This is a genomic window from Stenotrophomonas sp. JC08 (assembly GCF_052180205.1).
Taxonomy (GTDB): Bacteria; Pseudomonadota; Gammaproteobacteria; order Xanthomonadales; family Xanthomonadaceae; genus Stenotrophomonas.
In genome coordinates, this window is record NZ_CP197473.1 from 57,672 (window position 1) to 960,984 (window position 903,313).

Below are 903,313 nucleotides of genomic sequence, written 5' to 3' on the forward strand. Positions count from 1 at the left end.
GCAGGTGCTGGTAGAGGATGGTGCTGCCGATAAGGATCAGGATCACGCCGCCGACGATCTCGGCACGCTTGCCGACCAGCGCGCCCAAGGCACGACCGAGCATGATGCCGAGGGTCACCATCGTCAGCGTGCACAGGCCGATCACCACCGCCACCACCGCGATCGGCGCATCGAACAGCGCCAGTCCCACACCGATGGCCATCGCATCGATGCTGGTGGCAAAGCCGGTCGCGGCCAGTGCCCAGAAGCCATGCCGTGAGCCGCCGCCTTCGCCGTCGGCGTCGTCATCATCCGGCTTGAGCCCGGCCACGATCATGTGCAGGCCCAGTGCGCCGAGCAGGCCGAAGGCGATCCAGTGGTCGTAGGCTTCCACGTACCGGGAGGCGGCGCGGCCCAGCCACCAGCCGATGACCGGGGTGATGGCCTCGATCACACCGAAGATCAGGCCGGCACGCAGGGCGTCGGGCAGGCGCGGGTTGCGCATCGCCGCGCCCTTGCCGATCGCCGCGGCGAAGGCGTCGGTGGACATGGCGAAGCCGACCAGAAGAATCGAAAGAGGGGACATCGGGATTACCTGGTCGGGCGGACGCGGACGGCATGCGGCACGCCCAACCTCGAGTGGTGCACGCAAACCGCTGGTCTCGCCAACCGTATCTGGCTGCCCGCGCCACGGCGCACTGGCCGAGCATGTTGACGTGGGCGCTTCCATGACTGGAAGCAGGCTACTCCCCAAGGGAGCGCGGATTGTAGCAGCAAGCCGGCGCAGCGGCTCCCGCTGTTGCGCAGCGTGAGTCGCAAAGCCGGTGGATCGTGGGTTGCCGGACACAACGCCATTCGGGGACCGGATTGATCGACGGATGCGGAAAAATCCACACGTCTGCTAGCTGCGGGTCCGGTAGTTTCGCGGCTTACGCCGCTCCTGCAAAAGCGGATTGCCTCTGCGGCGGCTCAGTCTTCTTCCGGCGGCAGCACGATGCTGTCGTCATCGATCGCCAGCTTGCCGGCCATCAGCACCGCCTGGGTGCGGTTGGTGACGCCGAGCTTGCGCAGGATCGCGGTGACGTGGGCCTTGATGGTGGCTTCGGATACACCCAGGTCGTAGGCGATCTGCTTGTTCAGGCTGCCGGCACCGAGCATCTGCAGCACGCGGAACTGCTGCGGCGTCAGTTCGCGCAGGCGCTGGCCGACCTCGCGTTCCTCGTTCGGCGTGGGCGGCACGTTGTAGGCCTCGGCCGGTGCCCAGCGCTCGCCATCGAGGATGGTGGTCAGCGCGTGGCCGATGGTGTCCGAATCGGCGGACTTGGGGATGAAGCCGAAGGCGTCGTGATCCAGCGCGCGGCGCATCACCGTCGGTTCCTCGCGCGCGGACACCACCACGATCGGCAGCTGCGGATGCAGCGAACGCAGGTGCACCAGTGCGTTGAAGCCCTGCGCGCCGGGCATGTTCAGGTCCATCAGCACCAGATCGGCATCGGGATGCTGTTCGGCCAGCGTGTACAGCGCCTCCACGTTGTCCGCCTCCAGCAGCCGCACGCCGGGAATGACACGCTGCACCGCGCCCTTGAGGGCTTCGCGGAACAGGGGGTGGTCATCGGCGATCAGCAGGGTAGGCATGGGAGCAGAAGTGAGAAGTGAGAAGTGAGGGAAAACCAGGCAAAGGCCTGCGGTTTTCCCGGCCGAAACAGTGATGGGGAGAGGAATGGAGGAGGGTGATGCCAGCAACAGGACAACCGAAGTTGCCTGTGCTTCTCTCACTCCTCACTCCTGTTCACTCATTCATCGCTTCACCGCACCTTGCGCTCTTCCACCAGCGAGGCCACGACCGAGGGGTCGGCCAGGGTGGAGGTGTCACCGAGCTGGTCGGGTGCATTCTCGGCGATCTTGCGCAGGATGCGGCGCATGATCTTGCCCGAGCGGGTCTTGGGCAGGCCCGGCGCCCACTGCAGGTGGTCCGGGGTGGCGGTGGGGCCGATGACCTTGCGCACCCAGGCGACCAGTTCCTTCTGCAGCTCGTCGGTCTGCGCTTCGCCGGCCACCAGGGTGACATAGGCGTAGATGCCCTGGCCCTTGATGTCGTGCGGGAAGCCGACCACCGCGGCCTCGGCCACCTTCGGGTGACCCACCAGCGCGCTTTCCACCTCGGCGGTGCCGATGCGGTGGCCGGAGACGTTGATCACGTCATCGACGCGGCCGGTGATCCAGTAGTAGCCGTCGGCATCGCGGCGGCAGCCGTCACCGGTGAAGTAGCTGCCCGGATAGGTGCGGAAATAGGTGTCGATGAAACGCTGGTGGTCGCCGTACACGGTGCGCATCTGCCCCGGCCACGAGCTCAGGATGACCAGGTTGCCTTCACCCTCGCCTTCGATGAACTCGCCGTTGGCATCGACGATCGCCGGCTGCACGCCGAAAAACGGCTGGGTCGCCGAACCGGGCTTGAGGTCGGTGGCGCCGGGCAGCGGTGAAATCAGGATGCCGCCGTTCTCGGTCTGCCACCAGGTGTCCACGATCGGGCAGCGGCTGTCACCGACCACCTCGTAGTACCAGCGCCAGGCTTCCGGGTTGATCGGCTCGCCGACGCTGCCGAGCAGGCGCAGGCTCTTGCGCGAGGTGCGCTTGACCGGCTCGGCGCCTTCGCGCATCAGCGCGCGGATCGCGGTCGGTGCGGTGTAGAAGATGGTGACGTTGTGGCGGTCGATCACCTCCCAGAAGCGCGAGATGCTGGGGTAGTTCGGCACGCCTTCGAACATCAGCGAGGTGGCGCCGTTGGCCAGCGGCCCGTAGACGATGTAGCTGTGGCCGGTGACCCAGCCCACGTCGGCGGTGCACCAGTAGATGTCGTCCTCGCGCAGGTCGAACACCGACTCATGCGTGTAGGCCGCATACAGCAGGTAGCCACCGGTGGTGTGCAGCACGCCCTTGGGCTTGCCGGTGGAACCGGAGGTGTAGAGGATGAACAGCGGATCTTCGGCGTTCATGCGCTCGGGTTCGCACGCGGCCGGCTGGGTGTCGACCACGTCGTGGAACCAGCGGTCGCGCGGCGCCTGCATGTCCACCGCGCCGCCGGTGTGGCGTACCACCAGCACGGTTTCCACGGTGTTGGTGCCCGGCAGCTTCAGCGCGGCATCGACGTTGGCCTTCAGCGGCACCTTCTTGCCGCCGCGCAGGCCTTCATCGGCGGTGATGATCAGCTTGCTGCCGCAGTCGCCGACGCGGTCGGCGATGGAGTTGGCGGCAAAGCCACCGAACACCACCGAGTGCACCGCGCCGATGCGGGCGCAGGCCAGCATCGCCACCGCGGCATCGACGATCATCGGCAGGTAGATGGTGACGCGGTCGCCCTTCTTGATGCCCAGCGCGCGCAGTGCGTTGCCGAGCTTGCATACGCGCTCGTGCAGCTGGCGGTAGGTGACATGCTGCGCCGGTGCATCCGGGCTGTCCGGTTCGAACAGCAGCGCGGTCTTGTCGCCACGCGTGGCCAGCTGCCGGTCCAGGCAGTTGACGCTGACGTTGAGCACGCCGTCCTCGAACCACTTGATGCGGAAATCATCCAGCTGGTAACTGACGTCCTTGACCCTGGTCGGCTTGACGTACCAGTCCAGCCGTTCGGCGACCTTGCCCCAGAACGCATCGGGGTTCTCCAGCGACTCGCGGTACAGCCGCTGGTATGTGGCCTTGTCGATCCGCGCCTTGGCGGCGAATGCGGCATCAACGGGATAAACATCAGTCATGGCAACCCTCACCTTTGCACTTGTAACCAATGGGGGAGCTGTGTATGGCACAGCCGGAACTTCCCAAGTGTGCCGCATCCATCAGCTTCCGCGCTGCCACCCGGATTAGACGATGGTCGAATGGGGGGCCGGATTCGACTAATGGCGAATAGCCCCACGTCGTGGAAGCCGCGCACGCTGGCCGCGACTGTGCAGACCGCCAGCCGGGAGAGAGGCCGTTCCAATGAATCGACAGAGGTTGAAGACCGTCCGCAAGCCCCTCGTTGCCGCACTGGTTGTGGCACTGGTCGCGCCGGGCATGGCATTCGCGCAGACCGCCAGGGAGCAGGCGCTTGAAGCGCGCGTGCTCGAGCTGGAGCGCCAGGTGCAGTTGCTGCTTTCCACCCAGCAGCAACAGCAGGGAGCGATCACGCAGGCGCAGAGCGACGTGCAGCAGGTACGCACGGTGCAGGCCGAACGCGCGACCACGCCGGCAGTGCCGGCCGGCAAGCAGCCGGTGCAGGTCACCAGCATCACGCCGGGAGCGGCGCCAGGCACCACGTTCAAGTTCGGCGGCTTCATCAAGGCCGACTTCCTGGCCACCCAGACCGGTGACGGCCAGTTGGCCGACGATGCCACCGGCCGTGCGCTGTACCTGCCCGGGCAGACGCCGGTGCATGGCGCTGGCGGCTCGGGCGAGCGTTCGAGCGTGGACTACAACGCCCATGCCAAGTTCTCGCGTTTCAACCTCGGCGTGGACCACGTCACCGACAGCGGTGACAAGGCCGGCGCACTGGTGGAGATGGATTTCTTCGGCAATTCGCTGGGCAACCAGAGCGCGACCAATACCTACGGCGTGACCTTGCGCCATGCCTACATGTACTGGAACAACTGGCTGGCCGGCCAGACCTGGTCCAACTTCATGGACGCGGCCTCGATTCCGGAAGCGGTGGATTTCGTCGGCCCGACCGATGGCGTGGTGTTCGTGCGCCAGGCGCAGGTGCGCTACACCAAGGGCGGCCTGAGTGTGGCGCTGGAAAACCCGGAGACCACACTGGTCGGCGCCGCCAACTCCGACCGTGGCAGCCTGCCTGATCTGACCGTGCGCTACGGCTGGAAGGGCGACTGGGGCACGTTCGGCATGGCCGGCCTGCTGCGCCAGCTGAAGGTGGACAACCACGCCACCGGTGCGGACGCCAGCAAGATGGCCGGCGGCCTGACCCTGGGCGGCAAGTGGGTGATGGGCGACAGCGATTCGCTGCACTACCAGCTCACCGGCGGCGAGGGCATCTCGCGTTACATCGGTCTGGGCATCACCGGCGACAGTGCCTACGACGCGATCCGCGATGAGCTGGACCCGACCGGGGTGGTGGCGGCGTATGTCGGCTGGCGCCATGCGTTCTCGCCGAAGCTGCGCACCAACCTGATCTACGCGCGCAGCGACTACGACAACGATGCATCGATCACCGGCCCGCTGGTGACCCGGAGCGTGCAGTCGATCCGCGGCAACGTGTTCTACACGCCGATGCCCAAGGTCGATGTCGGCGCCGAGCTGATGTACGGCGTGCGCGAGATCGAGGACGGTCGCAAGGGCGATATCAGCCGCCTGCAGTTCACCACCAAGTACAGCTTCTGATCGCTGTCTGCCGGCGCCTGATGGCACCGGTGCGTGTTCCATCTCCCTACCCCACGGGGAGCACTCATGTTGCTGCTGGACACCGGCCTGGTGCCGGTGCCGGCAGCCGCCTTCCCCAGATCTGGAGAATCCTGATGAATGCTTCCAACGATCCCCGTATCGAGCGGATCGCCTCACACCCGGCGTACCAGCGCCTGCGACAGACACGCAACCGGCTGGGCTGGACCCTGACCGCGCTGATGCTGCTGGCCTATTACGGCTATATCGGCCTGATCGCTTTCGACAAGGAGTTCCTGGCGCGGCCGATCAACGGCGGGGTGTCCACGATCGGCATTCCCATTGCGATGGGGTTGATGGTGTTCACCATCGCCATCACCGGCTTCTATGTGCGCCGCGCCAACAAGGAATTCGACCGGCTGACCCGCCAGATCGTGGAGGAGGTGCAATGAGCCGTTCCCTGCTTCGCATCGGCAGCGCGATGGCGCTGATGGCGGTGGCCGGCAGCGTGCTGGCGGCCGGTGGCGACATCGGCCAGACCGTGCGCCAGCCCACCAACTGGACGGCGATCATCATGTTCGCGGTGTTCGTGGTCGCCACCCTGGGTATCACCAAATGGGCGGCCGGACGTACCAAGTCGGCGTCGGACTTCTACACCGCCGGTGGCGGCATCACCGGTTTCCAGAACGGCCTGGCGATTGCCGGCGACTACATGTCGGCGGCCTCGTTCCTGGGCATTACCGCGGCGGTGATGATCAACGGCTATGACGGCCTGATCTACGCCATCGGCTTTCTCGTCGGCTGGCCGATCCTGACCTTCCTGATGGCCGAACGGCTGCGCAACCTCGGCCGCTTCACCTTCGCCGACGTGGCCGGCTACCGCTTCCAGCAGAAGCCGATCCGCCTGTTCGCCGCCTCCGGCACGCTGGTGGTGGTGCTGTTCTACCTGATCGCGCAGATGGTCGGCGCCGGTGCGCTGATCAAGCTGCTGTTCGGTCTGGATTACTGGATCGCGGTGATGCTGGTCGGCGTGCTGATGATGGTCTACGTGCTGTTCGGCGGCATGACCGCCACCACCTGGGTGCAGATCATCAAGGCCTGTCTGCTGCTGTTCGGCGTCACCTTCATGGCGCTGATGGTGATGTGGCACTTCAACTTCAGCTTCGAGGCGCTGTTTTCCGAAGCGGTGCGGGTCAAGACCCAGATCGCCGCCAACAGCGGCAAGAGCGCGGAGGAGGCGGCCGCCACCGGTCTGTCGATCATGGGCCCGGGCGGCTTCGTCAAGGATCCGATCTCGGCGATCTCCTTCGGCATGGCGCTGATGTTCGGCACCGCCGGCCTGCCGCACATCCTGATGCGCTTCTTCACCGTTCCCGATGCCAAGCAGGCACGCAAGTCGGTGCTGTGGGCGACCACCTGGATCGGCTATTTCTACATCCTGATCTTCATCATCGGCTTCGGTGCGATCGCACTGGTGCTGACCAACCCGGAGTACGCCGATCCGCTCACCGGTACCATCCAGGGCGGGCCGAACATGGCCGCGGTGCTGGTCGGCAAGGCGGTGGGTGGCAACCTGTTCATGGGCTTCATCTCGGCGGTGGCGTTCGCCACCATCCTCGCGGTGGTGGCCGGCCTGACCCTGTCTGGTGCCTCGGCGGTGTCGCACGACCTGTATGCCACCGTGTTCAAGAAGGGCAATCCGCCGCCGGGCGTGGAGCTGAAGGTGTCGCGCATCACCACCCTGGTGCTGGGCGTGATCGCGGTGCTGCTGGGTATCGCCTTCGAAAAGCAGAATGTGGCGTTCATGGTGTCGCTGGCCTTCGCCATCGCCGCCTCGGCGAACTTCCCGGTATTGTTCCTGTCACTGCTGTGGAAGGACTGCACCACCCGCGGCGCGGTGATCGGCGGCTTCGCCGGGCTGATCTCCTCGCTGGTGCTGACCTTGCTGTCACCGTCGGTGTGGGTGGATACGCTGGGTAATCCGGCCGGCTCGGCACCGTTCCCGTACACCTCGCCGGCGCTGTTCTCGGTGACCCTGGCGTTCTTCTGCATCTGGCTGTTCTCGGTGCTGGACAAGAGCAAGAACGCACAGGCCGAACGGGCCGCGTATCCGGCACAGCAGGTGCGTGCGGAAACCGGACTGGGGGCAAGCCAGGCATCTTCGCACTGAGGCCAGTGTGGTTGAGCTGATGACAACGGCCGGCGAAAGCCGGCCGTTGTCGTTTGCACATGTTGTGACGCTGCGGCGAATACGGAGGTGTACCGGCTGGGAGCTGCAGGTGTTCCATCCGGCTACGGTTGCCCGGCCGGCTGCGGTACGGTTGCACTCTGCTTCTGGAGGAACCTGCCGCATGCATCACGCCCGTACCGCTGTCCGCACCGCCCGCCGCCGTCCACGCTTCATCGCCCCGCTGCTGCTGTCCTGCCTGCTGCTGCCGGGTATCGCCCTGGCCAGGCCCGCCGCCACGCCGGTGGCGCTGCAGCAGGAAGCCACACGTCTGGCGGCGCTGCTGCCCGGCGACCTCGGCGCGATGATCGTGCACCTGGAAAGCGGCCGCAGTGTCCAGGTCAACGCCGACCGCGCGTTTCCGATGGCCAGCACGATGAAGGTGCCGGTGGCGGTGCACATCCTCAAGCTGGTGGATGAGGGCAAGCTGACGTTGCAGCAGCAGGTGACGCTGGGCGCGGAGGATGTCTATCCGGAAATGGGTGGGCCGATGGACACCCACCTGAGCGCCGGCTCGGCCATCACCGTGCGCGACCTGCTGCACATGATGATCACCGTCAGCGACAACAACGCCACCGACATCCTGATCCGCCTCGGCGGTGGCACCGATGCGGTGACCGCCCGCATGCGCGCGCTGGGCATCGACGGCCTGCGCGTGGACCGTTATATCTGGGAGCTGCTGGCCAACTACCGCGGCAATGATGCCTCGCAGGCCAAGCCGATGGGTCCGGCCGAATACGGCGAGCTGTCGCGCAGCCCGCGCAGCGAGGAACTGCGTCGCAGCCACACCAATACCTGGAATGCGGATCCACGCGACACCAGCAGCGCCCGCGCGATGGCGCTGCTGCTGCAGAAGGTGTGGAAGGGCGAGGTGCTGGCGGCGCCGACCACCGCCGTGCTGCAGGACATCATGGGCGCTACTCGCACGGGCAGTGCGCGCCTGCGTGGCATGCTGCCCAAGGCCACCCCGGTGGCGCACAAGACCGGCACCGTCGGCGACGTCATCAATGATGTCGGCGTGATCACCCTGCCGGACGGTCGCGGCCATGCCATCGTCGCGGTGTTCGTGCAGTCGCGTGCAAGTAACGAGGAGCGCGACGCGGCGATCGCGCAGCTGGCGCGGGCGGCGCACGACTACTTCCTGTTCGTGCCCTGAGCGCTGCCGGAAAACCCGCTCCGCGCCGCCGGCTGCCACCATGCCGGCGATGGTGGCCGTACGGTTGACGGCGGCAGGCGCCGGTGCCTATGTTCACGCGGTGAAGCGTCGGCCTGCGGGGATCGGCCGGCGTGGTGAGGGTCATGCCGCACCGCCTCGCTCCATCCACCGTGCCGGTGGGGCACATCTTGCTCTGGGGAGGGCAGCCTGTGACGATGTCCGAAACGCCAGCCGCCGGGCTGGATCAAGCGCACAATGCACGCATGCCACAGCATTGCGACGCTGCGCAGCCAGAAGCTGACCTGGCTGCAACACTGGACCAGGTGCGTGCGGCCTGGATGCGGCAGCGGCCCGGTTATGAGCAGCGGCGCGATGACCTGCGTCGCCTGCGGGCGGCGTTCAAGGCCCGCATCGGCGAGATGAGTGCCGCCATCGCCGCCGATTTCGGCCACCGCTCGCAGCATGAATCGGTGATTGCCGACGGCATGACCGTCACCGGCGAGATCGACCACCTGCTGGCAAACCTGCGCCGCTGGATGAAGCCGGAGCGGGTCGGGGTGGGCTGGCGCTTCTGGCCGGCGCGGGCCCAGGTGCGGCCGCTGCCGGTGGGCGTGGTCGGAGTGATCTCGCCGTGGAACTATCCGGTCAACCTGGCGCTGGTGCCGCTGGCCACCGCGATCGCCGCCGGCAACCATGTGCTGCTCAAGCCGTCCGAACACACGCCGCGCACCTCCGCGTTCCTGCAATCCTTGCTGGCTGAAGTGTTTCCCGCCGAACGCGTCAGCGTGGTGCAGGGCGATGCCGGCGTGGCGGCGGCCTTTTCGGCGCTGCCGCTGGACCATCTGGTGTTCACCGGCTCCACCGCGGTCGGTCGCAAGGTGATGGCCGCCGCGGCGCAGCATCTCACTCCGCTGACCCTGGAGCTGGGCGGCAAGTCACCGGCGATCATCGCCGCCGACTACCCGGTGGAGGCGGCCGCCACGCGACTGGCCACCGGCAAGTGGTTCAACGCCGGGCAGACCTGCATCGCCCCGGATTACGTGCTCATCGACCAGTCGCGGGTGGCCGCGCTGGTGGCGGCGTTGCGCGCGCAAGTGCGGCAACGCTACGGCGATTTCAGCGATGCCGGCGATTACAGCCGCATCATCAACGCGGCCCAGTTCGAGCGGCTGCAAGGCTATGTGCGGGATGCGCGCGAACGTGGCCTGCAGGTGGTCGAGCTGGCGATGATCGATGGCGAACGTGCGCGCCGTGAACGACTGTTTCCGCCGACCTTGATCCTGCAGCCGGGTGATGACGCCACGGTGATGCAGGAGGAGATCTTCGGCCCGATCCTGCCGATCCGCGGCTACCGCACGCTCGATGAGGCCATCGCCACCATCAACGGCCGCGACCGGCCGCTGGCGCTGTATCCGTTCAGCCATGACCGGGCGACGGTGGAGACGATCCTCGGCCAGACCGTGGCCGGCGGCGTCACCGTCAATGACACGCTGCTGCACTTCGCGATCAACGGCCTGCCATTCGGCGGCATCGGCGCCAGCGGCATGGGCGCCTATCACGGCCGCGCCGGTTTCGATGCGATGAGCAAACGCCTGCCGGTGTTGTGGCAGACGCGCCGCGCCGGCAGCGACCTGCTCAAGCCGCCGTACTCCAGGGTGGCGCGCTTCATCGAGCTGATTTCACGCTGAGCCCGGCGCTGCCGGAAACAAAGGCCGCGACCGGTACGGGGGAGTGCCGGTACCGGTCGCGGAGTGCCAGGCGGAGGAGAGAGGCCGGCATCAAAACTGCAGACAGGTCAGAACGCGCTGACCGGCAGCGGCTGCGCCAGTGCCGCCGCTTCGGCCGCGCAGTCCGGCGCCGGTGCGGGGTTGCTGGCGCGCAGCGCCGCCAGCTCGGCCCGTGCGGCCTCCATGTCGGTGCGGAAACCGGCATCGGCATGCAGTCGTGCGACCACCGCCGAGCCCATGAAACGGCCTGCCGCCACGTCGCTGTTCCAGTGCACATTGCACACCAGCCGGCTTTCGCCATAGCTGCGGCCGCGCGCCAGGATCGCGTCCTGGCGGTCCGGTGCCAGCTCGGCCAGGATCAGCGCCCAGGCCCAGCCGATGGACGTGTGGCCGGACGGATACGAGCCGTTCTCGGCCAGCCCGGCTTCCTTGTCCGGCGTGCAGGTGGACTCGCCGTTGGCCATGAACGGGCGGGTGCGGTTGTGCTGGTGCTTGGCGGCATCGCTGACCACTGCGGCATCGGTGCGGGTACGCCGCAGCAGGCCGTACAGGCGCGGCGCGTTCTGCTCACTGATCTCGGTGCCGATGGCGCAGGCGAAGATCGAGGCGGCGGCGGGGAACTGCAGGTTGGCATCGGCGATGGCCTGCTCCCAGCGCGGCGTGCCGCGCAGGCTGCGCGCCTGGTTGACCTGCTCATCCAGAGCGAACGCGGCCGAGCCGGCGGCCGGTGGCGGCGGCAGCAGGGCGATGCTGTCGGGCAGCTGCGCGGTGTCCAGATAGCCCTGGGCAACACCGGGGCGGATCTCCGGCACGCTGAAGCTGGATGTGGCGGTAGCGGTGCTGCAGGCACTGGCCAGCACGCACAGGCCGATGGTGCCGATGCGGGACAGCGGAAGACGGGAGAAAAACGACATGGACGGGTCCTCAGGCAAGACGCTGGGCGACCATCTGCCGCAGCGCGTGGAGATCGGCAACAAACGCGTCGATGCCGCTGGAGAGTTTTTCGCTGGCCATCGCATCGGCAGCCAGGTCGTGTTCGAAACGTGCCGCATCGATCGCGGCGTCGTCGATATTTGCAGCTGCAGGCGGGCTCAGCCGGCGTGGCAGTGCGCCGGAATCGGCGTCGAGCTGTTGCAGCAGCTCCGGGGAAATGGTCAGGCGGTCGCAGCCGGCCAGCGCTTCGATCTGCGCGGTAGAGCGGAACGAGGCGCCCATCACCACGGTGGCGATGCCGCGACGCTTGAAATCCTCATAGACGCCGCGCACGAACAGCACGCCCGGATCGCTGTCGATGTCGGCCGGTGGATTGCCGCGGGCCACGTGCCAGTCGAGGATGCGGCCGACAAACGGCGAGATCAGGAAGGCGCCGGCCTGCGCGCAGGCCAGTGCCTGGGTGTGGTTGAAGATCAGCGTCAGGTTGCAGTCGATGCCTTCGGCCTGCAGCACGCGCGCGGCTTCCACCCCGGCCCAGGTGGCGGCGATCTTGATCAGCACCCGCTCGCGGCCGACGCCGTTGGCGGCATACAGGTCGATGAATTGGCGAGCCTTGGCCACGGTAGCGTCGCTGTCATGGGCCAGGTCGGCATCCACTTCGGTGGAGATGCGCCCGGGAATCCGCTGGCTCAGCAGGGTGCCGACACCGATGGTCAGGCGGTCGGCGACGTCGTTCACGCCGGCACCGGTGGCGCGTGCACGCTGCAGCTCCTGTTCGATCAGCGCGGCATACACCGGCAGATCCAGTGCTTTCTTCACCAGGGTCGGGTTGGTGGTGCAGTCCACCGGGCGCAGGCGTTCGATGGCGGCGTAGTCGCCGGTATCGGCCACCACGACCGAGAGGTCGCGCAGCTGGACGAGTTTGGAAACGGCGGTGGTCATGCGTTTTTCCTGTGCCGGGTCAGGCGGTGGAGGCGTCGTTGACGAGGGCGGCCAGCGTGGCGGTGTCCTGGTCGAACACCGGTGCGGCGAACGGCTGCGGACCGGGGGTGCGGCCGAATACGATCGGGCGGGTGATACCGCGATAGCTGCCGAGCAACGGGTGCGGCAACGTGGTGACCATTTCCTCGGCCACCACCTGCGGATGGTCGAACATGTCTTCGACCTTGCGTGCGGCAGCGCACGGCACGTCTTCGGCGAACAGTGTTTCCCACTCCAGCGCGCTGCGCGTGGCCAGTGCCGCATGCAGTTGCACCAGCAGTTCGTCGGAATGTTCGGCGCGCTTGCGCACGCTGTCGTAGCGCGGCTCGGTGGCCAGTTGCGGCAGGCCGATCTTCTCGCACAGTGCCTGCCAGAAACGCGGCGTGTTGGCCGAGATGTACAGATGGCCCTGCGCGGTGGGATGGATGCCGGTGACGCCGCCCGAGCGCATGTCGCGGCCGACACCGGCGGGCTCGCCTTCGGCCCAGATCATCCGCGCCGACTGCATGGTCAAAGCGCTGCGCAGCAGCGACACGCCAACATACTGGCCTTCACCGCTGCGTTCGCGTTCGTACAGTGCCGAGGACACGCCGGCGGCCACCAGTGCGGCGGCGTAGTAGTCCACCACCGAGCCGTACAGGATTTCCGGCGCGCCATCGGGCTTGCCCTGCATCGCGCACATGCCGGTCATGGTCTGCAGCACCTGGTCGTAACCGGCCTTGTCCTTGAGCGGACCACCGTCTCCATAGCCGGTGACCGCGCAGTACACCAGCCGTGGGTTGAGCTTGTGCAGGCTGTCGAAATCGATGCCCAGCCGTGCCGGCACGCTGGGACGGAAGTTGTGCACCAGCACGTCGGCCTCGCGCACCAGCCGCATCAGGGTGGCGCGCTGGTCGGGCTGTTTCAGGTCCAGCACCACGCCGCGCTTGGAGCGGTTCACGCCGAGAAAGGCACGGCTTTCGGCCTCCAGCGTGGACGGATATTTGCGCAGGTTGTCGCCCACCGGCGGTTCCACCTTGATCACCGCCGCGCCCTGGTCGGCCAGCAGTGTGCAGCCGTACGGACCGGCGATATAGGCGCTCAGGTCCAGCACGCGGATGCCGCTGAGCGGGCCGCGGGCACCTTCACGGTGGACAAGGTCAAAGGCAGAGGAGCTGTTGCTTCCATTCATGGCGGGTGCACTCGATTACTTGATGGCAGTCTCGTCCCGGGCTCCGGGAAGAAACAGAGCGTGCGGGTATGTTCAGCGAGGACAAAAAGCAGGCTGCGCGGTTGCCGCCAGCGCATTGAGCGCCGTGGCGGCAACCGCACTGCATCAAGCCGATGGGGCCAGCGACAGCCAGCTCAGCCGCCACGCGCCATGTTCACGGCCGCCGCAGCGGTAGTACGGCTCGAATACCAGCGGCGCGCGGCTTTCCAGTTGCATCGTCACCGGCGCGCCTTCGCCGGCATCACTGCCGACGCTGAGCCAGCGGGTGGGGTCGCCGCCCGGCAGCTTGACCGTCTCGTCGGTCTTGAAGCCGTCGATCAGCGTGGTGGCGTACACCAGCGGGCCGTAGGTCAGGCCGACGTATTCCCAGCGCAGCACTTCCTGCGCCACCGGCGAGCCATCGGGCGCACGCGATTCCTGCACGTTGATGTTGGCCGCGTGCTGCAACTGCGGTCGCATCGGCAGCTGCACGTTGACCAGGTCACCGGCCTGCCACTGCCGCTGCAACTGCACGAAGCCGTCCTCGCCGATCAGCACCGGCACGTTCTGGCCGTTGACCTGGATGCGCGCGTCCTCGGCCCAGGCCGGAATGCGCACGCCGATGCCGAAGCTGGCGCTGTGCTCGGGAGTCACGCGCAGCGTGATCTGGCCGTCGAACGGATAGCGGGTGTTCTGCTGCAGCTGCACCTGGCCGGCTTCGGCATGCGCCAACGTCGCCTCACCGGCGCTGTACAGATTGACCCGCAGGCTGCCGTCGGCGGCGATGCCGTAGGCGATCTGCGGCAGCTCTTCCACCGCCATCGCGCCGGAGGACTTGCAGCAGCGCCAATACGTGGTGTGCACGCGCTTGCCGTTGGGGAAGGTGTAGTAGCACCAGTCCTCGCCGTTGGGCGCCATCGCCGCGAGTAGGTCGTTGTAGGCGGTGCGTTCCAGCTCGTCGGCGTAACGCGCGTGGCCGGTGATGGCCAGCAGTTCGCGGTTGAGCTGCATCCACGCCAGCACCGAGCAGGTTTCCACATAGGCCTGCGGGAAGAACGTGCGCGGTGCGTTGAACACTTCGCGCGAGCGATGCGCCAAGCCGCCCCACGGACCACCGCCGAGGGTGAGGTGGTGGTCGCGGATGTTATTCCACAGGTTGTCGATGGCCTGTTTGTAGTCGGCCTTGCCGGTGGCCTTGTACAGCTTGGCCAGACCCACCAGATTCCAGCTCAGCTGGTAGGCCTTGCCGGTGGCGATGAAGGCGGCGTCCTCATCCTCCAGACCCTTGTCGAGCAGGGCCAGGCGCGGGTTGGCGTTGGCCTGTTGCAGGATCTTTTCAGCCAATGCCAGATAACGCGGCTCGCCGGTGACCAGGTACAGGTCGGCGGCCGGGTCCAGCAGCACCGTGGCCGACATGCCGTGGTGGTTGCCCAGCGTGGTGATGTCGATGCCCGATTCCAGCGCCTGCCAGCACAGGTCGGCGATGTCGCGGGCGGCCTGCAGGTAGCGCTCTTCGCCCAGTGCACGCCAGGTTTCCAGGAAGCCCAGGATCAGGTAGCTGTGGGTCCAGATGTCCCAGGTACGCAGCGCCGGTTCGCCGTTCCAGCTTTCGGGCTTGGGCGGCTGCGGCACGGTGAAGCGACGGTCGGCGGCGTAGTTGCCGAGATAGCCGTCGGCGTCCTGCTGGCTGATCAGCCAGTCGGCGACACGGCGCAGGTTGGCTTCCAGCTTGTCCTGTCCGCCCTGCGCCACCGCGCGTGCGGCGGCTGACAGCCACTTGCCGGCATGTTCGCCGTACCAGTCGCCTTCCTGGTTCTGCTGTTTGTGGGCCTGGCCGAAGATGCTGATCGACGGGCTGTGCTCATCGACGATGAAGCTGCTCAGGCGGCCGCTGCGATTGGCCGCCAGGGCCTGGCCGAGGAGGCCGCCAAGTTGGGTGCGGATGGGGGTCATTGCTGCAAATACCTCGCTAGAGAGTCGATCTGCGCGGCGTCCAGTCCCTCGGCCTGCACGCGCATGGCGCCCTCGCTGAGGGCGTGCACGATGCGCGGCTGCGGGCGCGTGGCCAGCAGCTGGCGCGAGGGGATGTTGCCTTGCGGATGGTCGTGGCACATCGCGCAGCGTTGCTGGTAGATGGCCGCGGAGGAAAGTCCGGCGCTGGCCGGTGCGGTGGTTGCAGGGGCGGTGCCGGCGTCGGCCACAGGGTGCTCACGGTCGTTGATGCGGCGCCCGCCCGGACCGAAGGCCTGGATGCGGTCACTGCCAACGTAGACATGGCCACCGCCGAAGGCCGGCGCGTTGTACTTGCCGCTGGTGAACAGCTCACCGGGGGCGCTGTGCCAGCGCACCTGCAGCGTGCCCGCATCCAGCGCGTACAACACCGGGCGCGGTGCATCGCTGCCCGACAGCAGCGCCGAGCGCGGTGCGTTCTCGTCCAGGATCCAGACCAACGCGTTGTCGGCGCCGTTGCTGGTCACCACCGGTGAGCCGGGGTTGCCCAGCACCAGTGTCGGGTGACTGCGGTCGATGCGCAGGTAGGGCGGTTTGCCCGCCGGGCGCATCACTTCCACGCGGGCGACCGATGGTGCCACGCTGGTGGACGAGCCGGGCGCCTGCTTGCTGTTGCCGGTGACGAACAGGTAGTCGGTGCCGGCGGCATCGCGGAAGCTGGCCGGCACCGAGCGTGCGCGCGCCAGGTCCAGCGCGGCATCGGCTTCGGAATACGGACCGAACACATTCAATGGGCCACGGCCGCCGAACTGCGGTTGCGGCCCGGGCGGCAGCAGCGAGCCGTCGCTGGCCGCATCCATGCCGCAGGCCGGGCGCTGGTCCAGCCGCCCCGGCAACTGCTCGCGGTCCAGCAGGTACAGATTGCCCTGCTTGCCGCCGACCGCCAGCAGGCGCGGCGCGGGGCCGTCCTTGGCATCGGCCAGCAGCACCGCGCCGCCGGAGCCGAGGTCGATGTCGTTGGTGGCGCTGCTGCAATGGTTGAACGGGGTGTAGCTGCCACGCAGCACGAAGCCCTCGCCATCGGCCAGCGACAGCTTGAGCACCGACTGGGTCCAGTCGTGCGGCTGGTTCTTGTAGCCGTCAAAGCCCGAGCCGGTGACCACGTAGACCTGGCCGTCGGCATCCACCGCCGGGCCGCCGGCACCCCAGATGCCGCCGCTGCCCCGGTGCGGCATGGCCGCCGCGGCGAAGGCGCTGCTCACCTTGGCGGTGCGGGTGTCCACCGCCGCCAGCCAGCCGGTTTCGGTTTCGCCGAACACCACGTAGAGCTGGTGGCCGTCCGGGCTCAGGTTGAGCGCGCCGCGCTGCACGCGGAAATCGAAACGGCGCCGGGGCGCGACCGGTTCCGGGCCGGCATTGGCGTTGAGCCGGTTGAAGGTGGTTTCGTCCAGCGTCACCGGCCAGCCGGCCACCGGTGCACCGCTGCCCAGTTCCAGCGCGTGCGCCTGCCAGCGCTTGTCCGGGTCGCAATGGGTCACGTACAGACGGCCACTGGCCGGATCGGCGATCGGTGTGGCGAGGATGCCGGAGGGCACGCCATCGAGCGGCGCCGGCTGCAGCCGGCAGGGTTCGCCCAGATTGGTGTGCCAGAGGATGCGACCGGCGGCGAGGTCGCCGTTGCGGGTGGCGTTGATCGCGTAGACATCGCCGTTGTTGGTGGCGGCAATCACCACGGAGAAAGTCTGGCCACGGTGCGGGCCGGCTGTGAAGGTCAGTTCCGGCAGGTACAGCGGCGAGGCGTACAGGCGCGGCGGCTGGCCTTCGAAGCGGGCCAGCTGCGGCGACTCCCACAGCAGGCCGAAGTCCTTTTCATTAACGTTGGCCGGTGTCAGCACCTGCTCGTCGCGGCGCCAGCCGCTGCGCTGTGCATCGACATGGAAGGTGGCGCGCGGCTGTGCGCGTTCGCTGGCGCCAACTACAACGTCGACCGCAGCAACGGGAGCGAGGGTTCGAGTGCTGTTCACCGGCAGGCCGGCGGTCCAGCGCACCGCGTTGCGCAGCAGCTGGCCGACGCCGGGCTGCTCCAGCGCGGCCTGGTAATGGCCGCCGCTGAACACCAGGCCGCGGCCGCCGCCGTCGCGTTCGAACGCCCATGCCAGTTCGGTGGTTTCCGGCTGCTGCTCAAGCAGTGCCTGACCATCACGGAATTGCGGGTGCAACTCGGCCGTCAGCAACGGCGTACGTACGCCGCCCTCGGTGGCGAGCTGGAAGCTCGGGTAGAACTCGTCGCGATAGTCGAATGCGGCAAGGCCCTGGCTGACCGGATGGGCGCCTTCTGCGGGGACCAGCCGGGCCCATTCGGTACTGCGGTCGAAGGTGCCCATGCGCGCGCCACCCAGCCAGCGTGGCAGGCCGAGGTCGTCATCGGCCGGGGTGGTCGAGGCCTGGTGCAGTGCGACCAGGCCCATGCCGCGCTGCATGGCCGCCTCGAACGCGGCGCGGCGGGCAGGATCACGCAGCGGGTGCTGGTCCAGCCCGTCGAAGTACCAGACCACGGTGGCGGCATCGTCCAGCGCATGCGGGTCGGCTGGCCAGCCGTGCGGATACGCCACCACCTGCAGCTGTCCACCGGGCTCCTGCTCCAGCATTGCCTGCAGTGCGGTGATGCCGTCGGGATAGTCGTGGCGACCCGGCCCCTCGCTGGCGGCACCGCCGATCAGCACCACCTTGCGCGGCGGTGTCCGATCGCAGGCGGCCAGCAGTAGGCACGCCGATGCCAGACAGGCGCCCAGCACCCGCGCGCGTGCTGCCAGCAACCTCACTGTGCGTCCACCACGCAGCGGAAGCCGAGCATGCCGCTGCGATCCTTGGCCGGAGCCATCAGCAGGTACTTGCCGTGCTGGTCCAGACGGTAGGCCTGCGGGAAGTACCAGTGCGAGGTCTGCGGCTGGTAGCTGGAACCGCCGCGCAGGATCGCCGCGCGGGTGTGTTCGTCGCTGAATTCATCGGTCCACTGCCACACGTTGCCGACCAGGTCTTCCACGCCAAACGGGCTTGCCCCCTGCGGGTGCGCATCGACATCGGCCGGGGCCAGCACGCGGCGGCCGCGGTTCACCCGCGGCACACGGCTGTCGTCCCAGTCGTTGCCCCACGGATAGGTCCGGCCATCGTTGCCCTGTGCGGCGTACTGCCATTCCCATTCGTGCGGCAGGCGTTTGCCGGCCCACGCGGCATAGGCGCGACAATCTTCCAGCGACACCCACACCACCGGCTTGTTCTCCCAGCCGGCGCGCGGTGCGCCATCGAGCCAGTGGGCGAGGAAGTTGATGTCATCGGCCGGGCGGTAGCCGCTGGCGTCGATGAAGGCCTTGAACTGCGCGTTGGTCACCGGGTAACGGTCGATATGGAACGCGGCCATCTGCATGTGCTTGCGGTGGTGGCGGCGCGGGCAGTCCTCCCACGGGAACTGCACGTCCTGGCCGGCCCAGTTGAAGCCTTCGATCTCGATGCCGCCGACGTTGAACACGAACTCGCCGGCAGGGATGCTGACCATGCCTTCCGGCGCGGTCGGCTGCACGGCGGTGGCGGGAATCTCACGCAGCTGCTGCGGCAGCGCCGTCCACGCTGCGGAGTAACTGTTGAGCGGCTGTGCGGCGCGCTTGGCGGCGGCCTGCAGGAAGGCCTCCAGCCCGTCCACCGTCACCCCCGGCTGCACGCTGAGCACCGCGCCGAAGCCGCGTGCCTCCATCGGCAGTTCGATCACCGCCTTGCCATCACGTACCCGTGGCGACAACTCGACGCCGTGCCACACGTCGTAATAGCGGCTGCCGTCCACGTGCGGCAGATCGATCTGCTCGCCGTTGACCGCGTATTCGTGGCGGTTGATGAAGGTGTGCAGGCACAGGCCGTCGGCCGGGAACTTGCTGGCGAAGATGCCGCCCTGATGGCAGACCTGGTACGGCTCCCAGTCCATCGACACCACCAGCTGCGGGAACTGGCGGTAGATCGCGGCGATGCGGCGCAGGGTTTCACCATCGCGCGCGGTGAACTGGTTCCAGATGCCCCAGATGTTTTCCCAGGCGTTGTAGCCGATGCCGTTGAAGAAGCAGTACTGCAGGTCGTGGTTGCGGTTGCGGCCCCAGCGGTTCTCGTAGTTGACCATGTGGCGCGGCTCCAGCCACTTCCACTTGGACACCGGCGGCACCGGGCCGTCGGGTGCCTTCTTGCCCCAGCTCTGCACGTTCCAGATCAGCTGCTCTTCGGAGCTGATGGTGGATTCGGGCTGGATCACCACCGGGTTGCCGCGCGCATCGCAGGCGTCGAAGAACGCACGCGGCACACCGTTGAAGGTGTCGCCGTTGATGCCGTCGGCGCCGGTGGCCTTGATGATCTCGGCCAGTCCGTCCCAGTGTGTGCAGCCCGGGTCACGGGTGCCGTGGTCCCACGGCTTGGCCGGCAGGAACACGCGCACGCCGCGCTTCTGGAACGCCTGCACCGCCCGCTTCAGGCCTTCCAGCCCGCCCGGCAGGGTGTGTGCCAGATCGAACTGGTTGCGGTCATCGATGCCGATATTCGGATAGATGTACCAGATCAGCACCGAGTCCAGCCCGCCGAAGCGTGCCTCCAGGTCGTCCAGATACTTGTCCACCGTGTACTGCGCGGTGTCCACGTCGTAGAAGTAGCGGTCCTCGACCAGCATCTGCGCGTGCACGAAGTTGCGCTGCGACCACTGCAGCTCCGGGCGGCGGTAGTTGACGTCGGTATAGCCGATGCGCACCAGGTGTTCGCGGCGCCAGTCCTTCAGTTCGGTGATCCAGTCGGCGGCGCTGGCGTTGGCGTCGATCATCCAGTTGCCGATGTCGGCAAACGGCCAGGCCGGGGCCTTGCCCGGCGTGGGCAGGTAGCGGCCGGTAGTCACGTGCGAGAACTTGTACTCGGTGGTGACGGCCTCATGCCCGTAATCGGCTGCTTCGTTGTCGTAGTCGGGGGTCTGATAAGGCGTCGTCATGGGCAAGGCATCCAGCAAGGAACGGGAAGGGGAAACGTCAAAGCGCGCACCACGCCGCCAGGGCGGCATGGGCATCATCGCCGGGCCGACGCGCGCAATCGGACAGCAGCGCGGCAACCTCGGTGAAGGTGGGAATACTCGATTGCGCACCCAGCCGGGTGCAGGCCAGTGCCGAAGCGGCACTGGCGGTGAGCAGTGCATCGGCCAGCGGGGTGTCGTGGGCGAGCGCGGCGACCAGCGCGCCGCAGAAGGTGTCGCCGGCGGCGGTGGTGTCCAGCGCGGCGATGCGGAAGGCCGGCTGCAGCAGGATTTCATCACCCACCCGCGCCAGACAGCCGCGCGCGCCCAGGGTCACGATCACGCATGGCACCTGCACGCGGGCCAGACCGGTGGTCAGGTCCGGCGGATTGCCGGCCACGACCGCCAGTTCGCCCTCGTTGACGATCAGCACGTCCAGCAGCGCCAGCAGCTCTTCCGGTAGCGGCTGCGCCGGCGCGGCGTTGAGCGCAATCTTGATGCCGGCCGCGCGTGCGGCGTAGGCGTAGGCCAGCACTGTTTCCAGCGGGGTTTCCAGCTGCAGCAGCAGCCAGCCGATGCCCTCCAGTGCGGGCAGGTGTTCGGCACGCAGCGCCATGTTGGCGCCCGGGGCGACGGTGATCGCGTTCTCGGCATCGTCGGACAGGCAGATGAAGGCGGTGCCGGTCGGCAGCTGTGCATCGCGCACGGTGTGCAACTGCACGCCAGCGTCGAGCAGCGAGGTTTCGATCGGTTTGGCGAAATCGTCCTCGCCCAGTGCCAGCAGCATCTGCGTGTCGGCGCCACCGGCGCGCGCGCAGGCCACCGCCTGGTTGGCGCCCTTGCCGCCGGGGAAGGTGCTGAACTCGCGGCCGAGCACGGTTTCACCCGGTGCCGGCACGTGCGCGGCGCGCACCACGAAATCGAGATTGGCCGAACCGGCGACGAGCACGGCGTTGCGCTGGGTAGAAGTCATGGCTGGATCGCCCCATCGACGAGGTTGTAGAACGCGGTGCTGATGCGCGGCAGGTCGTTTTCGCCGCCGGGCAGATGTTGCAGCAACAGGATCGCCAGCAGTTTCCTGTCCGGCTCGATCGTGTAATAGGTCGACGCGGCGCCGGACCAGCCGAACGCGCCTGCGGCCGCGCGGCGGCCCTTCAGCACCGGGTCCAGCAGCACCGAGCCGCCCAGGCCGAAGCCCTCGGCATCGCTGAATTCGGTGACCGGCTTGGGCAGCGGGAAATGCACCAGATGGTTCTGCAGCATCAGCGCCACGGTTACGGGCTGCAGCAGTTGCCGGTCCTGATAGCGGCCGCCATCGAGCAGCAGCTGCGCGAAACGGCCGTAGTCGGCGGCGGTGGAATACAGCCCGCCGGCACCGCTGCGGTACGGGCGCAAGGCCGTGCCGGGATCACGCGCATGCGACTCATCGGCCAGCGCCAGCTTGCCGTCGGCGCCCATCACGCTCAGCTCGACCACGCGCGCGCGCTGCGCCGGCGGCACTTCAAAGCCGGTGTCGTGCATTGCCAGCGGCTCGAAAATACGCTGCTGCAGGAACTGCTCGAACGGTATGCCGGCGACCACTTCCACCAGCCGCGACAGGGTCTCGGTGGAGGTGCTGTCGTAGCGGAAACGGGTGCCGGGTTCGGTCGCCAGCGGCACCTGCGCCAGTCGCGTGCTGTACGCAGCCAGGTTGTCGACATCGCGCACGCGGTGCTGTTCCAGCAGTTGCGTCACCGCTTCAAACCCTTCGCCGCCGGCGGCAAAACCGGAGGTGTGGGTGAGCAGGTGGCGCACGGTCAACGTGGTGGTGAGTGGGCGCAGCTGCGGCGCGTCGGCACTGCCACCGGCAAACAGCTGCAACCCGGAAAATTCGGGGAGATGGCGCGCGACGGGGTCGTCCAGCCCCAGCTTGCCATCGTCCACCAGCATCAACGCCGCCACCGAGGCGACGGTCTTGGTCATCGAATAGATGCGGAAAATGCTGTCCTGGCGCATCGGCCGGGTGCGTGCCAGATCCTGCCAGCCGTAGCTGGCGGCGTGCACGGCTCTGCCTTCGTGGATCACCAGCGCGACCGCGCCGGGATAGCCGTTTTCAGCCGTGGCCTGATGCAGGAAATCATCCACGGCGGACAGACGCGGGGAAGCTGCGGGTGCGGCCGGCACGGAGGCCCGGTGATCCGGGTTGGAGCAGGCCGTCATCGACACTCCCGTCAGGCATAGAACGGCGCCCAGGGCCAGGCCCCGGGCGCCGCGGTACAGCCACAGCGCATCACGCCGGCCAAGGCGGCGGGCGTGGATGCGCTGAGTGGGGAACTGGCCCCTGGCTGCGTTGTCGCGCATCAGAAGTTGATGTTGTGCGACAGCGAGTACACGCGACCACGACCGGCCATCCAGTCGTCGTTGCTGCGGCTGGCCTCGGAGGTGGTGAGGATGTACTGCTTGTTGAACAGGTTCTCCACGCCCAGGGTCAACTTGCCGAAGCGGCCGGTGTCGTAGTTCATGCTCAGGTCGAGCAGGGTGCGACCTGAGGTGTGCTCGGCACTGCTGGTGCCCTGGTTGAGGGTGCGCGACAGCAGGGTCATCGCACCCAGGTTCAGGTCGACCTGCTCGGCCACGCGCCAGTACAGGTTCACACCGATCTTGTCCGGGCTGACGTCATTGGCGCCCATGCGCTTGTCCAGCGGCCCGTTCTTGGCGAACCAGGTCTTGCCGACGATGTGCGAGTACATCGCGTTGAGCTTCAGGTCGTCGCTGAAATCGTAGCTGCCGCTGAACTCGATGCCGTTGATCTTCACCGGGCCACGGTTCATGACGAAATCGCCGGTGACCGGGTCGGTGCTCAGCGACACGCCGAAGTCCGAAGCGCTGCGGTAGTACGAGCCACTGAACGAGGCATTGCCAGCACGCCAGTTGAAGCCGATTTCCTTGTTCTCGACGATGATCGCCTGCAGATCGAGGATGCCGCTGACGCTCTGGCCGGGCTTGTTGATGTTGCGCAGCGGGATGCCGACGTTGGGCAGGCTGAAGCCTTCCGAATACGAGGCATAGGCCGACAGCGTGTCGTTGAAGCGGTACACCACGCCAAGGTTGGGCAGGTCGGTCTTGTAGCTGAGCTTGCCGCCTTCCACGAACACGCGCTTGTTGTAGTACGTGGTGGTGTAGCTGTCCACGCTCAGGTCGCCGTCTTCCTGGCGCAGGCCGCCGCTGACCGTCAACGGGCCGATATCCCACGACAGCTGTGCGTACGGCGCGGTGCTCTTGTATTCCATCGGCGGTACCCACACGCGGTTGGTCAGTGCCAGGCGCTGGTCGGTGACGTCCTTGACCACGTCCACGCCGGCGCGCAGCTCCAGCCCTTCCACACCGAACAGCTCACCACGGGTCCACGAGGTGCGCACGCCGCGCTTTTCCGAATTGACTTCGGACTGGTCCACCAGCTGGCCCAGCGGTGCCAACAGCGGGTCCTGCTTGTCCGAGCCGTTCTCGGCCGGGTAACGCATCGCCTGGTCGGCGCGATAGGCGTCGGCGAGCAGGGTGCCGCCGAAGAAATCGGCATGGCTGTAGGACAGCGAGAACTGGTTGAAGTTGTTGAACTCGGTCTTGGCGCCCAGCGGGGTGCCGGCGATCGAGGTCGAGGTGATGTTGTTGGCGCGGTCACCGTCGATGCCGGTGTAGTTGCCCTTGCCGGTCAGGTTGAAGCGGCTGACGGTGGCCTGCAGACGCTGCATGTCGGCTTCGCCGAAGTTGGTGCCAAGCTTCAGGAACAGGTTCTTGGACTCGGAGTCGTTGATCGTGCCCGACCCGCGCATGCCGATCTTGCGGCCCTTGGCGTCATGCGCCATGCCACGGTCGACGAACGAGGTCGACAGCAGCAGGTCGTAGGCGTCTTCCTTGTGGCCGAAGGTCAGGCCGACCTTCCAGCCGTCGCTGTCGTCGCGGCCCTGGGTGCTGTAGCGGGTGTTGACGCTGGTGTGGCTGCCTTCTTCCGGCGTCTTGGAGATGTAGTTGATGATGCCGCCGGCCGCGCCCACGCCTTCGGCGGCGGAGGGGCCGTTGACCACTTCGATGCGGCCGATCACGCCCAGGTCGGTGAAGCTGCCGGCACGGTTGGTCTCGCGCAGCGGCGAGGTCTGCGGGATGCCGTCGAACAGGCGCAGCGCGATGCGGCCACGCAGGGTCTCACCGGAGTTGGTCAGCGCCTGGGTGGATTCGGAATAGCCGGGAATCGTGCGGCTCAGCACCGCGGTGGCGTCTTCGGTCAGGCTCAGCGAGTTGTTCACTTCCTGCAGGCTGATGATGCTCACCGCGCCGGGAATACGGTCCACCGCCTTGGGCGCGCGGGTGCCGGTGACGATCACATTGTCCAGCGTGGTGGCGGCGGGCTTGCCGCGGTCCGCGGCGGCGGTGTCCTGTGCGTGGGCGTGGGCCGTCAGCAGCAAGGCCAGGGTGATGCTCGATGACAACAGGGTTTTCATGATGCGCTCTCTCTCCAAAACGCGGTGGGTTGGTGCGATAGGGTCCAACATGGGTTCGAAAAAAAAGCGCCGCCCCGGAGGGCAGCGCCTGTTTTTCCAACGCCGGTCAGAACTTGATGGTGTGGGTCAGCGAAACCATGCGGCCACGGCCGGACCAGTAGTTCTGCCAGCCCGGCAGCTGCGACCAGGTCAGCACGTACTGCTTGTCGAACAGGTTCTCGATACCCAGTGACAGCTGGCCGTAGCGGCCGGTGTCGTAGGCCACGCTCAGGTCCCACAGCGCGTAGCCGTAGGTGTCCTCTTCGTTGAGGTACTGCTTGCCGTTGTCCGGGTTGACGAAGGTCTCGCGCAGGTCGCGGTCGAAAGTCTTGCTCACGCCCAGGGTGGCGGTGAGGGCGTCCATCGGCGTCCAGGTCAGCGAGGCATTCGCCTTGTCCGGGGAAATGTCGAGGATGCCCATTTCCTTCTTCAGCCCCGAACCCTCGTAGTACTGGGTCTGGCCGCGGATGCGCGAGTACAGGAAGGTGGCCTTCCACTGCTCGTTGAAGGTCCAGGCGCTGTTGAGCTCGAAGCCCTCGATCTCGATCGGTGCGCGGGTAAGGATGAAGTCGTCGGTGTCCTTGTCCACCGACAGGGTCGAGCCGAAATCAGAGGTCGAACGGTATACCGAGGCGCCCAGTTGGGCCTTGGCACCGCGCCAGTTGAAGCCGACTTCCTTGTTCTTGGTGATCAGAGGGTCCAGATCGGCGATGCAGGACACCGCCTTGCACGGGCTGCTGGCCTGGATGTTGCGCAGCGGGATGCCGACGTTGGCGATGCCGAAACCTTCGGAATACGAGGCGAACACCGACCACTCGTCAGTGATACGCCAGATCGCGCCGAGGTTGGGCATGTTGGCCTTGTAGTCCAGCTTGCCACCCTTCACCGGAGTGAAGTCGCGGTAGGCGGTGGTGGTGTAGTCGGCGATGGACAGCTCACCGTCTTCGCGGCGGACGCCGGCGTCCAGCGTCACCGGGCCGATGTCCCAGCTCAGCTGCGCGTACGGTGCGATGCTCTTGTACTTCATCGGCGGCACCCACACGCGGTTGGTCAGTGCCAGCCGCTGGTCGGCGGTGTCTTCGACCAGATCCAGGCCGGCACGCAGGCGCAGGCCCTCCATCGCGAACAGGTCGCCGTAGGCGTAGCCGAAGCGCAGGCCCTTCTTCTCGCTGTTGATTTCCGACTGGTCCCAGATGCGCTCGGCAGTGGGCGGTGCCGGCTTCACCAGCTGGCGGTCCGAGCCGTTTTCCGGCACGTAGCGCATCGCCTGCTTGGCCCAGTAGGCATCCACGCTCAGGTCACCACCGAAGAAGTCGGCGTTGCTGTACTTCACCGCGACCTGCTGGAAATCGTTGAACTCGGCCAGCGAGTCCTTGATCGAGCCCTTCTCGGCGGTGTTGGTGGTCGGGTTCGGGCACTTGACCGGGTCGAAGCGGCAGCCTTCCACCGGGATGTAGTTGTGCTTGCCGCCGATGTGGAAGTTGCTGTAGCTGGCCTGGATGCGCTGTGACTGGTCTTCGCCGAAGTTGTAGCCGCCCTTCAGGAACAGGTTCTTGCTGTACGAATCGGACAGCGAGCCGGAGGTGTTCAGGCCAACCCGGCGGCCGTTGCCGTCGTAGGAGATGCCGCGGTCGATGTAGGCACCGCTGACCAGGAAATCGGCTGCCTCACCCTTGTAGGTGTGGGTGACGCCGATCTTGCTCTGCGCGCTGTCGTCCTTGAACTGGCTGCCGTAACGGGTGGTCACGGTGGTTTCGTGGCCGTCCACATCCGCGCTCTTGGACAGGTAGTTGATGACGCCGCCGGCGCCGCCGATGCCTTCTGCCGCCGACGGGCCGTTGATGACCTCGATGCGGCCGATCACACCCATGTCGGTGAAGGTGCCGTTGCGGTTGCCCTCGCGCAGTGGCGAACCCTGCGGCACGCCGTCGAACAGGCGCAGTGCGATGCGGCCGCGCAGGGTCTCACCGGAGTTGCTCATCGCCTGCGAGGATTCGGAATAGCCCGGCACCATGCGTGCGAGCACGGCGGTGGCGTCTTCGGTCAGGTTCAAGGTGCGCTGCACCTGCTCCGGCGACACCAGGGTGACGGCGCCCGGCACTTTCTCGATGGCGACAGGAGTACGGCTGCCGGTGACGATGACCTGGTCCAGCGTGGTGGCATCGGTGGACTTCCTGCCTGCGGTGTCCTGCGCCCACAATGGATTGGCCGCGCTGGCCAACAGTACCGCGCTGATGGCGGCTGACAGTGGTTTGATCATTGGTTTCTCCCCCCGGTAAAAAGTGCGGGACTGGCGGCTGGGGAGCCGTCGGCACCGGATAAGTGCACGCGGGCTCGCGCCCTTCAGTCGAGCGCTGGCATCCCCATACGGGGTGTCCGCTTTTGTCCGACCAATGACTTGCAGACTAGGCGTGGCTTCATGACGATAGAAGCGCGGATTTGTATATTCATTGCCTAGGCTTTGTTGCGGGTGGCGATTGCGACCCGCGTCCGCCCGCTGGCGTCGGCGCCGGGCTCAGCCCAGGGCCGCGCGGCTTTCTTCCAGCAATACATTGACCAGGCGGATACGTACCGAGGAGCGTGACCAGGCCAGGCCGATGCGGCGGGGTTCGCCGGGCTCCGGCAAGGCGATGCGCACCACATCCAGGCCCTCCGGCCAGGGCTTGGCCCAGTCGGGCACCAGCGACACGCCGAGGCCGCGATCGACCATCACCGCGATCGCGTTGAGCGCGTTGAGCTCGAAGCGCTCGCGCGGCACGATCCCGGCCTGGCGCAGGTATTCGTCGGCCTGGCGTCCGCCCCATTCGTGGCGGTCGTAGCGGATCAGCGGCTGCTCGCGCAGCAGTTGATGCGGGTCGCTGCCGGCCAGATGCGCCGGCGCCAGCACCACCAGCGGTTCCTCGCGCAGCAGCTGCCAGTTGCAGGTCTTGGGCAGCGCGAACGGTGCCTGCAGCACCATCGCCGCGTCCAGATCGCCGGCCTCCACCGCCCGGTACAGGTCGGCCGAATAGCCGGGCTTGATGAAGACGTTGATCTCCGGGAACTTGGCCACCATCCGCGACAGGATGTCGGGCAGCAGCCCGGCCAGCGCGGTCGGGCAGGCGCCCAAGCGCAGTTCGCCCGCCAGTTCGTTCTCGTTGGCCACGCTGCGCAGGTTGGCGACGTCGCGCAGCAGGTCGCGGGCACGCTGCAGGATGCGCGCGCCCTCTTCAGTGACGCTGACCGTGCGCCCGGCGCGGGCGATCAGTGGTGCTCCCAGTTCGCGTTCCAGTGTGCGGATCTGTTGGGCGACGGCGGCCGGGGTGATGTGCAACGAACGTGCCGCCGCGGCCATCGAGCCCCGGTCCACGACCGTCACGAAGGTATTCAGGAACTGGGTTTCCACGAACTTGCCTCCCGGGCCGCAGGCACGTCGCCCCGACCGGTGTCGCAGGGCGATGCGTGCAATGTCCGCTGACAGCAGCCGGTCACGATGATGCGGCCTCGCCCGGCGCATCGCGGTGGATGGTCAATCCTGCCAGAGAATTGGCCGGTGCCGGAAAGAACAGGCTGGCCACATAGCCGATCACGATGCACAGCAGGATCGAGATGGCCAGATAGAAGTACGGATGCACCAGATCCATCGACCAGCAGATCATGGTGATCAGGATGCTGCCGGCCACGCCGATCGCCACACCTTGGGCGTTGGCGCGGCGGGTGAACATGCCCAGCGTGTAGGCACCGGCAAAACCGCCGCCGAGCAGGCCGGCCAGTTCGATGGAGACATCGAACAGGGAGTGGATGTCGTAGCGGCTCATCACCAGCGCGATGCCGATGCCGGTCACGCCCACGGCCACGCCGATCCATTCGGCAAAGCGCACGCTCTGCTTGGGTGTCGGGTTCTTCTTCAGCTTCTCGTAGAAGTCCACCGAGGCCAGCGTGGAGACGCTGTTGATGATGCTCGACAGCGTCGACATCGCCGCGGCAAAGATGCCGGCGATGATCAGCCCGGTCACGCCCATCGGCAGCTCGGCGGCGATGAACAGCGGGAAGGTGGCGTCGATCGGCAGCAGCGGGTTGAGTCGTTCCGGGTTGTTCTTGTAGTACACCCACAGCGCGGTGCCGATGCCATAGAACACGAAGCCGCCGGGGATCATCATCGCCGCGAAGGTCCAGATCGAGCGCCCGGCCTCCTTGTCCGACTTGGTCGACAGCACCCGCTGCATCAGCACCTGGTCCTTGGGGAAGGTCAGCACCACGTCGAATACCACCAGGAAGATGAAGCCCCACACCGTGGCCTTGGTCAGGTCGAAGCTGAAATCGAACAGCTGGGTCTTGTTCTCGCTCATCGCCGTGGCCATGAACTCCGGCACGCCACCGTGGATCTGCTGGACGATGAAGCCGATGGCGAACAGCGCGCCGCCGAACATCACGAACACCTGCACGAAGTCGGTCCAGATCACCGCCTTCATGCCGCCCATCGTGGTGTAGATGATGGTGAACACGCCCATCACCAGGATCGACCAGACCACATCCACGCCGGTGATGGTGGAAATGGCCAGCGCCGGCAGGAACAGGATCACGCTCATCCGGCTGCCGATCTGCATGACGATGCACAGGCCGCTGGCAATCATGCGGATGGCCGGGTGGAAGCGCGTTTCCAGATAGGAGAACACGCTCATCAGGTTCAACCGGCGCAGCAACGGCACGATCCAGATCGCCACGAACACCAGGCCCGCCACCGCGATCAGGTTGTTGGTCATGTACTGCCAGTTGGTCTCGAACGCCTTGGCCGGGATGGCGATGAAGCTGATCGAGCTGGTGTTGGTGGCATACAGGCTGATGCCGGCCGCCCAGAACGGGATGCTGCGTCCGCCGACAAAGAAGTCCGAGGTGTTGCCGTGCTTTTCGCGGAAGTAGAAATACGCGCCGATGCCGAGCATGGCTGCCAGATAGACCGCGATCACCAGCCAGTCGAGCCAGTGCAGCAGATGCTTGTTGCCCTGTATTTCGACGTAGTGCAGGGCGCTGCCCTGCGCCGCCGGCACTGCCCACAGCAGGCCGTTGCCCCAGGTGGCGACGGCCTGGGCGTGGTCGATGTGGCCACTGTCCAGGGTGGTCCAGGCGCTGGTGATGGTGTGGAAGGTACGCGCCCGGATGTCACCGGCGCCGCGTTCGACCAGCATCAACAGGTGCGCCTGGCCCAGTGCCCGCATCGAGCCCGGCACGATCCGGCCTTCCGGTGCGGGCATCGCCTGCCAATCGTTTTCCGGGGTCCAGCGCCACAGCTGGTCATCGCTTCCAAGGGTGCCCAGCGTGGCGTACAGCGCGCCTTTTTGTGCCTGCAAGGCGCTGGGAACGCCGCTTTGCGGCCATGCCGCCTGACGCTGCCAGTGGTTGCCGGTCGCGGTGATGCTCTGACGATACAGGTGGGTGATGCCGGCAGCATCGTTGCCGGTGACGTACAGCGCATTGTTGAACACGGTGGCGTGGGCGGCGCTCAGCGCCACCGGCAAGGGCAGCGCTTCGCCGGCGACCAGCGTGTGGTTCTGCAGCCGCAGCGGCAGCAGCAGCGTGGTGCTGCTGTCGGGGCCCTGCAGCAACCAGCTGCGCCCGCCGCCGTTGACGCCACCTTGCAGCTTCATGCCGGGGGCGTTCACCTCGCCGCTCAGCGCTTCCCAGTGTTTGTTGTCGTTGCCCAGCGCCCAGGCGGTGTTGCCGCTGAAGGCGAGGGTGCGGCCTTCGATGTTGAGCAGGGCGGGCGCTGACGCTTCCGCCGGCAGCGCCGGCAACGTGCCCGACTGCACCGTGTTCAGGCTTTCGGCTGTGACGGCACCGCTGGCTGCAAGCAGGGCGGTGGCGACAATCAGGCGCAGACTGCCGGCGCAGCGCTGCAGCAGGGTGGAAGCGAGGCTGGGCAGCGCGGGCTTGGACATGGAGGAACCTGCTGAAAGGCGGACGGGGCAGGTGCTGGCCGTCACGCGGTAGAGAAAAGAGAAAGGAGTGTGCGGGTGACTCACGGCTCAGGCCGCGCCCACGCGGCTGGCGGCCACAATGGCTTCGGCCCGGCGCAGGAACGGCAGGTCGATCATCCGCCCTTCAAACAGGAAGGCGCCACGCCCCAGTTGGCTGGCCTGCGCGGCGGCGGCGACTATCCGGCGCGCTTCTTCGATCATCGCCGGCGGCAGGCTGAAGATGTCATTGGCCAGCCCGACCTGGCGCGGATGGATACAGCTCTTGCCGATGAAACCCAGCGCCTGTGCCACCTGCGCCTCGCTGCGGAAGCCGGCGTCATCGCCGACATCCGGCCACGCGCCGTCGCAGGCGAACACGCCGGCCTCGGCGGCCGCCATTTTCAGCGCGAACAACACGGCATGGACATTGGCGGCAGTGCGGACGATGCCATTGGGGGCGAACAGGTCGCCCAGGCCCAGCTGCAGCCCGGCCACGCGCGGATGCGCGGCGGCCAGTTCGGCGGCCGCGCGCAGACCCCTGGGGGTTTCGATGTTGATCAGCAGGTCCAGCGGGCTGGTCACGCCATTGCCGGCCTCGGCTTGCTCCAGCCGGGCGATGGCGCCCAGCAGCTGCGACACCGATTCGATCTTGGGCAGGTTGAGCAGGCCCAGCGCCGGCAGCGCCACCGCGTCCAGATCGGCGCCAAAGTGCGGGCTGTCGGTGCCGTTGGTACGCACGATCAACAGTTTGCCGGCCTCGACAACATCGCTGCGGGCCAGAAACGCAGCCACCTGTTCGCGCGCCGCCTGCTTGCCGGCCTCGGGCACCGAGTCCTCCAGGTCGAAGGACAGCGCGTCGGCAGCGCCGGCCAGTGCTTTGTCGAACAGTTCCGGGCGGGCGCCGGGTACGAACAGCTTGCTACGCATGACTTCCCCTCATCAACCATCGCAGTCTGCAGAATCAGGAAGTGTAAAAAAGTGTCTTTCGGGACATTCACGGGGTGGCTTTTGTATCTTGTGCCGGGTACGCGGCCGGCCCGGGCCGATGTCCAGGGCTTAGAATCGCCGCATGAAAATCGCTTCGTGGAACGTCAATTCGCTCAACGTCCGCCTGCCGCATCTGGAACAGTGGCTGGCCGACTTTGTCCCCGACGTGGTCGGCCTGCAGGAAACCAAGCAGGAAGACCACAAGTTCCCGGATACCCGGTTGCTGGAGCTGGGCTACCGCAACGTGTTCGCCGGGCAGAAGACCTACAACGGCGTGGCGCTGCTGGCGCGCAGCCCCATCGAGGACGTGCAGATCGGCATTCCCGGCTTCGAGGACGAGCAGAAGCGGGTGATCGCCGGCACCGTCGACGGGGTGCGCATCATCAACCTGTATGTGGTCAATGGGCAGGACGTGGGCACCGACAAGTACGCCTACAAGCTGCGCTGGCTCGAGGCGGTGCATGAATGGGTTGCCGCCGAGCTGCAGAAGCATCCGCAGCTGGTGGTGATGGGCGATTTCAACATCGCCCCGGATGCGCGCGACGTGCATGATCCGGTGGTGTGGAACGAGGACCACATCCTCACCTCCACCGCCGAACGCGCCGCGTTGCAGAAGCTGCTCGACCTGGGCCTGCACGATGCCTTCCGCCTGCACAGCGGGGAAGGGGGCATCTTCAGCTGGTGGGATTACCGTGCCGCCGGTTTCCGTCGCGACCTGGGCCTGCGCATCGACCTGACCCTGGTGTCCGACGCACTCAAGCCGCGTGCGGTGGCCTCGGGTATCGACCGCGAACCCCGTACCTGGGAGCGGCCCAGCGATCATGCGCCGGCCTGGGTGCAACTGGGCTGAGCGGGCCTGGCGGAGCACGGCAACGATGTGTGCTCTGCCGGCAGAAACGGACAAGGCCCGACGGAATCCGCCGGGCCTTGTCGATCAGCACGCCGCAGCGGGGGTCAGCGCACGCTCTTGCGGGTGAACAGGTTGACGATGGCCAGCAGTACGACGGCACCGACCAGTGACAGCAGGAACGAGCGCAGGGTGATGGCCGCGTTGATGCTGCCACCACTGAACAGGAAGCCGGCGATCATGGCGCCGATAATGCCGACCACGATGTTGAGGATGATGCCCTGCTGCGCGTCACGTCGCATGATGAGACTGGCCAACCAGCCGACGACGCCTCCGACGATCAACCAGATGATGATGCCCATATCGCAATCTCCCTGCCAAAAAGCACCGCTGCCGGTGCGACTGCTGCAGTCAACACGCAGCCTTGTGAAAGCACTGTCGACTCGGCCCCGGCCAGGTCTGGCCTGATGACTGCGCAGGTGCCGTGCTGGCGTTTTGATCCGGTGCGGGTGTGGCTGCTGCCGCACACGCCGGGCGCGCGTGGTGAACCGCAGGCGCGCGAGCTGCTGGCGGCCGAGCTGGGCTACACGCCGCAGGCACTGCCGTTGACCCGCGACGAGCGCAACCGGCCCTGGCTGATCGGTGCGCTGGACCATTACGGTACCGGCTGGAGCCACAGCAAGGGCCATCTGCTGGTGGCGCTGGGCGAGGGCGCGCGGCTGGGCGTGGATCTGGAGCAGCAGCGCCCACGCCGGCAGATGCGCGAGGTGGTCCGCCGGTTTTTCCATGCCGATGAAGTCCGTTGGCTGGATGCGCTGGACGATGCCGCCTGCGAAGCCTGGTTTTTCCGCGTCTGGTGCGCGAAGGAGGCGCTGCTGAAGGCGCATGGCCACGGCATTTCCTTCGGCCTGGAGAAGCTGTGTTTCGCCCCGGATGCGGCCGGTGTGCTGCAGCTGGTGTGGTGCGATCCGGGGCTGGGCGAGGCGGCGCGCTGGCAGCTGCACGAGTGGCAGGCCGCGCCGGGATTCCGCGCGGCGCTGGCGTGGTACCCGTTTTGAGCCGTGAGTGAAGCGGAGTGCGACGTGGATAGAAGCCACGCGCTCCCGCGTCTTCCTGCGCCTCACTCCGCCTCATCCACTTCTGCCCTTTGCGATAATCCCGCCATGAATGACACCTCCCTTCCGCCCGACGTGGCGTCCGAGTTGCAGCACGGGTTGCAGGCCATGGGCCTGGACGCCGCCCTGGCCCCGCCGCTGCTGGCCTATCTGGCGCTGCTGGTGCGCTGGAACCGCACCTACAACCTCACCGCCATCCGCGATCCGCGCGAAATGGTCACCCGCCACCTGCTCGACTCGCTGGCCATGGCCGCGCATGTGGATTCGGGGCGACTGGCCGACCTGGGCACCGGCCCCGGCCTGCCCGGCATTCCGCTGGCCATCGCCCATCCGCAGCTGCAGGTCACGCTGGTGGAAAGCAACGGCAAGAAGGCCCGCTTCCTGCGCGAAGCCGTGCGCCAGCTGGGGCTGGACAATGCACGGGTGGCCGAATCGCGGGCCGAGGCGCTGGACGAGCCGGGAGCGTTCGACAACCTGACCGCGCGCGCGATGGACACGCTGGCCGGCATCATCCGCGTCGGCGGACATCTGCTGCGCCCGGGCGGGCAGCTGCTGGCGATGAAAGGTGTGCATCCGCATGAGGAAATCGCCCAGCTGCCCCCGGACTGGGAGGTCCGCGAGGTACGCCCGCTGCAGGTGCCCGGGCTGGTCGGCGACCGCCATCTGGTGGTGGTCGGGCGCCGGGCCTGAGGTTTACCGCGGTTTTGCACGGGCGCGAGCCGCTTCCCGTCACCGGTTTTCCGTTTCCCGCGCGGTCCGCACCGGGGCGCCGATTTCCGCCCGCGCGCCGCTGCCCCCATAATGCCCAGTCCCACTCCGCCAACGAGGCTCTCCTGCATGGCTCGCATCATCGCCATCGCCAACCAGAAAGGCGGCGTCGGCAAGACCACTACGGCTGTCAACCTGGCGGCGTCCCTTGCCGCCGCTCCCAAGCGCGTGCTGCTGGTCGATCTTGACGCGCAGGGCAACGCCACCATGGGCAGCGGCGTGGACAAGCGTGAGGTCGCCGCCTCCACCTGTGACCTGCTGCTCGGCGAGAACAGCGCCGTCGAGGTGCGGGTGCGTGCACCGGAAGGCTATGACCTGCTGCCCGGCAACATCGACCTGACCGCCGCCGAGATCCAGCTGATGGAGCAGGAGGGTCGCGAGCAGCGCCTCAAGCGCGCGCTGGCGCCGATCCGCGACGAATACGACTACATCCTGATCGATTGCCCGCCGGCGTTGTCGCTGCTCACCCTCAACGCGCTGGCCGCCGCCGATTCGGTGATCGTGCCGATGCAGTGCGAGTACTACGCGCTGGAAGGCCTGAGCGCGCTGGTGGAGACCATCGACGCGCTGAAGGTCAACCTGAACCCGGCGCTGGAGATCGAAGGCGTGCTGCGCACCATGTTCGACGTGCGCAACAACCTGGCCAACGCGGTATCGGCGCAGCTGACCGAATACTTCGGTGACCGCGTGTTCCGCACCATCGTGCCGCGCAATGTGCGCCTGGCCGAGGCGCCCAGCCACGGCCAGAGCATCCTCGGCTATGACCGCAACTCGCGTGGTGGCGTGGCCTATCTGGGGTTGGCGGGCGAGATCATCCGCCGCCACAACGAACGCAAGCAGGCCGTGCGGGCCGTGGAGGCGATTTGATGGCAACGGCGAAGAAGCGCGGACTGGGCCGCGGCCTGGATGCATTGCTGGGCCCGAAGGGCGCGATGTCGCCGGTCTCCGTGGCCGCGGTGGCCGAGCCGCAACCCGGTGAAGTGCTGCGCAAGCTGCCCATCGATGCGCTGCAGCCGGGCAAGTACCAGCCGCGTCGCGACATGGACGAGGCCAAGCTGGCCGAACTGGCCGATTCGATCCGCGCGCAAGGCGTCATCCAGCCGATCCTGGTGCGACAGGTCGAGGGCGGCAACTACGAGATCATCGCCGGTGAACGCCGCTGGCGCGCCTCGCGGCTGGCCGGGCTGGACGAAGTGCCGGCGGTGGTGCGCGAGCTGGAAGACCGCACCGTCATCGCGATGGCGCTGATCGAGAACATCCAGCGCGAGGATCTCAATCCGCTGGAAGAAGCCGAAGCGCTGGCGCGGCTGGTCAGCGAGTTCTCGCTGACCCACGCCGAGGCGGCGCAGGCGGTCGGCCGCTCGCGTGCCTCGGTGTCCAACCTGCTGCGGCTGATCGACCTGCCCATCGGCGTGCGCGTGCTGCTGGAAAGCCGCCGGCTGGAAATGGGTCATGCCCGCGCGCTGCTGACGCTGGCGCCGGAACTGGCCACCAAGCTGGCGCAGGAAGCGGCCGACGAGGGCTGGTCGGTGCGCGAGGTGGAGTATCGCGCGCAGCAGTTCGCCGCCGGCAAGGTGCCCGGTACGCGCAAGGCCAAGCCGGCCGCGACCACGCCGCAGGCCGATATCGCCTCGCTGGAAACCGAACTGTCCGAATCCCTCGGCACCAAGGTGGCGATCAGCCACGGCCGCGGCGGCAAGGGCAAGCTGGTGATCCACTACACCGATCTGGACACGCTCGAGGGCGTGCTGGAACGGCTGCGCAGCCGCCAGCAGGGCTGAGTCCTTGCGTGACCGCGCCATGCCCGTTGCCCCGGATTCCAGCGTGGCCGGGCAGCGCCCGCGCCTTCGGGAAGCGGGCGCGATGCCTGCCAGCAGTATGTCGGCCGCCTTCGTGGCAGCGTCCGCGCGAACGGCAATGCAGCCGGATTGCCGCACTGGACCGGAGGCCTTCCGGGCCGGGGAATGCGTGAGCCCATGACGATTCTGGTCACCGGCGCGGCCGGTTTCATCGGTGCCTACACCTGCCAGGCGCTGGCCGCACGCGGCGAGCGGGTGGTCGGGCTGGACAACTTCAACGACTACTACGACCCGCAGCTCAAGCACGACCGCGTCAAGGCGCTGTGCCCGCAGGTCGATATCCGCGTGCTCGACCTCACCGACCGCGACGGACTGGCCGCGCTGTTCGATGAGGTGCAGCCCAGCCGGGTGATCCATCTGGCCGCGCAGGCCGGGGTGCGCTATTCGCTGGAGAATCCGCACGCCTACGTGCAGAGCAACCTGGTCGGCTTCGTCAACCTGCTGGAACTGTGCCGCCACCGTGGCGTGCAGCATCTCGTCTACGCCTCCAGCAGTTCGGTCTATGGCGATTCGGCCACGCCGCCGTTCTCCGAGGACCAGCGCGTGGACCAGCCGCGCTCGCTGTACGCGGCGACCAAGGCCGCCAACGAGCTGATGGCCCATACCTACGCGCAGCTGTACGGCCTGCGTGCCACCGGCCTGCGCTTTTTCACCGTGTACGGGCCGTGGGGCCGACCGGACATGGCACCGCTGCTGTTCGCCCGCGCAGTGCTGGCCGGGCGCAGCATCGAGGTCTTCAACCACGGCCGGATGCGGCGCGACTTCACCCATGTTTCCGACATCGTCGCCGGTATTCTCGGCGCGCTGTCGCATCCGTCGGCCGAGGCCAAGCCGCACCAGCTGTTCAACCTCGGCAACCACACGCCGGTGGAGCTGGAGCACTTCATCGACGTGATCGCCGCGGCTGCCGGGCGTCCGGCGCAGAAGGTCTACAAACCGATGCAGCCCGGCGATATGGTGCAGACCATGGCCGATACCTCGCGGGCCAGGGCCGCCTTCGGTTACGAGCCGGTCACGCCCATCGAGGTGGGCCTGCCCCCGGTGGTGGCGTGGTGCCGGGACTATTTCGGCCCCACCGGCTGAACCCTCCGGCACTGCGGCGGCTGGCAATCGCGGCGGCCCGGTGGCAGATTTCGGACATGTTTCCGACATCGGCGTCGCTATCGTGCGCGTCCGCCGTTTCCGCCTTGTGTCATCGGCCAGCACACGTATGCCGATGGTCGCTCCGGGGAGCGGCAGGCGGTGACGGGGATGAATGGGCGCGGGCAGCCGGGCGTACTGCGGCAAAAACCGGCAGCAGCGGTTCGCGCGCCTGATTTCACGCTCCAGTAAGCGGGGACACGGAAAATGCCTATTGTGTTTCCTTAATACGCACCACTGAACGGACCCTGCGATGAGCCAACCCATGCTTTCAGTGATTGTTCCCGTCTTCAATGAACGCGACAACGTCGCCCCGCTGGTTGCCGAGATCACCGCCGCGCTGCGCGGGCAGCTGCCCTTCGAGATCATCTACGTCGACGACCATTCGCGCGACGACACCCTGCCGGTGCTGCAGGCGCTGAAGGCGGCCACCCCGGAACTGCGGGTGCTGCACCATGTCAGCCAGAGCGGGCAGAGCACGGCGGTACGCACCGGCGCCAAGGCCGCGCGCGCGCCGTGGATCGCCACACTCGACGGTGACGGCCAGAACGACCCGGCCGACATCCCCAAGCTGCTGGCCGCACGTGCCGCCGCCGCGCCCGGGGTGAAGCTGTTCGCCGGCTGGCGCGTGAACCGCCAGGATTCCGGCTCCAAGCGCTGGGCCAGCAAGTGGGCCAATGCCATCCGCGCGCGGCTGCTGCGCGATGACACGCCCGACACCGGCTGCGGCATCAAGCTGTTCGAGCGTGAGGCGTTCCTCGACCTGCCGTATTTCGACCACATGCACCGTTACCTGCCGGCACTGATGCAGCGCGCCGGCTGGCAGACGCAGAGCGTGCCGGTCAACCACCGCCACCGCACCGCCGGTGTGTCCAAGTACAACAACCTCGGCCGCGCGCTGGTCGGCATCCGCGACCTGCGCGGCGTGGCGTGGCTGATCACCCGCTCCCGGCGCACGGCGGTGGAGGAGCTCTGAGCATGGACTTCATGAACCAGCCGCTGCCCTGGCTGGAATGGACCGGCGTGCACATGTCGCCGTGGAAACTGATCGGCCTGACCGGCACCCTGATGTTCGGCGGCCGCTGGCTGGTGCAGTTCATCGCCAGCAAGCGCCAGGGCAAGCCGGTGATCCCGCGCCTGTTCTGGTACATGAGCATCTTCGGCAGCCTGATGACGCTGAGCTACTTCATCTTCGGCAAGAACGACGCGGTGGGCATCCTGGGCAACCTGTTCCCCACCTTCACCGCGCTGTACAGCCTGCGCCTGGATATCCGCCACCGTGGCTGGAAGCGCGACAAGGCCGGCGACTGACGCGGACAGGACTTTCGAACCATGCCGGAGCCGGACCGGCGGTGCGATGATCGGGGCTCGCAATCGCCGGAACCGCTGCCCGTGAAAACCTCGCTCTCCCTCGCCCTGCTGTTGGCCCTGACCCTGCCCGCCGGCGCCGTTGCGGCCGCCCCGGCCAAGTCCACGGTACCGGCCAGCCTGGCCGCGCACAGTGCCGATGACCGGTTCAAGGCGATCTATGAAAAGGAATGGGCGTGGCGCCAGGCCGGTGGCGGCGAGGCCAGCGAGGACGCCGACGCGCCGGCCAGTGCCACGCGCCTGCCGGATGTCGGCGCGGCCGCGCAGCAGGCACGGCTGAAGGTGTGGGAGGACGTGTTGGCACAGCTGGAGGCGATCGACCCGGCCACGCTGTCGGCCGAGAACCGCATCAACTACGCCATCTACGAATACCAGGTCCAGAACCTCGCCGACGAGGTACGCCTGCGCGCCTACGAGATGCCGTTCAATTCGGACTCCTCGTTCTGGTCGAATCTGGGCTTCATGGCCCGCCGCGAGATGAAGACCGCGCAGGACTACCGCAACTACATCGCGCGGCTGAACGATGTGCCGCGCTACTTCGGCCAGCAGACCGAGAACATGCGCGCCGGGCTGGCACGCGGTTTCAGCGTGCCGCGTGCGGTGCTGGAAGGCCGCGACGGTTCGATCTCGGCCGTGGCCGGGCTGCAGGATCCGACCGCCTCGCCGCTGTACGCGCCGCTGAAGAAGATGCCGGCCGGCATCCCCGCCGAGGAGCAGCAGAAGCTGCAGGCCGAGGCGCGCCAGGCGATCAGCGACAGCGTGATCCCGGCCTTCGCCACACTGCTGGCGTTCTTCCGCGAGGAATACGTGCCGCAGGCGCGCACCACGCTGGCCGCGGAGAAAATGCCCGGCGGCAAGGCGTTCTACCGCCAGCAGATCCGCCAATACACCACGCTGGACATGAGCCCGCAGCAGATCCATGCGGTGGGGCTGAGCGAGGTCAAACGCATCCAGCAGGAAATGAACACGATCATCGACACGCTCGGTTTCGAGGGCAACAGCGCCGAAACCCGCTTCGCCGATTTCCTCGAATTCCTGCGCACCGACCCGCAGTTCTACGCCAAGACCCCGGAAGAACTGCTGTGGCGGGCGGCGTGGATCTCCAAGCGGGTGGACGCGGTGATCGGCAAGTTCGTGACCCTGCCGCGCGCGCGTTTCACCATCGTGCCGGTGCCGGACGACATCGCCCCGTTCTGGACCGCCGGTCGTGGTGGTATGGGCACCTACTGGGTCAACACCTACAACCTGCCGGCGCGGCCGCTGTACAACCTGCCGGCGCTGACCCTGCATGAATCCGATCCGGGCCACGCGCTGCAGGGCGCACTGGCCGCCGAGCAGGGCGAGCAGCCCGAATTCCGCCGCAACAACTACATCTCCGCCTATGGCGAGGGCTGGGGCCTGTATACCGAGAAGCTCGGCGTCGACATGGGCATCTATGAAACCCCGTACGAGGATTTCGGCCGCCTCACCTATGAGATGTGGCGTGCTGCGCGGCTGGTCATCGACACCGGCGTGCACCACTACGGCTGGAGCCGCGAGCGCGCCATCGCCTATCTGCGCGACCACACCGCGCTGAGCGAGCATGAGGTGACCACCGAGGTCGACCGCTACATCTCCTGGCCGGCGCAGGCGCTGAGCTACAAGCTTGGCGAGATCACCATCGTCAAGCTGCGCGCGCTGGCCGAGAAGGAACTGGGCGGGAAGTTCGACCTGAAGGCCTTCAACGATGCGGTGCTCAGGCAGGGCTCGGTGCCGCTGCCGGTGCTGGAGCAGCAGATCCACGCCTTCATCGCCGAGCGCAAGCAGGCTGGCTGACGGCACCGGCATGGCGCACCGTGGCGGACGCAGCCCATCCACGGCGGTGCAGCCTGCATCCACGGCAATCGGCCCGCTTTTATGACTGCACGTTCAGCGCAGCGATTGTGTAACAGTCGCGGCCACGGCTAGGCTGCGCCGATGCCCTGCGCCCGCCGCCACCGTCGCCTGCACCTGTTGCGCCTGCTGATGCTGGTGCTGGTCGGCCTGGGGACGTTCGGCACCTCGCTGGCATCGGCGCTGACCGACATCCATATGCTCGGCCATGCCGACATCCGTGGCGATGTGCATGCGCACGATGACGCGACGCTGGAAATCCCGCCTTCGGACGAAGACAGCGCCAATGCCCTGCTGCATGCGCTGGTGCACAGCGTCGACTGCCATGGCCACGGCAGCATGCTGCCGCTGGTCGCAGCGCCGTGGGTTCTGCCACTGCCGCCGTCGCCACCGCGACCGCTGGCGATGACGCCGCAGCTGCCGGTACAGCCGGCCAACAGCCTGTTCCGCCCTCCGATAGCCGCCTGACGTCCCGGCCCGTGGCCATTGGCCGCGCCTGACCTGCTATCTGGAGAATCCCATGTGGATGCGCCTGGCGGCGATTTCCGTCTTCGCGCTGGTGCCGCGCGTGCATGCGCAGCAGCCGGCGCCGGTTGTTCTGACGCTGGACGAGGCCATCGCCCGCGTCGCCCTTGATCACCCCGAACTGCGTCTGATCGACGCCCGACGGCCGGTGCTGGAGGCGCGCCGTGACGCTGCCGGACTGCGCCCGCCCGTGCAATTGGGCGTGGAGCTGGAAAACCTGCTCGGCAACGGCGCCGCGCGCGGTGTGCGTGAAGCCGAGGCCACGGTCAGCCTGTCCGGCGTGCTGGAGCGTGGCGACAAGCTCGATGCGCGGCGGCTGCTGGCACAGGCCAATATCGATGCACTGGCGCCGCAACGCGCCACCGCACGGCTGGACCTGCTGGCCGAAACAGCGCGCCGCTATCTCGCCGTGGCGCAGGCGCAGGCGGTGCTGCAGATCGCGCTGGCCGATATCGAACAGCGCCAGCGTGCGGTAAGTGCGGCGCGGCTGCGGCTGCAAGCCGGGGCTTCGCCGGAATCGGTGCTGTTCACCGCGCAAGCGATGCAGGCGCAGGCGGAGCTGGATCGCGATCGCGCCATCGAGCAGGGCGATGCCGCCCGGCGCGCACTGGCGGCGCTGTGGGGGGCGCGTGAACCGGCGTTCGGCGCGGTCAGTGGCGATCCGCTGCACCTGCCGGCGCTGGCCGACCTGGCAGTGTTGACAACCAAGTTGCAGCGCGCCCCGGAACTGGCCGAACTGCTGGGCGAGCAGCGCATCCGCGAGGCACAGTTGCAGCTGGCGCGCACCGCCGCCCGCCCGGACTGGAGCTGGCAGGCGGGTGTGCGCAACAACCGCGCCGACAACACGACCTCGCTGGTCGGCGGCTTCAGCATTCCTCTGGGCAGCGCCCGCCGCGCCGCACCGGAAATCCGCCAGGCGCAGGCCGATCTGGCCCTGCTGCCGTACCAGCGCCAGGCCCGCCAGCAGCAGCTGTTTGCAACTTTGGCCGAAGCGCATGGCCGTTACCGCGGGGCGCGGCTGGAAGTGCAGCGCATGACCCGTGATGTGCTGCCGCAACTGGGCAAGGCCGAACGCGCCGCCGAGCGCGCGTGGCGCGCAGGTGCCGCCAGCTACATGGAGTGGGCGCAGCTGCAGGCGATGCGTATCGAAGCCCGCCAGCGGCAACTGGATGCGGCCATCGCTGCGCAGACCGCCCTGATCGAAATCCAGCGTCTCACCGGCCAGTCGCTGGTCAGTGAAGACGCCGCCGTTGCCGTGGAGAACGCCGCATGAACCGTTCCTTTTCCGTTGCCGTTTCCGTGCTGCTGGGTCTGATGCTGGGCGCCTGTAATGGCAATCCGGATGCGGCCGCGCCCAGGCAGGACGCCAGCGCCGGGCAGGAGGACCACGGCCATGATGACGACGAACATGCGGAGGAGGTCGACAGCACCGTCATCACCGCGGCGATGGCGGCACAGTCCGGCATCGTCAGTGCCGCCGCCGCGGCCGGGGTGATTGCCGACGAGCATGAGGTGCAGGGCCTGCTGACGCCGATGGACGGGCGCGTGGCGCAGGTGATGGCGCGCTTTCCCGGGCCGATCCGCAGCCTGCGCGCCAACGTCGGCGATCGCGTGCGCGCCGGGCAGACGCTGGCCAGCATCGACAGCAACCTCAGCCTGAGCACCTACAGCATCACTGCGCCGATCAGCGGCGTGGTGCTGGCGCGGCAGGCGCAGGTCGGTGCGGTGGCCGGTGAGGGCGCGCCGCTGTTCGAGATCGGCGATCTGTCCGAACTGTGGGTGGATCTGCACATCTTCGGTGCCGACACCCAGCACATCACCGCCGGCGTACCGGTCAGCGTCACCCGCATGACCGATGGCGCCAGCCAGTCGGCCACGCTGGAACGGGTGTTGCCCGGTACCGCCACCGCCAGCCAGAGCACGGTGGCGCGTACCACGGTGCGCAATGACGATGGCCAGTGGCGGCCCGGTGCGGCGGTGCGCGCGCGCATCGTGGTGGCGATGCAGCCGGCCGATGTGGTGGTGCCGCTGACCGCGTTGCAGACGATGGACGGCGTTGACGTGGTGTTCGTGCGCGAGGGTGAGACCTACGCCGCGCGTCCGGTGCAGCTGGGTGCGCGCGATGCGCTCAAGGTCGAAGTGAAGGACGGGCTGCGCGTGGGCGAGCAGGTCGTCATCGAACAGAGCTATGTGATCAAGGCCGATATCGGCAAGGCGGGGGCCGCGCATGAACATTGATCGCGCCTCCATGCCGCAGCGGAGGGCGCACCATGCTTGAGCGCATCATCCGCGCCGCCATCGCCCATCGCTGGCTGATGATGGCCTTGACCCTGGCGCTGGTTGCCATCGGCAGCTGGAGCTTCACGCGGCTGTCGATCGACGCCACGCCCGACATCACCAACGTGCAGGTGCAGATCAATACCGGCGCCGAAGGCTATTCGCCGCTGGAAGCCGAGCAGCGCATCACCTGGCCGGTGGAAACGGTGATGGCCGGGCTGCCGGAACTCGAACAGGTGCGCTCGCTGTCGCGCTATGGCCTGTCGCAGGTGACGGTGGTGTTCAAGGACGGCACCGACCTGTACTTCGCGCGCCAGCAGGTGGCCGAACGCCTGCAGCAGGTGAAGTCGCAATTGCCCGACGGACTGGACCCGCAGCTGGGGCCGATCGCCACCGGCCTGGGCGAGATCTTCATGTACACCATCGATGCCGACCCGGACGCGCACAAGGCCGATGGCACGCCGTATACCGCCACCGACCTGCGCACCCTGCAGGACTGGGTGGTGCGGCCGCAGCTGCGCAACGTGCCCGGTGTCACCGAGGTCGACACCATCGGCGGCTACCAGCGGCAGATCCACATCACCCCGGATCCGGCCAAGCTGCGCGCGCTGGGTTTCACCCTCGACGATGTCGTCGAGGCGGTGCGGAGCAACAACCAGAACGTCGGTGCCGGCTACATCGAGCGCAACGGCCAGCAGTTCCTGGTGCGGGTGCCGGGCCAAGTGGCCGGGCTGGAGGAGATCGGCGGCATCGTCATGGCGCGCCGCGAAGGCGTGCCGATCCATGTGCATGACGTGGCGCAGGTGGGTGAGGGTCCGGAGCTGCGCAGTGGTGCCGCCACCCAGAACGGCCACGAGGTGGTGATGGGCACGGTGGTGATGCTGGTCGGCGCCAACAGCCGGCAGGTGGCGCAGGCCGCTGCCGCCAGGCTGGAGCAGGCGCAACGCAGCCTGCCGGAAGGCGTCACCGTCACCGCCAGCTACGACCGCACCGCGCTGGTCGACCGCACCATCCATACCGTCGCCAAGAACCTGCTCGAAGGCGCGCTGCTGGTGATCGTGGTGCTGTTCCTGCTGCTGGGCAACTTCCGTGCGGCGCTGATCACCGCGGCGGTTATCCCGCTGGCGATGCTGTTCACCCTCACCGGTATGGCCCGTGGTGGCGTCTCGGCCAACCTGATGAGCCTGGGCGCGCTGGACTTCGGCCTGATTGTCGATGGCGCGGTGATCATCATCGAGAACTGCCTGCGCCGCTTCGGCGAACGCACCCACGTGCTGGGGCGGGCGATGACGCTCGAGGAGCGCTTCGACGAGACCGCCAGCGCCACCGCCGAGGTGATCCGCCCGAGCCTGTTCGGGCTGGGCATCATCGCCGCGGTATACCTGCCGATCTTCGCGCTCACCGGCGTGGAAGGAAAAATGTTCCACCCGATGGCGATCACCGTGGTGCTGGCGCTGACCGGCGCGATGCTGCTGGCGCTGACCTTCGTGCCGGCGGCGATCGCGCTGTTCCTTGGCGAGCGCGTGGAGGAGAAGGAAAACCGGCTGATGGCGTGGCTGCGTGCGCGCTATGCGCCGCTGCTGGAGCGGGCGCTGCGGCACGGCCGCTGGGTGTTCGGCGCCGCCCTGGTGCTGGTGCTGGGCTGCGGCGTGCTGGCCACCCGGCTGGGTAGCGAATTCGTGCCCAACCTCGATGAGGGCGATGTGGCGATGCATGCCATGCGTATCCCCGGCACCAGCCTCAGCCAGTCGGTGGCCATGCAGAAACAGGTGGAATCGCGCCTGCTGCAGTTTGCCGAGGTGGACACCGTGTTCTCCAAGATCGGCACCGCGGAAGTGGCCGCCGACCCGATGCCGCCGTCGGTGGCCGACACCTTCATCATGATGAAGCCGCGCAAGCAGTGGTCGGATCCGCGCAAGCCGCGCACGCAGCTGCTGGCCGAGCTGGAAGAAGCGGTGGAGGAACTGCCCGGCAACAACTACGAATTCACCCAGCCGATCCAGATGCGCATGAACGAGCTGATCTCCGGCGTGCGTGCGGATGTGGCGGTGATGGTGTTCGGCGATGACATGGACACCCTGGCGCAGGTGGGCCAGCGCATCGTCAGCGCGGTTTCCGGGGTGCCCGGTGCGGCCGATGTGCGGCTGGAGGAAACCAGCGGCCTGCCGCTGTTGACCATCACCCCCGACCGCCGCGCGCTGGCCGGTTACGGCCTCAACCCGGGGCAGTTGCAGTCCACCGTTGCCACCGCGGTGGGCGGACGGGTGGCCGGGCAACTGTTCGAGGGCGACCGCCGTTTCGACATCGTCGTGCGCCTGCCCGAAGCCCTGCGCCAGGACCCGGCGGCGCTGGCCGACCTGCCGGTATCGCTGGAGCCGGCGCTGTCGCAGCAGAACGCCGATGAGGCCAGCCGCACCGGCAGCTGGCGCAGCGGCGATGCGCGCACCGTGCCGCTGCGGGAACTGGCGAGGATCGAAAGCAGCGAAGGCCCGAACCAGATCAACCGCGACAACGGCAAGCGCCGCATCGTCGTCACCGCCAATGTGCGCGATCGCGATCTGGGTGGTTTCGTCAGCGAACTGCGGCAGGTGATCGACAGCCAGGTGCCGGTGCCCGCCGGCTACTGGGTGGAGTACGGCGGCAGCTTCGAACAGCTGATTTCGGCCAGCCAGCGCCTGGCAGTGGTGGTGCCGGTGACGCTGCTGCTGATCTTCGCGCTGCTGTTCTGGGCGTTCGGCTCGGCCCGCGATGCGGCCATCGTGTTCAGTGGCGTGCCGCTGGCGCTGACCGGCGGCGTGCTGGCGCTGGCCGCGCGCGGCATCCCGTTGTCGATCTCCGCCGGTGTCGGCTTCATCGCCCTGTCCGGCGTGGCGGTACTCAACGGACTGGTGATGATCAGCTTCGTGCGCCACCTGCGCGAACAGGGCCGCTCGCTGGACGTGGCGGTGCGTGAAGGCGCGCTGGGCCGCTTGCGGCCGGTGCTGATGACCGCGCTGGTGGCCTCGCTGGGCTTCGTGCCGATGGCCTTCAACGTCGGTGCCGGCTCGGAAGTGCAGCGGCCGCTGGCTACGGTGGTGATCGGCGGCATCGTCTCCTCGACCCTGCTGACCTTGCTGTTGCTGCCGGTGCTGTACCGCTGGCTGCATCGCAGGGAGTGACCGCCCACGCATTGCCCTCTAGCCCCTCTTCCGTCTGCGCGGGGAGGGGCTGCGCACTCTGGGCTCGCAGCCCACGGCATCCTTGCGCCAGCGCCCGGCCCGGGCACCGGTGCGGGCGGGCAGCTCACGGCAGTCGGGCGATCACCTTGATCTCGAACTGGAACCCGTACAGCCAGCTCACACCGATGCCGGTCAGCGTCGGGTACGGCGCCGCGCCCCAGTACTCGGGCACGATCGCCCAGGCCTTTTCGAAGTTCTTTTCCGGGTCGACCAGAAACACGGTCACATCCACCACATCGGCGAACGTGCAGCCGGCGGCGCCCAGCACCGCATTGAGATTGTCGAAGGCGCGCCGCACCTGCGCATCGAAATCCGGCTCGGGCGAACCATCCTCGCGGCTGCCGACCTGCCCGGACACGAACAGAAAGCCGTTGCTGCGCACCGCCGGCGAGTAACGGTTGCGCTCGTACAGCGCCTGGCGGCCGGGGGGAAAAACAACATCGCGTACGCTCATCACGGGGTTTCCAGAAAAATCCGGCACGGGGTGCGCCGGCATCAGCGCCATCCTCCCGCGCTGTTCTGTCTGGATAAACCGCAATTGTCCTTCTAGATTGTTCGCACGACCCAAACAATCAAGGCGCCAATGGACCGCTTCGACGCAATGCAGGCCTTTGCCCGCGTGGTGGAAACCGGCAGCTTCACCCGCGCCGCTGAAACCCTGCAGCTCAGCCGCACCACGGTCACCCAGCTGGTGCAGCAACTGGAGGCGCGCCTGCGTCTGCGACTGTTGAATCGCACCACCCGCCGGGTCAGTGTCACCGCCGAAGGCGCGGCCTGCTATGCACGGGTGGTACGCCTGCTGGCCGATCTGGAAGAGGTGGAAAGCGGTCTGGCCGAAGCCGCCGCCCAGCCACGCGGCCGCCTGCGCATCGACGTGCCCAGCCCGTTCGCACAGCTGCTGCTGGTGCCGGCGTTGCCGGATTTCCACGCACGCTACCCCGACATCCAGCTGGATATCGGCGTCAGCGACCGCGAGGTGGATGTCATCGCCGACCATGTCGACTGCGTGATCCGCGGCGGCACCCCGGCCGATCCGGCGCTGGTGGCCAGGCCGCTGGGCACGCTGGCATTCCGTTTCCTTGCCAGCCCGGAGTATCTGCAGCGGCATGGCACGCCGGGTCATCCACATGAGCTGGATGGCCCGCAGCAGCATCTGGTCGGCTTCCTGAGCCCGCGTACCGGCCGGCGGCGGGTATTCATGGTCCGCCGTGGCGAGGAGCAGGTGCCGGTGCAGGGCCGTCACTGGCTGGCGCTGGATGAGGGCAGTGCCTATCTTGCCGCCGGCCTGGCCGGGCTCGGGGTGGTGGTGCTGCCGTCCTACATGGCCGATCCGCATGTGGCCCGTGGTGCGCTGGTGCCCGTGCTGGCCGACTGGCAACTGCCGGGAATGCCGATGCAGCTGATGTTCCCGCCCAACCGGCATATGAGCCACCGCCTGCGGGTGTTCATCGACTGGGTGGTGGAGGTGCTGACGCCCGGTGCCGGTGCCTGACCCCTGTCTGTGGACAACTTGCGCAGGCCCCGGCATTTCCGCATAATACGCGGCTCGCTGTGTCCGGAAACCTCCGGGCTGGTGGCCGGGAACACGTCATCCGCCATCCTCGTCAGCGTAACCCTTTGATTCCCATGACGCGTGGCGGGCAACCGCCGGGGCCGCCGTCTTCCTGGCTAAGGAAGTCACCAACATCACCGAGGTGCGCAATGTCCCGCGTATGCCAAGTTTCCGGCAAGAAGGTGCAGACGGGTAACCACGTCTCGCACGCCAACAACAAGACCCGCCGTCGCTTCCAGCCGAACCTGCACGAGCGCCGTTTCTGGGTTGCCAGCGAGAACCGCTGGGTCAAGCTTCGTGTTTCCGCGCATGCACTGCGCACCATCGACAAGAACGGCATCGATTCCGTTCTGGCTGAGCTGCGCGCCCGCGGCGAAAAGGTCTGAGGAGTAAATAATCATGGCAGGTAAGCGCGATAAGGTCCGTATGATTTCCTCGGCCGGCACTGGCCACTTCTACACGACCGACAAGAACAAGAAGAACACCCCGGGGAAGATGGAATTCCTGAAGTACGACCCGGTGGTCCGCAAGCACGTGATGTACAAGGAAGGCAAGATCAAGTAATCCGCCCGGATTGCCTGACGCCGTTCCATCCAGAACCCGCCGCGAGGCGGGTTCTGTGTTTTCCGGGCTGGAACCCCGGCTGCACCCTCATCACCGGCCTGCCGGTGGTGGGGTCGCCCTCTCCTACAATGCTGCCGATGAGCGATATCGATTCTCCGCAGAGCTATGACCTGGCCATCATCGGTGGCGGCGCGGCCGGCGTCCTCACCGCCATCGGCGCCTTGCGTGGTGCGCGCCAGCCGCTGCGGCTGCTGATCCTGGAGCCGCAGCTGCCGCTGGCCCGAGGCGTGGCCTACGCCACCTCCTGGCCGGAGCATCTGCTCAATGTGCCGGCCGGCAAGATGGGCGGCTTCCCCGATGCGGTGGAGGATTTCCTCGACTACCTGATGCAGGAGCGGGTCTTTCCGGAAACCCCGCGCGATACGTTGGCGACGATGTTCGTGCCACGTCGGCTGTATGCCGGCTACCTGCGCCAGCGTCTGCAGCAGGCGCTGGAAAGCAGCAGTGCGCAGCTGGATATCCGCGCCGAACGGGTGCAGGCACTGGATCGCGACGTGGCTGGTTTCCGCCTGACCCTTGCATCGGGACGCGCGCTGCTGGCACGCAAGGTGGTGCTGGCCACGGGCAATACCCTGCGTCCACTGCCGGTACGCGGGGCCACCTCGTTGCCACAGGAGCGGCGGCTCGAAGCCTGGGATTTCAACGCGGTGCATGACATTCCCGGCACTGCCGAGGTGGCCATCATCGGCTCGGGCCTGAGCATGGTCGATACCGTGATGTCGCTGCAGGCGGCCGGTCATCACGGACGCATCCACGTGCTGTCGCGGCATGCGCTGCTGCCGTTGCCGCATGCCAGCGGTCCGGCGGCCGACTACGACCCGCAGCCGCTGCTGGCGATGGACCTGCGCCAGCGCGTGCGTGCGTTGCGCCGGCATGCCGCCGAGGCGGCGGCGCGTGGTATTCCGTGGCAGAGCGTGATGGAGCGCATCCGCCCGTCGGGGCAGGTGTTGTGGCAGTCGCTTTCGTGCGCTGACCAGCGCCGCTTCCTGCGCCACGTGGTGCGCTATTGGGATGTGCACCGCCATCGCATTGCCGCCCCGCTGCATGCACAGCTGCTGGAACTGCAACGGCAGGGGCGTCTGCAGCTGCACCGTGGGCGGCTGCAGACAGCCTTCCATGATGGCAACTGCGTGCGGCTGGACGGACTGGACTGCCATCGCCAGCCGTTCCAGCTGGAGGTGCAGTACGTGATCAACGCCACCGGTGTGGAAATGCGCGCGCAGGCGATGCGCAATCCCTTGCTGCAGCAGTTGCTGGGCAGTGGCATCGCACGTCCCGGTCCACACGGTATCGGTCTGGACAGTGCCGCCGATGGCAGCCTGATTGATGCCGACGGCAATCTTGAGCCGCGCGTGCAGGTGCTGGGCAGCCTGCGCATCGGCGGCTTGTGGGAAAGTCTGGCGATCCCGGAACTGCGCGCGCAGGCGGCCCAGGCGGCGATCGCGCTGCTGCGCTGATGCGTCTTGCCGGAGGTGGCCGGTATAGTGCCGGCACGACTTTTACGGAGCCTGGGGAAGCATGGAATTGAAGACATGGATGATGCGCCCGCTGGCGGGTACGGTCCGCAGGCGCAGTGGCTGGCTGTTCGCCGCGGCGCTGATGCTGTCGCTGGGCGGCTGTGCCTCGCTGTTCGATGGCGGCACGCAGCGGCGCGGCGTCTCCAGCAGCGTGGTCGACTACCTGTATCCGCCGGGGCAGAAGTTCGAGCCCGCCAGTGAAGGGGCGATACCGCAGGTGCGGCTGCCGGCGCGCGTGGGCCTGGTGTTCGTGCCCTCGCACAACGACCCGGTCGGCGTCAGTGCCGCCGAGCAGGCGGCGTTGCTGGAGAAGGTGCGCGAAACCTTCCGTGCGCAGCCGTTCATCGAACGCATCGAGGTGATTCCCAACGGCTACCTGCGTCCGCGTGGCGGCTTCGACAACCTGGAACAGGTCGCGCGCATGTATGGCGTGGACCTGGTCGCGCTGGTGTCCTACGACCAGATCATCCGCACCGACCAGAACGCGGCCTCGCTGCTGTACTGGACGCTGGTGGGCGCCTACACCATCCACGGCAACAGCAACCAGGTGAACACCTTCGTCGATACCTCGGTGTTCGATGTGGCCAGCCGCACCCTGCTGTTCCGCGCCCCGGGCACCGACCAGCGTGATGCCGGTTCCACCGCGGTGCGCGTGGATGAGATCCAGGTGCGCCTGGCCGGCGAGGGTTTTGCCGCGGCAATGGCCGGCATGACCACCAATCTGGACAAGGCCATCGTCGATTTCTCCACGCGGGTGCGCGAGGAAGGCCAGGTCAAGCTGGTGGACCGCCGTTCCGGCGGCGAGTGGCGTCGCGGTGGCGGCGGGAGCACGCAATGGTGGGAGCTGGCCTTGCTGCTGGGCGCCGCCGGGCTGCTGTTGCGGCGTCGCTGATCCTGCTGGCGGTGGCGCTCACCAGCGCCGCCGCACTGCACTGGCCGGAGCTGGCCGCAGCGTTGCTGCTGGATAGCCCGGCCGTGGTGCAGGGGCAGTGGTGGCGGCTGTGGAGTGGCCACCTGCTGCATCTGGACCTGTCCCATGCATTGCTGAATCTGGGTGCGCTGGCGGTGATCGTGCTGCTGGCATGGCGCCAGCAGATGCTGGCCGAACTGGCCGTCGCCGCGCTGGTGGCGATGCCGCTGCTGTCGCTGGCCCTGTTGTGGCTGGATCCGCAGCTGGAGTGGTACGCCGGCCTGTCCGGGCTGCTGCACGGACTGCTGGTGATGGTGCTGGTACGGCGCGGCGACATGCTCGCCACCGTGCTGTTGCTGCTGCTGGTCGCCAAACTGGCCTGCGAATGGCGCTTCGGCAGTCACGGCCAGCAGTTCGAGGTCGTCACCCTTGCGCACCGGTTGGGAGCGGCATTGGGCGTGCTCTGGGCGGTAGTGCGGTGGCGTGCCGGCAACCGCACCGCGCGCAGTTGAATACGGAAGGGCCCCACGCGGTGGGGAAACCCTTGCCGGCGCGGTGACGTAAAATGCGCGCATGGATGTTTCCCACCTGCTCGACGGGCTGAACGCAGCCCAGCGCGAGGCCGTCTCCGCGCCTCCCGGCCATCACCTGATCCTCGCTGGCGCCGGTTCCGGCAAGACCCGCGTACTCACCCACCGCATCGCCTGGCTCAACGAAGTCGTCGGTGTGCCGACCCATGGCATCTTCGCGGTGACCTTCACCAACAAGGCCGCCGGCGAGATGCGCCATCGCATCGACATGCAGCTGCGCAACGGCAGTCGCGGCATGTGGATCGGCACCTTCCACGGCCTGGCCCATCGCCTGCTGCGCCTGCACTGGGCCGAGGCGAAACTGCCCGAAGCGTTCCAGGTGATGGATTCGGACGACCAGCTGCGGCTGGTCAAGCGCGTGGTGCAGCAGCTGGAGCTGGACGATGGCAAGTACCCGCCCAAGCAGGTCATGTGGTGGATCAACGCGCAGAAGGACGAAGGCCGCCGCCCGGCGCACATCCAGCCCGAGCCGCACGATGCGTGGGGCGAAGCGATGCGGCAGGCCTACGCCACCTACCAGGAGCGCTGCGACCGTGCCGGGCTGGTGGATTTCGCCGAACTGCTGCTGCGCGCGCATGAACTGCTGCGCGACAACCCGGCGCTGCTGGCGCACTACCGCACGCGTTTCCGCGAGATCCTCGTGGACGAATTCCAGGACACCAATGCCATCCAGTACGCCTTCGTACGGGTGCTGGCCGGTGACAGCGGCAACGTGTTCGTGGTCGGCGACGACGACCAGGCCATCTATGGCTGGCGTGGTGCCAAGGTCGAGAACGTGCAGCGCTTCCTGAAGGATTTCCCCGGCGCGCAGACCATCCGCCTGGAGCAGAACTACCGCTCCAGCGCCAACATCCTCAACGCCGCCAACGCGGTGATCGCGCACAACCCGGACCGCATCGGCAAGCAGCTGTGGACCGACAGCGGCGATGGCGATCCGATCGACCTGTTCGCCGCCTACAACGAGATGGACGAGGCGCGCTATCTGGTCGAGCGGGCGCGGCAGTGGGTGCGTGATGGTGGCAGCTATGCCGATATCGCCGTGCTCTACCGCAGCAATGCGCAGTCACGCGCGTTCGAAGAAGCGCTGCTGTCCGAGCAGGTGCCGTACCGGGTGTACGGCGGCATGCGCTTCTTCGAGCGTGCCGAGATCAAGGATGCGCTGGCCTACCTGCGGTTGATGACCAACCGCAACGATGATGCCGCCTTCGAGCGCGCGGTGAACACGCCCACGCGCGGCATCGGCGAGCGCACCCTCGATGAGGTGCGGCGCATCGCCCGCCAGCAGGCGCTGTCGCTGTGGGAAGCGGCGATGCTCGCCACCCAGGGCGCCGACCTGACCTCGCGGGCGAAGAACGCGCTGGCCGGTTTCATCAATCTGCTGCAGCAGCTCAGCTCCGAAACCGGGCAGATGGATCTGGCCGAGCGCATCGATCATGTGCTGTCGCGTTCGGCACTGCGTGAGCACTGGAGCAAGGAAAGCCGCAACGCGCTGGATTCCGAATCGCGTACCGACAACCTCGATGAATTGATCTCGGTGGCCTCGCGCTTCGTGCGCCGTGAGGACGATATCGAAGAGGGCGCGCAGGACATGAGCGAGCTGGTCGCGTTCCTGTCCTACGCCTCGCTGGAGGCTGGTGAAGGCCAGGCGCAGGCCGGCGAGGAAGGCGTGCAGCTGATGACGCTGCATTCGGCCAAGGGGCTGGAGTTCCCGCTGGTGTTCCTGGCCGGCATGGAAGAAGGCCTGTTCCCGAGCGCGCGTTCGCTGGAGGAAAGCGGACGGCTGGAGGAGGAGCGGCGCCTGGCCTACGTGGGTATCACCCGCGCGCGGCAGAAGCTGGTGCTCGGTTATGCCGAATCGCGCCGCATCCACGGCCAGGACAACTACAGCCTGCCGTCGCGCTTCCTGCGCGAGATCCCGCGCGAGCTGCTCAACGAGGTGCGGCCCAAGGTGCAGGTCTCGCGTCCGGTCTCGCTCGGTGCCAACCGGGTGATGGGCGGCCACGCCAGCCTCGAGGCGCCACCGGTCAAGCTCGGGGCGCTGGTCAGTCATCCCAAGTTCGGCGAGGGCATGGTCACCGACTACGAAGGCAACGGCGCGCATGCGCGCGTACAGGTCGAGTTCGCCGAGGCCGGCAGCAAGTGGCTGGTGATGGCCTATGCCAACCTGACGGTGCTGTAGCGGCCACGCATCGGGCGGATTTGATCTGGCTCAAGGCATGGGTGCACCATCGACGGTGCAATACTGTTTCCTCCATCACTGAGCAGGGAGAACTGCCATGTACAAGCGCATCTTGATCGCCACCGATGGCTCCGAGCTCGCCGGCAAGGGGCTGGCGAAGGGACTGGAGCTTGCCGCGCAGCTGGGTGCGCATGTCGATATCGTCACCGTGTCCGAGCCGTGGGCGGTGGGCATGTACGACGCGATGGGCTGGAGTGCCGGTTACGAGACCAGCCCGGAATACAAGAAGGATCGCGAAGAGGCGGCGCAGAAGATCCTGCAGCCGGCATTGCAGGCCGCGCACGCGGCCGGTGTCGACGATGTGACCAGCTATCACGTGCTGGACCGCTATGCCGCCGACGGCATCATCGACACCGCGGTTACCTGCGACAGCGACCTGCTGGTGATGACCTCGCACGGCCACCGGGGCATTTCCCGGGTACTGCTGGGCAGCCAGACGATGGAAGTGCTGGCCCGCTGCAAGGTACCGGTGCTGGTGGTGCGCTGAGCCATGCTGGCCGCTTCCCTGTTCCGCCCCACGCGGGCGGGCGCGTCTCCGGACCTTTGGCCGGAGACGGTCAGGTGGTCAGGCCGTCACCAGCTGTACAGCTTCCAGTACACCGGCTTGGTGCCGTCCTTGTCGCTGTCCATGCGGCCATCGCCGTTGCGGTCATACATGTAGAACGGCGCCCCGCGTGCCGGCGTGACCTTGACCATGCGCAGCTGGCCGCCCATGCGGAATTCCTCGACGGTGTCGCCGTTGTCCATCACCTTGCGGGTGACGTCGGCACCGGAGACATCCAGCGGCGGGGCGTCGCCGTCGAGGCCGGTGGTGGCGCAGCCGGCCAGGGCCAGCAGGGAGATCAGCAGCAACGGCTTCATGAAGGTTTTCCTTGGTGACAGTGCCGGATGATTATGCCTGTGCGGGTGGCCGGCTGCCCCGCCGCGTAGAATCGGTGCATGAGCCGATTAGTCCTGATTGACGGGTCCAGTTACCTGTATCGCGCGTTCCACGCGCTTCCGCCGCTGTCCAACGCCGAGGGCGAGCCTACCGGTGCGCTGTTCGGCGTGGTCAACATGCTGCGTGCCACGCTCAAGGAAAAGCCCGAATACATCGCCTTCGTGGTCGATGCCCCGGGCAAGACCTTCCGCGACGAGCTGTATGCCGAGTACAAGGCCAACCGCCCGCCGATGCCCGAGGACCTGCGCGCGCAGGTGCAGCCGATGTGCGACATCGTGCATGCGCTGGGCATCGACATCCTGCGCGTGCCCGGCGTGGAAGCCGATGACGTGATCGGCACGCTGGCGCTGGCCGCCGCCGCCGCCGGGTTGCAGGTCACCATTTCCACCGGCGACAAGGATTTCGCCCAGCTGGTGCGTCCGGGGGTGGAACTGGTCAACACCATGACCGGCAGCCGTACCGATTCGGATGCGGCGGTGATCGAGAAATTCGGCGTGCATGCCGTGCAGATCGTCGACTATCTGTCGCTGATGGGCGACACCGTCGACAACGTGCCCGGCGTGGAGAAATGCGGCCCCAAGACCGCCGCCAAGTGGCTGGCCGAGTACAACGATCTCGATGGCGTGATCGCTGCCGCACCGACGATGAAGGGCAAGATCGGCGAGAACCTGCGTGCCGCGCTGCCGCGGCTGCCACTGAACCGCGAGCTGGTCACCATCCGCACCGATGTGCCGCTGGAGCAGGGGCCGCGCGACCTGCAGCTGCGTGCGCAGGAGGTGGATGTGCTGCGTGGCCTGTACGCCCGTTACGGCTTCACCCAGGCGCTGCGTGAGCTGGGCGGTGGTGCCGCACCGGCAGCGGTCGATGACAGCAAGGTCAGCCTGCGCGGGACGGCCGCCGGCTATGCCAAGTCGGCGCAAAGCGCACCTGCTGGTGAGCTTGATCCGGCGCTGGCGGCCAAGGGCGAGTATGAAACGGTGCTCACCGGCGGACAGCTGCAGGCCTGGGTGGAACGGCTGCAGGCCGCCGATGCGTTCGCCTTCGACACCGAGACCGACGCGCTGGATGCGATGCGCGCCAACCTGGTCGGCATCAGCCTGGCGGTCGAGCCGGGCAAGGGCGCCTATATTCCGGTCGGCCACGATTATCCGGGGGCACCGGCGCAGCTGCCGATGACGCAGGTGCTGGAGGCGCTCAAGCCGCTGCTCGAGGACGCCGGCAAGAAGAAGATCGGCCAGCACGGCAAGTACGACATCCACGTGCTGCGGCGCCATGGTGTCAACGTGCAGGGCTATGCCGATGACACGATGCTGGAAAGCTTCGTGTTCAACTCTACCGCCACTCGGCACGACATGGATTCGCTGGCGCAGCGCTATCTCGGCTACACCACCACCCGCTTCGAGGATGTCGCCGGCAAGGGCGCCAAGCAGATCTCCTTCTCGCAGGTCGGTATCGACGAGGCTGGCAGCTATGCCAGCGAGGATGCCGACATCACCCTGCGCCTGCACCGGGTGCTGGCTCCACAGCTGGCGGCCGAGCCTTCGCTGGAAAAGGTCTATCGCGAGATCGAGATGCCGCTGGTGCCGGTGCTGGCGCGGATCGAGGCCAATGGCGTCTGCATCGACAGCGCCGAGCTGCGGCGGCAGAGCGCGGAGCTGTCCGCGCGCATGCTCAGCGCGCAGCAGAAGGCCACCGAACTGGCCGGGCGCACCTTCAACCTGGATTCGCCCAAGCAGCTGCAGGCGGTGCTGTTCGATGAACTCGGCCTGCCGGCGCTGGTGAAAACACCCAAGGGCCAGCCGTCCACCAACGAGGAAGCGCTGGAAGCGATCGCCGGGCAGCACGAGCTGCCGCGGGTGATCCTCGACTACCGCAGCCTGGCCAAGCTGCGCAGCACCTATACCGACAAGCTGCCGGAGATGGTCAACCCTGACACCGGCCGCGTGCACACCAGCTACCACCAGTCCGGCGCGGCCACCGGGCGGCTGTCCTCATCCGACCCCAACCTGCAGAACATCCCGATCCGCACCGACGACGGTCGCCGCATCCGCACCGCGTTCATCGCCCCGCCGGGCCGCAAGCTGATGGCCTGCGACTATTCGCAGATCGAGCTGCGGATCATGGCCCACCTGTCCGAGGATCCCGGTCTGGTCCGTGCCTTCGAACAGGGCATGGACGTGCACCGTGCTACCGCCGCCGAAGTGTTCGGGCGCGCGCTGGAGGATGTCACCAGCAACGAGCGGCGCGCGGCCAAGGCGATCAATTTCGGCCTGATGTACGGCATGAGTGCGTTCGGGCTTGCAAAGAACCTGGATATCGACCGTGGCCAGGCGCAGGATTATGTGGCGCTGTATTTCAGCCGTTATCCGGCGGTGCGTGACTTCATGGAGCGCATGCGCGTGCAGGCGCGCGAACAGGGCTATGTCGAGACCCTGTTCGGCCGCCGCCTGTATCTGAACGATATCCACGCCCGCAACCAGGGCCTGCGCGCCGGTGCCGAGCGGGCGGCGATCAATGCGCCGATGCAGGGCACGGCGGCAGACATCATCAAGCGGGCGATGGTCAGCGTGGATACGTGGCTGGCCGATCACCGCGAACGTGCGCTGATGATCCTGCAGGTGCATGACGAACTGGTATTCGAGGCCGATGCGGATTTCATCGACATCCTGCGCGGTGAGGTGGAAGCGCGGATGGCGGCAGCCGCGCAGTTGCGGGTACCGCTGGTGGTGGACACCGGTGTGGGCGACAACTGGGATGAAGCGCACTGAGCTGTGCCTTCACCCTGCCTGCGGGCTGCCATCGCAGGCAGGGCCGGGTGGCGTGAGGCGATATGGCCGCACTCCACAGCAGGTTTGCGGTCACGGTTGAAAGCGCACGATCGGATGTCGCGCCGGTCGAGCGTTATATGAATACGGATGATGGTATTTACGACGGCGGCAGCCGATTGTTCCGTTATATATGTATATATGGCTCTGATGCCATTTGTGGAACGTTGCGTCATGCATCGCCCATTCAAGGATGCGGACATCGTGCCGGGAATGAATCACTCCTTAAGGATGCTCTGAACAATTCCTCGGCGACAATAGCGCAAGGTTCGACGGATGACGACGATGCAGCTGAGCTTCGGGGACGCGGAACACACGGGCAAGCGGAAGAAGACGCGGCGCGAGATCTTCCTGGCGGAGATGGAGCAGGTTGTGCCGTGGAACGTATTGCTGGCGCTGATCGCACCGCACTACCCGAAGATGGGCCAGCGCGGCCGGCAGCCGTATCCCTTGGCGACGATGCTGCGCATCCACTTTCTGCAGCAGTGGTACGCGCTGAGCGACCCGGGCATGGAAGAGGCGCTGTACGAGATGCCGGTGATGCGCCGCTTTGCCCGCCTGAGCGGGCTGGACAACGTCCCGGACGAGACGACGATCCTAAACTTCCGCCGGCTGCTGGAGACGCATGATCTGGCGCCGCAGATCCTGGAGCGCGTGAACGCGCACCTGGCGCGCAAGGGCCAGAGCTTGAAGGCAGGCACGATCGTCGATGCGACGATCATTGCGGCACCGAGCTCTACCAAGAACAGGGACGGCAAGCGCGACCCGGAGATGCACCAGACGAAGAAGGGCAACCAGTGGCACTTCGGGATGAAGGCGCACATTGGCGTGGACGAGGAGTCGGGCCTGGTGCACCACGTGGAGTGCACGGCGGCGAACGTCAATGACGTGACACAGGTGCACAAGCTGCTACACGGCAAGGAAGATACGATCTGCGGCGACAGCGGCTACACCGGCGCGGACAAACGCGAGGAGCTGCAAGGCGTGGAGGCTGCGTTCTGGATCGCGGAGAAGCCCTCGAAGTTGCGAGCGCTGAAGAACAAGCGCGAGCGCAAGTACGCCGAGCGCTGGGAGCACTTCAAGGCCAGCCTGCGGGCGAAGGTTGAGCACCCGTTCCGGGTGGTGAAGCGGCAGTTCGGCTACACCAAGGTGCGCTATCGCGGCTTGGCGAAGAACACGGCGCAGGTGCTGACGCTGTTTGCGCTGTCGAACCTTTGGATGGCACGGCGACGTCTGTTGCTGCCGACGGGGTAAATCCGTCTGTTGGACGGGGAAACCCGTCGAAAAGCCTCAGAAACGGCGCAAAATCGATCATATCGAGGTCGACTTGGCGCCTTGACGCTGAAATCCAAGTATCAGAGCGCTTTGATCAGACCTTCCTTAATCATCCTGAAAAAACAGCGGGTTCTTCACGAACTATCAATGTACGGGATGGTCATATAGACCGTGACAGGTGCAAGGCCTGTCATAGATCTCTCCCATCCCCTGGAGCAGATCTCGGAGCGGGGATTCCTCCCCAAATGCCCGCTCCCCGGCCCCGTCGATCCCCCCTGGTCGACGGGGCTTTTTTTATCTACTGAACCACCCCACCGAGGCTCGCGCCCACGCCGCTGCTTGGGCATGCTGGCTGCAGCGATTGCGAACCGGGAGCAGGCCGATGTCCGACATGTTCGTGTTGGCGATGCCGTGGTGGGAATTCATCCTGCGCGCGGTGGTGGTCTATGCGGTGGTGCTGGGGCTGGTGCGGCTCAGCGGCAAGCGTGCGCTGGGCCAGATCACGCCGTTCGATGTGCTGCTGATCGTGCTGCTGGGCAATGCGGTGCAGAACGCGCTGCTCGGCCAGGACAGCTCGCTGGCGGGTGGGCTGTTGCTGGCGGCCACCTTGATCGCCCTCAACTACGCGGTGGGCTGGCTGACCACCCGCAGCCGGCGCATGGAACGGCTGATCGAAGGTGAGCCGGTGCTGATTGCACACGATGGCCGCCTGCTGGATTCGGTGTTGCGGCGCGAGCTGATCACCCGTGCCGACTTCGATGCCGCGATGCGCCAGCAGGGCTGCCGCAGCATCGCCGAGGTCGAGCTGGCGCTGCTGGAAACCAATGGCCACATCACCATCGTGCCGCGCGCGCCGGCGGCATAGATCCGGCGCGCTGTGGCTAGTAGCTGCGACCGGTCACAGCCAGTCGCGCGGCACCAGGTAGTCGGCCAGGCGCGCTTCGTCGCTGCCGGTTTCCGGCTGGAATCCGTATTCCCAGCGCACCCGCGGCGGCAGGCTCATCAGGATGCTTTCACTGCGGCCGCCGCTCTGCAGCCCGAACAGCGTGCCGCGGTCGTAGACCAGGTTGAACTCCACGTAGCGACCGCGCCGGTACAACTGGAACTCGCGCTCGCGCTCGCCATAGGGCGTGTCCTTGCGGCGCTCGACAATCGGCAGGTAGGCGTCGAGGAAACCGTCACCCACTGCCCGCATATAGGCAAAATCGGCGTCGAAATCGCCTTGCAGGTCGTCGAAAAACAGCCCGCCGACACCGCGCGTCTCATTGCGGTGCTTCAGGAAGAAATACTCGTCGCACCAGCGCTTGTGCTCGGCATAACGGCTTTCGCCATAGGGCGCGCACAGCGCATGGGCCACGCGATGCCAGTGCTGCACATCTTCGTCAAAGGGGTAGAACGGCGTCAGGTCGAAACCGCCGCCGAACCATGCGGCGACCTTCTCGCCGTCACGTTCGGCCTGGAAGTAGCGCACGTTGGCGTGGGTGGTGGGCAGATACGGATTGCGCGGGTGGAATACCAGCGAGACGCCACATGCACGCCACGAGGCACCGGCCAGTTCCGGGCGGTTGGCCGAGGCCGACGGCGGCAGCCGGGTGCCGGCGACATCGGAAAAGCCGATGCCGGCCTGCTCGAATACCGCCCCGTCGCGCAGGATGCGGGTGCGCCCACCGCCGCCCAGAGTGGGGCTGCTGTCGGCGGGGGCGCGTTGCCAGCGGTCTTCGACGAAACGGGCCTGGCCATCGGCCTGTTCGATGGCGCTGCAGATGCGGTCCTGCAGATCGGTGAGGTAGTCGCGTACGCGTTCGAATTCGTTCATGCGGATACTTTAGCGCAGGCCTGCAGGGCGGTTCAGTGGAACTGCCGGCGGATCTCCGGCCGGCGCAGCTTCACCACCAGCCAGCCGTGCAGGATCGCGAACGCCACGGCGCTGATGCCGGCGGTCAGCAGCGCGCTCCACTGGCTGAAGCGCAGTTGCGCACGCATTTCATGGCCTTGCGGCGAATCGAGGAATTCCGCCGGCACGATCGTGTAGAGACCGTTGAACAGCTCCTGGATCAACGGCAGGAAGGCGAAGTTGGCCAGCGCGACCAGCACCAGGAAGATGATGAAGCCGGTGCGGCCCCATTCCCGGCGGCGCAGCAGTCCCCATGACACCGCGACAAAGGCGAGCGAAGTCCCCAGCAGCAGAAAGGACAGTGACAGCGCATGTTGCGCGGCCCAGTGCAGTGCGGCGGGAAACGGGATTTCCTGCTGCTGCATCCAGGCGCTGAGGTCAAACCGACGCAGTAGCGCGGCGAGCAGCAGCTGGAACACGCTCCACAGCACCGACAGCACGCCCAGCAGCAGCGACAGCTTTGCGGTCACGTCGATGAACGAGGTCGATGTGGCGGGCGCGGGGGAAAGCGGGGGCAGGACGGGTCGGGTCACGGTGATCGAGGTGGGCAAAGACGTCGCACTATCGCCTGCCGGGTGGAGGTTTGCCTACCGTTGCGCGGCCAGTGCGCGTACAGCGGCCGGCAGGATATGGCGGCCGCTGAGCGGCGCCAGCGGCACGCCATGTGGGGACTGCAGTGGAATCCACGCCAGTTCGGCGATCTCGGCCTGCACCTGCGGCGTGCCGGTGACTGCCACCAGGAAAGCCTCGCCCTGCACGCGCCGGCCGGGTTCGTTCACCGCGTTCTCTTCGAAGACACCCAGTGGCCGGGCGCTGGCGGTATCCATGCGTACACCCAGTTCCTCATGCAGCTCGCGCGCCAGCGTCTGCAGCGCCTCCTCGCCGGCTTCGCGCTTGCCGCCGGGCTGGATGAAGGTGTCCGAGCCGTGCTTGCGCACCACCAGCACGCGGCCGGTGTCGTCGAGGATCACCGCGGTGACGATGCGGATGGGAGACATGGCAGGCGGCTCATTGGCGGACATGCGTGGCGTTCCTTGCGGGCCGGGTCTGCATTTTTACCGCACATCGCCGCCATGCGTCAGCAAGGCGGCGTATGGACAGGCGGGGAGGTCACCAGCCGCCGATGAGGCGGGCGCCGCTGATCCCGAACATTGCCCAGAACAGCAGCGAGACCAGCGCCACCGGAATCGTGCCGAGCCAGCCGACCAGCAGCAGGGCCAGCCCGCCACCGGTATTGCCGCGGGTGATGACGATGATGCCGATGATGATGGCGCAGGCAAAGGCGAGCACCCAGCCGAGAACGCCGAGGATCGGAACCAGGCCGATGCCCCAGCCGCAAAACACCAGCATCCAGCCCTTTTTCAGCAAGGGGGCGGTGGTGATCTTGCTGGCTTCGAGGTGAAGCTGCTTTCCCCTGATGATGTGTTCCAGCGCCTGCTCGTTATCCATCGAGTTTTCCCCTGAATTGGTCATGAAAGTGGATGCGGCCATTCATTGCGGATCGATGACAAGCTACTTCTTGCCCTTGAACAAGCCATCGAGCAGCCGGTCGACTGCGCGGCTGCCCACCTCGGCGGGCAGGCTCTGACCAGTCTGTTCACCGGTATAGCCAGCAGCCGAACGCGGCACATTGGTAAAGGCCACCGGGTAGGTGTTGATTTTACGAATGCGCCCCTGGCCTTCATCCTGATATTGGCCGAACGAGGCATTCACGTCGAAGGCGGTGCCTGGCGTCTGGCCATCGCGCATTGAGCGTATGGCGATAAAAGTTACACTGTTGGACTGCCCCGGAGCCAGCAACTGATTCGTACTGGCGCGGCCTGATGTTGCGATGGGGATGCCCTTGACGCCTTCCTTTGCATAAACGCCCGAGTGCTCGTTGCGCAGGTTGTACTGATAACCATTGTTGTCCGTCAGCGCGTAGGAGCGCTCTTCATAATTGAGCGCCATGGGGCTGTTGCCGGTGTTCGTCAACGTCATGACAACCGTCACCGCAATGTGGCGGGGTGCATAGCCGGTTGCAGCGCCGACGCGCAGCGAGGCAATGTGGGCTTGGACCTTGCCTGCTTGCGATACTCCCGGCTGAGTGTCGGGCAACGGACTATCGCAGCGCTGCTGCAAGGTCTGAAGTTGTGCACGCAGCTGCGCATTCTCCTGCTGTAGCTGGGAAACGTTCTGCGCGGAGGCCGGCAAGGCGCTGCCGATGGCCGTTGCCAACAGCAACGTGGTGGGCAGTTTGGTTTTCATCGTGGTTTCCCCTGATCAGCCAAAGGCCGCCGCCGCTGCGGCCGCCGCGTCGTCATGATTGCTTTCCGCCGGCGGTGTAGCCGCCGGCACGCTGCCATCCGGGCCGTACTCGGCCAGCACGCGCCCGGAACGGTCGGTGATCTGCACGCGGGTGACCACTGCGTTGATCTTCTGCGCGTTGAGATCGGCCGACTGGGCGAAGAAATAGATTTTCAGGTGCGGCTTGCGGTCCCATTTGCCGCGCATCGATTCCATTTCGCGGGCGATGGCTTCGTCGGCAACCGGCGCAAACGCCAGCTGGTCGCGGTTGATCCAAGTGTAGGTGTACTGCGAGGCGTCGCTGAAATAGCGGCTGATGCTGCGGCTGAATTCGCCGACCGGGAAGCCCTTGCGCTGGAAGTCGTAGCTTTCCAGTTGGGCGTCATCCAGACCCACCCACGCATACGGCTGTGCGGCGGCCTGGGTGATGTTCTGTTCCAGCTGCGGCTGGATTGCCTTCAGCAGGTCGCTCTTGCGGAAGGCGTCATTGGTCTGCCGGTATTCGCGGGAATACACCTCGGCCATCTTTTCGAAATCCGGCGGCAGCTTGGAGGCCGCGGCATACAGGAACATCACCTGCTGCCCGCTGTCGAGTTCGGGATAGCTGGACAAGGGCTTGTTGGTGTCCGGCTTGGGCAGCGCGTCCTGCTTTGCGGTTTCCGCGCCCTTTTCCTTTGCGGCTTCAAGCAGGCTGCCGGCGGGCGGGGCATCGTTGTTGCCGTCGTCGTTCTTCTTGCCGCCACAGGCGGCCAGCAGCAGTGCGGTTGCCAGTGCGGTGATGTGCAGGGCGGTTTTGGTCATCGCTTGTCTCCGGTGTTATGACTGGGTTTGAAGGGGATCAGAAGAGCGGCTCGTTCCAGCTGCTGACATGGCCATTCAGGAGATGGACCTGTCCGTTCTGCAGGCCATTGGTGTAAGCCATGATGGTCAGCGTCTGGCTGGCGGCCTGGTTGTTGCGGTTGCCGGTCGTTGGCTTGCCCAGCAGTTCGCGTACTTCCTGCTCGGTCATGCCTTTGCGCAGGCGCTTCCATTTCTCGGGGTCTTGCCATGCCTCGGCAGCGCCGGGCGTGCCGTTGGATGACCGGCCTTCAAGTGCAGCCACCCGCGCTTCGAGGGCGGCGAGGCGTTGCAGCACCGCGCTGTTGTCCTGCTGTGCGGCGGCGTTGAAGGCAGTGGCCGACAGCAGCGTGACGGCGATCGCCATGCGGGCGATGGGGATGTGCTTCATGGTCTTTATTCCTGGGGAATGGCGGTATCGGCGGGCGGGAACACGGTGCGCTTGAGACCGAAGGCCGCCAGCGCCAGGGCGGTGAGCAGGCATAGCCACAGGCCGACGCCGGTGCCCAGCGTGTCCAGCAACCGTCCGGCGATGGCGCTGCCCATCCGTGCATCGAATTGACTGGCCTGCTGGGTGACCTTCCTGATCGCCCAGGCCACGTCCCAAAACGGCTTGGCGGTGGCCAGCAGCGGCAGCAGCAGCGCCAGCCAGGCAATGCGGCTGCGCCAGAACAACGGCAGCGCGCAGGCGAAGATGGCCAGCCACGGCAGGAAGCTGCCGCCAACCGAAGTGCCGAGCTGCTGGGACAGGTCCGACAGGCCGACAAGACTGAAAGAGCGGCCCTCGCCACCAAAGGGATGCTTGATTTTCAGGTAGGGCAGGAGCAGGGCCGATACCGCAAACACTGCGTACAGGCCCAGCACTGGCTTGCCCAGTCGCGACATCCCGCCTTGCAGGCCCCCGGCCGCACCGGGGGCGTTGGCCTTGAGCGTGCCAAGGGCGGCACCGCCCACGCCTCCCAGCCTGCCGGCCAGCTCGCTGGCCTTCTCTCTCAGCAGGACTTCCTCGCTGATCCGTGCCAGCGACTGCAGGCTGTCATCGGCCAGTTGCAGCTCCACGGTCTGGTTGACCCCCGGTGCGCTGTCGCTGCGCCATTGGCCGATGTCGAAGGCGAACTGCCGTTCGTTGGCGGACACCAGTCCTTTGCCATCGCTGGTGTTGTAGTGAATGATCTTTCCACGCATGGAGCACCTCGCTGTTTTCGTCACGGCATTGGCCGGTGGCGGCGACTGTTGGCGAAGTCAGAGGGTGTCGTCCCCATGCCGCACAAACGAAATTCAAACTTTTTGCATGTGCCTGATTCGTAATGGATATTTCGGATAAGGCAGGGGGCATGAGAGGAAAGCAATGGCAACGGATCGCGACGCAGGGGGTGCGCCGGAGGCGTATCGCTGGACCATCGGCAGGGCCGAATTCGATGAAGGGCGCTGGCAGCTGAGTGTTGGGGGACAGCTGGCCGAGCTGGAGCGCAAGCCGCTGGAGGTGCTGCAGTACCTGTTGCGTCATGCCGGAGAGGCGGTCACCAAGGAGGAGTTGCTGTCGGCCGTATGGGCCGGGCGAGTGGTGGTCGAGGCGGTGTTGACCAACGCGGTAGGCAAGCTGCGGCGGGCTCTGGGGGAGGATGCCGGCGCGATGATTGTCACCTTGCCCAAGGTGGGGTATCGGCTGGAAGGAAAGGTCGGCCGCCGGGCGGTGGAGTACATCCCGCTCGGCAGCCGGCTTGCGGCCGGCGACAGTGTGCCCCGCCGCAGCAACTGGCGACTGGAAGAGACGCTGGCCCGTGGCGGTGACGGCGAGGTATGGCTGGCCCGGCATGCCAAGACCGGCCAGGTGCGGGTTTTCAAGTTCAGCCTGGACGGCCAGCGGCTCAACGGACTCAAGCGTGAGGTCACCGTGGCGCGCCTGCTGGAGCAGGCATTGGGCCCGCACCGTGGGTTCGTAAGAGCCATTGACTGGGATTTTGAACAGGCACCTTATTTCATCGAGTTCGAATACGGCGGGGCCAGCCTGGATCGCTGGCAGGATGCGCAGGGACAAAACGTGGCAGCGCTGCCGCTGTCTGCGCGGTTGGCCCTGTTCTGTGAAGCGGCCGATGCCGTGGCCGAGGCGCACGGTGTGGGCGTGCTGCACAAGGATCTGAAGCCGGCAAACCTGCTACTGGAAGGAGAGCCGGGGACGCTGCAGGTGCGGGTGACCGACTTCGGCAGCAGCCGGATATTCGAGCCGGGCCTGCTGGAAGGCCTGGGTATCACCCGGCTGGGGCTGACCCAGACTCAGGCACTGTCCGATAGCGGCACACCGCTGTACCTCGCTCCGGAAGTGGTGGCGGGGCAGGCGCCTACCGTCAGGAGTGATGTCTACGCGCTGGGTGTCACGCTGTATCAGATGGTGGTGGGTGACTTCCGGCGTCCGCTTGCACCGGGCTGGGAAAGTGACATCGCGGACCCGTTGCTGCGGCAGGATATCGCCGACGCCGCCAACGGTGATCCTGGCAAGCGCTTGGAATCGGCCGCATTGCTGGCGGCCCGTATCCGTGACCTGTCAGGACGGCGCGAGAAGCAGGCGCTGGAAGATGCTGTCCGGGATCGTATCGTGCAAGGAGAGGAAAAGCTGAAGCGGTTGCGTGCACGTAGACCGTGGATGATCGCCGCGCTGATGATCCTCGGTAGCGCCTTGCTGTTGAGTGGCATCCTGTTGCAGCGCTCGCGTACTGCCGAGCAGCAGGCGGCCGAGCAGCGTGACAAGGCGCAGAAGCAGGCGATGCGCGCCGAATCCGTGGTGAAGTTCCTCAGCAATGACCTGATAGGTGCCGTGTCGCCGGGAGGAAGCGCCTTTGAAAAGGATCCGACCATCCGCGACCTGCTAGGAAAGGTCTCCACGGATCTTGGTGGGAAATTCAAGGACGATCCAGCCACGCAGGGAAGCGTGCATGCCGCACTGGGTGTGTCATGGCGAACCCTGGGTGATCGCGACAAAGGCGAAATCCATCTGCGTCAGGCCGTGCAGAGCTACGAGCAGGCATTCGGCGACAAGGATGAAACCACGCTGCGTGCGTGCTACGAACTTGTCGGCATGCTGGCCTACGCGCAGAAGTTCGACGAGGCCACTGCGTTGCTGGAAGACACCGATGTTCTGGCAGGTCCGCAACTTGCCGAAGATTCATTGATGACGCTGCGTGCGGCTTACCTGCGCGGTGTCCTGCTGACCCAGCGGCAGAAGGTCGCCGAGGCCGAGCCTGAGTTGCGGCGTGCGGACCAGTTGCAGCGTCAGCTGCTGCCGGATGACATGCAGCTTGCCTCAGGTATCCGCGTCAACCTGTCGGATGTGTATATGCGGCGGGACAAATTGCGCGAAGCCGAGGAGTTGCTGAAGGAGTCTCTGGATGATCCGAGATTCGATGTGGCCACGATTGGTGAGGTCTACCTCTCCGCGTTGCGGTTGAACCTGGCGCGTGCTCTGCGCAATCAGGGCAAATATGCCGAAGCGCTGCCGCTTGCGCAGGCGGCCCAACAGGCATCGGTACGGGTAATGGGGGAGAACAGCTGGCAGGCGCTGGTCCAGCTGTCAACGATCGCGAGCATCCTCGATGGTGCGGGAGATTGTCCCTCGGCTCTGGCCGCCATGCGCCGTGTTCATGCCGGCATGGTGGAGAGTTTTGGCGAGGCGAAGCAGGGCACGCTGGTGGAAGCCGGCAATCTGGCAACCAAGGAATACGCTTGCGGTGACCGGAGTGTGGCAATGCAGCTGTTGCGCAAGGTGATCGGAACGTTGCGCTCAGAGCACGGGCCGGACAATGTCCATACGCAGGTCTACAGCTTCGAGCTTGCGGGCATGCTGGCCGACGAACAGGAATATGACGAGGCTCTGGTGTTTCTGGACGGGCTGGATCCGGCAATGCTGATGGCCGGCGATAGTACTCCAGGGTGGGAGCATCGTTTGAATGCCCTGCGGGGCAAGGCCCTGATCCTGCGCGGCGACAAGGAGCAGGGGAAAGGGCTGCTCGCTCCCGCCCTGGAGAAGCTGGATGCATTGAATGTGGACGATGCGAAGGAACTGGCCGGGTTGCGTCAACTGCTGCGGAGCTGAGCTGTTGGCGAGGGCGGCCAATTCTTACGGCCGCCCTTGCCATGAGGCCTACTTCAGTTCCTGCTCGAACAGCTTGTAGATGCGCTTGTACTGGTCCAGCCAGGAGTCGGCGCGTGTGTAGCCGTGGCGCTCCAGCGGGTACGGGGCGATGGTCCAGTTGTCCTTGTGCAGTTCGATCAGTTTCTGGGTCAGGTTGATCGAATCCTGGAAGAACACGTTGTCGTCCATCATGCCGTGGGCGATCAGCAGGCTGTCCTGCAGGCCCTCGGCGTACTCGATCGGCGAGGAGATGCGGTACGCCTCCGGATCGATGTCCGGGGTGTTGAGGATGTTGCTGGTGTAGGCGTGGTTGTACTGGTGCCAGTCGACCACCGGGCGCAGCGCGGCACCGGCCTTGAACGTGCCCGGCGAGCGGAACAGTGCCATGAAGGTCATGAAGCCGCCGTAGGAGCCGCCGTAGATGCCGGCCTTGTCACGGTCGCCCTGCCTGGTTTCCACCAGCCAGTCCAGACCGTCCTTGTAGTCCTCCAGTTCCGGGTGGCCCATGTTGCGGTAGATGGCGGTGCGCCAGTCGCGGCCGTAACCGGCGCTGCCGCGGTAGTCCATGTCCAGCACGACGTAGCCCTGTTGCACCAGCAGGTTGTGAAACATCTGCTCGCGGAAATAGTTGGAGTAGCGCGCGTGCACGTTCTGCAGGTAGCCGGCGCCATGCACGAACATGGCGATCGGGTACTGCCTGCCCGGCTCCAGTGTTTCCGGGCCGTAGTACTTGGCCCAGACCGGCGCGGCACCATGTCTGGACGGCACCTGCACCATCTGTGGTTGCACCCATTCGCGTGCCTTGAACGCGGCGCTGCGGGTGTCGGTCAGCTGGCGGGCCTCGCCACCGCTGGCGGGCAGCACCGCGGCCTGCGCCGGCAGGTAAGGCGCGGAGTAGCGCACCAGCAGCTGTGCACCGTCCGGTGACAGGCTGAAGTCCTCCACGCCGTCCAGCGCGGTCACCTCACGCACCGTGCCGCCATTGGCCGCAACGGTGCAGACTTCGTAGTCGCCCGGCCACTTCTGGTTGCACAGGAAATAGAAGCTGCTGCCGTCGGCGCTGACTTCCGGTGAGGAAGCTTCCCACTTGCCGGCGGTGATCGCCTTGGGCTTGCCGCTGCCGGCCTGGGTGTACAGGTGCGAGTAGCCGGATTCCTCCGACAGCAGCCACAGCGTGCGGCCGTCGGGCATCCAGCCGTAGTCGTTGAAGCTCCAGTTGATCCAGGCGCCGTCGGTCAGCCGGTGGCGGTTTTCCAGCCTGGCGCGTGTGATGCCGGTGGTGGCGATCCAGCGGTCCTTGTTGTCGATCGCGCGCAGCATGATCGCCGCCTGGCTGCCATCGGCGTTCCAGCGGATGCCACCGCCCATGTATTCGCTCATCAGCGCCACCGGGCGGTTGCCCTTGAGCGGGTCCTTGCCGGCCTTGCTGCGCAGTTCGGCCAGCGGATCGGTGGTGATACCCGGCAGGTGGTCCAGCGCCAGCGCCTCGACCTTGCCGGTGATCGCATCGGCCAGCCAGAACGTGTGCGGCTCCGGGTTGTTGCGGCCGACGCGGGTGCGGGTGTCCTCGGCTTCCTCGTAACCGGATTCGGTCACATACAGCGGCATCTTGCCGCCGCGGCCTTCGTCATAGCCCTTGGCCTTGGTCACCACCACCAGATGGCGGGCATCGGGCGAAAGCACGCTGTCGACGATTTCCACGTCCGCGCCGAGGAAGACCGGTGCCGGTGCACGGGTCGGGTCGGCCTGGCGCCAGCGCTCACCCTGCTCGCGCAGTTCCTCGCGCTGGGCGCGGTCGTTGCGCAGCGTGGCCAAAGTGCGCAGCTGCTGGTCGCGCAGCACGTCGGCCTTGGGCGGATCGGCCGGGTTCTTTTCGGCTTTGAGCTGGGCGACCTGGCTGACCACGCTGCTGCGGGCGTTCCAGTGGTACCAGGTGTTGCCGACCTTCCAGATCACGCCGCCGTCGCTGGCGAAATTGACGCCGCTGGCGCGCTCGTTGCTGCGGGTCAGCTGGGTCAGCGCACCGCTGCGCAGGTCGCGCACGAACACGTCGCCATTGCGCACGAAGGCCATGCACTGGCGGCTGGCGTCATAGACCCGGCTGGCGGCATCGAGCGTGCCGCGCTGGTCGTCGGCGACCTGCTGGCCGATACCACCGGTCGTGGCCACGCGGAAGGTGTCGCGCACCGTGCTGCCCGCGCGCTTGAGTGTGTACTGCACCTGCCGGCCATCCCACGACCACCAGGCCGACTCCACCGGCGGCCCGATCCAGTCCGGATCGGCCATCGCCTGTTCGATCGTGATCGGCGTGGGTGCGGCGTCGGCGTTGCCGAAAGCGGTCAACAGCAGCAGGGACAGGGGCAGCAATCTGGGCATGTTCGGCACCGGTAAAAAGGTCCCGGCAAGCCTAGCAGTCCGGCCCCGGGCGGGGCTGGGCCACAGGTCATGATGCCGGGATCGGCAAGGTCCGGCCGTCCGCTGCCGCCGCCCGGCCAGCGGTGAACTTGCCAGCATGCCTGCGGGGGCCCAAGCTGGCCGCCCGCCCGGGCGCCTTGGATGCCGGGCCAGTTCTTGTGAGGTCGTTGCGGTCGCATGTCGGTGGTTCCTGAAACAGCGTTCCGTCCCTGCGCTTCCCTGCTTGCCGTTGGCGAGGACGGGCGCCCGCTCGCGCTGTCCGACGGGCTGCAGGTGGATCTGCATACCTTCCTGGCGCAGGTGCGCGGGGTGGCGGCGCAACTGCCCGAGGGCCGCCATGCGGTCAACCTGTGTGAGGACCGCTACCGGTTCCTGGTGGCGTTCTGCGCCGTCGCCCTGCGCGGGCAGGTGAACCTGCTGCCGGCCTCGCGCGCGCCGGCGGTGGTGGAGGACGTGCGGCAGCGTTATCGGCAGACCTACTGCATCGGCGACAGTGCGATGGCGGCGCTGCCACCCGATTGCCATGTGCTGCCGGCCGAGCTGCCGCAACTGCCCGGAGCCCGACCGCAGCTGGCCCACGACCAGCTGGTGGCGATCGGCTTCACCTCCGGCAGCACCGGCGTGCCCGGCGCCAACCCCAAGACCTGGGGCTCATTCCGGGCCAGTACCACGCAGAATCTGCAGGCATTGCGGGACCTGTGGGGCGATGCGCAGCCCTCGCTGGTGGCGACCGTGCCCTCGCAGCACATGTACGGCATGGAGATGGCGGTGCTGCTGCCGCTGCTGGCACCGGCCACGCTGCAGGCCGGACGGCCGTTCTTTCCGCAGGACGTGGCGCAGGCACTGGCCACGGTGCCGGCGCCACGGCTGCTGGTGACCACACCGGTGCACCTGAAGGCGCTGGTCGAATCGGGCGTTGTGCTGCCAGCGCTGGCCGGGATCGTCACCGCCACCGCCCCGCTGCCGCAGGAACTGGCCGCCACCGCCGAACAGCGTTTCGATACCGAAGTGCGCGAAGTGCTCGGTTCCACCGAAACCTGCATCTTCGCCCGCCGCCGTACCGCCCGTGACACCGCCTGGCAGCTGTTGCCGGGGGTGCGGCTGGAGCCGCAGCCGGACGGTACCCGGGTGCACGCGCCGCATCTGCCCGCGCCGGTGCTGCTGGCCGATCTGGGGGAGCTGCTGCCCGACGGCCGCTTCGTGCTGCGTGGGCGGCGTGCCGACCTGCTGGAAATCGCCGGCAAGCGGGCCTCGCTGGGCGACCTGACCCGCAAGCTGCAGGCGCTGGACGGTGTCGAGGATGCGGTGGTGCTGCAGCTGGCGCCGGAACCCGGGCATGCGGTGGGCCGCATCGCCGCGCTGGTGGTGGCGCCACAGCGCGAAGTGGCCGACCTGCTGCACGAACTGCGCGCGCTGATGGACCCGGTGTTCCTGCCGCGGCCGCTGCGCAAGGTCGAGGCATTGCCGCGCAACGAGACCGGCAAGCTGCCGCGCGAGGCGCTGCTGGCGCTGCTGCACGGGGATGAGTGATCGCGTGTCGCGCCCGCCGGCTCCCTGCGCTCCTCGCGGGGCGGTGGCCGGCGCACAACTCGCTGCGCTCGGACATGCGCGCCTCTGCGCCCCCGACACGCTGCGGTGCCCGGCTCGCTTTAGGGCAGGGAAGATCAACAGCCAGTTGCAACAGCCAAGTGCAACAGCAGGATCACGGGCAACCGCAACCAACCGCAACCGCAGCCGCACTCAGGCGTCGTGGACGCCGTCGATCTCCACCCGCAGGTTGGGCCGGCATACTTCGGCGTTGAGCACGATGTAGGGCACGCCAGCCGGCAATTGCGCGGCCAGTGCGGCGCGTACCGCCGGGATCTCCGCCGCATCGTGGACGTAGACCTTGAGCCGGCTGCCGCTGCCGAACCGGGCCGGCAGCGCCGGGCGATGCTGGCGGGCGGCACCGATCAGGGCCTCGAAGTTGGTGAAGGTTTCCTGCAGCTGGCGCAGCGTGCAGTCGCCGTGGCGGGTCTCATGGCCGACCACGCTGGCCGTTCCCGACAGCAGCAGTGGCAGCGCGGCATCGTCGGCGGCAAGCATGGCGCGGGCGAAGCTGGGCGATTGCGGGCCGTATTGACGTGGGTAGCGGTAGGCGCTGACCTGGCGCGGATTTTCCAGCGGCGTGCCGGGCTGGCGCGCAGCCATCCAGTAGACCTGCAGCACGCGCACGCCGTCGAGGCGGCCGATGGCGGTGGCCGCGGGCAGGGTGCGGGTGTCGATGGCGCCGATGCCGCGTGCACGGCCGACGCAGAAATCGCGGTAGCGCTCGCTGTCGCCTTCACCTTCGGTGATCGCGTCCAGATAGTTCCAGATCCGCAGCAGGTGCGGATAGCCGTGCCGTGGCAGCGCCGCCAGCAGGGTCGCGTAGGCGTGCTCGGCCGCGCCGCTGATGCCGCCGTGCGCGGCCTCCTCGATCTGCAGCGCGCCGAACAGCAGTGCGCCATCGCTGGCCCACGCCACGCCGTCGGCATCGCGCCCGCGCTGCACCGGATGCGGGCTGCGCCACACTTCCAGGGTGTCGGTGCCGTCGATCTGCAGGCCGACCTGCAGGTAGCGCGGATCATCGCTGGGTGGCTTGCCGCTGCCCGCGTGGAAACCGAAAACGGCCAGGACGTGGTCGTCGGCCAGCAGCGCCGGCAGGGTCGCGGGATCGGCGTAGTCCACCTGCAGGGCGGCCGACGGTGCCAATGAGGCGAGGGCGTTCATCGTCCGGCTCCGGCAGGGAAGGCGGGTCGCCCCTGCCGGGGCAGCTGCGGAGACGGACAGAAACACGGTGTGGAGGTCATTACGGAGCGGATCGGTGCTGCATGAGGGCGCCATGATACCGCGCACGCTGTACGGACCATGGTTGCGCTGGGCGCGGGGATGCCGGATCGTTGCCGCTTTCTTTGCTGTGGATGTGGAAATGTCGCAACAAACCGACGCCGAGCGCGAACTGGCCGCGCTGCTGGTCGAAAGCCTGAATCTGGAAGACCTGGAGCCGGCGCAGATCGACCCGGAAGCGGCGCTGTTCAATGATGGCCTGGGGCTGGATTCGATCGACGCGCTGGAGCTGGCGCTGGCGATCAGCAAGCGCTACGGCTTCCAGCTGCGCTCGGACAATGACGACAACCGCCGCATTTTCGCCTCGCTGCGGGCGCTGTCGGCGCATGTGCAGGCCAACAAGACGCTCTGAACGCGATGCATCCGGCCAGCCCTGAGCCCGGCCACGGGCCGCTGGCGCAGGTGATGCGCCTGCTGTTGCTGCTGGCCTATCCGGTGCTGTCGCACGTGGCCAGCCTGCGCGATGACGGCCTGTGGGCGGCTGCGGCGCTGGCCGGGCTGGTGCTGCTGTGCCTGCTGGAACCGCTGGCGCGGCGACGCGGATGGGCGTGGCTGGTGCTGGCGGGCGCGTTGCTGCTGCTGGGCTGGCTGGGCGGCTCGGTGTGGGCGTGGATGCTGCTGCTGGCACCGCCGGTGGTGTTTCCGCTGCTGGTGGCGTGGGGGTTCGGGCGTTCGCTGCGGCGCGGCCGCACGCCGTTGATCACCGCCATCATGCAGGCGCTGTACGCGCGCGCGGGCATGCCGGTGACGGCGGAACTCAAGCACTACACGCGCGGCCTGACTACGGCCTGGGTGGCGGTACTGGTGCTGCTGGCGGCGCTCAACCTGGCGCTGGCGATGAGCGCGGTGCCCGGCGGTCTGCTCGCGGCATTCGGTATCCAGCCATGGTGGCCGGTGACCCACGAGCAGTGGTCCTGGTGCGCCAACATCGCCAACTGGGGGCTGGTCGGCGGCTTTTTCGTGGTCGAATTCCTGGTGCGCGAGCGCCGCTTTCCACAGCGCCCGTACCGCAACGCGCTGGATTTCCTGCGCCAGCTCGGCCAGCTGGGACCGGCGTTCTGGCGCGACCTGCTGCGCTGAGCGCGGCGCCTGCCGCTATCCTGTGCGGCCCTGTCGCCATGCCGGATGCCATGCAGTTCACCATCGCCGCCGATCATCCCTGCCTGGCCGGGCATTTCCCGGGCCGGCCGCTGGTGCCGGGCGTGGTGTTGCTGGAGCAGGTGCTGCATGCGGTCGAGGTCCATGCCGGTATCGAGGCCGGTGCCCTGCGGCTGCCGCAGGTGAAGTTCATCGCCCCGCTGCTGCCCGGGCAGACCGCAAGGGTGGCGCTGGAAGGCCAGGCACCGCGCTGGAAATTCTCGGTATCGCACCAGGACCAGCTGCTGGCGCGGGGTGAACTGGTGCTGGCCGGCGACGCGGGAACATGAGCGAGAACGACTGGAAACGCCGCCCCGAGGGCGGTGGGCGCCTGGCCATCCGCCTGATCGGTGGCATTGCCCGGCACGGTGGACGCGGCATCGCCCGCGCCTGTCTGTATCCGATCACCGCGTATTTCTACTGCGTCCGCGCGGTCGAGCGGCGCGCTTCGCGGGACTATCTGCAGCGGGTGCTGGGGCGTCCGGTGCGGGCGCGGGATATCGCCCGGCATATCCACACCTTTGCCGCCACCATCCTCGACCGCGTATTCCTGCTGGCCGGGCGTACCGGCCTGTTCGATATCCGTGCGCAGGGCACCGGACACCTGCATGCGCACCTGGACCAGGGCCGCGGCGTGCTGGTGTTCGGCTCGCATCTGGGCAGTTTCGACGCGCTGCGGGTGCTGGCGCGGCAACGCCCGGACCTGAAGCTGAGGGTGCTGCTGGACCGCTCGCACAACGCCGCCATCACCGAGCTGCTGGACGAACTGGACCCGCAGTTGGCGTCCGGGGTCATCGATGCCGGACAGGAGGGCACCGCGGTGGTGCTGGCGATCCAGCAGGCACTGGAAGAAGGGGCGATGGTGGCGATGCTGGTCGACCGCGCCCGTCCGGGCGAGGCGGCGGTACCGGTGCCGCTGCTGGACTGCGATGCCCCTTTCCCGACAGCGCCATGGCTGATCGCCAGTGTGCTGAAGGCGCCGGTGGTGCTGGCGTTCGGCCTGTACCGGGGCGGCAATCGCTACGATCTGCTGTTCGAGCCGTTCACCGCCGCGGTGGAGATTCCCCGCCCGCGGCGCGCGGAGCTGCTGTCCCTGCTCATCCGGCGTTATGCCGGCCGGCTTGAGCATCACCTGCGCGATGCGCCTTTCAACTGGTTCAATTTCTATGACTTCTGGCAAACCGAACGTCCGTCCGCGCCTGCTGGGGATGCTGCTGGCGGGTCTGGCGGCGCCGGCGCTGGCCGGCGAGGTTGATGCCGGCTGGATCCTGCGGCAGCTGGCGCAGCCGGTTCCCGGGCAGACCGGCTTTGTCGAACTGCGCGGCTCGGCGCTGTTGAAGGAGCCGCTGCGGGTGGAGGGCCAGTACCACCGTCCCGACGCCGCCACGCTGGTGCGTGAAGTGCAGGCGCCCTATGCCGAAACCACCACGATCGCCGATGGCCAGGTCAGCATCGCCCGTGTCGGCAAACCGCTGCGGGTGTTCCCGCTGCAACGGGCGCCGGAGCTGGCCGACCTGCAGGCCAGCTTCGGTGCGCTGCTGGCCGGGGATCTGGCAGCGCTGGAGCAGCACTACCGGCTGCAGGCGTCCGGAACTCCCGGGAAGTGGCAGTTGCTGCTGACGCCGCGCGACGCGGCGCTGGCGCGGCGGCTGGTCTCGGTGAACCTGCAGGGCCAGGGCGACGAGCTGCGCTGCATTGAAACCCGTCCGGCCAAGGGCGATCTGCAGCGCACTTTGCTCGGCAGCGCGGCGCGGGCCGCGGCCGGGGTGCGCCAGGCCGCGGCACTGGCGGCGCTGTGCCATGCCGGTGACGGGCATTGAGGTTTTCGGCGTATCACCGCATCGGACTGGCCATCGGCTGGTTGCTGCTGCTGGCGCTGGCCGGCCTCTGGCTGGGGGGGCGGACCCAGGTCAGCAGCGACCTGCGCAAGTTCATGCCCGATGCGCGCACGCCGGCGCAGAAACTGCTGCTGGATGAACTCGGTGAAGGGCCGGGTGCGCGCCTGCTGATGGTCGCCCTGTCCGGCGCGGCGCCGGAGCAGCTGGCCGCGCAGTCCCATGCGCTGCGTGACACGCTGGCGGCCGATCCGCAGTTCGAACTGGTCGCCAACGGAGCCCAGGCCGGGCTGGATGCCTTCCCCGAGCGGCTGTTGCCGTACCGCTACCTGCTCACGCCGTTGCCGGCCGATGCGTTTTCCAGCAGCAACCTGCGTGAGGAACTGCAGGCGCGCCTGCAGGATCTGGGCTCGCCCGCGGGGGGGCTGGTCGAGCCGCTGCTGCCTTCCGATCCGACCCTGCAGGTGTTGCGCGTGGCCGAAGCGCTGCAGCCGGCCACGGCACCGCAACGCATCGACGAGGTGTGGTTCGACCACACCGGCACCCAGGCGCTGCTGCTGCTGCAGACCCGCGCCGCCGGTTTCGATCCCGGTGCGCAACAGGCGGCGGTGGATGCGATCAACGCCGCGTTCGCGCAGGCCGCCGGTGACAGCGGCAGCCGGATCGAACTCAGCGGGCCGGGCGCGTTCTCGGTGAAGATCGGCAACCGCACCGCCGACGAGGCCGGGCTGATCGGCACGCTCGATACGATCGGCATGATCCTGCTGCTGTGGATCGCCTACCGTAGCTGGAAGATGCCGATCCTCGGCTTCCTGCCGCTGGCCACTGCCGGCCTGGCCGGGCTGGGGGCGGTGGTGCTGGGGTTTGACGGCGTGCATGGCATCACCATCGCCTTCGGCTTCACCCTGATCGGCGTGGTGCAGGACTATCCCATCCATTTCTTCAGTCACCAGCGTCCGGGGCGATCGCCGTGGGACACGGTGCGCGCGCTGTGGCCGACCCTGGGCACCGGCGTGATCGCCACCTGCATCGCCTACCTGACCTTCCTGTTCTCCGGCGTGGACGGCCTCAAGCAGCTGTCGGTGTTCACCATCACCGCGCTGCTGGCGGCGGCGCTGGCCACGCGCTACCTGCTGCCGGCATTGGTCGATCCGGCCACCCGCGATTTTGCCGATTCGCAGCGGCTGGCACGGCTCTGGCAGTACACCCGGCACCTGCCGCGTCCGCGCCGCGCGCTGCTGGTGCTGGCACTGTTGTCGGTGGCGGTGATGGTGCTGGCGCCGGGGGCGTTCTGGCAGAACGATCTCGGCCGCCTGACCCCGGTCGATCCGGCCGATCTGGCACGCGATGCGCAGCTGCGCAGCGAGCTGGGCGCGCCGGATGTGCGCTACGTCATCACCGTGCGCGGTGCGGATGCGCAGGCGGCGCTGGCAGCCAGCGAGCAGCTGGCGGTGGCGCTGGACGCGCAGGTCGCCGCCGGTGCGCTGGAACGCTACGACCTGGCCGCGCGCTACCTGCCCAGTGCCCGCACCCAGCAGCAGCGGCAGCAGCAGCTGCCGGATGCGGTGACCTTGCGCGACGCGCTTGCCGCCGCGGTGGCCGATACCCCGTTTGTCGAAGATGCCTTCGAGCCGTTCCTCGCCGATATGGCCACGGCACGGCAGGCACCGGCGTTGCAGCCGCGGGATCTGCACGGTACGCCGCTGGCCGGGGCGGTCGATGGTCTGCTGCTGCAGGGCGACGGCCACGCCACCGCGCTGGTCTCGCTCAGTGGTCTGCACGATGTCGCGGCGGTGGCGGCCACCGCGCGCCAACACGGTGCCGAACTGCTGGACATGAAGCAGGCCTCCGAATCGCTGGTCGCCGATTACCGCGGCCGCGTGCTGGCGGCGCTGGCGCTGGCGGTGCTGCTGCTGTCGCTGACCGTGTGGGGCGCCTTGCGCAGCATGCGGCGTGCGGTACGGGTGCTGCTGCCGATGGTGCTGACCACGCTGCTGGTGCTGGCGGTGTTGCGCGGGCTGGGCGTGGAGTTGAACCTGTTCCACCTGATCGGACTGATCCTCGCCGCCGGCCTGGGCCTGGACTATGGACTGTTCTTCGAGCATGCCGGCGACAGCCGGGCCGGGCAGCTGCGCACCCTGCACGGACTGCTGGTGTGCAGCGCGATGACCCTGCTGGTGTTCAGCCTGCTGGGGCTGTCTTCGATCCCGGTGCTGCGTGCGATCGGCAGCACGGTGGCGCTGGGGGTGGTGTGCAATTTCGTGCTGGCGCTGCTGGTCTCGCGCCATCCGTGGCAGGAGGTGGCCGATGCTCGACCGTGAGCAGATCCTGCGGCGTGTGCCGCACCAGGGCGCCATGTGCCTGTGGGACGAGGTGGTGGCGTGGACGCCGCAGGACATCCATCTGCGCGCCTTCAACCATCGCGACCCGGCCCACCCGCTGCGCAGCGCCGGCCGCCTGCGGGCGCTGCACCTGTGCGAGTACGGCGCGCAGGCGATGGCGGTGCACGGTGGCCTGCGCGCGACTGCCGGTGCGGTGACGCCGGGCGTGCTGGTGGCACTGCGTGACGTGCAGCTGCAGGTGGCGCGCATCGACGACCTGCCCGGCGCGCTGGAGGCGGTGGCGCAGGTGCTGGCCGAATCACCGGGCAGCCAGCAGTATGCGTTCCGCATCAGCCATGCCGGCGTGCTGCTGGCCGAAGGCCGCGCGGCGGTGATGCTGCAGCTGCCCTGAACCGATCCATTCGTCCGCGGGAACCCATTTCATGAACAACAAACGACGTGCGCTGGTGACCGGCGGCAGTGGTGATCTGGGCGGGGCGATCTGCCGCCAGCTGGCGGCCGACGGCCTGCATGTCATCGTCCATGCCCACGCCAACCTGGCCCGGGCGCAGGCGGTGGTCGAGCAGATCCTTGCCCATGGCGGCAGCGCACAGGCGGTGGCGTTCGACGTGGCCGATGCCGACGCGGTCGCGCAGGCGCTGGCGGCGCTGCTGGAAGCGGGGCCGATCCAGGTGTTGGTGAACAATGCCGGCATCCACGATGACGCGCCGATGGCCGGCCTGGACGCGGAGCGCTGGCGGCGGGTGATCGATGTCAGCCTGCATGGCTTCTTCCATGTCACCCAGCCGCTGCTGCTGCCGATGGCGCGCACCCGCTGGGGCCGCATCGTCAGCGTGTCCTCGGTGGCGGCGGTGCTGGGCAACCGCGGCCAGACCAACTACGCCGCGGCCAAGGCCGGCCTGCATGGCGCCAGCAAGTCGCTGGCGCGGGAAATGGCCAGCCGCGGTATCAGCGTCAACGTGGTCGCGCCGGGGGTGATCGCCGGGCAGATGGCGGCCGACGCGTTTCCGCCGGAGATGGTCAAGCAGGTGGTGCCGGCCGCGCGTGCCGGCACGCCGGAAGAAGTGGCGGCGCTGGTCGCGTTCCTGTGCAGCGATATGGCCGGCTACATCAACGGCCAGGTGATCGGCATCAACGGCGGCATGGGCTGACGCCGCCGGGTCAGGGGGTGTCGTCGATACGCGGCGGATTGGCGCGGATGCGGCGATGGACCTCCCGCAGGTGGCCGTGGCGCAGCGCCAGCAGCACGATGTGGCTGGTAATGCGGTACAGGTCGCGCAGTGGCCGGAAGTGGCTGGCACGGAACTGTTCGTCGCTGCCGGCACGGCGGTAGCGCGACTCGATCGGCACCGACACGCAGCGTGTGCCCAGCTGGCGCGCGGCGGAAATCACGATCTGCGCTTCGAACACGAAGCCCTCGCCGGGAATGTCGCGCAGCGCGATGACGGCGGCCGGGTAGAAACGCTGTCCGCTCTGGCTGTCGGCCACCTGGTAATGGGTGCCCCAGGCGATGCCCCAGTCGCCGAACTCGTTGGCCAGGCGCCGGTACCGCGGCTGCGCGGCGCGTTTGCGCAGCCGCGCGCCGATGATGAGGCAGCCGGGATGGCGGTTGGCGCTGGCCAGCAGGCGCGGCAGGTCGGCGGCCGCATGCTGGCCGTCACCGTCCATGGTCAGCACGCCGCGCAGGCCACGGCGGTGGGCTTCGGCGAAACCGCTGCGCAGCGCCTCGCCCTTGCCGCGCCGCTGTGGATGGCGCAGCACGCTCACCGGCAGGTCGGCGATGCATGCGGCGGTGCCGTCGCTGGAGCCGTCATCGACCACGATCACGTGCGGGAAGTGCTGCAGCGCATCTTCCACCACCTGGCGGATGCGCAGCACCTCGTTGAGCGCCGGGATCACCACCGCGACATCGGCGGCGCACAGCGGTGAGGAATCAACCATGGTTGATATCGACCTGCAGCCACTGCGACGGGCCGGACGGCAGCCACAGCTGTTCCTGTTCCATCGCCACGGCTTCCAGCAGCGGCAGCGCCGGTTGCATCACGTTGCCCCCCAGCAGCTGTGAAAGCGGTCCGGCCGGCGGCGCGGTGGCGGCTTCGGGCTGAGCGTCGCCGTGCAGGCGCACGCCGATCCGCGGCAGCTCCACGCATGGCGTGCGCGACAGCACCAGTGCCGCGCCCAGCAGGCCGGTGCTCGGCGCGACCTGCGCCAGCGGGCCGCTGGACGCGCCGTCGTAGGCGACCAGCAGTACCGCCTGCTCGCCGGCGTGCAGCTGCACCATCGCCTCCAGCAGCCCCTGCGCAAAGCTGTAGACCCCGGCACTGAGCGCGGTGGCGGGCCCGTGTGCCCCGGCGCCGATGGTCCAGTAGCCGGCGGCGGCGTTGTGCACTGAGTTGTGGAAGCGGGTGGGCGAGATCGCCAGCGGCTCGGTGGCCAGGGTGGCGCACATGTAATCGGTGATCGCCAGCTCGCCGTGGGTGGAGGTGAACACCGCCGGCAGGCTGGCCGGGGCGCGGTCGGCGGCCTCGCAGGCGGCCAGCGCGGCCTCCAATGCTACCGCCACGGTGGCAGGCGCACGCCGGCGCTCGTTGGCGGCCAGCAGCTGCGGCGAGGGACGCGCCGGGGCGCCGTCGTTGCGTGCACCGGTACGCATCCAGGCACAGGCGCTGTCCCAGTCGGGCAGGCCGCTGCCCCAGAATCCGATGCCCTCGATGGTTGCTTCCAGCATGTGCCTCATCCTGCCTTGCCGAACACCAGCGCGCAGTTGTTGCCGCCGAAGCCGAAGGAGTTGTTCATCGCATAGCGGATGTCCGCCTGCGCGTTGTCGAAACGGATCTGCGGGCCGCAGGCCGGATCGGGGATTTCGCTGTTGAGCGTGCCCGGCAGCAGGCCGTCGGACAGCGCCAGCAGCGCGAACACCGATTCGACGATGCCGGCCGCCCCCAGCGTGTGCCCGGTCCAGCCCTTGGTCGAGCTGGCGTGCAGGCCGGGCGGGAACAGCGCGGCGACGACGCTGGCCTCGATGCTGTCGTTGGCCGGTGTCGAGGTGCCATGCAGGTTGAGATAGCCGACCGCTGCGGGGGCGATACCGGCGCGCTGCAGCGCGGCCTCCATCGCCAGTCGTGCGCCCAGCCCCTGCGGGTGCGGTGCCGACATGTGGTGGGCGTCGCTGGATTCGCCATACCCGCATAACTGCAGGCCGTTGCCATTACCGGCGTCGGCACGCTCCAGCAGTGCGTAGCCGCCGGCCTCGCCCAGCGACAGCCCCACACGGCGCGCGTCGAACGGCTGGCACGGGCCGGGAGCGATCAGCTGCAACGAGTTGAAGCCGAACAGCACGCTGCCGCACAGCGTGTCCACGCCGCCGACCAGCGCGGCGTCGGCCAGTCCGGCATTTATCAGGCGCGCGGCCTGGGCGAACACCTTGGCGCTGGAGGAGCAGGCGGTGGCGACCGTCACGCAGGGACCGTGCAGGCCGGTCGCGGCCTGGACGAAATTCCCCAGCGAATGCGGGGTGTGGATGCGCGGCTGCCGCAGCTCGATGGGGAGCTGCGCGCTGCCATCGGCATTGGTTTCAAGCCGGGCATAGGCCTCCTCGGTGGCGCCGATGCTGGAAGTGGACGTGCCCATCACCACCGCCACCCGGCCCGCACCGTGGCGGGCCACCACCTGCGCCAGCGTTTCCGGCAACTGGTCCTGCTGCAGCGCCAGCCACGCCAGCGCGTTGTTGCGGCACGCGAAATCTGCAAGATGCGCCGGCAGCTGCACGTCTTCCACGCCCTGCACCCGGCCGATCCAGCACGGCAGCGGCTCCTGGCCGAAATCATTGGGACGCAGTCCGCTGCGACGTGCGCGCAAGCCCTCGCGTTGCGCATCCACCCCCGCTCCCAGCGCCGTGGTGGCGGTATGCGCGAGGATGTTCACCGGGAGCATTGGCGGAGACGAAGCAGGCTTCACGCGGACTTCCAAGGATTCGACGGGGCGCGAGTATATCGGCAGCCGGACAGCGGCCGTTTCCCGCGAGCGCAATGATGACTTTTTGATGAAAGTGAATGAGGGATGCGGGGTAAGTGCCCGCCGTTATTGGCCTCATGCCTTTCGCCGGTGCGTCATTTCCGACACAATCATCGCATTCCCGAGCAGGGCCACGCCCGCTGGTATGCACGCCTACGTCTACAAAAGCCAACGCAAGCAGGACACCTACGTCTACCTCGCCACGCGTGATGATTTCGATGTGATCCCGGCCTCGCTGGGGAGCACGCTGGCCCCGTACACCTTCGTACTGGAGGTGGCCCTGACACCCGAACGCCGCCTGGCCCAGGCCGACGCCGCGCTGGTGCGCGCCAACCTGGCCGAACGCGGATTCCACCTGCAACTGCCGCCACAACCACTGGCTCCGGTGAAAATTCCCCGCATCGACGGCCGCGATGACTGAAGGCGCGCGTAACCGGGCTGTTGCTGTCGCATTGCCGATCGCCCTGTTGCTGAGCCTGGCCACCGCCGCAGGTGGCGTGGTCGCGGCGCTGTGCGGTGTGCTGGCGCAGCCGCTGTTCGCGCTGGCGGTGTCATGGCTGCGGCGCACCCGTACCTCTTCGCCCTCCGTGGCCGTGCTCAAGCGCGTGCTGCCGGGGCTGGCGCTGCTGTGGGCGGGGGGAGTCGCGGCGGTGGCCGCACTGGTGGCCTGGCCGCTGGCGGCGCTGCACGACAGTGGCAGTCTGGCCGCGGTGCTGGCCCTGGGCGTGGCGGTGAGCGTGGCGGTGCTGGGCCTGTGGCGCACCTGGCCGCTGTGGCATGGGCTGGAACGCGAGGACGGTACTCTTCAGGCGCAATGGCTGGTGCTGGCCGGGCGCGGCCTTTCCTCCTGGCAGGGCCTGGCCGCGGCGGCGCTGCTGCTGGTTCTGTGCGCCAGCGTCGTGGTACCGGCATGGCCGGGCCTGCTGGCGGACGGATGGCGCTGGCCGCTGGCGATCGCCTGCGCGGTCGTCTCGCCGCTGCTGCACGCGTTGTTGCAGGCGATGCCGGCCGCACCGGCAGCGGCGGCCCCGGCGTCGCTGATGACGGCGACGGAGGGGTTTGATCCATTTGCCGAAGCGGCCACGGAGCCGCTGCCGCTGGAACCGCTGGCCCAGCATGAACTGGTGCCGCAGCTGTATGAGGCGGTGCGCGCCGGGCGCGTGGACCGTGCATTGCAGCTGCTCGAAGCCGGCGCCGATGCGCATGCCTTGCCGCCGGCCGATTTCCGCGACCAGCGCAGCCTGGTGGTGCTGGCGGCGGTGCTGCCGGACCTGCGCATGCTGCGTGCGCTGATCGCCCAAGGCGTGAGCCTGAACCAGCCGCATCGCGGCATGACGCCGCTGCTGGCCGCCACCCGCGACAGCTGGCACGGCCGGCCGGAGGCGGTGATGACGCTGCTGGCCAACGGCGCCGACCCGCGTGCGACCGATGCCGACGGCAACACCCCGCTGCACCATGCCGCGCGCAGTTCCGATCCGGGCGTGGCGGCCTTGCTGCGTGATGCCTCGGCGGAAATCGATGCCCTCAACCACGACGGCCACAGCCCGTTGGCACTGGCCTGCCAGGCCGGCAACTGGCGGCTGGCCAAATTCCTGCTGGAACGGGGTGCGCAGCCGGAGCCGGAAAACGGCATTGCGGTGCTGGTGTCGGCGGCGGCCACCGAAGAGGATGATCCGGCCGGCGTGCAGCTGCTGCTCAAGCACAAGGCCCGGCTGGACGCGCGTGACCGCCAGCGGCGCAGCGCGCTGCACGAGGCCGCTGCCGCCGGTCATGTCGATATTGTCGAAACGCTGCTCAATGCCGGGGCCAACGTCGAACCACGTGATGCGCTGGGGCGTACGCCGTGGCTGGATGCGGCCGCACATGGCCGGGTCGCCGTGCTCGAGCGCCTGCTGGCGCACAAGCCGGACGTGAATGCCGTCGATGGCGAAGGCGCCAACGCGATCCTGCTGGCCAGCCGAGCCGAGCAGGTGTCGGCGGCGCTGATCCAGCGGTTGCTGGACCTGGGCATTGCCGCCGACGTGGCCGCGGCCGATGGCCGTCGCGCCATCGACCATGCCGCTGCTGCCGGGCGCTGGTCGATCGTGTCGCTGCTCGATCCGGGGTACCCGCTGCCGGTGGCGGTCAGCGATGCCACCACCGCCGCCGATGACGGCGAGGGTGCGCAGGCCGCGCCGCTGCTGCTGGACCGTGCACCGCTGGCCTTGCTGCGCGAGGCGCTGGCGTTCGGCAATGTCGAGGGCATGGCCGCGCTGGCGCGGCTGTGCTCGGCCACGGAACTGGGCGGGCTGCTGCATGACCCGCAGCTGGTGTTGCAGCCGCAGGTGGTCGACTGGCTGCTCGGCCACGGCGCCAGTGCGGAAGTGGAAGATGCCGCTGGCGACTTGCCGGTGTTCGCGCTGCTGGCGCGGGGCGTGGAGGCACTGCCGACGTTGCAGGTGATGCTGCGGCACGGCGTGTCGGTGGCCGGTCGGGGTGGCCTGGCGCGTTTGCTGGCCGCCTGCGTGCAGCACGACCATGGCGCCCGTGGAACCGAACAGTTCGCGCTGGAGCTGCTCGAGCGCGGCGCCGATCCGTTCGGCGCATCGGCGGCGGGCGACCCGCCGCTGTCGCTGGCGGTGCGGCTGGGCTGGCTGAAGCTGCAGCAGGCGCTGCTGCTCAACGGTGCCGACCGCGAGGCGCGCGACAGCCACGGCATGACCGCACTGCATCTGGCCACCGCGCTGGCGCGCGAAGCCTCGGTGAAGCTGCTGGTGTTGCAGGGGGCCTCGCCCGAGGCGCGCGCCGCCGACGGCCAGACCCCGCTGGGCGTGGCGCTGTCCAGCGGACGCCGTGATCTGGCCGACTGGCTGGACTGGCGCAGCTGGCCGCTGCCGCTGCGTCCGCTGTGCGAGGCCGACGTGCCGGCCGCGGCGATGGCCGGTGACGTGGATGCGGTACGGCGCCTGATCGAACTGGGCTTCGCGGTGGATGCGGTGGACGCGCAGGGCTGTACCGGCCTGCTGCGGGCGGCCGGTGGCGGTCACCGGGTGGTGCTGGACCTGCTGCTGGCGCGTGGCGCCGATCCGCAGCGTGCCGCCAGCAGTGGCGCCACGCCGTTGTCGGCGGCGGTGAGCATGCGCCAGACCGCCGTGGTCATCGCGCTGCTCGATGCCGGCGCGCGGATCGAACACCGGCTGCCGGGCGGTGTCACCGTGCTGATGCTGGCCGCCGCGCTCGGTCTGCCGGATATCGTCGCGCGGCTGCTGGCCGCCGGTGCCGATGTGCATGCCGGTGACGACCAGCAGCTGGTGCCGCTGCATTGCGCCGCGCTGTACGGCTTCACCGCGCGCGACCGCACCCGCCTGCTGACCCTGCTCGACACCCTGCTGCTGGCCGGCGCCGAACCGGACCAGGCCTCGGCCGGGACGGTGACGCCGCTGCTGCTGCTGCTGGGTGCGCGCGCCGAACCGGGCACCGCCTGCGACGAGCAGGTGGTGCTGGCCGGGCTGGAGCGCCTGCTGGACGAGGATGTGGCGCTGGATGTGCGTGATCCGCGCGGCTTCGGCCCGTTGCATCTGGCCGCGTTGCACGGCCTGCCGTTGCTGGTGCAGCGGCTGCTGCGTGCCGGTGCCGATCCGGACATGCGCGATGCGCTGAACCGCAGCCCGCGCGATATCGCCATCATGCGCGGCTTCATCGACATCGCCGGCGAGTTCGAACCGGCGCTGCCGGGGGTGTCGTCGATGGCGCGCTTCCTGCGCGACCGCGGCTGAGCGTCGCGCGCGCTCAGTCCGGGGTCTGTTCCCGGCCCTTGTCGGCATCGGCCTGGAACAGCTGCATCAGCTCGTCACGCGCCGCGCGCGAACTCTGGATCACCGCCGCCTCGTCGTCGTAGAGCAGATGCTGCGTCCTGAGCAGGTTGTCGTCGTGTTCGCGGAAGCGCTGCACATGCGCGCGCGCCACGTGGCCGGGGATGCCCAGTGCGGTCAGCACGCGCTCGCCGACCTCCAGGCTGGAGCCGAGCACCTCACGGAACGGTTCGCTCGACAGGTCCATCAGCTTCCACGCATGCTGGCGGTTGCGCGCGCGTGACAGCACCCGCGCGGCAGGGTACAGGTGCCGCACCAGCCGCACCGCGCGCAGGTTGCTGTCCGGATCGCCCATCGCCATCACGAACACGCGGATATGCTCGCCGCCGGCCGCGCGCAGCATTTCCGGACGTGACGGATCGCCGTAGTAGAGCTGGTTGCCGAAGCGCCGCAGGTCCTCCACCGTGTCCGGGTCCGGCTCCAGCGCCACGAACGGGATGTGCTGGGCGGTCAGCAGGCGCGCGACGATCTGGCCGAAACGGCCCATGCCGGCGATCAGCACCTGCGGCCGCTGCGCCCCGGCCGCGTCCAGTGCCGGATCCGGTGCATGCCCGGCGGCCGCCGCGGCCGGGCCAGCGCGCAGCAGCCGGTGCAGCAGCATCAGCAACAGTGGCGTGATCGCCATCGACAGGCCGACCACCGCCACCAGCAGGTCGTGGTCGCTGCGTTCCAGCAGCTGTGCGCGTTCGGCCTCGTTGAACACCACGAAGGCGAATTCACCGCCCAGCCACAACACGCTGCCCAGCAGCAGCGCACTGCGCCACGGCAGGCGGGCCAGCCGGCCCAGCACGACCAGCAGCGGGAATTTCACAAGCAGCAGCACCGCCACGCCCAGCGCCACCCGTTCCGGCTGCGCGGCGATCTGGTGCAGGTCGATGCCCATGCCCACGGCGATGAAAAACAGGCCCAGCAACAATCCTTTGAACGGCTCGATCTGTGATTCGATCTCGTGGCGGAATTCCGAGTCGGCCAGCAGCACGCCGGCGATGAACGCGCCCAGACTGGCGCTGAGCCCGACCTCGGCCATCAGCCAGGCCGTACCCAGCACCACCAGCAGCGCGCTGGCGGTGAACACTTCCGGCATGCGGGTGCGCGCGACGACCACGAACAGGCGCCGCAGCAATGGGCGGCCGAGCAGCATCACCAGCGCCAGCACGCCCAGCGCGGCGACCACGTCCAGCCAGTTCAGCGTCTGGTTCCTGACCCCGCCCAGCAACGGGATCGCCGCCAGCAGCGGAATCGCGACCAGATCCTGGAACAGCAGGATGGCGAAGCCGAAGCGGCCGTAGTCGCTGTTGAGTGCCTTGTGCTCGGACAGCAGCTGCAGACCGGCTGCGGTGGAGGACAGCGCCAGCGCGGTACCGATCACCAGTGCGCTCTTCCAGTGGAAATCCAGCGCCAGCAGCAGTCCGCCCAGCACCCCGGCGCTGAGCAGCACCTGCACGCTGCCACCGAAGAACACGCCCTTCCGCATCCGCATCAGGCGGGCCGGCGACAGCTCCAGCCCGATCACGAACAGCATCATCACCACGCCGGTTTCCGCCGCAACGAGGATCCGCTCGCTGTCCTGCACGAAGCCCAGCACATGCGGGCCCAGCACCACCCCGGCCACCAGATAGCCGAGCACCGCGCCGAAGCCGAAGCGCTTGAATACCGGTACCGCGACCACCGCGGCCAGCAGCAGGACCAACGCCAGTTCGAGACCACCACCGTGCATGCATCGTGCTCCTGCGGGAAGACGGGAAAACCCGGCGCAGGCAGAGCGCCGGTCCCATTATGCGAGTGCCGCGGTGGATGCGTGCGAAGGCGACGGGAAGGCTTCCAGGTTGACCATCGCCGTGCCCCGCCGCAGACTGCCCCGGCTGTGCGGCGTGCCCGCGCGGCACTTTATCCGGAGTCCAACCCATGCCCAGCGACAGTAGCAGTCGACCTCGCCCGACGCCCGCGCCGGCAACCGCCTGATACGGCCGGTTCGCCCGTGCGGGCGTTGCGCACGCACTACACAGGCGAACCGAAATGAACCAGAAGCAGCTTCTGCGCCCGGTGGTGGATGCCGCCACCCTGAGCGCGCCCCTTGCCGATTTCAACACCGCCGATGCGGTGCAATACCTCAACGCGCTGGAGCTGGCGCACGCTGCCGACACGCTCGCCGCGCTGCCGTTGCCGCGTGCGGTGAAGCTGCTGGAAGCTCCGGAGCTGCAGCGCACCGGTGCGCTGGTGGCGACCTTGCCGCCGGCCCGCGCCGCCGCGCTGCTGGGGCTGATGGCCGACGACCGTGCCACCGACATCGTCCACGAGCTGGATGCCGGCGAGCGCGCGCGGCTGATCCCGCTGCTGGCTCCGGACGCGCGGCAGTCGATCCAGCTGCTGCTGAGCTATCCGCCGAACACCGCCGGCGCGTTGATGACCACCGAATTCGTCGGCGTGCCGGCCGACTGGACCGTGGCGCAGACGCTGCAGCACATCCGCGAAGTGGAGCGCAGCCGCGAAACGGTCTATGCGATCTATGTGCTCGACCCGCACAGCCGCCAGCTGCTGCAGGTGGTGACCATGCGCCGGCTGATCACCGGTGAGCCGGATGAGCCGATCCTCGACGTGGCCCAGGTCAACCCGCCGGTCACGGTCGGGCCGCAGCTGGACCAGGAGGAAGTGGCGCAGCTGATCCGCCGCCACGACCTGCTGGCGATCCCGGTGGTGGATGCGCAGCGGCAGATGCTGGGTATCGTCACCGTCGATGACATCCTCGATGCGCTGATCGACGAATCCACCGAGGACGTGCACAAGTTCGGCGGCGTCGAGGCGCTGGACAAGCCGTACATGCAGATCGGCTTTCTCGACATGCTGCGCAAGCGTGCCGGCTGGCTGAGCGTGCTGTTCCTCGGCGAGATGCTGACCGCCAGCGCCATGCAGCATTACGAGGAGGAACTGGCGCGTGCGGTGGTGCTGACCCTGTTCATTCCGCTGATCATGAGTTCCGGCGGCAACTCCGGCTCGCAGGCGACCTCGCTGCTGATCCGCTCGCTGGCGCTGCAGGAGCTGCGCCTGCGCGACTGGTGGAAAGTGGCCCTGCGCGAGCTGCCCACCGGGCTGGTGCTGGGCTGCATCCTCGGCCTGCTGGCGATCATCCGCATCGGCATCTGGCAGCTGGGCGGCCTGCACGACTACGGCGAGCACTGGGTGCTGCTGGCGCTGACCATCGGCGCGGCGCTGGTGGGCATCGTCACCTTCGGTTCGCTGTCCGGCTCGATGCTGCCGTTCATCCTCAAACGGCTCGGCTTCGACCCGGCCAGCGCCTCGGCGCCGTTCGTGGCCACGCTGGTGGATGTGACCGGGCTGGTCATCTACTTCAGCATCGCCGCGCTGATCCTCGGCGGCACGCTGCTGTAACGCGGCCGGTGCGGCCTGGCGCGGCTGCGCCGGGGGAGTGCGCTTGATCCGGCGCAAGCCAGAGCGCCGCCGGGCCGTGTACCTTTGCCCGGTACCCGCAACAGGCACCGTGATGAGCACCTACCACCTGCAGACCGTGTTCCGTCCCCGTTCGGTGGCCGTCATTGGCGGCAGCCCGCGCGAGCGCTCGGCCGGGCGCGCGGTGGTGCGCAACCTGCGCGCCGGCGGTTTCGCCGGGCAGATCGGCTGGGTCAGCCCGCGCTATCCCGAGATCGACGGCATGCGCACGGTCAAGCGGCTCAAGGACCTGGGCTGGGTACCGGAGCTGGCGGTGATCACGGTGCCGGCGGCGATCCTGCCGCAGGTGGTGACGCAGGCGGCCGAACTCGGCGTGGCCGCGGCGATCATCCTCACCTCCGGCCTCGGCAGCGGTGCCGGCTCGCTGGCCGCGCAGGTGGAGGTCGCGGCGCGGGCCAGGGGCATGCGCGTGCTCGGCCCGCATTGCCTCGGGGTGATCGCTCCGCATGCGCGACTCAATGCCAGCATCGCCGCGCACATGCCGCAGGCCGGCGACCTGGCGTTGATTTCCGAATCCAGCGCCATTGCCGCCGCGCTGGTGGAATGGGGCGTGGCGCGCTCGGTGGGCTTTTCGGCGGTGGTGTCGCTGGGCGACGCGCTGGACGTGGATTTCGCCGACCTGCTGGATCATTTCGCCACCGATTACCGCACCCGCGCGATCCTGCTGTACGTCGACCAGATCAGCGATGCGCGCAAGTTCATGTCGGCCGCACGGGCGGCGGCGCGCGCCAAGCCGGTGGTGGTGGTCAAGTCCGGTCGCCAGCCCAAGCGCGGCGAGGTTGAAGTCAGCACCCATTCGCAGGCACTGGCCGCCTCCGACGCGGTCTACGGCGCCGCCTTCAACCGCGCCGGCCTGTTGCGCGTGAATGCGCTGGACGAACTGTTCACCGCCGCTGAAACCCTGGGCCGGCTGGGGACGTTTCCCGGCCACCGGCTGGCGATCCTCAGCAATGGCGGCGGCGTCGGCCGGCTGGCGGTGGACCGGCTGCATGCCCTGGGCGGCACCCTGGCCGAGCTGTCGCCGGCCACCGTCACGCAGTTGGACCAGGCCCTGCCGCAGGGCTGGTCGCGCGACAACCCGGTCGACATCGTGGTCGATGCCGATGGTGGCCGCTATGCGGCGGCGATCGAGGCGCTGCTGACCGACGAGGCCAACGATGCGCTGCTGGTGATCAACGTGCCCACCGCGTTCACCTCCTCGGCCGATGCCGCGCAGGCGCTGACCAGCACGCTCGGGCTGCGCTCGCGGCAACTGCGCGACAAGCCGGTGTTCGCGGTGTGGCTGGGCAATGACGAACAGGCCACCGCCACACTCAACACCGCGCGCGTGCCCACCTATCCGACCGAGGCCGAAGCGGTGCGCGGCTTCCAGCATCTGGTGAAGTACCGCGCGGCGCAGGCGGCGTTGATGGAAACCCCGCCCAGCCTGCCGGCCGATTTCGTGGTCGATGCCACCGCGGCCCGCACGCTGGTCGACTCGGCGCTGGCCAACGGCCAGCAGTGGCTGGACCCAGTCGCCACCCATGCGCTGCTGCAGGCCTACGGTATTCCGGCGCTGGAGGTGATGGTCGCGCGCAATCCGCACGAGGCGATGGAACTGGCGCAACCGCTGCTGGAACAGGGCCAGAGCGTGGCGGTGAAGATCTTCTCCACCGACATCCCGCACAAGTCCGAGGTCGATGGCGTGCGCCTGAACCTCAGCACCCTGCAGGCGGTACAGAACGCCGCCGCGACCATCCTGCAGCGCAGCCGCGAGCTGCGGCCGCAGGCGCGCATCGAAGGGGTGCTGATCCAGCCGACGCTGGTGCGGCCGAAGGCGCGCGAGCTGATCGCCGGCATCGCCGATGACCCGGTGTTCGGCCCGGTGCTGGTGTTCGGCCGCGGCGGTACCGCGGTGGAGGTGATCGACGACAAGACCCTGGCGCTGCCGCCGCTGGACCTGCGGCTTGCCCATGAAGTGATCGGCCGCACCCGCGTGTCGCGCATCCTCAAGGCCTATGGCGACGTGCCGGCCGCCGACGAGCGTGCGGTGGCGCTGGTGCTGGTCAAGCTGGCACAGCTGGCCGCCGACATCCCCGAGATCCGCACGCTGGACCTCAATCCGCTGCTGGCCGACCGCAACGGCGTGATCGCGCTGGATGCACGCATTGCCATCGCCCCGGTCAAACGCCTGCACAAGGGCCGTGGCCATCCGCGCTTTGCGATCTTCCCGTATCCGACCGAATGGGAGCGCATGATCGACCTGTCCGATGGCGGCAAGGCCTTCGTGCGGCCGGTGCGGCCGGAGGACGACGCGCTGTTCCGCGCCTTCTTCGCCCGCGTCACCGATGACGACCTGCGGCTGCGCTTCTTCCAGTCGGTCAAGCACTTCAGCCACGAGTTCATCGCCCGCCTGACCCAGCTCGACTACGCCCGCTCGATCGCGCTGGTGGCGATCGATCCGAAGAGTGGCGACATGCTCGGCGCGGTGCGGCTGCATGCCGATGCCGACTACGACCGCGGCGAGTACGGCATCCTGATCCGTTCCGATCTCAAGGGCCACGGCATCGGCTGGAAGCTGATGCAGATCATGATCGACTACGCCGGCTGGCTCGGCCTGAACATGGTCGAAGGCCAGGTGCTGCGCGAGAACAGCACGATGCTGGCGATGTGCCAGAGCCTGGGCTTCAAGGTGAAGTCCGATCCGGACGACGCCACCATCATGACGGTCACGCTGCCGGTGGGCGGCGACTGACAGCGGCAGGGCCTCGGCGGCGACCGCTTGCCGTCGCGGTTCCGCGATTGCCCGTGGCTCGTCCACACTGGCGCGATGGAAACCGCTATCCCCGCACGAATCCCGCTGTTGCTGCTGCCCGGATTGCTGAACGATGCCACCCTGTGGCGCGCGCAGATCGACGCGCTGGCCGATATCGCCGACTGCCAGGTGGGCGACCTCACCGCGCATGACAACCTGCGGGCCACCGCCGAAGCGGTGCTGGCGCGTGCGCCGCCGCGGTTCGCGCTGGCCGGTTTCTCGCTGGGCGGCTATATCGCCCAGGAGATCCTGCGTATCGCCCCCGGACGGGTCACCCACCTGGCGCTGCTGGGCAGCTCGTTCAAGCCCGATTCGCCCGCGCGCGCCGCGCAACGCATCGCCCAGCAGAACAGCGCACGCCTGCCCGGCACCTTCCACGGCTTTGGCGACCGGTTGATGCGCAGCTACATCGATGCCTCGCGGCATGACCACCCGGCTCGGTGCGCAGGTGTTTCTGCGGCAGAGCCGGATCGAGCGGGTGGATGGCAGTCAGGTGCTGCGCGCGTGGCACGGCCCGGCGCTGGTGCTGTGCGGCCGCAACGATGCGATCACACCGCTGGCGGTCAGCGAGCAGATGGCGGCGCTGATGCCGCAGTCCTCGCTGGTGGTGCTCGACGACTGCGGCCATCTCGCGCCGCTGGAAAAGCCGCAACAGGTGAGTGCGGCGCTGCGCGCGTGGCTGTTGCAGCGGCCACAGCAATGAGGCTCGCGCGGCGGCGCCGCTGTCAGCTTTCGGCGCTGGCCGCATCCAGCTGGGCGATATCGCCGCTGCCCAGCTGCAGCCGCGCGGCCGCCAGTATCTCCTGCAGCTGCGCCACGCTGGTGGCGCTGACGATCGGCGCGCTGATGCCGGGACGTGCGATCAGCCACGCCAGCGCCACCTGCGCCGGTGTCGCCTTGTGGCTGGCGGCGATGTCATCGAGTGCGCCGAGGATGCGCAGCCCGCGTGCGTTGAGGTAGTGCGCCACCACCTTGGCGCCGCGTGCGCTGCTGTGCGAGGCGTCGCCGGCAGTGCGGTACTTGCCGCTGAGGAAACCGCTGGCCAGCGAGTAGTAGCTGATCACGCCCAGCGCCTGTTCGCGCACCAGCGGCTCCAGCTCGGCCTCGTAGCCGCGGCGGTCGTACAGGTTGTACTCCGGCTGCAGCGTTTCGTAGCGGGGCAGGTGGTAGTCGGCCGACACCTGCAGCGCGTCGCGCAGGCGCGTGGCGCTGAAGTTGGAAGCACCGATCGCCCGCACCTTGCCCTGCGCGATCAGGCGGGCGAAGGCGCCCAGGGTTTCCTCCATCGGCACCGATTCATCATCCTCATGGGCCTGGTACAGGTCGATCACATCGGTCTGCAGGCGGCGCAGCGAGTCCTCGACGGCGGCGTTGATGTTGTCGGCCGACAGTCCCGGGCGCTCGGCCCATTTGGCGACCTTGGTGGCGATCAGCAGCTTGTCGCGCTTGCCGCTGTGCCTGAGCCAGCGGCCGATGATGGTTTCCGACTCGCCGCCACGGTTGCCCGGCACCCATGCCGGGTACACATCGGCGGTGTCGACCAGGTTGAAGCCGGCGTCGACGAAGGCATCGAGCAGGGCGAAGGAGGTTTTCTCGTCGGCACTCCAGCCGAACACATTGCCGCCGAAGGCGATGGGGCTGGCGTGCAGGCCGGAGCGGCCGAGTGGGCGTGGCTGAGGCATGGGCATCTCCCTGTTTAGCGTGCATCAGGATAGACGCAGGGTGTTCATGTTCCGTTGCGATGGGCTGGAAGGGCGGCTGCGGCTGGCGCCGGCCATGGCCGCGGCGACCGCTCCTGGCGCCATGCTAGGCTCGCTGCGATCCCGCCGCATCCAACCAAGGAGTCCACGATGAACAAGCCCGTACCGTTGCTGTGTGCCTGTCTGCTGGCGATGGGGAGCTGGGGGACGATGCCGCTTTCGCACGCGCAGCCGGCGCCCGCCACTGCCGCCGATGGCGCGGTTGCTCCGGCCCTGCAGTCGGCGGTCGACGGCAGCTGGCGCACCCCCGCCAATAGCGCCCGCGATGCCTACCGGCATCCGGCGCAGACACTGGCGTTCTTCCAGCTGCAGCCGCAGCACACGGTGGTGGAGATCACCCCCGGTGGCGGCTGGTATGCGGAAATCCTGGCGCCGTACCTGCGCGAGGGCGGGCAGTATGTGGCCGCCGTGGTTGATCCGCAGGCGCTGCCGGCCGGCGGTGGCCGCGATTACCAGCAGCGCTCAGGCGATGGGCTGGCCCGGAAGTTCGCCGCCGCACCGGCACAGTTCGATCGTGCGCAGACGGTCGCGTACGATCCGGCGGCACCGATACTGGGCGCGCCGGGCTCGGCCGACCGCGTGCTGACCTTCCGCAACGTGCACAACTGGCGTGCCAATGGGCAGGCCGAGGGCATGTTCCGTGCGTTCTTCGAGGTGCTCAAGCCCGGCGGTACGCTGGGAGTGGTCGAGCATCGCGCCAAGGCCGATGTGCCGGCCGATGACAAGAGCGGGTATGTCGGCCAGGCGCAGGTGATCGCGATGGCCGAGGCCGCCGGCTTCAGGCTTGATGCCGACAGCGAGATCAACGCCAACCCGCGCGACACCACAGACCATCCCAACGGTGTGTGGACGCTGCCGCCGTCCAACAACCATGACGCCGCCGATGCGGAGAAGTACCGGGCCATCGGCGAGAGCGACCGGATGACGCTGCGCTTCATCAAGCCGGCCGGCTGAGGCACGCCGTTGCGGCGGGAATGGGACAATGGCCGCGCCATTCCTGTTCCCGCCGTCCGATGCTCATCGCCTTCAACAAGCCGTTCAATGTGCTGTGCCAGTTCACCGACCGCAGCCAGCCGCCACGCGCGACGCTGGCCGGATTCGGCCTGCCGCCACAGGTGTATGCCGCCGGGCGTCTGGACTACGACAGCGAAGGCCTGCTGCTGCTCACCGACAACGGCAATCTCGCGCACCGCCTGACCGATCCCAGGCACAAGCAGCCCAAGACCTACTGGGTGCAGGTCGAGGGTGTGCCTGCCGAAGAGAAGCTGCAGGCGTTGCGCGATGGCGTGCAGCTCAACGACGGGCCGACGCTGCCGGCCACGGTGCAGCTGCTGGACCCCCCCCCGGTGCTGTGGCCACGTGATCCGCCGGTGCGTTTCCGCAAGACCGTGCCCGATGCGTGGCTGGCGATCACCCTGCGCGAAGGCCGCAACCGCCAGGTGCGACGCATGACCGCGGCGGTGGGCCTGCCGACGCTGCGGCTGGTGCGCGTATCGATCGGCGCGTACCGGCTGGATGATCTGCGCCCGGGGGAATGGCGCCGGTGCTGAGCCGCTTTATCTCGGCACGCCTGTGAGGGGGACTGGCGCGGTTCAGCGGTGGTCGCGTGTTTCCAGGGCGATGCCGTTCACGCGGTTGCGGCCGGCATGTTTGGCCCGGTACAGGCAGGTGTCGGCGGTTTCCAGTTCGGCGTCCAGTGTCACTTCCGGCTGCGGGTGGAATTCGACATAGCCGATGGACGCGGTGACCGTGTACTCACCGTTGTCCAGTGTGAATGGCGTATCGGCCAGCGCCTTGCGCAGGCGCTCGGCGATGTCGCCGGCGCGCCGGCCCTGGCCGAGCTGCGGGGCCAGCACCACGAACTCCTCGCCGCCCCAGCGGGCGATGATGTCGCTCTCGCGCAATGCCGCCGCCAGCCGGCGTGCGGTCTCGCGCAGCACCTGGTCGCCGGCCGCGTGGCCGAAACGGTCATTGATCGACTTGAAATGGTCCAGGTCGATCAGCGCCAGCATCGCCGGATGGCCGTCGTTGTGGTTCATCCGCTCGGCGAAGCTGCGGATGAAATAGGCGCGGTTGTGCAGCCGGGTCAGCGGATCGTGGGCGTTCTCGTGGTCCAGCCGCGCGTTGGTGCGTGCCAGCAGCCGGCTGGCGCGGCGCAGGCGCAGGTAGGACAGCAGCAGCAGCAGCGCGATCACCGCAAGCGCGGCCAGCCCGATGCTCCACGCCGCCGTGCCCAGGCGGCGCTTCTCCATCTCCAGCCGCGCCACTTCGTTCTGCCGGCGCAGGCGCTCGATCGCCACGTCCTTCTGCCCGGCATCCAGCACCGCGCTCAGTTGCTGGGCGTTGCGCTGGTGCTCGGCGGCGCGGGATTCGGCCTGCAGCTGCACGCTGCGCGCCAGCGCGCGGTATGCCTCCTCGTAGCGGCCATGGGTGGCCAGCCGTTGCGCCCACAGCGCAAGATCGGTGATCACGTGCGACTGCTCGCCATTTTTCTGTTTCAGGGCGATGCCCTGCTCGAACAGCGCACTGGCCTCGGCGCCACGCTGGTTGTCGACCAGGGCGAAGGCGCGCACCACCAGCGCATAGCCGAGGTAGTAGTCGCGGTCCAGGCGGCGGGCCATTTCCAGCGCCTGCGCGTTGAGCTGCAGGGCCTGGTCCTTGTTCTTCTGCAATGAATGCGCATCGATCAGGTTCAGCACCGCGTTCAGCTCGTTCTCCGGCGCATCCTGCTGCCGGGCCAGCTGGCGTACCCGCTCGTAGATCGCAATCGCCGGAGCGGCCTGCTTGGCCCGCAACAGGATGTAGCCACGGTTGAGCAGCAGGTCGATCCGTTCATCACCGCCCGCCAGTTCCAGCGCGGCGGCACTGTTGCGCAACGCCGCCTCGTGCTCGCCCATGTCGGCCTGGATCAGTGCCAGGCTCATCAGGCTGTCGCGCTGGTAGGGTTCGTCCTCGTTGCGTCGGGCGATCTGCAACGCCACTTCGGTGGCGCTCAGCGCCTGGTCCACCATGCCGGTCGCCAGCGCCTGCTGGGCGTAGGCGCTGGCCGCCTCGTAGCGCAACAGTGGCAGCTCCAGCGTTTCGGTGTCGGCGAAGGTATCCCGCCAGCTTTCGAACGCGTTGCGGTCCTCGCCGTTGCGGAAATCCCGGGTCAGCGTGCAGAAGCGGATGAACACCGGGATTGCCGCCTCGGCCGGCACCTTCTGCTGCTGGCGTGCCAGCCGCTGCTCGAACGCGGCGGTGTCGTCACCGGCATGCGCCGCCAGCACGCACTGCTGCCAGGTCAGCAGCGCCTGCGCGCGTGGCGAAGCGAATGCCGGTGCATCACGCAGCTGGTCCAGTGCCGCCAGACGCTCGTCGTTGCGTGCGGCCGGAACCCGGTCCAGCAACTCCAGAATGGCCTGTTCCTGCGGCGGATAGCGGCCACTCCCGGTATCCGCCGCCTGCAGCGGTCGCGGGGCGACGGTCGATACGCTGCCCAGCAGCACCAGCACGATAGCGAAGGATGACATGGGCCGATCATGCGCAGCGCCCCGGTCGACCACAAGTCCCGGCCGGTGCTGGCGGGCAGCGGCCGACCGCGCTATGCGCTGCCGGCCGCGCACCCGCTATCCGTTGTGCCAGTCAGCGCACGCCGTGCGAGCTGGACACGATGGGGGCGATGCTCAGGCATCGCTGCCGATGTCGCTGGTTTCCTCGACCACGCTGGCCGGATGGCGGCGGCGGGTGATTTCGCGGGAACGGGCCTCGATGGCGGCGTTGTCACGCTTGTTCTTGCGATAGACGGCATAGCCCAGCAGCCCCAGCCCGACCGCGGCCACGGCGATGGTCGCGGTGGGGTTGCGGCGGGCGACGCGGCTGACGGCCTTGCCACCGGTCTTCATCGCGCCGATGGCGGCACCGGCCTTGAGCCATTCGGCGGCATTGGAGCCACCGCTCTTGAGGTTGTCGCCGGCGTGGCTGACCAGTTCCAACGCGCGTTCCAGGGCTGGACCGGTGAGATCGCTGAATTTGCTCATGGGGTGTCCTCGACTGTGGGCGGAAGCTGGACAGTAAAGCAGGTACGGGTGAAGAAAAGTGAGCGCCGGCGGTTGGCCGTTGTGTGCCGGGGGCATCGGGCCGCGCCACGCATGCAGCCGTAGTGCAGCCTTCTGTCACCGTCGCCACGGGTCCATTTCTTTCACGTTCCGCGAGGTTTTGCGCGATGGGTTGCGGTTGCGCTCCAGGGATCATCAGGCCGCGCCACGCATGAAGTTGCAGTCCGGTTGCTGTCTCACCGTCGCCACGGGCCCATTTCTTTCACGTCCCGCGAGGTTTTGCGCGATGGGTTGCGGTTGCGGTCCACGGATCGTCGGGCCGCGCCACGTATGAAGTTGCAGTCCGATGCTGCCTCACCGTCGCCACGGGTCCACTTCTTTCACGTCCCGCGAGGTTTTGCGCGGTGCGTGGCAGTTGCTGTCCACGGGTCGTCGGGCCGCGCCACGCATGCAGCCGTAGTGCAGCCCTCTGTCACCGTCGCCACGGGTCCATTTCTTTCACGTCCCACGAGGTTTTGCGCGGTGCGTGGCAGTTGCTGTCCACGGGTCATCGGGCCACGGATGCTTCGGATACCGCCCCTTCATTTCCTTCTTCACCTCGGCATAGGTGTTCTGCCAGAAGTTGCGCAGGTCGGCGGTGACCTGCAGCGGCTTGCCGCCCGGGGAGAGCAGGTGCAGCAGCACGGGTACGCGGCCATCGGCGATGCGCGGGGTGTCGGCCAGGCCGAACAGCTCCTGCAGCTTCACCGCCAGCACCGGCGGGCGCGGGCTGATGCCATCGTCATCGATCGCATAGTCGATGCTGCGTTCCATGCCCGAAGGCACGCTGATGCGCACCGGCGCATGCCGGTCGATCAGCTGGCGGGTGTTCCAGTCGATGCCGGACCTGAGCGCTTCACCCAGCTCCTGTTCGCCGAGCGCATCCAGCCGGGTCTTGCCGGCGAAGGCCGGCAGCAGCCAGTCGTCCAGCGTGGCCAGCAGCGCCGCCTCGGACAGGTCGGGCAGTGCCAGTTCCGGCATCCAGTGGCGCAGGCCCTGCACGCGATGGCGCCATTGCCGCAGGTTGCCGGTCCATGGCAGTGACTCCAGCCCCCCCTCGCGCACCGCGTCGGTGAGCGCGCGCGCGGCCTGCGCCGGATCGACTTTTCCGGCCGGGCGGCTGTCCAGCACGATGCGGTCGAAGCCGGTTTCGCGGCGTGCCTCCAGCGCCCGCCGCGCGTCGTTCCAGCGCACCACGTCGTGCTGGTGGAAACGCTGTGGGAAGTCGGTGCGCAGGCGGCCCTCGTCCACCGGGGCCGCACGCAGCATCAGCGCGTCGCGGGCCTCGCCGCGCAGCTCGCTGATCACCAGCCACGGCTCGCCGCGCAGGTCGCTGTGGTCGAACTGGCGCGCGCTGCGGCCATTGGCCAGCTGGTAGCGCTGCGGATCGGCCGGATGCTGCACGGCGATGCGGTCGGGAAAGGCGTGGGCGAGCAGATCGCCGAGTTCATGCGCTTCGATATCGGCCGGTGGCGTGGCCTCGCAACGCAGGCGCCGGCGCCACTGTTTTGCCGCCGCATCGATGGCCGCCAACGCCCCCCGGCTGGCGTCCTGTGGTGTGCGGCCGTTGCGGAACGCGGCCAGGGCGCGCCAGCGGGCCGCCAGCGCATCACCGCCCTGGCGCAGTGGATCACGTGCTTCCAGCAGCGCGGCAAGGTCGGCTGCCAGCGCCTGCTCGCGCGGATTGCGCGCCGCCAGCAGCATTGCCGCCATGCGCGGGTGGGTGCCCAGTCCGAGCATGCGCCTGCCGGGTGCGGTGAGGGTGTTGCCGCTGTCCAGTGCGCCCAGCCGCTGCAGCAGTTCGCGTGCGGCGGCCAACGCACCGGCTGGTGGTGGATCGACGAACCGCAGGTTGTCGCTGCCCCATGCGGCCAGTTCCAGCGCCAGCGCGGCCAGTTCGACCTGGGCGATCTCCGGGCGCCGTTGCGGTTCCAGCCGCTGCGATTGCGGCCACAGCCGATACGCCCAGCCTGCGGCCACACGCCCGGCGCGGCCGGCACGCTGGTCGGCCGAGGCCTGCGAGATCGTCACCGCATCCAGCCGCGAGAAACCGCTGTTGGGGTCGTAGCGCGGCTCGCGCGCCAGCCCGGCGTCGATGACCACACGCACGCCCGGCAGGGTCACCGAGGACTCGGCGACGTTGGTGGCCAGCACCACGCGACGGCGACCGTCCGGGTCGGGTTGCAGCACGCGCGACTGCTGCTCGATGGCCAGCTCGCCATGCAGCGGCAGCGCGTCGGTACCGGCGGGCAACACCGGTTCCAGCGCAGCCAGCACACGGCCGATCTCGCGCTGGCCGGGCAGGAATACCAGCACGTCGCCCGGATGTGTGGCCAGCACCTGTTCGACCGCGCGCCGCGTCTGCGCTTCCAGTGCCTCGTCACGCCGGGCCGGGAAGTGGCCGACGTCCACCGGGAAGCTGCGACCTTCGCTGGACAGCCGCGGCGCATCGAGGAAATCGGCCAGCCGCTGGCCATCAAGCGTGGCCGACATCACCACGATGCGCAGGTCCTCGCGCAGCTGCGACTGCACATCCAGTGCCAGCGCCAGGCCGAGGTCGGCGGCCAGGTGGCGTTCGTGGAATTCGTCGAACAACAGTGCCGCCACGTCCTCCAGCAGCGGGTCGTCCTGCAGCATGCGGGTCAGGATCCCTTCGGTGACCACCTCGATACGGGTACGCGCGCTGACCTTGTTCTCGAAGCGGATGCGGTAACCCACGGTCTCGCCGACCGGCTCGCCGAGCTGCCGCGCCATGAAGGTGGCGGCGCTGCGGGCGGCCACGCGGCGTGGTTCGAGCATGATGATCCGGCGTCCTTCCCGCCACGGCGCCTCCAGCAGCGCCAGTGGCACCTGGGTGGTCTTGCCGGCGCCGGGCGGGGCTTCCAGCACCAGCCGGGGATGCGCGGCCAGACTGGCGGTGATGGCCGGCAACAGCGGGGAAATGGGGAAATCGGAACGTGCCATCGCGCAAGGATAAAGGTTCGCCCCGGCGCGACGGCCTACAATGCGCGCTTTCCGCATCGCCCTCCCCGTTACCGTCCATGCAACTGATCGACATCGGCGTCAACCTCACCCACGAATCCTTTGACCGCGATCTGGACGCGGTGCTGGAGCGCGCCCGCGCGGCCGGCGTGGTGCAGATGGTGGTGACCGGTGCCAGCCGTGAACACTCGCCGCTGGCGCTGGAACTGGCGCGCCGCCATCCCGGTTTCCTGTACGCCACAGCCGGCGTGCATCCGCATCACGCGGTCGAGTACACCGACGAGTGCGATGCGGAAATCCGCGCGCTGCAGGCGCATCCGGAAGTGGTGGCGGTGGGCGAATGCGGGCTGGACTACAACCGCGACTTCTCGCCACGCCCGGCGCAGCGCAAGGCGTTCGAGCGCCAGCTGCAGATCGCCAGCGACGTGCGCGCCAGTGACGGCGAGCGCAAGCCGCTGTTCCTGCACCAGCGCGATGCACACGATGATTTCATCGCCATGATGAAGGACTTCGACGGCAGGCTTGGCCCGGCGGTGGTGCACTGCTTCACCGCCGAGCGGCGCGAGCTGTTCGACTACCTGGACCGTGACTGGTACATCGGCATCACCGGCTGGCTGTGCGACGAGCGCCGTGGTGAACACCTGCGCGAGCTGGTGAAGCACATCCCGGCCAACCGCCTGATGATCGAGACCGATTCGCCGTACCTGCTGCCGCGCACGCTCAAGCCGATGCCCAAGGACCGCCGCAACGAACCGGCGTTCCTGTCGCACATCGTCGAGGAACTGGCGCGTGACCGTGGCGAAACTGTGGAGGTGACCGCCGCCAACGCCACCGCGGCCGCACGCGCGTTCTTCCGCCTTCCACCGGTCTGAGCGCTTGAAACGAAGCGCCCGGCCAAAGCCGGGCGCTCCTGCTTTTCGTACCTGCGGTGGCGTTTACTTCGTGGGCGCTTCCGGCAGCGGGCCTTCGGCCACCATCAACGCGCCCTGGTTGTTGCCACTCTGGAACACCACCCAGATGGCTTTGTCGGCGCGGTGGATGACGTAGGTATCGGCATCGCTGTCGTACCAGTAGGCATCCCGGATGCGACTGAACTCCTTGCGGAAATCGTCCACCGCCTTCTCATTCGCCTTGTAGACGGCGTTGTCGAAGCTGCGCTCGCCCAAGCGCACGCCGCCCAGCGCTTCAACTGCCTGCTGGATGTTCTTGCGGACTTCGAACTTGGAGTAGGTCTTGCCGTCACTGTTGTCGATGTTGTCGCTGAACACCTTGCCTTCCACCCACAGCAACTGGCTGCCGGTCCACACCGGGACGCGTGCCAGGTCCTTGCTGCGCTTGCCGAGGTCGTCGGCATCGTCAAACTCGTAGCCTGCCGGCAGTGCGACATACGGCCAGTCCGGCAACTCCGTGGCGCTGACGGGAAGTGAAGTGATGTCGAAGTCGGCCACTGTGGCGGCAGCCGCCTCCGCGGCGGGAGCTGCCTCGGGTCCGGCAGTGGCGTCACTTTCGCTGGTCTCCACCGGCGCTGCTGATGCGGCCGGTTCCGGCGTCGCGCTGGCAGCGTCTTCCTGCTTGCTGCAGCCGGCCAGCAGGGTCGCGGTCATGGCAAGCGCCAACAAGGTCCAGTTCTTCCTCATGTATCCATACTCCTCACTGTGGGATGGCGAGTGTAGCGGAGCCCGCATGGCGGGCCCGGATCAGGGCCGTTGTATCGGCGCCCAGTGCGCGACGGGCGTATCCGCTTCCGGTACGTGCGCGGCAGGTTGACTCCGCTCGATTAGCCCGCGCGCTGCGCCTCGTAGGCCTGCAGGTGGCAGTACGCCGCCTGCAGCAACGGTGCGGCATGGCCGGCCCGGCGCGCGCGTTCGAGCATGTCGCCGACGATATGCGCCGCTTCCACGCGTTGCCCGGCTTCCAGATCACGCAGCATCGAGGCCTTGATCGTCGAACCCGCCTTGGTCAGCGCTGCGAGTGCGATGTCCTGCGCCTTGGCCGGGATCGGCTGGCCGGCCTGCGCGGCCACGGCCAGGCATTCGGCATACAGCGCCTGCATGAACGCGTTGCCGTGATCGCTGGCAACGATGTGGCCCACATCGGCACGCATCAGGCAGGTACCGGCCGCCAGCGCCGTCAGGAAGCTGTACTTGATCCACTGTTCCTGGGCGATACCGGTCGAGGCGGCATGGTCGATGCCGGCCTGCTCGCAGGCCTTGGCCAACGCGGCCACGCGCGGGCTGATGACGCCGCCGTCGCGTTCGCCGAAGGTCAGCTTCGCCGGTTTGTCCAGATGCAGCACCGCGCCGGCATCGGCCTTGGTCGCGCTGATGAAGCACAGCCCGCCCAGCACCCGCTCACGGCCGAAGCGGGCGTCCAGCACGGTGTAGTGGCGCAGGCCGTTGAGGATCGGCAGCACCGTGGTGCGGGTGCCCACTGCCGGCGCGATCGCGTCGATCGAGCTGTCCAGGTCGTAGGCCTTGCAGCTGAGGATGACCAGGTCGAACGGCCGCTCCCGCGCCAGCGCCGGCAACGCGTCGGCCGTGACGTGCGCGACCGGCAACGCCGCATCGCCCAGCGGGCTGCGGATCACCAGCCCATCGCGCTGCAGCTGCGCGGCGCGGTTGGCACGCACCAGGAAGGTGACATCGATGCCGGCCTGGGCCAGCCGTCCGCCGAAGTAACCACCGGTACCACCGGCGCCGAGGATCAGGATGCGCATCAGATCGGAAGTCCATCAACGAAAGGGGCAGCCCGATAATAGACGCCTGCGCGGGTCGGCGGCGCGCAAAAAGAAGGCGCCTTGCGGCGCCTTCGTTCTCAGCTGCGCAGGCCAACGCCGCGCTTGAGCAGCCACAGCGACAGCGTGGTGAGCACGGTGACGAAACCCAGCATCAGCGCGTAGGACACCCACAGCGGCACGTCGCTGCTGCCCAGCAGGCCGTAGCGGAAGGCGTTGACCATGTAGAAGATCGGGTTGGCGTGGGTCAGCGTCTGCGCCCAGCCCGGCAGCAGGGTGATCGAGTAGAACACGCCGCCCAGATAGGTCAGCGGGGTCAGGATGAAGGTCGGCACGATCGCCACGTCATCGAACTTCTTGGCGTAGACCGCGTTGATGAAGCCGGCCAGCGAGAAGATGATCGCCCCGAGCAGCACCGTGCTCAGTGTCACCAGCGGATGCGGGATGCGCACCGGGGTGAAGAACATCGCGATCAGCAGCACGATCACGCCGACCATCAGCCCGCGCAGTACCGCGCCGGCGACGTAGCCGCCGAGGATCACCCAGTTCGGCATCGGGCTGACCAGCAGCTCCTCGATATGGCGGCCGAACTTGGCGCCGAAGAACGAGGAGGAGATGTTGCCGTAGCTGTTCTGGATGATGCTCATCATCACCAGGCCCGGCACGATGAACTGCATGTAGCTGTAGCCGCCCATCGGCCCGATCCGCGAGCCGATCAGGCCGCCGAAGATCAGGAAGTACAGGGTCATGGTGATCGCCGGCGGCACCAGGGTCTGGCCCCAGATGCGCAGGATGCGGTTGATCTCGCGGCGGACGATGGTGCCCAGCGCCACCCAGTTGCGGCTGCTGTTGGTCACGGGGACGGGCGTGCTCATGCTGCGGTGTTCTCCAGGTTGCCGGTCAGGCGCACGAACAGCTCTTCCAGGCGGTTGCTCTTGGTGCGCATCGAGCGCACGCGGATGCCGGCGCCGGCCAAGGCTTCGAACACGCGGTTCAGGTCCATCGCGCGCGGCATGTCCAGTTCCAGCGTATGCGCATTGGCGGCCACCAGCGTGGCACCTTCGATCGGCGGCAGCTGCGCCGGCAGTTCACCGTCGATGTCGAAGATGAAACCCTCCACGTCGAGCTTGGCCAGCAGGCTGCGCATCGGCCCCTGCTCGACGATGCGGCCATGGTTGATGATGGCCAGGTTGCGGCACAGCTGCTCGGCTTCTTCCAGGTAGTGGGTGGTCAGGATGATGGTGGTGCCGGCGGCGTTGATCGCCTGCAGCGTCTTCCACATGTCGCGGCGGATCTCGATGTCCACGCCAGCGGTGGGCTCGTCCAGGATCAGCAGGCGCGGGCGGGTCATCATCGCGCGGGCGATCATCAACCGCCGCTTCATGCCGCCGGACAGGGTGCGGCTCATCATCTGCGCCTTCTCCCACAGGTGCGCGCGCTTGAGCTCTTCCTCGGCGCGCACTTCGGCCTCGGCACGCGGGATGCCGTAGAAGCCGGCGTAGTTGACCAGGATGTCGAACGGCTTTTCGAACAGGTTGAAGTTGATTTCCTGCGGTACCAGTCCGAGCAGGCGCATGGTCGCGCTGCGCTCGCTCACCAGATCGGTGCCGAACACCTGCACCTGGCCTTCGCTCAGATTCACCAGCGAGGAGACGATGCCGATCAGGGTCGACTTGCCGGCGCCGTTGGGACCGAGCAGGGCGAAGAAGTCCCCGGGCGCCACTTCCAGCGAGACGCCCTTGAGCGCCTGCACGCCGTTGTCGTAGGTCTTGCGGAGATTGTCGATGCGCAACGCGGGCGCCACGGGGGAGGTTCGGGTGTCCAAGCTTCGGCCTTCGCGCCGGGGAGAGGGCGCCGGATAAGAGCAAGCCGGTATTATAGAAGGCCCCGCGGCGCCAGCCCGGCTACACACTGTTCCCTCTTCGTGTCTGTCCAATTCCCCCTCAAGCTGGTCGGCCGGCGCATGCTCGCGCCGACGGTCGGTCATTACCAGTTCGTCCGTGATGACGGGCAGCCGCTGGATTTCCAGCCTGGCCAGTTCATCCAGGTCCATTTCGCCTATGCCGACGGCACCCCGGCCAAGCGCAGCTATTCGCTGGCCACCATCCACGAGCATGTGCAGGCGCCGGGCGAGGCGGTGGAGATCGCGGTCAGCTTCGTCCCCGGCGGCGCGGCCACCGCGCTGTTCGAGGGGCTGGAGACCGGCGGGCATATCAGCGCCAGTGGCCCGTACGGTCGCTTCTGCCTGCAGCCCGGCGACCACAACGCCCGCTACCTGCTGATCGCCACCGGCACCGGCGTCACCCCGTACCGCTCGATGCTGCCGCTGCTGCGCCGGGCCATCGCCGAGCGCGGCGTGGAGGTGGTGCTGCTGCAGGGCGCGCGGACCGCGGGCGAGCTGCTGTACAGCGAGGACTTCTACGCCTTCGCCGCGGCCAATCCCGGTTTCCGCTACCTGCCATGCCTGTCGCGGGAACTGCCGGCGGCGCCGTCTGCGGAGGTGCGCAGCGGCTATGTGCAGCAGCAGCTGGGCGAGATCGGTCCCGATCCGTCGCGTGATATCGCCTACCTGTGCGGCAACCCGGACATGGTCGATGCCTGTGTCGAATCGCTGAAGAGTGCCGGCCTGGGCAATGCGCAGATCCGTCGCGAGAAATACGTCAGCAGCAAATAAGCTGCGTGAGTGGGCCGGTATGCCGGCTCCAGCCCTGACAGCAGTTGCGCCATTGCATCTGTAAAGGTTGCTTGACAGTCGGGCGCAGTCACGCCTATTGTATGTCAAGCGTCCTTTACAGGGTGGTTGATATGCAGTCCCACAGGCAGTCCCGCACCGTTGTTCAGTACGCCCTTGCCGGCTGCAGCGCCTTGCTGCCGACCACGGTCGGGCTCGCCGTGGTCACCACCGGCCGGTCGACCCGCTTGCTGCGCCGCCGGGGAATGCATTGACGGCCATGACCGCCACACGCTGGCTGCTGGTCGCTGCCGCCGGGGCAGCACTGATCAGTGGCGTACTCTTTCAGCTCGTGCGGCAATCGCCCGGACCGATGATCGCCGGTATTTTCGCCGGCGTGACGATCGGCCTGCTGTTCGCCGCAGTGCTGTGCTGGCAGCTCCCGCATGCCTGCGACAGCGCACCGCCGCAGCTGCGCAAACGCTATAGCCGCGAAATGATGGTCGCCATGGGCGGCTACGCGGTGCTGCTGTTCACTTCGATCTGGTTGCTCAAATACGTCGACACCACCGGCTTGCGGGCAGTGATCGCGCTGCTGCCGGTGCCGCCGATCGCGCTGATGCTGCGCGCGATGATCCGCTACATTCGCGATGCCGATGAACTGCAGCAGCGGATCGAGTTGCAGGCGGTCAGCTTCGCCACCGCCTTTGTGTCGTTGCTCTACCTCAGCGGTGGTCTGCTGCAGACCGCACGGGTGCTGGATGTGCCGGCCGGCGCGGCGATGATCTGGGTATTTCCGCTGGTGTGCCTGGGCTACGGTCTGGCCAAGATCGTGGTCGCACGGCGCTACCGGTGAGGCGCGGGCGATGAACAACCGTCTGCGCGAACTGCGCGATAGCCGTGGCTGGTCGCAAGGCGAGCTGGCCGAGCGGCTTGAAGTGTCCCGGCAGACGGTCAATGCGCTGGAAACCGGCAAGTACGATCCCAGCCTGCCGTTGGCGTTCCGCATCGCGCGGCTGTTTGACGCGCGGATCGAGGAGATCTTCCTTCCCGATGTCACATGAGGCTGCTGGCGGCGTCCTGTACCGGCAGCACCGAATCCGTTCCATCAACCATAAGGGGCCGTTCCGATGATGTCCCGCAAGACCCGCACCATCCTGGCTGTGGCCGTGATCGCCGGCGTGCTCGGCTATCGCGTCCTGCAGCCCAAACCCGAGGCCGCCACCGATGCCGCCGGCAACACCGCCGCACCGGCGACGGTCGAACCGCTGAAACTGGGCAGTCTCGCCTTCACCCCATGCAGCCTCAGCTCGCCGATGAGCCGCAGCAGCCTAGAGGCGCAGTGTGCGACCTACGAGGTGCCGGAGGACCGGGCGAATCCGGACGGGCGCACGATCGCGCTCAACATCGCCTGGCTGCAGCCTCGCGGTGGCGGCGAGCAGCTGGCTGATCCGGTGTTTTTCCTGGCCGGTGGACCGGGGCAGGCGGCGGTGGCCACCTACCCGCCGCTGGACCCCGTGTTCCGCGAGGTGCGCAAGCAGCGCAGCGTGATCCTGGTCGACCAGCGCGGCACCGGTAAATCCAATCTGCTGTCCTGCGAGAGTGCTGACGACAGCGCGGCGGACCTCTCGCCGGCGGCACTGCAGGCACAGGCCGCGCGCTGCGTGGAGGCACTGTCGAAGAAGGCCGACCTGCGCCACTACACCACCACCGATGCCATCGCCGATCTGGACGCGGTGCGCCAGGCCATCGGCGCGGCGCAGATCAACCTGGTTGGCGTCAGCTACGGCACCCGCGTCGCGCAGCAGTACGCCATGCGCTACCCGGCCAGCACCCGCAGTCTCGTGCTGGATTCGGTGGTGCCCAACACCCTGGAGCTGGGCAACATCTTCGCGCGCAACCTCGATGATGCGCTGGCGCTGCAGTTCGCCCTGTGCACCAAGGACCCGGTGTGCAAGGACAAGCTGGGCGATCCGCGTGCCGAACTCGACACGCTGCTGGCCAGGCTGCGCGCGCAGCCGGTGGCGGTGCAGTACCGCGACGCCAGCAGCGGCGAGCTGAAGCAGGACACGCTGCGCGCCGAATCGGTGGCCGGGCTGGTGCGCATGTATGCCTACATGCCATTGGCCAGTTCGCTGCTGCCCAAGCTGATCCACGAGGCCAATGCCGGCCGCTATGAAAACCTGATGGCGCTGGTGCAGATGATGACCGGGCAGATGCAGGACGCGATGGCGATGGGCATGCAGATGTCGGTGGTGTGCAGCGAGGATGCCGACAGCATGGTGGTGCGCGCCGAGGATGCCGGCACCGTGCTCGGCAACCAGATGCCCGAGGGCATGGCGGCGATGTGCAAGGTGTGGCCGAAGGGACAGGTGCCGGACGATTTCCACAGCGCATTGTCCAGCGATGTGCCGGCGCTGGTGCTGGAAGGCGAATTCGACCCGGTCACGCCGCCGCGCTATGGCGAGGAAGTGGTCAAGAGTCTGCCGAACGGCCGCCTGTTCGTGCTGCGCGGGCAGGGTCACAACGTGATCGGTGCCGGCTGCATGCCCAAGCTGTTCGCCCAGTTCATCGAGAAGAACGATGCCGCGGCACTGGATGGCAGCTGCCTGGAAAAGCTCGACTACGTCGCCCCGTTCACCAGCTTCAACGGCGCCGAGCCGTAAGCACATTCCAACAGGAACCTTGCAATGATCGTTGCAGAACATCTCCGCAAGACTTTCCCCGGACGGGGCAAGGACAAGGCGCCGGTAATCGCGGTGGACGACGTCGGCTTCATCGCCCACGATGGCCAGATCACCGGCCTGCTCGGCCCCAATGGCGCCGGCAAGACCACCACGCTGCGCATGCTCTACACGCTGATGTCGCCGGAAACCGGGCGCGTGCTGGTGGATGACGTCGATGTCGCGCTGGACCCGGAGCGCGTGCGCCGCAGCCTCGGCGTGCTGCCGGATGCGCGTGGCGTCTACAAGCGCCTGACCGCGCGCGAGAACATCGAATACTTCGGCCAGCTGCATGGCATGAGCGCGCAGGAGATCGCCCAGCGCACCGCGAAACTGGCGGCGGCGCTGCAGATGGAGGATTTCCTCGACCGTTCGACCGAAGGCTTCAGCCAGGGCCAGCGCACCAAGACCGCGATCGCCCGCGCACTGGTGCACGACCCGAAGAACGTGATCCTCGATGAGCCCACCAACGGCCTGGACGTGATGACCACCCGTGGCCTGCGGAGCTTCCTCAAGGAACTGCGCGCCGAAGGCCGCTGCGTGATCTTCTCCAGCCACATCATGCAGGAGGTGGCGGCGCTGTGTGACCGCATCGTCATCGTCGCGCAGGGCCGTGTGGTGGCGCAGGGCACGCCGGATGAACTGCGCGCGGTCACTGGCGAGGCCAATCTGGAAGACGCCTTCGTCAAACTGATCGGCAGCGAGGAGGGCCTGCACGCATGAATGCCAACACCCGCAAACGCGGCGGCCTGCTGGCCACCATGTTCATCGTCATGCGCAAGGAGTGGCGCGATTTCTTCCGCGACCGCCGCACCTTCTTCCTCAGCCTGCTGGTGGCGCCGCTGCTGTATCCGGTGATCTTCCTGGGCATCGGCAAGCTCAGCGAGATGCGCGCCGAAACCCAGCTGGAAAAGAACCTCGACGTGCCGGTGGTCGGCATGGAACACGCGCCCAACCTGGTCAAATACCTCGCCAGCTACGGCATCGACGCACGGCCGGCGCCGGCCGACATCGAGGCGCGGATCCGCGCCCAGCAGGAAGACATCGCGCTGGCGATCGACGCCGACTTCGCCGCGGACTGGTACGCCGGACGGCCGGCCAAGGTCGACATCATCACCGACACCACCCGGCGCAATACCGATGTGATGGTGGCGCGGGTCAACAAGGTGCTGGAAAGCTACGGTGCCGGGGTCGGCGCGATGCGGCTGCTGGTGCGCGGCATCAATCCCGGCATCGTCACGCCGCTGCATGTGGGCACCCGCGACATGGCCACCGCCGAAGCCAGGAACAGCCAGTTCATGGCGGTATTGCTGCCGATGATCCTGACCATCTTCGCCTTCATCGGCGGCGCCCACCTGGCGATGGACACCACCGCCGGAGAGCGCGAGCGGCAGTCGCTGGAGCCGCTGCTGGCAACGCCGGTGCCGCGCACCGCGCTGGTGGGCGGCAAGATGCTGGCCGCGGCGATGCTGGGCATGGCCTCGATGCTGCTGATCCTGGTCTCGTTCAAGCTCTCGGCCACGTTGGCCAGTGGCATGGCCAAGCAGATGGATGTCAGCTTCCTGGCGATGGGCAAGCTGCTGTTGACCCTGCTGCCGCTGGTGCTGATCGGCACCGCGCTGATCACCGCGCTGGCTGCCGGCGCCAAGAGCATGAAGGAGGCGCAGAGCCACATCATGTGGCTGATGATGCTGCCGATGCTGCCGGCCTACGGGCTGATGGCCTATCCGCTGAAGGACACGGCGCTGTGGCAGTACGCGGTACCGTTCCTGTCGCAGAACCAGATGATCCAGAAGATCACCCGCGGCGAGATCGCCTCGGCCGGGCAGTGGGGCGTGTATCTGGCCAGCTCGCTGGCGCTGGCGGCGCTGCTGTGGGCGCTGGCGGTATGGCGCTACAAACAGGAAAAGCTGGCCATCTCCGGCTGACCGGGAGGCCTCCAGCGCCGGGGTGTCCGGCGCCTGCCACCAACAAAAAGGCCCGGAGTGATCCGGGCCTTTTTGTTGGCAGTGACGTTGCCGCCGGCTTACTGGTTGGGCTGGAAGGCCAGCGTGCGGCGGGTGGTGGTCGGGGTGCTGATCGGCTCGAACTTCCAGCGTTTGACCGCGTTCAGTGCCTCGCGGTCGAAGGTGCGCGGCGGGTTGGAGCGCAGCACGCGCGCATCGGTGACCGAACCGTCGGTGCCGACCGAGATTTCCAGCAACACTTCGCCGGACGTGCCCGAGCGCAGCGCATCGGCCGGGTAGCGCGGTGCCGGCGTGCTGACCGCACGCAGCACCGGCGCGGCGGCCGGCTTGGGTGCAGCGGCCGCAGCGGCGCGCTGTTCGGCCTCGCGGCGTGCCGCGGCCTGGCGCTCGGCCTCCAGGCGCGCGCTTTCCTCGCGCGCGGCCTCCTGGCGGGCGGCTTCCACGCGTGCGGCCAGCTGCTGCGCGGCGGCGGCCTCGGTGGCCTGCTGCTGCGCCATGCGCTGCTGTTCAACCAGCTGCTTGGCGCGGTTTTCCGCATCCCGCCGGGCCTTGTCGGTTTCGTCCTGGGTGCGGCGCACGACCAGCTTCAGGCCGTTCTCGATGTCGCTCTTCAGACGCGGCAAGGCCGGTGCGGAGGCGTCCACCTTCTCGATCAGGGCGATCAGGCGCTGGGCTTCGCTGAAGTTCTCGCGGGTCACGCTCTGCTCGGCGGCGATCAGCGTGTAGGGCTGCAGGTCGGTCAGCGCGCTCTTGACCGCGGCATCGTCGGGCAGCTTGTCGCGCAGCGCCAGGTAGTACTCCATCGCGTTGTCGCCGGCAGGGGCGTACATGCGGTTGTCGCGCAGGGCCGCGCTGGCCAGATCGCGCAGTTGCTCGACATCCATCGACTGCACCTTGGCCGACACCGCAGGTTCCGGCGTGGGTGCGGGCGCGGCGGTGGCGGTATCGGCGGGTGCCGCGGCGGAGGCTGCTGGCTCCTCCTTGCCCGAGCAGGCCGCCAGCGAGGCCAGCAGCAGGGCAGGTGCGATCAGGCGTGCTTTGCCATGAATCGTGATGTACGACATCGGATTTCCCCTTGAATCGACGAACGCGAAAGTGGATGCACGGACCGTTTGGGTTCGCGGCGTTTCCCGACGCCGGCAGTCCGCAGCAATGCGCGAATCTAGCATCGCCACGGGGAACTGCGCGCGCCGTGCATACCAGTGACCCTGAAAAGGGACGCGCGTCACGATACGACGGGCGTCTCGGCCTTGGCTAGTGCTTGGCGGCGGAGCTCTTGTGCGCGCCGTGGTCCATCAGCCTGTCGGTCCAGGCGATGCCGATGGCCGACAGGATGAACACGCAATGGATAAGCGTCTGCCACAGCACGCCGGCCTCGGTGTACTTGCTGCCGTCCGCGCCCAGGCTGCCGATCTCGATGAAGGTCTTGAGCAGGTGGATCGAGGAGATGCCGATGATCGACAGCGCCAGCTTGACCTTCAGTACCGAGGCATTGACGTGGCTCAGCCACTCCGGCTGGTCGGGGTGGTTGTGCAGGCGCAGGCGTGAAACGAAGGTTTCATAGCCACCCACGATCACCATCACCAGCAGGTTGGAGATCATCACCACATCGATCAGGCCCAGTACCGCCAGCATGATCATCTGCTCGGTCAGCTCCGTGGCCGAGTGGATCAGGTGCCACAGCTCCTTGCCGAACAGGAAAACGTAGACGCCCTGCGCCACGATCAGCCCCAGGTAGAGCGGCAGCTGCAGCCAGCGCGAGGCGAAAATCAGCGAGGAAAGCGGGGTCAGGGAGGGCTTGGGGGGCATGGAAAGGAATGCTGCGTTGCAAGAAGGCGCGCAGATTACCGGGCCGCCTTGACCCTGCCAAGCACCGGGCGTGGCTACACTCCAAGACCCGTCCGGTGGAGCTTTCACCATGATCGACCTGTACTACTGGCCCACCCCCAACGGCCACAAGATCACCCTGTTCCTCGAGGAGGCGGGGCTGGAATACCGCATCCACCCGCTCGATATCGGCAAGGGTGACCAGTTCCTGCCCGAGTTCTTGGCCATTTCGCCCAACAACAAGATGCCGGCGATCGTCGACCATGCCCCGGCCGATGGTGGCGCGCCGGTCAGCGTGTTCGAATCCGGCGCGATCCTGCTGTATTTGGCCGAGAAGACCGGTCGCTTCCTGCCGGCCGACCTGCGCGGCCGTGCCGCCACGCTGGAATGGCTGTTCTGGCAGATGGGCGGGCTGGGGCCGATGAGCGGGCAGATGGGCCACTTCAATGTCTACGCACCCGAACGGATTCCCTATGCGATCGAGCGCTATGACAGCGAAGTGCGGCGCCTGCACCGGGTGATGGACAAGCGCCTGGCGCAGTCCCCCTATCTGGCCGGCGAGGAGTACAGCATCGCCGACATGGCCAGTTATCCGTGGATCGGCGCCTATGACAGGCTGCCGGTCGATTTCGACGCCTTCCCCTACCTGCAGCGCTGGCACCAGGCCATTGCCGCCCGCCCGGCCACGCAGCGCGCCTACGCCCTCGGCCCGACGGTCAATCCGGATGCGGGCAAACCGCTGGACGAGGAGGCGCGCCGGCAGCTGTTCGGGCAGCGCTGAGCGGCATCGCCGGGTCATCACCGGCAGGCTGCCGCTCTGGCGACCTGTCTGCCGCCCTCGTATTTCCGGTCGCAGGCCGTGCCGTGGGCGATAGCATCGTCGCGGTGGCGGGGAGTTGCGGCGATTGATCCTGCGCAATGCCGGCGGTGATGGCAGCACCTACGCTGGGCACAGTCGATACGGATACGGGGAGGAAACGATGCATCCGATCTTGCGTGACATGTTGATGGAGCCGGTGGGCTGGCTGACGATTTCCGGGGCGCTGATCATTCTGGGCATTCCGGTGTTCACGGCGTATTTCATCCGCCGCAAGATGCGCGAGGACGAACGCGACAAGCGCTGAGCGGGTACCCGGTTGCCGGGGGACAACCGATGGCAGGGGCGCGGTCGCACGGGCTCGGCTAGGATGGCGCGATCCATTCTGTCGCCGACAGGAATTCCATGCGCCCTCTGTTCCTTGCCCTTGCCATGATGCTCGCCACGCCCGCCGTCCACGCTGAAAAACTCACCCTGGAGGCCATCACCGGCAGCGCGCCGCTGTCCGGGCCGACGCTGATGAAGCCCAAGGTCGCCCCCGATGGTTCGCGGGTGACCTTCCTGCGTGGCAAGGACAGCGACCGCAACCAGCTGGACCTGTGGGAATACGACATCGCCAGCGGCCAGACCCGGCTGCTGGTGGACTCCAAAGTGGTGCTGCCCGGCACCGAGACCCTCAGCGACGAGGAGAAGGCGCGCCGCGAGCGCCAGCGTATCGCCGCGCTGACCGGCATCGTCGATTACCAGTGGTCACCGGATGCAAAAACGCTGCTGTTCCCGCTGGGCGGCGAACTGTACCTGTACGACCTGGGCAAGCAGGGCCGCGAGGCGGTGCGCCAGCTCACCCACGGTGAAGGCTTCAGCACCGACGCCAAGCTCTCGCCCAAGGGCGGCTTCGTCAGCTTCGTGCGCGCGCGCAACCTGTGGGTGATCGACCTGGCCAGCGGCACGCAGCTGCAGCTGACCCGCGACGGCAGCGCCACCATCGGCAACGGCGTGGCCGAATTCGTCGCCGACGAGGAAATGGATCGCCACACCGGTTACTGGTGGGCGCCGGATGACTCGGCGATCGCGTTTGCCCGCATCGACGAATCGCCGGTGCCGGTGCAGAAGCGCTACGAGATGTACGCCGATCGCGTGGAGATGATCGAGCAGCGTTACCCGGCGGCCGGCGATGCCAACGTGCAGGTCAAACTGGGCGTGGTCGCGCCGCGCGAGGGCGCCGCCGCAACCTGGGTCGACCTGGGCAAGGAACAGGACATCTACCTGGCCCGCGTCAACTGGCGCGATCCGCAGCACCTGACCTTCCAGCGGCAGAGCCGCGACCAGAAGAAACTGGAGCTGATCGAGGCCAACCTGGCCGATGGCAAGCAGCGCACGCTCATCACCGAGACCGGCAAGACCTGGGTGCCGCTGCACAACAGCCTGCGCTTCCTCAAGGACGGCCGCTTTGTGTGGTCCTCCGAACGCAGCGGCTTCCAGCACCTGTACCTGGCCAGCGCCGACGGCAGCCAGCTGACCGCGCTGACCTCGGGCAACTGGCCGGTGGACGAACTGCTGGCGGTGGACGAGGACGCCGGCATCGCCTACTTCCGCGCCGGCATGGAATCGCCGCTGCGCAGCGAGCTCTACGCGGTGCCGTTGGCCGGTGGCGCGCCGAAGAAATTGTCGCAGGCCGCCGGCATGCACAGCGCCGCGTTCGCCAACAACGCCAGCGTCTACGTGGACAGCTGGTCCAACAGCACGACGCCGCCGCAGATCGAGCTGTACCGCGCCAATGGCGAAAAGATCGCCACGTTGCTGGACAACAACCTGGCCGATCCGAAGCACCCGTACGCGAAGTACCTGCAGGCGCAGCGCCCGGTCGAGTACGGCACGCTGACCGCCGCCGACGGCAAGACGCCGCTGCATTACAGCTTGATCAAGCCGGAAGGCTTCGACCCGGCGAACAAGTACCCGGTCGCCGTCTTTGTGTACGGCGGCCCGGCCACGCAGACCGTGACCGACAGCTGGCCGGGCCGTGGCGATCACCTGTTCAACCAGTTCCTGGCACAGCGCGGCTATGTGGTGTTCTCGCTGGACAACCGCGGTACCCCGCGTCGCGGCCGTGATTTCGGCGGTGCGCTGTACGGCGTGCAGGGCACGGTGGAAGTGGCCGACCAGCTCAAGGGCGTGGAATGGCTGAAGGCGCAGCCGTGGGTGGATGGCAGCCGCATCGGCGTGCAGGGCTGGTCCAACGGCGGCTACATGACCCTGATGCTGCTGGCCAAGGCCTCCAACCAGTACGCCTGCGGTGTGGCCGGCGCGCCGGTCACGGACTGGGGCCTGTACGACACCCATTACACCGAGCGCTACATGAACCTGCCGTCCGCCAACCCGGCCGGTTACACCGAAGGCCGCGTGCTCACCCATGTCGACGGGCTGACCTCGCCGCTGCTGCTGATCCACGGCATGGCCGACGACAACGTGCTGTTCACCAACTCGACCAGCCTGATGAGCGCGCTGCAGCAGCGGGGCCAGCCGTTCGAGCTGATGACCTACCCGGGGGCCAAGCACGGCCTGTCCGGCGCCAACGCGCTGCACCGCTACCGCATCGCCGAGGACTTCCTCGGCCGCTGCCTCAAGCCCTGAACGGGCATCCGCACGGAAAGCCGGTAACAGCAAAGGCGCCACAAGGCGCCTTTGCTGTCTGCAGCGACTGTCGCGCTGGCGGAGCGGTTACTGCTCCGCGCCCGGCGGCACCCAGATCGCCACGCCGGCCGCGCGCTTCTGCTGGGTGGGAATGCCCACGCTCAGGCCGCCGCCGGAATGGCGTCCATAACTGCCGGCACCGACCGACATGCCCACCGGCGATCTGCCGGCCCCCACGCCCATCAGGATCACGCCATTGGCGCCGAGCGCGGCGGCCTCACGCTTGAGCCGGGCGATGGCGGCATCGGTCTGGCCCTGGGTGCCGAAACCGACCGCGCTGGAGGATTCCAGCTGGGCGATCTCCACCGCACCGGCCGGCGGGGTGGAATAGATCTGTACACTGGCCGGGTCCACCGGCGCACGCGCCTGGCCCAGCATCACCTTGGAGGTGCTGGCGCAGCCACTGGCGGCCAGGGCGAAGCCCAGGCCCAGGATCAAGGTAAGCGGGAGCTTCATGGTTTCACCCTCCGGTGATCGTTGACAGTGGATGATCCGCGCAGCCGGGTGAATCGGCTGCGAATGGCTGGCGGCCGCAGGAAACTTGCAAGACCCGGTTTCCGGGCTATCGTGCTGACTATACGAATCAGGAGTGGAACCGTGGGATTGATCAGTCTGGTCTGGGGTGTCGTGGCACTGCTGTGGATGGTACTGGCGTTCATCCCGTTGCTGGGCTGGGGCAACTGGTTCCTGATTCCGTTCGCCGCGGTGGGCGCGATCATCGCCACCATCGGCCTGTTGTTCACCCACGCCAGCAAGCGTGGCCGCGCCAAGACCGGCCTGCTGCTCAACGCGCTGGTCATCGTGGTCGGGGTGATCCGCCTGTCCATCGGCGGCGGCATCATCTGAACCCGGCCCGCACGCATCCCGGCCTGGTGCCGGTCGACGGCGTAAAATGGCGGACTCCGGCGGTCGATGGCCCTCCGTCCCGGTGACGGAGGGCTGCCGTGCAGCGGGTGCGCGACAGCGTGCCCCGCTGCGACCGTCCGTGCCGGGCACCGTCCGGCCACCGTTTTCCGAATCCAGGAGTACCGCCATGGGACATCCCCATTACCGTCCGCGCCGCATGCGCCACGACGAGTTCTCGCGCCGGCTGATGCGCGAACACACGCTGACCACCGATGACCTGATCTGGCCGGTGTTCGTGCATGCGCTGGACGGCCGTGCGCCGGTCGGCTCGATGCCGGGCGTGGAGCGCATGTCCATCGACGAGCTGTTGCGCGAGGCCGAGCAGGCGCTGGAGCTGGGCGTGCCGGTGATCGACCTGTTCCCGGTGGTCGACGCCTCGCGCAAGTCGCTGGACGCGGCCGAGGCGTGGAATCCGGACGGTCTGGCGCAGCGCGCCGTGCGCGCGCTGAAGTCGCGCTTCCCCGAGCTGGGGGTGATGACCGACGTGGCGCTGGACCCGTACACCACCCACGGCCAGGACGGCATCATCGATGAGGCCGGTTACGTGCTCAACGACATCACCGTGGCGGCGCTGGTCAAGCAGTCGCTGTCGCACGCCGAGGCGGGTGTGGACATCATCTCGCCCTCGGACATGATGGACGGCCGCATCGGCGCGATCCGTACCGCGCTCGATGCCGGCAGCCACATCAACGTGCGTCTGATGGCCTATTCGGCCAAGTACGCCTCGGCCTTCTACGGCCCGTTCCGCGATGCGGTGGGCAGCTCCGGCAACCTTGGCAAGGCCGACAAGAAGACCTACCAGATGGATCCGGCCAACAGCAACGAGGCCATGCGCGAGATCGCGCTGGACCTGGAGGAAGGCGCGGACATGGTGATGGTCAAGCCGGGCATGCCGTATCTGGACATCGTGCGCCGGGTGAAGCAGGAGTTCGGCGTGCCGACCTTCGCCTATCACGTCAGCGGCGAGTACGCGATGCTCAAGGCGGCCGCCGCCAACGGCTGGCTGGACGAGCGCGCGTGCGTGATGGAGACGATGATCGGCTTCAAGCGCGCCGGCGCCGATGGCGTGCTGACCTACTACGCCCCGCAGATCGCGCGCTGGTTGAACGAAGGCTGAGATGGACGGGCTCGACCTGCAACGCTACGGCTGGGTGGTGTGGACGATCGGCGTGGTGCTGTTCGCCGGGGTGATCGCCGCGGTGATCGCCGCGGTGGTGCGCGCCGGCCGCCGGCCACCGGAGCTGCCTTCGGCCGCCGAGCGGTTGCAGCGCGAGGCACCGCTATCGGCGGAGGTCGAGGCCAAGCTGCGTGAGCTGGCCGAGCTGCAGCAAAGCGGCCGGATCGGCGAGGTCGAATACGAGCAGCGTCGCGCCGAAGTGCTGGCGGCAGCGCCCGGGACACGTTAGGCGCACGGCTGGCCGGGCTTCATGCCGCAGACGGTGGCGCCAGGCCTCCGGCCCGGCCCGCGGAGGTCAGCGGCAGTCGTTGTCGCCGTCGCTGGCCGGGGTGCGCATCCGGTACAGGTCCAGGCCGCCGGCACGCGGGGCGCGGGCCTGGCCGCTGACCAGCAGCTCGGTGGGTTTGCTGGCATCGACCAGCGCGCCACGGGTGTCGCCTTCCCCGGTATTGAACGACAGCGCCAGCGGCTCGGCCGTGGCCCAGCGGCCGTGACGGCAATGCGACAGCCACAGCCGGCTGCCACCGGTATGGCCGCCGCGGGCGAACACCAGCGCGCGGCCATCGCCGATCCAGCTGCCGTCGGTTTCGTCGGCACTGCTGTTGATGCCCTGCAACGGCGCCGGCGCGGCAAAGCCGTCACCGTCGCGGCGTGCGTGCCACAGGTCCCAGCCGCCGGCCGCACCGGGCCGCGTGCTGGCCAGCAGCAGGGCGCCATCGCCGGCCAGCGCCGGGGAGCGCTCATCGTGGCGGCTGTTGAGCGGTGCGGGCAGCGGCATTGCCGGGCCGAAACCACCCTCGGCGTCCACTGCGGCCCGGTACAGGTCGAAGCCGCTGCTCCCGCCCTTGCGGTTGGAGGCGAAGTACAGCCAGCGGCCGTCGCTGCTGAGGAACGGGTCGACCTCGTCGGCAGCGCTGTTGAGCGCCAGTGGCTGCGCGTCCATCCAGCGGTTCTCGCGCAGGCTCGCCTGCCACAGGTCCCAGCCGCCGGCACCGCCCTCGCGGTTGCTGGCCCAGATGATGCGCCGGCCGTCGCTGGAGAGCGTCGCGTGGGCCTCGTCGGCGCGGGTGGAGACCACGCCCATGCCTTCGATGCCGAACTCCGAAAGCGCCGAGGCCAGTGGAGTAAAGAGTAGACTCGCAGTCAGCGCGAGCAGCAGTGGTCGGGGCCGCATGTCGGTTCCGCAGGCGATGTCGCGTCCAGTCTAGGTCATGCAGAGGATCACCATGAGCGCTCCCCGCTACGCCGTGTTCGGCCAACCCATTGCCCATTCGCAGTCGCCGTACATCCAGTCCGCCTTCGGCAAGGCGCATGGCATCGCAGTGGATTACCGCGGCATCGAGGCATCCCCCGAGAACTTCGCCGCGGCGCTGGAGGCCTTTGCCGCCGCCGGCGGTGTAGGCGCGAATGTGACCCTGCCGCACAAGGAGGCCGCGTTCGCGCTGTGCGCCACCACCACCTCGCGTGCCACCCGGGCCGGCGCGGTCAACACGCTGCTGCGCAAGGGCGAGCGCTGGCATGGCGACAATACCGACGGCATCGGCCTGGTACGCGACCTGACCGGCCGCCATGGCCTGGACCTGCGCGGCCGACGGGTGCTGCTGCTGGGCGCCGGCGGTGCCGCCCGCGGGGTGGCGCCGGCGCTGCTGGACGCGGGCATCCTCGAGCTGGTGGTGGTCAACCGCTCGCCGGAACGTGCCGACGCGCTGGCCGATGCGATGAACGAGCCGGGCCGGGCGATCTCCGCCTACTGGGACGCATTGCGCGACCTGGGCGACTTCGAGCTGATCATCAATGCCACCTCGGCCGCCCGTGGCGAAGACGCGGCTTTCAACCTGCCGCTGTCGCTGGTCAACAGCATGACCACCGCGGTGGACCTGAACTACGGCGAGGCGGCGATCCCGTTCCTGGCCTGGGCGCGTGCCGCCGGCTGCCGCAACTATTTCGACGGGCTGGGCATGCTGGTCGAACAGGCTGCCGAGAGCTTCCAGCAGTGGCATGGCATGCGCCCGGAAACCGACGCGGTCTACGCCGAGCTGCGTGGCCGTGACGCGGTCCTGGTCACCGCGGACTGACGGCGCAATGGAAAGCACGCAGCTGTTGACAACCCTGCTGCTCTCCCTCGGTTACCGCCTGCCGATCCTGATCGCGCTCGGGGTGGCCCTGGTGATGCTGCTGGACACGCCGCGCGGGCGGGTGCGCAGGGTGGCACTGGCGGCGCTGGGGCTGCTGCTGGTGACCAACCTGGTCGGCGGACTGTTGAGCGTACTGCCGCTGCTGATGATCGCCGGCGGCAATTTCGCCGGCCTCGGCGGTCTGAATACGGTGCTCAGCGTGGCCCATTTCGCGCTGTCGCTGCTGGAGGCGGTCGGCTTCATCCTGCTGGCGTGGGCGCTGGTGCAGGCGCTGCGGCGTCCGCTGCCGGCCGGCAACGGCTGAGCCGGCGGCCGATTCGGTGAAACCCGGCGGCTATGGGAAAATGGCCGCCTTTATCGGAGCAGGCAGCACAGTGGCGTGACGGAAAAAGTGGAAGCACCGCGGACCTTGACCGAGGATCTGAAGACCGGCATCCGCGACGCCTACGCCAAGCTGCAGGCCAACACGCCCGGTTTCAGCACGCGCCGTTCGCAGAGCCAGATGATCGGCGTGGTGTCGCGCGCGCTGGCCACCGGCGGCGTCGGCGTGGTCGAAGCGCCCACCGGCGTCGGCAAGAGTCTGGGCTATCTGACCGCCGGCGTGCCGATCGCGCTGGCCAGCAAGAAGAAGCTGGTCATCAGTACTGGCACGGTGGCGCTGCAGTCGCAGCTGGTCGAGCGCGATATCCCCAACTTCCTGAAGAACACCGGGCTGCAGGCCACGGTGGCGCTGGCCAAGGGCCGCACCCGCTACCTGTGCACGCGCAACGCCGCCGAGGCGCAGGGCGAGGGCGCGCAGGAGGGCATGTTCGGTGACGAGGTGCCGCTGTACGACCGGCCGCTGGCGCCGATCGAGATGGACACCGCCGAGAAGCTGACCAAGGCATTCCTGAACGGGCGCTGGAATGGCGACCTGGACAACGCGCCGGAGGCCATCACCCCCACGTTGCGCCAGCGCATCACCACCCCGGCCTCGGCCTGCGCCGGGCGCCGCTGCGCGTACTCGGCGCAGTGCCCGGTGCTGCGTGCGCGTGCCGAGGTGCGGGACGCGCAGATCATCGTCACCAACCACGCGCTGCTGCTGTCGGCGCTGTCGCTGGGCGACAGCGACAGTGGCCAGCCGCTGATCGCCCCGCCCGGCGAGATGCTGCTGGTGCTCGATGAAGGCCACCATATCGGCAATGTCGCCATCGACCAAGGTGCGGCCAACCTGCCGCTGGACGACATGGCCAAGCGCACCGGGCGCCTGCAGATCCTGATCGCCGGCGCCTACCGCGCGGTGGACAAGGACCGGATCGGCAACCTGCTGCCGAACGAGGCCATCGAGGTCGCGGCGCGGGTCAGCAAGCTGCTCAAGGCCTTCCGCGATGACATCGCCCAGGTATGGATTCCTTCGGCCGAGGATCGCGAGCCGATGTGGCGCGCCGCCAACGGGCGCCTGCCGGAAGCATGGAAGCAGCCGATCGAGGTGCTGGCCGACGAAACCCGCACGCTGCTCAACTGGGCCACGGCCGCCACCTCACTGGTGGCCAAGGGCAAGCAGGAAGACGCCGCCGTCGAGCGCCTGCAGCGCAACCTGGGCATGGCCCAGGAGATGATCGAGCAGCAGTACAACCTGTGGGCCGGCTGGCGCCGCGAGGACAAGGACGGCCAGCCGCCAATCGCGCGCTGGGTGACGCTGTCGCGTGATGGCGATTACATCCTGCACTGCTCGCCGGTGTCGGCGGCGATGGTGCTGCGCAAGCTGCTGTGGGAGGAGGTGGATTCGGTGCTGATGACCTCGGCCACGCTCACTGCCGGCGGCGATTTCCAGTCGCTGGCCATCGACAACGGCATTCCCGAGGACGCGGAGATGGTCTCGCTGGCCTCGCCGTTCGACCTGCCCAACCAGGCCGAGCTGATCGTGCCGAAGTTCCCGGTGCCACCGGACGACCGCGAGCGCCACCCGAAGGAGGTGGCCAAGTACCTGGCCGGGGAACTGGACTGGGACAAGGGCAGCATGGTGCTGTTCACCTCGCGCTGGAAGATGGAGAAAGTGGCCGAGCTGATGCCGGCCACGCTGCGCAAGAAGGTGCTGGTGCAGGGTGAGGGCGCCAAGCAGAAGATGATCGACGAGCACATCCGGCGCACCTCGGCGGGCGAGGGCTCGGTGCTGTTCGGCCTGAACTCGTTTGGCGAAGGCCTGGACCTGCCGGGCGAGGCCTGCACCACGGTGGTCATCACCCAGGTGCCGTTCGCGGTGCCGACCGATCCGCAGACGTCCACGCTGGGCGAGTGGTTCGAAAGCCGCGGTCTGAACTCGTTCAACCTGATCGCCATTCCGCATGCGCTGCGCACGTTGACCCAGTTCGCCGGGCGGCTGATCCGCACCTCGACCGACAGCGGCCGGGTGATCATCCTCGATTCGCGGCTGCTGACCCGTCGCTACGGCAAACGCATCATCGATGCGCTGCCGCCGTTCAAGCGGGTGATCGGCTGACCGTTGCGCAAGGCGTGGCTGGTACCGGCCGGCGCGAGTACGTACAGTGCGCCACCTTCCCCCGCTTGCGACCGGCATGCCCGACTTCACCGCGACCTTTCCCTGGGCACTGCACCTGCAGCGTCTGCAGCAGCGCGATCCGGCGCTGGCACCGCTGGCACTGATCGACGCAGGCGGCGGTCTGAACGCGCGCGGGCTGGCGCTGGAAAAGCTGCTGCGCGCCGGGCAGACGCTGGCGCAGCGGCAGGCCGACGTCACGCTGGTCGCCGATGAGCTGCGCCGTTACCAGAAGTTCGCCCCGCCGGGCCGGCCGTCGCTGCAGCTCGTGCAGCTGCGTCGGCAGCAGTCGACGGTGCAGCAGGCGCAGCGGGTGGCCCATCAGGCCCTCATCCGCGACGCCGACGCCTTCGCGCGGGCGATGCCGCTACAGGTGCCGGCCAAGCTGGGCACGTGGGTGACCGTCGAGCGCTGGCTGGCCGCGCATCTGGCCGGTCCCGCCGCAGACGGCTGAGCGCGCTCAGTCGCAGGGCGGATGCAGCGAAGGCTGCAGCGCGGCCAGCTGTTGCAGCTCGTGTTGCCGTTCCAGCGTCACCCGCAACTGGCAGGCCGTGCCATTGAGGTACATGGCGGTGTTGTCGAACATCGTCTGGTAGGCCGCGCACTGGATCTGCCGGTACTGCTGCCAATGCTGTTGTGCCTGCGCCAGTGCCGCGCCCACCCCGGCACAGCGCGGCGCCGCCAATGCCTGCAGGCGCCGCTCGATATCCGCGTCGAGGGTGGCGGTGGCCGCCTCCAGGCACTCGCCGGTTGCCGCGCCGCCAACCCGGTATTGCGGGTCGCGCAGGCAGGCCTGCAGCTGCCGTTCGTAGCGCTGCTGCGGTGTGGGCGGAGGCGGTGCCGCCGCCACGGTTCCTGCGAGGGTGGCCATCAGGCCGGAGATCAGGCCGGAGATCATCCAGCGTGTGCGGCGGTGGAGGTGCATCGCTTGCTCCCGGTGGTGGGCGACAGGCTCAGTGCCAGAGCCCGAGGATCAGGCCGAACAGCACGAACTGCACGCTGTGGTAGCCGCCGTCGATCGCCCACAGTCTGCCGCTGCGCCGGGCGAACTGGTAGTTGATGCCGAAGCTGGTGGCGACCAGGCCCAGGCCGGCCACCCCACCGCACAGCAGTGCCTTGCGCAGTTCCGGTTGCGGGCCGAGCAGCCAGGCGAACGCCAGAGCGGCCAGCAGCGAGAACACGAAGCTGATGCCGAATACCTTGCCCGGATGCCCCGGTGGCACTTCACCGCCGTTCTCGCGGTTCCATGCGCGGCCGAACAGCAATGGCGAATACCACAGGCCTCCCAGCAGGAAGCTGGAAACGGCGGCCGACAGCACGGCATAAAGATTCATACAACTCCCAGTGGCCCGTGGAGGATCCCGCACCATCGTCATTGCCGGTGACGCGCATGCCGTTTGTACCTGCCGGGCAGGCGGCAGGCAACGCCGGCTTTCCCCGCCACTGCGAATCACCCCCGGCAGCGGCCCCCCGCGCGCACCCTGCGCGCCGGTGAGGTGCTGCTTACGACTCGGGGCGGTTCAGCAGCGCGGTCATCGCGGCGGCATCCTCGCGGCTGAGAAACAGGTATTCCAGCTCGGCAGCGCCGAACTTGTCTTCCAGCTCGTGCATGCGCACCGGGTGGTTGCCGAAGCGGTAATGGGTGCTGCCGTCGCTGTCATCCTCGATGGCATATACGCCGAACGAGGGTGGATTGGTCAGCGTGCCTTCCGGCTTGACGGAAGAAGGGTCGATGGCGCGCTCGATGAGGTCGTCTAGGTCGGTCATGTCAGTGCGGAAATGCGATGGGGGAGATGAAAGTCGGTCGGCTGCCGGCGGATGTTGCCGGGCCGGGGGAGTCCGGACAGTCGCGTTGATAGCCCGGAGCAGGTGCATTGGAGGTGATTGCTACGGGCGGCACCGCGCTTGCTGCCGCCGGTAGGGGTAGCGGCGGGGTGGGCGCGTGCTTGAACACCGGCATGCCCGTTCCGGCCATAGCGACGGCCCACAAACTGCGAACCGCCACACGTCGTCCAGGCCCGTGCAGGAGCGGCTGCGCGAGGCGGTGGTGTTGGCGACGGCAGGTGGTGGCGTGGGACTGTGGAAGGGGCATGGCAGGCCTCGAATGGGCGCAGCCTGCCGTTAGTTTCGCGTTAAAACAAGCCCGTCATGGTCGTAGTCCGGCAAACAGCCCGATCCGGCATGCTCAGCGGCTGCGGGCGTGCCGCGCCAGAGCGCTGCACAGCGCGATGAACGCGGTGAAAGCGGCCATCGACAGGAACTGCATCCGGGTCTGCGGCGAGACCATCAGCAGCGCGAAAATCACCGCAAGGATCGCCAGTGCCAGTACCGTCAGATACGGGAACCCGGCCATCCGGAACGGCAGCGGCGTGCCCAGGCGGTCGGCGCGGCGGCGCAGGATCAGCTGAGACAGCAGGGTCAGGGTCCACACCAGCAGGCAGGTGGAGCCGACCACATTGAGCAGCACCGGCAGCACCTTGTCCGGGTACAGCAGCTCCAGCACGGTAGCGCCGAAGCCGAACAGCACGCTGGCCAGCACCGCGACCACCGGCACCTGGCGGGCGTTGGTGCGCGCCAGCCAGCGCGGGGCCTCGCCGCGTTCGGCCAGCGAGTGGATCATGCGCGAGGCGCCGTACAGGTTGGCGTTGAGCGCCGACAGCAGCGCGATCACCGCGATCAGGGTGATGGCGGTGGCGGCGCCGGGGATGTTGGCCACGTCCAGCACCGCAGCGAACGGCGATTTCAGCGCCTCGCTGTTCCACGGCACCACGGCGATGATCACGCCGATCGAGCCGATGTAGAACACCAGGATGCGCCAGGCCACGGTACGGATCGCGCGTGCCAGGCTGCGCTCCGGGTCCTGGGTCTCGGCCGCGGCCACGGCCACGATCTCGGTGCCACCGAAGGCGAAGATCACCACCAGCAGCGCCGCGCCGATGCCGGCCAGTCCCTTGGGCATGAAGCCGCCATGGGCGGTGAAGTTGCCCAGCCCCGGCGAGGCCACGCCCGGCAGCAGGCCCAGCAGCAGCGCGATGCCGACCAGGATGAAGGCGATGATTGCGCCGACCTTGAGGATCGCGAACCAGAACTCGAACTCGCCGTAGTTCTTCACCCCCAGCAGGTTGATCGCGGTGAACACCAGCATGAATGCCAGCGAGGTCAGCGGCACCGACAGCTGCGGCCAGAGCGTGGCCAGCAGGCCGGCCGCACCGACCGATTCGGCGGCGATCACCACCACCAGCTGCGCCCACCACAACCAGCCCACGGTAGCCCCGGCGGTGGCGCCCAGCGCATCGGCGGCATACACCGAGAACGCGCCGCTGGCCGGCCGTGCGGCGGCCATCTCGCCCATCGCGTGCATCATGATGATCACCAGCGTGCCGGCGACCAGGTAGGAAATCAGCACCGCCGGCCCGGCGGCCTGGATGCCGACGCCGGAACCGAGGAACAGGCCGGCGCCGATCGCGCTGCCCAGTCCCATCATGATCAGCTGGCGCGGCTTGAGCGCGCGTTCCAGTTTCTGCGACGGCGCGGTGGCCGGGGCCGAAAGATTGGCGGGCATCGGTGTGGTTCTAGGTTGAAGAGGCGACACCATACCGTGTCCGCCCGGTGCCGTGTCTGTCCCGAAGGTTGGGGCGGAAGTGGCCGTACTCATGCGGCTGTGCAGCAAAGCAGTGGCGAGACGCGGCGGGAATCTTGCGCCGGGCAAAGGCCCGCATCGCCGCCGCTGGCGGTGCTGATCCCGGCCGGGCGCTGTCCGCTTGCCGAAGATGCAACGGCCACGCTGCCGCCGGTGTCCGGGGCGCTGTCAGGCGGGAGGGAGTTGTTGAGGGTCGAGCGGCAAACCCGCTTCACCTCGCGCGGGCCTGGATCAGGCGGCGAGCTCCCGAGACGGTAGGCGTGATCTCCGCCCGCTGACGCCACATCATCGACGTGGCGTCAGCGGCGGGAAACCATCGCGCCGGCGCATTCCAGAACCAGCCCGCAGGCCTTATTCCGTGGTTTTCCAGCGGCTGACCTTGTCCATCAGGACCTTCATTTCCGCGCCATTGTCAGGCAACTGATCCACTGGCACGTCGAGGTGGTTCAGCGGGAATGCCGGCTGGTACTGCGCAAGCACCGGGCGCGTCACGTCCATCGGATAATCCGGGATCTTGCGGCCCTTGCGCAGCGCGGCGATGTCGATCTCGGCTTCAATGATCGCCTCATCATTGCTCGGATCTTCCGCCAGTATCTCGCCGCGCGGATTGACGATGATCGAGCCGCCACCCATCTTGGCCCACGGGCTGTCCGCCGGGAACGTGATGTTCGACATTGCCGAGTAGTAGTTGTTGAAACTGGCGGTGGCCATGACATCCAGCTTGGAGAACAGCGTGGAGGTGCGGAACATGATCTCGACACCCCGCATGGCATACGCCGCGAAGACCATGGTGTCGCGCTGGACCGTGCTCACGGCGATGTTCCCGTACTCGGTCCGCAGCACCGGGAACAGTGCTTCCTCACCGTACATCGCGACATATTTGTCGTAGACGTTCTCGATGGTGGTGGTGGGGATCTCCATATCCGGCTGGTAGTTCTTGACGTTGCGGGTCTTCCAGAACTTCTCGGCCACTTCGCCATCGCGGCCGATGACCGTGTTCAGGCTGAGGATGTGGCCCGGCCACGCAGCGTCGCGCGCGTAGCTGCCAAAGATGATGTAGGTGTCGCACTGTTTTGCCAGCTTGCCCAGCGCTTCGGTTTCCGCTCCCGGGATCTGGATCGTGAACTTGAGTTTTTCTTCGCGTTTGCCGTCGGAATAGCCGGTCAGCGGGAACTCGTTGAACAGGATGAAGTCGGGCTTCCTGCCTTCACTGCAGGCCCGCTCCGTGAGGTCGGTCATCTGCTGCAGGTTGTGGGCAAGCCCCTGTTCGATGGTGGGGAAGTCCTGCAGGTTGCGCGTCAGGTTCTGTACGACCTTGATCACTACCTTGTCTTTTTCCAGTGGCACCTGGGCGTAGCTGCCATCTTTTTCGACAAGGGGGGTGGCGTGCGCGCCCGCTGTGGAGAGCGCAACTGCCAGGGCAAGGAGCTGCAAGGGGGTGTTGGCCATATCTGATCTCTACTAAGAGGCACCATCCCGTCGGGGCTGGTGCCAGGAAGGGATGGTGCCGCTACGTGTCGATCAGGCTTCCAGCGACTCGCCGTTGAAGCTCGGACCGCTGATCTTGCGCCAGTCACGGCTGACGAACTTCTCGTCGATCAGGGTGCGCTGCACCAGCACGCCGTTCTTGTACCAGTGCCACACGCGATTGCGCAGCTGGCCGTCGTCGGAAAGCTGGATCATTTCATACAGCTCCATGCCTTCCTCGCCCTTGCGCTGCCAGTACAGCATCAGCGTGCGGTGGTGATCGTCGGCCGGGATCTCAGTGCACCAGCCGTAGATCAGCTCGTTGTCGAAGATGATGCGGCCGAACGAATAGGTGGTCTTGAAGTCGCGGACTTCGGTTTTGCCGTCGGCCCAGCTGTAGTGGTTGGTCTGGTGGTACGGCACCTGGTCATCGCCGGTGATGCGGCAGACCAGACGCGACTTGTGTTCGTCGATCTTGTCGCCGTTGGCATCGTAGTAGCGGTACACGCCATCCCAGACACCTTCGTGTTTGGCGAGGTTGGGCATGTGCTTCTGCAGATCGGTCATGTGCTTTCCTTGAGTGTGGTCATTGATGGGCGACGCGCATGGCGCCTTACTGGTCGCGAAGTTCGTCCATGACTTCTTCCATCGGCACGTCCATAGCACCGCCTTCCAGCGCCTCGGTTTCCTGCTGCACGATGCGCAGCACCCGGGCGATGTATTCCTTCATCCACAGCGTGCGCTGTGCTTCCGCTTCACGGTCCGGGTGGAACTGGTCCAGTTCCTCGCGGCTGAGCAGGCCTTTCTGTTCGATCAGACGTTCCAGCGCGTCCAGGCGCTGGTGGGTTACCGCGTTCTCCATGGCGATGGCCATGGCGATGGAGAGCACGCGCTCCACATCAGGGTCCTTGAAAAAATACGGGCGCTTGCCGCGGGCGCGGCTGCCGGCCAGGGCGATCGGATCGATGCTCATGCTTTCCAGGCTCCAAACATGGTCCACAGCGCGGCGCGGCCGTGGTCTTCGCCGTTTTCGCTGGCGACCGGGAAGATGTCCCGGTCGACCACGCCACGGACCTTGGTTTCGAAATAGCGGTCATTGTCGAAGCCGGCCGCGGCCATCATCTGGCGCAGGTCGTATTCGTGCATCACGCCCCAGAACGGCTCGTTGTTGTTGTAGGTGTCCCAGTCACGGATGAACTGCTCGTACAGGTCCAAGCCGTGGTATTGCGGTTGTTCCAGGTGCGCGGTGAGGCCGCCGGCGGCGAGCAGGCGGTGGACCTCACGCAGCTTCACCGGCATCGCCTTGGACGAGCTTTCATGCCAGAACATGGCGGTGGTGATCAGGTCGAAATGGCCATCGGGATAGTCCAGCGCCTCGCCATTGGCCTGGCGGAAGCGGATGTTGTTCACCCCCAGCGCACGCGCGCGGGCGTGGGCATAGCGCAGCATCGGTGCAGCCACGTCGACGGCGATGACTTCGGCATCCGGGAACGCCTGCGCCAGCGGCACCGCGTTGTGGCCGACGGTGCAGCCGATATCGAGGATGCGGCGCGGCTTGAACTGCGGGTGCTCTTCCTTCAGCCATTGCGCCAACGCCTGGCCGCCACCGTCGTTGTAGCGGCCGAGCATGCCGCCGGTGGTGGCGAAAATGCCGCAGTCGTAATTGGCCGCCGCCGATACGTCATCGGCCAGCAGCTCGGTGTGGTAGCCGCCGGGCATGCAGTGGATGTCCACCGCGCTGGCATAGCGCGGCACCTTCACCGAGGCATCCAGCTGCAGGCCGTCGTCGCTGGCGTTGAACGCGCGGGTCTTCTCGATCAATGCGTCGATCTGCTTGAGCACCAGGCCGCGGCCGGCCTGCTGGCGCATCTCCATGGTGTTGCGGCGCAGGGCGCTCCAAGTCTGGTAGATGCCATCGCCGGCCATCGCCTTGCGGATCTCGTGGCGGCTCTCCGGGGCGCGGCCCTTTTCCTTTTCGAACGCCGGCTTCACCCGCTGCTCGTACGCCAGCTTGACCTTGGGACCGAGCTGGGTGGAGAGGTAGCCGTTGAGGTTGGCCAGGAAATCGAAACGGGCGGTGTCGTCGTGCGCACTCTCGGGAAACACCGCGTGGCGACCGACGTGTTGCCAGCTGGGGGGCAAGGCTTGTTGGCTCATGGCGCACTCCTGAGTTGAGGGTCAAGCAAGTTCTAAAGTTATGTCTATATGTCATGCAATTCCGGCGCCAGTCAACCACTTCGACCATACCTGTTCGCGACCGGTGAAAACCGCCGATGGACCTGTGCCCACGGAAGCAGGGCCCAGGCGATTGTCCGGACAGGTGGCGAGGACGCATGGACTGGTTGCCGCCGCCAAAACATGTTGCAAAGCAGCATGTTGCGCGCCGGTGCCGGGTGCCCGCGGCCGCTGGGGCCGCGGGATTGCAGCGGTAGCACAGGGTCGCTGCAAAGGTGTTACAAATGATTGGACAATCATGTACTAATGATATAGCTATATAGCATCCAGCGACGGGTCAAAAACCTGTCCTTCGCACTACGGAGCAGGTCAGGACACCGGTCTTGTCGCTCCACTTCAAACGGGGAGTCGGGCGTGATTCGAATGTCATCGGTTTTGCTGGCCGCCGCAATGGCACTTTCGCCACAGGCGCATGCACTGGATCTGCAGTCCGAAGCCGGCAGCCTGGAGGCCATGGTCAAGCTGCGCTGCTCGCTGGATCCGCAGCAGGAGGAGATCCTGTGGTGGGCCGGCACCCTGTTCGCGCAGGAGCCGGGCAAGAAGGCGGCGCCGCTGATGGGCTTTGAGGGCTACAACATCTGCCGCGCGGAAAAGCAGTCCGATGGCGTGTGGCGGCTGTACACCCGCGAGCTCACGTTCTACCGCGACCTGAAGACCGGCAAGATCATCGACAGCTGGGACAACCCGCTCTCGGGCGAGCGCAACGAAGTGGTGCAGGTCGCCAACGACCCGGTCAACACCGTGCTCAACGCGCCGGGCCGGCCGCTGCACCTGCCGTGGGTGGAAGCCGGTGACGAAGTGATGCTGACGCTGAACATCCCGCTGGCCTATCCCAACCCGCTGCAGCCGGCCGAATTCCCGGCCGAGTCCAGCGGCCCGACCTACATGGGCTCGGAGCACTTCATGTTCTTCGCCCCGCGCGCAGCCATGGAAGACCCGGCACTCAAGAGCGTGCCGGTGACCTATGGCTGGACCCGTGTTGGGCCATGGCTGCCGTGGATGAAGCTGGGCAGCCGTCCGGGCAGCCTGCTGTACATCGCCCAGGGCAACAAGCGCGCCTCGGTCGACGAACTGCCGGCCGACATCCAGGAACTGGTGCGCAGCAAATACCCCGAATACGCCCGCGCGCCTGAAACCTGGGTGCAACCGAACATGACCAGCTGGAGCTACTACAAGCAGCTCCAGCAGCAGCGTGCGGCGGAAAAGCAGGACTGAAGCACGGATTCAAAGGACGGAACCCTCCCCCAACGCCGGTGCATCCATCCATTCTTCCATTCCGATCATCTCTCCAGTCGGGACATCCATGAAAAACATCAAGCCAGATCTGCTGTACTCCTCCATCACGCTCGCCCTGCTGCTGTGTGCGGGCAATGCCGTCGCCGACGTGGGCGAAGAGGCCGGCGCGCCGCCGGCAAGCGGCAATGCCACCGTCCACAGCCTTGACCAGATCACCGTGACCGCGCGTGGCGTGGCCGAGCCGCTGCAGCAGATGCCGCTGCCGATCTCGGCTATCTCCGAGGCCACCATCGAGAAGAAGGGCCTGGTGGATGTGCGCGACATCGCCGCCATGTCGCCGAGCTTCTCCTTCAAGTCCGGCTACGGCCGTGGCTTTGACCGCCCGGTGATCCGCGGCATGTCCAACATCCAGGGCGAGGCCAATGCCTCGTTCTTCATCGACGGCATCTACGTGGAAGGCGACATTTCCAGCTACGGCCTGGAAAACATCCAGCGCGTGGAAGTGGTGCGTGGCCCGCAGTCGGCCGCTTACGGCCGTCGTACCTTCTCCGGTGCGGTGGACTTCATCACCCGCCGCCCGGGCAGCGCCCCGGGCACCAAGCTGACCCTGGGCGCTGGCAACTATGGACAGGAAAAGCTCGGCCTGTTCCACTCCGGTGGCAGTGAGGACGGCACCTTTGGCTACGACATCAGCGTCAACAAGCGTGGCAATGATGGCCTGTTCTACAACCAGACCTCGCAGAAGAAGGACCTGGGCGGTACCGAGACCATCAGCGGCATGGTTGCCGTGGCCTGGTCGCCGACCGAGAAGCTGGACATCACCGCCCGCGTGATGCAGCAGAAGAGCCGTGACGAGCATTTCGCCATTGCCACCATCGGCAGCGAGAACCTCAACTGCTACCTGCCGCAGGAAACCGGTGCGCTGTACTTCGGCCTGTACCCGATCCTGGCCAACCGCCACCGCGGTTACTGGTGTGGCGATGTCAAGGCACCGACCGAGTACGGCATCAATACCGATGAGTTCACCGCTGCCGGCTACTTCGCCGGGCGCAAGACCGATTTCCTGCGCACCAGCCTGCGTGCCGAATACTTCTTCGACAACAACTGGACGCTGACCTCGACCACCGCCTACAACGACAGCAGCACCTACGCCGGCACCGACCAGGACTACAGCTCCGATCGCGGCTACGGCGGTGCGTTTGAAACCTTCACCAACACCGCTGTGAAGAACTGGTCGCAGGACCTGCGCCTGAGCAGCGACCAGTCGCTGGCAGTGTCCGGTCTGGCCGGCCTGTACTACTACAACCAGCAGGCTCAGCCGGGTTGGCTTGGCGACCTGACCGGCTTCGTGCTGCCGGGCAACCGCTCGGTGGTGCCGGTGCCGACCAACCCGGATGACGAGACCACCAACAAGGCCGTCTACGGCATGGTGAACTGGAAGATCAACGAGCAGTGGACCACCTCGATCGAGGCCCGCTATGCGTGGGATGAAATCAGCAAGGGTGGTGTGGACCGTCGCGTGCTCGGTGCCAGCACCTACGTCCAGCCGTGGGCGTTGAATGAAACCTTCACCAGCTTCACCCCGCGCTGGACCCTGAGCTACCAGGCCGCCGACAACCTCAACGTCTACGGTCTGGTCTCCAAGGGCACCAAGCCGGGCGGCTTCAATGCCGACGTCTACCGCGCCGACTTCCTGGACAGCGAGCGTGACCGCCTGATCGCTGCCGGCGTTGATTCGTTCGAGGAAGAAGAGGCCACCAACTACGAGCTGGGCATCAAGAGCGACTGGCTCGATGGCACCCTGCGCGTGAATGCCAACGTCTACCTGATCGACTGGACCAACCAGCAGCTGACCCTGACCGGCCCGGTCACCCGTCGCAATGGCACCCTGTTCTCGACCAGCTACACCACCAACGTCGGTGAGTCGGAAATCCAGGGCTTCGAGCTGGAAAGCCAGTGGGTGTTCGCCCAGGGCTGGCTGGCTTCGCTGGCCTATTCGTATACCGATGCCGAGATCAAGAACTTCGTCAACCAGGACCAGGCTGACCTGTTCAGTTCGGCGGTTGCACCGAGCCTGAGCGACCCGGCTGCCAATGCCGCCGGTTACACCCTGCCGCGCGTGCCCAAGCACAAGGCCACCCTGGGCCTGATGTATGACGGCGCGTTCGCCAATGGCTGGGAATACACCCTCAACACCGACGTGGCCTACGAAGGCCGCCGGTATGTGCAGGTGGACAACCTGGCCTCGATGGGCGCGGCAACCCGCACCAACCTGCGCTTCACCCTGCGGCCGAGTGACAGCCTGCAGGTCAGTGCCTACGTGACCAATGCCTTCAACGACCGCACCCCGGAAGAAGCACAGCGCGCCATCGACCCGATGGCCTATGTCGCCCTGCCGGCCGTGCCGCCGTTGAGCGGCCTGGCGGTGAGCAACCTGCGTGACTTCGGCATTTCGCCGGCAATGCCGCGCATGTACGGTGTGGAAGTCAGCTACAAGTTCTAAGTACCAATCCACCGGCCTGGCAGCAGCCAGGCCGGTCACTATTCAAGGGCAGGCAGTATGCACAGACGACATTTCCTTGCAGGCCTCGGGGCCGCATCGGCGTTGGCGATGCTGCCGGCCCAGGCACGCAGTATCGGCCGCGGTGCCGCACGCAGCGATGTGCTGGTCATCGGCGCCGGCCTGGCAGGCCTGGCCGCCGCGCACCAGCTCGAAGCCGGCGGTGCGCGGGTGAGGGTGCTGGAGGCCTCCGATCGCATCGGTGGCCGTTTGCATACCGTGGTCCGCAACGGGCTGCGTTTTGAAATTGGCGGGGTCGAGGTCGGCACCGGCTATGCGCGCGTGCATGCCCACGCCCAGCGCGTGGCGGTGGGCATCGAGCCGCCGGCCGTGGCCCGCCCGCCGGCCAGTGGCATGGGCTTCCAGCTCGGCGATGGGATCATCCCGTCCTCGCAGTGGGGCAGCAGCGCGTACAACACCCTGGCCGGGCGCGAGCGCGAGCTGCCGCCGACCCTGCTGCTGAGCACCGCCCTGAATGAAAACGCGCTGCCGGCGCTGGACAGCTGGAGCGACCCGGCCAACCTGGCCCTGGATGTCTCGCTGGCCCAGCATCTGGCCGCCAGGGGCTGGTCGGACGCTGCCATCGGCCTGATGGATGTCGGCAGTCCCTATTCCTCGCTGCATACGGTGAGCGCGCTGGACGTGCTGCGCCGCGATGCCCTGCGCCGTTACGGCGCCCCGGGCACCGGCTGGGTGGCCGGTGGCAGCCAGGCGCTGCCTGAGGCCATGGCCGCCTCGCTGTCGGCCGAGGTGGTACGCAATGCCCAGGTCGCGGCCATTGAAAGCAGTGGCCGTGGCGTGCAGGTACGTTGTGCCGATGGCCGCCGTTTCCAGGCCGGCCATGTGGTACTGGCCATTCCCAGCCTGCCGCTGTCACGCATCGTCATCGACCCGGCACCGCCGGCCGCGCAGCAGGCCATCTGGGCCGAACGTGGCGGCAATGCGGTGACCACCGTGCACCTGCAGCCGACCCGCCCGTTCTGGGAAGAGGACGGCCTGCCGTTGTGGCTGTGGGGCACCGGTGCGCTGCAGCGCGTGTTTGCCGTGCCCGGCGAGGACGGGGCGATCAACCGCCTGATCGTCTGGCTCAGTGGTGCGCTGGCCGAAAAGGCCGACACCCTGGATGCGGCCACCCGCGCGCAGTGGATCATCGACGAGTTCGCCCGCGTGCGCCCGGCCAGCCGTGGCGCCCTGCAATTGCTGGAAACGCGCAGCTGGGGCGGTGAACCGCTGGCCGGTGGCGCGTTTGCCGAGATCAAGCCGGGGCGCTTTGCGCAGACCCGGCAGTGGAACAACACCCCGTTCGGCCGGCTGCACTTTGCCGGCGAGCAGACCGAGCTGCATGTCCCGGGCATGGAGGCTGCCGTGCAGTCCGGCGAACGCGCCGCTGCCGCCATCCTGTCCGCCTGAATACCGTAACTTCACCCCCACCGCCCAGCACCTGTGTGTGCCAGTGAGAATTGCATGAGCCTGAATCCGTTTGACCTGTACGACGTTGCCTCCCTGCTCACCGAAGAAGAGCGTGCCATCCAGGAATCGGTGGCCCGTTTCACCAACGAGCGCGTGCTGCCGATCATCGGTGACTGCTTTGACAAGGGCAGCTTCCCCAAGGAACTGATCGCCGAAGTGGCCGGGATGGGCCTGCTCGGTGCGACCCTGCCCGAACAGTACGGCGGCTCCAACCTGGGCTATGTCAGCTACGGCCTGATCTGTCAGGAGCTGGAGCGCGGTGACTCGGGCCTGCGCAGCTTCGTCTCGGTGCAGAGCTCGCTGTGCATGTACCCCATATATGCCTACGGCAGCGAAGAGCAGCGCATGCGCTGGCTGCCGGACATGGCCGCCGGCAAGGTCATCGGCTGCTTCGGCCTGACCGAAGCTCATGGCGGTTCGGACCCGGCCAGCATGAAGACCCGCGCGGTCAAGGACGGCAACGAGTGGGTGATCAACGGTTCGAAGATGTGGATCACCAATGCACCGATGGCCGACATCGCCATCGTCTGGGCCCACACCGAAGACGGCATTCAGGGCTTTGTGATCGAGAAGGGCACCCCGGGCTTCACCGTGCAGGAAATCAAGCACAAGATGAGCCTGCGTGCCTCGGCCACCGGCGCCCTGTTCTTTGACAACGTGCGCGTGCCCGATGCCAACCGCCTGCCCAACGTGAAGGGCCTGAAGGGTCCGCTGGGCTGCCTGACCCAGGCCCGCTACGGCATCACCTGGGGGCCGATCGGCGCCGCCGTGGCCTGCCTGGAAGAAGTGCTGGCCTACACCAAGGAGCGCATCCTGTTCGGCCGCCCGGTCGCTGCCACCCAGAGTGCGCAGATCAAGATGGCCGACATGGCCCGCCGCATCACCGCCGCACAGCTGCTGTCGCTGCAGCTGGGCCGGCTGAAGGAAGCGGACAAGATGCAGCCGACCCAGGTCAGCATCGCCAAGTGGAACAACTGCCGCATGGCCATCGACATCGCCCGCGAATGCCGTGACCTGCTCGGCGGCGCCGGCATCACCACCGAGCATGCGGCCATCCGCCATGCGCTGAACCTGGAATCGGTGATTACCTATGAAGGCACCGAGACCGTGCACCAGCTGGTGGTCGGCCGCGAGCTGACCGGCATCAACGCGTTCTGACCATGCAGCGCGTGCCGGCCACGATGCAGGCTGTGTGTCTGCGCGCCATCCCGGAAGGGATGCCGCAGCTGTCGGACTTTTCGCTGCAATCGTTGCCGGTGCCGCAACCGCGAGCCGGGCAGGTGCTGGTGCGCCTGTACTGGCTCTCGCTGGACCCGTTTTTGCGGGCCCAGCTGGGTGGGCGCTACGTGGCCCCGTGCCCGCCGCTGGGCGCGATCGTGCCCGGTTATGCGGTGGGCCAGGTGGTGGACGATGACTCCGGGCGTTTTGCGGCCGGCACCTGGGTCACCGGCCTGCTGGGCTGGGCGCAGTACGCGGTGGCCGATGCCAATGCCGTGCAGGCGGTGGATGCAACACTGGCGCCGCCATCCACCGCGGTCGGTGTGCTGGGCATTCCCGGGCTCACCGCCTGGGCCGGGGTGCGCCGGATCCTGGATCCGCAGCCCGGCCAGACGATTGTCATCTCCACCGCTGCCGGTGCGGTCGGCTCGGTTGCCGGGCAGCTGTGCAAGGCCGCCGGTGCGCGGGTGGTGGGGCTGACCAGCACGGACGAAAAGTGCGCCCTGGTCACCGGCACCTATGGCTTTGATGCCTGCGTCAATTACCGCGCCCCTGATTTTGCCGATGCCCTGCGTGCGGCCTGCCCGCAGCGCATCGATGGCTATTTCGACAATGTGGGCGGCGCGGTGCTGGAAACCGTGCTCGACCAGCTGGCACTGCGCGCCCGCGTGGTGCTGTGCGGCCTGAGCGACCAGTACAACCGTGCGCAGCGCCCGCCCGGCCCGAATCTGGGCCCGGTGATCGGCGCGCGCGCGCGGCTGGAAGGGCTGGTGGTGTACGACCATCTGGCCGACTTCGGTATCTGCCGCCAGCAGCTGGCCGGGCTGATCGGCGCTGGCCAGCTGCACTACCGCGAGCACATCCATCACGGGCTGGAACAGGCCGCGGCCGGCTTCATCGGCCTGCTGCGAGGTGAAAACACCGGCAAGGCCCTCGTTGCAGTGGAACATCCGTAATGCACGCAATTACCCGTCATTTCATCGACCTCAACGGCCGCCAGGTGCATTACCGGCGCGCAGGGCAGGGCCCGGCGCTGCTGCTGATCCACCAGTCGCCGCAGAATTCGCGCATGTGGGCCGAGATGATCGCCCGCTACGCGCCGCACTTCACCGTGATCGCCCCGGACACGCCGGGCTTCGGCTATTCCGATCCGCTGCCGGCTGACGGCCCGCGTGACATGGCTGCCTTCGGCCACGCCACCTGGGAGCTGGTCCAGGCCCTGGGGCTGGAGCGGGTGGCCGTTTTCGGCATGCATACCGGCGGCCTGGTCGCCACCTGGCTGGCCTGGGCCCACCCGGAGGCCGTGAGCGCCCTGGTGGTGGACGGCTATGCCGCCTTCACCCCGGAAGAAAGCGCGCTGTACGGCGATGCCTACCTGCCGCCGTTCGTGCCACAGTGGGACGGCAGCCACCTGCGCTGGCTGTGGTGCCGGATCCGCGAACAGAAATATTTCTTCCCGTGGTACGACGGCCGCGCCGCCGCGGCCATGGCGATCCCGCCGGCCACGGTGCAGGCCACCCATGACGCGGTGATGGACGTGCTGGACGTGGGCGACCACTACCGCACCGGCTATGCCGCTGCCTTTGCCCACAATGACCACCATTGGGTGCGCGAACTGCGCGTGCCCAGCCTGATCGTGTTCCGCCACGGCGACCCGCTGCTGGCCCACATGCCGCGCCTGACCGACCTGCCGGCCAATGTGGCCGTGGTCGAGGAGCCGGGCAGCATCCCGGCCATGCTGCAGCGCTTGGATACCTGGCTGCCGGCTACCCTGGCCGCCGAGCCGATGGCCCCGGCCATCGTCCAATCGCCCCGTGCCGACCATTGGCAGCGTGTGTTGGTGGGCTCTGTTGCCGGCGAGGTGGCCGGCTGGCTGCGCCGCGGGCAAGGGCCGCTGTCGGTCTGGCTGCACGCGCCGGGCAGCGCCCCGTTCACTCCGGCCGATGTGGCCGCCGAGGGCCCGCTGCTGCTGGTGGACTTGCCCGGCCATGGTGCCTCCAGCGAGACCGATGCCACCCTGGATGTGGCCACCCTGGTGGCCGGCATTGCGACCCTGATCGATGCCTGTGCGCCGGAGGCAACGCTGCAGCTGAGCCTGCACGGAGCCGCGGCCGCCTATCTGCCGGGCCTGGCCGCGCATTACGGCCAGCGCCTGGGCAAGGCCCATCTGGATACCCCGTGGCTGCTCACTGCCGACGAGCAGGCCTGCCTGCTGGCCAACCTGCCGGTGACCACGGTGGACCGCGCCGGTGGCCATCTGGGCGATGCCTGGCACTGGGAGCGCGAGCGCCACCTGATCTGGCCGTGGATGGCATCCTGCGCCGCTGCGCGCCGCCTGGTCGATGCGCCGGCCCCGGCCCGGGTGCATGCCAATGTGGTCGAACTGCTGCGCCTGGGTCCGCGCCTGGCCCCGCTGCTGGCCGCGGCCACCCCGGCCGACCTTCCCGCACAACTGCGCCAGCTGCGCGTGCCGCTGAGCGTCTCGGCCGAACCGGCCAATGATTACCAGGGGCGCGCTGCCGCCCTGCTGTCGTAACCCCCAAGGACGTACCCCCATGAATGCTGCTGTCGATTCCGCCCCGGCCGTGCTGGCCCAGCTGCAGGCCCGTCTGGGTGCTGCGGTGATCACCGATCCGGCCGAACTGGCCTATTTCGGTACCGATGTGTATTCCGCCGGCCAGCCGCTGCTGGCGGTGCTGCGCCCGTCCAGCGCGGCCGAACTGGCCGATGCGGTACGTGAGCTCACCGCGGCCGGCATCGCGGTGATCCCGCGTGGCGGCGGCATGAGCTACACCGGCGGCTACATCGCCGCGCAAAGCCCGAGCGTGCTGGTCGATACCGGTGGCTTGAACAAGATCGTGGAGATCAACGTCGAGGACGCCTACGTCATCGTCGAAGCCGGCGTGACCTGGCGTGACCTGAAGACCGCCCTGGACGCCAAGGGCGTGCGTACCCCGTATTTCGGCCCGATGTCCGGCTCGCACGCAACCGTCGGCGGCGGCATGTCGCAGGGCGCCATCTTCAACGGCTCGGCCCGTTACGGCTGCTCTGCCGATGCGGTGCTCGGCCTGCAGGTGGTCACCGCCAACGGTGACATCCTCACCACCGGCTCGGCAGCAGCGGCCAACACCAGCCCGTTCTTCCGCTGGTACGGCCCGGACCTGACCGGCGTGTTCCTCGGTGACTGCGGCCTGCTCGGCATCAAGACCCGCGTGGTGCTCAAGCTGATCCCGCTGCACAGCCACATGGACTACCTGTCCTGGCAGTTCACCACCGCACAGGGCCTGTTTGGCGCCCTGGGCGTGCTGGCCCGTCACGGCCTGGCCAGCGAGACGGCGGCCTTTGACCCGTCGCTGACCGCCATCCGCATGCGCCGCGCCAGCCTGGCCAGCGACGTGAAGTCGCTGACCAATGTGATCAAGAAGGGCGGCCTGATCTCCGGCCTGAAGCTGGCGGTGAAGGGCCGTGACATCGTGGACCAGCAGCAGTTCTCGCTGCACATCACCCTGGAGGGCGACAGCGCGGCCGAAGTGGCCGATCGCGTCGCGCGCGCCAAAAAGCTGGTCGGCAACCTGGGCGAATCGGTGGAACCGTCGATTCCGAAGATGATGGCCGCCAACCCGTTTGCCGCCTGGAACTCCATGCTCGGCCCGCAGGGCGAGCGCTGGGCCCCGGTGCATGCGCTGGTGCCGCACTCCAAGGCGGTGGGCATGTTCAACGCCCTGCAGGACCTGTTCGCCCGCGAAGCGGCGACCATGGAACAGCATGGCCTGTTCATCGGCACCCTGATGTCCAGCGTGGGCGAGCAGGTGGCGGTGATCGAGCCGTGCATCTACTGGCCCGACAGCCACAATGCCTTCCATGTGCGCACCGTGGATGCCGACCACCAGCAGCGCATCGGCTGCCCGGGTGAGCATCTGCAAGCCCGCGCCGCCGCGGACACGCTCAAGCGCCAGATCGCCGATGTCATGCGCGCCCATGGTGCGGCCAACCTGCAGCTGGGCAAGTTCTACGACTACCGCGCCGGCCGCGACCCGGCCGCCCTGGCCGTGCTTGATGCGATCAAGGCCCAGCTCGACCCGAAGGGCCTGATGAACCCGGGCGTGCTGTCGCGCTGAGCAGCGCCGCGGATTTCCCGCCACGCACATGTGCAGGGCAGCCGGCCCCAGCGCCGCTGCTCCGCACTCGACTTCCACCGCCCGCGAGCCGGCCGGCACCACGGGAACACGCTGTTTTCGGGGCGATTCCGCAGCGATGGCGGCCGGCTGCCCGGCGCCATCCGCCTTGCCGCATCCCAACCCGGGCCAAACCGCGGTTGCCGCCCGGCTACCTCCGGTCGATACCATCGGCAACAATAGGCGGCCCTGATCCCCTCCGCGTGGCGCATCTCCGGAACTGTCCGAAGCGCCAGCGGCATTGCCGAGAATCCGTGAAAACACCCCCCCAGCTGCAGGTCCTGATCGACGATGGCGTCATCGATGAAGTGCTGCGTCCGCTGAAAAGCGGCAAGGAAGCGGCCGTCTACGTGGTGCGCAGTGGCGATGAGGTGCGCTGTGCCAAGGTCTACAAGGACATGGCGCAGCGCAGCTTCCAGCAGCGGGTGCAGTACCAGGAAGGCCGCAAGGTGCGCGGTTCGCGCGAGGCGCGCGCCATCGGCAAGGCCACCCGCTATGGCCGCAAGCAGCAGGAAGCGGAGTGGAAGAACACCGAGGTCGATGCGCTGTACCAGCTGCGCGAAGCCGGCGTGCGCGTGCCCGAGCCGTTCGGCTACTTCCATGGCGTGCTGGTGATGGAGCTGGTCACCGATGCCGAGGGCTTCAGCGCGGCGCGTCTGGGCGAAGTGGAACTCACGGAGGAACAGGCGCGCCAGTTCCACGCGGTGCTGGTGCAGCAGGTCAAGCTGATGCTGTGCTGCGGGCTGATCCACGGCGACCTGTCGCCGTACAACGTGCTGGTCGGCCCGGATGGCCCTATCGTGATCGATTTTCCGCAGGTGGTCAGCGCCGCAGGCAACAACGCCGCGCGCAGCATGCTGCTGCGTGACGTCAACAACCTCACCGCGTATCTGGGGCGCAGCGCGCCGGAACTGCTCGATACCTGGTATGGCGAGGAAATGTGGGAGCTGTTCCAGGCCGGCGAGCTGCTGGCCGATACCCAGCTCAGCGGCGAGTACACCCCGGACGAGCATGCGGTGGACCTGGATGGTGTGCGCGAGGCGATCAATGACGCCCGCGAGATGGCGCTGATCCGCGAACAGGGCCGGCGTGAGGCCGAGGAAGAGGATTACTGAGCGACCCGGGCCGGCATGGACCGCCCGGGTCGTGGCCTGCGGCCTACAGGCCGGTACGCGCCTTCACCGCATCCTCGTGCAGTGATTCGCTCAGCGCATCCACCACCAGCGCCCATTCGCCATCACTTTCCAGCGCCTCGCGCAGGAACTGGCGCTGGCTTTCATTCCACAGCGGCGCCTCCAGCAGCGGCACCTGTTCGGGCAACTGGTTGGTGACGATGAAGTGGGCGATCGCCTCGGCGTCGGCCGGCAGCCCGAGCTGCAGGAACAGGTTGGTCATGCGGACTTCGCGGGTATCCATGGCGGTTTTCCTCGGTGGGGGATGTCCAGCGTCACCATTGCAGCGGGAAGATGCAATCAATGCACGCTCCGCGCTGATGCGCTGGCGTGGTTCAACGGGTCCTAGCCTGTGCGGCGGCATTGCGCAATGCCTGCAGCAGCCGGGCCAGGGGCGCGCTCTGCGGTTCGCCGTCGCGGGTATGCACCATCACCGGGCGCTGCCAGGCAAAACCGGGGGCGTCGAGTTTCACCCAGTCCCCGGCCAGCAGCTCGGCATGTGCCAGGCGGCTGGGCAGCAGGGTGAGGTGGCCGCCTTCGCCGATCAGTGCACGCATGAATTCCGGCGAGCCGCTTTCCATCGTGTTGAGCGGCGGCTCCAGCCCGGCGGCGTGGAAGCGCTGCCGAAACACGGCCTCCACCGCGCCCAGCCGGCGCCCGAAGATCCAGACCTGCTGCAACAGCTGCGCCGGGCTGATCGCACGCTGACGGGCGAGCGGATGGCGCGCGCTGGCCAGCACCCGGTACTCGTCGTGCATCAGCACTTCGCTGTGGATGCGCGGATCCGGATCGCCGTCGCCGAAGGTGTGCAGCGCGACCACCGCGTCCAGTTCGCGGGCCAGCAGGCTGGGCAGCAGTTCGGGCAGGATGCCGCCGCTGACGTGCACGCCGATCTTCGGCCAGTGGCGGCGCAGCGCCAGCACCGCCGGGGCCACCAGCGAGCCGGCGGTGCTGGGGCCGGTGCCGATGCGCAGCTGGCCTTCGGCGCCGGTCTGCAATTCCTGCAGGCGGTCCTCGAAGCGGCGTACCGCATCGTGGGCGGGCCGGGCGTGTTCCAGCAGCAGGCGGCCGACGTCGGTCAGCCGCGCCTGGCGGCTGCCGCGCTCGAACAGGCGTGCGCCCAGCTGCTGTTCCAGCGCGCTGATGCCCTTGCTCAGCGCCTGCTGGGTGCGGCCGCTGGCCTCGGCGGCACGGGTGAAACTGCCGTGTTCGACCACGGACAGGAAATAGCGGAGCTGGCGGAGATCCATGACGGCATACGGTTACAATCAATAGTTGTGGACAATACGCGAATTGGTTGGCTATTGCCCTGGGCGGTGCGGATAGTCGGGGTATCGCAACTCCGGAGGGAACAGCATGGCCAGCCTCAACGCCGTCAAACAGTGGGACCAGCAATACGATCTCGTCATCGCCGGCTTCGGCCTGGCGGCGATGTGCGCCGCCATCGAGGCGCATGACCTCGACCCGGATCTGTCGATCCTGATCCTGGAAAAGGCCAACGAGGCCGAGACCGGCGGCAACAGCCGCGTGGCCGGGCAGTCGCTGCTGATCACCAAGAACGCCAAGGTGCTGGCCGAATACCAGCGCAAGATGAGCGTGGCCAACCCGATCCCGGAAGACATGCTGGTGCCGTGGTCCGAGGCGATGGAAGCGCTGGAACCGTGGATCCAGGAGCGTGCGGCCCAGGCCGGTGCGCAGTACATCCACGGCACCGGCTTCTCCGAGCGCGATGCGGTGCTGGAGTTCCCCGAGTTCGGCGCGCGCGAGGCCGTGCACTGCACCGCCACCATCCTGCCGCTGCCGTCGGGCGTGTACCTGGCCTTCCGCGAGAACATCCGCCAGCGCCCGCGCATCCAGATCGCCTATGAATCCCCGGTGCGTGACCTGGTCCAGGACCCGGACACGCTGGAAGTGTTTGGCGTGGTCGCCGAGCAGAACGGTGTGCGCGTCAACATCCGCGCCAACAAGGGCGTGGTGATGGCCACCGGTGGCTTCGAGGCCAACCTGGACATGCAGCGCAACTACTTCGGCCTGTCCAACCCGGCGCCGCTGGGCACCCCGCACAACACCGGCGACGGCATCAAGATCCTGCAGAAGGCCGGTGCCGACCTGTGGCACATGCGCAACCAGGGCCAGTCCGGTGGCATCTGGCCGGGCTTCAAGCCGGAAGGCTTCGTCAACGGCTTTTTGCGCAACTTCTTCTGGCAGAGCTTCAGCTGGATCGAGGTGGACGCCAACACCGAGCGTTTCTACAACGAAACCGCCGAGCTGCAGCTGACTCACTACAAGGAAAAGAAGCACGGCCATTGGGTCGATACCCCGCACTACCGTGCGCAGCCGGTGCACATGATCTTTGACCACAACACCTGCCAGTACAACAAGCTGGTGGTGGAAGTGATGAGCTGGAACCCGGTGGTGCGTGGCTACCAGTGGTCGGACGACAACTCGGCCGAAATCGCCAAGGGCTGGATCCAGAAGGCCGACACCATCGAGGAACTGGCGGTGCTGATCGGGCGTGACCCGGCCAAGCTGCGCGCGGAAGTGGACCGCTACAACGCTGCCTGTGCCGCCGGCAACGACGAGGCCTTCGGCCGCAATCCGCTGACCCTGCAGCCGATCGCCCAGGGCCCGTTCTACGGCGTGCGCATCGACCCGGTGATCGTCTGCACCGGCGGTGGTGCCCGTCGCAACATCAAGTCCGAGGTGCTGGACCACGCCGGCCAGCCGATCCCGCGCCTGTACGAGGCCGGCGAGATGGGCTCGATGTTCTCCGACCTGTACCAGAACGGTTCCTACCTGACCGAGGCGATGATCTCCGGCCGTGCCGCCGGCCGTGGCATCGTCGGCCTGAAGAACTGGGAGGGCTGAGCCATGAAGGTGGTGACCCCGATGACCAAGCTGGACGTGCGCATCAATGACGTCAAGGCCGAGGACGGCCTGCTGGTGATGGATGGCGTGGCCGGCATGATGCAGTGCAAGACCTCGCTGACTCCGGCCGAGTTCCGCCAGATGATGCGCCTGGCCCTGCGCCCGAGCGTGCTGGCGCTGCTGTTCAAGAAGTAAGCCCTGGCGGGCCTGGCCCTTGCCCGGCCAGGGTGCTGGCAGCCCGCCCGATGCGTCGATCCCTCCCCCGGGCGCATCGGCCTGCTGCAGCGCCATCGCCCGACCAGGCAAACAAAAAGCCGGCCCTGCAGTGCAGGGCCGGCTTTTCTGTCAGTGCGCGCAGCTTGGCGGTGCTCAGGCCTGCCCATCAGCGACAGGCCGCTGATACCGCTGGAAGCTGCACGCCGAGCGGGACATCCGGCTCAGAAACGCAGGCCGATGCTGGCACCGTAGCTCAGCGTATCCATGTCGCCCTTGGCCAGCACGGTATTGCCCACGCGCGACTGGCTGTCCCAGCGCAGGTAACGCACGTCGCCACGTACGAACCAGCGCTGGCCCAGTGCGACATCCACGCCGGCCGATGCGGCCAGGCCATTGCCATCCTCGATATCCAGGCCCCGGTAGCCGTCCGCATCTGCCTTGATCGAGCTGACCTTGGTCTGGTGCCAGCCCAGGCCGACGAACGGGGTGACGTGCTGGCCGATGCCGGGCAGCACATCATGGAAGTGATACTGCAGGCTCACCGCCAGCGGCTGGGTGCGGTAGCTGGCCACGTTGATGTCCGGGCCGTTTTCAATGTCCACCTCGACCTGGCTCCTGGCGCTGCCGGCACCCCACAGCTCGATGGCCAGGTTCTGGTTGATGTACCAGCTCAGGCCCAGGGTCGCGGCGCTGCCGTCATCACTGGCCTCCACTTCAGTGCCGCGCGGCCAGGACGGGTCCATCGCCACCGGCACCAGGTTGTCGCCGTGCTGGTTCACCGAAGCCATGCCGGCAGTGACCGCCCAGCGGCTGGGGGTATCGGCAGCGTGTGCGGCAACGGCCGGCACCAGCAGGGCAAGGGCGAGAAGGGAAACGGTTTTCATGCAGGTCTCTTCGGGTCAGGGGTAAGTCGGAAGGGGAGGGTTGGCCGCCGGAATCCGGGCGGCCGCGGATCATCAATCGTGGTCGGCGCGGTTGTGGAGCACGCGGGCGTCATGGCCGCTCAGGCGCAGCTGGCGTGGCCGGCCCTGGGCGTCATCGGCCTCGACGTCCCAGGTCGCGCCCTCACGCTCAAGCGAACGCACGTTGGCAAAGCCCTGCTTGTCCAGTTGGTCGAGCACCTGCCGTGCATCGAGCTGCGGGCGGCCATTGTTGGGGTCGAAGATCTCGCCACGGGTGGTATCCACCGCGACGCGGGTGCGACGCTGGTCCGGGCCGATGGCGTCGGCTTCCCACAGGCCATCGTCCTGTTCCGGATCATGGATCTGGCTGTAACCGGCCGCTTCCAGTTGCTGGCGCGCCAGGCCGCCATTGATGGCGGTGGCGATGGCCGGCGCCGATGCCATCACACCGGCCAGGCAAAGTGCGATCAGGGGTGCTTTCATCACCGTCTCCAGTCAGCCGGAACAGCCCGGCCGGCACAGTCTGCCGGGCAGGCTTAACGTGGCCATGAGTGGTGTTGTTAATCGCCGTTTATGATGGCGCGATATCTGTTGCTGCCCCTGCCTTTCCGGATTCCTGTCCTGTGCTTATCCCGCTGTTTACTGCGCTGCTGCTGCAGCCGGTGCTTGATCCGGTTGATGCTGCGATGACTGCCTATCAACAACAGAAGGTGCGCCAGGCGGTGCATGAAGGCCGGATCGTGCCGCTGGAACGCGTGCTGTCCGATGCGCTGCGGCGTTATCCCGGCACCCTGGTCGAGGTCGAGCTGGATGATGGCAACTACGAGATCGAGATCCTCGGCGGCAACGGCGTGATCATGGAGCTGGAGTACGAGGCAGCCAGTGGCCGCTTCCGCAAGATCGAGCAGGACGATTGATGCGCATTCTGCTGGCCGAAGATGATCGGGAGCTGGCCATGCACATCCAGGCCAGCCTGGGGCAGGCGGGGTATGTCGTGGTTCATCTGGCTGATGGGGAGCAGGCCGAATACCACGGCCAGGTGGAGGACTTTGATGCCGCCATTGTCGATCTCGGCCTGCCTGGCCTGGATGGCTTGAGCGTGCTGGAGCGCTGGCGTGCAGCCGGGCGTGACCTGCCGGTGCTGATCCTGACCGCACGGGGGCGCTGGCACGACAAGCTGGCCGGTTTCGATGCCGGTGCCGATGACTACCTGACCAAACCGTTCTCCGTTGACGAACTGCTGCTGCGCCTGCGCGCGCTGATCCGCCGCAGTGCCGGCCATGCCCATCCCCGGCTGCACTGCGGTGGGCTGAGCCTGGACATCAATGCCGCCCGCTTCACCCTGGATGGCCAGCCGCTGCTGTTGACCGCGCAGGAACACCGGATCCTTGCTTATTTCATGCACCACCCCGGGGTGGTGATCAGCCGCATGCGGCTGGCCGAGCACGTCTATGAAAGCGGTTTTGATCCCGATTCCAATGCCCTGGACGTGCTGATCGGACGGCTCAGGCGCAAACTGGGCGCAGCCAATCTGCTGCATACCGTACGTGGCCAGGGTTTCCGGCTTTCCGCACAGCCATGAAGGGCAGTTACTCGCTACGCCAGCGCCTGTTGCTGGCCGGAACCCTCGGGGTGCTGCTGGTTTCGGCGTTGGCCACCTGGCTGCTGGGCAATTCGTTTGAAAGCGCCGCCCTGGCGACGCTGGATCGCCGCCTGCAGGATGATTTTCTTGCGGTACTGGCGCATGCCGAATCCGACCCGGACGGCAACCTGCAGATGCGTCCGAGCAGCGACCAGCGCTATGCGCGGATATTTTCCGGCAGCTACTGGCAGGTGGCCACTGTCGATGGCCGGGTCCTGCACCAATCACACTCGATCTGGGACCAGAGCCTGGCCCTGCCAGTGGCGCTGGGCTCGGGGACACCGGTGGCCTATGACCTGCAGGGGCCGATGGATCAGCCCCTGCGCGGCCTGGCCCGCCAGGTGGCGCTGCCGCGCAGCAAGCAGCCGGTGATCTTTGCCGTGGCGCTGGACCGCAGCCACCTGCACAACGATGCCCGCGAGTTCCGCCAGCACGCGGCCGTGGCGCTGGGCGTGCTCACGGCGTTGTGGCTGGCGGTGCTGGCTGCCCAGGTGGGGTTTGGCCTGCGTCCGCTCAACCGGTTGCGCGACACCGCTACCCGGGTCCGGCAGGGCGAGGATGCACGCTTTGCCGTGGACGGCTTGCCGATGGAGGTGGCGCCATTGGCCAATGACCTCAATGCCCTGCTCGATCATCAGGCCCGCATGGTGGCACGTGCGCGCAGCAGTGCCGAGGACCTGGCGCATGCCCTGAAGACCCCACTGGCCGTGCTGGCTGCCGAGGCCCAGGGCAGTGGCGAGCAGTGGCGCAGCAGCGTGGCCAGCCAGGTGCAGCGCATGCGCGCCAGTGTCGAGCGTTACCTGGCCGTGGGGGTGGCGGTTGACAGCCGCCAGCGCTGCGCCGTGCAGCCGGTGGCGGCGGCACTGGCCCGGGCGATGCAGCGGATGCATGGCCCGCAGGGGCGGTATTTCGATGTGAGCGGCTGCGGTGCGGAGGTCTTCGCCGGTGCCCGCGAGGACCTGGAGGAAATGCTCGGCAACCTGATGGACAACGCCGGGCGTTGGGCCAGCCAGCGGGTGCAGGTCAGCAGCCGGGTGGTCGATGGCAGCCTGCTGCTGTGCGTCTGCGACGATGGTCCGGGCCTGCCCAGCGCGGAACTGTCACGCGTCCTGCAGCGTGGGGTGCACCTGGATCAGCGCGACAGCAGCAGTGGGCTCGGCCTGGCGATTGTCTGCGACATCGCCGAAAGCTACGGCGGCAGCCTGTGCCTGGAGAATGCCGATCCCGGGCTGCGTGCCCTGCTGCGGTTGCCGTTGCCACAGGGCTGAGCCCGGCGGCCGCCATGGCCGCCCTGGGCACATGCCGCCCCGGGTCGTGCGGGCAGCTCAGCGGTGGTTGCGCGAGAGCACCATCGAATAGGCAAAGCGCCCGGGCGGGTGCAGGCTGGTGGCAATCAGCAGCAGCTTGCCCTGGGTATCGCGGTAACGGCGCTGCACGCGCATGGCCGGCTCGCTTTTCTTGATCCCCAGCTGGCGTGCATCCTCGCTGCTGAAGGAAGTGGCATCGAACACCTGCTCCACCCGCGACAGCCTGCTCGGCTCCAGGAAGCGTGCCACCGCACGCGCGGCGGTGGCCACATCCAGCAGCTTGTCCACCGGCACCGTGCTGCGCACTGTGATCCACATCTCGGTCACCGCCAGCGGCTGCCGGCTCGGTTCCTCCAGACGCAGGGTGTACAGCCGCAGGTAGTCCTTGCCTTCGGTGATTTCCAGCTGGCGTGCGATCTCGGCGCTGGCCGGCAGGCGCTGGGCGCTGATCACCTGCAGGCGGGTGGTGTTGCCGTACTGCAGCAGCAGGTCGACGGTGTCGATCTCGTGCTCGTAGCGCATCGCCACGTTCTGCGCGATCACCCGGGTGCCGGCACCGGGGCGGCGGTCGACCAGGCCGGCGTTGATCAGCTGGGTCAGCGCGGCGCGCGCGGTATGCCGGCTGACCTGGTAACGCTCGCACAGCTCCAGTTCGGTCGGCAGCAGGGTGCCCACCGGGTATTCGCCCTTCTCGATTGCCCGTTGCAGGGCATCACCGAGTTCGGCGTAACGGGGTTTGGTTCGGCGTGAGCCAGTCATCAGTGGCAGTCCTTGTCTTGTTCAGAGTGTCCGTGAGAGTTCGTGCCAGGCGCTGCGCAGCTGCTCACGGTGCTCGGGGGCGGCAATGGCGATCAGGGCAGCAGCCCGTTGGTGTACATCCAGATGACGCAGGTCAGCCACGCCATGCTCGGTGACGATGCAGTCGGCATCGACCCGGGCAAGGCTTACCGGGCCAGTGGGCAGCATCGGCACGATGCGGCATTGTCCCTTCGGGGTGCTGGCCGGGAGCGCAATGATGCCGCGCCCGGCAGCGCTTTGGCGAGCACCGGCAATGAAATCGGGCAGGCCGCCGACCCCGCTCATTTGCCTGCCAGACAGGAACTCGCCGTTGACCTGGCCCAGCAGGTCCACCGACAGCGCGCTGTTGATCGCGGTCAGGCGCGGAATGGCGCCCAGCACCGAGTGGTCGTGGGTGTGGCCGACTTCACGGAAGCTGACCTGCGCGGCGGCGGCCGCGTACAGCGCCGGCGTCCCCAGCGCGACTCCGGCAACCACCGCGTCCGGCGCCGGCGACAGTGCGCCGGAGTCGAGCAGGCCGAGCAGGCCGTCGGAGACCATGCCGCTGTGGATGCGCAGGTTGCGGCGGTCGCGTACCGCGCGCAGCACCGCCGACTGCAGCCGGCCCAGGCCGAGCTGCAGGGTGGCGCCGTCCTCCACCAGCGTGGCCACCTGCGCGGCCACTGCGTCCATCGCCGTATCGGTGGGCGGATCGGTCACTGCAAGCAGCGGCATGTCCTGCTCGATCGCGGCAGTGATGCGGGCCAGCGGGATCGACGGCCCGCGGCTGCGCGGCATGCGCGGATTGATGTGCGCCAGGATGCGGGTGGCGCGCGGCCACACGGCAGGGGTGAAGTCGCAGGCCATGCCCAGCGAGCAGTTGCCGTCCGCATCCGGCGGCGCCACCTGTACCAGCAGCGTGTCGAAAGCCACCGCATCGCGCAGCCAGCGCCAGGTGGCGGTATAGGTCATCGGCAGGTAATCGACACGCCCGTCCAGCCACGAGGCCCGCAGGTCGCCGCTGAGGAAGATGGTGCGCTGCCGGCTCTGTGGATGCAGGCCGGCAAAATCGAAGGTGTTGACCGTGGGAATGTGCACGCCGGTGAAGCGCAGTCCGCCGCAGCGTTGCGCGCCGGCACGCAGCCACTGTTCGAACAGCAGCGAATGGCCGGCACAGCCGGGTGCGAACACCTCCGGACCTTGTGCGAGGTAGTCGAAAAACGTGTCGGCATCCAGGAGTCGGGGCATGTCGGCAATTGCGGCGTTCGGGAACGGGATCATATGATATGTCCGGACAAAGTCGGTTATGCTGTTTTCATCGCAGCCCGTCCCTGTCCCGCCCAGAAGCCGCCTGTACCGGAACCCGTCACCCCATGTCCGCACCTGCCGCCAGCCTGACCGAACAGCTTGCCCAGCGCCTGCAACAGCCGGTGGATGCCGCGTCCCGGCAGCGTGCCGCGCTGCTGCTGGTGGACTGGCTGGGCTGTGCGCTGGCGGCGCTGCGCTATCCCGTCGCGCAACAGCTGCACGGACTGGTGCAACAGCAACCGGCCGGCAGTGCGGTTGCGCTGGGGGCGGGGCGTCGCGGCGTGGCCGATGCGCTGCTGCTCAATGGCGCGCTGGGCAATGTGCTGGAAATGGACGACGTGCACCGTGGTGCGATCCTGCATCCGGGGCCGGTGGTCATTCCGGTGGCGCTGGCCGCCGCGCAGGCCGAAGGCGCCGATGCCCACGCCCTGCTCGATGCCATCGTGCGCGGCTATGAAGCCACCATCCGCATCGGCCGCGCGCTGGGAACCGGGCACTACCGCTACTGGCATCCGACCTCCACCGCGGGCGCGTTCGGTGCCGCTGCCGCCGCCGCTTCGGTGCTGCGGCTGCCCGCCGATGCGCTGGCCGATGCGCTGGGCACCGCCGGCAGCCGCACCGGCGGGTTGTGGCAGATGCGCCACGAGCCGGTGCCGACCAAATCGCTGCACAACGCCGAGGCCGCACGTAGCGGCTGGCTGGCTGCGCAGCTGGCGCTGGCCGGCGTGCGCGGGCCGCGGCGGATCCTGGAAGGCGAGCAGGGCCTGTTCGCCGCCACCGCGCCGGATGCGCTGCCGGAGCAGGTGATCGCCGCCGAGGCCGACTGGCTGATCCACAGCACCAGCCTCAAGCCGTGGCCGGCCTGCCGCCACGCGCACCCGGCCATCGACGCGCTGCTGGATGCGCTGGCGCCGCTGGATGCGGCCGCCATCGCGCAGATCCAGCGCGTGGACGTGCATACCTATGCCGAGGCGTTGCGCTTCTGCGACCGCCCGCAACCGCAGACCGAGCTGGAAGCCAAATTCAGCCTGCAGCACGCGCTGGGCTCGATCCTCGTCCACGGCCGTCCGCAGCTGGCGCACTACACCGCCGAAAGCTGCAGTGACAGCGAGGTGGGGGCGGCACGCACGCGTATCCATGTGCGCGAAGACGCTGCCTGCAGTGCACGCTTTCCCGCCCACTACGGCGCCATGGTGGTGCTGCACCTGGCCGATGGCCGCCAGCTGCAGGCCGAACGCGTCGATGCCTGGGGGGATCCGGAATGTCCGATGCGCGCAGAGGATGTGGTCGCCAAGGCGCTGGCGCTGGCGCAGTGGGGCGGCGTATCGGCCGGGCTGGCGCACCCCCTCTTCGCGCAGGTGCAGGCGCTGGCCGATGGCGGCACTCTGGACGCCTTGAATTCGATGTTGGTGCGGGTGGCCTGATGCGATTGACCGAAGCCCTGTTGCAGCACGCAAGCACGTTGCGTTTTGACGACCTCCCGCCCGAGGCGGTGGCGGCCACGCGCGTGTTCGTGATGGATTCGGCTGCGGTCGGCATCTCCGGCTCCGGGCCGCAGGTGCCGTTGACCCAGGTGGTACGCCGCAGCGCCGCCAGCTACGGCAAGGGTGCCGGTGCGCGGGTCTGGGTGACCGGCGAAGCGCTGCCGGCCGCCAGCGCGGCGATGGTCAATGGCTACCAGATCCACAGCCAGGAATTCGATTGCGTGCACATGCCGGCGGTGGTGCATCCGCTGGCGGTGATCCAGTCGGCGCTGTTCGCCGCCGCCGAACAACGGGCGAATGTCGATGGCGTTGCGGTGGACGGCAAGGCGCTGATCACCGCGCTCAACGTGGCGGTGGATGTGGCCACCCTGATCGGCATCAGCGGTCGCGCGCCGATGCGCTTCTTCCGCCCGTCGATGTGTGGTGCGCTCGGTGCCGCTGCTGGCATCGCGCATCTGCATGGGGCCGATGAGGAGCTGCTGCGCCGCGCGCTGGGCCTGACCTACAGCCACCTCTCCGGCACCATGCAGGCGCATGTCGAAGGCTCGCCGACGCTGGCCTTGCAGGTCGCGTTGAACTCCCGCGCCGCGCTGTGCTGCTGGGAGCTGGCACGCAACGGCTTCCCGGCCCCGCGCGAGATGCTGGAAGGCCCGTTCGGCTACCTGCCGCTGATCGAGGGCGAGTTCGATGTCGCGCCCTCGCTGCACAAGCTGGCCGCACGCGAGCCGCAGATGCTCAGCGTCAGCCACAAGGTGTTCCCCACCGGCGGTGCCGCGCATGCCGCGCAGGACATGCTGATGGAGCTGCGCCAGCAGCACGGGCTGACCCTGGACAACGTCGCCCGCATCGAACTGCAGGCACCGCCGCTGGTGCGCCGGCTGGTCGGCCGGGCGTATCAGCCCGACATGGAAACCAGTTACGCGCGGCTGTGCCTGCCGTTCCTGCTGGGCACCGTGTTGCGCGATGGCAAGGTCGGGCTGTCGGCCTATGCGCCGCAGCGGCTGGCCGATCCCGCGTTGGCCGCGTTCGCGCCGCAGGTCTCGCTGGTGCCCAACGACTGCGACGATCCCAATGCGCTGGTGCCGCAGTCGATGACCGTCACCCTGCGCGATGGCCGTGTGCTGCACAACCACCGTGACGCCGCCATCGGCTCGCCGCAACGGCCGCTGTCGCGTGTCCAGCAACTGGAAAAGTTCCACCACTGCCTTGATCACGCCGCGCGCCCGTTCGATGCCGCCCACCGTGATGCCCTGATCTCCCACTTCGACCATCTGCAGGACATCGACGATGTCCGCCGGCTGGTCGACCTGCTGATTGTCGAGACCCCATGACCTACGCCACCTATTTCGAGTCGTTCGATGTCAAGGAGCTGCTGGAGCAGTTCCCGCTGGACCAGGCTTTCACCGACAAGTTCAAGGCCATCAGCCGCGAGCAGCTGCGCGCCGAGCAGAACGCGATGTTCCTGCGCTGCGTGGCCCGCGCCTGGCAGATTCCGTTCTACCAGCGCCTGTGGGGCGAGGCCGGGATCACGCCGGAAGACATCCAGAGCCTGGACGACATCACCAAACTGCCGGTGTTCGGCAAGCAGGAAATCATGGCCTCGGTCGAAGCCAACCCGCCGCTGGGCGATTTCCACGGCTGGCAGGACGGCACCGAAGCCGGCAACACGCCGCTGGTGTTCCACACCACCTCCGGCACCACCGGCCGCCCGCAGCCGCTGGTGTTCTCGCCGCATTCGCGCGAAGTGCAGAGCCTGCTGCTGGCGCGCCTGTACCGCTGGCAGGGCATGGCGCCCGGTGACGTGGTGCACTCGGTCTACGGCCACGGCATGATCAACGGCGGCCACTACGTGCGCGAGGCGGTGACGCATTACACGCAGGCGCTGTTCTGCTCGGCCGGCACCGGCATCGAGATGCGCTCGGCGCAGCAGGTGCAGCTGATGAAGAACATGGGCGCCACGGTGATCGTCGGTTTCGCCGACTACATCAAGAAGCTGGCCGACGTGGCCCGCGACAACGGCCTGGTGCCGGGCAAGGACATCCCGGTGCGGATGATCTGCGGCCACCTCGGTCGCGAATCGCGCGAGTCGCTGTCGGCGGCCTGGGGCGGGGTCGAACTGTACGACTGGTACGGCGTGGGCGACACCGGCGCGATCGCCGGCCAGGGCCCGGACCAGGACGGCCTGTACCTGATGGAAGACGCGCAGTACGTCGAAATCCTCGACGTGGACAGCGGCGCGCCCGTGGCCGATGGCGGCACCGGCGACATGGTGGTCACCTGCCTGTACAAGGACGACATCTACCCGATCATCCGTTTCAACACCCATGACGTGACCCGCGTGCTGACCACGCCGTCCAAGCTGGGCATGAACCTGCGCCGCATCGAGGGCTTCCTCGGCCGCAGCGACAATATGGTCAAGATCCGCGGCATCAACGTGTTCCCGCAGGCGATGGCGCCGGTGCTGGAAGAGCACAGCGCCTTTGCCGGCGAGTTCATCTGCGTGGCCAGCCGTGACGAAGGTGGTCGCGACGATCTGGCGGTGCATGTGGAAACCCACGGCGCGCTGGATGATGCGCAGCTGGCGGCCGAGTTCGGCGCGCTGTTGCGGCAGAAGCTGGGCGTGGAGATGAGCATCGTGCTGGCCGCGCCCGGTGAGCTGGCGCCGCTGACCGGCATCGAGGTACGGCAGAAGCCGGTGCGGCTGATCGACAAACGTTTCGCCTGAGGAAAGCCACGTGAGCAAGGCCGATGCGCAACTGTTGAGTTCCGACCTGACCGCACAGGCGGCGCTGCTCGCCTCCGGCGCGCTGAGCAGCCGTGAGCTGGTGCAGCAGCAGCTGACTGCCATCGCCGCCAGCCAGCCGGTGATCAACAGCTATCTGCAGGTCGATGCCGAAGCCGCGCTGGCGGCCGCGGCCGAATCCGACCGCCGCCGTGGCGCCGGTATGGCCGGGCCGCTGGAAGGCCTGCCGGTCGCGGTGAAGGACAACATCGACGTGGCCGGCATGATCACCACCGCCGGCATGGAAACCCGCCGGCACGACACGCCGGCGGCGGCCGACAACCCGGCGGTGGCGGCGTTGCGTGCGGCCGGCGCGGTGATCGTCGGCAAGCTCAACATGCACGAAGCGGCGATGGGTGCCGACAACGACAACCCGTTCTACGGCGCCTGCCACAACCCGCATCGTCCGGGCTACACGCCGGGCGGCTCCAGCGGTGGCAGTGGCGCGGCGGTCGCGGCGGGGCTGTGTTCGGCGGCACTGGGTACCGACACGATGGGCTCGGTGCGCATTCCGGCCAGCTACTGCGGCGTGGTCGGGCTGAAACCGAGCTGGGGCGCGCTCAGCACCCGTGGCACCGTGGCCTTGTGCCGGCGGCTGGACCATATCGGCCCGTTGACCCGTTCGGCGCGCGATCTGGGCGTGTTGCTGCAGGTGATGGCCGGCTTCGATGCGGACTGCGCGCAGTCGCGGGCGATCCACTTCGCACCGGTGCAGGCCGGTCCCTTGCGGATCGGTGTGGTCGATTTCGGCACCGCTGCCGAGGTGGCGGCCGATGTGCAGGGTGCCTTCGAGGAAGGCCTGCGTGTGCTGTCCGGCCTGGGCCACCGCCTGCAACCGTTGCCGGCACCGCAGTTTAGTTCGGGCCAGGCGCGCCGTGCCGGCCTGCTGATGTGCGAGGCGGAGATGCTGGTTGAACATGCCGAAGCGTGGGCCGGCGACCGCGGCAAATTCTCGCCGTTGCTGGTCAAGCTGATGTCCTGGGCCGAAGGCCGCAGCGCCGCCGACCTGGCCGCCGCCTCGCAGCTGGCCGACCGTGCGCAGGTGCAGCTGCAGCAGTGGCTGGCACAGTGCGACGTGCTGGTGATGCCGACCGCGCCGCAACGCGCGTTCGCCTTCGGCACGCCGGTGCCGGCCAGCCAGGCCGACCTGACCGCCTACGCCAACATGGCCGGCAATCCCGCGCTGTCGGTGCCGCTGCCGGTGGCCGCCGGTGAACTGCCGGCCGGCATGCAGCTGGTCGGGGCGATCGGTACCGAGAAGACCCTGATCGCGTTGGCCGAGGCGTTCCAGCAGGCCACCGCCTGGCAGCCTGCGCTGCCGCAGGCCTGCAACGCATGGTGGCCGCAATGAAGCTGCTGGACGGCGTTCGCGTCCTCGACCTGTCACGCATCCTCGCCGGGCCGTGGGCCACGCAGGTGCTGGCCGACTTCGGTGCCGAGGTGATCAAGGTCGAGCGCCCCGGCGTGGGGGATGATACCCGCAGCTGGGGCCCGCCCTATCTGAAGGATGCCGCCGGCAACGACACCGCCGAATCGGCCTATTACCTGTGCGCCAACCGGGGCAAGCGTTCGGTGGCCATCGACTTCACCACCGCCGGTGGCCAGGCGCTGATCCGCGAACTGGCCAGCCGCTGCGACGTGCTGGTGGAGAACTACAAGGTCGGCGGGCTGAAGAAGTACGGGCTGGATTTCGCCAGCCTGCATGCCATCAATCCGAAGCTGGTGTATTGCTCGATCACCGGTTACGGGCAGGATGGTCCGTATGCGCGACGCGCCGGCTACGACGCGGCAATCCAGGCCATCGGCGGGCTGATGAGCGTGACCGGCGAGCCCGATGGCGCGCCCGGTGCCGGCCCGCAGAAGGTGGGTGTGGCGGCGACCGACCTGATGACCGGCATGTACGCGGCCACCGCGATCCTGGCCGCGTTGCGTCATGCCGAACGCACCGGCAGCGGTCAGCAGATCGATCTGGCGCTGCTGGACACGCAGGTCGCGTGGCTGGCCAACCAGGCGTCGAACTATCTGGTCGGTGGCGTGGTGCCGCAGCGGCAGGGCACCGCCCATCCCAACATCGTGCCGTACCAGGTGATGCCGGCGGCCGATGGCTATTTCATGCTGGCGGTCGGCAATGACGGCCAGTTCGCGCGCCTGTGCGAGGTGATCGGCGAACCGCAGCTGGCGGCCGATCCGCGCTATGCGAGCAACAACGCGCGTGTCGCCCATCGCGGTGAACTGGTGGCATACCTGCAGCAGCGCCTGCGCACGCGTCCGGCGGCCGAATGGCTGGCGTTGCTGGAGCAGGCGGTGGTGCCGGCCAATCCGGTCAACCGCATCGACCAGGTGTTCGACGATCCGCAGGTGCAGGCGCGCGGGCTGCGCATCAGCCTGCCGCATGCCGGTGGTGGCGAGGTGGCGATGGTGCGCAATCCGCTGAAATTCTCGGCCACCCCGCTGCAGTACACGCAGGCGGCGCCGGTGCTGGGACAGCACACTGTGCAGGTGCTGGAGGAAGTGCTGGGTGTCGACGGCGAGCGCCTGCGGCAGCTGCAGGCCGACGGCGTGGTCGGGCGCTAAAGACGAAGGCCGTCGGCGCCGGGCACGCATGGCATGCGGCGGAGCCTGCGCTTCCGCTGCTCAGCTGCCGCCGGGAAAGCCGTGCTGGCGCCACGCCTCGAACACCACCACCGCCACCGAGTTGGACAGGTTCAGGCTGCGGTTGTGGGGCTGCATCGGCAGGCGCAGGCGGCGGCCGCCGGGCAGTGCATCGAGCAGGTCCTGCGGCAGCCCGCGGGTTTCCGGGCCGAACAGGAACGCATCGCCATCGGCGAACGGCACGCTGTCGTAGCGCACGCTGCCGCGCGTGCTCATTGCGAACAGGCGCTTGGGCGCGATGCGCGCCAAGGCGGTCTCCAGGTCCGGATGGACCTGCATCTGCGCGTATTCGTGGTAGTCCAGCCCGGCGCGCTTGAGCTGCCTGTCACTGAGGTCGAAGCCGAGCGGTTCGATCAGGTGCAGCCGCGCGCCGGTGTTGGCGCAGAGCCGGATCACGTTGCCGGTATTGGGCGGGATCTCGGGCTGGTACAGCAGGACGTCGAAAACAGGGGCGGAAGTCATCGGCGCAGTTTACGCCGCGACACGTCGGGCAAGCTGTGCTCAGCGGCTCGGCAGACCCTGCACGACCACCTTGGCGGCGGCTTCGGCGGCGATGTCGGCGGCCTTGGCCTGCACCTGCCGCAGGCCGGGGCGCACGCTGATGGCCGGCAGCATGATGCCCTGGCCGATGCTGGCGCCGATGGCGACCGGCGTGTGCGCGGCCAGGCGGGTGACGGCCTGCTCGGCCATCAGCTCGACGATCTGGCCGACGGTCGGGCGCACCTGCACGGTGGCCAGGGTGGGAATATTGCTGTTGCGCTCGTGTTCGGCCTGGGCCAGCTGCTCGGCCGAGGGGCGGACCTGCACGGTTTCCAGGGTGACGATTTCCGATGCCTGTACCGAAGAAGCAAACGCGGTGCCGGCAACAAGGGCGATGGCAATGGCGATGGACTTGGTGTTCATGACGTGGCCTACTTGGTGTGTGTGAACAGCGGTGTGGTAGTAATGTAGTACACCAGTTCTTGATGTGCAAGAAAAACATCGCTTTCTGTAATTTTGTTCAGCAACCAGTCATTCAGTGGCTGATCCGTTTTTCCGCAGGCAATACCACGCAGGTCGCGTGCCAACGCCATATCGTTGATATCCAAGGGTTTTCAGGGCGGTGCGAGTGTCCGCTGTCCGGACAGCGCTGGCGGCGTGGACGGTATTGCCGGACATCGGCCTGCGGACAATTCCCACATGACCGATGGGCGGTGTGCCGGACCGGTGGGACGGGTAGCATCTGTGCTCCCATTCATGCCCAAGGAAAGTGGAATGAACGCAGCAGTTCCCCGCACCGCCCTGCTCACGCTGGCGCTTGGTGTCGCCCTCGGAGGATTCGTCGGCACGCCGTTGCTCGCCGAGGCCAAGCCCGCCCCGGCCGCCGCGCCCACGGTGGACATTCCCTATGAGGAATTCACCCTGCCCAACGGCCTGCGCGTGGTGGTGCACACCGATCGCAAGGCGCCGATCGTGGCGGTGAACATCTGGTACCACGTCGGTGCCAAGGACGAGCCGAGCGGCCGCACCGGCTTCGCGCACCTGTTCGAGCACCTGATGTTCCAAGGCAGCGAAAACCACAGCGGCGAGTTCTTCGAGCCGTTCACCCAGGTGGGTGCCACCAGCCAGAACGGCACCACCAACACCGACCGCACCAACTATTTCCAGAACGTGCCGACCACCGCGCTGGACATGGCGCTGTGGATGGAATCGGACCGCATGGGCCATCTGCTCGGCGCGATCGACCAGGCGGCGCTGGACGAGCAGCGCGGCGTGGTGCAGAACGAGAAGCGCCAGGGCGAGAACCAGCCCTATGGCCAGGTGTGGGACAAGCTGACCCGCGCGCTGTACCCGGCCGGGCACCCGTACCACCACGGCGTGATCGGCTCGATGAACGATCTCAACGCCGCCTCGCTGGATGACGTCAAGACCTGGTTCAAGACCTGGTACGGCCCCAACAACGCGGTGCTGGTGCTGGCCGGTGATATCGATGTGGCCACCGCCAAGGAGAAGGTCGCGCGTTATTTCGGCGACATCCCGGCCGGCCCCACCATGGCCCAGCCGGCGGTGAACGTCGCCCAGCGCCCGGCCAGCACCCGCGAGGTGATGACCGACAAGGTGCCGCAGGCACGCATCTACCGTGCCTGGAACGTGGCCCAGACCGGCACCACCGATATCGACCAGCTGCAGCTGTTCGCGCAGGTGCTGGGTGGTGCCAAGGCCTCGCGCCTGGACCAGCGCCTGCTGCACAAAGAGCAGCTGGTGGACAACATCGGCACGATGGTCGGTCCGTCGCAGCTGGGTTCCAATTTCATCATCATGGCCACGGTCAAGCAGGGCGTGGACCCGGCCAAGGTCGAGGCGATCATCGACGAAGAGCTGAGGAAGCTGATCGCCGAAGGGCCCAGTGCCGATGAGCTGGCGCGCGGCAAGACCGCGTTCCGTGCCGGCTTCATCCGCGGCATCGAGCGTATCGGCGGGTTCGGCGGCAAGGCCGATGCACTGGCCGAGTGCGCGGTGTTCGAAGGCGATCCGGGTTGCTTCCGCACCTCGCTGGCCAACATCGACCGCGCCAGCGCCGCCGACCTGAAGGCGGTGGGCGCCAAGTGGCTGGGCGTGGGCGACCACACCCTGGTGGTGGAGCCGGGCGAGCGCGTGGCACTGGAGGAACTGCCCTCGGGCACGCCGGCCCCGTTCAACGTGCCGGCGGTCGATCCCAAGTACAGCGTTCTGCCGAGCCAGGTGGACCGCAGCACCGGCGTGCCGCAGACAAAGGTCTTCCCGGAGCTGAAATTCCCGCAGCTGCAGCGCGCCACGCTGAAGAACGGCACCCAGGTGGTGCTGGCCGAGCGCCATGACATTCCGGTGGTGCAGTTCAGCTACGAGTTCCCGGGCGGTTTCACCGCCGACCAGGGGCGAAAGCCGGGCACCGCCAACTTCACCATGGGCATGCTCGATGAGGGTGCCGGCAAGCTCGGCTCGCTGGCGTTCGCCGACGCCGCCGATGCACTGGGCGCGCGCATCGGTGCCGGTGCCTCGCTGGATGGCGCCAATGTGTTCATGTCGGCGCTGAAGGAGAACCTGGTGCCGTCGCTGGCGCTGTATGCCGATGCGCTGCGCGTGCCGCGCTTCGACCAGAGCGAGATCGACCGCATCAAGGCCACCTGGATTGCCGGCATCCAGCAGGAGAAGGTCAACCCGAACGCGGTGGCCCTGCGCGTATTGCCGCCGCTGCTGTACGGCGAAGGCCATCCGTATGCGATCCCGTTCACCGGCAGCGGTGACGAGGCGGCGATCCAGTCGCTGGGCCGTGACGACCTGGTGGCCTTCCACAAGGCCTGGGTGCGACCGGAAGGCGCCACCCTGGTCGTGGTCGGCGACACCACGCTGAAGGAAATCGTGCCGCTGCTGGAGCGCCAGTTGGGCGACTGGAAGGGCGAGGGTCCGGCACCGGCGGTGGCCGCTCCGGTCGACGTGGAACGTCCGCAGGGCACCCGCGTATACCTGATCGACCAGCCCGGCGCGGTGCAGGCCAGCCTGTTCGCCGGCGAAGTGGTGCCCTCGACGATGGACCCGGGTGCGACCCGTTTCGACATCGCCAACGGCGTGCTCGGCGGCGACTTCACCTCGCGCCTGAACATGAACCTGCGCGAGGACAAGCACTGGTCCTATGGCGCACGTTCGATGGCGTCCAGCGCCCTGGGCCAGCGGCCGTGGATGGCGATCGCACCGGTGCAGATCGACAAGACCGCCGAGGCGCTGAAGGAAATGAACGCCGAGATCAGCCAGTTCGCCAGCGGCGCGCGTGCGCCGACCGACGCGGAGGTTGCGCGCATCCGCAACATCCAGACGCTGAGCCTGCCCGGCGCCTATGAAACCGCCAGCGCGGTGATGAACACCATCGGCGGCATCGTGCGTTACCAGCGCCCGGATGATTACGTGTTCAAGCGCAAGGCCGAGATCGAGGCGATGACCCCGGCGCAGGTGGCCGAAGCGGCGAAAACGCTGGATCCGTCCAGGCTCACCTGGGTCGTGGTCGGTGACCTCAAGCAGACCGAGGCACCGGTGCGCGCGCTGGAGCTTGGCGAAGTCACCGTGGTCGACGCCAACGGCAAGCCGGTAGAGAAGAAGTAAGCGGCCCGCCTGCTGGCGGTTCTCAACGTCCCTCTCCCGTTCGTGGGGGAGGGGCGGATCATCACGCGTTCATCCATTCCCGGCACAATCCGTTCCGGCTTTCATCTTCAAGGAATTCCCCATGCGCATCGTGTTCCTGTCCGTCCTGATCGCCAGCACCGCCGCCTGCACCTGGGTGCCGATCGAATCCGGCGGCAAGGCCGTGCGCGTACTGCCGGCCGGTCCGGTCGCGCCCGGCTGCGTGGCCAAGGGCGAGATCGTGGTGTCGGTGAAGGACAAGGTCGGCTTCTACAACCGCAACCCGCTGCGCGTGCAGGAAGAGCTGGAAACCCTGGCCCGCAACGAGGCGCCCAGTGCCGGCGCCAACGCCGTGCAGGCCAGCAACCAGCCGGTCGATGGCAGCCAGCGCTTCTCCGCCTGGCAGTGCCCGCCGCGCTGAAAATCCAGCGGCGTCATCACCGGCGGCCATCCGCAGCGGCCCGCAAAGCTGCGTCCAATCGCGGAAAACAGGCACTTCCGCGTTCCATACGCCGAAGTGCCTATTTGTAAAGATGCGGTGAAATGACGCAGGCGCTAGAATAGCGCCCCCTTCGCCTGAGTCCTGGCGCTTTCCGATGCCTTTCCAGAACGTCTCGATCGCGGGACTGGCGCATATTGATGCGCCGCATACGCTGACCTCCAAGGAAATCAACGAGCGGCTCCAGCCCACGCTGGAACGTTTGGGGATCCGTGCCGACGTGCTGGGCGATATCGCCGGCATCCACGCGCGCCGTCTTTGGGACCAGGGCACCCAGGCCTCAGATGCGGCCACCATGGCCGGCCAGAAGGCGCTGGACGATGCCGGCATCGGCGCCGATAAGATCGGCCTGCTGATCAACACCTCGGTCAGCCGTGATTACCTGGAGCCGTCCACCGCTTCGATCGTGTCCGGCAACCTGGGCATCGGCGAGGACTGCGTCACCTTCGACATCGCCAACGCCTGCCTGGCCTTCATCAACGGCATGGACGTGGCCGCGCGCATGCTCGAGCGCGGCGACATCGACTACGCGCTGATCGTCGACGGCGAGACTTCCAACCTGGTCTACGAAAAGACCATGGAACGGATGATGGCCCCGGACATCACCGCGCAGCAGCTGCGCGATGAAGTGGCCGCGCTGACCACCGGTTCCGGTGCCGCCGCCATGGTGCTGGCCCGTGCCGAACTGGTGCCCGATGCGCCGCGCTACAAGGGCGGCGTGACCCGCGCGGCCAACCAGTGGAACAAGCTGTGCGTGGGCAACCTGGACCGCATGGTCACCGATACCCGCCTGCTGCTGATTGAAGGCATCAAGCTGGCCACCAAGACCTTCGAGGCCACGCGCGAGGCGCTGGGCTGGGCGGTGGACGAGATCGACCAGTTCGTCATCCACCAGGTCAGCCAGCCGCACACCAACGCCTTCATCAAGGCCTTCGGCATCGACCCGAAGAAGGTGATGACCATCTTCGGCGAGCACGGCAACATCGGCCCGGCCTCGGTGCCGATCGTGCTGAGCAAGCTGCGCCAGCTGGGCAAGCTCAAGAAGGGCGACCGCGTCGCGCTGATGGGGATTGGTTCCGGCCTGAACTGCACCATGGCCGAAGTGGTCTGGTAACAGCACCACCCCGCGCCGCCTCCGAACGCCCGCCGGTCCCGCCTGCGGGCGTTTCGCGTTTCTGGCGGAGCCGTTGAGGTGAGCTCAGTCGTGTAGTGCCTCGGCCACCCGCTGCCGCAACACCGGCAGCAGTTCACTTTCGAACCACGGGTTGCGTGCCAGCCACAGCCGGTTGCGCGGGCTGGGATGCGGCAGCGGCAGCACGCCGTGTTGCAGATGGGTGCGCCAGGCCTGCACGGTGTCGGTGAGGGTGCGGCCGCGACGGGGGCCGAGCAGGCCGGCCTGTGCGTACTGGCCGATGGCCAGCGTCAGCCGCACCTGCTGCAGTCGTGGCAGCAGCAGCGGCTGCCACGTTGGCGCGCATTCCGGGCGCGGTGGCCGGTCGCCACTTCTGCCGGTGCCGGGAAAGCAGAAACCCATCGGCACGATGGCGATGCGTGCGGCGTCGTAGAACGTGGCCGTGTCGATGCCCAGCCAGTCACGCAGGCGATCACCGCTGGGATCGTTGAAGGGAATGCCGGTTTCATGGACCTTGCGTCCCGGCGCCTGGCTGACGATCAGCAGGCGTGCGGACGGGGCCGCCTGCAGCACCGGGCGGCAGCCCAGCGGCAGGTGGGCTTCACACAGGCGGCAGGCGCGGATGCGTGCCATCAGCTGCTCGAAGGGTTCGCTCACGGTGGCCCCGGTGCGGTATTGCGACAGCCGCCATTGTGGCCCGGCCACGCCGCCACTTCACCGGGCCGGGGCGCGCCCGGGGGGCATGGCCTACAATGCGCGCCTTGTCCGTGACTGCGTGATTTCCCCGATGCTGTACCCCGGCTATCCCACAACCCGCCACCGTTTCGAGGTCCGTCCGGGACTGTCGATGAACTACCTCGACGAAGGTCCGCGCGATGGCGAGGTGGTGGTGATGCTGCACGGCAATCCGTCGTGGAGCTACCTGTGGCGACACCTGGTCAACGGCCTGAGCGACAAATACCGCTGCATCGTGCCGGATCATATCGGCATGGGCCTGTCGGACAAGCCCGATGACAGCCGCTACGAGTACACGCTGCAGTCGCGCGTGGACGATCTGGACGCGCTGCTCAGGCACCTGGGCATCACCGGCCCGGTGACGCTGGCGGTGCACGACTGGGGCGGCATGGTCGGCTTCGGCTGGGCGCTGTCGCACCACGACCAGGTCAAGCGGCTGGTGATCACCAATACCGCCTCCTTCCCGCTGCCGGCGGAAAAGCCGATGCCGTGGCAGATCGCGATGGGCCGGCACTGGGGCCCGGGCGAGTGGTTCATCCGCACCTTCAATGCGTTCTCCTCCGGCGCCTCGTGGCTGGGCGTGAGCCGCAGGATGCCGGCCGACGTGCGCCGCGCCTATGTCGCCCCGTACGACAGCTGGGCCAACCGCATCTCCACCATCCGCTTCATGCAGGACATCCCGCTGTCGCCGGCCGACAAGGCCTGGTCGCTGCTGGAACGCGCCGCCGCGGCGCTGCCGTCGTTTGCCGACCGCCCGGCGTATATCGCCTGGGGCCTGCGTGATTTCTGCTTCGACCACCACTTCCTGGAAGGCTTCCGCAAGGCCTTGCCGCAGGCCGAGGTCACCGCGTTCGAGGATGCCAACCACTACGTGCTGGAAGACAAGCACGAAGTGATCGTGCCGGCGGTAAGAGCGTTCCTGAAGCGCAACCCGCTGGGTTGAGTTGGGGGATGGGAGCGCCGCTCCTGCACACGCGGTGTGCCAAGCTGTGGGCCCTTTCCACAGGAAGTGACGGATGGATTTCGACAGTCTGGACCGCCAGTTGCGTGACAGTGCGCAGGACCGCAGCCTGAGCAACGAGGAGCGCTCGTTACTGCGCGAGCTGGGTGAGGAGCTGCCGCCGGACCGGCTGCGTTTCATGCGCAATCGCGCGTTCGACATCGCCCGCGAGCAGATCAGCGCGCATCCGGCCGAGGCCCTGCCGGTGCTGAAGTGGGTGGAGCAGGTGGTGCGCACCCTCGACGCCAACGCCGGCCCGGTCGAGACCCTGACCAGCACCTATTTCTCACCAGGCGATGCCTGCATGCAGCGGCTGCGCGCGCTGTGCGCCGGTACCCGGAAGACATTGGATATCTGCGTGTTCACCATCTCCGATGACCGCCTGAGCGGCGTCATCCTGGAGGCCTACAAACGTGGCGTGGCGGTGCGCATCGTCAGTGACAACGACAAGGTGTATGACGCCGGCAACGACATCCGTCGCCTGCATGAAAGCGGTATTCCGGTGCGCGTGGACCATAGCGAATACCACATGCACCACAAGTTCGCGCTGTTCGACGGCAGGCAGCTGGCCAACGGCAGCTTCAACTGGACGCGCACCGCGACCGAGCACAACGACGAGAACCTGGTGGTCAGCAACGATCCCAACCTGGTGCGCAGTTTCGCGCAGCAGTTCGAGCTGCTGTGGGGGCGCTACAAGGCGTTCTGAGCAGCGGTGGCGATTGCCGTCCCGGGAATGGGTTGTTGGCCTTGTTGTGGCCATTCCCACCTTCGTGGGAAGGATCGCGCAACCGCCTGCGCCGTTCCGCTCAGGCCGCGATGGGAGACGGTGGGGAGGGCGTGTTGCCGCTGTCGTCCGGCTGCGGGCCGTCGTTGTCGGCGTCATCGCGCCAGCGCCAGTCGGCTGGTGTCAGCGGCGTCAGACCATGGCCGGCGCGGGCACGATCGCACTGAGGGCTGGCCTGGCCGTATTCCCACGAGGCATCCACTTCGCGGCAGACGCTGGGGCGATGGGGAAGGATGGTGCAGCGCGAATACACGCCGATGTCCGCATCCAGTGCCACGCAGCGGACCGGATCGGAATGGGTGCCCTGCATGCACAACCGGTGCGGGTCCAGCCGCCGGGTCAAGGCGTGCGGCACGCCGCCTTCGCCGGCTTCATCCGATTCCATCCAGTGGAAGGCGACACGGTACTGGGCGCAGCAGGCGCCGCAGCTGAGGCAGGGATGGGGCATGGGAGCCGGCCTTGGGGCGGCAATGCGGATGGGGAAGCTGGAGGATTTTCCATGCTGCCGATCCGCGCGCAAGAAATTTCTGCAGCGGTGACAATATGCCGATGAACGATTCCTGCAACATCGCCGCGCGCCTGCCCGAACTGGCGCGTGAACGGCCCGACCAGATCGCCATCCGCTGCCCCGGCAAGCCTGCCGCCAATGGCATGGCCGCCTACGACGTCACCCTCGATTACCGCACGCTCAATGCGCGCAGCGATGCCATCGCTGCCGGGCTGGCCGCCTACGGCATCGGCCGCGGCGTGCGCGCGGTGGTGATGGTGCGGCCGGGCCCGGAATTCTTCCTGCTGATGTTCGCGCTGTTCAAGATCGGCGCGGTGCCGGTGCTGGTCGATCCGGGCATCGACAAGCGCGCGCTCAAGCAGTGCCTGGACGAGGCGCAGCCGCAGGCCTTCATCGGTATCCCGCTGGCGCAGCTGGCGCGCCTGCTGCTGGGCTGGGCCAAGTCGGCCACGCGGCTGGTCACGGTCGGCACGCGCTGGGGCTGGGGCGGCAGCACGCTGGCGAAGATCGAAGCGGCCGGTGCCGGTGCGGGCAGCCAGTTGGCCGCCACCGCGCCCGATGACACCGCCGCGATCCTGTTCACCAGTGGCTCGACCGGCGTGCCCAAGGGCGTGGTCTATCGCCACCGCCACTTTGTCGGCCAGGTGGAACTGCTGCGCAACGCCTTCGGCATGCAGCCCGGCGGTGTGGATCTGCCGACCTTCCCGCCGTTCGCGCTGTTCGATCCGGCGTTGGGGCTGACCTCGGTGATCCCGGACATGGACCCGACCCGGCCCGGCAGCGCCGATCCGCGCAAACTGCACGACGCCATCGCCCGGTTCGGCGTGACCCAGCTGTTCGGTTCACCGGCGCTGATGCGGGTGCTGGCCGAGCACGGCCAGCCGCTGCCGACAGTGACCCGCGCCACCTCGGCCGGTGCGCCGGTGCCGCCGCAGGTCGTGGAAAAGATCCGCGCGCTGATGCCGGCCGACGGCCAGTTCTGGACGCCGTATGGCGCCACCGAATGCCTGCCGGTGGCGGTGATCGAAGGCCGTGAACTGGTGCAGACCCGCACCGCGACCGAAAGTGGTGCCGGCACCTGCGTCGGCCGCGTGGTGGAACCCAATGAAGTGCGCATCATCGCGATCAGCGACGAACCCATCGCCGACTGGAGCGCTGTGCGCGAACTGCCGGCAGGCGAAGTCGGCGAGATCACCGTGGTCGGCCCGACCACCACCGACAGCTATTTCAACCGCCCGCAGGCCACCGCCGCGGCCAAGATCCGCGAGGTGTTGGCCGACGGCGGCGAGCGCATCGTGCACCGCATGGGTGATGTGGGCTGGTTCGATGCGCAGGGCCGGCTGTGGTTCTGCGGGCGCAAGACCCAGCGCGTGGAAACCGCCGCCGGGCCGCTGTATACCGAGCAGGTCGAGCCGGTGTTCAACACCGTGCCGGGCGTGCGCCGCACCGCGCTGGTCGGCGTGGGCAAGCTGGGCAGTCAGCTGCCGGTGCTGTGTTACGAACTGCTGCCGGGTGCCGCCGCGGCCACGGTCGAGCCGCAGCTGCGCGCGCTGGCGGCGACGCAGCCGGCGCTGGCCGGCATCGGCCATTTCCTGCAGCATCCGGCGTTTCCGGTGGATATCCGCCACAACGCCAAGATCGGCCGCGAGAAACTCGCGCTATGGGCCACCGGGCAATTGAAGGAGCGTGCATGAAGATCCTGGTTACCGGCGGTGGCGGTTTCCTCGGCCAGGCTCTGTGCCGCGGGCTGGTCGCGCGTGGTCACGAGGTGCTGAGCTTCAACCGCGGCCACTACCCGGCGCTGCAGGCGCTGGGGGTGGGGCAGATCCGTGGCGACCTGGCCGATGCCAATGCGGTGCATCACGCCACCGCCGGGGTGGACGTGGTATTCCACAATGCCGCCAAGGCCGGCGCGTGGGGCAGCTACGACAGTTATTTCCAGGCCAATGTGATGGGCACCCGCAACGTGCTGGCCGCCTGCCGGGCGCACCGCATCGGCCGGCTGGTCTATACCTCCACGCCGAGCGTGACCCATCGCGCCACCCATCCGGTGGAAGGGCTGGGCGCGGATGAAGTGCCTTACGGTGAGGACTTCCAGGCGCCGTACGCGGCGACCAAGACGATCGCCGAGCAGGAAGTGCTGGCTGCCAACGGTGCCGATCTGGCCACCATCGCGCTGCGTCCACGCTTGATCTGGGGGCCGGGCGACCAGCAGCTGCTGCCGCGGCTGGCCGAGCGAGCACACGCCGGACGCCTGCGTTTCGTCGGCGATGGCCACAACAAAGTCGATACCACCTACATCGACAACGCCGCACAGGCGCATTTCGATGCGTTCGACCATCTGGTGGTCGGCGCGGCCTGCGCCGGCAAGGCCTATTTCATTTCCAATGGTGAGCCGCTGGAGATGCGTGAGCTGCTCAACCGCCTGCTGGCCGCGGTCGGTGCGCCCGCCGTTGAAAAGACGATTTCGTTCAAGGCCGCCTACCGCATCGGCGCGGTCTGCGAAAAGCTGTGGCCGCTGCTGCGGTTGCGTGGCGAGCCGCCGATGACGCGCTTCCTCGCCGAGCAGCTGTGTACGCCGCACTGGTATTCGATGGAGCCGGCGCTCCGCGATTTCGGCTATGTGCCGAAGGTGTCGATCGGGGAGGGATTGCGCCGGCTGGCCGAGGCGCACGCAGGCGGTTGAGCGGACGTCATCATCCGGCAATCACGTTGCCATCACCGTGTGCCGACCGCGCAGCCGTGAGCATGGAGCCCTATTCCAACGACGGAGCTCCCGCATGCTTCATTACGCCATCATCTTCTTCGTGATCGCCATCATCGCCGCGTTGCTGGGTTTTTCCGGCATTGCCGGTGCAGCCAGCAATATCGCCTGGATCCTGTTCGTGGTGTTCCTGATCCTTGCGGTGATCTCGCTGTTCCGCAGGAAGGGATAACCCCGGCAGGCCGCAGGACACGGGCCCGCAATCTCCGAAGAATTGCGGGCCCTGCGGTTTCCGCAACCGGATCAGGCCGCGGGAGTGATCGAGCTGTTCAGCGCCTTGTCGGCAGCATGGCGTTCCAGTGCCAGTTCAAGCAGACGGGTGATCAGCGCGGTGTAACCCAGGCCGCTGGCGCCCCACAGCTTGGGATACATGCTGATGCGGGTGAAGCCGGGCAGGGTGTTCAGTTCGTTGATGACCACCTCGCCGGTGGCGGTGAGGAACACGTCCACGCGCGCCATGCCGATGCAGTCCAGCGCCTGGTAGGCGCGGATGGCGATCTGGCGGATACGTTCCTGCGCCTCGGCCGGGATATCGGCCGGGATCACCGTCTCCGCACCGCTGGCGCTGATGTACTTGGTGTCGTAGGCGTAGAAGTCGTCATGTACCACCACCTCGCCGCAGACGCTGGCCTCGGGGCGGTCGTTGCCCAGCACCGCGCATTCGATCTCGCGGCCGTCGATCGCCGACTCCACCAGTACCTTGTGGTCGAACGACAGCGCCAGCGCCATCGCGGTGGCGAACTCGGCGGCATTGCGCACCTTGCTCACGCCCACCGACGAGCCCTGGTTGGCCGGCTTGACGAACAGCGGCGTGCCCAGCTGGGCGACCAGTGCGTCGTAATCGGCCGCCGCCGCGGTGACATGGTTGAAGCAGGCGAACGGTGCCACCGCCAGACCGGCATCACGCAGCAGGCGCTTGGCCATGTCCTTGTCCATCGCCGCGGCCGCGCCGAGTACGCCGGGGCCGGCGAACGGCAGGTTCAGCGTGCGCAGCAGGCCCTGCAGGGTGCCGTCCTCGCCCAGGGTGCCGTGCACGATCGGGAACACCACATCGATCTGCGGCACGGCGCTGCCATCGGCGGCGACCAGCTGCGCGCGTTCGGCACCGGGCAGCACCGACAGCAGCGGGCCGGCCGTGTTCAGCGCGATGGTCTTGGGATCGTCGGCGTTTAGCAGGAAATCGGCCGCATCGCACAGGTGCCACAGGCCCTGCTTGTCGATGCCGACCAGGCTGACGTCGAAGCGCTCCTTGTCCAGCGCATCAAGGATGTTCTTCGCCGACTGCAGCGAGACCTCGTGTTCGGCCGAACGACCGCCAAAGATGATGCCGACGCGGGTCTTGCCCATTGCCTGTGCTCCTGCCGATTCCTGTTGGGGGATGCATAGCATGAACCTTCCGGCGCCCGCCTGCGCGCATGCATGGCGGTTGTCTGTCCGTTGATCCCCGTGCGCCGATGCGCTGGCGCGGGCAGGTAGAATGCCCGCCATGCCTGCATCCCCCTTCAAGATGATCAAACCGCTGGCCGGCCGCGCGCTGGAAGTGGCGCTCAACCGCGCGCTGGCGCTGGACCCGGATACCCGTACCGCGTTGGCCGCGCTCGATGGCCAGCGCATCGCCCTGACCTTGGAATCGCCCGCGCTGGCGATGCAGATCGGGGTCAGCGGCCCGCGCCTGACCGTGGGCCCGGTCGATCCGTCGCAGGAAGCCGATCTGGCCGTGCGCAGCACGCTGGGCGGGGTGCTGGCGCAGCTGCCGTTCCTGGCCAATGCGCGCCGTGGCAACAGCGCGCCGGCCGGGCGGGTGAAGGTCTCCGGCGACGCCGAGCTGGCGCGGCGCCTGCAGCAGCTGGCCACGCGCTTCGATCCGGACTGGCAACAGCCGTTCGTCACCGCCTTCGGCGAAATCCTCGGCGTGCAGATCGCCCAGACCCTGCATGCGGCCCTGTTGCAGGCGCGTCGCAGCGCCAGGGACCTGGCCGAGACCGCCGCCGAATACGTCACCGAGGAATCACGCGATGTGGTGCCCCGGGCCGAACTGGATGCCTTCCATGACGATGTGGACGTGATCCGCGACGATGTCGAACGCATGGCCGCGCGCGTGGCGCGTCTGCGCCAGCGCAGCGGAGGTGCCGCATGAAGGCGACCCGCGCGATGTTCCGTGCCAGCCGCATTGGCCGGGTGATCCTGCGCTACCGCCTGGATGCGCTGCTCGACGGCACCCCGGTTGAGCGCTGGTTGCGGCTGGCCAAACCGTTCGTGCCGCGCGCCAGTGCCGAGGTGGCGTCGTTGTCGCGCGGTGCGCGGCTGCGGCTGGCGTTGCAGGAGCTGGGGCCGATCTTCGTCAAGTTCGGGCAGATCCTGTCCACCCGTCGCGACCTGGTGCCGCCGGATGTCGCCGCCGAGCTGACCCTGCTGCAGGACCGGGTCAAGCCGTTCGACGGCGAACGTGCGTTGCAGATCGTCGAGCAGGCGCTGGGCCTGCCGATCACCGAGGCCTTCGCCAGTTTCGACACCACGCCGCTGGCCTCGGCCTCGATCGCGCAGGTGCATGCGGCCACGCTGGACGGCGGCCGCCAGGTGGTGGTCAAGGTGCTGCGTCCGGATATCGAAACGCAGATCGCCGGCGATATCGCCCTGCTCAAATCGCTGGCCGCACTGGTCGAGCGCACCCATCCGCGTGCCGACAAGATCCGCCCGCGCGAAGTGGTGGCGGAGATCGAGACCACGTTGGCGGCAGAGCTGGACCTGCAGCGCGAGGGCGCCAATGCCAGCGTGCTGCGCCGCTTCTGGCAGGATTCGGACGACCTCTATGTGCCCGAGGTGATCTGGAGCCACACCGCCGAGCGCGCACTGACGCTGGAACGGGTGTGGGGTATTCCGTCGGATGACATCGCCGCGCTGGACAGCGCCGGCATCGACCGCAAAGCGCTGGCCGCCAAGGGCGTGCGCGTGTTCTACACGCAGGTGTTCCGCGACAATTTCTTCCACGCCGATGCGCACGCCGGCAACATCTGGGTCGATATCGATCCGGCGCGCCGCGACAACCCGCGTTTCATCGCGCTGGATTTCGGCATCATGGGCCAGCTCTCGGAAGAGGACCAGTTCTACCTGGCCGAGAACTTCATGGCGATCTTCAACCGCGACTACCGCCGCATCGCCGAGCTGCACCTGCAGGCGCAGTGGATGCCGAACACGGTGCGCATCGACGAGCTGGAAGCGGCGGTGCGCGCGGTGTGCGAGCCGTACTTCACCCGGCCGCTGTCGCAGATCTCGCTGGCCGAAGTGCTGATGAAGCTGTTCCGCACCGCCCAGCGCTACCAGCTGACCCTGCAGCCGCAGCTGATCCTGCTGCAGAAGACGCTGCTGAACATCGAAGGCGTGGGCCGCCAGCTCGACCCGCAGCTGGATATCTGGGAAGTCGCCAAGCCGGTGCTGGAGCGCATCCTGCGCGAACGTTACAGTCCGCGGCGTGCGCTCAAGGAGCTGGGCAAGCGCCTGCCGGAAATCATGACCCAGGCCCCGGACATGCCGGCCCTGCTGCACAGCTGGCTGCGCCAGCAGGTCGAGGGCAGGCATGAGCTGGCGATGCGCTCACAGGACATCGTCAACCTTGACAGGACCTTGAAGCGTCTGCAGCGGCGGGTGGTCACCGCGGTGACCGGCGTCGGCCTGGTGGTGGTGTCGGCACTGCTGTACGGGCTGCAGGCCGGTGGCCCGCTGCTGGCGGCGGTGCCGCTGTGGTCGTGGATCACCGGCGGCGTGGGCGTGCTGGCGCTGGCCTCGGCGTGGCTGCGCCGATGAGCGCCACAGCCACCGCGGTACCGACGGTCGTCAGCAACGAACGCATCGACAGGGAGCGCTTCACCGGTGCCAGGGTCGTGAACACGCATTTCCGCAACTGCGATTTCTCCGGCGCCGACCTGACCGGTACCGAGTTCGTGAACTGCGTCTTCTACGATCCGGATACCCAGACCGGCTGCCGCTTCAACGGTGCGCAGCTCAAGGAAGCCAGCTTCCGCCAGTGCGACCTGAGCATGTGCGGCTTCGCGTTCGCCAAGGCGCTGGGGCTGGAGATCGCCGAGTGCCGGGCGCAGGGCGCGGATTTCTCCAACGCCAGCTTCATGAACCAGATCACCGCACGCACCTGGTTCTGCAGCGCCTTCATCAAGCAGTCCAACCTGAGCTACGCCGATTTCTCTGGCGTGACGCTGGAGAAATGTGAGCTGTGGGAGAACCGCTGGGTCGGCGCCAACGTATCGGGCGCGAACTTCAGCGGATCGGACATGTCCGGCGGGGATTTCTCGTCGCTGGACTGGCGTGCGGCCGATTTCACCCATTGCGACCTGACCGGTTCGGAACTGGGCGACCTCGACCTGCGCACGGTCGACCTGGAAGGCGCCCGTCTCGACACCCTGCAGGTCGCGCAGCTGATGCTGCGCATGGGCATCACGGTCGAACCGCTGAAGTCCTGATGCCCACAGGCCCTGCCGCTCGACCGCGCGGGGCCTCCACGAAACGGGCCGGCGCAGGGCAGGCCCGAACAGGTAGGCCGAACTATGGATCACGACACGACGACATCGCTGCCCGACCGGACGTTGCCGGTGCTGTACGCCGACGACTGGCTGGCCGTGGTCGACAAGCCGGCCGGGCTGATGGTCCACGACAGCAAGCTGGCGCGTGGCGAGGACGACTTCCTCGCCGACCGCCTGCGCGAGCAGCTGGGCAAGCCGATCTTCCTGATCCACCGGCTGGACCGTGCCACCAGCGGCTGCCTGCTGCTGGCCTTTGACCGCGATAGTGCCAGCGCGCTGGGCAAGGCGTTGATGGGCGGCGAGGTGGAGAAGGACTATTTGGCCGTGTGCCGCGGCTGGCCGGCCGAAGCGGCCTTCACCGTCGACCATGACCTGGATGGCGGCCCCGGCAAGCCGCTCAAGAAGCCGGCCATCACCCGGTTCCAGACGTTGCGGCAAGGCGAGTTGCCGATCCCGTCCAATGGCTTTCCGACCTCGCGCTATGCACTGCTGCGCTGCCAGCCGCAGACCGGGCGTTTCCGGCAGATCCGCCGGCACCTGAAGCATGTGTTCCATCACCTGATCGGCGACACCAGCCACGGTGATGGCCGCCACAACCGCACGTTCCGCATGCAGGGCGTACACCGCATGCTGCTGCATGCCGAGCGGCTGGCATTTCCGCATCCGCAGGATGGGCGGCGGATCGAGGTGGTCGCACCGCTGGATGCGGCCTTCGACAAGGCGGTCCGGCTGCTGGGCTGGAGCACTCCCTGACACTGCGCGGCCGGTTTCCGCGAAGCAGTACGAACCGCTGCATTTCCGCCATCGATCGATGCCCGGCGTTGCCCGGGCATCGGCGGCGCGCCGGAGCTACTGCACTACCGGTTGCGCGTTCCGGACCCGCTCCAGCAGTGCTGTGACCTCGGGGTTTTCCGGCACCTCTTCATGCAGCTGTTCCAGCAGTACCCGCGCCTCGTCCAGCCTGTCCTGCCGGTAGAGCACCTGTGCCATGCCTTGCCCGGCGTCGTTGTCGCCCGGGGACAGCTTCAACGCCTGCTCGAACGCGGCACGTGCACCCTCCAGGTCTTCCAGCCGCAGCAGCGCGAAGCCCAGCCCGCTGGAGGCATCGGAGCGTGGATTGGGCATCAGGCTGGCGGTGTGGAAACTGTCGCGGGCCAGGTCGTTGTGTTCCTGGCGCAGGCGGATCCAGCCCTGCGCTACATAGGCCGAATAGTCCAGGGGCTGCACGCTGTGCAGCTCGCGCAGTGCGGCATCGTATTGCTGCTGGCGGAACAGGCGCCGCCCGCGTTCGTTGGCCAGCTGGCGCGGCGTGCGGTCGTGCTGGACCGAGCCCTCGAACTGGCGGGTATCGACGGTACCGTGCTTTTCCAGATAGTCGCGCACGTTGGCGGCACGGTGCAGGCCCAGGTAGCAATGGATATACACGGTGCCGGGGGTGTTGATCGCGGTCTCGGCGGCGGCACGCGAGTTGCGCTCGTAATCCTCGCCGAAGCGCTGGCCGAGGATGCTGCCCATCGGGAAGTTGTGTACTTCGATGCCCAGCTTGGCCGCGCGCTTCTTCTCTTCCTCCAGCAGCACCGCCTCGTAGGGCACCTTGGGATTGAGCAGGCTGATGATGGTGGTCACGCCTTCGTCCTTCAGACGGTCCATGTCGGCCTGCACGGGGTAAGGCCCGAAGACGAAACGGGCCGATGTGATCGACTGCTGGGCCCGCCATGGCTGCACCACGAAGCTGGCCGGGTTCAACAGGACCCAGACACCCGCGGCAAAGCCGGCCACTGCGAGGATGGCGATGAGGGCCAGCCATTTGTTCCGTGTGGACTTGTTCATTCCTTTCCCCTGATTGATTGGCGTGCGGCGTCTAATATGCCCTTTTATGTGACTTGCGTCACGAAGTCGCAGGAATTTTTTTGGGAAGTCAGCCGGAGCGCGCCGTTGCCGGCACAGACTTCACTCCGTCTGCCCCAGCGCGATCGGCTGAGGCGCGTAGCCGGACCGGGCTCTGCCCGCTGCGCGGCTGTCAGGGAAATCCGATGCTGGATTAGCATATTGCGCAGGGACTATCGAGGCCTTTCTGTAACTTGATTGACTCTTTGGTGTGATATGGGTCACACTTTTCTCGAGCCTGACACCTGCATCACGTCGATTGCGTTGTGATCACCGTCGGCGGTCTTTCGTAATCAGGTGGGCAATGGGGGGCGGGTGATGGAAGGGACTCTCTCTGACCCGATAGTGGTACGGGTCGCATATTGGGTTGCGGTATCGACGTTGCTGCTGGCGGTCGTCCTGCTGACGACGATCCTGCTGCTGCGTATCCGTACGCAACGACGTGAGCAGCGCGATGCGCAGGCGATGCAGTACTGGACGCAGATCCTGCGCCAGGAACTGGAAACGCCCGGCGTCGTGGTGCGCGGTCTGGAGCGGGGGGAGGTGGCCGGCTTCCTGGAGGCCTGGAACGCGGTTCACGAACCGCTGGACGACTCCGCCTCGCGCCGCCTGATTCCGGTGGGTACCCGTGTCGGGCTGGCGGATGCGGCCCGCAAGTTGCTGCGCCGCGGCTACCACGACCGCGCGATGGCGATCATCGCCATGGGACACCTGCGCGATCCGCGGGTGTTCGATGACATCGCCCCGCATCTGCGTGATCGCAGCCCGATTGTCTCGCTTTGTGCCGGCCGTGCGCTGGCGCAGATCGATTCCTCGCGGGCGATGACGATGTTCGTGCCGCTGATCCTCGAGCGCGAGGACTGGGCGCCCGGCAGCGTCGCGCGCATCCTGGCCGAGAACAGCGATGGCAGCGCCGGGCGTGAGCTGTCCAAATCGCTGTTGCGGGCCAATGCCGACACCACGGTGAAGCTGGTGCGTTTCCTGGCCGATATCGACCCGGCGCGTGCGGCAGAGGTCATCCACCAGTTGATGGGCAGCGATGTGGACGACCGGCTGCTCTCGGTCTGCCTGCAGCTGGTCAACGACCGCCGCGAACTGGGGCGGGTGCGCAAGCTGCTGCACGCCACCCGCTGGCATGTGCGCATGCACGCCGCCTCGGCGCTGGCCCGCATCGGCGAGGCCGGTGATCACATGAACCTGGAGCCCTTGCTGTCCGACAGTGTCTGGTGGGTGCGCTATCGCGCCGCCCAGGCCATGTTGATGCTGCCGGGCATGGATTCGGGCAAGTTGCTGGCGATACGCGAGCGGACCAGCGATGCCTACGGCCGCGGCATTATCGACCACGTGCTGGCCGAACAGAACCTGAGGGCAGCGGTATGAGCGGATACCTGCACGTGATCGTGACCTACCTGCAACAGGTGCCGTGGGTGCGGCTGATGGTATCGCTGCAGTGGGTGTTCATCGCCTACTTCGCCGCGATCAACATCGCCTACCTGATCCTGAACTACATCTCCGCATTCCAGATCGCGCGCTACATGCGCGAGTACCGCGCCAACTATCTGCCGCGCGGGCTGAGGGAATACCAGCCGCCGGTGAGCATCATCCTGCCTGCGCACAACGAGGAGACATCGGTGGTGTCGTCGGTGCGCTCGCTGCTCAACACGGTCTATCCGGAATACGAGATCGTCATCGTCAACGATGGCTCCAGCGACGGTACCCGCCAGGCATTGATCGATGCGTTCGGGCTGGTGCAGGTGCCGGAGGCCTACCGTTGCCGGCTGCAGAGCGCCCCGGTCCATGGTGTCTACGCCTCGTCCAGCCATCCCAACATCCGTATGGTGGACAAGGACAACGGCGGCAAGGCCGATGCGATCAACGCCGGACTGAACTGCGTGCGCTATCCGCTGTTCTGCGTGATCGACGCCGACAGCATCCTGCAGCCGGAAAGCCTGTCACGTGTGGTCCGGCCCTTCCTGGAAGACGGCCGGGTGGTGGCCAGCGGCGGCGTGGTGCGGGTACTCAACGGCTGCACGGTGAAGAACGGCATGCTGTCGAAGGTCGGGCTTCCCGAACGATTGCTGCCGGGCTTCCAGCTGGTGGAATACCTGCGCGCATTCCTGTTCGGGCGGATGGGCTGGTCGCCGGTCAACGCGCTTCTGATCATCTCCGGCGCGTTCGGTGTGTTCTACAAGGAGCGGGTGATCGCCATCGGCGGCTACCGTCTGGATACGGTGGGCGAGGACATGGATCTGGTGATCCGTCTGCACCGCAACCTGCGCGAAGAGGGACGGGACTACCGCATCGTCTTCGTTCCCGACCCGGTCTGCTGGACCGAGGCACCGTCGGACCTCGCCTCGCTTGGCGCCCAGCGCATCCGCTGGCAGCGCGGACTTGCCGAGAGCCTGTGGTCCAACCTGCGATTGATGTTCAGCCGCCGCGGCGGTATTGCCGGCTGGATCGCCTTTCCCTTCATGCTGCTGTTCGAATTCCTGGGTCCGGTGATCGAGGTGACGGGCTACGTGTCGATGATCGTGCTGGCGGTGCTGGGACTGGTGCCGCTGGAAACCGCGTTGATCTTCCTCGCCGCGGCGGTCGGCATGGGCATCCTGCTGTCGGTCAATGCAATGTTGCTGGAGGAAATCTCCTTCCGCCTCTACGCGCGGCCGGCACAGCAGGTGAAGCTGTTCGCGCTGGCGGTGCTGGAGAACTTCGGCTATCGCCAGATGAACTCGTGGTGGCGCTTTGTCGGCACGCTGCGCTGGCTGTTCGGCAAGCACAAACGCCACAACTGGGGGCGCATCAAACGCGATGGCTCCTGGCAGCAGGTTCCCGAGCCGGCGCCACCGCCGGAGGTGATGATGGCCGGAGCCTCGCGTCCCAGGACCCAGAAATGAAACACAGGAACCCTTACATGACCGACGGCCTGTTTCCCATCGCACTCCGTGTCCAAGGCATGCGCCCGCTGTTGCTGCTGGCGCTGCTGGCCCCGTCGACGCTGCTGGCGCAGACACCGGAAGCGGCGCCGGCCGACACGCTGGAGGCGCGGATGCTGCAGGTCCGCACGCTGGCCACCGGCGGCCAGCGCAGCGAGGCGATCACCCAGTACAACGCCCTGCTGACCGAGCATCCGGGCAACAGCGATCTGCTGCTGGCGCGTGGCCGCACCTATGCCTGGGACGGGCAGTTCGCCTTGGCCGAAGCCGATCTGCTGCAGGTGGTGGGGAAAAGCCCGGGCTATGCGGATGCATGGTCGGCACTGGGCGACCTGTACCGCTGGAACGACCGCCCCAGCCAGGCTGCCGACGCCTATGCGCACTGGGTCGAGCTGGCACCGCAGAATGCCGATGCACGGATGGCACGCGGACGCGCGTTGCGTGACATGGGCCAGCTGGCGGACGCCCGGGCCGATTTCGACGCAGCCGCGGCGCTGGGTGCCGATCCTGCGGAAATCGTCAGCCTGCGCGACAGCCTGATGCCCCGCATGGCCAATCCCGATGTGATCCCCACCGATGGCTACCGCTGGAGCGCCAGCGCCGGCTGGAGCCATACCCGTTTCAGCGGCAACCGGCAGAGCTGGAACGATGCCGATCTGACACTGCGGCGCCGCTTCGAGCGCGGCTCACTCGGGCTGGAACTGGTGCGCGCCGAGCACTTCAACAACAGCGATATCGCCTGGGCGCTGGATGCCTACGCACCGTTGTGGTCACGGGCCTATGCCAACGTGCGTTACCAGCATGGCCCGTCCAGCGGCGTACTGCCCCGGCAGGCGTGGCGCGTGGAGGTGTTCCAGGGCGTGGGTAGCGGCTGGGAGCTGTCGGCCAGCGTCGATCACCTGCGTTTTTCCGGTGACACCGAATTCTATGGCGTCGGCGTTGGCCGCTACGTCGGCAACTGGTACGGGCGCTACAAACTGCAGCACGTGCCGGGCGTGGGCTCGGGCAGCTGGAGCCACCGTGTTCTGCTGCGCAACTACTACCGCGGCGATGCCGACAACTATCTGGAAGTGAGTGCCAGCAGCGGCCGCAGCACCGACATGGATCGCTTCGGCAGCCTGGTGCGTGACAACAGCGCGGCATTCGGTGTGGCGTGGCGGCGCCAGCTGACACCGGAGTGGGGCTTCAAGATCGGTGCCGGATACTCCGCCGATGACGGCGACTACGACGAGCAGCGACTGTCGGCGTCCATCTACAAGCGCTGGTAAGGGCGGGGGTACAAAGCAATGGCGGTAGCGCAGAACGGTAGCGCATGGGCACGTTTTTCCGGGGTCTTTCCAGCCCTGCTGCTTGCACAGCTGGCCGTGGTGGCCGTTGCCATCGCCAACGCTCCGGCTGCAGGTACTGGCGGGGCCGGCGGTGCGGCAATCGCGGCGGTCCAGTCGCTGCAGGTGCTGCTGCGGATGGTGCCGTTGCTGCTGTTGCTGTCACTGCCGTTGCTGCTGCTGAAGCGGCCGCTGTGGCGCGCGGTTGCGCTGGGCCTGCTGTGGTCGCTGTTCATCGCCCTGCAGGTGATGCTCGATCTGTACTTCCAGGTGGCGCAGGTGCCGTTGGGAGCGGACCTGTTCGGCTACAGCCTGGCTGAGATCCGCGTGACGCTGGCCGATGGTGCGTCGGTGAAGCCGGGCAATCTGGTGGCAATGGCGCTGCCGCTGCTTGTGCTGTGGACGGGACTGTTGTGGTGGGGACGGCGCGAGCGACGGGGGTCGGGGCGCTGGAGCACGGCCTTGCTGGCGGCGGCCGTGGTCGCCTGGCTGCTGCCCTTGCCCGCCGGTGTTGGTGTGGTGCCCGATGCGGCCGCGCGTGATCTGGCCGGCAACAAGCTGGCATGGTTCAGTGCCGATGTATGGCGCTGGTCCAGGCGCGGCGGCGAGGCCGCTGTGACCACGGCGCCGCTGCCGGTCGAAACCGCCAGCGAGGCGCCACTGGACCCGGACTATCCGTTCCTGCGCCAGGAGCAGACGCCTGACACGCTGGGACCGTACTTCTCGCCAACCAGCGACGGGCGTCCGCCCAATGTGGTGCTGATCATCGTCGAAGGATTGGGCCGTTCGTTCTCCGGACCGCAGGCGGCATTGGGCAGCTTTACTCCGTTTCTGGATGAGCTGGCCCGGCGCAGCCTGTATTTCGACAACTTCCTTGCCAACCAGGGACGCACGTTCGGCGTGCTGCCCACGCTGATCGGCTCGGCACCCTTCGCCGATCAGGGCTTCACCGCGCTGGGCAAGCGCATGCCGGCGCATCCGGGCCTGTTCAACGTGCTCGGGCAGCAGGGTTACCACACCGCCTTCTACAACGGCACCGATACCGACTTCGACGATGAGCGCGGTTACATGCGCCTGCAGCAGGTGCAGACGCTGGTGGACATGAAGAACTTCGGTCCCGGCTACCAGCGCAACCCGTTCAGCGCCTGGGGCTATCCGGACAAGGAGCTGGTCTCGCGCGTGCTGGCCGACAGCGACCGCCTGCAGCCGCCGTTCCTGCTGGCGATGCAGACCATCTCCATGCTACCAGCTATGAATTCCCCGGGCAGGACGCATACCGCAAGCGGTTCGAGCAGCGCTTGCAGCAGCTGCAGGTGCCGCAGGCGCGGCAGGCCGGCTACCGGGTCCATGCGGATATCTACAGCACCATCCTCTATACCGACGACCAGCTGCGCCGCTATTTCGAAACGGTGGAAAAGGCGCCCTGGTACGCCGATACGATCTTCATCGTGACCGGTGATCACCGCCTGCCGGAAATCCCGATGGATGCGCACATCGACCGCTACCATGTGCCGCTGATCGTGTTCTCGCCGCTGCTCAAGCAGCCGCGACGGGTGCGTGCGGTGTCCTCGCAGCTGGATGTGACGCCGTCGCTGGTGGCGCTGCTGTCCAACACCTATGGCCTGCAGCGCCCCGGGCACACCGCCTGGCTGGGGACCGGCCTGGACATGTCCGGGAGTTTCCGCAACCTGCACCAGCTGCCGCTGCAACAGACCAAGACCAGCGCGCCGGAGTTTCTGGCCGGGCCGTGGTGGCTGCATGACGGGCAGTTGTATGAACTGCAGGACGGCATGCATCTGTCGCCGGAGGATGATGCCGAGGTGCGTGACTGGGCAATGCAGCGCCTGCAGCGCTACCAGCAGGCCAATGCGGGTTTCATGCGGCGGATGGCGCTGATGCCGGAGGATTTGACCGCGCTGGTGGCCTACAGCGCCGCGCCGGCCGCTCCCCACGCCGACACCGCGCCGACGGTGGCGGGGCTGTCGATGGCATCGGCCGAGGTGGTGGCCAAGCCGGACGGGGTGCAGCTGACGGCGGTGTTCAGCAGCGGCGATCCACGCCCCAGCCGCCTGTTCGTGCCGCTGGCGATCATGTTCAACGCCGCCGGCAAGGAAGTGCAGGAAGTCTACGGAAAGGTCTTGCAGCTGCCACCGGGCGGCAGCCAGCAGGTGCAGCTGCAATTGCAGCTGCCGGCCGATTGCGATGGCCGCTGCTACGTCTCGGTGTTCCCGTCCGATCCGGACAATGGCAAGGCCGTCGGCCAGGGTCGTTATCACTTGCTGGTGGATGCCGGCACCACGGTGGAGGAGCTGTAATGAACCAGGGTTTTGCGGTGGGACTGCTTGCATTGCTGTGCCTGTTGCCCGAAGCGCCGGCGCTGGCGGCAAGCCGCGCGATGTGGACCTGGGAGGCCGAGTCGTACGCGATGGTCGAAGACCCGGCCGTGGCCGATGAAGCCATCGCCTACCTGAAATCGCAGAAGGTGGACACGGTCTACCTGTATGCCGACGCCTACCGCGGGCGCAACCTGATCGTCGAGCAGCCGCAGCTGTACCGGGCCTTCATCGAGAAGCTGCACGGCAAGCGCATGAAGGTGTACGCGCTGCTCGGCTCGGCCTATCTCAATACCGAAAACTATGTGTTGCCGGACTACCGCGAGCAGGCCGAGGCGATGTTCCGGCGGGTGGTGGAATACAACGCCTCGGTGCCGGCGACGGCGCGCTTTGACGGCGCCAACCTCGACATCGAGCCGCACATCCTCGACGAATGGAATGACAGCACCCGCCTGCGCCTGCTGCATGGCTTCCTCGACATGAGCGCGGCGGTGATGCGCATCAAGCGCGAGCACGGTGCCACGCTGGCGGTGGGCCCGGCGATTCCTTTCTGGCTCGATGGCATCGAGCTGGAATGGAACGGCCGCACCCGCCCGGTCAGCGAGCACACCATCAACATCTACGATTACGTGGCCTTGATGGACTACCGCGACAAGGCCGAGGGCAGCGACAGCATCCTCTCGCATGCCGCCAGCGAGATCGCCTACGCCAACGAGGTTGGCAAGAAGGTGGTGATCGGACTGGAGGTGTCATCCAACGACATCGACAAGGTCACCTTCCACGAGGAAGGGCCGAAGGTGTTCGAGCAGGAGGTGCGCAAGGTCGAGCGCGCGCTGCGCAACGAGCCGTCCTTCGACGGTTTCGCGATCCACCACTACCGGGCTTGGCGGCGCTGGGCCGCGCAGTACTGGGAGTGACGCTGCCGGCGGCGGAATGATGCCCTGCCGCGCAAGCCGCCGCGGCGCATCCGAGCCCGTACAATGCGCCGATGGCGACGGACCGGATTGAAATTTCCGAGCAGCTGGCGATACCGGAAGCGGAAATCGTCGAGCGTTTCGTGCGCGCTTCCGGGGCCGGCGGACAGAACGTCAACAAGGTTTCCACCGCGGTGGAGCTGCGTTTCGACATCGCCGCTTCGCCGTCGCTGCCCGAGCCGCTGCGCCAGCGCCTGCTGGCCCGCCGTGACCGGCGCATGACCGGCGAAGGCGTGCTGGTGATCGACGCGCAACGCTTCCGTACCCAGGACCGCAACCGCCAGGACGCGCGCGAGCGTCTGGTCGGCTTCATCCAGGCGGGCCTGAGCGTGCCCAAGAAGCGGGTGGCGACCAAGCCGACCTATGGTTCCAAGCTGCGCCGGCTGGACCAGAAAAAAGAGCGCGCGCAGATCAAGCGCGGCCGCTCGCAACGCAACTGGGAGTGATGTTTGAGCAAGCCTGAGCCGGTTGTCCCCGCAATTCCACCCAACATGCCCCAGGTAAAGCCCAATGCGTTCGTCCGCTGGCTGGGCCGCACCATCCTGCGCCTGGGGGGCTGGCGCATCCGTGGCCCGCTGCCGGATCTGGCCAAGGCGGTGGTGATCGCCGCTCCGCACTCGTCCAACTGGGATGGCCTGTGGGGCCTGGCGGCGAAAATGGCGCTGGGCGTGGAAGCGCGCATCCTCGGCAAGGACAAACTGTTCTGGTGGCCGCTGGGCGCGGTGCTGCGCCGCCTCGGGGTGGTGCCGCTGGACCGCAGCTCGCCGCAGGGCACGGTGGGGCAGGCGGTGGCGATGATCCGGGACAGCGAGCGCATCTGGTTCGCGCTGGCGCCGGAGGGCACGCGCAAGCCGGTGCAGGAATGGAAGAGCGGTTTCATCCGTATCGCACGGATGGCGCAGGTGCCGATCGTGCCGGCCTATTTCCATTACCCGGAAAAAATCATCGGCTTCGGCGCACCGTTCCACACCAGTGGCGACGATGTTGCCGACATGGCGGCGATCCGCCAGTGGTACCGGCCGTGGATCGGCCGCAACCGCGGTACGTTCTGAACCATGGGCACGGCACTGCTGTGGCTGCGTGATGACCTGCGCCTGCACGACCAGCCGGCCCTGCGCGCGGCGCTGGACCGTGGCCTGCGGCCGCTGCCGGTCTATATCCATGCGCCGGAAGAGGAAGGAGCATGGGCACCGGGCGCGGCGTCGCTGGCGTGGCGGCGACGTTCGCTGGCGGCGCTGGCGGCCGAGCTGGAGCGGCGCGGTTCGCGGCTGCTGCTGTTGCGTGGCCCCACGCTGGACACCCTGCAGGCGCTGGCCGCCCGCAGCGGCGCCGAAGCGGTGCTGTGGACGCGGCGCTACGAGCCGGCCATCGAACAGCGCGACGCGCATATCAAGCGCAGCCTGCGGCAGGCGGGCCTGCATGCGGAAAGCTTCAACGGCGCGCTGTTGTTCGAACCGTGGGAGCTGGCGACCCGGCAGGGCGATCCGTACCGGGTGTTCACGCCGTTCTGGAAATCGGCGCGTGCGCATTGGCGCGAACCGCGCACCTGGGATGCGCCGCCGCAGCTGCCGTCGCTGGAAACGCTGGACCTGCCCGCCGCTGAGCCTCTGGATGACCTGCTGCCGGCACCGTCCCCGGCATGGGACACCGGCTTCTGGCAGCGCTTCACCCCTGGCGAGCAGGGCGCGCAGGCGGCACTGCAGCGGTTCCTCGACGGTGCCGTGCACGGCTATGCGCAGGGCCGCGATTTCGCCGCCGAAACCGGTACCTCGCGGCTGTCGCCACACCTGCATTTCGGCGAGTTGTCCGTGCGCCGTGCCGCCGCCGCGGTGCTGGCCGCCGGTGATGCGATCGCCGAAGCCGATCGTGACCGTTTCCTCGCCGAGCTGGGCTGGCGCGAGTTCGCCCACCACGTGCTGCACCACTACCCGCACACGCCCGAACGCAACCTCGCCCCACGCTTCGATGATTTCCCGTGGGCGGATCCGGATGAGGCGCTGCTGGAGGCATGGCGGCACGGGCGCACCGGCGTGCCCATTGTCGATGCCGGCATGCGCGAGCTGTGGCACACCGGCTGGATGCACAACCGCGTGCGCATGGTGGTGGCCAGCTGGCTGACCAAGCACCTGCGCCAGCACTGGCTGCAGGGCGCGCGCTGGTTCTGGGACACGCTGGTGGATGCCGACCTGGCCAACAACACCCAGGGCTGGCAGTGGACCGCCGGCACCGGCGCCGATGCGGCCCCGTATTTCCGCGTGTTCAACCCGGTCACCCAGGCGCGGCGTTTCGATCCGCAAGGCGCCTATATCGCGCGCTGGGTGCCGGAGCTGGCGGAGCTGCCGCTGCCGGCGCGGTTCGCGCCGTGGGAACATCCGCAGCTGGCACACCGGCTGGCCCCGGCGTATCCGTGCCGTCCGCAGGTCGATCTGGCGGCCGGACGTGCCGCCGCGCTGGCCGCCTTCGCCACGTTGCCGCGTGGACCGGCGGCTTGAGGCCCACGCCGGCTGCACGCTGACGGTGCCACCATCGGCACATGCCGGTGCGGGGCGGACGGAGTAGTGTTGGCGGCTGCATGCATCCACTGTCAACCGGAGCCGCCCCATGACCCGTCATGCCCTTCTGGCCACCGCCATCAGCCTTGCGCTGGCCGCCTGTTCCGGCAAGGAGTCCACTGCCCCCGTGACCACCGATACCCCCGCTCAGGCCGGCCAACCGGCCGACGCTTCGACCAACCCGTTCATGACGGTCAGCCCGCTGCCGTTCCAGGCGCCGGCGTTCGACACGATCACCGATGCCGACTACCTGCCGGCCTTCGAGGAGGGCATGCGCCAGCAGTTGGCCGAGATCGCGCAGATCACCGCCAACGGACAGCCGGCGACCTTCGACAACACCCTGCTGCCGATGGAGAAGTCCGGCGCGATGCTGGACCGCGTCAGCAGCGTGTTCTTCAGCGTGGTGCAGGCCGACACCAATCCCGAGCGGCAGAAGATCCAGGAAGCCGTGGTGCCGAAGCTGGCCGCGCACAGCGATGCGATCCACCTGGATGCCAAGCTGTTCGAACGGGTGAAGGCGGTCTATGACGCGCGCGCCAGTGCCGGCTTGGATGCCGAGCAGCTGCGCGTGGTCGAGGAAACCTGGAAGGGCTTCGTCAAGGCCGGTGCGCAGCTCAGTGACGCCGACAAGGAAATCCTGAAGCAGTACAACGCCGAAGAAGCCACGCTGTCCAACGACTTCCACAACAAGCTGGTCGCGGCCACTGCCGCCGCTGCGGTGGTCATCGACGACAAGGCGCAGCTGGCCGGTCTGGCCGAGGGCGACATCGCCGCCGCCGCCGAGGCCGCCAAGGGCCGCAAGCTCGAGGGCAAGTGGCTGCTGGACCTGCAGAACACCACCCAGCAGCCGGTGCTGACCTCGCTGCAGGACCGCGCCGTGCGCGCCAGGGTGCTGGACGCCTCGGAAACCCGCACCGAGCGCGGTGACGGCAACGACACCCGCGCCATCATCCAGCGTCTGGCGCAGCTGCGTGCGGCCAAGGCCAAACTGCTCGGCTTCCCGAACTACGCCGCCTACAACCTCACCGACCAGATGGCGCAGACACCGGCCAACGCGCTGAAACTGCTGACCGACACCGTGCCGGCCGCCACTGCCAAGGCGCGCGGCGAGCTGGCCGAGATCCAGCGGGTGATCGACGCGCAACGTGCTGATTCAAAGGCCGGCGGCTTCAAGGCCACCGCCTCGGACTGGGACTTCTATGCCGAGCAGGTGCGCAAGGCCAAATACGACCTGGACGAGGCGCAGATCAAGCCGTACTTCGAACTGGACAACGTGCTGCGCAATGGCGTGTTCTTCGCCGCCACGCAGCTGTACGGCATCACCTTCAAGGAGCGCAGCGACCTGCCGGTCTACCACCCGGATGTGCGCGTGTTCGAGGTCACCGATGCCGACGGCCAGCCGCTGGCGCTGTTCTACGCCGACTTCTACAAGCGCGACAGCAAGTCCGGCGGCGCGTGGATGGATGTGTTCGTCGAACAGGACGGCCTTAGCGGTACCAAGCCGGTGGTCTACAACGTGTGCAACTTCACCAAGCCCGCCGCCGGCCAGCCGGCGCTGCTGAGCTGGGATGATGTGACCACGATGTTCCACGAGTTCGGCCATGCGCTGCATGGCATGTTCTCCAACACGAAGTATCCGAGTGTGGCCGGTACCGCGGTACCGCGCGATTTCGTCGAGTTCCCGTCACAGTTCAACGAGCACTGGGCCTCCGATCCGAAGGTGTTCGCCAACTACGCCAGGCACTACCAGAGTGGTGAGGCGATGCCGCAGGTGCTGGTGGACAAGATCGCCAAGGCCAGGACCTTCAACCAGGGCTATGCGACCACCGAATACCTGTCGGCGGCGCTGCTGGACATGGCCTGGCATACGCAGGGCGCCGACGCCCCGCTGCAGGACGTGGACAAGTTCGAGGCCGAGGCGCTCAAGCGCTACAAGGTGGACCTGGCGCAGGTGCCACCGCGCTACCGCAGCAGCTACTTCGACCACATCTGGGGCGGTGGCTATTCGGCCGGTTACTACGCCTACTTCTGGGCGGAGATGATCGACCACGATGCCTTCGAGTGGTTCAAGGAGAACGGCGGGCTGACCCGCGAAAATGGCCAGGTGTTCCGTGACAGGATCCTGTCCATCGGCAACACCCGCGACCTGGCCACCGCCTACCGCGAGTTCCGTGGCAAGGATCCGGACGTGGAGCCGCTGCTGCGCAACCGCGGCCTCAAGCAGGACTGACCGGCGCATGCCGTGACGCGGAACGGAAGAAGTGCTCTTTCGTTCCGCGTTTGCCGGGAACCGGCGACAGGGTGTTCTGCTTGGACCCTTTGCCGGCATTTCCCGGCAGCGGCAATGCGCGCACCTGGCCGGCACTGCGTCAGGCACCGCATCGGCCATGGATTTTCCGGCTCCTGTCCGTTCTGGAATACGCCGCAACGCGGCGCGATAGTCCGTGAACAACGAGCGGAGCTTCCCGCTAGCGTTCCGAATGGCCGGTGTCGTCGTACTGGCGCGGGGCGAACAGGTCCGGCTGGATCAACTCCACGAACGCCCGTGCCTGCGGTGACAGCACCTTGCCCCGCCGCACCACCACGCCATAGCTGCGTGCCGGGAAGTAGTCGCCCATCGCGCGGGTGGCCAGCTTGTCGCGGTCGCCCTCGTTCAGCGACAGCGCGGTGACGATGCTGATGCCCATGCCCATCGCCACGTACTGCTTGATCACCTCCCAGCCGCCCACTTCCAGCGCCACCGTGTAGGGCACGCGGTGCTGCTGGAACACCAGATCCACCAGCCGCCAGGTGATCTGCCGGCGCGGCGGCAGGATCAGCGGCCACGGTGACAGGTCTTCCAGGGTGAGGTTTTTCTTCTGCGCCAGTGGATGGTCGGGCGGGGTGATCAGCACCTGCTCGAAGCGGTACACCGGCGCGTAGCTGAGGTCGGCCGGCACATCCAGCATCGAGCCGATCGCCAGGTCGGCGGCATCGCTGCGCAGCAGCTCGGTGCCGTCGGCGCTGATCGCGTTGTGCAGGGTCAGGCGCACGTCCGGGTGCTGCCGGCGGAAGTTTTCCACGATCTTGGGCAGCAGATAGAGGATGGTCGAGGAATTGGCGGCGATATGGAGCTCGCCCGCATCCAGCCCGCTGACCTTCTCGCGGAACCGGGGCAGCAGCCCGTCCAGGTTTTCCACCAGCGGTTGTGCCATGTCGTACAGCAGCTGGCCCTCGCGGGTGGGCACCAGCCGCCGCCCGCTGCGCTCGAACAGCACCACCCCCAGCTCCCGTTCCAGCGCCTGCAGCTGCAGGCTCACCGCCGGCTGGCTGACAAAAAGCGCCTCCGAGGCGCGCGAAACCGAGCCCAGCCGCACCGTCTGCAGGAACGCGCGCAGCGGCTTGAGCCGGTCCGACTTGTAGGAAAAACGCGGGGTTACGGGCGTCTTCTTGGGCATGGCAAGACAAGTATTAGCACAACTTATAAAAAATATTGCAAAAACTGTTTTGTTAAATACATGCCTGCAGCGGCACGTTGAGGTCCCACGACAACGCAGGAACCTCCCATGTCCGCCGTCGCTCAAGTCACCCCCGCCCGCATCCCGCCGCGCCCGACCCCGGGCATCACCCTGACCACCCAGCTCGCCGGCCAGTCGGCGCTGCTGCCGGCTGGTGTGCTGGGCCTGCTGGTATCGCTGCACCGTGCGGTGGAGCCGGGCCGGCAGGCGCAGCTGGCGGCCCGTCGCCAGCGGCAGGCGTTCTTCGACCAGGGCGGGCTGCCGGATTTCCGCGCCGACACCCGCGCCATCCGCGAGGGCGACTGGACGGTGGCGCCGATCCCGGCCGCGCTGGCCGACCGCCGCGTCGAGATCACCGGCCCGACCGATCCGAAGATGGTCATCAACGCGCTGAACTCCGGCGCCAAGGTGTTCATGGCCGACTTCGAGGATTCCACCTCGCCGACCTGGCGCAATGTGCTGGCCGGGCAGCAGACGATGCGGGCGGCGGTGCGTGGCGACCTGGAGTTCACCGCACCGGCCACCGCCAAGGGGCCGGGCAAGCACTACACGCTGCGCCCGTTCGAGGAGCAGGCGGTGCTGATCGTGCGCCCGCGTGGCTGGCACCTGGACGAGAAGCACGTGCTGGTCGATGGCCAGCCGATCGCAGGCGGCCTGTTCGATGCGGCGCTGTTCGCCTTCCACAACGCGCAGACGCTGATGGACAAGGACCGCGGTCCGTACCTGTACCTGCCCAAGCTGCAGTCGATGGAAGAGGCGGCGCTGTGGGAAACCGCGCTATCGCATATCGAGGGCATGCTCGGCCTGCCGCAGGGGCAGATCAAGGTCACCGTGCTGATCGAGACGCTGCCGGCGGTGTTCGAGATGGACGAGATCCTGCACGCGCTGCGCGAGCGCATCGTCGGCCTGAACTGCGGCCGCTGGGACTACATCTTTTCCTACCTGAAGACCTTCCGCCGGCATACCGACAAGGTGCTGCCCGAGCGTGGCCAGGTGACGATGACGCAGCCGTTCCTGAAGGCCTATTCGGAATTGCTGATCAAGACCTGCCACCGCCGTGGCGCGCATGCGATGGGTGGCATGGCCGCGCAGATCCCGATCAACCACGATGCCGCCGCCAACGAGCAGGCGATGGCACGGGTACGCGCCGACAAGCTGCGCGAAGTCACGGCCGGCCACGACGGCACCTGGGTCGCGCACCCGGCGCTGATCCCGGTGGCGCGCGCCATCTTCGACGAGCACATGCCCACGCCGAACCAGCACCACGTGCTGCGCCGTGACGTGCAGGCCAGTCGCGATGAACTGATCGCCCCGTGCAGCGGCACCGTCACCCGCGCCGGCTTCGAGAACAACGTCGAGGTCTGCGTGCGTTACATGGCCGCCTGGCTGGACGGCAACGGCTGCGTACCCATCCACAACCTGATGGAGGACGCGGCCACCGCCGAGATCAGCCGCAGCCAGATCTGGCAGTGGCTGCACGCCGGCAACCAGCACCTGGACGACGGCACCGCGATCGATTTCGCGCTGCTCGACAGCACCCTGCGCGCGCTGCCTGCGCGCCTGGGCGACACCTCCGCGCTGCCCGGCGGCAGCCGCATCACCCAGGCCATCGGCCTGCTCGACCAGCTCAGCCGCGCCGACGAACTGGCTGACTTCCTGACCCTGCCGGCCTACCGGCAGATCGACTGACCTTCCCCTTACGCATCACGATCATTCGAGGACGACACGATGAGCACCTACCAGCAACAGATCGACGCCCTGCAGCAGGATTGGGACAACAACCCGCGTTGGAAGAGCATCACGCGCACCTACAGCGCCGCCGACGTGGTGCGCCTGCGCGGCAGCGTGCAGCCGGAACACACACTGGCCAGGCGGGGTGCCGAGAAGCTGTGGCAGCTGGTCAACGGCGAAGCGAAGAAGGGCTATGTGAATGCCTTCGGTGCGATCAGCGCCGGCCAGGCGATGCAGCAGGCCAAGGCCGGGCTGGAAGCGGTGTACCTGTCCGGCTGGCAGGTGGCCGCCGACGGCAATACCTCCGAAACCATGTACCCGGACCAGTCGCTGTACGCCTATGACTCGGTGCCAACCATGGTCCGCCGCATCAACAACACCTTCCAGCGTGCCGATGAGATCCAGTGGAAGAACATCATCGATGGCAAGGTCAAGGCCGAGGATGCGATCGACTTCTTCCTGCCGATCGTCGCCGATGGCGAGGCCGGTTTCGGCGGCGTGTTGAACGCCTACGAGCTGATGAAGAACATGATCACCGCCGGTGCCGCCGCGGTGCACTTCGAGGACCAGCTGGCCGCGGTGAAGAAGTGCGGCCACATGGGTGGCAAGGTGCTGGTGCCGACCCAGGAGGCGATCCAGAAGCTGTCGGCCGCGCGCCTGGCCGCCGACGTGCTGGGTGTGCCGACGATTGTCCTGGCCCGCACCGATGCCGAGGCGGCCAACCTGCTGACCAGCGACTTCGATCCGAATGACGCCCCGTTCGTCACCGGCGAGCGCACCGCCGAGGGCTTCTACCGGGTCAAGAACGGCCTGGAGCAGGCGATCAGCCGCGGTGTGGCCTACGCCCCGCATGCCGATCTGGTGTGGTGCGAGACCGGCACCCCGGACCTGGGTTTCGCCCGCGAGTTCGCCCAGGCCGTGCACGCCGCCAGCCCCGGCAAGCTGCTGTCCTACAACTGCTCGCCGTCGTTCAACTGGAAGAAGAACCTGGACGACAAGACCATCGCCAGGTTCCAGGACGAGCTGGCCGCGCTGGGCTACAAGTACCAGTTCATCACCCTGGCCGGCATCCACATCAACTGGTTCAACACCTTCAAGTTCGCCCACGACTACGCCCGTGGCGAAGGCATGCGCCACTACGTGGAGCAGGTGCAGGAGCCGGAGTTCGCCGCCCGCGAGCAGGGCTACACCTTCGTCTCGCACCAGCAGGAAGTGGGTGCAGGCTACTTCGACGATGTGACCACGGTGATCCAGGGCGGCGCTTCCAGCGTCACCGCGCTGACCGGGTCCACCGAGGAGGAGCAGTTCCAGTCCGAAGAAGCGGCCTGAACGACATGAAGCCGGTTTGACCGGGTTATGGACGGGCGGCCGCGAGCCGCCCGTCCGCGTTTTGCGCATTTCATTTTGTGATGCCACACACGCTTTGCAGCGGTGCTATCCTCCGCACTTTCCCCCCGATGGATGCCGGGGGTAGTAGCGGGGGCTGAAGGAATGAACAGCAACAGTGCTGCAAGTGTGGCCGTGGAGCCCGAATCCAGCATCGCCCGGGCGGCGATGGCTGAAATCGAGCACCCCCTCCTGTCGTCCGGCGAACTGGCGTTGTTCGCACGGTTCGGCCGCCCGCGCCAGGTGGCGGCGGGAGAGACGTTGTTCCGCCGTGGTGAATCCGGCGGCAGCATGTTCGTCATCATCGCCGGCATCGTCGATATGGATTTCGGGGAAGACCTGACGATCAAGTATCTCGGGCCGGGAGAGTTCTTCGGTGAGATGGGCCTGTTGATCGATGGCCACCGCCGCAATGCCGATGCCCGCGCCTCGACCGACCTGGCGCTGCTGGAACTGGGCCAGGGCGATTTCCAGCAGATGGTGGAGCATGCTCCCGCCCAGGCGACCCTCTTCCTGCGGCGTACGATCATGCGCGTGGTCTCCAGCGAGCAGGCGCTGATGCGGCAGTTGCGCCGCCGTAACCACGACCTGGAAGCGGCGCTGGACAATCTCTACTGCACCAGCCATCTGCTGAGTCACACCGAGGAGCTGGTGCGCACCGATGAGCTGACCGGCCTGCACAACCGTCGTGGTCTGGCGCTGTATCTGCAGGAATGCCGGCACCTGGGGGCAGAGCTACCGCAGGGATTGCTGCTGATCGATTGCGACTGCTTCAAGCGCGTCAACGATCAGCACGGCCATCTGGCCGGTGACCAGGTGCTGCAGGCGGTCGCCGAGATCCTGCGCGCGGTGGTGCCGTGCGATGGACTTGCCTGCCGGCTGGGGGGCGACGAGTTCTGTCTGCTGCTGCCTGTGGCGGACCGCCACACCCTGGAGCACACGGCCGGCGCCATCCTGCAGTCGGTGAAGGCGCTGCTGGAGCAGCCGCAACCGGTGCCGCGTATCTGCCCGGTCAGCATCGGCCTGTGCCTGCTCGATCCGGATCAGGACTGGAGCGACTGGTACGCCCATGCCGACAATGCGCTGTACGAAGCCAAGCGGCTCGGTGGCAATCGGCCGCAATGGCCACCGGGTCTGGCGGCAGCCAGCTGACTGCCACCGCGGCGGCAGTCACAGGGCGCGACCGGCAGCATGACCGCCATCAGCCGCAGGCGCAGGTCGTTTCCCGATCCCGCCGGAAAAGCTGTCTGCCCGCTTCTGCCATCACTGCCGGTGCGGCGGCAAGTGGTGCGTGCCGAAACGGGCGCGCCTGACAGTGGTTGCGCTGGAGCGGATTGATCCGGGGCTTCAGTCCGCTTCGAAGTCCACCAGCACCGCGCCATCTCCGACCTGGTCGCCGGCCTTCGCGCGGAAGCCGTGCACGGTGCCGTCGGCTGGTGCCTGCAGGGTGTGCTCCATCTTCATCGCCTCCATCACCAGCAGTGGCGTGCCGCGGGTGACGCTGCTGCCGGGTTCGACCAGCAGGGTGACCACGCGCCCGGGCATCGGTGCCAGCAGGCTGCCGCCGTGATCGGCGTGGGTGTCAGCCTCGGCGACCGGGTCGTGCAGGGTGAAACGCTGCGGGTTCCCGCTACCGAACACATGCAGGGCGTCGCCTTCGTGGACGAACTGGCCGCGTAGAAGCTGCTCGCCCAGTTGCAGGGAATAGTAGTCGCCGGTGAGCCTGCCGATGACGTTGATGCAGGCGTCGTCACACTGCACCTGCCAGCCGTCGGCGCACTGCCTAACCTGCAGCGGCCTGTGCCGGCCCAGATGTTCGAGCGTGACGCAACGGGCGGCCGGGCCGGTCAGGCGCCAGCTGTCGGCGATATCCCACGGGGAAGCATCGTTGCCTGGGTGTGTATTCCCGTGCACCGCAAGGACTGCGGCCAGCGCCCAGTCGTTGTCGCTGCCGGCGAGATGCCGCACGTCCAGCGCCTCGCCTTCGCGTTCGATCAGCGCGGTATCGAGGTTGGCGTGGCGGAACGATCCGGTCATCACCAGCCGGCGCAGGAAGGCGGCATTGGTGGTCACGCCCACCACCTGGCATTGCGCCAGGGCCTGCTGCATGCGTTGCAGTGCGCGCTCGCGATCCACGTCCCAGACGATCAGCTTGGCGATCATCGGGTCGTAGTACGGAGTGATCGCATCGCCCTGTTCGACACCGGCATCCACACGCACGTTGGTGCTGGATGCCGGCAGGCGCAGGTGACGCAAGGTGCCGGTGGACGGCAGGAAGCCGCGGTCGGCGTCCTCGGCATACAGGCGTGCCTCGATGGCGTGGCCGTGGATCTGCAGCTGTTCCTGGGTCTTCGGCAACGGCTGCCCGGCAGCCACGCGCAGCTGCCATTCGACCAGATCGGTGCCGGTGATCAGCTCGGTCACCGGGTGCTCGACCTGCAGCCGGGTGTTCATTTCCATGAACCAGAATTCGCCCGAAGGCGATGCGATGAACTCCACCGTGCCGGCACCGACATAGCCAACGGCGCGTGCGGCATCGGTCGCGGCCTTGCCCATGGCGGCGCGGCGTTCGGCGGTCATGCCCGGTGCGGGCGCTTCTTCCAGCACCTTCTGGTGGCGGCGCTGCACCGAGCAGTCACGTTCGAACAGATGCACCACGTTGCCATGGCTGTCGCCGAACACCTGGATCTCGATATGGCGCGGGCGTTCGATGTACTTCTCCACCAGCACCTGCGCGTTGCCGAACGCCGCCTGCGCCTCGCGCTGGCAGCTGAGCAGTGCCGCGTCGAAGTCGGCGCTGGCCTCGACCTTGCGCATGCCCTTGCCGCCACCGCCGGCACTGGCCTTGATCAGCACCGGGTAGCCGATGGCATCGGCCTGTGCGCGCAGGAATGCCGGCTCCTGCTGCTCGCCGTGATAACCGGGCGTCAGCGGCACGCCGGCCGCCTGCATCAACGCCTTGGCCGCACTTTTGTCGCCCATCGCATCGATGGCGCTGGCCGGCGGGCCGATGAAGATGATGCCGGCAGCCTCGCAGGCCCGGGCAAAGTCCGCGTTCTCGGACAGGAAGCCATAGCCCGGATGGATGGCCTGCGCCCCCGTACGTTGTGCGGCATCGAGGATCACCTCCGCACGCAGGTAGCTTTCCGCCGCCGCTGCCGGGCCGATATGGATGGCCTCATCGGCCAGCCGCACGTGGCGCGCATTGCGATCGGCATCGGAATACACCGCCACGGTGGCGACGCCGAGGCGGCGGCAGGTGGCGATGACGCGGCAGGCGATTTCACCGCGATTGGCGATCAGGATCTTGTTGAACATGGCGTTGTCCATGACGTGCTGCACGGCGGCAGCTTGAAGGATTGAAAAGCTTTCGCTCCCCTGTTGGGGAGCGAGCTACTTTTCTTTTCTCGTGTAAAGAAAAGGTAGCCAAAAGAAAGCACGCCCTGCCTCCGCGCCCGACGCGCGGCGCGCATCGGGTCCACTCCACCGCCGGGATTTTTCGACACGACATCCTTGTCGTGTCGAAAAACGACGTGCATCCATGCACATCGCCCTTCGGGTCTTGTCCGTCGGCTCCGTCGCTGTGGAAGGGAACCCTGAAAGGCGGAGGCAAAAGCAGGAGCCGAGGCCAAGGCGCGGCCTTCCAGCTGGGCACCAGTCATGCTGGCGGCCTCACATCCGGAACACGCCAAACCGCGTGTCCTGCACCGGCGCATTGAGACTTGCCGCCAAGGCCAGCCCGAGCACCCGCCGGGTATCGGCCGGATCAATCACCCCGTCATCCCACAACCGCGCACTGGCGTAATACGGATGGCCCTGCTGCTCGAACTGGTCGCGGATCGGCTGCTTGAATGCATCCTCTTCTTCCGCCGACCACTGCCCGCCCTTGGCCTCGATACCGTCGCGCTTGACCGTTGCCAGCACGCTGGCGGCCTGCTCGCCACCCATCACGCCGATGCGCGCGTTCGGCCACATCCACAGGAAGTGCGGCGAATAGGCGCGGCCACACATGCCGTAGTTGCCCGCGCCGAACGAGCCGCCGATCACCACCGTGTACTTGGGCACGCGTGCGTTGGCCACCGCCATCACCAGTTTGGCGCCATCCTTGGCGATGCCACCGTGCTCGTATTTCTTCCCGACCATGAAGCCGGTGATGTTCTGCAGGAACAGCAGCGGGATGTTGCGCTGGCAGCACAGCTCGATGAAGTGCGCGCCTTTCAGTGCCGACTCGGAGAACAGGATGCCGTTGTTGGCGATGATGCCGACTGGATGGCAGTGCACATGGGCAAAGCCGGTGACCAGGGTGTTGCCGTAGCGTGGTTTGAATTCATCAAAACGCGAACCATCGACGATGCGGGCGATCACCTCACGCACGTCGTACGGCTTGCGCGTGTCGGCCGGAATCACCCCGTACAGTTCCTGCGCATCGAACAGCGGTGCTTCGCTGGCCTGCAGTGCCACGCCTGCATCGGGCTTGCGCCAGTTCAAGTTGGCGATGATGGAACGCACCCGTGCCAGCGCCTGCAGGTCGTTGTCGGCCATGTGATCGGCCACGCCGGAGATGCGCGTGTGCACGTCGGCGCCGCCCAGTTCCTCGGCGCTGACCACCTCGCCGGTGGCGGCTTTCACCAGCGGCGGGCCGCCAAGGAAGATGGTGCCCTGTTCCTTGACGATGACCGTCTCATCGCTCATCGCCGGCACGTAGGCGCCGCCGGCGGTGCAACTGCCCATCACGCAGGCGATCTGCGGAATGCCCTGTGCCGACAGGTTGGCCTGGTTGTAGAAGATCCGGCCGAAATGGTCGCGATCGGGAAACACCTCGTCCTGCAGCGGCAGGAAGGCACCGCCGGAGTCGACCAGATAGATGCAGGGCAGACGGTTCTGCTGGGCGATTTCCTGCGCGCGCAGGTGCTTCTTGACCGTCACCGGGTAATAGGTGCCGCCCTTGACGGTGGCGTCGTTGGCGACGATCAGGCACTCCACGCCGGACACGCGGCCGATACCGGCGACCATGCCGGCACCGGGCACCGGGTCGGCGTACATGCCGTGCGCGGCCAGCGGTGCGATCTCGAGGAAGGCGCTGCCCGGATCGAGCAGTGCGTCGATGCGCTCACGCACCAGCAGCTTGCCGCGCGCGGTGTGTTTGGCCCGGGCTGCGTCGTTGCCGCCGCGCGCGGTGGTTTCCAGCGTGGCGCGCAGGTCATCGACCTGGGCCTGCATCGCGGCGCGGTTGGCCTCAAACATGTCGCTGCCGGGTTGCAGCTGGGTTTTCAGTACGGTCATGGCGGATGGCCTTTGCTCTTCCTTCTCCCGCTGGGAGGAGGTGCCCCGAAGGGGCGGATGAGGATTCGGGCGAAGCCTGGGGCAATGAAGGTCATGGTCACCCCAACCCCCGTTTCGCGCCCCGGTCCTTGTGCCAGTACAAGAGTGTTCGTGGGGCAGCGAGCCAATGGTTCGCAAGTTGCCCCTCTCGCCTCACGGGAGAGGGGCTTCGACTCACGCGGTGCGCTGGAACAGTTCGCGTCCGATCAGCATGCGGCGGATCTCCGAGGTGCCGGCGCCGATCTCGTACAGTTTGGCGTCGCGCCACAGGCGCCCGGCCGGATACTCGTTGATGTAGCCGTTGCCGCCGAGGATCTGGATCGCCTCACCGGCCGCCCACGTCGCCTTTTCTGCCGAATACAGAATTGCCCCGGCCGCATCCTGGCGCGTGGTGCGGCCCTGGTCGCAGGCCTTGGCCACCGCATACACGTAGGCGCGGCAGGCATTGAAGCCGACGTACATGTCGGCCAGCTTGGCCTGGATCAGCTGGAACGTGCCGATCGCTTCACCGAACTGCTTGCGCTCGTGCACGTACGGCAGCACCACGTCCAGCGCCGCGGCCATCAGGCCCAGCGGACCACCGGACAGCACCACGCGCTCGTAGTCCAGACCGGACATCAGCACTTTCACGCCGCCGCCGACTTCGCCGAGCACGTTCTCCGCCGGCACCTCGCAGTCCTGGAACACCAGCTCGCAGGTGTTGGAGGAACGCATGCCCAGCTTGTCCAGCTTCTGCGCGGTGGAGAAACCCTTCATGCCCTTTTCGATGATGAAGGCGGTGATGCCGCGCGAGCCGGCGTTGAGGTCGGTCTTGGCGTAGACGATCAGCACATCGGCGTCGGGGCCGTTGGTGATCCACATCTTGTTGCCGTTGAGCAGGTAATGGTCGCCGCGCAGCTCGGCGCGCAGTTTCATCGACACCACGTCCGAGCCGGCGCCGGGTTCACTCATCGCCAATGCGCCGATATGTTCGCCGCTGCACAGCCTGGGCAGGTATTTGTGCTTCTGCGCCTCGCTGGCGTTCTTGCGCAGCTGGTTGAGGCACAGGTTGGAATGCGCGCCGTAGGACAGGCCGATGCCGCCGGAGGCGCGCGAGATTTCCTCCATCGCCACCACGTGCGCCAGGTAGCCCATGCCACTGCCGCCGTACTGTTCCTCCACGGTCATGCCGAGCAGGCCCTGTTCGCCGAGCTGGCGCCATAGCTGGTTGGGGAAGTGGTTGCCCGCGTCGGCTTCCGCGGCCAGCGGGGCGATGTGTGCGCTGGCGAACTGGGCCACGCTTTCGCGCAACAGGTCGATTTCTTCGCCCAGATCAAAGGACAGGGAGGGGATGTGCATGCGGGCGGCTCCAGTACGGCTTGGCGAGGGGCGCTCCGGGATGGGGTGACGGGCAGGGCCGTCGGCACGGGCGTTTGCGCGCAGCCTAACGGGTCTTCATGAAGAAGTGAATACAAATTCAAAAATTGAACCTAGAATCAGCCCATGGCTTACAAACGCTCGGAATTGATGGAAAAACGCCTCGCCGGCAATCGCGAGGCGATCCTGGCGGCCGCCCGCCGGCTGGTCGCCGCCGGCGGCTACCGCAACGCGCCGATCACCGCGGTGGCGGCCGAGGCCGGCGTCTCCACCGGGCTGATCTACCGGCACTTCCCGTCGAAGGCCGAGCTGTTCGTCGAGGTGCTGACCGCGGCGGTCGATCACGAGCTGGAGATCCTGTCGGCCATCGCCGCCGAGGCGTTGCCGGCACCGCAGCGGCTGCAACGCGCGGTGGCCTCGTTCGTGCGTCGCGCGATGGCCGGCCCCGGGCTGGCCTATGCCTTCATCGCCGAGCCGGTCGATCCGGAGGTGGAGGCCGAGCGCATCCGCTGCCGGCGGCTGTTCGGCGATGTGTTCAAGCGCATCCTTGCCGACGGCGTGCGCCGCGGCGAGCTGCCGGCGCAGGATCTGGACGTGAGCGCGGCCTGCATCGTCGGCGCGTTCACCGAAGCGCTGGTCGGGCCGACCGCGCCCAGCCGCGAGGGTCTGCGCGATGGCGAGCCGCTGGTGGAGGCGATCAGCGCCCTGTGCCTGCGTGCGGCCGGGGCCGCTGCATAACCGCACTGCGACTTTTGGCCGCAGGCCCGGACGGGTATCCCATTGCGACCAGATGGGGGCGCTGGTCTATACTGCGCCAATCGCTGTGGTCCACCGACTACTTGCCAGGGGTGTCGTTACGTGCGGAATCATGACTCTCAATTCCTGAAGCGCTTTTCCATTGTGATCGCCTTTTTGGTGATCATTTCGATTGGCTTGATCTTTTTCTCCTCGTACCTGCATCGGCTGATCCCGGCGGAAGTCTCGCCGCAGGCGGCGCAGCGTACCGAGCAGCGCATCGCGCCGGTCGGTGCGGTGTATGCCGGCAGTACCGGTGCCTCGGCCCAGGCCGCCGCTGCCGCTGCCGCCGCGGCTGCCGCCGCAGCCAGTGGCGCCTATGGCGGCACGCTGGACGGCAAGGTGATCTACGACAACCTGTGCACCGCCTGCCACACCAGTGGCGTGGGCAATGCGCCGACGCTGGATCACGCGCACTGGGATACGCGCATCGCGCAGGGCACCGAGACCCTCTACAAGCACGCCATTGAAGGCTATTCCGGTCCGGGTGGCGGGGTCATGCCGCCGAAGGGCGGCAACGCCGGCCTGAGTGAAGAGCAGATGCATGCGGCCGTGGACTGGATGCTGGCCAACCTGAAGTAAGCTGTTTCTCCAGCGAAGCCACTGGCGCCGCCTTCCGGGCGGCGCTTTCGTTTCCGTCACCGCAAAGTTGCCGACCATGCGCCGATCCGCCCTGTTCCCCGCCCTTGCCATGATGGTCGCCCTCCCGGCGTACTCGACCGCATTCGACGCCCCGCCGCCGCTGTTTCCCATTGGCGCGGTGCAGGGCAGTGGCGAGCGCAGCCCATACGATGGCGAGCGCGTCATGATCGAAGGCATGGTCGCCGCCGATATGCGTGACGGGCTGGGCGGTGTATTCGTGCAGGATGGCGGTGATGGGGATGCGGCCACCTCCGATGGCCTATTCGTGCAGCTTGCATCCGGTCAGGCGCTGCAGCCAGGCCAGTGGCTGCGGATCACCGGTACCGTGCAGGAGCTGGCGGCGGGCAGGAGCGGTCAATCGCTGACCGCGCTGCAGGCCGAAAAGGTGACAACCGCCGCCGCACGCCCGGCACCGGCGGTCACCGTGCTTGATGGCGTGCCGGCCAGCTGGGAGGCGCTGGAAGGCATGCAGATACGCATCGCCGTGCCGTTGACCTTGTCCGCGCACCACCAGCTGGCACGTAATGGCGAACTCACCGTCGCCTTCGATGGCCGTCTGTGGCAGCCCAGCGAACTGGCGGCGGCCGGCACCGACGAACATGCGGCGCTGGAGGCCGGCAATGCCCGCCGCCGGCTGCGGCTGGATGACGGCAGCAGCCGGCGCGATCCTGACACTGTGGGCTATCTGCCGGCCGATGCGGTGCTGCGCACCGGCATGGTGCTGGAAGGTGTCGAAGGCGTGGTCGACCAGCGTTTCGACGGCGATTACCGCCTGCAGCTGACTGCTCCATTGCAGTTGCCGGCACCCGCGCGGCCGCAGCCACCCCGGGTGGCAGGTGGTTTGCGCATTGCCGCGTTCAATCTCGAGAACTATTTCAATGGCAATGGTCGCGGCGCTGGTTTCCCGACCGCGCGCGGCGCCAGGACTGCGGAGCAGCTGCAAGCGCAGCAGGCCAAGCTGGTGGCCAGCATCCGTGGCCTCGATGCCGACGTGGCGGCGTTGATGGAGCTGGAGAACGACGGCTACGGCCCGGATTCGGCCATCGACCAGCTGGTGCGGGCGCTCAATGAAGGACAGGGCAGGAAGGGCCGCTGGGCGTTTGTCGATGCCGGAAACGGACCGGGTGACAATCCGATCCGGGTCGGCATCATCTACCGCGCCGCGCGCGTGGCGCCGGTGGGGCGGCCGGCGGTGCTGGAAGAAGGGCCGTTCGGCGAACGCAGCCGGGTGCCGCTGGCGCAGGCGTTCCGAATGGGCCGTAGCGGGGCGCCGTTTGTGGTCGTAGCCAATCACTTCAAGTCCAAGGGCTGCTCGGAAGCGAGCGGTGCCGATGCCGACCAGAAGGATGGCCAAGGCTGCTGGAATGCCACCCGGGTCGAATCGGCGCGCTTGCTGCACCAGTGGCTGCAGGGCGATCCCACCGGCAGCGGCAGCAAGGACGCGGTGCTGCTGGGCGACTTCAACGCCTATGCGATGGAAGACCCGATCCGCACCCTGCAGGCCGACGGCTGGCAGGACGCATTCAAGCTGGCCGGCGTTGCGCAGCCCTACAGCTACGTCTACAACGGCCTGGCCGGGCGCCTGGACCACGCGCTGCTGAGCCCGGGCATGGCCGCGCGGCTGAAGGGCGCGGCCGAATGGCATATCAATGCCGACGAGGCCGATGAGGTGGGCTATCAGGGCCGCAACGTGCCCGGCCCGTGGCGCAGCTCCGACCACGATCCGCTGCTGCTGGGCTTCGAGCCGTAACGCCCGGCACCTGCAACACACGCAAGGCAGGTCGTTGTGCGCGCAACACCTGCCTTCTTGCTTTACAGCGTGCCGCGGGCGATCAGGGCGATTGCCACCACCGCCAGCACCAGACCGGCGCGGTTCCAGCGGCTGGTTTTTTCACCGAAGGCGAACACGCCGACCAGGGCGCCCAGGCACACCACGCCGATGTTCATGCCGGCGAAGACCGTCGCCGGGCTGTGTGGCAGCGCCTGGTGCGCGCGCACATAGAACAGGATGTTGCCGAAGTTGAGCAGGCCCAGCAGCAGTCCATAGCCGAAGTTGCGGGCGGTGAGCCGCGCCGCGCCGCTGGCGTGGCGTTGCAGCTGCCAGCCCAGCATCAGCACGAAGGCGAGGGCGAAACTGACCAGCAGCGCGGCGGTGGAGGGCGTGCCGGCGGCGGCCACCTGCTTGAGCAGGATGTCGATCAATGCGAACCCGGCCCACACCGCCATCAGCCAGCGCCAGCTGGAAGGGGCGGCGGCTCCGGCATCGCCCGCACGCGCGCTCACCCCGACGATGGCCAGCAGTCCCAGTCCCAGCCCGGCCAGCTTCCAGCCGTTGGCCTGCTCGCCGAACAGCACGAAGGCGGCGAGCAGCGACAGCAGCAGCGACAGTCGTTGCGCCACGTCGCTGCGGACGATGCCGGTCTCGCGCACGGCCCGCGCCAGCACCAGGAAAATACCGGGCAGCAGCAGCGCCAGCCCGAACAGGGCCGGCCAGGGCGTGTGGCCGTTGCCCAGCGCGTGCAGCGAGGGCTTGAGCAGCACTAGTGCCAGCACGCTGGCGGCCAGGTAATTCCAGGTCACCGCCTGGGCGATATCGATGCCGCGGCGCGGCGCCAGTTTCAGCACGACCGATACCAGCACGCTGCAGGTCACGCTCAGGATCAGGAAAAGCATCAGGGACAACCCACGTGAAGGAAGGAGCAATGAAGCCGCCGGGCGGGGCCGGTATTATGACGCCCATGCAAACGCCCCCCTTTCCCCACGAATCGACGACGCTGACCCTGGCAGGGCCGGTCGGGCCGCTGGAAGTCGCCGTCGACCTGCCCGATGGCGACACCGCGTCGCGTCCGGTCATCGCGGTCATCTGCCATCCGCTGTCCATCGAAGGCGGCAGCATGCACAACAAGGTGGTGACCCAGGCGGCGCGCGCGCTGCGTGATCTGGGCATCACCACGGTGCGCTTCAACTTCCGCAGCGTTGGCGCCTCGGCCGGCACCTACGACAACGGCATCGGTGAAACCGATGATCTGCACGCGGTGTTCAACTGGGTGCGCAGCCAATGTCCGCACAGCACGCTGTGGCTGGCCGGTTTCAGCTTCGGCGCCTATGTCTCGCTGCGTGCGGCCGGCGCCTTGCGACCGCAGGCGCTGATCTCGATCGCGCCACCGATGGGCCGCCGTACCTGGGATTTCAGCCAGGTGCAGCCGCCATTGAACTGGCTGGTGATCCAGGGTGATGCCGATGAAGTGGTGGACGCGCAGGCGGTGTACCAGTGGCTGGAAGCGCTGGAGCGCCCGCCGCAGCTGGTGCGCATGCCCGATACCAGCCATTTCTTCCATCGCAAGCTGATCGACCTGCGTGGCGTGATCCAGCACGAAGTGCGGCGCTGGCTGCCTGACAGCAGCAGCTGAGAGGCCGACGATGACACCTTCACAGCGCTACGCCGCCGGCGTGGCCCGTGGCGACTGGCGCGACGATGTCGCCCAGCATGCTGCATTGGCCGAACTGGACCGCATCCACGAGGCCATCGTCGACAGTGCGCAGGACGGCTGGCTGGATCGCCTGTCCGCGTTCTGGAAGAAGCCCGAGCCGATCCGCGGCCTGTACTTCTGGGGCGGAGTGGGCCGTGGCAAGACCTTCCTGGTGGACCTGTTCTACGACGGCCTGCCGATCAAGGAAAAGTACCGCACCCATTTCCACCGTTTCATGCGCGGCATCCATGAGCAGCTGCGCGAGCACCAGGGCCAGAGCGACCCGCTGGCGAAGATCGCCCAGCAGTGGCGCAGCAGCCTGCGGGTGCTGGTGCTGGACGAATTCTTCGTCACCGATATCGGCGATGCGATGCTGCTGGCGCGGTTGCTGGAGCGGCTGTTCGCCGAGGGCGTGACGCTGGTGACCACGTCCAACACCGCGGTGGAGAACCTGTACCTCAACGGCCTGCAGCGTGACAGCTTCCTGCCGGCCATCGGCCTGCTGCAGAAGTACTGCGTGGAGCTGTATGCCGAAGGCACCGAGGATTACCGCATGCGCGTGCTGACCCGCTCGCCGGTCTACCGCGCGCCGCTGGAGGACGACAGTGATGCATGGCTGGGTGGGCGCTGGAAGGAGCTGAGCGGCGGCGGGGCGGCGCAGGCCGGCAACATCCAGATCGAAGGTCGCAAGATCCCGGTGCGCGGCCGTGGCAAGAGCATCGTCTGGTTCGACTTCGCCGCGCTGTGCGAAGGCCCGCGCGGGCCGTCGGACTACATCGAGATCGCGCGCGAGTTCACCACCGTGCTGCTCGGCGGCATTCCGCATTTCGACCGCATGAACGAGGATGCCGCGCGCCGTTTCGTCAACCTGATCGACGAGCTGTACGACCGCCAGGTCAACCTGGTCTGCACCGCGCAGGACCCGCCGCCGCTGCTGTACTCGGGCACCCGCCTGGCCGGTGCGTTCGAGCGCACCGCCAGCCGCCTGATCGAAATGCAGAGTGCCGAGTACCTGGGGACCGCGCACCGCAACTAGCGGCGCCCGGTTCAACCCCGTTTCGTGCGCTCATCCGTTCCTCTCCATGCATGCCGCCATGGCGGTCCCACGCACGCAACGGAGCAAGCAGATGAAGCGTACCCGCACGTCCTCCCGGCACCTGCCGGCCTGTTCGATGGCCTTCGCGCTGACGGTGCTGGCCGGTTGGCCGGCACTGGCTGGCGAGCCGCTGTGGCCCGAGCCCGCCAGCGCCGTGGCCGGGCAGGTGGTCCCGAAGCAGTCGCGTCAGCGCCAGACCACCCCGAATTTCCGGGCGCCCACCGCCACCGTCTGCAGCGACGTGCCGCGGATGCACGAGGTGCCCGATCCGCAGCCGCAGGCGCAACGGCGGCGTGGTGAATCGACACTGACGCGCAAGCATGTCGGGGCACGGCATGAAGCCGTCATGCCGGCGCCTGCGGCCCCTGCACCTCCGGCGCCGGTGGCCTCGGCCGCGCTTGATGCGGTCGCGGTCACGGCCGAGGCCAAGGCCAAGGCCAAGGCCAAGGCCGGCAGCATGCGCGTACCGCCGCGCCGGCCGCTGCCGCCGGTACCGCAGCAGCAGGGACCGGTGACTGCCGGGGTGGTCGATGACAACGCCGACTTCGGCGGCTTCCGCCAGTTCCTGCAACGCCACCCGCAGGCGCAGCAGCTCGGGCGGGATACCGGTGTGCGCCAGCAGCTGCGCGTGGTCGACACGCAGGGCCGGCCGGTAGCCGATGCCGAGGTGGCGGTGAGTGCGGCCAGTGGCGCACGCATGTGGGCGCGCACCGATGCCGGTGGCAAGGTGTGGCTGCATCCCAACGCCTTCGATGATCGCGATTCGGACAGCTACCGGATCGATGTGCGTCATGCGGGCCGGACAGCGCAGGCGCAGCTGCGGCGTGGCCAGAAAAACACGCTGGACGTGGTGCTCGCCGCAGCGCCGGTGCCGGCGCGGGCAAAGCTGGATCTGGTGTTCATGGTCGATGCCACCGGCTCGATGGGCGACGAGATCGACAAGCTGCGGGGCTCGCTGCAGGGCATCGTGCGTGAGATCGGCCGGCTGCCGTCCAATCCGGACATCTGCCTGGGGCTGGTCACCTACCGTGACCGTGGCGACGAGTACTTCGTGCGCAGCTGGGACCTGAGCGGCAATGTCACCGCCTTCCAGCAGGTGCTCGACGGCGTGCGTGCCAACGGCGGCGGCGACTATCCCGAGGCGATGAACGAGGCCTTCGACCATGCGGTGCAGACGCTGGCCTGGCGTGGGACGGGCACCACCCGGCTGCTGCTGTCGCTGGCCGATGCCCTGCCGCACATGGACTATCCGCAGCCGCACTACGACAGCACGATGCTGGCCGCGCTGGGCAAGGGCATCAAGGTGCTGAGCGTGGCAGCCTCCGGGCAGGACACCACCGGCGAGATCGTGCAGCGGCAGATCGCCCAGTACACCGGCGGGCGCTTCATCTTCCTCACCTACAAGGATGCGGAAAACCCGCGCAGCGGACCGGGTACCGAAACCGTGCACGAGGTGGCCAACTACTCGGTGGACACCCTGGACCAGCTGGTGGTGCGGCTGGTGCGCGAGGAGCTGGCGCAGCTGCCGGCAGGCGGCTGAGTCGGCGGCCGGCGTGGCTCAGGGCAGGGCGGGTGCTTCGCCCTCATCCTGGAACAGCCCGCTCCAGGACAGGCCGTGGCGGTGGCCATCGCCCAGCAGCAGCACCTGGTGCAGGTTGCGCACGATGCGCTGGGCATAGCCCAGGTCGTTGACCAGCGAACCGAGCTGGCTGCCGTCGAGGCGGCCATCCCGGACGGCGGCGAACAGGCGCGCGGTGAATTCCTCCTTGAATGCCTGCATGCGCGGTTCCAGTGCCTGCAGCTCGTGCCGCCAGCGCTGCGGGTCGTCATGCTGCTGGCCGCAGCGCACCAGCCAGGCCAGCGCATCGAGCAGTTGCAGGCGCAGCTCGCGGTAGGCATCGGCGGCGGCATTGCCGGCCTGTGCTTCGGCACCGGCATGGCGCTTAAGGTTGGCCTGCAGCTGATGCGCGTCCTTGACCGCCTTGACCAGCTGCGAGGCGGCTTCCTGGCCGTTGCGCCACCACTGCTGCTGGACCGCATCGAGCGGCTGTTCGAAGCGGCCGATGAAGCGCAGCAGTTCGCCGTACAGCGGCTTGACGTGCTGGCGGTACAGCGCCTCGCTGTCCAGGGGCGAGCGCTGCAGGCGCTGGCGCAGCACGGCGACGTCGCGCTGCGGCGAATCCAGTTCGTCGGGCGGGCAATACAGGGCCTGGCCGATGACTTCCAGGCTGATCCGGCCCAGATGGTGCAGCTCCTGGCTGAAGGCCTCGGTGGCGCTGTCGGCGCTGAGCAGTGCGCTGTCGGTCAGATAGGGCGAACGGTTTGGTGTCGGGCCGCTGGCGATCTCGGCGATCAGCCCGACCGCTTGCGGGCGGTCGGGCAGCCAGCGTTCCAGCAGTGCGGCGAAGGCCGGCTGCCACGGCCAGAACAGCGCCACGCCCAATGCGTTTATCAGGGTGTGGAACAGGGCCAGCTGGATCAGCGCGTTGTCGCCCATGCCGGCCACCGCGGTGAGCCACAGCACCGCCGCCTGCAGCAGCGGCAACGCCAGCAATGCCAGTGATGCGGTGGTGACGTTGAACAGCACGTGCGCCAGTGCCAGCCGCTGCCCGGCGCGGTTGCCGCCGATGTAGCCCATCACGCCGGTGGTCACGCTGCTGCCGACGTTCGAACCGATGGCGATGGCCAGGCTCTGCGCCGGCTCCAGCTGCCCCTGCGACAGCGCGGCCAGGGTCAGCATCAAGGTGGCGTGGGAGGACTGCACGATCACCGTCAGCAGCAGGCCCACGGCCACGAACAGCAGCGTGCCGGCCCAGCCATCGGCGGCATAGCTGCCCAGCTCGATGGTGGCCATCGCCGAGAAACCGTGCTTGATCTGGTCGATGGCCAGGAAGATGAAGGCGATGCCGACCACCAGTCGGCCGGCTGCCGCGCCCTGGGGGCCGGTGTAGCGCGCCAGCACGCCGAACACCAGCAGTGGCAGCGCCAGTGGCGACAGGCTCAGGTTCTGCCCGGCCAGCGCCAGCAGCCAGATGCCGCTGGTGGCGCCGAGGTTGGCGCCCAGCAGCACCGCGATCGCACCGCCGAGCTGGATCAGCCCGGTACTGAGAAAGGCGATGGTCAGCAGCGACACCAGCGTGCTGGACTGCAGCAGCAGGGTCGCGCCGCCGCCGAACAGCAGGCCCTTGAACGGGGTGGCGGTACTGCGCGCCAGCAGCCGTTCCATGCGGCCACCGGCCAGCTCCTTGAGGCCCTGCTCCAGGCACTGCATGCCGAACAGGAACAGCGCCAGCCCGGCGCACAGCTGCAACCAGCCGGCGCTGTAGTGGAACGATGCGCCCAGCGCCACCGCCAGTATCGCCACGGCAATCCACTTGAGCGTCTGGGTCACGACCACCTCCTCGGCAAGGGGCGGGGATTGAAGCAGGTTTGCCGGCAATTTGCGCGCTGCCGGGTCGTGCGCGACGCCTGCGACCAGCACTTTCTTCCGGGCCTGTCCCGGTTTTTTCACAATATCTGGTATTGCGGATGTCATTTATCCCCACTATCTTGTGGGCGTCGGTTCCATCGGGCAGCAACCCGGTGGACTAAGAGGGAAGCCGGTGAGCCTGTCAGGTGATTCCGGCACTGCCCCGCAGCGGTAATTGGGAACGACCCCGCCACACAGCACTGAGGCCGCCCGGCCTTGGGAAGCGGCGGGCCAGGAGAAGGCCATGCCTTCGCGCCCATGAGTCCGAAGACCTGCCGACAGCCGCGCGAAGCACACCGCGCGGTGCCGGCCGCGCGAATCTCCGGGGGGAGATGGTCGGTGCAGCACGAGTCGTGACGTGGACCCCGACGGTCCGCGCGTCGCGGTCCGTGCGACACCGCGTCCCCATGCTCTGGAAACGCCGGCCCCGCTACCTGTCGAGGGACGGGAGCCGCGTGCATCACGCATGGAGAAACACCGTGACCATTTCCGAAACGCCCGCCGCCGTCGCCACCGCCACGGCAGACGGATTCCTGTTGACCCCGCCGCCGACGGCCACCGCGATGAGCGTGACCAAGCGCAACGGCGTGGTCGAGCCGGTGGACCTGAACAAGATCGTGCGCGCCATCCAGCGCTGCTGCGAAGGCCTGCACGCGGTGGACCCGATGCGCGTGGCCACCCGCACCATCTCCGGCCTGTACAACGGCGCCACCACCCAGGAGCTGGATGAACTCTCCATCCGCACCGCCGCGCTGCTGATCGGCGAGGAGCCCGAATACGGCCGTCTGGCCGCGCGCCTGCTGGCCCGCTTCATCGCCAAGGAAGTCTCCGGGCAGGAGATCCACGCGTTCTCGCAGTCCATCGCCCGTGGCCACGAAGTCGGCCTGATCAATGATCGCCTGCTCGGCTTCGTGCAGACCAACGCGCGCAAGCTCAACGACGCCATCGACGTGTCGCTGGACCTGCACTTCGACTACTTCGGCCTGCGCACGCTCTACGACCGCTACCTGCTGCGCCATCCGCATTCGCGCAAGGTGCTTGAGACCCCGCAGCAGTTCTTCCTGCGCATCGCCAGCGCGCTGAGCGAGGACGTACCCGAGGCCCTGGCGCTGTACCAGCGCATGGGCAACCTGGACTACCTGCCGTCTAGCCCGACCCTGTTCAATGCCGGCACCGTGCACGAGCAGCTGTCCTCGTGCTTCCTGCTGGATTCGCCACTGGATTCGCTTGAGTCGATCTACGCCAAATACGGCGATATCGCCCAGCTGTCCAAGTTCAGTGGCGGCATCGGCGTGAGCTGGTCGCGGGTGCGTGCGCGTGGCGCGCTGATCCGCTCCACCAACGGCCATTCCAACGGCATCGTGCCGTGGCTGAAGACGCTGGATTCCTCGGTGGCGGCGGTCAACCAGGGCGGCAAGCGCAAGGGCGCGGCCTGCGTGTATCTGGAGACCTGGCACGCCGATATCGAGGACTTCCTGGAGCTGCGCGACAACGCCGGTGACGACGCGCGCCGTACCCACAACCTGAACCTCGCCAACTGGGTGCCGGACCTGTTCATGGTCCGCGTGGAGGCCGACCAGCAATGGTCGCTGTTCGATCCGAGCGTGGTGCCTGAGCTGACCGACCTGTACGGCGACGCATTCGAGCGTGCCTATGTGCAGGCGGAAATGCAGGGCAAGGCCGCACGGAGCATTTCCGCGCGCAAGCTGTACGCGCGGATGATGCGCACCCTGGCCGAGACCGGCAACGGCTGGATGACCTTCAAGGACAAGTGCAACCTGGCCAGCAACCAGACCATGCGTCCGGGCAATGTGATCCATCTGTCCAACCTGTGCACCGAGATCCTGGAGATCACCTCCAGCGACGAGACCGCGGTATGCAACCTGGGCTCGATCAACCTGGGCAACCACTTCGACGCGCACGGCGATTTCGATTTCGAAAAACTGGCCGAAACCGTGCGCCTGGCCGTGCGCCAGCTCGATCGCGTCATCGACCTGAACTTCTATCCGATCGAGACCGCCCGTCGCGGCAACCTGCGCTGGCGCCCGGTGGGTCTGGGCTGCATGGGCCTGCAGGACGTGTTCTTCCGCAAGCGGCTGCCGTTCGATTCGGAGCAGGCACGCGCGCTGTCCAGGCAGATCGCCGAGACGATCTACTTCCATGCGCTGGAGACTTCGTGCGAGCTGGCTATCGAGCGTGGCCCGCATCCGTCGTTCAACGACACCCGGGCCGCCAGTGGCGCCTTGCAGTTCGATGCGTGGAACATCGCCCCGGTGGATGTGGCGCGATGGGATGCCTTGCGGGCGCGCATCCAGCAGCACGGCCTGCGCAACTCGCTGCTGATCGCCATCGCCCCGACCGCGACCATCGCCTCCATCGCCGGCTGCTACGAATGCGTGGAGCCGCAGGTGTCCAACCTGTTCAAGCGCGAAACGCTGTCCGGCGACTTCCTGCAGGTCAACCGCTATCTGGTCGGCGAGTTGAAGCAGCTCGGCCTGTGGACGGCGGAAATGCGTGATGCGATCAAGCTGGCCGACGGTTCGATCCAGAACCTGCCGCAGATTCCCGAGCCGCTGCGACAGGTGTACCGCACCGCGTGGGAACTGCCGATGCGCGCGCTGATCGACATGGCCGCTGACCGCGGCGCCTTCATCGACCAGTCGGCCTCGCTCAACCTGTTCATGGAAAGCCCGAACATCGGCGCGATGTCGTCGATGTACATGTACGCATGGAAGCAGGGCATCAAGACCACCTACTACCTGCGCTCGCGCCCGGCCACCCGGATCGCCAAGACCACGGTCAGCAGCTACGCCCCCGCAGAAGCGGTGGCCTGCTCGCTGGAGAACCCGGAAAGCTGCGAGGCCTGCCAGTAAGCCCCATCACGCCGCCGCCGGAGACAGCGGCGGCGGTCATGCGGCATGTCCGCTACCTGCATGCAGGTTTCCATGGCGTCCCTCGGGAGGCCGCAACGAATAAAGAGAAAATTTCCATGTCCGACCAGTCCCGCCAGATGCTGCTTGATCCCGGTTTCGAACTGACCCTGCGCCCGATGCGCTACCCGCACTTCTACGAGATGTACCGCAATGCGATCAAGAACTCGTGGACGGTGGAGGAGATCAATTTCCAGATCGACATCAGTGACCTGCACGGCAAGATGTCGCCGGCCGACCGTCATCTGATCCACCGTCTGGTCGCGTTCTTCGCCACCGGCGATTCGATCGTTTCCAACAACCTGGTACTGAACCTGTACCAGCACCTCAACGCGCCCGAAGCACGCATGTACCTGTCGCGGCAGCTGTACGAGGAAGCGCTGCATGTGCAGTTCTACCTGACCCTGCTGGACAACTACCTGCCCGATCCGGACGAGCGCGCCAAGGCGTTCGCCGCGGTGGAGAACATTCCGGCGATCAAGACCAAGGCCGATTTCTGCTTCAGGTGGATCGACTCGATCCAGGACCTCAAGCGCATCGAGACCCGCGACCAGCGCCGCCAGTTCCTGCTCAACCAGATCTGTTTTGCCGCCTGCATCGAGGGCCTGTTCTTCTTTGCCGCCTTCGCCTACGTGTACTACTTCCGCTCGCGTGGCCTGCTGCCGGGGCTGGCCTCGGGCACCAACTGGGTGTTCCGCGACGAAAGCGCGCACATGGAGTTCGCCTTCGAGTGCGTGCGTACCGTGCGCGAGGAGGAGCCGGACCTGTTCGACGAGGAGATGAAGCAGCAGGTCTACACGATGCTGGCCGAGGCGATCGAGTGTGAGGTGCAGTTTGCCGAGGACGTGCTGTCCGGCGGCGTGGCCGGCATCTCCACCCGCGACATGCGCCAGTACCTGCAACATTGCGCCGACAACCACTTCCTCAAGCTGGGCATGGAGAAGAAGTACAACGTGCGCAACCCGCTGCCGTTCATGGAGCTGCAGGACGTGCAGGAGCTGACCAACTTCTTCGAGCGCCGTGCCTCGGCCTACCAGGTCGGTGTGCAGGGCGAGGTGGCGTTCGACATGGCGTTCTGAGCCGTCACGCCGGCTGTTCTAAAATGGCGGCCTCCCCACAAGGTCCACGGCGCTGTCGCCGTGGGCCGCACGTCGCAGGACTGTCATGACCCCCATCGCCGAAACCACGCCGCCCACCGAGATCCGCATGGCGGAAATCGTGTTCCCCAACCACACCAACCACATGGGCACGCTGTTCGGTGGACAGGCGCTGGCATGGATGGACAAGGCCGCGTTCCTGGCCGCGGCCCGTTACTCGCGCCACACCGTGGTGACCGCGCGTTCGGACCAGGTCGATTTCAAGCTGCCGATCCGCATCGGGCAGATGGTGGAGACCATCGGCCGCGTGGTGCGGGTCGGGCGCAGCTCGATGACCGTGGAAGTGGAACTGGTCACCGAGGACCTGCACAGCGGCGAGCGCAAGCTGTGCACCAAGGGCACCTTCGTGATGATCGCGCTGGACACCGACGGCCACCCGACCGCGGTGCCGGCATTGCCGCGCTGAGTCGCCCGGTCGTGGACGGCGCATCAGCGGTTCCGGCCGGAACGGCGGCGCTGCCGGTCACCGGCCTGCCGGACTTCATCGCCTGCCACCGCCGGTTGCTGGTGATCACCGGCGCCGGTTGCAGCACCGATTCGGGCATTCCCGACTACCGTGATGCCGACGGGCAGTGGAAACGCACACCGCCGGTGGACTACCGCGCGTTCATGGCCGAGCCGGCCACGCGCCAGCGCTACTGGGCGCGTAGCCTGCTGGGCTGGCCGGGTTTCGAACAGGCCCGGCCCAATGGCAGCCACCATGCGCTGGCGGCACTGGAAGCGGACGGCCGCATCGAGCTGCTGCTGACCCAGAACGTGGACGGCCTGCACCAGCGTGCCGGCAGCCGTTCTGTCATCGATCTGCACGGGCGACTGGACCAGGTGCGCTGCATGGGCTGCGAGGCACGGTCCGCACGCGCGGTGTTGCAGCAGCGGCTGCTCGGCGCCAATCCCGGCTGGCAGGCACGGGAGGCGACGCCCGCCCCTGACGGTGATGCCGATCTGGAAACGGATTTTTCCGGCTTCCGGGTGCCGGCCTGCGCGCACTGCGGCGGCATCCTCAAGCCGGACGTGGTGTTCTTCGGCGAGAACGTGCCGCGCGCGCGGGTGGAAGCGGTGCATGCACACCTGCGCCGGGCCGATGCGGTGCTGGTGGTCGGCTCCTCGTTGATGGTCTATTCCGGCTTCCGTTTCGTGCAGACGGCGGCGAGCACCGGTCTGCCGGTGGCGGCGGTGAACCTGGGCCGTACCCGCGCCGATCACCTGCTCGCGCTGAAGATCCAGCAGCCGTGCGCACAGGCACTGGCATTCCTGCTGCCGGCGAACGGCTGAATCGCGCACACGGCGGGATATGCGAAACAGTGATCCATCGGCGTGGTTGTGTGCGGGGACGGACAGGGGTGCAATAGCGCCCGTTTTCTCCTTGTCCGTGAGTCTGTTTTGAGCCAGCTGTTTTCACCGGTCGCCTTCGGCCCGTTGGCGTTGTCCAACCGTATCGTTATCGCCCCCATGTGCCAGTACGCGTCCATCGACGGGCTGGCCAATGACTGGCACCGCATCCATCTGGGCCAGCTGGCGCAGTCCGGCGCCGGGCTGCTGATCCTGGAAGCCACTGCGGTGCTGCCCGAAGGGCGCATCAGCTGGGCCGACCTGGGGCTGTGGGATGACGCCACCGAAGCGGCGCTGGGGGCGGTGCTGGCCTCGGTGCGGCAGTGGTCGCCGATGCCGATCGGGGTGCAGCTGGCGCATGCCGGGCGCAAGGCCTCCACCGCGCGGCCATGGGACGGTGGTGGCGCGTTGCCGCCGGCCGATCCCAATGGCTGGCAGACGCTGGCACCGTCGGCCTGCGGCTATCTGGGCAGCGATCCGACCCCGCAGGTGCTGGACAGTGCCGGTATCGACGCGGTGGTCGACGCGTTTGTCGAGTCCGCGCGTCGCGCCGAGCGGATCGGGCTGGAGCTGATCGAGATCCACGCCGCGCACGGCTACCTGCTGCACCAGTTCCTGTCGCCGCTGAGCAACCAGCGCGATGACGAATACGGCGGCTCGCTGGAGAACCGCCTGCGCCTGCTGGTGCGGGTGTTCGATGCGGTGCGTGAAGCGGTCTCGGAAAAGATCAGCGTCGGCGTGCGGATCTCGGCCACCGACTGGGTCGAAGGCGGCTGGGATCTACCGCAGAGCATGGCGCTGGCGCAGGTGCTCGATGCCCGCGGCTGCCAGTTCCTGCATGTCTCCAGCGGTGGCTTGGATCATCGGCAGAAGATTCCGGTGGCACCGGGTTACCAGGTGCCGTTCGCCGCGGCGATCAAGCCGCTGGTGAACATGCCGGTGATCGCGGTGGGACTGATCACCGAACCCCGCCAGGCCGAGGCCATCGTCAGCAACGGGAAGGCCGATGCGATCGCGCTGGCGCGCGGTATCCTCTACGACCCGCGCTGGCCGTGGCATGCCGCCGCGGCATTGGGGGCCAAGGTGACGCCGGCGCCGCAATACCTGCGCTGTGAGCCGCAGGACGCACGCGGGGTGTTCGGTTGATGGTACCGGTGCGGCGTGACTGGCGGTTGCCACCTCGCGCGATGCCCTGGGTGTTCGCGTTCTACATGGCCGCGATCATGGCGTTGCTGATGTGCACGGTGATCATCGCCAGCAACACCGGCATCGATGGCGGCCTGCCCCTGCGCATCCTGCGTGCCTATGTGCTGGCGATGCCGGTGGCGTTCGCGTGCGTGCTGCTGGTACGGCCGCTGGTTGGCCGGCTGGTACGGCTGAGCGTGCGTGACGGTGGCTGAGCGCCGGGGTGCTTGGTTGCAGTTGTCAGCATTGCGTGCGGCGGCACAGCGTTGACTTAGACTCCACCGGCTATGCGCCCCGACTACATCCTCACCCTGTCCTGCCCGGACCGTCCCGGCATCGTCTACCGCGTCTCCGGCCTGCTGTTCGATGCCGGTTGCAACATCCTCGATGCGCAGCAGTTCGGCGACGAGGAAAGCGGCCGTTTCTTCCTGCGCGTGCATTTCGACATGCGCACGGCCGGCGATGAGCCGGAGGTGCGCGGACAACTGCAGGCGCTGGGCGAGGCGTTCGCGATGGACTGGCAGTTGCATGACGCGCGCCGTCGTGCGCGGCTGCTGGTACTGGTCAGCAAACAGGGTCATTGCCTGAACGACCTGCTGTTCCGCACCCACAGCCGCCAGCTGAAGGTGGATATCGCCGCGGTGGCCTCCAACCACACCGACTTCGGTGCGCTGGCCGGCTCCTATGGGGTACCGTTCCACCACCTGCCGGTGAGTGCGGAGAACCGTGAGCAGCAGGAACAGCAGCTCATCGACCTGGTCGAGCGCGAGCGCATCGATCTGGTGGTGCTGGCGCGTTACATGCAGATCCTGTCACCACGGCTGTGCCAGGCGCTGGCCGGGCGTGCGATCAACATCCACCACAGCTTCCTGCCCAGCTTCAAGGGCGCGCAGCCGTATCACCAGGCACATGCGCGCGGGGTCAAGATCATCGGCGCCACCGCGCATTACGTCACCAGCGATCTGGACGAAGGCCCGATCATCGAGCAGGACGTGGCGCGGGTGGATCACGCGATGACGCCGCGCGATCTGGTGCAGCTGGGCAGCGATACCGAGTCGCTGGTGCTGGCGCGTGCGGTGCGCCGCCATGTCGAGCACCGCATCCTGCTCAACGGTCACCGCACGGTGGTGTTCCGCTGAGGCAGCAGCCGGACCGGCGATGGCGGCAATGCCGCCACTTCGCCACCGGTCATTTCAAAGCAGGTCGATTCCCGCCGCATCCAGCGCGATGCGGGTGGCGCTGTCGCTGTCGATCGATACCGGCCGGCTCAGCTCCCACAGCAGGCGCACGCGGAAGCCGCTGATCGCCGCGTCCTGCGCGCTCCACAGCACGCAGTAGTCGCGTGCCAGCCCGCAGACGTGCACCTCGGCGATACCACGTTCGTGCAGCCAGCCGGCCAGTCCGGTGACCGGGCGTTCCCCGTCGGGGCCGGTGTTCTCGCGGAAGGCGCTGTAGGAATCCACCTGCCGGCGCATGCCCTTGCGCAGGATCAGGTCGGTGCTGCGCCAGTCCACGCGCGGGTCGAGCGCCGCCCCGACCGTTCCCTGCACGCAATGGTCCGGCCACAGGGTCTGCGGCTGGCCATGCAGGTCGATCGTGTCGAATGGAGTGCGGCCGGGGTGCTGGCTGGCGAAGGAAGCATGGTCGGCCGGATGCCAGTCCTGGGTGGCCACCACCGTGGCATAGCGTCCGCCGGCCAGCAGCGCGGCGATGCCGGGCACGATGGCGTCACCCTGCGGGCAGGGCAGCGCGCCGCCGGGCATGAAGTCCGGCTGCAGGTCCACCACCAGCAGCGCAACGTCGTTTGCGTACATCGACTGATTCCTGACACGGGCAGATGGACAGTTTACGTGGGCCACCGGCGGGAGGATATTCAGCTCACCGCCTGCGCTGGCCGGGACGGGAGAGGGACATGATCGCGTGGTGGGAAATCGGTATGCGGCTGCTGCTGGCGGCGCTGCTGGGCGCGGTGATCGGCATCAACCGTGGACGCCTGGAATGGGCGGCGGGACTGCGTACGCACATGCTGGTCTGCGTGGGTTCGGCGCTGGCGATGATCGTGTCGGCCTTCGGTTTCTTCGATGTGCTGGGCCGGCCCAACGTGGTGCTCGATCCTTCGCGCATCGCCGCGCAGGTGGTCAGCGGCGTCGGCTTCCTGGGTGCCGGCACCATCCTGTTCCTGCAACGCGAGCAGGTGATCCGTGGGCTGACCACCGCGGCGGGGTTGTGGGCGGTGGCCTCGGTGGGACTGGCGGCCGGTGCCGGTCTGTATGTGGCGGCAGTGATGACCACGCTGTTGCTGTGGGCGATCCTGGCCCTGCTCAAGCCGCTGGAGCAGCGCTATCTGCGTCGCCGTGCACGCAGTGGCCGGCTGCGTTTGCGGGTGGCGGCAGGCACGCCGCTGGCGCGGGTGGAAGCGGCGGCCAGTGCCGCGGGTCTGCCGGTGAAACGGATCACCCTGCGGCCACGCGAGCAGGACAACGACATCGTCGATATCGATTGCGATCCCCCGTTGCCGCGCGAGCAGTTGCTGGCCAAGGTGCAGCAGCTGGGAGGCGTTGAAGGGGTGGTGTCGGTGGAACTGCCGGGATTGGCACTGGACTGAGCGCGGAAGCCCCGGAGCGGGCCTCCGCGACAGCCGTCATCAGGCGGCGAACTCCGCCCGCAGCACCTGCGCCGCCTGCACCATCGCCTCCAGCGCCGCGCGGGTTTCCGGCCAGTGCCGGGTTTTCAGGCCGCAATCCGGGTTCACCCACAGTTTTTCCGCAGGCAGCACCGCGCTCGCCTTGCGCAGCAGTTCCACCATCCCGGCGGGGTCGGGGATGTGTGGCGAGTGGATGTCACAGACACCGGGGCCGATCTGGCTGGGATGGTCGAAGCGTGCCCGGGAAGTTCCAGGTCGAATCGGAAGACACGGTGTCTTCCGGCCCCGGCCGGTCTTCGGGCTAATGGACGTGGATGCACGGGTGCATCCACCTATTGGCCATCGCTTCCCGGGTGTGAACCCAGTGCCGATGACGGCGGCCGTTTCCATGGCGGACAGGGGGGCAGCAATGGGAGCGGCGATTCTACGTGCGGCGCTGCACATGGATATCGGGGGCGCTCTTACGCCGGCTCTATACACTCCGCCCGCCGTGCCCCGGCTGTCGGCCGACAGCTGTTGGCGTGCAGGGCGTGGAGGCGGACGTGGGCAATACAGGCAGTTGCAGGCAGTGCTGTCATCAGGCAGCGCAGGTAATTGGTGCGCGCAGCCGGCGGGCATGGGCGGCGTTGCTGACGGCGACGCTGTGTGCGGCGGCAGGCAATGCCGGGGCGCAGCACCGTTCCTACAACCTGCCGGCCGTGGTACCGGCGGCGGAAGTGGAACAGCTGGAGGCGCAGCGCCGCGAACTGTTCCAGAAGATCCTCGCCAACCCGGCCGATGTCGATGCCGGCTTCGCCTATGCGGTGCTGTCCACCCGCGTGGGCGATTACGAAGCGGCCATCGGTACCTACGAGCGCCTGCTGGTGCAGCATCCGGGTACGCCGCGGCTGAAACTGGAACTGGCCGCGCTGTACTTCCGGCTCGGTGCCTATCCGCAGGCGCGGATGCTGTTCGAGGCGGTGCTGGCACGTGCCGATACGCCGGACACGGTGCGCATGAAGGTCAGGGGCTATCTGGATGTGATCGATGCCGGCAAGCGGCAGCGCAGCGGGTTTTCCGGGCGGCTGATGCTGGGCAGCCACTGGGAAAGCAACGCCAACGCGGCCCCCGACGTGAATTCGATTTCCCTCAACGGCATGGATTTCCTGCTGGCGCCGGAATCGCGCGCGGCCAGCGATCTCAGTGGCCAGCTCGGTGTGAACCTGCGCTACCGTCACCTGCTGTCGCGTCATGGCGACCGGCTGGAGGTGTCGCTGGGCGGCTCGGGCAACCGCTACCGTGAGCTGGGCCGGCTCGACAGCCAGGTGCTGGAGTTGCGGGCGGGCCCGGATCTATCGCTCAGCCGCGTCGGCCTGCGCGATGCGCGGCTGTCGCTCAGTGCGGTGGCCGGGCAGATGTGGCTGCAGGGCACGCGCTACATGCACTCCGATGGTCTGGCGCTGGCCTACCGGCAACCGATGGGGCGCGAGGCTTCGCTGGCTGTGAGCCTGGACTACCGCGATGAGCGTTACACCCCGCCTGCGGCGCAGGCCAGCGCGGCGGAGTTTTCCGGCCAGCGCTATCGCGCGGGCGTGAGCTATACCCGCCAGCAGGCCACCGACTGGCAGTGGATGCTCGGATCGGGGATCGAACGCCGCAAGGCGCGCGCCGATTACAACGCGTACTGGGAGCCGCGTCTGAATGCGGCTGTCAGCCACCGCTTCGCCGCGCCGCTGGGCGCTGGCCGCCAGCCCTGGACGCTGGCACTGACAGGACAGCTCGCCCGCCGCCACAGCGATGGCCCCATGCCCGTGGTCAACCGCCACGAGCGGCAGAAGGGCCATGAACTGATGCTGCAGCTGGTGCAGACCATTCCATTGCGTGACAGCACCGAGCTGCAGCTGTTCGCGGGCTACCGCGATGTGGATTCGAATTACCAGATCCGCAACTACAGCAACCGGTTCGTCGGCTTTTCCGTGTCACAGAATTTCTGAGGAGCCGATATGGCCGCCAAACATCTTCCGGTGATTGTCCTGCTGCATGCAACGGTGCTGCTGACCCCGGCCTTCGCCCAGCAACCGCAGGTGGGCGTGACCGCGGCGGTATCGCCGGCAGCCCGCAGCCAGCTGGGCACCGCCGCCATGCGCCAGGTCAGGCTGGGTGATCACGTGCTGCGTGACCAGCGCTTTGAAACCGATGACAGGGGCGCGGTGCAGATCCTGCTGGCCGATGGCAGCAGCTTCACCGTGGGCCCGCGCTCGTCGCTGGTCATCGACCGCTTCGTCTACGACCCGGACAAGGGCACCGCGAAGCTGGCCGCCAGCGCCAGTCGCGGCATCCTGCGCTTCGTCGGTGGCGCCGCTTCCAAGGCCCGCGATGGCGTGTCGATCACCACCCCCGTGGGCACCGCCGGCATCCGCGGCGCGGTGGTGGATGTGCAGCTCGGTGACCCGGTACGGTTTGATCTGGTCTATGGCGACAGCATCGAATGGGCCGGCAATGACGGGCAGTCCGGCAATCTGAGCCAGGCAGGGACGTCGATGATGATCGGTGCCGACGGCCCGATCAGCTACGACGACAACCTGCCGCCGCTGTCCCCGGGCCAGGTGACGGATTCGCCCAACCCGCCACTGGCTGGCACTAGTCCTCTGGACGACAACCCGAGCGGCCTGGCCGGGTTCAGCGGTGCACCGATGGGCATGGATCTGTCGGACCGGAGTTTTGCCGCAGCCGATATGGGGGGCGGAGGGACTCCTGGCAGCGAGGAGCTGACGCTGGGCAATACCCAGACCCAGATCAATTCGGGCTCCGGTTCTGGACCCGTGGATCCGCCCGATCCCGTGGATCCGCCTGATCCTGTGGATCCGCCCGACCCGGTGGACCCACCCGACCCGGTGGACCCACCCGATCCCGTGGATCCGCCTGATCCCGTGGACCCGCCTGATCCCGTGGATCCGCCTGATCCCGTGGACCCGCCCGATCCCGTGGATCCGCCCGATCCCGTGGATCCGCCCGATCCCGTGGATCCGCCTGACCCGGTGGACCCGCCCGATCCCGTAGATCCACCCGATCCTGTAGATCCACCCGATCCGGTAGATCCGCCTGATCCTGTGGATCCGCCTGATCCCGTGGATCCCCCCGATCCTGTGGACCCGCCCGATCCTGTAGACCCACCCGATCCCGTGGATCCGCCTGATCCCGTGGATCCGCCTGATCCCGTGGATCCCCCCGATCCCGTGGATCCGCCTGATCCCGTGGATCCCCCCGATCCTGTGGATCCTCCTGATCCCGTGGACCCACCCGATCCCGTGGATCCGCCCGATCCGGTGGATCCGCCCGATCCCGTGGATCCGCCGAAGACGCGGGAAGGGCCCTACAACGGTTTTGCGTCCAGCTTCAGCGGCGGAAGTGCGGCCTACGGGGGTAGCGCGCACCTGGTTTTCGATAGTGCGTCCGGAACCTTCTCCGCCCGTATCTCTCCGATGCAGTGGGAGGGCGCCGCTTTCGAGGTCGCGCAGGGCCAGTACGTGTCGGACAACGAATTCGGCGCCAGCACCGGCGATGGCAGCCTGCAGGTGGCTGCCGATCCGGCGGCGCTGTGCGATTGCGACTACCTCAGCTGGGGCAGTTGGGAGGCGACAGTGCCGGCCCACGGCACCGAGCATTCGGCCGAGCACGGCTACTGGGTGGTCGGCAATCTCACTTCCAGCGCAGAGTTGCCCACCGACATTGTCGCCAGCTATAGCGGGCGTGCGATCGGTGCGGTGAGCGATGGCGTGTCCGATGTCCGTACCGTCACCGGCGACTTTTCCGCGACCGTGGATCTTGCCAGCCGCACCGCCAGTCTGCAGATCAGCAACTTCGATGGGCGTTCATTTGGTGCCAGCGATCTGTATCTGGATATCAAATCCATGGGTCCGGATGGCATTTTTTCCGGAGGGCTGATGGGCGATCCGGGCAGCGAACTCCATGGCAGCTACAGTGCCGGCTTTGCCAGCGATGGCGAGGACAAGGCGGCGGGAATGCTGGGTACCTTCGACGTGCAGGATGACGGCTGGTCGGCCAGCGGCATCTTCGGCGGCAGCAAGGAACCTCCTCGGCTATGACGGCCGTGGCAGACGTGCGGCCGCTGCGTCCGGGCAAGGCGAAGCTGTTCTTCGCCGGTCTGCTGGTCCTGCTGCTGGCACTGGCGGCGGATGTGTTCCTGCGCGATGGGCTGGCACGGCTGTCGGAGCTGCTGTTCGACGCTTTCCAACGCGCCGCGCCGCGTACGGCCACCCTCGATCCCGGTGTGCTGGTGGTGGATATCGATGAGGCCTCGCTGCAGCGGATCGGGCAATGGCCGTGGCCACGCGACCAGATCGGCCAACTGGTCGATACCGCCGGTGAACTGGGCGCGGCGGCCATCGCCTTCGACATGGTGTTCACCGAGCCGGACCGCACGTCGCTCGGGCCGCAGCTGCAGCGCCTGCGCGCGCGGGGAATGGATATCCGTGTGCCGCCGGAAGCGGTGCTGGACAACGACCAGCTGTTTGCCCAGGCCATCGCGCGCAATCCGGTGGTGGTGGGGGTGGCGCCTTCGGATGAGGTTGAGCGCCTGTTGCCGCCGCCGCTGGCGGGTATGGCGTTTGCCGGCAGTGATCCGGCCCGCTACCTGCCGGGTGTCGGCGGTGGCCTTTCCAACCTGCCGATGCTGACCGCAGCGGCCAGCGGTATCGGCAGCTTTTCCTTTCCCCCGGCACACGACAACATCATCCGCACCATGCCGCTGGTGGCCTCGGCAACGGGCCGGCTGTATCCGGGCCTGGGCGTGGAGGCGCTGCGGGTGGCGCAGGGCGCGTCGGGCCTGATGCTGCGTTCCAGTGACGCCAGCGGCGAGAGTGGCGGCGGGCCGCTGGCCTTGCTGTCGCTGAAGGTGGGCATGCTGGAGCTGCCGGCCGTCACCGACGGGCATTTCCGCCTGCATTACTCCGGCATGCCGCACATGACGGTGATTCCCGCCTGGCAACTGTTGCAGGACGATGCCGCCACGCTGGCCGACAAGCTCGAAGGCCGCATCGTGCTGGTCGGCACCTCGGCCATCGGGCTGCGCGACATCGTCGCCACGCCACTGGCGGCCGCCGTGCCGGGCGTCAACGTGCATGCCGAGTTGATCGACCAGGCCATGAACCAGCAGTTCCTGCTGCGTCCGGATTGGGCACGGGGTGCCGAGGTGCTGCTCGCCATCGTGAGCGCGCTGGTCCTGCTGCTCGTGCTCGGCAGCGGTCGCGGATTGCTGTCGGCGCTGGCGCTGCTGGTGCTGGGCGGAGTGTCGCTGGGAGGCGCGTGGTGGTCGTATCGCCAGCACAGCCTGTTGCTGGATCCGTTGCCGGCGTTGCTGTGTCAGCTGACGGTATTTGTGACGATGATGCCGGCGCTGCTGTTCTTCGGGAACCGGGAAAAGCGCTTCGTGCGCTCGGCCTTCGGCCGCTATCTTTCGCCGGCTCTGGTGGAGCGGCTCTCGCACGATGCCAGCGCGTTGCGGCTGGGTGGCGAGAACCGTGAGATCAGTGTGCTGTTCTCCGATATCCGTGGTTTCACCACGCTGTCGGAAACGCTGGCACCCGATGCGCTGACCGCGCTGCTCAACCGCTATCTGACGCCGATGAGCGATGTGCTGCTGGCGCATGAGGCCACCATCGACAAGTACATCGGCGATGCGATCATGGCGTTCTGGAATGCGCCGGTGGATATCGCCGGGCACCCGCGCAAGGCCTGCCTGGCGGCACTGGGCATGGCCGCGGCGGTGGATGCGTTGAACCGCGCGCATGGCAGCGCACTGAAGATCGGAGTCGGCGTGCATCTGGGCGATGCCTGTGTCGGCAACCTCGGCTCGCAGCAGCGCTTCTCCTATTCGGCCATTGGTGACACCGTCAATCTGGCCTCGCGGGTGGAGAGCCTGACCAAGTTCTATGGCGTGACGCTGATGGTCACCGAGGCGGTCCGGGCACAGGCGGCCGATCTGGCGTTCGTCGAAGCCGATCGCGTGCGCGTGGTCGGCCGCAGCGAGCCGGTGCTGCTGCATGTGCTGCTGGGGGATGCGCAGCTGGCGGGCGAAGCGGGCTTCGGCGAAATCGCGCGGCAGCACGCGCAGATGCTGGAAGCCTACCGCGCCGCCGACTTCGAAGCGGCGCAGCGGATACTCGAGGGGCTGTGCCGGGAGCCGGCCGCAGCGCCGTTGTCCGGCCTGCATGCGCTGTATGTGCAGCGCCTTGAAGCGTTGTGCAGGAACCCGCCTGCGCACTGGGACGGCATCTTCACGGCCACCTCCAAGTGATGACAGACTCCATGCCAGCTCCGGATTGCATACGCAGATGACTGCCTTCGAGTTGCTCCAGATTTTCCTGTTGTTGATCGTCGGCCATGCACTGGCGGATTACCCGTTGCAGGGCGAGTTTCTGGCCCGGGCCAAGAACCGCTTCGCGCCGGTGCCGGGGGTGCCGTGGTACCAGGCGTTGGGCGCGCACGCGCTGATCCATGGCGGGGTTGTCGGGGTGATCACCGGCAGCCTGCTGCTGGGCGCGCTGGAGGTTGCCAGCCACATGCTGATCGACGACCGAAAGTGCGCCGGCCGCATCAGCTACAACGCCGACCAGCTGCTGCACGTGCTGTGCAAACTGCTGTGGGTGGCGGCGCTGCTGCTGTGGGGACGTCTGCCCTGAAGCGACTCAGTCTTCGAACTCGGGCATGAATTCGCCGCGGTGCCAGGCCTTGATGCCCTCTAGGCCGCCGGCCTTGTCGAGAAAGCGGCGGGTGTAGTCGTAGCCGGCCTGTTCCTGGGCGCGGCCCAGCTTGAAGCTCAGCAGGCCCATGCCCGGCACCGCCGGCGGTTTGAGCAGCAGGTCGCTGCCCAGGCCAGTGCCGCGCAGCATGCGGCCGGAGGTGATTTGCATCGAACGCGCCGCCACCGCGCCGATCCGCGGGAAGTCATCGCCCTTGCGCTGGCCTCGCAGCAGCTGCCAGGCCAGTGCCAGTCGCGAGGGCACGCGCTCGTAGGCACTGCTGACCCGCCATTCGTTGCCGGGCGACAGCATCGACACCAGGTTCGGACCACTCTTGATCGCGCGCATCACCGAGATCGGCACGTTGTTCATCACACCGCCATCCACCAGCACCTGCCCCTCGGCGTTGATCCACGGCGGCAACGCCACCGGAATGGCGGTGGAAATGCGCAGCGCCTCGCGTACCCGGCCGTGGCGGATCACTTCCAGCTCGTTGGTGGACAGGTTGGCGCCCACGGCGAAACAGCCCAGTGGCAGGTCCTCCATCCGCGAATCGCCCAGCTGTTCCTGCATGCAGGCATCCAGGTGGCGGTGATCGAGCAGGCTGTACCAGGGCAGGGTGAAGCGTCCCAGTGCCTTGCTGTGCAGGAAGAACTGTTCGTAATCGGCCATCATCCCGGCGGCGTCGATGCCGGTGGCGTAGGCATGGGCCACCACCGCGCCGATCGAGGTGCCGCCGATGATGTCCACCGGCACGCCGGCTTCGTTCAACGCACGCAACGTGCCGATATGGCCGGCGCCCAGTGCGCCACCACCGCCCAGGACCATGCCCAGGGCGGTACCGGCAAGCAGGCGCGCCACCCGGCTGAAATCGCGGGGCTGGTCCAGGGTCAGGTGGTGATGCAGGTGCAGTGCCCGCTGCTGCAGCCAGTGCTGGCTGTGGGCGATGCGCTCGCCGCTCCGTTCCCGCCATAGCAGCAGGCCGATCTGGCGCGGGCGGAACAGCGGCAGCGCATAGGCTTCCAGCGAGGTCAGCGGCACCACGCCCTCATCGGCTTCGGCCAGTCGCCCGCACAGCAGCAGCTGGTCGCACTGGCGTAGTGCGACCCGGTCCCAGATGTCGTGACCGTCACCGGCAAGCAACAGCAGTTTGTGCCCACGCTGTTCCTGCGTGGCCAGCCATTGCGAGAGCGCGCGTTCGTCGGCGTCCTGCAGTCCGGCGGGCAGGTCGCGGGCACGCAGCAAGGTGGCAGGGGTGCCGTTCTCCAGCAAGGCTTGCAGCAGGTCGTGCACCAGCGACCCGGGTATCGGCGCCTGCCCGGCCGGGCACAGGCCGATCGCATCGGCGATCCGTGGTGCCATCGCGGCCGCACTGGCAGTGGTCGCGGCCAAGCGGCGGCCCAGCGTGCGCAGGATCGACTGGGTAAAGCCGGGCTGCGCGGCCGCCAGCCGGTCGAAGCTGTCGCGGCTCAGTTCCAGCACTTCCGAATCGCGGCTGGCCACCACATCGGCGGTACGGGTCAGGTTGCCGAAGAACGCGATCTCGCCGACCGGCTCGCCCGCGCCGATCTCGGCCACCAGGTGACGGCCATCCAGCAGTACCTCGAAGCGGCCGCGCAGTACGTAATAGACATGGTCGGCGGTGTCGCCCTGGCGGACCAGGTGCTCGCCCTTGCGCAACTCCAGTCGGCGCATCTGTGACAGGACGCTGTCACGCTGCTCCTGTGTAAGGCCGGCCAGAAGTTCCGGTGAGGCGGCGGTGGCGATATCCACGTGTGTACTCATGGCAAGGGGACGTTTTGTGTGGAAGTTGCGTCGACAGGGGACATCGCTGCGTGAACGACGATGGGTACGATCCCCGGCCCGTCGACCTCCACATGAACAGGCACTGGCCATGGTGGGCTGCCGGTGGAGTTACGTCCATAGCCGGTCGCGCCAGGCGGAAATACCGATGTCCGGAGCCTCGATTCTCCGCGCAGCGGCAAGCACCTCTCCGCCGGCAGGCCCGCAGTGCACCGCAGGGTTCAGCCGGGGCGTGTAGATTATCGGGCTTTGTGGCCTGTCCACGCCGCCGCATTCCGTTGTGCCGATGACCCCCGCAATCAGCCCCTACACCGCCTCCCTGCGCCTGTCCGTTGCCCCGATGATGGATTGGACAGATCGCCACTGCCGGGTTTTCCACCGCCTTCTGGCGCCGGGAGCTCGGCTGTATACGGAGATGGTGCACGCCAACGCGGTGATCCATGGCGACCGCGAGCGGCTGTTGGGGTTCGACGCCGGCGAGCGGCCGCTGGCGCTGCAGCTGGGCGGCAGTGAACCGGCATTGCTGGCGCAGGCCGCCCGCATCGCCGCCGACTGGGGCTATGACGAGATCAACCTCAACTGCGGCTGTCCTTCCGATCGGGTGCAAGCCGGACGCTTCGGTGCCTGTCTGATGCGCGAGCCGGCGCTGGTGGCCGGCTGCGTGGCGGCCATGGTGGCGGCGGTGAGTATTCCGGTCACGGTGAAGTGCCGGCTCGGCGTGGACGAAGACAACGATTACGACGTGTTTGCCGCTTTCGTCGACCGTCAGGTGGAAGCGGGCGCGGCGATGATCGTCGTACATGCGCGCAACGCCTGGCTCAAGGGCCTGTCGCCGAAGGAGAACCGGGAAATCCCGCCGCTGCGCTATGACTGGGCGTACCGGTTGAAGCGCGAGCGCCCGGCCGTGCCGGTGGTGCTCAATGGCGGCATTGCCACGGTCGAGGCGGCACAGGCGCACAGGGCGCAGGTGGACGGGGTGATGCTGGGGCGCGCGGCCTATCACGACCCGTACGTGCTGCATCTGCTGGACGTGGCGCAGACCGGCAGGGCGCCGCGTTCACGCGAAGAGCTGCTGCGGGCCTTCCGTCCCTATGTCGAGGCGCAGCTGGAGCGCGGTCTGGCGCTCAAGCACCTCACCCGGCATGTGCTTGGGCTGTTCCATGCGCAGCCGGGCGGGCGTGGATTCCGCCAGATATTGAGCGAAGGCGCACACCGGCCCGGAGCCGATTGGGCGTTGATCGAACAGGCCTTGCAGCTGACCCGGGAGCACAGTGCCCGGGTGATGTGATCCGGTGAGCCGGCCGGCGGTAAATGTCCAGCCATCTTGCTGAACAGGAAGGATCGGAACGGGGTAAAGTTCAGACCGGATTCACCCCCGAAAATCAAGAATTTACCTCGATTTCGTGAGGTCTTTGGAAAAATCCGCAGGCCGGGTATTCACGGATTTTGAACGTTTCGTTGCAGTCCGATAGGATCACTTCATGCTTCCGGTCATCCGTCATGTTTTCCCCTTCGCCGTTGTCGCAGCCCTGGTGGTTGCCGGTCCGGCTGTGGCGACGGCCCAGGCGCAGGAGGCACGTCCGGAAATGCGCGACCGCCACGACATGGCTTCCCGCGATGCCGCGCCACGTGATGGCCGGTCGCTGTCGGATGCGGTGCGCCGCGTGCAGCGCGAAACCGGCGGCCGCATCCTCGGCGCCGAGCGGGTGCCGTACGATGGTCGCGCCATCAATCGCGTCAAATACATGGATGATCGCGGACGGGTACGTTATATGGACGATCCTTCGCCATCGGCCCAGCGCCGGTCGCGCATGGCGGAGCCGCCACCACGCGGCGATAACCCCTGAACAGCGATAGTCGTCCCGTAATCCGCAGACAACGCCGGTGCTGACCGGCCAAAGCAAGTAGGAGAGTTCATGCGTATCCTTCTGGTCGAAGACGAAGCCCCGCTGCGGGAAACCCTGGCGGCCCGCCTCAAGCGCGAAGGCTTTGCGGTGGATGCGGCGCAGGATGGCGAAGAAGGCCTGTACATGGGCCGTGAGGTGCCGTTCGACGTGGGCATCATCGATCTGGGCCTGCCGAAGATGTCGGGCATGGAGCTGATCAAGGCGCTGCGTGACGAAGGCAAGAAATTCCCGATCCTGATCCTGACCGCGCGTTCGAGCTGGCAGGACAAGGTCGAAGGCCTGAAGCAGGGTGCCGACGACTATCTGGTCAAGCCGTTCCATGTCGAGGAGCTGCTGGCCCGCGTCAACGCGCTGCTGCGCCGCGCCGCCGGCTGGTCCAAGCCGACCTTGGAATGCGGCCCGGTGGCGCTGGATCTGGCCGCGCAGACCGTCAGTGTCAGCGGCAGCAATGTCGACCTGACCAGCTACGAGTACAAGGTGCTGGAATACCTGATGATGCATGCTGGCGAACTGGTCTCCAAGGCCGACCTGACCGAGCACATCTACCAGCAGGATTTCGACCGCGACTCCAACGTGCTGGAAGTGTTCATCGGCCGCCTGCGCAAGAAGCTGGATCCGGATGGCGAGCTGAAGCCGATCGAAACCGTGCGCGGCCGCGGTTACCGCTTCGCGATTCCGCGCAACGAGGGCTGAGCCCGGCCGGGCGCAACACGGTATGACGGGCCGTCAGTGGCTATTGAAGCGTTGGCGGCCGCGTTCCCTGCAGGCGCGCCAGCTGCTGTCCGCCTCGCTGGGGTTGATCGCGTTCCTGGCCCTGGCCGGTTATGCGCTGGATACCGCCTTCGCCGATACCGCCCGCGCCAACCTGCGCGAGCGGTTGAAAAACTACGCCACCGCCTATGCCGGTGGCATCGACTTCACCCGCGACGGTTCGCTGTATATCCGCGAGCAGCCGCCGGACCCGCGCTTCGATGTGCCCGGCAGTGGCCTCTACCTGCAGGTGGTGATGACCGGCGACCACGGCAATTCGATGTCCGCCGAAGGGCCGATCCTGCCCGATGTCAGTGGTCACCTGCTCGATCCACGCCAGGAAGTGTTTGAAGGGCCGCTGCCGATCACCCAGATCGATGGCTCGCCCGGCTCGGTCTACCGCTACGGCCTGGGGCTGGTGTGGGGCGGTGACGGCATGCCGGAGGCGGAGTTTCCCTACACCATCTACGTACTGGAAGATTCGCGCGCGTTGGGGGCGCAGCTGCGCGTGTTCCGCAGTGCGGTGTGGTTCTGGCTGGGCGTCACCGGCCTGATCCTGCTGCTGCTGCAGACCTTCGTGCTGCAGTGGAGCCTGCGCCCGCTCAAGCGCGTGATCAACGAACTGACCCGGGTGCAGCGCGGCCAGCGCGAGCGCATGAGCGAAATGCATCCGCGCGAACTGGAACCGTTGACCGAAAGCATCAACGCCTTCATCGAAAGCGAGCGCGAGAACCTGGAGCGGCAGCGCAACACGCTGGCGGATCTGGCCCACAGCCTGAAGACGCCGATCGCGGTGCTGCGTACCCAGCTCGACAGCGGCGCCGATGATGCGGCGTTGCGCGAGGAACTGGACGTGCAGCTGCAGCGCATGAACAACCTGGTGTCCTACCAGCTGGCACGTGCGGCGTCCTCCGGCCACAAGCTGTTCTCCGCGCCGGTGTCGATCGAGGCCACCGCCGAGGACATCGTGCCGGGGCTGGAGAAGATCTATGCCAGCAAGGGCGTGCTGTGCGAATTCGATATCGCCCCGGGCGTCTGCTTCTATGGCGAGCCGGGCGATTTGCAGGAACTGCTCGGCAACCTGCTGGAGAATGCGTTCAAGTGGGCGCGTCGCGGCGTGCTGCTGACGGCCAAACCGATCGCCGCCGCGCCGGGCCGCCGTGCCGGCCTGCTGCTGGCGGTGGACGATGACGGCCCCGGCATCGCCGAGGAAAACATCGCCAAGGTGCTGCAACGGGGCGTGCGTGGCGATGAGCGGGTACAGGGGCATGGCATCGGCCTGTCGATCGTGCAGGACCTGATCAAGGACTATCGTGGCGAACTGCAGGTCAAGCGCTCGAGCGAGCTGGGCGGCGCGCGTTTCGAGGTGACCCTGCCGCCCGGGCTGTGATGCTGTCAGCTGCGCAGCTCTGATGCGTGTACTTCCGGAGCCCTTGCCGCCAGATACCCTGCCGCAGACGATCTGCCGTATCTGCGGCGCAAAGAGCGGTGGCATGACGCCGTTCGGTGTTGGGTGGCCGCTGCAGGCCGCAGAAGCAGAAGAAATCGCCGCGACTGTGCGCGGCGATGGGAAGCGGTAAAGCTGCGCAGCAATCAGAACGCGGGCTGCAGGCGCAGGCCGTCATCGCCGACATGGTTCAGCTTTCCGACCAGTTCCGAATGCTGCCGCATGCGGCCCAGTTCACGCATGATGCGCACATCCTCGTGGCGCAGTTCGCGGCGTAAGGAGACGGCCTGCTTGTAGTCCAGCACTTCGGGGTAATGCCGGGCCATCTCCAGTGCCTGCGCCACTTCATCGACGCTGTCGGCATCGGAGCTGATCCGTGCGCGGCTGTTGAAGGCTTTCATCCACCGCTCGAAGCCGGCGGTACGGTCGAACATGTTGGCCATGAACCAGATCACGAACAGGATCGAGATCCACGAGCCGAGCACGACCACCACCCGGGTGAAGGTGATATGGAAATCATCGCGCCACAGATAGTTGGTGATCAGCCCCAGGATCAGCAGCGAGGTGGCCTGCCAGAGCACGATCGAAGTCATCAGCCATTGGCACTTGGCCTTGGCCAGCAGCGCGACCTCCTCGCGGATCTGTTCGTCGCTGAGGTTCTTCCAGTGCGCGACCTGCTTTTCAAACGGGCTGCGATACAGCTCGTTGTCCTGCAACAGCAATCCCAAACCCTTGAACAACGCAATCATGTTGAGCTCCTTGCAGTAACGTTCTGGAACGAGCGACGGAGGCGGCGTGGAACAGTCAGGCGCTTCCAGTTCTAGCACTTTCCGGCCGCTTGGCAATGGGGGCGTTGCGAGGATGCGACCGTGTCGTCGGCAACCGGTGCCGGTGCCATGCCGCTTTTTTTGCGGCGCGTCATCAGGAAAACCGTTGCAAGGAAAGATCGAAACGGCAGGCCTGTGCTGCGGTTGCACATGCCACGGCAACGGCGGGCTGTGGCGGCGGTGGAATCCTGGCTGGCGCCAGCCAGCAACGATTCGTGTGGCGTCGACGTTAGGATTGGCGCCATGAGCGTTCTTTCCCGCCGCGTTTCCGATGCCGCCACCGCGCAGATCCGGCGCTGGGTGCTGGACGCCTTTCCGCGTGAGCCCGCTGGCGTGGACTATGACGCGCCGCCGGGTGACCCGGGCTGGTTCGGCCCGGACAGTGTCACCTGGCGCATCCATTCCGATTTTCCCGGCATGCTCGCCGGCGGCCTGTGTGCGTTGATGCTGCAGCTGCTGCACCCGCGTGCGCTGGCAGGCGTATATGAACATTCGAACTTCCGCGAGGATCTGCTCGGCCGCCTGCGCCGTACCACCGGTTTCGTCGCCACCACCACTTATGCATCGACGGCTGCGGTGGAGCAGGTGATCGAGCGGGTCCGCGCCATCCATGTGCGGGTCGCAGGCAGCCTGCCCGATGGTCGCCGCTATGCAGCGGATGATCCGGAACTGCTGACCTGGGTGCATGTTACTGAGGCCTTCGGTTTTCTGCAGGGGTGCCGGCGTTACTGCCGCGAGGTGCCGGTGGCGATCGCCGACCGCTACTACGATGAATACCGGCGCGTGGCCGAAGCGCTGGGCGCACGTGAGGTGCCCGCCAGTGAGGCGCAGGTGCGGGACTATTTCCAGGCACTGCAGCCGCAACTGCGGATGGATGCGCGCTCGCGTGAGGTGCTCGAAGTGCTGGCCAGCGTGCGTCTGCCGGTTCCGCTGCCGGGGATGTCACGCGATCTGTTCCTGTCCGCCGGTGCGGCGCTGCTGCCTGACTGGGCCGTGCAGATGCTGGGCCGCAGCCGTGGCCAGCAGTTGCAGTCCACCGTGGCCGCGCGCGTGCTGCGCAGCGTGGCGCCGCTGTTCCGGATCGCGTTGAGTGACGGCATCTGTGCACGTGCCTGCCGCCGTGTCGGTCGCGAGCCGGCCGCACTGATGGAGTGGCCGCCAGTGCGCTGAGCGCGCACCGGCGGCTGGGGCGTGTCTGCCGATGCTGTGTGCAGCCTGAGTCGTACCGCGCCGCGATCTATCGCGGCAGCTCGCCGGCGTCTCAGGCAGCGTTTGCAGCATGGTCGGCGGTGTGCCCGGGGAGGATATGCGTGGGAAAGCATTCGAGTATCCATTGCTGCCGCAGTGCAACAGGTCTTCCCGCGATGGGCGTGTTTGCTGCATGCTGTGGCACCCGCACTGCGTTGTGCGTGCTGTCGGGGATGAGCGTGGGAGGGTGTACCGCTTTCCGGGAACCCCGCCGATGACGGCGGAGGTCCAGCGTTCGCCGCCGTCCCGCCCAACCACGACCACCAGACCATGCATCGGCGAGCAATGACGGGGAAAGAGGGAGGCTCCAGGGCATGAATCCATCACCGCGGCTGATTGCGGTCTCCGGTGTGTTGATCGCGCTGTTGTTGCTGGCGACGCTGGTGCTGATGCTGTGGAACGACCGCAGCAGTCGTGTGCAGGCGGCGCAAAGGCAGAGTATGGCGCTGGTGACCGGCAGTGACCGTCTGCTGCGCGCCGAGCTCAGCACGATGGAGCGGGCCCTGCGTGGCGCTGCCCGTGATGGCCGCGAGTTCTACCGGCAGGTGCCGGAACAGGCGCCGTTGCTGCTGGCCGCCAGCCTGCGCGGCACGCTCGAGCGCAACGCCGATCTGCGTTCGATCACGCTGGTGGATGATGCGGGGCGGCCGCTGTCGGCGGGGCGTGGCGATCCCGCGCTGGCGCAATGGGCGCAGCCACAGAATCGGGTGCTGGCCGGCGAGCTGTACGTCGGCAAGGTGGAGCGGGATGTTGCCGGTGACAGCCTGCTGCTGGCCGTGCCGGTGCAGTCGGGGCAATGGCTGCTGGCGCGTCTGCGGCTGCTGGTGTTCCAGCGCGTGGTCAGCGGCCTGGACACCGGCAGCATGGGCGTGGTGTCGATCGCCAGCCGGCGCGGTGAACTGCTGGCGCACAGCCTGGACCCGATGGCGGTGCAGCGGCCCCTGCCGCGTCCGATCAGCCAGGTGCCGGTGCTGGAGCGGGCACGCGCGTGGGGCGTGGCGGCCAGTCCGCTGGACGGCGTGCGCCGTATCGGTGCGGTGGACGCACCGCGCGATTACCCGCTGATCCTGTTCGCCGGGCTGTCCTATGACGAGGTGATGGCACCTTGGTACCGCTATCTGTACGTCGCCATCGGCATCTATCTGCTGTATCTGGGCGGATTCGCGTATCTGTTCAGCAGCGTGCGCCGCGGCACCATACGCCAGCAGCGGCTGGCCCAGGAGGTGCGCGCCGGTGCAGCCGAGCTGGCGCTGGCCTACCAGGTCGGCAAGGTCGGCACCTGGTCGCTTGATGCTGCCGGCCGGGTGCTGGCCTGGTCGGCGTTGACCCGGCGCATGCTGGCGTTGCCGGCGCGGCATGCCGCGCTGGAGGACTTCTACGCGTGGGTGCACGTGGAGGACCGGGCCGAGCTGCGGGAGCAGGTCCGGCAGACACTGGAATCGGGGCAGCCATTGAATGCGCTGTTCCGGCTGACGTTGCGCGACGGATCGTTGCGCTGGCTGTCGGCGCGCGGCGAGCGCGTCCATGGCCTGGAGGCCGGCCCACGCATTGCCGGCGCGATCACCGATATCAGCGAACGGGTGCGCAGCGAGGCCCGCGTACAGCAGGCCGAGCACCAGTTCCGGCTGGTGTTCGACCGCAACCCGGCCCCGTTCTGGATCTTCGATATGGAAACGCTGTGCTTCCTCGAAGTGAACCGGGCGGCGATCGAACAATACGGTTACAGCCGCGCGGAGTTCCTCGCCATGACCCTGCTCGACATCCGTCCGGCGGAGGGCGGTGAGGAGATCCGGCGCATGCTCGATGATGCCGGTGCCGGGCGGCCGTCGGCCGCGCACCTGTACCGGCGGCGCGATGGCCGCACGTTCGAAGTGGTGGGGCATCTGGCGCTGCTGGAATTCAATGGCCGTCCGGCCTGCCTGATGCTGGCCGAGAACGTCAGCCAGCGGCTGGCCTACGAGCGCGATCTGGCCTGGCGCGCCAGCCATCATCCGGGCACCGGGTTGTTGACGGTCGAGGCACTGGCCGAGCGTCTGGATGGAGGCCGGGGCGGCTACACCATCATCCACGTGCAGTTGCGTGGCCTGCAGATGGTGACCGACACACTGGGCCGCGAAGCCGGCGAGGAAGTGCTGCAGGCGATGGTGGCGCGGCTGGCGGCGCTGGGCCTGCAATACGGCCTGCTGGCCTACCAGCCGGCTGAAGACTTCGTGCTGGCGGTGACCGGCGTCCATGATCCGCAGCGGGTGCTGGATGTGGTGCGCGAGACGGTGGCCGCACCGGTGCGCGGGCGCGACACCCTCCACCAGCTGGAGCCCCGTATCGGCGTGGCCAGCTGTCCGCTGGATGGGGAGCTGTCCGACCAGGTGCTGGGCCGGGCCGCGCAGGCGGCGCATGCCGCGCGCGAGAACGGTGTGGTGGTGTTGCGCTTCGACCAGACACTGGCACAACGCCATGCCGATCGCCTGCAGCTGGTCGGTCGCATCCACATGGCCATCGAGCGCGACGAGTTCGAGCTGCATTTCCAGCCGATCCGCCATGCCGCCGACGGTTCGGTGGCGATGCTGGAGGCGTTGCTGCGCTGGCGCCAGGTCGATGGCAGCTTCATCCCGCCCTCGGACTTCATCCAGCTGTGCGAGGACACCGGGCAGATCATCGCGCTGGGGCGCTGGGTGATCCGCGCCGCCGCCCGTGCCGCCCGCGTGCTGGCCGACAATGGCTGGGAAACCCTGCCGGTGGCGGTCAATGTATCGGCGGTACAGCTGTTCAACAGCGACCTGGTGGACGAGTTCCGCAGCGCCGCCGCCGCCTGCGGTCTGCCGGCGGGCGCGCTGCAGATGGAGCTGACCGAGAGCAGCCTGATGCGCAATCCGGTCCAGGCCATGCAGGTACTGGAAAACCTGCATGCCAACGGCATCACGGTGGCGCTGGATGATTTCGGCACCGGCTTTTCCAGCATGTCGTATCTGCAGCACCTGCCGCTGGACCTGCTGAAGATCGACCGCGCCTTTGTCGCCGATGTCGAGCGTAATCCGCGCAATGCGGCCATCTGCCGGGCGCTGCTGTCGCTGGGCCACAGCATGGGCCTGGCGGTGATCGCCGAGGGCGTGGAAACCCGCGGCCAGTACGACTGGCTGGTGGCCCATGGCTGCGACCATGTGCAGGGCTGGCTGTTGGGCCGTCCGCTGCCGCTGGACGAGCTGCTGCCGGTGCTGGCGGGGCCGTACCCGCGGGACTGAACCGCGCGGCGCTCAACCGGCGTCGGTATCCGGAGCGAGCTGCCCGGCCAGGTAGTCGATGAAGCTGCGGACCTTGGGGGCGAGGTGGCTGCGGCTGGCATAAAGGGCATGGATGCCGATCGGCGGCATTTCCCAGTCCGGCAGGACCGGCACCAGCTGTCCGCGGGCCAGCGCCTGCTCAACGATGAAGTCCGGCTGGGCGACGATGCCCATGCCGGCGATGGCCGCTTCGCGCAGCACCTCGCCGTTGTTGGCGCGCATGCGCGGCGTCAGCTCGATGTTCACTTCGCCCTGTTTGCCCTGCAGCTGCCAGCTGTCACCGCCGGCGGCATAGCTGTAGTGCAGGCAGTCGTGTCCGGACAGCGCCTGCGGCGTGGCCGGGGTGCCGCGCCGGGCCAGATAGGAGGGGGCGGCGCAGAGCATGATCCGCGCCTGTGCCAGCGGACGGGCGATCAGCGAAGGTGGCAACTGGCGGGTGATGCGGATGACCAGGTCGAAACCTTCCTCGACCATGTCCACCTGCCGGTCGGACAGTGACAGCTCCAGTTCCACTTCCGGGTACTGGCTGGCATAGCCGGGCAGCAGCGCGGCCAGCCGGGCGATGCCATAGCTGACCGGGGCGTTGATCCGCAGCCGCCCGGAAGGCTGCAGCGCCTGTGCGCCGACCGAGGCTTCCAGTGCGTCGAATTCGGCCAGCAGTTCCACGCAGCGCTGGTAGTAGGCCGCGCCGGTGCTGGTGGGGCTCACGCGCCGGGTGGTGCGGTTGAGCAGGCGTGTGGACAGGCGCTTTTCCAGCGCGGCGATCTGCCGGGTGACGCTGACGGTGGACAGATCCAGCGCGGTTGCGGCGGCACTGAAGCCGTTGCGCTCGACCACCGCGACAAACACACGCATGGCCTCGATGGTGTCCATTGTTTCCGCCTCCGTAATAAATCCTTGATATGCAGGTTATTTTTTGCGCTGCTCCTGCGCAATAAGCTGGTGACCGTCTTCCCACAGTGAGCTCCCATGACCCCGCGTCTGCCTTCCCTGTTCATTTCGCATGGCTCGCCGCTGACCGCGCTGCAGCCGGGCCAGCTGGGGGTGCGGCTGGCGGCGCTGGCGGCGGCGCTGCCGCGTCCGCGTGCGATCGTGGTGGCCTCGGCGCACTGGCTGCAGCATGGGCCGATGGTCTCGGCCACGGCGCAGCCGGAAACCCTCCACGATTTCAGCGGATTTCCACCGGAACTGTACCGGCTGCAGTATCCGGCGCCCGGTGCGCCGCAACTGGCCGCGGACATCGCCGCGCGGTTGTCGGCGGCGGGGCTGGAACCACGGCTCGATCCGCAGCGCGGGCTCGACCATGGCGCGTGGGTGCCGTTGCGCCTGCTGTACCCGCAGGCCGATATTCCGGTGCTGCAGGTGTCGGTGCAGCCAACGCTGGGGCCGGCGCACCAGCTGGCGCTGGGGCGTGCGTTGGCGCCACTGCGGCAGGACGGGGTGCTGTTGATCGGTTCGGGCAGCATCACCCACAACCTGCATGACTGGCGCAATTACGACGAGGCCCGCGAGGCGCCCTATGTGCGGCCGTTCATCGGCTGGATCGAGCAGAAGCTGCAGGCCGACGACGTGCCGGCGCTGCTGGACTACCGTCGCCAGGCGCCGTTCGCCGAACAGGCCCATCCCACCGACGAGCACCTGCTGCCGCTGCATTTCGCGATGGGCGCGGCCGGCACGGAGCGGCTCGGTGCGCAGCGCATCGATGCCGGCATCGACATGGGCTTCCTGGCGATGGACATCTACCGCTTCGATGGCGGCCGGTGAGCAGGAAGCGGAGGCAAGGGCTCCCGGAACGCGCCGGTGTGCCCGGCCGCCAGCATCCGCACAGCGGCTGCACCGGTGGCGGTGGCCAGCTGTGGTAATTTCCGTAGCCTGATTCATCCGTCGCTGCCTGCGCCGGCAGCCTGCTGTCGTAGTGGTGATTCCGTGGAACGGACATGCACACGATCGAAGTCGCGCTGGCGATGCTGGTGGCCGTTGTCGCCAGTGGTTACCTGGTAAGAATCCTGCCTTTCTCGCTGCCGCTGCCGCTGGTGCAGATCGGCCTGGGGGCGTTGATCGCCGGCGTGTTCAAACGCGGCCACGCGCTGGACCCGGATATGTTTTTCCTGCTGTTCCTGCCGCCACTGCTGTTCCTGGATGGCTGGCGCATCCCCAAGCAGGGCCTGTTCCGTGACAAGGGCGCGATCCTGGAGCTGGCCTTTGGCCTGGTGGTGTTCACCGTGGTCGGGGCCGGGCTGCTGATCCACTGGATGATCCCGTCGATGCCGCTGGCGGTGGCGTTCGCACTGGCGGCGATCATCTCGCCGACCGATCCGGTGGCGGTCGGGGCGATCGCCTCGCGTGTGCCGATGCCCAAGCGGCTGATGCACATCCTCGAGGGCGAGTCGCTGTTGAACGACGCCTCGGGCCTGGTGTGTTTCAGCTTCGCGGTGGCGGCGGTGATGACCGGCACGTTCTCGCTGGCACAGGCTTCATTGAGCTTCTTGTGGCTGGCGATTGCCGGGCTGGCGATCGGCGTGGCGGTGACCTGGGGCGTGTCCACATTCCAGCGGTGGCTGTGGCGCAGCTTCGGCGAGGAACCGGGTACGGCCTTGCTGGTCAACCTGCTGATCCCGTTCGCCGCCTATCTGCTGGCCGAGGAATTCAACGCCTCGGGCATCCTCGCGGCGGTGGCGGCGGGCATCACCATGAGCTATGTCGAGCTGAGCGGTCGCATCACCGGCAGCATGCGTGTGCAGCGTGCGGCGGTGTGGAACACGGTGCAGTTCAGCTTCAACGGCATCATCTTCGTGCTGCTGGGCGAACAGCTGCCGGGCATCGTCGAGCGCGCGGTGGACAGCATGCAGCGCAGCGGCCATCACCATCCGTGGTGGCTGCTGGTATATGTGCTGGCGATCAACGCCACGCTGGTGGTATTGCGGCTGGCGTGGGTGTGGCTGTCGCTGCGCTGGAACCTGCTCAAGGCCCGCTGGCGCGGCGAGCAGGGTCCACGCATGCCGACACGCGTGGTGCTGGCGATGTCGGTGGCCGGCGTGCGCGGTGCCATCACCCTGGCCGGCGTGCTGACGCTGCCACTGATGGTGCCGGGGGGGGATGCGTTTCCGGCTCGTGATCTGGTGATCTTCCTGGCCGCGGCGGTGATCCTGGTATCGCTGGTCAGCGCCAGCCTGATGCTGCCACGCCTGCTGCGGGGGCTGGAGCTGCCGCGCGATGACAGCGGCCGGCGCGAGGAGGAGCTGGCACGCAAGCTGTCGTCCAAGAGCGCGCTGGCGGCGGTGGAAAAGGCACGCCAGCAACTGGTGGAAGGCCAGCCGGTGACCAGTGTGCAGCTCTACAACGATGCCGCGGCGCGGGTGAGCCTGCTGTACCGGCGCAATCTGGAAAAGGGCCAGGGGCCGGATGGCGACCCGGAAAAATTCAGGCGCATGGAGCAGGTCTATCGCAGCCTGCGCGCGGCCGGGCTCAGTGCCGAGCGCGAGGAACTGTTCCGGCTAACCCGGCGCGGGCAGATCTCCGACGAGCTCGCGCGCAAGCTGATCCGCAATCTGGACCTGCTGGAAAGCCGGCAGCGCGATTAAAGCAGGCGCGAGTGAAGCGCAACGGGCAACGGGCAACCGCAGAAGCAGGCGCTGCTTCCACGTGTTTCCCGTTGCTCCCATCCGTCACTTGCTTTCGAGGAAATACGGTTCCACCGTGCCGTTGATCTTCAGCGTCATCGGATTGCCACGACGGTCGCGGGCCTTGCCGGCCTGCACGCGGATCCAGCCTTCGCTGACCGAGTATTCCTCCACGTCATCGCGCTCGATGCCGTTGAAACGTACGCCGACACCGCGCTGCAGCGCTTCGGCATTGTGGAACGGACTGTGCGGGTTGACCGCCAGATGATCGGGAGGGGTATCGCTCATATCGGTATTTCACTGAAGGCCACCGTGGCCCTCTTCGGGGCGCAAGGATAACCGCTGTGACGGCGCCAGGCTTTCGCTGTCACGCCGCGGGCGGCAGAATGCGCGCCAGACCTGTAGTGGAAGCCGACCCATGCCTGACAACAGCGCCGATTACGAAGATTCCGATGAGCTGCACCCGGACTTCGGCGAAGACGACCATCCGGCGCGGGTCTGGAACCTGCTGTGGCTGATCAATCCCGGCGACGAGGACGCGGCACTGCAGCAGTTCGATGCCTGGCGCGAAGCCCGCGCCGGTGCCGAAGAGGACGGCAGCGACGAGCAGTGGCTGTGGGACCTGAAGGACGCCATCGACTGGCGCTCGGGCTTCTACGTGGACTGGAAGGACACCGACTCCTTCGTCGCGGCGATGGAGGAGCTGGCCACGCGCTGGAACCTGCGCATCGACTGGGGCGGCGATCTGGATGACGAGGAGTTCACCGACGGGCTGGATGTGCCGGCGCTGATGGGCATCGCCTACGACAAGCTGCGCGAGCACGGCTATTCGCTGTGGAACTGGAGCACCGATGGCGATGCCTACGCCGGCTGGATCGCGCTCAGCCGTGATGACGAGGCGATGCTGGCGCTGTGCTCGCTGCTGGGGGTGGAAGTACGGCCGGGCAGCGACCCGTTCTAAACGAATTCTGCAGGAGCGGCGTCAGCCGCGACCCCGTGCTCCAGCGGATCATCGGCACGCCGATTGCTTCCCTGATCTCGGCTTTCGCGGCATCAGCCGCTTCTGCAATCCGCCGGCGGGTCAGGGCTGGTACTGCGCCCGCGCGTTGGCAATGACCTGGCGCAGCAGGGCGCGGTCGGTATGCCGAGAAATCGCCTTTGCGCCCAACGCGACGGCCTGGGCATGCAGGGAGGCCGGTACGTCGTAATGCGCGCCGCTGGGACGGTTCTGGAACGCCCGTCGCGGGATCCCGAGCCGCTGCGCCAGCGCATGCAGCTCGGGCAGGGTGTCGGCCATCAGATGCGCCCAGCGCTCGCCGCGCCACGGGTGGACCGCATCGTCGATATAGACCGTCACGAGCGTGCCGTGGCTCAGGCCTTGGGCGCGGTGTCGCTGCTGGCGTCGGCGGCCGGCACTTCCGTTTCCGCAGCGGTTGCGGTGTCGTCAGCGGCGGTTGCGTCCGCGTCCTCGGCGGCGGTTTCCGCGTCGTCGCCCTCGAACTCGGCGACCAGGGCGGCCAGATACTCGTCGGCGGTCTTGCCCTCTTCGGCGGCCAGGTCGTCGATCATCTGCTGCAGGGCTTGGGAGTATTCCAGGGTGACCTTGCGGCCTTCCTTCTCCTGCACGTTGGCCAGGTGCTTGAGCATGGCCAGCATCGGCACCGGGTTGTCGGCGTTGCCCATGGTCTGGCCGCCGATGGCCAGCAGCCACTCGTTGCCCTGCAGGCCGATGGCGGCCACCACCTGGCCTTCTTCATTGACCAGCACGGCGTGGTTCTGCACCGGCTGCTGGGCGTTCAGGCGGGCGAACGGACGGCGCGGGGCCTGCTTCTTGCGCTTGTCGCGCTTGGCTTTGGAAAGCTTGGACATGGGCTTCGGAATAGAAGGAAAACGGGGCCCATTGTAGGCCTCAGTCGGCAACCGTGACCGGGTCGCCGCCACTCGCGGCCGCTGCGGCGGGGGCTGCCGGGGCCGGCAGTGGCAGGGTGCCGGTTTCGTTCAGGGCCGCGGCTTCGGCCTCGCTGGTCATCACCACGATGCTGATGCGGCGGTTGATCGGGTTCTGCGGGTTGGCCTTGTCGAACAGCACCGAGGAGGACAGCCCGACCACGCGCGCGACCTTGGCCTCGTCCATGCCCGCTTCCAGCAGCGTACGCCGCGCCGCATTGGCGCGGTCGGCGCTCAGCTCCCAGTTGCTGTAGCCCAACCGGGTGGAATAGGCGGTGGTGTCGGTGTGGCCGGTCAGGCTGATGCGGTTGGGCACCTGGCTGATGAAGTGCGACAGTTCCTGCAGGATCGCCTGCGTGTACGGCATCAGCCGTGCGCTGCCGAGGTCGAACATCGGCCGGTTCTGCTGGTCCACGATCTGGATGCGCAGGCCTTCGGGAGTGATGTCCAGCAGCAGCTGGTCCTTGAACGGCTCCAGCGCCTGGCTCTGGCTGATGGCTTCCTGCAGTTCCTGCTTCAACGCTTCCAGCCGCTGTTTCTCGCGCTTGCGTTCCTGTACCGGGGTCGGCACGGCTTCCTGCTGGTTCTGGAACGGGTCGTTGCTGTTGCCGCGCGATACATCGGTGGCGCCGCCGAGCTTGATCATCGAGGTGCTGGCGCCGCCCGGACCGGCCATGCCCGGTGCCGGCGTGGCGCTGCTGCCGGACAGCGGGCTGGGATTGCGGAAGTATTCGGAAATGGCCGCGCGCTCGGGTTTGCTGGTGGCGGCCATCAGCCACAGCACCAGGAAGAAGGCCATCATCGCGGTGACGAAGTCGGCGTAGGCCACCTTCCACGCACCGCCGTGGTGGCCGGCGCGTTTGACCTTCCTGACCCGGCGGATCACCACCGTGGGTTTGCTTTCGCTCATCGCGCGCGCCTTACTTGACCGACTTCAGGTGCTGCTCGAACTCGCTGAAGCCCGGGCGCAGCGCCGAGGGCACCGTCTTGCGGGCGAACTCCAGCGCGATCTTCGGGTTGTGGCCGCGCAGGCAGGACAGCAGCGCGGTCTTGACCGATTCGTAGATGCGCGCGTCCTGCTCGGCGCGCGCTTCCACCGCTGCCGCCAGCGGGCCGACGAAACCGTAGCCGAGCAGGATGCCGAGGAAGGTGCCCACCAGCGCGCCGGCGACGTGGCCGCCGACTTCCTGGATGTCGCCGCCGATCGAACCCATGGTGATGACGATGCCCAGCACCGCGGCAACGATGCCGAAACCGGGCAGGCCGTCGGCGACCTTGTTCAGCACGTGCGCCGGTGCCAGCACTTCCTCGTGGTGCTTCTCCAGCTCCAGTTCCAGCAGCGCTTCCAGCTCGTGCGGCTCGATGTTGGAGCCGATCATCAGCCGCAGGCAGTCGGTGATGAAGTCCATCAGGTGCTGATCGGCCTGGATCTTCGGGTAGCTGGCGAACACCGGGCTGTCGGCCGGATTCTCCACATGCTCCTCCAGCGCCATGAAACCTTCCTTGCGCGCCTTGTTGAGCAGCTCGTAGAGCAGGCTCAGCACGTCCAGATAGTCCTGGCGCCGGTACTGCGGGCCCTTGAACGTGCCCACGACCGCGGCCAGGGTCTGTTTGACCAGCTTGAGCGGCGTGCCGACCAGGAACGCGCCCAGCGCCGCGCCGCCGATGATCACCAGCTCATAGGGCTGCCACAGCGCCCCCAGGCGCCCGTGCGCCCCGACATAACCGCCGAGCACGGCAACGATGACAACCAGCAGGCCGACGAGAATGAGCATGGGAGCAGACGCGGGAAGGGGATGTCCCGTTGTCGGCCGCCCGCGTGGAATCTGTAGCCGCAGCGCACGCCGGCGAAACCGGCAGCCCCCGGATCGGGGATCTGCCGGCAATTGCCTTGAGGTCGGCGGCTTGCCCGGCGCCTGCCCGCTGCCGTCCCGCGGTGCTGGACCCTGGCCCGGCCAGGACGCCTCCCGGCTATGCCGCCGGCTGCGCCTCGGCGCCGCCACGCTGCAGCGGATCCGGGTAGGGCTGGCCGTTCTCCACGAAATCCAGCGACACCGAGTTCAGGCAATGCCGGTCGAAGGTCGGCGGCGGGCCGTCGGGAAAGACGTGGCCCAGATGGCTGTCGCAGCGGGCGCAGACGACCTCGGTGCGCACCATGCCGTGGCTGGTGTCGCGGATCCCGCGCACATGCGCCGGATCGAACGGGGCGAAGAAGCTGGGCCAGCCGGTACCGGAGTCGAACTTGGTACTGGAGCGGTACAGCGGCAGCCCGCACAGCCGGCAGCAGTAGACGCCCTCGCGCTTGTTGTCGAGGAACACGCCGCAGAACGGTACCTCGGTGCCGTGCTGCAACAGCACGCGTGCCTCGTCCGCCCCCAGGCCGGCGATGAGGTTGGCGCGCTGCAGCGCATCGGGAGGCGTGAGGTCGAAGGCGGACATGGGCGATCTCCGGTGAACGGATGCCCATGGTAGGCCGCCGCGGAAGTGCGACCAACCGGTGGTGTTCATGTCGTTGTTGGCCGGGTGCAGGCATGCTGGCGGTGTCATCGCTGGAGATCGCCATGAAACGGATGTTGCCCGCCATCCTGCTGCCGGCACTGCTGGTGCTGTTGTCACCGACGACGGCACAGGCGCAGCTCAAGCCTGCGGCCGCGCCTACCGCGACCCGCGCGGTGCGCTTGCCGCCACCTTCCCGCTCCCATGCCGATGACAACAGCCAGGCGGCGGCCAATGCGCGGCTGCAGGAGCGCCTGCGGCAACCGGCACTGCACAGCGAGCCGGCTGCCAGGCCCAAGCCGCTGTCAAAGCCGCAGGCCCGCCCGGTGTATGACGGCAAGGGGCGGGCGCTGCAGGGCATGCAGCAGGCTGGTCCGGACCGGGTGCTGGATACCCGCACCGGGCGCTACCACCGCACCGTACCCAGCGGAGATGGCCAGCGCATCGTCGATTGAATGCGCGGCGTGGCTGGTGTGCGCAGGCAGGCGCACGGACTTCCGGCGTCTGCCGCGTCTATTCGCCGATCGGCAGGCTCAGGGTCTCCTTGACCTCTTCCATCACGATGTAGCTCTTGGATTCACGCACATGCGGCAGGGTCAGCAGGGTGCTGCCGAGCAGCTTGCGGTAGGACGCCATCTCGTTGATGCGGGCCTTGAGCAGGTAGTCGAAATCGCCGGAGACGAGGTGGCATTCCAGCACGTTGGGCAGCTTCAGCGCGGCGCGGCGAAACTCCTCGAAGATGTCGCCGGATTTGTAGGCCAGGCTGATTTCCACGAACACCAGCAGGCCGGCCTTCACCAGTGACGGCTCCAGCCGCGCGTAGTAGCCGGTGATCACACCTTCGCGCTCCAGCCGGCGCACCCGCTCGGTGCACGGCGTGGTCGACAGGCCGACGCGTTCGCCCAGTTCGGTGAAGGAAATGCGCCCCTCCTGCTGCAGGATGCGCAGGATGTTGCGGTCGATCTTGTCCAGTTCGCGGCTGCGGGGAGGCATGGCACTCTGGTTTGCGGGATTGTTTCGAGAGATTACCCCGCAGGTGATCCATAAGACAGAAAAAACAACTGCCATGTGCCGAATATACTTCGTGGATTACAGGGTCTGCCGCGTAGATGGCAGGAAATGATCGGGTCAGGAGAGAGAGATGCGTGTTCTGGTGCTTGGCAGCGGTGTGATCGGCACGACCAGTGCCTGGTATCTGCGGCAGGCCGGCTTTGACGTCACCGTGGTGGACCGCCAGCCGGGCCCGTCACTGGAAACCAGTTTTGCCAATGCCGGCCAGCTGTCGTTCGGCTACACCTCGCCGTGGGCCGCGCCGGGCATACCGTTCAAGGCGATCAAGTGGCTGTTCGAGGAACATGCGCCGCTGGCGATCCGCCCGACCGCCGATCTCAACCAGTACCGCTGGATGCTGCAGATGCTGCGCAACTGCACCTCGGCCCGTTACGCGGTGAACAAGGCGCGCATGGTGCGCATGTCCGATTACAGCCGCGACTGCATCAACGCGCTGCGCGCTGAAACCGGCATCGATTACGAAGGCCGTCTGCTGGGCACCACCCAGTTGTTCCGCACCCAGCAGCAGCTCGATGCCGCCGCGCAGGATATCGAGGTGCTGCGCGAATACGGCGTGCCGTATGAAGTGCTGGACCGCCAGGGCATCGCCCGGGTCGAACCGGCGCTGGCCGGCAAGACCGACATGCTGGTCGGCGCGCTGCGCCTGCCTGAGGACCAGACCGGCGACTGCGAGCTGTTCACCCGCAAGCTGGCCGCGCTGGCCGCCGCCAGCGGTGTCGAATTCCGCTACGGGCACAGCATCGATGCGATCCAGCGTGATGGCGACCGCATCACCGGGGTGCGCATCAACGGCCAGCTGGAAACCGCCGACCATTACGTGCTGGCCCTGGGCAGCTACTCGACGCCGCTGCTGGCGCCGCTGGGCCTGCACCTGCCGGTGTATCCGCTGAAGGGCTATTCGCTGACGCTGCCGATCACCGACGCGGCGATGGCGCCGACCTCGACAATCCTGGACGAGAGCTACAAGATCGCCGTCACCCGTTTCCAGGACCGCATCCGCGTCGGCGGCATGGCCGAGATCGCCGGTTTCGACCTGTCGCTGGACCCGCGCCGGCGCGCCACGCTGGAGAAGGTGGTCAACGATCTGTATCCGCAAGGCGGCGACCTGTCGCGTGCCGAGTTCTGGACCGGCCTACGCCCGGCCACCCCGGACGGCACCCCGGTGATCGGCGCAACCCCGTATCGCAACCTGTTCCTCAACACCGGCCACGGCACCTTGGGCTGGACCATGGCCGCCGGCTCCGGCCGCTATCTGGCCGACCTGATCAGCGGCAAGCAACCGCAGATCAGCAGCGAAGGCCTGGACATCTTCCGCTACCGCAAGGGACGCCACTGATGCGCCCGGCACAGGCACTGATCGACCTGCAGGCGCTGCGCCACAACTACCGGCTGGCCAGGCAGCTGGGTGGCGGCAAGGCGCTGGCGATCATCAAGGCCGATGCCTATGGCCATGGTGCGGTGGCCTGCGCGCGCGCGCTGCAGGATGAGGCCGATGGCTTCGGCGTGGCCTGCATCGAGGAGGCGCTGGAACTGCGCGCGGCCGGCATCCGTGGGCCGATCCTGCTGATGGAGGGCTTCTTCGACGCCACCGAACTGCCGCTGATCGTCGAGCACGATTTGTGGACGGTGGTGTCCTCGCGCTGGCAGCTGGAAGCGGTGGAGGCGTTCAGGACCGACGCCACGCTGCGCATCTGGCTGAAGCTGGACAGCGGCATGCACCGGCTTGGGCTGTCGCCGGAGGAATTCCGCGACGCGTATGCGCGCCTGGACGCGTTGCCGAATGTCGGCCCGCTGGTATTGATGAGCCATCTGGCGCGGGCCGATGAACTGGACAGCAACCGCACCCGTGAACAGCTGGAGGTGTTCAATCGCGCCATCGACGGCCTGGCCGGCGAAACCAGCCTGTGCAACTCGCCGGCGCTGCTGGGCTGGCCGGACGTGCGCAGCGACTGGGTGCGCCCGGGTCTGATGCTGTACGGCGCCGACCCGCTGTATCCGCAGCCGAGCCCGCACGCGGCGCAGCTGCGCCCGGTGATGACCCTGCAGTCGCGGGTGATCGCGGTGCGCGAACTGGCCGCCGGCGAGCCGCTCGGCTATGGCGCGCGCTTCATCGCCGAACGGCCGACCCGTGTCGGCGTGGTGGCGATGGGCTATGCCGATGGTTACCCGCAGTTCGCCCCGAACGGCACGCCGGTGCTGATCGACGGCGTGCCCGGCCAGCTGATCGGCCGGGTGTCGATGGACATGCTGACCGTGGACCTCACCGCGCATCCGCAGGCCGGCCACGGCAGCATCGTGCAGCTGTGGGGCAACGCGCCGACGATTTCCGAGCTGGCGCCGCGCTGCAATACCAGTGCCTACCGGCTGCCGTGCAGCCTCAAGCGCACCCCGCGTGTGTATCTGTCCGAATAAGCGCTGGCGTGCAGGAACAGGAAGGGCCGCATTGCGGCCCTTTCCTTTTACATCTGCGATCGGGGATTACAGCCCGGCGGTGTTGCGATCGGCGCGCAGTTCGCGGCGCAGCCAGTCATCGAGCAGCTGCTTCTCATAGCGCAGCGGGTCGGTATCGGACGGACGCGGATTGCCATACAGATAGCCGCTGTCCACCAGCTTGCGCTCGCCCTGGTCGATGACCTGGCCGTCGGCGCCGGTGAGGGTGAACTGCAGGCTGATCCGCGGCGGATAGATGTCGCGCATGAAGCGCACATCGTCCAGTCGCGGGCCGCGCCACGGCTCGTAATCGCCGGCACGCTTGATGTCGGTGATGGTCACCGCCAGTGTCTGTCCCGCCGGCAGCCGCTTGTCGGCCTGCTTGCGCAGGTGTTCGGCCAGCTTCACTACCCAGTTGCCGCGTTCGGCCTCCCAGCGGTTGCGGCTCTGGCGCAGTTCGGAGAACTCGCCCGGGTCGGTCCATTGCACCTGCACCGGACCTTCAGCAGGCAGCGCGCGCGGAGCGTCGGCCGCGGTGACGGTCCGAGGGCCGGCCCAGGCGGCACCGGTGGCCAGCAGGCCGGCCAACAGGAGTGGGGTAAGGGCGGTGGTTCTCATGGGTGTTCTCCTTGAGCATGCGTGTATCGAGTGTGGGGCCGCGGTGGGGACAGGGCAATGGATGGCGTGCCAGCGGCGCATACAGGTTGCGCGCGATTCATCATCACGTTGCGTGGATTGCCGCCGGCACAGACTGGTTCCGCCTGCCGCATCCCGGTACTCCCCCCGCGCCGCCATGCTTTCCGCCGACCATCCATCGCCGCTCCCGTTGTCACCGTTTGCCAGCACCGGCCTGGAGGGCTCGCAGTTCTACCAGGAGGTGATCGAAGCGGCGGGCGTCGGTTTCTGTGTGCTGGAGGTGATCTTCGATGCGGGCGTGCCGGTGGACCTGCTCTACTGCAAGGTCAACAGTGCCTTTGGCCGCATCACCGGGCTGGAGGATGTCACCGGTCGGCGGGTAAGCGAGCTGATTCCCGATCTGGAGGCGTACTGGCTGCGGGTCTTCGCCCGTGTGGTCGAGGAGGGCGGCGCCGTCCAGTTCGAGCGGCAGGTGCCGCAGCTGGGGCGGTTCTATTCGGTGGAGGCGGTGCGGCTGGGAGATGCGCGGCTGCACCGGTTGGGCGTGCTGTTCTTCGACATCTCCAGACGCAAGCAGATGGATGCGGAGCGGGCCGAGAGCGAAACGCGCTTCAGCGCCCTGGCCGATGGCCTGCCGGTACCGGCGTGGGTGCTGGACGAACACGGCCAGCTGCGTTTCAGCAACAGCGCGTTCGCCCGGTTTTTCGGCACCGCTCCCGGGGCTCATGTCGAGCCGCACTGGTGGCGGAGCCTGCTGCATCCCGACGAGCACGCGGCGTTCGAACACGGGCTGGACAAGGCGTTGAGCGAAGCCGGTGAGCTGCATCGGGAGGTGCGCGCGCAACGTCACGACGGGCAGTGGCGTTGGCTGGAGATGAATGCTGTACCGCGGTTTTCAGCGGACGGACGCTTCATCGGCCTGAGCGGCAACAGTACCGACGTCACCGGGAGGCATGAAGTCGAGCGCGCGCGCGCGATGCTGCTGGAGGCCGAGCGGGATGTTCGCGATGCCACCGAACACATGGCGCACCTGAAGGACGACTTCCTCGCCACGCTATCGCATGAGCTGCGCACGCCGTTGACCACGATCCTGGGCTGGAGCGAGCTGTTGCTGCAGCGCATGGAGGCCAATGACCCGATGCGACGGGGCATGGAGGTGATCGCCAGCAGCGCGCGGGTGCAACAGCGGCTGATGTCGGACATGCTCGATCTGGGCAGCCTGCTGCTGGGCAAGGTGCGTTTGGAGCTGGAAGTGCTGGACCTGGCCGCGCTGGTGCGGCAGGGCGTGGAGGCGCGGCGTGCGGCAGCCGAAGCCAAGCCGCTGGAACTGCGGCTGCATGTGCCCGAAGCTCCCTGTCCGGTGTTGGGTGATGCCGCGCGTTTGCGGCAGGTGCTGGAAAACCTGCTGGCCAATGCGATCAAGTTCACGCCGGCCGGTGGCCACGTCGAGGTGGCGCTGTTGCATGGGCAGGGACAGTTCCTGATCGAAGTACGTGACAACGGCGACGGCATCGTGCCGGAATTCTTCGGCCGCCTGTTCAACCATTTCAGCCAGGCCGACAGTACCTCCACCCGCCGCCATGGCGGGCTCGGGCTGGGGCTGGCCATCGTCCAGCAACTGACCGGACTGCACGGCGGCGATGTGTCGGCGGCCAGTGCCGGGCCCGGCAAGGGGGCGGTATTCAGAGTGCGCCTGCCGGCGTATCAGCGGCGTGTCATCCCGTTTCCGCAACAGGTATTTCCCGCCAGCAGCGGTGACGGAGCCGCGCTTGATGACGGACTCGCCTCGCCGCCGTCGTAGGGTGCGGGCCGGGAGAATGACATTGCCCGTACGGGTATCCGTGGTTGTCTGATCGCCTAGTAGAGAAGCAAGTCCGATTACGGCGCCGGATGCCGGGCAGGTGCTCTCTCTCCCGGTTGCTGCAATGAGGGTGGTCACAATGTGGAGCTCCTCGCCATGCCGGGTGGCACCCTGGAGCGGGGATTCCGTTGCCCGCCAAGAGGATGGTTGGCAGCCGCGTGCCAGTGGCGCGATTTTGCGCGGCATTCACACGGGATGTGCGTAGTGTGGTTTCCATCACCGAGGATGCCGTGATGATCCAGTACGCACCCCATGTCTATTCCGATCCCTTGCGCATTGCACTGCTGGAAGCGCTGCTTGGCCAACTGGCCGAGCGCGAGCGGGTGGTTCTGGTCCTGCAGAGCGGCAACCGGGTGGCGGGCACGGTGAGCGCCCGCCCGAGCCTGCAGCATTTTTTCGACCACAACGAACAGTCCGGGGTGAATGCCACGGTGCGGCTGGACGATCTGGGCCGCTGTTCGCAACAGCATGTGGTGTGGCTGGACAGCATCTGCGAGGTGTTGCGGGTGCCCGGTGATGCGGCCTGAAAACCGGCGTCGGGCGGGATCGCTAGAATAGGCGGTCCGTTCTTTTCTGCCGGTTGATGATGGCTGCCCCGCACGATGCTCCCCTGGAAACCCTTTTCCTTCCGTTTTCCAGCGGCAATCTGCGCTGGCCGCAGGGGCCGGTGCTGTTCCTGCGCGCGCGTGATGGCTGGCCGCTGCGAGAGCACGCCGCCAGTGACCAATTGATATGCGAGCAGAGCTTCCGTCCGTTCGCTGCGGCGCTGGAGCACAGTGGCTGGCAGGTGCGCAATGAGGCCCAGGTGCAGGCCGATGCCACCCGCTACGCGCTGGTGCTGGTGTTGCCGCCGCGACAGCGTGACGAGGCCCGCGCGCTGTTCGCCCGCGCCGTGGAATTGCTGGCGCCCGGCGGCATCGTCGTGGCCTGCCAGTCCAACAACGAGGGCGCGCGCTCGGGTGAAAGCGACCTGCAGCAGCTGGCCGGCCTCGGCGGCAAGCTGACCAAAAACCACTGCCGCACCTACTGGACCGCGCCGGCCCAGGGCAATCATGACGAGGCGCTGCACCAGCGCTGGGCCGCGCTGGATGCGCCGCGCACCATCCTCGATGGCCGCTTCCACAGCCGCCCCGGTGTATTCGCCTGGGACCGCATCGACCCGGCCTCGGCGCTGCTGGTCGAGCAGCTGCCGGCCGATCTGGCCGGCCATGGCGCCGATCTGGGCGCCGGCTGGGGTTACCTGTCGGCCGAGGTGCTGGCACGCTGCCCGAAGGTGACGGCGCTGGACCTGTACGAAGCCGAATCGCGCGCGCTGGAACTGGCCCGCCGCAACCTGGCCGGCAGCAATGCCAGGCTGGATTTCCGCTGGCATGACGTCACCGCCGGCATCGACGGCCGCTACGACTTCATCGTCTCCAATCCCCCGTTCCACACGCCCGCACGCGAGGACCGGCCGGACATCGGCCAGCGTTTCATCGCCGTGGCCGCACAGGCGCTGCGCCCGGGCGGCAAGCTGTTCATGGTCGCCAACCGCCACCTGCCGTACGAGCAGATCCTCAATGACAGCTTCGGCCAGGTGCACGTGGCCGCCGAGCGCGACGGCTTCAAGGTCATCGTCGGCACCCGTGGAGGCCGCGCATGAAGCTGGTCAAACACATCGCCAACCTCGGCTACGGCAGCCGCAAGCAGGTGCAGGGCATGTTCCGCGAAGGCCGCATCACCGATGCCGAGGGCGAGGTGCTGTATGCCGACGACAAGGTCGAGCACGCCGTCATCCGCATCGACGGCGAGCCGCTGGACCCGCCGCCGGGGCTGACCCTGATGCTGCACAAACCGGCCGGCTACACCTGTTCGACCAAGGACATCGGCCGGTTGATCTACGACCTGCTGCCCGACCGTTTCCGCGACCGTGATCCGGTGCTGTCCAGCGTCGGCCGGCTGGACCGCGACACCTCCGGGCTGCTGCTGATGACCGATGACGGCCAGCTGCTGCACCGCATCGTCTCGCCCAGGTCGAAGCTGGACAAGGTCTACGAGGCGCATCTGGCCGAAGACCTGCGCGGTGACGAGGCCGCGCGCTTTGCCAGCGGTGAACTGCTGCTGGAATCGGACGACAAGCCGCTGCTGCCGGCCGAGCTGGAAGTGCTGGGCCCGCGCCACGCGCGGCTGACCCTGCACGAGGGCCGCTACCACCAGGTGCGGCGCATGTTCGCCGCGGTCGGCAACCATGTGCAGACGCTGCACCGCTGCAAGGTCGGTGGGCTGGAGTTGGGCGATCTGGGCGAAGGCCGGTGGCGGCAGCTCGATGCCGGCGACCTGGCCACGCTGTTTGGAGAAACGGACTGATGGAAATGGCGGTCCTGGGCAGGCGTCCGCATGCGGTGATCTTCGACATGGACGGGCTGATGCTGGACAGCGAGCGCGCCTTGTTGGGCTGCCTGGAGCATGTCGCGCGGCAACAGGGCTGCACGGTGTCGCGCGAGCTGCTGCTGTCGCTGATCGGCTCTTCCGACGCGGTCACGCGCCAGCGTCTGGGCGATGCGCTGGGCATGGAACGTACCGATGCGCTGCTGGCCGCCTCCTATGCGCGCTACGGCGGCATCGTCGAGGCGGGGGTGCCGCACCGGCCGGGCATCGTCGAGCTGCTGGAACTGCTGGTCGAACACGCGGTGCCACGCGCGGTGGCCACCGCCACCCGCCAGCCATTGGCCTCGCGCAAGCTCGAAGCGGCCGGGCTGCTGCACTATTTCAACGCGGTGGCGACCAGCAGCGAGGTCGCCCATTCCAAGCCGGCGCCGGATATCTACCTGCTGGCCGCGCGCAAGCTGGATGTCGATCCGGCCCACTGCCTGGCGCTGGAGGATTCGCCGACCGGCGTGCGTGCGGCGCTGGCCGCGGGCATGACCACCGTGCAGGTGCCGGACCTGCTGGCGCCGGATGAGCAGGTGCGGGCGCTGGGGCATCGTATCGTCCATTCATTGCACGAGGTGCGCCAGCAGCTGCTGCCGTGGCTGGATGCCGCGCCGGCGCTGCAGGCCGAATGACGCAGCCGGCCGGGCCGCAATGGAAACGGCACGACTCTTTCAAATCGCGCCGCCCCAGGAGCTGCCGTTCGCCGAAGCCGCGGCTCAGTCGTCGGCCAGCAGCCTGTTCCAACCGTCCACGCCGAGCCCGTCGAGCGTGGCGATGTTGCGCTCGACAATCACGTCCGGGTCCGGGAATGCGGCCACCGCCCGTTCCACGCTGTCCTCGCGCAGCAGGTGCAGGGTCGGATACGGCGAGCGGTTGGTGTAGTTGGACACGTCATCGGCCGCCGCGCCGGCGAACTGGTAATCCGGATGGAAACTGGCCACCTGCAGGATGCCCTGCAGATCCAGCGCCTCCAGCGCCGCGTCGGCGTTGTCGAGGAAGTCGTTGTAGTCGAGGAAATCGGTCAGCACGTCCGGGTGCACGATCAGCGTGGTATCGATCTGCTCGGCCGGGGTGTCACGCAGCCGCAGCAGTTCCTCGGCCAGTTCTTCCAGCAGCGCCTCGGGCGTGGTGGCGTCGCTGAGCACGAAGCGCACCTGCTCCTTGACGTACACCGCCTTGGCGAACGGGCACAGGTTCAGGCCGATCACCGCCTTCTCCACCCAGCGGCGGGTGACGGCAATCGGGTCGGCGGCGCCGGCCGGCACGGGCGTGGACTCAGTCACGGAAGTTCTCGAACTGCAGCGGTACTTCGAACTCGGTCTTCTTCAGCAGCGCGATCACGTCCTGCAGGTCGTCGCGCTTCTTGCCGGTCACGCGCAGCTTGTCGCCGTTGATCTGGGTGTCGACCTTGAGCTTGGCCTCCTTGATCTTCGCGGAGATCTGCTTGGCCAGCTTCTGCTCGATGCCCTGCTTGACGGTGACCTGCTGGCGCGCGCCACCCAGGTTGGTGTCGATGTCGCCGAACTCCAGGCAGCGGAAATCGATCTGCCGTGCGCCCAGGCGCTGCTTGAGGATGTCGCCCATCTGCTTGAGCTGGAAATCGGTCGGTGCGGTCAGCTTGATCAGCTTCTCGTCCTCCAGCACATATTTGGCATCCACGCCCTTGAAGTCGAAGCGGGTGGACAGCTCGCGGTTGGCCTGGTCGATGGCGTTGGTCAGCTCGTGCTTGTCGACTTCGGAGACGACGTCAAAGGAAGGCATGGGCCTGCTCCCGGCAATGAAAACGGGCTCCATTCTAGGCGATCGACGCCGCAGGCAGCGGGGCGCCTGCGGCTGCGCCGGGGTGCTGCGCAGGTGGCGGCCCGGGGGCAACGGGCGGGCTGCGGCCGGGGGTGACGGGCGGGAAAGTCGCCGGGCCGGCGCGTGATCCCGCCTGAACATGCAATGCCCAAGCGGGTGCCTTGCGCTGGGCGAGGGCGGATAATCGCGCCATGTCTCCGAGCAAATCCCCCGCGCGCGCCATCGCCTGGATGCTGGCCGCCGTCGCCTTCTTCTCGCTGATGGATGCCGGCATGAAGATGCTGTCGGCCAGCTACCCCACCTTGCAGGTCACCATGCTGCGTGGCGCGGCGTCGTTGCCGTTCGTGCTGGTGTGGGTGCTGGCTACCGCCGGGCCGCGCTCGATCATCCCGGTACGCTGGGGCCTGCACCTGCTGCGCGGCGTACTGGGCATGGTGATGATCGGCTGCTTCGTCTACGCGTTGCGTACGTTGCCGCTGTCCACCGCCTACACCATCTATTTCGTCTCGCCGCTGCTGGTGGCGGCGCTGTCGGTGCCGCTGCTGGGCGAGCATGTGGGGCCGCGGCGCTGGGTGGCGATCGGTATCGGTCTGGTCGGCGTGCTGGTGGTGCTGCGTCCCGGCGTGGACGGCATCATCTCGCTGCCGGGCCTGATGGTGCTGGTGGCCGCGCTGGCCTACGCCATCGCCTCGGTGACGGTGAGCCTGCTGACCCGCACCGACACCTCGCAGTCGATGGTGGTGTGGTTCCTGCTGATCATGGCCGTCGGTGCCGGGCTGCTGGCGTGGCCGCAGTGGCGGCCGCTGCAGTGGCAGCACGCGGCGCTGATCGCCGGCATGGGGCTGGCCGGGGCGTTGGGGCAGATCGCGCTGACGCGGGCGTTCCAGCTGGGCCAGGCCTCGCTGATCGCGCCGCTGGAATACACCGGGCTGGTCTGGGTGATCGGCCTGGACCTGCTGCTGTGGGGCGTGCTGCCGGACCGGCTGACCTGGCTGGGCGGGGCGATCATCGTCGCCAGCGGCCTGTACCTGCTGCATCGCGAGCGGGTGCAGCACGCGCGCCGCAGCGGCACGGTGGATCATCCCTGAGGCCCGGGCGGCGTCGCCGGCGATTGCTTAGAACCAAAAGGAATAACATTCCCGGTGCTGGCACGCGCGCCGATGGCCCGTCGCTGCTAGGCTGCACGCCCGTTCCAACCCGCCCCGGATTGCCCTGGCAGTGATCGCGTTCCAGAACCTGCACAAGTCCTATCCCGTCGATGGTCGCGCGATCACCGCGCTGCATCCGCTCGACCTGCAGATCCACGCCGGCGAAGTGTTCGGCATCATCGGCCACTCCGGCGCCGGCAAATCAACCCTGATCCGCCTGATCAACCGGCTCGAAGAACCCAGCGGCGGCCGCGTGCTGATCGACGGCCAGGACGCCACCGCGCTCGATGCCGACGGCCTGCGCACGCTGCGCCGCCGGATCGGCATGATCTTCCAGCACTTCAACCTGCTGTCGGCGCGGACCGTGGCCGGCAACGTGGCGTTTCCGCTGGAACTGGCCGGCACGCCGCGCGCCGAGATCGACGCACGTGTGGCCGAACTGCTGCGCACCGTCGGGCTGGAGGCGCATGCGGGCAAGTACCCGGCGCAGCTGTCCGGTGGGCAGAAGCAGCGTGTGGGCATCGCCCGCGCACTGGCGACGCGGCCGCAGATCCTGCTGTGCGACGAGGCCACCAGCGCGCTGGACCCGCAGACCACCGCCTCGGTGCTGGCGCTGCTGGGCAAAATCAACCGCGAGCTGGGCCTGACCATCGTGCTGATCACCCACGAGATGGACGTGATCCGCCGCGTCTGCGACCGCGTGGCGGTGCTCGATGCCGGCCATCTGGTGGAGATGGGCCCGGTGACCGGGGTGTTCCTGCATCCGCAACACCCGACCACGCGCCGCTTCGTGTCCGAATCCGAGCATGTCGACGAAGGTGAGCAGCGCCGTGATTTCGCCGCGGTCAACGGCCGCATCCTGCGCCTGACCTTCATCGGCAGCGACACCTACGAGCCACTGCTGGGCCGTATCGCCCGCGATACCGGGGTGGACTACAACATCCTGTCCGGGCGCATCGACCGGATCAAGGACACCCCCTACGGCCAGCTTACCGTCGCGCTGGCGGGGGGCGACGAGAACGCCGCCCAGGCCGCCTTCGAGGCGGCGGGTGTGCATGTGGAGGTAGTGCGTCAATGAGCATCGCAGCCGCGACCGGCTTCTTCCGCCATCTGGATGCCGGCAAATGGGCCGACATCGGCCAGGCCATGATCGACACCCTGCTGATGCTGGCCGGGTCGTTGCCATTGACGATGATCATCGGCCTGCCGCTGGGGGTGCTGCTGTTCCTGGCCGGCTCGCCGCAGCTGCGCCGCCGGCCGCTGCTGTATGGCGTGACCGCGCTGGTGGTGAATATGCTGCGCTCGGTGCCCTTCATCATCCTGATGGTGGTGCTGATTCCCGTCACGCTGGCCATCATGGGCACCTCGCTGGGCGTGCGCGGCGCGATCCTGCCGCTGGTCATCGGTGCGGCACCGTTCTATGCGCGGCTGGTGGAAACCGCATTGCGCGAAGTCGATCGCGGCGTGATCGAGGCCAGCCAGGCGATGGGCGCGACCACATCGCAACTGGTGTTCAAGGTGCTGCTGCCTGAGGCCCGGCCCGGCCTGATTGCCGGGGCGACGGTCACCACCATCGCGCTGGTCGGTTTCACCGCGATGGGGGGCTTCATCGGCTCCGGCGGGCTCGGCGATCTGGCCTTCCGCGACGGCTACCAGCGCTCGCACACCGACGTGGCACTGGTCACCGTGGTACTGCTGCTGGTGCTGGTGCAGCTGCTGCAGATGCTCGGCGACCGGCTGGTCGCGCACTACAGCCGCAAATAGCATTCCGGCGGGCCGCGCGACAGCCGGGCGGCCTGTTACGGTATGCCGTCCATCCTTCCCCACAGGATCCCGATCCCCATGAACAAGCTGTTCGCGCTTCCCCTGTTCGCCACCATGCTCGCGCTGTCGGCCTGCGGCAAGCCCGCCGCCGATGACTCCAAGCTGGTGGTGGCCGCCACCGCCGTGCCGCATGCGGAGATCCTGCAGGTGGTCAAGCCGATTCTGGAAAAGCAAGGCGTCACGCTGGATGTGCGCGTGTTCAACGACTATGTGCAGCCCAACGACCAGCTGGTGCAGAAGCAGGTCGATGCCAACTACTTCCAGACCGAGCCGTACCTGGACGCCTACAACCGCGATCGCAAGGCCGGCCTGGTCACCGTCGTCGGCGTGCACATCGAGCCGTTCGGCGCCTATTCGCGCCGCTTCAAGTCGCTGGCCGAGCTGCCGGTGGGGGCCGATGTGGTCATTCCCAACGACCCCAGCAACAACAGCCGCGCGCTGATCCTGCTCGACACCGCCGGCGTGATCAAACTCAAGGATCCGTCCAACGCGCTGTCCACCCAGCGCGACATCGTGGATAACCCCAAGCAGCTCAAATTCCGCGAGCTGGACTCGGCGATGCTGCCGCGCGTACTCGACCAGGTCGATCTGGCGCTGATCAACACCAACTACGCGCTCGATGCCGGGCTGAACCCGACCCAGGACGCGCTGGCGATCGAAAGCAGCGAGTCGCCGTACGTGAACTTCCTGGTGTCGCGTGCCGACAACAGGGGCGACGCCCGCGTGCAGAAGCTGGCCGCCGCGCTCACCGGCCCGGAAGTGAAGGCCTTCATCGAACAGAAGTACCAGGGCGCGGTGTTGCCGGCGTTCTGACCGGTATCCATCTCTGCGCGATGCCACCGGGCGCATACGCTGGCCCGGCGGGTGTGGGCTGGTGACGTGGCGTCGCCGGCAGGTGCGCAGTACGCTGGTGCCCCGGTCCAAGGAAGCTGCCGATGGGCTTGCTGCATCTGACAGGTCGACGCCTGGCGCACTATCTGGCGCAGCCGCGCCGCCACCAGAGCCGGCCGCCGACCGGTGATCCGGCACTGCTGGCGCGCACGCTGCAGCGCGGCGATGTGTTGCTGGTGGAGGGCAACAGCCGCTTCGCCACCGCGATCAAGTTCCTGACCCAGTCCACCTGGTCGCACGCCGCGCTGTATATCGGCGAGGAGCCGCTGCACCCGGGCGGTACGCCGCAGCCGATGCTGATCGATGTGGATGTGGAGCGTGGTGTGCAACGGATTCCGCTGGTCGCGTATTCCTGCCAGCACACGCGCATCTGCCGGCCGCAGGGACTGTCGGCGGAGGTGGTGGAGCAGCTGGTGGATTTCATGCGCTCGCGACTGGGCTACAGCTACGACCTGAAGAACGTGTTCGATCTGGCGCGCTATCTGGTCCAGCCGCCGGTGCCTGCCCACATGCGCCGGCGGATGATCGCACTGGGCAGTGGCGAGCCGACCAAGGCGATCTGTTCCACGCTGCTGGCGCAGGCGTTCGAATCGATCCGCTACCCCATCCTGCCGGAGATCGAGGCGGTGCAGGCCTATGCCGGTGGCCGCGAGCAGCGGCAGGAAATCCTGCACATCCGCAACTACAGCCTGTACACACCGCGCGACTTCGACGTGTCGCCGTTCTTCGACATCATCAAGCCGCGCGTGCGTGCCGGGTTCGACTACCGCGCGCTGCGCTGGAGCAAGGATGCCGGCCCGTGACAGCTGCGGCCCGGCGCCAGCACACAGCCGATAAAACGCCACAGGCACGGACCGTGGACGATCCGTGCCTGTGGGAGTGACAGCCGTTCTGTTATCGGGAAATCAGAAGCGGGCGCCGATGCCGAAGCCGACGGTCCACGGGTCCAGCTTCAGTTCGCCGGCGTTGCTGCCGGCCACGCGCAGTTCCGGTCGGGCGTGCATGTAGCGCGCATCGGCGCGCGCGAACCAGGTCGAATTGATGTTCATGTCCACACCGACGGTGCCGATCGCGCCCTTGGCGGTCTCGATGCCGACATGGTTGCCGGTGTCGCTGAGGCCATCGATCTTTTCGTTGCTGAAGTTCGATTCGTAATAGCCCAGGCCCACGAACGGACGGAACACGTTGTCGGCAGCGCCGAAATGGTACTGCGCGCTCAGCGCCACCGGCTGCTGTTCGACGGTGCCGGCCTTGGCACCGCCCGCGGTGCGCACGCGGTGGTTGAACTTGTCGGCGGCTCCCCACAGTTCCACGGCGAAATTGTCGTTGATGTAGTAGCTGGCGCTCAGGGTCGGGGCCGGGCCGCCATCGAACTTGTCGATGCCCTCGGCCGGATCGCTCTTGGGCTGCAGCAGGCTCACGCCACCCACCACGGCGAAGCGCTTGCCGGACGCACTGTCAGCGGCAGCGTCCTGCGCGAATGCGGTGGACGACATTGCCAGGGTGGCAAACGTGGCAAGGCTGAGAATCTTGATCGAACGCATGGTGTACTCCTCGTATCTCCAGAATCGGGATAACGTTGTTGTCGAGGCCCTCGTTGCGGGGCATGCGAAACCCTAGCGATGACAACATGAATCGCTCTGTACGCAGCCGCCCGACGTTCAGGAAAAAGCCGGGAAACCCCATGAATTCCGCAGTGCGCGGAAAATTTCCATTCACGAAGTCGAGATGTGCGTGATGACCGGAACACTGCTGCGTGGTCTTGATCCGCACGTGGATGGACAGGCGCGCGTGTTGCTGCTCGGCTCGATGCCGGGCGCGGTTTCATTGCATCAGGCGCAGTACTACGCGCACCCGCGCAATCGCTTCTGGCCGCTGATGGCGGCGCTGTGTGGTGTCGATGCGCAACTGGATTACCCGCAGCGCATCGCACGCCTGCAGCAGGCCGGCATCGGCCTGTGGGATGTGATCGGCCAGTGCCGGCGCGCGGGCAGTCTGGATACGGCCATCGTACGTGGCAGCGAAGTGGTCAATCCGTTGCCGCAGCTGATGCGGACCCTGCCGCAGCTACAGGTGATCGCCTGCAACGGTGCGGCGGCCCATGCCGCGTTCCGGCGCTGGGTGCAGCCGGAATTGCCGCCCGCGCTTGCCGGACTGCCTCTGCTCGCGCTGCCATCGACCAGCCCGGCCAATGCGGCCTGGTCGCTGCCGCGTCTGCTGGAGCAGTGGCGGCAGCTGCAGCCATGGCTGATCGGTGGCCATGATGCGGGAAACGGCGCGGGAAGCGCCATGGCCGGGCAGGACAGTTGAGACAGGCATCAGGTCAGCCGCGGCGGCCCTTGCAGGACAGGTCCGAAGCCATTGCAGGCATGACCGGTCGTTGTCCGCGGACATACGTATGCGGATTCAGTTCGGACGGTTGGCGCTGCGCTCCGCTGAGGCCACAATAGGGGTTTCCCTCACTGTTGCTGGAGTAGTTTCATGGCCGAAATCAAGGAAGCACTTGTCCCCGATATCGGTGACTACAGCGACATCCCGGTAATCGAAATCCTGGTTGCCGTCGGCGACACGGTGAAGAAGGACCAGGGGCTGGTCACGCTGGAGTCGGACAAGGCGACGATGGAAGTGCCCTCGTCGGTGGCCGGTGTGGTCAAGGAGATCAAGGTCAAGGTCGGCGACAGCCTGTCCGAAGGCAAGGTGGTGGCGCTGATCGAAGTGGCCGAGGCTGAAAAGCCTGCTGCCGCAAGTGCGCCGGCGGCCCCGGCCAAGATCGAGGCGACCGCCGAAACCGGCGCCAAGGTCGAGCCGGTGGCTGTTGCCCCGGTGGCCGACAAGCTGGCCCAGCGCGAGATCCAGCAGGACGCCGCGCTTCCGGCCGGTCGTCCGTCGACGCCGCCGGTGCAGTTCAATGCCGAGGGCGTGCTGCCGTCCAAGGTACCGTATGCCAGCCCGGCGGTGCGCGTGTTCGCGCGCGAACTGGGCGTGGACCTGCTGCAGCTCAGCGGCAGCGAGAAGGGCGGGCGCATCACCAAGGGTGACGTGCAGAAGTTCGTCAAGGCCGCTCTCGGCGGCGGCGTGCCGGCGGCAGACGGTGGCGCGGTGGCTGGCGGCGGCCTGAACCTGCTGCCGTGGCCGAAGGTGGACTTCAGCAAGTTCGGCGAGACCGAAGTGCAGCCGCTGTCGCGCATCAAGAAGATTTCCGGCGCCAATCTGGCGCGCAACTGGGCGATGATCCCGCACGTCACCCAGTTCGATCAGGCCGACATCACCGAGCTGGAAGCGCTGCGCGTGCAGCTCAACAAGGAGAACGAGAAGGCCGGCATCAAGCTGACCATGCTCGCCTTCCTGATCAAGGCCAGCGCCGCGGCGCTGAAGAAGTTCCCCGAGTTCAACGCTTCGCTCGACGCCAGCGGCGAGAACCTGACGCTGAAGAAGTACTTCCACATCGGATTTGCCGCCGATACGCCCAACGGCCTGGTTGTGCCGGTGATCCGCGACGTGGACAAGAAGGGTGTGGTACAGATCGCCCAGGAAACCGGCGAGCTGGCCAAGAAGGCGCGCGACGGCAAGCTCGGCCCGGCCGACATGAGCGGCGGCTGCTTCTCGATCAGCTCGCTCGGTGGCATCGGTGGCACTGCGTTCACGCCGATCGTCAATGCGCCGGAAGTGGCGATCCTCGGCGTGTCCAAGTCGTCGATCCAGCCGGTCTGGAACGGCAAGGAATTCGCGCCGAAGCTGCAGCTGCCGCTGTCGCTGAGCTACGACCACCGCGTCATCGATGGTGCGCTGGCCGCGCGCTTCACCACCTATCTGGGGCAGGTGCTGGCCGACATGCGGCGCGTGCTGCTGTGAGGCCAGCGATTTGCGGACGCGCGCTGCTGGCGGCGCTGCTGGTGGCGGTCGCCGCACCGGCGCTGGCCCGAAGCTGCGAGCCGGTCATCGGCCAGGGCTGGCCGCCGGCCGTGGGCAACTACGGCGAGGCGGCGGTGCAGTTGCTGGGCGGGGCGGTCGAGGACGGTGTGTCGATGCTGACCCTGCCGGTGCGCGGCGAGGAATCGCAGGTGCTGCTGCGGCGGGATGCCGGCAGCGGCCAGTGGCTGGTGCTGGCCGGTGTCGCCGATGAGCGCATCTACAACTGGAACAGTGGCCGCAGCCGCGGTGGCGTGAGCCTGGTGGTCGACCAGCAGCCGGATTTCGTGCAGGCACCCGTGCCCGAGGCGCTGGCGCAACGGCTGGTACAGGCCTGGACGCAGGCGCTGTCCATGCCGGAAGTGGCCGGGCAGGCGCCGGTCACCGAGGCCGAGGTGGTGTCCTTCACCGTGGGTGGCCAGCGCTACAGCGGCAAGCGCAGCAATTGCGGCCCGCTGGAGGCATTGCAGGACCAGGCGGTGTTGCTGGTCGAACTGGCCCACAGCAAAGACAAGAAGTACGAGAAGCGCTACGCCGACATCGAACGCGCGCTCGACAGGATGCATAACCGGTTCTACGGCCAAGACGCCGACTGAGCCCACGGGAGAAGACAATGGCGACGATTGAAATCAAGGTTCCGGACATCGGCGATTACGACAGCGTGCCGGTGATCGAGATCCTGGTGGCCGTGGGCGACACGGTGAAGAAGGACCAGGGGCTGGTCACGCTGGAATCGGACAAGGCGACGCTGGAGGTGCCGTCCACGGCGGCCGGCGTGGTCAAGGAGATCAAGGTCAAGCTCGACGACAAGCTGTCCGAGGGTGATGTGGTCGTGGTCCTGGAAGCCGAAGGCGCGGCCGCGGCGCCGGCTCCGGTTGCCGCCGCATCGGCCCCTGCGCCTGCCGCCGCCCCCGTGCAGCAGGCGGTCGCGCCCGCCCCGGCGGCGGTGAGTGCGCCGGCGGCGACGGGTCCGGTCGAGGTGAAGGTGCCGGACATCGGCGACTACGACGGCGTGCCGGTGATCGAGATCCTGGTGGCCGTGGGCGACACGGTGAAGAAGGACCAGGGGCTGGTCACGCTGGAATCGGACAAGGCCACGCTGGAAGTGCCGTCCACCGCCGATGGCGTGGTCAAGGAAATCAAGGTCAAGCTCGACGACAAGCTGTCGGAAGGCGATGTGGTGGTGGTGCTGGAAGCGGCTGGTGCCGCGCCTGCCGCCGCCAAGGCCGCGCCGGGCAGCAAGCCGCCGGTGACCCCGTCGCACCGCGCGCCGGATCCGGCCGTGGCCGCCAGGGCGCTGCCGTCCAGCGGCCGTACCGCCGACATCGAATGCCGCATGGTGGTGCTCGGCGCCGGCCCGGGTGGCTACACCGCCGCCTTCCGTTCAGCCGACCTGGGCATGGATACCGTGCTGGTCGAGCGCTATGCCAGCCTCGGCGGCGTCTGCCTCAACGTCGGTTGCATTCCGTCCAAGGCGCTGCTGCACGCGGCCGAGATCATCGACCATGCCGCGCATGCCGATGAGCTGGGCATCGAGTACGGCACACCGAAGATCAGCCTGGACAAGCTGCGCGGCTACAAGGAAAAGGTCGTCGGCCAGCTGACCAAGGGCCTGGCCGGCATGGCCAAGCAACGCAAGGTGCGCACCGTGCACGGCGTGGCCAGATTCGTTTCGGCCAATGAAATGGAGATCACCGGCGCCGACGGCAAGACCCAGCTGCTGCGTTTCGAGCAGTGCATCATCGCCGCCGGTTCGCAGGCGGTGAAGCTGCCGAACTTCCCGTGGGACGACAAGCGCGTGATGGATTCCACCGATGCGCTGGAGCTGGCCGAAGTGCCGGGTTCGCTGCTGGTCGTCGGTGGCGGCATCATCGGCCTGGAAATGGCCACCGTGTACAGCGCGCTGGGTGCCAAGGTGACCGTGGTCGAGTTCATGGACCAGCTGATGCCGGGCGCCGACAAGGACCTAGTCAAGCCGCTGGCCGACCGCTTGAAGAAGCAGGGCATCGAAGTCCATCTGAAGACCAAGGCCGCCGGTGTGAGCGCCGGCAAGAAGGGCATCACCGTGACCTTCGAGGCCGCCACCGAAGGCGACAAGCCGGCGATGGAAAGCGGCACCTTCGATCGCGTGCTGGTTGCCGTGGGCCGCTCGGCCAATGGCAAGAAGATCGATGCCGACAAGGCCGGCGTCGAAGTCACCGACCGCGGCTTCATTCCGGTCGATCGGCAGATGCGCACCAACGTGCCGCACATCTTCGCCATCGGCGACATCGTCGGTAACCCGATGCTGGCCCACAAGGCCACGCACGAGGGCAAGCTGGCCGCGGAAGTGGCCTTCGGCGAGAAGAAGGAGTGGGTGGCGCGGGTGATTCCGTCGGTGGCCTACACCAACCCGGAAATCGCCTGGGTTGGCGTCACCGAGACCGAGGCCAAGGCCAAGGGACTGAAGGTGGGCGTGGCCAAGTTCCCGTGGGCGGCCAGTGGCCGCGCCATCGGCATCGGCCGCACCGAAGGCTTCACCAAGCTGCTGTTCGACGAGGAGAGCCATCGCGTGATCGGTGGTGCCATCGTCGGTCCGCACGCCGGTGAGCTGCTGGCTGAAATCGGCCTGGCCATCGAGATGGGGGCCGAAGCCGGAGACATCGGCCACACCATCCACGCCCACCCGACGCTGAGCGAGTCGGTGGCGATGGCTGCGGAGATCTACGACGGCACCATCACCGATCTGTATATCCCGAAGAAAAAGTAAGCCGCGCACGCAATGACCGTCACGACGCCCCTTCATCGGGGCGTCGTTGTTTCCAGCGTCGTGCCCGAGCAGCGGGCGGTTGTGCGCGAACACCTCACCCGGCAAGGCCGGCCTGTGCCGTTGGTGGGCCGGTTCCATGCGGGGCGACTGGAGGTGGACGACGTGTGCGGGCCGTACAGGCCGTGATGTACGGGGGATGGCGGCTGTGATGGAGGCCGGGGAGTCTTCCCGGCGCGCCGTTGCGTGCGGCGCAGGGGCATCCGCTGGCAGGATGGGGGGACGTTCAAGAAGTGTGTGAGGTGGCGTCGCAGGGGGCGGGCGACGCCACCTCACCGGGTCCGCCACACGTCGACGAGGTGAAATGCGGTGGACTGCGGGGTGTGACCGATCACAGATCGGGAAGTTCCCGGTGCTGCGCTGCGACAATGCAGCTGTCCCGAATGTCGCCCATCGGTGGCGTTTTGGCAGAAATGCCAGCAAATGCGGCCACTTGCATAGTCATATGGGTGTCCTGTGGCGGTTGTCTCTCAAAATGTCCCGCTGTTATACTTTCGCGGCTCGACGAGGCGCCCGCGTGTGGCTCGGCTCTTTCCCATCACCTTCAGGACACCTTTACGTGCTGAACTCCGTTGACGCGGGTCGGCGGCTGATGTTGCGCGCCGCGGTCTATCCGCTTGCCGCAGTGGTGATCCTGGCCCTGGCCTTCCTGTTCATGGGGCCAAGGTATGCACTCGGCGCGCTGGTTTCCGGCGTGGCGGTCGTGGGAGGGTCGGCACTGGCGGCGTGGGTAGGGCTTGGTGGCGGTGTACAGACCGCCGGTTCAGCAATGGTCCGCATGTTCGTGGGATTGGCGCTGAAGCTTGTGTTGATTGTTGCCGTGCTCGGAATGGCTTTTTTCTGGTGGCGGCTTCCTCCTTTGGCACTGCTGGCGGCAATTCCAGTGGCGCTGATGTTCCAGGTTCTGGCTCTGGCCAGGCGTTGATTCACTCATAAAGGTTCCGGACACATGGCGGGCGAGGCACTAACCCCTACCTCCTACATCCAGCATCACCTGCAGAATCTGACCGCTCCGGTCGGTGAAGGCGGTGGTTTCTGGACGATCCACGTCGATACGATCTTTACCTCGGTCCTGCTGGGGCTGGTGATGGTGTTCGCGTTCTGGATGGCGACCCGCAAGGCCACGTCCGGCGTGCCGGGCAAGTGGCAGGCGTTTGTCGAGATCTGCCTGGAGTTCGTCGACCGCCAGGCCAAGGACACCTACCACGGCCGCAGCAAGCTGGTGACGCCGATCGCGATCACCATCTTCTTCTGGATCCTGTTGATGAACCTCATCAAGATGATCCCGGCCGATTTCATCGCCATCCCGCTGTCGTGGGCGGGCATCCACTACTGGAAGCCGGTGCCGACCGCCGACGTCAATGCCACCCTGGGCATGTCGATCAGCGTGTTCTTCCTGATGATCTTCTTCTCGCTCAAGTCCAAGGGCGTGCTCGGGTTCATCAAGGAATTCCTGACCGCTCCGTTCGGCAAGTGGATGATGCCGTTCAACCTCATCCTCAACATCGTCGAGTGGCTGAGCAAGCCGATTTCGCTGGCGATGCGACTGTTCGGCAACATGTTTGGCGGTGAAATCGTCTTCCTGTTGATCTGGGTATTGGGCGGCGCCGGTGTCTTCGGTGCCATCGCAGGCGGCACGTTCGGCCTTGGCTGGATGCTGTTCCACCTGCTGGTGATTCCGCTGCAGGCCTTCATCTTCATGATGCTGTCGATCGTGTACCTGAGCCTGTCGGAAGACAGTCACTGAGTTACAAGCTTCAACCCGTTTCAACCTTCATCCGTTTCATCACCCTTAGCTACTTAAGTTCCTGGAGATAACCATGTACTTCGCCGTCCTGACCAACCTCGCCCAAGTCCAGAGCTCCACCGCCCTTGCCGTCGGCATCATGATCGGCCTCGCCGCACTGGGCGCCGGTCTGGGTCTGGCCATCATGTCCGGTAAGTTCCTGGAGTCGGCCGCGCGCCAGCCGGAACTGATCCCGGTGCTGCAGGTCCGCATGTTCATCACCGCCGGCCTGATCGACGCCGCGTTCATCATCTCGGTCGCCGTCGGCCTGCTGCTGGCCTTCGCCAACCCGCTGGCTTCCACGCTGCTGGCCGAAGCCGCCAAGCTGGCGGGCTGATCCGGCTGCAGTGAGATGGCTGGTTGCCTGCGGGCAGCCGGCTTCGGATGAAGGTCCGGTTGCGCCGCCACGGCGGCGCAACCACCCCCGACACCAGCGACCGAGCTAACCATGAATATCAATTTCACCCTCATTGCGCAGGCCCTGGCGTTTGCCGCGCTGATCTGGATCATCGCGACCCTGATCTGGCCGCCGTTGATGAAGGCTATCGAGGAGCGCCAGCAGAAGATCGCTGAAGGCCTCGCCGCTGCCGACCGCAGCCAGAAAGACCTGGCCCAGGCCGAAGTGAAGGTCAACGAGGCGTTGAAGGACGCCCGTGGCAAGGCCAACGAGATCATCGATCAGGCGCATGCCCGTGCCAACCAGATCGTCGAAGCGGCCAAGAACGAAGCCATCGCTGAAGCCAACCGCCAGAAAGACCTGGCCAAGGCCGAGATCGACGCCGCCGCCAACCGTGCCCGCGAAGACCTGCGCAAGCAGGTGGCCGCTCTGGCCGTGACCGGTGCCGAGAAGCTGCTCAAGCGCGAAATCGATGCCAACGCCCACAAGGCGCTGCTCGACGAGCTGGCCGCGGAGATCTGATAGATGAGCCAGGCCCTCACGCTTGCCCGCCCGTACGCCCGCGCCGCATTTGCGATTGCGCGCGAGGATGGCAAGTTCGCGCCGTGGTCGGACGCGCTTGCGTTCTCCGCCCGCGTTGCTGCCGATCCGCGCGTGTCGGCCCTGCTGTCCAATCCGCAGCTCGGCCGCGGCGATGCTGTCGCCCTGCTGGCTCCGGAGGCGGCAGGCGATGCCTACGGCCGTTTCCTGGGGCTGCTGGCCGAGTCGCAGCGGCTGCAGCAGCTGCCGGAAATCGCCGGTCTGTACGAACAGCTGCGCGCCGATGCCGAAAACGTGGTCAAGGCCACGGTGACCTCGGCTGCCGAGTTGTCGGCCGAAGAGCTGGAAAAGATCAAGGCCGCGCTGGGCAGGCGTTTCGGCCGTGGCGTCGAGGTGACGACCGCGGTGGACGCTTCGCTGATCGGCGGCGCCGTGATCGACGCCGGCGACGTGGTGATCGATGGCTCGCTCAAGGGCAAGCTGTCGCGCCTGCAGACCGCGCTCGCACACTGAATTCAATTTAACGTCCGGCTTGCTTGCCGGCACTAGGACTTGACGATGGCTACCACGCTCAACCCCTCCGAAATCAGCGAACTGATCAAGAACCGCATCGAGAAGGTCGCGCTGTCCGCGGAATCGCGCAACGAAGGCACCGTGACCTCGGTGTCCGACGGCATCGTGCGCATCTACGGTCTGGCCGACGTGATGCAGGGTGAAATGATCGAGCTGCCGGCTTCCGCCAGCGGCGCCAACACCTATGCGCTGGCGCTGAACCTGGAGCGCGACTCGGTCGGCGCCGTGGTGCTGGGTGACTACGAGCACCTGCGCGAAGGCGACGTGGCCAAGACCACCGGCCAGATCCTGTCGGTGCCGGTCGGCCCGGAAATGCTCGGTCGCGTGGTCAATGCGCTGGGCGAGCCGATCGACGGCAAGGGCCCGCTGGGCACCGCGCTGACCGCCCCGGTGGAGCGCGTTGCTCCGGGCGTGATCTGGCGCAAGTCGGTCGACCAGCCGGTGCAGACTGGTTACAAGTCGGTCGACTCGATGATTCCGATCGGCCGCGGCCAGCGCGAGCTGATCATCGGTGACCGCCAGACCGGCAAGACCGCGATGGCCATCGACGCGGTGATCAACCAGAAGGGTACCGGCATCAAGTGCGTGTACGTCGCGATCGGCCAGAAGGCCTCGACCGTGGCCAACATCGTGCGCAAGCTGGAAGAAAACGGCGCGCTGGCCCACACCGTGGTCGTGGCCGCCACCGCCTCCGAGTCGGCCGCGATGCAGTACATCAGCGCCTACTCCGGCTGCACCATGGGCGAATACTTCATGGACCGCGGCGAAGACGCGCTGATCGTCTATGACGACCTGTCCAAGCAGGCCGTGGCCTACCGCCAGATCTCGCTGCTGCTGAAGCGTCCGCCGGGCCGTGAAGCCTACCCGGGTGACGTGTTCTACCTGCACTCCCGCCTGCTGGAACGTGCCGCCCGCGTCTCGGAAGAGTATGTGGAGCAGTTCACCAAGGGTGAGGTGAAGGGCAAGACCGGTTCGCTGACCGCACTGCCGATCATCGAAACCCAGGCCGGTGACGTGTCCGCGTTCGTGCCGACCAACGTGATCTCGATCACCGACGGCCAGATCTTCCTGGAAACCGACCTGTTCAACGCCGGTATCCGTCCGGCCGTGAACGCCGGTATCTCGGTGTCGCGCGTGGGTGGTTCGGCGCAGACCAAGATCATCAAGAAGCTGTCCGGCGGCATCCGTATCTCGCTGGCGCAGTACCGCGAGCTGGCGGCGTTCGCGCAGTTCGCCTCGGACCTGGACGAAGCCACCCGCAAGCAGCTGGAGCGCGGCCAGCGCGTCACCGAGCTGATGAAGCAGAAGCAGTACGCGCCGATGTCGATCGCCGACCAGGCGCTGTCGATCTACGCCGTAAACGAGGGTTACCTCGACGACGTGCCGGTCAACAAGCTGCTGGCGTTTGAAACCGGCCTGCACGCGCACTTTGCCAACACCGCCGGCGAGCTGATCAGCAAGATCAACGCCACCGGTGCCTGGAACGACGAGATCGAGGCCGCCTTCAAGAAGGGCATCTCCGATTTCAAGACCACCGGCAGCTGGTAATAGCGCAGGTAGAGCGGAGCCAGGCTCCGCTTCACACTGATAAAGCGGGGCCTTGGCCCCGCTCTACGGGAAGAAGAGATGGCAAGCGGACGCGAAATCAAAACCAAGATCAAGAGTGTGCAGAACACCCGCAAGGTGACGCGCGCGCTCGAAATGGTCTCGGCCTCCAAAATCCGCAAGGCGCAGGAGCGGATGAAGACCTCGCGTCCGTACGCGCAGGCGATGAAGCAGGTGATCGGCCACCTGGCCCAGGCCAGCACCGATTTCCAGCACCCGTTCCTGGTTGAGCGCGAGAACGTCAAGCGCGTGGGCTACATCGTGATCTCTTCCGATCGCGGTCTGGCCGGCGGCCTGAACAACAACCTGTTCCGCAAGGCCGTCACGGAAATGCGCGGCTGGCAGGACAAGGGCGCCGAGATCGACATGGTGACCGTCGGCCAGAAGGCCAGCGTGTTCTTCCGTCGCGTCAACGTGAACATGGTCGGCAGCGTCACCCACATCGGTGACAACCCGCAGCTGGAAACGCTGATCGGCGTGATCAAGGTCATGCTCGACGCCTACACCGAAGGCAAGCTGGACCGCGTGTATCTGGTCTACAACCGTTTCATCAACACGATGACGCAGAAGGCCAGCTTCGACCAGCTGTTGCCGTTGCCGCCCAGCGAGACGCAGATGGCCGCGCACGACTGGGATTACCTGTATGAACCCGATGCCGCGACCGTGCTCGAGCACGTGATCACGCGCTACATCGAGTCGCTGGTGTACCAGGCGCTGCTGGAGAATGTCGCTTCCGAGCATGCGGCACGCATGGTGGCGATGAAGGCGGCGAGCGACAACGCGAACAAGCTGATCGGAACCCTGCAGCTGGTCTACAACAAGGCCCGCCAGGCAGCGATCACCCAGGAAATTTCCGAAATCGTCGGCGGCGCGGCAGCAGTCTGACGCGCGCAGTCAAAGCACACATTTAGAGGATGCAGCAATGAGTCAGGGCAAGATCGTTCAGATCATCGGCGCGGTCGTCGACGTCGAATTCCCGCGTAGCGACGTACCGAAGGTGTACGACGCACTGAAGGTGGAAAACACCGAGATCACGCTGGAAGTCCAGCAGCAGCTGGGTGACGGTATCGTCCGTTGCATCGCGCTGGGTTCCACCGACGGCCTGAAGCGTGGTCTGGTCGCCAACAACACCGGTCGCGCCATCTCGGTGCCGGTCGGTGCCGGCACCCTGGGCCGCATCATGGACGTGCTGGGCCGCCCGATCGACGAAGCCGGTCCGGTTGTCGCGTCGGACTCGTGGGAAATCCACCGCGCTGCGCCGTCGTACGAAGACCAGTCCTCCTCCACCGAGCTGCTGGAAACCGGCATCAAGGTGATCGACCTGATGTGCCCGTTCGCCAAGGGCGGCAAGGTCGGCCTGTTCGGCGGCGCCGGCGTCGGCAAGACCGTCAACATGATGGAGCTGATCAACAACATCGCCAAGGCGCACAGCGGCCTGTCCGTGTTCGCCGGCGTGGGTGAGCGTACCCGTGAAGGCAACGACTTCTACCACGAGATGAAGGACTCCAACGTCCTGGACAAGGTGGCGATGGTCTACGGCCAGATGAACGAGCCGCCGGGCAACCGTCTGCGCGTGGCCCTGACCGGCCTGACCATGGCCGAGTACTTCCGTGACGAGAAGGACGCCAGCGGCAAGGGCAAGGACGTGCTGCTGTTCGTCGACAACATCTACCGCTACACCCTGGCCGGTACCGAAGTGTCGGCACTGCTGGGCCGCATGCCGTCGGCGGTGGGTTACCAGCCGACCCTGGCCGAGGAAATGGGCGTCCTGCAGGAACGCATCACCTCGACCAAGACCGGTTCGATCACCTCGATCCAGGCCGTGTACGTGCCCGCGGACGACTTGACCGACCCGTCGCCGGCCACCACCTTCGCCCACTTGGACTCGACCGTGACCCTGTCGCGTTCGATCGCCTCGCTGGGTATCTACCCGGCGGTCGATCCGCTGGACTCGACCTCGCGCCAGATGGACCCGCAGGTCATCGGTACCGAGCACTACGAAACCGCCCAGCGCGTCCAGCAGACCCTGCAGAAGTACAAGGAACTGAAGGACATCATCGCCATCCTGGGCATGGACGAACTGTCCGAAGAGGACAAGCAGGCCGTGTCGCGCGCGCGCAAGATCGAGCGCTTCTTCAGCCAGCCGTTCCACGTGGCCGAAGTGTTCACCGGTTCGCCGGGCAAGTACGTGTCGCTGAAGGACACCATCCGTGGCTTCAAGGCCATCGTCGATGGCGAGTACGACCACCTGCCGGAGCAGGCGTTCTACATGGTCGGCGGCATCGAAGAAGCGGTCGAGAAGGCCAAGAAGATGGCCGAAAAGGCCTAATTCCAGCGTAAGGCGGAGTCCGCTCCGCCTTCGCGGCAACCTGCGGTGGGCGCAGGCCCACCCAACCAGGCGAAGAGAGTTCCATGAGCACCATCCGTTGCGACATCGTCAGTGCCGAGCAGCAGATCTTCAGCGGCGAAGCCACCCTGGTCGTGGCCACCGGTGAGCTGGGCGAGCTGGGCATCGCGCCCAAGCACGCTCCGCTGATCACCCGCCTGAAGCCGGGCAAGGTGGTGGTTACCACCGTCGGCGGCGAACAGCTGGATTTCGCCATCTCCGGCGGCATCCTGGAAGTGCAGCCGCAGGTCGTGACCGTGCTGGCCGACACCGCCATCCGCGCCACCGACATCGACGAAGCGGCCGTGCGCAAGGCCAAGGAAGAAGCCGAGCGCGTGCTGGCCAACCGTGGCGAAGCCATGGAGCTGGCCGAAGCACAGCAGCGTCTGGCCGAGGTCACCGCGCAGTTGCAGGCGCTGGAGCGTCTGCGCCGCAACCTCAAGCACTGAGGTTCGCGCACAGCGCATTGGAAAACGCCGGCCTTGGGCCGGCGTTTTTCGTTATGGACGGACACAGGACAACGCGCTGGTTGTCTGGTGGTGGCGATGGCGCAGGCGCTCGCTCATGCCGACTGTGGACAAGCGCGGATGGTACGCCTGGGTGAGCTGGAAGCGACTGGCCCCGGCCTCTGCGGGGCAGTTGCAGCGCTCAGCGATAGACCAGATGCCGCAGCAGGAAGAAAGTCACCAGCGCCAGCCCGCCCTCCACCAGGGGCTTGCCCAGCCAGGCCATGTGCAGGCCGAGATGGCTTGCGGTGTAGCTGACCAGCAGCGTGCTGATCAGCGTCATCGCCAGCCACAGCGCAAGAAAACGGGCGAAGCGGCGCCATCCGTGACGTTGCTGTCCGTGTCGGGAAAACGTGTAGCGGCCATTGAGCCAGAAGCCCAGCAACGCGCCGCTGATCCTGCCGAGCAGGTTGCTGGGCGCGGCGGCGATGCCCAACGCGCTTGCGGCGACGAATACGCCCCAGTCCAGCAGCAGCTGCAACAGGCCGATGGCGATGTACTGGCTGCCTTGGCGGAACAGGCTCATCAAGGGTTCCGGCAGGAAGGGGGGTCAATGCTACCCATTGCGGGATTAGAATCCGAGCACTGTTCAACAAAGTTTTCCCCATGACCCAGCCATTGCACGTGATCATCCTCGCCGCCGGCGCCGGCAAGCGTATGAAGTCGGTGTTGCCGAAGGTGCTGCAGCCGATCGCAGGCCAGCCGATGCTTGCGCATGTGATCGAGGCCGCCCGGCAGTTGCAGCCGGCGGGTATCCACGTGGTCTACGGACATGGCGGTGAAGCGGTGCGTGCGGCATTCGCCGACCAGCAGGACCTGGTCTGGTCCGAACAGAAACAGCAGCTGGGCACCGGCCACGCCGTGCAGCAGGCGATGCCGGAAGTTCCCGATACCGCGCAGGTGCTGGTGCTGTATGGCGATGTGCCGCTGATCCGTGCCGACACCCTGAAGGCCCTGCTGGCGGGAGCGCCACGGCTGGCGGTGCTGGTCGCCGAGCTGGACGATCCCAGCGGCTATGGCCGTATCGTGCGCGATGCCGAGGGCAAGGTGGCGGCTATCGTCGAGCAGAAGGACGCCGACGAGGAGCAAAAGCGCATCCGCACCATCAACACCGGCATCATCACCGCCGAATCCACCGCGCTGCGGCGCTGGCTGGGGGCGCTGTCCAACGCCAATGCACAGGGGGAGTATTACCTCACCGATGTGTTCGCCTCGGCCACGGCCGAGTACACGCCGGCCGAACTGGTCCATGTCGCCGATGCGCAGGAAGCCGAAGGCGCGAACGACCCCTGGCAGCTGTCGCAGCTGGAACGGGCGTGGCAGCTGCGCGCGGCCAGGGCGCTGTGCGCGCAGGGCGCACGCCTGCTGGACCCGGCGCGTGTTGACCAGCGCGGCACGGTGACCGTGGGCCGTGACGTGCAGATCGATGCCAACGTGGTGCTGGAAGGCCAGGTCGAGCTGGGCGATGGCGTGCGCATCGGGCCGTTCGTGCGGCTGAAGGACGTCAAGCTGGGTGCCGGTACCGAAGTGCGGGCGCACTGCGACCTGGAAGGCGTCATTGCCGAAGGTGCCGCGCAGATCGGTCCGTTCGCGCGGCTGCGTCCGGGCACGCTGCTGGCTGACGGCGTGCATGTGGGCAATTTCGTCGAGACCAAGAAGGTCACACTGGGCAAGGGCAGCAAGGCCAACCACCTGACCTATCTGGGCGATGCGGTGATTGGCAGTGGTACCAACATCGGCGCTGGCACCATCACCTGCAACTATGACGGGGTGAACAAGTTCCAGACGGTGATCGGCGATGCGGTGTTCGTCGGCTCCAACAGTTCGCTGGTGGCACCGGTGACGCTGGAGGATGGTGCCACCATTGCCGCCGGTTCGGTGGTGACCCGCACCGCGCCGGCCGGCAAGTTGACCGTCGCCCGGTCACGGCAGCAGACCGTCGATGGCTGGGTGCGTCCGCTCAAGAAATCCTGAGGCCGGGGCCAGCGGGCGCGGAGCAACCGCGCCTGTTGCGGCAACCGGCGCTTGCCGGATCTGCCGGGATGTCGCCGTCGTGCGGATGCCGGGTAGGCCGTTGTCGAGACGGTGCACAAGCGGTACTTGCGTAGCGTCTGGGCGTGGCAGGTTCAATCGTGCGGCAGCAGGATCGCCACGCACAGGCCGCCGTCCTTGCGGTTCTGCAGCGCGATCCGGCCGCCGTGGGCTTCGATGATCTCGCGGGTCAGCGCCAGCCCGAGGCCGGTGCCGTTGCGCTTGGTCGAATAGAACGGCATCAGCGCGTTCTGCAGCACCGCCTCGTTCATGCCGCTGCCGCGGTCCAGCACTTCGATGCGGAGCCAGTGCGGCAGTTGTGCAAGGCGGACTTCAACCGCATTGTCGCCGGCGCCGTTGTCGGCGCTGGCCTCGTGCGCGTTCTTGAGCAGGTTGAGCAACGCCTGCGAGAACTGCGCCGGATCGATCCGGCTGCACAGCTCATCCGGGAATTCGGCCATGCGGAAACCGATCTGCTGCTGCAGGCCATGCAGGAACTGTTTCCAGACCACCGTCTGCAGCTGCGGCTGCGGCAACTTGGCAAAGCGCGCATAGCCGCGGATGAAGCCTTCCAGATGGCGCGCGCGTTCCTCGACGGTGGCGAAGATGTCCTCCAGCCGTTCGGTCTTGCCGCGCCGGACCAGCTCGGCGCCGGAATGCGCCAGCGAGGCGATCGGCGCCAGTGAATTGTTGAGTTCATGGCTGATCACGCGGATCACCTTCTTCCAGGTCTGCACTTCCTGGCGGCGCAGTTCGGCGGTCAGCAGGCGCAGCAGCAGCAGTTCGTGCGGACGGCCGTTGAGATGGAAGCTGCGTCGCGACAGGTGGTAGATCTGCTCGTCGTCCTCGTCTCCGTCTGCCTCGCGGACCGCGAACAGGCAGTCACCACCGCGCGCGATGGCATTGCGCAGCTCCTCCGGCATGCTCTCCAGCAGCTCGTGCAGGCGCTTGCCTTCCAGCTTCCAGCCGCCATGCAGCAGCTTGCGCGCGGCGGTGTTGGAGAAGGTCACCCGCTGCACGCCATCACCACCGTTGCCCAGCAGCAGCATCGCCACGGGTGTGTTCTGCACCATGGTGTCCAGCAGCAGCTCGCGCTGCACCAGCGCCTGGCGTTGCTCGCGCAGCACCTCGCCCAGCTCGCCATGGGCGCGCACCAGTTGCGCCAGTTCGTCGTTGCCGCGCCAGTGCACGCCGAAGTTGTACTCGCCATCGCGGTAGCTGCTGGTGGTGCCGGCCAACGCGCGCAGCAGCGAGCGCACAGGCGCGGTGGCACGGCGCAGCGCCCACCACATCAGCGCCATCAGCAGCAGTGCCGAGAGCAGCGCCACCACCCAGCCACGGTCCAGCCAGTAGGCCAGCAGCCACGGAAACGCCGCCGCCAGCGCCAGCACCGGCAGCAGCCGCAGGAACAGCTTGAAGGTGAAGGAGCGTGATCTCAGCATCGCCGGCTCATTCGCGCGGGATGCCGTGGCGGTCCATGCGCCGGTACAGCGCCTGCCGGCTCAGGCCGAGGTCGGCCGCGGCCTGGGCAATCACGCCATGGGCACGTTCCAGTGCGTTGACGATCCGCGCGCGGTCCGGTTCATCGGCTGGAATCGACGGGCGGGCATGCACGCGCGGCAGATTGAGGTCGGCCACTTCGATACGCGGGCCCTGTGCGAGCAGGCTGGCGCGCTGGATCACATTGCGCAGTTCGCGCACATTGCCCGGCCAGCTGTGATGCTGCAGCGCTTGTGCGGCCTGCGATGAAAGCGGTTTGCCGTCCTGCCCGAGGAAATGCCGGGCCAGCGGCAGGATGTCCTCGCGGCGTTCGGCCAGTGGCGGCAGCGCCAGCTCGACGGTGTTGAGGCGGTAGTACAGATCCTCGCGGAAGCTGCCATCGCGGATCATCGCAGGCAGGTCCGCATTGGTGGCGCTGACCACCCGCACCGTGACCTGCCGTTCGCGGTTGGAACCGAGCCGTTCGAAACGTCCGGTTTCCAGCACGCGCAGCAGTTTCATCTGGCCGCCGAGGGACAGGTTGCCGATCTCGTCCAGGAACAGGGTGCCGCCATCGGCCGCTTCGAACTTGCCCTCGCGCGCCTTGTTGGCACCGGTGTAGGCGCCGGCCTCGGCACCGAACAGTTCGGCCTCGATCAGCTCGGCCGGAATGGCGCCGCAGTTCAGCGCCACAAACGGGCCGTTGCGGTGGGCCGAGTTGGCCTGGATGATCTCGGCGATCTTCTCCTTGCCGGCGCCATTGGGGCCGGTGATCAGGACCGGCAGTTCCGATCGCGCGACCTGGCAGGCCAGCGCGATCACCCGTTCGCTGGCCGGATCGGCGAACACCATCCCGCACAGGTTGTAGCGCTCGTGCAGGGCCTGCTGCTGGCGCAGCTCGCGGGCACGGCGGCGGGCCAGCTCGCGGCGGGCTTCGGCCAGTTCCAGCAGGTTGTTGACGGTGGTCAGCAGACGCCCGTCATCCCACGGCTTGGCCAGATAGTCGGCGGCGCCGGCCTTGACCAGTTCCACCGCGCTGTCCAGATGGGTCCAGGCGGTGAGCAGGATCACCGGCAGGTCCGGGTGTGCGTCGCGGATGGCACGGAACAGTGTCTGGCCTTCCTCGCCGGAGGTGGTGTCGGCGGTGAAGTTCATGTCCTGCAGCACCAGGTCGAACTCCTGTTCGGCCAGCATCGCCAGCCCCTGTCCGGGCGAACTGGCGTGGCGCGTGTCGATGTCGTGCAGGGAGAACAGCACGTCCAGCGCGGTGGCCACGGCGGTGTTGTCGTCAATGATCAGGATCTGCGGCATCGGCGGTCGTAAAAAGCGGTGAGCGGGCGCATCAGCACATTACACGCTGCGGCTGGCGCTGGCGGACGGGCCGGGGAGGAGCCTTCCATGGTGGTGAATCCTTTCCCGGCATGCGTATAGGTAGTCACTGGACATCGTGGAACCGCTTCAGGCGCTGCGCGTGGCTACTGCCGGCGGAATGGCCGCCGCCCGCCGTGCCGGGCCGAACACTGCGGCCTGGCCCAGCAGCCACAGTGCCAGCGCGCCGACCGGCAGGTACAGCAGCGGCAGCCGTGGCAGCTCGTAGCGGCCCATCAGCCACTGGTTGAGCAGATAGGCCAGCAGCATGCCGAGCACGATGCCGATACCGGCCAGCAGGAAGTTCTCGGTCTGGAAGTAGCGCAGGATCTGCCCGCGGGTGGCGCCGAGCGCGCGGCGGATACCGATCTGCTTGGTGCGCTGCTGCACCCAGAAACTGGCCAGGCCGACGATGCCCAGCGCGGTCACCAGCAACAGCAGTGCGCTGACGATCAGCAGCAGGCCGATCATGTCGCGGTCATTGGCGAAGTACCGCGCGCGGCCTTCCTCGTAGGTCTGCTTGCGCGACACCAGACGGTTGGGATCGTTCCGGTCCAGTGCGGCCAGCGCCTGCTCCAGCACCTCGGCGCGGCGTGCCGGCTCGCTGACGCGGATCAGGTAGCGGCCACCGTTGGAGAAGTTCATGCGGATCGGGAGGATCATCGAAAACGTGCGGTTGCCGCCCATCATGTTCGGCCGCAGCAGGGTGTCGACCACGCCGACAATGGTCAGCGGGATGTTGGCCATGTACACGGTCTTGCCGACCGCACCGCCGTCGGGGAACAGTTTGTCGGCCGCCGGTTTGCTGAGGATGATCGGTGAGGACAGGCCCTCGGCGTCCTCGACCTTGCTCAGTACATCGCTGCTCATGTATTCGTCGGCGTTGAAGTCGCGGCCGGCGACCAGCGTCAGGCCCATCGTCGCGAGCGTGCCTTCGCCGACCATGTACTGGGTGGCGGTGAGGGTGGGTACTTCCTGCTCGGCGCTGAGCGCGAGCGAGGTGTTCCAGCTGCCGTTCTGGAACGGCAGCTGGTTGGTCACCGCCACGCGTTCCACGCCCGGGACGGCGCGCAGTGCAGCCAGATCCTCGGCGGTGCGGGCATCGGCGTCGGTCTGCTCGCCGATGCCGCTGAGGGCGATTTCGACCAGCCGGTCATCGTCCATGCCGCTGGCCAGATTGAGTGTCTCCATACGCTGGGAAACGATGAACAGTGCGTTGCAGATGATCGCGCAGCTCAATGCGATCTCCAGCACGATCAGCGCCGCCGCCGTCTTGTGGCGGGTCAGCGTGGACAGGATGGGGCGGATTTCCATGGGAATCTCCGGAGGCGAGGAGTAAGGGGTGAGAGGAAGCAACGGCAATCCGTCGCGCCTTCCCAGTGGCGGGGGTTATTCATGGCGGTGGCGAAGGTGGTGGCAGGGGTGTTGATCTGGTTCTTTCTCAGTTCCCACTCCTCTCCACGCATTCCTGTTTCACTGGCTCTTGAGCTGTAGCGCCGGTGCCACCTGCATCGCCCGCCATGCCGGCAGCAGACCGGCCAGCAGGCTGGCGGCGATGGCCAGGGCGAACGTCAGCAGCAGCATCGTGCCGTCCAGATGCGCCAGCGCGGCGTATTCGGCCGGCCGCTGGCGTACTGCCCACAATCCACCCAGTGCGAACAGCAGGCCGAGCAGCCCGCCGGCCAGACCGATCGTGCCGGCCTCGACCAGACACTGCTTGAAGATCTCGCGGCGGCTGGCGCCCAAAGCGCGGCGTACGCCGATCTCACCGCTGCGGCGCAGGAACTTGGCCAGCAACAGGCCAACCGTGTTGACCAGGCACACCAGCAGGAAGCCGAATGCCAGCCACATCTGCAGGCGCACGTCGCCGGGTACCGCATTGTTGTAATCCAGGTGTTCCATCACATTGCGCAGGCGGGTGTTGGCCGGACGCTCGAAACGGCCTGCAGCCAGCTGTTGGCCGGAGTAGTTGTCCAGGTAGGCCTTGAACGTGGACGCATCGGCCGCGGCATCCAGCTCCACCCAGTACTGGATCCATGCACAGGGCGCGTTCAGTGCCTGCGCGTCGTTGACGATCTCGCGGCCGAAGCAGTTCATGCTGCCGTTGCGGCCCAGCTTGAGGTCCAGCGCGGTGCTGAACGGCACGAACACCTCCTCGTCGGCGTCGAACTTGCCGGTGTTCAGGTCGTAGAACTTGGGTTTGGGCGACCACGCATCCAGCACGCCGGCAATGCGCAGCGCATGGCCTTCCACCAGCACTTCCTTGCCGATGCTGTTGGCACCCTGGAACAGCTTGTCATTGAGCGTCTTGCCGATCACCGCGACGCGGGCGTGGTTTGTATCCTCGGCGCCGCTCCAGCCCTGGCCGAACAGGAAGGGCGTGTCGAACATCGGGAAGAAATCGCCCGAGGTGTAGCGCATGCTCACGCGGAAGGGCTTGAGTGCATCCGTGCGCGGATCAACAAGGCCGCCACCGCCGGTCATCATCGCCTGCCGCGGCGCCTTCTTCTGCCGCAGCAGCTCCTCGGCGTCGAAACGGGTCAGCTGCCACTCCGGCTCCTCGCCCGGCTTGTAGCCTTCCCGTGTGCCCGGATCGAGCTGCACGTAGAACAGACGCTCGCTCTTGTGCGGGATCGGGTCGCCGGCCAGCACCTTGAATACGGTCAGGGTGGTCATCGCCGCGCCGATGCCCAGGGCGATGGCCAGCACCATCAGCGCGGTCAGGATCTTGTTGCGACCGAAGCTGCGCAGGGCCAGTTTGAAGTAATAGCGGAACATGGCGTTGGCCTCAGCCTGCAACGGGAACGGAATGCGGATGGGCCAGCACCGGCTCGCGCAGCAGGTCGGTGGCCTGGCCGTCGACGATGTGCACGTTGCGCTGCGCGCGTGCGGCCAGTTCCGGATCGTGGGTGACCATGACGATGGTGGTGCCCTGGGAGTTGATCTCCTCCAGCAGTTCCATGACGCCGCGGGCCATCTGCGTATCGAGGTTGCCGGTCGGCTCGTCGGCCAGCAGCAGGCGCGGGCTGCCGGCCAGGGCACGGGCGATGGCGGCACGCTGCTGCTGGCCGCCGGACAGTTCGGCCGGATAGTGCTTCATCCGCGAGCCCAGGCCGACGCTGGTCAGCGCCTTCTCGATGCGCTCGTGGCGCTCGGCGCTGGGCATGCCGCGGTAGCGCAGCGGCACATCGACGTTGTCGAACAGGTTCAGGTCGGGGATCAGGTTGAAGCCCTGGAAGATGAAACCGATCTTCTGGTTGCGCAGCCGTGAGCGGGCGTCATCGCCGAGGTGGCTGACATCCTGGCCGTCGAGCAGGTACTGGCCGCTGGTGAAGGTTTCCAGCAGGCCGGCGATGTTGAGGAAGGTGGTCTTGCCCGAACCCGACGGGCCGGTGACGGCGACGAACTCGCCTTCGCGCACGTGCAGGTCCAGCGAGCGCAGCGCGTGGGTTTCAACCTGTTCGGTGCGGAAGACCTTGGAGACGGAGTGCATCTGGAGCATCGGAAGTTCCTGCGCTGGAAAGGAAGGAGGTGGGAAAAGGCGGGGGAATCAGTTGATGGACACGCGCTCGGCGTCGCCGAACAGGTCGGTACCGGAGACGACGACCTTCTCGCCCGGCTGCAAGCCCTGGATGATCTCGACTTCGCCCAGGCTGCTGACACCGAACTGCACCGGGCGGCGGGTGGCCGTGCTGCCGTTGACCACCCAGGCGTAGCGTCCGCCGGACTGCTCGACGAACGGGCCGCGCTCGACCTTGACCACGTCCTTGCGGGCATCGAGCAGGACGCGCGCGCTCATGCGCTGGCTCTGGCGCAGGCCCGGCGGCTGCTGGTCGGAAAAGCGGATGCGGGCCACCACTTCGCCGTTGACCACTTCCGGCGATACCGCCGAAATCTCGCCCGGGAACGGCTGGCCGGAGCCGCTGGTCAGCTGCGCCGGCATGCCGATCGCCAGATCGCGGGCGAAGCTTTCGGGCACCTTGATCTCGATCTCGAAGCGCGACAGGTCGACCACGCCCAGCACCGGTGCGTTGGCGGCGACCTGGGTGTGCTGGGTGGCCTGCACCTGGCCGACCTGGCCGTCGAACGGGGCGCGCAGGGTCAGTGCATCGACCTGGCGCTGCACTTCGTCCACCACCGCCTGCTGGCGGTTGGCCTGCAGGCGCTTGTTGCGCGCGTCCAGGTCCGCACCGCGGCTCTGCAGCGTGGCGTCGCTGCGGGCGTGCTGCAGGGTGATCTCGGCTTTCTTCAGGTCGTCCTGCGCCTTGGCCAGATTGACCTGCGGCACTGCGCCACCGTCGTAGCCGCGCTGGTAGCGTTCCAGGTCGCGGGCGGCGGCCTGGCGGTCGATGGCGGCCTGGTCGGTGATCTTGCTGGCGGTGGCGCGGGCGAGGGTGGCATCAAGTGCGGCGCGCCCGGCCTCGGCCTCCAGCCCGGCGAGCGTGGCCTGCTCCTGCGCCAGCTTGCTGCGCAGCTCCGGACTGTCGATCACCGCCAGCTCCTGGCCCTGCTTGACCACGTCACCAGCCACCACCTTCAGGGTCACGGTGCCGGCGGAGATCGCATACAGCACCGGGCTGTTGGCGGCGATCACGCGGCCGTCGGCGGCGATGTCGCGCACCAGATCACCCCGGCCGACCGTGGCGATGCGCAGGCGTGCGCCATCAAACGAACGTGATCCGCCGAGCCAGCCCTTGGCAACGAAACCGATGCCCGCCAGCAGTGCGATCGCAATGACCGCCGGCCACAGCCAGCGGTGCCATTGCGGCCCGGCGCGCTGGGAGAGTGTCTGGTCCTGGGCGGAGGTGTCGCGGATCATCGTCGGCTTCGCTATAGGAGGTGATACGGATAAAGCAGGCTCCGTGCCAATATCCAAGTGAATGAAAATAAAGGGTTATTTTCTTTTCGATGATGTGTCCGGGTGTCCGCGGACACCTGCACGGACACTGTCTGGGTGAAGCCGTGTCCGGTGGTTGTCCTGTGGGTGGCTGGTTGGTTTGACCTAAAATGTCCGCTTCTGAATCCAGGTGGATGGACTATGTGCGGCATTGTTGGAGCGATCGCCGATCGCGATGTGGTTCCGGTACTGATTGAAGGACTCAAGCGGCTGGAATATCGCGGTTACGACTCCTCCGGCATCGCCGTGCTGGCCGCCAACCAGATGCGCCGTGTGCGCCGCACCGGCCGTGTCGCCGAGATGGAAAGCGCCGCCGCCACCGAAGGCTTCGCTGCGACGCTGGGCATCGGCCATACCCGCTGGGCCACCCACGGCGGTGTCACCGAGTCCAATGCCCACCCGCATATCAGCCAGGGCGTGGCGCTGGTGCACAACGGCATCATCGAAAACCACGAGCAACAGCGTGAGCGGTTGACCGCGCTGGGCTATGTGTTCGAGTCGCAGACCGATACCGAGGTCATCGCCCACCTGATCCACCATCACCTGCAGGCCGATCACGATGACCTGCTGGGTGCGCTGCAGCGCACGGTGAAGGAATTGACCGGTGCCTATGCGCTGGCGGTGATCAGCCAGAACGAGCCGGGCCGCATGGTGGTCGCGCGCATGGGCTGCCCGTTGCTGGTGGGGCTGGGCGAGGGCGAGAACTTCGTCGCCTCGGACGTGTCGGCGATCCTGCAGGCCACCCGTCGGGTGATGTTCCTGGAAGAAGGCGACACCGCCGAGCTGACCCGTCAGGGCGTGCGTGTGTTCGATGGCGACAATGCGCCGGTGCAGCGCGAGCAGCGGATGTCCGATGTGTCGCTGGCCTCGCTGGAGCTGGGTCCGTACCGCCACTTCATGCAGAAGGAAATCCACGAGCAGCCGCGTGCGCTGGGCGATACCGTGGAAGCGGCGATCGATGCCGGTGGCTTCCCGGCGACCCTGTTCGGCGCCAATGCCGAAGCGGTGCTCAAGGACATCGAAGGCGTGCAGATCCTGGCCTGCGGCACCAGCTACTACGCCGGCATGACCGCGCGTTACTGGATCGAGGCCATCGCCGGGCTGCCGTGCAGCGTGGAGATCGCCAGCGAATACCGCTACCGCGCCGCCTGTGCCAACCCCAAACACCTGATCGTCACCATCTCCCAGTCCGGTGAAACCCTGGACACGATGGAGGCACTCAAGTACGCCAAGTCGCTGGGCCACCAGCACACGCTGTCGATCTGCAACGTGCCCGAAAGCGCCATCCCGCGTGCCAGCGAGCTGGTCTGCTATACGCGCGCCGGCGCCGAGATCGGCGTGGCCTCGACCAAGGCCTTCACCACCCAGCTGGCGGCGCTGTTCCAGCTGACTGTGGTGCTGGGCAAGCTGCAGGGCAAGGTCACCGCCGCGCAGGAAGCCGATTACCTGGAGCAGCTGCGGCACCTGCCGGGCAGCGTGCAGCACGCGCTGAACCTGGAGCCGCAGATCATCGCCTGGGCCGAACGCTTTGCCGGCAAGTCCAACGCGCTGTTCCTGGGCCGCGGCCTGCATTACCCGATCGCGCTGGAAGGCGCGCTCAAGCTGAAGGAAATCTCCTACATCCACGCCGAGGCCTATCCGGCCGGCGAGCTCAAGCACGGCCCGCTGGCGCTGGTGGATGCGGAAATGCCGGTGGTGGTGATCGCCCCCAACGACAGCCTGCTGGAGAAGGTCAAATCCAACATGCAGGAAGTGCGCGCGCGCGGCGGCGAGCTGTTCGTGTTCACCGACCAGGACAGCAACTTCAACGCTTCCGAAGGCGTGCACGTGATCCGCACGCCGCGCCATGCCGGCGTGCTCAGCCCCATCGTGCACACCATCCCGGTACAGATGCTGGCCTATCACACCGCCCTGGCCCGCGGCACCGACGTGGACAAGCCGCGCAACCTGGCCAAGAGCGTCACGGTGGAGTGACTGCCGTCATCGGGCAGTCATCAAATGCGGGAAGAATACGGGTCGCAATCCGGCCCCTCTCCCCCGACATTGCTTCCAAAGCCCGGCATCGTGCCGGGCTTTGTATATGTGCAGATCGAAACCGGACCCGGAGAATCAATTGCCCCGGTCCGTCCTGTATGCAGCTAACAAGGGTCTGCGTCGAGCAGGTCGAACCTTTTTACAGTGTCTGGAGCCGAGGCAGCGGTTCATGTGCCGGGTGCCTTGATTGGCGTAATACCCACGCCTGGTTCCAATAACGCATCAGCTCATTACATCTGCTCCGTACCCGTGCGTTTTGCCCGAACCCCGGCAACGCGCGACAATGCAGTGCTGAATTTCCAGCCTTTTACTTTCGACGGAAACCACCCCCATGTCCGATACGCCGAAGATCATCTACACGCTCACCGACGAAGCCCCGTTCCTGGCGACGCAGTCGCTGCTGCCGATCATCAAGGCGTATGCCACCACCGCGGGCATCGCCGTCGAGACCCGTGACATCTCCCTGTCCGGCCGCATCCTGTCGCAGTTTCCGGATTACCTGAAGGACGACCAGAAGATCAGCGATGACCTGGCCGAACTGGGTGCGCTGGCAACCCGGCCGGAAGCCAACATCATCAAGCTGCCGAACGTGTCGGCCTCGGTGCCGCAGCTCAAGGCCGCGATCAAGGAACTGCAGGACCAGGGCTACGTGCTGCCGAACTACCCGGATGCGCCGACCGATGACGTCTCGCGCGATATCCAGGCGCGCTATGACAAGGTCAAGGGCAGCGCGGTGAATCCGGTGCTGCGCGAAGGCAACTCCGATCGCCGCGCACCGCTGTCGGTGAAGAACTACGCGCGCAAGCACCCGCACCGCATGGGCGCGTGGTCGGCCGATTCCAAGTCGCACGTCGCGCACATGGACGGCGGTGATTTCTACGGCAGCGAGAAGTCGGCCACGCTGGCCAATGCCGGCAGCCTGAAGATCGAGCTGGTCGGCAATGATGGCAAGACCGTCGTGCTGAAGCAAAAGACCGCGGTGAAGGCCGGCGAGATCGTCGACGCCTCGGTGATGTCGCGCCGCGCGCTGGCCAGCTTCATCGATGCCCAGGTGGCCGATGCCAAGGCGCAGGGCGTGCTGTTCTCGCTGCACCTGAAGGCGACGATGATGAAGGTCTCCGACCCGATCATGTTCGGCGTGGTGGTCGAAGAGTTCTACAAGGACGTGCTGGCCAAGCACGCCGCCGCCCTGAAGGAAGTCGGTTTCGACGCCAACAACGGCATCGGCGACCTGTACGCGCGCCTGCCGCAGCTGCCGGAAGCGACCCAGGAGGCTATCAAGGCTGACATCGCCGCCGAGTACGCCAAGCGCCCGGCCGTGGCGATGGTCAACTCCGACAAGGGCATCACCAACCTGCACGTGCCGTCGGATGTGATCGTCGATGCGTCGATGCCGGCGATGATCCGCGACTCGGGCAAGATGTGGAATGCCGAAGGCAAGCTGCAGGACACCAAGGCCGTCATTCCGGATCGCTGCTACGCGGGCGTGTATCAGGCCGTCATCGCCGACTGCAAGGCCAACGGCGCGTTTGATCCGGCCACCATGGGTTCGGTGCCGAACGTCGGCCTGATGGCGCAGAAGGCCGAGGAATACGGCTCGCACGACAAGACCTTCCAGATTCCGGCCGATGGCGTGGTCAAGGTCAGCGACGACGCCGGCAACGTGGTGTTCGAGCACAACGTGGAAGCCGGCGACATCTGGCGCATGTGCCAGACCAAGGATGCGCCGATCCAGGACTGGGTGAAGCTGGCCGTCAGCCGTGCCCGCCTGAGCAATACCCCGGCGCTGTTCTGGCTCGATGCCAACCGTGCGCACGATGCGCAGGTGATCGCCAAGGTCGAGCAGTACCTCAAGGACCACGACACCAGCGGTCTGGACATCCGCATCCTTGATCCGGTGGCCGCCACGGCGGTTTCGCTGGAGCGCATCCGCAAGGGCCAGGACACCATCTCGGTGACCGGCAACGTGCTGCGTGACTACCTCACCGACCTGTTCCCGATCCTGGAGCTGGGCACCAGCGCCAAGATGCTGTCGATCGTGCCGCTGATGGCCGGTGGTGGCCTGTTCGAGACTGGCGCCGGTGGCTCGGCGCCGAAGCATGTGCAGCAGTTTGTCGAAGAGGACTACCTGCGCTGGGATTCGCTGGGCGAGTTCCTGGCCCTGGCCGCCTCGCTGGAACATCTGGGCCAGCGCTACGACAACAAGGGCGCCGCGGTGCTGGCCAAGGCGCTGGACGAGGCCAACGGCAAGTTCCTCGACAACGACCGCTCGCCGGGCCGCAAGCTGGGCACCATCGACAACCGTGGCAGCCACTTCTACCTGGCCATGTACTGGGCGCAGGCCTTGGCCGAGCAGGACGACGATGCCGCGCTGAAGGCGAAGTTCGCACCGCTGGCCGAAGCACTGGCCGGCAACGAGCAGAAGATCGTCGACGAGTTGATCGCCGTGCAGGGGAAGGCCGTGAACATCGGTGGCTACTACCGTCCGGACCTGGCCAAGGCCGGGTCGGCGATGCGCCCGAGCGCGACGCTCAATGCCGCCCTCGCCAGCCTGGAAGGCTGAGTGAGCTGACGCGCGGCAACGCGTGTCGAGTGTGTTGAACGAAGCCTGCATCCGCTTGTCGGATGCAGGCTTTTTCATGCATGACGTCATGGGTTGTCGTGCGCGCTGCAGAATCTAGATCCGCACAGAATCCCTGCACGGGTACACAGTGACGGACGGGATGGATTCCGCGATCGTCCACTTCGCCTGCTGCCGAAAGTGACCTGCCGGAAGGTGCCGCGTGGTAGCCAAATGTCGTGGGTGCGCGAATGCAGCTGCGACATGCGTATCGAGTTGTCGGCGGCGCGGGGCGGATGCGACACTGCCGTCAGGTGCCCTGCCGGTGGCGATGCCATGACTGGATTCTTTCCCTGCGCTGATCGTGCGGCTTCGCTGGAAGACGGGCCGTGAGCTGCGTGTTGCCGGAGGTGGCCGTGGCCGAGGACATCGCGGGGCGGATCGCGGCCGGTTTCGAGCACTATCACCTGGCGTTCTCCGTGATCACCCGAAGGGCGAGGGAGCGCTTCCAGACGCAGGACTGGGCCGGGGCCAGACAGGATGCGGTGGAGCGCATCGAGCTGTATGACATCTGCATCGCACAGTGCCGTGAACAGCTGCAGCAACTGCTGGGCGAGGCACCACTGACGCAGGAGTTGTGGCGTCAGGTGAAACACAGTTTTGATGCACGGGTTTCCGGGCGCATCGACAACGAACTGTACCGGACGTTCTACAACACGTTGACGCGGCGCCTGTTCGCCACGCGCGGCGTGGATGACAGCATCGAATTCATGGCGCTGGATATCGAGCCGTCCGATGCCATCACCCATCCGGTGGCCCGCCATGTCTATGCAGTGTCCGACGCCCGCCCGGTGGAGGCGTTCTCGCGCCTGCTGTCCGATTACGTGTTCGATGTGCCCTATCGCCACCGCTTGCGCTGTGCGGCGGCGATCGCGGTACGCCTGCAGGACGACCTCGCGCATTGGGGGCCGCATCCGCTGCGTGCCGTCGAGTTGCTGCAGACGGTGTTCTATCGCGAGCGCCGCGCCTATCTGGTGGGCCGGGTGTTCGGCGAGCACCGTTTCTCGCCCTGTGTGATCGCGCTGGTCAATGATGGCGAAGGCCTGCGCGTGGAGGCGGTGCTGACACGTCGCCGCGACGTGGCGCATCTGTTCGGCGTATCGCGCAGCTATTTCCAGGCCGACCTGCCGACCGTCGCCGATGCGGTGGTGTTCCTGCGCAGCATCCTGCCGGGCAAGCCGGTGGACGAGATCTACACCGTGCTGGGCCGGGCCAAGCAGGGCAAGACCGAGCGCTATCGCACCTTCTTCAGCCATTTCCAGCAGCATGGCAACGAGCAGCTGGTGCATGCAGAAGGCACTCCGGGCATGGTGATGGCGGTGTTCAACCTGCCCAGCTATCCGCTGGTGTTCAAGTTGATCCGCGACCGCTTCGCCTGGCCCAAGACCATGAGCCGGCAGGATGTGGAGGACAAGTACGCGCTGGTGTTCAACCTGGACCGCATCGGTCGCCTGCTTGATGCCCAGCCGTACCGGCACCTGCGTTTCCCGGTGAATCGCTTCGCCCCGGCATTGCTTGAAGAGCTGGTGGGCCAGTGCAGCCGCAGCGTGCGCATCGAAGGCGATGATCTGGTGATAGCGCTGTGTTACGTGCAGCGTCGCTTCCGTCCGTTGAACCTGTATCTGCGCGAGCAGGGTGCGGAAGCGGCCAAGGCTGCGGCGCTGGACTATGCACAGGCCATCCATGACATGGCCTGCAACAATATTTTTCCCGGCGACATGCTGCTGAAGAACTTCGGCGTCTCGCGCCACGGTCGTGCGGTGTTCTACGACTACGACGAGCTGTGCCTGGTCACCGACTGCAACTTCCGCGTCTGGCCGGCGCCACGCAACGAGGAGGAAGCGATGGCGGCCGAGCCGTGGTTCCACGTCGCCGCCAACGATGTGTTCCCGGAGCGCTTTCCCTTGTTCATGGGCCTGCCGGCGCCATTGATGGCGCTGGTGCGGGAGAAATATGCGGTACTGTTCGATCCGCACTGGTGGACAAGGCTGCAGGCCGGTTTCCGGCACGGGGAGATGCTGGATACGCCGCCCTATCCACCATCGTTGCGGTTGGCATGAAACGCCCGTGACCACGCCTTTATGGGTTGATGATTGCGGAGTGTTCCGGATTTCACACAAGAAGGTCGGCGATGTACAGGAAAGTCCTGAAGACGCTTTTGCTGTCGGCGATGTTGCTGTTGCCACTGTCGGCCGCAGCGGTGGGGACCAGGGCCATGAAGGAGCGGGTCGAAGTGGCCATGCGCCTGACAGGAGCGATAAAGGGGAAGGGGATCTCCGCTATGGTCGCTGGGAGGCCTGCATTCCGGGGCCACGACAGCATGCACCATGGATCACCGATGCCGAATGGGAAGGGGCTTCCGATTCGCTTGCTGCTGGCGGCATCTACATGACGCAAGACAAAAAGGGGCCAAGGCTGCTGACCATGTTGCAGGAGGGCTGATCCCCCGGGGCCTGCGTGCGGCGGTTGCGATCCAGTTTGCGGCGTACGTGCCGGTCCAAATTGCCGCCGCCGTGCTGGAACAGGAAAGCCCCGCATTCGCGGGGCTTTCCTAATTGCCGATCCTGCAGCGGTTTACCGCTTCATCGAGCCGAAGAACTCGTCGTTGGACTTGGTGTTCTTCATCTTGTCCAGCAGGAATTCCATCGCGGCGATCTCGTCCATCGGGTGCAGCAGCTTGCGCAGGATCCAGATCTTCTGCAGCAGCTCCGGTTCGATCAGCAGATCCTCGCGGCGGGTGCCGGAGCGGTTGATGTCGATGGCCGGGTAGACGCGCTTCTCGGTGATGCGACGGTTCAGGTGCACCTCGCTGTTGCCGGTGCCCTTGAATTCCTCGTAGATCACCTCGTCCATCTTCGAGCCGGTTTCCACCAGCGCGGTGGCGATGATGGTCAGCGAGCCACCTTCCTCGACGTTACGTGCAGCACCGAAGAAACGCTTCGGGCGGTGCAGGGCGTTGGCGTCCACACCACCGGTGAGCACCTTGCCGGAGCTGGGCACGACGTTGTTGTAGGCGCGGGCCAGGCGGGTGATCGAGTCGAGCAGGATCACCACGTCCTTCTTGTGCTCGACCAGGCGCTTGGCGCGCTCGATCACCATTTCGGCAACCTGCACGTGGCGCGCGGCCGGCTCGTCGAAGGTCGAGGAGACCACTTCGCCGCGCACGGTGCGCTGCATTTCGGTCACTTCTTCCGGACGCTCATCCACCAGCAGCACGATCATGTGCACTTCCGGGTGGTTGGTGGTGATGGCCGTGGCGATCTGCTGCATCATCATCGTCTTGCCGGCCTTCGGCGGCGAAACGATCAGCGCACGCTGGCCCTTGCCCTGCGGCGCCATCAGATCGAGGATGCGACCGGTGATGTCTTCGGAGGAGCCGTTGCCGCGCTCCAGGGTGAAGCGCTTGCGCGGGAACAGCGGGGTCAGGTTCTCGAACAGCACCTTGTTCTTCGACGCTTCGATCGGCTCACCGTTGATGGTGTCGACGATGTTCAGCGCGAAGTAGCGTTCGCCGTCCTTCGGGAAGCGGATGCGGCCGGCGATATGGTCGCCGGTGCGCAGGTTGAAGCGGCGGATCTGGCTGGGCGAGATGTAGGTGTCGTCCGGGCCGGCCAGGTAGCTGGCCTCGGCCGCGCGCAGGAAACCGAAGCCGTCGGGCAGGATCTCCAGCACGCCATCGGCGGCGACGCCTTCGCCGTGGCGGGTCAGCACCTTCAGCAGCGCGAAGATCACATCCTGCTTGCGGGCGCGGGCCACGCCTTCGGAAATCTGCAGCTGCTCGGCCACTTCCAGCAGCTTGTGCGCCGGCATGCGCTTGAGGTCGCTCAGCGAATAGACCGGGAAGCCTTCCGGCACGCTCGGGATCGGACGCGGCGGATGGTTGTCGTTGCCACCATCGCTGGGCAGGCCATCATCGCGGAAGCGGTTGTTGCGGTCACGGTCACGGCGGTTGCGGAAGCGGTCGCGGCGGTTGCCTTGTCCGTGCTGGCCCTGACCCTGGCGCTGCTGGCCTTCGCTGTTGCGCGATTCGCTGCCGTCCTGCGCGGTGGCCGGGGCTTGCCGGTCATTGTCGGAAGGGGCGGGCGCAGCCGATGCTTCGCTGGCCGGAGCCGGAGCCGGAGCCGGAGCCGGAGCCGCTGGAGCGGAGTCCAGTGGCAGCGCGGGCTGGGCCGGCGCAGCGGCGACGGCGGGGCTGCTGTCGATGGTTTCGGCGGACTTGGCGGCGCGCGGTTTGCGTACGCGCTTCTCGACGGGCGCGTCGGCGCTCCCGGTTTCGGAAGGAGTGTTCTCGGACAAGTGCTTGATTCCTCTCGCTTGAATGTGCGAGCGCCCTGCGGGGCGGCGAACTGGTTTGGGAATGGTCCGGGCGAGAACCCGGCCAGAGGGTGCGGCATGCGAATGCTGCCGGATGCAATGACACTACCACCGCCCGGTGCGGCGGTGCAAGATCCCGGAGAACCTTGTTGGGCCTGCGTATGGCAGGCCGGAAGACCGGCGGGAAGGCCGCCGGTCGGTATCGGTCAGGCCAGCGCCTTGTCGATCATCTGGCTCAGTTGGCCCTTGCCGACGGCGCCGATCTGGGTGGCCTGGATCTGGCCATCCTTGAACAGCAGCAGCATCGGGATCGAGCGCACGTGGTACTTCACCGCGGTCGCGCGGTTCTCGTCGACGTTGACTTTGGCGATCTTCAGCTTGCCGTCATAGGCATCGGCCAGTTCGTCCAGGACCGGGGAAATCATCTTGCACGGGCCGCACCATTCGGCCCAGAAATCCACCAGGACCGGTTCGCCGGATTGCAGGACGGCGGTGTCGAAGTCGGCGTCGCCGACGTGTAAAACCTTATCGCTCACTTTGGAGTCTCCTGGTGCAATGCGACTACCCATGCCGGGTTGGCGGCCGCATTGCGGTAAACTGGGGCATTGCGCGGACAGTGGGCAGGGCCCGACGTCGCGCGACCCGGCGCAGGGGCCGCAGTGTGCGACGGCACCCGTATCGATGCAAGCCGCCCGGCCGTTGAGGCTGCCCGGCACTATGAAGACAGAATAATGAGCGACAAACCGCTGACCGATGTGACGTTTTCCTCCTTCGACCTGCAACCGGCATTGGTGGCAGGCCTGGAAGGAGCCGGCTTCACCCGCTGTACCCCGATCCAGGCTCTGACCCTGCCGGTGGCCTTGCCGGGTGGCGATGTGGCCGGCCAGGCGCAGACCGGCACCGGCAAGACGCTGGCCTTCCTGGTGGCGGTGTGCAACCGCCTGCTGACCCGCCCCGCGCTGGCCGACCGCAAGCCGGAAGATCCGCGCGCACTGATCCTGGCGCCGACCCGCGAGCTGGCCATCCAGATCCACAAGGACGCGATGAAATTCACCGCTGATACCGGCCTGCGCTTTGCGCTGGTCTACGGCGGCGTGGACTACGACAAGCAGCGCGAACTGCTGCAGCAGGGCGTGGACGTGATCATCGCCACCCCGGGCCGGCTGATCGACTACGTCAAGCAGCACAAGGTGGTGTCGCTGCACGCCTGCGAAGTCTGCGTGCTGGACGAAGCCGACCGCATGTTCGACCTGGGCTTCATCAAGGACATCCGCTTCCTGCTGCGGCGCATGCCCGAGCGCACCACGCGCCAGACCCTGCTGTTCAGCGCCACCTTGAGCCACCGCGTGCTGGAGCTGGCCTACGAGCACATGAACGAGCCGCAGAAGCTGGTGGTGGAGACCGAAAGCATCACCGCCGACCGTGTGCGCCAGCGCATCTACTTCCCGGCCGATGAAGAAAAACTGCCGCTGCTGATCGGCCTGCTGTCGCGCAGCGAAGGCGCGCGCACGATGGTGTTCGTCAATACCAAGGTGTTCGTCGAGCGCGTCGCCCGGGCGCTGGAAAAGGCCGGTTACCGTGTCGGTGTGCTGTCCGGTGACGTGCCGCAGAAGAAGCGCGAGAGCCTGCTCAAGCGTTTCCAGGCCGGCCAGCTGGAAGTGCTGGTGGCCACGGACGTGGCCGCGCGCGGCCTGCATATCGACGGCATCAAGTACGTCTACAACTACGACCTGCCGTTCGACGCCGAAGACTACGTGCATCGTATCGGCCGTACCGCGCGTCTGGGCGAAGAGGGCGATGCGATCAGCTTCGCCTGCGAGCGCTACGCGATGGGCCTGCCGGACATCGAGGCCTACATCGAGCAGAAGATTCCGGTGGAAGCGGTGACCAGCGAACTGATGACCGCGTTGCCGCGTCCGGAGCGCGCACCGTTGCCGGAAGGCGAAGCCGAGGAAAGCGTGGGCGCGATCTTCCGCGAAGCCCGCGAGCAGAAGGCGGCCGACGAAGCCCGTCGTGGCGGCCGTGATGGCAAGCCCGGTGGTGGTCGTGGCGGTCGTGGTGAACGCGGTGCCGATGGCAAGCCGCGTGGCCCGCGCAAGCCGCGTGTGGAAGGCGAGCACAAGGCCGCCGATGGCACGCCCAGGCCGCCGCGCCCGTCTACGGACTCTACGGATAGTGCGCCGCAGGCGACCGGTACTCCAGCGGTGGAAGGTGAGCGCGCGCCACGCAAGCGCCGTCGCCGTCGTCATGGCCGTCCCGTGGAAGGTGCCGATACCGCCATCGTCGCTCCGGCCGTGGCCAATGCGCCGGTGCAGGTGCCGGTCAAGTCGATGCGCAATGCCGGCAACGCGAACGACTCGTTCCTGACCCGGCTGGGGCGCAAGATCCGCCGCATGCTGTCCAGCGACTGATCACAGCGCGGCCATCGTCGTTGCCGATGGCCGCCGATGCATCAGATTGTCATGGCCACTCGCGGCTGCTTCGGATACTCCCCGGCAGTGGCCGCCGTGCGTCCGGCATGAGGGCGGATGCGGGATGCCGAAGCTGCTGGCGGGTTTTTGAGCAGGGAGCGGCATTGCCGCCTTCGCCTCCGGCATAATCGGCGCAATGAGCGTCCTGCGTTTTGACAATGTCAGTAAACAGTATGCCGGCGGCCATCAGGCGCTGGCCGATGTCAGCTTCGAGGTGGCCGCGGGCGAAATGCTGTTCGTCACCGGTCACTCGGGTGCAGGCAAAAGCACCCTGCTCAAACTGATCCACCTGAGCGAGCGGCCCACCCGTGGCACGGTGGTGTTCGCCGAACGCAACCTGTCGAAGGTGCGTGGCGGCAAGGTGGCATTGCACCGGCGCGAGGTTGGTGCGGTCTACCAGGACCACCGCCTGCTGACCGACCGCAGCGTCGCCGAGAACGTCGTCCTGCCGCTGGTCCTGCGCGGTGACCGGCGGGCCGATGCCGGCAAGCGGGTGCGTGCGGTACTTGAGCGCATGGGACTGGGACACCGTGAGAAGGCGCTGCCGGGCCAGCTTTCCGCCGGCGAGCAGCAGCGCGTGGGCATCGCCCGCGCGATCGTCGCCGAGCCGCGCCTGCTGGTGGCCGACGAGCCGACCGGCAACCTCGATCCGGCGCTGGCGGCGGAAATCATGGCGCTGTTCGCCGAACTGCCGGGCCGCGGCACCAGCGTGCTGGTGGTGAGCCACGATCTGGCGCTGATCAAGCAGATGCGCAAGCGGGTGCTGATCCTCGATCACGGCAAACTGGTTGATGACATCTCGCCCAACGACCTGGCCGAGTGAAGCAGGCACGATGAGCAAATCCACCAATACCGAATCCGCTGCGCCCTCGCGCCTGGCCATCTGGCTCGGCCACCATCTGCACAGCGTGGTCTTCAGCCTTGGCCGCGTGCTCCGCAAGCCGTGGGCGACGGCATTGACCATCGCGGTGATGGCGCTGGCGCTGGCGCTGCCGCTGGGGCTGTCGATCGCGCTGGACAACCTGAAGCTGTTCGCCGGCAGCGTGCAGCAATCGCGTGACATCAACCTGTTCCTCAAGCCGGAACTGGATGCGGCCGCCGCGCGGGACGTGGCCACGGCATTGCGCGCACGCGCCGACGTGGCCGAGGTGACGCTGCGCTCATCGGAAGAAGGCCTGGCCGAACTGCGCCAGAGCGCCGGCCTTGGCGAGGCGATCGATGCGCTGGGCGAGAACCCGTTGCCGACCCTGCTTATCGTCACGCCCGCTGCGGGGGACGACGCGGCGCTGGCCACGTCATTGCAGGCCCTGCCGCAGGCCGATCTGGTCCAGCACGATGCATTGTGGCGGCAGCGTCTGGACGGCTGGCTGGGTTTCGGCGCACGGCTGGTACAGGTGCTGTCGGCGCTGCTGGGACTGGGCGCGGTGCTGGTGGTCGGCAACACCGTGCGCCTGGATATCCAGGCGCGCCGCGAGGAAATCGGCGTGCTGCAACTGCTCGGCGCCAGTGACGGTTTCATCCGCCGCCCGTTCGTCTACCTCGGCGCCTGGTACGGGCTGGGCGCCGGGCTGGTCGCGCTGGGGCTGATCGGCGTGTGCGGACTGGCGTTGCGACCCCCGCTGGCCGAACTGTCACACAGCTACGGCAGTGCGTTCGTACTGCATGGGCTGGACCTGTTCCATTCGGTCATGGTGCTGGTGGGAACCGTGATCCTGGGCTGGCTGGGGGCGTGGCTGGTGACCGGGCACTTCCTCAGGCAGACTCGACCGACCGATACCTGAGGCCTGCATGCGCGCGCAAGAACTCAAACATCTGATCAGTGACGCCCCGCGGGTGATGGTGGTCGATGGTTCCAAGCTGGTCCGCCGGCTGATTTCCGATGTGCTGCAGCGCGAGCTGCCGGATGTGGAGGTGATCGGCTGCGCGAGCATCGAAGAAGCCCGGCAGACACTGGCCGCCGGCCCGGTGCACCTGGTCACCACCTCGCTGGCATTGCCCGATGGCGATGGCCTGGCGCTGGCGCGCAGCGTGCGCGAGACCGCGGGGCAGGCCTACGTGCCGGTGATCGTGGTATCCGGCGATGCCCAGCAGCATCTGGAGCAGCGCCGCTTCACCGAATTTGTCACCGACTATTTCGACAAGGCGCTGGGCCACGAGGCGCTGGCGACCTTCATCCGCGGCTATGTGCAGCCCGAGCCGGTGCCCGGCGCGACGGTGCTGTATGTCGAGGACAGCCGCGTGGTCGCCGAAGCCACCAAGCGCATGCTCGAGCGCCACGACCTGCAGGTGCTGCATGTGCTCACCGCCGAGGAGGCGTTCTCGCTGCTCACCGCCGAATCCCTGGGACGCACCAGCCGGCGCATCGATCTGGTGCTGACCGACGTCACCCTCAAGGGCGAGCTCAATGGCGGTGATGTGGTCGAACGCATCCGCGTGGACTTCGGCTACGGCAAGCGCCGCCTGCCGGTGCTGGTGATGACCGGTGACAGCAACCCGCACAACCAGTCCACGCTGCTGCAGTCCGGTGCCAACGACCTGGTGCAGAAGCCGGTGGAAGAGCGGTTGCTGGTGACCAAGGTGCTGTTCCAGTTGCGGCTGGCGCGCCTGGCGCAGCCGACACTGGTGCTGTGAGCACGGAAGCGGGCGCGCAGATCCAGCTCGAACCCGGCTGGAAGGCACGCGTCGGGGATTGGCTGCTGCGTCCGGAAATGCGCGAGCTGTCGGCCTACCTGCGCCAGCGCAAGGCGGCCGGGGCGCGGGTGTTTCCCCCGGGCCGGCAGATATTCGCCGCGTTCGATGCCACGCCCTTCGAGCAGGTGAAGGTGGTGGTGCTCGGGCAGGATCCCTATCACGGCCATGGCCAGGCCCATGGCCTGAGTTTCTCGGTGATGCCGGGCGTACCGGTGCCGCCGTCGCTGCTGAACATCTACAAGGAAATCGAGGCCGACCTAGGCATCCCGCGTCCGGACCACGGCTGCCTGCTGCCGTGGGCGCGGCAGGGCGTGCTGCTGCTCAACGCCGTGCTGACGGTGGAAGAGGGCACGGCCGGCTCCCATCAGGGCCGTGGCTGGGAAGGCTTCACCGACCATGTGGTGGATGTGCTCAACCGCGAGCGCGAAGGACTGGTGTTCCTGCTGTGGGGCAGCTATGCGCAGCAGAAAGGCAAGGTCATCGATACCCGCCGCCACCGCGTACTCAGGGCGCCGCACCCCTCGCCGCTGTCGGCACACCGCGGATTCCTCGGCTGCCGGCATTTTTCGCAGGCCAACGAGTATCTGGGCCGGCGCGGGCTGGGGACGATCGACTGGCGGCTGCCGCCGCGCAGCGAGCTGGACGCCGCAACCGCTGCGGGCTGAACCGGCTTGACCGGTGTCATATCGCGGCCACTCCGGCTTTGCTACTGTGATCGGCCACGGAGTACCTGGGCTGTCCCTGTTCAGTATTCAGCGCGGGTTTAAGCTGCATGAACAGAACACTGGAACTTTTTCTGTACCGGGCAGTCCAATAGTCCGACTGTTAAGATGAGGCACTATGAGCCAGAACACCTCCACTGCCCTTGTGGCAAACAATCTCCCGATTCCCAGCGCGCTCGGTTCGCTGGACGCCTATATCGGTGCCGTGCACCAGATTCCGGTGCTGTCGGTCGATGACGAGCAGGAGCTGGCGCGCCGTTTCCGTGACGAACAGGATCTGGACGCGGCCCGCGAGCTGGTGCATTCGCACCTGCGCTTCGTCGTGCATGTGGCCCGCGGCTACAACGGTTACGGCCTGCAGCTGGGTGACCTGATCCAGGAAGGCAACATCGGCCTGATGAAGGCGGTCAAGCGTTTCGACCCGGAGATGGGCGTGCGCCTGGTGTCCTTCGCGGTGCACTGGATCCGTGCCGAGATGCACGAGTTCATCCTCAAGAACTGGCGCATCGTCAAGGTCGCCACCACCAAGGCGCAGCGCAAGCTGTTCTTCAACCTGCGCAAGTCCAAGACCCGTCTGGGCTGGTTGAATGCGGCCGAAGTCAGCGCCGTGGCCAAGGACCTGAACGTCTCCGAGCGTGAAGTGATGGAGATGGAGTCGCGCCTGTCCGGCCGTGATATCGGCTTCGATGCACCGTCGGACGAGGATGACGACCGGGCACCGCCGTCGCCGGCCGCCTATCTGGTGGCGCACGACGAGGACCCGTCGCAGGCCTACGAGCGCCAGGACAGCGAGGACAACCAGTTGGGCCTGCTGCGCGAAGGCCTGTCGCGGCTGGACCAGCGTTCGCGCGACATCATCGCCCGCCGCTGGCTGGATGACGAGAACAAGGTGACGTTGCAGGAACTGGCCGACGAGTACGGCGTGTCGGCCGAGCGTATCCGCCAGGTCGAGGCGAACGCGCTGAAGAAGATGAAGGCACTGTTCGCGGCCTGATCCTCAGGCAAGCGTGGTGACACAGGAAAAGCCCGGGGAAACCCGGGCTTTTGCGTTGCCGTCGTGACGGGTGTGCCGCTCGCCGGAACCGCGCAGGCGATTGTTTGAGGATCACGCCTGCGCCGACCAGCCGGACTCCATTGGCGGGAAGCCGAGGTTCTACGCGCCGGCCAATCAGACGCCGGTGCGGAGCGGCCAGCCGGTGTTCGAGCAACGCACCGCTGGATAAGGCCAAGTTCACTCAATCCGCCTGCGGCGGCGTGGGCGCTGCGCTGTCGTGGGGATCGCCAAGGATGATGCGTGCGCTGCGCCGGTAGCTCCAGTACGCCACGGCCCAGTTCAGCAGCACCACCAGCCGGTTGCGGAAACCGATCAGGAAGAACACGTGCGCGGCCAGCCAGAACCACCAGGCCAGCACGCCGGACAGCTGCAGCCTGCCGATGTGGACGATGGCGGCCATGCGCCCGATGGTGGCGAGGTTGCCCTGGTCGTTGTAGCGGAACGGCGGCGGCGCGGGCCGGCCGTCCAGGCGGGCGCGGATCAGCGCGGCGATATATTTGCCCATCTGCTTGGCGGCCGGGGCCACGCCGGGAACCGGCAGGCCGTTGTCCTGCATGAGTGTGGCCAGGTCGCCGGCGACGAACACGTCGGGATGGCCGGGCAGGCTGAGGTCCGGCTGCACCTGCACGCGGCCGGCCCGGTCCAGTGGCGTGTCCAGCGTGCGCGCCAGTGGCGAGGCGGCCACACCCGCGGCCCAGACCACGGTACGCGCGGGGATGTGGCGCCCGCCCAGCTGGAAGCCATTGGTATCGATGCCGGTGACGGCGGTGCCGGTCAGCACCTCCACGCCCAGCTTTTCCAGCTGCCGGCGGGCCTTCAGTGACAGGCGTTCCGGGAACGAGGACAGCACGCGCGGGCCGGCTTCCACCAGCCGCACCCTGGCCGAGCTCGGGTCGATATGGCGGAACTCGTTCTTCAGCGTGTGGCGGGCGATCTCGGCCAGGGTGCCGGCCAGCTCCACCCCGGTCGGGCCACCGCCGACGATGGCGAAGCTCAGCCAGGTGGCCTTCTTCTGCGGGTCCGGCTCGGCCTCGGCGCGCTCGAAGGCCAGCAGCAGCTTGCGGCGCAGCTGCAGCGCGTCGTCCAGGGTCTTCAGGCCGGGCGCATCAGCGGCCCATTCGTCATGGCCGAAATAGGCGTGGGTGGCGCCGCTGGCGACCAGCAGCAGGTCGTACTGCAGCCGGGTGCCATCGCCCAGCACAACCTGGCGGGCATGCGTGTCGATCGACGTCACTTCGCCCAGCCGTACATCCACGTTGCGCTGCCGGCCGAGGATGTGGCGCAGCGGCGCGGCGATGTCCGGCGCGGACAGGCCGGCGGTGGCGACCTGGTAGAGCAGCGGCTGGAACAGGTGGTGGTTGCGGCGGTCGATCAGGGTGATATGCAGGCGGGCGCCGGCGAGGGCACGGCAGGCCGACAGGCCGGCGAAGCCGCCGCCGATGATGAGCAGGTGGGGAACGTGGCCGTGTGGCATGGATGCTCCTGGGAGCCGGGGCTGCCGCTGCAGGGTAGGTGACGCTGCGTGAATCCGGAATGGCGGATACTCGGAGCGGTCCTGCACGAAGGAGCGAACCGGTGTCCGAACCTGAAAAGCGTATCGCCTTGCTGATTGATGCCGACAATGCCCCGGCTGCCAAGATCGATGAAATCCTGGTGGAAGTGGCGGCGTTCGGCGTGGCCAATGTGCGCCGTGCCTATGGCGACTGGAAGAATCCGCGGTTGAAGGGCTGGGAGAGCGTGCTGCACGAATTCGCGATCCGGCCGATCCAGCAGTTCGCCTATTCCAAGGGCAAGAACGCCTCGGACATGGCGATGGTGGTCGATGCGATGGACCTGCTGTATGCACGCAACCTGGATGGCTTTGCGATCGTCTCCAGCGATGCGGATTTCACCCCGCTGGTGATGCGGCTGCTGACCGACGGCTTGAAGGTGTACGGCTTCGGCGAGCAGAAAACGCCGCTGGCCTTCGTCAATGCCTGTTCCAAGTTCATCTATCTGGAAGCGCTGGGAAACCCGGAGGCTGATCCGCCGGAAGCCGCTGGCGAACCGGCGGCGGGAACGGTTGCACAGGCCGGTCAGGCATCTTCCGAGGCAACATCGGCTCCCCCGGCGGCGCCGATCACACCGCGTCCCGGCAACGAGTTGCGCGGCGATACCCGGCTGATCACGCTGCTGCGGGGCGCGGTGGAGGCGGCGGCCGATGAGCAGGGCTGGGCGACGCTCAGCGTGGTCGGCAGCCAGATCGCCAATCGCGCCTCGTTCGATTCGCGCAACTACGGCTACCGCAAGCTGAGCGACCTGATGAAGGCCACCGGCCTGTTCGAGATGAAGAAGGAGGGCAAGCTGGCCACGGTGCGCGCGCTGCCACGCAAGACCGCTGGCAAGCGTGCGTCGGCGAAGGGCTGAGCGGGTGGCGGGTGTCAGCGGCGGACGCCGGCCACGCCATCCAGCACCCGCTCCGTCCTGAAGCCGGCTTTCTGCAGGCGCGCGGCCACTTCGCGTGGCACATCGCGGCCACTGGTGAGCCGGTTGGGGGTGCCGGTGTAGTGGAACAGCCGGCCGCCCGTGCGCAGCACGCGCGCGAGCTGGTCGTAGAACACCTGCGAGTACAGCTCGCCGGCGATGCCGAAGCGGGGTGGATCGTGCAGCACCGCATCGACCGAGGCGGTGGCGATCTGCGCGATTTCCTGTGCCACATCGCCCTGGCCCAGCTGCAGACGGCCTTGTGCCTGGGCGCTGGCGGGATCGGGCGACCATGGATTGAGGGTGCGCAGCCACAGCACTTCGGGACTCTTTTCGAAGGAGCGGATGCCGGCAGCACCGGCCTCCAGGCAGCAGGCGGCGAAGTAGCCCATGCCGCCGCAGGTATCGAGGATCTGCCTGCCGGCGGGCTGGATCAGGGCGACCTTGCGGCGCGCATCGTCCATCGGCGAGATCTGCGCGCTGACCAGCATCTTGATGCCGTCGATCTCGAAGGTCGGTACGCTCCAGGCGGTCGGCACCAGTTTGTACAGGCCGCTGCCGAAGCGCGATGCGGCGCTGAAGTCGGCGCCGTCCCAGTAATAGATGGTGCGGTCCCTGAGTTTGGCCGGGTATGGATAGGCCTGGCCTTGCCAATACCAGTGATCCTGCCCAGGTTGCGCCGCCGTGTTGCTGCGGCCCAGGTCGAACGAGCCTTCACAGTGCTCCTGGCCGCGTTTGCGCGCGGCCAACAGGGCATCAAGCAGCGGGCGGGTCAGCAGCGGGCCGGAATAGTGGGTCACGTCGAGGTCACAGTCCGGCTCAGGACCATGAGGGTCCAGCCGGAAGCAGGAAGGTCGGGCATCGTAACCGACATGGGCCGAACGGCGGTTGTGGGTCAGGGCGCGTATCGATCGCGTGATCGGCCATCGGCGCGGTGCGCCGCCTGCCAGCGTTGCGGGCGGGCCGGGTGTCGCCACACCCGGCATGGACATCGCCGCGCGTCGAGGGATTGTTGCAGCTGTGTGGCACGGCGGGCATGCCGATGTGAACGCAATTTCCCGTCGATGATCAGATCAGCGCCGGGTGTACTCGTTGAAGCGGCCGAATTCGGCCAGTTCATCCAGCACGTTCTTGCCGTGGGTGAGGATCTGCAGGGTGCGGTCGACGTCATCCCAGCCAGTGGCGCCGTGCTTGCCGCCGTGGAAAACATTGTTGCGGGCCACGCGCAGCAGGATCGCCACCGCCTGCAGCTCGTATTCGTTCTCGTCGAACTCGATTTCGCGCCATGCCAGCTTGCCGTGCCCGGTGCTGATCTGCTGCTGGGGCGCGGCGTTGAGCAGGGCCAGTGCATCGGCGGACAGGCTGTAGCGGGTGCGGTTGCTGCGCACGAACTTGTCCCAGCTCGGCTCGGCCTTCTTGCCGGGCTTGTCCGACTTCAGATAGCCGGCTTCCTTCATGCAGAACTCGAAGCGGGCGAAGGCGTAGAGGAACTCGAATGCGGTGTGTTCGAGCGCGGGGGTGATATCGGTCTTGATCATTTGCCGGTCCATTGCCGAGACGGGAGGGTGGCCGTTGCGTGCAAAGGCGGCGGAAACGGGAAGGCTCGCGCCCTACCCGTCGGGCGGTCGAAGGACGGCGGCGTGGGGCGCCAGTGTAAGGGAAGCGGCCGGGACTGCCGAATCGACCGTCACAGTCGATCCGGTGCTGGGCCAGCCGGGAGCTGGATGGATGCGCAAGGCGCGGACCTCCAGCGCGGCCGTGGCCGGGCCGAAGGTGGGACGCCCCCGCCTGGCTGTCAGTACACGTCGAAGGCGTAACCCCCACGTTCCAGCGTCGAAGCAGCCAACGATTCGATGATCCCGTCCTCGTTGCGCTCCAGCCCGCGGATGTTGCGGGCCATGCGTCGGCGTGCCTGGCGGGCGAACAGGCGTGCGATCTTCACCGCATCATCGGCCGCCGGGTGCCCGGACTGCACCAGACTGTCGGCGCGCGAGAGCACGCACAGGCCGACGAACAGGTCGATGGCGATGTCGGCCACACGCTTCTGCGCATGCTGCTCGTCGGCGATTTTCTTGCCATGCTTGCGCAGCAGGCGGTCGGAAGCTTTGGACAGTTCGACCACATATTTCTCGCACAGCCGGGCCAGCGGGCGCAGCGGCTCGGCGACCGGATGATGGATGCGGTCGGTGCCGTAGCCGGTGGCTTCGCGCATGCGACGGCCAGCGTAGTCGCCGAGCACGCCGAAGCCCTTGATCGGATCGTTGAAGATGCCGCCCACCGCACTCTGCAGCTCGCTCAAGGTCGCGCCCACGCCCTTGAGGCCGTTCAGCGCCACGTACAGCCGCAGGATCTCGTTGGTGCCCTCGAAGATCGACAGGATGCGGGTGTCGCGGGTCATCTGCTCGTACGGCAGCTCGCGCATGAAGCCGTTGCCGGCGGCGATCTGCAGCGCCTCGTAGCAGCAGCGCTGCACCGCCTCGCTGGCGAACACCTTGCTCATCGCCGCTTCCACCGAATAGTCGCTGCGGCCGCTGTCGATCAGGTGCGCCACCATCCACACCGTGCTCTCGGCGGCGAAACAGTCGGCGGTCATCTGCGCGATCTTCTCGCGCACCAGCCCGAACTCGCCGATGGCCTGGCCGAACTGCTTGCGCTCGTTGGCCTGCGCGCAGGCCATGCGGATCAGTGCGCGCATGCCGCCCACCGCGCCGCCGCCCAGCCCGGTGCGACCGCTGTTGAGGATGTTCATCGCCACCTTGAAGCCCTTGCCGACCGGGCCCAGCACGTTGGCCGCCGGCACCCGCACCTCGTTGAAGGCGACGGTGGTGGTGGACGAGGCGCGGATGCCCATCTTGTCCTCGTGCGGGCCATGGCTGACGCCGTCCCAGCCGGCTTCGACGATGAAGGCGGTGACCTTGCCTTCGGGCGTGTCGGTGCGCGCGAACACCGTGTAGAGGTCGGCGATGCCGCCGTTGGTGATCCAGATCTTCTCGCCGCTCAGGGTCCAGCTGCCGTCATCGTTGCGCGTGGCCCTGGTGCGGATCGCGGCCGCGTCGGAGCCGGCGCCGGATTCGGTCAGGCAGAACGCGGCGATCATCTCGCCGCTGGCCAGCTGTGGCAGGTAGCGCTGCTTCTGCTCGTCATTGCCGAACAACAGCAGGCCCTTCATGCCGATCGAGCTGTGTGCGCCGATGGTCAGCGACACCGAACTGTCGTGGCTGCTGGTCTGGCCGAGCACGCGCGCATAGGCGCCGTTGGACAGTTCAAGACCACCGTATTCCTCGGGAATGATCAGCCCGAACAGGCCCATGTCGCGCAGTGCCTGGATGAACCCGGCTGGCTGTTCGGCATCGCGGTCGTACTGGCGCAGCTCGGCGCCCTTGTCGGCCAGGAACTGGTCGATGGCGTCGGTCATCGCGCCGAGCATCTCGCGGTCGCGTTCGCGGATCTGTGGATAGGGGAACAGCGCCTCTTCGCTGATCTGCCCGAAGAACAACTGCTTGGCGATGCTCTCGTCCAGGTGCTGCGGTGCAACGGTATTCACGGAACCACTCCTTTGTGCGGTGAAGGCGGAAACAGGGCCGGTCTTCCGGCGCGATACCCCGATCATGCCCATGCCGGCGCCGATAGTGGAACTCGCCGTCGTTTTGCCGGTCTGTTGCCGGCTGCAGATGTGCCGTGACAGGGCCGGCAAATGCCTTGTGGACCGTTGCCCGATGGAGTCGCATGCGCCCAACCCGTTCGCCAGACCCGTTGTGGACCCGTGTCGTTGCACTGCTGGCAACACTGGCGGTGCTGTCGATCGGGTTGTGGCTGTTGTGGCAGCTGCCGCAGTCGCGCGATCCGTCGCCGGAGTCGCGCCTGCAGCTGCGCTGGCGGTTGCCGGCGGCGTCGCTGGTACTGGCAGGTGCGGTGCCATCGGTCAGCCAGTCGCTGCCATCGGCGACAGCGCCGCGCCCCCCGCCGATGACCGCGGACACGCAGGGCGATGATCTCTTCCCGCGTGCTATCCCGGCATTGCCGCCAGCAACGGATACGGCACCCGCCAGGTCGTCGCGGTCGCTGTATGGCAGCGACGGCCAGATCGTGCTGGCACCGCAGACCGTGCGCCAGGACAGGCAACAGAGCAATGCCGAGCGCGTGTTCGAACACCGCGATGAACTGGCCACGGGCGTGGGCGAGCGCGCGACGGCCAACCTGTTCTCCGGTACACCGGCCGGTACCCGTCAATCGCGCAAGGAGCGGCTTCTTTACGGGCGTGACATCCAGGCGGCTGAAGCGCGCCGTCCTCCGGATATCGCCTTCAACCCGTCGTTGCACGAACGTCCGTCGGATCTGGGCAGCGAGGCCAGCGGCGATGCCTACAAGGCCGCGCCGATCCGCTACGATAAAGCGCCCGGCCTGGACGGCGAGGCCAGCCGCCGGATCCGTGCGGCGCTGGGTGATCTGGAGCAGCGCTATCGGCGTTGCAGCCCGGCCCGGCGCAGCCAATGGCTGGCCCCGGCGCTCGCACAGTTGGAGGCGCTGCAGCGCGTGGAGTACCGATTCAACCACGGCGCCGATCCGGTGGAGGCCGAGCACAGCCTGCCCAGTGCCGCCGACAACGCCTATGACATGGCACGGCGTGCGTTGTGGGATGCGGAGCGGCGGATGAAGACCTGTAGCTGAAACGGGACTGTCCCGGCTGGGCCCGCAGGCGTGTTGGCGGGGACTCCGGGGTGGCTTGTCGAGGGGCCATTCACGCCATTGCCAGGCTTGCAGGAACCGCGCCACCGACACGATGTGGACATCCATCCGTCAAATGAGGACAGGTTTAAGCGCCAAGAACTTTTCAGCGATTTTCCCGTGCGTTTCATGCCTAGAATCGGGATTCGCCGAACTTTGGAGCTCCGATGAAGTCGATCACCCCCCTCGCCTGCGCCCTGGCATTGGCTACCACGCTGGGCTGTCAGGCGGCGCCCGAGTCGGCTCCCGCCGCGACCGCCCCTGCCGCTGCAACCGCGACTGGCGCAGGGGTCGCACCCGGCCACAGCCATGCACTGCCCAAGCATGCGCTGATTGGCTATCTGCACAATTTCGACAACGGCATCGGCGTGCTGCCGCTGGGCGAGGTCGACGACAGCTGGGACGTGATCGTGCTGGCGTTCGCCGATGATATGGGCGAAGGCCGGATCGCCTTCAATCCGGACCCGGCACTGGACCGTGGGCGCCTGATCGCCGATATCGCCGCCAAGCGCGTGCAGGGCAAGATCGTGGTGCTGTCGTTCGGTGGCGAGCTGGGCAAGGTGACCCTGAACACCCAGCACGATGAAGACAACTTCGTCGCCACCACCGCCGAGGCGATCAATGCCTTCGGCTTTGACGGTATCGACATCGACCTGGAAAAGGTGGCCGGCGTGGTGCATGACGCGCCGGTGACGCCGCACCTGATCTCGGCGGTCAAGCGCCTGCATGCGATGTACCCGAACCTGTACGTGTCGATGGCGCCGGAGCACCCGTACGTGCAGGGCGGCTTCGTATCGATGGAAGGCATCTGGGGTGCCTACCTGCCGCTGATCGATGGCGTGCGCGAGGAACTGGACCTGCTGCACGTGCAGCTCTACAACAACGGCGGCCTGCCGACGCCGTATCGTGCCGAGAAGTATCCGGCCGGCAGCGTGGACATGATGGTGGGCTCGGTGAAGATGCTGGTCGAAGGCTTCGAGCTGGCCGCCGGCAAGGGTCGCTTCGAGGGCCTGCGTGCCGACCAGGTGGCGCTGGGCCTGCCGTCGGGCCTGCGTGCGGCCGGCAACGGTTACGCCGCGCCGGCCGACATCAATCGCGCCTTCGACTGCCTGACCACTGCCACGCAATGCGACGAGGTGCAGCCGGCCCAGGCGTATCCGGATTTCCGCGGGGTGATGACCTGGTCGATCAACTGGGACGTGACCGATGGCCGTGCTTTCTCCGGACCGGTGGGGACGCACCTGCGGGCGGCCAACGCCGCGCACTGATCCAGGGGGTGGTGGCGCCGCGAGGGGAGTCGCGGCGCCACCTTTTTGGAAGGGCGCTGCGTCAGTCCAGAACGAAGTGCACCAGTGTCACCATTTCGCCGGCATCAAAGCCCGGATAGATCTGCCGCAGTACCTGCAGCAGCCCATCCGGCGAGCGGCAGCGCGGATCGTGCTCGTCGTGGAGATCGGCACAGGTCAGGGTGTCGAAGCGCAGCAGCCGCGTGCTCAGCACGACGGTGATGGCCGGTTCGTCCGGGTGCCGTCGCAGCTGTGCCCGTGACACGCCGTGCCAGCGCTCGCCACGCCGCACGCTGGTATTGCGGCCGGGATGGAACTGCAGATTGACGAAGTCCAGCAGCGGCAACTCACAGGCGGACATGGGCGGCTCCGGAAGGGTGGAGGCTGCATTGTCCGGCGTTGTGGCTGACGGCGGCAGTGCACGGTGGTTGGCCCGCCGGGGGTATGCCGGAGACAGGCGCGGGGCCACCATCGTGCAGGATGCCGACGGCTGCCTGCGGACCGTCCCGACGGCGGCTTTTCCGCCAGCATCGCGGGCTGGCATCGGCGCACAGGTTCCGCTGTCGGCCGCGGACGTCTATCGTGCCCGGTCCGCAGTGGTTTGAATGTCCATGGATCGCAAGTACCCGGTAATTGCCGTTGTCGTCCTCACCGGTGTCGCGCTGGCGGCCACTCTGCTGTGGACGCCACGCGCGCCGGCGCCTGCACCGCCGCCGCCGACACCGCTGGGCTGGCAGGCGCGGATCGACCTGCTGGGCGGTGACGGCGTGGCCGGCAACGGCACGGGTAGCGCGGCGCAGAGCCGCTTCAGTGATCCGTGGGGTATCGCCGTGGATGCGGCCGGAACCCTCTATGTGGCCGATGCCGGCGACAACAACCGGCTGCTCTACCGCTGGCTGGATGGACGCTTCCATGTGCTGGCCGGAGGCATCGAGGGTTTCGCCGATGGCCGTGGCGCGGGGGCGCGGTTCAACACGCCTTCGGGCATCGCACTGGACCGGCACGGCAACCTGTACGTGGCCGATACCGGCAACCACGCCATCCGCAAGGTCACGCCGCAGGGCGAGGTCAGCACCGTGGCCGGCGACGGCACGCCCGGTTACCGCGACGGGGCTGGTGCGCAGGCGCGCTTCAACGGGCCGATGGGGGTGGCGGTCGCCGGCGATGGCCGGATCTATGTCGCCGACACCTGGAACGACCGTATCCGCGTGATCGCGCCCGATGGCCGCGTCAGTACCCTCGCCGGCGGTGAAGGCCCCGGCTGGGTGGATGGGCCCGGTGCGCAGGCACGCTTCGATACGCCCACCGATGTGCAGCTGGATGCCGGCGGTGTGCTGTGGGTGGCCGATCTGCACAACAACGCCCTGCGCAACATCAGCGTCGACGGTGAAGTGAGCACCCGCGCCGGTTCGCCTGATGGCGGGCGTGTGCTGTGGGGGCCGATGACACTGGCGGTCACCCACGACGGCGTGGCCTATGTCGGCGAGCGGCTCAGCGGGCGCGTGGTGCAGGTGTCGCCGCATGGGCATGTGGTGGCGGTGGCGGGGGATGAAAGCCGGCGCTTCGCACGTCCCGCCGGGTTGGCACTGGCCGCGGATGGCAGCCTGTTGCTGGCCGATGCCGATGGCTACCGGGTGCATCACCTGGCCCCCCGCATCGCTGGCGATGCGCAGGTCCCGGTGCAACTGGGGCCGTCCCCGGACAACCCGCTGCCGCACAACCAAGGACGCTGGCCGCTGGCGCCGCAGCTGGGCTGGCATGAGGTGACCGGTACGCTGGGCGAGGTCCGCGGCAACTTCAGCGGCGAAAGCCGCCACCACCTGCACAGCGGGTTCGATGTGCGTGGCGATGTCGGCCAGCCGGTGCTGGCGATCGCCGCCGGCAAGGTCAGCAGCCCGGCGGCGACATGGAGCCTGGGCGGTCAGGCCGAGGGGCTGTCATTGGACAAACTCGACTACATCCACATGAAGGTGGGGCGCGACGCCGGCAACCGTGCGCTGGACCCGGCGCGCATGCAGCTGGTGTATGCCGATACGGGCAAGCTGGAGCGCGTGCGGGTGCGTCGTGGCACCCGCTTCCAGCCCGGTGACGTGCTGGGCAGCATCAACAATCAGGCGCACGTGCACCTGGCGGTAGGGCCATCGGGCTATGAGCGCAACGCCGTGCGGCTGGGCTTTGCCAATTACGCCGACAGCGTCGCGCCGACCATCGACGATATCGCCCTGCTCGATCGCAGCGACCAGCGCCTGACGGAAAAAGTGGACGGGCGTCTGCGTGTGCCCCGCGACGGTGGCGGTCTGCAACTGGTGGTGGAAGCCTGGGACCAGGTGGACCACAACCTGCCACGGCGTCGGCTGGGCCTGTACAGCCTCGGCTACCAGATCCTCGATGCGGGTGGCCTGCCGCTGCCCGGCTACGAACAGCTGCGGGCCAATCTGGTGTTCAACCGCATGCCGCCGCAGCGTGCCGCGGTGAAAGTGGCCTACGCTGCCGACAGCGGCATCACCGTGCACGGCAGCCACCGCACCCGCTTCCGTTATGTGCTGACCAACACCGTGCGCGACGGCGAACTGGCCACCGGCCTGTGGCAACCGGCCGAGCTGCCCGAGGGCGACTACATCATCCGCATCACCGCGCAGGACTACAGCGGCAATGCCGCCATCGAAGGCCGTGAGCTGCCGGTCAGGCTTGTCGATGCAGGGTAGGGGCAGGGCGCGATATTGCGCTGCCTCCCCGGTGATCGTCGTTTTCAATTGTTTGAGCCGCCAAGAAAAAGACCCCGGCACATAGGCCGGGGTCAAGAGGTCTAGCCTTGCTCGAGAGAGCCTGCTGGACTACTGCACTCAGAAGTCGTAGCGCAGTGCAAAACGGACGTAGCGCGGGGTCGAGTAGCTGATCACGCGATCGGTCTGCGCGTACGGATTTCCGATGTTGGTGATTTCGCCGTACTCGATGTAGTTCTGGGCGGTCTGGGCGTTGGTGACGTTGAACACGTCCACCGACAATTCCAGCTTGTCATTGAGGAAGGACGGACGATAGGCCGCGCCCAGATCCATACGTCCCACCCACGGCGTGGTACCCGCTGAACCACGCGGGGAAACCTTGCCATTGCAGTAGCGGTAGTACGGGCCGCCATACTCGACGGTGTTGGAGAACTCGCTGTCCGGATCCGGACCGGCATAGATGCCGGTGCAGTTCTTCGGGCGCCCGGACATCATCGTGAAGGTGGCCGAGAAGCGCCATTCCGGGGTGAACTGGTAGAAGCCGAACGCCTTCAGGTAGTGGCGGCGGTCGTTGGGCAGGTTGCCGGAGGCGTGGAACATCATTTCCGGGTGGTCCCAGTCCATCGTCTGCGACACGTCACCTTGCGCCACGTCCGACTTGAGCTGGCCTTCGGCGTTGCCGTAGTTGTGCGACCAGGTGTAATCCACCTTGCCGTAGAACCTGCCGTCAAACGGATGCTCCAGGAACAGGTCGATACCCTGGTAACGGCGCTTCAGCTTCGGGAAGCCCAGCTGCTTGGCGGACAGCGGCACGGTGACCAGGTTGCCGGTGCCATCGTCCAGCTGGAAGGTGTTGCCTTCACCCGGGTTGAACAGGCGGCAGTTGCCCAGACCATTGCCCAGATTCTCGGCGACTTCTTCGGAGTAGCCGTTCTCGATTGCCCAGTAGTACGCAGGACGCCAATCGCACATGTCATCGATGGCGCTCCTCAGGTCGCGGAAGACGTAGCGGGCACCGAACACCAGGGAGTCACCCAGCTGCTTCTCCATACCAAGGACGAACTCATCCTGGAAGTGCGACTTCAGGCCCTTGGCAGCGACCGATGCCGGATCCGGTGCCTGGCCATACTCCTGGTTGGAGGAGAACGGACCGTTGCCCAGCGGGGTCAGACCGAGCGGCACGCCGGTATTGGGGTCGATGCCAGTGAATGCGAAGTACTCGTTCGTGTAGGTGGAACCGGCGGCGCCACGCAGTGCGACGTTGTTGGGCATGGCCAGGTGATAACGGCCGGCGTTGGCGAACACTTTCAGCGACGAATCGCCGAAGACGTCCCAGCTGGCGCCCAGACGCGGGGCCCACTGGTCCTTCTGCTCGACATAGACGATGCCGTCGGCATTGAAGTTCTGGAACTGCTCGTTGCGGATGCCCAGCGACAGCAGCCAGTTGTCGTTGATCTGCCAGCGGTCTTCCAGATAGAACGCCTTCTGTTCGACCTTGAAGGTACCGCCGTTGGCGTAGACGTATTTGGAGACGTAGTCGCCATTGCCACCCGGGCCGCGTGCACCGCCCGTGCCGGGGATCGTGCTGTTCTCGTTGCCGGCGCCGGTGTTGTAGTAGATCCAGCGATAGCCGGGACCGGAAGTCATTTCGCCGGCGCGCGATTCCGAGTTCTGGACGTCATAGCCGGCGCGCAGGGTATGGGTGCCGACGCGCCATTCCAGATCGATACGGCCGCCATCGGTCTTGTCGAAGGCATCCGGGAAGTCGAGCTGGTCGTAGCTGCCGAAACGGACCGGGTTGGGGTTGTTGCGCGAGTCACTGACGAAAACCACCGACGGGTCATAGCCCCAGGGGGTGGCGATATGGTCCTGTTCCTGCTTGCCGTACAGGGCGGACAGGGTCAGGTTGTCGGTGAGGTAGCCGGTGTACTTGCCGATATACAGCTCGCCGCCATCTTCAAAGTAGTAGCCCGCATTTTTGGTGGTGCCGGGCTTGAAAGCGTCCGGATCCGTGTAGCGGTAGGAGTACTGGGACAGATTCTGCTTGGTGGTGTCACCGATGCCGGTGAATTCCAGCAGGTGATTGTCGGTGATGTACCAGTCCAGCTTGGCCAGCCAGCGCGGGACTTCGTAGTTGCGCTTGGAGTAGCCGTTGGGGGTGTTGCCGCGGGTGCCTACCGTGATGCGGTCCTGGTCTTCGAATTCACCGGAGGCGTAGAAGAACAGGCGGTCCTTGATGATCGGGCCGCTGACATAGGCGCCGTAGGTCAGCGAATCGGTCTCCTGCACGCTCAGGTTCTGGTACAACAGGCCGTCGGTGGAGAGGCCGTTCTTCGGGTAATAGATGTTGCGCGGGGTCGAACGCAGGCTCTCGGGGGTCCACAGAACCTGTGCCCCAGCCTTGAATTCGTTGGTGCCGCTCTTGGTGATGATGTTCACCACGCCACCAGTGGCGCGGCCGAACTCGGCGCCGTAACCGCCGGTGATCGCCTGGTACTGGCTGATGCCGTCGAACGGCAACGAGGTCGAGCCCAGGTTGGTCAGCGGGTTGGTGACGGCGTAGCCATTGATGTAGAACGCGTTTTCTGAAGCCGCCGAACCGCCGAAGGAGGCCACATTGCCGTAGCGCGAGTCCGCAGCGACCACGCCCGGAGTCAGCAGGGCAAGTGCGTTGATGTTGCGGCCGATAGGCATCTTGGCGATCTGTTCGGCGGTGAATACCGAGCGGGTGTCGGTGGAGGAGACGTCGATCGGGGACATCGCGCTGCCACGCACTTCGATGCGGTCCAGTTCGGTAGCCCCGGAGCCGCTGCTTACCGTGCCGAATGACACCTCGCTACCGGCACCCAGCTGCACCAGTACCTCGGGCTTGGAGGCAAGGACCTGGCCGTCACGCTTCAGTTCGACCTGATACTTGCCTACCGGCAATGCGGAGGCGTTATAACGGCCATTGGCGTCCACGCGGATCTCACGGGTCAGGCCGGTGTCGGTATTGCGGATCGTTACGGTAGAGCCGGGTTCACCACCCGCGCCATAGATGGATCCAGACGCGTTGGACTGGGCATTCGCCGTAGAGGCGAGGCACAGGCTCAGGGCGACGCATAGCGATGCCCGACGGATAGTCTTGGTTCTGATCATTGCGTTCTCTCTCTCCAGAAACACTGCAATCGATGGGCTTGGGCTTATGCAGAAGGCGCTGCCTTATGCAAGGCCCAAGGTGAACGAATGCTAACTCAGCCCTGCCGGGTTTTGAACAAAAGGTTAACGATTTTCGTGATTTTTATCGGGGCGAGGCTGTAACTCGTTGACTTTTTTGTTTTTTTCACAGCGCTCGCGCCAGTGTGGGCCAAGATGGGCAAAAGGCGCGCCCGATACGGCAGAGTTATGCTCAAAAACGTAGGAGCCAGGATTGCTCCTCGTGTCCGTGCAGCAGCGTGTGGTGGCACGGTTTTCGTTCATATCCACAGGGCGCAGCGTGGTGACCCTGTACAAGACGGAGGTGATGAAATGCTCAGGTATTTCCTGCTTTCTGCCGCCGTTGCGGTGGCATCAAATGTCCAGGCTGCTTCCCCGGCGCCCACACAAGAGGCCGCACGGATAGCCTGTGACCAGAACACAAGCCGTGTCCTGCCCGGCGACTACAACTTCTGCCTGGGACATAAATACTGGGAGTCTGGCAAGTACGAGTCCGCTCGGCAGATGCTGGAGCTGGCCGCTGGCTGGGGTAACAAGGCGGCCCAGCGGGCGTTGGGCGTCGCCTATTTCAATGGCGATGGACTCACCGAGGATCGACCGCTCGGTCTGGCGTGGCTGGCTCTAGCCGCAGAAAGGAAAGAGCCTGCAGCGGCAATGCTCTACAACTCGGCATTGGCGCGGACATCCGTGGACGAGCAGCGTACTGCTGTGCGCATGCTGGTGCAGCTTCGTGAGCGATATGCGGACGATGTCGCGGCGTTACGGGCGGACAACCGTTTCCAGCGTACCCTCCGCGAGATGTCCAGTAACCCTGTCTATGGGCGTGGGAAGTGCCTGCCCGGATCGGGAGGCCTGCCACCGGGCGCCGCCTTTGCCCAGGCTGTCGATGGTGCCGGCAACTGCAGCATGGCAGCTGATAACCGCTTTATGGCGGCACTTGAAAGGCGCTATGAAGTCTATTCGGAAGGATGGTCCAAGAGGCGGGTTGAACTCGGCAAGGTGGAGTCGCTGCGGAGTAATTGACCGGTGTGATGGCGAGCTGGGCCGTGAACTGCAGGATTCCCTGGCTTTGAAGACGGGGTAAGGCCCGGTGCCGGCTGTCTGTGGTGTGTACGGATACTTTTCACCGGATGCTAGCGCCGGTGGGCTCAAGTTCTGCTTCAGCAGGTTGAACCGGCAACGGATATTCCGCGCAGCGGCAGGAGCATGACGATGAAGTTGATACCGTTCCTTGGCTTTTACGGCCAGGCGCATGAGGCGATGGCGTTCTATGCCCGGGCGTTTGGCGGGCGGGTGGTGTCGGAGATGACGTACGGCGACATGCCGCCGGGCATGGGCAGTGACCCGGAAGGCTGTTGCGGTTTCCAGCCGCAGCCGGAGCACGTCGCCCACAGCCAGCTGGAAATCGGCGGCGCGGTGCTGATGGCCGCCGCCGGCCCGCCGGCCCGCCGGCCGATGGCGCATGTGCGACCACCATCAACGTGGATGTGGACAGCATCGAAGAGGCCGAGCGCGTGTTCGCGGCACTGGCCGAGGGTGGGCAGGTGCAGATGGCGCTGGCCGAGACGTTCTGGGCGCACCGCTGGGGCATGCTGCTGGACCGCTACGGCAAGCCGTGGATGGTCAACTGCATGAAGCCGATGGACGGCGGGCACTGACGATGGCCGCGACGCAGATGATCTTCGTCAACCTGCCGGTACGTGACCTGGATGCATCCAAGGCGTTCTTCACCGCGCTCGGCTACCGCTTCAATCCGCAGTTCACCAACCAGGACGGGGCCTGCATGGTGATCAGCGACAGCATTTTCGTGATGCTGCTGATGGAGCCGTTCTTCAAGGGCTTCACGACCAAACCGCTGTGCGATGCGCGCAGCCATACCGATGTCATCACCTGCCTGTCGGCTGGCAGCCGCCAGGCGGTGGACCAGCTGGTGGACAACGCGGTGGCCGCCGGCGGCAGCGAGCCGATGCCGGCACGCGACTACGGCTTCATGTACCAGCGCGGCTTCCAGGACCTGGACGGCCACCTGTGGGAAATCGCCTATATGGAGAGTCAGCCGGAGCCGTGAGCGGCGCGCGCCGGCCGTGTATTCCGGCACTGCCCGCATCCGGCCGGCGCTGGCTACACTCCGGTCACGTTGTCTGACTATCTGGAGTACCCGCGTGAAACGAGTCGTGATCAGCCTGTTGGCGATGTCCGTATCCACGGCCCTGATGGCCGCCCCGCCCCAGTTCGATGGCGCCCGCATCTCCGCCGACGTCAAGGAGCTTTCCTCCGACGCCTACGAGGGCCGTTCCCCGGCCACCGCCGGCGAGGAAAAGACCATCGCCTACCTGAGCCAGCAGTTCGCCGAGGCCGGCCTGCAGCCGGGCGGTGATCTGCACGATGGCAAGCGTCTGTGGACGCAGGCGGTGCCGCTGCTCAAGGGCGATATCGTCGGTACCCCGCAGCTGTCGCTGACCCGCGACGGCACGCAGCAGACGCTGACCCAGGGGCAGGAGATCGCCGTGCGCGCGGCGATGAATGGCGACAGCCAAGTCGCCATCACCGATGCCCCGCTGGTGTTCGTCGGCTACGGCGTCAAGGCGCCGGAGCGCAACTGGGACGACTTCAAGGGCGTGGACCTGAAGGGCAAGATCGCGGTGGTGCTGATCAATGACCCGGATTTTGAAACCGGCGCCGGCGACTTCGACGGCAAGGGCATGACCTACTACGGCCGTTGGACCTACAAGTACGAAGAAGGTGCGCGCCAGGGTGCGGCCGGCGTGCTGGTGGTCCACGAAACCGCACCGGCCTCCTACGGCTGGGCGACGGTGGCCGGTTCCAACACCAACACCATGTTCGACGTGGTCCGCGACAATCCGGCCGAAGCGCATCCGGCGCTGGAAGGCTGGATCCAGCGCGATCTGGCGGTGGACCTGTTCAAGCGCGCCGGGCTGGATTTCGAGGCGCTGAAGAAGCAGGCGCAGTCGCGCGATTTCCAGCCGGTGGAGCTGAAGGGCGAGACCTTCTCGGCCAACTATGCGGTGAAGAACGAGGTCATCACCTCGCACAACGTCGCCGCACGGCTGGAAGGTACGACCCATCCGGACGAGACCATCATCTACTCGGCGCACTGGGACCACATCGGCGTGGGCGAGCCGGATGCACGTGGTGACCGCATCTTCAACGGCGCGATGGACAACGCCTCCGGTACCGCGGCGCTGGTCGAGCTGGCCCGTGGTTTTGCCGCGCAGCCCAGGCCGCAGCGCTCGGTGCTGTTTTTGGCGGTGACCGCCGAGGAGAAGGGTTTGCTCGGCTCGGAGTACTACGCCAGCCATCCGCTGTATCCGCTGGCCAAGACCGTGGCGGTGATCAACATGGACGGCATGTCGCCGTACAGCCCGTCGCGCGATTTCGGCATCTACGGCTCGGCCAAGATGGAGCTGCTGGACAAGCTCAAGGACGTCGCCAAGGGCTGGGACATCCGCTACACGCCGGACCCGAAGCCGGAAGCCGGCCTGTTCTTCCGCTCCGACCACTTCCCGTTCGCCAAGCGCGGCGTGCCGGCGCTGTCGTATTCGGCCGGTCAGGACTGGATCGACGGCGGCGTCGCGGCCGGCAAGGCGGCCTCGGACGACTACACCGCCAAGCGTTACCACCAGCAGGGCGACGAATGGCAGGCCGACTGGACCTTCGCCGGTGCAGTGCGTGATCTGGAAGTGGTCTACACCTTGGGCGAGCAGCTGGCGAACTCGCGTGACTGGCCGAACTGGAGCCCGGAAGAGGCCTTCCGCGCCACCCGTGACGCAAGCGCCGCAGAGCGCAGGTAATCACCGGCCGCCCCTCTCCCGGTGACGGCAGAGGGGCGAGGGTTTACGGAAAACAGGGCCGCACCATGCGGCCCTGTCTGTTCAGTGCTTGATGTTGTAGCGCAGCGTCAGCTGGTACTCGCGACCGGGCTGGTTGTACCAGGCCACGGTTTCATACTCGCGGTCGAACACGTTGGCGGCCTTGGCCTGCAGCGTCCACGCGTCGCTGAGAGCGTACTCCACGCGCACATCGACGGTGCCGTAACCGGCCAGACGCACGGTGTTGGCGGCGTTGTCGAAACGGTGACCGCTGCCGGCGGCGGTCACGCCCAGGCGCAGCGGACCGAACGCCTTGTCCACGTCCAGACGGCCGCTGGTGCGCGCGCGGCGGGCCAGCAGGTTGTCGTAGGTGGCCGCACCGGAAGTGTGGTCACGCGGGTCGGTGAAGCTGGCCTGGGCGTTGATGTCGAAACCGGCCAGCGACACGAAACCGGTCAACTCGGCGCCGCGGATACGGGCTTCGGCCACGTTGACCAGCGCGAAGCTGCTGTCATAACCGATCAGCTGGTCGATGCGGGTTTCATAGGCGTTGAAGGTCCAGTTCCAGGTGTCGGCGTACTGGGCGATGCCGAGGTTCAGGCTCCTGGATTCTTCCGGCTTCAGCAGCGGGTTGCTGAAGCCCGGGTAGTACAGGTCGTTGAAGGTCGGTGCCTTGAAACCGGTGCCGGCGCTGGCGCTCAGGCGCAGGCCGTTGCCGAAGGCCAGGCCGTAACCGACGCTGCCGGTGGTGTGGTTGCCGAACTGCTCGTTGTCGTCATTGCGCACGGACGCCTGCAGCGAGTGCGCGCTGAACTGGCCCAGGTACTCGGCGAACACGCCGGTGTTGTCGCGGTTGTCCACGTCGAACGCGGTGGTGCTTTCGATCTCGTCCTGCTGCCAGTCGGCACCGACGCTGATCTGCTGGCCTTCGCCGAACTTGATGTCGCCCTGCACGGCGGCGGTGTCGCGGCGGGTGTCGAAGCTGCTGGCGAAGCTGCGCCTGCCGTCGGCGGCGAAGTAGGCATCGGCCTGGTCGACGTTGCGGCCGATCTGCGCGGTCAGCTGGAACGCGTCGGAAGCGGCCCAGGCCAGCTTGCCGCCATAGACCTGCTGGCGGTTGTCGGCTTCATTGCCGCCGAAGATGCTGCCGTCGTACTCGTTGCGGGCGTCGGAGTTGAGCACGTGGCCTTCCAGGCTCACGGTTTCACCCAGTGCGTAGCCGCCGCGCACGTTGATCGAGGTGTTGCGGTAGCCGTCACGGTCCGGCTCGTCGGCATAGCAGCCGGCGCCCCAGGGGTGTTCGGCATTGCCGGCGGTGCCGCGGCAGGCGTTGATGCCGTCGGTGCTCTGGTAGCCGCCTTGGGCCGAGATCCAGCCACGTTCGCCGCGGTTGCTGAAGCCGGCGCTGGCCTGGCGCAGGTTGTGGCTGCCGGCGCTGAGTGACAGGTTCTGCTGCAGGCCCGGGCCGGCGCTGCGGGTGAAGATCTGGATCACCCCGCCGATGGCTTCGGAGCCGTACAGGCTGGAACGCGGGCCGCGCACGATCTCCACCCGCTCGATCTGGTCCACCGGCAGGTCCTGCAGGGTCGGCATGCCGTTGGTGGCCGAGCCGATGCGCACGCCGTCCACCAGCACCAGCACCTGGTTGGAGTTGCTGCCGCGCATGAACAGCGAGGTGATCTTGCCGGCGCCACCCTGGTTGGTGAAATCCAGCCCGGCGCGGCCACGCAGCAGCGCCTGCAGCGAGCTGGCCTGGCTGCGCTCGATCTGCACGCGGTCGATCACCTGCACCGGCACCACGCTGTCCTCGATCGAGATCGGCGTACGGGTGGCGGTGACGATGACATCGTCCAGTTGCGTGGGTGCCTGTTCGGCGGTGGCGATGCCCGGCAAGGCCAGGGCAAGGGCGAGGGAAAGGGTGTGGCGGGACAGTTTCATGCAAGCTCCGGTACCTGCGCGCTCCCGCGCAGGACAAGTGGGGGAGGTTGCCAGACAGAGAACGGGAGACGGAGGTCGCGCGCACGGCGCCACAGCCGCCGCCATGCCCTCCGCATCGCAACCAGTCGGCTTCCGGGCCGGTCTCCGGACTCGCAGGCGAAGCGGCAGCTGCCGTTTCCGTCCAGACGCCTTCCCGTGCACTGCACAGTGGCGGTATGTCTGGCCTTGTCCTGCTTACCGTTGCGGGGGCAGTGCCGGAATGGCGGCCGCTGGAGTTCCAGCGGTACGCGGCACCGGCTTCCCGTTTCAACCCGTCGGCGTTTGCCGGGGGTCACCCGAAAGTGTGCGCATTCTATGCGATCACATGCCGTGCATGTGCGAAGCGGCGGAGATCCGGCCGCGACGGGTAAAATGCGCGATTGCAACGCAGTATCGGAACAGACGTGACAGAAATGTGGTTCGGGCAGGCCTGCGGGCAGCCGTCGCAGGAACACCGTCAACGGGCCATGGCCCGCCAGCGGCAGCTGACCAAGCCGGAGGGCGCACTGGGCCGGCTGGAAACACTGGCCATCGAGCTGGCCGCGCTGCAGGCCAGCGACCGGCCGCAGGCCGCACAGGTACCGGTGATCGTGTTCGCCGGCGATCACGGCGTGGCCGCGCGCGGGGTTTCGGCCTATCCGCCCGAAGTGACGGTGCAGATGCTGCACAACTTTGCCGCCGGGGGCGCCGCCATCGCGGTGCTGGCACGGGAGCTGGGCCTGCCGCTGCACGTGTGGGACGTGGGCAGCCGCGCCGCCGCGCCGGTTGCCGGCGTCGTCACCGACAAGGTCCGTGCCGGGACCGAGGATTTCAGCACCGCCGCGGCGATGTCGGAAGCCGATCTGGATGCCGTGTTCGAGGCCGGCCGGCGCGCGGTGGAGGGTGCCTGCGGCAACGGTGCCGACCTGCTGGTGCTGGGCGAGATGGGCATCGGCAACACCACCGCGGCCAGTGCGCTGGGGGCGGTGCTGGGGCCGGCGTCGCTGGACGAGCTGGTCGGCATCGGCACCGGGCTGGACGCGGTGCGCATGGTGCAGAAGAAGAACATCATCAGCCGCGCGCTGACGCTGCACGGGGCAGCCGTCGATGCCGCGCCGGTGCCGGGCCGGGAGGCGCTGCGCCGCGTTGGCGGGCTGGAGATCGCGGCGATGAGTGCGGCGATGATCGCTGCCGCACAGCGTGGCGTGCCGGTGCTGGTGGACGGCTTCATCGTCTCGGCCGCTGCCCTGGCGGCGGTACGGATCAATCCCGGCGTGCAGGCGTGGCTGCTGTTCTCGCACCAGTCGGCCGAGCGCGGACACATCCGCCTGCTGGAGCTGCTGCAGGCGCAACCGCTGCTGCAACTGGACCTGCGGCTGGGCGAAGGCTCCGGCGCGGCACTGGCATTGCCGCTGGTGCGCATGGCCTGCGCGCTGCACAACCAGATGGCCACCTTCGAGGAAGCGGCCGTGGCCGATCGCGACGGTCGGCGATGATCCTGGATCTGTTGCGGCACGCCTCCACCGGGCGTCACGGTCATCTGGACGGGCGCACCGACCCGCCGCTGGTCGACGGGGCGATGGATGCGCTGTACCGCTGCCATGCGGGAATCGGCTGGAGCCGGGTGATCAGCTCGCCGCGGCGGCGCGCGCTGGATACCGCGCACGCGCTGGTGGCCGGCAGCAACCAGTTCTGCGAGATCCACCCGGACTGGGCCGAACTCGACTTCGGCGACTGGGACGGCCTGCATTTCGATGAACTGCCCGCCGAGCAGCTGGCCGCGTTCTACGAGGAGCCGCATGCGGTGGTGCCGCCCAACGGCGAGTCGTGGCCGCAGTTCCAGGCGCGCATCGAGGCGCAGCTGCAGCGGCTGGTCGACGAGGACGAGGGTGATGGCCAGCCACTGCTGGTGGTCAGCCATGCCGGGGTGTTGCGACTGGCGGTCTCGCGCATCTGCGGCATGCCGCTGTCGGCGTTGTGGGCGATGCGCATCGACTACGGCACCCGCGTGCGGCTGCGTGTGGAGCGTGGCGAGGATGGCCAGCTGTGGGGCGAACTGCTGGAGCTGCGGCAGCCATGAGCGCGCGCCGGCTGATCCTGGCGATCCAGTTCCTGACCCGGCTGCCGACACCGCAGGTGAAGGACTTCCGCCAGGAGGATCTGAGCCGCTCGGCGGTGTACTACCCGCTGGTCGGGGCGCTGATCGGGGTGTTGCTGGTGCTGCCGCTGTACGCGCTGGCCGGGCGGCCGTGGCTGGCCGGGGCGATGACCCTACTGCTGTGGGTATGGGTGACCGGCGCGTTGCATCTGGACGGGCTGGGCGATGTGGCCGATGCCTTCGGGGCCGCGCACCGCAACCCGCAGCGCTTCCTGGAAGTGCTCAAGGACCCGCACATGGGCGTGTTCGGCGTGGTCACGCTGGTCATGCAGCTGCTGCTCAAGTTCGTGTTGCTGAGCGAGCTGGTCGCCAGCCCGCTGTGGTACGGCCTCGTGCTGGCGCCGGCATGGGCGCGCTGGGGCACGTTGTGGTGGAGCCAGCGGATTCCATCGCTGCATGGCGATGGCATGGGCGAGCGTTTTTCCTGGCAGCTGCGGCCGGCGGCGATGTGGTTGTGGGCACTGGCGCTGGCGGTGATCAGTGCGCCACTGGCGTGGCCGTTGTTGCTGGCCTTGCCGCTGGTGCCGCTGGTGGCAGTGTGGTGGAAACGCAGGCTTGGCGGTATTTCCGGCGATGGCCTGGGCGCCAGCGTGGAGGTGGTCGAAACCCTGCTGCTGCTGGCGCTGGTGCTGCTGCCTGCCGTGACCGCGTAGGAGCTGTAGGAGTGGCGCGAGTCGCGACGCCGCAGATCGCCCTCTGCCCGGTCCGCTGCTTCGTGGCTGCGCCACTACTGCGGTGATCAGTCTTCCCGGGTCTGGCCGGTTTCCTCGTCGTCAGCGTCGGCCTGTCTGTAGGTTTCACGCACCGGCCCGGCCAGTTGCGCCTCGCGCGGGGTCGGCAGCGCGGCCGCGGCGGCCTCGTAGTCGGCGACCAGCTGCTGGCGGCGGGCTTCGGGCACGTCCTGCCAGTGGCAGTCCTGCAGCGCGCCTTCCAGTGAATACAGCAGGTTGAGGCTGGGCTTGAAGCCGGCCCGGCGGACCTTCATGAATGCCGCCACCGGGCCCGCCGCGGCAAGGTCGGCCGGGCTGTGCAGGCCGACCTGGCGCAACCAGGCCGCGCTCTTCGGGCCGATATTGCGCAGGCGGGTGGTACTCACGTCAGGGACTCGATGAAGACCTGGGCGATGGCCTCCAGTCCGGCCTGGTCGTCGGCATCGAAACGGGAGGTGACGGGACTGTCGATATCCAGCACCCCGACCAGTTCGCCGTCATGCAGCAGCGGCACCACCAGTTCCGAGCGCGAGGCCGAATCGCAGGCGATATGCCCCGGGAACGCGTCGACATCGTCCACGCGCCGGGTCTGGCGGCTGCTGGCCGCCGCACCGCACACTCCCTTGGTAAGCGGGATGCGCACGCAGGCCGGCAAGCCCTGGAACGGTCCGACCACCAGCTCGGTGCCATCGAAGAAGTAGAAACCGGCCCAGTTGAGCTGCGGCAGCGCGTGGTAGATCAGCGCCGAGAGGTTGGCGGCATTGGCGATACGGTCGGATTCGCCGTGCACCAGTGCCCGCGCCTGGGCCAGCAGCTGGGCGTACTGTTCCGGCTTGCTGCCGGTGAGCGTTGCGGTCGTGAACATCTGCGCAGTGTAGCTGGCCGGCTCGCGTGTGAGCCGGGGGCGGGGGTGCTCAGGCGTCCTTGCCGGCGCTGGAACGGCTGGCGCCGGCCTGCCGCGGCTGTTCCGGTGACCCTGCCGCGCGGCGGCTGGCGGGACTCAGGGGCCGCGATAGCTGCAGCCGGAAGTGCAGGTCTCGTGCACCACCACTTCGCTGAGCAGCGGCAGGGCCGGTTTCAGGCGGTCCCAGATCCACATCGCCAGGCGCTCGCTGGTCGGGTTTTCCAGACCGGGGATGTCGTTGAGGTAGTGATGGTCGAGCTGGTCGTACAACGGCTGGAAGGTGGCCTTCAGGTCGCCAAAATCCATGATCCAGCCGCTCTCCTCGCCCGGTTCGCCGCTGACCCGCAGTTCGATGCGGAACGAGTGCCCGTGCAGGCGCGCGCACTTGTGGCCGGCCGGAACGTTGGGCAGCCGGTGCGCGGCTTCGAGGGTGAAGATCTTGAAAATATCCATGGGTCGATTGTATCGCCGGGTGGGGGTGGGCAATTCCTGCCGGGGCTTCAACGCATGAAGGCCGGCGGGTGCCGGCCTTCATGCAGGGCAATGCGGCGGGGGTCAGACGCTGCTGCGGCTCTGGCTGCCGCCCTGCCCACGGCCACGGCGCTGGCCGCCGCCGGGGGAAGCGTCACGACGTTGGCCGTTGCCGGTCGCCGCGCGCTGGCCGTTGGCCGGCTTGCGCGGACCGCCGTGGTTGGCATGGCCGCCACGCGGGCTGTCGCCGGTGGAACGACGTGCGCCATGACCGCCGTTGCCACGCCGCGGTGTCTTCTGGCCGCCCGGCTGCTCGGCCTTGCCCGGTGCGCTGTTGCCCCAGCGGATCGGCGTCTGCGGCTCGAAACCGGGCACGTCACGGATATCCATGTCCCGGCCGAGCATGCGCACGATCTGGCGCAGCAGCTTGACCTCGTCCTGCGCGACCAGCGAGATGGCCTCGCCGGTGGAGCCGTTGCGGCCGGTGCGGCCGATGCGGTGCACGTAGTCTTCCGGCACCATCGGCAGGTCGAAGTTGATGACCTTCGGCAGCTCGTTGATGTCGATGCCGCGTGCGGCGATGTCGGTGGCCACCAGCACGGTCACGCGGCCGGCCTTGAAATCGCCCAGCGCACGCAGGCGCTGGCCCTGGCTCTTGTTACCGTGGATCGCCGCGGTCTTGATGCCGGACTTTTCCAGGAACGTGGCCAGCTTGTCGCAGCCGTGCTTGGTGCGGCCGAACACCAGCGTCTGCACACGGGAATCTTCAGCCAGCAGGTGCAGCAGCAGTTCACGCTTGCGCGCGGTATCGACCGGGTGCACGCGGTGGGTGATGGTCTCGGCGACGGTGTTCTTCGGCGTCACCTGGATCTGCTGCGGGTTGCGCATGAATTCCAGTGCCAGCTGCTTGATGCTTTCCTCGAACGTGGCCGAGAACAGCAGCGTCTGCCGGTTCTGCTTCGGCAGCTTGGCGAGGATGCGCTTGATCGACGGCAGGAAGCCCATGTCGAGCATGCGGTCGGCTTCATCCAGCACCAGGATCTCGATCCCGGACAGGTCGACGCTGCGACGCTCCAGGTGGTCGATCAGGCGGCCCGGGCAGGCCACCAGCAGGTCCACGCCACGGCGCAGCACGTCCAGCTGGTTGCCCATGCCGACGCCGCCGTAGATGCAGGCGCTGGGGATGCGCAGGTACTTGCTGTAACCGCGCAGGCTGTCATGCACCTGGGTGGCCAGTTCGCGGGTCGGCGCCAGAATCAGCGCACGCGGCTTGCGCGGGCCGTTGCCCACCGGCTGCGGTGCGGTGCCCAGGTGCTGCAGCAGCGGCAGGCCGAAGGCGGCGGTCTTGCCGGTGCCGGTCTGCGCGCCGGCCAGCAGGTCGTGGCCTTCCAGGGCCAGCGGAATGGCCTGTTCCTGGATCGGGGTCGGGTTTTCGTAGCCCTGCTCGGCGAGCGCGCGCAGCAGGAAGGGCGCAAGGCCCAGGTTTTCAAACGACATGGAAAGCTCCAAAGACAAAAAACGCACGTCCGGCTGGACCTGCGTTGCTGATCGATACGATCGGCTGATCTCGGAGCGTTCCCGTAAACCGCGCTGCAAGATCGGGATGCAACCAACGCGGTGCGCTGGCTGGAATGCGTGACGAATGGCGTCGGAGTGGGGGCGGGCGGGCGGACGGGCCAAAGGCTCAAGTCCTGCACCGCCGGCGGTCCCTGAGGGAAACGGACGGCCGCTGGCAGACCGCGATAGTCTAAGGGATAGTCGGGACCGGCACAAAATCACCTGTTCAGCTTCTCAGCCGGATGGCTGTGTGAAGCCGGCCAATTCATTACACTTGAAACTTGTTTCCTCTGCAGACTGGACGTTCCCATGAAGCTTGGTTCCCTGAAGGAAGGCGGCCGTGACGGCACCCTGATTGTGGTTTCCCGTGACCTGACCCGCGCGGTGCGGGCCACCGGCATTGCCGCCACCTTGCAGCAGGCGCTGGAGGACTGGTCGAATCTGGCGCCGCGCCTGAACGCGTTGTACGAGGCGCTGAACGACGGCAGCGCCGCCGACGCCTTCGAGCTGGAAATGGAGGCGCTGGCGGCACCGCTGCCGCGCGCCTACGAGTTCGTCGATGGCAGTGCCTACCTGCCGCACGTGGCGCGGGTGCGCAAGGCGCGCGGTGCCGAGGTGCCGGAGAGCTTCTACACCGATCCGCTGATGTACCAGGCCACCAGCGCCGGTTTCCACGGCCCGCGCGATGCGGTCAAGGTGGTCAGCGAGGATTACGGCATCGACCTGGAAGCCGAGATCGTGGTCATCACCGATGACGTGCCGATGGCGGTCAGCGCCGAGCAGGCCGCCGGCCACATCCAGCTGGTCGGGCTGGTCAACGACGTCAGTCTGCGCAACCTGATTCCGGGCGAGCTGGCCAAGGGCTTCGGTTTCCTGCAATCCAAGCCGCGCTCGGCGCTGTCACCGGTGTTCGTGACGCCCGATGAGCTGGGCGATGCCTGGCGTGACTGCAAGGTGCATCTGCCGTTGCTCACCCACGTCAACGGCCAGTGGTTCGGCGCGCCGGAGGCGGGCGTGGACATGCAGTTCAACTTCGCCCAGCTGGTCGCCCATGCCGCCAAGACCCGGCCGCTGTCGGCCGGCGCCATCGTCGGTTCGGGCACCATCGCCAACGAGGACACCGCGCTGGGCGCGTCGTGTTTTGCCGAGCGTCGTACCGTGGAGGCGCTGCGCGACGGCAAGCCGTCCACGCCGTTCATGAGTTTCGGCGACACAGTCCGCATCGAAATGCTCGACCGCGACGGCAACAGCATCTTCGGGGCGATCGAGCAGCGCATCGAACAGGCGCACGGCGCCTGATCCGCGCGGCGGTGACAGAATCCTCATCGCCCGCCGCTATGGTTGCAGCATTAAAACGGAGTCAGGGACATGGATGAACGGCTGAAGCTCTACAGCTACTGGCGCTCCAGCGCGGCCTACCGCGTGCGTATCGCGTTGAACCTGAAGGCGCTGGATTATGCGATCGAACCGGTACACCTGGTGCGCGATGGCGGCCAGCAGCATGCCGACGATTACGCCGCGCTCAATCCGCAGGAGCTGGTGCCGACCCTGCGCCATGGTGAGCGGGTGCTGACCCAGTCGCTGGCGATCCTCGAATACCTGGATGAGCTCTGGCCCGAGCCGGCGCTGCTGCCGGAGGATTCGGACGGTCGTGCGCGGGTGCGCGCACTGGCGCAGCTGGTGGCCTGCGATATCCACCCGCTCAACAACCTGCGGGTGCTGCAGTTCTTCGACCGCGAATGGAACGTGCCGCAGGCCGAGCGCGACCTGTGGACGCTGCACTGGATGCGGGTCGGCTTCGAGGCGATGGAGGACCTGCTGGTCGCCGCACCGGAAACCGGCCGCTTCTGCCACGGCGACAGCCCCGGCATGGCCGATTGCTGCCTGGTGCCGCAGCTGTTCAACGCGCGCCGCTTCCAGCTCGACCTGGGGCCGTATCCGACCCTGCTGCGGATCGAACAGGCCTGCCTGGCATTGCCGGCATTCGATGCCGCGCGTCCGGAAAACCAGCCGGACGCGGCCTGAAATCGCGCCCGGCGGTCACATGCGCCGGGCCTGGTCGCATCACGGCAACGCCGCGGCAATCCCGGCGTTGATCCGCATGCCGGCAGCCGTTCGCGTTGCCAGCTGCCGCAGGGACGGGGCGCACTCAGTCGCCGATATCCTCGTTCCACAGCTCGGGGTTTTCGGCGATGTAGCGGCCCATCATCTCGATGCAGCCGGCATCGTTCAGGTCGATGACGTTGACGCCGGCCGCGCGCAGCCAGTCGATGCCGCCGCCGAAGTTGACCGACTCGCCGACCACCACCGTGCCGATGTTGAACTGGCGCACCAGCCCGCTGCAGTACCAGCACGGCGCCAGCGTGGTGACCATGATGGTGTCGCGGTAGCCGCGCTGGCGGCCGGCCTTGCGGAACGCATCGGTTTCGCCGTGGATCGACGGATCATTTTCCTGCACGCGGCGGTTGTGGCCACAGCCGAGCAGGCGGCCGTCGTTGTGGTACAGCGCCGCACCGATCGGGATGCCGCCTTCGGCCAGTCCCAGGCGGGCCTCGGCAACGGCGGTTTCCAGCAGGGCGCGATAGTCGGGCGTGGTGATCATGCGGCTTCCTCGATACGGGCGGGCCATGATAACGGCCATGGTTCAGCGTGCCGGCGGGGACGCGGGGCGGCGGCGGTGCGATAATCGCCACCATGAGCGAATCCCCTTACAAGACCGGCACCACCCATTTCGGCTTCCGCGACGTACCGGCCAAGGACAAGCAGAAGCTTGTCGGCCAGGTGTTCACCTCCGTGGCCGACAACTACGACCTGATGAATGACCTGATGAGCCTGGGCATCCATCGGCTGTGGAAACGCTATTTCGTCGCCACCGCGCAGGTGAAGCCGGGCGACCGCGTGCTCGATCTGGCCGGCGGTACCGGTGATATCGCGGTGCTGCTGAAGGAGCGCATCGGCGCCGAGGGCAGCGTGGTGCTGGGCGACATCAATGCCGGCATGCTGTCGGTGGGCCGTGACCGGCTGACCAACCGCGGCCAGGTGTCGGGCTTCGAATGGGTGCAGCTCAACGCCGAGGCGCTGCCGTTCCCGGACCAGAGCTTCGACCTGGTGACCATTTCCTTCGGCCTGCGCAACGTCACCGACAAGGACGCGGCGCTGCGCGAGATGTACCGCGTGCTGAAGGTGGGCGGTCAGGCGCGGGTGCTGGAGTTCTCGGAAGTGACGGTGGACTGGTTCAAGCCGGTCTACGACTTCCATTCGTTCAAGGTGCTGCCGAAGCTGGGCAAGCTGTTCGCCCGCGGTGACGCCGACAGCTACCAGTACCTGGCCGAGAGCATCCGCAAGCATCCGCCGCAGGAAGAACTCAAGGCGATGATGGGCGAGGCCGGATTCGGCCGCTGCCATTACAAGAACCTGAGCGCCGGCATCGTCTCGATCCACTCCGGCTACAAAATCTAGGAACGAGTGAAGAGGAGCCGGAAACCGGAGAAAGCGGTTCTGCTGCGCTCCTGTTTCTGCCTTCTCTCACTTCTCACTCCTTTTCACTCACTCCTTGCCGCAAAGGTATTCCATGCGTTCTCCGTTCCTGATGCTGCCCCTGGCCGTGGCGCTTGCCGCCGGTTGTGCCAAAGAGCCTGTCGCACCCACCGTCGACCCCGTCGCCGAGAAGCCCGCCGTCGCCGTGAATACCGTCAGCCGCAGCCACGATGAAAGCTCCTACGCCGAGCCGGACAAGATCGCCATCACCGACCTGGCGCTGGACCTGAAGGTCGATTTCGACGCCAGGCAGATCGGCGGCACCGCCACCTACACGCTGGAGTGGAAGGACAAGGCCGCCAGGCAACTGTTGCTGGACACCCGCGAGCTGAGCATCGAGAAGGTCGAGGCCGTGGCCGCCGATGGCAGCACCTCGCCGCTGCCGTTCACGCTGGCGCCGGCCGACAAGGTGTTCGGCAGCAAGCTGAGCATCGAGACCCCGGAGCAGCCGGCCACCGTCGCGATCACCTACCACACCGCGCCGACCGCCTCGGGCCTGCAGTGGCTGGAGCCGTCGATGACCGAGGGCAAGAAGCTGCCCTTCATGTTCAGCCAGTCGCAGGCGATCCACGCCCGTTCGTGGGTACCGCTGCAGGACACCCCGAGCGTACGCTTCACCTACAGCGCGCACGTGACCAGCCGCCCGGACGTAATGGTGCTGATGAGCGCCGACAACGACCCGAAGGCCGCGCGTGACGGCGACTACGCCTTCACGATGCCGCAGCCGATCCCGTCCTACCTGCTGGCCATCGCCGCCGGCGACCTGGTGTTCGAGCCGATCTCCGCGCGCTCGGGCGTGTGGGCCGAGCCGGCCATGGTGGCCAAGGCGACCCGGGAGTTCGAGGACACCGAGAAGATGATCGGTGCCGCCGAAAAGCTGTACGGCGAATACCGCTGGGGCCGCTACGACATGCTGGTGCTGCCGCCGTCGTTCCCGTTCGGCGGCATGGAGAACCCGCGCCTGACCTTCGCCACGCCGACGGTGATCGTCGGTGACAAGTCGCTGGTGTCGCTGGTCGCGCACGAACTGGCGCACAGCTGGTCCGGCAACCTGGTGACCAACGCCAGCTGGAAGGACATCTGGCTCAATGAGGGCTTCACCACCTACGTGCAGGGGCGCATCACCGAGGCGCTGTACGGCGCCGAGATGGCCGAGATGGAGCGCGAGATCGACCAGAGCGACCTGCTGGCCGAAGTGAAGGGCATGAACCCGGCCGACCAGGCGCTGGCGCTGCCGCCGCTCAACGAGCGTGACCCGGACGAGGCGCTGAGCAACGTCGCCTACGTCAAGGGCGCCTGGTTCCTGCAGTTCCTGGAACAGCGTTTCGGTCGTGAAGTGTTCGATCCGTTCCTGCGCGGCTGGTTCAACGACCACGCCTTCCAGAGCGCCAACACCGACCAGTTCGTCGCCTACATGCGCAAGAACCTGCTGCCGAAGAACGCGGCGGCGGTGACCGATGCCGAGCTGGACGCATGGCTGGAACAGCCCGGCATTCCGGCCTTCGCGCCCAAGGCTCGTTCGCGCAACTTCGCCGTGGTCGATACCGCGCGCATCGCCTATCTGGGCAGCGACAGCGTGCCCAGCAACCAGGTCACCGGCGAGTGGGGCACGCAGGAGTGGGTGCGGTTCATCGATGGCCTGGGGCAGGTGCAGCCGCTGGAGAAGCTGGCACAGCTGGACAAGGCCTACCACTTCACCGGTACGCCGAACGGCGAGATCGCGATGCGCTGGTATCCGCTGGCGATCCGCAGCGGCTACAGCGAAGCACAGGCCGCCGCCGGCGAGTTCATCCAGACCGTGGGCCGGCGCAAGCTGGTGCTGCCGATCTATGCCGAGCTGCTGAAGACGCCCGAAGGCCTGGCTTTCGCCAAGGACGTGTTCGCCCGCGCCAAGCCCGGATACCACCCGATCACCACCGCGTCGGTGGAAGACATGATCGCCAAGGCCGAAGCTGCCACCTCGACGCCGGCGCAGTAACCCGGTTCGATGCGGGATCCAGACCAGCGGCGGGCATTTGCCCGCCGCTGGTGTTTCCGCGTGCTGGCAGTGCCGGACATCGGCGCGCTGCTCCCGTTCCGGATGCGTGGGTTACCGCTGCGGATGGCACGGTGTGATGTGGGCAATCGCCTTCATGGATGTTTAAAGTGGACGCCGTTGCGCGGCATGGCTGCGCCCGTTTCCATGGAGTTGCCTTGATGAAACCGTTGATCCTCGGCGCGCTGTGCGCCATCGCGCTGGCCGGTTGCAGCGATCCGGAAGCCGAGCGCCAGAAGCAGGCTGCCGCCGCCGCGCAGGAGCATGCGCGCCAGGAGCTGGCCGCCGAGGCCATCGCCAAGCAGTACGACAGCGCCGTGGCCGCGGCGGAGTGGGAAAAGGCGCGGGTCCACGGCGTCGCGTTGCTGGACCAGTATCCGCAGTCGGAGGTGGCCGCGCGCATCGAACCGGAACTTGCCGGCATACGCGAAAAAGCCGAGGCCGCGCGCGAGCTGCGGCGCATGCAGGCGCTGTGGAGCTACAACCAGGTGGCGGTGAAGGGCGGTGCGCAGCGTTCGGCGATGCTCTACAGCAAGGAGCGGGTGGACGTGGGCGGCAGCGGCCCCAAGCCGGTGCAGCTGGTGTTCCGCGACCATCCGCAATGGAAGCGGCATGCCTATCTGGTGCTGCAGGCCAGCGATTTCGCCAAGGCCTGCTACGGCAGCTGCCAGGTCACGGTGACGGTGGATGACCAGCCGCCGCGACGGATGGCCGCACACCGTCCGGATACCGACGAGGCCATCGCCATGTTCATCACCGACAACCGCGGCCTGTGGCGGCTGGCGCGCAAGGCCAAGGTCATCCAGATCCAGTTCCCGGTGAAAAACGGCAGCCAGCCGACGGCGGTATTCGAAGTCGGCGGGCTGGATGGCAGCCAGATGCCGGCCGGCTGGGACTGAGCCGGGCCGTGCGCACGCATTGAACGGGGAGGGCGTGATGGATGTTGCAATCGTGGTGGTGGTCAGCCTGCTGGCCATCGCCCTGCATGTGGTTCTGTACCTGCTGTTCCGGCGCTGGATGGACCGCGATCTGGCGCTGTCTTTTGCCGGGGATGACCCGGGCAAGCGCGACTACATGCTGCAGTGCCTGCAGCGCGCCAAAGGTACCGGTATCCGTCGGGCCGATCTGCCGGCTTGGCTGCAGCGCGAGGCGGCGGACTACCGCGGGTAGGGGCTGCGTGGTGTGGGCCGGCACCGTCTGGCGGGCCGTCTTGATTCCGCCTGCAAACGGAAACGGCACCCTCGGGGTGCCGTTCTGCCTTCATCCCGCCAATTGGATCAGAGTGCGTAGCCGAACTGCTGCTTGAACTGCTCGTTGAATTCGGCGAAATCGAAGCGCTGGTTCTGGGTGCCCGGGTGTTCGACCTTCAGCGCGCCCATCAGGTTGCCCATGCGGCCGATGGTCAGCCAGTCGTAGCCCTTCTCGATGCCGAAGATCAGGCCGGCGCGGAAGGCGTCGCCGCAACCGGTCGGATCGACCACGCGGCGCTCGTGTGCCGGCGGAATGGTGTAGCTCTTTTCCGGGGTGTGGATGATCGCGCCCTTCGGGCCCTTGGTGGTGATGTAGGCCTTGACCCGGGAAACGATTTCCTTCTCGTCCCAGCCGGTGCGCTGCTGCAGCAGGTTGGACTCGTAGTCGTTGACCACCACGAAGTCGGCCTGTTCGATGAAATCGCGCAGTTCCGGGCCGTTGAACAGCGGCATGGCCTGGCCCGGATCGAAGATGAAGGGAATGCCGCATTCGCGGAACTCGGCGGCGTTCTGGATCATGCCCTCGCGGCCATCCGGGGAGACGATGCCGATGGTCACGCCCGGCACGTCGCGCACATGGTTCTCGTAGGACTTGGCCATCGCGCCCGGGTGGAAGGCGGTGATCTGGTTGTTGTCGTGGTCGGTGGTGATGAACGCCTGCGGGGTGAACATGTCATCGATCACCTTCAGCTGCGACATGTCGATGCCGCATTCCTGGAAATGCGCGCGGTACGGGCCGAAGTCCTGGCCGACGGTGGCCATCGGCACCGGCTTGCCGCCCAGCAGCTGCAGGTTGTAGGCGATATTGCCGGCGCAGCCGCCGAATTCGCGGCGCATGGCCGGCACCAGGAACGACACATTCAGGATGTGCACCTTGTCCGGCAGGATGTGGTTCTTGAACTGGTCCGGGAACACCATGATGGTGTCGAAAGCAAGGGAACCACAGATCAGAGCGGACATCGCGAACAGGCCTATACGGGGAGAGGGGCACCACGCTGCGGGCGCAGGCGGGCTGGCGCGGACGGCGCGCCAAAGTGCGTAAGGTTACCGGCTGTGATCGCGCACGACCAGAACCGGAGCTGTCCGCTGGCGTGCCTGGAGGGCCGGAAGCCCCGGTTCACAAAGGATTCTCCTTGCCCGCACCGGGGCGGGTTGATAGGCTAGCAGACCTTGTTTTCTGCCCATTTTTTCGCCATTTGGCGTGGGCACGACACCCCTCAGGATCACTTCCCAGATGTTCAAGAAGCTGCGTGGCATGTTCTCCAATGACCTGTCCATCGACCTGGGCACGGCCAACACCCTCATCTATGTGCGCGGGCAGGGGATCGTGTTGAACGAGCCGTCGGTCGTGGCCGTGCGCCAGGATCGCGCCATCGGCGGCACCCGTTCGGTGGCGGCGGTCGGTGCCGAGGCCAAGCAGATGCTTGGCCGTACCCCGGGCCATATCACCACCATCCGCCCGATGAAGGACGGCGTCATCGCCGACTTCACCTACACCGAAGAGATGCTCAAGCATTTCATCAAGAAAGTGCACAAGTCGCGCGTGCTGCGTCCCAGCCCGCGGGTGCTGGTGTGCGTGCCGGCCGGCTCCACCCAGGTCGAGCGCCGCGCGATCAAGGAGTCGGCCGAGGAGGCCGGTGCGCGTGACGTGTTCCTGATCGAGGAGCCGATGGCTGCGGCGATCGGTGCCGGCATGCCGGTCACCGAGGCGCGCGGCTCGATGGTCATCGACATCGGCGGTGGCACCACCGAAGTGGCGGTGATCTCGCTCAACGGCATCGTCTACTCGTCTTCGGTGCGCATCGGTGGCGACCGCTTCGACGAGTCCATCACCAACTACGTGCGCCGCAACCACGGCATGCTGATCGGCGAGGTGACCGCCGAGCGGATCAAGGTCGAGCTGGGCTGCGCCTATCCGCAGGCGGAAGTGATCGAGATGGAGATCACCGGTCGCAACCTCGCCGAGGGTGTGCCGAAGATGATCAAGATCAACTCCAACGAAGTGCTCGAAGCCCTGCACGAGCCGCTGTCGGGCATCGTCTCGGCGGTCAAGCTGGCGCTGGAGCAGACCCCGCCGGAACTGGGCGCGGACGTGGCCGAGCGCGGCATTGTGCTGACCGGTGGCGGCGCGCTGCTGCGTGACCTGGACAAGCTGCTGTCGGAGGAAACCGGCCTGCACGTGCAGGTGGCCGACGATCCGCTGACCTGCGTGGCCCGCGGTGGCGGTCGTGCGCTGGAGCTGGTGGACATGCACGGCAACGAGTTCTTTGCGCCGGAATAAGGACGGCAGACACGGAGCCGGAAACTAGGCATGAAAGTGCATCGGCTTCCCCGGCAGTCCCCGCGCCTCGCGGGTGACGGTCGCGCTTTCCCTCCGGCTCCCGCTGCGCGCCGCATGACCGGAATGGCATGCGGGCGGCTGTTTCCCATTCTCCATTCCCCGTTTCCAGCAGCTGCGTCGTGCCCCCTTACGCCGGTCCTCCCGTAGCCTCCCGCCAGGGTGACAGCAGCAGCGCGTTGCGCCTGCTGGCCTACCTTGCGCTGGCGATCACCCTGATCGTGCTCGACGATCGCGGCGCCTGGCTGTCGCGCCTGCGCAGCCAGGCGGGGGTGCTGGTGCAGCCGGTGTGGGCGCTGGCCGGGCTGCCGGGGCGGCTGGGTTCCTCGGTCAAGGACAACGCCGCCAGCCACGGCCAGCTGGTGGCCGAGAACCGCGAGCTGCGCAACCAGCTGCTGCTGGCCAACGCCCGCCTGACCCGCCTGCAGACCGCCGCGCTGGACAACGCGCAACTGCGTGAACTGCTCAACGTGGCCGAGCGCAACGGGCTGGACGTGCAGCTGGCGCCGATCCTGGATATCGACCTGGACCCGGTGCGGCAGCGGCTGGTGCTGGCCGCCGGCAGCCGTGACGAGGTGCATGTCGGCCAGGCGGTGATCGACGCCGGCGGGCTGATGGGCCAGGTGATCGAAGTGACGCCGCTGCATTCGACCGTGCTGCTGCTGACCGACCCGGACCACGCGGTGCCGGTGACGGTGGCGCGCAACGGCGTGCGCCTGATCGTCTACGGGCGTGGCGACCGTCTGGAGTTGCGCGACATCCCGCTCAGCGCCGGGGTGGAAGTGGGCGATGAGGTGGTCACCTCCGGACTGGGCGGGCGTTTCCCGTCCGGCTTTCCGGTCGGCAAGATCCTGAAACTGCGCCCGGATGACACCCATGCCTTCCTGGTCGGCGAGCTGGAGCCGGCGGCCAAGCTGGACCGTGGCCGCGATGTGCTGCTGCTGCGCTCGGTGGAAACGGTCGCGCGCCAGCCGGTGACCAGCGGGCTGGAGCCGGCCGCGCCCACTGCTGGAGCCGGCGGTGCAGCGCCAGCACCGGCGGAAACGATGCCGACCCCGCCCGCCACTGCACCGGCCCCGGCTGATACGGCGGTACCCACCCCGGCGGAGGCTGGCCGATGAGCCGCCTGCGCAACCGCGGCTGGGTGCTGCCGGCCAGTTTCACCCTGGCACTGCTGTTCGGGCTGCTGCCGTTGCCGGAGCTGCTGCTGCCATTGCGCCCGTACTGGCTGGCGCTGGTGCTGGCGTACTGGGTGATCGAGACCCCCGACCGGGTCGGGCTGGGCTTTGCCTTCTGCATCGGCCTGCTGGCCGACCTGATGTTCGGCGGCATCCTCGGCGACCAGGCACTGCGGCTGGTGGTGATGGCCTTCATCCTGCAGCGCTTCCGGGCCCGCATCCGCTTTTTCCCGCTGTCGCAGCAGGCGCTGGCGATGGGCGGGCTGCTGTTCAATGACCGGGTGATCGACGCCGCCATCCATCTGCTGGCCGGTGAGCGGCTGCTGCCGTGGAGCTACTGGTGGGCGCCGCTGCTGGGCATGGCGCTGTGGGTGCCGCTGTACCTGCTGCTGGATGCGCTGCGGCTGGGCAAGCGCAGGCGCTGAGCATGATCAGCCGTCGCCAGAACAAGAACCCGCATGCCGAGGCCGAGCAGTTCCGGCGCCGCGCGGCACTGGGCTTCGTTGTGGTGTTGCTGGCGCTGGGGTTGCTGGGGGGCTGGTACTTCAAGCTGCAGGTGCTCGACCACGACATCTACGCCACCCGTTCGGAAGCCAACCGCATCAAGGCGCGGCCGGTAGTGCCCGGGCGCGGGCTGATCTACGACCGCAACGGCCGCCTGCTGGCCGAGAACGTGCCCGCGTTCCGGCTGGACGTGACCCCGGACAAGGTCAAGGACATGGCGGCCACGCTGGAAGGGCTGCAGGAGATTTTCGCGCTGGATGAAGAGGACATCGAGCGCTTCAACCAGTCGCGCAAGGCGCGCCGCGGCTTCCTGCCGGTGACGCTGAAACTGCGGGTCAGTGACGAGGAAATGGCGCGCTTCGCGGTGGACCGCTGGCGTTATCCGGGCGTGGAGCTGGAGCCCTACCTGACCCGCCGCTATCCCTACGGCGAGCTGTTCGGCCACATCATCGGCTACGTCGGCCGGGTCGATGACAAGGACCTGGAGGAGCTGGGCGAGGGCAACGCGGCGCTGACCCACATCGGCAAGTCCGGACTGGAGCGGTTCTACGAGGCGCAGCTGCGCGGCAGGATTGGTTACGAGAAGGTCGAGACCAATGTGCAGGGGCGCGCGATCCGCACGCTCGGCCGGGTGCCGGCGCAGTCCGGCACCGATCTGCGGCTGTCCATCGATGCCGACCTGCAGCGGGCGATGGTGGCCGCGTTCGGCGAACAGGAAGGCTCGGCGGTGGCGATCGATCCGCGCACCGGCGAGGTGCTGGCGATGGTCAGCCTGCCGGCCTACGACCCGAACCTGTTCGTCAATGGCATTTCCCATGCCGATTTCAAGCGGCTCAACGAGAACCCGTCGCGGCCGCAGTTCAACCGGCTGGTGCTGGGCGGCGTGGCGCCGGGTTCGACGGTGAAGCCGTTCCTCGGCCTGGCCGGGCTGGACAGCGGCCTGCGCCGTCCGGAAGACAGGGTGCTCTCGCGCGGCATGTTCTACCTGCCCGGCGTCAGCCGCGGTTGGGGCGATGCCAACCGTGGCGGGCATGGCTGGACCGACCTGCGCAAGTCGATCTCGCAGTCGGTCAACACCTACTACTACCAGCTCGGCGTCGACATGGGCATCGAGCGCTATGACCAGTACATGGGCGAGCGCTACGGCTTCGGCCAGCCCACCGGCATCGATCTGGCCGGCGAGATCGCCGGCATCCTGCCGTCGCCGGCGGCCAAGCTGAAATTGAACAGGGAGCGCTGGTATCCCGGCGACATGGTCAATGCCAGCATCGGCCAGGGCTTGTGGAAAGTGACGCCGCTGCAGCTGGCGCGCGGCGTGGGCGGGCTGGCCAGCGGGCAGCTGCGCACCCCGCACCTGGTGACGGAACAGCGTTCCGGCTTCGATGGCGACTGGGTGCCGATGCGGCAGCCGGCGGCCACGCCGATCAGTCCCAACCCGGCCAATGTGCAGGCGGTGCGCGAGGGCATGATGGCGACCATGCAGCCCGGCGGCAGTGGCTGGCGGGTGGCCGCCGGTGCGAAATACCGGATGGCCGGCAAGACCGGTACCGCGCAGGTGATCAGCCGCAAGGGCACGGCGGCGGTCAACCCGCGCAGTCTGCCGATGCACCTGCGCCATCGCGCGCTGTTCATCGGCTTCGCCCCGGCCGAAGACCCGGTCATCGCCATCGCCATCGCGGTGGAGGGGGGCGGCTATGGCGGCTCGGCGGCGGCGCCGATCGCACGCAAGGTGTTCGATGCCTGGTTGCTCGGCGAACTGCCCGATGGCCTGCAGCCGCTGGATGCAGAGCGTGGCACCGTGGCCATCGGCGTGACCGGCTTCGATGCCGCCGACGTGACGCTGCGCGCGCGCGGTGAGCAGGCCGCGCTGCTGCTGGAGGACAGGCCGGTTATGGTGGGTGCGCCCGCCGTTCCGCCAGCGCCTCCACCCGGGATGCCGCCGGCCGATGCGTCGCTGCCGGCGACCGGGCCACGTCCACCCGCATCCGGGGAGGTTCGGCCATGAGGGACTTTCTGCGCTGGATGCTGGAGATGGGCCAGCGCCTCACCCGCGGGCTGGACTGGCCGCTGCTGGCGGCATTGCTGGCCTTGATGGGCATCGGCCTGGCGGTACTGGACAGCGCCGGCGGCCAGGGGCTGGTGATCGCGCAGGGAGCGCGTTTCGTGGCCGGGCTGGCAGCGATGTGGGCGATCGCGCGGGTACCGATCCTGCGCATCCGTGCCTGGACGCCGGCGGTCTATGCGTTTTCGATGGTGCCGCTGCTGGCGGTGTTCGTGCTGGGCACCGGCAAATACGGTCGGCAGTGGCTGGATCTGGGCTTCTTCTACCTGCAGCCGGCCGAACTGCTCAAGGTCAGCCTGCCGATGATGGTGGCCTGGTATCTGAACCGGATGCCGCTGCCGCCGCGGGTTCCGGTGGTGCTGGTGGCGGGACTGATCATCGCCGTGCCCACCGGCCTGGTGATGCTGCAGCCGGACTTCGGTACCGGCGTGCTGATCGCCGCCAGCGGCGTGTTCGTACTGCTGTTGGCCGGACTGCCGTGGTGGTGGGTCGGAGTCGGGGTGGGTGGCGTGGCGGTGGCGGCGCCGGTGGCGTGGTTCTGGCTGCTGATGCCCTACCAGAAGGACCGCATCCTGATGTTCCTGGACCCGGAGAGCGATGCGCTGGGTGCCGGCTGGAACATCATCCAGTCCAAGATCGCGATTGGCTCCGGCGGGCTGACCGGCAAGGGCTGGGGACAGGGGTCGCAGTCGCACCTGAATTTCATCCCCGAGCAGACCACAGATTTCGCGTTCTCGGTGCTCAGCGAGGAGCTGGGCTGGATCGGCGTGGCGGTGGTGCTGGCGCTGTATCTGTTCGTGATCGGCCGCTGCCTGTGGATCGCGGTGCAATCGCGTGACGGCTATTCGCGCCTGCTTGCCGGCGCCATGGGACTGTCGCTGTTCGTCTATGTGCTGGTCAATGGCGGGATGATTTCCGGCCTGCTGCCGGTGGTGGGCGTGCCGATGCCGCTGATCAGCTATGGCGGCACCTCGGCGGTATCGCTGCTGGCCGGCTTCGGGCTGGTGATGTCGGTGCGCAGCTACAACCCGGTGCATGGCGGCTACGCCTGAGCGGCGGGACGGGTCTGTGCGCCAGCCGCCGCCGGGGTTGGCAGGGCGGTGAAGTCCGCGGGTTTCGGGGCCGTGTAGTCCCGGCGTCCTAGGGGACATGGCGGCCCGGTTTCTCCTGATGGCAGGTGCGGCATGCGCGAACAATGATCCTGATCAACACCGCCGCTTCACAAATGTTTCACAATGCCGGCCATCGTTGGCTGCGGCAGCGCCACGATGGTCGGGCTGTCCTGCGGGCAGTCCGACAAGCCGGGAGCGTTGGCGGAGCGTGGGGAGACGCACCGCCGCTACACGCGGCCCGGGTCGAATACCGGTCGCATCTGTGGGATGGGGATGCGGCCGGTATTTTTTTCCAGGTACGGTTCCGGCTTTGCGTATTCATCTGAACGACAACGCCGCTGCTGCTTCCGGGCCCTGATCCGACGCCCGTTTCGCGCTTCAATCCTGTTGAGATTCATGGTCTTATTGATGGAAATTCATCTTTGACCTGTTAATGTCGCCCGATGATCAAACACGCCCTGGTTTGCTGTCTCACCCTTGGCCTGGTTGCCTGCGCGACTCCACCGCAAGCGCCTGTACCCCCCGCCGCTGCCGGGGCGGCGCCGCTCGATCCGCAGGCCGCACCCGCCGAGGCGGTGCCCGAGGCCAAGGCCGACCTGCCGCCGGTGGACCTGACCCCGGTGCCGTTCGAGACCGCGCGTGCCAATTTCGTGCGCGACACCGCCGCCCGTTACGGAATCCCGGCGGCGACCATTGAAGCCACCCTGGCGCAGGCGCAGATCAAGGAATCGATCATCACGGCGATGGCGCGTCCGGCCGAGCGGGTCAAACCGTGGAACGAGTACCGGCCGATGTTCATCAGCCAGGCCCGCATCGATGGCGGCCGCGCGTTCCTGGCCCAGCACCGCGAGCAGTTGCAGCGGGTGCAGGAACGCACCGGCGTGCCGGCCGAGGTGATCGTGGCGATCATCGGCGTGGAAACCAGCTATGGCAGGAACGCGGGCAACCATCGCGTGCTCGATGCGCTGTACACGCTGGCGTTCAAGTATCCGCGCAGTGGCGATCCGGCCAAGCTGGAGCGCGAGGTACGCCGCGAGCTGTTCTTCCGCGACGAGCTGGCCAAGCTGTTCGAGCTGGGGGCACTGGAGAAGCTCGACATCACCGCGCTCAAGGGCAGCTATGCCGGGGCGATGGGCATGGGCCAGTTCATGCCGTCCAGCTATCTGGATTACGCCGTCGATGGTGACGGCGATGGCCGCCGTGACCTGTTCAACAACCGCGATGACGTGTTCGCCTCCATTGCCAACTACTTCGTCAAGAAGGGCGGCTGGGTACGCGGTGGCACGGTGGCGGTGCCGGCCACGCTGGAAGCCGGTCGCGAGGAATTCAATCCGGTCGACTGGGCACCGAGCCATACGCTGGCCGAGCTGGCGGCGCGTGGCTACCAGCCGCTGACCGCGGTGCAGGCGGCCAATGCCACCGCCACCCCGATCACGCTGGAAGGCAGTGAAGGCAAGCAGTACTGGCTGGGCTTCCAGAACTACTACGCGATCACCCGCTACAACATCTCCAAGATGTACGCGATGGCGGTGTTCCAGCTGTCGCAGGCCATCGCCGGCAAGGAGCTCCCGCCGGCATGAACAGCAGGTGGCTGGTTCCCGCGTTGATCGTGCTCGGGCTGGCCGCCTGCAGCAGTGCGCCGAAAAAGACCGCGTCCAGCGCCGGCGCGAGTGCCGGCACGGCGGTCGCAGGTGGCGGAAGTGCCGCTGCCCGCCCCCGCTGTCCGGAGGGCTCGCCTTACGCCAAAGCGCAGGAAGACCTGTCCACGCGCGGCAACTACACCGCCGGCGGGTTGTACAAGCCGGGAGTGAAGGACAGCACGCCGGACTACGTCCCCAACGTGGACTGCATTCCCGAGCCGCTGGTCACCGATGAGCCGCGCTCGACGGTGGGCAACAAGTCGCCGTATTCGGTGCTGGGCAAGTCGTACCGGGTGCTGGAGCGAACCGACAACTATGTGGAGCAGGGGCTGGCCTCGTACTACGGGCAGAAATTCCATGGCCGGCTGACCTCCAACCGCGAGGTGTACGACATGTACGCCTTCACCGCCGCGCACAAGACCCTGCCGTTGCCGAGCTTCGCGCGGGTGACCAACCTGGACAACGGTGAGTCGATCACCGTGCGCGTCAATGACCGAGGCCCGTTCCACGAGGGCCGGGTGATCGATCTGAGCTACGCCGCCGCGGTCCGGCTGGGCATCACCCAGCGCGGCACCGGCCGGGTGGAAGTACGCGCGCTGACGCCCGGCAGCGAGACGGCCGGCGACAGCCGCCGTGCCCGTCGCGAGCGTGCCGCTGCGAGCGTGCCGGCCGCCACTCCGGCCCGCGGACCGGCCGCCAGCAGCATGGACCAGCTGGTGGAGAAGTTGCCGCCGGCGCAGCCGGTCGCCACCAGCGCCGGACGTATCGATAGCGCAACCGGCGGCAGCGACGTGCGCGTGGCGACTGGCCGTCCAGCCACCGTCAGTGCCGCCACTGCGGCGCCGGCCGCGGTCAGCGTACAGCCGTTGCCGCCGTCCACCGCGCCTGCCGCGCCCGTTGCCGCCAGCAGAACGGTGGCGGCCACGCCGGATCCTGCTGCGCGTGCGCTGGGCAGCATCCTGCTGCAGGTCGCCAGTTTTTCCAGCCGTGACAATGCCGCCCGCGCGCTGGGCCAGCTGTCCTCGGCCGGGATCGCCGGCGCCAGCCTGAGCGATATCGTCAGCGGTGGTCGGACGCTGTGGCGGCTGCGGGTGCCGGCCAGCGACCATGACAGCGCCGCCGAATTGGCCGGGCGCATCGCCGGGCTGGGCTTCGGCAAGCCGCAACTGGTGCGCGATTGAACCGGGCCATTGATTCGGGCCCTTGACCCCGGCCATACACAGGTGCCGCGGTCACCGTGCCAGCGCCCTACAATGATCTCCGCATTTTCCTCGTCCACCAGGAACCGTTTTCCAATGAAATTCCGTTTTGCCGCCGTCGCACTGGCCACCACGCTTGCCGTGGGCATGGCTTCCGCCCAGACCCCCTCTCCGATGCCGGCTCCGGCACCGGCTGCCGCGGCCGCCCCAAGCCAGGTAGCGACACCGCCGGCGCCGGTTCCCTCGACCGCCACCGCCTGGGTGCTGATGGACTACGCCACCGGCCAGGTGCTGGCGGGCGAGAACATCCACACCCCGCTGCCGCCGGCCAGCATCACCAAGGTGATGACGTCCTATGTACTGGCCGCCGAGGCCAAGAACGGCAAGATCGGCCCCGACGACCAGGTGATGATGAGCGAGCGCGCCTGGCGCGAGGGCGGCGCCGGCACCGACGGCAGCTACAGCGGCTTCCCGGTCAACCAGACCGCGCGTCTGGAGGACATGGAAAAGGGCATGGCGATCCAGTCCGGCAACGATGCCGCCATCGCCCTGGCCGAACATGCCGCCGGCAGCCAGGAAGCCTTCGCCGCGCTGATGAACAGCTACGCCGCCAAGATCGGCATGAAGGACTCGCACTTCGTCAACGCCCACGGCCTGACCGCCGAAGGCCACCAGTCCAGCGCCTATGACCTGGCGCTGCTGGGCCGCGCCTTCGTCCGCGATTACCCGGAAACCTACGCCTACAACAAGATCAAGGAATTCACCGTAGGCAACATCACCCAGCCCAACCGCAACCAGCTGCTGTGGCGCGATGCCAGCGTGGACGGCATCAAGACCGGGCACACCGCCGCGGCCGGTTATTGCCTGATGAGCTCGGCCCAGCGCGGTGACCAGCGCCTGATCGCGGTGCTGATGGGCGGCGCCTCGGAGCGGCAGCGTGCCAACGACAGCCTGGCGCTGCTGAACTGGGGGTTCCGTTTCTTCGAAACCCATCGTCTGTACGAGCCGGGGACGGCAGTGACCACCCAGCATGTGTGGAAGGGCAAGGCCGACGAGGTGCAGCTGGGCGTGGCGCAGCCGCTTCTGGTCAGCGTGCCGCGTGGCCGTTACAGCGAACTGAAGCCGAGCATGGATGTGCCCAGGCAGCTGGTGGCACCGATCGCCGCCGGCCAGCAGATCGGCACGGTCAAGGTGGCGCTGGATGGCAAGGTGGTGGCCGAAGCACCGCTGGTGGCGGTGCAGGCGGTGGAAGAGGGTGGCTTCTTCAAGCGCCTGTGGGACGCCTTCATGATGTGGTGGAAGTCCGAATAAGGACACGCTGCAGATGTACGCAAAAGCCGGCGCTCGCGCCGGCTTTTTCTTTTTCCGCTTGTTTTCCGCCGTGTTGCTAGAGCGTGCGGCTGATCGTGAAGCTGCCGAATACCGGTGTTTCCCGCTGTCCTTCGAATTCGCGGGTGAGGTGGTAGCGCCCCAGTGCGAATTTCCACTTGTCACGCATCACCGCCACGCCGTAGCCGATTTCACCCACCAGAGGGCGTTTGTCCACGCGGTGGCTGCTGCGGAAGGTGTTGCCGTCCAGGGTGATGTCGCGCAGCACCCAGCGCGCATCGCTGCCGAGGAACACATGGCCGGACCAGCCGCGAATGCGCCCGGCCCGGGTGGGCGCGGTGTTCTCGCCGGCCGGCCGCATCGAGGAGCTGCCGAAGTCATCGGGCAACTTCCAGCCGAAACGCAGCTCGGCGCCGGCGTTGGCATAGGTCGCCAGGTTGCCGAGGGCGCCGCCCCAATGGCTGATCGCATCCCAGCCCCAGCCGGCCGGGTTGCCGTCTGCCGGCCAGCGTTGCATGCGCTCGTGCAGCAGCTTGAATACCGGCTCGTTGTGCAACTGGTTGTCCCAGCCCTGGAATTTCTCGTCTCCGAGCAGGCCGTGCACCGCATCCTGCACCTGCTTGCCCTGTGCCGAAGGCCCGAGCATGCCCAGGGCGAGCTGGGTGGTGCGCAGGTGATTGCCGCTGCGGGCGTTGTAGCCGAAGTTGGCCAGCAGGACGGCGGCATAGGGGCGATCGTTTTCGATCAGGTCGCTGCGGGTGCTGTCGGTAGGCGTGAACAGCCCCTGGCCGAAACTGAAAATCATGTTCTGCTGGTCGAAACCGCCGGGGTGAAGTTTTTCTAGATGGCGGTTGGTCCAGCGCGCCAGCCGTGGCAGGCAGGGATCGTCGGTGTAGTCCTTCAGGTTCGGCGATACCAGGGTGAACATGGCCCCGTTGCTGTAGCCCTGGTCCTGCTGCTTGCCACCGAGCAGGTCGTTGTCGACACGGAAGTTGATGGCAGGCGGGTGTTCCTGCAATGCACTGCTGGCGCATTGCGCGGCTGCCGGCAACGGCATGCCCGATGCGGCGCCGGCAAGCAGCATCAGCCATGGCAACAGAGAGCTGTTTTTCATCTTTCTCCATCCAGATCGACCGTCAGGCGCGCAGCCTACCGGCACGGCAGGCGTGGCGCAGCGCCTGCCAATGGACACAGTGTTGTGGTGATGATCGCGTATACGGGCAAATGACAGGGGCAGTGCCAGGCACCTTGGAATCGTGTCCGGCCGTGGGGCGGCGTGTGTGGCGCGACCGCGCGCAGCTGTGACCGGGTTCGGGAAAAACAGGGCGCAATGATGGAAACCTGCGTATTGCCTGCGGTAGCATCCGAGTCGACCGGCCTCGCGCTTGCCCGATCGGTACGTTGAAGGATCAGGATCTGCCGCAAGGTTTCTAAACCACAAGGAACGCACCTCGACAGGTGCAGGTAATGGGGAACACGTATATGCGCACTGTATTTTCGCCGCTGTTCGTTGCAGCGCTCACCGCGGGTATTGCTGCGGCGGTCACCAGCCAGCCGGCCGAGGCGGCCTTCAAGCAGAAGGGTACCCAGGCGCAGGAGCAGCGCAAGGAAGCTGCGGCGCAGATTCCCACCTGCCAGCGCCCGATCGGCACCCTGTCGGTGATCGAGCCGGAAGATGCCACCCACTGGTGGACCGGCCAGCAGCTGCCGGCACCGTCGCGCCTGATCAAGGCCTTCGTCAACCGTTCGCGCTGCTTCACCCTGGTCGATCGCGGCGCCGGCATGGCCGCCGGCCAGTTCGAGCGTGAGCTGGCCGCCAGTGGCGACCTGCGCGGGCGCTCCAACGTCGGCAAGGGCCAGATCCGCGCCGCCGACTACGTGATGATCCCGGACCTGGTCTCGCAGAACAGCAATGCCGGCGGCAATGCGGTCACCGGCCTGCTGGGCGGGCTGATCGGCGGCAAGGCCGGCGCGGTTGTCGGTGGCCTGAATTTCCGCAGCAAGACCGCCGATGTGGTGCTGACCGTCACCGACGTGCGTTCTTCCGAGCAGGTGGCCATCTCCGAAGGTTCGGCGCGCAAGAGCGACATGGGCTTCGGTGCCAGCGGTGGCCTGTTTGGTGGCAGCGGGCTGGGGGCCGCGGGCGTGGGCGGCTACGCCAACACCGAAATCGGCCAGGTGATCACCATGGCTTACCTGCAGGCCTATACCGATATCGTCGCCCAGCTGGGCGGCTTGCCGGACGATGCGTCGGCGGCGGGTGCGCACCAGGCGGTCACCGTGACCCGTGCCGGTCGCCTGCTGGCCAACTCCAAGGGCACCGGCGCGGCTGTGCGCTCGCTGGAGCCGGGCATGATGCTGTACCCGACCGGCGTCAAGGAAGGCGTGATGTGGGAAGTGGAGGACGAGATGGGCAACAAGGGCTGGGTGTCGTCCACCATGCTCGAGCTGTCCAGGTAAGTCCCGCACGTTCAGCAACGATTTCGCCACGAGGGGCCGCGTAAGCGGCCCTTCGTGTTTCCGTGCGGGGCGGTCTTGGGTTTGACGGCCGGCACCCCGATAATGACCGGCATGGAAATCAAGTCCGACAACCCTGAACACGGCTTCCAGTTTCCCGGCACGTTCGAGCTCAGCGCCATGGGCACGGCCAATACCGGGCTGGAAACCGAGCTGCCGCAGCTGCTGGAAAAAGCCGGCGTGGAAGTGCTGGCCGAGCGCATCACCTGGAAGCATTCGTCCAACGGCAAGTACGTCTCCGTACGGATCAGCTTCAAGGCCGACAGCCGTGCGCAATATGACGCCGCGCACGAGGCCCTGCGCAACCATCCGGAAGTGAAGTGGACGCTGTGAGCGCTGCGCAGGCAGCGCCGCGTCCGGCGGTGCTGCGTGACCTCGGCCGGCAGGGATACGAGCCGGTCTGGCATGCGATGCAGCGGTTCACCGACAGCCGCGATGACGCCACCGCCGACGAGGTCTGGGTGGTCGAGCACGATCCGGTGTTCACCCTCGGCCAGGCCGGCAAGGACGAGCATGTGCTGGCGCCGGGTGACATCCCGGTGCTGCACGTCGATCGCGGCGGCCAGGTGACCTACCACGGTCCCGGCCAGATCGTGGTCTATCCATTGCTGGACCTGCGCCGGCTCGGCATCGGTGTGCGCGACTACGTGTGCCGCATCGAACAGGCCATCATCGACACGCTGGACGAGTGGAACATCGGCGCCGAACGGCTCGAGGGCGCGCCCGGCGTGTATGTGGGCGGTGCCAAGGTGGCCGCGCTGGGCATCCGCGTGCGCCGCGGCTGCAGCTTCCACGGACTGGCGCTGAATGTCGCGCTGGACCTGGAGCCGTTCCACCGCATCAACCCCTGCGGTTACGCCGGGATGCAGGTGACCTCGGTGCTAGACTTGGGCGGCCCTTCCGGGATCGCTCCGGTCAAGCCGGTGCTGCTGTCCCATCTGGCCCGGCAGTTCGGTCTCGAGCTGCAGCCCACTCCCGGATTGCCCGATCTGACTACGCGGCTCTGAGGCCGTCGATACCGCCATGACTGAAACCACTCCGCGCTCCATTCCCCTGCAGGTCCTGCAGGACGACACGCCGTCCGCGCCGCTGCAGGCCGGTGCAAAGCAGCTTGGCGGCGACAAGATCGGCCGCTCGCCGGTGCAGTTCGCCGATGCGCCGGTGCTGCGCAAGCCGTCGTGGATCCGGGTGCGGATTCCCTCGGGCAATGCGGTGGCCAACCTCAAGGCCAAGCTGCGCGAGAACCGCCTGGTGACGGTCTGCGAGGAGGCCAGCTGCCCCAACATCCACGAGTGCTTCGGCCACGGCACCGCCACCTTCATGATCCTCGGCGAGGTCTGCACCCGCCGCTGCTCGTTCTGCGACGTCGCCCATGGCCGGCCCAAGCCGCCGGATGCCGCCGAGCCGCTGCACCTGGCGCAGACGGTCAAGGACATGGGCCTGAAGTATGTGGTGGTGACCAGCGTCGACCGTGACGACCTGCGTGACGGCGGCGCCGGCCACTTCGTCGACTGCATCAGCGCCATCCGCGAGTTCAGCCCGGGCACCCGCATCGAGATCCTGACCCCGGATTTCCGTGGCAAGGGCCGCATGGAGCGCGCGCTGGACATCCTAGCGGCCAATCCGCCGGATGTGTTCAACCACAACATCGAGACCGTGCCGGACCTGTACCGCAACGTGCGCCCAGGCGCGGACTACCAGTGGTCGCTGACCCTGCTGAAGAACTTCAAGGCGCAGCATCCGTCCATTCCGACCAAGAGCGGCATCATGCTCGGCCTTGGCGAGACGCTGGAGCAGGTGCAGGCGACGCTGCGCGACCTGCGTGCGCACGACGTGGAGATGGTCACCATCGGCCAGTACCTGCAGCCGACCGCCCATCACCACCCGGTGCTGCGTTACTGGACGCCGGAGGAATACAAGGCGCTGGAGGTCTACGGCTACGAGCTGGGCTTCACCCATGTCGCGTCCGGGCCGATGGTGCGTTCCTCCTACCATGCCGACCAGCAGGCGGCCGGTGCCGGCGTCGCGGTCTGAAGACCTGCCCCGCTGGCTCCGGCGGGGTTCACATCGCGCTGCCATGCGGCGGCTAGTCTGGCCGCAGGCGGGTGACAAGTGCCGAAACTTTCGGCACTGTCGACGTGTCCGACTCCCCCGCAACCTCCCCATCGTCCGGTCGCCACGAGTATTTTGATGAACTACCGAGTTTCCGCTTTCCTGCTGGCCTTCGCGTTGACCGTGCCGGCCGCATTGCTGGCGCGTGCCGACACTCCCGCGTTGCCCTCGATGGCCACGGCCGACCAGGCGACCACGTCCAAGCTGGTGTACGGGCTGCTTTCCGACAGCCGCTACGCCTACCGTCCGCGGCCACTGGACGCGGCGACCTCGCAGGATGTGTTCAAGCGCTATCTGGAATCGCTGGACGGCGGCAAGCAGTTTTTCACCCGCGAGGACGTGGAGCGGTTCGCGCCGCTGGCGGCCGGCACCGGCAATGCGATCCGCACTGGCGAGCTGGATCCGGCCTTCCAGGTGTTCGCGGTCTACCGCCAGCGGGTGACCGAGCGGGTGGCCTATGCCCGTGCCCTGCTCAAGCAGGAGCCGGATTTCACCCTCGACGAGCGCTTCGAGTACGACCGCAAGGACGTGCCGTGGGATAACGCCACCGCACTGGACGAGCTGTGGCGGAAGTCGGTCAAGAACGACTGGCTGCGGCTGAAGCTGGCCGGCAAGCCGGCGGCCGATATCCGCAAGACGCTGGACAAGCGCTACGAGCGCCTGCTCAAGGGCATCAATGAATGGAAGAACGAAGACGTGTTCTCCATTTTCCTCAATGCCTACACCAGCGCGGTGGACCCGCATACCGACTATTTCACCCCGCGTACCGCCGAGAACTTCAACCAGGCGATGTCGCTGTCGCTGGAAGGCATCGGCGCGCAGCTGCAGCGCCAGGACGACGTGGTGGTGATCCGCGAGATCATCGCCGGTGGACCGGCGGCGGTGGATGGCACGCTCAAGCCCGGTGACCGCATTGTCGGCGTCGGCCAGGGCAAGTCCGGCACGCTGGAAGACGTGATCGGCTGGCGGATCGACGATGTGGTGGCCAAGATCCGCGGCGCCAAGGACACCCAGGTGCGGCTGGAATACATCCCGGCGGCCGAGGGCCTGGATGGCAAGCACCGCATGGTGACCCTGACCCGGCAGAAGGTGCGGCTGGCCGAACAGGCCGCCAAGGGCGAAACGCTGACCATCCCCGGTGCGCCGGGTGAGGGCGAGCGCCGCATCGGCATCGTCAAGCTGCCGACCTTCTACCAGGATTTCGAAGGCCGCCGTCGCAACGCGACCGACTACGCCTCGGCCACCCGCGATGTGGCCAAGCTGCTGGCCGGCTTCAAGGCCGACAAGCTCGATGGTGTGGTGCTGGACCTGCGCAACAACGGTGGCGGTTCGCTGGACGAAGCGATCGAGCTGACCGGGCTGTTCATCGAACAGGGGCCGGTGGTGCAGGTGCGCGAGTCCGGTGGCCGTGTCACCGTCAACAGCGACCGCAATCCGGCGGTGGCGTGGGATGGCCCGCTGGCGGTGCTGATCAACCGCGGTTCGGCTTCGGCCTCGGAGATTTTCGCCGGCGCCATCCAGGATTACGGCCGTGGACTGGTGATCGGCGAGACCAGTTTCGGCAAGGGCACCGTGCAGAACGTGGTGCCGCTGGACCGCTGGCCGGCCAGCGAAAAGGAACGCTTCGGCCAGGTCAAGCTGACCATCGCCCAGTTCTTCCGGGTCAGCGGCTCCTCCACCCAGCACAAGGGCGTGGTGCCGGACCTGGCGTTCCCGGCCAGTGTCGATGCCAGCGAATTCGGCGAGAGCACCTACGACAACGCCCTGCCGTGGACCCGCATCGCCGCGGTGACGCACACCCGGTACGGCAATTTCGCGCCGATCCTGCCGCGGCTGGAATCGCGCCATGCCGCGCGTATCCAGAGTGAGCGCGAGTTCCAGTGGTGGGAGGAGGATGTGCAGCAGTTCCGCACCGAGGCGGCGAAGAAGTACCTGTCGCTCAACGAGGCCGAACGCCGCGCCGAACGCGACCGCCAGGATACCCAGCGCAAGCAGCGCCAGCAGATCCGCAAGGAACTGGGCCTGCCGCTGGATCCGCTGGCCGAGGACAGCAGCGATGACGGCCTGACCGGCAACGAGCGCGACATCGTCAAGGATGCGGAGCGCGAAAAGGCCGCCGAGAAGCGCCCGGATCCGCTGCTGCGTGAATCGGCGGCGATCCTGGCCGATGCGGTCAACCTGCTGGAGAAGGACCGGCCGCTGTCGGCGCAGGTGCTGCCGCAGTCCACCGCTCCCGGCCGCTGGGCGGACTGAGGCGCGTCCCGGCAAAACCTGATGGGCCCTGACGCCGTCAACGTCGCATGACGTTGGCGGCGTTATGCTGTGGGCCCTCTCCACCGGGAGTGCCCATGCGCCGTTTTCGCCCGCATGTGCCGGCCGCACTGGCCCTGCTGATGCTGGCCGGTTGTGGTGGCAAGGCCGCCAATACCCCGTTGCTGCGCGAGTCGTTCGACTCCGGCGACACCTACACCCGCAATGTCGACAGCACTCCGGCACAGGCCTACGAGGCCGCGCGCCGCGCGCTGCTGGGGCAGGGCTATGCCATCGTCCGTGCCGATGCGGGCAGCGTGGAGGCCAACAAGAATTTCCAGCCCAGGGACGAGGTGCACGAGCAGCTGGTGCTGCGGGTGTCATGCGCCGCCCGCGCCGACGGCCGTGCGCAGGTGTTCGCCAGTGCGGTGCAGGATCGCTATGCGCTGAAGAAGTCGCCCACCTCCGCCAGTGTCGGTGTGGGGGCACTGGGCTCGGTGTCGCTGCCGTTCGGCGGCAATGACGACTCGCTGGTGCGCGTGGCCAGCAGCACGGTGCAGGACGCGCAGTTCTATCGCAATTTCTTCCAGCGCCTGCAGCAGTACGTAAGCGAACTGGCGCCAGCGGCAGGCGGGGAGGATTCGCAATGACGCAGCAGCGGCGCGCACGTGCAAGGGCGGGTCGCAGCGTGGCGTGGCTGTGCATGGTGCCGGGCCTGCTGTCGGGCAATGCGCTTGCCGGCTGCAACGTCGAGCTGCTGCGTGAGCTGGGCTGGCAGGTGCGACTGGGTGACAGGGCACAACCCGAGGTGGCTGCCGGCAATCCCTGCCAACGGGGCAGCCTGGCCCAGGCGCATGCGCAGGGTGAGCTGCAGTTGCGGCTGCCGATCGGCTACGACGAGGACAGGCGCGAGCAGCTGGCGGCCCGCTTGCTGCAGCAGCCGGCCAGCCGTTGCGCCTTCGCCTTCAAGCTGGGCGCTGCCGCACGGCGCGCCAGTGCCCGGTTGCAGGCCAATCCCGGCTACCGTTTCACGGCCGTGCAACTGGGCTGGATAGGCTTTGGCGCGCGGGGTGCCAACGCGCAGGGCTGGCAGCGGTTCCGCAGTTTCGGCCGCGGCTATGCGCCGGTGGCCGGCAATGCACGGGCACTGGAGGCGTTCTACTCCGGACGGGTGCGTTCCGAATGCGGCGTGGGCAGGCAGGTGGCGCAGCTGGCCACCTTGCGCGAGCTGTTCGGCGATGCCACCTTCGATACCGCTTTCACTGCCGGGGAACTGTCCATCGGCACCTTCCTCACCCTGCACGATACCGAGAGCATCCTGCTGGGCAGCAGTGCCGGCGAGTTCTTCGCCGATGGCAAGGCGGTGCGCACCGCCGCGATGGGGCGACAGGCCTTCATGGCGGTGCCGGGTTTCATTGCCCACGTGTTTGACCGGCAGTATCTGGACGACATCAACAACCAGGCCGAGAATTTCATCATCACCGATCTCAGCGAGGCGGCCGCGCAGGCCCTGGCACATCGGGGCGGGCTGACCTGGTATGACGCGCGCAACCGGCAGATATGGGAGCTGGCACGACAGCTGCCGCCACAGGGGCGACGCGGATTCGAACGGCTGCTGTACGAGCGTGACGCGGCATTGCGGCAGGCCTTGCCGGAGCCGCAACGCGGGATCGTGGCGCGGATCGATAGCCTGCTGGCCGATCCGGTGTATCGGCAGCTGATGATTTATGTGCACCGTCAGGGGGTCAAACCGCTCGGGTATCACGTGGTACGGCTGCTCGACCGCAATCCACGCACTCCGTTCGCCATCGACCTGACCCTGCACAACCTGCACACCACCATTTACCAGCGCTGGCTTGGCAGCCGCCTGCAGGGCTGCGCTGCCGCGACAGCTTCCACCATCAAACGGGGTGAACCATGGAACTGGGGATGATTGGACTGGGCCGCATGGGCGCCAACATGGCGCAGCGGCTGCAACAGGGCGGAATCGCCGTGACCGGCTTCGATCACGGGCAGCCGGCGCGGGAACGGCTGGCGGCCACCGGCATCGCCACCGCGGCGACGCTGGAAGAACTGGTGCAGGCGTTGCCGGCACCGCGCGCGCTGTGGCTGATGGTGCCGTCGGAGGTGGTCGATACGGTGCTGGACCAGCTGCTGCCGCTGCTGGCGCCCGGCGATCTGCTCGTGGACGGTGGCAACTCCTGGTACCGGCACTCGCAGCAGCGTGGCGCACGTTGTGTGGAGCAGGGCGTGGGCTTTGTCGATTGCGGCACCAGTGGTGGCGTGTGGGGACTGCAGGAGGGCTACTGCCTGATGGTTGGTGGCGAACCGGCCGGCGTGCAGCGGCTGGCCCCGCTGTTCGGTGCGCTGGCCCCGGCGCAGGACCGTGGCTGGGCACATGTCGGCCCGGTTGGTGCCGGACATTTCTGCAAGATGGTCCACAACGGCATCGAGTACGGAATGATGCAGGCCTATGCCGAGGGTTTCGCGCTGATGGAGAAAAAGCAGGAGTTCGCGCTGGACCTGGCCCAAGTGGCCGAGGTGTGGCGGCATGGCAGCGTGGTGCGCTCGTGGCTGCTGGACCTCAGCGCCGCTACCCTGCAGCGCAACCCCGGGCTGGAGGGCATCGCGCCGTATGTGGCCGATTCGGGCGAAGGGCGCTGGACGGTCGCCGAAGCGCTTGAGCTGGAGGTGCCGGCACCGGTGATCACCCAGTCGCTGCTGGAACGCCTGCGCTCGCGCCAGGACAATTCGTTCGCCGATCGCATGCTGGCGGCGATGCGCAATGAATTCGGCGGCCATGCGATCAGGAAACCGTAATGCCGGCGTGGCGTGCCACGGTCAGCGCGCCGCCGTACAACAGCCCAGGAGCGGGTCATGCGGAAAATAGGGGTAAGCGGTTTTTGCGCGGTTATCGCGCTGTGGGCGGCAGCAGTGGCCAGCGCGCAGCCGCCACCTGGAGCACTGGCCGCACAGGACAGCGTGCCGGGCGCGGTGCGGATGAGTGATGCGTGGATCACCACCCGGATCAAGGCCGCGCTGGTGCCGTTGCGCCGCGATGACCGGGCCGCGGTCGATGTCGCCGTGCACGAGGGCAGGATGACGCTGTCGGGGCGGGTGGCCGACCGCGTGGCGCATGCGCAGGTTCTCACGCTGGCCCGGCAGGTGCGCGATGTGGTGGACGTGGATGCCGGAGCGCTGCAGATCGACATGACGCAAGCTGCGCATTGAGCCGCCGGCCGCCGATGCCCGTGAGCGTTGAATCATGCAATGCTTGGCGCCCAGCGCATCCGGCCGCTATGGTGCGGCCGGGCAGCTTCCCGGCAGGTGATGTGATGGGCCAGAAGAACCAGGGGGACGTGGATGCTATCCAGATTCACCGATGACGGCTGGGATCGCTGGCGCCTGGGGGGCCTGGCCCTGGCAGCGGCACTGATCATTGTTGTTCCGGCGCTGACCTTGCGGCAGTTGGCCAGTGAAAGTGTCGATGCCGCCAACTGGGTGGCGCATACACAGGCGGTGGGAGCCCGTCTGTACAACCTGCAGGCCGATATCCGTGATGTCGAATCCGCGGCGCTGACCTTGTCCAAGGGCATCGATTCGCCGGCACTGCGGGAGCGTATGGGGCAGCTCAAGCGTATTGACGCCAACCTTGCCGAGCTTGCCAGGCTGGTCAGTGACAGCCCCGAACAGCTGGTGCGGATTGGCCGCATCGAATCGATGCTGGAGCGACGCATGCAGCTGGCCGAGGAGATCGCTGCAAGCAGCGATTCTCCACGGCAGCGGGAGCTGATCGAGGAGATGACCTTCCGTTACCCGATCCGCAACCTGGTGGAGGAGTTGCAGGAGCATGAGAGCCGGCTGCTGGTCGAGCGCCGCGGCAACGCCGCGCGCCACCACCGGGCCTCCTCGGTCGTGGCGTGGAGCTCGCTGGCACTGCAGCTGCTGCTGCTCGGGCTGGTGCTGTGGTTGCTGAAGCGCCAGATCGGCGGGCGCGCTGACGTCGAGGAAAAACTCGTCAGGGCCAGCGCACGCGCCAGTGCGGTGTTGCAGACGGTACGCGAGCCGATCGTGCTGCTCGATGGCGAGCTGCGGGTGGTGCTGCACAACGAGGCATTTTCAGAGCTGTACAACGTCGGCCAGGAGGACATCAATCTGCGTCCGCTGCAGTCGATCGGCGACGGTGTATGGGACGACGCCCTCATCCGCCAGCGGCTGGCCGATGTGCTGTTGCGCGGGCGCGAACTGTGGGACTTCGAGCATGAGCAGCGCAGCATCGACGGCCTGGTGCGGATCATGCTGATCAACGCGCGACGCATGCCGTTGCCGGACGCGGGCGACGAGGCGGTGCTGATGACCGTCAGCGACATCACCTTGCAGCGGGCGGTGCAGTTGCGGGTGGAGGAACTCAACCACCAGCTCGAAGGCAAGGTCGCGCAGATGGCCGAGGTCAACAGCGAGCTGGAGGCGTTCAGCTATTCGGTGTCGCATGACCTGCGGGCGCCGCTGCGGCACATGGCCGGCTTCGCCGACAAGCTGCGCCGCCATATGGGCGAGACCGCCGACGAGAAGGCCACGCACTATCTGCAGGTCATCTCCAGCTCCGCCCAGCGCATGGCGGCATTGATCGACGATCTGCTGGTGTACTCGCGCCTGGGTCGCGGTGCGATGCGGCTGCAGGCGGTGGACATGCAGTCGCTGGTGGCCGAAACCCGCGCGTTGCTGGATTCCAACCGCCGCACCGAGGCCGAGGAGGACGACAGCAGCCATGAGGTCGAATGGCGGATCGGCCCACTGCCGGTGCTGGTGGCCGATGAGAACATGATGCGGCAGGTGTGGCTGAATCTGCTGGGCAATGCGGTCAAGTACAGCGCCGGCCGCGAGCGGGCGGTGATCGAGGTCAGTTCGCAGAAGCTGCCCGATGGCAGCCTGCAGTTCAGCGTGCGCGACAACGGTACGGGTTTCGATATGCAATATGCGGGCAAACTGTTTGGCGTATTCCAGCGCCTGCACAAGGCTGGAGACTATCCCGGGACCGGCATCGGTCTGGCCAACGTGCGTCGGGTGCTGACCCGCCATGGCGGGCGGATCTGGGCCGAGGCCGAGGTCGACAAGGGGGCCGTATTCCATTTCACTCTTCCACCGGCGCCAGGCGCGCCAAACTGAAGGTCCAGAACATGAATTCACTGCGTAGCATCCTGATTGCCGAAGACAGTTCCGCCGATGCCGAGATGGCGACCGATGCGCTGCGCGAGGCACGGCTGGCCAACCCCATCGTGCATGTCGAAGACGGGGTGGAGGCGCTGGACTACCTGCTGTGCCGCGGCGCCTTCGCCGGCCGTAGCGACGGCCTGCCGGTGGTACTGCTGCTGGATATCAAGATGCCGCGCATGGATGGCCTGGAGGTGCTGCAGCGCATCCGTGCCGAAGAGGAGCTGAAACGGCTGCCGGTGGTGATCCTGTCGTCCTCGCGCGAGGAGAGCGATCTGGCGCGCAGCTGGGACCTCGGAGTGAACGCCTATGTGGTCAAGCCGGTCGATATCGACCAGTTCTTCAACGCGGTCAAGATGGTCGGCACCTTCTGGGCGCTGATCAACCAGGCCCCGGGAGTGGAGTGACGGCATGCCCTTGCTGGGAGTTCCGCTGGGACCGCTGCGCATCCTGCTGGTGGAAGACTCCATCGAAGATGCGGAGCTGATATCCGACCAGCTGCTGGAGTCCGGTCTGGAGGCACAGTTCGAGCGCATGGACAGCGAGGCGGGGCTGCTGGCGGCGCTGGCGCAGGGTGCGCCGGACATCGTGCTGTCGGACCTGAGCATGCCCGGCTTCTCCGGTTACCAGGCATTGCACATCGTGCGCGAGCTGCGGCCACGGGTGCCCTTCATCTTCGTGTCCGGCACGATGGGTGAGGAAAACGCGGTGGAGGCGCTGCACGAGGGGGCCAGCGACTACATCATCAAGCACCTGCCGATGCGTCTGCCCTCGGCGGTGGCGCGGGCCATCCGCGAGGCGCGCAGCGAACAGGAGCAGTCGCGGGTCGAAGACGAGCTGATGCGTGCACAGCGACTGGAGAGCCTGGCGCTACTGGCGGCCGGCTTGAGTCACGACCTGCGCAACATCCTGCAGCCGTTGCTGATCGTGCCGGACCTGATCCGTGATCGCAGCGACGACCCCAAGGTCACCCGCCTGGCCGATGTGATCGCCGAATCCGGCCGGCGCGGCCATGAAATGGTGGATTCGATGCTGTCGTTCGTGCGCGGCTCGCGCCAGTCCAGCGAGCGCGTCTGCATGGAGCGCCTGTTCCAGGCGGTGGGCCTGCTGCTCAAGAGCAGCCTGCCTTCCAGTATCGAACTGCGGCTGGAAGTGGAGGATGAGCAACTGGCGGTGGAAGGCAATTTCACCGAGCTGCAGCAGGTGCTGATCAATCTCGGGCTCAACGCGATCCAGGCCATGCCTGACGGCGGGCAGCTGCGGCTGGCCGCCACCCGGGTGCCGGCTGCGGAGGGCGGCGAGCAGCTGTGCATCCGCGTCGTGGACCAGGGCACCGGCATGGACGAGACGACGCTGCAGCGGCTGTTCACGCCGTTCTTCACCACCAAGAGCGCCGGCACCGGCCTGGGACTGGTTTCCTCCCGTCGCATCATCGAAAGCCTGGGCGGTGCGATCACGGTGCACAGCACCCCCGGACAGGGCACCTGCTTCGACCTGCAACTGCCGTTGAACGTGCAGTTGCCGGCCGATGAACAGGCCGCAGCGGCACGGATTCCGGTGGGACGCGGGCAGCGCGTGCTGGTGGTCGACGATGAGGCGATGCGCCTGTCGCTGCTGGGCAATGCGCTTTCCAGCCAGGGCTACCGTCTGCATCTGGCGATCGATGGCGCGGCCGCGCTGCGCCATTTCCAGGAAGCCGGGTTGCCGGATGTGGTGCTGGTGGATGGGGAAATCCCGCTGCTGTCGGCCGGCCAGTTGCTGGCGGAGATGCACGCGCTGGGATACCGCGGCCCGGCGATCGTACTGGAGGGGGAAAGCGCCCGGGCATTTGCGAAAACACCGCCGCCGCCGGGTATCCGCGTGCACGTCCTGCCCAAGCCGCTGGAAATGCAGCGGGTGTTCCGTGCCGTGGCCGATGCGTTGGAGATCGGTTGAGCGGCGTACCCAGGTCTGCGTGTTTTTACGCAGCAAGCGTCGGCGTCGATCCGTCACTGCCCTATCATGTGCGCTCCGTTTCCACGCGGCTTTCGCCGGCGGCCTGTACCGCCCCGGCACCGCAGGCAAGTGACTACCGATGACCACCGTGCTTCTGAGTCTGGGCAGCAATCTGCGGCCGCAACACTATCTCCATCTGGCGGTGGAAGTGCTGCGCGAGCGCTTCGGGCAATTGCGGGTGTCGCCGGCCTACCGCACTGCTGCCGTCGGCTTTGACGGTCCGGATTTCCTCAACAACGCGGTGATGCTGGATACCGCGATGCCGCTGGCCGAGCTGGACCACTGGCTGCACCAGGTCGAGGATGCGCATGGCCGTGACCGCAGTGGTCCGCGCTTCAGCGACCGGACGCTGGATATCGACGTGGTGTACTACGGCGACCTGGTGGTCGAAGGCCCCGGCCATCTGCGGATTCCGCGCCCGGAGCTCAAGCACGCCTTCGTGCTCAAGCCGCTGGCCGATATCGCCCCGGACTTTGTCGATCCGGTGCAGCAGCGCACGCTGGCGCAGATGTGGCGCGCGCATCCGCAGTACGGTGACGCGTTTGACACGGTGGAGTTGCAGGAATAACGGACGCAGCAACGCGTTGCAGCAACCACCGGCTCGTGCCTGTGCGTGCGCTCGCGCCCCGTTGCTCTCCGCGTGTTGCCGGCGTTCTCAGGTCAACGTGCGTCCGCCATCCAGCCGCAGCGTCTGTCCGGTGACATAGCTGGCATCGTCCAGCAGCCAGCGCACCGCCGAGGCGATCTCGTGCGCCGTACCGATGCGCGCCAGCGGCGTGCGCTCCATCAGTTGCTGCTTGGCGGCTTCGCTCTTGCCCTGTTCGGGCCAGAGGATGGCCCCCGGTGCGATCGCGTTCACGCGCACATGCGGGGCCAGCTCCAGCGCCAGTGAGCGCGTGGTCATTTCCAGTGCCGCCTTGGCCGCGCTGTAGGCCGGGTGGTCGCGCAGCGGCTGGCTGGCGTGCAGGTCGGTCAGGTTGACGATGGCGCCGCGCTGGTTGCGCAGGTGGGGCGCGGCGGCCTGGGCCAGAAAGAACGGCGCACGCGCGTTGACCGCGAACAGGTCATCCCATTGCTCCGGCAGCACGTCCCCGAGCGGGGTCGGGAAGAAGTTGGAGGCGTTGTTGACCAGCGCATCCAGCCGGCCGAAATGGCCGACCGCCTGTTCCACCAGATCCGGCAGGGCGGTGACATCGCGCAGGTCCGCTTCCAGTGCCAGCACGCTGCCGGGCCGCTCGCTTTCCAGATCGAACGCCAGCGACTGCAGTTCCTCGCTGGAGTGGTGCGCATGCACGGCGACGCGGTAGCCGTGGGCGTGCAGGTGACGGGCGATGGCGGCGCCGATGCGGCGCGCGGACCCGGTGACCAGGGCCACCCGTTGGAAGTGTGTCATCGGTGTTTTCCCACTCGGCTATCCTGTGCATTGTCCCTGCAAACCACCGTCCCATGCACTTCGACCTGCCCACCCCCGACTCCGATGCGCTTGCGCACAGCCAGCAGCTGGCCGCGCACCTGCGCGCCGACATCCTTGCCCAGGGCGGCGCGGTGCCGTTTTCGCGCTTCATGGAGCTGGCGCTGTATGCGCCTGGCTGGGGCTATTACAGCGCCGGGGCCAGCAAGTTCGGCGCCGCCGGCGATTTTGTGACCTCTCCGGAAATCGGCTCGCTGTTCGCCGCCACCACCGCCAACGCGGTCGCGCCGGTGTTGCAGCAGCTCGGTCCGCAGGCGCGGCTGCTGGAGCTGGGCGGCGGCAGTGGCGCGTTCGCCGAGGTGATGCTCAAGCGGCTGCAGGAACTGGACGTGCTGCCGCAGCGCTACGCGATTCTCGAACCGAGTGCCGATCTGCGCGAGCGTCAGCGTGAGCGTCTGCAGGCGGCGTTGACGCCGGCCCTGTTCGCACGGGTGGAATGGCTTGACCGTCCATTCGATGATGATTGGGACGGCGTTGTGTTCGCCAACGAGGTGCTCGATGCGCTGCCGACACCGCGCTTCCTGGCCAGCGATGGCGAGATCTACGAGGAAACCGTGGAGCTGGATGCCGAGGGCCGTTTCGTGCGCGGCGCGATGCCGGCCGATGTCCTGTTGAACGCCTCGGTCCGCCATATCGAAACCTATCTGGAGCGGCCGTTTGCGCACGGTTACCGCTCGGAGGTGCTGCCGCAGTTGCCGTACTGGATCCAGGCGGTGGCCGGTGGCCTGCAGCGCGGCGCGATGCTGTTCATCGACTACGGCTACCCGCGCTCGGAGTTCTACCAGCACGACCGTATCGACGGCACGCTGCGCGCGTTCTACCGCCACCGCATGCACAACGACGTTTACCTGTGGCCGGGTCTGCAGGACATCACCGCGTCGGTGGATTTCACCGCGCTGGCCGAAGCCGGCACCCACGCAGGATTCGATCTGGCCGGCTACAGCAACCAGGCCAGCTTCCTGCTGGGCAACGGCATCACCACGCTGCTGGAACAGGCGGAGGAGCAGGCCGACGAACTGGCCCGCAACCGCCTGCGTGACCAGCTCAAGAAGTTGACCCTGCCGACGGAGATGGGCGAGCGCTTCCAGGTGATGGGCTTCAGCCGCGAGGTCGATTTCTCGGCGGCATTCCTGATGGGTGACCTGACCTGGCGGCTGTGAGCGGGATCCTGCGGCCATTGCGCCACCGCCGGTTCTGGCTGGGCCTGTGGAGCGGGGCGGTCATCGTGGTGATCGCGCTGTGCCTGCTGCCACCGCCGCCGCTGGCATTGCCGCACAACAGCGACAAGCTCGAGCACTTCCTCGCCTACTTCCTGCTGGCTGCCAGTGCGGTGCAACTGTTCGCCTCGCGGCGGGCGTTGTGGGTCGTGGCGTTCGTGCTGCTGGCAATGGGCGTGGCCATTGAATGGGCGCAGGGCGCGTTGACGGCCAACCGGGTGGCCGACCCGCAGGATGTGCTGGCTAACAGCCTGGGCATCCTCGCCGGCATGGCGCTGGCCTTCACACCGCTGCGCAACCTGCTGGCGCGGTTGCAGCCACCGCGCTGAGAAGAAGGGACAGGCCGTGGCCGGTACGGCCTGTCCGCGGTTGCCGGCAGATCAGCGGGTCTGCATTTCCACCTGGTCCAGCACCCACATCCGCGGGCGGGTATCGCCGCTGAAGGTCATGCACAGATCGGTGACCTGCTCCGGGCCGGCACGCAGCGGTGCCACCAGCTCGATGAAGCCGTCCTCGCCCGCTTCCTGCGGCAGTGCCACGCTGGCCAGCACGCGGCCTTCGCAACCGGCACGCACTTCGAACTCGCCGTACCTGGCCACCGGCTTGCGGAAGCGGCGCTTGGCCTCGTCCTCCTTCAACAGGCCGAAGTTGTAGGGAATGCGGCCGGCACGGACCTTGAACGCGGTGACGTCCTGCAGCTGTGCGTTTTCCCACAGCCAGCACGGGTTGAAGATGGTGACATCGAAGCTGTCACGCAGCGCGCCATCGAGCGGGTTGTCATCCTCCAGCCGCAGCAGCAGGCGCCCGCCCTGCGGGCATTGCGCCAGGGTCTTGTCGGTACGGGTCAGCAGCGAGGCCGCATCGAAATTCCAGACGCCGGGTGCATCGGCCAGCGGTCTGCCATTGAAGAAGGTCATCGCCTTCAACGTGGTCGGCACCGGCAGGGTCAGCGCGCCCGGATAGGCCGCCGATTGCGCGGTCGGCGTGCTGCCATCGGTGGTGTAGCGGATGTCGCGGTAGCTGAGCGGATTGGACAGCTCCACCGTCACCTTGTTGCCGATGCGGTCGTCCTGCCGCTGCATCGCCACCGCCAGCGCGGTCTGACCGTAGGCGATGCCCAGTGCCTTGTAGCGCTGCAGCTGCGCCGGCAGGCGGGCCAGGAAGTCGTCGTAGCTCTTGCGCTCCAGCGGCGTCCAGGCGATCTCGGCCAGTGCCGCCATGCGCGGGAACAGGTTGTGCTGCAGGCGCTCCCAGGTGCGGGTGTGCTCGGTCCACAGGTTGGCCTGCACGCCGATGATGTGCTTGCGCTGCGCTTCGGTCAGCTGCGTTGGCACCGGGTCGAACGCGTACACCCGCTGCATCGAGGTGAACTTGGGCCGGCCCGGCGGCTCGTCCGGCGAGTTGGTCTGCAGGAAATCCAAGTACAGCGTATTGCCCGGTGCCATCACCACGTCATGGCCGTGGGTGGCCGCTTCGATGCCGCCTTCGATGCCGCGCCAGGACATCACCGTGGCTTCCGGCGGCAGGCCGCCTTCGATGATCTCGTCCCAGCCGATCAGCTTGCGGTCGTGGCTTGCAAGGAACTTCTCCAGGCGCTTGAGCATGTGCGACTGCAGCGCCTCCTCATCCTTCAGCCCCAGTTCGCGGATATAGGCCTGCACCTGCGGCGAATCCTGCCACTGGTACTTGACCGCCTCATCGCCGCCGATGTGCACGTACGGGCCGGGGAACATCTCCAGCACTTCGGTCAGGATGTTTTCGAGGAACTGCAGCGTCTCCTCGCGCGGATTGAACAGGTAGGGGTTCACGCCCCAGTTGTGCGAGGTTGCGGTCGGGCCATCGACCACGCCATGTTCCGGGTAGGCGGCCACCGCGGCCTGGGCATGGCCCGGCACGTCGATTTCCGGCACCACGGTGATGTGGCGGGCGGCAGCGTAGGCGACCACGTCGCGGATCTGCTCCTGGGTGTAGTAACCGCAGTACAGATTTGGCGAGCCGTCGGCCTTGACCCCGGCCTGACCGGCCGGTGCACGGCAGCTGCCGACCTCGGTCAGCTTCGGGTAGCGCTTGATCTCCATGCGCCAGCCCTGGTCATCGGTGAGATGCCAGTGGAAGGTGTTGAGCTTGTGCAGGGCCATTGCATCGAGCACCAGCTTGATCTGCTCCACGCTCTGGAAGTGGCGCGCCGAATCGAGCATGAAGCCCCGCCAGGAAAAGCGGGGGGCGTCGGTGATGCGGACGGCGGGCACGCTGACGCTTCGGGCATCGGCGTCGGCCGTGAGCATCTGCAACAGGCTCATCGAGGCATTGAACAGGCCGGCGGCATCGACCGCGCGCAGGGTGACGCCGTTGCCGGCCACCTCCAGCGTGTAGCTGCCCGGTACGGCCTTGGCGCCGGAGGTGTCCAGCTCGAAGCGGATGCCATTGGCGGCGCGCTTGTTTCCGCTGTGCCGCTGAAGTTGCAGCGGGCTGGTTTTGGCCAGCAGTTCGATGAACTGGCCGGCCACCGTGGCCGGAACCCCATCAGCGGCGATGACGGTGGTGCGGCTGTCGATGGTGAAGCCGGCCCCGCCCGGTTGTACCTGCTGGGGGGCGGGGATTACCGGGACGGCAAGTGATGCCGGTGCTTGCGGGGTGGCGGCAGTGGCAACACTGGCGCCGATCAGGAGGCAGCTGGCCAACAGGCTGCGGACGGGAAAATTCGTGGGCAGGCGGGTCATGGGTGCTCCGGAAGAATGTGTGCCGTTATCTCAAAAAAAAGCGGGCCTGGAAAACCCAGGCCCGCTGGAGGAGAAAGAACAGCGGGTAAAACAGTTGGATCAGCGGTGTTGCATCAGAACGCGAAGCGCAGCGAGCCCACGAAGCGACGGCCACTCAGGTAGGCACCGCGGGTGAGCTGCTCCACCTGCGAGTAGGAGTGGTACTTCTCGTCGAGCAGGTTCATGCCTTCCAGGGCAACGGTCAGGTGATCGTTGATCTTGTAGGCAACCGAGGCGTCCACCGAGGTGTAGTCCATGGTCCACAGGTCGCGGCCACCGCTGACGTTGGTGAAGTACTTGTCACGCCAGTTGTAGGTCACGCGCGCGGAGAACTTCTCGTTCTCGTAGAACGGAGCGAAGTTGAACTGGTGCTTGGAGTTGTAGGGCAGCGGACGGCCATTGGTGGCCTCGCCATCGGAGTAGGTGTAGTTGGCGACGATGCCGAAACCCGCGCCGAAGTTCTGCTGCCATGCCAGCGAAGCGCCCTTGATCTTGGCATCACCGGCGTTCTGCGGACGGTCCACCTGGTACTGGGTGTCGATGTTCTGGTTCTGGTTCCAGTGGGTCTCGGTACGCGAGGCCATCAGGATGTAGTCGGCGATGTCACGGTAGAACAGCGAGCCGGCCAGGATCGCATCCTGCGAGAAGTACCATTCGGCCGAGAAGTCCACGTTGGTCGAGCGGTACGGCTTCAGGTCCGGGTTGCCGCCGCCGCCGGTCAGGGTCTGGTCGGCCAGCCAGATGTAGCTGGAGACATCGGCATAACCCGGGCGTGCCATGGTCTTGGCCACCGAGCCACGCAGCACCAAGCTGTCGGTGGCGTCATACACCAGGTTCAGGTTCGGCAGCGTGTTGTTGTACTTGCTCTTCTGTACGCGCCACTCGTACTTGTCCATCGGGCACGAGCTGACGTTGACGGAGCAGGCCCAGGCACCGCTGCCGAGCTCGGTCTGCACATAGCGCACGCCGATGTTGCCGCGCAGGCGGTCGAAGCTGAAGTCGGCCTGCAGGTAAGCGGCCTTGGTGTCCTCATCGATCGTCCAGGTGTTGCGGACGAATTCGGCGGCGTTGAACGGCGACAGCTCCGGCATGGTCTGCCACGGTGCCAGCCAGGCGCCGCTGGAGATGAAGTCGGCCAGCTGCCAGCCGTCGATGGTGAAGCGGTTGCCCAGGTCGCCAAAGCCACCGAAACCGCTCAGGTAGTTGTCCGGCAGCGGGCGCGGGTTGAAGTCGGCGGCATTGCCGTTGCCGTAGCCGGCCACCGAAGCCAGCGCCACGCCACTCTGGATCTGGCTGGTCTGGTGGTCACGCTGCTTGTAGCCGGCGCGCAGCAGGTAGACCGGCGAATCCAGCTTCAGGCCGAAGTCGAACTGGCCGTAGGTTTCCTTGTCCACGGTCGGCTTGTGCACCAGGTTGCCGCCCCAGCCGGTGTTCCAGTCCGGAGAATCCGGATCGGCACCCCAGCCGCCGTCCATCTCGAACATGCTCGGGTCGGTGAACGGATTGGCACCGTGGAAGGTCACGCTGCCCGGATTGTTCGGGGCACCGGCGATCGACCAGGTGTAGTCGGTGCGGGCGAGGAACTCGCCGAACACCTGCTCCGGACCACCTTCGGCCTTGGTGCTGCCGATGTGGGTCGAGGCGGACCAGCGCTCGTCATTCCAGTCGATCTTGACGTCGTAGGTTTCCGACTCGACCTTGGCGCGGCGGTTCTGCAGGTCGAAGATGGCCAGTCCGTTCTTGTGCGTGCCGCTGGTGATCAGCCCGTCCTTGACGGTCACGTCGGTCATGGTGAACAGGCTGTTCCAGGCGTTGCCCGGCATCACGAACATCGACTGCGCCATGTGGTCGAAGTTGGCGTCGATCTTCAGCGCGTTGACTTCGATGTTCAGCTGCTCGACCGGCTTGAACTGCAGCGTGGCCGAATAGGTGTTGCGCTTGCGCTCCTGCTCGAAGAAGTGCGCGCTGATCGAGTTCGGGCCGACCGCATCGAGATTGTTGGCCAGGGTTTCAGCACAGGCGCCGACGCAGGTCGGGTCCTTCGGTGCGCCGATCGACCAGTCCATCGGCGGATTGATCACCGAGCCGCCACCGCCCTGGCCCTGGTAGTAATCCTTGCCTTTCACGGTGCCGTAGGCTTCGATACCGTCGCGGCGGATGCTTTCTTCCTGCGACTGCGCCGACAGCATCACGCCGAAGTTCTCGGCGGCGTTCTTCCAGCCGAAGGCCACCGAGGCCTGCGGGTCGGTCTTCTCGACGCGGTCGTTGCGGGCGAAGCTGACCTGGCCGGTGACGGAGATGTTCTCCGGCATGTCCAGCGGCTTGCGGGTGGAGATGATCGCGGTGCCGCCGATCGAGCCTTCTTCCAGGCGCGCTTCCGGCGACTTGTAGACCTCGACCTTGCCCACCAGCTGCGGTGCCAGCAGCGAGTAGTTGAAGGTGCGGGTCGGGAAGTCGGACATGTTCCAGTCGCCCGAGGCGATGGACTGGCCGTTGAGCAGCGTGCGGTTCAGCGACGGGTCGGTGCCGAGGATGGAGACCTTCTCGCCTTGGCCGTAGGCCTTGTCGATGGTCACGCCGGGGATGATGGTCATCGCTTCGGCGACGTTGGAGGCCGGGAACTTGCCCACGTCTTCGGCGGTGATCACATCGACGATGGCATCGGCGTTGCGCTTGCTGTCCAGGGCCTGCTGCAGGCTGGCACGGATACCGGTGACGACGACGCGGTCAAGCTCGGTGGCGTCCTGCTCGACGGCCTCCTGCGCGTGCACCGAGAAGCTCAGGCAGGTGACGATGGCGGCGGATAGTACGGACTTGCGGTACCTCATGATGTCTCTCCTCATCATTGTTGGATTTCCGGTGGTGTGTACCGGCACTACGTAGGTGGAGTACATGTCCTGGCGACGTGCCGTGACACGGTGTTACTGCGGTTGGCGATCTCGGGTTAGACGTGCTTGCGGCCCAGATACCAGCTTGCGGCGCCGATGACGCCCAGTTGCCCGTGCTCAACCAGCTTCACGGGAATGTCTTGCAGCGCCCTGGTCATCGGCCCCTTGTTGAGGAAGCGTTCGACAAAGGTGCTGTGCAACAGGAACTGGCTGATCTTCGGCAGGATGCCGCCAGCCAGGTAGATGCCGCCCTTGATGCCGTACAGCAGGGCCATGTCGCCGATGATCGAGCCGAGGATTCCGCAGAACAGCTGCAACGTCTCGGTGGCGGTCGGATCGTCATGGCCCAGTGCCGCGGCACTGATGGCATCGGGTGTGGTGTGTACGGGGGCCTGTCCGCGTACCGCGCACAGGGCGTTGTAGAGATTGAGCAGGCCCGGTCCGGACAGCGCCTGTTCGATGCAGACGTGGCTGCGGCCGCACTGCATCTGCTGCAGCACTGCCATCTCCAGGTCGGTGGTCGCCGACAGCGAGGCCTGGCCCGCTTCGGTGGCCAGCACCACAATGCGCTGGCCATCGGGAATGCATACCGCCGCACCCAGGCCGGTGCCGGGGCCGACGATCAGGCGCGGTCCGTGCACCGCTTCGGCCGGGCCGGTGAGCTGTACCACCTGGTTGGCATCGATGTGGGCGGTGGCGTGCGCCACGGCCTCGAAGTCGTTGACCAGGTGCACGCTTTCAAAACCGAGGTCGTCGCGGATGCGCGTGGTGCTCAGTGCCCACGGCAGATTGGCGGAAATCACCGTGCCGTCGTCCATTGCATAGCCGGCGGTGGCGATGACGCAGTCCTCGACCGGCGCAGTGTGGCTGGCGAAGTCGGCAAGGATCGCGTCCAGGCCCGAATGGTCGGCGCAGCGGTACTTGCGATAGGACAGGACGTCGATGGCCGGCCGCTCGCCGCTGCCGGCCTGGATCAGGCCGACACGCACATGCGTACCGCCGACATCCGCAGCGAAGAATGGCCGGTGAGCGGAGTCAGGACGGGCGCTCTGTGGTGGGGGGACAGCAGCAGTCACTCGGATTCCCTTGTCGCGGAGGAGGTGCCCAAGCGGGCGAATTTCGGGGCCGAGTCTGTAGTCGATTTGACAACGATGTCAACGAATAATTACAAGTTTTGATGCTGCATTGCAGCGTGTCCGGCGCAAATACCGCCGGTGCATGAATTGTTGCATCAGATAGCTTCAACCCGCTGGAATGCTCCTGTCGCGGATGAAACTCAGGCTTGCAAAGGCTTGCGGAAGATCTAGGGGTGGCCGCAGTGGCAGTGCCGCAGCGGCACGTTGTTGACAAACGTGTCAGCAACAAACAATAAATGTGACAACGTTGTTCCCACGTAATCGCTGGACGGTCCGCACCGTCTCCCGCATCTGCAGGAGCTTTCCCATGTCCGCTGTTCCCGCTTCCACGCCGCGTACCGGCATGGCGTCCTCGATCGCCATCGTCGGCGTGCTGTTCTTCATCATCGGCTTCTGCACCTGGATCAACGGTCCGCTGATCACCTTCGTCAAGCTGGCCTTCGACGTGAGCGAGGTCTCGGCGTTCTTGGTACTGATGGTGTTCTACCTGTCGTACTTCTTCCTGGCACTGCCGGCCTCGTTCATCCTCAATCGCACCGGCATGAAGAAGGGCCTGGCGTTGAGCCTGGCGGTGATGGCGGTCGGCGCGATGGTGTTCGGTGAATTCGCCACCCGTCGCTGGTTCGGTGGTGCGCTGGGCGGCCTGTTCGTGATCGGTGGCGGCATGGCGCTGCTGCAGACCGCGGTCAATCCTTACATCAGCATCCTTGGCCCGATCGAAGGTGCCGCGCAGCGCATCGCGCTGATGGGCATCTGCAACAAGATCGCCGGCATGCTGGCACCGGTGGTGATCGGCACCTTCGTGCTGCAGGGTATCGGCGACCTGGAAACCCAGGTGCAGGCGGCCGATGCGGTGACCAAAGCCGAGCTGCTGAACACCTTCGCGGCCAAGATCCACACCCCGTACATGGCGATCGCAGGCGTGCTGCTGCTGGTCGCGGTCGGCGTGCTGTTTTCGCCGCTGCCGGAAATCCGTGCCGATGAGGCCAATGCCGGCAGCAATGGCGCGAAGGACGAGCGCCGCAGCATTTTCCAGTTCCCGCATCTGTGGCTGGGTGTGTTCTGCCTGTTCGTCTATGTGGGCGTGGAAGTGATGGCCGGTGATGCCATCGGCACCTATGGCAACGCCTTCGGCCTGCCGCTGGACAGCACCAAGCTGTTCACCTCCTACACCCTGTTCGCAATGCTGGTGGGCTACGTGGTCGGGCTGGTGCTGATTCCGCGCTTCATCTCGCAGGAAAAGTACCTGGCGATTTCCGCGACGCTGGGCGTGCTGTTCACGCTGGGCGCGTTCTTCACCCATGGCTATGTATCGGTGGGCTTCGTGGCTGCGCTGGGCTTCGCCAACGCGATGATGTGGCCGGCGATCTTTCCGCTGGCGATCCGCGGCCTGGGGCGCTTCACCCAGACCGGTTCGGCACTGCTGGTGATGGGTATCGCCGGCGGCGCGATCATCCCGCAGGCCTTCGCCCTGCTCAAGCATGCCTACCCGGAGCATTTCCAGCTGGTGTTCGCCGCGCTGATGATCCCCTGCTACCTGTACATCCTGTACTTCGGCACCGTCGGACACAACGTGGGCAAGGCACGTGGCAGCTGAATCGAGCATCATGGCGGTCATCGAGCCAACGCGGGAACCTGTAATGCGTAGACCCACCATCAAGGATGTCGCCGAGCGCGCGAAAGTCTCACTGAAGACCGTGTCACGCGTCATCAACAACGAACCGTCGGTGATGCAGGCCACCCGTGCACGGGTGCTGCGCGCCGTGGCCGAGCTGGACTACGAGCCGGATCCGGCCGCCCGCAACCTGCGCAGCAACACCACCTTCGTGATCGGGCTGGTGTACGACAACCCCAATCCGTACCACATCATCGGTGTGCAGAACGGCGTGCTGTCGGCGTGCCGTGAAACCGGTTTCGGCCTGCAGATCCATCCGTGTGACTCGACCTCGCCGATGCTGGCCGAAGAGCTGGCCGACTGGGTGCAGCGTTCGCGCCTGGCCGGGCTGGTGCTGACCGCGCCGATGTCCGAGCGCCCGGAGCTGGTGGCCGCCCTCAATACGCGCGGCATCAAGACGGTGCGCATCATCGCCGCCACCGAGGATCCGGGCGACGGCGCGTGCGTGTTCGTCGATGACCGCGATGCCGCCTACGAGATCACCGAACACCTGATCCAGCTGGGCCACCAGCGCATCGGCTTCCTCTGGGGGGATACCCAGCACCGTTCCAGCGGCGAGCGCTATGCCGGCTACGAGGCCGCGCTGAAGGACTACGGCATCCCGCTGGACAAGCATCTGGTGGTGCCCGGCGATTACACCTTCGATGACGGCTTCCGCGGCGCGCGCCGCCTGCTGGCGTTGCGCGAGCCGCCCACCGCGATCTTCGGCTCCAACGACGAGATCGCCGCCGGTGTGCTGGCGGCGGCCAATTCGGCCGGACTGAACGTGCCTTACGACCTGTCGATCGCCGGCTTCGAGGACAGCCCGTTCTCGCGCCAGTCGTGGCCGGCGCTGACCACCGCCAAGCAGGCCACCGGCGACATCGCCCGGCATGCCGCGCGCCTGCTGATCAGCCAGCTGCGCACCGATGCCTACGATGACAACCCGGTGCAGCTGCACAACCAGGGCTTCGTGCCGCAGCTGGTGGTGCGTGGTTCCACCGCGCCGCTGCGCCAGCAGCCATCGCGTCCTCCTTCCTCCCCTCCTGACTTGTCCGAGTAACGATCCATGGCATTGCCGACTGAAACCGAAACCCTGATGTTCCGCGAGGCTGCTGAAAGCGCCTCGGTGATCGCCGCGCAGTTCGCCCGCAACCGTGAAGTGGTGCAGGCGCTGGCCGCCGACCTGCGGCAGAATCCGCCGCCGTTCATCGTCACCTGTGCACGCGGCAGTTCCGATCACGCCGCCACCTACGGCAAGTACCTGTTCGAGACCCAGCTGGGGCTGGTGACCGCTTCGGCCTCGCCGTCGGTGGGCTCGGTCTACGAGGCTCCGCTGCAGGTGCGTGGCGCGCTGTACATCGTGGTTTCGCAGTCGGGCAAGAGCCCGGACCTGCTGCGCAATGCCGAGGCGGCCAAGGCCGCCGGCGCGCGCGTGGTGGCACTGGTCAACGTCGAGGATTCGCCGCTGGCGCAGCTGGCTGATACCGTGATCCCGCTGGGCGCCGGTACCGAGCGCAGCGTCGCGGCGACCAAGAGCTATCTGGCGTCACTGGCCGCCTTCCTGCAGCTGGGCGCGTACTGGAAGAACGATCCGGCGCTGATCGCCGCGCTCGACCAGCTGCCGGCGGCGCTGTCCCAGGCATGGGAGTGTGACTGGAGTGCGGTGACCGACGGTCTGGCCGACGCTCACAACCTGTTCGTGCTCGGCCGCGGCCCGGGTCTGGCGGCGGCGCAGGAAGCGGCGCTGAAGTTCAAGGAAACCTGTGGCCTGCATGCCGAAGGCTACAGCTCGGCGGAAGTGAAGCACGGTCCGATGGCGCTGGTCGGCAAGGATTTTCCGGTGCTGGCGTTCGCGCTGCCCGATGAAACCGGTGCCGGGACCCGCGCCGTGGCCGAAGAGTTCGCCGCCCGCGGTGCCAAGGTATGGCTGGCCGGCGAAGGCGGCGCTCTGCCGGTGGCCGCCGCGCCGCACCCGCTGTGCGCGCCGCTGCTGATCGTGCAGAGCTTCTACCGCGCGATCAACGCATTGGCGCTGCGCCGGGGCAACAACCCGGATCTGCCGCCGCACCTGAACAAGGTCACGGAAACGGTCTGATGAGGACGGTATTGCGCAACGGCCGGATTCTTGCCGGCGAGGACTTCCGCGACGATGTCGCGGTGGTGGTCGAGGACGGCCGTGTCGCCGCGGTGGTCGCGCTCGATGATCCGCAGCTGGCCGGGGCCGACGCGGTCGTCGACCTGCAGGGCGGCTGGCTGATGCCGGGCTTCATCGACGTGCAGGTCAACGGCGGCGGCGGGGCGTTGTTCAACAACCAGACCGACGTCGACGCGTTGCGCACGATGGTGGCCGGACATCGCAAGTTCGGCACCACCGGCATGTTGCCGACACTGATCAGTGACGATGCCGAAGTGATGGCGCGTGCGGTGCAGGCCACCCGCGAGGCCATCGCCGCGCAGGTGCCGGGGGTGCTCGGCATCCATCTGGAGGGGCCGTACATCGCCCCGGCGCGCAAGGGCACGCACGATGCCGGCAAGTTCCGCGTGCCTGATGCCGATGAAGTGCGCATGGCGACGTCGCTGGACAATGGCGTCACCCTGATCACGCTGGCACCGGAGCGGGTACCGGCGAGCACGATCAGGCAGATGGTCGCCAATGGCGCGATCGTCGCGGCCGGCCATACCGCCGCCAGCTACGAGGAAATCCGTACCGGGCTGGAAGCCGGCATCACCGGTTTCACCCACCTGTACAACGCGATGACGCCGTTGCAGGGGCGTGAGCCGGGCGTGGTCGGCGCGGCACTGGAAGATGCGGACAGCTGGTGCGGCGTCATTGTCGATGGCGTGCACGTGCATCCGGCCAGCCTGCGGGTGGCGCTGGCCGCCAAGCCGCGCGGCAAGATGCTGCTGGTCACCGACGCGATGCCGATGGTGGGTTCGGACAATCCGGCCTTCGAGCTGTATGGCGAGGTGATCACCGCCGTCGACGGCGTGGTGCGCAATGCCGCCGGTGCGCTGGCCGGCTCGGCGCTGGACATGGCCACTGCGGTGCGCAATACGGTGCATCTGCTGGGCCTGCCGCTGGCCGAGGCCTCGCGCATGGCTTCGACCTACCCGGCGCAGTTCCTCGGCCTGCAGGACCGCTACGGCCACATCGCAGCGGGCTACCAGGCCGACTTCGTGCTGCTCGACCAGACGCTGCAGGTGCAGGCCACCTGGATCGCCGGCCAGCGCGACTGAGCCGGCGGGAGTGGGCGCGAACATCCGTTATGCCTCGGTCGATGCCCTGCGCGGCATCACCGTGGCGGCGATGCTGCTGGTCAACAATCCCGGCAGCTGGTCGCAGGTGTTTCCTCCCTTGCTGCACGCGCAGTGGCACGGCTGCACCCTGACCGACCTGGTGTTCCCGTTCTTCCTGGTGATCGTCGGCGTGTCGATCGCGCTGGGGGTGGTGCCACGCATGGAGCAGGGTGGAGATCGCGCGGCGTTGAGCCGCACGGTACTGGTGCGGGCGCTGCGGATTCTCGGCCTCGGCCTGCTGCTGCACTTTCTGGCGTGGTGGTGGCTGGAGCTGCCGCATTACCGGCCGTGGGGAGTGCTGCAACGCATCGGTATCTGTTTCGCGCTGGCCGGCATGGCCGCGATCTGGCTGCGGCCGCGGGCGCAGTGGCTGCTGCTGGGCGGCGTGCTGAGCGGTTATGCGTTGCTGCTGGCCGCCAGTGGTTCGCTCGAGCCGCTGCTCAACCTGCCCAGCCGCGTCGATAGCGTGCTGCTGGGACCGTTGCTGTACCAGTACGACACGGCCACGGGTCAGGGACATGATCCGGAAGGCCTGCTGTCCACGCTGGGCGCGCTGGCCTCAACGCTGATCGGCCTGCAGGCCGGCGCGATGCTGCGCACGCGCCCCGTGCATCTGCTGGTTGGCGCGGTGATCCTGCTGGCGGCAGGCCTGCTGTGGTCGGCCTGGCTGCCGTTCAACAAGAACCTGTGGACGCCGTCCTACGTGTTGTGGACCGCCGGCTGGGCGTTTGCGAGCCTGTGGCTGGCGCATGTGCTGATCGACATCCGCCACTGGCCGGCGCTGGGCCGCCGTTTCGGCGTCAACGCGATCACCGCCTATGCGGGTTCCTCGGCGATGGTGCTGGCGTTGATGGCCACGGGCGTCTGGAGCGGACTGTGGAGCCAGCTGTTCGATCGCTGGATCACGCCGCTGGGCGGGGCGCAGCTGGCGTCGCTGCTGATGGCGCTGGCCTTCGTTGCGCTGTGGTGGTTGCCGATGGCGTGGATGGACCGGCGCCGCATCTATCTGAAGATCTGAGCGGCAAGGCAGCGTGTCACCGGCCTGCATCAGGCAGGGCGGAAAATTGCGCTGCATCCGGACGCAGAGACGCTTATCGTCGCGACAGGGCTGCTACAGTCGCGCCTGAACTCCCACTTGTGCAGGAATCCGATGGAAAACGAAGCCCCCTTCACGCCGCTCAATGAGCTGGAAGCCCGTTTGCTGCAGGCGCAGGAAGGCCAGCTGAAAACCGGGGATTTCCTCGACTGGATGCTGGGCCAGAAGATCTTCGTGCTGCTGGACAAGGAAATTCCCGAAGGCGGCGAGTGGGATGACAGCATCACCCCGCTGGTGCTCACCAATGAACTCGACGAGCCGATGTTCGCGGTGTTCTCGGCAACCGAGCGGGCGCTGGTCTGGAGCGAGCAGGCGCCGGCATTCGAGAACGCGCTGCATCTGGATTTCCGCTGGCTGCTGGGCGGCATCGCCGATGGCGTGGGCATCGTGCTCAATCCCGGTTTCGATGTGGGCATGGAACTGACGCCCGACTCGGTCACCCAGCTCAAGCAGCGTGCTGCGGCACTGGCGCGCGCGGCCGCGCCTTAACGCGCCGCGGCAATCGCGCCGACACGAGCCTTGGCCAGGGCCTCGCCGATGGCGGGGCCTTTGAGCCCTTCGGTGGCGATGTCGCGGGCATTGACCGCCAGCGCGGCGGCATGCAGGCGCAACAATGTGGCGCGCTGCGGATAGTCGCTGTCTTCGAAGCCGAGCCGGCCGCGCTTGTCGCATTCGCATACCAGCGCCATCTGCGCGATGCGCTCGGGCCGGCGGAACCCATCGCAGCGGGAAATCAGTTCCAGCACGGTGGCGTCATGCAGCTCGTCGATGCAATGCACGTTGAGGTGTTCGCGACAGGCCGCTTCGGCCAGCTGGCGGTGGTCGGTGGGGATTTTCAGGCGTTCGCACAGCGCCGCCAGCGGCTTCAGGCCACGCTGCTCGTGCATGATGTGGCGCGGCAGCTCATCGTGCGGCGTCAGCGCCTTGCCCAGATCGTGGGTGAGGGCGGCGAAACCGATCAGGTCGTCCCCCGGCGCCAGCTGCGCGGCCATGTCGCTGACCATTTCCTGATGCACGCCGGTGTCCACTTCCGGATGAAACTCGGCGCGCTGCGGCACGCCGTACAGCGCGTCCACTTCCGGCAGGATCGCGGCCAGTGCACCGGTAGCGTGCAGGCTGCGCAGGAAGGCCGACGGTTGCGCGCTGGCAAGCGCCTTGCGCAGCTCCTGCCAGATACGCTCGGGCACCAGCGCGTCCAGCTCGCCGCTGTCGGCGATCTGCCGCATCAGCGCGGCGGTTTCAGGAGCGAGGGTGAAGCCCAGCGGTGCGAAGCGGGCGAGGAAACGCGCCGCGCGCAGCACCCGCAGCGGGTCTTCCACGAAGGCCGGGCCGACATGGCGCAGCACGCGCTGCTCGATGTCGCGCAGGCCGCCCCACGGATCGACCAGCTCACCGCTGCTTTCGTCGCGGGCGATGGCGTTGATGGTGAAGTCGCGGCGCTGCAGGTCTTCCTCCAGCGTCACCGAGGGCGCGGCATCGACCACGAAGCCGCGATAGCCGCGCCCGGACTTGCGTTCGGTACGCGCCAGCGCATGTTCCTCGCCGGTGTCTGGATGCAGGAATACCGGGAAATCCTTGCCCACCGCCTTGAAACCACGCGCTTCCATGTCCGCCTGGGTGGAGCCGACCACCACCCAGTCACGGTCGCCGGGCTGCAGGCCGAGCAGGGCATCGCGGACCGCGCCGCCAACGAGATAGATCTTCATGCGTACATCATGCCCGAAGCCGGCAGCGGCAAAGGCTACTGCGCATAGGCGTCGCGGATCTGTTCGGCATACTCGGTCAGCGTTCCCAGGCCGATGCGCTGGCGACGTGCATCGACGTTGGCTTCGTCCTCGATCGGCGCCGGCAGCCAGTGCCCGTCCTCCTTGATGAACTGGGTGCCGTACAGCTGCTTCTGATCGCGGCCGGTGCGCACCCGGTCGACCAGATAGGCCAGATGCGAAGGACTGGCGTCCTTTTCCAGCACGGCCTTTTCCAGCAGTTCCAGCACCTGTTGCTGGAAGTCCGGGTCGAGGTCGGCATGTTGGGCCAGCAGCCACGCCGCCTGTGCCCCGTCCTTGTAAACGAGCTTGTAGCCGGGCCAGCCGCGGGTATCGATCAGGTTCTTGAGCCAGCCGGTGTTGTCACGGTCGATGGCTTGCATTTCTTCCAGAAGCGTCCTGTTTTCCGGATCGGCCATCAGGCGGCCACGCATCTGCTGGTCGTGGTTCATGCGCACGAACAGTTCGTGGCGCAAGGCGCGATCGGTACCGGCAAGGTGGCGGTCTTCTTCCTGGCGGGCAAGATCGAGCAGCGGCTGCCAGCGTGGATCGCCGTGCAGCGGGGCGAAATCCGGGTCCTGCTCGATATCCGCGACACGCGTGTAATGGCTGAGGATGGTGTCGCGCAACTGCTCGAAGGCCGCATCCGCATCGCCTGCCAGCGCGAGGCAGCAGGCGGCGTTGTAGCCATCACTGCGGATGGCGTCCGGCATCTGCGTCAGCTGCGTGTAGATCAGTGCGCAGCGGCTGTGATCCCTGGCGTTGTAGGCCTTCTGCGCGTCAGCGCGGCTGGGGGCGGCCGTTGCCAGTGCCGGCAACAGCATGATGCCGGCAAACAACACGGCGGAACTGAAAACGTGGCGCATGCTGACGACTCCTTGTCGGGAACGGCCAGCATGCCGGCGTCACTGCGGGCATGTAAATGCTTTGCGGGAACCTTCAACCTTGCCGCGCATGCGGTCGCTCACGCCCAGCGCGTTGCCATTGAGGCGCCAGTCGTAGATCACGCTGAAGGCGAGCACGCGAGCGACGTACTCGCGGGTTTCCTTGTAGCTGATGGTCTCGATCCAGAAGTCCGGATCAAAGTCCGGGCGCTGCGACTGCCAGCGGGCGGTCGGGGTCGGGCCGGCGTTGTAGGCGGCGATGGTGACGTAGGGCAGGCCGTCGTATTTGTCCATCAGCTGGCGCAGGTAGGCGCTGCCGATGGCGATGTTGGTGTCCGGATCGTACAGGCTGGCCGCGCCGCCATAACCGCTCAGGCCGATGCGCTTGGCCACACTGGCGCCGGTGGCCGGCAGCACCTGCATCAGGCCCATCGCGTTGGCCGGTGAACGCGCGTTCGGATTGAAGATGCTCTCGGCACGGATCTCGGCGGCGATCCAGGCCGGGTCCAGCGCATTGCGCGCGGCCTCGCGGCGGATGGCGTCGTCGTGATGCAGCGGAAAGCGCAGGGTGTAAAGCCGTAGCTCCTGCGGGCCCTTGAGCGCGAACACGGCGCGGTCGAACCAGCCGTTGTCGCTGGCCACTTCCACCGCGAGCCGGCGCTGGCTGTCATCGAAGCGCGACAGTGCATCGGCCCACTCGCGTGCCGCCCACAGCGTGCGGTCGATCTTGAACAGCTCAATGGCGCGCAGCAGCGCCGGATCGCGCGCGACCGCCGCCTTGGCTGTGGTGCTGTCCTCCGGATTCCACGGGCACAGCGTGTAGGGCTGCTTGAGCGTATCGGCGGCGAGGAAGCCGTGGAAGGTCGCCTCGCTGGCGGCGGCGCGGTACAGCGCGGTGGCTTCGGCAGGCTTGCCGGTTTTTTCCAGCAGTCGTGCCTCGAACCAGCGCCAGCGCGAATCGTTGCGCTGGCTGACAGGCATCTTGCGGATCGCGGCCAGGGCCGCCGGCCAGTCGCCGCGCGCCATCGCCTCGCGCGTGCGCCATTCGTGCAGGCGCGCGTCGTAGGCCGGTTCGGGCACCGCGGCCAGTCGCCGCGCCGAGTCGGGCAGGTAGGAGGCCACCGTCCACAGTGCGATCTGGTAACGCACCTGACCCTGTTGTTCGGTGCTCAGGCCCAAAGCCTGGATGTACTGCGGCAACTGCTGCTCGGCGGCGTCCGGATCGGCCTTGGCCAGCTTCTCCAGGCCATCGGTGGCGATGCGGCGGCTGCGCTCGGTTTTCGGCCAGTTCAAGGCGCGTGCATCGGGCGTGTCGACGAAGGCGGCATAGTCGTTGGCCTGCGCCAGTTCGGCCGCCGGCAGGCCGCGTGCGGCGGCACGCATCACCCCCGGTTGCTGCGCATCGGCTGCAGCCTCGATGCGTTCCCAGCGCAGTGCGGGAGACAGCCCGCCCCGGCTGGCCAGCACCGCGAACACCGGGTCGCAGGCATCGGGCAGCGATTTGCCTGCGCTGCGCCACAGCGCCTGCGCCTCGCTGGTCCATTGCGCGTCGGCCTTGCCGGTGGCGTGGCGGGCATTGAGCACCGCGCAGCGCAGGCCCGGATCGGTACTGGTGGTGTAGTTGGCCAGCAGCGTCGGCCAGTCCTGGCGCCGGGCCAGTGCCGGCAGCCAGGTGGCGCGGAACGTCTCGGCCACCGCCTGGCCCTGGTAGCGCTTCAGGAAATCCTGCGCCTGGGAGGTCCCGAGTGTGTCGATGGTGCGACGCAGGCTGCTGTATTCCAGCCAGCCGTACAGCGGGTGGTCGCGCAGTGCAGCGCGGGTGCCGGCATCGACCTGGCCACGTTCGGCGTTGCCGATGGCCGTACGCATCAGGGTGCGCTGGGCATCGGTGGTGCGGGCATGGCTGGCGGTGCCGGTGGCGGCCAGTACCAGGCCGAGGGACAGCAGCAGATATCGGTTCATGGGCAAAAGCATAGCGGGGGCGGCGTCAATGCCGGGGTAAGCCGGTGAACGCGCAGGCGCAGGTTGCCGGAGGACGCGGAAGGGGGCGCAGTGCCACCCATCGCGAGTGCGCTCAGCGCAGGCTGTTGGCGGGAACCTTCACTTCCATCTCCACCGCCAGATGGTCCGACTGCGCGGCGGCAACCGCACGCGTGTCGAGCATCTTCAGACTGTCCGAAAGCAGGATGTGGTCGATGGCGCGATCCGGTCCCCAGCTGGGGAAGGTCGGTACCAGGCAGCTGGGCGGCTGCAAGCGGGTCTTGTGGTAGAGCACGCGCATTTCCGGGCGGTCGGCCATGCAGTTGAAATCGCCCATCAGCACCGCGTTGGGGTAATCGCTGAGCAGGTCGGAAATGAAGTCCAGCTGCGCCAGCCGTGAGCCGGTGCCCAGCGACAGGTGTGCCACCGCGACGGTCAGGCCTTCCTTGCCGTCGCCATAACGGGCGATCAGCACACCACGGCCACCGATACGGCCGGGCAGTGCGTGGTCCTGTACCTCCACCGGCTCCAGCCGGCTGAGCAGACCATTGGCGCTGGAAGCCACGCCGCCCATGCGGCGGTTCGGCTGGTGCGCCCAGTAATTGAAACCGGCGCGTTCGGCCAGGTAATGGGTCTGGTTGGTGAAACCCGAGCGCAGGCTGCCCGGATCGGCTTCCTGCAGGCCGACGATGTCGCGGGTGCTGGCGAGTTTGGCGATGGCATCCAGGCTGGAGCGCTTCTGTCCGGCAGGCAGCGCGTGCGACCAGCTGCGGGTCACGTAGTCGCTGTAGCGACGGGTGCTCGAGCCGGCCTGGATGTTCGCGGTCAACAGCCGCAGCGTTTTCGTGGGGAATTTCACGGCAATGCGGAAAGGGCCCCGGCAGGCGGGGCCCTGGATGTGGTTACTTGGCGTTGGAGGCGCGTTCGCGGGCGATCAGGTGATCGGCGATGCGCAGCATGTCTTCCCAGCTCTGGCCCTTGACCAGGTACTTGCCGTTGACGATCAGCGACGGGGTGCCGGCGATCTTGCTGCGCTGGGCGAACTGCTTGGCGCGGTTGATCTTGGCCGCGACCGAGAAGCTGCCCATGGTGTCGGTGAAGGTCTTCGGATCGACGCCGTGCTTGCCGTAGAAGTTGGCGATGTCCTGCACCGAGTCGCGGCCGCGCTCGCCCTTCAGGCTCTGCTCGACGTGGATGGCCAGGTACAGCGGCTCATGGGTCTTTTCCAGCACGCCCAGCGTCTCGGCGGCATAGAAGGCACGCGCGTAGTCGTCCCAGGTGCCGCCAAACGCGGCCGGCACGTAGACAAAGTTCACGTCCGCCGGCAGGCCGGCCTTCCACGAGCTGACCAGCGGCTGGAAGCGGGCGCAGGCCGGGCACACATAGCCGAATACTTCGGCCACTTCGATCTTGCCGGTGGCCGGCTGGAACGGCTGGCCGCCGTCGATGGCCAGGTAATCGGTGCCGGCAACCGGCTCCGGACCCACCAGGCGTGCGGCCGCCGGGACCGGCGTGCTGGCGGCCGGAGCCGCTTCGCCGCTGGCCGGCGTGGCGACGGCCTGATCGTCCGCGGTGGTGGCGGCGTCCGGCGTGGTTGCGGAAGCGGCTTCCGGTGCGACTTCGGCAGCGGCCGGGGCGGTCGCCGGAGCGGCGGCGTCGGCCGAGCCGTCCTGGGCCTTGCAGGCGACCATCAGCGGGAGCAGGGCCGTCAGGGCCAGCGCGAATCGGATCTTCATCGGGGATCTCCAGCGGGAATTCGGTGGTTCAACAGGCCGCGCGGCGCGGCCGGGGGCACATGATGACATTATGTGCGGTCAAGACTGAACGGGTGATCGGCCATTGCCGCTGGGCCGGATCAGCGGCGCGGGCTTGCCGCACGTTCGCGGGCGACCAGTGCCTCGGCGTTGCGCAGCATGTCTTCGAAAGTGCGGCCCTTGACCAGATACTTGCCGTTGACCAGCAGGGTCGGGGTCCCCGGCACCTGGGTGCGCAGGGCGAAGGCGCGCGCGTTCTTCACTTTTTCCTCGACCTCGACGCTGCGCAGCGCATCCAGATAGCGCTGCAGCTGCACGCCATAGCCGGCGTAGAAGTGGGCCAGCTCATCGGGCGAGACATTCTGCATGGGCAGGCTGCGCTGCTCGTGCAGGGCGCGGAACATATCGCCATGGCTGCGCTTGGGCGCGCCTGCCTGCTCGGCGGCATAGAACGCGCGGGCGTAGGCGTCCCAGTGACCACCAAAGGCGGCCGGCACCGCGGTGAAGCGGACATCGGCCGGCAGCTTGGCGACCCATGCGTCCAGCTGCGGTTCGAAGTGGGCGCAATGCGAACAGGTGTAGCCGAACAGTTCGACCACCTCGATCTTGCCGGCCAGCGGTGCGAACGGGCCGGGGTTGGCGATCAGCTGGTAGTCCCGGCCTTCGACCAGGGCGGCGGGAGTGGCGGCACCGGCACCCAGCGGTGCCAGGGCCAGCAGCAGAAGCAGTACGCGGGAAAGGAAGGTCATGGCGGAACTCCGTCAAATGAAGACGCCGGCCATGAGGGCCGGCGTGCATGGGATCGCGCCTGCCGGCCGCCAGGGCGGCCCGGACAGGTCAGGGCTGGGCGGCAGGTGCCGCCGTAGCGACATCGTCGGCACGGTTGTGCAGGCCCTGCACATAGCTGGCCAGCGCCTGGATTTCCTGCTCGGTCAGCGACTTGCTGATCTGCGCCATGATGTTGAACTGCGCGGTATCGGTCTCGCCGGTCTGGCCGGACTGGTAACGCTGCAGCCGCTGCGCCACATAACCGGCGTGCTGGCCGCCGATGTGCGGATAGGACGGACCGGGATTGCCGGCACCGGCCGGGCCATGGCAGGCCAGGCAGGCCGGAATGTCACGGCTGGCGTCGCCGCTGCGATACAGCTTCTGGCCGATCTCGTAGAACTTCATGCCGGCATAGGGACCATCGGCCACCAGCGCGTCGTCGGCGACGCCGGCACCGCTCTTCTGCGTGGCAAAGAATGCGCCGATATCGCGCATATCCTGGGCGGTCAGGTCCTGGACAAACGGCACCATCGCCACCACCGCGCCTTCATTGCGCTGGCCGTTGGCGATCAGGGCCATTTCCTTGGCGATGTAGTGCTCGCTCTGCCCGGCCAGACGCGGGTAGATCTCGACCGGGGCATTGCCGTCGGCACCGTGGCAGGCGGCACAGGAGGCGGCCTTGGCCTGGCCGGCTTCGGCGTCACCGGGAAGGGTCTTGCTGAAGTCCAGCTCCAGCGGGGCGGTGGTCACCGGCGCGTTGTCCGGTACGGGAACGACCGAAGTCTGCGCGAAGGCAACTGCGGCGATAAGGGGAACAACAAGTGTGCTAATTGCAAGAACACGAGCGTGGCGCATGCGGAAAGCTCCGTGTGAACAGGCCCGGCGGCACTTCCGCCAGCATCGACAGGATTATCAACGCCGGCTCATGGCACGGTCAACGCGCCAGTCCGGGAAATGGGCCGTTCGGGAGGGCGTAAAGGCCGGAAATCGGCACATTTTGCCGGTAAGCAGACAAATATCAGCCCGTATGGCGGCCGGATCGGCACGTGGCGGTGCAACATGCGATCCTATTGCGCATGTCACAGTTGCTCGAACGCGCCCAATACCTGCTCTCCGCCCACAACGCCCGCCAATTGCCGGCCGACACCGGTGGCGAGGTGGCGTTTGCCGGGCGCTCCAATGCCGGCAAATCCAGCGCACTCAATGCGCTGACCCGGCGCAACGCGCTGGCCCGCGTCTCCAAGACGCCCGGTCGCACCCAGCAGCTGGTCTACTTCCAGGTCACGCCCGAGGCGAACCTGGTGGACCTGCCGGGCTACGGCTATGCGAAGGTGCCGCTGGACCTGAAGGCGCACTGGCAGGCCTTCATCGAGAAGTATTTCCGCACCCGCGAGGCACTGAAGGGGCTGGTGGTGGTGATGGACATCCGTCACCCGCTCAAGGAATACGACCTGCAGATGCTCGGTTACGCGGTGCAGCGCGGCCTGCCGGCGCACGCGCTGTTGACCAAGGCCGACAAGCTCGGGCGGGGCCAGCAGGCGCAGACGCTGCAGAAAGTGCGCAAGGAACTGCAGGCGGCATTCGGCGACAGCGTCAGCGTGCAGGTGTTCTCCAGCGAGTCGCGTCTGGGCGTGGACGAAGCGCGCACGGTGATTGGCGGCTGGCTGGGCCTGGAATCGGCGTCGGAAAAAGCCGCCGCACAGGGCTGATTGCCGCACCGCGGCAGGGCGTGCAGTCGCGGCCGAGGGTCGATTCTGCGGCGATTCTTCGAATATATCCGCTAACCGCGGCGAAGGCGCACACCGGCGGGCGGGAGCGTGTGGACACTGTCGTCCACTGCCGTTGACCGCCGTGTCGCAGCGCGATGGGTCGTTTACAGCGGGGTATCGAACAGCTTGCCGATGGCGGCGGCGGCAGTCATCGCCAGCGCACCCCAGAACATCACCCGTAGCGCCCCGCGCAGTGGCTGGGCACCGCCGGCGCGGGCGGCCAGCGCGCCGGTGATGCACAGCCCGGCCAGCGTGGATGCGGTGGTTGCCAATGCCACATGTGCATGGGGCGCCAGCAGCGCGGTGAGCACGGGCAGCGCCGCGCCGGCAACGAACGCGGCAGCGGATGCGGCGGCGGCCTGCAGCGGGCGTGCCCGGGTTGTATCGGTGATCCCCAGTTCGTCGCGGGCATGGGCGGCAAGTGCGTCGTGGGCGGTGAGCTGCCTGGCCACTTCGTGTGCAAGTTCCGCGCTCAGGCCCCGATGGCGGTAGATGGCGGCGAGCTCTTCCAGTTCACTGTGTGGATCCTCATGCAGCTCGCGGCGTTCGATCGCCAGGTCGGCATGCTCGGTGTCGGCCTGCGACTGCACTGAGACATATTCACCGGCAGCCATCGACATCGCGCCGGCAACGGTGCCGGCGATGCCGGTGGTCAGCACGGTCGAGGCGGGGGCGCCGCTGGCGGCGATGCCCACCACCAGTCCGGCCACCGAAACGATGCCGTCATTGGCGCCGAGCACGGCCGCGCGCAGCCAGCCGGAGCGGCCGGAGCGGTGGGCTTCCGGGGAGCGTGAGTGGATCATGCGCGTAGTCTAGCCGGGTCCTTGCGCTGCCGGCGGAGCGATTTTCAGTCGCACGCGGTGCGGACAAGTCGCCGTGGGTGGGATGCTGAAATCCGCGGCGATGGCGTGATTGGAATCAGCCGCACGATATAGTGCGCACTCGCGAGAGGCGGGACCGGCCCCACCTCGTTGCCCTGACAGCACTTTGTGAGACCGCATCTTGTCCAGCCCCAGCCACGTCGCCGATACCCTCATCACCGACCGCGACCAGCTGGTCCAGACCATTGCCGAAGGCGAAAAGCCCAAGTCGCAATGGCGGATCGGCACCGAGCATGAAAAATTCGGTTTCCGCCTGGACGATCTGCGTCCGCCCACCTTCGACGGCGAGCGCGGCATCCAGGCGCTGCTGACCGGGCTGACCCGCTTCGGCTGGGAGCCGGTGCTGGAGAACGGCAACACCATCGCCCTGCTGCGCGACAACGCATCGGTGTCGCTGGAACCGGCCGGGCAGCTGGAACTGTCCGGCGCGGCGCTGGAAACCCTCCACCAGACCTGTGTGGAAACCGGCACCCACCTCAACGAGGTGGCACAGGTAGCCGGCGAGTTGCAGCTCGGCTTCCTCGGCATGGGCTTCCAGCCCAAGTGGACCCGCGCGGACATGCCGTGGATGCCCAAGGGCCGCTACCAGATCATGAAAAGCTACATGCCCAAGGTCGGCTCGCTCGGCCTGGACATGATGACCCGCACCTGCACGGTGCAGGTCAACCTGGACTACGCCTCCGAGGCGGACATGGTGAAGAAGTTCCGCGTGTCGCTGGCCTTGCAGCCGATCGCCACCGCGCTGTTCGCCGATTCGCCGTTCACCGAGGGCAAGCCCAACGGCTTCCTGAGTTACCGTTCGCACATCTGGACCGATACCGATGCCGGCCGCACCGGCATGCTCGATTTCGTGTTCGAGGACGGCTTCGGCTACGAGCGCTACGTCGATTACCTGCTTGATGTGCCGATGTACTTCTCCTACCGCGACGGCATCTACCACGACGCCAGCGGCCAGAGCTTCCGCGATTTCATGCACGGCAAGCTGCCGGTGCTGCCGGGCGCGCTGCCGACGCTGCGCGACTGGTCCGACCACATGACCACCGCGTTCCCGGAAGTGCGGCTGAAGAAGTATCTGGAAATGCGCGGTGCCGACAGCGGTCCGTGGAACCGCATCTGCGCGTTGCCGGCCTTCTGGGTGGGCCTGCTGTATGACCAGGCCGCGCTGGATGCGGCCTGGGATCTGGTCAAGGATTTCAGCCTGGCCGAACGCCACGCGCTGCGTGACGGCGTGCCGAAGCAGGCGATGAATCTGCCATTCCGCAACGGCACGGTGCGTGATCTGGCCGCGCGTGCGCTGGAGATCTCGCGCGAGGGCCTGCGCCGTCGTGCCGCGCTCAATGGCGATGGTCAGGATGAAACGCGTTTCCTGGATGTGCTGCAGGAGATCGTCGATTCCGGCAAGACCGCCGCCGAGCGCAAGCTGGAACTGTTCCATGGCGCCTGGAACGGCAAGGTCGAACCGGTGTTCACCGAGTTCGCCTACTGATTCGGCTTGTCGCACGGCAAGTGCCGTGGCGATGGATGGACGTCCCGCCGGTGAGATTGCAGCGCGGTCTTGCCGGTGTACTCGCGGCATCGTGCAGGTGGCTGAAAGTCCCTTGTTTTGCAGTCCATTCTGGAATGCGAGTCGCAGACCGGTGCTGTCGCGGCGATCTGCCGCCGGCATGTAAATGATCTGTAACCGAAGGTGAATAGGATGCGCGGCATCTGCTTGGAAGCGGTTTCCAGGTACGACGTACGCATATCTCCTTCAGGAACAAATCATGATCGTAGTCAGGAAGTCGGCGCTGGCGGGTGCCATCGTGTTCGCGCTTTGTCTCGCCCCGGATGTTCTTGCGCAGGAAACGCTGCAAGTACCGGAACAGGGCATCGCCGGTGGTGCGGTCCGCGGCCGGGTTCTCAGTACCGACAGTGGCCAGTATGTGCGCAATGCCGAGCTGCGTATTGCCGGCACTCCCAATGTCGTCTACAGCGATCAGAGCGGTGCTTTCCGCCTCAATGGCGTACCCGCGGGCGAGGTGGTGCTGGTCGCCCGCTATACCGGCCTGGAAGAAAGCCGGGTGACCGTCATGGTTGCCAAGGGTGAGGTGGCTACCGTCGAGGTGTCGCTCAAGGCGCCGAGCTATGCAGCGGCCGCCACCGATGCGGTGAGCCTGGACGGCCTGACCGTCACCGCCAGTCGCGAAGGCCAGGCCAGCGCGATCATGGAGCGGCGTGCGGCGATGAATGCCAAGAATGTGGTGGCCGCCGACAACTATGGCGCGCTGACCATGGGTGACGTCGGCGAGTTCATGAAGTCGATGCCCGGCCTGTCGCTGGACTACACCGAGGTTGACGCCACCGCGGTGCGCATCGGCGGTCTGGACCCGAAGTATTCGACCTTCACCACCGACGGCGCGCGCATGGCCACGGCGACGTCGAACAACAACTCCGGCCGGCAGAACTCGTTCGAGCAGATGTCGATCACCGGCATCGAGTCGATCGAGTTGAACCACACGCTCACCGCAGCGATGGATGCCGATTCGCCGGGTGGCAACATCAACCTGCGCAGCAAGCATGCTTTCCAGCGCACCAAGCGTGATCTGGTGTTCCAGCTTGGTGCGGTGGGCACTTCCGACTCCAACGGGTCGGGCCGGTATTTCCCGGATGACAGGAAGCACGCCACCCTCTATCCGTCGGCACAGTTCGGCTTCGGTGATGTGTTCATGGATGGCCGTTTCGGTGTGGAGTTCAACGCCAGCTACAACGCCAACTATGTGCAGCAGGACCGCATCCAGACCGACTGGGCCTACAGCCCCGACGGCAGTGCGATGCCCTACCGGGTGATGTGGCGTCCCGGCCCGAAGATGACCAGCCGTACCGCCGCCAACCTGAGTCTGGACTACCAGGTCACCGACAATCTGGTGGCGTCGCTGCGCAGCACCTACTCCATGTACGACGTGGAGTATTTCAACCAGTACACCTATCTGGTGTTCGGCACCCCGACCAAGTCCGAAGCCGCGCCCGGCTCCACCCCCGAGCACATCGTGGTCGATCCCAACGGTACCAACACGCGGTTGCACACCCAGTATTCGCACCGCTATGCGGGCACGCCGGCCTTCCTGATCGCGCCCAAGCTCGAGTACAAGGGGGAGAACTGGGAAGCGGTGCTGCGCGGCAGCTACTCCGGCGCCGAGTTCAACTTCCGCGACAACAGCAAGGGCTTTTTCCAGCGCACCGACAGCTGGCTTACCGATATCGGTTTCACCCTGGACCGTCCGTCGCAGGGCTCGCACGAGTGGAACCTGCAACAGACCGCCGGCCGGCCCTGGAACGATCCGACCAATTTCAACCGTGATGCGGACATCGGCTACAACGTGCGTACCGCCGAGTCGGATGCGATCAACGACCAGTCCGGCGTCAATCTCGATCTGAAGCGGCACCTGAGCTGGAATGACAATCCGCTCACCCTGATGGGCGGCGTGGGCAGGCGCCGCAACGACTGGCGCACCAACGAAGGTTCCTGGCAGCAGTACAAGTACGTCGGCCCGAACGGCAGCCAGACCGATCCGTCGTCCACCATTCCGTGGACCGAGGACTACGACTTCGCGATCATCGGCACCGGTGCCGGCAACATGAACGAGCAGGGCTGGCGTGCCGACAACAACTACGCCATGTACGACATCTTCAAGGAGCACCCGGAGTACTTCGAGGCCGATGTGGTCGGCAACCTGAAGCGTCGCCTGGACAACAACAAGCGCATCCAGGAGAACGTGGATGCGGCCTATGTCGAAGTGGAAACCCGCGTCGGTGATGCACGCTTCGACCTGGGCCTGCGTTACGAGCAGACCCGCACCGCCGCGCGCATCGCCGACGTGCGTCCGCTCAGCGAGGTGGAGGCCGCCGGGCTGGATCCGAAAACCGTTGAAGGCCTGATGTACCAGTACAACAACGGCCGCTATGTGACCCGTCGCGGCGATTACAGCGACTTCTTCCTCAGCGGTGGCATGAAGTACGACTTCACCGACAAGCTGGTCGGCCAGCTGTCTTTCAGCGAATCGATCCTGCGCCCGGACTACGGCAATCTCGGTGGCGTGGTGTCGGTCAACGAGGACACGATGATCGTCACCGTGCCCAATGCGCAGCTCAAGCCGGAACGTTCCACCAAGTATTACGCCAGCCTGCAGTACTACTTGGAGCCGTCGGGCATGCTCGGGCTGTCGTACTACAAGCTGGACATGCAGGACATGCAGGTCACCGGCATCAGCGTCGATCCGGAGGATGTGGGTTTCAGCGCCGGGGATTACGAGGGCTACACCTTCCGCAGCGCGCAGAACCTGCCGGGCACCAGCACCAACGAAGGCGTGGTGCTGGAATACAGCCAGCAGCTGACCTTCCTGCCGGCCGCCTGGAAGGGCCTGAGCGTGTACGGCTCGCTGACCCACGTGAACCCGGATGGCCCGCGCCAGAACATGCCCAAGGAAGCGGCCAACTGGGGCATCCGCTACAACCATGGGCGCTTCGATTTCCAGGTCAACGGCAACTACCAGGCCAGCCACCGCATCAGCGCACTGGGCAACACCGAGACCACCGCCAACAACGGCATTCTCTACCGCGCCTCGCGTGACCTGTGGAACGTCAGCGCCAGCTACAAGCTCACCGACAACATCGACGTGATGCTGGCCGGCCGCAACATCTTCAACGAGCCGGAAGTGGTCTATTCCAACGTGCCGGGCCGCGTGCAGATGTACACCGTGTACGGCTCGATGTGGAATTTCGGTATCCGCGGCCGCTTCTGAGCCGGGAAGTCCGCGTGCTTGCACGCCCCTCTTCTGTGTGTGCGGAAGAGGGGCAGCGGCGAATCCCGGTCCGTTGGCCGGGCGACACTTTTACGCGTGCGCAAAGAGCGGGGAGGCGAGGCGGTTGTCCAGCCGCGTCCCTCCGGCCTTCGCCCATGTCTGTCAGGACGTTCTCCCATGACTCCCAACATCGACCGCCGTCGCCTGATCATCGGTGCCGGCCTTGGCCTCGGCGCGCTGTTGCTGCCTGCTGGTCGCATGCTTGCCTCCGAACTCGTCGGCGCCAGCGGTTTCACCCACAACGTCGCCAGCGGCGAGCCCGGTCCGGACTCGATGCTGCTGTGGACGCGCTACGTGGCACCGGACAATGCCGATGAAGCCACGCTGCGGGCGGAGATCGCACTGGATCGGGACTTCACCCGCGTCGTCGCCGGCGCCAGCGTGCGTACCGGCCGCTACCGTGACTGGACCGCCAAGCTGACCGTGGACGGCCTGCAGCCCGGCACGACTTACTGGTACCGGTTCATCGCCGCCGATGGCAGCTTCTCGCCGGTGGGCCGTACCCGCACCCTGCCGGTGGGCGATGTGAGCGGCTTCAAGCTCGGCCTGTTCTCCTGTGCGAACCTGCCGGTGGGCTGGTTCAACGCCTACGCCCACGCCGCCGCGCGCGAGGACATGGACCTGTGGCTGCATGTGGGCGACTACCTCTACGAATACGGCATCGCCGCGTACAGGGTGCAGGACCGGGTGCTGGAACGCGAGGTGTTGCCGGCGCACGACCACGAGATGGTCTCGCTGCTCGATTACCGCATGCGCCTGGCCTGCTATCGCGCCGATCCGGACCTGCAGGCGCTGCACCAGAGGGCACCGATGGTGGCGCTGTGGGACGACCACGAGATCACCAACGATGCCTGGGAAGGCGGGGCGCAGAACCATCAGCCGGAGCACGAAGGCGACTGGAATGTGCGCAGGGCCGCCGCGATGCAGGCCTACCGCGAATGGATGCCGGTGTCCGATGAGCCGTGGAAGGTCTATCCGATCGGTACCCTGGCCACGTTGTACCGCACCGAATCCCGTCTGGTTGGACGCACCCGGCCGGCGGATATCGCCAGCGCCTACCGTGCCGGTACCGATGCGGCGCTGGAAGCCTTCCGCGATGGCCCCTGGCAGGATCCGTCGGCGACCATGCTCGGTCTGGAGCAGGAGCGCTGGCTGTATCACGCGCTGCGCGAGAACGCCCGCAGCAGCCACTGGCAACTGGTCGGTATGGGCACCATCCTCGGTCGCACGGTGATGCCGCAGGAAACCCTGGGCTGGCTGCGTCCCGACGCCGGTGAGCGCAGCGTGCAAGCCTTCCACGACAATGTCCGTGGTGCGCGACTGGGTGTGCCGGTGTGGATGGACCGCTGGGATGGCTATCCTGCCGCCCGCGCACGGCTGTTGCGTGCCGCCCAGCAGGCCGATGCGGAGCTGGTGATGCTGTCCGGCGACAGCCACAACGCCTGGGCCTATTCGCTGCTGCAGGACGGCGAGCCGGCGGGCATCGAATTCGCCGTGCAGGGCGTCACCTCCGGCGGTATCGAAGGCAGCCTGGCTACCGATCCGCACAACGTTGCCCGCGCCTTTGTCGCCACCAATCCGGAGCTGGACTGGTGCGATACCGCGCGCCGCGGCTACGCGATGATCGAGCTCACCCCGCAGCGGATCAGCGGCGAATGGGTGTTCATGCAGGATATCAAGACCCGCACGCTGGCGCTTTCCGGCACCCATCGGATGTCGGCGGAAAAGGGACAGCGCCGCTTCAACCGCGGCTGAGTCCGAGCCTGACCTCCGCACTCCATTTCACGACAGCCGAGCCCGCGTCCCCATGAAAAATCCGATTCTCCTCCCGGTGCTGTTGGCGCTTGCCGGGGTGGCGGCCGCACCGCTTGCGACGGCTTCGCAAACCCTGCCGCCGCTGCCGTTGCAACAGGACGGTGGCACCTGGCCCTCCGGGCATGTGCAGGGCATCGCGGTGGACCGGCAGCGGGGATACATCTACTACTCGTTCACCGACCTGCTGGCCAAGTACGACTTCCACGGCAACCTGGTCGGCACCCTGGTGGGCTGGACCGGGCATCTGGGCGATCTGGATTTCAATGCCGCTGACGGCCGCCTCTACGGTTCGCTGGAATACAAGGCCGACCAGGCGTTCTACATCGCGGTGATCGATGGCAGCCGTATCGACCGGGTGGACATGCGCGTGGACGATGGCGATATCTTCCGCACCGTCTACCTGCCGGAGGTGGCCAGCGATTACACCGCCGATGTGAACGGTGACGGCCGCTTCGATGGCGACGATGGCAAGTACTCCGGCAATGAAGCCGCGTCGCCGGATCATCGCTATGGCTGCTCCGGTATCGACGGGGTGTCGTTCGGGCCACGCTTCGGCGCGGTCGATGGCCCGGCCTATCTGACGGTGGCCTACGGCATCTACGGCAATACCGCGCGCAGCGACAATGATCATCAGGTACTGCTGCAATACGACATCGGCGACTGGCAGCAGTACGCGCGGCCGCTGGTCGAGCACGCGCCCCACCGGCACGGACCGGCCACGGTGGACGGCAAGTATTTCGTGCATACCGGCAACACCACCTACGGTGTGCAGAACCTGGCCTATGACGCGGCCTCGCAGCGCTGGTTCATGGGCGTCTATCCGGGCAGGAAACCGGAGTTTCCGAACTATCTGCTGTATGCGGTGGATGCACGGCAGCCACCTTCCAGCGGTGATCTGGTAGGTGTGCCGGCCGCCGCTGGCAGCGGCTGGGAGCAGGGCCTGCGGCTGACCTTGGCCGAGGACGGCTTGCATGATGCGGCGAGCGGCATCCGCGGCTGGAACCAGAAGGCCGATGTCGGCCTGCAGCCGCTGGGTGGTGGTCTGTTCTACCAGGTCGAGAACTCGGGCACGAAGGGCGCGCAACGGGCGCAGCTGACGCTGATGCGCTGGACCGGGGATGCTGGAAAGCCGCTGTCGCCGGTGACGGCGTTGCCACGCTGACGGCATCAATCCGTCACGCGTCATTGCCTGCAGGCTTGACCACGGTCAGGGCGGCTGTCGGTACGGGCATGCAGTATTCAAGGCGCGGGCGTGGTCGTCCGCTGCCGGGACAGCCGCGGGGCGGGCCCCCGGTTGCCAGCCTGCCCCGGGAGCATGTCGATGACGCAATTCAGGATTTCACTGCCAGCCCAGGCGCCGGATCTGCAGAAGCTGGAACAGGCGCTGCAGAACGTCGATCCATCGGTGCTGGTCGATATCGAACCGTTCACCCGGGTGCTGCGGATCTCGACCCAACTGGACGAGCGCAGCCTGCTGCCAGCCTTGGGACAGGGTGGCCTGCCGGTTGCCGCCACCCAGCTGGAACGCGTGCCTTCGGAATGTTGCGGCGGCTGCGGCGGTTGAGCGGCCATCGTCGTTCCGTGGCGCGATCATCGCCGCGGGGCGCATAGCGGCGACCGGTACCGCATGCATGATCCGGGCGCGGTGCAATTGCCACATGTGGCCCGGCTCGGTGGAAGAGCCGGCCGCGGCCGCGTGGCTCAGTAGCGCGCGGCGGTGAGCGGTGCATCGGCCCACTGCCAGGCGTCGGCCTGCAGGCGCGAGGTCGCGCGCGCGGCGTCGCTCTGGCCCAGCGCCTGTTGTGCCTGCGCCAGACCGAACAGTGACCAGCCGTTGATCGGATAGGTCTTCAGGTCCTGCTGGAAGGCCTCTGCCGCGCCTTTGGCATCGCCGCCATCGAGCAGGGCCGCGCCCAGGTACGGACGCACCGGCAACGGCCAGTCGGCCGGCTCGTTGTAGGCCAGCGCGTCCTCGGCCGCGGCGGCATCATGCAACGCGGCGATCGCCTGCTCATGCTTGCCCTGCGCGCGCAGCAGCTCGCCGCGCAGCAGCGCATCGGCCACCTGCAGCACGGCGCCGGCGTGGTTGATATCGAAGAAGCTGACCTGAGCCATTGCCGGGTCGATGGCGGTCGCGTGCAGCGCGTCGGCCTCTTTCACTGCCTCATCCATGGCGCCTTTGCGCAGCTGCGCCATGCCACGGGCGAAGTGGCGGATCGCGGCCGGATAGGGCAGCTCCGAAGTCGGGGCCGCTGCCGACAGGATCGCGTCCCAGTCGCCGAAACGGACCTGGGTGAGCAGCGGGGTGACCACGAACTGCTGCATGAACTGCATCGGCGCCTGACCCATCGCTGCGCGCTCGGCGCGCTCGGCGGTCTGTCGGGCGGCCTGCAGCGCCAGCGTGCGCGAGCCGGTCAGGCCGGTGGTCATCGTCGCGAAGTGCCAGTTGTGCGGCACGTAGCCCAGCGGGTAGACGCCGTTGCTGCCCCGGCACACCGTCAGGAAATCCTTGTCGGCGGTGGTGGCGGCCAGATTGGTCAGGGTCGCATCGTGGTAGCGGCCGACGCGGATATAGATGTGGGCGGGCATGTGCACCAGATGCCCGGAGCCGGGCGCCAGCGCTGCCAGCCTATCGGCGTAGGGTTCGCCGCGCTGCGGTTCGGGCGAGGCCTCGATGGCGTGGATGTAGTAGTGCATCGCGCCGATATGGCGCGGGTTGCGCGCCAGCACGCGCTCCAGTTCGCCGACCAGCGTGGGGGTGAACTGCGCCGGCGTGCCATCGGCATTCCAGTACGTCCACGGCGACAGGTCCATCAGCGCCTCGGCATACAGCGTGGCGGCATCGTCATCGCCCGGAAACCGCGCGACCACGCCGGCCATCGCCTCAGCGTAGGCGCGGTCCAGTGGTGTGCGATCTTCCGGTGCGGGATCGGCATAGCGCTGCTGCAGCGCCTGGATCAGCATCTGGTCCTCCGGTCGCGCGTTGCCGGCGAGGTTTGCCGCCTTTGTCGCCAGCGCCGTGGCTTCTTTTGCCGCGGCCGGGTCCATCGGCAGATTGATGTTCGGCCCCAGCACCAGCGCCTGCCCCCAGACGCACATCGCGCAGTGCGGATCCAGCCGCGCCGCTTCGGCAAACGCGCGCCCGGCCGCCTCGTGGTTGAAACCGTAGGCCAGCCGCAGCCCCTGGTCGAAATAGCGCTGGGCCAGCGGCACCGGCGTGCCGATATCGCGATGCAGGTCGCCGAAGGTCTCCAACAGGGGCACGGCCGCAGGATCGGAAGTGGCGGCCGTTTCGGTGCCGGCCTTCCTGGCGGAATCACAGCCTGCCAGCAGCGTGAAAAGCAGGGTCGAAGGCAGCAGCAGGAGCACGGATCGGCGGATCATTGTGGCTACTCCGGGGCACGTGCCGGCGACGATACTGCGGCCGCGTGCAGCGGTTGATACGGCCTTGTGAAGATCCTGCTGCTGCGCCTCCAGCGCACTGCCGGGTGCGGCGGGAAGTGGCCTTTCGGGCAGCGTATTGGCAATGTCGTGGCCTGATAAATATACTGTCCCCCAGTACAGGATATTGAGCTGGCCGATGCCGCACTCGCCGGAAGAAAAGAAGAAGGTGCTGGCCCGGGTCAAGCGCATCCGTGGCCAGTGCGATGCGCTGGAGCGGGCGCTGGAAGCCGGCGAAGACTGCCATCCGGTGCTGCAGCAGATCGCCGCCATCCGTGGCGCCGTCAACGGGCTGATGTCCGAGGTGATGGAGGCGCACCTGCGCGAGGAGTTCGGCCAGCCGGCACAGTCGGAAGGCGAGCGCGCCGCACGTGTGGCCGAGATGTCCAGCCTGATCCGTTCCTATCTCAAATAACCGCGTGGCGCCGCGCGCCGCGTTCCACCCTTTCCGCAGGAGAACACCATGAAATCACGTGCCGCCGTCGCCTTTGGCCCGGGCCAGCCCTTGCAGATCGTCGAGATCGATGTCGCACCGCCGAAGGCGGGCGAGGTGCTGGTCAAGATCACCCATACCGGTGTCTGCCACACCGATGCCTTCACCCTGTCCGGCGATGATCCGGAAGGCCTGTTCCCCTGCGTGCTCGGCCATGAAGGCGCCGGCATCGTGGTGGAAGTGGGCGAGGGCGTCACCTCGGTGAAGCCGGGTGACCACGTCATTCCGCTGTACACCGCCGAGTGTGGCGAGTGCCTGTTCTGCAAGAGCGGCAAGACCAACCTGTGCACCGCCGTGCGCGCCACCCAGGGCAAGGGTGTGATGCCCGACGGCACCAGCCGTTTCTCCTACAACGGCGAGCCGATCTACCACTACATGGGCTGCTCGACCTTCTCCGAGTACACCGTGGTGGCCGAGGTCTCGCTGGCCAAGGTCAACCCGGAAGCCAACCCGGAGCACGTCTGCCTGCTGGGCTGCGGCGTCACCACCGGTATCGGTGCTGTGCACAACACCGCCAAGGTGGCCGAGGGCGACAGCGTGGCCGTGTTCGGGCTGGGCGGGATTGGTCTTGCGGTGATCCAGGGTGCGCGCCAGGCCAAGGCCGGCCGCATCATCGCCATCGACACCAACCCGTCCAAGTTCGAGCTGGCCAAGCAGTTTGGCGCCACCGACTGCGTCAATCCCAAGGATCACGACAAGCCGATCCAGCAGGTGGTGGTCGAGATGACCGGTTGGGGCGTAGACCACAGCTTCGAGTGCATCGGCAACACCCATGTGATGCGTGCGGCGCTGGAATGCGCGCACCGTGGCTGGGGCCAGAGCGTGATCATCGGCGTGGCCGGTGCTGGGCAGGAAATCTCCACCCGTCCGTTCCAGCTGGTGACCGGACGCAAGTGGATGGGCACCGCGTTCGGCGGTGTGAAGGGTCGCAGCCAGCTGCCGGGCATGGTCGAAGACGCGATGAAGGGCGACATCGAGCTGGCGCCGTTCGTCACCCATACGATGGAACTGGACAAGATCAACGAAGCCTTCGACCTGATGCATGAAGGCAAGTCGATCCGTTCGGTGATCCACTACTGAGATGACGGCGATGTTCAATAAAGAAGGACTGGCCGCGGCCCTGGCGGGCATGGATGACAGCCCGGAAGCGCGTGAGGCGATCGAACGGCTGCGGGAGTCGGATCTGGTGAGGATCGACCAGTTGATCCTGGCGTCACTGGACCGGACCTGGAAGAACGCCGGCTTCGTCACGGCAGGTGTGCTGATCGCCGCGCCTGATGAATACGAGGAGATTCCGGAGGCGTTCTACGCCTTGCGTATCCGTACCCTGGCCGAGGCTTCGCGCATCGAGGTGAAGGGTGATCTGGACGTGTTGAAGGCCTGCGAGATCCGCCTTGCATCCCCACAGGAGGCTGCCTGACATGAGCATTGAACGCATCGAACACCGCGCCTGTTGCGGCGGCTGGCAGGATGTCTACCGGCACCGCTCGCAAGTGCTGGGCTGCGATATGACGTTCGCGGTGTATCTGCCGCCGCAGGCGCAGAAGGGCGCCAAGCTGCCGGTGCTGTACTGGCTGTCGGGCCTGACCTGCAGCGAGCAGAACTTCATCACCAAGGCCGGCGCACAGCGCTATGCCGCCGAGCATGGCGTGATCGTCGTCGCGCCCGACACCAGCCCGCGCGGCGAGGATGTGGCCGATGCCGAGGGCTACGACCTGGGCAAGGGCGCTGGCTTCTACGTCAATGCCACGCAGCAGCCGTGGGCGGCCCATTACCGGATGTATGACTACATCGTCACCGAGTTGCCGGCACTGATCGAGGCGAACTTCCCCGCCAGCGATGCACGTGCGATCAGCGGCCATTCGATGGGCGGCCACGGTGCGCTGGTCATCGCGCTGAAGAATCCGGGCCGCTACCGCAGCGTGTCGGCGTTCTCGCCGATCGTCGCGCCGTCGCAGGTGCCGTGGGGGCAGAAGGCGTTTGCCGCCTACCTTGGCAACGATCAGGCGGCGTGGGCGCACTACGACGCCACTGCGCTGGTGGCCGGCGCGCAGGAAAAGCTGGCGCTGCTGGTCGACCAGGGCGATGCCGACGAATTCCTCGCCAACCAGCTCAAGCCCGAGCTGCTGCAGCTCGCCTGTGAAGCTGCCGGCCATCCACTGGAGTTGCGCATGCAGCCCGGTTACGACCACAGCTACTACTTCATCGCCAGCTTCATTGGCGAGCACATCGCCCATCACGCCAGGGCGTTGCGCTGAGCCCGATCGCCGCCGGGATGGCCGGCGGCGGTGGCTTTTGCGATCATCGGCCGACCACGGTGGCCAGGGGGCAGGCGATGCGCAGGTGCTGGAAAAGTGGAAGATGTGCCGGTCGCGGCGGTTTGCGCGCCGGATGCGGGCTGTTGCTGGCGTTGTCGATGGGCGGCAAGGCGCTGGCCGGCGAGCCGCAAGGCGCGGCCACGGACGTGCGCAGCGTGGCCAGTGCCCAGCAGTTCCTGCAGCAGGTACTGCCGGGCAACCGGTACCTCAGCACGCCGATGAGCGAGGCGCTGGCTGCCGCGCGGCGTGAGCAGTTGCATGCGCAGTTCCAGCCGCTGCCGGTGATCATCGAGGCCGAGCCGCTGGCCCGCTGCGTGACGCGGCTGCGGGCCGATGCCAGTGCCACCACGCTGGTGCTGCGCAACCCCCACGACAGTTACGACCAAAGCCAGGCCAGCGCGGCCGAGCTGCTGGGCAGCGAGTGGATCGGCAACCCGGACGGCATGCAGTTCGGCAGCATCCGCCAGCTGGGCCAGCGCGGCAACCAGGTGCTGATGCGGCTGGCCGGCAACGAGCAGGACGCGGTGCTGCATCTGGAAGGAACCGAGATCGCCACCCGGGTGCTGCAGGCGCTGGAGTACCTGCGCGAGCAGTGCGACAGCACCCGCGCCACCGGGTTCTGAGCGGCGGCTGCCCGGCTCCGGACTTACAGCATGAAGTCGGTATAGCGCCAGCGGGAATCGCGCAGGGTGTCGTCACCCTGCCGCAGGTCCAGCGGCGACTGGAACATCGGCCCGGCGCTGACGCAGGTGTGGAACTCGCCGTGCTCGCCGCAGGCGTCGACACCGTCCGGCAGCGCCGCCAGCAGGGAGTGATCGAAGGCGCGGCCGGCAAACTCCGCCTCCAGCACCTGCGTATCCACACAGCACAGACGGGCGCGCAGGCCGCCATCGATCATCTTCGCGGCCAGCTGGCGGGTATCGCAGCCAAACAGCGGAAACAGCGTCCTCCAGCCCAGTGCCGCGTACTGCTGTTCACGCCACTGGCGGATGTCCTGCAGCAGCAGATCGCCGAATGCCAGGGTTTCCAGTGCGGGCCAGCGCTGCCGGGCCTCGGCCAGGGTGGCCGCCATGCGTTGCAGGTACTGCGTGTTGTCACAGGCCTGCGGTATCCACGACGGCAGCCACGGCAGCCCGGCGGCATCGGCCTGTGCCTGCAGCACCTCGCGGCGTACTCCCTGCATCGATGAGCGCCGGTGGCCTTCGGTCAAGGTGGTGAGCAATGCGACCACGTGGACGTCGCTGCGCTGGTTGAGCACATGCAGGGCCCATGCGGCATCCTTGCCGCCGCTCCAGGACAGCAGGACCGGTGTGCTCAAGCGTCAGCGCACATCGCGCAGTTCCCAGTGATGGCCGGCCAGCAGCCGCAGGCGCTGCTTGAACACGTCGCCGGGCAGGTGCGTGGAGACGCTCAGATTGATGCGCAGATCGGCCTGCTGGCCACTGACGGTGGCTTCCGGGTCGGTGGCGCCCAGCGCGGGATCGACCTCGTCCGGGTCGTCCTGGATGTTCCGCCAGCGCTCGAACAGTTCCGGCGTGCGCAGCGCGGCCTGCAGCTGCGCGGCGAACTCGTCGGCACCGTTGGCGGTGAATGACAGGCGCGGATCGCTGCCCCGGGCCTTGGCCGGATCGGGCAGGGCGATGGAATAGTGGACGGGCATGGGATTCTCCTGTCGGGTGTTCAAGTGTGGCGCGGCACGTGTCGCCGGTGCGTCACGCCGGTGGGCGGTGTCAGCTGCCGAAGCGGTGCGGCTCGTCGGCAAAACCGATGGTCACCGCGCCCTTGCCGACATTGACCATGCCGGTCAGGCTCATCAGCGCCTCCATCATCGTCACGCCGTGGGCATCGCAGGTGTCGCGCAGCTCGCGGTAGCCCGGCAGGATACGCAGCTCCTCCAGCGGGCCGCCGTAGCTGATGCAGACCACCGGCGTCATCAGGCCCCGGGCCACGCGCTTGCCGACGAATTCGAACAAGGTCTGCACGGCGTTGTCGAAGCCCTTGATCTTGGCCACCGGCGCGGTTTCGCCGCGATGGCCGTGCAACACGGGCTTTATATCCAGCGCGCTGCCCAGCGCGGCACTGAACAGGCCGACGCTGCGGTCGCCCTTGTGGCGGGCACGGGCACGCATGTAATACAGGTCACGGGTGATCATGTAGCCGTGCACGCTGGCCGCCACCTGCTCCAGCCGCTGGCGTATCTGCGGCACGCTGGCGCCACTGTCGCGCAGGCGTACCGCTTCCACCGCGCTGACCGCCTGTGCGGCGAACAGGTTCTGGCTGTCGATCACCCGCAACCCGAATGGCGAGTTGTAGCCGGCGGTCTGGCGGATGGGCTTGTATTCGTTGAGGATCGTGTAGCTGGCCTGCACCACGTTGTCGTACAGCGGGCTGCGCGTGCGGGTGATGGTGAGGCAGAACACCTGGTCGAAATCGGTCACCAGGTGTTCCAGGAACAGCGCCTGGATCTGCGCGGCATCGTAGGGAATGGTCTCGGCCTCGGCACCCTGCTCGCTGAGCGGGCCGGCGAGGAAGTTCAAGGTGGCCGTTTCGTCACGCTGGTCGGCCAACAGGGTGTCGCCGATGCGGACGCTGATCGGCAACAGGATGATGTTGTTGCGTTGCAGGTAACTCTGCGGCAGGTCACATGCTGAATCCACCACTATTCCGATCCGCATGCAGATCAACTCCTTCATTCGACTGATCGCTACCCGTATCGAACCCTAGCGCAAAACCGGGGTCCAGGAGATGTAATTGGCGGCAATTTTGAGCATTCGTCATATTTTTCAATAGGCATTGGCCGGAGGGGCCATTAAGCTGGCCGCCACGCAACCGCGGTTGATGCCCGGAATGCGCCTGCATCGGTAGTGGAATGGGCCGTCGACATCACGGCGGACAGTTGGGGAAGTGAATGGAAACGGCGAAGACGGTGGTCGAATTCTGGCGCGCAGCGGGGCCGCAGCGCTGGTTCATGCGCGATGACGCATTCGACAGGGAGTTCCGCGGGCGTTTCCTGGACATGCACTATCTGGCCGCGCGGCGCGGCTGCGAGGAATGGCTGCATGACGGCGAGGGTGCACTGGCGCTGCAGATCCTGCTGGACCAGTTCCCGCGCAACTGTTTCCGCGGCACCGCGCACTCCTACGCGACCGACGGGCTGGCGCGGCACTACGCCATGCGCAGCATCGAGGAAGGGCTGGACCGCGAGCTGACGCCGCAGTTGCGTGCCTTCATCTACCTGCCGTTCGAACACTCCGAAGACCCGGTTGACCAGGACCGTTCGGTGGCGATGTTCGAGGTGCTGGGTGACCTGGAATACCTGCGCTTTGCCGAGCTGCACCGCGATATCATCCGCCGCTTCGGCCGCTTCCCGCACCGCAACGCGGTGCTGGGACGGATTCCCACGCCCGAGGAACTGCATTTCCTCGCCGAAGGCGGATTCGCCGGCTGAGGGGAGGGACAACGCCTGTGGGAGCGACGCAAGTCGCGATCAGGCCTTTGCTGTGCCGCGATCCGGCGTTTCCGCCGAACGCTGCCATGACTGACATCAATCCTGTCTGCTTGATCCACAAGAAAAACGCCGGCGATGCCGGCGTTTTCTGTTTCGCAGCGGTCAGCGGCCGATCAGTACTTCGGCACGCTGCTGTCCACGTTCTCCGACCAGGCCTCGATGCCGCCGGTGACGTTGAACACGTTGCCAAAACCCAAGGCGCGGAACTGTTCGGCGGCCTGCAGGCTGCGGCCACCCCGGTGGCACATGAAAGCCAGCGCGGTGTCCTTGGGCAGGGCTTCGAGCCTGGCGCGGTTGTCGCCGTCGAAGGTCTCGAACGGGGCATTGATCGCGGCGATGGCACGCTCGTCGGCCGGGCGCACGTCCACCAGGGTGATGCTGCCGGCACGCAGCTGGTCGTCGGCACTGCGCACGTCCAGTTCCTGCACCGGCTTGGGGGCGTTGGGATTGTTGATCGCCAGGCCCTGGCCGCGGATGTCGTCGACCCAGTCGATGGTGATGCCTTCGGCGCGACGCGCGCTGGCCACATCGAACTGCACACGCAGGCCGTTGGATTCGGCGGCGATGGCGTTGGCGTCAAACGGGGCCAGCTGGAAGTTCGGCTGGAAGTTGGCATCGATGCCCAGCTGCAGCGCGGCGCCGGGGGCGTCGGCCAGTGCGCCCTTGAGCATTTCCACCGCCGCCGGGGTGACGGTGATGGTCGGCGGGGTGCGGTCCGGGGCAGCCACGCCCAGCAGGCTGCTCAGCTCGCCGCTGTTGGCCATCTGCAGGATGATGTCGCTGCCACCGACCAGCTCGCCGTCCACATACAGCTGCGGAATGGTCGGCCAGTCGCCGTAGAGCTTGATGCCTTCGCGGATGTCCTGGTCGGCCAGCACGTTGACGTGGCCGAATTCCACGCCCAGATCGTGCAGCGCGCCAACGGCCTTGGCGGAGAAACCGCACTGCGGCATGCTCGGCTGGCCCTTCATGAACAGGACGACGCGGTCGGCGGCGAGGATGGATTCAATGCGCGAACGCAGGGCGGGATCCAGGGACATCGTGAACTCGCAGAAGTGGTGAGGACTGCGGTCGATTCTACGCTGCATGGCATCATGGGGCATGACTGCCGCGGAAACCCTGTATCGCGTTCCTGTGCACCCCTGGCGCTGGTTGCCGTGGCTGCTGGTGTCGCAATTGCTGGTGGCGCTGCTGTGGTGGCAGTTGGGCCGTGCCTGGGGCGTGCCGTTGCTGCTGGCCAGCCATGCGTTGTTCGTGGTGCCGGTGTTCCTGCCCAACAGCCGCTTCTATGCGCCGGTGCTCAGCCGCGTGCCCGGTCCCGGGGTGTGGCTGACCATCGATGACGGCCCCTCCGATGACACCCTTGCGGTGCTGGACCTGCTCGACCGCCATGAGGCCAAGGCCACCTTCTTCATGGTCGGGCAGCAGGCGGCGGCACGACCGGAACTGGTGCACGAGATCGTCCGCCGCGGGCACGGGCTGGGCAATCACAGCCACAGCCATCCGCAGGCCCGTTTCTGGGCGCTGGGACCGGCGCGGATGGCGGCGGAGATCGGCACCTGCCAGCAGGCGCTGACGGCGATCACCGGCACCGTACCGCGCTGGTACCGCTCGGTGGTGGGCATGACCAATCCGTTTGTGGCGGTGGCACTCAAACGCCATCGGCTGACCCGGGTGGGCTGGAGCGCGCGCGGTTTCGACGGGGTGGGCTGCAGCCCGGAGGCGGTGATCGCGCGGATCACGCCGCATCTGGAACCGGGGGCGATCGTGCTGCTGCATGAAGGCGCCGCCCACGGCCATACCCTGACGATCATCGAAGGCGTGCTGCGGCAGCTGCAGGCCCGCGGGCTGCAGGCGCGGCTGCCACCGGGAACGGCGTAGACTCGCCTGCCGCTTCCCCCGGATCGCCATTCCATGCCTTTTTCCAGTCTCGGCCTGTCGCCCTATGTGCTGCCGGCGTTGCAACAGGGGTTGCAGCAGGCCGGCTACCACGAGCCGACCCCGGTCCAGCAGCAGGCGGTGCCGCTGTCGCTGCAGGGGCGCGATCTGGTGGTGCTGGCACCGACCGGCTCGGGCAAGACGGCCGCCTATGTGCTGTCGATCCTGCAGCAGTTCTTCATGGCGCCGGCGCGGCGGCCACGGGTACTGGAACAGCTGGTGCTGGTGCCGACCCGTGAACTGGCGCTGCAGGTGGCCGATGTATTCACCACGCTGGGCCGTGAGCTGGCGCGGCGGCCGCATGTGGTGTGCGCGGTGGGCGGGGTGTCGATCAACCCGCAGATGATGGCGCTGCGCGGTGGTGCCGATGTGGTGGTGGCCACGCCCGGTCGGCTGCTCGATCTGCTGGCGCACAATGCGCTGTCCCTGCGGCAGGTGCGGCGGCTGGTGCTGGATGAGGCCGATCGCCTGCTGGAGCTGGGCTTTGGCGACGAGCTGCGGCAGATTCTGGCCGAGCTGCCGGTGCAGCGGCAGACGCTGCTGTTTTCGGCCACCTTCCCGGCGGACATCGCCGCGCTGGCCGCGGCCGGGCTGCGTGATCCGCAGCATCTGCACATCGGCACGCAAGCACCGGTGGAGATCGAGCAGCGCGCGTTCCATGTCGACAGCGAGCGTCGCGTCGCGCTGTTGCTGGAGCTGCTGGAGGAGGCGCAATGGCCGCAGCTGATGGTGTTTGTCGGCAGCATCCGCGATGGCGAGCGTCTGGCCGTCGCCCTGCGCAAGGCCGACGTCCACGCACAGGTGCTGCACGGGCAACTGGCGCAGGGGCGCCGGGTGCGGCTGCTGCAGGACTTCAGGGACGGAGAGTTGCGGGTGCTGGTGGCGACCGACCTGGCCGCGCGCGGCATCGATATCGCGCGGCTGCCGGCCGTGGTCAATTACGACCTGCCTCGTTCGCCGGCCGATTACCTGCACCGCATCGGCCGCACCGGGCGTGCCGGGGAAAAGGGCCAGGCGGTGAGCTTCGTCGATGCGGCGTCGCTGGCGCACTGGCGCCTGATCGGCAAACGCCACCGGCTTGAGGTGGCGCTGGAGCAGCGGCCCGGTTTCGAGCCGCGGCAGGTGGCACCGCCTGCGGTGGCGGCTGATGGCAACGGCGGCATCAAGGGCCGCCGGCCGAGCAGGAAGGACCGGCTGCGTGCGGCTGCGGCCGCCGGTAAACCGGCCGACTGAGCCGGCGGTGGTGCGGGATCAGTCTTCGAAATCGCTTTCCGGGGCCACGGCCGGTGCCGCGACCGGGCGCGGGCTGCGCTTGACCGGCTTGCGCAGCACTTCGACGAAGAACTGGCTGTTGCCGGCAGCAACCAGCGCATCGATCGCGCGGAACAGCTGGTCATAGGTCACCGGCCCGGCGGAGGCTTCGTCCACGCCGAGCCTGCTGTCAAAGCCCCAGGCATCGGCGCCGTCGGGCAGCGCTTTGCCGCGCTCGCGCCTGGTGTACTTGCGGATGTCGTGCTTGCTGGCTTCCAGCAGGCGCTCGGGATGCTTGCCTTCGATATCGAGGCGGTAGGTCTTCTTCACGGAAATCTCGTCATGGCGCCGGCCCGTGAGGGCGGCTGGGGAATGGGGCGATTATCGGCGCAAATGGCCGCGTCGTGGCTTCAATCGCGCCGGGCGACCAGCAGCCAGTTGTTGAACGGGGTGTTGCCGTACAGCGGCGTGAGCTGCACCGCCAGGCCGCATTGCTGCAGCAGCGCACGCAGTGAGCCGACATCGGGGTAGTGGCGGGGACGGAACTGCATCCAGCCGATCAGGTTGGCGGCGCGGTCGCCGATGCGGGAGATGCGACTGCGACGGCTGTCATCGAGCAGGGTCATCCGCAGTACCAGCCGGCCATCGTCGGCCAGCATCGCCGCGGCGTTGCGCAGCAGCGCCTGCTGGGCGTCGGCGCACAGGTACTGCAGCACATCCAGGATCGCCACGCTGCCATGGTGGTGTGGAAGCGTGGTGGCCAGGTCGACCTGTTCGAAGGTGCTGGCGGGCAGCCCGGCGCGGCGGGCGACGGTGCTGGCGCGCTGGATCTTGGCGGCATCGTTGTCCACACCACGGTAGGGCATGCTCTGGCCATCACGGCGCAGCGCATGGGCCAGCAGGCCAAGGCCGCAGCCCATGTCCAGCAGCGGCGCCTGGCTGCCGCGTAGCGCATCGAGCACACCGGGATAGAGCGGATCGCTGCGCAGCTTGCCCAGCGTGTAATAGAAGTCCCAGCGGTTGCCCCAGGGCCGGGTGGGCGCGAAGGCACGGGCGATGGCGCGCGCATCCTCGGCCGACAGCGGCCGCTGGTCGGGGGGGGCCATCACGCGCCGGTTGGGGCCGGCAGCAGTCGCACCGCCACCGGCAGCGCCAGTTCCGCCCAGCGCCGGTACATCTGCGCGGACGGATGCAGGCCATCGTCCACCAGCATCGCCGGCAGGTCGCCGCCGATGCGGCTGGCCGTGGTGATGTCGACAAAGGCCACGCCGTAATCGCCGCAGCAGGCGTGGGCGGCGGCATTGAAGTCGTCTATTTCCTGCGCGATCTGCAGCCCGTCGCGCTGGTTGTCGCGGGCGTAGGGGGTGATGCCCCAGTCGGGAATGGACAGCACCAGCACCCGGGCGGGATTTTCCGCGGCCAGTGCGATCGCGCGCTGCAACAGCTGTTCGAACTGCTGGCGGTATTCGGCCAGTGGCCGGCCACGGTACTGGTTGTTGACACCGATCGACAGGCTGACCAGCGCGAACGGGCCCTGTGGCGCGGCCTCGTCCAGCGCCGCGGCCAACTCGTCGGTGGTCCAGCCGGTGGTGGCGATCACCTGCGGATCTTCCAGGCCGATCCCCTGCGCACGCATGGCCGCGGCCAGCTGGTATGGCCAGGTCCCCGGCGTCGGAACACCTTCACCGACGGTGTAGGAATCGCCCAGTGCCAGGTAGCGTCCGGAGTTGGGATACGGGGTCGGCTCCATCATGGATCAGGCCCGGCGCGACTGCAGCGGCACCACCTTGGTCACCGCTTCGGCACGACGGGCCAGCAGCCGGTCGATGCGCGCGAACACATCGCGCATCACGCCGGGTTCGGGCAGCAGGGTCACGCGGAAGTGGTTGCGATAGGGCACGTTGAAGCTGGAACCGGGGACCACCAGCACGCCTTCCTCTTCCATCAGCTGCAGTGCGAAGTGATGGTCGTCGAAGCCCTGCGCGGCCGGGCCGACCACGGCCGGGAACGCATACAGCGCGCCGGCCGGGGCGACCAGCTGCAGGTGCTCGCTGGCATCGCAGGCTTCGATCACCGCGCGGCGGGTCTCGTACAGGCGGCCACCGGGCGAGCACAGCGCGGAAATCGTATCCGGGCCATTGACCGCCGCTTCGATGGCGTACTGGCCCGGTACGTTGGCGCACAGGCGCAGGCCGCTGAGCAGGTCCAGCGCGGCGCGGAATTCGCCCAGCCGTTCGCCGGCACCGGACAGCAGCATCCAGCCCACGCGCCAGCCGCAGGCGCGGTGCACCTTGCTCAGGCCGCTGAAGGTCAGGCACGGGTGGTCGCCGGCCAGCGGCGCGACCGGCTGGAACTGCGCGCCGTCGTACAGGATCTGGTCGTAGATCTCGTCCACCAGCAGCAGCAGGTTGTGCCGGCGGGCGACGGCGACGATCTTTTCCAGCAGTTCGCGCGGATAGCTGGCGCCGGCCGGATTGTTCGGGTTGATCAGCACGATGGCGCGGGTGCGCGAAGACACCAGCGCCTCCATCTCCACCGGGTCGGGCAGGAAGCCGTTCTCCGGCCTGCAGCGGTAATACACCGGGCGGCCGTCGTTGAGGATGGTGGCCGCCGACCACAGCGGGTAGTCCGGCGACGGCACCAGTACTTCCTCACCGGGATTGAGCAGCGCCCGCAGCGACAGGTCGATCAGCTCGGACACACCATTGCCGAGGAACACACGCTCGGCCACCGCATCGGGGGCTCCACGGCGGGCATAGGCGGCGGCGATCGCCTCGCGCGCGACCGGCAGGCCCTGCTGGTGGGTGTAGGGATCGGTGCGACCCATGTCATCGGCGATGGCACGCTGCAGGTGCTCCGGCGCACGGAAGCCGAAAGCGCCGGGATTGCCGATATTGAGCTTGATCAGCGTGCGCCCCTGCGCTTCCAGCTCCCGGGCTCGCCGGGCCAGCTCACCACGGATTTCGTAGCGGACTTCGGACAGGCGTTCACGGATGGCGAGCGAGGGGGCGGGGGTTGACATTTCTCTGAGCCGTCAAGGGCATGAAGCCGCATGGTAACGGAATTGGTGCGATGCGGGGCAACGGTTCCATTCCCAACAAATCGGTGCTGTCGCAGGCCGGCAGGGACGGCAGCAGGCCGGTCGCCGGCCACGCGGTGGTGGGAATCCAGGGGGGCTTTGCGGCGGATTGATGCTGCGCCGGGGCGGTGGCCGGGCGGGCCCCGCTAGAATTGGCAGATGACAGATTCCATCGACTTCGCCCACCTTCGCGCCATCGGCTGGCCCTGGCCCGGCGCCGCCGAAGCGCCGGCCTGGCAGGCGCTGTTTGCCGCGCATCCGCAGGCACGGCCGGGGAGGGTGATCGAACAGCACCGCTCGGGCTATGTGGTCGCCGATGCGCCGGAGACCGCGATCAAGACCGAATCACCGCCGGAATGGCAGCGCCCGCGCTTCCCCAGCCATGAGCGCGCGGCGGTGGGCGACTGGGTGCTGCTGGAAGGCAAGCGCATCGTCGCGCTGTTGCCGCGGCGCACTTCGATCAAGCGCGGCGCGGCCGGCGAGCATTACCACCAGCAGGTGATCGGCGCCAATATCGATACGGTGTTCATCGTCTGCGGGCTGGATGCGGACTTCAATCCGCGCCGTATCGAGCGCTACCTGCTGCTGGTCGGCGGTGGCGGAGCCGAGCCGGTGGTGGTGCTGACCAAGGCCGACCAGACCGAATACAGCGACGATGCGCTGGAGGTGCTGCAGGATCTGGCCGCGCAGCAGATCCCGCTGCTGGCGATCAACGGCAAGGACCCGGCCAGCGTCGCTGCGTTGGCGCCGTGGCTGGGGCCGGGACGCACGGTGGTGCTGGTCGGTTCCTCCGGTGCCGGCAAGTCCACCCTGACCAACACGCTGCTGGGCGAGGAGCGGATGAAAACCGGTGCGGTGCGCGGCAGCGATTCGCGCGGTCGCCACACCACCACCCACCGCGCACTGATGCCGCTGCCCAGCGGCGCCTGCCTGATCGACACCCCCGGCATGCGCGAGCTCAAGCCGACCGGCGAGGAAACCCTGGCCGAAGGCGGCTTTGCCGACATCGAAGCGCTGACCCTGCAGTGCAAGTTCAGTGATTGCTCGCACCAGACCGAGCCCGGCTGCGCGGTGCAGGCGGCGATCGAACGCGGCGACATCGACGAAACCCGGCTGGAGAGTTACCTCAAGCTGCGTGAGGAAGTGGCCTTGGCGGCAGCCAAGCTGGCCAAGCGTCAGGCCGAGCAGGCCAGCGAACGCAAGACCGCCGGGCGTGGCGCGCAGTGGCGGCCGGTCAACAGGAACAAGCGGCGTTGAGATACTTCCCTCTTGGCAGGCGGCGAAGTGAACGCTGTCCGCATTCAATCTGTGCCATCCGGGGGATTGAGTGGTGCCGCCCCAACCCGTTGGAGATGGCATGGACAAGGCGATGAACTATTCCGACCCGGCCATCGCCCACCACGCCGCGCTCGATGCGCGGATGGTTGCGGCGGTGCGCGGCATCCGTCTGTTGACCCTCACCAGTTGGCCGGCGTCGATGCGGGCACCGTTTCTGGAGAGCGTGGCACGCGGCAATCCGCAGCTGCCGCAGGTGACCTACCCCAAGCATGATTTCAGCGCCGCACGGCGTGAGCTGGACGCCATCGACCGTGCGCTTGATGACACCCATCCGCTCGGCGCCTACCTGCGCGATTCGTTGCGCAGCTGGGATCTGGCGGCGGGTCTGCTGGAGGCGCTGGGTACGGTGGCGGTGGATCACTACTCCGCGCAGCTGTTCGGCGTGCCCGGGCAGCCGATGCCCGGCAATGGCCCGAGCACCCGCGAGGCGGCGCGGCATTTCATCCAGATCGCCCAGGAGCTGGACCACGAGTTGTTGGCGCCGGAGGAAACCGTACCGGTGTCGGCCACCGCGCTGCAGCTGCAACTGCAGTCCGATCTGGATGATTTCTTCGATGCACGCATCATCAGCGTGGAGTTGGACGACGGACTGATCGCCAAGGCGGCCGCCGGCGCCACCCGTATCCGCCTGCGCAGCAGTGCCAGCTTCAGTGCCTATGACCGTGCGCAGCTGTTCCACCACGAGGCGCTGGTGCATTCGCTGACCGCGCTCAACGGCCGCGCACAGACGGTGCTGCCGAGCCTGGCGCTGTCCTCGCCGCGCATCACCGCCACCCAGGAAGGGCTGGCGACGTTTGCCGAGCAGATTACCGGCAGCATCGACATCCAGCGGCTCAAGCGCATCAGCCTGCGCATCGAGGCGGTCGCGATGGCACGCGAGGGGGCCGACTTCCTCCAGGTGTTCGATTACTTCCGCCAGGCCGGGCAGATACCGGAAGAAAGCTTTTCCTCGGCCCAGCGGGTGTTCCGTGGCGTGCCGAGCGGTGGCGGTGCGGCGTTCACCAAGGACACGGTGTACCTGCGCGGACTGGTGTCGGTGCACACCTTTTTCCGGCAGATGCTGCGCGATGAGAAGCTGCGCTACTGCCGCTGGCTGTTCGCCGGCAAGATGACACTGGGCGATGCGCAGGCGCTGGCGCCGCTGTTCGAGGCCGGGGTGCTGGCCGCGCCGCGCTGGTTGCCGCACTGGATCCAGCGCGCCAACGGCCTGGCCGGGGCACTGGCCTTTTCCCTGTTCGCCAATCGCATCCGCATGGACCGCATCGACCCGGTGCAGTGATCTTCCGGCAGCGGGTCTTGCCGGGCCGCGTCCGTGCCGGATCGCCGGTCGAAAACCGCACCGTACCATGTACGCGGCACTCCGGCACCCCGGCCGGAAGCGGTGGCGTGGCCGGTCAGCCGGTGGCGTTCAGACGGAGCCGCCCTGCAGTCCGTCCAGGCTGCGCTGGAACTGGCGGATGAACTCGCTGGCGGCCTTGGATGGCGGGCGGTCTTCCAGGTACACGCATTCGATGCGGAAGCCGATCTCCGGTTCCAGCGGGCGTGCCAGCAGGCTGCCGCCGGCGTGGGCGCAGGCGCTGAATTCGTCCAGTACGCTCATGCCCGCACCGCAGCGGGTGAGCGCGGCGGCCAGCGCATAGGTCTGGCTGGAGACCACTTCGCGCAGGCGGATGCCCTGGTGTTCCACCGCATGGGTGAACAGGTCGCCGATCGGCCCGCTGCTGGCCAGCCCGACCATGTCGTGATCCTGCAGCCAGCGCAACGGAATCCGTGCCGGCGGCGTGGGCCACTGGGTGATGTCGAACAGCAGCATCAACTGTCCGCGGCCGAGCAGGCGACGGTGCATGCGCGGATGCAGTGGCGGGTTGTAGGCGATGGCGATGTCGCATTCGCGTTCGTACAGCGCCTGGAACAGGTCGCCGTGGTGCAGTGTCTTCACCTCGAAGGTGACATCCGGATGCTGGCGGCGGTAGGCGGTGAGCGCTGCCGGCAGCACATGCTGGCCGAGCGAAGGCACCACCGCCAGACGGATATGGCCGCCGCCGATGTCACGGATATTGCGCACCGCCTTCTGCAGTGACAGCAGGCGGTCGTTGATATCCTTGACCTCGACGAACAGCGCGTGCGCCTCGTCGGTGGCCACCAGCCGTCCGCGCACCAGCTTGAACAGGTCGAACCCCAGCTGCTGCTGGGTGTGGTGCAGCACCTTGCTGACCGAGGGCTGGGAGACGTGCAGGGCGCGGGCCGCGGCACTGATCGAGCCGGTGGTGTAGACCGCATGGAAGACTTCAATCTGGCGCAGGCGCATCGCCCGATCCTAGTGGATACCGGGGAGGCTGACGACTGCCGGCGGTTGCGGTGTCAGCGCGCCATCGCCTGCGCGACGGCACGCTCGCCGCTGCCCATCGCCAGGGTCCAGCCGAGCATGCCGTGGCCGAGGTTGCCGACCAGTCCTTCGGCCATGCGCTGGATGACCGGCGAGGACCACGGCGTGACCGGGCGCAGGCCGGCCCAGTGATTGGAGGTGCGCGTGTAGTCGGCGGCTTCCGGCAGCGAGTCGCGTGCCATCGCGATCAGCTGCGCCATGCGCTGCGGATCCGGGCGCGGGTCCCAGTGGTTGAGGTCGGCCAGACCGGCCACGCGGATGCGGTCGCCGAGGCGGCAGAACACCAGCTTGCGTGCGGTATCGGTGATGCTGGCGGTCGGTGCACGCACGCCGCACGGTGCGGTGAACGAGTAGCCCTTGATCGCCATCAGCGGCACCCGGATGCCGAGTGGGCGCAGCAGCGCGGCCCCCTCGATGCCTGTGCATACCACCACCCGGCGCGCCTTTATCGTCGCGCCGGCACGTGGCCGCAGGCACCAGTGGTCGTCCTGCCGCGACAGCTGTTCGAGTTCGAAACCGAAGCGGGTCTGCACGCCGTACTGCTGCTGCAGCACCTGCAGCAGGCCGGTGCCGAACAGGAACGGATCGCCGGCTTCTTCCTGGGGCGAGTGCACTGCCCCGGCGAGGCCGGACATGCCTGCCAGTGCCGGCTCCATGGCGATCGCCTGGGCGGCATCGAGCAGGTGCTGTTCGACACCGAACGGTTGTTTCAGGGCGATCATCGCGCGTGCGCCCTGCAATGCAGCGGCGTCCTGGTAGGCATGCAGCTTGCCCGACACCGCGTGGTCGAAGGCGATGGGATGGTGCTGCAGCAGGGCATGCAGCGCGATGCGTGATTCCAGCGCCAGTTCCAGCGTCGCCAGGGTATTGGCCTGCAGCCGGGCGCGGTTGGCTTGGCGCAGGAAGGCCAGGCCCCAGCGCCAGAAATCCGGATCGGCCGACCAGCGCGTACGGAACGGGCCGTTGCGACCGAACAGCATGGCCGGCAACTGGCTCCAGGTGGAAGGCCCGGCCATCGCATCGGTGTAGGCGTAGCTCAGCTGCGCACCGTTGGCGAAGGAAGTGCCCAGCACCGGGCCGTCGGCGCGCTCGAGCAGCAGCACCGACAGGCCGCGACGGGCGGCGGCATAGGCGGTGGCGAGACCGACGACACCGGCGCCGAGGACGAGGAGATCGGCGCTGGCGGGTTCGCCGTGGAGTTCAACGGAGGACATCGGTTATCCGGATAGCGGGGGCAGGTGTCGCTCACCCGGCAGGTGGCGCGGCAACGGGAATCCTCGCCGCTGTCGCGCGCGCTGTCCATGTCGTTCCGCGGCGCAGGCGGGCGCTGTCTAAGGCGTGGAACGGAAGCGTTGCGGCTGCAGGGCGGGCCATCACAAGGCAGCCGCGGGCGTGCTCGAAACCGCGGTGCGGCGCGGTGCTATCGCGGAAACGCCGCAGATGTCGGGCTGCTGGTTCGCCATTGCCCGCTCGCCGCGCCGGGCCGGATTTTTCCTTGTGGGCGATGTGTGGCCCCCATCCCCCGGCTATACCGTGTGCAAGCAAAGATGGGGGTGGTCTGAAACGGAGCCGTGGCTACGGCGGTGCCGGTGTCTTCTGCGGGAATGCGCAGGTCGCCCAAACGACAGGGCCGCCATGCGGCGGCCCGGTGCGCTTGCGGCGGGCGCCGGCCTACTTTGGCCAGAAATTGAGGAAGCCGGTGATGATCAGTGCGTTGACGAAGTCGATGAAGAACGCGCCCACCAGCGGGGCCACGAGGAAGGCGCGCGGAGCGATGCCGTAACGCTGCACCAGCTTGCGCATCACCGCCATCGCATTGGCCGTGGTGCCGAGCATGAAGCCGATGAAGCCGCCGCCCATCACCGCGGCATCGTAGTCGCGCCCCATCAGGTAGTAGATCGGCACCGCGAACAAGGCCACCACGGCGACCTGGATCACCAGGTTCACCATCAGGGGCACGCCCAGCCCGGCCAGCTCCCACAGTTTCAGGTCCATCAGCGCCATGGCCAGGAACAGCGCCAGGCAGATGTTGCCGATCAGTTCGGTGGTCGGTACCGACAGCTTGATCCAGCCGGTGTAGTCGTCGATGTTGCGGATCACCGCGCCGACCAGCATGGCGCCGATGTAGGCCGGCAGGGTCAGGCCCAGGCGGGTGATGCTCTGGCTGACCCACGCCCCCACCCACATCGCCACCAGCAGCACGACGATGCTCTTGAGCGCGTCGAATTCGCGCATCGCCTCATTGGGAAAACGCAGCGTGATCGTTTCGTCCACGTCCTCCGCGCCGCTGGCGCTGCGGCTGCTGGGCGGGACGACCTTGAGGCGGCGCATCAGTACGGTGATGGCCGGGCCGCCGACCACGCCGCCGCAGATGATGCCGGCCATGGCCGCGGTGATGGCCAGGGTTTCTGCCCCCTGCAGGCCGGCCTTCTCGAACAATGGCGCGAACGCCATGCCGGTGGCGGGGCCGCCGGTCAGTGTGGCCGAGCCGGCCAGCACGCCGAACATCGGATGCAGGTCGAACATCCAGGCCACGCCGATGCCGATCAGGTTCTGCAATACCGCGAACAGTGCGGCGATCAGCAGGAAGATCATCACCTGGCGGCCACTGATGCGCAGCAGGCGGACGCTGGCATTGATGCCCAGGGTGGTGAAGAAGGCGATCATCAGCGGCACCTTCAGGCTGCTGTCCAGCTCGAACAGCACGGTGTCCTGGCTGTGCGCCCACCACACCAGCAACGCGACCACCAGCCCGCCGACTACCGGCTCGGGCAGGTTGTAGCGGCGCAGCACCGGGATCATCCGGCACAGCGCATAACCGGCAAGCAGGGTCAGGCCACTGAAAGCGACCGTCTGTACGGCATCAAGTTGGATCATCGAGTCGTTACCTCACACCTGCACGGCAGGAATTTGCTGCGGAATCCGGAAGCGGACCGCCCCATCGGAGCCGGTCCGCTTTTAGCACATTATCGTCATCTGCCCGTGGCCCGTGGCCCGGGGCCCGGGGAAAGGGTCGGGAGGCTGGCGGTCCGCTCCGCGAACCCATGGACGCTGCTACAGGGTTCGATGCGCCACAGCGCAAATTCCGCTATGCGCGGAGTGAAGGCGGGCGGATAACCACGTTGCCAGCCGGGCTGGCATGGCCGCTGCAGGTGTGGGAAACAGGCGCTGCGGCGGATTCCAGCCGCAGGCGACGGGCAACAAGGCCGGTCTTGGACAATGCAGGATCACGTCCTGTGCCGGACGATGGCGGAACCGGCCGCGCTGACCGGCACCGCCATGCGGCTCAGCGCTGTGGGCGCTTGTAGGCCACGCAGTCCACTTCCACCTTGCAGTCCACCACCATGCGGCTCTCCACGCAGGCGCGTGCCGGCGGGTGTTCGCCGAAGTAATGCTTGAATACGCCGTTGAAGGCGTAGAAGTCACGCGCGTCATCCAGCCACACGCCGCAGCGCACCACATGCTCGGGGCCGTAGCCGGCCTCGGCCAGGATCTCCAGCACGTTGCCGATGACCACGTGCGACTGCTCGGTGACGGTGCCGGCGACCAGCTCGCCGTTGCGCATTGGCACCTGGCCGGACACGAACAGCCAGCCGTCGGCCTCCACCGCGCGCGAGAACGGCATGTGCTGCTTGCCTTGGCCGACGCCGCCTTCGGCGCCATATCGTTTGATGTCACTCATGGGGTGTTCCTCAGGAAGCGATGTTGCGGAAAACGGGAATCAGGCCGCCGGTGTGGCCTCGGGAGCGAGGAAGCGGCCGGCACGGGTGGCGACGGCGCGGCCGTCATAGGCCAGCCGGCCATTGACCCAGACCGCATCGATGCCTGCGGCCGCGCGCACCGGGTCATGGAAGCTGGCGGTGTCGTGGACGCGGGCCGGATCGAACAGCACCAGATCGGCCCACCAGCCCTCGCGGACATGGCCGCGCATGCCCATGTTGAAGCGCGAGGCCGGCAGCCCGGTCATCTTGTGCACGGCGGTATGCAGCGGGAACAGCTGTTCGTCGCGCGCATAGTGGCCGAGCACGCGCGGGAAGGTGCCCCACAGCCGTGGATGCGGGCGCGGATCGCGCGGCAGGCCGTCGGAGCCGATCATCGTCAGCGGATGGCTGAGGATGCGGCGCACGTCGGCCTCGTCCATGCAGAAGTAGACCGCGCCGGCCGGCTGCAGGCGGATGGCGGCCTCCATCAGCGACAGGTTCCAGCCGGCGGCGATGTCGGCCAGCAGGCGTCCGCCCTGGTCGGGCTCGGATTCGGACCAGGTGATCAGGATGTCGTAGGCGTCGGTGACCTGTTTCAGGTCCAGGGTCGAGGCGCTGGCGGCGTACGGATAGCAGTCGCAGGCCACGTCCTGCCCGGCGGCGGCGCTTTGCAGATGTGCCAGCACCTCCTTGCTGCGGCCCCAGTTGTCCACGCCCGCGCACTTGAGATGGGACACGCGGACCGTGGCCTGCGGCGCCCGCGCGGCGTGGAAGGCCTCATCCATCGCCGTGAGGATACCGGCGAATTCGTCGCGCAGATGGGTGGCGTACAGGCCGCCGGCCGGCAGCTCGCCGGCCAGCGCATCCACTTCGGTGGACGGCGCGCTGAAGGCCGAGGCATAGGCTAGGCCACTGCTCAGCCCCAGCGCACCGGCGGCCAGGCTGTCGCGCAGTTGCGTACGCATGGCGTCGATCTCGGCAGCGGTGGCGGCGCGATCGAGCCGGTCCATGTGGTTCTGGCGCAGTGCGGTATGGCCGATCAGGGCGGCCACGTTGACCGCCGGTGTGGCCGCTTCCACCGCCTGGCGGTAGCTGGCGAAATCCGGATAACGGAAATCGGCGCTGTCGCCCAGCAGGTTCATCGGATCGGGAACCTCGCCACGCACGGTGACCGGGCTGGCGCTGATCCCGCAGTTGCCGACCACCACCGTGGTCACGCCCTGCGACAGCTTGCTGGTCATGTCCGGGTTGCGGATCACTTCTAGGTCATCGTGGGTGTGCACGTCGATGAAGCCCGGTGCCAGCGCACGGCCACCGGCATCGACGATCTCGGCCGCTGGCCCGTCGAGCTGGCCGATGGCGGCGATGCGTCCGGCGGTGACGGCGACATCGGCGTGGAAGCCGGGCCGGTCGGCGCCATCGAACACGGTGGCGTTGCGGATGAGAAGGTCGTACATGGATCAGTCGCCCAGCGGCAGGCGCGAATCACCGCCGCGGTAGCGGTCCAGCGCCAGCTTGATGCGGCGCAGGTGCTCATGGTTGTCGCTGGCGTTGTTGAGGGCGACGGTGGTGGCCAGCACGTCGATCGCCAGCATCATGGCGTAGCGCGATGCGGAAGGTTTGAACACGAAATCCGTTTCCTCGATGCTGATCGGCAGCAGCCATTCACTGCGTTCGGCCAGTGCGGTGCCGGCGCGGGTGATGGCGCCCACGCGTGCACCATAGGTGCGGGCGATGTCGATCGCCGAGACGATTTCCGGGGTGATGCCGCTGACCGACAGCGCCATGACCAGGTCCTGCGGGCCGAGCGTGGCGGCGATCATCTTCATCGTCACCGCATCGCTGCAGGCGGAGATCGGCAGGCCGAAGCGCATCAGCCGGTTCTGCATCTCCTGCGAGAAAACGGTCGAGCAGCCGCCGATGCCGAACACGTGGATGCGCCGCGCCTGGCACAGCACATCGGCCAGCTCCTGCACCACGCTTTCCTTCAGGTTGGACAGGTTGTGGCGCAGGCTGGCCTGGATGTCGTCGCAGATCTGCGCGTACAACGCCGAGACCGGCGGTGCGTTCTGCTGTTCAAGAAAGCGCTTGCCGACTGCGCCGGCCGAGGCCAGGCGCGCGCGCAGTTCGCGCACGTGTTCGCAACCGAGTGTCTTGGCGAAGCGCGAGATCGCCGCGGCGCTGACTTCGGCACGATCGGCCAGTTCGGTGACGCCGTACTGGGCCGCCGCGTCCACGTCGGCGAGGATGGCGTGGGCGATGCGGGCTTCGACCGGGCTGAATTCATGCAGCCGCTGGCGCAGTTCGTAGACGATATCGAACATGGGTGTAGTCATCGGTTCAGAGCACCGCGGCAAGAGCCATCACCAGCAGCAGCGCGGTGACGGAGATGAGGGTTTCAAGCACGGTCCAGGTCTTGAAGGTCTGGGCCACGCTCATGTTGAAATATTCCTTGACCAGCCAGAAGCCGCCGTCATTGACGTGTGACAGCACCACCGAACCGGCGCCGGTGGCCAGCACCAGCAGTTCCGGATGCGGATAGCCCAGCGCGGCGGCGATCGGCGCGACGATGCCCGAGGCGGTGGTCATCGCTACCGTGGCTGAGCCGGTGGCCACCCGCATCAGCGCGGCCATGGTCCAGCCCATCAGCAGCGGTGACAACTCGAAACGCTGCGACAGGCCGATGATCTCCGTGGCCACGCCGGTATGCACGAGGATGCCGTTGAGGCCGCCACCGGCACCGACCAGCAGGGTGATCGCAGCCGTCGGTGCGAGGCAGTCCTGCGAGAATTTCAGGATCTGCTCGCGGCTGAATCCCCGCATCAGACCGAGGGTGACGAAGCTCATCAAGGTGGCGATCAGCAGCGCCACCACCGAATGGCCGATGAAGCGCAGCCCGTGGTTCAGCGCGGAGCCGGGTGCGGCGATCTGGTCGGCCCAGCCCCCCAGCAGCATCAGCACCACCGGCACCAGCAGCGTGGCCAGGGTGATGCCGAAGCCGGGCAGCTGCTCGTCGGGAATCCGCCCGTGGCCTTCATCCAGCAGTGCCGCTTCCATCGGGTTGTGTGCGGGCAGTTGCACCCGTGGCGCGACGAATTTGGCGAATACCGGCCCGGCCAGTGCGGCCGTGGGCAGGCCGACCAGCAGCGCGTACAGCACGGTGCGGCCGACATCGGCCTCGTAGGCCTGTACCGCCAGCATCGCCGCCGGATGCGGCGGCACCAGTCCGTGCACCACCGACAGCCCGGCCACCATCGGCAGGCCGACCAGCAGCAGCGGCACGCCGGTGCGGCGGGCGACGTTGAGCACGATCGGGATCAACAGCACGAAGCCGACCTCGAAGAAGATCGGCAGACCCACGCAGAAGGCGATCAGCATCATCGCCCAGTGCACGTTCTTCGGCCCGAAGCGGGCGATCAGCGTGCGCGCGATGCGCTCGGCGCCGCCGGATTCGGCCATCATCTTGCCGAGCATGGTGCCCAGCGCGACGATCAGCGCGATATGTCCCAGCGTCTTGCCCACGCCCTGTTCGTAGGCGGGCAGGATTTCCGGCGCCGGCATCCCGGCCAGCAGCGCCAGCCCGACCGAAACCACGGTGACGCTGATGAACGGGTTGAGCCGATAGCGCGCGATCAGCACGATCAGGGCCAGGATCGACAATACGGCGTAGATCAACAACAGGTTTCCATTGCTCATGCGGACAGGCTCGTCACCGGGTCAGAACTGCGTGGAAATGGCGTCCACGACCTCGTGGTTGTCATCGACCACCAGCAGGTGGCGCCACTTGTCGAAGGTCAGGCACGGGTGGGAGATGTCGAAGCTGAGCATGTCGCCCACACGCAGGTCATCGCCGGCGTCCAGCGCGAGAAAGGCGTGCTGGTCCATCATCGCGGTGATCTGCCAGTTGCCCGACGCGCTGGCCGGTGCGGCATCGCCCGGCCGGTAATGCAGCGCCGGCACCGGGAAGCCGGCATCGAAGGCGGCATCGCGCTTGCCCAGGGCGATGATCGCCTTGTCCGGCTCCGGACGGGATTGCACATAGGCCCACAGCTGCAGCGCCGGCTGCAGGCTGCCGCCCATCTCGCGCGCCACCGGGTTGCTGGCGTGGATGCGGGTAGCGGCCTGACGGTAGGCGCCGACATCGTGGGTGAGATAGCAGCCGGGCCGCAGCACCACCTCGGCGGCGCCGCTGGCGGCCAGTGCGGAGAACTCCTCGGCGACCACGTCGAACCAGGCCGAGCCGGCACCGGAGATCAACGCCGGCACCCGGCTCACCGCGCCGTGTACCTGCAGCTGGTGCAGCTGCGTGACCGTGCGTTGCAGCAGGGCACGGACACCGGCTTCGTCGGCCACCACGCCCTCATAGACTTCCACGCCGGCCAGCTGCACGCCGGGCCAGCGGGCGATTTCCGCCACCACCGCCTGTGCCTGCGCGTCATCGCGCACGCCGGTGCGGCCCCCGCTGGCACCGATTTCCAGTAGCACCTGCAGAGGACGTGGCTGCGCCTGGAAAGACCGGCCCAGCGCGGCGACGTTGTCGGCCGAATCCACCAGGCAGAAGAACTCGACGCCCGCATCGCCCAGCAGTTCGGCGATCACCGCCATGTTGGCCTTGCCGACCAGCTGGTTGGCCATCAGGATGCGGCGTGCGCCGGCCTGCCAGGCCTCGCGCGCCTGTGCGGCGGTGGCGACGGTGATACCCCAGGCGCCGGCTTCCAGTTGCAGCCGGAACAGCTCCGGGCTCATCGTGGTTTTGCCGTGGGGCGCCAGCTGCACGCCATAGGCGGCAGTGAAGCGGCGCATCCATTCCAGGTTGTGCAACAGGGCGCTGCGGCGCAGGACGGCGGCGGGCAGGCTGACCTCTTCACGCAGGATCGACCAGCCCTGCTTGCCGGCATCGGCAATGCCCAGGGTGCTGCTGCCGGCACCCGTGCCCTTGCCGCGCAACAGCACCGGATCGTGCTGAAATAATTTTTTATCCAATGCGGGATGCCCTGCTCAGTGGTTCCTGCCAGGAATTGGCAAGCAGCCTATGTAGCAGATATTGCAACCTATGAAAAATATTTTCGTAAATTGCTGCAGGGCACCATGGCGTGCGTCAGCGAGCTGCCATGGTTCTGTCACTGCGGGAAGCGCTCAATGTCGGCGCGAGTCGCTAGAATCGACCGTTCAGTCACAGCAAGTCCCGTCGATGTCCAAAGAAGATTTCAAGCAGGCCGCCCTCGATTACCACCGCCTGTCGCCGCCCGGCAAGATCAAGGTGGTGGCGACCAAGCCGATGTTGACCCAGCGCGACCTGTCGCTGGCGTACTCGCCCGGCGTGGCGCATGCCTGCGAGGCGATCGTGGCCGATCCGGCGGCGGCCAGCGAGCTGACCGCGCGCGGCAACCTGGTGGCGGTGATCAGTAACGGCACCGCGGTGCTGGGACTGGGCAACATCGGCCCGCTGGCGGGCAAGCCGGTGATGGAAGGCAAGGGCGTGCTGTTCCAGAAATTCGCCGGCATCGACGTGTTCGACATCGAGGTCGACGAGAACGATCCGGACAAGCTGATCGACATCATCGCCTCGCTGGAGCCGACCTTCGGCGGCATCAATCTGGAAGACATCAAGGCGCCGGAGTGCTTCGTCATCGAGCGCACGCTGCGCGAGCGGATGAACATCCCGGTGTTCCATGACGACCAGCACGGCACCGCGATCATCGTCGGTGCGGCGGTGCTCAACGCCATGGTGATCACCGGCAAGAAGATCGAGGAGGTCAAGGTCGCCACCACCGGCATGGGCGCGGCGGGTATCTCCTGCGTCAACATGCTGGTGCAGCTGGGAGTGAAGCCGGAGAACGTGCTGGCGTTCGACCGTGACGGCGTGATCCACAGTGGCCGTACTGACCTGGATCCGGAAAAGGCCCGCTACGCCCGCGATACCGACAAGCGCACGCTGGCCGAGATCGTGGAGGGCGCGGACATCTTCCTGGGCCTGTCGGCCGGCGGCATCCTGACCCGTGAGATGGTTGCGACGATGGCGCGCGATCCGGTGATCTTCGCGCTGGCCAACCCGTACCCGGAAATCCTGCCGGAAGACGCCAAGGCGGTGCGCCCGGACGCGATCCTCGGCACCGGCCGCTCGGATTATCCGAACCAGGTCAACAACGCGCTGTGCTTCCCGTACCTGTTCCGCGGCGCGCTGGATGTGGGTGCCACCGGCATCAACGAGGAGATGAAGGTCGCCTGCGTGCGTGCGATCGCCGCGCTGGCGCGCAAGGAGGCCTCGGATCTGGGCGCGGCCTATGGCGGCGAAGCGCCGAGCTTCGGCCGCGACTACCTGATTCCGCGTCCGTTCGACCGCCGCCTGCTGGTGGAGCTGTCCTCGGCGGTGGCGCAGGCGGCGATGGATTCGGGCGTGGCCACGCGGCCGATCGCCGACATGGCCGCCTACCGCGAGAAGCTGGCGCAGTTCGTCTACCGCACCAGCCTGTTCATGAAGCCGGTGTACGACCAGGCGCGTGCCGACAAGCAGCGCGTGGTCTATGCCGAAGGTGAAGAGGAAGTGGTGCTGCGCGCGGTGCAGAACGTGATCGACGAGAGCGTCGCGTTCCCGATCCTGATCGGCCGTCCGGACGTGATCCAGACACGCATCGAGCGGCTCGGGTTGCGCATGCAGGCCGGCGTGGACTTCGAGATCACCAACATCAACGATGATCCGCGCTTCAACGACTACTGGCAGTACTACCACGACATGACCGGCCGCAAGGGCGTCACCGTGGCGGCGGCCAAGAACCTGATGCGCTCGCGGCCGACGCTGATCGCGGCGGTGATGGTGGCACGCGGGGAAGCCGATGCGATGCTGTCCGGGCTGGTCGGGCGCTTCCACAAGAAGCTGGGCTACGTGCGCAGCGTGATTCCGCTGGAGCCGCGGGTCAGCTCGACCTCGGCGATGACCGGGGTGATCAACTCGCAGGGCGTGTTCTTCTTCGTCGATACCCACGTGCAGGAAGACCCGAGCGTGGAGCAGATCGTTGAATCGACGCTGCAGGCGGCCTACCGCATGAAGCTGTTCGGGATCGAGCCGAAGGTGGCGCTGCTGTCGCACTCCAACTTCGGCAGCCACGATTCCAAGGATGCGCTGAAGATGCGCCAGGTGCGCGAACAGCTGCTCAAGCGCAACCCGCGCCTGAACGTGGACGGCGAGATGCAGGGCGACACCGCGTGGGACGAGGCGCTGCGCGAGAAACTGCTGCCCAACAGCACGCTCAAGGGCCGTGCCAACCTGTTCGTGCTGCCGAATCTGGAAGCGGCCAACATCGCCTACAACCTGGTGCGGGTGTTCACCGACGGCGTGGCGATCGGCCCGATCCTGATGGGCATCTCCAAGCCGGTACATATCCTCACCAGCAGCGCCAGCGCCCGCCGGGTGCTGAACATGACCGCCATCGCCGCAGTCGACTCGCAGATCCGCAAGCAGCGCGACGGCGAGCGCGGCAACGGCTGACCCGCGGTTGCCAGAACGCACGGAAGGGCCGGGCATGCACCGGCCCTTCCGCATTCTGCCGGCCCGGCCCGGACAAAGGCCGGCACTGCTAGAATTGGCCGCCTCGCAACCTGTTCCGTGCCTAGCCATGAGCCATACCGCCACTGCGCCCGCCAACGCCGAAAAGCGTTACACCGTGCATCGCGCCGATCTGCCGCTGAGCTGCCCGACGCCGGAGATGGCGCTGTGGAACTCGCATCCGCGCGTGTATCTGCCGATCGAAAGTGAGCCCAACGGCGAGGCCGCGTGCCCGTACTGCGGCTCGGTGTTCGTGCTGGCGGACTGAGCGCGTCGATGCGCCGCCTGACCGTGGTGCAGCTGCTGCCGGCACTGCAGTCCGGTGGTGTTGAGCGTTCGACCCTGGAGGTCGCCACGGCGCTGGTGGCCAAGGGTCACCGCGCCATCGTGGTGTCCGCCGGTGGCCGGCTGGTGCCGGCCTTGCTGGACAGCGGCGCCGAGCACCTGACCCTGGATATTGGCCGCAAGTCGCTGCTGACCCTGCGCCATGTGGCCAGCCTGCGGCGGCTGTTTGCCGAAACCGGAACGGACATCGTGCATGCGCGCTCACGGCTGCCGGCGTGGCTGGGCTGGCATGCGCTGCGCGGCTTGCCGGCCGGTCAGCGCCCGCGCTGGCTGACGACCATGCACGGGCTCAATTCGCCCGGTCGCTACAGTGCGATCATGGCCAGTGGCGAACGCGTGATCTGCGTCTCGCAGACGGTGCGCGACTACCTGCTGGCGCATTATCCGAAGACCGATCCGGTCCGCCTGCGGGTGATACCGCGGGGCGTGGACATCGCCCAGTTTCCGCATGTGGCGCGCACCGACCGTCGTCCGCGGCTGGCGCTGGCGACACAACATCCTGTGCTTGGCGGCGATGGCCCGTTGCTGCTGTTGCCCGGACGCGGCACCCGGCTCAAGGGCCATGCGCATGCGTTGCGGCTGCTGGCAGCGCTGCGTGCGGACGGCATCGCGGCGCGGTTGTGGATGCCCGGCGCGCGCGAGTCCGGCCGCGAGGCCTATGTGCGTGAGCTGGAGCAGCTGGCGCAGGAGCTGGACGTGGCCGATGCACTGGCGATCAGCGAGCCGACCGCACGTATCGCCCAGGCTTATGCGGCCAGTGATCTGGTGCTGCAGTTGTCCGACAAGCCGGAGGCGTTCGGGCGCACGGTGCTGGAGGCACTGTCGGTGGGTCGCCCGGTACTGGGCTGGGATCATGGCGGTGTCGGCGAGCTGCTGGCGCAACTGCAACCTTCCGGCGCGGTGGCGACGGGCGATGCGGCGCTGTTGGCGCAGCGTGCCGCACAACTGCTGCAGTCCCCGCCGGTGCTGCCGGCACGGATTCCCTTCACGCTGCAGGCGATGCAGCGCGCCACGCTGGATGTCTATGCCGAACTTGCCCGTTGACCCGGAACCCGTAACGCAGCTGCCCGGACGCTGGGCCCCGGTCTGGATACTTGCCTTTGTCGCGCTGTGGCCGGCCCCCGGGATTGCCGAGGCGGTGCTGGCACTGGCGGCGCTGTTGGCGGGCGTGCGCCTGCTGCAGCTGCGCTTTGGCGGCAGCGGCACCGTGCTGCCGGGCGCGTCGGCGTGGAAGCTGACCGGCCTGCTGTTTTTGGCCTACTGGCTGCCGCAGCTGCTGTCCGCGTTCGATGCGGCCGATCCGGGCAAGGCCTGGCGCAAGGTTGCCGCTGGACTGCGCTACCTGCCCTTCATGTGGCTGGCGGCGATAGCGGTGGCGACCGCCGCGCGGCGGCGGCTGACCTTCAACGGGCTGGCGCTGATCGTGGCGCTGTGGACGCTGGATGCGCTGGTACAGGCACTGTCCGGTACCAGCCCGCTGTTCTGGTTGATGGACCAGCTCAAGTGGCTGGGCAGCGGTCGCGGGCTGTGTACTGCCGAAGAGGTCGCCGCGGCGGACCGGCTGTCCGGCCTGTTCGGCCCGTGCAACCTGAAGTTCGGCCAGGTGCTGGCGAGCATGGCGCCGTTCGCGCTGTTTGCCGCTGGCGGGCGCTGGGGGCGTGCCGGCTGGCTGCTGGCGACGGTGCTGATCGGGGTGGTGCTGGTACTGGCCGGTTCGCGTGCCTCGTGGATCACCTACGCGCTGGTGGTGCTGTTTTCCGGCTGGCGGCTGCTGGGGTGGAAGTGGATGGCGGCATTGCTGGTTGCCGGCGTGCTGGCCATTGCCGCGCTGGCGGTAGGCTCATCGCAGGTGCGCGAGCGTATCGCCCGTACCACGCTGGCCTTCAGTGGCGACAGCGCAGGCGTGGATGCGGCGCTGTCCGGTCGTGGCCAGATCTGGGGCGCGGCGCTGTGCATGGCCCGGGAGTATCCGATCAACGGCGTGGGCGCACGCGGCTTCCGTGATGCGTGGCCGGACTGCAACCCGGCGCCGGAACAGGCCGCCGCGTGGGGCCACGAGCCGGCGCTGCATGCCCACCAGATCGTGCTGGAGATACTCGCCGAAACCGGCGTGCTGGGGTTGCTGCTGTGGCTGGCCGGGGCCGTGCTGGCCTGGCAGGCGTGGCGCCGGGCCGGCGTGCCGGCGCGCGAGCGGGCACGGCCGGCAATGCTGGCGCTGGCGGTGACGGTGTTCCCGCTGAACACCCACCTGGCGTTCTATTCCACGTTCTGGGGCGGGTTGACCCTGTTGCTGGCTGCGCTGTATGCCGGTGCGTTGCTGGCCGAGGAGCCGGTCGGCGCCGGCTGAGTCCGACGCCCCGCCGCTCAGTTGTAGAACTGGCTGCGGCCTTCCGGCTGGCGCTTGAAGCGGCGGTGGATCCACAGGTACTGGTCCGGGGCTTCCCGCACCATCTGCTCGATCGCGGCATTGACCCGGGCGGTATCGGCAACCGCGTCATCGGTGGGAAAATCCGCCAGCGGCGGCGCGATCTTCAAGACATAGTGGCCGCCCACACGGCGGTGGAAGAACGGCACCACCGCACAGCCGGTCATGCGTGCGAACTGGTGGGTGGCGGTGATGGTGGAGGCGGGCATGCCGAAGAACGGCACGAACACCGAGTCCTTGCCGCGCATGTCCTGATCGGGCGCATACCAGAGGAAGCCACCTTTCTTCAGGTGGCGCACGGTGGCGCGGATGTCCTCGTTGGCGAACATCGCGCAGGCGTACTTCAGGCGCCCGCTCTTCACCGCCCATTCCATCACCGGATTGCGGTAGCGGCGGTACATGCCGGCCAGCGGCACGTGGTCGCACAGCAGACGGCCGCACATCTCCAGTGTCATGAAGTGGCCGGACACCAGCAGCACACCGCGGCCTTCGGCCTGCAGGGCGCGCAGGTGCTCGAGGCCTTCGATCTCCACCTGCGGGCGGATCACCCCGATCTTTCCCCACCACGCGCGGGCGAATTCGAACACGCCCACGCCGAGTGCATCGAAACTGTCGCGCAGCAGCCGTTGCCGCCAGGCCGCATCCTGCTCGGGGAAGCACAGTTCCAGGTTCACCTCCGCCGCACGCCGGCGGCTGCCGGCCAGATGCAGCGCCAGCCAGCCGATGCCGCGGCCAAGCGCACGCTGCAACGCCCACGGCAGGCGTGCGCCGAGCAGGGCGATACCCAGCCAGAGGAAGGTGGGCCAATGCCGGGGTGTCCACAGCGAGGGGCGGGTGGCGGTGGTGGGGGAATCGGACATGTGCTGATTCTAATAAGGAATGCAGTCGGCGGCGCCGGCAACGGCAAGATGGATGATGGCCGGAAGCGTGATCGCAGGCTCCGCATCGGCTGTCACTCCATTAATCGGCCGCGCCTCGGTATGCTGCGGCGATGCGCAAGGATCCTGTTGAACTACTGCTGCGCGGCCTGTATTCGGCCGTGCTGTACCTGCTGCTGCCGATCACCGTGTACCACCTGGTGTGGCGCGGTTTCCGTGTCCGCGAATACTTCAAGCGCTGGGACGAGCGCTACGCCTCGTATCCGGAGAGCGGTGGCCAGCCACGGGTGTGGCTGCATGCGGTATCGGTGGGCGAGGTCAATGCCGCCGCACCGCTGGTAAACGTGTTGCGCCAGCAGCGGCCGGACATCCGCTGGATCATCACCACCATCACGCCGACCGGCTCGCAGCGGGTGCGGGCGTTGTGGGGCGAGGCGGTCGATCACGTCTACCTGCCGTATGACGTGCCCGGCAGTGTCGGCCGCTTTCTCGACCACTTCCGTCCCAGCCTGGCGCTGATCCTGGAGACCGAGCTGTGGCCGAACATGCTGTTCGGCTGCCGCGAGCGTGGGATTCCGGTGTACATCCTCAATGCGCGGCTGTCGGCGCGTTCGTTGAAGGGCTACCGGCTGCTGCGGCCACTGGTGGGCCGCGCGCTGCGCACGGTCACCTGTGTCGCGGCACAGTCGCAGGACGATGCCGCGCGCTTCATCGAACTGGGTGCGCATCCCGCGCAGGTACGCACGCTGGGCAATCTGAAATTCGATATCCACCCGCCGGATACCTCCGCGGTGCTGGAGGCGTTTGCGCGGCATGTGGTGCCGGGCCGGCCGGTGTGGATCGCCGCCAGTACCCATGAGGGCGAAGAGCAGGCGGTGGTCGACATCCACGCACAGCTGCTGGCCAGGCATCCGGAGGCATTGCTGCTATGGGCGCCGCGGCATCCCGAGCGTTTTGCGCGGGCCGAGGCGCTGGCGCGCGAGCAGGGCTGGCGGGTGGCCACACGCAGCGGTCAGCAGTGGCCGCAGGCGGACACGCAGGTGTTCGTGATCGACACACTGGGCGAGCTGATGGCCTTCTATGCCTGTGCGCAGGTGGCCTTCGTGGGCGGCAGCCTGCAGGCCATCGGCGGGCACAATCTGCTGGAGCCGGCGGCGATGGGGACCGCGGCGGTCACCGGGCCGCACCTGCACAATTTCGCCGAGATTTCCCGGCGCATGCAGGAGGCCGGCGCTCTGCGCATCTGCGACGATGCCGGTGCGGTATCGGCGGCGATACAGCAGCTGTTTGATGACGCAGCCGGGCGCGAGCGCATGATCGAGGCGGGGCGGGCACTGGTGGAAAACGGCCGTGGCGCGCTGGCGCAGACGCTGGCATTGATCGCCCCGGAGCTGCCGGCGCAAGTCTGAGTCCGGGCATCACGCGCGCGGGTGCTGCTGCGGCGACGGAGTGCCGGCGTTTGCGCCTGCTTTCCGCCGCCTGCGCGGCTGGTCAGGCCAAGGCGAAGCGCAGCACGAACAGGCCGGCCACCAGCCACAGCGCCGGCTTCACTTCCCGCCAGCGGCCAGTGCCGGCTTTCAGCACCGCATAGGCGATGAAGCCGAAGGCCAGGCCGTTGGCGATGGAGTAGGTGAACGGCATTGCCAGTGCGCACAGCGCGGCGGGGACCGATTCGGTGATGTCGTCCCATTTCACTTCCACCAGCTCGCGCAGCATCAGCCCGGCCACGAACAGCAGCGCCGGCGCGGTGGCGTAGGGCGGCACCATCGCCGCCAGCGGCGAGAACAGCAGCGCAGCCAGGAACAGTGCCGCCACCACCAGCGCGGTCAGGCCGGTGCGGCCACCGACCTGCACGCCTGACGCGCTTTCGGCAAAGGCGGTGGTGGAACTGGTGCCCAGCAGCGAGCCGGCGACAATCGCGCTGCTGTCGGCCAGCAGCGCCCTGCCGAAACGTTTCCTGCCATCGGCCAGCTCCAGCAGGCCGGCGCGGCCGACCACGCCGTACAGCGTACCGGTGGCATCGAACACCTCCACCAGCACGAACACCAGCACCACCTGCAGCAGCACGTCCAGCGGTGCGCCGCCGTCGTGGTGCAGCAGGCCCGGCAGGTCCAGCTGCAGGAAGGTCGGCGCCAGGCTCGGTGGCAGCGATACCAGCCCGCTGTACTGCACATGGCCCAGCACCCAGGCCACGCCGGTCACCGCGAGGATGCCGATCAGGATCGCGCCCCGTACCTTGCGCGCCTCCAGGATGGCGATCAGCAAAAAGCCGGCCAGCGCCAGCAGCGGCGGTGCACTGTCGAAGTGGCCCAGCGTCAGCATGGTGTCTTCATTGGCGATGATCACCTGCGATTTCTGCAGCGCGATGATCGCCAGGAACAGGCCGATGCCGGCCACGATGGCCGCCCGCAGCGAAGCCGGAATGCCGGCCACCAGCCACGCCCGCACGCCGGTCAACGACAGCAGCAGGAACACCATGCCGGAGATGAATACCGCCGCCAGCGCCTGCTGCCACGGCAGCCCGGCCGCACCGACCATAGTGAAGGCGAAGAAGGCGTTCAGGCCCATGCCCGGTGCCATGCCGACCGGGAAGTTGGCCGCCAGCGCCATCACCGCCGAGCCGATCGCCGCCGCGAGGCAGGTGGCGACGAACACCGCACCTGGATCCATGCCGGTGGTGCCGAGGATCTCGGGGTTGACGAAGACGATGTAGGACATCGTCAGGAAAGTGGTCAGCCCGGCCAGCACCTCGGTGCGCACGCTGGTGCCGTGTTGCTGGAGTTTGAACAGGCGGTCGAGCAGGGACATGGGGTGTTCCGGCACAGCAGACGGAGCGGTGTGTACAAAAGCGGACGGCCGCACTGGGCGGCCGTCCGGCGGGTCTTACTTCAGCGCCTTGAAGCGCAGGCGCTTGGGACCGGCGTCATCGCCGAGGCGACGCTTCTTGTCCTCTTCGTACTCGCGGTAGTTGCCTTGGAAGAACTCCACGTGCGAGTCGCCCTCGAAGGCGATGATGTGCGTGGCGATGCGGTCCAGGAACCAGCGGTCATGGGAGATCACGAACGTGTTGCCCGGGAACTCCAGCAGCGCGTCTTCCAGCGCACGCAGGGTTTCGATGTCCAGGTCGTTGGACGGTTCGTCCAGCAGCAGCACGTTGCCACCCTGCAGCAGGGTCTTGGCCATGTGCAGGCGGCCACGTTCACCACCGGACAGCGAGCCGACCATCTTCTGCTGGTCCTGGCCCTTGAAATTGAAGCGGCCGATGTAGGCGCGCGACTGGATTTCGATGCCGTTGATGTTGAGGATGTCCAGGCCACCGGAGATTTCCTGGAACACGTTGTGGTTGCCGGTCAGGGCATCACGGCTCTGGTCGACATAGGACAGCTGCACGGTCGGACCGATCGCGATCTCGCCCGAATCCGGCTTTTCCTGGCCGGTGATCATCTTGAACAGGGTCGACTTGCCGGCGCCGTTGGGGCCGATGATGCCGACGATGGCGCCCGGCGGGATGATCATCGACAGGTTGTCGATCAGCAGGCGGTCACCGAATTTCTTGGAGACGTTCTTGAACTCGATCACCGAGTTGCCCAGGCGCTCGCCCGGCGGGATGAAAATCTCGTTGGTCTCGTTGCGCTTCTGGTAATCCACGCTCTGCAGCTCTTCCAGGCGGGCCAGACGCGCCTTGCCCTTGGTGCGGCCACCCTTGGCGTTCTGGCGCGACCACTCCAGTTCCTTCTGGATCGCCTTCTGGCGGGCCTTTTCCTGGTTGTCTTCCTGCTTCAGGCGCTCGTCCTTCTGCATCAGCCAGTCGGTGTAGTTGCCCTTCCACGGAATGCCGCGGCCGCGGTCCAGTTCCAGGATCCACTCGGCGGCGTTGTCGAGGAAGTAGCGGTCATGGGTGACCGCCACCACGGTGCCGGTGTAGCGCGCCAGGAACTGTTCCAGCCATTCCACCGACTCGGCGTCCAGGTGGTTGGTCGGTTCGTCGAGCAGCAGCATGTCGGGCTTCTGCAGCAGCAGGCGGCACAGCGCCACGCGGCGCTTTTCACCGCCGGACAGGTTGCCGATCACCGCATCCCACGGAGGCAGGCGCAGCGCGTCGGCGGCCACGTCCAGCTGGTTTTCCAGGGTGTGGGCATCGCCGGCGGCGAGGATCGCCTCCAGCCGTTCCTGTTCCTTGGCCAGCGCGTCGAAGTCGGCGCCTTCCTCGGCATAGGCGTCGTAGATCTTGTCCAGCGCAGCCTGTGCCTGCAGCACCTCGCCCACGCCTTCCTCCACCGCCTCACGCACGGTCTGGGTCGGGTCCAGGCGCGGTTCCTGCTCCAGGTAGCCGACCTTGATGCCCGGTTGCGGGCGGGCCTCGCCCTCGAAATCGGTGTCCACACCGGCCATGATCTTCAGCACGGTGGACTTGCCGGCGCCATTCAGGCCCAGCAGGCCGATCTTGGCGCCCGGGAAGAACGACAGTGAAATGTCCTTGATGATCTGCCGCTTGGGCGGGACCACCTTGGACACCTTGTTCATGGTGTAGATGTATTGCGAGGACATGACCTCTCCGTAGCGCAAGCCTGCGCCCGGTCCGGAGACGGACAAGGCCCAAGGCAAAAGGGAATAGGCAATTATAGCCGCAAGCCGGATGAGGCCGGTTGCAGCCCGGTGCCTTGCTGGTCTATGAATGTGAAGGGCCGCAACCGTTTCCAGCCGGATTCCGTTCAGACGGCGTGAGCATGATGGAAAGCGTCCACCAACCCAGTGAGGGCCACCCATGAAGATGAACCGCTTTGTTGTCGCCGCGATGACCGTCCTGCTGGCCTTTGGTGCCGCCGCGCCGGCCTTTGCCGCCGGGGACCGCGATCATGACCGGGGACGCCATGGCTGGGACGACCGCGGCCGCGGCCATGGCCACCATCGCCATGGGAACAAGCATCGCCATGACCGCCGCGAATGGCGGGATGACCGCCGTCACTACAGCGCCGGCTATCGCGAGGGTTACCGCGACGCGCGTTACAACGACCGCCGCTACTACGCTCCGCCGCCGCGCGTGGTCTACCGCCCGTATGGCTTCGAGCGTGGCCACCGCTACAACAACTACTACGGTGGCCCGGTCTACGTGGTCAACGACTACAACCGCTACCACCTGCACCGCCCGCGCCACGGCCACCGCTGGATCCGCGACGACCGCGGCAACATGCTGATGGTGGCCATCGCCACCGGCATCATCGCCGACATCGTGTTCAACCACTGAGCCTTGCCCGGGCCGGGTTACAGGAAGGCGCCCGCAGGGGCGCCTTTCCCATATGGGAAAGGCGGAAAAAGGTTGCAGACGGGAGCGTCGACGGCGGGCGGGGGCCCTGAAGGAAGCGTTACAATCGGCAGCTCCCTCGCCCCGTACCCAGGAGCTGTGATGTTCCCGCGTGATGCCCGTATCGAGTCCTACGACCCTGAATTGGCCAAGGCCATTGCCGCCGAGTGCCAGCGCCAGGAAGACCATGTCGAGCTGATTGCCAGCGAGAACTACGCCAGCCCGCTGGTGATGGAAGCGCAGGGCAGCCAGCTGACCAACAAGTACGCCGAGGGTTACCCGGGCAAGCGCTATTACGGCGGTTGCGAGTATGTGGACGTGGCCGAGAAGCTGGCCATCGACCGCCTCAAGCAGCTGTTCGGCGCCGATTACGCCAACGTGCAGCCGCACAGCGGCTCGCAGGCCAACCAGGCCGTGTATTTCGCGCTGCTGCAGCCGGGCGACACCATCCTGGGCATGAGCCTGGCCCACGGTGGTCACCTGACCCACGGTGCCAAGGTCAACGCCTCGGGCAAGATCTTCAATGCCATCCAGTACGGCGTGAACGAGCAGGGCCTGATCGACTACGATGAAGTCGAGCGTCTGGCGCTGGAGCACAAGCCGAAGATGGTCGTGGCCGGTTTCTCGGCCTATTCGCAGGTGGTCGACTGGGCGCGTTTCCGCGCCATCGCCGACAAGGTCGGTGCCTACCTGTTCGTGGATATGGCGCACGTCGCCGGTCTGGTCGCCGCCGGTGTCTACCCGAACCCGATCGAACACGCCCACGTGGTCACCTCGACCACCCACAAGACCCTGCGCGGTCCGCGTGGCGGCATCATCATCGCCAAGGGCGCCGGTGAGGAGATCGAGAAGAAGCTGCAGTCGATCGTGTTCCCGGGCATCCAGGGCGGTCCGCTGATGCACGTCATCGCCGCCAAGGCGGTGGCCTTCAAGGAAGCGCTGGAGCCGGAATTCAAGGCCTACCAGCAGCAGGTGGTGAAAAACGCGCAGGCCATGGCGACCACGCTGATCGCGCGCGGCTACAAGATCGTCTCCGGCGGCACAGAGAACCATCTGATGCTGGTGGACATGATCGGCAAGGACGTGTCCGGCAAGGATGCGGAGGCCGCGCTGGGCCGTGCCCATATCACCGTCAACAAGAACTCGGTGCCGAACGACCCGCGTTCGCCGTTCGTGACCTCGGGCCTGCGCCTGGGCACCCCGGCCATCACCACCCGCGGCTATGTGGAACAGGACTGCGTGGATCTGGCCAACTGGATCGCCGACGTGCTCGACGCCCCGGCCGACGAGGCGGTGATCGCGCGCGTGCGTGAGGCGGTCAGCGCGCAGTGCAGGAAGTACCCGGTTTACGGCTGAGCGATGCCGTCGGACCTGCCGCATGACTGGGCCGGCAGCCTTTACAAGGGGCTGTCGCTGGTCACGGCAGGTCTGAGCCTGCCGATCCTGGCGGTCACCCTGGTGTTCGGTGTGTTGCCGATTCCGCAGCATTTCCCTCGTTGCTGTCGCTGTGGTTTCTGGCCATGGTGATGGTTGCCCTGAGTGGATGGCTGGCCTGGTACCGCCTGACGCTGGCCTTCTGGCGTCAGGGCAGCGTTGGCTTGCGGGATGTTTCCCGGATCTGGTGGTGGCTGCTGCAGCTGGCCATCGCCTTTTCGGTCTATTTCTTCTTTGCCGAAGTGTTGTCCGCCTTGCGGGCAGGCCGGGCTAACCTCATTGTGTACGGCGTCCTGACAGCCCAGCTGTCGTCGCTGTACCTGCTGTATCTGCGTTACCGGACACGCTGATCCTCGCGCATCACCACCGGTAGGAGTTTTCCCATGCATTGCCCCTTCTGCCAGCACACCGACACCCGCGTGATCGACTCGCGCGTTTCCGAAGACGGCGCCACCATCCGCCGCCGCCGCGGTTGCGAGGCCTGCGGTGAGCGCTTCAGTACGCTGGAGACCATCGAGCTGAAGCTGCCGGTCATCATCAAGAGCGACGGCGGTCGCGAGGCGTTTGACGCGCGCAAGCTGCGGGTGGGCTTCGACCGCGCGCTGCAGAAGCGGCCGGTGTCCGAGGAACGCATCGAGGCCGCGGTACGTGCGGTGGTGCACCAGCTGCGCATGTGTGGCGAGCGCGAGGTGCCATCGATCAAGGTCGGCGGCTTCGTGATGGACGAGCTGCGCAAGCTCGACCATGTCGGCTATGTGCGCTTCGCCTCGGTCTATCGCAGCTTCGAGGACGTGGCCGACTTCCGCGACGAGATCGAGAAACTTGAACGCGACCATCCGGCCAGCGATGGCCAGCTGCCATTGCTGGAAGGTGCCGGTGCGGCGGAAGGACGCCCGCCGAAGTCCGCCAAGCGTTGAATCCGGCGCCGGACCGGGGAGCGCCGGCGTTGCCGAGCCCCGGGCCATGGCGGACCTTGAATTCCGATGCTGTTAGTTGATCTGCGTGATCACCCCGTAGTGGTGCCGGCGCTGGCTGCCGCGCATGTACAGGCCTTTGGCGGGCTGCTGCCGGACTGGACCGTGGCCCAGGCAGAAGCCGAGCTGCGTGGGCAGCAACGCGACACCATTCCCTGCACCTGGCTGGCGCTGGACGCCGGGGACTGGCTGGGCTCGGTCAGCCTGTTGCATGACGACCACGAGCAGATCCGCGGCTGGTCGCCGTGGCTGGCCTCGCTGTACGTGAAACCCGGGGCGCGTGGCAGGGGCGCGGGCGCCGCGCTGGTGGCGCATGCCGTCGCGCAGGCCGCCGCCTTCGGTGTGCCGGAGCTGTACCTGTATTGCGAAGCGTCAATGGTGGCGTGGTATCGCTCGCTGGGCTGGAGCGAACACACCCGGCTGCAGCTCGGGCCGTTGGCCATCACGGTGATGCGGGTCGATACGCGTGCGCGATGAGCGCATTGCCTGCCCGGCTTCAACCCGTTCGAGCCGAGGCGGGCGAGCACCTACACTTGCCACATTGCGCCGGGTTCCGATGCCGCGTGTTGATGAGGCGCTATACCGCCCGTTTTCCGATCGAAGAGGTCTGTCATGCCGTCCTTCACCGCCACCGATCACCTGCTGATGGCCCGCGCGCTGCGTCTGGCCGGGCGCGGCGCGTGGACCACCCGGCCCAATCCGATGGTCGGCTGTGTCATCGCCCACGGTGAGGAGGTGGTGGGTGAAGGTTTCCACCAGCGCGCTGGCGGGCCGCATGCCGAGGTGTTCGCACTGCAGGCGGCGGGTGGCCGGGCGCGTGGCGCTACCGCCTATGTGACGCTGGAGCCGTGTGCGCATTACGGCCGCACCCCACCGTGTGCGCTGGCGCTGATCGAGGCGGGTGTGGCGCGGGTGGTGGCGGCGATGGCCGATCCGTTTCCGGATGTGGATGGCGGCGGCTTCGCGCTGCTGCGGCAGGCCGGTATCGCGGTCGAAGTGGGCCTGCTGGCCGATCAGGCGCGTGCGCTCAATGCCGGCTTCCTGTCGCGGATCGAGCGCGGCCGGCCGCTGCTGCGGGTCAAACTGGCCGGCAGTCTGGATGGCCGCACGGCGATGGCCACTGGCGAATCCAAGTGGATCACCGGCGAGGCCGCGCGTGCCGATGTGCAGCAGTGGCGGGCGCGGGCCGGTGCGATCCTGAGCGGTGCGGCGACCGTGCTGGCCGATGATCCGCTGCTGACCGCGCGCCCGGAGCAGGGTGAATTCCTGCCGCCGCTGCGGGTGGTGCTCGATGCCCGGCTACGCACGCTGGCCTGCGCGCGGGTGCGTGAGGGCGACGCACCGACGCTGTATCTGCACGATCCCGCACTGACCGCACCGGCACTGGCAGGGGCCGAATTCGCCGCCTCGCCGTTGCAGGCCGATGGCCGCTTCGATCTGACCGCGGTGATGGCGCTGCTGGCCGCCCGTGGCATCAACGAGGTGCATGTCGAAGCGGGGCCGACCCTTTGCGGCGCGCTGCTGCAGGCCGGGCTGGTGGACGAACTGCTGCTCTACATCGCGCCGCTGCTGATGGGCGATAGCGCGCGGCCGCTGCTGGCCGGGCTGGGCATCGAGACGATGGCCCAGGCCGTGCCGCTGGAGATCGCCGATACGCGCATGCTCGGCAAGGACCTGCGGCTGCTGCTGCGTCCTGTCAGCTGAACAGGCCAAGCCTGCAACAGTCTGTCCACCGGGCAGACAGGTTCGCCGTGACCGGGCTGGTACAATGCGCCGGCCGGTTTTCCGGCAACCACAAACGTCTTCAGGGCGGGGTGCGATTCCCCACCGGCGGTAGGGGCGCAATGCCCGAGCCCGCGAGCGCTTGGCCACGATGACGTGGACAAGGTCAGCAGATCCGGTCCAATGCCGGAGCCGACGGTCACAGTCCGGATGAAAGAAGACGGTGTCGCGGGCCTTGGTGGGTCCGTGCACCTGTATGCCTTGCGGCGTTTTTCGCTCACTTACCGCGGAGAACGTTAGTGAAGTTCCTTCTTCAAAAGTCCGTACATCCATGTGCGGGGATTCAAAGCAGTGCGCTCATCGGGGCCACGGGTGACGCCCGTTACGTGGGGGCGCACTGATGTTCACTGGAATCATCGAAGGTGTCGGCCGTCTGGCCGCACGCGAACCCCTCGGTGGCGATGTCCGCTTCACCTTCGACGTCGGCAACCTGCCGTTCGAACAGGTGCAGATGGGCGAGAGCATTGCCGTCAATGGCGTCTGCCTGACCGTCATCGATTTCGACAGCAGCAGCTTCAAGGCCGATGCCTCCACCGAAACCCTGGAACTGACCACGCTCGGCGCGCTGGCCGAAGGTGCGGTGATCAATCTGGAGCGCGCGATGCGCCCGACCGACCGCCTCGGCGGGCATCTGGTCAGCGGTCACGTCGATGGCCTGGGCACTGTGCTGTCCATCCATGAGGACGCACGTGCGCTGCGCTGGCGCTTTGCCGCGCCCAAGCCGCTGCTCAAGTACATCGCCAAGAAGGGCTCGATCTGTGTCGATGGCGTCAGCCTGACCGTGAACGCCGCCGATGACGAAGGCTTCGAGGTCGCGCTGATTCCGCACACCGTCGCCAATACCGCCTTTGTCGCCACTGCCGTGGGCAGTGCGGTCAATCTGGAAATCGATCTGGTCGCCCGCTATGTCGAGCGCCTGCTGGGCCAAGGAGCCACGCCATGAGTTTCGCCCCCATTCCCGAACTGCTGGAAGAAATCCGCGCCGGCCGCATGGTCGTGATCGTCGATGACGAGGACCGCGAGAACGAAGGCGACCTGATCATGGCCGCCGAGCTGGTCAGGCCGTCGGATATCAACTTCATGGTCACCCACGCCCGTGGCCTGGTGTGCCTGTCGGTGACCCGCGAGCGCACCGCGCAGCTGGGCCTGACGCCGATGGTGCAGAAGAACACCGCCCAGTTCCACACCAACTTCACCGTCAGCATCGAGGCGGCCGAAGGTGTGACCACCGGCATCTCCGCGCACGACCGCGCCCACACCATCCGCACCGCGATCCAGCCCAACGCCAAGCCGTCGGACCTGACCCAGCCGGGTCACATCTTCCCGCTGACCGCGCAGCCGGGCGGCGTGCTGACCCGTGCCGGCCACACCGAGGCGGCCAGCGACCTGCCGCGCATGGCCGGGCTGGAAGCGGCTGGCGTGCTGGTGGAAATCCTCAACGCCGACGGCACCATGGCGCGCCGCCCGGAGCTGGAGGTGTTCGCCCGCGAGCACGGGCTGAAGATCGGCTCCATCGCCGACCTGATCGCCTACCGGCTGGCCACCGAGCACACCGTCGAGCGTGTGGACGCGCGTGAAATCAGCACCGAGTTCGGTCCGTTCCAGCTGGTCACCTACCGCGACCGCATCGCCCATGACCTGCATTTCGCGCTGGTGCGCGGCACGCCGGACAAGGCGGTGCCGACGCTGGTGCGGGTGCAGGTGGAAAACCCGCTGGCCGACCTGCTGCACTGGCGTCGCGACGACTTCGGCGTGGCCAATACCGATGCGCTGCGTGCGATCGACGCGGCCGACAGTGGGGTGATGGTGGTGCTGTCGGCGCCGCGCGATACCGATGCGTTGCTGGCCCGGATCCGCGCCCAGACCGAAGCCGCCGGCAACAGCAGGGACGTGGGCCAGTGGCGCCGCAACGGTGCTGGCGCGCAGATCTTGGCTGATCTGGGCCTGGGCAAGCTGCGGGTGCTGGGCACTCCGCGCCGGCAGATCGGACTGGCCGGTTACGGCCTGGAAATCGTCGAAACCGTGCAGGTGCCGGCCCTGTAACGGCCGGCAAACGGTACTGACGCGTTAAACTTGTTCACCTTTTTGGATCCCCACCTCCCATGAGCCATTACGAAGGCGATCTCCGCCCGGCCGGATCGGCCCGCTTTGCCATCCTCGCCAGCCGCTGGAATGCCCGCATCACCGACGCGCTGGTCGCTGGCGCGCGCCAGAGCCTGGCCGGCAACGGCATCGGCGAGGACGCCATCGACGTGGTGCGGGTGCCCGGCGCGTGGGAAATCCCGCTGGTGGCCGCGCGGCTGGCCGCCGCCGGCCAGCATGCGGCGATCCTCACCCTGGGCTGCGTGATCCGTGGCGATACCCGCCATTACGAACACGTGGCCGACCGCTGCGCCGAAGGCCTGATGCGTGCGCAGCTGGATTTCGGCGTGCCGGTGCTCAATGGCGTGCTGGCGGTGGAGCGCGTGGAGGATGCCGAGGCGCGTGCCGGCGGCAGCCACGGCAACAAGGGTGAGGAAGTCGCTTTGGCGGCATTGGAAATGGTCAATCTTCTGGAGCAGCTGCCATGAACAACAAGAACAACGGCAGGCCCGCCGGAAAGCCGGTCCGTCGCGACGGCATCGATCCGGTGCTGCGCTCGCGCGCGCGTCGTCGTGCGCTGCAGGCGATCTACGCCTGGCAGATTTCCGGTGGCAACGCCGAATCGCTGCTGGCCCAGTTCGCGCACGAGCAGGCGCATGAAATCGCCGATCTGGCGTACTTCGAGAACCTGCTGCGCGGCGTGCTGGACAACCGGCGTGACATCGACGCGGCGCTGACGCCGTTCGTCGACCGTGGCGTGGAAGAGGTCGATGCGATCGAGCGTGCGGTGCTGCGCGTGGCCGCCTACGAGCTGCGCTACCGCCTGGATGTACCGTACCGGGTGGTGATCAACGAGGCGATCGAGACCGCCAAGCGGTTCGGTTCCGAACACGGCCACACCTATGTCAACGGCGTGCTCGACCGCGCCGCGGTGGAGTGGCGCAAGACCGAGTCCGGCCAGTAACGCCGCGCGCGGCGCCTGTGTCCACCTGCAACGCCGGGGCCGGCATCATCGGCGCCGGCGTTGTCGTTTCCGGGAGTTGAAATGAGCCTTGACGAATTTGGCCTGATCCAGCGCATCGCCGCGCGGACCCGCGCACGCACGGACATTGCGCTGGGCATCGGCGATGACGCCGCGCTGCTGCAGGTGCCGGACGGACAGCAGCTGGTGGTCACCGCCGACACGCTCAACGCCGGCGTGCATTTCCCGCACGAGACGCCGCCGGCCGACATCGGCTGGAAGGCGCTGGCGGTGAACCTGTCGGATCTGGCGGCGATGGGTGCGCAGCCGGCCTGGTGCACGCTGGCGCTGTCGTTGCCGGCGGCCGATCCGGACTGGATCGAGGCGTTCGCCGACGGCTTCTTCGCGCTGGCCGACGCCCATGGCATCGCCCTGATCGGTGGCGACACCACGCGTGGGCCGCTGTCGATCTCGATCACCGCGATGGGTTGGGTGCCGGCCGGCGAGGCGCTGCGGCGGGATGGTGCGCAGCCTGGTGACGATGTCTGGGTGACCGGTGTGCCGGGCGAGGCGGCGCTGGCGCTGGCGCTGTGGCAGCAGGGGCGGCTGGAGGTCCGCGCGCCGGCGGGCGAGGCGGCGCTGGAGCAGCTGCGGTTGCGGCTGGCGCGGCCCACACCGCGCGTCGCGGCGGGGCTGGTGTTGCGCGGGCTGGCCAGCAGCGCGGTGGATATCTCTGATGGCCTGCTCGCCGATCTGCAGCACATCTGCCAGCGCAGCGGGGTGGCCGCGACGCTGGAGTTGCCGCAGCTTCCCGTGTCCGCAGCTGCCGAAGCGCTGCAGGAGCTGGCGCTGTTCCAGCAGCTGCGCGTTGGCGGCGGCGATGACTACGAGCTGTGCTTCACCGCGCCGGCTTCGCAGCGCGAGCAGGTCCGGTCGGCGATGGCCGCAGTGGATACTGCCGTCACGCGGATCGGCCAGATCCAGGCCGGTGCCGGGATGACCCTGCGCGATGCCAGCGGTGACGCAGCAGAGCCGGCGCGCCTCGGCTACAACCACTTCTCGCCGCCGCGCTGACCGCGCGCGGCGCGCGGTTGGAAGGCACGGCCGCCGTGGCGGTACTCAGCCGTTGGCCGGATCGGCCGGCGGCAACACCTTGCCCGGATTGAGGATGCCGTCCGGGTCCAGCGCCTGCTTGACCGCGCGCATTGTCGCCAGCGTGGCCGATGAGAACGCCCGCGGCATGAAATCGCGCTTGGCCAGGCCGATACCGTGTTCGCCGGACAGGGTGCCGCCCAGTGCCAGTGCCAGTTCGAACACCTTGGGCAGCGTGGCGTGGGCGCGCGCATTCTCGCCGGCGTCGTCCGGGTGATAGAGGATGTTGACGTGCAGGTTGCCGTTGCCGGCGTGGCCGAAGGTGACGATCGGCAGGTCCGCTTCGGCGGACAGCCGCTGCACGCCTTCCACCAGTTCCGGAATGCGCGAGACCGGCACCACCACGTCCTCGTTGATCTTGCCCGGGGCGATGCTCTTCAGCGCCGGCGACAGCGCGCGGCGCGCGGCCCATAGTTTGTCGCGCGCGCTGCCGTCGGTGGCCACGTCCAGCGCCAGCATGCCGTCGCCCTCGGCGGCCTCGGCCAGCGCGTTGAGCAGGTAGGGCAGGGTGTCATCATCGCCGTCGGCTTCGATCAGCAGCATCGCGCCGGCCTCGGGCACCTGCGCGCCATTGCGGCGCAGCAGCTCCAGGCTGCGTGCATCCATGAACTCCAGCATGGTCGGGGTGACCGGCTGCGCCATCACCCGCGATACCGCCGCCGCGGCGGCCTGTGCATCGCGATAGAGCACGCGCAGGCCGGCCTGCGCGCGCGGGCGCGGCGCCAGCTTGAGCGTGGCCTCGACGATCAGCGCCAGCGTGCCTTCGCTGCCGACGACCAGGTGGGTCAGGTCGTAACCGGTGGCGTCCTTGGTGTAGGCGCCGCCGCACCGGATCAGCTCGCCACTGCCGGTGACCGCGACCAGCCCGAGCACGTTGTCGCGGCTGGTGCCGTACTTCACCGCGCGCGGGCCGCCGGCATTGCAGGCCAGGTTGCCGCCGATGCTGCAGGTCTCGGCGCTGGACGGGTCCGGCGGCCAGAACAGCCCGTGCGGCATCAGCGCCTGCTGCAGGTCGCCGTTGAGCACGCCCGGCTCGACCACCGCGCAGCGATCACCCGGGCGGATGTCGAGGATGCGGTTCATGCGCGCGAACGACAGCACGATGCCGCCCGCGGTCGGCACCGCCGCGCCGGTGGTGCCGGTGCCGGCGCCGCGGCCGACCAGCGGCACGCCGTGTTCGCGACAGGCGCGCACGATCGCCTGCACCTGTTCGCGGGATTCGGGTAGCGCCACGCCCAGCGGCAGCGCATGGCGCCAGGAATTGTCCTGGGCATGGGCTGCCAGCGTGCCGGCATCGGTGCGCCAAGCATCGCCGAGCAGCTGGGTCAGGGTCTGGTGGAAGGCGGCGGGCAGGGAACTCATGGGCGTTGGCTCACGTCGGGGGCGCGTTGCTGGATCAGGCGCCAGCCACATACGCACAGAAACAGCGGCAGCCACACCCAGCGCAGCTCCGAGAGTACGGTCTGCAGGCCGCGTGCCGAGAAGAAATGCTTGGCGAAGGGCGAGACGCGGATCGGTCGCCATGGCGCGAACAGGCGCGCATCGCTCCACGGCCACCACAGCGCGACACCGAGGCCGCCGGAGGTCAGCGCGTCCAGCAGCGGATGCGACAGCGCGCAAATGAAGACAAAGGCCGCCGCCTGCATCCGGCCGGCCTGCAGGCGGCGTGCGCCGAGTAACGCCAGTAGACCGAGCAGGCCGGCGAACAGCAGCGAATGGCTAGCGCCGCGATGGCCGAACGCATCGGCATAGGGAATATGCAGCGCGAAGGTGAGCACATCGGCATCGGGCAGCATCGCCGCGACAACGCCGGCGCCGAGCAGGCGCGGTGAGATGCGGCCGTGGTCACTGGCCCACCACAGCGCCAGTGGAATTGCGGCATGGGTGAAGACGCTGGGCATCAGCAGTCGTCGGCGCGGAAGGCGTCACGGATCCAGTGCAGTTGCGGTGGTTCGCCACTGGCTTCGACCACGTCGAAGCGACACGGGAGGTTTGCCAGCGATGGATGCTGGGCCAGATAGAGCTGCGCGGCGAGGATCAGGCGGCGGCGCTTGCCGGCATCCACCGACGCGGCGCCACCACCGAATGCGGATGAGCGCCGGTAGCGGACTTCGACGAAGACGAGGCTGCCGGCGGCGGAATCATGCATGACAAGGTCCAGCTCGCCGCCGCGGAAGCGGACATTGCCGGCGCGCCAGTGCAGGCCGGACTTCTCAAGCAACGTGCGGGCGAGGGCCTCTGCCGCCGCGCCGCGCGTGGCCTGCTCAGCGGCCATTGCCGATCGCGTGCGGCTGGCCGCCGCTGAATGTCGACCACGCCGGTGTGCGCAGCACGTTGCCAAAGCCGTCCAGCATCAGTGTGCCGGTGGCACCGTCGAGCCCGCCGGAGGTGGCGGTGGCCAGCTTCTCCATGTACGCGGTGATCTTCCACGCGTCATGGCCGAAAGCGAACAGCCGTGCGGCGGCTCCCCGTACGGTCGGCAAGGTGCTGGCCAGGCTGCTGTGTGCGGGCAGGCCGGCGGTGCCGCGCGTGGTCCAGGCTTCGCTGGGATAGACGATGCCGTCCAGCGCCATGTCTTCCTCGGCCTTGCCGGTGTTGCTGGTCAGCTGCGAGGTGCCCACCCGGCTCACTGCCGCCAGCCCGGACAGGGCCAGCTGGGGGGCCAGTGCGCGCGCCTGGTTGCCCTTGACCGCCAGAAACACCGCGTCCACGCCGCTGGCCTGGCGCAACTGCGCGCCGATGTCGCCGGGCGCATCGTTGACACTGATGCTGGCGGCGATCTTGCCGCCACGTTCGCTGAAGCGTTCCTTGAACGCCGCACTGGCGCGGCGGCCGCTGTCATCGTTGCTGGCGATCACCAGCACGTTGCCGCGCTCGCGTCCGAGCAGATATTCGGCGGCGATGATGCCGTCGTCCTCCGGTGCCAGCGAGAAGCCGGCGCTGCCCGGCGGTGGGGTGTCCTTGCCGCGGTTCAGGGCAAGCAGCGGGACGGGCAGTTGCTCGCGGTGGAACAACGCGTCGACCTCGTCGCGGCCCAACGGTCCGATGATGAAATCCACGCCCGCGGCAACCGCCTTGTCGTAAGCGGCACCGGCACCGGTGGCGGTGCCCCGGGTGTCGATGAACTCGATTTCGGGGCGACGCCGGGTTTCGCCGTAATAGCCGGCCAGCAGGCCATCGCGCACCGGCGCGGCGGCGGTGGCGAGATTGCCGGTCAGCGGCAGCAGCACCGCCAGCTTCACCGGCGGCCGGTAGCCGTCGGCCTCGGCGGGCGGACGCTTGCCGGTATCGAGCTGCCAGGCCGAATCACGATCGAACGGGCGCGGCAGCGGCAGGCCGCGGGCGATCAGCGCGCGCCCGGCGAAGTTGTACAGCGGCTCGCCGGCGGGCAGCGCCGCGGCACGATCACGCAGGGTGACATCGTCCAGCCCGGCCAGCAGGCGGGTGATGGCGCGCTGGTTGTCGCTGCGGGCAGCGCCGCTGAGCATCACACCGGCGCGGGCGCGCTCGGTGGCGGCGTTGAAGGCGTCGCCACTGGTTTCGAATGCCTGTGCGCGGGCCAGGTGCCAGCGCGCCTGCAGTGGTGCCGGCAGCGACAGGCTGGTGGAGGGCTGTTGCAGCACCTGCAGCGCTGTGGCGGGTTGCCCGTCGGCAAGGGCCAGTTCGGCCTGCAGCAGCGCGAAGCGCTGGCTGGTGGCGCCGCTCAGCTGTCGCGGCTGCACCTGCGCCATCAGCATGCGCGCACGGGCGCTGTCGCCGGCTTCGTGCCACGCGAACGCCGCATCGGCCAGCAGCTGTGCCTTGCCGGCCCCCCGGGCCAGTCCGGCTTCGGCCTCCAGCTGCTGCGCGGCCTCGCGCGGCTTGCCCTGTTCGAGCAGGGCGATGGCGGCCTGCTGGGCCGGTGAGCTGGTGGGGGCCACACTGGTGGTGGCACAGCCCACGAACAGCAGCATCGACAGTGACAGGGCGGAAATCCGTGCGGCTGGCTTGTTCATTTGGTGTCCGTTCGACTGGGCGCGGCAGTGGCGTGCGGGAGAAACGGTAGGATTCTAACCTTGCCCATGGAAATACCGATGATGAGTACCGCTGCCGCCACCTTGTATGTCGTCGCCACGCCGATCGGCAATCTGGCCGACCTGAGTCCGCGCGCGCAGGAGGTGTTGCGCTCTGTGGCGGCGATCTGCGCCGAAGACACGCGCCATACCGGCCAGTTGCTGTCGCACTTCGGCATCGGCAAGCCGCTGGTGGCGCTGCACGACCACAACGAGGAGGCGATGGCGCAGCGTCTGGTGGCGCGGCTGCTGGATGGCGAGTCGCTGGCGCTGGTCAGTGATGCCGGCACGCCGCTGGTCAGTGATCCGGGGTTCCGGCTGGTGCGCGCCGCGCGCGCGGCCGGGATCAAGGTCAGTCCGGTGCCGGGTGCCTGCGCGGCGATCGCCGCGCTGAGCGTGGCCGGGCTGCCGAGTGACCGTTTCCTGTTCGAGGGCTTCCTGCCGGCCAAGGGCGCCGCGCGGCGTGAGCGGCTGCAGCGGCTGGCGAGTGAAACCGCCACGCTGGTGTTCTATGAATCGTCACACCGAATCGAAGAATCGCTGGCCGATATGGCTGCGGCCTTCGGCGGTGATCGCCCGGCGGTGGTCGCCCGTGAGCTGACCAAGCTGTTCGAAACCGTGCTCGACGGTACGCTGGAACAATTGCTGGCCAAGGTGCAGGCCGATGACAACCAGCGCAAGGGTGAGTTCGTGGTGATGGTGCAGGGTGCCGGTGACGACGAGGCGGGCAAGATCGCCGAAGGCCGTCGCCTGTACGCGAAGTTGAATGAACACCTGCCGCCCTCCACCGCGGCCAGGCTCGCCGCCGAACTCAGTGGCGCGCCGCGCAAGGCGCTGTACGGCCAGACAGGCCATGATTGAGCTGAGCTGGCGCGCCGATTCCCCCGCCGCGCTGCAGGCACAGCTGGGGCTGGAAGGCCTGCCCGCCGAGCAGGCGGCACTGCTGGACAAGAAGCCGCGCGAACGCTGGTTGATGTCCGCATGGCTGATGGTCAATGCGCGTGTGCTGGCCTATCCGCTGCGCGTGCATGGCAGCGAGCGTCCGGACTTCCTGCTGTCCGCGCCGGGCATGGCCATCGGCGTGGAGTGCATGGAAGTGGTGCCGGAGGAGCTGAAGCGGCTGCAACCGCAGCTGCGCGAGATCAACTCCGGCTGGGTGCAACCGCTGCTGGCGCCGGGCCAGCATGACTGGGACTGGTCCAATCCGCTGCTGCAGCGGCTGCTTGCGCCCAGGGGCGGGCGTCCGGGCTTTGATGACGAAGACCCGGCGGGCCTGTGGCTGGCGGTGATGCGCTGGGCGGTGGCCAAGAAGCGCGACATCTTCGCCCGCGAGGGCTTCCGCCAGCAGCCGCACAACGTGCTGTTGCTGCATGACAACTGGCCGCTGCCGGCCATGCCCTGCGTGCGGCTGTGCGAGGAGGCGGCGGCGATGCGTTGGCGGCAGCTGGTGGCACATCTGCAGCAGGCGTTGCAGGCGGAGTCGGCCTTTGCCGACTGGCAACAGGTCGCGATCGTGCAGGCGCAGGTGGTGTGGCAACTGCAGGCCGAGGGGGTCCAGGTGCTGGAACGTGCCTGATCGGGTGATTGCCGTAACCGTCAGTCAAACACGGGTGCGGCGTGCGACAATGCGCGCGGCGGAGTCGGCCAGACAGTCGCGTCATCCTTTCGGGGGTGCCGAGGAAAGTCCGGGCTCCACAGGGCAAGGTGCCAGGTAACGCCTGGGCGGCGCGAGCCGACGGAAAGTGCAACAGAAAGATACCGCCGAACGGTCCTTCGGGATGCGTGGTAAGGGTGAAATGGTGCGGTAAGAGCGCACCGCGAGTCTGGCAACAGACCGGCACGGCAAACCCCACCTGGAGCAAGACCAAATAGGGACCTAATGGCGTGGCCCGCGTCGGGTCCGGGTAGGTTGCTTGAGCGTATCGGTGACGATGCGCCTAGAGGAATGACTGTCCACGACAGAACCCGGCTTATCGGCCGGCTCCGCCACTTTCCTCGCCGGCCGGGTGAGGAAAGCCCCAAGATTCCCCGTGTGAAACCCTGGGCCTCGGGCTTGCGGCCGCCATTCCCCGCGTCTGTCGATGCGTCCACTTCTTCAGAAATGGATCCTGCTGTATCGCGGGATTGCCCGGCTTGCTTCGTCTCGTTCCGCTTGATTGAAAGCGGCTCTGCGCGGGGGAGGCGGGCTGGATGGTGGGTCCTGGCTCTGCTGGTCGGGAACTCCGTCCCGGCCTGCGAATGGATGGGTGTGGTTGCGTGCCCGGGTTCTTACTTTTGTTCGCGCCGGATCCCGATCCGGGTCTCTCCCAGGAAAGCGCCCTCCGGGCCGAAGCGCCGTTCGTGGATGAAGCCCTGTCCCTGATGGTCGATGGCGACCAGCGTACTGGCGCGGGTGCCGTACTCGCCGCCACGGATGAAAGTGCTGGAGAGGCGCCGTTCCAGTTCCAGGGCAATGCCGGTATGCGGCAGGTCGTCGTCGGCAGGGCGGCTTTCATCGGCCAGCGCCGGCCACAGATCATCGAAGTCGCCTGCGGGTTGCTGCAGCCAGCTTTCCAGCGCCTGCATCAGGCGCCGGGTCTTGGGCCAGGGTGCGTCGAGGGTGCCGTTGGACATGCCGTGGATGCCCGGTGGCAGGCGCTGGTGCAGGGCCGGATGGTTGCCCAGATAGCAGCAGTGCTCGGCATCGGCGACCAGCAGGTTGAACGGAGCGAACCGGTGGGCACGGCTGGAAAGGACATCTATATAGCGGTCCGCGTTGTCGCTGCCTGCCAGATAGCCGGCAACCAGCTCGCCCCGCGACGGGCCACCGGCCGCCGCGGTCGGATCGCGCACATTGGTCAGCACGGCGGCTTGACCGTGGTTGTTCACTCCCATCCAGCTGCCGCCGGAGCGCAGGTCGCGACCGGCGATGACGGTTTCCTGCGGGGGCGGCCAGCGTTGCAGCGGTGCGGTCGGCCGGGCGTGGAATTCGTCGCGGTTGCCTGCCATCAGCAGACGCCAGCAGGGATGGCATTTCCAGGCGAGGGCGACAAGGCACATCGGCGCAGTGTGCCGCCTTGCGCAACAGGCGGCCAGCTGCGGCTGAATGGATAGCCAGTGGCAGGCCGTTTTTCACCCTGCATATACCTTGCTGAATTATATGGAAATATTAAAATTTCTGACGAAACAGACACTTGTGGATAAACCTTGAACAATTATCTAAACATCTGCGCAAGCCATTGATGCCAGTAATTATTTTTGCCGCTCAAAGTTGTTGACAAGCCTTTGGGCACTGCTAAGGTGGTGTCAAGAGGGAAAACCGGGTGTTTTGTGGTTTTTCGTGGTTCAATGACCGCACAAGCGGAAGCGGACAGGCAGGTGCAGCGGCGTGTTTCAAGGTGAGACGGCCATCACGGTTGACGACAAGGGACGCATGGCGGTGCCAACCGCCTACCGCGACTTGGTCGCGCGTGCCAGTGGCAATCGCCTTGTGCTGACCTACAACCCGTTCGAGGCCGGTTGCCTCTGGTTGTACGCAGAGCAGGAGTGGGAGCGGGTGCGGGACGATGTGATGGCCAAGCCCAACACCCAGCGTGTCGTGCGGACCCTGCAACAGAAGCTGGTGGGCTCGGCGGCCCATCTGGAGCTGGACGGCAACGGCCGTATCAGCCTACCGGCCAGCCATCGCAGTGCGATCGGCATCGAGAAGAAGGCCGTGCTGATGGGCATGGGTGACAAGTTCGAATTGTGGAGCGAGCAAGCGCATCGCGCCTTGATCCAGCAGACGTTGTCTGACGGGGATCTGGGTGATGGGCTGCTCGACCTGAAGTTGTGAGCCGGGGTGCCCGGGTGCGCGGTCAAGCGCAGGCCGGTCACCCTCCGGTGTCGCAGCTGCCGGCGGATCACCTGCCCGTGCTGTACACCCAGGTCCTCGAGGGCCTGAGGGTGATCGAAGACGGTACCTATCTGGATGGCACGTTCGGTCGCGGCGGTCACGCCGGCGGTGTGCTGCGCCTGCTCGGCCCGAATGGACGCCTGCTGGTGATGGACAAGGATCCGGAGGCCATCGCCGTGGCCCAGCGCGACTTCGCGCCGGATGGCCGGGTGGCGATCTACCGTGGCAGCTTCGCCGATCTGCTGGACTGGAACGAAACCGCCGCCGGGCTGGATGGCGTGCTGTTCGATCTGGGCGTGTCCTCGCCGCAGCTGGATGTGGCCGAGCGTGGTTTCAGCTTCGGCAAGGATGGTCCGCTGGACATGCGCATGGACCCGGACGCGGGTGAGAGCGCCGCGCAGTGGCTCAATCGCGCCGAGGAGCGCGAGATCGCCGACGTGCTGTGGAATTACGGTGACGAGCGCCAGAGCCGCCGCATCGCCCGCGCCATCGTTGCCCGCCGCGAGAAGCAGCCGTTCAGCCGCACTGCCGAACTGGCCGAGCTGATCGCCTCGGTGATGCCGCGCGGCAAGGACAAGATCCATCCGGCCACACGCAGCTTCCAGGCCATCCGCATCCACATCAACCGCGAGCTGGCCGACCTCGAGGCCGGGCTGGACGCGGCGATGGCGCGGCTCAGGCCCGGCGGCCGCCTGGCGGTGATCAGCTTCCATTCGCTGGAAGACCGCATCGTCAAGCAGTTCATGAACCGCCATGCCAAGGCGCCACCGACCAATCGTCGCCTGCCGGAGCTGCAGGCGTTCGTGCCGACGCTGGATCTGATCGGTGGCGCGATCAAGGCCGATGACGATGAGCTGGCGGTCAACCCGCGCTCGCGCAGCGCTGTGCTGCGTGTGGCGCAGAAGCGCGAGGTGGCCGCATGAGCCGTCTGCTGCTGATCGTGCTGCTGCTGTGCACTATCGCCTCGGCGATCGGCGTGGTGTTCATGCGCCATCGCCATCGCCAGCTGTTCGTCGAGCTGTCGCGGCTGGAATACGCGCGTGACGAGCTGAACATCGAATTCGGCCGCCTGCAGCTGGAGCAGGCGACGCTGGCCCAGGCCACGCGGGTGGACCAGGAAGCGCGCGGCCGGCTGGGCATGAAGTTCCCCGAGGCGGCCGACATCGTGGTGGTGCGGCCATGAACAAGCCCGTGCGCAACCGCAACCGCAACCGCAGCCAGTTCAACCTGCGCAACCGCCTGCTGCTGGTGGGTGTCGGGCTGGGCCTGTGCGCGGTGACGCTGGTCGGCAGTGCCGCCTACATCCAGCTGGTCAACAGCGATTTCTACCAGCGCGAGGGCGAGGCCCGCTATCTGCGCGAGGTGCCGATCGCCACTTCGCGCGGCATGATCACCGACCGCAACGGCGAGCCGGTGGCGGTGTCCACGCCGGTCGCCTCGATCTGGGCCAATCCGCAGGAACTGCTGCGCGCGCCGGAACGCATCCCCGAACTGGCGCAGGCGCTGGGCCTGCCGGTGGACGAGCTGACCACCCGGCTGACGCAGAAGGCCGACAAGGAATTCATGTACCTGCGCCGCCGGATCAACCCGGACGTGGCCGGGCAGGTGATCGGCCTGAAGGTGCCGGGCGTGTTTTCGCAGCGCGAGTTCCGTCGCTATTACCCGCAGGGTGAGGCGATGGCGCACGTGCTGGGCTTCACCAATATCGACGACCGTGGCCAGGAAGGGCTGGAGCTGGCCTTCGACGAATGGCTGCGGGGCAAGCCCGGTGCCAAGAAGGTGATCCGCGACCGCAAGGGCGCGATCGTCGAAAGCATCGACCTGGTGCGCGCCGCCGAGCCGGGCAAGGACCTGACCCTGAGCATCGACCGCCGCATCCAGTTCCTGGCCATGCGCGAGCTGCGCAACGCGGTGGTGGAGAACAAGGCGGCCGGCGGCTCCATCGTGATCATGGACGTGGCCACCGGCGAGGTGCTGGCGATGGCCAACCTGCCGACCTACAACCCCAATGCGATCGATGGCGCCACCCCGGACACGCGCCGCAACCGTGCCGTCACCGATCTGGTCGAGCCCGGTTCGACGATGAAGCCGCTGACCATCGCCACCGCGCTGCAGAACAAGGTGGTCAGCGCCAATACGGTGGTCGATACCAACCCGGGCTACATGTCGCTGGGCCGCTACACCATCCGCGACGTGCCGCGTAACAACGGCGTGCTCGACGTCACCGGGGTGATCACCCGCAGCTCCAACATCGGCGCGGCCAAGATCGCCGCGATGATCCCGGACAAGACCTTCTACGAATCGGTCCGCGCCTTCGGCTATGGTGCGGCGCCGGAGAGCGGCTTCCCCGGTGAAGCTTCCGGTCTGGTGCCGGCACCGGGCACCCCTGGCTGGTATGGCACCACCAAGACCACCATGTCCTACGGCTACGGCCTGAACGTGACGCCGCTGCAGATCGCGCAGGCGTATGCGGCGCTGGGCAATGGCGGGCAGGTGATCCAGCCGACCTTCGTCAAGGGCCAGCGCAACGAGGCGCAGCAGGTGGTCGATCCGGAAGTCGCGCGTGAAGTGGTGCGGATGATGGAGACCGTGGTGACCAACGGCGGCGCCAAGCAGGCGGCGATCCTCGGTTACCACGTCGCCGGCAAGACCGGTACCGCGCGCAAGAACGGCCCGCGTGGCTACGAGCGCGGCCACTACAACCTGCTGTTCGCCGGCGTGGTGCCGGCCACCGCACCGCGTTTTGCCGCGGTGATCGTGGTCAACGATCCGCGTGGCGCCAAGCAGTACGGCGGGCTGGTGTCCGCGCCGGTGTTCCACCATGTGATGGAAGGCACGCTGCGGCTGATGGACGTGCCGCCGGATGACATCCAGTCGTGGCTGGCGGCGCAGGCGGCGGGCAAGGTTGGTGGCAACCCGGCCACCCATCCGGCGGTGCTGCCGGTGGCCGATGCCGCCGATGCCGCCAATCCCGAGGCCGAATTCGCCGCGGCGATCCCGACGGCCCCGGCGGAGGTGCGCCAATGAGCCGCACGATGCCGCTGTCGCAGCTGTTGCCCGATCAGGTGCTGGCGCACGATGTGCAGATCGGCGGACTGGTGCTGGATTCGCGCCACGTGCGCCCCGGCGATGCCTTCGTGGCGATTGCCGGTTTCGGCGCGCATGGGCTGGGCTTTGTCGAGCAGGCGCGGGCCGCCGGCGCTGCCGCGATCCTGTTCGAGCCGCCGGCTCCGGCCGGCTTGCCGGCTCCGGCCGATGCCATCGCCGTGCCAGGCCTGCGTTCGCGCATGGGCGCGATGGCCGATGAATTCCACGGCCATCCATCGCGGGCGATGACGATGGTTGGCGTCACCGGCACCAACGGCAAGACCTCGACCGTGCAGTTGCTGGCGCAGGCCTGGCACCTGCTGGGTATCGCCAGCGGCTCGATCGGTACGCTGGGCGTAGGCCTGTACGGCGACGTGGTGCCGACCGGTTTCACCACGCCGCTGGTGCTGCAGATGCACGAACTGCTGGCGCGGCTGCGTGATGGCGGCGCCCGTGCGGTGGCAATGGAGGTCAGCTCGCATGCGCTGGACCAGGGGCGCGTGGACGCGGTGCACTACGACGTCGCGGTGTTCAGCAACCTCACCCGCGACCATCTGGACTATCACGGCGACATGGCCAGCTACGGCGCGGCCAAGGCGCGGCTGTTCCACCGTCCCGGCCTGAAGGCGGCGGTGATCAACCTGGACGATGCGTTCGGCCGTGAACTGGTCACCACGCTGGCCGGCGGTGTGCAGCCCATCGGCCTGAGCTCGACCGGCCAGGCCGGAGCCACGGTGCGTGCCGACAACCTGGTGCTGGACGGGCAGGGCATCGGTTTCGAGCTGGTGATCGGCACTGGGCGCCATCCGCTGCGTTCGCCGCTGCTGGGCCGCTTCAATGTCGACAATCTGCTGGCGGTGGCCGGCACGCTGCATGCGCTGGGCCAGCCGGCGGCGACCATCGCCACTGTGCTGGGCCAGCTGCAGCCGATTGCCGGGCGGATGAACCGTCTTGGCGGCGAGGGCGAGCCGACCGTGGTTATCGACTACGCGCACACACCCGACGCCTTGGAACAGGCGTTGCGCAGCCTGCACGGCCACCTCGACGGCCGCCTGCTGTGCGTGTTCGGCTGCGGTGGCGATCGTGATACCGGCAAGCGCCCGCAGATGGCGGCCATTGCCGAAGAACTGGCCGACGTGGTGTTCGTCACCGACGACAATCCGCGCGGCGAGGATGGCGACGGCATCGTCGCCGACATCATGGCCGGCTTCGCCACGCAGCGATGCGCAGGCGATGTGCCTGGAGCATCGGGTCGCTCCACTGAAATACACGTACAGCGCGACCGCGCCCGTGCCATCGCCGCGGCCGTCGCACAGGCCGGCGCCGGTGACATCGTGCTGGTTGCCGGCAAGGGCCACGAGCCCTACCAGGAGATTGCAGGTATCAAACATCCTTTCGATGACACCGAGGTTGCATCGCGCGCGCTGCAGGCGCGTGCCGCCACCGGTCAGGAGGCGGGCGTTGTGCCGCGCATGGATGCGGAGGAGCAGCCATGAAGCGCACCCCGCTGTCGCTGATCGCGCACTGGGCCGAGGGTGAAATCCACGGCGACGATGTGATGGTCGACGCCGTCGGCAACGACACCCGCACGCTGGTCCCGGGCAGCCTGTATGTGGCGCTGCGTGGCGAGCGCTTCGATGGCCACGACTTTGCCGCCGATGCCGTGGCCGCCGGTGCCGGCGCGCTGCTGGTGGAGCAGCGGCTGCCGCTGGATGTGCCGCAGGTCGTGGTCGCCAATAGCGAGCGGGGCCTGGCGAAGATCGCCGCCGCCCTGCAGCAGGGACGTGACACGGCGGTGTTCGCGATTACCGGCAGCAACGGCAAGACCAGCGTCAAGAGCCTGTTGCTGGCGATCCTGCAGCATGCGGTGCTGCTCCGCGGCGGGCGGGTCTATGCCACTCCGGGCAACCGCAACAACGAGATCGGCCTGCCGCTGGCGGTGATCGAGGCACCGGATGATGCCGACTACGCCGTCTACGAGATGGGCGCCGGCAAGCCGGGTGACATCGCCTACCTGACCGCCATCGCGCGCCCGCACTATGCGCTGGTCAACAACGTGGCCGCCGCGCATCTGGAACGCATGGGCGACCTGCTGGGCGTGGCCACCACCAAGGGCGCCATCTACGCGGCGCTGCCGGAAAACGGCGTGGCGGTGATCAATGCCGACGATGCCTTCGCGCCGTTCTTCGAGCAGCACTTCATCGGTGCTCCCGCGCGTTGCAAGGTGTTGCGCTTCGGCCTGGAGCACAGTGCCGAAATACGTGCCACCGGTATCGTGCCGGGCACCTCGGAGTCGCGCTTCACCCTGGTCACGCCGCAGGGCGAGGCGACGGTACAGCTGCAGCTGGGTGGCCGTCACAACGTGCTCAATGCGCTGGCTGCGGCCTCGCTGGCACTGGCTGCGGGCATCACGCTGCAACAGGTGGTCGAAGGGCTGGCGCAGGCGCGTCCGGTCGCCGGTCGCCAGGTCGCCCATCAGCTGCCCAGCGGCGCGGTGCTGGTCGATGACAGTTACAACGCCAATCCCGGCTCGCTGGCCGCCGCGATCACTGCGCTGGCCTCAAGCAAGGAGGCGGGCTGGCTGGTGCTGGGCGACATGCGCGAACTGGGCGACGGTGCGCAGGCACTGCATGCACAGGCCGGGCAGCAGGCCCGCGACGCCGGCATCAAGCGGCTGTATACGCTCGGGCCGCTGAGCGAGGCAGCTTCGAAGGCATTTGGCGAGGGCGGGCGTCATTTCGACAGCCATGCCGCGCTGGCCGCCGCGCTGCAATCCGAACTTCATGCTGGCGTGCGTTGCCTGGTCAAGGGCTCGCGCGGCAGCGCCATGGACAAGATCGTGACCGCGCTGTTGCAGCGTGGCGAGGACTCACCACATGTTGCTTGAACTGGCCCGCTGGTTGCAGCAGCTGGACGATCTGTTCCGGTTGTTCAACTACATCACCTTCCGCGGCATCCTTGCGGCACTGACCGCGCTGGGGCTGTCGCTGTGGCTGGGCCCGGCGGCGATCCGCCGGCTGGCCCAGCTCAAGGGTGGCCAGCCGATCCGCAAGGACGGCCCGCAGTCGCACTTTTCCAAGGCCGGCACCCCGACCATGGGCGGCGGGCTGATCCTGACCACCGTGCTCATTTCGGTACTGCTGTGGGGCGACCTGCGCAACCGCTATGTGTGGCTGGTGCTGGCGGTGATGCTGTGCTTCGGCGCGATCGGCTGGTACGACGACTGGATCAAGATCGCCAGGCGTGATCCCAACGGCCTGAAGTCGCGCTGGAAGTACCTGCTGCAGTCGATCTTCGGCCTCGCCGCCGGCCTGTTCCTGTTCTATACCGCTGATGTGCCGGCGGCGCTGACGCTGTACATCCCGATGTTCAAGTCGATCGCGCTGCCGCTGGCCGGCATCAGCTTCGTGACCATCGCCTATTTCTGGATCGTCGGTTTCTCCAACGCGGTCAACCTCACCGATGGTCTGGACGGTCTGGCGATCATGCCCACGGTGCTGGTGGCCTGCGCGCTGGGCGTGTTCGCCTACGCCTCGGGCAATGCGGTGTTCTCCAGCTACCTGCAGATTCCACAGATTCCCGGTGCCGGCGAGCTGGTCATCATCTGTGCGGCGATTGCCGGCGCGGGCCTGGGCTTCCTGTGGTTCAACACCTATCCGGCGATGGTGTTCATGGGCGATGTCGGCGCGCTGGCACTGGGCGCGGTACTGGGCACCATCGCGGTGATCGTGCGCCAGGAACTGGTGCTGGTGATCATGGGCGGCGTGTTCGTGATCGAGACGCTGTCGGTGATGATCCAGGTGGCCTCGTTCAAGCTCACCGGCAAGCGCGTGTTCCGCATGGCGCCGATCCACCACCACTTCGAGCTGAAGGGCTGGCCGGAGCCGCGCGTGATCGTGCGCTTCTGGATCATCTCGGTGGTGCTGGTGCTGATCGGCCTGGCAACGTTGAAGGTGCGCTGATGGACGACTACGCGCGCCAGGCGACCCGTCTTGAAGCCATTGGCGGCCACTTCGACAAGTGGCTGCTGGGCGCCGCCGTGGCGCTGGCTTCGCTTGGGGTCGTGATGGTGGCGTCCAGTTCCATCGCGCTGACGCAGAACCCCTTCCACTACCTCACCCGCCACCTGGTGTTCATCGGCATCGGCGTGGGTCTGGCGTGGCTGGTGACGCGCGTGGAGCTGCGCGATATCGAAAAGCGCAACCACCTGCTGCTGCTGGGCTGCTTTGCGCTGCTGGTGGTGGTGTTCATCCCGGGCCTCGGCAGCAGCGTCAATGGTGCGCGGCGCTGGATCAACCTGGGTATTTCCAAGTTCCAGACGGTGGAAGCGGTGAAGGTGCTGTACATCGTGTGGTTGTCCAGCTACCTGGTGCGCTTCCGCGACGAGGTCAACGCGACCTGGCCGGCGATGCTCAAGCCGGTATTTGTGGTCGGCGTGCTGGTCGTGCTGCTGCTGCTGCAACCGGACTTCGGCTCCTCGAGCCTGCTGCTGGGCATCACCACCTGCATGCTGGTGCTGGGCGGCGCGCAGATGAAGCGCATCCTGCTGCCGGCGCTGGTGATGGTGGTCGCGCTGGGCCTGCTGGTGTACTTCGAGCCGTACCGGATGCGCCGTATCACCTCGTTCATGGATCCGTGGGAAGACCAGCTCGGCTCCGGCTACCAGCTGACCAACGCGCTGATGGCCATCGGTCGCGGCGAGTGGACCGGCGTCGGCCTGGGCGCATCGATCCAGAAGCTCAACTACCTGCCCGAAGCGCATACCGACTTCATCTTCTCGGTGATGGCCGAGGAGCTGGGTTTCGTCGGCGTGTGCGTGATCGTCGGCCTGTACACGCTGCTGGTTGGCCGCGCGTTGTGGCTGGGCATGCATTGCATCCAGATGCGTCGCCATTTCGCCGGCTACATCGCCTTCGGCATCGCCTTGTGGATCGGCCTGCAGACCTTCGTCTCGATCGGTGTGAACCTGGGCATCCTGCCGACCAAGGGCTTGACCCTGCCGCTGATTTCGTCCGGTGGTTCCAGCGTGATGATGACCTGCGTGGCGATGGGACTGCTGCTGCGCGTGTCCTACGAATACAACCGCGCGGTGCGTCGCCAGGAAGTGCGTGATGACATCGAGCCGCAGGTGGAGGTGGCCGACGAACCGGTCGCCATGCCACAGCCGGTGAGCGTCACCGCGATCGCGGCTGCCGCGCAGGACAGTGCCGCCCGTGGTGCCAGCCGCATGCGGCAGCGGATCGAACCGACCTTCGGAGGGCTCGCCTGATGGCCGCGCCCAATGACAACGCACGTCCGGTGATGATCATGGCCGGCGGTACCGGCGGTCATATCTTCCCGGGCCTGGCCGTGGCCAAAGTGTTGCGCGCGCGTGGCGTGCCGGTGACATGGCTGGGTGCCGACGGCGCGATGGAAACCCGGCTGGTGCCGCAACACGATATCCCCATCGACACGCTGGCTATCTCCGGCCTGCGCGGCAAGGGCAAGCTGGCGCTGCTGACTGCACCGGTGCGGGTGATGCGGGCGATCCGCAGTGCCGGCTTCGTGATGCGTCGCTGCCAGCCACGTACGGTGATCGCTTTCGGCGGCTTCGCGGCCGGCCCGGGCGGCATGGCGGCGCGGCTGATGGACCTGCCGTTGCTGGTGCATGAGCAGAACCGTGCACCGGGCATGACCAATCGCATCCTGTCGCGTTTCTCCCGGCGCCTGCTGACCGGCTTCCCGGGCAGCTTCACCAATGGCCGCGAAGAAGTGGTCGGCAATCCGGTGCGTGCCGAAATCGCCGCATTGCCGGCTCCCGAACAGCGGCTGGCCGCTCGCAGTGGCCCGATGCACCTGCTGGTGCTTGGCGGCAGCCAGGGCGCGCGTGCGCTGAACAATGCGGTGCCCAAGGCGCTGGCGGCGTTGGCCGATGGTGCCGGCATCGAGGTCTGGCACCAGTGCGGCGAAAAGCTGCATGAAGAGGCGCTGCAGGCCTATCGCGAGGCCGGTGTGAGCGGCCGTGTCGATGCCTTCATCCAGGACATGGCCGCCGCCTACGACTGGGCCGATGTGGTGGTGTGCCGGGCCGGCGCATCCACCCTGGCCGAGCTGTGCGCGGTGGGTATCGGCAGTGTGCTGGTGCCGTTCGCCGCGGCGGTCGATGACCACCAGACCCGCAATGCCGAATACCTGGTCGAGCGCGCCGCCGCCGAGCTGCTCAAGCAGGACGACGCGCTGGCCACCCATCTGGAAGGCGTGCTGCGCGCGCTTGCCAACAATCCGGCCCGTCGCATGCAGATGGCGCAGGCCGCGCGTGCGCTGGCCAAGGTCGATGCGGCCGAACGCATCGCCGACATCATTCTCGAGGAAGCCCTATGAACATCGCACCGCAACCGTGCGCCCGCCACGCCGGAGGCCAGGCATGAGCCGCCGCCTCCACGACACCGACGATCTGGTCCGCGCCTTCCCGCGCGTGCATTTCGTCGGCATCGGCGGCACCGGCATGAGCGGTATCGCCGAGGTGATGCTGACCCTGGGCTATGAGGTGTCCGGTTCGGACAATGCCGACAATGCCGCCACCCGCCGCCTGGCGCGACTGGGTGCACGGGTGATGCGCGGGCATTCGGCCGCCAATGTGCTCGGCACCGATTGCATCGTCGTCTCCAGTGCCATCCGTGAAGACAATCCGGAACTGATGGAAGCGCGCAGCCAGCGCATCCCGATCATGCCGCGTGCGGCGATGCTGGCCGAACTGATGCGGTTCCGTCGCGGCATCGCCGTAGCCGGCACGCACGGCAAGACCACCACCACCTCGCTGACCGCCGCGGTACTGAGCGAAGGTGATCTCGACCCGACCTTCGTGATCGGCGGGCAATTGCTGGCTGCAGGCGCCAACGCCAAGCTTGGTGGCGGGCAGTGGCTGGTGGCCGAGGCCGACGAGAGCGATGGCAGCTTCCTGCGCCTGAATCCGCTGGTGGCGGTGATCACCAATATCGATGCCGACCATCTGGAGAACTACGGCAACGATTTCTCGCGGGTGCAGGCCGCATTCGCCGAATTCCTGCAGCGGTTGCCGTTCTACGGTCTGGCGGTGCTGTGCATCGACGACCCGGAAGTGGCTGCGCTGGCCGCGCAGACGCCACGCCATGTGATGAGTTACGGGCTGAGCAGCAATGCCGATGTGCGCGCCGAGGATGTGGTGCAGGACGGGCCGCGCATGCACTTCACCCTGCGCCTGCCGGAAGGCAGCAGCGTGCCGGTGACGCTGGCCTTGCCGGGCAGGCACAACGTGCTCAATGCGCTGGCCGCCGCAGCGGTGGGCTGGCAGCTGGGTGTGGCACCGGAAACCATTGCCGCCGCGCTGGAGAAGTTCGAAGGCGTGGGCCGCCGCTTCAATGATCTGGGTGAGGTGACCACAGCCAAGGGCGCCAAGGTCCGGGTGGTCGACGATTACGGCCACCATCCGCGCGAGCTGGCGGCGGTGTTCGCCGCGGCACGTGGCGGCTGGCCGGCCAAGCGCCTGGTGGTGGCGTTCCAGCCGCACCGCTACAGCCGCACCCGTGACCAGTTCGATGCGTTTGCCGCGGTGCTGTCGGAGGTGGATGCGCTGGTGCTCAGCGAGGTCTATCCGGCGGGCGAGGCACCGATTCCGGGCGCGGATGCCAAGTCGCTGGCACGTGCGATCCGTGCGCGCGGTCGCAGCGAGCCGGTCGTGGTCGGACAGACGGCGGATCTGTTGTCGGTGCTGCCGGACGTCCTGCAGGACGGCGACCTGCTGCTGCTGATGGGTGCCGGCGACATCGGCCACATCGCCCAGCAGATCGTCAGTGGGGGATTTGTGGAGACCGCCGCCGAATGATCCGCACCTTCCTCCCGCCATTCCGCTCCCGCACTGCCGCTGCGCGGCGGTGCGTGCGTGCGTGCAAGGCACAGGAGGAAAGCCGATGAGCGCGATGTTGCGGATGCTCGCCTGGCTGCTTGCGATCTCGCTGGTGGTGCTGCCGGTGGTGGGTGTGCTCAATGGCTGGTTCGGCACCGAGCGTTGGCCGTTGGCGAAGCTGCGGGTGCACGGCGAGTTCAAGCGCGTTCCGGCAGAGGAGCTGCAGAAGGTGCTGCTTCCCTATGCGCGCTCAGGCTATTTCGCGGTGCAGCTGCAGGAGGCGCGGCACGCGCTGGAGCAGTTGCCGTGGGTGGAAAGCGCGCAGGTCCGCAAGCAGTGGCCGGATGTGCTGGAGGTGAGCATCGTCGAACACAAGCCGTTTGCGCGCTGGGGCAAGGATCGCCTGCTGTCCGAGCATGGCCGCCTGTTCGCGATCCCGCAGGGACTGGAGGATTTGCCGTTGCCGGAGCTCGCCGGCCCGGATGCGATGACCACCGAGGTGGTCGAGCTGTACAACGATTCGCGCGCACTGTTCGCACCGACCGGCGTGGATGTGCGTGCAGTGGTGATGGACGCGCGCGGCAGCTGGTCACTGGTGCTGGACAACGGCACCGAAGTGGTGATCGGCCGCAATGATGCGCGCTCGCGCCTGGACCGCTTCGTGCGGGTGTTGCCGCAGTTCACCCGCACCCAGGTGCCGATCGAGCGCGCCGATCTCCGTTACACCAATGGTTTCACGCTGAGCTGGGGAACCCCGCCGCCGGCAACAAAGCAGACGCAGGACAGGACATGAATCGCAAGGGTGACAAATCGTTGATCGTCGGCCTGGACATCGGCACCTCCAAGGTGGTGGCGCTGGTGGGCGAGTATTCGCCAGGCAACCCGATCGAAGTCATCGGCATCGGCTCGCATGAATCGCGCGGCCTCAAGCGCGGCGTGGTGGTGGATATCGAATCGACCGTGCAGTCGATCCAGCGTGCCATCGAGGAGGCCGAGCTGATGGCCGGCTGCGAAATCCGCTCGGTCTACGCCTCGATCTCCGGCAACCACGTGCAGTGCCGCAACTCGCAGGGCATCACCCCGATCCGTGAAGGCGAGGTCAGCTGGGGCGATCTGGACCGGGTACTGGAAGCGGCCAAGGCGGTGGCGATCCCAGCCGACCAGCGGATCCTGCACGCGATCCCGCGCGAGTACGTGCTGGACGATTCGCAGGAAGGCATCCGCAACCCGGTCGGCATGACCGGCGTACGCCTGGAAGTGCATGCGCACCTGGTGGTGTGCGCGCAGTCGGCGGCGGCCAATATCAGCAAGTGCGTGCAGCGTTGTGGCCTGCAGGTGGATGACCTGGTGCTGTCCTCGCTGGCCTCCAGCGTGGCGGTGCTGACCGCCGACGAGCGCGAGCTGGGCGTGGTGATGGTCGATATCGGCGCCGGCACCACCGACATCGCGGTGTTCGTGCAGGGCGCGATCTGCCACACCGCCTCGCTGCCGATCGCCGGTGACCACGTCACCAACGACATCGCCCACATGCTGCGCACCCCGACGCCGGAAGCGGAGCAGATCAAGGTGCGCTACGCCTGCGCGCTGGCGCAGCTGGCCACCGCCGAGGAGAGCATCCAGGTGCCATCGGTCGGCGACCGGCCGCCGCGGCGCATGCCGCGCGCCTCGCTGGCGCAGGCGGTGCAGGGGCGTTACGAGGAGATTTTCGAGATGGTGCAGGCCGAGCTGCGCCGCTCCGGCTTCGAGGAACTGGTGCGTGCCGGCATGGTGCTCAGCGGTGGTGCCTCGAAGATGGAAGGCGTGGTCGAGCTGGCCGAGGAAATGCTGCAGATGCCGGTACGCGTGGGCATTCCGCAGCACGTCACCGGACTGGGCGAGGTGGTCGGCAATCCGGTGCATGCCACCGGCGTGGGCCTGCTGCTGATGGGCAGCCAGATCGAACATCCGCGGCGTCCGTCACTGCCCACCGGGCGTGCCGGCACGTTGTTCAACAAATTCAGGAACTGGTTCCGTGGTCAATTCTGAGCACGGAGCCGGAGTGGTGGCAGGTGCGGTAAAGCAGGTGGCAAGACGAAGTGCAGTAGGCAGTCATTGAGGTAGGCAACAACCACCGTACCGGGGCGACCCGGCGGTACATCTAAAACAACTCGCCGGTGCGGGCGGGCAGGGAAGGAGAACGGATCTCCCGAATGCCAACCAATCACGGCAATAGAGAGGACATGGACATGGCGCATTTCGAACTGATTGAAAAGATGGCACCCAATGCGGTGATCAAGGTGGTGGGCGTGGGCGGCGGCGGCGGCAACGCCGTGGCGCACATGGTCAACACCAATGTGGACGGTGTGGAGTTCATCACCGCCAACACCGACTCGCAGGCCATCAAGAACTGTGGTGCCAAGCTGCAGCTGCAGCTGGGCAACAACGTGACCAAGGGCCTGGGCGCCGGTGCCAATCCGGAAGTCGGCCGCCAGGCCGCGCTGGAAGACCGCGAGCGCATCATGGACGCGCTGCAGGGCGCGGACATGGTGTTCATCACCGCCGGCATGGGCGGTGGCACCGGTACCGGCGCCGCGCCGGTGGTGGCGCAGCTGGCCAAGGAAATGGGCATCCTGACCGTGGCCGTGGTCACCAAGCCGTTCCCGTTCGAAGGCCGTCGGCGCATGCAGGTCGCGCTGAAGGGCATCGAGGAACTGAGCCAGCACGTCGACTCGCTGATCACCATCCCCAATGAAAAGCTGATCACCGTGCTCGGTCGCAACGCCACCATGGTGCAGGCGTTCCGTGCCGCCAACGACGTGCTGCAGGGCGCGGTGCAGGGCATCGCCGACCTGATCGTGCGCCCGGGCCTGATCAACGTCGACTTCGCCGACGTGCGCACGGTGATGAGCGAAATGGGCCTGGCGATGATGGGCACCGGCACCGCCCGTGGCGATGACCGCGCCCAGGCGGCCGCCGAAGCCGCGATCCAGAACCCGCTGCTGGACGACGTGAACCTGGCTGGCGCCAATGGCGTGCTGGTCAACATCAGCGCCGGCACCGACATCACCATGAGCGAGTTCGACGAGATCGGCCGCACCGTGCACGCGTTCGCTTCCGAAGATGCGACCGTGGTCATCGGCACCGTGATCGATCCGGATCTGGGGGACGAAATCAAGGTGACCGTGGTCGCCACCGGCCTGAACCGCGCCAGCGCCAAGAATGCCCAGCGTCCGGGCGAACGTGGCCCGATCAAGCTGGTGCGCAACGCCACCACCGGCCAGGCCGAGTTCGAGGACTACGAAAGCCCGGCCGATGCGGTGGCCAAGGCGGTCGGCAACTCGCTCGGCATGGGGCTGCGTCGTCCGAGCTCGGATACGGTGAGCGCACCGGCACCGGCCTCAAGCACGACCGCGGCCGCCGACCTGCCCAACGACTACCTGGATATTCCGGCTTTCCTGCGGCGCCAGGCCGACTGATCCACCGGCAGCGCCGCACGGATCCGATCCGCCGGCAGCTGTCCGGGAAGTAACCCCGGGGCCGTCCATCCCGGGGAGGTAAGCCATGTCTTTGCTGTCGGGCCAGGACCGGCCCGGCAGCATTTTCTCCGCCGGAAGGCGGGGACGTGCCGAGTGCAAACGGCGCGGGTGGCCTGTTAACGCGTGTTATTCTTGTTTGCTCGAAGCCGCCGTGTGCGGCCGCCTTCCGATTTCCACGCCATGATCCTGCAACGCACCCTCAAGAATACGATCCGCGCCACCGGCGTCGGCCTGCACAGCGGTGACAAGGTCTACATGACCCTGCACCCGGCACCGGTCAATCACGGCATCGTGTTCCGTCGCGTCGACCTGGACCCGGTGGTGGTGGTGCCGGCCCGCGCCGACCTCGTCACCGAGGTGACCCTGTGCACCGGGCTGACCTGCGAAGGCGCCAAGATCCAGACCGTCGAGCACCTGATGTCGGCACTGGCCGGGCTCGGCGTGGACAACTGCATCGTGGAACTGTCTTCGGCCGAGCTGCCGATCATGGACGGCTCGTCCGGTCCGTTCGTGTTCCTGCTGCAGTCGGCGGGCATCGTCGAGCAGGATGCCCCCAAGCGGTTCCTGCGCATCCTCAAGACGGTGGAAGTGCGTGACGGCGACAAGATCGCCCGTTTCGAACCGTATGAAGGCTACAAGCTGGGCTTCACCATCCAGTTCGACCATCCGATGATCCCGGCCAAGCAGTCACGCGTGGAGATCGATTTCTCCACCATGGCCTATATCAAGGAAATCTCCCGCGCCCGTACCTTCGGCTTCATGCGTGACCTGGAGTACATGCGCGAGCGCAACCTGGGCCTGGGCGGCTCGATGGACAACGCCATCGTGCTCGACGAGTTCCGCGTGCTCAACGATGACGGCCTGCGCTATGCCGACGAATTCGTGCGCCACAAGATCCTCGACGCGATCGGTGATCTGTACCTGGCGGGCGGGCAGGTGCTGGGCGCCTATGAAGGCTACAAATCCGGGCACGCACTCAACAACAAGCTGGTGCGCGCGCTGCTGGCCGACGAGAGCGCCTGGGAATGGGCCAGCTACGACTCGCCGGCGACCCCCGACCCGGTGGTCTACGGTTCGCCGGCCTACGCCTGATCCGCTCCCCGGAAGCGGGACTGACCGGCGGAAAATGCCCGCCGGTATCTGCAGGCTGCGTCATGGATTTGTGAATCCACCGTGGATTCCAGCCTGAATTTAACTAATAAATAACAAAAAGCTAACTCCCGCGACAACAACCGCGGCTAGGATTCCTGCCGGCTTCCTGCTTAACCCCTATGGGGAATTGGCGGAAAGGTCGGGGCGGGAACGCTCCGCTGCGTTCAGGATCGTGTGGATTTCACGTCCTTGAGGGCATCCAGGGCATCGCGCAGACCTTTGTGCGTGGTGGCCGACACTGTTGACCGGCGCGGTTCATCAGGCACTGGGGAGTGCGCTCGCGCGGTTGCAGTCTTGACGGTCACCCGGGTGGCCTTCAGCCCGATGGATCGGGCCGCGTCGAGCAACTGGTTTTCGGCAACCCGCACCTTGGCATGCCAGACCGGTGATTCGACGAGAAAAACGAGGTGTTCGCCGTCCACATTGGCCAGCCGGCAACGGCTCGCCAGCGCAGGCGGTAAATGGGGGCGCAATTGCCGGTCCATCGCATCGAGCCACAGGGCACGGCGCAACGGGTTTCCTGCTTTGTCCGCCATCACCGCTTCCAGTGCCGGTTTGGGCACGGAACGGGCACTGGATTTCGGCTCAGACATAAGAATTCTTCAATGACATTCAAAAAGATCGTAATCAAAACGCGTGAACAAAAGGCCAAAACGCCGCTGGCACGCGTGCAGATGTTCTTTGAGGATCGTCCTCAAGCCCTGTTGGGCAGTGTGCTGGGTATAGGTTGCCTGATGGGTGTGGCGTTGAGCCTGGCCATCGGCATGGTGGGCGACTCGGCGTTGCAGGCCAAGGTGGAGCGGCAGGAGCAGGAGCTGGCCAAGGTCCGTGCCGATGCGCAGACCCAGGTCAACGCGCTGGCCGCCCGGCTGGGCGAGCTGCAGGCGCAGGCCACCCGTCTCAACGCGCTCGGTGACCGGCTGACCCAGATGGGCAAGCTGGAAGACGGCGAGTTCGATTTCAACGAGACCCCGGGTATGGGTGAAGGCGAACCCGGCCCGACCCAGGATATCCCGGTCAGCGCGGTCAACAGCGACTTACAGATGCTGGAACAGCGCTTTGCCGCTTCGGGCAAGCAGCTGTCGGTGCTGGAATCGTTGCTGTTCGACCACCAGCTCGAACAGAACGCGGTGCCCTCGCGGATGCCGATCAGCAACACCTACATCACCTCCAGCTTCGGCACCCGCGCCGACCCGTTCGGCCGCGGCCGTGCCAACCACCGCGGCATGGATTTCCACGCCCGGGTCGGTGATCCGGTGATGTCGGTGGCCGATGGCGTGGTCAGCTTCTCCGGGGTCAAGGGCGGCTACGGCAACGTGGTCGAGGTCGACCACGGCAACGGCTACAAGACGCTTTATGCGCACAATTCACGCCTGACCGTGCGCGAGGGCAACCTGGTCCGTGCCGGGCAGGAAGTGGCCAAGGCCGGTTCCAGTGGCCGTTCGACCGGTGCGCACGTGCACTTTGAAGTGTGGGAACGCGGCAATCCGGTCAATCCGCGCAAGTTCCTTGGCGAGGGCGGCAACACCCCGGTGGGGCGTCGCGCCCGCGGTTGAGGGCGGGTGGGCGCTTGAATCGCCAACCGCCCGCCCCAAGTTACAATAGGCGTTGCCATCGACAGGGCGCATTGCGCCCTGTTTCGTTTGTGTCCGGCGGGCCCGCCGTATCGGGGCCACGCATGGCATTCCATTCAAACCGGTTCCTTCAATGATCAACAGCCTGCTTACCCGCGTTTTTGGCAGCCGCAACGAGCGCCAGCTCCGCCAGCTCAACCGTATCGTCGCCAAGATCAACGCCCTGGAACCGGAGATGCAGAAGCTCTCCGATGACGAGCTGAAGGCCAAGACACCTGCCCTGCGCGAGCGCATTGCCAACGGCGAAACCCTGGACAAGGTGCTGCCGGAAGCCTTCGCGGTCTGCCGCGAGGCCTCCACGCGCGTGCTGGGCATGCGCCATTACGACGTGCAGCTGATCGGCGGCATGGTGCTGCACCTGGGCAAGATCGCCGAGATGCGTACCGGTGAAGGCAAGACCCTGGTGGCCACGCTGCCGGTGTACCTCAACGCGCTGGAAGGCAAGGGCGTGCACGTGGTCACCGTGAACGACTACCTCGCCCGCCGCGACGCCGCGCAGATGGGCCGGCTGTACAACTGGCTGGGCCTGAGCGTGGGCGTGGTCTATCCGGGCATGCCGCACGGCGACAAGCGCGAGGCCTACAACAGCGACATCACCTACGGCACCAACAACGAGTTCGGTTTCGACTACCTGCGCGACAACATGGCGCTGAGTCGGAACGACCGTTACCAGCGCGGCCTGCACTATGCGATCGTCGATGAAGTCGACTCGATCCTGATCGACGAGGCGCGCACCCCGCTGATCATCTCCGGCCCGGCCGACGACTCCCCGGAGCTGTACATCCGCGTCAACCGCGTGGTGCCGAACCTGATCAAGCAGGAGACCGAGGAAGGCGAAGGCGATTTCTGGGTCGACGAGAAGGGCAAGCAGGTGCACCTGTCCGAAGCGGGCATGGAGCACGCCGAGGAACTGCTGCGCGAAGCCGGCATCCTCGGTGAGGACAACGAAGGCGGGCTGTATGCCGCGCAGAACCTGACCGTGGTCCATCACCTCAACGCCGCGCTGCGCGCCCACGCGATCTACCAGCGCGACGTGGACTACATCGTGCGCGATGGCGAAGTGGTGATCGTTGACGAATTCACCGGCCGCACCCTGTCCGGACGGCGCTGGTCCGACGGCCTGCACCAGGCGGTGGAAGCGAAGGAAGGCGTGCCGGTGCAGCGCGAGAACCAGACGCTGGCCAGCATCACCTTCCAGAACCTGTTCCGCATGTACAAGAAGCTGTCCGGCATGACCGGTACGGCCGATACCGAAGCCTTCGAATTCCAGAGCATCTACAACCTGGAAGTGGTGGTGATCCCCACCAACAAGCCGACCGTGCGCAAGGACCATCCCGACCAGGTGTTCCTCAACCGCCAGGGCAAGTTCAACGCGGTGCTGGCCGATATCGAGGACTGCGCCAAGCGTGGCCAGCCGGTGCTGGTCGGCACCACCTCGATCGAAACCTCGGAGATGCTGTCCGAGCACCTGCGCAAGGCCGGCGTGCACCACGAAGTGCTCAACGCCAAGCAGCATGACCGCGAAGCGACCATCGTCGCCAATGCCGGCCGTCCGGGCTCGGTGACCATCGCCACCAACATGGCCGGCCGTGGTACCGACATCGTGCTGGGCGGCTCGCTGGAAACCGAGCTGCGCGAGCTGGGCGAAGACATCAGCGACGAGCAGAAGGCCGCGGTGAAGGCCGCATGGCAGGAGCGCCACGATGCGGTCAAGGCTGCTGGCGGCCTGCATATCGTCGGCACCGAGCGTCACGAATCGCGGCGTATCGACAACCAGCTGCGTGGCCGTTCCGGTCGCCAGGGTGATCCGGGTTCGTCGCGCTTCTACCTGTCGCTGGAAGACAACCTGATGCGCATCTTCGCCTCGGACTGGGTGCAGAAGGCGATGCGCATGATGGGCATGAAGGAAGACGACGTCATCGAGGACCGCCTGGTCAGCCGCCAGATCGAGAAGGCGCAGCGCAAGGTGGAAGCGCACAACTTCGATATCCGCAAGAACCTGCTGGATTTCGACGACGTCAACAACGACCAGCGCAAGGTGATCTACGCCCAGCGTGACGAGCTGCTGGAGGCCGATTCGGTCAAGGACAACGTCGACGGTATCCGTGGCGACGTGGTCTACGACCTGGTGACCCGTTTCGTGCCGGAAAACTCGATCGACGAGCAGTGGGACCTGCCGGGCCTGCAGGCCACGCTGGCCAGCGAGCTGGGCGTGGAGATGGATCTGGTCGAGCTGTTCAAGCAGCACGAGGAACTGGACGCCGAAGGCATTGCGCAGAAGGTGGTGGTGCGTCTGGACGAGCACTTCGAGCAGAAGGAGGCCGCGGTTGGCGGCGAGACCATGCGCGCGCTGGAAAAGCACGTGATGCTGACCGTGCTCGACCAGAGCTGGAAGGAACATCTGGCGCGCATGGACTACCTGCGGCAGGGCATCTACCTGCGCGGTTATGCGCAGAAGCAGCCCAAGCAGGAGTACAAGAAGGAAGCGTTCGAGCTGTTCTCCAGCATGCTGGAAGAGGTCAAGCGCGAAGTGATCAACCTGCTCGCACGCGTGCGCATCCGCAGCGAGGAGGAAGTGGCGGCGATGGAGGCACTGGAGCGCCAGCAGGCCGAGGCGCGCCTGCAGATGTCGCAGTTCCAGCACCAGGGCAGCGGCGGCTACAGCGCCGACGAGGAAGCCGCCGACGTGTTGAACGAGGCCAACGAGCCGAAGGTCGGCCGCAACGAGCCGTGTCCGTGTGGCAGCGGCAAGAAGTACAAGCACTGCCACGGCCAGTTGAGCTGATCGATCAAAGCCCCGCCCGGTGCGGGGCTTTTTTCTGGGCGTTACCCGGTACGGGAATGTTGCGTGGACAGGCGGGTTTTCGGCATTCTCGGCGCATGACTTCCCCTTCGCGCTCGATCCATGTCGTGGCCGCCGTCATCACCGACGTGCGTGGCCGCATCCTGCTCAATCGCCGTAGTGGCGACAGCGACATGGCCGGGCTGTGGGAGTTCCCCGGCGGCAAGCGCGAGCCCGGGGAAACCTCCGAACAGGCACTGGCACGCGAGCTGTACGAAGAGCTCGGCATCGAGGCCGAGGTGGGCGAGTGGCTGATGGACGTGCCGCAGGTCTATCCGGACAAGCGGCTGCGGCTGGAAGTGCGCCGGGTGCACAGCTGGAAGGGCGTGGCGCGGGGCCGGGAAGGGCAGGCCATCACCTGGGTGGCGGCGGACAAGCTGTCGCGCTATTCGATGCCGCCGGCCGATCTGCCGGTGGTGGCGGCGCTGCGCCAGCCCGACTGCTATCTGGTCACTCCGGAACCTACAGCCGATGCCAGCGGCCAGTGGCTGGATGCGCTGCAAAGCGCGCCGGGCAGTGGCATCCGCCGCGTGCAGTTGCGTACGCCGCGCTTCGCCGGCCGTGCTGAATTGGCGCGGCAGGCGGTGGAACGGCTGGGGCCTGATATCGAGATCCTGCTCAACCGCGATATCGCGCTGGCGCGGGAGCTGGCCGTGGGCGTGCATCTGGGGGCGGAGCAGCTGTCGCAGCTGTCGCACCGGCCGTTGCCGGCACACCTGCCGGTTGGCGCCTCCTGCCATGACCTGCAGCAGCTGCGGGCGGCGCAACAGCTGGGCTGCGATTTCGCGGTGCTTGGCCCGGTGCAGGCCACCGCCAGCCATCCCGGCGTGGCCGGCATCGGCTGGCCGGAGTTCGAGCGCCTGCGCGAGCAGGTCTCGTTGCCGATCTACGCCATCGGCGGGCTTGGCGTGGCGGATGTCGGCGTTGCGCGCGGCCATGGTGGCCAGGGGATCGCCGCGATCCGCGCGCTGTGGCCGGGCGCCGTTACAGGCTGATCCAGAAGCAGTTGTACTGGCGGCGCAGGTTGAACACCGTCCGTGAGGGCGTGGCGCGGTTGCCCAGTGTCTGCTCCAGGCGCAGTCCCACCGGTCGCCGCGGTGGTGGCGCGGGGGCTGGTGCATCGTCGATGACAACCGGCTCCGGCGCCGTTTCCTGCGATGCCCCTACCGGCGTGCCATCGCCGTAGGTTGACGGTTGCGGTGGCGCGGGCTGGTAGACCGGTTCGGCGGGAAATACCGGCGCGATGTCGACCAGCGGGCGATGCACGATCGCGTCCAGTCGCTCCATCACCTGCGTGGCGGCGGCGGTGGAGAGCCCGTTCCACAGATAGATGCCGGACAGCCGGTTGGCATCACGCGCATCCACGGCGCTGCGGATCTGTGCCACCACCTCGCTGAGCCGTCGCGCGCAGCTGTCGCGGTACAGCCCGCTGCCGCCCATGGCACGCGAACCGGCCGGTGGCAGCCGCGCCCGCGCGCCCATCACCTCGCAGGGCTTGTCGCCGTAGACCGTCTGGCCCTGCGCATCGGTGCAGCGGTGGATCTGCTGCGCCTGCAGCGGCAACGCGCCGGCGGCGGTGCAGCACAACAGCAATGACAGGGCGATTCGCATCGCTCAAGGGTAGTCGCTGGCCGCGACGGTAGAAAGCGGAGTGATGTGATGGTGCCGTCTCAGGCGCGGCCCAGGCGGCGCAGTACCGCGCTGGTCGGGCGTGCGAGGTTGAGTGTGTAGAAATGCAGTGACGGCACCCCGGTCTCGATCAGCCGTTCACACAGCGCGGCCACCACGTCGGCACCGAACTCGCGGATCGAGTCGGCGTCGTCGCCATAGGCCTGCATGCGCTTGCTGATCCAGCGCGGGATTTCCGCGCCGCACTGCTCGGAGAAGCGCCGCAGCTGGCTGAAGTTGGAGATCGGCATGATGCCGGGGATGATCGGCACCTCCACGCCCAGCTTGCGTACCGCGTCGACGAAGTGGAAATAGGCGTCGGCGTTGTAGAAATACTGGGTGATGGCGGCGTCGGCGCCGGCGTCGATCTTGGTCTTGAAGTGGCGCAGGTCGGCCAGTGCGCAGCTGGCCTGCGGATGGGTTTCCGGATACGCGGCGGCCTCGATGCGGAAGGCGTCGCCATGTTCGGCGCGGATGAAGGCGATCAGGTCCGAGGCGTAGCGCAGGTCGCCGGGAAAGCCCATGCCCGAGGGCAGGTCGCCGCGCAGGGCGATGATGCGGTTGACGCCGATGGCGCGGTACAGCTTGAGCAGCTCGCGGATCTCCTCGCGGGTGCCGCCGACACAGGACAGGTGCGGTGCCGCCTGCAGGCCGTGGTGCTGGTTGAGGTGGCGCACGGTCTCGGAGGTGTAGCTCAGGGTCGAGCCGCCGGCACCGAACGTGCACGACACATAGTCGGGCGCGTGCGCCTTGAGCTTGCTCGCGGTGCGGTCCAGCTGGGCACGCTGGTCGTCGGTTTTCGGTGGATAGAACTCGAAGCTGATCGCGGTCATGGGGAGCCCGGTATCTGGAATGGTGGAGATTATATCTCTCCATCAAGATGGATGTGCAATTGTTTCATCTGTGCCGTGGCTCGGTGCACAGGGGATAGCGTGCGTTGGCAATCGGACGCTGCAGATGCCGAAGGCGGACGGCAGGGCCGGCTGGTAACAGTGTGGTGACCGGGCGCCGGGCGCCGGGCGGTCGCGCTGAACCGTGGTGCCGGGATACACCCAGCTGCCGGATGGCCGAGAATGCGCGCTGTCTTCTGCCGTGGCGCTGTGTTCCATGTCGATCCAACTCACCCCGTTTGCCCGTACCCGCCTGTTCCCGCGCACGCCGCGCGCCAACACCATCCAGGACATCACGCCGGAGCAGTTCGAGCAGCACCTCAACGCCCATGTGCCGTACAAGGTGCTCGATGGCTACGCGCCATTCTGCAAGCTGCATGTGCACCGCAACTGGACCTCCACCCGCTGCCTGACCGTGCCGATCACGGACGACAACCGTCACCAGCTGCGCTCGGCCTACGAGGCACGCACCAAAGAGGAGCTGCCGGTGCTGGTGCGCTGGTTCGAGGGTGTGGAGCCACCAGTGGCCGAGTACCTGGTGGTGATCCTGTACAGCGCCGAACAGATGGCCAAGGAAGGCGCGCCGATCGAAGCCGAGTGGGGCGTGGTCGGCTGCATCTACACCGCCGAGCCGGAAGAAGTGCCGATGGCGCCGATCACGATGATGCGCAACGCACTCGGCGTGGAGGAGGGCGGCTCCGGCGTGCCGATCGACCGCGCCGCCTATGCGCGCGCGGTCGAATTCTGGGACAACAACGCCAACTGGCGCTGAGCCTCTATCTGAAGGCGCGTGCCGGGCGGGGCGTGCTTGCGTTCAGCCCTTGGCACCGGTCACAGGGCGCTTGCTCTGTTGCCGGTTGAAGTGCGGATCGTCACGCACACATTGCACGTTTCATGGATAGACCCACGGGCCGTGCCGGTTCGCCCGATGGAAGTGCTCGAGCACTTCCATCGGGCCGAAGAGCCCGACTGCGCCCGGGGTTATTCGCCGGGTACGCGGATCCGGGTCATATCGGCAAACAGCATCTCGCTGGGCTCCCAGCGCACGCGATACTGGTCGGGCTTCAAGGCGGCCAGACGACGGTCGTCATTGTGCGCATCCTGCTGCAGTGGACGGCTGCCTTGCCACTGCAGCACCTGCCCGGCTTCGATGGCATCGTCGTTGCGGATATCCAGTATCGAGACCACTTCATCGAACTGGTCGGTCAGTGTGAGCCGGCCTTTGAAGGCCTTGATGCCCAGCACGCCTTCGTTGATGAACCTTGCTGTTATCTGCAGGTGCTCACTGCCATCCTCTGCGCGACTGATCGCGGTCTGCGGGAGCGTGGCCCGCATGGCTTCGCGCATCTGCTGGACGGCTTCGGCCTGACGACGCGCAAGCCGGGCTTCGTCGGTGTTCTGTTCGGCGACATAGACGCGCTGTTCTTCCAGCGCCTGCGCGAAGGTGATGCCCTGGGGAACCCCTTCGCCAAAAAAGTCATCGCCAAGATTCTTGCGCACGAAATACTCGATCAGCAGCTTGCGCTCTTCCTCGGGCAGCTCCCACAGCTGTGCTTTTGCCGCCTCCAGTTCCTCGCTGGTGGTGGGCATCAGCGCGTCCAGTCGCCGGTCATGGCTTTCCGGTGCGCTGCCGTTGCAGCCAATCAGTGCCAGTGCCAGCAAGCCGATCGGCAATCGTGCGAATTTCATCGTGCCCCCTGATGGATGTGACCTGCATGCAGGTGTGTGCGCGCCGATGATGCCATTGGCACGCAGCGCTACAAAGAAGCGCACGTCCTGCAGCCCATCTGCAACGTCCCCGCAATGCGCTGTTGGGCGGTCGGCAGCGATCCGGCCCGGCAGATGTGTGCCTTCCCGCGGCCGGCCGCCGCATTGCGCTACTCAGCGGGCCGGAGATCGCTTGCCGGTCTTCGGCATCGGTGGCGGCATCAGTTCGGCGGTCTGCAGGATCAGCCGCCGTATCGCCTCGCTGTCATCGAGCAGCTCGTCGGCCACCGGGTAGTCCTTGGCGCCGGGGTAGGGCGGGCGCTGCGGCAGCGGTGGAACCAGCGCGGCCGCAGCGGCGGACGGTTTCACGAACAGGCTGTTGTCGCAGGCGAAGGCCACCACCTTGCCATCCACATACAGCGCGTACTCGCCAAACATCTTCCTGTGGCTCAGGCGGCTGCCCAGATCGATCTGCTCGGAGATGTAGTCGATGAAATCGCGGTCGGTGCCCATGACGGTGCCTGTGGTGGGAGGTGCGCAATCCGGATAGGAATGATGCGCCCGGCGTCGGAGCGCTGCATCCCCGTAATCGCGGCAGCGGGACGGAAAACGGGCGCCTTGCGGCGCCCGTTCCGTGTTTCACGCAGTGACCGGCAGGCCGATCAGTAGCGGTAGTGGTCCGGCTTGTACGGGCCTTCGACCGGCACGCCGAGGTAGTCGGCCTGTTCGGTGGTCAGGGTGGTCAGCTTCACGCCGATCTTTTCCAGGTGCAGGCGCGCCACTTCCTCGTCCAGCTGCTTGGGCAGGCGGTAGACGGTCTTCTCGTAGACGTCCTTGTTGGCCCACAGGTCGATCTGCGCCAGGGTCTGGTTGGCGAACGAGTTGGACATCACGAAGCTCGGGTGGCCGGTGGCGCAGCCCAGGTTGACCAGGCGGCCTTCGGCCAGCAGGAAGATGCTGTTGCCGTTGGCGAAGGTGTACTTGTCCACCTGCGGCTTGATGTTGGTGTGCACCAGGCCCGGCAGCGCCTTCATCGCATCGACCTGGATCTCGTTGTCGAAGTGGCCGATGTTGCAGACGATGGCCTGGTCCTTCATCGCGCTGAGGTGTTCGACGCGGATGATGTCCTTGTTGCCGGTGGTGGTGACATAGATGTCGGCGGTGCCCAGGGTCGATTCGACCGTGTTCACTTCATAGCCTTCCATCGCCGCCTGCAGCGCGCAGATCGGGTCGATCTCGGTGACGATCACGCGCGCGCCGTAGGCGCGCAGCGAGGCGGCCGAGCCCTTGCCGACGTCGCCGTAGCCGCAGACCACGGCGACCTTGCCGGCCAGCATCACGTCCAGCGCACGCTTCAGGCCATCGGCCAGCGATTCGCGGCAGCCGTACAGGTTGTCGAACTTGCTCTTGGTGACCGAGTCGTTGACGTTGATCGCCGGGATCAGCAGCTTGCCCTGCTCGGCGATCTGGTACAGGCGGTGCACGCCGGTGGTGGTCTCTTCGGACACGCCCTTCCAGCCGGCGACCACGCGGGTCCAGTAACCCGGGCGCTCCACGGCCACGCGCTTGAGCAGGTTCTTGATCACCTGTTCCTCGTGGCTGCCCGAGGCAGAGTTGACCCAGCTTTCGTCGCCCTGTTCCAGTTCATAGCCCTTGTGGATCAGCAGGGTGACGTCGCCGCCATCGTCCACCACCAGTTCCGGACCGGTCAGGGTGCCGTCTGCCAGGGTGAAGGTCAGTGCGTCCAGGGTGCAGTCCCAGTATTCCTCCAGGGTCTCGCCCTTCCACGCGAACACCGGGGTGCCGGTGGCGGCGATGGCGGCGGCAGCCTGGTCCTGGGTGGAGAAGATGTTGCACGAGGCCCAGCGCACGTCGGCGCCGATGTCCTTCAGGGTCTCGATCAGCACCGCGGTCTGGATGGTCATGTGCAGCGAGCCGGTCACGCGCACGCCATTGAGCGGCTTGGCGGTGGCGTGCTTGCGGCGGATCGACATCAGGCCCGGCATCTCGTGCTCGGCGATGTCGATCTCCTTGCGGCCCCAGTCGGCCAGCGAGATATCGGCAACCTTGTAATCGCCTTCCTGCGAGAAGGTCTTGGCAACAGCGTTCATGTAAAGCTCCGGTGTGGTGCGAGCAGGCTCGCGTTCGCCGGGCGCCGTTGTTGCATGGAAGCCGTCCGAGCCTGGCCGTCGGTGCGGCTCCACTCTGCAGGAAGTCCGCACCGGGAGGTACGGATTCCGCTGGAGGGACCTGGATGACGGTCGCAGCGCCCCTCGGAACGGGGGCGTCAATTATATCGCGGCCCGATGCCTGCGCCCGCGGCCCAACCAACGGCAGGGGAGAACCCCGACAGAGATTGTTAAGTTGGTCGATTGTCCCGGTTGTTGAGGATTGCCATGACTGTTTCCCCTGTCCGCCGCGCCAGGCGCACTTCCGCGGTGCTGGTGCTGTGTGCCGGCCTGTTGCTCTCGGTGCCGCCGGCACTGGCGCTGGCCCCTGTTACGGCGCAGAAGGCCGCGCAGGGCGAGGGCTACCGGCTGCCGTCGGCCGCGCTGCAGGCGGTGGTGGATGCGCCGCGTGCGCCGAGCCTGAGCCTGTCGCCCAGGCGTGACCTGGCGGCGATGCTGCAGACCCCGCCGCTGCCGTCCATCGCCCAGGTGGCCGCGCCCGAGCTGAAGCTGGCCGGGCTGCGGATCAATCCGAAGACGGTGTCCGACAGCCGCTTCTCGTTCGGCAGCAAGCTGTGGCTGATCTCCACCGCCGATGGCACCGAGCGCCAGATCAGCGGCCTGCCGCAGCCGCTGTCGGTGGCTTCGCTGGCGTGGTCGCCGGACCAGAAGTACCTGGCGTTCAACCAGCTCGATCCGGCCAGCGGCGCCAACGAGCTGTGGCTGGTGGATGTCGGAACGGCCAGTGCGCGGCGGGTCGCGCAGGGCCTGAACAGCATCGTCGGCAACGGCTATGCGTGGCTGCCGGGCGGTGACGCGCTGCTGGTGATGCAGCGCCGGGCCGGTGCGGGTGAAGCGCCGCTGGGTGATGGCGTTCCGGCCGGTCCGGCGATCCAGGAAACCGTGGCCGGGCAGGGCGTGCGCTCGGTGCGTACCTACCAGGACCTGCTGAAGAACGAGGACGACGCGCGCCTGTTCGAGTACTACCTGCAGGCGCAGCCGGTGCGCGTGGCGATCAACGGTGACACCACCCCGGTCGGTGCGGTGGGGATCTACCTTGGTCTTTCAGCCTCGCCCGACGGCAACTACCTGCTCAGCCAGCGCGTGCAGCGGCCGTTCTCCTACGCGGTGCCGGTGAGCCGCTTCCCGCGCAATATCGAGGTGCTCGATGCGCAGGGCAAGCTGGTGCGCACCGTGGCGCGGCTGCCGCTGGTCGATGGCCTGCCGACCGGCAATGACGCCGTGCCCACCGGCGTGCGTTCGATCAGCTGGCGTGCCGATGCGCCGGCCACGCTGGTGTGGGCCGAAGCGCAGGACGGCGGTGATCCGGCCCGCGACACGGCCATTCGCGATGCGGTGCTGATGCAGGCCGCGCCGTTCGAGAAGCCGCCGGTGACGCTGGCGCAGCTGGGCTCACGCTATGCCGGCATCCGCTGGTCCAGCGGTGAACTGGCGCTGCTCGATGAGTTCTGGTGGAAGAGCCGGCAGGTGAAGCAGTGGAAGATCGCCCCGGATCTGCCCGAGCAGGCGCCGGTGCTGCTGTCCGAGCGCTCGGACGATGACCGCTACAGCGACCCGGGCGAGCCGGTGCTGCAGCTCGATGCCGCCGGCCGTTCACACTTGCAGCTCAGCGCCGATGGCAACAGCTTCTACCGCATCGGTGCCGGCGCCTCGGCCGAAGGCGACCGTCCGTTCCTGGACAAGGTGGACCTGGCAAGCGGCAAGAGCGAGCGCCTGTTCCACTCGCAGGCGCCGCATTACGAAGTGCCGCTGGCGCTGATCGACGGCGACAACCCGCGCGTGCTGAGCTACCGCGAATCCAATGACGTGCCGGCCAACCTGTTCACCCGTGGCCTGGGCGCCGATGCCACACCGCAGCCGTTGACCCATTTCGCGCATCCGCTGCCGGCGCTGCGCGGGGTCAACAAGGAGCAGATCCGCTACACCCGCAACGATGGTGTCGAACTCACCGGCGACCTGCTGCTGCCGCCCGGTTACGACCCGAAGAAAGACGGCCCGCGGCCGCTGCTGATGTGGGCCTACCCGGCCGAGTTCAAGTCCGCGGCCGACGCCAGCCAGGTGACCGGCTCGCCGCACCGCTTCAATGCGATCAGCTACTGGGGGCCGCAGGCGTTTTTGGCCAAGGGCTATGTGGTGCTGAGCGCGCCGAGCATGCCGATCATCGGTGAGGGCGATGCCGAGCCCAACGACACCTATATCGAGCAGCTGGTGGCCAGCGCGCAGGCGGCGGTGGACGAGGTGGTCCGCCGTGGCGTTGCCGATCGCGAGCGTATCGCCGTGGGCGGGCATTCCTATGGCGCGTTCATGACCGCCAACCTGCTCGCCCACACCGACCTGTTCAAGGCCGGCATCGCCCGTTCCGGGGCCTACAACCGCACGCTGACCCCGTTCGGCTTCCAGGCCGAGGAGCGCAATTACTGGAAGGCGCAGGACACCTACCTGAAGATGTCGCCGTTCAACTACGCCGACCGGATCAAGACGCCGATCCTGTTCATCCACGGCGCCGAGGACAACAACTCGGGCACCTTCCCGATGCAGAGCGAGCGCATGTTCGCGGCGGTGAAGGGACTGGGCGGCACCGCGCGGCTGGTGATGCTGCCCAACGAATCGCACGGCTACCGCGCGCGCGAATCGATCATGACCATGCTGGCCGAAAGCGAGGACTGGCTGGACCAGTGGCTGGCCGCACCGGTCAAACAGGACAAGCGCCGCTGACGCCACCCGGGCGCGGAATGGGGTCGAACCTGTTCCGCGCCCGTATGCCGGCGGGGCAGTGGAAGGTCATGACGGGGCGTCTTCGCCCCGTTTTCATGTCTGCCGGGACAGGCTGCAGACAACATGCAGATGCAACTGTTTCAGTATTGGTGCACTGCAAAAAGCCGCAGGTGTTTCGGTTAGTCTTGGGCTCTTCCGCTTCCCCGAAGGTTCGGCATTCCGGATGAACGAGTACCGCAGCAGCGTTGTCTTCGCCACCCCCGACCTGCCCCTGCGCGACGATGTGCGTCGCCTTGGCACCATGGTCGGTGAGCTTATTTCCGAACAGGTCGCGCCGGCCTTTTTCGATGAAGTGGAAGACGTGCGCACCGCGGCGATCGCGCGGCGTGAAAGCCAGGGCCCGCTGGCCACGCTCAGTACGCAGCTGGCCGGACGCACGCCGCGCCAGGCCGAGGCACTGGTGCGGGCGTTCAGTACCTACTTCCAGGTGGTCAACATCGCCGAACGCGTGCACCGTATCCGCCGCCGCCGCGATTACCAGCGCGCCGGCACCAAGCGGCCGCAGCCGGACAGCCTGCATGACGCACTGCTCGCACTGAAGGCGCAGGGCGTGACGCTGGAGGAACTGGCGCAGTGGCTGCCGCGCATCGATATCGAACCGGTGTTCACCGCGCATCCGACCGAGGCGGTGCGGCGCGCGCTGCTGGAAAAAGAACAGCTGATGGTGGCCGCGCTGGTCGACAACCTCGATGGCCAGCGCACGCCCGGCGAGCAGGCCGCCGATGGCGAGCGCTTCCGCATGGCGCTGACCGCCTCGTGGCAGACCGCCGACTCCTCGCCGGTACGGCCGAGCGTGGATGACGAGCGCGAGCATGTCGGCTTCTACCTGACCCGCGTGCTGTACCGGGTGATGCCGGTGTTCTACGAATCGCTGGAGCAGGCACTGCGGGACACCTTCGGCCGCACCCTGCCGCTGCCGCGACTGCTGCGCTTCGGCACCTGGGTCGGCGGCGACATGGACGGCAATCCGAACGTGGACGCCGGCACCATCACCGCCACCTTGAACGCGCAGCGCCAGGCGGTGCTGGAGCTCTACCTGAAGGACATGCTCAAGCTGGCCAGCCTGCTCAGCCAGTCCACCGAACTGGTCGGAGTCAGCGACGCGGTGCGGGCGCGGGTGGAGGACTACCGCCGGCTGTTGCCGCAGGTGCAGTCGCGTCCGCGCCATGCCGATATGCCGTACCGGCTGCTCAATGACCGCATGCGCGCGCGGCTGCAGGCCACACTGGACGATGCGCCCGGCGCGTATGCCACCCCGGACGAGTTCATCGACGATATCCAGCTGATCCTCGACAGCCTGGAAGCCAACAAGGGCAAGCATGCCGGCTGGTTCTCGGTACGCCGGCTGCTGTGGCGGGTGCGCAGCTTCGGCTTCCATCTGGCGCGGCTGGATGTGCGACAGGAATCCAGCGTGCACGCGCATGCACTGGCCGAAGTACTGGGCGGTGTGGAGGCGTTCACCGCGCTGGATGACGCCGCCCGCGCGCAGCTGCTGGCACCGTATGCGGCCGGCACAGCGGAGCTGGCGGCGCCGGCCGACGAAGGCGGGCAACGGCTGGACAAGGCATTCGCGGCACTGGCAGACGCGCGTCGCCGCCACGGCGCCGATGCGCTGGGTACCTACATCATTTCCATGGCGCATGACCGGGGTGACGTGCTGGCGGTGCTGGCGCTGGCCCGCCGCGGCGGACTGGTCGATGCGCAGGGCGGGGTGCCGCTGGATATCGCGCCGCTGTTCGAAACCGTCGAGGACCTGCAACGCGGCACCGCGACCCTGCACGACCTGCTGGCCGATCCGGTCTACCGCGCGCATCTGGCCGCGCGTGACGACGTGCAGATGGTGATGCTCGGCTATTCGGACAGCGGCAAGGATGGCGGCATCGCCGCCTCGCGCTGGGGCCTGCAGCAGGCGCAGGTGGAGCTGCTGGAAGCGGCGGCCGGCTATGGCGTGAAACTGACCTTCTTCCACGGCCGTGGCGGTTCGCTCAGCCGCGGCGGTACCAAGACCACGCATGCGGTCAACGCCTCGCCGCGCGGCAGCATCGACGGCCGTCTGCGCGTGACCGAGCAGGGCGAGGTGATCCACCGCAAGTACGGTATCCGCGCGCTGGCGCTGCGTTCGCTGGAGCAGTCGGCTGGCGCGGTGCTGCGCGCCAGCCTGCGCCCGCGTGCGGCCGAACCGCGCGAGGCGCAGTGGATCCCGGTGATGGATATCGTCGCGGCCGAAAGTTCACGCGCCTACCGCGCGTTCGTCGGCGATGCGAAGTTCATGGACTATTTCCGCCAGGCCACGCCGATCGATGTGATCGAGCGCATGACGCTGGGCTCGCGGCCGTCGCGGCGGCTGGGCCAGGATGCGGCGCTGTCCAACCTGCGCGCGATCCCGTGGGTGTTCGCCTGGAGCCAGGCGCGTGCGGTGATTCCCGGCTGGTTCGGGGTGGGCAGCGGGCTGCAGGCCGCCGCCGATGCCGGCCATGAGGAGCGGTTGCGCGAGATGGCGCACGACTGGCCGTTCTTCGAGACTTTCCTCGACGACATGGCGATGGTGCTGAGCAAGGGCGACATCCATATCGCCGAGCAGTTCTCGCGGCTGGCCGGGCCATTGCATGCGCACTTCTTCCCGCTGATCCGCGAGGAGCTGGCGCTGACCGCGCACTGGGTCAAGCGCCTGAGCGGGCAGCAGGAGCTGCTGGAACACGATCCGCGCCTGGCGCTGTCGATCCGCCTGCGCAATCCCTACATCGATCCGATCAGCACGCTGCAGGTGGACCTGCTGCAGCGCTGGCGCGAAAGCGGGCGCGAGGACGAGGCCTTGCTGCGCGCGCTGGTGGCCTGTGTGAACGGCGTCTCGCAGGGAGTGCAGAATACCGGGTGACGGCGACGCGCCGGACGGGACGGAGACGATGCAGTCAGGGGAAGCAGGGGACGCCGGGCGCTATCACCGGATCAAACAGATCGTCATGCAGGCGCTGGAGCTGCAGGGCGCCGCCCGCGAGGCGCTGATCGTGCGCGAGGTGGCGGCCGATGCGGCGATGGCCGAGGAGGTGCGGGCCCTGCTCGCAGGCATGGAGGCCGACCAGACGCTGATGGTGTCATGGCGCTCGCCGGAGCTGTTCGCGCCCGACGTCGGGCAGGACCTGAGTGGCCAGGAGGCCTCGGCCGACGCCGCCCGCGAGTACCGCCTGCTGCAGCGTCTGGGCGCTGGCGGCATGGGGGTGGTCTATCTGGCCGAACGCAGCCACGGCGGCTTCGTGCAGAAGGTCGCGCTGAAGCTGCTCAATCCGGTGGCCGAGGCTTCGCCGGAACTGCGCGAGCGCTTCGCCCGCGAGCGCGAACTGCTGGCGCGGCTGGACCATCCGGGCATCGCGCGGCTGCTCGACGGCGGCATCTTCGCCGACGGTCGCCCGTTCCTGGCGATGGAATATGTCGAAGGCGAGCGCGTGGACGTGCATGCGGCGCGCCTGCCGCTGGATGAACGCATCGCGCTGTTCGTCGGAATCTGCGAGGCGGTGGCCGAGGCACACCGCTGCCTGGTCATCCACCGTGACCTCAAGCCGGCCAACATCCTGGTTGACGCGCGCGGCCAGGCGCGGTTGCTGGACTTCGGCATCGCCCGCCTGATCGACGAGGACAGTGCAGTGGCCGGCGACACGCGCACCGGCCAGCACGCCCTGACCCTGGCCTATGCCAGCCCCGAACAGCTCGCCTGCAAGCCGCTGACCACGGCCACCGACGTCTATTCGCTGGGCGCGGTGCTGTACCAGATGGTCTGCGGGGAGCTGCCGTTCGCCGACATCGACAACCCGGCCGGCCTGTACAACGCCATCGCCAATACCGATGTCCCCCCGCCCAGCCGGCGGTTGCGGCGCGACGGCGAGCCGCGGGGACACGCGCGCGCGGTGCCGGCCGACATCGACGCGATCGTGCTCAAGGCACTGCGCAAGGAGCCGGACCAGCGCTACGCCTCGGTCGCCGCACTGGCCGAGGACCTGCGCGGCTATCTGGCCCATCGCCCGGTCAGTGCGCGGGCCGGCGAACGGGGCTATCGCACGCGCCGTTTCCTGCGTCGCAACGCCTGGCCGCTGGCGGCCGCCGCGCTGGTGCTGCTGTCGGTGCTGGGCGGCCTGCTGGCCTCGGTGCTGGCGCTGCGCGAGGCACGCGAACAGCAGGCGCTGGCTGAAAAGCGCGGGCACAACCTGCAGCGGCTCATCGACTTCCAGCAGGCGATGCTGGAAAGCGTGGACATCGACGCGATGGGCCATGCCATGACCGGCACCCAGCAGCGCAAGGTGCTGGAAGTGCTGGAGCGGCAGGCGCCGGGGCAACCGCTGGACGTGCGCCTGCGCCAGGCGTTCGCCCAGGTCGGCGCGCCCGACATCGCCCGCGATGCGCTCGACCAGCAGATCGTCACGCACGCGCTGTCGCGGCTGGATGCCGATTTCGCCGATGCCCCCTTGCTGGCGGCCAACATGCGGCAATCACTGGCACGGGTGTTGATCGCCATCGGCCAGTACCCGCACGCGGCCGATGAACTGCGCAAGGTGCTGCGGATGCGCGAAGCCATGCTGCCGGCCACCGATGCGCGTGTGGTGTCGGCGCGGATCGATCTGGGGCAGGTGCTGTCGCTGCAGGGTGAGCTGGAGTCGGCGGCGGATGCCTATGGCCAGGCGCTGACGGCGATGCGTGCATGGCCGGCGCTGGACCCGCAGCGCCGCGCTGCCGAGGCCGGCGCGGCGGCGCTGCAGGCGGCGCGTGGCGAACTGCAGGCGGCACTGGCCCGTCAGTCCGCGCTGCGCAAGGCGTGGATGGCGGCCCTGCCCGCCGACGACGAAGCCCTGCTGCTGCTGCGCGGGGAGTACGCGCGCACGCTGGACAAGCTTGGACGGCGCGACGAAGGCAGTGCCGAGATGGATGCGCTGCTGCCGCTGTACCGCGCCCGCTTCGGCCCGGAGTCCAACCGTACGCTGGCGGCCATGGACACGCTGGCCGAGCTGGCGTTCGCCCACAACGACTACGAGCATTCCGCCGCACTGGCACGGCAGGTGGCCGAGGTGCGGGAACGCCGGCTCGGCGCGGAACATCCGGACACGCTCAAGGCCTGGGGCATCGCCGCCGGCAGCCTGGTGCGGCTGGCGGATTCGCCGGAAACCTTCGCCGGGGCCGAAGCCTTGCTCGACCAGCTGCTGCAGGCACAGGGACGGATTCTCGGCATCGAACACCCGGCCACGCGCCAGTTCATCGTGGCCAAGGTCCGCCTGCTGTCCAAGCAGGAGCGCACGCTTGAGGCAATCGCGCTGCAGCGCCAGCTTCTGGCCGATTGCCAGCGGCTGCTGGGGCCGGAGCACAGTGAAACCCTGTTCGCGCAGGGCAGCCTGGCCAGCCTGTTGAGCTACCTGCCAGACCGCCAGGGCGAGGCGCGGCGGCTGGCACAGACGCTGCTGGCGCCGATGGGCCGGCAGCTGGGGGCGGAACACCCGTTCGTCACCGCCACCTACGACCTGATCGGGCGCATCGAGCGCAATACCGGCAACTGGGAAGCCTCGCGCGATGCGCATGCGCAGGCGCTGGAGATCCGGGCGCGTACCCGCGGCATGGTCGATGGCAACACCATCGAAAGTGCGAACCGGCTTTATGTCGCACTGCTCAACCTGCACGACGAGGCGGGCATGCGCGACCTCCGCGCCCGCTTCCTCGACCCGCTGATCGCCAGCGACCCGGCCACCCTCAATGCCAGCCTGCGCAGCGTGCGCGAAGCCACCCTGCAGGCGCTGGAGGGGCGCTGGGACTAGTCGGCGTCCGCCTGCGGGATAAAGGGCGGCTTGTTCTTGAGCAGCTGCAGATGGCGCTGCTCCATCTCCTGTCGCAGCTGGCGGCGGATCTGCGCGGCGGCAAAGCGGCGTTTCTCGTCGCTGGTTTGCGGCTGCAACGGCGGCACCGGTGTCGGCTTGCCGTCGTCATCGACCGCGACCATGGTGAAGAAGCAGCTGTTGGCATGGCGCACGCTGGCCTTGCGGATGTCCTCGGCCACGACCTTGATGCCGATCTCCATCGACGAGGTGCCGGTGTAGTTCACCGAAGCCAGGAAGGTCACCAGTTCGCCCACCGCGATCGGCTGGCGGAACATCACCTGGTCCACCGACAGGGTGACCACATAGTTGCCGGCGTAGCGGCTGGCGCAGGCATAGGCGACCTGGTCGAGCAGGCGCAGCACCGCGCCGCCGTGCACCTTGCCGGAGAAATTGGCCATCTCCGGGGTCATCAGCACGCTCATCGACAACTGGTGGGGTGTGGGTTCGGATATGGTTCTCGGGGTCATCGGGGGCGCCCGACTTTACCGCAGGGGCAGGGGGCAGCCGGAAAGATCTGGTGGGGAGATTGTCCCGTTCCGCAGCCGTGGCCCGGGCGATCCCGCAGCGGCGGGCATTCGAGTGGTAAGGCACCAGCAGGGCGCCGCGCCACGTGGCGGCGGTAGCTCCCAAAGCGAAAGGGCCGCTTGCGCGACCCTTCCGTGTTTCCTGCGGAGTTGCCCTTACTTGAGCTTGGCCGCCTTGCGCAGCGCCTCGGCGCGGTCGGTCTTCTCCCAGGAGAAGGCGGTCGCGGTCTGGGTCTTGCCGTCGCCATCGACGTAGGAGAACTCCTTCGGCTTGCGGCCGAAGTGGCCGTAGGCGGCGGTCTGCTGGTACATCGGGTGGATCAGGTCGAGCATCTTGATGATGCCGTACGGGCGCAGGTCGAAGTGCGCGCGGATCAGCTTCTCGATCTGCGCGTCGGCGATCTTGCCGGTGCCGAAGGTGGTGACCGAGATCGAGGTCGGCTCGGCCACGCCGATGGCGTAGGAGACCTGCACTTCGCACTTGTCGGCCAGGCCGGCGGCCACGACGTTCTTGGCGACGTAACGGGCGGCGTAGGCGGCCGAACGGTCAACCTTGGACGGATCCTTGCCCGAGAACGCGCCACCACCGTGACGGGCCATGCCGCCGTAGGTGTCGACGATGATCTTGCGGCCGGTCAGGCCGCAGTCGCCCACCGGGCCGCCGATCACGAAGATGCCGGTCGGGTTGATGTGGATCTTGTTCTTCGGCAGCGAATCCAGCCATGCCTTGGGCAGCACCGGCTTGAGGATGTGCTCGCGCACGGCTTCGATCAGGTCCTTCTGCTTGATGCCCGGGTCGTGCTGGGTGGACAGCACCACCGCGTCCAGGCCTTCGATCTTGCCGTTGTCGCCGTAGCGCAGGGTGACCTGGCTCTTGGCGTCCGGGCGCAGCCACGGCAGCGGCGAGTTCTTCTTCTTGCGGACCTTGGCCTGCTGCTCGACCAGGCGGTGCGAGTAGTAGATCGGTGCCGGCATGAACTCCGGGGCTTCGTTGCAGGCATAGCCGAACATCAGGCCCTGGTCGCCCGCACCCTGTTCTTCCGGCTTCTTGGCCTTCTTGTCGGTGCCGTCGACACCGGCGGCGATGTCCGGCGACTGCTTGCCGAGCATGTTGATGATCGCGCAGGTGTGGCCGTCGAAGCCGACGTCGGAATTGTTGTAGCCGATGTCGTTGATGACCTTGCGGGTCAGCTCCTCGATGTCGACCCAGGCCGAGGTGGTGACTTCGCCGGCGACGATGGCCGCACCGGTCTTGACCATGGTTTCGCAGGCCACGCGGGCGCGCTTGTCCTGGGTCAGGATCGCGTCCAGCACCGCATCGGAGATCTGGTCGGCAATCTTGTCCGGATGGCCTTCAGAGACCGACTCGGAGGTGAACAGGTAGCTGGACATCGAGGCAATATCCTTTGATTCGGATGGAGAGATGGGCGCGCATGATACACCTCATGCCCGCGGCGTGCATTGTGCGTTGAGCCATGTTGGCGGTGGTTAAGAAAATCATCACGGATGCCGGCCGGCGAGCGGCCAACTGCTAGCATCGGCGCATGGATTCACTCAGCCAGATTGTTCTGGGCGGCGCGGTTGCCGCCGCCATCGCCCCTGCTGCCCACCGTCGCGCCGCGCTGCTGACCGGTGCCGTATTGGGCACTTTGCCCGATCTGGATGGTCTGCTGATCGCCGCCTTCACCCGCGATCCGGTCAGCCTGATGACCATCCATCGCAGCTTCAGCCACTCGCTGCTGGTGCTGCCTGTGCTGGGCACGCTGATCTGGTGGCTGTACCGCCGCTTCGGCCATGGCCGCGTGGCCGCAGCCCCGGTGCGCTGGTGGTGGGCGATCGTGCTGGCGCTGGTCACCCATCCGCTGCTGGATGCGTTCACTGTCTACGGCACCCAGCTGTGGTGGCCGCTGATGCCGCCGCCGGCGATGTGGTCGAGCGTGTTCATCATCGATCCGCTGTACACCGTGTGGTTGCTGCTGGCCTGCGTGATCGCCTGGTTTGCGCGGGCACGGCCGCTGGCGCAGCGGGCGCTGGTCGCCGGACTGGTGCTCAGCTGCGGCTATCTGGGCTGGTCGCTGCAGGCCAAGGCGCAGGTGGACCGTGCCGCCGACCAGGCGCTGGCAGCGATGGGGCTGGCCGATGCGCCGCGGTTCTCGGTGCCGATGCCGTTCAACACACTGCTATGGCGGGTGGTGGCGATGACGCCCAGTGGCTACGTGGTCGGCGACCGTTCGCTGTGGGCCGATCGCGGGCCGATGCACTTCACCGGTTATTCCTCCAACGTGCAGGCCCTGCGCCAGGCCACTGACATTGCGGCGGTGCAGCGGTTGCAGTGGTTCAACCGTGGCTTCATGCGTGCGCAGGTGCGCGATGGCGAACTGGTGCTCAGTGACCTGCGCATGGGGTTGGAGCCGGATTACAACTTCAATTTCGCCGTGGCCCGGAGCGAGGACGGGCGCTGGCAGGCAATGGCGCCCGAGCAGGTGCGGCCGGCCTATCGCGGGCAGGGCGGGCGCGAGCTGCTGAAGCAGCGTCTGGCCGGCATGTGGCAGCGGATCTGGACCGCGCCGGAGGACGTCCAGGCGGACGCGCATGGGGTGAATGCGCGGCAGGGGTAGGCGACGGTACATTCGTTTCAAATCCGAAACAATTTATGTCTTCTGTGCGGATTGTTTCGAATTTGCTGGCAAATAAAATGGCGACCATCAAGCAGGGCCCGGCGATGGTGCCGGTCCGCGACTCCAAGGTATCGACCATGAACAGCCAAGCCATTGCCCTCTACAAGAAGCGCCGCTCGCAGTACGCCCTCGGCAAGACCTTGCCGATCACGCAGAACGATGCCGCCAGCCTGATCAAGCACGCCGTGCGCGAAGCGCCGTCGGCGTTCAATGCGCAGTCGGCACGTGCGGTGATCCTGTTCGGTGCCGAGAGCCAGAAGTTCTGGGACCTGACCAGGGACGAGCTGCGCAAGATCGTGCCGGCCGAGGCCTTTGCCGGGACTGAAAAGAAGATCGACAGCTTCGCCGCAGGTGCCGGCACCGTGCTGTTCTTCGTCGACAGCGATGTGGTCAAGGGCCTGCAGGAGCAGTTCCCGCTGTATGCCGAGAATTTCCCGATCTGGGGCGAGCAGTCCAACGGCATGGCCCAGTTCGCGGTGTGGACCGCGCTGGCCGATGCCGGCGTCGGTGCCAGCCTGCAGCACTACAACCCGCTGGTGAACGAGGCCGTGCGCGAGCACTGGGGCATTCCGGCCAGCTGGACCCTGCGTGCGCAGATGCCGTTCGGCTCCAATGAAGGCCAGTTCGGCGAAAAGAGCTATATCGAAGACGAAGCCCGCTTCAAGGTGTTCGGCTGATCTCCGCCAACGCGATTCTCTCCCCCGCGCGTTGATGCAGGCCGGATGGGTCCGCCAGTTCTGCTGGCGGGCCTCTTTCATGGCGCACGGCGAGGCGTCACCTATATGGTGGCGTTGCGATGCAAACGGCTGTCTGCCGCTTCAGGCGCGAACGGCTGGTGTGTGGACGCTGCCGGACTGGGGCAGGTTCAGGCCGTCGGTGACAGCAGCGGCGCTTCGCCGGCGATCAGTGCAGCGAAGTAGTCGGCGGTCAGCCGCAGTTGCTCATCCGGCGTCTCGGCACGGTTGACCACCGCGCGGAAGGCCGCGTTCTCGGGACGGTCCTTTGCGTACCAGCCCAGGTGCTTGCGGGCGATGCGCACGCCCTGCGGCTCGCCGTAGAAGGCGTGCAGGTCGTGGAGGTGGCCCAGCAGGATGTCGCGCACCTCGGCCAGCGTCGGCGGCGGCAGTTCTTCGCCGGTGGCCAGGTAGTGGGCGATCTCGCGGAAGATCCACGGCCGGCCCTGCGCGGCGCGGCCGACCATCACCGCGTCGCAACCGGTGTGGCGAAGCACCTGTTCGGCCTTCTGCGGCGAGTCGATGTCGCCGTTGGCCAGCACCGGGATGCTCAGCATCGCCTTGATCGCGGCGATGGTGTCGTACTCGGCGGTGCCGGTGTAGTGCTGGTCGCGGGTGCGGCCGTGGATGGCCAGGGCGGCGATGCCCGACTGTTCGGCAATGCGGGCAATGCTCGGCGCGTTGCGCACGTCCGCGCACCAGCCGGTGCGGATCTTCAGCGTCACCGGCACCTCGACCGCGCCGACCACCGCCTCGAGGATGCGCGCCACCAGTTGCTCATCGCGCATCAGCGCCGAGCCGGCCCAGGCGTTGCAGACCTTCTTGGCCGGGCAGCCCATGTTGATATCGATGATCTGCGCGCCGTGGTCGACGTTGTAGCGCGCCGCCTCGGCCAGCTGCTGCGGCTCGGTACCGGCGATCTGCACGCTGATCGGGGCCGGTTCGCCGATATGGTCCATGCGGTGGAGGGACTTGCGGGTGTTCCAGAAGCGCGGATCGGAGATGGTCATTTCCGAGGCGGCCAGCCCCGCGCCCAGCCGCTTGCACAGCTGCCGGAACGGCTTGTCGGTGACGCCGGCCATGGGCGCGAGCACCACGTTGGGCGCGATGGTGTAGGGGCCAATCTGCATGGACGCTATTGTAAGGGCTGGGCCGGCAGGCGCTGGTGGACAGCACAACGGCCCGTTGCCGGGCCGTCGCGGAGCAGCATCGAGGCCGGTTAGGCCTGCGCCGGGGTCAACCGCGGCATCGCCAGCGCGGCGCCTTCGCTCTCGGTGGAACGGGCGGCGTACTGGTTGGCAAAGCGCACATGGGTGGCGAACGGCGCCTGTGGCGCCTGTGCCAGCGATGAGGCCAAGGCGCCATTGAAGGCGTCACCGGCGCCGGTGGTATCCACCACCTGCACCGGTTCGGCGGCAACCCGGTAATACGGCTGGGTGTCACCGCGCAGGGTGTCCTCATCGTGCGAGACGAACACGCCGACCGCGCCCAGCGTCACCACCACCGTGTTGCCCGACAGCAGCCGGCACAGCGCGTGCAGGCGCGCGCCGTCCAGCGCGGCAACATCGTCCGCTTCCACGCGTTCGCCGACATGGCGGCCGAGCAGGGCGGCGAATTCGGTTTCGTTCGGCGTCATCACATCGGCCAGCTTGAGCAGGCCGATGCTCGACGGTGCATTGGCCGGTGCCGGGTTGAGCACGGTCATCACCCCGGCCTCGCGGGCGATGCCCAGCACCGCCTCGACCGACTCGGCCGGCGATTCCAGCTGTGCCAGCACCACCTTGGCGCTGCCGAGCAGGGCACGGTTGGCCTCGATGAACGCCGGGCTCAGCGATGCGTTGGCGCCGGCACCGATGACGATGGAATTGCGGCCACGGTTGTCGACATAGATGCCGGCGGTGCCGGTGGGTTCGTCACTGGATTCCGGCACCAGCGCCAGCCCGTCGGCCGCCGCCAGCTGGCGTGCCAGCGCGCCGCCGGCGTCATCGCCCAGCGCGCAGACGAAGGTGGTCGCCGCGCCGGAGCGGCAGGCGGCGACGGCCTGGTTGAAACCCTTGCCGCCGGGGCCGGTGCTGTAGCGGCCGGCAATGGTCGCGCCCGGCGCGGGCAGGGCATCGCAGCGCCAGACGTGGTCGACATTGAAGGAACCGGCAACGACAACAGAACTCATGGAATCCACTTCTCAAAGGTGGCCGCACGGGCGGCCGGATAGGCGATACGGCGGGGCTCAGCCGAAATGGGTCAGCACACCGGCAATCGTAGCGGTCATCAGGGTGGCGATGGTGCCGCCCAGCACCGCGCGCAGGCCGAACTTGGCCAGATCGTGGCGGCGCTCCGGTGCCAGCCCGCCGATGCCGCCGATCTGGATGGCGATCGAGCTGAAGTTGGCGAAGCCGCACAGCGCGTAGGTCGCGATCAGGCGGCCTTCCTCGCTCAGCGCGACGCCGGCGACGTTGCCCTTGATGATCTCCGACAGATCCATGTAGGCGACGAACTCGTTGATGACGACCTTCTGTCCGATCAGCGAGCCGACCGTGGTCGCATCGGCCCACGGCGTGCCGATCACCCACGCGATCGGCGCCAGCACGTAACCGAAGACGGTGGCCAGGCTGGTCGGCTTGCCGATCGCCTCGGCCAGGCCGCTGACCTCGCCCAGCCAGGTCAGCGGGGCGTTGACCATCGCGATCAGGGCGATGAAGGCGAGCAGCATCGCACCGATGTTCAGCGCCAGCTTCAGGCCGTCGCCGGCACCGGCAGCAGCGGCGTCGATGATGTTGGAGGCGGTCTTTTCCACTTCCATCTTCACCGTGCCGCGGGTCAGCGGCATGCCGGTTTCCGGTACCAGCAGCTTGGCGATCACCAGCGTGGCCGGCGCGGCCATGATCGAGGCGGCCAGCAGGTGCTTGGCGTAGAACGCCTGGGCCGCCGGATCGCCACCGCCGAGCATGCCGACATAGGCGGCCAGCACGCCGCCGGCGATATGCGCCATGCCGCCGATCATCATCGTGAGCAGTTCGGACTGGGTCATCCTGGCGATGTACGGGCGCACCGTCAGCGGTGCCTCGGTCTGGCCGATGAACACGCTGGCGCAGACGCTGGTGGTTTCCGCGCCGGACACGCGCATCACCTTGGTGATGGCCGCGGCCATCACCCGCACGATCGCCTGCATCACGCCCAGGTGGTACATCACGCCCATCAGCGCCGAGAAGAAGATGATGGTGGGCAGCACCTGGAAGGCGAAGATGAAGCCGTAGGTGGACACATCCATCAGGCTGCCGAAAATGAAGTTGGAACCTTCATTGACGAAGTTCAGGATCTTGACGAAGCCTTTGCCGAGCCAGTCGAACACGTCACGGCCGCCCGGCACCAGCAGCACCAGCGCGGCAAAGCCGATCTGCAGGACGATGCCGGTAGCGACCAGCTTCCAGTCCACCGCCTTCTTGTTGTTGGAGAACAGCCAGGTGATGCCCAGAAGCACCGCCAGCCCGAACAGGCCGAAGCCGACCCTGCCCAAACCTTCGACCATGAGTAATCCCCGGGCGTGCCCGCAAAAGACGCAAGCCTAGAGCAGCGGCTTATGCCCGGCAAGAATAATCGGGGCATATGCCCGCAATTGCCGGCATTGCGCCGTTATCGGCAATGTCCACGGTCTTTTCCGCAACCGGCGGCGGGCTACACTGGCGTCCACTCGCGCAAACCCGCGCCGGAATTTGGAGCTTCCCATGCAATACCGTCGTCTCGGCACCTCCGGGCTGCAGCTTTCGGCGCTGTCCTTCGGCGCCTGGGTCACCTTCGGCAACCAGATCGGCCGCAGCGAGGCCCGCAACCTGATCGCCGCGGCATGGGACAACGGGGTCAATTTCTTCGACAACGCCGAGGTCTATGCCCAGGGCCGTGCCGAAGAGGTGATGGGCGATGTGATCGGCGACCTGCGCCTGCCGCGTGACGGCTACTGTGTCTCCAGCAAGGTGTTCTTCGGTGCGGTGGATGCGCCCAACCCGTTGCAGCGCGGGCTCTCGCGCAAGCACGTCCATGACGCTTGCCATGCCGCGCTCAAGCGTCTGCGGGTGGACTATCTGGACCTGTACTACTGCCATCGTCCGGATCTGGACACGCCGGTCGGCGAGACCGTGCAGGCGATGGACACGCTGATCCGCCAGGGCAAGGTGCTGTACTGGGGCACGTCGGAGTGGTCCGGCGCGCAGATCACCGAGGCGGTCGCCTTCGCCCGCGCCAACCACCTGCACGCGCCGAGCATGGAGCAGCCGCAGTACAACCTGCTGCACCGCACGAGGGTGGAGCAGGAGTACGCGCCGCTGTATGCCGATGCCGGGCTGGGCACGACGATCTGGTCACCGCTGGCCTCGGGCCTGCTGACCGGCAAGTACAACGACGGCATCAGTGCCGACAGCCGTCTGGCGACCTCGTCGCTGGAATGGTTGCAGGCCGCGGTGCTGGGTGATCCGGCCGAAGACCGGCTGGGCAAGGTGCGGCGCTTCACCGCGCTGGCGGCCGAGCTGGGTGAATCGCCGGCGCAGCTGGCCATCGCCTGGTGCCTGCGCAATCCCAACGTCTCCAGCGTGATCCTCGGCGCCAGCCGGGTCAGCCAGTTGCAGGAGAACCTGCGCGCGCTGGAGCTGCTTGCACGGGTGGACGAGGCGGCCTGGAAGCAGGTCGAAGCGGCGTTCGCCTGAGGCCGGCTGCGGCAGGGGCGCGCCGGATGCGTGCGCCTGCGGCTTGAAGGAAGTGCCGGGGCAGGCTGATGTCGTCCTGCCGAATCCGCTTGCAATGTTATTGAGAATTATTATCATCAACTCCGTCCCCGTACGGAATCACGTTGATGTCCGCCCAACCTGTCCTGCTCCGCTCCCGCACGCTCCATCTGCCACAACGCCCGGTCCAGCTGCTGCCGGTTGAAGGCATCCTCGACAGTGGCGCCCTGCTCAAGGGCCAGCGCGAGATCCTGATCCGGCATGGCGACAAGCTCTATCGCCTGCGCCATACCAGCAACGACAAGCTGATCCTGACCAAGTAATCCGCAGCACCTCTGCCAGCCGGCGCCCGCTTTGGCGCCACGCCCGCCTGAATCGACCCGCTTCCTCCCCGAGGCCGCAGCCATTGGCCGCCTTGCCCGGGCCCGTTCCTTCGATTGATTCCAGGCACCCATGATCCGTCCAACTGTTCTGAGCGCCGCCCTGTGGGCGGTGTTGTCTCCTGTGCACGCCGAAACCGCCGCTTCGGGCGATGTGCACGATTTCGACCGCGTCCAGGTCACCGCCACCCGCACCGAGCGCGCCGTCAGCGATGTCGCCGCCACCGTCGATGTGATCGACCGCGAGCAGCTGGACAACCAGCTGGTGCACGACATCGCCGATCTGGTCCGCTATGAGCCGGGCATCTCCGTGACCCGCAGCGCCACCCGCTTTGGACTGGGCGGTTTCCGCATCCGCGGGCTGGACAGCAACCGCGTGCTGATCCAGACCGACGGCATCGCCATGCCCAAGAGTTTCGACATCGGCAGCTTCGCCAACGCCAACCGCGATTTCACCGATCTGGAAACGCTCAAGCGGGTGGAGATCGTGCGCGGGCCGGCCAGCTCGCTGTACGGCTCCGACGCGTTGGGTGGCGTGGTCGCGTTCGTCACCAGGGACCCGGCCGACTATCTGGATGAAGGCAAAGACAGCCACGTCGGCCTGAAATTCGGCTATGACGGCGACTGGCAGGGCCTGCTGGGCAGTGCGACCACGGCATTCGGTGGCGAGCGCTGGAGCGGCATGGTCAACATCAACCACCGCCAAGGCCAGGAAACGGGCAACCAGGGCGAGGTGCGCAGCCGCGACAACACCCGCACCGCCGCCAATCCGCAGCAGCGCGACGGGCGCAGCGTGCTGTCCAAACTGGTCTATGCCCCCGACCAGCACCAGCGCTTCCGGCTGACGGTGGAAGGCAATGAGGACAGCACCGATACCGAGGTGTATTCGGCGATCGATCGCACCACGACCACCGGCATGACCGCGCACGACACGCAAACCCGCGCGCGGGTGTCCTTCGCCCATGAGATGGATGCGCTCGACAGCGCGTTCGCCGACAGTCTGAGTTGGCAGCTGTACCGTCAGGACAGCGAGACCACGCAGCTCACCGACGAGCAGCGCGCCAATGGCAGCCGCCGCCATCGCGAGTTCAATTTCGACCAGCGGGTGTACGGGGTGCAGGCGCAGTTCAACAAGGCGCTGCTCAGCGGCACGGTCGAACACGCGCTGACCTGGGGGTTTGACGGTGCATGGACCGAGATCCGCCAGAAGCGTGATGGCTTCCAGGTGCTGGCCAACGGCACGGTCAGCAGCACGATCCTGCCGGACGTGTTCCCGGTGCGTGACTTCCCGGTCAGCAGGACCACCGAGCTGGGCCTGTATGCGCAGGATGAGATGCGGCTGGCCGAGGGCCGGCTGTCGCTGGTGCCGGGCATCCGCGTGGACCACTACCGGCTCAGCCCGGAGATGGATGCGATCTTCGCCGCGGACAACCCGGGCATGCCGGTGGCCTCGCTGAGCAAGACCAGTGTGTCGCCGAAGTTCGGTGCGGTGTGGCGTTTTGACGAGCAGTGGTCGCTGTTTGCCGGCTACTCGCACGGTTTCCGCTCGCCGCCGTACAACGACGTCAATCTGGGTTTCACCAACGTGATGTTCGGCTACACCGCCATCCCCAATCCGGATCTGAAGCCGGAAACCAGCGACGGCGTGGAGCTGGGTCTGCGCTTCATCGCGCCGGTGGCTTATCTGAGCGTGAGCGGCTACTACAACGACTACCGCGACTTCATCGAATCGCAGCGCTACGTCGGCACCAACGCGCAGGGGCTGATGGTGTTCCAGTCGCAGAACATTGCCGATGCGCGGATCTACGGTGCGGAAATGAAGGCCGGAGTGGATTTCGGCGAACTGGCCGAGGCGCTGGAAGGCTGGTCGCTGCGCAGCGCGGTGGCGTGGTCGCGCGGTGACAACCGCACCGGGGACGTGCCGCTGGATTCGATCGATCCGCTGCGCGGCAGCGTCGGGCTGATGTACGACCGGCAGGCGTGGGGCGTGGAACTGGCCGGCAGCTTCGCCAAGCGCAAGGACCGTATCGCCAGTGCCACGGCCTACCGCCCCGGCGGCTATGGCGTGCTGGACCTGATGGCGCACTGGGAATTCGCGCCCGGCGCGAAGGTCACTGCCGGCGTGTTCAACCTGGGCGACCGCAAGTACATCGACTGGTCGGGCATTACCGCCAACCTGGCCGGCAACAGCCCGGTGCTGGACCGCTACACCCATCCCGGCCGCACCGTGTCGGCCAGCCTGGCGGTCTCCTGGTGATTCCAGTGCGTTGATCCCGCCGCGGTACGGCAGTCCCTGCCGGCGGCGGAAACGGATCTCTCCCGGCCACGGATGGCCACTTTCCCTTACCGATACTCCAGAAAGGAAATACCCATGAAATTGCGTTCCGCCAGCGCGTTGCTGCTGTTGGCCGGCAGTGGTGCGGCCAGTGCCCAGGCCGTGGATCCCGCCCGCGACCACGCCAGCATCCTCGCCATGCAGGGCCAGTACACGGTGGACTTCGCCTTCGACGAGACGGTGCTGCTCCAGCCCGGCTACGAACGTGCCGCGGCCATGCGCAGTGGCGGCAACGAGGTGGTGATCGTGGTGGAGGACAGCCCGCACCGCATCGTCCTGCAGCACCTGCTGGTGGACGGTAAAAGCGGCCACGTCACCAAGCACTGGCGGCAGGACTGGATCTATGAGGCGGCCCACCGCTTCGAGTTCAGCGCCGAGCAGACCTGGGCGGTGCGCCCGGTTCCGGCGGCGGTCAGCAAGGGCGCCTGGACCCAGTGCGTGTACGAGGTCAGCGACGCGCCGCGCTACTGCGGCACCGGCACCTGGAGTTACACCAACAACGTGCCGACCTGGACCAGCGACCTGGGCTGGCGGCCGTTGCCGCGCCGCGAATACACCCGCCGCAGCGACTACAACGCGCTGGCGGTGGTCAACCGGCACACGCTCACCCCCAACGGCTGGACCCACGAGCAGTTCAATACCAAGGTGCAGCGCAACGCCGACGGCAGTCAGCTCGAGATCGCCCGCGAGTTCGGTTTCAACGACTACCTCAAGACCACCGAGGTCGACTTCACCCCGGCCTTGGACTACTGGAAGGGCACCGCGCCGTTCTGGGCGCAGGTGCGCCAGCGCTGGGACACGTTCCTGGGCCGGGCACCGGGCGTGCATCTGAAAACCAGGCTCGATGGCATGGCGATGATCATCCCGCTGTTCGAGCAGGCCGAGGCGGTGAAAGGCGGGGCGGCGCTGGACGAGGCGAAGATCGACACGGTGTTCGCCCGGTTCGTCGAACCGGCGGCGATCAGGTAACCCCGAAGGCCCCGCAGCGCGGGGCCTTCCCATATCAGGCGGCGCGGCGGCGCTATTCCTTGAACATCAGCAGCGCCGCGACCACGATCAGCGCGAACGCGGCCCAGTGGTTCCATTTCAGCGGCTGGCCGAGCCAGGTGGCCGAGAACACCGCGAACACCAGCAGCGTGATCACTTCCTGCATGCCCTTGAGCTGCGGTGCCGAGTACACCGCGCTGCCCAGCCGGTTGCCGGGCACCTGCAGGCAGTATTCGAAGAAGGCGATGCCCCAGCTGATGAGGATGACCGTGGTCAGCGGCGCCGACTTGAACTTCAGGTGGCCGTACCAGGCGAAGGTCATGAAGATGTTGCTGGCGATCAGCAGCAGCACCGGATACAGATAGGCGGTGAAGGACGGGGCGGGCATGACCGGGTTCACAGGGGCGGGCAGGCAGCATAGAGCGGTTGCCGGGCCCTTGGGCAACCGGGAAACGGTCGTGTGGAGCGGGTGACGACCGGGCCGGATCTTCACATCGTTTCTACTGCGGCTGGGGCATGTTTCACAAAGCTGAAGAATGAGGAGTCTCCATGCGACAGGCAAAGGAATCGTCCGGCTTGGTGCTGGTCGTCGAAGACAACCGCAATATCTCCGAAATGATCGGTGAATACCTTGAAAGCAAGGGATTCGAGGTGGATTACGCCGCTGACGGTGTGGATGGTTACCGGCTGGCGGCGGAGAATACCTACGACGTGATCGTGCTGGACCTGATGCTGCCGCGGATGGATGGCATCGAGGTCTGCCGCAAGCTGCGCAACGAGGCGCGCAAATCCACGCCGGTGCTGATGCTGACCGCGCGCGACACGCTTGACGACAAGCTCACCGGACTGGGCTTCGGTGCCGATGACTACCTGACCAAGCCCTTCGCGATCCAGGAACTTGAAGCGCGCCTGCGCGCGCTGATCCGCCGCGAGCGCCGCCAGGTCGGTGCCGAGGTGCTGAAGGTGGCCGACCTGGTGCTGGACCCGGTCAGCATGCGCGCGACCCGCGCCGGCAGCGAGCTGCAGCTGTCCCCCATTGGCCTGCGCCTGCTGACCATCCTGATGCGGGAATCTCCGCGGGTGGTCACCCGGCACGAGATCGAACGCGAGATCTGGGGCAATGGCCTGCCGGATTCGGACACGCTGCGCAGCCATCTGTACAACCTGCGCAAGATCATCGACAAGCCATTCGACAATCCATTGCTGCATACCGTGCAAAGTGCCGGCTACCGCATCGCGGATATCGCGCAGCCGATGGGTTGATGGATGAAGGTGTGACAGGGGGGCACATCATCCGTGGAAGCGACAGCCGCCGCGCCGTGCGCGTGGCGGCTGTGGCGTGCATGTGCAGGCATCCGGCGGCGGGTATCGCTCCCGGCCACGCCGCGCGCCGGTGGCGTGCATGATGCGGCCCGGCCTGCCACAGCGGATCAGGACCATCTTCATCGTGCAGGCGCTGCTGGCCAGTCTGGTGCTGGTGGGCGGCTATGCGCTTTCGCTGCTGGCCTGGCAGGACCATGGCGCTGCGATCCACGAGCAGCTGCAGCAGGAGGCCGCGCATTACTGGAAGCTGCACGAGGCATCGCCCGCGCAACCGCCGCCTGATACGTACGGCATCCGCGGCTATCTGCTGCAGCCCGGACAGCCGGACCTGTCGTTGCCGGGTGAATTGCGTGCGCTCTCCAACGGTTTCCATGAACTGGAAAGCACCGGCCAGCGGGTGCTGGTGGATGAGCGTGCGGCGGGGCGGCTGTATCTGGTTGCCGCGCCGGCACCGCGGGGGGATGCCACGTTCTGGCGGGGCGTCGTCCCGCTGTTGCTGACCCTGCTGGGCATCTATGCGATCTCCTGGCTGGCCTGGCGGGCCTCGCAGCGCAGCGTCACGCCGTTGAGCTGGCTGCTGCAACGGGTGTCGCAATGGGATCCGCGCTATCCCGACGCCGATGAGCTTGCACCGGAGCGTTTGCCCGCGGAAATACAGGGGGAAGCACGGCAGTTGGCGGCGGCGCTGCACCTGCTTGCCAAACGGATCGGCCAGTACGTCACCCGTGAGCGCAACTTCACCCGTGATGCCAGCCATGAGCTGCGCACGCCGTTGACCGTCATCCGCATGGCCAGTGACATGGCACTGGGGACGCCGGACCTCGATCCACGCCTGCAACGCAGCCTGGGCCGCATCCAGCGCGCCGGGCGTGACATGGAGGCGGTGGTCGAGGCGTTCCTGATCCTGGCGCGGGAGGTGGATGTCGAGCCGCAGGCGGAATGGTTCGAGGTGGCCGATATCGTCCGCTATGAGGTCGCCAGTGCCCGCGAGGTGCTGGATGAGCGTCCGGTCAGCCTGGAGATCAAGGTGATCGACGATATCCCGCTGCTGGCTCCGCCACGGGTCACCCATGTGGTGATCAGCAACCTGCTGCGCAATGCCTGCACCTATACCGACCGTGGCCGCATCCGGGTCGAGGTGGGCAACGGCAAGGTGGTGGTCAGCGATACCGGCATCGGCATGTCACCGGAGGCGCTGGCCAAGGTGTTCGAGCCGTTCTTCCGTGCCGAGCCCGGGCGTCAGCAGGGCTCCGGACTGGGACTGCCGATCGTGCGCCGCCTGTGCGAACGCTTCGGCTGGCGGATCGAGCTGGAAAGCACCGCCGGGCAGGGCACCACCGCCACGGTCCACTTCCGCTGACCGGGGCCGGCCCATGGTGGTGGCGAAGTGGCCAGGCGCTTGTGGCAGAATCTGCGGTCGTTCCCGCCTTCCCGGTGTTCCACAGTGGTGCCATTTCCTTCCATGCGATTGATCCGCGGCGTTGCCGCACTGGACACTGTCTGCCATGGCGGATGAAACCGGGCATATGCCACGCGGCCCGGGCCGCATCCTGAAAGCCGCCAAGTGGTCCTGGCAGGGCCTGTGCGCGGCCTGGCTGCATGAATCCTCGTTCCGTCTGGAGGTCTGCCTGTTCCTGGTGCTGGCGCCCGTGGCGCTGTGGCTGGGGCAGGGGCCGGTCGAGCAGATCCTGCTGATCGGCTCGATGTTGCTGGTGATGGCCATGGAGCTGGCCAATTCGGCGATCGAGGCGGTGATCGAGCGCTATGGCCCGGAGTACCACGTGCTGGCTGGCCGCGCCAAGGACATGGGATCGGCGGCCGTGTTCGTGCTGATGCTCAATGTGCTGCTGTGCTGGGGGCTGTTGCTGCTGCCCCGCCTGTTCTGATTTCAAGCCGGCGCCGGGCGGCGCTGGCAGTCTGCTCCACTGAAGGATTTTCCGCATGTCTCTCGCGTTTCTCGCCGACCCGAACGTCTGGGTAACCCTGTTCATGCTCAGCGCACTGGAAATCGTGCTGGGTATCGACAATCTGGTCTTCATCTCCATCGCGGTCGGGCGCCTGCCCGAGCACAGGCGTCCGCTGGCACGGCGTGTCGGCATCGCGGTGGCCTGCGTCACCCGCATCCTGTTGCTGATCTCGCTCGCCTACCTGGCGCACATGGAGAAGAACCTGTTCAGCGTGGCCGGCATGGCGATCTCCATGCGCGACCTGGTGCTGATCATCGGCGGCCTGTTCCTGCTCTACAAAGGCACCGTGGAAATCCGCGAGCTGGTCAGTGGCGGTGAGGATGCCGACCCGACCACCACCAAGGCCACGGCCACCTTCGGCATGGTGATCGCGCAGATCGCAGTCATCGACATCGTGTTCTCGCTGGATTCGGTGATCACCGCCGTCGGCATTGCCGATCACGTGCCGGTGATGGTCTGCGCGGTGTTGCTGGCGGTGGCGGTGATGTTGCTGGCGGCCAATCCGCTGGGCCGTTTCATCGATGCCAACCCGACGGTGAAGCTGCTGGCGCTGGCGTTCATCCTGCTGGTTGGCGCGGTGCTGGTGCTCGACGGTCTGGACGTGCACGTGCCCAAGCCCTACATCTACGCGGCGATGGGCTTCTCGGTGATGGTGGAGTGGCTGAACCTGCTGATGCGGCGCGGTGCCAAGGCCCACCAGGTGCCGGGTTCGGACAACTGGTAAAGCCATCGACCGCTTGGCCGGCAGCGCGCCGGTCGCGGCAGTCTCCCCAGGGGCCGGCACATGCCGGCCCCTGGCGTATGCACCGGTTGAACACCGGCCGTGGCATGCTCGGCGCTCCTGCCGTCAAAGGATCCGACCATGCGCCAGCTTTTCCGCCTGATGTTGCTTGCCGTCGCGGCGATCTCGATTTCCGGGTGTGGCTACAACGCCATCCAGCAGAAGGACGAGGCGGTCAACGCCGGCTGGTCGGAGGTGGTCAACCAGTACAAGCGCCGCGCCGACCTGATCCCCAACCTGGTCAACACCGTGCAGGGCTATGCCCAGCAGGAGCGGCAGGTGCTGACCGAGGTGACCAACGCCCGCGCCAAAGTCGGGCAGATCCAGGTCAATGCCGACGATGCCGATTCGCTCAAGCAGTTCCAGCAGGCGCAGGGCGAGCTGGGCAGCGCGCTGTCGCGGCTGCTGGTGGTCAGCGAGAACTACCCGACGCTCAAGTCCGACCAGAATTTCCGCGACCTGCAGGCGCAGCTGGAGGGCACCGAGAACCGCATCACCGTGGCCCGCGGGCGCTATATCCAGCTGGTGCAGGACTACAACACCTTCATCCGCTCGTTCCCGCAGGTGATCACCGCCAAGCTGTTCGGCTACAAGGCCAAACCCAACTTCACCGTCGACAACGAAGCGCAGATCGCGCAGCCGCCGACCGTCGACTTTGGTACGCCGCCGGCCGCGCCGCAGCCGACGCCGCCGCAGCCCGCCCCGGCGCAGTGAGCCGCCCGCGATGAACGAGGTGCTGCGCCGGTGGGGCCTGTTGCTCTGCCTGCTGGGCCTTGGCTGGGCAGGTCCGCTGGCGGCCCAGCAACTGGCGCCGATTCCGCCGCTGGATTCGCCGGTGGTCGATACCACCGGCACCCTGGATGCCGCGCAGAAGCATGCGCTGGAGCAGCAGGCGCTGGCCCTGCGGCAGCGCAAGGGCAGCCAGCTGCAGGTGCTGATCGTGCCGACCACGCAGCCGGAGGACATCGCCCAGTACGCCACGCGGGTGTTCGACCAGTGGGCGATCGGCCGCAAGGGCGTGGACGATGGTGTGCTGCTGGTGGTGGCCAGGGATGACCGGCGGGTGCGGATCGAACCGGGTTACGGGCTGGAAGGGGCGATTCCCGATGCGATCGCCAACCGGGTGATCCAGGAGTACCTGGTGCCGCATTTCCGCCAGAACGACTATGCCGGCGGTATCAGCGCCGCCACCGGGGTGCTGGTCGGGCTGATCGACGGCGAGGCGTTGCCGGCGCCGGTGGCCAGCAACCGCAACGGTGGTGATGGCGGTGATGGGGTGTTCTTCATGGCCCTCCTGATCGGCCTGTTCGCCTCGGCGATCATCCGGATGCTGTTGTCCCGGCGTTCGCGCCCGGTGCGCGGGCTGGTCGCGGGTATCGTCGCCGGTGTGGCAGGGCTGCTGCTGGTGTCGATGGTGGGTGGCGGGATCGCCGCGCTGGTGGCGTTCTTCCTGTCCTTCGGCAATCCGTCGCGCGGTGGCTTCGCCCGCGGTGGCGGCTGGGGCGGTGGCGGCTTCGGGGGCGGTGGATTTGGCGGGGGCGGCGGCTTCGGTGGCGGCGGCTGGAGTGGCGGCGGTGGTCGTTCGGGAGGCGGTGGCGCCTCGGGGAGCTGGTGATGCGCTGGTTGCGGCATATTTTTGCACCCTCGGCCCATTCGGTGTTCCCGGAAGCCAGCCTGGAGCGCATCGCCCACGCCATTGCCGACGGCGAGCGCACGCATGGCGGGCAGGTGATGTTCGCGGTCGAATCGGACCTGGCGTTGTCGTCCTTGTGGAAAGGTGTCACGCCGCGACAGCGTGCCGGGCACGCCTTCGCGCTGCTGCGGACCTGGGATACCGAGGCCAACAACGGCGTGCTGGTCTATTTATTGCTGGCCGACCACGCGATCGAGATCGTCGCCGATCGCGGTCTGCATGGGCGTGTCGAAGCGCAGCAGTGGCAGCGGATCTGCACGCATCTGCGTACAAAGCTGGGTGAGGGCGAGTACGAGGCGGCAGTACTGGCCGCCATCGCCGAGGTTTCGCAGTTGCTGGCGCGGCACTTCCCGGCCGACCCGGAGCGGCCGCGCGGCAATGAATTGCCGGACCGCCCGCAGCTGATCGACGGGGCGGGCGGTTGACGCGAGAATAGGGACTCGTTCGCCACTGCGTGCCCACATGATCCATCTCCACGACATAGACCCCGTCGCCTTCTCGCTGGGGCCGATCAAGGTGCACTGGTACGGCATCATGTACCTGCTCGGTTTCGCCGCCGCCTGGTGGCTGGGCCGTGTGCGCATCCGCGCCGGGCGGCTGCCAGGTGTGGACATGAACGGTTTTTCCGACCTGCTGTTCTACAGCATGCTCGGCGTGGTGCTGGGCGGGCGCATCGGCTACATGCTGTTCTATGCCAGCGCCGACTGGCTGGCCAACCCGATGATCCTGCTGCGGGTGTGGGAAGGCGGCATGAGTTTCCACGGCGGACTGCTGGGCGTGCTGATCGCCGGCTGGTGGTGGACGCGCAAGCACAGGCTGCACTTCTTCGACACCATCGATTTCGTCGCGCCGCTGGTGCCGCTGGGCCTGGGGTTCGGCCGACTGGGCAATTTCATCGGGGGCGAGCTGTTCGGCAAATTCACCCATGCCGGCTGGGGCGTGATCTTCCCGCAGGCACCGCTGAAGGACATTCCCGCGGGTCTGCCGAGCATGCAGCAGCTGATGTCGGCTGCGCAGATCCAGCAGGACTACACCGCCGGCCTGCTCAACCAGTACGCGCGCCATCCCTCGCAGCTGTATGAAGCGCTGCTGGAAGGGCTGGTGATGTTCGTGGTGCTGTGGGCGTTCTCGATGAAGCCGCGTGCCCGCTATGCGGTGTCCGGCCTGTTCGCGTTGTTGTACGGCAGTTTCCGCTTCCTGGTCGAGTTCGTGCGCATGCCCGACAACGGCGTGTATGTGGCGTTCGACTGGCTGACCCGCGGGCAGATCCTGAGCCTGCCGCTGATCGTGCTGGGGCTGGCACTGCTGGTGCTGTCGCGGCGTGCGCCGGTGCTGCAACCGCTGCTTCCGGCAAGGGGAGAAAAGGCATGAAGCAATACCTGGGACTGCTGCGGCACGTGCTCGAACACGGCAGCGAGAAATCCGACCGTACCGGCACCGGCACGCGCAGCGTGTTCGGCTGGCAGATGCGCTTCGATCTGAACGAAGGCTTCCCGCTGGTCACCACCAAGAAGCTGCACCTGCGCTCGATCATCCACGAGCTGCTGTGGTTCCTGAAGGGCGACACCAATATCGCCTACCTCAAGGACAACCAGGTGCGGATCTGGGACGAATGGGCCGACGAGAACGGCGACCTCGGTCCGGTCTACGGCAAGCAGTGGCGCAGCTGGGCGACTGCCGATGGTCGCGAGATCGACCAGATGCAGTGGCTGGTCGATGAGATCAAGCGCAACCCGGATTCGCGGCGGCTGGTGGTCAGCGCCTGGAACGTGGGCGAGCTGTCGCAGATGGCGCTGATGCCGTGCCACAACCTGTTCCAGTTCTACGTGGTCGACGGCAAGCTCAGCTGCCAGCTGTACCAGCGCAGCGGCGACATCTTCCTCGGCGTGCCGTTCAACATCGCCAGCTACGCGCTGCTCACCCACATGGTGGCGCAGGCCACCGGCCTGGGCGTGGGCGATTTCGTGCACACGCTGGGCGATGCGCACCTGTATTCCAACCACTACGAACAGGCGCGCGAGCAGTTGTCGCGGCAGCCGCGCGCGCTGCCGACGTTGTGGCTGAACCCGGAAGTGACCGACCTGTTCGGTTTCACGTTCGATGACATCCGCATCGATGGCTACGATCCGCACCCGGCGATCAAGGCGCCGGTGGCGGTGTGATGAAGCTGTCGATGATCGCCGCGCTGGACCGCAACCGGGGTATCGGTCAGGACAATGGCATGCCGTGGCACCTGCCGGATGATTTCAGGCACTTCAAGGCGCTCACCCTCGGCAAGCCGATCCTGATGGGGCGCAAGACCGCGCAGTCACTCGGCCGCGCGCTGCCGGGCCGCACCAACCTGGTGTTGACCCGCAGCGGCCAGGTGCCGTTCGCCGGGATGCAGGCGGTGGCGTCGCTGGATGAGGCCAAGGTGATTGCCGCAGCCGAGGGTGCCGGCGAGCTGTGCGTGATCGGCGGTGGCGAGATCTACCGCCTGTTGCTGGATCAGGCCAGTGACCTGTACCTGACCTGGGTGGACACCGAGGTGGTGGCCGACACGCATTTTCCGGAAGTGGATCCTGCGCAGTGGCAGGAGGTGGACAGCCAGCCGCACGCCGCCGACGAGCGGCATGCTTTCGCCTTCCGCTTCGCGCACTACGTGCGGCGCTGAAGACGCCCGGGGCGCAGGGGAGCCGCTACGAGACCATCGGCGATCTGCCGATGGTCCGGATTTCATTCGCCGGGAGCGGGCTTGTGCGGATTGCCGCCAGGTTGGCTGGTGCCGTTATTGCCGCTAGTGCCGCCACCCCGAGGCCGATGCCGGCGCGGGCGTCGGCGCTGTTCTCCACGCTCGTTGCCATTGCCATTGCCGTCGGGGCGCGGCGCGGCGCGGCGCTCCGGTTGTGGTTTGCGCGGCGGCTGCACGCCGGACACCACTGCCGGCATATCGCGGCCGGGAACCTGCACCACGCGCAGTTCCTCGCTGTCCAGCTGCAGCGCGGTGAGCTTGCCGCCCCAGACCGCGCCGGTGTCGATGGCGTGCACGCCCTGGGTGATGGTCAGGCCCAGCGCCGACCAGTGGCCGCAGACCATTTTCAGCTCACGCTCGACCCGGCCCGGTACTTCGAACCACGGGTACATGCCTTGTGCCTGGGTGCCGGGCGTGCCCTTGTCTTCCATGCCGATGCGCCCGCTGGGCGTGCAGTAGCGCATGCGGGTGAAGATGTTGATGATCGCGCGCGAGCGGTCATAGCCGCTCAGGCCCGGCGACCACGCCGGCTTGTCGCCATACATGTTGCGGAACAGCTTGCGGTAACCGTTGCCGTGCAGCTGCTGCTCGACTTCACGCGCATGCTTCTCGGCCAGCGCCACGGTCCACTTCGGTGCCAGCCCGGCATGGAACATCATCCAGCCCAGCTCGCGGTCCACGTGCACCAGCTTCTGCAGGCGCAGCCAGTCCAGCAGCACGTCGCGGTCCTCGGCCAGTACCACGCGCTGCAGGTCCGGATTGACCTTGCGCTGTTCTTCCTCGCTGCGTGCGCCGATGGCCAGCAGCGACAGGTCGTGGTTGCCCAGCACCACCGCGCTGTGCTCACGCAGCGAATGCACCAGCCGCAGTGTCTCCAGCGACTGCCCGCCACGGTTGACCAGGTCGCCACAGAACCAGAGCCTGTCCGCGGCCGGGTCGAAGTTGATCTTTTCCAGCAGCCGCCGGGTGACGTCGTAACAGCCTTGCAGGTCGCCAATCGCCCAGATCGCCATCAGTGCAGCGTCCTGGGAATGGACAGCACGAACGGCGCGATCGGCGCGGCGAACTCGGTGCCATCGTCGGCCAGCATGTCGTAGTGGCCCTGCATGGTGCCGCGCTCGGTGCCGAGCATGACCCCGGAGGTGTAGCGGAATTCCTCGCCCGGGCGCAGCCGTGGCTGTTCGCCGACCACACCCTCGCCATTGATGTGCTCGACCCGCCCTTCGCCATCGGTGATGCGCCAGTGGCGGCTGATCAGGCGCGCGGGGACGGTGCCACGGTTGTGGATGCGGATCGTGTAGGCGAAGGCGAAGCGCCCGTCTTCAGGTGCCGACTGGTCGTCGACGAAGCGGGGCGTCACTTCGATCTCGATCGCGTAGTGGCGGGAATCTTCCATGGGGGGGAGTGTAAGCAAAAGCAGGTGATCGGATGGTGCGGTAACCGCACTCAGGCGTGTGGTGCGTTGGCCAGACGGATGAAGTCGTCCACTTCCAGCTGCTCGGCACGCATATCGCTGCGCACGCCGGCCGCTTCGAACTGGGCCTCGTTGATGACGCCGTTGAGTGCGTTGCGCAAGGTCTTGCGGCGCTGGCCGAAGGCGGCCTTGACCACTTCGGCAAAACGCTGCGGATCGTCGATAGCGACCGTGGCCGGGTCGCGCGGCACCAGCCGCACCACGGCCGAATCCACCTTCGGCGGCGGCCGGAACGCGCCCGGCGGCACCACGAACAGCGAGGTGACTTCACAGAAAGCCTGCAGCATCACGCTCAGGCGGCCGTAGACCTTGCTGCCGGGGGCGGCGGCCATGCGGTCGACCACTTCCTTCTGCAGCATGAAGGTCATGTCCGAAATCGCCGCGGCGTGTTCCAGCGCATGGAACAGGATCGGCGAGGAGATGTTGTAGGGCAGGTTGCCGACCAGGCGGATCTGCGCAGCGCCGGCCAGTTCGGTGAAATCCACCTGCAGCACGTCGCGATGGACGATGGTCAGCTCGCCCAGCGGTGCGGCTGCGGCGGTGAGCGGCGCGATCAGGTCGCGGTCGAACTCGATCACCGTCAGCTTCGGGTGGCGGCGCAGCAGCGGGAAGGTGATGGCACCCTGGCCCGGGCCGATCTCGACCAGGCGGTCGCCGTCTTTCGGGTTGACCGCCAGCACGATCTTCTCGACGTAATGCGCGTCGGCGAGGAAGTGCTGGCCCAGCTGTTTCTTGGCGGGCGCGGTGAAACCGGCGCCGGTACGCGGGGAATGCGAGGAATTCATCGGGGAAGTTTACGGTGAGCGGCCAGCTGCGCGCACAGTGCGGTGGCGGCGAACAGGCTGGAAGGATCGGCGATGCCCTTGCCAGCCAGGTCCAGGGCGGTGCCGTGGTCCACCGCCACGCGCGGGTAGGGCAGGCCCAGGGTGATGTTGGTGGCCTGCTCGAAGCCGCTGTACTTGAGTACCGGCAGGCCCTGATCGTGGTACATCGCCAGCACCGCGTCGAAACCGCGCAGCTTGGCAGGCAGGAAGGCGGTATCGGCCGGCAGCGGGCCGATCAGCTCCATGCCTTCGCCGCGCAGCTGTTGCAGCAGCGGGATGATCACCTCCAGTTCCTCGTGGCCGAGGTGCCCGTCCTCGCCTGCGTGCGGATTCAGCCCGAGCACGGCGATGCGCGGCGTGGCCAGGCCGAAGTCGCGGCGCAGCGCGTCGTGGGTGGTGGTGATGACGGTGCGCAGGCTGTCGGCGCGGATCGCATCGGCAACAGCGCGCAATGGCAGGTGGGTGGTGGCCAGCGCGACCCGGATGATGTCGTTGGCCAGCATCATCACCACCTCGACCCCCGCCTGTCCGGCCAGCAGTTCGGTGGTGCCGCTGTAGGCGATGCCGCCCTCATTGATGACCGCCTTGTGCACCGGGCCGGTGACCACGCCGTCGAGCGTGCCCTCCAGACAGGCGTGGCCGGCACCGAGCAGGGCGTCGATCACCGCGCGCGCATTGCGCGGATCGGCCTGGCTGAAATGCGACGGAACCGCATTGCGGACTTCACGCAGGCGCAGGTCGCCGGGCGCGCGGGCAATCGCGCTCTCCGGCAGCAGCTGCAGCGGCAGGTCGAGCGCGGCGGCGGCGGCCTGCAGTGTGTCCGGGTCCGCAAACGCCAACAGCCGGCAATCGCTGCGCGGCTGTTGGGCAAGGCGGATGCAGAGTTCCGGGCCGATCCCGGCGGGCTCGCCCGGGACCAGAGCGAGCTGGGGGATCATCGGTCAGGGCTGCTGCGGGGAATCGGCCGTGTTCTCGGCACGGTCGCCACTGCGGAAGCTGACATAGGCATCGCCACGCAGTTCCTGCAGGAAGCGGTTGTACTCGTCTTCCAGCTTGCGGCGGCCGATGGTCTCGCGGATCTGTGCGCGGCGGTTGTCATCGCCCACATCGGTCTGGCGCGTGGCCACGCGCTGGACGATATGCCAGCCGGCATCGGTACGGAACGGTGCGGTCACGCCACCGTCGCTGACGCTTTCAACCTGCCGGCCGAAATCCGGACCGAACGCGTCGGCCGGGAACCAGCCCAGGTCGCCGCCCTGTCCGCGGCTGTTGGCATCATCGGAGGATTCCTTGGCGACGTCCTGGAAATCGGCGCCGCCGGCGATGCGCGCGCGCAGGGTTTCGATCCTGGCCTTGGCCGCGGCTTCGTCAAGCTGGTCGGTCACGCGCACCAGGATGTGGCGGGCATGGAGCTCGGTCACGGTCTGCGCGGCGCCCTGGCTGCTGTTGCGCACTTCGACAAGCTTCAGCAACTGGAAGCCGCTCGGGCCGCGGATCGGGCCAAGCACGTCGCCGGCCTTCAATGTCTGCAACTGGCTGGTGAATGCGTTGGGGATTTCATCCACGCTGCGCCAACCCAGGTCGCCGCCTTCCAGTGCGTTGGGGCTGTCGGAATAGCGCACCGCTGCGGCGGCGAAATCCAGCTCGCCCTTGTCCAGCAGCGCCTTGATGCCGTCGATCTTGCTCTGCCCGGTGTTGATCTGCTCGGCGCTGGCGCCGTCCGGTAGCGCGACCAGGATGTGCGCAAGGTGGTACTGCACGTCGTTGGCGCTCTGCTGGGCCAGCGCCGCATCGACCTCGCCCTCGCTGACACTGATGCGGCTCTGCGCGAAACTCTGGCGCAGGCGCTGGGTGGTGATCTCCTCGCGCACCGAGTTGCGGAAATCGGCAAAGCCGATGCCATCCTGGGCCAGACGCTGGCGCAGGCCGTCCAGGTTGGTGCCATTCTGCTGGGCGATGCTGTTGATGGCGTGGTTCAGCTCCTCGTCGCCGACGCGCACGCCACTGCCTTCGGCGCGCGCGACCTGCAGTTTGACCAGCACCAGGCGCTCCAGCACCTGCCGCTCCAGAACCGCGTCCGGCGGCAGCTGGGCTTCACGTCCGGCGTACTGGTTCTTGATGTTGCTGACCGCACGTTGCAGCTCGCTCTGCAGGATCACGTCTTCATCGACGATGGCGGCGATGCGGTCCAACGGCTGCGCCTGCTGCGCAAGCACGGGGGCGGACACGCCGGAGAACGCCAGCACGGTGGCGAGTAGAGCAGGGAGGGTTCTGGTCATGGAATCAGGTTCGGATCGTAGTCGTCATCGTTCGCCTCGATATTTGCGGGCGGAACGAGGTACAGGTCGTCTCGGTTGTAGCCGAGAATAGCACGGCGCAAGGTGCGGTCCGTGTCCTGGCCGACCGAGCTCAGGCCCTTGAGCACGAACTCGACCTGGAAGGAGTTGTTCATATCGCCTTCGCGGTTCTTCACGTAGCGGCGCGCCAGTGCGCGCACGGCCAGGCAGCAGCTGTCCCACTGCACGCCGCCGATGATTTCCAGCGGTTTGCGGTCGGCTTCCAGCAATGAATAGTAGTAGCGGCCCACCACGCTCCAGCGCGGGTTGATCGGATACAGGAAGGAGAAGTCGACCTGCTTGAGCTGGTCGGCGCCATTGCTGGGGTTGCGGCGATAGCGGTAATTGAGGTTGATCACGCCATCTTCGGGGAACAGATAGCGGGCGCGCAGGCTGGCCAGGTCTTCCTTGCGGAACTTGGGGTTCCACTGGTAGCTGGTGCCCAGCGTCCAGCGGTCGGTGACGGCCCAGTTCATATCGGCCACCCAGGCCGACTTGCCCTCGTGCACGACCGGATCGCTGGGGTTGAGCGTGACCCGGGCGTCGTCGAAATAGGTGATCTGGCCGATGCTGGCCGACAGCTTCTCGCGGCCGTCGGCCTGGCGGATCAGGCGCGTGGTCAGGGCCGCGGTCAGCTGGTTGGCGTCGTTCTGGCGGTCGGCACCGGTGTAGCGCGAGTCGCGGAACAGCTGCCCCCAGCTGAAGGTGAAGGCACGGGTGTCGAACAGCGGCAACTCGCTCTGGTCGCGATACGGGGTGTTCAGATAGAACAGCCGCGGCTCCAGCGTGTGCAGGTAGGACTTGCCGTCCAGCGTGGTCTCGCGGTCGAAGAACAGGCCCATGTCGATGCTGGTGATCGGCATGTGGCGGGTCGGCGAGACGTTCCCGCGCAGCTGCTCGGGTGTGGCGGTGTTGGGGTTGATGCCGGCAGCGACCAGCTGCTTGCGGCGGATATCGTCGGCCAGTCCACGCTCGAGGTCATAGGCGGTGTAACGCCAGGCCAGGGTCGGGGTGATGTACCAGGCGGCACCGGCCAGCGGCATCGACACGTACGGTTTGATATCCAGGCGCGAGCCGCCGGGCATTTCGGTAACCACGCCGTTGCGCACGTACTCGCCATCGGCATCGATACGCTTGCCGTGCACGTCGTCATGGGTGAAACGCACCGCTTCGGCGTAGATGCCGGCTTCCAGCCAGTTGCCGAAGCTTTCCTCCCAGGTGCCGAACAGCCGCGGCTGGCGGCTGTAGGGCAGGGCGCGTTCGGTCAGCGTGTAGTCGGTCAGCTGCCAGTGGTCGGCCATGAGGCCGGCGGTCCAGCTGCGGCCGGTGCCATACAGGCCCGCGGTGCTGCTGAGGTTGGAGGAGGTGATGCCGTAGAGGCGGTTGGCGAAATCCTCGACATAGCGCTCGTCGCTGACCCAGGCCAGATTGGCGCGTGCCTGCCAGTGGCGGTCGAGGTTGTGATAACCCCGGAATTCGACCTTGCCGCGATCGCGGTCGCGCAACGAGTCATTGGCCATGTAGGTCGTATCCAGTTGACCTTTGCCACCGGGATAGAGGTAACGGAACTCGTTGTCCAGCAGCAGCCCGCGCTTGCTCATCCAGCGCGGGGTCAAGGTGTCGTCGTAGTTCGGCGCCAGGTTGAAGTAGATCGGCTGCGCGTAATCGAAGCCGTTGCGCCCGGACAGGCTCAGCTTGGGATACAGCAGGCCGGTCTGGCGGCGGTCATCGATCGGGAACTTGAACCAGGGGGCATACAGCACCGGCACCTTGCCGATATGCAGCACCGCGTTGCGGGCGGTGCCGAAGCCTTCCTCGTTGTCCACTTCGATCTGCGGCGCGACCAGCTTCCACACCGGCTGCGAGGGATCGCAGGTGGTGTAGGTGGACTGGTGCATCTGCCCGATCGAACCCTGCAGGTCGATCGATTCGGCGCCGCCGTTGCCGCGGCGTGACACCAGCTGGTACTGGATGTTGCTGATCTTGTGGCTGTCGCTTTCCTGGTTGCCCTCGGCGCGCTCGGCCACCATGCGGATCGAGGAGTCGGAGTAGCGGACATTGCCCTCGGCGATGTAATTGCCGGTTTCGGTGTCGATGCGCAGGTTGTCGGTGCCCATGAACTGGTCACCGCGCTTGAGGATCACGTTGCCCTGGTACTGCGGAACCGTGCTGGTGCCGCTGAGCTCGTTACCTTCGATATCGGTGGGCAGCTGGTCGCGGGCTGCGGCGGCGGCCTTGTCGGCTTGTGGGGCCTCACTGAAGGCCGGCAACACTTCGGTGGCCGGGCACAGGCCCCAGTTCACCGGCTTGTCATCGGCCATGGCCGGCAGGCAGATGGCGATGCTCAGAGGCAGGGGGAGCAGACGGAGGGCTCGGCGCACGCGGTTGGGTTTCAGGGAAAACGGCCGCTAGCTTGCCGTATCGCCCGCAACGGGGCAATGAAGACGGGCCGGGTGCGGGTGGCGGGATTCAGCGTCCGGCCGGTTGCGCCATCAGCGCCTGGACGTGGGCCACGCTGCACTCGCGCAGCGCCTGCAGGTCGTAACCGCCTTCCAGCATCGATACCACCCGGCCGCTGGCGTGGCGGTCGGCGATGCCCGCCAGCTCCTTGCCGAGCCAGTGGAAATCCTCCGCTTCGAGCATCAGGTCGGCCTGCGGATCATGCATGTGCGCGTCGAAACCGGCGGAGATGAACAGCAGCTGTGGGCGGAAGGCGTCGATCTGCGGCAGCAGGTCGTCGGCCCACACATTGCGGAAGCGGAAGCCGTCGCTGCCGGGGGGCAGCAGGATGTTGCAGACGTTGCCGACGCCGCGTTCGCGCATGTTGCCCGAATACGGGAACAGCCCGGACTGGTGGGTGCTGTAGTAGGCCACCTTCGGCTCGGTCTCGAAGATGGCCTGGGTGCCGTTGCCGTGGTGGACGTCGAAATCGACGATGGCGATCCGCTCCAGGCCGTACTGGTCGCGGGCGTAGGCGGCGGCCACGGCGATGTTGTTGAACAGGCAGAAGCCCATCGCGGTATCGGCGGTGGCGTGGTGGCCGGGCGGACGCACCGCGCAGAACGCCCGGCGCTGGTTTTCTTCCAGCATCACCGCATCCACCGCGGCGACGCCGGCGCCGGCCGCGTGCAGGGCGGCGGTGGCCGAGCCGGGCGAGGTGAAGGTGTCCAGATCGAGGCGCCGCAGTGGCGCGGTCTGCACCTGGAGCACGTCGTCGATCAGTTCGCGTGCATGCACCCGTGCCAGTTCGCCGAGTTTGGCTGGTGGTGCATCGCGCCACTCCAGTTGCGCGGGAAAGGCCTCGCGCAGGACGGCGATGACCGCCTGCAGACGTTCCGGCGACTCGGGATGGTCGCTGCCGGGGTCATGCTCAAGGCAGGCGGGGTGGGTGAATACCAGCATGGCCGCACTGTATCCGTCGGCGCCGCCGGCTGTGCGACGCCGTTGAAGGGGAGGTCAGCCGTGGCGGCGTTCGTGGTTCCACAGCACTTCGCCGTGGCCATCGGCGCGGGCCAGCACGCGGGCCAGCACGAACAGCAGGTCCGACAGGCGGTTCAGGTAGCGCACCGCTTCACCGCGCACCTCTTCCACCCGGGCCAGCGCCACGGTTTCGCGCTCGGCGCGGCGGACGATGGTGCGGGCCAGGTGGCAGCGCGCGGCGCCTTCGCCGCCGGCCGGCAGGATGAAATCCTTCAGCGCCGGCAGGTCGTCGTTGTAATGGTCCAGATGCTGTTCCAGCGCGTCGATGTCGGCGGCATGGATCGCGGCGTGGCCGGGGATGCACAGCTCGCCGCCCAGGTCGAACAGCTGGTGCTGGACGGTGGTCAGCAGGGCACGGATGTCGTCGGGAATCTGCACGGCGAGCAGTACGCCGATGGCCGAATTGGCCTCATCCACGGTGCCATAGGCGTTGACCCGGGCCGAATCCTTGCCGGTGCGGCTGCCATCACCCAGGCCGGTGCTGCCATCGTCACCGGTACGCGTGTAGATCTTGGAAAGTCGGTTGCCCATTGCGCTGCGCCCGCCTCAGTGGGCGACGCGGCCGGCGGCCGGCTGCTTGCGGATGGCCTCGACGGCAACCTGCACCAGTGCGGCAGCGCCGACGTACATGGCGGCAGTCCGCGTGTACGGCAACAGCCAGTCGGCATAGTTCCTGGCCCAGCCGGCAAAGGTCGGCTCGGCGACCACGGCGCTGGCCCAGTAGAAGCTGCCCTGGGCGATCAGGTGGCACAGCGCCACCGAGCCGACCAGGCTGGCGGCCAGCAGGCCCAGCGACTTCCAGCTGGCGCCGGCATAGCCGCGACGCAGCAGCATGCCGCCGGCCCACATCGCGAAATACGCGGGGATCAGCATCCAGTAGGCGGCCGACACGCAGTAGTGCTGCCAGAAGCTCATGCCCTGGCTGGAGATCACCGCCCAGTCCACCGCCACCGCCAGGCCCATCAGCAGCGGGAATGCCCAGCGGCTCCAGCTGCGCAGGTAGAAGCCGCCGATGAAGAACACCGCCCAGGACGCATCCGGGACCGGTGCGAAATGGTTGAGGCGGGTGCCGGCCATCAGCAGTACGAGCAGGGACAGGACGAGGGTGCGTTGGACGTTGGCGGTCATGGCGGTGATCGGTTTCCGTTAATCAGGCGGTCATTCTAGCCGCAGTGGCGGCGGACCGGTGGTGCGCCGCGGCGGGCGCGCTGCGGCCAATCCGCCGGAGCGAGCCTTTATCATTGCCGCATGAGCAAGAACCATGACGTAGTGATCGTTGGCGGCGGGCTGGTCGGTGCCAGCCTGGCCATCGCGCTGGACCGGCTGGGGCTGGATGTGGGGCTGGTCGAGGCCACACCCGGCGGCACCCTGCCGGCGGTGTTCGACCAGCGCAACCTGAGCTTCGCCGCGGCCACGGTCAACGCGCTGGGTGCGTTGGGGGTGATGCAGAAGCTGGCCCATCCGGGTGGCCCGATCCGCCGCATCCATGTCAGCCGTGCCGGCGATTTCGGCCGGGTGGTGATGCGCGCGGAGGATTACGGCCGCGAGGCGTTCGGCCAGGTGGTGGTCGCGCGTGATTTCGGTGAGGCACTGGAGGCGCGCTTGGCGGAATTGCAGCACCTGACCCGCTACCGGCCGGCGATGTTCGTCGCGCTGGGCGACTGCGCCGATGGCCGCCGCGAGGTGGTGATTGCCGGCGACAGCGGCGAGCAGCGCCTGCGGGCGCGGCTGGTGGTCGGTGCCGATGGCACCCGCAGCGCGGTGCGGCAGGCACTGGGCATCGACATCACCGAGCACGACTACCGGCAGACCCTGTTCGTGGCCCGCGTGCGCGCGGCCAAGGCGCCGGATGGCAGTGCCTGGGAGCGTCTCACCGATAGCGGACCGACCGCCTTGCTGCCGCGTGGCGACCGCCATTACGGCGTGGTCCACGGCGTGGCCCGCGACCAGGTCGAGGCGGTGATGGCGCTGGACGAGGCGGCGTGGTTGGCACGGCTGCAGGACGCGGTGGGCTGGCGGGCGGGGCGGCTGCTGGAAAGCGGCCCGCGCAGCGCCTATCCACTAATCCAGGTGCTGGCACAGAAACTGGTGGGCCAGCGTGCGCTGCTGCTGGGCAATGCCGCGCAGACCATCCATCCGCTGGGTGCGCAGGGCTTCAACCTGGGCCTGCGCGATGCGCTGACGCTGGCCGAACTGATTGCCGGTGATGCCGCCGATCCGGGCAGTGACGCCCTGCTGCAGGCCTATGTGCAGCGGCGCGGGCCGGATCGCGAGCAGACGCTGGCGTTTTCCGATGGACTGGCGCGGCTGACCAGCAATGCCGCGCCGTTGCTGCGGCCGTTGCGCAGCCTCGGGCTGGTTGCCGCGGCGCAGGCCGGCGCGGTGCAGTCGTTCCTGGTCGGCGGGGCGATGGGATTCCGCGGGCAGGTGCCCGAACTGTGCAGGAGCGAAGTGCGATGAGCCGGCGCGGGCAATGGGATGCGGTGGTGGTCGGCGGCGGCGTGGTCGGCGCGACCTGTGCGCTGGCGTTGGCCGGGGAAGGCTTGCAGGTGGCACTGGTGGAGGGCCGCGAGCCGTCGCCGTGGTCGCCGCAGCGGCCCGACCTGCGGGTGTTCGCCTTTGCCGCCGACAACGCCGCGCTGTTGCAGTCGCTTGGCGTCTGGGCGCAGATCGAGCGCGGGCATGTGTGCCCGTACCGGCGCATGACCGTGTGGGACGCCGGTGGTGGTGGCGACCTGGGCTTCGATGCGGACACGCTGGGCCGGCGCGAGCTGGGCTGGATCGTCGAGAATGGCCTGCTGGTAGACCGGCTGTGGGCGGCGCTGCCGGCGGCCGGGGTGCAGGTGTACTGCCCGGCGCGGGTGGGGGCGATGGAGCAGGACGCGCACAGCGTGCGGCTGCGGCTGGATGACGGCCGTCGGGTGGAGGCGGGTGTCGCCATCGCCGCCGATGGTGGCGAGTCCACCCTGCGCCGGCTGGCCGGGCTGGAGGTGTCGCGGCAGGACTACGGCCAGCGCGGCGTGGTCGGTTATGTCGACAGCGAACTGCCCAACCAGGCCACCGCCTGGCAGCGTTTCCTCGATACCGGCCCGCTGGCGGTGCTGCCGTACGAAAAGCATCGCAGCTCGATTGTCTGGACCCTGCCCGATGCCGAGGCCGAGCGGGTGCTGGAGCTGGACGATGCCAGCTTCGCCCGTGAGCTGACCAATGCCTTTGCCGGACGGCTGGGAGCGATGACGATGGCCTCGCCGCGCGCGGCGTTCCCGCTGCGGCTGCAGCTGGCCAAGCGCTATGTCGCCGGCCGCGTGCTGACCCTGGGCGATGCCGCGCACGTGGTGCACCCGCTGGCGGGGCAGGGCGTGAACCTGGGCGTGCGCGATGTGGCCGGGCTGCGTGATCTGGTGCGCGAGGCGGCACAGCGCCGCCAGGATTGGAGCTCGCCGCACCGCCTGCAGCGCTGGGCGCGTACCCGTCGCAGTGAGAACAGCGTGGCCGCCTACGGTTTCGATGCGATCAACAGCGTGTTCTCCAACGACGAACTGCACCTGACGCTGGCACGCGGTGCGCTGCTCGGTCTGGCCGGGCGCGTGCCGCCGCTGCTGTCGCTGTTCTGGAAACGCGCCTCGGGGCTGTAGGCGGGCGGAGGCTGGCCTCGCAGCATCGGCGCCGGCGCCACGGCGGCGCCTGTCCGGGACTCAGTCCTTCAGCCAGCCGGCCAGCTGTTCGCGCGTCAGTCTGCCGCGGCGGTGGCTGTCCAGCGCATTGAATTCATCGGCCAGCGCCGGGTTGGCCTGCGCCTCCTCGCGGCTGATGAAACCGTCACCGTCCACGTCCAGCGCGGTGAAGTCGATCCGGTAATCGCCGATCACGCTGTCCGGCTGGATCGAACGCACCGTGACCTCGGCCTGGCCGGGGGCGGTCAGCACGCGGGTGGCGTGGGTGACCCGGCCGGTGGCGAGCGTCTGCTCGCGGACATTCACGGGCGTGTCCTGCAACGGCACGGTCACGGCGGTGTCGCGTGGCGCGGTCTGGGCATGGGCCGCGTTCACGGCCAGCGGGGCCAACAGGATCAGGGCTAGGCGGATGGCGTGGTGCACGGGGAACCTCGTTGTATGGGGAGTGGCCGCCTGCCGGTAACCGCCTTGGCTGATGCTTCATCCAGCCTTCCAACTGTGCCTTGCTCAGGCGGCCGGTGTGGTGGGTGTCGAGCGCATCGAACTCGCGCTCGAGGGTGGGGTTGGCCTGGGCTTCGGCGCGGCTGATGAAGCCGTCGTGGTTGCGGTCCAGCGTGGCGAAGTCGATATGGTAGTCGTCCCGGATCGAATCGGGCTCTTGCGAGGTCACCGTCACCGGCGTGCCGTTCTCATCGAGGGTGACCTTGCCGGTTTCCTGGGTGAACGCGGGCAGGTTGGCGGCGCACAGCAGTGCAGCGGAAAGCAACAGGCGCAGCGTTATCATCGCATGACTCCCTGGGGTGTGGTGCGCCGGTGATGCTCGCCCTACGGGAGTTGACGGCCCATGCAATGCGAATAAAGGTTGTGCTGCGTTCAGCCCGGAATGAACGGGAACACCAGTTTCAGCAGGCCTTTCAGGCCACCTTCGGCGGTGTTGGCGATAGCCTTGGCGCCGAGGCTGTTCAGCGCGCGGCGGGCATCGGTCCAGCGCAGCTGGGTGATGTCCTTTTTCAGCAGTTCGGCCACTTCCTCCGAGGCCGGGGCCAGCTTCTTCAGCGCCGCCAGCGTGGCCTGCGCATCGGGTTGCAGGTAGTTCCAGCGTTCGGCGATCTGCACCAGCGTGTCGAAGCGCACCGCCACTACTTCGCGGTTGCGCTCGTACACGGGAATGGCGCCGACCTCGAGGATGGCCTGCTCGAAGCGCTGCGCATCGTCGGGGTGTTCGATGCGGATGGCCAGGAAGCCTTCCTTGCGGCTGCGCTCGGTGACGTGCCTGGCGCCCGCGCGAAGGTTCTCTTCAGTCAGCACTGTGGCGACGATGCGCTGCAACGCGGCCTCGCCTTCCTCCGGCACCAGCGCCCGCCAGCGGGCGTAGCCGTCGCGGCGCAGCCCTTTCACCTTGGCCGGGGTGACCCGCAACCGCAGCGCCACGGCGGCGTTGGAGTCGCTGCGGGCGATCGCCCCGTCGCGTTCGAGCAGGATGAAGATCAGCAGTTCCAGATCGCGCTTGGTCAGCGACTGGAAACCCTGCAGCAGGGTCAGCCGCAGGAATTCATTGCCGAAAGCGGCCGGGTCGTTCAGTTCGATCGCGTGCATTGGTTCTCTCCCATGGCGTGCAGCATGCCCGATCACCGTTGCGCCAGCTGAGACGCGCCGGGCTCAGGGCGAGGCGGGGCGCTGGCCGTATTCGCGCCCGGGCCGGTCGGCCTGGAAGGTCTCCACCGCGCCCCGGTCCTGCAGGGTGACGAACACCTGGCGGCCATCGGCGCCGCCGAACGCCAGGTTGCTGGGCTTGCGGCCCTTGAGTGGAACCTCGCGCAGCAGGGTGCCGTCCGGTGCCACCACCGCCACGGTGCCGGCGTCATAGCGGGCGATGTACAGGTTGCCGTCGGCGTCGCAGCGCATGCCGTCCATGCCGTGCTCGTCGAAGCGGATCAGCAGGCGCTTGTTGGAGATCGCGCCGGCCGCATCCAGGTCGTAGACCCAGACATTGCGCTGCACGCTTTCATTGACATACAGGCGGCGGCCGTCGGGGCTGACCTCGATGCCGTTGGTGGTGCCCATGCCGGCTTCGAGCAGCTGCACGCCGCCGTTGCGGTCGATCCGCCACAGCTGGCCGTCATCGACCTTGGCCCAGTTGGGATCGCTGGCGTAGAGCGTGCCGTCCGGGGCCAGGGCGATATCGTTGGGCTGGTGCGCGTCGGGCAGGTGGGCGAACACACTCACCGCCCGGGTGGCCGGATCCACTTTGAGGATGTTGTGGCGCGGGTAGTCGGCCACGAACATCGCCCCGTCGGCGCCGAAACGGATGCCGTTGCCGATGCTGCCGGCGGGCAGCTCAATGAACAGTGCTGCGTTGCCCTGTTCATCGACCCCGCCGATGGTGCCGTCGCGGCCGATATTGACCACGTACAGCGCGCCGTCCGGGCCGCTGGCCGGGCCTTCGATACCGGACGTGAACACGCCATCGGCGACATGGTCACGGGCGAGGAAGTCGGCCGAAGCGGTGGCACAGGCGCTCAGGCCGAGGGACAGCAGGGCGGCGGCGGGGCGGATCAGGGCGATGCGGGAAATGGCGGCGTCCTCCTCAGTAGCAGGAGGTCGAGTGTGCCAGAGGCGTGAAGTGCTGCCGAACCCGGTTGCGCCGGCAACCGTGGCACTCAGCGCCGCGGTGCGGGCGTGGCGAACACCGTGATCTCCTCGCGGTCGTGATACAGCTGCTTGGCGCGGACGGTCAGCGGCCGGCCTGCCTGCCCGGCGAACAGGTCCAGGCACAGCCGGGTCTCGTCCCAGCGCTTTTTCATCGGCAGTTTCAGGTTGAAGATGGCGTGCCTGCACCAGCCCTCGCGGAACCAGGTGGCCATGCGCTCGGCCACCTTGCGCGGCTGTTCGACCATGTCGCAGACCATCCAGTCCAGCGGGGTTTCCGGCTTCCAGTGGAAGCCATCGGCGCGCAGGTGTTCGACCAGCCCGGTGTCGAGCACGTGCTGGCGCAGCGGGCCGTTGTCGATGCTGGTCACGTGCAGGTGCTGGCGGGTCAGCACCCAGGTCCAGCCGCCGGGTGCGGCGCCGAGGTCGGCCGCGCGCATGCCGGGTTGGACCAGTGTTTCGCGCTCTTCCGGGGTGAGCAGGGTCAGCAGCGCCTCGTCCAGTTTCAGTGCCGAGCGCGAGGGTGCGTCGGGCAGCAGTTTCAGGCGCGGAATGCCCAGCGGCCACGGCGCGCTGTCGCGGGTATCGGCGACGGTGACAAACGCGTGGGTGCCATCGACGAAGACGATGTGCAGGCGCGGCAGCTTGCTGTTGTCCTTGTCGGTGAGCAGCCCGGCCTTGCGCAGCGCCGGGCGCAGCGCGTTGCCGAAGCTGCGCGCCAGTCCGGCCAGCGGCTTGCCGGCGTCCGAATCGGGATGTTCCACCCACAGCTCGCCAAAGTGCGGCTGGCCTTGCAGTGCGGCGATGATCGGGGTGATGCGGTCGGCCGGGTCCAGCTGCGGCAGCTCGGCCAGCACCCGCAGCTTCTGCCGGGCGAAGATCAGTTCGCGCCAGGGCAGGCGCTCATCCAGTGCCTGCGCCTCGTCGGTGACGAACACCACGTAGCCGTCATTGCGGTTGGTGCGCGCGTAGCCGGCGATGCCGGCCAGTCCGGCGCGCTGGTTGAGTTCTCCGGCCAGTTCCGGTTCAAAGCCCTGACGGCAGTAGCACAGCAGGCCGGTCATCGTGATTCCTTGGGGATGCGGGGGTGTTGGTTGCCGGCGTGGTGAAACGGTAGCGCCGGCAAGCGGGCGTGCGTCAGTAATGTGCGCCGTTGGTCAGGCCATAGCGGTGCAGCACCGCGCGGGCGGCCTCGCGGTTCAGGCCCTGCACGACCTCGATGCCGCGCCTGTTCAACTCGCCGACCCAGTCGGCCGGCAGCGGGCCTTCATCGAACGGGGTCAGCTCCTCGACATCGGCCGAGTTGGCGCCGATCAGCAGGCGGTCGATGCCGGCCCACACCGTGGCGCCATAGCACTGGCAGCACGGCTGCGAGGAGGTGGCCAGGGTGACCGGCGACAGCACCGCGTTCAGGCGCGGGGTCTGCAGCCGCTGCTGGGCCAGCATGTAGGCCATGTTCTCGGCGTGGGCCAGCGAAGTGCTGTGCGGCACCACCCGGTTTACCGCGGCGGAGATGATGCGGTCATCCGGGCCGAACACCGCCGCGCCGAACGGGCCGCCGGTTTCCGCCTCCACGTTCAGTCGCGACAGCTCGATCGCCAGTGCGACCTTGGCCGCATCGCCCGGATAGGTGCGCTGGCTGTCGATGGCTTCGTGGATCCAGGTGGGAAGGGTGAGATGGACTTGCGCGTACAGCATCAGTGTTCGGTTTCCGGGTTGGTCGTGAGCGGGCGGCGCAGCGGGTTGGCCGGGGCCGGATCGGCCCGGCACTGGCCCTGCAGGCAGCGGCAGCCCTGGATTTCGGTGAAGCCACATACGCCCATCATGCCCTGTGCCTGGCAGCGCGCCTGTACCCGGCCGGATCGGTGGGGCTGGTGACATTGACGCAGGCCGGGTACGCGCCGCAGCAATTGCCGACGTTCTTGACCGTGCAATCGGCATCGCTGCGGCAGCTGCGGTCGATCACTACGGCTGCCGGTGTGGTGGCGGCGGGTGGAAGTGACGAGGTGGAGGCCGGGGCGCTGCAGGCGCTGAGCGCCCACAGCAGCAGAATGAGCAGGACAGGCAGGCGGAGCATGGCGGTTTCCTGTTCGCGGACGGGGCCATGGTAGCCCCGTCGGGAAAGCAGGCGACCGCCGCCCAGCGAAGCGGCCCGGTCGCTGACGGTCAGCCGGCGGTCCAGGTGTCGCGCAGGGTCACGCTGCGGTTGAACACCGGCTTGGCCGGTGAGTGGTCGCGGCGGTCGGCGACGAAGTAACCGGTGCGCTCGAACTGGAACGATTGTTCCGGTGCGGCACAGGCGGCGGCCGGTTCGATATAACCGGTGACGACGGTGCGCGATCCCGGGTTCAGGTAGTCGCGGTAGGTCTTGCCCTCGGATTCGTCGTCCGGGTTCTCCACCGAGAACAGGCGGTCGTACAGGCGGATCTCCGCTTCCACCGCATGTTGTGCGCTGACCCAGTGGATGGTGCCCTTGACCTTGCGATTGGCCCCTTCCATGCCCGGACGCGATTCCGGATCCAGCCAGCCGCGCAGCTCGACCACGTTGCCGGCCTCGTCCTTGACGACCTCGTCGACGCGGGCGATGCCGGCGCCGCGCAGGCGCACTTCACCGCCCGGCACCAGCCGCTTGAAGCCCTTGGGCGGGACTTCGGCGAAGTCCTCGCGTTCGATCCACAGTTCACGGCCGAACGGCACCTCGCGGCTGCCGAAGCTCTCGTCCTTGGGATGGTTGCTGAAGCTCAGGGCTTCGGCGTGGCCTTCGGGCAGGTTGGTCAGCACGAACTTCAGCGGATCGATCACCGCCATGCGGCGCGGCGCGGCACTGTCGAGCACCTCGCGCAGCGCGCCTTCGAGCACGCTGAAATCGATCACCGAATTCTGCTTGGAAATACCGCAGCGTTCGACGAACAGGCGCATCGCCGCCGGGCTGTAACCGCGCCGGCGCAGGCCCTGCAAGGTCGGCATGCGTGGATCGTCCCAGCCGTCGACCAGCTTTTCCGACACCAGCGCATTGAGCTTGCGCTTGCTCATCACCGTGTAGTTGATGTTCAGCCGCGAGAACTCGATCTGGCGCGGCTTGCCCGCCTCGCGCGGCAGCCCGGCATCGACCAGCGGCTGGGTCAGCGCAGGGTCATGGGCCAGGTCGACGTTGTCCACGCACCAGTCGTACAGCGGGCGGTGATCCTCGAACTCCAGCGTGCACAGCGAATGGGTGATGCCCTCGACCGCATCGCCCAGCGCGTGGGCGTAGTCGTACATCGGGTAGATCGGCCACTGGTTGCCGGTGTTCTGGTGCTCGACGTGCTTGATGCGGTAGATCGCCGGGTCGCGCAGGTTGATGTTGCCGCTGGCCATGTCGATCTTGGCGCGCAGGGTGCGGGTGCCGTCGGGGAACTCGCCGGCGCGCATGCGCGCGAACAGGTCCAGGTTCTCCTCGACGCTGCGCTCGCGCCAAGGCGAGTTGCGGCCCGGCTCGGTCAGGCTGCCGCGGTACTCGCGCACCTGTTCCGGCGACAGGTCGCAGACATAGGCCTTGCCATCGCGGATCAGCTTCTGTGCGGCCAGATAGAAGGTCTGGAAGTAATCCGAGGCATGGCGCAGCTCGTTCCAGGCAAAGCCCAGCCAGCGCACGTCGTCCTGGATCGCGGCCACGTATTCGGGGTCTTCCCTGGCCGGGTTGGTGTCGTCGAAGCGCAGGTTGCAGACCCCGTCGAACTCGCTGGCGATGCCGAAGCTGGTGCAGATCGCCTTGGCGTGGCCGATGTGCAGGTAGCCGTTGGGCTCGGGCGGGAAGCGGGTCTTGATCGCGGTGTGCTTGCCGCTGGCCAGATCCTCGCGAACGATCTGGCGGATGAAGTCCCGCTTTTCGGCAGGAGCGTTCTCCGGCGTGGCGTCGGCGGTGGGATGCAGGTTCTCGGACATGGAGGCACAGCGGTATTGGGAGACCGCAAGTTTAGCCGAGCCGCGCACCGGCTGCCGCCAATGGGCCTATGCTCGACTTCCCGCCACTGCCGCCGCGCCGCGCATGAGCCGTCCTGTTCTGGTGATAGGCAACAAGAACTACTCGTCCTGGTCGTTGCGGCCGTGGCTGCTGTTGCGCCAGGCCGGCGTCGAATTCGAGGAGGTGGGTCTGCTGCTGGACACGCCCGGCTTTGCCGCCGAGGCGGCCCGGCATTCGCCCACCGGCAAGGTGCCGGTGCTGCGCGATGGCGACCTTGTGGTATGGGATTCGCTGGCGATCTGCGAGTACGTCAACGAGCGCTGGCTGGAAGGGCGCGGCTGGCCGGCCGCGCGGGAACAACGCGCGCTGGCACGGGCTGCGGCGGCGGAAATGCATTCCGGCTTCACCGCGCTGCGCACGCAGTTGCCGATGAACAGCCGGCGCCGTCCCGATGCCTATCGCTGGGATGCCGCCGCGCAGCACGACATCGACCGGGTGCAGGCGCTGTGGCGCGACTTGCGCGGTGAGCACGGTGCCGACGGTGAGTTCCTGTTCGGCACGTTCGGTATCGTCGATGCGATGTTCGCGCCGGTGGCGATCCGTTTCGACGGCTACGGCGTGGACGTGGACGACACCGCGGCGGCCTATATGCAGGCGCTGTTCGCCTTGCCGGCGCTGCGCCAGTGGCGGCAGGCGGCGGCCCGGGAAGCCGCGACGGTCGCCGCCACCGATTCGCTGTGCCAGCCGCACTGATACGGAGGAATGCCATGCAACTGGTCTACCAGACCGACAACCTGTTCGATGCGCACCTGCTGAAGCACGCGCTGGAGGATGCCGGCATCCCGGCCTTCGTGCTCGGTGAATCGCTGCTGGGCGCCGGTGGCGAATTGCCGCTGTTCGGCGTGCTGCGGGTCTGCGTGCCGGATTCGGCCCGGCCCGAGGCCGAGGACATCATCGCCGCGCTGGCCTTGGACACAACCGGCGTTGCCCCCATCTGTGATGACGATGACGTGCCGGGACTGCTGCCGGCCTGAGGAGGACGAACATGCTGGGAATCGGACAGGGGCTGCTGGGGATCGGCGCCTTCAAGCAGCGCCTGCCACGGCCGGAAGAGGCGTTGCCGGGCCGCGATACGCCGCTGCCGCTGCACAACGTGCACTTCGTCAATGGCCAGCCGTTGCGCGGTGAATTCGCCGGGCTGGACGTACTGGACGTGGCGCTGGGCTGCTTCTGGGGCGCCGAACGGAAGTTCTGGCAGCTGCCCGGCGTGATCAGCACCGCGGTCGGCTACCAGGGCGGTATCACCCCGAATCCGCGCTACGAGGAAGTCTGCTCGGGGCTCACCGGCCACACCGAGGTGGTGCGGGTGGTGTTCGATCCGGCACAGGTGACGCTGGAAACGGTGCTGCGCACGTTCTGGGAGAACCATGACCCCACCCAGGGCATGCGCCAGGGCAACGACACCGGCACCCAGTACCGCTCGGCCATCTTCTGCCATACGCAGGAACAGTACGACGCGGCAATCGCCGGTCGTGACGCCTACCAGCAGCAGCTGCGCGCGGCGGGCTATGGCGACATCACCACGGAAATCCTCTTCCCGCCGCCGCCGTTCTACTACGCCGAGGACGACCACCAGCAGTATCTGGCCAAGAACCCGGGCGGCTATTGCGGCATCGGCGGCACCGGCGTGAGCTGCCCGGTCGGGCTGGGCCGGTGAGCTGATGGACGCGGCGCCGCGGCAGCTGCTGGTGGTGTGGCATTCCTTCACCGGCGCGACCCGGGCGATGGCGCAGGCCCTGGTGGAGGCGGCGGTTGAAGCCGGCGGTGATGACGTGCGGGTCAGCCTGCTGCATGCCCCGGACGCCGGCGCGGAAGACGTACTGGGCGCCGACGCGGTGGTGTTCGCCACGCCCGAAACGCTGGCCTCGATCAGCGGGGCGATGAAGGATTTCTTCGACCGCAGCTATTACCCGCTGCTGGGCCGCTGCGACGGCAAGCCGTATGCGGTGCTGGTGTGCGCCGGGTCCGATGGTCAGCCGACCATCGCCCAGCTGCGCCGTATCGCGCTGGGCCTGCGGCTGCGGGAGGTGGCCGAGCCGCTGCTGGTATGTACCCACGCGCAGACGCCTGAATCGATCACCGCGGCCAAGACGCTGCCGGAGGAACAGCTGGCGCGAGGCCGCGAGCTGGGCGCACTGCTCGGCGCCGGGCTGGCGCTGGGGATTTTCTAGCGCGCAAGCAAAAAGCGGTGTGCATTGCGCGGCCCCTGGTGGGCAAGGCCGTCGCAACCCACACCGCTCCGTGCTGAAGCGTGTTGCCTGGAGTCAACGCGCCAGTTCGTCGGCGATGCGCGCGCGCAGCGTCTGCAGGTCCTTGGCGAAGGCGTCGATACCGGTGGCCAGTTTTTCGGTCGCCATCGGATCGGCGGCCATGTCCGCATCGAACCTGGTTTCATCGATCGCAGCGATGGTCACCGTCTCGGCCGCCGAGGGACTGAGCTTGCGCGGCAGTTCGCCAAAATCGGCGTCGAGCTTTTCCAGCAGATCCGGCGAGATGGTCAGGCGGTCGCAGCCGGCCAGTGCTTCGATCTGCGCGGTGGAGCGGAATGAGGCGCCCATCACCACGGTCGGCGAGCCGCGGCGCTTGAACTCGGCATACACGCCGCGCACGAACTTCACGCCCGGGTCCTCGTCGATGCTGGCCGGGGTCTGGCCGTTGGCCACATACCAGTCCAGGATGCGGCCGACGAACGGCGAGATCAGGAACGCGCCGGCTTCCGAGCAGGCCAGTGCCTGGGTCGGGTTGAAGATCAGGGTGAGATTGCAGTCGATGCCTTCGGCCTGCAGCACGCGCGCGGCTTCCACGCCGGCCCAGGTGGCGGCGATCTTGATCAGCACCTTGCCGCGGGGCACGCCGGCCGCTTCGTACATGGCGATGAACTCGCGCGCCTTGGCAATCGTCGCGGCGGTGTTGTGCGCCTGGTCGGCATCGACCTCGGTGGAGACGCGGCCCGGCACCAGCTCGGCCAGCATCGTGCCCACGCCCACCGTCAGGCGGTCGACCACGGCCTTGGCCACGTCCTGCATGTCACCGGACTGGGCACGGCCCCACTGCAGCTCGCGTTCGATCAGGCCGGCATAGACCGGCAGGTCGAGGGCTTTCTTCACCAACGTGGGGTTGGTGGTGCAGTCCACCGGCTGCAGGCGTTTGATGGCGTCGTAATCGCCGGTATCGGCGACGACGACGGACAGTTCGCGCAGCTGGGCGAGCTTGGAGGGGGCCTGGGTCATTGCATGTTCCTGTGCAGCAGGCTGGCGCGTGGCGCTCAGCGGTGGATGTCGCCCGCGGCTTCGGGCTGGTAATGGACGGCGGTCACGCGCAGGCGCAGCTGACGGCCGCCGGGGGCGGTCCAGTCGATGGTCTGGCCGACCGACAGTCCCAGCAGGGCGCTGCCGACCGGCGCCAGCACCGACACACGACCCTTGTCGAAATCCGCTTCGTGCGGATAGACCAGGGTCAGGGAATGGGTTTCGTTGTTGAGCTCGTCAACGCAATCCACGCGCGAATGCATGGTGACGATGCCTTCGGGGATTTCTTCCGGCGGCAGCACCTGGGCGCGCTCCAGCTCCTGGGCCAGGGCGATGGCGGCCGGATGCCGGCTCAGCGCCGGGGAGTCGAGCAGGGCCTCCAGGCGGGCAATATCACGGACAGAAACGATGATCGACGGCGGCAGACCGCTGTGGCTGGTCATGGGAATTCCTTATCTGATTGAAAAACAAGCAAAAGGCGACGCTTTTCGGCGCCGCCCATGGCTGTATTGTGAAAGTGACGCGGGCCGGGAAGCGGCCCTGTCACGATCATGGGGCCGGCCGCGTCCGGATGCAATGCGGGCCGGCACCCTATTCAGTGGCGATGCCGGTTCAATCCGGATCGAGAACGAGCAGGTGCCCGGGCAGTTGCGCGAACAGGGCGGCCAGTTGCTGCAGGAAAGCGCCGGTGGCCGAACTGCGCCGCCACACCATGGCGATGCGGCGGTTGGGCAGTGGCTTGCCTTCGAACGGGATGAGACGGATGTTGGGCGAGCGCGCCACCGGCGGCTTCACCGCCAGCATCGGCAGCAGGGTGACGCCGACGTTGGCCGCGACCATCTGTCGCAGGGTTTCCAGGCTGGTGGCCTGGAATTCGGATTTCTCCAGCGCCCCGGCGAGGTGGCAGACATCCAGCGCCTGGTCGCGCAGGCAGTGGCCGTCCTGCAGCAGCAGCAGGCGCTGCTCGGACAGGTCGTCCAGGCTCAGCGAGCGGTGTGCGGTGAGCGGATGGCCTTCCGGCGCGGCCAGCACGAACGGCTCCTCGAACAGGAATTCGCAGTGCAGCTGGTCATCGTTGACCGGCAGCGCCAGCAGCGCCGCATCCAGCTGGCCGTGACGCAGCTGGGTCAGCAGCACATCGCTTTTTTCCTCGACCAGCAGCAGCTCCAGCTGCGGGAAGCGCTCGCGGATTTGGGGGATCACGTGTGGCAGCAGGTAGGGGCCGAGCGTGGGGAAGATGCCCAGGCGCACGGTGCCGGCTTCGGGATCGCGCGAGCGGCGGGCGGCCTCCTTCAGCTGTTCGGCTTCGGCGACGATGCGGCGCGCGCGTGCGGCGGCCTCGCGTCCGGCTGGGGTCAGCATCACCTTGCGCGGGGCGCGTTCGACCAGCGGCACGCCGAGTTCTTCCTCCAGTTTCCGGATCTGGGTGGACAGCGTCGGCTGGCTGACAAAACAGGCTGCCGCGGCACGGCCGAAATGCTTGTGTTCGGCCAGCGCCACCAGGTACTTCAGGTCACGCAGATTCACGGCGGGCTCCGCTCAGGAAGGGGAACAGGGAAAGGAGCGGGGGCTGTCGGGCTCCCGCTCCTGTGCAGTCACGTGGCGATGGCTCAGGCGGTTTCAGCAACCGCCGTTGCCACGGCCGGTGCCGAGCTGCGGATCAGGTGGTCGAACGCGCTCAGTGCCGCGGTCGAGCCGGCGCCCATGGCGATGATGATCTGCTTGTACGGCACCGTGGTGCAGTCGCCGGCGGCGAACACGCCCGGCACATTGGTCTGGCCGCGGTCATCGATCAGGATCTCGCCACGGTTGCTCAGTTCCACCGTGCCCTTGAGCCATTCGGTATTGGGCAGCAGGCCGATTTGCACGAAGATGCCTTCCAGCTCGACCCGGTGCGAGTCGCCACCGGTGCGGTCGGTATAGACCAGCCCGTTGACCTTCTGGCCGTCGCCCAGCACCTCGGTGGTCTGTGCGTTGAGGATCACCTTGACGTTGGGCAGGCTGTGCAGCTTGGCCTGCAGCACCTGGTCGGCGCGCAGCTGGCTGTCGAACTCGAACACGGTGACGTGGCTGACGATGCCGGCCAGGTCGATGGCGGCCTCGACGCCGGAGTTGCCGCCGCCGATCACCGCCACGCGCTTGCCCTTGAACAGCGGGCCGTCACAGTGCGGGCAGTAGGCCACGCCCTTGTTGCGGTACTGGTCCTCGCCGGGCACGTTCATCTGCCGCCAGCGTGCGCCGGTGGACAGGATCACCGTCTTCGATTTCAGCGAGGCGCCGTTTTCCAGCTGGACTTCCACCAGCCCGTCGCTGCCGGCCGGCACCAGCTTGCGGGCGCGCTGCAGGTTCATGATGTCCACCTCGTACTCGCGCACGTGCTGCTCCAGCGCCGCGGCCAGCTTCGGGCCCTCGGTGTGCGGCACCGAGATGAAGTTCTCGATCGACATGGTGTCCAGCACCTGCCCGCCGAAACGCTCGGCGGCCACGCCGGTGCGGATGCCCTTGCGCGCCGAATAGATCGCCGCCGCCGCGCCGGCCGGGCCACCGCCCACCACCAGCACGTCGAATGCGTCCTTGGCGGCGATCTTCGCCGCTTCGCGCTGGGTCGCGCTGGTATCCAGCCTGGCGACGATCTGCTCCAGCGACATGCGCCCGGAATCGAACATCTCCCCGGCCTGGAACACCATCGGTACCGCCATCACCTGGCGCTGCTCCACTTCCTGCTGGAACGTCCCGCCCTCGATCACCGTGGTGCTGATGTTCGGGTTCAGGATCGCCATCAGCGCCAACGCCTGCACCACGTCCGGGCAGTTGTGGCAGCTCAGCGACATGTAGACCTCGAAGGCGAACGTGCCGTCGATGGCCTTGATGCTGTCGATCGTCTCCTGCGACACCTTCGGCGGATGGCCGCCGGTCCACAGCAGGGCCAGCACCAGCGATTCGAACTCGTGGCCCAGCGGCAGGCCGGCAAAGCGCACGCCGTGGTCCTGGCCTTCGCGGGCGATCACGAACGAAGGCCTGCGCGCATCGGTGCCATCGGCGTCGAGGCTGATCTTGCCGTTGCCGGCGGCAACGATGTCGTCCAGCAGGCCACGCATCTCCTGGCTGGCGGCGCTGTCATCGAGCGAGGCGATCAGGCGCAGCGGCTGGCGCAGCAGGCCCATGTATTGCTGCAACTGGGTCTTGAGGGTGTCGTCGAGCATGGGGCAACTCCTTCGTCGAGGCAAAACGGGGGGAGGGCGCGGGTTGTCTGGCAACGCGCCGGTAAAGGTAGGGGTGAACCGCAACGTGCGTGACCGGCTTGCTTGCACGCCGCTGGCTGGCGTCAGACACGTTGCGGTTCACCCCCACGCCCGCCGTCAAGGCGGGGTGGGAGTGCCGTGGCAAGGAGCCCGGCGAAGGGCTCCTCTCCACGGCGGGTGGGCAGTTAGATCTTGCCCACCAGGTCCAGCGACGGGGTCAGGGTCTTCTCGCCTTCCTTCCACTTGGCCGGGCACACTTCGTTCGGGTGTGCGGCGGTGAACTGGGCGGCCTTCAGCTTGCGCAGGGTCTCGGAGACGTCACGGGCGATCTCGTTGGAGTGGATCTCCAGGGTCTTGATCACGCCTTCCGGGTTGATCACGAAGGTGCCGCGCAGGGCCAGGCCTTCTTCAGCGATGTGCACGCCGAAGGCGTTGGTCAGCTGGTGGGTCGGGTCGCCGACCAGCGGGAACTTGGCCTTGCCCACGGCCGGCGAGGTTTCGTGCCACACCTTGTGCGAGAAGTGGGTATCGGTGGTCACGATGTAGACCTCGGCACCGGCCTTCTGGAACTCGGCATAGTTGTCAGCGGCGTCTTCGATCTCGGTCGGGCAGTTGAAGGTGAAGGCGGCCGGCATGAAGATCAGCACGGACCACTTGCCCTTCAGGCTTTCCTCGGTGACTTCGATGAACTTGCCATTGTGGAAAGCGTTGGTCTTGAACGGCTGGACCTGGGTGTTGATAAGGGACATTGAAGATTCCTCTGGGTTGAAGGGACGGGGTGAAGCGTTGGAACAAAGACTAATAGGCGTTGCCTAATAAAACAAATGAATTGAATTCATTGCATCAATAGATTTTGTCTATCGAAAGACTTTCTGGCGCCTCAGTCTCCAGATATCGGGCTTTCCTCCGGTTTTCCAAGGCGCGGTGATGAGCCGGGGCAGGCTCGATCGCGTCCGGGCGCGGCGTTCCGGTAGGCAGCGGCACGCGTGATGACTATCCTCGCCGTCCCGGTAATCCCCCGCGAAGAGGTAATGAAGTGTCCAGCCATAAGGTTGCCGAGTTGTTGCGGGAGGCTGCCACGCGCCTGCCGGGCGGGAATGCCCGCTTCGAGGCCGAACAGTTGCTGCTGCACGTGCTGGGCGCGGAGCGTGCCTGGCTGTTCGCCCATGCCGGCGATGAAGTGGCCGACGAGCCGCGGCAGCGTTTCGAACTGCTGGTGCAGCGCCGCGCCGAGGGCCACCCGCTGGCCTACCTGACCGGCCGCCGCGGTTTCTGGACGCTGGATCTGGAAGTCAATGTGGCGACGCTGATTCCGCGTCCGGAAACGGAACTGCTGGTCGAACAGGCGCTGGCGCGGTTGCGCAGCGACGACATGGTGCGGGTGGCCGACATGGGGACCGGCAGTGGCGCGATCGCGCTGTCCATCGCCAGCGAGCGCCCGCTGGCCACGGTGATGGCCACCGATCTGCTCGGGCCGACGCTGGCGGTGGCGGTGAAGAACGCGCAGGCACACGGGCTGGACAACGTCTGGTTCCGCCGCGGCCACTGGTATGCCGCGTTGGGCGCGGACCGCTTCGACATGATCGTCAGCAATCCGCCGTATATCGCCGCCGATGATCCGCATCTGCAGCAGGGCGACCTGCGCTTCGAGCCGCCGCCGGCACTGGCCTCGGGCGCGGACGGGCTGGACGCGATCCGCGAAATCATTGCCGGCGCGCACAAGCACCTGGTGCCGGGTGGCTGGTTGCTGCTGGAGCACGGCTGGGACCAGGGGGAGGCGATCCGCACGTTGCTGGAACAGGCCGGCTTTGTCGAAGTACAGACCGTGCAGGACCTGGAGCAGCGCGACCGGGTCACGCTGGGGCGCTGGCCTGGCTGATGGCGGAGCGGGGCGCGTCACGGAATGACGCGCAGCGTGTGGGGTGATGACGCGATCATGGCCATCTGCAGGGTGGTTTTCCGCGCGGGCATGACAACGTCCACGCCATTGGCGGAGGCCGTCGGAAAAGTGCCGATCCGCGCGTGACAGCGGCGTCGCCGGCTGCCTAGCATCGGGTCCGACCTGTGATCCGGATTGCCCCGATGCACCGATGCCTGCGTCTTGCCCTCCTGCTGCTGGCCTGCCACAGCTTCGCCGCGATTGCGGCCGATGCGCCACTGCACCCGCTGCGTGCCGATCCGCCGGCGCAGGACGACTTTGCCGATCTGGCGCCGCTGGGCGCGGCGATCGGTGACCGGCGCATCGTTATGCTCGACGAGCTGACCCACGGCGAGGGCAATATCTACGCCGCCAAGGTGCGCGTCGCGCGCTATCTGCACGAGCGCAAGGGCTTCGACCTGCTGGTGCTGGAGAGCGGCCTGTTCGATGTGGCGCGGCTGTGGCAGCCGCGGCAGCCGCTGCGTGCCAATGCGCCCGGCAACATCTTCTACATGTATGCCGGCAGTGCCGAAGTCTGGCCGCTGTACGACTGGCTGGACGCCCGGCGGGATACGCCCGGGGCGATGCAGCTGGCCGGCTTCGACGGGCGCCTGAGCGGCACGTTGTCGCGCACGCAACTGGTGCCGCAATTGCACACGCGCTTGCTGCGACAGCCGCGGGGTGCGGCCGCACAGCAGCGACTGGATCGGTATCTGCGGCAGGTGCAGCGCCTGCTCGATGGCCAACTGGTCGCGGTCGCGGCCGGCGAGCGCGAACAGTTCCTCGCCGATGCGCAGTGGCTCGATACGTTGCTGCCAGCGTTGGACAGCGAACATGGCGCCGATGTCTTCGACAGCGACGGCTTCTGGCGGCGGATCAACGCCAGCCTGCGGCGGATGGCCGAGGTGGGCTGGCAGCTGCGGCCGTTCGATGAGCACGATCCGGTGATGGCGGGCAATCTGCAGTGGTTGCTGGAGCAGGCCTATCCGGGCCGCAAGGCGGTGGTCTGGGGCCACTACGCACATCTGAACAAGCTGGGTGGTTACCGCGACGGCCATGCGCGGGGTTTTCCGCCGGTGGACAACGTCACCCGCGCGCTGCCGGCCGCGCTGCAGACGCAGACCTATGTGCTGCACTTCGGCGGCGCGCGTGGCCGCTACCTGGACTACGGCAACCTGCAGCCGGTGACGATCGGCAGCGCAGCGGGTCTGCTGGAGCCGTCGCTGCTGGCCGGCGCCGCGCAGGGCGCGGTGTTCGTCGACCTGCATGCCGGCACGCTGCCGGGTGAGGCTGATCCGGCCGCACGGCTGTGGGGCATGGACTACGGCGACACGCTGCCGTTGCCGGAAGCACGCCAGCGTTTCGATGGATTGCTGCTGCTGGACCGGGTCACGCCGGCCAGCTATCAGGCCCGCTGAAACCCACGCGCGAAGACGCCGGCGGGCAGGTCGGCACAGGGCGCTGCGCTAGACTGTGGGGCCTGTTTCCAGCGAGGTTGCCATGCGCACGCTCTATCCGGCCATCGAGCCCTACACCACCGGCACGCTCGCCGTTGACGACCGCCACACCCTGTATTTCGAGGAGTGCGGCAACCCCGACGGCAAGCCGGTGGTGCTGCTGCATGGCGGCCCCGGCGGCGGTTGCACCGCCAAGATGCGCCAGTTCCACGACCCGGCCAAGTACCGCATCATCCTGTTCGACCAGCGCGGCTCGGGCCGCTCCACGCCGCACGCCGACCTAGTGGACAACACCACCTGGGACCTGGTCGCCGATATCGAGAAGCTGCGCGAGCAGCTGGGCATCGACAGCTGGCAGGTGTTCGGCGGCAGCTGGGGTTCCACGCTGGCGCTGGCCTATGCCGAAACCCACCCGCAGCGGGTGACCGAGCTGGTGCTGCGCGGCATCTTCATGCTGCGCCGCTGGGAGCTGGAGTGGTTCTACCAGGAGGGCGCCAGCCGCCTGTTCCCGGATGCGTGGGACCACTACATCGCCGCGATCCCGCCGGTGGAGCGTGCCGACCTGATTTCCGCCTTCCATCGCCGCCTGACCAGCGACGATGAGGCCACCCGGCTGGCGGCGGCCAAGGCATGGAGTGTGTGGGAAGGCGCCACCAGCTTCCTGCACGTGGACGACGACTTCATCAACAGCCACGAAGACCCGCAGTTCGCGCTGGCCTTCGCCCGCATCGAGAACCACTACTTCGTCAACGGCGGTTTCTTCGAGGTCGAAGACCAGCTGCTGCGCGACGCGCACAAGATCGCGCATATTCCCGGCGTGATCGTGCACGGCCGCTACGACGTGGTCTGCCCGCTGGCCAATGCGTGGGACCTGCACAAGCTGTGGCCCAAGGCGCAGCTGCATATCACCCCGGGTTCGGGGCATTCGGCGTTCGAGGCCGAGAACGTGGATGCGCTGGTGCGCGCCACCGATTCCTTCGCCGGCTGAGCAGGCGGACCGGGTGAGACCCGCGGGCGGCGCAAGCCGCCCGTCCTGTTTGCACGATGGATTTCGCCGCAATGGCCGGTTACGCCGCGACCGGCCGGTCGTGGGCCGGCAAGCCCCTGTCCGGTCGTGATGAAAAATTCACCAGCCTTCACCGGGGCATACCGGGCAAGAGTCTGCGAGGCTTATCCACAGCTTGTTGAACCGGCAGGGCACAGCCGCTGTGGACAAGGAGGCGGGTGCCAGCCCGCCGCGTCCCGGACAGGTGCTCAGGCCGCCAGCAGCTGCGGTTGCAGGGCGCGGAAAATGCGCGCCAGCCGCTGTGCCCAGGCCTGCTGGCCGGCGGCATCGGCGATCAGGTCCTGGCGGATCTCCAGTTCCACGTGCACCAGTCCACGACCCTCGCCATGCACGGGCACGGCGTAGTCGCTGCTGCTGTTGACCGAGTACGGTTCGTTGTCGCCCACCACCAGGTCGCCTTCGGCGCGCAGCGCGTGCAGCAGCGCCTGCGCGAAGCGGGTGTCCTGGTGGTAGAGCACGCCAGCCTGCCACGGGCGCTGCACGCCGTTCATCGCCGGGGTGAAGCTGTGCATCATCACCAGCACGGTGGGGATGCGGGCATCGCGGCGACGGTCCAGCTCGGCCTCGATGCGGGCGTGGTAGGGCGCGTGGATGGCGTCGATGCGCTGCTGGCGCTGCGCCGCCGTCAGTGCCGCATTGCCGGGAATGACGGTGCCGTCGCTGACCTCGGGAATCAGCGTCGGCGAGGCCAGCGGCCGGTTGCAGTCGATCAGCAGCCGGGAATAGGTCTGCTCGATCGCCCACGCATCCAGCTGCCGCGCCAGTTCGCCGGTGGTGCCGGCAATGCCGATATCCCAGCCGATATGGCGGTCCAGCTCGTGTTGCGGCAGGCCAAGCTCGCGCAGCGCCGCCGGCACGCGCTGGCCGGCATGGTCGGCCAGCAGCACGAATGGCGAGCGGCCGTGCGGGTTGTGCACGGTGTAGAGCGGCGGGTCGCCGGCCCCCAGCAGCGGCGGCAACGCCTGCAGTCCGGAATCAGCCACGCGGCCTCCCGTCGAGGTGGTGCTCGATCATCCACAGCCCGGCCCAGAGTTTGGCATCCAGCTCGAAGCCTTCGTTCATCTTTTCCACCAGCCAGGCCGCGGCGCGGGTGCGCGGGATGTGGTGCACGGTGATGTCCTCGGTCGCATCGCCACCGCCTTCGCCGATCTTGCGCAGGCCGGTGGCACGGACGAAGGCGATCCTCTCGCTGCTGGCGCCGGAGGAGGTCGGGCCGATCATCAGCACTTCAGCCTGTTCGGCGGTCCAGCCGGTTTCCTCTTCCAGCTCGCGTACCGCCGAGACCTCGATCGACTCGCCGGCGGTGATATCGCCGACCAACCCGGCCGGCATCTCGATGGTGCGTGCCTGCAGCGGCACCCGGAACTGTTCCACGAACAGCACCTCGTCGGCCGGAGTGACGGCGATGATGATCGCGGCCAGTCCGCCGGCGTGGGTGCGTTCGCTGTACTCCCAGCTGCCGCGCACGACCATGCGCTGGTATCTGCCTTCGTAGACGGTACGGGGTTCTGCGGTGTTCTGGTTCATGCGGACTCGTTGACGGAAGCGGAAGGGGATTCCAGCCCGGCCGCGGCCAGCAGCCGGCGCCGGGTCAGCGGGCCGAAACGCAGGGCGTCGCACAGCCCGCCGAGCATGTCGGCATCGGCGGTGGCGCGGACGAAGGCCGGCTGGGTGCCGGCCAGCGGCGCATCCAGCGCGATGGTGGTCAGCTGGCGGAACAGCAGCGCCTGTTCACGCTGCTCGCGCAGCCGCGTGGCCATCGTGGCGGCACCGCGCAGGCGCAGGAACGGCACCTCGTCGATGCGCTCGAGCAGCGCGTCGAGACTGCCGAAGTGGGCCAGCAGCACCGCCGCCGATTTGGCGCCGATGCCGGTGACTCCGGGAATGTTGTCCACCGCGTCGCCGCACAGCGCCAGGTAGTCGGCGATCTGGTGGGCGTGCACGCCATGGCGGGCCTTCACCCCGGCCGCCCCCCAACGCTGGTTGCGGCCGTAATCCCACTGCTCGTCGTGCTCGCACAGTAACTGGGAAAGATCCTTGTCGGCGGAGACGATCACCCCGCGCAGCGCATGTCCGCGCCCGGCATGCAGTGCGCTGCCGATCAGGTCGTCGGCCTCGTAGTCGCGGTCGGCCAGCACCTCCAGCCCCAGTGCCGCGCACAACGCCTTGCAGTGCGCGAACTGGCGCCGCAGCGCGTCCGGTGCCGGATCACGGTTGGCCTTGTAGGGCGGGTACAGCGCGTGGCGGAAGCAGCTGTCCAGCGCCTCGTCGAACGCCACCGCGATGTGCCGCGGGCGCTCGCGTTCCAGCAGGTCCAGCAGGAAGCGGGCAAAACCGTGTACCGCGTTGACCGGCCAGCCCTGCGCGTCCTGGAATTCATCCGGGATCGAGTGCCAGGCGCGGAACACATACAGGCTGGCGTCGACCAGGTACAGCGGCTGTGGCAGCAGCGCGTTGTTCAAGGTTGCCAGTCCTGCAGCAGCGCTGCCGGGTCGGGACGCTCGCGCTCGGGCATTTCCATCCGCGGCGTGCCGATATGGATGAAGCCGACGATGTGCTCGTCCTCGGCCAGCCCGAGATGGCGCTTCACCTCCGGGTCGTAGGCCACCCAGGCGGTCAACCACTGGGCGCCGAAGCCGCAGGCCTGCGCGGCCTGCAGCAGGGCGAAACACACGCAGCCGGCGCTGAGCAGCTGTTCCTGCTCGGGAATCTTGTGGCCGGGCTGCAGCCGGGCGATCACGGTGATGATCAACGGCGCATGGGAAAAGCGCAGGCGGTCCTTCTCCACCACCGCCTCCAGCGCCTGCGGGTCGCGCTCGCGGCTGCGGCGGGCCAGGAACTCGCCCAGGGCGTGACGGGCGTCGCCCTGCAGGCGCAGGAAACGGAACGGCACCAGTTTGCCGTGGTCGGGCACGCGCACCGCCGATTGCAGCATGCGCAGCACGGTGGCGTCGTCCGGGGCAGGCGCACCCAGCAGCCGCGAGGGGGATGAGCGGCGCTGGTCCAGCGCTTGCAGGATGCAGGTGTCGGACATGGAGGCTCGGTCTGGGGAAACGGCCATTGATTATAGACGCCGGCAAAATCACGGCCGCGGCACCGGGAAGGGCGCAAACTGTGCGCTGTGTCCGGCCGCCCGGGCGGGGGTGATTGGCCAATATGCCGCGCCATGCTTAGCATGACGCCCACACCGGGACGCCGGTCATGAGGTACGAAGTGCGCACTCCATCACTTACCCTGTTCAGCATCTCCGCCTACCATGACGCTGCGGATGCAGGGATGGCGTCTGATTACCCGCTGGCTCGTTGTTTCCCGCCCCCCTGTTTCCCTGCACCCCGACGGGTGTGGAGCTTCTGCGCATGATGTCCAATCCCCAACTCGCCGGACATTCCGGTACTGATCGTGCACTGCTGGTGAAGGTGCGCGATGCCGCGTTGCCGGCGTTGGGGGCGGCTTTCGGCAAGGTGCTGGCGGGCTTTGACGATGTGCTGTTCGATCGCGCCGAAGTCGCCGGTGCTTCCCAGCTGCTGTTCCTGGATGGCATGCGGGAACTGCGCCGGCGCCGCGACGAGATCAACAGCCGCTTCAATGCCCACCTGCGGCAGGCCTGGGATGCGCTGGCGGCGGCTGCGCCGCAATCGGCCGAGGACGTGCTGGTCGGCCATGGCGAGGGCGGGCTGAGCCTGATGACCGAGCATGTGCTCGAGTCGCAGCTGGCGGTGCGCAATTTCGCCACGATCCTGTTGCGGGACTGGAAGCCGCTGCTGGCGCGGATCGACCGCCGGCTGGCCTGGCTTGGCGGGGTCGCCGAGCTGGATGCCGGTACCAACCCGATCGGCCCGGAACATATCGGTGTGGCGGTGCACGAGGCCTTCGCCACCTGCGACCTGGCCGCTGAAGTGCGGCTGGTGCTGATCAAGCTGTGCGAACGCGAATTCGCGCAACTGGTCGGCAAGGTCTACCAGGCGGTGGACGAACAGCTGCTGCAGGCCGGGGTGATGCCGGAAATCTCGCCCCGCCCGCGCACGCCGCCGCGTCCTGCCGCTGCGCCGTGGCCCGATGAAGCCGTTGCGCACGCCACTGAAGACCCCCATCAGGTGCCGGCATGGGCGCACCGCTTCGCCGAGCGCTGGGGCCAGCGGCAGACCGATGCGACGACGGCCGGTGGAGCAGCCGGCAACGAATCCGGACCGGTCGATTCCCAGGTGTTGCTGGAGGCGCTGCATGAACTGCTGGCGCAGACCCGCCACGTGCGCGAGGACGCCACCGCGGCCGCGCAGGTGGCGGTTGGACAGCAGCGACCGTTGAGCCAGCGCGAGATGATGTCGGTGCTGTCGCTGCTGCAGGCCACGCCCAGTGCGGCGCTGCGTGCGGCCACAGGTGATGCCGGCGAGTCGTTGGGGCAACGGCTGAAGAGCGAGGTGCTCTCCGGGGCCACCCAGCTGGGCGTGGATCCCAGCCAGACGCGGCTGGACCCGCAGGATGAGGATGCGATCGATCTGGTCGGCATGCTGTTTGACGTGATGCTCGACGAGCGCGAACTGGAAGGGCGTTCGCGTGAGCTGATCGGGCGTCTGGTGGTGCCCTTCGTCAAGGTCGCGATGCTGGACCGGCGCATGTTCGTGCAGAAGACCCACCCGGCGCGCAAGCTGCTCAACTCGCTGGCCGAAGCCTGCGAGGGCAACACCGGCGAGAGCCAGGCCGAGCGCGTGCTGATGGGCAAGGTCGAGGAGATCATCGAGCGCCTGGTGGCCGAATTCAACGAGAACCTGGCCATCTTCCTGACCCTGGAAGAGGAGTTCCGCGAGTTCCTGGCACAGCACCGTCGCCGCATTGAAATCGCCGAGCGCCGGGCCGCGGAAACCCAGCGCGGGCAGGAAAAACTGGAGCTGGCGCGCCGTCGTGCCGCTGCCGAGCTGGACAAGCGGTTGCAGGCGGACGCCCTGCCGGAAGCGATCGAAAACTTCCTGCGGCAGCCATGGAACCATCATCTGACCCTGAGCCTGCTGCGTGAGGGGGATTCCGGCGAGGGCATCGACGAGACGCTGGCACTGGCCGATGCGGTGCTGGAGGAAGTGGCCCAAGCACGTCGCCAGGTCGTCGAGCGGACGCTGCTGCAGGCGAAGGCGCCGGTGCTGCGCAAGGTATTCACCAGCGTGGGCCTGCATGGCGACGCCAGCGCCGTGGCGATCGAGGCGTTGCACGCGACCTTGCAGGCGATTGCCGAGGCGCGTCCGGATCTGGAGCGCGCGCTGCCGGAACTGCCGCAGGTGACGCTGCCGACACCGCCGGCACAGGATAATGCCGGCTTCGAGCTGGAGGAAGCGGCGCGCGCCGAGGACTTCGACCACACCGATGCCGACCGCTTCCGCCATATGGAAATCGGCACCTGGCTGGATTTCATCGACAAGGACGGCAAGGTGCAGGCCGGCAAGCTGTCGTGGGTGAGCCCGATCTCCTCGCGGCTGCTGTTCGTCAACCGCCGCGGCGTGCGCTTCTGCGTGGCCTCGCCGGAAGAGCTGGCGGTCATGGTGCGGCTGGAGCGGCTGCGACCGCATGCCGCCGACGGCGCGTTCGACAGCGCCATGCAGGGCGTGATCGACCGGCTTGATCCGCTGACCCCCACGCTGCACTGACTGGGCCCCTGTGCCGGCAACGGCTTTGCTACGATCCGGGGCGGACCAACACCGCGCGCCGGGGACAGGCATGACTGTTGAGATATGCGTACTGAGGGAAGTGGCCACCGGTGAGCGGCGGGTGGCGGCAACGCCGGAAACCGTGAAAAAACTGCTGGCGGCCGGTGCCACGGTGCAGCTGCAACCCGGTGCCGGCACTGGTGCCGGCTTCACCGACCAGGCCTACCGCGATGCCGGTGCCCAGATCGGTGACGCGCTGGAATCGGCGGCGGTGGTGCTGTGCGTACAGGCGCCACCGGCTGCGGCCATCGCCCGGATTCCGGTTGGCGCGGTGCTGGTCGGGAACCTGCAGCCGCAGGCCGAGGCGGCACGTGCCGAAGCCCTGCAGACCCGCCAGCTCACCACCTTCCCGCTGGAACGGCTGCCGCGCACCACCCGCGCGCAGGCGATGGATGTGCTCAGTTCACAGGCCGGCATGGCCGGTTACAAGGCCACCCTGATCGCCGCGCAGCTGGCGCCACGCTTTTTCCCGATGCTGACCACCGCCGCCGGCACCATCCGCCCGTCGAAGGTGCTGGTGATCGGCGCCGGCGTGGCCGGGCTGCAGGCGATCGCCACCGCCAAGCGGCTGGGTGCGCAGGTGGAGGGCTTCGATGTGCGCCCGGAAACCCGCGAGCAGATCGAATCGCTGGGTGGCCGCTTCCTCGACCTGGGCGTCAGTGCCGCCGGTGAAGGCGGCTATGCGCGCCAGCTCACCGAGGCCGAGCGCGCCGAACAGCAACGACGGCTGGCTGAACACCTGAAAGGCGTGGACGTGGTGATCTGCACCGCGGCGGTACCGGGCCGGCCGGCACCGAAGATCGTCACCACGGCGATGGTGGCCGGGATGCGTCCGGGCAGCGTGATTGTCGACCTGGCCGCCGAAACCGGCGGCAACTGCGAGGCGACCCGTGCCGGGGAAACGCTGGATATCGACGGGGTGACCGTGGCCGGCCCGCTCAACCTGGCCAGCATGGGCGCGGTCCATGCCAGCGAGATGTATGCGCGCAACGTCTACAACTTCGTGGCGCTGTTCCTGAAGGACGGTGCGCTGTCCTTCGACTGGAACGACGAGTTGCTGGCCAAAACCGTGTGGCCACCGCGGCCGGCCGGCGGCGAGATTCCGCCGGTGTAGCGCGGCAGCGTGCCGTGGGGGACGCTGCCGGATGGCTCAATGCGGCGGACGGGGCGGCGGCGGGTTGTCCTGCACCCATTGCCGGCGCTGTTCGGCGGTCATGGCTTTCCACTGCTCGCGCAGCTGCTGGCGCTGGTTCTTGTCCATGCCGCGCATCCGCGCATACAGCGCTTGCGCATCGCGGCGCTGTTCCGGTGACATATGCTCGAAGCGATGCATGCCGCGCCGCGCCTGTACACGCTGTTCGGGCGTCATCTGCTGCCAGCCACGGGCGTGTTCGTACATGCGCTGGCGGCGTTCGGGCGAATCGTTCCAGCGGTCGCGCAGCGGGGCGATCAGGGTTTCACGCTGGGCCGGGGTGAGCTGTTCCCACTCGGGCAGCGGCTGCGCGGCCACCGGTGCGGCAACGCACAGCAGCAGTGGCAGCAGGAGTTTCAGGGGCAGGTTCATTGTCATCACTCCATGGCCAGGGCGTCCGAGCCGAGCCACAGGAACAGCTCCGGGCTTTCGTCGAACAGCAGGATGTCTTCGTTGTCGCTGGCGACCACCGGTGCGCTTGTCGGTGCACTGGCGTGGTCGAACTGCAGCAGCACGGTGACCGCCAACAGCGCCGAACAGGCGGTAGCCAGCCACCAGCCGCGGCGTCGCCATGGCGAGGCGGAAGTGGCATGTTGGCGGGCATCGCGCAGCCGTGCCAGCGTGACGGGGGACAGCGCGGCGTCGGCCTGGCGCTGCAGCTGCCGCAGCTGGCGGTCGAAGTCGTCGGGATGTGTGGGCAGGCGGTTCACCGCGTGGCCTCCAGTTGTCTCTGCAATGCGTCGCGCGCGCGCGACAGGTGGGTTTTGACCGAGCCTTCCGAACAGCCCATGACCCGGGCGGTGGTGGCCACGTCCAGCTCCTGCAGCACGCGCAGGCTGAACGCCTCGCGCTGGCGCGCCGGCAGCTGCCGCAGCGCCTGCACCAGCCGGGTGTACTGCTCCTGCTGCTCGTGTTGCTGTGCCGGCCCGGGCGTTTCATCGGCCCAGTCGATGGTGCTGTCCTGGTCGTGATCCTCCTGCGTTGCCCAGAACTTCAGGCGGAAGCTGCGCCGGCGCTGCAGGTCGATGATGCGCCGGCGCAGGATGCTCCAGAACAGCGGGGTCCATTCCTCGGCCGGGCGCTCGCGATAGCCCAGCATCCGCTCCATCGTGTCCTGCACCGCATCCAGCGCATCCTCGCGCTGGCGCAGGCCGGCCTCGGCGAAGCGGAACGCGCGCGTGCCGACACCGGCCAGAAAGGCTTCCAGCGAGGCGGGGGCGGCGGGGGCCATCAGGGGTGGGCTGGTCACCAGCACAGGGTAGCGTTCCGTTCGGTTCCATGAGGGATAACGCGCGGGCGCCGGATCGGTTGACAACGCAACGGTCGCCTCGGCTTTGGCGGCATGGTTATGATGCCGCACAGGCGATTGCAGCCCCGGAGAAAACAGCAATGAGCGACGGATTCGTGGCGTTGTACATCTTCATGCTGGCGGCGATCGCCGGCCATGTGATCATCTCGCGGGTGCCGGTGATCCTGCATACCCCGCTGATGTCAGGCTCCAACTTCATCCACGGCATCGTGCTGATCGGCGCGATGGTGGTGCTCGGGCATGCCGACACCACGCTGGAGAAGGCCATCGGCTTCATCGCGGTGATGCTGGGCGCGGGCAATGCCGCCGGCGGCTACGTGGTTACCGAGCGCATGCTGGAGATGTTCAAGACCAGCCGCAAGCCGGGCAAGGCGGAGGATCGCGCTTGAACGTGACCTTCGCGCAGCTTTCCTCCTGGCTGGTGAGCACCAGCTATCTGGCCGCCGCCACCTTGTTCCTGCTCGGGCTGCAGCGCATGGCCTCGCCCAGGACCGCGCGCAGCGGCATCCACTGGGCCGGCGCGGGCATGTTGCTGGCCACGGTCGCCACGTTCTTCCTGCCGGGGCTGCACAACATCGCGCTGATCCTGCTGGCACTGGTGCTGGGAACCGGCTGGGCGTGGCTGTCGGCAAAGAAAGTGGCCATCACCGACATGCCGCAGATGGTGGCGCTGTACAACGGCATGGGCGGCGGCTCGGCGGCGGCCATTGGCGCGGTGGAGCTGCTGCGCTTTTCCGACCTGGCCGGCCGCGACACCAGCCATTGGAGCGCGCAGGCCATCGCCGACCTAGCCGCACGGCAGCCGTCGGCCACGGTGCTGGCGCTGGGCGTGATCGGTGCCGCGATCGGCGCGGTGTCGCTGTCCGGCTCGATCATCGCCTGGGCCAAACTCGACGGCCGCCTGGACAAGCGCGTCACCTTCCCCGGACAGCAGGTGTTCAACCTGGCGGTGGCGGTGGCGATGCTGGCCCTGGGCGTGTGGGCGGCAACGAGCCTGCAGCCGCTGGCGATCATCAGCTTCTTTGTGGTCGCGCTGGCGCTGGGCGTGCTGATGACGCTGCCGATCGGCGGTGCCGACATGCCGGTGGTGATCTCGCTGTACAACGCCTTCACCGGGCTGGCGGTGGCATTCGAGGGCTATGTGCTGGGCAACGAGGCGCTGATCATCGCCGGCATGATGGTCGGCGCGGCCGGCATCCTGCTGACCCGGCTGATGGCCAAGGCGATGAACCGCCCGATCAGCGGCGTGCTGTTCTCCCACTTCGGTGGCGGCGGGCAGGGGGCGGCGGAAATCAGCGGCAGCCAGAAGCCGATCGAAGCGGCCGACGTGGCGGCGATGATGGCCTTCGCCGAGCGCGTGGTGATCGTGCCCGGTTACGGCATGGCGGTGGCGCAGGCCCAGCACAAGATCTGGGAACTGGCGCAGCGGCTGATCGAGCGCGGGGTCAAGGTGAAATTCGCCATCCACCCGGTGGCCGGGCGCATGCCCGGGCACATGAACGTGCTGCTGGCCGAGGCGGGTGTTCCATATGACCTGATCGCCGACATGGACGACATCAATCCCGAGTTCGCCACCACCGACGTGTCGCTGGTGATCGGCGCCAACGACGTGGTCAACCCGGTGGCCAAGACCGACCCCGGCAGCCCGATCTACGGCATGCCGATCCTGGACGTGGTCGATTCGAAGAACACCATCGTCATCAAGCGCGGCAAGGGCACCGGTTTTGCCGGTATCGAGAACGCGCTGTTCTATGCCGACAACACGCGCATGCTGTACGGCGATGGCGCCGAAGCGGCCGGTGCGCTGGTCAGCGAGTTGAAGGCGCTGGATGGCGGGCACTGAATGCCGTACTCAATGGAGCAGTGCCGGTCCGTCTGCCGGTGATGCCTGGGGATTGCCGGCCATGGGGCTGGTGCAATCCGGTGATGGCGGGCGCGCATGAAGTCCCCTGCGCGCTTCGCCGGTAGTGCAGCCGAAGGCGTGTTTGAACGCGCGACAGAACGCGCTTTCGCTTTCAAAGCCCAGTGCGTCGGCGATCTCGCAGACCGACAGTCCGGTGCCGCATACCAGCTCCCACGCGCGCTGATGGCGGAGGCGCGTGGCGTACTCGCAGGGCGTTTCGCCAAACACGCTGCGATAGATGCGGATCAGGTGGGTGGGCGAGTAATTGGCGATGGCGCCAAGGCGCGCCAGGTCCAGACGGTCATCGATGTTGCAGCGGATCAGGTGTTGCACGCGCAACAGCCGCAGCAGGGTCTGGTGGCGGCGCAATGCGGTACGTCCGCTGCAGCGTGCGAGCTGGTCGTGCAGCCGCTGCTGGTGTTCGACCAGCGCATCGCGAAGCCAGACCATGTTGTCCACCACCGCCGCCTCGTCTGTGCCGCCGTCGAACCAGCGCGCACGCAGCATATGCACCAGCGGGCGACCGAGTTGCTGTGGGCAGTGGGCCTGGTCGGGAATCAGGGTGATGTCGCCGGTGATGCTGTGGGGAAGCCCGTGCCACAGGGCGGCCGGTGCGGTGATGCACAGCCACCAGCAAGGGCTGCGGCCGGTGATGCGCAGGTTGCCATCCAGCCAGAGTTGCAGATGCCGTGAGGTCAGTTGCCAGGGGGTGTCGGCGTTGCCCAGTTCCAGTACGCCGCGCAGTACCGCGATCACGCTGATCCAGCCGGCTGGAATCAACAGGCGGGTGCCACGACTGCTGCCTGCGATGGCGTGGACCTGGGCGGGCGGTTGGCCCGTCAGTTCCAGCGAGTGGACGCCATGGAGGTGATGATGCTGGATTCTCACTTCGCTTCCATTGCCGGCAGGCAGCCGGCTATGCGGGGTCGCGCAGGAAACACCGGAAGGCCAATCGCCTCGCCGGAACCGCTGGCGCGACCTTGACGATGGAATTCCGCCAAGTACTGGCACGGCGGTAATTTTCTGGAGGCGACGTGAAGCGCTGATGAAAAAAAGCCCGGACAGGCCGGGCAGCTCCGGGATGTCCCTGCTTTCCCTGTTCATGGCGAGGGTTGAGAAGGGACGGGCCTGGGAGAGAGTTGCCAGGTTTCCGGACGGCTTTATGCTGCTTGCACACAGAGGCCAAGGCCGTGCGCGGATGTGCATTCGGATAGGCCGTTGTTGCGAATTCGCGTGCTGGCCGTTTCTCTGCAACCGACCCTGAGGCGTGGTGATGCTGCAGATCCTGCTTGATCGGGCGCTTGACCATCTCCATCGCGGCCAGCCGCGTGAAGCGGCGGCATTGATGCATCAGCTGCTGGATAGCGCGCCGGATCATGTCCCGGGCCTCCAGGTGCTGGCGCTGGCCATGGCCCAACAGGGCGCGGCTGAAACGGCACGCGCGTTGCTGGACAGGGCCGCGGCGCTGCAGCCGCAGTCCTCCGAGGTCTGGATCAACCTGGGCAATGCCTGCTTGCAATGCCGCGATCCTGCCGCCGCTGACAGCGCGTTCCAGCGTGCGCGGGCGCTGGGGAACCAGACGGTGGCCTGCCTGCTGGGACAGGGGCTGGCGTGCCTGGCGCTGCAGCGCTTCGTCGAAGCGCACGACTGGCTGGCGCGGGCCCTGCTGCTGGAGCCCGGCGCCGCCGATGTCCGGCTGGCGTATGGGCAGGCGCTGGCGGAGCTGGAGCGGTTCGATGAGCTGGCGCAGTGTCTGGAGGAGCTGGGTGGGGAAGGGCTCGATGGGGAGCAGCAGCGTGCGCTGGCCTGGCTGTGGGCGCAGGCGGGCAGGGATGAGGCCGCGCTCGCGCTCTATCGGCAACTGCTGGGCGCGGATCGGGCCGATCACGACTCGCGGGTCCGGCTGGCGTTGCTGCTGGAGCGGCTCAACCGCCTCGACGATGCCGCCACCGAACTCGGACAGGTCGCACCGGCGGCGGCATTGCACGATGCCGGCATGCTGTCGCTGGTCCAGGCGCGAGTGTTGCGGCGGCGTGGACAGGCCGATATCGCGATCATGCGGCTGATGCCCGCGTTGTCACAGGAACTGCCGGTGGCGATGCGGGCGCAGCTGCAGTTTGAGCTGGCCAAGTGCCACGACTCTCTGGGAGCTGAGGAACATGCGATGGCCGCGTTGGAACAGGCCCATGCGGCGGCGGCCCAGGCTTTCCGCGAGCGGCTGCCGGTGGATGCATCCCCGGCAGTGCTGGGCTGGCTGCAGCAGCGCCTGCGACATCCCGCACCGGCGACATGGCGGGTACCGGTTGAGGATGCATCACCGCCGGATCCGGTGTTTCTTGTCGGATTTCCGCGCTCGGGCACCACCTTGCTGGAACGGATGCTCGATGCGCATCCGCAGCTGGATGTGCTGGACGAGCGGCCGGCACTGGAGGTGGCCATCGAACAACTGCGCAACGGCCCGGATTGGCGTGATGAGGATCTGGATGCGTCGTTGGCCACGCTCACATCTGCACAGATCGCGCAGGCGCGGCAGCGTTACTGGCGGGAAGTACACCGGCATGTGCTGCCGCCCCATCGGCTGGTCGACAAATACCCGTTGACGATGACCCGGCTGCCGTATGTGGCGCGACTTTTCCCGCAGGCCGATTGGCTGTTGCTGCTGCGCCACCCCTGCGACTGCGTGCTGAGCTGCCACATGCAGGCGTTCGGGATGAACGGCGGTGCGTTGGCGTTCGCGTCGCTGGAATCCACCGCACGCACCTATGCGGCGGTGATGGCGTGGTGGGAGACGCAGCGTCAACGGGTGCCCGCACGGGTGCATGTGTTGCGCTACGAAGACCTGGTACTGGATCTTCCGGCGCAGCTGGAGGCGCTGATGGGTTTCCTGGCCTTGACCGTGGAGCCGGCACAACTGGTTTCACATCAGGCGTCGGCGGCCCGTACCCGGCGCATCAATACGCCGAGTTACGCGCAGGTGATCGAGCCGGTGAATGCGCATGCCATCAGCCGCTGGAAGCGTTACCGCGCGTATTTCAGCGAGGCTACGCTGGCCACGCTCGCGCCGTGGGTGCAGCGCTATGGCTACCGGTTGGATTGAGCCTGCGGAAAGCGCAGGTAGGTGGACAGGATGTACTTGTCCTGCTGCGGTGATGCCTGCCCTTGATGGGCGTACATCCAGTACGGCGGGAACATCAGCAGGCGTCCGGCACGGGGGGCGATGCCGGTGTGCAGGCCGGGGAACCAGGTCTGGCCGCCACTGTCGATGTCGTTCAGATACCAGAGGAACACCAGGTAGCGGTCGCAGACCTCGTTGATGGAGTCGAAGTGGGTCTGGAATTTTTCCTCGTCACCGGCGCGGTAGCGCTTGAGGATCAGCGGGCTGAGCAGCGGGCTGTCGGGCACCGCGATGGGCAGACCGACATCGGCGTTGTAACGCTGCAGGGCCTGGCTGACCAGCTGCCGGAAGAACGCCAGGAACGGCGCATCGGACAACCGGGTCACGTCCAGTTCGGTCCAGGCGCTGTCGTCCAGGCCGGCGCGGATGCCGCGGCCGTTGCGCTGCTGGAAACGGGCCAGCGCGTTGAAGGAATCGATCAGCTTGCCGCACAACTCCGGCGCCAGGCTGTGGTCGTAGGTGCGGATGTAGTGGCGCAGGTCGGCGCCGGGAGCCTCCGCCGCGGATGTGTTCGCGGCGGAGACCGGTGTTGCCGGGTGGGACTCAGAAGCGGGCAGTCCAGCGCATCCAGTAGTAACGGCCGATCGCATCATAGGTGCGCATGTCCGTAGAGGCGTTGAAGCCAGAATAGATCAACGGTGGCTGGCGGTCAGTAAGGTTGCGCACACCGATCTGGATCGAGCTGTTCTTGAGCTCCTCGAACTGGTAGCCGATCTGAAAGTCGGTCTGGGTGTAGGACGGCACCCGGCGTTTGGCGACATAGCCCGGGTCGGAAACATCGGCCACGTCCGGTGCCTCGTAGACATGGTGGACGTAACGGGTGGTGAGGCTGGCGGTGAGGTTGCCCAGCGACCAGCTGATGTCGTTGAGCGCGCGCCAGCGGGCCATGTTGCCGAAGCCGGAGGAGGCGTTGTCGACGAAGGTACCGGCCAGGCCGACACTGCCGGGGATGCCGGGGAAGGCGCCGACGTCACTGCTCGGATCGCCGGCCAGCAGGCGCACGTTGTACTCGGCCAGATAGGTGGCATCCAGATTCCAGGTGAATCTGCCCCAGCTGCTTTCCGGCGCCATGTAGCGCAGGCCCAGGTCCATGCCGGAGGTCTTCAGGCTGCCGAAGTTGCCGATCACATTGGTCATCTGCGCCACGTCGCCGGCATCGTCACGGATGAAGGTGTCGCAGTAGCGGCCCTGGGTGAAGCACTGGTTGAGCATCACGTTCTCGGGCAGGTTGGTGATGAACTGGTCCAGCTTCACCCGCCAGTAGTCGGCGGTGATGCTGAAGCCATCCAGCCAGCCCGGGCTGTAGACGAAGCCGTAGGTGAAGACGTCGCCTTCTTCCGGCTGCAGATCGGGATTGGCGACCTGGAACGAGGTGACCTGGTTGTTGCTCTGCTGGAACGAGCCATCGGTGGGCACGCCGGCGCAGGCGGTGGGATTGCCGCCGGTGTAGCCGTTGCACGGGTCGGTATAGGTGTTGGCGCTGGGTACCGTCGGTGCGTACAGGTCGCCGATGGTCGGAGCGCGGAACACGTCGGCATAGGTGGCGCGGACCAGCAGGTCGGCAAACGGCTTCCATTCCACACCGATCTTGGAGTTGGTGGTGCCGCCGAAGTTGGAGTAGTCCGAGTAGCGGGTGCCCAGGCTGATGGTCAGCTTGTCGGCGAACGGCATATCCGCAAGCAGCGGGATCAAGGCTTCGGCGTAGATTTCGTTGACGTCGAAGGAGCCGGCGATATCACCGAACGTACACGCTTCCTGGGTGATCAGACACACCGTCTCGCCCGGCGGGATGATGGTCAAAAAGTCGCTGGTGGAACTGGCCGACTCCTCGCGGCGCTCCACGCCCACGGCCAGGGAGGTCGCGCCGGCGGGCAGCTCGAACAGGTCGCCGGTGACGTTGGCATTGAAGACCTTCAGGTCGTTCTCGTTGGAGTTGGTGATGGTCGGGTTGATCAGGTTCAGCGCCGCCAGCTGGGCCTGACCGGCGGCGGTGTTCGGATCCGGGGCCGGGCCCATGAAGTTCACCGGCAGGCAGCCGGCGATGGCGGTGGCCGGATCGCCCGGTGTACGGACGCAGATCGGGTTGCCGGTGGCCGGGTCGATCATCGACGGGCCCAGCGCATCGGTCAGGCCGGGGCTGTACAGGTAGCCACGCACCGACGAACTCTGCGGGGTGCGGCCGTAGGCGTAGGACGCATCCCAGCTCCAGCTGCTGTCGCCGAAGTCGCCGCGCAGGCCGGCGGTGATCTGGTAGGTGTCGGTCTCGAAACGGGTGGTGCGGGTCGGGATGAAGTCGCGCAGGCGCAGGCGTGCATCGGTGATGTCCACCCCGAACGGGTTGTACAGGCTGTCCTTGCTGATCGGCACATCGTCGACCGCGGCGCGGCCGTCAAACGGCAGCGGGGCGATGAAGAACGAGGACTCGGTCTTCAGCCAGGAACCCAGCAGGAAGGCTTCCACGTGCTCGCTCAGACGGTAGTTGCCGCTGACGAACATGCTGGTGCGCTCCTGCGGCGTCAGGTTGAGGTTGCCGTCGGCCTGGAAGTTGTAGACGTCGGTCTGGCCGTTGAAGCAGCGGAAGTCGGATGGCGAGGTGCCCGGGCGGCCATCGATGCGGGTCAGTACGACATTGGCGCCGCTGCCGCAGTTGGGGTCGCTCAGGTCCACGCCGCCGGCATTGGCGCGGGGAACGACGTAACGACCGGTGAGGATGCGGCTGGTGCCGCCGATGCCCTTTTCACCGGCGTACAGCTGGTAGGGCTGGCTGGAGTAGGCGCGGTCGGCGGCGCTGACCGAATCCTCCTTGTCATAGCTGGCGCCGAGGATCAGGTTGCCTTTCTCGCCGGTCATGCCGAAGGTGGCGTCGAAGCGCTGGGTGGCGGCATCGCCACGCGAGGAGATGCCGTAGTAGGCACTGGCCTCCAGTCCTTCGAAATCCTTGCGCAGGATGAAGTTGACCACGCCGCCGATGGCATCGGAGCCGTAGATGGCCGAGGCGCCGTCCTTGAGCACTTCCACCCGCTCGATGGCCGCCATCGGGATCGAGTTCACGTCCACCGCGCCGTTGGCGTTGCTGACGGTACCGATCCAGCGCCGGCCATCGACCAGCACCAGCGAGCGGTTCACGCCCAAGCCGCGCAGGTCGACCGTGGCCGCGCCGGCGCCACCGCCGTTGTTGACCTGGGGATTGGTGGCGGCACCGGCAATGGCCGGCGTGCGTTGCAGGAATTCGCCAACCGTGGCGGCACCGGAGTTGTCGATGTTCTGGCGGTCGATCACGAACACCGGGCTGGAGGTTTCCAGATCGGCGCGCTTGATGCGCGAGCCGGTGACCTGGATGCGGTCCAGGGTCGTGGCTTCCTCCTTCGGGGGAGCGTCCTGGGCGAGGGTGTCACCCACAGCCCCCAGCGCCAGCGCGGCGGTGGACATGGGCAGCAGGGCACAGCGGATGGCGTGGCTCAGAGGCTGGATACTCACAATTCGACTCCGCAGGATGGGTACCGGGTGTCAGAAAATTACGAATATTTAACGCCGATGAGTGTGCCGCTCCGGCACACCTCGATGTGCTGGAACTGACATTTCATACGTGCCGGAGCAGGATTTGCGTTGACCGCGATTGCGTCTGGAACGATGGCCGCAGTCAGCGCGCCGCGCGCCATGCCACCAGAACGGCGATGACCAGCCAGATGGCTTCGGCGGTGCCATTGGCCAGTTTCGACAGCGTCCAGGCCAGCGCCGGGCCCATGCGCAGGGCTGATTCCCATGGTGTCAGGCCCATCGGCCCGCCCATATAGGCCGAGGCTATGGCCCAGTTGGCGGCCACGACGATCAGCAACGTGGCCAAGACCGCAACGGCCACCCGCGCAGCGCCGGCACGGAAGGTGCCCAGCCGCAGCATCCACGCCGCTTCCAGCGCGGCCAGCACCGCCATCCAGCCGGCCTGGGTCCGGGTGGACAGGGCGACCAGCAGCCAGGCGATGGTGAGGGTGATACTTCCGAGCAGCAGCAACAGCGGCCAGAGCCAGTGGTGCGTCCGGCTGGGCGGCGGGGAAACAGGGGGCATGGGCACTCCGTACAGGTGTCGCAGCATAGCGTTTCAGCGGGCAGGGTGCCCAGTCGTATAAAATGGAGGCCTTGCGGGCAGCGACCGCGTCCCCATATCGATTGACATGTATTCCCGTAGCAGTGAACCCGTCCATTTCGAGCGCGACTGTCCGGCGGTGATGGTGCCGCAGGGCGACAGCGTGACCCTGCCGGCCGGCAGCTATGGCTATATCACCCAGGCGCTGGGTGGCAGCTATACGGTGTTTGTCGAAGGCAACCTGTTCCGTATCGCCGGCAAGGATGGCGATGCGATCGGCAAGGAGACGCCACCGGGGCTGGAGCTGCCCGAAGGGGCCGATGACGGGGATGTGGAAAAGCTGGTCTGGCAGCAGCTGCGGACCTGCTTCGACCCGGAAATCCCGTTCAACATCGTCGACCTCGGGTTGATCTACGAGGTGGATATCAAGCATCTGGACGATGGCCGGCGCGAGGTCGATGTGACCATGACGCTGACCGCGCCGGGCTGCGGCATGGGGGAAATCCTGGTCGATGACGTGCGCAGCAAACTGGAAATGATTCCGACGGTGGCCCTGGCCGACGTCGATCTGGTGTTCGATCCGCCGTGGGGGCGTCACATGATGTCCGAGGCCGCGCGTCTCGAAACTGGCATGCTGTAACGGCTGGCACCTCCCCGCGCCCGGTTGCCGGGTACCGTGGGGAAGCAGGTGCCGGTCCGCGTCCAAACCGGTGGCGATACAGGCACCGGCGTCCAAACCCGCAATCTGGAAGGAATTACCCGGTGTCCCAGTCTTCCCTGAGCTTTGCCGTCACCCGTTCGGACCACCCGCGCAGCGCCGCCGAGCGCGCCAAGATCCTGGAAAAGCCGGGTTTTGGTGTGTATTTCACCGACCACATGGTGGCCGTGCGCTGGGACAAGGACACCGGCTGGCATGATGCGGTGGTAACCCCGTACGGGCCGATCGCGCTGGACCCGGCCGCCGCGGTGCTGCATTACGGCCAGGAAATTTTCGAAGGCATCAAGGCCTACCGGCATGCCGACGGTTCGGTGTGGACCTTCCGTCCGGAAGCCAACGGTCGCCGCCTGCAGCGTTCGGCCGCCCGTCTGGCGTTGCCGGAATTGCCGGTGGAGATCTTCGTCGAATCGCTGAAGCAGATGATCGCCGTGGACAAGGACTGGGTGTCCGATGCCGACGAGGCCAGCCTGTACTTCCGCCCGTTCATGATCGGCGACGAGGCCTTCCTCGGCGTGCGCGGCGCGCACAAGGCCACTTATTACGTGATCGCCAGCCCGGCCGGCCCGTACTTCGCCAAGGGCGTGGCACCGGTCGCGATCTGGCTGTCCACCGACTACGCACGTGCGGCCAAGGGTGGCACCGGTGCGGCCAAGTGCGGCGGCAACTACGCCGCGTCCTTGCTGCCGCAGCAGCAGGCGCAGGCGCAGGGCTGCTCGCAGGTGCTGTTCCTGGACCCGGTCGAAGGCAAGTACCTGGAAGAACTGGGCGGCATGAACGTGTTCCTGGTCTACGGCAAGAGCAACACGCTGGTCACCCCGCAGCTGTCGGGCAGCATCCTGGAAGGCATCACCCGCGAATCGATCCTGCAGCTGGCGCGCGACCGTGGCATGACCGTGGAAGAGCGCAAGGTCACCATCGACGAGTGGAAGCAGGGCGTGAGCTCCGGCGAGATCACCGAGGTGTTCGCCTGCGGTACCGCCGCGGTCATCACCCCGATCGGCCAGCTCAAGGGCGAAGGCTTCTCGGTGGGCGACATCAACGCGCCGGCCGGTGAAGTGACCATGTCGCTGCGCAAGGAGCTGACCGACATCCAGTACGGCCGCCAGGCCGATCGTCACGGCTGGCTGGTGCGTCTGGACGCCTGAGTCCGTCAGCGCCGTTTCAAACCGGAAGCCCCGCTCACTGCGGGGCTTTCCGCTTCTGCAGCCGGCTGTTCTGCAGGAGTGACGTAAGTCGCGACGGGTTTTACTGGTAGAGCCCGGTCGCGGCTCATGGCCCGGGGCCACCCCGCGTCGCTTGTGTCTTGCCTGGGACTCCTGCAAGGGCGGGAGGGCCGCTCCGGCCTATTCGCACAGATCCGCGCAACGCGCCTGCAGGAATCGCAGGGCGTCGGCCGGGGCGATGTCCAGCAGCAGGCCGCGCTGGCCGGCATTGATCCAGATGCGCTCATGGTCCTGCGCCGCGCTGGCGAACAGCACTGTGGCCGGACGCTGCTGGGCGAACGGGCTGATGCCGCCGACCTTGTAGCCGCTGCGCTTTTCCGCCTCCGGAACGTCCATCATCTGCGCGTGCTTCCCACCACACTGGGCGGCGAGCTTCTTCAGCGACAGCCGCTGGTCGGACGGGATCACCGCGATCAGCGGCTGCTTGTCCACCCAGGCCATCAGCGTCTTGAACACCCGCGCCGGGGCGATGCCCAGCGCCTGTGCCGCGGCCACGCCCTTGCTGTCGACCTCGGCCGCATAGTCGTAGGCATGCAGGCCATGGGCGATACCGGCCCGGTCCAGCGCGGCGGTGGCACGGGTGCCCTTGGCCATTACAGCGATTCGAAGCGGTTGGCGTCGACGTTCTTGCGCACCTTCTCCGGGTTCCAGATGCGGCCGTTCATGGCGATGTAGACGCCTTCGGGCAGCGACTGCACCGCGCCGATCGCGCAGCCGATGTTGAATTCGGCATCGGAGCCGCGGAAGCGGGCCGGGCTCAGCGCGCCGGTCATCACGATGGTCTTGCCGGGAATGCTGCTGAGCACCTTGCCGGTGGCGACCATCGAGTCGGTGCCGTGGGTGACCAGCACGTGGCGGGTCGGCTGCGCGGCGATGGTGGCACGGATCAGTTCGCGGTCGGCGTCGCTGATGTGCAGCGAATCCTTGCGCAGGATCGGGATCACGTTGAAGCGGAAGGTGACACCCAGCTCGCGCAGGATCATGCCGATCTGCGGATCGCCGATCTGGTAGTCGGATTTGTCGTCGAAATAGATCTTGTCGATCGTGCCACCGGTGGTGACGATCAGGAGCTCTTCCATCATTGCGGTGAATCCTTGCGGTGACTGCGTGCGGCGCGGTGCCGCGATGCTGCGCATGATAAAGCCGGCGGGTGCCGGCGCCGAGAGGTATGCGGCAACGGCGGACAACAGGTCGTGGCCGCTGCCCGCCCGGTGATGCTCAGCGCTCCGGAGTGGCACCGCGACGCTTGCCGAAGCGCGCGCGCAGGCCCGGCAGGCTGGCTTCGGCGATGACCAGCAGCGACAGCCCGATTTCCGCCCAGGCCAGCAGCGCGGTGTCGCGATGGGTCCAGGCGCTCATCACGCCATGGCTGAACCACATCAGCGCCAGCACGCCGGCCCAGAAGGACGCGCGCTGCCAGCCCAGGCGCAGAGCGATGGCCAGCAGCAACGGCGGTGCGGTGAACACCAGCTGCGTCGCCAGCCAGTGCTTGTCGTGCAGGAACCACCAGGTGTAGAGCGCGGCCAGCGCGATCAGCGCCAGCAGCAGGGTCGGCCGCTTTTTCTTCGTTGCGTTCATCGGAACAGCCTCTGCGCGATATCGGCCACGCGCCGGCCCAGCACGCGCGCCAGATGGGCTTCATCGTCACTGGGCTGCGGATCATCCTGCGTACCGGCCACATGGCTGGCGCCGTAGGGCGTGCCGCCGGTGGTGGTGTGGCTCAGCGCCGGCTCGGTGAAGGGGATGCCGACGATCAGGCAGCCGTGGTGCAGCAACGGCAGCTGCATCGACAGCAGTGTGGATTCCTGGCCGCCGTGCATCGAGGCGGTGGAGGTGAACACCGCCGCCGGCTTGCCGGCCAGCGTGCCGTTCACCCATTCGGCGCCGAGGCCATCGAGGAAGTGCTTCACCGGTGCGGCCATGTTGCCGAAGCGGGTCGGGCTGCCGAGCACGATGCCATCGCATTCGGCCAGATCGGAGATCTCCACATACGGTGCGCCGTCCTCGGGCACCGGCGGCGCGCTGGTCTGGGTGACGGCGGCCACCGGCGGCACCGTGCGCAGCCGCGCGCTCATGCCCGGCACCTCGCCGATGCCGCGGGCGATCTGCCGCGCCAGTCGCGCCACCGATCCACCACGGCTGTAATACAGCACCAGAATCTCCGCCATTACTCCATCCATCCATCACGCAGGAGGCGGAAGTATCGGCGATGCGGGCGACGCTTTGCATCGGGTACCCTTGCCGCATGGAACCTCTGGACACGCTCAACCTATGGACGGAGCGCTTGCGCGACCGGGCACGGAACGTGAGTTTCGCGCGCTTTCTGTGGTGCAGGTTCCTCGATGACCGCCTGTTCCAGGCCGCCGGTTCGCTGGCCTACACCACCGTGTTCGCGCTGGTGCCGCTGGCGATCGTGGTGTTCGGCGTGCTGTCGGCGTTCCCGATGTTCGAGCGCTGGAGCGAGGCGCTGAGCGACTACGTGTTCTCCAATTTCGTGCCATCGGCGGCGCGGGCGGCCGAAGGCTACCTGCGCCAGTTCTCGGCCAGCGCCGGGCAGCTGACCGCGGCCGGTTTCATCGCGCTGGTGGTGTCGCTGCTGATCACCCTCAACAGTGTCGAGCAGACCTTCAACCGCATCTGGCGGGTGGCCTCGGCGCGTCCGCAGCTGACCCGCTTCCTGGTGTACTGGACGGTGCTGACGCTGGGAGCGCTGCTGGCCGCCGCGTCGCTGGCGGTGTCGGCCAAGGTGCTGTCACTGCCGCTGTTCGGCACCACCGAAGGCCGCTGGCTGGCCGATATCGGCCTGCGGCTGGCGCCGGTGCTGATCGAATTCGCCTGCGTGATGCTGATCTACCGGGTGGTGCCGCACCACACGGTGAAGTGGCGGCATGCCATCCCCGGCTCCTTGCTGGCGGTGCTGATGCTGGAGCTGGTGAAGTGGGGGATGGGCCTGTACCTGGGCAGTTTCCAGTCCTACCAGAAGCTGTACGGAACGGTCGCCTTCGTGCCGATCCTGCTGCTGTGGATCTACCTGGGCTGGGTGTCGGTGCTGCTGGGGGCGTCGCTGGCATCCTCTGTTGCCGCCTTCCGCTACCAGCCGGCCGCGCTGCGGCTGCCATCGGGCTGCGAGCTGTATGCCCTGCTGCGCCTGCTGGGCCGTTTCCGTCAGGCGCGCCAGGAAGGGCAGGGGCTGGATGAAGAGCAGATCCTCACGCTGGAGCCGATGTTCACCGATTCACTGCTGCAGCAGCTGCTGGAACAGATGGAAGGCATCCGCCTGCTGCGCCGTGACGAAGCCGGGCAGTGGCTGTTGGCGCGCGACCTGCACAGCCTCAGCTTGAACGACCTTTACGAAGCCTCGCAGCTGCGCATTCCCGTGGCCGAGGTCTACCTGCCGCTGCGTGACGACCCGCTGGGGCAGGCTGCCTGCGAGGCACTGGATGAACTGCGCGTGCCATTGCGCGGCCTGCTCAAGCGCACTGTGGATGACATCTACGCGCCTACCGGAGAGTCCCGATGATTGTGAAAGCTGCTCCCTTGATGCTGTTGGCGCTGGCGTTGGCCGCGTGCAAGCCACCGTCGCCGGCGGAGGTCGCCGCGCCGGTGGCACCGGCGGTGGATGCGCCGGCAGCGGGCGTGCCGGCCGAGGTGGTGCAGCAGACGGCCGAGCGACCGCAGCTGCAGGTGCAGACGGTGGATGGCAAGGCCTATGACCTGGCCGCGCATCGTGGGCAATGGGTGGTGATCAACTTCTGGGCGACCTGGTGCGGGCCGTGCCTGCAGGAAATGCCGGAGTTGTCGGCGCTGCACACCATGCGCGGCAATATCGAGGTGATCGGGCTGGCGTACGAGGACATCGAGCTCGATGAGATGCAGGCGTTCCTTGCGCAGCATCCGGTCGCCTATCCGATCGCCATTCTCGATACCTACAACCCGCCGAAGGACTTCGCCACGCCGCGCGGTCTGCCGATGACCTATCTGATCGCTCCGGACGGCAAGGTTGCCAGGCAGTTCCTGGGACCGGTGGATGCCAAGGTGATCGAACAGGCCATTGTCGCCGCCGGTGGCAAGGTGCAGTGATCCTGCACGCCGCCGGAGGGGAGCGGTGGCCCGCTTTCCAGCGGGCCGCTGCCGGTGCACGCGCGCTGGTCTTTTCCGTCGCTCCCGCAGCGGCCTGCGGCTGATTCCCAGCCGGCAGCCGAAGCGCTAGGCTGCGCGGGTGACGCAGGGATCACACCACGGGTGAGGCCGTCTGCGGGGTCAAGGGCTTTCCAAGGGGGAATTCGATGTCCGTATCTGGCCCGGCACCGGAGCGTGCCGCCGTGGCTTCGCCTGCATCACGGCTGGCCGCGCTGGCCGGCACCGCGCTGCCGCGTCCGCCGGTCAAGCCGCTGTACCAGCTGAGCCTGCTGCTGGTCACGCTGTTCTGCGTGCTGGTGCCGGTGATCTATTTCGCACTGGTACTCGGCGTGAGCTGGCTGCTGCTGCACTACTACACCGCAGTGGCACCGGGGCTTGGACAGGTGCGCGGCATCGCGCTGCTGCTGGCCTGGGTGGTGCCGGGCTTCGTCGGCGGGGTGGTGCTGGCCTTCATGCTCAAGCCGCTGTTCGCACCGCGGCCGAAGGCGCCGCCGCCGCTGTTGCTGGATCCCGAACAGGAGCGCGAGTTCGTCACCGCCGTGCATGCGCTGTGCGGTGTCATCGGAGTGCGTCCGCCCAGTTCGATCCTGCTGGGCAACGATGTCAATGCGTGGGTGCAGTTCGACGATGGCTGGCGCGGCTGGCTGGGCGGCCGGCGGCGGCTGAGCATCGGCCTGCCGCTGGTGGTGGGCATGAGTGCGCGGCAGCTGGTCGGAGTGCTGGCCCACGAGTTCGGACATTTCGCGCAAGGCACCGGCATGCGCTGCGCGTACCTGATCAACAGCGTCAACCGCTGGCTGGAATCGCGGGCCTATCATCCGGATGCGTGGGATGAACGCCTGCGGCACTGGCGTGCGGAATCGCAGGACCTGTACACCGTGCTGATCACCGGCACGGCCAGCGTGTGCCTGCGGCTGGTGCGGCTGCTGATGCGTGGCCTGTTCCAGCTCAGTTTCCGCGCCAGCCAGCGGTTGTCGCAGGAGATGGAGTTCGATGCCGACCGTTATGAGGCGCTGGTGGCCGGCAGCAGCTGCTTCCGTACCACGGCGCTGCAGCTGCGCGGGCTGGCACACGCCTTCCACGATGCCGATCAGCGCAACGCGCTGGCCTGGCGTGAAGGCAAGCTGGCCGCGGACCTGCCCGCCGCGGTGCATGCACGCCTGCAGGCGCTGGAGCCGGCAAGCTGGCGGGTGCTGGCCGAGGCGCTCGAGCAGGATGCGGAAACCCGCTACTGGGATTCGCACCCGGCCGACCATGCCCGCATTGCCAATGCCGAAGCGCTGGCCGCGCCCGGCCTGTTCCTGGACGAGCGGCCGGCGGCGCAGTTGTTCGCCGACTTCCCCGCACTGTCGCGGCAGGTGACCGAGCGCTATTACCGCGACATGGGGCTGGAGTATTCGCCGCAGCAACTGGTCGACGCCGGAAGCATGCTGGTCATCAACCAGCTGGCACCGGAGGCCGAGGCCATCTGGAAGCGCTACAGCAACGGCCTGGTCGGCGAGCAGCCGCTGCTCGATCCGGCCGCTGCCACGCGCCTGCCGTGGCGTGCGCTGGGCTGGCAGGAAACGGTGGACCAGCTGCGGCAATGCTCGCCGGAGGTGGTGCTGGCCTGGCCGCGGTTGCAGCGGCGGGCGCAGCGCCGGCGTGAACTGGTCTTGTGGGTGGCGCTGCTGGACCACGACATCGGCTTCCGCCTGCCCTCCGGTGCCGAGCCTGACGGGATCGCGCTGCGCACCGAATACGGCCAGGTGACGGCCGCCGATACGCCGGACCTGCGCATCGTCGACAACGCGCTGGCCCTGTTCGCCCGCCGCCTGGCGCATGCGGTTGAAGCACTGCCCGGGCAGATGCAGGCAGCCGCGCATCGGTATCTGGCGCTGTTGCAGGCGCTTGCCGCGCTGTGGCCGGAGCAGACCGCGCTGGCCGACCAGCGCGAGGTGATCGCCTCGCTGGCCGGCAATGCGGACGGTGAGGGCGGCATTCTGGATGCGGCCAGGCAACGTGCGCGACAGCACCGGCAGGCGATGGAGCTCTGGCTGGAGCGCGCGCAGCAGGTCGAGGTCGAGGTGGAGGGCGCCGGCCAGAATCTGGCGCAACTGCTGCTGGCGCGCTGCCCACGGGCCAGCCGTGCCGATGCCGACGATATCGCCTATGCGCAGGCGCTGGCGCCGCTGGAGGATGCGCTGGCGCATCTCTACCGCACCAGTCTGGCGGAGCTGTCGGTCCTTGCCGAAGGCGCCGAGCGTGAGGCGGGGATCCGTCCGATCCGGTTGTGGCAGCCGACCGCCGAGCCGGCCTAGCAGGACTGCGCAGACCGGCATCGCCGCGGGTCGTGGTGATGCCGGTACGAACGGGGTGGCGGGAAGCGCCGCTGGAATCCGCGGCGTGGCCTCAGGCCGTGCCGGCGCCCTGCCAGCCGTGCGCGTGGGCCAGCTGCAGCAGCAGATCGGTGAAATCACCGGCAAAGCCGCGCATGTCGAACAGGCCCGTTTGCCGGCGGGCGAGGTCCAGCCGTTCGCGCAGCGCCTGCAGCGCGCCACGGTCGTTGCCCAGCGCCACGGCGGTGTCGACGAAGCTGGCGTCATCGGCCACGTTCATTCCATCCAGACCGAGGTGATGGTTGAGGCTGCCGGCCACGCGCGCGGCAAAGGTCTGCCCGGGCGCGGTGAGCACCGGGCAGCCGGCCCACAGTGCATCCGAGGCGGTGGTGTGGGCGTTGTAGGGATGGGTGTCCAGGAACAGGTCGGCATGCCGGTAGCGCGCCAGGTACTGCGGGTGGGGCAGCTTGGCCATGAACACCAGTCGCGCCGGGGCAACGCCCTGCTGATGGGCGACCTCGCGCAGGCGCACGTCGGCATCGCCCGGTCCGGACAGCAGCCACAGCACGCTGTCAGGTACCCGTCGCAGGATCTCCAGCAGACGCCCGACGCTGCGCGGGTTGAGCTTGTAGCTGTTGTTGAAGCAGCAGAAAACCACGGCGTCTTCGGGCAACCCGCAGTCGCGCCGCAGCGGCGGTGGTTCCACCACGCGGGTGTTGTCCGAGGGCTGGAACGCGCGCGGCAGGCGCAGCACCGGCTCGCTGAAACCGCTTTCCAGTGCCGGTGGCAGTACGAAACCGTCGGCCAGCACGTAATCGATCCACGGCGCGCCGGAGCTGCCCGGGTAGGCGAGCCAGTTGATCTGCAGCGGCGCCGGGTGCATCGCCAGCACTTCCGGGGTGCCACCGCCGCCCCAGCCGCGCAGGTCGAACAGGATGTCGATGCCGGTCGCGCGGATGCTGCCGGCGATGGCAGCATGCGGCTGGCCGGAAAGGTCGTGCAGGGTATGGGCGGCCGCGCGCAGGCGCTGGCGGATGGTGCTGCCATCGTCGCGGTTGAGCGCGAACAGGTGCACCTGCAATGCCGGCTGCGCGCGCAGCTGTTCGAACAGCGCCACGGTCAGCAGCCCAGTGGGGTGGGCGCCGAAGCCGTTGGACAGAAAGCCGATGCGCAGCGGCCCGTGGTGGCGTACGGAGGTGGCCGGCAGTTGCGGGGTGGACTGGGCGATCACCCGCGCGCGCTGGCGGGCGCAGGCCAGTTGCTCGGTGGCGCTGGCGTCCTCGCTGAGGAAGGCGAACGGCTCCACCGCCGGATTGCCTTGTGCGACCGCGTGGCGCACCTGCCGTGACAGTGCGTCCAGATCGCGCCAGTCGCACAGCCGGCGCTGCCAGTTCAGTCGCTGCGCGGCCATGTAGGCTTCGTCGGGCATCAGCGCGTGGGCGCGGCGGTAGGCGTCGGCGGCGGCTTCGGGCTGGCCGGCGTCTTCCAGCGCATGGCCCAGCCACAGCGCGATGCCGGGATGCTGCGGTACCTGGCGGGAGGCGTGGCGCAGCAGTTGCGCCGCTTCGGCGTGCCGGCCCTGCATCCAGCGCGCACGCCCGAGCCGCGCCAGCGCTTCCGGATGGTCGTGGCGCAGCTGCAGGGCGCGCTGCGCCGCGGCTTCGCCGGCAACCAGTTCGCCTGCGGACAGCTCGGCGTCGGCGAGCATCACCCAGGCGATGAAGTCGGCGGGCTGGCGGCTGACTGCCGCGCGCAGCTGCTCGCGTTCGCCCAGCGCATCCACGCTCAGCTGCCTTCGGCCAGCCGTGCCAGTTCGTCGACCTGGTGCTCATGCTGCAGGCGGCCGACCAGCGCGTCGAGGTCGCCCTCGATGATGGCGGGCAGGTCGTACAGGGTCAGTCCCTCGACACGGTGGTCGGTGATGCGGCCCTGCGGGAAGTTGTAGGTGCGGATGCGCTGGCTGCGGTCGCCGCTGCCGACCTGCAGGCGCCGCGATTCGGCCTGCGCGCTGGCCTGCCTGCTGCGCTCGGCATCGAGCAGCTGCGCCTTCAGCCGCTTCATCGCCTTGTCGCGGTTGGCGTGCTGGCTGCGCTCGGTCTGGCATTCGACCACCACGCCGCTGGGGACGTGGGTGATGCGGATGGCCGATTCGGTCTTGTTGACGTGCTGGCCGCCGGCGCCGGAGGAGCGGAACGTGTCCACCCTCAGGTCGGCCGGGTTGATGACGATCTCCTCCACGTCATCGGCCTCGGGAATGATCGCCACGGTCGCTGCGGAGGTGTGGATGCGGCCCTGCGATTCGGTGGCCGGCACGCGCTGCACGCGGTGGGTGCCGGATTCGAATTTCAGCCGCGAATAGGCGCCACGGCCGACCACGCGCGCCACCACTTCCTTGTAGCCGCCGTGCTCGCCGGGGTTGTCCGATTCGATCTCGACCTTCCAGCCGCAGCGTTCGGCGTAGCGGGCGTACATGCGGAACAGGTCACCAGCGAAGATCGCCGCCTCGTCGCCGCCGGTGCCGGCACGCACTTCCAGGAACAGGTTGCCGTCGTCGCGCGGATCGCGTGGCACCAGCAGCAGCGCCAGTTCCTCGTCCAGCTGCTGCAGGCGTTGCTGGGCGGCGGTGATTTCCTCTTCAGCCAGCTCGCGCAGTTCCGGGTCGGTGCGCATGGCTTCGGCCGAGGCCAGGTCGGCCTTGGCCGAAGCTTCGGCGGCCAGCGCGGTGGCAACCGGTTCCAGCTGCGCGAACTCGCGCGAGAAATTGCGGAAGCGCTCGTTGTCGGCGACCACCTCGGGTTCGGACAGCAGGCGTTCCAGCTCTTCGCGGCGCTCGGCCAGTGTCAGCAGCTTACGGCGCAGGGTCGGCGTCATCGGTACTCGCAGCAGGATGTTGATACCCGGGCGTGGCCGGGAACAGGCGCTCGGCGGCGCGGGTGAGGTCGGTGTCGCCTTCCTGCGCGGCCTGGCGCAGCGCGGCGGTCGGCGGATGCAGCAGGCGGTTGGTCAGGCCGTGGGCCAGCTGCTCGAGCACCTCTTCGGCGCCCTTGCCATTGGCCAGCTGCTGGCGTGCCTTGGCCAGCAGTTCGGCGCGGGTGGCCTCGCCGAACGCGCGCAGCTGCCGGATCGGTGCCTGCAGGTGGGTGGCCCGCTGGTTTTCCAGATAGCGGGAGACATGCAGGTCGATGATGGCCTGGGCCTCGGCGGCGGCCTCGCGGCGGCTGCGACGGTTTTCCTCCACCGCGCGCTCCATGTCGTCCACGGTGTACAGGTAGGCGTCGGGCAGGTTGCCGACGGTGGCTTCGATGTCGCGCGGCACGGCCAGGTCGAACAGCAGCATCGGCTTGTGCTTGCGGCTGCGCAGTGCGGCGGTGACCTGCTGCTGCAGGATCACCGGCTCGCGCGCGGCGGTGGCGGAGAACACCACATCGGCCTCGCCCAGATGGCGCTCCAGCTCGGCCAGCGGCAGCGCCACGCCACCGTGGCGGGTGGCCAGCTCCTGCGCGTGGGCCAGCGTGCGGTTGGCGATCAGCAGGCGCTTCACCCGGGCTTCGCCCAGGTGCTTGGCGGCAAGTTCGATGGTTTCGCCGGCGCCGACCAGCAGCACGGTGGATTCGTCCATGCGCGCGAAGGAATCCTGCGCCAGCCGCACCGCCGCGGAGGCCACCGACACCGGGTTGGCACCGACCTTGGTATCGGTGCGGGCACGCTTGGCGACGGAGAAGGTCTGCTGGAACAGATGGTCCAACTGCTGGCCGATGACGCCGCTGTCATGCGCCAGCGCCCAGGCGTCCTTCACCTGGCCGAGGATCTGCGGTTCGCCCAGCACCATCGAGTCCAGCCCGGTGGCCACGCGGAACAGGTGGCGCACCGCTTCGCTGTCGCTGTGCTGGTACAGGTAGCCGTCCAGGCTGCCGGCGTGCGACTGCAGCCAGTGCGCCAGCGCCTGGCTGTCCTCGGCCACGGCGTACAGTTCGGTGCGGTTGCAGGTGGACAGCAATACCGCTTCGGCGAGTTGCGGCGATTGCCGCAGCGAGTCCAGTGCCCGGGGCAGGGCTTCGCCGCCGAAGGCTGCGCGTTCACGCAGTTCCACCGGCGCGGTCTGGTGGTTCAGTCCGAGCACCCACAAGGTCATTCGTTCAGTTGCTTGCGATAAGCTGCTGGCCATTCAAGGCCGCCATTTTACGGCCCGGTTGCGCCAGATGCCCGTATTCAATCGCATATGCACCGTTCTGTTGTGCTGCCTGCCGGTTTTTCCGCTGTGGGCAGCCCCGCCAGAGGCCGTTCCCGCAAAGGATTCCAGCAACCACAGCGTCTCGCTGGCGCCAGTGCTGGCCGGCGAGTTCTCGCTGCAGGCCGGCAAGCTGGCCGATGCCGCGCGCTGGTATCTGCAGGCCGCGCAGGAAGCCGAGGGCGATGTCGGTCTGGCTGAACGGGCGACACGTATCGCGATGCTGGCCGGTGATGATGCACGGGCCACGCAGGCCCTGGCGTTGTGGGCCAGGCGCGCGCCGGGCGCGTTGCCGGTGCGCGCCACCCGTGCGTCGCTGGCGATGCGCAAGGGCGATGTGCGGCTGGCCCGCAAGGAACTGCTGGCGGTGCTGCGTGCGCCGGAGCCACGGGCCTGGGGCTACGCGCTGCTGGCGCTGGCCACCGGTGGGCGTGATCCGGCGGTGCCGGCGCAGGTGCTGGGCGAACTGGTCGATGCCGGTGCGATTCCCGACGACCTGGAGGCGTGGCAGGAATTCGGTCGACTGGCGCTGCGCATGGAGCGGCCCGAACTGGCACGGCGCATGGTCGGCGAAGTGGTCAGGCGCTTCCCCGACGAGCCGCGGGTGGCCTTGCTGCATGCCACGCTGCTGAACCAGTCCGGCAACAAGGCCGGGGCACTGGCGCTGCTCAAGGGGATCGAGCCACGGATTGCGGGCAACGACGATCTGCGCAACGCGCTGGCGGTGGCCTATGACGCGCTGGGCGAACCGGCCGCCGCCGAGCAGGTGCTGTCGCAGGGAGCGCAGAACCTGCAGACCTGGGGCATGCGTGCGATGCTGCTGGCCAAGCAGAAGGACGATGCCGCGCTGCTGGCGCTGTACCAGGACATCGCCGCCAAGGCCGACAAGCCCGAGCCGGAGCAGCGGTTGCTGCTGGGCAAGATCGCCGAATACCTCAAGCGTCACCAGGAGGCCGTGGACTGGTATCACAGCGTTCCCGGCGGGCCGCAGCGCAACGAGGCGCGTCTGCGCGCGGTCAACGCGCTGCACGAGCTGGGCGAGAAAGCGCGGGCGGCGCAGGAAGTGCAGGCCATCCAGGGCGACGCCTCGGTGGACGAGGAGGTCCGCCGTGACGCCTATCTGCTGGAGGCGGAGCTGCAGCAGCGCGATGCCGATACGCGCGGCGAGCTGGACGTGCTGGCCCGGGGCCTGGCGGCGTATCCGGATGACAGCGCGCTGCTCTATGCGCGGGCGCTGGCCTGGGAGCGCAACGACGATGTGCCGCGCGCCGAGGCCGACCTGCGCAAGATCCTGGTCGCCGAGCCGGAGAATGTGGCCGCGCTCAACGCGCTGGGCTACACCCTGGCCGACCGCACCTCGCGTCATCAGGAAGCACTGGAACTGATCGATCGCGCGCGCGTGGCCGAGCCGGACAATGCCGCCATCGTCGACAGCTACGGCTGGGTGCTGTACCGGCTGGGGCGCAACGACGAGGCGCTGGTGCAGCTGCGCCGCGCCTGGACCCTGAACAAGGACCCGGAGATCGCCGCGCATGTCGGCGAGGTGCTGTGGGTGCTGGGGCAGAAGGAGGAGGCGCGGCGGTTCTTCGACGAGGCCCGCAAGCTGGATCCGGACAACCGCGCGCTGCAGCGTGCGATCGAAAAACTGGGCGTATGAACGGAATGAAGATGTGGCGGGGAGTGGTGGCGCTGCTGTTGGCCGGCGTGTTGGCGGCCTGCGGCTCGGTGCCCAAGCGCCAGCAGGCGCCGGTGGCGGCGGAGGTCGCCGAGGTGTCGGCGCAGGCGCGAGCGGCCGAACAGGCGCGCCAGGCCGCCTTGCGCGCGCTGCCGGACTGGAGCTTCCACGGGCGTGCGGCGATCAGCAAGGGACGCAATGGCGGCAATGGCCGTATCGAATGGTTGCAGCACGGTGACCGCTACGAGGTTGCCCTGGCGGCGCCGGTCACCCGCCAGAGCTGGCGTCTGGGCGGTGGCGCCGGCGAGCCGGCGCGGCTGGAGGGCCTGGAAGGCGGCCTGCGCAGTGGCGATGACGCCGGCCAGCTGCTGCTGCAGGCGACCGGCTGGGAAATTCCCGTCGAGCAGCTGGCGCAATGGGTACGCGGCCTGCCTGCCGCTGCCGGTACGCCGGAGCATCTGGGCTTCGATGCCGAAGGCCGGCCCCGGGTGCTGCGCCAGCAGGGCTGGCGGATCGACTATCTGGACTGGTATCCGGCCGGGCCGGAACAGCCTTCGTTGCCGCGGCGGATCGAGGCGGTCAGCGGTGATGCCAAGGTGCGGCTGATCATCGATGCGTGGGGAACGGACGGGCAATGAGCACGGGTGTCGACGGGGCGGGCTGGTCGTACTGGCCGGCGCCGGCCAAGCTGAACCTTTTCCTGCAGATCACCGGTCGTCGCGCCGATGGTTACCACGAGCTGCAGACCGTGTTCCGGCTGCTGGACTGGGGCGACCGCATCGGCCTGCGCCTGCGTGAAGACGGCCAAATCCGCCGTGACGGGCCTTCCGTGCCCGGCGTGGCCGAAGCCGATGACCTGGTGGTGCGCGCGGCGCTGGCACTGCAGAACGCGTCCGCCAGCCCGTTGGGGGTCGATATCCGGGTTGAAAAGCGCATTCCGGCGGGCGGCGGCTTCGGTGGCGGCTCCTCCGATGCGGCCACGGTGCTGGTAGCGCTGAATGCGCTATGGGGCACCGGCCTGGACGAGGATGTGCTGGCCACGCTGGCGCTGCAGCTGGGCGCGGATGTGCCGGTGTTCGTGCGCGGGCGCAACGCCTGGGCGGAGGGAGTGGGCGAAAAACTCACCCCGCTGGCCCTGCCGCAGGCGTGGTATCTGCTGGTCGACCCGGCGATCCATGTGCCCACGGCTGAACTTTTCCGTTCCCCGGATTTGACGCGGGATGCCGCACCCGTGAAAATAGCCGACTTCGCTTCCGGGACCGTCCTCGGAAATGCGTTCGAACCGGTGCTGCGGCGCCGGGAACCAGCCATCGAGGCGGCGTTCCTGGCGTTGTCAGGTATTGGTCGGGCACGGCTCACGGGGTCGGGAAGCGGTTGTTTCGTCGAGTTCGCCACGCGCGCTGCAGCAGAGCAGGCCTTGGCGGAATTGCCGGAAGAACTGCGGGCATGGGTGGTGGCAGGCGTTGACCGCTCGCCGTTGCTCGATGCGCTGGAGACGATGGGAACTGTTTGATGCAGGGGCGTCGCCAAGAGGCCCAAGGCACCAGGTTTTGATCCTGGCATTCGTAGGTTCGAATCCTACCGCCCCTGCCATATTCCCTTGAGTTGTATGCGCAATGGAGTGCGCGACACGCAAATACGCGCAATCTCTGCCCCTCGTCCACGCTACTCGCCCCCGCCCGAGAGAGCTGTCATGCAAGACTCCCCGAATCTGCTGGTTTTCTCCGGCAATGCCAATAAACCGCTTGCGCAGAGCATCTGCAAGGAGCTGGGCGTACGGCCGGGCAAGGCGCTGGTGTCCAAGTTCTCCGACGGCGAAGTGCAGGTCGAGATCCAGGAGAACGTGCGCAAGCAGGACGTGTTCGTGGTGCAGCCAACCTGTGCGCCGAGCGCGGAAAACCTGATGGAGCTGCTGGTGCTGATCGACGCGCTCAAGCGCGCCAGCGCCGCTTCCGTCACTGCGGTGGTGCCGTATTTCGGCTACGCCCGGCAGGACCGCCGCATGCGCTCCTCGCGCGTGCCGATCACCGCCAAGGTCGCCGCCAAGATGTTCTCCTCGGTCAACACCGACCAGATCCTCACCGTCGACCTGCACGCCGACCAGATCCAGGGCTTCTTCGACATGCCCGTGGACAACGTCTACGCCTCGCCGCTGCTGCTGGCCGATATCTGGCGCGCCTACGGCACCGACAACCTGATCGTGGTCAGCCCGGACGTCGGTGGTGTGGTACGCGCCCGCGCCGTGGCCAAGCGCCTGGATGATGCCGACCTGGCGATCATCGACAAGCGCCGTCCGCGCGCCAACGTCGCCACGGTGATGAACATCATCGGTGACGTCGAGGGCAAGACCTGCGTGATGGTCGATGACATCGTCGACACCGCCGGCACCCTGTGCGCCGCTGCCGCCGCGCTGAAGGCGCGTGGCGCGGTCAAGGTCGCCGCCTACTGCACCCACGCCGTGCTCTCGGGCCCGGCGGTGGACAACCTGAACAACTCCCAGCTCGACGAGCTGGTGGTGACCGACACCATCCCGTTGTCCGACGTGGCGCGTGTCTGCACCAAGATCCGCCAGATCAGCGTGGCCGAGATGCTGGCCGAGACGATGCGCCGCATCGCCTTCGGCGAATCGGTCAGCTCGATGTACGTGGATTGATTTTCCCGCTTCCCGGCAGCCGCCGGGAGGCACAACAGGCTCTTCTGGTCGCGGAAGAGTCCCTACGCAACGCCGCGAGGCGCTGCAACAACCCAAGAGTAGTCAACATGGCAAAGTCCCAAGAAATCAAAGTCGCCCGCCGCGACGTGCAGGGCAAGGGTGCGAGCCGCCGCCTGCGTCACGCCGGTGCGGTCCCGGGTATCGTCTACGGCGGTGGCCGTGAGCCGGCCCAGGTGCAGTTCAACCACAACGAGATCTGGCTGGCCCAGCAGAACGAGTGGTTCTACTCCTCGATCATCGACCTGAACCTCGACGGCACCGTCCACAAGGTGCTGCTGCGTGACATCCAGCGTCACCCGTACAAGCAGCTGATCATGCACCTGGACTTCCAGCGCGTGAGCGCCAACGAAGTGCTGAACGTGGTCGTGCCGCTGCACTTCATCAACGAGGAAACCTCGCCGGCCGGCAAGACCGCCGACGTGCTGGTGACCCGTGAGCTGAAGGAAGTCAGCATTTCCTGCCTGCCGAAGGACCTGCCGCAGTCGATCGAAGTCGATCTGGGCGAGCTGACCGCTGGCGACATCATCTACCTGTCCGACCTGAAGCTGCCGGCCGGCGTGGAAATCCCGGCACTGAAGCTGGGCAAGGACCACGACGATGCCGTGGTCATCGCCAAGGTGGCCGACGCCGCCGAGGAAGATGCCGACGAGGCTCCGGCCGCCGAGTAATCGGCCTGACAGTGCCCGCCTTCCGGGGCGGGCGCTGCGGATGCGTCTGACATGACAGGATTGCGACTGATCGTCGGTCTGGGCAACCCCGGACCCGAACACGCCCGGACCCGGCACAATGCCGGGTTTCATTTCGTTGAGGCCCTGGCGCAGCGGCAGGGTGCGCGCTGGACGCTGGAGAGCAAGCTGTTCGGCGAAGTGGCCAAGGTCGAGATCGGCGGCCAGCCGGTGTGGCTGCTCAAGCCGGCGACCTTCATGAACCTTTCCGGCAAGTCGGTTACCGCCGCGCAGCGGTTCTGGAAGATCGAGCCGGAACAGACCCTGGTCGCACATGACGAGCTGGACATGCCGCCCGGCGTGGCGCGGCTCAAGTTCGACGGTGGACACGGCGGCCAGAACGGCCTGCGCGACACCATCCGCCTGCTCGGGCACGGCAAGTTCCACCGGTTGCGTCTGGGGATCGGCCACCCCGGCCACAAGGACCGCGTGGTCGGCTGGGTGCTCAATCGCCCCTCGCCGGCAGATGCGGTGCTGATGGAGCAGGCCATCGATGCGGCCATCGACGTGCTGCCGCTGGCGGTGGCAGGTGATTTCAACGAGGCCATGAAGCGGTTGCACACCGCGCGGCCCTGATTGCGGCTTGCGCTTTCGCGGCTTGAGGCTGGCGAGAGTGCAAACCGGAATCTCGAATCGTGGAGTAAGCATGGGTATCAAATGTGGCATCGTCGGTCTGCCCAACGTCGGCAAGTCGACCCTGTTCAATGCGTTGACCAAGGCGGGCATCGCCGCGGCCAACTTCCCGTTCTGCACGATCGAGCCGAACACCGGCATCGTGCCGGTGCCCGATCCGCGGCTGGAAGCGCTGGCGGCGATCGTCAAGCCGGAGCGGGTGATCCCCACCACGATGGAATTCGTCGACATCGCCGGCCTGGTTGCTGGTGCCTCCAAGGGTGAGGGGCTGGGCAACAAGTTCCTGGCGCACATCCGCGAGACCGACGCCATCGCCCACGTGGTGCGCTGCTTCGAGGATGGCAATGTCATCCACGTCGCCAACAAGGTCGACCCGATCGCCGATATCGAAACCATCGATACCGAACTGGCGCTGGCCGACCTGGAGTCGGTGCTGAAGGCGCTGGACCGTGCCACCCGTGCGGCCAAGGCCAACGACAAGGATGCGCTGGCGCGCAAGCCGGTGCTGGAGAAGCTGTCGGCGGTGCTCGACCAAGGGCGTTCGGCGCGCTCGGCCGGCCTGGATGCCGAGGAGAAGGCGCTGATCCGCGACATGTTCCTGATCACCCTCAAGCCGCTGATGTACATCGCCAACGTCGCCGAGGACGGTTTCGAGAACAACCCGCATCTGGATGCGGTGCGCGCCCGTGCCGAGGCCGAAGGTGCCGAAGTGGTGCCGGTGTGCGCGGCGATCGAGGAGGAAATGGCGCAGCTGGACGACGCCGACCGCGATGAGTTCCTCAAGGACCTCGGCCTTGACGAGCCGGGTCTGAACCGGGTGATCCGCGCCGGCTACAAACTGCTCGGCCTGCAGACCTACTTCACCGCAGGCGTGAAGGAAGTCCGTGCCTGGCAGCTGCGCACCGGCTCCACCGCACCGCAGGCCGCCGGCGTCATCCATACCGATTTCGAGCGTGGCTTCATCCGCGCCGAAACCATCGGCTATGACGACTTCATCAACCTCAAGGGCGAGCAGGGTGCCAAGGAAGCCGGTCGCCTGCGACTGGAAGGCAAGGACTACATCGTCAAGGAAGGCGACGTGCTGCACTTCCGCTTCAACGTCTGATCCGCCGGCGTTGCTGCAGTGACAAGGCCCCGCAATGCGGGGCCTTGCTGTATCCGGAGCCGGGAACAGCGGCTGGTGAAAAATTCGCCGCGGATCTGAAAGCATTGCCGGACAACGGGCCGGCGGGGTTGTCCACAGGCTTCTCCCGAGGTTCTGAACATGCGCTGTGGAGAACGGCGACGATGCCCGGAAGATCTGCGGCAGCATGCCGGCAGACAACAAGGCCCGCCAATGGCGGGCCTTGTTGGTGATGCGTGGAAGGCGGTTACAGCGGTGCGCCCCCCAGTTTCCAGGTGACCTGCACGAAGTAGCTGCGGCCCCGGCTGTCGAACCACGCGGTGTCGTAGTACGGGTAGTTGGACCAGGTCGCGTCCTTCGGCGGCATCTTGTTGAACAGGTTGTTCACCGACAGTGCCACGCGCAGATGGCTGTTGATGTCATAGCGCGCGCTGGCGTTGAAGCGCCAGGTCGAGTCGGTCCAGGCGTCGTTGGCGTAGTTGGCAACGCGGCCCAGGTAGTTGCCGAACAGGCTGGCCCCGAAGGCGTCCTTGTCCCAGTTCAGGCCGATATTGCCCTTGTTGCTGGGCAGGGTGGTGGCGCTGAAACTGACATCGAGCATGTCCTCGTAGGCATCCCCCGGGTAGAGCTGGCGCTTGTGCTGGCGCGCCCAGGTGTAGCTGCCGTTGAGGTGGAAGTTGCCGGCCGTGGCGGTGCTGAAGCGGTAGCTGGCGGTGACATCCAGTCCGGAGGTTTCCTCGTTGGCGATGTTGATCGGGGCGAAGCGCACGCTGGTGATCTCGCCGTCCGCATCGCGGACCACGCGGGCCAGGGCATCGACGCAGGTCGGTGAATTGACGTCCACCGCCGTGCCGTCATCGGTCATGCCCAGGCGGCAGTCGGCCTCGGTGCTGCGCAGCAGTTCGCGGTCCTGCACCTGCACCTGGTTGCTGATCTTGATGCGGTAGTAGTCCACGCTCAGGTCCAGCCCGGCCAGCGGCGAGAACACGAAGCCGGCCGAGAACGACTTGCTGGTCTCCACGTCCAGGTTCTGGTTGCCGGTATAGACGTCAAAGGTGCTGACGTCGTAGTTGCCGAAGTCGCGGTCGTAGCATTCGTTGTCGCTTGCACCGGGGTTGTCGGAACGGCACGCGTAGTAGTCGGTGGCGAAGCGGGTGCGGTAGTAGTCCTCACCGGCGAACAGGTAGTGCATGTCCGGGGCGCGGAAGCCGGTACCGTAGGAGCTGCGCACCAGCAGGCTGTCGAGCGGGCGCCACTCCAGGCCCATGCTGTAGGTGAACTTGCCCGGATCCTGGTTGCCGTAGCTGTAGCGGTCATAGCGGCCGGCCACGCTGGCCTGCAGCGAATCGGCCAGCGGCAGGCGTAGTTCGCCGGCGGCACTCCAGCGGTCACGGTCGCCGCTGCCATCGCCGTAGCGCGGGCCGTAGTAGGCGTCTTCGGTCAGTGCCAGCGGGTCCGGGTTGATCCGGTAGGACTGCTGGCCGAATTCAACCGTACCGGCAAAGCCGACATCGCCGGCCGGCAGGCTGAACAGCGAGCCGGTGCTGGCAGTGAAGCTGAGGTTGTCGTTGTCGGCCTTCGGCCTGAAGGTGGACATGACCCCGAATTTGGCGAAATCGGCCGGGCTGACCGGGCTGAACAGGCGCTCCGGATCCGGGTTGTAGATCGCATAGCCGGACGAGGTGTAGCCCAGCAGCGGGCCGAGGAAATATTCATTGGCGGCCGCGGCAAGGATGCGGGGCATCTCTACATCGGCCTTGTACTGCGAATGGTTATAGGCCGCTTCCCCGTCCCAGTTCTCGCCCAGGCGGCCCTGCAGGCCGGTGGTGATCGAGAAGGTCTTCTGGGTGGTGGTGTTCATGCGGTTTTCCAGTCCGCCCACTTCTTCCGGGGTGAACTGGCGCGACCAGATCTCGCGGTTGTCGGTGGCCTGGTTGTAGAACACCTTGTCGCGGTAGTTGTTGCGCGATTGCGGGTCGTGGAATTCCCAGCCCATGTGGTCGCTGGCCACATCGTTGCCGTTGGTGCCGGTGAGCAGCTTGACCTTCTGGTGGCCCAGCTGGATGTCGGCAAACCAGGACAGGTCCTCGTTGAAGCGGTACTCGAACGCGCCGTAGGCGGTGGCACCACGACGCTCGTTCTCGATGGTGCGGTAGGCAATGGCCACCTCGCTGCCGCAATACGGTTCGCCGTAGCGGTCATTGGCCAGCACCGTGGTGCCGCCATTCAGGCCGGCCAGGGCCGAGCAGTCGCCTTCGGGGGCGTAATTGGTGTCGTCTTCCCAGTTCAGGCGCTGGGCGGTCAGGCGCGGCAGGCGGCGGCGCGAGGTCGGTGCATCGGCAGTGGAATCCTGCACGTCGCGCTCATAGCCCCACAGCGGGCTCTTGTCCTGCAATTCGACGCCGACGATGCCGCTGAAGTTGCCCTTCTCGAAGCCGCCGGTCAGGGTCAGCCGGTGTGATTCACCGCCGCCTTCGTGGGTGTCACCGAAGCGGTAGTCCACGGTCAGGCCGTCGGTGGACTTCTTCAGGATGAAGTTGATCACCCCGGCCATCGCGTCGGAGCCGTACACGGCCGAGGCGCTGCCGGTGAGCACTTCGATGCGGTCGATCATGCCCAGCGGGATATTGCCGATGTCGGTGAAATTGCTGCGGCCATTGAGCGGCAGCGGGAAGTCGGCGATGCGGCGGCCGTTGATCAGCACCAGGGTGTGGTTGGGGCCGAGGCCGCGCAGGTCCACCGCCTGTGCGCCGGGGGTGGACTGCGCGCCGGTGGTGTTCTGCTGGCCCTGCACGCTGCCGCTGTTCTGGCTGAGCGAGCGCAGCACATCCGGCACCGAGGTGAGGCCGGCGGCCTTGATCTGCTCGGCGCTGACCACCGTGACCGGTGCGGGGCCTTCCACCTGGGCGCGCGGGATGCGCGAGCCGGTGACCTGGACCGTATCCAGTTGCTGGGGCTCGGAGGCGGATTGCGCCAGAGCGGGGGCGGCCATGGACAACAGGGCCAGTTGGATTGAACACACCATTGCGTGCTTGCGCATGAATCGCTCTCTGATGAAAGGTGTTCGGAAAAAGTCCATGTCACATGTCGGGAAATGCCCGGTGCCCGGGTAGGAAAACGTGAATGGGCATGAGCATCTAACACCTTTTTTACACGCTTGACCACTGCCATAAAGTCTGGCATTCCTGCTGGAAAGCGGCAGGACACGGGACGACGGCGACATGTGGAAAGTGACGGATTTTCGGTGCGGGTGGGCCGCCCTGTTGCTGCTGGCAACGGGCGTGGCCGGTGTGGCCAATGCCGCGGGTGCCCGGGGCCTCGCGGAACCGGGCTACCGCTATTACGAGATCGGCAACGTGGATGCGCCGCGCCCGGGGCCGACCGAGGCGGCAATGTTGATGATGGGCGGCGGCGATTGGGTGCCCGAGGCGTTCCACTGGTGGCTTGAGCGGGCCGGCAACGGACGCGTGGTGGTGCTGCGTACCTCCGGTGGCGACGAGCTGCAGAAGGAGCTCTACCGGGACATCGGCGGCGTCACCGCCGTGCAGACGCTGGTGTTTGACAGCCGCAAGGCCGCCGATGATCCGGCGGTGCTGAGGGTGGTCCGCGGCGCCGACGCCATTTTCATCGCTGGTGGCGACCAGTCGCGCTACATCCGTTTCTGGAAAGGGACCGCGCTCAATGAAGCCCTGAACGCGCATGTCGCCGCCGGCAAGCCGATTGGCGGCACCAGTGCCGGGCTGGCGATCCTCGGCAGGTATGCCTATGGCGCACTGGATGGCGGCAGCGTGAATTCGCAGGTCGCATTGAAGGATCCGATGGGCAGCGAGGTGACCATGGACAGCGGTTTCCTGGCCATGCCCTATCTCTCCAGCGTGGTCACCGACACCCACTTCGCCAAGCGCGAGCGGCTTGGGCGGCTGATCGCCTTCGTTGCCCGCGCCACGCAGGAGCAGGGGGAGGGTGAGATTATCGGCATCGGCGTGGATGAGGACACCGCGCTGTGTGTCGAGGCGGACGGGAGTGGACGGGTCTACTCGCTGAACGACGGATACGCCTGGCTGGTGAGGCCGCAGCAGGCGGTCACCCGGCTGGATAATGGCGAACCCCTGGAGTTCCACTCGATTCCGGTGACCGGCGTCGGTGCCGACAGCCGGCTGCATATGGACGGTTTCACCGTCGATGATGCGGCGTTCACCGCCGTGGCCACCGTTGTCGATGGCGAGCTGGAGCTGCAGCCCGAATGAGCGGCTTGCTCTGCGATGGTGGCTGGTCTGTTCCGGTATCTGTTCTTATCGACAGGGCCGTGACTAGAATCCCGGCTCCACTCGGGAGCGAAGAAACATGAAGCTGATTTCCGCGGTATTGCTGGGCCTTGCGTCGATGTCCTGTGTGACGGCGAAGGCGGCCACGGCCTCGCCGTTGCTGGTGATCCACGGGGGCGCGGGTGTCGAGCGCAAGGACTTCAGTGCCGAAGAGGAGCGCGCCGCCCGTGCGGCGCTCACCGAGGCGCTGCGCAGGGGGCATGCCGAACTGATGGCCGGCAAGCCGGCACTGGATGCGGTGACCGCAGCCATCACCGTGCTCGAGGATGATCCGAGTTTCAATGCCGGTCGTGGCGCGGTGTTCACCCATGACGGCAAGAACGAGCTGGACAGCTCGCTGATGGATGGCGCCACGTTACGCGCCGGTGCCGTGGCCGGCGTGCACACGATCAGGAATCCGATCCTGTTGGCGCGTGCGGTGATGGAGCATTCGCCGCACGTGATGATGGTGGGCGAGGGCGCGGAGATGTTTGCCGCCGAGCAGAAGATTCCGCAGGTGGATCCGGCCTATTTCCGTACCGACAAACGCTGGCAGCAGCTGCAGCGGGCGTTGAAGGAGGAGGCGGCCGGCCAGGCGCATGCGGATCTGGAAACCGCCAAGCATTTCGGCACGGTCGGTGCGGTGGCGCTGGACCGCGATGGCAAGCTGGCGGCGGGCACCTCCACCGGCGGCATGACCAACAAGCGCTATGGCCGCGTGGGTGATTCGCCGATCATCGGCGCCGGCACCTATGCCGATGCGCGCTGCGCGGTGTCCGGCACCGGTTGGGGGGAGTACTACATCCGCCTGTCGGTGGCGCATGAAATCTGCGCGCGTATGCAGTATCTGGGGGAGACGCCGGCACAGGCGGGCGAGGACGTGGTCGTCAAGCGCATCCCCGAGCTGGGTGGCGATGGAGGAGCCATCGTGCTCTCGGCCGACGGCCGTGCCGCGATGCCGTTCAACACCGAAGGCATGTACCGCGGCTGGATCGGCGCCGACGGCGTGCCGCATGTGGCGATTTTTGCCGATGAAGCCTTGTCCGCGCCGCGCGAATGAGCCGGGGCGACATGCCCGCGAAAAGATTTTCCCCGAATGTGAAAATTGGTGTTGACAGGGTGCGGGGGGATCAGCAGAATAGCTGGCTCTCCCACCCCTGACCGGCAGGCCAAGGTCCTAGACAAGGGGTGGAGCGGAGGGATACCCAAGCGGCCAACGGGGGCAGACTGTAAATCTGCTGGCTTACGCCTTCGGTGGTTCGAATCCACCTCCCTCCACCAGTTTTACGTTATGCGTGTGTTCCCGGTGCGGGAGTAGTTCAACGGTAGAACCTCAGCCTTCCAAGCTGATGGTGCGGGTTCGATTCCCGTCTCCCGCTCCATTGAACGAAATTGAAAACATGGCATAATGCACAACTCGCTCACGTAGCTCAGTCGGTAGAGCACCTCCTTGGTAAGGAGGAGGTCGAAGGTTCGATTCCTTTCGTGAGCACCATCTTGCTCAAAGCGCCATAACCAACCTGTTACCGAGATAAAGCCGCCATGTCCAAGGGTAAGTTCGAACGTACCAAGCCGCACGTCAACGTCGGCACCATCGGCCACGTCGACCATGGCAAGACCACGCTGACCGCCGCGCTGACCAAGATCGGCGCCGAGCGTTTCGGTGGTGAATTCCACGCCTACGACGCCATCGACAAGGCGCCGGAAGAAAAGGCCCGTGGCATCACGATTTCGACCTCGCACGTCGAGTACGAATCGGAAACCCGCCACTACGCCCACGTGGACTGCCCGGGTCACGCCGACTACGTCAAGAACATGATCACCGGTGCCGCGCAGATGGACGGCGCGATCCTGGTGTGCTCGGCCGCTGACGGCCCGATGCCGCAGACCCGCGAGCACATCCTGCTGTCGCGTCAGGTCGGCGTGCCGTACATCGTCGTGTTCCTGAACAAGGCCGACATGGTGGACGACGCCGAGCTGCTGGAACTGGTCGAAATGGAAGTGCGCGAGCTGCTGTCCAAGTACGACTTCCCGGGCGACGACACCCCGATCATCGCGGGTTCGGCCCGTCTGGCGCTGGAAGGCGACCAGTCCGATATCGGCGTGCCGGCGATCCTGAAGCTGGTGGATGCGCTGGACGCCTGGATCCCGACCCCGGAGCGTGACGTCGACAAGCCGTTCCTGATGCCGGTGGAAGACGTGTTCTCGATCTCGGGCCGCGGCACCGTGGTGACCGGTCGTATCGAGCGCGGCATCATCAAGGTGGGCGACGAAATCGAAATCGTCGGTATCCGTCCGACCACCAAGACCACCGTCACCGGCGTGGAAATGTTCCGCAAGCTGCTGGACCAGGGTCAGGCAGGTGACAACGCCGGTCTGCTGCTGCGCGGCACCAAGCGTGACGACGTCGAGCGCGGCCAGGTTCTGGCCAAGCCGGGTTCGATCACCCCGCACACCCAGTTCGACGCCGAAGTGTACGTGCTGTCGAAGGACGAAGGTGGCCGTCACACCCCGTTCTTCAAGGGCTACCGTCCGCAGTTCTACTTCCGTACCACCGACATCACCGGCGCTTGCGAGCTGCCGGAAGGTGTGGAAATGGTGATGCCGGGTGACAACGTGAAGATGGCGGTCACCCTGATCAACCCGGTGGCCATGGACGAAGGCCTGCGCTTCGCGATCCGCGAAGGCGGTCGTACCGTCGGCGCCGGCGTGGTCTCCAAGATCACCAAGTAACAGCCTGCAGTATCCAGCGGCATAACTGCTGGTTACGCGAATGGCGGGCCGGGAACCCCGGTCCGCTTTCGTCGTCTAAGGGACGTGTAATGGTCAAGTCATACGCCAGTAGCTCAATTGGCAGAGCAGCGGTCTCCAAAACCGCAGGTTGGGGGTTCGAGTCCCTCCTGGCGTGCCACTTGCCACCCTCTATCCAGTGACCTTGGTCGCACCAGCAGCAAGAGTCGGATGAACAGCAAGATCGAGCACTCCAAAGACGCCGCTTCCGGTGGTGATATTGTCAAGTACGTTGGCGCGGTACTGCTGCTGCTGGCGGGCTTGGCTTTCTGGTATTGGTTCTCCGCGCCTGAGCAGGCCGCCCGTCTGGGTGCCTGGTCGGGCCAGCTGCGTGTCCTTGCGGTGGTTGTCGGTCTGGTGGGTGGTCTTGCCGTGTTCATGTTGACCGGCAAGGGGCGTGATGTCCGCGAGTTCCTTTCGGAATCGCGTTTCGAGTTGCGCAAGGTCGTATGGCCGACCCGGCAGGAAGCCATCCGCATGACGTGGGTGGTCATCATCGTGGTGATCGTGTTGAGCCTGCTGCTGGGTGGTTTCGATTTCGTGATCCAGAAACTGACCCATTGGTTCCTTGGGCGTTGAGGAGATAGCAGTGAAACGTTGGTACGTCGTCCACGCCTATTCGGGTTTTGAGAAGACGGTTGCGCAGGCGTTGCGTGACCGGATCGTGCGTGAAGAAATGCAGGAGCGTTTCGGTGACGTACTGGTTCCCACTGAGGAAGTGGTGGAGATGCGCGCTGGCCAGAAGCGTCGCTCCGAGCGCAAGTTCTTCCCGGGCTATGTGCTGGTCCAGATCGAGACCCATGAGGAAGCCGGGATTCCGCGTATCGACAACGAAAGCTGGCACCTGGTGAAGGAAACTCCGAAGGTGATGGGCTTCATCGGCGGCACTGCTGACCGGCCGTTGCCGATCCGTGACGAAGAGGCGGCAGCTATCCTGGATCGGGTCCAGGAGGGTGTCGAGAAGCCGCGTCCGAAGGTGCTGTTCGAGCCGGGCCAGATGGTCCGCGTCACCGAGGGCCCGTTCAACGACTTCAATGGCGTGGTCGAAGAGGTCAACTACGAGAAGAGCCGCCTGCGCGTGGCCGTGTTGATCTTCGGTCGCTCCACCCCGGTCGAGCTCGAGTTCGGCCAGGTCGAAAAGGCCTCCTGACGGCAACTCGTGCCGCCCGTTCACGCGGCGGCTGAAAAGCTTGCTATAATTTTCTGCTCCCTGTTTTCGAGGGGCGAACTCAAAGGCTGCCGCAAGGTGGCCTTTGGGCCGATTTCAAAACGCGAAAGCCGGGACGCGTGATTCCCGGTCCGATGGGGAGCCTGTTGTCGCAAGGCGCTAGCACCCGGAGAGCACTCTAATGGCAAAGAAAGTTGTCGGTTACATCAAGCTGCAGGTGAAGGCCGGTCAGGCCAACCCCTCGCCGCCGGTCGGTCCTGCGCTGGGTCAGCGCGGCCTGAACATCATGGAATTCTGCAAGGCATTCAATGCCGCCACGCAGAAGCTGGAGCCGGGTCTGCCGGTGCCGGTCATCATCACGGCCTATTCGGACCGTACCTTCACCTTCATCACCAAGAGCACCCCGGCCACCGTGCTGCTGAAGAAGGCTGCCGGCATCTCTTCGGGCTCGAAGAAGCCGAACACCGAGAAGGTGGGCAAGGTCACGCGTGCGCAGCTGGAAGAAATCTGCAAGGCGAAGGAGCCGGATCTGACGGCTGCTGACCTGGACGCCGCCGTGCGTACGATCGCGGGCTCCGCCCGTTCCATGGGCCTGGTGGTAGAGGGTTAATCTGATGGCACAGACCAAGCGTGAGAAGGCCATCAAGGCCGCCGTCGTTCCGGGCAAGGCGTACGCCTTCCAGGAAGCGATCAATATCCTGAAGACCGCCACCAAGGCCAAGTTCGTCGAGTCGATCGACGTGGCTGTGCGTCTGGGCGTGGATGCCAGGAAGTCCGACCAGCAGGTGCGCGGTTCGACCGTGCTGCCGGCCGGTACCGGTAAGTCGGTGCGCGTGGCGGTGTTCGCCCCGGCCGGTGCCAAGGCTGATGAAGCCCTGGCCGCTGGCGCCGAAGCCGTCGGTATGGACGATCTGGCCGAGAAGATGCAGGCCGGTGATCTGAACTATGACGTGGTCATTGCGACCCCGGACGCGATGCGCGTCGTGGGCAAGCTGGGCACCGTGCTGGGTCCGCGTGGCCTGATGCCGAACCCGAAGGTCGGCACCGTGTCGGCCAATCCGGGCGAAGCGGTGAAGAATGCCAAGTCGGGCCAGGTGCGCTACCGCACCGACAAGGCCGGCATCATCCACTGCACCATCGGCAAGGCCAGCTTCGACAATGAAGCGCTGCAGTCCAACCTGCAGGCGCTGCTGGTCGATCTGATCAAGGCCAAGCCGGCCACCTCGAAGGGCACCTACCTGCAGAAGGTATCGGTCAGCTCGACGATGGGCCCGGGTGTCACTGTCGACCAGTCGACGCTGATCCTGAAGTAACTGTTTCAAGCGGGCGCGGTACCTCCGGTATCGTGCCCGTCATTTTGAAGGCGCCGTGCCGGCTTGTCCGGGACGGTCAGCCGTCAAAGACCGCAGGCGCGGTCAGCGCATACCGGCGACGGGCAGGACGCTCGATCTGGCAAGGAGTCGCCGCCGGCATAGCGGGAGCGCTTAATCGATCCGTCCCGGATCACCCTGCGTAGATGGTGACGCCCTTCTGGAGTTTTCTGGTTTAACGCACGTCTGGGGTAACCCGGGTTGGCCCACTCCAGGTCTAGAACGGCCACCACCGGAGCATCGTCCCGATGCTCCCGGCGTCCAGGAAAGATGCCGTCCAGGACCGCACACGGCAGGAGCCGTAAGCGGAGTTCAAACTAGGAGGAGTGCAATGGCTCTCAATCTGTCCCAGAAGCAAGAAGTAGTCGCCGAGCTGGCAGACGTCGCCGCCAAGGCCCACTCCTTGATCGCAGCCGAATACGCTGGCACCACGGTCGCCCAGATGACCGCGATGCGCAAGCAGGCGCGTGAAACCGGTGTTTTCTTGAAAGTTGTCAAGAACACGCTGGCCGCACGTGCCGTTGATGGCACCGATTTCGCATGCGCCCAGGACCAGCTGGTTGGTCCGCTGCTGTATGCGTTTTCGCTCGAGGAGCCCGGCGCAGCCGGTCGCCTGATCAAGGATGCCGCCAAGGGCAATGACAAGCTGAAGGCGAAAGTCGTGGCAATCGGCGGGGAACTGTTCCCGGCTGGCCACGTTGACGTGCTGGCATCGCTGCCGACCCGTGATCAGGCCCTGGCCATGCTGGCCCGCGTCCTGACCGAGCCGGTCACCATGTTCGCGCGCGCCGTCAAGGCTGTCGGTGAAAAGCAGGAAGGTGGCGCAGCTGCAGAAGCTGCCGAGCCGGCTGCTGAAACCGCCTGAGTTCGACGTCTCCGTGGTTCCGTACGGAACCTCAATCCAGAATATTTTCAAAAGGTAATCAAAATGTCCCTTACCAACGATCAGATCGTCGACGCAATCGCCGAAAAGTCCCTGATGGAAGTGATGGAGCTGGTCAAGGCCATCGAAGAGAAGTTCGGCGTTTCCGCCGCTGCTCCGGTTGCCGTTGCCGCTGCTGGCCCGGCTGCTGTGGTTGAAGAGCAGACCGAATTCAACGTCATCCTGAAGGATGCCGGCGCCAAGAAGGTCGAAGTGATTAAGGCCGTCCGTGCCATCACCGGCCTGGGCCTGAAGGAAGCGAAGGATCTGGCCGAAGCCGGTGGCGTCGTGAAGGAAGGCGCTTCGAAGGAAGACGCCGAGAAGTTCAAGAAGGACCTGGAAGCTGCCGGCGCAACCGTCGAGCTGAAGTAATTCCTTCCCTTGCATCGTCATCGATTCACGGCGATGCAGCCAAGGCTGGGGGTGTAAACCCCCGGCCTTTGGTCGTTTCAAGCCGCAGGTAGCCTGCGGTGCGGTATGCCTGGCGAGCGGTCGTTCACGATCCTGCGCGCTGGCCAAGCCCAACTCCGAGTTCCAGGTGAGTTGGCAGTTGGAAGTAGCAGGAGAAGGCGTGCTGGTGCCGGCAATACCAGCGACTTCCAACTGACAATTTAGAAGTTTCCTTCGGGTCGTGGACGCACGGCCCGCACAACAAGGTGGAAGACCCCATGACGTCCTATTCGTATACCGAAAAAAAGCGGATCCGCAAGGATTTCGGCAAGCAGCGCTCGATTCTCGAAGTGCCGTTCCTGCTTGCCATCCAGGTCGATTCTTACCGCGAATTCCTGCAGGAAAACGTTGATCCGGCCAAGCGTTCGGAACATGGCCTGCACGCTGCGCTGAAGTCGGTGTTCCCGATCTCCAGCTACAGCGGCAATGCCGCGCTGGAATATGTCGGTTACAAGCTGGGCGATCCGGTGTTTGACGAGCGCGAATGCCGCCAGCGTGGCATGAGCTACGGCGCGCCGCTGCGCGTGACCGTGCGCCTGGTCATCTACGACCGCGAGTCGTCCACCAAGGCGATCAAGTATGTGAAGGAGCAGGAGGTCTATCTGGGCGAAATCCCGTTGATGACCGACAACGGCACCTTCATCGTCAACGGTACCGAGCGCGTCATCGTGTCGCAGCTGCACCGTTCGCCGGGCGTGTTCTTCGACCATGACCGTGGCAAGACCCACAGCTCGGGCAAGCTGCTGTACAGCGCCCGCATCATTCCTTACCGCGGCTCCTGGCTGGACTTCGAGTTCGACCCGAAGGATGCGCTGTTCACCCGTATCGACCGCCGCCGCAAGCTGCCGGTGTCGATCCTGCTGCGCGCGCTCGGCTACAGCAACGAAGAGATGCTGGCCGAGTTCTTCGAGATCAACACCTTCCACATCAATCCGGACGAAGGCGTGCAGCTGGAGCTGGTGCCCGAGCGCCTGCGTGGTGAAACCCTGGGCTTCGACCTGGCTGACGGCGACAACGTGATCGTCGAAGCCGGCAAGCGCATCACCGCCCGTCACATCAAGCAGCTGCAGGCTTCGGGCATTGCCGCGCTGGCGGTGCCGGACGACTACCTGGTCGGCCGCATCCTGTCGCACGACGTGGTCGATGCCAACACCGGCGAGCTGCTGGCCCAGGCCAACGACGAGATCACCGACGAGCAGCTGCAGAACTTCCGCAAGGCCGGCGTGGACGCGGTCGGCACCCTGTGGGTGAACGACCTGGACCGTGGTCCGTACCTGTCCAACACCCTGCGCATCGACCCGACCAAGACCCAGCTGGAAGCTCTGGTCGAGATCTACCGCATGATGCGTCCGGGCGAGCCGCCGACCAAGGACGCCGCGCAGAACCTGTTCCACAACCTGTTCTTCACCTTCGAGCGCTACGACCTGTCCACGGTCGGCCGCATGAAGTTCAACCGCCGTGTCGGCCGCAAGGAAGTCACCGGCGAGTCGGTGCTGTACGACAACAAGTACTTCGGCGAGCGCAACGACGAGGAGTCCAAGCGTCTGGTCGCCGCGCATGGCGAGGGTTCGGACATCCTCGACGTGATCAAGGTGCTGACCGAGATCCGCAACGGCCGCGGCATGGTCGATGACATCGACCACCTGGGCAACCGCCGTGTACGTTCGGTCGGTGAAATGGCCGAGAACGTGTTCCGCGTGGGCCTGGTCCGCGTCGAGCGCGCGGTCAAGGAGCGCCTGTCGATGGCCGAATCCGAAGGCCTGACCCCGCAGGAGCTGATCAACGCCAAGCCGGTCGCCGCCGCCATCAAGGAATTCTTCGGCTCCTCGCAGCTGTCGCAGTTCATGGACCAGAACAACCCGCTGTCGGAAGTGACGCACAAGCGCCGCGTCTCCGCGCTGGGGCCGGGCGGTCTGACCCGCGAACGTGCCGGCTTCGAGGTGCGCGACGTGCACCCGACCCATTACGGCCGCGTCTGCACCATCGAAACCCCGGAAGGCCCGAACATCGGCCTGATCAACTCGCTGGCCGTGTACGCGCGCACCAACGAGTACGGCTTCCTGGAAACCCCGTACCGCAAGGTCGTGGACGGCAAGGTCGGCGACGAGGTCGAGTACCTGTCGGCCATCGAAGAGAACGAGTACGTCATCGCCCAGGCCAACGCCCTGACCGATGCCGACAACATGCTCACCGAAACCTTCGTGCCGTGCCGCTTCCAGGGCGAGTCGCTGCTCAAGCCGCCGCATGAAGTGCACTTCATGGACGTGTCGCCGATGCAGACCGTGTCGGTCGCCGCGGCGCTGGTGCCGTTCCTGGAGCACGATGACGCCAACCGTGCACTGATGGGCGCCAACATGCAGCGCCAGGCCGTGCCGACCCTGCGTGCCGAAAAGCCGCTGGTGGGCACCGGTATCGAGCGCGCGGTGGCACGTGACTCCGGTGTGACTGTGAACGCCCGTCGTGGCGGCGAGATCGTGCAGATCGACGCCGGCCGCATCGTGGTCAAGGTCAACGAGGAGGAGATCACCGACGCCGCCGACGCCGGCGTGGATATCTACAACCTGATCAAGTACACCCGTTCGAACCAGAACACCTGCATCAACCAGCGTCCGCTGGTGAACGTGGGTGACGTGATCGCGCGTGGCGACGTGCTGGCCGATGGTCCGTCCACCGATATCGGTGAGCTGGCGCTGGGCCAGAACATGCTGATCGCGTTCATGCCGTGGAACGGCTACAACTTCGAGGACTCCATCCTGCTCTCCGAGCGCGTGGTGGAAGAGGATCGCTACACCACGATCCACATCGAGGAGCTGACCTGCGTTGCGCGTGACACCAAGCTGGGGCCGGAGGAAATCTCCGCCGACATCCCGAACGTGTCCGAGCAGGCGCTGAACCGTCTGGACGAATCCGGCGTGGTCTACATCGGCGCCGAAGTACGTGCCGGCGACATCCTGGTCGGCAAGGTCACGCCGAAGGGCGAGAGCCAGCTGACCCCGGAAGAGAAGCTGCTGCGCGCGATCTTCGGTGAGAAGGCCTCCGACGTGAAGGACAGCTCGCTGCGCGTGCCGCCGGGCATGGACGGCACCGTCATCGACGTGCAGGTCTTCACCCGCGACGGCATCGAGAAGGACAAGCGTGCGCGCCAGATCGAAGAGTCGGAAATCAAGCGCGTCAAGAAGGACTTCGACGACCAGTTCCGCATCCTGGAAGCGGCCATCTATGCGCGTCTGCGTTCGCAGATCGTCGGCAAGGTCGCCAACGGTGGTGCCGGCCTGAAGAAGGGCGAGACCATCAGCGATGCGTTCCTGGACGGACTGAAGAAGTCCGACTGGTTCACCCTGCGCATGAAGGACGAGGACGCTGCCGAGGCCATCGAGCGCGCGCAGAAGCAGATCGAAGCGCACGAGAAGGAATTCGAGCGCCGCTTCGCCGACAAGCGCGGCAAGATCACCCAGGGCGACGATCTGGCACCGGGCGTGCTGAAGATGGTCAAGGTGTTCCTGGCCGTGAAGCGCCGCATCCAGCCGGGCGACAAGATGGCTGGCCGTCACGGCAACAAGGGCGTGGTCTCCAACGTGGTGCCGGTCGAGGACATGCCGTACATGGCCGACGGTACGTCGGTGGACATCTGCCTGAACCCGCTGGGCGTGCCGTCGCGTATGAACATCGGCCAGATTCTGGAAGTGCATCTGGGCTGGGCCGCCAAGGGCCTGGGCAAGCGCATCCAGAAGATGCTGGAGCAGCAGCGTGCGGTCAGCGAGCTGCGCGAGTTCCTCGGCAAGATCTACAACCACGACAGCAAGCTGTCCGGTGATCGTGTCGACCTGTCGCAGTTCAGCGATGAAGAGCTGATCGGTCTGGCCAAGAACCTGACCGGCGGCGTGCCGATGGCCACCCCGGTGTTCGACGGTGCCCACGAGGACGAAATCCGCGAAATGCTGAACCTGGCATACCCGGATGGCGACAAGGACACCGAGCTGCTCGGCTTCAACGCCAGCAAGACGCAGATGCAGCTGCACGATGGCCGTACCGGTGAGGCGTTCGACCGCCTGACCACCGTCGGCTACATGCACTACCTGAAGCTGAACCACCTGGTCGACGACAAGATGCACGCCCGTTCGACCGGCCCGTACTCGCTCGTCACCCAGCAGCCGCTGGGCGGCAAGGCGCAGTTCGGCGGCCAGCGCTTCGGTGAGATGGAAGTCTGGGCGCTGGAAGCCTACGGCGCGGCCTACACCCTGCAGGAAATGCTGACGGTGAAGTCCGACGACGTGCAGGGCCGCAACCAGATGTACAAGAACATCGTCGACGGTGAGCACGAGATGGTCGCGGGCATGCCGGAATCCTTCAACGTACTGGTGAAGGAAATCCGCTCGCTGGCCATCAACATGGAACTGGAAGACAACTGACCGCGCAGGCGCTGCTGCAGCTGATGCAGCAGCGCCGCCGCCAGTGACCGACCGCCCATCGACAAAGATTTCCTCCTTTCGGAGAACACCATGAAAGACCTGCTCAACCTCTTCAACCAGCAGCGCCAGACGCTGGACTTCGACGCGATCAAGATCGCGCTGGCCTCGCCGGACCTGATCCGTTCGTGGTCCTTCGGCGAAGTGAAGAAGCCGGAAACCATCAACTACCGCACCTTCAAGCCGGAACGTGACGGCCTGTTCTGCGCCGCCATCTTCGGACCGGTGAAGGACTACGAGTGCCTGTGCGGCAAGTACAAGCGCATGAAGCACCGCGGCGTCGTGTGCGAGAAGTGCGGCACCGAAGTGACCCTGGCCAAGGTGCGTCGTGAGCGCATGGGCCACATCGACCTGGCCTCGCCGGTCGCCCACATCTGGTTCCTGAAGTCGCTGCCGTCGCGCATCGGCCTGATGCTGGACATGACCCTGCGCGACATCGAGCGCGTGCTGTACTTCGAAGCCTACGTGGTGACCGAGCCGGGTCTGACCACGCTGGAGCGCCGTCAGCTGCTGACCGAAGAACAGTACCTGCAGGCCCGCCAGGAGCACGGTGACGATTTCGACGCCGCCATGGGCGCCGAGGCCGTGTTCGAACTGCTGCGCACCATCGACCTGCAGGCCGAAATGGTCCGCCTGCGCGAGGAAATCGCCAGCACCGGTTCGGAAACCAAGCTCAAGCGCCTGACCAAGCGCATCAAGCTGGTCGAAGCCTTCCTCGAGTCGGGCAACCGTCCGGAGTGGATGGTGATGACCGTGCTGCCGGTGCTGCCGCCGGACCTGCGTCCGCTGGTGCCGCTGGACGGTGGCCGCTTCGCGACCTCCGACCTGAACGACCTGTACCGCCGCGTCATCAACCGCAACAACCGTCTGCGCCGCCTGCTGGAACTGAGCGCGCCGGACATCATCGTGCGCAACGAAAAGCGCATGCTGCAGGAATCGGTTGACGCGCTGCTGGACAACGGCCGCCGCGGCCGTGCCATCACCGGCACCAACAAGCGTCCGCTCAAGTCGCTGGCCGACATGATCAAGGGCAAGCAGGGCCGCTTCCGCCAGAACCTGCTCGGCAAGCGAGTGGACTACTCGGGCCGCTCGGTGATCACCGTCGGTCCGTACCTGAAGCTGCACCAGTGCGGCCTGCCGAAGAAGATGGCGCTGGAGCTGTTCAAGCCGTTCGTGTTCGCCAAGCTGCAGCGTCGTGGCCTGGCTACCACCATCAAGGCCGCCAAGAAGCTGGTCGAGCGCGAAGAAGGCGAAGTCTGGGACATCCTGGAAGAAGTCATCCGCGAGCATCCGGTGCTGCTGAACCGTGCGCCGACCCTGCACCGTCTGGGCATCCAGGCGTTCGAGCCGCTGCTGATCGAAGGCAAGGCCATCCAGCTGCATCCGCTGGTGTGTACCGCGTTCAACGCCGACTTCGACGGTGACCAGATGGCCGTGCACGTGCCGCTCTCGCTGGAAGCCCAGCTGGAAGCGCGTGCGCTGATGATGTCCACCAACAACATCCTGTCGCCGGCCAACGGCGAGCCGATCATCGTGCCGTCGCAGGACGTGGTGCTGGGCCTGTACTACATGAGCCGCTCGCTGGTGAACAAGCGCGGCGAGGGCATGGTGTTCGCCAACACCGACGAGGTGAAGCGCGCCTACGACAGCCGTCTGGTGGACCTGCATGCCCGCATCAAGGTGCGCATCACCCACATCGGTCGCGACGAGGAAGGCAACAAGGTCAAGACGACCTCGATCCAGGACACGACCGTCGGCCGTGCGCTGCTCAGCGAGATCATGCCCGAGGGCCTGCCGTTCGAGCTGTGCAACACCGAGATGACCAAGAAGAACATCTCGCGTCTGATCAACCAGTCCTACCGCCTGCTGGGTCTGAAGGACACCGTGGTGTTCGCCGACAAGCTGATGTACACCGGCTATGCCTACGCCACCCGCGCCGGCGTGTCGATCGGTATCGACGACATGCTGATCCCGGACGAGAAGAAGGGCATCCTCGGCGAAGCCGAAGCCGAAGTGCTGGAAATCCAGGAGCAGTACCAGTCCGGTCTGGTCACTGCCGGCGAGCGCTACAACAAGGTGGTCGACATCTGGTCGCGCACCAACGAGCGTATCGCCAAGGCGATGATGGAAACCATCGGTACCGAGAAGGTCGAAGATGCCGAAGGCAAGACCGTCGACCAGAAGTCGATGAACTCGCTGTACATCATGGCCGACTCCGGTGCGCGTGGTTCGCAGGCCCAGATCCGTCAGCTGGCCGGTATGCGTGGCCTGATGGCGCGTCCGGACGGCTCGATCATCGAGACGCCCATCAAGGCGAACTTCCGTGAAGGCCTGAACGTGCAGGAGTACTTCAACTCCACCCACGGTGCCCGTAAGGGTCTGGCCGATACCGCGCTGAAGACCGCGAACTCCGGTTACCTGACCCGTCGTCTGGTCGACGTGGCGCAGGACGTGGTGATCACCGAAGTCGACTGCGGCACCGTCGAAGGCCTGACCATGACCCCGATCGTGGAAGGCGGCGACGTCGTGGAGCCGTTGAAGGACCGCGTGCTGGGTCGTGTCGTGGCCGAGGACGTGTTCCTGCCGGGCAACGACGAGGATCCGATCGTGACCCGCAACACCCTGCTCGACGAGCAGTGGGTGAACAAGCTGGAAGAAGCCGGCGTGCAGTCGATCAAGGTACGCTCGACGATCACCTGTGAATCGGCGTTCGGTGTCTGCGGTCGCTGCTACGGCCGCGATCTGGCCCGTGGCCACATCGTCAACATCGGTGAAGCGGTGGGCGTCATCGCCGCCCAGTCGATCGGTGAGCCGGGTACCCAGCTGACCATGCGTACGTTCCACATCGGTGGTGCGGCTTCGCGTGCGGCGGCGGTGGACAACATCACCATCAAGACCACCGGCTCGGTGAAGTTCAACAACCTCAAGCATGTCGAGCACGCCAACGGCAATCTGGTGGCGGTCTCGCGTTCGGGTGAAATCTCCGTGCTCGATCCGCATGGCCGCGAGCGCGAGCGCTACAAGCTGCCTTACGGTGCCAACATCTCGGTCAAGGATCTTGCCGAGGTCAAGGCTGGCCAGACCGTGGCCACGTGGGACCCGCATAACCACCCGATCGTGTCGGAAGTGGCAGGTTTCATCCGCTTCATCGACTTCATCGACGGCGTCACCGTCATCGAGAAGACCGACGAGCTGACCGGCCTGGCCTCGCGCGAAATCACCGATCCGAAGCGTCGTGGCTCTCAGGCCAAGGATCTGCGTCCGCTGGTGCGCATCGTCGATGGCAAGGGCAATGACCTGACCATCCCGGGTACCGACCTGCCGGCACAGTACCTGCTGCCGCCGCGCTCGATCGTCAACCTGCAGGATGGCGCGCCGGTAGGTGTGGGCGACGTGGTTGCCAAGATCCCGCAGGAAGCGTCCAAGACCCGTGACATCACCGGTGGTCTGCCGCGCGTTGCCGACCTGTTCGAAGCCCGCAAGCCGAAGGATCCGGCGATCCTGGCCGAACGTTCGGGTATCATCAGCTTCGGCAAGGACACCAAGGGCAAGCAGCGCCTGATCATCAAGGACACCGATGGTTCCGAGCACGAAGAGCTGATTCCGAAGTACCGCCAGATCATCGTGTTCGAAGGTGAACACGTGACCCGCGGTGAAACCGTGGTGGACGGCGAGCCGAGCCCGCAGGACATCCTGCGCCTGAAGGGCGTGGAAGAGCTGGCGCGCTACCTGGTCAAGGAAATCCAGGACGTGTACCGCCTGCAGGGCGTGAAGATCAACGACAAGCACATCGAAGTGATCTCGCGCCAGATGCTGCGCAAGGTCGAGATCGTCGACCAGGGCAGCAGCAAGTTCCTCAATGGCGAGCAGGCCGAGCGCCAGCGCGTCATCGAGGAGAACGCCAGGCTGGTTGCCCGCAACGAACTGCCGGCGCGCTTCGACCCGGTGCTGCTGGGCATCACCAAGGCCTCGCTGGCGACCGAGTCGTTCATCTCGGCGGCCTCGTTCCAGGAGACCACCCGCGTGCTGACCGAAGCGGCCGTGCGCGGCACCTCGGACAACCTGCGTGGTTTGAAGGAAAACGTCATCGTCGGCCGCCTGATCCCGGCGGGTACCGGCCTTGCGTACCACACCAAGCGCCGTCGCGGCGCCTCCGGCCTGACCGAGTCGGAAATCGAGACCCTGGCCGGTACGGCGGCTCCCGAAGTGGAGGTTTCCTCACCCGAAGTCGAGCAGGCTGCGGGCGGGGAGGAGTAAGATAGGAGAAGGAACTGCTGGTCCCCCGGGTCCAGCAGTTCCGGAACCGGTACGGGAGGCATGGAGGCTCCCCCTGTAACAGCCCCGGATCAGGGCTGGCCTGGAAAGCGGGTGTTTGACTGCCTACTTGACAGGTTGCTACAATCGTCTGTCTCAGCAGGCCTAAAATTTGGGCCTGCTTTACATTTTCCGCATCTCTGGCCGTTTTTTACGGCCCCAATCAGAAGAACCTACTGATGGCGACGATCAACCAGCTGGTCCGCAAGCCGCGGCAAGCGACCACCTACCAGAGTGCCTCGCCGGCGCTCGAAAAATGCCCGCAGCGCCGTGGCGTCTGCACCCGTGTCTACACCACCACCCCGAAGAAGCCGAACTCGGCCCTGCGCAAGGTCGCCAAGGTGCGCCTGACGAACCAGGAAGAGGTCATCAGCTACATCGGCGGTGAAGGCCATAACCTGCAGGAGCACTCCGTGGTCCTGATCCGTGGTGGCCGCGTCAAGGATCTGCCGGGTGTGCGTTACCACACCGTGCGCGGTTCGCTCGACGCTGCTGGCGTTGCCAAGCGTCGCCAGGCCCGTTCCAAGTACGGCGCCAAGCGTCCGAAGGCATAAGGAGTAAGACATGTCCCGTAAAGGTAATACGCCGCAGCGCGCTGTCCTGCCGGATCCGAAGCACGGAAGCGAGACCATCGCCCGTTTCATCAACATGGTGATGCTGAGCGGCAAGAAGTCGATCGCCGAAAAGATTGTCTATGGCGCCATGGACGTGATCGGTGAAAAGAACCCGAATGCCGTTGAGCTGGTGCAGAAGGCACTGGACAACGTCGCTCCGGGTGTCGAAGTGAAGTCGCGCCGCGTGGGTGGTGCCACCTACCAGGTGCCGGTCGAAGTGCGCGCCTCGCGCAAGATGGCGCTGGCGATGCGCTGGCTGATCGAGTCGGCGCGCAAGCGTGGCGAGAACAGCATGCCGCGCAAGCTGGCCGCCGAACTGCTGGACGCTGCGGAAAACCGTGGCGGCGCCATCAAGAAGCGTGAAGAAACCCACCGCATGGCGGAAGCGAACAAGGCCTTCGCTCACTACCGCTGGTGAGTTTGAAGGGCCCTGGAAACGGGGCCCTCGGCACCTGCTCGTGCCGACTGTAGCGCTTTGAGCGCTGCTTCAACCCGAAGGCCGCCGCAAGGCGGCATTCGGCCATCCGAATTCCAAGAAATCGAGAGGCTCCCCGTGGCCCGCACTACACCCATCGAGCGTTACCGCAACTTCGGCATCATGGCCCACATCGATGCCGGCAAGACCACCACGTCCGAACGTATCCTGTTCTACACCGGCAAGAACCACAAGCTGGGCGAGACGCACGATGGCTCGGCCACCATGGACTGGATGGAGCAGGAGCAGGAACGTGGCATCACGATCCAGTCCGCTGCCACCACCGCGTTCTGGAATGGCATGGACAAGTCCCTGCCGGAACACCGCTTCAACATCATCGACACCCCCGGGCACGTCGACTTCACCATTGAAGTCGAGCGTTCGCTGCGCGTGCTCGACGGCGCGGTGTTCGTGCTGTGTGCCGTCGGTGGCGTGCAGCCGCAGTCGGAAACCGTGTGGCGCCAGGCCAACAAGTACCACGTGCCGCGCATCGCGTTCGTCAACAAGATGGACCGTACCGGTGCCAACTTCCTGAAGGTCCGTGACCAGCTGCGCGCCAAGCTCAGCGCTGTCGCCGTGCCGATGCAGCTGCCGATCGGCGCCGAGGAAGGCTTCAAGGGCGTGGTCGACCTGGTCAAGATGAAGGCCATCTACTGGGATGAAGCTTCCCAGGGCATGAAGTTCGAATACGGCGAGGTTCCGGCCGATATGCTGGCGCAGGCTGAAGAAGCCCGCACCTTCATGATCGAGACGGCGGCCGAAGCCAGCGAAGAGCTGATGGAAAAGTACCTGGGCGGCGAAGAGCTGGCCGAGGCGGAGATCATCGAGGCGCTGCGTATCCGTACGCTGGCCACCGAGATCGTGCCGATGTACTGCGGCTCGGCGTTCAAGAACAAGGGCGTGCAGGCCATGCTCGACGGCGTGATCCAGCTGCTGCCGTCGCCGGTGGACGTGCCCGACATGAAGGGCGTGGACGTCAACGACGAGAGCAAGGAGCTGACCCGCAAGTCGGACGACAGCGCGCCGTTCTCGTCACTGGCGTTCAAGATCATCACCGACCCGTTCGTCGGCGCGCTGACCTTCTTCCGCGTCTACTCCGGCGTTCTGAACGGTGGTGACACCGTGCTGAACTCGGTCAAGGGCAAGAAGGAGCGCATCGGCCGCATCCTGCAGATGCACTCGAACAACCGCGAGGAAATCAAGGAAGTTCTGGCCGGCGACATCGCTGCCGCCGTGGGCCTGAAGGACACCACCACCGGTGACACCCTGTGTGCCATCGATGCGCCGATCATCCTGGAGCGCATGGTGTTCCCGGAGCCGGTGATCTCGATGGCGGTGGAGCCGAAGACCAAGTCCGACCAGGAAAAGATGGGTCTGGCGCTGGGCCGTCTGGCGCAGGAAGATCCGTCGTTCCGCGTCAAGACCGATGAAGAGTCCGGCCAGACGATCATCTCGGGCATGGGCGAGCTGCATCTGGACATCATCGTCGACCGTCTGCGTCGCGAGTTCAGTGTGGACGCGAACGTCGGCAAGCCGCAGGTGGCTTACCGCGAAACCATCCAGGCCGCCGACGTCAAGTCCGACTACAAGCATGCCAAGCAGTCCGGTGGTAAGGGCCAGTACGGCCACGTCGTGATCGAGCTGTCGCCGATCACCGACGCGGACCGTGCCGATCCGAAGATCGCTCCGCTGATCAAGGACGATTTCCTGTTCCTGAACGAAATCACCGGCGGCGTGATCCCGAAGGAATTCATTCCTTCCGTGGAAAAGGGCCTGCGCGAAACCATCACCAGCGGTCCGCTGGCCGGCTTCCCGGTGGTGGATGTCAAGGTCAAGCTGGTGTTCGGCTCGTACCATGACGTCGACTCCTCGGAAATGGCGTTCAAGCTCGCCTCGTCGATGGCCTTCAAGCAGGGCTTCGCCAAGGCCAAGCCGGTGCTGCTGGAGCCGATCATGAAGGTCGAGATCGTGACCCCGGAGGATTACCAGGGTGACGTGATGGGCGACGTGAGCCGCCGCCGTGGCGTGCTGCAGGGTTCGGGCACCACCGGTGATGGCTCGGCCAGCATCATCAATGCGATGATCCCGCTGGGCGAGATGTTCGGTTACGCCACCGCGCTGCGTTCGCAGACCCAGGGTCGCGCGACCTTCACGATGGAATTCGACCATTACGAGCCGGCGCCGAACAACATCGCCGACACCGTCATCAAGAAGGGCTGAGTCCTGGACTCGGCCTCTGTATCCAAATTTCAGATAAACAAGGGATAAGCAAATGTCCAAAGGTAAGTTTGAGCGCACCAAGCCGCACGTCAACGTCGGCACCATCGGCCACGTCGACCATGGCAAGACCACGCTGACCGCCGCGCTGACCAAGATCGGCGCCGAGCGTTTCGGTGGTGAATTCCACGCCTACGACGCCATCGACAAGGCGCCGGAAGAAAAGGCCCGTGGCATCACGATTTCGACCTCGCACGTCGAGTACGAATCGGAAACCCGCCACTACGCCCACGTGGACTGCCCGGGTCACGCCGACTACGTCAAGAACATGATCACCGGTGCCGCGCAGATGGACGGCGCGATCCTGGTGTGCTCGGCCGCTGACGGCCCGATGCCGCAGACCCGCGAGCACATCCTGCTGTCGCGCCAGGTCGGCGTGCCGTACATCGTCGTGTTCCTGAACAAGGCCGACATGGTGGACGATGCCGAGCTGCTGGAACTGGTCGAAATGGAAGTGCGCGAGCTGCTGTCCAAGTACGACTTCCCGGGCGATGACACCCCGATCGTGTCGGGCTCGGCCCGTCTGGCGCTGGAAGGCGACCAGAGCGAAATCGGCGTGCCGGCCATCCTGAAGCTGGTGGACGCGCTGGACGCGTGGATCCCGACCCCGGAGCGTGACGTCGACAAGCCGTTCCTGATGCCGGTGGAAGACGTGTTCTCGATCTCGGGCCGCGGCACCGTGGTGACCGGTCGTATCGAGCGCGGCATCATCAAGGTGGGCGACGAAATCGAAATCGTCGGTATCCGTCCGACCACCAAGACCACCGTCACCGGCGTGGAAATGTTCCGCAAGCTGCTGGACCAGGGTCAGGCAGGTGACAACGCCGGTCTGCTGCTGCGCGGCACCAAGCGTGACGACGTCGAGCGCGGCCAGGTTCTGGCCAAGCCGGGTTCGATCACCCCGCACACCCAGTTCGACGCCGAAGTGTACGTGCTGTCGAAGGACGAAGGTGGCCGTCACACCCCGTTCTTCAAGGGCTACCGTCCGCAGTTCTACTTCCGTACCACCGACATCACCGGCGCTTGCGAGCTGCCGGAAGGTGTGGAAATGGTGATGCCGGGTGACAACGTGAAGATGGCGGTCACCCTGATCAACCCGGTGGCCATGGACGAAGGTCTGCGCTTCGCGATCCGCGAAGGTGGTCGTACCGTCGGCGCCGGCGTGGTCTCCAAGATCACCAAGTAACAACACCTGCCCGTTACGGGTGGCGTGGAAGAAAGGCGGCCTGCGGGTCGCCTTTCTTCGTCCGGGATCCTGCTGTGCGAAAGAAGCCGCAGGATCGCCGGGGAAATGTGGAGTCTGCAGTTGTGGCGGACAGCTGGCGGATTCACGTGCCATCCGGACGCCCGCTGCGCGGAGGATCTGCCTGTCTCCTGGCTGAAGGCATTGCTTTGACAGGGCTGGGGGCTTGCGGCGGACTGGAATAACTGACAGAATGCACGACCACTCGCGAAGGTGGTGTATCACGCATCTTCGCAGCCAGCGAAAAGAGGAGCAGGAAGCGCCTCGTATTCGCCAGACTAAGGACAGGTCGCGTGGGCCACCCCGGCAATGCCGGGGAGGTGTTGCGCGTTTGTTTGTGTCTGGGGCGGGCCGGGAAACCGGGCCGCCTTCCTTGTATGAAGGGATTCGCGCGACGAGCAGTGCTTCGGCGCTTTTTGTCGTTTTCATGGGGTTCGGCACACACAGGGGCCGTACCTGTCGCTCTTTAGACCTATAGGAACACCGTCATGGCGGACCAAAAGATCCGGATTCGGTTGAAGGCGTTCGATCATCGTTTGATCGACCGTTCGGCCAGCGAGATCGTTGAAACGGCAAAGCGGACCGGCGCGCAAGTGCGTGGCCCAATCCCGCTGCCGACCAAGATCGAGCGTTACACCATTCTCGTCTCCCCGCACGTCGACAAGGACGCGCGTGACCAGTACGAGACCCGCACGCACAAGCGCGTGCTTGACATCGTTGACCCGAACGACAAGACCGTGGACGCGCTGATGAAGCTCGAACTGGCCGCCGGCGTCGACGTGCAGATCAAGTTGACCTGAGGACTACGACCATGACGAAGAAATATTCGTTGGGCTTCGTGGGCCGCAAGGCCGGCATGAGCCGCGTTTTCACCGAAAATGGCCAGTCCATCCCGGTGACCCTGATTGAAGCAACCCCGAACCGCATCGCGCAGGTCAAGACCGTCGAAACCGACGGCTACAGCGCCGTGCAGGTGACCGTCGGCGCCCGTCGCGCTGCACTGGTCAACAAGCCGGAAGCCGGTCACTTCGCCAAGGCGAAGGTCGAAGCCGGTCGTGGTCTGTGGGAGTTCCGCGTTGAAGACGCCCAGGTCGGCGATTTCGCCGTCGGTGGTGAAATCAAGGCGGACATCTTCGAGGTCGGCCAGAAGGTCGACGTCCAAGGTGTCACCAAGGGCAAGGGCTTCCAGGGCACCATCAAGCGCCACAACTTCAGCATGGGCGATGCAACCCACGGTAACTCGCTGTCGCATCGCGCGCCGGGTTCGCTGGGCCAGCGCCAGACCCCGGGTCGCGTTTTCCCGGGCAAGAAGATGTCCGGCCACATGGGTGCTGTGCAGCAGAGCACGCAGAACCTGGAAGTGGTCAAGGTCGACGTCGAGCGTGGTCTGATCGCCATTCGCGGCGCCGTGCCTGGCGCAGCCGGTGGTGACGTGATCGTGCGTCCGGCGAGCAAGGCATAAGGAGAGATGACGATGGAACTCGTTATCACGGGTAGCAATAACAAGGTCTCGGTCTCCGAAGCCGTGTTCGGTCGCGATTTCAGCGAAGATCTGGTCCACCAGGTCGTCGTCGCCTATCGCAACGCCGCTCGCGCCGGTACCAAGGCTCAGAAGACGCGTTCGGAAGTGTCCGGCACGACCAAGAAGTCGAAGAAGCAGAAGGGCGGCGGTGCGCGTCATGGCGCGCTGACGGCTCCGATCTTCGTCGGCGGTGGCGTGACGTTCGCAGCCAAGCCGCGTTCGTTCGACCAGAAGGTCAACCGCAAGCAGTACCGTGCCGCCATGTGCGCGATCCTGTCCGAGCTGAACCGCCAGGGTCGCCTGACCATCGTTGAGTCGTTTGATGTCGAAGCGACCAGCACCAAGGCACTTGTGGGCAAGCTGGCCGGCCTGGAAGCGGGCAAGCGTCCGCTGATCGTCACCGAAGAGGCTTCCGAGCACCTGTACCTGTCGGCCCGCAATCTGCCTTATGTGCAGGTGCGTGACGTGCAGGGCCTGGACCCGGTGTCGCTGGTCGGTGCCGACACGGTCGTCATCACCGCTGACGCGGTCAAGAAGGTCGAGGAGTGGCTGGCATGAGCAGCAACGAAAAAATCTTCAGCGTGCTGCGCGCTCCGCGAGTCTCCGAAAAGACCGCGCGCCTGCAGGAACTTTCCAACCAGTACGTCTTCGAAGTTTCGAACGAAGCCACCAAGGCCGATGTAAAGGCCGCGGTTGAGCAGCTGTTCGACGTCAAGGTCGAGGCCGTCAACGTGGTCAACGTCAAGGGCAAGAGCAAGTCCTTCCGTAATCGTGTTGGCCGTCGCGGCGATTGGCGCAAGGCGTACGTGCGTCTGGCCGATGGCCAGTCCATCGATGTAACGGCCAAGGCCTGAGGTACATCCCATGCCATTGATGAAATTCAAGCCCACCTCCGCAGGCCGTCGTTCGGCCGTGCGCGTGGTCACGCCCGATCTGCACAAGGGCGCACCGCACGCAGCGTTGGTGGAGCCGCAGAGCAAGTCCGGTGGTCGTAACCACCACGGTCGCATCACCACCCGTCACATGGGCGGTGGTCACAAGCAGCACTACCGTCTGATCGACTTCAAGCGCAACAAGGAAGGTATTCCGGCGCGCGTGGAACGTATCGAATACGATCCGAACCGCACCGCCCATATCGCCCTGCTGTGCTATGTCGACGGCGAGCGTCGCTACATCATCGCCCCGAAGGGCCTGAAGGCAGGTGACCAGGTCATCTCGGGTGCTCACGCCCCGATCAAGACCGGCAACACCCTGCCGCTGCGCAACATCCCGGTGGGTACCACCATCCACGGGATCGAGCTGAAGCCGGGCAAGGGCGCCCAGATCGCCCGTGCCGCCGGTGCCGCCGTGCAGCTGGTCGCTCGTGAAGGCCTTTACGCCACCCTGCGCCTGCGCTCGGGTGAAATGCGCAAGGTGCCGGTCGAGTGCCGTGCCACCATCGGTGAAGTCGGCAACGACGAGCACAACCTGCAGAAGCTCGGCAAGGCCGGTGCCAAGCGTTGGCTCGGCATCAAGCCGACCGTCCGCGGTGCCGCCATGAACCCGGTGGATCACCCGCACGGTGGTGGTGAAGCCAAGGCCGGCCAGGGTAATCCGCATCCGGTCACCCCGTGGGGCGTGCCGACCAAGGGTTACAAGACGCGCCATAACAAGCGCACTCAGCAGTTCATCGTCCGCGATCGTAGGGGCTAATCGACCATGGCACGTTCACTCAAGAAGGGCCCGTTCGTCGATCACCACCTCGTCAAGAAGGTGGAGGCCGCTGCGGGCAGCAAGAAGCCGATCAAAACCTGGTCGCGCCGTTCCATGATCCTGCCGGAAATGGTCGGGGTCACCATCGCCGTTCACAACGGCAAGAACCACGTTCCGGTGCTGGTCAACGAGAACATGGTCGGCCACAAGCTCGGCGAATTTGCCGTCACCCGGACCTTCAAGGGTCACGGTGGCGACAAGAAGTCGGGCAGGTAAGGAGAGATGACAATGGAAGCGAAAGCAATCCTGCGCTCCGCGCGCATCTCTGCGCAGAAGGCTCGTCTGGTCGCTGACCAGGTGCGCGGTCTGCCGGCCGAGCGTGCGGTCAACCTGCTGAAGTTCTCGGACAAGAAGGCTGCCCACCTGATCAAGAAGGTGGTGGAGTCGGCTATTGCCAATGCCGAGAACAACCAGGGCGCTGACGTCGACGAGCTGAAGGTCAAGACCATCATGGTTGATGAAGGTCCGACCCTGAAGCGTTTCATGGCGCGGGCGAAAGGCCGCGGTACCCGCATCCTCAAGCGCACCAGCCACATCACTGTGGTTGTGGGCGCCGGCAAGTAAGCGGAAAGGAAAAGACCATGGGTCATAAAGTTCATCCGGTTGGTATCCGCCTGGGTATTTCCAAGGACTGGAATTCCAAGTGGTACGCCAACAAGGCCGAGTTCGCTGGTTACCTGGCAGCCGACCTGAAAGTGCGCGAAATGCTGCGCAAGAAGCTGGCACAGGCCGGCATCAGCAAGATCCTGATCGAGCGTCCGGCCAAGACCGCGCGCGTGACGATCCACACCGCCCGCCCGGGCGTGGTGATCGGCAAGCGTGGTGAGGACATCGAGAAGCTGCGCAAGGAAGTGAGCGAGATGATGGGCGTTCCGGCGCACATCAACGTCACCGAAGTGCGCAAGCCGGAGCTGGACGCACAGCTGGTTGCCGAGTCGATCGCGCAGCAGCTGGAGCGTCGCATCATGTTCCGCCGCGCGATGAAGCGCTCGGTCGGCAACGCGATGCGTCTGGGTGCCCTGGGCATCAAGGTCAACGTCGGTGGCCGCTTGAACGGTGCTGAAATCGCCCGTTCGGAGTGGTACCGCGAAGGCCGCGTGCCGCTGCACACCCTGCGCGCTGACATCGACTACGGTTTCGCTGAGGCCAGCACCACCTACGGCATCATCGGCATCAAGGTCTGGATCTACAAGGGCGAGGTCTTCGATTTCTCCCAGGTTGGCCAGGAAAAGCAGGACGACAGCCCGCGCAACGATCGCAATGATCGCGGCGACCGCGGTGACCGTCAGCGTCCGGCTCGTGAAGCGAGGTAACGGCAATGTTGCAACCCAAGCGAACCAAATACCGCAAGGTACACAAGGGCCGCAATGACGGCCTGAGCTGGAGCGCCAATGCTGTCAGCTTCGGCGAGTACGGCCTGAAGGCAACCGCACACGGTCAGCTGACCGCGCGCCAGATCGAAGCGGCCCGCCGCTCGATCAGCCGCTACGTCAAGCGCGGCGGCAAGATGTGGATCCGCGTTTTCCCGGACAAGCCGATCACCAAGAAGCCCATCGAAGTACGTATGGGTTCCGGTAAGGGTGCGGTGGAATACTGGGTCGCACAGATCCAGCCCGGCCGCATGATCTATGAAATCGAGGGTGTTTCCGAGGAAGTGGCACGTGAGGCGTTCCGCCTGGCCGCTGCCAAGCTCTCGGTCACCACCACTTTCGTGACCCGGACGGTGCGCTGATGGACATCAAACAACTCCGCGAAAAGTCGGCTGACGAACTGAAGGCCCACCTGGTGGATCTGCGCAAGGAGCAGTTCTCGCTCCGCATGCAGGCTGCCACCGGCCAGCTGCCGAAGACCCACGAAACCCGCCGGGTGCGCCGCGAGATCGCTCGCGTCAAGCACCTGATCGGCAGCACGAAGTAAGGATGGCTGCTATGAGCGAAAACAACGCAAGCAAGACGCTGCGCACGGTCGAAGGCCGTGTCGTCAGCAACAAGATGGACAAGACGGTCACCGTGTTGGTGGAGCGCCAGGTCAAGCACGCCCTGTACGGCAAGTACATCAAGCGCTCGACCAAGCTGCACGCACACGACGCCGAAAACACCTGCAATGAAGGTGATTTCGTGCGCGTGACCGAGATTGCTCCGCTGTCCAAGACCAAGAACTGGCGTGTGGTGGAAATCATCACCCGCGCAGCGAAATAAGGAGCCTGAATCATGATTCAGATGCAGAGCTACCTCGACGTCGCTGACAACTCCGGTGCCAAGGAAGTGATGTGCATCAAGGTGTTGGGCGGCTCGAAGCGCCGTTACGCACACATCGGTGACATCATCAAGGTCACCGTGAAGGATGCGATCCCGCGCGGCAAGGTCAAGAAGGGTGAAGTGTATGACGCCGTCGTGGTGCGTACCCGCAAGGGTGTGCGTCGCGCCGACGGTTCGCTGATCCGTTTCGACGGCAACGCCGCTGTCCTGCTGAACAGCAAGCAAGAGCCGATCGGCACCCGCATCTTCGGGCCGGTGACCCGTGAACTTCGTACTGAGAAGTTCATGAAGATCGTCTCGCTCGCTCCCGAAGTTCTGTGAGCGCCAGGAGATAATCATGGCTAACCGTATCAAGAAGGGCGATCAGGTCGTCGTCAACACCGGCAAGGACAAGGGCAAGCAGGGCGAAGTCGTCCGCGTCGACGGCGACCGCGTGGTCGTCGCCAACGTGAACATCGTCAAGCGCCACACCAAGCCGAACCCGCAGGCGGGCATCGCCGGCGGCGTGGTCGAGCGTGAAGCTTCGATCCATATCTCCAACGTGAATGTCCTGAACCCGGCTACCGGCAAGGGCGAGCGCGTTGGCTTCAAGGTGCTGGAGGATGGACGCAAACTGCGTGTGTTCCGCTCCAGCGGTGAGGCGCTCGACGCCTGAGGAATGATCGAATGAATTCCCGTCTCGAAAAGTTCTACAAAGACGAAGTGGTGCCGGCGCTGACCAAGCAGTTCGGCTACAAGAACCCGATGGAAGTGCCGAAGCTCGTCAAGATCACCCTGAACATGGGTGTGGGCGAAGCGGCCACCAACAAGAAGGTTCTGGAGAACGCCGTTGCCGACATGACCAAGATCACCGGTCAGAAGCCGATCATCACCAAGTCGCGCGTGTCGGTGGCATCGTTCAAGATCCGTGATGGCTGGCCGATCGGCTGCAAGGTCACCTTGCGTCGTGACACCATGTTCGAGTTCCTGGATCGCCTGATCAACATCTCGCTGCCGCGCGTGCGTGACTTCCGCGGTGTGTCGGGTCGTTCGTTCGACGGTCGTGGCAACTACAACATGGGTGTGAAGGAACAGATCATCTTCCCGGAAATCGACTTCGACGCCGTCGATGCGATCCGCGGTATGGATATCGCCATCACCACCACCGCCAAGACCGACGCGGAAGCGAAGGCGCTGCTCGCAGCGTTCAAGTTCCCGTTCCGTAACTGATTCGTCGAGGAAACCGAAATGGCAAAGACCTCCATGGTCAACCGCGACATCAAGCGGAAGAAGCTGGCTACCAAGTACGCCGACAAGCGTGCGGCTCTGAAGAAGATCGTCTCCTCCGTGGATGCGAGCTACGAGGAGAAGGTTGACGCTGCCGCCAAGCTCTCCAAGCTGCCGCGTGACTCCTCGCCGTGCCGCCAGACCACGCGTTGTGCCCTGTCGGGCCGTCCGCGTGCGGTGTACAGCAAGTTCGGCCTGGGCCGCAACAAGCTGCGCGAAGCCACCATGCGCGGCGACGTGCCGGGCCTGCGCAAGGCGAGCTGGTAAGAAAGTCCGGCCGGGCCGCGAGGCCCGGACGGTTCATCGGCGGGGCGACCTGAAGATGATGCGAAGAGTCCGACGCAAGTCGGACTTTTTGTCGTATAATTCCGCTCCTTGCCTGTCGGAAGCCGGCTGGCCGGTGCGGTAGGGCCCTGGCCCATTCCAGGACAACACGAGATTTTCGCGAAAGCGGATATCGGTGCACTCAAAGGTATCTACATGAGCATGACTGATCCCATCGCCGACCTGCTGGTCCGCATCAAGAATGCGGCCGCGGTTGGCAAGCAGACGGTGAAGGCGCCGTCCTCCAAGGTCAAGGTGGCCATTGCCCAGGTCCTGAAGGACGAGGGTTACATCACCGACCTGCGCGTTACCAACATCGAAAACAACAAGGCCGAACTCGAAATCGTCCTGAAGTATTTCGAAGGCAAGCCGGTAATCGCGACCCTGAAGCGCTTCTCGCGTTCGGGTCTGCGCCAGTACCGTGGCAAGTCCGATCTGCCGAAGGTCCTCAACGGCCTGGGCGTTGCCATCATTTCCACCTCCAAGGGCATCATGACCGATGCGCAGGCGCGCCAGTTGGGCGTCGGCGGCGAAGTCCTGTGCTTCGTGGCTTAAGGGAAGGAGTCCACTATGTCCCGCGTAGCCAAAAAGCCGATCAATCTGCCCAAGGGCGTTGAGCTGGCCATCCAGCCGGAAACCGTGAGCGTGAAGGGCCCGAAGGGTGCCCTGTCGCTGAACAAGTCCGCTGGTGTTGAAATCACTCTCGACAATGGCGTTGCCACGCTGAGCCCGAAGGATATTTCCTTCGATGCGCTGACCGGTACCGTCCGTTCGATCCTCGCCAACATGGTGCACGGCGTGTCCGAAGGCTTCGAGAAGAAGCTGGAGCTGGTCGGCGTGGGTTACCGCGCTGCCATGCAGGGCAAGGACCTGAACCTGTCGCTGGGTTTCTCGCATCCTGTCGTGTTCGTGGCGCCGGAAGGCATCACCCTGTCGACCCCGACCCAGACCGAAGTGCTGGTCCAGGGCGCTGACAAGCAGGTTGTCGGTGAAGTCGCCGCCAAGATCCGTGGCTTCCGTCCGCCGGAGCCCTACAAGGGCAAGGGTGTGAAGTACGCCGGTGAAGTCATCATTCGCAAGGAAGCCAAGAAGGCCTAATTCCAAGGTCTTCAGCTTTCGAGGATAAAGAACATGAACAAGAACATTGCCCGTCTGCGTCGCGCCAAGTCGACCCGTGCACACATCCGTACCCTCGGTGTGGCGCGCCTGTCGGTTCTGCGTACCGGCCAGCATCTGTACGCGCAGGTCTTCACTGCCGATGGCTCCAAGGTGCTGGCTTCGGCCAATACCGCCCAGGCCGAGGTCAAGGAAGGTCTGAAGAACGGCAAGAACTGCGACGCCGCTGCCAAGGTCGGCAAGATCATCGCCGAGCGCGCCAAGGCTGCTGGTATCGAGAAGGTCGCTTTCGACCGCTCGGGCTACCGCTACCACGGCCGCATCAAGGCGCTGGCCGATGCAGCCCGCGAAGGCGGCCTGCAGTTCTAAGTTGAAAGGGAAGGGCCCCGTGGGGCTCTTCCTTCCTGCCGTCAGGGGTTGCTGGCGGACACCTTCCATTCTTCTGCAGTGGCTGGTGGGTCAAGGCGTCATTCCACAACCATAAGCGGCCCCGAGCCGTACATATCCAATCAATCAAGGAATCGAAATGGCAGAAGAACGTCAGCCGCGGGGTCGCGATCGCGATCGCAACCGCGAAGAAAAAGTCGACGACGGCATGATCGAAAAGCTGGTCGCGGTCAACCGCGTCAGCAAGACCGTCAAGGGTGGCCGCCAGTTCACCTTCACCGCACTGACCGTGGTCGGTGATGGCGAAGGCAAGGTCGGCTTCGGCTATGGCAAGGCGCGCGAAGTGCCGGTCGCCATCCAGAAGTCGATGGAGCAGGCCCGCAAGAAGATGGTCAGCGTTGACCTGAACAACGGCACGCTGTGGCATACCGTCAAGGACGGCCACGGTGCGGCGCGTGTGTTCATGCAGCCGGCTTCGGAAGGTACCGGTGTGATCGCCGGTGGTGCCATGCGCGCCGTGCTGGAAGCGGTTGGCGTGAAGGACGTGCTGGCCAAGGCCACCGGTTCGCGCAACCCGATCAACTTGGTGCGTGCCACCGTGAAGGGTCTGGCAGGCGTGCAGTCGCCGGCCCGCATTGCGGCCAAGCGCGGCAAGAAGGTGGAGGATCTGAATCATGGCAAGTGATGCCGGCAAGACCGTCAAGGTGCGCCTGGTGCGCGGCCTGCGTGGAACCCAGTCGCGCCACCGCCTGTCGGTGCGTGCGCTGGGCCTGAACAAACTCAACGATGTGCGTGAACTGAAGGACAGCCCGCAGGTACGCGGCCTGATCAACAAGGTCCAGTACCTCGTCAAGGTTGAGGAGTAATCGATCATGACTTTGCGTCTCAATGACCTCAGCCCGGCACCGGGCGCCCGCACCGAGCGCACCCGCGTCGGTCGCGGTATCGGCTCGGGCCTGGGCAAGACCGCCGGTCGCGGCCACAAGGGCTCGTTCGCACGTTCGGGCAAGGGCAAGATCAAGGCCGGCTTCGAAGGCGGCCAGACCCCGATGCAGCGCCGTCTGCCGAAGATCGGCTTTGTTTCCCGTACGGCCAAGGACACCGCTGAAGTGCTGTCCTACCACCTGGACCGTCTGGAAGCGGGTGAGATCGACTTCGCCGCACTGCGTGCCGCCAAGCTGGTCCCGTCCACCGCCAAGAAGGCCAAGATCGTCCTGAAGGGCGAGCTGACCAAGGCGTTCACCCTGAAGGGTGTTGCGGCTACCGCCGGCGCCAAGGCTGCGATCGAAGCTGCCGGCGGCAGCGTACAGGAGTAATGGGAACATGGCGCAAGCTGGCATCGGTAACCTCGCGGGCGGGATCGGCAAGTTCACGGAACTTCGCCAGCGTCTTCTGTTCGTAGTCGGGGCATTGCTCGTCTATCGCATCGGCTGCTACGTGCCGGTGCCGGGCGTCAATCCCGATGCCATGCTTGCGCTGATGCAGGCGCAGGGCGGCGGTATCGTGGACATGTTCAACATGTTCTCGGGCGGCGCCCTGCACCGTTTCAGTATTTTCGCGTTGAACGTGATGCCGTATATCTCGGCATCGATCGTGATGCAGCTGGCGGTCCACATCTTCCCGGCGCTCAAGGCGCTGCAGAAGGAGGGTGAGTCCGGTCGGCGCAAGATCACGCAGTATTCGCGCATCGGCGCGGTGTTGCTGGCGGTCGTGCAGGGCGGCAGTATCGCCATGGCGCTGCAGAACCAGGTTTCGCCGGGCGGTGCGCCGGTGGTGTATGCGCCGGGTCTGGGCTTCGTCCTGACCGCGGTGATCGCATTGACTGCCGGCACCATCTTCCTGATGTGGGTCGGTGAGCAGGTGACCGAGCGCGGTATCGGCAACGGTGTCTCGCTGATCATCTTCGCCGGCATCGTCGCGGGCCTGCCCTCGGCGGTTATCCAGACGATCGAGGCCTTCCGCGAAGGCAACATGAGCTTCATCGCGCTGTTGATGATCGTCCTGCTGGTGCTGGTCTTCACCTATTTCGTGGTGTTCGTCGAGCGCGGCCAGCGCCGCATCACCGTCAATTACGCCCGCCGTCAGGGGGGCCGTAATGCCTACATGAACCAGACCTCGTTCCTGCCGCTGAAGCTGAACATGGCGGGTGTGATCCCGGCGATCTTCGCCTCGAGCATCCTTGCGTTCCCGGCAACCCTGGCGCAGTGGTCCGGCCAGGCCAGTTCGGCCACCTGGTTGCAGAAGATCGCCAACTCGCTGGGTCCGGGCGAGCCGCTGCACATGATCGTGTTTGCCGGCCTGATCATCGGCTTCTCCTTCTTCTACACCGCGCTGGTGTTCAACTCGCAGGAAACCGCCGACAACCTGAAGAAGTCCGGTGCGCTGATCCCGGGTATCCGTCCGGGCAAGGCCACGGCCGAATATGTCGATAGCGTGTTGACCCGGCTGACGGCAGCCGGTGCCGCATACGTGGTCATCGTCTGCCTGCTGCCGGAAATCATGCGCACGCAGCTCAATGCCTCGTTCTACTTCGGTGGCACCTCGCTGCTGATCGTGGTGGTGGTGGTGATGGATTTCATCGCCCAGATCCAGGCGCACCTGATGTCGCACCAGTACGAGAGCTTGTTGAAGAAGGCCAACCTGAAGGGCGGCAACCGCGGCGGTTTTGCACGCGGCTGATTCACCCGTTATACTTTCCGCTTCATAGCGAGAAGACCCCGCCGGTTCCCGTCGGGGTCTTCAAAACAGAAGGGCGGTCCCTGCAGCGGTCTCGGGTGGGGATGTGATGTGGTTGTTCCGCGCAGGAGTAGCGCGGGCGGCAAAGGGCGGTACGACTTTGCCAGGCACATCCGGCGCCGGAGCGTGGGCACACTCCCCACGCCGGGTCCTTGGAACTCCGTGTTCCCTGGGCATCAACGTAAACCGGGACCTTGTTTGTATCGCTAATCATTTTTGATCCATCCTGCCGGAACGGCGCGCCTGTCGGTGCGTATTCGGCCATCACTCAGCTGGAGAATCGCGTCATGGCGCGTATTGCAGGCGTCAACCTGCCAGCCCAGAAGCACGTCTGGGTCGGGTTGCAAAGCATTTACGGCATCGGCCGTACCCGTTCGAAGAAGGTTTGCGAAGCCGCAAACGTGACCTCGACCACCAAGATCCGTGAGCTGTCCGAGCCGGAAATCGAGCGCCTGCGCGCCGAAGTCGGCAAGTACATCGTCGAAGGCGACCTGCGTCGCGAAATCGGTATCGCTATCAAGCGCCTGATGGACCTGGGTTGCTACCGCGGCCTGCGTCACCGTCGTGGCCTGCCGCTGCGTGGCCAGCGCACCAAGACCAATGCACGCACCCGCAAGGGTCCGCGCAAGGCTCTTAAGAAGTAAGGGACCTGAATAATGGCTAAGCCCGCTGCTGCAAAAACCAAGAAGAAGATCAAGCGCGTCGTCACCGACGGCGTTGCCCACGTCCACGCTTCGTTCAACAACACCATCGTGACCATCACCGACCGCCAGGGCAATGCACTGTCCTGGGCGACCTCCGGTGGCGCCGGTTTCCGTGGTTCGCGCAAGTCGACTCCGTTCGCCGCCCAGGTTGCCGCCGAAAAGGCCGGCAAGGCTGCGCTGGATTACGGCCTGAAGTCGCTGGAAGTCCGCATCAAGGGTCCGGGTCCGGGCCGTGAGTCGGCCGTGCGTTCGTTGAACAACGTCGGCTACAAGATCACCAACATCATCGACGTGACGCCAATCCCGCACAACGGGTGCCGTCCGCCGAAGAAGCGTCGCGTCTAAGGGAGCGATAAGAAATGGCTCGTTATATCGGTCCCACCTGTAAGCTCGCCCGCCGCGAAGGCGCCGACCTCTCTCTGAAGAGCCCGGCCCGCGCGTTGGATTCCAAGTGCAAGCTGGAGCAGAAGCCCGGCCAGCACGGCGCCACCGCCCGCAAGGGCAAGCTGTCCGACTATGCCACCCAGCTGCGTGAAAAGCAGAAGGTCAAGCGCATCTACGGTCTGCTGGAGCGCCAGTTCCGCAACTACTACAAGAAGGCTTCGACCAAGAAGGGCAACACCGGCGAAAACCTGCTGCAGTTGCTGGAAACCCGTCTGGACAACGTCGTCTACCGCATGGGCTTCGCTGTGACCCGTCCGGCTGCCCGTCAGCTGGTCAGCCACCGCGGCGTCACGGTCAACGGCAAGTCGGTGAATCTGGCTTCGTACCAGGTCAAGGCCGGCGACGCGGTTGCCCTGTCCGAGAAGGCTGCCAAGCAGCTGCGCGTCCAGGAAGCCCTGACCGTTGCTGCCCAGCACGATCTGCGTCCGTCCTGGGTCGAAGTCGACTCGGGCAAGTTCGCCGGCGTTTTCAAGGCTGTGCCGGATCGTGCCGACCTGCCTGCGGATATCAACGAAGCGCTGATCGTCGAGTTGTATTCGAAGTAATTCACAATGGAGAGCCTCCGGGTTGCACCGGAGGTTCGCAGGAGAACCCGCAACATGACGGTTACCGCATACCAGGTTCTGCGCCCTCGCGGTCCGCAGATCGAACGCCTTACCGAAACCCGCGCCAAGGTCGTTATCGAGCCGCTGGAGCGTGGTTACGGGCATACGCTGGGCAACGCCCTGCGACGCGTGCTGCTGTCGTCCATCCCGGGCTTCGCCATTACCGAAGTCGAGATTGACGGCGTGCTGCACGAGTACACCACCCTTGAGGGCCTGCAGGAGGACGTGCTCGAAGTCCTGCTGAACCTGAAGGATGTGGCGGTCCGTATGCATACCGGCGACAGCGCCACCGTGACCCTGTCCAAGCAGGGCCCCGGTGTTGTCACCGCTGCCGACATCAAGGTCGACCACAACGTCGAAGTCATCAACGGCGACCATGTGATCTGCAACCTGACCAAGGATGCATCGATCGACATGCGCCTGAAGATCGAACGTGGCTTCGGTTACCAGCCGGCCGCCGCGCGTCGTCGCCCGGACGAGGAGACCCGTGCCATCGGTCGCCTGGTCCTGGATGCTTCGTTCTCGCCGGTCCGCCGCGTCGCCTATGCCGTGGAAGCGGCCCGCGTCGAGCAGCGTACCGACCTGGACAAGCTGGTCATCGATATCGAAACCAACGGCACGATCGACGCCGAAGAAGCCGTGCGCACCGCCGCCGACATCCTCAGCGACCAGCTGTCGGTATTCGGTGACTTCACCCACCGCGAGCGCGGCGGCAGCACGCAGCCGAGCCCGGGCGTGGATCCGGTGCTGCTGCGCCCGATCGATGATCTGGAGTTGACCGTGCGTTCGGCCAACTGCCTGAAGGCCGAGAGCATCTACTACATCGGTGATCTGATCCAGAAGACCGAAGTGGAACTGCTCAAGACCCCGAACCTCGGCAAGAAGTCGCTGAGCGAGATCAAGGAAGTGCTGGCCCAGCGTGGCCTGTCGCTGGGCATGAAGCTGGAGAACTGGCCGCCGGCCGGTGTCGCCGCTCACGGCATGCTTGGCTGATAGCAACACCTGTTCCCCCGCATGGGCGACCATGCGGGGGAATATTGTTTCAGCAGTACCCGCATCGACAGCTGACAAGGCCGCGATGCCGGTCGTCCAGGACGGGCGACCAGGACCACCCGCAGTCCATGTGCAACGCCAGGATGGCGACAACGAAGTCCAACGTCCCACCATTAACCAAGGAATAGACCCATGCGTCACATGAAGTCCGGCCGCAAGTTCAACCGCACCAGTGCCCACCGCGAAGCGATGTTCAAGAACATGGCCGCCTCGCTGTTCAAGCACGAACTGATCAAGACCACCCTGCCGAAGGCCAAGGAACTGCGCCGCGTCGCCGAGCCGCTGATCACCCTGGCCAAGGTCGACTCGGTCGCCAACCGTCGTCTGGCGTTCGCCCGCCTGCGTGACAAGGAAGCCGTGGGCAACCTGTTCACCATCCTGGGCCCGCGCTACGCCAACCGTCCGGGCGGCTACCTGCGCCTGCTCAAGTGCGGCTTCCGCGCTGGCGACAATGCGCCGATGGCCTATGTCGAGCTGGTGGACCGTCCGGCCGTGGTTGCCGAGGAAGTCGCCGAGTAATCGGCACATCCATCAACGGATGGATCCTGCGGAAGCCCGGCCTGTGCCGGGCTTCTTGCTTATGCGTGATCGGCATCTGTGCTGCGGGTGTGGCAGCCGGTAAGGCCTGCTACTCTTGCGGGCTTGTTTGAACAGGTCCCGCCGAATGAATCCGTTGCGTTGGAATTTCCGACTCCAGTTCCTGCTTGGCTTCCTCGTCTGTGCCGGCTTGCTGGGTTTTGCCGTTTTCACCCAGCTGAAAATGGGCCTGGAGCCGTGCCCGCTGTGCATCTATCAGCGCATCGCGTTCGCAGCGCTGGGCATCGTCTTCCTGCTGGGGGCATTGCATGGCCCGCTGGCCCGGGGGGCGCGGGCCAGCTACGGCATATTGGGCCTGGTTGCCGCCGCCGTGGGCGCCGGCATCGCCGGACGCCACGTCTATGTGCAGATGCTGCCGAAGGATATGGGCAGCAGCTGCGGGCCGCCGTTGAGCTTCCTGAGCGAGACGATGGGACCGTTCGAGGTGTTCCGCACCGTGCTCACCGGTACCGGCGACTGCGGCAACATCGACTGGCAGTTTCTCGGGCTGAGCATGCCGATGTGGAGCCTTGTGTGGTTCGTGCTGCTGGCGCTGTGGGCGCTGTATGCCGGCTTCCGGCGCACTTCACGCTGACCTTCCACTGATTTTTCCTGTTTGAATTGCTGGTGATGGCATGAACCTGTCTGCGACTCCATCCGTCTCTACCGCTCCGGACTCCAGTTGGACGCCGATCAGCTGGCGCGACAAGCCGGCCTTGCAGATGCCGGTCTACCCGGACCCTGTCGCACTGGAATCGGCACTGGCTGTTTTGCGGCAGTTGCCGCCGCTGGTCACCTCATGGGAAATCTTCGCGCTCAAGCAGCAGCTGGCCGAGGCCCAGGAGGGCAAGCGCTTCCTGCTGCAGGGCGGCGACTGTGCGGAGAATTTTGCCGATTGCGAGTCCGCGACGATTTCCAACCGGCTCAAGGTGCTGCTGCAGATGAGCCTGGTGCTGGTGCACGGGCTGCGCAAGCCGGTGATCCGTGTCGGCCGCTTCGCCGGTCAGTACGCCAAGCCGCGTTCGGCCGATACCGAGACCCGTGATGGCGTGACCCTGCCGAGCTATCGCGGTGATGTGATCAACGCGCCGGAGTTCACCGGGGCCGCACGTGTCCCCGATCCGCAGCGGATGATCGCCGCACACTCACGCTCGGCGATGACGATGAACTTCGTGCGGGCGCTGATCGATGGCGGATTCGCCGATCTGCACCATCCCGAGTACTGGAACCTGGGCTGGGTCGGCTGCTCGCCGCTGGCGGCCGAGTACCAGAAGATGGTGGGCTCGATCGGCGATGCGGTGCGTTTCATGGAGACGCTGTCCGGTTCGCGGGTGCACAACCTCAACCGGGTGGATTTCTACACTTCGCACGAGGCGCTGTTGCTGCCGTACGAGGAAGCGCTGACCCGGCAGGTGCCGCGCCAGCAGGGCTATTTCAACCTGAGCACGCACTTCCCGTGGATCGGCATGCGGACCGCGGCGCTGGATGGCGCGCACGTGGAATACCTGCGCGGTGTGCGCAATCCCATCGCGATCAAGGTCGGGCCGTCGGTGCAGCCGGACCAGCTGCTACGGTTGATCGATGTGCTCAATCCCGATGACGAGCCGGGCCGGCTGAGTTTTATCCATCGCATGGGTGCGGCGCAGATCACGGAGAAACTGCCGCCACTGCTGGAGGCGGTGAAGCGCGACGGGCGCCGGGTGCTTTGGGTCTGCGATGCCATGCACGGCAATACCGAAAGCACCAGCAACGGCTACAAGACCCGGCGCTTTGCCAATATACGCAGTGAAGTGGAGCTGTCCTTCGATCTGCACGCGGCCGCCGGTACCCGCCTGGGAGGCGTGCATCTGGAGCTGACCGGCGAGGATGTGACCGAATGCACCGGTGGTGCGCGCGAACTGACCGAGCGTGATCTGGAGCGTGCCTACCGCTCGCCGGTGGATCCGCGGCTGAACTACGAGCAGTCGCTGGAGATCGCGATGGCGATCGTGCGCAAGCAGGGCGCCTGATCCGCGGCAGAGGGCAGGCAGGCCTGTGCAGTGGTGCGCGGCGTGATGCCGTGGCCGGGGATCGGTACGGGCAGCACACGGCTGTGGTGGATCAGTGCTGGCGTCGCCTGCGAAGGTCGCGCGCCAGTACCCACACCACCAGCAGGTTGACCGCCAGCAGCAGCCATGCAGCCCAGCCGGGATGCCTGAAGATGGCGTAGACGTCCAGCGGCAGGTACAGCGCCGCGGAAATGCAGCCCAGCCACGAGGCCCAGGCGCGGGCGCGCCACAGGCCCCACGCTTCGATCGCGCGCAGCAGGCCGTAGGCCGCAAGAATGGCGGCGGCGAGATGGACGGTATCGGGAGTGATCAGCCCCAGTAGCGAGGAGAACGCGCCGTGCTCGGGGTCGCCACCCACGTGGCGGATCAGGCTGTCGATCAGGTTGCGCAGCGGACCGGGCCCGGAGATCTCCAGGCCGGCCGCGGCGAGAAAGGCCACGAAGGCCTTTCCCGCTTCCAGCAGCGCGATGGCTGCCAGCCCCGGATGCGCGTGCGGATCCGGGTTGTAGGGCGACTTTCCGCTCACCGGCGTATCAGCCGGCGCGCGAGGCCTTCTTGCGGTCGCTTTCGGTCAGGAACTTCTTGCGCAGGCGGATTTCCTTCGGGGTGATTTCCACCAGCTCGTCGTCGTCGATGAAGTCCAGCGCCTGCTCCAGCGAGAACTTGATCGCCGGGGTCAGCTGGATCGCATCGTCCTTGCCCGAAGCGCGCATGTTGGTCAGCGGCTTGGTCTTGATCGCGTTGACAGTCAGGTCGTTGTCCTTGGAGTGGATGCCGATCAGCTGGCCTTCGTAGACATTGTCACCTTCGGCGGCGAACAGCTTGCCACGCTCCTGCAGCGGCCCCAGCGAATAGGCCGGAGTGGCGCCCGGTGCGTTGGCGATCATCACGCCGTTCTGGCGCTTGGCGATGGCGCCCTGTTCCTTCGGGCCGTAGTGGTCGAACACGTGGAACAGCAGGCCGGTGCCCTGGGTCAGGGTCTTGAACTCGTTCTGGAAGCCGATCAGGCCGCGTGCCGGGATCTTGAAGTCCAGGCGCACGCGACCCTTGCCGTCGGCTTCCATGCCTTCCAGCAGCGCCTTGCGGGTGCCCAGCTTCTCCATCACGCCGCCCTGGTGCTGCTCCTCGATATCGACCACCAGCTGCTCGATCGGCTCCATCAGCTGGCCGTCGATCTCCTTGATGATCACTTCCGGACGCGACACCGCCAGCTCGTAGCCTTCACGGCGCATGGTTTCGATCAGCACCGATAGGTGCAGCTCGCCACGGCCGGAGACCAGGAACTTGTCGGCGTCTTCCAGCTGCTCGACCTTCAGCGCGACGTTGTGCACGGTCTCGCGATCCAGGCGTTCCTTCAGCTGGCGGCTGGTCAGGAACTTGCCACCGGACAGGTCCTTGCTGCCGGCGAACGGCGAGTTGTTGACCTGGAAGGTCATCGAGATGGTCGGCTCGTCCACGGTCAGCGCCGGCAGCGCTTCCGGCGCGTCCAGCGCGCAGACGGTATCGGAGATGGTCAGCTCCTGGATGCCGGAAATGGCGATGATGTCGCCGGCCTGCGCCTCTTCGACCTCGATGCGCTCCAGGCCCATGAAGCCCAGTACCTGCAGCACCTTGCCCTGGCGCTTCTTGCCGGTGCGGTCGATCACGGTGACGGCCTGGTTCTTCTTGACCTTGCCGCGCTGGATGCGGCCGATGCCGATCACGCCGACGAAGTTGTTGTAGTCCAGCTGGCTGATGCGCATCTGGAACGGGCCGTCGAGGTCCACGTCCGGCGCCGGCACGTACTTCATGATCGCCTCGAACAGCGGGGTCATGTCGCCCGAGCGCACGGTGTCTTCCAGGCCGGCATAACCGTTCAGGCCGGAGGCGTAGACGATCGGGAAATCCAGCTGCTCATTGGTGGCGCCGAGCTTGTCGAACAGGTCGAACACCTGGTCGATCACCCAGTCCGGACGTGCGCCCGGGCGGTCCACCTTGTTGACCACGACGATCGGCTTGAAGCCCATCGCGAAGGCCTTCTGGGTGACGAAGCGGGTCTGCGGCATCGGGCCGTCCATCGCATCGACGAGGATCAGCACCGAGTCGACCATCGACAGTACGCGTTCCACCTCGCCGCCGAAGTCGGCGTGTCCGGGGGTGTCGACGATGTTGATGCGGTTGCCGTTCCACTTGATGGCCGTGTTCTTGGCCAGGATGGTGATGCCGCGTTCCTTTTCCTGGTCGTTGCTGTCCATCACGCGCTCGGCGAGCACGGTGCGCTCGGCCAGCGTTTCGGAATTCTTGAGCAGGCAGTCAACCAGGGTGGTTTTACCGTGGTCGACGTGGGCGACGATGGCGATGTTGCGAAGATTTTCGATAGACATGCGAAAGACGGCCAGCCGGCGCCGTGAATGGGGAAAAGAGTCCAATATTATAAGGGTATGTGGTACCGCTGCGAAAACTCCCCCTGTCGGGGCCGGGTGCGTGTTCAGCTGCGGTCGGCGCAAGTGGAGGAATCCGGGCAGCGTCAGGCATGGGTGCGGGTGTATCCTATGGGGCTAGCGAAATGTCTTTTCCACAAGGATTCCCCATGGCCCTGATCGCCAATTTCGACACTTCCCGCGGCCTCATCAAGGTCGAGCTGTTCGCCGACAAGGCGCCGCTGACCGTGGCCAACTTTGCCAACCTGGTCAAGCACGGCTTCTACGATGGCCTGATCTTCCACCGCGTGATCGCCGATTTCATGATCCAGGGCGGCTGCCCGGAAGGTTCCGGTCGCGGTGGCCCGGGCTACCGTTTCGAGGACGAGACCAACAACGGCGTCCGCCATGACCGCGGCGTGCTGTCGATGGCCAATGCCGGCCCGTCCACCAACGGCAGCCAGTTCTTCATCACCCACATCAAGACCGACTGGCTTGATGGCAAGCACACCGTGTTCGGCAAGGTGCTTGAAGGCATGGACGTGGTCGACAGCGTGCAGATGGGTGATGTGATCAACAAGATCACCCTGGAAGGCGATGCCGACACCGTGCTGGCCGCCAAGGCCGACCGCGTGGCCGAGTGGAACAAGATCCTCGCCGCCTGATTCCTTCCGACGGCCACCTTTTTGACAGGTGGCCGTTTTTGATCCGGCCGTCGTGCCTGCCACGGCGACCTGCGCAGACTCCCACCCCACACGCTTCTTAGCAGAGGAAATCCCCCATGAAGACTCCTGTACGTGTTGCCGTGACCGGTGCCGCCGGCAATATCGGTTACGCCCTGCTGTTCCGCATCGCTTCCGGCGAAATGCTCGGCAAGGACCAGCCGGTCATCCTGCAGCTGCTGGAAATCGACAATGAAAAGGCCCAGGCCGCGCTGAAGGGCGTGGTCATGGAGCTGGAAGACTGCGCGTTCCCGCTGCTGGCCGGCGTGGTGACCACCGCCGATCCGCTGGTGGCCTTCAAGGACGCCGATGTGGCCCTGCTGGTCGGTGCGCGTCCGCGCGGCCCGGGCATGGAGCGCAAGGACCTGCTGCTGGAAAACGCCAAGATCTTCACCGTGCAGGGCAAGGCCCTGAACGCTGTCGCCAGCCGTGACGTGAAGGTGCTGGTGGTCGGCAACCCGGCCAACACCAACGCCTACATCGCGATGAAGTCGGCGCCGGACCTGAAGCCGGAGAACTTCACCGCGATGCTGCGCCTGGACCACAACCGTGCCCTGAGCCAGCTGGCCGCCAAGACCGGCAAGACCGTGGACAGCTTCGAGAAGTTCACCGTGTGGGGCAACCACAGCCCGACCATGTACCCGGACTACCGCTTCGCCACCACCGGCGGCGCCGGTGTGGCCGAGCTGATCAACGACCAGGAATGGAACGCCACCACGTTCATCCCGACCGTCGGCAAGCGTGGCGCGGCCATCATCGCCGCCCGTGGCCTGTCCTCGGCCGCCTCGGCTGCCAACGCCGCCATCGACCACATCCATGACTGGGTGCTGGGCAGCAACGGCAAGTGGGTGACCATGGGCGTGCCGTCCGACGGCTCCTACGGCATCCCGGAAGGTGTGGTGTTCGGTTTCCCGGTGACCACCGAGAACGGCAAGTACACCATCATCAAGGACCTGCCGATCGATGACTTCTCGCAGAAGTACATCGACATCACCTTGAACGAGCTGGAAGAAGAGCGCGCCGGCGTCGCCGACCTGCTGTAATTCCACACGTGTGACGGTGTGATCGACGGGGAAGCTTCGGCTTCCCCGTTTTTTATTGTTTTCCCGGTTCGAAGCGGCGCTGTTGCGTTGCTCGCAAGTGAGTTGGCATGAGTCCCGATATCACCGTGCATTACCTGGATGCGCATCTGCTGGTGACCGAGAAGCCCGCCGGCCTGCTCTCCGTGCCCGGGCGCCTGCCGGAGAACCAGGACTGCGTGATCGCCCGGCTGCAGCAGGTGTATCCGGATGCGCTGACCGTGCACCGGCTCGACCAGGTGACCTCCGGCCTGATGCTGTACGCGCGCGGCAAGCCGATGCAGGCGGCACTGTCGGGACTGTTCGAGCGGCGCCAGGTGGACAAACGCTACGAGGCGCTGCTGGAAGGGATGCTGGCTGAAGACGCCGGTGAGGTGGCGCTGCCGCTGATCTGTGACTGGCCGAACCGGCCGCGGCAGATTGTCGACTTCGCGCTGGGCAAGCCGGCGCTGACGCGCTGGCGGGTGATCGAGCGCGATGCCGTCGCGCAGCGGACGCGCGTGGCGCTGGAGCCGGTCACCGGCCGCAGCCACCAGTTGCGGGTGCATATGGCCAGCCTGGGCCATCCGATTGTCGGCGATGTGTTCTACGGCGCGGCTTCGGCCGACCGCGTGGCGCTGCACGCCTGTGAGCTGGCCTTCGTGCATCCGCAATCCGGGCAGCCGATGCGCCTGCTGTCACCGGCGCCGTTCTGAGTGGTGGCCGCGGACGCCTCGCCGGGGCGTCCTGTACGCGGCGCCTCAGGGGTGGTCGTCGCGTTCCGGTAAGGCCTGGCTGGCATCCAGATCGTCCAGCAGTGACCACACCACCTGGCGACCTTCGGGATCGCGGCTGAGGACGAACCGGGCCGGGGCGTTGTGTGTCAGGCGGCCACCCGGGGCGGGGGTGAGGTAGAGATCACGCGCATCGATCACGGTGCGGGCAGGGCGTGTGCCCAGATCGCCGATATCGATGATGCGGCCGCCCTCGCCGCTGAGCGCATGCTTGAATTCCACCAGGATATCGGCGCGGGCCGGGGCCACGCCCGGGCTGGCGAGGGTGGCACCACGCACCAGCAGATCGGGCCACACCTGGCCGTTCTCCGGCAGCCCGGTATACAGCGCGTGTGGTGCGTGCGCGTAGTCGCCGCTGGCGATGGCATCCAGCGCCACCAGCAGGGCGAGGAAGTTCAGTTCGCGCAGTTTCTGCTTCTGCGGATCGCCCTCGATGCCGCCGGCCTCGATCAGCACCGTGCTGGTGCCCCATTGCTGCATCAGGTCGCCGAACGCACGCGGGTTGAACTCGTCGTCCCAGCGCGCGATATGCCCGCCGATGCGCGGCTCCAGCGCGGCGCGGATCAGTGCCGCAACGCCGATCGCCCGCCCACGCACGTCATTGACCTCGCGCGAACCGTTGAACGGCGGGGCGAGCAGGGCGATGGCGGTACCGCGCGCGGAATCGCCGACCCGGTAACCCGGGCGCTGGTCGTGCAGGTTGAAGCCGAAGGCCGGCTGCAGGCGGTCGCGCAGCGTCTTGAGCGCGCGGGCTTCGGGCGAGGCCAGCGCGGCGGCGTCGCGGTTGATGTCGATGCCCTGCGCGTTGCGGCGCTGGAAGCGGGCGGCGCCGTCGGGGTTGAGGATCGGCACGACGTGCAGGCTCAGCCGCTGGCGCAGCTGCCTGACCAGCGGGTGCGCCGGCGACCGGCCGAGAAACTGGAACAGGTCGGCCAGCGCCATGCTGGCGGTGCTTTCATCGCCATGCATCTGCGACCAGAGCAGGACGCGGGTCGGTCCGCTTCCCCAAGTCACGTGACGCAGCGGGCGGCCCTCGGCGCTGTGGCCGACCGGTTCGACCGCGAACCCGGCTTCGGCCGTCAGCAGCGGCGTGGTGAGCGCCCACCAGTGCTCCGCACTGAAGACCCGCGAGGACAGCCCGTCGACCCGGTGGCGGGGGTAGTCGGCTTCCACGGTGGCCAGCCATGCCGGTGGTGCGGGCAGGTCGGCAGAGGAGCCGGCGGTTGCCGGCGCGGCGGCGGAGGCAAGGGGAAGCAGCATCAACATCGCAAGCAGAACGGGTCGGATCATGGGCACGGCAATGGACAGCGAGACAGGCAGCGTCGGTGAGGGTCGGGCCGGGTGTCAATGACGCCATCGCCGGATCGACCTGCCGGGTATGCTGGCAGGTCTGGTCTTGGCTCCGCGGCAAGATCGACATGCCGGATGACCCGGGCCCGGTTCATGTTCGGTGTGCGAGTGGGCCCCTACGACCAATGTCGGAAGGAGCGCGCCCGGCGCTCGCACTATGCTCGGCTCAGACCAGCAGGTTCCGGAGGGTGTCATGCAGTACGAGCAGATCTACCGCCGCTCCATCGATGAGCCGGAGGCGTTCTGGGCCGAAGAGGCCAAGGCCATCTACTGGCATCGCCCGCCGCAGCAGATCCTGGACTATTCCAACCCGCCGTTCCGGCGCTGGTTCGTCGGTGGCCTGACCAACCTCTGCTACAACGCGGTGGACCGGCATCTGACCGAGCGCGCCGGGCAGCTGGCGCTGGTCACCGTGTCCACCGAAACCAACACCACCCGCGAGATCACCTACCGCGAGCTGTACCGCGAAGTGAATGCCTTTGCCGCGGTGCTCAAGGAACTGGATGTCGGCCGTGGCGACCGCGTGGTCATCTATATGCCGAACATGGCCGAGGCGGTGTTCGCGATGCTGGCCTGTGCGCGTATCGGTGCGGTGCATTCGGTGGTGTTTGGCGGTTTCGCCGCGCACAACCTGGCGCTGCGCATCGACGATGCACAACCCAAGCTGCTGATCACCGCCGATGCCGGCATGCGCGGTGGCAAGGTGATTCCGTACAAGCCGATGGTGGATGCGGCCTGCGCCGAGGCCACCACGCCGCCGCCGAAAGTGCTGATCGTGTCGCGCGGGCTGGATGCGGCCGAGCCGAAGGTCGCCGGGCGCGATGAGGATTACGCGGCATTGCGCGCGCAGGTCGGTGATGTCGAGGTGCCTGTGGAGTGGCTCGAATCCAACGAGCCGAGCTATCTGCTGTACACCTCCGGCACCACCGGCAAACCCAAGGGCGTGCAGCGCGATGTCGGCGGTTACGCCGTGGCGATGGCGCAGTCGATGCGCAACGTGTTCGACTGCGCGCCAGGGCAGGTGATGTTCTCCACTTCCGATGTCGGCTGGGCGGTGGGGCATTCCTACAATGTGTACGGGCCGCTGATCGGTGGCTGCACCTCGCTGCTGTACGAAGGCCTGCCGACCAATCCCGACGCCGGCATCTGGTGGGCGTTGTGCGAGCAGTACGGGGTGCGCACGCTGTTTTCCTCGCCCACGGCAATCCGGGTGCTGAAAAAGCACGACGTGGATTTCATCCGCCGGCACGACCTGTCCGAGCTGAAATACCTGTTCCTGGCCGGTGAGCCGCTGGACGAGCCCACCGCGCAGTGGATCAGCGACGTGCTGCGCAAACCGGTGATCGACAACTACTGGCAGTCCGAGACCGGCTGGCCGATGCTGACCCTGTTGCCGGGGCTGGACATGAAGCCGGTGAAGTTCGGCTCACCGGGTTTCCCCAACCTCGGTTACCGGATGAAGGTGGTCGACGAACAGACCGGTGCCGAAGTGCCGGCCGGGCGCAAGGGGGTGCTGGTGGTGCAGCCGCCGCTGCCGCCGGGCTGCATGAGTACGGTGTGGAACGACGACGCGCGCTTCCTCAAAAGCTACTTCAGCCATTTCAACGAGTTGCTGTACAGCTCGCTGGACTGGGCGATCCGCGACGTGGACGGCTACACCTTCATCCTCGGCCGCACCGATGACGTGATCAATGTCGCCGGCCACCGGCTGGGCACGCGCGAGATCGAGGAGGCCATCTCCAGCCACCCGCGCGTGGCCGAGGCGGCGGTGATCGGCATGCACGATGCGTTGAAGGGACAGGTGCCGCTGGTGTTTGTCACCCTCAAGCAGGCCGCGAGCGCGGCGGAGGAGCCGGTGCTGGTGGCGGAAATGATGCAGGCGGTGACCGGCTCGCTGGGTGCGGTGGCACGGCCGGCACAGATCCATATCGTCAGCGCGCTTCCCAAGACGCGTTCGGGTAAGCTGCTTCGGCGTTCGCTGCAGGCATTGGCCGAACGGCGCGACCCCGGCGATCTGTCGACACTGGACGACCCGGGTGCGCTGGAGGAGATCCGTCGCGCGCTGGGGACATAGCGCACGGTGGGCACACAGGCCGACAGGCAGTGATCGCAAGGGGGCGGCACACATGCAGGTGAGGTGATCCGGGGCGGGGGCCCGGGATTGCGCGGTGTGTGCCGTGATTGCGACGCATAACTGTGGGAGGGGGAATGGCATTCATCTATGCCAAGACGGCCGCTGGCCGTCGTGAGATCGAGGATCGCGGCCTGCGGCTGGTACCGGGCCTGCGCGCGGTGTTGCTGCTGGTCGATGGCCAGCGTGATGAGCGTGAGCTGTTGCAGATGGCGCAGGGCATGCGTGCACCGGAGGATGTGCTGGCGCAGCTGGCGTCACTGGAGTTGATCGAAGCGGTGAGTGGCAGTGCCGAGGTCAAGCCGGCCGTGCCGGTCACCATGCAGCTGGGCGATGATCCGCTGCGCTACCAGCAGCTGCGCGACTGGATGGCCGAGTCGGTGCGCAAGCACCTGGGCCTGAAGGGCTACCTGATCCAGCTGAAAATCGAGCGCAGCAAGACCGCGGTCGGGCTGGAGCAGCTGTGGCCGGAACTGGCCACGGCCCTGGGCAAAGCCAAGAGTCCGGCGTTTGCCACGCGCTGGCTGGAGGAAACCCGGGCGCTGGTGCTGGCCTGAGCCGACCCTGGAATGTCCGCGGCCGCCGGGAGAAGCCGGCGGCCGCGGTTGCTGGATGCGCCGGCGTGGCGTGTGCCGCCGCCCGGCTGCCGGTCAGTCCAGACCTTCGGCCTTCAGCGCGGCCTGCACCGCCGGATCGGCCAGCATCCGCTGCTCGAAGCGGTCCAGCGCATCCATGCCGGCCAGATCGATCTTCAGGCCACGGGCCCAGCGCAGGGTCACATAGGTATAGGCGTCGGCGATGGACGGGCGCGGTGTGCCACCCAGCCAGTCCACCTGCGCCAGCCGGTCGTTGACGCGCTGGTACAGCGCCTTGAGCCTGTCGCGCGAGTTCTGCTGGGTGCGGGCGATGACCGCCTCGTCTTCCAGATACCTGGTCGAGCCGAAGATCGGGTAGTACACCGGGTGCAGGTCGGCGTTGACGAAGGACAGCCAGCGGTTCACTTCGGCGCGGGTGCGTGGATCACTGCCACCGTCCAGTCCCGCACGCGGCGCCTTGTCGCAGATGTAGTGCAGGATGGCCGCGTTCTGGGTCAGTACCCAGCCCTCGTCTACCAGCACCGGCACCGCGCCGGAAGGGTTCATCGCCAGGAATTCCGGCGACTTCATGGTTGCCATGTCCACGATCTGCAGGTCGAACGGCAGGCCGGCCCAGAGCAGGGCGATGTGGTCGGCCAGCGAGCAGGCGCCCGGCTTGGTGTAGAGCTTCATGGGAATCCTCTTGAGGATGGGGGGATTCCGCATTATCACCAGAAGTGTGTCCGGCGGTGGAAACTCTCCGCTGGCTCAGGAAGAACGCGGCTTGAGCGACTGCACCTTGAAGAAGGTGTGTCCGCCGATGGTGGCGACCTGGTAGGAATTGCGCCAGCTCGGGCTGGCGATGGACAGCGCGGCGAAATGGCTGGCCCCCGGGACGATCTCCTTGCGCTGGCCGGCCGGCAGCGCCCAGTTGCGCTCCGCCGCGAAAGCCACGTCCACCGCTTCGGCCCAGGCATCGTTGTTCTGCAGCTGGGTGCCGGGTGCGACGAAGGCAGGGGCGAACTGCTTGCGGGCAGTGACCACCTGGCACATCGAGTCACCCCACAGGCCGCTGTCCAGGCGCCGCAGCGCGACTTCGGCGACGGCCTGCTGGCCGCGCAGGGTCTGGTCGCGGGCTTCCAGATAGACGGTGGTGCTCAAGCACAACGAATCAGCGGCCGGCTGCGGCAACATCTGCGACAGCCAGAGAATCCAGGCCAGTTTCATAAATCTCCTTGCTCCGTGTGGGCCACAGTGGCCGGGTTCCGGACATCGGAGGGAACCTGGGACATCTGCGACTTGGCGTTATGGGGAGGCGGCCGTGGCATCGGGGCCGCCCCGTGGGCGGTCCCGGATCAGATCGGGAAGAGACCGCGCCTGCTCACCGGGGCTGGAGGGTGAGCGAAGAAGTGGCGCACGGTAGGGGGGCAATCCAAAACTCATCCTGAATGGGCGTTGTTGACATTCAGGTTCACAGATGGGCTGGTTTTGTGTAGCGCATACCATTCCGGCTGCTCCGTCGGGGGTCGACAATGGCAGGCCGCCGGGGTGGTCGAAGCGCCCCGGTCGGCCGGTTGCGACGGAGGTATCACCCGTGGAAATACCAACAGCCCGGTTGCATCCGGACTGCCGGCAGTTGCCAGCGGGGTGTGTCAGAGCGCAGCGGCCAGACGGCTGCCCTGGTCGATCGCACGCTTGGCATCCAGCTCGGCGGCGACATCCGCGCCACCGATGATATGCACGCTGCGGCCTTCGGCCCGCAGGGCATCGGCCAGCGCGCGCTGCGGCTCCTGGCCGGCACAGACCACCACGGTGCCCACGTCGAGCAACTGCTCGGTGCCGTCCACGCGGATGCGCAGGCCGGCATCGTCCACGCCCAGATATTCCACACCGCCGAGCATCGTCACCTGCTTGGCCTTGAGCGTGGCACGGTGGATCCAGCCGGTGGTCTTGCCCAGGCGCGCGCCGGGCTTGCCGGGGCTGCGCTGCAGCAGCCAGACCTTGCGTGCGGGTGCCTCCGGTTGCGGCGTGACCAGTGCGCCACGCTTCTCGAAAGTCGGGTCCACGCCCCATTCGGCCATCCAGCGTGCCGTATCCAGCGAAGGCGACTGGCCGTGATGGACCAGGAACTCGCCGACATCGAAGCCGATGCCGCCGGCGCCGATGATCGCCACCCGCTCGGCCGCGGTAACCCGGCCCTGCAGGATGTCCAGATAGCTCACCACCATCGGGTGATCGGCGCCGGGGAAGTTCACCTTGCGTGGCGAGATGCCGGTGGCGACCACCACCTCGTCGAAGCCGGCCAGCGCGGTGGCGTCTACACGGATCTCCAGTCGCACGTCCACGCCGGTGTCGGCCAGACGATGACGGAAGTAGCGCAGGGTCTCGTGGAACTCCTCCTTGCCGGGGATGCGCTTGGCCACATTGAACTGGCCGCCGATCTCGCTGGCGGCGTCGAACAGGGTGACCGCATGGCCACGTTCGGCGGCGACGGTGGCGCAGGCCAGTCCGGCTGGGCCGGCACCGACCACCGCTACGCGCCTGGGCGCGGCAGTCGGGCGATAGACCAGCTCCGTTTCATAAGCCGCACGCGGATTGACCAGGCAGGTGGCGCGCTTGTTGACGAAGATGTGGTCCAGACAGGCCTGGTTGCAGGCGATGCAGGTGTTGATGGTTTCCGGTTTGCCGGCACGGGCCTTGGCCGGCCATTGCGGATCGGCCAGCAGCGGACGCGCCAGCGACACCATGTCGGCATGGCCGGCGGCCAGCACGCGCTCGGCCACATCGGGCATGTTGAGGCGGTTGACCGCGATCACCGGCACGCCCACGTGCGGGCGCAGTTTGGCGGTGACGGCGGTGAAGACCGCACGCGGTACCGAGGTGGCGATGGTCGGCACGCGCGCCTCATGCCAGCCGATGCCGGAATTGATCAGCGTGGCACCTGCGGCCTCGATGGCCTTGGCCTGCAACAGCACTTCTTCCCAGTTGCTGCCGTCTTCGACCAGATCCAGCAGTGACAGCCGGTAGATGATGATGAAGTCCGGACCGCAGGCCTCACGGATGCGGCGCACGATCTCCACCGCAAAGCGCATGCGCCGGCTGGCATCGCCACCCCAGGCGTCGTTGCGCTGGTTGGTACGCGGGGCGATGAACTCGTTGATCAGATAGCCTTCTGAGCCCATCACCTCCACGCCGTCGTAGCCGGCCTCGCGCGCGTAATGGGCGGCGCGGGCGTAGTCGGCGATATGCCGCTCCACGCCGCGGGCCGACAGCGCGCGCGGGGTGAACGGATTGATCGGCGCCTTCAGCTTTGACGGCGCCACCTGCAGCGGGTGGTAGGCGTAGCGGCCGGCATGCAGCAGCTGCATGCAGATCCTGGCGCCATGGCTGTGCACGGCGGCGGTCACCTGGCGGTGCCGGCCCACTTCCCACGGCCACGACAGCTTGCTGCCGAACGGCGCCAGCCAGCCGACCACGTTCGGCGCGAAGCCGCCGGTCACCAGCAGTGCCGCGCCACCGGCGGCGCGCTCGCCGAAATAGGCGGCCAGTTTCGGGAAGTCGCGTGCCCGGTCTTCCAGCCCGGTGTGCATCGAACCCATGAGAATGCGGTTGCGCAGCCGGGTGAAGCCCAGGTCCAGTGGCGTGAACAGGTGCGGGTAGGCGGGATCAGTGGCGGACATTGTGGATACGCTTGCGTACGGAATGCTGCCATTGATACTGGCATCGCCTGTATTTCTCAATCCCCGGGCTGGCATCGACGCGCTTGAAGGGCGCGTGTCCGCGCTCTCAGGAAGCGCGTTGCGTGCCGTCCGGGTGTCGGCCGTGGATCACGGTTGCTGCGGTGTCGCCCCGCTATGGCGACGCAGGTCGAACAGCGGCAGCGTCAAGCCACACAGCGGGCCGATCAGCAGCGCGAACGCCAGCGTGCCCCAGCCGACATCACCGCCCAGCCACCAGCCAGTCGCCAGCGCGGCGGCTTCTATCAGCGTGCGGACTTTCCAGATCGCCTGGCCAGTGCGGGCATGCAGGCCGGTCATCAGTCCATCGCGCGGTCCCGGGCCGAACCGCGCACCTATATAGAGGCCGGTGGCGATGGCCATCAGCACCAGCCCCAGCGCGAACAATCCGGTCTGCCACAGGAGCCCCTGCGCTGCCGGCAGCAGGGCCAGCCCCAGTTGCGCACTCGGGCCGATCAGCAACACGTTCAATACCGTACCCACGCCCGGCTTCTGCCGCAGTGGCCACCACATCAGCAGCACACCCACACCCACCAGATTGGTGACCAGGCCGAAAGCGAGGCCGCTGCGCGCGGAAATGCCCTGGCTCAGCACATCCCACGGCGCGATGCCGATGCCGGCACGGATCATCAGCGCCGAGGCGATGCCGAACAGGAACAGCCCCAGCAGCAGTTGCAGTAGACGGTAGGCGACGGGCATGGGGCTGTGCGGCAGTGAACCGGATAACGCGAGGGAGCACCGGCAATGGCGGTATGCCACTGCGGCTCCTGTTCGCCAAGGGATGGGGAAAGCAGTTGCGCAACGTTGGGGATGGCAGGTGTGTGCCTTCAGCCGTTCCTTGCTGCTTTCCCCCGGCTCCCGTTTTTCACGCCCAGCCTTCCAGTGCCACCTTGCCGATCGTGCGTCCGGACTCCAGCAGGGCATGGGCCTGGCGCAAGTTGGCGGCGTTGATCGGCCCCAGCCGCCGGGTCAGCGTGGTGCGCAGCTCACCGGCGTCGATCAGGCTGGCCGCGCGGGTGAGGATGCGGTGCTGTTCGATCATGTCGGCGGTGCGGAAGCGCGCACGGGCGAACATGAATTCCCAGTGGATGCCGATGCACTTGGCCTTGTACGGGTCACCGATACGCAGCTCGCCACGGGGCTCGACCACCAGGCCCACATGGCCCTGCGGTGCCAGCAGTTCGCCCAGCGCCTGCCAGTAATGGTCGGTATCGGCGAGGTTGAGCGCGGCATCCACCTGCGCAATGCCCAGTGCCTGCAGCTGCGCTGCCAGCGGCTGGCGATGGTCGACCACATGGTCGGCACCCATCTGTCGGCACCAGTTGCCGGTTTCCTCGCGCGAAGCAGTGGCGATCACGCTGAAGCCGGCATGCCGGCCCAGCTGGATGGCGATCGAACCGACGCCGCCGGCACCCCCGATGACCAGCAGCGTGCGCCCGGTGTTGCGCTTGCCGTCCAGCTGGAACGGCATGCGCTGGAACAGCAGCTCCCAGGCGGTCAGTGTGGTCAGCGGCAGGGCGGCGGCTTCGGCGAAATCCAGCGTGGCCGGTTTGCGCCCGACCAAGCGTTCGTCCACCAGCTGCAACTGCGCGTTGCAACCGGGCCGGGTCACATCACCGGCGTAATAGACCTCGTCGCCGACTTCGAATGCGGTCACGTCAGGGCCGGTTGCCAGCACCGTACCGGCGGCGTCGAACCCCAGGATGCGGGGAGTGGCCTCTTCCCCGGGCTTGGGACTGCGCAATTTGGTGTCGACCGGATTGACCGAAACCGCCTGCACGCTGACCAGCAGATCCCTGCCCTGTGGAGCGGGCGGATCGGGCAGGTCGAAGTTTTCCAGCGACGCGGGATCGCCGATGGGCAGATAACGGGTCAGGCCAACAGCTTTCATGGGGAAAGTTCCGTCCAAATGGGGCGCGGAGCATGATACGCAGGCAATCGTTCAGCTGCCGCTAACCCGTGCAGTCAAGGCCCGGCGCCCAAGGGATTCCGTGCGGCGGGAGATATTGCAATGCGGGAAAACCCGGAAATGCATACGCCATCACGGTCTTGTGCGGCTTGATGAAGCTGTATAGGGTGGCGCCGTGCCAGCTGCGTGGCGAGCAAGTGACTGTGTCAATTGTTATGTAGCTGTTAACGTGGCCTTCACGGCTCCGCGCATAATGTGCACCACGATGGTGTGCGGAAACGGCCGTCCTTGAATATGACGACGAAGTTGCTGTGCTGGACCATGCCTCTATCGGTTTCATACCCCCGAAACAAGGAGTTGTATAGATGAACAAGAAGATCCTCACCGCCGCACTGCTGGGTGGTCTGGCATTCGCCCAGGCTGCTTCCGCGCAGGATTTCGACGACCGCTGGTACCTGACCGGTGCTGCCGGCTTCAACTTCCAGGACAACGACCGTGGCACCAACGATGCTCCGTTCGCAACGCTGGGTCTGGGCAAGTTCATCAGCCCGAACTGGTCGCTGGATGGTGAACTGAACTATCAGAACCCGAACTTCGACGCCAACCAGGACAAGAACTGGTCGCAGTACGGCGTGTCGCTGGATCTGCGCCGCCACTTCCTCCAGGAAGGCCGTGGCTGGAACCCGTACCTGCTGGCAGGTCTGGGCTACCAGAAGGCTGAAGAAGAGTACCTGACCCAGGCCGGTCAGCTGCTGGACCGCAAGGACGGCAACCTGGCTGCCAAGGTCGGCGTCGGTCTGCAGACCACCTTCGAAAAGCGCGTCGCCGTGCGTGCTGAACTGGCCTACCGCGCCGATTTCGACGACCAGAGCGTTGCCGCTCCGAAGGAAGACTGGTTCGGTGACGTGCTGGCTTCGGTCGGTGTCGTGATTCCGCTGGGGCCGGCTCCGGTCGCTGCTGTCGCTCCGCCGCCGCCGGCTCCGGCTGCGCCGAGCTGCGCCGATCTGGACGACGACGGTGACGGCGTCAACAACTGCGACGACAAGTGCCCGACCTCGCAGCCGGGTCAGACCATCGGTCCGGACGGTTGCCCGGTGCCGGTGTCGATCGACCTGAAGGGCGTGAACTTCGACTTCGACAAGGCCACCCTGCGTCCGGACGCCGTTGCGATCCTGGCCGAGGCTGCCGAGATCCTGAAGCGTTACCCGGATCTGCGCGTTGAAGTTGCCGGTCACACCGACTCCAAGGGTACCGACGCCTACAACCAGAAGCTGTCCGAGCGTCGCGCCACGGCTGTGTACGACTACCTGACCAACCAGGGTGTCGCCGCTTCGCGCATGACCGGCCCGATCGGCTACGGTGAGAGCCGTCCGATTGCTCCGAACACCAACGAAGATGGTTCGGACAATCCGGAAGGTCGCGCCAAGAACCGTCGCACCGAGCTGAACGTGCAGAATTGAGTGCGACACGAGCAATCGTAAAGCACTGAAAAGACTCAGCTTTCTCTGAGACACACTGTAATAAACCCCTTGCCTTCGGGCAAGGGGACATGAGTAAAACGGGGCCCGGAAGGGGCATATCCTTCCGGGTTTCCGCGCAATGCGGACTGGGGGACGTGCGTCTTTACTTCTCGCTTCGTCCGTCATCGCAACGATGACCGGAGAACTTCGACTTGGAGTTCACGGTGTGCCAGACCTGCAACGGGTGCTGGAAACAGGCGCGCAGATTGCGTGTCCGTGGTGGCATTGCTTCACCTTGGAAACACCTTTCAAGGTAGGAAGCCTGCTATGCGACTAGCGCTAGCCTGTATAGGCGTGCGTGATCGGTAACGGTCAGGTGCGGAGCCCTATCGACAATGAATCCCCCTGATTTCAGGTACATCCAGCTCGTGAGAGAGGGACGAGGACTGCGAGCAGCAATGCGGTTCGGGAGGTGGGCTGACCGGTATGGGTATCGACCAGGTCACGTGTGCTGTGGAGCGAACCCGGGCAACGCTGGAAGGCAATCACGCAGCTGCGTCCGCGTGGCTACAAGCCCCTGCCGCTGCGGCGCGTCTTCATCCTGAAATCCAATGGGAAGGAGCGACCGCTGGGCATCCCCACGATGCGGGACCGGGCCATGCAGGCACTTCACCTGCTGGCACTGGAACCGGTTGCAGAGAGCACGGGCGACCCGAACAGCTTCGGCTTTCGGCAAGGTCGTTCGACGCACGATGCGATGGCGCACAACTTCATCTGTCTGGCGAAGAAATACTCGCCAGGGTGGAAGCGGTGCTGGCACTGACGACCACTGGCAACGATAGTCTGCGCACCCCGCAGCAGTTCCCATGTTTCAGGCTGACGGTGCGGCAAATCCGTGCTCTCCATCCAGTAACTCCTGCAACTTTCAGCTGTGCGATGTCCGCTGTCGGCTATGGTCAGCGGTCTCTCCCTTCGCGCGAGTATTCCGATGACCAATCCGCAGTGGAAACCCGAAACCATCGCCGTACATGGCGGTTATTCGCCGGATCCGACCACCCGCGCGGTGGCGGTGCCGATCTACCAGACCGTGGCCTATGCCTTTGACGACACCCAGCATGGGGCCGACCTGTTCGACCTGAAGGTGCAGGGGAATATCTACACCCGCATCATGAACCCGACCACCGATGTGCTGGAGAAGCGCATCGCCGCGCTGGAGGGGGGCATTGGTGCGCTGGCGGTGGCGTCGGGCCAGACCGCCGTCACCTATGCGATCCAGACCATCGCCGAGGCCGGTGACAACATCCTCGCCTCCAGTGCGCTGTATGGCGGTACCTACAACCTGTTCGCACATACGTTGCCGCAATTCGGCATTGAAACCCGTTTCGCCGACTACCGTGATCCGCAGGCCTTCGCCGCGCTGATCGACGAGAAGACCAAGGCGGTGTTCGTCGAATCGATCGGCAATCCGCGCGGCAACATCACCGACATCGAGGCCATCGCGAAGATCGCCCATGCCCACGGCGTGCCGGTCATTGTCGACAACACCGTGGCCACGCCGTACCTGCAGCGTCCGTTCGATTTCGGCGCCGATATCGTCGTGCATTCGCTGACCAAGTACCTGGGCGGGCATGGCACCAGCCTCGGTGGTGCGATCGTCGATTCGGGGCGTTTCCCCTGGGCCGAGCACAAGCAGCGCTTCCCGCGGCTGAACACTCCGGACGTCAGCTACCACGGCGTGGTCTATACCGAGGCGCTGGGGCCGGCGGCCTATATCGGCCGTGCGCGGGTGGTACCGCTGCGCAATACCGGTGCGGCGATCTCGCCGTTCAACGCCTTCCAGATCCTGCAGGGCATCGAGACGCTGGCGCTGCGCATGGATCGCATCAACAGCAACACGCTGGCGGTGGCGCAGTACCTGCAGAAGCACGCCAAGGTGGCGTGGGTGAATTACGCGGCGCTGCCGGATCATCCCGAGCACGCGCTGGTGCAGAAGTACCTGCGCGGATACGGCTCGGGGATCCTGACCTTCGGCCTGCCCGGTGGCCGTGAAGCCGGTGCGCGCTTCCTCGATGCGCTGCAGCTGTTCACCCGGCTGGTGAACCTTGGGGATGCCAAGTCGCTGGCCACGCATCCGGCCTCGACCACGCACCGTCAGCTCGACGCCGCCGAGCTGGAGAAGGCAGGCGTCACGCTGGATACCGTGCGGCTGTCGGTCGGCATCGAGCACATCGACGATCTGCTGGCCGATCTGGAACAGGCGCTGTCACAGGCCTGAGTGATGCCGGTGCAGCGGCAGCAGATGCTGCTGCGCTTGAGGTGATGGGCAGCGGCCTGCCGGGGTTCTGGCGGGCCGCTGCTGTTTTCCCTGTACGGGTCGTTCGATGGCCGTGGTGTGGCTGGGCACGATCAGCCCATCGATGGCGGGTGAGGCCGGATAACGGCGGCCGGTGCTGACGTCATGTCGGCACCAGACCGGCGCCGTGCAGGACTCCGTCCGCTAACCGCTGCCGGAAAAGGGCCAGCGGCGTGCCGTCAGTGGCCGGGGACGTGGTGCAGGGTGCGGTAGGGCGGGGTAGCCATCACCATTTCGGCCAGCGAATGGGCCAGCTCGCGTTCGGCCATCACCGTGCCGTCGGCGCCGTGCTCCAGCAGGTGCTTGACTTCGGCATCGCTGTGGGCGCGGGCCAGCAGGGTCAGGTTGGGGTTGATCGCGCGCAGTTTGGCCAGTGTCTCGCCGGCCTCCAGCGGTTGCGGGATGGCAAGGATGGCGATCTTGGCCCGCTCCGGGTGGGCTTCGGCCAGCACACGGTCGGCGGCGGCACTGCCGCGGATGCCGGGGATGCCGGCGGCATGGGCGCGCTCCACGTGCTCGCGGTTGTCGTCGATCACCAGCAGCGGCACGCCACGCCGCTGCAGCAGCTGCGCCAGATGGCTGCCGACCCGGCCGTAGCCGATGACGATGGCATGGTCGTGCAGGTCCAGCGACGGGCCCGGGGGAGCTTCCGGTTCCCCCGGCGACTCGCTGGCGATCGGATGCCGTGCCTGCCAGCGGTCGAGCAGGCGGAACACCAGCGGGTTGAGCATGATCGACACCAGCGCACCGGCCAGCACCAGCGACAGGCCGGTGGCGGGCAGGATCTTCAGCGCCACGCCGAGGCCGGCGATGATGAAGGCGAACTCGCCGATCTGTGCCAGCGACGCGGAAATGGTCAGTGCGGTGCTCTTGGAATGGCCGAACGCGCGCACGATGAAGAACGCCGCCAGCGACTTGCCGAACATGATGATCGCCACCGTCGCCAGCACCTGCCACGGGTGTTCGACCAGGATCATCGGGTTGAACAGCATGCCCACCGAGACGAAGAACAGCACCGCGAAGGCGTCGCGCAGCGGCAGCGAGTCGTGCGCGGCCTTGTTGCTGAGTTCGGATTCGTTGAGCATCATCCCGGCGAAGAACGCGCCCAGTGCGAAGGACACGCCGAACAGCGCGGCGGCGCCGAACGCCACGCCCAGGGCGATGGCCAGCACGCACAGGGTGAACAGCTCACGTGAGCCGGTGCTGGCGATGCGCTCGAGCAGCCACGGGATCAGCCGGCGTCCGACCACCAGCATCACCGCCACGAACAGGCCCAGCTGCACGAACGTCCAGCCGATGCTGGTCAGCACGCTGCCGAGGCTGTGCTGCTGGTTCTGTGCGTCCGGCCCGAACACCCCGGCGAGCACCGGCATCATCACCAGCGCCAGTACGCAGGCCAGATCCTCGACGATCAGCCAGCCCACCGCGATCTTGCCGCGGGTGGCTTCCAGCAGGCGGCGCTCCTCCATGGCCCGCAGCAGCACCACGGTGGAGGCGGTGGCCAGCGAAAAGCCGAAGATCAGCCCGTGCAGCGTCGGCCAGCCCATCAGCGAGGCCACGCCCCAGCCGAGCAGGGTTGCCACGGCGGTCTGGCCGATGGCTCCGGGAATGGCGATGGACTTGACCGCCATCAGGTCCTTGATCGAGAAATGCAGGCCGACCCCGAACATCAGCAGCATCACGCCGATTTCCGCCAACTGGTTGGCCAGTTCCTGGTCGGCGACGAAGCCCGGCGTGAACGGCCCGACGATGATGCCTGCGACCAGGTAGCCCACCAGTGGTGACAGCCGCAGCCGGTTGGCCAGTGCGCCGAACACGAAGGCCAGGCCCAGGCCGATGGCAAGCATGTTGATCAGGGCGGTGTCATGGTGCATTACAGCTCGCAAGCGTGGGGGTGGCTCGATTCTACGGACGCGGTGGACATCGACAAAGCACCAATCCGCCGGAAAACGCGAAAAACCCGCAGCGGCCAGTGCGCGGTCACAGGCTGCGGTCTTCTACGGACGGTGCTGTCGGCAAGGCACAAAAAAGGCCGCGCAGGCGGCCTTTTCCGCTCGATGGGCGATGGCCTCAGGCCTCCACGCCCAGCCCCAACAGATCAGCCGCCAGTTCACGCCAGCCCTCCAGCCGGGAGATCACGCCGGTGCGGGTGAGGTACTGCTCATCGACCGCCGTGCCGCCGGCCAGCGCGGTGGCTACGTGCACCGCGCCGCTGACCCAGAAGCTGCGCACGTTGGAGCGCTGCGGCTGCAGGTGGAAGGCGACGGCCTCGATGATCGGCATCGGCAGCCCCCACAGGCCCAGCAGGTAGGCGCCGGCTTCGGCGTGCCCGGGGCGCTCGTCGCCCTCGCTGGCCGTTTCGTTGCGTTCATTGCGCACGCCCGGCAGCAGCAGGCCGATATCGGCCAGCAGGGCGGCGGTGGCGCCGAGTTCGGCACTGGAAGCCGGCAGCATTTTCGCGGCCAGCCGCGAGGCCATCAGTGCGCGTGTCTGCAGGGCGTTGCGCTCGGCGGCGGAGATGGCCGCCAGCGAGAACACTTCGCTGGCCAGCACCAGGTCGCGCAGGGTCGACAGTCCCAGCCGGGTGACGGCGGCACGCAGGTCGGAGATGGCGCGGCCGTTGTTGAAGAACGCGGAGTTGGACAGCTGCAGCACCTTGGCGGCGATGGCCGGATCGGCCGCGACCAGGCTGGCGATCTCGCCGGCATCGCTGTCTTCGTTCTCTTCCAGCGCCTGCATCAGGCTCAGGTACAGGTGCGGCGGTGATGGCAGCTTTTCGATACGGCCGATGGCGCTGCGCAGGCGCGGGCTGTCCAGCAGCTCGCGCAGCTCCTCGAAACTGGTGAGCGCTTCCAGCAGGACTTCCGGCGCCAGCGGCAGCGGCAGGAAACGGTGGGCGACGCCGATGATGCGGGCCGACGGTGCGCGGTGGGGGTTGTCGCTGTCGATCAGGGCGATGCGGATGGTTTCCGGGCGCAGCGTGCGGATCTGGCCCAGCAGGGTGGCCGGCGTGAGATCGGACAGGACCGGGGCGACGATCACCGCATCCACGTTCACCGACGCCACGGTGGCGATGGCGGCATTGCCGTCGGCAACGCTCTGCAGCTGCCAGTCCTCTCCGAGGTCGCTGACATAGTCGACAAGATCGTTCGACAGGCTGGCTTCATCGCCGACATACAGGATGCGCAAGGTACTTTCCCCAAAAGTGGAACTGCACGGCCGTCAATGCAACAGGCCGGAAAACCGGCCTGTCAATGTAGCGGAACCCCGTGGCGGGGTCATGCGGTGCGGATATGAAACGTGATCACTGTCGCTGCGTGCGGCACCGGACTGGGCCGCACGTGGCGTGGCGTTCAGCCTTCCTGCTTCTGCTTGGCCAGGAAGGTCTGGTGGGATTCGCTGAGGATCTTCTTGGCTTCGGCGGCATCGCCCCAGCCTTCGATCTTGACCCACTTGCCCTTTTCCAGATCCTTGTAGTGCTCGAAGAAGTGGCCGATGCGCTCCAGCCAGTGGCTGGACACCTGGTGGATGTCTTCCACGTGCGCATAGCCGCTGAAGATCTTGGCCACCGGGACGGCGAGGATCTTCTCGTCGCTGCCGGCTTCGTCGCTCATCTTCAGCACGCCGACCGGACGGCAGCGCACCACCGAACCCGGCACCAGCGGCAGCGGCAGCACCACCAGCACGTCGGCCGGGTCGCCATCACCGCACAGGGTCTGCGGCACGAAGCCGTAGTTGCACGGGTAGCGCATCGGCGTGGAGAGGATGCGGTCGACGAAGATCGCGCCGCTGTCCTTGTCCATTTCGTACTTCACCGGCTCCGAATCCTTCGGGATCTCGACGATGACGTTGATTTCTTCCGGCGGGTTCTTGCCCGGGGAGACGAGTTTCAGGCTCATTGCGCTGACTCCGGATGCTGATGGCTTGAGGGAAACCGCGCATTCTACGCGGCCCCTTATTGCGCTGCATCAAGCGCCGCCGCGGAAACGGGTGCGGTCACCGGGATTCACCGCTTTTTCCAGCAGATACAGCGGCTTGCCGGTTCCTGGCCGGCTGTGGCCTGTGTTCAGTCGCCCCCTTCCCGGCAGGCGGGAGAGGGAGCGGGTGCGCCGGGCAGCGGATCAGGCCCGCAAGATGTGGTTGTGCGGGCCTGATCCGACCGCTGCGGTGCCAGACGCAATCGGGCCGCGTCTACAGCAGCGGCACCAGCAGCAGCGCGACGATGTTGATGATCTTGATCAGCGGATTGATTGCCGGGCCGGCGGTGTCCTTGTACGGATCGCCCACCGTGTCGCCGGTGACCGCGGCCTTGTGCGCCTCGCTGCCCTTGCCGCCGAAGTGGCCGTCCTCGATGTACTTCTTGGCGTTGTCCCAGGCGCCGCCGCCGGTGGTCATCGAGATCGCCACGAACAGGCCGGTGACGATGGTGCCGATCAGCAGGCCGCCCAGTGCGCGCGGCCCCAGCAGCAGGCCGACGACGATCGGCACCGCGACCGGCAGCAGTGAGGGCACGATCATTTCGCGGATCGCCGAGCGGGTGAGCATGTCCACCGCCTTGTCGTACTGCGGCTTGCCGGTGCCCTGCATGATGCCGGGGATGTCACGGAACTGGCGGCGCACTTCCTCCACCACCGCGCCGGCGGCACGGCCCACCGCTTCCATCGCCATCGCGCCGAACAGGTAGGGGATCAGGCCGCCGATCAGCAGGCCGATGATCACCGTGTGGTCGGACAGGTCGAAGGTGAACACCTCGCCGGGGTTGGCCAGCTGCAGGTTGTGGGTGTAATCGGCGAACAGCACCAGCGCGGCCAGTGCCGCCGAACCGATCGCATAGCCCTTGGTCACCGCCTTGGTGGTGTTGCCTACCGCGTCGAGCGGATCGGTGATGTCGCGGATTTCCGGCGGCAATTCGGCCATTTCGGCGATGCCGCCGGCGTTGTCGGTGATCGGGCCATAGGCATCGAGGGCGACGATCATGCCGGCCATCGACAGCATCGCGGTGGCGGCGATGGCGATGCCGTACAGGCCACCATGCAGGTAGGAAAACCAGATCGCCGCGCAGACCGCCACCACCGGCAGCGCGGTGGACTTCATCGACACACCGAGCCCGGCGATGATGTTGGTGCCGTGGCCGGTGGTCGAGGCCTGCGCCACGTGCTGCACCGGCTTGTACTGGGTGCCGGTGTAGTACTCGGTGATCCACACGATCAGCCCGGTCAGCACCAGTCCGATCAACGCGCAGATGTACAGGTTCATCGCACCATGGGGCGAATCGGCCATCAGCTGGGTGGTGACCGGCCAGAACGCGATCGCGGCCAGCACCGCCGAGACGATCACGCCCTTGTACAGCGCGCCCATGATCGAGCCGCCGGGTTTCACCTTGACGAAGAACGCGCCGATGATCGAGGCGATGATCGACACCCCGCCCAGCACCAGCGGGAACAGCACCGCGTTGCGGCCGACCTCGTCGATCATCATGCCGCCCAGCAGCATGGTGGCGATCACCGTCACCGCGTAGGTCTCGAACAGGTCGGCGGCCATGCCGGCGCAGTCGCCGACGTTGTCACCGACGTTGTCGGCGATCACCGCCGGGTTGCGCGGGTCGTCCTCGGGAATGCCGGCTTCGACCTTGCCGACCAGATCGGCGCCCACGTCCGCGCCCTTGGTGAAGATGCCGCCACCCAGCCGCGCGAAGATCGAGATCAGCGAGCTGCCGAAGGCCAGCCCGACCAGTGCATGCAGGTTGTCGGCCTGGCTCAGTCCCAGCCGTTGCAGCAGCCAGTAGTAGCCGGCCACGCCCAGCAGGCCCAGCCCGACCACCAGCATGCCGGTGATCGCACCGCCGCGGAACGCCACGTCCATCGCCGCACTGAGGCCGTTGCGCGCCGCCTCGGCGGTGCGCACGTTGGCACGTACCGAGACGTTCATGCCGATGTAGCCGGCGGCGCCGGACAGTACCGCGCCGATCGCAAAACCGATCGCGGTGTACCAGCTCAGGAACACACCGACCAGTACGAACAGCACCACGCCGGCGACGGCGATGGTCAGGTACTGGCGGTTGAGGTAGGCCCGCGCGCCTTCCTGGATGGCGGCGGCGATTTCCTGCATGCGGGCATTGCCGGCAGGTTGGCGTAGGACCCATTGGGCCGAAATGATGCCGTAGACGATGGCGACAGCGGCGCAGACCAGCGAAAGCACAAGACCGTACTGTTCGAGCATGACCCCTCCAGCGTTGGTGGATGCCATCCAGCAGAGGATGAAGCTAGGGACACGCCGGGTGGAACGAAGCACTGGAACAGACCCGGGCCGCGCTGCGGCTGTGGTACGTGTCGCGGTGTTCAAACACTCCTGAGGCCGGCCGAGTATGACTGGCAGCTGTCTCCGCCGCCAGCAGGGCAGGTGCTTGCCGGAGGGTTCAGCACAGGGCTGGCAACGTCAGTCCCTTGCCGATACGGAATCCCCACGATGAAAGCTGCCTCTGTTCTGTTGCTGCTGGCCGCGCTGCCATTGCCGCTGCTCGCCGCCGGTCCCAAACCGGAGATCGAACGGCCGGCCGCTGCCGCGCAGGCGCTGGATGCGGTGCATACCGTGCGGCAGATCCCCGAGGCCTGTACCCGTATCGAAGGCCGTTTCACCGGTACGGCGGCGCAGCCGTATGACATGCAGCTGGTGCGTACCAATCCGCAGTGCCAGCCGCGAGCGGTGTTCCTGGACGCAAGCAAGGTCACGCCCGGCGAAGCAGCCGGCTGGAAACTCAACGAGGTGATCGACATTCCATCGGCGGCATGCAGCGGCCAGCGGGCGCGGATCGAGGTGTGGCGCAAACCCGCCGGGCAGAAAGTGGAGCTGGACGGACAGGGGCGCAACCGGGTCTATCTGGAAGATGCCAAGGTGCAGGCGGCGGCTGGCCGGCTCGCTGCGCTGCCGGCCTATTCGGCGCGGCTGTTTGTCGAGGGCGAGGCGTGCAGGCGCTGACGCGCGCGGGTTTGCGTCCGGAATAGGAAAAGGCCGCAGATGCGGCCTTTTCCGTATCCACAGCTGGGCAACTCTCAGCGCATCAGATCCAGGATCAGGCGGTTGGCCGCGTCCAGCAGCAGATACTCGCCGGCATCGGTGCGCACCCAATACTGGTCGCGCGCGGGCTGGCGCAGCTGGTAGCGGTTCCAGTCACGCACCACGTTCGTCGGCCCGTCGTAACGGTGGCCGCGCTGCCAGTGGGAGTGCCCGTGTTGGTGCGGATAGCCGGCCTGGCGACGCTGCGCATCGGCCTGGCGGCGGATGATGGCCTCCTGCTGGCGCTGCCAGGCTTCGTCGCGACGCTGCTGCGTTTCCGCGCGGCGCCGCAGTTCCTCCTGCTGCTGGCGCTGCCATTCCTGGTCGCGCTCCCATTGCGCCTGCTCGCGACGGCGCTGTTCCTCGCGTTGCTGCCACTGCGGCATCGACGACTGCCCGCCATGGCGGTTGCCCCGCCACTGGCCGTCATCGTGCGCCGAGGCCAGCGGCGCGGCGACCATCATGGTGAAAAACAGCATGGCGGTAATGCGGGGAAAGCTCTTGGACATCACTGTCTCCGGATGAGGGGGCACATGGCGACGTTGCGACAGCGCCGCTGCAACGATGCTGAATGATGGCGGCGACCGCTGCCCGGTACAGGCCGGTCTCAGCCTTCCCACGCCGGCAGCTTCTTCGCCACCGCCACGTTCTTCAGCGTCACGTATTTGGGCAGGCCGTCGCGGCCATACGGCAGCGGTGCTTCGCCGCGGATCAGCGGCTGCAGGTAGCGTCGCGCTTTTTCGGTGATACCGAAGCCATCCTTGCGGATGAAACCAGCCGGCATCTTTTTTTCATGGTTGGCGACCTTGGACAGCGGCGCGGCTTCGATCTTCCAGCGGTACGGCAGGTCGGAGCTGCGCACGATCACCGGCATCACCGAGTTCTGGCCCTTCAGCGCGAACTGCACCGCCGCCTTGCCCACCGCCTGCGCCTGTTCCCAGTCGGTTTTCGAGGCGATGTGGCGGGCCGAGCGCTGCAGGTAGTCGGGCAGGGTCCAGTGCACCTTGTAGCCGAGTTCGGCCTTGACCCGGTCGGCGAGGTGGGAGGCGACACCGCCGAGCTGGGTATGCCCGAAGGAGTCCTTGGCACCACCGACATCGGCGACGAAGCGGCCGTCGGCGGTGTGGATGCCTTCACTGGCGACGACCACGCAGAAACCGACCTTCTCCACCACCTGCTTCACCTTGGCCAGGAACCTGGTCTCATCAAAGGCGCGCTCGGGCAGCAGGATGATCTGCGGTGCATCGTCGGGGTTCTCGCCGGCCAGCCCGGCGGCGGCCGCCAGCCAGCCGGCGTGGCGGCCCATCGCCTCGTAGATGAAAACGCGGGTGGAGGTTTCGGCCATCGCCGCCACGTCCAGTGCCGCCTCGCGCACCGACACCGCGGTGTACTTGGCGGCCGAGCCGAAGCCGGGGCAGGTGTCGGTGACCGCCAGGTCGTTGTCGATCGTCTTCGGCACGCCGACGCAGGTCAGCGGATAGCCGTATTCGCTGGCCAGTTGCGAGACTTTCAGTGCAGTGTCGGCCGAATCGTTGCCGCCGTTGTAGAGGAACCAGCGCACGTCATGCGCCTTGAACACCTCCAGCAGGCGCTCGTACTTGGCCCGGTCCGCATCCAGCGACTTGAGCTTGTAGCGGCACGAGCCGAACGCACCGCCCGGGGTATGGGCCAGCGCGGCGATGCTGGCGGCCGATTCCTTCGAGGTGTCGATCAGGTCTTCGCGCAGGGCGCCGAGGATGCCGTTGCGTGCGGCCAACACCTTGATTTTCTTCGCCCGCGCCGTGCTGATGACGGCCGAGGCGGTAGCGTTGATGACGGCGGTGACGCCGCCGGACTGGGCATACAGCAAGGTGCCTTGGGACATGGGGACATTCTCCGGGCGAGGGACATTCCGGGACATTGGCCGGATGCGGTAAGCTGCGCATATTGCGGTGCAGCGTGAATCGGCCCAAGAGTCTAACGCCGCTGTCCGTCCCTGAAAGACATCCACCTCAAACAAAAAGGGAGTCAGGAATGCGATTGGTTCTGTTGGGACCGCCCGGGTCGGGCAAGGGCACGCAGGCGACCAGCCTGAAGGAACAACTGCAGGTTCCGCACATCTCCACCGGTGACCTGCTGCGCGCCGAAGTGGCCGCCGGCACCGAGCTGGGCAAGCAGGCCAAGGCGGTAATGGACGCCGGCAACCTGGTGTCCGACGACATCCTGCTGGGCATGCTGGAATCGCGCCTGTCGCAGGCCGACACCACCAACGGCTTCATCCTCGACGGCTACCCGCGCAACGTGGCCCAGGCCAATGCGCTGGGTGAACTGCTGGCCAGGCTGGGCCAGCCGCTGGACGCCATCGTGCAGCTGGACGTGCCGACCGAACTGCTGGTCGAGCGCATCGCCGGCCGTGCGCAGGAACAGGGCCGCACCGATGACAATCCCGAGTCGGTGCGCAAGCGCCTGCAGGTCTACAACGATTCGACCGCACCGGTGATCGACTTTTACGCCGCCAAGGGCACCCTGGCCCGCGTCGATGGCGTCGGTGCGCTGGACGAAGTGCTGGCCCGCATCCTGGCGGCGATCAAGCGCTGATCCGGATGGAATCGTGGCGGGCAACCGCCACGATCACCCGCACGCCCATACGCAAACACCCGGAGCCATCGCTGGATCCGGGTGTTTGCGTTTTGATAGAGGCCAGCTGAAAGGCTTGCTCAGAGCCCCGCAGTATGAGCTCCCTGGGGATGGCCTCTTGGGGAGTAGGACCGGAGGGATACTGCGGCTGGCGGGGTACATTCTGGGTCCGATTGGCCCGGCGTGGTATCAGGTAAACCCTTACATACGCCGAGGTATTCCGGATGGCGATTCCCGGTAGCGGACGCATCGGCGACAATCGCGGCATGAGCAAGATCCATATTCTCGGCATTGCCGGTACTTTCATGGGCGGTGTGGCCGCCTTGGCACGCGAACTCGGGCACCAGGTCGAAGGCAGCGACCAGGCGGTGTATCCGCCGATGTCCACGCAGCTGGAAACGCTGGGGATCGCGCTGTCGCAGGGCTATCTGCCGGACAATATCAGCCCCGATTGCGACGAGGTGGTGGTCGGCAACGCGCTCTCGCGCGGTAATCCGGCGGTGGAGGCGGTGCTCGACGCAGGCCGGCGCTATACCTCCGGGGCGCAGTGGCTGTCCGAGCAGGTGCTGCCCGGGCGCGACACGCTGGCGGTGGCCGGCACCCACGGCAAGACCACCACCACCACGATCCTCGCCTTCCTGCTGCAGGCCGCCGGCCGCGAGCCGGGTTTCCTGATCGGCGGCGTCGCCGAGGATTTCGGCGTGTCGGCGCGGATCGGCCGAGGCCGTGAATTCGTGGTCGAGGCCGACGAGTACGACACCGCGTTCTTCGACAAGCGCAGCAAGTTTGTCCACTACCGGCCGCTGGTGGCGATCCTCAACAATCTGGAGTTCGACCACGCCGACATCTTCCCCGACGTGGCGGCGATCCAGCGCCAGTTCCACCATCTGGTGCGCACGGTGCCGGCGCGCGGGCGGCTGATCGTCAACGGCGAGGATGCGCATCTGGCCGAAGTGCTGGCGATGGGCTGCTGGACGCCGGTGGAGCGGTTCGGCTTCGAGCCGTCGCTGGAGTGGAGCGCGCGCCTGCTCAACGCCGACGGCAGCGCCTTCTCGGTGCTGCACCGTGGCGTGGACGTGGCGACGGTGCAGTGGCCGTTGCTGGGCCGCCACAACGTGCTCAATGGGCTGGCCGCGCTGGCGGCCGCGCATGCGGTGGGCGTGGACGTGGCCCAGGTGGCACCGGCGCTGGCCCGCTTCAACAGCGTCAAGCGGCGCATGGAAGTGATCGGGCAGGCGCGCGGAGTCACCGTCTATGACGATTTCGCCCATCACCCCACCGCCATCCACACCACGCTGCAAGGACTGCGCGCGAAAGTCGGCGCTGCCCGCATCGTGGTGGCGATGGAGCCGCGCAGCAACTCCATGCGGCTGGGCGCACATGCCGAGGCGCTGGCGCCGTCATTGGATATCGCCGATGCGGTGGTGTTTCTGGCGCGACCGGAACTGCCATGGGATGCGGGCAAGGTGATTGCCGCGGTGCGCGGTGATGCCCAGGCGGTGGCCGATACCGGTACGTTGCTGGCGCGGCTGGGTGAAATCACCCGCGACGGTGACCACGTGGTGTTCATGTCCAATGGCGGCTTCGATGGCGCGCCGCGCCGCTTCCTTGCGCAGTTGCAGGCATCGTGAGCGGCGTGGTGAGGGCCGGCGATACCATGGGGCTTTCCGGCAACCGGTCTGTTGAGTGATGAATCCGTCGCAGTCGTTGCCGCTGTTTCCGCTGCACAGCACCTTGTTGCCGGGTGCCGCGCTGGGCCTGCGGGTATTCGAGGCGCGTTATCTGGATCTGGTGCGCGAGTGCGGCCGCAACGGCGGCACCTTCGGCGTCTGCCTGATCCTGCAGGGCGAGGAAGTGGGGGCGCCGGCGGTTCCGGCCGCGTGGGGCGTGGAGGCGCTGATCGAGGATTTCGATGTCGGCGCCGATGGCGTGCTGGTGCTGCGGCTGCGCGGTGCCCGCCGTTTCCATGTGGAAAAAACCCATGTGCGCGACAACGGCCTGGTGATGGCCCAGGTGCGGTGGTGCGATCCGGACAGCGATGACGAACTGCACCCGGAGCACGCGCTGTTGGGCCTGCTGCTGGAGCGGATCCTGGAACAGGCCGGTGGCGAGTTCGCCTCCGCCGGTCCCGCGCAGCTGGACCAGGCCGCCTGGGTGGGCTGGCGGCTGGCCGAGCTGTTGCCGTTGCAGGAGCCACAACGGCTGCAGGTGCTGCAGGAAAACGATGTGCACCTGCGGCTGGAGCACCTGCTGGCGTGGATTCCCGGCTTCGAGGCGCCGCCGGAAACCGATCTGTAATGCCACGCAGAACCCCGTGCAGGGCCGGGCCGCTACCGGCCGTGGGGTATCGCCGCGGCTTACGGCTCCGCGTCGGTTTGCCGGCTGCGGATCATCAGCAGTGGCATGCCGGTTTCCGGCTGGGTCTGCTGCTGCGTCTGCATGCCATGCAGTGACTGTTTGAGCGCATCCAGCGCCGGATCGACGCCGCGCAGCGGACGCCACATGCCGAACAGCTTCAGGTGGCGCTGGAAGCGCAGGGTCTGCGCGGTACCCAGCCACACCGGTTCCTGCCCCGGGGCCAGCGTGGCGTGCGCCGGCCACAGCCGCAGCGCGTACATTTCATCCGGCTGCGGGCCGGAGCGCAGCATCAGCAGGGCCTCGACGTTGGTATCCAGCGTGGCCGGCAGCACCGGGGTTTCCTGGGCGCTGGCTTTCTGGTCCAGCATCACCAGCGCCTGCTGCCAGCCGGCCTGCGGCTGCAGGCGCCAGCCGTTGCGCTCCAGCTGCTGCTGCAGCGGTGCCAGCGGGCCGCCGACCTGCACGTCCAGCGGCCAGCGCTGGTCATCGTCGAATTCATTGCGGCGCGCCGGTAATTCGCGCCAGCCGTCCTGCCACCAGTGCGCGGCATCGAGCACGTTGGGAGCGGCGGCGACCGGCTCGAATTTGGCCAGTTTGGCGGGGATATTGTTGGGCGCGTACCACAGCCCGGCCAGCGCGAAGCTGCCGTAGAACAGCCAGCCCACCGGTTTGACCCAGAACGAGCGGTTGAAACGGCGGCGGTACGCCACGCCCAGCAGCAACAGCCAGAACACGCCGAACAACATGCCGCCGATGACGTCGCTGAGCCAGTGCGCGCCCAGGTAGATGCGGGCAAAGCCGATCAGCGTGACCACGATGCCGGAGACCAGATACGGCCATACGCGCGTGCGTCCGGGCAGCTCGCGGCTGATCAGCACGGCAAAGAAGCCGAAGGTGATGGTGGCCATGGTCACCGCTACCGACGGAAAGCCGAAACCGCTGCTGGCGGCCGGCGGGCGCACCACATCCACGGTGGCGCCCAGCAGCTTGGTCAGCGCCAGACCGAAGGCCAGTGCCGCCAGCCAGTGCGCGGCGGCCATCCAGCGTCGACGCCAGGCCAGGTAGCCCATGCCGGCGGCGATGGCCGGCAGCAGCACCTGCCAGTCGCCCAGCGAGGCCAGCGCCGCCAGCGGGTAGTCGGCCAGCGGATTGCGCAGCGCCAGCATCACCTCGTGCGTGGCCAGGTCCAGCGCCAGCGGCTCGCCATGGGCTATGACCATCATCAGCAGCACGAACCAGCCCCAGCCCAGCAGCAACAGCATCAGCGCCAGCATCGCCAGCGGTACCGATTCACGGCGTTGCGGGTCGAACAGTGCGTTCAATGAGCGGCCCAGCAGCTGCGGGTGGCGTTGCGACCAGTGCAGCAGCCGCGCCAGCCAGCCGTCCATGCGCGTGGCCGACCAGCGGTAGCTGTACAGCACGATTGCCCACACCAGCCCGAGTATCGCCCCCAGCAAGGCCAGCACCACGAACAGGCGTCCGGCCACCGCCGCCACCGCGTCATAGGCCTGGCCCAGCGCCCAGCCGGGCAACAGGAACAGCACCGCCCAGGAGATGCAGGCGATGCCGCTGGCTTTCAGATAGCGGCCGAGCGGCAGCTTGGACATGCCGGCGATTGCCGGCACGAACGGTCGGATCGCGCCGACATAGCGCGCCACCAGGATGCTTTTGAACGCATTGCGCCGGAACATCAGTTCGCCACGGTCCAGCAGCTGCGGGTAACGGCTGAACGGCCATACGCCGCGCAGGCGCTCACCCCAGCGGCGGCCGACCCAGTAGCTCATGCCATCGCCGGCAAGGGCGCCCAGCGCGGCGCAGGCCACCGCATAAGGGCCGGACAGCTCGCCCATGCCGATCAGCACACCGACGGCGATCATCAGCGGCAGGGCGGGCACGATCGCCCCCAGGATGATCGCGGCATCGCAGAAGGCGATGGCGAAGATCGCGGCACCGGCGAGGACGGGATGAGCAGCGATCCACGTCAGCGTGGTGTCGATCCAGGAATTCATCGGCCGATTATAGGGGCAGGGCCCGACCAGACCGGCAGAGGTGGCAGTGCTTCACAGGTCTGTGGGAATGGCTTCATTCACCGTTGCTGGAGGCGCGATGAAGTCGGTCCCGGCGGCGCGACCGCCTAGAATATGGCGATGGCTGAATCCACTACCGAGACGACATTCACCGCGCTGAAGGCCGACAGCTTCGGCCGCATTCTGCTGGTTGAAGGTGCGCAGGGCCGCTTTGTGCGTCGTGATCTGGGCGGCACGCCGCTGTGGCTGCGGCTGCCGGCGTGGTGGCTGGCGCGGCGTGAAGCCCGCGCGCTGGCTGCGCTCGATGGCATGGCGGCCACGCCGCGGCTGCTGGGCTGGGATGGCCGCTGGCTGGACCGCAGCTACATGGAAGGCGCGGCGATGTACCAGCGGCCGCCGCATGGCGACCTGGCCTATTTCCGTGCCGCGCGGCGCCTGCTGCAGCGGGTGCACCGGCAGGGCATCGCCCACAATGACCTGGCCAAGGAAGCCAACTGGCTGGTGCGCGAGGACGGCTCGCCGGGACTGATCGACTTCCAGCTGGCGGTGTGTGGCAATCCGCGTTCACGCTGGATGCGGCTGCTGGCGCGTGAAGACCTGCGGCATCTGCTCAAGCACAAGCGGATGTACTGCCGCCACGCGCTGACTCCGGTGGAACTGCGCCTGCTCAAGCGCCGCTCGTGGGTGCGCGAGCTGTGGTTTGCCACCGGCAAGCCGGTCTACCGCTTCGTCACCCGCCGCATCCTGCATTGGGAAGACAACGAGGGCCAGGGGCCCAAACCCTGAGTTTGCGACGCACGTCAGTGCGCAGGCGTATGGATGCCTCGATCACGGGCATAATCGGGCTTCCTGTCAGCCTGTCTTCCGGAGTCCGCATGTCATCGTTGCAAGGCAAAACCCTGTTCATCACCGGCGCCTCGCGCGGCATCGGCCTGGCCATCGCCCTGCGTGCGGCGCGTGATGGCGCCAACGTGGCGATCGTCGCCAAATCGGCGGTGGCCAATCCCAAGCTGCCGGGCACCATCCACACTGCTGCCGAAGCGGTCAACGCCGCGGGCGGGCAGGGGCTGGCGCTCAAGTGCGACATCCGTGAGGAGGAACAGGTGCAGGCGGCGGTGGCGGCCACGGTCGACACCTTTGGCGGCATCGACATCCTGGTCAACAACGCCTCGGCGATCTGGCTGCGTGGCACCCTGGACACGCCGATGAAGCGCTTCGACCTGATGCAGCAGGTCAACAGCCGCGGCAGCTTCCTGTGTGCGCAGGCCTGCCTGCCGCACCTGCTGGCCGCGCCCAACCCGCACATCCTCACCTTGGCGCCGCCGCCGAGCCTGGCCCCGAAGTGGTGGGGCCCGCACACCGGTTACACCCTGGCCAAGATGGGCATGAGCTTTGTCACCCTGGGGCTGGCCGCCGAGTTCGGCCGCCAGGGGGTGGCGGTCAACGCACTGTGGCCGCGCACGGTGATCGCCACCGATGCGATCAACATGATTCCCGGCGTGGACGCGGCCAACTGCCGTCGTCCGGAAATCATGGCCGATGCCGCGCATGCGGTGCTGACCCGTGAGGCCCGCGGTTTCAGTGGCCAGTTCCTGATCGACGACGAGGTGCTGGCGCAGGCCGGTGTCAGCGATTTGTCCGGCTACGCGGTGGACCCGTCGCGGCCGCTGCTGCCGGACCTGTTCCTGGACTGAGGCCGCCGCCCGGGCTCAGGGATCGAGGGGCTCGGGCAGCTCATGCCCGCAGCGGTTGCAGTAGCGCGCCTTGAGCTCGTGTCCTTCATGGCCGCAGATCACGCAGCCGCGGTTGTCGCGGCCGCGCTCGCGCAGCATGGTGCCGGCCAGTTCGGCGGTGTAGATGCCGGTGGGCACGGCCAGGATGCTGTAGCCGATCAGGATCAGCACCGAGGTGATGAAGCGGCCCAGCGTGGTGTGCGGGACGATGTCGCCAAAGCCGACCGTGGCCATGGTCACCACCGCCCAGTACATGCTGGCGGGAATGTTGCTGAAGCCGTGCTGCGGGCCTTCCACCACGTACATCAGCGCGCCGGCGATGATGGCGATGGTGACCACCAGCGACAGGAACAGCAGGATCTTGCGCCGGCTGCGCCACAGCGCCAGCATCAGCACCCCGCTTTCCTCGATGTAGCGGGTCAGCTTGAGGATGCGGAACACCCGCAGCAGGCGCAGCACGCGCACCACCAGCAGGCTCTGCGCGCCGGGCACGAAGAAGGAGATGTAGGTGGGCAGGATCGCCAGCACATCGATGATCCCCCAGATGCTGAAGGCGTAGCGCAGCGGCCGCCGCACCACCACCAGGCGCAGCACATACTCGGCGGTGAACAGCAGGGTGAAGGCCCATTCGGCCACGTAGAACCAGCGCGCCCAGTCCAGGTGGATGCGCTGCACGCTGTCGATCATCACCACCAGCACGCTGGCGAGGATGGCCACCACCAGCAGCAGGTCGAAGCCGCGCGAGGGCGGGGTATCGGTGCGGTAGATGATGTCGAACCAGCGGCGGCGCCAGCCGTCTTCGCGTGCCGGATTGAGCTGGGGAGTGGAAAACAGTCGCATGTGGATATTGTGCCGCACCGCATGGAATGGAGGACAATGGCCGCTTTCCATTCCCGCCACCGATGCCGTCATGACCGCTGCCAATGCCGATGCGCTGTTGTCCCTGTCCAACTACTACCTGCCGGTCTACCGCCCGCGCCAGCTGGTGCTGGAGCGCGGCCAGGGCGCGCGGCTGTGGGATAAGCAGGGGCGTGAATTCATCGACCTGGCCGCCGGCATCGCCGTGTGCAGCCTGGGCCACAACAACCCGGAGCTGAAGGCCGCGCTGTTCGAGCAGGCCGACAAGCTGTGGCACACCAGCAACATGTTCTACAGCGAACCGCCGCTGCATCTGGCGCAGGAACTGGTGGACGCCTCGCGCTTCGCCAGGCGCGTGTTCCTGTGCAACTCCGGCGCCGAGGCCAACGAGGTGGCGATCAAGCTGGTGCGCAAGTGGGCCAGCGCGCAGGGCCGCCCGCCGGAGAAGCGCTTCATCGTGACCTTCCGCGGCAGCTTCCACGGCCGCACCCTGGCCACGGTCACCGCGACCGCCCAGCCCAAGTACCAGGAAGGCTACGAGCCGTTGCCCGGTGGCTTCCGTTATGTCGATTTCAACGACGTGGTGCAGCTGGAAGCGGCGATGGCCGGCGGCGACGTGGCCGCGGTGATGTTCGAGCCGGTGCAGGGCGAGGGTGGGGTGATGCCGGCCACGGCCGAGTTCATGCGTCGCGCCCGCGAGCTGTGCGACCAGCACGACGCGCTGCTGGTGCTGGACGAGATCCAGGTCGGCATGGGCCGTACCGGCGAGCTGTTCGCGCACTGGCACTGGGGCGTGACTCCGGACATCGTCACCCTGGCCAAGGCGCTGGGCGGCGGTTTCCCGATCGGCGCGATGCTGGCCGGCCCCAAGGTGGCCGACATCATGGGCGTGGGCGCGCACGGCAGCACCTTCGGCGGCAATCCGCTGGCCGCGGCGGTTGCCCGCGTGGCGCTGCGCAAGCTGGCCTCCGAGGAGATCAAGGCCAACGTGCTGCGCCAGTCGGCCGCACTGAAGGCCGGTCTGGAAGCCATCGGCGAAGAGTTCGGCGTGTTCGAGCAGGTGCGCGGCATGGGCCTGATGCTCGGCGCGGTGCTCAAGCCGGACTACGTGGCCGACATTGGCGCGCTGCTGGACCTGGCCGCGGAGAAGCAGGTGCTGATCCTGCAGGCCGGCACCAGCGTGCTGCGCTTCGTGCCGGCACTGAACATCACCGACGAGGAAGTGGCCGAAGGCCTGAAGCGCGTGCGTGAGGCGATTGCCGCGTATATGTCCGCGCGCTGATGGAAACCTGCGTCTTCTGCGCCATCCTGTCCGGCCGCCTGCCGGCCAGCGTGGTGTGGGAGGACGCACAGGTGGTGGCCTTCATGGACCTGCGCCAGGCCGTGCCCGGGCATGTGCTGGTCATTCCGCGCCAGCACGCCGAAACACTCTATGACCTGGATGCGGACAGCGCCGCGCAGGTGATGCGCGTGGCGCAGCGGATCGCCTTGGCGCTGCGCGACACGCTGGCTCCGGATGGTCTCAACCTGTGGCAATCCAACGGCGAGGCCGGCGGCCAGGAAGTGCCGCATTTCCACCTGCATGTGCAGCCGCGCAGGCACGGTGATGGCCTGCTGGATATCTACCCGATGGGTGTGCCGTCGCCATCGCCGCGAACGCAGCTGGAGCCGCTGGCGCGGCAACTGCGCTCGGCGCTGGGCTCATAACAGGTGCCGGCGCCGCAGCAGCCGGCGCAATGACTGGGTGTGATGGGCGGTATCGGCCGGCAGTCCGGCGCTGCGGGCGCCCTGCACATTGCGGAACAGGTGGTCGACGAACAGGGTCCGGACCGGGTCGCCGTGCAGCGCTGCACAGGCGGCGAGGTAGGCGGCCGGATCGGGTTTGCGCACGCCCAGCGCCGCGCTGCACAGCACCGGGATGCCGGGCAGCAACTGTTCGATCACCGGCGCGGTGAGCAGGCCGTTGTTGGTGAGGATGGCGACCTGCACGCCGGGCCGCAGCTGCCTGAGCAAGGCCACGCTGTCGCGGCGCACAGTGGTGGCGGCAGTGCGGGCCGCGTGCCAGTCACACGGCTGCAATCGGCTGTCCAGCCGCTGGTTCAGGGCGGCGAGCAGTTGCGAACCATCGAGTTCGCCGCGTGCATGCGCCAGCTCCAGTCCTTCCTCGCGTAATGCCGCATCAACCTGCGTGGAACTGCACTGCGCGGCTTCGGCCAGCTGGCGCAGATGGATGCGATGGTCGTAGTCGGCGAGCAGGCCGTCGAAATCGAGCAGCAGCGCATGCAGGTCCGGTGTCATGCGGCATCACCGCCACAGTGCAGCCGGCGCGCCACCGATGGCGACGGAAACCGCCCGTCGCCGCCAGTGACGTTTCGCGTGGTGTTGCCGTTGCGCGGGATCACCCCGCCGCGACCACCTTGAACGCCTCGCGCGCGGCCGCCAGCGTGGCCTCGATCACCGCATCGTCATGTGCGCTGGACAGGAAGCCGGCCTCGTAGGCCGACGGTGCCAGGAACACGCCGCGCTCCAGCATCGCGTGGAAGAAGCGGTTGAACGCCGGGATATCACAGGCGGTGGCCTGCGCGTAGCTCTCCACCTTTTCATTGGTGAAGAACAGGCCGAACATCGCCCCGACCTGGGTGGTGGTGACGGCTACGCCCGCTTCGGCGGCGGCCGCTTCCAGACCGGCGCACAGGCGTGCGGCAGCGGCCGACAGGTGCTCATGGAAGCCCGGCTGCTGGATCAGCTCCAGCATCGCCAGACCGGCCGCCATCGCCACCGGGTTGCCGCTGAGCGTGCCGGCCTGGTAGATCGGCCCGGCCGGGGCGATCTGGTTCATCAGCTCGGCGCGGCCGCCGTAGGCGCCCACCGGCATGCCGCCGCCGATGATCTTGCCGAAGGTGGTCAGATCCGGAGTGATGCCGTAATGCGCCTGCGCGCCGCCCAGCGCCACGCGGAAGCCGGTCATCACCTCGTCGAAGATCAGCAGCGTGCCGTACTGGGTGCAAAGTTCACGCAGGTGCTGCAGGTAGCCCTCGCGCGGCGGGATGCAGTTGGCGTTGCCGACCACCGGCTCGATGATCAGCCCGGCGATCTCGCTGCCCTGCTGCGCGAACAGCGCGGTGGCCGCGTCGAAATCGTTGTACGGCAGGGTCAGGGTCAGCTCGCTCAGACCGGCCGGCACGCCCGGCGAGGTCGGCACGCCCAGGGTCAGCATGCCGCTGCCTGCTTTGACCAGGAACGAGTCGCCATGGCCGTGGTAGCAGCCTTCGAACTTGACGATCTTGCTGCGGCCGGTGGCGCCGCGCGCCAGACGGATCGCCGACAGCGTGGCCTCGGTGCCGGAGTTGACCATGCGCACCATCTCGCATGACGGCACCAGCGTGGTGATGGTTTCGGCCATGGTCACCTCGGCCGCGCATGGCGCGCCGAACGACAGGCCGTTGCCGATCGCCTGCTGCACCGCCTCGCGCACCGCCGGGTGGTTGTGGCCGACGATCATCGGCCCCCACGAGCCGACGTAGTCGATGTAGCGGTTGCCATCCACATCGAACAGATACGGGCCATCGGCGCGCTGCACGAAGAACGGCTCGCCGCCGACCGACTTGAACGCGCGTACCGGCGAGTTGACGCCGCCGGGCAGCAGCTTCCGGGCACGGGTGAACAGGGTGTGTGACTGGTCGTGGTTCAGGGACATGGCACGCAGGGGATGACGGAAGAATGCGCCTATTGTCCGCTTTCGCGCCGGGGGCTGCCACGCAAGCGGAAATCCATGACCAATGGCCCGCAGGCCGCTCAGACCCGCATGCAAGAATGCGCTGTGACCCCTCATGAAGCGAGAGCCATGAAGTTCGATCCGACGTTCAAACGCGCCGCACTGGGTACCGCGTTGCTGCTGGCGCTTGCCGCCAGCGCCCATGCCGGGACCGGCCCTACCGCGATTTCCGCACACGCCCGCAGCCTGCAGGCGCAGGCGATCAATCTGGATACCCACCTGGACACGCCGGCGCTGTTTTCCAAGCCGGGCTGGAAGATCACCGATCGCCACTCCTTCGAGCAGGACGGTTCACAGATCGACTACCCGCGCATGGTCGAGGGCGGGCTGGATGGCGGCTTCTGGGTGATCTTCACCGGGCAGGGCGAGCGTGATGGCATCGGCCAGCTGAAGGCGCGCGATGCGGGGCTGGCGCGGCTGGCGGAAATCCGCGAGATGGTCGCGGCCAACGCCGACAAATTCGAGCTGGCCACCACCGCCGAAGATGCGGCGCGGATCAAGGCGGCGGGGAAGAAGTCGGTCTACATCAGCATGGAAAACGCCTACCCGCTGGAACACGATCCCAGCCTGCTGCGCTTCTATTACAAGCAGGGCCTGCGGATGATCTCGCTGGCGCATATCAGCCATAACGGGTTTTCCGATTCGGCCGGCATGGGCGTGGCACCGGAAGGCGAGCACGGCGGCCTGAGCGCGAAGGGCAAGGCGCTGATCGCCAAGGCCAACCGGCTGGGCATCATCATCGACCAGTCGCACGCCTCCAATACCGCGTTCGACCAGATGCTGGAACTGAGCACCGCGCCGATCATCCTTTCGCACAGCGGGGCGTCGGATGTGTTCGCCCATTCGCGCAACATCGACGATGCGCGTATCCGCGCGCTGGCGAAGAAGGGCGGGGTGATCCAGGTCAACTCGCTGGGCGGTTACCTGATCGATACCGGAGCCACCCCGGAATACCGCGCTGAGCGGCGTGCGCTCCATGCCGCTTACGGCGAGAACCACGAATTCACCGATGCCGAGCGCGAACAGCTCAAGGCCAAGGTGGCCGAGCTGGACCGCAAATACGGCATCCGCACCGCCGATTTCGACGACTACATGCGCCACCTGCTGCACATCATCGAAGTGGCCGGCTGGGAGCACGTCGGCCTGGGTGCGGACTGGGACGGCGGTGGCGGCGTGGACGGTTACGAGGACATCACCGCACTGCCCAAGGTGGTGCAGGCACTGCTCGATGCCGGCTACAACGACACCCAGATCAGCGGCATTCTCGGTGGCAACACCGTGCGTCTGATCGGCGAAGTGCAGGCGCTGGCCGACCCGGCGGCGGTCAAGGCCGCGCTGGAATAAGCCCTGCGCATCCGCAGGGGCGATGCGAGTGGCGACCTGGCTTCAGCGGTACGGCCCTGGTCGCGACCGGCGTCGCTCCTGCGGGAATTACCGGGGTCGGGCCGCTGGTACAGCCTCGGCCTACGCGAAACAGGCACGGTAGGCGCGCAGTGCGGCCGGCGGATCATCGGCGGCGAACACGCTGCTGATCACCGCCAGCAGATCGGCGCCGGCTGCGACCAGCGGCGCACTGTTGTCCGGTGTCAGCCCGCCGATGGCCACGCGTGGCACGCCCAGCGCGGCGCTGTCACGCAGCAGCTGAGGCTGTGCGCGGCGCGTGGTGGCCTTGCTGCGGCTGGGGAAGAACGCACCGAAGGCGATGTAGCTGGCGCCGCTGGCGACCGCCCGGCGCGCCAGCTCCAGTTCGTCGTAACAGGACGCACCGATGATCGCGCCGGGACCAAGCAGGGCGCGGGCGGCGGCGATGTCGCCATCGTCCTCGCCCAGATGCACACCGGCCGCGCCCACTTCCAGCGCCAGCGCGGCATCGTCATTGATGATCAGCGGCACCCCGGCGCCTGCGCACAATTGCTGCAAGGCCTGCGCCTGTTGCCGTCGCGTCGCCGCATCCACCGCCTTGTTGCGGTACTGCAGCCAGGTGGTATCGGCCAGCAGCGGACGTACCCGTTCAAGCAGGCGCGCGGTGTCGGTTTCGTCCGGGGTGATCAGGTAGATGCCGCGAGCGGCGTGTGAAGGCTGGGACATGGAAACTACCGGTATGGCGATGGGAGGCGGTCAACACCGCTTCCGGGGCGGTGGATTATCGCGCATGGCCAAGGTTGCAGCCGTTGTCGAGGCGTCATCGTGATGGGCGCAAGTCGTCGGCCGGAAGATTCCGCGCAGGTGTCAGTGGGAGACTTTCCGGCTGTCCGGATTGCCGATGACACGCCTCAGTGCAGCTGCGCGCGCTCGCCGCCGATATCGACCAGCCGCTCATGGATCAGCATCGCATCGTCCGCCTGCGGCTCCATTTTCAGATAGCGCTGCAGGTCGCTGCGGGCACCGGCCAGGTGTTCCAGCTGCAGATAGGCCAGGCCGCGGTCACGTACCGCGTCGGCCTGGTCCGGCGCCAGTTTGAGGATGCGGTCGGCACTGCGGGCGGCGCGATCCCATTCCTCGCGTTCGACATAGACGCCATGCAGGTTGCGCAGCATCCGTATCAGGATGGCGCGATGCGGCGCCGGATCCAGGATCTGCGCCAGTACCTCGTCGTCGGGTGTCTCACCGCCGAGATTGGTGCGGGCCCGTTCGCGCAGTTCGTCCACGCTCAGCGGGCGGCCGCCGTTGAACGGATCCATGATCAGCACGCCTTCTTCCACCGGCAGCCGCACCAGGAAATGACCGGGAAAGGAGATGCCTTCCAGCGGCAGGCCGAGCCGCTGCGAGACCTCCATCTGTACCAGTGCCAGCGAGATCGGGTTGCCCAGCCGCCGCGTCAGCACCTCGTTGAGATAGCTGTTGCGCGGGTCGTAGTAGGCGTCGTGGTTGCCGCTGTAGCCCAGTTCGTTGAACAGGTGATGGTTGATCGCGGCGACCTTCAGCGGCCATTCGCTGATCGCATCCACTTCCACCCGCAAGTGGTCGACATGGGCCTGCAGCATGCGCTCATGGCGAGCGGCATCGAGCTGCGGATATTCGTCGCTGGCGATCAGCAGGGCGGTTGCCAGCAAGGGCAGCGCGTCCCCATCCAGATCGGCAAGCGCGTCCCAGTGCGGCAGGGTCAGGCGTGTTTCAGACATGGTTCCAAGACTGGCGGCAAAGCCGTGCCGGTTCAAGCACGGAGCGCGTCGCGCAGGCGTGCCGTTTCAATCGCCGCTGGCGATACCGGGGCCGAAGGTCAGTTCGACGCCGTCTTCCAGCTTCAGTTTCGCCGCCTGGCCGGCATTGAGCTCGAGCACGTAACGCGCCGGCTTGAAGCTCGGATACGGCGGACAGGCATCGCCGGCCGAACAGGGCGGCACATCGCGCTGCTGACTGACCAGCCGGCGCGCGTTGTCGAAATACAGGATGTCCAGCGCGATGCGGGTGTTCTTCATCCAGTACGCCTGCGGCTCCTGCCGGTCATGGATGAACAGCATGCCGTGGCCGGCCTCCAGATGGTCGCGGAACATCAGCCCGCGTGCGCGGCTGGCGTCGTCCTGTGCCACTTCCACCTGGTAGCGGGTACCGGCCAGCTCCACCCAGTGCGCGCCCCCGGCGCTGGCGCAACCGGTGAGCATCAGGAGGAGCAATGCCGAAACCAGGAGGGTGGGGAGGCGCATGGTGGGTTCCTTCTTCATGGGCCGCCAGTCTATAGACACCTTGGGCTGTCTATAAACTGCTGCCTATCGTGATTGACCAGGTGTGCAGTTGCCCTCAGGCGCGGGCTTCCCTCTGCATCACTGCAAACAGGCATCGATATCCTGCCACTGGCGGTTGCGCGCCATCACGAATCTACACTTGCCGTCACTCAATGCTTCCCACAGACCACCTATGTCACGGTCGTCCTGCGCATCTGTCCAGCCTTGCGCGCCCTTGTACTCGACGATGAGGATCACCCCAGTGGGCAGCATGCAGATGAAGTCGGGATGGAACCGTCCATCGGCCTTCTGCAGGAAGAACGACGAGCCCCGCTTGTTGACCAGATTGCGCACCCAGAACTTGATGCGTCCCTGCGCCGCCTGCTGGTCCAGCCAGCAGGCGCATTCGAACTCTTCCTTGCTGTCGAAGTCGCCGATGCGTCCGTAGTAGTGATGCAGGAAATCGTAGTCACCATACTTTCCGGTGTAATCGCTGTTTGGTGCGTATGCCTGCGGATCGAACGTGATCTGGAACTCACCGCCGACCTTTACGCGCTCGCTGCGGTCTTCGCCAAACAGGACCTGCTGAAATGCTTGCTTGACCGCCGCCTTGCGCAGTTCACGGATTCTCATTTCCAGCAGGCCACGCACCAGGAACTTCTGCCGGTTCACCCGCGCCAGGTCGCAGCCGGGCTTCTGCAGCAGATTGCGCAGCCACACCTGCACGAAGGCCCATTTCGAGGCATGGGTGATGCCGGCATCCGGCAGGTTGCGGCACAGCCACGCCGACAGCTTCAGCTCGTCCCAGTGCTCGGGCTTGTAGGAGAACCCGAGATCGCGTTCCAAGTTGGCGATGAAGCCGAATTTCACCCGGCCATCGTCTGTCACGTTGATCGTGCCGCCGCTGGCCACCCGGTCCGCCATGCCCAGTGCCTGTAGATCGTCGTGCGTGGGACAGGCGTCGTAACCGGACAGATCGAACGGGTAGTCCAGCACCTCCGGATCGTCGAAAAACTGCAGCGCGCCCTGCATCCACAAGCCGATCGCGGGAATGGACAGGGTTTCGCCCTTTTCGGCGGGGCTGAGTCGCACTTCGAGCGCAGTGGTGCGGCTGATTTCGCCTGCCTGGATAATTGAGGCGCGTTCGGCGTCGTTGCCCGCCACCGCAGCCAGCTGTCCGGCTTCTTCCTCGGTCAACGGCTGCTGGATGGTGAGTTTCTTCGTCTTCCTGTCCCATTCCATCTTGTTCTGCAGGGGCTTGGGCAGTTGCCGGATTTGCGGCGCCTCGACCAGTGGCACCACGACCGGTGTCACCACGATGCGACCGGGACGTGCGCTCAGATCGAAGCGGGCCTGTTCCTGCTTGCCGGCCTGTACGAACTCTTCCGCGGCCTTGCGTTCGAAGCCGGCGCCGGCCACCAGTCGATCGCGTAGCGCGCTGGCGGTCGAGGTGAAGTCGGAAGACATCACATAGGCATAGGACTGGTTGAGGGCTGCACTGGTGCGTGTACTGGCATCGGGCTGGCGCAGCACGCGTCCCAGCAACTGCTCGACGGCAGTTTCCGATTGCGTGCCGGCCAGACTGACGAGGATGTACGCCGAAGGGCAATCCCATCCCTCGGCCAGTGCCTGCTGGGTGATGATGAAGCGCACTGGACAGGCCTTGTCGGCGATTCCGCGTGAATACTTCTTCTCGATTTCGGGCAGATCATTGCGCTCACCCGTGGCGACGGCAACATGTTCGGCGGGGATGCTCTGGTTCTCGATCAGCTCTGCCAGTACGCGTTCCCAGTGCAGGGTGTCCTTGTCCCTGTTGCGAGCCTGTGCCTGCACCAGCACCAGCGGACGAAGATAAGGCGCGCCCGTGCCGTGCTCGTTATCTGCCGCTGCCTGCAGCTGATCACGCCTGTCGACGGCATAGGCGAGGCATTTCTGCCAGTCGCTTTCCGTTTCCAGCAGGATCGGCAGCTTGATCATCTGTTCGGCCTTCAGTTCCACGGCCGAAACGCTGTGCAACACATTGCTCGGCGTGGTGTCGGTGTCCGGCGTCGCGGTCAGCTCCAAGATGCCGCTGGGGTTGAAGGCCGCCAGCGTCGAGAACGCCAATTGAGTACGGTTGTTGTGCGCCTCGTCCACGATCAGGAACGGCCGGCGCAGGCGCAGCACGTTGGCCAGCGAGCAGGGAGGGGTGCCGCTCTCGTCCTTCAGCAGGGTGTTGCGCTGGGCTTCGGGCAAGTTCTCGAAGTGCTGCATCAGTGCGCCGCTGGACTGGTACACCTTCAGGCCTTCCTTATCCTCGCGGTTGAATGCCTGCACGGTGGCCACGATCACCACCGTGCTGGTGTCCAGCGTGGCACGAGCCAGTGATTTCGCCTCGTCCAGATCGAGCACGGTGATCGGCCCCGCTTCGGCCAATGCGGCGTGCAACGGTGTATCGCGGTTCTTCAGCAGTCGCAGCGTCTGGTCACGGATCGCACGCGAAGGCACCAGCCACAGCAACACGCTGTGCTCGCTGCGAAGCAGATGCGTATTGACCAGCGCCGCGCACTTGGCGGCAAGCCAGGTTTTACCGCCGCCGGTGGGAACGCGCAGGCAGAAGTACGGCATGTCGGCCGCGAAGTCTTCCATGCGGTGATAGGGCTGCCCCTTGCCCCATAAATATTCCGTCGTGGCGGTGAAGGCGATGCCAGGGCTGTTGAGCGTATGACATTGCTGGAAATAGGTGAGCACGCTGTCCAGCGCACTCCGCTGGTATTGCTTGGCGATGAAGTCGCTCATGGCGACACGTCCAGCGCGTAGGGCGTCTGCTTGAACACGATGCCTTCGCGGTTGAGGCGGGGCGTGCTCAGGCGACAGGCCGCGGCATAGATCACGCGTGCGCCGTCATGCGGTGGGAGCAGGTCGAGCACCGGGCCGGTCAACACGTTGCCGCCGCTCACGGACTTGTCGCCGAGGATGCCGTTGTAGAGCAGATAGATGGCGCGGCCTTTATGTACACCGAGCATCGGCGATTTGTCCTTCTGCTTGAAGCCCGTGCCGGTTTCCGAAAACCAGACGAACTCGGCCAGTTGCGAAAACGTCACGTCTTCGCGGATCTGGCCATCGGCGGTGAACAGCGGGTCCTTGCTCAATTTGCAGTATTGGAACCCGCCGCCGAGGCCGGGGACGTGTTCGCCTTTGGTGTTCGTGTAGCCGCGCGCGACGCGCTTGACCCGCTCCGCAGTGACGTTGCCGGCGATGCCCTGGTCCATTTCGACAAGGATGAAGCGGCGGCTGCCGCCATCTTCGGCATTTTGTTTCAACACAGCCTGACCAGTGGTACCAGAGCCGGCGAAGCTGTCGAGAATGAGGGAGTCTTTGTCGCTGGCAATCTGCAGGATCCGCTGGATCAGTAGAGATGGTTTTGGCGTTGAGAAGTCAGATACGGATGGCACGTCGTGCAGCACTTCCCGTAGTTCTTTGCGCGAACCGTCCGTATGTCCTGCAAATTCGTGGTGCCAGATAGTCTGTGGCACTACGCCATCGGCATTACGCAGAGCGTGTTTGTAGCGTTTGTAAGCAGGCACCTTGCCTCTTCCGTCCTTACCCCAGTAGATCAGGCTTTCGGAAATATGGCGTTGGTGCTCTTCCTGCGAGTAGGCCCAGACCCGAGTACGCTTTGGCCAAATTTTGTCACCGGTATTTGGGTTGGTGATGGCGTAATAGAGGTTAGGGCGTTCTTCCGCAGTCTTGTTGCATGTGTAATCGCTATTCCTAAATTGGCCTTTCCTGTCTTCGTATTTATATTGCCCATCTTTTTCTTCGCCGCGTGGAAGCAGATTACGTTGCCAACGAGGCGAGCGCTGGTATACCAGTACAAAGTCGTGCATCGGGGCAATGGTTTTGTGGTCGTTGGCAACTGCATATTTTTTTTGCCACATCACGGTTGCGATAAAATTAGTTGGTCCAAAAACCTCATCCATCAACAGTCGAAGGTTCGCCACTTCGTTGTCATCGATGGAAACGAAGATCGCTCCGTCATCGCGCAGAAATTTCTTCAACAGCACCAGCCGCGGATACATCATGCAAAGCCAGCGGTCATGGCGATCCAGCGTCTCGCCTTCCTTGCCGACGACTTCGCCCAGCCAACGACGGATCTCCGGGCTGTTGACGTTGTCGTTGTAGGCCCAGCCCTCGTTGCCGGTGTTGTACGGCGGGTCGATGTAGATGCATTTCACTTGCCCGGCGTAGCGGGGCAGCAATGCCTTCAACGCATCCAGGTTGTCGCCCTGCACGATCACGTTGCCGCTGTCCACATCGCCACAGGAAAGCTCCGGCACCGGTTCCAGTAGCCGGTAAGGCACTTCCTTGTGATGCGTCACGACGGCGGGTTTCCCGATCCAGTTCAGCACCGGCATCAGTGCTGCTCCACAGGCCGGAGTGCCGCTTGGCATCCCATCGGCTTCATAGGAGTGGGCGCAGCCTGCCTGCGTCCCAATGCTCTGATTCTGGACGACTGTTCCTGCAGCACTGCGGCCATCGTGTCTGTTCCAACTTCCAAAAACGAAAGTATAGATTCAATCGAATGAAAGGATGCATTCGGTAATTTTTGTCACTGATCGGTACCGTTTCCGCATGAGTGTGAAACGGTCATTGGGTGAGCAGATTGAGCGTGCGATGCGCCGGCGTGGCTGGAGGCTGACGGGCGCGGAGTTGGCGCGTCAGTACAACAACGCGCATCCGGATGCGCCGATTACGGAGCAGTCGGCGAACGCCTGGTTGCGCGGACGACGTTTACCGGATGCCGGTAATCTGCAGGGACTTGAGAAGGTCTTGGGGATTGCTTTGGATGTGTCCAGACAACCGGCAGGATCGGATCGGCGGACGGTCCAGGAAGCGCCTACCGTCTACCCGGCAGGGACAAGCGACCAGCTGGCCTGGCAGGCCTTCCTGACGCTGGGCAAGCAGCGGCGCAAGCTTGTGCGGGAAGTAATCCATGCACTGGCAGGCAGCGCACCGGATGAAATTCCGGGCGGATGAGTTGCGGACCAATCCGCTGGAGTCCGGCCATGTCATGACTGGCCGGATCGGGTGTTGTTTGGATTACTTCAATTGAACGGGATATCGAAACCGAGGCGCGGGTTGGCTCTTTTCCCGCGCGGCTGTTCAGTGTTCAGGGTAACGACAAATGATCGTGCTTGACCGGGACTGATCTTCCGGCTCCAGCTCTCAGGACATAGAGGAGCTGGAATCAGAGCACCTGCGGCGGTTCGCCGCCGACGATCACCACGTCGGCCGGGCGGCGCGCGAACAGGCCGACGGTGACCACGCCGGGGATCTGGTTGAGCTGCTGTTCCAGCTTGACCGGATCAACGATGGACAGGTTGTGCACGTCCAAGATCAGGTTGCCGTTGTCGGTGACCACGCCGTCACGCCATACCGGCTGGCCGCCGGTCAGCGCGAGGATTTCGCGGGCGACCAGGCTGCGCGCCATCGGAATCACTTCCACCGGCAGCGGGAACTTGCCCAGCACCTTGACCTGCTTGCTCGGGTCGACGATGCAGACGAACTGCTTGCTGGCCTCGGCGATGATCTTCTCGCGGGTCAGCGCGGCGCCACCGCCCTTGATCAGGTTCCGGTTGCCGTCGCACTCGTCGGCGCCGTCCACGTACAGCGACAGGCCGCCGGTATGGTTCAGGTCCAGCACCTCGATGCCGTGGCCCTTGAGCAGCGCGGTGCTCTGCTCGGAGCTGGACACCGCTCCTTCGATCTGGTCCTTGATGCGGGCCAGCGCCTCGATGAAATAGGCGACGGTGGAGCCGGTGCCGACCCCGACAATCATTCCCTTCTCGACGTATTCGATGGCTTTTTCGGCGGCCAGGCGCTTGGCTTCGGACATGGTGGACTCAATGGGTTGGAAAACAGGCTTTTTGTAGGAGCGGCGTGAGCCGCGAAGCCGGGGATCTGAAAGGTTGTCAGCCTCGCGGTTTACGCCGCTCCTACAACAACAAAAGATGCTTACTTGGCTTTCTTTTCCAGCGACAGCAGCAGTTTCCATTGCGCGGCGGTGACCGGAAATACCGACAGCCGGTTGCCTTTGGCGGTCAGCGGGAAGCCTTCCCCCAGTTCATCGGTGTGGCGCTTGATCTCCTCCAGCGCGATCACCTGCGCCAGTTTGCGCTCGAAGGCGACATCGACCAGCATCCAGCGCGGCTGCTCGCGCGTGCTCTTGGGATCGTGGTAATCGGACTTCGGATCGAACTGGGTGTCGTCCGGGTAGGCCGCGCTGGCCACTGTGGCCACGCCGACAATGCCCGGCACCTTGGTGTTGGAGTGATAGAACAGGATGCCGTCGCCGACCTTCATGCCGTCGCGCATGAAATTGCGTGCCTGGTAGTTGCGCACGCCGTTCCACGGCTCGGTGCCGACGCGCTGCAGGTCGTCGATGCAAAAGGCGTCCGGTTCGGACTTCATCAGCCAGTAGCGCTTGCGGGCGGTCATGCGTTCAACGGTTCCGGGTAGAGAGTGGCCTGCTCGGTGCAGATCGCATCGACCGCCACGTCCCAGTCCTCGACCGGCAACGACGGCACCTGCTGGGTGGAAAATCCCACGCCCACCAGCCACGGCGGCGCGGCCTGGCGCTGCCGGAATGCGAAGCTGCGATCATACCAGCCGCCTCCCATGCCCAGCCGCCGGCCATGGGCGTCGAAGCCCACCAGCGGCGCGACGACCAGCGCCATGTCTTCCGGTCGCAGCGCCTGTGCCGGGTCCACGTCCGGCTCGGGAATGCCGTAGCGGTTGCTGACCAGCGGCTGCCCGGGGCGCCACGGCGCAAAGCGCAGCAACTTGCCGTGCAGCACCGGCAGGCAATAGGTCTGCTGCGGCGGCAGTTGCATCTGCCAGCGGTGCAGCGCGATTTCGCCATCCATTGCCCAGTAACCGGCGACATGACCGCTCACCGTGGCGAAAGGCAGGGCAAGCAGATGCGTGGCCAGTGATTCGGCGGCGGCGATGCGCGCGCTGGCGGGAAGGTCGCGGCGATGCTGGCGCAGTTGCTGGCGGAGGCGTTGGCGGGGATCGGCAGTCATCAGGGCACAGTCTGCTGGCTAAGGAGCGTGAGTCCCTCTCCCTGCGAGAGGGTTGGAAAGAGGGTGCGGGCGAAGCGACGCGGGATCAACGTGCGTGAGGCTGCGCACTTGCGCTGATCCGTCCTTCGGCGCCACTTCTCCCGAAGGGTGGAGGATGAAAAAAGAACGGCGCCCGTTGGGCGCCGTTCTGGAATATTGCATTCTCCGCGGTGACGATGCGTGCGAAACGACCTTGAACCCGGGGTTCAAGTGGGAACGCTGGGGGGCCATCGGGCTTCCCGCTACAAGGCGGACCTGCACACCCGGCTCCGTCGCGCCCCCATGGTCGTCATTAAGGGACAAGGCGAATGTTTGCACACGCCGTCGTTCACAGCAGAGAACGCAGCGCCAGTATAGCCGGTTGCGGCCGTGTGACCAGCGTATTTCGACCACTCACCTGTTCATCTGCCTGAGCGGCTCAGCTGCATCAACGCGTGCTGTCGATGGCGTGATCCAGGCGCCGGTTCAGATCGCCCAGCGTGCTCTGGAAGCGGCGCTGCTGTTCGGCCAGCTGATCACGCAGCAACTGCATCTCGTGGGCCAGGTTCAATGCGGCCAGTACCGCGACGCGGTCGACCGCGGCCATGCGGTTGTTGCCACGGATCTCGCGCATGCGTGCATCGAGCATGCGCGCGGCGGCGGTGAGGCTGTCGCGTTCGTCCGGCTCCACGCCAACGGTGTAATCGCGATCAAGGATGCGGACGCTGACCGGTTCGCTCTGGCTCACGTGTGCTGCTCCAGCGACTTGAGGCGGGTGATCATCGCTTCCACGCGCGAGCGTGCCTGTTCGTTCTTGGCCAGCAGCTGCGAGCGTTCGGCCATCAGCTGCTCCTGTTGCTGGCGCAGGCTGCGGTTCTCATCTGCCAGTCGCTGGTTGCGCTCGAACAGCAGTTCGAGGCGGGCGGCCAGGGCCTGCAGCTGGGCAGCGGGGTCGAAGGAATCCATGGCCTGCACGATAGGCATGCGGACAAGGGGTGGTCAAGACGGACGTGCGGTTGCGATTGATACACTGTCGCGCCGCCGCCACCGCAGTCGATGCGGCGCGGCCCCATCCGTTTTACAGAGCCGTGACATGACCGAACTTCCCGCCGTCGACGACATCCTCAACGCCAGCCAGAGCCTGGATCTGGGCGCTACACCCGCCGAACTGCACGGTGGACTGTGTGGCTGGCTGGCGGCCGGTGGCGCGGATCTGCAGCAGTGGCCGGCCAAGGTGCTGGCCGATGACAATCTGCCGGTCCCCGAGCCGGACAGCGTGCTGGACCAGCTGCGGCTGGCGACGGTGGCGCAGCTGGAAGACCGTGACTTCGCTTTCGAACTGGTGCTGGCCGATCCGGCCGCCCCGCTGCAGGCACGCACCGATGCGCTGTTCGACTGGTGCCGTGCGTTCCTGGGCGGCTTCGGCCTGGCGTCGGGCAAGCGTCCGCTGTTGAGCGAGGAGGGTGAGGAGGCGTTGCAGGATCTGGCGCGCCTGGCACAGGCGTCCAGCGACGAGTTCGACAGCGGTGACGAGGACGAGGATGCGCTGGCGGAGATCGAGGAATTCGTGCGGGTGGCGGTGTTGCTGCTGCATGGCGATTGCGTGATGGGCTCGCGCCACCGCCAGCGGCTGAACTGAGGTCTGCGCATGAAGCGACTGTCCGGCATCACCCCTGCCGAATATGCCCGCCGTCGCCGCCAGTTGATGGAGGGTGCGGGCGATGACGCGATCCTGATCCTGCCGGCCGCGCCGGAACGGGTGCGCAGCCACGACACGTTCCATCCCTACCGGCAGGATTCGGATTTCTGGTACCTGTCCGGTTTCCAGGAGCCGGAAGCGGTGCTGGTGCTGATTCCGGGCCGCAAGCATGGCGAGGTCATCCTGTTCTGCCGCGAACGCGATCCCGAGCGCGAAGCCTGGGATGGTCCGCGCGAGGGTCAGGAAGGTGCGGTGGCGCGCTACGGCATGGACGACGCCTATCCGATCGAGGACCTGGACGAGATCCTGCCGGGTCTGCTGGAAGGCCGTTCGCGGGTGTACTACCACTTCGGCCGCGATGCCGATTTCGACCTGAAGCTGATCGGCTGGGTCAACCGGGTGCGCTCGCAGGTGCGTCACGGCGCGCAGCCGCCGCACGAGTTCCTCGAGCTGGGACACCTGCTGCACGAGCAGCGGCTGTTCAAGTCGGCCGACGAGATCGCCCTGATGCAGGTTGCCGCCGACATCAGTGTGCGCGGCCATCGCGCGGCGATGCGCGCGGCGCGTGCGGGCCTCCACGAATACGAGTTGCAGGCCGAGCTGGAACGCGAGTTCCGCGCGCATGACGCCTGCCCGGCGTACAACAGCATCGTCGGCACCGGCAGCAACGCCTGTGTGCTGCATTACCGCGACAACAACCGCCGCAGTGGCGACGGTGAGCTGGTGCTGATCGATGCCGGTGCCGAATACCGCGGCTATGCCAGCGACATCACCCGCACCTTTCCGGTCAACGGGCGCTTCAGCGCCGAGCAGCGCGCGCTGCACGACCTGGTGCTGGCCGCACAGGCTGCCGCACTGGAGCAGGCGCGGCCGGGCATCGCCTACGAGGAGGGGCATCTGGCCGCGGTCGAGGTGCTGACCGAGGGCCTGCTGCGGCTGGGGCTGCTGAAGGGCGATCTGGAAGAGAACCTCATCGAGCGCCACTACCAGCGCTTCTACCCGCACAAGACCGGCCATTGGCTGGGCCTGGATGTGCACGACGTGGGCGATTACCGCGTGGCCGGCGAGTCGCGGCTGCTGGAGCCGGGCATGGTGTTCACCATCGAGCCCGGGCTGTATATCGGCAGCGACGACCGCAGCGTGGAGCCGCGCTGGCGCGGCATCGGCATCCGTATCGAGGACGATGTGCTGATCACCGGGGACGGCCACCGGGTGCTGACCGGCGCGCTGGAGCGCAGTGCCGAGGAAATCGAGGCATTCATGGCGGCCCGCTGAGTGCCGGAAAACAAAAAAGGGCGCCGATTGGCGCCCTTTTCCTGTCTGGAGGTCCGGTCCGGATCAGCCGGCCGCGGCGAACACCGGGCGGGTGAGATTGTCGGCCTCGCCGTCGGTGCACAGCACTTCGTCCTCGATGCGGATGCCACCGTAGGGACGGAAGAAATCCACACGCTCCCAGTTGATGCTGGCGGCATTGCCGGCCTGCTTCACTTCATCCAGCAGCATGTCGATGAAGTACAGGCCCGGCTCGATGGTCACGGTCATGCCCGGTTCCAGCACACGCGTCAGGCGCAGGTAGGGATGGCCGTCCGGACGCTCGATGCGGCCACCGTTCTCGCCGGCGGCGAAGCCGGCCACGTCATGCACCTGGGCGCCGATCAGGTGGCCGATGCCGTGCGGGAAGAACGCGGCGCTGACGCCGGTGGCCAGTGCCGTTTCCGGCGAGACGTTGATGACGCCGAAGTCCTTGAGGACGCCCATCAGCGACAGGTGCGCATCCACATGCAGCTGCCTGTAGTCGAAACCGGCACGTACCGCCTGGCACATCCGGATCTGCGCCGCATCCACCGCATCGACCAACGCCTGGAATTCGTCATGGCCGGCGGCGGCATAGGTGCGGGTGATGTCGCTGGCATAGCCATGGGCCGAGGCGCCGGCGTCGATCAGGAAGCTGCGCGACGGTTGCGGCGCATTGCGGCCCAACTCGGTGTAGTGCAGCACCGCGGCATGCTCGTTGAGCGCGATGATGTTGCCGTAGGGCAGTTCGTTGGCGTCCTGGCCGACGGCGCTGCAGTACGCCATGTGGATCTCGAACTCGCTGGCGCCGGCGCGGAACGCGGCTTCGGCGGCACGGTGGCCACGCACCGCATGTACCTGCGCCTGGCGCATCAGCGCGATTTCATACGGCGTCTTGCAGCCGCGATGCCATTCCAGGTGGTTGATCACCGCCGGCGGGTTGTTCGGTGCAAAACCGCCCAGCGTGCTCTGTGGTTCACCGAGGATGGCGCAACGGCTGGGGTCGGCCGGCAGCAGTGCCAGCGCTTCTTCCGGCTTGCGGATGATGTGGATGTCGAAGTGCTCCACCCACCAGCCGCTGGGGGCGTCCGGGACCACGTGCCAGTAGTCGAAGGGCTGGTAGAACACCAGCGTCGGACGTTCGCCCGGCGTGTGGATCAGCCAGCTGTAGGGCAGCCGGGTCAGCGGCAGCCAGGTCTTGAACTGCGGGTTGACCGCGTACGGATAGTCGCGGTCGTCGAACACCTGGTAGTGCAGGGTGCCGCTGGGAACCACCAGGTGGTCGAAACCGGCGCGTGCAAGCGCGGTGTCGGCACGGCGGATCATCTCGCCCAGATGCTGGGAATACAGGGCGCCCGGATCGTTCTGGCTCATGGCGGTGGCTCGCTTTTCGGTACGGAATGCAGGTTCCGATTCTGCCGCAAAGCGCTTCGTGCCGCTGTGCCGTTTCCGGCACTCAGGCTGAAGGAAGATTGCTGTCGATCCAGTGTTCCAGCTGCTCGCGGTGCTCCTTGGACAGGGTCAGGAAGCGGAAGCCGGCCCAGGACTGTTCCGGTGCGCTGGCCGGGTCCCGCCACAGCAGGTGCACGCCGACATCGATATCGACCTGGCTGCCATGTCCATCGGGAATCGGGAACTGCAGCTGGTACAGCGCGTCCTCCACCAGTGGTTCGGACACCATCAGCAGCATGCCGGTGCCGGAAACATTGCTGAGCCGGCCGATCACCTTGCCGGTCATCTGGTCGGTCACGGGGATCAGGGCCGGAGCCTGCAGGCGCGGTGCGCGGCGGGTGTCGGTGATCATGCGGATTCCGGATCGGCGGATTTGCTGCCGGCAAGTGAGCGCAGGGTGCGCAGGGTGGCCTGCCAGGCGCGGTCGATCAGCCGGCCATGGTCCTCGGTGACGATGCGCAACTGCTTCCTAGCCATCAGCCGGGCCAGCGCGTCGAGCGAATGCTCGGCTACTTTCTGCCCACGCTGGTTGACAAACAGCGCGTTGTCGGTGATCAGGCTGTACCAGGACAGGCGCTTGCGTTGCGAGTCGCCCTGCTGGTTGGTGACGAACTCGAACCAGGTGCCGAACGGCAAGGTGCGCAACTGGCGGTAGCAGGCCTCCTCCTCCGCGGAACGCTTGGGTGGCGGCGTGTGCCCGGTGGCGACGTCCTCTTCCTGCTCGTTGCCTTCGCCCAGCCGCGCGCGTGCCTTCAGCTTGGCGGTGAGCTCGGTACGGGAGGTGATGTCGTCGTTGCCACCGGGGGTGGACAGGCGACGGGCAATTGCCGCGGCCTCGTCCTGGTGGTAGCCGACCTGCAGCAGCGAGGTTTCGACCTGGCTGCCCAGCGCGGCGTCGGCGTCGGTGCCTGCCGGTGCGCAGGTGGTTTCGCTGATGCGCGCGCTGGTGGCCTGCAGCTGTTGCCACTCGGCCGACTCCTCGCCTTGGCGCAGCAGGGTCAGGGTCAGTACGTCGGCCCAGGCCTCACGCAACAGGGTCTGGACGAATTTCGGGGGCGCCGAAGTGGTGCACAGCCGGTCAATGGTGAAGCTGGCCAGTTGCCTGGCGGCCTGCAGGCGTTCCTTGCCGCGCGCCGCCTCCACGTGCCGGCGTTCGGTCACCTCGGCTTTGCGGGCGGCCGCGCGCAGGTGGGACTGGATGCGCTGATTGGCTTGAGCGAATACCTCTTCATCGCCGTCATAGCCGGTGACGACCTGGTTGACGGCTTCGCCGAGCTTCTGCAGCAGTACCGGATCGCCTTCGTCATCGCTGAGCCAGGTGGCACCGGATTCGGCCACGGCGTTGAGCAGCTCGCGCGCCGGATGCTGGTCGCGGACAAAGAAAGCTTCGTCGTGGATCGCCGCGCGTGCCACCGGCACCTGCAACTGGGTCAGCAGTTCGGCGGCAGGTCCTTCGCTGCGGACTTCACGCTGGATCTGCGCATAGAGCATGCCGAGCAGGTCCAGCGTGTCGGCATCCTGCGGGGTGAGCGCGGCGCCGGGGCCATGCTCGGCCTTGATCTGACCCAGCAGTGCGGCTTGGATGTCACCGATGCTGCGGCGGGCGCCGGGAGAGGCGGCCTGCACCTGCAGCCGCCCCAGCACGTCCATCACCGTCTGGCTGGGGACCGGCTGTGCAGGCGGGGCAGGGGTGGATGTCGACGGTGCCGGCGCACCCGCCTGTCCGTTGGCCGCTGCAGCGATGCCTGGCGTCTGCGCATGGCGGGCTGCGCCCAGCAGGCTGTGCAGCGCCGACAGGGCGGGGGCAGAAGCTGTGGCCGTGGGGCTGGTCCGGGGCGGCGCGAAGCCGCTGGCGGTCGTGTCTGCCGCCATCCCGGGAAACCGTGTCCACGAGGCGGCAGGCATCTGCCCCTGCCAACTGGTCAACGGCTTGTTGCCTGCCGCCGCTCCGGCCGGGGAGGCATGCGGCGAGGTGGTGCCTGGCGGAGCGGTCTGGCCACTGCCGCGTGGCGCGGAGGGGCGCACCAGGTAGGGCCGGTAGACCAGCCCCGGCAGCACGCCTTCGCGCGCCAGCAGGATGTTGGCGCGGTCGATCAGTTCGGTATGGCGCTCCATCACCTGGCGTTCGAACACCCGATAGAGCGCCAGCTGGGTTTCCAGATTGAGCGGCATCTGTTCGCCGCAGTCGCGCACGATCCGGCACAGCGCGTAGGGGCCGATCGGCAGGCGCTCGGCCTCGACCGCCGGCTGCGCGCCCAGCACGCCAAAGCGCTGGCCCAGAAGCTGCAGCTGGCTGGTCGTGCGGTTGCTCTCGCGCCGCGCTATTTCATGCAGGACGATGTCGCGGTCGATATCGGTGTCTTCGACCAGCATCATGGTCTTGAACGAGGTGCTTTTCGGCTCGGCGACCGTGCTGTGGCGGATATCCCGGAACTCGACCAGCTGCTGTTCCAGCGCATCGAAAAACAGTGCCGGAAACCGGTTGCTGTGGTCGCGCAGCTCGCGCATCTGCGCGTAGATGTCGGACTGGACCTGGCTGTTGCGTGCCTTCTCGGCCTGCTGGAACAGCTCGCGGTCGATCCCGACCATGGTCAGCTTGAGCGGCTGTTCCAGTACTTCCACGGCCAGCGCGTGGAGCTGCTCCAGCAGCAGCCGTACCCTTGGCGGCAGCGAAGCGCCGGCGATCCGAGCCAGCGTGTGGCTGGATGTGGTTGATGCGTTCCCTGACATCCGATCTACGTTCCGCGCCCCTGTGCTGGGACGTTTTCTACCATTTTAGTGACGAAGTAACCACTTTCAGGCGCTGCTCAGGGCAGGAACAGCTCCACCACATCATTGGTGAAGCGCCGCCCCAGTTCGGTGGGAATGGCGCGATCAGCCTCGATGCGTAGCCAGCCGCGTGCCACTGCGGTGTCCAGTGCCGGCTGCAGCACGCTGCGCTCCAGTCCGGTGCGTGACTCGAAATCGCGCAGGGTGAAACCTTCGTGCAGGCGCAGCAGGTTGAGCATGTACTCGAACGGCAGGCGCGCGGCGCTGATCACGTCATCGCCGCCGATGCTGGCCGGGCTGCCGGCGGTACCCATGAAGGTCTGCGGGTGCTTGTGCTTCCATCGACGCAGCACCTGCTGCTCGGCGCCGGAGCTGATCTTGCCGTGCGCGCCGGCGCCAATGCCCAGGTAGTCGCCGAAGCGCCAGTAGTTGAGGTTGTGCTGGCATTGCCAGCCTTCGCGTGCATAGGCGCTGACCTCGTACTGGCCGTAACCGTGTCCGGCGAGCAGGGCCTGGCAGTGTTCCTGGATATCCCAGGCGCTGTCCTCGTCGGGGATACCCTGCGGCGGCTTGGCGAAGAACACCGTGTTCGGCTCCAGCGTCAACTGGTAGTGCGAGATGTGCGTCGGCTCCAGCGCGAAGGCGCGCTCCAGGTCATGCTCGGCCTGCGCCAGCGTCTGCTGCGGCAGCGCGTACATCAGGTCGATGTTGAAATTGTTGTAGCCAGCGTCCTGCGCCAGCTTGACCGCGCGCTCGGCCTCGGCACTGTCATGGATGCGCCCCAGGCGCTTGAGCGCCTCATCGTTGAAGGTCTGGATACCGAAGCTGATGCGGTTCACGCCGGCGGCGCGATAGCGGTCGAAACGCCCGTGCTCGGCGGTGCCGGGGTTGGTCTCCAGTGTCACTTCCAGGTTCGGCGCGAAGCGCAGCCGTGCGCTGGCGGCCTGCAGGAAGCGGTCGATCGCCTCGGGCGGGAACAGGCTGGGCGTACCGCCGCCGAAGAACACGCTGTTGACCACCCGCCCCCATACCAGCGGCAGGTCCTGGTCCAGATCACGGATCAGCGCATCGATATAGGCGTCGAACGGCAGCGCGCCCTTGCCGGCATGCGAGTTGAAATCGCAGTACGGGCATTTGCGCACGCACCACGGCAGGTGCACGTACAGCGACAGCGGCGGCGGCACCAGTTGCACCGGGTGCGACGCAGCGCAGCCGCAGTTCTCGTCGTGGAGATGGGAGTGCGCGGACATGGATGAGGCTCAGGGTGCCAGCTGGTTGGAGAGTTTCTGCAGCAGCAACTGCAGCGCCTTGGCACGATGGCTGCGGCCGTTCTTCTGCTCCGCCGTCATCTCGGCGGCGGTCAGCCCCAGCGCCTTATCGAGGAAAACAGGGTTGTAGCCGAAGCCGTTGCTGCCGCGCGGTGTATCGATGATGCGGCCTTCCCAGCTGCCTTCGCAGATCAACGGTTGCGGATCGTTGGCGTGGCGCAGCAGCACGATCACCGCATGGAAGCGGGCGCTGCGGCGTTCGGCGGGGACCTCGCGCAAGGCATCGAGCAGCTTGGCGTTGTTGGCGGCATCGTCGGTCGGGCTGCCGGCGTAGCGCGCGCTGTACAGGCCCGGAGCGCCGTCCAGTGCATCGACGATCAGGCCCGAGTCGTCGGCCAGCGCCGGCAGGCCGGTGAGCTGGCAGGCGTGGCGCGCCTTGATCAGCGCGTTCTCGACGAAGGTCAGCCCGGTTTCCGCCACATCACCGACGCCCAGCTCGCGCTGCGGCACGATCTGCAGCGGCAGCCCGGCCAGCATGGCCTGCAGTTCCGCCAGCTTGCCGGCGTTGCCGCTGGCCAGCACCAGCTTCATGCCGACAGCGCCTGCTGCTGCGCGGCGAACAGTTCGCCGATGCCCTTCTCGGCCAGCGCCAGCAGCGCGTCCAGTTCGTCGCGGCGGAAGGCGTGGCCCTCGGCAGTGCCCTGCAGCTCGATGAAGCCGCCGCCGTCGTTCATCACCACGTTCATGTCGGTGTCGCAGTCGCTGTCCTCGGCATAGTCCAGGTCCAGTACCGGCACGCCCTTGTAGATGCCGACGGACACCGCGGCGACCGAGCCGAACAGCGGGTTGCGCTTGATCTCGCCACGCTTGAGCAGCACGTTCACCGCATCCACCAGTGCCACATAGGCGCCGGTGATGGCGGCGGTACGGGTGCCGCCGTCGGCCTGCAGTACGTCGCAGTCCAGAGTGATGGTGCGTTCGCCCAGTGCGTTGCGGTCGATGCAGGCGCGCAGGGTGCGGCCGATCAGGCGCTGGATTTCCAGCGTGCGCCCGCCCTGCTTGCCACGCGCGGCCTCGCGGTCGGAACGGGTGTGGGTGGAGCGCGGCAGCATGCCGTATTCAGCGGTCACCCAGCCTTCGCCCTTGCCACGCAGAAAGCCCGGCACGCGGTTCTCGATACTGGCGGTGCACAGCACACGGGTACCACCAAAGCTCACCAGCACCGAGCCTTCGGCATGGAGGGTGAAGCCGCGTTCGATGGTGACGGTGCGCAGCTGATCGGCCTGGCGGCCGCTGGGACGGGAAAAGGTCATGGAAAGTCCGGATTGCAAGAGCTTCGATAGGCATCGGAAGGCGTGAAGCCACCGGTGCCCGGGGCGGGCTAGGGTACCATTCGCCCTTTGCGACACATCGGAAAACACATGATTCGGAGCATGACCGCCTATGCCGGTGGTGAGCGGGTAACGCCCTGGGGCACCCTGGGTTGCGAACTGCGCTCGGTCAACCACCGCTTCCTTGAAGTCGGCGTGCGCCTGCCGGAAGACCTGCGGGCGCTGGAGCCGCAGCTGCGCGAGCGCGTGTCGGCGCGGATCAGCCGCGGCAAGCTGGACCTGGTGATGCGCCTGCGCGCGCCGGAGGCGGCCACCTCGCTGGCGGTCGACGAGGCACTGGTCGAGCAGCTCGGTGAGCTGGCGCAGCGCCTGCAGCCGCGCTTCCCGTTGCTGCAGGTCGGTTTCACCGATCTGCTGCAGTATCCGGGCGTGCTGCGTACCGAGGCTGCCGATGCGGCGGCATTGCAGGCCGAGGCCCTGGCGCTGCTGGAGCAGACGCTGGACGGTTTCGTGCAGGCGCGGGAGCGGGAAGGGCAGAAGCTGGCTGAGGCCATCAGTGAACGCGTGGATGGCGTGGAACGCATCGCCAGGGACGTGCATGTGCTGATCCCGGCCATCCGTGATGGGCAGCGGGCCAAGCTGGCCGCACGGCTGGCCGACCTGCCGCACCCGGTCGATCCGGGCCGTGCCGAGCAGGAACTGGTGCTGTGGCTGCAGAAGCTCGATGTGGACGAGGAACTAGACCGGCTGGGCAGCCATATCACCGAGATCCGCCGCGTGCTCAAGCAGCGGGAACCGGTTGGCCGCCGTCTGGATTTCCTGCTGCAGGAGTTCAATCGCGAAGCCAACACCCTGGGTTCCAAGTCGGTGGACAGCCGTACCTCCAATGCGGCGGTGGAGCTGAAGGTGCTGATCGACCAGATCCGCGAGCAGGTGCAGAACATCGAGTAAGTCGGCCAGTGCCGGGCCTTGCCCGGCCAGTCCGGGGGAATCGAGGCCCGGCAGCCGTATGGCTGCGCCTTGCCGGCATCGGGATGCCGATGGACAACCGCCTCGGCAGAAAGCGGTTCGCGCCGTTACAATGCCGGGCCATTCCGACGCTGGCCCACCCCATGCGTGGCACCCTCTATATCGTCGCCGCTCCGTCCGGAGCCGGTAAAAGCAGTCTCGTCAACGCCACCCTGGCGCGTGACGCGCAGATCTCGCTGTCCATCTCCTTCACGTCGCGGGCGATGCGTCCGGGCGAGGAAAACGGCAAGCACTACCACTTCGTCAGCGCCGCCGAATTCGAGCGGATGATCGGCGAAGGGGATTTTTTCGAGCATGCGCTGGTGCATGGCGACTGGAAGGGCACCGCCCGCCAGTCGGTGGAGCCGCAGCTGGCGGCGGGCAAGGATGTGCTGCTGGAAATCGACTGGCAGGGTGCACGTCAGGTACGGGCGAAGGTGCCCGGTGCGGTCAGCGTGTTCATCCTGCCGCCGTCGCGCCAGGCGCTGGACGAGCGCATGCGCAAGCGTGGCCAGGACAGCGAGGCGGTGATGGCGCAACGGCTGGCCGCCGCGCGCGAAGAGATGCTGCATTACGATGAATTCGACTACGTCATCGTCAATGAGGACTTCGACACCGCCGTGGATGAAATGTGCTCGATCTTCGCCGCCAGCCGGTTGCGGCTGGCCGCACAGCAACGGCGTCACGCCGCTCTGATAGGCTCGCTGCTGGAGCCGGAAGCCGCACCGCAGTGAGAGCAAGCGATTGATTCAAAAGGGGCTGTTCAGGGGGCGGCTTGATTTTCACCGTGCCCGGCTCCTACAATCGTCCCCCTTTCCCACATTCGATCGAGCGGCCGTTGCAGGTCGCCGGGAGCTCGCATGGCCCGCATTACCGTAGAAGATTGCCTGGAAGTCGTCGACAACCGTTTCGAACTGGTCATGATGGCCTCCAAGCGTGCCCGCCAGTTGGCCAATGGTGTCCAGGCCACGATCGACAACAGCGAGAGCGACGACAAGCCGACCGTGCTGGCGCTGCGTGAAATCGCCGCCCGCAAGATCGACAACACGTTGATCGAGGAAGTCGAGAAGGCCGAGCGCGAGCGCATCGAGCGCGAGGCGCTGGAATGGGCCGCCGCCGAGGTGGTCGCCGACGAAGACATGTCCAAGAACGACGACTGATTCCACCTCGGAGTCATCGCCGCGATTGGCAGCCGACAGCCCGCATCATGCGGGCTGTTTGCGTTGCGGGTTTGCCGATATCGACGCTCTGGAATAGGCTTTCCACATGAACCCAGGCCCTACTGCCCAGGTCGCCATGCCAGCGGGTGGGGCGGTACCTGACTACGTCCTCCAATTCGAACGCGCTGCCGCTTATCTGCCGGCAGGGCAACTGCCGTTGCTGCGCCGTGCCTGGGAAGTCGGCGCCGCCGCACACGCCGGGCAGACGCGCAAATCCGGCGAGCCCTACATCACCCATCCGGTGGCCGTGGCGCGGATCCTGGCCGAGCTGGGGCTGGATGTGGAGGCGCTGATCGCCGCGATCCTGCACGACACCATCGAGGACACGCCGCTCAGCCGCGAGGAACTGGCCGCCGAATTCGGCGAGACCGTGGCCGACCTGGTCGACGGCGTCACCAAGCTAGACAAGCTCAAGTTCCGCGACCGCCAGGAAGCGGCGGCGGAGAGTTTCCGCAAGATGCTGCTGGCGATGTCGCGCGATCTGCGCGTGATCATGATCAAACTCGCCGACCGCCTGCACAACATGCGCACGCTGGGGGCGCAGAGCGCCGAGGCGCGGCGCCGCATCGCGCTGGAAACGCTGGACATCTACGCACCGATCGCGCAGCGGCTGGGCATGAGCCTGATCAAGTCGGAGCTGCAGAACCTCGGTTTCCGCGCACTGTATCCGTGGCGTCACGCGATCATCGAAAAACACATCCGCAGCCAGCCGGTGGTGCGTCGTGAATCGATGGCGCAGGTGGAGGTGCAGCTGTCGCAGCGGCTCGCGCGCGAAGGGCTGGAACACCGCCTGATCAGCCGCATCAAAACGCCCTGGAGCATCTACAACAAGATGCAGGAAGAGCACAAAAGCTTCGACCAGGTGATGGATGTGTTCGGCTTCCGCCTGGTGATGCGCAGCGTGCCGAACTGCTATCACGCGCTGGGCGCGGTGCATGCCACGTTCAAGCCGCTGGACGGGCGCTTCCGCGATTTCATCGCCATTCCCAAGGCCAACGGTTACCAGTCGCTGCACACGGTGCTGTTCGGGCCGTATGGTTCGCCGATCGAGGTGCAGATCCGTACCGAGGAAATGGACCTGATCGCCGAGCGTGGCGTTGCCGCGCACTGGACCTACAAGCTGGGCAGTGACTCGCCCAACAGCGCGCAGAGCCGCGCCCATGCGTGGATCGTCGACCTGATCGATTCGCAGCGGGCGGCCGGTTCCTCGCTGGAATTCCTCGACAACGTCAAGGTCGACCTGTTCCCGGACGAGGTCTACCTGTTCACGCCCAAGGGCAAGATCCTGGCGTTGCCGCGCAACTCCACCGCGCTGGATTTCGCCTACGCGGTGCACACCGATGTCGGCAATCGCGCGGTGGCTTCGCGTGTGGACAAGAAGCTGGTGCCGCTGCGTACCAAGCTGGTCAGCGGGCAGACGGTGGAAGTGATCACCGCGCGCTCGGCCACGCCCAAGCCGCAGTGGCTGGAGTTCGTGGTCAGCTCCAAGGCGCGTACCGCCATCCGCCACCAGCTCAAGCAGCTCGAGCACGAGGATGCGGTGCAACTGGGACATCGTATGCTCGACCGTGCGCTGGAAGCGATGGACAGCTCGATCGAACGGTTGCCGAAGGGGCGGCTGGATACGTTCCTGGCCGAGCACCGCTTCCCGCGGCTGGAAGCGTTCCTGGCCGATGTCGCGCTCGGCAACTGGATGCCGACGCAGGCGGCGCAGGCGCTGCTGGCCCACGGCGAGCTGCGCGCCGGTGGCGTGGTGGCGCGGCCGCAGGAAAAGATCCTGATCAACGGCAGCGAGCGTGGCGTGGTGAGCTTTGCCGGCTGCTGCCAGCCGATTCCCGGCGACGACATCATGGGTTACCACACTGCCGGCAAGGGCATCGTCGTGCACCGCATGGATTGCCCGAACCTGGCCGAGCTGCGCAAGTCGCCGGAGCGCTGGGTGCCGATCGGCTGGGATACCAGCGTGGTGGGCGATTACGACACCGCGTTGATCGTCGAGGTGGAGAACGGTACCGGCGTGCTCGCACAGCTGGCCGCGGCCATCGCGCAGAGCCACTCCAACATCGAGCGGGTCGACTATCTGGACCGCGATTTCAATGCGGCGGTGTTGTGCTTCAACATCCAGGTGCGCGACCGCACCCATCTGGCCGACGTCATGCGGCGCCTGCGGCGGCTGTCGGTGGTGCAGGCGGTCCGGCGCAAGTAGGCGTGCTGGCAGCCGGCCGGCTACGTCTGCCGGACCGGTGCCGGGGGCAGCCTCTGCGCCCCGGCGTCAGGTTCTCCACAGAAGGTGTGCAGCGGCATGCCGACAAGCTGTGGATAACCGCCCGGACGCACGGTCTGGCGGGCTTCTGCGGGTGCTGGTGAAAAATTGTCCATTCCTGCCGCAGCTGCGGCGCGCCGGCGGCAGCGCGACAACCGGCGACTCGGGAGCCGGCGCTACAATGGCCGACCTTTTCCAGAGTGGAGCTGTCCATGTCCCGCCAGATCATCAATACCGCCAACGCCCCGGCTGCCATCGGCCCGTATTCGCAGGCGGTGCGCGCCGGCAACACCGTGTATTTCTCCGGACAGATTCCGCTGGATCCGGCCACCGGCGAGATCGTCGCCGGCGACGTCGCCGCCCAGGCGCGCCGTGCGTTCGACAACCTCAAGGCGGTGGCCGAGGAAGCCGGCGGTTCGCTGGACAAGATGGTGCGTCTGGGCCTGTACCTGACCGACCTGGGCGAGTTCGCCAAGGTCAACGCGGTGATGCAGGAGTACTTCCAGGCCCCGTTCCCGGCACGCTCCACCATTGAAGTCTCCGGGTTGCCGAAGGGTGCGGCGTTTGAAGTCGATGCGGTGATGATCCTTGACTGAGCCGGCCGCTGCTGCCTGTTGCTGCCCGAATGCCCGGCCATGCCGGGCATTCGCTTTTCAGGCCAGGCGCAGGCGGGTTTCACTCGGTGTCTGCCCGGTCCAGCGCTTGAAGGCGCGACGGAACTCGCGTGCATCGTGGAAGCCGAGCAGCCAGCCGACCGCGGCAATGGTCAGGCCGGTGTCCTGCAGCAGTTCCAGCGCCTGTTCGGTCCGGACCCGGTCGTGCACCTGGCTGAAACTGGTGCCTTCCTCGGCCAGTTGCCGGCGCAGGGTGCGTTCGCCCAGGTGCAGGGTGCTGGCGATTTCGCTCATCGAAGGATTGTCGCGAAGGCGCTGCCGCAGCTGCCGCTCCACCGCCGCGGTGACTTCGCCGCGGGCAGCGAGCGTGCCCAGCTGGGCCTGGCACAGCGACAACGCCTGCTGTGGGTTCTACCCCGAAATCACGGACTGTTTGTAAAGGGCTGAAAACTTCTGGTCCTGCTTGACCCGGCGCCGTCGCATCCTGGGGTTGTGGCGGCGCTCGATGTATTCGAACACATCGGACCGGGCGGCATCGAGTGTGGGATACGTTGTGCGATAGATCCGCTCGCGTTTGAGCAGGCCAAAGAAGCCTTCGCAGGCGGCGTTGTGCCCCGAGGGCAGGCTACGCGCTCGCCACAATGCCCCACCGCACTCATCGAGCAGAGCAGGCCATTGGCGGCCAGGTAATCCTGGTAGTCGCCGCTACGAAATTGGCTGCCACGGTCGGAGTGCAGGATCAGCCGATGCTGCTCCTGCCGTTGCCAAACCGCCATCTGCACGGCCCTGATCACCATCTGCCGGTCCTGCCGATGATGCATCGACCATCCCACAATGCGCTGATCAAACAGATCCAGCACGACGCACAGATACAGCTTGGCCTGCTGGGTCTTGATCTCGGTGATGTCGGTCACCCACTTGGTTTCCGGCTCCGAGGCGATGAAATCACGCTCCAGCAGGTTGCGCACGCCCGGCGGTGTCAGGGCCGGTTGAGCGCGCTGGCCACGCCGTTTCGGGCGTGGCGACCCGGCTCCGACTGGCCATCAACCCTTCCTCGGCCAGATCCTCCTGCATGCGACCGGCCCCCAGCGTGCCCCGGCTGTCCTGATGCAGCGCATGGATACGGCCCAGCAAGCGCTCGTTGTCGCGCTGTCGAGCACTGGGCAGTCGTTTGCTCCCGTCGTAGTAGCCACTGGTCGATACCCGCAGGCAGCGGGCTGAACACCTATGGGCGCGGCCCGCTGGGCGTGGTGGGCGCGACCATCACCGATCCGCGGACCTACGGCTTGGAAATGACGGTGAAGTTCTAGCACGGCGCAATGCATGCTCACCGCGCATGCGGTGAACGTGCGGGATGGAGATGGGCAAGGGGAGGGAGCGGCCGGTGCGCGGAGCGCCGAGCCGCCCCGGAGAGGTGGGGGGAACGGCAATCCCGGTGTCTTCGGGCACCGGGGTTTCTGTTTGCGACACATGACGGCATCCTTGTGCGATGTCTGCGCGCCGTGACCTTGCCATCGCCGATCCGTCCACCGAACCGCTGCAGCGCCTGGCCGGGGTCGGCCCGCGGGTGGCGGCCAAGCTGGAGGCGCGTGGACTGACCACCTTGCAGGACCTGTGGCTGCACCTGCCGCTGCGCTACGAGGACCGCACCACGCTGCTGCCGATCCGGATGCTGAAGGCGGGCATGGCGGCGCAGGTGGAGGGCAGGGTGGAGGCGGTGGAGCGCGGCTTCCGTTACCGGCCGATGCTGCGCGTGGCACTGGCTGATGATTCCGGCGCCACGCTGGTGCTGCGCTTCTTCCACTTCCGCGCCGCACAGGTGGCACAGTTCGCGCCCGGTGCGCGGGTGCGTGCCTATGGCACCGCGCGTGCCGGCCAGCATGGGCTGGAGATCGTGCATCCCAGCTACCGGGTACTGGCCGATGGCGAAGATGCGGTGCTGGGTGAGGTGCTGGACCCGGTGTATCCGGCCGTGGAGGGCGTGGGCCCGGCCAGCCTACGCAAGCTGATCGAGCAGGCGCTGGACCGCCTGCCGGCAGGCGCGACGCTGGAACTGCTGCCGGCCTCGCTGCTGTCGGCCTTGCAGTTGCCTTCCCTGCGCGAGGCGCTGCTGACCATGCACCGCCCGCCGGCCACGGTGGATGTCGCGGCGCTGGCAGCGGGAACGCATCCGGCGCAGCGCCGTCTGGCGCTGGAAGAGCTGCTGGCCCATCACCTGAGCCAACGGCGCCAGCGCATCGCCCTGCAGTCACAGAATGCGCCGGCCCTGCGCGGACGCGACGACTTGGCCAAGGCCCTGTTGGCGTCGCTGCCTTTCAGGCTTACCGGGGCGCAGCGACGGGTGTTCGCGGAGATCCGCAAGGATCTCGCCCGGCCCCATCCGATGCTGCGGCTGGTGCAGGGCGATGTCGGTTCCGGCAAGACCGTGGTGGCGGCGCTGGCCGCGCTGCTGGCGGTGGCGCATGGCCGTCAGGTGGCACTGGCCGCGCCCACCGAACTGCTGGCCGAGCAGCATCTGGCCAACCTGCGCAGCTGGCTGGAACCGCTGGAGGTGCGGGTGGCATGGCTGGCCGGCAAAGTCACCGGCAAGGCGCGCAACAAGGTGCTGGAAGAGGTCGCCAGCGGGCACGCGCAGGTGGTGGTCGGCACCCATGCATTGATGCAGGACTCGGTGGTGTTCAACGATCTGGCGCTGGCCATCGTCGATGAGCAGCACCGCTTCGGCGTGCACCAGCGGCTGGCCCTGCGCGACAAGGGCGCGGCAGCGGGCACGGTGCCGCATCAGCTGGTGATGACCGCCACGCCGATTCCGCGCACGCTGGCGATGGCGGCCTATTCGGATCTGGATGTGTCGGCCATCGACGAGCTGCCGCCCGGACGCACGCCGGTGCAGACCATCGTGCTCAGTGCCGAGCGCCGCCCTGAGCTGGTCGAGCGCATCCGCGTGGCCTGCAGGCAGGGGCGGCAGGTGTACTGGGTGTGCACGCTGATCGAGGAAAGCGAGGAGGAGGGCGCCGGTCCCGGCAATGCGCGGATGGATGCCTCGGCCGCGCAGACCACCTATGAAACCCTGTCGGTACAGTTGCCGGAGTTGCGCATCGGCCTGGTGCACGGGCGGATGAAAGCGGCGGAAAAACAGGCGGCGATGCGCGCCTTCAAACAGGCCGAAACCGATCTGCTGGTCGCCACCACGGTCATCGAGGTGGGCGTCGATGTGCCCAATGCGTCGCTGATGATCATCGAGAACGCCGAACGCCTGGGGCTGGCACAGCTGCACCAGCTGCGCGGACGTGTCGGTCGCGGCGCCACCGCCTCCAGTTGCGTGCTGATGTATCAGCCGCCGTTGTCGCTGATGGCGCGTGAAAGACTGGAAACCATGCGCAATACCTCCGATGGCTTCCAGATCGCCGAAAAGGACCTGGAACTGCGCGGCCCCGGTGAGCTGCTCGGCACCCGGCAGACGGGCCTGGTAGCCTTCCGCGTCGCCGACCTGCTGCGTGATGCGGACCTGTTGCCGACCGTGCACGGGTTTGCCGGGGAGCTGTTGCGTGACTCGCCGGAGCTGGCCGAACGCATCGTCGCGCGCTGGGTGGGCGGCGGCGCGCGCTACGCCTCGGCCTGAGCACGCGCTTCCCCTGTCATGGAGGAGCTGCCATGCTGCGCTGTCGATCCGAAGTGAAGCAGAAAATGAGCAAGAAAATTCCGTTGCTGATTGACACCGATCCCGGCGTGGACGATGCACTGGCATTGTTGATGGCATTCGCCGACGCGCGTCATGACGTGGTGGGTTTGACGGTGGCCGCGGGCAACGTGGGCCTGGAGCACACCACCGGCAATGCGTTGAAGCTGTGCGAAGTGGCCGGTCGCGAAGATGTGCCGGTATTCGCCGGTGCTGCCGATCCGCTGGTGTATCCGGCCGAAGACGCGGCGCATGTGCATGGCCGTGACGGCTTCGGTGATGTGGGTCTGCCGCCGGCCACGCGGGCGCTTGAAGCCGAACATGCGGCGCTGGCCATCCTGCGCCTGTCGCACCAGTACGCCGGCGAGCTGCTGCTGGTCGCGCTCGGGCCGCTCACCAACATCGCGCTGGCCCTCAAGCTGGACCCGACCCTGCCACAGCGGATCAAGCGCTTCGTGGTGATGGGCGGGGCGATCAATGGACACGGCAACATCACCCCCGTGGCCGAGTTCAACATCGCCTTCGACCCGGAAGCGGCGCACCTGGTGTTCTCGATGTTCCCGCACACCGAGGTGGCCGACTGGGAGGCCACCATCGCCCATGGCCTGCTGCACCGTGACGTGGAGCAGTGGCTGGCGGCCGATACCGCCAAGGCGCGTTTCTACGAGCTGATTTCGCGGCAGACGCGGCTGTGGTCCGAAGACAGCCGGGGCGAGTACTGGTACGCGGCCGATGCGCTGGCGATGGCCTGGGTGCTGCAGCCGGAGGGCGCGACCCGTACCGAGCAGCGGCCGCTGGCGGTCGAGCTGGCCGGCACCCGCAGTCGTGGCGCCACCGTGGTGGACTGGAACCGCCAGACCGGCGCGGCCGACAACACCACCTTGCTGATCGGCTACGACCGGGCGTGCTTTGAAGCCCAGGTCCGTGCCGCGCTGGGCCTGTAGCCAACAGGTGGGGGCTTGGCTTGCCAATTCCGGCAAGCCAAGCCTATAATGCCGCTCTTGACCACCAGCCCACACGGTGTGAGCCCATGAAGGCCGATATCCATCCCGATTACCACAACGTCGTTTTCCACGACGTTACCTCCGATTTCAAATTCCTGACCCGTTCGACCATGTCCTCCAAGGAAACGGTCAAGTGGGAAGATGGCGAAGAATACCCGCTGGTGAAGGTTGAAATTTCCTCGGCTTCGCACCCGTTCTATACGGGCAAGCACAAGGTCATCGATACCGGCGGTCGCATCGACAAGTTCCAGAAGCGCTACGCGCGCTGATCTGGCGGTTGTCCGCAGAAACAACGGCCACGCCCTGCGTGGCCGTTGTTTTGTGCCGTCTGTCGTGCAGTGGATATGAATGCAAGCAGTGGCCCGCAGGTGTGACGCTGTGTCACATGGAAAGGGCCGCATAAGACTTTCGTCTCCGCTATCCGCAAATGTTGCTGTGCGATAATGGCGCGAACCGCGGTGGAAAACCGCGGGTTTCCTTCACGCGTCTGCCCGTCATCCCTCTTTCAGGACAGGCGCCTTCCACTTGAGGAGCGCACACTGTGTCCGATCTTGATCAGGTCACGCTCAACGCCGGCGACAAGTCGGTTGTTCTGCCAGTAGTCAAACCTGTCCTGGGTAATGATTGTGTCGATATCTCGAAGCTGACCAAGGAAACCGGTCTCTTCACCTACGATTCCGGTTACACCGCCACCGCCAGCTGCAAGTCGGCCATCACCTACATCGATGGCGACAAGGGCGTGCTGCTGTACCGCGGCTACCCGATCGAACAGCTGTCGGAAAAGTCGACCTACGTTGAAGTGGCCTATGCCCTGATCAACGGCGACCTGCCGACCGCTGATCAGCTGGCCGCCTTCGAGGTCGAGCTGACCGCCGAGGCCAATGTCGATGATTCGGTCAATGCCCTGATCGCCTCGTTCGACAAGGATGCCCATCCGATGGCGATCCTGGCTGCCGCCAATGCGCAGCTGGCTGCCAAGTACCACAATTCGCTGGATCTGGCCGACGAAGGCCAGCGCCGCCAGGCCGCGATCCGCCTGATCGCCAAGGTGCCGACTCTGTCGGCGCTGATCTACCGTCACGGCAAGGGGCTGCCGGCCAACAAGCCGGACCTGTCGCTGGGTTACGTCGCGCGCTTCCTGAAGCAGACCTTCGAGTCGGCTGACGGCCAGTACGAGATCAATCCGGACGTGGTCAAGGCGCTGGATCTGCTGTTCATCCTGCACGCCGACCACGAGCAGAACGCCTCGACCTCGACCGTACGTCTGGTCGGCTCCACCGGTGCCAACCCGTACGCCTCGCTGGCGGCCGGTGTGACCGCACTGTGGGGCCCGGCACATGGCGGCGCCAACGAAGCCGTGCTGAAGATGCTGGAAGAGATCGGTTCGGCCGACAACGTCGAATCGGCCGTGCTCAAGGCCAAGGACAAGACTTCCGGCTTCCGCCTGATGGGCTTCGGCCACCGCGTCTACAAGAACTTCGACCCGCGCGCCAAGGTCATCGGCGAGATGACCAAGAAGGTGCTGGGCCAGCTGGGCATCCAGGATCCTCTGCTCGACGTTGCGGTCAAGCTGGAGCAGGCCGCGCTGAACGATGAATACTTCGTTGCCCGCAAGCTGTACCCGAACGTCGATTTCTACAGCGGCATCATCTACAAGGCGCTGAACATTCCGACCGAACTGTTCACCGTGATGTTCGCCCTGGGCCGCACCTCGGGCTGGGTCTCGCACTGGCTGGAACAGCAGGTCGACCCGGAAATGAAGATCGGCCGTCCGCGTCAGGTCTACACCGGTTCGCCGGTCCGCGACGTCAAGTAAGACCGGAGGCTGGCGGTGCAGTGACGCGCTGCCGCCTCCTGCAAAAAGCCCCGCTTGGCGGGGCTTTTTTGTTATCACTGCGCATGAGGCCCGAACGCTCTCTGCGCCGCTTCATCAGGGTTCGTGCCGGGATTGGAGCAGCTGTCGCAGCTGCGCCAGTGAGGCGCGCGGCATCGGGCTGTCGGCGCCCGGCAGGCTGGGAGACTGGCGCAGTGCCTGTTCCGGCAGCACGACCAGCTCGAAGGCAATGCCGTCCGCGTCGATATGCCAGCTCAGCTGCGGCTGTACACCGCCGCCTCCCAGGCGCAGCCGGGTACTGCCTTCGTGCGCGGGAAGATGGTGGTCATGCAGGTGGCGTTGCACCGCTTCGGGCTCATCGGTGTGCAGGTGCAGTTGCACGGGGCTGTGGGCATCGGCGCTGCCTTCCAGCACCGGTCCGGCCAGGCGTGGCGCGAACGGCTGGAAGAATTCCATGGCATTCACGGCAGCCTGCCGGCGCAGCTGCAACGCATCCTGTTGCGAGGGGCCCGCGAACAGGCGCAGATGATCCTGGAGTGCCTGTTGCAACTGGCTGTCGTCGGGCAACAGCGAAGGTTCGTCCATGTCCAGTTGGCGTGCCGCCTTGCGGCAGGCGTGGCGCAGGTCGCGCTCGCCGCTTTCCACCATCAACCGGGCGGCCGTGCGTGCGATGCGCAGGCGGTCGTGGTCGCGGTCACGCGTACGGGAGGGGCGGGAAGTCGAAGGCATGGGCTGCTCGTCGCGCGGGGCTGGCCCGAATGTAGCGTAGGCCAATGAAAACGGCAGCAGCCGTTGGGCTGCTGCCGCCAGTCTTCCTGCCAGGAGGCAACTCAGAAAATATCGAAAGCCGCGTCGTCGGCGTACTGCTCCTGCTGGTCGAAGTCGAATTCCTGCATGCGATCCAGGTCCTCGACCTTGATCCATTCGGTAACACCATTGAGGTGGGTCTCGACCATGCCCGATGGAGGCTCGTTGCGGGCGATCGGGGCGTCCTTCAGGGCGACGCGCATGTAGTCGATCCAGATCGGCAATGCCGCGCGGCCACCGTATTCGCGATAACCCAGCGAGCGGAAATCATCGCGTCCCACCCAGACCGTGGTGGCCAGCGGGCCACCGAAGCCGGAGAACCACGCATCACGGTGGTCGTTGGTGGAGCCGGTCTTGCCACCCACGTCCTCGCGCCCCAGCGCCTTGGCGGCCACGCCGGTGCCGCGCAGCACCACGTCCCGCATCATCGAATTGAGCTGGTAGGCGGTGCGCTCGTCGATGGCGCGCGGGGCGACACGGGCATCGGGGTTGGGCGGGGCAACGGGTTCAGCCGCTTCCGCGGTACCGGTTTCGTTTTTGCTGGCCGGTCCGGTGGCCGCGCCGAAGTTGAAGCCGTCCACCACCTGGCTGACCGGCGTCGCATGCGGCCCGGAGCCGCCACAGCCGCGGCAGGCCAGTGCCGGATTTTCCTTGAACAGGACGTTGCCGTCGCGGTCCTTGACCTCGTCGATGATCCACGTGTCCACGCGCGAGCCGCCATTGGCGAACGCCGCATAGCCACGCGCCACCGACAGCGGCGTCAACGAGGCGGTGCCCAGCGACATTGACAGGTTCGGCGGCAGCTCGGCTTCCTCGAAGCCGAATTCGCTGATGTACTTGCGCGCGAAATCCACACCGATGCTGTCCAGCAGGCGCACCGAAACCAGGTTGCGTGACTGCACCAGCGCCTCGCGCAGGCGCATCGGCCCGCGGAAACCGCCGCCGTCGTTCTGCGGCTGCCAGGTCTTGCCGCGGCGGTCACGGAACACCACCGGCGCATCGAGCACGATCGAAGCCGGATTGAAGCCCTTGTCGAAGGCGGCGGCATAGACGAACGGCTTGAAGCTGGAGCCGGGCTGGCGCCGGGCCTGGGTGGCACGGTTGAACTTGTTGCCGGCAAAGCTGAAGCCGCCCACCAGGGCGCGCAACGCGCCGGAATCGGCATCCAGCGACACCAGCGCCGCCTGGCCGCGCGGAATCTGGTCGACCAGCCACTCGCCTTCCTTCTCGCCGGCCCGCACGCGGATCAGATCGCCACGGGTGGTGAGCTTGGCCGGGGTCTTGTTTGCCCAGCGAGTGGCGGCGACCGGCAGCGTCAACTCGGTGCGGTCGGCCAGCACCACGCTGATGCTGCCATCGGCATGCGTGGCCGAGACCATGGCCGGCAGCAGGCCGGATTGCGAGGGAATGGTGGCGATATGGCGGGCGAGGGCCGCGGCATCGTCATCGGCGCCGACATCGAAGTGCCGCTCCACCCCGTGCCAGCCATGGCGGTGGTCGTAGGTGCGCAGGCCGCTGGTGACCGCCTGGTTGGCGGCTTCCTGCAACTCGCCATTGATCGTGGTGGTGACGTGATAGCCCATGTTGAGCACGTCACCGCCGTATCTGGCGATCATCTCCTGGCGCACCAGCTCGGCGACATAGGGCGAATTCACCTGCACCGGCGGCTCGTGCGGGGAGGCGTGCATCGGCACCGCCTTGGCCGCATCGGCCTCGGCCTGGGTGATGAAGCCCAGCTCGGCCATGCGCTGCAGCACGTAGTTGTCACGGCGCTGGCGTGCGCGTTCGGGGTTGCTGATCGGGTTGCCACTGGACGGGAACTTGGGAATGCCGGCCAGCGAGGCCATTTCGTCCAGATCCAGCTCATCGAGCTTCTTGCCGTAGTAGTACTCGGCGGCGGCGCCGATGCCATAGGCGCGGTTGCCGAAGAAGCTCTTGTTCAGATACAGCTCGAAGATCTCGTCCTTGCCCAGTTCCTTCTCGATCTTGCGCGCGAGCAGGATCTCGGCCAGCTTGCGGGTATAGCTGTATTCCGAGCTCAGGAAGAACTGCCGCGCCACCTGCTGGGTGATCGTGGAGCCGCCGGGCACACGCTTGGCATCGGTGGTGGCCAGCAGCCAGACCGCGCGCGCCACGCCTTTGTAGTCCACGCCGCTGTGCTGGTAGAAGTTGGCATCCTCGGTGGCCAGGAACGCCTGCTTCAGGCGCTCGGGAACTTCCTTGATCTGCACCGGGTACCGGCGCGTTTCGCCGAAAACGGCCATCAGGCGGCCATCGCTGTCGTACACGTACATCGGCTCCTGCAGCTCTACATCGCGCAGTGCCTGGACGTCGGGCAATTTGGAGGAAACAACGTAATACAGGGCGCCGGCCGCACATGCCCCGGCCAGGGCCAGGACGATGGAAAGGGCCAGCAGCCAGCGCAGCCAGCGGCGAAAACGTGGCATCAAGGGTGATCCCGATTGCGGAATTCGTGGCCGCAGAGTATAGATTATGCGGCGGAGCGGCTGGGGTCGTTCCCGGGGAGCAGTAGTTGGAAGCGGTGGTTGAACTGCGAGGCGCGTCGCCTTTCAGAGCACAGCTGTTGCCAATTGCGAAAAATTCATTATTAATGCGCGGGCGCAACACTTGCGTCCAAGTGCCCGTCGGCAGGGGAGAAACCGTGGGGCTTATCCCAAAAAGTCAGCAGCCGCTTATCGGCGTTGACATCAGTTCTACTGCGGTCAAGCTGCTTCAGCTGGCCCGCAGCGGCAATCGCTTTCGCGTGGAACATTACGCTGTGGAACCACTTCCGCCCAATGCGGTCGTGGAGAAGAACATCGTCGAGGTCGAGGCGGTCGGCGAGGCCATCCGCCGCGCCGTGGCGCGTTCCGGCAGCAAGGCCAAGAACGCGGCGGCGGCAGTTGCCGGCTCCGCGGTCATCACCAAGGTGATTCCGATGCCGTCCGATCTGGACGAATCGGATATGGAAGCCCAGGTGGAGCTGGAGGCGGTCAACTACATTCCTTACCCGATCGAGGAAGTGAACCTCGATTTCGAGGTGCTCGGCGCCGTGCCGAACAACCCGGAAATGGTCCAGGTGCTGCTGGCGGCCTCGCGTTCGGAAAACGTCGAGCTGCGCCAGTCAGCGCTGGAGCTGGGTGGGCTGACGGCCAAGGTCATGGACGTGGAAGCGTTCGCGATCGAGAACGCCTTCGCGCTGGTCGCCAGCGAGCTGCCGGTGGCCAGCGATGGCGTGGTGGCGCTGGTGGATATCGGCGCGACCATGACCACGCTCAATGTGCTCCGTGGCGGTCGCAGCCTGTACAGCCGCGAGCAGGTGTTCGGCGGCAAGCAGCTCACCGATGAGGTGATGCGCCGCTACGGCCTCAGCTACGAGGAAGCGGGCCTGGCCAAGCGCCAGGGTGGCTTGCCGGAAACCTACGAGATCGAAGTGCTGGAGCCGTTCAAGGAAGCGACGGTGCAGCAGATCAGCCGCCTGCTGCAGTTCTTCTATGCCGGCAGTGAATTCAACCGCGTCGACCATATCGTGCTTGCCGGTGGTTGCGCCTCGCTGGTCGGGTTGCCTGCGCTGGTTGAAGAGCAGCTGGGTGTGGCCACGTCGGTCGCCAATCCGCTGTCGCAGATGACGCTCGGGCCGAAGGTCCAGGCCCATGCGCTGGCCCAGGATGCACCGGCGCTGATGATCGCTACCGGCTTGGCCATGCGGGGGTTCGACTGATGGCACGGATCAATCTATTGCCGTGGCGCGCGGAACGGCGCAAACAGCGCCAGCGCGAGTTCTACGGAATGCTGGGCTTTGCCGCAGTGGCGGGCGTACTGCTTTCCTTGCTGGGCTGGTTCTATTACGACCGTCAGATCAGTGGCCAGAACGAACGCAACGCGTTCCTCGAGGCCGAGATCGCCAAGGTCCAGGAGCAGAACAAGGAGATCGAACGTCTTGACCGGCAGAAGGATCGCCTGCTGGCACGCAAGAAGGTGATCGAGGAGCTGCAGGGCAAGCGTTCGCAGATGGTGCATCTGTTCGACTCGCTGGTGCGCACCATTCCTGACGGCGTGGTGCTGACCACGCTCAAGCAGGAAGGTGACATCCTGACGCTGGAAGGCCGCACCCAGTCCAACGCGCGGGTCAGTACCTACATGCGCAACCTGGAAGGCTCCGGGTGGATGAGCAACCCCGAGCTGTCGATCATCGAGGCCAAGGCGCAGGATGCCAACTCCCGCGGTGCGCTTGACATCAAGTCGCTGCCCTATGTGTTCGTGCTGAAAGTGAAGCTGCCGGCGCCGGGCGAAATGCCGGTGGCTGCGGCTGATGACGCCTCCACTCCGGCCGGCGATGCAGCGGCAGCTGCTCCTGAAGCCGCACCGGCCGCTGCGGCAGCACCGGCTCCGGCTGCAGAGGACGCCGCCGCGACGCCTGCGCCGCAGAAGGAGGCCAAGTCATGAGCCAGAAAGTGAATCTGAAAGAGCTCGATTTCAACAACATCGGCAACTGGCCGCAGAAGGCCAAGATGGTGTTCTGCGTATTCCTGACGCTGCTCATCCTGGGGCTGTCGTACCTGCTGGTGATCCGCGGCAAGGTGGAAGAGCTTGAAGGCCTTGAGGGCAAGGAATCCACGCTCCGGACCCAGTTCGAGACCGAGCAGAAAAAGGCCGTCAACCTGGAGCCGTTGAAGCAGCAGCTGGCACAGATGGAGCAGGTGCTCCAGCAGATGCTGCGGCAGTTGCCCAGCAAGACGGAAATGCCGGACCTGATCATCGACGTGTCGCAGACGGCGCTGTCCAGCGGCCTGAACAACGAGCTGTTCCAGCCCGGCGCGGAGTCTCCCAAGGAGTTCTACGCCGAAAAACCGATCGCCCTGCGTCTGGTGGGCAGCTACCACCAGTTCGGCGCGTTCGTCAGTGGCGTGGCCTCGTTGCCGCGCGTGGTGATCCTGACGATGCATGACATCAACCTGAAGCCGAAAGATCCCAAGGTGGGAATTACCGCCCGCAGCGGCGCGCTGGAGCTGTCGGGTACCGTCAAGACCTACCGTTATCTCGACGATACCGAGCTGGAAGCCCAGGAAAAGCAGGCTGCCGAGCAGGCCAAGAAAGGGGGCACGAAGTGATGGATCGCTACCTTTCGCATAAGTGGCTGGTTGCCACCGGACTGGTGCTGGTGTTGGCCGGTTGTGCACGCGGTGTGACCGACACGCCCGGCGATGCGCCGAATCTGCAGAAGTGGGTCGCAGATGTCAGGGCGCGTCCGGCCGAACCGCTGGAGCCGCTGCCGGTGATGCAGCAGTTCGAGACGTTCGAATACGCCGCCCAGGGGCTCCGTGATCCGTTCAGCGATGCCTGGATCAACCAGGAGGGCGGCAACGCGCTGCGTCCTGATCCGGACCGTCGCAAGGAGCCGTTGGAGGCCTTCCCGCTCGACAGCCTGGACATGGTCGGTACGATCGGGCGTGGGGCAGGTGCCGTTGCGCTGGTGATGGGGCCAGACAAGGTGACCTATCGGGTGCGCCCGGGTATCTATCTCGGCCAGAGCGATGGCCGGGTGACCAGCGTGCATGAAGATGGCATTGAACTGATTGAACTTGTGCCGGATGGCGCGGGTGGCTGGCTGGAACGCCCGGCTTCACTCGCGCTTGATGATCGATGATTGACTAGGGGATAGCACGATGACTTTTTCCAAAGCCCTGAGCCTGCGTCCCGTCCGGCGCCAAGCAATGGTCAACGCCCGCGCTCTGGGAGTAGCGCTGGTGTTGGCTTGCGGCTCGACCACGATGGCTTATGCGATGCCTGCGGCCACCGCGCCCGCCGATACGGTTGCGCAGCAGCAGCCGGCGGCCGCCGTCGCGGTGACCAAGATTGACTTCAAGCGCGGTGAGGATGGCACCGGCCGGTTGATCCTGCAGTTCGATGGCCAAGGGGCCAGCCCGGACCTGCGCAACCAGGGCAGCAATGTGGTGATCGACGTGGGCAATGCGACGTTGCCTGCGGAGCTGCAGCGCCCGTTGAGTGTGGTGGACTTCGCCACGCCGGTGGTGCGGATCGATGCCAAGCCGTCGGGACAGGGCTCGCAACTGGTGCTCAGCACCAGCGCACCGTTTGAATCGCTGGCCTACCAGACCGGCAACGAATACGTGGTGGAAATCTCGCCGCGTCAGGCCGAGGTTGCAACCGGTGCGGTCACCGCCAAGACGGTGGCGCAGGCCGCCGCCACGGTGGCGGCACGCGGTTACGCCGGTCGCCCGGTGACCTTCAACTTCCAGGATGTGCCGGTGCGTACGGTCCTGCAGCTGATCGCCGAAGAGTCCAACCTGAACGTGGTCGCTTCCGATACCGTGCAGGGCAATGTGACCCTGCGGCTGATCAACGTGCCGTGGGACCAGGCGCTGGACATCGTGCTGCGCGCCAAGGGGCTGGACAAGCGTCGTGAAGGCGGGGTGATCTGGGTCGCGCTGCAGCCGGAGCTGGCCAAGTTCGAGCAGGACAAGGAAGACGCACGCATCGCGATCGAGAATCGCGTGGACCTGACCACCGACTACATCCAGATCAACTACCACAGCGCCGAGGCGATCTTCAAAGCGCTGACCGAGGCCAAGGGAATCGGTGGCAACAGTGGTGGCGGCAGCGGCGGTGGTTCCGGTGGCCAGCAGGAGAACGGCTTCCTGTCCTCGCGCGGCCGCCTGGTGGCTGACGAGCGCACCAACACCCTGATGATCAGCGACATCCCGAAGAAAGTGGCGCAGATGCGCGAGCTGATCGACGTGATCGACCGGCCGGTGGATCAGGTGCTGATCGAGGGCCGCATCGTCATCGCCACCGACACGTTCGCGCGAGACCTGGGTGCGAAGTTCGGTATCGGTGGTACCCGCGCTTACAACAACGGCGACAACCAGGCCTCCATCGGCAGCGGCGCGGCGGGCAACACCGATGCCAGCCGTGGCTTGAACGTCAACCTGCCGGCGGGTTCGTTCACCCAGGGCGGTGTGGCGCCGAGCCTGGCCTACACCCTGCTGGGCGCCAACTTCAATCTGGATCTGGAGCTTTCGGCCCTGCAGGAAGAAGGCCGTGGCGAGGTCATCTCCAACCCGCGCATCGTCACCGCCAACCAGCGCGAAGGCGTGATCAAGCAGGGCAAGGAAATCGGTTACGTCACCATCACCGGCGGTACTGCGGGTGCGGCGGCCACGCCGAATGTGCAGTTCAAGGAAGTGCTGCTGGAACTGAAGGTGACGCCGACCATCACCAAGGACAACCGCGTCTTCCTGAACATGAATGTCAAGAAGGACGAGGTCGACCGGATGCTGGAGCTGCCCGGTTACGGTGTCGTTCCGAGCATCAACCGTCGCGAGATCAACACCGCGGTGCTGGTCGAGGACGGGCAGACGGTGGTGATCGGTGGCGTGTACGAGTTCAGCGACCGCAGCAGCGTGAGCAAGGTGCCGTTCCTGGGGGATGTTCCGTTCCTCGGCAACCTGTTCAAGAAGCGCGGCCGTGGCAAGGACAAGGCCGAACTGCTGGTGTTCGTGACGCCGAAGATCCTGCGGGTCGCCAAAGCCGCGAACTGATCCGCGCGACGGATACTTCAAAGGGCCGCTTTCGAGCGGCCCTTTTTTGTTGGAGTGCCCGGACTGGAACCATTTCACTTCCGATCAGTCAAACTGCGCCTATGAACCTGTCCCCGCAATTTCCGGAATCCACCGCTGCCTCCGCCGTATCCACCGGCAATACCGCGCTGCAGCAGGAGTTCACCGCGCTGCGCGAGGCGCTGTCGGCCGAGATCATCGGCCAGTCGGTGCTGGTGGAGCGATTGCTGATCGCCCTGCTCGCCGATGGCCACCTGCTGGTTGAAGGGGCGCCGGGGCTGGCCAAGACCACGGCGATCCGCGCGCTGGCTTCCCGTATAGATGCGAGTTTCGCGCGCATCCAGTTCACCCCGGACCTGTTGCCGGCCGACCTGACCGGCACCGATATCTGGCGCTCGCAGGAAGGTCGTTTCGAGTTCCAGCCCGGGCCGGTGTTCCATCCGATCCTGCTGGCCGACGAGATCAACCGTGCGCCGGCGAAGGTGCAATCGGCGCTGCTGGAGGCGATGGGCGAGCGGCAGGTGACGGTCGGCCGCAACACCTATCCGCTGCCCTCCGTTTTCTTGGTGATGGCGACGCAGAATCCGATCGAACAGGAGGGCACGTTCCCGCTGCCCGAGGCGCAGCTGGACCGCTTCCTGATGCACGTGCGGATCGGCTATCCCGATGCCGGCGCGGAGGTGGAAATCCTGCGGCTCGCGCGCGAGCGCGCATTGCGTGAACTGGCACCGCCGCCGGCGCAGACCGGGAGGCTGTCGCTGCAGAAGATCGAGCAGGCGCGCCGCGCGGTGCTGGAACTGCACATGGCGCCGCAGCTTGAACGCTATCTGGTCGAACTGGTGCTGACCTCGCGCGAGGCCGGTGCCTACGATCCGGCGCTGGCGCGGCGTATCGCCTGGGGCGCGAGCCCTCGTGGCTCGATCGCGCTGGAGCGCTGTGCACGGGCACGCGCGTGGCTGTGCGGCCGTGACTATGTGACCCCGGAGGATGTGCGTGCGGTCGCGTCGGATGTGTTGCGCCACCGCGTGCTGCCCAGCTACGAGGCCACCGCCGAGGGTTGGGACGGTGGACGGCTGGTCGCCGCGCTGATCGACCGTGTGCCGCTGCCTTGAGCGCCTGATGGAGCGCCCTGATGCCAATGCCGGCGTGGCTCCGGAGCGGTGGTCCGTGCCGGCCTGCCATCGGCCGGCGGAAGGTTTGCGATGACTTCCGGGCAGGTACTGCTGGCAGCGGCTGCCGCGCCCGCGGACAGTGATGGCGTCGTGCCGCAGCTGGCGGAGTTGATCGCCTTGCGCGGTAGCACGGCACGCGCGCGTGCACCGCGACGGGGCCGCCACGGCGTGTCGGGACGGGCCCCCTCGGCGCTGCGTGGGCGCGGCATGGAATACGCCGAGTCGCGTGAGTATGTGGCCGCCGATGATGCGCGTCATATCGACTGGAAGCTCAGTGCGCGCACCGGCGTCACCCATACCAAGACGTTCCAGACCGAGCGCGAGCGGCTCACCCTGATCGTGGCCGACACCTCGGCATCGCTGTATTTCGGCACCCGGGTCCGCTTCAAGTCGGTGCAGGCCGCGCGTGCCGGCGCGGTGGCGGCATGGTCGGCCTTGCGCGAAGGCGATCGCCTGGCGGCCTTGCGTGGCACCGGCGAAGAGGCCCCGGTGGCGCCGGCGGGAGGAACGCGCGGTGCGTTGCGGGTACTGGATGCGCTGGCGCGCTGGTACCGGCAGCCACCGGTGGCCGATGCCGGCCTGCAGACGGCGCTGGAGCAGGCCGGGCGACTGGTCCATCCCGGTGCGCGGATTGTCGTGCTGGCCGATCCGGCCAGTGCGCAGGCGGTGCCGGCGGCCGTGTGGTCGGCGCTGTCGATGCATGCCGATGTGGAGCTGTTGCTGCTGGTCGATCCGCTGGAACAGTCACCGCCGGCCTGCGTGCTGCCGCTGGCCACCGCAGCCGGTCGCATCGAGCTGGATCTGGCGGCCGCCGATGCCCGGCAGGCATGGCATGCGGCGTTCGTCGAGCCGATTGAAAACCTGTGCCGGGCGCTTCCCGGGCGGCGGGTGCGCGTGCAGGTGTTGGCCACGGATGATGCCAGTGATGCCTGGCTGCACGGCGGCCTGGAAGGAGCCGCGCGATGATCGCCACGCAGCTGCCGCTGCGCGATGTGCACCTGCCACCCGCTCCGGGCTGGTGGCCGCCAGCATTGGGCTGGTGGCTGGTGCTGGCGGTCATTGCCGTGCTGCTGGCCGGTTATGGTCTGGTGTGGGCACGGCGCAGGCGGCGCCAGCGGCGCTGGGCGGAACTGTTCGACCGGCAGATGCGGGAGACGACAGCAGGGGCGGCGCAGCTGGCGGCGGCATCGGGCTTGTTGCGGCGTGCGGCGCGGCGCGTGGAGCCGCAGGCCGTGTTGCTGCAGGGCGAGGACTGGCTGCGCTTTCTCGATGGCCAGCAGGGCACTGCATTCAGTACCGGTGATGGCCGCGTGCTGCTGGAGGGCGGCTTCCGTCCCACGGTCGATGCCGCACTGGCGGCACGGGCCTGTGCGCTGGCGCGGCGGCGTTTCCTGCAGCTGATGGAGCAGGGGCGATGAGCGGCATCCTTCCCGCCGGGCTGCTGGAGGCCATACCGGCATTCGCGTGGCCCTGGCTGTGGCTGGCCTTGCCGGTGCCGCTGCTGATGCGGTGGTGGCCGCTGCGCGATGCGTACACGCCGGCGCTGCGCGTGCCGTATGAAATGGGGCGCTTCGCGCCGGCTTCCGGCACACCTCGGCAATCGTTGCGCTATCTGCTGTTATGGCTGGGCTGGCTGTGCCTGTGTGCGGCCGCCGCACGTCCGCAGCAGCTGGGGGAGGTGCTCGAACCGCCGCAGCAGGCGCGGCAGATGATGCTGGCGTTGGACCTGTCCGGCAGCATGCAGGAAGCGGACATGCAGCTGGGCGGGCGCGTGGTCGAACGGCTGACCGCGGCCAAGGCGGTGCTGGCGGATTTCCTCGAGCGGCGCGAGGGTGACCGCATCGGTCTGCTGGTGTTCGGCCAGCGCGCCTACGCACTCACCCCGCTGACCCGTGACCATGCCAGCGTGCGCGAGCAGTTGCGTGACAGCGTGGTCGGGCTGGCCGGGCAGGAGACCGCGCTGGGTGATGCCATCGCACTGTCGGTGAAGCGCCTGCGCGAGCAGCCGGAAGGCCAGCGGGTACTGATCCTGCTGACCGATGGCGTCAATACCGCCGGGCAGCTGGAGCCGATCAAGGCCGCCGAGTTGGCCAGGGCCGAAGGCGTGCGTGTGCATACCGTGGCCTTCGGCGGCAGCGGCGCGATCCGCTTTTTCGGCCTGCCGGTGGCGACGGCCGAAGATCCCATCGATGAGCAGACGCTGCGGGCGATCGCGACAGAAACCGGCGGCCGCTTCTTCCGGGCGTACAACACCGAGGAGCTGGCCGGTATCTATGCCGAACTGGACCGGCTGGAGCCGGTCATTGCAGCGGGTCCTGCGGTGCGTCCGAAGATCGAGCGTTATCCATGGCCGCTGGCGGCGGCGTTGCTGTTTGGCGTGCTGGGGCTGCTGTGGCCGGGGCGGCGGTGATGACGATGGTGTTCTGGCAGAACCTGCATTTCCTGCGCCCGCTGTGGCTGTGGGGATTGCTGTTGCTGCCGCTGCTGACACTGTTGGCCCTGCAGCGGCGTCGTCGCCGCCACGCCTGGCAGGCGGCGGTGGATCCGCATCTGCTGCCGCATCTGCTGCAGTCCGGGCGCGGTGCCGGCGCAGGCGGATGGCTGGCGCTGATGGCGGGTGTGGCGCTGGCCGTGCTCGCGCTTGCCGGACCGAGCTGGCGCCAGCTGGAGCAGCCGCTGTGGCAATCGAAAACACCGCTGGTCATCGCGCTGGACCTGTCCAGCAGTATCAGCGCCACTGATCTGCCGCCGTCGCGGCTGCTGCAGGCGCGGGCGAAGCTGGCCACCCTGCTGCGTGAGCGCCAGAGCGGCGAGGTGGCCTTGCTGGCCTATGCCGGTGAGCCATTCACGGTGGCGCCGTTGACCAGCGATGCGGCCAACGTGGCGCTGTTTCTGGATGCGCTGTCGCCGCAGATCATGCCGGTGGATGGAAACCGGGCGGACAAGGCGATCAACTGGGCGGTGGCGTTGCTGCAACAGACGCAGGCGCGCCAGGGCGACATCCTGCTGCTGACCGGCAGTGCCGAGGGCGATGCGTCGACGGCGGCAAAGCGCGCGCAGGCGGCAGGCTACCGGGTCTCGGTGCTGGGGCTGGGCAGTGTGCAGGGCGCCGCCTACCGCGATGGCCGGGGGCGCATCCGGCAGGCACATCTGGATGCCACGGGGCTGCAGGCGCTGGCTGCGGCAGGTGGTGGCGACTACGCCACGCTCACTGCCGACAGCCGTGACCTGCAGGCACTGGGCGTGCTGCAGCCACGCGGGCAGGCGGGTGATGCACGCGACCGGCAGTCCGGCACGGTGTGGCAGGACGAAGGTTACTGGCTGTTGCCGCCCTTGATGCTGCTGGGCGTGCTCGTGTTCCGGCGCACAAAAGGCGTGGCGGCGGTGCTGCTGCTGGGCATGCTGCTGCCGGTCACGTTGCCGCTGCAGGCGGCGGAGCGGAACTGGTGGCAGCGGCCGGACCAGCGCGACCACCAGCGTCTTGCCGAGGGCGTCGACGCCTATCGCCAGGGTGATTTCGCCGGTGCGCAGCGGCATTTCGAAGGGATCGACAACGCGCAGGGCTGGTACAACCTCGGCAACGCGCTGGCACGGCAGGGCCGCTATGACCAGGCCATCGATGCCTATGACCGCGCATTGCAGCGGCAGCCGGGCATGGCCGATGCACTGGCCAACCGCGCCGCGGTGGAGGCCGCACGCCAGCGCAAACCGCCGCAGGGACAGTCCGGCCAGCAGGACCGTGACGATGGCTCTGGCTCCCGGCAAGATCCGGACACCCCGCAAGCGGGGCAGGAGCAGGCGCCGGGCCAACCGGCTCCGGAGGCGGACAGGCGGCCCGACCGGGAATCCGGGGCCGCCGAGGCGCCGCCAGCATCGCCATCGCCGCCGCAACAGGCGCCGGAGCACGAGGATGCCGGTCGCCAGCAGGCGGCCGACCAGGCCCAGCGCGAGCGCATGGAGCAGGCGATGGCGCAGGGAGCGGCGGGTGCAAAGGAACCGCCGCCGGGAGCCGCGCCTGTGCCGGTGACGGCCGAGGAGCGCGAGCGGCGCCAGGCCATTGAAGCGCGCTTGCAGCGTGTGCCCGACGAGCCGGGCAATCTGTTGAAGACCAAGTTCCAGCTCGAGTACGAGCGGCGCAGGCGGGAAGGACGATGAGCAGTGGTGAGGTGGGACATTGGCTGCGATTGCAGCTGCTGCTGGTACTGCTGGCCTGCACCGGACCGGCGCTGGCCGATACCCGCGCGTGGCTGGATCGCGACCGCGTCACCGACGGCGGAAGTGTCGCGCTGACCATCCAGACCGATCAGGCCGGCACGCCGGACTACACGCCGTTGCGCACGGATTTCAGCCTTGACGGACAGACCGTCAGCAGCCAGGTGACGATCGTCAACGGCAGCCGGGTCAGGCACTCGCTGTTTGGAATCACGCTGACCCCGCTGCGTACCGGCGTGCTGGCGGTTCCGGCCCTGCGGGTGGGAGCCGAGCACACCGCGCCACTGACGCTGGAGGTCACCACGGCGCCGCCGGCCGGGCGCGGCAGTGGTGCCGTCGCCTTCGTCGAAACCGAGGTGGATGACCTGCAGCCCTACGTGCAGCAGAGCGTGGGCGTGGTGGTGCGGCTGTACTACGCCACCACACTGGCCTCGGGCGAGCTGGTACTCGATACGCCGGCGTCGACGTCGCTGCAACGCATTGGCGAGGACCGCATCTCCAGCGAGCAGATCGACGACCGCCGCTACACCGTGGTCGAGCGCCGCTTCCTGCTGGTGCCCGAGCGCAGCGGGCCGTTGCGACTGGCCGGTGCGCGCTTCAGCGGCAAGGGCGTGGGCGGCTTCTTCAGCGATATTTTCGCCCGGGATGGTGGCCGGCTCGGCGCGCGTGCGCCGGACCAGACCCTGCAGGTGCGGGCGATGCCCGCCGGGGCGCCGCAGCCGTGGCTGCCGTTGCAGGATCTGCGCCTGCGCTATACGGCGGTGCCGCAATCGGCCCGGGTCGGGGAAGCGGTCAGCTTCGAGATCGAGGCCAGCGCACGGGGCGGCACCCGCGCGCAGTTTCCGGAACTGCCGGTGCCGTCGCTCGGCGATGCGGCGCAGGTGTTCGCCGAGCCACCGCAGTACGACGAGACCTTCAGTGATGGCAGCCCGGTGTTGACGCTCAGGCGCCGCTATTCGCTGGTGCCGCAGCAGACCGGTGTGCTGACGCTGGAAGGCGTGAAGCTGGACTGGTGGGATGTGCGGGCCGGACAGCGGCGTACCGCCGTAGTGCCGGACCTCGAGTTGCAGGTCGCCGCCGGCAGTGCGCGGTTGGCGGCACCGCCGGTGGTGCCGGCAGCGGCGATGCGCGCGGGCGAGGGCACTGCACTGGCGCTGGAGCGCCCGCTCGAGGAAAACCGCTGGTTGTGGCGCGGGCTGGCAGCCGGTTTCGCCCTGCTGTGGTTGCTGACGCTGCTCTGGGCGCTGCTGCGCCGGCGCCCCGCCCCGCCGGTGGCGGCCGCCGCCGCGGCGGTACCGGCAGACAGCGGTGCGGTACACACGCTGGCGGACCTGCGCCGCAGCCTGGACAGTGGCGGGCTGGAGGAGGTGGTGCACATTCTCGCCCGCATGGGCGGTGTGGACAGCCTCGATGCGGTGATGGCGCGGCTGGCGGACGAGGAACAGCGGCAGGCGCTGGAGCGCATGCAGCGGGCGCTCTGGGCGGGCGAGGGTGATGTGGCCGGCGCGCGGGCACGGTTGCGCGAGGTGTTCCGGAAAGGCCCGCGCTGGCGCGTCCCGGCAGGGGTGGAAAAGCCCTTGCTCGATCCCCTGTATCCCGGGCGGGACGACGGGAAACCGCTGTAAACCGTCTGCTAAGCTGCCCCTCCCGTAGAAACATATACATATGGTCCATATGGCAAAGACCCGCGCTGCAATGCCGTTTCACTGGAAGATCGGGATCGGCTTCGGCATCGGTCTACTGTTGGGTCTGGCTGTCTACATGCTCAGCCCGGGCGCTGCCTGGGTGCAGGCGCTCACCACTTATGTGACCACGCCGGTTTCGGGGCTGTTCCTGAGCCTGATCTTCATGCTGATCGTGCCGCTGATCTTCTCGGCGCTGGTGATGGGCGTGTCGGAAATGGGCGACATCCGTGCGCTGGGGCGCATCGGCTGGAAGTCGCTGGGCTACACCATTGTGCTGTCGGGCATCGCGGTGCTGATCGGCCTGCTGCTGGTCAACCTGCTCAAGCCCGGTGCCGGCGTCGATCCGGCCGTCGCCGCGCAGCTGCTGGCCGAGAATGCCGAGCGCAGCCGCGAGATCGTGGCCGGTGTCGGCAGCCAGCCCAAGGGGCTGGAAATGCTGTTGTCGATCGTGCCCAACAACGTGCTCGATGCGGCCTCGGACAACGGCAAGATCCTGTCGCTGATGTTCTTCGCGCTGATGCTGGGCATCGGCATGGTGCTGTCACCGGCGGAGAAGGTGGCCACGCTGCGCAGCGCCATCGAGGGTCTGTTCGAAATCTCGATGACCCTGATCAATCTGGTCATCCGCCTGGCGCCGTATGCGGTGGCGTGCTTCATGTTCAACCTGGCGGCGATCTTCGGCTTCGACCTGCTGGTCAAGCTCGGCGCCTACGTGGGCGTGGTGGTGCTGGCGCTGGCGCTGCACATGTTCCTCACCTATGGCATCGCGGTGAAGCTGGCCGGGCGCTCGCCGCTGGCGTTCTTCCGCCAGACCCAGGAAGCCACGCTGATGGCGTTCTCCACCGCTTCGTCCAACGCCACGCTGCCGACCGCGTTGCGGGTGGCCGACCAGATGGGCTTCCCCCACAAGGTCTCGCGCTTCGTGCTGACCGTGGGCGCCACCGCCAACCAGAACGGCACCGCGCTGTTCGAGGGTGTCACGGTGATCTTCCTGGCGCAGTTCTTCGGCGTGGACCTGAGCCTTGGCCAGCAGTTCATGGTGATGGTGGTGTGCATCCTGGGTGGCATCGGCACCGCTGGCGTGCCGTCCGGCTCGCTGCCGGTGGTGGCGCTGATCTGCGCGATGGTCGGCGTCAACCCGGTCGGCATCGGCCTGATCCTGGGCGTCAACCACTTCCTGGACATGTGCCGCACCGCGCTCAACGTCACCGGCGACCTGGCCCTGACCCTGCTGGTGGCCAAGGGCGAGAAGGACGAAGCCGGGGTCTCCCCCGCACTGGGCAGCTGACCGGCGCGGCGCGGGCGTGAATGCATGGCCCCGCGCAGGTGGCTGTTGTCTGTTGCAGGCCGGCCGATTCCGGCACCGGCAGGTCCGCTCCACGGCCTGACCGGTCCGGTGCACTGTGGGACAATAGGCCGCCCGCAGCTCCGCGGGAGCCTCCCTTGACTCGACGAAATCATGACGCAGCCCACCCGCCGCCAGTTGGCCAACGCCATCCGTTTCCTCGCCGCCGATGCTGTCCAGGCCGCCAACTCCGGTCACCCCGGCATGCCGATGGGCATGGCCGATATCGCCGAAGTGCTGTGGAACGACTATCTCCGCCACAACCCGAACAATCCGCAGTGGTTCAACCGTGACCGCTTCGTGCTGTCCAACGGCCACGGCTCGATGCTGCAGTACGCGCTGCTGCACCTGAGCGGCTACGACCTGCCGATCGAGCAGCTCAAGGCCTTCCGCCAGCTGGGCAGCAAGACCGCCGGCCACCCGGAACGCCACGAAACCCCGGGCGTGGAAACCACCACCGGTCCGCTGGGCCAGGGTCTGGCCAATGCGGTGGGCTTCGCCCTGGCCGAGAAGCTGCTGGCGCAGCGCTACAACCGCCCCGAATTCGAGATCGTCGACCACCGCACCTGGGTGTTCCTGGGCGATGGCTGCCTGATGGAAGGCGTGTCCCACGAAGCCGCTTCGCTGGCCGGCACCTGGGGTCTGGGCAAGCTGGTCTGCTTCTGGGATGACAACAACATCTCCATCGACGGTGAAGTGGAAGGCTGGTTCACCGACAACACTCCGGCGCGTTTCGAGGCCTATGGCTGGAATGTGGTGCGCGGTGTGGACGGGCACGATCCGGAAAGCATCAAGGCCGGCATCGAGCAGGCGCTGTCGCAGTCGGACAAGCCGACCCTGATCTGCTGCAAGACCACCATTGGCTTTGGTTCGCCGAGCAAGGCCGGCAAGGAATCCAGCCACGGCGCACCGCTGGGCAAGGACGAGCTGGACGCCACCCGCAAGGCGCTGGGCTGGGAATACGGTCCGTTCGAGATTCCGGAAGCCATCTACGCCGGCTGGCGTGCCGGCGCTACCGGCACCCTGCGCCAGGCCGAGTGGGAACAGCAGTTCGACAAGTACGCCGCGCAGTTCCCGGCCCAGGCCGAGGAACTGACCCGCCGTTCGCACGGCGAGCTGCCGGAAGACTTCATCGCCCAGGCCGATGCCTACATCGCCAAGGTACAGGCCGAGGCGCCGAACATCGCCTCGCGCAAGGCCTCGCAGAACGCCATTGAAGCCTTCGCGCCGCTGCTGCCGGAAATCATCGGCGGCTCGGCCGACCTGGCCGGCTCCAACCTGACCATGTGGAAGGCGAGCAGGACCGTGGTCGGCGAAGACCCCGATGCCAACTACGTGCACTACGGCGTGCGCGAGTTCGGCATGAGCGCGATCGCCAATGGCCTGGCGCTGCACGGCGGTTTCCTGCCGTTCGACGCCACCTTCCTGGTGTTTTCCGACTACGCCCGCAACGCGCTGCGCATGAGCGCGCTGATCCCGGCGCAGGTCATCCACGTGTTCACCCACGACTCGATCGGTCTGGGCGAAGACGGCCCGACCCACCAGCCGGTCGAGCACGTGTCCTCGCTGCGCTACATCCCCAACAACGATGTGTGGCGCCCGTGCGATGCGGCCGAATCGGCGGTCAGCTGGAAGATGGCGATCACCCGCAAGGACGGCCCGAGCTGCCTGATCTTCAGCCGCCAGAACCTGGCCCCGCAGCAGCGCAGCGCCGAGCAGGTCAAGCAGATTGAACGCGGCGGCTACGTGCTGGCTGACGCGGCCGGTGCCCCGGACGTGATCCTGATCGGCACCGGTTCGGAAGTCGGTCTGGCGATGGCCGCCAAGGCCGAGCTGGACGCGGCGGGGATCAAGACCCGCGTGGTGTCGATGCCGTCCACCGACGTGTTCGAGCGCCAGGACGCGGCCTATCGCGAATCGGTGCTGCCCAATGCCATCCGCGCGCGCGTGGCGGTGGAAGCCGGTGTCACCGGTTTCTGGCGGCAGTACGTGGGCTTGGACGGTGCGGTGATCGGTCTGGATACGTTCGGTGCCTCGGCGCCGGCCGACCAGCTGTACAAGCACTTCGGCATCACCACCGGGGCGGTGGTGGCAGCGGCCAAGGCCGTGCTCGGCAAGTAAGTTTGCCGGGGGCGTGATGTCCAAACAGAGGCCGGGATTTCCCGGCCTCTGTGGTTTCCGGCCCTCGCAAGATGGTTACCGATTGGCAGGTGGTAGCGATCGCGCGCCGGGCAATTGCGGCCGGGTGACTGTCGTCGCCCCGGGCCGGCGGACATGGCTTAATGGCCGCGTGCGGTGCGTGCCAGCGCCAGCCGCAGCAGGCGGGCATCCAGCTGCTCGCCGAAACCGGCCGGCTGTTCCAGGCCCATCCGTTGCAGGTACAGCGCATCGCTGTCGGCAGCCGGCTGGCGCAGTGCCGCCAGCACCGTGCGCAGTTTGTCCATGCGCGTGGACGTGGCCGATTTCAGCCACGTCAGCGCACGCAGCAGGTCCTGTTCAACGGCATCGAAGTCGCTGCCCAGCGGGTAGTCGGGCAGGCTGCCGTCCGCGCGGAACGGGGCCAGCCTGGCGGCCAGCGTCGCGGCGCGGTTCTGCTGCCAGCGGGAGGGGGCGGTGAAGTCGCCGGCCAGCTTCTTCGCGGCTTTGGCCTGCTCCAGCAGCCGGGTTTGGAAGGCGGCATCGGTGATGCCGGCCATGGCGATCACGCAGTCCTCGTCGGTCAGGCCGCGCAGGTCGGCGATGCCGTACTCGTTGACGAACACATCGCGCAGGTGGCGTGCGATGGTGGTGTGGCCGTAGCTCCAGCGTACGTTGGACTGCGAGGTCGCACCGGCCTGCCGGGTGGCACGGAACATCAGTATGCTGCGCGCATCCGGCAAGGCATGGGCCATCGCCACGAAGTTGTATTGGCCGCCGACGCCGGAGACCACACGGCCGTCGTCCAGCGCATCGGAAGTGGCGGCCCCCAGCGCGGTGGCGAGCATGCAGGAATTGAAGAAGCGTGCATCGCGCCGTTGCAGCCGTTCCAGTGCCTCATTGCCGCCGTACAGCTGGTTGATCTCGCTGATGCGGCGCATGCCGATGGCACGGCATTCGGCCTCGGGCAGGTGCCGCAGCCAGTCGTAGAACTCGCTCGAGCCCAGGTAGAACGCACCGTGCAGGTACTCGCCCTCGCGCGCCAGCCGCGCGTGGTCGCCGTTGCTGGCGCTGCCATCGGCCAGCCGCTGCATCAGGCCAAGGTCATCGTGCACCTTGCGCCAGATGACGCCGGTCTGCACCAGCTTGCGGAAGCCTTCGTTGAGCATTTCGCTGCAGCCGTACAGGCCGATCTCGAACGGCCCCAGCCCGCCGGCCTCGCGCACCAGCGGGTGGTCGGCAAGTTCCGGATCCAGCGCATGCAGGATCTGCCGGTAACGGGCGTTGTCGGTATGGCGCAGTACCAGCGCATGGCTGAGCGCATCGGCCAGTGTGCCGATGCCGATCTGCAAGGTGCCGCCATCGCGTACCAGCGTGCTGGCATACAGGCCGATGGCGTAGTCGGCATCGCTGACCGGCTGGCGGGGCAGCCCGAACAGCGCCGGATACGGCCCCGGCGGGGTGACAACCAGATCGAAGAAATCCGCCTCCACCGTCGCGCTGCCGCCCAGCCAGGGCAGTTGCGGGTCGACTTCGGCAATCAGCAGCGGCCGCGGCAGGCCACGGGCCTTGATCGCATCGAGCGTGTCCTGGGTGATGTCGTTGTTGCACGACAGCGACAGCTGCGTGACGCCTTCGCGCGCGGCCACTTTCTGCACGATCACCTGCGGCGCACGCTGCGCGACCGCATCGGCGGCGTGGGTGTAGTTGAGGCTGGTGTACCAGCGCTGCGCCTGCGACGAACCCAGCAGCGCGCCGGACTGCATGTAGAACTCTTCCACCTGGATATGGGCCGGCAGCGCATCGCGGGCGATCGCATCGGCATAGGCCAGGCGCGGGAAATCGCCGTAGTGGCGCGCGACAAACGGACGCATGAAGCGAGCTTCCAACCCGTCGCTGCCGGCCCGCGGCGGGTCGAGCGACAGCGCGGTATACAGCTGCAGCGGTCGCGCGGGATCGTGCTCGATGCGCGTATACAGCGCGTTGAGCAGCCGGTGTGGCTTGCCCAGCGCCAACGGCGCACCAATGCGCAGTGCGCCTGGAACACGGGCCAGCAGCCAGTCCACGGCGGCATCGAGGTCGGTCAGGTGATGGGGCATGACAGGTGTGCTGTTGCGAGGACAGGGCATTACAGCATCGCGAAGATGAATCTCCGGTCGGGGGCTTGACAGCCGCTTCGTTTACCCATGTAATCGACAAAAATTTACAGGCGTAAACGATGATCCGGATCAGTGAGGCCGAAGCCGTGGTGATGGAGGTGCTGTGGGAGCGGCATCCGCTGTCCGCCGACGAGGTGATCACGCGTCTGCCCGGCGGCAACGAGTGGGCCGAGGCGACCGTCAAGACGCTGCTCAACCGTCTGCTCAACAAAGGGGCGATCCGTGCGGACAAGGACGGGCGACGTTACCTGTACTCGCCGCTGGTGCAGCGCGATGCGTGGCTGCTGGAAGAAAGCAGCAGCCTGATCGAGCGCCTGTTCGATGGCCGGGTCGCGCCGCTGGTCGCGCATTTCAGCCTGCACCAGCGGCTCAGTCGCGATGATGTGGCCGAGCTGCGCAAGCTGCTGGAGGAGCTCGACGATGACCAGCACTGAGCTGCTGTCGACTTTGTTGGAAACCACCGTAGCCAGCAGTGCGGCCATCGTGCTGGTACTGCTGCTGCGCGGTCCGGTGCGCGCCTGGCTGGGTGCAAGTGCGTCCTACCTGCTGTGGCTGATGCTGCCAACGGCATTGCTGGCGGTATTGCTGCCGGGGCCGCAGCTGGTGGCGGTGCCGATGCTCGCTGTCGGAACGCCACTGCAGGTGGCGGCGCAGGACGGGGCCGGCGCCAACCTCGTCACTGTCTGGCCGCAATGGCTGTTGTGCGCGTGGCTTGCTGGCGCGCTGCTGATGGCGCTGCGGCTGCTCGCTCAACAGCGCCGCTTCCGCAAGGCGCTGGGCGTGCTGCAGCAACGCAGTGATGGCCTGTGGCAGGCACAGAGCAGTACCGGGCTGCCGGCGGCGATGGGCCTGCTGCGGCCGATGATCGTGCTGCCAACGGGTTTCGAACAGCGCTACTCGCCGCTGGAGCAGCAACTGGTGCTGCTGCACGAGCGCATCCACCTGCAGCGTGGCGATATCGCCATCAACGCCGTGCTGGCCTTGCTGCAGTGTCTGTACTGGTTCAACCCGCTGCTGCTGTTGGCACAACGCCGCTGCCGCGAGGACCAGGAGTTGTCCTGCGACGAACGTGTCATTGCACAGATGGCCGGTGTCCGTCGCAGCTATGGCGACGCCATGCTCAAGACCGGGCTGGCGCAGTCTGCATTGCCAGTGGGGTGCCACTGGCAGAACCATCATCCATTGAAGGAGCGAATTGCGATGTTGAAGCGGCCGGTACCTGGGAAGAAACAGTGGTTGGCAATGCTGGTATTGTCGGTGACCTTGTCGACGATCACCGGCTATGCGGCCTGGGCCGCGCAGCCGGGCAGGACGGCGGTGACAGCGCTGAGCGAAGCGGGAACTGTCTACATGACACGGGTGCAGGCCAATGCAGATGACACACAGCAGCAGTTCGAGCTGCATCAGTCTGCCGGCACGCCGTTCGCTTTTACGCTGGAGTCGGCCAACGGGGTGGCATGGAGTGCCGAGTTCACCCTGGTGCCTGCGGATGCGGGAAAGCTGCGCCTGCAGGGTACGCTGAAGGCCGACGGCGCCCTGGTGTCTTCGCCGGATCTGCTGGTGATGGCAGGCAAGCCGGCGGCTGTCGAAGTCACCACCCCCGGCGGTAGTTCGTTGCTGGCGCTGCAACTTCTGATTTCCGAGGTGGGTGACAACCCGCAAACCGCATCGGCAGGAAAGATTTCGGTTGAGCCGGAAGCCGGAGAGGGCGATCCGACGACCGATCTCATGACGCCGCCGGCGTATCCCAAGGCTGCAGTCGAGAACAGCGTTAGTGGCAAAGTGGTGCTGCGGATCGAGGTGAATGCGGAAGGGCGGGCCACGGATGTGAAGGTCGAGACTTCACAGCCGCAGGGGGTGTTCGATGCGGCTGCGGTGGAAGCTGTCCGGAAGTGGAAATTCAACCCGGCACAGAAAGATGGCAAGGCGGTTGCCGGTGCAGTCCGCGTGCCGATCTGGTTTGACCTGGACGAAAACGTCACGCATACCGAAGAAGGCACGGGGAGCTGATGGTGCAGCTCCTGAGGTGCGGCTTCGTGTTGCTGCTGGCAGGTTGTGCCACGCGGCCGGTGGCGGATGAAGCACCCGCCGGCAGTTACAACATCGGCCGGCAGCTGTTGGCGCCCGAACAGAAGGGCGGCGCCGGGGCGATTGAGCCGTACGTGCTGGGTGCGACTGAAACCTTCCGCATGCCGGAGCCGCAGCACGCGCCATCACCCACCTTGCCACCGGGCTATGAACGCCAGACCTTGCTGCCCACCACGCTGTGCGTGCGGGTGATTGTGATGGCGGACGGGAGTGTCGAGCGTGTGGAGCCGTTGCGTGGACACGCTCGCTGCAGTGCCGGTGTGGAGCAGGAGCATGCCTCTTTGCTGCAGGCAGCACTGGATGCCACGGCAAGGTGGACTTTCCTTCCGGCAGCAATCTGCCGCTTCGCACCGGGTACAGGGGCGTCGGCACCGGGCAACTGCAGCGGTGCAACCGGGGTGGAGGCGGTGCCGGTGACGCTGCTGTATGGCTTCACTTTCGAGGTGGAGCAGGGCCGGGCGCGGGTGCGCAGCAGCAGCGACTTGCATTGACGGATGCCACAACCGAAGAAGCCGCGGGCGGTTGCTCGCGGCTTCTTCAATACAGTCTTTCAGCGGGCTGTGCGGTAACCCGCATCAATGCCCGTCGAGCAAGGCATTCAACAGCGCAGCCAGTCGCTCACCTGCCAAGCGCACCTGGGCCTCGGCCACCGGGCGCCAGGTGGCGGCATAGCTGTCGCCGATCTTGCGGCCGCGCGGATACAGCTCCGGGCGGGTGGCGATGTGGCAGCTCTGCTCGGCCCACTGGCCGGCATCGCGTTGCAGCTGCGGCGCGCTGACGCCGTCCGGCGCGGGCAGGGCCAGCAGACGCTGCAGGAACTGATCGTCATTGAGTTGCAGCGGGTAGAACATGCCGCTGTCCCAGAGCGAATGCAGGTTGGTGCCGCGCCCGTTGAACTGCAGCTGGTGGGTGTTGCCGCCCTTGTCGTGGCCGTAGCCGGCGTGCAGTGGCTGGTGGATGTCACCGGCCAGGTGCACCACGAACTTGAGCGCCTGCAGGCGTTCGGTATCGGCAAGGTTGCGATCGCCCAGAAGTGCGCTTTGTGCCTTCAGGGCTTCGATCACACAGTTGCCGTCGCGGCAGTGGCGGGCGTGGTCGTAGATGCAGCCGTCCTCGCCCATGTTGATGTAATGCCAGCGTGCCGAGCGCCGGCCCAGGTCCGGATCGTTGGCACGCACCTGGTCGGCCCATGGCGCGACGCTGGACAGCGTTTCGCCCGGCTCGAGTGCGAGCAGGCGTTCGACTTCCGCTTTCGCGGCCGGTTCCAGCCGGGTTTCAGCGACGCGGGCGACCAGCCGGTGACCTTGCGCGCCCCAGGCGAAGGCCGGGGCGGAAAACAGGGTGGATACGGCCAGCGCGATGCCGGAAACGGCAAGCAAGGTGCGGTTACGGATTTTCATCGGCGACATTCTAGCGACGGTGTCGTTGCGCACCCTGTGCCAAAAGTGGCGGGCCTGCCCACGATTCCGTCGCGCTTGGCTCGCGACGGGTCATGAACAGGCCCGGAAATCACGTTCCTCCGCGGTACCGGAGGAACGGGGTGGATCAGAACTTGAAGACGTAGGCCACGCCGTACACCAGCGGATCGACCTTGGCGGTGCCCAGCTTGGCACCGTTGACCTTCACCTTGGTGTCGATGTCGGCCCAGCGGACGTCCACGCGCAGCGCGCCCTTGTCGCTGATGGCGTAATCCAGACCGGCATGCGCGGCCAGGCCCCAGGAATCTTCCAGCTTCAGCTTGGTGCCAGCCAGCGCGCCCTTGCTGTCGGTGTCGAAGAACTTGGTGTAGTTCACGCCCAGGCCGACGAACGGAGTGACCTTGCTGCTGTTGGCGAAGTGGTACTGCAGCGAGACCACCGGCGGCAGCTGCTTGGTTTCGCCGACCTTGCCGACGCCGTCGATGCTGACTTCGTGCTTGAACGGCAGTGCCGCCAGCACTTCGATGCCGATGTTGTCGGCGATGAAGTATTCGAAGGTGACGGTCGGCTTGACGTCGCTGTCGACCTTGGTCGGCAGGGCACCCAGGCCCAGGGCCGAGCCGTTCAGGTCGCCGGCATCGGAAGCCGGATCGACGGCGTGCACGCCGACGCCCAGGGTCCAGTCACCCTTGGACTGGGCCATGGCCGGAGTGGCGGCAAGGGCCATGGCGGCGGCGAGGCCGGAGAGCAGCAGGGCGGGGGTCTTGCGCATGTGGAGTTCCATTGCTTGGAGAGGTGGCGCAAGTGTCCGGGCTCGTCGCCGTTGCCGCTTTGATCTTGATCAAACAGGCGTTTGCACTCAGCTGGCAGTCATCCTTTTGCCGGGGAGGCATGCGCCCGGGTGCCGGAGAAAATGGTGACGTGCCGGTCCGGGCGGGACGGTGCTGCTGCTAGAATGGCAACCCCTTTCCACCCCCGCCGCAACGGGCTTGCGGCCGCAGGAGCTTGTGAACATGGCAATCAAGGTCGGCATCAACGGTTTCGGGCGCATCGGGCGCAACGTGCTGCGTTCGGCAGTGCTGAACTTCGGCAACGACATCGAGATCGTGGCCATCAACGATCTGCTGGAGCCGGACTACCTGGCCTACATGCTCAAGTACGACTCGGTGCATGGCCGCTTTGCCGCCAACGTGAAGGTCGAGGGCAGCCACCTTCTGGTCAACGGCAAGAAGATCCGCCTGACCCAGGAGCGCGATCCGGCCAATCTGAAGTGGGACGAGGCGGGTGTGGACGTGGTGCTGGAAGCCACCGGCCTGTTCCTGACCAAGGAAACCGCGCAGAAGCACCTGGATGCCGGCGCCAAGAAGGTGATCCTGTCGGCCCCGTCGAAGGACGACACGCCGATGTTCGTGTTCGGCGTCAACGACAAGACCTACGCCGGCCAGGCGATCATCTCCAATGCCTCGTGCACCACCAACTGCCTGGCCCCGCTGGCCAAGGTCATCAATGACAAGTGGGGCATCAAGCGTGGCCTGATGACCACCGTGCACGCCGCCACCGCCACCCAGAAGACCGTTGACGGCCCGTCCAACAAGGACTGGCGCGGCGGCCGCGGCATCCTCGAGAACATCATTCCGTCCTCCACCGGTGCGGCCAAGGCCGTGGGTGTGGTGATCCCGGAATTGAACAAGAAGCTGACCGGCATGAGCTTCCGCGTGCCGACCTCGGACGTGTCGGTGGTCGACCTGACTGTCGAGCTGGAGAAGGACGCCACCTACGCCGAGATCTGTGCCGAAGTGAAGGCGCAGAGCGAAGGCGCGCTGAAGGGCATCCTCGGCTACACCGAAGACAAGGTGGTGGCCACCGATTTCCGTGGCGAGACCCACACCTCGGTGTTCGACGCCGAAGCCGGCATCGCGCTGGATTCCACCTTCGTCAAGCTGGTGGCCTGGTACGACAACGAGTGGGGCTACTCCAACAAGTGCCTGGAAATGGTGCGCGTGGTCGCGGGCTGATCCGCCGCACAACGGAAACAGCAGAGGGCGCCTTCGTGGCGCCCTTTCTTTTGGCTGGAATCGCAGGAGGCGCTTGGGCGTGGGCTGAATCCGTGGATTCCGGCATGTCTGCAGGGTGCGTGCCGGGCGGTGCGGATGGAATCGCGCGCTGACGTTTGCAGCATGCCGGGGTGGCCCGCGTCATGGAATGGACATGCCGCCGCGCGCCTTGTGTTTCCATCGTCTGCGGATAAGGTGTGTGCTTCCCTTTCGGGGACAAGGATGGAATATGGACTATACGTGGGTGGTCCTGGGCTTGCTGGCGTTGCTCGCGCTGCTGGCCATGCCGGTTGTGCTGGTCATGGCGCTGGTGGCGCTGTCCTCACTCAAGCGGCGGGTGACCGTGCTGGAGGCCGCTGTCGCCCGGCAAGGACACCAGGCCAGAGCGGAAGCGAGGTCGCCGCCGCCGGAGGTGATGCCGGCTGCGACCGGGGGCGATGAGGCCGGGAGCGTGGCAGTGCCTGACGAGGTTCCGCCGCCGCCCGCTGTTGTCATCCCGGCAGTGCCTGCGCTGCCGCCGATGCCGGAGCCCTCGCGTCCTGCGCCGGCGCGTCCCGAACCTGCGCCGCTGGCTGCCGCGGCTTCCGCGCCCGCGCAGCGGACGTGGACCCCGCCGCCGGTCGCTGCACCCGGCTTCATCGAGCGTGGCATCGAGCACATCAAGCACTGGTTCACCCGCGGCAACGTGCCGGTGAAAGTCGGCATGCTGGTGCTGCTGGCCGGTGTGGGAGCGCTGCTCAAGCTCGCCACCGATCAGGGCTGGCTGACGGTCTCGCCGCTGTTCCGCCTGCTCGGGATCAGCATTGTCGCGCTGGCGGGGCTGGTATTCGCCTGGCGCCAGCGTGAGAGCCACCGCACCTTCGCGCTGGCCTTGCAGGGCGGTGCGATCGGCGTGCTGTTGCTGACCATCTTCGCCGCGACCAGGAACTACGGCTTCATCGAGCCGCTGCCGGCGTTCGCGCTCAGTGTGGTGCTGATCGCCGGGCTTGCGGTGATGGCGGTGCTGCAGGAGTCGCGCACGCTGGCCATCCTCGGCGTGCTGGCCGGTTTCATGGCGCCGATCTGGCTGTCCAGTGGCGGCGGCAACCATGTCGCACTGTTCTCGTACTACGCGTTGCTCAACGCCGGCATCTTCGCCATCGCCTGGGTGCGGCCGTGGCGCATCCTCAACCTGCTCGGTTTCGTCTTCACCTGGGGTATCGGCACGCTCTGGGGAGTGCTGGATTACGAGGCGGCCGACTTCGCCAGCACCCAGCCGTTCCTGTTGCTGTTCTTCGGCTTCTACCTGCTGCTGCCGCTGCTGTATGCGCGCAAGGCGGCAACACCGGGCGGGGCACGCATCGACGGTTGTCTGCTGTTCGGCACGCCGCTGATCGCGTTCTCGCTGCAGGCGGGACTGCTGCAGGGCGAGCGCATGCCGCTGGCGCTGTGCGCGCTCGGTGTAGCCGCGCTCTACGCGGTGCTGGCACGCGTGCTGCTGGGCCGCGAGCGTCTGCACCTGCTGGCGCAGGGATACGCCATCCTCGCCGTGGGCTTTGCCACGCTGGCGGTGCCGCTGGCGTTGTCGGCCAAGGCGACCGCTTCGGTGTTCGCGCTGGAAGGCGCCGGTCTGGTCTGGCTGGGCCTGATGCAGCAGCGCCGGCTGGCGTGCTGGGCCGGTATCGGCCTGCAGCTGGCTGCTGCGCTGGCCATGTTGCTGGGGGTCAGCCGGGTGTATCCGCTCGATACGATGGCCATCGCCAATGCCGGTTTCATGGGCGCACTGCTGATCGCGCTGGCCGGTTTCGCCACCGCCTGGCTGTACCGCGGCGCGGGGCGGTTGCCTGTCGCCACCATGGCCTACGTCTGGGGCCTGGCCTGGTGGCTGGGCAATATCACCCTGGAGATCGGCAACTTCATCGATCCTGGCAGCCGCCTGCATGCGCTGCTGCTGATGCTGGGCGTCACCGGCTGGCTTGCCGCCGAGGTACAGCGGCGTGTACCGGCACTGGCGTTGTCGCTGACCACGCTGGGTGGCTTCGTGCTGGCCTTCCCGGTGGCGTTTGCGCAGGTGGCCGAGTACGGCCAGCCGTTCGCCGGATACGGTGGCTGGACGTGGCTGCTGTTCGCGTTGCTGGGCATCCGCAGCCTGCTGTGTCTGCGCGCCGGCAACGGCCCGCTGGCCGGTATGGCGCAACTGGCCTGGTGGCTGCTGTGGCCGACGGTGCTGTCGCTGCTGGCCTGGCATATCGGCGAGCGCTTCACCCTTGCCGAAGGCTGGGTGGGCCTGCTGCTGGCGCTGCCGTGGCTGCTGCTGGCGGTCGTGTCGATGCGGCGCTGGAGGTGGCTGGAGCTGCCGCTGGGTGAGGCCTTCGGCCGCTACAAGCCGGTGCTGCAGACGGTGGTGTTCGCCGCTCTCGGGTTGTGGTGGCTGGGCGCGCTGGGCAGCACCGCAAGTGCGGCGCCATTGCCGTGGATCGTGCTGTTCAATCCGCTGGAACTGGCGCAGGTGGCGGTACTGGTGCTGGCTGCGCTGTATCTGTGGCAGGACCGTGGCGGGCGCATCGTGCCGGCGCAACTGGTCGGCATGGCGCTGGCGGCACTGGTGCTGGTGACGGTGATGACATTGCGGGCGGTACATCACTGGGGCGGCGAGCCGTGGAGCGAGCGCCTGATCGGCACGCAGCTGGCGCAGACCAGCCTGACCGTGGTGTGGAGCCTGCTGGGCGTGATCGGCTGGGTGTCCGGTTCGCGGCGCGGGCAGTGGGGACTGTGGCTGGCCGGCGCGATCCTGATGGGCGTGGTGCTGGCCAAGCTGCTGCTGGTGGACCGCGGCAACCTAGGCGACCTGCTCGGCATTGGCGCGTTCATCGCCTATGGCCTGCTGTGTACGCTGGTGGGCTGGCTGGCGCCGGCGCCGCCACGGCGCGTGCTGACAAACCAGAACAACGATGGGGAAGTGTCCGCATGATCAAGCGTCTGCTGTGGCTGGCACTGCTGCCGATGAGTGCGCAGGCCGCCGATGATTTCGCCCGGCAATGGCCGTTGCAGCTGTCGCAGGCCGACGCCGGTGCCTATCGCGTGACGCTCGATGCGCCGGTCTACGCCGCCGCCTACTGGCGCGACCTGCGCGATGTGCGGGTGATCGACGCCGACGGCAGGCCGGTGGCCAGCGCGGTCTATGCGGCGGACACGCCGGTGTCGGCTCCGTTGCGCACGGTGGAACTGCAATGGTTCGCATTGCCGGCAGCGGCGACCAGCGCCGATGACGATCTCAGCGTGGTGGTGGAGCGTGACGCTCGCGGCCGGCTGCTGTCGATCCGCAACGCAATCGCCGGCAACACCGGTGCGGCCGACCCGATATGGCTGGTCGATCTCGGTGACGACGCTGGTCGGCTGCGTGCGTTGAGCGTGGACTGGGCCGATCCCGATGCGACGCTGGACTTGGGCTACCGGCTGGAGGGCAGTGACGACCTGCGTGGCTGGCAGGTGCTCGATCCACAGGTGCGCCTGCTGCAGTTGAACAACCAGGGCCGCGCCCTGCGCAACAACCGCATCAAGGTGCATAGCGATCTGCGCTACCTGCGGCTGGTGCCGTTGCAGCGTGCGGGCGCCCCGGCGCTCCGTGGCCTGCGCGGCGAACTGGCCGATGTGCGGGACAGTGGCGACTGGCAATGGCAGGAGCTGCAGGCCGAGGCCGGTGGCAACGGCAAAGACGGCTATCTCTACCGTTTGCAGGGGCGGCTGCCGGTACAGCGGCTGGATGTGCGGATGCCGGCCAACAGCGCGGTGAGCTGGACGGTCTCCACCGGTGATCCGGATCGTCCCGCCGCCGATGACCGCACACCGCAGTGGCGACCGCTGATCCGCGGCTGGAATGCCTGGAGCCTGAGCGAGGGCGGCACGCAGCAGTACTCGGCACCACTGGAAACCTCCGGCGTCATCAGCGACCGCCAGTGGCGGCTGCAGGCCGAGCCGGGCGCCGCGCCTGCGCAGGCACCGTTGCTGCGGCTGGGCTACCGGCCGGGCAGCGTGGTGTTCCTCGCCCAGGGCCGCGCGCCCTACCTGCTGGTGGCGGGTAGCGCCAATGCCGGCGCCGTGCAGGCCACGCTGGACCCGATGCTCGATGCATTGCGCGCGCGCAACGGCGCGCAGTGGCAACCGCCTGTGGCGGCATTGGGCGAGGGCGCGGTGCGTGCCGGTGACGTCGCCTACCAGCCGGCCAGGCCGCCGCGTGACTGGAAGAACCTGCTGCTGTGGGCGGTGCTGGTGCTCGGCGCGCTGCTGGTGGCGGGATTTGCGTTCAGCCTGATCCGCAGTGGCCGGAAAGATGGCACGGATACGCAGCCGTGACAGGTATCGGTTCGGGCCAGCAATCGGAGCGCGGATGAAGATTCCAGTTCTTAAGCGATCCCAGGAAAGAGCGCTGCTGATGTCACTGCTGGGCGGTATCCACACGACAGTCGACAACAGTGTTTACAGCCGGGCGAAACGGTTTCTGGCTTCGTTTCTGTTGTCGATGTCCGTGCCGGTCCTGATGCTTTTCGCCTTGCGGATTGGAGGGGGCTGGGGCGCGGCAACCGTGGTCGTGGCACTGGTCATGGGTTTTCTGATTGCGCGCTTTCTGTACCGTTTTTCAGCGGCCAGGCACTGGGCGGTGATCGCGCGCAGTCTTGATCGGCGCGAGATCGAGCGACGGCTTCAAGAGCTGGATGCGCAGTTGCCCAAGCGGTGACTCGTATTGCTGCATCAGTTCCGGATGAAATCCCGTCGCAGCAAGCCGTAGAAAGCGGTATCGCAGAGCTCGCCGTTGACGAACCAGCGTTCGCGCAGCAGCCCTTCGCGCACGAAACCCAGCTTCTCCAGCAGGTGGCATGAAGCGGTGTTGCGCGGGTCGGTATCGGCCTCCACGCGGCGCAGCTGCAGCCCGTCGAACAGGTAGCCCAGGATCAGCCGCAACGCTTCGCTGGCCAGCCCGCGGCCGTGCCAGTCGCGGTGCAGGCTGTAGCCGATTTCGGCACGACCCTGATCCGGGTTGAGCGCGAACACCGCGCTGCTGCCGATCAGCCGGTCGCTTTGCGCATCGGCAATCGCCCAGATGAGGATGTCCTGCTCGCGGCGCTGGCGCTGGATGTCGGCGACCTTGGCCTCGGCCTGGGCCAGTTCCGTCCACGCCGGATAGCTCCAGTAGCGCATCACCTGCGGATCGCTGTGGATGGCGAACAGCGCAGGCGCGTCCTCGCTGCGCACCTCGCGCAGCCGTAGCCGGGGACTGCTCAACTCGGGTTGGGGCAAGCGGATGCGCATCGGAAGAAACCTTCAGGTTTACCCCGGTTGCCGGGGCGGGCGAGAATGGCGGTTTCCCCCACTTTGCGGAGCAGATCCTGCCATGTCCATCGTTCGCATGACCGACCTCGACCTTTCCGGCAAGCGCGTATTGATCCGCCAGGATCTGAACGTGCCGATCGACGAGAACGGCAGGATCACCTCCGAACAGCGCATCACCGCCTCGCTGCCGACGCTGAAGCTGACGCTGGAAGCCGGCGCCGCGGTGTTGGTGACCTCGCATCTGGGCCGTCCGAAGGAAGGCGTGTGGAGCCAGGCCGATTCGCTGGCGCCGGTGGCCGCGCGCCTGTCCGAGCTGCTGGGCGTGGACGTGCCGCTGGTCAAGGACTGGGTGGACGGCGTCGACGTGGCCCCGGGCAAGATCGTGCTGCTGGAAAACTGCCGCATGAACGTGGGCGAGAAGGCCGACGATGAGGCGCTGTCGAAGAAGTACGCCGCGCTGTGCGACGTGTTCGTGATGGACGCCTTCGGCACCGCGCACCGCGCCCAGGCCTCGACCCATGGCGTGATCCGCTTCGCCCCGGTGGCCGCCGGCGGCCCGCTGCTGATGGCCGAGCTGGATGCGCTGGACAAGGCGCTGGCCAACCCGGCGCGTCCGCTGCTGGCGATCGTGGCCGGCTCCAAGGTCTCGACCAAGCTGGAGCTGCTGTCCAGCCTGGTCGGCAAGGTCGACCAGTTGATCGTCGGTGGCGGCATCGCCAACACCTTCATCGCCGCCAACGGCCATGGCGTGGGCAAGTCGCTGGTCGAGAACGACCTGCTCGACACCGCGCGCAAGATCGACGCCGATGCCAAGGCGCGCGGCGCTGAAATCCCGCTGCCGACCGACGTGGTGGTGGCCCCGGCCTTCGCCGCCGACGCCCCGGCCACGGTCAAGGCGGTGGATGCGGTCGACGCCGAGGACATGATCCTGGACATCGGCCCGCAGACCGCTGCGCGCTACGCCGAACTGATCGCCAAGGCCGGCACCGTGGTGTGGAACGGCCCGGTCGGCGTGTTCGAGTTCGACGCTTTCGGCAAGGGCACCGAGGCACTGGCCCGTGCCATCGCCAGCTCGCAGGCGTTCTCGATTGCCGGCGGCGGTGACACCCTCGCGGCGGTGGACAAGTACGGCATCGCCAAGGAAGTGAGCTACATCTCCACCGGCGGTGGCGCGTTCCTGGAATTCCTGGAAGGCAAGACCTTGCCGGCCGTCGCGGCGCTGGAGGCCCGCGGATCGTGAGCCGCGATGTGCTGTTCTTCGATCTCGACGGCACCCTGATCCAGTCGTCCGAAGGCGTTACCCGCTGCGTGGCCTATGCGCTGGAAAAGATGGGCCAGCCGGTGCCGGCGATGCCCGAGCTGCGCAAGTGGATCGGGCCGGCACTGCGCACCAGCTTCGCCCCGGTTTTCGGTGATACGGAACGGGTCGAGCGGGCGGTGGCGCTGTACCGCGAGCGTTTCGAGAGCGATGGCTGGAAGGAATATGAGCTGTACCCGGGCATCGAGGCGGTGGTGCGTTCGCTGAAGGCCGACGGTCACCGTATGGCGATCGTTACCGCCAAGACCGAGTCGCACGCGCAGCGCATCGTCGAGCATCTGCCGTTCGGCGACTGCTTCGAGGATGTCACCGGTGCCAGCCTCGACAGTGCGCGCAGCCACAAGCCGCAGCTGGTGGGCGAGGCGTTGCGCCGCCTGTCGTTGCAGCCGGAGCAGTGCTGGATGATCGGCGACCGGCGCATGGATATCGAAGGTGCACGCCATCACGGCATGCGCAATATCGGTGTGCTGTGGGGCTTCGGTGGCCGCGAGGAGCTGCAGGCGGCCGGTGCGCATGCGCTGGCGGCGACGCCGGATGAGCTGGTGACGCTGCTGCGCGCGTGATTGCCAGGCAGTCCGCTGGCCGCCGCCTGGCAGGCACGGCCAGTGGCGTACAGGTGGCGGTCGGGGCGCCGGCCCATCGTCGTGCCCATGCCGGTTCCGCAGCCGCCATTTTTGCCGTCGGGACGGCCGCCCCGGCAAGACACCGGTGGATTTTCCAGTGGCGGGCTGATGTCCCGGGCCGGGCGCCTGCTCCGTGTCCATGCAGCGTTGCGGCACACCCGTCAGTCCCGCGTTGTCACTGCGTATGGTTTGTCCGGGGTGCCTGTCCCTGCTGTCTTCTGGACAGCAGGTGACTGTCCCGGGCAAAGTTGTGGAGATATCGTTGTCATACAGTGCGTGTGCTATTTTGAGCGGTCAACAAGGGAGACTACGCACCATGATCGAACGTCAGCGCCGTACCAAGATCCTCGCCACCCTCGGTCCTGCAACCGATGCACCCGGGGTACTGGACGATCTGTTCCGCGCCGGCGTGAACGTGGTGCGCCTCAACTTCTCCCATGGCGATCCGTCCGGCCAGGCCAAGCGCGCGGCCGACGTGCGCGCCGCCGCGCAGCGGGTGGGCGTGGAAGTGGGCATCCTGGCCGACCTGCCGGGTCCGAAGATCCGCATCGAGCGCTTTGCCCAGGGCAAGGTCCAGCTCAAGGCCGGTGACCGTTTCGACCTGGTCGCCTCGGTCGATGCCCCGGCCGGTGATGCCAGCCAGGTCGGCGTGAGCTACCTGGGCCTGCCGCAGGACGTGGCCCCGGGTGATGTGCTGCTGCTGGACGACGGCCTGATGCAATTGCAGGTGGTCGAGGTGCAGGGCGAGCGCATCATCAACACCGTGCTCAACGATGGCGTGCTGTCCGACCGCAAGGGGCTCAACAAGCAGGGCGGCGGCCTGTCGCTGGGCGCGCTGACCGAGCGTGACAAGGAATTGATCGGCATCGTCGCCAAGATCGGCGTGGACTTCATCGCCGTGTCGTTCTGCCGCAACGCGCAGGACATGAACGATGCGCGCGATATCGCCCGTTCGCACGGCTGCGATGCCGCGCTGGTGTCGAAGATCGAGCGCACCGAGGCGATCGAGAACCTGGAAGAGATCGTCGGGGCCAGCGATGTGGTGATGGTGGCCCGTGGTGACCTCGGCGTGGAGATCGGCGATGCCGAACTGCCGGGCCTGCAGAAGAAGATCATCAAGGCCTCGCTGGCGCAGAACAAGGTGGTGATCACCGCCACGCAGATGCTGCAGTCGATGGTCGAAAGCCCGATCCCGACCCGCGCCGAGGTGCTGGACGTGGCCAACTCGGTGATCGACGGCACCGACGCGGTGATGCTGTCGGCCGAAACCGCCGCCGGCGCGTATCCGGTCAAGGCGGTCGAGGCGATGGCCCGCATCTGCCTGGGCGCCGAGCGCCAGTTCCAGACCGAAACCGACTTCAACGCCTCGCCGCGCAACCTGCAGCGCGCCGACCAGGCGATCGCCATGGCGACGATGTTCCTGTCCCAGCACGTGGGCGTGCGCGCGATAGTGGCGATGACCGAGTCCGGCGGCACCGCGCGCTACCTGTCGCGCTTCCGTGCCAAGGCACCGATCTTCGCGGTGACCCGCCACGACGGCGCGCGCCGGCAGATGGCACTGATGCGTGACGTGTTCCCGATCAACTTCGACAGCCGCGGGCTGACCCCGCGCGAAGCCGCCCGTGGCGCGATCCGCCTGCTGGTCGATGCCGGGCAGCTGCAGGCCGGCGATCGCGTGGTGTTCACCAGTGGCGAGCACATGGAAACGCTGGGCGCCACCAATACCCTGCGTCTGCTGGAAGTCGGCGCCGATGGACGCGCCTGCGGTCTCGGCGAGCTCTGACACTCCAGGACATGCTCCGGCCATGCGTCTGGCCGGAGCAGACAGGGCTTGTCCTGCTGGCGGCGTATTGAAAGCGGTTGCGAGTCTTGCGGATGACAAGTCCGCAAGCAGGACCGGCTATAATCGCGGTTTTCCCGCACTCCGTCACAGGTAAAGACATGAGCATCGAACTGCTGGCTGAAACCGCCCAGGCCATGGTCGCCTCGGGCAAGGGCATCATCGCCATTGACGAATCCACCGGCACCATTGCCAAGCGTTTCGCCAGTGTCGGCATCGAGAACACGGAAGAGAACCGCCGTGCCTACCGTGAACTGCTGCTGACCACACCCAAGCTCAGCGAGCACATCTCCGGCGCGATCCTGTTCGATGAGACCATCCGCCAGTCGACCAAGGACGGCGTGCCGTTCGCCAAGTACATGGCCGACCACGGCATGATCCCGGGCATCAAGGTCGATACCGGTGCGCACCCGCTGGCCGGTTGCCCGGGCGAGCTGGTGACCGAAGGCCTGGACGGCCTGCGTGCGCGCCTGCAGGAGTACTACAAGCTTGGTGCCCGCTTCGCCAAGTGGCGTGCGGTGATCAATATCGGCGAGACCATTCCCTCGGGCACCTGCATCGAGGTCAACGCCCATGCGCTGGCCCGTTATGCGGCGCTGTGCCAGGAAGCCGGCCTGGTGCCGATGGTCGAGCCGGAAGTGATCATGGACGGCGACCACGACATCGAGACCTGCTACGAAGTCACCGAAGCCACCCTGCGTGCGCTGTTCGATGCGCTGTACCAGCAGAACGTGGTGCTGGAAGGCACCATCCTGAAGGCCTCGATGGTCATCGCCGGCAAGAGCTGCGAGGAGCAGGCCGATGTCGAGGAAGTGGCCGAATCGACCGTGATGTGCCTGAAGTCGGTGGTGCCGGCGATCCTGCCGGGCATCGTGTTCCTGTCCGGTGGCCAGAGCGACGAGCAGTCCACCGCCCACCTCAATGCCATGAACCAGCTGGGCAACCTGCCGTGGCCGCTGAGCTTCTCCTATGGTCGCGCCATGCAGCAGGCCGCGCTGAAGCTGTGGGCCCAGGACATGAAGGGCAATTACGCCGCCGCACAGAAGACCGTGTACGAGCGTGCCAAGGAAAACGGCCTGGCTGCGCTGGGCAAGTGGGAAGGCTGATTCCCGCCCGGGCATACGCCACTGAAGTAAAGGAAACGCCGGCCTTGTGCCGGCGTTTCCGTTTGTGCGATCCAGTGCTTGGGTGCTCAGGTGACAGGGAGCAGCCCGTGGCTGGATGGCGGCATGTCGGGTACCGGCATCTGCCCCGTCGCCGCCAGTGCCTGCTGGTAGAGCTTGAAGGCGGTGGCATTGAAGGCCACCAGGATGATCCGCAGCGGGCGTGTGTGGCTCTTCTGCCAGGTGGTGGTTTCGGTAGCCGCGATCTGCGCCGCCTGATGCAGCGGAAAGCCGTATATGCCGCAGCTGATGGCTGGAAACGCGATCGACTCCAGGCCCATCTGTGCGGCCAGTCGCAGCGATTGCCAGTAGCAGTTGGCCAGCAGCGCCGCCTCGTCATGTTGGCCCTCGCGCCACACCGGGCCGACGGTGTGGAATACGTAGCGGGCGGGCAGGCCGTGGCCACCGGTGGCCCGTACTTCCCCGGTCGGGCAGCGCACGCCGGGCCGCAGCTCCGGCAGCCGTTCGCATTCGGCCAGCAGGCCGGGGCCGGCGGCCTGGTGGATCGCCCCATCCACGCCACCGCCGCCCAACAGCGTCGGGTTGGCCGCATTGACGATCACGTCAACGTCCAACCCGGTGATGTCGCCTTGCCAGACTTCGATGCCCATGCGCTGATCTTCCACTGCCCTGTATGAGAAATGCGTGAGGGCCACCGGGTGCAGGCAGGCCGGCGGGCAGTGTGTCTGCGGGGTGTCTCAAAGCCTGCGATCGCTTGTGGGTGGCGGACAGCGCCGTTTTGATGGAAAGCCGATTGCCGGGAATCGAGGGCAATCTTTGCGGCAGGCTCACGGCAATGGCCGGCCTTTCCACCTGCACGCCCTTTCACCATCCACCGGGGTGGTCCCTATCGCCCACGCCGCTCCCTTGAAGCGCCAATGGAGATGGTCGGCCCGCGTCGATCATCCATTTCCAGCCCCGGTAGCGTGTGCCGGGAATGGTCGGATGGGCCGGCAATTGGAGCCGGGCTTGTCGAGCTGATTGCCGGCGTCATGCCGGCGGTAAACGCGACGGCTACCAGGAGGCGGCCGTCGTGATGCAACCGGTGGGGGCCGACGCTTACGGCAGCCCGGCCAGCCAGTCGTCGTCGCTGCCTTCGTTGACGTCGGCGAACAGCGGGGTGGAGAAGTAGCGCTCGCCGGTATCGGGCAGCATCGCCAACACCACCGAGCCGGCCGGTGCGGTCGCGGCCACTTCCAGTGCGGTGGCGGCGGTGGCGCCGGCGGAGATGCCGACGAAGATGCCTTCCTCGGCGGCCAGCTGGCGCGAGACTTCGATCGCGCGCTCGTCCTGGATGCTGCGCAGTTCATCGTAGGCGCCACGGTTGAGCACCTCCGGCACGAAGTCCGGGGTCCAGCCCTGGATCTTGTGCGGCTTCCATTCATCGCCCTTGAGCAGGGCCGCGCCGGCCGGTTCGGTGGCGATGATGCGCGTATCCGGGCGGGCGACCTTCAGCACCTCGCCGACGCCGGTGAGGGTGCCGCCGGTGCCCCAGCCGCTGACGAAGTAGTCCAGGCGCTTGCCGGCGAAGTCGCGCAGGATCTCGGCGGCGGTGGTGTTGCGGTGGTAGGCCGGGTTGGCCGGGTTGGCGAACTGGCTGGCCAGGAACCAGCCATGTTTGGCGGCCAGTTCCCTGGCCTTTTCGACCATGCCGGTGCCGCGTGCGGCAGCCGGGGTCAGGATCACCTTGGCGCCATAGGCGCGCATCGCCTTGCGGCGTTCGATCGAGAAGGTTTCGGTCATCACCGCCACGAACTTGTAGCCGCGCGCCGCCGCGACCATGGCCAGGGCCACGCCGGTATTGCCGGAGGTGGCCTCGACGATGGTGTCGCCGGGCTTGAGCACGCCGCGCTGCTCGGCATCGAGCACGATTGCCAGCGCCAGGCGGTCCTTCACCGAGCTGCCGGGGTTGAACGATTCGACCTTGACGTAGACCTCGACGCCGGCCGGGGCGAGCCGGTTGAGTTTGATCACCGGCGTGTTGCCGATGGTGTCCAGGATGCTGTTGTAGATGGCCATGGGGGTTCTCCGGGAAGAAAGTCAGGCAGCGTCGGCCAGTGTCGGTGGCGACGTCTGTGCGGAAAGTGAGGAAAAGGTTTCAGGCGCGTGCAAGGGCGGGGCGCCGAACCAGTGCAGTTCATCGGCCAGCGCCGCCACCTCGCCGACCACCAGCAGCGCCGGCGACTGCACCCGGTGCTGCTGCGCGGTATCGGGCAGGGTATTCAGTTGTCCGCGGACGACACGCTGGTCGCTGCGCGAGCCGTTCTCGACCAGCGCGAACGGGGTGCTGGCCGGCAGGCCGGCAGCCAGCAGGTGCTGGCGGATCTTCTCCAGCGCCGCCACGCCCATGTAGAACACCAGGGTCTGGCGCGGCGCGGCCAGCGCCGGCCAGTCCAGCGTGTCCAGCGAATCGCGGCAGTGGGCGGTGACCAGCCGCAGCTGCTGGGCGTGGTCGCGATGGGTCAGGGGGATGCCGGCATAGGCGGCGCAGGCCAGTGCCGCGGTGATGCCGGGCACCACCTGGTAGGGAATGCCGTGCGTGCGCAGGAACTGCAGCTCCTCGCCGCCGCGACCGAATACGAACGCATCGCCGCCTTTGAGCCGTACCACCTGTCGGCCGGCACGGGCATGTTCCAGCATCAGCGCGTGGATATGCTCCTGCGCGGTGCTGTGGCCCTGCGCGGATTTTCCGACCTCGATGAAGTCGGCATCACGGCGCGCCAGTTGCAGTACCTCGGCACTGACCAGGCGGTCATGCAGGATCACGTCGGCACGGTTGAGTGCATGCAGGGCATTGAGCGTGAGCAGGCCGGGATCGCCCGAGCCGGCACCGACCAGTACCACCGAGCCGGCCGTGGCGGTGGGCGCATCGGCCATTTCCTGCAGCAGCCGGGCCTCGGCGGCATCGTCCTGGCGACGGCGCAGCAGGTCCAGCAACGGACCTTCGATCAGGCGGTCGAAAAACTGGCGGCGGGCGCCCATGTCGGGGAAGCGCTTGCGGATCGCCGCGCGCCTGTGGCCGACCAGTGTGGCCAGTTGCCCCCAGGCCTGGTCGAACATCAGCTCGATCCGGCGGCGGACATGGCGGGCGACCATCGGTGCGCCGCCACCGCTGGAAATGGCGATCTGCAACGGCCCGCGCTCGACCACCGCCGGGACATGGAAGGCGGAGAGGGCGGCGTCGTCGACCACATTGGCAAACAGGCGGTGCTGATGGGCGGCAGCGGCCACGGCCTGGTTGGTGATGGCGTCATCGGTGGCGGCGATCACCAGCCAGATGTCATCGGCCAGCCAGTGTTCGCTGAAGCTCCCCTGCAGCCACTGGATGCGCAGGTTGCGGGCCATCGCCTGCAGCGCCGGGCCCAGTTGGGGGGCGCCGACACGCGGCAGGGCACCGGCGCGCAGCAGCGCCTGGATCTTGCGCTCGGCCACCGCGCCGCCCCCCACCACCAGTACGGCGCGGCCACGCAGGTCGGCAAACAGCGGGAACAGGGCGGTATCCAAGATCGGTGCGGGGGAGGGTGGGGAGGGAGCGGATGACCGTACTGCCGCCGGCAAATCGCCGGAAATGACTTGCGCCACCTTGCATATGACTTTCGGTTATAAGATGGGCCGGCAATTTGACCTACATTCGTCTGCCTGCCACCAGCGGTGTTTTTCCACTTGCGATGACCCTCACCCAACTGCGCTACCTGGTCGCCATTGCCGACGCCGAGCTGAACATCACGTTGGCCGCGACGCGCGTGCATGCCACCCAGCCGGGGTTGTCCAAGCAGCTCAAGCAGCTGGAGGACGAACTCGGCTTCCTGCTGTTCGTGCGCAAGGGGCGCAGCCTGGATTCGGTGACGCCGGCCGGTGAGGAAGTGATCGTCCGCGCCCGTGCGGTGCTGGCCGAGGCCAACAACATCCGCACCTATGCCGCCAACCAGCGCGGGGAAAGCCAGGGTCAGCTGATCCTCACCACCACCCATACCCAGGCGCGCTTCGTGCTGCCGCCGGCGGTGGCGCGGATCAAGCAGGGCTATCCGCAGGTCAGCGTGCACCTGCAGCAGGCCGCCGAAAGCGATGCGCTGGACCTGCTCAGCCAGGGCGATGCCGATATCGCCATCATCAGTACCGCCGGCAGCGAGCCGAGCACCGGCATCGCCGTGCCGCTGTTCCGCTGGCGGCGGCTGGTGCTGGTGCCCAAGGGGCATCCGCTGGACCGGGCCGGCAAGGCGCCGGACATGGCGGCGCTGGCCGCCCATCCGCTGATCAGCTACGAATCCTCGACTCGGCCGAGTTCGTCATTGCGGCGCGCGTTTGCCGCACAGAACCTGGAGCCGGATCTGGCGCTGACCGCGCTGGATGCGGACCTGATCAAGACCTATGTACGCACCGGGCTGGGCGTGGGCCTGCTGGCGGAAATGGCGGTCAGCGCCAATGACGGCGACCTGCGTGCGTGGCCGGCGCCGGCGGCCATTCCCGAGTGCATCGCCTGGGCGGTATTGCCGCGTGAGCGGGTGTTGCGCGATTACGCACTGGAACTGGTGCATGTGCTGGCCCCGCAGATCGACAAGCGCGACCTGCGGCGCGTGCTGGACGGTAACCAGGAGGCCGACTGGCCCACGCCGCCGAGCTGGGAATCGCTGACCCAGACCATCACCAGCTGAGGCAGGCTATGTGGATGACGGCAACGGCGGCAGGCCGTTGTCGGGGTGATGAGCTGGCGCGGAACCCTCGGCCTGTGCAAATGGCGGTACATGCCGCTCCACTTTGCCGGACACCGCAGCTGACTGCGGCACTCGGTCGCAGGGGCAAACCGGGCGTGCATCTTTAAACTGCACATGTGATCCGTATTCCGCACCTGCAGCGTTGGATGTTGTGGCTCGCGCTGGCGGCCACCCTGCTGATGGCATTGGCGCCGGTGCTCAGTCGCGCATTGCAGGCAATGCCGCCACCGGGCAGCCATGCCGGGCTGGTGCAGGATCACCTTGCGCATGGGGCCGGCTCCCATCACATGGCCGGCGAAGAGCGTTTGGGCACACCGTCCGGTCCGCATGCCGCCCATGGCGAAGTGTGCGACTACTGCACCATGGCCTCGCGGCTGCTGCCGTGGCTGGCGGTGCTGCTGGTACTGCTGCCACTGTGCGCCCGCCTGTCCGTCCATCCGCCACGTGCGACGACCCTTCCTGCCAGTGTCCGCTGGCCGGCACATCCACCGCGCGGACCCCCCGCGTTCTCCTGACGATCCGCTTCCTTCCATTCCACCACCTGCCGCCTGTCCGGCGGTACGTGGACTGTCGTCCCGGAGAACCTGATGAATTCCGTTTCCCGAATGCCGGTCATCCCGGCGTGCCTGGCCGCTGCAGTGTGCCTGGCCCTGTTTCCGTACCGTGCCCATGCCGAGGAGTCGGCATCGATCAAGACGCTGGACACGCTGGTCGTCACCAGCGCGGCCCCGGCCTCGCCGCTGAACTGGGTCACCGATCCGCGCCTGCCGCGGCAACCGGTGCCGGCCAGTGATGGCGCCGATTACCTGAAGACCGTTCCCGGTTTTTCCGCCATCCGCAATGGCGGCACCAATGGCGATCCGGTGCTGCGCGGCCTGTCCGGCTCACGCCTGAACATCCTCAGCAACGACGGCAGCCTGATCGGTGCCTGCCCGTCGCGCATGGACAACCCGCTGTCCTACATCGCCCCGGAAACCTACGACCGGCTGACCGTCATCAAGGGCCCGCAGAGTGTGCGCTGGGGCGCGGGCGCCTCGGCCGGCACGGTGCGCTTTGAACGTGACCTGCCGCGCTTCGATACGCCGGGCATGGAGTTGCAGGCCAGCGCACTGGGTGGCTCCAACAACCGCAACGACCAGATGCTCGATGCCAGCTTCGGCAGCAGCCCCGGGTACGTGCGGGTGAGCGGCAACCGTTCCGAAGCCGACGACTACCGCGACGGCAATGGCGAGGTGGTGCCGTCGCGCTGGCACAAGTGGAATGCCGACGCCGCCATCGGCTGGACGCCCGATGCCGATACCGTGCTCGAGCTCAACGCCGGCACCGGCGACGCATTGGCCCGCTATGCCGGCCGTGGCATGGACGGTGCATCGTTCAAGCGCAGCAGCTACGGCCTGCGTTTCGAGCGCGGCAACCTGCCCGGGGCATGGGACAAGCTGCAGGCCAATCTGTACAGCAACACCGCCGACCACGTGATGGACAACTACACGCTGCGCCAGCCCAATCCGCACGGCAGCATGCCGAGGGCGATGGCCTCGAACGTGGAGCGGCGCACCAGCGGCGGCCGCATCGCCGCGGAATGGCGCTGGCCGGAAGTGGCCATCGTCGCCGGCATCGATGCCCAGGACAGCCGTCACCGCAAACGCCGCGGCATGCGTGGCGTCTGGCAGCAGCTGCCGTGGATGCGCGATGCCGACCTGCGCAATCACGGTGCATTCGCCGAGCTGACCTTCGGCGAGGACACGCCGCGGCGCTGGGTGAGCGGCCTGCGCATCGACCGCGCCGAAGCGGAGGATCTGCGCCAGACCACCGGAATGATGGGCAAGCCCAACCCCACCGCCGGGCAGCGGCGCGAGGAAACGCTGGGCAGCGGTTTCCTGCGTTACGAGCGTGACCACGGCCAGGACTGGACCTGGTATGCGGGCCTGGGCCACAGCGAGCGCATGCCCGACTACTGGGAGCTGTTCTCGGCCGATGCCGGCCCGGCCGGCAGTGCCAATGCCTTTGCCGGGGTGAAGCCGGAAAAGACCACCCAGCTCGACCTCGGCCTGCAGTTCCGTACGCGCACGCTGGACGGGTGGGTCTCGGCCTATGCCGGGCAGCTGCAGGACTACATCCTGTTCACCTATCGCAGTGGCGGCATGATGGGCAGCAGCACCGCGGCCGGCAATGTCGATGCGCGGATCGCCGGTGCCGAGGCAGGGCTGGAATGGCGGCCCGTCCAGGGCTGGAAGCTGGGCGGTACGCTGGCCTACGCCTGGGGCGAGAACCGCGATGGAAACCGGCCGCTGCCGCAGATCCCGCCGCTGGAGGGACGTTTCAGTGCCAGCTGGGAGCACGCGCGCTGGTCCACTGGCGCCCTGCTGCGGGTGGTGGGGCGGCAGAACCGGGTGGCGCTGGACGAGGGCAACGTGGTCGCGCGTGATCTCGGTCCCAGTGCCGGGTTTGCCACCTTCTCGCTCAACGCCGCCTACCGCATCAGCGACCGCCTGCGTGCCAGTGCCGGTGTGGACAACCTGTTCGACCGCGCCTATGCCGAGCACCTGAACCTGGCCGGCAGCGCCGACTTCGGCTTCCCCGCCGATCCGGTGCGGATCAACGAGCCGGGTCGCAGTGTCTGGCTGAAGCTGGATTACCGCATGTAACGCAGGAGCGGATCAGGAACGGGCGAAGCAGGAGCCGGGAACGGGGCGGAGCAGGTGCAGGGCGGGGTGGTGGACTGCTTCCATTCATTCCCTGTTTCTCTCCGCCCGGTCCCCGCCTTCAGATTTCCTCGTGCAACCCGCACTCGCGCTTGAGGCCGAAGAAACGGGTGTCCTCCTCGCGCATGCCCGGCTCCCAGCGGCGGGTGGTGTGGGTGTCGCCGATGGAGACATAGCCCTGCTCCCACAGCGGGTGGTAGGGCAGCTCGTGCTGCTTGAGGTAGCGCCACACGTCGCGGTCGTTCCAGTCGGCGATCGGGTTGACCTTCCAGCGGCCGTCGCGCTTCTGCAGGATCGGCGTGCCGCTGCGGCTGCCCGATTGCGCGCGGCGCAGGCCGGTGAACCAGGTGCCGGCCTGCAGCTCGGCGAGCGCGCGCTTCATCGGCTCGACCTTGCGCAGGTTGTTGTACTGCTCGATGCCGACCAGTCCCTGCTCCCACAGCCGGCCATGGCGTGCTTCCATCCATGCGCGGCTGACCAGCGGCCGGTACACCTTTAGGTTGAGCTGCAGGCGCTCGGCCAGTTCATCGGCGAAGCGGTAGGTTTCCGGGAACAGGTAGCCGGTATCGACCAGGATCACCGGAATGTCCGGTTGCTGGCGGCTGAGCAGGTGCAGGGTCACCGCCGACTGCGCGCCGAAGCTGGAGGACAGCACGTGCGTGCCGGGGGCGTTTTTCAGTGCCCACTGCACGCGCGCCTGCGCGTCCATCGTTTCAAGCTGCAGGTTGAGCGCGGCGATGGCTTCGGGCGGTGCGCTGGCGGCCTCGCGGGGATCGGCTGGGAGGGCACTCATGGCTGCAGTTCCACTGGAATCTGGCGATAGGTCGGGTAGGGCGGCAGTTCGACAATGCCGGCGCGGTGCAGGAAGTCACCGAAGCGCTCGCCGGTCTCGCGTTCACCGGCATAACGGGCCAGCAGCGGCTCCAGCGCCTCCAGGATCTGCGCCTCGGTGATGTTGTCGCGGTACAGCGTGTTCAGGCGCTGGCCGCGGTGGTCGCCACCGAGGAACAGGTTGTAGCGGCCCGGTGCCTTGCCGACCAGCGCGATCTCGGCCAGGTACGGGCGCGAGCAGCCGTTGGGGCAGCCGGAAATGCGCAGCAGGATCGGTGCCTCGCGCAGGCCGTGTCTGTCCAGCAGCGGCTCCAGCACGCCGAGGAAGCCGGGCAGGTAGCGTTCGGCCTCGGCCATCGCCAGCGCGCAGGTCGGCAGCGCGACGCAGGCCACGGCGGTGCGCTCGATCGCGGTGGGGGCGTTGTTCTCGCGATCCAGCGTGTGTTCGGCGACCAGCGCATCGATCCGCGCGCGCTGCGCGGCGGGTACGCCGGCGATGATCACGTTCTGGTTGGCGGTCATGCGGAACTCGCCTTCGTGCACCTTGGCGATCTCGCGCAGGCCGGTCAGCAACGGCCGGCCGGCGGTGTCGGCGATGCGCCCGCAGGGCAGTGACAGGGTCAGGTGCCACAGGCCGTCCTCGCCTTCGATCCAGCCGAAACGGTCGCCGTTGTGCTCGAAGTGGAACGGCCGTGCCGGCTGCAGGCTGAAGCCGGCGCGCTGCTGCATCATCGCCACGATTTTTTCCGAACCGTGGTCGTCGATGGTGTACTTGAAGCGCGCATGCTTGCGCTCGATCCGGTCGCCGAGGTCGCGCTGCACGGTGATCGCCGCTTCGGCGATGGCCAGGGTCTGTTCGGGGGTGACGAAGCCGATCACGTTGCCCACGCGCGGATAGTGCGCGGCGATGCCGTGGCTGGCGCCCATGCCGCCGCCGATGGCGACGTTGAAGCCGGCCAGGTTGCCGCTGCCGTCGACGATGGCGATCAGGCCCAGGTCGTTGGCGAACACGTCCACGTCGTTGTACGGAGGCACCGCCACGGCGATCTTGAACTTACGCGGCAGGTAGGCATCGCCGTAGATCGGCTCGTGCTCCACGCCACTTTCGGCCACCTTTTCCTCATCCAGCCAGATTTCGTAATAGGCGCGGGTGGCGGGCTTGAAGTGCAGCGACAGCCGCTGCGCCCAGTCGTGTACCTGCGCATGCAGCGCCGACTGCAACGGATTGCTGGCGGCCAGCACGTTGCGGTTGACGTCGCCGCAGGCGGAGATGGTGTCCATCGCCGCGGAATTGATCGCCTGCATCGTCGCCTTCAGCTCGCGCTTGATGACGCCGTGGATCTGGAAGGTCTGGCGGGTGGTCACGCGCAGCGAGTGATTGGCGTAGGTGGTGGCGATCTGGTCCAGCTTGAGCCACTGCTGCGGCGTGAACACGCCGCCCGGCGCACGGATGCGGATCATGAACTGGTGGGCCGGTTCCAGTTTCTGCCGGCGGCGCTCGTCGCGCAGGTCGCGGTCGTCCTGCTGGTAGCTGCCGTGGAACTTGATGGTGCGCTGGTCCTCGAACGACAGCGAGCCGGTGGTGGCGTCCAGCAGGTCCTCGGCGATGTTGCCGCGCAGGCGCCGGCTGTCGAGCTTGATCTTTTCTACGGAAGGATGGGACATGGTCGTGGGGTGTCTGCGCCTGTGGCTGGTGGAGGAGCGACGTCGGTCGCGGAGGCTTTCCCGGCAACCCCCGGTCGCGGCTGGCGCCGCTGCTGCAGGGGTTGGAAGGGGTCAGTAGACGTCGCGGGCGTAGCGGCCTTCGCGCTGCAGGCCGGACAGGTAGTCGCTTGCGGCTTCGGCATCACCCCCGTTGTGCGCGGCGATGACCTCCAGCAGCGTGGCATGCACGTCCTTGCCCATGCCGATGGCACCGCACACGTACAGGTGCGCACCGTTCTGCAGCCAGTCGTACAGGTCACGGCCGCGTTCGCGCAGGCGATCCTGGACGTAGATCTTTTCGGCCTGGTCGCGGGAGAAGGCCAGGTCAAGGCGGTGCAATTCCTTGCGCTGCAGGGCGTCCTGCCACTCGACCTGATAGAGGAAGTCGCTGTTGAAATGGCGGGCGCCGAAGAACAGCCAGTTGCGGCCGCTGGCGCCGCTCTCGGCACGTTCCTGCACGAAGCCGCGGAACGGTGCGATGCCGGTGCCGGGGCCGATCATGACGATGTCGCGGCTGGCGTCGGCCGGTACCCGGAAACGCTCGTTCGGCTCGATGTACACCGGCACCTGGGCGTCTTCCGCCAGTGCGGCGAGGAAGGCGCTGGCGGCGCCGATGTGCTCGCGGCCGTGCGCGCTGTAGGCCAGCTCGTCGACGGTCAGGTGGACCTCGTCGCCCACCCGCTTGCGGCTGGAGGCGATCGAATACAGGCGATGGGTGACCGGGCGCAGCGCGGCGACCAGCGCGCTGGCGTCCCAGTCGGCCGGCCAGCGGTGCAGCACGTCGACCAGCTGGTGATCGCCGAACACGGTTGCCAGCTCGCTGCTGCGTGACGGCTCCAGCAGACCGGCCAGATCGGTATTGCCGCTGCGTTCGGCCACGGTGGCCAGCAACGGACGCGAGATACGGGTCAGCTCGCGGTGCTCGCCCAGCCACTGCGCCAGCGGCCGACTGTGGCCGTCATGGGCAACGTCGGTGTCGCCATCCAGGCCGGTGGCGGTGAGGATGGCGTCCACCAGCGGCGGTGCGTTGCGGTGGATGATGCCCAGCGCATCGCCCGGCTCGTAGTGCAGGCCGCTGCCTTCCAGCGACAGCTCGATATGGTGCACGCGCTTGTCGATCCGGCCGTACTGGCCATAGGCCGGTCCCTTGAAGTCACGGCCGCTGAGCTGCTGGCGTGACAGCATTTCGGCGTGGAACGGATGGCTGGCGCCATGCGCGCTGGCCGCGGCCTGGCGCAACGGGGTGACGTTGCTGCCGGGTGCGGCCGCGTTGGCCGCCGCACCGAGGACGCTGCGGGCATCGGCCAGTACCTTGGCGCGCCACGGCGTGGCGACGGTGTCGATGTCCAGGTCGGCCGCGGCCAGCGGCTGCAGGCGCTGCCCGCCCAGTTCGGCCAGCCGCGCATCCAGTGTGCGGGCGATGCCGCAGAACTCCACATAGCTGGAGTCGCCCAGTCCCAGTACCGCGTACTTGAGTTCCGGCAGCTTGGGTGCACGCTTGCCGCTGATGAATTCGACCAGGCCGATGGCGTCATCCGGCGGATCGCCTTCGCCCTGGGTGCTGATGACGAGGTACAGCAGCTTCTCGCCGGCCAGCTCGCGGGTGGAGTAGGCGTCGGCCCGCACCAGGCGCACCGACAGACCGGCCGCCTCGGCCTCGGCAGCCACCTGCTCGGCGGCGCGACGGGCATTGCCGGTCTGGCTGCCATAGAGCACGGTCAGGCGTGCGGTACTGCCTGCGGCCGCTACCGGCTGGCCGCCGCCGGGAATGACCGCCAGGGACGGGGGAGGGTGTCCCTGGGCCAGCCCGGCGGCGAATCCTGACAGCCACCACAGGCTGTTGCCGTCCATGCCTTCCACCAGGCGGGTCAGCAGGAGCCGGCGCTCTTCGGGCAAGGGGCTGGGGGGAATGACGGCAGCGGCGGAGGTCATTGTCCTGTCCGGTCGGGGTGGGAGGCTGATCCTAGGCAGCGCCTCGCGCCAGTGGAAAGGACGGGGGGTTATGGGCTCATGTCATGCGCTCATTTCAGCCCTGTGCCGCCGCGACGCACACTCGCTGCCCTGCCGGAGAGCCCTTCTCCGCGCACTGATATCCTTACCTGCCGCCCCCCTGCGCCCTTTTCCGTGAAGCAATGACCGTCACCGCATCCCTGTCACACCTGGACCGGCTGGAAGCCGAAAGCATCCACATCCTGCGGGAAGTCGCCGCCGCCTTCGACAACCCGGTGCTGATGTACTCGGTGGGCAAGGACAGTTCGGTGCTGCTGCACCTGCTGCTCAAGGCGTTCGCGCCGGGCGTGCCGCCGATCCCGCTGCTGCACGTGGACACGCGCTGGAAGTTCCGCGAGATGATCGCCTTCCGCGACCGCCGCGTGGCCGAGACCGGCACCGAGCTGCGCGTGCACATCAATCCCGATGGCATCGCCCAGGACATCGGCCCGGTCAGTCATGGTGCGTCCGTACATACCGACGTGATGAAGACCCAGGGCCTGAAGCAGGCGTTGGACAAGTGGAAGTTCGATGCGGCCATCGGCGGCGCGCGCCGTGACGAGGAGAAGTCGCGCGCCAAGGAGCGGGTGTTCTCGTTCCGCAACGACCGCCACCGCTGGGACCCGAAGAACCAGCGCCCGGAGCTGTGGGACCTGTACAACGCGCGCATCCATACCGGCGAGAGCGTGCGCGTGTTCCCGCTGTCCAACTGGACCGAGCTGGATATCTGGCTCTACATCTACCGCGAGAAGATCCCGGTGGTACCGCTGTATTTCGCCGCCGAACGGCCGGTGGTCGAGCGTGACGGCAGCCTGATCATGGTCGATGACGAGCGCCTGCCCTTGTTGCCGGGCGAAGTGCCGCAGCTGCGCAAGGTGCGCTTCCGCACGCTGGGCTGCTATCCACTGACCGGCGCGATCGAATCGGACGCCGACACGCTGGAGAAGATCATCGCCGAGATGCTGGTGTCCACCACCTCCGAGCGGCAGGGCCGGCTGATCGACCACGATCAGTCCGCCTCGATGGAGAAGAAGAAGCTGGAGGGCTATTTCTGATGACGACCGCGACCCCTTCCACCGACATCTCCGCCTACCTGCAGCAGCACGAGGCCAAGCCGCTGCTGCGCTTCATCACCTGCGGCAGCGTCGACGACGGCAAGAGCACGCTGATCGGCCGCCTGCTGTATGAGAGCAAGCGCCTGTTCGATGACCAGCTGGCCGCACTGGAGGCCGACAGCCGCCGCCACGGTACCCAGGGCGAGCGCATCGACTATGCGCTGCTGCTGGACGGGCTGGCCGCCGAGCGCGAGCAGGGCATCACCATCGATGTGGCCTACCGCTACTTCGATACCGACCGCCGCAAGTACATCGTCGCCGACTGCCCCGGGCATGAGCAGTACACCCGCAACATGGCCACCGGCGCCTCCACCGCCGATGTGGCGGTGGTGCTGGTGGATGCGCGCAAGGGGCTGCTGCCGCAGACCCGCCGCCACAGCTACATCATCTCGCTGCTGGGCATCGGCCAGGTGGTGCTGGCGGTGAACAAGATGGACCTGGTCGATTACGACCCGGCGGTATTCGCGCAGATCGTCGCCGACTACCAGGCGCTGGCCGCGCAGCTGGGGATCGCCAATGTGCAGGCGATCCCGCTGTCGGCGCTGGAAGGACAGAACCTGTCGGCGCGCTCGCCGCTTATGCCGTGGTACGCCGGCCCGAGCCTGCTCGAGCATCTGGATACGGTGCAGATCGCCACTCATGACGCGGCCAGCGGCCTGCGCCTGCCGGTGCAGTGGGTGAATCGTCCGAACCAGGATTTCCGCGGCTTCGCCGGCACCATCGCCGCCGGCCAGGTCCGTGCCGGCGATGCGGTGGTGGTGCTGCCCTCGGCGCGCCGCTCCACCGTCAAGCAGGTGCTGGGTCCGGATGGTCCGCTGCCGCTGGCCACGGCCGGACAGGCGGTGACGCTGACCCTGACCGACGAGATCGATGTCAGCCGCGGCGATGTGATTGCCGCGGCCGGTGATCCGCCGGAAGTGGCCGACCAGTTCGCCGCGCACGTGCTGTGGATGGACGACGCCGCGCTGCTGCCCGGGCGCCCGTACTGGCTGCAGATCGGCAGCCGCACCGTGGCCGCCAGCATCAGCGAGATCAAGCACCGCGTCGATGTGAACACGCAGGAGAAACTGGCTGCCAAGCGGCTGGAGCTCAACGAGGTCGGCTACTGCAACCTGTCGTTGGACGAGCCCGTCGCGTTCGCGCCGTATGTGCAGAACCGCGCGCTGGGTGGCTTCATCCTGATCGACCGGCAGACCAATGCCACCGTCGCCGCCGGCACGCTGGACTTCGCGTTGCGCCGCGCCGGCAACGTGCACTGGCAGCATCTGGACGTGGACAGGGCCGCGCGTGCCCGCATCAAGGGCCAGCAGCCGAAGGTGCTGTGGTTCACCGGCCTGTCCGGTGCCGGCAAGTCGACGATCGCCAACCAGGTGGAAAAACGCCTGCATGCGCGCGGCTGCCACACCTTCCTGCTCGATGGCGACAATGTGCGCCACGGCCTGAACCGTGACCTGGGTTTCACCGACGAGGACCGGGTGGAGAACATCCGCCGGGTGGCCGAGGTGGCGCGGCTGATGGCCGATGCCGGACTGATCGTGCTGGTCAGCTTCATCTCGCCGTTCCGCGCCGAGCGGGACATGGCGCGGGAGCTGTTCGCCGAGGGCGAGTTCATCGAGGTGTTCGTCGATGTGCCGCTGGAAGTGGCCGAGGCCCGCGACGTCAAGGGCCTGTACCGCAAGGCGCGGGCCGGGCAGATCCCCAACTTCACTGGAATCGACTCACCGTACGAGGCCCCGGAGAACCCGGAGCTGCACCTGTACGCCGACGGCGAGGCGCTGGATGCGATGGTCGACCAGGTGGTGCGGCTGGTGTTGCGCTGAATACGCCATCCGGGCGGGGCGGCGGTGAGGACATGCCTGCCCCCCCCTCTAACGGCACATTCGACCGTCACGTTGCCCGGCTAGACTGCCTGATCGTGTAACAGACGGATTTTCCTATGTTGGGGCGTTTTGTCGTCACCGTTGCCGCTGGCGCGGTCCTGGCGCTGGCACTGGCCGGTTGCAATCGTGAAGGCGGCCAGGCGCCGCGACAGGCCGCGGCCGCGGTGCCGGTAACCACCCAGGTGGTGCAACTGTCCGCCTGGAACGACACCCTGCAGGCGCTGGGCACCACCAAGGCGCGCGAGTCGGTGGTGATCACCGCCAAGGTCAGCGAGATCGTCGACACCGTGCATTTTGAAAGTGGCCAGCAGGTCGCCGCCGGGGCACCGCTGGTCACCCTGCGCGGCGATGCTCAGCAGGCCGCGCTGGCCTCGGCCCAGGCCACCTTCGCCGAGGCCGACCGGCTGTACCAGCGCCAGCGCGAGCTGGCCGCGCAGCAGCTGGTGTCCCATTCCACGCTGGATACGCAGAAGTCCATCCGCGATGCGGCCGAGGCCCGCGTGCGGCAGATGCGGGCCGATATCGGCGACCGCCAGGTCCGTGCGCCGTTTGCCGGCGTGCTCGGCATCCGCCAGATCAGCCCCGGCGCACTGCTGACCCCGAGCACGGCTATCGCCACGCTCGATGACCTGTCACGCATGCATGTCGATTTCCCGCTGCCCGAAGCCGAGCTGGCCTCGTTGCAGCCCGGCGACAAGGTCAGCGGCAGCAGCATCGCCTGGCCGGGCCGCAACTTCGAGGGCCGGGTCAGCACCATCGATGCGCGGGTCGATCCGGGCAGCCGCGCGGTCACCGTGCGCGCCGATTTCGACAACGCCGACCATGCGTTGCGTCCGGGCATGCTGCTGGATGTGCGCCTGTTCCGCCCCGAGCGCCAGGCGCTGGTGATCCCGGAGATCGCCGTGGTCCAGGTTGGCCGGGATTCCTTCGTCTACCGGGTCAAGGACGACGCCAGTGTCGAACGGGTCGATGTCAAGACCGGCACCCGCCGTGCCGGCGTGGTCGAGATCACCGACGGCCTGACGGCCGGTGAGCGCATCGTGGTGGATGGCACCGGCAAGCTGCGTCCGGGCATCCGCATCGAGGAGGTCGAACCGGCCGATGCCACGCCGGCACCGGTGAAGCAGGCGGCGGCCGGATGAAGCTGTCCGACCTTTCGATCAAGCGGCCGGTGCTGGCCGTGGTGATGAGCCTGTTGCTGGTGGTGCTGGGCCTGATGTCCTTCGGCCGGCTGACGCTGCGCGAGCTGCCGGCGATCGATCCGCCGATCGTGTCGGTGTCGGTGGACTACACCGGCGCCTCGGCCGCAGTGATCGAAAGCCGCGTCACCCAGGTGCTGGAAGACGCGCTGGCCGGCATCGAGGGCATCGATACGATCAACGCGCGCAGCGTCAACGGTCGCGCCTCGGTCAGCATCGAGTTCAGCGCCAGCCGCGATATCGAGGCCGCCGCCAACGACGTGCGTGATGCGGTCAGTCGCGTCGCCGACCGCATGCCCGAGGAGGCGCGGCCGCCGGAGATCGCCAAGGTCGAGAGCGACGCCGATCCGATCATCTGGTTCAACATGAGTTCCAGCACGATGGACACGCTGGAGCTGAGCGACTACGCCGAGCGTTACGTGGTGGACCGCTTCTCCAGCATCGACGGCGTGGCGCAGATCCGCATCGGCGGGCGCCAGCGCTATGCGATGCGGATCTGGCTGGACCGCGACCAGCTGGCCGCGCGCGGGCTGACCGTTGCCGAGGTGGAGTCGGCGCTGCGCAGCGAGAACGTGGAGCTGCCGGCCGGGCGCATCGAATCGGCCGACCGCGACTTCACCCTGCGCGTGGAGCGCAGCTACGTGGCGCCGGCGGACTTTGCCAGCATCCCGCTGGGCAAGGGCGATGACGGCTACGTGGTGCGGCTGGGCGACGTGGCCAAGGTCGAACTGACCTCCTCGGAGCGGCGCGCCTACTACCGCAGCAACGGCGAGCCGGGCGTCGGCCTGGGCATCGTCAAGACCTCCACCGCCAACGCGCTGGACGTGGCGCGGCTGACCCGGGCCGAGGCCGAACGCATCGGCCAGACCCTGCCCAACGGCACGCAGATCTTCGTCGCCTTCGACAACACCACCTTCATCGAGGCGGCGGTGGAGCGGGTGTACTGGACGCTGGGCGAGGCGATGGCGCTGGTACTGGTGGTGATCTGGCTGTTCCTGGGCAGCCTGCGCGCGGCGCTGATCCCTGCGGTGACGGTGCCGGTGTGTCTGGTGGCCGCATTCATCGCGCTGTTCGCGTTCGGCTTTTCGATCAACCTGTTCACCCTGCTGGCGCTGGTGCTGTGTATCGGTCTGGTGGTCGATGACGCCATCGTCGTGGTCGAGAACGTGCAGCGCCGCATTGACCTGGGCGAGCCGCCGCTGGTGGCCGCGCGGCGCGGCACCACCCAGGTGGCGTTCGCGGTGATCGCCACCACCGCGGTGCTGGTGGCGGTGTTCCTGCCGGTGGGCTTCCTTGAAGGCAATACCGGCCGCCTGTTCCGCGAACTGGCGGTGGCGCTGGCCTCGGCGGTGGCGCTGTCGGCGTTCGTGGCGCTGACGCTGACGCCGATGATGGCCTCCAAGCTGCTCAAGCCGCACAGCGAGCGCAAGGTCGGCCGCCTGCATGGCTTCATCAACCGCCAGCTGGAGCGGGTGTCGGCCGCCTACGGGCGGGTGCTGGACAGGCACGTGCAGCGCACCTGGATCTTCGGCCTGGTGATGCTGGCCGCGCTGGCCGCCAGCTGGGGCCTGCTCACTGTGCTGCCCTCGGAGCTGGCCCCGGCCGAGGACCGCGGCTCGTTCCAGATCATGATCGATGGCCCGGAAGGCGCCGGTTTCGATTACACCGTTGGCCAGGTGCAGCAGGTCGAGCGGATCGTCTCGCAGTTCGTCGGCCCCAACGAACCCATCGTCCGCGCCAATCCGCGCGTGCCCGGTGGCTGGGGCAACAACGAGGAGATGCATACCGGCCGCATGAGCGTGTTCCTGCAGCCGTGGCGCGACCGCACCGAGGCCACCGCCGATGTCGCCAGCGACCTGCAGAAGCAGCTCAACGGACTGAGCGGCGTGCGCGTGCGCACGATGGTCGGCGGCGGTCTGGTGCGCAGCTTCGGCCAGCCGTTCCAGATCGTGCTCGGCGGCCCGGAATATGCCGAGATCGCGCAGTGGCGTGATCGCCTGCTCGCGCGCATGGCCGATTACCCGGGGCTGGTCGGCGCCGATTCGGACTACAAGGAAACCCGGCCGCAGATGCGGGTGAATATCGACCGCCAGCGTGCCGCCGACCTGGGGATTTCCGTCACCGACATCGGCCGTGCGCTGGAAACGATGATGGGTTCGCGCCGCGTCACCACCTTCGTCGACAACGGCGAGGAGTACGACGTGCTGGTGCAGGCCGCACGCGAAGGCCGCGCCTCGCCGGCCGACCTGGCCGCGATCCAGGTGCGGGCGCGTTCGGGCGAACTGGTGCCGCTGTCCAACCTGGTCACGCTCAGCGAAGTGGCCGAGGCCGGCAGCCTGAACCGCTTCAACCGGCTGCGCTCGATCACCATCAGCGCCAACGTCGCCCCCGGCCATACCCTAGGCGAGGCCATCGCCTGGGTGCAGGACGTCGCGCGCGAGGAGCTGCCGGAGTATGCGCAGATCGACTGGAAGGGCGAGTCGCGCGAGTACCAGCGCGCCGGCAGCGCGGTGCTGCTGACCTTCGCCATGGCGCTGCTGGTGGTCTATCTGGTGTTGGCCGCGCAGTTCGAGAGTTTCATCCATCCGCTGGTGATCATGCTGACCGTGCCGCTGGGCGTGCTCGGCGCGCTGCTCGGGCTGTACCTCAGCGGTGGCACGCTCAACCTGTTCAGCCAGATCGGCATCGTCATGCTGGTGGGGCTTGCCGCCAAGAACGGCATCCTGATCGTCGAGTTCGCCAACCAGCTGCGTGATGAAGGCCGCAACGTGCACCGGGCCATCGTCGAATCGGCGATGGTGCGCCTGCGCCCGATCCTGATGACCTCCATCGCCACGGTGGTCGGCGCGATCCCGCTGGTCGTGGCCGGCGGCCCCGGTTCGGCCAGCCGCGCCACCATCGGTGTGGTGGTGATCTTCGGCGTCACCGTGTCCACCTTCCTGTCGCTGTTCGTGGTGCCGGCGTTCTATGCGCTGCTGGCGCCGTACACGCAGTCGCCGCAGACGGTGGCCAACGAACTGGCCCGACAGGAGCGCGAGACGCCGGCGGTGGGCGGCCATGCATGAGCCGCTGCTGCAGGGCCGGGTGCGGATGCGGCCGTGGCGGCAGGACGATCTGGAACCGCTGCTGCTGCATGCCGATGACGCGGCGGTGTCGCGCGGGCTGGGCACGCGCTTCCCGTATCCCTATACGCGCAACGATGGCGAGGCGTTCCTCGCCGGGCGGGTGCTGGATCTGGGCGGTCCGGTATTCGCGCTGGAGATCGACGGCCAGGCCTGTGGCGGTATCGGCGTGACACCGGGGCAGCATGAGCGCCGCTATTCGGCGTCATTGGGCTACTGGCTGGGGCGGCGCTATTGGGGACAGGGCGTGATGACCGCGGTGGTTGCCGCCTACGCGCCCTGGGTGATGCAGGAGCTGGGGCTGGCACGGTTGGCCGCACAGGTGATGGCGGGCAATCCGGCCTCGGCCCGGGTGTTGCTGAAGAATGGATTCATCGAGGAAGGCGTGGAGCGCCAGGCGGTTTTCAAGGACGGCGTATTGCATGACATGCGGTGTTTCGGACGCTTGCGTCCGTTGCCGCCAAGCGCGTGACGGGCCTGCACATCCGGGCCTGAACGTGGAAAAATCGGCCGGTCCCGCAGGCGGGGCCGCTACTTTCAGCTATTGCGGGGAATCACGTGGAATCCATCGTCGACTACATCAACGGCATCATCTGGAGCAATGCGCTCATCTTCATGTGTCTGGGGGCAGGTCTCTGGTTCACCGTGCGCACGCGCTTCATGCAGATACGCGGTTTTGCCGAGATGTGCCGGCTGACGGTACGCGGGCAGAAATCCGATGCCGGCATCTCCTCCTTCCAGGCACTGGCCATGTCGATGGCCGGGCGCATGGGTATCGGCAATATCGCCGGCGTGGCCACGGCCATCGCCTATGGCGGCCCGGGCGCGATCTTCTGGATGTGGGTGATGGGCTTCCTCGGCGCGTCCACCTCCTATGTGGAATCGACGCTGGCGCAGATCTACAAGACCAAGGATGCCGAAGGCCGCTACCGCGGCGGCCCGGCCTACTACATCGAAAAGGCGATGGGCCTGAAGTGGTATGCGGCGACCTTCGCCGTGGCCACGGTCATCGCCGCCGGCTTCCTGCTGCCGGGCGTGCAGGCCAACGCGATCGCCGACAGCGCGGTCAACGTGCTGTGCACCGGCGCTGACGCCTGTGCCAGGTTTGGCGGTGCCGGCAGCATGAAGCTGTGGATCGGGCTGGCGGTGGCGGCCCTGCTGGGCATGATCATCTTCGGCGGGATCAAGCGCATCGCCAGTTTCGCCGAGGTGATCGTGCCGTTCATGGCGCTGGCCTTCATCCTGATGGCGATCGTGGTGATGATGCTCAACGCCAGCAAGGTGCCGGCGATGTTCGCCGACATCTTCTCCAGTGCCTTTGGCGCGCATGCGGCGTTTGGCGCGATCATCGGCCAGGCCATCGCCTGGGGTGTGAAGCGTGGCATCTATGCCAACGAGGCCGGCCAGGGCACCGGTCCGCACGCCGCCGCCGCGGCCGAAGTCTCGCACCCGGCCAAGCAGGGCTACGTGCAGGCCTTCGCGATCTACTTCGACACCATGCTGGTGTGCACCTCCACCGCGTTCCTGCTGCTGTCCACCGGCATGTACAACGTGTTCCGTGAAGTCACCGAAGGCGGTGCGCAGAAGCTGGAGGCCATCGTCACCGGCGTGCCCGGGCTGGCGCCGTCCGAAGGCGCGCTGTTCACCCAGGCCGCGGTGGAATCGGTGCTGCCGGGCTGGGGTGCGGGTTTCGTCGCGCTGGCGCTGTTCTTCTTCGCCTTCACCACCATCATGGCCTACTACTACATGGCCGAAACCAACCTGACCTACCTGGCCGGCAGCAACCGCACCCACCCGCTGGCGACACTGGCGCTGCGTCTTGGCATCATGGGCATGGTGGTGTTCGGCGCCTTCCACAACGCCAAGATGGCCTGGGCGCTGGGCGACATCGGCGTGGGCCTGATGGCCTGGCTGAACGTCATCGCCATCTTCATCCTGCAGAAGCCGGCGATGCTGGCGCTGCGCGATTACGAGCAGCAGAAGAAGCAGGGCCTGGACCCGGTCTTCAACCCGGATGCGCTGGGCATCAAGAACGCCGATTTCTGGCGCGGCAATAGATAAGAGAGACACACGCAGTGAGCAACCCCTGGAACAACCGCCGTCCTTCCGTACGTCCGCCACGGGCCACGCCACCGGCCCCGGCTGCCGAGCGCAGTGGCGGCGGTGGTCCGCCCATCCGTGGCAGCGACGAGCTGCGCCTGTACGGCGTCAACGCCGTGCTGACGATGTTCGCGCAGCGTCCGCAGTCGCTGCGCAAGCTGTATCTGGCCGAGGCGATGATCCCGCGCCTGCAGCCGCTGCTGAAGTGGTGCGTGGCCAACCGGGTCGGTTACCGCGTGGTCGGCGAGGGCGACCTCAACAAGCTGGCCGCCACCACCCACCATGAAGGCGTGGTGGTCGACGTGCTCAAGCGCGAGCCGCTGTCGCTGGCGGCGTGGCTGTCGGCGGTGGAGGAGGGGCCGGTGCTGGCACTGTGGCTCGATGGCGTCGGCAATCCGCACAACTTCGGCGCGATCCTGCGCACCGCCGCGCACTTCGGTGTCGGCGCGATCCTGTTGCCGGGCGACTCGCCGCTGGCGCTGTCGGGCGCGGCCGCGCGCGTGGCCGAGGGCGGTGCCGAGTTCGTGCCGCTGGTGCGCCTGCCGGCGTTGCCGCAGGCCGTCGCACAGCTGCGCGATGCCGGCTTCGGGCTGGCGGCCACGCTGGTCGAGGGCGGGGACAATGTGTTCACCGCGGCCCTGCCGGAACGCATGGTCTATGTGATGGGCGCAGAGGGCGAGGGCATGGATCGCGAGTTCGCACAGGGCTGCGACCTGCGCCTGTCCATTCCCGGCAGCGGTGCGGTGGAGAGCCTCAACGTGGCTTCGGCCACGGCGGTGTTCCTCGGCAGCTGGTACAGCCGCCAGTTCCGGCGCTGATCATTTCGACGCGTTGAAACAACAAAGGCGCCCTTGAGGCGCCTTTGTTGTCTTGAATATTGCCTGCATCGGATCAGGTCCGCAGCATGGATTCCATCGGCCTGCCGGCATGGGAAAGCCACCGTGTGGCGCTTTCCCTGCCGGGTGCGTCAACGCTTCAGGTTGTCGCGGATCTCACGCAGCAGCAGCACTTCCTCGCTCGGTTCGGCCGGTGCCGCCGGCTCTTCGGCCTTCTTGCGCGAGAGCCTGTTGATCACCTTGATCAGCATGAAGATGGCGAAGGCGACGATGATGAACTGGATCAGCGTATTGATGAAATCGCCGTAGCCGATCACCACCGCCGGCACTTCCACGCCATCGGCACCGATCTTGGCCGGTGCCAGCTCCCAGGCCAGCGCGGAGAAATCCACATTGCCGATCAGCCAGCCGATCGGCGGCATGATCACCTTGTCCACCAGCGAGGTGACGATCTTGCCGAATGCGCCGCCGATGACGACACCGACCGCCAGGTCGATGACGTTGCCGCGCATCGCGAATTCCTTGAATTCACTGATCATTCCCATGTTTTTCTCCTTTGCAGTGTGATAGGTGGGAGCCGCCGCAGCGTACCCCGTGGATGTGCCGTCAGGCGATGATGCCGTCGCGGCGGGCGATATCGCCCAGGCGCGCGCTGAAGCGGTCACCGCGTTGCAGCGCGGCCACGCCGGCGGGGGTGCCCATGAAAACGAGGTCGCCGGCGCGCAATGCGTACAGCTTGGACAGCTCGTGCAGGATCTCGGCCACGTTCCAGATCATCTGGTCCAGCGTGGACTGTTGACGCAGCTGGCCGTTGATCTCCAGCGACAGCTCCAGCGTGGCCAGCTCGCCCACCTGCGCGGTCGGTACCAGGGTGCTGACCGGCGCGGAATGATCGAAGCCCTTGGCGATGTCCCACGGCCCCCCCTTGGCCTTGGCCTTGGCCTGCAGGTCGCGGCGGGTCAGATCCAGGCCCACGCCATAGGCCAGCACCAGCGCCATCGCGTCGCCAACCGGCAGTTCGCCGGCCGGTGCATCCTTGCCGAGCGCGACGACCAGTTCCACTTCATGGTGCAGGTCGGCGGTGGCCGGCGGATACGGCACCGGCGCATCACCGGTGACGATGGCGTCGGCCGGTTTCATGAAGAACATCGGCTGGCCGCGTTCGCTGGCCGGGGGTGGCGTGGCGCCCATCTCGCGGGCGTGGTCGGCGAAGTTGCGGCCCACGCAGTAGATGCGGTGCACGGGAAACGTGCCGCCGCCGGCCACCGGGATGCGGGGCTGGGGCAGGGCGGGAATCAGATCGGTCATGGTGTGCTTCCGCGTGAAACAACGCGGAAGTCTAGCGGATTGCAGCCGTTCCGCGCTTCAACGGGCGTGCGGCAGCACGGCCTTGCGTACCACGCGGTATTCGGCATCGACCACGTTGGACGGGGTTGCGTGCGAAGCCCGGGATTTGCGCGGGGCCAGCAGCTTCCAGGCCACGCCGCCGAGGATCATGGCCGCACCGATGAACAGCCCGCCGACGATCAGCACGGCCAGTATCACCAGGCCGAGCAGGCCCAGGGCCAGCCGTACGAGCGGGTTGCGCGGCTTGCGCGGCTCGAACAGATTGCGGAGCTTGGCAAACTGGATATAGCGGATATGCATGGCATGACAATGACAGTGGTACTGGACGCAGTATCTGTGACGGTTCAAACGCAAGCGTGAATTTGTTGTTAAAGCCAGCTGCGGACCGTTCATCGACAGCCGGCTGCCGGCGGGGCAGTGGCGGCTACATGCGACAATCGCGGCTCCTGTCCGTACCGGTGCCTGTCATGTCCGTCACCCCCGTCGCCCAAACCGAACTGGCCCTGCTCGACAACCTGCCCGACCGGGGTTTCCACGCGGCGCAGGCGATGATCGACGGCTCTTCCGAGCCGCTGGTGCTGTATCGCGACGGGCAGCAAGTGCGTGCGTGGCTGAACGTCTGCCCGCATGCCGGGCGGGCGCTGGACTGGGCGCCGGGCCAGTTCCTCAAGAGCAAGGAGGGCCATCTGGTGTGCGCGGTGCACGGCGCCAGTTTCGAGACGCTCCACGGCCAATGCGTGGCCGGGCCGTGCCGTGGCGACAACTTGCGCGTGGTGCCGGTGCGGATTGCCGACGGCAAGGTCTATCTGGCCGATTGAGGTCACCGTGCGCGTGTCGCGCAACGCCACGCTCAGAACATCAGGTTGATCATCAGCACCACCACCAGCGTATAGATCGCCGACAGCGGCGCGCCGACCCGCCACAGCTCGCGTGGTACGTACTTGGCCGGCCCGGTGATCATCGAGATGACCGGGTTGGAGGCGGTCATCAGGTTGTTGGAGGCCGACAGCGCCACGATCAGCGCGAACGCGGTGGGATTGCCGCCCACCGCCAGCGCCAGGTTGACTGCGATGGGCACCATCACGATGGTGGCGCCGACATGGCTGATCACCAGCGAGAACGCGGTGGTGAGCACGGCCAGCGCCAGTTCCAGCGCCCAGACCGGAATGCCCTCGGGCAGCTTGTCGATGGTATGGCCGGCGATCCACGCCGCCGCGCCGCTGCTGTCCATCGCCCAGCCCAGCGGAATCAGCCCGGCCATCATGAAGATGGTCTTCCAGTTGATCGAGGCGTAGGCCTCGTCCATGCGCAGCACGCCGGTCAGCAGCATGCCGGCCACGCCGGTGAGCAGGGTCAGCGCGACCGGCAGCCTGGAGGTCAGCGCGATGATGATGGTCAGGGCGAAGATCGCCATGGCGATCTTGAACTTGTGCGGCCGCTGCTCGCCCTTGGGGTAGTCGGTGACCACCACGAAGTCGCGGCTTTCCGCCGCAGCGGCCAGGTCCTGCCAGATGCTGTGGAACACCAGCATGTCGCCGCTACGCAGCGGCACGTTGCGCACGTCCTCGCGGATCACCTGCTTGTCGCGGTTGATCGCCAGCAGGCTGATGCCGCGTTCCTTGCGCAGCCGCAGCTGGCCGGCGGTCTTGCCGATCAGTTTGGAGGTGGGCGGAATGACCGCCTCGGAGATGCCGGCGCGGGCCGGGTTGAACAGGTCGCCCAGGTTGCGCAGGCGCGAGGACATGCGCAGGAACTGGTTCTGGGCGAAATCGGCCACCTGCCGCTTGTCGCCCATCGCGCCGATCACGCTGCCGACCCAGATGCGCATGTCCGCCGGTGGTGCCAGGCGGGTGTCGTTGCCGGATTTCAGCGCCAGCAGCAGCGGTGCGTCGAACAGGCTCTCCGCTTCACCGACGGTCATGCCGACCAGCGGGCTCTCGGCGGTGACCAGCAGTTCGAAGACATCGCCCTTGATGCCGTAGGTCTGCGCGAAATAGCTGTCGGTACGCGCCGGGGTCTGGCCGCCGTTGACCTCTTTCTCGTTCTCGGCAAGCTTGCGGTCGCCGCGGAAACGGAAGTACAGCAGCGAGGCGAGCAGCAGTGCCACGCCGATGGGCAGCGGTGCGAACATGCGCAGCGGCTCGATCGTGGCGCTGCCGGAAGGCAGGTTGTTGTTGGCCGAGATCAGCAGGTCGTTGAGCAGGATCAGCGGCGAGTTGCCGACCATGGTCAGCGCACCGCCCATCACGATCGCCGCGGAGATCGGCAGCAACAGCCGCTGCAGCGTCAGCCCGGTGCGCGAGGCCAGCCGCGAGGCGACCGGCAGGTACAGCGCCATCACCGATGGATTCTGCATGAAGGAGGAGTTCAACCCGGCGGTGGCGCAGGTCAGCAGCAGCAGGCGCTGTTCCAGTCCACGCGAGCGGCGCAGCAGCCAGCCGGCCAGCCGGTTCAAGGCGCCGGTACGGTCCAGCCCGGCACCGAGGATGGTGGTGGCGATGATGCTCATCACCGCGTTGCCGGAGAAGCCGCCGAAGATCTCCTCCGGCGCGATCAATCCGGTGACGCCCAGCACCACCATCACCACCAGCGCCACCACGTCGGCGCGGATGCGCTCGAACAGGAACATCGCCATCGTGAAGCCGACCAGCCCGAGCACGAGCTTCATGTCGGTGGTCAGCGTCAGCGCGGTATCCATGCCAGTGCGGTTCCTTCAGTGATCCCGGTCAGATGCGGTCGTAGAGCAGGTCCCAGACACCATGTCCGAGCTTCTGGCCGCGGGTCTCGAAGTGGGTCTGCGGCCGCCAGTCCGGGCGCGGCACCGCACCGCGCGGGCCGGCACGGTTGACCAGCCCGGCAGTGGCATCGAGCACGTCCCACATGTGTTCGGCGTAATCCTCCCAGTCGGTGGCGCAGTGCAGGCGGCCACCGATGCGCAGCTTGCGCACCAGCAGTTGGGCGAATGCCGGCTGCACCAGGCGGCGCTTGTTGTGGCGCTTCTTGTGCCAGGGGTCGGGGAAGTAGATGCGGATCTCATCCAGCGCCCCGTCGGCGATTTCCTGCTCCAGCACCTCTACCGCGTCATGGTGGTAGACCTTGGCATTGGTCACGTTGTCGGCCACCAGATCGTTGAGCAGCCGGCCGACGCCCGGCGCGTGGACTTCCAGTCCGATGTAGTCGCGGCTGGGATCGAAGCCCGCGGCAAAACGCAGCGCGGCGCCATTGCCGGTGCCGATCTCCATCACCTTCGGTGCGTCGCGCCCGAACAGGGCATCCAGATCGCGTGGCTGGCCGTTGTAGTCGACGCCGAAACGCGGCCAGGCGTCGTCGAACGCGCGCTGCTGGGCCGGGGTGAAACGCCCCTGGCGCAGCACGAAGCTGCGGATCTCACGGCGACCTTCGGTCACGGTGAACGGTTTGGGCGGTGCCTTGGCACCGGCACTGTCGAACGGATTGGTCATCAGCCCAGCAACCCGTCCACCGGCGAGGAGGCGCTGGCGTAGCGCTTGCGCGGGATGCGCCCGGCCAGGAACGCTTCACGCCCGGCTTCCACCGCCTTGCGCATGGCGCTGGCCATCAGCACCGGGTTGCGCGCACCGGCGATGGCGGTGTTCATCAGTACGCCGTCGCAGCCCAGCTCCATCGCGATGGCCGCATCGGAGGCGGTGCCGACGCCGGCGTCGACGATGATCGGCACCTTGGCGCTCTCGATGATCTCGATCAGGTTGTACCTGTTCTGGATACCCAGCCCCGAACCGATCGGCGCGGCCAGCGGCATCACCGCGGCGCAGCCGATCTCTTCCAGGCGCTTGGCCAGGATCGGGTCGTCGGAGGTGTAGACCATCACGTCAAAGCCGTCCTTGACCAGCATCTCGGCGGCCTTGAGGGTCTGGATCACATCCGGGTACAGGGTCTTCTGGTCGCCCAGCACTTCGAGCTTGGTCAGGTTGTGACCGTCGAGCAGTTCACGCGCCAAGCGGCAGGTGCGCACCGCGTCTTCGGCGGTGTAGCAGCCGGCGGTGTTGGGCAGGATCGCGTAGCGCTCCGGCGGCAGCACGTCGAGCAGGTTGGGCTCGCCCGGGTTCTGGCCGATGTTGGTGCGGCGGATGGCCACGGTGACGATCTGGGCGCCGGCGGCTTCGGTGGCCAGGCGGGTTTCCTGCAGATCCTTGAACTTGCCGGTGCCGGTCAGCAGCCGGGAGGAATAGCTCTTGCCGGCGATGACCAGCGAGTCGGTGGGGGCATTTGCGTTCATGCGCCGGATTATCACCCATCCCGCCCTGCATCGTGATGCGGAGGCGCTGCTGCGGTGTGGTGCCAGACCGGTCAGAGGTGATGCCGAGAAGACGCCGGCGCAGGGCTGCTGCGAGTGCAGCTCAGCTTTCAGCCGCCTCCCAGGGCATGCACGATCTCGACCACATCGCCGTCTTGCAACTGGTGGGTGTCATGCAGGCTGCGCGGCACGATCTCACCATTGACCTCGATCGCCACGCGCCGTCCTGCCAGGCCTTCGTCATTGAGCAGCCCGGCCAGGGACAGGGGGGCGCGGAGGTGGCGGGGTTCGCCATTGAGCTGGATATCCATGCGGCCATTCTCGCCAGTGGGCCGTCAAAAGCCCAGTGCGTGCGGCGGCGCAGCGTGTGCCTCTTACGCTTGAATGGAAAACTTGCAACGTGCGGGGGCGTACGTCACCCGTTTCCATCCGCCTATCAGGAGCTCCCCCATGAAGTCTGTGTTCCGTCCGCTGTGCTCGGCCGTGGCCGTCGCGTTGGCATTTGCGGCCGTGCCGGCGATGGCGCAATCGCCGTTTTCCAAGACGGTGTTCTTTGGCGACAGCCTGACCGACACCGGCCATTTCCGCCCGGTGCTGGTGCAGCTTGATCCCAATGCCAGCATCGTCGGCCGTTTCACCACCAATCCCGGCTGGGTCTGGTCGGACCATCTGGCCGACTACTACGGCACCGATGCCCAGCCCAACGGCAACGGCCAGAACGGCGACAACTATGCCGTCGGCGGGGCGCGGGTCGGAGTGGATGTGATGGGCGCGCTTGGACCGATCACCTCGATGAAAGCGCAGCTCAACACCTACCTCGCCGCCAACGGCGGCAAGGCCGATGCCAACGCGCTCTACAGCGTGTGGGGAGGCGCCAACGATCTGTTCGCGGTGCAGGCCGCACCGGCGCAGGCGCAGGCCATCATCGGTGCGGCGGTGACCGACCAGATCGGCATTGTTGGTACTTTGAAGGCGGCCGGTGCCGAATACGTGATGGTGCCGAACCTGCCGGATATCGGCCTGACACCTTCCTCGCGGAAGGGCGGCCCGGTGGCAATGGCGACCGGTACCGCCTTGGCCAAGGCCTACAACGATGCGCTGTTCGGTGGCCTGAAGCAGGCGGGATTGCAGGTCATCCCGGTCGACACCTTCAGCATCCTGCAGGAGATCGTTGCCAATCCGGGCACGTTCGGCTTCCGCAATGTCGCCAATCCCGCGTGTCTGACCCAGCCGGCGCCGAAGGGGGATTCGGCGCTGTTCTGCAACCCCTTCAGCTATGCGGCCCCCGATGCGGCCGATGCCTATGTCTTCGCCGACGGCGTACATCCGACGACCGGCGCGCACAGGATCCTGGGCGAGTACGCGATCTCGGTGCTGGAGGCGCCACGCCTGCAGCAGGTGTTGAGCCATTCGGCACAGACCACCGGTCGCGCCCGTGCCGACCAGGTTGGCGGCCACATCGGCGGTCGTCCGGCCGATGGCATGAGCTGGTGGGGCAACGTGCGTGGCGACATGCAGCGCTATGCCCACGCCGATCTGTATGACGGCCTCGCGCCGGCAGGTCTGTTCGGCATCGACTGGGCGCGTGACGGCATGGTGGTCGGCGGCTTCGCCGGCTATGGCCGCATGGAGGCCGATTTCGGCAACAGCAAGGGCGATTTCAGCCAGGACGACACCACGTTGGGCCTGTTCGCCGGCTGGTATGGCGAGCGCAGCTGGATCAATGGCCAGGCCAGCTACAGCTGGCTGGGCTATGACGTGACCCGCAAGGTCCAGCTTGGCCCGGCCACCCGCGAGCACAGCGGGTCGCCGGATGGCAGCAACCTGACCCTTGCACTCAATGCCGGCTACGAGTTCGGCCAGCAAGGCGGCTTCCGTCATGGTCCGGTGGCGGGTGTGATCTGGCAGAAGGTCAAGCTGGATGGTTACGAGGAGAGCAACCACAGTGCCACCGCGCTGGGCTATGGCGACCAGGACGTGGATTCCACGGTCGGCCGTCTGGGCTGGCAGGCGCGCTTTGATGGCGGCACGGTGCAGCCGTATATGCAGGTCACCTGGGACCACGAGTTCGAAAAGGGCGGGCAGGCCAGTGCGTGGCTGCAGACCATGGCCGATACCGGTACCTACAAGGTGCCGGGGCTGGAGTTCGACCGTGATTACGCCACGGCGGTACTCGGTGCGCGCATGAACCTGTGGGGGCTGGGCAGCAACATCGGCCTGAGCACCACCATCGCGCAGAAGTCGGCCCGTGATGCCACGCTGTTTGCCACGTTCAGCGGCAGCTTCTGAGCCGTCATGAGCCTGTTCCACCGGCTCGGGTCATACCCGCCGGTGGGGACTTCCCCGGAAAGCGCCTGCCGGGGAGGCCCGGTGAAACAGGCGGGGGTGTCGGGCTGCATGCCGGCACCCTTTTCCCAGGTACGGAAACCGTGCCGGCCGCTGTCTACCCGTTGCGCCGGACCCGGCCGCGCGCATAGACTTGCGGCCTGATGCGGGTGTAGCTCAATGGTAGAGCAGAAGCTTCCCAAGCTTACGACGAGGGTTCGATTCCCTTCACCCGCTCCAGTTCAGCTTCCATGGAGTTCCAAGGAGTTCCATAAAGCATTACCAGCAAAGGCTTTTTCGCCGGATGAGCGTCCAGTGAAGGCCACCGGAATCCACCCACAGATGGACTGATTTAGTCCATCCAGCAGTCCATCAAGGCGGTTGGGTTCGAGTCCGGATTGTTGCTGGGGACGAGCGGGCCATGGGATGAGGATCTGACTCCTGATTCAGTTCAGGAGCAGACATGGCACTTTCTGATGTCACCGTCCGGCAGGCCAAGACCACCGGCAAGGACTACACCCTCCCTGACTTCGATGGCCTGTCGCTGGCCGTCTCGGCCACGGGCACGAAGACCTGGCACTTCCGCTACACCTGGCTCGGCCAGCAGAAGCGGATGTCCTTCGGGATGTATCCCGAGATCAGCCTGCGCGAGGCACGTACTCGTCGCGACGAGGCGCGGGCGCTCGTCGCCAAGGACATCAACCCTCAGCGCCAGCGGACGAGGGATCGGCAACTGGCGACCCAGGCCGAGCAGAACACGTTCCAGGCCGTCTACGAGAAGTGGCTGAAGTTCCGGGAGCAAGGCCGCCTCAAGAAGGGGCGGCAGACGACGCTTTCTCTGATCCCGCGCATCTTCGGCAAGGACATCCTGCCGAGCCTGGGCAAGCGGTCGATCCACGTCATCACCCGCGCCGACCTGCTGGAAATCGTCGGCCGCATCGAGAAGCGCGGTGCGCCCTCGGTGGCCGAGAAGGTGCGCACCTGGCTCAACCAGCTGTTCCGGTATGCGCTGGTGGTCGTGCCCGGCTTGGAACGCAACCCGGCTTCCGACCTGGATGTGGTCGCCATGCCGCAGCCGCCCGTGCGTCACAACCCGTTCCTGCGCATGCCCGAGCTGCCCGAGTTCCTGCAACTGCTGCGCAAGTACCCCGGCCGGCTGCAGACCCAGCTCGGCGTCCGCATGTTGTTCCTGACGGGCGTGCGCACGGGCGAGCTGCGGCTGGCGACCCCGGATCAGTTCCACCTCGATGACGGCCTATGGATCATCCCGCCGGACGTGGTGAAGCAGCTGGAACTGAAGATGCAGAAGGAAAACCTGCGCACGGAGGACATTCCGCCGTACATCGTGCCGCTGTCCGTGCAGGCGGTGGAGATCGTCCAGTACATGCTTGAGCGGTTCAAGCAGGGACAGAAACACGTATTCCCCGGGGCCAAGAGCTTGAAGCAGCGCATTAGCGAGAACACGCTCAATACGGCGATCAAGCGCTTGGGCTACGACGGTCGGCTGACGGGCCATGGCATCCGCGCCACCCTCTCAACCGCGCTCAACGAGTTGGGCTATCCCGACAAGTGGATCGACGCGCAACTCTCGCACGTCGATCCGAACCCGGTTCGTCGCACCTACAACCATGCCGAGTACGTCGATCAGCGCCGACGCATGATGCAGGATTGGGCCGATCGGCTGGATCTGCTGGAGCAAGGCCAAGTGGAAGCCGCCAGCGTCCCCCTGACGATCCACGTGGAAGGATTGCCAGTGGCCGACGACGGCGCTAACAAGCAACCGATGCCCACGAGCACGACGGTGCCGACCTTGGTGCTATCCAACCTCCAAGATGCTCCGCCCCAGCGAGCTATCCAAGTGCAGCGGCTGTCTTCGGTGCGCGCCCCGAAGACGCAGCCGGCGCTGTCGAATGTCCAGCGCGAGCGGATGCTGCTGCTCGACATCCTGGAGTCGCCCCATAACCTCTCCGTCGCCGACTACGCCAAGCTCGCCGGCAAGTCGCGACGCTGGATCACCTACGAGGTCACCGCGGGCAACCTGTTGTCGATCAGCCTGGGCAACCGTGGCCAGCGCGTGCCTGACTGGCAGCTCGATCCGATCAAGCGCCAACTGGTGCAAGCCATCCTCAAGCAGACAGCCTGTGGCGTGGACCCGTGGGAGATTTACCATGCACTCACCCAGCCCTACGACGAATTCGGCGGCCAGTCGCCGATCGAGGCGGTGACGGCGAAGAATCTGAACGCGGCGGTGAAAGCAGTTCGCCGCGTCCTGACCATGCAGATGTTCGATGGCCCCATTCCGCAGCGCGAGGGCAACCGGACTACGCGACCTTCCGCGCTCGTCTGACGAAGTGCTCGATGGCCGGTGAGTCACGACGCTCGGATCGGAACAGGTGCGTTCCGATCCAGAAGGTGCCGTCGGCCAGCGGTCGCATCACCACGTCCCAGTTCCGGGACTGTTCGATCCGCAGGCGGGAACCGATGCCTACCCCGTAGCCGGCCGCGACCATAACGATCATCAATTCGTACGACGTGACTTGGCAAGAAACCCGCCACTCTTCGCCGAACAGTGCTTCGCACGCGAGCGGCTGACTCTGGAGCAAGGGGTAGATCCGTAGGGCGCTGGAGGGAACCGCGGTGTAGCTCAGCAGGGGGGAGCGATCAGGCACGGCGATCGCCAACTCGTCACGCCACAGTGGCGCCTCGTCGGTGGGTACCGTTGTCGCCAAGCCAATGTCGTAGCGACCGTCCTTCATGCCCGCGATGAGATCCGCGGATGTCGCGACTTCCTCCATCACCACAGGCGTCTCGGGCGCCTCCGCGCGCTGGAGCGCGAGTAGTATCGCCAACTGGTGCGACGGCACGCCAGGCGATACGCAGAGCTTGAGCGCCGATGACGGGGGGATGGCGCGCATGGCTGTCCCTATGGAAGCGATTTGTGGCGGGGAAAAGCAAGCTCCGTAGCATACCAAGAGTTAAACTTAACGTGGTTTAATTAATGGTGGTATTCGACGCTTCTGCTGATGCAGAAGCGTACTGTCCGACGAGGCCGCCCCGCTGGCTCGACTACCTATGAACCTGCGCCGGCGTTGGCCTTCGGCTTGGCGGTGCGCGCGGCACGCATGGAGCAGGGAATAGCGCAGGAAGAGCTTGCATCCTTGGCCGAAATCGAGCGTTCTCACATGGGCAAGATCGAGCGCGGCGAACACATGCCTACGCTCGCCTTGATCCTCAAAATCGCTACTGCACTGAAGACAAGCGCTGCGGATTTGATGGCGGCAACAGAAAACAACCTGCGTGCAGGGCCGAAGGTGTGAGCCCAGCACTGCGCGGCACTCCGTCAGTCGTTCACCTGCTCACGCAGTCGTGCCGTGAACCGGTCTAAAGGAATGGCAGAGCTGTTGCTGATCACCCTGAGCAGATAGGTCGTCAGCAGCGCTGAGTCGATCGCCAACGGCCGGATCACGACGTCAGGATGACGGCAAATACCGACCCTGGTCGTCGTCATGAAGCCGATCCCGTAGCCTGCCGCAACCAGGGTGAGCATCATGTCCAGCGAAGCCACCCGCTCGGCGATGTGGAGCTCCCGATTCAGTGGGTGCAGCAATCGGGTCAGTTCGCGGGAGTAGCCTTCGCAGAGGTGCTGATTGCACATAATTAACGAATGACTGGCTAGTTCGTGTAGCGGCACTTCCTTGTAGATCAGGAGGGGATGCCGAGCGGGAACTGCCACGACGAGAGGGTCGCGCCAAAGGGGCTCGGATGCAATACCGTCACCGACGTCCGCTGTATGGGCGAAGCCGATGTCGAAATCGCCTGATCGCAGTCCGCGCAGCTGCTCGGCCAGCGGTACTTCGGACAGGCGTAACTCGACCTCCGGTTCTTCTTCGCGGCAACGTGCAAGGAACGTAGATAGTCGCGGATCGACAGCGCCATCGGAGACCGCGATGCGCAGGCTGCCACGATAACCTGCCGACACGGCTCTGGCGTTCTTGCACGCCTGCTCCAGCGCCGTGAAAACTCGCCGGACATCCTGTAGGAACACCGTGCCCGCTTGAGTCAGGCGAGTTCCTCTCCGGTCACGGGTGAACAGCAGGACGCCCAGTTCGTTTTCCAGTTCCTTGATGATGCGAGACAGCGGCGATTGTTCGATGTGTAGACGTTCGGCCGCGCGAGTGAAGTGCAGTTCCTCGCCGAGGACCATGAAGCAGCGAAGGTGTCTTAATTCCATCGATAGTTCTCCACCTGCAAACTAGCGCCAAACACGTCATTTCCCAGCGAAGATCGACCTTTAGTTGCGCAGATCGCTGGTGCGAATGACCGCATGGTGGCTTGCTCAAGGCGGCGACACGCGATCCTGACGGACGAAGCCGACGACAATCACTTGCGATGCGCGGCGACGCAAAGCCAGTACAGCACCGCATCAGAAATGGGCACGCGCCCAGCGCACGATCTCGGCGGTGGGCATGGCACCGGACATGCGGGCCAACTCGCGTCCCGCATTGAACAGCACGAGTGTCGGGATACTGCGGATGGCGAAGCGCATGCCGAGTTCGGAACTGGCCTGAGTGTCGATCTTGCCCAGCCGCATCGCCGGTTCCAGCAGAGCGGCGGCGGCCTCGAAATGCGGTGCCATGACACGGCACGGGCCGCACCACGGCGCCCAGAAATCCACCAGCAGCGGCAGTTCCGAGCGTGCCGCGTGCAGGTCAAAGTTGCCGCTGTCCAGCCTCACCGGTTGCCCGGCGAACAGCGCCTTGCCGCAGCGCCCGCAGTTGGGCGCGTCGCCCAGGCGTTCCCCCGGCACGCGGTTGAAGGCGTGGCAGTGCGGGCAGGCGATTTGCAGCGGCGAGCTCAAGAACCGGCCTCGAAACTCTTGTCACCCAGCAGCACCCGGCCGTCGCTGTCGACCACGTTCACGTCGACCTCGATGCCGTGGCGCACGCTCTGGGTGACCATGCAGAAGTCCTCGAACTGCGCCAGGACACGATCCAGGCTGCGATAGTCGGCATTGTGGCCGGGCAGATGCAGGGTCGCCTTCGCCGACGCGATCCGCCAGCGGCCGTGTTCGTTTCGCGTCGGCAGCGCGCAGATCTCGGCGGTCAGCGTGCCGGGTTCATTGCGATGCTTGCGCAGCGCGAACAACAGGCTGGCGGCCAGGCAGTTGGCGACCGCCGCCAGCAGCAGACGGGAGGGATTCGGCCCCCGGTCGTGGCCGAGCGGTGCGGGTTCGTCGGTCAGCAGCGGCGCAAGCGCGACGTTGTCGAACATGATGCGGAACGCATAGTCGCCATCCTGCTCGAGGCGGATGCGGATCGGGCTGTCGATGCTCATGGCGATCCCCCCGTGGCCGGATCGGATCCCGGCACCTCGACCCACAGCGCGCCGCGCAGGTCCCCGACCGCGAAGCCGGTGGCGCCGTCGTGCGGGTAGTTTGCGAGGATCGCTTCGCGAACGTCGGGCGCGACGTCGCTGCCGTGGCAGGCCAGGCAGCCCGGTTCGGTGGCGATGCCGCGCATCATCCGCAGCGCGACGCCGCCCGGCAGATGGTCGCGAATGACGGCGAGCTGCTCGCCGGCGGGTTCGCCGTCGGCGACGCGCTGCCCGAAGATCTTCAGCGTCGACAGCTGCCAGTCGTTGGCGGCTTGTACCGGGTTGCGGTTGCGGCCAGGGACAGCGACACGACCCAGTCGCACGCCGTGTTCGGCCATCACCGCCTCGGCAATGCGCGGCGCCTCGGTGTGGCAGACCTCGACCGCCGCGGTCGGGCCGCCTTCGGCCATCGCCGCCTGCAGCCGGCCGCGCAGCCGGCTACCGAAGGCCGCCGCCGCAGCCTGGGCGCGGTCGAGCTCGGCATCGTCAGCCGGGGCGGCCGGAGGCACGACAGCGTCGGCATCGGCCGCCGGTGCTTCGTCGGCGGGCGCGGCAGGCGCGGCGACGGGGGGCGCATCCTGCGCGCAAGCGACGAGCAGCGCGGCGGCGAGGACGGACAGGCTGGCGGCGCGGACGTATCGCTGGTTCATGGCGTGGCTTCCTCCGGATGGCGGCGCGCGATCAGCGCGTAGTACAGCAGCGGGATGACGACCAGGGTCAGCACGGTCGAGACGAGGATGCCGAAGATCAGCGAGATCGCCAGTCCGTTGAAGATCGGGTCGTCGAGGATGAAGAATGCGCCGGCCATCGCCGCCAGCGCGGTCAGCGCGATCGGCTGCGCGCGCACCGCGCAGGCGTCGATCACCGCCTGCGCCGGCGCGCGACCGCGCGCAAGTTCGTGGTTGATGAAGTCCACCAGCAGGATCGAGTTGCGCACGATGATCCCGGCCAGCGCGATCATGCCGATCATGCTGGTGGCGGTGAACTGCATGCCCAGCAGCGCGTGGCCGGGCATCACCCCGATCACGGTCAGCGGGATTGGCGCCATGATCACCAGCGGCACGATGTAGTTGCGGAAATATGCGACCACCAGCAGGTAGATCAGCACCATTCCCGCGGCGTAGGCGATGCCCATGTCGCGGAAGGTCTCGTAGGTGATCTGCCATTCGCCGTCCCACTTGATGCCGAAGCCGGCGGTGTCCGGCGGTTGCCGGATGAAGAACTGCGACAGGCGCTGTCCGTCGATGGCGTTGTCGGCGACCTGCCCGACGAGGTCGAACATGCCGTAGAGCGGGCTGTCCACCGTGCCGCTCTCGTCGCCCATCACGTAGACCACCGGCAGCAGGTCCTTGTGGTGGATCGCGCCGTCCCAGCGCGCCGGTTGCGCCTGCACCAGCTCCGACAGCGGCACCAGCTGGCCATCGCCACCGCGCACGCGCAGGCCGAGCAGTCCGTCGAGCGTGGCTTGCTCCGCGGCGGGCAGGCGCAGGCGGATCGGGCGCGGGTACTTCGAGCTGCCGTCGATCACCCAGGTCGCATCCATGCCCGACAGTCCGGCGGCGATGGTCTCGGCGACGGCCGACTGGGCCACGCCGAGCCGCGCGGCGCGCACGCGGTCGATGGCCAGTACCTCCCGCGTGGCGTCGGCCTCGACGGTGGTATCGACGTCGACGATGCCTTCGGTGGCAAGGAAGCGCTGCTCCAGCGCCAGCCCGATCCGGCGCTGGCGCGCGTAGTCCGGGCCGTAGACCTCGGCCACGATCGGCGAGAGCACCGGCGGGCCGGGCGGCACTTCCACCACCTTGACCGAGGCGTCGTGGCGGCGGCCGACGTCGGCCATCTGCGGGCGCAGCGCCACGGCGATGTCGTGGCTCTTGCGGCTGCGCTCGCGGCGGTCGACCAGGTTCACCTGCAGGTCGCCGACGTTGGCGCCGGCGCGCAGGTCGTACTGGCGCACCAGGCCGTTGAAGTTGATCGGCGCGGCGGTGCCGGCGTAGCCCTGGTAGTCGCGCACCTCCTGCGTGCGGTCAAGCACCGCGGCCAGGTCGGTCAGCAGCGCATTGGTGTCCTCCAGCGTGCGGCCCTCGGGCAGGTCGACCACGACCTGCAGTTCGGACTTGTTGTCGAACGGCAGCATCTTCAGCACCACCAACTGGAATACCGCCAGGCTCGCGGCCAGCAGCACAAGCCCGGCCATCGCCGCGAACAGCGCGTAGCGGCGGCGGGCGCCTCGTTCGGGATCGAGGAACGGCGTCATCATCCGTTCGAACACGCGGTGCAGGCGCGCGGCCATGGTGCCTTCGGCGTGGCCGCTGTCGCCGGTTCCGTCATCGTGCGCGGCATGGCCGCCCGCGTGCCGCTTGAGCAGCTTCAGCGACAGCCACGGGGTGACGATCAGCGCGATCAGCAGCGACAGCAGCATGCCGACCGAGGCGTTGATCGGGATCGGCCGCATGTACGGCCCCATCAGGCCGGTGACGAAGGCCATTGGCATCAGCGCCGCGATCACTGTGAAGGTGGCCAGGATGGTCGGGCCGCCGACTTCATCGACGGCGGGCGGGATCGCCTCGCGCAGCGACTTCCCGCCCCGCGCCATGTGCCGGTGGATGTTCTCCACCACCACGATGGCGTCGTCGACGAGGATGCCGATGGCGAAGATCAGCGCGAACAGCGACACGCGGTTGAGGGTGAAGCCCATTGCCCAGGATGCGAACAGCGTGACCGCAAGCGTCAGCACCACCGCGCTGCCGATCACCACGGCCTCGCGCCTGCCCAGCGCGAACAGCACCAGCAATACGACAGACCCCGTTGCGAAGAACAGCTTCTGGATCAGCGTCTTTGCCTTGTCGCTGGCGGTCAGGCCGTAGTCGCGCGTCACTTCGACGTGGATGCCCTCGGGAATCACCTGTCCGCGCAACGCATCGATGCGCTGCAGCGCGGCGCGGGTGATGTCGGAGGCGTTGCTGCCTGGCTTCTTGGCGATCGCCAGCGTGACCGCGGGTGCCACGCCGCTGGCGGGGCCGCCGCGGCCGGCCGGCGCGCCGTGCCAGACGTAGCTCGACGGCGTGTCGGCGGCGTCGCGCACCATCGCCACGTCCTCCAGCCGCACCGGCTGCCCGCCCGCCACGCCGAGCACCAGGTTCGCCACGTCGTCGCGGTCGGCGAGGAACTGTCCCGAGGTCACCTGCGCCACGCCATCGCCGCCGACGCGCTCGCCGGCCTGGCGGGCGAGGTTGGCCGCCTGCAGCGCGCCGGCCAGGTCGTGCACGGTCAGGCCGTGGCTGGCCAGGCGCGCGGCGTCGAGTTCCACCATCACCGCGCGCTCCGGCGCGCCGATGGTGAACACGTCGCGGGTGCCGGGAATGCGCTTGAGCTCTGTCTCCAGCGTATGCGCCACTTCGGTCAGATCCTGTGCGCCGCGCTCCGGATCGTCCGTCCACAGCGTCAGCGCCATCACCGGCACGTCGTCGATGCCCTTGGGCTTGACGATCGGCTGGCCGACGCCAAGGTTGGGCGGCATCCAGTCCTGGTTGCTGAACACCTTGTCGTACAGCCGTACCAGCGCCGGCTGGCGCTTCACGCCAACCTCGAACTCCACCGTCAGCACCGCCATGCCCGGGCGGCTGATCGAATAGACGTGCTTGACCTGTTCGATCTCCGACAGCTTCTGTTCGAGCGGATAGGTGACCATCTGCTCGACCTGGCGCGCGTCGGCGCCGGGGAAGGGCACGATGACGTTGGCCATGGTCACGTCGATCTGCGGTTCCTCCTCGCGCGGCGTGATCATCACCGCGACCACGCCGAGCAGCAGGCCGAGCAGCGCCAGGATCGGCGTCAGCGGGTTGGCCTGGAAGGTCGCGGCGATGCGCCCGGAGATGCCGAGCCGGGGCGTGGTGTCGCGCGCCGTCACGTCAATCGCCCTGGCGCGCGGCGACGAGCGCCTGCACCGCGGCCACCGGATCGGCGGCGATGGTCTCGCCCGGCGCAAGGCCGGCGATCACGTCGATGTCGTCGCCGGCGCGCTCGCCCAGCCGCAGTTGGCGTAGCGACAGGCGACCGTCGGCCAGCACGTACACCGCGTTCACCTCGCCCCGGCGCACGAGTGCCGACGCCGGAATGCGCGGATGCGCCGCGCCAGCCACTGCCGGGAACGCCACCTTGGCGGTGGCGCCCGGCTGCGGCGCGGGGTCGAGCGCGGGCAACTCCAGGCGCACCTTCACCGCGTGGGTGGATGGATCGGCGGCGGGGAACACGGTGACTCCGGATGCCTCCACGCTGCGGCCGTCGTCGAAGGTCACCGTCGCCACCGGGTTCGCGCGCACGCGTTCCGCGTCCGATTGCGGGATGCTGACTTCGATGCGCAGCGCCCCGGGCGAGAACACCGTCATCAGCGGCTGGCCGATGCCGACGCTCTCGCCGGGCTCCACGTCGCGCGAGGCGACGATGCCGGCGTACGGCGCGCGGATCGTGGTGTAGGCGGTCTGCTGGCTGAAGTTGGCCAGCTGCGCGCGGGCGGCGTCGCGTTCCGCGCGCGCCTGGTCGAGCTGCATCTTCGACACGTACTGCCCTTCGGCGAGGCCGGCCATGCGCCGGTAGGTGGCTTCGGCCAGCTGCAGCTGCGCACGGGCGGCGTCCACGCCGGCCTGCTGCTCCACCGCGCTCAGCCGCACCAGCACCTCGCCCGCGGCGACGTGATCGTTGACGTCGCGCAGGACTTCGGCGACGCGGCCGCTGGTCTGCGCGGTCAGCGTGGCCTGGCGCACCGCCTCGACCACGCCGTCCCAGGCGCGGCCCCGGCCCGCGTCGGCGGCGCCCACGGTCAGCATGTCGAGCCCCTGGATCGGGGAGGGTTCGCGGAGGCGCTCGTCGCTGCCGCAGGCGGCCAGTGCGCCCGCCAGCAGCAGCGCGAGGCCGGCGCGGGTCGGGGCAAGGCGGAAAGGCATGGTCGTGTTGCGCGTCACCGGGGGTTCCTCACTTGAACGCGCAGCCGCTGGCCACGCCCAGCTTGCGGAACACGATGGCGGCGGGACAGAAGCCGGTGACGCTGGCCTGCAGCATGTTCACGCCGATGAAGGCGGTGAACCACAGCCACAGCGGCGAGACGAATTGGGCCAGCGCCAAGCTGATCAGGGTCATCAGGCCCGCGAAGGCGAGGACGGCACGGTCGAGGTTCATGGCATGTTCTCCTTGGGAGTGGGGATGTGTTTCAGCGGGTACGCAGGATGCCGAGCAGCTTGAGCACGTATTTCTCGTAGATCGGTTCGGTGTTGCCGGACTTCATCTTTATCAGGAAGTACTTCTCGAAGGCCACCTTGGCCAGGTGCACCCACTTGCCGACCTTGGCCCAGGTCACGTTGCGCGGCGGGAACTGCGGCAGCGCCACGAAGGCCGCGCCGGTGTCGCCCATGTCGGCCAGGCAGATCGCGTTCCACGTCGCCTCGGCGGTCGCAGGCTCTCCCTTCAGGTCGGCCCGGATGTTCTGCGCCACTGCGGTGACCATCGACTCGATCATGAAGCCCGTCTTCGGCGCGCCGGTCGGCACCGGCGTCGCCTCCACCGGCGGGATCGCCACGCACACCCCCAGCGAATGGATGTTCGGGTGGGCCGGATTGCGCTGGTGCCTGTCGATCAGAACGAAGCCGCGCGGGTTGCACAGCCCTTCGACCCGCCTCACCGCATCCACGCCGGTGAACGCCGGCAGCACCATCGAATACTTGAACGGCAGCGTGTGCGTCTTCTTCGGCTGGCCGTCCTCGTCCACCTCGACGACGTCCATCTCGCCGTCGCGCACCTCGGCGATCTTCGCGTTGACGATCCAGCCGATGTGGCGCTGGCGGAACTCGGCTTCCATCAGGCCCTTGGAATCCCCGACGCCGCCCAGGCCCATGTGCCCGATGTACGGCTCCGGCGTCACGTAGGTCATCGGCACCTTGTCGCGCACCTTGCGTTTGCGCAGGTCGCGGTCGAGGATCATCGCGAACTCGTAGGCCGGGCCGAAGCAGCTCGCGCCCGGCGCGGCGCCGACCACGATCGGGCCGGGGTTCTCCAGGAACGCCTGGTAGGCCTCCCATGCGGCGGTCGCGTGCACGGTGGTGCAGACCGACTGGGTGAATCCCGTGTCGGGGCCGAGCCCCGGAATCTCGTCGAACGCCAGCCGGGGGCCGGTGGCGATGACCAGGTGGTCGTAGGCCACGTGGCGGCCGTCGCGCAGCCGCACGCGGTTGTGCGCCGGCTCGACCAGTTCCGCGCCGGCGCCCTCGAACGCGATCTTCTTCTTCGCGAGATGGCCCGGCACCGCGATCTGCACGTCCTCCGGCTTGCGCCAGCCCACCGCCACCCACGGATTCGACGGGGTGAACGAGAACAGGTCGCCTTCGCCGATCACGGTGATCCGCGGCTCGGGGCCCAGCGTGCCGCGCAGTTCGTAGGCGGCGCTCATGCCGCCGATGCCCGCGCCCAGTACCACGATGTGCGTCATTGTCATGCCCTCCCAGGCGCCGGATCCGGCCCGGGAGCCGGGCCGCCTCGATCCCGTTGCATCTAAATTAGCAATATCGTATATTGTAGTCAACTCGTGTTGCCGGAACGCTGCAATGCCCCGCACCGTCGAAGACCTCGTGGCCGAGGCCCGTTCGAAAATCCGCGAGATCTCCCTGGAGGACCTGGTGGATACGCTCGCGGGCGATCTCGTGCTGGTCGACGTCCGCGAACCGGACGAGTACGCGCAGGGCCACCTGCCGGGCGCGGTCAACCTGCCGCGGGGCGTGCTGGAGTTCCAGATCCATGCGCATCCGGCGATGACCTGCGTCGCGGACGCGGCCCTGGCGGAGCCTTCCCGCCGCATGGTGCTGTACTGCCGGACGGGCGGGCGATCCGCGCTGGCCGCCGACAGCCTGCGGCAGCTGGGCTTCACCGACGTGTGTTCGCTTGCCGGCGGCTTCGAGGCGTGGCGCAATGCAGACCTGTCCGTGAGCATGGAATGACGATGGCACCGAAGAAGACCAAGACGGCGAAGGCAGCGAACATCGCCTTCGACATGGAGGCGATGCGGGCGCATGCCGGCGACGTGGCGCGGCTGTTGAAGGCGCTGGCCAACGAGAAGCGCCTGCAGGTGCTGTGCCTGCTGGCGGAGGGCGAGCGTTCGGTCGGCGAGATCAACGCGATGCTCGACCTCAGCCAGTCCGCGCTGTCGCAGCACCTGGCGGTGCTGCGCGAGGGAAGCCTGGTGCAGACCCGCCGCGAGGCGCAGGTCATCTACTACTCGCTCATGCCCGGGCCGGCGGCGCAGGTGATGCAGACCCTGCACGGCATCTACTGCAGCACCGCTCCGGCGCGGGCGAAGAAGAAGAGGGCGGCATGATCGGACTGCTCAAGGCGCTGCTGGGGATGGGCGGCGAACAGGTCGGCCCGCGCGAGGCGGTGCAGCGCATCAACCGCGGCGCGGTGCTGGTCGATGTCCGCGAGCCCGGCGAATTCGCCGCCGGCCACGCCGCCGATGCCGTCCACCTGCCGCTCGGCCGCATCCGCGCGCAGGGCGCGGGCGCGCTCGACGCGTGCCCGGTGCCGGAAGGCGCTGAAGTCCTGCTGGTCTGCCAGAGCGGGATGCGCTCGCGCATCGCGCAGTCGTCGCTGGCCAAGGATGCGCGCCGCCGCTACGTCAATGTCGACGGCGGCATGGCCGCGTGGGCGGCCAGTGGCCTGCCGGTCGTCCGCGGCGGGAGTGCGACATGAGCGCCGTGGAAACCGGCAAGGCCGACATTGCCCGCTGGGACGCGCGCTACCGCACCGACGACTACGTATTCGGTACAGAGCCCAATGCCTTCCTCGCCTCGCAGGCGCACCGGCTGGTGCCCGGCATGTCCGTGCTGGCGGTGGCCGACGGCGAGGGCCGCAACGGCGTCTGGCTGGCAGCGCAGGGCATGAACGTGTTGTCCGTGGACGCTTCCGAAACGGGTCTGGAGAAAGCCAGGAAGCTGGCCTCCGCGCGCGGCGTGCGCATCGCCACCGAACGGGTCGACCTGGGCGAGTGGGACTGGGGCGCGGAACGTTTCGACGCGGTCGTGGCGATCTTCGTCCAGTTCGCCGATCCGGCGCTGCGCGAGGCCATGTTCGACGGCATGCAGCGCGCACTGAAGCCTGGCGGACTCCTGTTGCTGCAAGGCTATCGCCCCGAGCAGCTCGAGTACGGCACCGGCGGCCCGCCGGACGCGGACAAGCTCTACACCGCCAGCCTGCTGCGCGATGCCTTCGCCTGCATGCAACTGCTCCATTTGAAAGAACACGACAGCGTGCTGGCCGAGGGCACTGGCCATGCAGGCATGTCGGCGCTGGTCGACCTGGTCGTGCGCAAGCGCGGGTCGCCTTCCGCACTCCCACCCACTGAAGGATGACAGCCATGTCCGCCATCGATTCCTACACCGATCTGACGCGCAGCGTTTCGAAGAACCTGACGCCGCTGCGCACGCACAACGCCGAGGTCATGCAGGGCTTCGGCGCGCTGAGCAAGGCGGCGCTGGCGCCGGGCGCGCTGGACGAGAAGACCAAGGAACTGATCGCGATGGCGATCGGCGTGGCGGCGCGTTGCGACGCCTGCCTTGGCTTCCACGCCAAGGCGCTGGTGCGCCTGGGCGCCACGCCGGAGGAGTTCCGCGAGATGCTCGGCGTCGCCGTCTACATGGGCGGCGGGCCGTCGCTGATGTACGCGGCCAACGCGCTGGCGGCGTTCGAGGAGTTCTCCGCGCAGGCGGCCTGAGCCCGTCGCGGGTGCGTCGTTTTGTCCTCTTATTCGTGACGGAGTTGCGCAGGATAATGAAACGCCGCGGGGTTGAATCGGACGACCGCCACGCCTCTCCGGCAGCGTCGTGGCGATCGGGCGGCCGCTCGCGGACATGGAGTCCGGCCGGTTCCACGCGCCGCGATGGATGGCTGTTCCACCTGATGATCGGAGAGTGCCATGCTGGGTGAACTCGATGTCGTGATCCTGTCGCGGCTGCAGTTCGCGTTGACCGCGATGTACCACTTCATCTTCGTGCCGCTGACGCTGGGGCTGTCGTTCCTGCTGGCGATCATGGAGAGCGTCTACGTCATGACCGGCCGCGAGATCTGGCGGCGGATGACGATGTTCTGGGGCGTGCTGTTCGGGATCAACTTCGCGCTCGGGGTGGGCACCGGCATCGTCATGGAGTTCCAGTTCGGCATGAACTGGTCGTACTACAGCCATTACGTCGGCGACATCTTCGGCGCGCCGCTCGCCATCGAGGGACTGATGGCGTTCTTCCTCGAAGCGACCTTCATCGGCCTGTTCTTCTTCGGCTGGAACCGGATGAGCAAGGTCAAGCACCTGATGGTGACCTGGCTGGTGGCGCTGGGCACCAACCTGTCGGCGGTATGGATTCTCGTGGCCAACGGCTGGATGCAGAACCCGGTCGGCGCGGTGTTCAATCCCGACACCATGCGCATGGAGATGACCGACTTCGTGGCGGTGGTGCTCAATCCGGTGGCGCAGGCCAAGTTCGTGCACACGGTCGCGGCCGGCTACGTCAGCGCGGCGATGTTCGTGGCCGCGATCAGCGCCTGGTACCTGCTGCGCGGGCGCCACCTCGACATCGCCAAGCGCTCGATGGCGGTGGCGGCCAGCTTCGGCCTCGCGGCTTCGTTGAGCGTGGTGGTGCTGGGCGACGAGAGCGGCTACCTCAGCACCGAACATCAGAAGATGAAGCTGGCGGCGATGGAGTCGATGTGGGAGACCGAGCCCGCGCCGGCCAGCTTCAACATCGTGGCCTGGCCCAACCAGTCCGAGCGCCGCAACGAATTCGCGGTGCACGTGCCGTGGGCGATGGGCCTGATCGGCACGCGTTCGATCTCCAAGGAGATGCCGGGCATCAATGCACTGGTGGACTCGGCCGAGCGCAGGATCGTCAACGGCATGCGCGCCTATGCCGCGCTGGAGCGGGTGCGCGCGGACGCAGGCGACCGCGAGGCGCGCGAACTGTTCGCGCAGGCCTGGCCCGACCTTGGCTACGGGCTGCTGCTCAAGCGCTACCGCGACGACGTGCAGAACGCCACGCAGGCGGAGATCGAGGCCGCGGCGTTCGACACCGTGCCGCAGGTGATGCCGCTGTTCTGGACGTTCCGGGCGATGGTGGCGCTGGGCTTCTACTTCATCGGCTTCTTTGCGTTCGCATTCTGGCTGGTGTCGACCGGCAGGCTCGAGCACAGCCGACGCTTCCTGAAGGTAGCGCTTTGGAGCGCGGCGCTGCCGTGGGTCGCGATCCAGTGCGGCTGGTTCGTGGCCGAGTTCGGGCGCCAGCCATGGGTGATCGAGGGCGTGCTGCCGACCTTCTACGCCGTGTCCGGACTGTCGGTGCTCGACCTGGTGATCAGCCTGCTGGTGTTCTTCGTGCTCTACACGGCGCTGGCGATCGTCGGCTTCCGGCTGCTGCTGAAGGCGATCCGCAAGGGGCCGGAGGAGCCGGACGCGTCCGGCGTGCAGGTCGCGCCCGACGCGCCGGAAGCGCATGCCGGCCATGCCGCGCTCGCGGCGCACTGACAGGAGGCGGTCATGGACGTTTCGTGGATTCCCCTTGACTACGGCACGCTGCGGCTGATCTGGTGGCTGCTGCTGGGCGTGCTGCTGATCGGCTTCGCGGTCATGGACGGCTTCGACCTCGGCGTCGCGGCGCTGCTGCCCGTGGTGGCGCATAGCGACGAAGAGCGCAGGGTGATGCTCAACCTTGTCGGCCCGGTCTGGGAAGGCAACCAGGTCTGGCTGATCACCGGCGGCGGCGCGATCTTCGCGGCGTGGCCGCTGCTGTATGCGGCTTCGTTCTCCGGCCTCTACCTGGCGATGCTGCTCCTGCTGGTGGCGCTGATCCTGCGCCCGGTCGGCTTCAAGTACCGCAGCAAGCTGCCCGATCCCCGCTGGCGCAGCACCTGGGACTGGTTGCTGTGCGGCTCCGGCGTGGTCGCCAGCCTGGTGTTCGGCGTGGCGATGGGCAACCTGCTGCTCGGGCTGCCGTTCGGCGTGGAGCCGAGCACGCTCAGGCCGGTCTATGAGGGCAACCTGTTCCAGTTGTTCATGCCGTTCGCCTTGCTGGCCGGCGTGCTGAGCGTGACCATGCTGGCTGCGCACGGCGCCGCGCTGCTGGCCTGGCGCACGGACGGCAACGTCGCGATGCGCGCGCGCCAGGTCGGTGGCTGGCTGGCCCTGGCGACCGGCGTGCTGTTCGCGCTGGGCGGTGTGTGGGTCGCGTTGGGGCTGGACGGGCACGTGCTGACCGGCGCCGTCGATCCCGCCGCGGCAAGCAACCCGGCGCTGAAGACGGTCGATCTGGTCGACGGCGCGTGGATGCGCAACTTTGCGCAATGGCCATGGATGTGGGCGGCGCCGGTGCTGGGCGTGGCCGCGTCGCTGCTGGCGGCGCCGCTGCTGTGGCGTGGCGCGAAGGTGCTAGCGTTCCTGGCCACCTCGACCGCGATCACGGGGATCATCCTGACCGTGGGCTTCGCGCTGTTCCCCTTCCTGATGCCCTCGTCGCTGCAGCCGGGCATGGGGCTGACGGTCTGGGACGCGTCGTCCAGCCACTTCACGCTGTGGGTGATGCTGCTGGCGACGGTGGTGTTCCTGCCGATCGTGCTGTCCTACACGGGTTACGTGTACCGGGTGATGCGCGGCACGGTCACGCCGGAGTCGGTTTCGGAAAATCCCAATGCGTACTGACGGCGGCGCGCATCGGCAACAGATCGGGAGATAGCGGCATGTGGTACTTCTCGTGGATCCTGGGGCTGGGCCTGGCCTGCGCCTTCGCCATCCTCAACGCGATGTGGTTCGAACTGCGCGAGCACGACCGCATCGATAAAACATGACGCTTGCGGCCAGCGGGGAGGCCGTCGCCGACGCGCGATTGCCTCCCAAGCAAGCGGCATGGATGCGGACGCTGGCCGACCAAGCGCGGCGTCCGCTCGCATTCGCGGTAGCGCTGCCGCTGCTGTCGGGCCTGCTGCTGCTGCCGCAGGCTTGGGCGCTGGCCCGGGCGTTGCAGATGATCGTGGTGGACCGGCTGCCGCTGTCCGCCGCGTTGCCGTCGATCGGGCTGGCCGGCACGCTGCTGCTGGTGCGGGCGGCGCTGGTCTGGGTAGCCGAGCACGCCGGCCAGCATGCGGCCGAATCTGTGAAGCGTTCGGTGCGTATCGCGTTGTTCCGGCGCCTGCTGTCGGCCGGCGTGCTGTGGAGCCGGGCGCGCGCCTCGGGCGAACTGGCCGACGCGCTGAGCGCGCGTGTCGAGACGCTGGACGGCTACTTCGCGCGCTACCTGCCGGCAATGGCGTCGGCGGCGGTGCTGCCGCCGGTGTTCTGCATCGTGCTGCTCGGGTTCGACTGGATCGCCGCGCTGGTGCTGGCGTTGACGGTGCCCGCCATCCCGCTGTTCATGGCGCTGGTGGGGTGGGGCGCGGAGGCGGCCGGCCGCCGCCACGCCACCGCGCTGGCGCGGCTGTCGGGCCTGTTCGCCGACCGTGTGCGCGGCCTGACCACGCTGAAGCTCCACGGGCGTTCGCAGGCGGAGGCCGAACGCGTGGCGCGCGCCAGCGACGAAGTGCGTGAGCGCACGATGTCGGTGCTGAAGATCGCGTTCCTGTCCTCGGCGGTGCTGGAGTTCTTCGCCGCGCTGGGCGTGGCCGGGCTGGCGGTGTACTTCGGGCTGACCTTCCTGGGCATGCTGGAATTGCGTGCCAGCGTGCTGACCTTGGAAGCGGCGCTGTTCTGCCTGCTGATGGCGCCGGAAGTCTACTTGCCGATGCGGCAACTGGCCGCGCACTACCACGACCGCGCGAACGCGCGCGGGGCGGTCGCGGAGATCGCGGGGCTGTTCGACGGCCTGCCGGAGATCGCGGATGCACCCGTGGAAGAGGCGGCGCCTGCTTCCGCGCCGGCGTCTAAGGCGTTTTCCGTCGGCGCGTTGCGGATGCCGGTGCCCGGACGCGGCGCGATCGGCCTGCCGACTCATGCGGACATCGCGCCGGGTGAGTGGATCGCGCTGACCGGTGCCAGCGGCAGCGGCAAATCCACGCTGCTGGAGACGCTGGCCGGCTTGCGTGCCTACGAGGGCGAGTTGCGTTTCGGCGGCCTGCCGCTGCGGGAGTGGCCCGCCGCAGCGCTGCGCCGATACATGCTGCTGATCCCGCAGCGGCCGTGGCTGGCGCCGGGCAGCATCGCCGACAACCTGAGGCTGGCGCACGCCGATGCGGACGATGCGGCGCTGGCGCGGGCGATCGCCGCCGCCGGGCTCGCCGGGATGATCGCCGGCCTGCCGCGCGGGCTGGACACGCCGCTGGCCCAGCGCGGCCAGGGCGTCTCCGGGGGACAGGCACAGCGCATCGCGCTGGCGCGGATGTTCCTGTCCGATGCGCCGGTGCTGTTGCTCGACGAGCCGACCGCGCATCTCGACGACGCCAGCCGCGACCTCGTGCTCGCCGAAATCGCTGCGTTCGCCCGCGGGCGTACCTTGGTCGTGGCGACGCACGATCCCGTCGTGGCCGCGATCGCCGACCGGCGGTGGACGATCGATGCCGGCGGACAGGTGCATCCGTGAGGCGGCTGCTGGCCTGGATGTGGCCGATGTTCCGGCAGCGCTGGCGCACGCTACTGCCCGCCTGCGCGCTGGCGCTGGTGACGGCGGCTGCGACGGTGGGATTGCTGGGTGTCTCGGGATGGTTCCTGACCGCGACCGCGCTGGTGTCCGGCGCGTTGGCGACGTTCAACCTGTTCGTGCCCTCGGCGATGGTGCGCGGGCTGGCGTTCGTCCGCATCCTCTCGCGCTACGGCGAGCGCGTCAGCGGGCATGCCGCGACGCTGGTTCTGTTGACCGACCTGCGCACGCGGGTGTTCGGGAACCTGCTCCGGCTCGATGCCGGGCAGCTGGCACGCTGGCGCGACGGCGACCTGGTCGCACGCCTGACCGGCGACATCGACGCGCTGGACTCGACCTTCCTGCTCTCGCTACTGCCGCTGCTGGTCGGCGGGATCGCCGGTGCGGTGGTGATTGCGGTGCTGGCGGTCTACGTGCCACCGGCCGCGGCGGCCGTCGGATTGCTGTGGCTGTGCGTCCTGCTGCTCGCGCCGGCCTGGCTGGCGCGCCGCGCGCGCCGCAGCGGGGCCGAACGCCAGGCGCACGCGGCGGACCTGCGGCAACACGTGCTGCAGGCCGTCGAAGGCCATGCCGATCTGCTCGCGCTGGGTGCGGCTGGACGCGCCGAAGCCGCGCTGGCCGACAGCAGCGACCGCCTGCGCGCGGCGGCGCTGTCCGAATCGCGGGCATTCGCCTCGGGCCAGGCGCTGGCGCTGGCCTGTGCGGGACTGGCGATGCTGGCGGTGGCGACGGCGGGCGCCGCGGCGCTGCGCGAGGGACGGGTCGGGGGTGCGGTGCTGGTCGGCTGCGTGCTCGCGGTGGCCGGATTGTTCGAGGTGGTGGCGCCGGTGCTGCGGGGCGCGGTACGGCTCGGTGCGGCTTCCGCTGCCGCAGAGCGCGTGCGCGAGATCGAGCGGGCCGGCCCGGAGATCCTCGATCCGCCGCGGCCGAAGGCGCTGCCCATGCGTGGCGCGGTGGAGTTCAGGCAGGTGTACTTCCGCCACCACCCGTCGCTGCCGCTGCTGGAGGGCGTGGATCTGCGGATCGCGCCGGGCGAGCGGGTGGTAGTGACCGGGGCCAGCGGCAGCGGCAAGTCGACCCTGCTGGCCTTGCTGCTGCGGCTGCGCGATCCGCAGGCTGGTGGCATCTGTTGGGAAGGCGTGGATCTGCGCGAGGCGTCGCTGCCGGAACTGCACCGCCGCGTGGCGCTGCTGCCGCAGGACGCGCCGGTCTTCCTGGGAACCGTGCGCGACAACCTGCGCATCGGCGACCCCGATGCGGACGATGCCGGGCTGTGGGAGGCGCTTCGCCAGGCCGGACTGGACGAGGAAATCCGCGCCTTGCCCGGTGGGCTCGACCAGTGGCTGGGCGAGGGCGGGCGCACGCTGTCGGCCGGGCAGGCGCGGCGCCTGTGCCTGGCGCGGGTGCTGCTGACCGGCGCGCCACTGGTCGCGCTCGACGAGCCGACCGAAGGGCTCGACCCCGATGCCGAACAGGCCTTCTTCCGCGACCTGCCGCGCATCCTGCACGGCCGCAGCCTGCTGCTGGTCACGCACGCCTTGGTGCCGTCCGGGATAGCCGACGCGACCTGGGAACTGGTGGATGGAAGGCTGAAGAAAAAGCCGGTGCGTGACACCCCGTAAGCATGAACCGTGGGGACGCTCGTTGGACACAGCCAAGGCAACATGATGATGCGCATGCATGCGTGCTGCCGTACGGGAAGACGCAGCTGAGACGCCGATACGCACCTACCACCTGGTGAACTCCCGCATTGATTGATGCCGTCTGCGAAATTCAACCAGGCATAGAGAAGGCCTATCGTAAATATTAGAAAATACGAATATACATATGCCGACGTCACGACTAGAGTCGATGTTGCGCCCCGCCTTCAGGGGCAGACCTTGGTTCGACGTGGCAGCCAGTTTCCCGATGCGGGGACCGTCAGCCGACGTGAACAGTCCGTAGACCGACAACCGGAGAGAACGATGGCAGCGAACGAGATCGAGACTGGCGGCAAGTGCCCGGTCATGCATGGCGCCAACACCGCGATGGGCACGTCCAGCATGGATTGGTGGCCGAACGCGCTGAACCTTGACATCCTGCATCAGCACGACAGCAAGACCAACCCACTGAAGGGTTTCGACTACCGCGAAGAAGTCAGGAAGCTCGATTTCGATGCGCTCAAGAAGGATCTCCACGCGCTGATGACCGACAGCCAGGACTGGTGGCCGGCCGACTGGGGCCACTACGGCGGCCTGTTCATCCGCATGTCGTGGCATGCGGCCGGCACCTACCGCATCGCCGACGGCCGCGGCGGCGGCGGCACCGGCAACCAGCGCTTCGCGCCGATCAATTCCTGGCCGGACAACGTCAGCCTCGACAAGGCCCGCCGCCTGCTGTGGCCGATCAAGAAGAAGTACGGCAACCGCATCTCCTGGGCCGACCTGATCGTTCTCGCCGGCACCATCGCCTACGAGAACATGGGCCTGAAGACCTACGGTTTCGCCTTCGGCCGCGAGGACATCTGGCACCCGGAAAAGGACACCTACTGGGGCGCGGAAAAGGAATGGCTCGCGCCCCAGGACGAGCGAATGGGCGATATCGAGAACGCCGCCTCGATGGAAAACCCGCTGGCCGCGGTGCAGATGGGCCTGATCTACGTCAATCCCGAAGGCGTGAACGGCAAGCCCGATCCCATGAAGACCGCCGCCATGGTGCGCGAGACCTTCGCCCGCATGGCGATGAACGACGAGGAGACCGTGGCCCTGACCGCAGGCGGACACACTGTCGGCAAGACCCACGGCAACGGCAATGCGCAGGCGCTCGGCCCGGATCCGGAAGCCGCCGACGTCGCCGAGCAGGGCCTGGGCTGGAGCAACCCTGACCAGAAGGGCTTGGCCAACCGCGTGGTGACCTCGGGCCTGGAAGGCGCCTGGACCACCCATCCGACAAAGTGGGACATGGGCTTCTTCGACCTGTTGTTCGGCTATGAGTGGGAACTGAAGAAGTCACCCGCCGGCGCCTGGCAATGGGAGCCGATCAACATCCGGGAAGAGGACAAGCCGGTCGATGCCAGCGATCCGTCGATTCGCCACAACCCGATGATGACCGACGCTGACATGGCGATGAAGGTCGATCCCGCCTACAACGCGATCTGCCGCAGGTTCATGGCCGATCCGGCCTATTTCGACGAGGTCTTCGCCCGCGCCTGGTTCAAGCTCACCCATCGCGACATGGGCCCGAAGACGCGCTACATCGGCCCGGACGCCCCGACCGAAGACCTGATCTGGCAGGATCCCGTGCCGCCGGGCAACAGCAACTACAACATCGCCGGCCTCAAGGCGCGCATCGCCGGGAGCGGCCTCACCATCGCCGAGATGGTGTCGACCGCCTGGGACAGCGCCCGTACCTTCCGCGGTTCGGACATGCGCGGCGGTGCCAATGGCGCGCGCATCCGCCTGGCGCCGCAGAAGGACTGGGAAGGCAACGAGCCCGCCCGCTTGCGGAAGGTGCTGTCGGTGCTCGAACCGCTGGCGGCGGAGTTCGGCGCCAGCGTGGCGGATACCCTCGTGCTGGCCGGTAACGTCGGCATCGAGTCGGCGGCCAGGGCCGCGGGCTTCGACGTCGAAGTGCCTTTCGCGCCGGGTCGCGGCGACGCCACCGACGAAATGACCGACGCCGATTCCTTCGCCCCGCTCGAACCTGTCGCCGACGGCTACCGCAACTGGCTGAAGAAGGACTACGTGGTCAGTCCCGAGGAGCTGATGCTCGACCGTACCCAGCTGATGGGCCTGACCGCCTGCGAGATGACCGTCCTGGTCGGCGGCATGCGCGTCCTGGACACCAATTTCGGTGGAACCCGGCATGGCGTCTTCACCGACCGCGCCGGTGCATTGACGACCGACTTCTTCGTGAACCTGACCGACATGGCCAGCACCTGGAAGAAGGCGGGCGACCACTACGAGATCCGCGATCGCAAGACGGACGCCCTGAAGTGGACGGCGACCCGGATGGATCTGGTGTTCGGTTCCAACTCCATTCTCCGCGCCTACGCGGAAGTTTATGCGCAGGACGACAACCGTGAGAAATTCGTCAACGACTTCATCGGTGCTTGGGTAAAGGTAATGAACGCAGATCGCTTCGATCTCGCATAGCAACATAGGGCTATGGCATGCCGAATCCCGTGCCGGCGAGAGGTTATCAAGTCAGTTGAGCTTGTCTGATGCAGATTCTGCGGTGGCCCGCGTCGCCCAGCGCTGTTGGGGTCGTGCAACGAAAAATGTTTGGCCGTAGCATGGCTACCGAGCGTGTTGGTCGCCGGTGCGCAGCAGGCCGCGTTGCGCATCGATGAAATTGTCGATGCGGCCAAATGACAGTCCATGCCTGAGCATTGGGTGATCTGACCGAGTTTCGTGCAGGACGCGTTCAACTACAATGCCAAGATGATTCAATCCTCGGCCAGCTTCAGGCGCATGGCGTGGCTTGCCCTCGTGGCGGTGTTGCTGACCGTCGTTGCGCCGACGGTCAGCCGCGTATTGATGACGACCGTATCGAAGACGTCCCCGATCCTGATGGAGATGTGCAGCACGGTAGGGTTGAAGACGATCGATGTCTCCGCGTTGATCGGTAGTGAGGAGTCGGTCCGGCCGATGATGGTGATGGACGATGCCTGTGGCTATTGCGTGCTGGCCACGCCGCTGCCGCTGGTGCTGGCGCTACTGGTAGCCCTGCTGCTGCGCCCGCCGCAGGCGCCCGCGCTACATTTCTTTTCGCTGCGGTTGAGGACGCCACGGAACATGCGTGGCCTCGGCTCGCAAGCCCCGCCCCGCGCACTCTGAACCACAACCCTGCTGACTTCCGGCGTGGCCCATGTGCCGCGCCCTTGTGCTTTGGAGCCAATATGTCCCGTATCACCATGGCGACGGCATTGCCGTCGCGCCGCGCGCTCGCGTGCGCGCTTTCGCTTGTCTTGTTTCCGCTTGCCGCCGTTGCCGCCGACGAGGAGACCTCGAAAGACGATGCCAGGACTCTGGATCGCGTGGTTGTCACCGCCTCGCCGGTGCAACCGCTGACCTTCGAGACCGATCCGAAACTGCCGCGCCAGCCGTTGCCGGCCAGCGACGGCGCCGACTATCTCAAGACCATTCCCGGTTTCACTACCCTGCGCAACGGCGGCACCAACGGCGACCCGGTGCTGCGTGGCATGTTCGGGTCGCGCCTGAACCTGTTGTCCAACGACGGCAGCATGCCCGGCGCATGTCCGGCGCGGATGGACAACCCGCTGTCCTATGTCGCGCCGGAGACCTTCGACCGCCTGATCGTGGTGAAAGGCCCGCAGACCGTGCTGTGGGGGCCGGGAGCTTCTGCCGGCACGGTACGGTTCACGCGGGATACGCCGCGTTTCGACGAGCTGGGCGCACGCGTGCAGGGCAGCCTGCTGGGCGGCAGTTTCGGTCGCAACGACCAGTCGCTCGATGCCACTGTCGGCACCCCCAGGGTCTACACGCGCCTGACCGCGAACCGTTCCGAATCCGGCGACTACGACGATGGCAACGGCGACGTCGTGCCGTCGAAGTGGCGCAAATGGAACACCGACGTCGCACTGGGTTGGACGCCGGACGCGGACACGGTGCTGGAAGTCACCGCGGGCACTGGCGACGGCATCGCCCGCTACGCCGGCCGTGCCATGGACGGCTCGCAGTTCAAGCGCGAAAGCTTGGGTCTGCGCTTCGAGAAGAACTTCCGCGGCGGCGGCCTGCGCACGCTGCAGGTCAGCCTGTTTCACAACGGTGTCGACCATGTGATGGACAACTACACCCTGCGCGATCCGAATCCGATGAGCGCGATGCCGATGCCGATGGCGGCCGACGTGGAGCGCCGCACTGGTGGCGGGCGGATGGCAGCGGAGTGGGGTTGGGACGATGTAAGCCTGACCGCAGGCATGGATACCCAACGCAGCCGACACCGCCAGCGTAGCTCGATGGGCGATGCCTACAAGGACATGCCCTGGGAGGACGATGCCGAACTGCGCAACACCGGCGTGTTTACCGAAGGTAGGTGGACAGTCGCTGTGGGCCAGCGCTTGATCGCCGGTGCGCGCCTGGATCGGGCGCAGACCACAGACTTGCGCGTCGCCGCCGGAGTGATGGGCATGCCCAACCCGACCTTCGGCCAAACCCGCCGCGAGACCTTGCGGGCTGGCTTCGTCCGCTACGAGCACGACATCTCTGGCAGCGGTTTTGGCTGGTATGCCGGGCTGGGGCATACCGAACGTATGCCGGACTACTGGGAAATGTTCTCGGCCGACATGGGTCCGGCGGGGGCAATGAATTCGTTCACCGGCATCGCACCCGAAATGACGACCCAGCTCGACATCGGCGCGCAGTATCGGAGCGAGCGCGTGAACGCATGGGTATCGACCTATGCCGGCCGCATCGATGATTACATCCTGTTCTCTTACATGCCGGGCGGCATGATGGGGATGATGAGCATGGCGTCGAACGAGGATGCACGCATCCACGGCGCCGAAGCCGGCGTCGAGTTCCGCCCCGCGAAAGACTGGACGCTGGGCGGCAGCGTGGCCTGGGCTTGGGGCGAGAACACCAGCGATGGCACACCCCTGCCGCAGATGACGCCGCTGGAAGGTCGCTTCAACGTCGCGTGGGACAACGGTCGCTGGAGTTTCGGTGCTCTGCTGCGTGCGGTGGCGCGCCAGGATCGCGTCGTCATCGACCAGGGCAACGTGGTCGGTCGCGACCTCGGGCCGAGCTCCGGCTTCGCGACCTTTTCGCTCAACGGCGGCTACCGCTTCAACGACCGCGTGCAATTGACCGCCGGCGTCGACAACGTGCTCGACCGCGCCTACAACGAGCACCTCAATCTGGCGGGCAGTGCCGACTTTGGCTACCCCGCTGATCCGGTGCGCATTAACGAGCCTGGCCGCAGTGCGTGGTTGAGGCTCAACTTCAGCTACTGACGGGAGTTCAACATGTTGATTCATACCCATGCGCTGCTGCGTCCGTGGTGAGGCGCGATGCCATGAGGCAGTTGAGCTTTTCCGACGCCGCGTACGCCTGCGCTTGCCCGTGTGTTCCGCGTCCCCGAAGCTCAGCTGGATCGTCGTCGTACGTCGAATTTGCGCTATTGTCGCCGAGGGAGTTGTTCAGAGCATCCCTGATACCGCTCATCTCCTGGTGACGCCGCATACGCGAATCTGAAAAGACCGTCGCCCGTAAGTCGTCCGTAAGTCGTGCGGGCGCACATTGGCGGCTACCTTCCCTATCGGTACATCGATTATGCTCAGGTTCGCCATTGCGCTTTTCGCCCTCCTGCCGGCATCAGTATTCGCCCAGACCAGTACGATCGAACAATCCGGCGCTGTCGAACAGCGGGCCGATGACCGTTGGACCCTCGGTGTTGCGGTGTCCTCCGAGGACAGCCCATATGCCGGGGAGGGGATGAGGACGCGTCCATTCCCGTTCGTGACCTACCAGGGCGGGCGCATCTACTGGGTCGGCGCCACCCTCGGCGTCAAGCTGTGGGAGACCGAGCGGTTCCGGCTCGACGCCAATTTCTCGGGGCGCTTCGACGGCTTCGACAGCGGGGATCTGGGCCGAGCCGAACTCGCGGCGAACGGGGTGGACATCGATCGTGTCGAGGATCGCGACCACGGCGCCGATGCCGGCCTCGCGGCCCGCTGGCAACTGGGTGGCAACGAGATCATCGTGCGTGCGCTGGCCGACATCACCGGCACCAGCGAGGGCTACGAGGTGTCCGCCGATTTTGCCCGTCGGTTCCGCGTGGGCAAGGTCACCCTGGTGCCCGGCATCGGCGTGCAATGGCTCTCGGACGATCTGGCCGACTACTATTACGGCGTCCGATCGACGGAGACGTTCTCGGGGATGGCCTACCAGCCGGATGCGGCACTCATTCCCCGCGTGAGCCTCGGGTTCGCCGTCCCCCTGGGGCAGAGCAAGTGGCGGGTGCAGGGCCTGGTGCAGTACCGGTTCCTGCCGGATGAACTGTCCGACAGCCCGCTGCTGGAACCCGATTCTGATGGCGTGGCCCATGTGGTGATCGGCGTGGTACGCAGCTTCTGATCTTCGGCCGGACTTCGAATGAACCGCATCGCCCTCGTCGAGGATCATGAGCGCATGGCGAGCCTGATCGCCCGCGGGCTGCTGTCCGCCGGCATCGCGACCGATGTGTTCCATACGCTCGAATCGGCGTGGCGACCCCTGAACGAACGCGACTACGGGGCGGTGATCGTGGATCGGGGCTTGCCCGAAGGCGACGGGCTCGAACTCGCTCGAACTCGTCAGGCGGCTCAGATCCGCGGGCAGGCTGACGCCGTGCCTGATGCTGACCGCCCGGGACGCGCTGAGGGATCGGGTGGACGGCCTGGAGGCGGGCGCCGACGACTACCTGTCCAAGCCGTTCGCCATGGAGGAACTGCTGGCTCGGGTTCGCGCCCTGCTGCGCAGGACGCCTTCCCTGCAGCCCAACGAACTCGTGCACAGGGGCCTCCGCGTCGTTCCGGACGCCGGGTGCATGGGCTTCGGAGACGAGGTCGTGACGCTGTCGCCCGCCGAACTCCAGATCATGGTCTGCCTGTTGCGGGCGAACGGGCAGACGGTCACGCGCCGCAGCCTCGAGCAGGCGGCATGGGGCCTCACCGACGCCGTCACCCCGAATGCGCTCGACGTCGCGATGCATCGCTTGCGCAAGAAGCTGGCGGCCATCGGCTGCGATCTGGCGCTCCTGAACATCCGGGGGCATGGATTCGCGCTGGGGGATCGCGATGTGGCCGTCTAGCCTCGCCGGGCGGCTGCTGCTCTCCGCGCTGATCGGGATGCTTGCGGCAGGCGTGGCCGCCGCGGCCATCTTCGTGTCGTTCGCTTGCCTGCGGGACACGAACTACCTGATCGACGCGACCCTCGAAGACGAATTGGACAACCTCGAAGAGAGTGTCCAAGTGGACGGGAACGGCCGGCTGGTCTTCAGGCCGCAATGGTCGTCCGACAGCTATGACGCGCTGAGGAAGGACACCGCGTTCCGCATCATCGATGCGGACGGGACCACCTTGTTCAGCAGTCTTGACGGGCCGGCCCTTCAGGCGTTGAAGCGGATGCCTGCCGGCGCCCGCACGCTGGATGTCGACGACGCGGGGCTTCCCGTTCGATTGCAGGTGCGCGAAAGACAGATCGTCCGCTCTGGTGCCAGGTATGGGCTGCAAGTGGCACGAAGCGATCGCATGGTGGAGCGCTTGGCCGGTTACGCCCGCCAGCTCTACCTGAGCGCAACCGCGGTTGCCGTCCTGGTCGCGCTTTCGATTTTTGCGGTGGTCGTCTGCATCACCGTCCGCCGTGCGGTCGTGCCGTTGCGGCAGGCGTCCGCGATTGCGTCGAGGATCGGCCCGCGTGCGCTCTCGGCACGCCTGCATGTCGATGGCATTCCATCGGAGATGGCGCCCCTGATCGATGCGTTGAACTCGGCCCTGGAGCGGCTGGAACAGGGCTTCAGGGTGCAGCAGGACTTTCTTGCGATGGCGGCGCACGAGCTCAAGACGCCGTTGACGCTGTTGCAGGCAGAGGTCGAGCTGGGCGGCGAGATGAACAAGGAGGCGATGCTCCGCGAGACGCAGCTCATGGCGCGGCAGGTCAACCAGCTCCTGCATCTGGCGGAGGTCAGCGAAGGACGCAACTACCGGTTCTCGAAACGTTCCCTATGGGCGATGTCGGCGGATGCGGTCGACTACCTGAACCGGTTGGCCGACCGCGGCGGCGTGTCGCTGCACGTGGAGCACCTCGAACCGGACAGAACGGTCGATGCGGACGAGGGGGCGGTCTTCGTCCTGCTCAAGAACCTGCTGGAAAACGCCATCAGCCATTCACCGCGGGGAGGGGTCGTCACGCTCGAGGTGACGCCCGGCGGGTTCACGGTCGTCGACCAGGGCGCGGGGGTGGATCCGGCGGATCGCGAACACGTGTTCAAGCGCTTTTGGCGCGCGTCGAGCGCCACCGATGGCGCCGGGCTTGGACTCGCCATCGTCCGCGAAATCTGTCATGCGCACCGGTGGGAGGTATGGGTGGAGGACGCCCAGGGCGGAGGTTCCCGATTCGTAGTGGCGATTCCCGACACGCCAACGCAGGAAGCGTGATGACCGGGCACGCGATTGAAAGATGCATATTGACCATAGCTGCGCGCATCGCCGCCGGGGATGCCGAGGCGCGGCAGTGGTATCGCTCCGAACCCATTGCCGGGCTGGGCGGCAGGACCGCGCTGGAACTGGTTTGGAGCGGGCATGGTCCCGCGGTGCTGGATTTTCTTGTTGGTGTGCTTCGGGACGAGATGCAGGCTGCATCGGGGACGAGCGGCGGGCACGAATGGCGAGACTGAGCCGCTGATGGAGGGATTCTCCGGGCAGTCCGGCTCCGGCGACGCTGCTGACGGCGGTGCTTGTCTGGGCGTCCGTGCCGTGGAGATTCGGTTGATTCGGGGGCCTGTGCGGAGGTCCTACAACTTGCCAACTTGCGAATCGTGTAACCGTCCGAATGGCGGCGATGTCGCCTTCACAGGTTCGCCAGACCAGTTTCCCTGAATGGGAGCGCGACCAGACGCGTCCGGGCAATCCGCTTCGTCCTCCGATCACAGGCTGACGCTGTTGCCGGCCTGCGCCTGCGTTCCAGAGAATTCCCATGTGGTTGCGATTGGCCGCATTGGCTGTCTTCACGATTGCGCCGTGCATACAAGCATGGGCGCCATCTCCTGCTGCGCCAAACCAGAGACTTGCGCTCGACGACGCCTTTGCGCGTCGCCCGGGCCCATCCCGATCTTCGCCTGTTCGGTGTGCGTGCCGAGGGATTGCTTGCTGAGCGCGATACGGCGGCGTTCGGCCCCCCACTGCGTGCCGGTCTCGATGTCGAGAACGCGTTCGGCAGCGGCGCCGCGCGAGGTTTCGACGAGGCCGAGATCACCCTGCGTCTTAGAGCGCGGTGGCAAGTTCGATGCCCGTCGTACGCTGGCGCTGAACGTCGGCGCGGGTACGGAGGTGCAGTGGCCGCTGGTCACGGTGGTGATCGGCGGCATCGTGTCCTCGACGCTGTTGACCCTGGTGGTGTTACCGGCTCTGTACCGCTGGTGGCACTTGCGAAGGCGACGGCGCTGTGGCGAAGGAGGGCACGCACTGATGAACGATACGCTGCGCATCGACCTGCAGACGCGGACGGCGGGATTGGTGCAACGGCCGTCCTGGGATCACGCCTTTCAAAACTTCATCGCTGCCGGTGCATCTGGCTCGATGCGCACCAGACCGCGGCGCGATCCAACAGCGGCAGATCACGGCCCTCAATCCCTCCCTGCGGTCCACGGCTTGACGTTCTCGGCGGCCCACTCGCTCAGGAACGCACCCAGCGCGCGGTAGCTGTCGGCACGCGCGGCATTGCGGCGCCAGCACAGGCCGATGCTGCGGGCGTTGGCATCGTCGCCCAAGGGGCGGACGACGACATCACTGCCGTCGATGATGCCGCCGTTGATCGCCAGATCGGGCAGGAAGGTCGAGCCCATGCCTTCGGCGACCATGGCCACCAGCGTGTGCAGGCTGGTGGACGAGAAGCTGGCATGCTCGGTTTCGGCGGCGCGCTGCAAAGCCGGCAGCGCATGGCTGTGCAAGCAGTGGTCGTGCTCTAGCAGCAGAAGGCGGTCGCCGTCGGCGACGTCGCCCGGGTCGAACGCCCGCAGACCAGGCGCCAGCGCTTGCGAGCCGCATGCGGAGACGTAGCGGTAGGCGTCGTCAAAGAGCATGAAGCTCTCCATGCCGGGGGTATCGTAGGGGAAGGCCATCAGCACCAGGTCCAGCCTGCCGTCCGCCAGCTGGTCGAGCAGGTGCCGGGTCTTGTCCTCGCGCAGCACCAGCCGCAAGCGCGGGAACCGTTGCCCGAGTGCGCGGATCACGCGTGGCAACAGATACGGTGCGATGGTCGGCAGCACGCCCATTTGGACGATGCCGGACATCGGCTGCGCCGCGTCGCGTCCCAGCGCCACTAGGTCTTCGGCATCGCGCAGCAAGCGTCGCGCGCGAGCGGCCAGATGGTGGCCGATGGGCGCAATGCGCACCGAGCGCTTGTTGCGTTCGGCCACCGCCACGCCCAGTGCGAGTTCCAGTTCGCGGATGCCGGCGCTGAGCGTGGACTGGCTGACGAAGCAGGCCGCGGCGGCGCGGCTGAAACTTTGATGGTCGTGGAGGGCGACCAGATAGCGCAGGTGGCGCAGGTTCGGCAGGTAGGACACGGTCAGTTCCTGGATGGATGGTGGCCGGAACAATTTATCGTATCAAGCGATCACTGAGTTCAATTTAATTCGTTTCCATCTGTTTCACGATGCTTCTAGAGTGCTTGCCATACGCAAGGTCGACACTCGACAGGAGATCAGCCGATGGCTACCCCGAACCTCCCCACACCTTCCGATGCCCGCCCCGAGGTCACGGGCTTCTTCGACGGGCAGACCAACACGATCAGCTACGTGGTCCGGGACCCGGCCAGCTGTGCATGCGCCATCGTCGACTCGGTAATGGACATCGACTATGCCGCTGGCCGTATCGCCTTCGAGCATGCCGACCGCATCATCGAACACGTCCGCCGGCACGGTCTGGAAGTGGAGTGGCTGATCGAAACCCATGTCCACGCCGACCACCTGTCGGCCGCGCCGTACCTGCAGCAGGAACTCGGTGGCCGCATCGGCATCGGCGAGCGCATCGTCCAAGTGCAGGACACCTTCGGCAAGGTGTTCAACGAAGGCACCGAGTTCCGGCGCGACGGCAGCCAGTTCGACTGGCTGTTTGCCGATGGCGACCGTTACCGCATCGGCACGATGGAGGCGTTCGCCATGCACACGCCGGGCCATACGCCGGCCTGCATGACCCATGTGGTCGGCAATGCGGCCTTCGTGGGCGACACGCTGTTCATGCCTGACGGCGGGACCGCGCGCGCCGATTTCCCGGGCGGCGATGCGCGTACGCTCTACCGTTCGACCCGCCGGATCCTCGCGCTTCCCGAGGACACGCGGCTGTTCATGTGCCACGACTACGGCCCTGGTGGGCGGGATATCCGCTGGGAAACTACCGTGGCCGAACAGCGTGCACAGAACATCCACGTCCACGATGGCGCCGGCGAGGACGACTTCGTGCGGATGCGCAGCGAGCGCGACGCCACGTTGTCGATGCCGCGCCTGATCCTGCCCTCGCTGCAGGTGAACATGCGCGCTGGCCACCTGCCGCCCGCCGACGACAGCGGCCGGCGGTTCCTGAAGCTGCCGATCGACGCGCTCTGACCCCGTTTCCCCCGCCGGTGGGGCTCCCCCCTATCCCCTGGTCTCACCGGCACCTTCCCACCCCCGCAACACAGGAGCATTTGCCATGAGTTGCACCGATTCCGATCCGAAAATCGTCGCCGCCGCGACCGTCGTCCCGGCTTCTGCCGCCCCCATCGCCGCTGCCTTGGCCGGCCCCGCCCCGGTCGCGATGCCGCGGATCAACGAGCCTGCACCGGCATTCAATACCCAGACCACACACGGCCCGCGTTCGCTCGTCGACTACAAGGGCAAGTGGCTGGTGCTGTTCTCGCATCCGGCCGACTTCACCCCGGTCTGTACCACCGAGTTCACCGCCTTCGCCCGCGCCGCCAGCGAGTTCGGTGCGCTGAACACCGAACTGCTGGGGCTGTCGATTGACTCGGTGTTCTCGCACCTGGCCTGGGTGCAGAACATCAAGGAGAAGTTCGGCGTCGAGATCCCGTTCCCGATCATCGAGGATTTGTCGATGAACGTGGCCCGCGCCTACGGCATGATCCACCCCGGCGCCGCCGACACCTCGGCGGTGCGCGCCACCTTCATCATCGACGACAAGAGCATCCTGCGCGCGATGGTGTACTACCCGATGACCAACGGTCGTTCGGTAGCCGAGATCCTGCGCCTGGTGAAGGGGCTGCAGTACAGCCTGGCCAACGGGGTCGCCACGCCGGAAGGCTGGCAGCCGGGCGAGAAGGTGCTGCTGGGCGCGCCCAAGAGCGTCGCCGAGCTGGAAGCCCGCAGCGGCCAGGATCTGGAAACGACCGACTGGTACTTCTCGATGAAGCCGGCGGCCTGATACTCCCGTCCCGCGACGGTGCCGGCGCTGACGCCGGTGCCGTCGATCCTTTTTCGCAGTCCGGTTCGCAACCCGGAAAAAAACGAAGACCGCCGCCATGCCCGTCATCAACGCCCTCTCGGACAGCTACCACGTCTGCCCGCAACTCCATCCGGACGATGTCGCCGACGTCGCAGCCTGTGGCTACGTCGCGCTGGTCTGCATGCGGCCCGACGGCGAATCTCCGGGGCAGCCAGCCTGGGCCGAGGTGGCCGAACAGGCCCGGCGGCACGGGCTGGCGTTCCATTTCATCCCGGCACTTTCCGGTGCGGTCACGCTGGAACAGGCGGCGCAGTTGCGCGAGCTGCTCGCCGATGCTGGCGGCCCCGTGCTGTCGTATTGTGCGTCGGGCAACCGCTGCGCCCTAGCCTGGCGCATGGCCATGCAATCGCAGGTCTGAAGCGATGGATGCATGGCAGACCGTGGCGTCGCTGCTCTCCGGTGGGCTGGTCGGCTTCGTGCTGGGCCTGATCGGCGGCGGCGGTTCGATCCTGGCCACGCCACTGCTGCTCTATGTGGTCGGCGTTGCGCCGCCGCACGTGGCGATCGGCACCGGCGCGCTTGCGGTCTCGGCCAACGCCTACGCCAATTTCATCACCCATGCGCGGCGGCGCAACGTCTGCTGGCGCTGCGCGATCGTGTTCGCGCTGGTGGGCACGCTCGGCGCGCTGGCCGGCTCCAGTCTCGGCAAGGCGATCGATGGCCAGCAACTGTTGTTCCTGTTCGGGTTGGTGATGGTGGTCGTCGGTGCCGCGATGCTGCGACCGCGGCGCGAGCGTGCGCCGGAGCACGAGGTCACCACCCTGCGCAATTGCCTGCGCGCTGGGGCGCTCGCATTGCTCGCGGGCTCGGCCTCCGGCTTCTTCGGCATCGGCGGCGGTTTCCTGATCGTGCCGGCGCTGATCCTGGCCACCGGCATGTCGATGGGCAATGCGGTCGGTTCGTCGCTGCTGGCCGTCGGCACCTTCGGCCTGGCCACGGCGATCAACTACGCCGCGTCGGGACTGGTCGACTGGGGCATCGCGGGCCTGTTCATCCTCGGCGGCGTGTTCGGCGGCGTCCTCGGAACGCGGTTGTCGCTGCGCTGGGGGCAGCGTCGCGCACTGCTGACGCGGATCTTCGCCGGGTTCGTATTCGCAGTCGCCGGCTACATCCTCTACCGCAGCGGGACCGCGCTGTCGGGTTGAAACTGCGGCCCGGCCTGCGCGCCGAAGCGCTTGCGCAGGGTGTCGGCGAGGCTGGCACGGGTCAGTTCGCCCATATGGCTGTCGACGAGGCGACCGTTCGCATCGAAGAACAGCGTGGTTGGCAGGCCGCGGGTATTGGTGGCGGGCATCGCCTGAGAATGCGGGTCGAGCAGGATGTGTTCGTGCAACGTCAGTCCCTGGCGGTCGAGGAACTCGCGGATGGTGGCCGCGTCCTCGCCCTGATTGAGCAGCACGAGGTCGATGCCGGGGTAGCGTTGCGCCGCATCCTCGAACACCGGCATTTCGCGACGGCACGGCGGGCACCACGTCGCCCAGAGGTTGAGCACGATGGGCTTGCCGGCGCTGGCGTCGAGCGTCGCGGAGGCGCCGTCGAGCGTGCTTGCGGCAATATTGGGCAGCGGTGGCGCGGAGCGTTGCAACAGGGCCAGCGTGCCGTTGAGTGCGAACCACACCAGCAGGCCGGCGGCGATGCCGGCAAACAATGGCTTGCGCAACCGCCGCTGTCTTGCGCTCCGCCACCACGCGAAGGCGAGGGCGGTAGGCAGGCCGATCCACCACAGGAAACCGCCGTCGCCGATGGCGACGATGGACCACGGCGCCGCCGTGTATTCCGGCCACCAGCGCACCACGTAGCCAAGGCGCGCCGCCAGCAGGCCGACGAGAAATGCATCGGTGAACAGGGCGTCGGCCAGCTTCGGTGTGGATGCGTCGGTGTGGCTGCCGCCCCAGCGCCGCGCCAACAGACGCACCAGCCACCAAGCCAACAGCGCAGCTGCGGCCACCAGCACCGCGCGCATCGGGAACGGGCCCAGGGAGTTCAACGATAGGCCTTGAGGTAGCGATCCTCGAACTTGCGCTTGAGCCAGTGGAACATGCGCGAATGCGGCGAGGTGAAAGTCCGCGATTGGCTGCGGTAGATCAGCAGGCCGCTGTCGAGCGTATCGACGATGCAGGTCAGTTCGGTCTTGAAGCCGTGATTTGCGGGTTTGCCGAGCAACTCGGCGGCGATGTTCCTCGCCACCGCTTCGGCCTGCAGGTCGGCCTGGTGCGCCTGCTTGGCCATCCAGTCGGGGCCGGGATAGCTACCGATATCGCCGGCCACGTACACATGTTCCAGACCGCGTGCGCGGCAGTGTTCGTCGGCGGCGACGAAGCCGCCATCCGAGCGCGGCAGTTCACTGTCGTCCAGCCACGCGGGGCCGGTGAGGCCGGGCATGAACAGGATCAGGTCGGCGGCGAATTCGCCGCCTTCGGTCACCACCTTGTCGGCCTCGAAGCGTAACGGCTTGTGGCCAAGGTGTGTCTCGATGCCGAGCGTGCGCATCCGTTCCAGCATCTTCTTTACCGCGGACGGACCAAGGCGCTGCCCCGGCTCCCTCGACGGATTGAAGAACACCAGCTTGAACCTGTCGCGCCGGCCCTGGCGACGCAGCAGGGTGTCGATGCCGAACAGGAACTCGAACATCGGCCCGCCGCGCACTGCGCCGGGCTCGTTCGGATTGGATGCGAAACCGATGGCGATGGTGCCGCCATCCATCGTCGCCAGGCGATCGCGAATGGCCTCGGCCGAGGCGATGCCTTCGCAGGGGATGAGCGCGTGCTCGATGCCCGGCAGCTTGCGCAGGTAGCGCCCCCCGGTGGCGGCGATCAGCACGTCGTTGGCGAGCTCACCGGTGTCGGTGACCACGCGGCGCCCGCCGTCGAGCACCTGCCGCACGCTGCCCTGGTGCCAGCGCACGCGCATGCGTTCGAAGAATCCGGCCAGTGGGATGCGCAGATCGTCGCCGGTCTTCTCGCCCGACGGCAGCCAGATCAGGCTGGGCAGGTAGACCAGTTCGTTTCGCGGCGACACCACGGTGATGTCGGCGTCGACGCGCTGTTCGCGCAGTTGGCGGATGGCGGTGAGCGCAGCGAAGCCGCTGCCGAGAATGACGATGCGCTTCATGGCTGCCTCCAACGGTTGTTGTGCGGGTGGCGCGGGCTTTCGGCGCAGCACCATGCCGATGGTGGTCCCCGCGAACGCGATCGCTGCCAGGGCACCCACACCCTTGAAGAGGAAAGCGCGCCGCACTTGCCGATGATTGATGTCCATCTTACACATATCTATTAGTATATTCTAATTTATAATGTTGTAAGAGTACATAAACAGAACAAGACGGATGATCCACATGAATGCGAACCTCCTCAAATCGCCAACACGACCGGGTGGAGATCGTGGTTCTCCTGCGCGATCAGGCGGCGAAGCTGACACTGCGCGAGAAGGCGTTCGCGGTTCGCCTGGGACGGCCGCATGCAGACGCGGCGCTGATCGCCACCTCCTCGATGCAGGCGTGCGTATCGAGGTGTGTGCACAGTCGTTGCATCGCCAAGACTACCCGCATGATGACGTCGATCCGCGCATCCCGTTAGCGCGCTAGATGTGAACCGCAGGTGGGCGGACGTGCCATGTCGGGCAATCCACGACATGGCGGCAGCGGTCACGCGCCAAGCGCGAGCGACAGGTAGGGGTTGTTTGCAGGCGGATCGACGAATAGACGACGAGGGTCCTCCAGCAGGTAGCCGTGCAGCCGTCGAGACTTGCGAGGCCCGGTCACGTTGCAGGTCCAGATGTTCAGGCCGCTGCGCTGCTTGCGGTGGAGCTGCAGCTTCTCGAAGTGCTTTTGCACCCACTGCCAACCGGATACGTCGTCCTGCTTGGCGAGGAAGGCGACACGCGGGTGCTCCTGCGCGTAGCGCTGAAACACGCCGGGGCTGATGAGGTACGCGGTGTCGGCGACGGTATGCACGAGCGCTTTGGCATCGTTGATGATCAGCTTGTGCGACTGGATGCCTTGCCTGAGCCAATCCATGAAGTGTTCGCCCGAAGGCGTCGCCGGAGTCGTATCGGCCCACGCCTCGGCAGGGGCGACAGGCGTCTCCACCGGATACAGTGGCGCGACCCCGGGAGGCGGCGGTTCGACCGGCGCGGTGGCGTTCGTGCCGAGCAGTTCCAACAGGGCATCGACGCCATCGATCGGCGCCGCCACCGCTTGAGAGGCCTCGGTCAACGCGGTGTCGGTGGCCGGCGGGGGTGAAGCAGGTGCCTCGGGCTCGGCCACGGCGCCGTCCTTGGGCGTCACCGTGACGCTGCCGGCGAACGGTGCAGGCCGGTCAGCCGACTCCCAGATCAGCGCCGGCGACAGACGCAGGAAGGTGAAGCTGTGCGACCAGCCGCTGTTGCCCCTCACCGTGGCCTTCCAGATTGCCTTGCCGTCCGGTGTTGGGAGGATGAGTCCGTGGTCTTGCAGCACATCGAACACGACCGTGTTGCTCGTCGGGATACCGTCGATGCCCTGCGACAGCAGATGCGCGCGCAGCTTGTCGGAGACAGTCTTGCTCACCAGCCAAAGCGCGTCCTCGGTGAGCCAGCCATCGGAGGCCTCGGGCTGGTTCAGCTTCAGCGCCTCTTTGAGCAAGTAGCGCAACCCGTCGAGCAGCTTGCGTTGCAACGCATGCTTGGGAGCGGCCATGGCGCGGGCCGGATCGCCGCCCAGCTCCTGGGCGACCGATGCACGGTCGGCCTGCACGACCAACTCGCCCAGCACCCCGGCGTGCTCGTATTGGCCGGCCAGGACGTAAAGCAGCGGCCCCCAGAGCGCCGGGTAGCCGCTGAGCCAGTCCAGGATGTGCCGGTCGAGCAGTTGGCGGTAGAGCAGACCCGTCGCGGCGCTGTGCAGCCGGTACTCGCGGTCGTCGCGGTAGCGGAAGCGGTACGGCTGATGCAGCGGGCCGTGCCACGGGTGCCACACCGAGTCGTCGACCAGCTCGACGTGCAGATCGACGGCGATCTTGCCGATGTCGTGCAGCAGCGCGGCGTAGGCGACGGCGGCAGTCCAGGCTTCGGACTGCGCCGCCTGGTCTTCGGGGCTGGCGCCAATGGGCAGCAGATGGGACTGCCGCAACTTCAGGCTGTAGGCGACGATCTCCAACCCGTGATCCAGCATGCCGCCCGGGTAGGCGTGGTGGTGGCTCTCCGAGGCGGGAAACTTCTGGACGAGTTCCGCATAGCGCTCCAGCGGCGCGCGGTACAGGGTGGCGAACTGCCTGCGCGAGAGCGACGTGCGCTGCCAGATGTGTTCCAGCAACTTCTGCCGGCGCGGCGTCGCCAGCAGCGATGCAGCCGACTCAGGCCGCAGCAGCCCTTTCGGGGGATCGGCGGCGGGTGCTGGCGACGGAGCGGTAACGACCGAGGCCCGTTTTCGCTGGAACAGGGAGAGCATCTGAATGTCCTGATAGGGGGCGACCGGGAGGCCTTTTGCCTTTTCGAGGTAGGGCCTTTCCCCTTGCGCCCCATTCCCTTGCCCTTTCCGTTTGACCTTTGACCGTTTGGGTATAGGGCGGCGCGGGCCGCGACTCCAGCGTCAATGAGGAACCGGCTCGAAGGGATTGGACGGCGACCTGGTGCGGGGACTCGACCTATGCTGCGCCGATGCCTCCACCCACCCGGGATGGCGGCGATCTCTGCCAGGGATGGTCTCTGTCGGGCGACATAGTTGACATACGAGACATACGAGAATAGAGTGGTGCTGTCTCAATCCTGCCTGTGGGAGATGACCATGCCCAAGACTCTTGAATTCATCGCCGACCATCTGCCGCGCGTCACGGTGGAGGATGTGCGCCGTTTTGCGAATACCGTCGAAATCCGTGACGCCAGGGCTTTCGCGGCAGAACTGCAGGCGTTCGTCCACGAGCGTGTGGAGGCGGTGGAGCTTCCCGCCGTCCTGGAAGTGGAGACGGCGGCGCAGACCGCTGCACGCAAGGCAGCTGCGCTGCGTGCCGGTACGCGCTGGGTGCCCGGCGAAACCGACATCCAGCGTGGCCGCGCCATGCTGCTCGAAGCCTTCGAGCGACCGCACAATCTGCCGCTGCCCGAGTTCGCCAGGCTGGCGGACAAGTCCCGCCAGCAGATCTACAAGGACATCGTTGCCGGTCGGCTCCTGGCATTGAACGTGGGCCCGCGCGGCCAGAAGCTGCCCGACTGGCAGCTCGACCCCGTGAAGCAGCAGTTGACTCAGACTGTGCTCCAGGAGGCAGAGGGCGTCGACAACTGGACGATCTACCGCGCGCTGTCCGAACCGCTCGAAGGCCTGGGCGGCCGTTCGCCGGTGGATGCGGTAACGCCCGGTTCGATCGACGACGTGGCTAGGGCCGTGTTCAACGTGCTGGGCGTACACGTACATTGAGGCGAGGTTGACATGAGCAAGGAGTTGCCGTCGTTCCTGATCGATGCGGGTGAACTGCTCCAGCATGTGAGCCGCACCGTCTATCGACGTGAGCCGTTGTACTACGGCCGTGACGGCACCAATCGCTACGACGACCCGGCGCGGGTCTACGGCGTGCTCTACCTGGGTCGCGATCTTCCCACGGCGCTGATGGAGTCGGTGTTCCACAAGCACCAATGGCTCGCGGACGCGAAGCGCTCGATCGCGCTGAAGGAAGTCCAGAGCCGGATGGTGCGCGCCGTGGGTGTCCTGGACGGTCTGCGCCTGGCCGATCTCACGGCGCCGGGCGTGATGGCGGGCTACTTCGGCTTGAATCTGGAGCAGTTGGCCGGCCGGGACTACACGCATACGCAGCAGGTGTCCGCCCAGGTGCATGCGATGCTCGGAGACGACGGCCTGCCGCCGTTCGACGGGGTGCTCTATCCGTCGCGCAACAACTACCCCGACGCGAGCATCGCCCTGTTCGAGCGTGCAAAGGCGAAGGTCAGTGTCTTCGAGGACATCGACCTGGTTGACCATGTGGACTGGCCGGGCTTCGTTGCTGACTATCACATCGGCTTCGAATCCGATCCCGGCCCGGTGGAACCGGATGGTGAAGCGTCCTGAAACCGCTGGAGAACACATCGAAGTCACGCGTAGAACGGATGGGAGCAAGCTGGAGCAGGCAATCCTCATGTAGCAGGAGACGACCATGAACACGACGACCCGCATCAGCATCGCAGAACGCCTTGGTCGCGGTTTCGGCCGTGGATGGCGCGCCTATGCGCGCGGCGAACGGTGGGTGTCGGGCCGGCTCGTGTCCTCGGGCTTGCCGGCCGGCGTCGCGGTGGCGCTGCTGTGGGTGGTGAAGCTGGTCGTGCTGGGCGTGCTGCTGTACGCCGCGTTCTGGCTGGCGCTGCTTGTCGTCGCCGTCATGGCGGTGGCCTGGGCAGCGCAGCGAGGCGACTCGGCCCCGGCGGACGACTACTCGTTCACGACGCTCGACGAACTCCGGAACACGCCCGGCTACGACCCGAACCTCTACAACGATCACGCAGTGGTGGATGAGGTCAAGGCGTGGCAGGCGCGCCCGCTCGATCCGGTCTATCCGATCGTGTACTTGGACTGCATCCACGTCAAAGTTCGAGACGGTGCAGTTCGAGTCAAGGCGGTCTACCTGGCCATCGGTATAACGATGAGCGGTGAGAAGGAAGTTCTGGGCCTGTGGCTGGCCCAAACCGAGGGTGCGAAGTTCTGGTTGCAAGTGGTGACGGAGCTACGTAATCGTGGCGTGCAAGACATCTTCATCGCCTGTGTCGACGGCCTGAAGGGCTTCCCTGAGGCTATCGAGGCAGTGTTTCCGTACACCACGGTGCAACTATGCATCGTGCATATGGTCAGGCACAGCTTGAACTATGTGTCGTGGAAGCGGCGACTAGAAGTGGCGGCCGACCTCAAGCGCATCTACACCTGCGCCACCGCCGAGGAAGCTGAGCAACGGCTCACCGAGTTCGAGGCACGCTGGGACAAGGAGTACCTGCCGATTGGCCAGTCTTGGCGGCGTAACTGGACACGGTTAACCCCATTTTTCGACTATCCACCCGAGATCCGTAAGGTCATCTATACAACCAACGCAATCGAGTCGGTGAACATGGGGCTACGAAAATTAACCAAGCACCGCGGCGCGTTTCCGAGCGACGAAGCTCTCGTCAAACTGCTCTACCTCGCGTTGCGCAACATCAGCAAACGATGGACCTTACCCATCCGTGATTGGAAGGCAGCCCTGAACCGATTTACCATCCAGTTTGAGGGGCGGCTCCCTCAGCTGTAACCCGAATCCCGTTTACACAAAAATCTGCACACGCTCTGCGCGCCTGGGCAAACTTGGTCTGCAGTGTCCGTTCGGTGATGCCCATCAGGCTCCCGTGATGTGCAATCAGCGCGCTGATCACAGCCTCCTGGCTCGTGAAGCGAGAGTACGGGGCGCCGGATGGAGTGCGTCCGAGTATCACGTCGAGCATCGCGCCGATGACGTGCAGGTAAGTGGACTCGGCCCGGTCGCTGAGCGGGCAAAGAGTGCAGGCCGCGATGGGAGCGTCCTGCTTCTTCTGCTGTTCCTGTAGCGCCTGCAACTGGTGGCGACACAGATCCAGTTGAGATTTCAACGCTTCGCGCTCCACCAGAAGAGCTTGGCCGGCCTCGACGGTGATGACCGGGTGGGCGATTCGCTCGGCACGCGAGAAAAGGAAGGCGGGTCGTTGATCGGGATAGGTGTGAAGTATCCAGCGCTTGAGGTCGACATGACGGATGGTGAGATCGGGCGAATCCCAAAGAGATTCGTCGCTCATCGTGATGCCACTTCGGCCGTACGGCAGTTCGCCATGAAAGATCGCGTCATAGATGCGATCGGTGTATAGGCGCAGCTCGCTGCAGCGAGGGCAATCCAATGTCGCTGGCAGCTTGCGTGATCGTACGTTTGCCAGGATCTCCTCTCTGAACCGAAAGAGCCCTGCCCATCGGATAGCGGCTTCGATGGGCCGGTAGTACACGGCTGAAAACGAACTCCTTTGCATGTCGCTCCTCCTTGCCGGTGCTAACCCGCTAACCCATCGAAGACTCCTCTGCGCCTAGCCGTGGGCTTGGGCGCTACTAACTTGAACCTGTGTCGCGGAGCACGGACCGCGGCACCGGAAGATGTTCAACTACCTGCTGAGAGGCGTTATGAATTGGCCCTTCTAGGCGTAGCATGTGAACTGCTGGCGGCCGCGCCAGCGAAGGGGGGCTAGGCGTAGATGTCGGCGCCGACCGTCAAAGAGCAGACAGGCCGCCAGTCACACTACTGTCATGCACGCGAGGGTCATGTCGGCAGTGAGCCTTGGCAAGACCCGTTGCGCATGTGCTGTTCTCTTGTCGGTCTATCGGGTTCCGCTACGCGATCCCGTTGTCTTGAGCGGTAGCTGGGAACCGATGTAAATTTAGGTGAGCAGACTTTTCCGGTCTGCTGATAGATCGAATGGGAATTGCACCGAGGGTAGATGTGGAACAAGTAGCGCCTCTCTGCGGCGCTTCTGCGAGGGGCTTCGGTGCATGAAGCCGGCGCTCATCGGCAGGTGTTGCCGGAGCCGTGTCGAACTGGCTGTCGGTGGCCGTGGTTGGCCCGCACTGGAACGTCAACCTTGTCCGGTTTTCGGCAGGTGGTTTACACTAGTCCACTCGGTAGTCCACCCTGCGCGCGGGGACTTGTAAAATCGTTCTAACTCAACCACTTAGGGGTTAGATTCGATTCCCTTCACCCGCTCCATGAGGCAGCGCCCGCACTCTGCCGCTTCACGCCGCTCCGGCCCGATCATCCCGTTGTTTCCCTCCGTACCCTGAGCCACACGGCGGCAGTCTGCCAAGGGTGGGGCGCAGTGATCGTGATCATCGTGCCGGGCATCGCCGCCACGCTATGCTGCGCGCCTCCCGCTCGGCGATGCCGTGATGAAACTGGCGATCCTCTCCCGCAACAGCAAGCTCTATTCCACCCGGCGTCTGGTCGAGGCCGCGCGTATCCGCGGGCATACGGTGCGGATTCTCGATCCGCTGCGCTGCTACATGCGCATCACCGCCGGCGGTTTCAGCATGCATTACAAGGGCAAGCCGCTGGCGGGTTTCGATGCGGTGATTCCACGCATCGGCGCCTCGGTCACCCGCTACGGCACGGCGGTGTTGCGCCAGTTCGAGATGATGGGCGCGTACACGCCGAATCCTTCCGATGCCATCCTGCGTGCCCGTGACAAGCTGCGCGCGCACCAGTTGCTGGCGGCCAAGGGGATCGACATGCCGGCCACGGTATTTGGTGACAATCCGGATGACACCGACGATCTGCTGTCGATGCTGGGGCCGCCGCCGCATGTGGTGAAGCTCAGCGAGGGCACCCAGGGCCGGGGAGTGATCCTCACCGAGAAGCTCAGCGCCTCCAAGGGCACGGTCGAGGCACTGCGCGGCCTGTATGCCAATTTCCTGGTGCAGGAGTTCATCGCCGAGGCGCAAGGGGCCGACCTGCGCTGTCTGGTGGTTGGCGACAAGGTGGTGGCGGCCATGCGCCGGCAGGCGCAGGAGGGCGACTTCCGTTCCAACCTGCATGCCGGCGGCAGCGCTGCGGCGGTGGTCTGCAGCAAGGCGGAACAGCAGGTGGCGGTACGTTCGGCGCGCGCGCTGGGGCTGGGGATTGCCGGGGTGGATCTGATCCGCTCGCAGCGCGGCCCGCTGGTGCTGGAGGTCAATTCCACGCCGGGACTGGAGGGCATCGAGAGCATCTCCGGGCAGGACGTGGCCGGGCAGATGATCGATTACGTGACGCGTCCCCGGCGCAGCTGAATCGTGCGATTTGTTTGCACGGTTTTAACAGTGGCTTAATCCGGCCGCGCCTAGCCTTTGTCCACGGTACCCAGCCCTCCTAAGTGGGTCCGGTGATCGGGATTTTCAGGCCCTGGCGGGTTCGTCAGGGCCTTGTTTTTTTATATTCCATGAGATCGACCGTGGGCGTTCTCTTGCCGGTGTACTGTGGTTACCATCGGTGCTGGCTGGAATGCCGGAATCCACCGTATCTGTCGAGGACCATTGTGAAGACCAGAACGTTGATCGTGTTGCTGTGTTCGTTGCTTCCAGTCACCACTGTTGCTATTGCCAATGAAGCGCAGGGCAGGGTTGTCGATGTCGCTGCCCCTTTTGCGCTCCAGGCACAACAGATCCGCAATGATCTTGCCGGAGACGCGTATTCGGAACTCGGCAAAGAGGACCGGCGCTCGGTTGATGCAGCCTTGACCCGTATGGGAGCGACGCTTGTCGAAGGTGTGGACATCAATCGGTTGAGTGAAGCCGAGAAGGTCCAACTGTTCAATGACCAGGAGCTGGTCAACACGGTCCTGACCAGGGCACGTGCAGACAGCCGGGTCGTGTGCAAACGCGAAAAAACGGTTGGTAGCCATCGGGCGGTTTCCCAGTGTTTGACTGTTGCCGAGAGGAGGAGGATCCGTGAAGAGTCTTCTGAACTCCTGCAGGCCAATCAGCGGGCCCTGTCCAAACCAGAAATTGATTAAGGGCGGAAACGTGAGAATTCTAGTAATCGAAGACAACAGCGATATCGCGGCCAACCTTGGCGACTACCTCGAGGACCGCGGGCATACCGTGGACTTCGCCGCCGATGGGGTGACCGGCCTGCATCTGGCGGTGGTGCATGATTTCGACGCGATCGTGCTCGACCTCAACCTGCCGGGCATGGACGGCATCGAGGTCTGCCGCAAGCTGCGCAATGATGCGCGCAAGCAGACGCCGGTGCTGATGCTCACCGCACGCGACTCGCTGGACAACAAGCTCGCCGGATTCGACTCCGGTGCCGACGACTACCTGATCAAGCCGTTCGCGCTGCAGGAAGTGGAGGTGCGCTTGAACGCGCTGTCGCGTCGCGGCAAGGGCAACCATACCCGGGTGCTGGAAACCGGGGACCTGGAATACAACCTGGACACGCTGGAAGTGCGTCGTCAGGGCAAGCTGCTGCAGCTCAATCCCACCGCGCTGAAGATCCTGCAGGCGCTGATGGAAGCCTCGCCGGCGGTGGTGACCCGGCAGGAGCTGGAAACCCGCGTCTGGGGCGAGGAGCTCCCCGATTCGGATTCGTTGCGCGTGCATATCCATGGCCTGCGCGCGATGGTGGACAAGCCGTTTGACGTGCCGATGATCCAGACCCGCCACGGTATCGGTTATCGCATCGCCGCTCCCGATGCCTGAAAGTCCCGCGTCCGGCCCGGTGCGCAAGCGGGGGCGCTACCGCCGCCGCCTGCGCAGCCGCATCATCGTCTCCTTCGTGCTGCTGGGCTTCTGCCTGACGGCACTGTTCGCGTTCGCCACGAACTGGGCGCGCATGCGCGTGGAAAACCAGCTTGTCGAGGACGTGATGAACCGGAATATCGACGAGTACGCACGTCGCTATTACCTCGATCCGACCCGCAATCCCGATCTGCCGGTCCAGCAGATCAAGGCGTACTTTTATCCCAGCGACAAGTTCGAGCGGGTGCGGGAGGAACGGCCGGAATGGGCGGCACTGCCCAACGGCAACCACAACGTCAGCGGTATCGATGAGCAGGGGCAACCGTTCGCCTACAGGCTGGCGGTGCGCAAGGCCGATGACGCGTGGTTCTTTCTCGCCTACGACATGACCGAAAGCACGCGCGTGGAGCAGCAGCTCAAGCGTGCGCTGTTCCTGTCGGTGATCGTGTTCAGCCTGTTGTCGTGGGTGCTGGGCTGGTGGTCGGCATCGCGGGTGATGCGCCCGGTATCCGATCTTGCCGCACGCCTGCGCGCCTATCGCGGTGGCAACCAGCATCCGCAGCCGCTGGCACCGCGTTTCCCGGATGACGAGGTGGGCCAGCTGGCAGAGGCGCTGGACGATTATTCGGCGCGACTGACCGAGGTGGTGCAGCGCGACCGCGAATTCAACGCCGATGTCAGCCACGAGCTGCGCACGCCGTTGGCGGTGATCCGTGGCGCCACCGAGCTGCTGCTGTCGCGCCCCGGACTGGACGACAAGATGCAGCAGCGCCTGCAGCGCATCCAGCGTGCCGAACAGCAGTGCAGCGACCTGATCGGCTCACTGCTGCTGCTGTCGCGCAACGAGCGTGGGCAGGGCAGCAGCAATGTGGCGCGGGTCGGCGAGCAGTTGCTGGAATCGCACCGTGCACAGTTGGGCGGTAAGCCGCTGGAGCTGGTGCTTGAAGGCAACCGCGAGCTGGTCATCGATGCGCCGGAGGCGGCACTGTCGGTGGCGCTGGGCAATCTGATCGGCAATGCGGTGAAGTATTCGCAGGAAGGCGAGGTGCGGGTACGGGTGCTTGATGATGCGGTCGAGGTGATCGACAACGGTCCCGGCCTGAGCGAGGAGGACGCCGCCAGCCTGTTCCAGCGGGGATACCGCGGCACCCACGCCGGCCACTCGCAGGGTGGCGGAATCGGCCTGTCGATCGTCAGGCGCCTGTGCGCGTTGTACGACTGGCAGGTGCAGATCCGCCCGGGCGATGTACGCGGGGTGGTGGCGACGCTGACGTTCGTGCCGGGCTGAGCAGCGGGCCGGCGATTGCCGATGGCGCTTATTGCCGGGCGAGGTGCCGGTAAAGGCTGTCCAGGCGTTCCACCTGCGGCTGCAGCTGTTCGGGCAATCCGTCATTGAGGATCACATCGTCAGCCAGTGCCAGGCGCTGCTGGCGGGTTGCCTGCGCATCGATCATGCGCTGCGCCAGTACCTCGTCGATAGTGTCGCGGCGGAGCAGTCGCGACAGCTGGACGGCTTCGGGCGTATCGATGACGAGGATGCGATCCAGCCACGGATAGCTGGGGCGGCCACCGGCCTCGGTCAGCAGCGGGATCGCCGCCATCGCATAGGGACCGGGAGCGGACTCGCACAGTGATTTCACCCGCGCCCGTATCGCCGGATGGGTGATGGCCTCCAGCGCGCGCCGTTCCCCGGCATCGGCAAAAACGCGCTGGCGCAGGCGGCTGCGATCCAGGCTGCCATCGGCTTGCACCACGTCAGGACCGAAGCGCTCGACAATCTCGGCCAGGGCGGGGCTGCCAACGGCCACCACTTCGCGGGCGGCGATGTCGGCATCGGCCACGGTGATGCCCAGTGCCTCGAAGCGACGGCTGACTTCGCTCTTGCCCGAAGCTATGCCGCCGGTAAGGCCGACGATGAAGTTGCTCATTTGGTCATTCCAGTTGGAGGGCTGCCTGCGATGGGCTGGCGGTCCTGTCAGGCAATCCGGTCCACGCGCATGGCATGGGCCTCGTGGAGGCAGCGGGATTCACGATGGCAGCGGTTCAGCGCGGATGATCGGCGCGGTAGCGTTCGAACGCGGCGATGGCATCGGCGACGCCGACCAGCGACATGACCTCGTCGAACTCGATCTTGGTGCCCCACTTCAACGCGCTGGCCGGCTTGTGCAGAAAGCGGCGGGCGGCATCGTCGTAGCGGTTCACGCAGTAGCGGCGATCCGAATACGGGCCGCTGCGCTCCGGGTTGCTGGCCGCGTGCAGCCCCAGCACCTTGGTGCCCACCGCATTGGCGATATGCATCGGGCCGGAGTCGGGGGTGACCAGCAGCTGGGCGCGGGCCAGCAGCGCCGGCAGCTGCTTCAGGGTGTCCTTGCCGACCAGATCCAGCGCCGGATATTCCATCGCTGCGAGGATGGCATCGCTGGTGCTGCGTTCCAGCTCGCTGCGGCCACCACACAGCACCACGCGCCAGCCCTGTGCGGCGGCATGGTCGGCCAGTGCGGCATAGCGGTCGGCATACCAGTTGCGCCGGGTGTGGCTGGAACACGGCGAAATCATCAGCACCGGGCGGCCATCATCGTCCCATTGCGCACGGGCCCAGTCATGCGCTTCCGGCGGTGTGGCCAGGTCCCAGCTGACCTGCGTCTGTTGCAGCCCCAGTGGTTCGCAGAAGCTGCCGATCGCATCGAGCACATGGATGCCGGGACGGTCGGGAATGCGTTCGTTGATGAAAAGTCCGTGCAGGTCCTTCGAGCGCGACCTGTCGTAACCGATGCGACGCCGGGCCGGGATGAAGGCCGAGAGCAGGTTGGCGCGGAAGGCGACCTGCATCTGCAGCAGCGCGTCGAAGCGGCCGGCGGGCAGCTCGCCGCGCAGCGCACGCATGCCGGCCACGCCGCTGTTCTTGTCGTAGACGTGGAAGGTCACCCCCGGCAGGCCTTCAAGCAGACGGTGACCGGCCTTGTCGATCACCCAGTGCAGCGTGGTGGCCGGATGCGCCTGCTGCAGTGTCCGCACCAGTGGCACGACATGGGTGACATCCCCCAGTGCCGAAAGGCGCAAGAGGCACAAGGAGGGGGACGATGCAGGCATGGTGTTGTTAGACTCGCATTGATGGTTGCATTCGACGCCACTGAAGCGCTGACGCCGTGCCGCGATGGACGTGGTTACGGGGCCATTCTGTTCGACCACGAACGCCTGCGGCAAGCCGGGCCCGAGCTGTTTTCACCTGCCTACTGGGGCGACAAAGCGCGTCCGGTGGCCGATGGTGGGCGCGGTGGCGCATGGTTCGTCGATGCCGGGTTCGGCCATTGCGTGCTGCGCAACTACCTGCGCGGTGGCGCGGCGGCCAGATTCAGCCGTGACCGCTATCTCTGGCAGGGGGCGCATCGCACGCGCAGCTTCGCCGAGTTCCGGCTGATGCGGAAGCTGCTGGCCAACAAGCTGCCTGTGCCGCGGCCATTGGCGGCCTTCTACATGCGCGATGGGCTGGGTTACCGCGCGTCAATCCTGATGGAGCGGCTGGATGGTGTGCGTTCGCTGGCCGACCGCGCGCTGGTGGCCGGGCGTGGCGCGCCGTGGGAAGAGACGGGGCGGTTGATTGCCCGTTTCCACCGCGCCGGGCTGGATCACGCCGATCTCAATGCCCACAACATCCTGTTCGATGCCGGTGGCCACGGCTGGTTGATCGATTTCGACCGTGGCGTGCTGCGTATTCCGGCCACGCGCTGGCGTGAGCGCAACCTCAAGCGCCTGCTGCGTTCGCTGCTGAAGCTGCGTGGCGAGCGCAGCCGAGAAGACGTCGAACATGATTTCGCGCGCTTGCGCCGTGCCTATGATCTGGCCTGGAACCGGGGCGTCTGAAGTGCACTGGGTGTTGCGCTTTCTGGGAGTCGGCAATGCGTCGGCGGTGGAGCTGGGATCGCCGATGGCGGTGATCGAGCGTGGCGGCCGGCCATGGCTGACCATCGACTGCGGCGGTGAAGGCTTGACCGCCTATCGCGCGCAGTATGGCGCGATGCCCGCGGCGGTATTCGTCACCCATATCCATCTGGACCATGTCGCCGGTTTCGAGCGGCTGTTCGTGGATGCCTATTTCAACCCGCAGCGGCGCGGCAAGGTGCGGCTGTACGTGCCGGCGCCGGTGGTGCCGCTGCTGCATAAACGCGTGGGCGATTACCCGAACGTGCTGGCCGAGGGCGGTGCCAATTTCTGGGACGCGTTCCAGCTGGTCGTGGTGGGGGATGCGTTCTGGCATGACGGCGTGCGGCTGGAGGTGTTCCCGGTACGCCACCATTGGCCGGAAACCGCCTATGGATTGCGGCTGCAAGGTGCACTGGTGTGGAGCGGGGATACCCGCCCGATTCCGGAAATGCTGGCGCGTTATGCCGGCGATGGCGAGCTGATCGCCCACGACTGCGGCTTGCACGGCAATCCCTCGCATACCGGCGTGAATGACCTGGAGCGCGAGTACGACGCCGCAACGCAGGCGCGGATGATGCTCTACCACTACGCCAGCGCCGCCGATGGCGAGGCCCTGCGTGCACGCGGCCATCGTGTGGCGATGCCGGGCGAGTGCGTGGCGCTGGCCGTACCCACTGCGCGGCGTGCCGAGCCTTTCGACGGCTGAGCTGTCAGGCGCGGGAAGGGGATGAAAAGGCGGTGGCCCCGCCGGCTGACCTCGGCGCCCGCGTCGATCGATACCGTTGCTGCCTTCCGGCCCTGGCGGGATTTTCGACCTAGCGTCGCGAGGGGCCGACGGGGCCACCATAGACGCGAGCCGCGCATCGCGCGGCCCGGTTTTCGCTGTTCCGGACGGATCCGGATACTGAAACTGGCGGAGAGAGGGACTGCTCCCGCAGTACCCAACGGAACCCTGCCGATCTCAACGTGGGAAAATTTTAGCACGCCATTCAGCGGTTTAGCTACAACCACGTGCCAATCGGTCCCAACGACACCCAAGGGCAGCAAACATCAAATGGCATACTGGATGGCATACCGGAAACAGGGGATCCGAGGTGGAGAATGACTTTGATTACGGATGCTAAGGTAATCCCCCCGCAGGTTAGCTGACGCCAGAAGTGGAATTTTCTCGTACGCTTTCCCGAGGAGGTTCCATGAAGAAGTCCCGCTTCACCGATAGCCAGATCATCGCCGTGCTCAAGCAGGCCGAGGCCGGCACGCCCGTTCCGGAGTTGTGCCGCGAGCACGGCATCAGCTGCGCCACCTTCTACAAGTGGCGCAGCAAGTTCGGCGGCATGGACGCATCGCTGATGTCCCAGCTCAAGGAGCTGCAGGACGAGAACCGGCGCCTGAAGAAGATGTATGCCGAGGCCCAGCTCAGCGCCGACCTGCTGAAGGAAGCGATGTCAAAAAAATGGTGAGGCCATCTCAACGCCGGGAGATGGCCCGATGGGCGGTGGACAGTGGGCGATCGAGCATCCGGCACGCCTGCCAGACTTTCGCGGTGAGCCAGACCTGCTACCGCTACCAGGCCAAGGCGAGCGAGGAGAATGCTCGGATCGCCGACTGGCTGGTGCGATTGACGACTGCCTATCGCGACTGGGGTTTCGGCCTGTGCTTCCTGCATCTGCGCAACGTCAAAGGCTTTGGCTGGAACCACAAGCGGGTCTATCGCATCTACCGGGAGCTGGAGTTGAAACGGCCCGTTCCGTCATGTCGGATATGACGCTCACAGCCTTGTTGCGGAGAGTGAACGCACCGAGCGATACGCCTGGGCGTATTGCGACCGCCCACGGGTTCCGCTCGAGCTTCCGCGACTGGTGCAGCGAGCAAGGCTATGCCCGGGACCTGGCAGAGCGGGCGTTAGCGCATACGGTAAAGGACAAGGTCGAGGCGGCCTACCACCGCACAGATCTCTTGGAGCAACGTCGTCCGATGATGCAGGCCTGGGCCGACTTTGTTCAACCGCCTGCAAAGAATCCCAAGAAGGATGCCTCGCCGCATGACGCCTGAATCGCCAGCCATTCGGGTTCTGCCCTTAGCCAGCGTGCTTGACGGGAACGACCCTGTTGAGTTCGTTCACAGGCTCCTTGAGGCTGGATACGACAGGTTCTACGTCAAGGTCCCAAAGGGATTTCGGGTCAGCCTGCTCGCCATTGATCCGTATCCTCCTGGGTACCGGCTTCGACCGGGCCGCCAGCCAACCCAAGGCCCCGTGCAGGCTGATGGCAATCAGGCCCAGATGCGGTATTTGCAGCTCGATACATCGCAGTTGCGTGACCTTCTTGAATACCCCCCTATCGCATTGTACCAATTCACTGCGGGAGGTCTGGAGTCCGCGTTGATGCACAATGGCATTCCTTCAATCGATTTCAAGTATCGAAAGGGTTTGCTGGGTTCCCTCTTGCCCACCGAGCAGGCCATCGCCGACAAGGTGCCAACCGAGTTTGATGTCGGCTCGGGTGCTCCTGTAGTCGTGAAGACGTTGAATCGCATCAGAAGCCAGTACTCGTACATTCTTCACGGGGTCAGTTTCAAGGATGTTTTCGTTGAGGCGCACGCACCTAGTGACGCTTTGGAAAGCGCGTCGACTGCTAAGGATGTGCCTGTGCCAGTCTGTGGAGATGTGCCTGATGACCCCTATGGACTGAAAGATTCGTCGCCATTGGTATACGAGATCCTACGCAAAGCCTATCGAAATCGAGGGAAGATTCGCAGTGAGATCGATGCGCCATCGCTTGCGGCAGAATTTCGAGAGTTGAATGCTGGCTACAAGAAGAATCCCAAGCCTTTCAACGACGGTCGCTTGTGCGTGCTCGAGCTTGATGGGCAAGGCTCCTTCCGCCAAATCCTCGGCGAGGGGGGCGCTGCGGAAACACATCACGTTGCCCGCGATCGTGACCAACTCCAAGAGGGAAGCATCCAGCCGCCGGATCGCCAAGGTTCCTTCCAGATCGCTACCGATCACGGCTTCCTGCACCATCATGCCTACCTCTAGGCAGGCCATCTGCGTGGAAACCATCGGCGCGACGTTCAAGGTGGTTCCCTCCAGCATATAGTCGGCTCTCATTCGGTTGCAGGTGTTGAGGATGGACAGTCCGCCGCTATTGAAGACCAGGGTGATGGGGCGGTCTTCGTGGACGAAGAGGGCGTCGATGCGCTGGCCCTGATTATCGGTGGCGGTGTCCAGCCGCCAGCGGTAGGCGGCCAGTTGACCGCCATCGATGGCCACCACCGTCTCGTCACCGGCTTGCGCGCCGGTATCGGTCGTCGGAGGAAGGGCCGCAGGGACGTTTGCTTCGATGAAAGGGGCATTGCAGCCGGTCATCAGAGTGACGGAGAGGGTCAGGGGCAGGAGGTGTTTCACGCTGGATTTCTGGCAGACGACATGGGGAGGTGACGGTTCAGACCGCAGCTTCGATCGATGGCATGGTCAGTCGGGCCTTGGTCAACGCCATGCCGAGGTTGGCGGTACGGCGGCAGACGAAGGTCATGATGTAATTCGGGTAGCGCTTACCGCGCATGAACACGTGAATCAAGTTCTCGCTGTTGATGATGATTTCCTGGAAGTAATGCGCCCCTTCGCCTTCGGGCAGGCCGCGCGAGCGGCGGAACAACTGCTCGATCATGCGCACGTTGGCGCCGTCGTACAGGTCGGCGGTGGCAGCGGCGAGCAGGTCCATGACTTCCCGCGGATGCGAATCCACGGTGCGCATCCCCAGCAGCATGCCGGAGGAGATGTCGACGTAGCCTGCGGCCAGACATTCGGGAATCGTGGTGATGGAGCTCTGGATGATGGAATCTAGGGACATGGACTACTCTCCGATTTGGTAGGTGTGGGGCTGCGCGACAGGGGCGCGTAGCGGGTGGGGGATTCAGAAATCCGACGCGCGGATCAGCAGGTTGATTTCCAGTTCGTGCAGCAGCTCTTCCTGCACTTGGGACTGGACGAAGCCGGGTTCGATCACACGCAGCCGGCGCAGCGCTTCATCGGCCGTCAGGCCCTCACGCACGAGCCAGGCGCCGAGCACTGTGCCGGTGCGGCCGAGGCCGGCCAGGCAGTGCACGCCGACCACCTCCCCCTGACGCATGAACCGCTCGATCTGGGTCAACAGCATCTTCATCCACATCAGCGGTGGCGCATTGCCGTCTTTAACGCTCATGTGCACGGTGCGCAGGCCGCGGGCCGGAATCATGGCCTGGGTCATCGGCTTTTCGGTGAGGTTGATCAGCAGCGTGATACCCACGTCGCGCAGCAGGCCCAGGTCGTGTTCAATCGGCAGCATCGCGCCGGGCATCGGATGGCCGGCGAGCTTGCCTGGGATCAACCAGTGGAAGCCGTTGGGACCGCGACTGGCGGGTAGTACTCCTGGCGGAAGCGGCAGGGGCCATGCATCGCGGCTGGACAGCCCGTCGGTTGCGACAGGTTCGCCGGCGTGCGCGTCGGCCGGTTCCTCGGATGGAGAAAGTGGTTCGAGCTCATCCGCAGCCATGTGCGATGCTGCGTCGGGCGCGCTGTAGGCCACATCTAGTTCCCCGGGCAAGGTACCCGGGCTTGGTACATGGCAGCTGCCGGTTCGCAGGAACTGAGCCAGCACAGGATGATCGGCCCTGTTGGCGAAGAATGCGGCATTGTCGGTATCGACCTGGATGCGGCCACCGGCCAATAACACCACGCGGTCGGCGATGGTGCGCGCTTGCGCCTGGTGATGCAGGACGAGCACGCAGCAGTGGTTGCGGGCCAGTTCCCGGATCAGGTCCAGCACGCCTGCCGCCTGGGCGTCGTCCAGGCCGCTGGTGGGCTCGTCGATCAGCAGTACCGGGCTGCCGGAAAGCGCGGCGCGCATGATCAGCGCCCGCCGCATCTGGTCGCGTGGGAGATTGAACAGGCTGCGATCCAGCGATTGCAGCAGATCGTGCTGGCCGAAGGTTTGCAGGGCCTGCCGTGCGCGCCCGCGCAGGCAGGCCGGAGTCAGTGGTTGCCCGCCACGCAGCGCTTCGATCAGCGCGTCGAGCACGTTCATGGCCAGCTCACGCGGATGCTGCTGTACCAGCGCCGGCAGCCGCGGTGCCCGTTCGAGCGGCTGGCCATCGACCAGCAGCGTGCCGTCGTATTGCGCATGGGTGCTGGTTTGACCAGCCAACGTCTTGAGCAAGGTCGACTTGCCGGTTCCGGCCGGCCCCATGAGCACCATTACACCCGGTGCGCCGAGGTGCAGATCGAGGTCGGTCAGGATGGTGCGTCGGCCAAGGTGCAGGCTCCAACTAGAGAATTCGATCCGAAGGGAACCGGCCGTTAGGGCATGGCCGTCAGTTGTAGGTACGGTTTGATTCATTGGATCTCAGTGGGTTTGCCAAACAGATAGCCTTGGAATTTCTGGCAGCCGTCCTTGCGTAGTTGTGTGTACTGGGCGTCGTTCTCCACGCCCTCGGCCACGACCTCCACTCCCATTGATGCCGCCAGCGCCAGAATCATTCTGACAGTGGCCAAGTCGTTCGTGTTGTTCTGGATGTTCTGCACAAACGAGCGGTCGATCTTGAGCTGTTCCACCGGGAGTTGCCTGAGGTAGCTCAGTGAGGAGTAACCGGTGCCGAAGTCGTCCAGCGAGAAGCGCACTCCGCGATGCTGCAACAGTTGCATCTTCTCGATCACCGCCTTCAGGTTGGTGTGCAGCATGCTTTCGGTCAGCTCCAGCCGCAGGCACTTTGGGTTGGCGCCAGTACGCGCCAGCACCGTCTCCACGCTGGCGACGAAATCGGGATCATGGAGCTGGCGTGCGCTGACGTTCACCGATACGCTCCATTGTGAGCGGACCGGGTCGTCCTCCCAGGCCTTGATCTGCATGCAGGCGGTCACCAGCACCCAGATGCCGAAAGGTAGAATTAGGTTGACCTGTTCGACCAGCGGTATGAAGACAGCCGGCTGCACCATACCCATGGTTGGATGCTGCCAGCGCAGCAATGCCTCTTGGCCAGTCACGTGCATCTCCGCATCGACGATGGGCTGGTAGTGGAGGCGCAACTGATTGTCGTCGATGGCGTGGCGGAGGTCGCGCAGCAGGTTGATCCGGCTCGCCATCTCGGCCTGCAGGCGCGGGTCGAAGAACTGCAGGGCATCGCGACCGTTCTCCTTGGCTTTGTAGAGAGCCTGGTCGGCGCGCTGGATCAGCTCGCTGGCGTCGAGACCGCTGCAGATCATGGTGATGCCGATGCTGGAGGTAACGTTCACCTCGGTATTCCCCAACCGATAGGTCTGGGCTAATGCATTATGTATGCGCTCGCCGATGTCGGTCGCACGTGCGATGCTCTCCTTCGGAGTAGCGCCCAGGTTGTGGAACAGCACGCAGAACTCGTCGCCGCCCAGCCGCACGATGATGTCGTCTGGTCGCGCCGCCTCCCTGAGTCGCCCGGCTATCTGTTGCAGCAGGCTGTCGCCCTGCGGGTGGCCCAGGGTATCGTTGATTTCCTTGAAATGATCCAAATCGATCATCGCCAAGGCGCCAAGGCAGTCCATCTGCGGTGCCCGCTCGGCGGCCAAGGTGAGTTGTTCCATCATCAACCGCCGGTTGCCCAGCCCGGTCAATGCATCGTGATAGGCAAGCTGGCGAGCTTCCTTCTCGGCCAGCTTGCGCTGAGTGATGTCGGCGCGGATGGCGATGTATTGTACCGGTCGACCGTTCTCGCCGAGGAATGGCACGATCGTGGTTTGGACCCAGTAGAGCGAACCGTCCTTGGCGCGGTTGCATATCTCCCCATTCCACACCTTGCCGCGGCCGATGGTGGACCACATCTCCTTGAAGAACGCTTTGGAATGCCGCTTCGAGTTGATGATGCGGTGGTTGCTGCCGATCAGCTCCTCGCGCGAGTACTGGGAAATCTGGCAGAACTTGTCGTTGACGCGGGTGATGGCACCCTTGTGGTCGGTCATGGCGACGATGGCATGGGCATCCAGCGCGGCGCGCAGCTCGTTGGTCTCGCGCATCGCAAAGTCCAGCTGCTGCCGGGCGCGGGTGCGTTCGGTGGTGTCTTGCACGATGGCCAGTACGCCCCGTATCGCTTGGTCGTCGTCACGGTCGGGGATGGCGATGAAGCTGCGGTGCAACTGCCCCTGCACGGGCGAGACGAAGTCGTAGTCCAGCTCCACCCGCTCGCCTTGCAGGGCGCCCAACAGGCCGGGGTGCATCTTAAGGGCGACGTCCACCGGTACGATCTCGCCGATATGCTTGCCCAGCAGGGCCGCTAGCGGACGGCTGAGACTCCCCTCGACCGTCGGGTTGGCGAAGCATAGGCGAAGGTGGGTATCCAACTGCATCAGCCCGATAGGCATGTTATTCACCAGCGAGCGGTACTCGGCCTCCCTCCTGGCCAGGCGCCGGCGCGACGCCACCACTTCCTCGTAAGGCAGGCGCAGTGAGGTCAGGTAGATGCTGCGGAACACATACAGGTAGGCCAGTACCTTGTAGACATGCCCCAGCAGCACACTTGCCTCGGTCGGGCTGCCCCAACGAGTGAAGGCCAGCTCGCCGATCCCCAGGATGAAGCTTGCCTTGGCAAGGGTGGTGAAAAGAGGGCGCTCGGTTGTCGGCACACGCGCCATCCAGGCTGCCGTCAGCAGATAGCCGATGCAAAGCAAAAGGCCCAGGCGCGCGTTCAGTGCCGTGCTGCCCAGTCCCTCAAGGAATAGTGCCGATTGCAATGCCAAGGTATGCGGCTCCAGCATCGCCACCAGCAGGCTAGCGGCAATGCCCAGCAGTAGCCAGAGGTAGCTCCGGCCACGCAGATGAAGGCCACTGAGCAGCAGCACGAAGCCGAGCAGCTCCACGATGCGCCCGGACAGCCAGAAATAGATCGCCTTGGGCATGCCATTGGGCGAGAGGAAGGTCGGCATGCCGCTGTAGGAGAGGGCATGCAGGAAATCCAGCACCGCCACGGCAGTGAATACCAGGACCAGAGTGTTGGCCAGAGGCGAGCGGTGCGAGTCGAACGCATGGCAGGAGGCGACGACGACCAGCAGGGACACCACCACTGAGAACATTTCCAAGGTGAAGTGGATCACCGGCAACATATCGGCCTGCGGGCCGAACAGATCCACGCGCGGCCCATACAGGGCGGCTAGCATCAATAGCACCAGCAGCGCACCACATAGCGCCCGTCGTGGCCAAGGCTGCATCACAGGAGGGCTTTCATGCCCCGGCTGGGCTCCCTGTAAGGGCGCTGTATGTTCAAGTCGCATTCTTGTCGGAAGTCACGTGTTCATCGGTGGATGGTTCGTAGCTGGACTCCGGGAGACCGGAGTGGTGTCTTTCTCGAGTCGGGATTCAGAACTCCTGCCAATTGCCGTAATCGGTTGGAAGCGTGGCCGAGGGAACGGGGCGTGGGCACGGTGGCGTGCTTGGCGCCGGCTGTGGTTTTGCCGCCGGCCGCACGACCTTGAGCACCGGTCGGGCAGCAGGTGCCGTGTGGGCCGTCGCGGTGTGGAACACCGATACCGCCTCGGCCAGCTGGCTGGCTTGTTCTTCCATCGTGCGCGCGGCGGCGGTGGCTTCTTCTACCAGGGCGGCGTTCTGCTGAGTGGCTTCGTCCATCTGAACCACGGTCTGGTTGACCTGTTCGATGCCGGCGCTCTGTTCCTGCGAGGCAGCCGAGATCTCGGCCATGATGTCGGTCACGCGCTGCACCGAGCTGACGATCTCGCCCATGGTGGTGCCGGCCTGATGCACCAGCGCCGAGCCTTCGGAGACCTTGCTGACCGAATCCCCGATCAGGTCTTTGATCTCCTTGGCGGCACCGGCCGAGCGCTGGGCGAGGGTACGCACTTCCGAGGCGACCACGGCGAAGCCACGGCCCTGCTCGCCGGCGCGTGCGGCTTCCACCGCCGCGTTCAGCGCCAGGATATTGGTCTGGAAGGCGATGCCGTCGATGACGCTGATGATGTCGGCGATCTTCTTCGACGAGGCCTCGATGGCCGACATGGTGGTGACCACCTGGCTGACCACCTGTCCGCCCTGCGAGGCGACGCCGGCCGCACCCTGCGCCAGCTGGTTGGCCTGGCGGGCATGCTCGGCGTTCTGGCGCACGGTGGAGGTCAGTTCCTCCATCGAGGCGGCGGTCTCCTCCAGATTGGCGGCCTGCTGCTCGGTGCGGCGCGACAGGTCGTTGTTGCCGGTGGCGATCTCCGATGCGGCCAGGTTGATGCTGGACGCTGCCTGCTGGATGCGGCCGATGATCGAGGTCAGCTGGGCGACGGTGGCGTTGGCGTCGTCACGCATCTTGGCGAACACGCCGTGGAAGTCGCCCTGCATGGGCGCGGTGAGGTCGCCGCGGGCGATGGCGTGCAACAGGGCGGAGACTTCGGAGAGATTGCCGTCGGTGGTTTCCATCAGGCGGTTGAGACCGGCCACCATGTCGCGGAAGTCGTGCTCGAAGCGGCCTTCGTCGCCGCGCAGGCTGAAATCGCCCGCCGCCGCGGCGCCAGCCAGGCGCTTGATCTCGGCATTGATCGCCGAAAGGCTGGCCTTGGTTTCGTCCATGGCCTGGGTGATGGCGGCCTTCTCGCCGGGCAGGCGGTCCATGTCCACCGACAGGTCGCCACGCGCGTAGTGCCTCATCACGTCGATGACCCGCAGTTTCACGCCGATGTGCTGGCCTACCAGCGCATTGCTTTCCTCGATCATGCGTCGGTAGTCGCCGGCGAAGGGCGAAGCGTCGATGCGGTAGCTGATGGCGCCGGCTTCGTGCTGGCGGGCCATCTCGCCCTGTGCGGCGATGACAGACTGCACTTGGCGCTGCATGTGCTGCATGGCGCGCAGCAGGTCGGTGACTTCATCCTTGCCGGACAAGTCGATGCTGTTGTCTAGGCATCCACCGGCAATGCCGTTGGCCACGCCCACCGCGCTGGCCAGCGGGTGGGTCAGGCTGCGGGTGATCAGCAGGGCGATCAGGACGCCGAACACCACACTCAGTACACCGATGGTGAGCGACAACTTGCCGGTCCAGTCCTCGATGTCGTAGTACTCATCGCTGCTTTTATGCGTCAGATCGACCTGGTACTTGAGCAGACTGGAGATGGTGTCGTTCCATGCCATCGCGCGCGGGCGCAGTTCGCTGAGAAGCACCTGGACAGCTGCATCGAAATCACCAGCTTCCATGAAGTCATCCAACTTCCTCGTGGATTCGTCGGCACTGCCACGTGCCTTCTCGATCTCGGCGAGCATGCGGTCGCCGGAGGCGTCGCGTGGGATCTTGGCATATTGCCGCCAAAGCTCGTCATACCTGCCGGTCAGCCTCCGGGCATGGGCTAGGTCCTCCGCAAGGCCATCGCCCCGTTTGATCAGCATCAGCCGACGATGCATCAGTACGGCGTTGTTGGTGTCGAGCATGTCGTTCAACAGGCGCATCTTCACCATATTGATATCGGTCAGGTACTGGAACTGGTCCGATTTGAGCTTGTTGCCGTACAGGGCGACAACCAGCATGGAGATGAGCAACAGCAACAGCATACCGAAGCCGACCGCCAGTCGCGATCCGACTTTGAGTTTCCTGATTGAAGACATTTCAGTTCCTTGTCCATAGGTGGGGGGATGGATGCCGGAACGCGCAACATGGTGGGAGATCAGAGGCATTCCGGCACCCTTGTCTATCGGCTGAGAAACAGTTGAATTGAGGTCTCAATAGGGTAGGGATTAGTTCAGCCTCCGGAGCCCCAGCTAATTAGGGGGGGGGCATGCAGTTTGGATGGTCTGGAGATAGAATTCCCAACGTAAGACCGGGGGTCACCCACCAATCGGTAGGGTTTTCCGGGCGGGATACCGATTCGAACAAGATCCTTGAAGGCGAAGATGCTCAGCCAAGAAAAGCAAGACGAAATACACCGACTGTGGGATGAGCTGGCGGACTTCGGTGTGGACCGCGCCGAAGTGGCGTGCAGGCATCTTCAAAGCAGGCTGTGTCACATGACCGGAGCCTTCAACTCGACCTGGGATGGTGTGATCTGCCTCGGCGCCAGGTCGGAGTGCTGGGATCCGTTCGAAGGTTGGCGCGTACCTGTCACGGAGCTCCTCTACCCCATCGACTCTCCCTCCGGAGATGGGGCATTCAAGGAAATACAGACGTTATGGGATAACGGCGAGGTCGATCCGTATTTCATGCTGGTGATGCAGAACATCAGGAGTTTCCGGACGTACGGGTTGCGCAGGGACATGCCGAAGGAATGGTTCGACAGCCGGTTCTACCGCAACAAATTCGCCCGCTTCGGAGTCGTGGATTCTATCTGGATCGGATTTCCAATCAGCTGTGATGCCGAATCGCACTTCGGCTTTCACTCCCATACCTTGTTCACCGAGCAGGACACCGAACTGCTCTCTTACGCGTTGCGTGGAATCAAATGGTTCCACCGCCAACTGATGATCATCCAGGGCTCGCTGATTGCCAAGTCGCCGCTGACACCGACCGAGCGCAAGGTTCTCCGGCTTTTGCTAACCAAAGCCTCCGAGAAGGAGATTTCCGAGCAACTGGGGCTGGCCGTCTCGACGACACACTGGCATGTCGCTTCCCTGTTCCGGAAATTTTCCGTCCGTAGCCGCGCTGGATTAATGAGCCTATGGCTCAGTGAACTAGGCAAAACAGAGTTTCCCTAAATAAAGACCCTGATAGCAGAAGGCCCGCGATCACTGGCGTGCCTTCTGGCTAGACACATAGCGTATTGTTGAAGAGAGAGTTGCAAGCATGCGCGCACTCTACCTTCCTTTTTACGCAATCCTGTCGCGCGTTGGCCTTAATGGGAGCGAGGTGGCCCATTATGACGACGGCCTTTATTAGCGAGATGGCACCTGTTTTAACGGCGTCTTTGTGGCTGCAGAAGGTCCGCCAATGGCGGACCTTCTGTTTTTTTGCCGTCAATAAAATGGAGTTTTCATGTATCTGGTACAAACGATGGCATATGTCGGCGCAAAGCCGTGGCATGCTCTTGGGAGCAAACTGGAACCGCAACAACCTATCAAGGTGTGGAGGCGACAAGCCGGGATGGGCTGGGAGATCGAGGGCTCCGAGGCTCGCCAATACTTGGATCGATGGCTGACATGTGGCGCCGCGGTTGCAACGGACGGCTGAGCGTTACTCGCCCGGCTTCATCAACTCTAACAGTGCCATCCTGCGTCGGGCTGACAGCTTGCGGTAGCGCAGCAGCAAGGCGCGCTCCTTCGCGTCACGCGCAACCGGCGAACCATCGTCGGCGGCAGGAACGGCCCGGTCTTCTAAGGGGCATCGCTGTCAGGAGGAATATCGCAAATTAGCTCATCCAGCGTGCGGGAAAGCTGCCGGCGCAACTCAGGAAGCATGCGGAAGCTCGGTGTCTCGCGCCCGTTCTCCCACGCCGACACTGACGACTTGGTGATTCCCAGCGCAAAGCCCAATTGCTCCTGCGTCATTCCTGCGGCCACGCGCGCTTCGCGCAGGCGATCAGCGAACTGTTTCATCCGCAGGCTCCGATGACGGGGCACTACAAGGTATGGAGCGTCCGCACATGTGTCGTGTGGCTATGGGTTGACATTTGATGTTCTGAAATAGGAGACTTTGAGGGGCGGAAATTCCGACCTTGTCGTGAAGGGCGGCCGCAGGAAACAGGGGGAATCATGAATTTCTGTACGGGTTGCGGGGTAATCCCCCCGCAGGTTAGCTGACGCCAGAAGTGGAATTTTCTCGTACGCTTTCCCGAGGAGGTTCCATGAAGAAGTCCCGCTTCACCGATAGCCAGATCATCGCCGTGCTCAAGCAGGCCGAGGCCGGCACGCCCGTTCCGGAGTTGTGCCGCGAGCACGGCATCAGCTGCGCCACCTTCTACAAGTGGCGCAGCAAGTTCGGCGGCATGGACGCATCGCTGATGTCCCAGCTCAAGGAGCTGCAGGACGAGAACCGGCGCCTGAAGAAGATGTATGCCGAGGCCCAGCTCAGCGCCGACCTGCTGAAGGAAGCGATGTCAAAAAAATGGTGAGGCCATCTCAACGCCGGGAGATGGCCCGATGGGCGGTGGACAGTGGGCGATCGAGCATCCGGCACGCCTGCCAGACTTTCGCGGTGAGCCAGACCTGCTACCGCTACCAGGCCAAGGCGAGCGAGGAGAATGCTCGGATCGCCGACTGGCTGGTGCGATTGACGACTGCCTATCGCGACTGGGGTTTCGGCCTGTGCTTCCTGCATCTGCGCAACGTCAAAGGCTTTGGCTGGAACCACAAGCGGGTCTATCGCATCTACCGGGAGCTGGAGTTGAACCTGCGGATCAAGCCGAAGAAGCGCCTGGTACGCGAACGCCCGGAGCCACTGGCGGTGCCGGAGGCGATCAACCAGGTCTGGTCAATGGACTTCATGCACGACCAGCTCAGCGACGGACGCAGCTTCCGCCTGTTCAACGTGCTGGACGACTTCAATCGCGAAGGGCTGGGCATCGAGGTGGATCTGTCACTGCCGTCGGCCCGAGTCATCCGTGCACTGGAGCAGATCATCGAATGGCGGGGCAGGCCGCGGGTGATCCGTTGCGACAACGGCCCTGAATACATCAGTGGCGTGCTGCTGGCATGGGCCGAGCAACAAGGTATCCGCATCGAGCACATCCAGCCCGGCAAACCACAGCAGAACGCCTATGTCGAACGCTACAACCGAACCGTACGTTACGCCTGGCTGGCCCGAACCCTGTTCGACTCGATCGAGCAGGTACAGGACAAAGCCACCCGTTGGCTCTGGACTTACAACCACGAGCGCCCGAACATGGCGCTCGGCGGCATCACGCCCATGCAGAAACTGGCACTTGCCGCTTAGCTCCACTTTTGGAGACCGCTAAAAGCGGGGGGATTACCGCGGGAAAGCAATCCACGAAAGTGCGGCAGCATGCCCGCAATGCGGGAAGCCGCAAATGCCAGAAGCGGTCCACACCGCTGAGGCGAGGACAGGGCCGTTGTGGATGGCAATCACGTCGCTGGTTCTTGGTGTGTGGTGTGCGCTGTCGATATTCGAAGACATCGAAATCGACGATGCCAGCATGGGAGCCTTTGCCTATGGAGTGCAGGCGGTTTTCTCCGCTACTGGACTGGCCCTCGGCATCGTCAGCCTGAATGTCAGCAAGAGAGGGAAGGGCATGGCCATCGCCGGCATCGTGACCTCGGCCGTGGGGCTGCTGGCTGCCATTCCCTGATTGGACTCAATGAACTCAGCCCGCCATGTCCCGTTAGGAGCATGGGTCGGGCACTGCATTACCCGCGTTATTCCCAAGGAGAAAATATGCTCATCTACACGCTCGCGCTGATCTTCTTCATCATTCCAATAACGCTACTTGCCTATCGGCGGATCAAGGCGGAGCGATATCCATTGCCATCAATGTGCAACAACGTCGTCGTCAATCGGGCGAAGCTGCGCAAGTCGATCGGCATTGCATCGCCGATCCTATTCTGGGTATTTCATGTGCTGTTCCTGCTGTATTCGGTGGTGATCGAAGCATGGATTTCATCCTTGGCGCTCATCGCCTACATGGCGGTCAGCACCTTGCTGTCGCATGAAATGAAGCAGAAAGGAGTGGGCGTGATTCCGGAGGTTGGGGTTGGAGCTGGGCAGCCACCTTCGCTGCCGCCAGAGCAGTGAGCCAATGATCGAGATGGCGGACACTGTTCAGCCTGTGGGCGCGTAATGCTTCGCAAATAGAAAGCCCCGCTAATGCGGGGCTTTCTATTTCATGCGTAGTGCTTCGCCTGCGGCTCAATCCATCGAGATCCGGGTGAGGTTCTGCAGGATGCAATGGCGAAGCGATGCTGGAGATTCGTATCAAAAAAAGCTGCCCCCCTGCTGCGAAGGACGAGAGCCGATGCGTTCGGTCTAGCAGGGCCTGAAGGACGAAGGCTTCGCGGTACTGATGGCCAAGTTGTCGAGGTAGCCCGCCGCACGGAGTACTACAAGCTGACCCGAGCGCCGGCAAAGGTCAATGCCGAACTGGCCGCGCCGATCAAGGAGATGATCGAGGCAGGGCCGTCGTTTGGCTACCGTACGGTGGCTGCGTTGCTTGGTATGAACAAGAGTGCGGTGCAATGTATCTTCCGGCTCAAGGGTTGACAGATCCGCAACCGAGTGCTGGGCCGGCGGCCAAGGATCAAGGCCAAGATCTCCTGCGCCGAGCCTCCAGATCAGCACTGGGTCACGGACCTGTGCTGTGTGTAGGGGGGGGGGATGCCTGGCTCAGCTTGGCGTTGGTGATCGACTGCCATATCCGGCAATTGCTGGGCTGGCATCTGTCGTGGGCCGGGAAAGCCAGCACGACCTCGGCCCTGGAACAGGTTCTGATCAGTCGCTACGGTACGCTGGAGTCCGTAACCGCATGACCTGAGAGGGAGTCGGTGGGCCATTACGCCGCAGCAGAAAGCTGGAGTTAGGCGCGTTTTGCGCGAGGGCACTGGATGGTGCAGCTGTCATGGAGTTCCGCTGCTTCGTATTGCATAGTGCCGCACAAAGAGCCCCAACCACAGCCAGCTTGTCGTGGCATACTGGATGGCATACCAGATCGATTGAAAAAGAAAAAAGCCCCTTAAAATCAGGGGCTTAATTCAATTGTCTGGCGGAGAGAGGGGGATTCGAACCCCCGAAGCGCGGTTTAGACGCTTACACACTTTCCAGGCGTGCTCCTTCAACCACTCGGACACCTCTCCGGGACCTACAACCAGCAAGAAGGCGCTGCAGGGGCGCAAATTCTATAGGGACGGGGCGATTGCCACAAGTCGCAATTGCGTGCCGCCGCGTCGATAGCCGCGATCGGGCATCAAGGCAGGCGGCGCACCGTGTCTGCCGCATCCCTTCATATGCCGCCGGAGGCGCCCGTGGCCGGAGCGGTGGTTCCGGAAGGGCGGGGAAGGGAGAGGGCATGGCACAATGTCGGCTCAGCTGAAGACGGTTGCCCGATGTCCTATCTCGTCCTTGCCCGCAAGTGGCGTCCAAAGCGTTTTGCCGAGCTGGTGGGCCAGGAGCATGTGGTCCGCGCGCTCAGCAATGCGCTGGACAGTGGCCGCGTCCACCATGCCTTCCTGTTCACCGGCACCCGTGGTGTCGGCAAGACCACCATCGCCCGCATTTTCGCCAAGTCGCTGAACTGCGAGCAGGGCACCAGCGCCGACCCGTGCGGCCAGTGCCCGGCCTGCCTGGACATCGATGCCGGCCGCTATATCGACCTGCTGGAGATCGACGCCGCCTCCAACACCGGCGTGGACGATGTGCGCGAGGTGATCGAGAACGCGCAGTACATGCCCAGCCGTGGCAAGTACAAGGTCTACCTGGTCGACGAGGTGCACATGCTGTCCAAGGCGGCGTTCAACGCGCTGCTGAAGACGCTGGAGGAGCCGCCGGAGCACGTGAAGTTCCTGCTGGCCACCACCGACCCGCAGAAGTTGCCGGTCACCGTGTTGTCGCGCTGCCTGCAGTTCAACCTCAAGCGGTTGGATGAGGAACAGATCCGCGGGCAGATGTCGCGGATCATGAGCGCCGAGCAGATCGAGTTTGACGACAGCGCCATCGTGCAGCTGGCGCATGCCGCCGATGGTTCATTGCGCGACGGCCTGTCGCTGCTGGACCAGGCCATCGCCTATGCCGGTGGTGCGCTGCGCGAGGAGGTGGTGCGGGCGATGCTCGGCACCGTCGACCGTACCCAAGTGGCGGCGATGCTGGACGCCTTGGCGAGCGGCGATGGCACGCGCCTGCTGCAGGTGGTGGCCACGCTGGCCGATTTCTCGCCGGACTGGAATGGCGTGCTGGATGCACTGGCCGAGGCCCTGCATCGCATCCAGGTGCAGCAGCTTGTGCCGGGTACGGTGGTGCCTGGAGAAGGCATCGACGCGGTGGCTTTCGCACAGCGGCTGCGTCCGGAAGTGGTGCAGCTCTGGTACCAGATGACCCTGGGAGGGCGTCGCGATCTGCATCTGGCGCCCAGCCCGCGTGCCGGTTTCGAGATGACCGTGCTGCGCATGCTGGCGTTCCGCCCGGCCGATGCCGTACCGGCGGTGCCGGAAGGTTCGGGGCAGGGGGCAGGTGCCGGTGGTGTTGTGCCGGGGGGGGCGGATGCAGGTGTTGCCACCTCGGCTGCGGCCAACCCGGCGCCGCTGGCCAAGGCGTTTGAGCCTGTGCGGCAGCCGGTGGTGGCCGCACCCGTCGAGGTGGCGGTGCCGGTGGTCGAGGTCGTGCGTCAATCGCCAACCCCGACACCGCCCGCACCGGCTGCAGCTGCGGAGAAGCCGCGTGCCGTCGCCGATGATCTGCCGCCGTGGGAAACACAGGCGTCCCACGCCAGTGCGCGGGATGAAGCCATGGCCATGGAAATGGCTTCGTCCGAAGAGGTCGAGCCTGAGCCGCTGAGAGTCGCGCCGGTCCGCCCCGCGCCACCTGTGGCGACAGCGCCGGTAGCTGCTCCCGCTCCCGTGCGGCCGACCGGCATTGCCATCGAGCCGGCAGCCGTGGCTAAACCATCGGCCGGTCGCGCGCTGGAGAATGCCGAGCAGTGGCTGGATCTGGTGGCTGACAGCGGCCTGACCGGCCCCTCGCGCGAGCTGGCGGCCAACTGCGCTTTCGTCAGTTTCCAGCATGGCGTGTTGCGGCTGGGATTGCTGCCGGGGTTTGAATACCTTCAGTCCGAGCGCGCGCTAGCGGCATTGGCGCAGGCCTTGTCGCAGGCGCTGGGGAGCACACCGAAAATCGTGATTGAAACCGGCAACGTCCAGGCCGAGACGTTGCACGAGCGCGCCGACCGCCGGCGCGGTGAACAGCAAGATGCGGCAGAAGCCGTTTTCATGGCCGATCCGCAGGTGCAACAGCTGATCCAGCAGGGCGCCCGGGTCGTGGCCGATTCCATCCGTCCATTTGAAGAGTAAGCAACCATGCGCGGCAATATCGCCCAGATGATGCAACAGGCCCAGAAAATGCAGGAAAACCTGCAGAAGGCCCAGGAAGAAATCGCCAAGTTGGAAGTGACCGGCAGCGCCGGTGGCGGCATGGTCAGCGTCACCCTGACCGGTGCCAAGGAATGCCGCAAGGTGCGTATCGATCCGTCGGTGCTGTCCGACCAGGAGATGGTGGAAGACCTGATCGCCGCCGCCTTCAACGACGCCTCCAACAAGATCGATGCCGAGTCGCAGGCGCGCATGGGCTCGGCCACGGCCGGCATGAAGCTGCCGCCGGGCATGAAGCTGCCGTTCTGATGATGCCGGTGCCGGGGTGCCCGGCCCCTGTGTCGTCCACGTCGCGAAGCCCTGAGGGCTTCGCGCGTTCGTTTTGAAGAGAGCCTGTTGCGATGAGCCTGCCGCTGCTGGAACAACTGATCGAAGCCTTCCGGGTGTTGCCCGGCGTCGGCCAGAAGACCGCCCAGCGCATGGCCTATCACGTGCTGGAGCGTGCCCGCGACGGTGGCCAGCGGTTGTCCGAGGTGCTGGCCGAAGCCATCGAGAAGGTCGGCCACTGCGTGCAATGCCGCGATTTCAGCGAGAGCGAGGTGTGCCCGGTGTGCGCCAGCAGCAGCCGTGAGCGGCAGATGCTGTGCGTGATCGAGTCACCGGCCGACCGTCTGGCGATCGAACATGCCACCAGCTATCGCGGCGTCTACTACGTGCTGCAGGGACGGCTGTCGCCACTGGATGGCATCGGCCCGCGCGAGCTGGGCCTGGACCAGCTTGAAACCCGGCTGGCGCAGGGCGAGGTCACCGAGCTGATCATCGCCACCAACTCCACCGTCGAAGGTGAAGCCACCGCGCACTATCTGGCGCAACTGGCGCGCCGCCACAAGGTGCGGCCGAGCCGTCTGGCGCAGGGGCTGCCGCTGGGCGGGGAGCTGGAATACGTGGATCGCGGCACCTTGTCGCATGCGTTTGGCAGCCGCAGCGAAGTCGGCGAATAGCCGCTGCCGAAACGGTAAGCTGTAGGCCGTTTCCCGCAGTGAGCCGCCGCATGACCGATACGATTTTCGGCAAGATCATCCGCCGCGAAATTCCCGCCAGCATCGTCTACGAGGACGAGGAAGTGCTGGGCTTCAAGGACATCGCCCCGCAGGCGCCGGTGCATGTGCTTTTCATCCCGAAGAACGAGGTCATTCCGACGCTGGATGACCTGCAGCCGTCACAGGCGCACCTGATCGGCAGGCTGGCCCTGGCCGCGGCCGAATACGCACGCACGGAAGGGCTGGCGCAGAACGGCTACCGCATCGTGATGAACTGCCGCGAGGATGCCGGACAGACGGTGTTCCATATCCATCTGCACCTGCTGGCCGGTGCGCCGCTGGGACATTTCGGCACGGCGTGAGGCTGGCTGGACGGACAGAGCAGGGCGCCACCTCCGGGTGGCGTTTTTGCCTTTGGAACGGCAGGAATTGCGCCAGCGGTGGGCCGCGTTGATGGGTCCTGAGGCGTGCTGTTTTCCGGTGTTGCCCTGACCGGCGTAGCTGTCCCGCCGCAACGGAAAACGCCGCCCGGAGGCGGCGTTGCGGTTTCATGTGCTGGCCGGGCTCACCACCAGCCGCGGTAACCCCAGCCCCAGCCGGGACCCCAGCCCGGGCCCCACGGGCCGTATGGATAGGCCGGCACCACGTCCACTTCACGCTGCAGCGGCCACAGGTAGACCACGTCGGCGGCGATCTTGGCCAGCGGATACTCGTACTCGCCGATCCGGGTGGTCTGGTAGCCCTCGACGCGGCCGATGAAGGTCACATCGCGGCCCGGCTCGAACACCGCAGGATCATAGAAGCCCGCGCGGCAGGCGATGAAGCGGCCGTCGCTGGCATCGGCTGCGGTGCTGCTCGGACGGCCGGTGCCGTTGAGCGGACGGGCGAGCATCTGGAAGCAGGTTTCACCCTGTCCGGGCAGGGTTTCGATGATGCGGCCCCCCCAGCGCACCGGCGTGCCGGTCTGCTGCTGGGCAACGGAGTCGCGCGGCGAGACAGTGCTGAACTGCCCCTGCAGCGGTTTGGGCGCGGTGGCACAGGCGGCCAGCGTCAGGCTGGCGGCGAGGGCAAGGAAAATGCGGATCTTCATGGTCGTGCTCCGGAGTTCGGACGATGCCTGCGCAGGTCCGCCAATAGTGAAGCCAGGTCGGACATGGCGCCAGCGTAGCGCGCATCACTGAAACGCTGGCTGAGCACCGGCAGGTTGCTGCCGGGGCGGATGCGGTCCACGCGGTGTGCCCAGGCAAGAACCGGCTCGTGGATCTCGCGCGCCAGTCCCAGTCGCGCATAACGTGCTTCCAGCCGGTGCCAGGCGCGCAGCAGCGGGTCGCGCTCGCGTTCGCCGCGTGCCAGCAGCCAGATCATGCCGCCGATCGCCAGCAGCGCCAGGGTGGCGAACAGGGTGATCAGCTGCGCCGGTTGCAGGCGCTCGATGCCCAGTGGACGCAACAGCTGCTGCTGCCGCCTGGCGTCGAACGACAGCACCATGTCGTTCCAGCCGCGGCGCATCCAGTCGCCGAACTGGGCGATGCGGTTCCACTGCCCGGCGATGGTGAAGCCGGCGCCGCCGCTGCCGCCCGCACCGAGGCGGTCTTCGAGGGTGTCATAGATGCGCTCCGGAGCGACCGCTGCGGTCGGGTCCACCCGCACCCAGCCGCGCCCCTGCAGCCAGACTTCGGTCCAGGCGTGCGCGTCCATCCGTCGCACCACCCAGTAGTCGCCAAAACGGTTGCGCACACCGCCGGCGTAACCGGTGACCACGCGGGCGGGGATGCCGGCGCTGCGCATCAGCACGGCGAAGGCGGAGCTGAAGTGCTCGCAGAAACCGGCCTTCTGCTCGAACAGGAATTCATCGGCGCTGTGGCGGCCGGCCAAGGGTGTTTCCAGCGTGTAGGCGAATTCGCCGCTGATCCATTGCAGGGCGCGCTCGACGATGGCGGCCTCATCGTCGCCGGCATCCGTGCGCCACTGGCGGCCCAGTGCCAGCGTGCGCGGATTGAAGCCGGCGGGCAGGTGTAGTGCCTGCTGACGCAGTGACGCCGGCAGCTCGGGCTGGAACTGCCGGTATGCGGTGGATTGCAGGCGCCAGCGGCTCAGTGCGGTCAGCGGGCGGGTGCTGCCGAGGCTGTAGTCGGCGTCCAGCCGTGCGTCTTCCGGTGCGCGGGTGGGCAGGTCGAGGGCGACCAGTTGCCGGCGCTCGGTGGGTTCGTATTCGATCTGGTAGTCCCACTGCTGGCCGGCAGCCACCAAGGCGGGCGGGGCGGCATGGCGCTGGCTGTCCAGCCGGGTCCAGGCGCGGCCATCGAAGCGGGTCAGCACCGGTCCGCGCCAGTAACGCTGGTTCTCCGCTGGCACCGCGCCGAAGAACTGTGCGCGCAGGGCGGGACTGTCATCGGCCATCAGGTCGATCCACTCACCCGGTCGCAGGCTGTCGGAAAGGCCGGGGCGGCCAACCGCCCGTTCCGGAATGCCCCACAGCGGTGTGGGCAGGCGCGGCACCAGCCAGAATGCGGCCAGCGTCAGTGGCAGCGCCACCATCATCAGGCGGCCGACGACATGCAGCTGGCCGGCAAGTGGCAGCGACGCATGGGCAACGTCGGCATCGGCGAGGCGTTGCAGGCTGAGCAGGGTGCTGGTCACTGCGGCCAGCGCCAGCAGCAGGGTGGCCGGGCCCTGGTCGAGCAGGAAGGCCGAGAACGGGGCGAACAGCGCGAAGCCGAGCAGGCTGCGGGCGTCGCGCCGGGTTTTCAGTTCGCTGGATTTGATCGCCAGCATCGCCGCCAGCAAGGCGCAGCCGCTGTCACGACCGGGGCGGGCGCCCATCTGCCAGTAGATCGCCAGCAGCATCGCCGCCACCAGCAACAGTCGCAGCGGCATCGGAACCGGGCGGTGCCAGGACAGGGCGGCCACGATCACGGCGCTGATCGCATAGCCGATGGCCAGCGCCGCCGGCAGCTGCAACAGCAGTGGCAGCAGTGCCAGTGCCGCGCTCAGCAGCACCCAGCCGCGGGTGGGCGGGTCGAGTGTCGGGTGCTTGCTCATGCCGCTGGCAGCAGCGCGAGCGCGCGCAGGCACTGGTGGCGATGGGCGTCACCGTTGCCGGAGGTGACGATGTCGCCGGGAATCTGCAGGCGGTAGCGGCGGCCTTCGCGCTCGGCCTCGTCCACCCAGCGCGCCAGACGGGCGATACGGCGCTCATGCGGCAGGGTGTGCAGTGTGTTCCAGTCCAGTACCAGCTCCGTGCCGGAGGAGCGTTCGTATTCGCGCACCAGCAGGCTGTCGCGGCGGGCCGAGTGCTTCCAGGCGATGGTGCGCCTGGCATCACCGGGGCGATAGGGCCGCAGTTGCTGCAGTTCATCGCCGAGTGGATGGACATGGGTACGGGCGTTGCCGGAGCCGCCATCGGGCAAGGGCGGGGCCGGGGTTTCCGGGGCGGGATAGACCAGCAGCGGGGTGTCCGGCCAGATCCAGCTCCAGGCGCGGAACAGCCCGAGTGGCTGGGTGGTGCTGAGGCGGATGCGTTGCAGGTCGAGCCAGCCGCGCCGGCGGGTCGGCAGCCACAGGTCCACCTCCCGGCGGCTGTCACCCTGCAGGTCGAGGTGTGCCGCTGCAGTTCCATGTTCGATCTGCAGGCCACGTCGCGGGCGCACGTCACCGCGCGAAAGCATCAGCCGCAGGCGCAACTGCTGGCCGGCGGCGACCGGCTCGGCCGACAGGGCTTCCAGGCGCAATCCGGAAAGCTGCAGGTGGGCGTGCAGGGCACTGGCCAGCATCGTGGTTGCCAGCAGCAGCGCCAGCAGCAGCGCCGGATTGTTGTTGTAGTTCAGCGCACCCAGCAGCATCACCGCCAGCAGGCCGCACAGGAACAGGCCGAAGCCGGTGGGCAGCACGTAGATCCGCTGCCGGTCGATGCTGGCCGGCAGTGATTCGGGCTGCCGCGGGCGCACCAGCAGTTGCAGCGCCTGCCAGCGCTGGCGCAGGGCTGTCCGCATCAATCCACCTGGACCGCATGCAGGATGGCGCGCGCCAGTGCGGGGCCGGTGCTGGCTTCGGCCTCGGGAACCAGCCGGTGGCCGGCGACCGCGAGAAACAGCGCCTGCACGTCTTCGGGCAGCACATGTTCCCGTCCCAGCAGCAGCGCATGGGCGCGGGCCGCGCGCAGCAGGGCGATGCCGGCGCGTGGCGACAGGCCGACCCGCACGCCGGGATGCTGGCGGCTGCGCAGCAGCAGGCGTTGCACGTAGTCGACCAGCGCATCGCTTGCATGCACCTGCGTGACCGCGCCGCGCAGCAGGCGGATGTCGTCCGCGGACAGGCAGGGCAGTGACCGGGCGATAAGTTCCCGCCGGCTGCCACCGGCGAGCAGGGCGCGTTCGGATTCGACATCCGGGTAGCCCAGTGTCAGGCGCAGCAGGAAGCGGTCCAGCTGCGAGTCCGGCAATGGGAAGGTGCCCGACAGGTCCACCGGGTTCTGCGTGGCGATGACGAAAAACGGATCGGGCAAGGCATGGGTGACGCCGTCGAGGGTGACCTGCTGCTCGGCCATCGCTTCCAGCAGCGCGCTCTGGGTGCGCGGCGGGGCGCGGTTGATCTCATCGGCCAGCAGCACATTGCAGAACACCGGCCCCGGGTGGAACTGGAAACTGCGGCTGTGTGCCTCGTAGACCGAAATGCCCAGCACGTCGGCCGGCAGCAGGTCGGAGGTGAACTGCACGCGCTGCAGTTGCAGGCCGAGACTGGAGGCCATGGCGTGGGCCAGCGTGGTCTTGCCGAGCCCGGGCAGATCCTCGATCAGCAGGTGCCCGCCGGAGAGCAGTGCGACAAACGCCAGCCGCACTTCATGGGCCTTGCCCAGCAGCAGCGCATTGACCTGCTCCTGCGCGCGCCGTAAGGACTGTAGGGTGACTTCAGGTAGCATTCCGGACGGTGCGACGGGCATGGTCGTCTCAAAAACGGGATGGGGGGAGTTTACGTGGCATCTGCAAGCGAGCAACGCGCCTACCGGGCGTTCCTGCTGCTGTGGGCACTGGTGGGCAGTATCAAGGTTCTGGTCGCTGCGTACCTGCCACTGTTCGTGGACGAGGCGTTCTACTGGCAGGAAGGCCAGCATCTGGCGGCTGCCTATTCCGATCTGCCGGGATTGACCGCGTGGATGATCCGCCTCGGCGTGGAGATCGCCGGGGGCCACCGGCTCGGCGTGCGCCTGCTGTTCCTGCTGCTGGGAGCACTGATGCCGTGGATGGTGGTGGCGATCACCCGCCGCTGGTTCGGCGTGCGTGCGGGCTGGCAGGCAGGTGCGCTCACCGTGCTGATGCCGCTGTCGGCGACCCTCGGCATCCTGGCGGTACCGGATGTGCCGATGGCCTTCGCTGCGCTGCTGTGCCTGTGGGCAGGTGCGCTCTTGCTGCGCAACGTCGATGCAGGCGGCGCATTGCTGCTGGCGCTGGGCCTGCTGGTCGGTGCGTTGAGCCACTATCGCTTCATCGGGGTGATCGTGGTCGGTTTTGTCGCGCTGCTGCTGTTGCCCGAGGGACGGCGGATGCTGCGTGATGCGCGGGTCTGGATGGCGCTGGCGGTGGGCATCGCTGCCTGGTTGCCGCTGCTGGCGTGGAATCTGGACAATCACGACGCGGGGCTGAAGTTCCAGATCCTGGAGCGCCATCCGTGGGCGTTCCAGGGCGAAGGCCTGTTGTTCCTTGTCATCCAGCCATTGCTGGTCACGCCACTGCTGTTTGTGGCGATGGCGATGACCGCGGTGCGCGGTTTGCGTGTCCGCGGAGCGGGTGCCCGGCAGGTGCTGTGGCGCTATTTCGCCCTGATCGGCGCCGTTTCAACGGTGCTGATCTTCCTGGCCGGCTTCTTCACGGATGTGGAGCGCATCAGTTTCCATTGGCCGCTGCCGGGGTATCTGGCCCTGTTGGTCTGCGTGCCGTTGCTGCTGGAGCGCTGGCCGCGCTTCTGGCGCCGCAGCGTGTGGGTGCTGGCGGCACTCGGCCTGACGGTGGCGATGGGTTACTACGTGGTGGCCTCGATGCCGTCACAGCGTGAGCAGCTGGCGGGCAGCAAACACTATCCGCGCAACTTTGCCGGTTGGCGGCCGCTGGCCGATGCCGTGCGCGATGAACTGGCGCAGATGCCGGCCGATACCGAAGTGCTGGCTGGCAGTTTCAAGGTGGGTGCGGAGCTGGGCTTCCAGCTGGGGGATGCGTCCATCAAGGTCCTGCCGCATGAGCTCAATGACCGCCATGGCCGCACCGCGCAGCTGGCGCTGTGGCAACTGCTCAGTGATGGCAGCCGTTCTGCGCCGCAGTTGCTGGTGCTGGCGCCGGGAGAACTGCGTTATCGCAACCTGCTCACCTACTACCACCAGGTATGCGAGCGGGTCGGGCCGTTGCCGCCGCCGCGCGTGGTTTCCATCGATCATGGCTACCAGCGCTTCCTGCTGTTCCGGCTGCCGGCCGAAAAGCAGCCTGGTCCCTGCGTCGCACCGGCGATGGCGTGGATCAACACGCCACTGCCGCAGGCGCGGTTGGATGGGGTGGTCGAGGTGCAGGGATGGGCCTTCAAGGATGGGGTGGGATTGCGGGGTGTCGAGGTGCTGGTGGACGGACAGGTGGTGGCCACGGCCGATTACGGCGCCGAACAGGACGTCACCGGCTACTGGAAGATCTCCACCGATCCGAACCATCCCCACGCCGGTTTCAGCGCCCGCCTCGATACCACCACACTGGCTCCCGGCCAGCACTGGCTCGGGCTGCGCCTGCATGGAACCGATGGCAGTGTGGAATCGTGGGTCGAGCAGCCGTTCGAGGTTCCGGCACGCTGATTTTGCAGGGGCAGGCCGGCCGCGGTTTGATCCGCTCGAATCCATTGTCCGCTGGCAGCCATGCCGCCAGCCGGTGGATGTGCCGGTTACGGGGACTGACCGTCAGGGCAGGATGAAGCCGGCATGGCGCAGCAACCGCGCGGTGGCGATCAATGGCAGGCCGACCAGCGCGGTGGGGTCGGTGTTGTGGATCGCCTCGAACAGGGTGATGCCCAGGCCCTCGCACTTGAAGCTGCCTGCGCAATCCAGCGGCTGTTCGATGGCCACATAGCGCTCGATTTCACTCATCGCCAGGGTGCGGAACTGCACGGTGGTGAGGTCCAGCGCATGCAGCCGCGTTTGGCCGTTGGCGATGCAGAGCGCGGTGTGGAAGCGGACGGCCCTGCCGGACATGGCGGCAAGCTGGGCGACGGCTGCATCATGGCTGCCCGGCTTGCCCAGCGGCACGCCGTCCAGTTCCGCGACCTGGTCCGAGCCTATCGCCCAGCTGCCGGGATGCTGCGCGGCGACCACCCCGGCCTTGGCTGCGGCCAGGCGCTCGGCCAGCTGCGGCGGCGGCTCTTCCGGGCGGGGCGATTCGTCCACCTGCGGCGCCACGCAGTCAAATGGAATGCCCAACCGGCCCAGCAATCCGGCGCGATAACGGGAGGAAGAGGCGAGAAACAGCGTTTGCATGCGAAAATGGCCGTCCAGGAGCGCGGGCAGTGTGGCGCCGCGCCGCTCTGGAAAGCAAACCCAGGTGGCCGCTTGTTTGACAGTGGCCGGGCGTATCCTTAACATTCTGCAGCTTATGTCCGCGAACGTGCCCGAATTGCTGGATGCTTGGCGGATGGTCGCAGCACGCAGGTGCTTTGACGGCCAGGTGCCTTTGTCCGATATGACCCGACTGCAGGGTCTGGTTGCCGATACCGAAGGCCAGTGCAGCTATGCATTGGAGTTCGGTCGCGACGACGACATGCAGGTGGCCTATGTCGAACTGACCGTTGATACCGAGCTGCCGCTGGTCTGCCAGCGCAGCCTGCAGCGTTTTTTGCTGCCGGTGTCGCTGAAGCAGCGGCTGGGGCTGATCCGCGACGAGGCCGAGGAATCGGCATTGCCGCCGGAGTACGAGGCGCTGCTGGTGCCGGAAGACAGCAATCTGCGGCCCTTGGAGCTGGTAGAGGATGAATTGGTGCTGGCGGTGCCCGTGGTGCCGCTGTCACCGGGAAGCGAGGCGGTCGAGAAGGACTGGTTCGCGACCGAAGAAGAATTGAACAAGGCCAACCCGTTCGCGGCGTTGGCGGCGCTGAAGAAACAATAGCGGCCGGTTGTCGTCGGCGGTCGCGGCGAAAGCGAGAGTAGTGCTGGACGCTGGCGTCCCGTGCAATTAAACGACGAAGTAAACGAAACCGAGTTTGGAGCAACCCCATGGCTGTGCAGAAATCCCGTGTCACCCCGTCCCGCCGCGGCATGCGTCGTGCCCATGACGCCCTGAGCGCCAAGCAGCTGTCCACCGATCCGACCACCGGTGAAGTGCACCTGCGCCACCACATCACCGCCGACGGTTTCTACCGTGGCAAGAAGGTGATCACGACCAAGTCCTCGGTCGTCGAAGAAGATTGATTCGTGATGGCCGCCACGCTTGCGTGACGGCTGTTGCACCGATTCTTCCGGGACCGCCTTCGGGCGGTTTCGTGCGCAACAGGAAACAGCATGAGCAAGCGGATCTACTCGAGGATCGCGGGCACCGGTAGTCATTTGCCCGAGAAAGTGTTGACCAATGACGATCTGGCCAAGATCGTCGACACGACCGACGAGTGGATCCAGTCGCGAACGGGTATCCGTGAGCGGCATGTGGCTGCCGACGGCGAAACCACCGGTGATCTGGGCTACCAGGCCGCGTTGCGTGCGCTGGAGGCGGCCGGTATCGAGGCCTCCGAGCTGGACATGGTCATCGTCGGCACGACCACGCCGGACCTGATCTTCCCGTCCACCGCCTGCCTGATCCAGGCGCGTCTGGGTGCGACCGGGGCGGCGGCATTCGATGTCAACGCGGCCTGCTCGGGCTTCCTGTTCGCGTTGAGCACCGCCGACAAATTCATCCGCAGCGGCGACGCCAGGCATGTACTGGTGATCGGTGCGGAAACCCTGACCCGTATCGTCGACTGGAACGACCGCACCACCTGCGTGCTGTTCGGCGATGGCGCCGGCGCCGTCGTGCTCAAGGCCGACGAGGAAACCGGCATCCTCAGCACCCATCTGCATGCCGATGGCAGCAAGAAGGAACTGCTGTGGCATCCGGCGGGTGTGTCCACCGGTTTCGACCAGCCGGGCAAGTTGACCATGAAGGGCAACGACGTGTTCAAGTACGCCGTCAAGGCGCTGGACTCGGTGGTCGACGAGGCCTTGCAGGCCAACGGGCTGGACAAGTCCGATCTGGACTGGCTGATCCCGCACCAGGCCAACCTGCGCATCATCGAGGCTACCGCCAGGCGCCTGGAAATGCCGATGGAGCAGGTGGTGGTGACCGTGCACAAGCATGGCAACACCTCCGCCGGCTCGGTACCGCTGGCGCTGGACGAGGCGATCCGTTCCGGTCGTGTCGAGCGTGGCCAGTTGCTGCTGCTGGAAGCGTTCGGTGGCGGCTTCACCTGGGGCTCGGCGCTGCTGCGCTACTGATCGGCTCCTGCGTATCGCGTTGCAGTCGGGCAGCCCTGTGGCTGCCCGATGTCGTTTGGAGCCTTGCGTTGGGTCTGCTGCATGCGGGCGATGCGGTGGCAGTCACCTGCGGCGTGGGCTGGCCGTGTAGCTGTGTGATGGCGCCTAGGTCCGCAGGCACCAGTGCCAGGGTTCGTAGACGATGCCGTGCGGGTTATCGCGCGGGTAGCTCAGGTGGAAGTTGAACGCGCCGGCATGCTGTTGCAGCCATGCGAAGGCGGCGCTGTGCTCGAAGGATTCCTCGGCCGGCGGCTCACCGGGCGTGCCGATATCCAGCGCGTTGCCGCCGTGGTGTTCGCTGTAGCCGGGCGCGGCATTGACGGTGAGGATCTGTTCCAGCCCAAGGCCGCGCGACAGTTTCCGTTCGAAGATGGCGGTCTGGTAGGCGTGGCTGCGGTAGCCGGAAATGGCTTCGAGCGTGACGCCCTGCCGTGCCGCGGCCTGCTGCATGCGCTGCCATCCGCGTGCGGCGGCGCGGGTGAGCCACAGCGGGCGGCGATAGCGGTCGAAACCGGCGAGCACCAGGTGCGCCGGCTCGGCGATCAGTGGCAGGCCGGTCTGCGTGGCATAGTCTTCGCTGTCCAGGCCCAGATGTTCCAGCCACTGCTGCAGTGCGTCCAGCGGCAGTTCGCCTGCCGGCGGCGGGATGCGCGAGGCCTGTGACTGCAGGGTGTGCAGGGCTGCCAGTGCCGGCTCGATACCGGGCTCTTCCGGCAGGCGGCTGACCAGTGGCATCAGGCCGCTGCGCAGTTGCGCGGCCAGATAGCAGCCGTCACGTTTGCGACGCAATACGTGCGAAGCGCGGGCGAGGATGCGGGCATCGTCGTTGCTGCGCGCGCGCAGCAGGCCGCCGGGCCAGATTTCGATCTCCGGCGTGTTGATCAGGACATGGGGAGTGTTGCGCATGCCGCAGCTTAGGCCGGGCGGGGCGCGCCGGCCAGCTGCCGGAGTGCATCCAGCAGTGCGTGTGGATGTTCGGGACTGATCAGCACGGTTGAGCCGTCGCGCAGCGGCAGGACCAGCACGCGACTGCTGTCGGTGACCAGGCAGAACGCCTTGCCGCCGCCGCTCATGCGGAAATGGCCGGCCCTGAAGCCGGGCAGGCTGTAACCGTTGGTCCTGAGGGCGGGCTGCAGCGAGGTGTGCTCGGCCAGATCGACGATGCGCGCCTGCTCCAGCTTCAACGCGCTGATGGTGACGGCGCGGGTGTAGAAGGTAGAGCGGATGGTCAGGCCGGTGGTATCGAGCGTGATCCGCTGCCGCCGGTAGGCCGCAGTCACGATTGCACCGGTCAACAGCACCAGTGCGGGCCCCAGCCAGGTGCTGGCCGTGCCCAGCCGGCCGCTGCCGTGTGCATTGAGGCTCAGCAGCAGTGGCAGCAGGAGCCCAGCGCCGAGGATCACCCACAGGAACAGCAGGGGCCTGCCGCTGCCGGGGGCTACCGCGAAGTCTTCTGGCAGGGATAGCGGAATGGGCATGGGGTGGGCCGGTCAGGCTTCGCGCTTGAAGATCAGGGTCGGCGAGGAATAGCCCGGCATCGAATGCACCACGTTCACAAGCTCCCAGCCCAGTCGCCCGTGCTTGTCCAACTGCTCCTGCAGGTCCTCGGGTTTGAACGTGCCCCACATGCCGGTGTCGGCTTTGACGACGAGGTACTTCCACTGCTTGCTCATGGTTCTTCTTCCCCGGGTTCGCGTTTGGGTTTTGGCAGCCGCCCGGCCTTGCGCAGGGCATCGCGGATCACATATTCGATCTGTGCGTTGAGGCTGCGCAGTTCGTCATCGGCCCAGCGCTGGGCAGCCGCCAGGACGTCGGCGTTGATGCGCAGCGGATAGGCCTTCTTCCCAGTCACTGCCGTGGTGCTCCATCGCCGCCGCGGCGCAGGTGCAGCACCAGCGAGATGCCCAGTGCATTGACGGCGACCACCAGCGCGATCACCACCGCGTAGGTGATGGTGCGGCTGTCGCCGGCCAGGTACAGGCCGGTGGCACCGAGGAACATGCACAGGGCGATCAGTGCCCAGCGCAGTCCGAGCCCGCGGGCATGGGCGGTGCCGGGGCGACCGCTCCACACCGCGATCAGCAGGGCGGGGATGCCGGTGGCGGCGATGATCAGCGGGGCGGCAACATTCATACCGCCGTCCTCAATACAGGGAGCCGGCATTGACCACCGGCTGGGTGCCACGGTCCGAGCACAGCACGGTGAGCAGGTTGCCGACCATCTGCGCCTTGCGCTCTTCATCGAGCTCGACCACGGCATTTTTCTGCAGTTCCAGCAGTGCCATTTCGACCATGCCGACCGCACCGGCGACGATCTGCGTGCGCGCGGCGATTACCGCGCTGGCCTGCTGGCGCTGCAGCATTGCCTGGGCGATTTCCGGGGCGTAGGCGAGGTGGCTGATGCGGGCGTCGAGCACCTGCACGCCGGCATCGGCCAGACGCTCGGCCAGCTCGTCCTTCAGGTGCTGGGAGATCTCGGCGGCATGGCTGCGCAGCGCCAGCTGGCCCTCGGTGTGCTGGTCGTAGGGATAGCTGGTGGCCATCGCGCGCAGCGCCGATTCGGACTGGATGTGCACGAAGCTCTCGTAGTCGTCGACGTTGTAGACCGCCTCGGAGGCGTCCACGACCTGCCAGACGATGACTGCGGCGATCTCGATCGGCGAGCCGTCCAGCTCGTTGACCTTGAGCTTGCCGCTTTCGAAATTGCGCACGCGCTGGCTGACCTTGCGCTTGGTGAAGAACGGATTGTTCCAGCGCAGGCCGTTGTCCTTGACCGTGCCCACGTACTTGCCGAACAGGCTCAGTACCGCGGCCTGGTTGGGCTGGACCATGTACAGGCCGCAGCTGAGGAAGATGCCGAGGGTGACCAGCACAATGCCGGCCAGGACCAGCAGCCCGCTGCCGTCAGCGCCGTTCTTGGTGAGGACGATCGCGGTGATGACAGCGGCTGCGCCGGCCAGCATCAGCACCAGCGTGCCGAGCAGGGTGGGAATACCGGATAGCGAACCGATCGACTTCTCTTTCATGGCACATCTTCCGTGGTGGTTGGATAGAAAGATATCAAATTGATATCAACATGCAATAGGGTCTGGAAGGCGCTCCCGCCGCCTGCCGCCCGGCCCGTGTCCGCCGCAGGAAAGTGCCGGATATGCGGAACCGGCATGGCGGGGCGGGTGCGCATCCCCGGCAGTCGCCGGCTTGCCTAGAATGTGCATCCTCTTTCGCGCCCGCCCGGAACTGCCTGATGATCACCCTCGGTACCCCGCTGTCCCCGTCCGCCACCCGCGTCCTGCTGCTCGGCTCGGGCGAACTGGGCAAGGAAGTGGCCATCGAGCTGCAGCGGTTCGGGGTGGAAGTCATCGCCGCCGACCGCTACGCCAACGCGCCGGCCATGCAGGTGGCGCACCGCAGCCATGTCATCGACATGCTCGATCCGGACGCGCTGGCGGCACTGATCGCGCTGGAGCAGCCGCATCTGGTGGTGCCGGAGATCGAGGCCATCCACACCGAAACCCTGGTGCGGCTGGAAGCCGAGCAGGGCCTGCGGGTGATCCCGACCGCCCGCGCCGCGCGCCTGACCATGGACCGTGAAGGCATCCGCCGGCTGGCCGCCGAAACCCTGGGCCTGCCGACCTCGCCCTATCGTTTTGTCGATACCGAAGCCGAATACCGCGACGCGGTGGCGGCGATCGGCCTGCCGTGCGTGGTCAAACCGCTGATGTCGTCCTCGGGCAAGGGCCAGAGCACGCTGCGCAGCGAAGCCGACATCGGTCCGGCCTGGGAGTACGCGCAGACCGGTGGTCGTGCCGGCGCCGGGCGCTGCATCGTCGAGGGCTTCATCGATTTCGACTACGAGATCACCCTGCTGACCGTGCGCCACGCCGGTGGTACCGCGTTCTGCGATCCGGTCGGCCACCTGCAGAAGGACGGCGACTACCGCGAGAGCTGGCAGCCACAGGCGATGTCGGCCATCGCACTGGAGCGCGCGCAGGCAGTGGCGCGTGCGATCACCGACGACCTCGGCGGCTGGGGGGTATTTGGCGTCGAGCTGTTCGTGAAGAAGGATGAGGTGTGGTTCAGCGAGGTGTCACCGCGTCCGCACGACACCGGCCTGGTGACGCTGGTGTCGCAGGAGCTGAGCGAGTTTGCGCTGCATGCGCGGGCCATTCTCGGCCTGCCGATTCCACTGATCCGCCACCACGGCCCGTCGGCTTCGTGCGCGATGCTGGCGCAGGGTCATGGCGTGCCGTTCTTCAGCAAGGTGGCCGAAGCGCTGATCCACCCGGATTCGGCGTTGCGCCTGTTCGGCAAGCCGGTGGTGGAAGGTCAGCGCCGGGTTGGCGTGACGCTGGCGCGCGCGACCGATGTGGAACAGGCGCGGGCGATCGCGCGGGATGCGGCAGCGGCGATCGGCATCGAGTTGCGCTGACGGCGGCGGAGATGTTTCACGCCCTGTCCGCAGGCGGGGCGTGAAAACGAGCAGGCATCAAGCGGTAACGTCGCAGCCGCGTTGATATGTGCAGACAGGACAAAACGGCAGACGCCAGCGCACCGCTGCGGCCGTCGTTTTCGTCATTGCGTAGAGAGGTGACGCGGAATGCGCATCAGGGCACTTTGGGGTGCCGGTGGCTGCTTTTCAGCGATGCTGGTGGGCCGTGATGGATTCGAACCATCGACCAAAAGATTAAAAGTCTTCTGCTCTACCGACTGAGCTAACGGCCCATGCAACATCCGGCGATTTGCCGGGTGCGCATTCTAACGCAAAAATCCGAATCTTCACCTTGTTTCGCGAAATTGCCGGAAAAGCAAGTGTGGCATTCAGCGGATGAGGGTGACGGAACATGAGCAGGGCCGGCGTCTGCCACTGTCCCTGTCGCCGCGCTGGAGGCCACGGGGGCGCGGGTAGGCATATGCTTGTCTGGTGTGCGGCCCGGATCGGGCAGCGTCATGATCCATCAGGCACCGGTTGGCAGTGTCCGGCGGCGGCTCTACCATCGTCGGCTGAATCCGGGGGGGCGGGAAAACTTTGAGCGAGCAAATCACGCAGCTGCTGCACCGCTGGCAACAGGGAGACCTGCAGGCGCGCGAGCATCTGTTCGAGGCGCTGTATGCCGACCTGATGCTCATCGCCCGCAATCGCCTGGTCAATCACACGGGCGGGACATTGCAGCCGGCCGTGCTGGTCAACGAATCCCTGCTCCGTCTGCTGGGAACGGACGTCGATTACAACGACCGCACCCATTTCATCGCGGTGGCGGCGCTGAAAATGCGCTCGGTGCTGGTGGATCACCTGCGCGCGCGGGGGGCGGACAAACGCGGTGGCAATGCCGAGCAGCTGACTCTTTCGCATGCCGAAAACGCGGTGGATGAGGCGGGCATCGGCTATGACGTGCTGGCCCTGCATCAGGCCTTGAACCGGCTTTCCGAACTGGAGCCGCGTGCGGCGAGCACCATCGAACTGACGTATTTCGGTGGCATGAGCCGCGATGAGATCGCCCTGGTACTGGGAATCTCCGCACCGACGGTGGATCGTGACCTGCGTTTTGCCCGGGCCTGGTTGAACCGGCAACTGCTCTGATGCCCGCCGGCGAAGACAGGGGGGTAAACACCGGGCGCTGGGCGCGGGTACGCGGGCTGTTCGATGAAGTCTGCGATCTGCCGCGTGAGCAATGGCGGCCAGCGTTGGCACAGCGTTGCCAGGACGCCGATGTTGTGGAGGAAGTGTTCGAGCTGTTGCGCGCGCAGACCGTTGGGCTGAGCAAGGTGGCCACCCGGCTGGATGTGGCCCTGGCACAGGCGATGACTCCGGAGTTCGGTGTGGGTGACCGGCTCGGTCCCTGGCGGCTGACCCGGCGTATTGCCCGGGGCGGCATGGGCACCGTGTTCAAGGCGGAACGGGCGGACGGGGTCTACCAGCGCACGGTTGCGATCAAGCTGCTGCATGGCCTGCCGGGCACCACCGAGGTTGATCGTCTTGCCGCCGAACGCCAGGTGCTGGCGGACCTGCAGTTGCCGCATGTGGCGCGCCTGTACGACGGCGGCACCACGCCGGAAGGGCATCCCTATCTGGTGATGGAGTACATCGACGGCGAGTCGCTGGACAGGTATTGCGCGGCACGCAATCTGGACCTGTTCCAGCGTCTGCACCTGTTTCTGGAAATCGCCGCGATCGTGCAGGCCGCACACGAGCGGCTGGTGCTGCACTGCGACCTCAAGCCCAGCAACGTGCTGGTGATGGCCGATGGACAGCCGGTGCTGCTGGATTTCGGCTTGGCGCGGGTGCTCAACGATGCCCGCACGAAGCAGGATTCGGGCTACTGCACGCCGACCTATGCCAGCCCGGAGTTGATGCGCGGCGCGGCGGTGGTCGCGGCCAGCGATGTCTACAGCCTCGGCGTGATGCTGGTCGAGCTGCTCACCACGCGCAGTTGCGTGCGTACGGAGCAGGATATCGATGTGCCTGTGGTGCTGCCCAGCCAGCATGCGCCCGGACAGCTGCGTTGGAAGAGGTTGCTGGCGGGGGATCTGGATGCGATCGCCGCGCGCGCCTGTGCGCTTGAGGTGGATCGGCGTTACCGCTCGGTGGAAGCACTCATCGCCGACGTGCGCCGCTACCTGGAGCACCAGCCGATCGTCACCCGCGAAAAGGAGCGGTTGCATGTGCTGCGCAAGGGGCTGCGCCGCAACTGGCGGGCCACTGCGCTGGGAGTGGGGGCGTTGTCGGTGCTTGTCGCGTTTGTCAGCAGTCTGGTGCATACCCGGCAGCAGGCACGCGAGGATGCGGCCATCGCCCGGCAGATGACGGATTTCATGATAGGTGTCTTTGAAACCGCCGATCCGTTCCTGCGTACCGAGCGCGGCGATGAGGAGCTGACCTCGCGGCAACTGCTCGACCGGGCCGCGCTGCGGGTGTCGCGGGATCTGGAGGACGCACCGGCGCAACTGGCGCGCATGCGTGCGACCCTCGGCGTGGCTTACCAGAACTCGGGCGCTTCGGCCCAGGCCGAACATCTGTTGCAGCAGGCCTATGAGGGCTTCCTGCAGGAAGGAGGGAGCCGTCTCGGCGATGCGGCCGCTGTGCTGGCAAGCCTTTCCATCCAGAAAACAAATGACGGCAATGGCGTGGTCGGGCTGGAAATGGCCGAACGCGGGTTGGCGCTGCTTGACCGGAATAAAACGTCGGAGACCCATGCACGGCTGCAGGTGGCCAAGGCGCTGGCGCATACCAACCAGCAGCAGTTCGACAACGCCGAGGCGGCGTTCGAGCGCGCGGTGCGGCTGTACGAGGCGCTTCCGGGCAAGGATGTGGATGTCGCCCTGCATGACCTGGCGTACCAGCGCGGGCTGATGTACCTGCGCCGGGGCCGGCTGGAGTCGGCCGAAGCCGAGTTCCGCAAGGTGCTGGCCGGCTTGCATGGCCGCCGTACCAGCCTGGCGCTGGCCTCGGAAGTCCGCTTGACGCAGATCCTGCGTGAACAGGGCAAGTTCGACCGTGCCTTGCCGCTGGCACGCTCGGGGCTGCGCCATGCCATCGATCTTTACGGTGCGGAAAGCAGTTTTGTGCTGATCCAGCATGACGCGCTGGCCGATCTGTACCGCGATTCGGGGGACCATGTCGCCGCCGATGCGCAGTACCGGCAACGGCAGCACCTCAGTGCGCTGCTCCACGGCGAGGACTCGGTCGACTATTCGATGGGCCTGCTCAACTACGCCGGTCTGCATGAGGCGCGTGGTGATATCGCGCAGGCCGAACAGATGTACCGCCAGGCGTGGGAATTGCGCAAGAAACAGCTGGGCGCCGAGTCGCCGACCAGCCTGCGTGCCGAAGTCACGCTGGGAAAACTGTTGATGGGCGATGGTCGCATGGGCGAGGCCGGCCGGTTGCTGGCCCATGCGGATGCGGGACTGGAGGCGGCGTTGCCGGTGGATGCGCCGGGACGTGTGGAGGCGCGGCTGTACCGGATCCACTGGCATATCCTGCAGAACGACGTGGAACGGGCGCAGGTGCTGCTGGCCGGCCTGCCGGCGCAGATGCCGGCGGGCTTCGAACTGCCGCTGCTGAAGGTGCGTGGTGATCTGGCCGAGCGCCGCATGGAAGGAGCGGCGGCGCTGGCATTGCGTCGTACCGCGTTGCGGTTCGCCCGTTCACGCTATGGCGACGACAAGCTGGAAACCGCGTATTGCCGGCTGCAGTTGGCCGAGACGCTGCTCAGATTCGAACACCCGCAGCTGGCGCTGGAGGAATTGCAGCAGGCGGCGCCGTTGCTCAAGCGGCTGCTGCTGGCCGATGCGCCGGACCGGCGCAGGCTGGAAGGCCTGCTGTTGCTGGCACGTCGTAGCCTGCCGGCCAACGGCAGCTGAGCCGATGGAGGACGGTTGCCGCGACGCTCACCCCTGCTCGCGCACGATCTCCACCAGCTGCTCGCCATAGCGGGCAAGTTTGCTGCCACCGATCCCGCCGACGCGGCCCAGTGCGGCCACGCTGGTCGGGCGCTGTTCGGCGATGTTGCGCAGGGTGCTGTCGTGGAAGATCACGAAGGCCGGCACGTTCTGCTCCTTGGCCAGCGCTGCGCGCAGCCCGCGCAGGGCCTGGAACAGCGCCAGATCCTGCGGCTGCACCGGCACACCGCTGCGTGGCGTGCCGCGTTCACGCTCGCGGCTGGAAGGGCTTTCGCGGCGCATCATCATCTGTCGGCGACCCTTGAGCACGTCGCGGCTGGCATCGGTCAGGCGCAGCCCGCCATGGGCTTCCGGGTCCACTTCCAGCAGGCTGGCGGCGACCAGTTGCCGGAACACGCCGCGCCAGCTGCGTGCGTCCAGGTCCTTGCCGATGCCATAGGTGCTGAGTTGGTCATGGCCGAGCTGGCGCAGGCGTTCGTTGTCGCTGCCGCGCAGGATGTCGATCAGATGGCCCACACCGAAACGCTGGCCACTGCGGTAGACGCAGCTCAACGCCTTCTGCGCAGGCACGGTGGCATCCCAGGCGTCGGGCGGAGTGAGGCAGTTGTCGCAGTTGCCGCAGGGGCCTGGATAGGTTTCGCCGAAACCGGCCAGCAGCACCTGACGCCGGCATTGCATCGATTCGCAGTAGCCGAGCAGGTGGTCGAGCTTGGCGCGCTCCAGCTGCTTGCGCTCCTCGCCGGCCTCGCCCTGCTCGATCATCTGCTTGAGCAGCACCACATCGCCAAGGCCGTAGCACAGCCAGGCTTCGGCAGGCTCGCCATCACGACCGGCGCGGCCGGTTTCCTGATAGTAGCCTTCCATCGATTTGGGCAGGTCGGTGTGCGCGACAAACCGCACATCGGGCTTGTCGATACCCATGCCGAAGGCGATGGTGGCGCACATCACGATGCCGTCCTCATGCAGGAAACGGCGCTGGTTGGCGGCGCGCACCTCGGCCGGCATGCCGGCGTGGTAGGGCAGGGCATTGATGCCTTCGCGGCACAGGAATTCGGCGGTTTCCTCGACCTTGCGCCGCGACATGCAATAGATGATGCCGGCCTCGTCACGGTGGAGCTTGAGGAAGTCCAGCAGCTGCCGCCTGGCATTGTCCTTCTGCACCACGGTGTAGCGGATATTGGGGCGGTCGAAGGAGCTGACGAAATGGCGCGCGGTGCCCAGGTCCAGCCGCTCGGCGATCTCGCGCTGGGTCGGTGGATCGGCGGTGGCGGTCAGCGCCAGGCGCGGCACCTGCGGCCAGCGTTCGTGCAACACGGTGAGCTGGCGGTACTCGGGGCGGAAGTCATGGCCCCACTGCGAGACACAATGCGCCTCGTCGATGGCGAACAGCGCGATCCGGCTGCGCTCCAGCAGGGACAGGAAGCGTCCGGTCAGCAGCCGTTCGGGCGCCACATAGAGCAGCTCCAGTTCACCGGAAAGCAGCTCGCGCTCCACCCGCGCGGCGGTTTCCGCATCCAGCGTGGAGTTCAGGAATTCGGCGCGTACGCCCAGCTGCCGCAGCGCTTCCACCTGGTCCTGCATCAGCGCGATCAGCGGCGAGATGACGATGCCGGTGCCCTCGCGCAGCAAGGAAGGCACCTGGTAGCACAGCGACTTGCCCCCGCCGGTGGGCATCAACACCAGCGCATCGTTGCCGGCGGCAACGTGCTCGATGATGGCCTGCTGCGGGCCGCGGAAGTCGTCGTAGCCGAAAACGCGTTTCAGCAGGTCATGGGCGGGGGAAGACATGCCGTATAGGATACCCGCGCCCCGGAACCGGCTGCCGCAAAAGTCGTGCACAACGACAGGGAAGGCCGGCATCAAAGCCGACGGAGCGGTGTTTGCAGTGTATCTGCCGGGGCCAGGGCCCCGTTGGATATGGGGGCTCTGGCAGGCGGATGAAGCAGGGTCCAGGGTTCCGCGTGCGGAACCCTGGAAAACCGCAGGGCGGACGCCCGCAGGTTTACTGCAACAGCGAGCGCAGCATCCAGGCGTATTTCTCGTGGGTCTGCAGGCGCTGGGTCAGCAGGTCCTCGGTGGGAGCGTCGTCGGCGTCGTCGGCGATGTCCAGCACGTTGCGGGCGGTGCGGCATACCGCCTCGTTGCCGGTCAGCAGCTGGCGCACCATCTCACGCCAGTCGGGGCTGTCGCTCAGGCCCGGTTCCTCGGCGATGGAGGTCAGTGCCGCGAATTCGCGGTAGGAGCCGGGGGCATTGAAGCCCAGGGCGCGGATGCGCTCGGCGATCCCATCCAGTGCGGTCCACTGTTCGGTGTACTGCGCCTCGAACATGGTGTGCAGCGAATTGAACATCGACCCGGTCACATTCCAGTGGAAGTTGTGGGTCTTCAGATACAGGGTGTAGGCATCGGCGAGGAAGTGCGACAGGCCATCGGCGATCTTCTTGCGCTCGCTGTCCTTGATGCCGATATCGACGCCTGCGACCGACGGTGCGGCGGCGGCCAGCTTCTGCTTGCCGCTCTTGCCCTGTTCGTTCTTGCCCTGATTGCTCTTGGCCTTGCTGCTCTTGTCCTTGCCGCTGGACTCGGGCATCGGCGCCGGGGTTGCCGTCTGTTTCGGCGTATCGGTCTTGCTCTTGTCGGTGGTTTTGCTCTTGGCCATGCGCGGTTCCTCCTGATGATTGGGTTATGACGTCACAATACCCACACTTGTGTAACAACTGCCATTCAAGTTTTCACGTCTGTCCATTGATGAGCGCTATCGAAAAAGACACCGCTGCGCGCCTGCGTGCCGCCCGCAAGGCCGTTGATACGGCAATGAGCCGTGACCGTGGGCGCCTGTTGGGCTCGTTGTCACGCTGGCAGGGCAAGCCGGACGATGCCGCCGCCGAACAGGCGTTCGCGCAGCTGCTGGAGCGTTCGGCCGACCAGCGCCGGCAACGTGCCGCGCAAAATATCGCCATCAGCATGGACGAGGCGCTGCCGATCGCGCGTGAAGCAGCGCAGATCACCGGATTGATCCGTGAACACCAGGTGGTGGTGATCGCCGGTGAAACCGGTTCGGGCAAAACCACGCAGCTGCCCAAGCTGTGCCTGGCCGCCGGGCGTGGCGAGGCCGGCATGATCGGCTGCACCCAGCCGCGCCGCATCGCCGCCCGCGCCGTGGCCACGCGCGTGGCCGAGGAACTGGGCACCGAGCTCGGTTCGGTGGTTGGCTTCCAGGTGCGCTTCACCGACAAGGTGGGTGAGGACAGCCGTATCAAGTTCATGACCGACGGCATCCTGCTGGCCGAGATCGCCTCCGATCGCTGGCTGTCGCGTTACGACACGCTGATCATCGACGAGGCGCATGAGCGCAGCCTCAATATCGACTTCCTGCTGGGCTACCTGAAGCAGCTGCTGCGCAAGCGCCCGGACCTGAAGCTGATCGTCACCTCGGCGACCATCGACACCGAACGCTTCTCGCGGCATTTCGACAACGCGCCGGTGGTGAATGTCGAAGGCCGCACCTATCCGGTGGAGGTGCGTTATCGACCCCCGGATGAAAAACCGGGGTCAGAGTCGGTTTCCACACCGCCGGCCGATGCCGGCGGGCGCGGCAGGCGTGAGGAGGGCGATGGCGATCCGGTGTCGGCGATCGTCGCGGCCATGGATGAAATCACCCGCGCCGATCCGCGAGGCGATGTACTGGTGTTCCTGCCCGGTGAGCGCGAGATCCGCGACACCCACCAGGCGCTGGAACGACGCAAATACCGTGAAACCGAGGTGCTGCCGCTGTACGCGCGGCTCTCGGCCAAGGACCAGGACCGGGTGTTCAACCCGGGGCCGAAACGGCGCGTGGTGTTGACCACCAACGTGGCCGAAACGTCGCTGACGGTGCCGCGTATCCGGTACGTCATCGATCCGGGCTATGCGCGCGTGAAGCGCTACAGCTCTCGGCAGAAGCTGGACCGGCTGCATATCGAGCCGGTGTCGCAGGCCAGCGCCAACCAGCGCAAGGGCCGCTGCGGCCGTATTGCCGAGGGCATCTGTTACCGGCTGTATTCGGAGGCCGATTTCCAGTCGCGCCCGGAGTTCACCGATCCGGAAATCCGCCGCTCCTCGCTGTCGGGAGTGATCCTGCGCATGCTGCAGCTGGGACTGGGGCAGATCGATGAATTCCCGTTCCTTGAGGCGCCGGATGAACGTGCCGTGGCCGATGGCTGGCAGCAGCTGGCCGAGCTGGGCGCCATCGAAGGCACGCGCAAGCTCACCGCCATCGGCCGGCAGATGGCGCGCTTGCCGGTGGATGTGAAGCTGGCGCGCATGCTGGTGGCCGCACAGAAGGGCGGCTGCCTGCGCGAGATGCTGGTGATCGCCGCTTTCCTGGGTATCCAGGACCCGCGCGAACGCCCGCCGGACGCCCGTGAGGCCGCCGACAACGCGCACGCGCTGTTTGCCGACGGGCGTTCGGAATTCATCGGCATCCTGCGCCTGTGGGAGGCCTATCGCGTCGCCCACGAAGACCTCACCCAGTCCAAATTGCGCGACTGGTGCGGGCGGCATTTCCTCGGCTTCCTGCGCATGCGCGAATGGCGCGAACTGCACCGCCAGTTGCGGCTGCTGTGCGAAGAGCTGGGGTGGGACACCAATCCGGGTGAGGACTTCGGCAAGGCGCTGTTGTCGGCACCGGCAGCCCTGCCGGCCGGCGGCGATGCCGAGGCCAGGCGCAAGGCGACCCGTGGCGAACAGCATCGGGCTGCACGGCTGGCGCGTGAGGGTAAAAAATCGGGGTCAGAGTCGGTTTCTCCCCGAGGAAAAATCGACGCTGACCCCGGTTTCTCCATCCCCGACAAGGTGCGTGTCGCCGCCTATCAGGCCTTGCACCGCGCCATCCTCGCCGGTCTGCCGACGCAGGTGGGCCATCGCACCGACAAGGGGGATTTCCAGGCGCCGCGGCAGCGCCGCTTCCACCTGTTCCCCGGCTCGGTGCTGGCAAAAAAGCCACCGCCGTGGGTGCTCAGTGCCACGTTGCTGGATACCCAGCGCGTGTGGGGCCTGACCAACGCGTCCATCGAGCCGGACTGGGTGATCGCCGAGCTGCCGCATCTGCTGGCCCGCAAGCACTTCGACCCGCACTGGTCGCGGGCGCAGGGACAGGTGCTGGCATCGGAGCAGATCAGCCTGTTCGGGCTGGTGCTGGCGCCGAAAAAACCGGTGCACTACGGCAAGATCAACCCCGGCGAAGCGCATGACATCTTCGTGCGGCAGGCGCTGGTGACCGGCGAGATCAACACCCGCGCCGGTTTTGTCGCCGACAACCTGAAGGTGCTGGAACAGGCACGCGAGGAGGAAGCCAAGCTGCGTCGCGCCGGCATCGTTTCCGATGAGGACTGGCAGGCGCGCTGGTACCTGGACCGGGTGCCCTCGCATATCCACTCGGCCAACCTGCTCGATGGCTGGTGGAAGGCGCTGGCACCGGAGCAGCGCCGCAGCCTGCTGTGGTCATTGACCGACCTGCTGCCGGGCGAAGGCAGCGAACAGGATCGCTATCCCAGATACTTCCCGCTGGGTGATGCACGGCTGGCGATGCACTACCGCTTCGAGCCCGGCGCCGAGGACGACGGCGTGACCCTGGATGTGCCGCTGCATCTGCTCAACGCGCTGGACCCGGCGCGGCTGTCATGGCTGGCGCCCGGTTTTGTCGCCGACAAGGCTGCCGCGCTGATCCGCAGCCTGCCCAAGGCGATGCGCCGCAACTATGTGCCGGCACCGGATTTCGGCCGCGCGTTTTTCGAGGCGTGGGCACAGCCGTCGGCCGATGACATCCGCGGCGAACTGGCGCGGTTCCTGAGCAAGACCACCGGTGCGTCCGTGGCGGCCACGGATTTCGAGGTGGATGCGCTGGAGCCGCACCTGCGCATGAACCTGCGGCTGGGCGATGACAAGGGCAGGTTGCTGGCGATGTCGCGTGATCTGGATGCGCTGCGCGCACGTTTCGGCGAGCGCGCCGGCAGTGCGTTTGCGGCGCGTGCGGGCAAGGCGTTGGCCGCTGAAAACCTGCGCGAATTCCCGTCCGCTGCCATCCCCGAGCAGGTACCGGGCGAGGCCGGGGTGCCCGCCTGGCCGGCGCTGGTGGATACCGGTGACGCGGCCGCGCTGCGCATCTTCGCCGATCACAAGGAAGCCCGGCGCGCGCATCCACAGGGCGTGCGGCGGCTGCTGGAAATCGTGCTGGCCGACAAGCACAAGCAGGCCCGTAAGCAGTTGCCGGTATCGCCCAAGACCGGCCTGCTGTATGCGGCGATCGAATCACAGGAGCGCCTGCGCGGCGACCTGGTCGATGCGGCGATGAACGCGGTGCTGGCCGAAGGGCTGGGCGAGATCCGTTCGCCGGACACCTTCGAGCTGCGCCGGGCCGATGCCGCCAAGCGGCTGTTCGGCGAGGCGATGGAACGGCTGAAGCTGGCCGAATCCATCCTGGGCCTGGTGGCCGAACTGAAGCCGCAGCTGGAAGCCCCGTTGATGGGCTGGGCACGCGGCAACCTTGATGACATGGAGGCGCAGCTGTCCGGGCTGGTGCATGCCGGTTTCCTGCGGCAGACGCCGGCCGATGCGCTGGCGCAGTTCCCGCGCTACCTGAAGGCGATGATCCTGCGCGCCGAGCGGGCCAAGCGTGATCCGCCGCGCGACCAGGCGCGGATGCTGGAGCTCAAGCCCTTCATCGATGCCCTGGATGACGCCCGCGCGCAAGGTCGTGCCGACCTCCCGGAGTGGTCGGCGTTGCGCTGGGATATCGAAGAACTGCGGGTGTCACTGTTCGCGCAGGAGCTGGGTTTCCGTGCGGGCGTCTCGCCGAAAAAACTGGCGCAGCGGGTCGCGGCCTTGCAGAAATAGGATGGGGTGTCGCTGAAGTCCGTAGCGCCGGTGATGCCGGGTCGATAGCCCGGCCGGATACCAGCGGCGCCCGACCCTGTTTCAGGAAGCCGGGCGGTGCTGTTCGATACAGCGGCGGCGCGCGGTATTCATCTGCGTGTGGGCGGCGGCATGTTCGCGGGTGATCGCCTGGCGCAGGGTGCCCATGCGCGCGCGCAGGGCCTGCGAGCGCTGCGGGTCGGCGGTGGCGGCCAACTGCTCGTTCAAGGCGGACAGCTGCTGCTGCAGGTTGCCGACCCGGTCATTGGACGGGCCATAGACCGATGCGGTGGCGGTGGCGATGCAGGTACGTTCGGCGGCACGGGCGCTTTCATCATCGCGGGCGGCGCTGGAGTCGCTGTGGGGGGACGGCTCGCTGAGTGCTTCGGCACCGCTGGCGATGGCGGGCGCGGCAGTGCCGCCTGACGGCTCATCGCGCAGCTTCATCGGCTGCGCGTTGGCATCGCACGGGTGCTCGGAATAAGCGGTTTCCCCGGACTTCCCCTTGCACTTGTAAACCTGTGCGGCCGCGCTGGCGGGCAGCAGGAGCAACAACAACGTCAGCACGAATACGGGCATGGCGGTCAACGGACTCCGGAAGTCGATCAAGGACAGGGAGAATGACGGGGCAACAGGTGTCATGACGGCATCACTTGATGCGCTGGACCTTGGCGCGGGTGTTGAGGCCATCCACCTGCAGGTACCACACGTTCATCAGCCCGGGAGTGATCCTGACCTGCGGCGCCTGTTTGCGCACACCGCTGACGCTGGCAGTGTCGGTCTGTTCCCACACCTGGCCATTGTCCAGCGTGTACTGGCGGCCCTTGGCGAAACCGCGGAACTCGCCTTCAAGCCCGGCCTGGATCGGCTCGTTCGAACCGAACGAAAGGAAGCCGCGGTTCTTCACGATCACTTCCTGGCGGCCTTCCTCGCGGGCGCTTTCCAGCGCCGAGGTAGTGGCCTGTTCAACCTTGCCCTGCAGCCAGTCGTTGAGTGCGCGCAGCTCCCCGGCATCAAGCTTGTGCAGGCCGGCGGCGGTGAATTCCTCGGTGGACATCTGTTGTTGCAGGTCGCCCTGCAGCGCGCGCTGGGCATGTGCCTGCTGCAGCGGCAGCAGCGAAAGCGCGGTGGCGGCGAACAGAAGGGGCAGGCGTGGCAGCTTCATGGATGATTGTTCCCGGAGAGGGTTGGGCGCTAGTGTAGGGGCAACCGCCCGCGATTGACTGCTGTGAACCGTCCCTCCCCTTCCGGCCTGGATGCGCTGTTGCAACGCCCCTCCACCAGTGCGCTGGCCGCACCGCTGCGGCAGGCCCTGCTGGATGCCTGGCATCAGTCCGGAACCATCAGCGAACCCTCGCAGCCGTGGCCGGTGTTGGCTGACACGCTCGATGCCTTGGCGCTGCTGTCCGCTGACGAGGCGGTGATCGTGGCCGCGCTGCTGTTCGACCTGCCGGGGCTGCGCGTACGCCTGCCGGAGCTGCCGCTGGGAGCGCTTGCACCGGCGGTGAATGGTTTGCTGGAAGGCCAGGATGCTGCCGACCAGGTGTGGGCGCTGCACGCCGGCCGTGATGCCGGGCGCAACAGCGAGGGATTGCGACGGCTGCTGCTGTCGATCATCCACGACCTGCGTGTGGTGCCGATCCTGCTGGCACGGCAGTTGGCCTGCATGCGCGCGGCCAGTCGTCTGGATGACGGGCAACGGCGCGCGCTGGCGCAGCTGACCCGCGACATCCACGCGCCCTTGGCCAACCGGCTGGGTATCTGGCAGTTGAAGTGGGAGCTGGAGGATCTGGCGTTCCGCTTCCTCGAACCGGACACCTACCGGCACATCGCCCGCGAGGTCGATGAAACCCGCATGGCCCGCGAGCACTACGTGGAGGCGGTGAAAAAGAAACTGTCGGCGGCGCTGGCCGAGCAGGGCATCCGCGGCGAAGTCAGCGGCCGGCCGAAACACATCTACAGCATCTGGCGCAAGATGCAGAAAAAGCAGCTCGCCTTCGAGCAACTGTACGACCTGCGCGCGGTGCGGGTGATGGTCGACGATGTCGGTGCCTGTTACGCCACGCTCGGCGTGGTGCATGCGCTGTGGACGCCGATCCCGAGCGAGTTCGACGACTACATCGCCCGCCCCAAGGCCAACGATTACCGCTCGCTGCATACGGCGGTGCTCGGCCCGGAAGGGCGCACCATCGAAGTACAGATCCGCACCCATGAAATGCACGCGCAGGCCGAGCTGGGCGTGGCCGCGCACTGGAAATACAAGGAAGGCGGCAAGGGCGCGGAGAAGGCGTTCGACCGCAAGATCACCTGGATGCGGCAGCTGCTGGAGCAGGCGCAGGATGCGGCCAATCCGGAGGATCTGGCCGGTGCGCTGGATGCCGAGCTGGTGGAGGACCGCGTCTACGCACTCACTCCCAAGGGCGAGGTGCTGGACCTGCCGGCCGGTGCCACGCCGCTGGATTTCGCCTACCAGATCCACACCATGGTCGGGCACCGTTGCCGTGGCGCCAAGGTCAACGGCCGCATCGTGCCGCTGACCTACCGGCTGCGCAGTGGCGACCGCGTCGAGATCCTGACCGGCAAGGAAGCCGATCCACGCCGCGACTGGCTGCTGGCGGCCAACGGCTACCTGGCCAGCAACCGCTCGCGCGAGAAGGTGCGCGGCTGGTTCCACAAGCTCGACCGGGCGCGCAATGTGCAGGCCGGACGCGAACTGCTCGACCGCGAGCTCAAGCGCCTGGGCCTGCAGCAGGCCGACCTGATGGTGGCCGCGAAGAAATTCCATGCCGACAGCGTGGATGACCTCTACATCCAGGTGGCGCTGGGCGACACCGGGCCGAGCCAGGTCAGCCGCGCGCTGCTGGAGGCCGAGCGGGCGTTGTCGCAGCCGGCACAGCCGGTGATGCCGCGACCCACCGCGCGACGCGACGGCCTTGGCAAATCCGACTTCACCGTGCAGGGCGTGGGCAACCTGCTGGTGCAGCTGGCGCGCTGCTGCCAGCCGGTGGCCGGCGAGCCGATTGCCGGCTATCTCACCCAGACCCGTGGCGTCACCGTGCACCGGGTGGATTGTGCGGCGCTGACGCGGCTGTCGGCCGTACACCCGGAGCGGATATTGCCGGTGGAGTGGGGACGCGCCGGTTCGGGTTACGAGGTCGATGTGCTGGTGCGGGGCGTCGACCGCCGCTGGCTGCTCAAGGACATCACCAACCTGATCGCGCAGGAGGATGCCTATGTGCTCAACATCAACAGCGACAACGTGCGTGACAGCGGCAGCGTGCAACTGCGCCTGCACCTGAAGGTCAGCGACTACGGCCAGCTGTCCACCCTGCTGGGCAAGCTGGATGCGCTGCCGGGCGTGGAGGAGGCGCGGCGCCTGGGTTGATGCAGGCCTGAGCCGCTAAGCTGCGCGGATGGAATCTGTCTGGCAGCGCTGCGGGAAGTGGCTGTGTGATCTCGGCGGCAGGGGAAAACTGTACCTGCGCTGGTGGGTCGCCCGTGGCTGGCACAGCCGGCGGGCCTGGTGCTGGATCGGAGGCGCAATCGTGTTGCTGGCACTGGCCCTGAGTGTCGTGCGGCAGCCGCTGGCCGACTGGTTGTGGCCGGATACGCGGATCCAGCAGTTGCTGGAGCAGGGGGAACAGGCACTGCGTGAAGGCCGGCTCAGCGATGCCGATGGCAGCGGTGCGCGGGAACGGTTCGAGGCGGCGGCGGCACTGGATCCGGATCGCCGCGACATCCAGGACGCACGGGTGCGTACAGGCGAGGCGGCGTTGCGGCAGGCCCGCCAGCAGCTGGCCGCCGGCAACCATGAAGCGGCCCGTGCCGCGCTCGGACTGGCGCGACAGCTGCAGATGCCGCAGGCAGGGATCGCCGCGCTCGCCGCCGAGCTGCGGCGTGCCGAACACCAGGCCGGTGGCATCGAACAGCTGTTGCAGCAGGCGCAGGCGGCGCAGCGGCAGGGGCGGCTGGATGACGGACCGGACAGCGCACTGCCGCTGTACCAGCAGGTGCTGGCGTTGCAGCCGGAGCAGATGCAGGCGCTGGAAGGGCGCGAGGATGCGCTTTCCGACCTGCTGCTGCATGCCAGGCGGCTCGCCGCGCAAGGCCGGCTGCAGCAGGCCGCCCGGCAATTGCAGCGGGTGGAGGCGTTTGATCCTGGGCATTACGACCTGCCCGATGCTCGTGCACGGCTGAGCGCGGCGCTGGAGCAGCGCCGTCGTGCGGCCGAGCGGGATCTGGCGCGAGGACGACTGCAGGCGGCGACGACCGGCTTGCAGGAGGTGCTGGCGGCATCACCCGCTGACGAGGCCGCGCAACTGGATCTGCAGCGCGTTGCGCGTGCGCAGGCGGCAGAAGCGGTGCGGCTGGCGCGCGACTTCCATTTCGCCGAGGCCGCGAAGGCACTGCAGCAGGCGCGTGTGCTCGCACCGGAAATGGCGGAAATCGTTGCTGCCGAACAGGTGCTGGCGCGGGCGAAGGCCGCACAGCAGTCGATGGATTCCGTCGTGCCCGCCGCGCAGCGTGAGCAGCAGGTACGGGCACTGTTGGCGAAGATGGAGCAGGCCGAGGTGCAGGGGCAGTGGCTGCTGCCGCCGGGCAACAGCGCCTATGACCACTTCAAGGCGGCGCAGGCGCTGGCGCCGCAGGATGCGCGGGTACAGCGTGCGGCCGCACGGATTCTGCCTGCCGCCCGCAGCTGTCTGGAGGACAACCTGCGCGGTAACCGGTTGCGTGCGGCCCGCACCTGCCTGGACGCATGGCAGGCGCTGGCACCGGGGGATGCGGGACTGGCCATGGCGCGCCGCCGGCTGGCCCAGCGCTGGATCGCGGTCGGCAGTGAGCGGCTGGGCGGTGGCGATACCGGCTTCGCTGCGCAGGCCCTGCACCAGGCCCGCCAGATCGATGCGGCCACGCCGGAGATCGCCGCTTTCAGCGAGCGCCTGGACAGCGTGCAGGCACTGCGCTGATCGTTGCCGGGCCGGGACCTCAGTGCAGGAACACGCGGGCGACGCTGTCGCGGGCCGCCCCCATTGAAAAGTGCTGTGCGATGTTGTGCAGGCTGTTGCCGGACAGCCGCTCCCACAGCCTCTGGTCGGTATACAGGCGGACCACCGCCGCGGCGAAGGCGGGTGCATCGTCGGCCACCAGCACATCCATGCCGTCCTGCAGGTGCATGCCTTCCACCGCGCAGGTCGTGGCCACCACCGGCTGGCCGTGCGCCATGCTGAGGTTGATCTTGCCCTTCACCCCGGCACCAAAGCGCAGCGGCGCCACGGAAATACGACCGCCTTCCATGTACGGCACCACGTCCGGCACATAGCCGTGGACGTGGACGCCGGGACAGGTGGCGGCCAGTGCATGGAGCGGCTCGGGCACATCGGCACCGATGCAGTGGAACGCGACATCGGGCAGCTGCTGGCGGATCAGCGGGAACACCTCGCCGATGAACCACTGCATCGCGTCCAGGTTCGGCGGATGGCGGAAGCCGCCGACGAACACCAGATCGCGGCGCTGCGCCCAGTGACGGCCCTTGCCGGCGACCTCGTGCAGATTGGAGACCAGCTCGACCGCCACCTGCGGCGCATCGGTTTGCAACTGCTGTTTTTCCGCGGCGCTGACCAGCAGGGTCACATCGGTGGCGGCCATCACCGCCAGCTCGCTGCCGCGGGTGCGTTCGGCACTGCGCAGCAGGCCGGCGTCCTGCGCCAGTTCGGCGCCACGGCGCTCGCGCAGGTAGTGCAGGTCGACCGTGTCGAACACCGTGCGCGCCTGCGGTGCGAAGCGCTTCACCAGCGGCAGGCACTCGTTGGCAAGGTGGTAGCGCACCATCATCACCACCGCGAAGCGGCGGCCGTGGGCCTGCAGCCAGTTGCCGACACCCTTGAGGAACGGCGCATGCCAGACCTCCACCCCCAGCGCCTGCAGAGCCTCGGTGGCGGCGCCGCCATGTTCACCGCGGGTGGGGACGAACACGACATGTGCGCCGCCGGCCAGCAGCATGCGGATCAGGTTGAACTGGCGCAGCGAAGCCGAGTCGCGATCCGGTTGCGGCACGGCCTCGTCAAGGATCAGGATCTGGCGCTGATGGCGGTGCAACAGTGCCGGTGACGGCACACTGCCGACCGGCAGCTGCCGGCCCAGTGCTTCATGCCATTTCCCGGCGAATACCTGCTGGTTGCGCACCTGGTACGCCTTGACTCCGCTGCCGGTATCGGTGCCGTTGCTGGTGCCTTCGTCATGCACCACGTGGCTGGCCGGCTGCACCAGCACACGATGACCCGCCGCCCGCACCTTGAAGGCGAGGTCGGTGTCCTCGTAGTAGGCCGGGGCGTAGCGTGCATCCAGACCGCCAAGCTGCTCGAACAGCGTACGGGGAATGGCCAGCGCCGCGCCCGAGCAGTAGTCGGTATCGCGCAGGCTGGAATAGCGGGGATCTTCGGCCGATTCGAAACGGCCATAGCTCCAGCAGCTGGCATCGTTGAACACAATGCCGCCGGCTTCCTGCAGGCGGCCATCCGGATACAGCAGCTGCGCGCCGACCAGTCCGGCCTCGGGCACGGTCTGGAAGGTGTCCAGCAAGGCGTCCAGCCAGCCCGGTTGCGGTACCGTATCGTTGTTCAGCAGTACCACGTACTGCCCGCGACTCAGGCGCAGGCCGTCATTGCAGGCGGCGATGAAGCCGCCGTTCTGCGCCCGCACGTGGTAACGCAGGCCTTCGATCTGCGGCATCCACGCGCCGGTGTCGTCGCTGCTGCCGTCATCGACCACGATGATCTCGCAGGCGTGTGCCGGCGGATGCGCGGCCAGGGCGCGCAGGCAGGCCAGCGTGTGCCGGCAGTGGTTGTAGACCGGGATGACGATGCTGGCGACCGGCTGTGCGCTGGCGGGCACGGGAAACGGCGCGAAGTCCTCCGCCGCAGGCATGAACAGTGGCGCGCGCTGGGCCGCCGGTTGCCGCCGGGTGTGGACGCCGATGCGGTGCAGCGTGGCTTTCCAGCCACGGGTTCGCAGGCTGGCCAGGGCGCGGCGGATCAGGCCGGTGAGGCGTCTGAGGTGATAGCGCGCGTCGGCCAGGGACATCGGCATTGCGTTGTAACTCCACCTTAAGCAGGAAAAAGCGCATCACCGCGCCGCCATGCATGGCTGCGCTAGACTCGCCTGACCCTACATTCTCGCATCCCCGTGCCACGACGCTACGATTCCGACGAGCTGGACGACGATACCGGCGGCAACAGCCCGGCATGGCGCCGGCCACTGATCACTTGGGGGCTGGCGGCCATCGCGCTGGCACTGGGCTTCCTGATTCCCTATACCGCATACCTGAACACCCAGGTGACGCAACGGTTCGGCGAGCTGCGCTGGCAGATTCCGACGCGCGTCTACGCCCGTCCGCTGGTGTTGAACGCGGGACTGGCGATGAACGCCAGCACGCTCAAGACCGAGCTGGCCGCTTCGGCCTACCGTGATGACGGGACCGGTCGCAGCCCCGGCACCTACCGGCAGGAAGGCGGGCGTTTCCACATTTCCAGCCGCGGCTACATCGATGTGGATGGGCGGGTGGCCCCGCGGCGGATCACCCTGGCGCTGTCGGGCGGGCAGGTGGCCTCGCTGCGCGATGCCGGCGAGGACAAGGCGCTGAAAGCGGCGCGGCTGGATCCGGCGCGTATCGCCACGCTCTATGGCCAGAAGCAGGAGGAGCGTCGCCTGCTGCGGCTGGCCGATGCGCCTGAACTGCTGGTCACCGGCCTGCAGGCGGTGGAGGATCGCGACTTCAGCCGTCACCACGGCATCGACATCAGCGGCATCATGCGCGCGGTCTGGGTGATGGTGCGCTCCGGCGGCAAGAGCCGGCAGGGGGCAAGCACCCTGACCCAGCAGCTGGCGCGCAGCGGTCTGCTGGGAATCGGCAAGGAGCAGACCCTCACCCGCAAGTTCAACGAGGTGCTGTACGCGCTGATCATGGAGGCGCGCTACGACAAGGCCACCATCCTGGAGGCCTACCTCAACCAGGTGTACCTGGGCCAGCGCGGCAGCCAGGCGATCCACGGCGTGGCCTCGGGTGCGGAGTTCTGGTTCGGGCGTGATCTGGACGCACTGAGCAGCGAGCAGGTGGCGCTGCTGATCGGTCTGGTCAAAGGGCCGTCCTACTACGACCCGCGGCGCAATCCAGAGCGCGCGCTGGACCGTCGCAATTTCGTGCTCGGCAAGCTGCATGAAAGCCGCTTGATCGATGACGCCGAATACCAGCGGGCGCTGGCCGCTCCGCTGGGCGTGCCGAAGGTGCCGGGGCTGGTCGCGGCCAACCGTTTCCCCGCCTACATTGACCTGGTACGCCGCCAGCTGGGCAACGACTACCCGGAAAGCGTGCTGCAGGGCGCCGGCCTGAACGTGTTCACCGGCATGTCGCCCTCCGCGCAGGCGTATGCCGAAGGCGCGGTTGCGCACACGATCAAGTCGCTGGAAAACAAGCGCCGTCCCGAGCTGCAGACCGGGCTGGTGGTTACCGACGTGCACAACGGTGACGTGCTGGCGGTGGTCGGCAGTCGCGATGTGGCCGAGCCCGGCTTCAATCGCGCGATCGAGGCACACCGGCCGGTCGGCTCGCTGCTCAAGCCGTTCGTCTATCTGCTGGCACTGGCCCAGCCGGACCGGTTCTCGCTGGCCAGCTGGGTGGATGACTCACCGGTGACGGTGAAGCTCGGCCGCGGCCGCAACTGGACCCCGGCCAATTCGGACAACCGCAGCCACGGCACGGTGCGGCTGATCGATGCGCTGGCCCGTTCCTACAACCAGGCCACGGTGCGGGTGGGCATGCAGGTCGGGCCGGAGCGGCTGACCCAGCTGATCCACGTGCTGGCCGGGCTCAAGGCCGAGGCCAATCCGTCGGTGATCCTCGGCTCCACCGACCAGAGCCCGTACGGCATGGCGCAGCTGTACCAGTTCCTCGCCTCCGGTGGCGAGATCCAGCCGCTGCACGCGGTACGCGGCGTGGTCGATGCGCAGGGCAAGCTGCTCAAGCGCTACGACAAGCGTCCGGCACCTGCCCAGGAAGGCGACTCCATCGCCGCCAACCTGATCAGCGTCGGCCTGCAGCAGGTGGTCTCCAGCGGCACCGCGTCCGGGCTCAACGCCGACGGGCTGGGCCGGCTGCATCCGGCTGGCAAGACCGGCACCTCCAACGACGGCCGCGACAGCTGGTACGCCGGCTATACCGGCGACCATCTGGCGGTGATCTGGATGGGCAACGACCAGAACGAGCAGACCGGCCTGTACGGCGCCTCGGGTGCGATGCGGGTGTGGTCGGGCATCTTCCGCAACCTGCCCAGCGCACCGTTGCGGGTGAGCAGCAGGGGACTGGACTGGCAGTACGTGGCGGCAGAGGGAAGCAGCACGACCGATGAGGGCTGCCCGGGTGCGCGCCGGTTCCCGTTCGTGTCCGGTTTCACCCCAACCTATGCGCCGTGTGCGCCCGCCATCGATCCGTCGATGGCTGACGACGGCGGCGGGGGCGAAAGCGGTGGCTGGCGGCGGTGGTTCGGGCTGGATCGCAAGGAACCGGAGCCGGCCCCCGCAGCACAGACGCCTGCGCGATAATGCCGACCATGAAATTCCTGCCTTCGCTCCGTGTCGTGGTGGCTGCTGCGGCCGCTTCCCTGCTGCTCAGTGCCTGTATCAGTGCGCCACCGGGACCGCCCCCGCTGGTCGACACCACCACTCCGGCACAACGGCTGGCGGCGGTGGAGGCGATCGCCGGTGTCGACGACAAAGAGCTGTCGGTGCAGCCGCTGCGTGATCCGCAGGTGGATGATCTGCGTGAAACCGCCATCGCCCGGCGTCAGGCCGGTGACTTGGCTGCCGCCGCCGAGGCGCTGAACCAGGCGCTGCTCATGGTCGAGAACGATCCGGGCATCCTGCAGGAGCGTGCCGAAGTGGCCCTGCTGCAGGCCGACTGGGTGCGCGCGGAAACGCTGGCCAGGCGCGCGGTCGACCTTGGCTCGCGCACCGGGCCGTTGTGCCGCCGTCACTGGGCCACGATCGAGCAGGCGCGGCTGGCCCGTGCCGAAAAGGAGAATGCCGTGTCCGCGCATGCGCAGATCGAAGGCTGCACCGTGCCGGGGATCAAGCGCTACTGATCCGGGCACGGCTTCCGGGTGTCCGGAGTCCGTCACCGGCAGGCGCGTCCGTCATGTCCGATCTGGTCCACCGCAGTTGTCAGGCGCTCGATGCAGGCGGTGATCTGGCCCGCCAGCTGGATGCGTTCGTGCCGCGCCCGGCGCAGCTGCGCCTGACCGGCGCCATTGCCGAAGCGTTCGAACAGCGCGATGTATTGCTGGCCGAGGCCGGCACCGGTACCGGCAAGACCTTCGCCTATCTGGTGCCGGCGCTGCTGTCCGGGCTGAAGACCATCGTCTCCACCGGCACCCGCGCGCTGCAGGACCAGCTCTACCACCGCGATCTGCCGCGGGTGCGCGCGGCGCTGGGCGTGGGCCATCGCGCCGCGTTGCTGAAGGGGCGGGCCAATTACCTGTGCCGCTACCGGCTGGACCAGGCGCGTGGCGAGCCGCGCTTCAGCACGCCCGAGCAGGTGGCGCAGTTCCAGCGGATCCTCAGTTGGTCCGGGCGCACGCAATATGGCGACATGGCCGAGCTGGACGGGCTGGCCGATGACTCGCCGCTGCTGCCGATGGTCACCTCCACCGTCGACAACTGCCTGGGCACCGACTGCCCGTTCTGGAGCGACTGCTTCGTGGTGCGTGCGCGGCAGCGGGCGCAGGAAGCCGATCTGGTGGTGGTCAACCACCACCTGCTGCTGGCCGATCTGGCGCTCAAGCAGGAAGGTTTCGGTGAAATCCTGCCGGGTGCGCAGGCGTTCGTGATCGACGAGGCGCACCAGCTGCCGGAGCTGGCGGCCAATTTCTTCGGCGAAGGTTTCGGCATGCGTCCGTGGCAGGAACTGGCGCGCGACTGCCTGGCCGAGTGCCGCAGCGTCGCCGGTGCGCAGGCCGCCTTGCAGCAGCCGGTGGCGACGCTGGAACTGGCCTTGCGCGAGCTGCGCGGGGCGATGGAGGGGCTGCCGCAGCGCGGCACCCGCTGGCGCGCGCTGGCGCAGCCGGATGTCGCCGACGGCTTCGACGCAGTGGCGGCGGCCTTGGCACAGTTGCGCGATGCGCTGGCGCTGGTGCGCGAAGCCTCGCCGGGTCTGGATGCCTGCCATGCGCGTGCGCAGGAGGGTGTCTCGCGACTGGCGCGCTGGCTGGGCGAGGACCTGCCGCTGTTCGATTTCGACGCCGATCCCGCCGAGGAGGCGCCGGCGCCGGCCGATGACAGCGACGTGCTCTGGTATGAGCTGACGCCGCGCGGGTTCCGTTGCCAGCGCACGCCGATGGATGTTTCCGGGCCGCTGCGCGAGCACCGCCAGCGCTCGATGGCAGCCTGGGTGTTCACCTCGGCCACGTTGACCGTGGGCGGAGATTTTGTGCATCTGGCCCGCCGTCTGGGGCTGGAGGATCCCGATTCGCTGATCCAACCCAGCCCGTTCGACTGGCAGCAGCAGGCGCTGTGCTATCTGCCCAGACAGCTTCCGGATCCGGCGGCGCGCGGTTACGGTGCGGCGCTGATCGCCACCCTGCGGCCGGTGCTGGAGGCCTCGCAGGGCAGGGCGTTCCTGCTGTTCGCCTCACACCATGCCTTGCGCGAAGCGGCCGATGCGTTGCGTGGCGGGCCGTGGCCGCTGTTCGTGCAGGGCGAGGCGCCGCGCGCCAGTCTGCTGCAGCGCTTCCGCGAGTCCGGCAACGGCGTGCTGCTGGGCTCAGCCAGTTTCCGCGAAGGCGTGGATGTGAGCGGCGATGCGCTGAGTGTGGTGGTCATCGACAAGCTGCCGTTCGCCGCGCCGGATGATCCGGTGTTCGAGGCGCGGCTGGACGCGATCCGCCGCAACGGTGGCAATCCGTTCCGTGACGAGCAGTTGCCGCAGGCGGTGATCGCACTCAAGCAGGGCGTGGGCCGGCTGATCCGCAGCGAGACCGATCGCGGCGTGCTGGTGCTGTGCGATCCCCGGCTGCTGTCGCGTGGCTACGGTCGGGTGTTCCTGGATTCACTGCCGCCGTTCCGCCGCACCCGCGAGCTGGCCGATGTGCAGGCGTTCTTTGCGCGACAATGGACGCCGGACGCAGCCTATGGGCCATCCGTCGACGATGATGGCACCGCCGCGCCTCCGTTCTCCCTTTCCTGATGTTGATGCCATGAAGCTGCTCGCCTTTGAAACCGCCACCGAAGCCTGTTCCGTCGCCCTGCATGTGGATGGTCAGGTGCTGGAGCGTTTCGAAATCGCGCCGCGGCGACATGCCGAGCTGAGTCTGCCGTGGGCCGAACAATTGCTCGCCGACGCCGGCATCGCCCGCAGCCAGCTCGATGGCATTGCGCTCAGCCGTGGGCCGGGCGCATTCACCGGCGTGCGCCTGGGCATCGCCATCGCCCAAGGCATCGCACTGGCGCTGGATTGCCCGCTGCTGCCGGTTTCCACGCTGGAAACGCTGGCGTTGCGTGCGCGCGATGCCGCCCCGCAGGTGCTGGCCTGCATCGATGCACGTATGGGTGAGGTCTATGCGGCGCGGTATCGGCGTGATGCCGATGGCGTCTTGCAGCTGCAGGACGGCGAACGGCTGATCGCCCCGGAGGCCTATGGGTTGCCCGGGGACGATAGCGTCTGGGCGGGTGTGGGTACCGGATTCGGTGCCGGCGAGGGAGTGCTGGCCACGCGGTTGCAGTCGCGCCTGTCCAGCGTCGATGCGCAGGCCCTGCCGCGGGCCGCGGATGTACTGAAGATCGCCGTGCCGGCGATGCTGCGCGGTGAGGGCATCGCCCCGGAACGGGTACAGCCGGCCTACCTGCGCGACAACGTGGCGCTGACGCTGGTCGAGCAACAGGCGTTGCGCGCCGCCAAGGCGGGCTGAGCCGGCGGTCTGTCGTCACGGGCTGGAGGCCGGGCGCTGCGGGCCGGGCTTGTGAGCGGGATCTGTCCGTTCTCGATGCGTGCGGCGCAGTGTCTGCAGCTGCCACGCGTTGCGCTGCCTGAAGCCGGATTCAGCGGTCGTCGCGCAGCGTGCCGCCCGGCAGGAATACCCAGGTGCGGGTGACCTGCAGGATGTCGATGTCGTCGCCGGTATGTGGCAACGCAGGGAAGGGCTTGGCCAGTTCGATCACGCGCAGCGCGGCGGCATCCAGCAGCGGGACGCCGCTGCTGCGCAGGATGCGGCTGCTTTCCACGCTGCCGTCGCGGCGCACGCCGACGGTGATCACCACCTGGCCGCCGAGCCGGCGCTGGCGGGCCTCGTCGGGATAGTTCAGGTTGCCCACACGCTCGGCCCGGTCCACCCAGGCACGCAGGTAGTTGGCATAGGCGTACTCGCGGGTGCTGGCCGAAACGAACTTGCGGTTCGGGCGCTTGGCGTATTGCTCCGAGCGCAGGTGCACCTCGGCCGCCAGTCGCGCCATCTCCGCATCACGCTGCTCGCGCGCGGTCATCGGTGCGTTGCTGTCGGGGCGATCGGGCAGCGGCTGTGATTGCGCGTCGGCAACGCGCTCCTCGCCCAGCTTGCTGGTGATCACCCGCGCCTGCGGTGGCGGCGGCGTGGCGGCGCTTTGCGCCTGCAGCGGCACCGGTGCCAGGCCATCGCGGGTCTGCGGCACGAAACCGGCCTGGGCATCGCGCGGGCGCTGCACATCGTCGTGATCGCCGCCGCCCTGCTGGTTGGCCTGCGCCAGGAAGTCAGCCTGCCTGGGCGTCAGCGGCGTGCTGGTCTGGCTGAAAATGACATCCAGCGTCGGCACCAGTGGCGCATTGTCGCTGACCGCAAAGCCCACGCCGAGGATCAGCAGCCCGTGCACCAGCGCCGACAGCACCAGCGTGGCGCTGAGACGCTGCTGCTCGGTGGTCTGGTGCGGGACGGGCAGGGTGCCGGGGTGGGCGCTCATCAGGCGATGCCGGCCTCGATCGCATCGAACAGCTGGCCGGCGATGTTCAGGCCGAACTGGGCGTCCAGCTCACGTACGCAGGTGGGGCTGGTGACGTTGACTTCGGTCAGGTAGTCGCCGATCACGTCCAGGCCGACGAAACGCATGCCGCGCCGCTTCATTTCCGGCCCGACCTGGGCGGCGATCCAGCGGTCGCGCTCGCTCAGCGGTCGGCCTTCGCCACGGCCACCGGCGGCCAGATTGCCGCGGAACTCGTCACCCTGCGGAATGCGTGCCAGGCAGTAATCCACCGGCTCGCCATCGACCAGCAGGATGCGTTTGTCACCGGCGCTGATGTCGGGGATGAAGCGCTGTGCCAGTGCGAGGTGGCGACCACCATCGGTCAGCGTTTCCAGAATCACATTCAGGTTCGGATCGCCGGTGCCGCTGCGGAAGATCGAGCGCCCGCCCATGCCATCCAGCGGCTTGAGCACGGCCTGGCCGTGTTCCTGCACGAAGGCCTTCAGTTCGGCCGCGCTGCGGCTCACCAGCGTTGGCGGGCAGCACTGTGGAAACAGCAGGGCGGCGAGCTTCTCGTTGAAGTCGCGCAGCCCCTGCGGGTCGTTGACCACCAGCGCACCGGCACTCTGGGCGATGCCCAGGACATGGGTGTCGTACAGGTATTCACCGTCGAACGGCGGGTCCTTGCGCATCAGCACGACCTGGCCGGGGCCGAAGCGGGTGGAACCGAACTGGCCGAGGCTGAACCAGTCGGCCGGATCGTCACGCACTTCCAGCGGCGCGGTCACGGCCGCGGCACTGCCACCGTGCAGCGACAGCCCGCCCGGGCGCACATAGTGCAGGCGGTGGCCGCGGCGCTGGGCTTCCAGCAGCATGGCGAAGGTGGTGTCCTTGGCGATCTTGATGTGGTCGATGGGGTCCATCACCACGATGACATCGAGCGGCATGACTTCAAACCTGACGGATCAGGCGGCGATGGTAGCGTTTTCGTCCCATGGCCGCCCAGCCGCGGCAACCTGAAGATGGGGAATGCGACGGCGGTGCTGTGCCTCGGCGCGGATGCGCCCCATAATGGTCAGCGGATGTCCGGGACCGGATTGCGGTGCTTGACAGTTCGCAGTGGTATTGGGATATAGATCGCTTTCGCAGTCGCGCCCCGCTCTGGTGGTGCGTTGTGCGCTCGGGGATATGCAATGGTTGAAAATATGACTGCGGGTGGGGAACTTGCAGGTTTGAGAGTTATGGTCATCGACGATTCGAAGACCATCCGGCGCACGGCCGAAACGCTGCTCAAGCGTGAAGGCTGTGAGGTCGTTACCGCCACCGACGGCTTCGAGGCGCTGGCCAAGATCGCCGATCAGCAGCCGCAGATCATCTTCGTCGACATCATGATGCCGCGTCTGGATGGCTACCAGACCTGCGCGCTGATCAAGGGCAACCAGCTGTTCAAGTCGACGCCGGTGATCATGCTTTCATCCAAGGATGGCCTGTTCGACAAGGCCCGGGGCCGCATCGTCGGTTCCGAGGAATATCTGACCAAACCGTTCACACGTGACGAACTGCTGGGTGCCATCCGCACATATGTCAACGCCTGACCAGGGGGGAAAGGCAAACAATGGCTCGAATTCTGTTGATCGAAGATTCACCGACCGACCGGGCGGTGTTCACCCAGTGGCTTGAAAAAGCCGGGCATGAAGTGCTGGCCGCGGAAAGCGCCGAGGACGGGATGCAACTGGCGCGCGAGCACCTGCCGCAGGTGATCCTGATGGACGTGGTGCTGCCGGGCATGAGTGGCTTCCAGGCGACGCGGGCGCTGTCGCGCGATGCCGCAACCCGGGATATTCCGGTCCTGATCGTCAGCACCAAGGGCATGGAAACGGACATGGCCTGGGGCATGCGCCAAGGGGCCGCCGACTACATCGTCAAACCCCCGCGCGAGGACGACCTGATCGCGCGGATCAACAAGCTGGTGGCCTGATGCGCTCTCCCTTCGACATCCTCGAGGCCTACGAGCGGCGCAGCCTGGCGCACGCGGTGCAGCTGCCGGAGCGCGAGTTTTCGCAGGATGTCTGGCGCGGGGTCGGCTACCGCGTCGGCAGCCGGCGTCTGGTGTCCGACTTCCGCGAAGTGGTGGAGATCGTGCCGATGCCGCCGGTGACGCCGGTTCCCGGTGCACAGCCGTGGCTGCTGGGCGTGGGCAACCTGCGTGGCGCGCTGTTCCCGGTGGTGGATCTGAAATATTTCCTGGAAGGCCAGCGCACCGTGCAGCAGGAGGGCCATCGCGTGCTGATCATGCGCCAGTCCGGCGGCGACGTCGCGCTGAGCATCGACGAACTCTACGGGCAACGCGGCTTCAATGCATCGCAGCAGGTGCCGGCCGGGGATATCGCCCAGGGCCGCTACGCGCACTTTGTCGAGCATGCCTTCCACGAGGGCGGGCACGACTGGGGTGTGTTCTCGCTGTCGCTGCTGTCCCGCACACCTGAATTCCGGCAGGCCGCCGCGTAAAGCGACGGTCTGCATCTTCGTATCGAATACCGAGGTCGAACATGAGTACTGCTCCGGACACCGCCAAGCGCGGCAAGCTTGGCAACGTGGGAACCAACTTCTGGTTGTTCCTGCTGGTCATATCGATGATCGTCTTCGGCGCCAACACCGGTGTGGCGACCTGGCAGGGCAGCCGACTGGCCGGCGCTAGTACCGAGGCGGCCGACCTGCAGGTGCTCTCGCAGCAGCTGGCCAACCAGGGCCGTGAGGCGGTGGCGGGCAACCGCGAGGCCTACAGCGCGTTCAAGGACACCCGCAGCCGTGTGGAGAGCGTGGTCAGCGGGTTGAAGGGCCGTTATGGCGCAGAGGCCGGCGTCGCCGGTCCGCTGGGCACGCTGGACGCCACCTGGAAGCCGTTGTCAAAAAGCGCCGAGCAGGTGGTGGCCAGTGAGCCGGCGGTGCTGGCGCTGGCCGGCAACGCCGACAGTTTCGTCGGCGCGGTGCCGCAATTGCAGGCACAGCTGAACGAGGTGGTCCGTGCGATGACCGCCGGTGGCGCGCAATCGGCGCAGATCTACAACGGCCTGCAGCAGGTCGTGGTGGCCGGGACCATGGCCCGTCGCGTAACGGAAATCCGTGCCGGTGGCGCGGCAGCCAGCGGTGCCGGCGATGCGCTGGCACGCGACATGGTGGTGTTCTCGCAGGTGCTTGAAGGCCTGCGCAACGGCAACGAGGAGCTGGGCATCACCGCCGTGCGCAATGCCAACGCGCAGGTGGCGCTTGAGCAGTCGGCCAACCAGTGGGCAAAGATGAAGAAGGACGCCGACGCGATCCTGGCCACTTCGCGCCAGCTGTTCGCCGCGCAGTCCGCCGCCGCGGCACTGACTGCCGGCTCGGACAAGATGCTGGCCGACAGCAAGAAGCTGTTCGACGCGTTCTCGGCCTTCGGTTCGACCCGTGACACCCGCATCTTCCCGAACTTCTGGTGGAGCGTGGTGTTCGGCGGCCTGTCGGTGCTGTCGATTATCGGTTTTGTGTGGAGCTCGGTGCGCAGCCGTTCGCGCGAGCAGGACCTGCGTTACCAGACCCAGGTGGAGTTCAACAGCCGCAACCAGCAGGCGATCATGCGCTTGCTGGACGAAATCAGCTCGCTCGGTGAGGGCGACCTGACGGTGAAGGCCTCGGTGACCGAGGACATGACCGGCGCCATCGCCGACGCTATCAACTACGCCGTGGACGAACTGCGCCACCTGGTGACGACGATCAACGACATCTCCAGCAAGGTGGCGGTGTCGGCGCAGGAAACCCAGGCCACCGCCATGCAGCTGGCTGAAGCCGCCGGCCACCAGGCCGACGAGATCACCAGCGCCTCGGACCGCATCGGTGAAATCGCCACCTCCATTGAACAGGTGTCGCGCAACTCCAGCGAGTCGGCCGAGGTGGCGCAGCGCTCGGTGGTCATCGCCACCGAGGGTGCCGGCGTGGTGCGGCAGACCATCCAGGGCATGGACCAGATCCGCGACCAGATCCAGGAAACCTCCAAGCGCATCAAGCGACTGGGCGAGTCCTCGCAGGAGATCGGCTCGATCGTGGAACTGATCAACGACATTTCCGAGCAGACCAATATCCTGGCGTTGAACGCCGCGGTGCAGGCGGCGTCGGCCGGTGAAGCCGGTCGTGGTTTCGCGGTCGTGGCCGATGAAGTGCAGCGCCTGGCAGAACGCACCTCCGGCGCGACGCGACGGATCGAAGGCCTGGTGCAGGCCATTCAGGCCGATACCAACGAAGCGGTCACCTCGATGGAACAGACCACCGCCGAAGTGGTGTCCGGTGCACGTCTGGCCGAGGACGCCGGTACCGCACTGACCGAGATCGAACGCGTGTCCAACGCGCTCAACAACCTCATCAAGAGCATCTCCGTGGCCGCCAACCAGCAGGCCTCGGCGGCAACGGACATCACCCAGACGATGGGCGTGATCCGGCAGATTACCGGGCAGACCTCGCAGGGTGCCGGGCAGACCGCCGATTCGCTGGGCCAGTTGAACCAGCTGGCGGCGGAACTGCGCCGTTCGGTGGCCGACTTCAAGCTGCCGGCCTGAGTCGCCTGACTGGGCCGGGATGCAAAGGAATCTGTAGATGAAGTGTCGTCATACCGCAACGCAGGGCCGCCCGGACGGCATGCAATCGATGCTGTACAGGGGAGTGCGATGAATACCTTGCGCGATGCCATGAGCCACGCGGCACTGGGCTGGGTGAAGCCGGAGCTGGATGAGACCCTGCGTCTGGTACGCAACGAGGTCGAATATTTCGTCGAGGACCCGGCCGATACCAGCCGCATGCGCTTTTGCGCCGGCTACCTGCACCAGGTGCAGGGCACCTTGCGCATGGTCGAGCTGTATGCGCCGGCCATGGTCGCCGAGGAGCTGGAAATACTGGCCAACGCGATCCGCGATGGCGCGGTGCCGGATCGTGACGAGGCCTGCGCAACCCTGATGCGCGGCACGGTGCTGCTGCCCGATTACCTGGAGCGCCTGCAGAACGGCCATCGGGATATCCCGATCGTGCTGCTGCCGCTGCTCAATGAAATCCGCAGTGCGCGCGGTGACGAGGGCATCAACGAGAGCGTGCTGTTCGCCTTCGATCCGGACGCTGGCGAAGCGACGCCGGCGGAGCTGGAGCATGCGCGCGGCAGCCTGAGTGGCCGCAACCGCGAGCTGCTCGACACGGTCGGCAGCGCGGTGAAGGAAGAACTGCTGCGGATCAAGGATGCGCTGGATCTGCATGTGCGCATGGACGGCTCGCCGACCGAGCTGCAGACCCAGGTGGCCGAGCTGGGCGCGGTGGCCGATACGCTGGGCGTGATGGGCCTGGGCGTGGCGCGGGGTGTGGTCGTGCAGCAGCGTGACGCGTTGAGCGAGGTGGTCGGCGGAAGCCGTGCCATCGACGACAACCTGCTGCTGGATATCGCCGGCGCGCTGCTCTATGTCGACGCCTCGCTGGATGACCAGGTCGCGCACCTGGGCGCGAACATGGGCGGCGATGACGATCCGGCGGCGGTGGAGACACGTCGCACGGTGGAAGTGCTGGCGCATGAGGCGATCGCCAATTTCGCCCTGGCGCGCGAGGCCTTCGTCGCCTTCATCGAAACCAACTGGGACCACCAGCGCCTGCTGGAAGTGCCGCGGCTGCTGGGCGAGGTGTCCGGCGCCCTGCGCATGCTGGACCTGCAGGCGCCGGCCGACTATCTGCAAGGTGTACAGCAGTACATCGATGTGGAACTGGTCGGTCGCAAGCGCATTCCCGGCGGCCGCCAGCTCGACACCCTGGCCGATGCGATGGCCAGCCTGGAGTACTACCTGGAGGCCCTGCGTGACCGGCGTCCGGGCCGTGAGGAAATTCTCGATATCACCCGCAGCAGCCTGGAAGCGCTGCGCTATTGGCCACTGCCGGTTGCCAGCGCCGCGGAGGATGAATCGCCGGCCGGTCCGCTGCTGCCGACGGCTGCCGATGCCTTTGCCCATGCTGGCTTGGCGGCTGCGACGCCGCTTATGGGAACACCGTTCCAGAGCACGGCGGAAGCTGTTTCTGCCGTGCTGCCGCCGTTGCCGCCGGTGACAGACGCCATGCCGGCGGCACCGCAGCAGCCCCTGCCGGCAGCGCCGTATCCGCTGGTGTTCGAGGATGCGATCACCGGTCGTACCAAGCCGCCGGTGACGATGCCGGAGGTGACCGCCGTCGGGACGGAAGCAGAGGCCGCACCGGTATTCGATCCGGTCATGGCGGAAGCATCCCCGGCGCAGGACTCCGCCGGTTACACGCTGGCGCCGATCCTGCTGGAAGGCGCCGCGCTGGAGCAGGAGTCTGCGCAAACGGCTCCTGTGGCCGGTTCCGATGCCGGCGCGTTCGATCCGGTTGCAGCCTTTGCCGGGACACCGGCGGCCATCGAAGCCGCCCCCGGCTTTGACAGCACCATCGAAGTGCCGGCCCCGCTTGCGGAAACGCCGCTGCATGATTTCGAGAGCGATCACCGGCAGGCCGATACCGTGCCGCCGCTGCCGTTCGACCCGGCCAGTGCGGACCCGGTGGCGGAGATCGCCGCCGTGCCGTCCCAAGGCATCGAGGACATTGCACCGGCCCCCGTGCCGGAAGCGGAAGTCGAGGACTCCAGCTTCTTCAAGCCGGTATGGCAGGTGAATGCGGACGACACTCTTCCCGCAGCGGAATCTGCCCGCGAAACAACGGATGAAACGCCTCCGCTGCCCGCGACCGAGGATCCGGCCAAGGCCGCGATCACCTCCGCGCTTGCGATTGCGCTGGGGCAGGTGCCGGCCGCGGCAAGTGCGGCGGAAGCGGGCGCCCCGTCCAACGCGGTCTCCGCGGAAGATGCCGAAGCCGCCGACTTCATGGCGCAGCTCAGTGCCGCCGCCGATGCATTCGATCCGCTTGCGGTGGAGCAGTCCGCGGCCGCCGATGCGGTGCCGGCCGTGGTTGCAACTGCCAGCCCATCCGCGCCGGCGCTGGAGGGCGGGTTTGTCGACGGTGCGGATGACATCGATCAGGACATCCGCGAGGTCTTCATCGAAGAGTTTGACGAAGAGCTGGTCAACCTCGGCAGCCTGCTGCCGGTATGGCGTGCGGCGCCGTCCAACATGGAACGGCTGCGTCCGGTACGGCGCGTGTTCCACACCCTCAAGGGCAGCGGCCGCCTGGTCGGTGCACGCACGCTGGGTGAGTTCAGCTGGGCCATTGAAAGCATGCTCAACCGTGTGCTGGATGGCAGCCGCCCGGCCAGCCCGGCGGTTCTGGCCATGGTCAACCAGGCCTATGAGGTGTTGCCGCAGCTTAACGCGGCATTGCGCGGCAACGGGCAGATCAGTGCCGACCTGATGGCTATCCAGGACGTGGCCGGTCGCGTGGCAGCCGGTGAAGAAGCGTTCTATGTCGTGCCCGTGGCCGAGGTGCAGCCGGCTGCACCGGTGTTTGCGCAGGAACCGGTGCCGGCGGTCGTGGCCGAAGGAACGCCGGCCTCGGTGGATGCGGTATTGCGCGAGATCCTCGAGGCTGAAGTCACCCAGCACCTGGGCACCATCAACGACTGGCTGGGGCAGTCGCACCCGCAAGCCGTGACCGAAGAGCTGTTGCGCGCGGTGCATACCATGAATGGTGCGTTCGCGATGACCGACGTGCCGGAGATCACGGCGGTGACCGGGCCGGCCGAGTCGCTGGTCAAGCGCCTGCTGGCGCTGACGCGCGAGCCGGATGCCGATATGGTGCAGGCGCTGGCTGAAACGGCGCAGGCGGTATCCACTACGGTCTCCGCACTGCAGCAGCCGTCTCCGCTGATCCCCTCGTTCGCGGTACTGGCAGATCGACTGGAAGCACTGGCCGGATCGCTGCCCGAGGTCCGCTGGCAGCCCGCCGTCGGGATGGTGGAGGACGATGTCGACGCGCTTGAGGCGCCCGCCGTTGCCGAAACGCCGGATGTCGCTGTACCGCCGCCGGCAGTGCAGGACGCCGGTTCCGAAGGGCTGTCGCATGCGCATGACCTGTCGGCGTACTTCGACCCGGACTTCCTGGAAGCCGTCGCGGATACGCCTTCGCCGGTGGCCGGTGCAGAACACGTACCGGCGCTGCCGGATGTGGCGGCACTGGAGCAGCCGGCCGATGAGGTGGGAACGCTGTCGCCGGTATTCCTGGAGATGGAGCCGGCGGCTGCGGAGGATTTCTCTTTCGATATCACCGTGGAAGAAGCGCTGCCGGATACAACCGGGGCAGATGCATTCGAGTGGACGGAAACCGGCACTACGCCGCCGCTAACCGAAGCGGTACCAGCGGAGGCGGTGGACGATCTGCCACAGGCGCTGCTTGAGGCGGAAGTGGCTGATGCGCCGGTGGTTGAAACTCCGACGGTCGAAACGGCTGATCTGTCGCCGCTGGATGCCGGCGGAGAGATGGAAGTCGGGGCGCGCATCGATCCGCTAGCGGTGGAACTGCCGCTGGCAACGGTCGTGGCGGAAGAGTTCTCTCCGGCTGCGACGGATGTCGCGGTGGCGTCGCTTGCGTCCTTCCTCGACCCCGTCGATGCGGCTCCGGCGGTCGACGGCACGGTTGCCTTCGCTGACACCGATTCCGATGCTGTTGCAGCGGAAGAGACGGGCGTGGATGCCGGCCAGGCGCACGATGACGCCGCTGTTGCAGCCGATGCCGATGTTGCCGTTGAAGAAGCACCGGAGGCGGAAGAACGCAGCCCGTTCGCACTTCCTGTTGACGATGCCCTGGAAACGGAGCTGGTCATCGCGGACATGCCAGTGGCTGTGGAACCCGTCGCGGACGGGATCGAGCTGCAACCGGAATCGGTCGCCATGGAGCTGCCGGAAACCGCGGAAGCCGCGGCGGACAGCATCGAGGTCGACACGGCACCGGCCAATACCGATGTCGCGGAGGTCGCCGACGATGTCGTCGAAGTCGCGGCCATCGAGGTCCCGGCAGTCGAGGCTGAAGCAGTAGAGGCTGAGGCGGTCGAGGCTGAAGCAGTCGAAGCCGAGGCAGTCGAAGTTCAGGCTGTCGAAGCTCCGGCTGTCGAGGCTCCGGCTGTCGAGGCTCCGGCACCGCTGGCACCGCTGACTGCGCCGATCGCCGTTCAATCCGTGCAGCCCGCCGCGGCGGCAACGATGCTGTTTGATGCCGGCCCGCTGGATTTCAACGACTTGGACCGCGAGCTGGTCGATATCTTTGTCGAAGAGGGCAAGGACCTCCTCGACCACTGTGATGGACTGGTCAGTGAATTGCGTTCGGCTCCGGAGGACCGGGAGCTGCTCGCAGGCCTGCAGCGCGACCTGCATACGCTCAAGGGCGGTGCACGGATGGCCGGTATCAATGCCATCGGCGATCTGGGCCATGCGATCGAATCGCTGCTGGAAGCGGTGGCGGCCAACCGCACCGACATCACCCGCGGCGATGTGCAGCTGCTGGAGCGCGGCTTCGACCGTCTGCACCAGCTGCTGACGCGTACCGGCGAGCACCGTGCCGTACAGATGCCCGACGACCTGGTCCAGGCGTTCGAGGCGCGTACCGACGGCCGTGCCGAGGCGCCCTCGGCCCTGGTGACCGAAGCGGTGGCAGAGCACAGGCTTGCCGTCGAGGACGCGGTGGCTGGCGATGCTGAGCCGGACACTGTCGCCGATGACACGCTTGCACCGCAGCCGCTACCGGACTCCGGTATCGCGGTCGAGCCGCTTTCCGAACCGGTGCTCGAGCAGCCCGTCGTCGAGGAAGAGGGCGGCATGCGTGGCCAGGAGCAGGTGCGCGTGCGCGCCGACCTGCTCGACCGGCTGGTCAACCATGCCGGTGAGGTGGCGATCTACCGTTCACGGCTGGAACAGCAGCTGGGTGCCTTCCGTGGCGCCATGGCCGAGCTGGACCGCACCAACGCCCGTCTGCGCGACCAGCTGCGTCGCCTCGACCTGGAAACCGAAGCGCAGATCGTGGCGCGTTACCGCCGCGAACAGGAACAGGCCGATCACACCTTCGATCCGCTGGAACTGGACCGCTTCTCGACGCTGCAGCAGCTCAGCCGCGCGTTGAACGAATCGGCGGCCGACCTGGGCGGTCTGCAGGGCGTGCTGGACGATCTCTCGCGCAACTACGACGCGCTGCTGCAGCAGCAGTCGCGGGTCAGCTCGGAACTGCAGGATGGCCTGATGCGTGCGCGCATGGTGCCGTTCGACGGACTGGTGCCGCGCTTGCGTCGCGTGGTGCGGCAGGCCGCGCAGGACATCGGCAAGCAGGTCCACCTGCATCTGGAAGGTACCCACGGCGAACTGGACCGCAACGTGCTCGACCGCATGGTCGCGCCGTTGGAGCACATGCTGCGCAACTCGGTTGCCCATGGTCTGGAGTCGCCGGAGCAGCGTGTCGCCGCCGGCAAGCCGGAGGAAGGCGAGATCACCCTGCGCCTGCGCCGCGAAGGCTCGGAAATCGTGCTGGAAGTGGCCGATGACGGTGCCGGGCTGGACCGCGACGCCATCCGTCGCCGTGCCGAGCAGCGCGGGCTGGTCAAGCCCGGCGAGCAACTGGATGGGCGCACGCTGGATCATCTGATCTTCGCCTCCGGCTTCACCACCAGCGAGCAGGTCAGCCAGCTGGCCGGCCGTGGCGTCGGCATGGACGTGGTCGGCAACGAGGTGCGCCAGCTGGGCGGCTCGGTGGATATCCACTCCGTCCGCGGCCAGGGCGTGACCTTCACGCTGCGCCTGCCGCAGACGCTGGCGGTCACCCAGGCGGTGTTCGTGCGCATCGGCGAAACCACGTTCGCGGTGCCGGTGGCCTCGGTCAGCGGGATCGGCCGTATTTCGCGTGAGCGCTTTGAATCGGGCGAGACCCGTTACCACTACAACGGTGAGGACTTCACCCTCCACGACCTCGGCACGCTGGTGGGACTGGAAGCGGCCAAGGCCGAGGGCCAGCCGCAGATCCCGCTGCTGCTGGTACGCGCTGGCGATCTGCGCGCGGCGGTGGCGATCGACCAGGTGCTGGGCAACCGCGAAGTGGTGGTCAAGTCGGTGGGCCTGCAGGTCGCCTCGGTGCCGGGCATCTACGGTGCCACCATCACCGGCGAAGGCAACGTGGTGGTGATTCTCGACGTCGCGCCGCTGGTGCGCCGCTACCTCACCCAGCCGCGTACCCCGGCGCAGGCGGCCATGGTGTCCAACCAGCGGCAGGCGCCGCTGGTGATGGTGGTCGACGACTCGCTGACCATGCGCAAGGTCACCGGCCGCATCCTGGAGCGCAACAACTTCGATGTGGTTGCCGCGCGCGACGGCATCGAGGCGCTGGAGCTGCTGGAAGAGCGGGTTCCCGACCTGATGCTGCTGGATATCGAAATGCCGCGCATGGACGGCTACGAGCTGGCCACGGCGATGCGGGCCGACCCGCGTTACAAGGCGGTGCCGATTGTGATGATCACCTCGCGCAGTGGTGAAAAACACCGCCAGCGCGCCTTCGAGATCGGCGTGCAGCGTTACCTTGGCAAGCCGTACCAGGAGCTTGATCTGATGCGCAATGTCTATGACCTGCTGGGGATTGCACGTGTTCGCGAGTGATGACAACAACACCCGTCCGGTGGCGTTGCTGGCACTGGAGGGCGTGGCCCGTGAGCGCCTGCGCGAGGCCATCGTCGCAGCCGGTGGCCGCGTGGTACTGGAGGCCGATCCCAACACGCTGGACCCGGCGGCGCTTGAAGCATCGGGCAGCGGCGTGGTGCTGGTGGCACTGGAGCCGGCCGTCGAGGATGCGCTGGAGCGGTTTGATGCGGTGTTCGAGTCTCCGCATTACAGCCTGATGTTCGAGGAGGCCGAGGTCATCGTCCGCCGCGAGGGCTGGGAAGCGCAGCGCTGGATCCGGCACCTGGCGGCCAAGCTGCAGGGGCATGACAACGTGCTGCCGCCGGGCCCGGAAGAAGATGTGCTGCTGCAGCCGGAGCCGGGGATGCCGGTGACGCCGGCCGAACTGCACGCCGATGCGCCGTTGCAGTTCCATCTGGACGAGGCCCAGCAGCTGGCCGACGCGGTTCCGGCGGATGGTCTTTACGCAGCCGGGGCGGATGCTGTTGCGCCGGCACCGGAGGTCATGAGCTTCGAGGAATTGATGGCGCAGGCGGAGTCGCACCGCGTCACCGCCGACCAGGCCACCCCCTCGCCGGCAGCCGTACAGCCGCCACCGCTGCCGCCGCTTGAGCCGTCAGTGGATGCGGCCACACCGGGGGAGACGGTCGCGGCACCGGCAACCGGTGGTTTCGACAGCTGGTCGTTGCTGGATGACGCCGATTACGCCGCCGCGCCCGCGGCGCCTGCTGCCGCGGCGGAAAGCCCGGCGCTGGCCAGCTTCCTGTCCAGTTCGCTGTCGCTGGTGGAAGCCGAGTCCGAGGAGGGCGCTGGTGCCGCGAATGGGGCCGTGCTGCTGCTGGCCGGCATCGGTGGCCCGGATGCGGTGAGGCGCCTGTTGAGCGGGTTGCCGGAGGAGTTCCCGCGTCCGGTGCTGGTACAGATGCGGCTGGACGGTGGCCGCTACGCGAATCTGGTCAAACAGATGAGCCGTGCCACGGCGCTGCCGGTACTGCTGGCCGAGGCCGGTGAAAAACTGGAACCGGGGAATATCTACATTCTCGCCGACGGCACCGGCCTGCAATCCGGGAATGACGGTCTGCGCTTCAGCCAGGAAGCCGCGCAGCTGGTCACCCTGCTGCCGGCCGCCGGCAGTGCGGTGGTCATGCTCAGTGGCGCCGATCCCGCGCTGGTGGGCGAGGTGCTGGCGTTTGCCGCGCAGGGCGGCTGGGCGGCGGGGCAGAGCGGTGACGGCTGCTACGACCCGGAGGCGGCCAGCCAGCTGATTGTGGCCGGAATGCCCGGCGGCGATCCTGAATATCTGGCAGGCGAGCTTGCCATGCGCTGCGCCGGCTGACCCGCGCCGCTTCGATCAAGGAACAGTCGATGAGTTATGCAAGCAACGATGAAGTACGTGGGGTCCTGATCCAGGCAGGCGTGGAGCGGGTGCTGCTGCCCAACGCGACCGTGGCGGAGATGATGTCGCGGGTGGCGGTCGAGCCGGTCCCCGGCGCGCCGCACTGGCTGGTCGGGCAGATCGCCTGGCATGGCTGGAACGTGCCGCTGCTGTCCTACGCCCGCTTCAGTGGCCATGGTTCGGAGCAGGTCACCGGCAACAACAAGGTCGTGGTGCTGAAGGCGCTGGGAGGCAATCCGGACCTGCCGTACTTCGCACTGTTGACCCAGAGCTTCCCGCAGCTGATCGCGGTACCGCGCGACGGCCTGCTCGCCGACGCCTCCGAGGAAAGCCTGCCGCAGGGCGTGCACATGCGTGTACTGCTGGGCGAGCAGAGCGTGTTGCTGCCGGATCTGGATGCGATCGAGGCGGCCGTCGCCGCCGCACTGGCCGCCGCGGCCTGATTCCAGCTCAGAGATCCCCGAGCCGGGCCTGCAAGGCGGCAATCGCCGCCAGACCGGCGGTTTCCGTACGCAGGATGCGCGGGCCCAGCTGCAGGCCCTGGAATCCGGCCGCAGCCAGTTGCTGACGATCACGCGGCGACCAGCCCCCTTCCGGACCGATCGCGATGACTACGCCGTTGGCCGGCGCGGGAGGCAGTGATGCCAGACGGTGCTCGCCCAGTGGATCCAGTGTCAGCCGCAGGCTGTCGGCCGGCAGCGAGTCCAGCGCACTGGCAAGTGCTTGCGGTGCGGCTACCGGTGGCAGCCGCGCCCGTCCGGACTGCGAGCAGGCCGAGGCGATCACGCTGCGCCAGTGCGTCAGACGCTTTTGCGCACGGGCGGCGTCGAGTTTCACCTCGGTGCGTTCGGCATTGACCGGAACGATGGCGGCGACTCCCAGTTCGCTGGCTTTCTGCAGGATCAGGTCCATCTTCTCGCCGCGGGCGATGCCCTGCAGCAGGGTGATGGCCAGCGGCGATTCGTTGTCCAGCCGCTGCGCGTCATCGATGTGGACCTGCGCATCGCGCTTCCCGCTGGAAACAAGCGTGGCGCGGTAATCGTGACCATCGCCGTTGAACAGTACGCAGCGGTCGCCCTCGCGCAGGCGCATCACCCGGACCAGGTAATTGGTCGCCTCTTCGGGCAGGGACAGCGTCTGTCCGGGCTGGAGCGGCAGGTCGATCGGGCAGCGGGTCAGGCGCATGCGGGGTCTCGCGGGTCGGAAGGAGCCACGTCTGTGTGGCCGGGTCTGCTAGCATTTCGGGCTCATGAAAACCTTATCGCCCATGCGCATTCTATCGGCCCGCCGTGTTTTTTCCCGGAGCAGGGCATGAGCCGGCGGCTGCCCGTCATCCACAAGGTGACGGCGGAAAATATCGGTCCGTTCCAGCAGGAGCACCTGGATCTGGAGTTCTCCAACGGTGAACGGCGGCACTTCCAGCGGCTGGTCGGGCGTGGCCCGGGCGCGGTGGTGGTGGTGCCGATGCTCGATGACCAGACCGTGCTGCTGGTGCGCGAATACGCCGCCGGGATGCATCGCTACGAGCTTGGACTGGTCAAGGGCCGTATCGACGAGGGCGAGACGCCGGTGGAAGCGGCCGATCGCGAGTTGAAGGAAGAGGCCGGCTACGGCGCGCGGCGGTTGGAGGTGCTGCGTGCGTTGACGCTGGCGCCCACCTATATGAGCCACCAGTCGTGGCTGGTACTGGCGCGTGATCTGTATCCCGAACGTCTGCTGGGCGATGAGCCGGAGGAGCTGGAAGTGGTGCCATGGAAGCTGGCTGAACTGGATCAGCTGATGTTGCGTGAGGATTTTTCCGAAGGCCGCTCGCTGGCGGCGCTGTTCATCGCCCGTGAGTGGCTGGGAGGCAAACAATGAGTGCGATCAACGCGACCCTGCGTGAAGCGGTCATCGACATCGCCCATCGCGCCGGTGCCGCGATCATGCAGGTGTATGGCAGCGGTTTCGATATCGAACACAAGGCTGACGACAGCCCGGTCACCAGTGCCGACCTGGCCGCGCACCAGTTGATCGTGCAGGGCCTGTCGCAGCTGACGCCGGACATTCCGGTGCTGTCGGAAGAGTCGGCGCAGCTCCCGTGGGAAACCCGCCGCCAGTGGCAGCGCTACTGGCTGGTCGACCCGCTCGATGGCACCCGTGAGTTCATCAAGCGCAATGGCGAATTCAGCGTCAACATCGCCCTGATCGATGAGGGCCTGCCGGTGTTCGGCGTGGTGCAGGCGCCGGTGACCGAAGTGGTCTGGTATGGCGAGCGTGGTGGCAAGGCCTATCGGCGCTCGGGCGTGCAGCAGGAGCGGATCCGCACGCGGGTGCCGCCGGTGCTGCCGTTGCGGGTCGCTGCCAGCCGCTCGCACCGCAGTGCCCGTACCGGGGAGTTGCTGGCGCGGATGGGCGAGATCGAACTGGTCGCGCAGGGCTCGTCGCTGAAGTTCTGCCGCATCGCCGAAGGCACGCTGGACGTGTACCCGCGGCTGGGGCCGACCAGCGAGTGGGATACCGCCGCCGGGCAGTGCGTGCTGGAGGCGGCCGGTGGTGTGCTGCTGGCGGCCGACAGTGGCGAGCCGTTCCGCTACAACCAGCGCCCGCGTCTGCTCAATGGTGACTTCGTCGCGCTGGGCGATGCGAGCTTGCCGTGGCGTGACTGGCTGGCCGGGCTGTAAGGGCCTGAGGCACACCAGACGACAGCTTTCAGGCGCCGGCAATTGCCGGCGCATCCGTAATCAAGGGGCGCCCGCATGTCCGAATTGAACGATATCCAGTCGCTGCTGCAGATCATGGCGCGCCTGCGCGATCCGCAAGCCGGCTGTCCGTGGGATCTACAGCAGGACTTCGCCAGCATCGCGCCGTACACGGTGGAGGAAGCCTATGAAGTGGCCGACGCGATCGACCGCAATGACCTGACCGATCTGAAGGATGAACTCGGCGATCTGCTGCTGCAGGTGGTGTTCCATGCGCAGATGGCCAGCGAGCAGGGGGCGTTCGATTTCGGTGATGTGGTGGCCGCCATCAGCGGCAAGATGATCCGCCGCCATCCGCATGTGTTTGCTGACACCCGGGCCGAGGATGCCGATGCGGTGCTGGCCAACTGGGATGAAATCAAGCGTGCCGAGCGTGCGGCCAAAGGCGAGCAGGATGACTCGGCGCTGGCGGGCATTTCCCGCGGGCTGCCGGAGTGGCAGCGTGCGATCAAGCTGCAGAAGCGCGCCGCGCGTACCGGTTTCGACTGGCCGGATCCGGCCCCGGTGATCGCCAAGCTGCGCGAGGAGCTGGACGAGGTCCAGGCCGAGTTCGATGCCGCTGCCGGCGGTGCGGACAACCCTGAGCGACTGCAGGAGGAGCTGGGCGACGTATTGTTCGTCTGCGCCAACCTGGCCCGTCATGCCAAGGTCGACGTCGGCACTGCATTGCGGCTGGCCAACCTCAAGTTCGAGCGCCGGTTCCGGGCGATGGAGGCCTTGGCGGACGCGCAGGGGAGCGCCATGTCGGCGCTGGACCTGCAACAGCAGGAAGCCCTGTGGCAGGCGGTCAAGCAGCAGGAGAAAGCGGGCGCGGCATGAAGACCCTCGCCCTGTTCCTGTTGACCGCACTGGCCGAGATCGTCGGCTGCTATCTGCCGTGGTTGTGGCTGCGCAAACAGGGCAGTCCGTGGCTGCTGTTGCCGGCCGCCGCCAGCCTGGCACTGTTCGCGTGGCTGCTGACGCTGCACCCCACCGCCAGCGGCCGCGTCTATGCCGCCTACGGTGGCGTCTATATCTGCACGGCGCTGTTGTGGCTGTGGCTGGTGGATTCGGTCCGCCCCACCCGCTGGGACCTGCTCGGCGGCGGCCTGTGCCTGCTCGGCATGGCGGTGATCATGTTTGTGCCGCGCGGCCACTGAACGACCTATTCTGGCGGCAGGTCCATCCCCGAGCAGGCCGCGTCGCGGTTTCGCAGCTTCGCCCAGTTCTATCTGTACCAACTGCACGAACACCGCACCTGTCGATTGCTGCATTTTGCCGGCAGCCGGGGCGTGCTGATGCAGGTGATCCTGTTCGTCGTGCTCAGCTTCGTGTCGATCCAGAGCTACCGCACCGGGTTCCGCCAGCGCGGCCGCCGCAGTGACCAGCCATTGCTCAACCTCCGGACGGAACAGTTGATCGGTCGGGTGGTGGTACTGGACCAGGTCATCGCCAACGGTATCGGCCGGACCAGGATCGATGATGCGTTCTGGGTGGTGCCCGGCGTCCACCTGCCTGCCGGCAGCACCGTGCGCGTGGTCGCCGTGGACGGCATGACCCTGAAAGTGCCGCCGGCCTGAACCGGGCTGCGGCACCGCAGTGTGGCGGTGCCGCAGGTTTTAAGCGTAACCATCTGGGATAATGGCGGCCCATTTTTCGCGGAACGGCCATGATCCAGAAGACCCTGCTCAACGAAACCCACCGCTCGCTCGGCGCCAAGATGGTCGACTTCGGCGGCTGGGACATGCCGATCCACTACGGCTCGCAGATCGACGAGCATCATCTGGTACGCAAGGCGGCCGGCATGTTCGACGTCAGCCACATGACCGTGATCGATCTGAAAGGCGCGCGCAGCCGCGAGTTCCTGCGCCAGCTGCTGGCCAACTCGATCGACAAGCTCAAGGTCAGCGGCAAGGCGCTGTACTCGTGCATGCTCAACGAGCAGGGCGGCGTGATCGACGACCTGATCGTGTACCTGCTGGCTGACGACTTCTTCCGCATGGTGGTCAATGCCTCGACCCGCGAAAAGGACCTGGCGTGGATCCGCCAGCATGCGGCCGCCTTCGAGGTGGAAGTGGTCGAGCGTGACGATTTCGCCATCATCGCCGTGCAAGGGCCGCAGGCGCGCGCATTGACCGCCGGCCTGGTGGCCGAAACCGACCGCGCCGCACTGGACAAGCTGGCCCGCTTCAGCGCGATGGATGTGCGCTCGGTCGACGGCGTGGAACTGTTCATCGCCCGCACCGGCTACACCGGCGAGGACGGCTACGAAGTGCTGTTGCCGCAGTCGGCGGTGATCGCGTTCTGGAATGCGCTGCTGGCGGCCGGCGTCAAGCCGGTGGGTCTGGGTGCGCGCGACACGTTGCGGCTGGAGGCGGGCATGAACCTCTACGGCCAGGACATGGACGAAGCCGTGACCCCGTTCGAAGCGGCGCTGGGCTGGACCGTGTCGCTGGACGAGGGCCGCGACTTCATCGGCCGCCCGGTACTGGAAGCGCAGAAAGCCGCCGGCGACGCACGGCAGATGATCGGCCTGGTGATGGACGAGAAGGGCGTGTTGCGTCACGGCCAGAAAGTGCTCACCGCCAATGGCGAGGGCGAGATCCTGTCCGGTACGTTCTCGCCGACGCTGGGCAAGGCGATCGCCTTCGCCCGCGTGCCGGCCGGTGAGCCGGGTGCGGTGCGCGTGGATATCCGTGGCAAGGAAGTACCCGTGCGCCAGGTGAAGTTCCCGTTCGTGCGCGACGGCCAGCCGCAGGCCGGCATCAACCTGTGATTTACCCCGGAGTGGATGACGGCGACCCCGCCTCCGCTCCGTTAAACTAGCGATCCATCCCGACCACCGATTTTCGGAGCAGTTCCATGAGCGAGATCCCCGGCGACCTCAAATTCCTCAAGTCCCACGAGTGGGCCCGTGTTGAAGGCGGTGGCCGTGTCACCGTCGGCATTTCCGATCATGCCCAGGGGCTGCTGGGCGATCTGGTCTACGTCGAACTGCCTGCGGTCGGCGACACCGTCACGGTGGGCACCGGTGCGGCGGTAGTTGAGTCGGTCAAGGCCGCCTCGGACGTGTACAGCCCGGTGTCCGGCACCGTGGTCGAAGTCAACGAAGCGCTGGCCGACAAACCGGAAACCATCAACGAAGACGCTTACGGCGACGGCTGGCTGTTCGTGGTCGAGATGTCCGAGCCGGACCAGCTGGGCGACCTGCTCGGTCCGGACGACTACGCCGAACTGCTGGAAAACGACGAGCACTGATCCGCACGTCCGACCTGATCCGGGAAGCGGCCGCCATGTGCGGCCGTTTTCTTTTCCGGTATCGGTGATCGCGCAATTGCGGCCGGTTGATACGGGGCAATGCGATAGGAGCCTGGAGGGCAGTTGCCGTCGTGGGCATGCGCGTGTTGTCGATGGAAGTTGCACGGACAGAGTCGTCGGCAACGTGCACGGTAGGTGGAATTTTTTGCGCAGTTCGTTCGTGCGGCTGCTGTGGAGCAGTGCTCTGTCCATCTGTTTTCAGCAGAGCGACGATGCCCTGCAGTGGTGACGCGGCAGTGCGTGCCGATGCGCTGAAGGGAGGGCGGTGTTGACTGGAGTAAATTTCATGCTTGCACGAATAGTGCTGTTTTCATGGTGTTTTCCGCAGCGTGGCCGATGGCGTTGGCACCTGTGGCAGCAGCCTGCGTCCATCGCGGCGATCAGGATGCAGGGAAGTACGACGCAGATGGCCGGAACTTTTTGACGGCAGGTGATGCGCCGATGGTTGACAGTAAAAAAAACCGTGATTAGGTTTCGCCAAGCAGACCCTTCCTGCAAAAGCGAGTGAGCCGGATCAACATTCAGACGCGAAGCATGACCAAGCGGTCCGCCAGGATTCTTTCGATGGTGGAGCAGGCATCGCTTCCTTCGGCACAACACCCTTACGACTTCCATCCTGCACCTGCACCGGAAAACGATGCAGGTGTTTCTGTATCCGTAGCGACGCGCACGACGCGACGCCGGTTCTCCGCAGTGCAGCGCGGGCTTGCTTCAACTGGGCGTTCCAATTCCATAGATCACTGACGAGGAGCCATGCGATGGCCACGAAGAAAGCTGCCAAGAAACCGGCCGCCAAAAAGGCGGTAAAGAAGGTTGCCAAGAAAGCTGCCGTGAAGACGGCTGCGAAAAAGGCGACCGCCAAGAAAGCCGTAAAGAAGGTCGCTGCCAAGAAGGCGGTGAAGAAGGCTGCCGTGAAGAAGGTCGCCAAGAAGGCCGTCGCCAAGAAGGCGGTGAAGAAGGTTGCAAAGAAGGCCACTGCCAAGAAGGCGGTGAAGAAGGTTGCAAAGAAGGCCACTGCCAAGAAGGCGGTGAAGAAGGTTGCAAAGAAGGCCACTGCCAAGAAGGCAGTGAAGAAGGTCGCCAAGAAGGCCGTCGCCAAGAAGGCGGTGAAGAAGGTTGCCAAGAAGGCCGTTGCCAAGAAGGCGGTGAAGAAGGTCGCCAAGAAGGCCGTCGCCAAGAAGGCGGTGAAGAAGGTTGCCAAGAAGGCCGTCGCCAAGAAGCCGGTGAAAAAGGTCGCCAAGAAGGCCACTGCCAAGAAGGCGGTGAAGAAGGTTGCAGTCAAGAAGGTTGTCGCCAAGAAGCCGGCGGTCAAGAAGGAGGCTGCCAAGAAGAAGCCGGCTGCCCGCAAGAGGAAGGCCGCTCCGGTAGCGCTGCCGGCCACTCCGGCGCCGCTGATCTGATCCAGCTTCGAAGCGGTATCTGAAACTCCTTCCCCGGCTGCCCAGCGGGGAGGGAGTTTTTTTTGAGTCCGCCGCTGGTGTCGGCAGGCGGATTGCCGATCCCCGGCATGCAGCCGGTACTGGCGTGGATGTTTCCCGCGTCACGTCCGCTGCGGTTGGCCTGGCGGCAGGCCGTTAGGCTCGATGGAGCTGCTGTCTATATGTTCGCCAGGCGTCCTGATCTTTGCGGCAACAGAAAGGCGGCCCGGGGCCGCCTTCTGATGGGGTGATGCAGCAGTGGGTCAGTGGGGCGATGCGACCGCACGCTCAGCCGAAGCGCCTTTCTTGCCTGACGGTGCCGGTGCCTCTTCAGCCATCAGGTTGTCGCTGCCGAAGTCGGTATCCACGTCAAGCCAGCGTTGTGCCGGCAGATCCAGGGCACGGTCCAGGATGCTCGGAATCATGCCGCTGGGCAGGCTGCTCTCGCCGTTCCACATGATGGCCACGCCGAAGTCGCGTTCGGGCAGCATTGCCAGCAGTCCCCGGTAGCCCTGTACCGCGCCGGCATGGAACACCACCGGGTGGCCGGAATAGTCGAACACGCGCCAGCCCAGCGCATAGCCGGCCGAATCCAGCCGCTGGTGGCGCCAGCCCGAGCGCATCTCGCCAGGTGTGCTGACCAGCGGGGCATGCAGCGTGGCCAGCAACGGTGCCGGCAGCACGTCCGGGCGATGGCCGGTCTGGGCCAGCAGCCACTGCGCCATGTCACTGGCGCTGGCGTTGACGCCGGCGGCGGGGGCGACACGGTAATAGGTGGGCTTGGGCATCAATGACACCCAGCCGTTGCGGCTGCGCACATGCGGACGCGCCCAGCGCGAGCTGGCCTGGATGCCGGCCAGTCCGAGGCTGGCATCATCCATGCCCAGCGGCTTGAGGATGCGCTTCTCCACGGCCTGTTCGTAGAAATTGCCGGAGGCGGCGAACACCACATCGCCAATCAGGCTGAAGGCGACGTTCTGGTAGGCATAGCAGTCGCCCGGTGTGCAGCGCAGCGGGGCATTGGCCAGTTTCCGGGTCAGCGAGTAGTAGTCGGCGTTGGCCTCGACGTCACGGTCATAGGCGTTGTAGCTCAGGCCGACGCGATGGCTGAGCACATCGGCGACGGTCAGGGCGTTGGTCGCCTCCGGCGTCACCAGCCGGAATCCGGGGACGTAGTCGGTCACCTTGCTGTCCCAGCGCAGGGTGCCATCGTTGACCAGCAGGCCGGCCATGGTGCCGGCGAAGGCCTTGGACAGCGAGGCCAGCCGGAACACGGTATGTGCATCGACCGGCTGCGGATTGTTGATATCGGTGATGCCGTAGCCGCGTGCCGACAGGACGCGGCCGTTGTGCACGATCGCCATCGCCATGCCGGGAACCCGGTTGCCGTAGGTCAGCTGCTCGGCCCATGACTCGATGGTGGCGACGTTGAAGCTGGCGGCCAGGGGCTGCACCTGTTCCGGACGCAGCGGCGTGCGGTAGGGCATCGGCTGCGTAGGTGATTGCGCGGGAGCGTTCTCCAGGTTCACCGGCAGGGCGGCCGCCGCAGGCGTACTGCTGGACAGTCCGGCGTGGGTCGGTGTCTGTGCGGTCGATACCAATGCGAAGGGCATCAACACCCCCAGCAATCCCGATGCCACCGGGCGGATGCCGCGGCGCGTGCGCTTGTCTTTCATCGTGATCGGTGCCTGTAAGCTACTGCCGTCGGCGATTCTAGCGCCGCTTTTCACGATTGCACAAACGGGGAGAAGATGAATGAGCATCGCGTTGATATTGCTGATCTTTCTTGTGGTGGTTGTCGCAGTTATCGCTGCGGGCGTCGGCATCTATAACGGACTGGTGCGTTCACGCAACGCGTACAGGAACGCGTTCGCGCAGATCGACGTGCAGTTGCAGCGCCGTTTTGACCTGATTCCCAATCTGGTGGAGACCGCCAAGGCCTACATGAGCCATGAGCGGCAGACGCTGGAGGCGGTGATCGCCGCCCGCAGCGCGGCGCAGTCCGGGCTGGCGGCGGCCAAGGCCGATCCGGGCGATGCGGCGGCGATGGCGCAACTGGCGGCCTCGCAGGGCCAGTTGAATGGCGTGCTGGGACGGCTGATGGCGGTGGCCGAGGCCTATCCGGAGCTGAAGGCCAACCAGAACATGCTGCAGTTGAGCGAGGAGCTGGGCAGCACCGAGAACAAGGTGGCGTTCGCCCGGCAGGCCTACAACGACGCGGTGATGGCCTACAACAACCGCCGCGAGACGTTCCCGGCCAATGTGTTTGCCGGCATGTTCAATTTCGCCACGGCCGCCTTGCTGGACATCCCGCTGGAAAAGCGCGAGCAGGTGCGCGAGGCGCCGAAGGTCCAGTTCTGATTGCGGGCGGACGCTGCGGCTGGCGGCAGTGGCGGTACGAAGACGCGCGCAGGGGAATGGCATGAACTTCTTTGAACACCAGGCGCTGGCACGGCGCAATTCCGGGCGGCTGTTGCTGCTGTTCGGGCTGGCGGTGGTGGCGATCGTCGCGGTTATCGACGTGCTGGTGCTGGCCGCTACCGGCAGCGTGCAGGCGATGGTGTGGAGCACGCTGCTGACCCTGGCGGTCATCGGCCTGGCGTCGCTGTACCGCATCGCCTCGTTGCGCGGCGGCGGCGAGGTGGTGGCGGTGCAGATGGGCGGCAGCGAAGTGCCGGCCGATACCCGCGATCCGGCGCTGCGTCGCCTGCGCAATGTAGTGGAGGAGATCGCCATCGCCTCCGGCGTGCCGATGCCGCGTCTGTATGTGCTGGAACAGGAAGCGGGCATCAACGCCTTCGCCGCCGGCTACTCGCCGGCCGATGCCGCCATCGCCGTCACCCGCGGCTGCCTGCAGCGGCTCAACCGTGACGAGTTGCAGGGCGTGATCGCGCACGAGTTCAGCCACATCCTCAACGGCGACATGCGCCTGAATGTCCGCCTGATGGGCGTGCTGTTCGGCATCCTGATGCTCAGCATCATCGGCAAGCGGGTGCTGCTGCATATGGGCACCGGTTCGCGGATCGGCGGCAGGCGCGGCCTGGGGCCGATCGCGGTCGTGCTGGTGGTCGGCGTGGCCGGCATCGTGATCGGCAGTATCGGCGTGTTCTTCGGGCGGCTGATCAAGGCGGCGGTGTCGCGCCAGCGCGAAGTGCTGGCCGATGCCTCGGCGGTGCAGTTCACCCGGCAGACGCAGGGGCTGGCCGGGGCGCTGAAGAAGATCGGTGGGCTGGCCGAAGGCTCGCGGCTGGGAGATCGCGCCGGTGCCGAGGAGGTCAGCCACATGCTGTTTGGCGAGGGGCTGGGTTTTTCGCGCTGGTTCGCCACGCACCCGCCGCTGGTCGAGCGGATCCAGCGGCTGGAGCCGTCGTTCCGTGCCGAACAACTGCAGCGATTACGTGGCAACTGGTTCGCCAGCCCGCCCGATGGCCTGGCCGAAGACCGGATGCTGGGTCTGTCGACGCGTGATGCGCCCACCGTGGATGCGCTGCTGCCGGATGCCGGGCAGGGGTTGCAGGTGGAGCCGCGGCAGGTGGCCGCACAGGTGGCGACGCCGGCTGATGATGATTACCGGCAGGCGCTGAAACTGGCGGGAAGCCTTTCATCCGGGCTGCGTGCGCTGGCCGCCGACCGTGATTCGGTGCAACCGCTGCTGCTGGCGTTGCTGCTGGACGCGACGCCGGCGGTGGCGGCGTTGCAGCGGCAGGCGGTAGAGGCACAGCTGGGCGCGGAGATCGCCGCACGCATGCAGCACCTGAGCGAGGGTCCGCTACGCGATCTGCATGCGGCATTGCGGCTGCCGCTGGCGGCGGTGGCGTTTCCCGTGTTGCGGCAGTTGCCGCGCCCGCAGCTGCAGGCGTTCATGGGCTGTATCGATGCGCTGACCCATGCCGATGGGCGCATTTCGCTGTTTGAATATTGTCTGTCGCGCTTGCTGCAGGTACAGGTGCAGGCGGCGCTGGATCCGTCGCGGCATCTGCACTTCGGCCGGCGCAAGACCACCGGCGTGCGCCAGGAGTTTTCCACCTTGCTGGCGGTGGTGGCACGTGCCGGAAACCCCGGCAATGAGGCCGCCGCACGGCGTGCCTATCTCGCCGGTTTGCAGAGGATCTTGCCGCAGGACCATCTGCCGTATGCGCCGCCGGCCGCCGGGGTGTTGGCACTGGATGCGGTGTGGGCGCCGCTGGATGCGCTCGATCCATTGGCCAAGCAGGTGCTGGTCGAATCGGTGACGGCCACGATCAGCCATGACCAGCGCATCAATGTGGCCGAAGCGGAGCTGCTGCGGACCATCTGCGCCACCTTGCACTGTCCCTTGCCGGCGTTGCTGCAGGCTGCATAGCGCCGGGCGATGCCGGGCGCGGGCTTTGCAAGGCGGTTTTCATGGGAGCACCGCTGAGCCTGGGGCCGTCCACGAGCCGGAACGTAAGGCGTCAAGAGCTGGCGTGGCCCGGCGTTACTCCATGTCCAGCTTTTTCAGCTTGTAGCGCAAGGCACGGAAGGTGATGCCCAGCTGTGCCGCGGTGCGGGTCTTGTTCCAGCGGTTTTCCTCCAGCGCCTTCTGGATCGCCGAGCGCTCCAGCTGTTCGATGTAGGAGGGGAGCGCGGCGCTTGCCGGATCGATGTCGACGAGCGCTTCTTCAGTTGCGCTGTCCACCACCGGCGCCGGCGAAAGGACGCTGGCCTGCGGCAGCCGCAGGTCATCGACACTGATGCTGTCGCTTTCGACCATGGCCAGAGCGCGCTCCAGGATGTTCTCCAGTTCGCGTACGTTGCCGGGGAAGGCGTAGCGCGACAGCGCATCGAGGGCGGCTTCGGACAGCGCGGGCACGGGTTGCCCCTGCGCCAGTGCGAGGCGGCCGAGGATGGTCGTTGCCAGTTGTGGCAGATCGCCCCGACGCTCGCGCAGCGGCGGTACGCGCAGCTCGATCACGTTGATGCGGTAGTAGAGGTCGTGACGGAAACGGCCTTCCTGCACCAGCGCGGCCAGGTCCTTGTGGGTGGCCGAGAGGATGCGCACGTCCACCGGGATTTCCGTCGCTGCTCCCACCGGGCGCACCGACTTTTCCTGGATCGCGCGCAGCAGCTTGACTTGCATCTGCAGCGGTAGCTCGGCCACTTCATCCAGAAACAGGGTGCCGCCGTTGGCGGCCTGGAACAGGCCGGGCTTGTCGGCATGGGCGCCGGTGAAGCTGCCCTTGCGGTGGCCGAAGAACTCGCTCTCCATCAGCTCGCCGGGAATGGCGCCGCAGTTGACCGGGATGAACGGCCCGGCCGCGCGTGCGCCCTGGTCGTGGATGGTGCGGGCCACCAGTTCCTTGCCGACACCGGATTCACCGAGGATGTAGACCGGCGCCTGGCTGCGCGCGACCTTGGTGATGGTGTTGCGCAATTCGTCCATCGCCGCCGACTGGCCGAGCAGGCGCGAGGCGCTTTCCGGTGGCGCCGGCGTGCTGGGGCGTTCGGCGTTGTTCAACTCCAGCGCATGTTTGACCATGCCGCGCAGCACGTTGATGTCCACCGGCTTGCTGACGAAGTCGAAGGCGCCGGCCTTCAGTGCCTCCACCGCCAGATCCATGCTGCCGAAGGCGGTGATCATCGCCACCGGCGTTTGCGGGTGGTCGCGGGTGATTTCGGTGACCAGCTCGATGCCGTTGCCGTCGGGCAGGCGCATGTCGGTCAGGCACAGGTCGAAGTGGTTGCTGGCCAGCAACTCACGGGCTTCGGCCAGGTTGGCGGCCGTACTGATGCGCAGCCCCATCCGGCCGAGGGTAAGGACCAGAAGTTCGCGGATGTCGCGTTCGTCATCTACGACCAGGGCACTGTGCGTCACATTCATGAATTCAAAGATAGCGGAGGAGGGAAGCCGCCGCCAACTTGCGAGGGCAGGAAGTGCGACGGACGTATATCAGTTGCCCGCCGCCTTGCGCGGGGCGGCGAGGGTGAGGCGGAAGCAGGCGCCGCCGGCCGGCACCGAGATGTAATCCAGTTGTGCCTGGTTGGCGCGGCACAGCTCCCGGGCGATGTACAGGCCCAGCCCGGTGCCGTGCTCGGAGGTGGTGTAGAACGGCCGGAACAGCTGCGCGGCCACCGCGTCGGGTATGCCGGGGCCACGGTCCATCACATCGATGACGGCATGCGGACCGCTGCTGCTGACACGGATCCGCACGCGGGCCGGTTCGTCGGCCAGGCGTCCGTACTTGAGCGCGTTGTGGACCAGCGAGGTGAGTATCTGGTGCAGGTGGCGCGGATCCATCAGGGCTGGGACATTGGCCTCGCGGATGATGGTTTCCAGGCTGTCGGTCTCGATCGACAGCGATTGCCGGTACTCCAGCACGAAGCGGCGCACGAAGGCGGCCAGGTCGAGGTTCTCCGGGTTGGCGCGTTCGCGCCGGGCCAGCCCGAGCACGCTTTCGACGATGCCGTTGGTGCGCTGGCACTGCTGGTGGATGATCTGCAGCAGGCGCCGGTCGGACTCGCCGATATCGGGGGATTCCTCCAGCAGCTGGGTGGCGTAGTTGATCGCCGCCAGCGGGTTGCGGATCTCATGGGCGAGGCTGGCGGAAAAACGTCCCAGCGTGGACAGGGTCAGCGACTCGGCACGGCGCGAGACGACGGTGGTGTCATCCAGGAACACCAGCGACAGCTCGCTGTCGGCCAGCAGCCGGGCGAAACGCGGCTGGACTTCGGGCTGGTCCGGAACCAGCGCCAGGGGCTGTTCCTCCTCGTGCCAGCCGTTGCGCCAGCGTTGCAGCCGCTTGGCCAGCTCGGGAGCGAGCTGGGACAGGCGGGCACCGTCCTCGGCCTGGCTGCCTTCGGTATCGCCCAGCAGCGCGATGGCCGCCTCGTTGGCCACGGTGATCCTGCCTTCCCCATCCACCACCAGCACGCCGGTACGCATGCGGCGGATGATCAGCTCGTTGATCTCGAACAGGTTGGCCACCTCGGCGCCACGCTGCTCGGCCAGCTGCTGGTTGCGGCGCGCGCGGCTGCCGATCTGGTAGCTGATATAGGCCAGCGCCAGGTAGCTGGTGATGAACATCGCCAGTTCGGCGAGGGTGCGGGCGTTGTCGCCCCCTTCCAGTTCGCGCCAGCCGAATTCGACCAGCGTGGCGCCACTGGCGATCAGCGCGACCAGCATGCCGCGTGACAGCGGCAGCAGCATTGCCGCGGCGGCGATATTGAACAGCAGCGTCATCGAAATGCCGGCGCTGGCGCCGGGCAGGGCGTGGGTCAGCAGCATGGCGGCGAGCACATCGGCAACCACGCTCCACAGCACGATGGTGTGCAGCCAGCGCTCGTTGCGACCCCATATCAGCAGGCCCAGTGACACCAGCAGATAGCCGACCGAAACCCACTGCGCCAGCTGTGGATGATGGGCCTCGCCGGCCAGCATGGTCAGCGGGCTGAACAGCAGTGCGGCGATCAGGCTGGCGACCAGCACCCGGTAGAGCGCGAAGAAATACAGTTCGCGTCGCGGGATCGACTCGATACGGTCGATGAGCGATGAGCTGGGCAAGCCGGAACTCCTTTCCACGCGGCAAAGCGCGAGTATAGGGGCCGGACACTGCGGTGAGCTCCCCCGGGTTGCGGATTTTCACGGACAAGTGGCTGAAATGGCAGGGAAATACACCGCGCCGCAGGGGATTTGTACAGACTTCTTTGCGCGCCGGCGCCTGCTCGGCCACAATAGTGGGCCCGCCGCGGTCCATGCCGGCGCCCCGCCGGGGCACTGAGGAATTGCGTGCGGTCGTTCCTATTCCCACGGTGACGCATGAATTTCCACGAATACCAGTCAAAACAGCTGCTTGCCGAGTACGGCATCCCGGTCCCGGCCGGCAAGGTCGCAGCCACCGCCGATGAGGCCGTCGCAGTTGCCCAGTCGCTGGGCGCAGGCCCCTGGATGGTCAAGGCACAGATCCATGCGGGCGGTCGCGGCAAGGCCGGCGGCGTCAAGTTCTGCAAGACCGTCGAAGACGTGAAGGCCGCTGCGGCCAAGATGCTCGGCACCAAGATGGCCACCTACCAGACCGCCGGCGTCGAACTGCCGGTCAACCTGGTGCTGGTGACCACCGCCGGCGAGATCGTCAAGGAGCTGTACCTGTCCATCCTGGTGGACCGTGGCACCAAGACCATCAGCTACATCGCCTCCTCTGAAGGCGGCGTGGAGATCGAGCAGGTCGCCGCCGAGACCCCGGAACTGATCCATACCCTCAACGTCGACTTCGTTGAAGGCGTGCAGGGCTACCACGGCCGCGATTTCGGCTTCAAGCTGGGCCTGACCGCCAAGCAGGCCGGCCAGTTCGCCAGCATCATGGTCAACCTGTACCGCCTGTTCAACGAAAAGGACCTGGCGCTGGTTGAAATCAACCCGCTGGCGATCCTGGACGACGGCAACCTGTACGCGCTGGACGGCAAGTTCGACAGCGACGACAACGCCGCCTACCGCCACAAGGATCTGGTCGCCATGCGCGACAAGACCCAGGAAGATCCGACCGAAGTGATCGCCTCGGAGCTGGACATCAACTACGTCACCATGGACGGCAACATCGGCTGCATGGTCAACGGCGCCGGTCTGGCCATGGCCACCATGGACGTGATCAAGCTCAACGGCGGCGAGCCGGCCAACTTCCTGGACGTGGGCGGCGGTGCCAACAAACAGCGCGTGATCGAGGCGTTCAAGCTGATCCTGTCCTCGGACAAGGTCGAAGGCATCTTCGTCAACATCTTCGGTGGCATCGTCCGCTGCGACATGATCGCCGAAGGCATCATCGCCGCGGTCAAGGAAGTGGGCGTCAAGGTCCCGGTCGTGGTGCGCCTGGAAGGCACCAACGTGGAAGAGGGCAAGCAGCTGCTGCGTGACAGCGGCATGGCCATCATCCCGGCAGACAACATCAACGACGGCGCCAGGAAGATCGTCGATGCTGTGAAGTCCGCTGCCTGATCCACGACACCCCAAGGAATTACCCATGAGCGTTTTGATCAACAAGAACACCAAGGTGATCGTGCAGGGCTTCACCGGCCAGCAGGGCACCTTCCACGCCACCCAGATGATCGAGTACGGCACCAAGGTTGTCGGCGGCGTGACTCCGGGCAAGGGCGGCACCACCCACCTTGAGCTGCCGGTGTTCAACACCGTGGCCGATGCCGTGCAGAGTACTGGCGCCGACGCCTCGGTCATCTACGTGCCGCCGGCATTCGCCGCCGATGCGATCCTGGAAGCCGCGGCTGCCGGCATCAAGGTCATCGTCTGCATCACCGAGGGCATTCCGGTGCTAGACATGCTGCGCGTGAAGAACGTGCTGACCCGTACCCATCCGGACACCGTGCTGATCGGGCCGAACTGCCCCGGCGTGATCACCCCGGGCGAGTGCAAGATCGGCATCATGCCGGGCCACATCCACATGCCGGGCAAGATCGGCATCGTGTCGCGTTCGGGCACCCTGACCTATGAAGCGGTCAAGCAGACCACCGAAGTCGGCCTGGGCCAGTCCACCTGCATCGGTATCGGCGGTGATCCGATCAACGGCCTGAACTTCGTCGACTGCCTGAAGCTGTTCAACGAAGACCCGCAGACCGAAGGCATCATCATGGTCGGCGAAATCGGCGGCGACGCCGAGGAAGCTGGCGCCGAGTACATCAAGCAGTTCGTCAAGAAGCCGGTGGTCGGCTTCATCGCCGGCGCCTCGGCTCCGGCCGGCAAGCGCATGGGCCACGCCGGTGCGATCGCCTCGGGCGGCAAGGGTACCGCGGAAGGCAAGTTCGCCGCGATGGAAGCGGCCGGCGTCGTCACCGTGCGTTCGCCGGGCGACCTGGGTGCCGCCATCGCCAAGCTGGTCAAGTAATCGACCGGCTGAGGCTTTGACGAAAGGCTTCGCATGAAGCAATGCCAGTCAGGGGTTCCTGGCTGGCATTTTTCGTTGGGCGATGGCGAAACGTGGAGTCGGGTGGTGGCACGGCAGCGTCATCCGGCTTTGCGGATCAACAGCTGCGCCGCTTTTCCCCGATGCGCAGCCGTCCGATCCGGAGGGTTGCTACCGCGTGACCCTTAGCGGGGCGTTGCCTGCTTTCGGCGCCCATAACGGTTGCCGATACCCGGCGTTGAGTGGATTTACAACACGGCTCACCTGCCGGGTCCTGGCGGATGCTGTGTGCTTTTCACTGCTCGTCTGGAGGCTTGCGCGGAATGCCGCCACGCGGTCGATGGCAGCCTGCAGGCACGGCGTGCCCGGCAATGGCGTGCGCTTTGAGACAAGCCCGGGCAGGCTGCTCAGGCCGTCGGCGGTTCTTCGACGTTGAACACCCGCTCGATCACCTCGGACAGCTCGATCTCGGAGAACGGCTTGGTGATGTACGCCTTGGCGCCCTGGCGCATGCCCCACAGGCGGTCGGTGTCCTGGTCCTTGGTGGTCACCAGCACCACCGGGATGTGGCGGGTGCTGGCTTCCCGCTTGAGCGTGCGGGTCGCCTGGAAACCGTTGAGGTTGGGCATCACCACGTCCATCAGCACCAGGTCCGGCAGGACCTGCTTGGCCACCTCCACGCCGGCCGCACCGTCGGTGGCGGTGAAGATCTCATGTCCCAGTTTCTCGACGATGCGCTGGATGCCCATCAGCTGCGACGGTGAATCGTCGACAATCAGGATGCGTGCCATGTGTGTTCCCCACTACCTTGTTTCCCCAAGATGGGGCGAGTGTAGTGCCGGTCCGGTATGAAGGTGAAGCCGCGCGCGGCCCGGACCTGGCGCGGCCTGTGCCGGATCAGTCGATTTTCACCACCGTGCGGCCGAAGGACCTGCCGCCCAGCATGGTCGCGAAAACATCGGGCAGATCGGCCAGCCCGGCTTCGCGGGTGCAGATCGTCTCCAGCTGGCGCGGTTTCCAGTCATCGCCCAGGTGCTGCCAGACCTGCTGGCGGATATCGCGCGCGGTGCCGGCCGAAGCCACGCCCAGCAACGACACACCACGGATGATGAACGGCATCACCGTCATTGCCAGGTCACCGGAGGCGGCCAGTCCGGCCGAGGCGACGTTGCCGTAAGGCGCGGTCTGCGCGAGCAGGCTGACCAGCATCGACCCGCCGACATTGTCCAGGCCGCCACCGAAACGCGCCGATTCCATCGGCCGGGTGGTGGCCAGTGCATCGCGGCCCAGTACCTGGCTGGCGCCGAGCGTGGTCAGGTAATCCACCGCCTCGGCCTTGCCGCTGATCGCATGCACCTCGAAACCGGCGCGGCTGAAGATATCCACCGCCAGCGAACCGACCCCGCCGGTGGCGCCGGTCACCGCCAGTGGGCCGTGTGCGGGCGACTGGCGATTCTCCTTCATCCGCAGCAGCGCCAGCGCGGCGGTGAAACCGGCCGTGCCCAGCACCATCGACTCGCGCAGCGACAGCCCGGCGGGCAGCGGGATCACCCACTTCGATTCCAGCCGTACGTAGTGGCTGTAGCCGCCATCACGGGTTTCGCTCAGGCCGCAGCCGGTGGTGAGGACGTGGTCGCCCTCGCGGAAGGCGGGATCGGTGGAGGCCACCACTTCACCGGCCACGTCGATGCCGCCAATCAGCGGAAAGCGGCGCAGGATCTTGCCCTTGCCGGTACCGGCCAGCGCGTCCTTGTAGTTGACCGAGGACCAGCGGGCGCGGATCACCACCTCGCCGGGACTGAGCTGGTCCAGCGTGACCTGCTCCAGGCCACTGCGGTAGCCGGAATCGTCGTTGTGGATGCGGAAGGCGGGAAACGGGCTGTTTACGGACATGTCTGGGCCTGCGTTGCAACGGGGGCTGTCAAAGATAGCGGTTGGGAAACGCCGGGTCTGCCCTATATCTGTATCCAGGCGTGCTGTCGTGGGCGCCTGCCGGGGAGCGGAAAGCAGGTCCGCCGCGGATGAGACATCCGCCCGGGCACCATTGCGGAACCAATTCGTGCCGATTCGGGTTGAATCGCACGTGTGCTGATCCGGTCAAGGGCCTGCCTTGTTAGAATCCGGATTCGATTTTTGATGGCTGGTAGTTGCGGGCACTCCGCCGCCGGCCCTGACTGATGGAGCATGCATGGCCTGGAACATACCCGGCGGCAATGGCGGAAACCGCCCTGAGGGCAACCGCAAGCCACGCGGCGGCAATGGCGGAGGCTGGGGCGGTGGCGGCCTGCCCGGACCGCTGCGCGACCTGTTTGACGGCGGTGTCTGGCGCTGGGTGCTGGTGGCGGTGGCGTTGCTGGTGGTGTTCTCCAGCTTCCAGCTGATCGGCGAGCAGCAGCGTGGCGTGGTGCTGCGCTTCGGCCAGTTCTCGCGCATCCTGCAGCCGGGCCCGAACTTCAAGCTGCCGTGGCCGATCGAATCGGTGACCAAGATCAACGCCACCCAGATCAAGACCTTCAGCAGCAGCGTGCCGGTGCTGACCCGTGACGAGAACATCGTCAACGTCTCGGTCAACGTGCAGTACCGGGTGGACGATCCGCGCCTGTACCTGTTCGGCACCATCGATGGCGACCAGGTGCTGGAACAGTCGGCACAGAGCGCGGTGCGCGAGCAGGTCGGCCGTGCCGATCTCAATGCCGTGCTCAACAATCGTGGTCCGCTGGCCACCGTGGCCGAGCAGCGCCTGCAGGCTTCGCTCAAGGCCTACAACACCGGCCTGACCGTCACCGGCCTGACCCTGCCCGACGCGCGTCCGCCGGAAGAAGTGAAGCCGGCGTTCGACGAGGTCAACGGTGCCCAGCAGGTCAAGGAGCGGCTGATCAACGAGGCCCAGGCCTACGCCGCCAAGGTGGTGCCCGAAGCGCGCGGCCAGGCCTCGCGCGCCCGTACCACCGCCGAAGGTTACAAGCAGGCCAGCGTGGCCCGCGCCGAGGGTGATGCACGCCGCTTCAGCCTGTTGCAGGCCGAATACAAAAACGCGCCGGAAGTCACCCGCAAGCGCCTGTGGCTGGAAACCGTGGAGCAGGTGCTGGCCGAGAACCGCAAGGTCATCGGCGGCGATGGCCGCCAGCTGATCTACGTGCCGATGCCGGCCGATGCCGGCAAGACGGCCAATGCACCGCAGCTGACCCCGGAAATGGTGGTGCCGGCACTGCCGTCGGCCACCGGCAATATCCGCAACGTGGACCGTACGGTCACGCGCTCGGCAAATCGTGAGGAGGCCGGTCGATGAAAAATTCGTTTGGTATCGGCCTGCTGGTCGTGGTGCTGCTGGGCCTGCTCGGCTCGGTCTACGTGGTGCGTGAAGACCAGACCGCGATGGTGCTGAACCTGGGCAAGGTGGTGCGTTCGGACATCAAGCCGGGCCTGCATTTCAAGGTGCCGCTGGTGGAGACGGTGCGGGTGTTCGACCGCCGCTTCCAGGTGCTGGACACCGCCCCGGCGCGTTACTTCACCGCCGAGCAGAAGGACGTCAGCGTCGACTTCTTCGCCATCGGCTACATCTCCGATGTGCGCTCGTACTACCGCGCCACCGGCGGCGACGGCAAGGTCGCCAACGCCCGTCTGGCACCGATCATCACCGACTCGCTGCGCAACCAGATCAACTCGCGCACGCTGCAGCAGCTGGTGTCCGGCGACCGCAGCGAGTTGATCGCCAACCAGCTGACCGGCATCAACGAGGCGGTGAAGACCCTGGGCATGCAGATCATCGACCTGCGCATCAAGCAGATCGACCTGCCGACCGACAGCCAGGTCATCACCGACGTGTACGAGCGCATGCGCGCCCAGCGCAAGCAGGAGGCCGCCAAGCTGCGCGCCGAAGGCGAGGAGCAGTCGCTGACCATCCGCGCCCAGGCCGACCGCGAGAGCACGGTGATCGTGGCCGAGGCCGAGCGTGATGCGCAGCAGCTGCGCGGTGAGGGCGATGCGCAGGCCGCGGCGATCTACGGCAAGGCCGGTTCGGCCGATCCGAGCTTCTATGCGTTCTATCGCAGCCTCGAGGCCTATCGCGGCTCGATGACCGACGGCAACGGCGTGATCGTGCTCGACAAGAACGACCCGTTCCTGCAGTACATGAAGAGCGATCGCTGAGGCGGTTGACCACGCGTCACCCTGACGGGGATCGGGCATTGCCCGGTCCCCGTTTCATTCCGGGCGAAGGAAGAGACGATGAAAGACCTGTTGGCTGCCCTGTGTCTGGTGGCGGTGATCGAGGGGCTGTTCCTGTTTGCCGCCCCGGCGGCGTGGAAGCGCATGGCCGAACAGCTGCTGGACGCCCCGTTGCCGGTGTTGCGGCGGATGGGCGGTATCGCGCTGGCCGTGGGGCTGGCGCTGCTGTGGTGGCTGCGACACTGAACCGTCACCGGCCGTCGCGGTCATCCTGAATGTGCAGGGGTGGCTGTTGCGCTGCAAAACCCGGATAATCCAGAAAAGCCGGCCGGGCGAGTCCCGTCCGGCTTTTTCCGTGTATGGCTCCGAGGCTTGCCGGTACTCCCCGATGGAGTGCCACGATGGTGACTCCGGTGCGCTGCACGATCCCGTCCGCGGCCCCGATGGCCGCAGCAAATTCAGGAGTCACCCGTCATGGGTCAATCAGTTGTTGTTCTCGGCGCCCAGTGGGGCGATGAAGGCAAGGGCAAGATCGTCGATCTGCTGACCGAGGAAATCGGCGCAGTCGTGCGTTTCCAGGGCGGCCACAATGCCGGCCATACCCTGGTCATCAACGGCAAGAAGACCGTCCTGCACCTGATTCCGTCCGGCATCCTGCGCGATGACGCGCTGTGTCTGATCGGCAATGGCGTGGTGATTTCCCCGGCCGCGCTGAAGAAGGAAATCGAAGAGCTGGAAGCGGCCGGCGTGGAAGTGCGTTCGCGCCTGAAGATCTCCCCGGCCGCGCCGCTGATCATGCCGTACCACATCGCGCTGGATCAGGCCCGCGAGAAGGCTGCCGGCGGCAAGGCCATCGGCACCACCGGTCGCGGCATCGGTCCGGCCTATGAAGACAAGGTGGCGCGTCGCGGCATCCGCATCGCCGACCTGCACTATCCCGAACAGCTGGCCGAAAAGCTCAAGGCCGCGCTGGATTACCACAACTTCGTGCTGACCCAGTACCTGGGCGTGGAAGCGGTGGGTTTCGACACCGTCTATGCCGAAATGCTGGCGTTCGGCGAATACGTCGAGCCGATGAAGTCCGATGTCGCCGGCATCTGCCACGACCTGCGCAAGCAGGGCAAGCGCGTGCTGTTCGAAGGCGCGCAGGGCGCGCTGCTGGACATCGACCACGGCACCTATCCGTACGTCACCAGTTCCAACACCACCGTCGGCGGCGCGCTGGCCGGTGCCGGCGTGGGCGCCGATGCGATCGACTACGTGCTGGGTATCGCCAAGGCCTATGCCACCCGCGTCGGCGGCGGCCCGTTCCCGACCGAGCTGGACGACGAGATCGGCCAGGGCATCCGTGACCGCGGTGCCGAGTACGGCGCTTCCACCGGCCGTCCGCGCCGTTGCGGCTGGATGGACATCGTCGCGCTCAAGCGCGCCGTGGCCATCAACGGCATCTCCGGCCTGTGCATCACCAAGCTGGACGTGCTCGACGGCATGGAGAAGCTCAAGGTCTGCATCGCCTACGAATACCGTGGCAAGCGTACCGAGTACGCGCCGCTGGACGCGCAGGGCTGGGAAGAGTGCACGCCGGTGTATCTGGAATTCCCGGGCTGGAGCGAGAACACCCACGGCATCACCGAGTGGGACAAGCTGCCGCCGGCCGCCCGCGCCTACCTGCGCGCGCTGGAAGAGCTGGCCGGTTGTCCGATCTCGATCGTGTCGACCGGTCCGGACCGCGACCACACCATGATCCTGAAGGATCTGTGGGGTTGAGCCACCGCGCTGTCGCTGCATGAGGAAAGGCCCCGCACTGCGGGGCCTTTCTGTTTGCGGAGGCGCATGCTCTGCGACATCGCCATTCTCGATTACCTGCAGGCTCGCAACTCTCTGGTGGCGGGTCTGGGTGATCCGGCCTATGTGCTGCTCTTCAGCATGGGCGGAGTGCCGGCGGCGGGGTGATCCGGCTCAGGGCTGGTCAAGTGGCGTGCCGTTGATGCGGCGCTCGACAATCTCCAGAAGGGTCGGGGTGCTGACTCCGAACGAGCCGGCCTGGCCCGCATCAAAGGCCTCGCGCCATTGTGCGTAGCCCTGCAGATAGGCGGGATCCGGCTGCCGCTCCCCGACAAAACGCAACTGGCTGCGCTCCAGCGTCTGCGCGGTGACCGGCGCGTGGGCAAGCCGGGTCATGTAGCCGCCGGGCAGGCCGGGGTGACGGATTTTCAGGCCATCGAAGGTGACGTGGTAGATGTTGCCGCCGCCGAGCGGATGCTGGTCGATACGGTTGATCAGCAGTGTCGGCTGTTCATCGTCGTGGCGGCCCTTGCAGGCCCAGAGCTGGCCGACGGCATAAGCGGCGGGAGCAGGCAGGTGGGGCATCGTCGTAGTCCAGTGGGGCAGCCTGCGATGATGCATGCCTGCCGCCGCGGTGATGTTGCGCAATCCGGCCGCATGCGGGTGCTCAGTCTTTGCTGTCGCCGGATGATTTCCGTCCGCTGCCGGATTTCTTGCCGCCACCGTCCTGCTTGTTGACGGTGGCCCAGGCGATGCGCTGGGCAGTCGAAGTGCCTGTGCCGCGCGCCTTCTCGCTCTTTTCGATGTGCTCCGCCTGACGCTTCTGCTTGTCGGTATAGCTGGATTTGTCGCCTTGGCTCATGACCTGGCCTGCGTGGTGTGGGGGCTTGCAGATATAGGCCGCGCCATGCGGGAGGAGCGTGAAGCGCCGGGCAAGGTACGCCGTGCTGATCCGGTTCCGGGTGGAAGGACCCGTCGCGGGAGGTTGGCTAGAATGCGGCCACTGCACCGCGCCGGATCCTGCTTGATGCGTATCGACCCTAGCGAAATCGAAGCCCTGTTCGACGCGATTCCCAGCGTGCTGTTCTTCGCCAAGGACGGGGAAGGGCGTTACACCCACGTCAACATGACGATGATGCAGCGGCTGGGGGTGAAGTCGCGCAGCGAGGTGATCGGCAGGCGCGCCGATGAGCTGTACCCGGCGGGCATGAGCGAGGCCTATGTCGCGCAGGACGAACGGGTGCTGGCCGGTGAGATCATCGAAAACGTGATGGAGCTGCAGCTGTTCGCCAACCGCCAGCCCGGCTGGTGCCTGACCTGCAAGCGGCCGATCGTGGAGAACGGAAAGATCGTCGGCCTGATCGGCATCTCGCGCGATCTTGGCCAGCGCGGCGGGCTGGAATCGCAGTACGAGCCGTTGCGGCTGGCGCTGGACTATCTCAATACGCACTATGCCGAGAACGTGCGCATGCAGACCCTGCTGGACATCACCGGGTTCTCGCTGTCCAAGCTGGAGCGCAGCTTCCGCAAGGTGTTCCAGATGACCCCGCAGCAGGTGCTTACCCGTTTGCGCATCCAGATCGCGCTGCATCTGCTGCATGGCGATGACAGTGTCGCCAGCATCGGCCAGGCCTGCGGCTTCACCGACCAGAGCGCGTTTGCCCGCAAGTTCAAGGCCGAGGTCGGCATGTCGCCACGGCAGTACCGGGCGCTGATCGCCGAGCGTGCGCAGGCTGGCGAGAACATGGAAGCCTGAAAAGTGGAAACCCCGCCGAAGCGGGGTTTCCTGTTTACTCATGCCCGAGCCTGTGACGGTCAGGCTTCGACTTCATCCTTGTACGCATCCACCGGGATGCAGGCGCACATGATGTTCTTGTCGCCGTAGACGTTGTCCACGCGTGCCACCGGCGGCCAGTACTTCTGCAGCTTGAGCGAGGGCAGCGGGAAGGCGGCCAGTTCACGCGGGTAGGCGTGGGTCCACTCGCTGGCCGAGACCTGGGTGGCGGTGTGCGGGGCGTGCTTGAGCGGGTTGTCCTCGCGGTCCAGCTTGCCGTCTTCGATGGCCTGGATCTCCTCGCGGATCTGGATCATCGCGTCGATGAAGCGGTCCAGCTCGTGCTGCGATTCGCTCTCGGTCGGCTCGACCATCAGCGTGCCGGCGACCGGGAAGCTCAGGGTCGGGGCGTGGAAGCCGAAGTCGATCAGGCGCTTGGCCACGTCCTCGGCGCCGATGCCGGAGGTCTTTTCCAGCGGCCGCAGGTCGAGGATGCACTCATGCGCCACCAGGCCGTTGCGACCGGTGTACAGCGTCCTGTAGTGCGTAGCCAGACGGGTGGCGATGTAGTTGGCGTTGAGCAGCGCCACCTGGGTGGCCTTGCGCAGGCCGGCGGTGCCCATCAGGGTGATGTACATCCAGCTGATCGGCAGGATCGAGGCGCTGCCGAAGGTGGCGGCCGAAACCATGGCACCGTTGCCGACGCCCTGCGTGTGCAGGCCGTCCTTGACCAGTGCGCCGGGCAGGAACGGCGCCAGGTGCGACTTCACCGCACACGGGCCAACGCCCGGGCCGCCGCCGCCGTGCGGGATGCAGAAGGTCTTGTGCAGGTTCAGGTGCGACACGTCCGAGCCCCACTTGCCGGGCTTGGCCACGCCGACCAGGGCGTTCATGTTGGCGCCGTCGGTGTACACCTGACCGCCGTGCTGGTGGATGATCTCGCAGATCTCGACCACTTCCTCCTCGAACACGCCGTGCGTGGACGGGTAGGTGATCATGATCGCGGCCAGGCGGTCGCTGTACTTCTCGGCGTTGGCGCGGATGTCCTCGACATCGACGTTGCCGTTGGCATCGGTCTTGGTGACCACGACCTTCATGCCGCACATCTGCGCCGAGGCCGGGTTGGTGCCGTGCGCCGAATCCGGAATCAGGCAGATGTCGCGATGGCCTTCGCCGCGCGACTGGTGGTACGCGCGGATCGCCAGCAGGCCGGCGTATTCGCCCTGCGCGCCGGAGTTGGGCTGCAGGCTCACCGCGTCATAGCCGGTGCATTCCACCAGCATCGCCTCCAGCCCGTCGATCAGCTCCTTGTAGCCCTGCGCCTGCTCGGCCGGGGCCAGCGGATGGATGTTGGCGAATTCCGGCCAGGTGATCGGAATCATCTCGGCGGTGGCGTTGAGCTTCATGGTGCAGCTGCCCAGCGGGATCATCGTGCGATCCATCGCCAGGTCCTTGTCGGCCAGCGAACGCAGGTAGCGCAGCATCTCGTGCTCGCTGTGGTGCGTGTTGAACACCGGGTGGGTCAGGAACGCGCTGGTACGCAGCAGCGCGGTCGGCAGCGCATCGGCGGTGCTGGCGTCGAGCGCTTCCACATCGACGCTGGCGCCGAACAGCTGGCTGAGGGCGACGATGTCGGCGCGGGTGGCGGTTTCGTCCAGGCTGATGCCGACCGCGCCGGCATCGATCACGCGCAGGTTGTAACCGGCAGCCACGGCCTTGGCCTGCAGCGCGGCGGCATCAACGCCGGTGATGTGCAGGGTGTCGAAGAAGTCGTTGCCTACAGCCACGCCAGCATTACGCAGCGCGGCGGCGAGGATCGCGGCCAGGCGGTGGGTGCGGCGGGCGATGCGCAGCAGGCCCTGCGGGCCGTGGTAGACGGCGTACATCGAGGCCATCACCGCCAGCAGCACCTGTGCGGTGCAGATGTTGGAAGTGGCCTTCTCACGGCGGATGTGCTGCTCGCGGGTCTGCAGGGTCAGGCGGTAGGCCGGCTTGCCTTCGGCATCGATCGACACACCGATCAGGCGGCCCGGCATCGAGCGCTTGTAGGCGTCACGGCAGGCCATGAACGCGGCGTGCGGGCCACCGAAACCGAACGGCACGCCGAAGCGCTGGCTGTTGCCGACCACGATGTCCGCACCCCATTCACCCGGAGCGGCGATCAGGGTCAGCGCCAGCAGGTCGGTGGCCACCGCCACCAGGCCCTGGCGGGCATGTACGGCATCGGCCAGCGCCTTGTGGTCGCCGATATGGCCGGTGGTGTCCGGGTACTGCAGCAGCACGCCGAACGAATCGACCGTCATCGCTTCAGCCGGCGTGCCGACCTGCAGCTCGATGCCCATCGGCTCGGCGCGGGTGCGCAGCAGTTCCAGCGTCTGCGGGTGCACGGTGTCATGCACGAAGAACAGGTTGGACTTGGACTTGGCCGAACGCTTGGCCAGGGTCATCGCTTCGGCCGCAGCGGTGGCTTCGTCCAGCAGCGAGGCGTTGGCGATCTCCATGCCGGTCAGGTCGGCGCACAGGGTCTGGAAGTTGATCAGCGCTTCCATGCGGCCCTGCGAGATTTCCGCCTGGTACGGGGTGTAGGCGGTGTACCAGGCCGGGTTTTCCAGGATGTTGCGCAGGATCACGTTCGGCGTGTGGGTGCCGTAATAGCCCTGGCCGATGAAGCTGCGCAGCACGGTGTTCTTGCCGGCGATGGCGCGGATCTTGGCCAGCGCTTCCACTTCGGTCAGTGATTCGGGCAGCGCCAGCGGCGCCGGCGACTTGATCGAACCCGGCACGATGGCGTCGGTCAACGCATCAAGCGAGTCGTGGCCGACCACGCGCAGCATCTGCACGATTTCGGCATCGTCGGGGCCGATGTGGCGGTCGACGAAGGCGGAGGAATGTTCGAGTTCGCGCAGCGAAGAGGTGTTCTGGGTCATGGCTGACATCCGGAGAAGGCGTGCGGGCAGAGGCGGGGTGGCAAGGCCGGCACCGGCAGGCCGCAGCACCGCCAAGGCGGCACTACAACCGGCAGACCGGTGGTCTGTCTTGCGCCCCTCTGTCCTTTTGCCTGAGAGTTTGGAAGCGCCGCGACGAGGATCGTGCGCTTCTTGCCCCTTCGGCGCCGGTAGTTACCGGTCTCTCCAGAGTTTTGTTGCAGGTGGTATCGGGCCTGAGCGATTTACGGGCGTTTGCGCCTTCGGCAGCGGGGTCAGCCGCTTCTCCCACCGTGTTGCATGCAGCGCGGCAATTATAGCCCGGGGCAGGCCGACGTACCGGCCTGGATTACCATCGGCAGCCCGGTTTCGGGACCGCGCGCCGCATGTGGCGGCCGGGAAGGTCTGGTTCCGCTGAACGAAGCGCCTCCGGGCCTGTATCGTGATTGCCCATGGCCGTGCCGCAGCCTCCGCTGCCCGGCCCTGTTCAGCTGAATATCCCTCCTGCAGCGGCCTTGTGCCGGTGCGTTTTCCGGTTGTTGGAACCCATGCAAGCAAGCAAGCAGGTCTCGCTGCGCCGTATCGCCCTGCTGGTGGGCGGATTGTCGATGTTCGGTCCGTTCGCGATCGATGCGGTGTTCCCGGCCTTTCCGCACATCGGCGCCGATATGGGCGCCGACAAACTGGCCATGCAGCAGGTCATCAGCGTCTATCTGCTGGCCTACGCCTTGATGAGCCTGCTGCACGGCGCGCTGTCCGATGCGCTGGGCCGCAAGCGGGTGATCCTGGCCGGGCTGGCGGTATTCATCGGCGCCTCCATCGGCTGCGCGCTGGCCACCGACATGGCCACGCTGCTGCTGTTCCGCGGCCTGCAGGGGCTGTCGGCCGGTGTGGGCTACATCATCGGCCGCGCGGTGATCCGCGATCTGTACGACGGCGACGACGCGCAGCGGTTGATGAGCCAGGTGTCGATGATCTTCTCCATCGCCCCGGCCATCGCCCCGATCATCGGTGGCTGGCTGCTGGGCTGGACCCACTGGCAGGGCATCTTCTGGTTTCTGGTCGCGTTCTCCACGGTGCTGCTGCTGATCACGATGATCTGGCTGCCGGAAACCCATCCCCCGCAGCTGCGGCTGTCGCTGCATCCGGGCCGGCTGCTGCGCGATTACATCGGCATCGCCCGCAACCCGCGTTTCCTGAGATTGGCCGCGGCCGGCTCGCTCGGTTTCGGCGGGTTGTTCCTGTATATCGCCTCGGCACCGGCCTTCATCCTGGACCTGCTGCACCTGAACGAGCGCCAGTTCGCGTGGCTGTTCATTCCCACCATCGGCGGCATGGCGCTGGGTGCCTACGCTTCCGGGCGCGCGGCCGGACGCATGGACGGCGCGCGTGCGGTGCGCATCGGCTATGGCTGCATCGCCGTGGCCACCGTGTACAACATCGGCTACAACGCGCTGGCGCCGCAGATGAGCGTGCCGTGGGCGGTGCTGGCGTTGCCGCTGACCTCCTTCGGCGTGGCGTTGATCTTCCCGATCCTGAGCCTGGCGATCCTGGACATGTACCCGCGCCAGCGCGGCACCGCCTCCTCGATGCAGGCCTTCACCACGCTGCTGACCAACTCCGTCATCGCCGGCATGCTGTCGCCGCTGCTCAGCCGCAGCGGGCTGTGGCTGGCCATCGGTGCCGGGCTGTTCGCCGTCGCCAGCGGTATCGCCTGGAAATGGGAACGCCGCAGCCTGCGCGCACAGCGTGCGGCCACCCGATCCTGAGGCCGCGACCGCGCCGTCACCCCGATAGGGGACAATAGCCGTGCCGCCATCACCGGCGACCGTTCAAGAGCACACACCGATGTCGATCCAATCCAAGGGCCGCCGCGAGGCGAAGAAGAAGCTGGCCGAGCGCGAGCGCAACCAGGCCGCCGCCAATCCCGAACCCAAGGCCAACGTCGAGCCGCATGCCGAACTGCGCGATGAGCACCGCACGCTGCTGGCCGGCATCGTCCGCCGTGATGGTGAATGGGTGCTGGGCATGGACGGCAAGATCGCCGGCGAAACCCCCAGCGCCGCGCGGGTGCTGGCGCTGATCATGCAGGCGGCCGAATGGCACGAGAACAACAACACTCCGGTGCGGCTGATGTATTCGGACGCATTGAAGGATGCCGCCCACGCCGAGGCGGCGGCGCAGGGCATCGACTTCGACACCTGGAAGCGCAACCTCGCCGTGGAGCTGGGGATCGGCAACCGGGATGCGGTCACCGCGCATTGAGCCGGGTGCACGGGTGAAACCGGACATGACAAGGGCGCTGAAGGGCGCCTTTGTCATGTCCGGGGCCAGCTGATGAAGTCGACTCCTCTGCAAGGTATGGGCTACGGCCGGCAAGAGGCTTCAGCTGCTGCCGGCCGTGTGGTCTCAATCCAGCTTGAACTCGATGGGCACCAGGCCCCAAGCCTGCACCGGCCGCCCGTGGTCGCTGGCCGGCTGGAACTTCCATTGGCGCAGCACCTGGCGGCGGGCGGCATTGTCCAGGCTGCGGTTGCCGCTGCCGCGTTCCACGCTCACCTGCACGGGCGAGCCATCCACGTCCACCAGCACGCGCAGGATCACCGTGCCCTGCGCGTTGGCCAGCAGGGCTTCACGCGGATAGGCCGGTGCCGGTGCGCGCAGGTAGCGCAGCTCCACTCCTTCCGGTGCGGTGCCGATGGTGGTTGTGCTGGAGGGGGTGTTGTCGGGCGCTGCGGCGATATCTGCCGGCGGTGCGATCACGGCTTCGACCGCGAACACCGGCATCGGCGCGGTTTCCACCGCCAGCGGCAACGCCGGTGGCCGCGCGGGAGCGGGGGGCGAGGTCGTGAGCACCGCTTCCGGGGGGGATGGGGGAGGCGGTGGCAGTACCCGAGGCTCAGGAATCTGCCAGCGCGGCTCCTGTGCCGCAGTGGTGCGGATGGGGGTCTGCGACAGCGGGACCAGCAGCAATCCCAGCGCCAGGGCATGCAGTGCGATGGCGGTGCTGTAGGCGAAGATGCGGGACGGCTCGAACGGGACAGACGTGACGCGATGCTGCGTGCGGACCATGTTCCACCTCCATGCGTGGCGTGTGACGGATGACAACGCGCGGTACTGCAGGACGGGGTTGCAGGCTCCCGGCCTGCAGTTGCAGTGCGCCTGCAAAACCGGATCACGGCAAGAGGGGGCGAGGGTGGCGGTTAAGCGGCGGACAGCTTCGCTCCCGCACCGGGACGATTTCCGTGGCGTGGATGCATGGCGCCTGCGCGGTGGCGGCACCGCCGGATCCACAAATGACAACGGCACCCGAAGGTGCCGTTGCCGGTGCTGCGCCGGGTGTGGATCAGCGGCCCAGTTCGAACACCACGTCCAGATTCACCGAGACGGTGGTTTCGCCGGGCGATACCGCGGTATCCATTTCCATCTTGGCGCTGCGGCTGGCCATGGCCATCATCGGCATCGGCCGGAAGCCGCCCTGGCTGCCTTCGGAGATGCTGACGATGCGGCGTACGCGCAGGCCCAGCGACTTTGCATAGGTCTCGGCGCGGGCCTGGGCCTTCTTCAGCGCGGCCAGCCGGGCTTCGTCATAGACCGGCTCGGGCTGGTCGATCTCGAAGCTGGGGCCGTTGATCTGGTTGGCCCCCTGCGCGGCCAGGCTGTCGAGCACCTTGCCCAGCTTGGTGATGTCGCGCACCTTCAGGCTGACCGTGTTGCTGGCCTGGTAGCCGGTGATCTTCGGCGCCTCGTTCTCGGCGTAGCGGTACTGCGGGCTGAGGTTGATGCCGCTGGTCTGGATGTCGCGCTCGGCAATGCCGGCGGCCTTGATCGCGGCCATCACCTTGTCCATCTGCACCGCGTTCTCGCGCATGGCGGTGTTGCCGTCCACGGCCTGGGTGACCACGCCGGCCGACAGCGTGGCCACGTCGGGCACGCGGCGGGCCTCGGCCTGGGCGGAGATGTTGAGCAGGGTGGCATCACTGGCCTGGGTGGCCGGGATGGTCTGGGCGTGGGCGGTCATCGGAACTCCCGGGACGAGGAACAGGGCCAGCAGCAGCGGGGCAAGGGGGGTACGGCGCATGGGAACCTCCTGGTGGATCGTGAAAGTGGACACAGGGCGATGAACGGGTGGTGAGTCGTGACGGGGTTGGCGCTGCATTGCCGGCTTTGCCGATCATTCAGTCAGGTGCCGCGGGTTATGCTTTCGCGATGCTCTATCTTGCCTCCCGCTCGCCCCGCCGCAACGAACTTCTCGGCCGTCTTGACGTGGTTTTCCGTGCCCTGGATCTGGACGTGCCCGAAATCCGGGGGGCACAGGAGTCGCCTGCAGCCTATGTGCAACGGGTGGCGCTGGACAAGGCGCGCGCCGGTCTGGCGCTGGTGGCGCATGACCCGGATGCGGTGGTGCTGGGTTCGGACACCGAGGTGGTGCTGGGCGACCGGGTCTACGGCAAGCCGGTGGACGCGGCCGATGCGGCGGCGATGCTGGCATCGCTGGCCGGGCGCACGCATGAGGTGATCACCGCGGTGGCACTGGTCGCCCACGGGCGCGAACAGGTGCAGGTGGTGCGCTCGCAGGTGACCTTCGCGGCGATGACACAGGCGCAGATCGCCGCCTATGTGGCGACGGGTGAACCGATGGGCAAGGCCGGCGGTTATGCCATCCAGGGGGCGGCGGAGCGCTTCATCAGCCATCTGGCCGGCAGCTATTCCGGAGTGATGGGGCTGCCGCTGCAACAGACAGGGGAACTGCTGCGCGGGTTTGGCGTGGTGGAAGATTCCATGGACAAGGGGGAATGAGGGAAGTGTCCGAAGAGATTCTGGTCAATGTCACCCCGCGCGAAACCCGCGTGGCGGTGATCGAGAACGGCATGCTGCAGGAGCTGCACATCGAGCGCGGCTGGCGCCGGGGTGTGGTCGGCAACATCTACAAGGGCAAGGTGCAGCGGGTGATGCCGGGCATGCAGGCGGCCTTCGTCGAGGTGGGGCTGGAGCGCGCCGCGTTCCTGCACGCCAACGACGTGGTGCGGCCGGCGCCGGTGGTGGCCGACACCGATGAAACCGCAACCAGCCTGCCGCTGCCCTCCTCGGTGCCGATCGTGGAGCTGCTGCGCGACGGCCAGGACGTGGTGGTGCAGGTGGTCAAGGACCCGATCGGGACCAAGGGCGCGCGCCTGACCACGCAGATCAGCATTCCCTCGCGCTACCTGGTGCTGCTGCCGCAGTCGAAGATGGTCGGCGTGTCGGCGCGCATCGAGGACGAAACCGAGCGCGCGCGGCTGAAGTCGCTGGTCACCGAAATCTCCGCCCAGTACGGCGGTTACGGCTACATCGTGCGCACCAATGCCGAAGGCCAGCCGGCCGAGGCGCTGGCCGAGGACATCTCCTACCTGTCACGGGTGTGGGCGGTGGTCGAGCGCCGCGGCCGCGAGGCGCCGCCGTGCAGCATCATCTACGAGGACCTGAGCCTGCCGCTGCGTTCGGTGCGCGACCTGATCCGCAAGGACGTGGACAAGGTCAAGGTCGACTCCAAGGAAACCTTCACCCAGCTGCAGGCCTTCGTCGCCAAGTACATGCCGGTGCTGGGCGAGAAACTGGAACTGTATGCCGGTGACCGGCCGATCTTCGACATGTTCGGCGTGGAGGACGAGATCGGCCGCGCGCTGGACAAGCAGGTGCCGCTCAAGTCCGGCGGCTACCTGGTGATCGACCAGACCGAGGCGATGACCACCATCGATGTGAATACCGGTTCGTTCATCGGCCAGCGCAATCTGGAAGAGACCGTGTTCCGCACCAACCTGGAGGCGGCGCAGGCGGTGGCGCGGCAGCTGCGGCTGCGCAACCTGGGCGGCATCATCATCATCGACTTCATCGACATGGATGACGCCGAGCACCGCCGCCAGGTGCTGCGCACGCTGGAAAAGGCGCTGGCCCGCGACCATGCCAAGACCACCGTCTACGATTTCTCGCCGCTGGGGCTGGTGGAGATGACCCGCAAGCGCACGGTCGAGAGCCTGGAGCGGCAGCTGTCGGAAACCTGCCCGCAGTGCAGTGGCCGCGGCAGCATCAAGACCACCGAAACGGTGACCTACGAGATCTTCCGCGAGATCACCCGTGCCGTGCGGCTGTTCGAATCGGCGCGGCTGCTGGTGATCGCCTCCAGCAAGGTGGTGGCGCGCATTACCGACGAGGAATCGGCGGCGGTGGCCGAGCTGGAGGAGTTCCTCGGCAAGAGCATCCATTTCCAGGCCGACGACCAGTACCTGCAGGAGCAGTTCGATGTCGTGCTGCTTTGATTTTCCCGCCCTGGCGGTATGACCAGCCTGCTGCGCCACCGCCTGCGCCGTCTGCGCCGCCATGTGCTGTACGCACTGGCGGTGCTGCTGGTGGGCGTGGCGCTGCTGGTTGGTGGTTTCAGCCAGTTGCTGCCGATGGTGCAGGCGCACCCGGACAAGGTGGCGGCATGGCTGAGTGAGCGCGCCGGGCAGCCGGTGGCGTTCGATCATCTGGCCACGCGCTGGACCCGGCGTGGCCCGCTGCTGCAACTTGATGGGCTGCGTATCGGCCAGGGTGAAGGTGTGCGGATCGGCCAGGCCGAGGTGCTGGTGGCGCTGTATTCGGGACTGTTCCCGGGCGCGCCGCTGACCGAGCTGCGCCTGCGCGGACTGGCGCTGACGCTGCAGCGCGATGACGCCGGCCGCTGGTCGGTGCGCGGCCTGCCCAGCAGCGGTGGCGGCGGCGATCCGCTGGAAACGCTGCGGCGGCTGGGCGAGCTGCAGGTGATCGATGGGCGCCTGCATATCGATGCGCCGTCGCTGAAACTGGCCACCGAGATTCCGCGTATCGACCTGCGCCTGCGCGTGGACGGTCAGCGCCTGCGCGCCGGGGCCAAGGGCTGGATCGATACCGGTGCGCCGCCGGTCACCGCGGTACTGGATTTCGACCGTCAGCAGGGCGATGGACAGGCATGGCTGGCGGCCGCACCGGCGGAGCTGTCGGCCTGGTCGCCGCTGCTGCACATCGCCGGGGTGAACCTGCGGCAGGGCCGCGGCACGGCGCAGGGATGGCTGCAGATGCGCGATACCCAAGTTGTGTCGGTGACCGTGGATGCCGACCTGGAGGAACTGCAACTGGCCGGCACGCCGTTTGCCGCTGCCGGTGCCGCACCGACCACGATGCTGGACAAGGTGCAGCTGCGCGCCCGTTGGGAACAGGCGGCTGGCGGCTGGCGGCTGGATGCGCCACGGCTGCGGATCGCTTCGGAGGGCAAGCAGCGTTCGCTCGATGGCCTGCTGCTTGCGGGAGGACGCGACTTCGCCCTGCATGGCCGCCAGATCGACGTGACCCCGCTGCTGCGGCTGGC

Annotated in this window: 807 protein-coding genes, 8 tRNA genes, 3 other RNA genes, 14 pseudogenes and 5 riboswitches (2 of these 837 only partly in view); of the genes and pseudogenes, 521 read left to right on the plus strand and 311 right to left on the minus strand. The window is 66.8% G+C overall.

Features of this window, described 5'->3' with window-relative positions:
- The 3 genes from ACSBPQ_RS00205 to acs form a co-directional block, all read right to left on the minus strand.
- A protein-coding gene (locus ACSBPQ_RS00205) for a manganese efflux pump MntP (RefSeq protein ID WP_442683086.1) crosses the window boundary here: on the minus strand, positions 1-565 show its 5' portion. 32 nt of this gene lie to the left of the window's left edge; only the first 565 of its 597 coding nucleotides appear in the window; it begins with the start codon at positions 563-565; its stop codon lies off the left edge, out of view.
- Positions 566-948: 383 nt separating this feature from the next.
- Positions 949-1,614 carry a response regulator transcription factor gene (locus tag ACSBPQ_RS00210; RefSeq protein WP_442683087.1) on the minus strand — a complete coding sequence of 222 codons (666 nt, stop codon included), beginning with the start codon at positions 1,612-1,614 and terminating at the stop codon, positions 949-951.
- A gap of 170 nt (positions 1,615-1,784) precedes the next feature.
- The gene (acs, locus tag ACSBPQ_RS00215; protein ID WP_442683088.1) at positions 1,785-3,728 is read right to left on the minus strand and encodes an acetate--CoA ligase; all 1,944 of its coding nucleotides are present in this window, start codon (positions 3,726-3,728) and stop codon (positions 1,785-1,787) included.
- Between the two features lie 223 nt (positions 3,729-3,951).
- Between acs and ACSBPQ_RS00220 the strand changes: the two genes are divergently transcribed.
- The 5 genes from ACSBPQ_RS00220 (at position 3,952) to ACSBPQ_RS00240 (ending at position 10,411) form a co-directional block, all read left to right on the plus strand.
- The gene (locus tag ACSBPQ_RS00220; protein ID WP_442683089.1) at positions 3,952-5,343 is read left to right on the plus strand and encodes a DcaP family trimeric outer membrane transporter; all 1,392 of its coding nucleotides are present in this window, start codon (positions 3,952-3,954) and stop codon (positions 5,341-5,343) included.
- 134 nt (positions 5,344-5,477) lie between these two features.
- Positions 5,478-5,792 carry a DUF485 domain-containing protein gene (locus ACSBPQ_RS00225; RefSeq protein WP_442683090.1) on the plus strand — a complete coding sequence of 105 codons (315 nt, stop codon included), beginning with the start codon at positions 5,478-5,480 and terminating at the stop codon, positions 5,790-5,792.
- Positions 5,793-5,830: 38 nt separating this feature from the next.
- Entirely contained in the window at positions 5,831-7,510 is a 1,680-nt protein-coding gene (locus tag ACSBPQ_RS00230; protein WP_442684610.1) for a cation acetate symporter, read from the plus strand.
- A 181-nt stretch (positions 7,511-7,691) separates the two neighbouring features.
- A complete protein-coding gene (gene bla, locus ACSBPQ_RS00235) occupies positions 7,692-8,723 on the plus strand; it encodes a class A beta-lactamase (protein WP_442683091.1) in 1,032 nt (343 codons plus the stop codon).
- 263 nt (positions 8,724-8,986) lie between these two features.
- Positions 8,987-10,411, plus strand: coding sequence for a coniferyl aldehyde dehydrogenase (locus ACSBPQ_RS00240; RefSeq protein ID WP_442684611.1), 1,425 nt, complete (start codon positions 8,987-8,989; stop codon positions 10,409-10,411).
- Between the two features lie 107 nt (positions 10,412-10,518).
- On the opposite strand, the gene ACSBPQ_RS00245 is transcribed toward ACSBPQ_RS00240, so the two are convergent.
- The 13 genes from ACSBPQ_RS00245 to ACSBPQ_RS00305 form a co-directional block, all read right to left on the minus strand.
- Complete coding sequence (locus ACSBPQ_RS00245) at positions 10,519-11,364, minus strand: acid phosphatase (RefSeq protein ID WP_442683092.1); 846 nt, start codon at positions 11,362-11,364, stop codon at positions 10,519-10,521.
- 10 nt (positions 11,365-11,374) lie between these two features.
- Positions 11,375-12,325, minus strand: coding sequence for a transaldolase (locus tag ACSBPQ_RS00250; protein ID WP_442683093.1), 951 nt, complete (start codon positions 12,323-12,325; stop codon positions 11,375-11,377).
- 19 nt (positions 12,326-12,344) lie between these two features.
- Positions 12,345-13,535, minus strand: a complete 1,191-nt coding sequence (locus tag ACSBPQ_RS00255) for a CaiB/BaiF CoA transferase family protein (RefSeq protein WP_442683094.1) — start codon at positions 13,533-13,535, stop codon at positions 12,345-12,347.
- Positions 13,536-13,679: 144 nt separating this feature from the next.
- The gene (locus tag ACSBPQ_RS00260; protein WP_442683095.1) at positions 13,680-15,506 is read right to left on the minus strand and encodes a glycoside hydrolase family 127 protein; all 1,827 of its coding nucleotides are present in this window, start codon (positions 15,504-15,506) and stop codon (positions 13,680-13,682) included.
- Complete coding sequence (locus ACSBPQ_RS00265; RefSeq protein WP_442683096.1) at positions 15,503-18,325, minus strand: ThuA domain-containing protein; 2,823 nt, start codon at positions 18,323-18,325, stop codon at positions 15,503-15,505. Before ACSBPQ_RS00265 ends, ACSBPQ_RS00260 begins: the two co-directional genes overlap by 4 nt.
- Positions 18,322-20,511: a formylglycine-generating enzyme family protein gene (locus tag ACSBPQ_RS00270; protein WP_442683097.1), complete on the minus strand. Its 2,190-nt coding sequence runs from the start codon at positions 20,509-20,511 to the stop codon at positions 18,322-18,324. The genes ACSBPQ_RS00265 and ACSBPQ_RS00270 overlap by 4 nt, the downstream gene beginning before the upstream one ends.
- A 37-nt stretch (positions 20,512-20,548) precedes the next feature.
- The gene (locus ACSBPQ_RS00275) at positions 20,549-21,502 is read right to left on the minus strand and encodes a ribokinase (RefSeq protein ID WP_442683098.1); all 954 of its coding nucleotides are present in this window, start codon (positions 21,500-21,502) and stop codon (positions 20,549-20,551) included.
- Positions 21,499-22,869: a serine hydrolase domain-containing protein gene (locus ACSBPQ_RS00280; protein ID WP_442683099.1), complete on the minus strand. Its 1,371-nt coding sequence runs from the start codon at positions 22,867-22,869 to the stop codon at positions 21,499-21,501. The genes ACSBPQ_RS00275 and ACSBPQ_RS00280 overlap by 4 nt, the downstream gene beginning before the upstream one ends.
- Positions 22,869-25,004 carry a TonB-dependent receptor gene (locus ACSBPQ_RS00285; protein WP_442683100.1) on the minus strand — a complete coding sequence of 712 codons (2,136 nt, stop codon included), beginning with the start codon at positions 25,002-25,004 and terminating at the stop codon, positions 22,869-22,871. The genes ACSBPQ_RS00280 and ACSBPQ_RS00285 overlap by 1 nt, the downstream gene beginning before the upstream one ends.
- 106 nt (positions 25,005-25,110) lie before the next feature.
- Entirely contained in the window at positions 25,111-27,303 is a 2,193-nt protein-coding gene (locus ACSBPQ_RS00290) for a TonB-dependent receptor (protein ID WP_442683101.1), read from the minus strand.
- A 255-nt stretch (positions 27,304-27,558) separates the two neighbouring features.
- Positions 27,559-28,428, minus strand: coding sequence for a LysR family transcriptional regulator (locus ACSBPQ_RS00295; RefSeq protein ID WP_442683102.1), 870 nt, complete (start codon positions 28,426-28,428; stop codon positions 27,559-27,561).
- A gap of 82 nt (positions 28,429-28,510) precedes the next feature.
- Positions 28,511-30,958 (minus strand): sodium:solute symporter family transporter, encoded by a 2,448-nt coding sequence (locus tag ACSBPQ_RS00300; RefSeq protein ID WP_442683103.1) that lies wholly within the window; start codon positions 30,956-30,958, stop codon positions 28,511-28,513.
- Between the two features lie 87 nt (positions 30,959-31,045).
- Positions 31,046-31,903 carry an HpcH/HpaI aldolase/citrate lyase family protein gene (locus tag ACSBPQ_RS00305; protein ID WP_442683104.1) on the minus strand — a complete coding sequence of 286 codons (858 nt, stop codon included), beginning with the start codon at positions 31,901-31,903 and terminating at the stop codon, positions 31,046-31,048.
- Positions 31,904-32,045: 142 nt separating this feature from the next.
- Between ACSBPQ_RS00305 and xth the strand changes: the two genes are divergently transcribed.
- Positions 32,046-32,813 (plus strand): exodeoxyribonuclease III, encoded by a 768-nt coding sequence (gene xth, locus ACSBPQ_RS00310; RefSeq protein WP_442683105.1) that lies wholly within the window; start codon positions 32,046-32,048, stop codon positions 32,811-32,813.
- A gap of 104 nt (positions 32,814-32,917) precedes the next feature.
- On the opposite strand, the gene ACSBPQ_RS00315 is transcribed toward xth, so the two are convergent.
- The gene (locus ACSBPQ_RS00315) at positions 32,918-33,172 is read right to left on the minus strand and encodes a GlsB/YeaQ/YmgE family stress response membrane protein (protein ID WP_442683106.1); all 255 of its coding nucleotides are present in this window, start codon (positions 33,170-33,172) and stop codon (positions 32,918-32,920) included.
- 105 nt (positions 33,173-33,277) lie between these two features.
- On the opposite strand from ACSBPQ_RS00315, the gene ACSBPQ_RS00320 reads away from it, so the two are divergent.
- The 12 genes from ACSBPQ_RS00320 to ACSBPQ_RS00375 all read left to right on the plus strand — a co-directional run bounded on the left by ACSBPQ_RS00320 (position 33,278) and on the right by ACSBPQ_RS00375 (position 46,892).
- Positions 33,278-33,868: a 4'-phosphopantetheinyl transferase family protein gene (locus ACSBPQ_RS00320; protein WP_442683107.1), complete on the plus strand. Its 591-nt coding sequence runs from the start codon at positions 33,278-33,280 to the stop codon at positions 33,866-33,868.
- 105 nt (positions 33,869-33,973) lie between these two features.
- Positions 33,974-34,615 (plus strand): 16S rRNA (guanine(527)-N(7))-methyltransferase RsmG, encoded by a 642-nt coding sequence (gene rsmG / locus ACSBPQ_RS00325; RefSeq protein WP_442683108.1) that lies wholly within the window; start codon positions 33,974-33,976, stop codon positions 34,613-34,615.
- 147 nt (positions 34,616-34,762) lie between these two features.
- Positions 34,763-35,560, plus strand: a complete 798-nt coding sequence (locus tag ACSBPQ_RS00330; RefSeq protein WP_442683109.1) for a ParA family protein — start codon at positions 34,763-34,765, stop codon at positions 35,558-35,560.
- Positions 35,560-36,474 (plus strand): ParB/RepB/Spo0J family partition protein, encoded by a 915-nt coding sequence (locus ACSBPQ_RS00335; RefSeq protein ID WP_442683110.1) that lies wholly within the window; start codon positions 35,560-35,562, stop codon positions 36,472-36,474. Before ACSBPQ_RS00330 ends, ACSBPQ_RS00335 begins: the two co-directional genes overlap by 1 nt.
- A gap of 195 nt (positions 36,475-36,669) precedes the next feature.
- Complete coding sequence (locus tag ACSBPQ_RS00340; protein ID WP_442683111.1) at positions 36,670-37,635, plus strand: SDR family NAD(P)-dependent oxidoreductase; 966 nt, start codon at positions 36,670-36,672, stop codon at positions 37,633-37,635.
- A 310-nt stretch (positions 37,636-37,945) separates the two neighbouring features.
- Entirely contained in the window at positions 37,946-38,668 is a 723-nt protein-coding gene (locus ACSBPQ_RS00345) for a glycosyltransferase family 2 protein (RefSeq protein ID WP_442683112.1), read from the plus strand.
- Between the two features lie 2 nt (positions 38,669-38,670).
- The gene (locus ACSBPQ_RS00350) at positions 38,671-39,003 is read left to right on the plus strand and encodes a lipid-A-disaccharide synthase N-terminal domain-containing protein (protein WP_442683113.1); all 333 of its coding nucleotides are present in this window, start codon (positions 38,671-38,673) and stop codon (positions 39,001-39,003) included.
- 81 nt (positions 39,004-39,084) lie between these two features.
- Positions 39,085-40,875: a DUF885 domain-containing protein gene (locus ACSBPQ_RS00355; protein ID WP_442683114.1), complete on the plus strand. Its 1,791-nt coding sequence runs from the start codon at positions 39,085-39,087 to the stop codon at positions 40,873-40,875.
- 141 nt (positions 40,876-41,016) lie between these two features.
- Positions 41,017-41,400 carry a hypothetical protein gene (locus ACSBPQ_RS00360; protein ID WP_442683115.1) on the plus strand — a complete coding sequence of 128 codons (384 nt, stop codon included), beginning with the start codon at positions 41,017-41,019 and terminating at the stop codon, positions 41,398-41,400.
- Between the two features lie 52 nt (positions 41,401-41,452).
- Positions 41,453-42,730, plus strand: a complete 1,278-nt coding sequence (locus ACSBPQ_RS00365; protein ID WP_442683116.1) for a TolC family protein — start codon at positions 41,453-41,455, stop codon at positions 42,728-42,730.
- A complete protein-coding gene (locus tag ACSBPQ_RS00370; RefSeq protein ID WP_442683117.1) occupies positions 42,727-43,695 on the plus strand; it encodes an efflux RND transporter periplasmic adaptor subunit in 969 nt (322 codons plus the stop codon). The genes ACSBPQ_RS00365 and ACSBPQ_RS00370 overlap by 4 nt, the downstream gene beginning before the upstream one ends.
- Positions 43,696-43,727: 32 nt before the next feature.
- Positions 43,728-46,892, plus strand: a complete 3,165-nt coding sequence (locus ACSBPQ_RS00375; protein ID WP_442683118.1) for an efflux RND transporter permease subunit — start codon at positions 43,728-43,730, stop codon at positions 46,890-46,892.
- Between the two features lie 124 nt (positions 46,893-47,016).
- On the opposite strand, the gene ACSBPQ_RS00380 is transcribed toward ACSBPQ_RS00375, so the two are convergent.
- The gene (locus tag ACSBPQ_RS00380) at positions 47,017-47,406 is read right to left on the minus strand and encodes a RidA family protein (protein ID WP_442683119.1); all 390 of its coding nucleotides are present in this window, start codon (positions 47,404-47,406) and stop codon (positions 47,017-47,019) included.
- A 129-nt stretch (positions 47,407-47,535) separates the two neighbouring features.
- On the opposite strand from ACSBPQ_RS00380, the gene ACSBPQ_RS00385 reads away from it, so the two are divergent.
- The 8 genes from ACSBPQ_RS00385 (at position 47,536) to ACSBPQ_RS00420 (ending at position 54,871) form a co-directional block, all read left to right on the plus strand.
- Positions 47,536-48,444 (plus strand): LysR substrate-binding domain-containing protein, encoded by a 909-nt coding sequence (locus ACSBPQ_RS00385; protein ID WP_442683120.1) that lies wholly within the window; start codon positions 47,536-47,538, stop codon positions 48,442-48,444.
- A 209-nt stretch (positions 48,445-48,653) separates the two neighbouring features.
- Positions 48,654-48,890, plus strand: coding sequence for a 50S ribosomal protein L28 (rpmB, locus tag ACSBPQ_RS00390; RefSeq protein ID WP_442683121.1), 237 nt, complete (start codon positions 48,654-48,656; stop codon positions 48,888-48,890).
- 10 nt (positions 48,891-48,900) lie between these two features.
- Positions 48,901-49,068: a 50S ribosomal protein L33 gene (gene rpmG / locus ACSBPQ_RS00395; RefSeq protein ID WP_172675037.1), complete on the plus strand. Its 168-nt coding sequence runs from the start codon at positions 48,901-48,903 to the stop codon at positions 49,066-49,068.
- Between the two features lie 137 nt (positions 49,069-49,205).
- Positions 49,206-50,585 (plus strand): FAD/NAD(P)-binding protein, encoded by a 1,380-nt coding sequence (locus ACSBPQ_RS00400; RefSeq protein ID WP_442683122.1) that lies wholly within the window; start codon positions 49,206-49,208, stop codon positions 50,583-50,585.
- Between the two features lie 61 nt (positions 50,586-50,646).
- Entirely contained in the window at positions 50,647-51,537 is an 891-nt protein-coding gene (gene rhlP, locus ACSBPQ_RS00405) for a rhombotarget lipoprotein (RefSeq protein ID WP_442683123.1), read from the plus strand.
- A complete protein-coding gene (rrtA, locus tag ACSBPQ_RS00410) occupies positions 51,480-52,067 on the plus strand; it encodes a rhombosortase (RefSeq protein WP_442683124.1) in 588 nt (195 codons plus the stop codon). Before rhlP ends, rrtA begins: the two co-directional genes overlap by 58 nt.
- Positions 52,068-52,128: 61 nt before the next feature.
- Entirely contained in the window at positions 52,129-54,324 is a 2,196-nt protein-coding gene (gene uvrD, locus ACSBPQ_RS00415; RefSeq protein WP_442683125.1) for a DNA helicase II, read from the plus strand.
- Positions 54,325-54,421: 97 nt separating this feature from the next.
- Positions 54,422-54,871 carry a universal stress protein gene (locus ACSBPQ_RS00420; RefSeq protein WP_442683126.1) on the plus strand — a complete coding sequence of 150 codons (450 nt, stop codon included), beginning with the start codon at positions 54,422-54,424 and terminating at the stop codon, positions 54,869-54,871.
- 86 nt (positions 54,872-54,957) lie between these two features.
- Here the strand turns inward: ACSBPQ_RS00420 and ACSBPQ_RS00425 are convergent, their stop codons facing one another.
- A complete protein-coding gene (locus ACSBPQ_RS00425) occupies positions 54,958-55,245 on the minus strand; it encodes a DUF2782 domain-containing protein (RefSeq protein ID WP_442683127.1) in 288 nt (95 codons plus the stop codon).
- A gap of 78 nt (positions 55,246-55,323) precedes the next feature.
- On the opposite strand from ACSBPQ_RS00425, the gene polA reads away from it, so the two are divergent.
- The 3 genes from polA (at position 55,324) to ACSBPQ_RS00440 (ending at position 60,289) form a co-directional block, all read left to right on the plus strand.
- Positions 55,324-58,092, plus strand: a complete 2,769-nt coding sequence (polA, locus tag ACSBPQ_RS00430; RefSeq protein ID WP_442683128.1) for a DNA polymerase I — start codon at positions 55,324-55,326, stop codon at positions 58,090-58,092.
- Positions 58,093-58,434: 342 nt separating this feature from the next.
- The gene (locus ACSBPQ_RS00435; RefSeq protein ID WP_119163206.1) at positions 58,435-59,403 is read left to right on the plus strand and encodes an IS5 family transposase; all 969 of its coding nucleotides are present in this window, start codon (positions 58,435-58,437) and stop codon (positions 59,401-59,403) included.
- A gap of 403 nt (positions 59,404-59,806) precedes the next feature.
- Entirely contained in the window at positions 59,807-60,289 is a 483-nt protein-coding gene (locus ACSBPQ_RS00440; RefSeq protein ID WP_442683129.1) for a DUF421 domain-containing protein, read from the plus strand.
- Positions 60,290-60,322: 33 nt separating this feature from the next.
- Here the strand turns inward: ACSBPQ_RS00440 and hemF are convergent, their stop codons facing one another.
- The 8 genes from hemF to ACSBPQ_RS00480 form a co-directional block, all read right to left on the minus strand.
- Positions 60,323-61,240 carry an oxygen-dependent coproporphyrinogen oxidase gene (hemF, locus tag ACSBPQ_RS00445; protein ID WP_442683130.1) on the minus strand — a complete coding sequence of 306 codons (918 nt, stop codon included), beginning with the start codon at positions 61,238-61,240 and terminating at the stop codon, positions 60,323-60,325.
- Positions 61,241-61,272: 32 nt separating this feature from the next.
- On the minus strand, positions 61,273-61,851 hold the full coding sequence (locus tag ACSBPQ_RS00450; RefSeq protein ID WP_442683131.1) for a hypothetical protein: 579 nt from the start codon (positions 61,849-61,851) through the stop codon (positions 61,273-61,275).
- A gap of 54 nt (positions 61,852-61,905) precedes the next feature.
- Positions 61,906-62,316, minus strand: coding sequence for an NUDIX hydrolase (locus ACSBPQ_RS00455; protein WP_442683132.1), 411 nt, complete (start codon positions 62,314-62,316; stop codon positions 61,906-61,908).
- Between the two features lie 112 nt (positions 62,317-62,428).
- Positions 62,429-62,791, minus strand: coding sequence for a hypothetical protein (locus tag ACSBPQ_RS00460; RefSeq protein WP_442683133.1), 363 nt, complete (start codon positions 62,789-62,791; stop codon positions 62,429-62,431).
- A 39-nt stretch (positions 62,792-62,830) separates the two neighbouring features.
- A complete protein-coding gene (locus tag ACSBPQ_RS00465) occupies positions 62,831-63,565 on the minus strand; it encodes a hypothetical protein (protein WP_442683134.1) in 735 nt (244 codons plus the stop codon).
- 15 nt (positions 63,566-63,580) lie between these two features.
- Positions 63,581-64,405 carry a hypothetical protein gene (locus ACSBPQ_RS00470; protein ID WP_442683135.1) on the minus strand — a complete coding sequence of 275 codons (825 nt, stop codon included), beginning with the start codon at positions 64,403-64,405 and terminating at the stop codon, positions 63,581-63,583.
- Positions 64,406-64,442: 37 nt separating this feature from the next.
- Positions 64,443-64,808 (minus strand): outer membrane protein assembly factor BamE domain-containing protein, encoded by a 366-nt coding sequence (gene bamE, locus ACSBPQ_RS00475; protein ID WP_442683136.1) that lies wholly within the window; start codon positions 64,806-64,808, stop codon positions 64,443-64,445.
- 29 nt (positions 64,809-64,837) lie between these two features.
- Positions 64,838-65,626, minus strand: a complete 789-nt coding sequence (locus ACSBPQ_RS00480; RefSeq protein WP_442683137.1) for a hypothetical protein — start codon at positions 65,624-65,626, stop codon at positions 64,838-64,840.
- A 163-nt stretch (positions 65,627-65,789) separates the two neighbouring features.
- On the opposite strand from ACSBPQ_RS00480, the gene ACSBPQ_RS00485 reads away from it, so the two are divergent.
- Positions 65,790-68,528, plus strand: a complete 2,739-nt coding sequence (locus tag ACSBPQ_RS00485) for a protein kinase domain-containing protein (protein ID WP_442683138.1) — start codon at positions 65,790-65,792, stop codon at positions 68,526-68,528.
- A gap of 48 nt (positions 68,529-68,576) precedes the next feature.
- Here ACSBPQ_RS00485 and ACSBPQ_RS00490 read toward each other — a convergent pair whose 3' ends face one another.
- Entirely contained in the window at positions 68,577-70,943 is a 2,367-nt protein-coding gene (locus ACSBPQ_RS00490) for a S9 family peptidase (protein ID WP_442683139.1), read from the minus strand.
- Positions 70,944-71,159: 216 nt separating this feature from the next.
- Between ACSBPQ_RS00490 and ACSBPQ_RS00495 the strand changes: the two genes are divergently transcribed.
- Complete coding sequence (locus ACSBPQ_RS00495; RefSeq protein ID WP_442683140.1) at positions 71,160-72,512, plus strand: AMP-binding protein; 1,353 nt, start codon at positions 71,160-71,162, stop codon at positions 72,510-72,512.
- Between the two features lie 210 nt (positions 72,513-72,722).
- Here ACSBPQ_RS00495 and ACSBPQ_RS00500 read toward each other — a convergent pair whose 3' ends face one another.
- The gene (locus ACSBPQ_RS00500; protein WP_442683141.1) at positions 72,723-73,733 is read right to left on the minus strand and encodes a chorismate transformation enzyme, FkbO/Hyg5 family; all 1,011 of its coding nucleotides are present in this window, start codon (positions 73,731-73,733) and stop codon (positions 72,723-72,725) included.
- Positions 73,734-73,932: 199 nt separating this feature from the next.
- Here ACSBPQ_RS00500 and ACSBPQ_RS00505 point away from each other — a divergent pair, with 199 nt between their 5' ends.
- The 8 genes from ACSBPQ_RS00505 to fabG are packed head-to-tail and all read left to right on the plus strand — an operon-like array spanning position 73,933 to position 80,315.
- The gene (locus ACSBPQ_RS00505; RefSeq protein ID WP_442683142.1) at positions 73,933-74,202 is read left to right on the plus strand and encodes a phosphopantetheine-binding protein; all 270 of its coding nucleotides are present in this window, start codon (positions 73,933-73,935) and stop codon (positions 74,200-74,202) included.
- A 5-nt stretch (positions 74,203-74,207) separates the two neighbouring features.
- Positions 74,208-74,930 (plus strand): ketosynthase, encoded by a 723-nt coding sequence (locus ACSBPQ_RS00510; protein ID WP_442683143.1) that lies wholly within the window; start codon positions 74,208-74,210, stop codon positions 74,928-74,930.
- A 50-nt stretch (positions 74,931-74,980) separates the two neighbouring features.
- The gene (locus ACSBPQ_RS00515) at positions 74,981-75,277 is read left to right on the plus strand and encodes a hypothetical protein (protein WP_442683144.1); all 297 of its coding nucleotides are present in this window, start codon (positions 74,981-74,983) and stop codon (positions 75,275-75,277) included.
- Complete coding sequence (locus ACSBPQ_RS00520; protein ID WP_442683145.1) at positions 75,274-76,242, plus strand: LpxL/LpxP family acyltransferase; 969 nt, start codon at positions 75,274-75,276, stop codon at positions 76,240-76,242. The genes ACSBPQ_RS00515 and ACSBPQ_RS00520 overlap by 4 nt, the downstream gene beginning before the upstream one ends.
- The gene (locus ACSBPQ_RS00525; protein WP_442683146.1) at positions 76,154-76,807 is read left to right on the plus strand and encodes a LolA-related protein; all 654 of its coding nucleotides are present in this window, start codon (positions 76,154-76,156) and stop codon (positions 76,805-76,807) included. Before ACSBPQ_RS00520 ends, ACSBPQ_RS00525 begins: the two co-directional genes overlap by 89 nt.
- Complete coding sequence (locus ACSBPQ_RS00530; protein WP_442683147.1) at positions 76,804-79,143, plus strand: MMPL family transporter; 2,340 nt, start codon at positions 76,804-76,806, stop codon at positions 79,141-79,143. The genes ACSBPQ_RS00525 and ACSBPQ_RS00530 overlap by 4 nt, the downstream gene beginning before the upstream one ends.
- Positions 79,130-79,555, plus strand: coding sequence for a phosphotransferase (locus ACSBPQ_RS00535; RefSeq protein ID WP_442683148.1), 426 nt, complete (start codon positions 79,130-79,132; stop codon positions 79,553-79,555). Before ACSBPQ_RS00530 ends, ACSBPQ_RS00535 begins: the two co-directional genes overlap by 14 nt.
- Before the next feature lie 31 nt (positions 79,556-79,586).
- Complete coding sequence (gene fabG / locus ACSBPQ_RS00540; RefSeq protein WP_442683149.1) at positions 79,587-80,315, plus strand: 3-oxoacyl-ACP reductase FabG; 729 nt, start codon at positions 79,587-79,589, stop codon at positions 80,313-80,315.
- A 10-nt stretch (positions 80,316-80,325) separates the two neighbouring features.
- Here fabG and ACSBPQ_RS00545 read toward each other — a convergent pair whose 3' ends face one another.
- Genes ACSBPQ_RS00545 through ACSBPQ_RS00555 form a run of 3 tightly spaced genes read right to left on the minus strand, consistent with a single transcriptional unit; the run spans position 80,326 to position 83,097 of the window.
- Positions 80,326-81,105 carry a glycosyltransferase family 2 protein gene (locus tag ACSBPQ_RS00545; RefSeq protein WP_442683150.1) on the minus strand — a complete coding sequence of 260 codons (780 nt, stop codon included), beginning with the start codon at positions 81,103-81,105 and terminating at the stop codon, positions 80,326-80,328.
- On the minus strand, positions 81,098-81,892 hold the full coding sequence (locus tag ACSBPQ_RS00550; RefSeq protein ID WP_442683151.1) for a beta-ketoacyl synthase chain length factor: 795 nt from the start codon (positions 81,890-81,892) through the stop codon (positions 81,098-81,100). The genes ACSBPQ_RS00545 and ACSBPQ_RS00550 overlap by 8 nt, the downstream gene beginning before the upstream one ends.
- 5 nt (positions 81,893-81,897) lie before the next feature.
- Positions 81,898-83,097 (minus strand): beta-ketoacyl-[acyl-carrier-protein] synthase family protein, encoded by a 1,200-nt coding sequence (locus ACSBPQ_RS00555; RefSeq protein WP_442684612.1) that lies wholly within the window; start codon positions 83,095-83,097, stop codon positions 81,898-81,900.
- 226 nt (positions 83,098-83,323) lie between these two features.
- Here ACSBPQ_RS00555 and ACSBPQ_RS00560 point away from each other — a divergent pair, with 226 nt between their 5' ends.
- Positions 83,324-83,599: a YcgL domain-containing protein gene (locus ACSBPQ_RS00560; RefSeq protein WP_442683152.1), complete on the plus strand. Its 276-nt coding sequence runs from the start codon at positions 83,324-83,326 to the stop codon at positions 83,597-83,599.
- The gene (locus ACSBPQ_RS00565) at positions 83,592-86,933 is read left to right on the plus strand and encodes an ankyrin repeat domain-containing protein (protein ID WP_442683153.1); all 3,342 of its coding nucleotides are present in this window, start codon (positions 83,592-83,594) and stop codon (positions 86,931-86,933) included. The genes ACSBPQ_RS00560 and ACSBPQ_RS00565 overlap by 8 nt, the downstream gene beginning before the upstream one ends.
- 13 nt (positions 86,934-86,946) lie before the next feature.
- Here the strand turns inward: ACSBPQ_RS00565 and ACSBPQ_RS00570 are convergent, their stop codons facing one another.
- Positions 86,947-88,746 carry a monovalent cation:proton antiporter-2 (CPA2) family protein gene (locus tag ACSBPQ_RS00570; RefSeq protein ID WP_442683154.1) on the minus strand — a complete coding sequence of 600 codons (1,800 nt, stop codon included), beginning with the start codon at positions 88,744-88,746 and terminating at the stop codon, positions 86,947-86,949.
- A 299-nt stretch (positions 88,747-89,045) separates the two neighbouring features.
- Between ACSBPQ_RS00570 and mgtE the strand changes: the two genes are divergently transcribed.
- The 3 genes and pseudogenes from mgtE to ACSBPQ_RS00585 all read left to right on the plus strand — a co-directional run bounded on the left by mgtE (position 89,046) and on the right by ACSBPQ_RS00585 (position 93,991).
- Complete coding sequence (mgtE, locus tag ACSBPQ_RS00575) at positions 89,046-90,416, plus strand: magnesium transporter (protein ID WP_442683155.1); 1,371 nt, start codon at positions 89,046-89,048, stop codon at positions 90,414-90,416.
- A gap of 112 nt (positions 90,417-90,528) precedes the next feature.
- The gene (locus ACSBPQ_RS00580) at positions 90,529-93,228 is read left to right on the plus strand and encodes a bifunctional acetate--CoA ligase family protein/GNAT family N-acetyltransferase (protein ID WP_442683156.1); all 2,700 of its coding nucleotides are present in this window, start codon (positions 90,529-90,531) and stop codon (positions 93,226-93,228) included.
- Positions 93,229-93,315: 87 nt separating this feature from the next.
- Positions 93,316-93,991: pseudogene (locus tag ACSBPQ_RS00585) on the plus strand (alpha/beta fold hydrolase).
- A 22-nt stretch (positions 93,992-94,013) separates the two neighbouring features.
- Here ACSBPQ_RS00585 and ACSBPQ_RS00590 read toward each other — a convergent pair.
- Positions 94,014-94,970 (minus strand): aldo/keto reductase, encoded by a 957-nt coding sequence (locus ACSBPQ_RS00590; RefSeq protein ID WP_442683157.1) that lies wholly within the window; start codon positions 94,968-94,970, stop codon positions 94,014-94,016.
- A 168-nt stretch (positions 94,971-95,138) separates the two neighbouring features.
- Between ACSBPQ_RS00590 and ACSBPQ_RS00595 the strand changes: the two genes are divergently transcribed.
- Together ACSBPQ_RS00595 and ACSBPQ_RS00600 are read left to right on the plus strand one after the other, a co-directional pair.
- Positions 95,139-96,002 (plus strand): class I SAM-dependent methyltransferase, encoded by an 864-nt coding sequence (locus ACSBPQ_RS00595; protein WP_442683158.1) that lies wholly within the window; start codon positions 95,139-95,141, stop codon positions 96,000-96,002.
- A gap of 59 nt (positions 96,003-96,061) precedes the next feature.
- Complete coding sequence (locus tag ACSBPQ_RS00600) at positions 96,062-96,598, plus strand: pseudouridine synthase (protein WP_442683159.1); 537 nt, start codon at positions 96,062-96,064, stop codon at positions 96,596-96,598.
- A gap of 42 nt (positions 96,599-96,640) precedes the next feature.
- On the opposite strand, the gene ACSBPQ_RS00605 is transcribed toward ACSBPQ_RS00600, so the two are convergent.
- From ACSBPQ_RS00605 to hrpB, 3 genes are all read right to left on the minus strand, one after another.
- The gene (locus ACSBPQ_RS00605; protein ID WP_442683160.1) at positions 96,641-98,560 is read right to left on the minus strand and encodes a diguanylate cyclase domain-containing protein; all 1,920 of its coding nucleotides are present in this window, start codon (positions 98,558-98,560) and stop codon (positions 96,641-96,643) included.
- Positions 98,561-98,713: 153 nt separating this feature from the next.
- Entirely contained in the window at positions 98,714-99,067 is a 354-nt protein-coding gene (locus ACSBPQ_RS00610) for a hypothetical protein (RefSeq protein ID WP_442683161.1), read from the minus strand.
- Between the two features lie 516 nt (positions 99,068-99,583).
- On the minus strand, positions 99,584-102,088 hold the full coding sequence (hrpB, locus tag ACSBPQ_RS00615; RefSeq protein WP_442683162.1) for an ATP-dependent helicase HrpB: 2,505 nt from the start codon (positions 102,086-102,088) through the stop codon (positions 99,584-99,586).
- Positions 102,089-102,165: 77 nt separating this feature from the next.
- On the opposite strand from hrpB, the gene ACSBPQ_RS00620 reads away from it, so the two are divergent.
- Positions 102,166-102,978 (plus strand): TatD family hydrolase, encoded by an 813-nt coding sequence (locus tag ACSBPQ_RS00620; RefSeq protein ID WP_442683163.1) that lies wholly within the window; start codon positions 102,166-102,168, stop codon positions 102,976-102,978.
- Positions 102,979-103,041: 63 nt separating this feature from the next.
- On the opposite strand, the gene ACSBPQ_RS00625 is transcribed toward ACSBPQ_RS00620, so the two are convergent.
- The 4 genes from ACSBPQ_RS00625 to ACSBPQ_RS00640 all read right to left on the minus strand — a co-directional run bounded on the left by ACSBPQ_RS00625 (position 103,042) and on the right by ACSBPQ_RS00640 (position 106,665).
- Positions 103,042-103,743 carry a hypothetical protein gene (locus ACSBPQ_RS00625; RefSeq protein WP_442683164.1) on the minus strand — a complete coding sequence of 234 codons (702 nt, stop codon included), beginning with the start codon at positions 103,741-103,743 and terminating at the stop codon, positions 103,042-103,044.
- A 140-nt stretch (positions 103,744-103,883) separates the two neighbouring features.
- Positions 103,884-104,822, minus strand: coding sequence for a 2-dehydropantoate 2-reductase (gene panE, locus ACSBPQ_RS00630; RefSeq protein ID WP_442683165.1), 939 nt, complete (start codon positions 104,820-104,822; stop codon positions 103,884-103,886).
- Positions 104,823-104,920: 98 nt separating this feature from the next.
- Positions 104,921-105,715, minus strand: coding sequence for an ABC transporter permease (locus ACSBPQ_RS00635; protein WP_442683166.1), 795 nt, complete (start codon positions 105,713-105,715; stop codon positions 104,921-104,923).
- Positions 105,712-106,665, minus strand: coding sequence for an ABC transporter ATP-binding protein (locus tag ACSBPQ_RS00640; RefSeq protein ID WP_442683167.1), 954 nt, complete (start codon positions 106,663-106,665; stop codon positions 105,712-105,714). Before ACSBPQ_RS00640 ends, ACSBPQ_RS00635 begins: the two co-directional genes overlap by 4 nt.
- A 99-nt stretch (positions 106,666-106,764) precedes the next feature.
- Between ACSBPQ_RS00640 and ACSBPQ_RS00645 the strand changes: the two genes are divergently transcribed.
- From ACSBPQ_RS00645 to ACSBPQ_RS00670, 6 genes are all read left to right on the plus strand, one after another.
- Complete coding sequence (locus ACSBPQ_RS00645) at positions 106,765-107,514, plus strand: ferredoxin--NADP reductase (RefSeq protein ID WP_442683168.1); 750 nt, start codon at positions 106,765-106,767, stop codon at positions 107,512-107,514.
- Between the two features lie 277 nt (positions 107,515-107,791).
- Positions 107,792-108,367 (plus strand): hypothetical protein, encoded by a 576-nt coding sequence (locus ACSBPQ_RS00650; protein WP_442683169.1) that lies wholly within the window; start codon positions 107,792-107,794, stop codon positions 108,365-108,367.
- Between the two features lie 10 nt (positions 108,368-108,377).
- A complete protein-coding gene (locus ACSBPQ_RS00655) occupies positions 108,378-108,575 on the plus strand; it encodes a helix-turn-helix transcriptional regulator (protein ID WP_442683170.1) in 198 nt (65 codons plus the stop codon).
- A gap of 69 nt (positions 108,576-108,644) precedes the next feature.
- Positions 108,645-110,177, plus strand: coding sequence for an alpha/beta fold hydrolase (locus tag ACSBPQ_RS00660; protein WP_442683171.1), 1,533 nt, complete (start codon positions 108,645-108,647; stop codon positions 110,175-110,177).
- Positions 110,178-110,201: 24 nt separating this feature from the next.
- A complete protein-coding gene (locus ACSBPQ_RS00665; RefSeq protein ID WP_442683172.1) occupies positions 110,202-110,957 on the plus strand; it encodes an ABC transporter ATP-binding protein in 756 nt (251 codons plus the stop codon).
- Positions 110,954-112,162 carry an ABC transporter permease gene (locus tag ACSBPQ_RS00670; protein ID WP_442683173.1) on the plus strand — a complete coding sequence of 403 codons (1,209 nt, stop codon included), beginning with the start codon at positions 110,954-110,956 and terminating at the stop codon, positions 112,160-112,162. Before ACSBPQ_RS00665 ends, ACSBPQ_RS00670 begins: the two co-directional genes overlap by 4 nt.
- 98 nt (positions 112,163-112,260) lie before the next feature.
- Here ACSBPQ_RS00670 and ACSBPQ_RS00675 read toward each other — a convergent pair whose 3' ends face one another.
- Together ACSBPQ_RS00675 and ACSBPQ_RS00680 are read right to left on the minus strand one after the other, a co-directional pair.
- On the minus strand, positions 112,261-113,265 hold the full coding sequence (locus tag ACSBPQ_RS00675) for an energy transducer TonB (protein WP_442683174.1): 1,005 nt from the start codon (positions 113,263-113,265) through the stop codon (positions 112,261-112,263).
- A gap of 190 nt (positions 113,266-113,455) precedes the next feature.
- On the minus strand, positions 113,456-114,010 hold the full coding sequence (locus tag ACSBPQ_RS00680) for a TIGR00645 family protein (protein WP_442683175.1): 555 nt from the start codon (positions 114,008-114,010) through the stop codon (positions 113,456-113,458).
- A gap of 109 nt (positions 114,011-114,119) precedes the next feature.
- On the opposite strand from ACSBPQ_RS00680, the gene ACSBPQ_RS00685 reads away from it, so the two are divergent.
- The 3 genes from ACSBPQ_RS00685 (at position 114,120) to ACSBPQ_RS00695 (ending at position 117,476) form a co-directional block, all read left to right on the plus strand.
- A complete protein-coding gene (locus ACSBPQ_RS00685) occupies positions 114,120-114,809 on the plus strand; it encodes a glutathione binding-like protein (protein ID WP_442683176.1) in 690 nt (229 codons plus the stop codon).
- A gap of 124 nt (positions 114,810-114,933) precedes the next feature.
- Complete coding sequence (locus ACSBPQ_RS00690) at positions 114,934-115,152, plus strand: hypothetical protein (protein WP_442683177.1); 219 nt, start codon at positions 114,934-114,936, stop codon at positions 115,150-115,152.
- Positions 115,153-115,250: 98 nt separating this feature from the next.
- Positions 115,251-117,476, plus strand: a complete 2,226-nt coding sequence (locus tag ACSBPQ_RS00695) for a DPP IV N-terminal domain-containing protein (protein WP_442683178.1) — start codon at positions 115,251-115,253, stop codon at positions 117,474-117,476.
- A gap of 87 nt (positions 117,477-117,563) precedes the next feature.
- On the opposite strand, the gene ACSBPQ_RS00700 is transcribed toward ACSBPQ_RS00695, so the two are convergent.
- A complete protein-coding gene (locus ACSBPQ_RS00700; RefSeq protein ID WP_442683179.1) occupies positions 117,564-117,992 on the minus strand; it encodes a hypothetical protein in 429 nt (142 codons plus the stop codon).
- A gap of 147 nt (positions 117,993-118,139) precedes the next feature.
- Between ACSBPQ_RS00700 and ACSBPQ_RS00705 the strand changes: the two genes are divergently transcribed.
- The 3 genes from ACSBPQ_RS00705 (at position 118,140) to ACSBPQ_RS00715 (ending at position 119,848) form a co-directional block, all read left to right on the plus strand.
- The gene (locus tag ACSBPQ_RS00705; protein WP_442684613.1) at positions 118,140-118,382 is read left to right on the plus strand and encodes a hypothetical protein; all 243 of its coding nucleotides are present in this window, start codon (positions 118,140-118,142) and stop codon (positions 118,380-118,382) included.
- Positions 118,383-118,569: 187 nt separating this feature from the next.
- Positions 118,570-119,559 carry a porphobilinogen synthase gene (gene hemB, locus ACSBPQ_RS00710; protein ID WP_442683180.1) on the plus strand — a complete coding sequence of 330 codons (990 nt, stop codon included), beginning with the start codon at positions 118,570-118,572 and terminating at the stop codon, positions 119,557-119,559.
- A gap of 1 nt (position 119,560) precedes the next feature.
- Entirely contained in the window at positions 119,561-119,848 is a 288-nt protein-coding gene (locus tag ACSBPQ_RS00715) for an SHOCT domain-containing protein (protein WP_442683181.1), read from the plus strand.
- 66 nt (positions 119,849-119,914) lie between these two features.
- On the opposite strand, the gene ACSBPQ_RS00720 is transcribed toward ACSBPQ_RS00715, so the two are convergent.
- Entirely contained in the window at positions 119,915-120,793 is an 879-nt protein-coding gene (locus ACSBPQ_RS00720) for a TolB family protein (protein WP_442683182.1), read from the minus strand.
- Positions 120,794-120,845: 52 nt separating this feature from the next.
- Between ACSBPQ_RS00720 and aroE the strand changes: the two genes are divergently transcribed.
- The 4 genes from aroE to ACSBPQ_RS00740 all read left to right on the plus strand — a co-directional run bounded on the left by aroE (position 120,846) and on the right by ACSBPQ_RS00740 (position 124,744).
- Positions 120,846-121,694, plus strand: a complete 849-nt coding sequence (gene aroE / locus ACSBPQ_RS00725; RefSeq protein WP_442683183.1) for a shikimate dehydrogenase — start codon at positions 120,846-120,848, stop codon at positions 121,692-121,694.
- 7 nt (positions 121,695-121,701) lie between these two features.
- The gene (locus ACSBPQ_RS00730) at positions 121,702-122,058 is read left to right on the plus strand and encodes a hypothetical protein (RefSeq protein ID WP_442683184.1); all 357 of its coding nucleotides are present in this window, start codon (positions 121,702-121,704) and stop codon (positions 122,056-122,058) included.
- Between the two features lie 75 nt (positions 122,059-122,133).
- Positions 122,134-124,233 carry an ATP-dependent DNA helicase DinG gene (gene dinG, locus ACSBPQ_RS00735; protein WP_442683185.1) on the plus strand — a complete coding sequence of 700 codons (2,100 nt, stop codon included), beginning with the start codon at positions 122,134-122,136 and terminating at the stop codon, positions 124,231-124,233.
- 76 nt (positions 124,234-124,309) lie between these two features.
- The gene (locus ACSBPQ_RS00740; protein WP_442683186.1) at positions 124,310-124,744 is read left to right on the plus strand and encodes a hypothetical protein; all 435 of its coding nucleotides are present in this window, start codon (positions 124,310-124,312) and stop codon (positions 124,742-124,744) included.
- A gap of 6 nt (positions 124,745-124,750) precedes the next feature.
- Here the strand turns inward: ACSBPQ_RS00740 and ACSBPQ_RS00745 are convergent, their stop codons facing one another.
- The 8 genes from ACSBPQ_RS00745 to ACSBPQ_RS00780 all read right to left on the minus strand — a co-directional run bounded on the left by ACSBPQ_RS00745 (position 124,751) and on the right by ACSBPQ_RS00780 (position 131,554).
- Entirely contained in the window at positions 124,751-125,215 is a 465-nt protein-coding gene (locus tag ACSBPQ_RS00745; protein WP_442683187.1) for a lysozyme inhibitor LprI family protein, read from the minus strand.
- A 28-nt stretch (positions 125,216-125,243) separates the two neighbouring features.
- Positions 125,244-125,624, minus strand: a complete 381-nt coding sequence (locus ACSBPQ_RS00750; protein ID WP_442683188.1) for a DUF1761 domain-containing protein — start codon at positions 125,622-125,624, stop codon at positions 125,244-125,246.
- A gap of 169 nt (positions 125,625-125,793) precedes the next feature.
- A complete protein-coding gene (locus ACSBPQ_RS00755) occupies positions 125,794-126,057 on the minus strand; it encodes a hypothetical protein (RefSeq protein ID WP_442683189.1) in 264 nt (87 codons plus the stop codon).
- A 418-nt stretch (positions 126,058-126,475) separates the two neighbouring features.
- On the minus strand, positions 126,476-127,852 hold the full coding sequence (locus ACSBPQ_RS00760; protein WP_442683190.1) for an amino acid permease: 1,377 nt from the start codon (positions 127,850-127,852) through the stop codon (positions 126,476-126,478).
- Positions 127,853-128,281: 429 nt separating this feature from the next.
- Positions 128,282-129,379, minus strand: a complete 1,098-nt coding sequence (locus ACSBPQ_RS00765) for a nitrilase-related carbon-nitrogen hydrolase (protein ID WP_442683191.1) — start codon at positions 129,377-129,379, stop codon at positions 128,282-128,284.
- A 72-nt stretch (positions 129,380-129,451) separates the two neighbouring features.
- Positions 129,452-129,964 carry a DUF3598 family protein gene (locus ACSBPQ_RS00770; protein WP_442683192.1) on the minus strand — a complete coding sequence of 171 codons (513 nt, stop codon included), beginning with the start codon at positions 129,962-129,964 and terminating at the stop codon, positions 129,452-129,454.
- A gap of 46 nt (positions 129,965-130,010) precedes the next feature.
- Positions 130,011-130,370, minus strand: coding sequence for a hypothetical protein (locus tag ACSBPQ_RS00775; RefSeq protein WP_323032670.1), 360 nt, complete (start codon positions 130,368-130,370; stop codon positions 130,011-130,013).
- Entirely contained in the window at positions 130,367-131,554 is a 1,188-nt protein-coding gene (locus ACSBPQ_RS00780; protein WP_442683193.1) for a class I SAM-dependent methyltransferase, read from the minus strand. The genes ACSBPQ_RS00775 and ACSBPQ_RS00780 overlap by 4 nt, the downstream gene beginning before the upstream one ends.
- A gap of 468 nt (positions 131,555-132,022) precedes the next feature.
- On the opposite strand from ACSBPQ_RS00780, the gene ACSBPQ_RS00785 reads away from it, so the two are divergent.
- From ACSBPQ_RS00785 to ACSBPQ_RS00820, 8 genes are all read left to right on the plus strand, one after another.
- The gene (locus tag ACSBPQ_RS00785; protein WP_442683194.1) at positions 132,023-132,847 is read left to right on the plus strand and encodes a DUF1838 family protein; all 825 of its coding nucleotides are present in this window, start codon (positions 132,023-132,025) and stop codon (positions 132,845-132,847) included.
- A gap of 88 nt (positions 132,848-132,935) precedes the next feature.
- Entirely contained in the window at positions 132,936-135,371 is a 2,436-nt protein-coding gene (locus ACSBPQ_RS00790; RefSeq protein WP_442683195.1) for a TonB-dependent receptor, read from the plus strand.
- A 57-nt stretch (positions 135,372-135,428) separates the two neighbouring features.
- Complete coding sequence (locus ACSBPQ_RS00795) at positions 135,429-136,838, plus strand: flavin monoamine oxidase family protein (protein ID WP_442683196.1); 1,410 nt, start codon at positions 135,429-135,431, stop codon at positions 136,836-136,838.
- 54 nt (positions 136,839-136,892) lie between these two features.
- Positions 136,893-138,056, plus strand: a complete 1,164-nt coding sequence (locus ACSBPQ_RS00800; protein ID WP_442683197.1) for an acyl-CoA dehydrogenase family protein — start codon at positions 136,893-136,895, stop codon at positions 138,054-138,056.
- A gap of 23 nt (positions 138,057-138,079) precedes the next feature.
- Complete coding sequence (locus ACSBPQ_RS00805; protein ID WP_442683198.1) at positions 138,080-139,072, plus strand: NADP-dependent oxidoreductase; 993 nt, start codon at positions 138,080-138,082, stop codon at positions 139,070-139,072.
- On the plus strand, positions 139,072-140,652 hold the full coding sequence (locus ACSBPQ_RS00810) for an alpha/beta fold hydrolase (protein ID WP_442683199.1): 1,581 nt from the start codon (positions 139,072-139,074) through the stop codon (positions 140,650-140,652). Before ACSBPQ_RS00805 ends, ACSBPQ_RS00810 begins: the two co-directional genes overlap by 1 nt.
- 19 nt (positions 140,653-140,671) lie before the next feature.
- On the plus strand, positions 140,672-142,234 hold the full coding sequence (locus ACSBPQ_RS00815; RefSeq protein ID WP_442683200.1) for an FAD-binding oxidoreductase: 1,563 nt from the start codon (positions 140,672-140,674) through the stop codon (positions 142,232-142,234).
- Between the two features lie 311 nt (positions 142,235-142,545).
- The gene (locus tag ACSBPQ_RS00820) at positions 142,546-143,406 is read left to right on the plus strand and encodes a PA4780 family RIO1-like protein kinase (protein WP_442683201.1); all 861 of its coding nucleotides are present in this window, start codon (positions 142,546-142,548) and stop codon (positions 143,404-143,406) included.
- A 43-nt stretch (positions 143,407-143,449) separates the two neighbouring features.
- Here the strand turns inward: ACSBPQ_RS00820 and ACSBPQ_RS00825 are convergent, their stop codons facing one another.
- Positions 143,450-143,707, minus strand: coding sequence for a DUF2789 domain-containing protein (locus ACSBPQ_RS00825; RefSeq protein WP_442683202.1), 258 nt, complete (start codon positions 143,705-143,707; stop codon positions 143,450-143,452).
- Positions 143,708-143,798: 91 nt separating this feature from the next.
- Entirely contained in the window at positions 143,799-144,713 is a 915-nt protein-coding gene (locus ACSBPQ_RS00830; RefSeq protein ID WP_442683203.1) for a LysR family transcriptional regulator, read from the minus strand.
- A gap of 106 nt (positions 144,714-144,819) precedes the next feature.
- Between ACSBPQ_RS00830 and ACSBPQ_RS00835 the strand changes: the two genes are divergently transcribed.
- Together ACSBPQ_RS00835 and ACSBPQ_RS00840 are read left to right on the plus strand one after the other, a co-directional pair.
- A complete protein-coding gene (locus tag ACSBPQ_RS00835) occupies positions 144,820-146,331 on the plus strand; it encodes an FAD-dependent oxidoreductase (RefSeq protein WP_442683204.1) in 1,512 nt (503 codons plus the stop codon).
- 3 nt (positions 146,332-146,334) lie between these two features.
- Positions 146,335-146,526 carry a hypothetical protein gene (locus ACSBPQ_RS00840; RefSeq protein WP_057664615.1) on the plus strand — a complete coding sequence of 64 codons (192 nt, stop codon included), beginning with the start codon at positions 146,335-146,337 and terminating at the stop codon, positions 146,524-146,526.
- Between the two features lie 242 nt (positions 146,527-146,768).
- Here ACSBPQ_RS00840 and ACSBPQ_RS00845 read toward each other — a convergent pair whose 3' ends face one another.
- Positions 146,769-147,431 (minus strand): OmpW/AlkL family protein, encoded by a 663-nt coding sequence (locus tag ACSBPQ_RS00845; protein ID WP_442683205.1) that lies wholly within the window; start codon positions 147,429-147,431, stop codon positions 146,769-146,771.
- A gap of 72 nt (positions 147,432-147,503) precedes the next feature.
- Positions 147,504-147,932: a PepSY domain-containing protein gene (locus ACSBPQ_RS00850; protein ID WP_442683206.1), complete on the minus strand. Its 429-nt coding sequence runs from the start codon at positions 147,930-147,932 to the stop codon at positions 147,504-147,506.
- A gap of 140 nt (positions 147,933-148,072) precedes the next feature.
- Here ACSBPQ_RS00850 and ACSBPQ_RS00855 point away from each other — a divergent pair, with 140 nt between their 5' ends.
- From ACSBPQ_RS00855 to ACSBPQ_RS00865, 3 genes are read left to right on the plus strand one after another with little or no spacing between them, the layout of a single operon-like run.
- Entirely contained in the window at positions 148,073-148,366 is a 294-nt protein-coding gene (locus tag ACSBPQ_RS00855; RefSeq protein ID WP_442683207.1) for a PepSY domain-containing protein, read from the plus strand.
- Complete coding sequence (locus ACSBPQ_RS00860) at positions 148,366-149,031, plus strand: response regulator transcription factor (RefSeq protein ID WP_442683208.1); 666 nt, start codon at positions 148,366-148,368, stop codon at positions 149,029-149,031. Before ACSBPQ_RS00855 ends, ACSBPQ_RS00860 begins: the two co-directional genes overlap by 1 nt.
- The gene (locus ACSBPQ_RS00865; protein WP_442683209.1) at positions 149,028-150,359 is read left to right on the plus strand and encodes an ATP-binding protein; all 1,332 of its coding nucleotides are present in this window, start codon (positions 149,028-149,030) and stop codon (positions 150,357-150,359) included. Before ACSBPQ_RS00860 ends, ACSBPQ_RS00865 begins: the two co-directional genes overlap by 4 nt.
- 57 nt (positions 150,360-150,416) lie before the next feature.
- Here ACSBPQ_RS00865 and ACSBPQ_RS00870 read toward each other — a convergent pair whose 3' ends face one another.
- Both ACSBPQ_RS00870 and ACSBPQ_RS00875 read right to left on the minus strand, forming a co-directional pair.
- On the minus strand, positions 150,417-151,157 hold the full coding sequence (locus ACSBPQ_RS00870) for a GntR family transcriptional regulator (RefSeq protein WP_442683210.1): 741 nt from the start codon (positions 151,155-151,157) through the stop codon (positions 150,417-150,419).
- Between the two features lie 21 nt (positions 151,158-151,178).
- On the minus strand, positions 151,179-152,423 hold the full coding sequence (locus tag ACSBPQ_RS00875) for an acetyl-CoA hydrolase/transferase family protein (protein ID WP_442683211.1): 1,245 nt from the start codon (positions 152,421-152,423) through the stop codon (positions 151,179-151,181).
- Positions 152,424-152,548: 125 nt separating this feature from the next.
- Here ACSBPQ_RS00875 and ACSBPQ_RS00880 point away from each other — a divergent pair, with 125 nt between their 5' ends.
- The 5 genes from ACSBPQ_RS00880 to ACSBPQ_RS00900 are packed head-to-tail and all read left to right on the plus strand — an operon-like array spanning position 152,549 to position 159,323.
- On the plus strand, positions 152,549-153,907 hold the full coding sequence (locus tag ACSBPQ_RS00880) for an MmgE/PrpD family protein (RefSeq protein WP_442683212.1): 1,359 nt from the start codon (positions 152,549-152,551) through the stop codon (positions 153,905-153,907).
- The gene (locus ACSBPQ_RS00885) at positions 153,907-155,298 is read left to right on the plus strand and encodes an MmgE/PrpD family protein (RefSeq protein ID WP_442683213.1); all 1,392 of its coding nucleotides are present in this window, start codon (positions 153,907-153,909) and stop codon (positions 155,296-155,298) included. Before ACSBPQ_RS00880 ends, ACSBPQ_RS00885 begins: the two co-directional genes overlap by 1 nt.
- A complete protein-coding gene (locus tag ACSBPQ_RS00890; RefSeq protein WP_442683214.1) occupies positions 155,295-156,692 on the plus strand; it encodes a phenylacetate--CoA ligase family protein in 1,398 nt (465 codons plus the stop codon). Before ACSBPQ_RS00885 ends, ACSBPQ_RS00890 begins: the two co-directional genes overlap by 4 nt.
- Before the next feature lie 10 nt (positions 156,693-156,702).
- Positions 156,703-158,100 (plus strand): amidase, encoded by a 1,398-nt coding sequence (locus ACSBPQ_RS00895; protein WP_442683215.1) that lies wholly within the window; start codon positions 156,703-156,705, stop codon positions 158,098-158,100.
- The gene (locus ACSBPQ_RS00900; RefSeq protein ID WP_442683216.1) at positions 158,097-159,323 is read left to right on the plus strand and encodes a CaiB/BaiF CoA transferase family protein; all 1,227 of its coding nucleotides are present in this window, start codon (positions 158,097-158,099) and stop codon (positions 159,321-159,323) included. Before ACSBPQ_RS00895 ends, ACSBPQ_RS00900 begins: the two co-directional genes overlap by 4 nt.
- Positions 159,324-159,383: 60 nt before the next feature.
- On the opposite strand, the gene trmL is transcribed toward ACSBPQ_RS00900, so the two are convergent.
- Genes trmL through ACSBPQ_RS00915 form a run of 3 tightly spaced genes read right to left on the minus strand, consistent with a single transcriptional unit; the run spans position 159,384 to position 160,489 of the window.
- Complete coding sequence (trmL, locus tag ACSBPQ_RS00905; protein WP_442683217.1) at positions 159,384-159,863, minus strand: tRNA (uridine(34)/cytosine(34)/5-carboxymethylaminomethyluridine(34)-2'-O)-methyltransferase TrmL; 480 nt, start codon at positions 159,861-159,863, stop codon at positions 159,384-159,386.
- A gap of 39 nt (positions 159,864-159,902) precedes the next feature.
- On the minus strand, positions 159,903-160,304 hold the full coding sequence (locus ACSBPQ_RS00910) for a hypothetical protein (protein WP_442683218.1): 402 nt from the start codon (positions 160,302-160,304) through the stop codon (positions 159,903-159,905).
- Positions 160,305-160,312: 8 nt separating this feature from the next.
- Positions 160,313-160,489: a hypothetical protein gene (locus tag ACSBPQ_RS00915; RefSeq protein ID WP_442683219.1), complete on the minus strand. Its 177-nt coding sequence runs from the start codon at positions 160,487-160,489 to the stop codon at positions 160,313-160,315.
- Between the two features lie 166 nt (positions 160,490-160,655).
- Between ACSBPQ_RS00915 and ACSBPQ_RS00920 the strand changes: the two genes are divergently transcribed.
- The 3 genes from ACSBPQ_RS00920 to ACSBPQ_RS00930 all read left to right on the plus strand — a co-directional run bounded on the left by ACSBPQ_RS00920 (position 160,656) and on the right by ACSBPQ_RS00930 (position 165,145).
- On the plus strand, positions 160,656-163,514 hold the full coding sequence (locus tag ACSBPQ_RS00920; protein ID WP_442683220.1) for a M16 family metallopeptidase: 2,859 nt from the start codon (positions 160,656-160,658) through the stop codon (positions 163,512-163,514).
- Between the two features lie 121 nt (positions 163,515-163,635).
- Positions 163,636-163,953, plus strand: coding sequence for a DUF4156 domain-containing protein (locus ACSBPQ_RS00925; protein WP_442683221.1), 318 nt, complete (start codon positions 163,636-163,638; stop codon positions 163,951-163,953).
- 175 nt (positions 163,954-164,128) lie between these two features.
- On the plus strand, positions 164,129-165,145 hold the full coding sequence (locus ACSBPQ_RS00930) for a 3-oxoacyl-ACP synthase III (protein WP_442683222.1): 1,017 nt from the start codon (positions 164,129-164,131) through the stop codon (positions 165,143-165,145).
- 84 nt (positions 165,146-165,229) lie between these two features.
- Here ACSBPQ_RS00930 and ACSBPQ_RS00935 read toward each other — a convergent pair whose 3' ends face one another.
- Positions 165,230-165,820 carry a uracil-DNA glycosylase family protein gene (locus ACSBPQ_RS00935; protein WP_442683223.1) on the minus strand — a complete coding sequence of 197 codons (591 nt, stop codon included), beginning with the start codon at positions 165,818-165,820 and terminating at the stop codon, positions 165,230-165,232.
- 130 nt (positions 165,821-165,950) lie between these two features.
- On the opposite strand from ACSBPQ_RS00935, the gene ACSBPQ_RS00940 reads away from it, so the two are divergent.
- Both ACSBPQ_RS00940 and ACSBPQ_RS00945 read left to right on the plus strand, forming a co-directional pair.
- Positions 165,951-166,841 (plus strand): alpha/beta fold hydrolase, encoded by an 891-nt coding sequence (locus tag ACSBPQ_RS00940; protein ID WP_442684614.1) that lies wholly within the window; start codon positions 165,951-165,953, stop codon positions 166,839-166,841.
- Positions 166,842-166,914: 73 nt separating this feature from the next.
- Entirely contained in the window at positions 166,915-167,604 is a 690-nt protein-coding gene (locus ACSBPQ_RS00945) for a phospholipase D-like domain-containing protein (protein WP_442683224.1), read from the plus strand.
- A gap of 100 nt (positions 167,605-167,704) precedes the next feature.
- Here the strand turns inward: ACSBPQ_RS00945 and ACSBPQ_RS00950 are convergent, their stop codons facing one another.
- The gene (locus ACSBPQ_RS00950; protein WP_442683225.1) at positions 167,705-168,130 is read right to left on the minus strand and encodes a YkgJ family cysteine cluster protein; all 426 of its coding nucleotides are present in this window, start codon (positions 168,128-168,130) and stop codon (positions 167,705-167,707) included.
- A gap of 101 nt (positions 168,131-168,231) precedes the next feature.
- Here ACSBPQ_RS00950 and oleC point away from each other — a divergent pair, with 101 nt between their 5' ends.
- From oleC to ACSBPQ_RS00965, 3 genes are all read left to right on the plus strand, one after another.
- The gene (gene oleC / locus ACSBPQ_RS00955) at positions 168,232-169,884 is read left to right on the plus strand and encodes an olefin beta-lactone synthetase (RefSeq protein ID WP_442683226.1); all 1,653 of its coding nucleotides are present in this window, start codon (positions 168,232-168,234) and stop codon (positions 169,882-169,884) included.
- Positions 169,881-170,876 (plus strand): 2-alkyl-3-oxoalkanoate reductase, encoded by a 996-nt coding sequence (gene oleD / locus ACSBPQ_RS00960; RefSeq protein WP_442683227.1) that lies wholly within the window; start codon positions 169,881-169,883, stop codon positions 170,874-170,876. Before oleC ends, oleD begins: the two co-directional genes overlap by 4 nt.
- A 94-nt stretch (positions 170,877-170,970) precedes the next feature.
- Positions 170,971-171,126 carry a DUF1328 domain-containing protein gene (locus ACSBPQ_RS00965; protein WP_442683228.1) on the plus strand — a complete coding sequence of 52 codons (156 nt, stop codon included), beginning with the start codon at positions 170,971-170,973 and terminating at the stop codon, positions 171,124-171,126.
- A gap of 71 nt (positions 171,127-171,197) precedes the next feature.
- Here ACSBPQ_RS00965 and ddlA read toward each other — a convergent pair whose 3' ends face one another.
- Positions 171,198-172,301, minus strand: a complete 1,104-nt coding sequence (gene ddlA, locus ACSBPQ_RS00970) for a D-alanine--D-alanine ligase (RefSeq protein ID WP_442683229.1) — start codon at positions 172,299-172,301, stop codon at positions 171,198-171,200.
- 139 nt (positions 172,302-172,440) lie between these two features.
- Here ddlA and ACSBPQ_RS00975 point away from each other — a divergent pair, with 139 nt between their 5' ends.
- From ACSBPQ_RS00975 to ACSBPQ_RS00990, 4 genes are all read left to right on the plus strand, one after another.
- Positions 172,441-173,091, plus strand: coding sequence for a ubiquinone biosynthesis accessory factor UbiJ (locus ACSBPQ_RS00975; protein WP_442683230.1), 651 nt, complete (start codon positions 172,441-172,443; stop codon positions 173,089-173,091).
- A complete protein-coding gene (ubiB, locus tag ACSBPQ_RS00980; RefSeq protein WP_442683231.1) occupies positions 173,088-174,755 on the plus strand; it encodes a ubiquinone biosynthesis regulatory protein kinase UbiB in 1,668 nt (555 codons plus the stop codon). Before ACSBPQ_RS00975 ends, ubiB begins: the two co-directional genes overlap by 4 nt.
- Complete coding sequence (locus tag ACSBPQ_RS00985; RefSeq protein WP_442683232.1) at positions 174,752-175,426, plus strand: Qnr family pentapeptide repeat protein; 675 nt, start codon at positions 174,752-174,754, stop codon at positions 175,424-175,426. Before ubiB ends, ACSBPQ_RS00985 begins: the two co-directional genes overlap by 4 nt.
- An 84-nt stretch (positions 175,427-175,510) precedes the next feature.
- On the plus strand, positions 175,511-176,239 hold the full coding sequence (locus tag ACSBPQ_RS00990) for a pseudouridine synthase (RefSeq protein ID WP_442683233.1): 729 nt from the start codon (positions 175,511-175,513) through the stop codon (positions 176,237-176,239).
- Between the two features lie 96 nt (positions 176,240-176,335).
- Here the strand turns inward: ACSBPQ_RS00990 and ACSBPQ_RS00995 are convergent, their stop codons facing one another.
- Positions 176,336-177,316 carry a tetratricopeptide repeat protein gene (locus ACSBPQ_RS00995; RefSeq protein WP_442683234.1) on the minus strand — a complete coding sequence of 327 codons (981 nt, stop codon included), beginning with the start codon at positions 177,314-177,316 and terminating at the stop codon, positions 176,336-176,338.
- A gap of 438 nt (positions 177,317-177,754) precedes the next feature.
- Here ACSBPQ_RS00995 and ACSBPQ_RS01000 point away from each other — a divergent pair, with 438 nt between their 5' ends.
- The 10 genes and pseudogenes from ACSBPQ_RS01000 (at position 177,755) to dcp (ending at position 189,720) form a co-directional block, all read left to right on the plus strand.
- Positions 177,755-178,753 (plus strand): HEAT repeat domain-containing protein, encoded by a 999-nt coding sequence (locus ACSBPQ_RS01000; RefSeq protein ID WP_442683235.1) that lies wholly within the window; start codon positions 177,755-177,757, stop codon positions 178,751-178,753.
- Complete coding sequence (locus ACSBPQ_RS01005; protein ID WP_442683236.1) at positions 178,750-180,267, plus strand: glycosyltransferase family 2 protein; 1,518 nt, start codon at positions 178,750-178,752, stop codon at positions 180,265-180,267. Before ACSBPQ_RS01000 ends, ACSBPQ_RS01005 begins: the two co-directional genes overlap by 4 nt.
- 17 nt (positions 180,268-180,284) lie before the next feature.
- Positions 180,285-181,574: a YaiO family outer membrane beta-barrel protein gene (locus tag ACSBPQ_RS01010; protein WP_442683237.1), complete on the plus strand. Its 1,290-nt coding sequence runs from the start codon at positions 180,285-180,287 to the stop codon at positions 181,572-181,574.
- A gap of 432 nt (positions 181,575-182,006) precedes the next feature.
- Positions 182,007-182,813 (plus strand): annotated as a pseudogene (locus ACSBPQ_RS01015) (LTA synthase family protein); the annotation flags it as partial.
- 116 nt (positions 182,814-182,929) lie between these two features.
- A complete protein-coding gene (locus tag ACSBPQ_RS01020; protein ID WP_442683238.1) occupies positions 182,930-183,946 on the plus strand; it encodes a sulfatase-like hydrolase/transferase in 1,017 nt (338 codons plus the stop codon).
- The gene (locus tag ACSBPQ_RS01025) at positions 183,946-184,881 is read left to right on the plus strand and encodes a hypothetical protein (protein ID WP_442683239.1); all 936 of its coding nucleotides are present in this window, start codon (positions 183,946-183,948) and stop codon (positions 184,879-184,881) included. The genes ACSBPQ_RS01020 and ACSBPQ_RS01025 overlap by 1 nt, the downstream gene beginning before the upstream one ends.
- Before the next feature lie 71 nt (positions 184,882-184,952).
- The gene (arfB, locus tag ACSBPQ_RS01030; RefSeq protein WP_442683240.1) at positions 184,953-185,384 is read left to right on the plus strand and encodes an alternative ribosome rescue aminoacyl-tRNA hydrolase ArfB; all 432 of its coding nucleotides are present in this window, start codon (positions 184,953-184,955) and stop codon (positions 185,382-185,384) included.
- A 3-nt stretch (positions 185,385-185,387) separates the two neighbouring features.
- Positions 185,388-185,990 (plus strand): lysophospholipid acyltransferase family protein, encoded by a 603-nt coding sequence (locus ACSBPQ_RS01035; protein WP_442683241.1) that lies wholly within the window; start codon positions 185,388-185,390, stop codon positions 185,988-185,990.
- Positions 185,991-185,993: 3 nt separating this feature from the next.
- Positions 185,994-187,430, plus strand: coding sequence for a cryptochrome/photolyase family protein (locus ACSBPQ_RS01040; RefSeq protein WP_442683242.1), 1,437 nt, complete (start codon positions 185,994-185,996; stop codon positions 187,428-187,430).
- A gap of 109 nt (positions 187,431-187,539) precedes the next feature.
- Positions 187,540-189,720 carry a peptidyl-dipeptidase Dcp gene (gene dcp / locus ACSBPQ_RS01045; protein WP_442683243.1) on the plus strand — a complete coding sequence of 727 codons (2,181 nt, stop codon included), beginning with the start codon at positions 187,540-187,542 and terminating at the stop codon, positions 189,718-189,720.
- 238 nt (positions 189,721-189,958) lie between these two features.
- On the opposite strand, the gene ACSBPQ_RS01050 is transcribed toward dcp, so the two are convergent.
- Positions 189,959-190,927: a LysR family transcriptional regulator gene (locus ACSBPQ_RS01050; protein ID WP_442683244.1), complete on the minus strand. Its 969-nt coding sequence runs from the start codon at positions 190,925-190,927 to the stop codon at positions 189,959-189,961.
- Positions 190,928-191,035: 108 nt separating this feature from the next.
- Here ACSBPQ_RS01050 and aceB point away from each other — a divergent pair, with 108 nt between their 5' ends.
- The 3 genes from aceB (at position 191,036) to ACSBPQ_RS01065 (ending at position 195,256) form a co-directional block, all read left to right on the plus strand.
- Entirely contained in the window at positions 191,036-192,676 is a 1,641-nt protein-coding gene (aceB, locus tag ACSBPQ_RS01055) for a malate synthase A (RefSeq protein ID WP_442683245.1), read from the plus strand.
- Between the two features lie 39 nt (positions 192,677-192,715).
- Complete coding sequence (gene aceA, locus ACSBPQ_RS01060) at positions 192,716-194,047, plus strand: isocitrate lyase (protein WP_442683246.1); 1,332 nt, start codon at positions 192,716-192,718, stop codon at positions 194,045-194,047.
- A 162-nt stretch (positions 194,048-194,209) separates the two neighbouring features.
- Complete coding sequence (locus ACSBPQ_RS01065; protein WP_442683247.1) at positions 194,210-195,256, plus strand: diguanylate cyclase domain-containing protein; 1,047 nt, start codon at positions 194,210-194,212, stop codon at positions 195,254-195,256.
- A 195-nt stretch (positions 195,257-195,451) separates the two neighbouring features.
- On the opposite strand, the gene ACSBPQ_RS01070 is transcribed toward ACSBPQ_RS01065, so the two are convergent.
- From ACSBPQ_RS01070 to ACSBPQ_RS01080, 3 genes are all read right to left on the minus strand, one after another.
- Positions 195,452-197,422, minus strand: a complete 1,971-nt coding sequence (locus ACSBPQ_RS01070; protein ID WP_442683248.1) for an acetyl/propionyl/methylcrotonyl-CoA carboxylase subunit alpha — start codon at positions 197,420-197,422, stop codon at positions 195,452-195,454.
- Positions 197,423-197,776: 354 nt separating this feature from the next.
- Positions 197,777-199,387 (minus strand): carboxyl transferase domain-containing protein, encoded by a 1,611-nt coding sequence (locus ACSBPQ_RS01075; RefSeq protein WP_442683249.1) that lies wholly within the window; start codon positions 199,385-199,387, stop codon positions 197,777-197,779.
- 213 nt (positions 199,388-199,600) lie between these two features.
- Positions 199,601-200,764 carry an isovaleryl-CoA dehydrogenase gene (locus ACSBPQ_RS01080; protein WP_442683250.1) on the minus strand — a complete coding sequence of 388 codons (1,164 nt, stop codon included), beginning with the start codon at positions 200,762-200,764 and terminating at the stop codon, positions 199,601-199,603.
- Positions 200,765-200,908: 144 nt separating this feature from the next.
- Here ACSBPQ_RS01080 and ACSBPQ_RS01085 point away from each other — a divergent pair, with 144 nt between their 5' ends.
- The 3 genes from ACSBPQ_RS01085 to ACSBPQ_RS01095 all read left to right on the plus strand — a co-directional run bounded on the left by ACSBPQ_RS01085 (position 200,909) and on the right by ACSBPQ_RS01095 (position 203,969).
- Positions 200,909-201,520: a TetR/AcrR family transcriptional regulator gene (locus ACSBPQ_RS01085; protein ID WP_442683251.1), complete on the plus strand. Its 612-nt coding sequence runs from the start codon at positions 200,909-200,911 to the stop codon at positions 201,518-201,520.
- A gap of 120 nt (positions 201,521-201,640) precedes the next feature.
- A complete protein-coding gene (locus ACSBPQ_RS01090) occupies positions 201,641-202,159 on the plus strand; it encodes a c-type cytochrome (RefSeq protein ID WP_442683252.1) in 519 nt (172 codons plus the stop codon).
- A 76-nt stretch (positions 202,160-202,235) separates the two neighbouring features.
- Complete coding sequence (locus tag ACSBPQ_RS01095) at positions 202,236-203,969, plus strand: ExeM/NucH family extracellular endonuclease (protein ID WP_442683253.1); 1,734 nt, start codon at positions 202,236-202,238, stop codon at positions 203,967-203,969.
- Between the two features lie 62 nt (positions 203,970-204,031).
- Here ACSBPQ_RS01095 and ACSBPQ_RS01100 read toward each other — a convergent pair whose 3' ends face one another.
- Positions 204,032-204,892, minus strand: coding sequence for an EamA family transporter (locus tag ACSBPQ_RS01100; RefSeq protein WP_442683254.1), 861 nt, complete (start codon positions 204,890-204,892; stop codon positions 204,032-204,034).
- A 65-nt stretch (positions 204,893-204,957) separates the two neighbouring features.
- Between ACSBPQ_RS01100 and ACSBPQ_RS01105 the strand changes: the two genes are divergently transcribed.
- From ACSBPQ_RS01105 to ACSBPQ_RS01115, 3 genes are all read left to right on the plus strand, one after another.
- On the plus strand, positions 204,958-205,629 hold the full coding sequence (locus ACSBPQ_RS01105) for an alpha/beta hydrolase (protein WP_442683255.1): 672 nt from the start codon (positions 204,958-204,960) through the stop codon (positions 205,627-205,629).
- A 10-nt stretch (positions 205,630-205,639) separates the two neighbouring features.
- Positions 205,640-206,725: a cell division protein ZapE gene (zapE, locus tag ACSBPQ_RS01110; protein WP_442683256.1), complete on the plus strand. Its 1,086-nt coding sequence runs from the start codon at positions 205,640-205,642 to the stop codon at positions 206,723-206,725.
- Between the two features lie 91 nt (positions 206,726-206,816).
- Complete coding sequence (locus ACSBPQ_RS01115; protein WP_442683257.1) at positions 206,817-208,325, plus strand: VWA domain-containing protein; 1,509 nt, start codon at positions 206,817-206,819, stop codon at positions 208,323-208,325.
- Between the two features lie 18 nt (positions 208,326-208,343).
- Here ACSBPQ_RS01115 and ACSBPQ_RS01120 read toward each other — a convergent pair whose 3' ends face one another.
- A complete protein-coding gene (locus ACSBPQ_RS01120) occupies positions 208,344-210,176 on the minus strand; it encodes a Na/Pi cotransporter family protein (RefSeq protein WP_442683258.1) in 1,833 nt (610 codons plus the stop codon).
- Positions 210,177-210,327: 151 nt separating this feature from the next.
- Positions 210,328-210,548, plus strand: a riboswitch (cobalamin riboswitch).
- Positions 210,549-210,817: 269 nt separating this feature from the next.
- Here ACSBPQ_RS01120 and ACSBPQ_RS01125 point away from each other — a divergent pair.
- From ACSBPQ_RS01125 to purU, 7 genes are all read left to right on the plus strand, one after another.
- Complete coding sequence (locus ACSBPQ_RS01125; protein WP_442684476.1) at positions 210,818-213,127, plus strand: ribonucleoside-diphosphate reductase subunit alpha; 2,310 nt, start codon at positions 210,818-210,820, stop codon at positions 213,125-213,127.
- A gap of 116 nt (positions 213,128-213,243) precedes the next feature.
- Positions 213,244-214,263 carry a ribonucleotide-diphosphate reductase subunit beta gene (locus ACSBPQ_RS01130; protein WP_442683259.1) on the plus strand — a complete coding sequence of 340 codons (1,020 nt, stop codon included), beginning with the start codon at positions 213,244-213,246 and terminating at the stop codon, positions 214,261-214,263.
- Positions 214,264-214,348: 85 nt separating this feature from the next.
- Positions 214,349-214,747: an acyl-CoA thioesterase gene (locus ACSBPQ_RS01135; RefSeq protein WP_442683260.1), complete on the plus strand. Its 399-nt coding sequence runs from the start codon at positions 214,349-214,351 to the stop codon at positions 214,745-214,747.
- Positions 214,748-214,758: 11 nt separating this feature from the next.
- Complete coding sequence (locus ACSBPQ_RS01140; RefSeq protein ID WP_442683261.1) at positions 214,759-215,613, plus strand: NAD-dependent protein deacetylase; 855 nt, start codon at positions 214,759-214,761, stop codon at positions 215,611-215,613.
- Between the two features lie 108 nt (positions 215,614-215,721).
- Positions 215,722-216,816 (plus strand): NADH:flavin oxidoreductase/NADH oxidase, encoded by a 1,095-nt coding sequence (locus ACSBPQ_RS01145; RefSeq protein ID WP_442683262.1) that lies wholly within the window; start codon positions 215,722-215,724, stop codon positions 216,814-216,816.
- 41 nt (positions 216,817-216,857) lie between these two features.
- A complete protein-coding gene (locus ACSBPQ_RS01150) occupies positions 216,858-217,070 on the plus strand; it encodes a DUF2798 domain-containing protein (RefSeq protein ID WP_442683263.1) in 213 nt (70 codons plus the stop codon).
- 72 nt (positions 217,071-217,142) lie between these two features.
- On the plus strand, positions 217,143-217,994 hold the full coding sequence (gene purU / locus ACSBPQ_RS01155) for a formyltetrahydrofolate deformylase (RefSeq protein WP_442683264.1): 852 nt from the start codon (positions 217,143-217,145) through the stop codon (positions 217,992-217,994).
- 54 nt (positions 217,995-218,048) lie between these two features.
- On the opposite strand, the gene pncA is transcribed toward purU, so the two are convergent.
- Positions 218,049-218,669 (minus strand): bifunctional nicotinamidase/pyrazinamidase, encoded by a 621-nt coding sequence (gene pncA, locus ACSBPQ_RS01160; protein WP_442683265.1) that lies wholly within the window; start codon positions 218,667-218,669, stop codon positions 218,049-218,051.
- Between the two features lie 98 nt (positions 218,670-218,767).
- Here pncA and ACSBPQ_RS01165 point away from each other — a divergent pair, with 98 nt between their 5' ends.
- Positions 218,768-219,460, plus strand: a complete 693-nt coding sequence (locus ACSBPQ_RS01165) for an MgtC/SapB family protein (RefSeq protein WP_442683266.1) — start codon at positions 218,768-218,770, stop codon at positions 219,458-219,460.
- 39 nt (positions 219,461-219,499) lie between these two features.
- On the opposite strand, the pseudogene ACSBPQ_RS01170 reads toward ACSBPQ_RS01165, so the two are convergent.
- Positions 219,500-219,724, minus strand: a pseudogene (locus ACSBPQ_RS01170) (hypothetical protein); the annotation flags it as partial.
- 401 nt (positions 219,725-220,125) lie between these two features.
- Between ACSBPQ_RS01170 and ACSBPQ_RS01175 the strand changes: the two are divergent.
- Genes ACSBPQ_RS01175 through ACSBPQ_RS01190 form a run of 4 tightly spaced genes read left to right on the plus strand, consistent with a single transcriptional unit; the run spans position 220,126 to position 226,179 of the window.
- Positions 220,126-221,472, plus strand: coding sequence for a surface lipoprotein assembly modifier (locus ACSBPQ_RS01175; RefSeq protein ID WP_442683267.1), 1,347 nt, complete (start codon positions 220,126-220,128; stop codon positions 221,470-221,472).
- Positions 221,473-221,481: 9 nt separating this feature from the next.
- Complete coding sequence (locus ACSBPQ_RS01180; protein WP_442683268.1) at positions 221,482-223,584, plus strand: FecR domain-containing protein; 2,103 nt, start codon at positions 221,482-221,484, stop codon at positions 223,582-223,584.
- Positions 223,581-225,794, plus strand: a complete 2,214-nt coding sequence (locus tag ACSBPQ_RS01185; protein WP_442683269.1) for a CHASE2 domain-containing protein — start codon at positions 223,581-223,583, stop codon at positions 225,792-225,794. The genes ACSBPQ_RS01180 and ACSBPQ_RS01185 overlap by 4 nt, the downstream gene beginning before the upstream one ends.
- Before the next feature lie 37 nt (positions 225,795-225,831).
- Positions 225,832-226,179 (plus strand): DUF3307 domain-containing protein, encoded by a 348-nt coding sequence (locus ACSBPQ_RS01190; protein ID WP_442683270.1) that lies wholly within the window; start codon positions 225,832-225,834, stop codon positions 226,177-226,179.
- A gap of 6 nt (positions 226,180-226,185) precedes the next feature.
- Here the strand turns inward: ACSBPQ_RS01190 and ACSBPQ_RS01195 are convergent, their stop codons facing one another.
- Positions 226,186-228,024 (minus strand): cyclic nucleotide-binding and patatin-like phospholipase domain-containing protein, encoded by a 1,839-nt coding sequence (locus ACSBPQ_RS01195; RefSeq protein WP_442683271.1) that lies wholly within the window; start codon positions 228,022-228,024, stop codon positions 226,186-226,188.
- Positions 228,025-228,328: 304 nt separating this feature from the next.
- Between ACSBPQ_RS01195 and dusA the strand changes: the two genes are divergently transcribed.
- From dusA to ACSBPQ_RS01215, 4 genes are all read left to right on the plus strand, one after another.
- Positions 228,329-229,330: a tRNA dihydrouridine(20/20a) synthase DusA gene (dusA, locus tag ACSBPQ_RS01200; RefSeq protein ID WP_442683272.1), complete on the plus strand. Its 1,002-nt coding sequence runs from the start codon at positions 228,329-228,331 to the stop codon at positions 229,328-229,330.
- A 193-nt stretch (positions 229,331-229,523) separates the two neighbouring features.
- On the plus strand, positions 229,524-229,889 hold the full coding sequence (locus ACSBPQ_RS01205) for a PepSY domain-containing protein (RefSeq protein ID WP_442683273.1): 366 nt from the start codon (positions 229,524-229,526) through the stop codon (positions 229,887-229,889).
- Positions 229,890-229,958: 69 nt separating this feature from the next.
- The gene (locus ACSBPQ_RS01210; protein ID WP_442683274.1) at positions 229,959-230,642 is read left to right on the plus strand and encodes a response regulator transcription factor; all 684 of its coding nucleotides are present in this window, start codon (positions 229,959-229,961) and stop codon (positions 230,640-230,642) included.
- A gap of 22 nt (positions 230,643-230,664) precedes the next feature.
- Positions 230,665-232,089 carry an ATP-binding protein gene (locus ACSBPQ_RS01215; protein ID WP_442683275.1) on the plus strand — a complete coding sequence of 475 codons (1,425 nt, stop codon included), beginning with the start codon at positions 230,665-230,667 and terminating at the stop codon, positions 232,087-232,089.
- 203 nt (positions 232,090-232,292) lie between these two features.
- On the opposite strand, the gene ACSBPQ_RS01220 is transcribed toward ACSBPQ_RS01215, so the two are convergent.
- Positions 232,293-232,895, minus strand: coding sequence for a hypothetical protein (locus tag ACSBPQ_RS01220; protein ID WP_442683276.1), 603 nt, complete (start codon positions 232,893-232,895; stop codon positions 232,293-232,295).
- Between the two features lie 321 nt (positions 232,896-233,216).
- On the opposite strand from ACSBPQ_RS01220, the gene ACSBPQ_RS01225 reads away from it, so the two are divergent.
- Complete coding sequence (locus tag ACSBPQ_RS01225; RefSeq protein ID WP_442683277.1) at positions 233,217-234,143, plus strand: oxygenase MpaB family protein; 927 nt, start codon at positions 233,217-233,219, stop codon at positions 234,141-234,143.
- 392 nt (positions 234,144-234,535) lie between these two features.
- Positions 234,536-237,460: a bifunctional diguanylate cyclase/phosphodiesterase gene (locus ACSBPQ_RS01230; protein WP_442683278.1), complete on the plus strand. Its 2,925-nt coding sequence runs from the start codon at positions 234,536-234,538 to the stop codon at positions 237,458-237,460.
- Positions 237,461-237,472: 12 nt separating this feature from the next.
- Here the strand turns inward: ACSBPQ_RS01230 and ACSBPQ_RS01235 are convergent, their stop codons facing one another.
- Entirely contained in the window at positions 237,473-238,372 is a 900-nt protein-coding gene (locus ACSBPQ_RS01235) for a LysR family transcriptional regulator (RefSeq protein WP_442683279.1), read from the minus strand.
- A gap of 96 nt (positions 238,373-238,468) precedes the next feature.
- Between ACSBPQ_RS01235 and ACSBPQ_RS01240 the strand changes: the two genes are divergently transcribed.
- Both ACSBPQ_RS01240 and ACSBPQ_RS01245 read left to right on the plus strand, forming a co-directional pair.
- The gene (locus ACSBPQ_RS01240) at positions 238,469-239,263 is read left to right on the plus strand and encodes a DODA-type extradiol aromatic ring-opening family dioxygenase (protein ID WP_442683280.1); all 795 of its coding nucleotides are present in this window, start codon (positions 238,469-238,471) and stop codon (positions 239,261-239,263) included.
- A gap of 173 nt (positions 239,264-239,436) precedes the next feature.
- Positions 239,437-241,080 (plus strand): Na+/H+ antiporter, encoded by a 1,644-nt coding sequence (locus ACSBPQ_RS01245; RefSeq protein WP_442683281.1) that lies wholly within the window; start codon positions 239,437-239,439, stop codon positions 241,078-241,080.
- A gap of 84 nt (positions 241,081-241,164) precedes the next feature.
- Here the strand turns inward: ACSBPQ_RS01245 and ACSBPQ_RS01250 are convergent, their stop codons facing one another.
- Positions 241,165-241,407: a DUF3297 family protein gene (locus tag ACSBPQ_RS01250; RefSeq protein WP_442683282.1), complete on the minus strand. Its 243-nt coding sequence runs from the start codon at positions 241,405-241,407 to the stop codon at positions 241,165-241,167.
- Positions 241,408-241,537: 130 nt separating this feature from the next.
- On the opposite strand from ACSBPQ_RS01250, the gene ACSBPQ_RS01255 reads away from it, so the two are divergent.
- A complete protein-coding gene (locus ACSBPQ_RS01255) occupies positions 241,538-242,080 on the plus strand; it encodes a DUF6630 family protein (RefSeq protein WP_442683283.1) in 543 nt (180 codons plus the stop codon).
- Positions 242,081-242,200: 120 nt separating this feature from the next.
- On the opposite strand, the gene ACSBPQ_RS01260 is transcribed toward ACSBPQ_RS01255, so the two are convergent.
- The 5 genes from ACSBPQ_RS01260 to msrB form a co-directional block, all read right to left on the minus strand.
- Positions 242,201-242,476 (minus strand): DUF4031 domain-containing protein, encoded by a 276-nt coding sequence (locus ACSBPQ_RS01260; RefSeq protein WP_442683284.1) that lies wholly within the window; start codon positions 242,474-242,476, stop codon positions 242,201-242,203.
- A gap of 14 nt (positions 242,477-242,490) precedes the next feature.
- Positions 242,491-242,988: a hypothetical protein gene (locus ACSBPQ_RS01265; protein WP_442683285.1), complete on the minus strand. Its 498-nt coding sequence runs from the start codon at positions 242,986-242,988 to the stop codon at positions 242,491-242,493.
- A 40-nt stretch (positions 242,989-243,028) separates the two neighbouring features.
- Entirely contained in the window at positions 243,029-243,976 is a 948-nt protein-coding gene (gene motB, locus ACSBPQ_RS01270) for a flagellar motor protein MotB (RefSeq protein ID WP_442683286.1), read from the minus strand.
- A gap of 10 nt (positions 243,977-243,986) precedes the next feature.
- Complete coding sequence (gene motA, locus ACSBPQ_RS01275; RefSeq protein ID WP_442683287.1) at positions 243,987-244,841, minus strand: flagellar motor stator protein MotA; 855 nt, start codon at positions 244,839-244,841, stop codon at positions 243,987-243,989.
- 196 nt (positions 244,842-245,037) lie between these two features.
- On the minus strand, positions 245,038-245,505 hold the full coding sequence (msrB, locus tag ACSBPQ_RS01280) for a peptide-methionine (R)-S-oxide reductase MsrB (RefSeq protein ID WP_442683288.1): 468 nt from the start codon (positions 245,503-245,505) through the stop codon (positions 245,038-245,040).
- Positions 245,506-245,627: 122 nt separating this feature from the next.
- On the opposite strand from msrB, the gene ACSBPQ_RS01285 reads away from it, so the two are divergent.
- The gene (locus ACSBPQ_RS01285; RefSeq protein ID WP_442683289.1) at positions 245,628-246,017 is read left to right on the plus strand and encodes a classical arabinogalactan protein 4; all 390 of its coding nucleotides are present in this window, start codon (positions 245,628-245,630) and stop codon (positions 246,015-246,017) included.
- Between the two features lie 58 nt (positions 246,018-246,075).
- Here ACSBPQ_RS01285 and ACSBPQ_RS01290 read toward each other — a convergent pair whose 3' ends face one another.
- Positions 246,076-246,555, minus strand: coding sequence for a winged helix-turn-helix transcriptional regulator (locus ACSBPQ_RS01290; RefSeq protein ID WP_442683290.1), 480 nt, complete (start codon positions 246,553-246,555; stop codon positions 246,076-246,078).
- A 148-nt stretch (positions 246,556-246,703) separates the two neighbouring features.
- Between ACSBPQ_RS01290 and ACSBPQ_RS01295 the strand changes: the two genes are divergently transcribed.
- Positions 246,704-247,969: a D-amino acid dehydrogenase gene (locus tag ACSBPQ_RS01295; protein WP_442683291.1), complete on the plus strand. Its 1,266-nt coding sequence runs from the start codon at positions 246,704-246,706 to the stop codon at positions 247,967-247,969.
- Positions 247,969-249,045 (plus strand): alanine racemase, encoded by a 1,077-nt coding sequence (gene alr / locus ACSBPQ_RS01300; protein WP_442683292.1) that lies wholly within the window; start codon positions 247,969-247,971, stop codon positions 249,043-249,045. The genes ACSBPQ_RS01295 and alr overlap by 1 nt, the downstream gene beginning before the upstream one ends.
- 66 nt (positions 249,046-249,111) lie before the next feature.
- On the opposite strand, the gene ACSBPQ_RS01305 is transcribed toward alr, so the two are convergent.
- Positions 249,112-249,681: a DUF3016 domain-containing protein gene (locus tag ACSBPQ_RS01305; protein ID WP_442683293.1), complete on the minus strand. Its 570-nt coding sequence runs from the start codon at positions 249,679-249,681 to the stop codon at positions 249,112-249,114.
- A gap of 175 nt (positions 249,682-249,856) precedes the next feature.
- Here ACSBPQ_RS01305 and ACSBPQ_RS01310 point away from each other — a divergent pair, with 175 nt between their 5' ends.
- The 5 genes from ACSBPQ_RS01310 (at position 249,857) to ACSBPQ_RS01330 (ending at position 254,604) form a co-directional block, all read left to right on the plus strand.
- Positions 249,857-251,500 (plus strand): PAS domain-containing sensor histidine kinase, encoded by a 1,644-nt coding sequence (locus ACSBPQ_RS01310; protein ID WP_442683294.1) that lies wholly within the window; start codon positions 249,857-249,859, stop codon positions 251,498-251,500.
- Positions 251,501-251,766: 266 nt separating this feature from the next.
- Positions 251,767-252,087 (plus strand): DUF3247 family protein, encoded by a 321-nt coding sequence (locus tag ACSBPQ_RS01315; RefSeq protein WP_442683295.1) that lies wholly within the window; start codon positions 251,767-251,769, stop codon positions 252,085-252,087.
- A gap of 59 nt (positions 252,088-252,146) precedes the next feature.
- The gene (locus tag ACSBPQ_RS01320; RefSeq protein ID WP_442683296.1) at positions 252,147-253,202 is read left to right on the plus strand and encodes a class I SAM-dependent methyltransferase; all 1,056 of its coding nucleotides are present in this window, start codon (positions 252,147-252,149) and stop codon (positions 253,200-253,202) included.
- Complete coding sequence (locus ACSBPQ_RS01325; RefSeq protein ID WP_442683297.1) at positions 253,199-253,906, plus strand: pseudouridine synthase; 708 nt, start codon at positions 253,199-253,201, stop codon at positions 253,904-253,906. The genes ACSBPQ_RS01320 and ACSBPQ_RS01325 overlap by 4 nt, the downstream gene beginning before the upstream one ends.
- Positions 253,906-254,604 (plus strand): HAD family hydrolase, encoded by a 699-nt coding sequence (locus ACSBPQ_RS01330; protein WP_442683298.1) that lies wholly within the window; start codon positions 253,906-253,908, stop codon positions 254,602-254,604. The genes ACSBPQ_RS01325 and ACSBPQ_RS01330 overlap by 1 nt, the downstream gene beginning before the upstream one ends.
- A gap of 84 nt (positions 254,605-254,688) precedes the next feature.
- Here the strand turns inward: ACSBPQ_RS01330 and ACSBPQ_RS01335 are convergent, their stop codons facing one another.
- Positions 254,689-255,255, minus strand: coding sequence for a DUF1415 domain-containing protein (locus ACSBPQ_RS01335; RefSeq protein ID WP_442683299.1), 567 nt, complete (start codon positions 255,253-255,255; stop codon positions 254,689-254,691).
- Positions 255,248-255,733, minus strand: coding sequence for a YajQ family cyclic di-GMP-binding protein (locus tag ACSBPQ_RS01340; protein WP_442683300.1), 486 nt, complete (start codon positions 255,731-255,733; stop codon positions 255,248-255,250). The genes ACSBPQ_RS01335 and ACSBPQ_RS01340 overlap by 8 nt, the downstream gene beginning before the upstream one ends.
- A gap of 230 nt (positions 255,734-255,963) precedes the next feature.
- Here ACSBPQ_RS01340 and ACSBPQ_RS01345 point away from each other — a divergent pair, with 230 nt between their 5' ends.
- The 5 genes from ACSBPQ_RS01345 (at position 255,964) to ACSBPQ_RS01365 (ending at position 260,438) form a co-directional block, all read left to right on the plus strand.
- Positions 255,964-256,860 (plus strand): DMT family transporter, encoded by an 897-nt coding sequence (locus ACSBPQ_RS01345; protein WP_442683301.1) that lies wholly within the window; start codon positions 255,964-255,966, stop codon positions 256,858-256,860.
- Between the two features lie 130 nt (positions 256,861-256,990).
- Positions 256,991-257,998, plus strand: a complete 1,008-nt coding sequence (locus tag ACSBPQ_RS01350; RefSeq protein WP_442683302.1) for a methionine ABC transporter ATP-binding protein — start codon at positions 256,991-256,993, stop codon at positions 257,996-257,998.
- Positions 257,995-258,684: a methionine ABC transporter permease gene (locus ACSBPQ_RS01355; RefSeq protein WP_442683303.1), complete on the plus strand. Its 690-nt coding sequence runs from the start codon at positions 257,995-257,997 to the stop codon at positions 258,682-258,684. Before ACSBPQ_RS01350 ends, ACSBPQ_RS01355 begins: the two co-directional genes overlap by 4 nt.
- A gap of 78 nt (positions 258,685-258,762) precedes the next feature.
- On the plus strand, positions 258,763-259,557 hold the full coding sequence (locus ACSBPQ_RS01360) for a MetQ/NlpA family ABC transporter substrate-binding protein (protein WP_442683304.1): 795 nt from the start codon (positions 258,763-258,765) through the stop codon (positions 259,555-259,557).
- A gap of 122 nt (positions 259,558-259,679) precedes the next feature.
- A complete protein-coding gene (locus ACSBPQ_RS01365; RefSeq protein WP_442683305.1) occupies positions 259,680-260,438 on the plus strand; it encodes a YiiX/YebB-like N1pC/P60 family cysteine hydrolase in 759 nt (252 codons plus the stop codon).
- A 102-nt stretch (positions 260,439-260,540) separates the two neighbouring features.
- Here ACSBPQ_RS01365 and ACSBPQ_RS01370 read toward each other — a convergent pair whose 3' ends face one another.
- On the minus strand, positions 260,541-261,179 hold the full coding sequence (locus ACSBPQ_RS01370) for an OmpW/AlkL family protein (protein WP_442683306.1): 639 nt from the start codon (positions 261,177-261,179) through the stop codon (positions 260,541-260,543).
- A 193-nt stretch (positions 261,180-261,372) separates the two neighbouring features.
- Between ACSBPQ_RS01370 and ACSBPQ_RS01375 the strand changes: the two genes are divergently transcribed.
- From ACSBPQ_RS01375 to ACSBPQ_RS01435, 13 genes are all read left to right on the plus strand, one after another.
- The gene (locus ACSBPQ_RS01375; protein ID WP_442683307.1) at positions 261,373-261,945 is read left to right on the plus strand and encodes a DNA-deoxyinosine glycosylase; all 573 of its coding nucleotides are present in this window, start codon (positions 261,373-261,375) and stop codon (positions 261,943-261,945) included.
- 171 nt (positions 261,946-262,116) lie between these two features.
- Positions 262,117-263,487 carry a dihydrolipoyllysine-residue acetyltransferase gene (locus tag ACSBPQ_RS01380; RefSeq protein WP_442683308.1) on the plus strand — a complete coding sequence of 457 codons (1,371 nt, stop codon included), beginning with the start codon at positions 262,117-262,119 and terminating at the stop codon, positions 263,485-263,487.
- Complete coding sequence (locus ACSBPQ_RS01385) at positions 263,484-264,140, plus strand: hypothetical protein (protein WP_442683309.1); 657 nt, start codon at positions 263,484-263,486, stop codon at positions 264,138-264,140. Before ACSBPQ_RS01380 ends, ACSBPQ_RS01385 begins: the two co-directional genes overlap by 4 nt.
- A 17-nt stretch (positions 264,141-264,157) precedes the next feature.
- Positions 264,158-266,293, plus strand: a complete 2,136-nt coding sequence (gene lpdA / locus ACSBPQ_RS01390; protein WP_442683310.1) for a dihydrolipoyl dehydrogenase — start codon at positions 264,158-264,160, stop codon at positions 266,291-266,293.
- A 616-nt stretch (positions 266,294-266,909) separates the two neighbouring features.
- Positions 266,910-267,275: a hypothetical protein gene (locus tag ACSBPQ_RS01395; protein ID WP_442683311.1), complete on the plus strand. Its 366-nt coding sequence runs from the start codon at positions 266,910-266,912 to the stop codon at positions 267,273-267,275.
- A gap of 24 nt (positions 267,276-267,299) precedes the next feature.
- Positions 267,300-268,097 carry a F0F1 ATP synthase subunit A gene (gene atpB / locus ACSBPQ_RS01400; protein ID WP_442683312.1) on the plus strand — a complete coding sequence of 266 codons (798 nt, stop codon included), beginning with the start codon at positions 267,300-267,302 and terminating at the stop codon, positions 268,095-268,097.
- 73 nt (positions 268,098-268,170) lie between these two features.
- Positions 268,171-268,473, plus strand: coding sequence for a F0F1 ATP synthase subunit C (gene atpE, locus ACSBPQ_RS01405; RefSeq protein WP_057635707.1), 303 nt, complete (start codon positions 268,171-268,173; stop codon positions 268,471-268,473).
- A gap of 111 nt (positions 268,474-268,584) precedes the next feature.
- Positions 268,585-269,055, plus strand: coding sequence for a F0F1 ATP synthase subunit B (locus tag ACSBPQ_RS01410; RefSeq protein WP_442683313.1), 471 nt, complete (start codon positions 268,585-268,587; stop codon positions 269,053-269,055).
- Between the two features lie 3 nt (positions 269,056-269,058).
- Positions 269,059-269,586, plus strand: coding sequence for a F0F1 ATP synthase subunit delta (locus tag ACSBPQ_RS01415; protein WP_442683314.1), 528 nt, complete (start codon positions 269,059-269,061; stop codon positions 269,584-269,586).
- 45 nt (positions 269,587-269,631) lie between these two features.
- Positions 269,632-271,194: a F0F1 ATP synthase subunit alpha gene (atpA, locus tag ACSBPQ_RS01420; RefSeq protein ID WP_442683315.1), complete on the plus strand. Its 1,563-nt coding sequence runs from the start codon at positions 269,632-269,634 to the stop codon at positions 271,192-271,194.
- 78 nt (positions 271,195-271,272) lie between these two features.
- A complete protein-coding gene (gene atpG / locus ACSBPQ_RS01425; RefSeq protein ID WP_442683316.1) occupies positions 271,273-272,136 on the plus strand; it encodes a F0F1 ATP synthase subunit gamma in 864 nt (287 codons plus the stop codon).
- A 37-nt stretch (positions 272,137-272,173) separates the two neighbouring features.
- Complete coding sequence (gene atpD / locus ACSBPQ_RS01430) at positions 272,174-273,580, plus strand: F0F1 ATP synthase subunit beta (RefSeq protein WP_442683317.1); 1,407 nt, start codon at positions 272,174-272,176, stop codon at positions 273,578-273,580.
- A gap of 83 nt (positions 273,581-273,663) precedes the next feature.
- Positions 273,664-274,086 carry a F0F1 ATP synthase subunit epsilon gene (locus ACSBPQ_RS01435; RefSeq protein WP_442683318.1) on the plus strand — a complete coding sequence of 141 codons (423 nt, stop codon included), beginning with the start codon at positions 273,664-273,666 and terminating at the stop codon, positions 274,084-274,086.
- Between the two features lie 199 nt (positions 274,087-274,285).
- Here ACSBPQ_RS01435 and ACSBPQ_RS01440 read toward each other — a convergent pair whose 3' ends face one another.
- On the minus strand, positions 274,286-274,669 hold the full coding sequence (locus ACSBPQ_RS01440) for a GtrA family protein (RefSeq protein ID WP_442683319.1): 384 nt from the start codon (positions 274,667-274,669) through the stop codon (positions 274,286-274,288).
- Positions 274,670-274,749: 80 nt separating this feature from the next.
- Here ACSBPQ_RS01440 and glmU point away from each other — a divergent pair, with 80 nt between their 5' ends.
- Positions 274,750-276,117, plus strand: a complete 1,368-nt coding sequence (gene glmU / locus ACSBPQ_RS01445; protein WP_442683320.1) for a bifunctional UDP-N-acetylglucosamine diphosphorylase/glucosamine-1-phosphate N-acetyltransferase GlmU — start codon at positions 274,750-274,752, stop codon at positions 276,115-276,117.
- Between the two features lie 152 nt (positions 276,118-276,269).
- On the opposite strand, the gene ACSBPQ_RS01450 is transcribed toward glmU, so the two are convergent.
- The 6 genes from ACSBPQ_RS01450 to ACSBPQ_RS01475 form a co-directional block, all read right to left on the minus strand.
- Positions 276,270-277,613 (minus strand): sensor histidine kinase, encoded by a 1,344-nt coding sequence (locus ACSBPQ_RS01450; RefSeq protein ID WP_442684477.1) that lies wholly within the window; start codon positions 277,611-277,613, stop codon positions 276,270-276,272.
- A gap of 10 nt (positions 277,614-277,623) precedes the next feature.
- Positions 277,624-278,964: a sigma-54-dependent transcriptional regulator gene (locus ACSBPQ_RS01455; RefSeq protein ID WP_442683321.1), complete on the minus strand. Its 1,341-nt coding sequence runs from the start codon at positions 278,962-278,964 to the stop codon at positions 277,624-277,626.
- 147 nt (positions 278,965-279,111) lie between these two features.
- Positions 279,112-280,335 (minus strand): ABC transporter permease, encoded by a 1,224-nt coding sequence (locus tag ACSBPQ_RS01460; protein ID WP_442683322.1) that lies wholly within the window; start codon positions 280,333-280,335, stop codon positions 279,112-279,114.
- Between the two features lie 159 nt (positions 280,336-280,494).
- Complete coding sequence (locus ACSBPQ_RS01465) at positions 280,495-281,799, minus strand: ABC transporter permease (RefSeq protein ID WP_442683323.1); 1,305 nt, start codon at positions 281,797-281,799, stop codon at positions 280,495-280,497.
- A gap of 10 nt (positions 281,800-281,809) precedes the next feature.
- Positions 281,810-282,523 (minus strand): ABC transporter ATP-binding protein, encoded by a 714-nt coding sequence (locus tag ACSBPQ_RS01470; RefSeq protein ID WP_442683324.1) that lies wholly within the window; start codon positions 282,521-282,523, stop codon positions 281,810-281,812.
- 48 nt (positions 282,524-282,571) lie between these two features.
- Positions 282,572-283,840, minus strand: a complete 1,269-nt coding sequence (locus ACSBPQ_RS01475) for an efflux RND transporter periplasmic adaptor subunit (protein WP_442683325.1) — start codon at positions 283,838-283,840, stop codon at positions 282,572-282,574.
- 219 nt (positions 283,841-284,059) lie between these two features.
- Here ACSBPQ_RS01475 and glmS point away from each other — a divergent pair, with 219 nt between their 5' ends.
- The 4 genes from glmS to ACSBPQ_RS01495 all read left to right on the plus strand — a co-directional run bounded on the left by glmS (position 284,060) and on the right by ACSBPQ_RS01495 (position 291,014).
- Positions 284,060-285,892: a glutamine--fructose-6-phosphate transaminase (isomerizing) gene (gene glmS, locus ACSBPQ_RS01480; protein ID WP_442683326.1), complete on the plus strand. Its 1,833-nt coding sequence runs from the start codon at positions 284,060-284,062 to the stop codon at positions 285,890-285,892.
- A 391-nt stretch (positions 285,893-286,283) separates the two neighbouring features.
- Entirely contained in the window at positions 286,284-288,515 is a 2,232-nt protein-coding gene (locus tag ACSBPQ_RS01485; protein ID WP_442683327.1) for an NADP-dependent isocitrate dehydrogenase, read from the plus strand.
- 386 nt (positions 288,516-288,901) lie between these two features.
- Positions 288,902-290,632 carry a bifunctional isocitrate dehydrogenase kinase/phosphatase gene (aceK, locus tag ACSBPQ_RS01490; RefSeq protein WP_442683328.1) on the plus strand — a complete coding sequence of 577 codons (1,731 nt, stop codon included), beginning with the start codon at positions 288,902-288,904 and terminating at the stop codon, positions 290,630-290,632.
- 7 nt (positions 290,633-290,639) lie between these two features.
- Entirely contained in the window at positions 290,640-291,014 is a 375-nt protein-coding gene (locus ACSBPQ_RS01495) for a hypothetical protein (protein ID WP_442683329.1), read from the plus strand.
- Between the two features lie 132 nt (positions 291,015-291,146).
- Here ACSBPQ_RS01495 and rho read toward each other — a convergent pair whose 3' ends face one another.
- Entirely contained in the window at positions 291,147-292,868 is a 1,722-nt protein-coding gene (gene rho / locus ACSBPQ_RS01500; protein ID WP_442683330.1) for a transcription termination factor Rho, read from the minus strand.
- Between the two features lie 224 nt (positions 292,869-293,092).
- Entirely contained in the window at positions 293,093-293,422 is a 330-nt protein-coding gene (gene trxA, locus ACSBPQ_RS01505) for a thioredoxin TrxA (protein ID WP_057506258.1), read from the minus strand.
- A gap of 195 nt (positions 293,423-293,617) precedes the next feature.
- Here trxA and rhlB point away from each other — a divergent pair, with 195 nt between their 5' ends.
- From rhlB to rpoH, 6 genes are all read left to right on the plus strand, one after another.
- Entirely contained in the window at positions 293,618-295,297 is a 1,680-nt protein-coding gene (gene rhlB / locus ACSBPQ_RS01510) for an ATP-dependent RNA helicase RhlB (protein ID WP_442683331.1), read from the plus strand.
- 196 nt (positions 295,298-295,493) lie between these two features.
- A complete protein-coding gene (gene ftsE, locus ACSBPQ_RS01515; protein WP_442683332.1) occupies positions 295,494-296,180 on the plus strand; it encodes a cell division ATP-binding protein FtsE in 687 nt (228 codons plus the stop codon).
- A 10-nt stretch (positions 296,181-296,190) separates the two neighbouring features.
- Positions 296,191-297,138: a permease-like cell division protein FtsX gene (ftsX, locus tag ACSBPQ_RS01520; RefSeq protein ID WP_442683333.1), complete on the plus strand. Its 948-nt coding sequence runs from the start codon at positions 296,191-296,193 to the stop codon at positions 297,136-297,138.
- A 7-nt stretch (positions 297,139-297,145) separates the two neighbouring features.
- Positions 297,146-297,988 (plus strand): response regulator, encoded by an 843-nt coding sequence (locus ACSBPQ_RS01525; RefSeq protein WP_442683334.1) that lies wholly within the window; start codon positions 297,146-297,148, stop codon positions 297,986-297,988.
- Complete coding sequence (gene ung, locus ACSBPQ_RS01530) at positions 297,985-298,713, plus strand: uracil-DNA glycosylase (protein WP_442683335.1); 729 nt, start codon at positions 297,985-297,987, stop codon at positions 298,711-298,713. The genes ACSBPQ_RS01525 and ung overlap by 4 nt, the downstream gene beginning before the upstream one ends.
- Positions 298,714-298,888: 175 nt before the next feature.
- Complete coding sequence (gene rpoH / locus ACSBPQ_RS01535; RefSeq protein WP_442683336.1) at positions 298,889-299,764, plus strand: RNA polymerase sigma factor RpoH; 876 nt, start codon at positions 298,889-298,891, stop codon at positions 299,762-299,764.
- Positions 299,765-300,005: 241 nt separating this feature from the next.
- Here the strand turns inward: rpoH and ACSBPQ_RS01540 are convergent, their stop codons facing one another.
- Positions 300,006-301,298, minus strand: coding sequence for an NAD(P)/FAD-dependent oxidoreductase (locus ACSBPQ_RS01540; protein ID WP_442683337.1), 1,293 nt, complete (start codon positions 301,296-301,298; stop codon positions 300,006-300,008).
- Positions 301,299-301,357: 59 nt separating this feature from the next.
- Between ACSBPQ_RS01540 and ACSBPQ_RS01545 the strand changes: the two genes are divergently transcribed.
- On the plus strand, positions 301,358-302,230 hold the full coding sequence (locus ACSBPQ_RS01545) for an NYN domain-containing protein (RefSeq protein ID WP_442683338.1): 873 nt from the start codon (positions 301,358-301,360) through the stop codon (positions 302,228-302,230).
- 14 nt (positions 302,231-302,244) lie between these two features.
- On the opposite strand, the gene ACSBPQ_RS01550 is transcribed toward ACSBPQ_RS01545, so the two are convergent.
- The 3 genes from ACSBPQ_RS01550 to ACSBPQ_RS01560 all read right to left on the minus strand — a co-directional run bounded on the left by ACSBPQ_RS01550 (position 302,245) and on the right by ACSBPQ_RS01560 (position 305,831).
- Positions 302,245-303,087, minus strand: a complete 843-nt coding sequence (locus ACSBPQ_RS01550) for a class I SAM-dependent methyltransferase (RefSeq protein ID WP_442683339.1) — start codon at positions 303,085-303,087, stop codon at positions 302,245-302,247.
- Between the two features lie 273 nt (positions 303,088-303,360).
- Complete coding sequence (locus tag ACSBPQ_RS01555; RefSeq protein ID WP_442683340.1) at positions 303,361-303,825, minus strand: hypothetical protein; 465 nt, start codon at positions 303,823-303,825, stop codon at positions 303,361-303,363.
- A 257-nt stretch (positions 303,826-304,082) separates the two neighbouring features.
- Positions 304,083-305,831: an acyl-CoA dehydrogenase family protein gene (locus tag ACSBPQ_RS01560; RefSeq protein ID WP_442683341.1), complete on the minus strand. Its 1,749-nt coding sequence runs from the start codon at positions 305,829-305,831 to the stop codon at positions 304,083-304,085.
- 182 nt (positions 305,832-306,013) lie between these two features.
- Here ACSBPQ_RS01560 and ACSBPQ_RS01565 point away from each other — a divergent pair, with 182 nt between their 5' ends.
- Together ACSBPQ_RS01565 and ACSBPQ_RS01570 are read left to right on the plus strand one after the other, a co-directional pair.
- Positions 306,014-306,955 (plus strand): hypothetical protein, encoded by a 942-nt coding sequence (locus tag ACSBPQ_RS01565; protein ID WP_442683342.1) that lies wholly within the window; start codon positions 306,014-306,016, stop codon positions 306,953-306,955.
- Between the two features lie 224 nt (positions 306,956-307,179).
- Positions 307,180-308,280 carry a chitinase gene (locus ACSBPQ_RS01570; protein ID WP_442683343.1) on the plus strand — a complete coding sequence of 367 codons (1,101 nt, stop codon included), beginning with the start codon at positions 307,180-307,182 and terminating at the stop codon, positions 308,278-308,280.
- 61 nt (positions 308,281-308,341) lie between these two features.
- Here ACSBPQ_RS01570 and ACSBPQ_RS01575 read toward each other — a convergent pair whose 3' ends face one another.
- Complete coding sequence (locus ACSBPQ_RS01575) at positions 308,342-308,659, minus strand: hypothetical protein (RefSeq protein ID WP_442683344.1); 318 nt, start codon at positions 308,657-308,659, stop codon at positions 308,342-308,344.
- Between the two features lie 244 nt (positions 308,660-308,903).
- On the opposite strand from ACSBPQ_RS01575, the gene ACSBPQ_RS01580 reads away from it, so the two are divergent.
- Positions 308,904-311,003 carry a gluconolaconase gene (locus tag ACSBPQ_RS01580; protein ID WP_442683345.1) on the plus strand — a complete coding sequence of 700 codons (2,100 nt, stop codon included), beginning with the start codon at positions 308,904-308,906 and terminating at the stop codon, positions 311,001-311,003.
- A gap of 138 nt (positions 311,004-311,141) precedes the next feature.
- On the opposite strand, the gene ACSBPQ_RS01585 is transcribed toward ACSBPQ_RS01580, so the two are convergent.
- Positions 311,142-314,159, minus strand: a complete 3,018-nt coding sequence (locus ACSBPQ_RS01585) for a TonB-dependent receptor (protein WP_442683346.1) — start codon at positions 314,157-314,159, stop codon at positions 311,142-311,144.
- Between the two features lie 369 nt (positions 314,160-314,528).
- On the opposite strand from ACSBPQ_RS01585, the gene ACSBPQ_RS01590 reads away from it, so the two are divergent.
- The 4 genes and pseudogenes from ACSBPQ_RS01590 (at position 314,529) to ACSBPQ_RS01605 (ending at position 318,028) form a co-directional block, all read left to right on the plus strand.
- Entirely contained in the window at positions 314,529-315,239 is a 711-nt protein-coding gene (locus ACSBPQ_RS01590; RefSeq protein ID WP_442683347.1) for a hypothetical protein, read from the plus strand.
- 189 nt (positions 315,240-315,428) lie between these two features.
- Positions 315,429-315,874: pseudogene (locus ACSBPQ_RS01595) on the plus strand (VOC family protein).
- A gap of 2 nt (positions 315,875-315,876) precedes the next feature.
- The gene (locus tag ACSBPQ_RS01600) at positions 315,877-316,284 is read left to right on the plus strand and encodes a VOC family protein (RefSeq protein WP_442683348.1); all 408 of its coding nucleotides are present in this window, start codon (positions 315,877-315,879) and stop codon (positions 316,282-316,284) included.
- A 94-nt stretch (positions 316,285-316,378) separates the two neighbouring features.
- The gene (locus tag ACSBPQ_RS01605; protein WP_442683349.1) at positions 316,379-318,028 is read left to right on the plus strand and encodes a M28 family metallopeptidase; all 1,650 of its coding nucleotides are present in this window, start codon (positions 316,379-316,381) and stop codon (positions 318,026-318,028) included.
- A gap of 81 nt (positions 318,029-318,109) precedes the next feature.
- On the opposite strand, the gene btuB is transcribed toward ACSBPQ_RS01605, so the two are convergent.
- Complete coding sequence (gene btuB / locus ACSBPQ_RS01610) at positions 318,110-319,984, minus strand: TonB-dependent vitamin B12 receptor (protein ID WP_442683350.1); 1,875 nt, start codon at positions 319,982-319,984, stop codon at positions 318,110-318,112.
- Positions 319,985-320,102: 118 nt separating this feature from the next.
- Positions 320,103-320,338: riboswitch (cobalamin riboswitch) on the minus strand.
- Positions 320,339-320,427: 89 nt separating this feature from the next.
- Between btuB and cobT the strand changes: the two genes are divergently transcribed.
- From cobT to cobS, 3 genes are read left to right on the plus strand one after another with little or no spacing between them, the layout of a single operon-like run.
- Positions 320,428-321,498 (plus strand): nicotinate-nucleotide--dimethylbenzimidazole phosphoribosyltransferase, encoded by a 1,071-nt coding sequence (gene cobT / locus ACSBPQ_RS01615; protein ID WP_442683351.1) that lies wholly within the window; start codon positions 320,428-320,430, stop codon positions 321,496-321,498.
- Complete coding sequence (locus ACSBPQ_RS01620; RefSeq protein ID WP_442683352.1) at positions 321,495-322,082, plus strand: histidine phosphatase family protein; 588 nt, start codon at positions 321,495-321,497, stop codon at positions 322,080-322,082. Before cobT ends, ACSBPQ_RS01620 begins: the two co-directional genes overlap by 4 nt.
- A complete protein-coding gene (cobS, locus tag ACSBPQ_RS01625) occupies positions 322,079-322,813 on the plus strand; it encodes an adenosylcobinamide-GDP ribazoletransferase (protein WP_442683353.1) in 735 nt (244 codons plus the stop codon). Before ACSBPQ_RS01620 ends, cobS begins: the two co-directional genes overlap by 4 nt.
- Positions 322,814-322,899: 86 nt before the next feature.
- Here the strand turns inward: cobS and ACSBPQ_RS01630 are convergent, their stop codons facing one another.
- From ACSBPQ_RS01630 to ACSBPQ_RS01645, 4 genes are all read right to left on the minus strand, one after another.
- Complete coding sequence (locus ACSBPQ_RS01630) at positions 322,900-323,256, minus strand: TfoX/Sxy family protein (protein WP_442683354.1); 357 nt, start codon at positions 323,254-323,256, stop codon at positions 322,900-322,902.
- On the minus strand, positions 323,253-323,735 hold the full coding sequence (locus ACSBPQ_RS01635) for a GAF domain-containing protein (RefSeq protein ID WP_442683355.1): 483 nt from the start codon (positions 323,733-323,735) through the stop codon (positions 323,253-323,255). Before ACSBPQ_RS01635 ends, ACSBPQ_RS01630 begins: the two co-directional genes overlap by 4 nt.
- A gap of 135 nt (positions 323,736-323,870) precedes the next feature.
- Positions 323,871-324,227, minus strand: a complete 357-nt coding sequence (gene queD / locus ACSBPQ_RS01640; RefSeq protein WP_442683356.1) for a 6-carboxytetrahydropterin synthase QueD — start codon at positions 324,225-324,227, stop codon at positions 323,871-323,873.
- A gap of 102 nt (positions 324,228-324,329) precedes the next feature.
- Positions 324,330-325,742, minus strand: a complete 1,413-nt coding sequence (locus ACSBPQ_RS01645; RefSeq protein WP_442683357.1) for a DEAD/DEAH box helicase — start codon at positions 325,740-325,742, stop codon at positions 324,330-324,332.
- A gap of 369 nt (positions 325,743-326,111) precedes the next feature.
- Between ACSBPQ_RS01645 and ACSBPQ_RS01650 the strand changes: the two genes are divergently transcribed.
- Entirely contained in the window at positions 326,112-327,101 is a 990-nt protein-coding gene (locus ACSBPQ_RS01650) for a fumarylacetoacetate hydrolase family protein (RefSeq protein ID WP_442683358.1), read from the plus strand.
- 69 nt (positions 327,102-327,170) lie between these two features.
- Positions 327,171-327,827 (plus strand): maleylacetoacetate isomerase, encoded by a 657-nt coding sequence (gene maiA, locus ACSBPQ_RS01655; protein ID WP_442683359.1) that lies wholly within the window; start codon positions 327,171-327,173, stop codon positions 327,825-327,827.
- A 124-nt stretch (positions 327,828-327,951) separates the two neighbouring features.
- Here maiA and ACSBPQ_RS01660 read toward each other — a convergent pair whose 3' ends face one another.
- Positions 327,952-328,404: a nucleoside deaminase gene (locus ACSBPQ_RS01660; RefSeq protein WP_442683360.1), complete on the minus strand. Its 453-nt coding sequence runs from the start codon at positions 328,402-328,404 to the stop codon at positions 327,952-327,954.
- A gap of 92 nt (positions 328,405-328,496) precedes the next feature.
- Here ACSBPQ_RS01660 and ubiE point away from each other — a divergent pair, with 92 nt between their 5' ends.
- The 4 genes from ubiE (at position 328,497) to ACSBPQ_RS01680 (ending at position 332,544) form a co-directional block, all read left to right on the plus strand.
- Positions 328,497-329,261 carry a bifunctional demethylmenaquinone methyltransferase/2-methoxy-6-polyprenyl-1,4-benzoquinol methylase UbiE gene (gene ubiE, locus ACSBPQ_RS01665; protein ID WP_442683361.1) on the plus strand — a complete coding sequence of 255 codons (765 nt, stop codon included), beginning with the start codon at positions 328,497-328,499 and terminating at the stop codon, positions 329,259-329,261.
- A 112-nt stretch (positions 329,262-329,373) separates the two neighbouring features.
- A complete protein-coding gene (locus ACSBPQ_RS01670; protein ID WP_442683362.1) occupies positions 329,374-331,317 on the plus strand; it encodes a M1 family metallopeptidase in 1,944 nt (647 codons plus the stop codon).
- 218 nt (positions 331,318-331,535) lie between these two features.
- A complete protein-coding gene (locus ACSBPQ_RS01675) occupies positions 331,536-332,273 on the plus strand; it encodes a hypothetical protein (RefSeq protein WP_442683363.1) in 738 nt (245 codons plus the stop codon).
- A gap of 37 nt (positions 332,274-332,310) precedes the next feature.
- Positions 332,311-332,544 (plus strand): hypothetical protein, encoded by a 234-nt coding sequence (locus tag ACSBPQ_RS01680; RefSeq protein WP_442683364.1) that lies wholly within the window; start codon positions 332,311-332,313, stop codon positions 332,542-332,544.
- Positions 332,545-332,651: 107 nt separating this feature from the next.
- On the opposite strand, the gene ACSBPQ_RS01685 is transcribed toward ACSBPQ_RS01680, so the two are convergent.
- Entirely contained in the window at positions 332,652-333,584 is a 933-nt protein-coding gene (locus ACSBPQ_RS01685) for a carbohydrate kinase family protein (RefSeq protein WP_442683365.1), read from the minus strand.
- A gap of 274 nt (positions 333,585-333,858) precedes the next feature.
- On the opposite strand from ACSBPQ_RS01685, the gene ACSBPQ_RS01690 reads away from it, so the two are divergent.
- The 8 genes from ACSBPQ_RS01690 (at position 333,859) to ACSBPQ_RS01725 (ending at position 343,968) form a co-directional block, all read left to right on the plus strand.
- Complete coding sequence (locus tag ACSBPQ_RS01690) at positions 333,859-334,905, plus strand: rod shape-determining protein (RefSeq protein WP_442683366.1); 1,047 nt, start codon at positions 333,859-333,861, stop codon at positions 334,903-334,905.
- A gap of 179 nt (positions 334,906-335,084) precedes the next feature.
- Complete coding sequence (gene mreC, locus ACSBPQ_RS01695) at positions 335,085-336,083, plus strand: rod shape-determining protein MreC (RefSeq protein WP_442683367.1); 999 nt, start codon at positions 335,085-335,087, stop codon at positions 336,081-336,083.
- Positions 336,080-336,565 (plus strand): rod shape-determining protein MreD, encoded by a 486-nt coding sequence (gene mreD, locus ACSBPQ_RS01700; protein WP_442683368.1) that lies wholly within the window; start codon positions 336,080-336,082, stop codon positions 336,563-336,565. The genes mreC and mreD overlap by 4 nt, the downstream gene beginning before the upstream one ends.
- A gap of 2 nt (positions 336,566-336,567) precedes the next feature.
- On the plus strand, positions 336,568-338,649 hold the full coding sequence (gene mrdA / locus ACSBPQ_RS01705; protein WP_442683369.1) for a penicillin-binding protein 2: 2,082 nt from the start codon (positions 336,568-336,570) through the stop codon (positions 338,647-338,649).
- Complete coding sequence (rodA, locus tag ACSBPQ_RS01710; protein ID WP_442683370.1) at positions 338,646-339,758, plus strand: rod shape-determining protein RodA; 1,113 nt, start codon at positions 338,646-338,648, stop codon at positions 339,756-339,758. The genes mrdA and rodA overlap by 4 nt, the downstream gene beginning before the upstream one ends.
- Before the next feature lie 503 nt (positions 339,759-340,261).
- Complete coding sequence (gene mltB, locus ACSBPQ_RS01715) at positions 340,262-341,398, plus strand: lytic murein transglycosylase B (RefSeq protein ID WP_442683371.1); 1,137 nt, start codon at positions 340,262-340,264, stop codon at positions 341,396-341,398.
- The gene (locus tag ACSBPQ_RS01720) at positions 341,395-342,639 is read left to right on the plus strand and encodes a septal ring lytic transglycosylase RlpA family protein (RefSeq protein ID WP_442683372.1); all 1,245 of its coding nucleotides are present in this window, start codon (positions 341,395-341,397) and stop codon (positions 342,637-342,639) included. The genes mltB and ACSBPQ_RS01720 overlap by 4 nt, the downstream gene beginning before the upstream one ends.
- A gap of 114 nt (positions 342,640-342,753) precedes the next feature.
- Positions 342,754-343,968, plus strand: coding sequence for a D-alanyl-D-alanine carboxypeptidase family protein (locus ACSBPQ_RS01725; protein WP_442683373.1), 1,215 nt, complete (start codon positions 342,754-342,756; stop codon positions 343,966-343,968).
- Between the two features lie 76 nt (positions 343,969-344,044).
- Here ACSBPQ_RS01725 and ACSBPQ_RS01730 read toward each other — a convergent pair whose 3' ends face one another.
- On the minus strand, positions 344,045-345,100 hold the full coding sequence (locus ACSBPQ_RS01730; protein WP_442683374.1) for a lipid A deacylase LpxR family protein: 1,056 nt from the start codon (positions 345,098-345,100) through the stop codon (positions 344,045-344,047).
- A gap of 368 nt (positions 345,101-345,468) precedes the next feature.
- Between ACSBPQ_RS01730 and ACSBPQ_RS01735 the strand changes: the two genes are divergently transcribed.
- The 13 genes from ACSBPQ_RS01735 (at position 345,469) to folK (ending at position 358,639) form a co-directional block, all read left to right on the plus strand.
- A complete protein-coding gene (locus tag ACSBPQ_RS01735) occupies positions 345,469-346,446 on the plus strand; it encodes a CsgG/HfaB family protein (protein WP_442683375.1) in 978 nt (325 codons plus the stop codon).
- Positions 346,447-346,557: 111 nt separating this feature from the next.
- Positions 346,558-346,836: a DUF493 family protein gene (locus ACSBPQ_RS01740; protein WP_442683376.1), complete on the plus strand. Its 279-nt coding sequence runs from the start codon at positions 346,558-346,560 to the stop codon at positions 346,834-346,836.
- Positions 346,824-347,510, plus strand: coding sequence for a lipoyl(octanoyl) transferase LipB (lipB, locus tag ACSBPQ_RS01745; RefSeq protein ID WP_442683377.1), 687 nt, complete (start codon positions 346,824-346,826; stop codon positions 347,508-347,510). Before ACSBPQ_RS01740 ends, lipB begins: the two co-directional genes overlap by 13 nt.
- Before the next feature lie 16 nt (positions 347,511-347,526).
- Positions 347,527-348,537 carry a lipoyl synthase gene (gene lipA / locus ACSBPQ_RS01750; protein WP_442683378.1) on the plus strand — a complete coding sequence of 337 codons (1,011 nt, stop codon included), beginning with the start codon at positions 347,527-347,529 and terminating at the stop codon, positions 348,535-348,537.
- Between the two features lie 156 nt (positions 348,538-348,693).
- Positions 348,694-350,868 (plus strand): carboxy terminal-processing peptidase, encoded by a 2,175-nt coding sequence (locus ACSBPQ_RS01755; protein ID WP_442683379.1) that lies wholly within the window; start codon positions 348,694-348,696, stop codon positions 350,866-350,868.
- A 95-nt stretch (positions 350,869-350,963) separates the two neighbouring features.
- Positions 350,964-351,515, plus strand: coding sequence for a DUF2242 domain-containing protein (locus ACSBPQ_RS01760; protein WP_442683380.1), 552 nt, complete (start codon positions 350,964-350,966; stop codon positions 351,513-351,515).
- 53 nt (positions 351,516-351,568) lie between these two features.
- On the plus strand, positions 351,569-352,798 hold the full coding sequence (locus ACSBPQ_RS01765) for a hypothetical protein (RefSeq protein WP_442684478.1): 1,230 nt from the start codon (positions 351,569-351,571) through the stop codon (positions 352,796-352,798).
- Positions 352,783-353,685 (plus strand): phosphogluconate dehydrogenase (NAD(+)-dependent, decarboxylating), encoded by a 903-nt coding sequence (gene gnd / locus ACSBPQ_RS01770; RefSeq protein WP_442683381.1) that lies wholly within the window; start codon positions 352,783-352,785, stop codon positions 353,683-353,685. Before ACSBPQ_RS01765 ends, gnd begins: the two co-directional genes overlap by 16 nt.
- 57 nt (positions 353,686-353,742) lie before the next feature.
- Positions 353,743-354,096, plus strand: coding sequence for a BON domain-containing protein (locus ACSBPQ_RS01775; protein ID WP_442683382.1), 354 nt, complete (start codon positions 353,743-353,745; stop codon positions 354,094-354,096).
- 132 nt (positions 354,097-354,228) lie between these two features.
- Positions 354,229-356,031, plus strand: a complete 1,803-nt coding sequence (locus ACSBPQ_RS01780; protein WP_442683383.1) for a sensor histidine kinase — start codon at positions 354,229-354,231, stop codon at positions 356,029-356,031.
- An 11-nt stretch (positions 356,032-356,042) separates the two neighbouring features.
- Positions 356,043-356,483, plus strand: coding sequence for a response regulator (locus ACSBPQ_RS01785; protein ID WP_442683384.1), 441 nt, complete (start codon positions 356,043-356,045; stop codon positions 356,481-356,483).
- A gap of 4 nt (positions 356,484-356,487) precedes the next feature.
- Positions 356,488-358,011: a response regulator gene (locus tag ACSBPQ_RS01790; RefSeq protein ID WP_442683385.1), complete on the plus strand. Its 1,524-nt coding sequence runs from the start codon at positions 356,488-356,490 to the stop codon at positions 358,009-358,011.
- 139 nt (positions 358,012-358,150) lie between these two features.
- Complete coding sequence (gene folK / locus ACSBPQ_RS01795) at positions 358,151-358,639, plus strand: 2-amino-4-hydroxy-6-hydroxymethyldihydropteridine diphosphokinase (protein ID WP_442683386.1); 489 nt, start codon at positions 358,151-358,153, stop codon at positions 358,637-358,639.
- An 87-nt stretch (positions 358,640-358,726) separates the two neighbouring features.
- On the opposite strand, the gene ACSBPQ_RS01800 is transcribed toward folK, so the two are convergent.
- Positions 358,727-359,464 carry a pteridine reductase gene (locus ACSBPQ_RS01800; protein WP_442683387.1) on the minus strand — a complete coding sequence of 246 codons (738 nt, stop codon included), beginning with the start codon at positions 359,462-359,464 and terminating at the stop codon, positions 358,727-358,729.
- A 53-nt stretch (positions 359,465-359,517) separates the two neighbouring features.
- Between ACSBPQ_RS01800 and ACSBPQ_RS01805 the strand changes: the two genes are divergently transcribed.
- Positions 359,518-360,702 (plus strand): class I SAM-dependent methyltransferase, encoded by a 1,185-nt coding sequence (locus ACSBPQ_RS01805; protein WP_442683388.1) that lies wholly within the window; start codon positions 359,518-359,520, stop codon positions 360,700-360,702.
- The gene (locus tag ACSBPQ_RS01810; RefSeq protein ID WP_442684479.1) at positions 360,690-361,088 is read left to right on the plus strand and encodes a VanZ family protein; all 399 of its coding nucleotides are present in this window, start codon (positions 360,690-360,692) and stop codon (positions 361,086-361,088) included. Before ACSBPQ_RS01805 ends, ACSBPQ_RS01810 begins: the two co-directional genes overlap by 13 nt.
- Before the next feature lie 51 nt (positions 361,089-361,139).
- Here ACSBPQ_RS01810 and ACSBPQ_RS01815 read toward each other — a convergent pair whose 3' ends face one another.
- The 3 genes from ACSBPQ_RS01815 to ACSBPQ_RS01825 all read right to left on the minus strand — a co-directional run bounded on the left by ACSBPQ_RS01815 (position 361,140) and on the right by ACSBPQ_RS01825 (position 367,482).
- Positions 361,140-363,479, minus strand: a complete 2,340-nt coding sequence (locus tag ACSBPQ_RS01815; protein WP_442683389.1) for a beta-N-acetylhexosaminidase — start codon at positions 363,477-363,479, stop codon at positions 361,140-361,142.
- A gap of 113 nt (positions 363,480-363,592) precedes the next feature.
- Positions 363,593-366,346: a TonB-dependent receptor gene (locus ACSBPQ_RS01820; RefSeq protein WP_442683390.1), complete on the minus strand. Its 2,754-nt coding sequence runs from the start codon at positions 366,344-366,346 to the stop codon at positions 363,593-363,595.
- 116 nt (positions 366,347-366,462) lie between these two features.
- Complete coding sequence (locus ACSBPQ_RS01825; RefSeq protein WP_442683391.1) at positions 366,463-367,482, minus strand: glucokinase family protein; 1,020 nt, start codon at positions 367,480-367,482, stop codon at positions 366,463-366,465.
- Positions 367,483-367,849: 367 nt separating this feature from the next.
- Here ACSBPQ_RS01825 and ACSBPQ_RS01830 point away from each other — a divergent pair, with 367 nt between their 5' ends.
- From ACSBPQ_RS01830 to ACSBPQ_RS01855, 6 genes are all read left to right on the plus strand, one after another.
- Positions 367,850-369,139 carry a sugar MFS transporter gene (locus ACSBPQ_RS01830; RefSeq protein WP_442683392.1) on the plus strand — a complete coding sequence of 430 codons (1,290 nt, stop codon included), beginning with the start codon at positions 367,850-367,852 and terminating at the stop codon, positions 369,137-369,139.
- A 43-nt stretch (positions 369,140-369,182) separates the two neighbouring features.
- Positions 369,183-370,259, plus strand: coding sequence for a LacI family DNA-binding transcriptional regulator (locus tag ACSBPQ_RS01835; protein WP_442683393.1), 1,077 nt, complete (start codon positions 369,183-369,185; stop codon positions 370,257-370,259).
- 6 nt (positions 370,260-370,265) lie between these two features.
- Complete coding sequence (locus tag ACSBPQ_RS01840) at positions 370,266-371,294, plus strand: SIS domain-containing protein (RefSeq protein WP_442683394.1); 1,029 nt, start codon at positions 370,266-370,268, stop codon at positions 371,292-371,294.
- Positions 371,294-372,436, plus strand: a complete 1,143-nt coding sequence (gene nagA / locus ACSBPQ_RS01845; protein ID WP_442683395.1) for an N-acetylglucosamine-6-phosphate deacetylase — start codon at positions 371,294-371,296, stop codon at positions 372,434-372,436. Before ACSBPQ_RS01840 ends, nagA begins: the two co-directional genes overlap by 1 nt.
- Before the next feature lie 70 nt (positions 372,437-372,506).
- Positions 372,507-373,514: an acyltransferase family protein gene (locus ACSBPQ_RS01850; protein WP_442684480.1), complete on the plus strand. Its 1,008-nt coding sequence runs from the start codon at positions 372,507-372,509 to the stop codon at positions 373,512-373,514.
- 132 nt (positions 373,515-373,646) lie between these two features.
- Positions 373,647-374,081, plus strand: a complete 435-nt coding sequence (locus ACSBPQ_RS01855) for an SseB family protein (RefSeq protein ID WP_442683396.1) — start codon at positions 373,647-373,649, stop codon at positions 374,079-374,081.
- On the opposite strand, the gene ACSBPQ_RS01860 is transcribed toward ACSBPQ_RS01855, so the two are convergent.
- The 7 genes from ACSBPQ_RS01860 to ACSBPQ_RS01890 form a co-directional block, all read right to left on the minus strand.
- Complete coding sequence (locus ACSBPQ_RS01860; protein ID WP_442683397.1) at positions 374,078-375,298, minus strand: multifunctional CCA addition/repair protein; 1,221 nt, start codon at positions 375,296-375,298, stop codon at positions 374,078-374,080. The genes ACSBPQ_RS01855 and ACSBPQ_RS01860 overlap by 4 nt on opposite strands.
- Positions 375,299-375,333: 35 nt before the next feature.
- Entirely contained in the window at positions 375,334-376,221 is an 888-nt protein-coding gene (locus ACSBPQ_RS01865) for a DUF6624 domain-containing protein (RefSeq protein WP_442683398.1), read from the minus strand.
- 39 nt (positions 376,222-376,260) lie between these two features.
- Positions 376,261-378,213 (minus strand): transglycosylase SLT domain-containing protein, encoded by a 1,953-nt coding sequence (locus tag ACSBPQ_RS01870; RefSeq protein WP_442683399.1) that lies wholly within the window; start codon positions 378,211-378,213, stop codon positions 376,261-376,263.
- A 100-nt stretch (positions 378,214-378,313) separates the two neighbouring features.
- Positions 378,314-379,051 carry an endonuclease/exonuclease/phosphatase family protein gene (locus ACSBPQ_RS01875; RefSeq protein WP_442684481.1) on the minus strand — a complete coding sequence of 246 codons (738 nt, stop codon included), beginning with the start codon at positions 379,049-379,051 and terminating at the stop codon, positions 378,314-378,316.
- Positions 379,052-379,121: 70 nt separating this feature from the next.
- Positions 379,122-379,955, minus strand: coding sequence for a thiol:disulfide interchange protein DsbA/DsbL (locus ACSBPQ_RS01880; RefSeq protein WP_442683400.1), 834 nt, complete (start codon positions 379,953-379,955; stop codon positions 379,122-379,124).
- A 119-nt stretch (positions 379,956-380,074) separates the two neighbouring features.
- Positions 380,075-380,722: a thiol:disulfide interchange protein DsbA/DsbL gene (locus tag ACSBPQ_RS01885; RefSeq protein WP_442683401.1), complete on the minus strand. Its 648-nt coding sequence runs from the start codon at positions 380,720-380,722 to the stop codon at positions 380,075-380,077.
- A gap of 88 nt (positions 380,723-380,810) precedes the next feature.
- A complete protein-coding gene (locus ACSBPQ_RS01890; protein WP_442683402.1) occupies positions 380,811-381,596 on the minus strand; it encodes a c-type cytochrome in 786 nt (261 codons plus the stop codon).
- Positions 381,597-381,817: 221 nt separating this feature from the next.
- On the opposite strand from ACSBPQ_RS01890, the gene yihA reads away from it, so the two are divergent.
- The gene (gene yihA, locus ACSBPQ_RS01895) at positions 381,818-382,450 is read left to right on the plus strand and encodes a ribosome biogenesis GTP-binding protein YihA/YsxC (RefSeq protein WP_442684482.1); all 633 of its coding nucleotides are present in this window, start codon (positions 381,818-381,820) and stop codon (positions 382,448-382,450) included.
- A 164-nt stretch (positions 382,451-382,614) separates the two neighbouring features.
- On the opposite strand, the gene ACSBPQ_RS01900 is transcribed toward yihA, so the two are convergent.
- The gene (locus tag ACSBPQ_RS01900) at positions 382,615-383,313 is read right to left on the minus strand and encodes a VIT1/CCC1 transporter family protein (RefSeq protein WP_442683403.1); all 699 of its coding nucleotides are present in this window, start codon (positions 383,311-383,313) and stop codon (positions 382,615-382,617) included.
- Positions 383,314-383,512: 199 nt separating this feature from the next.
- On the opposite strand from ACSBPQ_RS01900, the gene ACSBPQ_RS01905 reads away from it, so the two are divergent.
- The 5 genes from ACSBPQ_RS01905 (at position 383,513) to ACSBPQ_RS01925 (ending at position 391,608) form a co-directional block, all read left to right on the plus strand.
- A complete protein-coding gene (locus tag ACSBPQ_RS01905) occupies positions 383,513-384,877 on the plus strand; it encodes a glutamate--cysteine ligase (protein ID WP_442683404.1) in 1,365 nt (454 codons plus the stop codon).
- 277 nt (positions 384,878-385,154) lie between these two features.
- Complete coding sequence (locus ACSBPQ_RS01910) at positions 385,155-388,169, plus strand: TonB-dependent receptor domain-containing protein (protein ID WP_442683405.1); 3,015 nt, start codon at positions 385,155-385,157, stop codon at positions 388,167-388,169.
- Positions 388,170-388,346: 177 nt separating this feature from the next.
- Positions 388,347-389,984: an alkaline phosphatase D family protein gene (locus ACSBPQ_RS01915; RefSeq protein WP_442683406.1), complete on the plus strand. Its 1,638-nt coding sequence runs from the start codon at positions 388,347-388,349 to the stop codon at positions 389,982-389,984.
- A gap of 52 nt (positions 389,985-390,036) precedes the next feature.
- Complete coding sequence (locus tag ACSBPQ_RS01920; RefSeq protein ID WP_442683407.1) at positions 390,037-391,206, plus strand: hypothetical protein; 1,170 nt, start codon at positions 390,037-390,039, stop codon at positions 391,204-391,206.
- 159 nt (positions 391,207-391,365) lie between these two features.
- Complete coding sequence (locus ACSBPQ_RS01925; RefSeq protein ID WP_442683408.1) at positions 391,366-391,608, plus strand: hypothetical protein; 243 nt, start codon at positions 391,366-391,368, stop codon at positions 391,606-391,608.
- Positions 391,609-391,745: 137 nt separating this feature from the next.
- Here ACSBPQ_RS01925 and ACSBPQ_RS01930 read toward each other — a convergent pair whose 3' ends face one another.
- Positions 391,746-393,428 carry a hypothetical protein gene (locus ACSBPQ_RS01930; RefSeq protein WP_442683409.1) on the minus strand — a complete coding sequence of 561 codons (1,683 nt, stop codon included), beginning with the start codon at positions 393,426-393,428 and terminating at the stop codon, positions 391,746-391,748.
- A 196-nt stretch (positions 393,429-393,624) separates the two neighbouring features.
- Between ACSBPQ_RS01930 and ACSBPQ_RS01935 the strand changes: the two genes are divergently transcribed.
- The 5 genes from ACSBPQ_RS01935 (at position 393,625) to ACSBPQ_RS01955 (ending at position 396,919) form a co-directional block, all read left to right on the plus strand.
- Positions 393,625-393,900 carry a metal/formaldehyde-sensitive transcriptional repressor gene (locus ACSBPQ_RS01935; RefSeq protein ID WP_442683410.1) on the plus strand — a complete coding sequence of 92 codons (276 nt, stop codon included), beginning with the start codon at positions 393,625-393,627 and terminating at the stop codon, positions 393,898-393,900.
- A gap of 48 nt (positions 393,901-393,948) precedes the next feature.
- Positions 393,949-395,058, plus strand: a complete 1,110-nt coding sequence (locus ACSBPQ_RS01940; protein WP_442683411.1) for an S-(hydroxymethyl)glutathione dehydrogenase/class III alcohol dehydrogenase — start codon at positions 393,949-393,951, stop codon at positions 395,056-395,058.
- A 10-nt stretch (positions 395,059-395,068) separates the two neighbouring features.
- Positions 395,069-395,398 (plus strand): DUF3658 domain-containing protein, encoded by a 330-nt coding sequence (locus ACSBPQ_RS01945; protein WP_442683412.1) that lies wholly within the window; start codon positions 395,069-395,071, stop codon positions 395,396-395,398.
- Between the two features lie 7 nt (positions 395,399-395,405).
- Positions 395,406-396,236 (plus strand): S-formylglutathione hydrolase, encoded by an 831-nt coding sequence (fghA, locus tag ACSBPQ_RS01950; protein ID WP_442684483.1) that lies wholly within the window; start codon positions 395,406-395,408, stop codon positions 396,234-396,236.
- Positions 396,237-396,379: 143 nt separating this feature from the next.
- Positions 396,380-396,919: a hypothetical protein gene (locus ACSBPQ_RS01955; RefSeq protein WP_442683413.1), complete on the plus strand. Its 540-nt coding sequence runs from the start codon at positions 396,380-396,382 to the stop codon at positions 396,917-396,919.
- 23 nt (positions 396,920-396,942) lie between these two features.
- Here the strand turns inward: ACSBPQ_RS01955 and ACSBPQ_RS01960 are convergent, their stop codons facing one another.
- The 3 genes from ACSBPQ_RS01960 to ACSBPQ_RS01970 all read right to left on the minus strand — a co-directional run bounded on the left by ACSBPQ_RS01960 (position 396,943) and on the right by ACSBPQ_RS01970 (position 398,971).
- Entirely contained in the window at positions 396,943-397,614 is a 672-nt protein-coding gene (locus ACSBPQ_RS01960) for an ATP-binding protein (protein ID WP_442683414.1), read from the minus strand.
- A gap of 3 nt (positions 397,615-397,617) precedes the next feature.
- Positions 397,618-397,956, minus strand: a complete 339-nt coding sequence (locus tag ACSBPQ_RS01965) for a hypothetical protein (RefSeq protein WP_442683415.1) — start codon at positions 397,954-397,956, stop codon at positions 397,618-397,620.
- A 70-nt stretch (positions 397,957-398,026) separates the two neighbouring features.
- Positions 398,027-398,971, minus strand: a complete 945-nt coding sequence (locus ACSBPQ_RS01970) for a DegV family protein (protein ID WP_442683416.1) — start codon at positions 398,969-398,971, stop codon at positions 398,027-398,029.
- Positions 398,972-399,204: 233 nt separating this feature from the next.
- On the opposite strand from ACSBPQ_RS01970, the gene ACSBPQ_RS01975 reads away from it, so the two are divergent.
- Positions 399,205-399,744 carry a DUF924 family protein gene (locus tag ACSBPQ_RS01975; protein WP_442683417.1) on the plus strand — a complete coding sequence of 180 codons (540 nt, stop codon included), beginning with the start codon at positions 399,205-399,207 and terminating at the stop codon, positions 399,742-399,744.
- Between the two features lie 173 nt (positions 399,745-399,917).
- Here the strand turns inward: ACSBPQ_RS01975 and grxD are convergent, their stop codons facing one another.
- Complete coding sequence (gene grxD, locus ACSBPQ_RS01980; protein ID WP_442683418.1) at positions 399,918-400,844, minus strand: Grx4 family monothiol glutaredoxin; 927 nt, start codon at positions 400,842-400,844, stop codon at positions 399,918-399,920.
- Positions 400,845-400,905: 61 nt separating this feature from the next.
- On the opposite strand from grxD, the gene ACSBPQ_RS01985 reads away from it, so the two are divergent.
- Together ACSBPQ_RS01985 and ACSBPQ_RS01990 are read left to right on the plus strand one after the other, a co-directional pair.
- A complete protein-coding gene (locus ACSBPQ_RS01985; RefSeq protein ID WP_442683419.1) occupies positions 400,906-401,685 on the plus strand; it encodes a polysaccharide deacetylase family protein in 780 nt (259 codons plus the stop codon).
- A 33-nt stretch (positions 401,686-401,718) separates the two neighbouring features.
- Positions 401,719-402,975 (plus strand): DEAD/DEAH box helicase, encoded by a 1,257-nt coding sequence (locus ACSBPQ_RS01990; protein ID WP_442683420.1) that lies wholly within the window; start codon positions 401,719-401,721, stop codon positions 402,973-402,975.
- 18 nt (positions 402,976-402,993) lie between these two features.
- Here the strand turns inward: ACSBPQ_RS01990 and ACSBPQ_RS01995 are convergent, their stop codons facing one another.
- From ACSBPQ_RS01995 to ACSBPQ_RS02010, 4 genes are all read right to left on the minus strand, one after another.
- The gene (locus ACSBPQ_RS01995) at positions 402,994-403,323 is read right to left on the minus strand and encodes a DUF6172 family protein (protein ID WP_442683421.1); all 330 of its coding nucleotides are present in this window, start codon (positions 403,321-403,323) and stop codon (positions 402,994-402,996) included.
- 80 nt (positions 403,324-403,403) lie between these two features.
- Entirely contained in the window at positions 403,404-404,075 is a 672-nt protein-coding gene (locus ACSBPQ_RS02000) for a class I SAM-dependent methyltransferase (RefSeq protein WP_442684484.1), read from the minus strand.
- 23 nt (positions 404,076-404,098) lie between these two features.
- Positions 404,099-404,743: an SGNH/GDSL hydrolase family protein gene (locus ACSBPQ_RS02005; RefSeq protein ID WP_442684485.1), complete on the minus strand. Its 645-nt coding sequence runs from the start codon at positions 404,741-404,743 to the stop codon at positions 404,099-404,101.
- A gap of 6 nt (positions 404,744-404,749) precedes the next feature.
- On the minus strand, positions 404,750-406,015 hold the full coding sequence (locus ACSBPQ_RS02010; RefSeq protein ID WP_442683422.1) for an aminotransferase class I/II-fold pyridoxal phosphate-dependent enzyme: 1,266 nt from the start codon (positions 406,013-406,015) through the stop codon (positions 404,750-404,752).
- A gap of 216 nt (positions 406,016-406,231) precedes the next feature.
- On the opposite strand from ACSBPQ_RS02010, the gene rsgA reads away from it, so the two are divergent.
- Positions 406,232-407,329, plus strand: coding sequence for a ribosome small subunit-dependent GTPase A (gene rsgA / locus ACSBPQ_RS02015; RefSeq protein WP_442683423.1), 1,098 nt, complete (start codon positions 406,232-406,234; stop codon positions 407,327-407,329).
- Positions 407,330-407,429: 100 nt separating this feature from the next.
- Positions 407,430-408,689 carry a flavohemoglobin expression-modulating QEGLA motif protein gene (locus tag ACSBPQ_RS02020; RefSeq protein WP_442683424.1) on the plus strand — a complete coding sequence of 420 codons (1,260 nt, stop codon included), beginning with the start codon at positions 407,430-407,432 and terminating at the stop codon, positions 408,687-408,689.
- Between the two features lie 129 nt (positions 408,690-408,818).
- Here the strand turns inward: ACSBPQ_RS02020 and ACSBPQ_RS02025 are convergent, their stop codons facing one another.
- From ACSBPQ_RS02025 to ACSBPQ_RS02060, 8 genes are all read right to left on the minus strand, one after another.
- Entirely contained in the window at positions 408,819-409,718 is a 900-nt protein-coding gene (locus tag ACSBPQ_RS02025; protein ID WP_442683425.1) for a LysR family transcriptional regulator, read from the minus strand.
- 53 nt (positions 409,719-409,771) lie between these two features.
- Entirely contained in the window at positions 409,772-411,010 is a 1,239-nt protein-coding gene (locus ACSBPQ_RS02030; protein ID WP_442683426.1) for an FAD-dependent oxidoreductase, read from the minus strand.
- A gap of 457 nt (positions 411,011-411,467) precedes the next feature.
- On the minus strand, positions 411,468-412,673 hold the full coding sequence (gltS, locus tag ACSBPQ_RS02035) for a sodium/glutamate symporter (RefSeq protein WP_442683427.1): 1,206 nt from the start codon (positions 412,671-412,673) through the stop codon (positions 411,468-411,470).
- 409 nt (positions 412,674-413,082) lie between these two features.
- On the minus strand, positions 413,083-413,478 hold the full coding sequence (locus tag ACSBPQ_RS02040) for a RidA family protein (RefSeq protein ID WP_442683428.1): 396 nt from the start codon (positions 413,476-413,478) through the stop codon (positions 413,083-413,085).
- Positions 413,479-413,517: 39 nt separating this feature from the next.
- A complete protein-coding gene (locus ACSBPQ_RS02045) occupies positions 413,518-414,954 on the minus strand; it encodes an N-acyl-D-amino-acid deacylase family protein (RefSeq protein ID WP_442683429.1) in 1,437 nt (478 codons plus the stop codon).
- A 3-nt stretch (positions 414,955-414,957) separates the two neighbouring features.
- On the minus strand, positions 414,958-415,833 hold the full coding sequence (locus ACSBPQ_RS02050; protein WP_442683430.1) for a MurR/RpiR family transcriptional regulator: 876 nt from the start codon (positions 415,831-415,833) through the stop codon (positions 414,958-414,960).
- Positions 415,834-415,837: 4 nt separating this feature from the next.
- Positions 415,838-417,193 carry a GntT/GntP/DsdX family permease gene (locus ACSBPQ_RS02055; RefSeq protein ID WP_442683431.1) on the minus strand — a complete coding sequence of 452 codons (1,356 nt, stop codon included), beginning with the start codon at positions 417,191-417,193 and terminating at the stop codon, positions 415,838-415,840.
- 21 nt (positions 417,194-417,214) lie between these two features.
- A complete protein-coding gene (locus ACSBPQ_RS02060; protein WP_442683432.1) occupies positions 417,215-418,480 on the minus strand; it encodes an amino acid deaminase in 1,266 nt (421 codons plus the stop codon).
- 208 nt (positions 418,481-418,688) lie between these two features.
- Between ACSBPQ_RS02060 and ACSBPQ_RS02065 the strand changes: the two genes are divergently transcribed.
- The 4 genes from ACSBPQ_RS02065 to ACSBPQ_RS02080 all read left to right on the plus strand — a co-directional run bounded on the left by ACSBPQ_RS02065 (position 418,689) and on the right by ACSBPQ_RS02080 (position 423,732).
- On the plus strand, positions 418,689-420,983 hold the full coding sequence (locus ACSBPQ_RS02065; protein WP_442683433.1) for an NADP-dependent malic enzyme: 2,295 nt from the start codon (positions 418,689-418,691) through the stop codon (positions 420,981-420,983).
- Positions 420,984-421,110: 127 nt separating this feature from the next.
- Positions 421,111-421,308 (plus strand): zinc-finger domain-containing protein, encoded by a 198-nt coding sequence (locus ACSBPQ_RS02070; RefSeq protein ID WP_442683434.1) that lies wholly within the window; start codon positions 421,111-421,113, stop codon positions 421,306-421,308.
- 8 nt (positions 421,309-421,316) lie between these two features.
- Entirely contained in the window at positions 421,317-422,429 is a 1,113-nt protein-coding gene (locus tag ACSBPQ_RS02075; protein ID WP_442683435.1) for a glycosyltransferase, read from the plus strand.
- Positions 422,404-423,732, plus strand: coding sequence for an O-antigen ligase family protein (locus ACSBPQ_RS02080; RefSeq protein ID WP_442683436.1), 1,329 nt, complete (start codon positions 422,404-422,406; stop codon positions 423,730-423,732). Before ACSBPQ_RS02075 ends, ACSBPQ_RS02080 begins: the two co-directional genes overlap by 26 nt.
- Before the next feature lie 17 nt (positions 423,733-423,749).
- Here the strand turns inward: ACSBPQ_RS02080 and ACSBPQ_RS02085 are convergent, their stop codons facing one another.
- On the minus strand, positions 423,750-424,670 hold the full coding sequence (locus ACSBPQ_RS02085; RefSeq protein ID WP_442683437.1) for an LpxL/LpxP family Kdo(2)-lipid IV(A) lauroyl/palmitoleoyl acyltransferase: 921 nt from the start codon (positions 424,668-424,670) through the stop codon (positions 423,750-423,752).
- Positions 424,671-424,801: 131 nt separating this feature from the next.
- Here ACSBPQ_RS02085 and waaA point away from each other — a divergent pair, with 131 nt between their 5' ends.
- Complete coding sequence (gene waaA / locus ACSBPQ_RS02090) at positions 424,802-426,097, plus strand: lipid IV(A) 3-deoxy-D-manno-octulosonic acid transferase (RefSeq protein ID WP_442683438.1); 1,296 nt, start codon at positions 424,802-424,804, stop codon at positions 426,095-426,097.
- 82 nt (positions 426,098-426,179) lie between these two features.
- On the opposite strand, the gene ACSBPQ_RS02095 is transcribed toward waaA, so the two are convergent.
- Together ACSBPQ_RS02095 and ettA are read right to left on the minus strand one after the other, a co-directional pair.
- Positions 426,180-427,496 carry an NCS2 family permease gene (locus tag ACSBPQ_RS02095; RefSeq protein WP_442683439.1) on the minus strand — a complete coding sequence of 439 codons (1,317 nt, stop codon included), beginning with the start codon at positions 427,494-427,496 and terminating at the stop codon, positions 426,180-426,182.
- A 75-nt stretch (positions 427,497-427,571) separates the two neighbouring features.
- Positions 427,572-429,236 (minus strand): energy-dependent translational throttle protein EttA, encoded by a 1,665-nt coding sequence (ettA, locus tag ACSBPQ_RS02100; RefSeq protein WP_442683440.1) that lies wholly within the window; start codon positions 429,234-429,236, stop codon positions 427,572-427,574.
- A 217-nt stretch (positions 429,237-429,453) separates the two neighbouring features.
- On the opposite strand from ettA, the gene ACSBPQ_RS02105 reads away from it, so the two are divergent.
- The 12 genes from ACSBPQ_RS02105 to thiL all read left to right on the plus strand — a co-directional run bounded on the left by ACSBPQ_RS02105 (position 429,454) and on the right by thiL (position 438,297).
- A complete protein-coding gene (locus tag ACSBPQ_RS02105; protein WP_442683441.1) occupies positions 429,454-429,933 on the plus strand; it encodes an RcnB family protein in 480 nt (159 codons plus the stop codon).
- 159 nt (positions 429,934-430,092) lie between these two features.
- Complete coding sequence (glyA, locus tag ACSBPQ_RS02110) at positions 430,093-431,346, plus strand: serine hydroxymethyltransferase (RefSeq protein ID WP_442683442.1); 1,254 nt, start codon at positions 430,093-430,095, stop codon at positions 431,344-431,346.
- 3 nt (positions 431,347-431,349) lie between these two features.
- Positions 431,350-431,517, plus strand: coding sequence for a hypothetical protein (locus ACSBPQ_RS02115; protein ID WP_442683443.1), 168 nt, complete (start codon positions 431,350-431,352; stop codon positions 431,515-431,517).
- Positions 431,487-431,774 carry a hypothetical protein gene (locus ACSBPQ_RS02120; protein WP_442683444.1) on the plus strand — a complete coding sequence of 96 codons (288 nt, stop codon included), beginning with the start codon at positions 431,487-431,489 and terminating at the stop codon, positions 431,772-431,774. Before ACSBPQ_RS02115 ends, ACSBPQ_RS02120 begins: the two co-directional genes overlap by 31 nt.
- Positions 431,775-431,807: 33 nt before the next feature.
- Positions 431,808-432,341 carry a transcriptional regulator NrdR gene (gene nrdR / locus ACSBPQ_RS02125; RefSeq protein ID WP_442683445.1) on the plus strand — a complete coding sequence of 178 codons (534 nt, stop codon included), beginning with the start codon at positions 431,808-431,810 and terminating at the stop codon, positions 432,339-432,341.
- 66 nt (positions 432,342-432,407) lie between these two features.
- Positions 432,408-432,875 (plus strand): GNAT family N-acetyltransferase, encoded by a 468-nt coding sequence (locus ACSBPQ_RS02130; protein ID WP_442683446.1) that lies wholly within the window; start codon positions 432,408-432,410, stop codon positions 432,873-432,875.
- A gap of 135 nt (positions 432,876-433,010) precedes the next feature.
- On the plus strand, positions 433,011-434,102 hold the full coding sequence (ribD, locus tag ACSBPQ_RS02135) for a bifunctional diaminohydroxyphosphoribosylaminopyrimidine deaminase/5-amino-6-(5-phosphoribosylamino)uracil reductase RibD (protein ID WP_442683447.1): 1,092 nt from the start codon (positions 433,011-433,013) through the stop codon (positions 434,100-434,102).
- Positions 434,103-434,194: 92 nt separating this feature from the next.
- Positions 434,195-434,346: riboswitch (FMN riboswitch) on the plus strand.
- Between the two features lie 174 nt (positions 434,347-434,520).
- A complete protein-coding gene (locus ACSBPQ_RS02140) occupies positions 434,521-435,123 on the plus strand; it encodes a riboflavin synthase (RefSeq protein WP_442683448.1) in 603 nt (200 codons plus the stop codon).
- Positions 435,120-436,223, plus strand: coding sequence for a 3,4-dihydroxy-2-butanone-4-phosphate synthase (gene ribB, locus ACSBPQ_RS02145; RefSeq protein ID WP_442683449.1), 1,104 nt, complete (start codon positions 435,120-435,122; stop codon positions 436,221-436,223). Before ACSBPQ_RS02140 ends, ribB begins: the two co-directional genes overlap by 4 nt.
- Before the next feature lie 59 nt (positions 436,224-436,282).
- Positions 436,283-436,750 (plus strand): 6,7-dimethyl-8-ribityllumazine synthase, encoded by a 468-nt coding sequence (gene ribH / locus ACSBPQ_RS02150; protein ID WP_442683450.1) that lies wholly within the window; start codon positions 436,283-436,285, stop codon positions 436,748-436,750.
- Positions 436,747-437,226, plus strand: a complete 480-nt coding sequence (gene nusB, locus ACSBPQ_RS02155) for a transcription antitermination factor NusB (RefSeq protein WP_442683451.1) — start codon at positions 436,747-436,749, stop codon at positions 437,224-437,226. The genes ribH and nusB overlap by 4 nt, the downstream gene beginning before the upstream one ends.
- Positions 437,227-437,307: 81 nt before the next feature.
- Positions 437,308-438,297 carry a thiamine-phosphate kinase gene (gene thiL / locus ACSBPQ_RS02160; protein ID WP_442683452.1) on the plus strand — a complete coding sequence of 330 codons (990 nt, stop codon included), beginning with the start codon at positions 437,308-437,310 and terminating at the stop codon, positions 438,295-438,297.
- Between the two features lie 45 nt (positions 438,298-438,342).
- On the opposite strand, the gene ACSBPQ_RS02165 is transcribed toward thiL, so the two are convergent.
- Genes ACSBPQ_RS02165 through ACSBPQ_RS02180 form a run of 4 tightly spaced genes read right to left on the minus strand, consistent with a single transcriptional unit; the run spans position 438,343 to position 442,370 of the window.
- Positions 438,343-439,737: an FAD-binding oxidoreductase gene (locus tag ACSBPQ_RS02165; RefSeq protein WP_442683453.1), complete on the minus strand. Its 1,395-nt coding sequence runs from the start codon at positions 439,735-439,737 to the stop codon at positions 438,343-438,345.
- Positions 439,734-440,276, minus strand: a complete 543-nt coding sequence (locus ACSBPQ_RS02170; protein WP_442683454.1) for a metal-dependent hydrolase — start codon at positions 440,274-440,276, stop codon at positions 439,734-439,736. Before ACSBPQ_RS02170 ends, ACSBPQ_RS02165 begins: the two co-directional genes overlap by 4 nt.
- The gene (locus ACSBPQ_RS02175) at positions 440,276-440,650 is read right to left on the minus strand and encodes a YraN family protein (protein WP_442683455.1); all 375 of its coding nucleotides are present in this window, start codon (positions 440,648-440,650) and stop codon (positions 440,276-440,278) included. Before ACSBPQ_RS02175 ends, ACSBPQ_RS02170 begins: the two co-directional genes overlap by 1 nt.
- Entirely contained in the window at positions 440,640-442,370 is a 1,731-nt protein-coding gene (locus ACSBPQ_RS02180; RefSeq protein WP_442683456.1) for a penicillin-binding protein activator, read from the minus strand. The genes ACSBPQ_RS02175 and ACSBPQ_RS02180 overlap by 11 nt, the downstream gene beginning before the upstream one ends.
- Positions 442,371-442,451: 81 nt before the next feature.
- Between ACSBPQ_RS02180 and rsmI the strand changes: the two genes are divergently transcribed.
- From rsmI to rnpB, 3 genes are all read left to right on the plus strand, one after another.
- Positions 442,452-443,288, plus strand: coding sequence for a 16S rRNA (cytidine(1402)-2'-O)-methyltransferase (gene rsmI / locus ACSBPQ_RS02185; RefSeq protein ID WP_442683457.1), 837 nt, complete (start codon positions 442,452-442,454; stop codon positions 443,286-443,288).
- Positions 443,281-444,003: a hypothetical protein gene (locus tag ACSBPQ_RS02190; RefSeq protein WP_442683458.1), complete on the plus strand. Its 723-nt coding sequence runs from the start codon at positions 443,281-443,283 to the stop codon at positions 444,001-444,003. Before rsmI ends, ACSBPQ_RS02190 begins: the two co-directional genes overlap by 8 nt.
- Positions 444,004-444,063: 60 nt before the next feature.
- An RNA gene (gene rnpB / locus ACSBPQ_RS02195) (RNase P RNA component class A) lies at positions 444,064-444,416 on the plus strand.
- 279 nt (positions 444,417-444,695) lie between these two features.
- Here the strand turns inward: rnpB and ACSBPQ_RS02200 are convergent.
- The gene (locus tag ACSBPQ_RS02200) at positions 444,696-445,466 is read right to left on the minus strand and encodes an NRDE family protein (RefSeq protein WP_442683459.1); all 771 of its coding nucleotides are present in this window, start codon (positions 445,464-445,466) and stop codon (positions 444,696-444,698) included.
- Between the two features lie 373 nt (positions 445,467-445,839).
- On the opposite strand from ACSBPQ_RS02200, the gene ACSBPQ_RS02205 reads away from it, so the two are divergent.
- The 14 genes from ACSBPQ_RS02205 to lpxC all read left to right on the plus strand — a co-directional run bounded on the left by ACSBPQ_RS02205 (position 445,840) and on the right by lpxC (position 461,856).
- Positions 445,840-446,241, plus strand: coding sequence for a division/cell wall cluster transcriptional repressor MraZ (locus ACSBPQ_RS02205; RefSeq protein ID WP_442684486.1), 402 nt, complete (start codon positions 445,840-445,842; stop codon positions 446,239-446,241).
- Between the two features lie 14 nt (positions 446,242-446,255).
- Positions 446,256-447,224: a 16S rRNA (cytosine(1402)-N(4))-methyltransferase RsmH gene (gene rsmH / locus ACSBPQ_RS02210; protein WP_442683460.1), complete on the plus strand. Its 969-nt coding sequence runs from the start codon at positions 446,256-446,258 to the stop codon at positions 447,222-447,224.
- Positions 447,221-447,484, plus strand: coding sequence for a cell division protein FtsL (ftsL, locus tag ACSBPQ_RS02215; RefSeq protein WP_442683461.1), 264 nt, complete (start codon positions 447,221-447,223; stop codon positions 447,482-447,484). Before rsmH ends, ftsL begins: the two co-directional genes overlap by 4 nt.
- The gene (locus tag ACSBPQ_RS02220) at positions 447,481-449,328 is read left to right on the plus strand and encodes a peptidoglycan D,D-transpeptidase FtsI family protein (protein ID WP_442683462.1); all 1,848 of its coding nucleotides are present in this window, start codon (positions 447,481-447,483) and stop codon (positions 449,326-449,328) included. Before ftsL ends, ACSBPQ_RS02220 begins: the two co-directional genes overlap by 4 nt.
- On the plus strand, positions 449,325-450,884 hold the full coding sequence (locus ACSBPQ_RS02225; protein ID WP_442683463.1) for a UDP-N-acetylmuramoyl-L-alanyl-D-glutamate--2,6-diaminopimelate ligase: 1,560 nt from the start codon (positions 449,325-449,327) through the stop codon (positions 450,882-450,884). Before ACSBPQ_RS02220 ends, ACSBPQ_RS02225 begins: the two co-directional genes overlap by 4 nt.
- Positions 450,881-452,275 carry a UDP-N-acetylmuramoyl-tripeptide--D-alanyl-D-alanine ligase gene (locus ACSBPQ_RS02230; RefSeq protein ID WP_442683464.1) on the plus strand — a complete coding sequence of 465 codons (1,395 nt, stop codon included), beginning with the start codon at positions 450,881-450,883 and terminating at the stop codon, positions 452,273-452,275. Before ACSBPQ_RS02225 ends, ACSBPQ_RS02230 begins: the two co-directional genes overlap by 4 nt.
- Positions 452,265-453,350: a phospho-N-acetylmuramoyl-pentapeptide-transferase gene (gene mraY, locus ACSBPQ_RS02235; protein ID WP_442683465.1), complete on the plus strand. Its 1,086-nt coding sequence runs from the start codon at positions 452,265-452,267 to the stop codon at positions 453,348-453,350. The genes ACSBPQ_RS02230 and mraY overlap by 11 nt, the downstream gene beginning before the upstream one ends.
- Entirely contained in the window at positions 453,350-454,657 is a 1,308-nt protein-coding gene (ftsW, locus tag ACSBPQ_RS02240; protein ID WP_442683466.1) for a putative lipid II flippase FtsW, read from the plus strand. Before mraY ends, ftsW begins: the two co-directional genes overlap by 1 nt.
- Entirely contained in the window at positions 454,657-455,748 is a 1,092-nt protein-coding gene (gene murG / locus ACSBPQ_RS02245) for an undecaprenyldiphospho-muramoylpentapeptide beta-N-acetylglucosaminyltransferase (RefSeq protein WP_442683467.1), read from the plus strand. The genes ftsW and murG overlap by 1 nt, the downstream gene beginning before the upstream one ends.
- A 43-nt stretch (positions 455,749-455,791) precedes the next feature.
- The gene (gene murC, locus ACSBPQ_RS02250; RefSeq protein ID WP_442683468.1) at positions 455,792-457,228 is read left to right on the plus strand and encodes a UDP-N-acetylmuramate--L-alanine ligase; all 1,437 of its coding nucleotides are present in this window, start codon (positions 455,792-455,794) and stop codon (positions 457,226-457,228) included.
- Positions 457,229-457,313: 85 nt separating this feature from the next.
- Positions 457,314-458,042, plus strand: a complete 729-nt coding sequence (locus ACSBPQ_RS02255; RefSeq protein ID WP_442683469.1) for a cell division protein FtsQ/DivIB — start codon at positions 457,314-457,316, stop codon at positions 458,040-458,042.
- Entirely contained in the window at positions 458,039-459,274 is a 1,236-nt protein-coding gene (gene ftsA, locus ACSBPQ_RS02260) for a cell division protein FtsA (RefSeq protein ID WP_442683470.1), read from the plus strand. The genes ACSBPQ_RS02255 and ftsA overlap by 4 nt, the downstream gene beginning before the upstream one ends.
- Positions 459,275-459,474: 200 nt before the next feature.
- Positions 459,475-460,704, plus strand: coding sequence for a cell division protein FtsZ (gene ftsZ / locus ACSBPQ_RS02265; protein WP_442684487.1), 1,230 nt, complete (start codon positions 459,475-459,477; stop codon positions 460,702-460,704).
- A 240-nt stretch (positions 460,705-460,944) separates the two neighbouring features.
- Positions 460,945-461,856 carry a UDP-3-O-acyl-N-acetylglucosamine deacetylase gene (gene lpxC, locus ACSBPQ_RS02270; protein ID WP_442683471.1) on the plus strand — a complete coding sequence of 304 codons (912 nt, stop codon included), beginning with the start codon at positions 460,945-460,947 and terminating at the stop codon, positions 461,854-461,856.
- A 224-nt stretch (positions 461,857-462,080) separates the two neighbouring features.
- On the opposite strand, the gene ACSBPQ_RS02275 is transcribed toward lpxC, so the two are convergent.
- A complete protein-coding gene (locus ACSBPQ_RS02275; RefSeq protein WP_442683472.1) occupies positions 462,081-462,509 on the minus strand; it encodes a DciA family protein in 429 nt (142 codons plus the stop codon).
- Positions 462,510-462,521: 12 nt separating this feature from the next.
- On the opposite strand from ACSBPQ_RS02275, the gene ACSBPQ_RS02280 reads away from it, so the two are divergent.
- The 3 genes from ACSBPQ_RS02280 (at position 462,522) to ACSBPQ_RS02290 (ending at position 467,387) form a co-directional block, all read left to right on the plus strand.
- Positions 462,522-463,472, plus strand: coding sequence for a M23 family metallopeptidase (locus ACSBPQ_RS02280; protein ID WP_442683473.1), 951 nt, complete (start codon positions 462,522-462,524; stop codon positions 463,470-463,472).
- Positions 463,473-463,623: 151 nt separating this feature from the next.
- A complete protein-coding gene (gene secA / locus ACSBPQ_RS02285; protein WP_442683474.1) occupies positions 463,624-466,335 on the plus strand; it encodes a preprotein translocase subunit SecA in 2,712 nt (903 codons plus the stop codon).
- 95 nt (positions 466,336-466,430) lie between these two features.
- Positions 466,431-467,387 (plus strand): Nudix family hydrolase, encoded by a 957-nt coding sequence (locus ACSBPQ_RS02290; protein ID WP_442683475.1) that lies wholly within the window; start codon positions 466,431-466,433, stop codon positions 467,385-467,387.
- Here the strand turns inward: ACSBPQ_RS02290 and ACSBPQ_RS02295 are convergent.
- Both ACSBPQ_RS02295 and metF read right to left on the minus strand, forming a co-directional pair.
- On the minus strand, positions 467,377-468,003 hold the full coding sequence (locus ACSBPQ_RS02295) for a DUF4124 domain-containing protein (protein WP_442683476.1): 627 nt from the start codon (positions 468,001-468,003) through the stop codon (positions 467,377-467,379). The two genes, ACSBPQ_RS02290 and ACSBPQ_RS02295, sit on opposite strands and share 11 nt — an antisense overlap.
- Positions 468,004-468,062: 59 nt before the next feature.
- Positions 468,063-468,893, minus strand: a complete 831-nt coding sequence (metF, locus tag ACSBPQ_RS02300; RefSeq protein WP_442683477.1) for a methylenetetrahydrofolate reductase [NAD(P)H] — start codon at positions 468,891-468,893, stop codon at positions 468,063-468,065.
- Positions 468,894-469,167: 274 nt separating this feature from the next.
- Here metF and ACSBPQ_RS02305 point away from each other — a divergent pair, with 274 nt between their 5' ends.
- The gene (locus tag ACSBPQ_RS02305) at positions 469,168-469,722 is read left to right on the plus strand and encodes a DUF3228 family protein (protein WP_442683478.1); all 555 of its coding nucleotides are present in this window, start codon (positions 469,168-469,170) and stop codon (positions 469,720-469,722) included.
- Positions 469,723-469,931: 209 nt separating this feature from the next.
- Here the strand turns inward: ACSBPQ_RS02305 and ACSBPQ_RS02310 are convergent, their stop codons facing one another.
- The 3 genes from ACSBPQ_RS02310 to ahcY form a co-directional block, all read right to left on the minus strand.
- Positions 469,932-470,639: a hypothetical protein gene (locus ACSBPQ_RS02310; protein WP_442683479.1), complete on the minus strand. Its 708-nt coding sequence runs from the start codon at positions 470,637-470,639 to the stop codon at positions 469,932-469,934.
- 192 nt (positions 470,640-470,831) lie between these two features.
- Positions 470,832-471,170: a TfoX/Sxy family protein gene (locus ACSBPQ_RS02315; RefSeq protein WP_442683480.1), complete on the minus strand. Its 339-nt coding sequence runs from the start codon at positions 471,168-471,170 to the stop codon at positions 470,832-470,834.
- Between the two features lie 149 nt (positions 471,171-471,319).
- Positions 471,320-472,768: an adenosylhomocysteinase gene (gene ahcY / locus ACSBPQ_RS02320; RefSeq protein WP_442683481.1), complete on the minus strand. Its 1,449-nt coding sequence runs from the start codon at positions 472,766-472,768 to the stop codon at positions 471,320-471,322.
- Between the two features lie 32 nt (positions 472,769-472,800).
- A riboswitch (S-adenosyl-L-homocysteine riboswitch) is annotated at positions 472,801-472,938 on the minus strand.
- Between the two features lie 115 nt (positions 472,939-473,053).
- On the opposite strand from ahcY, the gene ACSBPQ_RS02325 reads away from it, so the two are divergent.
- From ACSBPQ_RS02325 to ACSBPQ_RS02335, 3 genes are all read left to right on the plus strand, one after another.
- Positions 473,054-475,561, plus strand: coding sequence for a S9 family peptidase (locus tag ACSBPQ_RS02325; protein WP_442683482.1), 2,508 nt, complete (start codon positions 473,054-473,056; stop codon positions 475,559-475,561).
- Between the two features lie 223 nt (positions 475,562-475,784).
- A complete protein-coding gene (ppc, locus tag ACSBPQ_RS02330) occupies positions 475,785-478,496 on the plus strand; it encodes a phosphoenolpyruvate carboxylase (protein ID WP_442683483.1) in 2,712 nt (903 codons plus the stop codon).
- A gap of 28 nt (positions 478,497-478,524) precedes the next feature.
- Positions 478,525-481,410 (plus strand): protein kinase domain-containing protein, encoded by a 2,886-nt coding sequence (locus tag ACSBPQ_RS02335; RefSeq protein WP_442683484.1) that lies wholly within the window; start codon positions 478,525-478,527, stop codon positions 481,408-481,410.
- Here ACSBPQ_RS02335 and ACSBPQ_RS02340 read toward each other — a convergent pair.
- Together ACSBPQ_RS02340 and metK are read right to left on the minus strand one after the other, a co-directional pair.
- On the minus strand, positions 481,407-481,937 hold the full coding sequence (locus ACSBPQ_RS02340) for an acyl-CoA thioesterase (protein WP_442683485.1): 531 nt from the start codon (positions 481,935-481,937) through the stop codon (positions 481,407-481,409). The two genes, ACSBPQ_RS02335 and ACSBPQ_RS02340, sit on opposite strands and share 4 nt — an antisense overlap.
- A gap of 213 nt (positions 481,938-482,150) precedes the next feature.
- Positions 482,151-483,386 (minus strand): methionine adenosyltransferase, encoded by a 1,236-nt coding sequence (gene metK, locus ACSBPQ_RS02345; protein ID WP_442683486.1) that lies wholly within the window; start codon positions 483,384-483,386, stop codon positions 482,151-482,153.
- Between the two features lie 152 nt (positions 483,387-483,538).
- On the opposite strand from metK, the gene ACSBPQ_RS02350 reads away from it, so the two are divergent.
- A complete protein-coding gene (locus tag ACSBPQ_RS02350) occupies positions 483,539-484,612 on the plus strand; it encodes a metal-dependent hydrolase (protein WP_442683487.1) in 1,074 nt (357 codons plus the stop codon).
- 77 nt (positions 484,613-484,689) lie between these two features.
- Entirely contained in the window at positions 484,690-485,349 is a 660-nt protein-coding gene (locus tag ACSBPQ_RS02355) for a nitroreductase family protein (RefSeq protein ID WP_442683488.1), read from the plus strand.
- 188 nt (positions 485,350-485,537) lie between these two features.
- Here ACSBPQ_RS02355 and dusB read toward each other — a convergent pair whose 3' ends face one another.
- The 3 genes from dusB to ACSBPQ_RS02370 all read right to left on the minus strand — a co-directional run bounded on the left by dusB (position 485,538) and on the right by ACSBPQ_RS02370 (position 488,932).
- Positions 485,538-486,536: a tRNA dihydrouridine synthase DusB gene (gene dusB, locus ACSBPQ_RS02360; protein WP_442683489.1), complete on the minus strand. Its 999-nt coding sequence runs from the start codon at positions 486,534-486,536 to the stop codon at positions 485,538-485,540.
- Positions 486,537-486,625: 89 nt separating this feature from the next.
- Complete coding sequence (locus tag ACSBPQ_RS02365) at positions 486,626-487,576, minus strand: ribokinase (protein ID WP_442683490.1); 951 nt, start codon at positions 487,574-487,576, stop codon at positions 486,626-486,628.
- Positions 487,577-487,633: 57 nt separating this feature from the next.
- Positions 487,634-488,932 (minus strand): NupC/NupG family nucleoside CNT transporter, encoded by a 1,299-nt coding sequence (locus ACSBPQ_RS02370; protein ID WP_442683491.1) that lies wholly within the window; start codon positions 488,930-488,932, stop codon positions 487,634-487,636.
- Between the two features lie 196 nt (positions 488,933-489,128).
- On the opposite strand from ACSBPQ_RS02370, the gene ACSBPQ_RS02375 reads away from it, so the two are divergent.
- The 4 genes from ACSBPQ_RS02375 (at position 489,129) to ACSBPQ_RS02390 (ending at position 493,802) form a co-directional block, all read left to right on the plus strand.
- The gene (locus ACSBPQ_RS02375; RefSeq protein ID WP_442683492.1) at positions 489,129-490,100 is read left to right on the plus strand and encodes a potassium channel beta subunit family protein; all 972 of its coding nucleotides are present in this window, start codon (positions 489,129-489,131) and stop codon (positions 490,098-490,100) included.
- Positions 490,101-490,246: 146 nt separating this feature from the next.
- Positions 490,247-490,441 (plus strand): hemin uptake protein HemP, encoded by a 195-nt coding sequence (hemP, locus tag ACSBPQ_RS02380; RefSeq protein WP_442683493.1) that lies wholly within the window; start codon positions 490,247-490,249, stop codon positions 490,439-490,441.
- A 130-nt stretch (positions 490,442-490,571) separates the two neighbouring features.
- Positions 490,572-492,755 carry a TonB-dependent hemoglobin/transferrin/lactoferrin family receptor gene (locus tag ACSBPQ_RS02385; protein ID WP_442683494.1) on the plus strand — a complete coding sequence of 728 codons (2,184 nt, stop codon included), beginning with the start codon at positions 490,572-490,574 and terminating at the stop codon, positions 492,753-492,755.
- 114 nt (positions 492,756-492,869) lie between these two features.
- A complete protein-coding gene (locus tag ACSBPQ_RS02390) occupies positions 492,870-493,802 on the plus strand; it encodes a DUF6607 family protein (RefSeq protein WP_442683495.1) in 933 nt (310 codons plus the stop codon).
- Positions 493,803-493,854: 52 nt separating this feature from the next.
- Here the strand turns inward: ACSBPQ_RS02390 and ACSBPQ_RS02395 are convergent, their stop codons facing one another.
- Positions 493,855-494,208 (minus strand): DMT family protein, encoded by a 354-nt coding sequence (locus tag ACSBPQ_RS02395; RefSeq protein ID WP_442683496.1) that lies wholly within the window; start codon positions 494,206-494,208, stop codon positions 493,855-493,857.
- A gap of 161 nt (positions 494,209-494,369) precedes the next feature.
- On the opposite strand from ACSBPQ_RS02395, the gene ACSBPQ_RS02400 reads away from it, so the two are divergent.
- From ACSBPQ_RS02400 to ACSBPQ_RS02445, 10 genes are all read left to right on the plus strand, one after another.
- Positions 494,370-495,083, plus strand: coding sequence for a response regulator transcription factor (locus ACSBPQ_RS02400; RefSeq protein ID WP_442683497.1), 714 nt, complete (start codon positions 494,370-494,372; stop codon positions 495,081-495,083).
- 142 nt (positions 495,084-495,225) lie between these two features.
- Positions 495,226-496,503, plus strand: a complete 1,278-nt coding sequence (locus tag ACSBPQ_RS02405) for a sensor histidine kinase (protein ID WP_442684488.1) — start codon at positions 495,226-495,228, stop codon at positions 496,501-496,503.
- Between the two features lie 145 nt (positions 496,504-496,648).
- Positions 496,649-497,029: a diacylglycerol kinase gene (locus tag ACSBPQ_RS02410; RefSeq protein ID WP_442683498.1), complete on the plus strand. Its 381-nt coding sequence runs from the start codon at positions 496,649-496,651 to the stop codon at positions 497,027-497,029.
- A gap of 55 nt (positions 497,030-497,084) precedes the next feature.
- The gene (locus tag ACSBPQ_RS02415; protein WP_442683499.1) at positions 497,085-497,834 is read left to right on the plus strand and encodes a TerC family protein; all 750 of its coding nucleotides are present in this window, start codon (positions 497,085-497,087) and stop codon (positions 497,832-497,834) included.
- A gap of 138 nt (positions 497,835-497,972) precedes the next feature.
- The gene (locus ACSBPQ_RS02420) at positions 497,973-498,605 is read left to right on the plus strand and encodes a LemA family protein (RefSeq protein ID WP_442683500.1); all 633 of its coding nucleotides are present in this window, start codon (positions 497,973-497,975) and stop codon (positions 498,603-498,605) included.
- A 10-nt stretch (positions 498,606-498,615) separates the two neighbouring features.
- A complete protein-coding gene (locus tag ACSBPQ_RS02425; RefSeq protein ID WP_442683501.1) occupies positions 498,616-499,506 on the plus strand; it encodes a TPM domain-containing protein in 891 nt (296 codons plus the stop codon).
- The gene (locus tag ACSBPQ_RS02430; protein ID WP_442683502.1) at positions 499,506-500,009 is read left to right on the plus strand and encodes a TPM domain-containing protein; all 504 of its coding nucleotides are present in this window, start codon (positions 499,506-499,508) and stop codon (positions 500,007-500,009) included. Before ACSBPQ_RS02425 ends, ACSBPQ_RS02430 begins: the two co-directional genes overlap by 1 nt.
- Positions 500,010-500,046: 37 nt before the next feature.
- Positions 500,047-500,955 carry a prolipoprotein diacylglyceryl transferase gene (lgt, locus tag ACSBPQ_RS02435; protein WP_442683503.1) on the plus strand — a complete coding sequence of 303 codons (909 nt, stop codon included), beginning with the start codon at positions 500,047-500,049 and terminating at the stop codon, positions 500,953-500,955.
- A complete protein-coding gene (locus tag ACSBPQ_RS02440; protein WP_442683504.1) occupies positions 500,952-501,746 on the plus strand; it encodes a thymidylate synthase in 795 nt (264 codons plus the stop codon). The genes lgt and ACSBPQ_RS02440 overlap by 4 nt, the downstream gene beginning before the upstream one ends.
- Positions 501,746-502,237: a dihydrofolate reductase gene (locus tag ACSBPQ_RS02445; protein WP_442683505.1), complete on the plus strand. Its 492-nt coding sequence runs from the start codon at positions 501,746-501,748 to the stop codon at positions 502,235-502,237. The genes ACSBPQ_RS02440 and ACSBPQ_RS02445 overlap by 1 nt, the downstream gene beginning before the upstream one ends.
- Positions 502,238-502,299: 62 nt before the next feature.
- On the opposite strand, the gene ACSBPQ_RS02450 is transcribed toward ACSBPQ_RS02445, so the two are convergent.
- The 9 genes from ACSBPQ_RS02450 to ACSBPQ_RS02490 all read right to left on the minus strand — a co-directional run bounded on the left by ACSBPQ_RS02450 (position 502,300) and on the right by ACSBPQ_RS02490 (position 511,557).
- Entirely contained in the window at positions 502,300-503,328 is a 1,029-nt protein-coding gene (locus ACSBPQ_RS02450; protein ID WP_442683506.1) for a symmetrical bis(5'-nucleosyl)-tetraphosphatase, read from the minus strand.
- Entirely contained in the window at positions 503,328-503,711 is a 384-nt protein-coding gene (gene apaG / locus ACSBPQ_RS02455) for a Co2+/Mg2+ efflux protein ApaG (RefSeq protein ID WP_442683507.1), read from the minus strand. Before apaG ends, ACSBPQ_RS02450 begins: the two co-directional genes overlap by 1 nt.
- A 50-nt stretch (positions 503,712-503,761) precedes the next feature.
- Complete coding sequence (rsmA, locus tag ACSBPQ_RS02460) at positions 503,762-504,574, minus strand: 16S rRNA (adenine(1518)-N(6)/adenine(1519)-N(6))-dimethyltransferase RsmA (RefSeq protein WP_442683508.1); 813 nt, start codon at positions 504,572-504,574, stop codon at positions 503,762-503,764.
- Positions 504,571-505,551 carry a 4-hydroxythreonine-4-phosphate dehydrogenase PdxA gene (pdxA, locus tag ACSBPQ_RS02465; protein ID WP_442683509.1) on the minus strand — a complete coding sequence of 327 codons (981 nt, stop codon included), beginning with the start codon at positions 505,549-505,551 and terminating at the stop codon, positions 504,571-504,573. Before pdxA ends, rsmA begins: the two co-directional genes overlap by 4 nt.
- A gap of 3 nt (positions 505,552-505,554) precedes the next feature.
- Positions 505,555-506,892 (minus strand): peptidylprolyl isomerase, encoded by a 1,338-nt coding sequence (locus ACSBPQ_RS02470; RefSeq protein ID WP_442683510.1) that lies wholly within the window; start codon positions 506,890-506,892, stop codon positions 505,555-505,557.
- Positions 506,889-509,330, minus strand: a complete 2,442-nt coding sequence (lptD, locus tag ACSBPQ_RS02475; RefSeq protein WP_442683511.1) for an LPS-assembly protein LptD — start codon at positions 509,328-509,330, stop codon at positions 506,889-506,891. The genes ACSBPQ_RS02470 and lptD overlap by 4 nt, the downstream gene beginning before the upstream one ends.
- Positions 509,331-509,418: 88 nt before the next feature.
- Positions 509,419-510,351, minus strand: coding sequence for a histone deacetylase family protein (locus ACSBPQ_RS02480; RefSeq protein WP_442683512.1), 933 nt, complete (start codon positions 510,349-510,351; stop codon positions 509,419-509,421).
- A 54-nt stretch (positions 510,352-510,405) separates the two neighbouring features.
- Positions 510,406-510,960: a cob(I)yrinic acid a,c-diamide adenosyltransferase gene (locus tag ACSBPQ_RS02485; RefSeq protein ID WP_442683513.1), complete on the minus strand. Its 555-nt coding sequence runs from the start codon at positions 510,958-510,960 to the stop codon at positions 510,406-510,408.
- Between the two features lie 15 nt (positions 510,961-510,975).
- A complete protein-coding gene (locus ACSBPQ_RS02490) occupies positions 510,976-511,557 on the minus strand; it encodes a hypothetical protein (RefSeq protein WP_442683514.1) in 582 nt (193 codons plus the stop codon).
- A gap of 120 nt (positions 511,558-511,677) precedes the next feature.
- Between ACSBPQ_RS02490 and ubiH the strand changes: the two genes are divergently transcribed.
- Positions 511,678-512,889, plus strand: a complete 1,212-nt coding sequence (ubiH, locus tag ACSBPQ_RS02495) for a 2-octaprenyl-6-methoxyphenyl hydroxylase (protein WP_442683515.1) — start codon at positions 511,678-511,680, stop codon at positions 512,887-512,889.
- Entirely contained in the window at positions 512,886-514,064 is a 1,179-nt protein-coding gene (locus ACSBPQ_RS02500) for a UbiH/UbiF family hydroxylase (RefSeq protein ID WP_442683516.1), read from the plus strand. Before ubiH ends, ACSBPQ_RS02500 begins: the two co-directional genes overlap by 4 nt.
- Positions 514,065-514,124: 60 nt before the next feature.
- On the opposite strand, the gene ACSBPQ_RS02505 is transcribed toward ACSBPQ_RS02500, so the two are convergent.
- Complete coding sequence (locus ACSBPQ_RS02505; RefSeq protein WP_442683517.1) at positions 514,125-514,526, minus strand: EF-hand domain-containing protein; 402 nt, start codon at positions 514,524-514,526, stop codon at positions 514,125-514,127.
- 52 nt (positions 514,527-514,578) lie between these two features.
- On the opposite strand from ACSBPQ_RS02505, the gene ACSBPQ_RS02510 reads away from it, so the two are divergent.
- The gene (locus ACSBPQ_RS02510; RefSeq protein ID WP_442683518.1) at positions 514,579-514,920 is read left to right on the plus strand and encodes a hypothetical protein; all 342 of its coding nucleotides are present in this window, start codon (positions 514,579-514,581) and stop codon (positions 514,918-514,920) included.
- A 56-nt stretch (positions 514,921-514,976) separates the two neighbouring features.
- Here ACSBPQ_RS02510 and ACSBPQ_RS02515 read toward each other — a convergent pair whose 3' ends face one another.
- The 6 genes and pseudogenes from ACSBPQ_RS02515 to ACSBPQ_RS02540 form a co-directional block, all read right to left on the minus strand.
- Positions 514,977-515,699 carry a hypothetical protein gene (locus tag ACSBPQ_RS02515; protein ID WP_442683519.1) on the minus strand — a complete coding sequence of 241 codons (723 nt, stop codon included), beginning with the start codon at positions 515,697-515,699 and terminating at the stop codon, positions 514,977-514,979.
- 63 nt (positions 515,700-515,762) lie between these two features.
- Positions 515,763-516,677: an SMP-30/gluconolactonase/LRE family protein gene (locus ACSBPQ_RS02520; RefSeq protein ID WP_442684489.1), complete on the minus strand. Its 915-nt coding sequence runs from the start codon at positions 516,675-516,677 to the stop codon at positions 515,763-515,765.
- Between the two features lie 86 nt (positions 516,678-516,763).
- Positions 516,764-517,816 (minus strand): 23S rRNA (cytidine(2498)-2'-O)-methyltransferase RlmM, encoded by a 1,053-nt coding sequence (gene rlmM, locus ACSBPQ_RS02525; RefSeq protein WP_442683520.1) that lies wholly within the window; start codon positions 517,814-517,816, stop codon positions 516,764-516,766.
- A 73-nt stretch (positions 517,817-517,889) separates the two neighbouring features.
- A complete protein-coding gene (locus ACSBPQ_RS02530; RefSeq protein ID WP_442683521.1) occupies positions 517,890-518,450 on the minus strand; it encodes a nucleoside deaminase in 561 nt (186 codons plus the stop codon).
- Positions 518,450-518,829, minus strand: a pseudogene (locus ACSBPQ_RS02535) (hypothetical protein). Before ACSBPQ_RS02535 ends, ACSBPQ_RS02530 begins: the two are co-directional and overlap by 1 nt.
- 89 nt (positions 518,830-518,918) lie before the next feature.
- Entirely contained in the window at positions 518,919-520,676 is a 1,758-nt protein-coding gene (locus tag ACSBPQ_RS02540; RefSeq protein WP_442683522.1) for a glutamine--tRNA ligase/YqeY domain fusion protein, read from the minus strand.
- 103 nt (positions 520,677-520,779) lie between these two features.
- Between ACSBPQ_RS02540 and ACSBPQ_RS02545 the strand changes: the two genes are divergently transcribed.
- Genes ACSBPQ_RS02545 through ACSBPQ_RS02560 form a run of 4 tightly spaced genes read left to right on the plus strand, consistent with a single transcriptional unit; the run spans position 520,780 to position 522,926 of the window.
- Positions 520,780-521,448 (plus strand): glutathione S-transferase family protein, encoded by a 669-nt coding sequence (locus tag ACSBPQ_RS02545; RefSeq protein WP_442683523.1) that lies wholly within the window; start codon positions 520,780-520,782, stop codon positions 521,446-521,448.
- Positions 521,449-521,462: 14 nt separating this feature from the next.
- Complete coding sequence (locus tag ACSBPQ_RS02550) at positions 521,463-521,729, plus strand: putative signal transducing protein (RefSeq protein WP_442683524.1); 267 nt, start codon at positions 521,463-521,465, stop codon at positions 521,727-521,729.
- A gap of 32 nt (positions 521,730-521,761) precedes the next feature.
- Positions 521,762-522,412, plus strand: a complete 651-nt coding sequence (msrA, locus tag ACSBPQ_RS02555; RefSeq protein ID WP_442684490.1) for a peptide-methionine (S)-S-oxide reductase MsrA — start codon at positions 521,762-521,764, stop codon at positions 522,410-522,412.
- Positions 522,413-522,416: 4 nt separating this feature from the next.
- Entirely contained in the window at positions 522,417-522,926 is a 510-nt protein-coding gene (locus tag ACSBPQ_RS02560) for a flavodoxin family protein (protein ID WP_442683525.1), read from the plus strand.
- Positions 522,927-523,019: 93 nt separating this feature from the next.
- Here the strand turns inward: ACSBPQ_RS02560 and ACSBPQ_RS02565 are convergent, their stop codons facing one another.
- From ACSBPQ_RS02565 to ahpC, 5 genes are all read right to left on the minus strand, one after another.
- On the minus strand, positions 523,020-523,985 hold the full coding sequence (locus tag ACSBPQ_RS02565; RefSeq protein ID WP_442683526.1) for a transaldolase: 966 nt from the start codon (positions 523,983-523,985) through the stop codon (positions 523,020-523,022).
- Positions 523,986-524,020: 35 nt separating this feature from the next.
- On the minus strand, positions 524,021-524,446 hold the full coding sequence (gene rnk / locus ACSBPQ_RS02570) for a nucleoside diphosphate kinase regulator (protein WP_442683527.1): 426 nt from the start codon (positions 524,444-524,446) through the stop codon (positions 524,021-524,023).
- Between the two features lie 169 nt (positions 524,447-524,615).
- Complete coding sequence (locus tag ACSBPQ_RS02575) at positions 524,616-525,530, minus strand: LysR substrate-binding domain-containing protein (protein WP_442683528.1); 915 nt, start codon at positions 525,528-525,530, stop codon at positions 524,616-524,618.
- A gap of 83 nt (positions 525,531-525,613) precedes the next feature.
- Positions 525,614-527,206 carry an alkyl hydroperoxide reductase subunit F gene (gene ahpF / locus ACSBPQ_RS02580; RefSeq protein ID WP_442683529.1) on the minus strand — a complete coding sequence of 531 codons (1,593 nt, stop codon included), beginning with the start codon at positions 527,204-527,206 and terminating at the stop codon, positions 525,614-525,616.
- A 224-nt stretch (positions 527,207-527,430) separates the two neighbouring features.
- Positions 527,431-527,994 (minus strand): alkyl hydroperoxide reductase subunit C, encoded by a 564-nt coding sequence (gene ahpC, locus ACSBPQ_RS02585; protein WP_442683530.1) that lies wholly within the window; start codon positions 527,992-527,994, stop codon positions 527,431-527,433.
- Positions 527,995-528,281: 287 nt separating this feature from the next.
- Here ahpC and prmC point away from each other — a divergent pair, with 287 nt between their 5' ends.
- From prmC to pip, 3 genes are all read left to right on the plus strand, one after another.
- Positions 528,282-529,124, plus strand: a complete 843-nt coding sequence (gene prmC, locus ACSBPQ_RS02590; protein WP_442683531.1) for a peptide chain release factor N(5)-glutamine methyltransferase — start codon at positions 528,282-528,284, stop codon at positions 529,122-529,124.
- 203 nt (positions 529,125-529,327) lie between these two features.
- Entirely contained in the window at positions 529,328-530,581 is a 1,254-nt protein-coding gene (locus tag ACSBPQ_RS02595) for an erythromycin esterase family protein (RefSeq protein ID WP_442683532.1), read from the plus strand.
- 82 nt (positions 530,582-530,663) lie between these two features.
- Positions 530,664-531,608, plus strand: coding sequence for a prolyl aminopeptidase (gene pip, locus ACSBPQ_RS02600; RefSeq protein WP_442683533.1), 945 nt, complete (start codon positions 530,664-530,666; stop codon positions 531,606-531,608).
- Between the two features lie 266 nt (positions 531,609-531,874).
- On the opposite strand, the gene ACSBPQ_RS02605 is transcribed toward pip, so the two are convergent.
- The 4 genes from ACSBPQ_RS02605 to ACSBPQ_RS02620 are packed head-to-tail and all read right to left on the minus strand — an operon-like array spanning position 531,875 to position 534,720.
- On the minus strand, positions 531,875-532,669 hold the full coding sequence (locus ACSBPQ_RS02605) for an N-formylglutamate amidohydrolase (RefSeq protein ID WP_442683534.1): 795 nt from the start codon (positions 532,667-532,669) through the stop codon (positions 531,875-531,877).
- A complete protein-coding gene (locus ACSBPQ_RS02610; protein WP_442683535.1) occupies positions 532,662-533,213 on the minus strand; it encodes an NUDIX hydrolase in 552 nt (183 codons plus the stop codon). Before ACSBPQ_RS02610 ends, ACSBPQ_RS02605 begins: the two co-directional genes overlap by 8 nt.
- On the minus strand, positions 533,210-534,157 hold the full coding sequence (locus ACSBPQ_RS02615) for a 5'-3' exonuclease (RefSeq protein ID WP_442684491.1): 948 nt from the start codon (positions 534,155-534,157) through the stop codon (positions 533,210-533,212). The genes ACSBPQ_RS02610 and ACSBPQ_RS02615 overlap by 4 nt, the downstream gene beginning before the upstream one ends.
- A complete protein-coding gene (locus ACSBPQ_RS02620; RefSeq protein ID WP_442683536.1) occupies positions 534,145-534,720 on the minus strand; it encodes a nitroreductase family protein in 576 nt (191 codons plus the stop codon). The genes ACSBPQ_RS02615 and ACSBPQ_RS02620 overlap by 13 nt, the downstream gene beginning before the upstream one ends.
- A gap of 322 nt (positions 534,721-535,042) precedes the next feature.
- On the opposite strand from ACSBPQ_RS02620, the gene ACSBPQ_RS02625 reads away from it, so the two are divergent.
- Both ACSBPQ_RS02625 and ACSBPQ_RS02630 read left to right on the plus strand, forming a co-directional pair.
- Positions 535,043-537,319 carry a DUF1631 domain-containing protein gene (locus tag ACSBPQ_RS02625; RefSeq protein ID WP_442683537.1) on the plus strand — a complete coding sequence of 759 codons (2,277 nt, stop codon included), beginning with the start codon at positions 535,043-535,045 and terminating at the stop codon, positions 537,317-537,319.
- Positions 537,320-537,389: 70 nt separating this feature from the next.
- A complete protein-coding gene (locus ACSBPQ_RS02630; RefSeq protein ID WP_442683538.1) occupies positions 537,390-538,493 on the plus strand; it encodes an NAD(P) transhydrogenase subunit alpha in 1,104 nt (367 codons plus the stop codon).
- Positions 538,494-538,529: 36 nt separating this feature from the next.
- Here ACSBPQ_RS02630 and ACSBPQ_RS02635 read toward each other — a convergent pair whose 3' ends face one another.
- From ACSBPQ_RS02635 to ACSBPQ_RS02645, 3 genes are read right to left on the minus strand one after another with little or no spacing between them, the layout of a single operon-like run.
- A complete protein-coding gene (locus tag ACSBPQ_RS02635; protein WP_442683539.1) occupies positions 538,530-538,943 on the minus strand; it encodes a DUF3106 domain-containing protein in 414 nt (137 codons plus the stop codon).
- Between the two features lie 5 nt (positions 538,944-538,948).
- Positions 538,949-539,272 (minus strand): hypothetical protein, encoded by a 324-nt coding sequence (locus ACSBPQ_RS02640; protein WP_442684492.1) that lies wholly within the window; start codon positions 539,270-539,272, stop codon positions 538,949-538,951.
- Positions 539,273-539,277: 5 nt separating this feature from the next.
- A complete protein-coding gene (locus tag ACSBPQ_RS02645) occupies positions 539,278-539,826 on the minus strand; it encodes an RNA polymerase sigma factor (RefSeq protein WP_442683540.1) in 549 nt (182 codons plus the stop codon).
- Positions 539,827-539,960: 134 nt separating this feature from the next.
- On the opposite strand from ACSBPQ_RS02645, the gene ACSBPQ_RS02650 reads away from it, so the two are divergent.
- Both ACSBPQ_RS02650 and ACSBPQ_RS02655 read left to right on the plus strand, forming a co-directional pair.
- Positions 539,961-540,269: an NAD(P) transhydrogenase subunit alpha gene (locus ACSBPQ_RS02650; protein WP_442683541.1), complete on the plus strand. Its 309-nt coding sequence runs from the start codon at positions 539,961-539,963 to the stop codon at positions 540,267-540,269.
- The gene (locus tag ACSBPQ_RS02655; protein ID WP_442683542.1) at positions 540,266-541,723 is read left to right on the plus strand and encodes an NAD(P)(+) transhydrogenase (Re/Si-specific) subunit beta; all 1,458 of its coding nucleotides are present in this window, start codon (positions 540,266-540,268) and stop codon (positions 541,721-541,723) included. The genes ACSBPQ_RS02650 and ACSBPQ_RS02655 overlap by 4 nt, the downstream gene beginning before the upstream one ends.
- Before the next feature lie 9 nt (positions 541,724-541,732).
- Here ACSBPQ_RS02655 and ACSBPQ_RS02660 read toward each other — a convergent pair whose 3' ends face one another.
- Positions 541,733-542,671 carry a helix-turn-helix domain-containing protein gene (locus ACSBPQ_RS02660; protein ID WP_442683543.1) on the minus strand — a complete coding sequence of 313 codons (939 nt, stop codon included), beginning with the start codon at positions 542,669-542,671 and terminating at the stop codon, positions 541,733-541,735.
- A gap of 385 nt (positions 542,672-543,056) precedes the next feature.
- On the opposite strand from ACSBPQ_RS02660, the gene ACSBPQ_RS02665 reads away from it, so the two are divergent.
- Positions 543,057-544,880, plus strand: coding sequence for a tetratricopeptide repeat-containing sulfotransferase family protein (locus ACSBPQ_RS02665; RefSeq protein ID WP_442683544.1), 1,824 nt, complete (start codon positions 543,057-543,059; stop codon positions 544,878-544,880).
- Here the strand turns inward: ACSBPQ_RS02665 and ACSBPQ_RS02670 are convergent.
- From ACSBPQ_RS02670 to ACSBPQ_RS02680, 3 genes are all read right to left on the minus strand, one after another.
- On the minus strand, positions 544,865-545,551 hold the full coding sequence (locus ACSBPQ_RS02670; RefSeq protein ID WP_442683545.1) for a 2OG-Fe(II) oxygenase: 687 nt from the start codon (positions 545,549-545,551) through the stop codon (positions 544,865-544,867). The genes ACSBPQ_RS02665 and ACSBPQ_RS02670 overlap by 16 nt on opposite strands.
- A complete protein-coding gene (locus ACSBPQ_RS02675; RefSeq protein ID WP_442683546.1) occupies positions 545,502-548,435 on the minus strand; it encodes a TonB-dependent receptor in 2,934 nt (977 codons plus the stop codon). Before ACSBPQ_RS02675 ends, ACSBPQ_RS02670 begins: the two co-directional genes overlap by 50 nt.
- A 163-nt stretch (positions 548,436-548,598) precedes the next feature.
- Entirely contained in the window at positions 548,599-549,021 is a 423-nt protein-coding gene (locus ACSBPQ_RS02680; protein WP_442683547.1) for a hypothetical protein, read from the minus strand.
- A 106-nt stretch (positions 549,022-549,127) separates the two neighbouring features.
- Between ACSBPQ_RS02680 and sufT the strand changes: the two genes are divergently transcribed.
- Entirely contained in the window at positions 549,128-549,679 is a 552-nt protein-coding gene (sufT, locus tag ACSBPQ_RS02685; protein ID WP_442683548.1) for a putative Fe-S cluster assembly protein SufT, read from the plus strand.
- Positions 549,680-549,801: 122 nt separating this feature from the next.
- On the plus strand, positions 549,802-550,902 hold the full coding sequence (locus ACSBPQ_RS02690) for a branched-chain amino acid aminotransferase (protein ID WP_442683549.1): 1,101 nt from the start codon (positions 549,802-549,804) through the stop codon (positions 550,900-550,902).
- A gap of 198 nt (positions 550,903-551,100) precedes the next feature.
- Here ACSBPQ_RS02690 and ybaK read toward each other — a convergent pair whose 3' ends face one another.
- The 4 genes from ybaK to wrbA all read right to left on the minus strand — a co-directional run bounded on the left by ybaK (position 551,101) and on the right by wrbA (position 553,148).
- Complete coding sequence (ybaK, locus tag ACSBPQ_RS02695) at positions 551,101-551,574, minus strand: Cys-tRNA(Pro) deacylase (protein WP_442683550.1); 474 nt, start codon at positions 551,572-551,574, stop codon at positions 551,101-551,103.
- A complete protein-coding gene (locus tag ACSBPQ_RS02700; RefSeq protein WP_442684493.1) occupies positions 551,574-552,059 on the minus strand; it encodes an asparaginase domain-containing protein in 486 nt (161 codons plus the stop codon). The genes ybaK and ACSBPQ_RS02700 overlap by 1 nt, the downstream gene beginning before the upstream one ends.
- A gap of 139 nt (positions 552,060-552,198) precedes the next feature.
- A complete protein-coding gene (locus tag ACSBPQ_RS02705) occupies positions 552,199-552,558 on the minus strand; it encodes a DUF2069 domain-containing protein (RefSeq protein WP_442683551.1) in 360 nt (119 codons plus the stop codon).
- Positions 552,555-553,148 (minus strand): NAD(P)H:quinone oxidoreductase, encoded by a 594-nt coding sequence (wrbA, locus tag ACSBPQ_RS02710; RefSeq protein ID WP_442683552.1) that lies wholly within the window; start codon positions 553,146-553,148, stop codon positions 552,555-552,557. Before wrbA ends, ACSBPQ_RS02705 begins: the two co-directional genes overlap by 4 nt.
- A gap of 77 nt (positions 553,149-553,225) precedes the next feature.
- Between wrbA and ACSBPQ_RS02715 the strand changes: the two genes are divergently transcribed.
- The 3 genes from ACSBPQ_RS02715 to ACSBPQ_RS02725 all read left to right on the plus strand — a co-directional run bounded on the left by ACSBPQ_RS02715 (position 553,226) and on the right by ACSBPQ_RS02725 (position 557,420).
- Positions 553,226-554,500, plus strand: coding sequence for a YihY family inner membrane protein (locus ACSBPQ_RS02715; protein WP_442683553.1), 1,275 nt, complete (start codon positions 553,226-553,228; stop codon positions 554,498-554,500).
- The gene (locus tag ACSBPQ_RS02720; protein WP_442683554.1) at positions 554,497-555,060 is read left to right on the plus strand and encodes a TlpA family protein disulfide reductase; all 564 of its coding nucleotides are present in this window, start codon (positions 554,497-554,499) and stop codon (positions 555,058-555,060) included. Before ACSBPQ_RS02715 ends, ACSBPQ_RS02720 begins: the two co-directional genes overlap by 4 nt.
- 206 nt (positions 555,061-555,266) lie before the next feature.
- Complete coding sequence (locus tag ACSBPQ_RS02725) at positions 555,267-557,420, plus strand: hypothetical protein (protein WP_442683555.1); 2,154 nt, start codon at positions 555,267-555,269, stop codon at positions 557,418-557,420.
- Between the two features lie 91 nt (positions 557,421-557,511).
- On the opposite strand, the gene ACSBPQ_RS02730 is transcribed toward ACSBPQ_RS02725, so the two are convergent.
- Genes ACSBPQ_RS02730 through hemA form a run of 3 tightly spaced genes read right to left on the minus strand, consistent with a single transcriptional unit; the run spans position 557,512 to position 561,570 of the window.
- Positions 557,512-559,221 (minus strand): O-linked N-acetylglucosamine transferase, SPINDLY family protein, encoded by a 1,710-nt coding sequence (locus tag ACSBPQ_RS02730; RefSeq protein WP_442683556.1) that lies wholly within the window; start codon positions 559,219-559,221, stop codon positions 557,512-557,514.
- Between the two features lie 2 nt (positions 559,222-559,223).
- Positions 559,224-560,309 carry a peptide chain release factor 1 gene (gene prfA / locus ACSBPQ_RS02735; protein ID WP_442683557.1) on the minus strand — a complete coding sequence of 362 codons (1,086 nt, stop codon included), beginning with the start codon at positions 560,307-560,309 and terminating at the stop codon, positions 559,224-559,226.
- Complete coding sequence (hemA, locus tag ACSBPQ_RS02740; RefSeq protein ID WP_442683558.1) at positions 560,287-561,570, minus strand: glutamyl-tRNA reductase; 1,284 nt, start codon at positions 561,568-561,570, stop codon at positions 560,287-560,289. Before hemA ends, prfA begins: the two co-directional genes overlap by 23 nt.
- A 67-nt stretch (positions 561,571-561,637) precedes the next feature.
- Here hemA and ACSBPQ_RS02745 point away from each other — a divergent pair, with 67 nt between their 5' ends.
- The 8 genes from ACSBPQ_RS02745 to ychF all read left to right on the plus strand — a co-directional run bounded on the left by ACSBPQ_RS02745 (position 561,638) and on the right by ychF (position 568,517).
- Positions 561,638-563,323 carry a tetratricopeptide repeat protein gene (locus tag ACSBPQ_RS02745; protein ID WP_442683559.1) on the plus strand — a complete coding sequence of 562 codons (1,686 nt, stop codon included), beginning with the start codon at positions 561,638-561,640 and terminating at the stop codon, positions 563,321-563,323.
- Positions 563,320-563,979, plus strand: coding sequence for a lipoprotein insertase outer membrane protein LolB (gene lolB, locus ACSBPQ_RS02750; RefSeq protein ID WP_442683560.1), 660 nt, complete (start codon positions 563,320-563,322; stop codon positions 563,977-563,979). Before ACSBPQ_RS02745 ends, lolB begins: the two co-directional genes overlap by 4 nt.
- Positions 563,976-564,854, plus strand: a complete 879-nt coding sequence (ispE, locus tag ACSBPQ_RS02755) for a 4-(cytidine 5'-diphospho)-2-C-methyl-D-erythritol kinase (protein WP_442683561.1) — start codon at positions 563,976-563,978, stop codon at positions 564,852-564,854. Before lolB ends, ispE begins: the two co-directional genes overlap by 4 nt.
- 3 nt (positions 564,855-564,857) lie before the next feature.
- Positions 564,858-564,934, plus strand: a tRNA-Gln gene (locus ACSBPQ_RS02760).
- A gap of 100 nt (positions 564,935-565,034) precedes the next feature.
- Positions 565,035-565,994: a ribose-phosphate diphosphokinase gene (locus ACSBPQ_RS02765; protein WP_442683562.1), complete on the plus strand. Its 960-nt coding sequence runs from the start codon at positions 565,035-565,037 to the stop codon at positions 565,992-565,994.
- A gap of 107 nt (positions 565,995-566,101) precedes the next feature.
- Positions 566,102-566,722 (plus strand): 50S ribosomal protein L25/general stress protein Ctc, encoded by a 621-nt coding sequence (locus ACSBPQ_RS02770; RefSeq protein ID WP_442683563.1) that lies wholly within the window; start codon positions 566,102-566,104, stop codon positions 566,720-566,722.
- A gap of 51 nt (positions 566,723-566,773) precedes the next feature.
- Complete coding sequence (gene pth / locus ACSBPQ_RS02775; RefSeq protein ID WP_442683564.1) at positions 566,774-567,355, plus strand: aminoacyl-tRNA hydrolase; 582 nt, start codon at positions 566,774-566,776, stop codon at positions 567,353-567,355.
- Positions 567,356-567,425: 70 nt separating this feature from the next.
- Positions 567,426-568,517, plus strand: a complete 1,092-nt coding sequence (gene ychF / locus ACSBPQ_RS02780) for a redox-regulated ATPase YchF (RefSeq protein WP_442683565.1) — start codon at positions 567,426-567,428, stop codon at positions 568,515-568,517.
- Positions 568,518-568,782: 265 nt separating this feature from the next.
- On the opposite strand, the gene ACSBPQ_RS02785 is transcribed toward ychF, so the two are convergent.
- The gene (locus ACSBPQ_RS02785) at positions 568,783-571,575 is read right to left on the minus strand and encodes a TonB-dependent receptor plug domain-containing protein (RefSeq protein ID WP_442683566.1); all 2,793 of its coding nucleotides are present in this window, start codon (positions 571,573-571,575) and stop codon (positions 568,783-568,785) included.
- 181 nt (positions 571,576-571,756) lie between these two features.
- On the opposite strand from ACSBPQ_RS02785, the gene ACSBPQ_RS02790 reads away from it, so the two are divergent.
- The 48 genes from ACSBPQ_RS02790 (at position 571,757) to ACSBPQ_RS03025 (ending at position 609,680) form a co-directional block, all read left to right on the plus strand.
- Complete coding sequence (locus ACSBPQ_RS02790) at positions 571,757-572,782, plus strand: cyanophycinase (protein WP_442683567.1); 1,026 nt, start codon at positions 571,757-571,759, stop codon at positions 572,780-572,782.
- 97 nt (positions 572,783-572,879) lie between these two features.
- On the plus strand, positions 572,880-573,899 hold the full coding sequence (locus ACSBPQ_RS02795; protein ID WP_442683568.1) for an isoaspartyl peptidase/L-asparaginase family protein: 1,020 nt from the start codon (positions 572,880-572,882) through the stop codon (positions 573,897-573,899).
- A gap of 135 nt (positions 573,900-574,034) precedes the next feature.
- Positions 574,035-574,120: transfer RNA gene (locus ACSBPQ_RS02800), tRNA-Tyr, on the plus strand.
- 27 nt (positions 574,121-574,147) lie between these two features.
- Positions 574,148-574,221, plus strand: a tRNA-Gly gene (locus ACSBPQ_RS02805).
- 37 nt (positions 574,222-574,258) lie between these two features.
- Positions 574,259-574,334: transfer RNA gene (locus ACSBPQ_RS02810), tRNA-Thr, on the plus strand.
- Between the two features lie 47 nt (positions 574,335-574,381).
- On the plus strand, positions 574,382-575,572 hold the full coding sequence (tuf, locus tag ACSBPQ_RS02815; protein ID WP_442683569.1) for an elongation factor Tu: 1,191 nt from the start codon (positions 574,382-574,384) through the stop codon (positions 575,570-575,572).
- A 102-nt stretch (positions 575,573-575,674) separates the two neighbouring features.
- Positions 575,675-575,750, plus strand: a tRNA-Trp gene (locus ACSBPQ_RS02820).
- A 50-nt stretch (positions 575,751-575,800) separates the two neighbouring features.
- Positions 575,801-576,208 (plus strand): preprotein translocase subunit SecE, encoded by a 408-nt coding sequence (gene secE, locus ACSBPQ_RS02825; protein WP_442683570.1) that lies wholly within the window; start codon positions 575,801-575,803, stop codon positions 576,206-576,208.
- 10 nt (positions 576,209-576,218) lie between these two features.
- Complete coding sequence (nusG, locus tag ACSBPQ_RS02830) at positions 576,219-576,779, plus strand: transcription termination/antitermination protein NusG (protein WP_442683571.1); 561 nt, start codon at positions 576,219-576,221, stop codon at positions 576,777-576,779.
- Between the two features lie 199 nt (positions 576,780-576,978).
- Positions 576,979-577,407: a 50S ribosomal protein L11 gene (gene rplK / locus ACSBPQ_RS02835; RefSeq protein WP_442683572.1), complete on the plus strand. Its 429-nt coding sequence runs from the start codon at positions 576,979-576,981 to the stop codon at positions 577,405-577,407.
- Positions 577,408-577,411: 4 nt separating this feature from the next.
- The gene (gene rplA / locus ACSBPQ_RS02840) at positions 577,412-578,110 is read left to right on the plus strand and encodes a 50S ribosomal protein L1 (RefSeq protein WP_442683573.1); all 699 of its coding nucleotides are present in this window, start codon (positions 577,412-577,414) and stop codon (positions 578,108-578,110) included.
- 388 nt (positions 578,111-578,498) lie between these two features.
- On the plus strand, positions 578,499-579,032 hold the full coding sequence (gene rplJ, locus ACSBPQ_RS02845) for a 50S ribosomal protein L10 (RefSeq protein WP_442683574.1): 534 nt from the start codon (positions 578,499-578,501) through the stop codon (positions 579,030-579,032).
- Between the two features lie 63 nt (positions 579,033-579,095).
- Positions 579,096-579,461 carry a 50S ribosomal protein L7/L12 gene (gene rplL, locus ACSBPQ_RS02850; RefSeq protein WP_054657537.1) on the plus strand — a complete coding sequence of 122 codons (366 nt, stop codon included), beginning with the start codon at positions 579,096-579,098 and terminating at the stop codon, positions 579,459-579,461.
- Between the two features lie 296 nt (positions 579,462-579,757).
- Entirely contained in the window at positions 579,758-583,948 is a 4,191-nt protein-coding gene (gene rpoB / locus ACSBPQ_RS02855; protein ID WP_442683575.1) for a DNA-directed RNA polymerase subunit beta, read from the plus strand.
- Positions 583,949-584,038: 90 nt separating this feature from the next.
- Positions 584,039-588,262 carry a DNA-directed RNA polymerase subunit beta' gene (rpoC, locus tag ACSBPQ_RS02860; protein WP_442683576.1) on the plus strand — a complete coding sequence of 1,408 codons (4,224 nt, stop codon included), beginning with the start codon at positions 584,039-584,041 and terminating at the stop codon, positions 588,260-588,262.
- Positions 588,263-588,498: 236 nt separating this feature from the next.
- A complete protein-coding gene (gene rpsL / locus ACSBPQ_RS02865; protein WP_442683577.1) occupies positions 588,499-588,873 on the plus strand; it encodes a 30S ribosomal protein S12 in 375 nt (124 codons plus the stop codon).
- Between the two features lie 10 nt (positions 588,874-588,883).
- Entirely contained in the window at positions 588,884-589,351 is a 468-nt protein-coding gene (gene rpsG / locus ACSBPQ_RS02870; protein ID WP_442683578.1) for a 30S ribosomal protein S7, read from the plus strand.
- A gap of 135 nt (positions 589,352-589,486) precedes the next feature.
- The gene (fusA, locus tag ACSBPQ_RS02875; RefSeq protein ID WP_442683579.1) at positions 589,487-591,628 is read left to right on the plus strand and encodes an elongation factor G; all 2,142 of its coding nucleotides are present in this window, start codon (positions 589,487-589,489) and stop codon (positions 591,626-591,628) included.
- 52 nt (positions 591,629-591,680) lie between these two features.
- Entirely contained in the window at positions 591,681-592,871 is a 1,191-nt protein-coding gene (tuf, locus tag ACSBPQ_RS02880) for an elongation factor Tu (RefSeq protein WP_442683580.1), read from the plus strand.
- Between the two features lie 545 nt (positions 592,872-593,416).
- Entirely contained in the window at positions 593,417-593,728 is a 312-nt protein-coding gene (gene rpsJ, locus ACSBPQ_RS02885) for a 30S ribosomal protein S10 (RefSeq protein WP_010341589.1), read from the plus strand.
- Between the two features lie 11 nt (positions 593,729-593,739).
- A complete protein-coding gene (rplC, locus tag ACSBPQ_RS02890) occupies positions 593,740-594,390 on the plus strand; it encodes a 50S ribosomal protein L3 (protein ID WP_442683581.1) in 651 nt (216 codons plus the stop codon).
- Positions 594,391-594,402: 12 nt separating this feature from the next.
- Positions 594,403-595,008: a 50S ribosomal protein L4 gene (gene rplD / locus ACSBPQ_RS02895; protein WP_442683582.1), complete on the plus strand. Its 606-nt coding sequence runs from the start codon at positions 594,403-594,405 to the stop codon at positions 595,006-595,008.
- A complete protein-coding gene (gene rplW, locus ACSBPQ_RS02900) occupies positions 595,005-595,304 on the plus strand; it encodes a 50S ribosomal protein L23 (RefSeq protein ID WP_442683583.1) in 300 nt (99 codons plus the stop codon). The genes rplD and rplW overlap by 4 nt, the downstream gene beginning before the upstream one ends.
- Before the next feature lie 10 nt (positions 595,305-595,314).
- Complete coding sequence (gene rplB / locus ACSBPQ_RS02905) at positions 595,315-596,142, plus strand: 50S ribosomal protein L2 (protein WP_442683584.1); 828 nt, start codon at positions 595,315-595,317, stop codon at positions 596,140-596,142.
- Between the two features lie 6 nt (positions 596,143-596,148).
- On the plus strand, positions 596,149-596,418 hold the full coding sequence (gene rpsS, locus ACSBPQ_RS02910) for a 30S ribosomal protein S19 (protein WP_442683585.1): 270 nt from the start codon (positions 596,149-596,151) through the stop codon (positions 596,416-596,418).
- A 12-nt stretch (positions 596,419-596,430) separates the two neighbouring features.
- A complete protein-coding gene (rplV, locus tag ACSBPQ_RS02915) occupies positions 596,431-596,766 on the plus strand; it encodes a 50S ribosomal protein L22 (RefSeq protein ID WP_054657198.1) in 336 nt (111 codons plus the stop codon).
- 17 nt (positions 596,767-596,783) lie between these two features.
- Positions 596,784-597,515 carry a 30S ribosomal protein S3 gene (gene rpsC, locus ACSBPQ_RS02920; protein ID WP_442683586.1) on the plus strand — a complete coding sequence of 244 codons (732 nt, stop codon included), beginning with the start codon at positions 596,784-596,786 and terminating at the stop codon, positions 597,513-597,515.
- A 5-nt stretch (positions 597,516-597,520) separates the two neighbouring features.
- A complete protein-coding gene (gene rplP / locus ACSBPQ_RS02925) occupies positions 597,521-597,934 on the plus strand; it encodes a 50S ribosomal protein L16 (protein ID WP_442683587.1) in 414 nt (137 codons plus the stop codon).
- Complete coding sequence (gene rpmC, locus ACSBPQ_RS02930) at positions 597,934-598,119, plus strand: 50S ribosomal protein L29 (RefSeq protein WP_055767495.1); 186 nt, start codon at positions 597,934-597,936, stop codon at positions 598,117-598,119. The genes rplP and rpmC overlap by 1 nt, the downstream gene beginning before the upstream one ends.
- A gap of 11 nt (positions 598,120-598,130) precedes the next feature.
- Positions 598,131-598,400 (plus strand): 30S ribosomal protein S17, encoded by a 270-nt coding sequence (gene rpsQ / locus ACSBPQ_RS02935; RefSeq protein ID WP_054657206.1) that lies wholly within the window; start codon positions 598,131-598,133, stop codon positions 598,398-598,400.
- Positions 598,401-598,412: 12 nt separating this feature from the next.
- Positions 598,413-598,781 carry a 50S ribosomal protein L14 gene (rplN, locus tag ACSBPQ_RS02940; RefSeq protein WP_442683588.1) on the plus strand — a complete coding sequence of 123 codons (369 nt, stop codon included), beginning with the start codon at positions 598,413-598,415 and terminating at the stop codon, positions 598,779-598,781.
- A 16-nt stretch (positions 598,782-598,797) separates the two neighbouring features.
- Complete coding sequence (rplX, locus tag ACSBPQ_RS02945; protein ID WP_442683589.1) at positions 598,798-599,115, plus strand: 50S ribosomal protein L24; 318 nt, start codon at positions 598,798-598,800, stop codon at positions 599,113-599,115.
- Positions 599,116-599,126: 11 nt separating this feature from the next.
- Positions 599,127-599,669, plus strand: a complete 543-nt coding sequence (gene rplE, locus ACSBPQ_RS02950; RefSeq protein WP_442683590.1) for a 50S ribosomal protein L5 — start codon at positions 599,127-599,129, stop codon at positions 599,667-599,669.
- A gap of 18 nt (positions 599,670-599,687) precedes the next feature.
- Positions 599,688-599,993, plus strand: coding sequence for a 30S ribosomal protein S14 (gene rpsN / locus ACSBPQ_RS02955; protein WP_442683591.1), 306 nt, complete (start codon positions 599,688-599,690; stop codon positions 599,991-599,993).
- A gap of 213 nt (positions 599,994-600,206) precedes the next feature.
- The gene (gene rpsH / locus ACSBPQ_RS02960; protein WP_442683592.1) at positions 600,207-600,605 is read left to right on the plus strand and encodes a 30S ribosomal protein S8; all 399 of its coding nucleotides are present in this window, start codon (positions 600,207-600,209) and stop codon (positions 600,603-600,605) included.
- A gap of 15 nt (positions 600,606-600,620) precedes the next feature.
- Entirely contained in the window at positions 600,621-601,148 is a 528-nt protein-coding gene (gene rplF, locus ACSBPQ_RS02965; protein WP_442683593.1) for a 50S ribosomal protein L6, read from the plus strand.
- 33 nt (positions 601,149-601,181) lie between these two features.
- The gene (gene rplR / locus ACSBPQ_RS02970; RefSeq protein ID WP_442683594.1) at positions 601,182-601,535 is read left to right on the plus strand and encodes a 50S ribosomal protein L18; all 354 of its coding nucleotides are present in this window, start codon (positions 601,182-601,184) and stop codon (positions 601,533-601,535) included.
- A 157-nt stretch (positions 601,536-601,692) separates the two neighbouring features.
- Complete coding sequence (gene rpsE, locus ACSBPQ_RS02975) at positions 601,693-602,238, plus strand: 30S ribosomal protein S5 (RefSeq protein ID WP_442683595.1); 546 nt, start codon at positions 601,693-601,695, stop codon at positions 602,236-602,238.
- Positions 602,228-602,419 carry a 50S ribosomal protein L30 gene (gene rpmD, locus ACSBPQ_RS02980; protein WP_442683596.1) on the plus strand — a complete coding sequence of 64 codons (192 nt, stop codon included), beginning with the start codon at positions 602,228-602,230 and terminating at the stop codon, positions 602,417-602,419. The genes rpsE and rpmD overlap by 11 nt, the downstream gene beginning before the upstream one ends.
- 6 nt (positions 602,420-602,425) lie before the next feature.
- The gene (rplO, locus tag ACSBPQ_RS02985) at positions 602,426-602,869 is read left to right on the plus strand and encodes a 50S ribosomal protein L15 (RefSeq protein ID WP_442683597.1); all 444 of its coding nucleotides are present in this window, start codon (positions 602,426-602,428) and stop codon (positions 602,867-602,869) included.
- Positions 602,870-602,876: 7 nt separating this feature from the next.
- A complete protein-coding gene (gene secY / locus ACSBPQ_RS02990; protein WP_442683598.1) occupies positions 602,877-604,232 on the plus strand; it encodes a preprotein translocase subunit SecY in 1,356 nt (451 codons plus the stop codon).
- A 344-nt stretch (positions 604,233-604,576) separates the two neighbouring features.
- Positions 604,577-604,933 carry a 30S ribosomal protein S13 gene (gene rpsM / locus ACSBPQ_RS02995; protein WP_442683599.1) on the plus strand — a complete coding sequence of 119 codons (357 nt, stop codon included), beginning with the start codon at positions 604,577-604,579 and terminating at the stop codon, positions 604,931-604,933.
- 12 nt (positions 604,934-604,945) lie between these two features.
- Positions 604,946-605,338 (plus strand): 30S ribosomal protein S11, encoded by a 393-nt coding sequence (gene rpsK / locus ACSBPQ_RS03000; protein ID WP_054657227.1) that lies wholly within the window; start codon positions 604,946-604,948, stop codon positions 605,336-605,338.
- A gap of 14 nt (positions 605,339-605,352) precedes the next feature.
- The gene (gene rpsD, locus ACSBPQ_RS03005; protein ID WP_442683600.1) at positions 605,353-605,982 is read left to right on the plus strand and encodes a 30S ribosomal protein S4; all 630 of its coding nucleotides are present in this window, start codon (positions 605,353-605,355) and stop codon (positions 605,980-605,982) included.
- Between the two features lie 54 nt (positions 605,983-606,036).
- On the plus strand, positions 606,037-607,035 hold the full coding sequence (locus ACSBPQ_RS03010; RefSeq protein ID WP_442683601.1) for a DNA-directed RNA polymerase subunit alpha: 999 nt from the start codon (positions 606,037-606,039) through the stop codon (positions 607,033-607,035).
- A gap of 192 nt (positions 607,036-607,227) precedes the next feature.
- Positions 607,228-607,614, plus strand: coding sequence for a 50S ribosomal protein L17 (gene rplQ / locus ACSBPQ_RS03015; protein ID WP_054657231.1), 387 nt, complete (start codon positions 607,228-607,230; stop codon positions 607,612-607,614).
- A gap of 145 nt (positions 607,615-607,759) precedes the next feature.
- Positions 607,760-608,266: a disulfide bond formation protein B gene (locus ACSBPQ_RS03020; RefSeq protein WP_442683602.1), complete on the plus strand. Its 507-nt coding sequence runs from the start codon at positions 607,760-607,762 to the stop codon at positions 608,264-608,266.
- Positions 608,267-608,306: 40 nt separating this feature from the next.
- On the plus strand, positions 608,307-609,680 hold the full coding sequence (locus tag ACSBPQ_RS03025; protein ID WP_442683603.1) for a class II 3-deoxy-7-phosphoheptulonate synthase: 1,374 nt from the start codon (positions 608,307-608,309) through the stop codon (positions 609,678-609,680).
- Between the two features lie 91 nt (positions 609,681-609,771).
- Here ACSBPQ_RS03025 and ACSBPQ_RS03030 read toward each other — a convergent pair whose 3' ends face one another.
- Positions 609,772-610,245 (minus strand): DUF2127 domain-containing protein, encoded by a 474-nt coding sequence (locus ACSBPQ_RS03030; RefSeq protein ID WP_442683604.1) that lies wholly within the window; start codon positions 610,243-610,245, stop codon positions 609,772-609,774.
- Positions 610,246-610,252: 7 nt separating this feature from the next.
- Positions 610,253-612,082, minus strand: a complete 1,830-nt coding sequence (gene typA / locus ACSBPQ_RS03035) for a translational GTPase TypA (RefSeq protein ID WP_442683605.1) — start codon at positions 612,080-612,082, stop codon at positions 610,253-610,255.
- A gap of 206 nt (positions 612,083-612,288) precedes the next feature.
- On the opposite strand from typA, the gene ACSBPQ_RS03040 reads away from it, so the two are divergent.
- The 3 genes from ACSBPQ_RS03040 to ACSBPQ_RS03050 all read left to right on the plus strand — a co-directional run bounded on the left by ACSBPQ_RS03040 (position 612,289) and on the right by ACSBPQ_RS03050 (position 614,614).
- On the plus strand, positions 612,289-612,783 hold the full coding sequence (locus tag ACSBPQ_RS03040) for a peptidylprolyl isomerase (RefSeq protein WP_442683606.1): 495 nt from the start codon (positions 612,289-612,291) through the stop codon (positions 612,781-612,783).
- A gap of 116 nt (positions 612,784-612,899) precedes the next feature.
- The gene (locus tag ACSBPQ_RS03045) at positions 612,900-613,883 is read left to right on the plus strand and encodes a malate dehydrogenase (RefSeq protein ID WP_442683607.1); all 984 of its coding nucleotides are present in this window, start codon (positions 612,900-612,902) and stop codon (positions 613,881-613,883) included.
- A gap of 107 nt (positions 613,884-613,990) precedes the next feature.
- Complete coding sequence (locus ACSBPQ_RS03050) at positions 613,991-614,614, plus strand: RluA family pseudouridine synthase (RefSeq protein ID WP_442683608.1); 624 nt, start codon at positions 613,991-613,993, stop codon at positions 614,612-614,614.
- A gap of 45 nt (positions 614,615-614,659) precedes the next feature.
- On the opposite strand, the gene ACSBPQ_RS03055 is transcribed toward ACSBPQ_RS03050, so the two are convergent.
- On the minus strand, positions 614,660-615,952 hold the full coding sequence (locus ACSBPQ_RS03055) for a M14 family zinc carboxypeptidase (RefSeq protein ID WP_442683609.1): 1,293 nt from the start codon (positions 615,950-615,952) through the stop codon (positions 614,660-614,662).
- A gap of 283 nt (positions 615,953-616,235) precedes the next feature.
- Between ACSBPQ_RS03055 and prpE the strand changes: the two genes are divergently transcribed.
- Positions 616,236-618,116 (plus strand): propionate--CoA ligase, encoded by a 1,881-nt coding sequence (gene prpE, locus ACSBPQ_RS03060; protein ID WP_442683610.1) that lies wholly within the window; start codon positions 616,236-616,238, stop codon positions 618,114-618,116.
- Positions 618,117-618,250: 134 nt separating this feature from the next.
- Positions 618,251-618,730 carry a hypothetical protein gene (locus ACSBPQ_RS03065; protein WP_442683611.1) on the plus strand — a complete coding sequence of 160 codons (480 nt, stop codon included), beginning with the start codon at positions 618,251-618,253 and terminating at the stop codon, positions 618,728-618,730.
- 93 nt (positions 618,731-618,823) lie between these two features.
- Here ACSBPQ_RS03065 and ACSBPQ_RS03070 read toward each other — a convergent pair whose 3' ends face one another.
- The 5 genes from ACSBPQ_RS03070 to ACSBPQ_RS03090 all read right to left on the minus strand — a co-directional run bounded on the left by ACSBPQ_RS03070 (position 618,824) and on the right by ACSBPQ_RS03090 (position 624,376).
- Positions 618,824-619,441: a glutathione S-transferase family protein gene (locus ACSBPQ_RS03070; RefSeq protein ID WP_442683612.1), complete on the minus strand. Its 618-nt coding sequence runs from the start codon at positions 619,439-619,441 to the stop codon at positions 618,824-618,826.
- A gap of 75 nt (positions 619,442-619,516) precedes the next feature.
- Entirely contained in the window at positions 619,517-619,975 is a 459-nt protein-coding gene (locus tag ACSBPQ_RS03075) for a cell wall hydrolase (protein WP_442683613.1), read from the minus strand.
- Positions 619,976-620,400: 425 nt separating this feature from the next.
- Positions 620,401-622,428: an oxidoreductase gene (locus tag ACSBPQ_RS03080; protein WP_442683614.1), complete on the minus strand. Its 2,028-nt coding sequence runs from the start codon at positions 622,426-622,428 to the stop codon at positions 620,401-620,403.
- A 147-nt stretch (positions 622,429-622,575) separates the two neighbouring features.
- On the minus strand, positions 622,576-623,184 hold the full coding sequence (yczE, locus tag ACSBPQ_RS03085; RefSeq protein ID WP_442683615.1) for a membrane protein YczE: 609 nt from the start codon (positions 623,182-623,184) through the stop codon (positions 622,576-622,578).
- Between the two features lie 166 nt (positions 623,185-623,350).
- Positions 623,351-624,376 (minus strand): zinc-binding alcohol dehydrogenase family protein, encoded by a 1,026-nt coding sequence (locus ACSBPQ_RS03090; RefSeq protein WP_442683616.1) that lies wholly within the window; start codon positions 624,374-624,376, stop codon positions 623,351-623,353.
- A gap of 383 nt (positions 624,377-624,759) precedes the next feature.
- Here ACSBPQ_RS03090 and ACSBPQ_RS03095 point away from each other — a divergent pair, with 383 nt between their 5' ends.
- From ACSBPQ_RS03095 to ACSBPQ_RS03105, 3 genes are all read left to right on the plus strand, one after another.
- The gene (locus ACSBPQ_RS03095) at positions 624,760-625,854 is read left to right on the plus strand and encodes an OmpA family protein (RefSeq protein ID WP_442683617.1); all 1,095 of its coding nucleotides are present in this window, start codon (positions 624,760-624,762) and stop codon (positions 625,852-625,854) included.
- 508 nt (positions 625,855-626,362) lie between these two features.
- Complete coding sequence (locus ACSBPQ_RS03100; protein WP_442683618.1) at positions 626,363-626,677, plus strand: reverse transcriptase domain-containing protein; 315 nt, start codon at positions 626,363-626,365, stop codon at positions 626,675-626,677.
- Positions 626,678-626,842: 165 nt separating this feature from the next.
- The gene (locus tag ACSBPQ_RS03105) at positions 626,843-628,129 is read left to right on the plus strand and encodes an O-acetylhomoserine aminocarboxypropyltransferase/cysteine synthase family protein (RefSeq protein ID WP_442683619.1); all 1,287 of its coding nucleotides are present in this window, start codon (positions 626,843-626,845) and stop codon (positions 628,127-628,129) included.
- A gap of 257 nt (positions 628,130-628,386) precedes the next feature.
- Here the strand turns inward: ACSBPQ_RS03105 and ybaL are convergent, their stop codons facing one another.
- From ybaL to ACSBPQ_RS03125, 4 genes are all read right to left on the minus strand, one after another.
- Positions 628,387-630,081, minus strand: a complete 1,695-nt coding sequence (ybaL, locus tag ACSBPQ_RS03110; protein WP_442683620.1) for a YbaL family putative K(+) efflux transporter — start codon at positions 630,079-630,081, stop codon at positions 628,387-628,389.
- 196 nt (positions 630,082-630,277) lie between these two features.
- A complete protein-coding gene (locus tag ACSBPQ_RS03115) occupies positions 630,278-631,396 on the minus strand; it encodes an HDOD domain-containing protein (RefSeq protein WP_442683621.1) in 1,119 nt (372 codons plus the stop codon).
- Positions 631,397-631,560: 164 nt separating this feature from the next.
- Positions 631,561-632,106 (minus strand): inorganic diphosphatase, encoded by a 546-nt coding sequence (ppa, locus tag ACSBPQ_RS03120; protein ID WP_442683622.1) that lies wholly within the window; start codon positions 632,104-632,106, stop codon positions 631,561-631,563.
- 292 nt (positions 632,107-632,398) lie between these two features.
- The gene (locus ACSBPQ_RS03125; protein WP_442683623.1) at positions 632,399-634,426 is read right to left on the minus strand and encodes a sodium-translocating pyrophosphatase; all 2,028 of its coding nucleotides are present in this window, start codon (positions 634,424-634,426) and stop codon (positions 632,399-632,401) included.
- Positions 634,427-634,672: 246 nt separating this feature from the next.
- On the opposite strand from ACSBPQ_RS03125, the gene ACSBPQ_RS03130 reads away from it, so the two are divergent.
- Entirely contained in the window at positions 634,673-635,182 is a 510-nt protein-coding gene (locus ACSBPQ_RS03130) for a hypothetical protein (RefSeq protein WP_442683624.1), read from the plus strand.
- Positions 635,183-635,256: 74 nt separating this feature from the next.
- Here the strand turns inward: ACSBPQ_RS03130 and ACSBPQ_RS03135 are convergent, their stop codons facing one another.
- On the minus strand, positions 635,257-635,769 hold the full coding sequence (locus tag ACSBPQ_RS03135; RefSeq protein WP_442683625.1) for an RcnB family protein: 513 nt from the start codon (positions 635,767-635,769) through the stop codon (positions 635,257-635,259).
- Positions 635,770-635,867: 98 nt separating this feature from the next.
- Positions 635,868-637,124: a 6-phosphofructokinase gene (locus ACSBPQ_RS03140; RefSeq protein WP_442683626.1), complete on the minus strand. Its 1,257-nt coding sequence runs from the start codon at positions 637,122-637,124 to the stop codon at positions 635,868-635,870.
- A gap of 149 nt (positions 637,125-637,273) precedes the next feature.
- Between ACSBPQ_RS03140 and ACSBPQ_RS03145 the strand changes: the two genes are divergently transcribed.
- The 3 genes from ACSBPQ_RS03145 to ACSBPQ_RS03155 all read left to right on the plus strand — a co-directional run bounded on the left by ACSBPQ_RS03145 (position 637,274) and on the right by ACSBPQ_RS03155 (position 640,174).
- Positions 637,274-637,837 carry an adenylate kinase gene (locus tag ACSBPQ_RS03145; protein ID WP_442683627.1) on the plus strand — a complete coding sequence of 188 codons (564 nt, stop codon included), beginning with the start codon at positions 637,274-637,276 and terminating at the stop codon, positions 637,835-637,837.
- 305 nt (positions 637,838-638,142) lie between these two features.
- The gene (gene mpl, locus ACSBPQ_RS03150; protein ID WP_442684494.1) at positions 638,143-639,507 is read left to right on the plus strand and encodes a UDP-N-acetylmuramate:L-alanyl-gamma-D-glutamyl-meso-diaminopimelate ligase; all 1,365 of its coding nucleotides are present in this window, start codon (positions 638,143-638,145) and stop codon (positions 639,505-639,507) included.
- A 58-nt stretch (positions 639,508-639,565) separates the two neighbouring features.
- The gene (locus ACSBPQ_RS03155) at positions 639,566-640,174 is read left to right on the plus strand and encodes an LON peptidase substrate-binding domain-containing protein (RefSeq protein ID WP_442683628.1); all 609 of its coding nucleotides are present in this window, start codon (positions 639,566-639,568) and stop codon (positions 640,172-640,174) included.
- Between the two features lie 59 nt (positions 640,175-640,233).
- Here the strand turns inward: ACSBPQ_RS03155 and ACSBPQ_RS03160 are convergent, their stop codons facing one another.
- Positions 640,234-642,243 carry a bifunctional DedA family/phosphatase PAP2 family protein gene (locus ACSBPQ_RS03160; protein WP_442683629.1) on the minus strand — a complete coding sequence of 670 codons (2,010 nt, stop codon included), beginning with the start codon at positions 642,241-642,243 and terminating at the stop codon, positions 640,234-640,236.
- Between the two features lie 138 nt (positions 642,244-642,381).
- Here ACSBPQ_RS03160 and ACSBPQ_RS03165 point away from each other — a divergent pair, with 138 nt between their 5' ends.
- Both ACSBPQ_RS03165 and ACSBPQ_RS03170 read left to right on the plus strand, forming a co-directional pair.
- Positions 642,382-643,047 carry a phosphotransferase gene (locus ACSBPQ_RS03165; protein ID WP_442683630.1) on the plus strand — a complete coding sequence of 222 codons (666 nt, stop codon included), beginning with the start codon at positions 642,382-642,384 and terminating at the stop codon, positions 643,045-643,047.
- A gap of 89 nt (positions 643,048-643,136) precedes the next feature.
- Positions 643,137-643,955 (plus strand): SDR family oxidoreductase, encoded by an 819-nt coding sequence (locus tag ACSBPQ_RS03170; protein WP_442683631.1) that lies wholly within the window; start codon positions 643,137-643,139, stop codon positions 643,953-643,955.
- A gap of 15 nt (positions 643,956-643,970) precedes the next feature.
- On the opposite strand, the gene ACSBPQ_RS03175 is transcribed toward ACSBPQ_RS03170, so the two are convergent.
- Positions 643,971-644,834 (minus strand): ion transporter, encoded by an 864-nt coding sequence (locus ACSBPQ_RS03175; RefSeq protein ID WP_442683632.1) that lies wholly within the window; start codon positions 644,832-644,834, stop codon positions 643,971-643,973.
- Positions 644,835-644,904: 70 nt separating this feature from the next.
- Between ACSBPQ_RS03175 and ACSBPQ_RS03180 the strand changes: the two genes are divergently transcribed.
- On the plus strand, positions 644,905-646,134 hold the full coding sequence (locus tag ACSBPQ_RS03180; protein ID WP_442683633.1) for an acetylornithine transaminase: 1,230 nt from the start codon (positions 644,905-644,907) through the stop codon (positions 646,132-646,134).
- On the plus strand, positions 646,134-646,559 hold the full coding sequence (locus ACSBPQ_RS03185; RefSeq protein ID WP_442683634.1) for an HIT family protein: 426 nt from the start codon (positions 646,134-646,136) through the stop codon (positions 646,557-646,559). Before ACSBPQ_RS03180 ends, ACSBPQ_RS03185 begins: the two co-directional genes overlap by 1 nt.
- Here ACSBPQ_RS03185 and ACSBPQ_RS03190 read toward each other — a convergent pair.
- Together ACSBPQ_RS03190 and hemL are read right to left on the minus strand one after the other, a co-directional pair.
- On the minus strand, positions 646,554-647,150 hold the full coding sequence (locus ACSBPQ_RS03190) for an HAD-IA family hydrolase (protein WP_442683635.1): 597 nt from the start codon (positions 647,148-647,150) through the stop codon (positions 646,554-646,556). The two genes, ACSBPQ_RS03185 and ACSBPQ_RS03190, sit on opposite strands and share 6 nt — an antisense overlap.
- 100 nt (positions 647,151-647,250) lie before the next feature.
- Positions 647,251-648,543 carry a glutamate-1-semialdehyde 2,1-aminomutase gene (gene hemL / locus ACSBPQ_RS03195; protein WP_442684495.1) on the minus strand — a complete coding sequence of 431 codons (1,293 nt, stop codon included), beginning with the start codon at positions 648,541-648,543 and terminating at the stop codon, positions 647,251-647,253.
- Between the two features lie 153 nt (positions 648,544-648,696).
- On the opposite strand from hemL, the gene ACSBPQ_RS03200 reads away from it, so the two are divergent.
- A complete protein-coding gene (locus ACSBPQ_RS03200; RefSeq protein ID WP_442683636.1) occupies positions 648,697-649,971 on the plus strand; it encodes a dipeptidase in 1,275 nt (424 codons plus the stop codon).
- 120 nt (positions 649,972-650,091) lie between these two features.
- Here the strand turns inward: ACSBPQ_RS03200 and thiE are convergent, their stop codons facing one another.
- The 5 genes from thiE to ACSBPQ_RS03225 form a co-directional block, all read right to left on the minus strand.
- Positions 650,092-650,715, minus strand: a complete 624-nt coding sequence (gene thiE, locus ACSBPQ_RS03205) for a thiamine phosphate synthase (protein ID WP_442683637.1) — start codon at positions 650,713-650,715, stop codon at positions 650,092-650,094.
- A gap of 185 nt (positions 650,716-650,900) precedes the next feature.
- Positions 650,901-651,785, minus strand: a complete 885-nt coding sequence (locus ACSBPQ_RS03210; protein ID WP_442683638.1) for a SirB1 family protein — start codon at positions 651,783-651,785, stop codon at positions 650,901-650,903.
- A 30-nt stretch (positions 651,786-651,815) separates the two neighbouring features.
- Positions 651,816-652,271, minus strand: coding sequence for a DUF192 domain-containing protein (locus ACSBPQ_RS03215; RefSeq protein ID WP_442683639.1), 456 nt, complete (start codon positions 652,269-652,271; stop codon positions 651,816-651,818).
- 117 nt (positions 652,272-652,388) lie between these two features.
- Positions 652,389-655,067, minus strand: a complete 2,679-nt coding sequence (locus tag ACSBPQ_RS03220; RefSeq protein WP_442683640.1) for a DEAD/DEAH box helicase — start codon at positions 655,065-655,067, stop codon at positions 652,389-652,391.
- On the minus strand, positions 655,064-656,686 hold the full coding sequence (locus tag ACSBPQ_RS03225) for a site-specific DNA-methyltransferase (protein WP_442683641.1): 1,623 nt from the start codon (positions 656,684-656,686) through the stop codon (positions 655,064-655,066). Before ACSBPQ_RS03225 ends, ACSBPQ_RS03220 begins: the two co-directional genes overlap by 4 nt.
- Positions 656,687-656,861: 175 nt before the next feature.
- Between ACSBPQ_RS03225 and ACSBPQ_RS03230 the strand changes: the two genes are divergently transcribed.
- On the plus strand, positions 656,862-657,308 hold the full coding sequence (locus ACSBPQ_RS03230) for a helix-turn-helix domain-containing protein (protein ID WP_442683642.1): 447 nt from the start codon (positions 656,862-656,864) through the stop codon (positions 657,306-657,308).
- A gap of 211 nt (positions 657,309-657,519) precedes the next feature.
- Here the strand turns inward: ACSBPQ_RS03230 and rpiA are convergent, their stop codons facing one another.
- From rpiA to ACSBPQ_RS03260, 6 genes are all read right to left on the minus strand, one after another.
- Entirely contained in the window at positions 657,520-658,167 is a 648-nt protein-coding gene (gene rpiA / locus ACSBPQ_RS03235) for a ribose-5-phosphate isomerase RpiA (RefSeq protein WP_442683643.1), read from the minus strand.
- Between the two features lie 119 nt (positions 658,168-658,286).
- Complete coding sequence (locus ACSBPQ_RS03240) at positions 658,287-658,769, minus strand: EVE domain-containing protein (protein WP_442683644.1); 483 nt, start codon at positions 658,767-658,769, stop codon at positions 658,287-658,289.
- Positions 658,766-659,356: a 5-formyltetrahydrofolate cyclo-ligase gene (locus ACSBPQ_RS03245; protein WP_442683645.1), complete on the minus strand. Its 591-nt coding sequence runs from the start codon at positions 659,354-659,356 to the stop codon at positions 658,766-658,768. The genes ACSBPQ_RS03240 and ACSBPQ_RS03245 overlap by 4 nt, the downstream gene beginning before the upstream one ends.
- A 197-nt stretch (positions 659,357-659,553) precedes the next feature.
- Positions 659,554-659,738, minus strand: a non-coding RNA gene (gene ssrS / locus ACSBPQ_RS03250) — 6S RNA.
- 84 nt (positions 659,739-659,822) lie between these two features.
- Positions 659,823-660,122: a cell division protein ZapA gene (locus ACSBPQ_RS03255; RefSeq protein ID WP_442683646.1), complete on the minus strand. Its 300-nt coding sequence runs from the start codon at positions 660,120-660,122 to the stop codon at positions 659,823-659,825.
- Positions 660,119-660,340, minus strand: coding sequence for a TIGR02449 family protein (locus tag ACSBPQ_RS03260; protein WP_442683647.1), 222 nt, complete (start codon positions 660,338-660,340; stop codon positions 660,119-660,121). Before ACSBPQ_RS03260 ends, ACSBPQ_RS03255 begins: the two co-directional genes overlap by 4 nt.
- Positions 660,341-660,467: 127 nt before the next feature.
- On the opposite strand from ACSBPQ_RS03260, the gene ACSBPQ_RS03265 reads away from it, so the two are divergent.
- Together ACSBPQ_RS03265 and ACSBPQ_RS03270 are read left to right on the plus strand one after the other, a co-directional pair.
- Complete coding sequence (locus ACSBPQ_RS03265) at positions 660,468-661,013, plus strand: YecA/YgfB family protein (protein ID WP_442683648.1); 546 nt, start codon at positions 660,468-660,470, stop codon at positions 661,011-661,013.
- A gap of 9 nt (positions 661,014-661,022) precedes the next feature.
- Entirely contained in the window at positions 661,023-662,348 is a 1,326-nt protein-coding gene (locus ACSBPQ_RS03270) for an aminopeptidase P N-terminal domain-containing protein (protein ID WP_442683649.1), read from the plus strand.
- Between the two features lie 63 nt (positions 662,349-662,411).
- Here ACSBPQ_RS03270 and pepQ read toward each other — a convergent pair whose 3' ends face one another.
- The 6 genes from pepQ to rph form a co-directional block, all read right to left on the minus strand.
- Complete coding sequence (gene pepQ / locus ACSBPQ_RS03275; RefSeq protein WP_442683650.1) at positions 662,412-663,740, minus strand: Xaa-Pro dipeptidase; 1,329 nt, start codon at positions 663,738-663,740, stop codon at positions 662,412-662,414.
- Between the two features lie 82 nt (positions 663,741-663,822).
- Positions 663,823-664,170 (minus strand): PilZ domain-containing protein, encoded by a 348-nt coding sequence (locus ACSBPQ_RS03280; protein WP_442683651.1) that lies wholly within the window; start codon positions 664,168-664,170, stop codon positions 663,823-663,825.
- A complete protein-coding gene (locus tag ACSBPQ_RS03285) occupies positions 664,167-666,548 on the minus strand; it encodes a DUF1631 domain-containing protein (protein ID WP_442683652.1) in 2,382 nt (793 codons plus the stop codon). The genes ACSBPQ_RS03280 and ACSBPQ_RS03285 overlap by 4 nt, the downstream gene beginning before the upstream one ends.
- Before the next feature lie 77 nt (positions 666,549-666,625).
- Positions 666,626-667,837 carry a radical SAM family heme chaperone HemW gene (hemW, locus tag ACSBPQ_RS03290; RefSeq protein ID WP_442683653.1) on the minus strand — a complete coding sequence of 404 codons (1,212 nt, stop codon included), beginning with the start codon at positions 667,835-667,837 and terminating at the stop codon, positions 666,626-666,628.
- 9 nt (positions 667,838-667,846) lie between these two features.
- Positions 667,847-668,446: an RdgB/HAM1 family non-canonical purine NTP pyrophosphatase gene (gene rdgB, locus ACSBPQ_RS03295; RefSeq protein ID WP_442683654.1), complete on the minus strand. Its 600-nt coding sequence runs from the start codon at positions 668,444-668,446 to the stop codon at positions 667,847-667,849.
- On the minus strand, positions 668,443-669,168 hold the full coding sequence (gene rph, locus ACSBPQ_RS03300) for a ribonuclease PH (protein WP_442683655.1): 726 nt from the start codon (positions 669,166-669,168) through the stop codon (positions 668,443-668,445). The genes rdgB and rph overlap by 4 nt, the downstream gene beginning before the upstream one ends.
- 108 nt (positions 669,169-669,276) lie before the next feature.
- Between rph and ACSBPQ_RS03305 the strand changes: the two genes are divergently transcribed.
- The 5 genes from ACSBPQ_RS03305 (at position 669,277) to ACSBPQ_RS03325 (ending at position 674,273) form a co-directional block, all read left to right on the plus strand.
- On the plus strand, positions 669,277-670,137 hold the full coding sequence (locus ACSBPQ_RS03305) for a YicC/YloC family endoribonuclease (protein ID WP_442683656.1): 861 nt from the start codon (positions 669,277-669,279) through the stop codon (positions 670,135-670,137).
- 161 nt (positions 670,138-670,298) lie between these two features.
- Complete coding sequence (gene gmk, locus ACSBPQ_RS03310) at positions 670,299-670,928, plus strand: guanylate kinase (protein WP_442683657.1); 630 nt, start codon at positions 670,299-670,301, stop codon at positions 670,926-670,928.
- 126 nt (positions 670,929-671,054) lie between these two features.
- On the plus strand, positions 671,055-671,354 hold the full coding sequence (gene rpoZ, locus ACSBPQ_RS03315) for a DNA-directed RNA polymerase subunit omega (RefSeq protein WP_442683658.1): 300 nt from the start codon (positions 671,055-671,057) through the stop codon (positions 671,352-671,354).
- A 106-nt stretch (positions 671,355-671,460) separates the two neighbouring features.
- Positions 671,461-673,620 carry a RelA/SpoT family protein gene (locus ACSBPQ_RS03320; RefSeq protein ID WP_442683659.1) on the plus strand — a complete coding sequence of 720 codons (2,160 nt, stop codon included), beginning with the start codon at positions 671,461-671,463 and terminating at the stop codon, positions 673,618-673,620.
- 269 nt (positions 673,621-673,889) lie between these two features.
- The gene (locus tag ACSBPQ_RS03325) at positions 673,890-674,273 is read left to right on the plus strand and encodes a RidA family protein (RefSeq protein ID WP_153191875.1); all 384 of its coding nucleotides are present in this window, start codon (positions 673,890-673,892) and stop codon (positions 674,271-674,273) included.
- Between the two features lie 57 nt (positions 674,274-674,330).
- Here ACSBPQ_RS03325 and ACSBPQ_RS03330 read toward each other — a convergent pair whose 3' ends face one another.
- Together ACSBPQ_RS03330 and ACSBPQ_RS03335 are read right to left on the minus strand one after the other, a co-directional pair.
- Positions 674,331-674,687 (minus strand): helix-turn-helix transcriptional regulator, encoded by a 357-nt coding sequence (locus ACSBPQ_RS03330; RefSeq protein WP_442683660.1) that lies wholly within the window; start codon positions 674,685-674,687, stop codon positions 674,331-674,333.
- Between the two features lie 15 nt (positions 674,688-674,702).
- Positions 674,703-675,518, minus strand: a pseudogene (locus ACSBPQ_RS03335) (IS3 family transposase); the annotation flags it as partial.
- 262 nt (positions 675,519-675,780) lie between these two features.
- Here ACSBPQ_RS03335 and recG point away from each other — a divergent pair.
- The 4 genes from recG (at position 675,781) to ACSBPQ_RS03355 (ending at position 680,790) form a co-directional block, all read left to right on the plus strand.
- Positions 675,781-677,913, plus strand: a complete 2,133-nt coding sequence (gene recG, locus ACSBPQ_RS03340) for an ATP-dependent DNA helicase RecG (protein ID WP_442683661.1) — start codon at positions 675,781-675,783, stop codon at positions 677,911-677,913.
- A gap of 65 nt (positions 677,914-677,978) precedes the next feature.
- A complete protein-coding gene (locus tag ACSBPQ_RS03345; RefSeq protein WP_442683662.1) occupies positions 677,979-678,914 on the plus strand; it encodes a nucleoside hydrolase in 936 nt (311 codons plus the stop codon).
- An 86-nt stretch (positions 678,915-679,000) separates the two neighbouring features.
- Positions 679,001-679,243: a type B 50S ribosomal protein L31 gene (locus ACSBPQ_RS03350; protein WP_442683663.1), complete on the plus strand. Its 243-nt coding sequence runs from the start codon at positions 679,001-679,003 to the stop codon at positions 679,241-679,243.
- Positions 679,244-679,515: 272 nt separating this feature from the next.
- A complete protein-coding gene (locus ACSBPQ_RS03355) occupies positions 679,516-680,790 on the plus strand; it encodes a citrate synthase (RefSeq protein ID WP_442683664.1) in 1,275 nt (424 codons plus the stop codon).
- Positions 680,791-680,904: 114 nt separating this feature from the next.
- Here ACSBPQ_RS03355 and ACSBPQ_RS03360 read toward each other — a convergent pair whose 3' ends face one another.
- Both ACSBPQ_RS03360 and ACSBPQ_RS03365 read right to left on the minus strand, forming a co-directional pair.
- A complete protein-coding gene (locus tag ACSBPQ_RS03360; protein ID WP_442683665.1) occupies positions 680,905-681,537 on the minus strand; it encodes a hypothetical protein in 633 nt (210 codons plus the stop codon).
- 101 nt (positions 681,538-681,638) lie between these two features.
- The gene (locus ACSBPQ_RS03365; protein ID WP_442683666.1) at positions 681,639-684,062 is read right to left on the minus strand and encodes a penicillin-binding protein 1A; all 2,424 of its coding nucleotides are present in this window, start codon (positions 684,060-684,062) and stop codon (positions 681,639-681,641) included.
- 215 nt (positions 684,063-684,277) lie between these two features.
- Between ACSBPQ_RS03365 and ACSBPQ_RS03370 the strand changes: the two genes are divergently transcribed.
- From ACSBPQ_RS03370 to tkt, 13 genes are all read left to right on the plus strand, one after another.
- Positions 684,278-685,336 carry a pilus assembly protein PilM gene (locus ACSBPQ_RS03370; RefSeq protein WP_442683667.1) on the plus strand — a complete coding sequence of 353 codons (1,059 nt, stop codon included), beginning with the start codon at positions 684,278-684,280 and terminating at the stop codon, positions 685,334-685,336.
- Positions 685,336-686,061: a PilN domain-containing protein gene (locus tag ACSBPQ_RS03375; RefSeq protein WP_442683668.1), complete on the plus strand. Its 726-nt coding sequence runs from the start codon at positions 685,336-685,338 to the stop codon at positions 686,059-686,061. The genes ACSBPQ_RS03370 and ACSBPQ_RS03375 overlap by 1 nt, the downstream gene beginning before the upstream one ends.
- Positions 686,058-686,726 (plus strand): type 4a pilus biogenesis protein PilO, encoded by a 669-nt coding sequence (locus ACSBPQ_RS03380; RefSeq protein ID WP_442683669.1) that lies wholly within the window; start codon positions 686,058-686,060, stop codon positions 686,724-686,726. Before ACSBPQ_RS03375 ends, ACSBPQ_RS03380 begins: the two co-directional genes overlap by 4 nt.
- Positions 686,726-687,262 carry a pilus assembly protein PilP gene (locus tag ACSBPQ_RS03385; RefSeq protein WP_442684496.1) on the plus strand — a complete coding sequence of 179 codons (537 nt, stop codon included), beginning with the start codon at positions 686,726-686,728 and terminating at the stop codon, positions 687,260-687,262. Before ACSBPQ_RS03380 ends, ACSBPQ_RS03385 begins: the two co-directional genes overlap by 1 nt.
- 19 nt (positions 687,263-687,281) lie before the next feature.
- The gene (locus ACSBPQ_RS03390) at positions 687,282-689,177 is read left to right on the plus strand and encodes a type IV pilus secretin PilQ (protein ID WP_442683670.1); all 1,896 of its coding nucleotides are present in this window, start codon (positions 687,282-687,284) and stop codon (positions 689,175-689,177) included.
- A 101-nt stretch (positions 689,178-689,278) separates the two neighbouring features.
- Positions 689,279-690,307, plus strand: coding sequence for an AAA family ATPase (locus tag ACSBPQ_RS03395; protein WP_442683671.1), 1,029 nt, complete (start codon positions 689,279-689,281; stop codon positions 690,305-690,307).
- Positions 690,308-690,397: 90 nt separating this feature from the next.
- Positions 690,398-691,333: a DUF58 domain-containing protein gene (locus tag ACSBPQ_RS03400; protein ID WP_442683672.1), complete on the plus strand. Its 936-nt coding sequence runs from the start codon at positions 690,398-690,400 to the stop codon at positions 691,331-691,333.
- Positions 691,330-691,785, plus strand: a complete 456-nt coding sequence (locus ACSBPQ_RS03405) for a DUF4381 domain-containing protein (protein ID WP_442683673.1) — start codon at positions 691,330-691,332, stop codon at positions 691,783-691,785. Before ACSBPQ_RS03400 ends, ACSBPQ_RS03405 begins: the two co-directional genes overlap by 4 nt.
- The gene (locus tag ACSBPQ_RS03410; RefSeq protein WP_442683674.1) at positions 691,782-692,777 is read left to right on the plus strand and encodes a vWA domain-containing protein; all 996 of its coding nucleotides are present in this window, start codon (positions 691,782-691,784) and stop codon (positions 692,775-692,777) included. Before ACSBPQ_RS03405 ends, ACSBPQ_RS03410 begins: the two co-directional genes overlap by 4 nt.
- Positions 692,777-694,522, plus strand: coding sequence for a tetratricopeptide repeat protein (locus ACSBPQ_RS03415; protein ID WP_442683675.1), 1,746 nt, complete (start codon positions 692,777-692,779; stop codon positions 694,520-694,522). The genes ACSBPQ_RS03410 and ACSBPQ_RS03415 overlap by 1 nt, the downstream gene beginning before the upstream one ends.
- Positions 694,519-696,204: a BatD family protein gene (locus ACSBPQ_RS03420; protein ID WP_442683676.1), complete on the plus strand. Its 1,686-nt coding sequence runs from the start codon at positions 694,519-694,521 to the stop codon at positions 696,202-696,204. Before ACSBPQ_RS03415 ends, ACSBPQ_RS03420 begins: the two co-directional genes overlap by 4 nt.
- 40 nt (positions 696,205-696,244) lie before the next feature.
- Positions 696,245-697,552 (plus strand): dicarboxylate/amino acid:cation symporter, encoded by a 1,308-nt coding sequence (locus tag ACSBPQ_RS03425; RefSeq protein ID WP_442683677.1) that lies wholly within the window; start codon positions 696,245-696,247, stop codon positions 697,550-697,552.
- Positions 697,553-697,723: 171 nt separating this feature from the next.
- Entirely contained in the window at positions 697,724-699,730 is a 2,007-nt protein-coding gene (gene tkt / locus ACSBPQ_RS03430; RefSeq protein WP_442683678.1) for a transketolase, read from the plus strand.
- 158 nt (positions 699,731-699,888) lie between these two features.
- Here the strand turns inward: tkt and ACSBPQ_RS03435 are convergent, their stop codons facing one another.
- Positions 699,889-701,844 (minus strand): acetyl-CoA hydrolase/transferase C-terminal domain-containing protein, encoded by a 1,956-nt coding sequence (locus tag ACSBPQ_RS03435; protein ID WP_442683679.1) that lies wholly within the window; start codon positions 701,842-701,844, stop codon positions 699,889-699,891.
- Positions 701,845-701,963: 119 nt separating this feature from the next.
- On the opposite strand from ACSBPQ_RS03435, the gene ACSBPQ_RS03440 reads away from it, so the two are divergent.
- The 3 genes from ACSBPQ_RS03440 to ACSBPQ_RS03450 are packed head-to-tail and all read left to right on the plus strand — an operon-like array spanning position 701,964 to position 704,483.
- Positions 701,964-702,338, plus strand: a complete 375-nt coding sequence (locus ACSBPQ_RS03440) for a BlaI/MecI/CopY family transcriptional regulator (RefSeq protein ID WP_442683680.1) — start codon at positions 701,964-701,966, stop codon at positions 702,336-702,338.
- Entirely contained in the window at positions 702,325-703,914 is a 1,590-nt protein-coding gene (locus ACSBPQ_RS03445) for a TonB family protein (RefSeq protein WP_442683681.1), read from the plus strand. The genes ACSBPQ_RS03440 and ACSBPQ_RS03445 overlap by 14 nt, the downstream gene beginning before the upstream one ends.
- Complete coding sequence (locus ACSBPQ_RS03450) at positions 703,914-704,483, plus strand: energy transducer TonB (RefSeq protein ID WP_442683682.1); 570 nt, start codon at positions 703,914-703,916, stop codon at positions 704,481-704,483. The genes ACSBPQ_RS03445 and ACSBPQ_RS03450 overlap by 1 nt, the downstream gene beginning before the upstream one ends.
- Positions 704,484-704,567: 84 nt before the next feature.
- Here the strand turns inward: ACSBPQ_RS03450 and ACSBPQ_RS03455 are convergent, their stop codons facing one another.
- Together ACSBPQ_RS03455 and ACSBPQ_RS03460 are read right to left on the minus strand one after the other, a co-directional pair.
- Positions 704,568-705,392: a S1/P1 nuclease gene (locus tag ACSBPQ_RS03455; protein ID WP_442683683.1), complete on the minus strand. Its 825-nt coding sequence runs from the start codon at positions 705,390-705,392 to the stop codon at positions 704,568-704,570.
- 145 nt (positions 705,393-705,537) lie between these two features.
- On the minus strand, positions 705,538-706,182 hold the full coding sequence (locus tag ACSBPQ_RS03460) for an OmpW/AlkL family protein (protein ID WP_442683684.1): 645 nt from the start codon (positions 706,180-706,182) through the stop codon (positions 705,538-705,540).
- A gap of 241 nt (positions 706,183-706,423) precedes the next feature.
- Here ACSBPQ_RS03460 and gap point away from each other — a divergent pair, with 241 nt between their 5' ends.
- The 4 genes from gap (at position 706,424) to ACSBPQ_RS03480 (ending at position 712,178) form a co-directional block, all read left to right on the plus strand.
- A complete protein-coding gene (gene gap, locus ACSBPQ_RS03465; protein WP_442683685.1) occupies positions 706,424-707,425 on the plus strand; it encodes a type I glyceraldehyde-3-phosphate dehydrogenase in 1,002 nt (333 codons plus the stop codon).
- 268 nt (positions 707,426-707,693) lie between these two features.
- Positions 707,694-710,414 carry a DUF2339 domain-containing protein gene (locus ACSBPQ_RS03470; protein WP_442683686.1) on the plus strand — a complete coding sequence of 907 codons (2,721 nt, stop codon included), beginning with the start codon at positions 707,694-707,696 and terminating at the stop codon, positions 710,412-710,414.
- Positions 710,411-711,796, plus strand: coding sequence for a DUF3999 domain-containing protein (locus ACSBPQ_RS03475; RefSeq protein ID WP_442683687.1), 1,386 nt, complete (start codon positions 710,411-710,413; stop codon positions 711,794-711,796). The genes ACSBPQ_RS03470 and ACSBPQ_RS03475 overlap by 4 nt, the downstream gene beginning before the upstream one ends.
- A gap of 34 nt (positions 711,797-711,830) precedes the next feature.
- Positions 711,831-712,178 (plus strand): hypothetical protein, encoded by a 348-nt coding sequence (locus ACSBPQ_RS03480; RefSeq protein WP_442683688.1) that lies wholly within the window; start codon positions 711,831-711,833, stop codon positions 712,176-712,178.
- A 14-nt stretch (positions 712,179-712,192) separates the two neighbouring features.
- Here ACSBPQ_RS03480 and ACSBPQ_RS03485 read toward each other — a convergent pair whose 3' ends face one another.
- Positions 712,193-712,750: a GNAT family N-acetyltransferase gene (locus tag ACSBPQ_RS03485; protein ID WP_442683689.1), complete on the minus strand. Its 558-nt coding sequence runs from the start codon at positions 712,748-712,750 to the stop codon at positions 712,193-712,195.
- An 82-nt stretch (positions 712,751-712,832) separates the two neighbouring features.
- Here ACSBPQ_RS03485 and ACSBPQ_RS03490 point away from each other — a divergent pair, with 82 nt between their 5' ends.
- The 4 genes from ACSBPQ_RS03490 to ACSBPQ_RS03505 all read left to right on the plus strand — a co-directional run bounded on the left by ACSBPQ_RS03490 (position 712,833) and on the right by ACSBPQ_RS03505 (position 717,658).
- The gene (locus ACSBPQ_RS03490) at positions 712,833-714,011 is read left to right on the plus strand and encodes a phosphoglycerate kinase (RefSeq protein ID WP_442683690.1); all 1,179 of its coding nucleotides are present in this window, start codon (positions 712,833-712,835) and stop codon (positions 714,009-714,011) included.
- Positions 714,008-714,652, plus strand: coding sequence for an HAD hydrolase-like protein (locus ACSBPQ_RS03495; protein ID WP_442683691.1), 645 nt, complete (start codon positions 714,008-714,010; stop codon positions 714,650-714,652). Before ACSBPQ_RS03490 ends, ACSBPQ_RS03495 begins: the two co-directional genes overlap by 4 nt.
- A 376-nt stretch (positions 714,653-715,028) precedes the next feature.
- The gene (gene pyk, locus ACSBPQ_RS03500; RefSeq protein WP_442683692.1) at positions 715,029-716,495 is read left to right on the plus strand and encodes a pyruvate kinase; all 1,467 of its coding nucleotides are present in this window, start codon (positions 715,029-715,031) and stop codon (positions 716,493-716,495) included.
- A gap of 158 nt (positions 716,496-716,653) precedes the next feature.
- Positions 716,654-717,658, plus strand: a complete 1,005-nt coding sequence (locus ACSBPQ_RS03505) for a class I fructose-bisphosphate aldolase (protein WP_442683693.1) — start codon at positions 716,654-716,656, stop codon at positions 717,656-717,658.
- An 86-nt stretch (positions 717,659-717,744) separates the two neighbouring features.
- On the opposite strand, the gene ACSBPQ_RS03510 is transcribed toward ACSBPQ_RS03505, so the two are convergent.
- The 3 genes from ACSBPQ_RS03510 to cysG all read right to left on the minus strand — a co-directional run bounded on the left by ACSBPQ_RS03510 (position 717,745) and on the right by cysG (position 721,222).
- Complete coding sequence (locus ACSBPQ_RS03510) at positions 717,745-718,326, minus strand: O-acetyl-ADP-ribose deacetylase (protein WP_442683694.1); 582 nt, start codon at positions 718,324-718,326, stop codon at positions 717,745-717,747.
- A 448-nt stretch (positions 718,327-718,774) separates the two neighbouring features.
- Entirely contained in the window at positions 718,775-719,734 is a 960-nt protein-coding gene (gene cysK, locus ACSBPQ_RS03515) for a cysteine synthase A (RefSeq protein ID WP_442683695.1), read from the minus strand.
- 21 nt (positions 719,735-719,755) lie between these two features.
- Positions 719,756-721,222 carry a siroheme synthase CysG gene (cysG, locus tag ACSBPQ_RS03520; RefSeq protein ID WP_442684497.1) on the minus strand — a complete coding sequence of 489 codons (1,467 nt, stop codon included), beginning with the start codon at positions 721,220-721,222 and terminating at the stop codon, positions 719,756-719,758.
- Between the two features lie 161 nt (positions 721,223-721,383).
- Here cysG and ACSBPQ_RS03525 point away from each other — a divergent pair, with 161 nt between their 5' ends.
- The 3 genes from ACSBPQ_RS03525 to ACSBPQ_RS03535 all read left to right on the plus strand — a co-directional run bounded on the left by ACSBPQ_RS03525 (position 721,384) and on the right by ACSBPQ_RS03535 (position 725,072).
- Entirely contained in the window at positions 721,384-722,367 is a 984-nt protein-coding gene (locus tag ACSBPQ_RS03525; protein ID WP_442683696.1) for a LysR family transcriptional regulator, read from the plus strand.
- A 206-nt stretch (positions 722,368-722,573) separates the two neighbouring features.
- Positions 722,574-722,942 carry a DUF2946 family protein gene (locus ACSBPQ_RS03530; protein WP_442683697.1) on the plus strand — a complete coding sequence of 123 codons (369 nt, stop codon included), beginning with the start codon at positions 722,574-722,576 and terminating at the stop codon, positions 722,940-722,942.
- A 72-nt stretch (positions 722,943-723,014) separates the two neighbouring features.
- Positions 723,015-725,072 (plus strand): TonB-dependent copper receptor, encoded by a 2,058-nt coding sequence (locus ACSBPQ_RS03535; protein WP_442683698.1) that lies wholly within the window; start codon positions 723,015-723,017, stop codon positions 725,070-725,072.
- 118 nt (positions 725,073-725,190) lie between these two features.
- On the opposite strand, the gene ACSBPQ_RS03540 is transcribed toward ACSBPQ_RS03535, so the two are convergent.
- The 3 genes from ACSBPQ_RS03540 to ACSBPQ_RS03550 form a co-directional block, all read right to left on the minus strand.
- Positions 725,191-725,922, minus strand: coding sequence for a phosphoadenylyl-sulfate reductase (locus ACSBPQ_RS03540; RefSeq protein ID WP_442683699.1), 732 nt, complete (start codon positions 725,920-725,922; stop codon positions 725,191-725,193).
- Positions 725,919-727,625: an assimilatory sulfite reductase (NADPH) hemoprotein subunit gene (gene cysI / locus ACSBPQ_RS03545; RefSeq protein WP_442683700.1), complete on the minus strand. Its 1,707-nt coding sequence runs from the start codon at positions 727,623-727,625 to the stop codon at positions 725,919-725,921. Before cysI ends, ACSBPQ_RS03540 begins: the two co-directional genes overlap by 4 nt.
- 111 nt (positions 727,626-727,736) lie before the next feature.
- The gene (locus tag ACSBPQ_RS03550; RefSeq protein ID WP_442683701.1) at positions 727,737-729,596 is read right to left on the minus strand and encodes an assimilatory sulfite reductase (NADPH) flavoprotein subunit; all 1,860 of its coding nucleotides are present in this window, start codon (positions 729,594-729,596) and stop codon (positions 727,737-727,739) included.
- A gap of 200 nt (positions 729,597-729,796) precedes the next feature.
- Between ACSBPQ_RS03550 and cysD the strand changes: the two genes are divergently transcribed.
- From cysD to ACSBPQ_RS03585, 7 genes and pseudogenes are all read left to right on the plus strand, one after another.
- Complete coding sequence (gene cysD, locus ACSBPQ_RS03555; protein WP_442683702.1) at positions 729,797-730,708, plus strand: sulfate adenylyltransferase subunit CysD; 912 nt, start codon at positions 729,797-729,799, stop codon at positions 730,706-730,708.
- A 26-nt stretch (positions 730,709-730,734) separates the two neighbouring features.
- Positions 730,735-732,588 (plus strand): annotated as a pseudogene (gene cysN, locus ACSBPQ_RS03560) (sulfate adenylyltransferase subunit CysN); the annotation flags it as partial.
- A 116-nt stretch (positions 732,589-732,704) separates the two neighbouring features.
- Positions 732,705-733,790, plus strand: a complete 1,086-nt coding sequence (locus tag ACSBPQ_RS03565) for an efflux RND transporter periplasmic adaptor subunit (RefSeq protein WP_442683703.1) — start codon at positions 732,705-732,707, stop codon at positions 733,788-733,790.
- Positions 733,787-736,912, plus strand: a complete 3,126-nt coding sequence (locus ACSBPQ_RS03570) for an efflux RND transporter permease subunit (protein WP_442683704.1) — start codon at positions 733,787-733,789, stop codon at positions 736,910-736,912. The genes ACSBPQ_RS03565 and ACSBPQ_RS03570 overlap by 4 nt, the downstream gene beginning before the upstream one ends.
- Positions 736,905-737,441 (plus strand): GNAT family N-acetyltransferase, encoded by a 537-nt coding sequence (locus ACSBPQ_RS03575; RefSeq protein WP_442683705.1) that lies wholly within the window; start codon positions 736,905-736,907, stop codon positions 737,439-737,441. Before ACSBPQ_RS03570 ends, ACSBPQ_RS03575 begins: the two co-directional genes overlap by 8 nt.
- A 143-nt stretch (positions 737,442-737,584) precedes the next feature.
- Positions 737,585-739,030: an alanine/glycine:cation symporter family protein gene (locus ACSBPQ_RS03580; protein ID WP_442684498.1), complete on the plus strand. Its 1,446-nt coding sequence runs from the start codon at positions 737,585-737,587 to the stop codon at positions 739,028-739,030.
- A gap of 14 nt (positions 739,031-739,044) precedes the next feature.
- A complete protein-coding gene (locus tag ACSBPQ_RS03585) occupies positions 739,045-739,887 on the plus strand; it encodes a TrmH family RNA methyltransferase (RefSeq protein ID WP_442683706.1) in 843 nt (280 codons plus the stop codon).
- A gap of 149 nt (positions 739,888-740,036) precedes the next feature.
- Here the strand turns inward: ACSBPQ_RS03585 and mscL are convergent, their stop codons facing one another.
- The 3 genes from mscL to ACSBPQ_RS03600 all read right to left on the minus strand — a co-directional run bounded on the left by mscL (position 740,037) and on the right by ACSBPQ_RS03600 (position 741,552).
- Positions 740,037-740,450, minus strand: coding sequence for a large-conductance mechanosensitive channel protein MscL (gene mscL, locus ACSBPQ_RS03590; protein ID WP_442683707.1), 414 nt, complete (start codon positions 740,448-740,450; stop codon positions 740,037-740,039).
- Between the two features lie 61 nt (positions 740,451-740,511).
- Positions 740,512-741,213, minus strand: a complete 702-nt coding sequence (locus ACSBPQ_RS03595) for a fumarylacetoacetate hydrolase family protein (protein WP_442683708.1) — start codon at positions 741,211-741,213, stop codon at positions 740,512-740,514.
- 57 nt (positions 741,214-741,270) lie between these two features.
- Entirely contained in the window at positions 741,271-741,552 is a 282-nt protein-coding gene (locus ACSBPQ_RS03600) for a hypothetical protein (protein ID WP_442683709.1), read from the minus strand.
- 167 nt (positions 741,553-741,719) lie between these two features.
- Here ACSBPQ_RS03600 and ACSBPQ_RS03605 point away from each other — a divergent pair, with 167 nt between their 5' ends.
- Positions 741,720-742,070: a Rieske (2Fe-2S) protein gene (locus ACSBPQ_RS03605; RefSeq protein WP_442683710.1), complete on the plus strand. Its 351-nt coding sequence runs from the start codon at positions 741,720-741,722 to the stop codon at positions 742,068-742,070.
- Positions 742,071-742,102: 32 nt separating this feature from the next.
- Here the strand turns inward: ACSBPQ_RS03605 and ACSBPQ_RS03610 are convergent, their stop codons facing one another.
- The 4 genes from ACSBPQ_RS03610 to thiS all read right to left on the minus strand — a co-directional run bounded on the left by ACSBPQ_RS03610 (position 742,103) and on the right by thiS (position 745,836).
- Positions 742,103-743,950, minus strand: a complete 1,848-nt coding sequence (locus ACSBPQ_RS03610; protein ID WP_442683711.1) for an SLC13 family permease — start codon at positions 743,948-743,950, stop codon at positions 742,103-742,105.
- A 28-nt stretch (positions 743,951-743,978) separates the two neighbouring features.
- Positions 743,979-744,713, minus strand: a complete 735-nt coding sequence (gene trmB / locus ACSBPQ_RS03615) for a tRNA (guanosine(46)-N7)-methyltransferase TrmB (protein ID WP_442683712.1) — start codon at positions 744,711-744,713, stop codon at positions 743,979-743,981.
- Positions 744,713-745,507 carry a thiazole synthase gene (locus ACSBPQ_RS03620; RefSeq protein ID WP_442683713.1) on the minus strand — a complete coding sequence of 265 codons (795 nt, stop codon included), beginning with the start codon at positions 745,505-745,507 and terminating at the stop codon, positions 744,713-744,715. Before ACSBPQ_RS03620 ends, trmB begins: the two co-directional genes overlap by 1 nt.
- A 128-nt stretch (positions 745,508-745,635) precedes the next feature.
- A complete protein-coding gene (gene thiS, locus ACSBPQ_RS03625) occupies positions 745,636-745,836 on the minus strand; it encodes a sulfur carrier protein ThiS (RefSeq protein WP_442683714.1) in 201 nt (66 codons plus the stop codon).
- 172 nt (positions 745,837-746,008) lie between these two features.
- Here thiS and ACSBPQ_RS03630 point away from each other — a divergent pair, with 172 nt between their 5' ends.
- The 3 genes from ACSBPQ_RS03630 (at position 746,009) to ACSBPQ_RS03640 (ending at position 750,197) form a co-directional block, all read left to right on the plus strand.
- Positions 746,009-747,814: an autotransporter domain-containing protein gene (locus ACSBPQ_RS03630; RefSeq protein WP_442684499.1), complete on the plus strand. Its 1,806-nt coding sequence runs from the start codon at positions 746,009-746,011 to the stop codon at positions 747,812-747,814.
- A gap of 202 nt (positions 747,815-748,016) precedes the next feature.
- Positions 748,017-748,090, plus strand: a tRNA-Gly gene (locus tag ACSBPQ_RS03635).
- 223 nt (positions 748,091-748,313) lie between these two features.
- On the plus strand, positions 748,314-750,197 hold the full coding sequence (locus ACSBPQ_RS03640; RefSeq protein WP_442683715.1) for a tyrosine-type recombinase/integrase: 1,884 nt from the start codon (positions 748,314-748,316) through the stop codon (positions 750,195-750,197).
- On the opposite strand, the gene ACSBPQ_RS03645 is transcribed toward ACSBPQ_RS03640, so the two are convergent.
- Positions 750,172-750,765, minus strand: a complete 594-nt coding sequence (locus ACSBPQ_RS03645) for a substrate-binding domain-containing protein (RefSeq protein WP_442683716.1) — start codon at positions 750,763-750,765, stop codon at positions 750,172-750,174. The two genes, ACSBPQ_RS03640 and ACSBPQ_RS03645, sit on opposite strands and share 26 nt — an antisense overlap.
- Positions 750,766-750,873: 108 nt before the next feature.
- Here ACSBPQ_RS03645 and ACSBPQ_RS03650 point away from each other — a divergent pair, with 108 nt between their 5' ends.
- A complete protein-coding gene (locus ACSBPQ_RS03650) occupies positions 750,874-751,167 on the plus strand; it encodes a helix-turn-helix domain-containing protein (RefSeq protein WP_239737612.1) in 294 nt (97 codons plus the stop codon).
- 23 nt (positions 751,168-751,190) lie between these two features.
- On the opposite strand, the gene ACSBPQ_RS03655 is transcribed toward ACSBPQ_RS03650, so the two are convergent.
- The 8 genes from ACSBPQ_RS03655 to ACSBPQ_RS03690 form a co-directional block, all read right to left on the minus strand.
- Positions 751,191-752,081, minus strand: a complete 891-nt coding sequence (locus ACSBPQ_RS03655; RefSeq protein ID WP_442683717.1) for a LysR family transcriptional regulator — start codon at positions 752,079-752,081, stop codon at positions 751,191-751,193.
- A gap of 192 nt (positions 752,082-752,273) precedes the next feature.
- Positions 752,274-752,708 carry a thioredoxin TrxC gene (gene trxC, locus ACSBPQ_RS03660; protein ID WP_442683718.1) on the minus strand — a complete coding sequence of 145 codons (435 nt, stop codon included), beginning with the start codon at positions 752,706-752,708 and terminating at the stop codon, positions 752,274-752,276.
- On the minus strand, positions 752,705-753,184 hold the full coding sequence (locus tag ACSBPQ_RS03665; protein ID WP_442683719.1) for an OsmC family protein: 480 nt from the start codon (positions 753,182-753,184) through the stop codon (positions 752,705-752,707). The genes trxC and ACSBPQ_RS03665 overlap by 4 nt, the downstream gene beginning before the upstream one ends.
- On the minus strand, positions 753,181-753,873 hold the full coding sequence (locus ACSBPQ_RS03670; RefSeq protein ID WP_442683720.1) for a Tll0287-like domain-containing protein: 693 nt from the start codon (positions 753,871-753,873) through the stop codon (positions 753,181-753,183). The genes ACSBPQ_RS03665 and ACSBPQ_RS03670 overlap by 4 nt, the downstream gene beginning before the upstream one ends.
- Positions 753,870-757,133: an efflux RND transporter permease subunit gene (locus ACSBPQ_RS03675; RefSeq protein ID WP_442683721.1), complete on the minus strand. Its 3,264-nt coding sequence runs from the start codon at positions 757,131-757,133 to the stop codon at positions 753,870-753,872. The genes ACSBPQ_RS03670 and ACSBPQ_RS03675 overlap by 4 nt, the downstream gene beginning before the upstream one ends.
- Before the next feature lies 1 nt (position 757,134).
- Positions 757,135-758,184 carry an efflux RND transporter periplasmic adaptor subunit gene (locus tag ACSBPQ_RS03680; RefSeq protein WP_442683722.1) on the minus strand — a complete coding sequence of 350 codons (1,050 nt, stop codon included), beginning with the start codon at positions 758,182-758,184 and terminating at the stop codon, positions 757,135-757,137.
- A 10-nt stretch (positions 758,185-758,194) separates the two neighbouring features.
- Positions 758,195-758,398, minus strand: coding sequence for a YgaP family membrane protein (locus ACSBPQ_RS03685; protein ID WP_442683723.1), 204 nt, complete (start codon positions 758,396-758,398; stop codon positions 758,195-758,197).
- A 31-nt stretch (positions 758,399-758,429) separates the two neighbouring features.
- Complete coding sequence (locus tag ACSBPQ_RS03690; RefSeq protein WP_442683724.1) at positions 758,430-759,707, minus strand: NAD(P)/FAD-dependent oxidoreductase; 1,278 nt, start codon at positions 759,705-759,707, stop codon at positions 758,430-758,432.
- Positions 759,708-759,816: 109 nt separating this feature from the next.
- Here ACSBPQ_RS03690 and ACSBPQ_RS03695 point away from each other — a divergent pair, with 109 nt between their 5' ends.
- The 18 genes and pseudogenes from ACSBPQ_RS03695 (at position 759,817) to ACSBPQ_RS03780 (ending at position 777,246) form a co-directional block, all read left to right on the plus strand.
- The gene (locus tag ACSBPQ_RS03695; RefSeq protein WP_442683725.1) at positions 759,817-760,206 is read left to right on the plus strand and encodes a rhodanese-like domain-containing protein; all 390 of its coding nucleotides are present in this window, start codon (positions 759,817-759,819) and stop codon (positions 760,204-760,206) included.
- 2 nt (positions 760,207-760,208) lie between these two features.
- Positions 760,209-760,583 (plus strand): ArsR/SmtB family transcription factor, encoded by a 375-nt coding sequence (locus tag ACSBPQ_RS03700; protein ID WP_442683726.1) that lies wholly within the window; start codon positions 760,209-760,211, stop codon positions 760,581-760,583.
- Complete coding sequence (locus tag ACSBPQ_RS03705) at positions 760,580-760,954, plus strand: rhodanese-like domain-containing protein (protein ID WP_442683727.1); 375 nt, start codon at positions 760,580-760,582, stop codon at positions 760,952-760,954. Before ACSBPQ_RS03700 ends, ACSBPQ_RS03705 begins: the two co-directional genes overlap by 4 nt.
- Positions 760,951-761,613, plus strand: a complete 663-nt coding sequence (locus tag ACSBPQ_RS03710; protein ID WP_442683728.1) for an SAM-dependent methyltransferase — start codon at positions 760,951-760,953, stop codon at positions 761,611-761,613. Before ACSBPQ_RS03705 ends, ACSBPQ_RS03710 begins: the two co-directional genes overlap by 4 nt.
- A 5-nt stretch (positions 761,614-761,618) precedes the next feature.
- Positions 761,619-761,975 (plus strand): carboxymuconolactone decarboxylase family protein, encoded by a 357-nt coding sequence (locus ACSBPQ_RS03715; protein ID WP_442683729.1) that lies wholly within the window; start codon positions 761,619-761,621, stop codon positions 761,973-761,975.
- 201 nt (positions 761,976-762,176) lie between these two features.
- Entirely contained in the window at positions 762,177-763,772 is a 1,596-nt protein-coding gene (locus tag ACSBPQ_RS03720; protein WP_442683730.1) for a cytochrome ubiquinol oxidase subunit I, read from the plus strand.
- A gap of 12 nt (positions 763,773-763,784) precedes the next feature.
- Positions 763,785-764,942, plus strand: coding sequence for a cytochrome d ubiquinol oxidase subunit II (gene cydB, locus ACSBPQ_RS03725; RefSeq protein WP_442683731.1), 1,158 nt, complete (start codon positions 763,785-763,787; stop codon positions 764,940-764,942).
- Positions 764,943-764,980: 38 nt separating this feature from the next.
- Positions 764,981-765,088 (plus strand): cytochrome bd-I oxidase subunit CydX, encoded by a 108-nt coding sequence (gene cydX, locus ACSBPQ_RS03730; RefSeq protein WP_146313519.1) that lies wholly within the window; start codon positions 764,981-764,983, stop codon positions 765,086-765,088.
- Positions 765,085-766,812, plus strand: a complete 1,728-nt coding sequence (gene cydD, locus ACSBPQ_RS03735) for a thiol reductant ABC exporter subunit CydD (RefSeq protein ID WP_442683732.1) — start codon at positions 765,085-765,087, stop codon at positions 766,810-766,812. Before cydX ends, cydD begins: the two co-directional genes overlap by 4 nt.
- Positions 766,809-768,491: a thiol reductant ABC exporter subunit CydC gene (cydC, locus tag ACSBPQ_RS03740; RefSeq protein ID WP_442683733.1), complete on the plus strand. Its 1,683-nt coding sequence runs from the start codon at positions 766,809-766,811 to the stop codon at positions 768,489-768,491. Before cydD ends, cydC begins: the two co-directional genes overlap by 4 nt.
- A 342-nt stretch (positions 768,492-768,833) precedes the next feature.
- A complete protein-coding gene (gene katG / locus ACSBPQ_RS03745; protein WP_442683734.1) occupies positions 768,834-771,002 on the plus strand; it encodes a catalase/peroxidase HPI in 2,169 nt (722 codons plus the stop codon).
- Positions 771,003-771,260: 258 nt separating this feature from the next.
- The gene (locus tag ACSBPQ_RS03750; protein ID WP_442683735.1) at positions 771,261-771,686 is read left to right on the plus strand and encodes a DUF2946 domain-containing protein; all 426 of its coding nucleotides are present in this window, start codon (positions 771,261-771,263) and stop codon (positions 771,684-771,686) included.
- Between the two features lie 62 nt (positions 771,687-771,748).
- A complete protein-coding gene (locus tag ACSBPQ_RS03755) occupies positions 771,749-773,824 on the plus strand; it encodes a TonB-dependent copper receptor (protein WP_442683736.1) in 2,076 nt (691 codons plus the stop codon).
- Positions 773,825-774,143: 319 nt separating this feature from the next.
- Positions 774,144-774,947, plus strand: coding sequence for a MipA/OmpV family protein (locus ACSBPQ_RS03760; protein ID WP_442683737.1), 804 nt, complete (start codon positions 774,144-774,146; stop codon positions 774,945-774,947).
- Between the two features lie 54 nt (positions 774,948-775,001).
- Positions 775,002-775,085, plus strand: a pseudogene (locus ACSBPQ_RS03765) (hypothetical protein); the annotation flags it as partial.
- A 121-nt stretch (positions 775,086-775,206) separates the two neighbouring features.
- The gene (locus ACSBPQ_RS03770) at positions 775,207-775,662 is read left to right on the plus strand and encodes a response regulator transcription factor (protein ID WP_442683738.1); all 456 of its coding nucleotides are present in this window, start codon (positions 775,207-775,209) and stop codon (positions 775,660-775,662) included.
- Positions 775,625-777,007 carry a sensor histidine kinase gene (locus tag ACSBPQ_RS03775; protein ID WP_442683739.1) on the plus strand — a complete coding sequence of 461 codons (1,383 nt, stop codon included), beginning with the start codon at positions 775,625-775,627 and terminating at the stop codon, positions 777,005-777,007. The genes ACSBPQ_RS03770 and ACSBPQ_RS03775 overlap by 38 nt, the downstream gene beginning before the upstream one ends.
- Complete coding sequence (locus ACSBPQ_RS03780; protein ID WP_442683740.1) at positions 777,007-777,246, plus strand: hypothetical protein; 240 nt, start codon at positions 777,007-777,009, stop codon at positions 777,244-777,246. Before ACSBPQ_RS03775 ends, ACSBPQ_RS03780 begins: the two co-directional genes overlap by 1 nt.
- 330 nt (positions 777,247-777,576) lie before the next feature.
- On the opposite strand, the gene ACSBPQ_RS03785 is transcribed toward ACSBPQ_RS03780, so the two are convergent.
- Positions 777,577-777,936, minus strand: coding sequence for a hypothetical protein (locus ACSBPQ_RS03785; RefSeq protein ID WP_442684617.1), 360 nt, complete (start codon positions 777,934-777,936; stop codon positions 777,577-777,579).
- Here ACSBPQ_RS03785 and ACSBPQ_RS03790 point away from each other — a divergent pair.
- A pseudogene (locus ACSBPQ_RS03790) lies at positions 777,869-778,012 on the plus strand (efflux RND transporter permease subunit); the annotation flags it as partial. The gene ACSBPQ_RS03785 and the pseudogene ACSBPQ_RS03790 sit on opposite strands and share 68 nt — an antisense overlap.
- Positions 778,013-778,194: 182 nt before the next feature.
- Here ACSBPQ_RS03790 and ACSBPQ_RS03795 read toward each other — a convergent pair.
- Entirely contained in the window at positions 778,195-779,136 is a 942-nt protein-coding gene (locus ACSBPQ_RS03795; protein WP_442683741.1) for a LysR substrate-binding domain-containing protein, read from the minus strand.
- A gap of 144 nt (positions 779,137-779,280) precedes the next feature.
- Here ACSBPQ_RS03795 and ACSBPQ_RS03800 point away from each other — a divergent pair, with 144 nt between their 5' ends.
- From ACSBPQ_RS03800 to ACSBPQ_RS03815, 4 genes are all read left to right on the plus strand, one after another.
- Complete coding sequence (locus ACSBPQ_RS03800; RefSeq protein WP_442683742.1) at positions 779,281-780,174, plus strand: MBL fold metallo-hydrolase; 894 nt, start codon at positions 779,281-779,283, stop codon at positions 780,172-780,174.
- 85 nt (positions 780,175-780,259) lie between these two features.
- On the plus strand, positions 780,260-780,988 hold the full coding sequence (locus ACSBPQ_RS03805) for a peroxiredoxin (RefSeq protein ID WP_442683743.1): 729 nt from the start codon (positions 780,260-780,262) through the stop codon (positions 780,986-780,988).
- A gap of 97 nt (positions 780,989-781,085) precedes the next feature.
- On the plus strand, positions 781,086-781,427 hold the full coding sequence (locus tag ACSBPQ_RS03810) for a TIGR01244 family sulfur transferase (RefSeq protein WP_239737589.1): 342 nt from the start codon (positions 781,086-781,088) through the stop codon (positions 781,425-781,427).
- Positions 781,428-781,431: 4 nt separating this feature from the next.
- Positions 781,432-782,214: a sulfite exporter TauE/SafE family protein gene (locus tag ACSBPQ_RS03815; RefSeq protein ID WP_442683744.1), complete on the plus strand. Its 783-nt coding sequence runs from the start codon at positions 781,432-781,434 to the stop codon at positions 782,212-782,214.
- Here the strand turns inward: ACSBPQ_RS03815 and ACSBPQ_RS03820 are convergent.
- Positions 782,184-783,032, minus strand: coding sequence for a prolipoprotein diacylglyceryl transferase family protein (locus tag ACSBPQ_RS03820; protein WP_442683745.1), 849 nt, complete (start codon positions 783,030-783,032; stop codon positions 782,184-782,186). The genes ACSBPQ_RS03815 and ACSBPQ_RS03820 overlap by 31 nt on opposite strands.
- Before the next feature lie 20 nt (positions 783,033-783,052).
- Positions 783,053-784,327, minus strand: coding sequence for an NAD(P)/FAD-dependent oxidoreductase (locus tag ACSBPQ_RS03825; protein ID WP_442683746.1), 1,275 nt, complete (start codon positions 784,325-784,327; stop codon positions 783,053-783,055).
- Between the two features lie 80 nt (positions 784,328-784,407).
- Between ACSBPQ_RS03825 and ACSBPQ_RS03830 the strand changes: the two genes are divergently transcribed.
- Positions 784,408-784,644 carry a hypothetical protein gene (locus tag ACSBPQ_RS03830; RefSeq protein ID WP_442683747.1) on the plus strand — a complete coding sequence of 79 codons (237 nt, stop codon included), beginning with the start codon at positions 784,408-784,410 and terminating at the stop codon, positions 784,642-784,644.
- 68 nt (positions 784,645-784,712) lie between these two features.
- Here ACSBPQ_RS03830 and mobH read toward each other — a convergent pair whose 3' ends face one another.
- Complete coding sequence (mobH, locus tag ACSBPQ_RS03835; RefSeq protein ID WP_442683748.1) at positions 784,713-786,494, minus strand: MobH family relaxase; 1,782 nt, start codon at positions 786,492-786,494, stop codon at positions 784,713-784,715.
- Between the two features lie 336 nt (positions 786,495-786,830).
- Here mobH and ACSBPQ_RS03840 point away from each other — a divergent pair, with 336 nt between their 5' ends.
- The 4 genes and pseudogenes from ACSBPQ_RS03840 to ACSBPQ_RS03855 all read left to right on the plus strand — a co-directional run.
- Entirely contained in the window at positions 786,831-787,457 is a 627-nt protein-coding gene (locus ACSBPQ_RS03840; RefSeq protein ID WP_442684500.1) for an integrase, read from the plus strand.
- Between the two features lie 12 nt (positions 787,458-787,469).
- Positions 787,470-788,102 (plus strand): RES family NAD+ phosphorylase, encoded by a 633-nt coding sequence (locus ACSBPQ_RS03845; RefSeq protein ID WP_442683749.1) that lies wholly within the window; start codon positions 787,470-787,472, stop codon positions 788,100-788,102.
- A gap of 85 nt (positions 788,103-788,187) precedes the next feature.
- A pseudogene (locus tag ACSBPQ_RS03850) lies at positions 788,188-788,448 on the plus strand (DUF3742 family protein); the annotation flags it as partial.
- Positions 788,449-788,529: 81 nt separating this feature from the next.
- A pseudogene (locus ACSBPQ_RS03855) lies at positions 788,530-789,306 on the plus strand (IS256 family transposase); the annotation flags it as partial.
- Here ACSBPQ_RS03855 and ACSBPQ_RS03860 read toward each other — a convergent pair.
- Positions 789,269-790,048: a hypothetical protein gene (locus ACSBPQ_RS03860; RefSeq protein WP_442683750.1), complete on the minus strand. Its 780-nt coding sequence runs from the start codon at positions 790,046-790,048 to the stop codon at positions 789,269-789,271. The pseudogene ACSBPQ_RS03855 and the gene ACSBPQ_RS03860 overlap by 38 nt on opposite strands.
- A gap of 907 nt (positions 790,049-790,955) precedes the next feature.
- On the opposite strand from ACSBPQ_RS03860, the gene rimK reads away from it, so the two are divergent.
- The 4 genes from rimK (at position 790,956) to ACSBPQ_RS03880 (ending at position 794,571) form a co-directional block, all read left to right on the plus strand.
- Positions 790,956-791,834 carry a 30S ribosomal protein S6--L-glutamate ligase gene (rimK, locus tag ACSBPQ_RS03865; protein ID WP_442683751.1) on the plus strand — a complete coding sequence of 293 codons (879 nt, stop codon included), beginning with the start codon at positions 790,956-790,958 and terminating at the stop codon, positions 791,832-791,834.
- Between the two features lie 266 nt (positions 791,835-792,100).
- Positions 792,101-792,556: a hypothetical protein gene (locus tag ACSBPQ_RS03870; RefSeq protein ID WP_442684501.1), complete on the plus strand. Its 456-nt coding sequence runs from the start codon at positions 792,101-792,103 to the stop codon at positions 792,554-792,556.
- 10 nt (positions 792,557-792,566) lie between these two features.
- Positions 792,567-793,244, plus strand: a complete 678-nt coding sequence (locus ACSBPQ_RS03875) for a response regulator transcription factor (RefSeq protein ID WP_442683752.1) — start codon at positions 792,567-792,569, stop codon at positions 793,242-793,244.
- Positions 793,237-794,571: a sensor histidine kinase gene (locus tag ACSBPQ_RS03880; RefSeq protein WP_442683753.1), complete on the plus strand. Its 1,335-nt coding sequence runs from the start codon at positions 793,237-793,239 to the stop codon at positions 794,569-794,571. The genes ACSBPQ_RS03875 and ACSBPQ_RS03880 overlap by 8 nt, the downstream gene beginning before the upstream one ends.
- A 28-nt stretch (positions 794,572-794,599) precedes the next feature.
- Here ACSBPQ_RS03880 and coaE read toward each other — a convergent pair whose 3' ends face one another.
- Together coaE and ACSBPQ_RS03890 are read right to left on the minus strand one after the other, a co-directional pair.
- Positions 794,600-795,211: a dephospho-CoA kinase gene (gene coaE / locus ACSBPQ_RS03885; protein WP_442683754.1), complete on the minus strand. Its 612-nt coding sequence runs from the start codon at positions 795,209-795,211 to the stop codon at positions 794,600-794,602.
- A gap of 115 nt (positions 795,212-795,326) precedes the next feature.
- Positions 795,327-796,373: a glycosyltransferase family 9 protein gene (locus ACSBPQ_RS03890; protein ID WP_442683755.1), complete on the minus strand. Its 1,047-nt coding sequence runs from the start codon at positions 796,371-796,373 to the stop codon at positions 795,327-795,329.
- A gap of 21 nt (positions 796,374-796,394) precedes the next feature.
- On the opposite strand from ACSBPQ_RS03890, the gene ACSBPQ_RS03895 reads away from it, so the two are divergent.
- Positions 796,395-797,144 (plus strand): 3-deoxy-D-manno-octulosonic acid kinase, encoded by a 750-nt coding sequence (locus tag ACSBPQ_RS03895; protein WP_442683756.1) that lies wholly within the window; start codon positions 796,395-796,397, stop codon positions 797,142-797,144.
- Position 797,145: 1 nt separating this feature from the next.
- The gene (locus ACSBPQ_RS03900; RefSeq protein WP_442684502.1) at positions 797,146-797,910 is read left to right on the plus strand and encodes an MBL fold metallo-hydrolase; all 765 of its coding nucleotides are present in this window, start codon (positions 797,146-797,148) and stop codon (positions 797,908-797,910) included.
- Positions 797,911-797,945: 35 nt separating this feature from the next.
- Here ACSBPQ_RS03900 and ffs read toward each other — a convergent pair.
- An RNA gene (gene ffs / locus ACSBPQ_RS03905) (signal recognition particle sRNA small type) lies at positions 797,946-798,042 on the minus strand.
- A gap of 355 nt (positions 798,043-798,397) precedes the next feature.
- Here ffs and ACSBPQ_RS03910 point away from each other — a divergent pair.
- Together ACSBPQ_RS03910 and ACSBPQ_RS03915 are read left to right on the plus strand one after the other, a co-directional pair.
- A pseudogene (locus tag ACSBPQ_RS03910) lies at positions 798,398-798,939 on the plus strand (transposase); the annotation flags it as partial.
- Positions 798,940-798,956: 17 nt separating this feature from the next.
- Positions 798,957-799,256, plus strand: a complete 300-nt coding sequence (locus tag ACSBPQ_RS03915; RefSeq protein ID WP_442683757.1) for a tyrosine-type recombinase/integrase — start codon at positions 798,957-798,959, stop codon at positions 799,254-799,256.
- A 667-nt stretch (positions 799,257-799,923) separates the two neighbouring features.
- Here ACSBPQ_RS03915 and ACSBPQ_RS03920 read toward each other — a convergent pair.
- The 5 genes from ACSBPQ_RS03920 to ACSBPQ_RS03940 all read right to left on the minus strand — a co-directional run bounded on the left by ACSBPQ_RS03920 (position 799,924) and on the right by ACSBPQ_RS03940 (position 807,796).
- On the minus strand, positions 799,924-800,610 hold the full coding sequence (locus ACSBPQ_RS03920) for an META domain-containing protein (RefSeq protein WP_442683758.1): 687 nt from the start codon (positions 800,608-800,610) through the stop codon (positions 799,924-799,926).
- 37 nt (positions 800,611-800,647) lie between these two features.
- Complete coding sequence (locus ACSBPQ_RS03925) at positions 800,648-801,055, minus strand: hypothetical protein (RefSeq protein ID WP_442683759.1); 408 nt, start codon at positions 801,053-801,055, stop codon at positions 800,648-800,650.
- A 63-nt stretch (positions 801,056-801,118) separates the two neighbouring features.
- Positions 801,119-802,579 carry a phosphatase domain-containing putative toxin gene (locus ACSBPQ_RS03930; protein WP_442683760.1) on the minus strand — a complete coding sequence of 487 codons (1,461 nt, stop codon included), beginning with the start codon at positions 802,577-802,579 and terminating at the stop codon, positions 801,119-801,121.
- Entirely contained in the window at positions 802,576-805,362 is a 2,787-nt protein-coding gene (locus ACSBPQ_RS03935; RefSeq protein WP_442683761.1) for a bifunctional diguanylate cyclase/phosphodiesterase, read from the minus strand. Before ACSBPQ_RS03935 ends, ACSBPQ_RS03930 begins: the two co-directional genes overlap by 4 nt.
- A 199-nt stretch (positions 805,363-805,561) precedes the next feature.
- Positions 805,562-807,796 (minus strand): methyl-accepting chemotaxis protein, encoded by a 2,235-nt coding sequence (locus ACSBPQ_RS03940; RefSeq protein WP_442683762.1) that lies wholly within the window; start codon positions 807,794-807,796, stop codon positions 805,562-805,564.
- A 285-nt stretch (positions 807,797-808,081) separates the two neighbouring features.
- Between ACSBPQ_RS03940 and ACSBPQ_RS03945 the strand changes: the two genes are divergently transcribed.
- Positions 808,082-808,879, plus strand: a complete 798-nt coding sequence (locus ACSBPQ_RS03945) for a helix-turn-helix transcriptional regulator (RefSeq protein ID WP_442683763.1) — start codon at positions 808,082-808,084, stop codon at positions 808,877-808,879.
- 615 nt (positions 808,880-809,494) lie between these two features.
- Here ACSBPQ_RS03945 and ACSBPQ_RS03950 read toward each other — a convergent pair.
- Complete coding sequence (locus ACSBPQ_RS03950) at positions 809,495-809,716, minus strand: helix-turn-helix domain-containing protein (protein ID WP_442683764.1); 222 nt, start codon at positions 809,714-809,716, stop codon at positions 809,495-809,497.
- Positions 809,717-809,964: 248 nt separating this feature from the next.
- Between ACSBPQ_RS03950 and ACSBPQ_RS03955 the strand changes: the two genes are divergently transcribed.
- From ACSBPQ_RS03955 to ACSBPQ_RS03970, 4 genes are all read left to right on the plus strand, one after another.
- Positions 809,965-811,052, plus strand: a protein-coding gene (locus ACSBPQ_RS03955; protein ID WP_442682463.1) for an IS3 family transposase whose coding sequence is annotated in 2 segments (ribosomal slippage) — positions 809,965-810,217 and positions 810,217-811,052 — 1,089 coding nt in all. Because the reading frame shifts where the segments join, the coding sequence is not laid out codon by codon here.
- Between the two features lie 94 nt (positions 811,053-811,146).
- Positions 811,147-811,425 carry a hypothetical protein gene (locus tag ACSBPQ_RS03960; RefSeq protein ID WP_442683765.1) on the plus strand — a complete coding sequence of 93 codons (279 nt, stop codon included), beginning with the start codon at positions 811,147-811,149 and terminating at the stop codon, positions 811,423-811,425.
- A gap of 86 nt (positions 811,426-811,511) precedes the next feature.
- Positions 811,512-811,868: a hypothetical protein gene (locus ACSBPQ_RS03965; RefSeq protein WP_442683766.1), complete on the plus strand. Its 357-nt coding sequence runs from the start codon at positions 811,512-811,514 to the stop codon at positions 811,866-811,868.
- A gap of 153 nt (positions 811,869-812,021) precedes the next feature.
- The gene (locus tag ACSBPQ_RS03970) at positions 812,022-812,333 is read left to right on the plus strand and encodes a hypothetical protein (protein ID WP_442683767.1); all 312 of its coding nucleotides are present in this window, start codon (positions 812,022-812,024) and stop codon (positions 812,331-812,333) included.
- 497 nt (positions 812,334-812,830) lie between these two features.
- Here ACSBPQ_RS03970 and ACSBPQ_RS03975 read toward each other — a convergent pair.
- Positions 812,831-812,923, minus strand: a tRNA-Ser gene (locus tag ACSBPQ_RS03975).
- 249 nt (positions 812,924-813,172) lie between these two features.
- Here ACSBPQ_RS03975 and dnaX point away from each other — a divergent pair.
- The 4 genes from dnaX (at position 813,173) to ACSBPQ_RS03995 (ending at position 816,548) form a co-directional block, all read left to right on the plus strand.
- Positions 813,173-815,128, plus strand: coding sequence for a DNA polymerase III subunit gamma/tau (gene dnaX / locus ACSBPQ_RS03980; RefSeq protein WP_442683768.1), 1,956 nt, complete (start codon positions 813,173-813,175; stop codon positions 815,126-815,128).
- A 6-nt stretch (positions 815,129-815,134) separates the two neighbouring features.
- Positions 815,135-815,455 carry a YbaB/EbfC family nucleoid-associated protein gene (locus ACSBPQ_RS03985; protein WP_442683769.1) on the plus strand — a complete coding sequence of 107 codons (321 nt, stop codon included), beginning with the start codon at positions 815,135-815,137 and terminating at the stop codon, positions 815,453-815,455.
- Positions 815,456-815,547: 92 nt separating this feature from the next.
- Positions 815,548-816,147, plus strand: a complete 600-nt coding sequence (recR, locus tag ACSBPQ_RS03990) for a recombination mediator RecR (RefSeq protein ID WP_442683770.1) — start codon at positions 815,548-815,550, stop codon at positions 816,145-816,147.
- 50 nt (positions 816,148-816,197) lie between these two features.
- Complete coding sequence (locus ACSBPQ_RS03995) at positions 816,198-816,548, plus strand: histidine triad nucleotide-binding protein (protein ID WP_442683771.1); 351 nt, start codon at positions 816,198-816,200, stop codon at positions 816,546-816,548.
- 203 nt (positions 816,549-816,751) lie between these two features.
- Here the strand turns inward: ACSBPQ_RS03995 and ACSBPQ_RS04000 are convergent, their stop codons facing one another.
- The 4 genes from ACSBPQ_RS04000 to ACSBPQ_RS04015 are packed head-to-tail and all read right to left on the minus strand — an operon-like array spanning position 816,752 to position 821,125.
- Positions 816,752-817,276 (minus strand): Slp family lipoprotein, encoded by a 525-nt coding sequence (locus tag ACSBPQ_RS04000; protein WP_442683772.1) that lies wholly within the window; start codon positions 817,274-817,276, stop codon positions 816,752-816,754.
- Positions 817,273-819,228: a transglutaminase family protein gene (locus tag ACSBPQ_RS04005; protein ID WP_442683773.1), complete on the minus strand. Its 1,956-nt coding sequence runs from the start codon at positions 819,226-819,228 to the stop codon at positions 817,273-817,275. Before ACSBPQ_RS04005 ends, ACSBPQ_RS04000 begins: the two co-directional genes overlap by 4 nt.
- Positions 819,225-820,178, minus strand: coding sequence for a DUF58 domain-containing protein (locus ACSBPQ_RS04010; protein WP_442683774.1), 954 nt, complete (start codon positions 820,176-820,178; stop codon positions 819,225-819,227). Before ACSBPQ_RS04010 ends, ACSBPQ_RS04005 begins: the two co-directional genes overlap by 4 nt.
- Positions 820,178-821,125: an AAA family ATPase gene (locus ACSBPQ_RS04015; RefSeq protein WP_442683775.1), complete on the minus strand. Its 948-nt coding sequence runs from the start codon at positions 821,123-821,125 to the stop codon at positions 820,178-820,180. Before ACSBPQ_RS04015 ends, ACSBPQ_RS04010 begins: the two co-directional genes overlap by 1 nt.
- A gap of 33 nt (positions 821,126-821,158) precedes the next feature.
- Between ACSBPQ_RS04015 and ACSBPQ_RS04020 the strand changes: the two genes are divergently transcribed.
- On the plus strand, positions 821,159-823,012 hold the full coding sequence (locus tag ACSBPQ_RS04020) for a glycosyltransferase family 39 protein (protein WP_442683776.1): 1,854 nt from the start codon (positions 821,159-821,161) through the stop codon (positions 823,010-823,012).
- A gap of 102 nt (positions 823,013-823,114) precedes the next feature.
- Here the strand turns inward: ACSBPQ_RS04020 and ACSBPQ_RS04025 are convergent, their stop codons facing one another.
- Positions 823,115-823,687 carry a Maf family protein gene (locus ACSBPQ_RS04025; RefSeq protein WP_442683777.1) on the minus strand — a complete coding sequence of 191 codons (573 nt, stop codon included), beginning with the start codon at positions 823,685-823,687 and terminating at the stop codon, positions 823,115-823,117.
- Between the two features lie 115 nt (positions 823,688-823,802).
- On the opposite strand from ACSBPQ_RS04025, the gene ACSBPQ_RS04030 reads away from it, so the two are divergent.
- The 3 genes from ACSBPQ_RS04030 (at position 823,803) to ACSBPQ_RS04040 (ending at position 825,670) form a co-directional block, all read left to right on the plus strand.
- Positions 823,803-824,312, plus strand: a complete 510-nt coding sequence (locus tag ACSBPQ_RS04030; RefSeq protein WP_442684503.1) for a YceD family protein — start codon at positions 823,803-823,805, stop codon at positions 824,310-824,312.
- Positions 824,313-824,419: 107 nt separating this feature from the next.
- Positions 824,420-824,614, plus strand: coding sequence for a 50S ribosomal protein L32 (gene rpmF / locus ACSBPQ_RS04035; RefSeq protein ID WP_442683778.1), 195 nt, complete (start codon positions 824,420-824,422; stop codon positions 824,612-824,614).
- Between the two features lie 90 nt (positions 824,615-824,704).
- Positions 824,705-825,670, plus strand: coding sequence for a beta-ketoacyl-ACP synthase III (locus tag ACSBPQ_RS04040; RefSeq protein ID WP_442683779.1), 966 nt, complete (start codon positions 824,705-824,707; stop codon positions 825,668-825,670).
- 144 nt (positions 825,671-825,814) lie between these two features.
- Here ACSBPQ_RS04040 and ACSBPQ_RS04045 read toward each other — a convergent pair whose 3' ends face one another.
- Genes ACSBPQ_RS04045 through ACSBPQ_RS04070 form a run of 6 tightly spaced genes read right to left on the minus strand, consistent with a single transcriptional unit; the run spans position 825,815 to position 828,734 of the window.
- Positions 825,815-826,615: a M15 family metallopeptidase gene (locus tag ACSBPQ_RS04045; protein ID WP_442683780.1), complete on the minus strand. Its 801-nt coding sequence runs from the start codon at positions 826,613-826,615 to the stop codon at positions 825,815-825,817.
- 8 nt (positions 826,616-826,623) lie between these two features.
- Entirely contained in the window at positions 826,624-827,187 is a 564-nt protein-coding gene (locus ACSBPQ_RS04050) for a PH domain-containing protein (RefSeq protein WP_442683781.1), read from the minus strand.
- 12 nt (positions 827,188-827,199) lie between these two features.
- Complete coding sequence (locus ACSBPQ_RS04055) at positions 827,200-827,382, minus strand: DUF4177 domain-containing protein (protein WP_442683782.1); 183 nt, start codon at positions 827,380-827,382, stop codon at positions 827,200-827,202.
- On the minus strand, positions 827,379-827,561 hold the full coding sequence (locus ACSBPQ_RS04060; protein ID WP_442683783.1) for an Arc family DNA binding domain-containing protein: 183 nt from the start codon (positions 827,559-827,561) through the stop codon (positions 827,379-827,381). Before ACSBPQ_RS04060 ends, ACSBPQ_RS04055 begins: the two co-directional genes overlap by 4 nt.
- Complete coding sequence (locus ACSBPQ_RS04065) at positions 827,558-827,842, minus strand: hypothetical protein (RefSeq protein ID WP_442683784.1); 285 nt, start codon at positions 827,840-827,842, stop codon at positions 827,558-827,560. The genes ACSBPQ_RS04060 and ACSBPQ_RS04065 overlap by 4 nt, the downstream gene beginning before the upstream one ends.
- 10 nt (positions 827,843-827,852) lie before the next feature.
- A complete protein-coding gene (locus tag ACSBPQ_RS04070; protein WP_442683785.1) occupies positions 827,853-828,734 on the minus strand; it encodes an SPFH domain-containing protein in 882 nt (293 codons plus the stop codon).
- Between the two features lie 218 nt (positions 828,735-828,952).
- Here ACSBPQ_RS04070 and purT point away from each other — a divergent pair, with 218 nt between their 5' ends.
- On the plus strand, positions 828,953-830,137 hold the full coding sequence (gene purT / locus ACSBPQ_RS04075; protein WP_442683786.1) for a formate-dependent phosphoribosylglycinamide formyltransferase: 1,185 nt from the start codon (positions 828,953-828,955) through the stop codon (positions 830,135-830,137).
- A gap of 217 nt (positions 830,138-830,354) precedes the next feature.
- Here purT and ACSBPQ_RS04080 read toward each other — a convergent pair.
- Positions 830,355-830,430: transfer RNA gene (locus ACSBPQ_RS04080), tRNA-Lys, on the minus strand.
- 304 nt (positions 830,431-830,734) lie between these two features.
- Between ACSBPQ_RS04080 and ACSBPQ_RS04085 the strand changes: the two genes are divergently transcribed.
- Together ACSBPQ_RS04085 and ACSBPQ_RS04090 are read left to right on the plus strand one after the other, a co-directional pair.
- Positions 830,735-831,286, plus strand: a complete 552-nt coding sequence (locus ACSBPQ_RS04085; RefSeq protein WP_442683787.1) for an ECF-type sigma factor — start codon at positions 830,735-830,737, stop codon at positions 831,284-831,286.
- Positions 831,286-834,069, plus strand: a complete 2,784-nt coding sequence (locus ACSBPQ_RS04090) for a protein kinase domain-containing protein (RefSeq protein ID WP_442683788.1) — start codon at positions 831,286-831,288, stop codon at positions 834,067-834,069. The genes ACSBPQ_RS04085 and ACSBPQ_RS04090 overlap by 1 nt, the downstream gene beginning before the upstream one ends.
- Positions 834,070-834,096: 27 nt before the next feature.
- Here the strand turns inward: ACSBPQ_RS04090 and recQ are convergent, their stop codons facing one another.
- Both recQ and ACSBPQ_RS04100 read right to left on the minus strand, forming a co-directional pair.
- Positions 834,097-835,896, minus strand: coding sequence for a DNA helicase RecQ (recQ, locus tag ACSBPQ_RS04095; protein WP_442683789.1), 1,800 nt, complete (start codon positions 835,894-835,896; stop codon positions 834,097-834,099).
- Positions 835,897-836,110: 214 nt separating this feature from the next.
- Positions 836,111-836,698, minus strand: a complete 588-nt coding sequence (locus ACSBPQ_RS04100; RefSeq protein ID WP_442684504.1) for a Dps family protein — start codon at positions 836,696-836,698, stop codon at positions 836,111-836,113.
- 158 nt (positions 836,699-836,856) lie between these two features.
- Here ACSBPQ_RS04100 and hrpA point away from each other — a divergent pair, with 158 nt between their 5' ends.
- Positions 836,857-840,981 (plus strand): ATP-dependent RNA helicase HrpA, encoded by a 4,125-nt coding sequence (hrpA, locus tag ACSBPQ_RS04105; RefSeq protein WP_442683790.1) that lies wholly within the window; start codon positions 836,857-836,859, stop codon positions 840,979-840,981.
- 81 nt (positions 840,982-841,062) lie between these two features.
- Here hrpA and ACSBPQ_RS04110 read toward each other — a convergent pair whose 3' ends face one another.
- Both ACSBPQ_RS04110 and ACSBPQ_RS04115 read right to left on the minus strand, forming a co-directional pair.
- Positions 841,063-841,578 (minus strand): DUF4124 domain-containing protein, encoded by a 516-nt coding sequence (locus ACSBPQ_RS04110; protein WP_442684505.1) that lies wholly within the window; start codon positions 841,576-841,578, stop codon positions 841,063-841,065.
- A gap of 70 nt (positions 841,579-841,648) precedes the next feature.
- Entirely contained in the window at positions 841,649-842,164 is a 516-nt protein-coding gene (locus tag ACSBPQ_RS04115; protein WP_442683791.1) for a hypothetical protein, read from the minus strand.
- Between the two features lie 63 nt (positions 842,165-842,227).
- On the opposite strand from ACSBPQ_RS04115, the gene ACSBPQ_RS04120 reads away from it, so the two are divergent.
- Both ACSBPQ_RS04120 and ACSBPQ_RS04125 read left to right on the plus strand, forming a co-directional pair.
- The gene (locus ACSBPQ_RS04120; protein WP_442683792.1) at positions 842,228-844,384 is read left to right on the plus strand and encodes a RelA/SpoT family protein; all 2,157 of its coding nucleotides are present in this window, start codon (positions 842,228-842,230) and stop codon (positions 844,382-844,384) included.
- Between the two features lie 28 nt (positions 844,385-844,412).
- The gene (locus tag ACSBPQ_RS04125; RefSeq protein WP_442683793.1) at positions 844,413-845,969 is read left to right on the plus strand and encodes a hypothetical protein; all 1,557 of its coding nucleotides are present in this window, start codon (positions 844,413-844,415) and stop codon (positions 845,967-845,969) included.
- Positions 845,970-845,988: 19 nt separating this feature from the next.
- Here the strand turns inward: ACSBPQ_RS04125 and ACSBPQ_RS04130 are convergent, their stop codons facing one another.
- Positions 845,989-848,088, minus strand: a complete 2,100-nt coding sequence (locus ACSBPQ_RS04130) for a glycosyltransferase (RefSeq protein ID WP_442683794.1) — start codon at positions 848,086-848,088, stop codon at positions 845,989-845,991.
- A gap of 96 nt (positions 848,089-848,184) precedes the next feature.
- Here ACSBPQ_RS04130 and mrcB point away from each other — a divergent pair, with 96 nt between their 5' ends.
- Genes mrcB through tsaB form a run of 4 tightly spaced genes read left to right on the plus strand, consistent with a single transcriptional unit; the run spans position 848,185 to position 853,955 of the window.
- Positions 848,185-850,596 (plus strand): penicillin-binding protein 1B, encoded by a 2,412-nt coding sequence (gene mrcB, locus ACSBPQ_RS04135; protein ID WP_442683795.1) that lies wholly within the window; start codon positions 848,185-848,187, stop codon positions 850,594-850,596.
- An 8-nt stretch (positions 850,597-850,604) separates the two neighbouring features.
- Positions 850,605-851,135: a hypothetical protein gene (locus tag ACSBPQ_RS04140; RefSeq protein ID WP_442683796.1), complete on the plus strand. Its 531-nt coding sequence runs from the start codon at positions 850,605-850,607 to the stop codon at positions 851,133-851,135.
- Between the two features lie 53 nt (positions 851,136-851,188).
- A complete protein-coding gene (locus ACSBPQ_RS04145; RefSeq protein WP_442683797.1) occupies positions 851,189-853,234 on the plus strand; it encodes an ATP-dependent DNA helicase in 2,046 nt (681 codons plus the stop codon).
- 10 nt (positions 853,235-853,244) lie between these two features.
- The gene (tsaB, locus tag ACSBPQ_RS04150; protein WP_442683798.1) at positions 853,245-853,955 is read left to right on the plus strand and encodes a tRNA (adenosine(37)-N6)-threonylcarbamoyltransferase complex dimerization subunit type 1 TsaB; all 711 of its coding nucleotides are present in this window, start codon (positions 853,245-853,247) and stop codon (positions 853,953-853,955) included.
- A 130-nt stretch (positions 853,956-854,085) separates the two neighbouring features.
- On the opposite strand, the gene ACSBPQ_RS04155 is transcribed toward tsaB, so the two are convergent.
- Positions 854,086-854,976: a TonB family protein gene (locus ACSBPQ_RS04155; protein ID WP_442683799.1), complete on the minus strand. Its 891-nt coding sequence runs from the start codon at positions 854,974-854,976 to the stop codon at positions 854,086-854,088.
- Complete coding sequence (gene gshB, locus ACSBPQ_RS04160; protein ID WP_442683800.1) at positions 854,976-855,923, minus strand: glutathione synthase; 948 nt, start codon at positions 855,921-855,923, stop codon at positions 854,976-854,978. Before gshB ends, ACSBPQ_RS04155 begins: the two co-directional genes overlap by 1 nt.
- 246 nt (positions 855,924-856,169) lie before the next feature.
- Between gshB and pilG the strand changes: the two genes are divergently transcribed.
- The 7 genes from pilG to ACSBPQ_RS04195 all read left to right on the plus strand — a co-directional run bounded on the left by pilG (position 856,170) and on the right by ACSBPQ_RS04195 (position 868,424).
- Positions 856,170-856,571: a twitching motility response regulator PilG gene (pilG, locus tag ACSBPQ_RS04165; protein WP_442683801.1), complete on the plus strand. Its 402-nt coding sequence runs from the start codon at positions 856,170-856,172 to the stop codon at positions 856,569-856,571.
- A gap of 20 nt (positions 856,572-856,591) precedes the next feature.
- On the plus strand, positions 856,592-856,954 hold the full coding sequence (locus ACSBPQ_RS04170) for a response regulator (protein ID WP_442683802.1): 363 nt from the start codon (positions 856,592-856,594) through the stop codon (positions 856,952-856,954).
- The gene (locus ACSBPQ_RS04175; RefSeq protein WP_442683803.1) at positions 856,954-857,484 is read left to right on the plus strand and encodes a chemotaxis protein CheW; all 531 of its coding nucleotides are present in this window, start codon (positions 856,954-856,956) and stop codon (positions 857,482-857,484) included. Before ACSBPQ_RS04170 ends, ACSBPQ_RS04175 begins: the two co-directional genes overlap by 1 nt.
- Before the next feature lie 41 nt (positions 857,485-857,525).
- Positions 857,526-859,562 carry a methyl-accepting chemotaxis protein gene (locus tag ACSBPQ_RS04180; RefSeq protein WP_442683804.1) on the plus strand — a complete coding sequence of 679 codons (2,037 nt, stop codon included), beginning with the start codon at positions 857,526-857,528 and terminating at the stop codon, positions 859,560-859,562.
- A 108-nt stretch (positions 859,563-859,670) separates the two neighbouring features.
- Entirely contained in the window at positions 859,671-866,564 is a 6,894-nt protein-coding gene (locus ACSBPQ_RS04185; RefSeq protein WP_442683805.1) for an Hpt domain-containing protein, read from the plus strand.
- Positions 866,551-867,921 carry a chemotaxis protein CheB gene (locus tag ACSBPQ_RS04190; RefSeq protein WP_442683806.1) on the plus strand — a complete coding sequence of 457 codons (1,371 nt, stop codon included), beginning with the start codon at positions 866,551-866,553 and terminating at the stop codon, positions 867,919-867,921. The genes ACSBPQ_RS04185 and ACSBPQ_RS04190 overlap by 14 nt, the downstream gene beginning before the upstream one ends.
- Positions 867,922-867,950: 29 nt before the next feature.
- Complete coding sequence (locus tag ACSBPQ_RS04195; RefSeq protein WP_442683807.1) at positions 867,951-868,424, plus strand: chemotaxis protein CheW; 474 nt, start codon at positions 867,951-867,953, stop codon at positions 868,422-868,424.
- Between the two features lie 7 nt (positions 868,425-868,431).
- Here the strand turns inward: ACSBPQ_RS04195 and ACSBPQ_RS04200 are convergent, their stop codons facing one another.
- The gene (locus ACSBPQ_RS04200; RefSeq protein ID WP_442683808.1) at positions 868,432-869,166 is read right to left on the minus strand and encodes a 16S rRNA (uracil(1498)-N(3))-methyltransferase; all 735 of its coding nucleotides are present in this window, start codon (positions 869,164-869,166) and stop codon (positions 868,432-868,434) included.
- A 126-nt stretch (positions 869,167-869,292) separates the two neighbouring features.
- Between ACSBPQ_RS04200 and nudE the strand changes: the two genes are divergently transcribed.
- From nudE to ACSBPQ_RS04240, 8 genes and pseudogenes are all read left to right on the plus strand, one after another.
- Positions 869,293-869,841, plus strand: coding sequence for an ADP compounds hydrolase NudE (gene nudE / locus ACSBPQ_RS04205; RefSeq protein ID WP_442683809.1), 549 nt, complete (start codon positions 869,293-869,295; stop codon positions 869,839-869,841).
- Positions 869,838-870,644 carry a 3'(2'),5'-bisphosphate nucleotidase CysQ gene (gene cysQ, locus ACSBPQ_RS04210; protein WP_442683810.1) on the plus strand — a complete coding sequence of 269 codons (807 nt, stop codon included), beginning with the start codon at positions 869,838-869,840 and terminating at the stop codon, positions 870,642-870,644. The genes nudE and cysQ overlap by 4 nt, the downstream gene beginning before the upstream one ends.
- 75 nt (positions 870,645-870,719) lie before the next feature.
- Positions 870,720-871,532 (plus strand): annotated as a pseudogene (mazG, locus tag ACSBPQ_RS04215) (nucleoside triphosphate pyrophosphohydrolase); the annotation flags it as partial.
- 5 nt (positions 871,533-871,537) lie between these two features.
- Positions 871,538-871,861, plus strand: a complete 324-nt coding sequence (locus tag ACSBPQ_RS04220; RefSeq protein WP_442683811.1) for a YnfA family protein — start codon at positions 871,538-871,540, stop codon at positions 871,859-871,861.
- 132 nt (positions 871,862-871,993) lie between these two features.
- Positions 871,994-872,281: pseudogene (locus tag ACSBPQ_RS04225) on the plus strand (NfeD family protein); the annotation flags it as partial.
- Between the two features lie 89 nt (positions 872,282-872,370).
- A complete protein-coding gene (gene gcvT / locus ACSBPQ_RS04230; protein WP_442683812.1) occupies positions 872,371-873,477 on the plus strand; it encodes a glycine cleavage system aminomethyltransferase GcvT in 1,107 nt (368 codons plus the stop codon).
- An 86-nt stretch (positions 873,478-873,563) separates the two neighbouring features.
- Positions 873,564-873,959, plus strand: coding sequence for a glycine cleavage system protein GcvH (gcvH, locus tag ACSBPQ_RS04235; RefSeq protein ID WP_442683813.1), 396 nt, complete (start codon positions 873,564-873,566; stop codon positions 873,957-873,959).
- Between the two features lie 818 nt (positions 873,960-874,777).
- Positions 874,778-875,419: a hypothetical protein gene (locus ACSBPQ_RS04240; RefSeq protein WP_442683814.1), complete on the plus strand. Its 642-nt coding sequence runs from the start codon at positions 874,778-874,780 to the stop codon at positions 875,417-875,419.
- Positions 875,420-875,700: 281 nt separating this feature from the next.
- Here ACSBPQ_RS04240 and ACSBPQ_RS04245 read toward each other — a convergent pair whose 3' ends face one another.
- On the minus strand, positions 875,701-877,113 hold the full coding sequence (locus ACSBPQ_RS04245; RefSeq protein ID WP_442683815.1) for a serine hydrolase domain-containing protein: 1,413 nt from the start codon (positions 877,111-877,113) through the stop codon (positions 875,701-875,703).
- Between the two features lie 79 nt (positions 877,114-877,192).
- Here ACSBPQ_RS04245 and ACSBPQ_RS04250 point away from each other — a divergent pair, with 79 nt between their 5' ends.
- A complete protein-coding gene (locus ACSBPQ_RS04250; protein ID WP_442683816.1) occupies positions 877,193-877,798 on the plus strand; it encodes a LemA family protein in 606 nt (201 codons plus the stop codon).
- A 61-nt stretch (positions 877,799-877,859) separates the two neighbouring features.
- Positions 877,860-879,779: a M48 family metallopeptidase gene (locus ACSBPQ_RS04255; RefSeq protein WP_442683817.1), complete on the plus strand. Its 1,920-nt coding sequence runs from the start codon at positions 877,860-877,862 to the stop codon at positions 879,777-879,779.
- Between the two features lie 114 nt (positions 879,780-879,893).
- Here ACSBPQ_RS04255 and ACSBPQ_RS04260 read toward each other — a convergent pair whose 3' ends face one another.
- Both ACSBPQ_RS04260 and ACSBPQ_RS04265 read right to left on the minus strand, forming a co-directional pair.
- Positions 879,894-881,276, minus strand: a complete 1,383-nt coding sequence (locus ACSBPQ_RS04260; RefSeq protein ID WP_442683818.1) for a sigma-54-dependent transcriptional regulator — start codon at positions 881,274-881,276, stop codon at positions 879,894-879,896.
- 69 nt (positions 881,277-881,345) lie between these two features.
- Complete coding sequence (locus ACSBPQ_RS04265; protein ID WP_442683819.1) at positions 881,346-882,956, minus strand: sensor histidine kinase; 1,611 nt, start codon at positions 882,954-882,956, stop codon at positions 881,346-881,348.
- Between the two features lie 255 nt (positions 882,957-883,211).
- Here ACSBPQ_RS04265 and sucC point away from each other — a divergent pair, with 255 nt between their 5' ends.
- Both sucC and sucD read left to right on the plus strand, forming a co-directional pair.
- Positions 883,212-884,381, plus strand: coding sequence for an ADP-forming succinate--CoA ligase subunit beta (sucC, locus tag ACSBPQ_RS04270; protein ID WP_442683820.1), 1,170 nt, complete (start codon positions 883,212-883,214; stop codon positions 884,379-884,381).
- A 25-nt stretch (positions 884,382-884,406) separates the two neighbouring features.
- Complete coding sequence (sucD, locus tag ACSBPQ_RS04275) at positions 884,407-885,282, plus strand: succinate--CoA ligase subunit alpha (protein ID WP_442683821.1); 876 nt, start codon at positions 884,407-884,409, stop codon at positions 885,280-885,282.
- 425 nt (positions 885,283-885,707) lie between these two features.
- On the opposite strand, the gene pilH is transcribed toward sucD, so the two are convergent.
- Together pilH and ACSBPQ_RS04285 are read right to left on the minus strand one after the other, a co-directional pair.
- The gene (gene pilH, locus ACSBPQ_RS04280; protein WP_442683822.1) at positions 885,708-886,091 is read right to left on the minus strand and encodes a twitching motility response regulator PilH; all 384 of its coding nucleotides are present in this window, start codon (positions 886,089-886,091) and stop codon (positions 885,708-885,710) included.
- Positions 886,092-886,197: 106 nt separating this feature from the next.
- A complete protein-coding gene (locus ACSBPQ_RS04285) occupies positions 886,198-887,193 on the minus strand; it encodes a YhdH/YhfP family quinone oxidoreductase (protein ID WP_442683823.1) in 996 nt (331 codons plus the stop codon).
- A gap of 295 nt (positions 887,194-887,488) precedes the next feature.
- Here ACSBPQ_RS04285 and hflK point away from each other — a divergent pair, with 295 nt between their 5' ends.
- The 4 genes from hflK to ACSBPQ_RS04305 all read left to right on the plus strand — a co-directional run bounded on the left by hflK (position 887,489) and on the right by ACSBPQ_RS04305 (position 891,234).
- Entirely contained in the window at positions 887,489-888,589 is a 1,101-nt protein-coding gene (gene hflK / locus ACSBPQ_RS04290) for an FtsH protease activity modulator HflK (RefSeq protein WP_442683824.1), read from the plus strand.
- Entirely contained in the window at positions 888,586-889,449 is an 864-nt protein-coding gene (gene hflC / locus ACSBPQ_RS04295; RefSeq protein ID WP_442683825.1) for a protease modulator HflC, read from the plus strand. Before hflK ends, hflC begins: the two co-directional genes overlap by 4 nt.
- Positions 889,450-889,527: 78 nt before the next feature.
- Entirely contained in the window at positions 889,528-889,713 is a 186-nt protein-coding gene (locus tag ACSBPQ_RS04300; protein WP_442683826.1) for a DUF2065 domain-containing protein, read from the plus strand.
- A gap of 228 nt (positions 889,714-889,941) precedes the next feature.
- On the plus strand, positions 889,942-891,234 hold the full coding sequence (locus ACSBPQ_RS04305; protein WP_442683827.1) for an adenylosuccinate synthase: 1,293 nt from the start codon (positions 889,942-889,944) through the stop codon (positions 891,232-891,234).
- A 192-nt stretch (positions 891,235-891,426) separates the two neighbouring features.
- Here ACSBPQ_RS04305 and ACSBPQ_RS04310 read toward each other — a convergent pair whose 3' ends face one another.
- On the minus strand, positions 891,427-891,837 hold the full coding sequence (locus ACSBPQ_RS04310; RefSeq protein ID WP_442683828.1) for a hypothetical protein: 411 nt from the start codon (positions 891,835-891,837) through the stop codon (positions 891,427-891,429).
- An 82-nt stretch (positions 891,838-891,919) separates the two neighbouring features.
- Positions 891,920-892,114, minus strand: coding sequence for a hypothetical protein (locus tag ACSBPQ_RS04315; protein ID WP_442684618.1), 195 nt, complete (start codon positions 892,112-892,114; stop codon positions 891,920-891,922).
- Positions 892,115-892,279: 165 nt separating this feature from the next.
- Between ACSBPQ_RS04315 and ACSBPQ_RS04320 the strand changes: the two genes are divergently transcribed.
- Positions 892,280-893,008: a helix-turn-helix domain-containing protein gene (locus ACSBPQ_RS04320; RefSeq protein WP_442683829.1), complete on the plus strand. Its 729-nt coding sequence runs from the start codon at positions 892,280-892,282 to the stop codon at positions 893,006-893,008.
- A gap of 59 nt (positions 893,009-893,067) precedes the next feature.
- Here the strand turns inward: ACSBPQ_RS04320 and gcvP are convergent, their stop codons facing one another.
- Positions 893,068-895,953, minus strand: a complete 2,886-nt coding sequence (gcvP, locus tag ACSBPQ_RS04325) for an aminomethyl-transferring glycine dehydrogenase (protein WP_442683830.1) — start codon at positions 895,951-895,953, stop codon at positions 893,068-893,070.
- Between the two features lie 109 nt (positions 895,954-896,062).
- Positions 896,063-896,171, minus strand: a riboswitch (glycine riboswitch).
- A 327-nt stretch (positions 896,172-896,498) separates the two neighbouring features.
- On the opposite strand from gcvP, the gene ACSBPQ_RS04330 reads away from it, so the two are divergent.
- Both ACSBPQ_RS04330 and ACSBPQ_RS04335 read left to right on the plus strand, forming a co-directional pair.
- Complete coding sequence (locus ACSBPQ_RS04330) at positions 896,499-897,719, plus strand: multidrug effflux MFS transporter (RefSeq protein ID WP_442683831.1); 1,221 nt, start codon at positions 896,499-896,501, stop codon at positions 897,717-897,719.
- Positions 897,720-897,798: 79 nt separating this feature from the next.
- Complete coding sequence (locus ACSBPQ_RS04335; protein WP_442683832.1) at positions 897,799-898,215, plus strand: hypothetical protein; 417 nt, start codon at positions 897,799-897,801, stop codon at positions 898,213-898,215.
- A 144-nt stretch (positions 898,216-898,359) separates the two neighbouring features.
- Here the strand turns inward: ACSBPQ_RS04335 and ACSBPQ_RS04340 are convergent, their stop codons facing one another.
- Positions 898,360-899,022, minus strand: a complete 663-nt coding sequence (locus ACSBPQ_RS04340) for an energy transducer TonB (protein ID WP_442683833.1) — start codon at positions 899,020-899,022, stop codon at positions 898,360-898,362.
- A gap of 274 nt (positions 899,023-899,296) precedes the next feature.
- Positions 899,297-900,031 (minus strand): SIMPL domain-containing protein, encoded by a 735-nt coding sequence (locus ACSBPQ_RS04345; RefSeq protein WP_442683834.1) that lies wholly within the window; start codon positions 900,029-900,031, stop codon positions 899,297-899,299.
- Between the two features lie 128 nt (positions 900,032-900,159).
- Here ACSBPQ_RS04345 and ACSBPQ_RS04350 point away from each other — a divergent pair, with 128 nt between their 5' ends.
- The 3 genes in view from ACSBPQ_RS04350 to ACSBPQ_RS04360 are tightly spaced (at most 18 nt apart) and all read left to right on the plus strand, a layout consistent with a single transcriptional unit that may run on beyond the window.
- Entirely contained in the window at positions 900,160-900,750 is a 591-nt protein-coding gene (locus tag ACSBPQ_RS04350; RefSeq protein WP_442683835.1) for a Maf family nucleotide pyrophosphatase, read from the plus strand.
- Between the two features lie 5 nt (positions 900,751-900,755).
- Positions 900,756-902,246: a ribonuclease G gene (gene rng, locus ACSBPQ_RS04355; RefSeq protein WP_442683836.1), complete on the plus strand. Its 1,491-nt coding sequence runs from the start codon at positions 900,756-900,758 to the stop codon at positions 902,244-902,246.
- Positions 902,247-902,264: 18 nt separating this feature from the next.
- On the plus strand, positions 902,265-903,313 hold the 5' end (the start) of the coding sequence (locus ACSBPQ_RS04360; protein WP_442683837.1) for a YhdP family protein. The gene runs 2,779 nt beyond the window's last position; 1,049 of the gene's 3,828 nt are visible here — the first part of the coding sequence; the start codon lies at positions 902,265-902,267; its stop codon lies beyond the right edge, outside the window.

Coding starts and splice junctions, on each gene's coding strand:
- ACSBPQ_RS00210 (WP_442683087.1), bottom strand. CDS start 1,614: ATGCCTACCCTGCTGATCGCCGATGACCACCCCCTGTTCCGCGAAGCC.
- acs (WP_442683088.1), bottom strand. CDS start 3,728: ATGACTGATGTTTATCCCGTTGATGCCGCATTCGCCGCCAAGGCGCGG.
- ACSBPQ_RS00220 (WP_442683089.1), top strand. CDS start 3,952: ATGAATCGACAGAGGTTGAAGACCGTCCGCAAGCCCCTCGTTGCCGCA.
- ACSBPQ_RS00225 (WP_442683090.1), top strand. CDS start 5,478: ATGAATGCTTCCAACGATCCCCGTATCGAGCGGATCGCCTCACACCCG.
- ACSBPQ_RS00230 (WP_442684610.1), top strand. CDS start 5,831: ATGGCGGTGGCCGGCAGCGTGCTGGCGGCCGGTGGCGACATCGGCCAG.
- bla (WP_442683091.1), top strand. CDS start 7,692: ATGCATCACGCCCGTACCGCTGTCCGCACCGCCCGCCGCCGTCCACGC.
- ACSBPQ_RS00240 (WP_442684611.1), top strand. CDS start 8,987: ATGCCACAGCATTGCGACGCTGCGCAGCCAGAAGCTGACCTGGCTGCA.
- ACSBPQ_RS00245 (WP_442683092.1), bottom strand. CDS start 11,364: ATGTCGTTTTTCTCCCGTCTTCCGCTGTCCCGCATCGGCACCATCGGC.
- ACSBPQ_RS00250 (WP_442683093.1), bottom strand. CDS start 12,325: ATGACCACCGCCGTTTCCAAACTCGTCCAGCTGCGCGACCTCTCGGTC.
- ACSBPQ_RS00255 (WP_442683094.1), bottom strand. CDS start 13,535: ATGAATGGAAGCAACAGCTCCTCTGCCTTTGACCTTGTCCACCGTGAA.
- ACSBPQ_RS00260 (WP_442683095.1), bottom strand. CDS start 15,506: ATGACCCCCATCCGCACCCAACTTGGCGGCCTCCTCGGCCAGGCCCTG.
- ACSBPQ_RS00270 (WP_442683097.1), bottom strand. CDS start 20,511: ATGACGACGCCTTATCAGACCCCCGACTACGACAACGAAGCAGCCGAT.
- ACSBPQ_RS00275 (WP_442683098.1), bottom strand. CDS start 21,502: ATGACTTCTACCCAGCGCAACGCCGTGCTCGTCGCCGGTTCGGCCAAT.
- ACSBPQ_RS00280 (WP_442683099.1), bottom strand. CDS start 22,869: ATGCGCGACAACGCAGCCAGGGGCCAGTTCCCCACTCAGCGCATCCAC.
- ACSBPQ_RS00285 (WP_442683100.1), bottom strand. CDS start 25,004: ATGAAAACCCTGTTGTCATCGAGCATCACCCTGGCCTTGCTGCTGACG.
- ACSBPQ_RS00290 (WP_442683101.1), bottom strand. CDS start 27,303: ATGATCAAACCACTGTCAGCCGCCATCAGCGCGGTACTGTTGGCCAGC.
- ACSBPQ_RS00300 (WP_442683103.1), bottom strand. CDS start 30,958: ATGTCCAAGCCCGCGCTGCCCAGCCTCGCTTCCACCCTGCTGCAGCGC.
- ACSBPQ_RS00305 (WP_442683104.1), bottom strand. CDS start 31,903: ATGCGTAGCAAGCTGTTCGTACCCGGCGCCCGCCCGGAACTGTTCGAC.
- xth (WP_442683105.1), top strand. CDS start 32,046: ATGAAAATCGCTTCGTGGAACGTCAATTCGCTCAACGTCCGCCTGCCG.
- ACSBPQ_RS00315 (WP_442683106.1), bottom strand. CDS start 33,172: ATGGGCATCATCATCTGGTTGATCGTCGGAGGCGTCGTCGGCTGGTTG.
- ACSBPQ_RS00320 (WP_442683107.1), top strand. CDS start 33,278: ATGACTGCGCAGGTGCCGTGCTGGCGTTTTGATCCGGTGCGGGTGTGG.
- rsmG (WP_442683108.1), top strand. CDS start 33,974: ATGAATGACACCTCCCTTCCGCCCGACGTGGCGTCCGAGTTGCAGCAC.
- ACSBPQ_RS00330 (WP_442683109.1), top strand. CDS start 34,763: ATGGCTCGCATCATCGCCATCGCCAACCAGAAAGGCGGCGTCGGCAAG.
- ACSBPQ_RS00335 (WP_442683110.1), top strand. CDS start 35,560: ATGGCAACGGCGAAGAAGCGCGGACTGGGCCGCGGCCTGGATGCATTG.
- ACSBPQ_RS00340 (WP_442683111.1), top strand. CDS start 36,670: ATGACGATTCTGGTCACCGGCGCGGCCGGTTTCATCGGTGCCTACACC.
- ACSBPQ_RS00345 (WP_442683112.1), top strand. CDS start 37,946: ATGAGCCAACCCATGCTTTCAGTGATTGTTCCCGTCTTCAATGAACGC.
- ACSBPQ_RS00350 (WP_442683113.1), top strand. CDS start 38,671: ATGGACTTCATGAACCAGCCGCTGCCCTGGCTGGAATGGACCGGCGTG.
- ACSBPQ_RS00360 (WP_442683115.1), top strand. CDS start 41,017: ATGCCCTGCGCCCGCCGCCACCGTCGCCTGCACCTGTTGCGCCTGCTG.
- ACSBPQ_RS00365 (WP_442683116.1), top strand. CDS start 41,453: ATGTGGATGCGCCTGGCGGCGATTTCCGTCTTCGCGCTGGTGCCGCGC.
- ACSBPQ_RS00370 (WP_442683117.1), top strand. CDS start 42,727: ATGAACCGTTCCTTTTCCGTTGCCGTTTCCGTGCTGCTGGGTCTGATG.
- ACSBPQ_RS00375 (WP_442683118.1), top strand. CDS start 43,728: ATGCTTGAGCGCATCATCCGCGCCGCCATCGCCCATCGCTGGCTGATG.
- ACSBPQ_RS00380 (WP_442683119.1), bottom strand. CDS start 47,406: ATGAGCGTACGCGATGTTGTTTTTCCCCCCGGCCGCCAGGCGCTGTAC.
- ACSBPQ_RS00385 (WP_442683120.1), top strand. CDS start 47,536: ATGGACCGCTTCGACGCAATGCAGGCCTTTGCCCGCGTGGTGGAAACC.
- rpmB (WP_442683121.1), top strand. CDS start 48,654: ATGTCCCGCGTATGCCAAGTTTCCGGCAAGAAGGTGCAGACGGGTAAC.
- ACSBPQ_RS00400 (WP_442683122.1), top strand. CDS start 49,206: ATGAGCGATATCGATTCTCCGCAGAGCTATGACCTGGCCATCATCGGT.
- rhlP (WP_442683123.1), top strand. CDS start 50,647: ATGGAATTGAAGACATGGATGATGCGCCCGCTGGCGGGTACGGTCCGC.
- rrtA (WP_442683124.1), top strand. CDS start 51,480: ATGGTGGGAGCTGGCCTTGCTGCTGGGCGCCGCCGGGCTGCTGTTGCG.
- uvrD (WP_442683125.1), top strand. CDS start 52,129: ATGGATGTTTCCCACCTGCTCGACGGGCTGAACGCAGCCCAGCGCGAG.
- ACSBPQ_RS00420 (WP_442683126.1), top strand. CDS start 54,422: ATGTACAAGCGCATCTTGATCGCCACCGATGGCTCCGAGCTCGCCGGC.
- ACSBPQ_RS00425 (WP_442683127.1), bottom strand. CDS start 55,245: ATGAAGCCGTTGCTGCTGATCTCCCTGCTGGCCCTGGCCGGCTGCGCC.
- polA (WP_442683128.1), top strand. CDS start 55,324: ATGAGCCGATTAGTCCTGATTGACGGGTCCAGTTACCTGTATCGCGCG.
- ACSBPQ_RS00435 (WP_119163206.1), top strand. CDS start 58,435: ATGCAGCTGAGCTTCGGGGACGCGGAACACACGGGCAAGCGGAAGAAG.
- ACSBPQ_RS00440 (WP_442683129.1), top strand. CDS start 59,807: ATGTCCGACATGTTCGTGTTGGCGATGCCGTGGTGGGAATTCATCCTG.
- hemF (WP_442683130.1), bottom strand. CDS start 61,240: ATGAACGAATTCGAACGCGTACGCGACTACCTCACCGATCTGCAGGAC.
- ACSBPQ_RS00455 (WP_442683132.1), bottom strand. CDS start 62,316: ATGTCTCCCATCCGCATCGTCACCGCGGTGATCCTCGACGACACCGGC.
- ACSBPQ_RS00460 (WP_442683133.1), bottom strand. CDS start 62,791: ATGACCAATTCAGGGGAAAACTCGATGGATAACGAGCAGGCGCTGGAA.
- ACSBPQ_RS00465 (WP_442683134.1), bottom strand. CDS start 63,565: ATGAAAACCAAACTGCCCACCACGTTGCTGTTGGCAACGGCCATCGGC.
- ACSBPQ_RS00470 (WP_442683135.1), bottom strand. CDS start 64,405: ATGACCAAAACCGCCCTGCACATCACCGCACTGGCAACCGCACTGCTG.
- bamE (WP_442683136.1), bottom strand. CDS start 64,808: ATGGCGATCGCCGTCACGCTGCTGTCGGCCACTGCCTTCAACGCCGCC.
- ACSBPQ_RS00480 (WP_442683137.1), bottom strand. CDS start 65,626: ATGCGTGGAAAGATCATTCACTACAACACCAGCGATGGCAAAGGACTG.
- ACSBPQ_RS00485 (WP_442683138.1), top strand. CDS start 65,790: ATGGCAACGGATCGCGACGCAGGGGGTGCGCCGGAGGCGTATCGCTGG.
- ACSBPQ_RS00490 (WP_442683139.1), bottom strand. CDS start 70,943: ATGCCCAGATTGCTGCCCCTGTCCCTGCTGCTGTTGACCGCTTTCGGC.
- ACSBPQ_RS00495 (WP_442683140.1), top strand. CDS start 71,160: ATGTCGGTGGTTCCTGAAACAGCGTTCCGTCCCTGCGCTTCCCTGCTT.
- ACSBPQ_RS00500 (WP_442683141.1), bottom strand. CDS start 73,733: ATGAACGCCCTCGCCTCATTGGCACCGTCGGCCGCCCTGCAGGTGGAC.
- ACSBPQ_RS00505 (WP_442683142.1), top strand. CDS start 73,933: ATGTCGCAACAAACCGACGCCGAGCGCGAACTGGCCGCGCTGCTGGTC.
- ACSBPQ_RS00510 (WP_442683143.1), top strand. CDS start 74,208: ATGCATCCGGCCAGCCCTGAGCCCGGCCACGGGCCGCTGGCGCAGGTG.
- ACSBPQ_RS00515 (WP_442683144.1), top strand. CDS start 74,981: ATGCAGTTCACCATCGCCGCCGATCATCCCTGCCTGGCCGGGCATTTC.
- ACSBPQ_RS00520 (WP_442683145.1), top strand. CDS start 75,274: ATGAGCGAGAACGACTGGAAACGCCGCCCCGAGGGCGGTGGGCGCCTG.
- ACSBPQ_RS00525 (WP_442683146.1), top strand. CDS start 76,154: ATGACTTCTGGCAAACCGAACGTCCGTCCGCGCCTGCTGGGGATGCTG.
- ACSBPQ_RS00535 (WP_442683148.1), top strand. CDS start 79,130: ATGCTCGACCGTGAGCAGATCCTGCGGCGTGTGCCGCACCAGGGCGCC.
- fabG (WP_442683149.1), top strand. CDS start 79,587: ATGAACAACAAACGACGTGCGCTGGTGACCGGCGGCAGTGGTGATCTG.
- ACSBPQ_RS00545 (WP_442683150.1), bottom strand. CDS start 81,105: ATGGTTGATTCCTCACCGCTGTGCGCCGCCGATGTCGCGGTGGTGATC.
- ACSBPQ_RS00550 (WP_442683151.1), bottom strand. CDS start 81,892: ATGCTGGAAGCAACCATCGAGGGCATCGGATTCTGGGGCAGCGGCCTG.
- ACSBPQ_RS00555 (WP_442684612.1), bottom strand. CDS start 83,097: ATGCTCCCGGTGAACATCCTCGCGCATACCGCCACCACGGCGCTGGGA.
- ACSBPQ_RS00560 (WP_442683152.1), top strand. CDS start 83,324: ATGCACGCCTACGTCTACAAAAGCCAACGCAAGCAGGACACCTACGTC.
- ACSBPQ_RS00565 (WP_442683153.1), top strand. CDS start 83,592: ATGACTGAAGGCGCGCGTAACCGGGCTGTTGCTGTCGCATTGCCGATC.
- ACSBPQ_RS00570 (WP_442683154.1), bottom strand. CDS start 88,746: ATGCACGGTGGTGGTCTCGAACTGGCGTTGGTCCTGCTGCTGGCCGCG.
- mgtE (WP_442683155.1), top strand. CDS start 89,046: ATGAACCAGAAGCAGCTTCTGCGCCCGGTGGTGGATGCCGCCACCCTG.
- ACSBPQ_RS00580 (WP_442683156.1), top strand. CDS start 90,529: ATGAGCACCTACCACCTGCAGACCGTGTTCCGTCCCCGTTCGGTGGCC.
- ACSBPQ_RS00590 (WP_442683157.1), bottom strand. CDS start 94,970: ATGCCTCAGCCACGCCCACTCGGCCGCTCCGGCCTGCACGCCAGCCCC.
- ACSBPQ_RS00595 (WP_442683158.1), top strand. CDS start 95,139: ATGAACAAGCCCGTACCGTTGCTGTGTGCCTGTCTGCTGGCGATGGGG.
- ACSBPQ_RS00600 (WP_442683159.1), top strand. CDS start 96,062: ATGCTCATCGCCTTCAACAAGCCGTTCAATGTGCTGTGCCAGTTCACC.
- ACSBPQ_RS00605 (WP_442683160.1), bottom strand. CDS start 98,560: ATGTCATCCTTCGCTATCGTGCTGGTGCTGCTGGGCAGCGTATCGACC.
- ACSBPQ_RS00610 (WP_442683161.1), bottom strand. CDS start 99,067: ATGAGCAAATTCAGCGATCTCACCGGTCCAGCCCTGGAACGCGCGTTG.
- hrpB (WP_442683162.1), bottom strand. CDS start 102,088: ATGGCACGTTCCGATTTCCCCATTTCCCCGCTGTTGCCGGCCATCACC.
- ACSBPQ_RS00620 (WP_442683163.1), top strand. CDS start 102,166: ATGCAACTGATCGACATCGGCGTCAACCTCACCCACGAATCCTTTGAC.
- ACSBPQ_RS00625 (WP_442683164.1), bottom strand. CDS start 103,743: ATGAGGAAGAACTGGACCTTGTTGGCGCTTGCCATGACCGCGACCCTG.
- panE (WP_442683165.1), bottom strand. CDS start 104,822: ATGCGCATCCTGATCCTCGGCGCCGGTGGTACCGGTGGTTACTTCGGC.
- ACSBPQ_RS00635 (WP_442683166.1), bottom strand. CDS start 105,715: ATGAGCACGCCCGTCCCCGTGACCAACAGCAGCCGCAACTGGGTGGCG.
- ACSBPQ_RS00650 (WP_442683169.1), top strand. CDS start 107,792: ATGACCGCCACACGCTGGCTGCTGGTCGCTGCCGCCGGGGCAGCACTG.
- ACSBPQ_RS00655 (WP_442683170.1), top strand. CDS start 108,378: ATGAACAACCGTCTGCGCGAACTGCGCGATAGCCGTGGCTGGTCGCAA.
- ACSBPQ_RS00660 (WP_442683171.1), top strand. CDS start 108,645: ATGTCCCGCAAGACCCGCACCATCCTGGCTGTGGCCGTGATCGCCGGC.
- ACSBPQ_RS00665 (WP_442683172.1), top strand. CDS start 110,202: ATGATCGTTGCAGAACATCTCCGCAAGACTTTCCCCGGACGGGGCAAG.
- ACSBPQ_RS00670 (WP_442683173.1), top strand. CDS start 110,954: ATGAATGCCAACACCCGCAAACGCGGCGGCCTGCTGGCCACCATGTTC.
- ACSBPQ_RS00675 (WP_442683174.1), bottom strand. CDS start 113,265: ATGTCGTACATCACGATTCATGGCAAAGCACGCCTGATCGCACCTGCC.
- ACSBPQ_RS00680 (WP_442683175.1), bottom strand. CDS start 114,010: ATGCCCCCCAAGCCCTCCCTGACCCCGCTTTCCTCGCTGATTTTCGCC.
- ACSBPQ_RS00685 (WP_442683176.1), top strand. CDS start 114,120: ATGATCGACCTGTACTACTGGCCCACCCCCAACGGCCACAAGATCACC.
- ACSBPQ_RS00695 (WP_442683178.1), top strand. CDS start 115,251: ATGCGCCCTCTGTTCCTTGCCCTTGCCATGATGCTCGCCACGCCCGCC.
- ACSBPQ_RS00700 (WP_442683179.1), bottom strand. CDS start 117,992: ATGAAGCTCCCGCTTACCTTGATCCTGGGCCTGGGCTTCGCCCTGGCC.
- hemB (WP_442683180.1), top strand. CDS start 118,570: ATGGGACATCCCCATTACCGTCCGCGCCGCATGCGCCACGACGAGTTC.
- ACSBPQ_RS00715 (WP_442683181.1), top strand. CDS start 119,561: ATGGACGGGCTCGACCTGCAACGCTACGGCTGGGTGGTGTGGACGATC.
- ACSBPQ_RS00720 (WP_442683182.1), bottom strand. CDS start 120,793: ATGCGGCCCCGACCACTGCTGCTCGCGCTGACTGCGAGTCTACTCTTT.
- aroE (WP_442683183.1), top strand. CDS start 120,846: ATGAGCGCTCCCCGCTACGCCGTGTTCGGCCAACCCATTGCCCATTCG.
- ACSBPQ_RS00730 (WP_442683184.1), top strand. CDS start 121,702: ATGGAAAGCACGCAGCTGTTGACAACCCTGCTGCTCTCCCTCGGTTAC.
- ACSBPQ_RS00740 (WP_442683186.1), top strand. CDS start 124,310: ATGCCCGACTTCACCGCGACCTTTCCCTGGGCACTGCACCTGCAGCGT.
- ACSBPQ_RS00745 (WP_442683187.1), bottom strand. CDS start 125,215: ATGCACCTCCACCGCCGCACACGCTGGATGATCTCCGGCCTGATCTCC.
- ACSBPQ_RS00750 (WP_442683188.1), bottom strand. CDS start 125,624: ATGAATCTTTATGCCGTGCTGTCGGCCGCCGTTTCCAGCTTCCTGCTG.
- ACSBPQ_RS00755 (WP_442683189.1), bottom strand. CDS start 126,057: ATGACCGACCTAGACGACCTCATCGAGCGCGCCATCGACCCTTCTTCC.
- ACSBPQ_RS00760 (WP_442683190.1), bottom strand. CDS start 127,852: ATGCCCGCCAATCTTTCGGCCCCGGCCACCGCGCCGTCGCAGAAACTG.
- ACSBPQ_RS00765 (WP_442683191.1), bottom strand. CDS start 129,379: ATGGCCAACACCCCCTTGCAGCTCCTTGCCCTGGCAGTTGCGCTCTCC.
- ACSBPQ_RS00770 (WP_442683192.1), bottom strand. CDS start 129,964: ATGACCGATCTGCAGAAGCACATGCCCAACCTCGCCAAACACGAAGGT.
- ACSBPQ_RS00775 (WP_323032670.1), bottom strand. CDS start 130,370: ATGAGCATCGATCCGATCGCCCTGGCCGGCAGCCGCGCCCGCGGCAAG.
- ACSBPQ_RS00780 (WP_442683193.1), bottom strand. CDS start 131,554: ATGAGCCAACAAGCCTTGCCCCCCAGCTGGCAACACGTCGGTCGCCAC.
- ACSBPQ_RS00785 (WP_442683194.1), top strand. CDS start 132,023: ATGGCACTTTCGCCACAGGCGCATGCACTGGATCTGCAGTCCGAAGCC.
- ACSBPQ_RS00790 (WP_442683195.1), top strand. CDS start 132,936: ATGAAAAACATCAAGCCAGATCTGCTGTACTCCTCCATCACGCTCGCC.
- ACSBPQ_RS00795 (WP_442683196.1), top strand. CDS start 135,429: ATGCACAGACGACATTTCCTTGCAGGCCTCGGGGCCGCATCGGCGTTG.
- ACSBPQ_RS00800 (WP_442683197.1), top strand. CDS start 136,893: ATGAGCCTGAATCCGTTTGACCTGTACGACGTTGCCTCCCTGCTCACC.
- ACSBPQ_RS00805 (WP_442683198.1), top strand. CDS start 138,080: ATGCAGGCTGTGTGTCTGCGCGCCATCCCGGAAGGGATGCCGCAGCTG.
- ACSBPQ_RS00810 (WP_442683199.1), top strand. CDS start 139,072: ATGCACGCAATTACCCGTCATTTCATCGACCTCAACGGCCGCCAGGTG.
- ACSBPQ_RS00815 (WP_442683200.1), top strand. CDS start 140,672: ATGAATGCTGCTGTCGATTCCGCCCCGGCCGTGCTGGCCCAGCTGCAG.
- ACSBPQ_RS00825 (WP_442683202.1), bottom strand. CDS start 143,707: ATGGATACCCGCGAAGTCCGCATGACCAACCTGTTCCTGCAGCTCGGG.
- ACSBPQ_RS00830 (WP_442683203.1), bottom strand. CDS start 144,713: ATGGATCTCCGCCAGCTCCGCTATTTCCTGTCCGTGGTCGAACACGGC.
- ACSBPQ_RS00835 (WP_442683204.1), top strand. CDS start 144,820: ATGGCCAGCCTCAACGCCGTCAAACAGTGGGACCAGCAATACGATCTC.
- ACSBPQ_RS00840 (WP_057664615.1), top strand. CDS start 146,335: ATGAAGGTGGTGACCCCGATGACCAAGCTGGACGTGCGCATCAATGAC.
- ACSBPQ_RS00845 (WP_442683205.1), bottom strand. CDS start 147,431: ATGAAAACCGTTTCCCTTCTCGCCCTTGCCCTGCTGGTGCCGGCCGTT.
- ACSBPQ_RS00850 (WP_442683206.1), bottom strand. CDS start 147,932: ATGAAAGCACCCCTGATCGCACTTTGCCTGGCCGGTGTGATGGCATCG.
- ACSBPQ_RS00860 (WP_442683208.1), top strand. CDS start 148,366: ATGCGCATTCTGCTGGCCGAAGATGATCGGGAGCTGGCCATGCACATC.
- ACSBPQ_RS00865 (WP_442683209.1), top strand. CDS start 149,028: ATGAAGGGCAGTTACTCGCTACGCCAGCGCCTGTTGCTGGCCGGAACC.
- ACSBPQ_RS00870 (WP_442683210.1), bottom strand. CDS start 151,157: ATGACTGGCTCACGCCGAACCAAACCCCGTTACGCCGAACTCGGTGAT.
- ACSBPQ_RS00875 (WP_442683211.1), bottom strand. CDS start 152,423: ATGCCCCGACTCCTGGATGCCGACACGTTTTTCGACTACCTCGCACAA.
- ACSBPQ_RS00880 (WP_442683212.1), top strand. CDS start 152,549: ATGTCCGCACCTGCCGCCAGCCTGACCGAACAGCTTGCCCAGCGCCTG.
- ACSBPQ_RS00885 (WP_442683213.1), top strand. CDS start 153,907: ATGCGATTGACCGAAGCCCTGTTGCAGCACGCAAGCACGTTGCGTTTT.
- ACSBPQ_RS00890 (WP_442683214.1), top strand. CDS start 155,295: ATGACCTACGCCACCTATTTCGAGTCGTTCGATGTCAAGGAGCTGCTG.
- ACSBPQ_RS00900 (WP_442683216.1), top strand. CDS start 158,097: ATGAAGCTGCTGGACGGCGTTCGCGTCCTCGACCTGTCACGCATCCTC.
- trmL (WP_442683217.1), bottom strand. CDS start 159,863: ATGACTTCCGCCCCTGTTTTCGACGTCCTGCTGTACCAGCCCGAGATC.
- ACSBPQ_RS00910 (WP_442683218.1), bottom strand. CDS start 160,304: ATGAACACCAAGTCCATCGCCATTGCCATCGCCCTTGTTGCCGGCACC.
- ACSBPQ_RS00920 (WP_442683220.1), top strand. CDS start 160,656: ATGAACGCAGCAGTTCCCCGCACCGCCCTGCTCACGCTGGCGCTTGGT.
- ACSBPQ_RS00925 (WP_442683221.1), top strand. CDS start 163,636: ATGCGCATCGTGTTCCTGTCCGTCCTGATCGCCAGCACCGCCGCCTGC.
- ACSBPQ_RS00930 (WP_442683222.1), top strand. CDS start 164,129: ATGCCTTTCCAGAACGTCTCGATCGCGGGACTGGCGCATATTGATGCG.
- ACSBPQ_RS00940 (WP_442684614.1), top strand. CDS start 165,951: ATGCTGTACCCCGGCTATCCCACAACCCGCCACCGTTTCGAGGTCCGT.
- ACSBPQ_RS00945 (WP_442683224.1), top strand. CDS start 166,915: ATGGATTTCGACAGTCTGGACCGCCAGTTGCGTGACAGTGCGCAGGAC.
- ACSBPQ_RS00950 (WP_442683225.1), bottom strand. CDS start 168,130: ATGCCCCATCCCTGCCTCAGCTGCGGCGCCTGCTGCGCCCAGTACCGT.
- oleC (WP_442683226.1), top strand. CDS start 168,232: ATGAACGATTCCTGCAACATCGCCGCGCGCCTGCCCGAACTGGCGCGT.
- oleD (WP_442683227.1), top strand. CDS start 169,881: ATGAAGATCCTGGTTACCGGCGGTGGCGGTTTCCTCGGCCAGGCTCTG.
- ACSBPQ_RS00965 (WP_442683228.1), top strand. CDS start 170,971: ATGCTTCATTACGCCATCATCTTCTTCGTGATCGCCATCATCGCCGCG.
- ddlA (WP_442683229.1), bottom strand. CDS start 172,301: ATGGGCAAGACCCGCGTCGGCATCATCTTTGGCGGTCGTTCGGCCGAA.
- ACSBPQ_RS00975 (WP_442683230.1), top strand. CDS start 172,441: ATGCCTGCATCCCCCTTCAAGATGATCAAACCGCTGGCCGGCCGCGCG.
- ubiB (WP_442683231.1), top strand. CDS start 173,088: ATGAAGGCGACCCGCGCGATGTTCCGTGCCAGCCGCATTGGCCGGGTG.
- ACSBPQ_RS00985 (WP_442683232.1), top strand. CDS start 174,752: ATGAGCGCCACAGCCACCGCGGTACCGACGGTCGTCAGCAACGAACGC.
- ACSBPQ_RS00990 (WP_442683233.1), top strand. CDS start 175,511: ATGGATCACGACACGACGACATCGCTGCCCGACCGGACGTTGCCGGTG.
- ACSBPQ_RS00995 (WP_442683234.1), bottom strand. CDS start 177,316: ATGAACAAGTCCACACGGAACAAATGGCTGGCCCTCATCGCCATCCTC.
- ACSBPQ_RS01005 (WP_442683236.1), top strand. CDS start 178,750: ATGAGCGGATACCTGCACGTGATCGTGACCTACCTGCAACAGGTGCCG.
- ACSBPQ_RS01010 (WP_442683237.1), top strand. CDS start 180,285: ATGACCGACGGCCTGTTTCCCATCGCACTCCGTGTCCAAGGCATGCGC.
- ACSBPQ_RS01025 (WP_442683239.1), top strand. CDS start 183,946: ATGAACCAGGGTTTTGCGGTGGGACTGCTTGCATTGCTGTGCCTGTTG.
- arfB (WP_442683240.1), top strand. CDS start 184,953: ATGGCGACGGACCGGATTGAAATTTCCGAGCAGCTGGCGATACCGGAA.
- ACSBPQ_RS01040 (WP_442683242.1), top strand. CDS start 185,994: ATGGGCACGGCACTGCTGTGGCTGCGTGATGACCTGCGCCTGCACGAC.
- dcp (WP_442683243.1), top strand. CDS start 187,540: ATGACCCGTCATGCCCTTCTGGCCACCGCCATCAGCCTTGCGCTGGCC.
- ACSBPQ_RS01050 (WP_442683244.1), bottom strand. CDS start 190,927: ATGCCCAAGAAGACGCCCGTAACCCCGCGTTTTTCCTACAAGTCGGAC.
- aceB (WP_442683245.1), top strand. CDS start 191,036: ATGTCCGCCGTCGCTCAAGTCACCCCCGCCCGCATCCCGCCGCGCCCG.
- aceA (WP_442683246.1), top strand. CDS start 192,716: ATGAGCACCTACCAGCAACAGATCGACGCCCTGCAGCAGGATTGGGAC.
- ACSBPQ_RS01065 (WP_442683247.1), top strand. CDS start 194,210: ATGAACAGCAACAGTGCTGCAAGTGTGGCCGTGGAGCCCGAATCCAGC.
- ACSBPQ_RS01070 (WP_442683248.1), bottom strand. CDS start 197,422: ATGTTCAACAAGATCCTGATCGCCAATCGCGGTGAAATCGCCTGCCGC.
- ACSBPQ_RS01075 (WP_442683249.1), bottom strand. CDS start 199,387: ATGACCGTACTGAAAACCCAGCTGCAACCCGGCAGCGACATGTTTGAG.
- ACSBPQ_RS01080 (WP_442683250.1), bottom strand. CDS start 200,764: ATGCACATCCCCTCCCTGTCCTTTGATCTGGGCGAAGAAATCGACCTG.
- ACSBPQ_RS01085 (WP_442683251.1), top strand. CDS start 200,909: ATGGCTTACAAACGCTCGGAATTGATGGAAAAACGCCTCGCCGGCAAT.
- ACSBPQ_RS01095 (WP_442683253.1), top strand. CDS start 202,236: ATGCGCCGATCCGCCCTGTTCCCCGCCCTTGCCATGATGGTCGCCCTC.
- ACSBPQ_RS01100 (WP_442683254.1), bottom strand. CDS start 204,892: ATGCTTTTCCTGATCCTGAGCGTGACCTGCAGCGTGCTGGTATCGGTC.
- ACSBPQ_RS01105 (WP_442683255.1), top strand. CDS start 204,958: ATGCAAACGCCCCCCTTTCCCCACGAATCGACGACGCTGACCCTGGCA.
- zapE (WP_442683256.1), top strand. CDS start 205,640: ATGACACCTTCACAGCGCTACGCCGCCGGCGTGGCCCGTGGCGACTGG.
- ACSBPQ_RS01115 (WP_442683257.1), top strand. CDS start 206,817: ATGAAGCGTACCCGCACGTCCTCCCGGCACCTGCCGGCCTGTTCGATG.
- ACSBPQ_RS01125 (WP_442684476.1), top strand. CDS start 210,818: ATGAGCGTGACCAAGCGCAACGGCGTGGTCGAGCCGGTGGACCTGAAC.
- ACSBPQ_RS01130 (WP_442683259.1), top strand. CDS start 213,244: ATGTCCGACCAGTCCCGCCAGATGCTGCTTGATCCCGGTTTCGAACTG.
- ACSBPQ_RS01135 (WP_442683260.1), top strand. CDS start 214,349: ATGACCCCCATCGCCGAAACCACGCCGCCCACCGAGATCCGCATGGCG.
- ACSBPQ_RS01150 (WP_442683263.1), top strand. CDS start 216,858: ATGCCCTGGGTGTTCGCGTTCTACATGGCCGCGATCATGGCGTTGCTG.
- purU (WP_442683264.1), top strand. CDS start 217,143: ATGCGCCCCGACTACATCCTCACCCTGTCCTGCCCGGACCGTCCCGGC.
- pncA (WP_442683265.1), bottom strand. CDS start 218,669: ATGTACGCAAACGACGTTGCGCTGCTGGTGGTGGACCTGCAGCCGGAC.
- ACSBPQ_RS01165 (WP_442683266.1), top strand. CDS start 218,768: ATGATCGCGTGGTGGGAAATCGGTATGCGGCTGCTGCTGGCGGCGCTG.
- ACSBPQ_RS01180 (WP_442683268.1), top strand. CDS start 221,482: ATGGCCGCCAAACATCTTCCGGTGATTGTCCTGCTGCATGCAACGGTG.
- ACSBPQ_RS01185 (WP_442683269.1), top strand. CDS start 223,581: ATGACGGCCGTGGCAGACGTGCGGCCGCTGCGTCCGGGCAAGGCGAAG.
- ACSBPQ_RS01190 (WP_442683270.1), top strand. CDS start 225,832: ATGACTGCCTTCGAGTTGCTCCAGATTTTCCTGTTGTTGATCGTCGGC.
- ACSBPQ_RS01195 (WP_442683271.1), bottom strand. CDS start 228,024: ATGAGTACACACGTGGATATCGCCACCGCCGCCTCACCGGAACTTCTG.
- dusA (WP_442683272.1), top strand. CDS start 228,329: ATGACCCCCGCAATCAGCCCCTACACCGCCTCCCTGCGCCTGTCCGTT.
- ACSBPQ_RS01205 (WP_442683273.1), top strand. CDS start 229,524: ATGCTTCCGGTCATCCGTCATGTTTTCCCCTTCGCCGTTGTCGCAGCC.
- ACSBPQ_RS01210 (WP_442683274.1), top strand. CDS start 229,959: ATGCGTATCCTTCTGGTCGAAGACGAAGCCCCGCTGCGGGAAACCCTG.
- ACSBPQ_RS01215 (WP_442683275.1), top strand. CDS start 230,665: ATGACGGGCCGTCAGTGGCTATTGAAGCGTTGGCGGCCGCGTTCCCTG.
- ACSBPQ_RS01220 (WP_442683276.1), bottom strand. CDS start 232,895: ATGATTGCGTTGTTCAAGGGTTTGGGATTGCTGTTGCAGGACAACGAG.
- ACSBPQ_RS01225 (WP_442683277.1), top strand. CDS start 233,217: ATGAGCGTTCTTTCCCGCCGCGTTTCCGATGCCGCCACCGCGCAGATC.
- ACSBPQ_RS01230 (WP_442683278.1), top strand. CDS start 234,536: ATGAATCCATCACCGCGGCTGATTGCGGTCTCCGGTGTGTTGATCGCG.
- ACSBPQ_RS01235 (WP_442683279.1), bottom strand. CDS start 238,372: ATGGACACCATCGAGGCCATGCGTGTGTTTGTCGCGGTGGTCGAGCGC.
- ACSBPQ_RS01240 (WP_442683280.1), top strand. CDS start 238,469: ATGACCCCGCGTCTGCCTTCCCTGTTCATTTCGCATGGCTCGCCGCTG.
- ACSBPQ_RS01245 (WP_442683281.1), top strand. CDS start 239,437: ATGCACACGATCGAAGTCGCGCTGGCGATGCTGGTGGCCGTTGTCGCC.
- ACSBPQ_RS01250 (WP_442683282.1), bottom strand. CDS start 241,407: ATGAGCGATACCCCTCCCGATCATCTGGCGGTCAACCCGCACAGTCCG.
- ACSBPQ_RS01255 (WP_442683283.1), top strand. CDS start 241,538: ATGCCTGACAACAGCGCCGATTACGAAGATTCCGATGAGCTGCACCCG.
- ACSBPQ_RS01265 (WP_442683285.1), bottom strand. CDS start 242,988: ATGTCCAAGCTTTCCAAAGCCAAGCGCGACAAGCGCAAGAAGCAGGCC.
- motB (WP_442683286.1), bottom strand. CDS start 243,976: ATGAGCGAAAGCAAACCCACGGTGGTGATCCGCCGGGTCAGGAAGGTC.
- motA (WP_442683287.1), bottom strand. CDS start 244,841: ATGCTCATTCTCGTCGGCCTGCTGGTTGTCATCGTTGCCGTGCTCGGC.
- msrB (WP_442683288.1), bottom strand. CDS start 245,505: ATGTCCGCCTTCGACCTCACGCCTCCCGATGCGCTGCAGCGCGCCAAC.
- ACSBPQ_RS01285 (WP_442683289.1), top strand. CDS start 245,628: ATGAAACGGATGTTGCCCGCCATCCTGCTGCCGGCACTGCTGGTGCTG.
- ACSBPQ_RS01290 (WP_442683290.1), bottom strand. CDS start 246,555: ATGCCTCCCCGCAGCCGCGAACTGGACAAGATCGACCGCAACATCCTG.
- ACSBPQ_RS01295 (WP_442683291.1), top strand. CDS start 246,704: ATGCGTGTTCTGGTGCTTGGCAGCGGTGTGATCGGCACGACCAGTGCC.
- alr (WP_442683292.1), top strand. CDS start 247,969: ATGCGCCCGGCACAGGCACTGATCGACCTGCAGGCGCTGCGCCACAAC.
- ACSBPQ_RS01305 (WP_442683293.1), bottom strand. CDS start 249,681: ATGAGAACCACCGCCCTTACCCCACTCCTGTTGGCCGGCCTGCTGGCC.
- ACSBPQ_RS01310 (WP_442683294.1), top strand. CDS start 249,857: ATGCTTTCCGCCGACCATCCATCGCCGCTCCCGTTGTCACCGTTTGCC.
- ACSBPQ_RS01320 (WP_442683296.1), top strand. CDS start 252,147: ATGGCTGCCCCGCACGATGCTCCCCTGGAAACCCTTTTCCTTCCGTTT.
- ACSBPQ_RS01325 (WP_442683297.1), top strand. CDS start 253,199: ATGAAGCTGGTCAAACACATCGCCAACCTCGGCTACGGCAGCCGCAAG.
- ACSBPQ_RS01330 (WP_442683298.1), top strand. CDS start 253,906: ATGGAAATGGCGGTCCTGGGCAGGCGTCCGCATGCGGTGATCTTCGAC.
- ACSBPQ_RS01340 (WP_442683300.1), bottom strand. CDS start 255,733: ATGCCTTCCTTTGACGTCGTCTCCGAAGTCGACAAGCACGAGCTGACC.
- ACSBPQ_RS01345 (WP_442683301.1), top strand. CDS start 255,964: ATGTCTCCGAGCAAATCCCCCGCGCGCGCCATCGCCTGGATGCTGGCC.
- ACSBPQ_RS01355 (WP_442683303.1), top strand. CDS start 257,995: ATGAGCATCGCAGCCGCGACCGGCTTCTTCCGCCATCTGGATGCCGGC.
- ACSBPQ_RS01360 (WP_442683304.1), top strand. CDS start 258,763: ATGAACAAGCTGTTCGCGCTTCCCCTGTTCGCCACCATGCTCGCGCTG.
- ACSBPQ_RS01365 (WP_442683305.1), top strand. CDS start 259,680: ATGGGCTTGCTGCATCTGACAGGTCGACGCCTGGCGCACTATCTGGCG.
- ACSBPQ_RS01370 (WP_442683306.1), bottom strand. CDS start 261,179: ATGCGTTCGATCAAGATTCTCAGCCTTGCCACGTTTGCCACCCTGGCA.
- ACSBPQ_RS01375 (WP_442683307.1), top strand. CDS start 261,373: ATGACCGGAACACTGCTGCGTGGTCTTGATCCGCACGTGGATGGACAG.
- ACSBPQ_RS01380 (WP_442683308.1), top strand. CDS start 262,117: ATGGCCGAAATCAAGGAAGCACTTGTCCCCGATATCGGTGACTACAGC.
- lpdA (WP_442683310.1), top strand. CDS start 264,158: ATGGCGACGATTGAAATCAAGGTTCCGGACATCGGCGATTACGACAGC.
- atpB (WP_442683312.1), top strand. CDS start 267,300: ATGGCGGGCGAGGCACTAACCCCTACCTCCTACATCCAGCATCACCTG.
- atpE (WP_057635707.1), top strand. CDS start 268,171: ATGTACTTCGCCGTCCTGACCAACCTCGCCCAAGTCCAGAGCTCCACC.
- ACSBPQ_RS01410 (WP_442683313.1), top strand. CDS start 268,585: ATGAATATCAATTTCACCCTCATTGCGCAGGCCCTGGCGTTTGCCGCG.
- ACSBPQ_RS01415 (WP_442683314.1), top strand. CDS start 269,059: ATGAGCCAGGCCCTCACGCTTGCCCGCCCGTACGCCCGCGCCGCATTT.
- atpA (WP_442683315.1), top strand. CDS start 269,632: ATGGCTACCACGCTCAACCCCTCCGAAATCAGCGAACTGATCAAGAAC.
- atpG (WP_442683316.1), top strand. CDS start 271,273: ATGGCAAGCGGACGCGAAATCAAAACCAAGATCAAGAGTGTGCAGAAC.
- atpD (WP_442683317.1), top strand. CDS start 272,174: ATGAGTCAGGGCAAGATCGTTCAGATCATCGGCGCGGTCGTCGACGTC.
- ACSBPQ_RS01435 (WP_442683318.1), top strand. CDS start 273,664: ATGAGCACCATCCGTTGCGACATCGTCAGTGCCGAGCAGCAGATCTTC.
- ACSBPQ_RS01440 (WP_442683319.1), bottom strand. CDS start 274,669: ATGAGCCTGTTCCGCCAAGGCAGCCAGTACATCGCCATCGGCCTGTTG.
- glmU (WP_442683320.1), top strand. CDS start 274,750: ATGACCCAGCCATTGCACGTGATCATCCTCGCCGCCGGCGCCGGCAAG.
- ACSBPQ_RS01455 (WP_442683321.1), bottom strand. CDS start 278,964: ATGCCGCAGATCCTGATCATTGACGACAACACCGCCGTGGCCACCGCG.
- ACSBPQ_RS01460 (WP_442683322.1), bottom strand. CDS start 280,335: ATGGAAATCCGCCCCATCCTGTCCACGCTGACCCGCCACAAGACGGCG.
- ACSBPQ_RS01465 (WP_442683323.1), bottom strand. CDS start 281,799: ATGTTCCGCTATTACTTCAAACTGGCCCTGCGCAGCTTCGGTCGCAAC.
- ACSBPQ_RS01470 (WP_442683324.1), bottom strand. CDS start 282,523: ATGCTCCAGATGCACTCCGTCTCCAAGGTCTTCCGCACCGAACAGGTT.
- ACSBPQ_RS01475 (WP_442683325.1), bottom strand. CDS start 283,840: ATGATCCGCGACACCTCCGCCCAGGACCAGACACTCTCCCAGCGCGCC.
- glmS (WP_442683326.1), top strand. CDS start 284,060: ATGTGCGGCATTGTTGGAGCGATCGCCGATCGCGATGTGGTTCCGGTA.
- ACSBPQ_RS01485 (WP_442683327.1), top strand. CDS start 286,284: ATGTCCGATACGCCGAAGATCATCTACACGCTCACCGACGAAGCCCCG.
- rhlB (WP_442683331.1), top strand. CDS start 293,618: ATGAGCGACAAACCGCTGACCGATGTGACGTTTTCCTCCTTCGACCTG.
- ftsE (WP_442683332.1), top strand. CDS start 295,494: ATGAGCGTCCTGCGTTTTGACAATGTCAGTAAACAGTATGCCGGCGGC.
- ftsX (WP_442683333.1), top strand. CDS start 296,191: ATGAGCAAATCCACCAATACCGAATCCGCTGCGCCCTCGCGCCTGGCC.
- ACSBPQ_RS01525 (WP_442683334.1), top strand. CDS start 297,146: ATGCGCGCGCAAGAACTCAAACATCTGATCAGTGACGCCCCGCGGGTG.
- rpoH (WP_442683336.1), top strand. CDS start 298,889: ATGAGCCAGAACACCTCCACTGCCCTTGTGGCAAACAATCTCCCGATT.
- ACSBPQ_RS01540 (WP_442683337.1), bottom strand. CDS start 301,298: ATGCCACACGGCCACGTTCCCCACCTGCTCATCATCGGCGGCGGCTTC.
- ACSBPQ_RS01545 (WP_442683338.1), top strand. CDS start 301,358: ATGGCGGATACTCGGAGCGGTCCTGCACGAAGGAGCGAACCGGTGTCC.
- ACSBPQ_RS01555 (WP_442683340.1), bottom strand. CDS start 303,825: ATGATCAAGACCGATATCACCCCCGCGCTCGAACACACCGCATTCGAG.
- ACSBPQ_RS01565 (WP_442683342.1), top strand. CDS start 306,014: ATGCGCCCAACCCGTTCGCCAGACCCGTTGTGGACCCGTGTCGTTGCA.
- ACSBPQ_RS01570 (WP_442683343.1), top strand. CDS start 307,180: ATGAAGTCGATCACCCCCCTCGCCTGCGCCCTGGCATTGGCTACCACG.
- ACSBPQ_RS01575 (WP_442683344.1), bottom strand. CDS start 308,659: ATGTCCGCCTGTGAGTTGCCGCTGCTGGACTTCGTCAATCTGCAGTTC.
- ACSBPQ_RS01580 (WP_442683345.1), top strand. CDS start 308,904: ATGTCCATGGATCGCAAGTACCCGGTAATTGCCGTTGTCGTCCTCACC.
- ACSBPQ_RS01585 (WP_442683346.1), bottom strand. CDS start 314,159: ATGATCAGAACCAAGACTATCCGTCGGGCATCGCTATGCGTCGCCCTG.
- ACSBPQ_RS01590 (WP_442683347.1), top strand. CDS start 314,529: ATGCTCAGGTATTTCCTGCTTTCTGCCGCCGTTGCGGTGGCATCAAAT.
- ACSBPQ_RS01600 (WP_442683348.1), top strand. CDS start 315,877: ATGGCCGCGACGCAGATGATCTTCGTCAACCTGCCGGTACGTGACCTG.
- btuB (WP_442683350.1), bottom strand. CDS start 319,984: ATGAAACTGTCCCGCCACACCCTTTCCCTCGCCCTTGCCCTGGCCTTG.
- ACSBPQ_RS01620 (WP_442683352.1), top strand. CDS start 321,495: ATGATCCTGGATCTGTTGCGGCACGCCTCCACCGGGCGTCACGGTCAT.
- cobS (WP_442683353.1), top strand. CDS start 322,079: ATGAGCGCGCGCCGGCTGATCCTGGCGATCCAGTTCCTGACCCGGCTG.
- ACSBPQ_RS01635 (WP_442683355.1), bottom strand. CDS start 323,735: ATGTTCACGACCGCAACGCTCACCGGCAGCAAGCCGGAACAGTACGCC.
- queD (WP_442683356.1), bottom strand. CDS start 324,227: ATGGATATTTTCAAGATCTTCACCCTCGAAGCCGCGCACCGGCTGCCC.
- ACSBPQ_RS01645 (WP_442683357.1), bottom strand. CDS start 325,742: ATGTCGTTTGAAAACCTGGGCCTTGCGCCCTTCCTGCTGCGCGCGCTC.
- ACSBPQ_RS01650 (WP_442683358.1), top strand. CDS start 326,112: ATGAAGCTTGGTTCCCTGAAGGAAGGCGGCCGTGACGGCACCCTGATT.
- maiA (WP_442683359.1), top strand. CDS start 327,171: ATGGATGAACGGCTGAAGCTCTACAGCTACTGGCGCTCCAGCGCGGCC.
- ACSBPQ_RS01660 (WP_442683360.1), bottom strand. CDS start 328,404: ATGATCACCACGCCCGACTATCGCGCCCTGCTGGAAACCGCCGTTGCC.
- ubiE (WP_442683361.1), top strand. CDS start 328,497: ATGAGCGAATCCCCTTACAAGACCGGCACCACCCATTTCGGCTTCCGC.
- ACSBPQ_RS01670 (WP_442683362.1), top strand. CDS start 329,374: ATGCGTTCTCCGTTCCTGATGCTGCCCCTGGCCGTGGCGCTTGCCGCC.
- ACSBPQ_RS01675 (WP_442683363.1), top strand. CDS start 331,536: ATGAAACCGTTGATCCTCGGCGCGCTGTGCGCCATCGCGCTGGCCGGT.
- ACSBPQ_RS01680 (WP_442683364.1), top strand. CDS start 332,311: ATGGATGTTGCAATCGTGGTGGTGGTCAGCCTGCTGGCCATCGCCCTG.
- ACSBPQ_RS01685 (WP_442683365.1), bottom strand. CDS start 333,584: ATGTCCGCTCTGATCTGTGGTTCCCTTGCTTTCGACACCATCATGGTG.
- ACSBPQ_RS01690 (WP_442683366.1), top strand. CDS start 333,859: ATGTTCAAGAAGCTGCGTGGCATGTTCTCCAATGACCTGTCCATCGAC.
- mreD (WP_442683368.1), top strand. CDS start 336,080: ATGAGCCGCCTGCGCAACCGCGGCTGGGTGCTGCCGGCCAGTTTCACC.
- mrdA (WP_442683369.1), top strand. CDS start 336,568: ATGATCAGCCGTCGCCAGAACAAGAACCCGCATGCCGAGGCCGAGCAG.
- rodA (WP_442683370.1), top strand. CDS start 338,646: ATGAGGGACTTTCTGCGCTGGATGCTGGAGATGGGCCAGCGCCTCACC.
- mltB (WP_442683371.1), top strand. CDS start 340,262: ATGATCAAACACGCCCTGGTTTGCTGTCTCACCCTTGGCCTGGTTGCC.
- ACSBPQ_RS01720 (WP_442683372.1), top strand. CDS start 341,395: ATGAACAGCAGGTGGCTGGTTCCCGCGTTGATCGTGCTCGGGCTGGCC.
- ACSBPQ_RS01725 (WP_442683373.1), top strand. CDS start 342,754: ATGAAATTCCGTTTTGCCGCCGTCGCACTGGCCACCACGCTTGCCGTG.
- ACSBPQ_RS01730 (WP_442683374.1), bottom strand. CDS start 345,100: ATGAAAAACAGCTCTCTGTTGCCATGGCTGATGCTGCTTGCCGGCGCC.
- ACSBPQ_RS01735 (WP_442683375.1), top strand. CDS start 345,469: ATGCGCACTGTATTTTCGCCGCTGTTCGTTGCAGCGCTCACCGCGGGT.
- ACSBPQ_RS01740 (WP_442683376.1), top strand. CDS start 346,558: ATGGAAATCAAGTCCGACAACCCTGAACACGGCTTCCAGTTTCCCGGC.
- lipA (WP_442683378.1), top strand. CDS start 347,527: ATGACTGAAACCACTCCGCGCTCCATTCCCCTGCAGGTCCTGCAGGAC.
- ACSBPQ_RS01755 (WP_442683379.1), top strand. CDS start 348,694: ATGAACTACCGAGTTTCCGCTTTCCTGCTGGCCTTCGCGTTGACCGTG.
- ACSBPQ_RS01760 (WP_442683380.1), top strand. CDS start 350,964: ATGCGCCGTTTTCGCCCGCATGTGCCGGCCGCACTGGCCCTGCTGATG.
- ACSBPQ_RS01765 (WP_442684478.1), top strand. CDS start 351,569: ATGGTGCCGGGCCTGCTGTCGGGCAATGCGCTTGCCGGCTGCAACGTC.
- gnd (WP_442683381.1), top strand. CDS start 352,783: ATGGAACTGGGGATGATTGGACTGGGCCGCATGGGCGCCAACATGGCG.
- ACSBPQ_RS01775 (WP_442683382.1), top strand. CDS start 353,743: ATGCGGAAAATAGGGGTAAGCGGTTTTTGCGCGGTTATCGCGCTGTGG.
- ACSBPQ_RS01780 (WP_442683383.1), top strand. CDS start 354,229: ATGCTATCCAGATTCACCGATGACGGCTGGGATCGCTGGCGCCTGGGG.
- ACSBPQ_RS01785 (WP_442683384.1), top strand. CDS start 356,043: ATGAATTCACTGCGTAGCATCCTGATTGCCGAAGACAGTTCCGCCGAT.
- ACSBPQ_RS01790 (WP_442683385.1), top strand. CDS start 356,488: ATGCCCTTGCTGGGAGTTCCGCTGGGACCGCTGCGCATCCTGCTGGTG.
- folK (WP_442683386.1), top strand. CDS start 358,151: ATGACCACCGTGCTTCTGAGTCTGGGCAGCAATCTGCGGCCGCAACAC.
- ACSBPQ_RS01800 (WP_442683387.1), bottom strand. CDS start 359,464: ATGACACACTTCCAACGGGTGGCCCTGGTCACCGGGTCCGCGCGCCGC.
- ACSBPQ_RS01805 (WP_442683388.1), top strand. CDS start 359,518: ATGCACTTCGACCTGCCCACCCCCGACTCCGATGCGCTTGCGCACAGC.
- ACSBPQ_RS01815 (WP_442683389.1), bottom strand. CDS start 363,479: ATGACCCGCCTGCCCACGAATTTTCCCGTCCGCAGCCTGTTGGCCAGC.
- ACSBPQ_RS01820 (WP_442683390.1), bottom strand. CDS start 366,346: ATGAGGTACCGCAAGTCCGTACTATCCGCCGCCATCGTCACCTGCCTG.
- ACSBPQ_RS01830 (WP_442683392.1), top strand. CDS start 367,850: ATGTCCGCTGTTCCCGCTTCCACGCCGCGTACCGGCATGGCGTCCTCG.
- ACSBPQ_RS01835 (WP_442683393.1), top strand. CDS start 369,183: ATGCGTAGACCCACCATCAAGGATGTCGCCGAGCGCGCGAAAGTCTCA.
- ACSBPQ_RS01840 (WP_442683394.1), top strand. CDS start 370,266: ATGGCATTGCCGACTGAAACCGAAACCCTGATGTTCCGCGAGGCTGCT.
- nagA (WP_442683395.1), top strand. CDS start 371,294: ATGAGGACGGTATTGCGCAACGGCCGGATTCTTGCCGGCGAGGACTTC.
- ACSBPQ_RS01850 (WP_442684480.1), top strand. CDS start 372,507: ATGCTGCTGGTCAACAATCCCGGCAGCTGGTCGCAGGTGTTTCCTCCC.
- ACSBPQ_RS01855 (WP_442683396.1), top strand. CDS start 373,647: ATGGAAAACGAAGCCCCCTTCACGCCGCTCAATGAGCTGGAAGCCCGT.
- ACSBPQ_RS01860 (WP_442683397.1), bottom strand. CDS start 375,298: ATGAAGATCTATCTCGTTGGCGGCGCGGTCCGCGATGCCCTGCTCGGC.
- ACSBPQ_RS01865 (WP_442683398.1), bottom strand. CDS start 376,221: ATGCGCCACGTTTTCAGTTCCGCCGTGTTGTTTGCCGGCATCATGCTG.
- ACSBPQ_RS01870 (WP_442683399.1), bottom strand. CDS start 378,213: ATGCTTTTGCCCATGAACCGATATCTGCTGCTGTCCCTCGGCCTGGTA.
- ACSBPQ_RS01880 (WP_442683400.1), bottom strand. CDS start 379,955: ATGAAGATCCGATTCGCGCTGGCCCTGACGGCCCTGCTCCCGCTGATG.
- ACSBPQ_RS01885 (WP_442683401.1), bottom strand. CDS start 380,722: ATGACCTTCCTTTCCCGCGTACTGCTTCTGCTGCTGGCCCTGGCACCG.
- ACSBPQ_RS01890 (WP_442683402.1), bottom strand. CDS start 381,596: ATGCGCCACGCTCGTGTTCTTGCAATTAGCACACTTGTTGTTCCCCTT.
- yihA (WP_442684482.1), top strand. CDS start 381,818: ATGTCACAGTTGCTCGAACGCGCCCAATACCTGCTCTCCGCCCACAAC.
- ACSBPQ_RS01900 (WP_442683403.1), bottom strand. CDS start 383,313: ATGATCCACTCACGCTCCCCGGAAGCCCACCGCTCCGGCCGCTCCGGC.
- ACSBPQ_RS01910 (WP_442683405.1), top strand. CDS start 385,155: ATGATCGTAGTCAGGAAGTCGGCGCTGGCGGGTGCCATCGTGTTCGCG.
- ACSBPQ_RS01915 (WP_442683406.1), top strand. CDS start 388,347: ATGACTCCCAACATCGACCGCCGTCGCCTGATCATCGGTGCCGGCCTT.
- ACSBPQ_RS01920 (WP_442683407.1), top strand. CDS start 390,037: ATGAAAAATCCGATTCTCCTCCCGGTGCTGTTGGCGCTTGCCGGGGTG.
- ACSBPQ_RS01925 (WP_442683408.1), top strand. CDS start 391,366: ATGACGCAATTCAGGATTTCACTGCCAGCCCAGGCGCCGGATCTGCAG.
- ACSBPQ_RS01930 (WP_442683409.1), bottom strand. CDS start 393,428: ATGATCCGCCGATCCGTGCTCCTGCTGCTGCCTTCGACCCTGCTTTTC.
- ACSBPQ_RS01935 (WP_442683410.1), top strand. CDS start 393,625: ATGCCGCACTCGCCGGAAGAAAAGAAGAAGGTGCTGGCCCGGGTCAAG.
- ACSBPQ_RS01940 (WP_442683411.1), top strand. CDS start 393,949: ATGAAATCACGTGCCGCCGTCGCCTTTGGCCCGGGCCAGCCCTTGCAG.
- ACSBPQ_RS01945 (WP_442683412.1), top strand. CDS start 395,069: ATGTTCAATAAAGAAGGACTGGCCGCGGCCCTGGCGGGCATGGATGAC.
- ACSBPQ_RS01965 (WP_442683415.1), bottom strand. CDS start 397,956: ATGCCCGTCCACTATTCCATCGCCCTGCCCGATCCGGCCAAGGCCCGG.
- ACSBPQ_RS01970 (WP_442683416.1), bottom strand. CDS start 398,971: ATGCGGATCGGAATAGTGGTGGATTCAGCATGTGACCTGCCGCAGAGT.
- ACSBPQ_RS01975 (WP_442683417.1), top strand. CDS start 399,205: ATGGAAACGGCGAAGACGGTGGTCGAATTCTGGCGCGCAGCGGGGCCG.
- grxD (WP_442683418.1), bottom strand. CDS start 400,844: ATGTCCCTGGATCCCGCCCTGCGTTCGCGCATTGAATCCATCCTCGCC.
- ACSBPQ_RS01985 (WP_442683419.1), top strand. CDS start 400,906: ATGACTGCCGCGGAAACCCTGTATCGCGTTCCTGTGCACCCCTGGCGC.
- ACSBPQ_RS01990 (WP_442683420.1), top strand. CDS start 401,719: ATGCCTTTTTCCAGTCTCGGCCTGTCGCCCTATGTGCTGCCGGCGTTG.
- ACSBPQ_RS02005 (WP_442684485.1), bottom strand. CDS start 404,743: ATGGAGCCGACCCCGTATCCCAACTCCGGACGCTACCTGGCACTGGGC.
- ACSBPQ_RS02010 (WP_442683422.1), bottom strand. CDS start 406,015: ATGTCAACCCCCGCCCCCTCGCTCGCCATCCGTGAACGCCTGTCCGAA.
- rsgA (WP_442683423.1), top strand. CDS start 406,232: ATGACAGATTCCATCGACTTCGCCCACCTTCGCGCCATCGGCTGGCCC.
- ACSBPQ_RS02020 (WP_442683424.1), top strand. CDS start 407,430: ATGGACAAGGCGATGAACTATTCCGACCCGGCCATCGCCCACCACGCC.
- ACSBPQ_RS02025 (WP_442683425.1), bottom strand. CDS start 409,718: ATGCGCCTGCGCCAGATTGAAGTCTTCCATGCGGTCTACACCACCGGC.
- ACSBPQ_RS02030 (WP_442683426.1), bottom strand. CDS start 411,010: ATGTCCTCCGTTGAACTCCACGGCGAACCCGCCAGCGCCGATCTCCTC.
- gltS (WP_442683427.1), bottom strand. CDS start 412,673: ATGATCCAACTTGATGCCGTACAGACGGTCGCTTTCAGTGGCCTGACC.
- ACSBPQ_RS02040 (WP_442683428.1), bottom strand. CDS start 413,478: ATGAGTGACATCAAACGATATGGCGCCGAAGGCGGCGTCGGCCAAGGC.
- ACSBPQ_RS02045 (WP_442683429.1), bottom strand. CDS start 414,954: ATGTACGACCTTCTCATCCGCAACGCCACCGTGTTCGATGGCGCCGAC.
- ACSBPQ_RS02050 (WP_442683430.1), bottom strand. CDS start 415,833: ATGACTACACCCATGTTCGATATCGTCTACGAACTGCGCCAGCGGCTG.
- ACSBPQ_RS02055 (WP_442683431.1), bottom strand. CDS start 417,193: ATGAGCAATGGAAACCTGTTGTTGATCTACGCCGTATTGTCGATCCTG.
- ACSBPQ_RS02065 (WP_442683433.1), top strand. CDS start 418,689: ATGTCCAAAGAAGATTTCAAGCAGGCCGCCCTCGATTACCACCGCCTG.
- ACSBPQ_RS02070 (WP_442683434.1), top strand. CDS start 421,111: ATGAGCCATACCGCCACTGCGCCCGCCAACGCCGAAAAGCGTTACACC.
- ACSBPQ_RS02075 (WP_442683435.1), top strand. CDS start 421,317: ATGCGCCGCCTGACCGTGGTGCAGCTGCTGCCGGCACTGCAGTCCGGT.
- ACSBPQ_RS02080 (WP_442683436.1), top strand. CDS start 422,404: ATGTCTATGCCGAACTTGCCCGTTGACCCGGAACCCGTAACGCAGCTG.
- ACSBPQ_RS02085 (WP_442683437.1), bottom strand. CDS start 424,670: ATGTCCGATTCCCCCACCACCGCCACCCGCCCCTCGCTGTGGACACCC.
- waaA (WP_442683438.1), top strand. CDS start 424,802: ATGCGCAAGGATCCTGTTGAACTACTGCTGCGCGGCCTGTATTCGGCC.
- ACSBPQ_RS02095 (WP_442683439.1), bottom strand. CDS start 427,496: ATGTCCCTGCTCGACCGCCTGTTCAAACTCCAGCAACACGGCACCAGC.
- ettA (WP_442683440.1), bottom strand. CDS start 429,236: ATGTCCTCGCAATACATCTACACCATGAACAAGGTGTCCAAGGTGGTC.
- ACSBPQ_RS02105 (WP_442683441.1), top strand. CDS start 429,454: ATGAAGATGAACCGCTTTGTTGTCGCCGCGATGACCGTCCTGCTGGCC.
- glyA (WP_442683442.1), top strand. CDS start 430,093: ATGTTCCCGCGTGATGCCCGTATCGAGTCCTACGACCCTGAATTGGCC.
- ACSBPQ_RS02115 (WP_442683443.1), top strand. CDS start 431,350: ATGCCGTCGGACCTGCCGCATGACTGGGCCGGCAGCCTTTACAAGGGG.
- nrdR (WP_442683445.1), top strand. CDS start 431,808: ATGCATTGCCCCTTCTGCCAGCACACCGACACCCGCGTGATCGACTCG.
- ACSBPQ_RS02130 (WP_442683446.1), top strand. CDS start 432,408: ATGCTGTTAGTTGATCTGCGTGATCACCCCGTAGTGGTGCCGGCGCTG.
- ribD (WP_442683447.1), top strand. CDS start 433,011: ATGCCGTCCTTCACCGCCACCGATCACCTGCTGATGGCCCGCGCGCTG.
- ACSBPQ_RS02140 (WP_442683448.1), top strand. CDS start 434,521: ATGTTCACTGGAATCATCGAAGGTGTCGGCCGTCTGGCCGCACGCGAA.
- ribB (WP_442683449.1), top strand. CDS start 435,120: ATGAGTTTCGCCCCCATTCCCGAACTGCTGGAAGAAATCCGCGCCGGC.
- ribH (WP_442683450.1), top strand. CDS start 436,283: ATGAGCCATTACGAAGGCGATCTCCGCCCGGCCGGATCGGCCCGCTTT.
- nusB (WP_442683451.1), top strand. CDS start 436,747: ATGAACAACAAGAACAACGGCAGGCCCGCCGGAAAGCCGGTCCGTCGC.
- thiL (WP_442683452.1), top strand. CDS start 437,308: ATGAGCCTTGACGAATTTGGCCTGATCCAGCGCATCGCCGCGCGGACC.
- ACSBPQ_RS02165 (WP_442683453.1), bottom strand. CDS start 439,737: ATGAGTTCCCTGCCCGCCGCCTTCCACCAGACCCTGACCCAGCTGCTC.
- ACSBPQ_RS02170 (WP_442683454.1), bottom strand. CDS start 440,276: ATGCCCAGCGTCTTCACCCATGCCGCAATTCCACTGGCGCTGTGGTGG.
- ACSBPQ_RS02175 (WP_442683455.1), bottom strand. CDS start 440,650: ATGGCCGCTGAGCAGGCCACGCGCGGCGCGGCGGCAGAGGCCCTCGCC.
- ACSBPQ_RS02180 (WP_442683456.1), bottom strand. CDS start 442,370: ATGAACAAGCCAGCCGCACGGATTTCCGCCCTGTCACTGTCGATGCTG.
- rsmI (WP_442683457.1), top strand. CDS start 442,452: ATGAGTACCGCTGCCGCCACCTTGTATGTCGTCGCCACGCCGATCGGC.
- ACSBPQ_RS02190 (WP_442683458.1), top strand. CDS start 443,281: ATGATTGAGCTGAGCTGGCGCGCCGATTCCCCCGCCGCGCTGCAGGCA.
- ACSBPQ_RS02200 (WP_442683459.1), bottom strand. CDS start 445,466: ATGTGCCTTGTCGCCCTCGCCTGGAAATGCCATCCCTGCTGGCGTCTG.
- ACSBPQ_RS02205 (WP_442684486.1), top strand. CDS start 445,840: ATGGCGGTGCCAACCGCCTACCGCGACTTGGTCGCGCGTGCCAGTGGC.
- ftsL (WP_442683461.1), top strand. CDS start 447,221: ATGAGCCGTCTGCTGCTGATCGTGCTGCTGCTGTGCACTATCGCCTCG.
- ACSBPQ_RS02220 (WP_442683462.1), top strand. CDS start 447,481: ATGAACAAGCCCGTGCGCAACCGCAACCGCAACCGCAGCCAGTTCAAC.
- ACSBPQ_RS02225 (WP_442683463.1), top strand. CDS start 449,325: ATGAGCCGCACGATGCCGCTGTCGCAGCTGTTGCCCGATCAGGTGCTG.
- ACSBPQ_RS02230 (WP_442683464.1), top strand. CDS start 450,881: ATGAAGCGCACCCCGCTGTCGCTGATCGCGCACTGGGCCGAGGGTGAA.
- mraY (WP_442683465.1), top strand. CDS start 452,265: ATGTTGCTTGAACTGGCCCGCTGGTTGCAGCAGCTGGACGATCTGTTC.
- ftsW (WP_442683466.1), top strand. CDS start 453,350: ATGGACGACTACGCGCGCCAGGCGACCCGTCTTGAAGCCATTGGCGGC.
- murG (WP_442683467.1), top strand. CDS start 454,657: ATGGCCGCGCCCAATGACAACGCACGTCCGGTGATGATCATGGCCGGC.
- murC (WP_442683468.1), top strand. CDS start 455,792: ATGAGCCGCCGCCTCCACGACACCGACGATCTGGTCCGCGCCTTCCCG.
- ACSBPQ_RS02255 (WP_442683469.1), top strand. CDS start 457,314: ATGAGCGCGATGTTGCGGATGCTCGCCTGGCTGCTTGCGATCTCGCTG.
- ftsA (WP_442683470.1), top strand. CDS start 458,039: ATGAATCGCAAGGGTGACAAATCGTTGATCGTCGGCCTGGACATCGGC.
- ftsZ (WP_442684487.1), top strand. CDS start 459,475: ATGGCGCATTTCGAACTGATTGAAAAGATGGCACCCAATGCGGTGATC.
- lpxC (WP_442683471.1), top strand. CDS start 460,945: ATGATCCTGCAACGCACCCTCAAGAATACGATCCGCGCCACCGGCGTC.
- ACSBPQ_RS02275 (WP_442683472.1), bottom strand. CDS start 462,509: ATGTCTGAGCCGAAATCCAGTGCCCGTTCCGTGCCCAAACCGGCACTG.
- ACSBPQ_RS02280 (WP_442683473.1), top strand. CDS start 462,522: ATGACATTCAAAAAGATCGTAATCAAAACGCGTGAACAAAAGGCCAAA.
- secA (WP_442683474.1), top strand. CDS start 463,624: ATGATCAACAGCCTGCTTACCCGCGTTTTTGGCAGCCGCAACGAGCGC.
- ACSBPQ_RS02290 (WP_442683475.1), top strand. CDS start 466,431: ATGACTTCCCCTTCGCGCTCGATCCATGTCGTGGCCGCCGTCATCACC.
- ACSBPQ_RS02295 (WP_442683476.1), bottom strand. CDS start 468,003: ATGCGAATCGCCCTGTCATTGCTGTTGTGCTGCACCGCCGCCGGCGCG.
- metF (WP_442683477.1), bottom strand. CDS start 468,893: ATGACCGCGATCAGCTTCGAGTTCTATCCACCGAAAACCGACGACCAG.
- ACSBPQ_RS02305 (WP_442683478.1), top strand. CDS start 469,168: ATGTCGATCCAACTCACCCCGTTTGCCCGTACCCGCCTGTTCCCGCGC.
- ACSBPQ_RS02310 (WP_442683479.1), bottom strand. CDS start 470,639: ATGAAATTCGCACGATTGCCGATCGGCTTGCTGGCACTGGCACTGATT.
- ACSBPQ_RS02315 (WP_442683480.1), bottom strand. CDS start 471,170: ATGGGCACCGACCGCGATTTCATCGACTACATCTCCGAGCAGATCGAT.
- ahcY (WP_442683481.1), bottom strand. CDS start 472,768: ATGAACGCTGTTGCCAAGACCTTCTCGCAGGAAGGCGATTACAAGGTT.
- ACSBPQ_RS02325 (WP_442683482.1), top strand. CDS start 473,054: ATGACTGTTTCCCCTGTCCGCCGCGCCAGGCGCACTTCCGCGGTGCTG.
- ppc (WP_442683483.1), top strand. CDS start 475,785: ATGAACGAGTACCGCAGCAGCGTTGTCTTCGCCACCCCCGACCTGCCC.
- ACSBPQ_RS02335 (WP_442683484.1), top strand. CDS start 478,525: ATGCAGTCAGGGGAAGCAGGGGACGCCGGGCGCTATCACCGGATCAAA.
- ACSBPQ_RS02340 (WP_442683485.1), bottom strand. CDS start 481,937: ATGACCCCGAGAACCATATCCGAACCCACACCCCACCAGTTGTCGATG.
- metK (WP_442683486.1), bottom strand. CDS start 483,386: ATGTCCAGCTACCTGTTCACCTCCGAGTCGGTCTCTGAAGGCCATCCG.
- ACSBPQ_RS02350 (WP_442683487.1), top strand. CDS start 483,539: ATGGATTCACTCAGCCAGATTGTTCTGGGCGGCGCGGTTGCCGCCGCC.
- ACSBPQ_RS02355 (WP_442683488.1), top strand. CDS start 484,690: ATGGCGACCATCAAGCAGGGCCCGGCGATGGTGCCGGTCCGCGACTCC.
- dusB (WP_442683489.1), bottom strand. CDS start 486,536: ATGCAGATTGGCCCCTACACCATCGCGCCCAACGTGGTGCTCGCGCCC.
- ACSBPQ_RS02365 (WP_442683490.1), bottom strand. CDS start 487,576: ATGAGTTCTGTTGTCGTTGCCGGTTCCTTCAATGTCGACCACGTCTGG.
- ACSBPQ_RS02370 (WP_442683491.1), bottom strand. CDS start 488,932: ATGGTCGAAGGTTTGGGCAGGGTCGGCTTCGGCCTGTTCGGGCTGGCG.
- ACSBPQ_RS02375 (WP_442683492.1), top strand. CDS start 489,129: ATGCAATACCGTCGTCTCGGCACCTCCGGGCTGCAGCTTTCGGCGCTG.
- hemP (WP_442683493.1), top strand. CDS start 490,247: ATGTCCGCCCAACCTGTCCTGCTCCGCTCCCGCACGCTCCATCTGCCA.
- ACSBPQ_RS02385 (WP_442683494.1), top strand. CDS start 490,572: ATGATCCGTCCAACTGTTCTGAGCGCCGCCCTGTGGGCGGTGTTGTCT.
- ACSBPQ_RS02390 (WP_442683495.1), top strand. CDS start 492,870: ATGAAATTGCGTTCCGCCAGCGCGTTGCTGCTGTTGGCCGGCAGTGGT.
- ACSBPQ_RS02395 (WP_442683496.1), bottom strand. CDS start 494,208: ATGCCCGCCCCGTCCTTCACCGCCTATCTGTATCCGGTGCTGCTGCTG.
- ACSBPQ_RS02400 (WP_442683497.1), top strand. CDS start 494,370: ATGCGACAGGCAAAGGAATCGTCCGGCTTGGTGCTGGTCGTCGAAGAC.
- ACSBPQ_RS02405 (WP_442684488.1), top strand. CDS start 495,226: ATGCGGCCCGGCCTGCCACAGCGGATCAGGACCATCTTCATCGTGCAG.
- ACSBPQ_RS02410 (WP_442683498.1), top strand. CDS start 496,649: ATGGCGGATGAAACCGGGCATATGCCACGCGGCCCGGGCCGCATCCTG.
- ACSBPQ_RS02415 (WP_442683499.1), top strand. CDS start 497,085: ATGTCTCTCGCGTTTCTCGCCGACCCGAACGTCTGGGTAACCCTGTTC.
- ACSBPQ_RS02420 (WP_442683500.1), top strand. CDS start 497,973: ATGCGCCAGCTTTTCCGCCTGATGTTGCTTGCCGTCGCGGCGATCTCG.
- ACSBPQ_RS02425 (WP_442683501.1), top strand. CDS start 498,616: ATGAACGAGGTGCTGCGCCGGTGGGGCCTGTTGCTCTGCCTGCTGGGC.
- ACSBPQ_RS02430 (WP_442683502.1), top strand. CDS start 499,506: ATGCGCTGGTTGCGGCATATTTTTGCACCCTCGGCCCATTCGGTGTTC.
- lgt (WP_442683503.1), top strand. CDS start 500,047: ATGATCCATCTCCACGACATAGACCCCGTCGCCTTCTCGCTGGGGCCG.
- ACSBPQ_RS02440 (WP_442683504.1), top strand. CDS start 500,952: ATGAAGCAATACCTGGGACTGCTGCGGCACGTGCTCGAACACGGCAGC.
- ACSBPQ_RS02445 (WP_442683505.1), top strand. CDS start 501,746: ATGAAGCTGTCGATGATCGCCGCGCTGGACCGCAACCGGGGTATCGGT.
- ACSBPQ_RS02450 (WP_442683506.1), bottom strand. CDS start 503,328: ATGGCGATCTGGGCGATTGGCGACCTGCAAGGCTGTTACGACGTCACC.
- apaG (WP_442683507.1), bottom strand. CDS start 503,711: ATGGAAGATTCCCGCCACTACGCGATCGAGATCGAAGTGACGCCCCGC.
- rsmA (WP_442683508.1), bottom strand. CDS start 504,574: ATGAATTCCTCGCATTCCCCGCGTACCGGCGCCGGTTTCACCGCGCCC.
- pdxA (WP_442683509.1), bottom strand. CDS start 505,551: ATGATCCCCCAGCTCGCTCTGGTCCCGGGCGAGCCCGCCGGGATCGGC.
- ACSBPQ_RS02470 (WP_442683510.1), bottom strand. CDS start 506,892: ATGACCAGAACCCTCCCTGCTCTACTCGCCACCGTGCTGGCGTTCTCC.
- ACSBPQ_RS02480 (WP_442683512.1), bottom strand. CDS start 510,351: ATGCTGGTATTCACCCACCCCGCCTGCCTTGAGCATGACCCCGGCAGC.
- ACSBPQ_RS02485 (WP_442683513.1), bottom strand. CDS start 510,960: ATGGGCAACCGACTTTCCAAGATCTACACGCGTACCGGTGACGATGGC.
- ACSBPQ_RS02490 (WP_442683514.1), bottom strand. CDS start 511,557: ATGACCGCCAACGTCCAACGCACCCTCGTCCTGTCCCTGCTCGTACTG.
- ubiH (WP_442683515.1), top strand. CDS start 511,678: ATGAGCAAGAACCATGACGTAGTGATCGTTGGCGGCGGGCTGGTCGGT.
- ACSBPQ_RS02500 (WP_442683516.1), top strand. CDS start 512,886: ATGAGCCGGCGCGGGCAATGGGATGCGGTGGTGGTCGGCGGCGGCGTG.
- ACSBPQ_RS02510 (WP_442683518.1), top strand. CDS start 514,579: ATGCTTCATCCAGCCTTCCAACTGTGCCTTGCTCAGGCGGCCGGTGTG.
- ACSBPQ_RS02515 (WP_442683519.1), bottom strand. CDS start 515,699: ATGCACGCGATCGAACTGAACGACCCGGCCGCTTTCGGCAATGAATTC.
- rlmM (WP_442683520.1), bottom strand. CDS start 517,816: ATGACCGGCCTGCTGTGCTACTGCCGTCAGGGCTTTGAACCGGAACTG.
- ACSBPQ_RS02530 (WP_442683521.1), bottom strand. CDS start 518,450: ATGCTGTACGCGCAAGTCCATCTCACCCTTCCCACCTGGATCCACGAA.
- ACSBPQ_RS02540 (WP_442683522.1), bottom strand. CDS start 520,676: ATGTCCGAGAACCTGCATCCCACCGCCGACGCCACGCCGGAGAACGCT.
- ACSBPQ_RS02545 (WP_442683523.1), top strand. CDS start 520,780: ATGAGCCGTCCTGTTCTGGTGATAGGCAACAAGAACTACTCGTCCTGG.
- ACSBPQ_RS02550 (WP_442683524.1), top strand. CDS start 521,463: ATGCAACTGGTCTACCAGACCGACAACCTGTTCGATGCGCACCTGCTG.
- ACSBPQ_RS02560 (WP_442683525.1), top strand. CDS start 522,417: ATGGACGCGGCGCCGCGGCAGCTGCTGGTGGTGTGGCATTCCTTCACC.
- ACSBPQ_RS02565 (WP_442683526.1), bottom strand. CDS start 523,985: ATGACCCAGGCCCCCTCCAAGCTCGCCCAGCTGCGCGAACTGTCCGTC.
- rnk (WP_442683527.1), bottom strand. CDS start 524,446: ATGACCAGCCACAGCGGTCTGCCGCCGTCGATCATCGTTTCTGTCCGT.
- ahpF (WP_442683529.1), bottom strand. CDS start 527,206: ATGCTCGACGACACCCTCAAGACCCAGTTGCAGCAATACATGGGCCTG.
- ahpC (WP_442683530.1), bottom strand. CDS start 527,994: ATGTCCCTTATCAACACCCAGGTCCAGCCGTTCAAGACCAACGCTTTC.
- ACSBPQ_RS02595 (WP_442683532.1), top strand. CDS start 529,328: ATGCACCGATGCCTGCGTCTTGCCCTCCTGCTGCTGGCCTGCCACAGC.
- pip (WP_442683533.1), top strand. CDS start 530,664: ATGCGCACGCTCTATCCGGCCATCGAGCCCTACACCACCGGCACGCTC.
- ACSBPQ_RS02610 (WP_442683535.1), bottom strand. CDS start 533,213: ATGAACCAGAACACCGCAGAACCCCGTACCGTCTACGAAGGCAGATAC.
- ACSBPQ_RS02620 (WP_442683536.1), bottom strand. CDS start 534,720: ATGTCCGACACCTGCATCCTGCAAGCGCTGGACCAGCGCCGCTCATCC.
- ACSBPQ_RS02625 (WP_442683537.1), top strand. CDS start 535,043: ATGATGTCCAATCCCCAACTCGCCGGACATTCCGGTACTGATCGTGCA.
- ACSBPQ_RS02630 (WP_442683538.1), top strand. CDS start 537,390: ATGACTGTTGAGATATGCGTACTGAGGGAAGTGGCCACCGGTGAGCGG.
- ACSBPQ_RS02635 (WP_442683539.1), bottom strand. CDS start 538,943: ATGAACCTGCCCCTGAAACTCCTGCTGCCACTGCTGCTGTGCGTTGCC.
- ACSBPQ_RS02650 (WP_442683541.1), top strand. CDS start 539,961: ATGAGCGACGGATTCGTGGCGTTGTACATCTTCATGCTGGCGGCGATC.
- ACSBPQ_RS02665 (WP_442683544.1), top strand. CDS start 543,057: ATGCTGCAGATCCTGCTTGATCGGGCGCTTGACCATCTCCATCGCGGC.
- ACSBPQ_RS02670 (WP_442683545.1), bottom strand. CDS start 545,551: ATGATGCGATCGGCCGTTACTACTGGATGCGCTGGACTGCCCGCTTCT.
- ACSBPQ_RS02680 (WP_442683547.1), bottom strand. CDS start 549,021: ATGCCCCCTGTTTCCCCGCCGCCCAGCCGGACGCACCACTGGCTCTGG.
- sufT (WP_442683548.1), top strand. CDS start 549,128: ATGTATTCCCGTAGCAGTGAACCCGTCCATTTCGAGCGCGACTGTCCG.
- ybaK (WP_442683550.1), bottom strand. CDS start 551,574: ATGGCCAAGGGCACCCGTGCCACCGCCGCGCTGGACCGGGCCGGTATC.
- ACSBPQ_RS02700 (WP_442684493.1), bottom strand. CDS start 552,059: ATGGAAGAGCTCCTGATCGTCACCACCGGTGGCACGATCGACAAGATC.
- ACSBPQ_RS02705 (WP_442683551.1), bottom strand. CDS start 552,558: ATGAACGCAACGAAGAAAAAGCGGCCGACCCTGCTGCTGGCGCTGATC.
- wrbA (WP_442683552.1), bottom strand. CDS start 553,148: ATGGCGGAGATTCTGGTGCTGTATTACAGCCGTGGTGGATCGGTGGCG.
- ACSBPQ_RS02715 (WP_442683553.1), top strand. CDS start 553,226: ATGGAACCTCTGGACACGCTCAACCTATGGACGGAGCGCTTGCGCGAC.
- ACSBPQ_RS02720 (WP_442683554.1), top strand. CDS start 554,497: ATGATTGTGAAAGCTGCTCCCTTGATGCTGTTGGCGCTGGCGTTGGCC.
- ACSBPQ_RS02725 (WP_442683555.1), top strand. CDS start 555,267: ATGTCCGTATCTGGCCCGGCACCGGAGCGTGCCGCCGTGGCTTCGCCT.
- prfA (WP_442683557.1), bottom strand. CDS start 560,309: ATGACGCCGACCCTGCGCCGTAAGCTGCTGACACTGGCCGAGCGCCGC.
- hemA (WP_442683558.1), bottom strand. CDS start 561,570: ATGACCTTGTGGGTGCTCGGACTGAACCACCAGACCGCGCCGGTGGAA.
- ACSBPQ_RS02745 (WP_442683559.1), top strand. CDS start 561,638: ATGCCCGTATTCAATCGCATATGCACCGTTCTGTTGTGCTGCCTGCCG.
- lolB (WP_442683560.1), top strand. CDS start 563,320: ATGAACGGAATGAAGATGTGGCGGGGAGTGGTGGCGCTGCTGTTGGCC.
- ispE (WP_442683561.1), top strand. CDS start 563,976: ATGAGCACGGGTGTCGACGGGGCGGGCTGGTCGTACTGGCCGGCGCCG.
- ACSBPQ_RS02765 (WP_442683562.1), top strand. CDS start 565,035: ATGCAAGACTCCCCGAATCTGCTGGTTTTCTCCGGCAATGCCAATAAA.
- ACSBPQ_RS02770 (WP_442683563.1), top strand. CDS start 566,102: ATGGCAAAGTCCCAAGAAATCAAAGTCGCCCGCCGCGACGTGCAGGGC.
- pth (WP_442683564.1), top strand. CDS start 566,774: ATGACAGGATTGCGACTGATCGTCGGTCTGGGCAACCCCGGACCCGAA.
- ychF (WP_442683565.1), top strand. CDS start 567,426: ATGGGTATCAAATGTGGCATCGTCGGTCTGCCCAACGTCGGCAAGTCG.
- ACSBPQ_RS02785 (WP_442683566.1), bottom strand. CDS start 571,575: ATGCGCAAGCACGCAATGGTGTGTTCAATCCAACTGGCCCTGTTGTCC.
- ACSBPQ_RS02790 (WP_442683567.1), top strand. CDS start 571,757: ATGTGGAAAGTGACGGATTTTCGGTGCGGGTGGGCCGCCCTGTTGCTG.
- ACSBPQ_RS02795 (WP_442683568.1), top strand. CDS start 572,880: ATGAAGCTGATTTCCGCGGTATTGCTGGGCCTTGCGTCGATGTCCTGT.
- tuf (WP_442683569.1), top strand. CDS start 574,382: ATGTCCAAGGGTAAGTTCGAACGTACCAAGCCGCACGTCAACGTCGGC.
- secE (WP_442683570.1), top strand. CDS start 575,801: ATGAACAGCAAGATCGAGCACTCCAAAGACGCCGCTTCCGGTGGTGAT.
- rplK (WP_442683572.1), top strand. CDS start 576,979: ATGGCAAAGAAAGTTGTCGGTTACATCAAGCTGCAGGTGAAGGCCGGT.
- rplA (WP_442683573.1), top strand. CDS start 577,412: ATGGCACAGACCAAGCGTGAGAAGGCCATCAAGGCCGCCGTCGTTCCG.
- rplJ (WP_442683574.1), top strand. CDS start 578,499: ATGGCTCTCAATCTGTCCCAGAAGCAAGAAGTAGTCGCCGAGCTGGCA.
- rplL (WP_054657537.1), top strand. CDS start 579,096: ATGTCCCTTACCAACGATCAGATCGTCGACGCAATCGCCGAAAAGTCC.
- rpoB (WP_442683575.1), top strand. CDS start 579,758: ATGACGTCCTATTCGTATACCGAAAAAAAGCGGATCCGCAAGGATTTC.
- rpoC (WP_442683576.1), top strand. CDS start 584,039: ATGAAAGACCTGCTCAACCTCTTCAACCAGCAGCGCCAGACGCTGGAC.
- rpsL (WP_442683577.1), top strand. CDS start 588,499: ATGGCGACGATCAACCAGCTGGTCCGCAAGCCGCGGCAAGCGACCACC.
- rpsG (WP_442683578.1), top strand. CDS start 588,884: ATGTCCCGTAAAGGTAATACGCCGCAGCGCGCTGTCCTGCCGGATCCG.
- tuf (WP_442683580.1), top strand. CDS start 591,681: ATGTCCAAAGGTAAGTTTGAGCGCACCAAGCCGCACGTCAACGTCGGC.
- rpsJ (WP_010341589.1), top strand. CDS start 593,417: ATGGCGGACCAAAAGATCCGGATTCGGTTGAAGGCGTTCGATCATCGT.
- rplC (WP_442683581.1), top strand. CDS start 593,740: ATGACGAAGAAATATTCGTTGGGCTTCGTGGGCCGCAAGGCCGGCATG.
- rplD (WP_442683582.1), top strand. CDS start 594,403: ATGGAACTCGTTATCACGGGTAGCAATAACAAGGTCTCGGTCTCCGAA.
- rplW (WP_442683583.1), top strand. CDS start 595,005: ATGAGCAGCAACGAAAAAATCTTCAGCGTGCTGCGCGCTCCGCGAGTC.
- rplB (WP_442683584.1), top strand. CDS start 595,315: ATGCCATTGATGAAATTCAAGCCCACCTCCGCAGGCCGTCGTTCGGCC.
- rpsS (WP_442683585.1), top strand. CDS start 596,149: ATGGCACGTTCACTCAAGAAGGGCCCGTTCGTCGATCACCACCTCGTC.
- rplV (WP_054657198.1), top strand. CDS start 596,431: ATGGAAGCGAAAGCAATCCTGCGCTCCGCGCGCATCTCTGCGCAGAAG.
- rpsC (WP_442683586.1), top strand. CDS start 596,784: ATGGGTCATAAAGTTCATCCGGTTGGTATCCGCCTGGGTATTTCCAAG.
- rplP (WP_442683587.1), top strand. CDS start 597,521: ATGTTGCAACCCAAGCGAACCAAATACCGCAAGGTACACAAGGGCCGC.
- rpmC (WP_055767495.1), top strand. CDS start 597,934: ATGGACATCAAACAACTCCGCGAAAAGTCGGCTGACGAACTGAAGGCC.
- rpsQ (WP_054657206.1), top strand. CDS start 598,131: ATGAGCGAAAACAACGCAAGCAAGACGCTGCGCACGGTCGAAGGCCGT.
- rplN (WP_442683588.1), top strand. CDS start 598,413: ATGATTCAGATGCAGAGCTACCTCGACGTCGCTGACAACTCCGGTGCC.
- rplX (WP_442683589.1), top strand. CDS start 598,798: ATGGCTAACCGTATCAAGAAGGGCGATCAGGTCGTCGTCAACACCGGC.
- rplE (WP_442683590.1), top strand. CDS start 599,127: ATGAATTCCCGTCTCGAAAAGTTCTACAAAGACGAAGTGGTGCCGGCG.
- rpsN (WP_442683591.1), top strand. CDS start 599,688: ATGGCAAAGACCTCCATGGTCAACCGCGACATCAAGCGGAAGAAGCTG.
- rpsH (WP_442683592.1), top strand. CDS start 600,207: ATGAGCATGACTGATCCCATCGCCGACCTGCTGGTCCGCATCAAGAAT.
- rplF (WP_442683593.1), top strand. CDS start 600,621: ATGTCCCGCGTAGCCAAAAAGCCGATCAATCTGCCCAAGGGCGTTGAG.
- rplR (WP_442683594.1), top strand. CDS start 601,182: ATGAACAAGAACATTGCCCGTCTGCGTCGCGCCAAGTCGACCCGTGCA.
- rpsE (WP_442683595.1), top strand. CDS start 601,693: ATGGCAGAAGAACGTCAGCCGCGGGGTCGCGATCGCGATCGCAACCGC.
- rpmD (WP_442683596.1), top strand. CDS start 602,228: ATGGCAAGTGATGCCGGCAAGACCGTCAAGGTGCGCCTGGTGCGCGGC.
- rplO (WP_442683597.1), top strand. CDS start 602,426: ATGACTTTGCGTCTCAATGACCTCAGCCCGGCACCGGGCGCCCGCACC.
- secY (WP_442683598.1), top strand. CDS start 602,877: ATGGCGCAAGCTGGCATCGGTAACCTCGCGGGCGGGATCGGCAAGTTC.
- rpsM (WP_442683599.1), top strand. CDS start 604,577: ATGGCGCGTATTGCAGGCGTCAACCTGCCAGCCCAGAAGCACGTCTGG.
- rpsK (WP_054657227.1), top strand. CDS start 604,946: ATGGCTAAGCCCGCTGCTGCAAAAACCAAGAAGAAGATCAAGCGCGTC.
- rpsD (WP_442683600.1), top strand. CDS start 605,353: ATGGCTCGTTATATCGGTCCCACCTGTAAGCTCGCCCGCCGCGAAGGC.
- ACSBPQ_RS03010 (WP_442683601.1), top strand. CDS start 606,037: ATGACGGTTACCGCATACCAGGTTCTGCGCCCTCGCGGTCCGCAGATC.
- rplQ (WP_054657231.1), top strand. CDS start 607,228: ATGCGTCACATGAAGTCCGGCCGCAAGTTCAACCGCACCAGTGCCCAC.
- ACSBPQ_RS03020 (WP_442683602.1), top strand. CDS start 607,760: ATGAATCCGTTGCGTTGGAATTTCCGACTCCAGTTCCTGCTTGGCTTC.
- ACSBPQ_RS03025 (WP_442683603.1), top strand. CDS start 608,307: ATGAACCTGTCTGCGACTCCATCCGTCTCTACCGCTCCGGACTCCAGT.
- typA (WP_442683605.1), bottom strand. CDS start 612,082: ATGTCTATCGAAAATCTTCGCAACATCGCCATCGTCGCCCACGTCGAC.
- ACSBPQ_RS03040 (WP_442683606.1), top strand. CDS start 612,289: ATGGCCCTGATCGCCAATTTCGACACTTCCCGCGGCCTCATCAAGGTC.
- ACSBPQ_RS03045 (WP_442683607.1), top strand. CDS start 612,900: ATGAAGACTCCTGTACGTGTTGCCGTGACCGGTGCCGCCGGCAATATC.
- ACSBPQ_RS03050 (WP_442683608.1), top strand. CDS start 613,991: ATGAGTCCCGATATCACCGTGCATTACCTGGATGCGCATCTGCTGGTG.
- ACSBPQ_RS03055 (WP_442683609.1), bottom strand. CDS start 615,952: ATGCTGCTTCCCCTTGCCTCCGCCGCCGCGCCGGCAACCGCCGGCTCC.
- prpE (WP_442683610.1), top strand. CDS start 616,236: ATGCAGTACGAGCAGATCTACCGCCGCTCCATCGATGAGCCGGAGGCG.
- ACSBPQ_RS03065 (WP_442683611.1), top strand. CDS start 618,251: ATGGCATTCATCTATGCCAAGACGGCCGCTGGCCGTCGTGAGATCGAG.
- ACSBPQ_RS03070 (WP_442683612.1), bottom strand. CDS start 619,441: ATGAAGCTCTACACCAAGCCGGGCGCCTGCTCGCTGGCCGACCACATC.
- ACSBPQ_RS03075 (WP_442683613.1), bottom strand. CDS start 619,975: ATGAAACTGGCCTGGATTCTCTGGCTGTCGCAGATGTTGCCGCAGCCG.
- ACSBPQ_RS03080 (WP_442683614.1), bottom strand. CDS start 622,428: ATGTCCGCCACTGATCCCGCCTACCCGCACCTGTTCACGCCACTGGAC.
- yczE (WP_442683615.1), bottom strand. CDS start 623,184: ATGCCCGTCGCCTACCGTCTACTGCAACTGCTGCTGGGGCTGTTCCTG.
- ACSBPQ_RS03090 (WP_442683616.1), bottom strand. CDS start 624,376: ATGAAAGCTGTTGGCCTGACCCGTTATCTGCCCATCGGCGATCCCGCG.
- ACSBPQ_RS03095 (WP_442683617.1), top strand. CDS start 624,760: ATGAACAAGAAGATCCTCACCGCCGCACTGCTGGGTGGTCTGGCATTC.
- ACSBPQ_RS03105 (WP_442683619.1), top strand. CDS start 626,843: ATGACCAATCCGCAGTGGAAACCCGAAACCATCGCCGTACATGGCGGT.
- ybaL (WP_442683620.1), bottom strand. CDS start 630,081: ATGCACCATGACACCGCCCTGATCAACATGCTTGCCATCGGCCTGGGC.
- ppa (WP_442683622.1), bottom strand. CDS start 632,106: ATGAGCCTGAAACTCGTCTCCCCGGGCAAGAACCCGCCGGAAGAAATC.
- ACSBPQ_RS03125 (WP_442683623.1), bottom strand. CDS start 634,426: ATGCTCGAACAGTACGGTCTTGTGCTTTCGCTGGTCTGCGCCGCTGTC.
- ACSBPQ_RS03130 (WP_442683624.1), top strand. CDS start 634,673: ATGAAAGCTGCCTCTGTTCTGTTGCTGCTGGCCGCGCTGCCATTGCCG.
- ACSBPQ_RS03135 (WP_442683625.1), bottom strand. CDS start 635,769: ATGTCCAAGAGCTTTCCCCGCATTACCGCCATGCTGTTTTTCACCATG.
- ACSBPQ_RS03140 (WP_442683626.1), bottom strand. CDS start 637,124: ATGTCCCAAGGCACCTTGCTGTATGCCCAGTCCGGCGGCGTCACCGCC.
- ACSBPQ_RS03145 (WP_442683627.1), top strand. CDS start 637,274: ATGCGATTGGTTCTGTTGGGACCGCCCGGGTCGGGCAAGGGCACGCAG.
- mpl (WP_442684494.1), top strand. CDS start 638,143: ATGAGCAAGATCCATATTCTCGGCATTGCCGGTACTTTCATGGGCGGT.
- ACSBPQ_RS03155 (WP_442683628.1), top strand. CDS start 639,566: ATGAATCCGTCGCAGTCGTTGCCGCTGTTTCCGCTGCACAGCACCTTG.
- ACSBPQ_RS03160 (WP_442683629.1), bottom strand. CDS start 642,243: ATGAATTCCTGGATCGACACCACGCTGACGTGGATCGCTGCTCATCCC.
- ACSBPQ_RS03165 (WP_442683630.1), top strand. CDS start 642,382: ATGGCTGAATCCACTACCGAGACGACATTCACCGCGCTGAAGGCCGAC.
- ACSBPQ_RS03170 (WP_442683631.1), top strand. CDS start 643,137: ATGTCATCGTTGCAAGGCAAAACCCTGTTCATCACCGGCGCCTCGCGC.
- ACSBPQ_RS03175 (WP_442683632.1), bottom strand. CDS start 644,834: ATGCGACTGTTTTCCACTCCCCAGCTCAATCCGGCACGCGAAGACGGC.
- ACSBPQ_RS03180 (WP_442683633.1), top strand. CDS start 644,905: ATGACCGCTGCCAATGCCGATGCGCTGTTGTCCCTGTCCAACTACTAC.
- ACSBPQ_RS03185 (WP_442683634.1), top strand. CDS start 646,134: ATGGAAACCTGCGTCTTCTGCGCCATCCTGTCCGGCCGCCTGCCGGCC.
- ACSBPQ_RS03190 (WP_442683635.1), bottom strand. CDS start 647,150: ATGACACCGGACCTGCATGCGCTGCTGCTCGATTTCGACGGCCTGCTC.
- ACSBPQ_RS03200 (WP_442683636.1), top strand. CDS start 648,697: ATGAAGTTCGATCCGACGTTCAAACGCGCCGCACTGGGTACCGCGTTG.
- thiE (WP_442683637.1), bottom strand. CDS start 650,715: ATGTCCCAGCCTTCACACGCCGCTCGCGGCATCTACCTGATCACCCCG.
- ACSBPQ_RS03215 (WP_442683639.1), bottom strand. CDS start 652,271: ATGCGCCTCCCCACCCTCCTGGTTTCGGCATTGCTCCTCCTGATGCTC.
- ACSBPQ_RS03220 (WP_442683640.1), bottom strand. CDS start 655,067: ATGAGCGACTTCATCGCCAAGCAATACCAGCGGAGTGCGCTGGACAGC.
- ACSBPQ_RS03225 (WP_442683641.1), bottom strand. CDS start 656,686: ATGCCGGTGCTGAACTGGATCGGGAAACCCGCCGTCGTGACGCATCAC.
- ACSBPQ_RS03230 (WP_442683642.1), top strand. CDS start 656,862: ATGCATTCGGTAATTTTTGTCACTGATCGGTACCGTTTCCGCATGAGT.
- rpiA (WP_442683643.1), bottom strand. CDS start 658,167: ATGTCCGAAGCCAAGCGCCTGGCCGCCGAAAAAGCCATCGAATACGTC.
- ACSBPQ_RS03240 (WP_442683644.1), bottom strand. CDS start 658,769: ATGACCGCCCGCAAGCGCTACTGGCTGATGAAGTCCGAACCGGACGCC.
- ACSBPQ_RS03245 (WP_442683645.1), bottom strand. CDS start 659,356: ATGACTGCCGATCCCCGCCAACGCCTCCGCCAGCAACTGCGCCAGCAT.
- ACSBPQ_RS03260 (WP_442683647.1), bottom strand. CDS start 660,340: ATGGATTCCTTCGACCCCGCTGCCCAGCTGCAGGCCCTGGCCGCCCGC.
- ACSBPQ_RS03265 (WP_442683648.1), top strand. CDS start 660,468: ATGACCGAACTTCCCGCCGTCGACGACATCCTCAACGCCAGCCAGAGC.
- ACSBPQ_RS03270 (WP_442683649.1), top strand. CDS start 661,023: ATGAAGCGACTGTCCGGCATCACCCCTGCCGAATATGCCCGCCGTCGC.
- pepQ (WP_442683650.1), bottom strand. CDS start 663,740: ATGAGCCAGAACGATCCGGGCGCCCTGTATTCCCAGCATCTGGGCGAG.
- ACSBPQ_RS03280 (WP_442683651.1), bottom strand. CDS start 664,170: ATGATCACCGACACCCGCCGCGCACCGCGCCTGCAGGCTCCGGCCCTG.
- ACSBPQ_RS03285 (WP_442683652.1), bottom strand. CDS start 666,548: ATGTCAGGGAACGCATCAACCACATCCAGCCACACGCTGGCTCGGATC.
- hemW (WP_442683653.1), bottom strand. CDS start 667,837: ATGTCCGCGCACTCCCATCTCCACGACGAGAACTGCGGCTGCGCTGCG.
- rdgB (WP_442683654.1), bottom strand. CDS start 668,446: ATGAAGCTGGTGCTGGCCAGCGGCAACGCCGGCAAGCTGGCGGAACTG.
- rph (WP_442683655.1), bottom strand. CDS start 669,168: ATGACCTTTTCCCGTCCCAGCGGCCGCCAGGCCGATCAGCTGCGCACC.
- ACSBPQ_RS03305 (WP_442683656.1), top strand. CDS start 669,277: ATGATTCGGAGCATGACCGCCTATGCCGGTGGTGAGCGGGTAACGCCC.
- gmk (WP_442683657.1), top strand. CDS start 670,299: ATGCGTGGCACCCTCTATATCGTCGCCGCTCCGTCCGGAGCCGGTAAA.
- rpoZ (WP_442683658.1), top strand. CDS start 671,055: ATGGCCCGCATTACCGTAGAAGATTGCCTGGAAGTCGTCGACAACCGT.
- ACSBPQ_RS03320 (WP_442683659.1), top strand. CDS start 671,461: ATGAACCCAGGCCCTACTGCCCAGGTCGCCATGCCAGCGGGTGGGGCG.
- ACSBPQ_RS03325 (WP_153191875.1), top strand. CDS start 673,890: ATGTCCCGCCAGATCATCAATACCGCCAACGCCCCGGCTGCCATCGGC.
- recG (WP_442683661.1), top strand. CDS start 675,781: ATGTCTGCGCGCCGTGACCTTGCCATCGCCGATCCGTCCACCGAACCG.
- ACSBPQ_RS03345 (WP_442683662.1), top strand. CDS start 677,979: ATGAGCAAGAAAATTCCGTTGCTGATTGACACCGATCCCGGCGTGGAC.
- ACSBPQ_RS03350 (WP_442683663.1), top strand. CDS start 679,001: ATGAAGGCCGATATCCATCCCGATTACCACAACGTCGTTTTCCACGAC.
- ACSBPQ_RS03360 (WP_442683665.1), bottom strand. CDS start 681,537: ATGCCTTCGACTTCCCGCCCCTCCCGTACGCGTGACCGCGACCACGAC.
- ACSBPQ_RS03365 (WP_442683666.1), bottom strand. CDS start 684,062: ATGCCACGTTTTCGCCGCTGGCTGCGCTGGCTGCTGGCCCTTTCCATC.
- ACSBPQ_RS03375 (WP_442683668.1), top strand. CDS start 685,336: ATGGCACGGATCAATCTATTGCCGTGGCGCGCGGAACGGCGCAAACAG.
- ACSBPQ_RS03380 (WP_442683669.1), top strand. CDS start 686,058: ATGAGCCAGAAAGTGAATCTGAAAGAGCTCGATTTCAACAACATCGGC.
- ACSBPQ_RS03385 (WP_442684496.1), top strand. CDS start 686,726: ATGGATCGCTACCTTTCGCATAAGTGGCTGGTTGCCACCGGACTGGTG.
- ACSBPQ_RS03390 (WP_442683670.1), top strand. CDS start 687,282: ATGACTTTTTCCAAAGCCCTGAGCCTGCGTCCCGTCCGGCGCCAAGCA.
- ACSBPQ_RS03395 (WP_442683671.1), top strand. CDS start 689,279: ATGAACCTGTCCCCGCAATTTCCGGAATCCACCGCTGCCTCCGCCGTA.
- ACSBPQ_RS03400 (WP_442683672.1), top strand. CDS start 690,398: ATGACTTCCGGGCAGGTACTGCTGGCAGCGGCTGCCGCGCCCGCGGAC.
- ACSBPQ_RS03405 (WP_442683673.1), top strand. CDS start 691,330: ATGATCGCCACGCAGCTGCCGCTGCGCGATGTGCACCTGCCACCCGCT.
- ACSBPQ_RS03410 (WP_442683674.1), top strand. CDS start 691,782: ATGAGCGGCATCCTTCCCGCCGGGCTGCTGGAGGCCATACCGGCATTC.
- ACSBPQ_RS03415 (WP_442683675.1), top strand. CDS start 692,777: ATGACGATGGTGTTCTGGCAGAACCTGCATTTCCTGCGCCCGCTGTGG.
- ACSBPQ_RS03420 (WP_442683676.1), top strand. CDS start 694,519: ATGAGCAGTGGTGAGGTGGGACATTGGCTGCGATTGCAGCTGCTGCTG.
- ACSBPQ_RS03425 (WP_442683677.1), top strand. CDS start 696,245: ATGGTCCATATGGCAAAGACCCGCGCTGCAATGCCGTTTCACTGGAAG.
- tkt (WP_442683678.1), top strand. CDS start 697,724: ATGACGCAGCCCACCCGCCGCCAGTTGGCCAACGCCATCCGTTTCCTC.
- ACSBPQ_RS03435 (WP_442683679.1), bottom strand. CDS start 701,844: ATGCCCCATCACCTGACCGACCTCGATGCCGCCGTGGACTGGCTGCTG.
- ACSBPQ_RS03440 (WP_442683680.1), top strand. CDS start 701,964: ATGATCCGGATCAGTGAGGCCGAAGCCGTGGTGATGGAGGTGCTGTGG.
- ACSBPQ_RS03445 (WP_442683681.1), top strand. CDS start 702,325: ATGACCAGCACTGAGCTGCTGTCGACTTTGTTGGAAACCACCGTAGCC.
- ACSBPQ_RS03450 (WP_442683682.1), top strand. CDS start 703,914: ATGGTGCAGCTCCTGAGGTGCGGCTTCGTGTTGCTGCTGGCAGGTTGT.
- ACSBPQ_RS03455 (WP_442683683.1), bottom strand. CDS start 705,392: ATGAAAATCCGTAACCGCACCTTGCTTGCCGTTTCCGGCATCGCGCTG.
- ACSBPQ_RS03460 (WP_442683684.1), bottom strand. CDS start 706,182: ATGCGCAAGACCCCCGCCCTGCTGCTCTCCGGCCTCGCCGCCGCCATG.
- gap (WP_442683685.1), top strand. CDS start 706,424: ATGGCAATCAAGGTCGGCATCAACGGTTTCGGGCGCATCGGGCGCAAC.
- ACSBPQ_RS03470 (WP_442683686.1), top strand. CDS start 707,694: ATGGACTATACGTGGGTGGTCCTGGGCTTGCTGGCGTTGCTCGCGCTG.
- ACSBPQ_RS03475 (WP_442683687.1), top strand. CDS start 710,411: ATGATCAAGCGTCTGCTGTGGCTGGCACTGCTGCCGATGAGTGCGCAG.
- ACSBPQ_RS03480 (WP_442683688.1), top strand. CDS start 711,831: ATGAAGATTCCAGTTCTTAAGCGATCCCAGGAAAGAGCGCTGCTGATG.
- ACSBPQ_RS03485 (WP_442683689.1), bottom strand. CDS start 712,750: ATGCGCATCCGCTTGCCCCAACCCGAGTTGAGCAGTCCCCGGCTACGG.
- ACSBPQ_RS03490 (WP_442683690.1), top strand. CDS start 712,833: ATGTCCATCGTTCGCATGACCGACCTCGACCTTTCCGGCAAGCGCGTA.
- pyk (WP_442683692.1), top strand. CDS start 715,029: ATGATCGAACGTCAGCGCCGTACCAAGATCCTCGCCACCCTCGGTCCT.
- ACSBPQ_RS03505 (WP_442683693.1), top strand. CDS start 716,654: ATGAGCATCGAACTGCTGGCTGAAACCGCCCAGGCCATGGTCGCCTCG.
- ACSBPQ_RS03510 (WP_442683694.1), bottom strand. CDS start 718,326: ATGGGCATCGAAGTCTGGCAAGGCGACATCACCGGGTTGGACGTTGAC.
- cysK (WP_442683695.1), bottom strand. CDS start 719,734: ATGGCCATCTACAACAGCATCCTGGACACCATCGGCAACACGCCGGTG.
- ACSBPQ_RS03525 (WP_442683696.1), top strand. CDS start 721,384: ATGACCCTCACCCAACTGCGCTACCTGGTCGCCATTGCCGACGCCGAG.
- ACSBPQ_RS03530 (WP_442683697.1), top strand. CDS start 722,574: ATGTTGTGGCTCGCGCTGGCGGCCACCCTGCTGATGGCATTGGCGCCG.
- ACSBPQ_RS03535 (WP_442683698.1), top strand. CDS start 723,015: ATGAATTCCGTTTCCCGAATGCCGGTCATCCCGGCGTGCCTGGCCGCT.
- ACSBPQ_RS03540 (WP_442683699.1), bottom strand. CDS start 725,922: ATGAGTGCCCTCCCAGCCGATCCCCGCGAGGCCGCCAGCGCACCGCCC.
- cysI (WP_442683700.1), bottom strand. CDS start 727,625: ATGTCCCATCCTTCCGTAGAAAAGATCAAGCTCGACAGCCGGCGCCTG.
- ACSBPQ_RS03550 (WP_442683701.1), bottom strand. CDS start 729,596: ATGACCTCCGCCGCTGCCGTCATTCCCCCCAGCCCCTTGCCCGAAGAG.
- cysD (WP_442683702.1), top strand. CDS start 729,797: ATGACCGTCACCGCATCCCTGTCACACCTGGACCGGCTGGAAGCCGAA.
- ACSBPQ_RS03565 (WP_442683703.1), top strand. CDS start 732,705: ATGTTGGGGCGTTTTGTCGTCACCGTTGCCGCTGGCGCGGTCCTGGCG.
- ACSBPQ_RS03570 (WP_442683704.1), top strand. CDS start 733,787: ATGAAGCTGTCCGACCTTTCGATCAAGCGGCCGGTGCTGGCCGTGGTG.
- ACSBPQ_RS03575 (WP_442683705.1), top strand. CDS start 736,905: ATGCATGAGCCGCTGCTGCAGGGCCGGGTGCGGATGCGGCCGTGGCGG.
- ACSBPQ_RS03580 (WP_442684498.1), top strand. CDS start 737,585: ATGTGTCTGGGGGCAGGTCTCTGGTTCACCGTGCGCACGCGCTTCATG.
- mscL (WP_442683707.1), bottom strand. CDS start 740,450: ATGGGAATGATCAGTGAATTCAAGGAATTCGCGATGCGCGGCAACGTC.
- ACSBPQ_RS03595 (WP_442683708.1), bottom strand. CDS start 741,213: ATGACCGATCTGATTCCCGCCCTGCCCCAGCCCCGCATCCCGGTGGCC.
- ACSBPQ_RS03600 (WP_442683709.1), bottom strand. CDS start 741,552: ATGCATATCCGCTATATCCAGTTTGCCAAGCTCCGCAATCTGTTCGAG.
- ACSBPQ_RS03605 (WP_442683710.1), top strand. CDS start 741,720: ATGTCCGTCACCCCCGTCGCCCAAACCGAACTGGCCCTGCTCGACAAC.
- ACSBPQ_RS03610 (WP_442683711.1), bottom strand. CDS start 743,950: ATGGATACCGCGCTGACGCTGACCACCGACATGAAGCTCGTGCTCGGG.
- trmB (WP_442683712.1), bottom strand. CDS start 744,713: ATGACCAATCCGTTCGACAGTGCCGGTGCCAAGGCACCGCCCAAACCG.
- ACSBPQ_RS03620 (WP_442683713.1), bottom strand. CDS start 745,507: ATGAACGCAAATGCCCCCACCGACTCGCTGGTCATCGCCGGCAAGAGC.
- thiS (WP_442683714.1), bottom strand. CDS start 745,836: ATGGATATCCAGCTCAATGGCGAACCCCGCCACCTCCGCGCCCCCCTG.
- ACSBPQ_RS03640 (WP_442683715.1), top strand. CDS start 748,314: ATGGCACTTTCTGATGTCACCGTCCGGCAGGCCAAGACCACCGGCAAG.
- ACSBPQ_RS03645 (WP_442683716.1), bottom strand. CDS start 750,765: ATGCGCGCCATCCCCCCGTCATCGGCGCTCAAGCTCTGCGTATCGCCT.
- ACSBPQ_RS03650 (WP_239737612.1), top strand. CDS start 750,874: ATGCAGAAGCGTACTGTCCGACGAGGCCGCCCCGCTGGCTCGACTACC.
- ACSBPQ_RS03655 (WP_442683717.1), bottom strand. CDS start 752,081: ATGGAATTAAGACACCTTCGCTGCTTCATGGTCCTCGGCGAGGAACTG.
- ACSBPQ_RS03665 (WP_442683719.1), bottom strand. CDS start 753,184: ATGAGCATCGACAGCCCGATCCGCATCCGCCTCGAGCAGGATGGCGAC.
- ACSBPQ_RS03670 (WP_442683720.1), bottom strand. CDS start 753,873: ATGAACCAGCGATACGTCCGCGCCGCCAGCCTGTCCGTCCTCGCCGCC.
- ACSBPQ_RS03685 (WP_442683723.1), bottom strand. CDS start 758,398: ATGAACCTCGACCGTGCCGTCCTCGCCTTCGCGGGCCTGATGACCCTG.
- ACSBPQ_RS03690 (WP_442683724.1), bottom strand. CDS start 759,707: ATGACAATGACGCACATCGTGGTACTGGGCGCGGGCATCGGCGGCATG.
- ACSBPQ_RS03695 (WP_442683725.1), top strand. CDS start 759,817: ATGCCCCGCACCGTCGAAGACCTCGTGGCCGAGGCCCGTTCGAAAATC.
- ACSBPQ_RS03700 (WP_442683726.1), top strand. CDS start 760,209: ATGGCACCGAAGAAGACCAAGACGGCGAAGGCAGCGAACATCGCCTTC.
- ACSBPQ_RS03705 (WP_442683727.1), top strand. CDS start 760,580: ATGATCGGACTGCTCAAGGCGCTGCTGGGGATGGGCGGCGAACAGGTC.
- ACSBPQ_RS03710 (WP_442683728.1), top strand. CDS start 760,951: ATGAGCGCCGTGGAAACCGGCAAGGCCGACATTGCCCGCTGGGACGCG.
- ACSBPQ_RS03715 (WP_442683729.1), top strand. CDS start 761,619: ATGTCCGCCATCGATTCCTACACCGATCTGACGCGCAGCGTTTCGAAG.
- ACSBPQ_RS03720 (WP_442683730.1), top strand. CDS start 762,177: ATGCTGGGTGAACTCGATGTCGTGATCCTGTCGCGGCTGCAGTTCGCG.
- cydB (WP_442683731.1), top strand. CDS start 763,785: ATGGACGTTTCGTGGATTCCCCTTGACTACGGCACGCTGCGGCTGATC.
- cydX (WP_146313519.1), top strand. CDS start 764,981: ATGTGGTACTTCTCGTGGATCCTGGGGCTGGGCCTGGCCTGCGCCTTC.
- cydD (WP_442683732.1), top strand. CDS start 765,085: ATGACGCTTGCGGCCAGCGGGGAGGCCGTCGCCGACGCGCGATTGCCT.
- katG (WP_442683734.1), top strand. CDS start 768,834: ATGGCAGCGAACGAGATCGAGACTGGCGGCAAGTGCCCGGTCATGCAT.
- ACSBPQ_RS03755 (WP_442683736.1), top strand. CDS start 771,749: ATGTCCCGTATCACCATGGCGACGGCATTGCCGTCGCGCCGCGCGCTC.
- ACSBPQ_RS03760 (WP_442683737.1), top strand. CDS start 774,144: ATGCTCAGGTTCGCCATTGCGCTTTTCGCCCTCCTGCCGGCATCAGTA.
- ACSBPQ_RS03770 (WP_442683738.1), top strand. CDS start 775,207: ATGCTGACCGCCCGGGACGCGCTGAGGGATCGGGTGGACGGCCTGGAG.
- ACSBPQ_RS03775 (WP_442683739.1), top strand. CDS start 775,625: ATGGATTCGCGCTGGGGGATCGCGATGTGGCCGTCTAGCCTCGCCGGG.
- ACSBPQ_RS03780 (WP_442683740.1), top strand. CDS start 777,007: ATGACCGGGCACGCGATTGAAAGATGCATATTGACCATAGCTGCGCGC.
- ACSBPQ_RS03785 (WP_442684617.1), bottom strand. CDS start 777,936: ATGCCGCCGATCACCACCGTGACCAGCGGCCACTGCACCTCCGTACCC.
- ACSBPQ_RS03800 (WP_442683742.1), top strand. CDS start 779,281: ATGGCTACCCCGAACCTCCCCACACCTTCCGATGCCCGCCCCGAGGTC.
- ACSBPQ_RS03805 (WP_442683743.1), top strand. CDS start 780,260: ATGAGTTGCACCGATTCCGATCCGAAAATCGTCGCCGCCGCGACCGTC.
- ACSBPQ_RS03810 (WP_239737589.1), top strand. CDS start 781,086: ATGCCCGTCATCAACGCCCTCTCGGACAGCTACCACGTCTGCCCGCAA.
- ACSBPQ_RS03815 (WP_442683744.1), top strand. CDS start 781,432: ATGGATGCATGGCAGACCGTGGCGTCGCTGCTCTCCGGTGGGCTGGTC.
- ACSBPQ_RS03820 (WP_442683745.1), bottom strand. CDS start 783,032: ATGCGCGCGGTGCTGGTGGCCGCAGCTGCGCTGTTGGCTTGGTGGCTG.
- ACSBPQ_RS03825 (WP_442683746.1), bottom strand. CDS start 784,327: ATGGACATCAATCATCGGCAAGTGCGGCGCGCTTTCCTCTTCAAGGGT.
- ACSBPQ_RS03830 (WP_442683747.1), top strand. CDS start 784,408: ATGCGAACCTCCTCAAATCGCCAACACGACCGGGTGGAGATCGTGGTT.
- mobH (WP_442683748.1), bottom strand. CDS start 786,494: ATGCTCTCCCTGTTCCAGCGAAAACGGGCCTCGGTCGTTACCGCTCCG.
- ACSBPQ_RS03840 (WP_442684500.1), top strand. CDS start 786,831: ATGCCCAAGACTCTTGAATTCATCGCCGACCATCTGCCGCGCGTCACG.
- ACSBPQ_RS03845 (WP_442683749.1), top strand. CDS start 787,470: ATGAGCAAGGAGTTGCCGTCGTTCCTGATCGATGCGGGTGAACTGCTC.
- ACSBPQ_RS03860 (WP_442683750.1), bottom strand. CDS start 790,048: ATGCAAAGGAGTTCGTTTTCAGCCGTGTACTACCGGCCCATCGAAGCC.
- rimK (WP_442683751.1), top strand. CDS start 790,956: ATGAAACTGGCGATCCTCTCCCGCAACAGCAAGCTCTATTCCACCCGG.
- ACSBPQ_RS03880 (WP_442683753.1), top strand. CDS start 793,237: ATGCCTGAAAGTCCCGCGTCCGGCCCGGTGCGCAAGCGGGGGCGCTAC.
- coaE (WP_442683754.1), bottom strand. CDS start 795,211: ATGAGCAACTTCATCGTCGGCCTTACCGGCGGCATAGCTTCGGGCAAG.
- ACSBPQ_RS03890 (WP_442683755.1), bottom strand. CDS start 796,373: ATGCCTGCATCGTCCCCCTCCTTGTGCCTCTTGCGCCTTTCGGCACTG.
- ACSBPQ_RS03895 (WP_442683756.1), top strand. CDS start 796,395: ATGGTTGCATTCGACGCCACTGAAGCGCTGACGCCGTGCCGCGATGGA.
- ACSBPQ_RS03915 (WP_442683757.1), top strand. CDS start 798,957: ATGTCGGATATGACGCTCACAGCCTTGTTGCGGAGAGTGAACGCACCG.
- ACSBPQ_RS03925 (WP_442683759.1), bottom strand. CDS start 801,055: ATGTCCCTAGATTCCATCATCCAGAGCTCCATCACCACGATTCCCGAA.
- ACSBPQ_RS03930 (WP_442683760.1), bottom strand. CDS start 802,579: ATGAATCAAACCGTACCTACAACTGACGGCCATGCCCTAACGGCCGGT.
- ACSBPQ_RS03935 (WP_442683761.1), bottom strand. CDS start 805,362: ATGCTAGCCGCCCTGTATGGGCCGCGCGTGGATCTGTTCGGCCCGCAG.
- ACSBPQ_RS03940 (WP_442683762.1), bottom strand. CDS start 807,796: ATGTCTTCAATCAGGAAACTCAAAGTCGGATCGCGACTGGCGGTCGGC.
- ACSBPQ_RS03945 (WP_442683763.1), top strand. CDS start 808,082: ATGCTCAGCCAAGAAAAGCAAGACGAAATACACCGACTGTGGGATGAG.
- ACSBPQ_RS03950 (WP_442683764.1), bottom strand. CDS start 809,716: ATGAAACAGTTCGCTGATCGCCTGCGCGAAGCGCGCGTGGCCGCAGGA.
- ACSBPQ_RS03960 (WP_442683765.1), top strand. CDS start 811,147: ATGCCAGAAGCGGTCCACACCGCTGAGGCGAGGACAGGGCCGTTGTGG.
- ACSBPQ_RS03965 (WP_442683766.1), top strand. CDS start 811,512: ATGCTCATCTACACGCTCGCGCTGATCTTCTTCATCATTCCAATAACG.
- ACSBPQ_RS03970 (WP_442683767.1), top strand. CDS start 812,022: ATGGCGAAGCGATGCTGGAGATTCGTATCAAAAAAAGCTGCCCCCCTG.
- dnaX (WP_442683768.1), top strand. CDS start 813,173: ATGTCCTATCTCGTCCTTGCCCGCAAGTGGCGTCCAAAGCGTTTTGCC.
- ACSBPQ_RS03985 (WP_442683769.1), top strand. CDS start 815,135: ATGCGCGGCAATATCGCCCAGATGATGCAACAGGCCCAGAAAATGCAG.
- recR (WP_442683770.1), top strand. CDS start 815,548: ATGAGCCTGCCGCTGCTGGAACAACTGATCGAAGCCTTCCGGGTGTTG.
- ACSBPQ_RS03995 (WP_442683771.1), top strand. CDS start 816,198: ATGACCGATACGATTTTCGGCAAGATCATCCGCCGCGAAATTCCCGCC.
- ACSBPQ_RS04000 (WP_442683772.1), bottom strand. CDS start 817,276: ATGAAGATCCGCATTTTCCTTGCCCTCGCCGCCAGCCTGACGCTGGCC.
- ACSBPQ_RS04005 (WP_442683773.1), bottom strand. CDS start 819,228: ATGAGCAAGCACCCGACACTCGACCCGCCCACCCGCGGCTGGGTGCTG.
- ACSBPQ_RS04010 (WP_442683774.1), bottom strand. CDS start 820,178: ATGCGGACAGCCCTGCGCCAGCGCTGGCAGGCGCTGCAACTGCTGGTG.
- ACSBPQ_RS04015 (WP_442683775.1), bottom strand. CDS start 821,125: ATGCCCGTCGCACCGTCCGGAATGCTACCTGAAGTCACCCTACAGTCC.
- ACSBPQ_RS04025 (WP_442683777.1), bottom strand. CDS start 823,687: ATGCAAACGCTGTTTCTCGCCTCTTCCTCCCGTTATCGCGCCGGATTG.
- ACSBPQ_RS04030 (WP_442684503.1), top strand. CDS start 823,803: ATGTCCGCGAACGTGCCCGAATTGCTGGATGCTTGGCGGATGGTCGCA.
- rpmF (WP_442683778.1), top strand. CDS start 824,420: ATGGCTGTGCAGAAATCCCGTGTCACCCCGTCCCGCCGCGGCATGCGT.
- ACSBPQ_RS04040 (WP_442683779.1), top strand. CDS start 824,705: ATGAGCAAGCGGATCTACTCGAGGATCGCGGGCACCGGTAGTCATTTG.
- ACSBPQ_RS04045 (WP_442683780.1), bottom strand. CDS start 826,615: ATGCGCAACACTCCCCATGTCCTGATCAACACGCCGGAGATCGAAATC.
- ACSBPQ_RS04050 (WP_442683781.1), bottom strand. CDS start 827,187: ATGCCCATTCCGCTATCCCTGCCAGAAGACTTCGCGGTAGCCCCCGGC.
- ACSBPQ_RS04055 (WP_442683782.1), bottom strand. CDS start 827,382: ATGAGCAAGCAGTGGAAGTACCTCGTCGTCAAAGCCGACACCGGCATG.
- ACSBPQ_RS04065 (WP_442683784.1), bottom strand. CDS start 827,842: ATGAATGTTGCCGCCCCGCTGATCATCGCCGCCACCGGCATCCCCGCC.
- ACSBPQ_RS04070 (WP_442683785.1), bottom strand. CDS start 828,734: ATGAAAGAGAAGTCGATCGGTTCGCTATCCGGTATTCCCACCCTGCTC.
- purT (WP_442683786.1), top strand. CDS start 828,953: ATGATCACCCTCGGTACCCCGCTGTCCCCGTCCGCCACCCGCGTCCTG.
- ACSBPQ_RS04090 (WP_442683788.1), top strand. CDS start 831,286: ATGCCCGCCGGCGAAGACAGGGGGGTAAACACCGGGCGCTGGGCGCGG.
- recQ (WP_442683789.1), bottom strand. CDS start 835,896: ATGTCTTCCCCCGCCCATGACCTGCTGAAACGCGTTTTCGGCTACGAC.
- ACSBPQ_RS04100 (WP_442684504.1), bottom strand. CDS start 836,698: ATGCCCGAGTCCAGCGGCAAGGACAAGAGCAGCAAGGCCAAGAGCAAT.
- hrpA (WP_442683790.1), top strand. CDS start 836,857: ATGAGCGCTATCGAAAAAGACACCGCTGCGCGCCTGCGTGCCGCCCGC.
- ACSBPQ_RS04110 (WP_442684505.1), bottom strand. CDS start 841,578: ATGCCCGTATTCGTGCTGACGTTGTTGTTGCTCCTGCTGCCCGCCAGC.
- ACSBPQ_RS04115 (WP_442683791.1), bottom strand. CDS start 842,164: ATGAAGCTGCCACGCCTGCCCCTTCTGTTCGCCGCCACCGCGCTTTCG.
- ACSBPQ_RS04125 (WP_442683793.1), top strand. CDS start 844,413: ATGGAATCTGTCTGGCAGCGCTGCGGGAAGTGGCTGTGTGATCTCGGC.
- ACSBPQ_RS04130 (WP_442683794.1), bottom strand. CDS start 848,088: ATGCCGATGTCCCTGGCCGACGCGCGCTATCACCTCAGACGCCTCACC.
- ACSBPQ_RS04140 (WP_442683796.1), top strand. CDS start 850,605: ATGAAATTCCTGCCTTCGCTCCGTGTCGTGGTGGCTGCTGCGGCCGCT.
- ACSBPQ_RS04145 (WP_442683797.1), top strand. CDS start 851,189: ATGTCCGATCTGGTCCACCGCAGTTGTCAGGCGCTCGATGCAGGCGGT.
- tsaB (WP_442683798.1), top strand. CDS start 853,245: ATGAAGCTGCTCGCCTTTGAAACCGCCACCGAAGCCTGTTCCGTCGCC.
- ACSBPQ_RS04155 (WP_442683799.1), bottom strand. CDS start 854,976: ATGAGCGCCCACCCCGGCACCCTGCCCGTCCCGCACCAGACCACCGAG.
- gshB (WP_442683800.1), bottom strand. CDS start 855,923: ATGCCGCTCGATGTCATCGTGGTGATGGACCCCATCGACCACATCAAG.
- pilG (WP_442683801.1), top strand. CDS start 856,170: ATGGTTGAAAATATGACTGCGGGTGGGGAACTTGCAGGTTTGAGAGTT.
- ACSBPQ_RS04170 (WP_442683802.1), top strand. CDS start 856,592: ATGGCTCGAATTCTGTTGATCGAAGATTCACCGACCGACCGGGCGGTG.
- ACSBPQ_RS04175 (WP_442683803.1), top strand. CDS start 856,954: ATGCGCTCTCCCTTCGACATCCTCGAGGCCTACGAGCGGCGCAGCCTG.
- ACSBPQ_RS04180 (WP_442683804.1), top strand. CDS start 857,526: ATGAGTACTGCTCCGGACACCGCCAAGCGCGGCAAGCTTGGCAACGTG.
- ACSBPQ_RS04185 (WP_442683805.1), top strand. CDS start 859,671: ATGAATACCTTGCGCGATGCCATGAGCCACGCGGCACTGGGCTGGGTG.
- ACSBPQ_RS04195 (WP_442683807.1), top strand. CDS start 867,951: ATGAGTTATGCAAGCAACGATGAAGTACGTGGGGTCCTGATCCAGGCA.
- ACSBPQ_RS04200 (WP_442683808.1), bottom strand. CDS start 869,166: ATGCGCCTGACCCGCTGCCCGATCGACCTGCCGCTCCAGCCCGGACAG.
- nudE (WP_442683809.1), top strand. CDS start 869,293: ATGAGCCGGCGGCTGCCCGTCATCCACAAGGTGACGGCGGAAAATATC.
- cysQ (WP_442683810.1), top strand. CDS start 869,838: ATGAGTGCGATCAACGCGACCCTGCGTGAAGCGGTCATCGACATCGCC.
- ACSBPQ_RS04220 (WP_442683811.1), top strand. CDS start 871,538: ATGAAGACCCTCGCCCTGTTCCTGTTGACCGCACTGGCCGAGATCGTC.
- gcvT (WP_442683812.1), top strand. CDS start 872,371: ATGATCCAGAAGACCCTGCTCAACGAAACCCACCGCTCGCTCGGCGCC.
- gcvH (WP_442683813.1), top strand. CDS start 873,564: ATGAGCGAGATCCCCGGCGACCTCAAATTCCTCAAGTCCCACGAGTGG.
- ACSBPQ_RS04240 (WP_442683814.1), top strand. CDS start 874,778: ATGGCCACGAAGAAAGCTGCCAAGAAACCGGCCGCCAAAAAGGCGGTA.
- ACSBPQ_RS04245 (WP_442683815.1), bottom strand. CDS start 877,113: ATGAAAGACAAGCGCACGCGCCGCGGCATCCGCCCGGTGGCATCGGGA.
- ACSBPQ_RS04250 (WP_442683816.1), top strand. CDS start 877,193: ATGAGCATCGCGTTGATATTGCTGATCTTTCTTGTGGTGGTTGTCGCA.
- ACSBPQ_RS04255 (WP_442683817.1), top strand. CDS start 877,860: ATGAACTTCTTTGAACACCAGGCGCTGGCACGGCGCAATTCCGGGCGG.
- ACSBPQ_RS04260 (WP_442683818.1), bottom strand. CDS start 881,276: ATGAATGTGACGCACAGTGCCCTGGTCGTAGATGACGAACGCGACATC.
- sucC (WP_442683820.1), top strand. CDS start 883,212: ATGAATTTCCACGAATACCAGTCAAAACAGCTGCTTGCCGAGTACGGC.
- sucD (WP_442683821.1), top strand. CDS start 884,407: ATGAGCGTTTTGATCAACAAGAACACCAAGGTGATCGTGCAGGGCTTC.
- pilH (WP_442683822.1), bottom strand. CDS start 886,091: ATGGCACGCATCCTGATTGTCGACGATTCACCGTCGCAGCTGATGGGC.
- ACSBPQ_RS04285 (WP_442683823.1), bottom strand. CDS start 887,193: ATGTCCGTAAACAGCCCGTTTCCCGCCTTCCGCATCCACAACGACGAT.
- hflK (WP_442683824.1), top strand. CDS start 887,489: ATGGCCTGGAACATACCCGGCGGCAATGGCGGAAACCGCCCTGAGGGC.
- hflC (WP_442683825.1), top strand. CDS start 888,586: ATGAAAAATTCGTTTGGTATCGGCCTGCTGGTCGTGGTGCTGCTGGGC.
- ACSBPQ_RS04300 (WP_442683826.1), top strand. CDS start 889,528: ATGAAAGACCTGTTGGCTGCCCTGTGTCTGGTGGCGGTGATCGAGGGG.
- ACSBPQ_RS04305 (WP_442683827.1), top strand. CDS start 889,942: ATGGGTCAATCAGTTGTTGTTCTCGGCGCCCAGTGGGGCGATGAAGGC.
- ACSBPQ_RS04310 (WP_442683828.1), bottom strand. CDS start 891,837: ATGCCCCACCTGCCTGCTCCCGCCGCTTATGCCGTCGGCCAGCTCTGG.
- ACSBPQ_RS04315 (WP_442684618.1), bottom strand. CDS start 892,114: ATGAGCCAAGGCGACAAATCCAGCTATACCGACAAGCAGAAGCGTCAG.
- ACSBPQ_RS04320 (WP_442683829.1), top strand. CDS start 892,280: ATGCGTATCGACCCTAGCGAAATCGAAGCCCTGTTCGACGCGATTCCC.
- gcvP (WP_442683830.1), bottom strand. CDS start 895,953: ATGACCCAGAACACCTCTTCGCTGCGCGAACTCGAACATTCCTCCGCC.
- ACSBPQ_RS04330 (WP_442683831.1), top strand. CDS start 896,499: ATGCAAGCAAGCAAGCAGGTCTCGCTGCGCCGTATCGCCCTGCTGGTG.
- ACSBPQ_RS04335 (WP_442683832.1), top strand. CDS start 897,799: ATGTCGATCCAATCCAAGGGCCGCCGCGAGGCGAAGAAGAAGCTGGCC.
- ACSBPQ_RS04340 (WP_442683833.1), bottom strand. CDS start 899,022: ATGGTCCGCACGCAGCATCGCGTCACGTCTGTCCCGTTCGAGCCGTCC.
- ACSBPQ_RS04345 (WP_442683834.1), bottom strand. CDS start 900,031: ATGCGCCGTACCCCCCTTGCCCCGCTGCTGCTGGCCCTGTTCCTCGTC.
- ACSBPQ_RS04350 (WP_442683835.1), top strand. CDS start 900,160: ATGCTCTATCTTGCCTCCCGCTCGCCCCGCCGCAACGAACTTCTCGGC.